The 903,632-nt window shown below is 64.2% G+C and carries 824 protein-coding genes, 7 tRNA genes, 2 other RNA genes, 17 pseudogenes and 2 riboswitches (1 of these 852 cut by a window edge); of the genes and pseudogenes, 430 read left to right on the forward strand and 420 right to left on the reverse strand.

Annotated features, from left to right (window positions below):
* The 3 genes from MTX19_RS06095 to MTX19_RS06105 form a co-directional block, all read right to left on the reverse strand.
* Positions 1-166, reverse strand: partial view of a F0F1 ATP synthase subunit C gene (locus tag MTX19_RS06095; RefSeq protein ID WP_016847054.1) — the 5' portion only. The gene continues 65 nt to the left of window position 1, outside the view; the window shows 166 of its 231 coding nt (coding positions 1-166); the start codon lies at positions 164-166; its stop codon lies off the left edge, out of view.
* A gap of 56 nt (positions 167-222) precedes the next feature.
* On the reverse strand, positions 223-972 hold the full coding sequence (locus MTX19_RS06100; protein ID WP_280973977.1) for a F0F1 ATP synthase subunit A: 750 nt from the start codon (positions 970-972) through the stop codon (positions 223-225).
* Between the two features lie 72 nt (positions 973-1,044).
* Entirely contained in the window at positions 1,045-1,416 is a 372-nt protein-coding gene (locus tag MTX19_RS06105; protein WP_280973976.1) for an AtpZ/AtpI family protein, read from the reverse strand.
* A 275-nt stretch (positions 1,417-1,691) separates the two neighbouring features.
* On the opposite strand from MTX19_RS06105, the gene MTX19_RS06110 reads away from it, so the two are divergent.
* The 3 genes from MTX19_RS06110 to MTX19_RS06120 all read left to right on the forward strand — a co-directional run bounded on the left by MTX19_RS06110 (position 1,692) and on the right by MTX19_RS06120 (position 3,441).
* Positions 1,692-2,321: a 2-hydroxychromene-2-carboxylate isomerase gene (locus MTX19_RS06110; protein ID WP_280973975.1), complete on the forward strand. Its 630-nt coding sequence runs from the start codon at positions 1,692-1,694 to the stop codon at positions 2,319-2,321.
* Positions 2,322-2,397: 76 nt separating this feature from the next.
* Positions 2,398-2,919, forward strand: a complete 522-nt coding sequence (locus MTX19_RS06115; RefSeq protein WP_280982852.1) for a hypothetical protein — start codon at positions 2,398-2,400, stop codon at positions 2,917-2,919.
* 45 nt (positions 2,920-2,964) lie between these two features.
* The gene (locus tag MTX19_RS06120) at positions 2,965-3,441 is read left to right on the forward strand and encodes a secondary thiamine-phosphate synthase enzyme YjbQ (RefSeq protein ID WP_280982853.1); all 477 of its coding nucleotides are present in this window, start codon (positions 2,965-2,967) and stop codon (positions 3,439-3,441) included.
* 89 nt (positions 3,442-3,530) lie between these two features.
* On the opposite strand, the gene MTX19_RS06125 is transcribed toward MTX19_RS06120, so the two are convergent.
* Complete coding sequence (locus MTX19_RS06125; protein WP_280984705.1) at positions 3,531-5,159, reverse strand: MFS transporter; 1,629 nt, start codon at positions 5,157-5,159, stop codon at positions 3,531-3,533.
* Between the two features lie 311 nt (positions 5,160-5,470).
* On the opposite strand from MTX19_RS06125, the gene MTX19_RS06130 reads away from it, so the two are divergent.
* Together MTX19_RS06130 and MTX19_RS06135 are read left to right on the forward strand one after the other, a co-directional pair.
* On the forward strand, positions 5,471-6,145 hold the full coding sequence (locus MTX19_RS06130; RefSeq protein WP_280982854.1) for a response regulator transcription factor: 675 nt from the start codon (positions 5,471-5,473) through the stop codon (positions 6,143-6,145).
* 194 nt (positions 6,146-6,339) lie between these two features.
* Complete coding sequence (locus MTX19_RS06135; protein WP_280982855.1) at positions 6,340-7,518, forward strand: YncE family protein; 1,179 nt, start codon at positions 6,340-6,342, stop codon at positions 7,516-7,518.
* A gap of 499 nt (positions 7,519-8,017) precedes the next feature.
* Here the strand turns inward: MTX19_RS06135 and MTX19_RS06140 are convergent, their stop codons facing one another.
* The 6 genes from MTX19_RS06140 to MTX19_RS06165 all read right to left on the reverse strand — a co-directional run bounded on the left by MTX19_RS06140 (position 8,018) and on the right by MTX19_RS06165 (position 18,071).
* Positions 8,018-11,527 (reverse strand): hybrid sensor histidine kinase/response regulator, encoded by a 3,510-nt coding sequence (locus tag MTX19_RS06140; RefSeq protein WP_280982856.1) that lies wholly within the window; start codon positions 11,525-11,527, stop codon positions 8,018-8,020.
* A 115-nt stretch (positions 11,528-11,642) separates the two neighbouring features.
* Positions 11,643-12,872, reverse strand: a complete 1,230-nt coding sequence (hemA, locus tag MTX19_RS06145) for a 5-aminolevulinate synthase (RefSeq protein ID WP_280982857.1) — start codon at positions 12,870-12,872, stop codon at positions 11,643-11,645.
* 186 nt (positions 12,873-13,058) lie between these two features.
* On the reverse strand, positions 13,059-14,120 hold the full coding sequence (locus tag MTX19_RS06150) for an MBL fold metallo-hydrolase (RefSeq protein WP_280982858.1): 1,062 nt from the start codon (positions 14,118-14,120) through the stop codon (positions 13,059-13,061).
* 288 nt (positions 14,121-14,408) lie between these two features.
* Positions 14,409-16,553: a methyl-accepting chemotaxis protein gene (locus MTX19_RS06155; protein WP_280982859.1), complete on the reverse strand. Its 2,145-nt coding sequence runs from the start codon at positions 16,551-16,553 to the stop codon at positions 14,409-14,411.
* Between the two features lie 222 nt (positions 16,554-16,775).
* Positions 16,776-17,516 (reverse strand): outer membrane beta-barrel protein, encoded by a 741-nt coding sequence (locus MTX19_RS06160; RefSeq protein WP_280982860.1) that lies wholly within the window; start codon positions 17,514-17,516, stop codon positions 16,776-16,778.
* A 234-nt stretch (positions 17,517-17,750) separates the two neighbouring features.
* The gene (locus MTX19_RS06165) at positions 17,751-18,071 is read right to left on the reverse strand and encodes a hypothetical protein (RefSeq protein WP_280973964.1); all 321 of its coding nucleotides are present in this window, start codon (positions 18,069-18,071) and stop codon (positions 17,751-17,753) included.
* 268 nt (positions 18,072-18,339) lie between these two features.
* On the opposite strand from MTX19_RS06165, the gene MTX19_RS06170 reads away from it, so the two are divergent.
* Genes MTX19_RS06170 through MTX19_RS06195 form a run of 6 tightly spaced genes read left to right on the forward strand, consistent with a single transcriptional unit; the run spans position 18,340 to position 22,225 of the window.
* Positions 18,340-18,708 (forward strand): DUF2282 domain-containing protein, encoded by a 369-nt coding sequence (locus tag MTX19_RS06170; RefSeq protein WP_280973963.1) that lies wholly within the window; start codon positions 18,340-18,342, stop codon positions 18,706-18,708.
* 58 nt (positions 18,709-18,766) lie between these two features.
* Positions 18,767-19,654 carry a DUF692 domain-containing protein gene (locus MTX19_RS06175; RefSeq protein ID WP_280982861.1) on the forward strand — a complete coding sequence of 296 codons (888 nt, stop codon included), beginning with the start codon at positions 18,767-18,769 and terminating at the stop codon, positions 19,652-19,654.
* Positions 19,638-20,420, forward strand: a complete 783-nt coding sequence (locus MTX19_RS06180) for a DNA-binding domain-containing protein (protein ID WP_280982862.1) — start codon at positions 19,638-19,640, stop codon at positions 20,418-20,420. The genes MTX19_RS06175 and MTX19_RS06180 overlap by 17 nt, the downstream gene beginning before the upstream one ends.
* Before the next feature lie 2 nt (positions 20,421-20,422).
* Complete coding sequence (locus tag MTX19_RS06185) at positions 20,423-20,938, forward strand: DoxX family protein (RefSeq protein ID WP_280982863.1); 516 nt, start codon at positions 20,423-20,425, stop codon at positions 20,936-20,938.
* Positions 20,928-21,557, forward strand: coding sequence for a sigma-70 family RNA polymerase sigma factor (locus MTX19_RS06190; RefSeq protein WP_280982864.1), 630 nt, complete (start codon positions 20,928-20,930; stop codon positions 21,555-21,557). The genes MTX19_RS06185 and MTX19_RS06190 overlap by 11 nt, the downstream gene beginning before the upstream one ends.
* Positions 21,554-22,225 (forward strand): DUF1109 domain-containing protein, encoded by a 672-nt coding sequence (locus MTX19_RS06195; protein WP_280982865.1) that lies wholly within the window; start codon positions 21,554-21,556, stop codon positions 22,223-22,225. Before MTX19_RS06190 ends, MTX19_RS06195 begins: the two co-directional genes overlap by 4 nt.
* 96 nt (positions 22,226-22,321) lie before the next feature.
* Here MTX19_RS06195 and MTX19_RS06200 read toward each other — a convergent pair whose 3' ends face one another.
* Complete coding sequence (locus MTX19_RS06200) at positions 22,322-23,512, reverse strand: HNH endonuclease signature motif containing protein (protein WP_280982866.1); 1,191 nt, start codon at positions 23,510-23,512, stop codon at positions 22,322-22,324.
* A gap of 162 nt (positions 23,513-23,674) precedes the next feature.
* On the opposite strand from MTX19_RS06200, the gene MTX19_RS06205 reads away from it, so the two are divergent.
* Entirely contained in the window at positions 23,675-24,664 is a 990-nt protein-coding gene (locus MTX19_RS06205; protein WP_280982867.1) for a hypothetical protein, read from the forward strand.
* A gap of 38 nt (positions 24,665-24,702) precedes the next feature.
* Here MTX19_RS06205 and MTX19_RS06210 read toward each other — a convergent pair whose 3' ends face one another.
* A complete protein-coding gene (locus tag MTX19_RS06210; RefSeq protein ID WP_280985886.1) occupies positions 24,703-24,963 on the reverse strand; it encodes a hypothetical protein in 261 nt (86 codons plus the stop codon).
* A gap of 338 nt (positions 24,964-25,301) precedes the next feature.
* Positions 25,302-25,376, reverse strand: a tRNA-Thr gene (locus MTX19_RS06215).
* A 268-nt stretch (positions 25,377-25,644) separates the two neighbouring features.
* Between MTX19_RS06215 and MTX19_RS06220 the strand changes: the two genes are divergently transcribed.
* The 9 genes from MTX19_RS06220 (at position 25,645) to MTX19_RS06265 (ending at position 33,284) form a co-directional block, all read left to right on the forward strand.
* Entirely contained in the window at positions 25,645-26,709 is a 1,065-nt protein-coding gene (locus MTX19_RS06220) for an IS630 family transposase (protein WP_280979847.1), read from the forward strand.
* A gap of 326 nt (positions 26,710-27,035) precedes the next feature.
* Positions 27,036-28,733: an FAD-dependent oxidoreductase gene (locus MTX19_RS06230; RefSeq protein ID WP_280982870.1), complete on the forward strand. Its 1,698-nt coding sequence runs from the start codon at positions 27,036-27,038 to the stop codon at positions 28,731-28,733.
* Between the two features lie 156 nt (positions 28,734-28,889).
* Entirely contained in the window at positions 28,890-29,312 is a 423-nt protein-coding gene (locus MTX19_RS06235; protein ID WP_280978281.1) for a DUF2948 family protein, read from the forward strand.
* A 135-nt stretch (positions 29,313-29,447) separates the two neighbouring features.
* Positions 29,448-30,743, forward strand: coding sequence for a histidinol dehydrogenase (gene hisD / locus MTX19_RS06240; protein WP_280982871.1), 1,296 nt, complete (start codon positions 29,448-29,450; stop codon positions 30,741-30,743).
* Positions 30,740-31,243 carry a UPF0262 family protein gene (locus MTX19_RS06245; protein ID WP_280982872.1) on the forward strand — a complete coding sequence of 168 codons (504 nt, stop codon included), beginning with the start codon at positions 30,740-30,742 and terminating at the stop codon, positions 31,241-31,243. The genes hisD and MTX19_RS06245 overlap by 4 nt, the downstream gene beginning before the upstream one ends.
* A 54-nt stretch (positions 31,244-31,297) precedes the next feature.
* Positions 31,298-31,762 carry a low molecular weight phosphatase family protein gene (locus MTX19_RS06250; RefSeq protein ID WP_280973952.1) on the forward strand — a complete coding sequence of 155 codons (465 nt, stop codon included), beginning with the start codon at positions 31,298-31,300 and terminating at the stop codon, positions 31,760-31,762.
* Between the two features lie 371 nt (positions 31,763-32,133).
* Positions 32,134-32,763: a Maf-like protein gene (locus tag MTX19_RS06255; RefSeq protein ID WP_280982873.1), complete on the forward strand. Its 630-nt coding sequence runs from the start codon at positions 32,134-32,136 to the stop codon at positions 32,761-32,763.
* Between the two features lie 120 nt (positions 32,764-32,883).
* A complete protein-coding gene (gene yacG / locus MTX19_RS06260) occupies positions 32,884-33,066 on the forward strand; it encodes a DNA gyrase inhibitor YacG (protein WP_280982874.1) in 183 nt (60 codons plus the stop codon).
* 142 nt (positions 33,067-33,208) lie between these two features.
* Positions 33,209-33,284: transfer RNA gene (locus MTX19_RS06265), tRNA-Phe, on the forward strand.
* Between the two features lie 111 nt (positions 33,285-33,395).
* Here MTX19_RS06265 and MTX19_RS06270 read toward each other — a convergent pair.
* The 6 genes from MTX19_RS06270 to MTX19_RS06295 all read right to left on the reverse strand — a co-directional run bounded on the left by MTX19_RS06270 (position 33,396) and on the right by MTX19_RS06295 (position 39,592).
* Positions 33,396-34,343: an MBL fold metallo-hydrolase gene (locus tag MTX19_RS06270; RefSeq protein WP_280982875.1), complete on the reverse strand. Its 948-nt coding sequence runs from the start codon at positions 34,341-34,343 to the stop codon at positions 33,396-33,398.
* A gap of 288 nt (positions 34,344-34,631) precedes the next feature.
* On the reverse strand, positions 34,632-35,378 hold the full coding sequence (locus tag MTX19_RS06275) for an SDR family oxidoreductase (protein WP_280982876.1): 747 nt from the start codon (positions 35,376-35,378) through the stop codon (positions 34,632-34,634).
* 100 nt (positions 35,379-35,478) lie between these two features.
* Positions 35,479-36,684 carry an NAD(P)/FAD-dependent oxidoreductase gene (locus tag MTX19_RS06280; RefSeq protein WP_280982877.1) on the reverse strand — a complete coding sequence of 402 codons (1,206 nt, stop codon included), beginning with the start codon at positions 36,682-36,684 and terminating at the stop codon, positions 35,479-35,481.
* Between the two features lie 54 nt (positions 36,685-36,738).
* A complete protein-coding gene (locus tag MTX19_RS06285; protein WP_280982878.1) occupies positions 36,739-37,569 on the reverse strand; it encodes an alpha/beta hydrolase in 831 nt (276 codons plus the stop codon).
* A gap of 256 nt (positions 37,570-37,825) precedes the next feature.
* Positions 37,826-38,779 (reverse strand): AraC family transcriptional regulator, encoded by a 954-nt coding sequence (locus MTX19_RS06290; protein ID WP_280982879.1) that lies wholly within the window; start codon positions 38,777-38,779, stop codon positions 37,826-37,828.
* A gap of 63 nt (positions 38,780-38,842) precedes the next feature.
* Entirely contained in the window at positions 38,843-39,592 is a 750-nt protein-coding gene (locus MTX19_RS06295; RefSeq protein ID WP_280982880.1) for an SDR family oxidoreductase, read from the reverse strand.
* 143 nt (positions 39,593-39,735) lie between these two features.
* Between MTX19_RS06295 and MTX19_RS06300 the strand changes: the two genes are divergently transcribed.
* On the forward strand, positions 39,736-41,313 hold the full coding sequence (locus MTX19_RS06300) for a winged helix-turn-helix domain-containing tetratricopeptide repeat protein (protein WP_280982881.1): 1,578 nt from the start codon (positions 39,736-39,738) through the stop codon (positions 41,311-41,313).
* 695 nt (positions 41,314-42,008) lie between these two features.
* Here the strand turns inward: MTX19_RS06300 and MTX19_RS06305 are convergent.
* Positions 42,009-43,423: pseudogene (locus tag MTX19_RS06305) on the reverse strand (MFS transporter).
* A gap of 252 nt (positions 43,424-43,675) precedes the next feature.
* On the opposite strand from MTX19_RS06305, the gene MTX19_RS06310 reads away from it, so the two are divergent.
* The 8 genes from MTX19_RS06310 (at position 43,676) to MTX19_RS06345 (ending at position 53,756) form a co-directional block, all read left to right on the forward strand.
* Positions 43,676-44,455, forward strand: coding sequence for a helix-turn-helix transcriptional regulator (locus tag MTX19_RS06310; RefSeq protein ID WP_280982882.1), 780 nt, complete (start codon positions 43,676-43,678; stop codon positions 44,453-44,455).
* 1,100 nt (positions 44,456-45,555) lie between these two features.
* Positions 45,556-46,224 (forward strand): LuxR C-terminal-related transcriptional regulator, encoded by a 669-nt coding sequence (locus tag MTX19_RS06315; protein WP_280982883.1) that lies wholly within the window; start codon positions 45,556-45,558, stop codon positions 46,222-46,224.
* A gap of 175 nt (positions 46,225-46,399) precedes the next feature.
* Complete coding sequence (locus MTX19_RS06320; RefSeq protein ID WP_280982884.1) at positions 46,400-46,681, forward strand: circadian clock KaiB family protein; 282 nt, start codon at positions 46,400-46,402, stop codon at positions 46,679-46,681.
* Positions 46,678-47,460, forward strand: a complete 783-nt coding sequence (locus MTX19_RS06325; RefSeq protein ID WP_280982885.1) for an ATPase domain-containing protein — start codon at positions 46,678-46,680, stop codon at positions 47,458-47,460. The genes MTX19_RS06320 and MTX19_RS06325 overlap by 4 nt, the downstream gene beginning before the upstream one ends.
* The gene (locus MTX19_RS06330) at positions 47,448-48,170 is read left to right on the forward strand and encodes an ATPase domain-containing protein (protein WP_280982886.1); all 723 of its coding nucleotides are present in this window, start codon (positions 47,448-47,450) and stop codon (positions 48,168-48,170) included. The genes MTX19_RS06325 and MTX19_RS06330 overlap by 13 nt, the downstream gene beginning before the upstream one ends.
* A gap of 43 nt (positions 48,171-48,213) precedes the next feature.
* The gene (locus tag MTX19_RS06335; protein WP_280985887.1) at positions 48,214-50,118 is read left to right on the forward strand and encodes a response regulator; all 1,905 of its coding nucleotides are present in this window, start codon (positions 48,214-48,216) and stop codon (positions 50,116-50,118) included.
* 521 nt (positions 50,119-50,639) lie between these two features.
* Positions 50,640-51,839, forward strand: coding sequence for an ABC transporter substrate-binding protein (locus MTX19_RS06340; RefSeq protein WP_280982888.1), 1,200 nt, complete (start codon positions 50,640-50,642; stop codon positions 51,837-51,839).
* A 114-nt stretch (positions 51,840-51,953) separates the two neighbouring features.
* Positions 51,954-53,756, forward strand: coding sequence for an AMP-binding protein (locus tag MTX19_RS06345; protein WP_280982889.1), 1,803 nt, complete (start codon positions 51,954-51,956; stop codon positions 53,754-53,756).
* Positions 53,757-53,882: 126 nt separating this feature from the next.
* Here MTX19_RS06345 and MTX19_RS06350 read toward each other — a convergent pair whose 3' ends face one another.
* On the reverse strand, positions 53,883-54,395 hold the full coding sequence (locus MTX19_RS06350) for a helix-turn-helix domain-containing protein (RefSeq protein WP_280985888.1): 513 nt from the start codon (positions 54,393-54,395) through the stop codon (positions 53,883-53,885).
* Between the two features lie 232 nt (positions 54,396-54,627).
* On the opposite strand from MTX19_RS06350, the gene MTX19_RS06355 reads away from it, so the two are divergent.
* Positions 54,628-55,260: a 2-hydroxychromene-2-carboxylate isomerase gene (locus MTX19_RS06355; RefSeq protein WP_280982890.1), complete on the forward strand. Its 633-nt coding sequence runs from the start codon at positions 54,628-54,630 to the stop codon at positions 55,258-55,260.
* Between the two features lie 98 nt (positions 55,261-55,358).
* Positions 55,359-56,558 (forward strand): CoA transferase, encoded by a 1,200-nt coding sequence (locus tag MTX19_RS06360; protein ID WP_280982891.1) that lies wholly within the window; start codon positions 55,359-55,361, stop codon positions 56,556-56,558.
* A 32-nt stretch (positions 56,559-56,590) separates the two neighbouring features.
* Here the strand turns inward: MTX19_RS06360 and MTX19_RS06365 are convergent, their stop codons facing one another.
* The 6 genes from MTX19_RS06365 to MTX19_RS06390 all read right to left on the reverse strand — a co-directional run bounded on the left by MTX19_RS06365 (position 56,591) and on the right by MTX19_RS06390 (position 61,736).
* Positions 56,591-57,268, reverse strand: a complete 678-nt coding sequence (locus MTX19_RS06365) for a glutathione S-transferase family protein (RefSeq protein ID WP_280982892.1) — start codon at positions 57,266-57,268, stop codon at positions 56,591-56,593.
* Positions 57,268-58,011 carry an SDR family NAD(P)-dependent oxidoreductase gene (locus tag MTX19_RS06370; RefSeq protein WP_280982893.1) on the reverse strand — a complete coding sequence of 248 codons (744 nt, stop codon included), beginning with the start codon at positions 58,009-58,011 and terminating at the stop codon, positions 57,268-57,270. The genes MTX19_RS06365 and MTX19_RS06370 overlap by 1 nt, the downstream gene beginning before the upstream one ends.
* 208 nt (positions 58,012-58,219) lie before the next feature.
* Positions 58,220-59,482 (reverse strand): beta-ketoacyl-ACP synthase II, encoded by a 1,263-nt coding sequence (fabF, locus tag MTX19_RS06375; protein ID WP_280982894.1) that lies wholly within the window; start codon positions 59,480-59,482, stop codon positions 58,220-58,222.
* Positions 59,483-59,519: 37 nt separating this feature from the next.
* The gene (locus MTX19_RS06380; RefSeq protein ID WP_280982895.1) at positions 59,520-60,332 is read right to left on the reverse strand and encodes an oxidoreductase; all 813 of its coding nucleotides are present in this window, start codon (positions 60,330-60,332) and stop codon (positions 59,520-59,522) included.
* Between the two features lie 93 nt (positions 60,333-60,425).
* On the reverse strand, positions 60,426-61,229 hold the full coding sequence (locus MTX19_RS06385) for an SDR family oxidoreductase (protein WP_280982896.1): 804 nt from the start codon (positions 61,227-61,229) through the stop codon (positions 60,426-60,428).
* Positions 61,230-61,259: 30 nt separating this feature from the next.
* Positions 61,260-61,736 (reverse strand): tautomerase family protein, encoded by a 477-nt coding sequence (locus tag MTX19_RS06390; RefSeq protein WP_280982897.1) that lies wholly within the window; start codon positions 61,734-61,736, stop codon positions 61,260-61,262.
* Positions 61,737-61,843: 107 nt separating this feature from the next.
* Here MTX19_RS06390 and MTX19_RS06395 point away from each other — a divergent pair, with 107 nt between their 5' ends.
* On the forward strand, positions 61,844-62,446 hold the full coding sequence (locus MTX19_RS06395; protein WP_280973937.1) for a TetR/AcrR family transcriptional regulator: 603 nt from the start codon (positions 61,844-61,846) through the stop codon (positions 62,444-62,446).
* Between the two features lie 298 nt (positions 62,447-62,744).
* On the opposite strand, the gene MTX19_RS06400 is transcribed toward MTX19_RS06395, so the two are convergent.
* Positions 62,745-63,575: an NAD(P)H-binding protein gene (locus MTX19_RS06400; RefSeq protein ID WP_348638268.1), complete on the reverse strand. Its 831-nt coding sequence runs from the start codon at positions 63,573-63,575 to the stop codon at positions 62,745-62,747.
* A gap of 382 nt (positions 63,576-63,957) precedes the next feature.
* Positions 63,958-64,890 (reverse strand): LysR substrate-binding domain-containing protein, encoded by a 933-nt coding sequence (locus MTX19_RS06405; RefSeq protein ID WP_280985889.1) that lies wholly within the window; start codon positions 64,888-64,890, stop codon positions 63,958-63,960.
* 178 nt (positions 64,891-65,068) lie between these two features.
* On the opposite strand from MTX19_RS06405, the gene MTX19_RS06410 reads away from it, so the two are divergent.
* Positions 65,069-65,896: a class II aldolase/adducin family protein gene (locus MTX19_RS06410; protein ID WP_280973934.1), complete on the forward strand. Its 828-nt coding sequence runs from the start codon at positions 65,069-65,071 to the stop codon at positions 65,894-65,896.
* Positions 65,897-66,186: 290 nt separating this feature from the next.
* On the opposite strand, the gene MTX19_RS06415 is transcribed toward MTX19_RS06410, so the two are convergent.
* The 4 genes from MTX19_RS06415 to MTX19_RS06430 form a co-directional block, all read right to left on the reverse strand.
* The gene (locus MTX19_RS06415) at positions 66,187-66,540 is read right to left on the reverse strand and encodes an iron-containing alcohol dehydrogenase (protein ID WP_280982899.1); all 354 of its coding nucleotides are present in this window, start codon (positions 66,538-66,540) and stop codon (positions 66,187-66,189) included.
* Positions 66,462-67,139: an iron-containing alcohol dehydrogenase gene (locus MTX19_RS06420; protein ID WP_280984708.1), complete on the reverse strand. Its 678-nt coding sequence runs from the start codon at positions 67,137-67,139 to the stop codon at positions 66,462-66,464. The genes MTX19_RS06415 and MTX19_RS06420 overlap by 79 nt, the downstream gene beginning before the upstream one ends.
* Positions 67,140-67,153: 14 nt before the next feature.
* Positions 67,154-67,342 carry a hypothetical protein gene (locus tag MTX19_RS06425; RefSeq protein WP_280982900.1) on the reverse strand — a complete coding sequence of 63 codons (189 nt, stop codon included), beginning with the start codon at positions 67,340-67,342 and terminating at the stop codon, positions 67,154-67,156.
* Positions 67,343-67,446: 104 nt separating this feature from the next.
* Positions 67,447-68,025, reverse strand: a complete 579-nt coding sequence (locus MTX19_RS06430; RefSeq protein ID WP_280982901.1) for a TetR/AcrR family transcriptional regulator — start codon at positions 68,023-68,025, stop codon at positions 67,447-67,449.
* 246 nt (positions 68,026-68,271) lie between these two features.
* Here MTX19_RS06430 and MTX19_RS06435 point away from each other — a divergent pair, with 246 nt between their 5' ends.
* From MTX19_RS06435 to MTX19_RS06450, 4 genes are all read left to right on the forward strand, one after another.
* Positions 68,272-69,381 carry an efflux RND transporter periplasmic adaptor subunit gene (locus MTX19_RS06435; RefSeq protein ID WP_280982902.1) on the forward strand — a complete coding sequence of 370 codons (1,110 nt, stop codon included), beginning with the start codon at positions 68,272-68,274 and terminating at the stop codon, positions 69,379-69,381.
* A 40-nt stretch (positions 69,382-69,421) separates the two neighbouring features.
* Positions 69,422-69,916, forward strand: coding sequence for a nuclear transport factor 2 family protein (locus tag MTX19_RS06440; RefSeq protein WP_280982903.1), 495 nt, complete (start codon positions 69,422-69,424; stop codon positions 69,914-69,916).
* Positions 69,917-69,997: 81 nt separating this feature from the next.
* Entirely contained in the window at positions 69,998-73,108 is a 3,111-nt protein-coding gene (locus MTX19_RS06445; protein WP_280982904.1) for an efflux RND transporter permease subunit, read from the forward strand.
* Between the two features lie 15 nt (positions 73,109-73,123).
* Positions 73,124-73,702, forward strand: coding sequence for a TetR family transcriptional regulator (locus tag MTX19_RS06450; protein WP_280982905.1), 579 nt, complete (start codon positions 73,124-73,126; stop codon positions 73,700-73,702).
* On the opposite strand, the gene istB is transcribed toward MTX19_RS06450, so the two are convergent.
* A complete protein-coding gene (istB, locus tag MTX19_RS06455) occupies positions 73,694-74,461 on the reverse strand; it encodes an IS21-like element IS1631 family helper ATPase IstB (protein ID WP_280982906.1) in 768 nt (255 codons plus the stop codon). The genes MTX19_RS06450 and istB overlap by 9 nt on opposite strands.
* Positions 74,439-76,221, reverse strand: a pseudogene (istA, locus tag MTX19_RS06460) (IS21 family transposase). Before istA ends, istB begins: the two are co-directional and overlap by 23 nt.
* Positions 76,222-76,793: 572 nt before the next feature.
* On the opposite strand from istA, the gene MTX19_RS06465 reads away from it, so the two are divergent.
* The 6 genes and pseudogenes from MTX19_RS06465 (at position 76,794) to MTX19_RS06490 (ending at position 84,018) form a co-directional block, all read left to right on the forward strand.
* Entirely contained in the window at positions 76,794-77,003 is a 210-nt protein-coding gene (locus tag MTX19_RS06465) for a hypothetical protein (RefSeq protein ID WP_280982907.1), read from the forward strand.
* Between the two features lie 72 nt (positions 77,004-77,075).
* Complete coding sequence (locus MTX19_RS06470; protein WP_280982908.1) at positions 77,076-77,243, forward strand: hypothetical protein; 168 nt, start codon at positions 77,076-77,078, stop codon at positions 77,241-77,243.
* 820 nt (positions 77,244-78,063) lie between these two features.
* Positions 78,064-78,226 (forward strand): annotated as a pseudogene (locus MTX19_RS06475) (NYN domain-containing protein); the annotation flags it as partial.
* A 1,030-nt stretch (positions 78,227-79,256) separates the two neighbouring features.
* A complete protein-coding gene (locus tag MTX19_RS06480; RefSeq protein WP_280982909.1) occupies positions 79,257-79,406 on the forward strand; it encodes a hypothetical protein in 150 nt (49 codons plus the stop codon).
* Positions 79,407-80,025: 619 nt separating this feature from the next.
* Positions 80,026-81,849: an EAL domain-containing protein gene (locus tag MTX19_RS06485; protein WP_280982910.1), complete on the forward strand. Its 1,824-nt coding sequence runs from the start codon at positions 80,026-80,028 to the stop codon at positions 81,847-81,849.
* A 54-nt stretch (positions 81,850-81,903) separates the two neighbouring features.
* Positions 81,904-84,018, forward strand: a complete 2,115-nt coding sequence (locus MTX19_RS06490) for an EAL domain-containing protein (protein WP_280985890.1) — start codon at positions 81,904-81,906, stop codon at positions 84,016-84,018.
* 21 nt (positions 84,019-84,039) lie between these two features.
* Here MTX19_RS06490 and arsJ read toward each other — a convergent pair whose 3' ends face one another.
* Genes arsJ through MTX19_RS06505 form a run of 3 tightly spaced genes read right to left on the reverse strand, consistent with a single transcriptional unit; the run spans position 84,040 to position 86,581 of the window.
* On the reverse strand, positions 84,040-85,278 hold the full coding sequence (gene arsJ, locus MTX19_RS06495) for an organoarsenical effux MFS transporter ArsJ (protein WP_280982912.1): 1,239 nt from the start codon (positions 85,276-85,278) through the stop codon (positions 84,040-84,042).
* Positions 85,275-86,318: an ArsJ-associated glyceraldehyde-3-phosphate dehydrogenase gene (locus MTX19_RS06500; RefSeq protein WP_280982913.1), complete on the reverse strand. Its 1,044-nt coding sequence runs from the start codon at positions 86,316-86,318 to the stop codon at positions 85,275-85,277. The genes arsJ and MTX19_RS06500 overlap by 4 nt, the downstream gene beginning before the upstream one ends.
* Positions 86,319-86,329: 11 nt before the next feature.
* Positions 86,330-86,581 (reverse strand): hypothetical protein, encoded by a 252-nt coding sequence (locus MTX19_RS06505; RefSeq protein ID WP_280982914.1) that lies wholly within the window; start codon positions 86,579-86,581, stop codon positions 86,330-86,332.
* 77 nt (positions 86,582-86,658) lie between these two features.
* Between MTX19_RS06505 and MTX19_RS06510 the strand changes: the two are divergent.
* A pseudogene (locus MTX19_RS06510) lies at positions 86,659-87,312 on the forward strand (molybdopterin dinucleotide binding domain-containing protein); the annotation flags it as partial.
* 264 nt (positions 87,313-87,576) lie between these two features.
* Here MTX19_RS06510 and MTX19_RS06515 read toward each other — a convergent pair.
* Together MTX19_RS06515 and MTX19_RS06520 are read right to left on the reverse strand one after the other, a co-directional pair.
* A pseudogene (locus MTX19_RS06515) lies at positions 87,577-87,675 on the reverse strand (arsenate reductase); the annotation flags it as partial.
* Complete coding sequence (locus MTX19_RS06520; protein WP_280982915.1) at positions 87,638-88,408, reverse strand: MIP/aquaporin family protein; 771 nt, start codon at positions 88,406-88,408, stop codon at positions 87,638-87,640. The gene MTX19_RS06520 and the pseudogene MTX19_RS06515, both read right to left, overlap by 38 nt.
* Positions 88,409-88,889: 481 nt before the next feature.
* On the opposite strand from MTX19_RS06520, the gene MTX19_RS06525 reads away from it, so the two are divergent.
* The 4 genes from MTX19_RS06525 to MTX19_RS06540 all read left to right on the forward strand — a co-directional run bounded on the left by MTX19_RS06525 (position 88,890) and on the right by MTX19_RS06540 (position 93,059).
* Positions 88,890-89,210 (forward strand): metalloregulator ArsR/SmtB family transcription factor, encoded by a 321-nt coding sequence (locus MTX19_RS06525; RefSeq protein WP_280982916.1) that lies wholly within the window; start codon positions 88,890-88,892, stop codon positions 89,208-89,210.
* 47 nt (positions 89,211-89,257) lie between these two features.
* Complete coding sequence (locus tag MTX19_RS06530; protein ID WP_280982917.1) at positions 89,258-90,625, forward strand: NAD(P)-binding domain-containing protein; 1,368 nt, start codon at positions 89,258-89,260, stop codon at positions 90,623-90,625.
* 11 nt (positions 90,626-90,636) lie between these two features.
* The gene (locus tag MTX19_RS06535; RefSeq protein WP_280984709.1) at positions 90,637-91,824 is read left to right on the forward strand and encodes an MFS transporter; all 1,188 of its coding nucleotides are present in this window, start codon (positions 90,637-90,639) and stop codon (positions 91,822-91,824) included.
* A 329-nt stretch (positions 91,825-92,153) separates the two neighbouring features.
* Positions 92,154-93,059 carry an MFS transporter gene (locus tag MTX19_RS06540; RefSeq protein WP_280982918.1) on the forward strand — a complete coding sequence of 302 codons (906 nt, stop codon included), beginning with the start codon at positions 92,154-92,156 and terminating at the stop codon, positions 93,057-93,059.
* Positions 93,060-93,182: 123 nt separating this feature from the next.
* On the opposite strand, the gene MTX19_RS06545 is transcribed toward MTX19_RS06540, so the two are convergent.
* Positions 93,183-93,764 (reverse strand): TetR/AcrR family transcriptional regulator, encoded by a 582-nt coding sequence (locus tag MTX19_RS06545; RefSeq protein ID WP_280982919.1) that lies wholly within the window; start codon positions 93,762-93,764, stop codon positions 93,183-93,185.
* 144 nt (positions 93,765-93,908) lie between these two features.
* On the opposite strand from MTX19_RS06545, the gene MTX19_RS06550 reads away from it, so the two are divergent.
* The 3 genes from MTX19_RS06550 to MTX19_RS06560 all read left to right on the forward strand — a co-directional run bounded on the left by MTX19_RS06550 (position 93,909) and on the right by MTX19_RS06560 (position 95,713).
* Positions 93,909-94,631: a hypothetical protein gene (locus MTX19_RS06550; protein WP_280982920.1), complete on the forward strand. Its 723-nt coding sequence runs from the start codon at positions 93,909-93,911 to the stop codon at positions 94,629-94,631.
* 294 nt (positions 94,632-94,925) lie between these two features.
* Positions 94,926-95,540 (forward strand): methyltransferase domain-containing protein, encoded by a 615-nt coding sequence (locus tag MTX19_RS06555; protein WP_280982921.1) that lies wholly within the window; start codon positions 94,926-94,928, stop codon positions 95,538-95,540.
* A gap of 5 nt (positions 95,541-95,545) precedes the next feature.
* On the forward strand, positions 95,546-95,713 hold the full coding sequence (locus MTX19_RS06560; RefSeq protein WP_280982922.1) for a hypothetical protein: 168 nt from the start codon (positions 95,546-95,548) through the stop codon (positions 95,711-95,713).
* Between the two features lie 57 nt (positions 95,714-95,770).
* On the opposite strand, the gene MTX19_RS06565 is transcribed toward MTX19_RS06560, so the two are convergent.
* The 4 genes and pseudogenes from MTX19_RS06565 to MTX19_RS06580 all read right to left on the reverse strand — a co-directional run.
* Positions 95,771-98,629: an EAL domain-containing protein gene (locus MTX19_RS06565; RefSeq protein WP_280982923.1), complete on the reverse strand. Its 2,859-nt coding sequence runs from the start codon at positions 98,627-98,629 to the stop codon at positions 95,771-95,773.
* Entirely contained in the window at positions 98,626-99,261 is a 636-nt protein-coding gene (locus tag MTX19_RS06570; protein WP_280982924.1) for a response regulator, read from the reverse strand. The genes MTX19_RS06565 and MTX19_RS06570 overlap by 4 nt, the downstream gene beginning before the upstream one ends.
* Positions 99,230-100,261, reverse strand: coding sequence for an ATP-binding protein (locus MTX19_RS06575; RefSeq protein ID WP_280984710.1), 1,032 nt, complete (start codon positions 100,259-100,261; stop codon positions 99,230-99,232). The genes MTX19_RS06570 and MTX19_RS06575 overlap by 32 nt, the downstream gene beginning before the upstream one ends.
* Positions 100,262-100,303: 42 nt before the next feature.
* Positions 100,304-100,831, reverse strand: a pseudogene (locus MTX19_RS06580) (CHASE domain-containing protein); the annotation flags it as partial.
* Between the two features lie 966 nt (positions 100,832-101,797).
* On the opposite strand from MTX19_RS06580, the gene MTX19_RS06585 reads away from it, so the two are divergent.
* The 3 genes from MTX19_RS06585 (at position 101,798) to MTX19_RS06595 (ending at position 104,039) form a co-directional block, all read left to right on the forward strand.
* Entirely contained in the window at positions 101,798-102,007 is a 210-nt protein-coding gene (locus MTX19_RS06585) for a DUF2945 domain-containing protein (protein WP_280973909.1), read from the forward strand.
* Positions 102,008-102,019: 12 nt separating this feature from the next.
* A complete protein-coding gene (locus MTX19_RS06590; protein WP_280982925.1) occupies positions 102,020-102,568 on the forward strand; it encodes a DUF488 domain-containing protein in 549 nt (182 codons plus the stop codon).
* A 241-nt stretch (positions 102,569-102,809) separates the two neighbouring features.
* Positions 102,810-104,039: a serine hydrolase domain-containing protein gene (locus tag MTX19_RS06595; RefSeq protein ID WP_280982926.1), complete on the forward strand. Its 1,230-nt coding sequence runs from the start codon at positions 102,810-102,812 to the stop codon at positions 104,037-104,039.
* A gap of 126 nt (positions 104,040-104,165) precedes the next feature.
* On the opposite strand, the gene MTX19_RS06600 is transcribed toward MTX19_RS06595, so the two are convergent.
* The gene (locus tag MTX19_RS06600; RefSeq protein ID WP_280973905.1) at positions 104,166-104,450 is read right to left on the reverse strand and encodes a hypothetical protein; all 285 of its coding nucleotides are present in this window, start codon (positions 104,448-104,450) and stop codon (positions 104,166-104,168) included.
* A 409-nt stretch (positions 104,451-104,859) separates the two neighbouring features.
* Between MTX19_RS06600 and MTX19_RS06605 the strand changes: the two genes are divergently transcribed.
* Positions 104,860-106,161 (forward strand): sorbosone dehydrogenase family protein, encoded by a 1,302-nt coding sequence (locus tag MTX19_RS06605; protein ID WP_280982927.1) that lies wholly within the window; start codon positions 104,860-104,862, stop codon positions 106,159-106,161.
* 58 nt (positions 106,162-106,219) lie between these two features.
* Here the strand turns inward: MTX19_RS06605 and MTX19_RS06610 are convergent, their stop codons facing one another.
* From MTX19_RS06610 to MTX19_RS06620, 3 genes are read right to left on the reverse strand one after another with little or no spacing between them, the layout of a single operon-like run.
* Entirely contained in the window at positions 106,220-107,074 is an 855-nt protein-coding gene (locus MTX19_RS06610; RefSeq protein WP_280982928.1) for an alpha/beta hydrolase, read from the reverse strand.
* Between the two features lie 44 nt (positions 107,075-107,118).
* On the reverse strand, positions 107,119-107,718 hold the full coding sequence (locus MTX19_RS06615; protein ID WP_280985891.1) for a TMEM175 family protein: 600 nt from the start codon (positions 107,716-107,718) through the stop codon (positions 107,119-107,121).
* Between the two features lie 33 nt (positions 107,719-107,751).
* The gene (locus tag MTX19_RS06620; RefSeq protein ID WP_280982930.1) at positions 107,752-108,447 is read right to left on the reverse strand and encodes an alpha/beta hydrolase; all 696 of its coding nucleotides are present in this window, start codon (positions 108,445-108,447) and stop codon (positions 107,752-107,754) included.
* A gap of 151 nt (positions 108,448-108,598) precedes the next feature.
* Between MTX19_RS06620 and MTX19_RS06625 the strand changes: the two genes are divergently transcribed.
* The 3 genes from MTX19_RS06625 (at position 108,599) to MTX19_RS06635 (ending at position 112,214) form a co-directional block, all read left to right on the forward strand.
* Positions 108,599-109,222, forward strand: coding sequence for an ABATE domain-containing protein (locus MTX19_RS06625; RefSeq protein WP_280982931.1), 624 nt, complete (start codon positions 108,599-108,601; stop codon positions 109,220-109,222).
* 259 nt (positions 109,223-109,481) lie between these two features.
* Complete coding sequence (locus MTX19_RS06630) at positions 109,482-109,829, forward strand: hypothetical protein (RefSeq protein WP_280982932.1); 348 nt, start codon at positions 109,482-109,484, stop codon at positions 109,827-109,829.
* A 450-nt stretch (positions 109,830-110,279) separates the two neighbouring features.
* The gene (locus MTX19_RS06635) at positions 110,280-112,214 is read left to right on the forward strand and encodes a DEAD/DEAH box helicase (RefSeq protein WP_280982933.1); all 1,935 of its coding nucleotides are present in this window, start codon (positions 110,280-110,282) and stop codon (positions 112,212-112,214) included.
* Between the two features lie 667 nt (positions 112,215-112,881).
* Here MTX19_RS06635 and MTX19_RS06640 read toward each other — a convergent pair.
* Positions 112,882-113,580 (reverse strand): flagellar hook capping FlgD N-terminal domain-containing protein, encoded by a 699-nt coding sequence (locus MTX19_RS06640; RefSeq protein WP_280982934.1) that lies wholly within the window; start codon positions 113,578-113,580, stop codon positions 112,882-112,884.
* Between the two features lie 10 nt (positions 113,581-113,590).
* On the reverse strand, positions 113,591-115,177 hold the full coding sequence (locus tag MTX19_RS06645; protein ID WP_280982935.1) for a flagellar hook-length control protein FliK: 1,587 nt from the start codon (positions 115,175-115,177) through the stop codon (positions 113,591-113,593).
* Positions 115,178-115,533: 356 nt separating this feature from the next.
* Between MTX19_RS06645 and mnmA the strand changes: the two genes are divergently transcribed.
* The 8 genes from mnmA (at position 115,534) to MTX19_RS06685 (ending at position 122,993) form a co-directional block, all read left to right on the forward strand.
* Positions 115,534-116,730, forward strand: a complete 1,197-nt coding sequence (gene mnmA / locus MTX19_RS06650) for a tRNA 2-thiouridine(34) synthase MnmA (protein WP_280984711.1) — start codon at positions 115,534-115,536, stop codon at positions 116,728-116,730.
* A 145-nt stretch (positions 116,731-116,875) separates the two neighbouring features.
* Positions 116,876-117,511, forward strand: a complete 636-nt coding sequence (locus tag MTX19_RS06655; protein ID WP_280973896.1) for a methyltransferase domain-containing protein — start codon at positions 116,876-116,878, stop codon at positions 117,509-117,511.
* A 53-nt stretch (positions 117,512-117,564) separates the two neighbouring features.
* The gene (locus MTX19_RS06660) at positions 117,565-117,936 is read left to right on the forward strand and encodes a hypothetical protein (RefSeq protein ID WP_280984712.1); all 372 of its coding nucleotides are present in this window, start codon (positions 117,565-117,567) and stop codon (positions 117,934-117,936) included.
* Between the two features lie 116 nt (positions 117,937-118,052).
* Positions 118,053-118,129 (forward strand) — tRNA-Met (locus MTX19_RS06665).
* A 649-nt stretch (positions 118,130-118,778) separates the two neighbouring features.
* Complete coding sequence (locus tag MTX19_RS06670) at positions 118,779-119,129, forward strand: S41 family peptidase (protein WP_280982936.1); 351 nt, start codon at positions 118,779-118,781, stop codon at positions 119,127-119,129.
* A gap of 374 nt (positions 119,130-119,503) precedes the next feature.
* Positions 119,504-120,895: an MmgE/PrpD family protein gene (locus MTX19_RS06675; protein WP_280982937.1), complete on the forward strand. Its 1,392-nt coding sequence runs from the start codon at positions 119,504-119,506 to the stop codon at positions 120,893-120,895.
* A 13-nt stretch (positions 120,896-120,908) separates the two neighbouring features.
* A complete protein-coding gene (locus MTX19_RS06680; RefSeq protein ID WP_280982938.1) occupies positions 120,909-121,730 on the forward strand; it encodes a phosphosulfolactate synthase in 822 nt (273 codons plus the stop codon).
* Positions 121,731-122,450: 720 nt separating this feature from the next.
* Entirely contained in the window at positions 122,451-122,993 is a 543-nt protein-coding gene (locus MTX19_RS06685; protein WP_280985892.1) for a CheR family methyltransferase, read from the forward strand.
* Positions 122,994-123,068: 75 nt separating this feature from the next.
* Here MTX19_RS06685 and MTX19_RS06690 read toward each other — a convergent pair whose 3' ends face one another.
* Positions 123,069-123,434 (reverse strand): HIT domain-containing protein, encoded by a 366-nt coding sequence (locus MTX19_RS06690; protein WP_280982940.1) that lies wholly within the window; start codon positions 123,432-123,434, stop codon positions 123,069-123,071.
* Positions 123,435-123,948: 514 nt separating this feature from the next.
* On the reverse strand, positions 123,949-124,575 hold the full coding sequence (locus MTX19_RS06695) for a uracil-DNA glycosylase (RefSeq protein ID WP_280982941.1): 627 nt from the start codon (positions 124,573-124,575) through the stop codon (positions 123,949-123,951).
* Between the two features lie 132 nt (positions 124,576-124,707).
* Between MTX19_RS06695 and MTX19_RS06700 the strand changes: the two genes are divergently transcribed.
* The 12 genes from MTX19_RS06700 to MTX19_RS06755 all read left to right on the forward strand — a co-directional run bounded on the left by MTX19_RS06700 (position 124,708) and on the right by MTX19_RS06755 (position 132,409).
* Positions 124,708-125,202: a DNA polymerase ligase N-terminal domain-containing protein gene (locus tag MTX19_RS06700; protein WP_280982942.1), complete on the forward strand. Its 495-nt coding sequence runs from the start codon at positions 124,708-124,710 to the stop codon at positions 125,200-125,202.
* Positions 125,203-125,212: 10 nt separating this feature from the next.
* A complete protein-coding gene (ligD, locus tag MTX19_RS06705) occupies positions 125,213-126,106 on the forward strand; it encodes a non-homologous end-joining DNA ligase (protein WP_280982943.1) in 894 nt (297 codons plus the stop codon).
* On the forward strand, positions 126,016-127,014 hold the full coding sequence (gene ligD, locus MTX19_RS06710; protein ID WP_280985893.1) for a non-homologous end-joining DNA ligase: 999 nt from the start codon (positions 126,016-126,018) through the stop codon (positions 127,012-127,014). The genes ligD (MTX19_RS06705) and ligD (MTX19_RS06710) overlap by 91 nt, the downstream gene beginning before the upstream one ends.
* A 137-nt stretch (positions 127,015-127,151) precedes the next feature.
* Positions 127,152-128,585, forward strand: a complete 1,434-nt coding sequence (locus MTX19_RS06715) for an NAD-dependent succinate-semialdehyde dehydrogenase (protein ID WP_280985894.1) — start codon at positions 127,152-127,154, stop codon at positions 128,583-128,585.
* A 269-nt stretch (positions 128,586-128,854) separates the two neighbouring features.
* The gene (locus MTX19_RS06720; RefSeq protein ID WP_280973887.1) at positions 128,855-129,076 is read left to right on the forward strand and encodes a hypothetical protein; all 222 of its coding nucleotides are present in this window, start codon (positions 128,855-128,857) and stop codon (positions 129,074-129,076) included.
* Between the two features lie 26 nt (positions 129,077-129,102).
* Positions 129,103-129,513 (forward strand): hypothetical protein, encoded by a 411-nt coding sequence (locus MTX19_RS06725; protein ID WP_280982946.1) that lies wholly within the window; start codon positions 129,103-129,105, stop codon positions 129,511-129,513.
* 118 nt (positions 129,514-129,631) lie between these two features.
* Positions 129,632-130,435 carry a mechanosensitive ion channel domain-containing protein gene (locus MTX19_RS06730; RefSeq protein ID WP_280985895.1) on the forward strand — a complete coding sequence of 268 codons (804 nt, stop codon included), beginning with the start codon at positions 129,632-129,634 and terminating at the stop codon, positions 130,433-130,435.
* A 288-nt stretch (positions 130,436-130,723) separates the two neighbouring features.
* Positions 130,724-131,284, forward strand: a complete 561-nt coding sequence (locus MTX19_RS06735; RefSeq protein WP_280985896.1) for a type 1 glutamine amidotransferase domain-containing protein — start codon at positions 130,724-130,726, stop codon at positions 131,282-131,284.
* Positions 131,285-131,414: 130 nt separating this feature from the next.
* Positions 131,415-131,759, forward strand: coding sequence for a cupin domain-containing protein (locus MTX19_RS06740; RefSeq protein ID WP_280978275.1), 345 nt, complete (start codon positions 131,415-131,417; stop codon positions 131,757-131,759).
* Positions 131,760-131,769: 10 nt separating this feature from the next.
* The gene (locus MTX19_RS06745; protein ID WP_280982949.1) at positions 131,770-131,940 is read left to right on the forward strand and encodes a hypothetical protein; all 171 of its coding nucleotides are present in this window, start codon (positions 131,770-131,772) and stop codon (positions 131,938-131,940) included.
* 56 nt (positions 131,941-131,996) lie between these two features.
* Positions 131,997-132,164 (forward strand): hypothetical protein, encoded by a 168-nt coding sequence (locus MTX19_RS06750; protein WP_280982950.1) that lies wholly within the window; start codon positions 131,997-131,999, stop codon positions 132,162-132,164.
* A 56-nt stretch (positions 132,165-132,220) separates the two neighbouring features.
* Positions 132,221-132,409, forward strand: coding sequence for a hypothetical protein (locus MTX19_RS06755; RefSeq protein ID WP_280973880.1), 189 nt, complete (start codon positions 132,221-132,223; stop codon positions 132,407-132,409).
* A 225-nt stretch (positions 132,410-132,634) separates the two neighbouring features.
* On the opposite strand, the pseudogene MTX19_RS06760 reads toward MTX19_RS06755, so the two are convergent.
* The 6 genes and pseudogenes from MTX19_RS06760 to MTX19_RS06785 all read right to left on the reverse strand — a co-directional run bounded on the left by MTX19_RS06760 (position 132,635) and on the right by MTX19_RS06785 (position 138,352).
* A pseudogene (locus tag MTX19_RS06760) lies at positions 132,635-133,065 on the reverse strand (CBS domain-containing protein).
* Between the two features lie 85 nt (positions 133,066-133,150).
* On the reverse strand, positions 133,151-133,855 hold the full coding sequence (locus tag MTX19_RS06765) for an MgtC/SapB family protein (RefSeq protein WP_280982951.1): 705 nt from the start codon (positions 133,853-133,855) through the stop codon (positions 133,151-133,153).
* A gap of 181 nt (positions 133,856-134,036) precedes the next feature.
* Positions 134,037-134,789: a DUF72 domain-containing protein gene (locus MTX19_RS06770; protein ID WP_280982952.1), complete on the reverse strand. Its 753-nt coding sequence runs from the start codon at positions 134,787-134,789 to the stop codon at positions 134,037-134,039.
* A 32-nt stretch (positions 134,790-134,821) separates the two neighbouring features.
* On the reverse strand, positions 134,822-136,069 hold the full coding sequence (locus tag MTX19_RS06775) for a DUF763 domain-containing protein (RefSeq protein WP_280982953.1): 1,248 nt from the start codon (positions 136,067-136,069) through the stop codon (positions 134,822-134,824).
* Entirely contained in the window at positions 135,979-136,245 is a 267-nt protein-coding gene (locus MTX19_RS06780; RefSeq protein WP_280985021.1) for a hypothetical protein, read from the reverse strand. Before MTX19_RS06780 ends, MTX19_RS06775 begins: the two co-directional genes overlap by 91 nt.
* Positions 136,246-136,546: 301 nt before the next feature.
* Positions 136,547-138,352 carry an MMPL family transporter gene (locus tag MTX19_RS06785; RefSeq protein WP_280982954.1) on the reverse strand — a complete coding sequence of 602 codons (1,806 nt, stop codon included), beginning with the start codon at positions 138,350-138,352 and terminating at the stop codon, positions 136,547-136,549.
* Between the two features lie 30 nt (positions 138,353-138,382).
* Between MTX19_RS06785 and MTX19_RS06790 the strand changes: the two genes are divergently transcribed.
* Positions 138,383-139,720, forward strand: coding sequence for an IS1182 family transposase (locus tag MTX19_RS06790; protein WP_280979491.1), 1,338 nt, complete (start codon positions 138,383-138,385; stop codon positions 139,718-139,720).
* A gap of 45 nt (positions 139,721-139,765) precedes the next feature.
* Here the strand turns inward: MTX19_RS06790 and MTX19_RS06795 are convergent, their stop codons facing one another.
* Positions 139,766-140,518, reverse strand: coding sequence for a sulfite exporter TauE/SafE family protein (locus MTX19_RS06795; protein ID WP_280982955.1), 753 nt, complete (start codon positions 140,516-140,518; stop codon positions 139,766-139,768).
* 92 nt (positions 140,519-140,610) lie between these two features.
* Here MTX19_RS06795 and MTX19_RS06800 point away from each other — a divergent pair, with 92 nt between their 5' ends.
* The gene (locus tag MTX19_RS06800) at positions 140,611-141,504 is read left to right on the forward strand and encodes a LysR family transcriptional regulator (RefSeq protein ID WP_280975722.1); all 894 of its coding nucleotides are present in this window, start codon (positions 140,611-140,613) and stop codon (positions 141,502-141,504) included.
* Between the two features lie 125 nt (positions 141,505-141,629).
* On the opposite strand, the gene hisN is transcribed toward MTX19_RS06800, so the two are convergent.
* Positions 141,630-142,409 carry a histidinol-phosphatase gene (gene hisN, locus MTX19_RS06805; protein WP_280982956.1) on the reverse strand — a complete coding sequence of 260 codons (780 nt, stop codon included), beginning with the start codon at positions 142,407-142,409 and terminating at the stop codon, positions 141,630-141,632.
* Positions 142,410-142,993: 584 nt separating this feature from the next.
* Positions 142,994-143,881, reverse strand: coding sequence for an N-formylglutamate amidohydrolase (locus MTX19_RS06810; protein WP_280982957.1), 888 nt, complete (start codon positions 143,879-143,881; stop codon positions 142,994-142,996).
* Positions 143,882-144,174: 293 nt separating this feature from the next.
* Between MTX19_RS06810 and MTX19_RS06815 the strand changes: the two genes are divergently transcribed.
* Both MTX19_RS06815 and MTX19_RS06820 read left to right on the forward strand, forming a co-directional pair.
* Complete coding sequence (locus tag MTX19_RS06815) at positions 144,175-144,534, forward strand: response regulator (protein ID WP_280977984.1); 360 nt, start codon at positions 144,175-144,177, stop codon at positions 144,532-144,534.
* Between the two features lie 87 nt (positions 144,535-144,621).
* Positions 144,622-144,696 (forward strand) — tRNA-Val (locus tag MTX19_RS06820).
* A 1,145-nt stretch (positions 144,697-145,841) separates the two neighbouring features.
* On the opposite strand, the gene MTX19_RS06825 is transcribed toward MTX19_RS06820, so the two are convergent.
* Positions 145,842-146,243, reverse strand: coding sequence for a hypothetical protein (locus MTX19_RS06825; protein WP_280982958.1), 402 nt, complete (start codon positions 146,241-146,243; stop codon positions 145,842-145,844).
* A gap of 1,200 nt (positions 146,244-147,443) precedes the next feature.
* Between MTX19_RS06825 and MTX19_RS06830 the strand changes: the two genes are divergently transcribed.
* Positions 147,444-148,385 carry a peptidoglycan-binding domain-containing protein gene (locus MTX19_RS06830; RefSeq protein ID WP_280982959.1) on the forward strand — a complete coding sequence of 314 codons (942 nt, stop codon included), beginning with the start codon at positions 147,444-147,446 and terminating at the stop codon, positions 148,383-148,385.
* A 115-nt stretch (positions 148,386-148,500) separates the two neighbouring features.
* Here MTX19_RS06830 and MTX19_RS06835 read toward each other — a convergent pair whose 3' ends face one another.
* The 5 genes from MTX19_RS06835 to MTX19_RS06855 form a co-directional block, all read right to left on the reverse strand.
* Positions 148,501-149,196 (reverse strand): ABC transporter ATP-binding protein, encoded by a 696-nt coding sequence (locus MTX19_RS06835; protein ID WP_280985897.1) that lies wholly within the window; start codon positions 149,194-149,196, stop codon positions 148,501-148,503.
* A complete protein-coding gene (locus MTX19_RS06840) occupies positions 149,196-149,945 on the reverse strand; it encodes an ABC transporter ATP-binding protein (protein WP_280982962.1) in 750 nt (249 codons plus the stop codon). Before MTX19_RS06840 ends, MTX19_RS06835 begins: the two co-directional genes overlap by 1 nt.
* The gene (locus MTX19_RS06845) at positions 149,942-151,246 is read right to left on the reverse strand and encodes a branched-chain amino acid ABC transporter permease (protein WP_280985898.1); all 1,305 of its coding nucleotides are present in this window, start codon (positions 151,244-151,246) and stop codon (positions 149,942-149,944) included. The genes MTX19_RS06840 and MTX19_RS06845 overlap by 4 nt, the downstream gene beginning before the upstream one ends.
* Positions 151,243-152,190 (reverse strand): branched-chain amino acid ABC transporter permease, encoded by a 948-nt coding sequence (locus MTX19_RS06850; RefSeq protein ID WP_280975731.1) that lies wholly within the window; start codon positions 152,188-152,190, stop codon positions 151,243-151,245. The genes MTX19_RS06845 and MTX19_RS06850 overlap by 4 nt, the downstream gene beginning before the upstream one ends.
* A 132-nt stretch (positions 152,191-152,322) precedes the next feature.
* Positions 152,323-153,561 (reverse strand): branched-chain amino acid ABC transporter substrate-binding protein, encoded by a 1,239-nt coding sequence (locus tag MTX19_RS06855; protein ID WP_280975732.1) that lies wholly within the window; start codon positions 153,559-153,561, stop codon positions 152,323-152,325.
* Positions 153,562-154,071: 510 nt separating this feature from the next.
* On the opposite strand from MTX19_RS06855, the gene MTX19_RS06860 reads away from it, so the two are divergent.
* A complete protein-coding gene (locus MTX19_RS06860) occupies positions 154,072-155,136 on the forward strand; it encodes a 2-dehydropantoate 2-reductase N-terminal domain-containing protein (protein WP_280982964.1) in 1,065 nt (354 codons plus the stop codon).
* A gap of 372 nt (positions 155,137-155,508) precedes the next feature.
* Here MTX19_RS06860 and rnk read toward each other — a convergent pair whose 3' ends face one another.
* Complete coding sequence (gene rnk / locus MTX19_RS06865) at positions 155,509-155,922, reverse strand: nucleoside diphosphate kinase regulator (protein WP_280982965.1); 414 nt, start codon at positions 155,920-155,922, stop codon at positions 155,509-155,511.
* 14 nt (positions 155,923-155,936) lie between these two features.
* On the opposite strand from rnk, the gene MTX19_RS06870 reads away from it, so the two are divergent.
* The gene (locus tag MTX19_RS06870) at positions 155,937-156,353 is read left to right on the forward strand and encodes a hypothetical protein (protein WP_280985899.1); all 417 of its coding nucleotides are present in this window, start codon (positions 155,937-155,939) and stop codon (positions 156,351-156,353) included.
* Here the strand turns inward: MTX19_RS06870 and MTX19_RS06875 are convergent.
* The gene (locus tag MTX19_RS06875) at positions 156,331-156,861 is read right to left on the reverse strand and encodes a chromate transporter (RefSeq protein ID WP_280982967.1); all 531 of its coding nucleotides are present in this window, start codon (positions 156,859-156,861) and stop codon (positions 156,331-156,333) included. The genes MTX19_RS06870 and MTX19_RS06875 overlap by 23 nt on opposite strands.
* Positions 156,858-157,424, reverse strand: coding sequence for a chromate transporter (locus MTX19_RS06880; protein ID WP_280982968.1), 567 nt, complete (start codon positions 157,422-157,424; stop codon positions 156,858-156,860). Before MTX19_RS06880 ends, MTX19_RS06875 begins: the two co-directional genes overlap by 4 nt.
* A 114-nt stretch (positions 157,425-157,538) precedes the next feature.
* Between MTX19_RS06880 and MTX19_RS06885 the strand changes: the two genes are divergently transcribed.
* Positions 157,539-158,456 (forward strand): LysR family transcriptional regulator, encoded by a 918-nt coding sequence (locus tag MTX19_RS06885; protein WP_280982969.1) that lies wholly within the window; start codon positions 157,539-157,541, stop codon positions 158,454-158,456.
* Positions 158,457-158,590: 134 nt separating this feature from the next.
* Here the strand turns inward: MTX19_RS06885 and MTX19_RS06890 are convergent, their stop codons facing one another.
* On the reverse strand, positions 158,591-159,073 hold the full coding sequence (locus tag MTX19_RS06890) for a hypothetical protein (RefSeq protein WP_280982970.1): 483 nt from the start codon (positions 159,071-159,073) through the stop codon (positions 158,591-158,593).
* A 247-nt stretch (positions 159,074-159,320) separates the two neighbouring features.
* Here MTX19_RS06890 and MTX19_RS06895 point away from each other — a divergent pair, with 247 nt between their 5' ends.
* The 3 genes from MTX19_RS06895 to MTX19_RS06905 all read left to right on the forward strand — a co-directional run bounded on the left by MTX19_RS06895 (position 159,321) and on the right by MTX19_RS06905 (position 162,100).
* Complete coding sequence (locus tag MTX19_RS06895) at positions 159,321-160,385, forward strand: amidohydrolase family protein (RefSeq protein WP_280982971.1); 1,065 nt, start codon at positions 159,321-159,323, stop codon at positions 160,383-160,385.
* A gap of 104 nt (positions 160,386-160,489) precedes the next feature.
* Positions 160,490-161,602 (forward strand): amidohydrolase family protein, encoded by a 1,113-nt coding sequence (locus MTX19_RS06900; RefSeq protein WP_280982972.1) that lies wholly within the window; start codon positions 160,490-160,492, stop codon positions 161,600-161,602.
* An 84-nt stretch (positions 161,603-161,686) separates the two neighbouring features.
* Positions 161,687-162,100 (forward strand): Rieske (2Fe-2S) protein, encoded by a 414-nt coding sequence (locus tag MTX19_RS06905; RefSeq protein WP_280982973.1) that lies wholly within the window; start codon positions 161,687-161,689, stop codon positions 162,098-162,100.
* A 41-nt stretch (positions 162,101-162,141) separates the two neighbouring features.
* On the opposite strand, the gene MTX19_RS06910 is transcribed toward MTX19_RS06905, so the two are convergent.
* On the reverse strand, positions 162,142-162,459 hold the full coding sequence (locus MTX19_RS06910) for a hypothetical protein (protein ID WP_280984714.1): 318 nt from the start codon (positions 162,457-162,459) through the stop codon (positions 162,142-162,144).
* Positions 162,460-162,706: 247 nt separating this feature from the next.
* Positions 162,707-162,991, reverse strand: coding sequence for a hypothetical protein (locus tag MTX19_RS06915; RefSeq protein WP_280982974.1), 285 nt, complete (start codon positions 162,989-162,991; stop codon positions 162,707-162,709).
* Between the two features lie 408 nt (positions 162,992-163,399).
* On the opposite strand from MTX19_RS06915, the gene MTX19_RS06920 reads away from it, so the two are divergent.
* On the forward strand, positions 163,400-163,771 hold the full coding sequence (locus tag MTX19_RS06920) for a cupin domain-containing protein (RefSeq protein WP_280982975.1): 372 nt from the start codon (positions 163,400-163,402) through the stop codon (positions 163,769-163,771).
* A 40-nt stretch (positions 163,772-163,811) separates the two neighbouring features.
* Here the strand turns inward: MTX19_RS06920 and MTX19_RS06925 are convergent, their stop codons facing one another.
* On the reverse strand, positions 163,812-164,420 hold the full coding sequence (locus MTX19_RS06925; RefSeq protein ID WP_280982976.1) for a WHG domain-containing protein: 609 nt from the start codon (positions 164,418-164,420) through the stop codon (positions 163,812-163,814).
* A 112-nt stretch (positions 164,421-164,532) separates the two neighbouring features.
* Between MTX19_RS06925 and MTX19_RS06930 the strand changes: the two genes are divergently transcribed.
* From MTX19_RS06930 to MTX19_RS06950, 5 genes are all read left to right on the forward strand, one after another.
* Positions 164,533-165,228 (forward strand): PspA/IM30 family protein, encoded by a 696-nt coding sequence (locus tag MTX19_RS06930; protein WP_280982977.1) that lies wholly within the window; start codon positions 164,533-164,535, stop codon positions 165,226-165,228.
* A 68-nt stretch (positions 165,229-165,296) separates the two neighbouring features.
* Complete coding sequence (locus tag MTX19_RS06935) at positions 165,297-165,572, forward strand: YiaA/YiaB family inner membrane protein (RefSeq protein ID WP_280982978.1); 276 nt, start codon at positions 165,297-165,299, stop codon at positions 165,570-165,572.
* A 158-nt stretch (positions 165,573-165,730) separates the two neighbouring features.
* The gene (locus MTX19_RS06940; protein ID WP_280982979.1) at positions 165,731-166,765 is read left to right on the forward strand and encodes a hypothetical protein; all 1,035 of its coding nucleotides are present in this window, start codon (positions 165,731-165,733) and stop codon (positions 166,763-166,765) included.
* A 100-nt stretch (positions 166,766-166,865) separates the two neighbouring features.
* Complete coding sequence (locus MTX19_RS06945) at positions 166,866-168,065, forward strand: hypothetical protein (RefSeq protein WP_280982980.1); 1,200 nt, start codon at positions 166,866-166,868, stop codon at positions 168,063-168,065.
* A gap of 187 nt (positions 168,066-168,252) precedes the next feature.
* Complete coding sequence (locus MTX19_RS06950) at positions 168,253-168,459, forward strand: hypothetical protein (protein ID WP_280975754.1); 207 nt, start codon at positions 168,253-168,255, stop codon at positions 168,457-168,459.
* 118 nt (positions 168,460-168,577) lie between these two features.
* On the opposite strand, the gene MTX19_RS06955 is transcribed toward MTX19_RS06950, so the two are convergent.
* Positions 168,578-169,429, reverse strand: coding sequence for an SDR family NAD(P)-dependent oxidoreductase (locus MTX19_RS06955; RefSeq protein WP_280985900.1), 852 nt, complete (start codon positions 169,427-169,429; stop codon positions 168,578-168,580).
* A 201-nt stretch (positions 169,430-169,630) separates the two neighbouring features.
* On the opposite strand from MTX19_RS06955, the gene MTX19_RS06960 reads away from it, so the two are divergent.
* Entirely contained in the window at positions 169,631-171,127 is a 1,497-nt protein-coding gene (locus tag MTX19_RS06960) for an aldehyde dehydrogenase family protein (protein ID WP_280985901.1), read from the forward strand.
* Between the two features lie 263 nt (positions 171,128-171,390).
* Here MTX19_RS06960 and MTX19_RS06965 read toward each other — a convergent pair whose 3' ends face one another.
* A complete protein-coding gene (locus MTX19_RS06965) occupies positions 171,391-171,774 on the reverse strand; it encodes a winged helix-turn-helix domain-containing protein (protein WP_280982981.1) in 384 nt (127 codons plus the stop codon).
* 189 nt (positions 171,775-171,963) lie between these two features.
* On the opposite strand from MTX19_RS06965, the gene MTX19_RS06970 reads away from it, so the two are divergent.
* From MTX19_RS06970 to MTX19_RS06980, 3 genes are all read left to right on the forward strand, one after another.
* Entirely contained in the window at positions 171,964-173,091 is a 1,128-nt protein-coding gene (locus tag MTX19_RS06970; protein WP_280982982.1) for an alkene reductase, read from the forward strand.
* 265 nt (positions 173,092-173,356) lie between these two features.
* Positions 173,357-173,875, forward strand: coding sequence for a GFA family protein (locus MTX19_RS06975; RefSeq protein ID WP_280985902.1), 519 nt, complete (start codon positions 173,357-173,359; stop codon positions 173,873-173,875).
* Positions 173,876-174,056: 181 nt separating this feature from the next.
* On the forward strand, positions 174,057-175,721 hold the full coding sequence (locus MTX19_RS06980; RefSeq protein ID WP_280982984.1) for a thiamine pyrophosphate-binding protein: 1,665 nt from the start codon (positions 174,057-174,059) through the stop codon (positions 175,719-175,721).
* Positions 175,722-175,983: 262 nt separating this feature from the next.
* On the opposite strand, the gene MTX19_RS06985 is transcribed toward MTX19_RS06980, so the two are convergent.
* Positions 175,984-177,369, reverse strand: a complete 1,386-nt coding sequence (locus tag MTX19_RS06985; RefSeq protein ID WP_280982985.1) for an LLM class flavin-dependent oxidoreductase — start codon at positions 177,367-177,369, stop codon at positions 175,984-175,986.
* A 222-nt stretch (positions 177,370-177,591) separates the two neighbouring features.
* On the opposite strand from MTX19_RS06985, the gene MTX19_RS06990 reads away from it, so the two are divergent.
* The 3 genes from MTX19_RS06990 to MTX19_RS07000 all read left to right on the forward strand — a co-directional run bounded on the left by MTX19_RS06990 (position 177,592) and on the right by MTX19_RS07000 (position 181,452).
* On the forward strand, positions 177,592-178,977 hold the full coding sequence (locus MTX19_RS06990; RefSeq protein ID WP_280985903.1) for a M20 family metallopeptidase: 1,386 nt from the start codon (positions 177,592-177,594) through the stop codon (positions 178,975-178,977).
* A gap of 142 nt (positions 178,978-179,119) precedes the next feature.
* Positions 179,120-180,403: an MFS transporter gene (locus MTX19_RS06995; RefSeq protein ID WP_280982987.1), complete on the forward strand. Its 1,284-nt coding sequence runs from the start codon at positions 179,120-179,122 to the stop codon at positions 180,401-180,403.
* Positions 180,404-180,606: 203 nt separating this feature from the next.
* Positions 180,607-181,452, forward strand: a complete 846-nt coding sequence (locus tag MTX19_RS07000) for an IclR family transcriptional regulator (RefSeq protein ID WP_280982988.1) — start codon at positions 180,607-180,609, stop codon at positions 181,450-181,452.
* 114 nt (positions 181,453-181,566) lie between these two features.
* Here MTX19_RS07000 and petA (MTX19_RS07005) read toward each other — a convergent pair whose 3' ends face one another.
* From petA (MTX19_RS07005) to MTX19_RS07020, 4 genes are all read right to left on the reverse strand, one after another.
* Positions 181,567-182,220, reverse strand: coding sequence for a ubiquinol-cytochrome c reductase iron-sulfur subunit (gene petA / locus MTX19_RS07005; protein WP_280982989.1), 654 nt, complete (start codon positions 182,218-182,220; stop codon positions 181,567-181,569).
* Between the two features lie 345 nt (positions 182,221-182,565).
* A complete protein-coding gene (locus MTX19_RS07010) occupies positions 182,566-184,074 on the reverse strand; it encodes a tripartite tricarboxylate transporter permease (RefSeq protein ID WP_280982990.1) in 1,509 nt (502 codons plus the stop codon).
* 9 nt (positions 184,075-184,083) lie between these two features.
* Positions 184,084-184,569, reverse strand: a complete 486-nt coding sequence (locus tag MTX19_RS07015; RefSeq protein WP_280982991.1) for a tripartite tricarboxylate transporter TctB family protein — start codon at positions 184,567-184,569, stop codon at positions 184,084-184,086.
* Between the two features lie 158 nt (positions 184,570-184,727).
* Positions 184,728-185,672, reverse strand: a complete 945-nt coding sequence (locus MTX19_RS07020; RefSeq protein WP_280984715.1) for a tripartite tricarboxylate transporter substrate binding protein — start codon at positions 185,670-185,672, stop codon at positions 184,728-184,730.
* 389 nt (positions 185,673-186,061) lie between these two features.
* On the opposite strand from MTX19_RS07020, the gene MTX19_RS07025 reads away from it, so the two are divergent.
* The 7 genes from MTX19_RS07025 (at position 186,062) to MTX19_RS07055 (ending at position 192,161) form a co-directional block, all read left to right on the forward strand.
* Positions 186,062-186,478: a hypothetical protein gene (locus MTX19_RS07025; RefSeq protein WP_280982992.1), complete on the forward strand. Its 417-nt coding sequence runs from the start codon at positions 186,062-186,064 to the stop codon at positions 186,476-186,478.
* On the forward strand, positions 186,475-187,323 hold the full coding sequence (locus tag MTX19_RS07030; RefSeq protein ID WP_280982993.1) for an alpha/beta hydrolase: 849 nt from the start codon (positions 186,475-186,477) through the stop codon (positions 187,321-187,323). The genes MTX19_RS07025 and MTX19_RS07030 overlap by 4 nt, the downstream gene beginning before the upstream one ends.
* Before the next feature lie 29 nt (positions 187,324-187,352).
* A complete protein-coding gene (locus MTX19_RS07035) occupies positions 187,353-188,264 on the forward strand; it encodes an amino acid ABC transporter substrate-binding protein (RefSeq protein ID WP_280982994.1) in 912 nt (303 codons plus the stop codon).
* Positions 188,265-188,559: 295 nt separating this feature from the next.
* On the forward strand, positions 188,560-189,291 hold the full coding sequence (locus tag MTX19_RS07040; protein WP_280982995.1) for an amino acid ABC transporter permease: 732 nt from the start codon (positions 188,560-188,562) through the stop codon (positions 189,289-189,291).
* Between the two features lie 2 nt (positions 189,292-189,293).
* The gene (locus MTX19_RS07045) at positions 189,294-189,986 is read left to right on the forward strand and encodes an ABC transporter permease subunit (RefSeq protein ID WP_280982996.1); all 693 of its coding nucleotides are present in this window, start codon (positions 189,294-189,296) and stop codon (positions 189,984-189,986) included.
* Positions 189,987-190,230: 244 nt separating this feature from the next.
* A complete protein-coding gene (locus MTX19_RS07050) occupies positions 190,231-190,962 on the forward strand; it encodes an amino acid ABC transporter ATP-binding protein (RefSeq protein ID WP_280985904.1) in 732 nt (243 codons plus the stop codon).
* A 338-nt stretch (positions 190,963-191,300) separates the two neighbouring features.
* On the forward strand, positions 191,301-192,161 hold the full coding sequence (locus MTX19_RS07055) for a D-amino-acid transaminase (protein WP_280982998.1): 861 nt from the start codon (positions 191,301-191,303) through the stop codon (positions 192,159-192,161).
* A gap of 117 nt (positions 192,162-192,278) precedes the next feature.
* Here MTX19_RS07055 and MTX19_RS07060 read toward each other — a convergent pair whose 3' ends face one another.
* The 3 genes from MTX19_RS07060 to MTX19_RS07070 all read right to left on the reverse strand — a co-directional run bounded on the left by MTX19_RS07060 (position 192,279) and on the right by MTX19_RS07070 (position 195,774).
* Entirely contained in the window at positions 192,279-192,740 is a 462-nt protein-coding gene (locus MTX19_RS07060) for a carboxymuconolactone decarboxylase family protein (RefSeq protein WP_280982999.1), read from the reverse strand.
* A 32-nt stretch (positions 192,741-192,772) separates the two neighbouring features.
* Entirely contained in the window at positions 192,773-194,389 is a 1,617-nt protein-coding gene (locus MTX19_RS07065) for an MDR family MFS transporter (protein ID WP_280985905.1), read from the reverse strand.
* A 236-nt stretch (positions 194,390-194,625) separates the two neighbouring features.
* Positions 194,626-195,774 (reverse strand): HlyD family secretion protein, encoded by a 1,149-nt coding sequence (locus MTX19_RS07070; RefSeq protein WP_280983000.1) that lies wholly within the window; start codon positions 195,772-195,774, stop codon positions 194,626-194,628.
* Between the two features lie 142 nt (positions 195,775-195,916).
* Between MTX19_RS07070 and MTX19_RS07075 the strand changes: the two genes are divergently transcribed.
* Positions 195,917-196,828, forward strand: a complete 912-nt coding sequence (locus MTX19_RS07075) for a LysR family transcriptional regulator (protein ID WP_280975776.1) — start codon at positions 195,917-195,919, stop codon at positions 196,826-196,828.
* Positions 196,829-196,944: 116 nt separating this feature from the next.
* On the opposite strand, the gene MTX19_RS07080 is transcribed toward MTX19_RS07075, so the two are convergent.
* Together MTX19_RS07080 and MTX19_RS07085 are read right to left on the reverse strand one after the other, a co-directional pair.
* Positions 196,945-197,439 carry a hypothetical protein gene (locus MTX19_RS07080; RefSeq protein WP_280983001.1) on the reverse strand — a complete coding sequence of 165 codons (495 nt, stop codon included), beginning with the start codon at positions 197,437-197,439 and terminating at the stop codon, positions 196,945-196,947.
* Between the two features lie 76 nt (positions 197,440-197,515).
* The gene (locus MTX19_RS07085; RefSeq protein ID WP_280983002.1) at positions 197,516-197,917 is read right to left on the reverse strand and encodes a hypothetical protein; all 402 of its coding nucleotides are present in this window, start codon (positions 197,915-197,917) and stop codon (positions 197,516-197,518) included.
* 132 nt (positions 197,918-198,049) lie between these two features.
* Here MTX19_RS07085 and MTX19_RS07090 point away from each other — a divergent pair, with 132 nt between their 5' ends.
* Complete coding sequence (locus MTX19_RS07090; protein WP_280983003.1) at positions 198,050-198,970, forward strand: LysR family transcriptional regulator; 921 nt, start codon at positions 198,050-198,052, stop codon at positions 198,968-198,970.
* Positions 198,971-199,125: 155 nt separating this feature from the next.
* On the opposite strand, the gene MTX19_RS07095 is transcribed toward MTX19_RS07090, so the two are convergent.
* The gene (locus MTX19_RS07095; RefSeq protein WP_280983004.1) at positions 199,126-200,673 is read right to left on the reverse strand and encodes a winged helix-turn-helix domain-containing tetratricopeptide repeat protein; all 1,548 of its coding nucleotides are present in this window, start codon (positions 200,671-200,673) and stop codon (positions 199,126-199,128) included.
* A 168-nt stretch (positions 200,674-200,841) separates the two neighbouring features.
* Between MTX19_RS07095 and MTX19_RS07100 the strand changes: the two genes are divergently transcribed.
* Positions 200,842-201,366 (forward strand): DUF1127 domain-containing protein, encoded by a 525-nt coding sequence (locus MTX19_RS07100; protein ID WP_280985906.1) that lies wholly within the window; start codon positions 200,842-200,844, stop codon positions 201,364-201,366.
* A 730-nt stretch (positions 201,367-202,096) separates the two neighbouring features.
* Here the strand turns inward: MTX19_RS07100 and MTX19_RS07105 are convergent.
* The 3 genes from MTX19_RS07105 to MTX19_RS07115 are packed head-to-tail and all read right to left on the reverse strand — an operon-like array spanning position 202,097 to position 205,341.
* Positions 202,097-202,882 (reverse strand): fumarylacetoacetate hydrolase family protein, encoded by a 786-nt coding sequence (locus tag MTX19_RS07105; RefSeq protein WP_280983006.1) that lies wholly within the window; start codon positions 202,880-202,882, stop codon positions 202,097-202,099.
* A 12-nt stretch (positions 202,883-202,894) separates the two neighbouring features.
* The gene (locus MTX19_RS07110) at positions 202,895-204,262 is read right to left on the reverse strand and encodes an LLM class flavin-dependent oxidoreductase (RefSeq protein ID WP_280983007.1); all 1,368 of its coding nucleotides are present in this window, start codon (positions 204,260-204,262) and stop codon (positions 202,895-202,897) included.
* Between the two features lie 26 nt (positions 204,263-204,288).
* A complete protein-coding gene (locus MTX19_RS07115) occupies positions 204,289-205,341 on the reverse strand; it encodes an Ldh family oxidoreductase (RefSeq protein WP_280983008.1) in 1,053 nt (350 codons plus the stop codon).
* Between the two features lie 404 nt (positions 205,342-205,745).
* On the opposite strand from MTX19_RS07115, the gene MTX19_RS07120 reads away from it, so the two are divergent.
* Entirely contained in the window at positions 205,746-209,861 is a 4,116-nt protein-coding gene (locus MTX19_RS07120; RefSeq protein ID WP_280983009.1) for a GAF domain-containing protein, read from the forward strand.
* Here the strand turns inward: MTX19_RS07120 and MTX19_RS07125 are convergent.
* Positions 209,835-210,176, reverse strand: coding sequence for a hypothetical protein (locus MTX19_RS07125; protein WP_280983010.1), 342 nt, complete (start codon positions 210,174-210,176; stop codon positions 209,835-209,837). The two genes, MTX19_RS07120 and MTX19_RS07125, sit on opposite strands and share 27 nt — an antisense overlap.
* Positions 210,177-210,362: 186 nt before the next feature.
* Here MTX19_RS07125 and MTX19_RS07130 point away from each other — a divergent pair, with 186 nt between their 5' ends.
* Positions 210,363-210,962, forward strand: a complete 600-nt coding sequence (locus MTX19_RS07130) for a DUF1080 domain-containing protein (protein ID WP_280983011.1) — start codon at positions 210,363-210,365, stop codon at positions 210,960-210,962.
* Positions 210,963-211,046: 84 nt separating this feature from the next.
* On the opposite strand, the gene MTX19_RS07135 is transcribed toward MTX19_RS07130, so the two are convergent.
* From MTX19_RS07135 to MTX19_RS07145, 3 genes are all read right to left on the reverse strand, one after another.
* Positions 211,047-212,552, reverse strand: a complete 1,506-nt coding sequence (locus MTX19_RS07135) for a hypothetical protein (RefSeq protein WP_280983012.1) — start codon at positions 212,550-212,552, stop codon at positions 211,047-211,049.
* Between the two features lie 96 nt (positions 212,553-212,648).
* On the reverse strand, positions 212,649-213,755 hold the full coding sequence (locus MTX19_RS07140; protein ID WP_280983013.1) for a cellulase family glycosylhydrolase: 1,107 nt from the start codon (positions 213,753-213,755) through the stop codon (positions 212,649-212,651).
* A 7-nt stretch (positions 213,756-213,762) separates the two neighbouring features.
* On the reverse strand, positions 213,763-215,826 hold the full coding sequence (locus tag MTX19_RS07145; protein ID WP_280983014.1) for a GumC family protein: 2,064 nt from the start codon (positions 215,824-215,826) through the stop codon (positions 213,763-213,765).
* A 243-nt stretch (positions 215,827-216,069) separates the two neighbouring features.
* Between MTX19_RS07145 and MTX19_RS07150 the strand changes: the two genes are divergently transcribed.
* Positions 216,070-216,198 carry a hypothetical protein gene (locus tag MTX19_RS07150; protein WP_280983015.1) on the forward strand — a complete coding sequence of 43 codons (129 nt, stop codon included), beginning with the start codon at positions 216,070-216,072 and terminating at the stop codon, positions 216,196-216,198.
* Positions 216,199-216,280: 82 nt separating this feature from the next.
* Here MTX19_RS07150 and MTX19_RS07155 read toward each other — a convergent pair whose 3' ends face one another.
* The gene (locus MTX19_RS07155; protein ID WP_280983016.1) at positions 216,281-217,228 is read right to left on the reverse strand and encodes a DUF5996 family protein; all 948 of its coding nucleotides are present in this window, start codon (positions 217,226-217,228) and stop codon (positions 216,281-216,283) included.
* A 189-nt stretch (positions 217,229-217,417) separates the two neighbouring features.
* Between MTX19_RS07155 and MTX19_RS07160 the strand changes: the two genes are divergently transcribed.
* Complete coding sequence (locus MTX19_RS07160) at positions 217,418-218,599, forward strand: amino acid aminotransferase (protein ID WP_280983017.1); 1,182 nt, start codon at positions 217,418-217,420, stop codon at positions 218,597-218,599.
* A gap of 130 nt (positions 218,600-218,729) precedes the next feature.
* Here the strand turns inward: MTX19_RS07160 and wrbA are convergent, their stop codons facing one another.
* Positions 218,730-219,329: an NAD(P)H:quinone oxidoreductase gene (wrbA, locus tag MTX19_RS07165; RefSeq protein WP_280983018.1), complete on the reverse strand. Its 600-nt coding sequence runs from the start codon at positions 219,327-219,329 to the stop codon at positions 218,730-218,732.
* 148 nt (positions 219,330-219,477) lie between these two features.
* Complete coding sequence (locus MTX19_RS07170) at positions 219,478-220,176, reverse strand: pirin family protein (RefSeq protein ID WP_280983019.1); 699 nt, start codon at positions 220,174-220,176, stop codon at positions 219,478-219,480.
* Positions 220,177-220,302: 126 nt separating this feature from the next.
* Here MTX19_RS07170 and MTX19_RS07175 point away from each other — a divergent pair, with 126 nt between their 5' ends.
* Positions 220,303-221,211, forward strand: a complete 909-nt coding sequence (locus MTX19_RS07175) for a LysR family transcriptional regulator (protein WP_280975791.1) — start codon at positions 220,303-220,305, stop codon at positions 221,209-221,211.
* 243 nt (positions 221,212-221,454) lie between these two features.
* Positions 221,455-221,817, forward strand: a complete 363-nt coding sequence (locus MTX19_RS07180; RefSeq protein ID WP_280983020.1) for a hypothetical protein — start codon at positions 221,455-221,457, stop codon at positions 221,815-221,817.
* Between the two features lie 85 nt (positions 221,818-221,902).
* On the opposite strand, the gene MTX19_RS07185 is transcribed toward MTX19_RS07180, so the two are convergent.
* The 4 genes from MTX19_RS07185 to MTX19_RS07200 are packed head-to-tail and all read right to left on the reverse strand — an operon-like array spanning position 221,903 to position 224,900.
* A complete protein-coding gene (locus MTX19_RS07185; protein ID WP_280983021.1) occupies positions 221,903-222,391 on the reverse strand; it encodes a YbaK/EbsC family protein in 489 nt (162 codons plus the stop codon).
* 5 nt (positions 222,392-222,396) lie between these two features.
* Positions 222,397-223,140, reverse strand: a complete 744-nt coding sequence (locus tag MTX19_RS07190) for a haloacid dehalogenase type II (protein ID WP_280983022.1) — start codon at positions 223,138-223,140, stop codon at positions 222,397-222,399.
* Positions 223,137-223,979, reverse strand: coding sequence for a dienelactone hydrolase family protein (locus tag MTX19_RS07195; RefSeq protein WP_280983023.1), 843 nt, complete (start codon positions 223,977-223,979; stop codon positions 223,137-223,139). Before MTX19_RS07195 ends, MTX19_RS07190 begins: the two co-directional genes overlap by 4 nt.
* A gap of 36 nt (positions 223,980-224,015) precedes the next feature.
* Positions 224,016-224,900, reverse strand: coding sequence for an amidohydrolase family protein (locus MTX19_RS07200; RefSeq protein ID WP_280983024.1), 885 nt, complete (start codon positions 224,898-224,900; stop codon positions 224,016-224,018).
* 78 nt (positions 224,901-224,978) lie between these two features.
* Between MTX19_RS07200 and MTX19_RS07205 the strand changes: the two genes are divergently transcribed.
* The 4 genes from MTX19_RS07205 (at position 224,979) to MTX19_RS07220 (ending at position 226,684) form a co-directional block, all read left to right on the forward strand.
* Complete coding sequence (locus MTX19_RS07205; protein WP_280983025.1) at positions 224,979-225,335, forward strand: hypothetical protein; 357 nt, start codon at positions 224,979-224,981, stop codon at positions 225,333-225,335.
* 118 nt (positions 225,336-225,453) lie between these two features.
* A complete protein-coding gene (gene ykgO, locus MTX19_RS07210; protein ID WP_002718645.1) occupies positions 225,454-225,579 on the forward strand; it encodes a type B 50S ribosomal protein L36 in 126 nt (41 codons plus the stop codon).
* 107 nt (positions 225,580-225,686) lie between these two features.
* Positions 225,687-226,343, forward strand: coding sequence for a tetratricopeptide repeat protein (locus MTX19_RS07215; protein WP_280983026.1), 657 nt, complete (start codon positions 225,687-225,689; stop codon positions 226,341-226,343).
* Positions 226,344-226,447: 104 nt separating this feature from the next.
* Positions 226,448-226,684, forward strand: coding sequence for a hypothetical protein (locus tag MTX19_RS07220; RefSeq protein WP_280983027.1), 237 nt, complete (start codon positions 226,448-226,450; stop codon positions 226,682-226,684).
* 14 nt (positions 226,685-226,698) lie between these two features.
* On the opposite strand, the gene MTX19_RS07225 is transcribed toward MTX19_RS07220, so the two are convergent.
* On the reverse strand, positions 226,699-226,875 hold the full coding sequence (locus MTX19_RS07225; protein ID WP_172626676.1) for a hypothetical protein: 177 nt from the start codon (positions 226,873-226,875) through the stop codon (positions 226,699-226,701).
* Between the two features lie 340 nt (positions 226,876-227,215).
* Here MTX19_RS07225 and MTX19_RS07230 point away from each other — a divergent pair, with 340 nt between their 5' ends.
* Positions 227,216-228,181, forward strand: a complete 966-nt coding sequence (locus MTX19_RS07230; protein ID WP_280983028.1) for an alpha/beta hydrolase — start codon at positions 227,216-227,218, stop codon at positions 228,179-228,181.
* Between the two features lie 118 nt (positions 228,182-228,299).
* The gene (poxB, locus tag MTX19_RS07235) at positions 228,300-230,036 is read left to right on the forward strand and encodes a ubiquinone-dependent pyruvate dehydrogenase (RefSeq protein ID WP_280983029.1); all 1,737 of its coding nucleotides are present in this window, start codon (positions 228,300-228,302) and stop codon (positions 230,034-230,036) included.
* A 59-nt stretch (positions 230,037-230,095) separates the two neighbouring features.
* Here poxB and cycA read toward each other — a convergent pair whose 3' ends face one another.
* Positions 230,096-230,491, reverse strand: a complete 396-nt coding sequence (gene cycA / locus MTX19_RS07240; protein ID WP_280975799.1) for a cytochrome c-550 CycA — start codon at positions 230,489-230,491, stop codon at positions 230,096-230,098.
* A gap of 231 nt (positions 230,492-230,722) precedes the next feature.
* Between cycA and MTX19_RS07245 the strand changes: the two genes are divergently transcribed.
* Entirely contained in the window at positions 230,723-232,216 is a 1,494-nt protein-coding gene (locus tag MTX19_RS07245; RefSeq protein WP_280975800.1) for an FAD-linked oxidase C-terminal domain-containing protein, read from the forward strand.
* Positions 232,217-232,609: 393 nt separating this feature from the next.
* Here the strand turns inward: MTX19_RS07245 and MTX19_RS07250 are convergent, their stop codons facing one another.
* A complete protein-coding gene (locus MTX19_RS07250; RefSeq protein ID WP_280983030.1) occupies positions 232,610-233,095 on the reverse strand; it encodes an antibiotic biosynthesis monooxygenase family protein in 486 nt (161 codons plus the stop codon).
* A 178-nt stretch (positions 233,096-233,273) separates the two neighbouring features.
* On the opposite strand from MTX19_RS07250, the gene MTX19_RS07255 reads away from it, so the two are divergent.
* The 3 genes from MTX19_RS07255 (at position 233,274) to glcF (ending at position 236,563) form a co-directional block, all read left to right on the forward strand.
* Positions 233,274-233,918, forward strand: a complete 645-nt coding sequence (locus tag MTX19_RS07255) for a winged helix-turn-helix domain-containing protein (RefSeq protein ID WP_280983031.1) — start codon at positions 233,274-233,276, stop codon at positions 233,916-233,918.
* 78 nt (positions 233,919-233,996) lie between these two features.
* Positions 233,997-235,250 (forward strand): FAD-binding protein, encoded by a 1,254-nt coding sequence (locus tag MTX19_RS07260; RefSeq protein ID WP_280983032.1) that lies wholly within the window; start codon positions 233,997-233,999, stop codon positions 235,248-235,250.
* A complete protein-coding gene (glcF, locus tag MTX19_RS07265) occupies positions 235,247-236,563 on the forward strand; it encodes a glycolate oxidase subunit GlcF (RefSeq protein WP_280983033.1) in 1,317 nt (438 codons plus the stop codon). The genes MTX19_RS07260 and glcF overlap by 4 nt, the downstream gene beginning before the upstream one ends.
* A gap of 143 nt (positions 236,564-236,706) precedes the next feature.
* On the opposite strand, the gene MTX19_RS07270 is transcribed toward glcF, so the two are convergent.
* Positions 236,707-237,114 (reverse strand): hypothetical protein, encoded by a 408-nt coding sequence (locus MTX19_RS07270; RefSeq protein WP_280983034.1) that lies wholly within the window; start codon positions 237,112-237,114, stop codon positions 236,707-236,709.
* 687 nt (positions 237,115-237,801) lie between these two features.
* Here MTX19_RS07270 and MTX19_RS07275 point away from each other — a divergent pair.
* The gene (locus MTX19_RS07275; protein ID WP_280983035.1) at positions 237,802-238,797 is read left to right on the forward strand and encodes a TorF family putative porin; all 996 of its coding nucleotides are present in this window, start codon (positions 237,802-237,804) and stop codon (positions 238,795-238,797) included.
* A 152-nt stretch (positions 238,798-238,949) separates the two neighbouring features.
* Here MTX19_RS07275 and MTX19_RS07280 read toward each other — a convergent pair whose 3' ends face one another.
* Positions 238,950-240,692, reverse strand: coding sequence for an ABC transporter ATP-binding protein/permease (locus MTX19_RS07280; RefSeq protein ID WP_280983036.1), 1,743 nt, complete (start codon positions 240,690-240,692; stop codon positions 238,950-238,952).
* A gap of 306 nt (positions 240,693-240,998) precedes the next feature.
* Between MTX19_RS07280 and MTX19_RS07285 the strand changes: the two genes are divergently transcribed.
* Together MTX19_RS07285 and MTX19_RS07290 are read left to right on the forward strand one after the other, a co-directional pair.
* Positions 240,999-242,672 carry an L-lactate permease gene (locus MTX19_RS07285; protein WP_280983037.1) on the forward strand — a complete coding sequence of 558 codons (1,674 nt, stop codon included), beginning with the start codon at positions 240,999-241,001 and terminating at the stop codon, positions 242,670-242,672.
* 208 nt (positions 242,673-242,880) lie between these two features.
* Complete coding sequence (locus MTX19_RS07290; protein WP_280984716.1) at positions 242,881-243,294, forward strand: META domain-containing protein; 414 nt, start codon at positions 242,881-242,883, stop codon at positions 243,292-243,294.
* A gap of 17 nt (positions 243,295-243,311) precedes the next feature.
* Here the strand turns inward: MTX19_RS07290 and MTX19_RS07295 are convergent, their stop codons facing one another.
* Complete coding sequence (locus MTX19_RS07295) at positions 243,312-243,914, reverse strand: hypothetical protein (protein WP_280983038.1); 603 nt, start codon at positions 243,912-243,914, stop codon at positions 243,312-243,314.
* Positions 243,915-244,175: 261 nt separating this feature from the next.
* On the opposite strand from MTX19_RS07295, the gene MTX19_RS07300 reads away from it, so the two are divergent.
* The 3 genes from MTX19_RS07300 to MTX19_RS07310 all read left to right on the forward strand — a co-directional run bounded on the left by MTX19_RS07300 (position 244,176) and on the right by MTX19_RS07310 (position 245,813).
* Positions 244,176-244,646 (forward strand): GNAT family N-acetyltransferase, encoded by a 471-nt coding sequence (locus tag MTX19_RS07300; RefSeq protein ID WP_280984717.1) that lies wholly within the window; start codon positions 244,176-244,178, stop codon positions 244,644-244,646.
* Between the two features lie 101 nt (positions 244,647-244,747).
* Positions 244,748-245,326 carry an Ada metal-binding domain-containing protein gene (locus tag MTX19_RS07305; RefSeq protein ID WP_280983039.1) on the forward strand — a complete coding sequence of 193 codons (579 nt, stop codon included), beginning with the start codon at positions 244,748-244,750 and terminating at the stop codon, positions 245,324-245,326.
* A 19-nt stretch (positions 245,327-245,345) separates the two neighbouring features.
* The gene (locus MTX19_RS07310; protein WP_280983040.1) at positions 245,346-245,813 is read left to right on the forward strand and encodes a PaaI family thioesterase; all 468 of its coding nucleotides are present in this window, start codon (positions 245,346-245,348) and stop codon (positions 245,811-245,813) included.
* Between the two features lie 58 nt (positions 245,814-245,871).
* Here MTX19_RS07310 and MTX19_RS07315 read toward each other — a convergent pair whose 3' ends face one another.
* From MTX19_RS07315 to MTX19_RS07325, 3 genes are all read right to left on the reverse strand, one after another.
* On the reverse strand, positions 245,872-246,357 hold the full coding sequence (locus MTX19_RS07315) for an ester cyclase (protein WP_348638269.1): 486 nt from the start codon (positions 246,355-246,357) through the stop codon (positions 245,872-245,874).
* Positions 246,358-246,714: 357 nt separating this feature from the next.
* Positions 246,715-247,911 carry a hypothetical protein gene (locus MTX19_RS07320; RefSeq protein WP_280983041.1) on the reverse strand — a complete coding sequence of 399 codons (1,197 nt, stop codon included), beginning with the start codon at positions 247,909-247,911 and terminating at the stop codon, positions 246,715-246,717.
* A gap of 131 nt (positions 247,912-248,042) precedes the next feature.
* Positions 248,043-248,519: a MarR family winged helix-turn-helix transcriptional regulator gene (locus tag MTX19_RS07325; RefSeq protein WP_280983042.1), complete on the reverse strand. Its 477-nt coding sequence runs from the start codon at positions 248,517-248,519 to the stop codon at positions 248,043-248,045.
* Positions 248,520-248,618: 99 nt separating this feature from the next.
* On the opposite strand from MTX19_RS07325, the gene MTX19_RS07330 reads away from it, so the two are divergent.
* Positions 248,619-248,987 carry an antibiotic biosynthesis monooxygenase family protein gene (locus MTX19_RS07330; RefSeq protein ID WP_280983044.1) on the forward strand — a complete coding sequence of 123 codons (369 nt, stop codon included), beginning with the start codon at positions 248,619-248,621 and terminating at the stop codon, positions 248,985-248,987.
* A gap of 334 nt (positions 248,988-249,321) precedes the next feature.
* Here the strand turns inward: MTX19_RS07330 and groL are convergent, their stop codons facing one another.
* Both groL and MTX19_RS07340 read right to left on the reverse strand, forming a co-directional pair.
* A complete protein-coding gene (groL, locus tag MTX19_RS07335) occupies positions 249,322-250,965 on the reverse strand; it encodes a chaperonin GroEL (RefSeq protein WP_280983045.1) in 1,644 nt (547 codons plus the stop codon).
* Between the two features lie 201 nt (positions 250,966-251,166).
* Positions 251,167-251,463, reverse strand: a complete 297-nt coding sequence (locus MTX19_RS07340) for a co-chaperone GroES (RefSeq protein ID WP_280975818.1) — start codon at positions 251,461-251,463, stop codon at positions 251,167-251,169.
* A gap of 321 nt (positions 251,464-251,784) precedes the next feature.
* On the opposite strand from MTX19_RS07340, the gene MTX19_RS07345 reads away from it, so the two are divergent.
* A complete protein-coding gene (locus MTX19_RS07345; RefSeq protein ID WP_280975819.1) occupies positions 251,785-252,303 on the forward strand; it encodes a hypothetical protein in 519 nt (172 codons plus the stop codon).
* Positions 252,304-252,693: 390 nt separating this feature from the next.
* Here the strand turns inward: MTX19_RS07345 and MTX19_RS07350 are convergent, their stop codons facing one another.
* Positions 252,694-253,470, reverse strand: coding sequence for a protein phosphatase CheZ (locus MTX19_RS07350; RefSeq protein WP_280983046.1), 777 nt, complete (start codon positions 253,468-253,470; stop codon positions 252,694-252,696).
* Positions 253,471-253,781: 311 nt separating this feature from the next.
* On the opposite strand from MTX19_RS07350, the gene MTX19_RS07355 reads away from it, so the two are divergent.
* The gene (locus tag MTX19_RS07355) at positions 253,782-254,606 is read left to right on the forward strand and encodes a L,D-transpeptidase (RefSeq protein ID WP_280983047.1); all 825 of its coding nucleotides are present in this window, start codon (positions 253,782-253,784) and stop codon (positions 254,604-254,606) included.
* A 238-nt stretch (positions 254,607-254,844) separates the two neighbouring features.
* Positions 254,845-256,458, forward strand: a complete 1,614-nt coding sequence (gene ltrA / locus MTX19_RS07360) for a group II intron reverse transcriptase/maturase (RefSeq protein ID WP_280983395.1) — start codon at positions 254,845-254,847, stop codon at positions 256,456-256,458.
* A gap of 99 nt (positions 256,459-256,557) precedes the next feature.
* Here ltrA (MTX19_RS07360) and MTX19_RS07365 read toward each other — a convergent pair whose 3' ends face one another.
* The 6 genes from MTX19_RS07365 to MTX19_RS07390 form a co-directional block, all read right to left on the reverse strand.
* Complete coding sequence (locus MTX19_RS07365) at positions 256,558-257,409, reverse strand: DUF2076 domain-containing protein (RefSeq protein ID WP_280983049.1); 852 nt, start codon at positions 257,407-257,409, stop codon at positions 256,558-256,560.
* A 132-nt stretch (positions 257,410-257,541) separates the two neighbouring features.
* Complete coding sequence (locus MTX19_RS07370) at positions 257,542-258,384, reverse strand: ChbG/HpnK family deacetylase (protein ID WP_280983050.1); 843 nt, start codon at positions 258,382-258,384, stop codon at positions 257,542-257,544.
* Positions 258,381-259,427: a glycosyltransferase family 2 protein gene (locus tag MTX19_RS07375; protein WP_280983051.1), complete on the reverse strand. Its 1,047-nt coding sequence runs from the start codon at positions 259,425-259,427 to the stop codon at positions 258,381-258,383. Before MTX19_RS07375 ends, MTX19_RS07370 begins: the two co-directional genes overlap by 4 nt.
* Positions 259,428-259,507: 80 nt before the next feature.
* Positions 259,508-260,485 carry an ATP phosphoribosyltransferase gene (hisG, locus tag MTX19_RS07380; RefSeq protein WP_280983052.1) on the reverse strand — a complete coding sequence of 326 codons (978 nt, stop codon included), beginning with the start codon at positions 260,483-260,485 and terminating at the stop codon, positions 259,508-259,510.
* Positions 260,482-261,657, reverse strand: a complete 1,176-nt coding sequence (locus tag MTX19_RS07385) for an ATP phosphoribosyltransferase regulatory subunit (protein WP_280983053.1) — start codon at positions 261,655-261,657, stop codon at positions 260,482-260,484. The genes hisG and MTX19_RS07385 overlap by 4 nt, the downstream gene beginning before the upstream one ends.
* Before the next feature lie 248 nt (positions 261,658-261,905).
* Positions 261,906-262,682 (reverse strand): 16S rRNA (uracil(1498)-N(3))-methyltransferase, encoded by a 777-nt coding sequence (locus MTX19_RS07390; protein ID WP_280985907.1) that lies wholly within the window; start codon positions 262,680-262,682, stop codon positions 261,906-261,908.
* Between the two features lie 208 nt (positions 262,683-262,890).
* On the opposite strand from MTX19_RS07390, the gene MTX19_RS07395 reads away from it, so the two are divergent.
* Together MTX19_RS07395 and ubiA are read left to right on the forward strand one after the other, a co-directional pair.
* Entirely contained in the window at positions 262,891-263,601 is a 711-nt protein-coding gene (locus tag MTX19_RS07395; RefSeq protein WP_280983055.1) for a hypothetical protein, read from the forward strand.
* A gap of 10 nt (positions 263,602-263,611) precedes the next feature.
* Positions 263,612-264,544 (forward strand): 4-hydroxybenzoate octaprenyltransferase, encoded by a 933-nt coding sequence (gene ubiA / locus MTX19_RS07400; protein WP_280983056.1) that lies wholly within the window; start codon positions 263,612-263,614, stop codon positions 264,542-264,544.
* Between the two features lie 978 nt (positions 264,545-265,522).
* Here ubiA and MTX19_RS07405 read toward each other — a convergent pair.
* Both MTX19_RS07405 and MTX19_RS07410 read right to left on the reverse strand, forming a co-directional pair.
* Positions 265,523-266,950, reverse strand: coding sequence for an IS1182 family transposase (locus MTX19_RS07405; RefSeq protein WP_280983057.1), 1,428 nt, complete (start codon positions 266,948-266,950; stop codon positions 265,523-265,525).
* A 178-nt stretch (positions 266,951-267,128) separates the two neighbouring features.
* Positions 267,129-267,653: a DUF6101 family protein gene (locus tag MTX19_RS07410; RefSeq protein ID WP_280983058.1), complete on the reverse strand. Its 525-nt coding sequence runs from the start codon at positions 267,651-267,653 to the stop codon at positions 267,129-267,131.
* Positions 267,654-267,936: 283 nt separating this feature from the next.
* Between MTX19_RS07410 and MTX19_RS07415 the strand changes: the two genes are divergently transcribed.
* The 6 genes from MTX19_RS07415 to lpxK all read left to right on the forward strand — a co-directional run bounded on the left by MTX19_RS07415 (position 267,937) and on the right by lpxK (position 273,510).
* The gene (locus tag MTX19_RS07415; RefSeq protein WP_280985908.1) at positions 267,937-269,328 is read left to right on the forward strand and encodes a TldD/PmbA family protein; all 1,392 of its coding nucleotides are present in this window, start codon (positions 267,937-267,939) and stop codon (positions 269,326-269,328) included.
* Positions 269,315-270,124, forward strand: coding sequence for a 3'(2'),5'-bisphosphate nucleotidase CysQ (locus MTX19_RS07420; RefSeq protein WP_280983059.1), 810 nt, complete (start codon positions 269,315-269,317; stop codon positions 270,122-270,124). Before MTX19_RS07415 ends, MTX19_RS07420 begins: the two co-directional genes overlap by 14 nt.
* A gap of 115 nt (positions 270,125-270,239) precedes the next feature.
* Positions 270,240-270,488: a DUF4170 domain-containing protein gene (locus tag MTX19_RS07425; RefSeq protein WP_280975834.1), complete on the forward strand. Its 249-nt coding sequence runs from the start codon at positions 270,240-270,242 to the stop codon at positions 270,486-270,488.
* Positions 270,485-271,198 (forward strand): lysophospholipid acyltransferase family protein, encoded by a 714-nt coding sequence (locus MTX19_RS07430; RefSeq protein WP_280985909.1) that lies wholly within the window; start codon positions 270,485-270,487, stop codon positions 271,196-271,198. The genes MTX19_RS07425 and MTX19_RS07430 overlap by 4 nt, the downstream gene beginning before the upstream one ends.
* A complete protein-coding gene (locus tag MTX19_RS07435) occupies positions 271,161-272,495 on the forward strand; it encodes a 3-deoxy-D-manno-octulosonic acid transferase (protein ID WP_280983060.1) in 1,335 nt (444 codons plus the stop codon). Before MTX19_RS07430 ends, MTX19_RS07435 begins: the two co-directional genes overlap by 38 nt.
* Positions 272,488-273,510 (forward strand): tetraacyldisaccharide 4'-kinase, encoded by a 1,023-nt coding sequence (lpxK, locus tag MTX19_RS07440; protein WP_280983061.1) that lies wholly within the window; start codon positions 272,488-272,490, stop codon positions 273,508-273,510. Before MTX19_RS07435 ends, lpxK begins: the two co-directional genes overlap by 8 nt.
* Positions 273,511-273,512: 2 nt before the next feature.
* Here lpxK and MTX19_RS07445 read toward each other — a convergent pair whose 3' ends face one another.
* Positions 273,513-273,740 (reverse strand): DUF2093 domain-containing protein, encoded by a 228-nt coding sequence (locus MTX19_RS07445; RefSeq protein WP_280983062.1) that lies wholly within the window; start codon positions 273,738-273,740, stop codon positions 273,513-273,515.
* 207 nt (positions 273,741-273,947) lie between these two features.
* Here MTX19_RS07445 and MTX19_RS07450 point away from each other — a divergent pair, with 207 nt between their 5' ends.
* Positions 273,948-274,760, forward strand: coding sequence for a dienelactone hydrolase family protein (locus MTX19_RS07450; protein ID WP_280984720.1), 813 nt, complete (start codon positions 273,948-273,950; stop codon positions 274,758-274,760).
* Positions 274,761-274,870: 110 nt separating this feature from the next.
* On the opposite strand, the gene xseA is transcribed toward MTX19_RS07450, so the two are convergent.
* On the reverse strand, positions 274,871-276,490 hold the full coding sequence (gene xseA / locus MTX19_RS07455) for an exodeoxyribonuclease VII large subunit (RefSeq protein ID WP_280983063.1): 1,620 nt from the start codon (positions 276,488-276,490) through the stop codon (positions 274,871-274,873).
* 164 nt (positions 276,491-276,654) lie between these two features.
* Between xseA and purD the strand changes: the two genes are divergently transcribed.
* On the forward strand, positions 276,655-277,938 hold the full coding sequence (gene purD, locus MTX19_RS07460) for a phosphoribosylamine--glycine ligase (protein ID WP_280983064.1): 1,284 nt from the start codon (positions 276,655-276,657) through the stop codon (positions 277,936-277,938).
* Between the two features lie 138 nt (positions 277,939-278,076).
* Here the strand turns inward: purD and MTX19_RS07465 are convergent, their stop codons facing one another.
* Positions 278,077-279,309 (reverse strand): acyl-CoA dehydrogenase family protein, encoded by a 1,233-nt coding sequence (locus tag MTX19_RS07465; RefSeq protein ID WP_280983065.1) that lies wholly within the window; start codon positions 279,307-279,309, stop codon positions 278,077-278,079.
* 124 nt (positions 279,310-279,433) lie between these two features.
* Here MTX19_RS07465 and MTX19_RS07470 point away from each other — a divergent pair, with 124 nt between their 5' ends.
* On the forward strand, positions 279,434-280,339 hold the full coding sequence (locus MTX19_RS07470; RefSeq protein ID WP_280983066.1) for an alpha/beta hydrolase: 906 nt from the start codon (positions 279,434-279,436) through the stop codon (positions 280,337-280,339).
* Between the two features lie 261 nt (positions 280,340-280,600).
* Here the strand turns inward: MTX19_RS07470 and MTX19_RS07475 are convergent, their stop codons facing one another.
* A complete protein-coding gene (locus MTX19_RS07475) occupies positions 280,601-281,047 on the reverse strand; it encodes a nucleoside deaminase (RefSeq protein WP_280983067.1) in 447 nt (148 codons plus the stop codon).
* A gap of 140 nt (positions 281,048-281,187) precedes the next feature.
* Between MTX19_RS07475 and MTX19_RS07480 the strand changes: the two genes are divergently transcribed.
* Together MTX19_RS07480 and rsmD are read left to right on the forward strand one after the other, a co-directional pair.
* Positions 281,188-283,227, forward strand: coding sequence for a pseudouridine synthase (locus tag MTX19_RS07480; protein ID WP_280983068.1), 2,040 nt, complete (start codon positions 281,188-281,190; stop codon positions 283,225-283,227).
* A gap of 119 nt (positions 283,228-283,346) precedes the next feature.
* The gene (gene rsmD, locus MTX19_RS07485) at positions 283,347-283,901 is read left to right on the forward strand and encodes a 16S rRNA (guanine(966)-N(2))-methyltransferase RsmD (RefSeq protein ID WP_280983069.1); all 555 of its coding nucleotides are present in this window, start codon (positions 283,347-283,349) and stop codon (positions 283,899-283,901) included.
* A gap of 136 nt (positions 283,902-284,037) precedes the next feature.
* Here the strand turns inward: rsmD and mutL are convergent, their stop codons facing one another.
* Complete coding sequence (gene mutL / locus MTX19_RS07490) at positions 284,038-285,849, reverse strand: DNA mismatch repair endonuclease MutL (RefSeq protein WP_280983070.1); 1,812 nt, start codon at positions 285,847-285,849, stop codon at positions 284,038-284,040.
* Positions 285,850-286,081: 232 nt separating this feature from the next.
* Between mutL and MTX19_RS07495 the strand changes: the two genes are divergently transcribed.
* Positions 286,082-286,393 carry a ribbon-helix-helix domain-containing protein gene (locus MTX19_RS07495; protein WP_280983071.1) on the forward strand — a complete coding sequence of 104 codons (312 nt, stop codon included), beginning with the start codon at positions 286,082-286,084 and terminating at the stop codon, positions 286,391-286,393.
* A gap of 72 nt (positions 286,394-286,465) precedes the next feature.
* On the opposite strand, the gene MTX19_RS07500 is transcribed toward MTX19_RS07495, so the two are convergent.
* Genes MTX19_RS07500 through MTX19_RS07515 form a run of 4 tightly spaced genes read right to left on the reverse strand, consistent with a single transcriptional unit; the run spans position 286,466 to position 289,367 of the window.
* Positions 286,466-288,034 carry a GMC family oxidoreductase gene (locus tag MTX19_RS07500; protein WP_280983072.1) on the reverse strand — a complete coding sequence of 523 codons (1,569 nt, stop codon included), beginning with the start codon at positions 288,032-288,034 and terminating at the stop codon, positions 286,466-286,468.
* Between the two features lie 27 nt (positions 288,035-288,061).
* On the reverse strand, positions 288,062-288,610 hold the full coding sequence (locus tag MTX19_RS07505; protein WP_280983073.1) for a gluconate 2-dehydrogenase subunit 3 family protein: 549 nt from the start codon (positions 288,608-288,610) through the stop codon (positions 288,062-288,064).
* A 40-nt stretch (positions 288,611-288,650) separates the two neighbouring features.
* Complete coding sequence (locus MTX19_RS07510; protein ID WP_280983074.1) at positions 288,651-289,046, reverse strand: VOC family protein; 396 nt, start codon at positions 289,044-289,046, stop codon at positions 288,651-288,653.
* Positions 289,047-289,367 (reverse strand): c-type cytochrome, encoded by a 321-nt coding sequence (locus MTX19_RS07515; RefSeq protein ID WP_280983075.1) that lies wholly within the window; start codon positions 289,365-289,367, stop codon positions 289,047-289,049.
* Between the two features lie 398 nt (positions 289,368-289,765).
* On the opposite strand from MTX19_RS07515, the gene MTX19_RS07520 reads away from it, so the two are divergent.
* Positions 289,766-290,077, forward strand: coding sequence for a hypothetical protein (locus MTX19_RS07520; protein ID WP_280985910.1), 312 nt, complete (start codon positions 289,766-289,768; stop codon positions 290,075-290,077).
* 153 nt (positions 290,078-290,230) lie between these two features.
* Here MTX19_RS07520 and arfB read toward each other — a convergent pair whose 3' ends face one another.
* The 8 genes from arfB to MTX19_RS07560 form a co-directional block, all read right to left on the reverse strand.
* Entirely contained in the window at positions 290,231-290,650 is a 420-nt protein-coding gene (gene arfB / locus MTX19_RS07525) for an alternative ribosome rescue aminoacyl-tRNA hydrolase ArfB (RefSeq protein ID WP_280983077.1), read from the reverse strand.
* A 223-nt stretch (positions 290,651-290,873) separates the two neighbouring features.
* Entirely contained in the window at positions 290,874-292,238 is a 1,365-nt protein-coding gene (locus MTX19_RS07530; protein WP_280983078.1) for a pitrilysin family protein, read from the reverse strand.
* On the reverse strand, positions 292,235-293,626 hold the full coding sequence (locus tag MTX19_RS07535) for a pitrilysin family protein (protein WP_280983079.1): 1,392 nt from the start codon (positions 293,624-293,626) through the stop codon (positions 292,235-292,237). Before MTX19_RS07535 ends, MTX19_RS07530 begins: the two co-directional genes overlap by 4 nt.
* Positions 293,627-293,789: 163 nt before the next feature.
* Entirely contained in the window at positions 293,790-294,518 is a 729-nt protein-coding gene (locus tag MTX19_RS07540) for a hypothetical protein (RefSeq protein WP_280983080.1), read from the reverse strand.
* A gap of 103 nt (positions 294,519-294,621) precedes the next feature.
* On the reverse strand, positions 294,622-295,119 hold the full coding sequence (lspA, locus tag MTX19_RS07545) for a signal peptidase II (RefSeq protein WP_280983081.1): 498 nt from the start codon (positions 295,117-295,119) through the stop codon (positions 294,622-294,624).
* Positions 295,116-298,115, reverse strand: coding sequence for an isoleucine--tRNA ligase (gene ileS, locus MTX19_RS07550; protein ID WP_280983082.1), 3,000 nt, complete (start codon positions 298,113-298,115; stop codon positions 295,116-295,118). The genes lspA and ileS overlap by 4 nt, the downstream gene beginning before the upstream one ends.
* Positions 298,116-298,328: 213 nt before the next feature.
* Positions 298,329-298,880: a sugar O-acetyltransferase gene (locus MTX19_RS07555; protein ID WP_280975860.1), complete on the reverse strand. Its 552-nt coding sequence runs from the start codon at positions 298,878-298,880 to the stop codon at positions 298,329-298,331.
* Positions 298,877-299,848: a bifunctional riboflavin kinase/FAD synthetase gene (locus MTX19_RS07560; protein ID WP_280983083.1), complete on the reverse strand. Its 972-nt coding sequence runs from the start codon at positions 299,846-299,848 to the stop codon at positions 298,877-298,879. The genes MTX19_RS07555 and MTX19_RS07560 overlap by 4 nt, the downstream gene beginning before the upstream one ends.
* 210 nt (positions 299,849-300,058) lie before the next feature.
* On the opposite strand from MTX19_RS07560, the gene MTX19_RS07565 reads away from it, so the two are divergent.
* Entirely contained in the window at positions 300,059-300,454 is a 396-nt protein-coding gene (locus MTX19_RS07565) for a response regulator (protein ID WP_280975862.1), read from the forward strand.
* A gap of 60 nt (positions 300,455-300,514) precedes the next feature.
* Here the strand turns inward: MTX19_RS07565 and MTX19_RS07570 are convergent, their stop codons facing one another.
* The 7 genes from MTX19_RS07570 to uvrC form a co-directional block, all read right to left on the reverse strand.
* Entirely contained in the window at positions 300,515-301,369 is an 855-nt protein-coding gene (locus MTX19_RS07570; RefSeq protein ID WP_280983084.1) for a TIGR01459 family HAD-type hydrolase, read from the reverse strand.
* Positions 301,370-301,384: 15 nt separating this feature from the next.
* Positions 301,385-302,797, reverse strand: a complete 1,413-nt coding sequence (locus tag MTX19_RS07575; protein WP_280983085.1) for an EAL domain-containing protein — start codon at positions 302,795-302,797, stop codon at positions 301,385-301,387.
* A 151-nt stretch (positions 302,798-302,948) separates the two neighbouring features.
* Positions 302,949-303,908, reverse strand: a complete 960-nt coding sequence (prmB, locus tag MTX19_RS07580) for a 50S ribosomal protein L3 N(5)-glutamine methyltransferase (protein WP_280983086.1) — start codon at positions 303,906-303,908, stop codon at positions 302,949-302,951.
* A complete protein-coding gene (locus MTX19_RS07585) occupies positions 303,908-304,375 on the reverse strand; it encodes a molybdenum cofactor biosynthesis protein MoaE (protein ID WP_280983087.1) in 468 nt (155 codons plus the stop codon). The genes prmB and MTX19_RS07585 overlap by 1 nt, the downstream gene beginning before the upstream one ends.
* Before the next feature lie 66 nt (positions 304,376-304,441).
* Positions 304,442-304,693: a molybdopterin converting factor subunit 1 gene (gene moaD / locus MTX19_RS07590; protein ID WP_280983088.1), complete on the reverse strand. Its 252-nt coding sequence runs from the start codon at positions 304,691-304,693 to the stop codon at positions 304,442-304,444.
* A complete protein-coding gene (pgsA, locus tag MTX19_RS07595) occupies positions 304,690-305,319 on the reverse strand; it encodes a CDP-diacylglycerol--glycerol-3-phosphate 3-phosphatidyltransferase (protein ID WP_280975869.1) in 630 nt (209 codons plus the stop codon). Before pgsA ends, moaD begins: the two co-directional genes overlap by 4 nt.
* A gap of 91 nt (positions 305,320-305,410) precedes the next feature.
* A complete protein-coding gene (gene uvrC, locus MTX19_RS07600) occupies positions 305,411-307,495 on the reverse strand; it encodes an excinuclease ABC subunit UvrC (RefSeq protein ID WP_280985911.1) in 2,085 nt (694 codons plus the stop codon).
* A gap of 266 nt (positions 307,496-307,761) precedes the next feature.
* On the opposite strand from uvrC, the gene MTX19_RS07605 reads away from it, so the two are divergent.
* Positions 307,762-308,385 carry an outer membrane protein gene (locus MTX19_RS07605; protein WP_280975871.1) on the forward strand — a complete coding sequence of 208 codons (624 nt, stop codon included), beginning with the start codon at positions 307,762-307,764 and terminating at the stop codon, positions 308,383-308,385.
* A 366-nt stretch (positions 308,386-308,751) separates the two neighbouring features.
* Here the strand turns inward: MTX19_RS07605 and MTX19_RS07610 are convergent, their stop codons facing one another.
* The 4 genes from MTX19_RS07610 to MTX19_RS07625 form a co-directional block, all read right to left on the reverse strand.
* A complete protein-coding gene (locus MTX19_RS07610) occupies positions 308,752-308,967 on the reverse strand; it encodes a cold-shock protein (protein WP_066502379.1) in 216 nt (71 codons plus the stop codon).
* Positions 308,968-309,222: 255 nt separating this feature from the next.
* On the reverse strand, positions 309,223-310,083 hold the full coding sequence (gene rlmJ, locus MTX19_RS07615) for a 23S rRNA (adenine(2030)-N(6))-methyltransferase RlmJ (protein WP_280983089.1): 861 nt from the start codon (positions 310,081-310,083) through the stop codon (positions 309,223-309,225).
* 114 nt (positions 310,084-310,197) lie between these two features.
* Entirely contained in the window at positions 310,198-310,887 is a 690-nt protein-coding gene (locus MTX19_RS07620) for a ribonuclease T2 (protein WP_280983090.1), read from the reverse strand.
* A 143-nt stretch (positions 310,888-311,030) separates the two neighbouring features.
* Entirely contained in the window at positions 311,031-311,495 is a 465-nt protein-coding gene (locus tag MTX19_RS07625; protein WP_280983091.1) for a hypothetical protein, read from the reverse strand.
* A gap of 166 nt (positions 311,496-311,661) precedes the next feature.
* On the opposite strand from MTX19_RS07625, the gene MTX19_RS07630 reads away from it, so the two are divergent.
* Both MTX19_RS07630 and MTX19_RS07635 read left to right on the forward strand, forming a co-directional pair.
* On the forward strand, positions 311,662-311,961 hold the full coding sequence (locus tag MTX19_RS07630; RefSeq protein ID WP_280975875.1) for a hypothetical protein: 300 nt from the start codon (positions 311,662-311,664) through the stop codon (positions 311,959-311,961).
* A 42-nt stretch (positions 311,962-312,003) separates the two neighbouring features.
* On the forward strand, positions 312,004-312,534 hold the full coding sequence (locus MTX19_RS07635; protein ID WP_280983093.1) for a DUF3617 family protein: 531 nt from the start codon (positions 312,004-312,006) through the stop codon (positions 312,532-312,534).
* A gap of 165 nt (positions 312,535-312,699) precedes the next feature.
* Here the strand turns inward: MTX19_RS07635 and MTX19_RS07640 are convergent, their stop codons facing one another.
* From MTX19_RS07640 to MTX19_RS07650, 3 genes are read right to left on the reverse strand one after another with little or no spacing between them, the layout of a single operon-like run.
* Positions 312,700-314,085 carry an ATP-binding protein gene (locus tag MTX19_RS07640; RefSeq protein ID WP_280975877.1) on the reverse strand — a complete coding sequence of 462 codons (1,386 nt, stop codon included), beginning with the start codon at positions 314,083-314,085 and terminating at the stop codon, positions 312,700-312,702.
* Between the two features lie 9 nt (positions 314,086-314,094).
* Positions 314,095-314,799 carry a response regulator transcription factor gene (locus tag MTX19_RS07645; protein WP_280984722.1) on the reverse strand — a complete coding sequence of 235 codons (705 nt, stop codon included), beginning with the start codon at positions 314,797-314,799 and terminating at the stop codon, positions 314,095-314,097.
* A gap of 20 nt (positions 314,800-314,819) precedes the next feature.
* The gene (locus MTX19_RS07650; protein ID WP_280984723.1) at positions 314,820-315,347 is read right to left on the reverse strand and encodes a MarR family transcriptional regulator; all 528 of its coding nucleotides are present in this window, start codon (positions 315,345-315,347) and stop codon (positions 314,820-314,822) included.
* A 353-nt stretch (positions 315,348-315,700) separates the two neighbouring features.
* Here MTX19_RS07650 and MTX19_RS07655 point away from each other — a divergent pair, with 353 nt between their 5' ends.
* The 4 genes from MTX19_RS07655 (at position 315,701) to MTX19_RS07670 (ending at position 319,417) form a co-directional block, all read left to right on the forward strand.
* Positions 315,701-316,780 (forward strand): branched-chain amino acid aminotransferase, encoded by a 1,080-nt coding sequence (locus tag MTX19_RS07655; RefSeq protein ID WP_280983094.1) that lies wholly within the window; start codon positions 315,701-315,703, stop codon positions 316,778-316,780.
* Between the two features lie 244 nt (positions 316,781-317,024).
* Complete coding sequence (gene hisS / locus MTX19_RS07660) at positions 317,025-318,572, forward strand: histidine--tRNA ligase (RefSeq protein ID WP_280983095.1); 1,548 nt, start codon at positions 317,025-317,027, stop codon at positions 318,570-318,572.
* 120 nt (positions 318,573-318,692) lie between these two features.
* Entirely contained in the window at positions 318,693-318,896 is a 204-nt protein-coding gene (locus MTX19_RS07665) for a tautomerase family protein (RefSeq protein ID WP_211987987.1), read from the forward strand.
* Positions 318,897-319,012: 116 nt separating this feature from the next.
* A complete protein-coding gene (locus MTX19_RS07670) occupies positions 319,013-319,417 on the forward strand; it encodes a hotdog domain-containing protein (RefSeq protein WP_280983096.1) in 405 nt (134 codons plus the stop codon).
* A 200-nt stretch (positions 319,418-319,617) separates the two neighbouring features.
* On the opposite strand, the gene proC is transcribed toward MTX19_RS07670, so the two are convergent.
* Positions 319,618-320,451, reverse strand: a complete 834-nt coding sequence (gene proC / locus MTX19_RS07675; RefSeq protein WP_280983097.1) for a pyrroline-5-carboxylate reductase — start codon at positions 320,449-320,451, stop codon at positions 319,618-319,620.
* Between the two features lie 286 nt (positions 320,452-320,737).
* Positions 320,738-321,238 (reverse strand): YbjN domain-containing protein, encoded by a 501-nt coding sequence (locus MTX19_RS07680; protein ID WP_280975883.1) that lies wholly within the window; start codon positions 321,236-321,238, stop codon positions 320,738-320,740.
* 445 nt (positions 321,239-321,683) lie between these two features.
* Positions 321,684-321,835: riboswitch (FMN riboswitch) on the forward strand.
* Between the two features lie 78 nt (positions 321,836-321,913).
* On the opposite strand from MTX19_RS07680, the gene MTX19_RS07685 reads away from it, so the two are divergent.
* Positions 321,914-322,480: a 6,7-dimethyl-8-ribityllumazine synthase gene (locus MTX19_RS07685; protein ID WP_280983098.1), complete on the forward strand. Its 567-nt coding sequence runs from the start codon at positions 321,914-321,916 to the stop codon at positions 322,478-322,480.
* 215 nt (positions 322,481-322,695) lie between these two features.
* The gene (locus MTX19_RS07690; protein ID WP_280985912.1) at positions 322,696-323,502 is read left to right on the forward strand and encodes an SDR family oxidoreductase; all 807 of its coding nucleotides are present in this window, start codon (positions 322,696-322,698) and stop codon (positions 323,500-323,502) included.
* 125 nt (positions 323,503-323,627) lie between these two features.
* On the opposite strand, the gene MTX19_RS07695 is transcribed toward MTX19_RS07690, so the two are convergent.
* The 6 genes from MTX19_RS07695 to MTX19_RS07720 all read right to left on the reverse strand — a co-directional run bounded on the left by MTX19_RS07695 (position 323,628) and on the right by MTX19_RS07720 (position 329,117).
* On the reverse strand, positions 323,628-324,581 hold the full coding sequence (locus MTX19_RS07695) for a ribose-phosphate pyrophosphokinase (protein WP_280983100.1): 954 nt from the start codon (positions 324,579-324,581) through the stop codon (positions 323,628-323,630).
* Between the two features lie 169 nt (positions 324,582-324,750).
* On the reverse strand, positions 324,751-325,374 hold the full coding sequence (locus MTX19_RS07700; RefSeq protein WP_280983101.1) for a hypothetical protein: 624 nt from the start codon (positions 325,372-325,374) through the stop codon (positions 324,751-324,753).
* 252 nt (positions 325,375-325,626) lie between these two features.
* Complete coding sequence (pgeF, locus tag MTX19_RS07705; RefSeq protein ID WP_280983102.1) at positions 325,627-326,397, reverse strand: peptidoglycan editing factor PgeF; 771 nt, start codon at positions 326,395-326,397, stop codon at positions 325,627-325,629.
* Positions 326,394-327,515, reverse strand: a complete 1,122-nt coding sequence (locus MTX19_RS07710; RefSeq protein ID WP_280983103.1) for an SAM-dependent methyltransferase — start codon at positions 327,513-327,515, stop codon at positions 326,394-326,396. Before MTX19_RS07710 ends, pgeF begins: the two co-directional genes overlap by 4 nt.
* A 9-nt stretch (positions 327,516-327,524) precedes the next feature.
* Complete coding sequence (gene lgt, locus MTX19_RS07715) at positions 327,525-328,367, reverse strand: prolipoprotein diacylglyceryl transferase (RefSeq protein WP_280983104.1); 843 nt, start codon at positions 328,365-328,367, stop codon at positions 327,525-327,527.
* 15 nt (positions 328,368-328,382) lie between these two features.
* Positions 328,383-329,117 carry a dienelactone hydrolase family protein gene (locus MTX19_RS07720; protein ID WP_280983105.1) on the reverse strand — a complete coding sequence of 245 codons (735 nt, stop codon included), beginning with the start codon at positions 329,115-329,117 and terminating at the stop codon, positions 328,383-328,385.
* A 179-nt stretch (positions 329,118-329,296) separates the two neighbouring features.
* Here MTX19_RS07720 and MTX19_RS07725 point away from each other — a divergent pair, with 179 nt between their 5' ends.
* The 4 genes from MTX19_RS07725 to ychF all read left to right on the forward strand — a co-directional run bounded on the left by MTX19_RS07725 (position 329,297) and on the right by ychF (position 332,439).
* Positions 329,297-329,566, forward strand: a complete 270-nt coding sequence (locus MTX19_RS07725; RefSeq protein WP_280975892.1) for an accessory factor UbiK family protein — start codon at positions 329,297-329,299, stop codon at positions 329,564-329,566.
* Between the two features lie 274 nt (positions 329,567-329,840).
* Positions 329,841-330,548, forward strand: coding sequence for a 50S ribosomal protein L25/general stress protein Ctc (locus tag MTX19_RS07730; protein ID WP_280985913.1), 708 nt, complete (start codon positions 329,841-329,843; stop codon positions 330,546-330,548).
* A gap of 55 nt (positions 330,549-330,603) precedes the next feature.
* Entirely contained in the window at positions 330,604-331,209 is a 606-nt protein-coding gene (gene pth / locus MTX19_RS07735; protein WP_280983106.1) for an aminoacyl-tRNA hydrolase, read from the forward strand.
* 132 nt (positions 331,210-331,341) lie between these two features.
* Positions 331,342-332,439: a redox-regulated ATPase YchF gene (gene ychF, locus MTX19_RS07740; protein WP_280983107.1), complete on the forward strand. Its 1,098-nt coding sequence runs from the start codon at positions 331,342-331,344 to the stop codon at positions 332,437-332,439.
* A 316-nt stretch (positions 332,440-332,755) separates the two neighbouring features.
* Here the strand turns inward: ychF and MTX19_RS07745 are convergent, their stop codons facing one another.
* Positions 332,756-333,031 carry a metal-sensitive transcriptional regulator gene (locus tag MTX19_RS07745; protein ID WP_280984724.1) on the reverse strand — a complete coding sequence of 92 codons (276 nt, stop codon included), beginning with the start codon at positions 333,029-333,031 and terminating at the stop codon, positions 332,756-332,758.
* Positions 333,032-333,126: 95 nt separating this feature from the next.
* Between MTX19_RS07745 and MTX19_RS07750 the strand changes: the two genes are divergently transcribed.
* Positions 333,127-335,493 (forward strand): heavy metal translocating P-type ATPase, encoded by a 2,367-nt coding sequence (locus tag MTX19_RS07750; protein WP_280983108.1) that lies wholly within the window; start codon positions 333,127-333,129, stop codon positions 335,491-335,493.
* A 164-nt stretch (positions 335,494-335,657) separates the two neighbouring features.
* Here the strand turns inward: MTX19_RS07750 and dapA are convergent, their stop codons facing one another.
* The 3 genes from dapA to trxB all read right to left on the reverse strand — a co-directional run bounded on the left by dapA (position 335,658) and on the right by trxB (position 339,029).
* The gene (gene dapA, locus MTX19_RS07755; protein WP_280983109.1) at positions 335,658-336,575 is read right to left on the reverse strand and encodes a 4-hydroxy-tetrahydrodipicolinate synthase; all 918 of its coding nucleotides are present in this window, start codon (positions 336,573-336,575) and stop codon (positions 335,658-335,660) included.
* Between the two features lie 562 nt (positions 336,576-337,137).
* Positions 337,138-338,061 (reverse strand): LysR family transcriptional regulator, encoded by a 924-nt coding sequence (locus MTX19_RS07760; RefSeq protein ID WP_280975898.1) that lies wholly within the window; start codon positions 338,059-338,061, stop codon positions 337,138-337,140.
* 2 nt (positions 338,062-338,063) lie between these two features.
* Positions 338,064-339,029: a thioredoxin-disulfide reductase gene (gene trxB / locus MTX19_RS07765; RefSeq protein WP_280983110.1), complete on the reverse strand. Its 966-nt coding sequence runs from the start codon at positions 339,027-339,029 to the stop codon at positions 338,064-338,066.
* A 293-nt stretch (positions 339,030-339,322) separates the two neighbouring features.
* On the opposite strand from trxB, the gene MTX19_RS07770 reads away from it, so the two are divergent.
* Complete coding sequence (locus MTX19_RS07770) at positions 339,323-339,802, forward strand: Lrp/AsnC family transcriptional regulator (protein ID WP_280983111.1); 480 nt, start codon at positions 339,323-339,325, stop codon at positions 339,800-339,802.
* A gap of 10 nt (positions 339,803-339,812) precedes the next feature.
* Here MTX19_RS07770 and MTX19_RS07775 read toward each other — a convergent pair whose 3' ends face one another.
* The 6 genes from MTX19_RS07775 to MTX19_RS07800 form a co-directional block, all read right to left on the reverse strand.
* Positions 339,813-340,268, reverse strand: coding sequence for a DoxX family protein (locus MTX19_RS07775; RefSeq protein ID WP_280975901.1), 456 nt, complete (start codon positions 340,266-340,268; stop codon positions 339,813-339,815).
* 151 nt (positions 340,269-340,419) lie between these two features.
* On the reverse strand, positions 340,420-340,797 hold the full coding sequence (locus MTX19_RS07780; RefSeq protein WP_280983112.1) for a DoxX family protein: 378 nt from the start codon (positions 340,795-340,797) through the stop codon (positions 340,420-340,422).
* A gap of 304 nt (positions 340,798-341,101) precedes the next feature.
* Complete coding sequence (locus MTX19_RS07785; protein WP_280975902.1) at positions 341,102-341,506, reverse strand: DoxX family protein; 405 nt, start codon at positions 341,504-341,506, stop codon at positions 341,102-341,104.
* A gap of 407 nt (positions 341,507-341,913) precedes the next feature.
* Positions 341,914-342,387, reverse strand: a complete 474-nt coding sequence (gene greA / locus MTX19_RS07790) for a transcription elongation factor GreA (protein ID WP_280975903.1) — start codon at positions 342,385-342,387, stop codon at positions 341,914-341,916.
* Positions 342,388-342,589: 202 nt separating this feature from the next.
* A complete protein-coding gene (gene carB / locus MTX19_RS07795; RefSeq protein ID WP_280985914.1) occupies positions 342,590-346,054 on the reverse strand; it encodes a carbamoyl-phosphate synthase large subunit in 3,465 nt (1,154 codons plus the stop codon).
* Between the two features lie 451 nt (positions 346,055-346,505).
* Complete coding sequence (locus tag MTX19_RS07800; RefSeq protein WP_280983113.1) at positions 346,506-347,201, reverse strand: class I SAM-dependent methyltransferase; 696 nt, start codon at positions 347,199-347,201, stop codon at positions 346,506-346,508.
* A 125-nt stretch (positions 347,202-347,326) separates the two neighbouring features.
* Here MTX19_RS07800 and MTX19_RS07805 point away from each other — a divergent pair, with 125 nt between their 5' ends.
* Positions 347,327-347,866 (forward strand): DNA starvation/stationary phase protection protein, encoded by a 540-nt coding sequence (locus MTX19_RS07805; RefSeq protein ID WP_280975906.1) that lies wholly within the window; start codon positions 347,327-347,329, stop codon positions 347,864-347,866.
* A gap of 74 nt (positions 347,867-347,940) precedes the next feature.
* Here MTX19_RS07805 and MTX19_RS07810 read toward each other — a convergent pair whose 3' ends face one another.
* Positions 347,941-348,462, reverse strand: coding sequence for a cupin domain-containing protein (locus tag MTX19_RS07810; RefSeq protein ID WP_280983114.1), 522 nt, complete (start codon positions 348,460-348,462; stop codon positions 347,941-347,943).
* 932 nt (positions 348,463-349,394) lie between these two features.
* Here MTX19_RS07810 and MTX19_RS07815 point away from each other — a divergent pair.
* Positions 349,395-349,814 carry an Hsp20/alpha crystallin family protein gene (locus MTX19_RS07815; RefSeq protein WP_280983115.1) on the forward strand — a complete coding sequence of 140 codons (420 nt, stop codon included), beginning with the start codon at positions 349,395-349,397 and terminating at the stop codon, positions 349,812-349,814.
* A 177-nt stretch (positions 349,815-349,991) separates the two neighbouring features.
* On the opposite strand, the gene MTX19_RS07820 is transcribed toward MTX19_RS07815, so the two are convergent.
* Both MTX19_RS07820 and carA read right to left on the reverse strand, forming a co-directional pair.
* Entirely contained in the window at positions 349,992-350,450 is a 459-nt protein-coding gene (locus tag MTX19_RS07820) for a host attachment family protein (protein WP_280983116.1), read from the reverse strand.
* A 585-nt stretch (positions 350,451-351,035) separates the two neighbouring features.
* Positions 351,036-352,232, reverse strand: coding sequence for a glutamine-hydrolyzing carbamoyl-phosphate synthase small subunit (gene carA, locus MTX19_RS07825; protein WP_280983117.1), 1,197 nt, complete (start codon positions 352,230-352,232; stop codon positions 351,036-351,038).
* A 160-nt stretch (positions 352,233-352,392) separates the two neighbouring features.
* Here carA and MTX19_RS07830 point away from each other — a divergent pair, with 160 nt between their 5' ends.
* The 3 genes from MTX19_RS07830 to MTX19_RS07840 all read left to right on the forward strand — a co-directional run bounded on the left by MTX19_RS07830 (position 352,393) and on the right by MTX19_RS07840 (position 355,528).
* Positions 352,393-353,094, forward strand: coding sequence for an alpha/beta hydrolase (locus MTX19_RS07830; RefSeq protein WP_280983118.1), 702 nt, complete (start codon positions 352,393-352,395; stop codon positions 353,092-353,094).
* A gap of 134 nt (positions 353,095-353,228) precedes the next feature.
* On the forward strand, positions 353,229-353,684 hold the full coding sequence (locus MTX19_RS07835; RefSeq protein ID WP_280983119.1) for a GatB/YqeY domain-containing protein: 456 nt from the start codon (positions 353,229-353,231) through the stop codon (positions 353,682-353,684).
* Between the two features lie 233 nt (positions 353,685-353,917).
* Positions 353,918-355,528 carry an acyl-CoA synthetase gene (locus MTX19_RS07840; protein WP_280983120.1) on the forward strand — a complete coding sequence of 537 codons (1,611 nt, stop codon included), beginning with the start codon at positions 353,918-353,920 and terminating at the stop codon, positions 355,526-355,528.
* 243 nt (positions 355,529-355,771) lie between these two features.
* Here MTX19_RS07840 and MTX19_RS07845 read toward each other — a convergent pair whose 3' ends face one another.
* From MTX19_RS07845 to MTX19_RS07860, 4 genes are read right to left on the reverse strand one after another with little or no spacing between them, the layout of a single operon-like run.
* Entirely contained in the window at positions 355,772-356,287 is a 516-nt protein-coding gene (locus MTX19_RS07845; RefSeq protein WP_280983121.1) for an SRPBCC family protein, read from the reverse strand.
* A 26-nt stretch (positions 356,288-356,313) separates the two neighbouring features.
* Positions 356,314-356,787: an SRPBCC family protein gene (locus tag MTX19_RS07850; RefSeq protein WP_280983122.1), complete on the reverse strand. Its 474-nt coding sequence runs from the start codon at positions 356,785-356,787 to the stop codon at positions 356,314-356,316.
* A complete protein-coding gene (locus MTX19_RS07855) occupies positions 356,774-357,244 on the reverse strand; it encodes an SRPBCC family protein (RefSeq protein ID WP_280983123.1) in 471 nt (156 codons plus the stop codon). The genes MTX19_RS07850 and MTX19_RS07855 overlap by 14 nt, the downstream gene beginning before the upstream one ends.
* Complete coding sequence (locus MTX19_RS07860; RefSeq protein ID WP_280975915.1) at positions 357,237-357,551, reverse strand: metalloregulator ArsR/SmtB family transcription factor; 315 nt, start codon at positions 357,549-357,551, stop codon at positions 357,237-357,239. Before MTX19_RS07860 ends, MTX19_RS07855 begins: the two co-directional genes overlap by 8 nt.
* Positions 357,552-357,685: 134 nt before the next feature.
* On the opposite strand from MTX19_RS07860, the gene MTX19_RS07865 reads away from it, so the two are divergent.
* From MTX19_RS07865 to MTX19_RS07880, 4 genes and pseudogenes are all read left to right on the forward strand, one after another.
* Positions 357,686-359,131, forward strand: coding sequence for a hypothetical protein (locus MTX19_RS07865; protein WP_280983125.1), 1,446 nt, complete (start codon positions 357,686-357,688; stop codon positions 359,129-359,131).
* Positions 359,132-359,138: 7 nt separating this feature from the next.
* Entirely contained in the window at positions 359,139-359,681 is a 543-nt protein-coding gene (locus tag MTX19_RS07870; RefSeq protein ID WP_280983126.1) for a hypothetical protein, read from the forward strand.
* A 129-nt stretch (positions 359,682-359,810) separates the two neighbouring features.
* Positions 359,811-360,428 carry a LysE family translocator gene (locus MTX19_RS07875; protein WP_280983127.1) on the forward strand — a complete coding sequence of 206 codons (618 nt, stop codon included), beginning with the start codon at positions 359,811-359,813 and terminating at the stop codon, positions 360,426-360,428.
* Between the two features lie 94 nt (positions 360,429-360,522).
* A pseudogene (locus MTX19_RS07880) lies at positions 360,523-360,624 on the forward strand (DUF1349 domain-containing protein); the annotation flags it as partial.
* A gap of 87 nt (positions 360,625-360,711) precedes the next feature.
* Here the strand turns inward: MTX19_RS07880 and MTX19_RS07885 are convergent.
* From MTX19_RS07885 to MTX19_RS07895, 3 genes are all read right to left on the reverse strand, one after another.
* Positions 360,712-361,875 carry an OpgC domain-containing protein gene (locus MTX19_RS07885; protein WP_280983128.1) on the reverse strand — a complete coding sequence of 388 codons (1,164 nt, stop codon included), beginning with the start codon at positions 361,873-361,875 and terminating at the stop codon, positions 360,712-360,714.
* 139 nt (positions 361,876-362,014) lie between these two features.
* Positions 362,015-362,212, reverse strand: a complete 198-nt coding sequence (locus MTX19_RS07890) for a hypothetical protein (protein ID WP_280983129.1) — start codon at positions 362,210-362,212, stop codon at positions 362,015-362,017.
* Between the two features lie 161 nt (positions 362,213-362,373).
* Positions 362,374-362,532, reverse strand: coding sequence for a hypothetical protein (locus MTX19_RS07895; RefSeq protein WP_280983131.1), 159 nt, complete (start codon positions 362,530-362,532; stop codon positions 362,374-362,376).
* Between the two features lie 344 nt (positions 362,533-362,876).
* Between MTX19_RS07895 and MTX19_RS07900 the strand changes: the two genes are divergently transcribed.
* Positions 362,877-363,779 (forward strand): helix-turn-helix domain-containing protein, encoded by a 903-nt coding sequence (locus MTX19_RS07900; RefSeq protein WP_280984725.1) that lies wholly within the window; start codon positions 362,877-362,879, stop codon positions 363,777-363,779.
* 2 nt (positions 363,780-363,781) lie between these two features.
* Here MTX19_RS07900 and MTX19_RS07905 read toward each other — a convergent pair whose 3' ends face one another.
* A complete protein-coding gene (locus MTX19_RS07905) occupies positions 363,782-364,582 on the reverse strand; it encodes an N-formylglutamate amidohydrolase (RefSeq protein ID WP_280983132.1) in 801 nt (266 codons plus the stop codon).
* Between the two features lie 102 nt (positions 364,583-364,684).
* Here MTX19_RS07905 and MTX19_RS07910 point away from each other — a divergent pair.
* Together MTX19_RS07910 and MTX19_RS07915 are read left to right on the forward strand one after the other, a co-directional pair.
* Positions 364,685-364,822, forward strand: a pseudogene (locus tag MTX19_RS07910) (transglutaminase N-terminal domain-containing protein); the annotation flags it as partial.
* 119 nt (positions 364,823-364,941) lie between these two features.
* Positions 364,942-365,340, forward strand: coding sequence for a gamma-glutamylcyclotransferase family protein (locus MTX19_RS07915; protein WP_280983135.1), 399 nt, complete (start codon positions 364,942-364,944; stop codon positions 365,338-365,340).
* 108 nt (positions 365,341-365,448) lie between these two features.
* Here MTX19_RS07915 and MTX19_RS07920 read toward each other — a convergent pair whose 3' ends face one another.
* Positions 365,449-366,003: a chlorite dismutase family protein gene (locus tag MTX19_RS07920; protein ID WP_280983136.1), complete on the reverse strand. Its 555-nt coding sequence runs from the start codon at positions 366,001-366,003 to the stop codon at positions 365,449-365,451.
* Between the two features lie 205 nt (positions 366,004-366,208).
* Between MTX19_RS07920 and dnaG the strand changes: the two genes are divergently transcribed.
* Positions 366,209-368,200 (forward strand): DNA primase, encoded by a 1,992-nt coding sequence (dnaG, locus tag MTX19_RS07925; RefSeq protein ID WP_280985915.1) that lies wholly within the window; start codon positions 366,209-366,211, stop codon positions 368,198-368,200.
* A 366-nt stretch (positions 368,201-368,566) separates the two neighbouring features.
* Positions 368,567-370,696 carry an RNA polymerase sigma factor RpoD gene (gene rpoD, locus MTX19_RS07930; RefSeq protein WP_280983138.1) on the forward strand — a complete coding sequence of 710 codons (2,130 nt, stop codon included), beginning with the start codon at positions 368,567-368,569 and terminating at the stop codon, positions 370,694-370,696.
* Positions 370,697-370,892: 196 nt separating this feature from the next.
* On the opposite strand, the gene MTX19_RS07935 is transcribed toward rpoD, so the two are convergent.
* Positions 370,893-371,129: a hypothetical protein gene (locus MTX19_RS07935; protein WP_280975927.1), complete on the reverse strand. Its 237-nt coding sequence runs from the start codon at positions 371,127-371,129 to the stop codon at positions 370,893-370,895.
* Positions 371,130-371,402: 273 nt separating this feature from the next.
* Between MTX19_RS07935 and MTX19_RS07940 the strand changes: the two genes are divergently transcribed.
* The 7 genes from MTX19_RS07940 (at position 371,403) to MTX19_RS07970 (ending at position 378,062) form a co-directional block, all read left to right on the forward strand.
* The gene (locus tag MTX19_RS07940) at positions 371,403-371,813 is read left to right on the forward strand and encodes an ester cyclase (protein WP_280983139.1); all 411 of its coding nucleotides are present in this window, start codon (positions 371,403-371,405) and stop codon (positions 371,811-371,813) included.
* 69 nt (positions 371,814-371,882) lie between these two features.
* Positions 371,883-372,689, forward strand: coding sequence for a lytic murein transglycosylase (locus MTX19_RS07945; protein ID WP_280983142.1), 807 nt, complete (start codon positions 371,883-371,885; stop codon positions 372,687-372,689).
* A gap of 162 nt (positions 372,690-372,851) precedes the next feature.
* Positions 372,852-373,700 (forward strand): FRG domain-containing protein, encoded by an 849-nt coding sequence (locus MTX19_RS07950; protein WP_280983144.1) that lies wholly within the window; start codon positions 372,852-372,854, stop codon positions 373,698-373,700.
* Between the two features lie 752 nt (positions 373,701-374,452).
* Positions 374,453-374,854 (forward strand): response regulator, encoded by a 402-nt coding sequence (locus MTX19_RS07955; RefSeq protein WP_280983145.1) that lies wholly within the window; start codon positions 374,453-374,455, stop codon positions 374,852-374,854.
* Positions 374,855-374,956: 102 nt separating this feature from the next.
* Entirely contained in the window at positions 374,957-375,568 is a 612-nt protein-coding gene (locus tag MTX19_RS07960) for a LysE family translocator (protein WP_280985916.1), read from the forward strand.
* A 623-nt stretch (positions 375,569-376,191) separates the two neighbouring features.
* Entirely contained in the window at positions 376,192-377,412 is a 1,221-nt protein-coding gene (locus MTX19_RS07965) for a GGDEF domain-containing protein (RefSeq protein ID WP_280983146.1), read from the forward strand.
* Positions 377,413-377,447: 35 nt separating this feature from the next.
* The gene (locus MTX19_RS07970; protein WP_280983147.1) at positions 377,448-378,062 is read left to right on the forward strand and encodes a peptidoglycan recognition family protein; all 615 of its coding nucleotides are present in this window, start codon (positions 377,448-377,450) and stop codon (positions 378,060-378,062) included.
* A 246-nt stretch (positions 378,063-378,308) separates the two neighbouring features.
* On the opposite strand, the gene MTX19_RS07975 is transcribed toward MTX19_RS07970, so the two are convergent.
* The 3 genes from MTX19_RS07975 to MTX19_RS07985 all read right to left on the reverse strand — a co-directional run bounded on the left by MTX19_RS07975 (position 378,309) and on the right by MTX19_RS07985 (position 382,180).
* Positions 378,309-378,701, reverse strand: a complete 393-nt coding sequence (locus tag MTX19_RS07975; RefSeq protein WP_280983148.1) for a hypothetical protein — start codon at positions 378,699-378,701, stop codon at positions 378,309-378,311.
* A gap of 857 nt (positions 378,702-379,558) precedes the next feature.
* Positions 379,559-380,623 carry an IS110 family transposase gene (locus tag MTX19_RS07980; RefSeq protein WP_280983149.1) on the reverse strand — a complete coding sequence of 355 codons (1,065 nt, stop codon included), beginning with the start codon at positions 380,621-380,623 and terminating at the stop codon, positions 379,559-379,561.
* A gap of 438 nt (positions 380,624-381,061) precedes the next feature.
* Positions 381,062-382,180: an IS110 family transposase gene (locus tag MTX19_RS07985; RefSeq protein WP_280979077.1), complete on the reverse strand. Its 1,119-nt coding sequence runs from the start codon at positions 382,178-382,180 to the stop codon at positions 381,062-381,064.
* 176 nt (positions 382,181-382,356) lie between these two features.
* Here MTX19_RS07985 and MTX19_RS07990 point away from each other — a divergent pair, with 176 nt between their 5' ends.
* Positions 382,357-382,656, forward strand: coding sequence for a hypothetical protein (locus tag MTX19_RS07990; RefSeq protein WP_280983150.1), 300 nt, complete (start codon positions 382,357-382,359; stop codon positions 382,654-382,656).
* A 411-nt stretch (positions 382,657-383,067) separates the two neighbouring features.
* On the opposite strand, the gene MTX19_RS07995 is transcribed toward MTX19_RS07990, so the two are convergent.
* The 4 genes from MTX19_RS07995 to MTX19_RS08010 all read right to left on the reverse strand — a co-directional run bounded on the left by MTX19_RS07995 (position 383,068) and on the right by MTX19_RS08010 (position 387,513).
* Positions 383,068-384,258 (reverse strand): IS91 family transposase, encoded by a 1,191-nt coding sequence (locus tag MTX19_RS07995; protein ID WP_280979744.1) that lies wholly within the window; start codon positions 384,256-384,258, stop codon positions 383,068-383,070.
* 14 nt (positions 384,259-384,272) lie between these two features.
* Positions 384,273-385,151 (reverse strand): tyrosine-type recombinase/integrase, encoded by an 879-nt coding sequence (locus MTX19_RS08000; protein ID WP_280979743.1) that lies wholly within the window; start codon positions 385,149-385,151, stop codon positions 384,273-384,275.
* A gap of 267 nt (positions 385,152-385,418) precedes the next feature.
* Positions 385,419-386,315: an RNA polymerase sigma factor RpoH gene (gene rpoH / locus MTX19_RS08005; RefSeq protein WP_280984726.1), complete on the reverse strand. Its 897-nt coding sequence runs from the start codon at positions 386,313-386,315 to the stop codon at positions 385,419-385,421.
* Between the two features lie 217 nt (positions 386,316-386,532).
* Positions 386,533-387,513, reverse strand: coding sequence for an RluA family pseudouridine synthase (locus MTX19_RS08010; RefSeq protein WP_280977994.1), 981 nt, complete (start codon positions 387,511-387,513; stop codon positions 386,533-386,535).
* Positions 387,514-387,560: 47 nt separating this feature from the next.
* On the opposite strand from MTX19_RS08010, the gene MTX19_RS08015 reads away from it, so the two are divergent.
* The 3 genes from MTX19_RS08015 (at position 387,561) to MTX19_RS08025 (ending at position 390,468) form a co-directional block, all read left to right on the forward strand.
* Positions 387,561-387,896, forward strand: coding sequence for a hypothetical protein (locus tag MTX19_RS08015; RefSeq protein ID WP_280983151.1), 336 nt, complete (start codon positions 387,561-387,563; stop codon positions 387,894-387,896).
* 126 nt (positions 387,897-388,022) lie between these two features.
* A complete protein-coding gene (locus MTX19_RS08020; RefSeq protein WP_280983152.1) occupies positions 388,023-388,670 on the forward strand; it encodes a Rieske 2Fe-2S domain-containing protein in 648 nt (215 codons plus the stop codon).
* 67 nt (positions 388,671-388,737) lie between these two features.
* On the forward strand, positions 388,738-390,468 hold the full coding sequence (locus MTX19_RS08025; RefSeq protein WP_280983153.1) for a methanol/ethanol family PQQ-dependent dehydrogenase: 1,731 nt from the start codon (positions 388,738-388,740) through the stop codon (positions 390,466-390,468).
* Positions 390,469-390,830: 362 nt separating this feature from the next.
* Here the strand turns inward: MTX19_RS08025 and MTX19_RS08030 are convergent, their stop codons facing one another.
* Together MTX19_RS08030 and MTX19_RS08035 are read right to left on the reverse strand one after the other, a co-directional pair.
* Positions 390,831-393,146, reverse strand: coding sequence for a molybdopterin cofactor-binding domain-containing protein (locus MTX19_RS08030; RefSeq protein WP_280985917.1), 2,316 nt, complete (start codon positions 393,144-393,146; stop codon positions 390,831-390,833).
* Position 393,147: 1 nt separating this feature from the next.
* On the reverse strand, positions 393,148-393,600 hold the full coding sequence (locus tag MTX19_RS08035) for a (2Fe-2S)-binding protein (RefSeq protein WP_280975939.1): 453 nt from the start codon (positions 393,598-393,600) through the stop codon (positions 393,148-393,150).
* Between the two features lie 491 nt (positions 393,601-394,091).
* On the opposite strand from MTX19_RS08035, the gene MTX19_RS08040 reads away from it, so the two are divergent.
* Positions 394,092-394,166 (forward strand) — tRNA-Glu (locus tag MTX19_RS08040).
* 27 nt (positions 394,167-394,193) lie between these two features.
* On the opposite strand, the gene MTX19_RS08045 is transcribed toward MTX19_RS08040, so the two are convergent.
* Together MTX19_RS08045 and MTX19_RS08050 are read right to left on the reverse strand one after the other, a co-directional pair.
* Complete coding sequence (locus MTX19_RS08045; protein ID WP_280983155.1) at positions 394,194-394,739, reverse strand: tyrosine-type recombinase/integrase; 546 nt, start codon at positions 394,737-394,739, stop codon at positions 394,194-394,196.
* A 514-nt stretch (positions 394,740-395,253) separates the two neighbouring features.
* Positions 395,254-396,159 (reverse strand): hypothetical protein, encoded by a 906-nt coding sequence (locus MTX19_RS08050; RefSeq protein ID WP_280983156.1) that lies wholly within the window; start codon positions 396,157-396,159, stop codon positions 395,254-395,256.
* Between MTX19_RS08050 and MTX19_RS08055 the strand changes: the two genes are divergently transcribed.
* Positions 396,152-397,051: a hypothetical protein gene (locus MTX19_RS08055; protein ID WP_280983157.1), complete on the forward strand. Its 900-nt coding sequence runs from the start codon at positions 396,152-396,154 to the stop codon at positions 397,049-397,051. The two genes, MTX19_RS08050 and MTX19_RS08055, sit on opposite strands and share 8 nt — an antisense overlap.
* A 190-nt stretch (positions 397,052-397,241) precedes the next feature.
* Here MTX19_RS08055 and MTX19_RS08060 read toward each other — a convergent pair whose 3' ends face one another.
* Positions 397,242-398,537 carry an MFS transporter gene (locus MTX19_RS08060; protein WP_280983158.1) on the reverse strand — a complete coding sequence of 432 codons (1,296 nt, stop codon included), beginning with the start codon at positions 398,535-398,537 and terminating at the stop codon, positions 397,242-397,244.
* An 89-nt stretch (positions 398,538-398,626) separates the two neighbouring features.
* On the opposite strand from MTX19_RS08060, the gene MTX19_RS08065 reads away from it, so the two are divergent.
* The 3 genes from MTX19_RS08065 (at position 398,627) to MTX19_RS08075 (ending at position 400,927) form a co-directional block, all read left to right on the forward strand.
* Positions 398,627-399,229: a TetR/AcrR family transcriptional regulator gene (locus MTX19_RS08065; protein ID WP_280983159.1), complete on the forward strand. Its 603-nt coding sequence runs from the start codon at positions 398,627-398,629 to the stop codon at positions 399,227-399,229.
* 72 nt (positions 399,230-399,301) lie between these two features.
* Positions 399,302-399,766 carry a hypothetical protein gene (locus MTX19_RS08070; RefSeq protein ID WP_280983160.1) on the forward strand — a complete coding sequence of 155 codons (465 nt, stop codon included), beginning with the start codon at positions 399,302-399,304 and terminating at the stop codon, positions 399,764-399,766.
* A 186-nt stretch (positions 399,767-399,952) separates the two neighbouring features.
* Positions 399,953-400,927, forward strand: coding sequence for a DUF2971 domain-containing protein (locus tag MTX19_RS08075; protein WP_280983161.1), 975 nt, complete (start codon positions 399,953-399,955; stop codon positions 400,925-400,927).
* A gap of 104 nt (positions 400,928-401,031) precedes the next feature.
* Here MTX19_RS08075 and MTX19_RS08080 read toward each other — a convergent pair whose 3' ends face one another.
* From MTX19_RS08080 to MTX19_RS39205, 5 genes and pseudogenes are all read right to left on the reverse strand, one after another.
* Positions 401,032-401,298 (reverse strand): HGGxSTG domain-containing protein, encoded by a 267-nt coding sequence (locus MTX19_RS08080; protein WP_280983162.1) that lies wholly within the window; start codon positions 401,296-401,298, stop codon positions 401,032-401,034.
* Positions 401,295-402,074, reverse strand: coding sequence for a hypothetical protein (locus tag MTX19_RS08085; protein ID WP_348638270.1), 780 nt, complete (start codon positions 402,072-402,074; stop codon positions 401,295-401,297). The genes MTX19_RS08080 and MTX19_RS08085 overlap by 4 nt, the downstream gene beginning before the upstream one ends.
* Positions 402,075-402,140: 66 nt before the next feature.
* Positions 402,141-402,317, reverse strand: a complete 177-nt coding sequence (locus tag MTX19_RS08090) for a hypothetical protein (protein ID WP_280983163.1) — start codon at positions 402,315-402,317, stop codon at positions 402,141-402,143.
* Positions 402,318-402,371: 54 nt separating this feature from the next.
* Positions 402,372-403,094, reverse strand: coding sequence for a hypothetical protein (locus MTX19_RS08095; protein WP_280983164.1), 723 nt, complete (start codon positions 403,092-403,094; stop codon positions 402,372-402,374).
* Between the two features lie 786 nt (positions 403,095-403,880).
* A pseudogene (locus MTX19_RS39205) lies at positions 403,881-403,967 on the reverse strand (SEC-C metal-binding domain-containing protein); the annotation flags it as partial.
* Positions 403,968-404,310: 343 nt separating this feature from the next.
* Between MTX19_RS39205 and MTX19_RS08105 the strand changes: the two are divergent.
* Entirely contained in the window at positions 404,311-406,005 is a 1,695-nt protein-coding gene (locus tag MTX19_RS08105; protein WP_280983166.1) for a hypothetical protein, read from the forward strand.
* Positions 406,006-406,052: 47 nt separating this feature from the next.
* Here MTX19_RS08105 and MTX19_RS08110 read toward each other — a convergent pair whose 3' ends face one another.
* From MTX19_RS08110 to MTX19_RS08130, 5 genes are all read right to left on the reverse strand, one after another.
* Entirely contained in the window at positions 406,053-406,463 is a 411-nt protein-coding gene (locus MTX19_RS08110; protein WP_280983167.1) for a DUF2304 domain-containing protein, read from the reverse strand.
* On the reverse strand, positions 406,460-407,149 hold the full coding sequence (locus MTX19_RS08115; RefSeq protein WP_280983168.1) for a glycosyltransferase family 2 protein: 690 nt from the start codon (positions 407,147-407,149) through the stop codon (positions 406,460-406,462). The genes MTX19_RS08110 and MTX19_RS08115 overlap by 4 nt, the downstream gene beginning before the upstream one ends.
* On the reverse strand, positions 407,146-408,054 hold the full coding sequence (locus MTX19_RS08120) for a class I SAM-dependent methyltransferase (RefSeq protein WP_280983169.1): 909 nt from the start codon (positions 408,052-408,054) through the stop codon (positions 407,146-407,148). The genes MTX19_RS08115 and MTX19_RS08120 overlap by 4 nt, the downstream gene beginning before the upstream one ends.
* Before the next feature lie 413 nt (positions 408,055-408,467).
* Entirely contained in the window at positions 408,468-408,887 is a 420-nt protein-coding gene (locus MTX19_RS08125; protein ID WP_280983170.1) for a CBS domain-containing protein, read from the reverse strand.
* Positions 408,888-409,120: 233 nt separating this feature from the next.
* Complete coding sequence (locus tag MTX19_RS08130) at positions 409,121-409,591, reverse strand: YbaK/EbsC family protein (protein ID WP_280983171.1); 471 nt, start codon at positions 409,589-409,591, stop codon at positions 409,121-409,123.
* A gap of 1,442 nt (positions 409,592-411,033) precedes the next feature.
* Here MTX19_RS08130 and MTX19_RS08135 point away from each other — a divergent pair.
* Genes MTX19_RS08135 through MTX19_RS08145 form a run of 3 tightly spaced genes read left to right on the forward strand, consistent with a single transcriptional unit; the run spans position 411,034 to position 413,310 of the window.
* Positions 411,034-412,383: a pilus assembly protein TadG-related protein gene (locus MTX19_RS08135; protein WP_280985918.1), complete on the forward strand. Its 1,350-nt coding sequence runs from the start codon at positions 411,034-411,036 to the stop codon at positions 412,381-412,383.
* 46 nt (positions 412,384-412,429) lie between these two features.
* The gene (locus tag MTX19_RS08140) at positions 412,430-412,927 is read left to right on the forward strand and encodes a TadE/TadG family type IV pilus assembly protein (protein ID WP_280983174.1); all 498 of its coding nucleotides are present in this window, start codon (positions 412,430-412,432) and stop codon (positions 412,925-412,927) included.
* A complete protein-coding gene (locus tag MTX19_RS08145) occupies positions 412,924-413,310 on the forward strand; it encodes a TadE/TadG family type IV pilus assembly protein (protein WP_280983175.1) in 387 nt (128 codons plus the stop codon). Before MTX19_RS08140 ends, MTX19_RS08145 begins: the two co-directional genes overlap by 4 nt.
* 75 nt (positions 413,311-413,385) lie before the next feature.
* Here MTX19_RS08145 and MTX19_RS08150 read toward each other — a convergent pair whose 3' ends face one another.
* Positions 413,386-414,189: a hypothetical protein gene (locus MTX19_RS08150; protein WP_280983176.1), complete on the reverse strand. Its 804-nt coding sequence runs from the start codon at positions 414,187-414,189 to the stop codon at positions 413,386-413,388.
* Positions 414,190-414,685: 496 nt separating this feature from the next.
* Between MTX19_RS08150 and MTX19_RS08155 the strand changes: the two genes are divergently transcribed.
* From MTX19_RS08155 to MTX19_RS08180, 6 genes are all read left to right on the forward strand, one after another.
* Positions 414,686-417,010 carry a molybdopterin guanine dinucleotide-containing S/N-oxide reductase gene (locus tag MTX19_RS08155; RefSeq protein WP_280983177.1) on the forward strand — a complete coding sequence of 775 codons (2,325 nt, stop codon included), beginning with the start codon at positions 414,686-414,688 and terminating at the stop codon, positions 417,008-417,010.
* A gap of 390 nt (positions 417,011-417,400) precedes the next feature.
* Positions 417,401-418,726 (forward strand): MFS transporter, encoded by a 1,326-nt coding sequence (locus tag MTX19_RS08160; protein ID WP_280983178.1) that lies wholly within the window; start codon positions 417,401-417,403, stop codon positions 418,724-418,726.
* A gap of 286 nt (positions 418,727-419,012) precedes the next feature.
* Positions 419,013-421,796, forward strand: a complete 2,784-nt coding sequence (locus tag MTX19_RS08165) for a UPF0182 family protein (protein ID WP_280985919.1) — start codon at positions 419,013-419,015, stop codon at positions 421,794-421,796.
* 182 nt (positions 421,797-421,978) lie between these two features.
* A complete protein-coding gene (locus tag MTX19_RS08170) occupies positions 421,979-423,028 on the forward strand; it encodes an aldo/keto reductase (protein ID WP_280983179.1) in 1,050 nt (349 codons plus the stop codon).
* Positions 423,025-423,879: an amidohydrolase family protein gene (locus tag MTX19_RS08175; RefSeq protein WP_280983180.1), complete on the forward strand. Its 855-nt coding sequence runs from the start codon at positions 423,025-423,027 to the stop codon at positions 423,877-423,879. Before MTX19_RS08170 ends, MTX19_RS08175 begins: the two co-directional genes overlap by 4 nt.
* 120 nt (positions 423,880-423,999) lie before the next feature.
* Entirely contained in the window at positions 424,000-426,333 is a 2,334-nt protein-coding gene (locus MTX19_RS08180; protein ID WP_280985920.1) for a Tex family protein, read from the forward strand.
* Positions 426,334-426,753: 420 nt separating this feature from the next.
* Here MTX19_RS08180 and MTX19_RS08185 read toward each other — a convergent pair whose 3' ends face one another.
* Positions 426,754-427,944, reverse strand: a complete 1,191-nt coding sequence (locus tag MTX19_RS08185; protein WP_280979744.1) for an IS91 family transposase — start codon at positions 427,942-427,944, stop codon at positions 426,754-426,756.
* Positions 427,945-427,958: 14 nt separating this feature from the next.
* Entirely contained in the window at positions 427,959-428,837 is an 879-nt protein-coding gene (locus tag MTX19_RS08190) for a tyrosine-type recombinase/integrase (protein WP_280979743.1), read from the reverse strand.
* A gap of 811 nt (positions 428,838-429,648) precedes the next feature.
* On the opposite strand from MTX19_RS08190, the gene MTX19_RS08195 reads away from it, so the two are divergent.
* The 3 genes from MTX19_RS08195 to MTX19_RS08205 all read left to right on the forward strand — a co-directional run bounded on the left by MTX19_RS08195 (position 429,649) and on the right by MTX19_RS08205 (position 432,448).
* Positions 429,649-430,281 (forward strand): hypothetical protein, encoded by a 633-nt coding sequence (locus MTX19_RS08195; protein WP_280975968.1) that lies wholly within the window; start codon positions 429,649-429,651, stop codon positions 430,279-430,281.
* A 111-nt stretch (positions 430,282-430,392) separates the two neighbouring features.
* On the forward strand, positions 430,393-431,085 hold the full coding sequence (locus MTX19_RS08200; protein ID WP_280983182.1) for a response regulator transcription factor: 693 nt from the start codon (positions 430,393-430,395) through the stop codon (positions 431,083-431,085).
* Positions 431,072-432,448 carry a HAMP domain-containing sensor histidine kinase gene (locus MTX19_RS08205; RefSeq protein ID WP_280985921.1) on the forward strand — a complete coding sequence of 459 codons (1,377 nt, stop codon included), beginning with the start codon at positions 431,072-431,074 and terminating at the stop codon, positions 432,446-432,448. The genes MTX19_RS08200 and MTX19_RS08205 overlap by 14 nt, the downstream gene beginning before the upstream one ends.
* Before the next feature lie 648 nt (positions 432,449-433,096).
* Here the strand turns inward: MTX19_RS08205 and MTX19_RS08210 are convergent.
* The 3 genes from MTX19_RS08210 to MTX19_RS08220 all read right to left on the reverse strand — a co-directional run bounded on the left by MTX19_RS08210 (position 433,097) and on the right by MTX19_RS08220 (position 435,460).
* Positions 433,097-433,474: a LuxR C-terminal-related transcriptional regulator gene (locus MTX19_RS08210; RefSeq protein ID WP_280983185.1), complete on the reverse strand. Its 378-nt coding sequence runs from the start codon at positions 433,472-433,474 to the stop codon at positions 433,097-433,099.
* Positions 433,471-434,337 (reverse strand): S1C family serine protease, encoded by an 867-nt coding sequence (locus tag MTX19_RS08215; RefSeq protein ID WP_280983186.1) that lies wholly within the window; start codon positions 434,335-434,337, stop codon positions 433,471-433,473. The genes MTX19_RS08210 and MTX19_RS08215 overlap by 4 nt, the downstream gene beginning before the upstream one ends.
* A 109-nt stretch (positions 434,338-434,446) precedes the next feature.
* Positions 434,447-435,460, reverse strand: a complete 1,014-nt coding sequence (locus MTX19_RS08220; RefSeq protein WP_280983187.1) for an AraC family transcriptional regulator — start codon at positions 435,458-435,460, stop codon at positions 434,447-434,449.
* A 261-nt stretch (positions 435,461-435,721) separates the two neighbouring features.
* On the opposite strand from MTX19_RS08220, the gene MTX19_RS08225 reads away from it, so the two are divergent.
* The 3 genes from MTX19_RS08225 (at position 435,722) to MTX19_RS08235 (ending at position 438,939) form a co-directional block, all read left to right on the forward strand.
* Positions 435,722-436,171 (forward strand): cupin domain-containing protein, encoded by a 450-nt coding sequence (locus MTX19_RS08225; protein WP_280983188.1) that lies wholly within the window; start codon positions 435,722-435,724, stop codon positions 436,169-436,171.
* Positions 436,172-436,289: 118 nt separating this feature from the next.
* A complete protein-coding gene (locus tag MTX19_RS08230; RefSeq protein WP_280983189.1) occupies positions 436,290-437,783 on the forward strand; it encodes an NAD(P)/FAD-dependent oxidoreductase in 1,494 nt (497 codons plus the stop codon).
* A gap of 88 nt (positions 437,784-437,871) precedes the next feature.
* Entirely contained in the window at positions 437,872-438,939 is a 1,068-nt protein-coding gene (locus MTX19_RS08235) for a maleylacetate reductase (protein WP_280983190.1), read from the forward strand.
* Between the two features lie 8 nt (positions 438,940-438,947).
* Here MTX19_RS08235 and MTX19_RS08240 read toward each other — a convergent pair whose 3' ends face one another.
* Entirely contained in the window at positions 438,948-440,402 is a 1,455-nt protein-coding gene (locus MTX19_RS08240) for a GH1 family beta-glucosidase (RefSeq protein ID WP_280983191.1), read from the reverse strand.
* 261 nt (positions 440,403-440,663) lie between these two features.
* Here MTX19_RS08240 and MTX19_RS08245 point away from each other — a divergent pair, with 261 nt between their 5' ends.
* The 5 genes from MTX19_RS08245 to MTX19_RS08265 all read left to right on the forward strand — a co-directional run bounded on the left by MTX19_RS08245 (position 440,664) and on the right by MTX19_RS08265 (position 448,271).
* Positions 440,664-442,928 carry a M1 family metallopeptidase gene (locus MTX19_RS08245; RefSeq protein ID WP_280983192.1) on the forward strand — a complete coding sequence of 755 codons (2,265 nt, stop codon included), beginning with the start codon at positions 440,664-440,666 and terminating at the stop codon, positions 442,926-442,928.
* Between the two features lie 78 nt (positions 442,929-443,006).
* Positions 443,007-444,659: an acetolactate synthase large subunit gene (locus tag MTX19_RS08250; protein WP_280983193.1), complete on the forward strand. Its 1,653-nt coding sequence runs from the start codon at positions 443,007-443,009 to the stop codon at positions 444,657-444,659.
* 125 nt (positions 444,660-444,784) lie between these two features.
* Positions 444,785-446,425, forward strand: coding sequence for a phosphoglucomutase (alpha-D-glucose-1,6-bisphosphate-dependent) (pgm, locus tag MTX19_RS08255; protein WP_280983194.1), 1,641 nt, complete (start codon positions 444,785-444,787; stop codon positions 446,423-446,425).
* 21 nt (positions 446,426-446,446) lie between these two features.
* Positions 446,447-447,403 (forward strand): NAD(P)-dependent oxidoreductase, encoded by a 957-nt coding sequence (locus tag MTX19_RS08260; protein WP_280983195.1) that lies wholly within the window; start codon positions 446,447-446,449, stop codon positions 447,401-447,403.
* Positions 447,396-448,271, forward strand: coding sequence for a dihydrodipicolinate synthase family protein (locus MTX19_RS08265; RefSeq protein ID WP_280983196.1), 876 nt, complete (start codon positions 447,396-447,398; stop codon positions 448,269-448,271). Before MTX19_RS08260 ends, MTX19_RS08265 begins: the two co-directional genes overlap by 8 nt.
* 91 nt (positions 448,272-448,362) lie before the next feature.
* Here the strand turns inward: MTX19_RS08265 and ftsH are convergent, their stop codons facing one another.
* The gene (gene ftsH / locus MTX19_RS08270; protein WP_280983197.1) at positions 448,363-450,207 is read right to left on the reverse strand and encodes an ATP-dependent zinc metalloprotease FtsH; all 1,845 of its coding nucleotides are present in this window, start codon (positions 450,205-450,207) and stop codon (positions 448,363-448,365) included.
* Positions 450,208-450,451: 244 nt separating this feature from the next.
* Here ftsH and MTX19_RS08275 point away from each other — a divergent pair, with 244 nt between their 5' ends.
* Both MTX19_RS08275 and MTX19_RS08280 read left to right on the forward strand, forming a co-directional pair.
* Entirely contained in the window at positions 450,452-451,540 is a 1,089-nt protein-coding gene (locus tag MTX19_RS08275; protein ID WP_280983198.1) for a trypsin-like peptidase domain-containing protein, read from the forward strand.
* A 146-nt stretch (positions 451,541-451,686) separates the two neighbouring features.
* Positions 451,687-454,014, forward strand: a complete 2,328-nt coding sequence (locus MTX19_RS08280; protein WP_280983199.1) for a xanthine dehydrogenase family protein molybdopterin-binding subunit — start codon at positions 451,687-451,689, stop codon at positions 454,012-454,014.
* A 128-nt stretch (positions 454,015-454,142) separates the two neighbouring features.
* Here MTX19_RS08280 and MTX19_RS08285 read toward each other — a convergent pair whose 3' ends face one another.
* The 3 genes from MTX19_RS08285 to MTX19_RS08295 are packed head-to-tail and all read right to left on the reverse strand — an operon-like array spanning position 454,143 to position 457,363.
* Positions 454,143-455,339, reverse strand: coding sequence for an acyl-CoA dehydrogenase family protein (locus MTX19_RS08285; RefSeq protein ID WP_280983200.1), 1,197 nt, complete (start codon positions 455,337-455,339; stop codon positions 454,143-454,145).
* A gap of 13 nt (positions 455,340-455,352) precedes the next feature.
* Positions 455,353-456,498, reverse strand: a complete 1,146-nt coding sequence (locus MTX19_RS08290; protein WP_280983201.1) for an acyl-CoA dehydrogenase — start codon at positions 456,496-456,498, stop codon at positions 455,353-455,355.
* A gap of 4 nt (positions 456,499-456,502) precedes the next feature.
* Entirely contained in the window at positions 456,503-457,363 is an 861-nt protein-coding gene (locus MTX19_RS08295; protein WP_280983202.1) for an enoyl-CoA hydratase, read from the reverse strand.
* A gap of 158 nt (positions 457,364-457,521) precedes the next feature.
* Between MTX19_RS08295 and MTX19_RS08300 the strand changes: the two genes are divergently transcribed.
* The 3 genes from MTX19_RS08300 to MTX19_RS08310 are packed head-to-tail and all read left to right on the forward strand — an operon-like array spanning position 457,522 to position 459,566.
* Complete coding sequence (locus tag MTX19_RS08300) at positions 457,522-458,136, forward strand: LemA family protein (protein WP_280983203.1); 615 nt, start codon at positions 457,522-457,524, stop codon at positions 458,134-458,136.
* A gap of 20 nt (positions 458,137-458,156) precedes the next feature.
* Entirely contained in the window at positions 458,157-459,050 is an 894-nt protein-coding gene (locus MTX19_RS08305) for a YgcG family protein (RefSeq protein WP_280983204.1), read from the forward strand.
* An 18-nt stretch (positions 459,051-459,068) separates the two neighbouring features.
* Complete coding sequence (locus MTX19_RS08310) at positions 459,069-459,566, forward strand: TPM domain-containing protein (protein WP_280975990.1); 498 nt, start codon at positions 459,069-459,071, stop codon at positions 459,564-459,566.
* A 145-nt stretch (positions 459,567-459,711) separates the two neighbouring features.
* On the opposite strand, the gene MTX19_RS08315 is transcribed toward MTX19_RS08310, so the two are convergent.
* The 3 genes from MTX19_RS08315 to MTX19_RS08325 form a co-directional block, all read right to left on the reverse strand.
* Entirely contained in the window at positions 459,712-460,326 is a 615-nt protein-coding gene (locus tag MTX19_RS08315) for a glutathione S-transferase family protein (RefSeq protein WP_280975991.1), read from the reverse strand.
* An 81-nt stretch (positions 460,327-460,407) separates the two neighbouring features.
* Positions 460,408-461,217, reverse strand: coding sequence for an MBL fold metallo-hydrolase (locus MTX19_RS08320; protein WP_280983205.1), 810 nt, complete (start codon positions 461,215-461,217; stop codon positions 460,408-460,410).
* Positions 461,214-461,756, reverse strand: coding sequence for a cyclic nucleotide-binding domain-containing protein (locus MTX19_RS08325; RefSeq protein WP_280983206.1), 543 nt, complete (start codon positions 461,754-461,756; stop codon positions 461,214-461,216). The genes MTX19_RS08320 and MTX19_RS08325 overlap by 4 nt, the downstream gene beginning before the upstream one ends.
* A 42-nt stretch (positions 461,757-461,798) precedes the next feature.
* On the opposite strand from MTX19_RS08325, the gene MTX19_RS08330 reads away from it, so the two are divergent.
* Positions 461,799-462,803 carry a hypothetical protein gene (locus MTX19_RS08330; RefSeq protein ID WP_348638271.1) on the forward strand — a complete coding sequence of 335 codons (1,005 nt, stop codon included), beginning with the start codon at positions 461,799-461,801 and terminating at the stop codon, positions 462,801-462,803.
* A 92-nt stretch (positions 462,804-462,895) separates the two neighbouring features.
* Complete coding sequence (locus MTX19_RS08335; RefSeq protein ID WP_280983208.1) at positions 462,896-464,443, forward strand: hypothetical protein; 1,548 nt, start codon at positions 462,896-462,898, stop codon at positions 464,441-464,443.
* Between the two features lie 56 nt (positions 464,444-464,499).
* Here MTX19_RS08335 and MTX19_RS08340 read toward each other — a convergent pair whose 3' ends face one another.
* The 3 genes from MTX19_RS08340 to putA all read right to left on the reverse strand — a co-directional run bounded on the left by MTX19_RS08340 (position 464,500) and on the right by putA (position 469,863).
* On the reverse strand, positions 464,500-465,144 hold the full coding sequence (locus MTX19_RS08340; protein WP_280983209.1) for a glutathione S-transferase family protein: 645 nt from the start codon (positions 465,142-465,144) through the stop codon (positions 464,500-464,502).
* A gap of 233 nt (positions 465,145-465,377) precedes the next feature.
* Entirely contained in the window at positions 465,378-466,583 is a 1,206-nt protein-coding gene (locus tag MTX19_RS08345) for a CoA transferase (RefSeq protein WP_280983210.1), read from the reverse strand.
* Between the two features lie 271 nt (positions 466,584-466,854).
* The gene (putA, locus tag MTX19_RS08350) at positions 466,855-469,863 is read right to left on the reverse strand and encodes a bifunctional proline dehydrogenase/L-glutamate gamma-semialdehyde dehydrogenase PutA (RefSeq protein WP_280983211.1); all 3,009 of its coding nucleotides are present in this window, start codon (positions 469,861-469,863) and stop codon (positions 466,855-466,857) included.
* A gap of 115 nt (positions 469,864-469,978) precedes the next feature.
* Between putA and MTX19_RS08355 the strand changes: the two genes are divergently transcribed.
* Positions 469,979-470,443 (forward strand): Lrp/AsnC ligand binding domain-containing protein, encoded by a 465-nt coding sequence (locus MTX19_RS08355; protein WP_280984728.1) that lies wholly within the window; start codon positions 469,979-469,981, stop codon positions 470,441-470,443.
* Positions 470,444-470,534: 91 nt separating this feature from the next.
* Entirely contained in the window at positions 470,535-471,185 is a 651-nt protein-coding gene (locus MTX19_RS08360) for a hypothetical protein (RefSeq protein WP_280983212.1), read from the forward strand.
* A gap of 71 nt (positions 471,186-471,256) precedes the next feature.
* On the opposite strand, the gene MTX19_RS08365 is transcribed toward MTX19_RS08360, so the two are convergent.
* The 5 genes from MTX19_RS08365 to MTX19_RS08385 all read right to left on the reverse strand — a co-directional run bounded on the left by MTX19_RS08365 (position 471,257) and on the right by MTX19_RS08385 (position 475,620).
* Complete coding sequence (locus MTX19_RS08365) at positions 471,257-471,394, reverse strand: hypothetical protein (RefSeq protein WP_280983213.1); 138 nt, start codon at positions 471,392-471,394, stop codon at positions 471,257-471,259.
* Positions 471,395-471,508: 114 nt separating this feature from the next.
* Positions 471,509-471,709, reverse strand: coding sequence for a cold-shock protein (locus MTX19_RS08370; RefSeq protein ID WP_212499768.1), 201 nt, complete (start codon positions 471,707-471,709; stop codon positions 471,509-471,511).
* Positions 471,710-471,994: 285 nt separating this feature from the next.
* Positions 471,995-472,306, reverse strand: coding sequence for a cytochrome c (locus tag MTX19_RS08375; RefSeq protein WP_280983214.1), 312 nt, complete (start codon positions 472,304-472,306; stop codon positions 471,995-471,997).
* 11 nt (positions 472,307-472,317) lie between these two features.
* Positions 472,318-473,517 (reverse strand): molybdopterin-dependent oxidoreductase, encoded by a 1,200-nt coding sequence (locus tag MTX19_RS08380; protein ID WP_280983215.1) that lies wholly within the window; start codon positions 473,515-473,517, stop codon positions 472,318-472,320.
* A gap of 366 nt (positions 473,518-473,883) precedes the next feature.
* Positions 473,884-475,620: an adenylate/guanylate cyclase domain-containing protein gene (locus tag MTX19_RS08385; RefSeq protein ID WP_280983216.1), complete on the reverse strand. Its 1,737-nt coding sequence runs from the start codon at positions 475,618-475,620 to the stop codon at positions 473,884-473,886.
* Between the two features lie 208 nt (positions 475,621-475,828).
* Here MTX19_RS08385 and MTX19_RS08390 point away from each other — a divergent pair, with 208 nt between their 5' ends.
* On the forward strand, positions 475,829-477,379 hold the full coding sequence (locus MTX19_RS08390) for a glycosyltransferase family 39 protein (RefSeq protein ID WP_280984729.1): 1,551 nt from the start codon (positions 475,829-475,831) through the stop codon (positions 477,377-477,379).
* A 141-nt stretch (positions 477,380-477,520) separates the two neighbouring features.
* Here MTX19_RS08390 and MTX19_RS08395 read toward each other — a convergent pair whose 3' ends face one another.
* Both MTX19_RS08395 and MTX19_RS08400 read right to left on the reverse strand, forming a co-directional pair.
* Entirely contained in the window at positions 477,521-478,552 is a 1,032-nt protein-coding gene (locus tag MTX19_RS08395; RefSeq protein ID WP_280985922.1) for a TIGR01620 family protein, read from the reverse strand.
* Positions 478,549-480,012 (reverse strand): YcjX family protein, encoded by a 1,464-nt coding sequence (locus MTX19_RS08400; RefSeq protein ID WP_280983217.1) that lies wholly within the window; start codon positions 480,010-480,012, stop codon positions 478,549-478,551. Before MTX19_RS08400 ends, MTX19_RS08395 begins: the two co-directional genes overlap by 4 nt.
* A 178-nt stretch (positions 480,013-480,190) precedes the next feature.
* On the opposite strand from MTX19_RS08400, the gene MTX19_RS08405 reads away from it, so the two are divergent.
* On the forward strand, positions 480,191-480,886 hold the full coding sequence (locus MTX19_RS08405; RefSeq protein WP_280983218.1) for a hemolysin III family protein: 696 nt from the start codon (positions 480,191-480,193) through the stop codon (positions 480,884-480,886).
* A gap of 195 nt (positions 480,887-481,081) precedes the next feature.
* Positions 481,082-481,876, forward strand: coding sequence for an SDR family oxidoreductase (locus MTX19_RS08410; protein ID WP_280985923.1), 795 nt, complete (start codon positions 481,082-481,084; stop codon positions 481,874-481,876).
* A gap of 233 nt (positions 481,877-482,109) precedes the next feature.
* Here MTX19_RS08410 and MTX19_RS08415 read toward each other — a convergent pair whose 3' ends face one another.
* Both MTX19_RS08415 and MTX19_RS08420 read right to left on the reverse strand, forming a co-directional pair.
* Positions 482,110-482,643, reverse strand: coding sequence for an isochorismatase family protein (locus MTX19_RS08415; RefSeq protein ID WP_280983219.1), 534 nt, complete (start codon positions 482,641-482,643; stop codon positions 482,110-482,112).
* Between the two features lie 4 nt (positions 482,644-482,647).
* Positions 482,648-483,268, reverse strand: a complete 621-nt coding sequence (locus MTX19_RS08420; protein WP_280983220.1) for a TetR/AcrR family transcriptional regulator — start codon at positions 483,266-483,268, stop codon at positions 482,648-482,650.
* Between the two features lie 85 nt (positions 483,269-483,353).
* Here MTX19_RS08420 and MTX19_RS08425 point away from each other — a divergent pair, with 85 nt between their 5' ends.
* On the forward strand, positions 483,354-484,901 hold the full coding sequence (locus tag MTX19_RS08425) for a 4-hydroxyphenylacetate 3-hydroxylase N-terminal domain-containing protein (RefSeq protein ID WP_280983221.1): 1,548 nt from the start codon (positions 483,354-483,356) through the stop codon (positions 484,899-484,901).
* Between the two features lie 259 nt (positions 484,902-485,160).
* On the opposite strand, the gene mdlC is transcribed toward MTX19_RS08425, so the two are convergent.
* From mdlC to MTX19_RS08455, 6 genes are all read right to left on the reverse strand, one after another.
* Positions 485,161-486,789 carry a benzoylformate decarboxylase gene (gene mdlC / locus MTX19_RS08430; RefSeq protein WP_280983222.1) on the reverse strand — a complete coding sequence of 543 codons (1,629 nt, stop codon included), beginning with the start codon at positions 486,787-486,789 and terminating at the stop codon, positions 485,161-485,163.
* Between the two features lie 147 nt (positions 486,790-486,936).
* Positions 486,937-487,824 (reverse strand): BJP family subclass B3 metallo-beta-lactamase, encoded by an 888-nt coding sequence (gene blaBJP / locus MTX19_RS08435; RefSeq protein WP_280983223.1) that lies wholly within the window; start codon positions 487,822-487,824, stop codon positions 486,937-486,939.
* A 100-nt stretch (positions 487,825-487,924) separates the two neighbouring features.
* Positions 487,925-488,977 carry a histidinol-phosphate transaminase gene (gene hisC / locus MTX19_RS08440; RefSeq protein ID WP_280983224.1) on the reverse strand — a complete coding sequence of 351 codons (1,053 nt, stop codon included), beginning with the start codon at positions 488,975-488,977 and terminating at the stop codon, positions 487,925-487,927.
* Between the two features lie 209 nt (positions 488,978-489,186).
* Entirely contained in the window at positions 489,187-490,041 is an 855-nt protein-coding gene (locus MTX19_RS08445; protein WP_280983225.1) for a MaoC family dehydratase N-terminal domain-containing protein, read from the reverse strand.
* Between the two features lie 256 nt (positions 490,042-490,297).
* Complete coding sequence (locus tag MTX19_RS08450; RefSeq protein WP_280983226.1) at positions 490,298-491,401, reverse strand: CaiB/BaiF CoA-transferase family protein; 1,104 nt, start codon at positions 491,399-491,401, stop codon at positions 490,298-490,300.
* Positions 491,402-491,410: 9 nt separating this feature from the next.
* Entirely contained in the window at positions 491,411-492,580 is a 1,170-nt protein-coding gene (locus MTX19_RS08455) for an acyl-CoA dehydrogenase family protein (protein WP_280983227.1), read from the reverse strand.
* Between the two features lie 224 nt (positions 492,581-492,804).
* Here MTX19_RS08455 and MTX19_RS08460 point away from each other — a divergent pair, with 224 nt between their 5' ends.
* Positions 492,805-493,728, forward strand: a complete 924-nt coding sequence (locus MTX19_RS08460; RefSeq protein ID WP_280985924.1) for a LysR substrate-binding domain-containing protein — start codon at positions 492,805-492,807, stop codon at positions 493,726-493,728.
* Between the two features lie 14 nt (positions 493,729-493,742).
* On the opposite strand, the gene MTX19_RS08465 is transcribed toward MTX19_RS08460, so the two are convergent.
* From MTX19_RS08465 to MTX19_RS08485, 5 genes are all read right to left on the reverse strand, one after another.
* A complete protein-coding gene (locus tag MTX19_RS08465) occupies positions 493,743-494,336 on the reverse strand; it encodes a thiamine pyrophosphate-dependent enzyme (protein WP_280983229.1) in 594 nt (197 codons plus the stop codon).
* Positions 494,336-494,896: a thiamine pyrophosphate-binding protein gene (locus MTX19_RS08470; RefSeq protein WP_280983230.1), complete on the reverse strand. Its 561-nt coding sequence runs from the start codon at positions 494,894-494,896 to the stop codon at positions 494,336-494,338. The genes MTX19_RS08465 and MTX19_RS08470 overlap by 1 nt, the downstream gene beginning before the upstream one ends.
* 261 nt (positions 494,897-495,157) lie before the next feature.
* On the reverse strand, positions 495,158-495,523 hold the full coding sequence (locus tag MTX19_RS39210) for an excalibur calcium-binding domain-containing protein (protein ID WP_348638272.1): 366 nt from the start codon (positions 495,521-495,523) through the stop codon (positions 495,158-495,160).
* Positions 495,524-495,688: 165 nt separating this feature from the next.
* Positions 495,689-496,963, reverse strand: coding sequence for a cytochrome P450 (locus MTX19_RS08480; RefSeq protein ID WP_280983231.1), 1,275 nt, complete (start codon positions 496,961-496,963; stop codon positions 495,689-495,691).
* 231 nt (positions 496,964-497,194) lie between these two features.
* Positions 497,195-498,466 carry a cytochrome P450 gene (locus MTX19_RS08485; protein WP_280983232.1) on the reverse strand — a complete coding sequence of 424 codons (1,272 nt, stop codon included), beginning with the start codon at positions 498,464-498,466 and terminating at the stop codon, positions 497,195-497,197.
* A gap of 638 nt (positions 498,467-499,104) precedes the next feature.
* Here MTX19_RS08485 and MTX19_RS08490 point away from each other — a divergent pair.
* The 3 genes from MTX19_RS08490 (at position 499,105) to MTX19_RS08500 (ending at position 501,683) form a co-directional block, all read left to right on the forward strand.
* A complete protein-coding gene (locus tag MTX19_RS08490; RefSeq protein ID WP_280984731.1) occupies positions 499,105-500,250 on the forward strand; it encodes a DUF898 family protein in 1,146 nt (381 codons plus the stop codon).
* 8 nt (positions 500,251-500,258) lie between these two features.
* Positions 500,259-501,374 carry a M48 family metallopeptidase gene (locus MTX19_RS08495; protein WP_280984732.1) on the forward strand — a complete coding sequence of 372 codons (1,116 nt, stop codon included), beginning with the start codon at positions 500,259-500,261 and terminating at the stop codon, positions 501,372-501,374.
* A gap of 63 nt (positions 501,375-501,437) precedes the next feature.
* Positions 501,438-501,683 carry a hypothetical protein gene (locus MTX19_RS08500; RefSeq protein ID WP_280983233.1) on the forward strand — a complete coding sequence of 82 codons (246 nt, stop codon included), beginning with the start codon at positions 501,438-501,440 and terminating at the stop codon, positions 501,681-501,683.
* A 99-nt stretch (positions 501,684-501,782) separates the two neighbouring features.
* Here the strand turns inward: MTX19_RS08500 and MTX19_RS08505 are convergent, their stop codons facing one another.
* A complete protein-coding gene (locus MTX19_RS08505) occupies positions 501,783-502,931 on the reverse strand; it encodes an ABC transporter substrate-binding protein (RefSeq protein WP_280983234.1) in 1,149 nt (382 codons plus the stop codon).
* 288 nt (positions 502,932-503,219) lie between these two features.
* Between MTX19_RS08505 and MTX19_RS08510 the strand changes: the two genes are divergently transcribed.
* The 6 genes from MTX19_RS08510 (at position 503,220) to MTX19_RS08535 (ending at position 508,242) form a co-directional block, all read left to right on the forward strand.
* The gene (locus tag MTX19_RS08510) at positions 503,220-504,014 is read left to right on the forward strand and encodes a dienelactone hydrolase family protein (RefSeq protein ID WP_280983235.1); all 795 of its coding nucleotides are present in this window, start codon (positions 503,220-503,222) and stop codon (positions 504,012-504,014) included.
* 226 nt (positions 504,015-504,240) lie between these two features.
* Positions 504,241-504,696, forward strand: coding sequence for a vitamin K epoxide reductase family protein (locus MTX19_RS08515; RefSeq protein ID WP_280983236.1), 456 nt, complete (start codon positions 504,241-504,243; stop codon positions 504,694-504,696).
* Between the two features lie 16 nt (positions 504,697-504,712).
* Complete coding sequence (locus tag MTX19_RS08520) at positions 504,713-506,254, forward strand: radical SAM protein (RefSeq protein ID WP_280985925.1); 1,542 nt, start codon at positions 504,713-504,715, stop codon at positions 506,252-506,254.
* Positions 506,255-506,268: 14 nt separating this feature from the next.
* Complete coding sequence (locus tag MTX19_RS08525) at positions 506,269-507,078, forward strand: class I SAM-dependent methyltransferase (RefSeq protein ID WP_280983239.1); 810 nt, start codon at positions 506,269-506,271, stop codon at positions 507,076-507,078.
* Between the two features lie 204 nt (positions 507,079-507,282).
* Positions 507,283-507,945, forward strand: coding sequence for a hypothetical protein (locus tag MTX19_RS08530; protein WP_280983240.1), 663 nt, complete (start codon positions 507,283-507,285; stop codon positions 507,943-507,945).
* Between the two features lie 132 nt (positions 507,946-508,077).
* The gene (locus MTX19_RS08535) at positions 508,078-508,242 is read left to right on the forward strand and encodes a hypothetical protein (RefSeq protein WP_280983241.1); all 165 of its coding nucleotides are present in this window, start codon (positions 508,078-508,080) and stop codon (positions 508,240-508,242) included.
* Between the two features lie 1,049 nt (positions 508,243-509,291).
* On the opposite strand, the gene MTX19_RS08540 is transcribed toward MTX19_RS08535, so the two are convergent.
* The 3 genes from MTX19_RS08540 to MTX19_RS08550 all read right to left on the reverse strand — a co-directional run bounded on the left by MTX19_RS08540 (position 509,292) and on the right by MTX19_RS08550 (position 512,852).
* Positions 509,292-510,635 carry a TAXI family TRAP transporter solute-binding subunit gene (locus tag MTX19_RS08540; RefSeq protein WP_280983242.1) on the reverse strand — a complete coding sequence of 448 codons (1,344 nt, stop codon included), beginning with the start codon at positions 510,633-510,635 and terminating at the stop codon, positions 509,292-509,294.
* Positions 510,636-510,738: 103 nt separating this feature from the next.
* Positions 510,739-511,734, reverse strand: a complete 996-nt coding sequence (locus MTX19_RS08545; RefSeq protein ID WP_280983243.1) for a LysR family transcriptional regulator — start codon at positions 511,732-511,734, stop codon at positions 510,739-510,741.
* Between the two features lie 89 nt (positions 511,735-511,823).
* Positions 511,824-512,852, reverse strand: coding sequence for a MerR family transcriptional regulator (locus MTX19_RS08550; protein ID WP_280985926.1), 1,029 nt, complete (start codon positions 512,850-512,852; stop codon positions 511,824-511,826).
* Between the two features lie 1,144 nt (positions 512,853-513,996).
* On the opposite strand from MTX19_RS08550, the gene MTX19_RS08555 reads away from it, so the two are divergent.
* Positions 513,997-514,251 (forward strand): hypothetical protein, encoded by a 255-nt coding sequence (locus MTX19_RS08555; RefSeq protein ID WP_280983246.1) that lies wholly within the window; start codon positions 513,997-513,999, stop codon positions 514,249-514,251.
* A gap of 26 nt (positions 514,252-514,277) precedes the next feature.
* Here the strand turns inward: MTX19_RS08555 and MTX19_RS08560 are convergent, their stop codons facing one another.
* Positions 514,278-515,720: a short-chain fatty acyl-CoA regulator family protein gene (locus tag MTX19_RS08560; RefSeq protein ID WP_280976031.1), complete on the reverse strand. Its 1,443-nt coding sequence runs from the start codon at positions 515,718-515,720 to the stop codon at positions 514,278-514,280.
* A 215-nt stretch (positions 515,721-515,935) separates the two neighbouring features.
* Between MTX19_RS08560 and MTX19_RS08565 the strand changes: the two genes are divergently transcribed.
* The 4 genes from MTX19_RS08565 to MTX19_RS08580 all read left to right on the forward strand — a co-directional run bounded on the left by MTX19_RS08565 (position 515,936) and on the right by MTX19_RS08580 (position 518,447).
* The gene (locus MTX19_RS08565) at positions 515,936-516,133 is read left to right on the forward strand and encodes a hypothetical protein (protein WP_280983247.1); all 198 of its coding nucleotides are present in this window, start codon (positions 515,936-515,938) and stop codon (positions 516,131-516,133) included.
* Positions 516,117-517,427, forward strand: coding sequence for an isocitrate lyase (aceA, locus tag MTX19_RS08570; RefSeq protein ID WP_280983248.1), 1,311 nt, complete (start codon positions 516,117-516,119; stop codon positions 517,425-517,427). Before MTX19_RS08565 ends, aceA begins: the two co-directional genes overlap by 17 nt.
* Before the next feature lie 31 nt (positions 517,428-517,458).
* On the forward strand, positions 517,459-517,668 hold the full coding sequence (locus tag MTX19_RS08575; RefSeq protein ID WP_280976033.1) for a hypothetical protein: 210 nt from the start codon (positions 517,459-517,461) through the stop codon (positions 517,666-517,668).
* Positions 517,669-517,877: 209 nt separating this feature from the next.
* Complete coding sequence (locus MTX19_RS08580) at positions 517,878-518,447, forward strand: hypothetical protein (RefSeq protein ID WP_280983249.1); 570 nt, start codon at positions 517,878-517,880, stop codon at positions 518,445-518,447.
* On the opposite strand, the gene MTX19_RS08585 is transcribed toward MTX19_RS08580, so the two are convergent.
* Entirely contained in the window at positions 518,444-519,331 is an 888-nt protein-coding gene (locus MTX19_RS08585; RefSeq protein ID WP_280983250.1) for a metallophosphoesterase, read from the reverse strand. The two genes, MTX19_RS08580 and MTX19_RS08585, sit on opposite strands and share 4 nt — an antisense overlap.
* Positions 519,332-519,466: 135 nt before the next feature.
* Between MTX19_RS08585 and MTX19_RS08590 the strand changes: the two genes are divergently transcribed.
* From MTX19_RS08590 to MTX19_RS08600, 3 genes are all read left to right on the forward strand, one after another.
* Positions 519,467-519,955, forward strand: a complete 489-nt coding sequence (locus MTX19_RS08590) for an NUDIX domain-containing protein (RefSeq protein ID WP_280983251.1) — start codon at positions 519,467-519,469, stop codon at positions 519,953-519,955.
* A gap of 114 nt (positions 519,956-520,069) precedes the next feature.
* Positions 520,070-520,582 (forward strand): N-acetyltransferase, encoded by a 513-nt coding sequence (locus MTX19_RS08595; RefSeq protein WP_280983252.1) that lies wholly within the window; start codon positions 520,070-520,072, stop codon positions 520,580-520,582.
* A gap of 108 nt (positions 520,583-520,690) precedes the next feature.
* Positions 520,691-521,008 (forward strand): EthD family reductase, encoded by a 318-nt coding sequence (locus MTX19_RS08600; protein ID WP_280976039.1) that lies wholly within the window; start codon positions 520,691-520,693, stop codon positions 521,006-521,008.
* A gap of 121 nt (positions 521,009-521,129) precedes the next feature.
* Here the strand turns inward: MTX19_RS08600 and MTX19_RS08605 are convergent, their stop codons facing one another.
* The 6 genes from MTX19_RS08605 to MTX19_RS08630 all read right to left on the reverse strand — a co-directional run bounded on the left by MTX19_RS08605 (position 521,130) and on the right by MTX19_RS08630 (position 530,939).
* Positions 521,130-523,394, reverse strand: coding sequence for a TonB-dependent receptor (locus MTX19_RS08605; RefSeq protein WP_280983253.1), 2,265 nt, complete (start codon positions 523,392-523,394; stop codon positions 521,130-521,132).
* A gap of 146 nt (positions 523,395-523,540) precedes the next feature.
* Positions 523,541-523,963, reverse strand: a complete 423-nt coding sequence (locus tag MTX19_RS08610; RefSeq protein WP_280983254.1) for a DUF2946 domain-containing protein — start codon at positions 523,961-523,963, stop codon at positions 523,541-523,543.
* Between the two features lie 164 nt (positions 523,964-524,127).
* Positions 524,128-526,191 carry a hypothetical protein gene (locus tag MTX19_RS08615; RefSeq protein WP_280983255.1) on the reverse strand — a complete coding sequence of 688 codons (2,064 nt, stop codon included), beginning with the start codon at positions 526,189-526,191 and terminating at the stop codon, positions 524,128-524,130.
* Between the two features lies 1 nt (position 526,192).
* On the reverse strand, positions 526,193-528,994 hold the full coding sequence (locus tag MTX19_RS08620) for a DUF4159 domain-containing protein (protein WP_280984733.1): 2,802 nt from the start codon (positions 528,992-528,994) through the stop codon (positions 526,193-526,195).
* On the reverse strand, positions 528,994-529,935 hold the full coding sequence (locus MTX19_RS08625) for a DUF58 domain-containing protein (RefSeq protein WP_280983256.1): 942 nt from the start codon (positions 529,933-529,935) through the stop codon (positions 528,994-528,996). The genes MTX19_RS08620 and MTX19_RS08625 overlap by 1 nt, the downstream gene beginning before the upstream one ends.
* Positions 529,935-530,939, reverse strand: a complete 1,005-nt coding sequence (locus MTX19_RS08630) for a MoxR family ATPase (RefSeq protein ID WP_280985927.1) — start codon at positions 530,937-530,939, stop codon at positions 529,935-529,937. Before MTX19_RS08630 ends, MTX19_RS08625 begins: the two co-directional genes overlap by 1 nt.
* A gap of 241 nt (positions 530,940-531,180) precedes the next feature.
* Between MTX19_RS08630 and MTX19_RS08635 the strand changes: the two genes are divergently transcribed.
* The 4 genes from MTX19_RS08635 to MTX19_RS08650 are packed head-to-tail and all read left to right on the forward strand — an operon-like array spanning position 531,181 to position 534,015.
* Complete coding sequence (locus tag MTX19_RS08635; RefSeq protein WP_280983257.1) at positions 531,181-531,822, forward strand: DUF1285 domain-containing protein; 642 nt, start codon at positions 531,181-531,183, stop codon at positions 531,820-531,822.
* Positions 531,819-532,490, forward strand: coding sequence for a CoA pyrophosphatase (locus MTX19_RS08640; protein ID WP_280983258.1), 672 nt, complete (start codon positions 531,819-531,821; stop codon positions 532,488-532,490). The genes MTX19_RS08635 and MTX19_RS08640 overlap by 4 nt, the downstream gene beginning before the upstream one ends.
* Positions 532,487-532,762, forward strand: coding sequence for a DUF6111 family protein (locus tag MTX19_RS08645; protein ID WP_280976048.1), 276 nt, complete (start codon positions 532,487-532,489; stop codon positions 532,760-532,762). The genes MTX19_RS08640 and MTX19_RS08645 overlap by 4 nt, the downstream gene beginning before the upstream one ends.
* Positions 532,759-534,015, forward strand: a complete 1,257-nt coding sequence (locus tag MTX19_RS08650) for a CCA tRNA nucleotidyltransferase (RefSeq protein WP_280983259.1) — start codon at positions 532,759-532,761, stop codon at positions 534,013-534,015. Before MTX19_RS08645 ends, MTX19_RS08650 begins: the two co-directional genes overlap by 4 nt.
* Before the next feature lie 165 nt (positions 534,016-534,180).
* Here the strand turns inward: MTX19_RS08650 and MTX19_RS08655 are convergent, their stop codons facing one another.
* From MTX19_RS08655 to MTX19_RS08680, 6 genes are all read right to left on the reverse strand, one after another.
* Positions 534,181-534,429, reverse strand: coding sequence for a DUF2158 domain-containing protein (locus tag MTX19_RS08655; RefSeq protein WP_280983260.1), 249 nt, complete (start codon positions 534,427-534,429; stop codon positions 534,181-534,183).
* Positions 534,430-534,570: 141 nt separating this feature from the next.
* Positions 534,571-535,311: an HAD family hydrolase gene (locus tag MTX19_RS08660; RefSeq protein WP_280983261.1), complete on the reverse strand. Its 741-nt coding sequence runs from the start codon at positions 535,309-535,311 to the stop codon at positions 534,571-534,573.
* The gene (hemF, locus tag MTX19_RS08665; protein WP_280985928.1) at positions 535,302-536,198 is read right to left on the reverse strand and encodes an oxygen-dependent coproporphyrinogen oxidase; all 897 of its coding nucleotides are present in this window, start codon (positions 536,196-536,198) and stop codon (positions 535,302-535,304) included. The genes MTX19_RS08660 and hemF overlap by 10 nt, the downstream gene beginning before the upstream one ends.
* Positions 536,199-536,200: 2 nt before the next feature.
* Positions 536,201-536,566, reverse strand: coding sequence for a 6-carboxytetrahydropterin synthase (locus MTX19_RS08670; protein WP_280983262.1), 366 nt, complete (start codon positions 536,564-536,566; stop codon positions 536,201-536,203).
* A 34-nt stretch (positions 536,567-536,600) separates the two neighbouring features.
* Positions 536,601-537,233, reverse strand: a complete 633-nt coding sequence (gene queE, locus MTX19_RS08675; RefSeq protein WP_280983263.1) for a 7-carboxy-7-deazaguanine synthase — start codon at positions 537,231-537,233, stop codon at positions 536,601-536,603.
* 10 nt (positions 537,234-537,243) lie between these two features.
* Positions 537,244-537,699, reverse strand: a complete 456-nt coding sequence (locus MTX19_RS08680; RefSeq protein ID WP_280983264.1) for a tRNA (cytidine(34)-2'-O)-methyltransferase — start codon at positions 537,697-537,699, stop codon at positions 537,244-537,246.
* A gap of 276 nt (positions 537,700-537,975) precedes the next feature.
* Here MTX19_RS08680 and petA (MTX19_RS08685) point away from each other — a divergent pair, with 276 nt between their 5' ends.
* The 3 genes from petA (MTX19_RS08685) to MTX19_RS08695 all read left to right on the forward strand — a co-directional run bounded on the left by petA (MTX19_RS08685) (position 537,976) and on the right by MTX19_RS08695 (position 541,541).
* Positions 537,976-538,506 (forward strand): ubiquinol-cytochrome c reductase iron-sulfur subunit, encoded by a 531-nt coding sequence (gene petA, locus MTX19_RS08685; protein WP_280976056.1) that lies wholly within the window; start codon positions 537,976-537,978, stop codon positions 538,504-538,506.
* 71 nt (positions 538,507-538,577) lie between these two features.
* Positions 538,578-540,647: a cytochrome c1 gene (locus MTX19_RS08690; RefSeq protein WP_280983265.1), complete on the forward strand. Its 2,070-nt coding sequence runs from the start codon at positions 538,578-538,580 to the stop codon at positions 540,645-540,647.
* Between the two features lie 219 nt (positions 540,648-540,866).
* A complete protein-coding gene (locus tag MTX19_RS08695) occupies positions 540,867-541,541 on the forward strand; it encodes a dienelactone hydrolase family protein (RefSeq protein ID WP_280983266.1) in 675 nt (224 codons plus the stop codon).
* 262 nt (positions 541,542-541,803) lie between these two features.
* Here the strand turns inward: MTX19_RS08695 and MTX19_RS08700 are convergent, their stop codons facing one another.
* Positions 541,804-542,799: a VOC family protein gene (locus MTX19_RS08700; RefSeq protein ID WP_280983268.1), complete on the reverse strand. Its 996-nt coding sequence runs from the start codon at positions 542,797-542,799 to the stop codon at positions 541,804-541,806.
* Between the two features lie 326 nt (positions 542,800-543,125).
* On the opposite strand from MTX19_RS08700, the gene MTX19_RS08705 reads away from it, so the two are divergent.
* Together MTX19_RS08705 and MTX19_RS08710 are read left to right on the forward strand one after the other, a co-directional pair.
* Complete coding sequence (locus MTX19_RS08705; RefSeq protein WP_280983269.1) at positions 543,126-545,285, forward strand: anthranilate synthase component I; 2,160 nt, start codon at positions 543,126-543,128, stop codon at positions 545,283-545,285.
* A 120-nt stretch (positions 545,286-545,405) separates the two neighbouring features.
* A complete protein-coding gene (locus MTX19_RS08710) occupies positions 545,406-545,945 on the forward strand; it encodes an adenine phosphoribosyltransferase (protein ID WP_280976061.1) in 540 nt (179 codons plus the stop codon).
* 150 nt (positions 545,946-546,095) lie between these two features.
* Here MTX19_RS08710 and MTX19_RS08715 read toward each other — a convergent pair whose 3' ends face one another.
* From MTX19_RS08715 to MTX19_RS08755, 9 genes are all read right to left on the reverse strand, one after another.
* Entirely contained in the window at positions 546,096-546,764 is a 669-nt protein-coding gene (locus MTX19_RS08715; RefSeq protein WP_280983270.1) for a hypothetical protein, read from the reverse strand.
* A 60-nt stretch (positions 546,765-546,824) separates the two neighbouring features.
* Entirely contained in the window at positions 546,825-547,571 is a 747-nt protein-coding gene (locus tag MTX19_RS08720; protein WP_280983271.1) for a hypothetical protein, read from the reverse strand.
* Between the two features lie 181 nt (positions 547,572-547,752).
* Complete coding sequence (locus tag MTX19_RS08725; RefSeq protein ID WP_280983272.1) at positions 547,753-548,955, reverse strand: M48 family metalloprotease; 1,203 nt, start codon at positions 548,953-548,955, stop codon at positions 547,753-547,755.
* Positions 548,956-548,989: 34 nt separating this feature from the next.
* Positions 548,990-549,550 carry a LemA family protein gene (locus MTX19_RS08730; RefSeq protein ID WP_280976066.1) on the reverse strand — a complete coding sequence of 187 codons (561 nt, stop codon included), beginning with the start codon at positions 549,548-549,550 and terminating at the stop codon, positions 548,990-548,992.
* A 216-nt stretch (positions 549,551-549,766) separates the two neighbouring features.
* Entirely contained in the window at positions 549,767-550,783 is a 1,017-nt protein-coding gene (locus MTX19_RS08735) for a small ribosomal subunit Rsm22 family protein (protein ID WP_280983273.1), read from the reverse strand.
* Between the two features lie 179 nt (positions 550,784-550,962).
* The gene (gene smc, locus MTX19_RS08740; protein ID WP_280983274.1) at positions 550,963-554,427 is read right to left on the reverse strand and encodes a chromosome segregation protein SMC; all 3,465 of its coding nucleotides are present in this window, start codon (positions 554,425-554,427) and stop codon (positions 550,963-550,965) included.
* On the reverse strand, positions 554,424-554,720 hold the full coding sequence (locus tag MTX19_RS08745; protein ID WP_280985929.1) for a hypothetical protein: 297 nt from the start codon (positions 554,718-554,720) through the stop codon (positions 554,424-554,426). Before MTX19_RS08745 ends, smc begins: the two co-directional genes overlap by 4 nt.
* A gap of 83 nt (positions 554,721-554,803) precedes the next feature.
* Positions 554,804-555,460 carry a DsbA family protein gene (locus MTX19_RS08750; protein ID WP_280983276.1) on the reverse strand — a complete coding sequence of 219 codons (657 nt, stop codon included), beginning with the start codon at positions 555,458-555,460 and terminating at the stop codon, positions 554,804-554,806.
* Between the two features lie 123 nt (positions 555,461-555,583).
* Positions 555,584-556,063 (reverse strand): DciA family protein, encoded by a 480-nt coding sequence (locus tag MTX19_RS08755; protein WP_280983277.1) that lies wholly within the window; start codon positions 556,061-556,063, stop codon positions 555,584-555,586.
* Positions 556,064-556,230: 167 nt separating this feature from the next.
* Here MTX19_RS08755 and mutY point away from each other — a divergent pair, with 167 nt between their 5' ends.
* Both mutY and MTX19_RS08765 read left to right on the forward strand, forming a co-directional pair.
* On the forward strand, positions 556,231-557,343 hold the full coding sequence (gene mutY / locus MTX19_RS08760; RefSeq protein WP_280985930.1) for an A/G-specific adenine glycosylase: 1,113 nt from the start codon (positions 556,231-556,233) through the stop codon (positions 557,341-557,343).
* Between the two features lie 197 nt (positions 557,344-557,540).
* Positions 557,541-557,960: a PaaI family thioesterase gene (locus tag MTX19_RS08765; RefSeq protein WP_280984734.1), complete on the forward strand. Its 420-nt coding sequence runs from the start codon at positions 557,541-557,543 to the stop codon at positions 557,958-557,960.
* Positions 557,961-558,159: 199 nt separating this feature from the next.
* Here the strand turns inward: MTX19_RS08765 and MTX19_RS08770 are convergent, their stop codons facing one another.
* Positions 558,160-559,425 carry a flavin-dependent oxidoreductase gene (locus MTX19_RS08770; RefSeq protein ID WP_280983278.1) on the reverse strand — a complete coding sequence of 422 codons (1,266 nt, stop codon included), beginning with the start codon at positions 559,423-559,425 and terminating at the stop codon, positions 558,160-558,162.
* Between the two features lie 181 nt (positions 559,426-559,606).
* On the opposite strand from MTX19_RS08770, the gene MTX19_RS08775 reads away from it, so the two are divergent.
* Positions 559,607-560,227, forward strand: a complete 621-nt coding sequence (locus MTX19_RS08775) for a glutathione S-transferase family protein (RefSeq protein WP_280983279.1) — start codon at positions 559,607-559,609, stop codon at positions 560,225-560,227.
* A gap of 137 nt (positions 560,228-560,364) precedes the next feature.
* On the opposite strand, the gene MTX19_RS08780 is transcribed toward MTX19_RS08775, so the two are convergent.
* Positions 560,365-561,279 (reverse strand): LysR family transcriptional regulator, encoded by a 915-nt coding sequence (locus tag MTX19_RS08780; RefSeq protein ID WP_280984735.1) that lies wholly within the window; start codon positions 561,277-561,279, stop codon positions 560,365-560,367.
* Between the two features lie 146 nt (positions 561,280-561,425).
* On the opposite strand from MTX19_RS08780, the gene MTX19_RS08785 reads away from it, so the two are divergent.
* Positions 561,426-561,851, forward strand: a complete 426-nt coding sequence (locus MTX19_RS08785; protein WP_280976078.1) for a nuclear transport factor 2 family protein — start codon at positions 561,426-561,428, stop codon at positions 561,849-561,851.
* A gap of 75 nt (positions 561,852-561,926) precedes the next feature.
* Here MTX19_RS08785 and MTX19_RS08790 read toward each other — a convergent pair whose 3' ends face one another.
* A complete protein-coding gene (locus MTX19_RS08790; RefSeq protein WP_280983280.1) occupies positions 561,927-562,613 on the reverse strand; it encodes a glutathione S-transferase N-terminal domain-containing protein in 687 nt (228 codons plus the stop codon).
* A gap of 259 nt (positions 562,614-562,872) precedes the next feature.
* A complete protein-coding gene (locus MTX19_RS08795; protein ID WP_280983281.1) occupies positions 562,873-564,009 on the reverse strand; it encodes a site-specific DNA-methyltransferase in 1,137 nt (378 codons plus the stop codon).
* A gap of 108 nt (positions 564,010-564,117) precedes the next feature.
* Here MTX19_RS08795 and MTX19_RS08800 point away from each other — a divergent pair, with 108 nt between their 5' ends.
* From MTX19_RS08800 to MTX19_RS08820, 5 genes are all read left to right on the forward strand, one after another.
* Positions 564,118-564,294 carry a hypothetical protein gene (locus MTX19_RS08800; protein ID WP_280983282.1) on the forward strand — a complete coding sequence of 59 codons (177 nt, stop codon included), beginning with the start codon at positions 564,118-564,120 and terminating at the stop codon, positions 564,292-564,294.
* A gap of 97 nt (positions 564,295-564,391) precedes the next feature.
* The gene (locus MTX19_RS08805; protein ID WP_280983283.1) at positions 564,392-565,327 is read left to right on the forward strand and encodes a neutral zinc metallopeptidase; all 936 of its coding nucleotides are present in this window, start codon (positions 564,392-564,394) and stop codon (positions 565,325-565,327) included.
* 166 nt (positions 565,328-565,493) lie between these two features.
* Positions 565,494-566,057 carry a molybdenum cofactor biosynthesis protein B gene (gene moaB / locus MTX19_RS08810; protein ID WP_280983284.1) on the forward strand — a complete coding sequence of 188 codons (564 nt, stop codon included), beginning with the start codon at positions 565,494-565,496 and terminating at the stop codon, positions 566,055-566,057.
* Between the two features lie 280 nt (positions 566,058-566,337).
* A complete protein-coding gene (locus MTX19_RS08815; protein WP_280985451.1) occupies positions 566,338-567,561 on the forward strand; it encodes an IS701 family transposase in 1,224 nt (407 codons plus the stop codon).
* On the forward strand, positions 567,558-567,713 hold the full coding sequence (locus tag MTX19_RS08820) for a hypothetical protein (RefSeq protein WP_280978692.1): 156 nt from the start codon (positions 567,558-567,560) through the stop codon (positions 567,711-567,713). The genes MTX19_RS08815 and MTX19_RS08820 overlap by 4 nt, the downstream gene beginning before the upstream one ends.
* 124 nt (positions 567,714-567,837) lie before the next feature.
* Here the strand turns inward: MTX19_RS08820 and MTX19_RS08825 are convergent, their stop codons facing one another.
* Both MTX19_RS08825 and MTX19_RS08830 read right to left on the reverse strand, forming a co-directional pair.
* Complete coding sequence (locus MTX19_RS08825; protein WP_280983285.1) at positions 567,838-568,779, reverse strand: helix-turn-helix domain-containing GNAT family N-acetyltransferase; 942 nt, start codon at positions 568,777-568,779, stop codon at positions 567,838-567,840.
* A 43-nt stretch (positions 568,780-568,822) separates the two neighbouring features.
* The gene (locus MTX19_RS08830) at positions 568,823-569,392 is read right to left on the reverse strand and encodes a glycosyl transferase (RefSeq protein WP_280983286.1); all 570 of its coding nucleotides are present in this window, start codon (positions 569,390-569,392) and stop codon (positions 568,823-568,825) included.
* A gap of 162 nt (positions 569,393-569,554) precedes the next feature.
* Between MTX19_RS08830 and MTX19_RS08835 the strand changes: the two genes are divergently transcribed.
* The 4 genes from MTX19_RS08835 (at position 569,555) to MTX19_RS08850 (ending at position 573,891) form a co-directional block, all read left to right on the forward strand.
* Positions 569,555-570,721 carry a PA0069 family radical SAM protein gene (locus MTX19_RS08835; RefSeq protein ID WP_280983287.1) on the forward strand — a complete coding sequence of 389 codons (1,167 nt, stop codon included), beginning with the start codon at positions 569,555-569,557 and terminating at the stop codon, positions 570,719-570,721.
* Between the two features lie 120 nt (positions 570,722-570,841).
* A complete protein-coding gene (locus tag MTX19_RS08840) occupies positions 570,842-571,297 on the forward strand; it encodes a VOC family protein (protein WP_280983288.1) in 456 nt (151 codons plus the stop codon).
* An 87-nt stretch (positions 571,298-571,384) separates the two neighbouring features.
* Positions 571,385-572,140, forward strand: a complete 756-nt coding sequence (locus tag MTX19_RS08845) for a ribonuclease HII (RefSeq protein WP_280983289.1) — start codon at positions 571,385-571,387, stop codon at positions 572,138-572,140.
* A gap of 245 nt (positions 572,141-572,385) precedes the next feature.
* The gene (locus MTX19_RS08850) at positions 572,386-573,891 is read left to right on the forward strand and encodes a glycosyltransferase family 39 protein (protein WP_280983290.1); all 1,506 of its coding nucleotides are present in this window, start codon (positions 572,386-572,388) and stop codon (positions 573,889-573,891) included.
* A 91-nt stretch (positions 573,892-573,982) separates the two neighbouring features.
* Here the strand turns inward: MTX19_RS08850 and MTX19_RS08855 are convergent, their stop codons facing one another.
* The gene (locus MTX19_RS08855) at positions 573,983-574,813 is read right to left on the reverse strand and encodes a uracil-DNA glycosylase (protein ID WP_280984736.1); all 831 of its coding nucleotides are present in this window, start codon (positions 574,811-574,813) and stop codon (positions 573,983-573,985) included.
* Positions 574,814-575,007: 194 nt separating this feature from the next.
* Between MTX19_RS08855 and MTX19_RS08860 the strand changes: the two genes are divergently transcribed.
* The 6 genes from MTX19_RS08860 (at position 575,008) to MTX19_RS08885 (ending at position 584,548) form a co-directional block, all read left to right on the forward strand.
* Positions 575,008-576,666 carry an electron transfer flavoprotein-ubiquinone oxidoreductase gene (locus MTX19_RS08860; protein WP_280985931.1) on the forward strand — a complete coding sequence of 553 codons (1,659 nt, stop codon included), beginning with the start codon at positions 575,008-575,010 and terminating at the stop codon, positions 576,664-576,666.
* Positions 576,667-577,000: 334 nt separating this feature from the next.
* Positions 577,001-578,791 (forward strand): tetratricopeptide repeat protein, encoded by a 1,791-nt coding sequence (locus MTX19_RS08865; RefSeq protein WP_280984737.1) that lies wholly within the window; start codon positions 577,001-577,003, stop codon positions 578,789-578,791.
* Between the two features lie 461 nt (positions 578,792-579,252).
* A complete protein-coding gene (locus MTX19_RS08870; RefSeq protein ID WP_280983291.1) occupies positions 579,253-580,140 on the forward strand; it encodes a 4-(cytidine 5'-diphospho)-2-C-methyl-D-erythritol kinase in 888 nt (295 codons plus the stop codon).
* Between the two features lie 1,076 nt (positions 580,141-581,216).
* Entirely contained in the window at positions 581,217-582,143 is a 927-nt protein-coding gene (locus tag MTX19_RS08875) for an SMP-30/gluconolactonase/LRE family protein (protein ID WP_280983292.1), read from the forward strand.
* Positions 582,144-582,282: 139 nt separating this feature from the next.
* A complete protein-coding gene (locus tag MTX19_RS08880) occupies positions 582,283-582,876 on the forward strand; it encodes a GNAT family protein (protein WP_280983293.1) in 594 nt (197 codons plus the stop codon).
* Positions 582,877-582,904: 28 nt separating this feature from the next.
* Complete coding sequence (locus MTX19_RS08885; RefSeq protein ID WP_280976100.1) at positions 582,905-584,548, forward strand: GMC family oxidoreductase N-terminal domain-containing protein; 1,644 nt, start codon at positions 582,905-582,907, stop codon at positions 584,546-584,548.
* 218 nt (positions 584,549-584,766) lie between these two features.
* Here MTX19_RS08885 and MTX19_RS08890 read toward each other — a convergent pair whose 3' ends face one another.
* Entirely contained in the window at positions 584,767-586,269 is a 1,503-nt protein-coding gene (locus MTX19_RS08890; protein ID WP_280983294.1) for an NAD(P)/FAD-dependent oxidoreductase, read from the reverse strand.
* Positions 586,270-586,347: 78 nt separating this feature from the next.
* Entirely contained in the window at positions 586,348-587,190 is an 843-nt protein-coding gene (locus MTX19_RS08895) for a MoxR family ATPase (protein WP_280983295.1), read from the reverse strand.
* 363 nt (positions 587,191-587,553) lie between these two features.
* Between MTX19_RS08895 and MTX19_RS08900 the strand changes: the two genes are divergently transcribed.
* The 3 genes from MTX19_RS08900 (at position 587,554) to sseA (ending at position 590,151) form a co-directional block, all read left to right on the forward strand.
* A complete protein-coding gene (locus MTX19_RS08900) occupies positions 587,554-588,729 on the forward strand; it encodes a VWA domain-containing protein (RefSeq protein ID WP_280985932.1) in 1,176 nt (391 codons plus the stop codon).
* Positions 588,730-588,784: 55 nt separating this feature from the next.
* Entirely contained in the window at positions 588,785-589,198 is a 414-nt protein-coding gene (locus tag MTX19_RS08905) for a rhodanese-like domain-containing protein (protein ID WP_280983296.1), read from the forward strand.
* Positions 589,199-589,293: 95 nt separating this feature from the next.
* The gene (gene sseA / locus MTX19_RS08910) at positions 589,294-590,151 is read left to right on the forward strand and encodes a 3-mercaptopyruvate sulfurtransferase (protein WP_280983297.1); all 858 of its coding nucleotides are present in this window, start codon (positions 589,294-589,296) and stop codon (positions 590,149-590,151) included.
* Positions 590,152-590,159: 8 nt separating this feature from the next.
* On the opposite strand, the gene MTX19_RS08915 is transcribed toward sseA, so the two are convergent.
* Positions 590,160-591,071 carry a hypothetical protein gene (locus tag MTX19_RS08915; RefSeq protein ID WP_280983298.1) on the reverse strand — a complete coding sequence of 304 codons (912 nt, stop codon included), beginning with the start codon at positions 591,069-591,071 and terminating at the stop codon, positions 590,160-590,162.
* A 324-nt stretch (positions 591,072-591,395) separates the two neighbouring features.
* Between MTX19_RS08915 and MTX19_RS08920 the strand changes: the two genes are divergently transcribed.
* On the forward strand, positions 591,396-592,607 hold the full coding sequence (locus MTX19_RS08920; RefSeq protein ID WP_280985933.1) for a L,D-transpeptidase: 1,212 nt from the start codon (positions 591,396-591,398) through the stop codon (positions 592,605-592,607).
* A 52-nt stretch (positions 592,608-592,659) separates the two neighbouring features.
* On the opposite strand, the gene MTX19_RS08925 is transcribed toward MTX19_RS08920, so the two are convergent.
* Positions 592,660-593,991, reverse strand: a complete 1,332-nt coding sequence (locus tag MTX19_RS08925; RefSeq protein ID WP_280981278.1) for an IS1182 family transposase — start codon at positions 593,989-593,991, stop codon at positions 592,660-592,662.
* Positions 593,992-594,097: 106 nt separating this feature from the next.
* On the opposite strand from MTX19_RS08925, the pseudogene MTX19_RS08930 reads away from it, so the two are divergent.
* The 3 genes and pseudogenes from MTX19_RS08930 to MTX19_RS08940 all read left to right on the forward strand — a co-directional run bounded on the left by MTX19_RS08930 (position 594,098) and on the right by MTX19_RS08940 (position 596,519).
* Positions 594,098-595,320: pseudogene (locus MTX19_RS08930) on the forward strand (IS701 family transposase).
* Positions 595,317-595,472 carry a hypothetical protein gene (locus tag MTX19_RS08935; RefSeq protein WP_280978692.1) on the forward strand — a complete coding sequence of 52 codons (156 nt, stop codon included), beginning with the start codon at positions 595,317-595,319 and terminating at the stop codon, positions 595,470-595,472. Before MTX19_RS08930 ends, MTX19_RS08935 begins: the two are co-directional and overlap by 4 nt.
* A 297-nt stretch (positions 595,473-595,769) precedes the next feature.
* Positions 595,770-596,519, forward strand: coding sequence for a DUF4336 domain-containing protein (locus MTX19_RS08940; RefSeq protein WP_280983299.1), 750 nt, complete (start codon positions 595,770-595,772; stop codon positions 596,517-596,519).
* A gap of 51 nt (positions 596,520-596,570) precedes the next feature.
* Here the strand turns inward: MTX19_RS08940 and MTX19_RS08945 are convergent, their stop codons facing one another.
* Complete coding sequence (locus MTX19_RS08945) at positions 596,571-597,533, reverse strand: D-2-hydroxyacid dehydrogenase family protein (RefSeq protein ID WP_280983300.1); 963 nt, start codon at positions 597,531-597,533, stop codon at positions 596,571-596,573.
* Between the two features lie 103 nt (positions 597,534-597,636).
* A complete protein-coding gene (locus tag MTX19_RS08950; RefSeq protein WP_280983301.1) occupies positions 597,637-597,888 on the reverse strand; it encodes a hypothetical protein in 252 nt (83 codons plus the stop codon).
* A 256-nt stretch (positions 597,889-598,144) separates the two neighbouring features.
* Between MTX19_RS08950 and ettA the strand changes: the two genes are divergently transcribed.
* From ettA to MTX19_RS08970, 4 genes are all read left to right on the forward strand, one after another.
* Entirely contained in the window at positions 598,145-599,794 is a 1,650-nt protein-coding gene (gene ettA / locus MTX19_RS08955) for an energy-dependent translational throttle protein EttA (protein WP_280983302.1), read from the forward strand.
* A 276-nt stretch (positions 599,795-600,070) separates the two neighbouring features.
* Complete coding sequence (locus tag MTX19_RS08960; RefSeq protein ID WP_280983303.1) at positions 600,071-600,655, forward strand: TIGR00645 family protein; 585 nt, start codon at positions 600,071-600,073, stop codon at positions 600,653-600,655.
* 177 nt (positions 600,656-600,832) lie between these two features.
* Positions 600,833-602,014 (forward strand): lytic murein transglycosylase, encoded by a 1,182-nt coding sequence (locus MTX19_RS08965; RefSeq protein WP_280984738.1) that lies wholly within the window; start codon positions 600,833-600,835, stop codon positions 602,012-602,014.
* Positions 602,015-602,039: 25 nt separating this feature from the next.
* Positions 602,040-602,384 carry a DUF3088 domain-containing protein gene (locus MTX19_RS08970; protein WP_280983304.1) on the forward strand — a complete coding sequence of 115 codons (345 nt, stop codon included), beginning with the start codon at positions 602,040-602,042 and terminating at the stop codon, positions 602,382-602,384.
* 65 nt (positions 602,385-602,449) lie between these two features.
* Here the strand turns inward: MTX19_RS08970 and MTX19_RS08975 are convergent, their stop codons facing one another.
* Together MTX19_RS08975 and MTX19_RS08980 are read right to left on the reverse strand one after the other, a co-directional pair.
* Positions 602,450-602,734, reverse strand: coding sequence for a hypothetical protein (locus tag MTX19_RS08975; RefSeq protein WP_280976119.1), 285 nt, complete (start codon positions 602,732-602,734; stop codon positions 602,450-602,452).
* Positions 602,735-602,968: 234 nt separating this feature from the next.
* Entirely contained in the window at positions 602,969-603,268 is a 300-nt protein-coding gene (locus MTX19_RS08980; RefSeq protein ID WP_280983305.1) for a hypothetical protein, read from the reverse strand.
* A gap of 130 nt (positions 603,269-603,398) precedes the next feature.
* Between MTX19_RS08980 and MTX19_RS08985 the strand changes: the two genes are divergently transcribed.
* The 3 genes from MTX19_RS08985 to bfr all read left to right on the forward strand — a co-directional run bounded on the left by MTX19_RS08985 (position 603,399) and on the right by bfr (position 604,607).
* Complete coding sequence (locus MTX19_RS08985; RefSeq protein WP_280983306.1) at positions 603,399-603,686, forward strand: hypothetical protein; 288 nt, start codon at positions 603,399-603,401, stop codon at positions 603,684-603,686.
* 27 nt (positions 603,687-603,713) lie between these two features.
* Entirely contained in the window at positions 603,714-603,986 is a 273-nt protein-coding gene (locus MTX19_RS08990; RefSeq protein WP_280978003.1) for a (2Fe-2S)-binding protein, read from the forward strand.
* A 132-nt stretch (positions 603,987-604,118) separates the two neighbouring features.
* On the forward strand, positions 604,119-604,607 hold the full coding sequence (bfr, locus tag MTX19_RS08995) for a bacterioferritin (RefSeq protein WP_280976123.1): 489 nt from the start codon (positions 604,119-604,121) through the stop codon (positions 604,605-604,607).
* Between the two features lie 89 nt (positions 604,608-604,696).
* Here bfr and MTX19_RS09000 read toward each other — a convergent pair whose 3' ends face one another.
* The 4 genes and pseudogenes from MTX19_RS09000 to MTX19_RS09015 form a co-directional block, all read right to left on the reverse strand.
* Positions 604,697-605,104 (reverse strand): hypothetical protein, encoded by a 408-nt coding sequence (locus MTX19_RS09000; RefSeq protein ID WP_280983307.1) that lies wholly within the window; start codon positions 605,102-605,104, stop codon positions 604,697-604,699.
* A 149-nt stretch (positions 605,105-605,253) separates the two neighbouring features.
* Entirely contained in the window at positions 605,254-605,859 is a 606-nt protein-coding gene (locus MTX19_RS09005; protein WP_280983308.1) for an MSMEG_1061 family FMN-dependent PPOX-type flavoprotein, read from the reverse strand.
* A gap of 187 nt (positions 605,860-606,046) precedes the next feature.
* Positions 606,047-606,331 (reverse strand): annotated as a pseudogene (locus tag MTX19_RS09010) (hypothetical protein); the annotation flags it as partial.
* 112 nt (positions 606,332-606,443) lie between these two features.
* Positions 606,444-606,845: a nuclear transport factor 2 family protein gene (locus MTX19_RS09015; protein ID WP_280983309.1), complete on the reverse strand. Its 402-nt coding sequence runs from the start codon at positions 606,843-606,845 to the stop codon at positions 606,444-606,446.
* A gap of 157 nt (positions 606,846-607,002) precedes the next feature.
* On the opposite strand from MTX19_RS09015, the gene MTX19_RS09020 reads away from it, so the two are divergent.
* Positions 607,003-607,674: a metalloregulator ArsR/SmtB family transcription factor gene (locus MTX19_RS09020; RefSeq protein ID WP_280983310.1), complete on the forward strand. Its 672-nt coding sequence runs from the start codon at positions 607,003-607,005 to the stop codon at positions 607,672-607,674.
* Positions 607,675-607,688: 14 nt separating this feature from the next.
* On the opposite strand, the gene MTX19_RS09025 is transcribed toward MTX19_RS09020, so the two are convergent.
* Positions 607,689-607,934, reverse strand: a complete 246-nt coding sequence (locus MTX19_RS09025; protein ID WP_280976129.1) for a DUF2188 domain-containing protein — start codon at positions 607,932-607,934, stop codon at positions 607,689-607,691.
* 121 nt (positions 607,935-608,055) lie between these two features.
* Here MTX19_RS09025 and MTX19_RS09030 point away from each other — a divergent pair, with 121 nt between their 5' ends.
* From MTX19_RS09030 to MTX19_RS09040, 3 genes are all read left to right on the forward strand, one after another.
* Positions 608,056-608,322 carry a DUF2277 domain-containing protein gene (locus MTX19_RS09030; protein WP_280983311.1) on the forward strand — a complete coding sequence of 89 codons (267 nt, stop codon included), beginning with the start codon at positions 608,056-608,058 and terminating at the stop codon, positions 608,320-608,322.
* A gap of 88 nt (positions 608,323-608,410) precedes the next feature.
* Positions 608,411-608,638 (forward strand): hypothetical protein, encoded by a 228-nt coding sequence (locus MTX19_RS09035; RefSeq protein ID WP_280983312.1) that lies wholly within the window; start codon positions 608,411-608,413, stop codon positions 608,636-608,638.
* Positions 608,639-608,715: 77 nt separating this feature from the next.
* Entirely contained in the window at positions 608,716-609,129 is a 414-nt protein-coding gene (locus MTX19_RS09040; protein ID WP_280983313.1) for a hypothetical protein, read from the forward strand.
* A gap of 12 nt (positions 609,130-609,141) precedes the next feature.
* Here MTX19_RS09040 and MTX19_RS09045 read toward each other — a convergent pair whose 3' ends face one another.
* On the reverse strand, positions 609,142-609,669 hold the full coding sequence (locus tag MTX19_RS09045; RefSeq protein ID WP_280983314.1) for a collagen-like protein: 528 nt from the start codon (positions 609,667-609,669) through the stop codon (positions 609,142-609,144).
* 132 nt (positions 609,670-609,801) lie between these two features.
* Between MTX19_RS09045 and MTX19_RS09050 the strand changes: the two genes are divergently transcribed.
* Positions 609,802-610,794 (forward strand): hypothetical protein, encoded by a 993-nt coding sequence (locus MTX19_RS09050; protein WP_280983315.1) that lies wholly within the window; start codon positions 609,802-609,804, stop codon positions 610,792-610,794.
* Between the two features lie 4 nt (positions 610,795-610,798).
* On the opposite strand, the gene MTX19_RS09055 is transcribed toward MTX19_RS09050, so the two are convergent.
* On the reverse strand, positions 610,799-611,065 hold the full coding sequence (locus MTX19_RS09055) for a helix-turn-helix domain-containing protein (protein ID WP_280983316.1): 267 nt from the start codon (positions 611,063-611,065) through the stop codon (positions 610,799-610,801).
* Between the two features lie 175 nt (positions 611,066-611,240).
* Positions 611,241-612,008 carry a 3-oxoacyl-ACP reductase FabG gene (fabG, locus tag MTX19_RS09060; protein ID WP_280983317.1) on the reverse strand — a complete coding sequence of 256 codons (768 nt, stop codon included), beginning with the start codon at positions 612,006-612,008 and terminating at the stop codon, positions 611,241-611,243.
* Positions 612,009-612,127: 119 nt separating this feature from the next.
* Between fabG and MTX19_RS09065 the strand changes: the two genes are divergently transcribed.
* Positions 612,128-612,601 (forward strand): hypothetical protein, encoded by a 474-nt coding sequence (locus MTX19_RS09065; protein WP_280983318.1) that lies wholly within the window; start codon positions 612,128-612,130, stop codon positions 612,599-612,601.
* 175 nt (positions 612,602-612,776) lie between these two features.
* Positions 612,777-613,217, forward strand: coding sequence for a hypothetical protein (locus tag MTX19_RS09070; protein ID WP_280983319.1), 441 nt, complete (start codon positions 612,777-612,779; stop codon positions 613,215-613,217).
* Between the two features lie 65 nt (positions 613,218-613,282).
* Here MTX19_RS09070 and MTX19_RS09075 read toward each other — a convergent pair whose 3' ends face one another.
* From MTX19_RS09075 to MTX19_RS09090, 4 genes are all read right to left on the reverse strand, one after another.
* Entirely contained in the window at positions 613,283-613,864 is a 582-nt protein-coding gene (locus MTX19_RS09075) for a GDP-mannose pyrophosphatase (protein WP_280983320.1), read from the reverse strand.
* 94 nt (positions 613,865-613,958) lie between these two features.
* Positions 613,959-614,402 (reverse strand): GNAT family acetyltransferase, encoded by a 444-nt coding sequence (locus MTX19_RS09080; protein ID WP_280983321.1) that lies wholly within the window; start codon positions 614,400-614,402, stop codon positions 613,959-613,961.
* 14 nt (positions 614,403-614,416) lie between these two features.
* Positions 614,417-615,844, reverse strand: coding sequence for an FAD-binding oxidoreductase (locus MTX19_RS09085; protein WP_280983322.1), 1,428 nt, complete (start codon positions 615,842-615,844; stop codon positions 614,417-614,419).
* A 113-nt stretch (positions 615,845-615,957) separates the two neighbouring features.
* The gene (locus MTX19_RS09090) at positions 615,958-616,950 is read right to left on the reverse strand and encodes an L-threonylcarbamoyladenylate synthase (RefSeq protein WP_280985934.1); all 993 of its coding nucleotides are present in this window, start codon (positions 616,948-616,950) and stop codon (positions 615,958-615,960) included.
* Between the two features lie 69 nt (positions 616,951-617,019).
* Here MTX19_RS09090 and MTX19_RS09095 point away from each other — a divergent pair.
* Positions 617,020-617,096: transfer RNA gene (locus MTX19_RS09095), tRNA-Pro, on the forward strand.
* A 253-nt stretch (positions 617,097-617,349) separates the two neighbouring features.
* Here the strand turns inward: MTX19_RS09095 and MTX19_RS09100 are convergent.
* The gene (locus MTX19_RS09100) at positions 617,350-618,615 is read right to left on the reverse strand and encodes a hypothetical protein (protein ID WP_280976143.1); all 1,266 of its coding nucleotides are present in this window, start codon (positions 618,613-618,615) and stop codon (positions 617,350-617,352) included.
* 980 nt (positions 618,616-619,595) lie between these two features.
* Here MTX19_RS09100 and MTX19_RS09105 point away from each other — a divergent pair.
* Positions 619,596-620,843: a site-specific integrase gene (locus tag MTX19_RS09105; RefSeq protein ID WP_280976145.1), complete on the forward strand. Its 1,248-nt coding sequence runs from the start codon at positions 619,596-619,598 to the stop codon at positions 620,841-620,843.
* 14 nt (positions 620,844-620,857) lie between these two features.
* Here MTX19_RS09105 and MTX19_RS09110 read toward each other — a convergent pair.
* Positions 620,858-620,933: transfer RNA gene (locus MTX19_RS09110), tRNA-Ile, on the reverse strand.
* 302 nt (positions 620,934-621,235) lie between these two features.
* Between MTX19_RS09110 and MTX19_RS09115 the strand changes: the two genes are divergently transcribed.
* Positions 621,236-622,846, forward strand: coding sequence for an IS1182 family transposase (locus MTX19_RS09115; RefSeq protein ID WP_280978673.1), 1,611 nt, complete (start codon positions 621,236-621,238; stop codon positions 622,844-622,846).
* Between the two features lie 515 nt (positions 622,847-623,361).
* On the opposite strand, the gene MTX19_RS09120 is transcribed toward MTX19_RS09115, so the two are convergent.
* Positions 623,362-624,330, reverse strand: coding sequence for a tripartite tricarboxylate transporter substrate binding protein (locus tag MTX19_RS09120; protein WP_280983324.1), 969 nt, complete (start codon positions 624,328-624,330; stop codon positions 623,362-623,364).
* A gap of 123 nt (positions 624,331-624,453) precedes the next feature.
* On the opposite strand from MTX19_RS09120, the gene MTX19_RS09125 reads away from it, so the two are divergent.
* On the forward strand, positions 624,454-625,422 hold the full coding sequence (locus MTX19_RS09125) for a TAXI family TRAP transporter solute-binding subunit (RefSeq protein WP_280983325.1): 969 nt from the start codon (positions 624,454-624,456) through the stop codon (positions 625,420-625,422).
* Between the two features lie 60 nt (positions 625,423-625,482).
* Here the strand turns inward: MTX19_RS09125 and MTX19_RS09130 are convergent, their stop codons facing one another.
* Entirely contained in the window at positions 625,483-626,673 is a 1,191-nt protein-coding gene (locus MTX19_RS09130; RefSeq protein ID WP_280983326.1) for an ABC transporter substrate-binding protein, read from the reverse strand.
* Between the two features lie 206 nt (positions 626,674-626,879).
* Here MTX19_RS09130 and MTX19_RS09135 point away from each other — a divergent pair, with 206 nt between their 5' ends.
* The 4 genes from MTX19_RS09135 to MTX19_RS09150 all read left to right on the forward strand — a co-directional run bounded on the left by MTX19_RS09135 (position 626,880) and on the right by MTX19_RS09150 (position 631,430).
* Positions 626,880-627,992 (forward strand): molybdopterin-binding protein, encoded by a 1,113-nt coding sequence (locus MTX19_RS09135; protein ID WP_280983327.1) that lies wholly within the window; start codon positions 626,880-626,882, stop codon positions 627,990-627,992.
* A gap of 17 nt (positions 627,993-628,009) precedes the next feature.
* The gene (locus MTX19_RS09140; protein WP_280983328.1) at positions 628,010-629,959 is read left to right on the forward strand and encodes a molybdopterin biosynthesis protein; all 1,950 of its coding nucleotides are present in this window, start codon (positions 628,010-628,012) and stop codon (positions 629,957-629,959) included.
* Between the two features lie 606 nt (positions 629,960-630,565).
* Positions 630,566-630,835 carry a leucine zipper domain-containing protein gene (locus MTX19_RS09145; protein WP_280983329.1) on the forward strand — a complete coding sequence of 90 codons (270 nt, stop codon included), beginning with the start codon at positions 630,566-630,568 and terminating at the stop codon, positions 630,833-630,835.
* A 394-nt stretch (positions 630,836-631,229) separates the two neighbouring features.
* A complete protein-coding gene (locus MTX19_RS09150; RefSeq protein WP_280983330.1) occupies positions 631,230-631,430 on the forward strand; it encodes a hypothetical protein in 201 nt (66 codons plus the stop codon).
* A 338-nt stretch (positions 631,431-631,768) separates the two neighbouring features.
* Here MTX19_RS09150 and MTX19_RS09155 read toward each other — a convergent pair whose 3' ends face one another.
* The 5 genes from MTX19_RS09155 to MTX19_RS09180 form a co-directional block, all read right to left on the reverse strand.
* Positions 631,769-631,900 carry a hypothetical protein gene (locus tag MTX19_RS09155; RefSeq protein WP_280983332.1) on the reverse strand — a complete coding sequence of 44 codons (132 nt, stop codon included), beginning with the start codon at positions 631,898-631,900 and terminating at the stop codon, positions 631,769-631,771.
* Between the two features lie 430 nt (positions 631,901-632,330).
* Positions 632,331-632,552 carry a hypothetical protein gene (locus tag MTX19_RS09160; protein ID WP_280983333.1) on the reverse strand — a complete coding sequence of 74 codons (222 nt, stop codon included), beginning with the start codon at positions 632,550-632,552 and terminating at the stop codon, positions 632,331-632,333.
* Between the two features lie 432 nt (positions 632,553-632,984).
* Complete coding sequence (locus MTX19_RS09170; RefSeq protein ID WP_280976156.1) at positions 632,985-633,296, reverse strand: hypothetical protein; 312 nt, start codon at positions 633,294-633,296, stop codon at positions 632,985-632,987.
* Positions 633,297-633,843: 547 nt separating this feature from the next.
* Positions 633,844-634,518 carry a molybdenum cofactor guanylyltransferase MobA gene (mobA, locus tag MTX19_RS09175; RefSeq protein WP_280983334.1) on the reverse strand — a complete coding sequence of 225 codons (675 nt, stop codon included), beginning with the start codon at positions 634,516-634,518 and terminating at the stop codon, positions 633,844-633,846.
* On the reverse strand, positions 634,463-635,353 hold the full coding sequence (locus tag MTX19_RS09180) for a formate dehydrogenase accessory sulfurtransferase FdhD (RefSeq protein WP_280983335.1): 891 nt from the start codon (positions 635,351-635,353) through the stop codon (positions 634,463-634,465). Before MTX19_RS09180 ends, mobA begins: the two co-directional genes overlap by 56 nt.
* A 222-nt stretch (positions 635,354-635,575) precedes the next feature.
* On the opposite strand from MTX19_RS09180, the gene mobB reads away from it, so the two are divergent.
* The 7 genes from mobB (at position 635,576) to fdhF (ending at position 644,764) form a co-directional block, all read left to right on the forward strand.
* Positions 635,576-636,103 carry a molybdopterin-guanine dinucleotide biosynthesis protein B gene (mobB, locus tag MTX19_RS09185; RefSeq protein ID WP_280983336.1) on the forward strand — a complete coding sequence of 176 codons (528 nt, stop codon included), beginning with the start codon at positions 635,576-635,578 and terminating at the stop codon, positions 636,101-636,103.
* A 130-nt stretch (positions 636,104-636,233) separates the two neighbouring features.
* Complete coding sequence (gene glp / locus MTX19_RS09190; protein WP_280983337.1) at positions 636,234-637,487, forward strand: gephyrin-like molybdotransferase Glp; 1,254 nt, start codon at positions 636,234-636,236, stop codon at positions 637,485-637,487.
* A gap of 38 nt (positions 637,488-637,525) precedes the next feature.
* Positions 637,526-637,795, forward strand: a complete 270-nt coding sequence (locus MTX19_RS09195; RefSeq protein ID WP_280983338.1) for a sulfurtransferase TusA family protein — start codon at positions 637,526-637,528, stop codon at positions 637,793-637,795.
* A gap of 333 nt (positions 637,796-638,128) precedes the next feature.
* Complete coding sequence (locus MTX19_RS09200) at positions 638,129-639,775, forward strand: OFA family MFS transporter (protein ID WP_280984739.1); 1,647 nt, start codon at positions 638,129-638,131, stop codon at positions 639,773-639,775.
* A 91-nt stretch (positions 639,776-639,866) separates the two neighbouring features.
* Positions 639,867-640,145 (forward strand): hypothetical protein, encoded by a 279-nt coding sequence (locus MTX19_RS09205; protein WP_280983339.1) that lies wholly within the window; start codon positions 639,867-639,869, stop codon positions 640,143-640,145.
* Positions 640,146-640,295: 150 nt separating this feature from the next.
* On the forward strand, positions 640,296-642,002 hold the full coding sequence (locus MTX19_RS09210; RefSeq protein WP_280983340.1) for an NADH-ubiquinone oxidoreductase-F iron-sulfur binding region domain-containing protein: 1,707 nt from the start codon (positions 640,296-640,298) through the stop codon (positions 642,000-642,002).
* Positions 641,999-644,764, forward strand: a complete 2,766-nt coding sequence (gene fdhF, locus MTX19_RS09215; protein ID WP_280983341.1) for a formate dehydrogenase subunit alpha — start codon at positions 641,999-642,001, stop codon at positions 644,762-644,764. The genes MTX19_RS09210 and fdhF overlap by 4 nt, the downstream gene beginning before the upstream one ends.
* Positions 644,765-644,791: 27 nt before the next feature.
* On the opposite strand, the gene MTX19_RS09220 is transcribed toward fdhF, so the two are convergent.
* The 10 genes from MTX19_RS09220 to MTX19_RS09265 all read right to left on the reverse strand — a co-directional run bounded on the left by MTX19_RS09220 (position 644,792) and on the right by MTX19_RS09265 (position 656,294).
* On the reverse strand, positions 644,792-646,339 hold the full coding sequence (locus MTX19_RS09220) for a gamma-glutamyltransferase family protein (protein ID WP_280986125.1): 1,548 nt from the start codon (positions 646,337-646,339) through the stop codon (positions 644,792-644,794).
* A gap of 298 nt (positions 646,340-646,637) precedes the next feature.
* On the reverse strand, positions 646,638-647,174 hold the full coding sequence (locus MTX19_RS09225; protein ID WP_280983342.1) for a DUF1097 domain-containing protein: 537 nt from the start codon (positions 647,172-647,174) through the stop codon (positions 646,638-646,640).
* A 57-nt stretch (positions 647,175-647,231) separates the two neighbouring features.
* Entirely contained in the window at positions 647,232-648,497 is a 1,266-nt protein-coding gene (locus MTX19_RS09230; protein WP_280983343.1) for an amidohydrolase family protein, read from the reverse strand.
* A gap of 372 nt (positions 648,498-648,869) precedes the next feature.
* Entirely contained in the window at positions 648,870-649,493 is a 624-nt protein-coding gene (locus MTX19_RS09235; protein ID WP_280983344.1) for a response regulator transcription factor, read from the reverse strand.
* Positions 649,490-650,560 (reverse strand): PAS domain-containing protein, encoded by a 1,071-nt coding sequence (locus MTX19_RS09240; protein WP_280983345.1) that lies wholly within the window; start codon positions 650,558-650,560, stop codon positions 649,490-649,492. Before MTX19_RS09240 ends, MTX19_RS09235 begins: the two co-directional genes overlap by 4 nt.
* A gap of 210 nt (positions 650,561-650,770) precedes the next feature.
* Positions 650,771-653,164 carry an endopeptidase La gene (gene lon, locus MTX19_RS09245; protein ID WP_280985935.1) on the reverse strand — a complete coding sequence of 798 codons (2,394 nt, stop codon included), beginning with the start codon at positions 653,162-653,164 and terminating at the stop codon, positions 650,771-650,773.
* A gap of 10 nt (positions 653,165-653,174) precedes the next feature.
* Complete coding sequence (locus MTX19_RS09250; protein ID WP_280976165.1) at positions 653,175-653,582, reverse strand: Hsp20/alpha crystallin family protein; 408 nt, start codon at positions 653,580-653,582, stop codon at positions 653,175-653,177.
* Positions 653,583-653,795: 213 nt separating this feature from the next.
* Positions 653,796-654,557, reverse strand: a complete 762-nt coding sequence (locus tag MTX19_RS09255) for a slipin family protein (RefSeq protein ID WP_280976166.1) — start codon at positions 654,555-654,557, stop codon at positions 653,796-653,798.
* On the reverse strand, positions 654,554-655,948 hold the full coding sequence (locus MTX19_RS09260) for a nodulation protein NfeD (RefSeq protein WP_280986126.1): 1,395 nt from the start codon (positions 655,946-655,948) through the stop codon (positions 654,554-654,556). The genes MTX19_RS09255 and MTX19_RS09260 overlap by 4 nt, the downstream gene beginning before the upstream one ends.
* A gap of 118 nt (positions 655,949-656,066) precedes the next feature.
* Positions 656,067-656,294, reverse strand: coding sequence for a hypothetical protein (locus tag MTX19_RS09265; protein WP_280983346.1), 228 nt, complete (start codon positions 656,292-656,294; stop codon positions 656,067-656,069).
* Between the two features lie 301 nt (positions 656,295-656,595).
* On the opposite strand from MTX19_RS09265, the pseudogene MTX19_RS09270 reads away from it, so the two are divergent.
* Both MTX19_RS09270 and MTX19_RS09275 read left to right on the forward strand, forming a co-directional pair.
* Positions 656,596-656,706, forward strand: a pseudogene (locus MTX19_RS09270) (winged helix-turn-helix domain-containing protein); the annotation flags it as partial.
* 111 nt (positions 656,707-656,817) lie between these two features.
* Positions 656,818-657,084 carry a DUF6496 domain-containing protein gene (locus tag MTX19_RS09275; protein ID WP_280983347.1) on the forward strand — a complete coding sequence of 89 codons (267 nt, stop codon included), beginning with the start codon at positions 656,818-656,820 and terminating at the stop codon, positions 657,082-657,084.
* A gap of 150 nt (positions 657,085-657,234) precedes the next feature.
* Here the strand turns inward: MTX19_RS09275 and MTX19_RS09280 are convergent, their stop codons facing one another.
* Positions 657,235-658,113: a Ku protein gene (locus MTX19_RS09280; RefSeq protein ID WP_280985936.1), complete on the reverse strand. Its 879-nt coding sequence runs from the start codon at positions 658,111-658,113 to the stop codon at positions 657,235-657,237.
* 60 nt (positions 658,114-658,173) lie between these two features.
* Between MTX19_RS09280 and ligD (MTX19_RS09285) the strand changes: the two genes are divergently transcribed.
* Positions 658,174-660,831, forward strand: coding sequence for a DNA ligase D (gene ligD / locus MTX19_RS09285; RefSeq protein ID WP_280984741.1), 2,658 nt, complete (start codon positions 658,174-658,176; stop codon positions 660,829-660,831).
* A 332-nt stretch (positions 660,832-661,163) separates the two neighbouring features.
* Positions 661,164-661,475, forward strand: coding sequence for a polyhydroxyalkanoic acid system family protein (locus MTX19_RS09290; RefSeq protein ID WP_280983348.1), 312 nt, complete (start codon positions 661,164-661,166; stop codon positions 661,473-661,475).
* A gap of 18 nt (positions 661,476-661,493) precedes the next feature.
* Here MTX19_RS09290 and treY read toward each other — a convergent pair whose 3' ends face one another.
* From treY to MTX19_RS09320, 6 genes are read right to left on the reverse strand one after another with little or no spacing between them, the layout of a single operon-like run.
* Positions 661,494-664,280 carry a malto-oligosyltrehalose synthase gene (gene treY, locus MTX19_RS09295; RefSeq protein WP_280983349.1) on the reverse strand — a complete coding sequence of 929 codons (2,787 nt, stop codon included), beginning with the start codon at positions 664,278-664,280 and terminating at the stop codon, positions 661,494-661,496.
* 4 nt (positions 664,281-664,284) lie between these two features.
* On the reverse strand, positions 664,285-666,039 hold the full coding sequence (treZ, locus tag MTX19_RS09300; RefSeq protein WP_280983350.1) for a malto-oligosyltrehalose trehalohydrolase: 1,755 nt from the start codon (positions 666,037-666,039) through the stop codon (positions 664,285-664,287).
* On the reverse strand, positions 666,036-668,108 hold the full coding sequence (gene glgX, locus MTX19_RS09305) for a glycogen debranching protein GlgX (protein WP_280983351.1): 2,073 nt from the start codon (positions 668,106-668,108) through the stop codon (positions 666,036-666,038). Before glgX ends, treZ begins: the two co-directional genes overlap by 4 nt.
* A 3-nt stretch (positions 668,109-668,111) precedes the next feature.
* The gene (gene glgB, locus MTX19_RS09310; protein ID WP_280983352.1) at positions 668,112-670,259 is read right to left on the reverse strand and encodes a 1,4-alpha-glucan branching protein GlgB; all 2,148 of its coding nucleotides are present in this window, start codon (positions 670,257-670,259) and stop codon (positions 668,112-668,114) included.
* A complete protein-coding gene (gene treS, locus MTX19_RS09315; protein ID WP_280983353.1) occupies positions 670,256-673,561 on the reverse strand; it encodes a maltose alpha-D-glucosyltransferase in 3,306 nt (1,101 codons plus the stop codon). The genes glgB and treS overlap by 4 nt, the downstream gene beginning before the upstream one ends.
* Positions 673,562-673,571: 10 nt before the next feature.
* On the reverse strand, positions 673,572-675,539 hold the full coding sequence (locus MTX19_RS09320) for an alpha-1,4-glucan--maltose-1-phosphate maltosyltransferase (protein WP_280983354.1): 1,968 nt from the start codon (positions 675,537-675,539) through the stop codon (positions 673,572-673,574).
* Between the two features lie 182 nt (positions 675,540-675,721).
* Here MTX19_RS09320 and malQ point away from each other — a divergent pair, with 182 nt between their 5' ends.
* Both malQ and MTX19_RS09330 read left to right on the forward strand, forming a co-directional pair.
* Positions 675,722-677,674: a 4-alpha-glucanotransferase gene (gene malQ / locus MTX19_RS09325; protein ID WP_280983355.1), complete on the forward strand. Its 1,953-nt coding sequence runs from the start codon at positions 675,722-675,724 to the stop codon at positions 677,672-677,674.
* 15 nt (positions 677,675-677,689) lie between these two features.
* On the forward strand, positions 677,690-679,495 hold the full coding sequence (locus MTX19_RS09330) for a glycoside hydrolase family 15 protein (RefSeq protein WP_280985937.1): 1,806 nt from the start codon (positions 677,690-677,692) through the stop codon (positions 679,493-679,495).
* A 15-nt stretch (positions 679,496-679,510) separates the two neighbouring features.
* Here MTX19_RS09330 and MTX19_RS09335 read toward each other — a convergent pair whose 3' ends face one another.
* The 8 genes from MTX19_RS09335 to MTX19_RS09370 all read right to left on the reverse strand — a co-directional run bounded on the left by MTX19_RS09335 (position 679,511) and on the right by MTX19_RS09370 (position 688,259).
* Positions 679,511-680,317, reverse strand: a complete 807-nt coding sequence (locus MTX19_RS09335) for an HAD family hydrolase (RefSeq protein ID WP_280983356.1) — start codon at positions 680,315-680,317, stop codon at positions 679,511-679,513.
* Entirely contained in the window at positions 680,314-680,838 is a 525-nt protein-coding gene (locus tag MTX19_RS09340) for a gluconokinase (RefSeq protein ID WP_280983357.1), read from the reverse strand. The genes MTX19_RS09335 and MTX19_RS09340 overlap by 4 nt, the downstream gene beginning before the upstream one ends.
* Positions 680,831-681,583, reverse strand: coding sequence for a 6-phosphogluconolactonase (pgl, locus tag MTX19_RS09345; protein WP_280983358.1), 753 nt, complete (start codon positions 681,581-681,583; stop codon positions 680,831-680,833). The genes MTX19_RS09340 and pgl overlap by 8 nt, the downstream gene beginning before the upstream one ends.
* A gap of 2 nt (positions 681,584-681,585) precedes the next feature.
* Positions 681,586-683,094, reverse strand: a complete 1,509-nt coding sequence (gene zwf, locus MTX19_RS09350) for a glucose-6-phosphate dehydrogenase (RefSeq protein WP_280983359.1) — start codon at positions 683,092-683,094, stop codon at positions 681,586-681,588.
* Positions 683,095-684,081 carry a phosphogluconate dehydrogenase (NAD(+)-dependent, decarboxylating) gene (gene gnd / locus MTX19_RS09355; RefSeq protein WP_280983360.1) on the reverse strand — a complete coding sequence of 329 codons (987 nt, stop codon included), beginning with the start codon at positions 684,079-684,081 and terminating at the stop codon, positions 683,095-683,097. It abuts the gene before it with no gap.
* A gap of 12 nt (positions 684,082-684,093) precedes the next feature.
* Positions 684,094-686,937 (reverse strand): bifunctional transaldolase/phosoglucose isomerase, encoded by a 2,844-nt coding sequence (locus MTX19_RS09360; RefSeq protein ID WP_280983361.1) that lies wholly within the window; start codon positions 686,935-686,937, stop codon positions 684,094-684,096.
* A 217-nt stretch (positions 686,938-687,154) separates the two neighbouring features.
* Positions 687,155-687,601, reverse strand: coding sequence for a DsrE family protein (locus MTX19_RS09365; RefSeq protein ID WP_280983362.1), 447 nt, complete (start codon positions 687,599-687,601; stop codon positions 687,155-687,157).
* A gap of 40 nt (positions 687,602-687,641) precedes the next feature.
* Positions 687,642-688,259 carry a hypothetical protein gene (locus tag MTX19_RS09370; RefSeq protein ID WP_280983363.1) on the reverse strand — a complete coding sequence of 206 codons (618 nt, stop codon included), beginning with the start codon at positions 688,257-688,259 and terminating at the stop codon, positions 687,642-687,644.
* Positions 688,260-688,758: 499 nt separating this feature from the next.
* On the opposite strand from MTX19_RS09370, the gene MTX19_RS09375 reads away from it, so the two are divergent.
* The 5 genes from MTX19_RS09375 to MTX19_RS09395 all read left to right on the forward strand — a co-directional run bounded on the left by MTX19_RS09375 (position 688,759) and on the right by MTX19_RS09395 (position 695,054).
* On the forward strand, positions 688,759-690,702 hold the full coding sequence (locus tag MTX19_RS09375; protein WP_280976188.1) for a PrkA family serine protein kinase: 1,944 nt from the start codon (positions 688,759-688,761) through the stop codon (positions 690,700-690,702).
* Positions 690,703-690,807: 105 nt separating this feature from the next.
* Positions 690,808-692,079, forward strand: a complete 1,272-nt coding sequence (locus MTX19_RS09380; protein ID WP_280984742.1) for a YeaH/YhbH family protein — start codon at positions 690,808-690,810, stop codon at positions 692,077-692,079.
* Positions 692,079-693,626 (forward strand): SpoVR family protein, encoded by a 1,548-nt coding sequence (locus MTX19_RS09385; protein ID WP_280984743.1) that lies wholly within the window; start codon positions 692,079-692,081, stop codon positions 693,624-693,626. The genes MTX19_RS09380 and MTX19_RS09385 overlap by 1 nt, the downstream gene beginning before the upstream one ends.
* Before the next feature lie 62 nt (positions 693,627-693,688).
* On the forward strand, positions 693,689-693,820 hold the full coding sequence (locus MTX19_RS09390) for a hypothetical protein (protein WP_280983364.1): 132 nt from the start codon (positions 693,689-693,691) through the stop codon (positions 693,818-693,820).
* Between the two features lie 43 nt (positions 693,821-693,863).
* Positions 693,864-695,054, forward strand: coding sequence for an ABC transporter substrate-binding protein (locus MTX19_RS09395; RefSeq protein ID WP_280983365.1), 1,191 nt, complete (start codon positions 693,864-693,866; stop codon positions 695,052-695,054).
* Between the two features lie 66 nt (positions 695,055-695,120).
* Here the strand turns inward: MTX19_RS09395 and MTX19_RS09400 are convergent, their stop codons facing one another.
* The 4 genes from MTX19_RS09400 to MTX19_RS09415 all read right to left on the reverse strand — a co-directional run bounded on the left by MTX19_RS09400 (position 695,121) and on the right by MTX19_RS09415 (position 700,838).
* Positions 695,121-696,176: a 2-oxoacid:ferredoxin oxidoreductase subunit beta gene (locus MTX19_RS09400; protein ID WP_280983366.1), complete on the reverse strand. Its 1,056-nt coding sequence runs from the start codon at positions 696,174-696,176 to the stop codon at positions 695,121-695,123.
* A 130-nt stretch (positions 696,177-696,306) separates the two neighbouring features.
* Entirely contained in the window at positions 696,307-698,154 is a 1,848-nt protein-coding gene (locus MTX19_RS09405; protein ID WP_280983367.1) for a 2-oxoacid:acceptor oxidoreductase subunit alpha, read from the reverse strand.
* Positions 698,124-699,923, reverse strand: a complete 1,800-nt coding sequence (locus MTX19_RS09410; RefSeq protein WP_280983368.1) for an FAD-dependent oxidoreductase — start codon at positions 699,921-699,923, stop codon at positions 698,124-698,126. Before MTX19_RS09410 ends, MTX19_RS09405 begins: the two co-directional genes overlap by 31 nt.
* Before the next feature lie 246 nt (positions 699,924-700,169).
* Complete coding sequence (locus tag MTX19_RS09415; protein WP_280983369.1) at positions 700,170-700,838, reverse strand: DUF4286 family protein; 669 nt, start codon at positions 700,836-700,838, stop codon at positions 700,170-700,172.
* A gap of 196 nt (positions 700,839-701,034) precedes the next feature.
* Between MTX19_RS09415 and MTX19_RS09420 the strand changes: the two genes are divergently transcribed.
* A complete protein-coding gene (locus MTX19_RS09420; RefSeq protein WP_280983370.1) occupies positions 701,035-703,395 on the forward strand; it encodes a caspase family protein in 2,361 nt (786 codons plus the stop codon).
* Between the two features lie 310 nt (positions 703,396-703,705).
* Here the strand turns inward: MTX19_RS09420 and pip are convergent, their stop codons facing one another.
* The 6 genes from pip to pqqA all read right to left on the reverse strand — a co-directional run bounded on the left by pip (position 703,706) and on the right by pqqA (position 708,134).
* Positions 703,706-704,689 (reverse strand): prolyl aminopeptidase, encoded by a 984-nt coding sequence (pip, locus tag MTX19_RS09425; RefSeq protein WP_280983371.1) that lies wholly within the window; start codon positions 704,687-704,689, stop codon positions 703,706-703,708.
* Positions 704,679-705,887, reverse strand: coding sequence for a pyrroloquinoline quinone biosynthesis protein PqqE (gene pqqE, locus MTX19_RS09430; protein WP_280983372.1), 1,209 nt, complete (start codon positions 705,885-705,887; stop codon positions 704,679-704,681). Before pqqE ends, pip begins: the two co-directional genes overlap by 11 nt.
* Positions 705,884-706,192 (reverse strand): pyrroloquinoline quinone biosynthesis peptide chaperone PqqD, encoded by a 309-nt coding sequence (gene pqqD, locus MTX19_RS09435; protein ID WP_280983373.1) that lies wholly within the window; start codon positions 706,190-706,192, stop codon positions 705,884-705,886. The genes pqqE and pqqD overlap by 4 nt, the downstream gene beginning before the upstream one ends.
* A 9-nt stretch (positions 706,193-706,201) precedes the next feature.
* The gene (pqqC, locus tag MTX19_RS09440; RefSeq protein ID WP_280984744.1) at positions 706,202-706,957 is read right to left on the reverse strand and encodes a pyrroloquinoline-quinone synthase PqqC; all 756 of its coding nucleotides are present in this window, start codon (positions 706,955-706,957) and stop codon (positions 706,202-706,204) included.
* Between the two features lie 20 nt (positions 706,958-706,977).
* The gene (gene pqqB / locus MTX19_RS09445; RefSeq protein ID WP_280983374.1) at positions 706,978-707,907 is read right to left on the reverse strand and encodes a pyrroloquinoline quinone biosynthesis protein PqqB; all 930 of its coding nucleotides are present in this window, start codon (positions 707,905-707,907) and stop codon (positions 706,978-706,980) included.
* 146 nt (positions 707,908-708,053) lie between these two features.
* Positions 708,054-708,134, reverse strand: a complete 81-nt coding sequence (pqqA, locus tag MTX19_RS09450; protein WP_035635412.1) for a pyrroloquinoline quinone precursor peptide PqqA — start codon at positions 708,132-708,134, stop codon at positions 708,054-708,056.
* A gap of 319 nt (positions 708,135-708,453) precedes the next feature.
* Here pqqA and MTX19_RS09455 point away from each other — a divergent pair, with 319 nt between their 5' ends.
* The 7 genes from MTX19_RS09455 to MTX19_RS09485 all read left to right on the forward strand — a co-directional run bounded on the left by MTX19_RS09455 (position 708,454) and on the right by MTX19_RS09485 (position 714,113).
* Entirely contained in the window at positions 708,454-708,711 is a 258-nt protein-coding gene (locus tag MTX19_RS09455; RefSeq protein ID WP_195785297.1) for a hypothetical protein, read from the forward strand.
* 75 nt (positions 708,712-708,786) lie between these two features.
* The gene (locus MTX19_RS09460) at positions 708,787-709,851 is read left to right on the forward strand and encodes a PQQ-dependent sugar dehydrogenase (protein WP_280984745.1); all 1,065 of its coding nucleotides are present in this window, start codon (positions 708,787-708,789) and stop codon (positions 709,849-709,851) included.
* A 159-nt stretch (positions 709,852-710,010) separates the two neighbouring features.
* Positions 710,011-710,529: a c-type cytochrome gene (locus MTX19_RS09465; protein ID WP_280983376.1), complete on the forward strand. Its 519-nt coding sequence runs from the start codon at positions 710,011-710,013 to the stop codon at positions 710,527-710,529.
* Between the two features lie 123 nt (positions 710,530-710,652).
* Complete coding sequence (locus MTX19_RS09470) at positions 710,653-712,044, forward strand: amidase family protein (protein WP_280983377.1); 1,392 nt, start codon at positions 710,653-710,655, stop codon at positions 712,042-712,044.
* An 18-nt stretch (positions 712,045-712,062) separates the two neighbouring features.
* Complete coding sequence (locus tag MTX19_RS09475; protein ID WP_280983378.1) at positions 712,063-712,539, forward strand: glutathione peroxidase; 477 nt, start codon at positions 712,063-712,065, stop codon at positions 712,537-712,539.
* The gene (locus MTX19_RS09480) at positions 712,536-712,802 is read left to right on the forward strand and encodes a DUF3297 family protein (protein WP_280976205.1); all 267 of its coding nucleotides are present in this window, start codon (positions 712,536-712,538) and stop codon (positions 712,800-712,802) included. Before MTX19_RS09475 ends, MTX19_RS09480 begins: the two co-directional genes overlap by 4 nt.
* Before the next feature lie 141 nt (positions 712,803-712,943).
* The gene (locus MTX19_RS09485; protein ID WP_280983379.1) at positions 712,944-714,113 is read left to right on the forward strand and encodes a mandelate racemase/muconate lactonizing enzyme family protein; all 1,170 of its coding nucleotides are present in this window, start codon (positions 712,944-712,946) and stop codon (positions 714,111-714,113) included.
* A gap of 112 nt (positions 714,114-714,225) precedes the next feature.
* On the opposite strand, the gene MTX19_RS09490 is transcribed toward MTX19_RS09485, so the two are convergent.
* A complete protein-coding gene (locus MTX19_RS09490) occupies positions 714,226-715,581 on the reverse strand; it encodes a malonyl-CoA decarboxylase (protein WP_280976208.1) in 1,356 nt (451 codons plus the stop codon).
* Between the two features lie 139 nt (positions 715,582-715,720).
* Complete coding sequence (locus MTX19_RS09495; protein WP_280983380.1) at positions 715,721-716,521, reverse strand: helix-turn-helix transcriptional regulator; 801 nt, start codon at positions 716,519-716,521, stop codon at positions 715,721-715,723.
* A gap of 68 nt (positions 716,522-716,589) precedes the next feature.
* Here MTX19_RS09495 and MTX19_RS09500 point away from each other — a divergent pair, with 68 nt between their 5' ends.
* From MTX19_RS09500 to MTX19_RS09510, 3 genes are all read left to right on the forward strand, one after another.
* The gene (locus MTX19_RS09500; RefSeq protein WP_280983381.1) at positions 716,590-717,768 is read left to right on the forward strand and encodes an MFS transporter; all 1,179 of its coding nucleotides are present in this window, start codon (positions 716,590-716,592) and stop codon (positions 717,766-717,768) included.
* Between the two features lie 330 nt (positions 717,769-718,098).
* Positions 718,099-719,664, forward strand: a complete 1,566-nt coding sequence (locus MTX19_RS09505; RefSeq protein ID WP_280983382.1) for an SUMF1/EgtB/PvdO family nonheme iron enzyme — start codon at positions 718,099-718,101, stop codon at positions 719,662-719,664.
* Between the two features lie 92 nt (positions 719,665-719,756).
* Positions 719,757-720,179, forward strand: coding sequence for a DUF4399 domain-containing protein (locus tag MTX19_RS09510; RefSeq protein ID WP_280976212.1), 423 nt, complete (start codon positions 719,757-719,759; stop codon positions 720,177-720,179).
* A 115-nt stretch (positions 720,180-720,294) separates the two neighbouring features.
* Here MTX19_RS09510 and MTX19_RS09515 read toward each other — a convergent pair.
* A pseudogene (locus MTX19_RS09515) lies at positions 720,295-720,432 on the reverse strand (integrase core domain-containing protein); the annotation flags it as partial.
* Positions 720,433-720,452: 20 nt separating this feature from the next.
* Here MTX19_RS09515 and argC point away from each other — a divergent pair.
* From argC to MTX19_RS09535, 4 genes and pseudogenes are all read left to right on the forward strand, one after another.
* Positions 720,453-721,430: an N-acetyl-gamma-glutamyl-phosphate reductase gene (gene argC, locus MTX19_RS09520; RefSeq protein ID WP_280976213.1), complete on the forward strand. Its 978-nt coding sequence runs from the start codon at positions 720,453-720,455 to the stop codon at positions 721,428-721,430.
* A 22-nt stretch (positions 721,431-721,452) separates the two neighbouring features.
* Positions 721,453-721,854 (forward strand): annotated as a pseudogene (locus MTX19_RS09525) (transporter substrate-binding domain-containing protein); the annotation flags it as partial.
* 492 nt (positions 721,855-722,346) lie between these two features.
* Positions 722,347-723,165 carry a formate/nitrite transporter family protein gene (locus tag MTX19_RS09530; protein WP_280983383.1) on the forward strand — a complete coding sequence of 273 codons (819 nt, stop codon included), beginning with the start codon at positions 722,347-722,349 and terminating at the stop codon, positions 723,163-723,165.
* 60 nt (positions 723,166-723,225) lie between these two features.
* The gene (locus MTX19_RS09535) at positions 723,226-724,962 is read left to right on the forward strand and encodes a bifunctional protein-serine/threonine kinase/phosphatase (protein WP_280984746.1); all 1,737 of its coding nucleotides are present in this window, start codon (positions 723,226-723,228) and stop codon (positions 724,960-724,962) included.
* Between the two features lie 183 nt (positions 724,963-725,145).
* On the opposite strand, the gene MTX19_RS09540 is transcribed toward MTX19_RS09535, so the two are convergent.
* Both MTX19_RS09540 and phaZ read right to left on the reverse strand, forming a co-directional pair.
* Positions 725,146-725,940, reverse strand: a complete 795-nt coding sequence (locus tag MTX19_RS09540; protein WP_280983384.1) for a substrate-binding domain-containing protein — start codon at positions 725,938-725,940, stop codon at positions 725,146-725,148.
* A 193-nt stretch (positions 725,941-726,133) separates the two neighbouring features.
* Complete coding sequence (gene phaZ / locus MTX19_RS09545) at positions 726,134-727,357, reverse strand: polyhydroxyalkanoate depolymerase (protein ID WP_280984747.1); 1,224 nt, start codon at positions 727,355-727,357, stop codon at positions 726,134-726,136.
* Positions 727,358-727,535: 178 nt separating this feature from the next.
* On the opposite strand from phaZ, the gene MTX19_RS09550 reads away from it, so the two are divergent.
* The 3 genes from MTX19_RS09550 (at position 727,536) to MTX19_RS09560 (ending at position 728,956) form a co-directional block, all read left to right on the forward strand.
* Positions 727,536-728,192, forward strand: a complete 657-nt coding sequence (locus MTX19_RS09550) for a glutathione S-transferase family protein (protein ID WP_280985938.1) — start codon at positions 727,536-727,538, stop codon at positions 728,190-728,192.
* Between the two features lie 86 nt (positions 728,193-728,278).
* Positions 728,279-728,440 carry a hypothetical protein gene (locus tag MTX19_RS09555; protein ID WP_280983385.1) on the forward strand — a complete coding sequence of 54 codons (162 nt, stop codon included), beginning with the start codon at positions 728,279-728,281 and terminating at the stop codon, positions 728,438-728,440.
* Between the two features lie 81 nt (positions 728,441-728,521).
* Positions 728,522-728,956: a cupin domain-containing protein gene (locus MTX19_RS09560; protein ID WP_280983386.1), complete on the forward strand. Its 435-nt coding sequence runs from the start codon at positions 728,522-728,524 to the stop codon at positions 728,954-728,956.
* Between the two features lie 366 nt (positions 728,957-729,322).
* Here the strand turns inward: MTX19_RS09560 and MTX19_RS09565 are convergent, their stop codons facing one another.
* On the reverse strand, positions 729,323-729,547 hold the full coding sequence (locus MTX19_RS09565) for a hypothetical protein (RefSeq protein ID WP_280976216.1): 225 nt from the start codon (positions 729,545-729,547) through the stop codon (positions 729,323-729,325).
* A 174-nt stretch (positions 729,548-729,721) separates the two neighbouring features.
* Here MTX19_RS09565 and MTX19_RS09570 point away from each other — a divergent pair, with 174 nt between their 5' ends.
* Positions 729,722-730,093 (forward strand): hypothetical protein, encoded by a 372-nt coding sequence (locus tag MTX19_RS09570; RefSeq protein WP_280984749.1) that lies wholly within the window; start codon positions 729,722-729,724, stop codon positions 730,091-730,093.
* 97 nt (positions 730,094-730,190) lie between these two features.
* On the opposite strand, the gene MTX19_RS09575 is transcribed toward MTX19_RS09570, so the two are convergent.
* Both MTX19_RS09575 and MTX19_RS09580 read right to left on the reverse strand, forming a co-directional pair.
* Entirely contained in the window at positions 730,191-731,294 is a 1,104-nt protein-coding gene (locus MTX19_RS09575) for a mandelate racemase/muconate lactonizing enzyme family protein (RefSeq protein ID WP_280983387.1), read from the reverse strand.
* A gap of 206 nt (positions 731,295-731,500) precedes the next feature.
* Positions 731,501-732,730 (reverse strand): ABC transporter substrate-binding protein, encoded by a 1,230-nt coding sequence (locus tag MTX19_RS09580; protein ID WP_280983388.1) that lies wholly within the window; start codon positions 732,728-732,730, stop codon positions 731,501-731,503.
* Between the two features lie 293 nt (positions 732,731-733,023).
* Here MTX19_RS09580 and MTX19_RS09585 point away from each other — a divergent pair, with 293 nt between their 5' ends.
* Positions 733,024-733,863 (forward strand): AraC family transcriptional regulator, encoded by an 840-nt coding sequence (locus MTX19_RS09585; RefSeq protein ID WP_280983389.1) that lies wholly within the window; start codon positions 733,024-733,026, stop codon positions 733,861-733,863.
* A gap of 807 nt (positions 733,864-734,670) precedes the next feature.
* Here the strand turns inward: MTX19_RS09585 and MTX19_RS09590 are convergent.
* Positions 734,671-735,681, reverse strand: a complete 1,011-nt coding sequence (locus MTX19_RS09590) for a polyprenyl synthetase family protein (RefSeq protein WP_280983390.1) — start codon at positions 735,679-735,681, stop codon at positions 734,671-734,673.
* Positions 735,682-735,816: 135 nt separating this feature from the next.
* On the opposite strand from MTX19_RS09590, the gene MTX19_RS09595 reads away from it, so the two are divergent.
* From MTX19_RS09595 to MTX19_RS09625, 7 genes are all read left to right on the forward strand, one after another.
* Positions 735,817-736,044, forward strand: coding sequence for a DUF2007 domain-containing protein (locus tag MTX19_RS09595; RefSeq protein WP_280976222.1), 228 nt, complete (start codon positions 735,817-735,819; stop codon positions 736,042-736,044).
* Positions 736,037-736,804, forward strand: a complete 768-nt coding sequence (locus tag MTX19_RS09600) for a methyltransferase (RefSeq protein ID WP_280983391.1) — start codon at positions 736,037-736,039, stop codon at positions 736,802-736,804. The genes MTX19_RS09595 and MTX19_RS09600 overlap by 8 nt, the downstream gene beginning before the upstream one ends.
* A 246-nt stretch (positions 736,805-737,050) precedes the next feature.
* Positions 737,051-737,962, forward strand: a complete 912-nt coding sequence (locus tag MTX19_RS09605; protein ID WP_280976224.1) for a S49 family peptidase — start codon at positions 737,051-737,053, stop codon at positions 737,960-737,962.
* A gap of 116 nt (positions 737,963-738,078) precedes the next feature.
* Entirely contained in the window at positions 738,079-738,270 is a 192-nt protein-coding gene (locus tag MTX19_RS09610) for a hypothetical protein (RefSeq protein ID WP_280976225.1), read from the forward strand.
* 286 nt (positions 738,271-738,556) lie between these two features.
* On the forward strand, positions 738,557-739,492 hold the full coding sequence (locus MTX19_RS09615) for a glycine--tRNA ligase subunit alpha (protein WP_280976226.1): 936 nt from the start codon (positions 738,557-738,559) through the stop codon (positions 739,490-739,492).
* Entirely contained in the window at positions 739,492-741,678 is a 2,187-nt protein-coding gene (gene glyS, locus MTX19_RS09620) for a glycine--tRNA ligase subunit beta (RefSeq protein ID WP_280983392.1), read from the forward strand. The genes MTX19_RS09615 and glyS overlap by 1 nt, the downstream gene beginning before the upstream one ends.
* A gap of 3 nt (positions 741,679-741,681) precedes the next feature.
* Entirely contained in the window at positions 741,682-742,281 is a 600-nt protein-coding gene (locus MTX19_RS09625; RefSeq protein WP_280983393.1) for a class I SAM-dependent methyltransferase, read from the forward strand.
* 213 nt (positions 742,282-742,494) lie between these two features.
* Here MTX19_RS09625 and MTX19_RS09630 read toward each other — a convergent pair whose 3' ends face one another.
* Positions 742,495-742,854, reverse strand: a complete 360-nt coding sequence (locus MTX19_RS09630) for a DUF1236 domain-containing protein (RefSeq protein WP_280976230.1) — start codon at positions 742,852-742,854, stop codon at positions 742,495-742,497.
* Between the two features lie 242 nt (positions 742,855-743,096).
* Between MTX19_RS09630 and MTX19_RS09635 the strand changes: the two genes are divergently transcribed.
* From MTX19_RS09635 to MTX19_RS09670, 8 genes are all read left to right on the forward strand, one after another.
* On the forward strand, positions 743,097-743,252 hold the full coding sequence (locus MTX19_RS09635) for a DUF3096 domain-containing protein (RefSeq protein WP_280976231.1): 156 nt from the start codon (positions 743,097-743,099) through the stop codon (positions 743,250-743,252).
* A 91-nt stretch (positions 743,253-743,343) separates the two neighbouring features.
* The gene (gene ppdK / locus MTX19_RS09640) at positions 743,344-746,220 is read left to right on the forward strand and encodes a pyruvate, phosphate dikinase (RefSeq protein WP_280983394.1); all 2,877 of its coding nucleotides are present in this window, start codon (positions 743,344-743,346) and stop codon (positions 746,218-746,220) included.
* 239 nt (positions 746,221-746,459) lie between these two features.
* On the forward strand, positions 746,460-748,073 hold the full coding sequence (gene ltrA / locus MTX19_RS09645; protein WP_280983395.1) for a group II intron reverse transcriptase/maturase: 1,614 nt from the start codon (positions 746,460-746,462) through the stop codon (positions 748,071-748,073).
* A 347-nt stretch (positions 748,074-748,420) separates the two neighbouring features.
* A complete protein-coding gene (locus MTX19_RS09650) occupies positions 748,421-749,899 on the forward strand; it encodes a cell wall hydrolase (protein ID WP_280983396.1) in 1,479 nt (492 codons plus the stop codon).
* A gap of 180 nt (positions 749,900-750,079) precedes the next feature.
* Positions 750,080-751,324, forward strand: coding sequence for an MFS transporter (locus tag MTX19_RS09655; RefSeq protein ID WP_280983397.1), 1,245 nt, complete (start codon positions 750,080-750,082; stop codon positions 751,322-751,324).
* A 46-nt stretch (positions 751,325-751,370) separates the two neighbouring features.
* Positions 751,371-752,357: an MDR family oxidoreductase gene (locus MTX19_RS09660; RefSeq protein ID WP_280983398.1), complete on the forward strand. Its 987-nt coding sequence runs from the start codon at positions 751,371-751,373 to the stop codon at positions 752,355-752,357.
* A 179-nt stretch (positions 752,358-752,536) separates the two neighbouring features.
* Positions 752,537-753,136 carry a hypothetical protein gene (locus MTX19_RS09665; protein ID WP_280983399.1) on the forward strand — a complete coding sequence of 200 codons (600 nt, stop codon included), beginning with the start codon at positions 752,537-752,539 and terminating at the stop codon, positions 753,134-753,136.
* 145 nt (positions 753,137-753,281) lie between these two features.
* A complete protein-coding gene (locus MTX19_RS09670) occupies positions 753,282-753,515 on the forward strand; it encodes a hypothetical protein (protein WP_280976237.1) in 234 nt (77 codons plus the stop codon).
* Positions 753,516-753,540: 25 nt separating this feature from the next.
* Here MTX19_RS09670 and MTX19_RS09675 read toward each other — a convergent pair whose 3' ends face one another.
* The 5 genes from MTX19_RS09675 to MTX19_RS09695 all read right to left on the reverse strand — a co-directional run bounded on the left by MTX19_RS09675 (position 753,541) and on the right by MTX19_RS09695 (position 759,027).
* Positions 753,541-756,225, reverse strand: coding sequence for a DUF2339 domain-containing protein (locus tag MTX19_RS09675; protein WP_280983400.1), 2,685 nt, complete (start codon positions 756,223-756,225; stop codon positions 753,541-753,543).
* A gap of 112 nt (positions 756,226-756,337) precedes the next feature.
* Entirely contained in the window at positions 756,338-756,844 is a 507-nt protein-coding gene (locus tag MTX19_RS09680; RefSeq protein WP_280983401.1) for a protein-tyrosine phosphatase family protein, read from the reverse strand.
* A gap of 73 nt (positions 756,845-756,917) precedes the next feature.
* A complete protein-coding gene (locus MTX19_RS09685; RefSeq protein ID WP_280983402.1) occupies positions 756,918-757,526 on the reverse strand; it encodes an HD family hydrolase in 609 nt (202 codons plus the stop codon).
* Complete coding sequence (locus MTX19_RS09690; protein WP_280983403.1) at positions 757,523-758,149, reverse strand: DNA-3-methyladenine glycosylase I; 627 nt, start codon at positions 758,147-758,149, stop codon at positions 757,523-757,525. Before MTX19_RS09690 ends, MTX19_RS09685 begins: the two co-directional genes overlap by 4 nt.
* Positions 758,146-759,027, reverse strand: coding sequence for a folate-binding protein (locus MTX19_RS09695; RefSeq protein WP_280983404.1), 882 nt, complete (start codon positions 759,025-759,027; stop codon positions 758,146-758,148). Before MTX19_RS09695 ends, MTX19_RS09690 begins: the two co-directional genes overlap by 4 nt.
* Positions 759,028-759,157: 130 nt before the next feature.
* Here MTX19_RS09695 and MTX19_RS09700 point away from each other — a divergent pair, with 130 nt between their 5' ends.
* A complete protein-coding gene (locus MTX19_RS09700; RefSeq protein WP_280983405.1) occupies positions 759,158-760,492 on the forward strand; it encodes a dihydroorotase in 1,335 nt (444 codons plus the stop codon).
* A 64-nt stretch (positions 760,493-760,556) separates the two neighbouring features.
* Here MTX19_RS09700 and MTX19_RS09705 read toward each other — a convergent pair whose 3' ends face one another.
* The 5 genes from MTX19_RS09705 to MTX19_RS09725 all read right to left on the reverse strand — a co-directional run bounded on the left by MTX19_RS09705 (position 760,557) and on the right by MTX19_RS09725 (position 763,040).
* On the reverse strand, positions 760,557-760,823 hold the full coding sequence (locus tag MTX19_RS09705) for a hypothetical protein (protein ID WP_280976246.1): 267 nt from the start codon (positions 760,821-760,823) through the stop codon (positions 760,557-760,559).
* 154 nt (positions 760,824-760,977) lie between these two features.
* A complete protein-coding gene (locus tag MTX19_RS09710) occupies positions 760,978-761,634 on the reverse strand; it encodes an HAD family hydrolase (RefSeq protein WP_280983407.1) in 657 nt (218 codons plus the stop codon).
* Complete coding sequence (locus MTX19_RS09715; protein ID WP_280983408.1) at positions 761,624-762,001, reverse strand: TIGR02301 family protein; 378 nt, start codon at positions 761,999-762,001, stop codon at positions 761,624-761,626. The genes MTX19_RS09710 and MTX19_RS09715 overlap by 11 nt, the downstream gene beginning before the upstream one ends.
* A gap of 76 nt (positions 762,002-762,077) precedes the next feature.
* Positions 762,078-762,497, reverse strand: a complete 420-nt coding sequence (locus tag MTX19_RS09720) for an NUDIX hydrolase (RefSeq protein WP_280983409.1) — start codon at positions 762,495-762,497, stop codon at positions 762,078-762,080.
* A 42-nt stretch (positions 762,498-762,539) separates the two neighbouring features.
* Entirely contained in the window at positions 762,540-763,040 is a 501-nt protein-coding gene (locus MTX19_RS09725; protein WP_280983410.1) for a hypothetical protein, read from the reverse strand.
* Between the two features lie 62 nt (positions 763,041-763,102).
* Between MTX19_RS09725 and MTX19_RS09730 the strand changes: the two genes are divergently transcribed.
* Positions 763,103-763,864 carry an SOS response-associated peptidase gene (locus tag MTX19_RS09730; protein ID WP_280983411.1) on the forward strand — a complete coding sequence of 254 codons (762 nt, stop codon included), beginning with the start codon at positions 763,103-763,105 and terminating at the stop codon, positions 763,862-763,864.
* Between the two features lie 735 nt (positions 763,865-764,599).
* Here the strand turns inward: MTX19_RS09730 and MTX19_RS09735 are convergent.
* The 3 genes from MTX19_RS09735 to MTX19_RS09745 are packed head-to-tail and all read right to left on the reverse strand — an operon-like array spanning position 764,600 to position 765,882.
* Entirely contained in the window at positions 764,600-764,986 is a 387-nt protein-coding gene (locus tag MTX19_RS09735; RefSeq protein WP_280983412.1) for a RidA family protein, read from the reverse strand.
* A 3-nt stretch (positions 764,987-764,989) separates the two neighbouring features.
* Positions 764,990-765,454, reverse strand: a complete 465-nt coding sequence (locus MTX19_RS09740) for a DUF6691 family protein (RefSeq protein ID WP_280983413.1) — start codon at positions 765,452-765,454, stop codon at positions 764,990-764,992.
* A 2-nt stretch (positions 765,455-765,456) separates the two neighbouring features.
* Positions 765,457-765,882 (reverse strand): YeeE/YedE thiosulfate transporter family protein, encoded by a 426-nt coding sequence (locus tag MTX19_RS09745; protein WP_280983414.1) that lies wholly within the window; start codon positions 765,880-765,882, stop codon positions 765,457-765,459.
* A gap of 200 nt (positions 765,883-766,082) precedes the next feature.
* On the opposite strand from MTX19_RS09745, the gene MTX19_RS09750 reads away from it, so the two are divergent.
* Positions 766,083-766,517, forward strand: coding sequence for a hypothetical protein (locus tag MTX19_RS09750; RefSeq protein ID WP_280985939.1), 435 nt, complete (start codon positions 766,083-766,085; stop codon positions 766,515-766,517).
* A 147-nt stretch (positions 766,518-766,664) separates the two neighbouring features.
* On the opposite strand, the gene MTX19_RS09755 is transcribed toward MTX19_RS09750, so the two are convergent.
* From MTX19_RS09755 to MTX19_RS09765, 3 genes are all read right to left on the reverse strand, one after another.
* Entirely contained in the window at positions 766,665-767,174 is a 510-nt protein-coding gene (locus tag MTX19_RS09755) for a mismatch-specific DNA-glycosylase (RefSeq protein WP_280983415.1), read from the reverse strand.
* Positions 767,175-767,286: 112 nt separating this feature from the next.
* Positions 767,287-767,766, reverse strand: a complete 480-nt coding sequence (locus MTX19_RS09760; RefSeq protein ID WP_280983416.1) for an NUDIX domain-containing protein — start codon at positions 767,764-767,766, stop codon at positions 767,287-767,289.
* 29 nt (positions 767,767-767,795) lie between these two features.
* Positions 767,796-768,194 (reverse strand): hypothetical protein, encoded by a 399-nt coding sequence (locus MTX19_RS09765; protein ID WP_280983417.1) that lies wholly within the window; start codon positions 768,192-768,194, stop codon positions 767,796-767,798.
* Between the two features lie 204 nt (positions 768,195-768,398).
* Between MTX19_RS09765 and MTX19_RS09770 the strand changes: the two genes are divergently transcribed.
* Positions 768,399-770,069, forward strand: a complete 1,671-nt coding sequence (locus MTX19_RS09770) for an NAD(P)/FAD-dependent oxidoreductase (protein ID WP_280983418.1) — start codon at positions 768,399-768,401, stop codon at positions 770,067-770,069.
* Between the two features lie 69 nt (positions 770,070-770,138).
* Here MTX19_RS09770 and MTX19_RS09775 read toward each other — a convergent pair whose 3' ends face one another.
* The 7 genes from MTX19_RS09775 to MTX19_RS09805 all read right to left on the reverse strand — a co-directional run bounded on the left by MTX19_RS09775 (position 770,139) and on the right by MTX19_RS09805 (position 776,434).
* Positions 770,139-770,690 (reverse strand): hypothetical protein, encoded by a 552-nt coding sequence (locus MTX19_RS09775; RefSeq protein WP_280983419.1) that lies wholly within the window; start codon positions 770,688-770,690, stop codon positions 770,139-770,141.
* Positions 770,691-770,870: 180 nt separating this feature from the next.
* Positions 770,871-772,736, reverse strand: coding sequence for a phosphomethylpyrimidine synthase ThiC (gene thiC, locus MTX19_RS09780; protein ID WP_280985940.1), 1,866 nt, complete (start codon positions 772,734-772,736; stop codon positions 770,871-770,873).
* Between the two features lie 24 nt (positions 772,737-772,760).
* Positions 772,761-773,387: a thiamine phosphate synthase gene (locus tag MTX19_RS09785; RefSeq protein ID WP_280983421.1), complete on the reverse strand. Its 627-nt coding sequence runs from the start codon at positions 773,385-773,387 to the stop codon at positions 772,761-772,763.
* On the reverse strand, positions 773,374-774,156 hold the full coding sequence (locus MTX19_RS09790) for a thiazole synthase (RefSeq protein ID WP_280983422.1): 783 nt from the start codon (positions 774,154-774,156) through the stop codon (positions 773,374-773,376). The genes MTX19_RS09785 and MTX19_RS09790 overlap by 14 nt, the downstream gene beginning before the upstream one ends.
* A gap of 203 nt (positions 774,157-774,359) precedes the next feature.
* Positions 774,360-774,557, reverse strand: a complete 198-nt coding sequence (thiS, locus tag MTX19_RS09795) for a sulfur carrier protein ThiS (RefSeq protein WP_280983423.1) — start codon at positions 774,555-774,557, stop codon at positions 774,360-774,362.
* On the reverse strand, positions 774,548-775,561 hold the full coding sequence (locus MTX19_RS09800; protein ID WP_280985941.1) for an FAD-dependent oxidoreductase: 1,014 nt from the start codon (positions 775,559-775,561) through the stop codon (positions 774,548-774,550). Before MTX19_RS09800 ends, thiS begins: the two co-directional genes overlap by 10 nt.
* Positions 775,549-775,690, reverse strand: a riboswitch (TPP riboswitch). (Overlaps the previous gene by 13 nt.)
* Before the next feature lie 201 nt (positions 775,691-775,891).
* Positions 775,892-776,434: a lytic transglycosylase domain-containing protein gene (locus MTX19_RS09805; protein WP_280984750.1), complete on the reverse strand. Its 543-nt coding sequence runs from the start codon at positions 776,432-776,434 to the stop codon at positions 775,892-775,894.
* Positions 776,435-776,755: 321 nt separating this feature from the next.
* On the opposite strand from MTX19_RS09805, the gene MTX19_RS09810 reads away from it, so the two are divergent.
* On the forward strand, positions 776,756-776,953 hold the full coding sequence (locus tag MTX19_RS09810) for a hypothetical protein (protein WP_280976268.1): 198 nt from the start codon (positions 776,756-776,758) through the stop codon (positions 776,951-776,953).
* A 14-nt stretch (positions 776,954-776,967) separates the two neighbouring features.
* Here MTX19_RS09810 and MTX19_RS09815 read toward each other — a convergent pair whose 3' ends face one another.
* Positions 776,968-778,323: an ATP-binding protein gene (locus MTX19_RS09815; RefSeq protein WP_280983425.1), complete on the reverse strand. Its 1,356-nt coding sequence runs from the start codon at positions 778,321-778,323 to the stop codon at positions 776,968-776,970.
* Between the two features lie 2 nt (positions 778,324-778,325).
* Positions 778,326-779,063: a response regulator gene (locus MTX19_RS09820; RefSeq protein ID WP_280976270.1), complete on the reverse strand. Its 738-nt coding sequence runs from the start codon at positions 779,061-779,063 to the stop codon at positions 778,326-778,328.
* A 361-nt stretch (positions 779,064-779,424) separates the two neighbouring features.
* Between MTX19_RS09820 and MTX19_RS09825 the strand changes: the two genes are divergently transcribed.
* The 8 genes and pseudogenes from MTX19_RS09825 (at position 779,425) to MTX19_RS09860 (ending at position 786,968) form a co-directional block, all read left to right on the forward strand.
* Positions 779,425-779,802 carry a PRC-barrel domain-containing protein gene (locus MTX19_RS09825; protein WP_280976271.1) on the forward strand — a complete coding sequence of 126 codons (378 nt, stop codon included), beginning with the start codon at positions 779,425-779,427 and terminating at the stop codon, positions 779,800-779,802.
* 78 nt (positions 779,803-779,880) lie between these two features.
* On the forward strand, positions 779,881-780,405 hold the full coding sequence (locus tag MTX19_RS09830; protein WP_280985942.1) for a PRC-barrel domain-containing protein: 525 nt from the start codon (positions 779,881-779,883) through the stop codon (positions 780,403-780,405).
* Between the two features lie 709 nt (positions 780,406-781,114).
* A complete protein-coding gene (gene tnpA, locus MTX19_RS09835; RefSeq protein WP_280984622.1) occupies positions 781,115-781,579 on the forward strand; it encodes an IS200/IS605 family transposase in 465 nt (154 codons plus the stop codon).
* Between the two features lie 404 nt (positions 781,580-781,983).
* Complete coding sequence (locus tag MTX19_RS09840) at positions 781,984-782,271, forward strand: DUF5658 family protein (RefSeq protein WP_280976273.1); 288 nt, start codon at positions 781,984-781,986, stop codon at positions 782,269-782,271.
* Between the two features lie 381 nt (positions 782,272-782,652).
* A complete protein-coding gene (locus MTX19_RS09845) occupies positions 782,653-783,321 on the forward strand; it encodes an acyltransferase (RefSeq protein ID WP_280983426.1) in 669 nt (222 codons plus the stop codon).
* A 49-nt stretch (positions 783,322-783,370) separates the two neighbouring features.
* Positions 783,371-783,757 (forward strand): hypothetical protein, encoded by a 387-nt coding sequence (locus MTX19_RS09850; RefSeq protein WP_280983427.1) that lies wholly within the window; start codon positions 783,371-783,373, stop codon positions 783,755-783,757.
* 149 nt (positions 783,758-783,906) lie between these two features.
* A pseudogene (locus MTX19_RS09855) lies at positions 783,907-786,545 on the forward strand (glycoside hydrolase family 38 C-terminal domain-containing protein); the annotation flags it as partial.
* Positions 786,546-786,581: 36 nt separating this feature from the next.
* Positions 786,582-786,968 (forward strand): glycosyl hydrolase-related protein, encoded by a 387-nt coding sequence (locus tag MTX19_RS09860; protein ID WP_280984751.1) that lies wholly within the window; start codon positions 786,582-786,584, stop codon positions 786,966-786,968.
* A 167-nt stretch (positions 786,969-787,135) separates the two neighbouring features.
* Here the strand turns inward: MTX19_RS09860 and MTX19_RS09865 are convergent, their stop codons facing one another.
* From MTX19_RS09865 to MTX19_RS09875, 3 genes are all read right to left on the reverse strand, one after another.
* The gene (locus MTX19_RS09865) at positions 787,136-788,347 is read right to left on the reverse strand and encodes an ABC transporter substrate-binding protein (RefSeq protein WP_280983428.1); all 1,212 of its coding nucleotides are present in this window, start codon (positions 788,345-788,347) and stop codon (positions 787,136-787,138) included.
* Positions 788,348-788,474: 127 nt separating this feature from the next.
* Entirely contained in the window at positions 788,475-790,043 is a 1,569-nt protein-coding gene (locus MTX19_RS09870; protein ID WP_280983429.1) for a DUF4403 family protein, read from the reverse strand.
* Positions 790,044-790,263: 220 nt separating this feature from the next.
* Entirely contained in the window at positions 790,264-790,950 is a 687-nt protein-coding gene (locus MTX19_RS09875; RefSeq protein WP_280983430.1) for a L,D-transpeptidase, read from the reverse strand.
* On the opposite strand from MTX19_RS09875, the gene MTX19_RS09880 reads away from it, so the two are divergent.
* Positions 790,950-791,873 (forward strand): acyltransferase family protein, encoded by a 924-nt coding sequence (locus MTX19_RS09880; protein WP_280985943.1) that lies wholly within the window; start codon positions 790,950-790,952, stop codon positions 791,871-791,873. The two genes, MTX19_RS09875 and MTX19_RS09880, sit on opposite strands and share 1 nt — an antisense overlap.
* Entirely contained in the window at positions 791,786-792,283 is a 498-nt protein-coding gene (locus MTX19_RS09885) for a hypothetical protein (protein WP_280985944.1), read from the forward strand. The genes MTX19_RS09880 and MTX19_RS09885 overlap by 88 nt, the downstream gene beginning before the upstream one ends.
* A gap of 33 nt (positions 792,284-792,316) precedes the next feature.
* Here MTX19_RS09885 and MTX19_RS09890 read toward each other — a convergent pair whose 3' ends face one another.
* Positions 792,317-793,696, reverse strand: coding sequence for a TAXI family TRAP transporter solute-binding subunit (locus tag MTX19_RS09890; RefSeq protein WP_280983433.1), 1,380 nt, complete (start codon positions 793,694-793,696; stop codon positions 792,317-792,319).
* Positions 793,697-793,833: 137 nt separating this feature from the next.
* On the opposite strand from MTX19_RS09890, the gene MTX19_RS09895 reads away from it, so the two are divergent.
* From MTX19_RS09895 to MTX19_RS09905, 3 genes are all read left to right on the forward strand, one after another.
* A complete protein-coding gene (locus MTX19_RS09895) occupies positions 793,834-794,889 on the forward strand; it encodes a glycosyltransferase family 1 protein (RefSeq protein WP_280983434.1) in 1,056 nt (351 codons plus the stop codon).
* A 33-nt stretch (positions 794,890-794,922) separates the two neighbouring features.
* Entirely contained in the window at positions 794,923-795,612 is a 690-nt protein-coding gene (locus MTX19_RS09900) for a methyltransferase domain-containing protein (protein ID WP_280983435.1), read from the forward strand.
* A 176-nt stretch (positions 795,613-795,788) separates the two neighbouring features.
* A complete protein-coding gene (locus tag MTX19_RS09905; protein WP_280983436.1) occupies positions 795,789-796,409 on the forward strand; it encodes a hypothetical protein in 621 nt (206 codons plus the stop codon).
* 282 nt (positions 796,410-796,691) lie between these two features.
* On the opposite strand, the gene MTX19_RS09910 is transcribed toward MTX19_RS09905, so the two are convergent.
* Positions 796,692-798,356, reverse strand: a complete 1,665-nt coding sequence (locus tag MTX19_RS09910; protein WP_280983437.1) for an aminotransferase class III-fold pyridoxal phosphate-dependent enzyme — start codon at positions 798,354-798,356, stop codon at positions 796,692-796,694.
* A gap of 34 nt (positions 798,357-798,390) precedes the next feature.
* Between MTX19_RS09910 and asd the strand changes: the two genes are divergently transcribed.
* Together asd and MTX19_RS09920 are read left to right on the forward strand one after the other, a co-directional pair.
* Positions 798,391-799,260: an archaetidylserine decarboxylase gene (asd, locus tag MTX19_RS09915; protein ID WP_280984752.1), complete on the forward strand. Its 870-nt coding sequence runs from the start codon at positions 798,391-798,393 to the stop codon at positions 799,258-799,260.
* 158 nt (positions 799,261-799,418) lie between these two features.
* On the forward strand, positions 799,419-800,195 hold the full coding sequence (locus tag MTX19_RS09920) for an NUDIX domain-containing protein (protein ID WP_280985945.1): 777 nt from the start codon (positions 799,419-799,421) through the stop codon (positions 800,193-800,195).
* A 119-nt stretch (positions 800,196-800,314) separates the two neighbouring features.
* On the opposite strand, the gene MTX19_RS09925 is transcribed toward MTX19_RS09920, so the two are convergent.
* The 3 genes from MTX19_RS09925 to MTX19_RS09935 form a co-directional block, all read right to left on the reverse strand.
* Positions 800,315-801,775 carry a FecR domain-containing protein gene (locus tag MTX19_RS09925; protein WP_348638273.1) on the reverse strand — a complete coding sequence of 487 codons (1,461 nt, stop codon included), beginning with the start codon at positions 801,773-801,775 and terminating at the stop codon, positions 800,315-800,317.
* A 244-nt stretch (positions 801,776-802,019) separates the two neighbouring features.
* Positions 802,020-802,388, reverse strand: coding sequence for a hypothetical protein (locus MTX19_RS09930; RefSeq protein ID WP_280983441.1), 369 nt, complete (start codon positions 802,386-802,388; stop codon positions 802,020-802,022).
* A 10-nt stretch (positions 802,389-802,398) separates the two neighbouring features.
* Entirely contained in the window at positions 802,399-802,545 is a 147-nt protein-coding gene (locus MTX19_RS09935) for a hypothetical protein (RefSeq protein ID WP_280983442.1), read from the reverse strand.
* 647 nt (positions 802,546-803,192) lie between these two features.
* On the opposite strand from MTX19_RS09935, the gene MTX19_RS09940 reads away from it, so the two are divergent.
* The 4 genes from MTX19_RS09940 (at position 803,193) to MTX19_RS09955 (ending at position 808,882) form a co-directional block, all read left to right on the forward strand.
* Complete coding sequence (locus MTX19_RS09940; protein ID WP_280983443.1) at positions 803,193-804,410, forward strand: extensin family protein; 1,218 nt, start codon at positions 803,193-803,195, stop codon at positions 804,408-804,410.
* Positions 804,411-804,514: 104 nt separating this feature from the next.
* The gene (locus MTX19_RS09945) at positions 804,515-804,898 is read left to right on the forward strand and encodes a response regulator (protein WP_280983444.1); all 384 of its coding nucleotides are present in this window, start codon (positions 804,515-804,517) and stop codon (positions 804,896-804,898) included.
* Positions 804,899-805,187: 289 nt separating this feature from the next.
* Complete coding sequence (locus MTX19_RS09950) at positions 805,188-805,892, forward strand: SDR family oxidoreductase (protein WP_280983445.1); 705 nt, start codon at positions 805,188-805,190, stop codon at positions 805,890-805,892.
* 317 nt (positions 805,893-806,209) lie between these two features.
* Positions 806,210-808,882, forward strand: coding sequence for an alpha/beta hydrolase fold domain-containing protein (locus tag MTX19_RS09955; protein ID WP_280983446.1), 2,673 nt, complete (start codon positions 806,210-806,212; stop codon positions 808,880-808,882).
* Between the two features lie 32 nt (positions 808,883-808,914).
* Here MTX19_RS09955 and MTX19_RS09960 read toward each other — a convergent pair whose 3' ends face one another.
* Positions 808,915-809,757 carry a GNAT family N-acetyltransferase gene (locus tag MTX19_RS09960; RefSeq protein WP_280983447.1) on the reverse strand — a complete coding sequence of 281 codons (843 nt, stop codon included), beginning with the start codon at positions 809,755-809,757 and terminating at the stop codon, positions 808,915-808,917.
* A 119-nt stretch (positions 809,758-809,876) separates the two neighbouring features.
* A complete protein-coding gene (locus MTX19_RS09965) occupies positions 809,877-810,521 on the reverse strand; it encodes a TetR/AcrR family transcriptional regulator (protein ID WP_280983448.1) in 645 nt (214 codons plus the stop codon).
* Positions 810,522-810,709: 188 nt separating this feature from the next.
* On the opposite strand from MTX19_RS09965, the gene MTX19_RS09970 reads away from it, so the two are divergent.
* The 3 genes from MTX19_RS09970 to MTX19_RS09980 all read left to right on the forward strand — a co-directional run bounded on the left by MTX19_RS09970 (position 810,710) and on the right by MTX19_RS09980 (position 816,049).
* Positions 810,710-812,008, forward strand: a complete 1,299-nt coding sequence (locus MTX19_RS09970) for an HlyD family secretion protein (RefSeq protein WP_280983449.1) — start codon at positions 810,710-810,712, stop codon at positions 812,006-812,008.
* Between the two features lie 234 nt (positions 812,009-812,242).
* Positions 812,243-813,832 carry a DHA2 family efflux MFS transporter permease subunit gene (locus tag MTX19_RS09975; RefSeq protein ID WP_280983450.1) on the forward strand — a complete coding sequence of 530 codons (1,590 nt, stop codon included), beginning with the start codon at positions 812,243-812,245 and terminating at the stop codon, positions 813,830-813,832.
* 414 nt (positions 813,833-814,246) lie between these two features.
* Positions 814,247-816,049 carry an ABC transporter ATP-binding protein gene (locus tag MTX19_RS09980; protein ID WP_280983451.1) on the forward strand — a complete coding sequence of 601 codons (1,803 nt, stop codon included), beginning with the start codon at positions 814,247-814,249 and terminating at the stop codon, positions 816,047-816,049.
* A 65-nt stretch (positions 816,050-816,114) separates the two neighbouring features.
* Here MTX19_RS09980 and MTX19_RS09985 read toward each other — a convergent pair whose 3' ends face one another.
* Entirely contained in the window at positions 816,115-816,858 is a 744-nt protein-coding gene (locus MTX19_RS09985) for a sulfite exporter TauE/SafE family protein (protein ID WP_280983452.1), read from the reverse strand.
* Positions 816,859-816,969: 111 nt separating this feature from the next.
* Between MTX19_RS09985 and MTX19_RS09990 the strand changes: the two genes are divergently transcribed.
* Positions 816,970-817,692, forward strand: a complete 723-nt coding sequence (locus MTX19_RS09990; RefSeq protein ID WP_280984753.1) for an alpha/beta hydrolase — start codon at positions 816,970-816,972, stop codon at positions 817,690-817,692.
* A 254-nt stretch (positions 817,693-817,946) separates the two neighbouring features.
* Here the strand turns inward: MTX19_RS09990 and MTX19_RS09995 are convergent, their stop codons facing one another.
* The 3 genes from MTX19_RS09995 to rnpB all read right to left on the reverse strand — a co-directional run bounded on the left by MTX19_RS09995 (position 817,947) and on the right by rnpB (position 820,335).
* Complete coding sequence (locus tag MTX19_RS09995; protein ID WP_280976303.1) at positions 817,947-818,120, reverse strand: RNA polymerase subunit sigma-70; 174 nt, start codon at positions 818,118-818,120, stop codon at positions 817,947-817,949.
* Between the two features lie 10 nt (positions 818,121-818,130).
* Complete coding sequence (locus MTX19_RS10000; protein WP_280983453.1) at positions 818,131-819,789, reverse strand: hypothetical protein; 1,659 nt, start codon at positions 819,787-819,789, stop codon at positions 818,131-818,133.
* Between the two features lie 131 nt (positions 819,790-819,920).
* Positions 819,921-820,335: RNase P RNA component class A (gene rnpB, locus MTX19_RS10005), an RNA gene on the reverse strand.
* Positions 820,336-820,533: 198 nt separating this feature from the next.
* On the opposite strand from rnpB, the gene MTX19_RS10010 reads away from it, so the two are divergent.
* From MTX19_RS10010 to MTX19_RS10020, 3 genes are all read left to right on the forward strand, one after another.
* A complete protein-coding gene (locus tag MTX19_RS10010) occupies positions 820,534-820,974 on the forward strand; it encodes a PAS domain-containing protein (RefSeq protein ID WP_280976305.1) in 441 nt (146 codons plus the stop codon).
* Positions 820,975-821,113: 139 nt separating this feature from the next.
* A complete protein-coding gene (locus tag MTX19_RS10015) occupies positions 821,114-821,467 on the forward strand; it encodes a YciI family protein (RefSeq protein ID WP_280976306.1) in 354 nt (117 codons plus the stop codon).
* A 75-nt stretch (positions 821,468-821,542) separates the two neighbouring features.
* A complete protein-coding gene (locus MTX19_RS10020) occupies positions 821,543-822,778 on the forward strand; it encodes an RNA polymerase sigma factor (protein ID WP_280985946.1) in 1,236 nt (411 codons plus the stop codon).
* Between the two features lie 64 nt (positions 822,779-822,842).
* Here MTX19_RS10020 and MTX19_RS10025 read toward each other — a convergent pair whose 3' ends face one another.
* Entirely contained in the window at positions 822,843-823,079 is a 237-nt protein-coding gene (locus tag MTX19_RS10025; RefSeq protein ID WP_280976308.1) for a hypothetical protein, read from the reverse strand.
* Positions 823,080-823,282: 203 nt separating this feature from the next.
* Entirely contained in the window at positions 823,283-824,149 is an 867-nt protein-coding gene (locus MTX19_RS10030; RefSeq protein WP_280983454.1) for an N-acetylmuramoyl-L-alanine amidase, read from the reverse strand.
* A 468-nt stretch (positions 824,150-824,617) separates the two neighbouring features.
* Between MTX19_RS10030 and rsmH the strand changes: the two genes are divergently transcribed.
* The 21 genes from rsmH (at position 824,618) to ligA (ending at position 854,730) form a co-directional block, all read left to right on the forward strand.
* The gene (gene rsmH, locus MTX19_RS10035) at positions 824,618-825,613 is read left to right on the forward strand and encodes a 16S rRNA (cytosine(1402)-N(4))-methyltransferase RsmH (protein WP_280983455.1); all 996 of its coding nucleotides are present in this window, start codon (positions 824,618-824,620) and stop codon (positions 825,611-825,613) included.
* 2 nt (positions 825,614-825,615) lie between these two features.
* Entirely contained in the window at positions 825,616-826,083 is a 468-nt protein-coding gene (locus MTX19_RS10040) for a hypothetical protein (RefSeq protein ID WP_280983456.1), read from the forward strand.
* 11 nt (positions 826,084-826,094) lie between these two features.
* Entirely contained in the window at positions 826,095-827,840 is a 1,746-nt protein-coding gene (locus tag MTX19_RS10045; RefSeq protein ID WP_280984754.1) for a penicillin-binding protein 2, read from the forward strand.
* A gap of 100 nt (positions 827,841-827,940) precedes the next feature.
* Positions 827,941-829,467 carry a UDP-N-acetylmuramoyl-L-alanyl-D-glutamate--2,6-diaminopimelate ligase gene (locus MTX19_RS10050; protein ID WP_280985947.1) on the forward strand — a complete coding sequence of 509 codons (1,527 nt, stop codon included), beginning with the start codon at positions 827,941-827,943 and terminating at the stop codon, positions 829,465-829,467.
* A 7-nt stretch (positions 829,468-829,474) separates the two neighbouring features.
* Positions 829,475-830,911 (forward strand): UDP-N-acetylmuramoylalanyl-D-glutamyl-2,6-diaminopimelate--D-alanyl-D-alanine ligase, encoded by a 1,437-nt coding sequence (locus tag MTX19_RS10055; protein ID WP_280983457.1) that lies wholly within the window; start codon positions 829,475-829,477, stop codon positions 830,909-830,911.
* A 9-nt stretch (positions 830,912-830,920) separates the two neighbouring features.
* Positions 830,921-832,027, forward strand: a complete 1,107-nt coding sequence (mraY, locus tag MTX19_RS10060; RefSeq protein ID WP_280983458.1) for a phospho-N-acetylmuramoyl-pentapeptide-transferase — start codon at positions 830,921-830,923, stop codon at positions 832,025-832,027.
* A gap of 9 nt (positions 832,028-832,036) precedes the next feature.
* Complete coding sequence (murD, locus tag MTX19_RS10065) at positions 832,037-833,437, forward strand: UDP-N-acetylmuramoyl-L-alanine--D-glutamate ligase (protein ID WP_280983459.1); 1,401 nt, start codon at positions 832,037-832,039, stop codon at positions 833,435-833,437.
* Positions 833,438-833,630: 193 nt separating this feature from the next.
* Positions 833,631-835,241 (forward strand): IS1182 family transposase, encoded by a 1,611-nt coding sequence (locus MTX19_RS10070; protein ID WP_280978673.1) that lies wholly within the window; start codon positions 833,631-833,633, stop codon positions 835,239-835,241.
* A gap of 75 nt (positions 835,242-835,316) precedes the next feature.
* Complete coding sequence (locus tag MTX19_RS10075) at positions 835,317-836,927, forward strand: IS1182 family transposase (protein ID WP_280978673.1); 1,611 nt, start codon at positions 835,317-835,319, stop codon at positions 836,925-836,927.
* A 737-nt stretch (positions 836,928-837,664) separates the two neighbouring features.
* Positions 837,665-838,816 (forward strand): putative lipid II flippase FtsW, encoded by a 1,152-nt coding sequence (gene ftsW, locus MTX19_RS10080; RefSeq protein ID WP_280983460.1) that lies wholly within the window; start codon positions 837,665-837,667, stop codon positions 838,814-838,816.
* Between the two features lie 35 nt (positions 838,817-838,851).
* Complete coding sequence (gene murG / locus MTX19_RS10085) at positions 838,852-839,952, forward strand: undecaprenyldiphospho-muramoylpentapeptide beta-N-acetylglucosaminyltransferase (RefSeq protein ID WP_280983461.1); 1,101 nt, start codon at positions 838,852-838,854, stop codon at positions 839,950-839,952.
* Between the two features lie 126 nt (positions 839,953-840,078).
* A complete protein-coding gene (murC, locus tag MTX19_RS10090; protein ID WP_280983462.1) occupies positions 840,079-841,482 on the forward strand; it encodes a UDP-N-acetylmuramate--L-alanine ligase in 1,404 nt (467 codons plus the stop codon).
* A 174-nt stretch (positions 841,483-841,656) separates the two neighbouring features.
* The gene (gene murB, locus MTX19_RS10100; protein ID WP_280983463.1) at positions 841,657-842,580 is read left to right on the forward strand and encodes a UDP-N-acetylmuramate dehydrogenase; all 924 of its coding nucleotides are present in this window, start codon (positions 841,657-841,659) and stop codon (positions 842,578-842,580) included.
* Positions 842,580-843,566, forward strand: coding sequence for a D-alanine--D-alanine ligase (locus MTX19_RS10105; RefSeq protein ID WP_280983464.1), 987 nt, complete (start codon positions 842,580-842,582; stop codon positions 843,564-843,566). The genes murB and MTX19_RS10105 overlap by 1 nt, the downstream gene beginning before the upstream one ends.
* 327 nt (positions 843,567-843,893) lie before the next feature.
* Positions 843,894-844,901 (forward strand): cell division protein FtsQ/DivIB, encoded by a 1,008-nt coding sequence (locus MTX19_RS10110; protein WP_280983465.1) that lies wholly within the window; start codon positions 843,894-843,896, stop codon positions 844,899-844,901.
* Positions 844,898-846,220 carry a cell division protein FtsA gene (ftsA, locus tag MTX19_RS10115; RefSeq protein WP_280976325.1) on the forward strand — a complete coding sequence of 441 codons (1,323 nt, stop codon included), beginning with the start codon at positions 844,898-844,900 and terminating at the stop codon, positions 846,218-846,220. Before MTX19_RS10110 ends, ftsA begins: the two co-directional genes overlap by 4 nt.
* Positions 846,221-846,309: 89 nt before the next feature.
* Positions 846,310-848,094, forward strand: a complete 1,785-nt coding sequence (gene ftsZ, locus MTX19_RS10120; RefSeq protein WP_280985948.1) for a cell division protein FtsZ — start codon at positions 846,310-846,312, stop codon at positions 848,092-848,094.
* Positions 848,095-848,445: 351 nt separating this feature from the next.
* The gene (gene lpxC / locus MTX19_RS10125; RefSeq protein ID WP_280983467.1) at positions 848,446-849,408 is read left to right on the forward strand and encodes a UDP-3-O-acyl-N-acetylglucosamine deacetylase; all 963 of its coding nucleotides are present in this window, start codon (positions 848,446-848,448) and stop codon (positions 849,406-849,408) included.
* Between the two features lie 253 nt (positions 849,409-849,661).
* Positions 849,662-850,567 carry an outer membrane protein assembly factor BamD gene (locus MTX19_RS10130; RefSeq protein ID WP_280983468.1) on the forward strand — a complete coding sequence of 302 codons (906 nt, stop codon included), beginning with the start codon at positions 849,662-849,664 and terminating at the stop codon, positions 850,565-850,567.
* Positions 850,568-850,580: 13 nt separating this feature from the next.
* A complete protein-coding gene (gene recN, locus MTX19_RS10135) occupies positions 850,581-852,254 on the forward strand; it encodes a DNA repair protein RecN (protein WP_280983469.1) in 1,674 nt (557 codons plus the stop codon).
* Between the two features lie 328 nt (positions 852,255-852,582).
* Positions 852,583-854,730, forward strand: coding sequence for an NAD-dependent DNA ligase LigA (gene ligA / locus MTX19_RS10145; RefSeq protein WP_280985949.1), 2,148 nt, complete (start codon positions 852,583-852,585; stop codon positions 854,728-854,730).
* Positions 854,731-854,887: 157 nt separating this feature from the next.
* On the opposite strand, the gene MTX19_RS10150 is transcribed toward ligA, so the two are convergent.
* On the reverse strand, positions 854,888-856,165 hold the full coding sequence (locus MTX19_RS10150; RefSeq protein ID WP_280985950.1) for a multidrug effflux MFS transporter: 1,278 nt from the start codon (positions 856,163-856,165) through the stop codon (positions 854,888-854,890).
* A 263-nt stretch (positions 856,166-856,428) separates the two neighbouring features.
* The gene (locus MTX19_RS10155; RefSeq protein ID WP_280983471.1) at positions 856,429-858,258 is read right to left on the reverse strand and encodes an aminopeptidase P family protein; all 1,830 of its coding nucleotides are present in this window, start codon (positions 858,256-858,258) and stop codon (positions 856,429-856,431) included.
* 248 nt (positions 858,259-858,506) lie between these two features.
* On the opposite strand from MTX19_RS10155, the gene MTX19_RS10160 reads away from it, so the two are divergent.
* The gene (locus MTX19_RS10160; protein WP_280983472.1) at positions 858,507-858,695 is read left to right on the forward strand and encodes a hypothetical protein; all 189 of its coding nucleotides are present in this window, start codon (positions 858,507-858,509) and stop codon (positions 858,693-858,695) included.
* Positions 858,696-858,702: 7 nt separating this feature from the next.
* Here the strand turns inward: MTX19_RS10160 and MTX19_RS10165 are convergent, their stop codons facing one another.
* Both MTX19_RS10165 and MTX19_RS10170 read right to left on the reverse strand, forming a co-directional pair.
* The gene (locus tag MTX19_RS10165; RefSeq protein WP_280985951.1) at positions 858,703-859,083 is read right to left on the reverse strand and encodes a hypothetical protein; all 381 of its coding nucleotides are present in this window, start codon (positions 859,081-859,083) and stop codon (positions 858,703-858,705) included.
* A 116-nt stretch (positions 859,084-859,199) separates the two neighbouring features.
* Entirely contained in the window at positions 859,200-860,084 is an 885-nt protein-coding gene (locus MTX19_RS10170) for a 50S ribosomal protein L11 methyltransferase (protein ID WP_280983474.1), read from the reverse strand.
* Positions 860,085-860,253: 169 nt separating this feature from the next.
* Here MTX19_RS10170 and MTX19_RS10175 point away from each other — a divergent pair, with 169 nt between their 5' ends.
* Positions 860,254-860,418 carry a Flp family type IVb pilin gene (locus MTX19_RS10175; protein WP_280983475.1) on the forward strand — a complete coding sequence of 55 codons (165 nt, stop codon included), beginning with the start codon at positions 860,254-860,256 and terminating at the stop codon, positions 860,416-860,418.
* 331 nt (positions 860,419-860,749) lie between these two features.
* On the opposite strand, the gene MTX19_RS10180 is transcribed toward MTX19_RS10175, so the two are convergent.
* A complete protein-coding gene (locus tag MTX19_RS10180) occupies positions 860,750-862,351 on the reverse strand; it encodes an NAD(P)/FAD-dependent oxidoreductase (protein WP_280985952.1) in 1,602 nt (533 codons plus the stop codon).
* Between the two features lie 271 nt (positions 862,352-862,622).
* Here MTX19_RS10180 and MTX19_RS10185 point away from each other — a divergent pair, with 271 nt between their 5' ends.
* Positions 862,623-864,884, forward strand: a complete 2,262-nt coding sequence (locus tag MTX19_RS10185; protein ID WP_280983477.1) for a fused MFS/spermidine synthase — start codon at positions 862,623-862,625, stop codon at positions 864,882-864,884.
* A 19-nt stretch (positions 864,885-864,903) separates the two neighbouring features.
* Here the strand turns inward: MTX19_RS10185 and MTX19_RS10190 are convergent, their stop codons facing one another.
* The gene (locus tag MTX19_RS10190) at positions 864,904-865,746 is read right to left on the reverse strand and encodes an alpha/beta hydrolase (protein WP_280983478.1); all 843 of its coding nucleotides are present in this window, start codon (positions 865,744-865,746) and stop codon (positions 864,904-864,906) included.
* A gap of 267 nt (positions 865,747-866,013) precedes the next feature.
* Positions 866,014-866,793 (reverse strand): L,D-transpeptidase family protein, encoded by a 780-nt coding sequence (locus MTX19_RS10195; RefSeq protein ID WP_280983479.1) that lies wholly within the window; start codon positions 866,791-866,793, stop codon positions 866,014-866,016.
* 390 nt (positions 866,794-867,183) lie between these two features.
* Here MTX19_RS10195 and MTX19_RS10200 point away from each other — a divergent pair, with 390 nt between their 5' ends.
* Positions 867,184-867,516 carry a hypothetical protein gene (locus MTX19_RS10200; RefSeq protein ID WP_280983480.1) on the forward strand — a complete coding sequence of 111 codons (333 nt, stop codon included), beginning with the start codon at positions 867,184-867,186 and terminating at the stop codon, positions 867,514-867,516.
* A 194-nt stretch (positions 867,517-867,710) separates the two neighbouring features.
* Here MTX19_RS10200 and MTX19_RS10205 read toward each other — a convergent pair whose 3' ends face one another.
* The 7 genes and pseudogenes from MTX19_RS10205 to MTX19_RS10235 all read right to left on the reverse strand — a co-directional run bounded on the left by MTX19_RS10205 (position 867,711) and on the right by MTX19_RS10235 (position 874,081).
* Positions 867,711-868,472, reverse strand: coding sequence for an ABC transporter permease (locus tag MTX19_RS10205; protein WP_280983481.1), 762 nt, complete (start codon positions 868,470-868,472; stop codon positions 867,711-867,713).
* A gap of 159 nt (positions 868,473-868,631) precedes the next feature.
* Entirely contained in the window at positions 868,632-869,555 is a 924-nt protein-coding gene (locus MTX19_RS10210; RefSeq protein WP_280983482.1) for an ABC transporter ATP-binding protein, read from the reverse strand.
* A gap of 125 nt (positions 869,556-869,680) precedes the next feature.
* The gene (locus MTX19_RS10215) at positions 869,681-869,971 is read right to left on the reverse strand and encodes a type II toxin-antitoxin system HicB family antitoxin (protein ID WP_280983483.1); all 291 of its coding nucleotides are present in this window, start codon (positions 869,969-869,971) and stop codon (positions 869,681-869,683) included.
* 8 nt (positions 869,972-869,979) lie between these two features.
* Positions 869,980-870,173 (reverse strand): annotated as a pseudogene (locus tag MTX19_RS10220) (type II toxin-antitoxin system HicA family toxin).
* 171 nt (positions 870,174-870,344) lie between these two features.
* On the reverse strand, positions 870,345-871,019 hold the full coding sequence (locus tag MTX19_RS10225; RefSeq protein WP_280983484.1) for an OmpA family protein: 675 nt from the start codon (positions 871,017-871,019) through the stop codon (positions 870,345-870,347).
* Positions 871,016-871,429, reverse strand: a complete 414-nt coding sequence (locus MTX19_RS10230; RefSeq protein WP_280976345.1) for a hypothetical protein — start codon at positions 871,427-871,429, stop codon at positions 871,016-871,018. The genes MTX19_RS10225 and MTX19_RS10230 overlap by 4 nt, the downstream gene beginning before the upstream one ends.
* Before the next feature lie 63 nt (positions 871,430-871,492).
* Positions 871,493-874,081 (reverse strand): UvrD-helicase domain-containing protein, encoded by a 2,589-nt coding sequence (locus tag MTX19_RS10235; RefSeq protein ID WP_280983486.1) that lies wholly within the window; start codon positions 874,079-874,081, stop codon positions 871,493-871,495.
* Positions 874,082-874,365: 284 nt separating this feature from the next.
* Here MTX19_RS10235 and MTX19_RS10240 point away from each other — a divergent pair, with 284 nt between their 5' ends.
* Entirely contained in the window at positions 874,366-874,539 is a 174-nt protein-coding gene (locus tag MTX19_RS10240) for a DUF1328 domain-containing protein (RefSeq protein WP_280983487.1), read from the forward strand.
* 203 nt (positions 874,540-874,742) lie between these two features.
* Here MTX19_RS10240 and MTX19_RS10245 read toward each other — a convergent pair whose 3' ends face one another.
* Positions 874,743-875,267 carry a thioesterase family protein gene (locus MTX19_RS10245; RefSeq protein ID WP_280983488.1) on the reverse strand — a complete coding sequence of 175 codons (525 nt, stop codon included), beginning with the start codon at positions 875,265-875,267 and terminating at the stop codon, positions 874,743-874,745.
* A 134-nt stretch (positions 875,268-875,401) separates the two neighbouring features.
* Between MTX19_RS10245 and MTX19_RS10250 the strand changes: the two genes are divergently transcribed.
* The 3 genes from MTX19_RS10250 to MTX19_RS10260 all read left to right on the forward strand — a co-directional run bounded on the left by MTX19_RS10250 (position 875,402) and on the right by MTX19_RS10260 (position 879,271).
* Positions 875,402-876,820, forward strand: a complete 1,419-nt coding sequence (locus MTX19_RS10250; protein ID WP_280983489.1) for an FAD-linked oxidase C-terminal domain-containing protein — start codon at positions 875,402-875,404, stop codon at positions 876,818-876,820.
* Positions 876,821-876,855: 35 nt separating this feature from the next.
* Positions 876,856-877,242, forward strand: coding sequence for a hypothetical protein (locus MTX19_RS10255; RefSeq protein WP_280984757.1), 387 nt, complete (start codon positions 876,856-876,858; stop codon positions 877,240-877,242).
* A gap of 334 nt (positions 877,243-877,576) precedes the next feature.
* Positions 877,577-879,271, forward strand: a complete 1,695-nt coding sequence (locus MTX19_RS10260) for a methyl-accepting chemotaxis protein (protein ID WP_280983490.1) — start codon at positions 877,577-877,579, stop codon at positions 879,269-879,271.
* A gap of 21 nt (positions 879,272-879,292) precedes the next feature.
* Here MTX19_RS10260 and MTX19_RS10265 read toward each other — a convergent pair whose 3' ends face one another.
* From MTX19_RS10265 to MTX19_RS10280, 4 genes are all read right to left on the reverse strand, one after another.
* On the reverse strand, positions 879,293-880,996 hold the full coding sequence (locus tag MTX19_RS10265) for a SulP family inorganic anion transporter (RefSeq protein ID WP_280983491.1): 1,704 nt from the start codon (positions 880,994-880,996) through the stop codon (positions 879,293-879,295).
* A gap of 240 nt (positions 880,997-881,236) precedes the next feature.
* Positions 881,237-881,968, reverse strand: coding sequence for a cytochrome c biogenesis protein CcdA (locus tag MTX19_RS10270; protein ID WP_280983492.1), 732 nt, complete (start codon positions 881,966-881,968; stop codon positions 881,237-881,239).
* Positions 881,969-882,299: 331 nt separating this feature from the next.
* Positions 882,300-884,333 (reverse strand): hypothetical protein, encoded by a 2,034-nt coding sequence (locus MTX19_RS10275; protein ID WP_280983493.1) that lies wholly within the window; start codon positions 884,331-884,333, stop codon positions 882,300-882,302.
* Between the two features lie 39 nt (positions 884,334-884,372).
* Positions 884,373-885,356 carry a phosphatase PAP2 family protein gene (locus MTX19_RS10280; protein WP_280985953.1) on the reverse strand — a complete coding sequence of 328 codons (984 nt, stop codon included), beginning with the start codon at positions 885,354-885,356 and terminating at the stop codon, positions 884,373-884,375.
* Between the two features lie 238 nt (positions 885,357-885,594).
* Here MTX19_RS10280 and tnpA (MTX19_RS10285) point away from each other — a divergent pair, with 238 nt between their 5' ends.
* Positions 885,595-886,059 carry an IS200/IS605 family transposase gene (gene tnpA, locus MTX19_RS10285; RefSeq protein ID WP_280984622.1) on the forward strand — a complete coding sequence of 155 codons (465 nt, stop codon included), beginning with the start codon at positions 885,595-885,597 and terminating at the stop codon, positions 886,057-886,059.
* Between the two features lie 128 nt (positions 886,060-886,187).
* Here tnpA (MTX19_RS10285) and MTX19_RS10290 read toward each other — a convergent pair whose 3' ends face one another.
* Positions 886,188-888,095 carry an adenylate/guanylate cyclase domain-containing protein gene (locus MTX19_RS10290; protein WP_280983495.1) on the reverse strand — a complete coding sequence of 636 codons (1,908 nt, stop codon included), beginning with the start codon at positions 888,093-888,095 and terminating at the stop codon, positions 886,188-886,190.
* A gap of 924 nt (positions 888,096-889,019) precedes the next feature.
* On the opposite strand from MTX19_RS10290, the gene MTX19_RS10295 reads away from it, so the two are divergent.
* The gene (locus MTX19_RS10295) at positions 889,020-890,312 is read left to right on the forward strand and encodes an MFS transporter (protein ID WP_280983496.1); all 1,293 of its coding nucleotides are present in this window, start codon (positions 889,020-889,022) and stop codon (positions 890,310-890,312) included.
* 6 nt (positions 890,313-890,318) lie between these two features.
* Here the strand turns inward: MTX19_RS10295 and MTX19_RS10300 are convergent, their stop codons facing one another.
* A complete protein-coding gene (locus MTX19_RS10300) occupies positions 890,319-890,930 on the reverse strand; it encodes a TetR/AcrR family transcriptional regulator (protein WP_280976358.1) in 612 nt (203 codons plus the stop codon).
* 159 nt (positions 890,931-891,089) lie between these two features.
* Here MTX19_RS10300 and MTX19_RS10305 point away from each other — a divergent pair, with 159 nt between their 5' ends.
* Both MTX19_RS10305 and MTX19_RS10310 read left to right on the forward strand, forming a co-directional pair.
* A complete protein-coding gene (locus MTX19_RS10305) occupies positions 891,090-892,322 on the forward strand; it encodes a cytochrome P450 (RefSeq protein WP_280983497.1) in 1,233 nt (410 codons plus the stop codon).
* Positions 892,323-892,524: 202 nt separating this feature from the next.
* Positions 892,525-896,226: an AsmA-like C-terminal region-containing protein gene (locus MTX19_RS10310; RefSeq protein ID WP_280983498.1), complete on the forward strand. Its 3,702-nt coding sequence runs from the start codon at positions 892,525-892,527 to the stop codon at positions 896,224-896,226.
* 244 nt (positions 896,227-896,470) lie between these two features.
* Here the strand turns inward: MTX19_RS10310 and MTX19_RS10315 are convergent, their stop codons facing one another.
* The 6 genes from MTX19_RS10315 to ssrA form a co-directional block, all read right to left on the reverse strand.
* Positions 896,471-896,821: a VOC family protein gene (locus tag MTX19_RS10315; RefSeq protein WP_280983499.1), complete on the reverse strand. Its 351-nt coding sequence runs from the start codon at positions 896,819-896,821 to the stop codon at positions 896,471-896,473.
* A gap of 76 nt (positions 896,822-896,897) precedes the next feature.
* A complete protein-coding gene (locus MTX19_RS10320) occupies positions 896,898-897,173 on the reverse strand; it encodes a ribbon-helix-helix domain-containing protein (protein ID WP_066499077.1) in 276 nt (91 codons plus the stop codon).
* On the reverse strand, positions 897,170-897,358 hold the full coding sequence (locus tag MTX19_RS10325) for a DUF4169 family protein (protein WP_280983500.1): 189 nt from the start codon (positions 897,356-897,358) through the stop codon (positions 897,170-897,172). The genes MTX19_RS10320 and MTX19_RS10325 overlap by 4 nt, the downstream gene beginning before the upstream one ends.
* Positions 897,359-897,638: 280 nt before the next feature.
* Complete coding sequence (fumC, locus tag MTX19_RS10330) at positions 897,639-899,054, reverse strand: class II fumarate hydratase (RefSeq protein WP_280983501.1); 1,416 nt, start codon at positions 899,052-899,054, stop codon at positions 897,639-897,641.
* A 177-nt stretch (positions 899,055-899,231) separates the two neighbouring features.
* On the reverse strand, positions 899,232-899,762 hold the full coding sequence (locus tag MTX19_RS10335; RefSeq protein ID WP_280976363.1) for a ClpXP protease specificity-enhancing factor SspB: 531 nt from the start codon (positions 899,760-899,762) through the stop codon (positions 899,232-899,234).
* A 148-nt stretch (positions 899,763-899,910) separates the two neighbouring features.
* Positions 899,911-900,265: a transfer-messenger RNA gene (ssrA, locus tag MTX19_RS10340) on the reverse strand.
* A gap of 77 nt (positions 900,266-900,342) precedes the next feature.
* Here ssrA and MTX19_RS10345 point away from each other — a divergent pair.
* The 4 genes from MTX19_RS10345 (at position 900,343) to MTX19_RS10360 (ending at position 903,584) form a co-directional block, all read left to right on the forward strand.
* Complete coding sequence (locus tag MTX19_RS10345) at positions 900,343-900,945, forward strand: chromate transporter (RefSeq protein WP_280983502.1); 603 nt, start codon at positions 900,343-900,345, stop codon at positions 900,943-900,945.
* On the forward strand, positions 900,942-901,475 hold the full coding sequence (locus MTX19_RS10350; protein ID WP_280983503.1) for a chromate transporter: 534 nt from the start codon (positions 900,942-900,944) through the stop codon (positions 901,473-901,475). The genes MTX19_RS10345 and MTX19_RS10350 overlap by 4 nt, the downstream gene beginning before the upstream one ends.
* Before the next feature lie 86 nt (positions 901,476-901,561).
* Positions 901,562-902,062 (forward strand): tripartite tricarboxylate transporter TctB family protein, encoded by a 501-nt coding sequence (locus tag MTX19_RS10355; RefSeq protein WP_280983504.1) that lies wholly within the window; start codon positions 901,562-901,564, stop codon positions 902,060-902,062.
* A gap of 7 nt (positions 902,063-902,069) precedes the next feature.
* Positions 902,070-903,584: a tripartite tricarboxylate transporter permease gene (locus MTX19_RS10360; RefSeq protein ID WP_280983505.1), complete on the forward strand. Its 1,515-nt coding sequence runs from the start codon at positions 902,070-902,072 to the stop codon at positions 903,582-903,584.
* The last annotated feature ends 48 nt before the right edge of the window (positions 903,585-903,632 follow it).

The following is a 903,632-nucleotide window of genomic DNA, read 5'->3' on the forward strand; positions in this document are numbered from 1 at the left end:
CGGCGAAGCCGAAGATCAGGTTGCCGAACTGGCCCTGCGCGGCCGACGGGTTGCGGACAGCAGCGGCGAGGTAGTTGCCGAAGATGATGCCCACACCGACGCCCGCACCGCCCATGCCGATGCACGCGATGCCCGCGCCGATAAGTTTAGCTGCTGCCGGTTCCATTTGTAGCTCCTTGAGGAAAGATAGACAGATTGGTGGGTGGAGATTCCCCGGACCGCTTAGTGTCCCGGATGAATGGCGTCGTTGAGGTAGATGACGGTCAGGATCGCGAACACGTAGGCCTGCAGGAACGCGACCAGGATTTCGAGGGCGTACAGCGCAATCGTGAGTGCGAGCGGCAGCACGCCGCCGACCCAGCCGAGCGCGCCCAGCGAGAAGCCGAGCATCGCGACGAAGCCCGCGAACACCTTCAACGCGATGTGGCCGGCCAGCATGTTGGCGAACAGTCGCACGCTGTGCGAGACCGGGCGCAGGAAGAACGACAGGACCTCGATGAATATGACCAGCGGCAGGATGTAGATCGGGATGCCGGAGGGAACGAAGATCTTGAAGAATTTCAGGCCGTTCTTGTAGAGGCCGTAGATCAGGACCGTGAGGAACACCATGATCGCCAGCGCAAAGGTGACGATCAGGTGGCTCGCGACCGTGAAGCTGTAGGGGATGATGCCGACCAGGTTCGAGACGCAGAGGAACATGAAGATCGAGAAGATCAGCGGGAAGAACTTCATGCCTTCCGCGCCGGCATTGCCGCGGATGGTCGAGGCGACGAATTCGTAGGAAATTTCGGCGATCGACTGCAGCCGTCCCGGAACCATCTCGCGGCCGGTTGCCAGCATCAGCAGCACGGTCAAGAGAACCGCGATGAACATAAAGAGGGACGAATTGGTGAAGGCGATCGCGTGATTGCCGATGTGGCCGAGCGTGAAGAGGGGCTCGATGTTGAACTGATGGATCGGGTCGATTTTCATCCGCGCGGCTCTTGGTCCACCGGCCATCCTGCCGGTTATCGAATTTCAAATGTCATGACTTCCCGCCAGCGCTCAACGCTTGCCCGAGGCCACGCCCGCAGACCTCACCACGTTGACCACGCCGGCGACGAAGCCGAGCAGCATGAACACGATGAAGCCGAATGGCGATGTCGACAGCCAATGGTCGATTCCCCAGCCAATCGCCGCCCCGACGACAACGCCCGCGATCAGCTCCGAGGAAAGACGAAAACCGAGCGCCATCGCCGAAGCTCTGGCCGCACTGTCCCCGCCTTCAGTACCGGATTGATCAGTCTTGCTCTTCCGGCTGTCACGAATTTCAGACAACCGTTGATCGAGACTTCCGAGCCTTGCGGAAAGCGCAGCTTCGTCGGGAGGCGATTGATCGCGATTTCCATTTGCGCCGTGGTTAGTGTTCTCAGCCATGCTGCAAACACTAACCGATGCCGCGGATGATGGAAATTGCGCCCGTCCCCGTCAAAAGCCGCGCGGACCATACTTACCGCGTCTAATCAAGTCAAGATTGCGTCGTCACGGGTTATTGCTTTGATTTCACTGGATTTATTGGAAGATATTCACGGTCAGAGTGACGCAGTGATCGCAGCGCAACAGCTTGTATGCAATGAAACGATCTTGTGCCGGTTTCGCCGCTCTGTTGGGATGGCCGAAACTCTCCTCCTCGTTCGCCGCCGGGAATCCGCATGCCACGCCAGATCGACTACTACTTCTCGCTGCAATCGCCGTGGGCCTATATCGGCCATCGGCCGTTCGTTGAGCTCGTAAGTGCCTATAATCTCAAGGTAAATTATCGGCCAGTCTTGCTGATCGACCTGTTCTCGGAGACCGGCGGGCTGCCGCTCGCCCAGCGCCATCCGGTTCGCCAGCGCTACCGGATGATCGAGCTGCAGCGCTGGCGCGACAAGCGCGGGCTGAATTTCCATCTGCAGCCGGCGAACTGGCCGTTCAATCCACGCCTGGCCGATGGCGTCGTGATCGCGGCGCTCGAAGTTGGCCTTGATCCCCAACCTTATCTGCAGAGGGCCTATCCCGCCGTCTGGGAGCTCCAGCTCAATCTCGCCGATCCTGCGACTCTGGTGAAACTCGCCGATGATGCCGGCCTGCCCGGCCAACAGCTCGTGGAGCGTGCCGGCACGGAGGCGATCAGCGCGGCCTATGAGCAGAATCGGCAGGATGCGCTGAGCGCCGATGTCTTCGGCTCGCCGGGCTATGTGCTCGACGGCGAAGTGTTCTGGGGGCAGGACCGGATCGAATTGCTCGAAGACGCGTTGAAGTCAGGCCGCAGGCCCTATAGCTCAAACGTTGAGGCATGATCCGCAAGAATGGGCTCCGGTTTTTCGAAAGGACCATGCCAAAGGACCGCAGGATCAGGTTGAGGCGGAGCAAGCCATGCCCATAGCGACGTCTTCCTGGAAATTATCCATCGCGATTGCGTCTGCCGCATTGCTCCTCGGCAGCGCGGCGGCTGCGCAGCCGGCTGCGGCGCCCGACACCGAGAACGGCCGCTACGCGCTGTCTCCGGCGGCTGACGGCTTCCTGCGGCTCGACACGCGCACCGGTGCGGTGTCGACCTGCACCAATTCCAGCGACGGCTGGGCCTGCTATGCGGTGCCGGACGAGCGCGCCGCGATGGATGCCGAAATCGGGCGGCTGCAGGCCGACAATGAGAAACTGAAGGCCGAGCTAGCGGCGCGCGAACCGACCACATCGGGCAAGACCGACGAGGCGTTGCCGAAGTCGGACTCGCAGAAGGCGGAGCCGAAGACGGCCGAGGGCGAGCGCAAGATCGAGATTCCGCTGCCGAGCGATCGCGACATGGATCGCGTGATGTCGTTCCTGGAGCGCGCATGGCGGAGGCTGATCGAGATGGCCAACCGCGTGCAGCGCGACGCCAACGGCGGCAAGATTTGACGCGCCGTCTTCGCGGCTTCGGGACGACGGATTGAAGGAGTGCCGATGACCCCCTCAAAAGTGGCCACGCGTTCGACGCCATCTGCCGTCGCCGCGACAAGCATCGTCTCGTCGCGTCTGACGGTCGAGACGTCGCGCCCGGGCTTCACGGATATTACGACGGAGGTGGCCAAATTCCTGCGCGAGGCGCACGCCGGCGAGGGCGCGTTGACGCTGTTCATCCGTCACACCTCGGCGTCGCTGACGATCCAGGAGAACGCCGATCCCACCGTGCTGACCGATCTGATGACGGCGCTTGATCGCGCCGCACCCGAAGACGGCGGCTGGCGTCACGACACCGAAGGTCCCGACGACATGCCGGCGCACATCAAGACGTTGCTGACGGGTACCTCGCTGCAAATCCCCGTGCTCGATGGCGAGATGGCGCTCGGCACCTGGCAGGGTATCTATTTGATCGAGCACCGCGCGCGCCCGCACCGGCGCGAGATCGTCCTGCAGTTCATCGGCGCCACACGTGCATGATGCCGCTAGACCGCGACGCATCGCGCCGCAAATGACATCGGCCGCGGATTGCTCCGCGGCCGATGCGTTTGGATCGTGACGTCGATCGATCAGGTCTTGGTGATGTCGACGTCCTTGGTCTCGGGCAGGAACAGGAAGCCGATCACAAGGCTCATCAGAGCGACGCCGACCGGATACCAGAGACCGGAATAGATATTACCGGTCGCCGCCGCGATCGCGAACGCAGTGGCCGGCAGGAAGCCGCCGAACCAGCCGTTGCCAATGTGGTACGGCAGCGACATGCCGCTGTAGCGGATACGGCTCGGGAACAGCTCGACCAGCCAGGCTGCGATCGGCGCGTAGACCAATGTCACGTAGATCACGAGAATCCAGAGCAGAACCGTGGTCATGACGTAGTTGATCTCGTTTGGATCCGCCGAAGCCGGATAGCCGTGCGCCTTGATCGCCGCCGGCAGGGTCTTGGCGAAGTCGGGACTGTCCGCCGCGAGAACTTGATCGCCGATCTTGATCTTTGCCTTGGTGCCGGCCGCGGCAGCTTCATTGTTGTAATTCACCGAGAGGTTGACCAACGCCGACTTGGCGACGTCGCAGCTGGTCGTGAACTTTTCCGTACCGGTTGCCTTGAACTGGAAGGAGCATTCATTCGGATCGGCGATGACCGTCACCGGCGAAGAGGCGAGGGCCTGTTCCAGCTTCGGATTGGCGAAATGGGTGATCGCCTTGAAGATCGGGAAGTAGGTCAGCGCCGCGAGCAGGAAGCCAGCCAGGATAATCGGCTTTCGGCCGATCTTGTCGGAGAGCCAGCCGAACAGAACAAAGCCCGGCGTGCCCAGCGCCAACGCGACCACGATCATGATTTGCGCGGGAACGGCAGGCACCTTGATGGTCTGGGTCAGGAAGAACAGCGCATAGAACTGTCCGCCGTACCACACCACGGCTTCACCAGCGGTGGCGCCGAGCAGCGCGAAGATCGCGACCTTGGCATTGGACCATTCGCCGAAGGCCTCGGTCAGCGGTCGCCTCGAGGTCTTGCCTTCCTCCTTCATGCGCTGGAACACCGGCGACTCGTTCAGGCTCAACCGGATCCAGATCGACACGACCAGCAGGATGCCGGACAACAGGAACGGCACGCGCCAGCCCCAATCGCCAAACGGCCCTTCGCCCATCCACGAGCGGATGCCTAGGATGAGCAACAGCGCGAGGAACAGACCGAGGGTCGCGGTTGTCTGGATCCAGGACGTATAGTAGCCCCGCTTACCCGCCGGAGCGTGTTCGGCAACGTAGGTTGCCGCGCCGCCATACTCACCGCCGAGCGCGAGACCCTGAACGAGGCGAAGCGCAATCAGGACGATCGGAGCCGCGATACCCCAGGTGGCGTAGCCGGGGAGCAAGCCGATGAAGAACGTGCCGACGCCCATAAGGGTCATCGTGACGAGGAACGTGTACTTGCGGCCGATCATGTCGCCGAGACGGCCGAAAATCAGCGCACCAAACGGGCGAACGGCGAAACCCGCCGCGAAAGCGAGCAACGCGAAGATGAACCCGACATTCGGAGGCACGTTCGAGAAGAAGTATTTCGCCAGGAACGCGCCGAGAGTTCCGTAGATGTAGAAGTCGTACCATTCAAATACGGTGCCGAGCGAGGAAGCGAAAATGACCTTCCTTTCCTCGGCGGTCATCCCACCCGTACGGGCGCTTCCGCCCGCGGTTGCAGCCATCGTCATTCGTTTGCTCCCCAGTGCTTATACGATCCTTTCCCACACGCCCGGCCGTGCCGGATCGAATATGGGGGACTAGGCTTGAAGGTAACATCGCAGTGAAACCCGCCCAAATAAGACTTTTGGCTTTTGCACGCCTACGTCTTATCTTCCGGATAATGAATGGGATGAAACGCTGCCGCATCTATTGCAGCGCACAAGCTCGACGGGTTAACCGCGTTGGCATCTGGCATTATCGAGCACTTGCGTGATACTGCCGCGCGGGAGACAAGAGGTGCGCGGGTTGGCCAACACCCGCTTATGGGATTGAGATGACTGCTGTTGCCAATTCTCATCTTGTCATCGCCGACGACCATCCGCTGTTCCGCGATGCGTTGCGTCAGGCGGTGTCGAGTGTCGTGAGTTCGGCCACGATCAGCGAGGCCGGATCGTTCGAGGATCTGACCGCGCTCCTGGAGCGCGACTCCGACGTCGACCTGATCCTGCTCGATCTGACGATGCCGGGGATCAGCGGCTTCTCCGGCCTGATCTATCTGCGGGCGCAATATCCGGCGATCCCGGTGGTGATCGTTTCCGCCAGCGACGATGCCGGAACCATTCGCCGTTCGCTCGATTTCGGCGCCTCCGGTTTCATCCCCAAGCGCTTCGGCGTCGAGACGCTGCGTGACGCCATCATGAAGGTGATGGAGGGCGACGTCTGGGTTCCGCCGGACACTGACCTCTCCGCGGCCGGCGATCCCGACATGACGCGGCTGCGCGACCGCCTGGTGACGCTGACCCCGCAACAGGTGCGGGTGCTGATGATGTTGTCGGAGGGGTTGCTGAACAAGCAGATCGCCTACGAACTCGGGGTCTCCGAGGCGACCATCAAGGCGCACGTCTCGGCCATTCTGCAGAAGCTCGGCGTCGAAAGCCGGACGCAAGCCGTGATCGCCGCCGCCAAGATCGCCGGCGGCCAGTGGCGCCAGGGCACGCCGACGACGTAGTCCCGAGCAACTCCAGCTGTGAATGCCGGGCTCGAACCACGGCATTGCGAGCTAATGAGTGGCGCGAATGCGCGCCCGATGGCGGGCGTCCGCGAAGCCATCCAGCTCTCCACTCAAAGTGCGCATCGGTCGAAAACCGAGTATCCTGCCCGGCATCGGCCCGTGAGAGGCCGTGTGCTTTTGGGGAGAACGCCATGATCTCTGCAACTCGTGTCGCCGGATTGTCTCTGGCTGCGGCAATCCTTCTCGGTGCCGGCTCTTTCAACTGCGCTCACGCCAAACCGCTGATGATCGTCGGCCTCGACGAGAAGCTGTTGTGGGACGACGACGGCAAGCCGGTGCTGTCAGCGCCCGGCAAGGATCAAGTGCTGATCGTCGATCTCGCCGATCCCGAGAACCCGAAGATTGCGGCTTCTCTCCCATTGAAGAACTCGGTGGTCGGCCCCCCGGTCAACGTCGCTATCGATCCGACCGGGACAGTGGCGCTGGTCGCGGACTCGGTCGACGTAGTGAGGCAAGGCGACGCTCTGAAGCAGGTGCCGGACAACAAGATCTATGTGATCGATCTCAAGGCGACTCCGCCCAAGCTGGCAGCGACCATTACCGGCGGAAAGCAGCCATCGGGGTTGAGCTTCAGTCCCGATGGCAAGATGGCATTGGTTGCCAACCGCGGGGACAATTCGATCAGCGTACTTTCGGTCAGCGGCACTGACGTCAAGATCACCGACACGATACCGATGCCTGACAGTGTCGCGCATGTCGCGTTCGCGCCAGACGGCAAGCGCGCGCTGGTCGCGCGTTTTCCCGCGCACAAGATATCGGTGCTCGATATCACCGGCGACAAAGTCACCTACACCAAGATAGACCTGCCGGCCGGCCAATGGCCTTACAACGTCGCAGTGACCCCGAACAGCAAGATCGCGTTGACCTCGGACAATGGCAACGCAGGCGCGTCGGACGGTAGCGTCGACACGACCAGCGTCATCGATCTCGAAGCGAAGCCGCCGCGCATCATCGATCGCGTGGTGGTCGGCGATGGACCGGAGGGGCTTGCCGTCAGCCCGAAGGGGGATCTCGCAGTCTCGGTGATCCTGCGCGGCTCGAACATGAAGAATGCGTTCTTCCATGAGAAGAACGGCAGCGTCTCGGTCCTGAAGATCGACGGCAAGAAAGTGACCAAGATCCGAGATATCGAAGTCGGCGGACTGCCTGAGGCTGCGGCCTTCACGCCCGACGGAAAATACATCCTGGTCGGGAACTACCTCAACCAGGACTTCTCAATCCTCAAGGTCGACGGAACAAACGTCATCGACACAGGCAAGCGCTTTCAAGTGCCAGGGCACCCGGCGTCGGCCAGAATGGGACCGAACTGAACCAGCGCTTGATGATCTTGCGCTGGAGCATGTGATTCTTGGTTGAGTCGGCCCGTCCGCAGGCTCGCTTCACCTCTCCCGCTTGCGGGCAGGACAATCGCATATGACGTCCGCGAACTCTGGGCTGACGTTTCCGTGTGGTCATGGCCGGGCTTGTCCCGGCCATCCACGTCCTTCTTCACACGGAAAAACCAAAGACGTGGATGCCCAGGACAAGCCCGGGCATGACGAGTTTGCGGGGAGACTAACCGAACCGCAGGCACCGGACGCGCAGCATGATCAGCATATACGATTGCCCTGCGCCTGCGGGAGGGAGCGCAGCGCCCTTTGCGGCGCCAATTCAACCTGATCTCATCGCGCTTTAGAGCATGATCCGGAAAAGCGGAAACCGGTTTTCCGAAAAGGTCATGCTCAAACAAAGAGACGAGATCATGATGCGATTCGATCTAATCGCATCACGATCTAGAGCGAGATGCGCGCCCGGATTGCGCCGCTGCGCTCACTCGGCCGCGACCATCTGCTGGGTGCGCCATTGCCCGAGCAGCGCGCGAAGTGAGGCCGGTTTGACCGGCTTGTTCAGCACTGCGATACTCTCCTCGCGCGCCGCGGCGCGCACCGCGGGACTGCGATCGGCGGTGATCAGGATCGCCGGAATGTTGTCGCCGAAGCGGCGGCGGATCTCGCGGATCGCCGCGACGCCGTTACCGCGGTCGAGATGGTAGTCGACCAGCACGCCGGTGACGCGGCCGCCCGCAGCCTCGATCGCGCCGATGGCGGCCTCCGAATCGGTCACCGCGATCACCTCGGCGTCCCACGCCGTCAGTAGCGTCCTCATGCCGTCGAGGATGGCGGGATCGTTCTCGATGCAGACGATCCGCGCGCCGCTCATCGTTGTCTTCGACATCGGCGTGACGCTGGTGACCGCCGCGGTATAGTTGATCGCTGTCGCGATCGGCACGGTAACCGAGAACACCGAGCCGCCGCTCGTATTGGCATCGATCGCGATGCGGTGGTTGAGCACCCGCGCCAGCCGCTCGACGATCGACAATCCAAGGCCAAGGCCGCGCGCGATCCGGGCGCCCTGTTCGAGGCGATGGAACTCCTTGAAGATCTCGCCGCGCTTCTGCACGGGGATTCCGACGCCGGTGTCGTAGATGCCGATCTGGAGCCGATCGCCGCGGCGGCGGCAGCCGACCAGCACGCGGCCGCGCGGGGTATATTTGATCGCGTTGGAGATGAAGTTCTGCAACAGCCGGCGCAGCAGCGAGCGGTCGGATTCGACCGGCAGCGAGCAGGGGACGAAGCGGAGATCGAGGCTCTTGTCGCGGGCGATCGGCGCGAATTCGATCTCCAGCGACCGCATCAGGTCGGCCATCCTGAAGCTCGAGATCGACGGCGTCATGGCGCCGGCATCGAGCCTGGAGATGTCGAGCAGCGCGCCCAGGATGTCCTCGATCGCCTCGAGTGAATCGTCGATGTTCTCGACCAGGCGCGAATCTTCCCCGCCGTTCTGGCGCTCGACCAGGCTCGTCACATAGAGCCGCGCCGCGTTGAGCGGCTGCAGGATGTCGTGGCTGGCGGCGGCGAGGAAGCGTGTCTTGGACGCATTGGCGTCTTCGGCCGCGCTCTTGGCGAGCGCAAGTTCCGAATTCAGCTGGGTCAGCTCTTCGGTGCGGTCGCGCACTCGCTTTTCCAGCGTCGCGTTGGCGCGCTCCAGCGCCTCGGCGGCCTCGAAGCTCGGCGTGACATCGGAGAAGGTGATGACGAGCCCGCCGCCCGGCATGCGATTGGCGCGCACCTCGATCACCAGATGGCGATCGGTGAAGCGTTCCAGATAGGGTTCGCCCTCGGTGGTGTAGGCACGCAGCCGCTGCTCCAGCAGGCCGTCGTTGTTGCCGGCCGCCGGCGGGTTGACCGCCCCCATGCATTCGAGGATCTCCGGCAGCGGGATGCCGAGTTGCACCAGATGCGGCGGCAGCGCCAGCAGCTCGCTGAACTGGCGGTTGGAGCAGATCAACTGCAGGTCGGCGTCGAACACGGCGATGCCCTGGCGCACATGGTTGAGCGCGGTCTGCAGGATCTCGCGATTGAAGTGCAGCGCGGCATGGGAGTCGTCGAGCAGCTTCAGCGCGGCCTTGGCCGATACGGTGCGCCGCTGCAGCAGCAGCGACATCACCAGGCGCGACGACGCCGCGCCGATCGACGAGGCGATCAGCCGCTCGGCATACTGCAACAGCTCGAAGTCTGCCGGCGCCGCCGGTTCGAGCACGCCGTTGCGATCGGCAGCGAAGACGGCGAATGCCTCCCGGGCGCGGTCGGGGCCGAGATACTGCGCCACCGTGCTCTGGATGTCCTGCACCGTCACGGTGCTGCGCCAGCGCCGGAAGGTCGGGGCGATCGGAGCCAGCGCATTGGGCACGAACAAGTCGGCCTGCAGCAGCTCGATCGATGACGGCGCGTGCGCCAGCGAGAACAGGACGTAGGTGAGGATGTTCAGCCCGAGGCTCCACAGCACGCCGTGCAGCAGCGGCGGCAGATCGGCGCCGAACAGCGCCTGCGGCCGCAGCGCTTCGATCCCGAACGGCCCGTGCTGCAGCAGCATCAGGCCCGCGGTGGAGGTTTCGAGGAAGCTCGGCACGAACAGCGTGTAGAGCCACATCGCGAAGCCGACCAGCATGCCGGCCATCGCGCCGCGGGCGGTGGCACGGCGCCAGAACAGGCCGCCGAAGAACGCCGGCGCGAGCTGAGCGATCGCGGCAAAGGACAACAGGCCGATTGCGACAAGCTGGGTGTTGCCGAGCGCGCGATAGTAGAAATAGGCCATCACCATGATGGCGAAGATCGAGAAGCGGCGCGCCTTCAGCAGGAAGTCGCCGAAATCCCTCTGGCCGGCACGGGCATCGTCGCTGCGCGGCAGCACCAGCGGCAGCACGATGTCGTTGGAGACCATGATCGACAGCGCAACGCATTCGACGATCACCATCGCGGTCGCGGCCGACAGGCCGCCGACGAACACGGCGAGACTGAGCAGCGGCGAATTGCCCTCGATCGGCAGCGCCAGCACGAACATGTCGGCGTCGACGGCGCCGAACGGGAACACGATCAGGCCCGCGATCGCGATTGGAATGACGAACACGTTGATCGCGATGAGATAGAGCGGGAACAGCCAGCGCGCCCGGCTGACATCGGCGCTGGTCGAATTCTCCACCACGCTGACATGGAACTGGCGCGGCAGCAGCATGACGGCGACGAAGGACAGCAGCGTCATGATCAGGAAGTTGCCGATCGAGGGCACATATTCGATCGCGCGCACCGCCTCCGGCGTCTTCAGGGCGCGCTCGTAGAGCTCGACCGGCGAGAACATCCAGAAGGTGACGAAGGCGCCGGCGGCAATGAAGGCGACCAGCTTGACGATGGATTCGGCGGCGATCGCCAGGATCAGGCCGTGCTGGTGCTCGGTCGCGTCGGTGTGGCGCGTGCCGAACAAGACCGCGAACACCGCCATTGCGAGCGTCACCATCAGTGCGATGTCGCCGATGATCGGAACCTTGGAGAAGGCCTGGTCCTCGCTCAGGATCGTCTCCAGCGAGGAGGCCATCGCCTTCAGCTGCAGCGCGATATAGGGCACCGAGCCGATGATCGCGATCAGCGCCACCGTCGTGGCCACCGCCTGGCTCTTGCCGTAGCGCGCGGCGATGAAGTCGGCGATCGAGGTGATGTTCTGCGACTTGGCCAGCGCGATCACGCGGCGCAGCAGCGGCGTGAACAGCCCGACCATGATGATCGGGCCGACATAGATCGCGAGGAAGTCGACGCTGGTGCGGGTCGCGAAGCCGACCGAGCCGAAGAAGGTCCAGGAGGTGCAGTAGATCGCGAGCGACAGCGGATAGATCCACTGGCTGGCACGGCCGCGCTCGTCGGGCGACATCCTGTCGCCGCGGCTGGCTACGAAGAACAGCAGTCCGATGTACGCGAACGCCGTGACGATCACGCCCCAGTCGTGCAGCATTGGCTGCTCATCTCCCTTCCCGGCCCGGGAAAGGGCCGCGTGCGGGATTATAGACGCAATGGGCCGGCCGCGCACTGCGCGACCGGCCCGATTTCGGGATCAGGACAGGATAGGGTTACTCGGCCGCCAGCGCCTTCTTGCCGAGGGGCAGGCCGAGCCGTTCCCAGACCTGCAGCAGCGCGTCCGCCAGTGCGTCGATCAGGCCGTCGTCATGATAAGGCGAGGGCGTAATGCGCAGCCGTTCGGTGCCCTTGGCGACCGTCGGATAGTTGATCGGCTGGATGTAGATGCCGTGGTCCTCGAGCAGCAGGTCGGAGGCGCGCTTGCACTTCTCGGGATCGCCGACGAACAGCGGCACGATGTGGGTGTCGCTCGACATCACCGGCAGGCCGGCGGCGGTCAGGATCGCCTTGGTGCGGGCGGCGCGGTCCTGGTGGCGCTCGCGCTCCCAGTTCGAGGTCTTGAGATGGCGGATCGCGGCGGTCGCGGCCGAGCAGATCGCCGGCGGCAGCGCGGTGGTGAAGATGAAGCCGGGCGCGTAGGAGCGCACCGCGTCGATGATCTCGGCCTTGCCGGCGATGTAGCCGCCGAGACAGCCGAAGGCCTTTGCCAGCGTGCCCTCGAGGATATCGATCCGGTGCATCACGCCGTCGCGTTCGGCAATGCCGCCGCCGCGCGGACCGTACATGCCGACGGCGTGAACCTCGTCGACATAGGTCATGGCGCCGTATTTCTCGGCGAGGTCGCAAATCCTGGCGAGCGGCGCGACGTCGCCGTCCATCGAATAAAGGCTCTCGCAGGCGATCAGCTTCGGCTGGTCGGGGCCCGCGGCGATCAGCAGTTCTTCGAGATGCGCGACGTCGTTGTGGCGGAAGATCTGGCGTTCGCAGCCGGCCTGGCGAACGCCCTCGATCATCGAGTTGTGGTTCAGCGCATCCGACAGGATCAGGCAGTTCGGGATCAGCTTTGCGATCGTCGAGATGCCGGTCTGGTTCGAGACATAGCCCGAGGTGAACAGCAGCGCGGCTTCCTTGCCGTGGAGATCGGCGAGCTCAGCCTCGAGCTGCACCAGCGGATGGTGGGTACCGGCGATGTTGCGGGTGCCGCCGGCGCCGGTGCCGACCCGGGTTGCGGTCTCGACCATGGCGCCGACCACTTTCGGGTGCTGGCCCATGCCGAGATAGTCGTTGGAGCACCAGATCACGACATCGCGCTGGCCCTTGGGCGAATGCCATGTCGCGTGCGGGAAGCGGCCCGCGATCCGCTCGAGGTCGGCGAAGACGCGGTAGCGCCGCTCGTCATGCAGGCGGTTGAGGGCGGCGTTGAAGAACTGGCTGTAGTCCATCGGCGAACCTGGAACCTGACCGGAGTTGCTCCTTCTTCTTAGAGCTTTTCCAGCTCCAATGTCCATGCGCTCGCCCACATTTGGCCACGCGGGCGCATTGGGCAAATTGCCTAGCGAGCCGGTCAGGCTTGATTTCGATCAAATCGGCGCGATGAGGGGGCCAATTTGCCCGCATCGCGGGCGCGCTCAGGTGGTGCGGAAGCGCAGCACCCCGTCGGCCGCCTCGGCCGTCAGCCGTCCTTCGACCAGCATGTAATTGACGTGGGCGATCAATTCGCCGGCGGCAAAGCCCATCTGGTGAGCGTCCAGCACGTGCTTGTGGAACACCACCGGCACCAGCTCCTTGGAGGTCTGCGGCACCTCGCGGCAGGCGTCCGCGATCAGCCGGCAGCGCTCCTCATGGTGATCGGCGAGCTGCTTGATCCGGGTCTTCAACCCGTAGAACGGCACGCCATGGCCGGGCAGCACCATCACGTCGTAGGGCAGCGTCGTGGTGAGGCTCGCCAGCGAGGCCAGATATTCGCCGAGCGAATTCTGCTCGGGCTCGACCGCCCAGACGCTGACATTGGGCGAGATCTTGCTCAGCACCTGGTCGGCGGAGAGGAACAGCTTGTCCGCCGCGCAATACAGCATCACCTGGTCGAGCGCGTGTCCGCCGCCGGTGATCACCTTGAAGCGCCGCGCGCCGATCACGACCTCGTCGCCATGGGTGAGGCGGTGATAGGACGGCGGCAGCACCGACACCCGCTTGAGATAGTCCTGGCCGCGGCCGAGCAGCTTTTCGGTCAGGTCCTCGTCCATGCCGTGGCGGCGGAAGAACAGCCGCTGTGCGTTGCGCCGTTCCTCGGTGCCGCGGTTCTGGTGATAGACCGACTGCAGATACTCGACCTGCGACATGAACAGCGGGCAGTTGAAGCGCTCGGTGATCCAGCCGGCGAGACCGACATGATCGGGGTGCGAATGCGTCACGATCAGCCGGGTGACCTTGACGTGCTTGAGCGGTCCCTCGAACAGCGTGGTCCAGGCCGCGATCGATTCCTCGTTGCCGAAGCCGGAGTCCACCATGGTCCAGCCGTCGCCGTCGGCGAGCAGGTAGATGTTCACATGGTTGAGGCGGAACGGCAGCTTCAGCCGCGCCCAGAGCACGCCGGGCGCCACCTCCACGACCTGATCATGGCCGGGATGGTTCTCCCAAGGGTATCGCAATGCCTCTGCCGAGGAGTGGATGCTGTCGATCTTCGAATGCATGCTACCGGCTTAGCGGGACACGGCCGGCCGCGCCAGCCGAAAAATCAGGATGGCGATCCGGGGGAATCGGATGGCAGGAGCCGAAATTCCGTAGCCCGGATGGAGCGAAGCGCAATCCGGGATCTGTCGATCCCCAAGAGCGGCCCCGGATTACGCTTTCGCTCCATCCGGGCTACGGCGCGTCGCCGATATCGCCGGTCATTCCGGGGCGCCTCGAAGAGGCGAACCATCTCGAGGTTCCGGGTCTGGTCCTTCGGACCATCCCGGAACGACGGATCGGCGCTGCTCTTACGCCGCGCGGATATTCGACAGGAAGCTGTCGATCTCCGAGCGCAGCACGTCGGCCTCGCGGCGCAGTGCGTCGGAGGCGTTCAGCACTTCGCCGGCGGCGGCGCCGGCTTCCGAGGAGGCGTTGCTGACGCCGACGATGTTGCTCGAAACCTCGCTGGTGCCGCCGGCGGCGTGCTGGATGTTGCGGGCGATCTCGCGGGTCGCCGCGCCCTGTTCTTCGACCGCGGCGGCGATCGCGGTGGTGACGTCGTTGATCTCGCCGATCGTGCTCGAGATGTTGCGGATCGCCGAGACCGCCGTGGTCGTCACCTCCTGCATGCTGACGATCTGCTGGCGGATCTCCTCGGTCGCCTTCGCGGTCTGGCTGGCGAGGTTCTTCACCTCGGAGGCGACCACGGCGAAGCCGCGGCCGGCTTCCCCGGCGCGCGCGGCCTCGATGGTGGCGTTGAGCGCCAGCAGGTTGGTTTGCGACGCGATGGTCTGGATCAAATCGACCACGACGCTGATGCGCGCGGCGTTGTCGGCCAGCCCCTGCATCGTGCTGTCTGTGGCGCGGGCTTCTTCCACCGCCTTGCGGGCGATCTCCGCGGAGGTGACGACCTGGCGGCCGATTTCCGAGATCGACGACGACAGCTCCTCGGTGCCGGCCGAGACCGTCTGCACGTTGACCGAGGTTTCCTCTGCTGCCGAAGCAACCGCGCTCACCAGCGCGCTGGACTGGTCGGCGGTCGCCGACATGCTCTGCGCGGTCGACTGCATCGAGTTCGCCGCGGACTGCAGGCTGCCGAGCGCGGTGCGGACCATGGATTCGAACTCGGTGATCTGCGTCTCCATACGCGAGGCGCGTTCGGCCTTGGCGATGCGGTCCTTGTTCTGGCTTGCCGAGAGCTCGCGGCCCTCGAGCATGCTCTCGCGGAACACTTGCAGCGCGTCGGCCATCACGGCGATCTCGTCGCGCTGGCGGCTCTGCGGGATCTCGGTGTCGAGGTCGCCGTCGGACAACAGCTGCATCGAGCGCTGCAGGCCGCGGATGCGGCGCAGGATGTTGCGCCCGACATACAGCCAGACGAACAGGAACGAGCCGACCAGCGTCAGCGCGCCGAGGGCGATCATCACCATGGTCGCGAACGAGATCTGCTGCCGCGCCTGGGAGGTCGAGGTGTCAGTGTCCTTCTGAACGGCATCGACCAGCTGCTGGACGCTGATGCCGAGGCCGACATTGAGCTTGCGGGTTTCTTCCAGGATGGTCTGGCCGTAGTCGATCGAGTCGAGCTCCTTCTGGCGGACCTTGAACACGCCGGTCTTGCCTTCGCCGAGCGCCAGCAGCTTCTGCGCGGTGTCCCGCACGGCGACGATCGCCGGATTGTTGGGCAGGTCTTCCAGATTGGACTTGACGCGTTCGCGCCCGGCCTTGAATTCGGTTTCGATCGCATCCAGCGTCTCGCTGGAATTGGCCGAGAGTGCCGCGGTCATGTCGGCCGCCATCAGATTGCCGGCGGCGAGCACGTTGCTGATCTGGCCGACGGTGCGGGCCGCCGCGGTGGCGTCATCCGCGGACACTTCGGCCGACGCGAGGATCGCGTTGAGCCGCGTCTGCGCGTCGAGCATCGCGGGATTGGCGGCCGAGACGAAGGCTGCCTGGGCCTTGCGCAGCGTGTTGTATTGCTTGTCGCGCAGCGCGCCGATGTCGAGCCGCTCGCGTGCCGCCGAGATCAGGCTCTTGGTTGCATCGTCGGTGTTCTTGACGTTGTCCTGGAGCGCGCTGACGACGGATTTGTCGGCGCCGAGCTTGATGATCTCGCCAAGCTTGGCGTTGGTGAGCTGGGCGACTTCCTGCACCTTCTTGGTGCGCTCGGCCAGCGCATCGTCGGTCTGCACGGCGAGCAGGCCGGGTCCCTGGGCGGCGAGCGCGGCGCTCTGCGCAGCGAGTTGCAGGCTGGCGGCAAGCCGCGGTATGTCGCGGCCGCTGAGATTGGTCATCGCGCTGCCGAGCTGGTGCAGCACCACGCCGGCCCCGGCGCTGATGACCAGCGCCATGCCTGCAATGACAGCGAATGCCGCGAACAGGCTGCCCCTGACGCCCATCTGCGGAAGGCGGATACGCTTGAGATTGAGTTTGCCGAGCTTGAACCGAAACGCCATTGCCCCCGTGTCCCCCGTGGTCACTGCCCTTGGATGTTCCTCGCGCGGCAGTATCGTTGTGGCCGGTTAACAAAATCGGGCAAATTGCGGCGCGCTGCGCGATTTTTGGGCGTCGGAGGCCCGCTGCCGCTTTCTTCCGCGTACCGGAATCGATGCACGTATTCGAACGCAAAAAGGCCGGCGTGAGCCGGCCTTTTCCACGCCTGGTTGTGATGCGTGTTCTCAGTAGCGGGCGACCGCCGGGCCGCCGAGGTTGAAGCGGTAGTTGAGGCCGGCCTTCACCGTGTGCTCGTCATTATGGAAACTGCCGAACGGCACCAATGATGCCGGGCTGGTGAACCGGCTGTCGCCGAAGTCGTAATACTGGTACTCGACCTTCGCCGACCAGTTCGGGGCGAACATGTATTCGGCGCCGGCGCCGATGGTCCAGCCGTTGCTGTGATTGTCGCTGAGCGCGAAGGCGACCGGCACGCCGCCGAACGTCACGGACTCGTTGTTGTCGGAATAGGCGTAACCGCCCTTCACGTAGATCAGGCCCGGGCCCCAGGTGTAGCCGACGCGGCCGGTGACCGACGCGATTCCGCGCTGGTTGTTGTTGTAGACGAGGCCGTTCGGAAAGATCGCGTTGAGCTGGTGGTTGCCGACCCAGGAATACTGGCCTTCGAGGCCGACCACCCAGTTCGGCGACAGCTGCCAGTCGTAGCCGGCCTGCACGCCGCCCATGAAGCGGGCGCTGGAGTCGGTGAGCGCTAGCCCGTTGAAGGTGTTGTTGCTCGAGAACACGCCGCCGAGATGGCCGCCGATATAGAAGCCGGTCCAGTTGTAGAGCGGTGCGGCGTAAACGGGCGCCGGCGGCGCCTTCTGATAATAGGAGCGGGCGCCGAGGTCGGCGGCCTGGGCGGTCGCGCCCAGGGCGGCGACGGTGGCTGCGAGGGCGACGGTTGCGAGCAGGAACTTCTTCATTGGGGGTCAGTCTCCGGACAAGTCATGGGGAGACGCCGCTTGTCGGCGCCATCCTTAGGCCGCGCAGTTAGATCCAATTTGAATAAAATGCTGCCACCCGATGACGACAGCGGCCGCTAACCCAACCCGTTGGCACGGAAACGCTTTCTTGTGCCTAACGGACGCTTAACGAGGGCTGAAGGGAGGCTTAACGCGAGGCTCGCGTGAAGGCTTTCTTAACCAGGTAAGCTTTGCTTAACCAAGCCGGCGGCGCACGTCGTCGCGCATCTGTTCGCGAAATGCGAGCCGGCGCGCCGGGCGATCCTTCTCGGCGACGTCGTGGCGATTGAACACGTCGAACTTCTCGAGGATCGGATAGCGCTCGCTCGCCATCGCCAGCACGCGCAGCAGCTCGGCGGCCTGCGGGCTCGGGCCAGAGACCTCCCATCGGCGGATCGTGTCGGCGCCGCCGACGTCCGGCAATCCGCACAGCTTCGCCATGTCGGCCGCCGTGAGCTTCCGCCCGATCGCCTCGCCGAGATCTTCGCGCAATTTCTTGAGTTCAGGACCGGTCAATTGGGTTCCGCTCCGGAGCAGTGAAGTGTGAAGTGAGTCACGTGAGCTACGATGCTGTCAACGATTCGATCCAGCATTATCTCCCTCCAGTTGGTCACGGGTGCACACGCAACGTCGCGCCAATACGGGGGCTGCTTGTGGCGCCGCCGAAAATCCTCCTTGCCAGGTAACCTTTCTGCCCTTCGGCCGAACTTTCCTTAGGCGGCCGCCTCGGCGCGCCGCAAGCAACCTTGCACAGGCTCGCAAAGCAAGCCCCGGAGGAACACATATGTCCAATCGCATGCTATCGGCACTTGTTACCGGCGCCTTCGTCACGGCCATCGCATCGCTCACCGTCACCCCGGCCACCGCAGAGATGAAAGGTGGCATGGAAAAGATGGGGAAGGGCGACATGGAAAAAATGATGAAGGAAAATCAGGCCAAGACCATGAAGGCGCTGAAAGGCGGCAAGATGGAGAAATGCTACGGCGTGGCGCTGAAGGGGCAGAACGACTGCTATGCGGGGCCGGGTACGACCTGCGCCGGCACCAGCACGGTGAACTATCAGGGCAACGCGTTCAAGCTTGAGCCGAAGGGCACCTGCACGACGGTCCAGACGCCGAGCGGACCGGGAAGCCTGACCCCGAAGAAGGCTTGAGAGTTTGGCTTGGGCGGACGATGGCGTCGTCCGCTCCCTCTCCGATTGGAGGTCTGCCGTGCCACTTCCATCGTCAAGCACCCATGACCGCATCCCGGCGCGTGGCGGCGTCGGGCTGAAGGCAGAGCATTACCGCACGATCGTCGAGCAGCGGCCCGACATTGGATTCTTCGAGGTCCATGCGGAAAACTACATGGGCGCGGGCGGCCCGCCGCACCGCTATTTGTCGGCTATTCGCGAGCGATATCCGCTCTCGCTGCACGGCGTCGGGCTTTCGATCGGCGCCGATCGGCCGCTTGATCAAATGCATATCGAGCGTGTCAAGCAACTGGTCAGGCGCTACGCGCCGGGACTGTTCTCCGAACACCTGGCCTGGTCATCGCATGACAGCGCATTTCTCAACGATCTGCTGCCACTCCCTTACACCGGCGAAGCACTCGCCCGCGTCGTCGAGCACATCGAGCAGGTCCAGAATGCTCTTGGCCGGCAGATGCTTCTGGAGAATCCATCAACATATCTCACCTTCGCCGACAGCACCTACTCGGAGATCGACTTCATCGCGGAGGTGGTGCGGCGCACCGGGTGCGGCCTGCTGCTCGACGTCAATAACGTCTACGTCGCCTCGACCAATCAGCAGTGGGATCGGTTCGCCTATATCGACGCTTATCCGCTCGCTCATGTCCAGGAAATCCATCTCGCCGGCCACACGAGCGATGCCGATGACAAGGGCCGCCCCCTTCTGATCGATACTCATAATCGCCCGGTCGACGACACGGTCTGGGATCTCTACGCCCATGCTGCTGCGCGTATGGGGCCGATTCCCACGCTGATCGAGTGGGATGCGGACGTACCGCCCTGGCCCGTGCTAAAAGACGAAGCCGATCGCGCCGAGGCGATCATGGTTGCAGCCCAAGCAAAGGCCGTCTGTCATGCGACCGCTCGCTGAACGACAAGGCGACTTCGCGGCGGCTCTGCTAAATCCTGCGCTGCCGATTCCCCATGGTCTGGTCGGTCCGGATGGCGAGCCGAGCCCGAAGCGCTTTGCTGTCTATCGAAACAATGTCGTGGCCAGCCTGATCGAGGCGCTCAAGGATGGGTTCCCGGCCGTGCGCCGACTGGTCGGCGACGAATTCTTTTGCGCGATGGCGCGGGCCTATGCCGCAGCCGAGCCGCCGCGCTCGCCGATCCTGCTCGAGTATGGCGCCGGCTTTGCGGATTTCATCCGGGCCTTCGAGCCGGCCGCCGCGCTGCCCTATCTGGCCGATGTTGCACGCATTGAGCGCGCCTGGGCGGAGGCCTATCATGGACCCGAGGCTTCGCCGCTTGCCCCCGAGGTGTTCACAACAATAGCGCCCGACCAGCTTCCGGCGATCCGGCTTGCGCTGCATCCTTCGCTGCGCCTCGTCCGCTCGCAATTCCCGGCTCTGACGATCTGGCGGATGAATGTAGGCGAAGGCATTCCGGCTCCGGTCGATCTAGCGGCCGGCGGCGAGGATGTGCTGATTGTTCGACCGCTCGCCAATGTTGAGGTTCGGTCAATTCCGCGCGGCAGCTTCGAATTCATTCAGGCGTTGGCTGACGGGGAACCGGTTCTCCCGGCGCTGCAAGCAGCCCTGATCGCCGATCCTCGTTTTGACCTAGCCGCCAACCTGACTGATCTGATGTGTGCAGGCGCCCTGGTTGGCTACGGCCTCGCTCCGGATCGGAGGTGAACATGACCGGGGCGGCCATCATCGCAAATTTCGACAGTGCAATACGAGCGATCGCGGGATGGCTCGCCCGCGTCGCCCTGGTCATCGCGCCTCCGGTGCTGCGCGTCGCGCTTGCCGTGCCCTTCTTCAAATCCGGGCTCACCAAATGGGTTGGCTTCCTGTCCCTTTCGCCAGCCGCGGAGTATCTCTTCGAGGACGAATTCAAGCTACATATCTTCGGTCAAGCCTACGACTTTCCTGTGCCGACCGTGTTCGCCTATGTCGACAGTATTGCTGAGATCGTGCTCCCCGTTCTGCTCGTGCTGGGGCTTGCGACCCGCTTCTCCGCCCTCGGGCTGCTCGTCATGACCGGTGTCATCCAGCTCGTGGTGCCGGAAGGCTGGGCAAACTTTCACCTGCCCTGGGCAGGGCTCGCGCTCGCCATCATCGCGCTCGGCCCAGGCGCGTTGTCCCTTGACCATTGGCTCGATAGGTTATGGTCTTCCAGGAAGCGGGGAGGCGCGCGTGATGTCGCCTGATCCCCGCGGCAGCGGACCATCGCTTCGGCTCGTCGGGAAAGACGAGGGCGGCCGCCAAACCGCACCGGTCGCGAGAGATGTCGATTGGTCCATCCTGATGGCCCATGCTCAGGTTGGTGACCGAGCCGCCTATCACCGGCTGCTGCAGGAAATCACACCCTATCTGCGCTCGCTTGCGGCACGAAGACACCGGGACTCCAGCGACGTCGAGGATGCCGTCCAGGACGTGCTGCTGACCGTGCATTCGATCCGGCAGACCTACGATCCTGCCCGCCCGTTTGCGCCATGGCTGGTCGCGATCGCCAACCGGCGCTTCATCGACCGGTTGCGCCGCCAGGGCCGCCGGCGCGAGCGGGAGGTCGCCTTGACCGCCGAGCATGAAGCCTTTTGCGAGCCTCAAACGAACTTCGAGGAGAGCCCGGACCGTCAGGAACTCGAGGGGATCGTCGACAATCTTCCCCCTGCGCAGCGACATGCCATCCGGTTGCTCAAGCTCAGGGAGATGTCATTAAAGGAGGCTGCGGTCGTGAGCGGCATGTCCGTCACGTCGCTCAAGGTGAACGTCCACCGCGCCCTGAAGAGCCTCAAGAAGATGCTGGTCGATCGGAGCGAGCCGTGATCAAGACATCCGATCTTATTGCTTCGCTTGCCGCGAACGCTACGCCGGTCCGGCGGTTGCGACCACCTGTGATGCGGGCAGCCTGCTGGCTCCTGCTTGCGGCCGCGGTGTTGATGCTCCTCGCCGTTAATCAGGGCGTCCGCCCCGACCTCGTTCAGAAGCTGCATCAGCCGGCATTTGCTGTGTGCATGGCGGCCTCGGCTTTGACCGGCGTGCTCGGTGCCGTCGCCGCCTTCCTTGTCAGTCTTCCCGATCGATCGCGCCTCTGGCTTCTTCTGCCGCTCCCGGCGCTGGTCCTGTGGCTATCGAATATTGGCTATCAGTGTCTGACAGAGTGGGTCTCGATTGGGCCCGGAGGTATGAGCTTTGGCGAAGCCGCACGATGTTTCGCAACTCTGGTGCTGACCAGCTTGCCTTTGTCGCTCGCCATGCTGGTCATGCTGCGCTACGCGGCGCCGCTCCGCCCGACCGCAGCGACCATGATGGGTAGTCTGGCGGTGGCTGCGATCACGGCGACGGCGCTGTCGCTGTTTCATGTGATCGACGCGAGCGTGATGATCCTAATGTGGAACTTGGGCACGGCAATCTTGTTTGTCGGGCTGTCAGGCGCCTTCGGCCGGAGAATGTTCCGGTGGGTCGCGCCACGAACGCTCTACCCGCGGGATTGACCCAGCGCATCGCCGCAACAGCCGCCGGTGTCGAGGAAAGCCTGGTGCTGCCAGACAGGATTGAACTTTCTCCACCTCTAGAAAATGTAAATTATTTCAAGGGCTTGCATTTTTGTGGGCGGCTTTTTTGTGGTTGATTTGTGAAGCTGAATTTTGTGTGAATAGCGCTTGGCTATCCAGTTCCTCTTCCAATTGAGTGACGTAAATCTCGAGCTGACTGTTCAGTTCAGAACCTTGCGCGCCATGATGAATAAGCCGGTGGCACGTTGGGCACACCGCTCCCACAGAAGCGGGATGATCTGGCCCGCCGTCGGCGACGCGCTTGATGTGGTGAGGTTCCAAATATGGGCTGCCGTTTTTTCTTAGGAACGGTGCAGCTTTCTTACATGCTTCACAAACGCCATTTGCCCGCTTCAGAACGTAAGCTTTTACCTTGATGCTTCGAGCATAATACGTTCGCTGTGACTCGTTTGAAGGAGCCTTCGGCGTGGCCGCTGCCGTTAGGGCCAGCTCGCGCAGTTCTGCTAGCGACTTCTTGTCGAGATCAGGCTCCTCACGATCTTCTGGTGCAGATTGTGCTTCGACTGGGACGAGTTCGAAGACAATTGCCTTTCGCTGCTTTCCTTCACGGTCAGGCGCGTTCACCGTCTCAAAGCCCGCGAACGCGAAACACCCGATATACCGGTAGCTACCCTTAGACCGCGTGGCTTCGAACAAGAGCAGGTCCCGGCCGTCTGCCAAATGGTCCCGGATTGCTCGATTGCCGCGAACGAATGTCATATCGCCGCTTTGGCCCTCGCCGGTGTAGGCGAATATTCCGTCGGGTCGCCAGCCATCGGAGTATCCAAATTGCTCGCCGGATTCCCCGGTGAAAAGGAAAACGAAGGGACAGCCACTGGGCGTCGTGATGCCGCCGCGCTCCTGTCCACCATAAACTTGATGGATATCCCGTTGGCGGTTGTAGAGGTTTCCAATTTCGTAGGGGATTCCGATGGGTTTGGCGTCCGAGGGTTCCGGGACAGCGAAACGGAGCTGGCGGAGCCGCCTGGCGACTGCCTTATCACCGCCGCTGAAGTCGCCCGACGAAAGCGCCTGAAAGCCACCACCTAGCTTGCCATGCGCGGCGCCCGCAATGGCCTTGCTATCGTATCGCTTGCCATTGTGCTCAATAAAATATCCACGTGACTTACCGAAGCCGTATTTCTCGAGGAACGGTTCTCGCCGAAGCTCGTCGAACTCGGCAATCGCATCTAAGACCGCCTGTCTCGTTAAGTCAGCTACCGCCAAAGTCCCGTGCTTTCCGATTCCCAGGTGATCTCGTCGTTCTGAGCTGCAATTCCGCAGCTTGTGATAATGGAAGTTATCAGAGGTATTAGGCTTTGGTAGAGCTTGCCCCGGCCGACCAGCTCCGGTTGATTGCCCCGTAGGGCTAATGGGGTGCAATGGGGAATGCGGGGCTGGGCGGGTTTGATCGTGATCGCTATTGCGGTCGCGAGTTTTTCGGCGCGTGCCGAGATCTCGGAGGATCTCAAATTCTGTGCAAATCTGAAGGCCGGGAAGGAGCGACTTGCGTGCTACGATGCGGCCGCACGGATCGAGCGGACTAAACCGATTGCCAACGTTAGCCCGCCAGCCGGGGTGGTGAAGCCCGCTCCGATCGCGACTCCTCCCCGACGCTCCCAATTTGCAGGGGCCTATGCTGGCGCATCTGGGGGATACGACATCGCAAGTATGGGAACCGGAAACCAGAGCAATTTCGGCCTGACCCCATACGCACCTGGCGGAGCGGTCCAAGGTCCATCGGTCGGCGCGTTTGCGGGCTACAATGTAGTCCAAGGCAATCTATTGGTCGGGGCCGAGTTGCGGGGCCGCTACAGCTTTGCGAAGGCGGAAGATTCGGTAGAACCATCTCCAAGTTCAACGCCGTTGCCCGTCTGGATCGGCTCATGCTGGGGATGCGCGCCTGGTGGAGGCATTTCCACCGACAGGGTAACTTTGTTCTCTGCTCCTCGATACAGCGCAAGTTACCGAAGGCCCTACGCGGCCGATGCTTCGTTTAGAGTTGGCTTCACAGCCAGTGACTGGCTGTTTTACGGACGGGCTGGCGCTGGTATCGAGAAATCAGAATCGATCTATACCGCTGACGATTCCAGGTCGGTCTACTGCTACAAGCCGACCATTATTCAGAGACCGAACTCAAATGGTGGCATCGACTACTTGGCTGCTTCGTGTGCGTCCCAAGGAAATGGACCGACTACCACGTCGACTCTTGTCAACGGCTACGCGCCCGTGGTGTCCATAGGTGCCGGCGTTGAGCGCAATTTCAATAGCTTGTTTGTCAGGGCAGAGGCCGAATTGACAGGACACTCTACCCCAGGAAGCGGGTTCACCTTCTACTACACACCGTCCGTGAGCATGGCGCTGGGCTACCGATTTTAGTTCGTCACTCGGAATGCTGCGCACGACAACAACAACGGTCAACGACCGCTCTTCACCGCTTTCAGTTCGGCGATTACTCGCTCTATCTCTTCTTCGGTGTAGTGCAGACGGCGGTCATGTATGACCGGCACAGGAGGCTTCACGCCGAGATCTCGATAATAGGATTTTGCCCGGCGCGTGTCCGCGAGCCAATTTATGGGATTCACCCGTCCGAGGTGCGGCTCCAATCGGGCCGCTGCCTGAATGAGGGTCAGCAAGTTCGACGTCTCCAGAGGAATTGCCATGATACCAGTAGGCATTGTTACTCCTAGTTTGATCAATGACGGCCGATACCCACACTATAGCGCTCGACTCGAGGTTTGCGCGGCGGGCGATCACTTTCTTGCTTGGCAGGCGAGTGTGATGTCGGAGCGCAACGCGGCGATCGGCCCCCAGAGCGACGCTCAGCTCTACTTTCTTGATAATCGGCCGAAGCCGCGGCGGGACGACGATCCTCGCATGATACCTACCGTCCCGTTGGATCAGGTATCGCACTTTCCCAGCCATGACTTCCTAGTGTTTGTGGCGACGATTTGTGGCACACAAACGGGATTAATGCTGTGATTGCAAGAGGATCTAAGTCTATCAATAGGATAGGTGGTGCTGCCAGACAGGATTGAACTGTCGACCTCTCCATTACCAATGGAGTGCTCTACCACTGAGCTACGGCAGCATGCCCGGGAAATAGAATCGGCCCCAAGGGCCCGTCCAAGCGGGCGGTTCTTGCCACAGGCCTCCCCTTGGCGCAAGCGAAAGAGCGCCCCGGAAACCTGCAAAGGCGACCGAAAATGGCATTTTGTGCCGCGATCCGCTGCAATTCGGTCGATTCCCTGCCGATTTGGTTCCCAATTCCGCTGATCGGGCCACTCTACGCCAACCAAAGCCGAATCGTACCCTAGTACCCACTTTTCTTGGATCGTGAGTCGTGATTCAAGATATGGATGATACCCGAAGCAAGAGAAGTCCACCTTTCGAGGAAAGATCGCAAGGTGCTTGAGGCGTGCTGTCGCTCACCGATGACGTTGCTGCGCGATTTGAAGCGGGCGCGGATAGTTCTGTTGGCGGCGGACGGGCGCAGCACCCGATCGATCGCCAAGGAAGTTGGGGTCCAGCCGCGGATTGTCAGCCTTTGGCGGCATCGTTATGCCGACCAAGGCCTTGAAGGGCTGCAAGACAAGCCGCGCCCGGGCAAGCAGCCGATCTATACGAAGGCCACGGACAAGCGGATTCTGAAGCTGCTGGACCAGCCGCCCCCGCAAGGGTTCGCACGCTGGACCGGGCCCCTGCTGGCCGAGGCGCTGGGCGATGTTGACGTCCAATATGTCTGGCGGTTTCTGCGCAGCCACAAGATCGACCTCGCGGCTCGCAAGTCCTGGTGCGAGAGCAACGACCCGAACTTCACGGCCAAAGCCGCCGATGTTGTCGGCCTCTATGTCGCCCCGCCCGCGAAGGCCATTGTGCTGTGCGTGGACGAGAAGCCCTCGATCCAGGCTTTGGAGCGAGCGCAGGGTTATCTGAAACTGCCCAATGGCCGCGCCTTGACCGGCCAGAGCCACGACTACAAGCGGCATGGCACCACAACATTGTTTGCGGCACTCGAAGTCGCCACCGGGAAGATCATCGCGACGCATTCAAAACGGCGGCGCCGCGTCGAGTTTCTCGGCTTCATGACCAGCGTCACCGCGGCCTTTCCGGGCCGGAAGCTTCACGTCATCCTCGACAATCTCAACATCCACAAGAAGAACGAGGACTGGCTCAAGGCCCATCCCAATGTGCAATTCCATTTCACGCCGACGAGTGCGTCCTGGCTCAATCAGGTCGAGGTGTGGTTTTCGATCCTGCAGGGGCAGTCGCTCAGCGGCACCTCCTTCACAAGCCTCAAGCAGCTTCAGGATCACATCGATGCCTACGTCACCGCATACAACGGCAGAGCCGAGCCCTTCGTCTGGACCAAGAAAAAGGTCCGTCAACGCCGATTCAAAGGCCGCCGTATCACCCAGCTCTGATTCCGGGTACTAGCCGGCCGGGTGGGTGCGCAGCGTCGGGGCATTGTTTACTATTGGTCGTGAAAGGCATTGGCGACGAGCGTTCAGAGGATGACGAGCGATCAGGATAAGGGCGCTGGACAGGCCGGAGCCCGCGCGAAGGAGTCACGACGGGACCGGTTGAAGTTGGCGCTGCGTGAAAATCTGAAACGGCGGAAATCGCAGGCGCGTGGCCGGGATGAGGCCGCTCCTTCCGAAGCGGCCGATGGCTCCCTAGATGACGCGGGCGGAAACGGGCGCGAGCGCTAGCTGGCGCGTGAAGCGGTGCGGGGAAGCGGGTGGCTGAGATGGCTGCGGACGAAACGACGATCGATCGACTGAACGCCACCGCCTACGCCTTTCCACGTCATGAGCAGACCTTCCCGACGCTAATGCCGCACGAGATCGAGCGCATGCGCCGCTTCGGCGAGCCGCGTTCCTACAAGGACGGCGAGGCGCTGTTCGAGACCGGCAAGCCCGGGCCCGGCATGTTCGTGGTGCTGTCGGGCTCGGTCGCGATCACCCAGCGCGACGGCCTCGGCCATGTCACGCCGATCATCGATCAGGGCGAAGGTCAATTCCTTGCCGAGATCGGCCAGCTTTCCGGCCGCGCCGCGCTGGTCGACGGCCATGCCGACGGCGATGTCGAGACCTTGTTGCTTCCCCCGGCCAAATTGCGTGCGCTCCTGGTCGCCGAGGCCGATCTCGGCGAGCGCATCATGCGTGCGCTGATCCTGCGCCGGGTCAGCCTGATCCAGGGTGGCGCCGGCGGGCCGGTGCTGATCGGCTCCGCATCGCTCGGCAACATGGCGCGGCTGCAGAATTTCCTGTCGCGCAACGGCCAGCCGCATCACTTCCTCGATCCCGAGACCGACAAGGACGCCGCCGACCTCGTCGCGCGCTATTCGGCCTCCCGCGCCGACCTGCCGCTGGTGGTCTGTCCCAACGGCGCCGTGCTGCGCAATCCATCGGAGACGGCGCTTGCGATGGCGCTTGGCATGATCGGCAGCCATGCCCATGACAAGCTCTACGATGTCGCCGTGGTCGGCAGCGGCCCGGCGGGGCTTGCCACCGCGGTCTATGCGGCGTCCGAAGGGCTGTCGGTCGCGGTGTTCGATTCGCGGGCCTTCGGCGGCCAGGCCGGCGCCAGCGCGCGCATCGAAAACTATCTGGGATTCCCGACCGGCATCTCCGGCCAGGCGCTCGCCGGGCGCGCCTTCAACCAGGCGCAGAAATTCGGCGCCGAGATGCTGATCCCGGTCTCCGTGAAATCGCTCGACTGCTCGAAGACGTCGGGCGTGTTCGCGCTCGCCACCGAATGCGGGCACACGCTGCGCGCCAAATCGATCGTGATCGCGAGCGGCGCACGCTATCGGCGACCCGCGATCGACAATCTCGATGCCTATGAGGGCCGCGGCGTCTGGTACTGGGCCTCGCCGATCGAGGCGCGGCTCTGTGCCAACCAGGAGGTCGTGCTGGTCGGCGGCGGCAATTCCGCGGGCCAGGCGGCGGTGTTTCTCTCGGGGCATGTCCGCAAGGTCACCATGATGATCCGCGGCGGCGGGCTGGGCGCCAGCATGTCGCGCTATCTGATCGAGCGCATCGAGGCGACGCCGAACATCGACTTGATGTTCAACACCGAGGTGATCGGGCTCGAGGGCGCCGAGACGCTGGAGCGCGTGCGCTGGCGCAGCCGGCTCGCGCCCGACGAGTTCACGCTCGACATCCGCAACCTCTTCCTGTTCGTCGGCGCCGATCCGGCCACCGGCTGGCTCGACGGCTGCGGCGTACAGGTCGATCGCGCCGGCTTCGTGCTGACCGGCGTTCAGAACGGCGAGGGCGCGCGGTCGGTGCCGCAGCTTGAAACCTCCGTGCCTGGCGTGTTCGCGGTCGGCGACGTCCGCTCCGGCTCGATCAAGCGCGTCGGTGGCGCGATCGGCGAGGGCGCACAGGTGGTCGCCGCTCTGCATGGCTATCTCGCCGACGATAGCAGCCCGACGCTGTAGCAAAGCGGATGCAGGCTGCAACGCGTTGAGTGCGACGTCTCGCGCGTGAAGACCCTCGGGAAATCGGGTTCCGCTACGGCGACGTCATCCGGCAGTTTTTTGTCCCGGGCGCCGGTACTTCCCGCGCGGGGAGCCACTATATCTGTCGTCATGTCGCTGACCGCCCCGTTGAAACTGATTGCGCTTGACGCCGATGACCTTGCGGTCATTTCCGCCCATGTGCAGGACGCGCGCGTCCAGGCCTGTGACATCGTCTGGCGGCAGTGCGAGAAGCGCCTCGTGGTCGGCATGAACAGGCTGGACTGGGAGCAGACCCTGTCGGGCGGGGCCTGCTCGCGGCGGCTGCTCGCCGCGCTGCGCTTCGACCGGGTGCTGGCCTGCAAGTCGCGCAACATCGACCTGGCGGCCCCGGAAGCCACCCTGGAACTGCTCGGGATCGAATTCTGTGCCACCGATCCGCCGGGCGGCAGCGCGCTGCTGATGTTCAGCCACGGCGCGGCGCTGCGGCTGGATGTCGAGTGCCTGGAGTGCGAATTGACCGATCTCGGGACCGACGATCTCGGGACTTCGCGCCATTAGAGCCCGGGACGCGGCATTCCGTGCCGATCCGCCGCACCGGGTTCGGAATGAGGAGCCTCGAAGGGTTGACGGCCATAATCCGCCGCGCCATTGAGCAGTGGACGTGATCCCTCGAGTCATCCTTAGAAAGCCGCCATGCCCGTTCGCCTGGACCGACAGAGCGCCGATTTCGACCAGCGATTCCGCGATTTCCTGGCAGCCAAGCGCGAGGTATCGGCCGATGTCGAGCGCGCCACCCGTGCCATCGTCGACGACGTGGTGGCCCGCGGCGATGCCGCGCTGATCGAGGCGACGAAGAAGTTCGACCGGCTCGACATCGACGCATCCGGTCTGCGCGTCACCGCAGCCGAGGTCGATGCCGCGGTAAAGGCCTGCGACCCCAAGACGGTCGAGGCGCTCAAATTCGCCCGCGACCGGATCGAGACCTTCCATCGCCGCCAGATGCCGAAGGACGAGCGTTTCACCGATGCCGCCGGCGTCGAGCTTGGCTGGCGCTGGAGCGCGGTCGACGCGGTCGGGCTCTACGTGCCCGGCGGCACCGCGGCCTATCCGTCCTCGGTGCTGATGAACGCGGTGCCGGCCAAGGTCGCCGGTGTGCCGCGGGTGGTGATGGTGGTGCCGGCGCCGGACGGCAGGCTGAACCCGCTGGTGCTCGCGGCCGCCGATCTCGGCGGCGTCTCCGAGATTTACCGCGTCGGCGGCGCGCAGGCGGTGGCCGCGCTCGCCTATGGCACCGCGACGATTGCGCCGGTCGCCAAGATCGTCGGCCCCGGCAATGCCTATGTCGCCGCGGCCAAGCGCCTGGTGTTCGGCAAGGTCGGCATCGATATGATCGCCGGCCCTTCCGAGGTGCTTGTGATCGCCGACGACACCGGCAATGCCGACTGGATCGCGGCCGACCTTCTGGCGCAGGCCGAGCATGATGTCAGCGCGCAGTCGATCCTGATCACCGACAGTCCGCTGCTCGCCACCGATGTCGAGCGCGCGGTCGAGGCGCAGCTTGCGACGCTGCCGCGCGCCGCGATCGCGCGCGCTTCGTGGAACGACTTCGGCGCGGTGATCCAGGTGGCGAAACTCGAGGACGCGATCGAGCTCGCCAACGCGATCGCGGCCGAGCATCTGGAGATCATGACCGCGGACGCCGAGGGCCTGTCGCAGAAGGTCCGCAATGCCGGCGCGATCTTCTTGGGCGCACACACGCCGGAGGCGATCGGCGACTATGTCGGCGGCTCCAACCATGTGCTGCCGACCGCGCGCTCGGCGCGGTTCTCGTCGGGCCTCGGGGTGCTTGACTTCATGAAGCGAACCTCGATCCTGAAGTGCGGGCCGGATCAGCTCCGCGCGCTCGGGCCCGCCGCGATGACGCTCGGCCAGGCCGAGGGTCTCGATGCCCATTCACGTTCCGTCGGATTGCGCCTCAACCTCTCATGACCAAGCCACCTGCCGACGAGGATTCCAACAATCGCATCGTCGCGGTGACGCTCGACGAGGAATCGATCGGCCGTTCCGGGCCCGACATCGAGCATGAGCGCGCGATCGCGATCTACGACCTGATCGAGCAGAATCTGTTCGCGCCCGAGGGCACCGAGCCCGGCCCTTACACGCTGCACATCGCCATCACTGGCAACCGGCTGATGTTCGACATCCGCAAGGAGGACGGCACGCCCGTGGTGGCGCATCTGCTGTCGCTGACGCCGTTCCGCCGCGTCGTGAAGGATTACTTCATGATCTGCGACAGCTACTACCAGGCGATCCGCACCGCGACGCCGGACAAGATCGAGGCGATCGATATGGGCCGCCGTGGCATCCATGACGAGGGCTCGCGCACGCTGCAGGAGCGGCTCAAGGGCAAGGTGCGCGTCGACTTCGAGACCGCGCGGCGGCTGTTCACGCTGATCACTGTGCTGCACTGGAAGGGTGAGGGCGCGTGATGGGGGACGCCAAGCTTGACGGGGGCGTGCCCCGGTCGAAAAAAGCCTGATCGCATGGAGGCGCCGCGCGCGCGCAATCCGCAGGCCGTGCTGTTCGCATGCGGCCACAACGCCGTACGCTCGCCGATGGCCGAGAGCCTGCTGCAGCACATGTTCCCGCAAGGTCTCTATGTGCGCTCGGCCGGCGTGAAGAAGGGCGAGCTCGACCCGTTCGCGGTCGCCGTGATGGCCGAATACGGCCAGGACATCTCCGGCCACAAGCCCGTCACCTTCGAGGAGCTCGAGGATTGGGAAGGGTTGAACTTCGACCTGATCATCACGCTGTCGCCGGAGGCGCACCACAAGGCGCTCGATCTCACCCGGACGCTCGCCGCCGACGTCGAATATTGGCCGACGCAGGACCCGACCGGCACCAACGGCAACCGCGAGCAGAAGCTCGCCGCCTATCGCGAGGTCTGCGACAGCCTGTTGCTGCGCATCCGCCGCCGCTTTGCGCAAGCGGGGGCGGCAAGCATATAGTGAACTCGACAGTGGCCGCACACTCCGCTTCGCCTCTCCTTGTGGGAGAGGCCGGATTGCATCGCCAGATGCAATCCGGGTGAGGGGTCCCGGTCTTTCAAGGGACGGCGGTCGACGGACAGACCTGAACCCCTCACCCGGAATTCAAGCTGCGCTTGAATTCCGACCTCTCCCACAAGGGAGAGGTGAACAGGCCTGCTTATCCGACCGACGAATTTGGGGCTTGTCGCCAGACTGACAAACAGCTGTGCTTATGGGGCCTTGTCTCCATCGGGGAGCGCGATTCGCGGCCGGTTCCAAGGTTGTGCAAGCATGCCCCATCCGATAGGTTCCGCCCGCGTTCGTCCCCCCGATTCCAGCCCAAAACCCGCATGCTAGGCCGTCCCAAATTCGTTCTTGCTTCCGGTTCGCCGCGGCGGCTGGCGCTGCTCAACCAGGCCGGCATCGAGCCCGATGCGCTGCGCCCGGCCGATGTCGACGAGACCCCGCGGCGGGGCGAGCTGCCGCGCGCCTGCGCCAACCGTCTGGCGCGCGCCAAAGCGGATGCGGCGCTGAAGTCGGTGCATCTTGATGATGATCTGCGCGGCTCGTTCATCATGGCGGCCGACACCGTGGTCGCGGTCGGCCGCCGCATCCTGCCGAAAGCCAATCTGGTCGACGAGGCCGCGCAGTGCCTGCGGCTGCTCTCGGGCCGCAACCACCGCGTCTACACCGCGATCTGCGTGGTGACGCCGAAGGAGGCATTCCGCCAGCGCCTGGTCGAGACGCGCGTCCGCTTCAAGCGGCTTAGCGAGGACGACATCCAGGCCTATATCGGCTCCGGGGAATGGCGCGGAAAGGCCGGCGGCTACGCCGTGCAGGGCATCGCCGGATCTTTCGTGGTCAAGATGGTCGGCTCCTACACCAATGTGGTCGGCCTGCCGCTCTACGAGACCGTGACGCTGCTCGGCGGCGAGGGCTTTCCGATCCGCTACGGCTGGCTTAACTCCGTCGCGGTGTGAGGGCCGACAGGCATAGAGCTTGGCGCCGCATCCGCAGTGCACCTCTCCCCTTGTAAGGAGGAGAGGAGCCTCGCGGCCATCGCGCCCTTGAATCGGCAGTTGGTGTAGGCTGTCTCAGCCATGGATGACCAAGCACGAAAACCCTCGGGCCCGGCGCGGCCTTGCCCGATCTGCGGCAAACCCGCCGAGCAGGCCTTCCGCCCGTTCTGTTCCCCGCGCTGCCGCGACGTCGACCTGAACCGCTGGCTGAGCGGCGCCTATGTCGTCCCCGGCCGCGAGGACGACGAGGAGGACCCGGAATAGCCCCGATTTCCCAACAAGTTGGGGAAACCTTTGGTCCGGGGCAGCGCCCGGCGAAGCCAATGGCGAAGCCGGGTGGACACAGCGCTTCGACCTCTCTATAAACCGCCCGCTCGCTTCGGCCTTTTCGGCTCAAGCCGGGTATGCCCAGGTAGCTCAGTTGGTAGAGCATGCGACTGAAAATCGCAGTGTCGGTGGTTCGATCCCGCCCCTGGGCACCAAATCCACGCTTTTCCACGCTGGAGCACGATCGTGTACGTTTGCGTTCGCTAGGGCGCGAACTCATCAGCGCAACGAGTACGCGCCCCAGTTCGATTTAAGCCAACAACCGGTCAGTAGTCCCAGAAGACCGGTACCCAGCGAAACGCGTCGCCGTCCACCGCGACCCGACCGACAGACGGGAATGGCAGGTGAGTGGCCACCAGCATCTCGCCGGTCTCAGCCAGCTCCCGCAAGAGACGGACCCGAACGCGCGCCGCCTCTTCGGGGTCGTGCTCGAAACCGTTGTGCCAGTCGGGTTGCTCAAAGCCGACCGTAAACACGGCATCGCCTGCGAACGTCAGCGCGTTGCCGCCGGACGCCAGTCGGACCACGCTGTGCCCGGGGGTGTGGCCGCCGGTGCGACGGACGATCACGCCCGGTGCCACCTCGTGCTCCTCATCGAACTGCCGCAGCTGATTGTGGTATTCCTTCGCGAACCGCTTGGCGGCCGACCGAAGCGCCTCCGGAAACCCCGGTGGCATCGCGGTGTGGGAGAAATCGGGCGACTCCCAGAATTTGACCTCGGCGGCCGCCACGTGGATTCGCAGGTCCGGACGCAACTGGTCCTTCACCCCGTCGACGAGCAGTCCGCCAATGTGGTCCATGTGCATGTGAGTCAGCACCACGTCGGTCACGGACGCAAGATCGATCCCGGCGGCGTCCAGTCGCTTGATCAACTGCCCGGCCCGCGGCAGGTGCAAGTCCGGGTCGCCTCCTAATCCTGCGTCGATGAGGATGGTCCGACCGCCGCTGCGCACCAGGACCGCGTTCAGCGCCCAGTCGAAAGCGTCCTGCGGCAGGAACATGTCCTTCAGCCAGGCCGCCCGGATGGCCGGGTCGGCGTTGTGTCCCAACATCTTGGTGGGCAGCGGTAGCACCCCGTCGCTGACCACCAGCACGTCGATCTCGCCGACCTTCAGCGCGTAGCGCGACGGAACCAATTCGTCAGGCTTCGATCTAACGGCAGTATCTAGGCTCATGTTTGTCTCCTGCTGAGTGTTGCGGATCATCTGGTTCATCTTTGAAAACTCCTGCGTTTGATCTGGGCGTTCGATCCTGGGCGGGCCGCGCTTCCCGCGTGGGAAGTGCGGTCAACATTGGTGAGGTGTTCAGAGATCGGTGACACGCTCGGCGCGTCACCGTGATGGTCTATCGAACTTGACTTGCGACTGCCCCAGAGCGGTTGCGGTCCCTACAGGGCGATTGCTGCTAAGCATGCGCCTGCGCAATCGCTCAGGCTTTCGCAGGACAAAGGCTCACTCGGGCAACAATGGTCGGCGTCGCAAAGCGGCCGTACCGTCCTGCAACTAAGACAGTCCCAAGCCACCATCGATAGCGACCACCTGCCCCGTCATCCATTCCGAAGCTGGGCCGGCAAGCCGCACGATCCATTCTGCGACGTCGTCCGGAAGGCCGCGCCGCCCGAGCGGGATGCGCGCGCGCTCCTGCTCCTTGATGGCCGCAGCCTGTTCCAAGGACAGCCCCATCATGCCAGTCAAAGCGCCTGATTCCGTTGGCCCCGCGGCGACGGCGTTCACCCGTATGCCGAGTGGCGCAAGCTCCAGCGCCCAGCAGCGGGTCAAGTGCTCCAACGCCGCCTTGCTGGATGCGTAGTGGGACAGTCCAGCCGCCGGCTTATGACCGAAGGTGCTTGAGACATTGATGATCGTGCCCCGTGTTGCCTGCAGGTAGGGAAGAGCAGCAGCGGCGAGCAGACTTGGGCCGAGCACGTTCACGGAGAAAATGTCCATGATCCGATCGGCTGTCGCATCGGCCAGCGGAAGGATTGCCCCTGCGCCCGCGTTATTGACCAACGCATCCACCTTGCCCCATGTATCGACCGCCTTGGCGATTGTGCGCTTGGCATCTTCGGCAGAGGCTGCATCTGCAACCAGGCCGGCAATGTTCGCATGCCCGGCAATCGTTTCTTCGATGGGGCCGGAACGGCGGCCGGTCACGAGCACCTTATCGCCTTGTCTGGCGAACCGTAGTGCCGCTGCCCGCCCGATGCCAGAGCTGCCACCCGTCACGATGACGACCTTTTCACTTTTCATCTTCGATCTCCTTCTTTGGTTTACTGGGCAGTCCAGCCGCCATCGAGCCAGACTGCCGTGGGCTCGCGCGTGAGTGCGCGGCCGATGTCGTGTGAGACGCCTAGAGGTCAGTCACGCGCTCCGGATCGGCCGAGGCCAGCGCGGCGGCACGCTGTGCACGCGGCGGATAGATCCACACGGTGTTGATTTCCTGCTTGGTTTTCTTGGCTACGTCGCCGATCATTTCCACCTTGCGCTCCCAGCCGCGCGTGAAGAGTGCGCCGGCTTCTCCGAGGTCGAGGCAGGTGACGTAGGCCTTCTGGTGATACGGCTTAGTCGACACGCCCAGCAGCTCCGCGGCGGCATTGTTGCCGGCGAAGGCGCCCATCCGCGTGGCGTGCTGACACGACATCAGTGCGTAATTGCCGACATCATCGCATGCTGCCCTGGCCGCATCGCCGGTGGCGAAAACGCCGGCGACCCCCGGCACGCGCAAGTCGCGGTCGACCAGCAGCCGGCCGAAATTGTCGCGCTCGGCGGGGATCTGCTGTGTCAACGGCGCGGCGCGAATGCCCGCCGCCCAGATCACGGTCTCGGCTTCGATGTGCTCTCCGTTGGAAAGCGTGACGCCGGATTCGTCGAGCGAGGCGACGCCGGCGCCGAGCCGGGTCTCCACACCGAGCTTGCGCAGCGCGTCCTCGATGATGGGGCGGGGACCTTCGCCCATATCGGGGGCGATCGCGTTGTTGCGATCGACGATGATGACGCGAGGGTTGGCATTCTTTCCGAGGACTGCGCGAAGCCGCGCCGGCATCTCGGTGGCAGCCTCGATGCCGGTGAAGCCGCCCCCGGCCACGACGACCGTGTCGCGCCCGTTCCTTGCCGGTCGATCGGCCAGACTGTGCAGATGCCGGTCGAGCGCAATCGCATCGTCGAGCTGGTCGACGGAAAAGCCGTGCTCGGCAAGGCCGGGGACATTCGGACGGAACAGCCTGCTGCCGGTGGCGACAACCAGACGATCGTAGGGGAGCGTCTTTCGCGCGCCTTTGGCGGCGACGACGTCCACGGTGCGGGCTTTGGTGTCGATCGTCTCGGCGCTGCCTTGCACATAGACGACGTCGATGGCCTTGAGGACATCTTGGAGAGGTGCCGTCAGTGTCTCGGGCTTCGGTTCGTAGAGCCGCGGGCGAACCACCAGCGTTGGCTCTGGTGCGATCAGCGCGATTTCGAGTTCCTCGGGTGAGACACCCTGGATGTCGCGCAGACGGGCAGCGGAAAGTGCAGCATACATGCCGGCGAAGCCGGCGCCAATGATGACAAGTCGCATGTGATTTTCTCCAGTGGTTTGAGTTCTTCCGGTGCAAAGACGCAAGTGAAGACGCTAGACCGCCATGAACGAGAGCAGCGCGTCGTTGACGAGGTCGGCATGAGTCGTGCACATGCCGTGCGGCAGCTTCTCGTAGATTTTAAGCGTGCTACGTTTCAGCAGCTTCGCCGACAGAGGCGCGGAGTCAGCGACAGGCACGATCTGATCGTCATCGCCATGCAGGACGAGCGTGGGCACAGCGATGTTCTTGAGGTCCTCGCTGAAATCCGTCTCGGAGAATGCCTTGATGCCGTCGTAGTGTGCCTTGGCGCAGCCCATCATGGCTTGGCGCCACCAATTCCAGATCACCGCCGGCGATGCTTCCGCACCGGGGCGGTTGTAGCCGTAGAACGGGCCGCCCGCGAAATCGAGATAGAACTGCGACCTGTTTGTGGCGAGCTGCCTGCGCAGGCTGTCGAACGCTCCGATGGGCAAGCCGCCCGGATTGGCCTCCGTCTTCAACATCAACGGCGGCACGGCGCCGATCAGGACCAGCTTTGCCGCTCGATGCCTGCCATGTCGCGCAACATAGCGTGCGGCCTCTCCGCCACCAGTGGAATGGCCGACGTGAACAGCGTTACGAAGATCAAGATGCTCGACGACCGCTGCGACATCGGCTGCGTAGTGATCCATGTCGTGGCCGTCACTCACCTGGCTTGAGCGACCGTGACCGCGGCGATCATGGGCGATGACGCGATAGCCTTTCTCGACGAAGAACAGCATTTGAGTGTCCCAGTCGTCGGAGCTGAGCGGCCAGCCGTGATGAAAGACAATCGGCTGGGCGGACTTCGGCCCCCAGTCCTTGTAGAAAATCTGGGCGCCGTCTTTGGTCGTAACGAAGGTCATGAGATCGGTCCTTTGGTTGGGGTGTGTCGAATTCCTCGTTTCTGTGCCGGCCGCCGAGGTGGAGCGAACGGTTAGCGAAGTCGCATACATGAGCGTGGTCGCGAGCACCTTCCGCCGCGATGCGTTCGCAAGCCGGCTGACGGAGTTATTCCAGGCCATTCATTCCTCTCTGTCGTTGGTGTGGTCGCGACGAGTTGTAACGAACCGAGTGGCCCGTTGCCCCAGAGCGATTGATGTACCTGTAGGGTGATTGCTGCTAACGTATGCGGCGCCGCCACTCGCTCGGCGTCTCGCCGGTCAGCTTCCTGAACGCCGCGGCGAAGGCGGTCTGCGAGGAATAGCCAAGCGCGGCTGCGATCGCGACGATCGATGCGTCGCTATCGCGCAGCATGTTCATCGCCTGCTCCAGCCGGTATTGGCGCAGCCAGGCATGGGGTGACAGTCCAGTGCTCTCCTTGAACGCACGGCAGAAATGAAAGCGCGACAGACCGGCCTCCGAAGCAAGCGCTGCGAGCGAGACGTCCGTATCGACATCCGAACGCAAGCGTTCGAAGGCGCGTACCAGTACCTTCGGCGACAGCCCGCCCATAACCGGCTGAAACGTGGTTGGCGATCCGGCATGCGCGGCCAGAAGGCGCGTGGCCAGGAGATCTGTCACTTGCTGCCTGAACAGCGCATCTAGCGCCTCGTTGCCCTCCAGGACATCCGCCGCACTCAAGAGCAGCCGGGATGTGATGGTGTCGGCATGCCCTGTTCGCTCCAGGAGATTGCCGGGACCGGCCATATCGGCTTCGCTCGCAACCCGCTGGAGCGTTGTATGCGGAAGATAGAGCTGAACGACGTTGACAAGCCCGGGAATATCCCATCGGGCGCTTGAGCCAGCCGGGATGATCGTCACCACACCGGAACGCGCCGTTCCGATCGCAACCGATCTCCCTGAGCGCCGCTCCAGGCGCTGCATGGAGCCGGTGTACGTCATGATGACATGATCAGCCATGGGCTCGACGACATCGTGCAGAGCTCCATGCTTCCAATGGGCGATCGTGCCACTGGATGGGTCTGAAGCCATGCGAAGTGGTGCAGTCTTGAGTACGCGCGCCATTTCCACGCCGGCGGGACGCCGATCGGGGTCGGGCGGAGTCCCTTGGCGTTCGTCAGACGCGGCCCGCGGATCCTCCTGCGAAGGATCACGCAAGATAGACTTGCTCATGAGTTCGTGCTCGCAGCGGGAAGGCCGTGTATGCGGTGAGGAGTTAGCGGCAGGCCGGGCTTGTTACTTGCGGAGCCCAGCCAACCAGTCTTCAAAGCGCATTGAGCCGAGCCGAGCGTCGCCGCCCGGCGTGAGTGACCGATCATCGAGCTCTGCACCGAAATAGCGGGCGTGGATGTCGGCGACGACCTTGCGTGGGTCCTTCGTCGCGACCAGATATTTTCGGGCAAAGTCATCGAGGCTGAATCGTTCCGGGCCGGCCAGTTCAACGAGGCCGTTGACGGGAGCGCCGAGCGTGACGTCGGCCAGTGCGGCGGCGACGTCTTCCGACGACACGGGCTGAATCAGAGCAGGTGACAGCCTGACGATTTGCCTATCCGCGGAGGTATCGACGATCCCGCCAATGAACTCGAAGAACTGCGTTGCGCGCAGGATCGTGTAGGGGATCCCTGACGCCTTGATCAGGTCTTCCTGCGCGAGCTTGGCGCGAAAGTAACCGCATTCCTGAAGGCGATCGGTCCCGACGACGGACAGCGCGACATGGTGCCGCACTTTGGCGGCGGCCTCGGCAGCGAGAAGATTACGGCCCGAAGTTTCGAAGAATTTCAAGACCGCATTGTCCTCGAAGGACGGCGAGTTCGCGACATCGACGACAATTTCCGCACCCGATAGCGCCTTCTCGAGACCCTCGCCCGTAATGGTGTTGACGCCCGTGCTGGGGGCTGCTCGAATCACCTCATGGCCCTTCCGAAGCAGCTTGTCAGCAAGCTTCGTCCCGATGAGGCCAGTACCGCCAATGACGACAATCTTCATGACCCTCAGCTTTTTTCCAAGCTACCAATGCCCTTGCTCCCAAAAACAGCGGGAGAATGCGCCCGTGCCGGCCGGAAGGCCTTGCAGTCAGCTTGAATTGCCGTTGAATTTTCCTTGGGTTCTCGTCCAAGCGGAGCGCGAAAGTGCAGTTTCTATTCGACGATTATTGCCTTGACGCCGACCTGCGCGAACTCAGGCGAGGCTCAGAGCTCATCGCCGTTGGCCCGAAAGTGTTCGATCTGCTGCTCTATCTGATCCGGAATCGCGAGCAAGTGGTGACCAGAGACGATCTCCTGCAGGCCGTGTGGAACGGCCGGATCGTCTCAGAGTCGACGTTGACAAGCCACATCAACGCGGTGCGCAAGGCGATCAGTGACACCGGTAAGGAGCAGCGCCTGATCCGGACGGTTTCTCGCAAAGGCGTTCGGTTTGTCGGCAAGACCCAGGAGGTGGAATCGTCCGCGAACACCTCGATCACGGATTCGACTATCGTGAGTGAAAGGCTCGGGCCCGTCCTGACCCTGCCGGATTCTCCGTCGATCGCGATCTTGCCGTTCCGCAATCTCAGTGGCGACGTTGAGCAGGATTATTTTGCCGATGGGATCGTCGAGGACATCATCACGGCCTTGTCGCGCATTCGCTGGCTTTTCGTGATCGCGCGCAACTCAAGCTTCACCTACAAAGGCAGGACGGTGGACGAGAAGCAGGTGGGGCGCGAGCTTGGCGTGCGTTATGTCGTCGAGGGCAGCGTACGCCAGTCCGAAGATCGGATTCGTATCACGGGCCAGCTCGTTGATACGGCAACCGGCACCCACCTTTGGGCCGAGAGATTCGAAGGGACACTCGACGACGTCTTCGAGCTTCAGGACCAGATCGCCACCAGCATCGTCGGAGCGGTCGCCTCGCAGCTCGAGCGGGCGGAAATCGAGCGCGCCAGGCGGAAACCGACCGGCAGCCTCAGTGCCTACGACAACTATTTGCGCGGCATGCCTCATTTGCATCGCGGAACGCGGCAGGCGATCGATGAGGCGCTACCGCTGTTTTACAAGGCTATGCAGCTCGATCCGGAGTTTGCCTCTGCCCATGCCATGGCAGCGTGGTGTCATTTCTGGCGGAAGATAAATGGCTGGATGACCGACCGGTCGCCGGAAATCGCGGAAGGCGTCCGATTGGCGCGCCTTGCCGTAGAATTGGGCAAGGACGACGCCGTCGCGCTCACAAGGGGTGGACATGCGCTTGCCCATCTGACAGGCGACCTGGACGGCGGCATCGCGCTCGTCGACAAGGCGCTGGTGCTCAACCCGAACCTGGCGGCTGCCTGGTTCCTGGGCGGCTTTCTCAGAACCGAGCGCGGTGATCCCGACACCGCGATCGAATTCTTCACGCGCGCAATGCGTTTCAGTCCGCTGGATCCGGAGATGTTCCGGATGCAGGCAGGTATGGCCATGTCGCATCTGTTTGCCGGGCGCTATGACATGGCCTCTTCCTGGGCCGAACAATCCTTCAGGCAACTGCCGAGTTTCTTGTTCGTAGTAGCCATCAGCGCGGCAAGTCATGCGCTCGCCGGTCGAACCGAGCAGGCGGACACCGCGCTCCAACATTTGCGGAAGCTGGATCCCACGTTTCGTATTTCCAGTCTCGAAGGCTGGATTGCTATCCGGCGACCTGAGCATCTCGCCAGATTCAGCGCCGGTCTGCGCAAGGCGGGGCTGCCGGAGTGACCCTTCTGGAAGTGCGCGCTTGGCTCACGCTACGATGGTAAGGATAAACAGCGGTCCGTCATGTCGGTGATTGCGTGTGATTCCCTCCCTGGGCACCAAATCCACGCTTTCCCACGCTAGAGCACGATTTTGTACGACTGCGTTCGCTGGATGATCGCCGCGAAGGGCGCTCGCGAATTTCTCTCCCAAGGGCTTGGTTTTTGTTTTGAGCGTGGAAGGTCGCCCTAACAATCAATCGTTTAGGTCCGCGGGATCAAATCACCCGCAGCCAACTTGCGATCATGGGTACAGGGGGCGAGATCACGGTCGCTTACGCGCGCGTTTGCGTACCATTAGCGCGCAATCACAGGCTCACTCGACGTATGTCCGAGCAGGGCCCTCGGATGACCTCGAGCTTTCGTCAGACTTCCGTTTTGCACAATAGGGGTTCGGGCGCTGTCTCGACGCACGATAGCTGGCGGCATCCTTCAGAGCTGGGCCTATCAGACCGCGATGAAGGCCCATATCTCGCAGCTCTTCATCGCTGAGACTACGCAAGAAGGCCAAACTCGCTTGGTATTTGCGTTGAGTGATGAAGGCCGCGATCCATCTACTGACGAGACTGAAAAGCCATCTGCCGATGGAGCGCACTCTTTCCCGAAGGTAGGACGTGCTGCGGCCCCCCGGGGCGCCACACGAGCTCGACCTGTGCCCCTTCATCGTTCCTCCTTTGCCCGGCCATGCCAGATCGCGAACGCACCTGCGAGCAACACAGCGGCCGATATCACGAGCGAGGCATGCGCGCCCGTCATGAACGCGTTGTTCCCTCTGACCAGCGAGCCGAACAGGGCAGCGCCGAGCACGCTGCCGGTCTGCCGCGTCGCGTTCAATACGCCGGCGGCGATGCCGGATCGCGACTTCTCGACACTGCCGAGCAGCGTTGAGGTCAAGGACGGCACGAGCAGGCCGAGCCCGCCCCGAGGACCATGAGCTGAGCGCCGATCGCCCCGTAGCTGGTGCCTGAGGCCATGGGCAGCAGCGCAACGCAGCCCGCGGCAGTGATCACACAAGCCAAAGCAATGGTTTGCGGCGCGCCGAGGCGCTCGCTGACCGACGCGGTGACCAGGTTGGCGGGCAGCACCATGGCCATCATGGGCACGAAGGCGAGCCCCGTTGCGAACGGCGACCAGCCATTGACCTTCTGGAAGTAGAGACTGAGCACGAAGATCAGGCCGTAGAAGGCGATGTTGAAGAGAAGCCCGACCAGAGCGGTCAGCGCGAACATGCGATGGCGGAACAGCGACAGCGGCAGCATCGGTTGTGGCGCGCGCGCCTCGCGCCATACGAACACGAGCCCGATTACGGCCGCCGCCGCGAAGCCTACGATGACGAGCGGGTGGCTCCAGCCGAGCGCGCCGCCCTCGATCAGGGCGCCGGCCAGTGTGCCGAGGGTTGCAATCGCCGCGATCTGTCCCGGCAGATCGATCTCGCGCTGCGCGAGCCGCGGCGTCTCCTCGGCATAGCGCCAGGCAAGCCAGAGGCCGGCGGCGCCAATCGGCAGGTTGACGAGAAAGACGGCGCGCCATCCGACCAGCGCGATCAGCGCGCCGCCGACGAACGGCCCCGAAGTCAGTGCGACGCTCGCACCTGCGGCCCAGAAGCCGACAGCGCGGACGCGCGCCTTCGGATCGGTATATGCGTGATTGAGCAGCGTCAGCGAGTTCGGCACCAGGATCGCCGCCGCCAGGCCCTGCACGGAGCGCGCAGCGATCAGGAACATCGCTGACGGGGCCAGTGCGCAGGCGAGCGAAGCCAACGTGAAGATTGCAAAGCCCCCGATGAATATCCGTTTGGCGCCAACGCGGTCACCGAGCGCGCCGGCGGTCAAAATGAAGGCAGCGAACGCGATGGTATAGGCGGTCACCACCCATTGCAGCTCGGCGACGCTGCCGCCGAGCGAGGTGCCGATGCTGCTCAGCGCAGTGTTGACGATGGTGATATCGAGCTGCACCACGCCGAGGCCGAGGCTCGTGGCGGCAAGCGCCAGCGCCGTCGCGAGAGGCGAACGGGATGACGTGTTGTGGGAGCGGGCTTGTTCCGGCCGCCTTGTGTTGAGCGAAGCTGTTTGCATTGATCACACTCAGTTGTCTGTGAGAATTTGACGGCTCGGATAAGCCTGCTTTGCGATCATCATTCGATACCAATCGAATATTCGGAGCCGCGGGGATGATATCTTTCGCCCATCGCGGCACTTGCTTTCGCTGGGCTTGTTGGTGTCCAGGCAACCTATGTCCGGTGATCGAACCAGTCTTGCGGAACTACTACGGTCTCGGCCGAAGTATTTGCGCTGGCACTGCGTCCTCGTCGGCGTTAGGAGAAAGACATGGACACGGGACCCAAAATCGCCCAAGTCGCGGCGCTCATCGGCGATCCGGCGCGCGCCAACATGCTGAGCGCGCTGATGGATGGCCGAACGTTGACCGCCTCGGAGCTTGCCTATGTGTCTGGCGTGGCGCCGCAGACAGCGAGTGGCCATCTTGCGAAACTCAGCGACGCCGGATTGCTCGCGCTCGCGAAGCAGGGCCGACGACGATATTTCCGCTTGGCCTCTCCGTCCGTCGCGCGCGTGCTGGAAGGTCTCATGGTCGTGGCGCAGGAAGGCCCCGCCCGGCAGCGCAATCTCTGGCGCGGCGGAGAGACGCTCCGACACGCGCGCACGTGCTATGACCACATGGCCGGCCGCATCGCTGTCGCAATCGCCGACCGGCTGGTCCAACAGTCGTTTGTTCTGCTCGACGAGGATGGCGGACAATTAACCGATGCCGGTCGGTCATTCTCCGATGAGTTGGGCGTCGATCTTCGCCTCGCCTCCAGGCGCCGAGTGTTCTGTCGCCCCTGTCTCGACTGGAGCGAGCGGCGGCCGCATCTGGCAGGGGCGGTCGGCGCTGCCATTCTTCATCACGCGCTCGAGCACGATTGGGTCGAGCATGTCCGGGATAGCCGCGCGCTCGTCGTGACTCCGGTTGGCGTTAGAGAACTCGCCACAACGTTCGGCATCGAGAGCGCACCCCCGACGGACGGTTGCGAAGGGCCTGTTGCATCACTGTCCCGAGGCCGGGTACCGGTTATCCCGGTTGAGTCAGCGTTCCCCGGCCGGAGGTAGCACTGCGATCAGCCGCTTCGGCCGCGAGTACTGTCCGTATTTGACATTCAGAATCACGGTGATAGTGCACTTGGTTCGCACTCCGTCAGCGCAATTTGCCGTTTGCTCTCTTGCATCGGGTAACCGGCGCATTTTGGCGGCGATAGCGCATTCCGAAATGGCGCACCCCGACCCGATTCGAACGTGTGGCCTCCACCTTCGGAGGGCAACGGTCCTATGCTCCCAATCGCGGAACGATTTGTTCAATCGCAAGAATCGGGTGTTGCGAGCGCAGGATTTGAACCTCGCCAGGGGTTCGAATAAGCGGCGGGTTCCGGCAGGCCATAAGGACGCTTCCCAGAGAGCTAGGCTGCCCGCCAAGCGGGGCTCTCCCGCGTTGTGGGATTCGCGATGACCTCCGCCACTGTGCCAAGCGCTCACGCCACCATACTAAGAACAAACAACGGTTCGTCGCGTCGGTGATTGCGTATGATTCCCTCCCTGGGCACCATCACTTCGCTTTTGTGCGCTAAACTACGATTTGGTGCGGGGGCATTGCGTGAGCCTGGATTGCGGATAACCGTCGTTCCGACAGCGGCGCCCCCACCCGATTTCCTCTACACATCATCCTGCTCGCACTCATCGCGCCCGCCATCGCCGCAATCGATCCAGCAACCGGCTCGATCTATCCGGGCAACGCCTGAGGAGACGCCGATCGGTGGCAGAGGGCCAGTTTTCGAGCGACAAAACTTCCTCTGCGAAATGCGTCCCAATAAGGTCGCGATCCAAACGAAGGGCCCGCCAATGTTGGGCCTAGCCCGGATGCCTGGAAGTCCGGCGTCGAATTTCGGCACAGGGAAGGGCGTGACTCGAGTCGACCTCCTCGGCGACAGGACGAGAAGCTCTATGAGCTTGTAGCGACCAATCAACCATCCAACCCCGGATGCCGCCCAAGACGGCTTCAAGACCTACCAAGGATGCTCCAGGTCATTTCAACCGAAATAGTGCTTTTTTACTAATGGCTTGGCCCAAGGGAACGACATTTCTCGCCCGGCGTTATCAGAGCGAACGAACGTTTCACAGTTGGTCAGCCCTCACATCGATCGCAAAGGGGGAACGCCATGGACAAAGTGGCGAACGATCATTCGTGTCTAGAGGAACGCCTCGCGCGCGTCCTGTCCGCGCTCGGCACGGGCGCGATCCTGCTTGATTCTAATTGCGAGATTGCGTGGATGGATGAGCGTACGCGCGCGCGTCTGAACGGCGGCATCGAACAGTTGGCGGCGACATTGCGGGGGCTCGATCCTGACCTCGGCGTTCACTGCTGTCTCCATGTCCAGGAAGTGATGATCAATGGCGAGGCGGCGACGTTGTGCCTGATCCGGGAATACGAACCGCTTCAGGACGTCCAGGGATACGATGCCATCGCGGCGGTCGAGGCAGCAATGACGGATGCGTCCTGGTTTACGCGCGCCTTCATCGAAAAGCTCAAGGCGTTCCGTCCAACCAAACGGGCGGTGCCAAGGCTCTCGGATTTGGACATTCTCTCGGATCGAGAGTGCGAAGTTTTGGGCCTCATCTGCGAAGGCCGCAGCGATGCCCAAATGGGTACCATGCTGAATCTTTCACAGAATACGATCCGCAACCACATCGCTTCACTTTACCGAAAGATCGGCGTCAATCGTCGGAGCGCCGCGATCATCTGGGCCCGTGAGCGCGGGGTCACCAGCCATGATGCTCTGCCGCCGCGGCGGCTAAGGCCGCCGCGTCGGAATGCTCCGCAGGAATGAGCCTTACTAGTATCTTGGTATTTCTCTCTCTCTTGCGCGTGCCGCCCGAACGCTGTTCTTACTCTTCCATCTATCGCATGCGCGGATGAATGGATCGTCCGCTTTGAAAGGGCGGCTGCAGGTCCGCACAGTGCCTGCTAGCGGCGCGCGATATGCAACGAGGCTATGCCCCGTGATGGATGCCATCCTCCGCCTTTATGTTGCCGGAGCGTCCGCGACTGCGCGGCGTGCCGAGAAGCAGCTCGCAGGGCTCCAGGCACAGATCGGGCCCGAGTTGAAGATTGAGGTCATCGACGTGCAGGAAGAGCCGGAACTCGCCGAGAAAGCCGGCATCCTGGCAACGCCGACCCTTGCCTATGAACATCCCGAGCGTTCACGGCGAATCATCGGCGACCTCGGCGATATCAAGCGCGTCCTGGAGTTTCTTGGCCTAGAACCGAAAGGGGAGTCCGCATGATCACGCAAGAGGAGGCGGTGGAGGTCTCCGACGTTCTCGATCGAGTGAAGACAGGTGTGAATGCCTTCGATGAACTGGTCATGGGCGGCCTCCCGCGCGGGCGCACTACGGTCGTCGGTGGAACACCTGGCAGCGGCAAAACGGTCTTCGCTACGCAATTTCTCGCTCACGGGATCACTCACTACGGTGAGAACGGAGTGCTGGTGACGTTCGAAGAGCCGCCCACCGACATCGAGGCGAATATGCGTGGCTTCGGCTGGGATCTTCCGGCCTGGCGCAAGGAAGGCCGTTTGGCCTTCGTCGATGCGAGCCCTTCGGCGAGCGACGAACTGGTAGTCGGCGACTACGATCTGGCCGGTCTGTTGGCACGCATCGACCATGCCGTGAAGACCGTCCGCGCCCGTCGCGTGGTGCTCGACTCGCTTACGCAGCTTTTTGATCATTTCATCGGTGATCCAAAGATCCTGCGTCGCGAGCTGTTCCGCATCAGCAGTGCCTTGAAAAAATCGAAGCTCGCCGTGCTTATGACCGCCGAGCGCAACAATGAATACGGAGAGATCACGCGTCACCGCCTGGAGGAGTTCGTCGCCGATAACGTCGTCATCTTGCGAAACGTGCTTCATCGTGAAAAGCGCCGCCGCACGATCGAAGTGCTCAAGATGCGCGGCAGCCATCATGCTGAAGGCGAAGCGCCTTTTACCTTGCTGGAAAACAAGGGCGTCGTGGCCGTGCCCTTGTCGTCACTGCGCCTCGAGCGCAATCGAGCATGGTCCGGGTGACCAGTGGCAATCCGGCGATCGACGAGATGTGTGGCGGCGGCTTTTTCCGCGACAGCGTCACGCTTGTCAGCGGCGCCACAGGAACCGGCAAAACTCTGCTAGTGACGAATTTCCTCGCCGGTGGGGTTGCCGCGGGAGAAAAGTCCATCCTGTTCGGTTACGAAGAGAGCAGAGGCCAGCTATTTCGCAATGCAAGCGGGTGGGGCGTGGATTTCGCGCAGATGGAGGCTGACGGCAGGCTCAAGATTGTCTGTCTTTATCCGGAGGCACAGGGACTGCCGGATCATCTCATCACGATCCAGAGCCTGGTTGACGAATTTCAACCGAGTCGGATCGCCATCGACAGTCTCTCCGCGCTGGAGCGGATCGCACCTGATACCGGATTTCGTGAATTCCTGATCAGCCTCACGTCATTCATCAAGAAACGAGAAATCGCCGGCCTCTGTACCGCAACCAGCAAGTCGCTGGTCGGTGGCGAAAGTGCCAGCGAGCAACATATTTCAACCCTCACCGACTCGATCATCTTGCTGCGCTACATCCAGGAACAGAACACAATGCATCGAGGACTCATGATCCTGAAGATGCGCGGCAGCGAACACGCCAAGGAAATTCGGCGATTCACCATCGACAATGCCGGCATGCATCTTGGAGCAGCTTTCGAAGCGGCGCCCAACGTGTTCACCGGGGGTAATGCCGAGTACGGACACTAAGGATTCGACTCCTCAAAATTCCAGGCCGATGCGAGAGACCACGATGAATGCGGCAGGTCCCCGCGGAAGGGACAGTATCGATCAGGCAGATATCAGATTCCTCGTCGAGAAGAATGCCGACGGTATTGTCGTGGTTGACGAAGACGGCACTGTGTTGTTCGTCAATCCGGCCGCGGAGCAGATTTTCGGTCGAACGCGAGAAGCGCTGATCGGTTCGCAGATAGGCATCCCCCTCATCGGGGGAGAAACGACGGAGATCGCCCTGCATCGTCCGGGCGGCGATTCAGCCGAGGCCGAGATCCGGGTTGTGGAAACGACATGGGATCGCCGACCTGCCCTTCTGGCGAGCCTGCGTGATATATCGGCGCGAAAGGCGACGGAGGAGCGCCTGAGGCAGTCCGCCAAGATGGAGGCCGTCGGCCGGCTGACGGCCGGCATTGCGCATGATTTCAACAATCTGCTAACGGTCGTTCTTGGAAATCTGGAGAGTGCGCGCCGGCAGTCCTCTGCAGCAACCGCGCGGATCCAGGCCCTTGACAACGCGACGCGCGGCGCACGCCGCGCGGCAGCTCTCACTGAACGGTTGCTCGCCTTTGCGCGCCAAAAGCCGCTAGCGCCCGTCACCATCGATGTCAACGAACTCGTGTTGGGGATGTCCGATTTACTCCAGCGCACACTGGGCGAGAGCATTAATGTCCGCTCCGCGCTCGATCCTGCGGCTTGGAACATAGAGACAGATCCGACCGAACTTGAAGCCGCTATCGTGAACCTCGCCGTCAACGCACGCGACGCGATGCCGAACGGCGGCGAGCTCATGATCGAGACGGCGAATGTCCAGCTCGACAGGGTCTATGCTGCGGCAAACGCGGAGGTGACGGCCGGACCGCATGTAATGATTGCGGTTGCCGACACGGGCACCGGGATGAGTCCGGACATCCTTAAGAAGGTATTTGAGCCGTTTTTCACCACCAAAGCCGATGGACGCGGGACTGGCCTCGGGCTCAGCCAAGTCTACGGCTTTGTCAAACAGACCGGCGGGCACGTGAGACTCTACAGCGAGCCCGGAATCGGAACGACCGTCAAGGTCTACTTCCCAAAGGTAGCAGAATCGCGCCGCGCCCTTCAGCCAAGCGACGGCCAGAAATTGATCGATCAGGTTCCGCTTGCCGGCGAGAGCGAAGGCATCCTCGTCGTTGAGGATGACGAGGATGTCCGCAATTACACCGTCAGCAGCCTGCGCGAGCTAGGCTACGTTGTCTTTGCGGCGATCGATGCGGCTTCGGCTCTTGAGATTTTGGATCGCGAAGATGGAATCCACCTTCTGTTCACCGATCTCGGTCTGCCGGGCGCCATGGACGGCAGAGCCCTCGCCGACCGCATTCGCGCGATCAAGCCCTCCGTGAAGATATTGATCACAACGGCTTATGCCGGTAGCGTCCTACTATGCGAAGGACGGCTCGCTCCCGGCGTTGAATTGCTCAGCAAGCCTTTCAGCTTTGCAGCTCTGGCCTCGCGCATTCGGGAATTGCTGGATCGTCGCCAAGAAGGTCAGGAAGGCGATCGCATTCTTGTCGTTGATGACGAAGTTCTCATTCGCATGTTGGTGGTGGATGCCCTGGCGCGAGCAGGACTGGAGGCCGAGGAAGCTGGCAGCTTCCACGAGGCCCTCGCAAAGATCCGCAGCGTCGGCGACAAGCTAGCCGCCGCAATAGTGGACCTTGGACTGCCCGACAAACCAGGCGATGGACTCGTCGCCGAGATCAGGGCCCTTTGGCCAGGTTTGCCAATCGTATTGGCAACTGGCTATGTCAGTGAGGATCTCCGTCGCCGGTTTGTGCAAGATGTGCTGCTGCATATAGTCGCGAAGCCCTTTGATCCAGAGGCGCTCATGGCCACGCTGGAAAGATTGGGGTTTCGAGCTCGCAGACGTGGCCAGCCTTCGTCCTGATGTGTGGATCGTTTCCGACAAAGTCTGATCAACTCGTATGCCCGACGCTGTCGATGACGTGAAGCTCGTCCGGCCCGGGTGTTGTGCTGCCATTCGAAGCCATCTCGTTTGATTGCATCTCCCCAGATCAATAAAGTTCAATAATAGAATTTACATATTTGGTTGGAAAAGGCACATCACGCGTGCCTTTCTCGGTCGATATTCCAGCGTGTGGGCGTATCCCGCGCCTCGCGGACTGATGGCTCTTCCGCTCTAACGCGCAACTTCCCGGCACGCTGAAAGCGCGCCGCTCGCTGCCAGTGGACTGTCATCTAAGTGCTTGACGAGTTCTAAAACAGAACTGTATGGTTGAGGATAAGCCGGCCGATCTCAACGACCGCAAGGCTTGCTGCGCGCTGGGCCAGTCCGCGCTTGGATAGCGAGGCGCCCAGTTTCGCTCGGCGTGACGCCGGGCGAGCAGCCGGTGACGCAACAAAACACAATGACGTACCCGGAAGGGTGCGCATGAGGGAGGACGAGCAATGTTGGTGAATCCGAAGATCGTTGCGGCTCTGGCGTTGCTTTTGAGCGGACCGGCATTCGCGGCCGACGAGCCGGGGGTCACTGAGACCGAGATCAAGATCGGCGGGGTGTTTCCGTTCAGTGGACCGGCATCATCGATCGGTCTCGTGGGCAAGGGACTGATCGCATACATTCAATCGCTGAATGACCGCGGCGGCATTAACGGACGCAAGATCAACTACATCGCCTATGATGACGCGTACAGCCCGCCCAAAGCGGTGGAGCAGGTCCGCAAGCTCGTTGAGAGCGATGAAGTGGCGTTCATGTTCGGCCAACTCGGCACTCCCGGCATTTCGGCGACGGCAAAATACCTGAAGACGAAAGGCGTGCCCAGCATCGCAATCATCAGCGGATCATCGAAATTCACCGACGTCACCAGTTACCCGCTGACCACGACAGGCCTTGTCAGCTACGACACCGAAGGAAAAATCTACGCCAAATATCTGACGAAGACGCTGCCGAACGCCAAGTATGCGATCCTCTATCAAAACGACGATCTCGGCAAAGATTACGTCAATGCCTTCAAAGCGTTTCTCGGCAAGGAGTACGATCGAAAGGTCGTCAGCGCTTCCTATGAGGTCACCGAACCGACCGTCGATTCACAGGTCACCAATCTGAAGAACTCCGGTGCCGACGCCCTGATGATCGCAGGAACACCGAAGTTCGCCGCGCAGGCGATCCGCCAAGTCTCCGTGATCGGCTGGAAGGCGACGGTTATCATCAACTTTCCGTCCGGTTCGGTTGGAGGCACGCTCGCGCCGGCCGGTCTCGACAAATCAGTCGGCGTGATCGTCGGGACAATCAACAAGGATATCGTAGATCAAGCGTGGAAAGACGACCCTGCCATGCAGGCCTACCGGGCGTTTCTCGACAAGTATTTGCCGGGCGTCGACATCACCAACGGCAGCTATCTAACGGGCTATCAGCAAGGCATCCTGCTCGAGCAAATCCTGAAGCAATGCGGAAATGATCTGTCCCGCAAGAATATTCTTGCGCAGGCCAAGAACCTTAGGGATTTCGTCGTCCCGACCGCGCTGCCGGGGATCAAGGTCAACACCAGCGAAACCGAGAACATGATCTGGACGCAGATGCGCCTGCAGCGATGGACCGGCACGACCTGGGAAGCCTTCGGGGACGTGCTGGACGCCAGGTCCGAATGAGCGCGCAACGGGCAAGGTGGCGGATGGGGCATTAATTGTGCCGGCCGCCGGCGCTGGGCACAAGAGGGGGCAGCGCGTGCGATCGCCCTTCCAGCAATTCAGGAGGTCATTTCGATGTCGACGAAGGCACTGACGTTTGCGCCAAGGGAGCTTTGCATCGAGCGTCGACCCGACGGCACGCTCATATTGAGCTCGCCTCTCGAATGGAAGCCGTGTGACTGGCGCATCACCGATTTTCTACCGAGCTGGGCAGACGCCGTTCCGGACCGAGTGTTCCTTGCGCAACGCAATGCGAAGGGTGGATGGGACGAGATCACCTACGGCGAGGCATGGTCGCAGGTTCAAGCGGTCGGCCAAAGCCTGATCGATATGGGCGCAAAGCCGGCTGACAAGCTGGCAGTACTTTCAGGAAACTCCATCGAGAACGCGGTGATCTCTTTTGCGGCGATGTCGATAGGGGTCATCCTGGCGCCGATATCGCCGAACTACACGCTGATGCCCGGTGGCCTCGCTCGTCTCGAGGACATCGCGGAAGTGCTGCGCCCGAGCTTCGTTTTCGTCCAAAGCGGACGCGACTTTTCCGCTGGCCGCTCCATTGCGGAGTTGGCAGCCGCGACCTGGATCAGCGTCGACGGCGCGCCGGATACGGTGCCTTTCCGCACCCTGACAGGCAGAACCGGGAGCGAAGGATTTGCCCGGGCGTCACGCGCGGTCTCTTGTGACGCGGTTGCCAAGATTCTCTTCACGTCCGGTTCGACTGGCTTCCCGAAAGGGGTGCTCAACACCCACCGCATGATGGCGAGCGCCCTGGAAATGGGGAGTCTGCTCGTGTCTCCTCAGGCTGCGCCGGTCCAGGTGGAGTGGCTGCCTTGGCACCATACGATGGGCAGCAATGTCATCCTTCACAGCATCCTCAAGAATGGCGGGACGCTCTATATCGACGATGGCCGGCCCCTGCCGCAGCTCTTTCACAAGACCGTTGCCAATCTCAAGGAGATTTCGCCGACCGCGATGTTCAACGTACCCGCCGGCTATAATCTCCTATGTGACGCGGTCGAGAAGGACCTCGATCTTGGCGCCAGTGTGTTCAAGCGGATGGATCGCTTGAGCTACGCCGGGGCTGCAATTTCGCAAGCCACGCTTGAGAAACTGTATCGGTTGACGTCATCAATTACGGGACGGCGGATTCCGGTGATGTCGGGTTACGGCACGACCGAAACGGCCCCGACGATCAGTACGACCCATTGGGCAACGGATCAGCCGGGGGAGATTGGTCTTCCCGCGCCGGGGCTGCAGTTAAAACTGATCCCCGTTTCCTATACCTACGAGGCGAGGGTCAAGGGACCCAACGTCACGCCCGGTTATCTCGGACGGCCGGATTTGACGGAAAGGGCCTTCGATGAGGAAGGATTCTATCGCATCGGCGATACCGTCTCGTTTCTGGATCCAGAGAAGCCGGAGCTTGGGCTGCGCTTTACGGGTAGAATTTCCGAGAACTTCAAGCTCGCGAACGGCACCTGGGTCTCGATCGGCAACATGCGCGCGGCAATCCTGGCCGCGACACGCGGCGTCTTGCTGGACATTGTTGTTGCCGGCGAAAATCGCGAGGCGTGCGCGCTGCTCTGCTGGTTGAACCCGACCGAGGCGGCGCGCATCTCGCAGACTCCAGCCCCGGATTTGACCTGCGACCCTCTCGTGATTCAATTTCTGAAGGATCGCTTTCGGGACTACAACGAGACCGTCGGAAGCAGCGAGAGAATCTGTTCCTTCTCTCTGCTGAAGGATCCGCCGTCAATGGCGGCCGGAGAAATCACCGACAAGGCCTATGTCAATCAGCGTGCGGTGCTGAAAGTTCGCTCCGAACAGGTTGAGCATCTCTACGCGAACGAACCGAGCCGAGATGTGGTCCGGGTGTAAGAGCGAGTTCAGCGTTGCGGGGCGGTTTCGGACATCCTGTGTCGGCTCGACGGCGCCCGCAGGCACTCGCTTGCGTAGCCATCTGCTGCACGGCGCGGTCGATGCAGCATGCCGTGCGCGTCCATCTCAAGCGGCGCGTGAGCGCGCCTTTGCCTTCCGGATCTCCGGCGCGTTTGTCGCCGGGGTGCCGCGGGCACCCGGCCCTGGGTGAGTATGAACCTCCTTGGCCGACAGCGGCTCTCCGCACTCGGAGCACACCATGACCGGATCGAAGTCCTTTCCGCACTTCCGGTGCTGGTGCAGCAAAGGCCGGCCGCGCTCGTCGACCATGTGAGTATCGCCCCAATGCACGATCGCCATCATGATCGGATACAGATCGAGTCCCTTTTGAGTCAGGATGTATTCGTGGCGCTTGGGTGATTCCTGGTATGGAATGCGGCGCAGGATGCCCTGCCGAACCAGCTTTTTCAGTCGCTCGGCGAGCAAGTGCCGCGTGATTCCGAGCGCCGACTGAAATCCCTCGAAGCGCCGCGTGCGCAGAAAGCATTCGCGCAGGATCAGGAGAGTCCAGCGATCGCCGATCACGCCGATGGTTCGGGCCATCGAACATGGCTCTTCCTCGAGTTCTTTCCACTTCATTCAGGCTCTCCAGTCATCCCGGCATGGGCCGTCTCGAATCGTCACGGAAGCCGGTGCAGGCCCTTGCATTCTAGATAGGTACTAAATTCCAAACAATACCCTTCCAAGCTAGCCAAAGTGGCTTGAATCTCGTCACATTTGACAGTTCAATTTTAGAACTATAGGATGCAGACAGTTGGAGCTGGCGATCGGATCATCAGTACCTGCCAATGCGCTCCGGGAGGAAGTCGAGATGACGCTAAAGGTTGAATTCCAGTTCGATTTCGGCAGCCCGAACGCTTATCTGGCGGAAATCGCTATCCCGGGCATCGAGCAGCGGACCGGCGTGAAATTCGAGTATGTCCCGGTTCTGCTCGGCGGCATCTACAAGGCAACCGGCAACATGTCGCCGTTCGACTCGCTTCGGGGGATCAAGAACAAGCCGGAATACCAGGCGCTCGAGACTCAGCGGTTTATCCGACGCCACAACATCGCGAAATTTCGCCAGAATCCGTTCTTTCCGGTCAACACCCTGATGCTGATGCGCGGAGCTGTCGCGGCCCAGTTCGAAGGCGTGTTCGAGCCCTATTTCCGGGCTGCCTATCACCACATGTGGGAACAGCCCAAGAAGATGGATGATCCGGAAATCTTCCGGAGCGCTTTCGTGTCCTCGGGGATCGATATCGACAGACTGATTGCGCGCGCGCAGCAGGATGACATCAAGAAGAGGCTGATCGATCTGACCAACGACGCGGTCAGCCGCGGCGCATTTGGTTCACCGACGTTCTTCGTTGGCAAGGAAATGTTTTTCGGCAAGGATCAGCTCCGCGACGTCGAGGAGTCGATTGTCGAGCAGACCCGTCAGCGCGTTTCAAGAACGGCTTGACGTCGCGAATTGCGGTTCGGAATATCCTGGCCACGGCACGCGGCGAAACGAAACGTGTGCGTGGCAACTTCGGCAGAACAAGATTCAGGGAGAGTGCAATGGCCGGCCCACTTCACGGCGTTCGTGTTCTGGACTTGACCGGCGTGGTGTCGGGCCCATTCGCGACCATGTTTCTGGCGGATCAGGGCGCCGACGTGCTGAAGATCGAGCCGATTGGCGGCGATATCACCCGCCGCAGCCGCGCCACCATCGACAAGGAAGGCGAGTTCTCCGCGCTGTTCATCTCGTCAAACCGTGGCAAGCGTTCGCTGTCGATCGATGTCAAGAGCGGGTCCGGGCGTGAGGTGCTCGCCAGGCTGGTCGCGCAGGCCGACGTCCTGGTGCAGAATTTCCGGCCCGGCACCATGGAGCGCCTTGGTCTCGGCGTCGCGGAATTGCGTCAGCGCCATCCGCGTCTGATCTACGTCTCGATCAGCGGCGTCGGAGATAGCGGCCCTTATGTGAAGAAGCGGGTCTATGATCCGATCATTCAGGGCCTGTCCGGCTTTGCCGATATCCAGTCGCAGCCGGTCACGAACCGGCCGCAGATGATCCGCACCATCGTATGTGACAAGACAACAGCGGTGTTCACCGCGCAGGCTGTGGCGGCGGCGCTCTATGCGCGTGAGAAGACGGGGCAGGGCGACCACATCCAGGTTGCGATGCTGGATGCGATGATCTCGTATCTGTGGCCGGAAGGCATGATGCAGTACACGGTGATCGGCGCCGAGGCGGCCGCCGCCGATCCGAATGATCGGCCGGATCTCGTGTTCAAGACGAGCGACGGTTACATCACCGCGGGCACCATCTCCGATTCCGAATGGCAGGGTTTCTGTCGCGCCTCCGGCGATCCCGAGCTTGCCAATGATCCCCGCTTTGCGACCCCATCGGCGCGTTCGGTCAACGCCACGGCGCGAATCAACAAGATGGCGGAGTACATCGGCCAGCGCACGACAGCCGAATGGCTGGAGCGCCTGGACGCCGCGGACGTGCCATGTGCGCCAATCCTGCGGCGGGGCGAAATCATTTATAATGAACAGGTGGTCGCACGCGGCATCATCGCCGAATTCGATCAGCCGAAAGTCGGCCGGGTGCGGCAGCCGAAGCCGGCAGCCCGCTTCGAGGTCAACCAGGTTGCGATCGGCGGACCGGCTCCCAGGGTCGGCGAGCATTCGCGCGAGGTGCTGCGCGAGCTGGGGTACGACGACGGCGCCATCGACAAAATGGTCGCTGAGCGCGCCCTGCGCGTGGCCGTATAGGCCGAAGCGTTCGCGCGACCGGCGATCGGTTCTCAGACTTTCGCCGGCACCGCCGCAATAGGTGCTGCCGGAACATTCGCCGCAGCCGCTCTCTGATAAGCCTCGCGCCGCTGAATACGTTCGAGATAGGGCACCGCATTCTCGCAAATGCCAACGCCATAAGCGATGGCCCAGTCGAGGCACGTCGTAAGGAGGATATCCGCGCTGCTGAAGCGGTCGCCCATGAGAAACTGCCGGCCGTCGGCAAGGGCGACTTCAACATGGCGCAACTGCCCGCGAAAATATTCCGCGGCTTGAGCCACGACCTCAGGCGCAACGCCGTAGATGTGTCCCAGTGCATCCGCTCGGTGGCGGCGCATGACGTAAAGGCTCGTGGAATCAAGCTCGGCCACGATAAAGAAGCACCATTCGAGCCACGCGGCATAGTCGCGGGTGCCTTCCGGAATCAGCGAGCGGTCCGGCGTGGAATACATGCGCGACAGATAGGCAACGATCGCGGCGCTTTCGCCGATGCAGAAGTCGCCGTCCTGAAGCAACGGGATTTTCTGGCGAGGATTGAGCCTGGTGTATTCAGCCGTCTTGGTCTCCCCCGTCCGTGGCCCGATCGGCTTGACCGTGTAGGGCAAGCCAAGTTCGTGCATGGCCCAGTGTGCACGAATTGTGCGGCTTGTGCCGGCGCCCCACAGGGTGAGATCGGGCGTCGCGCTCATCACCACTTCTCCACCGACGGACGAAGATCGAGTTCATGGGTCCAGCCGTCGCGGCTTTGCTGATGGGTGAACCAGTACGCTTCGGCAATAGAGGATGTCTTCGTCAGGCTGTCCGGCGGGATCTCGCTTACCTCGATCCCCTTCGCCGCTTTCATGCGCTGGTGAATGGCTTCGCTATCGACGCCGGCGTCGATGACGAGATGGACGACATGGATATTCTTCGGCCCAAGCTCGCGCGCCATGGCCTGTGCCACCGCGCGAAGTCCGAATTTCGCCGATGAAAACGCGGCAAAGCCCTGGCCGCCGCGAATGCTGGCGGTCGCACCGGTAAAGAAGATGGTGCCGCGTCCGCGCGGCAGCATGACGCGCGCGGCCTCGCGCCCCACAAGGAATCCTGCGTAGCAGGCCAGCTCCCAGGCCTTGAAGAAAAGCTTTTCTGTGGTGTCCAGCAGCGGCTTGTTGACATTCGATCCGGCATTGAAAAGGCAGACCTCGATCGGTCCGATATTGCTTTCGACCTCGGAAAAAAGCTTCTGGACTTCGGCTTCCTGACGCGCATCGACGCTGAAGGCGTGGATGCGATGGCCTGCCGCAGTCAGTTCGTCCACTAGCCCCTGGGATTTGGCGGCGTCGCGCCGGCAGATGCACACCGTATAGCCGCCTTTGGCAAAACGCCGCGCAACGGCAGCGCCGATCGCGTCGCCTGCGCCCACCAGGATTGCCACGCCGCGACCCTGCACCATGCTCGCTCCCCAATAGGTTCTTTTTTGATACTTATTGGTAGCTACTCTCCGCCGCGTTGTAAATGAACTTTTCCAAACCCTCGAAATGGCAGCTTGCGGAACAACTGGTCTGATCGACGATCCGGCACTGCCGCACATGATCAGGCGATGCAGCGCGGCGAAGGCGCTGGCAGATCGGCGGTGACTTGCCAATCGCGGGCGCGCTTGGTCATTGCCAACGTCGAAAGATGACGCTGGCGTTGACGCCCCCAAAGCCGAATCCGTTGGAAATCGCATGCTCCATCGTCATCCGCCTGGCCTCGCCGGCCACGAGGTCGACGCCTTCCGCAGCCGGATCGGCATTTTCGAGATTGAGAGTGGGCGGTGCGACCTGGTCCCGTAGCGCGAGGATCGTGAAGATCGCTTCCGCTCCTCCGGCTGCGCCGAGCAGATGACCGGTTGCCGATTTGGTGGCGCTCACGGCAATTTTTCCGTCGTGGCCGAACACGGCTTTGATCGCCTCCAGTTCGGAAACGTCGCCAACCGGCGTCGAAGTGGAATGGGCGTTGAGATGCTGGATGTCACTGGGCTTAAGGCTGGCCTGCCGCAAGGCGCCTTCCATGGCGCGGCGCGCGCCGTCGCCGTCCTCGGGGCCTGACGTGATGTGGTAGGCGTCAGCAGTCGTGCCATAGCCGGCGATTTCGGCGATCGGCTGGGCGCCGCGGCGGAGCGCGTGCTCCAGCTCTTCAATGACGAGGATGCCGGCGCCTTCGCCCATGACGAAGCCATCGCGGTCGCGGTCGAAGGGGCGGGACGCACGCGCCGGCGTTTCGTTGAAGCCCGTCGAAAGGGCCCGGGCGGCGGCGAAGCCGCCAAGGCTCACGAGATCAATGCAGGCTTCCGAGCCACCGCAAATCGCAACGTCGGCTTCTCCGGTTCGGATGAGGCGTGCGGCATCGCCGATTGCCTGCACGCTCGCGGCGCAGGCGGTGACCGGCGTACCGATGGGACCCTTGAAGCCGTAGCGGATCGAGATATGGCCGGCCGCGAGATTTGCGAGAAAGGACGGCACGGTGAAGGGCGAGAGGCGCCTGACTCCGCGCTGATCGGTGGTGCGGACCGCCTCGACGATTGCCGGAAAGCCTCCGATGCCCGATGCGCTCACGGTCGCCGTGCGCTCCATGGAATGCGCATCGGAAGGAGTCCATGCCGCTTGTGCCATCGCCTCGGCCGCGGCAACCAGCGCGAACAGGATGAAGCGATCCATCCTCCGCTGATCCTTGGGAGGAACGACCAGATCCGGATCGAAGCCCCCATCCGGATCATCGGCCTTTATCGGCACGATCCCAGCGACCCGCGCGGGAAGGGCAGCCGCCCATTCGGGAAGGGCCGCCAGCCCTGAACGGGCCGCGAGCAGCCGCGACCATGCCAGCTCACTGCCGCAGCCCAGCGGTGATACGAGTCCCAGTCCCGTAACGACGATGCGACGCATGATCAGATGACCTTCGAGGTCGGCTTGGCTAGTCCGGTTAAGCCGGCAATCCCATCTGCTTGCGAAGGCTCTTGTCGAACATCCGTTCGGGGACGAAACGACGCAGGACGCTCACCTGCCGTGCCATCTTGCCGCAGGTGTATCGCAGACGGGGCGATTTGGTCGTCACGGCTTCTAGGACCCGGTCAGCGACAATGTCGGGACTGTCGGCTGTCTTCATGATCTCTCGCATGAGCGCGCCGGATCGCGTTCGCGCCGAGACGTACGCGTCCAGGCTCCGATCCGGCAGCACCATGTTTTGTTCGAACGAAGTTTTGGTATACGCCGGCTCAAGCAAGCAAATTCGAATGCCGAAGGTCCGCACCTCGTGGTCCAGGGACTCCGAATAGCCTTCGAGAGCATGCTTGGTGGAGGAGTAGAGGGCCGAGAACGGGGCAGGTATTATGCCCATGACCGAACTTATATTGACGATCCGTCCCGCTTTTTGACTTCGCATCACAGGGAGAACCGCGTTGGTCGTGCGGATCACTCCGAAAAAGTTTATGTCGAACAACGCTTGGGCTTGTTGCACCGACGATTCTTCAGCTGCGGCAAGCAGGCCGGTTCCCGCGTTGTTGACCAGAACATCGATCCTGCCCGCCGTATCGAGCACTTTGTCGACGACCGCCTTGACTGATGCGTCGTCCGTTACATCGCAGGGAATCATCGTAATGCCGTCCGCGATGCTTGCGGCGGCCCGCCGGCTCGTGCCGAAAACGCGGAATCCAGCTTGACGCAGCGCCTTTGCCGAAGCCTGCCCGATTCCCGTTGCGGCCCCGGTCACAATCGCTACCTTGCCATCTTGTCGCATAGAAAGCCTCTGTCGATGCTATTGAACAGCCGATTTAGATGACGCTCGTTCTGACGGTCGGGAAATTGGCAGCAATCTCGGGAGCGTCAGTTGTTACCGGGTTCTTTCCGAATATCTCGTGGCCGGCCGACCTGACTGCGTGAGCGCACGACTCAACGCAATGCGGGCGTCCTCAAACGCCGTCCAGAACGATGTATCCTCCAATGAGGGAAAGCAGACCAGCTCGCCCTGGTCCAATGCTTGGAGAGCGGTGTCGACCAATTCCTCCGCGGACATGAAGAGTTCGTCGGGGAAGGGCGCCTCAGTGAGACCGGATGCTTCAAAAAATTCCGTACGAACCGGGCCGGGAAGTACCGCCTGAACCGTGACATTGGTCTTTGCAAGCTCCATCTGGAGCGAGCGGGTGAAATTCAGGACATATCCCTTGGTGCCGGAGTAGCCTGCGCCGGAAGGCGTTGGCATGACCGCGATGATGGAGGCGATATTGATGATCGTTCCGGAATTGCGCCGCAGGAAACCCGGCAGGACTGCATGCGTCAGTCGTGTCAATGCCAGCACATTGATCTTGATCAGGTTCTCCAACGCAGCCGCAGCCACTTTCGACGTGGGCCCAAGAGCGCCAAGGCCGGCATTGTTAATCAGGACGTCGATGTCCTCTCGCTCGGTCAGTAACGCCTCAATGCGCAACAGGTCCGCCGGATCGCCGAGATCCGCAGTCACGATCTCGACGGCGCGCTTTGTCTTGGCTTGGATTTTGCTGGCGATCTCTTCTAGTCGGTTCCGACGACGGGCGACGAGAATCAAGTTGTAGCCGCGCTCCGCCATTCGTTCGGCATAGGCAGCGCCTATCCCCGACGAGGCACCGGTAACGACTGCAAAACGCTGATGGTTGCTCATCCTGATCTATGCCTCGGACAACCGGCCTGACTAAGCCGGCTCTTGAATGGGGTACGGCACCGGCTTGTTTTCCTCGAGCCAGCGCTTCTCGTCCTCGGAATTTGGCGGCGGCGGGGGCATGCCTTGGATCTGCCAGAGATCAAAAGGCGTTTCATCGATGTGGATTTCCCAATCCCTGCCGCGATCCTTGATGTAGGGCGCCAGCGCCTTTTCCGCCCAGCCCATCCATTTGGCTTTCAGCTTCTTGGCGTCGGGCGGGAATGACCGGGCGATGTGATCCACCGAGATGCGAACGAAATTGTGCGCCTCCTCGCCGCCCATATAGAAGGACTCGGGGGCAACCTCGTGAAAAACGACGATGACGTAGAATTTTGGCAGTCCGCGATAGAGCTCGGTAATTCGTTGCGAAAGGGCGCGTTTGTCTTCAGCGGTGAAGGCGCCGACCGGATGATAGATTTTCCAAAAGGGCATTTTTCCTCCTGAAGCGGGACGCGGTTTGGCACTCAACAATGATGATCATCATCATTGTTTGGGCGAGCATCATCATTGTTTGGGTGTCTTGTCAATCATTAATAATGACATGTATCATCGTAACGAGATTTGGGAGATTGTCCGTGCGGATTACTGAAAGTCAGGCCCAGAAGAACCGGCAGAAAGTTGTCGCGAGGGCATCAAAGCTCTTTCGCGAGGGCGGTTTCGACGGCATTTCGGTCAACGATCTGATGAAAGCCGCCGGCTTCACGCATGGCGGATTCTACAATCACTTCGAATCGAAGAGCGCACTAGCGTGTGAGGCCCTCGACTACGCATTCCGCCAGATGGATGGCGTGCGGGAACAAATGCCGAGCCTCGACGAGTTCGTTACGTCTTATCTGTCGGAGGAGGCTCGGAAGGCGCCTGGTTCCACGTGTCCGGCGGCGGCGCTGGCAGGCGAGGTCGCACGACAGCCGGATAGCATCAAAAGCGTTTTCGCCGAGGGCGTCGAGCGGATGATCTTGTCGATTGCAGATTCGTTGCCTGAGATGGCGTCCGCTCGCGAGGAGGCGGTGGATCTGGTCTGTCGTATGGTCGGAGCGTTGGTCCTGGCCAGAGCAATGCCGGCGTCGAGCAATCTTGGCCGTGAATTGCTCGCGACGGCAACAGAGAGCTGCCGGAAAAATGTGACGCGTTCAAACGGGCTGCGGCGAAGCGGGCGCAATTCAAAAGGTCCAGGCTGACTCTTCGTGTCGAGCCGTGGTCGCTGCGAATCTGCAGACGCTGGGCCCGGCTTGGCTGTGTTGCTCGGAGCAGCGATTCGTTCTGCCGCAGGAAGTACTATCCGTATTTCATACGCCCGGCCTCCAGCCACGTGCCGTGGCCTCTCCGTCTGCGATCATGTGGCCTCCACTGCATTGCGAATTCGCGGATTTTGTTCAAGAGCCCATCGGACGGCCTTCGGAGCACGTCCAAGTAATCGTTCAAGCTCGTCGTTGGCAACATCGTAACGTCCGCCTGCGACCAAGCGGGTGATGGTTTTCAGGTGGTCTGCAATGTGCGGATTGCGAGATGCCAGAGCATTGTTGATGTACGTCTCGATCCAGGCATCCAGGTCCTGGGGCACGTACGTCCCAGCGCGGCACCGTAATCCTCCGCAAACCCATGCATGTCCTTCAACTCCGGCCCGGTGAGCGCATATGACATCGATATATGCGCCGAGGGATCGATCAGGATTTTCGTGCAAATCTCCGCAACATCATAGGCGGCGATTGGCGCGATTTTCTGCGTGCCAAAGGGCAGGTGGAGTTCGCCCGCACTTAGCAATTGCTTTAGCGGAAACCAGGAAAGGATCGGGTTCTCGGCGAACATCGTCGCTCGGATGTTAACGACCGGGAGGCGGGACCACTGCAGCGCCTGCTCCGACGCCCAATGGGCCCTCTGTTGCGGCGACCACTCGGCGACGGATCCTCCGAGCCAGGCGAGTCGCGCCTCCGGCGCGGCGGTCATTCTATCGAATGTCATGAAGGTCTGCTCAAACTCCGAGATGTTCACGAAAACCTCGATGTCTCCTTGCGCGCGCGCAGCGGCAGCCATCAGGATGGTTGCGTCGCTATAGTAAGGGTTCAAGCTCATGCTGAAGTAGACCCTCCGGCAACCTTTCAGGGCAGCCGCGACATCGGCGACATTGAGGAGATCGCCGACGATCACCAGGGCTCCGGCCCTTCGAAGCGCCTCCGCCCGCTCGTCGTCCCGCCTCACGAAGGCACGCACCGGATATTGCTTCTCCAGCAGCATGTTGATCATCGTCTTGCTTACGGAGCCAACTTCGCCGCCGGCGCCGGTGATCAGAATAGGGGTCCGCTTCGACATCGACTTGTCCTTTTGGCTGGGCGACTGGATCGTTCCTTGAACAGATGGCGGTTCTCGCGATCGAGGCGAGCGTGACCGGTCAGCTTCTCAGGAAGCGGAGGACGTGGTTCAGAACGGCATCGGGTTGTTCAAGATGCAGGAAATGCCCGACGCCGGGCATGACGCTCGAGTCCATTCGTGAACAGCGCCTCCATGTCTTCGCTAAGCTGCGCGGACATGCAGCCGTCCTCCGTTCCATGTAGATAGAGCGACGGGACCGAAATTGGACCGCTTGCGAGAGCCTCAAGAGCTCGAGCAGTAATCCCAAATCAGAACGAAATTCATTGGCGAGCATCGAAAAGCGTTCGGAAAGATCAGAAGTCGAGGTCGCCGGCCGCCGAGCCTAGACTCCCAACTTTGTAGATTCAGCTTCCAGAGCTTTTGCTATGACCTTCAGCCATTTGTGAACTGCCCTTATCTTCTCGGAAGACCCGTCGACCTTCCGATACGTAAAATAGAAGTCTCTTAGCCCGATGTCCATCGAGCCCCAGAGCTTTACAACGCTCAGGGCACCGCTGGTGACCATCGGCGCTACCAGTGGAAACGGCGCTAGTATCACCCCCATCGCTGACCGCGCCATCTGTATCGCTGTCAGAAGGCTATCGCCGATCAGCTCCGCCTCCTTCGAAGCGAGCTGCGGCTCATACTCGCCAAACCATTTCTGCCAGCTATCAGGCGCCGTGTTGAACCTGATCAGCGGCATTTTTGCCAAGTCATGCGAGTTTCGAATGGGTGCAAAGCGCTCCAATAGTGTCCTGTCGGCGCATGGGGCGACGCGCGACTTGAGCAGTCGATGAAAAGTCAAGTTGCTGAACGGAGGCTCGCCGAATTGAACGGCGGCATCGATGTTATCCCTCTCAAAATCTACCGGAGTGTTCTTGGCTTCCAGCCTCAAATCGATTCCAGGATTATCGACGCGGAACCTTTCGAGTTGGGGGAGCGCCGCGAGCATTGCGAAGGTCGGAGTCACGCTAACTCGGACAATCCTGCCGCGCTTTCTGTCGTCCAAGAGGTCGCTCGCTCGAAACAATTCGTTGAATGCGCTTAGCACCGCGGCGGCATATATCGCGCCGCTTTCGGTGAGTTCGATGTTGCGGCCGCTGCGCTGAACGAGCTGGAGACCAAAATGAGCTTCGAGGGTGCGGATTTGATGACTGATCGCGGATGGCGTGAGATTCAAGCTTTCGGAGGCAAGCTTGACGCTGCCAGAGCGTGCGAGAGCCTCGAATGCGCGGAGGCTCGCCAGCGGGGGGAGGGTTGATTGTGCCTTCGACATTTTTGCGGTGAGCCCAGTTCAACATTCCACAATCGATTTCAATTGTTTCCTGCGGCCGGCTGATCAATTTAGTGGAGGCAGCGGACGTTCCATAGCTGATTTTAACTCTTACCAAAGCGGTATCGAACCAATTCGGCGCCGTACCGCAGGCCGACCAGGGCGGAAACGAGACGAGGGCATGACGATGAACTCACCGCAGCGACACGATCACCATACGCAGGCCGCCACGAAGATCAATGCGGGGCTACCACAGCCGCCCGTCTTCAAAACCTTGGCCGAGGAGAGGCAACACAGAAAGGAACGGTTGGCCGCCGGCCTCAGACTTTTCGCCAAGTTCGGATTCGACGAGGGAGTCGCTGGCCACATCACCGCCCGCGATCCGGAGTTTACGGATACGTTTTGGGTGAATGGCTTCGGGATGAGCTTCGGCTTGATCAAGGCCTCAGATCTTATTCGGGTCAACCATAAAGGCGAAGTCGTCGAAGGCAGCTATCCTGTCAATGCGGCTGCTTTTGCGATTCACGCAAGCGTTCATGCGGCTCGTCCCGATTCCGTCGGTGCGGCGCATTCCCACTCCACGCATGGCCGCGCGTTCTCGACGCTCGCTCGGAAACTGGAGCCAATTACGCAAGACGCGTGCGCATTCTACAACGATCACGCTCTATACGAGGATTACGGTGGGGTGGCAGTCGAACTGGACGAAGGTCAGCGAATCGCCCAGGCGCTGGGGCCGCACAAAGCGGTCATCTTGCAGAACCATGGACTTCTGACTGTCGGACAGACCGTGGATGAGGCGGTCTGGTGGTTCATCACGATGGAGCGCTCGTGCCAAGTGCAGTTGCTCGCCGAGGCGGCGGCGGCGCGAACCGGTCAACCTCTCAAGAACATTCCCGAGGAATCCGCAAAACAGGCGTTCGCTATTCTCGGCACGCCGAGGACGGGTTGGTTTCAGTTCCAGACCCTATACTCGAAACTCGTCAAGGAGCAGCCGGATCTGCTCAACTGACGTATCGAACCGCCAAAGCCGTTCGGAGAAGCGCATGAGCATGCCCAGTCGCCGGTACGCTTGCGCCAGCTGGGTTGGACGAACCTTTGACGGCTTTTGCGCGAATTTCGGCAAGGGCCGCTCACGTACGGTGAAAACGCTGCTGAGTAAAGCCCTTCAGGGCGATTCAAGATATTTCCGGCCGAAAGACGACATGGCAATGACGTGTAAAACAGCCTCGCCTCTTGATTGGGCGGGAGGCTGGTCGCAGTTATCCCTCCATCATCGAACTCTCGCCCAACGCTGTTCCATTAAGCGGCCATTCGCAACAAACTGATGATCTCGGATTCGCCTGTGAAAGGCCGCGGATTGGCCTGAACGAAGCGATGATTGATTGCAATCTTGCTGATCTGATCGAACTTGTCTTCACCAATGCCGACATCAGCGAGTCGGCCAGGTAGTCCAAGTCTCCTGGTGAATTCCGCAAAGGCGTCTGCCGCTTCGTCGCCCGGAGCGCCCAGAGCCGTCGCCAAACGCTTCTGCGCTTCCTCAGTGAACGGTTTGTTGTAGCGCAGAAGGCTCGGCATCATGACAGGTGTGCAATAGTAGTGGGGAACGCCGAAGGTGCCTCCCAGCACATGGCCGATGCCGTGGCTTGCTCCCATCGGGATGCGTGCCTGTAGCCCAAATGAGGCAAGCCACGAACCATATTGGAAAGCCGGCGTGCCTCAAGATCATCCGGATGGTCTAAGGTCCGGAGCATTCCTTCACGCAGAATGCGGATGCCTGCCAGCACGACTTCGTCAGCCAAGGGAGTGCCCGCCGGCGAGCACAATGCTTCGATTCCGTGATCCATCGAGCGTGTGCCCGATCCCATCCAAAGCTTTGAAGGCGTATGAAGCGAGAGGGCGGGGTCGAGAATGATCGCCACTGGCATCATTTGGGGGTGAAAGAAAATTTGCTTCAGCTTATTGCGCTCATCTGTGACGAGCGCTGCCGCGTTGTATTCGCCACCATTCAGCGTGGATGGCACTACGATCTGTCGGACTGTCGGCGAGCGGAAGGGAGAATAGCTCACGCCTGGACCCATGGGAAAGGGATCGAAGCCCGCTTCATCGCGGATATCGTGCTCCAGGGCCATGATGACGATCTTGGCGAGATCGACGGCAGAACCTCCACCAACAGCCACGACTAAATCAGCTCGCGCGTCCTTTGCGTGGAGGGCAACCTCGGCAGCTTGCTTGCGTGTCGTGTGCTGCGCAATTCCATCGAAGGTCGCTACATGTCACCAAGCGTACGCCGGATTTGCTCGATCTCATCGGTCTTGGTGTTCAAGGTTCGACTGACGATAAGGAAGACCCGCTTTGCTTTAAGTCGCTCCGCCTCTTCATTGATGGCTTCAGACGCAGCTTTGCCATAGATGACACGATCAATCGCTGGAAAGTTATGTGCACCAGTCCTGCGCATTTTTTCCTCCCATTGGGTTAGTGGCCGAAAGCCCGAGAAGTCGCCTGATCTCGAATTGGAGCGGTCAGTTCCTCAACGTGGAGAAACTGGCCGGTACCGACATCTCAGGCGGCGACGGCTTCGCGAACCTGTTCGACTGCTGCATCCAGAAACGCCTGTGCCAAATCGGGGTCGTTGACGACGCGCGATAGCGTCACCGCACCGACCATCGTCGAGAGAATGGCCATGGCCTTGCCGTTGAGCTCATCGCCGTCGGTTCGGGCAATGAAGCGGCCAATGACTTCGAGATGCGCCCTGATTCCCGTTTCGAATGCCGCTTTCACATCGGGCCCCTGTCTGGCGGCATCTGCGCCGAGCGCCACGATCGGGCAGCCGTCCATCTTTTCTTCGCGATGGTCGGCACTGAGGTAGAACGCAATCACTGCGCCAAGCGGATCATTGGGATTCTCCGTGGCCGCGTCCGACCATCGGCGGGAGGCGCTCTCCAATGCCCGCCTGGACGCCTCTACCGCCAAATCCTCTTTTGACGCGAACTGCTTGTAGAAGGCGCCTTGGGTCAGCCCGGCCCCCTCCATCAGATCCTTGAGCCCGATGCCATCAAAGCCGCGCTCCCGGAAAAGGCGACTTGCCACATTGATCACGTTTTGGCGGTTTTCCGCGGCCTGAATGCGACTCACTCGCATCGTGGACCTCCTTTTAGATTGCATTCAAAATCTATATCTCAGATAGAGGCCGAACGCAATCTATCAACAGGCACGAGAGGATCTGCAGGAGGTGGGTGAGCCGCTCCTGCATGAAAGCCGCCGCTCCCGAAAATGGCGGGCTCCTTACGTGGATCACGTTCCCGTCAACCCTATTTTTTAGATTGCGATCGAACTCTATTAGTTATATAGCGTTCGAACGAAATCTAAATGGCATAGGAGATGGGGATGAGAAAGAGAAGACTTGTGGTCTTAGCCGGTGTCCTGATCGCGGCGTCCGGGGCGGCCGCGTTCGCTACTCTTGCCATTCCCACTCAAAAAGCCTCTGCCTTGGGCGACCCCAGGCAGGAACCACCGATCGTCAACCTGGTGGCGGCAGCACGAGTGACCGGATCCGAACGCGGCTTCACGGGCGTCGTAGGGGCGAGGGTGGAAAGCAATCTCGGCTTTCGTGTCCCCGGTAAGATCCTGGAACGGCTTGTGAATGTCGGCGACCAGGTCAAAGCCGGCCAGCCGCTGATGCGGATCGACGAAACCGACCTCCGCCTTGCGCTCACGGCGAAGCGCAACGCCGTTGCCGCAGCGCGCGCATCTGTCGTTCAGACGGACGCGGATGAACGGCGATATGCCAACCTGGTAAGCGACGGATGGGCTTCCCGACAGCGCTACGAGCAGGCGAAGGCGGCGTCGGACACAGCCAACGCGCAACTCGCCGCCGCCGAAGCCGAAGCACGGGTCGCCGAGAACCAGGCGACCTATTCCGTCCTGGTGGCGGACGCGGACGGAACGGTCATGCAAACGCTTGGCGAACCGGGACAAGTGGTCTCCGCCGGCCAGACCGTGGTTCGGCTTGCCCAGGCCGGTCCCCGCGAAGCGGTGGTCGCGCTTCCCGAAACAATCCGGCCGGCGATCGGCTCGGTGGCCGAGGCCAGCTTGTATGGGAGCGATGGGCGGCGCTTTACGGCGCATCTCCGGCAGTTGTCGGATTCGGCCGATGCCCAGACCCGCACCTATGAGGCCCGCTATGTGCTCGACGGTGAGGCTGCGGCGGCACCGCTTGGCGCGACGGTCACCATTCGGCTTGCAAGCCAGGAGACTAAGCCGGAAGTCCAGGTGCCGCTGGGAGCCGTGCTCGATGACGGCAGAAAGACCGGCGTTTGGGTCTTCGACAGCGCCACCTCGACCGTACACTTTCAGCCCATCAAGCTTGTGCGTGTGACCAGCGAGACCGCCGTGATCTCCGGGCTGAGCTCTGGTGATCGGGTTGTTTCGCTCGGCGCTCATCTCCTGCAGGAGGGCGCTCGCGTCAGGATTGCCTCAGAGAGTAGGAGCAGCTGATGAGCGTCAATCTTTCCGTGATCGCCGTTGGAGCAGCCAGATGCTTTACAGTCACATTGTCAAGAAAGAAATCCGAAAGACTTTCGACCACGTCAACAACCATCGCTGGGATGATGCGGTGAAAGCAGTCGCGCCGCATGTCCATCACCGCGTTTCCGGCGCCCATGCGCTTGGCGGTGAGCGCCGCGGCAAAGAAGACCTGCGCCGCTGGTTTGAGCGCCTCGGGCGCGTCCTGCCCACTCTCCATTTCACGGTCAGCAACATCTCGGTGAAGGGCTGGCCATGGCACACCACCGTGTTTGCCCAGTGGGAGGGCACCGCGAAGCTGCTGAACGGCGACGCGTCGTACGTCAACCGTGGTCTCCATGTGTTCACTCTGCGGTGGGGTCGAGTCTATGCACTCGAGGAATTTCAAGATTCACAGGAAGCGGCCCGTGGGCTTGCTGCCCAGGCGGCAGCTGGCCTCAAAGAAGCTGTCGCCGAACCAATTGTAAGTCGGCAGCAGCGCAGTTACAGGCCGCGCTTTTTAGGTTGAGCGCGGTTCAGTCGGCGCCCGCCTGCTGCAGGAGGGTGCGAGCGTCAAGACGAACGTCGACGAAATAGGAGTGGCCAAGTAATGAATTTCAATCTTTCCGCGATCGCCGTTCGCGAACGGGCCATCACCCTGTTCTTCATCATCCTGCTGGCCGCCGCGGGCGCCTACGCCTTCTTCATGCTCGGGCGGGCGGAGGACCCCTCCTTCACCATCAAGACCCTGACGGTCACGACGGCATGGCCGGGCGCGACGGCACGCGAGATGCAGGACCAAGTCGCCGAACCGTTGGAGAAACGGCTTCAGGAACTGACCTGGTACGACCGGGTGGAGACGACCACCCGGCCAGGTTACGCGTATATGACGGTGACGCTGAAGGACAGTACACCGCCATCCAGCGTGCAGGAGGAGTTCTACCAGGCCCGCAAGAAGCTCGGGGATGAAGCCCGCAAGCTGCCGTCCGGCGTGCTTGGCCCCTTCGTCAACGATGAATATTCGGACGTGAGCTTCGCCCTTTATGCCCTCAAGGGGAAGGGCATGCCCATGCGTGAGCTGGCCAGGAAAGCCGAGTTGATTCGCCAGGACCTCCTGCACGTGCCCGGCGTCAAGAAGATCAACATCTTCGGTGAACGTCCCGAACAGATATTCGTCGATTTTTCCTATGCCAAACTGGCGACCCTCGGCGTGTCCGCACAAGATATCGTTGCCGCCTTGCAGCGGCAGAATACGGTGACACCGGCCGGCTCGATCGACACCCGGGGCCCACAGGTCTTCATCCGGATCAACGGCGCTTATGACAGCATCCAGACGATCGCCGACACACCGATCGTCGCTGCGGGGCGGATGCTGAAGCTCTCCGACATCGCTGATGTCCGCCGCGGTTACGAGGATCCTCCCACCTACCTCATCCGACACCAGGGTGAGCCCACCATCTTGCTCGCGGCCGTTATGCAAGAGGGCTGGAATGGTCTCGCGCTCGGCAAGGCGCTGGAAGAGAGGTCAGCGGCGATCGCACGGACGCTGCCGCTCGGCATGACGCTCGACAAGGTGACCGATCAGGCCGTCAACATCACCTCAGCGGTCGACGAATTCATGCTGAAGTTCGCGATGGCGCTCGGCGTGGTGCTGCTGGTGAGCTTGCTCAGCCTCGGCTGGCGCGTCGGTATCGTCGTGGCGGCTGCCGTCCCTCTGACGCTTGCCGTCGTGTTCCTGATCATGCTCGAAACCGGCCGGTTCTTCGACCGCATCACGCTCGGCGCCCTCATCCTTGCGCTTGGTCTTCTCGTGGACGACGCCATCATCGCCATCGAGGTGATGGTGGTGAAAATGGAAGAAGGCACGGACCGCATCAAGGCGGCGGCCTATGCGTGGAGCCACACTGCGGCGCCGATGCTGTCCGGAACACTGGTGACGATCGCCGGATTCCTGCCGGTGGGGTTCGCGCGCTCGACCGCCGGTGAATACGCCGGCAACATCTTCTGGGTCGTGGGGTTCGCCCTCATCGTCTCCTGGATCGTCGCGGTGGTCTTCACGCCCTATCTGGGCGTCAAGATGCTGCCCGCGATCAAACCGGTCGAAGGCGGTCACCATGCGATCTACGACACACCGAACTATCGGCGCCTGCGAGGGCTCATCACCTTCGCCGTACGCCACAAGTTCGTAACCTGCGGCATCGTCGCCGTCGCTTTCGCGCTTTCCGGCGTCGGCATGGGTGCCGTCAAACAGCAGTTCTTCCCGACATCGGACCGTCCCGAAGTGCTCGTGGAGGTTCGCCTGCCGGAAGGCACCAGCATTGAGACGACGACCGCCACGGTCGAGAAGCTCGAACGCTGGCTGCACGACCAGCCGGAGGCCAAGATCGTCACGAGCTATGTCGGTCAGGGTGCTCCCCGTTTCTTCTTCGCGATGGCGCCGGAGCTGCCCGATCCGGCCTTCGCCAAGATCGTCGTGCTGACACCGGATGCGGAGGCACGCGAGGCTTTGAAGCATCGGCTTCGAGAGGCGGTATCGCACGGGCTTGCACCAGAGGCCTATGTGCGCGTCACGCAGCTCGTGTTCGGACCCTACACGCCGTTCCCGGTCGAGTTTCGGATCATGGGGCCTGATCCCGCGCAGCTGTATGCTATCTCTGAGAAAGCCCTTGGTATCATGCGTGGCGTTCCCGATGTGCGGCAAGCCAACCGCGACTGGGGCAATCGCACGCCTGTGCTCCGCTTCATCCCGGATCAGGATCGGCTGAACCTGATCGGCCTCTCGCCGGCGGAGGTGGGCCGGCAGCTGCAGTTCCTCCTCACCGGCATCGCCGTTACGCAGGTTCGCGAGGACATCCGCAACGTTCCGATCGTGATGCGCAGCGCCGGCGGCGAGCGGCTGGACCCGACGCGTCTGGCTGACTTCTCGCTGACGAGCCGAAACGGCCGGCAGATTCCGCTCGACCAGATCGGACATTCGGAAGTCCGTCTGGAAGAGCCGATCCTGAAGCGCCGCGATCGCACACCGGTCATCACGATCCGCTCGGACATCAATGAGGCGACGCAGCCTCCAGAGGTTTCCAAGGAGATCATGAAGGCCCTTCAGCCGCTGATCGCATCCCTTCCGGCCGGCTACCGCATCGAATTGGGTGGCTCGATCGAGGAGGCGGAAAAGGCCAACACCGCGCTGGGTAAAATCTTCCCAGCCATGATCGCCGCCATGCTGATCGTTATCATGCTGCAGGTACGATCCTTCTCAACGATGGCCCTGGTCATGCTGACGGCACCGCTCGGTCTCGTCGGCGTCGTGCCCATGTTGATCACCTTCAACCAGCCCTTCGGGTTCAACGCCATTCTGGGCCTGATAGGACTGGCCGGCATCCTGATGCGCAATACGCTGATCCTGACCGAACAGATCAAGGAAAACCTCGCGGCCGGACTTGACGACTATCACGCTGTCATCGAAGCCACGGTGCAACGCACGAGGCCCGTAATCCTGACCGCACTTGCCGCCGTGCTGGCCTTCATCCCCCTTACGCACTCCGTTTTCTGGGGATCGATGGCCTATACGTTGATCGGCGGCACGGCAGTCGGCACGGTGCTGATCCTGCTCTTCCTTCCCGCGCTCTATGCCGCGTGGTTCCGGATCAAGCCGACTGCAGATGGGATCCATGAGGGGTCGACGGAGGAACCGGAATTGCGAACAGCAATGGCTGCCGAGTAGGGCGCTGTTACATCCATGAATCGTCCGGTCCGAACGGCAAATGATTCCGACGAGGCGCGCGCACGCATCCTGGAGGTAGCGGAGGAGCACTTTCGCCGCATCGGTTACCACAAGACATCGGTGGCGGACATCGCCTCCGAACTCGGCATGAGCCCGGCGAATGTCTACCGTTTCTTTCCCTCCAGGGATGCGATCAACGAGTCCATCTGCGGGCGGCTTGTGAACGAGGTTGCCGACCTTGCCTTTGCGATCGCGCGCACGAACGCGCCGGCCTTCGTTCGCGCGCTGGGACTTTCGAAAGTGCGGATCGTGGCGCATTCATCGGGAGCACACGCGGCGCTTTTCTTCGCCGCGCGCAACCCTGATATGGTCGTGAGCCTGGCGCTCAACGAACCCCCAGCTACAGGACTGGTGGCGGGCAATCCGAGTGACGCGGACATGTTGAAGTCATGGGGCGCCGGGCAAGTGCCTGCGAGAGAGGCGGTGAAGGCTGGAAAGGCGCAAGAGGCCCCGCGGGTCACTTCAAATTCCTCCGGGTGTGGTCAGTCAAATTCCTCCACCCGCGAGGCAGGACAGAAGGGATTGTTATTTTGACTTTGTTTCACGGGCAAGAGCTTCAGCGGCCTCTTTGAGCCGATAGCTGCGTCCGTCGAACTCAAGCAGATGGCAGTGGTGCATCAGGCGATCGAGGATGGTGGTGCTCATGGTGTTGTCCCCCAGATATGTCCCCCAATCCTGCACGACGCGATTGGAGGTGACGATGACGCTGCGGTGCAGTTTGTAGCGCTGATGGATCAGGGTCTGCAGCAATGCGCCGGCGTCGTCAGGGATGGCGCGTGCGAGGAACAGATCGTCCAGCACGAGGAGATCGCAGTCGATGATGGTTCGCAGCCGGACCTCGCGTTGCGCCGGGGAGTTCAGGGCGTAGCGGTGGAAGAAGTCGTCGGTCTCAAGATACTGGACCTTGTGGCTTTGCAGGATCGCCTGATAGGCAATCGCCTTGGCGATGTGGGACTTCCCGGTGCCAGGTTTGCCGACAAGCAGGGCGTTCTCGCCAGCGGCTATGAACGCCAGGGTGTGGAGCTGGAAGCAGGTTTGGCGCGGCAATTTGGGATTAAAGGACCAGTCGAACTCGGCGAGCGTCAGCTTTTCGTCGAGCCCGGATTGCCGGTATCGTCGCTCGATAAGGCGGGACTGACGACGGTCCAGTTCGTCCTGCAGGATCAGAGAGAAGGTCTCGAGGAAGGGCTGGTTGGCGCCCTGCGCCTGCAGCACGCGCGTCTGCAGCGTGTCGCGGACGCCCGACAGGCGCAGCTGTCGCAGGCAACGCTCAATTTCCGGCATGGTCATCATGTGGCTGGGTCTCCAGTTTGAGGTGAGAAGGCGCAGCGGGAGCGCTCGTGGCGCCGGAGCTGGCCGGGGTTGCGCAGGCGCCACGAGCGCGGATTGCAGGGGCGCGGTCGTCGTGAGCCTCGGCCTGCCGGCCATTGTCGTCGGCGTCGCGCCGCACAGCGCGGCTGAAGAGGTCGCCGTATTCCTCGGAGGTGCGGATCAACGGATGATCCTGGATGAGCTGCGATGTCGGTGGTGGCGTCGTTTCAATCTGCGCGAATGCCTGTTCAAGCAGCCGCTCGACGGTCGCACGCACGTGCTTGTAACGGTAGATGCGGTTGCTGATGGCGTGCGCACAAGCCTGTTCGACCAGCCGTGCCGGATACTTCCGGCTCAGCCCGACAATGCCCCACATCGCGCGTTGTCCAACGCGCCCTTCGGTGTCAAACATCTGCTGGCACAGCGCCTTGGTCTGCGGGCCGATGCGGCCGGCGCTCGACAGCAGCAAGGCTGTTTGCCGCGACGGATTGAATGGCCGCTCGTTGGTCGGCAGGACGACAGAACCGGGATGCGCCATCCGGGGATGAACGCGCAGCAGCGCATGGGTGTGGCGATCGCGGATCTCGATCGTCGCGGCGTAGATCCGCACCACGACCTGGCTGCCGAGGGGCGCAGGCCGCGCGGCGTAATAGCTGCTATCAACACGCACGGTGGTATCGTCGCAGACGGTCCGAACGACCTCGGTGAAGATGCGGAAGGCCGCCACTGGCAACGGCCGCAGGTGTGGCTTCTCCTCCTGGAACATCGCCTCGACCTGACGACGCGTGCTGCCGTGGATGCGCTTGGAGGCCCAATTCTCCTCCCAGTGCCTCAAGAACTCGTTCTGGGCTTCCAGCGTCGCGAAGCGCCGTCCGGCCAGCGTGGTGCCCTGGGTATGTTGAATCGCACTCTCGACGCATCCTTTCCGATTGGGATCGGCCACGCGCGCGGGATCGGCGACCACGGCGTAATGAGCCAGCATCGCGCTGTAAATCGGGTTGAGCTGGGGCTCGTACAAATCCGGCTTGAGAACGCCTTCCTTCAGGTTGTCGAGCACGACATAGCTGGGGACCCCGCCAAAATACCGGAACGCCTCTTCGTGAAGCTGCGCCCAGACTTGTTGGCTGGACTGCCAGACTACCCGCCGGAAGCTGCGCCGCGAGTAGCGCAGCGTCATCACGAACAGGCGGGGACGACGGTACCGCCCGCTCTTCGGATCAACCGTCGGCGCGCCCTCGCCGTAGTCGACCTGAGCTTCCTCGCCGGGGAGGAACTCAAGGCGATCAAACTGCTCGGGGTCGGTGCCGCAACCGGCGCACAAACCGCTTGACGCTCTGGTAGCTGGACGGAAAGCCAAATTGATCGACCAGGTCCTGGTAAATCGCCTGCGCATTCCGCTTCAGGCGGACCTGTTCTTCGATCCACGTCCGATGCGCTTCGCAAGCCGAACGGGCCAGGCTGCTGGTGACCGTCGCTTCCGATGCCCCAAAAGCCGGTGGTCGGGGTGGAGGAATTTGGCCGTCCACGCTCACCGGGCCGGTGGTCACTTCCCCGGGGGAATTTGCCTCCGCACCAGCCCGCAGCGCCCGGTAACGCCGGATCGTCTTTCGATCGACCCCCGTCAGCCGGTGGATCTCGCGCTGGCTGGTGTTGCGATCGAGTAGCGTAAATACCGTGCTTTGCAGGTGTGGCTTCAAGACGTTCAACTCCCCGGTCCCTTGCTGGCTAAAGGGACCGAAAATAAACGTCCTGCCTGACCGGCTACCGCTGTTCAGCGGCGCTGACGGCGATCATCAGGTGGGGGAGTTTCAAGTGACCATACCCGGGGGATTTTGACCGACCCACGGGGCAAGAGGCCATCCCTCTCTTCGTGGACGCTGTTGGTGGGCAGGGTGCTTTCGATCGTCGCGCCGATGCAGACAAGAAGATGAACTTCGACAACATTGCGTCGTATGAAGCCGACGTCACAACGAAGCGCCGCCATGCTTCCTTCCGCCCTGCCAATCAGCTTTCGGAGGTGGTCTGCGCTCCCGTAATTTCGCGGTCTTGACGCGAATCAGTTTCAATCCAAAATTGGCTGCAACCTACGGTAATATTGCTGGAAACCGGCGTTGGGCTGTTCTCATGTTCGACGTTTACATTGCGACCGTCGTTATTTGCTCGTGCTCCCGAAGGGCACACCAATTCCAAGAGATGGAAACCTGGCCCGCTCACCGAAGAGGAAGCGCGGCGTTGTGAGTGTGAGTGAAGAGATTAGAAGAGCAATCGGGAAAGATGGTTACTACCGGCGAAAGCTCGGCAGGCTTTGATCAATATGCGGCGCTTTCCGATCGACCAGATCATCGCAACTTCGTGGGAGAAGCACGCAGACGACCTTGCGATCGAACTGGAAATATGCAGCGGAGAGAAGCGCCATACCATCGAAGAGATGCGTCTCCTTCTGGCGGTGAAGGGCTATCGAGCAATCCCGTGCTACTCGGAAGGTGATGCGATCTCCAGCGAAGAGCCGGCAATGTCGATCTGATCGCCGTGGTGCCTGAACAGAGGTCACCTCAAATCGGGTCGCGGAATAGCTCGCGCCCGTAGGTCCTACATCATGACGGAAAGCAGCAGTTGGCATGAAGTATCGGTGATGACAGTCGAGCAGCGCGAATTGGAGCGGTGCAGGCAAGAGATTGCTCGCCTCAAAGAGCTGGTCGTACGGCTTTCCGAAATTGCCTTACGCAACATCGTGGAAAGAGCTGAGCGTGGACAGAATAAGTGAGGCCGAAACGACGAACCGAACGAAAACAGGCTTCTTCAACAGCCGCGCGGGAAAGAAGGCATGGCAATGAAGTCAACTTCTCGTCTGCGATTTTGGCGGGACAAGCGCGGCGCGACCTTCATTGAGTAGAGCCTGATCGCGGCCGCGATTTCGGTTCCTCTTGTCCTTGCCATGAACGGTCTTCATGCCCATCGCGGCATCACTTGTAGTTCTTCACCTTCGCTCAATGTGTCGACCGACCAGCTTGACAAGTTGGGCTCCACACGTGAAAGCCAGCAATGATGGTCCTCGCAAGTTCCTCGGAGCGATGAGATGATCGAGGTACGAATGCTGCGATGTCCGATGAATGAGTCGGGAATTCGCCGATGCTGTCTAAATTGCTCTGCCGCGTTGCCTCTGCCGTTAGGGAGCGATGATTGGCGACGAGTTGCGCCGCCAGGCTAACGTTTTCACCCACTTGGCGGAATTGGGGGCAGCCCAGATCCTTTCAAGTGGCAACCCCCGCGGCAATGATCGGCGTCACCTACCCGTTTTAAGCATCAGGCTGAGCGATGATCTCGCCAAAAAAGGAAAGCACTGCTGCAAAGAGCCCAGCGGGGCTGCGGAGATTCGCCCCCCCAAAGCGGCCGCGTTGTCCACCCTGAGCCTCGTTCGCGCTTGGAAGAAGCCGTCTTACCTTCCTGCTCAACCAAGTGCAGATCCGCGGCCCGGCGCATCTAAAACGCACATCCGCTTCATCTCAGAAGTGGGCAAGCGAGGCTGCCTTTACTCAAAGCGAATACGGATTCTCTTTCCTTCCGCCCGACCAAGCGTGACGGGAATCGACGCGAGTGGCCGGCGCAAGGTTGAGGGCAAGATTGACGTCGCCATGGAACTTGCCCGACATATCGATCAGATGGTTCTGCTCTCCGGCGACGGTGACTTTTCGTTCCCTGGTCGAAGCTATGCAACGTCGCGGCATCCGCGTCACGGTTGTCTCGACGCCGCGATTTACGCGAGCGACCTGTCTTGGGCGAGTCACGCTGACCGATTTGGCGCATGTGGTCGCCGAAGCAGTGAAGCATCGCTTTGCAACTAGAGGTGATCAATTCCGCGCTGGCGACCGAAGCGGATCGGCTGCCGCCTGGTTAGAGCGCCCGGCGGGGAACCACTATCAAGGGTCTGCGTTTAGGAACGGAAGGAGGCTGTCGGCCGGCAATCCGAGCTCGGAGGCGTCCTTCGCGGAGGAAAACGGGATATGCTGTACTTTGGGCGGCTGATGGTTGCCTTCGCTGCTATCCTTCTCCTGGCTAGCGGTATCTGGGCAAATCTAGGCAAGGTGCCCCTATCCGAAATGCGCGGCCATTGGGTCACGCAGGCCATGCGATGAGCTAGACAAGCGACATACTCTGTCGCAAGCGCTTGCGGGACATGTGGAGCCCGAATCTGCAGAATGGATTTTCGCGACGGCGCCAACACGTCGGCGCGGAAAAGATCAATACCTTTGACCTTATCCGCTTATCAAGTTGAGCGCGAACGTATATTTGCCCGAAAGCATCGGATGCAGATTTGCGTCGGCTTATCATGTTGTTCTGGAAGCCGATCGTGCCCGGCGACGTGATCCGGGACCCACCGGGTATCCGGCCCGCAAGACTGTGGTCCGCTTGGTCGAGCGTTGCGAACCCCGCCGTCGACGAGAAAAATGCGGCGCGACGGAGATGACAAGGTCGAACGGTGGCTGCCGTCCGGCGGGGCTATGGTTCTGGTCCGTCGGCAGTTCTACGTGATGGCCATGTGATGGCCATGCCTGCATGGTAAAACGGCAGCATCCTTGCCCAATTGCGAGCGATGTTACACGAGCGGCGAGCTGATTGTTACCGAGATGCTGGACGCCCGCACTGGCGCAACGATGACAATGTTCCGTTGCAGAAGGTGCGGGTATACGACGTGGGACGATCACCTGGGCCCAAGCCGTAGTCCCAACGCAGCTACGTAGGACCATACAGGGTCGTATGAAAATCACGCCGCAGCAGCTTGAGAATTTCGCGACGCAGATCGCGTGCCCGGATCGACGCCGACGACGGCATCAAGGAACTGATCGGCTACCTCAGCCCGGACGACTATGTTGATGTGCTGGCGCGCGCCGCCGAAATCGTGCGCGAGAGTGCTAAGAAGCGCCGCTAGTCGTGAACTCGGCGGGATGGACAGCCCGCAATACGGCTTCGTCCCCGCTATTGCGGTTGCGCCAACATTGTCGACCATATGCCTTTACGGCCTCCGATCGAAATGCGCAGACCGTGCGTTTCATCAAGCTGAATCTTATCCACCGTCCCGATGCCATCGGTTAGGACGACGGCCTTGCCGAGAAGTTCAGCCTGAGCTTGTTCGAATTCGGCTTGACATTGAACCCCCGCTTCAGGAACGAGGCTAGGGAGCTGTCCGGAAGCCCCGGGCCTTGCCGCCCACCGGAACGGCTCGGGCTGGTAAGTCGCCCGGCGTCCGTAGTTCTACGAGATCGCCTGAGGGTTGCGCTCATATAGAGCAAGCTATTGCGAGAAAATGCCCGGAGAACTACGGTCTATCTTTCGATCGTCCCAGATGTGCTCGCCGATGCTGCGCATCGTGCATGTCGGACTGAATCGCACCTTCTCGTTCGGCGGCGCTTACACGCGCGACAGCTCCTTAGACTCCAGCGGGTTCCCTAAACCGAATGTTCACCAGCGTCGCAAGCCGAGCCGCTGTTAACTCTGAGGTTGTATTCGGGTGCAAAGCTCGCGTCGTATACTGCGCGGCAGGAGGGAACATGCACAAACATTTGGCGGCACTGCCCGATGGGTTGGGGCAGCAGAGTGAGGATTTTCTGCCTTATGTCCGGCGCTTGGAGCTGGCGCTGGACAACATGAGCCAGGGTCTCCTGATGTTCGATTCAGCGGCGCGCGTGGTGGTTGTCAACGAGCGTTACATCCAAATGTACGGTCTTTCGCCAGAGATCGTAACGCCTGGCTGCTCGTTGCGCGAACTGATCCAGCATCGGAAGGACACCGGATCGTTTGTGGGAGATGTCGATCACTATTGCGCCAGTATCCTGAGCGCAGTGTCGCGCGGACGTACCGCCAGCATATTCGCCGACACGGCCGATGGGCGAACGATCAACGTCGTTTACCGGCCGATCGCCGACGGGGGGTGGGTCGTGACACTCGAAGACATCAGCGAGCGGCGGCAGGCGGAGGCGCAGATTGCCCACATGGCCCATCATGATGCGCTGACAGGCCTGCCCAATCGGGTATTTTTCCGCGTGCGGCTTGATGATGAACTGAAGCGAAGGCGGCGTAGAGAGCGTGTCGCCGTTCTCTACCTCGATCTCGATAATTTCAAGAGCGTCAACGACACGCTCGGACACCCTGTCGGCGACGATCTCCTGAAGGCGGTTGCCGATCGACTGCGCGGATGCGTCAGAGAAATCGATACGGTCGCGCGTCTTGGCGGCGACGAGTTTGCAATTGCGCAGACCGGCGCCCGCCGGCCTCTGGATGTTGCCGAGCTCGCTGCGCGAGTTCGTGAAGCGGTGGCCGCGCCTTACGAGCTTGCAGACCATCAGATCATCGTCGATGCCAGCATCGGCATTGCGATTTCACCGTCGGACGGCACCAACCCCGACCAGCTCATCAAGAAGGCCGATCTGGCCCTGTATGGTGCAAAGACGGGTGGGCGCGGGATCTACCGGTTCTTCGAACCGGAGATGGATATCCGTATGACGGCGCGTCGGAACCTCGAGCTCGATCTGCGTAAGGCCTTGGCTCGTGGCGAGTTCGAATTGCACTACCAGCCGCTCGTCAATCTCGAGCGCGGTGAAATCAGCGGCTGTGAGGCCCTTGTCCGATGGCGACATCCGCAACGCGGTCTGGTCTCGCCGGTCGAATTCATTCCGATTGCCGAAGAAACCGGTCTCATCACCGGCCTGGGCGAATGGGTGATCAGAACCGCCTGTGCGGAAGCTGCGACCTGGCCCGATGATCTCAAAGTTGCCGTGAACGTTTCCCCGGTGCAGTTCAAGAACCAGAACATTGCACAAATTGTCATAAGCGCGTTGGCGGCGACCGGTTTGCCGGCTCAGCGGCTGGAAATTGAAATCACGGAAGCCGTCCTGATGCAACACACCGAGGCGACTCTCGCTACTCTCAATCAGCTTCGTGAGCTGGGTGTACGAATCGCGATGGACGATTTCGGTACGGGCTACTCGTCTCTGAGCTATTTGCGCAGCTTTCCATTCGACAAGATCAAGATTGATCAATCCTTCATCAGAGACCTTTCGGATCAGACCGAGTCTGCCGCCATCGTGCGCGCCGTCACCGGCTTGGCTGCGAGCCTCCACATGATCACGACGGCCGAAGGTATCGAGACGGAGCAGCAATGCGAGATCGCCAAAGCCGCGGGTTGCACGGAAATGCAGGGCTATCTGTTCAGCCGGCCCGTTTCCGCCGAACGCATCGCCGAGCTCATGCGGTCGCCCGTCGTTGCCGCACCGGCGCTTCAACCGGAGAGTGAACCCTCTCTCAATAGGGCCGAGACCCAAGACAGCGCAAGAAACGCTTCGCTTGAGCGTGAGGCTCGCTTAGGCAATCATTAAGCCTGTAGGCAAAAGCCTACAAAGATCAACCCGTCGTTGATACGCCTTCTCTAAATGAGTGGCTTCGTCCACGAAGGGCCTCTCTCGGCAATGACTCTCGCAGCAGCCTTGATCTATTGGGCCATCATCGCCCTATGGCTTGCGGTCTTCACTGCAATAAGCGTCGCCTATATCCGCAATCCGAGAACGTTCGGGACCGTGCGGCTGCTCTTGTCGGTGCTCGTCATCGACACGACCCGCAACATCGCCGAGAATCTCTATTTCGGAATATATTTCGGGGGCCAGTACGGTTTACTTCCGAGCTCCCTGGTGTCCGTGCTCGGCAATCCCAGCTATCTCATCATCCCGAAAGTGTTGAATGTGATCGCGGCTCTGGCGGTCCTCGGCCTGCTCGTGTTTCGATGGCTGCCCCTGGCCGCCAAGGAGAGAGCAAAGGCCGACGCGGATTTCCGCTTGCAGGCGGATGCGTTAAGCCAGGAAACACGGGAGCGACAACGCCTTTTCGACACCTCTCTGGATCTCATTGTCGTCACGGATCCGAATGGAACCTTCGTCCGGGTCAGTCCCAGCTCGTTCGCCATAGTGGGATACCGACCAGAGGATATGATCGGTCGAAACGGTACCGACTTCATTTACCCTGAAGACTGGGAAAGCATTCGAAGGGAGATGAAGCTAGGGCGACTGAGCGGCCAGGGCACACGAAATTTCGACACGCGGTACGTCCACAAGAACGGGACGATCATTTCCTTGGCCTGGTCTGGTGTGTGGTCTGAGCCCGAGCAGAAGTACTTTCTCATTGGCCGGGATGTCACGGAGCGAAAGATCGCTGAGGAGAAGTTGCGAAGGCTCGCACATTACGACCAGTTGACTGGGCTCCCCAATCGCACCAGCCTCAATAAAGATCTCGAGGAAGTCTTCGTTGACCTCGATACCCGCTCGGTATCGATTGCGATATTCGATCTCGATGGTTTCAAGGACATCAATGATACGCTCGGCCACACCATTGGCGATAAACTATTGCAAATGGTGGCCGACCGCGCGGCTGCCGCCGCGGCAGGGCGGCGCGTGTACCGGCTCGGCGGCGATGAATTTGTCTTGACGTTGCCCGACTGCGGAGACCCGCTTGTCGCAATGCAAGCCGTCAAAGCCATATTCAGCCGCCTGACCGAGTGCTTTGAAGTCGAGGGCCACAGGTTATTTGTTGCCGCCAGCGCGGGCGTTGCCGTGGCGCCGGCGCATGGGGCCACCATCGACGAGCTGGTCGCCAACGCGGACCTTGCGCTTTACGACGCCAAGAATGCCGGGGGACAAATGCCTCGGCTGTTTATCCCGACGCTACGCGCAAAAGCCAGTGCCCGGCGCGAGCTGGACGGTGAGCTGCGCCGCGCCTGCGCAAATCATGAATTTGTGCTCCATTTTCAGCCCCAGGTTCGCTCCAGCGATAAAGCGATTGTCGGGGCCGAAGCCCTCCTTCGCTGGCAACATCCGGACAAGGGCCTTTTGGCGCCAGCCGCCTTTATCGATGTTCTGTCCGAGAGCGCCGTTGCCCTTGAAGTGAGCCGATGGATATTGGCAAGTGCCTGCAAGGTCGCCGCTTCGTGGCGAAAGCCGGGAAGATCCGGCCTTCGCATTGGCGTGAATCTCTTTGCTGTCCAGTTCCGGCGCGGTACCCTGCTCAACGATGTGGAGGTGGCGTTGAGCGAGAGCGGATTGCCGCCGGATGCGTTGGAACTGGAAGTGACCGAAAACATTGCGCTTCGAAATGACGAGGCGATAATTGGGTCTCTTCAGCAATTGCGTGCGAAGGGAATCGGTATTGCTTTCGACGATTTCGGCACCGGCTACGCGTCATTGAGTTCTCTGACGCGGTTCCCGCTCACGCGAATCAAGATCGATCGCGGCTTTGTAGCGAACATAGCGGGGCAATCGGGCGCCGAAGATGCTGCGATTGTGCGATCCATCATCGCCATGGCGCGAAACCTGAAGCTTGAGGTTACAGCAGAAGGCGTTGAGACGGCGGCTCAGGAAGCGTTTCTGGCGGCCGAAGGTTGTGACGAGCTTCAAGGATTTCGCTTCTCAAAGCCGCTTCCTGCGAAGACGTTCGAGATCTTCGCGTCTTCATATCCAGAGATGACTACGGAGGGGTGGGCGACCGGTGCGGCGACTTAATCCCGCTCACAGGAGGCCTGGTCAGACAGCCGATTGCTGAAGCCCCACGCGTTCCGGCTCGGTTGGCAACACGAAAGTGATCGCCCAGCAAAGCACAAGCATGACGGCGGATCCGATGAGGCAGCCTTCGATGCCGGCGAGCTGATAAAGCAGGCCCGAGAGAATGATCCCGAGCAGGCGCCCGGCGGCATTCGCCGCATAGTAGAAGCCGACATCCTCCGCGGCCTTCTCGGACCCGGCATAAGCCAGAATCAGGTAGGAATGCAGGGACGAATTGACGGCAAAAAGCACGCCGAACAGTGCCAAGCCTGATACCAGCATAAGCTCCGGCCGTGGGATGTCGGGCGTGCGCATCAAAACAGCAAGCACGATTGGCACCGCTGCCAAGATCGCTGCCCACAGGCGTGCCGCAGGGATTTCACGGCTTAGCCCGTCCGGACTGCGCGTGACGAGCGAGGGCGCCACCGCTTGAATGCCGCCATAAACGATCGTCCACGCGGCAAGGAAGCCGCTGACCTGCAAGAACCACCAGCCATGCGCGTAGAGATACACCGGCAGACCGACCACGAACCACACATCGCGCGTGCCGAACATGAAAATGCGTGCCGCCGCCAGCAGATTGATGCTGCGCGTCTTGCTGAACAGCTCGCGCATGGACTTGGAGGATTTCGCCTTGCCGAGCTGCCTCGGCAGCAGTAGCAGCCCAGCCACAAAGATCGCAGCGATGAGCGCCGCCATCACCCATAGCGCTGGTCGGAAGCCGATGACCTCGAGCAGGAGTCCGCCAAGAAAGAAGCCAACGCCCTTCATGGCGTTCTTGGAGCCGGTGAACCATGCGACCCACTTGAAGAGCTGGCCGCTGCCTTCGGCCGACGTCGCCTTGATCGCGGACTTCGAGGCGGTTTTAGTAATGTCCTTGGCGACGCCCGCGATGCCTTGGGCCACCACGACCCAGGTCACCGATAGTGCCGCGCTCCATCCTTCGCCGAGCAGCGAAAGCATCAGGAGACCGGCAATCTGTAGGATTTGGCCGACCGCCAGCATGCGCGGGATGCCGTAACACGAAGCAAAATAGCCGCCGCCGACATTGGCGACGATGCCGGCCGCCTCATACAGCAGGAACATGAAGGCGAGGGTGAATGGCGTGTAGCCCAAGCGGTAGAAATGAAACAGCACCAACATGCGCAGCGCGCCGTCGGTGAGCGTGAAGCCCCAGTAGCAGGCCGTAACGATCAGATAGTTGCGCGTTTGTGCTGTCATAGCCCGCGCTCCTCTACGATATTGGCCAGGTCCACCATCCGGCAGGCGTAACCGACTTCGTTGTCATACCAGGCGTAAACCTTCAGCAGCGTTTCGTCGGTGACCATGGTGCTGGCGGCATCGACGATCGAGCTGCGCGAGTCATTGTTGAAGTCGGCTGAGACGAGCGGACGTGTCTCGAAGCCGAGAATGCCCGCGAGCTCGCCTTCGACGGCCTGTTTGAAGAGCGTGTTGACTTCTTCGGGGCGCGTCTTACGCGCAACTTCGAACACGCAATCCGTAAGGCTGGCGTTGAGCACCGGCGCGCGCACCGCGTGACCGTTGAGCTTACCCATCAGCTCCGGATAAATAAGGGTGATCGCGGTGGCACTTCCGGTCGTGGTCGGCTGCAGAGAGAGCAGCGCCGAGCGAGCCCGCCGCAGATCCTTGTGAGGGGCGTCGACGACGACATTGGTGTTGGTCGGGTCGTGGATCGTCGTAATCTGACCGTGTTTGATGCCGATCGCCTCATGAATCACTTTCACAACTGGCGCGAGGCAGTTGGTGGTGCAGGACGCCGCCGTCAGCAGTTTGTGCTTCGGCGGGTCATACCGCCTGTCATTGACGCCGACGACAATGTTGAGGGCGCTTCCATCCTTCACGGGTGCGGCGACAATCACGCGCTTGACGCCGCGGTCGAAATATCCCTGCAACTGCTCCTGTTTGAGGAACTTGCCGGTGCATTCCAGGACGATATCGCATCCGAGATCGCCCCAGGGGATATCGGCGGGGGATGCTGCCTCGGTGAAGCCGAGTTGCTTATTCGCGATCGTGATTGCCTTGCCAGAATCAATCCCGAGCGGCGTATTCCAGCGACCATGCAGACTGTCGAACTCCAGCAGATGCGCCGTCGCTTCGATGCCACCCTTCAGTTCATTGAGGTGAATGACGTCAAGACGGTTGCCGGCCCGGGGATCGCTCTCAGGTCGATAGATGCCGCCAAATGCCGATCGAAGGGCGAGCCGCCCGATGCGGCCCATGCCATTGATGCCAACTCTCATCTGGTGTCCTGTCAGGGAAAAACCTTGGTCGTGTCGCCGATCTCGTCCAGCCGCGCCTTGAGCGCCATTCGATCCAGCGACCGGAAGGGAAGGCTGGTGAAAATCTCGATACGGCGTCGGATCATCGCGTAGAGCTCGTTCAGCAAGGTCGTGCGTTCAGCCGTCGACCCCTTAAATGTCGCTGGATCGGGTAAGGGCCATACGGCGGTGACATACTGCCCGCCGAGATCGGGGCAGAATTGCCCTTGCGGCACGTCGCACAAGGCGATGATGAATCCATGCGGCGCGCATCCGGGCCTTTGAACTCATTCCAGGATTTGCATCGCAGCTGTGAGGTCTCAAGGAAGCTGCCTTCACGGACGGTTATCACGGCCATGAAAAAGGCGGCCAGTTCGTCACCTATGAGCGCTTGCGCGCGATGGGCACCAACGGCTTCCAGCAGCCCGCCGTCGACTTCAAGGACGGCAAGATCATAGGTACCAAACGCTTGTTTGCCGACGGCAAGTTCAACACCAGGGACGGCAAAGCGAAATTCATGGAGACGCCGTGGCGCAGCTTGCAGGCAGCCGGCAAGGAAGCCGAGATGAAGAAGTTCGCGTTCCTCATCAATAACGGCCGCTCCAACATCAACTGGCAAAACGGCTATCTCGATCAGGACAATGAGTTTGTCACCGACCGGTCGCCGTATCCGTTTGTTCAGATGAACCCGAAGGACATGGATGACCTCAAGCTCAATCCGGGCGATCTAGTCGAAATCTATAACGACAACGGCTCGACACAAGCGATTGCGTACCCGACGACCACGGCCAAGCCCAAGCTGACCTTTATGCTGTTCGCGCAGGCGAACGGCGTGCAGGGCAACGTCGTGTCGCCCGGTGTGAACGAGCTGATCATCCCCAACTACAAGCAAACCTGGGCGAACATTCGGAAGCTTTCCGATGCGCCTGAAGGCGTGAAGCATCTGAGCTTCAAATCCTTCGACTACACGGCCTGATATGAGCCGGTTTCTTTCCTGAACCTGAAAGCCCGAGAGCGCAATACTCCCGGGCTTCCTTGTGAGGGCGGTCATGTTGCATATCGACCAGGTTTGCGATCGGCCGGGTTTGCTCGCGCTCGGCGCCGCGCTCTCGGTCGCGCTGAGCGTTGGAACACCCGTCAACGAACACGGGTCGCTTCCATTACGCGACTGCATGGGGCGCATCACCCCGGCGCCCACCACGTCGGCCATTCCGCTGCCGCCATTCGATCAAAGTGCCGTCGCTCTGATGAGCTCACGCAATTTTTCCCGCGACGGCGGCATCGTCAGATATTCGATGATCTCAGGCTCGACGCGGCTCCGCCGGATCATGGCCAGCACGTTCCGGGAGGTCCCGCAGTCGGGGCTGTGGTAGATCGTTATCATGCACTCCAGCCTCTTTGCCACCGGCCAAAGGTGTATTCAAAAGCCAAGTCATCAGACCGAGCGAGAGAACCGCACCCAACAATTCGGCGATGATAAAGCCCGGCAGGTCCACCGGGCGAATGCCTGAAAACGTGTTGGTCAACGAGCGGGCAATTGCGACCGCCGGGTTGGCGAAGGAGGTCGATGCGGTGAACCAATAGGCCGCCGTAATATAAAGGCCGACAAGCCACGGTATGGCCGTCCTTTGGAAACGCAGGCCGCCGAGAATGGTCGCGACCAGGCCGAACGCGGCAACCGCTTCCGCAAGCCACTGCGCACCACCGGTCCGCACCTTGAGCGAAAGCGCAATGAGAGGCATGGCGAACATCGCATGCGCCAAGAGGGTCCCGAGGATGCCACCCACGATCTGTGCGACGATGTAGGCGAGCGCTTCGCGGAAATTGATCTCTTGCTTCAGTGCAAAGACCACCGTGACCGCTGGATTGAAATGGGCTCCGGAAATCGGTCCCAAGACGGTGATAAGGACCACAAGGATCGCGCCGGTCGGCAGCGTGTTGCCGAGCAGGGCGAGCGCGACATCCTTCGTGAGGGTCTCGGCCATGATGCCGGAGCCGACGACCGTCGCCACCAATACGGCTGTTCCCAATACTTCGGCCGCTACACGCCTTCCCAGATCGTAACTCTCCATAACGGTCCTTTCCGAAGGCGAAAAGTCTTTGCGTCGCGAATTATCGAAATGTGCTGGAGGGTGTCAATTGAGTAATCCATGGGTCGGCACGCTTTTGTCACCGATCCGCCGAGGTGCGATTTGGAATCCAAGAAGACGCGTGAGTCACCGACGACCAGATCACGGTCAGATCGTCATGGCTCGGACGATTCCTCGGACGCAGAAAAAGTTTTTGGCGAGTTGCGGAGATTGCATGTCGGATGCTTGTCACTTCGGTCCTAATGTATCATCATGTCCAGACTTATCGACATAAGTGGCAAGCACGTCCGATGAGCAAGCAAATCTGGTTTTCGGCCTTGGCCGGTCTCATACTGATGATCGGCTCGAAAAATACTGGACGAGCGATTTTGGCACGTAGAGTTGTTGATAGCGGGCCGAGAATCTTATTCCATCTTTCTAGAAATACCGTTGACGCGTTCACGGCCGGTGGTAGGGTATCGGCATGAAGATCGACGATGCAGCGGCCCGCCTCGAGGCGCTGGGCAATTCGACCAGACTGAAGATCTACCGGACGCTCGTCCGGGCTGGCCGTCCGGGCATGCCCGTCGGGCGGTTGCAAGAACGGCTTAAAGTCCCGGCGTCCACCCTGTCGCATCACGTCAAGACTTTGGTCGCCGTCGGCCTGATCTCGCAGGTCCGCGAGGGGACCACTCTGGTCTGTCACGCAGAATACGACACCATGCAGGGGCTGGTGAATTTTCTCGTCGCCGAGTGCTGCGCTGACGAGACCGAATGCAAGCAAGCCGCCCAATCGGCGGCCTGATTTTTTTGCCTCGTTATTCGATGATTCTAGAATGATGGGAGGAAGAAATGAGCGGCAAGAGGGTTGCTGTCATCGGTGCGGGTCCCGTCGGGTTGGCGGCAGCGGCGCATGTCTTGGAGCGCGGCATGACGCCGGTTGTCCTTGAGGCTGGCCCTGAGCCCGCGTATGGCGTGCGTCAATGGCAGCACGTGCAGCTCTTTTCGCCATGGGAATACAATGTTGATAAGGCGGCTGGACGGCTTTTGTCGCGGATGGGTTGGAACTCGCCCGATCCGCAGGTCTATCCAACCGGGGCCGAATTGCTGGAGCACTATCTCGATCCGCTCGCGGCCAGGACGCCCTTGAAGGATGTCATACGAACGTCCAGCCGGGTAACGGCCATCAGCCGGCTCGGCTTCGACAAGGCAAAAACGCGGGGCCGAGACCAAGTACCTTTTGAGATACGCTATCAGAATGGCAAGGGGCCGGAGACGCTCCTGGCTGACGCGGTCATTGATGCTTCGGGCACGTGGGGCTCACCAAACCCGGCGGGTTCGAACGGCCTACCGGCCATCGGAGAGCGCGAGGCGCAAGCGCAAATTTCCTACGGCATGCCGGATGTTCTTGGAAAGGACCGCGCACGTTTTGCCGGCAAGTCCGTCGCCGTGCTCGGGGCAGGGCACTCTGCCATCGGCACGCTTATCGACCTGACGACGCTTGCTCAGCAGGCGCCCGGTACGAGCGTGATCTGGTTGTTGCGCGGCAACGATCCGGCAAAATCCTTCGGCGGCGGTGCCAACGACAAGCTGGTGGCCCGCGGCGAGCTTGGGACGCACCTCGCTTCACTCGTTGCGTGGGGGCAGGTGAAGGTCGAGGCTGGCTTTGCCGTCGCTGCGATCGCTCCAGTCAACGGCCAGTTGCGCGTCGCTACCGGAACGGGGTGCTGCGGACGCCATGTGACGGTGGATGAACTCATTGTCGCGACCGGATTCCGGCCCGATCTTTCGATGTTGAACGAAATCCGTCTGCGTCTCGATCCCGCCATCGAAGCGCCGATCGCGTTGGCGCCTTTGATCGATCCGAACGAACACAGCTGCGGCACCGTGCGTCCACATGGCGCCCGTGAGCTGATGCAGGATGATCCGGGCTTCTACCTTGCCGGCATGAAAAGCTACGGTCGCGCACCAACCTTTCTGATGATCACCGGCTACGAGCAGGTGCGCTCGATCGCTGCCGATATTGCCGGCGACAAGGAAGCTGCTGCGCGTGTCGAGCTTGAGTTGCCCGAGACCGGCGTCTGCACGCGCGGAGGCGTGGAGGGCGGTGCGGCTGCATCGGGTTGTTGTGGCGGTCCGGCACCGGCCGGCGCCGCGGCTTGCTGCGCAGACGACGCCGCGGCGAAGGCAGCCGGGAAATCCGGCTGCGGCTGTTCGTAAGGGCTGGCGGCGTGGATCGACGACGATTGGGCGTAATCGCGGCGTTGGGCACAGCCCAGACGCTGGCGTGGGGATCGAGCTACTATCTGCCGGCCATTCTCGCCGATCCGATCGCGCACGATCTCGGGATTTCGAGCAACTGGTTGTTTGCCGCCTTCTCGGCATCGCTGGTGATCTCAGGATTGCTGGGACCGCGCGTTGGGCGTCAGATCGACCGGGTCGGCGGCCGCCAGGTCCTGTGCATCTCCAATCTGCTTCTCGCCGGCGGCCTCGCATTGCTCGGAGCATCGACCTCTCTATGGACGATGTCGGCGGCATGGGTGCTGCTTGGCACCGGCATGGGTTTCGGTCTTTATGACGCGGCTTTCGGGGCCCTGGGACGCATCTATGGTACTGACGCACGGAGTGCGATCACCGGCATCACGCTGATCGCAGGTTTCGCGAGTACGGTTGGTTGGCCTCTCAGTTCGCTTGGCCTCGAGACCATCGGATGGCGCGAGACCTGCTATGCTTGGGCGCTTGGGCACATCTTGATCGGCCTTCCGCTCAATCTTTCGCTGCCGCGGGCGAGGAGCCGGCAAGTCACGGCCGGGCCGATAGCTAAACCGCACATCTCAATCGACCGGACGATGGTGCTATTGTCCTTCGCTTTTGCAGCCGCCTGGACCGTCACTTCAGCGATGGCCGCACACTTGCCGCGGATCGTTGAAGCTTTCGGGGCGACGCCGGCGCAGGCCGTATTTGCCGGCATGATGATTGGTCCCGCCCAGGTCGGTGCCCGGATCGTGGAAGCAAGCCTTCTCAACCGATTTCATCCGATACTCTCGACGCGGCTTGCCTGCGTCACCCATCCGATCGGCGCTTGCGTGATCGGGATCTTTGGAGGAGGGGCTGCCGCAGCCTTCGCGCTTCTTCATGGCGCGGGCAACGGCATCCTAACGATCGCACGGGGCACCTTGCCCCTCGCGATCTTTGGGCCGGAGAACTATGCCTACCGGCTTGGCCTGATCGGTGCGCCATCGCGCATCTGCCAAGCCTTAGCGCCGGTTGCCTTCGGTCTTCTGATCGAGCCGATGGGCAAGTTTGTGGTTGTAGTGTCGGCTGGCCTCTGTCTTGCGGCACTGGTCGCGCTGATGGCGCTACACCGCTCGACAGCGGAGCTGACGGCTCAACCCGAGCCCATAAAGAAGACGGCCTGAGGCTATGATGGGACTTTGTCGGGTGGTTGCACCTCCCCGCAACCAAGCTTTTCGAAATCCGGATGAAGAGCCCGCCGTATGGCGGGCTTTTTCGTCGCTGCGCGCTGCCTGACTGTGAAGCTCTGCTTCACGCCCCGTAAACGCTATTGCGGATAGTCGCCCGCCGGAACGGCTGTATCGTCACTCGCACGGAGCAGCTCGTAGCGGTCGATCGGCGCGTGCAGTCCGGGCAGATTTGGGCGGGCCTCGATCCGCACGATCAAGTGCGCTCGGATCAGGCTGAACTTTCTGCCGCGCGATTGGCAAAGTTCTCGCGAGGAGGAGACAACATGACAGTCTCAGTCGTTCATGCCGATACCGGCTCCATGCGCCAGGGATGGCGTGGTCTGCTATGGCTTGTGCTGCTGACGGCGCTGTGGATTATGTTGATCTACTGGCAGCCGATCATCCAGACCAGCGGCGTTCCGACCACGGCACACCAGTTGATGGCGCACGGGCTCATCGCGGTCGGATTGTGGCTCGGCCTCGAAGCCGCCGGCCTGACGCCGGACCAACGCCGCACGACCTGGCTGGCGGTCATGATCCCGGACACGCTCTGGTTCGCCGTCGCCTGGAGTGCCGCGATCAATGGTGCTTTCCGCACGGGCATCTCACCCTTGCCGGCGCTGCCGTTGGCAATTTTCCTGCCGGTGATCATCGGCGCGCCGCTTTTGCTGTTGTCGAAACGGATGGGGCAGGTGCTCGATGCCATGCCGGCAACCTGGCTCGTCGCTCTTCAGCTTTATCGCGTATTCGGCAGTTGGGCTCTCGCTGCCGGACTGCGTGAGGTGCTGCCCGGCGTGCTCGCCTGGCCTGCGGGAATTGGCGATGTGCTGACCGGTCTATTCGCAGTGCCGGTGGCGATTGCCGTGGCGAGCGGTACTGCTCAGGGCCGAAGGGCGGCGATCATCTGGAATATGTTCGGACTCGCCGACTTCGCCGTCGCGATCACCTTGGGGATGGTCACCTCGCCAGGTCGGTTCCAGTTGATCGTTCCGAATGTGCTGAGCATCGGCGCCGGCGCTTATCCGGATGTGCTGACTCCTGCTTTCGTAGTGCCAAGCTCGATCCTGTTGCACGCGCTATCGCTGCGTCAGCTGTACCGCCGAATCAAGCCTCGGACCCAGGTCAGTCATTTTCAAGAGGACTGCATTCACGAACCCAAGAACCAAACCAGACTGACTGAGGCGAACTGATGAAACTCAACATCCCGGTCGGGCCCGTAATGCCGCTAATGGGATTGATCGGTGGCACGGGATCGCAGCGCCTCGCGATAGCGTTGCCGATATTGCCTGGGCTCTGCAGATCATCGCCACGCGTCAACGGCCGCTCGCGACGATTGCCCGCCCGATGCCTCGGGTCACCAAATGACGGAACATGTCGTTGATCTCGGAAGGCGCCAGTTTCGGCCGCTTCTCGAGGCACCAGGTCAGGGCGGTGAGGAAGGTATCCACGACGAATTGCAGCATGAGTTCGCGTGGGACCGCAACATCGTTCCTGACTTCGGAGAGGTCTTCCTTGACCAACTCGGCGAGCACACGGCGGATTTCGTTACGAGCGATCATGCTGCCCTGTCCTCCCAACATGGCGCGATAAACGTCCCGGTAGACGCAGGCATGCTCGAACATCGCGAGGCTGAATGTCAGCGGCCGATCCCGCTCGCGCTGTCGCGCCTCTCGTCGTGCGGCTTTCAGCTCGCCGCGAAGCCGCTCGAAGCCGCCGCGCAGCAGATCGTCCTTGCCGCGGTAGTGGGCGTAGAAAGTTGCGCGGCCGATGTCGGCCTCATCGATGATCTCCTGCACCGTAAGGGCATCGTAGCCCTTGCGCTTGATCAGCCGGATCAGCGCCTCATGAAGCGTTCGCCGGGTGCGGGCGACGCGCCGGTCGATCTCTCTTTCCATTCTTCACCCCCTGCTTTTCCGGACTCATGCCGTCGATCGTTCGGTAACGAACGGAAGTCGCGGGTTGTCTGTTGTCTCGAACATTTTGTTCACTATCATATATCGAGTTCGGTTATCGCGCGGTAGATAACCCGGGAGGTTACGATGCTCGATATCATCGCAGCGATTTTTGCCACCGCCTATTGCGCGGCGCAGGCGGGTCTGTTGATTGGCCCTGCGCCCCTTCGCGCAGGATCCAGGATCGCCCTCTTTGCAGCCACGGCGGCGTGGCTCGCCGCCGTCGTCGCAGTCTATGGGCTTCGCGTCCTGTCGCCGGGGACACTCGGTCCGTTTCCGGTCAACCTCGTGCCGTTCACGCTTTTGCTCGCGATCCTGTTTGGAGCCTGGGTGCTGATTCCGCAGGCACGTGACGCACTGCTATCGGTTCCAATGCCGGCCCTGGTGGCGGTGCATGCCGGCCGTGTCGCCGGCGTGTTCTTCCTGCTTCTCTATTTCGACGGGCGGCTGTCGGCGCCGTTCGCGCCTGTTGCCGCCATCGGCGACATGATTACCGGTGCGATAGCGCTGGTGTTCTTGGCCTTGTTCGGATTCGGCATCAAAACACCGAAGCTATGGCTCGGCGCGTGGAACGCGTTCGGGTTGCTCGACCTGCTCACCGCGCTTGCGCTTGCGATGCTGTCGGTACCGGGCACCGCATTCCGCGTATTCACGGAAGGGCCTGGCACGCTGGTGATGGGGACGCTGCCCTGGATCTTCGTGCCTGCGATGCTGGTCCCGGTCGATCTCCTGGTTCACGTCGTGATCATGGTCAAGCTTCGGTCCGCCCCCGATGCGATCGGGACAATGGCCATTGAGAGCGCGCAATGACCGAGGCTAACGAAGCGAGCAGCGCGACTCGTCGCCGGCCCCCGCCGCGCCGGCCGGACCGCTCTATCGCGCCAGCCTCGACAACCCGAACGAGAACCACGGCTACAAGGCACCGGCGGCTTCCGCGTGACGTGGTGAGATGGTTTGCCAGGCCACGGCCGATGAAGATGGCCACCATTGCTTCGCCGTGGTGCTATGATGGCATAGGCCAGCGTGCGCGCCGGCTGGTCGTTCTGCGAAAACCTGCGATTTGGCGGCTTGCTTGCCGATCTGCCGGGTTGCTCGAGGACAGCCATGACCCAGGCAAGCTTTTCGGAAATGTACGAGCGATGGCTCGTAGATCCTCTCTTCCGGCCGTGGGCCGAAGCGATCCTTGCACAGGTGGGGCTATCCCCAGGCGATCGCATCCTCGATGTTGCCTGTGGAACGGGAGTAGTGGCACGCGTAGCAAGAGAACGGCTCGGTGACGCCGGACACGTCGTCGGCGTCGATGTCAGTCCCGACATGCTTGCTGTTGCGCGCGCCGTGGCGCCCCGGATCGACTGGCGCGAAGGCAATGCCACTGCCTTGTCCCTGCGTGATGGGGAGCAGTTCGAGATTGTTGTGTGCCAGCAGGGATTGCAGTTCTTTCCCGATAAGCCGGCGGCGGCGGCGCAAATGCGGCGGGCCTTGGCGAAGGGCGGCAGGTTGGCGATCGCCACATGGCGGTCGGACGATGAAATCCCGTTCGTGCGGGAGCTGCGCCGCGTCGCGGAGCGACACGTGGGCGCCATCGTAGATCAGCGCCACGGCTTTGGAGATGCCGCGCCGCTTGAGGTGTTGCTGCGCGATGCCGGCTTCCGCGAGGTCCGGTTAAGGACGATGTCGCGCACGGTGCGTTCGAGGATGGCGCGCCCTTCCTGCGATTGAACACGATGGCGCTCGTCGGCATGAGCACTGCCGTGAAAACCATGGGCGACCAGGTACGCAAGCATGTGGTGGAGGCCATTGTGGGCGAGAGTGTGCCTGTGCTGGACCGCTACAGCTATGGATCGGTGCTCGCATTCGAGCTCAGCACCAACCTGGCGACGGCAAAAGGCTAGAGCATTTTCGGTTCTGATTGAATCAGAACCGAAGCAAGCGTGGCCAAACACCACCATTCAACCCAAAGCGGCCGCCGGGTGCCTGACCTCGGCGCGGCGACCGATCGTCTCCGCATAGTCCGCTATCGGGCGCGGGCGGCCAATGAGATAGCCCTGAACCTCATCGCAGGCCTGGCGCGACAGGAAGTCGAGCTGTTCATGGGTTTCGACGCCTTCCACGACCACAGGGAGATCAAGCCCCTTGGCCAACCCGATCACACCGCGGATGATCGCCGCGGACTGGCCGTTACACTCGACATTCGAAATGAACGACTGGTCGATTTTGATCTTATCGAACGGAAACGATTGCAGATACGACAGGGATGAATAACCGGTTCCGAAATCGTCCATTGCAATATGGACGCCGAGCGTTTTGAGGCGCCGCAGAATAGCAAGCGCGCGATCATGGTCCCCGATCAGGACACCCTCGGTGATCTCCAGCTCCAACCGGTCGGCGGCGAGGCCCGTCTCCAGCAGCGTGGTGTACACCAGGGTCGGAAGGTCTCCATGCAGGAACTGTGCAGGCGAAAGGTTGACGGCGATGCGCAATGGTTGCTTCCAGGAAGCCGCTTCGCGACAGGCCTCTCGCAGAACCCAATTTCCGATCGCAAGGATCGAACCATTCTCCTCGGCAAGCGGTATGAAAACGCCCGGCGAGACAAGTCCTCGAGTGGGATGCTGCCAGCGCACCAAGGCTTCGAAGCCGATGACCTGGCCGGCGATCTTTGCTTGAGGCTGATAGTACAGGACGAGCTGCCCGTCGGAGACAGCCGCGTGCAGATCCTGGTGCAGCGCGCGCTTCTCGCGCAGCTGTCTGTCCAATTCCGCGTCGAAAAAGCGAACCCTACCGCGGCCTTCAGCCTTGGCGCGGTACAGCGCTGCCTCGGCATTCGCGACGAGCGTTCCGGGATCCGCTCCATCCGCCGGATAGATCGCAACGCCGATGCTGAGCCCCATGAACGTCCGATGGCCGTCGATTTCGAATTCGCCGCTGCTCGCCGCAAGGAGGCGATCGGCAAGGGCCATCGCGCCTGAAGGCTCCGGGCCGTCCGTAACGATGAGGACGAACTCGTCGCCGCCCAAGCGCGCCAGGAATGCTCCCTCCGCAGCTGCAGATACTCGTTCCGATACTCGACACAAAAGTGCATCGCCTACGTGATGCCCGAAGACATCGTTGACCTCCTTGAAGCGATCGAGATCAAGGAAGAGAACGGCAAACTCCTTGCCCGACGCCTTGGCCGCTTCGAAGGCCGACGCCAGATGCTCGTTGAATGCCGTCCGGTTGGGCAAGTCCGTCAACGGATCGTGGAGCGTCATGTGCTGGATACGCGCCTGCGCTTCCTTACGCTCCGTCACGTCTTCGATAACTGCTAGCAGGTACTGCGGGTCGCCCGTAGCACTGAGCACCGGGAAGCTGGTTGACTTGACGTTCCGCCTGCCGTTCCCCGGGGTATCGAGCCAATGTTCATCGAAGAACTGCTGGCGACGCGACTTCACGATCGCCCGATCTTGCCCAGTGATCGATTCGGCTTCTTCCTTGGAGTAGACCTCGAATGCTGTCTTCCCGATATAGCGAGTGCGCGGAACGCCCAGTAACCGCTCGGCGGCGCGGTTGAGCAGGATATATTTGAAGCTCTGCGCATCCTTCACAATGACGGGAGTCGGCGCGTTCTCGATGACCGTGTCGAGAAATTCGCGGGTTTCTCTCAACTCATTCTCGGCCCGCTTGCGCTGGGTGATATCAATGGCCGCAATCAGCGCTGCATCGCGTCCCTCATAGCGTAGCTTGTGGGAATAAATGGACACGTCGATCGGCGTTCCATCGGCCTTGAGATGCCGCCAAGACCGCTCTTGCCTTGCCTTATCCGACTCGTTCACTGCGACGGCCGCAAGCACATCGTTCCGCTCCTCTCGCGGCCTGATGTCGAGGATCGACATCGAAACGAATTTCTCGCGGCTGTAGCCATAGTGATCGACAGCCGCATTGTTGACGGCCACGATTCTCAAGCTCTCACGATCGTAAACCCACATCGGGATTGGATTTCCCTCGAACAGCAGCCTGAAAGACTCCTCGCGGAGCTTCAAATCGGTGATGTCGATCCGGATACCCACGCTTCCGCCGTCTGCCGTCCGCCGCTCCTCGATGCGCAGCCAGCGATCTCCGGGAAGGTGCTGCTCGTGCGCGCAACGGGGCTCGGCATGCCGGGCAAGACGAGCCGCCAGCCATTCTTCTTCGCGGCCGACCGCATCGGGATATTGGCCGCGGGCAAGCCCAGCACGCAACGTCTCTTCGAACTTCATGCCTTTGATTATCTCGCCGCTCTCGGCATAGAGCTCGGCGTACCGCTTGTTCCACAGAACGTATCTGTCCTCGGCATCGAACACAGCGAGCCCCTCGGGGATTACCTCCAACGCATCCAGCAAGCGCGCGTGGGCTTCCTTGGCCTCCTGCTCCGCCTGTTTTGCAGTCTGTTGCGCTGCGCGCAGCGTCAGATGGGTCCTCACGCGCGCGAGCAATTCCTCAGGCTGAAATGGCTGCGTTACATAGTCGACGCCGCCCGCAGCGAAGGCCCTGACCGTGTTGGCGCTATCGGACAGACCGGTCATGAAAATCACCGGAATATCCTCGAGCCCTGTGATTCCCCGGAGACGCCGGCAGGTTTCAAAGCCGTCGATCCGTGGCATCATGACGTCAAGCAGAACAAGGTCGGGCCGTACCAGCTCGGCCCGCGCCAGCGCCTCCTCGCCGTCGCGAGCAACTGTGACGTTGAAGCCGTCGCGTTCCAGATGCTCCGCGGCAACGCGCAGCATCGCAGGTGTGTCATCGACGACAAGGACCGTCCGACCCATGACGTCGCTGGCAAAGCCCTCACTCATGCGGCAACTCCCCGCTTTCCCTCAAGATGGCTCTCAACGAAGGCAACCAGCGCCTTGGAGTCGTAGGCATCAGCAAGCTCTCGGAGCCGAGCGGCGAAGGCGCCGAATGTCGCGTTGTCAGCCGCAAGATCGTCCGCCAATTCCCTGATCACGCGCATGTTCCCAGTCTTCGCCACCTCGTAAAGGCGCTGCAGTTCTGCATCGGGCGGCGCGACAATCGGTTCGCCGGTGTCCCCGCCGGCGCCCTGTCGATAGATCCAGCCCAGTTCGAGCAGCGTGCCGACTTCCCGGAACAGATGCTCCTGGTTGACCGGCTTGCTCAGGAATGCGTTCGCACCTGCCGCCAGACTCTTCGCCTGATCATCTGTACCGACGCTGGCCGACACCGCGATAATTGGGGTTGCCTTCAGGACATCCAGCCGGCGCATCGCACGTATCGCTTCGAGCCCATCCATGACGGGCATCATGACGTCCGTCACGATAAGATCGGGACGCGTCGAGCTGGCCTGCTCCAGCGCCTGCAGACCGTTAGTGGCCTCACGAACCTCAAAGCCAACGCCACCGAGCATGCTCGCCAACACCGAGCGATTCTCCGCAACGTCATCCGCGGAGAATGCTCCGGCGCGGTCCATGGTACGCCGTAACCGCCTCTTTGGGCCGGTCTGCAGATAGACCAATTTCGAGTGCGGGCAGCGATACTTCGAACCAGAACCGGCTTCCCACGTCCGGCGTGCTTTCGAACTCGATCTCGCTTCCCATCAACCGCAGCAATTCTCGGCTGATACTCAAACCCAAACCCGTTCCACCGGACCGGCGGTGCGGATCACAAACCTGTTCGAACGGCTTGAAGACGACGGCATGCTTGTCACCGGCAATGCCGACCCCGGTGTCCTGCACCTCAAAGCGGAGTCGCACCTCATCACTTGAATTTGCGACTCGGCTTGCGCGAAAGGTCACCTGACCACGATCGGTGAACTTGATCGCGTTGCCGAGCAGGTTGAGAAGCACTTGCCGCAGCCGCTTCTCATCGGCCTGCACCCAGCGCGGGATATCCGACGACCGCTCGAAAACGAATCCGATCCCCTTTTCGTCCGCACGGACGCGGATAATGTCAGCGACGCCGGTGAGGAAAGCTGGCAGCTCGACCGGCCCGGGAACAATGTCGAGCTTGCCGGCCTCGATCTTGGACACGTCGAGAATATCGCTGATCAGCGTCAAGAGGTGCTCGCCGCTGCGCTGAACGGTATCGATTGCGCTGGCTTGCCATTTGCTCAAGCTTCTATCCCGCTTCAACAGCTGCGCATAGCCGAGCACTGCATTCAACGGTGTACGCAGCTCATGGCTCATATTTGCAAGAAACAGCGACTTGGCGCGATTTGCAGCTTCGGCCGCGTCCTTCGACTGGCTTAGCTGCCCATTGGCATCGGCCAGTTCGCGCGCTTTCGCACGGTTGACCCACAGGGACCAAACCGCAACAGAAAACAGCAAGCTGACGAGGAGGCCGGCTGACAGAATGAGCCGGGGCTTCTGCACGTCAATTCCGGCATCGAATGTCGGCAATGTACTGAAGCGTATCGTCCAGGTGCGTCCGTCTATCACCAGCGGCTCGATCACGGTGAACGCAGACGCCATCTGTGGGTGGGAGGGACGAGCGCTATCGTAGAGTTCGTTCTCTTGAAGCGTAGCTCCGTCGTAGATTTCCAGCCTGAGGCTGGAGAACTGTTCCGATCCCAGAATGCCTCGCATCAGGTCGCGCATACGAAACGGAGCATAGACATACCCGACGAGCCCGGCTCTCCGCTCCTCGACAGTGGCCGGCGACACGGCCGCCTGATACACCGGCAGGTACATCAGGAATCCATTTTGGGCCTCCTGATCCGTCTCCTGCACCAAGGTGACTTTGCCGGAGATCGACGGTGCGCCAGTGTCACGCGCCGTGACCATGGCTTCCCGCCGCACCGGCTCGGTGAACATGTCGAAGCCGAAGGCGCGCCGATTACGCCAATCGAATGGCTCCAAATAGATGATCGACGTGTACTCATCGCGATCGCCGGCCGGCTTGATCTGATAGTCGGGGAATCCTTCAGAGCGGAGTTCCAGAACGTGTGCGTTGCGCTGCTGCGCGGCAATGTGCTTCGCAAATCCGATGCCCTGAATTCCCGGATAGTTCTTATCGATGGCAAGCGTGTTGACGTAGGCGTGCCACGCCGCGCGTCACCTGATTGCCAGTCGCCGCAAAGAGCCCAACGCCTCCGCGCAATACCTCCTGATAGGCTGTGAGCCTTTGGCGTATTGCAAATTGCGCCTGGCCAACCTTGAACCTGAATCGGACGTTGGCAATTCGAGCCGACTCTGTCGATGCATTTGACGACATCCAGAAAGATGCCGTTGCGAGGGAAACCAACGCAACGGCAGCCAGTAGACCGGCAGGATACCTTCCAACTGCAATACGCAGCAGCGAAGCAAGCCGACTGCCTAGGTGAGCTCGCCCGCCGTCAGCGGCGGATCGCAACTCCCGATTTCTTCGCCAAACAAGCCCAGGCATGTTGCCGTCCCTCTAACGGACCTGCGCCTCCGATCTCGCTGGCTTGGTCCAACGGACATCTGGCCCCGATTGCGACGACAAGCAATTGCGGTTGCGACGATCGCCTGGATCGGTTGCCCCACTTGTCTGCCCGACAGGCGCGTGATCAAACAGAGTGCAGCGTGAGCAAGGATTGCACAGGCTGGATTAGAATTTCGTAAAACCGCTCAACCGGTGCGAGCAGCAGATTGATGTGAAAGAAGTTGCACCAAGATTGTCTTTCTCAGATCATTAAACTTTTATCCAACAGCACCCGCGCCGAAGATGGCTCTTGCACCGGCGTCATCAAGACGCCATCCACCGGGTCTCCCACAATCCGAGCGCGACCGTGCCGGCGATATTGCTTGCGATCGACATCGCTCCGCAAGGTGCAGCCGTCGCCGATTTGATGAAGCCGCTGGAGCTGATGGCGAGAACGAATTCAGCCCGGATGAGCCCAGCGACATCCGGGTTCTGAATGCGTGCCGCCCCTGCATGTCGCGGAACCTGGCAGGCCCCAGATCGTTTGAACGGTGGGCGTTTGATTCCGTGCCGCCGTTTGCGCGGTATCATCGCCTCTATCCGCACCTGAAGGACGCCTCGACATGGCCATGAAATTCAAGGTCGGCGATCATGTGAGCTGGAATTCCGAGGCCGGTCGGGTCTCGGGCACCATCATCGCCGTGCACACCAGCGACTTCGACTACAAGGGGCATACGCACCGTGCCTCGGAGGCCGATCCGCAATACGAGATCAAGAGCGACAAGACCGATCATATCGCGGCCCACAAGGGCAGCGCCCTCCATCTGGCGTAGCGAAGGCGGAGCGTGACGCTTCCGTTCTTCACGATCGGCCATTCCACCCGGAGCCTCGAGGATTTCATCGCGCTTCTCGCCGGAGCCGGGATCGACCGCGTCGTCGACATCAGAACGGTGCCGCGGTCGCGAACCAATCCGCAGTTCAACAAGGATGCGCTGCCCGAACCGCTGGCGGCGGCCGGCATTTCGTATGAGCATGTCGCCGATCTCGGCGGGCTTCGCGGCAAGGCACGAAGCCTGCCGTCTGCCGTCAACGGCTTCTGGACCAACGACAGCTTTCACAACTACGCCGACTATGCGTTGTCGGCGCAGTTTCACTTAGGTCTGCAACATCTGCGCGACGAGGGTCACCGGCAGCGCTGCGTGATCATGTGCTCGGAAGCGGTGTGGTGGCGTTGCCACCGTCGCATCGTCGCCGATCATCTCATCGCGTCCGGCGAGACTGTCTTCCACATCATGGGGCAGGGCCGGCTGGAGCCGGCCCGCCTCACCGAAGGCGCCGTCGTGCAGGGAGATGGGACGGTGGTCTATCCGGCTGCGGAGCGACCGGATACGTGAGATCGAAAGCGAAGCCCCGGCTGTTGCCGCCTCGGGCTTCAATTCAAGGAGCCTCAGGCCTGCGTCACGGCCGTGCTCAAGACATTCGAGCATGAGGTCGAGCCGTTCTTCTCGGCAGGCATGCACGCGCGTGACGCTGCCGCGCGTCACCAAACCTTGTCGCTCCTGCCGGCGTGATCTAAGCCAGCGGCCGGCGGGCAGCGCATCGAACAACAATCGCCCGCGATCCCTGGGAGGAACGATGAGACGTTTCATCATGGCTGCCGCGGCTGTGCTCGCCGCCGGCGTGACTCACGCAGCCCCGTTGCCCGAGGCGAAGCCCGATGAGGTCGGTTTTTCGCAGAAGGGCCTCGCGCGACTCGACGATTTCTTTGCGCGCGAGATCGCGGCGAAGCGAGTGCCGGGCGCCGTGGTGGCGATCGCGCGCGATGGCAAGCTCGTGCATTACAAGGCCTATGGCCAGCTCGACGCGGCGAACGGCACGCCGATGCCGATCGATGCGGTGTTCGCGCTGGCGTCGATGACCAAGCCGATGACGGCGGTCGCGGGTCTCACGCTGATGGAGCAGGGCCGCCTGCCGCTGCAGGCGAAGCTCACCGAATATTATCCGGCGTTCGGCGAGATGAAGGTGGGCGTGCCGCAGCCGGACGGCTCGTTGAAGATGGAGCCGCAGGCCTCACCGATCCACATTCACGATCTCTATCGCCGCACCTCGGGCTTGATGTATGGCGGGCGACCCGACAGTTCGAGCCCGCTGGTGCGGCTCTATCCCGACGGCACCGCGCCGGCGCTTGAGGGCGACACCCAGGCCTTCATCGAGCGCATCACCAAGCTGCCGCTGGCGCACCAGCCATCGACCGCGTTCGAATACGGCTTCTCGATCGACGTGCTCGGCGCGGTCGTCGAAAAGGTCTCCGGGCAGCGGCTCGGCGATTACCTCGCAGCCAATGTCTGGGGACCGCTCGGCATGAAGGACGCGACCTTCCATCCGTCGGAGGCGCAGCGCGCGCGTCTCGCACATCCGTTCGCCAACGATCCGCTCACCGGCATGCTGCAGGCGATCAAGCTGCTCGATGCACAAACCAAGTTCGACTGCGGCGGCGCCTGCTCGTTTGCGACCGTCGGCGACTATCTCCGCTTCGGACAGATGCTGCTCAACGGCGGCGAGCTCGACGGCAAGCGCATCCTGAGCCCGAAGACCGTGCATCACATGACGTCGAACCATCTCGGGCCCGAGATCAAGAACAATGTCGCCAATGTCGAGCTGCATCGCGGCGGTTTCGGCTTCGGCCTCGGCGTCGCGGTGCGGACCAGCGAGGGCCTGTCGTCGGTGCCCGGCAATCCCGGCGAGTTCACCTGGAACGGCGCCTACGGCACGCAATTCTTCTGTGACCCGAAGGAGCGCCTCGTCGTGGTGGTGGGAACGGCGGCCCCCGGCCAGCTCCGCAAATATTATCGCGAGAACGTCTAGGACATCGTCTATGGCGCGATGGTGAAGTGAGCGACGTCACCGCATCGTGACGTTACCTTCGCTGGAACAACGAAAAAGGCCCGTCGCTCGGCGAGCGACAGGCCTCAATTCCACGTGGGTGTATCACTACCGGTAGAAGCCGGTCAGCGTGCCGTTGTTGTTGCCTTCCGGACCGACGTCGCCCTGGGGCGAGCTCGGCGTCGGATGGTTGGTGCCGTTGAGGGAACCATACCAGCCGGGTTGGGCCGGATAGTAACTCACGTCTGGCGGCACGGCTTCGTAGTGCGGGCCGCCCCTATATTGCCAGGCTCCGTAGTCCCCGTAGGGATAGTAGCCCTGTGCGAATGCGCCTGCCGTCGTTGCGAGCAGCGTTGCTGCGGCCAGTGACACGACTTTGATCTTTGTTTGCATTCACGAGCTCCTTGCTGGTATCGCGACCAACGACCTCGAATGGGGGAGCGTTCCCGCTTTTCCGATCAACTCCGATGTGAACGAGCGCGGCTGCGCCATCATTCTGTGGCGGACGATCTGCACCGCGCGACATTCTGTGGCGGACGATCTGCACCGCGCGACGGGCAGCCGCACACGAGCCGCATGGCCGCGATATCGGGAAAAGAAGCCCGCCACTGCGGCGGGCAAGATCTCAGGGAGGAAGCGTTCACAAAGAACGTGCGCGCAGTTTCCCCGATTCGAAGAGATCTGCGAAGATCGTATAATTACTGTCATCGACGCTGGCATTATGCCATTGCTCGCAGGGGCCGGAGGGCCGGCAAGCCCAGCCGCGACATTGGTTGCGCGCGATCGGAAATGGGGGATTTTGATGAGCATGTCCGGAATTTTTGCGCGCGTCGTTGCGGGGATCGGCGCTGTGGCGGTGGCGTGGCGGCGGATGCAGGGCGAGGCGCCCAAGCCGGCCTGGGGCAGCGCGCCGCAGATTCCGGCGGCGAAGTCGCAAGGCGCGATTCCGACGCTCAAGATGCCGACGGCGCGGGGCTGGGACGACGGCCAAAAGCCGACCGCGGCGCCCGGGCTTGAGGTTAACGCATTCGCCGCCGGGCTCGACCACCCGCGCTGGATCAACGTGCTGCCCAATGGCGACGTGCTGATCGCGGAGGCGACGCAGATCGCGGGCGCCCCGCGTACCGTGTTTCACTATGCGATGCAGGCGACGATGCGGCGCGCCGCGGCGCTCGGCGTCAGCGCCAACCGCATCACGCTGCTGCGCGACCGTGACGGCGATGGCATCGCCGAAGTCCGCGGCGCCTTCATGGAGGGCTTGAGCCAGCCATTCGGCATGGCGCTGGTCGGCGACACCTTCTATGTCGGCAACACCGACGGCGTGGTCGCCTTCCCCTACACCGCAGGTGCGGACCGCATCACGGCACAGGGACGCAAGCTCGTCACCTTCAAGCCCGCCGGCCACTGGACCCGCAGCCTGTTGCCGAGCGCCGACGGCAGCAAGCTCTACGCCGGCGTCGGCTCGCTCAGCAACATCGCCGAAAGCGGCTTCGAAGTCGAGCAAGGCCGCGCCGCGATCTACGAGCTCGATCTCGCCGCCGGCACCAGCCGCATCTATGCGAGCGGCCTGCGCAATCCGGTGGGGCTCGCCTGGGAGCCGACCAGCAACGTGCTCTGGACCGTGGTCAACGAGCGCGACGGCATCGGCGACGAGACGCCGCCGGATTACCTGACCTCGGTGCGCGACGGCGGCTTCTACGGCTGGCCCTATTGCTACTGGGGGCAGACGGTCGACGACCGCGTGCCGCAGGATCCGGCGATGGTCGCCAAGGCGATCCAGCCGGATTACGCGCTCGGCGGCCACACCGCCTCGCTCGGCCTGTGCTGGATGCCCAAGGGTACGCTGCCGGGCTTTCCGGACGGCATGGTGATCGGCCAGCACGGTTCGTGGAATCGTTCGACGCTCTCCGGCTACAAGGTGGTGTTCGTGCCGTTCGAGCAGGGGCGTCCCTCGGGCCCTGCACGCGACATCCTGTCGGGCTTCCTCGCGCCCGACGAGAAGGTGTCCTACGGCCGTCCGGTCGGCGTCGCGCTCGGCCCGGACGGCTCGCTGCTGGTAGCCGACGATGTCGGCAACGTGATCTGGCGCGTGACGGGCGCGTAAATAGCACCCTTCGTCGAGAGCACGGGATCGCCCGGCATGAGCGCTCCCGTGCGCGGCATCAGCGCGGCAGGACCTCGCGAATGCTCGCGGCGATCTCGGCGGCATGGGTTTCCAGCGCGAAATGCCCGGTGTCGAGAAAGTGGACCACCGCGCGCGGATTATCCCGCTTGAACGCCTCGGCGCCCGGCGGCAGGAAGAACGGATCGTTCTTGCCCCACACCGCCAGGAATGGCGGCCGGTGCGTGCGGAAATAGTTCTGGAAAGCCGGATAGAGCGCGACGTTGCTCTTGTAGTCGCCGAACAGGTCGAGCTGCACCTCATGGGCGCCGGGGCGCGCCATGTAGAAATTGTCGAGGTTCTGGCCGTCCGGCGACACCGTCTCCGGATTGGGGACGCCATGCGTGTATTGCCAGCGCGTCGTTTCCGGCGTCAGCAGCGCGCGCAGCGCATCGCGGTTCGCCTGCGACGGATCCTGCCAATAGGCGCGGATCGGATTCCAGCCGTCGCTCAGGCCTTCCTCATAGGCGTTGCCGTTCTGCGAGATGATCGCCGTGATCCGCTCCGGATGTTTTGCGGCGATGCGGAAGCCGGTCGGTGCGCCATAGTCGAAGACATAGACGGCGAAGCGGTCGAACCCGATCACCTCGGTGAAGCGGTCGATCACGCCGGCAATGCTCTCGAAAGTGTAGCTGAAGGCGTCGCGCGGCGGCATGTCCGACTGGCCGAAGCCGGGCAGGTCCGGCGCCACGATGTGGAAGCGGTCGGAGAGCAGCGGGATCAGATCGCGGAACATGTGCCCGGCGCTCGGGAAGCCGTGCAACAGCAGCAGCTTCGGCGTATCAGGCGATCCGGCCTCGCGATAGAACACCTTGAAGCCGTCGACATCGGCAGAGCGGTATTTGACCTGGGACATCTGTCACTCCTTGTGGTCGTGATTTGGTGGTGAAGTCTCGGAGGTTAGGATTTGATCTGCCGGGCAAACCCGCTGATGGCTTCGGGCCGCAGATACAGCAGCAGGGCGCAGCACACGGTGGCAAAGCCCAGCAGTGGCATGAACGGAGCGATGGCGGCGCCTGCCGCGAACACCAGTACCGCGAGCAGCGTGCGGACCTGTGTCCATCTGCGAACGCGTTCGGAGATCACGCTCTGGTCCGCCTGCGCGAGCACCGCGCGCTCGAAGGCAAGATAGGCGAGGTCGATCACGAGAAAGATCACCGCATAGACCACCACCGGCGCTGCGGCCATGTGCGATCGCGCGACCCACGCGGTTGCGAAGGGCAGCAGCGAGACTGCGAAGAGGTGGACGAAGTTCAGCCAGATCAGCCGCGGCGTCGATTGCCGCACCAGATGCAGCAGATGGTGGTGATTGACCCAGATCACCGCGATAAACAGATAGCTCGCCGCGTAGCTGATCGCGGTCGGCCACAACGGGAGCAGGTCGGCGAACGCCGAGCCCTCCGGCGCCTTCAGCTCCAGCACCATCACGGTGATGATCACCGCGATCACCGCATCGGAAAACGCGCCAAGCCGATCCGCCGACGGACGTTTCTCCTCCATGGCAGCTCTCCTGTCCTGTGTGCGGAATGAGTCTCAGTGCTCCTTAACGCTGCGGATAGCTTCTCGGATGATGTCAGCGACGTGCGGCGTTGCTGTGACCATCGGGGTGTGATCGACGGCATGCGAGCGCACCGTGGCCTTCATCCGCGCGGCCATGCTGCGCTGGGTCTCCGGCACGATCATCCGGTCGTCCTCGGCGACCAGGAACCAGGCCGGCACGTCCTTCCACAGCGGGCGGCCGACCGGCACGGTGATGCAGGCCGGTGAGATCGGACGCTGCACCGCAGCGAGTACTGCAAGATCCTCATGTGTCGCGCATTGCGCGAAGGCCGATGCGAAGGCGGACTCAGGCAGCCAGATAAGCCCGTTGCCGTCGGGTGCGAGCTTCGGTGCGAACGGATGCGGCGGCAGACGGTAGAACACGTCGGCGACCGTCTCGCCCTCGTCGGGTGCAAGGGCTGTCACATAGACCAGCGCCTTGACGCGCGGCGATCGGGCTTCGGCGATCACGGCGCCGGCATAGGCGTGACCGGCCAGCACGATGTCGCCGTCGACGTGATCCAGCGCGCGGTTCAGTGCCGCGACATCGGCGGCCAGCGAGGTGAGCGGCAGCGGCGCCGCCACGGCCCTGATGCCCTCCGCATCGAGTGCCGTGATCACCCGCGCCCAGCTCGAACCGTCGGCCCACGCGCCATGCGCAAGCACTACGCTCAGATCCTTGTTCGCCATTGTTCGCTCCTTCGTCGGGTCCACCTGTCGTAACCTGTCAACTGGCCTTTTGCAGGTTACGATGCTTGTGACTCATTGTGCGTAACTTGTCAACAGCCATTAATCAGGTTATTTCAGGCGGCCTGAAAGACACCGCCAGGAGGACCTCGCCTTGCAATCCCATCCGCCGGCCATCTTCATCGCGGACGCCCTGGGCCTCGATTTCATCAATTCGATCGCGACCCCCGTCGACACGCCGGTCGACTGGATCGCCGATGGCGACGGCCTGTTGCGCTGGCTCGCGCAGGCGAAGCTGGTTCCGTCCGAGGTGCTGGACGCGCTCAAGGCACGGGCGAAGCCGGGCGAACTGGACAGGGTGGCCGAGCAGGCCCGCGATTTGCGCGAATGGTTCCGCGGTTTCGTGCGCAAGCACATGGGCCGGGCGCTGACGGCAAGGGCGCTGCGCGAACTCGCGCCGCTGAATGATCTGCTCGAACGCGACGACGCATTCAGCCGGATCGTCGCGCATCGCCATGACCGGGGCGACGGCTTCATGCTCGAACGGACGCGGCGCTGGCGCTCGGCCGAGTCATTGCTGCTACCGATCGGCGAGGCGATGGCCAGGGTCGTCTGCGAGGAGAGCTTTGCCGACATCAAGGCCTGTGAGGGCCCGGCCTGCACGCTGATGTTCGCCGATCACACGCGGGCGCGTGCGCGGCGGTGGTGCAGCATGGCGCTCTGCGGCAATCGCGCCAAGCAGGCCGCGCATCGGCAGCGGCAGAAGGAGAGGGGCTGAGACCCGCAATCACCAGGCCGCGGCAAGCGGCGTCGGCAATTCTCGACGATGCCGCCGACCAGCTGATCCAGCGCCAAAGCATAACGGTTCCCGCGTCGTACACCGCACGGAGAGGGAACCCGAAGCGCTCCGCCCGATGCTTCTGAAGCGCATAAAACCGGAACGAAATCCAAAACGATTTCCAACCCATATCCCTTGAGTGTTCGTCAACCTCCGCATCCGATGCTCACCCGCGAAGGGGACGACGAGGAGCTCGATCATGCCGGCCAAAGGACGAGCGACCGCGACCAGCGACCAGGCGCAGGCACGCGAGGATATCTTGAACGCGCAGGCCATCAGCACGCTGAGCGCGGGCGCCGTCAGCGCGATGAGCGCGGTCGGGGCCGCCGTCATCAAGAAGAACAAGGCTGCGCTCGGCGAGAACGCGGACTGGTTCTGGCACATCTTCGCGAAGTGCGAGGCCAAGGCCGCACGCGTCGCGGAGGAGGTCGCGCGCGATCCGCAAGCCTGCGGCGATGCGACCTTCATCGAGACCTATGCGCGGCAATTGCCGAAGCTGATGACGTCGGCGCTCGAGGCGCACGAGAAGGCGCTGAAGGAAAAGTGAGATTGAACCGCATAGCGAGTCGGACGCCCCCATCGAGACGTCCTGAGATAGGGCGAGCTGCCGCGTCGCCCGATGTTTACCTCTCCCTTGGAGAGGCATAGGCCGCCTTCGGCGGCCGTCCTCAAGAGAACGCCGAAGCGCTGCTTCGGCTATGGCGTAGCGCCGGGTGAGGGGATACGGTCCCTCGTTCGAACCGCGGCCCTCACCCGATTTGCTGCGCAAATCGACCTTTCCCCGACGGGGAGAGCGAAGAGGATACTGGCCTCTCCCCGACGGGGAGAGCGAAGAGGATACTGGCCTCCCACCCGGGCATGGTGATTTGGCCTCTCTTGGCGTAAAGCACCCCAAATCAAATCGCCATGCGTGCGGCTGTGCCGCCTGCCGGGCACGCAGTTTCATCTCATTCCGCTCGACGTTTCTGCGCCTGGTCCAACCAAGGTTTTCCATTTCGTGTCATTCCCGACCACAAGTCCGTCGCTCGCCCGAGCCCTGGCCGAGCGCAACTACAATCGGCCGACCCCTGTTCAGATCGCCGTGCTTGCGGATGAAGCCGTCGGCCGCGATCTGCTCGTTTCGGCCCAAACCGGCTCGGGCAAGACTGTCGCTTACGGCCTCGCCATGGCACGGAACCTTCTGGACGGGGTTGAGCGGTTCGAGCGGGCTGCCGCACCGCTTGCCTTGATCGTCGCGCCGACGCGCGAACTCGCCTTGCAGGTCCATCGCGAACTCGCCTGGCTCTATCAACATGCTGACGGCCGCGCCGTCTGCTGCGTCGGCGGCATGGATCCGCGCCGAGAACAGCGCGAGCTTGCCGCGGGCGCACACATCGTCGTCGGGACGCCTGGCCGATTGTGCGATCACTTGCGGCGCGGCCATCTCGACATCTCCGAATTGAAGGCTGTCGTCCTCGACGAGGCCGATGAGATGCTCAATCTCGGCTTTCGCGAGGATATGGAATTCATCCTCACGACCACGCCGGACACGCGCCGCACCCTGCTGTTCTCGGCGACGTTTCCGCGTGGCATCGTTGCGCTGGCAAAGCAATATCAGCAGCAGGCGTTTCGGATCGAGGTCGCAAGCGATGAAGGCGGTCATGCCGATATCGAATACCGCGCCCTCCGGATCGCTCCCGGCGATGTCGAGCATGCGGTCGTCAATGTGTTGCGCTTTTTCGAGGCGCCGAGCGCGCTGGTGTTCTGCAACACGCGAGAGGCGGTCAGGCATTTGCAGGCGGCGCTCCTGGAGCGCGGTTTCTCCGTGGTCGCGCTGTCCGGCGAACTGACGCAGAACGAGCGAACCCAGGCTCTGCAGGCGTTGCGGGATGGACGTTCGCGCGTCTGCGTGGCCACGGACGTGGCGGCGCGCGGCATCGATCTGGCGACCCTCGACCTCGTCATCCACGCGGATCTGCCAAATGACGCGGAGGTGATGCAGCATCGCTCGGGCCGCACCGGCCGCGCCGGCCGGAAGGGTGTCAGCATCCTGCTGGTGCCGCCCGCACGGAAACGGCGTGCGGAGGTGATGCTGGATCTTGCCGGCATCGATGCGGTCTGGGGCACGGCTCCTCAGGCCGATGAGATCCGCAAGCTCGATCATGAACGCATGCTGCAGGATGCGGTGTTGACCGCGGAGACGATGCCCGACGATCTCAGCCTGGCGCGGGCATTGCTCGCCGAGCGGTCGCCCGAGGACATCGCCGCGGCGTTCGCACGGCTTTACCGCGCGCGGCTGCCGTCGCCCGAAGACATTCTCGATCCCGGCCCGGAGAGCGGCCGGCCTCGTGACGATCGTGGTCGAGGCGACGTCAGAGGGGTGCGCCGCGATGGCCGTCCCGTCGGACCTCGGTCGAAGACGGGAAAATCATCGTCGCGTCACGGCATGGTGGAAGCCAGCGTATGGTTCCGGGCCGCCATCGGCCGAAGGAAGAACGCAGAAGCGCGCTGGCTCCTGCCGATGATCTGCCGTCGTGGCGGTATCGACAAGCGTGACATCGGCACCATCCGGATTCTGGACACCACCACCGAGTTCGAGATTTCCGAGCGGGTCGCAGAGTCTTTTGCAGTCAAGATCCGGCGTCCGGATAAGGAAGACAGCATCCGCATCGAACCGCTGGCCGACGCTCCCCGAGATCAAGCGCATTCGGAGAAGCGGTCGCGCGCGCCCTGGCGCGATGCCGGCGAGGCCGATCACGGTGCGGGTCGAGACGATCATTCGCGCGGCGAGACGAGGCCGAAACAACGCGGCAAGGCCCACCGCGAAAGCGGGTCGAAACTTGGCGGCGAGCCGGTGTTCGGGAAGAACAAGAAACATAGACAACCGGAGCGTACTAGCGCGCCTGCGAAAGGCAAACCCCGAAAGAAGCCGAGGAAGAAGCGTCGCAGCTGATCGGTTCTCGTCGAGGCGGATCACTGAGTTGCCCGACGGCGCAAGCCCTCGCGGCAAAAATATTTCTGTTTTGCAGAAATACAACTTGGTGTATGAATGGCCCGTCTCACCCGCTTGAGGGGCGCTTCGCGATCGTCACGAGTGTTGGGTCGAGATGCGGTGGACGCGGCGCGTGTGACTGACGAGCACACGTGAAGCGGACGGTGAAGTCGTGCAGGCCTGACGCCCTAGTGGCAGGTGTCTCATCAGTAGGGGCAAGAGCTCTCACTGATGACGGTGACAACAAAGCCCAGTCTCGCCGGGGAGAGCACGTATAAGCCGTAGCCCATCGCGCAGGGAAAGCCGGAGTGTTTTCCGGTTTCTCCTGTGGTCCTACCTCCCGTGCTTTTTTCACTGCACGGGACCCATGGGTGCGATCGGCACCCGGCTTTCCCTGCGCCCTCTGCTAGTTCAGAGAGCGAAACGAACGGCAAGACTCGGGCGTATCGCGCCGCGAGAATGCGAATGTATGACTCACAAGCGGTGCAATAAACTCGATGTCGTCCCGGCGCAGGCCGGGACCCGTTACCCCGAATGTCAGTTATCGCACGACGCTGGGGCCACGATCCCATTCATCATCAAATGAGGTGGTTGGGTCCCGGCCTTCGCCGGGAGAGCCGGGCGCTAGCTAGCTCGTGGTGGTGCGCACCACGCGCTTGATCTTGTCGGTGGTGTAGGTCTGCCCGCCGATGGAGAGCAGTGGCGGGGAGGCCGTGAGATCGACCGAATCGACCATGCCCTGAATCTCGGTCGTGATCGCGACGTCGTTGCCCTTGGAGTCCTTGCCGGTGGCGGTCAGCGTGTAGGTGCCGGGCGGCCACTGCGTGCCGTCAGTGCCCTTGCCGTCCCAGACGAAGCTGGCATTGCCCTGGTTCAGGTTGAAATTCCCGGAATAGGCAGTCTGGCCGGTCGAGCTCGTGATCGTGATCGTGGCGCTCGTAGCCTGCGTCGCCGTCAAATTCCAGGTCGCGGACTTGTCGAACTGCGCCTTGCTGCCGTCGACCGCGACCGTGTTGCCGACATAGACCAGCGCCTGGGTCGACTGCGCGCTCTTCTCGATCTCGATCAGCGACTTCAGCTGGTCGTTCGATTTGAGCTGCTGCTCGACGCCCGCGAACTGCACGAGCTGCTGGGTGAACTGGTTGGTGTCGAGCGGATCCAGCGGGTTCTGGTTCTGCAGCTGTGTCGTCAGGAGCGTCAGGAAGGTCTGGAAATTGTCGGCGATGCCCTTTGTCGTGGTCGACGCCGAGTTGCTGCCGGAGCTCGATCCGGTGTTGGTTCCCGGCGCCGAAGTGACCGGCGTCGGCATGGTTGCATCGACTGACATCGTGAACTCCCTACACTCGGATATCAACGCCGCCGAGCGCGCCGGATGCGCGCCCATAGGAGCGGCTGGCGTTTGCGACGGGAACGCTCTCGTCCTCGCTGACGATCAGGCGGTGGGCGTTCGGATTGGACTGGCCGTTGTTGTTCTGGCCCGACTGCGACTGGTCGCGCAGGCTGAACTGCAATCCGCCGTTGCCGGTCGACAGGCCGGCATTGTCGAGGGCGCGCTGCAACTGGTTGGCATCCTGGCGCAACATCGACAGCGTCTCGGGCCGTTCGACGGTGAGATGCGAGGTGACCTGGCCATTGCGATCGACGTCGATGCGGACGTCGATGCGGCCAAGCTCGGCCGGATCGAGCCGGATCTCGAAACGGCTCTTGCCGCTCTTGGCGGAGGCTGCAATGTGCATCGCGAGCCCGCTCAGCGGCACGGCGGCACTCTGCGCCGCCGTCGCCACGGTGAGTTGCGGTGTCGCGACCTGCGTCGCCGATGTGGTCGTCAGTTGCGGCTGGATCGCGTTCGCGGCCTGTGTGCTTGCGTCGGGCGTATTGAGCAGCGTCTGCGCCGGCGTGTGGGCGTTGGTAGCAGGCGTCGGCGCGGCGTTGCCGTCAGCGTCGGCCTTGATGGCATCGGCGGCACCGTCTGCGGCCTTCGCCTTGCCGGCAACGGCGGCCGGCTGGGTCACCTGGGGAACGATGGTCGTCGGCGTCGCGGCCGCGGCGTTGTTGGATGCGGCCGTGCCATCCTGATCGGCAGGCGCGGTGGCGGCCGCGTCCTTCGCAGCCGCTTGTGTCGTGGCCTGCTGCGTCGTCGCCTTCACGGCGGGTGTCGCGGTCGTGACGGTTGCGGCAAGCGTTGCGCTGCCGGTCGCGGTTGCTGCGCTCTGGGCCGTTCTCGCATCGGCGCTGGCCACGACCTGCGCCTCGGTCTTCACGCCGGCCGCCTTGGCGACGTTGCCGGCATTGGCGGTGGTGGTCGCCGCGGTTGCAGTATCGGCACCATTTGGTGCGCCCGTGCCGGCGATCGCCGAGCTCGCAGCGATCGCCGCCGCCGCAATCGCAAGCGGTGCCGCGGGCTTGTCGGACGAGGTGACCGTCGCTGTCGCGCTGGTGTCGGTCTGGGCCGCGGCAACCGGAAGCACCGTGGCGACGGGGGTGGCTGCGTTGGCAGGCGTCGCATTCGAGGGATTTGGCTGCGCGTCGGTCTGGGCGGTGGCCGGCTTGCTGTCGGTAGATTGGGTCTTCGCGGCCGAATTGGAATCGTCCGACTTCGATTTCGATTTGCTCTTGCGCGGCGCGTCGCTGCTGCCGGCAGCCTTGCCGTCGTCCTGCGACGACCGGTCGGGTGCGGTGGTGTTGTCGCGCGACCGCGGGTCCGCCGGCGATTGGGACGGCGAATCGTCGGAGCGCCGCGCGGGCGAGGGTTGCGCGCTCGAGGTGTCGTGCTGGCGATTGTCGTTGCTGGTCGCAGAATTGCTGTCGACCAGCGCGGCAAAGCTGTCGCCGCCCGCTTGTTGGCTCGGGTCCGGCCGCGCCGGGCGCAGCGTCGCGCCCTGAAAAGACAGGCTTGCCAATGCTTCCGACTTGACGCTGACCACCGCCGACCCTCGCAAAGAGACTTCCGGTCTTTTGTCAGCAAGGACCGGGCCAGTCGGGGTGCTCATGGAAAATCTAGTTATTTCAGTCGGTTAATTCAGGTTGATACTGGTCGGAACCGGTTCCCGGCGGGGCCTCCTTTTTGCCCGGCGGCAAGATTTGCCCTCCGCGCGCGGCAACCCGTCACTTCCCCTGATTGCCTCCCCGGAATACGGCCTATATTAGAGAGGGTCTCCAACGCGTCCCGAACCGACCGATCCGGCCTTGGACGCGTTCTGAGGCTCTCTGGACAAAGGCTTTTTAATCCCGCCGCGGAGCCCGCGAGGCGCGCCGCGACATGATCGATGACCCCTTGAAGATGCTCAACAGTCTGGATCTCGAAGGTCGCCCTGAGGACACACGGATCGTGGTCGCCATGTCTGGCGGCGTCGACTCCTCGGTGACGGCTGCGCTGTTGAAGTCGCAGGGGTACGACGTGGTCGGCATCACGCTGCAGCTCTACGACCACGGCGCCGCGACCCATCGCAAGGGCGCCTGCTGCGCCGGCCGCGACATCCACGACGCACGCAATGTCGCCGAGCGGATCGGCATTCCGCATTACGTGCTCGACTATGAAAGCCGCTTCAAGGAGCAGGTGATCGACAATTTCGCCGACAGCTACGCGCTCGGCGAGACGCCGGTGCCGTGCATCGAGTGCAACCGCTCGGTCAAGTTCCGCGACCTGCTCGCAACCGCGCGCGAACTCGGCGCGCAGGCGCTCGCGACCGGCCACTATGTCGCCTTGCGCAGGCTCGCCGACGGATCGCGCTCGCTGATGTGTGCGGCCGACGCCGATCGCGACCAGAGCTATTTCCTGTTCGCGACCACGCGCGAGCAGCTCGATTTCCTGCGCTTCCCGCTCGGCGACATGACCAAGCCGCAGACCCGCGAGCTGGCGCGGCGCTTCGGTCTCGAGGTCGCCGACAAGCAGGACAGCCAGGACATCTGCTTCGTGCCGACCGGCCGCTACACCGACATTATCGGTCGGCTGAAGCCGAATGCGATCGCGCCCGGCGACATCGTCGATCTCAACGGCAACGTCATCGGCCAGCACCAGGGCATCGTTCACTTCACCGTCGGCCAGCGCAAGGGTCTCGGCATCGCGTCGGGCAGCCCGCTCTATGTGGTCAAGCTCGATGCGGCGACGCGCCGTGTCGTAGTCGGGCCGCGCGAGGCGCTGCGCATGGACCGGATCGCGCTGCGCGACATCAACTGGATCGGCGACGGCGCGCTCGATCGCGTCATCGGGGACGGCATCGAGATGTATGTCCGCGTCCGCTCGACCCGCGCGCCGCAGCCGGCGTGGCTGCGTGCCGCCAATGGCGGCTACGAGGTCGAGCTCGTCGCGGGCGAGGAGGGCGTGTCGCCCGGCCAGGCCTGTGTGTTCTACGATGCCCCGTCGGGGCAGGCGCGCGTGCTCGGCGGCGGCTTCATCAAGAGCGCGAGCGCCAGCCGCGCGGCGCGGGCAGGGACGCGGGATACGGTGGCACCGCTCGCAGAGGCGGTCCGTGGCTAGAGCATGATCCGGAAAAGTGGCAGCCGGTTTTCCCTCGCGACGAACGCGGAACGCGTTTGCGCGGAGATCATGCTCAAACAAGGAGCTGAGATCATGTTGCGATGTCTTGTCGTCGCATGATGATCGAGTGATGTTGGGGCAGGCAATGGGGGACATCGACCGCGACGGGGTCGAAAAGGCGTATGGCCGCTGGGCGCCGATCTACGATCTCGTGTTCGGCAAGGTGTTCGATCAGGGCCGCCAGTCGACGATCGCGGAGGCCGACCGGATCGGCGGACGCGTGCTCGATGTCGGCGTCGGCACCGGACTGTCGCTCTCGGAATATTCGCGGACGACGAAGCTGTGCGGCGTCGATATTTCCGAGCCGATGCTGCGGAGGGCGCAGCAGCGCGTGCGGGCGCTGGGCTTGAGCAATGTCGAGGCGCTGGCGGTGATGGACGCCAAGAACCTCGCCTTTCCGGATGCGTTTTTCGACGCGGTGGTCGCGCAATATGTCATCACCGCGGTGCCCGATCCGGAAGCGACGCTGGATGACTTCATCCGTGTGTTGAAGCCGGGCGGTGAGCTCATACTGGTCAATCACATCGGCGCCGAGAGCGGGCCGCGCCGCATCTTCGAGCTCGCCTTCGCGCCGCTGGCGCGGCGGCTCGGCTGGCGCCCGGAATTCCCGTGGGAGCGACTGACCAATTGGGCCGCCAGGCACGGCGGGGTGAGCCTTGCGGAACGGCGGCCGATGCCGCCGATGGGGCATTTCTCGCTGATCCGCTTTCGAAAATCGTGAGGTTGCGACGATTCTGACCAGGAACATCGGTGCGCCGGCGTCGTTGGCTTGCCATGCGGATCAATCGAACACTCGTTTTGTCATGTGTGCTGATGGCGCTGCCCGTTGCCGCCGCAGCCCAAGCGCCGCCCGCACCGACCACCCCGCCGGCGCAGACCGCTCCGCCGGCGCCTCCGCGGATCGCGAATTGCGCGCCGACGCAGCAGCCGGCCCATCCGGGCACGAACCCGAACGCGTCGGAGGGAACCACGACCGGCCAGAGCACCGAGCCGTTGGGCGACAAGCTCGCCAAATCCGATGGTGTGCTGTGCCCTCCGTCCGGCGTCGATCCCGAAATGCGTGCGCCGACGCCGGAAGGCGGTAACACGCCGGTGATTCCGCCGCCCGGCAGTCCCGGCGGCGACCAATCGGTCCGGCCGAAATAGCGCCTGTCTCCAATAAGTTGCAGGAGAGGCCCGGTTTGCTTGACAGGCGCGGCCCCCGCTCTTTATATGCCGCGCATTCGCGCCCGCGGCACGCATGCCGCCGGCCGCGATGCCGTGGCGGGGTAGCTCAGCTGGTTAGAGCACGGGAATCATAATCCTGGGGTCGGGGGTTCGAGTCCCTCCCCCGCTACCAGAAAGTTAAACCAAATCAATCGGCTACGTCTTCCGCGCGATGTGCCGTCGGTTCTGTAGCAAATCGGTAGCACTCTCATCCTCGCCGGACGGATAATCTAATCCTTGAAAGTCGTCCGCATTCGAATCCTTCGGCAATTGAGCGCTGACTTCGTTCTGACGCCGTATACGCCTCAGTCGAATAGCCGCTGCATTATGATCGGTAGTGCAAACCCTGTCGGCGGCAATTTAATCTAGCGTCACCGTACGGACCGCGCTTGAACGCTTAAGGGTTCCTTTGAGTACGTGGGTCGGCGCCGCCTACGCCTTTAGCTACGAAGGCCCGGCCTGCGGCAGGGATGCAAACGGCAAGCTTAAGGCGCCGCCTCTCACTCAATTCGCAGCGGAAATCGGCGTATCGTACAAGACCGTGTTGCGGATGCGTGACCTCATCAAGCGCGCAGCTTCGAAGTATAGGGGCTACAAGGTCGGCTTCGGTCTGTTGCCGCGTAGTTTCATGAAGCACAGGAGCAGCCCGAGGTTGACGGCCGACTACCGTCACCGCAAGCGAACGCTGCTAGCGACCTAAAGCTGGCGCTGCATGACCTTCGCGAATTGTGGTCTCCAGCGGACGGTCGGCCTCATGGCCGATCGACCTCGAGGCGACGAGAATGTTCCTTTATGGGTTGGAGTCCAGTGCTCGCGTCATCGAGTCCAACGGACGACGCATCGGCTATGTCCGTGTTTGGTGCTATGCCGGCTACGTCTATCAAGGGGCTCTTGAACGCCCGCTGTCTCAAGGCGCGCTAAAAGACGAGGACGCGCTGATCTGGGATTTGCGGGATGGCTGGGGCGGTGCGCAACCCGAATATCTCGACCTGTTCAATGCCCGGGCGCCAACAATGCAGGTCACCGACCGAAGCGATACTAGCGAATTCGTGAACGTGAAGTGGCGCAAGCCCGTTGCCCTGCTGATCAACGGCAGCACCCGCAGCGGCAAGGAGGTCCTTGCCTATGGCTAATCCGGGAAAGGTGATCGATCCCTTTCCGCCGACATCGCGCGCATCACTACAAGGGCCGCTTGCGCCCGCGTGCAGCCTATTCCATGGGCTCGATCCATGAATGCACGCCTCGCAAGCTCCGCGCCTTGTAGGCGCCGTATGCTTTCTTGGCCACGGAACGGCGGCTTTGGTCAAACGCTGGCTCTATGATTTGGTTGTGACGCAGACCTCGTGGCAAACCACAGATCCCCCTTACTTCGCGTGCCCCGTGGCCGCCCGCAGCTCATTGTTTCCGCCTTGCAACCCTTTTGCTGGAGTCACGTTGACCTGCATCGCGGCAGCGGGAGCGCTTGCCGCGAGCCGCGCCACGACGCCGCATTGATGGAGCCCGTGGTATGACTGAGGTGCAGGAACTCGCGAGGTTTGTAGAACGTGCCCGGCTGGAACACCTGAGCGAGCGGGCACTGGAGCAGCTGAAGATCCGCGTGCTGGACACGATCGGTGTGGCCATTGGGGCGCTGAATGCGCCGCCCATTGCCGCGATACGCAGCCTCGTCGCCAAGCTTGGCGGTTGTCCGTTTTCGACGCTCGTTGGCGGTGGCCGCACCGCGCCGGACCGCGCCGCGTTCTACAACGGCGCTCTCAGCCGTTATCTCGATTTCATGGACAGCTACATCGCTGCCGATGAGACATGCCATCCATCTGACAACCTTGGCGCAGTTTTAGCCGCGGCCGAGATGCGACAGGCGAGCGGAGCCGATCTTCTCACCGCGCTCGCTGTCGCCTACCAAATCCACACCCGGTTGAGCGACGTGGCCCCGGTCCGCGACATGGGCTTTGATCATACCACGCAAGGAGCATACGCGGCTGCTGCGGGTGCGGCCAAGGCGTTTGGCTTGTCGTCCACGCAGATCGCGCATGCGATGGCCATCAGCGGCACGGCCAACAATGCGCTGCGTGTCACCCGTACCGGCGCGCTGTCTCACTGGAAGGCGCTCGCCTATCCAAATACGGCAATGTCGGCGACGCACGCCGCACTGCTCGCGCGCTGCGGAATCACTGGCCCCGAAGCTGTGTTCGAGGGCACCAAGGGATTCAAGGAGGTAATCAGCGGCCCCTTCGAGATCGACTGGCGACAGGAGGATCTGGAAAGCGTATGCCGAACGATCGTCAAGCAACACAATGCCGAGATCCACGCCCAGTCGGCACTCGACGCGACGCTTGACATTCGTGCGTGCCCGAGTTTCGAGGCGGCGGCGATCTCCGCAATACGGCTCAAGACATTTGCGGTAGCCCATCGCATCATCGGCGGCGGGGAGGAGGGCGACAAGCGAATCGTGCGAACCAAGGAGGAAGCCGATCACAGTCTCCCCTACATGCTGGCGGTCGCGCTGATCGATGGCGAGGTGCAGCCGGAGCAATACACGCCCGAACGGATCATCGCCGAGGATGTCCAGACGCTACTGCGGAAGGTAACGGTCACGCCAGATCCAAGCCTCTCGGCACAATTTCCGCGGCGGCTTCCTGCCGAGCTCGAAGTCGAACAGAAGGACGGAATCGTTCTTCGCGCGCGGCGCGATGATTATCACGGCTTCCATACCAGGCCATTCGATTGGCGCACGGCGCGCCGAAAGTTCGATCGCGTCACGTTTGCCTTCACGAACTCGTCCGAACGCGACGCACTGGCCGAGGTGACCGCAACGCTGGAGCGGCGTCCGGTTTCCGCTCTCACATCGCTTCTGGGCAAGGTCCATATCCCGCCCATGGAGATGCGAACAGGTTTCTGAGGAGGACGAAGCCATGGCAGAGACCACGTTTCCCTTTATTCCCCGCGCTGCGCGTCCGAGCAAGCCGCGCAAGATCGGCCTGACCGAGATCCGTGGCCCATATTATAGCGCCTATGGCCCGCGTCACCTCGCAGACCTGCTGGAAACCGTGGGCTTCTGGATCGACGGCCTCAAGTTTGCCGGCGGATCCTTTGCGCTGATGCCGCCCGCTGCGGTCAAAAGCATCAACAAGCTGGCACACGACCATGATGTCTATGTGTCCACCGGCGGCTGGATCGAGAACGTGCTGCGCTTCGGAGCTGATGCTGTCGATCGCTACATCCGCGAAGCCAAGGCGCTCCAGTTCGATGTGATCGAACTGTCGGCCGGCTTCATCAGCCTGCCCACAGATGCTCTGCTGCGCCTCATCGAGAAGGTCAAGGCGGCAGGACTGAAGGCCAAGCCCGAGCTCGGCATTCAATTCGGTGCCGGCGGCGCGACTCCGGCCGAAGAGCTGGAGAGCGAGGGGACCAAGGATGTGGCCTGGCTCATAGCGCAGGCGAGGCGGACCATCGACGCCGGGGCCGACATGATCATGATCGAAAGCGAGGGCATCACAGAGAACGTCAGGACCTGGCGTACCGACGTGGTGGCGAAAATCGTCGATCAATTGGGGCTCGAGAAGGTCATGTTCGAAGCCGCGGAGCCCGAAGTTTTCGAATGGTACGTCAAGAACTACGGCAACAACATCAACCTGTTCATTGACCACAGCCAGATCGTCCAGCTCGAGGCACTGCGCTCAGGGATCTGGGGCACCAAGAGTACCTGGGGTCGAATTCAGAACCTGTCCGGCTAACGGTGCGAACGGAGTTTAACGGCGGATTGGACATGAGCGCGCGGCAACTTGCGGTCATCTTCCTAGGCACGCGCGGAGAGATTGATGCCCGCTCACGCCAACACCGGCGGCGCAGCTCCGTGATCGTGGAGCGTGGTGGCGCGCGGGTGATGATGTGCACGTAGGTGACGGCGCGACGATCAACCGCCCTATCGTCCGCCGACGTGGTCGAGCCGTGATCGGGCACACCTCGATCCGAACCCAGCTCAACTGCTGCAAAGCCGAGCAGGTCGGACACTCCATTTTCACTCACTGCGGCAGCGAGATCGTGACCGGTGGTGCGCGGCGGATCAGTCACGTGGTCCGCCAACTCGGGGCTGAGCGCGGCGTTGAGGCGCGTATCGCCCGTGACGGCCTTAGACTGGTTCTGGATGACCGCAACGTTCATTGCGCGGGCGCGGAACGAGGTTTTGGGAGTGTCAGTCCCAGCCATGCGCGATGCTGACTGCACGACATTTCTGCAATGGGCCTTGCCGCAGCTCGACATGCATTGGCTTGGCTTCCGGAAGGTGCGGCATCAGGTCTCCAAGCGAGTGAGACGCCGCATCGCCACACTCGGCTTGAACGGATTCGCTGCATATCGCGAACGCCTGGAGGCGGGTCCTCGACCAGTTCTGCCACGTCACGAGGTCACGCTTTTTTCGGGATCGTGGTGTCTTCGACTGCCTGCGGACCAGCATATTGCCGGCCATTGCCGAACGTGCTCGGTCGGAACGGCGTCCGGCACGTTGCTGGTCGGCTGGCTGCGCATCCGGCGAGGAGCCGTATTCGATCAGGATCCTCTGGGATATCGGATTGAGTTGCGCCGTTCCCAATAGGGAAATCTTGATCGTCGCTACCGATATCGAGGACGTGCTTCTCGCGCGTGCCCGCTCCGGCTGCTACGATCGCACTAGCCTGCGTGAGGTCCCGCCGGAGCTGATTCCGCACGCATTCAAGCGTGACGGATCACGCTTCTGCATCCACGACGAGTATCGTCAGGGTGTGATGTTCGCGAAGCAGGATCTACGATCGGAAGCGCCAGCGGGCCCATTCGATATCATTCTCTGTCGACACCTCGCATTCACGTACTTCGCACCGTCGCTGCGGCAGAAGGTCCTACGGATGATGACTGAGCGGCTTACTCCAAATGGATTTCTGGTGGTGGGCTCCCACGAGCAGCTAGCCGATGCGCGGTTTGTTTCCGCAGCCCGCATGCCGCACGTGTTCACGAAGGTTGACTGAACTGCGCCAACGGTCCTGATCGTTCCAATAACGCACAGTATTGTTGTCACTCGATCGCGCTGGCTCGCAGATGGTTTACGCGTCAAGCGCGTTGCGAATCTTCTTCGCGTTCACTTCAAAATCGTTCGGGTTGCCTGTTGCACTGCCTGGAGCTGGATAAAGCCAAATGTGCGCATGCGGCACCTCTTCGCCCAAAATCCGCGCGTGTATTTCCTCGCAGAATGCCTTTTGCATCGCCCGCGCGATCTTCTGCACGACCTCGAAGTATGCACCGCCATTCGGCACATCCCAGACCCAACGAACATGCCTCTTTGGGATGACCAGCGTGTGACCTGGGGAGCGTGGGCGAATATCGAGAAAAGCGAGATGTTCTTCGTCTTCATAGACCGTCGTCGATGGAATCGCGCCGCGGACAATCTGGCAGAATACACAGTCTGTCATCGTTCAGATCACCTCCGCATCCTGCTAGACGGCTCAAGGGAACGGCATCCCGGTGATCTGCGGAATTCGCTACCGGGATGCGTGCCCATAGTGCGCGCTGCCGACATCGTGACCCTTGGATACACTCGCTGATGCATCTGCCACACTTCGATCCGGCTCCTGCTTGAGTGAAAGGTACTGAAGCATATCGGACAGTGCCAGAACGCGGACCAGGCGTCCCTGGTCGACCCAGCGAGCGTCAGAATCTTGATGCGGTGCAGGAACATCGCCGTCTCGTATGCAGTGACCGTATTGGCAAAAACATGCTGCCGGTCGTGCGAGTTCCTATTTTCCACGACGCGTGGCTTGCAACGGCCCCAACTCCTCGGTCCTGCCGCGTGCACCGCTTAAGGTCAGTACGATGCGACCAGATGTAGTGGAATGCGCTTGAGCTTGGGCGGCGACGTGTTCCGTTCTATCGACCCGCGGCAGACCCCGACGGGCCGACGCGTCGCGGGTGCGACCGCCGAGAGCCTCAAGCGTGATTCAAATCCGCCGAGTCCTCCCAGGCTCGTCGCAGATCGGCGACCGCCTGACGCCAAATCCTGCCCTTACGCCCACCAAAGCGGCGGGAGTAGGCAGGGTGGAAAGTGACGCGCAGCCGGCAGCTCTCAAATTGGAGCCTTGCCTTGCGCGCCGCCTGGATCGATTGCGACTCGCCGAACAGGCGGGCCGCTGTGCTGCCAAGGGCAATGATCATGCCTGGCTTGGAACGTCGGATATCGGCTAGCACTGCTGCGCCATAGCAGGCGACTTCCTCGACCGTCGGGCTGCGATTGCGTGGTTTCCGGTCTTTGGAATACGCAATCGGACGAAACGGAATGGCGTTGGCCAAACGCACTTGCTTGGGGTCGATCCCAGCCTCCTCCAGCATCTCGCGCAACGCCCGGCCGGCCGGACCGACAAAAGGCTTACCTTGGGCAGATTCCTCGGCGCCGGGTGCCTCGCCAACGAAGTATAGGCGTGGCCGCCGGAACAGGCCCTCAGGGGCGACACGCCGGTAATCGAGATGCTTGCTGACGTCGCTTGTCGTGACCATCGGTTCCTGCGCCAAGCCAGAAGATAACATGCACAATGCAATGTGTTCCGGCTCTATCAACATGCTGTCGCGCCACCGATTTCCAAGAGCACGTCGGACTTCCGGCCGGCGAATCGCCTTGGAACTGACGATCGCTGACGCGAGTTTTCAATCCATCAAGTTAACTGCCGCGACGGGACGGGATCGGAAGAGCAGATGTCACTAACCGCCTATCGCAGGAAGCGCAATTTTCGGACGACGCCGGAGCCGCACGCCCGTGCACACCGGAGAAGCAAGGAGTTGATTTTCGTGGTCCAGAAGCATCGCGCTTCGCACGTGCACCACGACTTTCGCCTCGAGCTGGATCGGGTCCTGAAGAGTTGGGCCGTGCCCAAGGGACCGCCCAGAAGATCGGCCGACAAGCGCCTCGCGGTGCAGGTTGAGGACCATCCGTATGCATACAAAGACTTCGAGGGCAGGATACCCGAAGGCGAGTACGGCGCGGGACTCGTGGAAAAATGGGATGGCGGAATCTACGCAGCCGAAGGCGCGCGTAGCGCAGCGGAGAGCGAGCGAGCCGTGCGAGCAGGATTGCGGCGAGGACGCGCGAGTTTCATTCTCAAGGGAGGCAAGCTTCGGGGGGCGTATTCGCTCGTGCGATTGAAGCGACCCAAGCAATGGCTACTGATCAAGACGCATGCGAAAAAGTGACCTCAGACCAATGCTTGCGACCCTCATCGACGCGCCCTTCGATGACAAGGATTGGGTGTTCGAGACGAAATGGGACGGCTTTCGGCTCGTCGCCAAGACCGAAAGAAAAAGCGGTGCCCTCTACTCGCGTAATGGCAACGATGTGACGAGGCGCTATGCCTCGGTCGCCGAAGCGCTCGATGTTATCAAGCGCAATGCGGTGATTGACGGTGAGCTGGTGGCGCTCGACGCGGAGGGCCGATCGCGATTTCAGCTATTGCAGAATGCCCTGAAGGGCAAGGCACGTCTTCGCTACTACGTGTTCGACCTGCTCTTTCTCGACGGGCGTGACTTGCGCAGCAAGCCATTGCGCGAGCGCAAGGACCGGTTGCGCGCTATCCTTCGCCGGCATCCGCTCGTCCGCTACAGCGTGCACAGAAAGCGGGCTGGCAGGGCGGCGTTCAACAAGGCGCGACGTGCGGGGGAGGAGGGCATTATCGCCAAGCAGGCCGCAAGTCTCTACCACTCGGGAAAGCGCTCGAGAGAATGGCTCAAGATAAAAGCCGGCCATGAGCAGGAAGCCATTATCGTGGGCTTCACCAAACCGCACGGGAGCCGCGAGCATTTTGGCTCGCTCGTCCTTGGCGTCTACGACAAGGGCAAGCTCGTCTACGTCGGCCATAGCGGCGGCGGATTCTCCAGAGAGATGCTCGCGACGCTGCACGCGCGCATGATGAAATTGAGGACAGACAAGAAGCCGTTTACCGACGTTGCACACGAGGACAAGACGACGTGGATCAGGCCGCGGCTCGTATGTCAGGTCAAGTTCACCGAATGGACGCACGAGGGGGAGATGCGTCATCCGGTGTTTCTTGGCATGCGCACCGACAAGCCCGCGCGGCAAGTCAGGCGAGAGCGAGCATGACCGTGGAGCTTACACACGTCGGCAAGGTGTTCTGGCCGAAGGAGCGATACACCAAGGGTGACGTGATCACCTATTATGAAAAGATCGCGCCTTACCTGCTTCCGTATCTTAAGGGCCGCGCCGAAGCCCTCAATCGCTTCCCTGATGGCATCAAAGGGAAGCACTTTTACCAGAAGGACGTCGATCCCCGGCAATTGCCTCGATTTGTCAAGTCCGTCCCTCTGCGTGCCAGGAGCGCAGGCAAGACCGTGGACTACGTGGTCTGCAACAACAAGGATACGCGTCTCTATCTTGCGAACCTCGGCTGCATCGAAATAAACCCCTGGTCGTCGCGCACTGATCGTCCTGACAAACCGGACTTCATGACGCTCGATCTTGATCCGAGCAAGGGCGACGATTTCGACGACGTTATCACGGTTGCCCAGGCCGCGCACCATCTTCTCGATCGGTTGCGCGTGAAGAATTATTGCAAGACCTCCGGCAAGACCGGAATCCACGTGCTGGTTCCGCTCGGGGGCAAATACACTTTCGACCAAGTCCGACAACTCGGGAGGCTGTTGGCGGAGCGCGTCGCCGCCGACGTGCCCGCTTTGGCCACTACGCAGCATCGGATCGGAAAACGCGGCAGAAAGGTCTATCTCGACTATATGCGCAACATCGGCCAGACCGTTGCCGCACCTTATTCGCTTCGGCCGTCACCGGGCGCGTTGGTGTCGACGCCGCTCGAATGGCGCGAGGTAAAGAGAGGTCCTCGACCGCAACGATTTACGATCAACACAATCTTCAAGCGACTGAAGGCCAAGGGCGACCTGCTACGGCCGGTCCTCAGGCAACGTACAGACCTGCGTCGCGCCGTTCGCAGCCTTGAAAGCGAGTTGCGTGACGTGGCCGCCAGCAAGTCGAGGTAAGTGCGAGTACAACGTGCTTCCCTAGGTCCTTGCTGCTGCTTAACGCGAGTAAGTATCGGCCTCGCGAGACTGTGCCCTCCAAGCAACCGCGACCCGTCGATCTCGTCATTTCAACGCAAGAGAAATAGGAGCGAGACATGCCCAAGACAAAGACGCTGGCAGCGACAGCACCTCGTTCATTCCCGACCATCAATCCGGCGACCGGCGAGAACGGCCGCGTCTATCAGGGTCACACGATTGATCAAGCCATATTGATTGCGGCTGACGTGCATCAGGCGCAAAGCGACTGGCGGCGGACGCCCTTCAGCGTGCGCGCGGATCTGATGAAGAACGCGGCGCAAGCCATTCGCAAGAACCGGGAACGCTATGCCAGATTGATGACCGATGAAATGGGAAAGACCGTTACCGATGGTGTGGCCGAATTAGAGAAGTGCGCCTCGACCTGCGAATATTTTGCGCAACACGCCGAGGAGTTTCTAAGACCCATCTCTCAGGATATGAGCGCCGGCCATGCCGGGCCCAAGCCGCCCCCTCGCGCTTTCGTGACATTCAATCCGCTCGGCGTCATCCTTGCGGTGATGCCCTGGAATTTTCCTTTCTGGCAAGTGATACGATTTGCGGCCCCGCATCTGATGGCCGGCAATGCCGGTGTTCTCAAACATGCATCCAACGTTCCCGGCTGCGCGCTTGCGGTTGAGGAGATCTTCAGGGAAGCCGGATTTCCGACCAACGTCTTCAGAACAGTGCTTCTGTCATCCAAGGACCTCAAGCCGCTGATCGAAGATCCGCATATCGCCGCGGTGACGCTGACGGGCAGCGTCGCCGCTGGCAAGTCGGTGGCTGCGACCGCAGGAGCCGTAATGAAGAAGGGCGTATTCGAGCTCGGCGGATCGGACGGCTATACTGTTCTGGAGGACGCCGATCCCGTTGCTGCGGCCAAGATCTGTGCGCGCGGACGGATGGTCAATGGCGGCCAAAGCTGCATTGCGGCCAAGCGGTTCGTCGTGGTCGAGAGTGCACGGGAAGCGTTCGAGCGCGCGCTGGTCGAAGAGATGCGCGCTTACGTGATGGGAGATCCGTACGATCCGAAGACCAGGCTGGGACCTATGGAAAGCGTGCACTCGCGGGATAAGATCGCAAGCCAGGTTAGGCAGAGCGTGAGAAATGGTGCCAAAAATCTCCTCGGCGGCGAAGTGCCGAAGCAACCGGGCGCATGGTATCCGGCCACTGTTCTGTCAAATGTGCTGCCCGGGCAGCCCGCGCATGATGAAGAGGTGTTCGGACCGGTTGCCGCTGTCATTTCCGCCAAGGACGAGGCGGACGCGATCCGCATCGTCAATGCCAGCCACTTTGGTCTCGGAGCGGCAGTGATTGCAGGTGACACCACCCGAGGAGAGCGGATCGCCGCGGAAGAGCTGGATGCGGGCGCTGTGTTTGTGAACGAGAGCGTCCGCTCAGACCCACGGTTGGCGTTCGGCGGGGTCAAGGACAGCGGCTACGGACGGGAATTGTCCGAATTTGGAATTCGCGAGTTCTGCAACATCAAGTCGGTCTTGATCGAGCCGCTGTAGTTGAGCCGTTCAAACCTTCCGCACGGATGGTTGACGTAGGTAGCCTACGTCGCCCTGTTGGATTTCGCCGTGTGGCGGAGAAGGATGAGCCTCCTGTTTCAGAACTGCATATGTGAGATTGGGCCTTCGATCTCAAAGCTCGAACTCGTGTTCGTGTGGCAGGAGGACTCGGCCAGGCCGTAACGGCTCTCTCCGAGGTCAGAGGTCGCGCAGCGTAGGAACCTTGGGTTCATGTTGACATTGTCACCGTAGCAGCGAAGGAGACCGCGATGGCAACGCTTTTAGTCATGGATCACACCGGCGACACCCGTCATTACTTCGATCCCGAAGACCGTGAGCAATTCGCCGGGGCGGAGGCGCGCTTCAAGCAACTGATCTCGGATGGCTATACGGCCGCGACGCGGCAGGCAAGCGGGAATACCGTGGTGGCGCGATCGCTGGATCCGAAGGCGGAAGAGACCTTGTTCTATCCGCGGCTGGTCGGCGGATGATGCGGCTTCGTCCGCGTGATGCGTTTATGTCGCTCCGGCGCGCAGCTGGAGGGCTCTACGCGGCGATGCTCGCGATACGGGAACGGTGGCGCGCGTATGAGCAAATCGAGACGCGTGGGATGGCATTATTGTTCCGCTGGCTCTCGCCGGAGCAGCGATCCGAGTTCGAGAAATACAAGCGCTTCGACGTCATCGGCTCCGAGTCCGGCAAGCGGTATCGCATTTGCTATGGAACCTCGACCAACGTCTACGAAATGGACGACAAGGGCCTTGTCGTGGTGGGTTGGTGCTTCCGACCTGTCGGTTCCCTGGTGGCAGGTGACGTTATGCTTGCGCAGAAGATTGCGCTGGAAATTGACGAGCGCGGAACCCTGATGGTTGCCAGACCATTCCCAGGCTCGATGCCGCCGCGGGCAGGCCTGCTACCGACCGGTTAGTTCAGCGCCGGCATCGCCGGGAACGCATCTTTCCCACGCGCGTTTCGCCCTGCGGGTGGCGGGGCGCGGCGTCGGGTTGGATCTGCCCGGCGGCGTTTGCCCTCATGACGGGAGTCCGATGGCTCTCAACTTTGAAACGCTCAAGGCGACGCTTGTCCTTTATGGGGTGAACGCGGTCTGTGCGATCGTGCTCATGATCGTCGGCTGGTATGCCTCGGGCTTGGCGCAACAATTCGTGTCGCGTACGCTCACTGCGACGCAGCATGTCGACGCGCTGGTGACCGTCTTTTTGTCGAGCCTCGCGCGCTACGCGGTTCTCGCCGTGGTCGGCATCGCGGTCTTGCAGTTGTTTGGCATTCAGACGGCAAGCCTGGTTGCCGTATTGGGCGCCACCTCGCTCGCGATCGGTCTCGCCTTGCAGGGGACGCTGTCAAACCTCGCAGCGGGGGTCATGCTCCTGCTGTTCCGGCCGTTTCAGATCGGAGACGACCTCGAGGTCGCGGGAAAGGCCGGCAAAGTGCGCGCATTGTCGCTCTTCATGACCGAGCTTGTCGCACCTGACAATACGCAGGTGTTGTTGCCAAATGGCTCGGTGTGGGGCAGCGCGATCGTCAACCACAGCACCTATCCGGGCACCGGTGAGGTCAAGGTGTCCTTCCCGGTGAGAGCAGGGGATTCGATCGAGCGGATCACCGAGCAAATCCTGCAGCGGTTGCGCGGGGACACGCGGATACAGGCGCAGCCGGCGGCGGAAGTCCACGTGTCGAAGGTGTTGAACATCTCCGACGCGGCGGGCCCTTTCGTCGAACTGACGGTCCGCGCAAAAGTCAAACCGGCCGACACCGACGCGGTCAAACAGCGCCTGCTGGATGAGATCAGTTCCCTGCTTCGTGACGATGTCGGTCGTCCAGCGGCTGCCTGAACTGTCGAGTGGAGCCAATAGGAACCAAGCAAATTGCGCGGGCTTAAGCCACATGATTCAGAGCAGGCTTAAGCCAAATGACTCAGATAAGCGTGCTCGACTAATCGACCAAACGCAAGCGTTCGACCGCGCTTGCCGGGCTTGAGACGCTCCCGGAGGGCGGAAGCCTGCCGCGGCGAGGCAAGCCAAATAGCCGCGATGCGCGCCGCTGAATCTCCGGCACGCGCTGCTAGCGCAGCCGGTGGGCCGGCGACCGCACCGCTCACGCATGCGCCAACGGAGAAGCTCATGGACCTGAACGGCAAGAAAATCGCGATCCTCGCAACGCACGGTTTCGAGCAGTCGGAGCTTGAAGTGCCGCGTGATCGTCTGAAGAAGGCCGGCGCAGCGGTCGAGGTCGTCTCGCTCGCTTCGGGCGAGATCAAGGGATGGGAAAAGAAGGATTGGGGGCGTCCGGTCAAGGTCGACAAGACGCTGGATCAAGCCGCGGCCGCCGATTACGACGCGGTGGTCCTCCCGGGCGGACAGATCAATCCGGACTTGCTGCGCGTCGAAGCCAAGGCTCTGAAGTTCATCAAGGATATTTTCGACGCCAAGAAGACCGTCGCGGCGGTCTGCCATGGACCATGGCTGTTGATCGAGACCGGAATCGCCAAGGGCCGCAAGATGACGTCGTACAAGTCGATCAAGACCGACGTGGAGAATGCCGGTGCGAGGTGGCAGAACGCCGAGGTCGTTGTCGATCAGGGCGTGGTCACCTCGCGGAATCCCGGCGATCTCGAGGCCTTCAGCGCCAAGATTATCGAGGAGGTCAAGCAAGGACGCCACACCCAACGCCGCGCGGCATGAGGGATCGTCATGCCGCCATTCTCGGACGAGATGAATCGCTGAATGTGTCGCAATGTGCAGAGCCTGTGCGGAGGTCTGCCGGAAGATGGCCAGCTGACCCTTGCTGCGCACGATCGATTTGGAGAACATCATGCACGACAGCACTATCAAGAAAGTCTCCCAGGCCACGGCCCCCAAAGGCGCGATGGGACAGACTTATCTCGTATCCGGCAAGCGTGTCTCGATGCGGTTCTGGGACAACGAGCAGCCGCAGCAAGGTAGTCCCGAGCAGCGGGACTACGAAACCGTCGGATACGTCATCGCGGGTTTGGCAGAGCTCACGCTCGAGGGACAGACCATTCGGCTACAGAAGGGGGATTCCTGGCTGGTACCCGCCAGGTCTGAGCACAGCTATCGCATCCTGGAACCTTTCACCGCGGTCGAGGCGACGGCGCCGCCGGCGCAAGTCCACGGTCGGGACGAGCCCCAGTCGTAGGAGACCCAGGATGCTCGAAGAGAAACTAAGGGAGGCGATCATCGGCGAACTGATGCGTCAGGCGGCGGATCGGCCGTATGTTCTCCGCGTGCAGAACTCCCGAGAACTCTCCGTGGTGGGCGCGATCGATCTGGACGCGCTCGTGATGGTGATTGCAGGCGCGGTCGCGGGTGGTCCCTGACTCGCTGCGTCAGCAACAGATCGGATTTCGCCGCTTCCGCTCTCGAGGAGATCGCAATGAATAGAGTGCCAATTACGCCGATGACGCAGGACCCCGGCCGCCTCAGCGATTGGGGGTCCCATGCGCAAACCGACGAGCCCTGGAAGGGTAACCCGGAGAAGGAGCAACGCTCCGGAGAGCACAAGCCCGACCTGGAAAAATGGCATGAATCGAACACGCACTGATCGGCGGGGAATGAAGGATGTCTCCATTTCACTTCAACATCGTAAGTGACGACCGCGTGATCGGCTCGACAGGCCAACCAGTCGTCGACCGCGATCAGGCCATTGCTGTTGCAAAACGCCTGGCCATCGATCTTGCGGAGGAGCGGAAGGAGTTTCTCGGCCGAGGTTACTTCGTCTCGGTGACCGACGGCGACGAGCGCGAGATTCACCGCGAAAGCATCGACAGTGCCGAAAAGAGCGGCTGACCGGCGTCTGGCGTCGGCTCGCGACGGAGAAGAGAGGAATCCGGCTATGATCTAGTCGGAGGTGACATCGTCGGCGCGCGAGAACACCAACGTGACGACCAGCGCCGCGATCCCGCCGGTAATCAAGATCCAAGGCAGATAGTCCGCCACTGGCGCAAATCCATATGTTCGCGGCCCGCGAGGCTGGGTTGCGCGGAGCACGAGATCGATCTTCATCCCGAATGCCTACAGCTGCGCGTGCTGGCCGGTCGGTCGCGAGATTTGGCTCAGCGCCATGCCTGCGCCGTTGTTCCCGTGCGCCTGCGCGATGTCGCCGAGGGCAATGATACCGACGAGCCGCTTGTCGCGGCTAAGGACGGGCAGGCGGCGTACCTGTATCGCGCCCATATTCTGCGCGATCTGCTCGATGTCCTCGTCCTCGAAGCAGTACTTCACTTCGGCGGTCATGATGTCGCCGACCCGCGTGTCCGGGCCGCGCCCCATCCCGACGCCGCGTACCGCAATGTCACGATCCGAGATCATTCCGATGAGACGGTCGTTGTCAGTAACGGGCAGCAGCCCGACGGCGAGCGCTCCCATGCTTCCGCAGCATCGCGGAGCGTGCTGTCGGGGGTGCACAGCTGAACGTCTCGTGTCATAGCATCGGAAACCTTCATGATCGGCCTTTCCGTTGGCTGGCTGCTTCAACCGCCTAACGATACGCCCCGAGCTCCGTTCCTAAGTTTGTCCGGTTGGTCGCCGCTATCTGCCGTTCTGCGTTGTCAGGTCGAAGGACTTGATGACGTAGTGCTGCTCAAGCAAGCACAGGAGGTCGACCGGCGGACGAGAATTTTCGGGACGTCGCCAGAATACCTCGAAAGCATAATCCACGTTGGTCGAGTCGCCCCTGCGTCGCCGTTCCTGGAATCGCGCATGGTAGTGCAGCGGCTCGATCAGCTTCGGTAGCGTCTCGATCACGCTCACGTCGGCTCCACCAATCGTCAGGGCAGCGCGGTGGAGCCGGGGAATTCTGACATCGACCCATTTGAGGATCGAGAGCGTGACGACACCAATGGCGGTTCCGACGCAACCGAGGGCGAGTTGCCCACCGCCGAGACAGAGCCCGATGACGGTGATCAGCCAGAGCGTGGCGGCGGTTGTCACGCCGGTGATGAGATCGCCCTTCTTGAGGATCGTGCCGCCGCCGATGAATCCGACGCCCGTCAGGATACCGAGCGGAAGCCGCATCAGGTCCAGCTGGATGAAGGAGGTTGAACCCTTTCCGTCGACGGACAGCAGAAGATTGGCCTGAATCATCGACAGGGAGGCGGCGAGTCCGACCAGGATTGTGGTTCGTAAGCCCGCTGCATGTCCGCGCGCACCACGATCAAAACCGATGATCATGCCGGCCAAAATTGTCAGTGCGAGGCGGATGGCGATGTCGGACCAGGTCGGCTGAAGCGGCACGTTCCGCCCCGCACCTACGACGCGCCTACGGCTGCATTCCGAACCGCCATGTCGGATGATCGGAGATGGGTGATCGCGCAGCGGTCATCGATCGTTACCGCGTTCAGCGTTTCCGGCACAGCAGACAGCATCGCATCGGCTCCCTTCCAGTGCAATCAATGCCGCCGTGGAATGTTCGTTCCTATTTTCGAACCCGCCTGCGAGCCTTCGGCTCAAGGAGTTCGCAGAGCTTCCTGGCATCAGCCGGTGCCGCGCTCTTCTGATCGTTGTCGAAATAGACATAAACGTCGTGTCCTTGTCGCTTCCAGCCGCGTATTTGCTTCGCCCAATCGGCAAGCTGCGCTGACCGGTAGTGGCCACTATATCGCCCACCCGGCCCATGGCCGCGGACATAGACAAAATCAGCGGTGCGCTTCCAGGGAGCCGGCGCCTCGTGATGGTCGGAAATGCAGAGGGCAATGTTGCGCGCGGCCAGAAGTTTCAGGATCCGCGGTTCGTACCAGCTCGGATGGCGGAATTCGAAGGCATAGCGCCGGCGACGCTTCAGAAGCTTGAGAAACGCTGCAAGGCGATCAGCGTCGATGGTGAAGTTCGGCGGCAGTTGAAACAGGATCGGTCCGGCCTTGTTGCGTAGCAATGAAAGGCGGTCCTCCAACAGTTCGAGGCTATTGACCGAGGTCTCGGACAGTCGCTTCCAGTGCGTGATGAATTTCGAGGCCTTCCAGGCAAAGACGAACTCCGGATCGGTCGCATCGCGCCAACCCGCGACCGCGTTTTCCGTAGGAGTGCGATAGAAGACGCCGTTCAGCTCTGTCGTACGGAACTGCCCCGCATAGTAGTTGAGCTGGCGCTTCAGCGGCAATCCCTCAGGGAAGAATCGACCGCGCCAGGAGGGATAGTGCCAGCCGGACGTGCCAATCAGAACGTGCGCCATACACTCAACCGGGCTCGTGGATCAGGCATCCTCTACGACTTGGCGGTCCGGTCGCGCCGGGCAAGGTCAGCCTCCCAACCGAACACGGAGCGGCCATCGAGGGCTGGGGAGCGGGCGCGCTCGGTCGCCACAAAAGCATCGAATGACGGCCCGTTCGCCGTCCGCTCTAGCCGGCGCGCCTGATCATCAAGCCGCTTCAGCGCCTGCATCTGCTCGTCGCGGCCGAGCTTCGCCTGCTGCACAGCCGATTTCAGCACCCGAATGGTCTCGTCGTAGACCTTGACGGGCACGGGAAAAGGATGACGGTCCTTGCCGCCGTGGGCGAGCGAGAAACGTGCGGGGTCGTGAAAGCGGTAGGGCGTGCCATGGACGACTTCGGCCACCATGGCCAAGGATTGCACGGTGCGGGCACCGATGCCGGGCACAAGCAGCAGTTCGGGGAAGTCCAACGGCCCGCGATCCGCGGCGGCGGCCAGCGTACCGTGCAGGCGTCGGATGAAAACATCGCTTGAACGGACATCATGATGGGCTGGCATGATCAGGTGCAGCAGGTCCGCTTGTGGTGCGGCCCTGTCCGTCAGTTCGGCATATTCGCGCGCGATGCCATCTGGCCCAAGCGCAGCGAGGAGGTCGAGCTGCGCCTGGCGGGAGGCTTCCGCACGGTGATCGGTGAGGTTGACGATCTCGCCCTGCGAGGGACCATCGATCGCACTGTGTGGTTCATCGACAAAGCTGCGTAGCCCCGCGGAATGCCAATGATAGCGGCGTGCCTGTCGCTTGCGGTCGTTCATGCCTTGCTGGACCACGGTCCATTTACCGTCTTCGGTGACGAAGAAGCCGTGCAGGTAAAGCTCGAACCCGTCCTGGACCGCAGCGCTGTCGACCTTGGCCACCAGGCGGCTGGCGCGGGTCAGGGCAAGGCCGTCGAAGCCGATACGTTCGCCAAGCGCCGATAGCTCTTCCAGGGTGCGCCGCGAATGCTTGCCGCGCCCGCCGCACACATAGATGCCGAGTTCGTCCTGCACCGGCGCCAGCCCGCGCTTGAGCGCGCCGATGACGCTGGTGGTGATGCCGGACGAGTGCCAGTCCATACCCATGACGGCGCCGAATGATTGGAACCAGAACGGATGCGAGAGTCGTTGCAGGAATGCATCCCGGCCGTAGTGACGCACGATGGCTTGCGCGATGATCATGCCCAGCGTCGCCATGCGTTCGGCGAGCCAAAGCGGCACACGTCCGCCATGGAGCGGAAGGTCGGCACTGCCAGTTCGTCGGGCCATTGCGTTCCTGATCCTGAATCGATGTGAATTTTAACAACAAATGAGAAAGCGCGCATACCGGCAAACGCGGGTCTGTCACCGGAGAGCCGGATACGTGCCGGACGGTCAAATCGCTGAGACAGATGCACGGCGTCCGGTGCATAGCTGCCGCTTTCAGCCGTGAAATAAACTCCCACTGTGACGTCCTACCGATCCAGGCAGCCTGATTATCTTTGCAAGGGAGAATGCCGTAAAGCAAAGCTTCCGTGGTCTGGTTCCCTAAGCGATTCTATGGGCCATCGGCGTTTCCCGCGGTCACTGGCGCGTTGGTGAAGAGGAGAGTGCCATTCGTTCTCAAATGATTGGACCCCCGGTCGCGTTCGAGACGCCGAAGCACAAGCCTTGCTCGAGGAGTTCCTGTCGTCTGGTGAATACGGTGCATCGCTTTACGCTGCCGAAGCGGACTCGCAGCCGTGATCACAACACCCTAACCGGGAATCACTCCGCGGCCCGATCGAGGTTCGAGCTGAATTCCTCGAATTCGCTGACCTGCCGAGGCGGCCCCATGAGGACCGGCTGGAACAGCACCGCGGCGGCCATGGTACACAGCAGTGCCAGTGCCATCAGTTTTCCCATGCTGGACATGCCGGGGTAATTCGATGCCCACATACTTCCGAATGCAATGGCGTTTGTCATGGCGCTGAATACAACGGCGCGCGTCAATGCGGACTGCAGCAGGCCGGTTTTTCCGCCTCGCCACGCCATGATGTAGTAGATCTTGAATGCGACACCGACTCCGAGCAGCAAGGGAAGCGCGATGATGTTGGCGAAGTTCAGAGCCAGCCCGTCAAGGACGCAGATCTCGAGAGTGACGGCTCCCGCGAGTAGCAAAGGAACGAGGGTCAGCAAGACGTCTCCGAGCCGCCTCAGAGTGATAAAGAGCAGGACCGAAATCGCCACCAGAGCAAAGGCGCCCGCCTGAATGAAGGCGGTCGTAATGGTTCTTCCGCCCTCGTAGTAGGTGATCGCCGCTCCGGTGGCCGTGGGGTCTGCCTTGAGAACGGCTGTGGCAAATTTCTGCAGAACGTCGGCGTCGTTTGGATCGCCCTTGGGGAGCGCCTCAACGCGCGCCCTGCCATCGGGAAGCACCCAGTCGCCGAGCAGGTCGGGCGGTAACGTCTTGATGCTGATCGGCTTGGGTGACATACCCTGACGCAACTGTTCGAGGTCAAAGCGCAACGGTGAAATTACGGCAGCTTCGGCCCTCTGGCGCGTGCCCGCGTCTGCTTGGGCGAGGCGCGTCAGCAGGGCGGATACGTTCCGCGCGTCATCGGCGGCGGAGCCCTGTTGGTCTCCAGCAGCTACCGACAAGGCTGTTGCTGCGTCCGTTATCGAAGCTACGGTCTGCTCATCGGTTGGTGCGGTGCGATGCCTGGGCTCGAGCGCCGTTCGAAGCCTGCCGGACGCTGACTTCAGTTCAGCGATCTTGGCATCCTGATCGCCGGGAACATAGTTGTTCACCGTGATGGTGCGGGACACTTCAGGGAGCCCATCGAGGCGCTTCGCTGTTGCCGCGGCCTGCTCGATCGACGGTGTCAATATCTCGGCATCGCTGCCGCTGGTCTCCGGGTCCTTTTGCAATTGACGGTAGGTGATCACGGCAGGCGAGCTCGGGCTCTGCAGGTCGACGGGGTTGAAGTCGAACGGCAGACGCACGAGCAACGGAGAAGCAGCGAGGACCAGCCCGATGGTTGCGACCACGACGGCGATGCGGTGGCGCTGGAGAAAGTCATCCAGCGGTCCAAGAAACTTGAAACCGATCGGCGCCGCTTCGCCCGGCGGATTGAGCAGTGCCAGCACCGCCGGCACCAGCGTGATGCTGCAGGCAAACGCAATCAGCATGCCACAACCGGCGATTAGCCCGAGTTCCGAAAGACCGCGATAGCTCGTGGGCAAGAATGCAAAGAAGCCAACAGCCGTGGCCGAGGCAGCGAGGGCGAGGGGGGTGCCGGCTTTCTTCGCCGCGCTTTCCAGCGCCGGGAGCAGATTGCCATGGTCGCGACGTTCGGCGCGGTATCGCACGCTGAATTGAATGCCGAAGTCGACGCCAAGGCCTACGAATAGCACGAAGAAGGCGATCGAAATCAGGTTGAACGAACCGACCATGGCGAGGCCTAGCGCCGCAGTTGTCGCAAGCCCGACCAACAGGCTGAAGAAGACCGCGGCGATGATTTTCCACGACCGCAGCGCCAGCCACAGGGCGATCAGGACACCTAGGAGCCTGTCTGAGTAGTGACTGGTCAAGAGGGTGCGAGTCTGATTCCTTACATAGCGATGAGCAAGGAATTTCGCCCCTGGAAGATCGATGAGGCCCAGCTTCTGCCGCCGCGCGTGCAGGATTATGTGCCGCAAGATCACGTTTCGCGGTTGATCGTGTCGCTGGTCAGGGAAAGCCTTGATCTATCGGCGCTCCTCGGCAGCTACCGGAGTGGGCTGGGTCAGCCGCCGTTTGATCCGCGGATGATGACGGCGCTGCTTCTGCACGGCTATGCGAGCGGCATCTACTCGTCGCGGCGGATCGCCAAGGCGACGGTGGAGCGGGCGGATTTCATGATGATCGTGGCCGGCGACCCGCCGGACTTCCGCACGATCTCGGAGTTCCGGCGGCGGCACCTTAAGGCGCTGGCCGACCTGTTTGTGCAGGTGCTGAAGCTCGCCGAGAAGGCCGGGTTGGTGAAGCTCGGGCACGTTGCGCTCGACGGCACCAAGATCAAGGCGAACGCGTCCAAGCACAAGGCGATGAGCTACGATCGCATGAAGAAGCGGGAAGCGGAGCTTGAAGCGGAGGTCGATCGCTGGCTCAAGGCCGCCGAGGCCGCCGATGCGGAGGAGGACCAGCGCTACGGCGACCAGCGCGGCGACGAAATGCCCGATTGGGTGGCCGACAAGCAGAAGCGGCTTGAGAAGATACGCGAGGCCAAGGCCGCGCTGGAGGCCGAAGCCAAGGCTGCAGCCGAGGCGGAGAGCAAGGCGCGGGCCGAGGCCGAGGAGCGTCGCGTCGCCGAAGGCCGCAAGAAGAGCGGCAAGACGCCGACGAAAACCGAGCCCGACGGCAAGGCGCAACGCAATTTCACCGACCCGGAGAGCCGCATCCTGAAGACCAAGGACGGTTACATCCAGGGCTACAACGCCCAGGCCGCGGTCGATGGTGCCCATCAGATCATCGTGGCGCAGACGCTGACCGGTTCCTCCAGCGATCAGGCGCAACTGGCGCCGTTGCTCGACGGGATCAGGGCCAATTTGGGGACCAATCCCGACGAAGTGTCGGCCGACGCCGGCTACTGCTCCGCCGCCAATCTTCGCACGATCAAGCGGCGGCGCATCGAGGGCTACATCGCCACCGGGAGGCAGAAGCACGGCACCCCGTCCGCCACTGCGAAAACGGCTTCAAGAGCCGGATCGCTGATCGCCAGGATGAGCACCAAGCTCAAGCGCGCCGGCTACCGAAGTCGCTACCGCTTGCGTAAGCAGATCGTCGAACCCGTCTTCGGACAGATCAAACAGGCAAGAGGGTTCAGGCAATTCCTGCTGCGCGGCATCGACAAAGTGAAGGCCGAATGGGCCCTGATCTGCACCGCTCACAACCTCGTCAAGCTGGCGAGGGTCGCATGAGCCGCTATCATTAGCCCGCCTTCCCGGAGCTAACTGGACAGGCTCCTAGCCGTGCAGCTTCAGCAGCGCGCTCCCTGCGAGGTAAATGCCGAGCAGGATCATCGAGATCAGGAACCAACGGCGGAACACCTCCGGCTCCATGCGGGAGCGGACGGTCTGGCCGATGAACATGCCGACAAAGGACGCAGCCATTGCAACGGCGCCGGGCAGCGCAGTGGCCGCCGTCAGCAGGCCCGAGGCGGTGAGGTTGAAGGCCAATGCGACGGTTGCGGTGGTGAAGAAGACGCCGAGCGCCTGCACCAGCTCGTCTCTCTCCATCCCGATCGCCTGCATGAACGGCATCGAGGGGATGACCTGGACGCCGGTCGCGGCCGAGATCAGCCCGGTCACGACACCGACAATGCCGCCGATCCATCTCTCGTCACGCCGCGCGACCTTGAAGCTGAACTTGCTCAGGCCGACGATCGCGTAGATCACCAGCAACAGTCCGAGCACGACGGTACCGTAGGCCGCATAGGGCCCGGTGAGGAGCCCGGCATTGAGCCAGATGCCGACCACAGTGCCGACCATCAGCGGCCACAGCCGCTTGAGGATGTCGCGCAGATAGGGGCCGACGAAGGTCTGCCAGATATTGGTGATGATCGCCGGCACGATCACGATCGCGATCGCCTGGCCCGGCGGCATCGTCACCGCGAGCAGCCCCATAGAGACCGTCGGCAGGCCGAGGCCGAGCGTGCCCTTGACGAAGCCGGCAAGCAGGAAGGCGAAGGCGATGAAGATCAGGAGATGGTCGATCATCGCGGCACATTGACCGATGGGTCCGATCGGCACAATCTGGAGGTTACGGAGTTAGCCTTCGGATGGTCCGAAGGGCTGGGGCGGGAAACGTCATGCGGTTCGACCTGATCGACTTGCAATTGTTCATCGCCGTGGCCGATGCGCGCAGCATCACGCAGGGTGCTGCGCGCGCCAACCTTGCGCTGGCCTCGGCCAGCGAACGAATCAAGGGCCTGGAGGAGGCGTTGGGCGTCGCGCTGCTCAAGCGCGGCCGCCGCGGTGTCGAGCTGACCGCAGCCGGCGAGAGCCTGCTCGACCATGCCCGCATCGTGATCCACAATGTCGAGGCGTTGCAGGGCGATCTCGCCGCCTATGCCAGCGGTATCCGCGCCAGCGTGCTCCTGCTCGCCAACACTTCCGGGCTGTCGGAGCATCTGCCGCGGGCGCTGGCCCACTTCCTGCGCGAACATCCCGACATCAATGTCGACGTCGAGGAGCGCGAGAGCACCGACATCGCGACCGCGATCGCGAGCGGCGCCGCCGATCTCGGCTTCGCCGCCGAACATGCGCTGCCCGACAGCATCGAGCGCTTCCTGTTCAGTGAGGACCGGCTGATGCTGGTGGCCGCGCGGCGCAGCGATCTCGGCAACCGCCGCCAGATCGATTTCCAGGAGGTGGTCGACCGCGACTTCGTCGGCCTGACGGCAACGACTGCGCTGCAGCTCCACGTATCGAAGCACGCGGCAAAGCTCGGCGCGCGGCTGCGCTTCCGCGCCCGCCTGCGCGATTTCGACGCCATCTGCCAGATGGTTGCCGCCGATGTCGGAGTCGCCGTGGTTCCCGAAACCGCCGCGCGGCGCTGCGCGGCGGCGATGCCGATCGTCACCATCCGGATCCGCGACGCCTGGGCCAACCGCCGGTTGACGATCTGCGCGCGCAGCTTCAGGGCGCTGCCGCGGCCGGCCAAGCAGCTTGTGGAATATCTGCGGGCGGAAGTACAGCACTGACCGAACGAGGACATCGCGGCGTTCCGCGCCCACGTCATGATCCCGTTCGAGGAGCTGCGCGGCCGGCTCGACTATTAGTTGCTCGTCAGGATGGGCGCAGATCAATTACCGGGCAATTCAGGACATCAGGCGTTGAGCACCTTCATCGCCGCCTCGTGCACGCGCGGATCGCCCGCTGCGATGATGCGGCCGCCGGCTTGCGCGGGCTTGCCTTCCCAGGTGGTGACGATGCCGCCCGCGCCGGTGACGATCGGGATCAGGCCGGCGATGTCGTACGGCTTCAGCTCGGTCTCGACCACGAGGTCGAGATGGCCGGCGGCGAGCATGCAGTAGGAGTAGCAGTCGCCGCCATAGCGCGTCAGCCGCGCCACCGCCTCGATGCGGCCGAAGCGGGCGCGATCGGCCTCGTTCATCAGCAGTGGGCTCGTGGTGTAGGCGGTCGCCTCCTTCAGCGAGGCGCAGCGCCGCACCGAGAGCTTTCGTTCGCCCGACGGACCGGAATAGTGCGCCGAGCCGTTGTCGCCGGAGAAGCGCTCGCCGATATAGGGCTGGTGCATCATGCCGAACACCGGCGTACCTTTGTGCAGCAGCGCGATCAGCGTGCCCCAGATCGGGAAGCCCGCGATGAAGGACTTGGTGCCGTCGATCGGATCGAGCACCCAGACATAGTCGGCGTCCTCGCGCTCATTGCCGAATTCCTCGCCGACGATCCCATGCTGTGGGAAGTTGGACTTGATCAGCCGCCGCATCACGGCTTCCGCGGCGCGGTCGGCTTCGGTGACGGGATCGAAATCGCTGGCGCTCTTGTTGTCGATCGAGAGCGAGGTCCGGAAGAACGGCAGGATGGTTTCGCCGGATGCGGTCGCGAGGCGGCCAATGAAGGCTGTAAAGTCGATGACCGTCACGGCGGGTCCTTCGCAAAGCGCACGGCGCGGGTAGAAATTGACGATGTTCTTGCCTAGCTCAATCCAGCGCGGCGCGCACGATTAACGGAACGTTATCCCATCCTGATGACGCGGCTCCGGACTTTCGAATCGGCTTCGATTTCGAAAGCTTCGCGGTCCTGGCACTGATCACGAAGTTGCGAGTTCTGGTATACAAGCTATGCGCGTAGCGCTGAACAAAAAGGTCGATCTTTTGCAAGCTGTTGATTTCCAACAGTAAAATGTTCGGCGGCGACGATGTTGCATATTCGCCATCCTCCGCGAGATAGCGCAGGAAATGTTTCGAAAAGTCTTGCGTTTTGTGCAGCGCGGTCGCATATTGTTGCGGTGCGGTAGCGCCTCGCGCTATCGCTGCCCTCCTTGGGCGTTTCCTCCCTAGACTTGGGCCGCTTGTTCATTCAAGCGGCCCTTTTTTCTTTCCGGGCGCCTTGTCCGCTCATCCTTCCCTGGGACAGCGAAGATTCATTTCGCCGCCGGCTACCGCCGCAAATGGATTCCCGGTTCAGGACTTCGTCGCGCCGGAATGACGAATGGATGATGTCACCCTATTCCGCGGCGGCCTGGAACGGTCCGAGATCGGCGAACGGGACCTTGGCCAGCGCGTCGGCGAGCGTTGCGAAGTCCGCCGCCACCTGGCCGAAGCGCGGCCCGCGCTCGCGGCGACGCTCGTCCATATAGACCGCGCGGTTGAGTTCGATCTGGACCGTATGCAGGCCGCTCGCCGGGTTGCCGTAATGTTCGGTGATGAAGCCCCCGGCATAGGGCTTGTTGCGCCCGATCGAGTAGCCGAGCGAGCTCATGATCTCTTCGACGAGGTCAGGCAGGAGCGGCGCGCAGCTCGTGCCGTAGCGGTCGCCAATCACGACATCAGGCCGGCGCGGCTCGTCGCGCGACACGCCGATCGACGGCATCGAATGGCAGTCGACCACGATCGCCGCGCCGAATGCCTGGTGAGCCTTGTTGATCAGCCGGCGCAGTGCGCGATGATAGGGCTTGTAGAGCACCTCGATCCGGGTCAGCGCGTCGTCGACGTCGAGCCGCTCGCGGTAGATCTCCTGGCCGTCGCCGACCACGCGCGGGATGGTGCCGAGGCCGCCGGCCACTCGCATCGAGCGCGTGTTGGCAAAGCTCGGCAGCCGTCCGGTGAACATGCGCGGGTCGAGCTCATAGGGCTCGCGGTTCACATCGATATAGGAGCGCGGGAAATTGACGCGCACGGTCGGAAAGCCGCGATCGCTCAAGCCCGCGATCAATTCGTCCATGAAGGAATCTTCCGAGCGGCGCAGCGAAACGAGATCGATCCGCGATGCCTCCAGGAACGCGGCCGGATAGACCGAGCCGGAGTGCGGGGAATTGAAGATGATCGGCGCCCGCCAGGCGTCGGGCTCGACGATCTCGAATGGGGGCGACAACTCGCCAGCAGACTCGGTCATTCCCTTGGCGCCGTCCCTTGCGTCCGCCTGTCCGTGCACAATTGATTGTGCCGGAAAAGCGGAGATTTATGGGCATGCATTGTCCGTAATCGCGATCATTCTGCCAAGTGAAAAGAGTGTGGCGTGTGCTGGAATGCGTCTGAGGCACCGAAAAAGTTGATTCGATACTTGGATCGGTCCACAAATAGAATGCGTTCTACGCCGACGGGCAGGTGCAAATTTCACCCGAAATTTACCGTCTGTCGGGCTTAGTGTTCGGACTGAACCTCCAGCCGGATTCGACGTTTCCAACCATGCCGAAAATCCTTCTCGCCGAAGACGACAACGATATGCGCCGCTTCCTGGTCAAGGCGCTGGAAAACGCCGGATTCAAGGTCTCGCCGCATGACAACGGCTTGTCGGCCTACCAGCGGCTGCGTGAGGAGCCGTTCGAGATGCTGCTCACCGACATCGTGATGCCGGAGATGGACGGAATCGAGCTGGCGCGCCGCGCCTCGGAACTCGACCCCGACATCAAGATCATGTTCATCACCGGATTCGCCGCGGTGGCCCTGAATTCCGATTCGGAAGCGCCGAAAAACGCCAAGGTCCTGGCCAAGCCCGTGCACTTGCGGGAATTGGTCAGCGAGGTGAACAAGTTGCTGGCGGCCTGATTCGGACGAAAACTCGCATTTTGTATCCTTGCCTGCCCCGCCGGGGTCCGTTATAGGGACCCGACCCAAGACGACGAGACGACTTTGGGGTGCGTAGCTCAGCGGGAGAGCACTACCTTGACATGGTAGGGGTCACAGGTTCGATCCCTGTCGCACCCACCACGCTTCGCCCTGACGGGCTTCGCGTGGCGCAGCGATGCCGGAGACGGTCAGAGCGAAGTGTGTCCGGCGTAGCTTGAACGCAGTGAAAGCGAAGACGGACGGTTACGCCGAAGCCCAACGGGCGCAGGCAGGCTGCCGCCGCGAGCTCCGGCCAGGCCAGGCAAGCTTCGCAATTCCGCTCCTTCGCGGCGACGAGGGACAATCTGATTCAACCTGTCAAACAGCCTGCCCGGGGTCATCGCCCGCGTATGCGGGCGATCCAGTATTCCAGAGACGCCGGTGCTCGAACCGAGAGGCCGCAGCGTACTGGATGCCCGCATGCGCGGGCATGACGACTGAAAGGATGTGACTCCGCATTCTCGCGACATGATTTGTCCGAGCTTTGCATCTCGTTCCGCCCTCTCAATTCGCAGAGGGCGCAGGGAAAGCCGGGTGCCGATCGCACCCATGGGGTCCCGAGCAAATGGAAAGCTCGGGAGGTAGGACCACAGGTGAGACCGAAGAACACTCCGGCTTTCCCTGCGCGATGGTTTACGGCTTATACGTGCTCTCCCCGGCGAGACTGGGCTTTGTTGTCACCGTCATCAGCGAGAGATCTTGCCTCTTGCTGATGAGACACCTGCCACTAGGGCGTCAGGCCTGCACGACTTCGCCGTCCGCTATCTGCCACGCTCGTCAGCCGTGACATCGGCGTCCACCGCATCTCGACCCAGCACTCGTGACGACCGCGAAGCGCCCCTCAAGCGGGTGAGACGGGCGGATTATAGACCGAGTTGAACTTCTGGAAAACAGAAATATTTTCGCATGAGGGGCTTGCGCCGTCGGGCAACTCAGTGATTGGCAGTCACCGGTCCAGCGCGGCTGCGGGGAGCACGGCATTATTCGGCCGGGCGGGTGTGCGACGATCGAGTTGCGGAGCATGTCCTCGTGAAGCCTCCGGACCGCACGGAGATGATTTGGTTCTCCGCCTTCCGGAAGGCGGATATCAACCGGCACCGAATGGATCACTGCGGCGGCACCAGCATTGCCGCACAACAAATGCTCTGTTCAGCACCGACTTCCTACGCCCTGCGGTGCTCCGAAAGAGCGCGATACTGAAACTTCAAGAGGGAAGCCCGCGTACATTGGCGGGCTTCCCCTCGACCTCACCAGTGACGATACCAGCGCGGGTAACCGCCCCCGTAATAGGTGAATGCCGGTCTGACCACGTGACGATAGCGGTAGCCGTAATAGGCCGGCCTAACCGCGGAATAGTATGTCGTGGTGGATGCGCCCCAGCGATACGGCGCGACACCGTAGTCGTAATCGTAATCGTATGCATAGTCGCCGTAATAAGCCGGTGCGTAGTATGCAGGTGCGTAGCCATAGTAGCCGTACCCGGGACCCCAGTCATAGGCTGACGCGGCGAGCCCGCCGACGACCGCGCCGGCGACTAATCCACCTGCGAGCGCGGGCCCGAACCCGTCGCGTGCTTCGGCGGGCGCCGGAGACGCCATCGTGCTCAAGGCGAGCCCGCCGACTGTTGTAAGAACAAGGGCTGTCTTCATAAGATCCTCCTGGGTGATGATTGCCCAAGCCGACCAACGGGGCAGAATGGCATTGGTTGCGAACGGCAGTGCACCGACACCGAGGCGGGCAGCGCACGCGCCAGATCGAGCTTGTGAGGAGAGCTCAGGCAGGAGCCGTGCATCCGTGCACCACAGCGGCTCACAGCCGAACGCAACTCGTTCCGGACCTCTATCGACTGCGTCGGAAAATGATCGGTGCGAGCACGCTGAGCGTGATCATTGTGATCCACAAAGTGGCCCCCAAACGGAAACAGTGGCAACTGGTTCCTGAAGCGAGACAGAATATTTGGCCGCCGCGTCCAGTATCCTTCAGGTGTTCCCCTGCACCAAATGTCGCGGCGCGCCCGCATTTTGGAACGGCGCCGACGGCACAGTTGTTTTTCTAGCAAGGCAGTTCACCGGTGAGCCGCGCAGCCTGTGCTGCGTATCTCGCCGGGTTTTGTTGGAGCGCGGCTGCGACGACGCGAGCGCCAGCTATTGGCGTCGGATTTCCCAAACGGAGCAACCGCCAGATTTCAGGAGGGATCGATGATGCAGAGTAGGATGAAGAGCAAGTTTCTGCTGACGACAGCTGTGCTATTGGCCGGCGTCAGCCTCGCATCTGCGCAAGGGATGCGGGAAGGCGGCATGGGTGGCGGCGGCGGTGTCGGCGCCGGAACCGGCGGCAGCGAGCACGGAACATCCGCGGGCCCATCAGCCGGACGTTCCGGCGGCGCAATGCATGGGAGTCCTTCGGGTGCGGCGCGCAGCGGAGGCGTGACCGAAGGCCGGGGACAGGGCCCGAGAGAAGGCGGACGAGCAGCAGGCCAAACCGAGCGGCAGATGGGCCGTGGCGCAGCCGAACGCGGCGGACGCATGCAGGGCCAGACCACCGGGCAAGCCCGTGGCGCAGAGGAGAGAGGTGAACGGCAAGGTCAGCGCAGTCAGGGCCGGCAACAGCAGACCATAGGACAGGGCCGCAACGAGCGCGAGCAGACTGGCCGATCTGAAACCCGCCAACGTGGTAGCGCGCGGCAAAGCCAGCAGCAGCCGGAGAACCGCACTGGTGCCGCGAACCGAGGTCAGAGCACCACGACGGGCCAGAGCAAGGGCCCGAGCACAACGACGGGCCAGAGCCCAAGAGCCGGCCAGAGCACGACAGGCGCGGCCACTCAGCAGCCTGGTACGACGCAAGGCCGGATGAACTCCGGGCAGACCACCGGTCAGGCCCAGGGTCAGACCGGTACAACCGCTCAGACCCAATCGAACGCGACGGTCCAGACCGAGGCCGGGCGCACCGTGACGGCGCAACAGCAAAGCACGATCCAGCGCTCCGTGCTGTCTGCGCGCAACGCGCCGCGCGTGAACATCAACTCGATCAACTTCGCGGTTAACCGGGGCGTGGTGGTGCCTTCGAGGTTCCACGTCGTGTCGGTCGCCGCCTTCCCGGCGCTGATCGACGTGTTCCCATTTTATCGCGACGACAGCTTCTTCATCGTCGAGGATGAAGTGGTGTTCCTCGATCGCGACCGCCGCGTTGTCGACGTGGTCCCGGTCGGACCGCGGACGCGCTTCAGCCATCGCGGCAGCAGCAGTAGCGTTGCGATCATGGACCTGAGCCCGCAGCAGATCCGCGAGGTGCAGCAGGTGCTGATCGATCGCGGCCTGCTCGTCGGCGAGGCTGATGGCGTGCTCGGGTCCCGGACCCGCGAGGCGCTGATCACGTTCCAGCGTCAGCAGGGTATCGCGACGAGCGGTAGCGTTGATACGCGCACGGTCGCCGCACTGGGTCTGTCGGACAGGATCGGTCAGGGCGCGGGACAAGGGTCGTCGACGGTCGGCCAGGGCCGCACTCAGCAGCAGCCTGCCCAGCAGAACGCGCCTGGACAAACCACCGGCCGGGCGAACCCGCCACAGAACCAGTCGACACCCGGCCAGTCGCCCGCTCAGCAGCAGGCCCCGCAGCAGAATACGACGGGACAAGCCGCTCCACAGAACCAGTCCACGGTTGGTCAGGGCGGCAGCCGGCCGAGCGCAGATCAGAACACGCAGCCCGGCCAGTCGGGCCAGAGCAGCGCTCCGCCTTCGTCAGGCGCGGGCCAGGGCGCGCAGACGCCGGAGCATAACTCCAATCGGAAATAGAATATTGAGCAAGAGCCCCGCTGCAGAGCGGGGCTCTTTTCTTGAGACGGTGCGGCTACTTTATCGCAGATGGCCAAGGGGCGAAGGAGAGCAGTCGCTCGGTCCGAGCGGCGCCTTACACCTCGAGCCATTCCTCGCGAATGGCGGCGTTGGACTTGAGCTGGTCGGGCGTGCCTTCGAACACGACGCGGCCGTGGCCCATGATGTAGACCCGGTTCGAGATCTTCATCGCGATCGACAGCTTCTGCTCGACCAAGAGGATGGCGACGCCGGCTTTCGCGATCCGCGCGATGAGGTCGCCGACCTGCTGCACGATCAGCGGCGCCAGCCCTTCGGTCGGCTCGTCGATCATCATCAATTCAGGATCGCCGAGCAGCGTGCGGCAGGTGGTCAACATCTGCTTCTCGCCACCGGACAGCACGCCGGCCGGCGTGTCGGCGCGGCGGGCAAGATTGGGGAACATGTCGAGCATCTCCTCGAGCCGCCACTTGCCGGGGCGGCGTGGGTCCTTGATGCCGAGAAGGAGATTCTGGCGAACCGTCAGGCCCGGGAAGATGTCGCGGTGTTCCGGCACGTAGCCGAGCCCGAGCCGGGCGATCTTGTAGCTCGGCAGGCCGGCGATATCCCGGCCCTTGAAGCGGATCGTGCCTTGCGGCGGCACCTCGCCCATGATTGCCTTGACGGTGGTGGAGCGGCCGACGCCGTTGCGCCCCAACAGGCTCACGACCTCGCCGGCGGCGATGTCGAGGTCGACACCCTGCAGGATGTGGCTCTTGCCGTAATAGGCATGAAGATTCCTGACCTCGAGCATCAGTCGATCTCCTCGCCGAGATAGGCTTCCTTAACCTTCGGATTGCCGCGGATCTCATCCGGCGTGCCTGACGCGATGATGTTGCCGTACACCAGCACCGAGATGCGGTCGGCGAGACCGAACACCACACTCATGTCGTGCTCGACGATCACGAGCGTGCGGCCCTCGGTCAGGCGGCGGATCAACGCGACGGCGCGCTCGGTCTCCGCATGGCTCATGCCCGCGGTCGGCTCGTCCAGCATGACGACGCTGGCGCCGCTGGCGATCGTGATCCCGATCTCGAGCTCGCGCTGCTCGGCATAGGTCAGCAGCCCGGCCGGCACGTCGCGGCGGTGACTGAGATGGATGTCGTCGAGGATCTGCGCTGTGCGCTGCTTCACCTCGGGCAGATGGTCGACGTTCTTCCAGAAGGCATAGCGGTGTCCGGTCGCCCACAGCACGGCGCAGCGGACGTTCTCCCACACCGTCATGCGCGCGAAGACGTTGGTGACCTGGAACGAGCGCGACAGTCCGCGCCGATTGATCTCGAACGGACGCAGGCCAGAGATCACCTCGCCGTTGAGGCGGATCTCGCCCGAGGTCGGCTTGATGTGGCCGCTGATCAGGTTGAACGTCGTCGACTTGCCGGCGCCGTTCGGCCCGATAATGGCATGACGCTCGCCCTGCGCGACGCTCAAATTGAGATCGCGGATGATGCCCACATTGCCGAAGCGCTTCTCGACGGCTTTGACTTCGATGGCCGCGGTCATGCGAGATACCCCCGATCACGGGCCACCGTCGCGGCGCGATCCCAGGCCTCGGCCACGCGCCGCCATGTGATGCGGGCGACCAGGAAGCCGCCGACGAGGAGCACCGCCGCGGCCGCCCAGGTGGTTGGCGCCGTCGCGACGAAGGGGATGCCGACGAGATTGATGGTGTTGCCTTCACCTTCGCTCGCCGTGTAGCGCGCGACCGTCTCGATGGTGAGGATGATGCCGAGCACCAGCGCGAGCGTCGGAATGGCCGCGACGAGATAGGAGGGGATCACCGTACGCAGCGTCCCGGCGCGGATCAGCGGACGGTGCTTCATCAGGATGCCGGCGATGCCGCCCGGCGCGAACATCACGATGCCGATGAAGATGATGCCGAAATAGAGCTGCCAGACCGTGGTGACGTTAGTCAGCCCGAGCTGCAGATAGGTCACCAGGATGGCGCCGAGGATCGGACCGAAGAAATAGGCAGTGCCGCCGATGAACGCGGCGAACAGCACGATGCCGGATTGCGTCGCGCCGAGATAGGCCGAATTGGCGATCTCGAAATTGATCGCGGTGAGGCCGCCGGCGATGCCGGCGAAGAAGCCCGCGAACATATAGGCGAGATAGCGCACCACATGGGGATCGTAGCCGATGAACTGGACACGCTCGGGATTGTCGCGCACCGCGTTGCAGATGCGGCCGAGCGGCGTGCGGGTCAGCGCGTACATCGCGATCGCCGAGATCATCACCCAGAACGCAATCAGGTAATAGACCTGAAGCTGCGGCCCGAAGGTCCAGCCGAACATGTGCGGCAGGGCGGTGCGGTCGGTGGTGATGCCGGATTCGCCGCCGAACACGCTGCGCAGGATCAGCGACGACGAGGCCACCAGCTCGCCGATGCCGAGCGAGATCATAGCAAACACGGTGCCGGCGCGCTTGGTCATCACCCAACCGACCAGAGTTGCGAAGACAAGACCGCCGATGCCGCCGATCAGCGGAATCACGGGCAGCGGGATCGGCCAGTCGTAACTGGCGACCGCATTCATGACGTGGACCGAAAGGAAGCCGCCAAGGCCGTACTGGACCGCATGGCCGAACGACAACAGCCCGGTCTGGCCGAGCAGGATGTTGTAGGACAGCGCGAAGATGATCGCGATGCCGATCAGGCTGAACGAGGTCAGCGAGCCGCCGGAGGAGAAGATCAGCGGCAGCACGACGAGCGCGGCGGCCGCGATCAGCCAGACGCCGTAGAAACCGAGGGCGCCGCCGGACTCACGTTTCGTCGCGGCGGAGGTGGGGGAAACAGCCTTGATCATGACTCGCGCGTCCCCAGCAGGCCCATGGGGCGGAAGATCAGGACCAGCACCAGCAGCACATAGGGCAGGATCGGCGCGATCTGCGCGATCGTCACGTTCCAGATGTCGGTGAGCGGCGAGGGGCCGAGGCTCGGATCGAGCGGACCGAACACGCTGGCGAGCGAACCGTTCAGCGCGACCGCGAAGGTCTGTATCAGCCCGATCAAAAGCGATGCGATGAAGGCGCCGGGCAGCGAGCCGAGGCCGCCAAAGACGATGACGACGAAGAGGATCGGCCCGAGCAGCGCCGCCATGTCGGACTGCGTCACCAGCGAGGGACCGGCGATGACGCCGGCAAGGCCGGCGAGCGCGCTGCCGACCCCGAACACCAGCATGAAGACGCGCCCGACATTGTGGCCGAGGTGGCCAACCATGCTCGGATGCGTCAGCGCGGCCTGCACGATGAGGCCGACCCGGGTCCGCTTGAGCGTGATCAGAAGCGCCACGAAGATCACGACGGAGACCACGAGCATGAAGATCTTGTAGGCCGGATAATTGGTGGAGAACACGGTGAAGGCGGGAAAGTCGAGCGCCGCGGGGATCCGGTAATCCATCGGGCTCTTGCCCCAGATCATCGAGACGATTTCCTCGATCGCGAAGGCAAGCCCGAAGGTCAGCAGCAATTCGGCGACATGGCCGTGCTTGTGGGTGTTGCGCAGGCCATAGCGCTCGACCGCCATGCCGACCGCGCCGACCAGCAGCGGCGCCAGCACCAGCGCCGGCCAGAAGCCGATCCAGCGCGTGAGCTGGTAGCCGAAAAACGCACCCAGCATATAGAAGCTGGCATGTGCGAAGTTGAGCACGCCCATCATGCTGAAGATGACGGTGAGCCCGCTGGACAACAGGAACAACAGCATCCCGAACAGGACGCCGTTGAGCGTTGAAATGACGATCAACTCAGCCAAGGCACACTCGCTGAAGACTCGAACGATTGACGTGAACAGGAAGCTGCGAACCGACCGGACGCCGGCGTCACCGCCGGACGAAGGCGGGCCTCCGCGGCCGTGCAGCCGCGAAGGCGCTAGCCAAACGGTCGATCAGGGTCGCTTCATCTTGCAGGTGGTCGGGACCATCGCATGCGCGGTGTCGATCTTGGAGACGAGATGCCAGCCCCAGCCGGTGTTCTCCTCGTCGAACGGCTCCTTTGCCTTGTCGGCCAGCGTGCCGAACGAGGAGATGTAGATCGGCTGGAAGAACTGGTGATCGTCCTTGCGCATGGTGCCCTCGCCGCCGTCAAGCACCTCGAACTTCAGGTCCTCGAGGGCAGCCGCCACCTTCACCGGATCGATCGAGTTGGCCTTCTCGGCCGCCGCCTTGAACATCCGCATCTCGTTGACGGCGCGCGGATACCACAGCGACATGTTGGCCTTGGCGCGGAAATCCTTCTCGAAATCCATCGCCGCCTTGTTGCCGGAATTGGGGATGCCTTCGGAGATCTGGAACACCTGGTGATCGAGGCCGGTCTGCTTGATCGCGGTCGGCCCGCCTGCGCCGCCGGCGTAATAGGTGTACCAGTTGACCTTGAGGCCGGCGTCAGCCGCCGCCTTCAGCAGCAGCGCGATATCCTGGCCCCAGTTGCCGGTCACGACGCTGTCGGCGCCCGACGCCTTGATCTTGGCGATATAGGGCGAGAAGTCGGTGATCTTGAGCAGCGGATGCAGCTCGTCGCCGACGATCTGGACGTCCGACCGCTTGGCCGCGAGCATCTTGCGCGCCTCTGACCGCACCGACTGGCCGAACGAATAGTCCTGGTTGATCAGGTACACTTTCTTGATGGACGGCTGATCCTTCATGTAGTTGGTCAGCGCTTCCATCTTGATGTCCGAGCTCGCGTCCCAGCGGAAGTGCCAGTAGCTGCACTTCTCGTTGGTCATGCTCGGATCGACCGCGGCATAGTTGAAGTAGAGCACTTCCTTGCCGGGGTTGCGGGAATTGTTCTTGGTGACGAAATCTTCCAGCGCGGCGCCGACCGACGAGCCGTTGCCCTGGGTGATGTAGTGGATGCCGGCGTCGACCGCCTTCTGGGCCTGAACCAGGCTCTCCTGCGGATTGGTCTTGTTGTCGAGCGGGACGATTTCGATCTTGTGGCCGAGGATGCCGCCCTTCGCGTTCAACTCGTCGGCAAGATACTGGAAGGTCTTCAGGCCGCCTTCACCAACGCTCGCGCCGCCGCCGGAGAGCGGATCGATATAGCCGATCTTCAAGGTTTCCTGCGCGGACGCCGCGCCACCAAGCATCAGGACGGCCGCAGCCATGGCAAAGGGAAGATAACGCATATCTTGTCGTTTCCTCGTTGAAGATTGACTTTGGTTGAAGGTGTTCCGCTGATCATGCAGCGCAACAGCAAGGTCGATACTGCGAAGGACCTGTCATTGACAAGTCTGGTTCGGGCATGGCTCGTGCCCGACCGTCCCGCAAAAGTGAGCGAGCGCTCGGTAAGTGTTTGCAACGGGATCGCCGCATCCCGTGGCGAGGAATAAGGCTGCCGCGACGAGGGGACAGACGTTCAGACATAAGTCGCTGTTTCCGAAAGATTTTGCCAATCGGGTGATTGGAATATTCGATCAAGATCGTCTCATCGGACACCGATCGACGTCGTCAAGCGCATCTCGAGCGACGCGATTGTCGCGCCCGTCACTTTGCGCTGGACACCGATGCGTCTTGCGGTAAGGGGTTGCTCTCGTGGTATACCAGGCTCGGGCTCGCTGTCCGCTTACGCGGACATTCTCCGCGAAGCCTGGCTCGGGCGTTGAAGACAACACGGCATCGGCTTTGAAAGAGAGAGCATGGCGCGCAACATTCTGATCCTGGGAGCCTCATACGGCTCCTTGCTGGGGACCAAGCTTCTGATGGCGGGTCACAACGTGACCCTGGTCTGCCGAAAGAAGACGGCGGAGCTGATCAATCGCGACGGCACCGAAGTGCGCATCAAGCTGCGCGACGAGCCGAACCACCGGTCGATCTTCTCGCGCGACCTGCCGGGCAAGCTCGATGCGGTGACGCCGGCCGACGTCGATCTGTCGCGCTACGATATGGTCGGCCTTGCGATGCAGGAGCCGCAATACACCAACCACACGGTTCGCGTTCTCATGATCAAGATCGCGGCGGCAAAGCTGCCGTGCCTGTCGATCATGAACATGCCGCCCTTGCCGTATCTGAAGCGGATTCCCGCGCTGGCCGGCATGGACCTGGAAGAGGCGTACACCAATGCGCAGGTGTGGGAGCGCTTCGAGCCGGGGCTGGTGACGCTGTGCTCGCCCGATCCGCAGGCGTTCCGTCCGCCGGAGGAAGCCGCGAACGTGCTTCATGTCGGCCTGCCGACCAACTTCAAGGCCGCGGTCTTTGCCGATGACAGGCACAACAAGGTGCTGCGTGAGCTGGAAGCCGACATCGACGCGGTGACGCTGGACGGCCAGGATGTTCCGGTGAAGCTGAAGGTGTTCGACTCGCTGTTCGTCCCGCTGGCGAAGTGGTCGATGCTGTTGACCGGCAACTACCGTTGCATCACGCCGACAGAGCCGCAATCGATCCGTGATGCCGTGCACGGCGATCTCAAGCTGTCGCAGTCGATCTACGACCATGTCGACGCCATCGCGCGGCAGCTCGGCGCGGACCCTGCCGATCAGGTCCCGTTCGCGAAATACGCCAAGGCGGCGGAAAGCCTGCTCAAGCCGTCATCGGCGGCCCGTGCGGTGGCCGCCGGCGCGCCCTTCATCGAGCGCGTCGATCTTCTGGTGAAGCTGATCTCGCACCAGCTCGGCACGCCGAGCGCGGAGATCGACCGCACGGTCGACACCGTCGACCAGAAGCTCAACGAGAAGGTCGTGCAGAGCGGATCGGGCGCGGACTGACCGCCGCGCGTTCATGGCGGGGCAGGGCCATCTCGCAGCGTAAGCGCGCGGCGTTCCGATATCGGCACGTGAGGTGAGCCACGCTAGTCGCGCTCCGGAGCTGACGTTTCCACCTCGGCATGGCCGGGCACAGCCGTCTGAAGCACGGCGTCGCTTCCACTCGCCTATGCCCGGCCATCCACGTCTTCCCTCACGTGGAAAACCAAAGACGAGGATGCCCGGGACAGGCCCGGGCATGACGAGTTTGTGGGTAGACCAACTAAGCCACAGGCATCGAACGCGCGGCATAACCGGCTTATGCAATTGCCCTGTCCCCATCGGGGAGAGGTGAACCTCCATTGCCGCTCCAGCTCAACCTAATCTCATCACGCGCTAGGCGTGATGCGTCACGCCCAGAATCGTCACCGACCGCGTCTGGTGGCTCGGCGTCTCGAACTCGATCGCCTGCCCGACTGAAAGTCCGATCAACGCGGCACCGACCGGTGTCAGGACCGAGATACGCTTCAAGGCGATATCGGCTTCATGCGGATACACCAGCACGACTTCCCTGACGTCGCCGGTGTCGTCGTCGCGATAGCGCACCCGCGAACCCATGCGCACCACGTCATGCAAATCGGCGTCGTCGGCGACGACCTTGGCGCGCTCGGTCTCCTGCGCGAGGAACTGCGCCACGCGCGGGAACCGCTCCATGCTGGAATCGGCCAGCGCACTGAGACGCTGCACCTCGCTCGCCGCGATCGTGATCGGTGGCAAGGAAGTAGCGGGCAAATTGAAGCTTCGAGTCATGTCTGTTCACCTGAATGACGCGGTTGAAGGCCCCGAACTGTCATTATCGGAACCCGGTGTGGTCAAAGATTGTCGGAACTGCCGATGGTTCGTGGCGAGGGCGCCGCGACGCATGTCTGCGATGGGCAACGTCCCGCCTCGCAAAAAGCTCCAAATCGAATGATTTTTTGATGACGTTGAGAATCCGGACGGCGCGCGCGATGGCCGCCCGGCTAATTGCCTGCGTGCAGACGTCCGGCGCGCAAGACGAGCCGCGCAATGCGTGTGTCGATGCTCAACGTGTAGATCATGGCAAGACCAAGATAGCCCCTGGCGGCATCGTGGCCATTGCGGCGAAAGCGCGCATGCGCCGGCGGCCGTTTGGTTACAGCCGCGAGGCGGCGTCGAATGTCGGCGCCGATGCCGCCTTCACGGCTGGCCGAGGCCGGTGAGGCCGAGCGCGGCGCCTGCGGCAAGCGCAAGCAGTGGATGGATGCGGGTCGCGGTGGTGGCGATCGCGACCCCGGCTGCGATCAGCACGAGGCTCCAGCTCGAGGTCGAGGCGTGCGTGATGACGATGGCGCTGGCGATGACCAGGCCGGCGGTGACGGGAACAAGCCCGGCCTGCACCTTCCGACGCCACGGCCGGTCCTTGAAGCGTTCCCAGAGCTGCAGCGCAATCCCGGTTACCAGCGAGGACGGTCCGAACTTCGCGAGCGACGTCACCAGCACGCCGGCGAAGCCGGCCACATGCCAACCCACCAGCGGCACGACCATCATGTTCGGCCCGGGCGCCGCCTGGGCCAGCGCGAACAGCGCGCTGAACTCGCGTGCCGTCATCCAGTGATGGATATCGACCACCTGACGCTGCATCTCCGGCAGGATGGTGTTGCCGCCGCCGAAGGCGAGCAGCGAGAGTTCGGCGAAGATCAGCGCCAGCGCGATCAGGGTTCCACTCATCGGGAGTGCCTCGATTTCAGGATGATGCTGAGCGGCGCCAGCGTCAGGAGGGTCGGCAGCAGCGGCAATCTGAACACCGCGATCGCCAGCACGCAGAGCGCGCCGATCAGCCAGCCCACCGCGTCCCGTCGCAGCGGCCAGGCGATCTTGATCGCCATCGAGATCAGCAGCCCGGCCGCGGCGGCCGCCAACCCGCCGAACAGGTGACGGACCACCGGCTCGCTCTCGAAGCGGTCATAGATCACGCCAAGCCCGATCACGACGGCCGTTGGCGCGGCGATCAGGCCGAGGATCGCGGCAAACGCGCCGGGGATGCCGCGGAACTTCAGCCCCACCGCCACCGACATGTTGATGATGTTGCCACCGGGCAGGAATTGGCAGAGCCCGAGCAGGTCCGTGAATTCTGCGCCGGTCAGCCAACCGCGCTTCTCGACCATCATGCGGCGTGCCAGCGGCAGCACGCCGCCGAAGCTGGTCAGCCCGAGGACAAAGAAGCCGGTGAACAGGTCGGCGACGCCAGGCGCGTCGTGCTTGATCACCTCGGCGGTGGGGACGGCGTCCATGGGCGGATCGGCTCCGGTTCGATCATTTTTCGAATCGAGCCTAATTTGCGGCAGGCCAAATTTCCAATATATGGAAAGCGCAAAGTGCATATGTTCTGAATATGGATGTCCCGGATGATCGAGCTGCGCCATCTTCGCTATGCGGTCGCCGTGGCCGAGGAGGGTCATATCACCCGCGCCGCTGCGCGGCTCGGCATACAGCAGCCGCCGCTGAGCCAGCAGATCCGCGCGCTCGAGGCCGCGATCGGGGCGCCGTTGTTCCGCCGGCAGCCGCGCGGGGTCGAGCCGACCGCCGCCGGCCGCGCCTTCGTGGACAAGGCGCGGACGATCCTGCGCGACGTCGACCTCGCCGTGGAGGCCGCGCGCCGCGCGAGCCGGGGCCAGGAAGGTCAGCTCGCCATCGGCTGCACCAGCTCGGCCGCCTTCAATCCCTTCGTCACCGGCGTCATGCGCGAAATGCGCGAGCGCGCGCCGGCGATCACGCTCTCGCTCGAAGAGGCCAGCACCGCCGAGCTGATCGAAGCGGTCGAAGCCGACCGCCTCGACGCCGCGTTCGTGCGCTCGCCGATCGAGCGGCTGGAGGGCCTCACGATCACCCACCTCCTGAACGAGGAGATGCTGGTCGCGCTGCCGGACCATCATCCGCGGGCGCGCAAGGATAGGCGCCGGCGGATTTCGCTGTCCGCGCTCGCCGACGAGCCGCTGATCCTCTACCGCCGTCCGACCGGGCCGGGCCTCTATGACAGCATCATCGCGGCCTGTCGCGCCGCGGGGTTCAGCCCGAAGGTGGCGCAGGAGGCGACGCGGATGGTGTCGACGCTGAGCCTCGTCGCAGCGGGGCTCGGGATCTCGATCGTCCCTGAATCGATGGCGCGCCTCGAGACCGCCGGCGTTGCCTATCTTCGTCTCGACCGCGCCGCCGGTCTCGTCGCCCCGCTCGCGCTGGCGCGCAAGAAGGGACCGCCGAGCGGAACGCTGGGCCGTCTGCTCGGCATCGTCGCGCGGCGCGTGAAGGATCGCGCCAGCGGTTAGGCGCCAACGAGCCTTTGCACTTCGTCATTGCGAGGAGCGGAAGCGATGAAGCAATCCATATCTCCGCATACGGACCGATGGATTGCTTCGCGGAGCCTGTCATCGGGCGCGCATGTGCGATGAGACGCCGCTGGCTAATTCCCCGGCTGGAACGTGCAATCGGCGCCGCCGCCGCCGTTCTCCCTGATCACCTTGGGATCGAGCGTGCAGGACAGCCTGGTGAGGCTCTCGTAGATCGTGCCGGCCGCGCCGTCGGAGGGCACGCCGGCGAGTGCTTCGGTGGCGAAGATCTCGTTCGCCGCGCGGCCCTTCACGGTGCTGATATGGCCGCCGAAGGTCAATTCGCAGGAGCGCGCGGTGATGTCGACATTGCTGGCGCGGCAGACGATCTTGTCAGCGGTCACGGTGATTGTCTTCGCATAGGCGACATGGTTGTCGCCGTTGAAGAGCGCGGCGACCGCCGTTTTCTCCGCGGCCGGCAGCGGCGAATGGGGCGCGATCACACCGGCGAGCGCCAGCGCCACCGAGCCCGATGCGGTCGAGCTTGCTGCCGATGCGGCGGAGACGGAGGCCAGCGACAAGGCGCATGCGAGGATCGTCAGTGCTCCAAATTTCATCCTGGTCTCCCGTGATTGGCGCGATTTCCGCGACGCGGAACCCGCTGCCATGCTTCAACAGCCGAAATGGTGACGCCATTCACACGATCCGAAAACTTCGCGTGAGGCGGCCGGTGCGCGGATATCACAGACCGGCTCCGCGTCGATCGGCTTGCAGGATCGCTCCATTGGCGTCACAGTCGGAGCCTGCGGCAGCGATGCCGCCAAGAATCAAGACGAAGAACAAAATCAAGGTTCGAGGAACGCCATGGCGGCCACGCGCATCGACTGCGACATCCATCCCGCGGTGGGAGGAACGCGCACCACGCTGCTGCCCTATCTCGACGATCACTGGAAAGAACAGGTGGTGAGCCGCGCGATCGACGGGCTCGACCTCAACTCCTATCCGCCGTCGATGCCATTGAGTGGCCGTGCCGATTGGCGGCCGACGGACGGCCGCAAGCCCGGCAGCGATCTGGCCATGGTGCAGCGCGGCGCGTTTGACCAGCTCGGTGCCAGCCATGCGATCTGCAACGTCGTCTATGGCGCGCAGGCGGTGTTCGATCCCTACATGGCGGCCGGCTTCTGTAAGGCGATCAACGACTGGATCGCGGCCGAGTGGCTCGGCAAGGACAAGCGGCTGCGGGCCTCGATCGTGGTGCCGATCCAGGCGCCGGATCTCGCGGTCGAGGAGATCGAGCGCAGGGCCGGCGACACCCGCTTCGTCTCCGTGCTGGTGCTGTCGCAGGGCGAGACGCTGCTCGGGCGGCGGCACTACTGGCCGGTCTATCAGGTCGCGGAGAAATACCAGCTGCCGATCGCGATCCACGCCGGCAGTGCGTACCGGACTGCGCCGAGCTCGATCGGCTGGCCGTCCTATCGTTACGAATACTATCTCACGGAAGCGCAGGCGTTCCAGGCACAGACGCTGAGCCTGATCTATGAGGGCGTGTTCGGGAAGTTTCCGGGGCTGAAGGTCGTGCTGATGGAATCAGGCGTGAGCTGGCTGCCGGCCTTCATGTGGCGCGCCAACAAGACCTGGCGCGGCGTGCGCGTCGAGGTACCCTGGGTCGAGCGCGAGCCGGCATCGATCATCCGCGACCATTTCCGCGTCACCATGCAGCCGTTTGACGGACCACCGGATGCAACAGGCGTAGCCGACGTGATCGACCAGATCGGCTCCGACAAGATGTTCCTGTTCGCGTCCGACTATCCGCACTGGCAGTTCGACGGCGACGATCCGATCCCGCCGCACCTGCCTGACAGCATCGTCGCGCGGATGTGCGAGGACAATCCGCTCGAAACGTTTCCGCGGCTGAAGCTGGATGCGTGAGGCATTCCGATGTTTGAGCAAACTCGCGACCCATCGGCGGTCCCCCACCTCTCCCTGCCGGGGAGAGGTGACGGCCACACCGATTCAAGACAAAGGAGGATCGCATGAGTGACGTCATCGACCGCCCGATGCTCGAGACCGAGAAGACCGCTGCGACCCGGCTGAAGATTATCGATTGCGACATCCATCCGAGCATTCATTCGCACAGCGACCTCAACGAGTTTCTGCCGAAGCGCTGGCAGCAGCATCTGAAGGAATATGGCAGCCATCTGCGCACGCCCTATATCGGCACCACGCCCTATCCGCGCTCCTCGCCGCTGATCGCGCGCCGCGATGCGTGGCCGCCGACCGGCGGTGTGCCGGGCTCCGACCTCGATTTCATGCGCAAGCAGCATCTCGATCCGTTCGACGTCGAGTTCGGCATTTTGCAGGTGCTCGACCTCTTCATCTTCTCGCAGCAGAACCTCGAATTCGGCGCTGCCATCCAGCGCGCCATCAATGACTGGCAGCTTGCCTTCTGGTCGCACCGCGATCCGCGCTTGAAGGCGTCGATCCTGGTCGGACAGGACGGCGACGACCTTGGCATCGCCGAGATCGAGCGCTGCGCCAAGACGGGCGAATACATCCAGATCAACGTGTCGCCGCGCGCCAACGAGCCGCTCGGCCGCCGTCGCTACTGGCCGATCTATGCGCGGGCGCAGGAGCTCGACCTGCCGCTCGGCATCCATGTCGGCGGCTATGGCGGGCATGCGCCGACCGGCGGCGGCTGGCCGTCTTATTATTGCGAGGAGCATCAGTCGAACGCGCACACCGTGGCCTCGCAGCTCACCAGCCTGGTGCTTGAAGGCATTCCGGAGCGCTTCCCCAAGCTGAAGATCGTGTTCATCGAGGGCGGCTTCGGCTGGATCCCATCGGCGATGTGGCGGATGGACCAGCATTTCGAACGCTTCCGCAGCGAGGTGCCGCACCTCGAGCGCAAGCCGAGCGAATATGTGAAGGAGCATTTCTGGTTCACGACGCAGCCGATCGACGAGCCCGATGAAGCAAGACACCTGCGTCAGCTGATCGAATGGGTCGGCATCGACCGGCTGCTGTTCTCGTCGGACTATCCGCACTGGGACTATGACGATGCGCGCTACGCCTTCAAGACGCCGCTGACCGAGGCCGAGCGGCGCAAGATCTTCAACAGCAACGCCCGCGCGGTTTACAAGTTCTAGTTTGGTTTACAAGTTCTAGTTTTTTGACGCGTTTTCTTTACGCGAACCGGAGCCCACTTCGCTTGAAAACGCTTTGAGGATCGAATGGCCCGTCACATCGTCGCGCGCACCAGCGATATCCCTGCCGGCGGCAACAAGGTCTTCGGCCTCGAGGGGCGCGACGTCGTCGTGTTCCACGTCAATGGCGAGTTCTTCGCGCTGCTCAATCGCTGCCCGCATGAGGGTGCGCCGCTCGAGAAGGCGGCTTGCGTCGCGCGCCTGACCTCGCCCGAGCCCGGCATCTATCAGCGCGACCGCGTCGGCGAGATGCTGCGCTGTCCGTGGCATGGTTGGGAATTCGACATGCGCAACGGCCAGTCTTGGTTCGACCCCAACCGCTTCAAGATCCGTTCCTATCCGGTCGCGGTCGAGAGCGGGGAAGAGCTGCAGAAGGGACCGTATGTCGCCGAAACGTTTCCGGTGCACATCGAGGACAATTACATCATCGTCGACGTCTAAGGCTGGATCGCCACATCAAGCTGCGCGCCGCGAATTGCCGATCAGCCCATGCTTCCCGGCATGAAGCAGCGCGCCTTCGGATGACCATTCAGATAGTAGGGCCAGACGATCGAATGACCGGCGCGGTTCGGTCCGTCGACGACGGCGTCATCGGGGACATCGACCCACTCGCCATCAATGTGTACGCGATAATGCCCGTCCTTGGTGTCCCAATCCGCATTGTCGAGGCGTTTCGCATCGGTGCCATCACAGCAGGGCCCCTTGCTGCTGTGCAGGCTCTCATACCAGCCGTTCAACTCGGGGTGCTGGTGATCATGGGCGCGTGCCGGACCGATCGCGCAGATCGGAACCGCAACCATCGCCGTGAACGCAGCCAATGTTGCGCGCCAGCAACCTTTCACCTCGTATTCATCCCGGACGCTCTCTGTCAGCCTGTCCGGAAACGGTCACGAAGCGCCGAGGTTCAATTCGATGATGTCGTCCCATCATCACGTTCGCGAGAGGCGCTCGGACGGTGTTCGAGCAAGCTCTGCGCTGATCAACGGTCAGGTCGACGACGGCCTTCAACTCCTTCGAATCGGACGCCTGCTGCGCGGGACAAAGCAACTACTTGATTGTCGCGCGCACCGTGATGACCGATGTGCCTGACGTCGTCGGCCCCTGACCCGTTGCCTTGATGGCAAACGTATCGCTTCCCTTGTACTTGGCCTTCGGCTTGTATTCGAACGTCGATGCGTTGACCTTCTTCAACTTGCCGTGCGCCGGCTTTTGCGCAATGGCCGAGTCGGTCACCGTGCCGCGTATCTGGATCGGAAACAGGCAAGCTTCCCCTGATGTGACGTCAATATCGCCGCTGGAATTTTCGCCCCAATTCGCCAGCGTGACCGACATCGAACATTCAGAAGGGGCCGGCGCCGAAGATGCCGGCATGAAGCTTGCTGCTTCGACAACAAGGGCGACAGCGGCTACCTTCGGCAGCCGCGCCCTGAACATTCTCAATCCCATGAAGAACTCACTGACCAAGGTTTGTCCGAGCGGCGCAATTGGAGCTGGGTCACTTAGCGGGCACTCCGCGCGAAATCTTGCAACGCGGATGCATCGCAGGCAAGGGCTTCGCCCATCGTGCCAAGCAATCCCTCAACCGCAACAGTATCAGGGGCCGGATTTGTCGGAGACGCTATCATTCGCGCGAATTCGTCGACACGGCACCTTGTTGCCCTGGCGAGGCCTCACCATAGTCATCAGCAGCGCGATTTGATCGAGCTACAACGGCGCAACGCCTGACGAGAGGAATGTCCAATGAGTGAACAAAGCGACGGTCAGGCAAATGCCCAACAAGCCGGGTTTGCGGGTGTCACGCGCAAGATTCTCGAGCGCCTTGCATTGCCCGGCGATCATCGGGAACTTGTCGTGGCCGAGGTGACCTATCCGCCCGGTGGCGTCGCTCCGCTTCACTGGCATCCTGTCGGAGGCGTGATCTTCATCGTCGAAGGTGTTGCCGAGTCCGCCTATGGCAACGAAGCTCCGCGACAGTACCGGGCAGGCGAGACCTTGCAGGATCGCGCCGATCTTCCGCACACCCATTTTCGCAATTGTGATCCGGAACGCCCGCTGCGCTTTCTGACCATCTACGCGCTCGAACCCGGGCGCTCCTATACGATGGAGCCGTGAGGGCGGGGCCTGGCGCCTTAAAAGCCAAACTCCACCGCGACTATTCCTTCCTCGCCGTCAGGCCGTCGATCATCGCGCGCGTCAGCGTTGCGATCTCGCCGCGCAGCGCATCGATCGGCACCGCGATCAGCTTCTGCTCCAGTCCCAGCGCGACCATGCCGTGCACGGCGGAGAACAGGCTGCGTGCGGTGACGCTCAGCTGCGTCGACGAACGGTGCGGGAAGAGCGCTGCGAGCGGCTTGTGGATGTGCCGGAACAAGTCCATCTGCTCGGTCACAGCCCATTCGGGCACCGGCTTGCCGGGTTGCATGCGGTGCTCGAACAGCGCGCGCCACTGCTCGAGATTCTCGGCGGCGAAATCGCAATAGGCGACCGCGATCCGCACCAGCATCTCGCGTGGCGCGGCCGGTCCACTAATCTCGGCCAGTGACAGCGAGGCATCCAGTCGCGCCAGGGTGCGCGAGCCGACCCGCAGGATCAGCTCGTCGACGTCCTCGACCAGGTTGTAGACGCCGCCATTGGCGACGCCGATTTCCTGCGCCAGCTCGCGCGTTTTCAGGCCGCCGAGACCCTTCGCCGCGACCGCGCGTTCCGCCGCCTCGATTAGGGCTTCACGCAGTTTGGCTCGTCTTTCCAATGCCTTGGACATGATTTTCCTGTCGTTAATCATGTGTTTGAGCGATGCTCAAATAAATATTGAGCAATGTTCAAATTGTGGTGCAAGACCGTCATGAGCAATGCTCATAACAGGGAGTGACCAAATGTTCAAAACGGTTTTTACGCTGTTCCGCGGCACCGTCGCTGCAGCGGGCGAGGAGCTGGAGGACCGGACCGCGCTCGTCATCCTCGACCAGCAGATGCGCGACGCGGCGGCGGCCGTGGAGCGCTCGAAGCGGACCCTGGCGCTCGCGATCGCCGGCGACCAGCAGGAAGGGCGGCGGCTCGAGACCACCTGCGCCCGCAGCGCCGATCTGGAGCTGCGTGCGACCGCGGCGCTCGAGGGCGGCCGGGAAGATCTCGCCCGCGAAGCGGCGCAAGCGATCGCCAATCTCGAGGCCGAGCGCGATGCCGCGACGACCGCGCGCGCTCTGTTTGCTTCTGAGATCACCCGGCTCAAGCGCCATGTTGCCAATGCCGAGGCGCGCATCGGCGAGCTCGATCGCGGCCGCCGGCTGGCGCGCGCCTCCGAGGCAGTGCGCGCGCTGCGCCGGAGCGGTATCGAGGCGGCGCGTCCCTACGAGTCGACGCTGCCGGACGCCGAGGCCACGCTGAAGCGCTTACGCGAACGGCAGATGGAGGCCCAGGCCGCCGACGAGGCCCTGATCGAGATCGACGCTGCCTCTGGTCCGCTCGCCACCGCCGAGAAGCTCGCCGAGCAGGGCTTTGGCCCGCGGATGAAATCGACCGCCGACGACGTGCTGGCGCGGCTGAAAGCCAAGTGCCCGCCCGCAGCCTGAACCTCAAGCCTGAACCTCAAGCCTGAATCTCAATCGTCTTCAAACCTCATATCATCAAGGAGCGTATCATGAACCAGAATGTCCAACCCCACAGCGGTGCCTGGGTCACCTTCACCTACGCGTCGTTTGTCGCTTCCGCCTTCCTAGTCGCCGTCGGCGTGTTCTTCCTGCCGATCGACATCTGGATGAAGGGCTATCTCACGATGGGCATCGTGATGCTGGTCCAGACCTGCGTCGCGCTGACCAAGACGGTTCGCGACAACCATGAGAGCGGCAAGCTCGTGAACCGCATCGAGGATGCCAAGGCCGAGCGCCTGTTGATGGAAGTCTCCAAGGCGGCCTGAGCCGGACCGATCAGAAGCGGCGGCGTTCGTCACCCGCCGCTTGAACTTGTTTGGTTTCCTGAAGAGCTCGTTTACCCTGCGGCAATCAGTGCCAGGTTGCGCTCATCGCTCCTTAATAGGCGGGGTGCACAAATCGCGCCCAGTTGCGGGCAGGAACCATGGTGTCATCGGACAACGGCAAACCGGCGTCGCGCGCCGGCCGGGGTTTTGCGAAAGCGCGCGCGGTCTTTGACGGCCTGCGCAGCCATGGCAGCTTCTGGCTGAAGGCGTTGTCGCAACCGACCATCGATCTCAGCCTGCGCACCCAGGCCGGCCAGCGCACCCGCATCGTCGAATCGCCAGGCCTGTCGCTGCCGAAGGACGAGCTCGACGCGCTTGTCGCGCAGCTGCGCATCGTCGCGGCGAAGACCCTGCCGCAGGCGAGCTTGACCTACGGCATCTTCTCCGGCGAGCCCGAGCGATTGTCGCGCGCCATCGTCACCTTGATCTGCGAGGAGGACAGCGGCCGGCCGATCGCATTCAACGCGCTGTCCGTGATGGACGTGCCGCTCGACGGCGAATTGACCGAAGTCACCCATCTCGGCCTCGTGATGGTCGACCCCGGCGTGCGCGGGCAGGGGCTGTCCTGGGTGCTCTATGGCCTCACCGCGTTGGTGCTGTTTGCCCGCGACGGCCTGCGGCCGAAATGGATCTCCAACGTCACTCAGGTGCCGGCGGTGGCCGGCATGGTCAGCGACACCTTCTCCGACGTGTTTCCGTCGCCGCTGCCGGGCGCGCGGCAGAGCTTCGCCCATCTGCAGCTCGCACGCGGCATCATGGCGAAGCACCGCGCCGTGTTCGGCGTCGGCGAGGAGGCCGGCTTCGACGAGACGCGTTCGGTTATCACCAACGCCTATACCGGCGGCTCGGACGCGCTGAAGAAGACTTTTGAGGGCGCGCCGAAGCATCGCGACGCCGTCTACAACGACTTTTGCCAGCGCGAGCTCAATTACGATCGCGGCGACGACGTGCTGCAGCTCGGCCGCATCGATCTTGCCGGTGCGCGCCGCTATCTCCTGAGCGAAGTGCCTCCCGGCTCGCTGCCGGCGCTGCTTGCGGCCTCCGCGATGCTGGCGCTGCAGCGGCTGGTGCTGCCGGTGGTCTACTGGCTGGACGACACCCGCGCCTTCGGCACGTTGCGGCCGCGGAGGTAGGATGCCGAGGCGACACGATGACTTTTGACCACGACTCGTTTACCGGCCGCGCGACGGCAGAAGCTGGCGCCGAAGCCATCGATCATCCGACGGGCGGACCATGACGTCGGGCGTGATCGCCGATTCCATCGTCAATCTCTGCGGCGCCATCGGGCTTGCCGTGGCGATGATGACATTCTATCGCCGCGACCCCAGGAGCCCGCTGACCCGGCGTCTGTTGTTCGCGCTCGGCGTGATCGCGATCCTGTTCCTGGATCGGGGCCTGGCGTGGTGGACCGGAAGCCGGCTGCTCGATCGCCTCTCGGTGATCCCGGCCTCGTTGATCCCGCTCGGCGCCCTGATCGTCACCGAGGGCATTTTGCGGCGGCATGCGCCGCGCGCGGTGAAGATCGCGGCGCTCGGCGGCGGCATCCTGCTCGGCCTCGGCGGCTTGCTCGGCCTGCAGCGCTTCGTGATGCCCTATGCGATCACGCTGGCGCTGTTCCAGCTATCGGGCTTCGCGACCTGCGCCGTTCTGCTCGCGACGCGCGACCGCTCGGCGCTGATGGCCACGGAAAATCGCAGCATCGGGCGGCTCGCGGTCGGCGCGCTGCTGGTGATCCCGTTCATCCTCACCGACTTTCGCACGTTATTTCCGCACATTCCGGTGCGGCTCGGCGCCCTTGGCACGCTGTTGACCGTGACCGTGATGCTGATCGCAGGCGGCGGGGCCGAGACGCGCCGGCATGGACTGGCGATGATGGCGCTGCGGCTGATCGGTTCGGGCTTGCTCGGATTTGCCGCCGCCTTTATGGCGCCCGATGTCGATGCGGCGCAGATCGTTCGTTTCGTCGCCGTCGCGATTGCCGGCGTGCTCACCATCGGCTTGATGACGGACGCGCTGCGCGCGCTGTTCGAATCGCAGGAGCCGGGCGTGCTCAATTCGGTCGCGGCGTCGCCGGCGCAGACGCGGGAGCAGCTGATCGCCGAGCTTGCACGTCATCCGATCTTCGAAAGCGCGCGTCGCTTCCGCGAAAGCGAGCTCGCCGCTTACGATCCGCTGCTGCTCCGCGACTTCCTGTCGCCCCGGCGCGTGCTCCGCCGTTCCGACGCTCCATGGGGGCTGTCGCCGATCGAGCCTGCGGTCGAGCGCATGGTCTCGCTGCTGACGGCCAACAGCGCCACGCATGTCATCGTGCTCGCCCATGATCCGCTCGACCTGATCGTGCTGGCGGTGCCGGTGACGGCGGCCGATCCCGCCACCGAGACCGCGCTGGCGCTGGTGCGGCGGCTGCTGGCGCTGACGCCGGAGGCCAAATGATGCTCGAAATCCGGAAGGGGGATCGCAGGACGGCCCCGAACAATGGCCAAAACCCCGGCATTTTAGGCTGCTGGTCGACTGGCTGATTGTCCGAGCGCCTCACGCGTGCTGCCCGATATCTCCGCTGTCAAAGTTTCATGCGATCGTGCTATGACGCCGCCCGCAAACCAACGACCGGTGTGGATTTATGTCGAAGCAGTCGATGCGTGAGGAGGCCGAGCGCCTGATCCGCGAAACCATGGAAAAGCGGAACCTCGTCGTCAAGCAGGGCATGACCCGGATCGAGGCCGTCTGCGGCAAATGCGGCGCGCCGAACCGCGTGCAGGCGGAAAAGGGCCAGTCCCGCGTCAAATTCGCCTGCAAGCAGTGCGGTCACAAGCAGGAAACGCTCTGAGCATTGCCCTGAGCGATCGGGAAAATCCCGTAGCGTGGGTTAGCGAAGCGTAACCCACCAATTTGGTTCACCATGAAGTTGGTGGGTTACGCCTGCGGCTAACCCACCGCACAGGCTCTCACTTCCCCTTCACAAATGCCGCGAACGCATCCGCGTAATCCGGATGCCAGCGCGACAGCGCGGGGCGGTTCTCGACGATATCTCCCGCGGCCCAGAGGATGCGGCGCTCGTCGAGCGCGCGCGGCACGTCGTTGTCGGGGCAGAGGATGTAGAAATCGCCCGCCTCGAGCCGTTCGATCATGAAGTCGACGGTCTGCTCTGCGGTCCAGGCGCCTGCCGGCTTCTCGGTGCGGCCGCGCGCGGTCAGCCCGGTGAAGACGAAGCCCGGGATCAACAGATGCGCTGATATCTTGCAGCCGTCGGTGTTGCGCAATTCGTGCTGCAGCGCCTCGGTGAACGCCTTCACGCCGGCCTTGGAGACATTGTAGGCGGGATCGCCGGGCGGCGTGGTGATTCCTTGCTTGGAGCCGGTGTTGATGATCAGCCCCGGCTTGCCGCGCTTGATCATGTTGGGCGCGAAGGCCTGCGTGCCGTTGATCACGCCCCACAGATTGACGGCGAGGATGCGCTGCCAGTTGTCGGCGGGTCCGAACGTCGTGCTGCCGGGCTGGATGCCGGCATTGTTCATCAGGATGTCGGTGCCGCCGAAGCGTTTTGCGACCGCCGCCTCGAGGCCCGCGACCTCGTCGGCGCGGCTGACGTCGACCGCCGCGGTCATGATGTCGGCCGCACCGCCCGGTGCCGCAGATGACAGTTTCGTCGTAGCATCCTTCAGCCTGTTATCGCCGAGATCGGCGATGCAGACCTTCATGCCGGCCTTCGCGAAGCGCAGTGCGGCGGCAAGCCCGATGCCGGATGCGCCTCCGGTGATCACGGCAACATGATTTGGCGATATCGCGGGATGAGGCATCGACGGTCTCCGGACACATATGTGGCTGACACTTACAACGCTAGCATAACGCGCGCGCCATGTACGCAGGCGCATGGGAGGTTTTCGTGCGCGCCGTCCTGTTCAACGCCCGCGCGGCTTTACGGTTTCGCGCCTGCGCTGTAGAATTCGAGATATAACGCTTCCAAACGACTTCAGCCGACATTTACAGGGAGTGCAAACATGGCTGTTTCGCAGGCTGTTCCGATCACGCGCCATCCTTATGCCGATGGCTCCTACAAGAAGATGCTGATCGACGGCAAATGGGTCGACGCCGCCTCTGGCAAGAAGTTCGAAACGCATAACCCCGCGACCGGCGAGCTGCTCGCGACCGTCGCCGAGGGCGATGCGGAAGATATCAACCGTGCGGTCGCCGCCGCGCGCCGGGCATTCGAGGGTGCCTGGAGCAAGGTCAAGCCGTATGAGCGGCAGAACCTGCTGCTCAAGCTTGCCGATCTCGTCGAAGCGAATTTCGAGGAATTGTCCCAGCTCGATACGCTCGACATGGGCGCGCCGATCAGCCGCACCCGCGGCAACCGGCTGCGCGCGCTCGGCATGTTGCGCTATTACGCGGGCCAGGCGACCGCGATCCATGGCGAGACCATCGAGAACTCGCTGCCCGGCGAGATCTTCTCCTACACGCTGAAGGAGCCGATCGGCGTGGTCGGCGCCATCATCCCGTGGAACGGGCCGCTGACTGCGACGATCTGGAAGATTGGTCCTGCGATCGCGACCGGCTGCACCGTGGTGCTGAAGCCCGCCGAGGAATCGCCGCTGACCTCGCTGCGCATCGCCGAGCTCTGCATGGAGGCCGGCATTCCGCCCGGCGTCGTCAACGTCGTGCCGGGCTATGGCGAGACCGCGGGCGCAGCGCTCGCGTCCCATCCGGATGTCGACAAGGTCGCCTTCACCGGCTCGCACCTCACGGGCCAGTCGATCATCCGCGCCTCGGCCGGCAACCTCAAGCGCGTCTCGCTCGAGCTTGGCGGCAAGTCGCCGGACATCGTGTTTGCCGACGCCGATCTCGACGCGGCGGTTCCGGGCGCGGCGATGGCGGTGTTCGCCAATTCCGGCCAGATCTGCAGCGCCGGCACTCGGCTGTTCGTCGAGCAGAAGGTCTATGACGAATTCGTCGGCCGCGTCGCCGAGTTCGGCAAGAAGCTGCAGGTCGGCAACGGCCTCGATCCCAACACCCAGATCGGCCCGCTGGTGTCGCAACAGCAGATGGAGCGCGTGTCTGGTTATCTCGAGATCGGCCAGAAGGAAGGCGCCAGGGCTGTTGCCGGCGGCGGGCGTCTCACGGAGGGCGCTCTGTCGAAGGGCTATTTCGTGCAGCCGACGGTGTTCGCCAATGTGCAGGACACCATGCGCATCGCGCAGGAGGAGATCTTCGGACCGGTGATCTCGGCGATCTCGTTCAAGGATCCGGACGAATTGATCAAGCGCGCCAATGCCACGACCTTCGGGCTTGGCTCGGGCGTGTGGACCACCAATGTCAGCAAGGCGCACCAGGTCGCGAAGGCGCTGCGCGCCGGCTCAGTCTGGGTCAATTGCTACCAGGCCATGGACCCGGCGGTGCCGTTCGGCGGCTACAAGATGAGCGGCTACGGCCGCGAGTCCGGCAAGCAGCACGTCGAGGAGTACCTCAACGTCAAGGCGGTCTGGATCAAGACGGGCTAGCTGGTGCTTCTTACCTCTCCCCGCTTGCGGGGAGAGGTCGCCGCGCTCTTGCGCGGCGGGTGAGGGGGTACAGGTCTCAAACCCTCGGCTTGCTCGTGGAGGCAGCCCCTCACCCCAACCCTCTCCCCGCAAGAGCGGGGCGAGGGAGCCTATTCTCGGTAAGGTGAGCTTAGTAGGGAACGCCGGCCGCCGCCGGCTACTTTGCATGGGGTTGTTTTCGATATTTTCACAACGCGCCCCTGCGACGGCCGCCGTTCCTGCTTCTACCGCCCCACAGCCTTCTTCGGCTTGCCGATGTCGCTGCGCAGCGCCTCGAGGTCCTTGCGCACGGCGAGCGCCGCGTCGCGCTCGATCTTCCGGTAGCGCGCCACCAGCGAGAGGCCGAACGGCGTCAGCACCGCGCCGCCGCCATTCTTGCCGCCGGTCTGCCGTTCCACCGCAGCCTGCCGGCAGATGCGGTTGATCTCGTCGACGAGATCCCAGGCGCGCTTGTAGCTCATGTCCATGGCGCGGCCGGCGGCGGAGATCGAGCCGCATTCCCGGATGTTTTCCAGGAGCTGAATCTTGCCCGGCCCGATCCGGTCCTGGGCATCGAGGTCGATGCGGACGCTGAGGGAGGGGAGCGATGTGGCGCTCGATTTCGGCATGGAGTGTCTGCTTTCTCGCCTTGGCAACCAGATTGCCACTACCTGCATTTGCGAACAAGATGAACCCGTTAGATAACGGGCATGATCCGGACCCGGAGGGCCGCGCCAGCGCAAAGTGGAAACCGGTTTTCCGAACAGATCATGCCCAGCATATAACGGGAAACCACATAAGAATTATTTGGGGCAGGCATGAATCCTCCGTCGCTGTTCTCTCCGCTCAAAATCGGTCCCTATCAGCTCAAGCACCGCGTCGTGATGGCGCCGCTCACCCGGATGCGGGCAGCGAGGCCGAGCCTCGCGCCGCGGCCGCTGAACGCGGAATATTACGCGCAGCGTGCCACCCGGGGCGGGTTGATCATCGCCGAGGCCTCGCCTGTAGTTGAGACCGGCTTCGGCAATCCCGGCGTTCCTGGCATCTACACCGAGGCCCAGATCGCCGGCTGGCGCAAGGTCGTGAATGCCGTCCATGCCAAGGGCGGTTTCATCTTCCTGCAGCTCTGGCACGTCGGCCGCGTTTCGCACTCCTCGTTCCAGCCGGGCGGAGCGCTGCCGGTCGCACCGTCGGCGGTGGCGATCCCCGAGCTCAAGACGATGACAGCCGATGGCAAGGTTGTCCCGTACGAGACGCCGCGCGCACTCGAGACCAGCGAGATCCCGCTGATGGTCGAGGCCTACCGCCAGGCCGCGAAGAATGCGCTCGCCGCCGGCTTCGACGGCGTCGAGATCCACGGCGCCAACGGCTATCTGGTCGAGCAGTTCCTGCAGTCGCGCAGCAACCTCCGTACCGATCAATATGGCGGCTCGATCGAGAACCGCGTCCGCTTCCTGCTGGAGGTGACGCAGGCCGCAATCGACGTATGGGGCGCCGACCACCGCGTCGGCGTGCGGTTGTCGCCCTACGGCATCGCCAATGGCAGCGGCGAGGCCGACCCGATGCCGCTGTACAGCCACGCCATCAAGGCGCTGGACAAGCTCGGGCTCGCCTATCTGCATTTCATCGAGCCGCGCGCCTCCGGCACGGGGCGTGCGGAGGTCAACTGGCAGAACGTGCCGTCGGCGATGGTGCTGTACCGCCCGATGTGGAGCGGCGTGCTGGTGACGGCCGGTAACTTTCTCGGCGAGAATGCGCAGAGCGCGATCACCGAGGGCCATGCCGACGCGATCGCCTTCGGCCGCTACTTCATCTCCAACCCGGACCTGCCGCACCGCCTCGAACGTGGCTATCCGCTGACGCCGTATAACCGCGCCACCTTCTACGGCGGCGAGGAGAAGGGGTACACGGATTATCCCGTGCACGGCGAGTTGGCACAGGCGTAAGTCCTCGTAGCCCGCGCGAATGCGCGCCCGATGACAGGCTCCGCGTAATCCGGGGCCGCTGCATCTACTGATCAACGGTCCCCGGATTTCGCTGCGCTGCATCCGGGCTACAATGATTGCGGTGCTCGTCATTGCGAGCGAAGCGAAGCAATCCATATGTCGGCGTACGAGGAGCGATGGATTGCTTCCGCCTTCGCCAAGGCTTCGGCGGACAAGTCGTCGCTTTCACTCCTCGCAATGACGGTGGGTGAATGGAGCGACCCCGATGTTTCCGGAAGACGATGAATTTGCGCCGGCAAAAAAGCCGAAACCCGTGGCGCTGGCCAAGCCTGCCGCGGGGCAGTGCCTGTGCGGCAAGGTGTGCTTCGAGATCGACGTGCCAGCGCGCTGGGCATGGCATGACCACACGCAGGCCAGCCGCCGCGCGCATGGCTCGGCCTATGCGACCTATGTCGGAAGCTGGCGCAAGCGGTTCCGCATCACGCAAGGCGCAAGCGAGCTCTCGCGTTACGAGGATCCGGCGACCAGGACCGCGCGCAGCTTCTGCACCACCTGCGGCACGCCCGTCATCTACGAGCGGGCGCGCGCCCCGCACATGGTCAACATCCCGCGCGCGCTGTTTTCCGGGCGCACCGGCCGGCAACCGCTCTATCACATCGCGATCGAGGAACTGCAGGAATGGGCCTATACCGGCGAGCCGCTGGTGCCGCTGAAAGGCTATCCCGGCGTGGTCTGGCAGCGCTCGAAAAAGAAGAAGCGCAGCGAGCGGGAAGGGATGTTCTGAAGCGATTTCGAGCGAAGTGGGCACGGTTCGCGTGAAGCTTTGGTTCTGATTCAGTCGGAACCAAAGCTCCAGGCGCGCGCCTGCGGAATGCAGCCATGATCGACCGCTCGATTGCTCCCGCCGCGCAAGTTTGGTCATCTCCCATCCCGCGGGCCAACGCGTTCGCAGGCGTGGAGGAAACATGAAGAATCGCATTACCGGCCGCTCGGCGTTCCTGGCGCTGTTGAAGGACGAGGGTGTCACGCATCTGTTCGGCAATCCCGGCACCACCGAATTGCCGATCATGCACGCGCTGAAGGACCATCCTGATCTCACCTACGTGATGGCGATGCAGGAGAGCCTGGTTGTCGCGATGGCCGACGGATTCAGCCGCGCTTCGGGCAAGCTCGTCGCCTGCAACGTCCATGTCGCGCCGGGCCTCGGCAACGCGATGGGCTCGCTCTACAACGCAAGCTTCACCGGTACGCCGCTGATCCTCACCGCCGGTCAGCAGGAGCAGGGCCATGGGCTGACGGAGCCGGTGCTCTATGGCCCGCTGGTGCAGATGGCGACGCCGCTCGTCAAATGGGCGGTAGAGGTGACGCGCCTGGAGGACCTGCCGCGGGTCGTGCGCCGCGCCGCCAAGATCGCGACCACGCCGCCCACGGGGCCGGTGTTCATCTCGCTGCCCGGCGATATCCTCAATTCCGAGGCCGGTATCGAACTCGGCCGCTCCACCCGCGTCGATACCCGCGTCAGGTCGTCGGACGACTCGCTGAAGGCGCTGGCCGCGCGCATCCTGAAAGCCGAGCGGCCGGTGATCATTGTCGGCGACGAGATCGTCAAGAGCGATGCGCTGCGCGAGGCCGCCGATCTCGCGGAGACGCTGGGCTGCCCGGCCTGGCAATCGTCGACGCCCTATGGTGCGCATTTCCTCTCTGAAAGTCCGTGCTTCATGGGCGCGATCGCGCGCCTGCAGAAGGTCGCCCGTGACGTGCTAGCGCCCCACGATCTCCTGATCGCGCTCGGCGGCGATCCCTTGCGGATGTCTGTCTACAGTGAGGTCGATCCGCTGCCGGACGGACTGTCCATCGTGCAGGTCGGTCTCGTCGACAGCGATCTCGCCAGGAACTATGGCGCCGAGATCGCGGTCAAGGCCGACGTCAGGGAAACGCTGCGCGCGCTGGTACCGGCACTGAAGCAGGCCGGTGGCAGCGCGCTGGAGGCGCGCGCCAGGCAGGGGCTCGCGGCGCTCGCACCTAAGAATTGGGCTGCGAAGCGCAAGGCGCTGGTCGAGCAAATCTCGAAGGCCAGCCACACCTCGCCGATCGATCCGGACTGGCTCGCGCTGCAGGTCGTCGAGGCGATGCCCGACAACGCGATTCTGGTCGACGAGGGCCTGACCTCGTCGCGCCAGATCATCGGCCTAAGGCCGCATCGCGACCGCTATGGCTATCACGCGCTTGCCTCGGGCGGCATCGGCTGGGGCCTGCCGGCCGCGGTCGGCGTCAGCCTCGCCAATCCGCAGCGTCCGGTGGTCTGCTATTCCGGCGACGGCTCTTCGATGTATTCGATCCAGTCGCTGTGGACCGCGGCCAATCACAAGCTGCCGCTCACCTTCGTCATCGTCAACAATGGTGGCTATCGCATCATCAAGCAGCGCCTGCTCGCCTTCCACGGCGACGATCATTATGTCGGCATGGATTTCATCGACCCGCCGGTCGATTTCACCGGCATCGCGCGCTCGCTCGGGCTCGAGGCGATCAAGATCACGGACCCGCAGGAGCTGAAGAGCGCGATGAAGTCGGCGTTCAGCCGCCCGGAGGCGAAGCTGATCGAGGTGGTAGTGAGCAATGCGGTGAATTAAGCGCCGCCGCGCGTTCTCCATCACCGTCATCCTGAGGCGCTCGCGCAGCGAGCCTCGAAGGATGCACGGCCCCGCCAGTGGCCGTCGATCCTTCGAGGCTCGCCCGGCAGCGCAAGCGCGCTGCAAGGCTCGCACCTCAGGATGACGGGACTGCCAGATGTGGGTAAGCCGTCATTGCGAGGAGCGAAGCGACGAAGCAATCCATGCATAGGCGAGCGCGGACAGATGGATTGCTTCGCTGCGTTCGCAATGACTGTTGGAATTACTTCGCGGCGGCACGCGGCTTGACGCGATAACGGCTCCCAGGATGCGTCCCGTCGAGCCTTGCTCGCCCAGCCCCAAACAGCTTCTCCCGCAGCGTGCCCTTGGCGTATTCGTGCTTGTAGCGGCCGCGCCTGGTCAGTTCCGGCACCAGCATGTCGGCGATATCCTCGAAATCGCCGGGCGAGATCGCAAACGCGACATTGAGGCCGTCGACATCGGTCTCCTCGAACCACTGCTCGATCTTGTCGGCGACCTGCTCGGGCGAGCCGACCACCACGGGGCCGGCGCCGCCGATGCCGACATGCTCGGCGACCTCACGCACGGTCCAGACCCGATCAGGATCGGCGCGGGTGACGTTGTCCATCGCAGACCGTCCGGCGTCGTTCTGCACGTGCCGCACCTCCTGGTCCAGCGCATAGGTGGAGAAGTCGACGCCGGTCCAGCCCGACATCAACGCCAGCGCGCCCTCGTGACTGATGTGGCTGCGATACTCCGCGTATTTCGCCTTCGCCTCCGCTTCGGTCGGAGCGACGACGATGCACATCATCGAGAACATCAGGATCTCGGCCGGGTTGCGTCCTTTCGCGGCGGCAAGCTCGCGGATCGCGGACACCCGCGGGCCGATCACCTTCGACGACGGGCCCGACATGAAGACGCATTCGGCATGCTCGGCCGCGAACTGCCGCCCGCGCGGCGAAGTCCCGGCCTGGTAGAGCACCGGCGTGCGCTGCGGCGACGGCTCCGAGAGATGGATCGCGTTGAGCCGGTAGTTCTTGCCCTCGTGATGCACGGGGTGCACCTTCTTTGGATCCGTGAAGATGCCGCTGGCGACGTCGCGGATCGCGGCGTCGTCCTCCCAGCTGCCTTCCCAGAGCTTGTAGACCAGCTCCATATATTCGTCGGCGAGCTCATAGCGGTCGTCATGCGCGGTCTGCTTGTCCTTGCCGGCGCCGCGCGCCGCGCTGTCCAGATAGCCGGTCACCACGTTCCAGCCGACCCGGCCGCCGGTTAAATGATCGAGCGTCGACATCCGCCGCGCGAACGGGTAGGGCGGCTCGAAGGAGAGGTTGCTGGTGACGCCGAAGCCGAGATTCTCGGTCACCGCGGCCATCGCCGGGATCAGCATCAAGGGCTCGTTGGCCGGGGTTTGCGCCGCATTGCGCAGCGCCGCATCGGGACTATTGGCATAGACATCGTAGACGCCGAGCACGTCGGCGAGGAACAGTCCGTCGAACCGGCCGCGCTCCAGCGTCTTCGCCAGATCGATCCAGTAGGACAGCTTGTTGTAATCCTTGGTGCGGTCGCGCGGGTGAGTCCACAGCCCCGGCGACTGATGCGCCACGCAGTTCATGGCAAAGGCGTTGAGCCGGATTTGCTTTGTCATCGTTGTAACCTGGACGCACGTCAGTGAAGCCCGGCCGGTCGTCGGGCTTTTCGAGCGATCAGCTTGTTGCGACTTCCCCTGTTTTGGCAAGGGCCATTCGCGATCGCGGCACTTCCTCCCGCGATCCGATCCCGATAGGTTGGAGGCCAGAGCATGATCCGGCGCTGCGAAACGAATTTGCGATGCGATCATGCTGAGACTTGAGCGGACGAAGGGACAATCATGGCGACACGGGCCGACGCAATCGCAATCGCGCGAGAGCATTTTCAATCGGGACAGTTCCTTAAAGAGCTGGACCGCAGGGTCGGCTACCAGACCGAGAGCCTGAATGCCGACAAGGCCGATGCCCTGCGCGCCTATCTGGTCGAGAACCTGCAACCGGCCTTCGTCGAGCTCGATTTCAAGACCCGGCTTATCGAATCACCGACCGGCCGCGGGCCCTATCTGATCGCCGACCATCAGGAAGATGCCTCGCGGCCGACCGTGTTGACCTACGGCCATGGCGACGTCGTCGACGGCATGGTCGGCGAATGGCGCGACGGGCTCAATCCCTGGCAGATCACGGTCAAGGGCGAGCGCGCCTATGGCCGCGGCACCGCCGACAACAAGGGCCAGCATTCGATCAACATGGCCGCGCTGCGTGCCGTGCGGCAGGCGCGCGGCGGCAAGCTCGGCTTCAACGCGAAGTTCATCATCGAGACCGGCGAGGAGATCGGCTCGCCCGATCTGCGCGAGGTCTGCGAAGCGCATCGCGAAGAGCTGAAGGCCGACCTGTTCGTGGCCTCCGACGGGCCGCGGCTGTCGGCGGAACGCCCGACCATCTTCCTCGGCTGCCGTGGCGGCAACCGCATCCATCTCGATGTCAATCTGCGCGAGGGCGGCAACCATTCCGGCAATTGGGGCGGCGTGCTCGCCAACCCCGCCACGATCCTGGCGAATGCGATCGCGAGCCTGGTCGACGGCAAGGGCCGCATGAAGCTCGAGATCCTCAAACCCCCGCCGATCTCCAACCGGGTCCGCGCCGCGCTCGCCGACGTCAAGGTCGAGCCGACGGCGGACGAGCTCGCGCTGTCGCCGGACTGGGGCGAGGAGGGGCTGACGCCGGCCGAGCGGCTCTATGCCTGGAACACGCTCGAAGTGCTGGCGATGTCGTCAGGCAATATCGAGAAGCCGGCCAATGCGATTCCCGGCAAGGCGAGCGCCGTGCTGCAACTCCGCTCCGTCGTCGGCACCAGATATCTCGAGGTGATCGACGCAGTGCGCGACTATCTGCACAAGAACGGTTTTCCGATGGTCGAGGTCTCCGGCACGCAGCGCTTTGCCGCCTCGCGCACCGACATGGACAGCCCGTGGATCGATTGGGCGGCCAATTCCATCCGCAACACCACCGGCAAGGCGCCGGCGGTGTTGCCGAATTTCGGCGGCTCGCTGCCGAACGACGTGTTCTCGGAAGGCCTCGGCCTGCCGACGATCTGGGTGCCGCATTCCTATCCCGGCTGCTCGCAGCACGCGCCCGACGAGCACATCCTGCTGCCGGTCACAGAGGAGGCGCTCACCATCATGGCGGGCCTGTTCTGGGATCTCGGCGAGACGCCGCGCAAATCGTAACGGCGTGGACTTTACATCCGTCATGCCCGGCCTCGTGCCGGGCATCCACGTCTTTCTTTCTGCTACCAAGACGTGGATGGCCGGGACGAGCCCGGCCATGACGCGTTGAGAGACAGCTGGCTGATCCGGCCAAGGAAACGAGATGACACTATCGACGCCGCTCAACTCCCAAATCGACGTTGCCGCCAAAAAGAACATCACCAAGCTGATCGTCGCGACCTCGGTCGGCAATGCGCTCGAATGGTACGACATCGCGGTCTACGCCTATTTCGCGGTTTACCTCTCGAAGGCGTTCTTTCCGGCGAACGATCCGACCACCTCACTGCTGCTGACCTTCGGCAGCTTCGGCCTGTCGTTCCTGGTCCGCCCGATCGGCGGCATCGTGCTCGGCGCCTATGCCGACCGGCACGGCCGCAAGGCCTCGCTGATGCTGTCGATCGTGCTGATGACATCAGGCACGCTGGCGCTCGCGCTGACGCCGACCTACCAGACGATCGGCGTCGTGGCGCCGGTCGCGGTGATTCTGGCGCGGCTGGTGCAGGGATTCTCCGCCGGCGGCGAATTCGGCTCCTCCACCGCCTTCCTGGTCGAGCACATGCCGGAGCGGCGCGGCTTCGTCGCGAGCTGGCAGTTCGCAAGCCAGGGCGTCAGCGGCCTGTTGGGAGCGGGGTTCGGCGCGCTGCTCACCTCGCTGCTGAGCCCGGAGGATCTGCAATCCTGGGGCTGGCGGCTGCCGTTCCTGTTCGGCGTCCTGATCGGCCCGGTCGGCATCTACATCCGCAACCATGTCGACGACGCGAGCCCGCCACCGGCTGAAAAGCAGGAATCGCCGGTCGTCGAAGTGTTCGCGCGGCAGAAGCTCGCCACCATCCTCGCCATCGGCGCGCTCGCGGTATCGACCGCGGTCAACTACCTCATCGTCTACATGCCGACCTATGTGGTGAAGACGCTCAACCTGCCGCCGTCGGTCGGGTTCATCGCCTCGTTCGCCGCGCAGACAGCCGTCGCGCTGCTGGCGCCGATTGCCGGCATGGTCTCCGACAGGATCGGGCGGACCACGCACATGATCCTGTTCGCGCTGCTGCTCCTGGTCTCGATCTTTCCGGCCTTCCTGCTGCTCACGGGCAAGCCGACGCCGGCAATCATTCTGCTCGGCGTGCTCTGGCTCGGTGTCCTCAAATCGCTGTATTACGGGCCGCTCGCCGCGCTGATGTCAGAACTGTTTCCGCCACAGACGCGTGCGACCGGGCTCGGCCTCAGCTATAATATCGGCGTCACCGTGTTCGGCGGCATGGGGCCGGCGATCATGACCTGGATGGGCGGCTTCGCGCTGATCGGCGAGCTCGCGCCGGGCTACTATCTCACCGCCGTCTGCATCCTGAGCCTCGGCGCGCTCGTCACCATCCGCCGGATGCGGCTGGCCTAGCCGCATCGTAAATCTGATTTCGTGTCGCGAAATTCACGAAGTCAGGGTTGCTGCAAAGCAGCGTAGTTAGTTGAAATCAAAGTTTCATCTGACGAAAGTATACGATGTCGCGCGAGTGCCATCCGCTTTAGGATGGCGCCGCGCGGAGGCCTCGTCCATCACGGATGTCGTGTCCGGATCACTCTTTGCGATTGAGGCAGGACATGAACGCTTCCACGACTGCGACCGCACGGGCCGGCCGGAAGAGGCCGGTTCCGGAGCTAGGGCAGCCAGACAAGTTCAACGCGATCCAGAAGGTCTGCGCGATCCTGCGCGTGCTGGCGCAGCGTTCGCCGCTGCGGCTGACCGACATTGCCGACACCACCTCGTTGAACAAGGCGACCGCGCTGCGCATCCTCAACTCGCTGATCGAGGAGGGCTTCGTCAGCCGGATCGCCGGCGCCAAGACCTATGAGCTCGGCCAGGAGGCGCGGGTGATGGCGGTCGGCGCGCGCCGCTCGGTCGACATCGCCGAGCTGGCGCAGCCGAGCCTGCTGCGGCTGTCCGAGCGCTCCGCCGATACGGCGCTGCTGTCGGTTCGCTCCGGCGTCGAGGCGCTCTATCTCGCGCGCTCGGTTGGCAGCCATCCGCTGCAGCCGAACTATCTGCAGATCGGCAGCCGCCGTCCGCTCGGCGTCGGCGCCGGCGCGCTGGCGCTTCTGGTCTGGCTGCCGGACGCCGAGATCGAGGCGGTCATCGAGGTGATCGTGCCGCGGTTGGCGAAATCGCCGCGCATCACGCCGAAGTTCCTGCGCGAGCGCATCGCACAGGCGCGCAAGGTCGGCCACACCGTGCTGATCGACGCCGCGTTTCCCGGCATGGGCGGCGTCGGCGTTCCCGTCCGCGACGACGCCGGCGAGGTGGTCGCCGCGCTCTCGATCGGCGCGGCGTCCGACCGCATCCGCCGCCGCGAGGCGGAGCTTGCCGACATGCTGAAGAAGGAAGCCCAGGTGCTGGCGCGCGCGATCGCGCAGGCGCCGCAGAGCGGCCGCGTCGCCAAGATGGGCTGAAGCAGCGCGCCGCCTAAAGCGCGATGAGATTGGGTTGAATCGTCATCGCGCTTTAGCTCCTTGTTTGAGCATGATCTTTTCGGAAAACCGCTTCACACTTTTCCGGATCATGCTCTAGATCTGCCTGATGGAAGCAAAGTCGAAGTGGGAGCTCGGCGGGTTCTCGCCGACGCGGAGCATGGTGTCGCTCGGGAAATGATGCGGCGGAACCGGCAGATTATACGGCGCCGGCACCCCATGATACACGCGCCCGGCGAGATCGTATTTGGAGCCGTGACACGGGCAGAAGTAGCCGCCCGGCCAGTTTGGCGCAGGCGACGTCGCATTCGGATCCGGCTCGTACAATGGAATGCAGCCGAGATGGGTGCAGATGCCGATTATGACACCGAACTCCGGCTTGATCGAGCGATGCCAGTTCTGCACGTAGGGCGGCTGCTGCAGCTCGGACGATTGCGGATCGGCCAATTGGGAAAGCAGCGCCTTGTCCTTGAGTTTCTGCACGGCCTCCGGGGTGCGGTGGGTCACGAATACGGGCCGGGTTCGCCAGCGAAGCACCACTTGCTGACCCGGCGCGACCTTTGACAGGTCAAGCTCGACGGGGCCGCCGGCCGCCAGAGTCGAGGCGTCGGGGTTCATCTGGCTGATCATGGGGACGAGGGACGCCACGGCGCCGACCGTGCCGAAGGCGGCGGTTGCGATGTAGAGAAAGTCGCGGCGCGAGGCCTTGCCGGACGTCGGGGCGTTTGCCGTGGAAGCGGAGTCAGTCATCGCGGAACTTCCTTGCGAAAGGAGCGCAGACGACGGAACTGTTGCGCGCGATCGAGCTCGGCGAACCCGCCGGATCTGCTGCAGATTGTTGATAGTTGACACATGCCGACCGATCCTGGCACGGACGATCCCGTTGACGGCATCGGTGGCCAGGATCGGAAGGTTCTGCGTCTCGCAGCGATGTTTCACCGCATGCAATAAAATATGTGGCGATGCTTGCCGCGACAGCCAGCCGCATTTCGTTAATTCGGCTCCATCTTCAAGGGAAGTTGAGGCCGACGCGTGGCGTGTTCCAACTCGCGCGCGCATCCCGCGTGGTGCGGGGCGCTGCGTCAGTACAGTGCGTCAGGCGCCCTCGTCGAGCGCCACCAGCTCGCGCTTTCTGCGCAATGACGGCAGCAGCGGTCCGACCAGCAATATCACCGCCAGCGCAAGACAGACCGCCGAGATCGGCCGTTCCACGAAGGTCATGAGATCGCCCTGCGACAGGATCAGCGACTTGCGCAGATTGTTCTCCAGCATCGGTCCCAGCACGAAGGCCAGCACCAGCGGCGCCGGCTCGTAGCCGAGCTTGCGCATGAAATAGCCGATCACGCCGAAGGCGATCATCACATGCACGTCGAAGACGTTGTTGCTGGAACAATAGACGCCGATGATCGTGAACAGGATGATCAGCGGGAACAGCACGTTGTAGGGCAGCCTGAGCAGCTGCACCCACATGCCGATCATCGGTAGATTGAGCACGAGCAGCATCAGATTGCCGATATACATGCTGGCGACGATGCCCCAGAACAGGGTGGGGTTCTGCGAGATCAAGAGCGGTCCCGGCTGCAGGCCGTGGATCACGAAGGCGCCGAGCAGGAGTGCCATCACCACGTTCGGCGGAATGCCGAGCGTCATCAGCGGAATGAAGGCGCCGCCGGCCGCGGAATTGTTGGCCGATTCCGGTCCCGCGACACCCTCGATCGCGCCATGGCCGAAGCGCTCCGGATGCTTCGACAGCCGCTTCTCCAGCGCATAGGACGCAAACGACGCCACGACAGCGCCGCCGCCCGGCAGGATGCCGAGGAAGAAGCCGAGCACGGTGCCGCGCGACACCGGCCCGGCGCTGGCCTTCCAATCTTCCTTGCTCGGCAGCAATTGGCTGATCTTGGTCTTGATGATGTCGCGCTTGATCGCCTGCTCGGTGTTGAGCAGCACCTCGGCGACGCCGAACAGGCCCATCACGACCGGCACCAGGCCGATGCCGTCGATCAGCTCGATGCGGCCGAAGGTCAGCCGTGGCTGCGCGGTGACGCTGTCGAGCCCGACGAGGCCGAGCACGACGCCGATGCAGGCCATCAGCAGCGCCTTCGCCATCGAGCCCTGGGTCAGGAAGGTCAGGACGACGAGGCCGAGCACCATCAGGCTGAAATACTCAGCGGGGCCGAACGCCACCGCGACGCTGGCGAGCGAGGGCGCCACCAGCATCAGCGCGACCAGCGCGAAGGTGCCGGCGGTGAACGAGCCGAAAGCGGAGATGCCGAGCGCAGGGCCGGCGCGGCCCTGCTTGGCCATCTGGTGGCCGTCGATGCAGGTGACGACGGAGGCGGCTTCGCCGGGGATGTTGACCAGGATCGAGGTGGTCGAGCCGCCGTACATTGAGCCGTAATAGATGCCGGCCATCATGATGATGCCGGACTCCGGCGTGCCCGACAGCGTGACCGGCAACAAGAGCGACATCGCCGAGATCGGGCCGATACCGGGAAGCACGCCGACCAGCGTGCCGATGAAGACGCCGATGAAGCAGTAGATCAGGTTGACCGGCTGCAGCGCGACGCCGAGGCCGTGGGCGACGTTGAGGAGAGTATCCATGGGCAGCCCTCAGCCGATCTCGAACATGCCGCTCGGCAACTGGATCGCGAGCAGATGCTTCAGCACCCACCACATGCCGAGCGGGGCAAGGATCGCGATCGGGATCGCCAGCGACCAGCGCACCGGATCGATCAGGCGCAGCAGCAACAGCATCAGCGGGATCGCGGACAACAGGAAGCCGAGCGGCTCCAGCGCAACGGCGAACGCGGTCAGGCAGACGATAACGACAATCGGCTTGCCCCAGCGCACGTTCTTCCAGCGCGAGGCGAAGGTCGCGCCGCCCTCGGTGACGGCGGCGACGATGATCGAGACCGCGAACGCGCACATCAGGATGCCGGTGTAGAACAGCACATAGCCGGAGCCGGGATCGTTGATGGTGCCGAGCTTCAGCTTCAGCCCCGACCAGATCACGAACGCGCCGAGTGCAAGCCCGATCAGCCCACCCCAGAGCTCGGAATTGCTGAGACGGAGTTTGACGTTGGTTGGATCGTTCATATCAGGTGCTTTCGGATATCGTTTTGTCTATCCAAGTCGTCATTGCGAGCGAAGCGAAGCAATCCATTGTCGCCGAGCGCGCCGAAAAATGGATTGCTTCGTCGCTTTGCTCCTCGCAATGACGGAAAACGACGGACGGGGCTTGTCGGCAATTCCGGCTACTTCTTCCCCAGCCCGAGCGCGTCGATCACCTTGCGCTCGGACTCGGTGACCTCCACCACGAACTTCTTGTAGTCCTCGGTGTTCTTGTAGTTCGGCACCATGTCGTATCTGGCGAGCGTCGCGATCACGGCGGGATCGTTGATCGCCTTCTTGAAGGCGTCGTGCAGCTTGGCGACGATCTTGGGGTCCATGCCTTTCGGCCCGGCGATGCCGAACGGCGAGTCGTAGACCATCGAGTAGCCGAGCTCCTTCAGCGTCGGCACGTCGGGGTAGTTCGGCGAGCGCGTGTCGGTCCACACCATCAACAGCCTGAGCTTGCCGGCATCGACCAGCGGCCGCCAGCCGGTGGAATCGGCCTGCAGCATGGTGTGCTGGCCGAGCACCGCGGCGTTGGTCTCGGCGCCGCCCTTGAACGGCACCTGGGTCAGCTTAATGCCGGCCTTGGCCGCGATCTGCTCCATGCCGACATGCAGCGAGGTCCCGGTCCCCGGCGTCGCATAGGTCACCTTGCCGGGATTCTTCTTGGCGAAGTCGACCACGTCCTGCCAGGTCTTGAACTGCGATTCTGCATTGGTGGTGACGCCGAACGTGTAGCCGGTGAGATGGATGATGTAGGAGAAATCCTTCGCCGGATCCCAGGACACCTCCTGCATCAAGGGCAGGCGGAACACGGTGATCGGGATCTGCGCGATGGTGTAGCCGTCGGGCTTCGCGGTCGCGGCCATCGTCGCCGGGCCCACGGTGCCGCCGCCGCCCGCCTTGTTGTCGACCGCGATCGGCTGGCCCAGCACCTTCGACGCGCTCTCGGCAATCGCGCGCATCGAGATGTCGGTCGAGCCGCCTGCCGGCCAGGGCACGATCAGCGTGATCGGCTTGGTCGGATAATCCTGTGCGTGCGCTGCGGCCGACACAAGCATGCCGGCGGCGGCGAGCGGGACCATCAAGCGATTGCGGTGGGACATCTCGATCTCTCCCTTGCGGCCGCGTTGCGTTTCGCGACCCGGTCTTTGCGTTGGCGTCGATCTTCCCCGCGTCGTGGCAAGGGACGTGAAATCGCATTGGACAGAACGGAGCGCACAACGGAAGAGCCAATGCCCCACATGCGACAATTGGCCTGTCGCAACCTGCCGAGAGACGGAATTCGCCGGTGGTTGGTCCGGCAGACTGGTGGCGTGTGGCGGCAGCCGCGGCCATTTATCTGTCTGCGCCGATGCGCGCGCCGCGTTTGGTCAAGTGGATAATGATGGGAACCCAGGGGGATCGCCGCCTTGCGGCATCAGGCGCTTCCGGTCATCATGGCCCGGCTCACCGCAGGAACCCTGCTCGACAGATGACGCCATCGCCTGACGCCACCGACGACGCCGTGATCCGCGCGTTTGCCGGCCTGCCCGCGCTGCTCGACCAGGCGCCGGCGCTGATCGCCCGCGGCCGGCTGCTCGATTGCGACTGCCGCCTCGGCCCGATGGAGCATCCCTTCTACGTCACGATCCGTGGCGGGCGGATCGTCGAGCTCACGCCGGCACCGGTCCTGATGCGCTCCTGGCGCTTTTCCTATCGCGCGACACCGCAGGCTTGGGCGGCGCATTGGCAGGCCGAGCCGAAGCCCGGCTGGCACGATCTGCTGGCGCTGACCAAGCGCGGCGAGGCCGTGCTGGAAGGCGACCTGCACCCCTTCATGACGCATCTGCAGTATTTCAAGGATCTGCTCGCGCTGCCGCGGGCGCATGCCGAGGCGGCCGCGTCATGAACGGCGATATCGAGCCGATGATCGGCCGCTACGTTCATGTCGAGATCGGCGGCGAGCTGCACCGCGTCTATTTCGAGGAGAACGGGGCCGGCATCCCGTTGGTCTGCCTGCACACGGCAGGGTCCGACGCGCGGCAATGGCGGCACCTGCTCACTGATGCCGAGTTTGCCAAAAATTTTCGCATCATTGCCTTCGATATGCCCTGGCATGGCAAGTCGAATCCGCCGTCAAGCTGGACCGGCGATGAATATCAGCTCACCACCGCGCGCTACACCGAGACGATCCGCGCGTTCTGCCGCGCGCTGAAGCTGGAGAGGCCGGTGGTGATGGGCTGCTCGATCGGCGGCCGCATCGTGCTCAACCTAGCGATCGAACATGCGGGCGAGTTCCGCGCGCTGATCGGATTGGAGGCCGCCGACTTCCAGGCGCCCTGGTATGACACGGCGTGGCTGAACCGCCCCGACGTTCATGGCGGCGAGGTTTGCGCCGCACTGGTGTCGGGGCTGATCGCCCCGCAGAGCCCGCAAGACGCCCGGATGGAAACGCTCTGGGCCTACAAGCAGGGCGGTCCCGGCGTGTTCAAGGGCGACCTTTACTTCTATCGCGTCGACGGCGACCTGCGGGGCCGGGTCGGGTCAATCGATACTAAAGTATGCAAGCTCTATCTGCTCACAGGCGAGTATGATTTCTCCTGCACGCCTGAGGACACGAGGCGGACGGCAGCGGCAATAGGGGGCGCCAGCGTCACGATCATGGAGAAGCTCGGTCATTTCCCGATGAGCGAGAATCCCGAACAGTTTCGCCGCTATATCGCACCCGTCCTCGCCGAGATCCTCGCGCAATAATCGACGGTTTTCATGCAAGGAGTAAACGTATGACACGCAATTTCCTGATCGGCTTCGCGCTCGCCGCCGCGCTTGGCGCGGGCCAGGCACAGGCCGGGGAGCTGACCGGCACGCTGAAGAACATCAAGGACACCGGCGCCATCACGCTCGGCTACCGCGATTCCTCGATTCCCTTCTCCTATCTCGACGACAACCAGAAGCCCATCGGCTACGCCATGGACATCTGCTACAAGATCGTCGATGCCGTGAAGAAGGAGCTGAAGCTCGACAAGATCGAGATCAAGCTCACCCCGGTGACGTCGGCCACGCGCATTCCGCTGATGGCCAACGGCACCGTCGATCTCGAATGCGGCTCGACCACCAACAATGCCGAGCGCGAGAAGCAGGTCTGGTTCACCAACACCCACTTCCTGACCGCGAGCCGCTACGTCACCAAGAAGGCGAGCAAGATCAACTCGATTGACGATCTGAAGGGCAAGACGGTCGTCTCGACCGCCGGCACCACCAACATCAAGCAGCTCACCGAAGCCAATGTCGCGCGCAAACTCGGCGTCAACATCATTCCGGCCAAGGATCACGCCGAAGCCTTCCTGATGGTCGAGACCGACCGCGCGGCGGCCTTCGTGATGGACGACATCCTGCTGGCGAGCCTCGTGGCCGGCTCGAAGTCGCCGGACGACTACGTCATTTCCAAGGATGCGTTCTCCAAGCCGGAGCCCTACGGCATCATGCTGCGCAAGGACGACGCGCCCTTCAAGAAGGTCGTCGACGCCGCGACCGCCGCGCTCTACACCAGCGGCGAGGGCAAGAAGATCTACGACAAGTGGTTCACCCAGAAGATTCCGCCGAAGGGCCTGAACCTCAACGTGCCGATGGGGCCGGAGCTGGCGCACGAATTCGCCAAGCCGTCCGACTCGCCCGATCCGGATTCGTACAAGTAACCTGACGAAGAGCCCTCTCCCCGCTCTTCCGCGGGGTCGAGACGAGCAAAGCTCGCTCTTAGAGGGTCAGGGTGAGGGGCTCGCTCCACAGAGGCAGTGGAAGCTGAACTCGCGGAGGGCCCCCTCACCCGGATTGCATCTCACGATGCAATCCGGCCTCTCCCGCAAGCGGGGCGAGGCAGAGAGAAAGAGATGCGCAAGTCCAGCCATTTTTGGAGGAGAATGGCCGGACATTTGCATAGACGTCATGCTGGAAGTTGACGTAATGCGATCGGCGCGGTGACGCGGGGGACCCGTGAACTATAATTGGAACTGGCATATCTTTCTTGAGCCGAACCCGATGGGGACCGGCACCTATCTCGACCTGTTGCTGGCGGGATTGGTGGTCACCGTCAAGGTGTCGCTGCTCGCCTGGATCATCGCGCTGATCACCGGCTCCGCGATCGGCGTGATGCGCACGCTGCCGTCGCGGACGGCGTCGTGGATCGGTTTCGCCTACGTCGAATTCTTCCGCAACATGCCGCTGCTCGTGCAGCTCTTCCTGTGGTTCTTCGTGCTGCCGGAGCTGCTGCCGAAGTCCGCCGGGCTGTGGCTGAAGCAACTGCCCAACGCGCCGTTCTGGACCGCTGCGGTCGGCGTCGGTCTGTTCATGTCGGCGCGCGTCGCCGTGCAGTTGCAGGCCGGCATCTCCTCACTGCCGCGCGGACAGAGTCAGGCCGCGACCGCGCTCGGACTGACCACGGTGCAGACCTATCGCTACGTGCTGCTGCCGATGGCGTTCCGCATCGTCCTGCCGCCGCTGACCTCCGAATTCCTCAACACCATCAAGAACAGCGCGGTGGCCATCACCATCGGCCTGCTGGAGCTGACCGGCGAGGCGCGCTCGATGCAGGAGTTCTCCTTCCAGGTGTTCGAGGCGTTCACGGCGGCGACCGTGCTCTACCTCCTGCTCAATTTCGTGGTGGTGACCGCGATGCGCTTCCTCGAGCGCCGCGTGGCGATCCCTGGCTATATCGCGGGGAAATGACGATGATCGGCAGTTTCGATTTCGATGTCATCCGCCGCGCGCTGCCCTATTTGTTCTTCGAGGGCATGCGGTTCACGCTGACGCTCACCGCGCTCGCCGCACTCGGTGGCCTGGTGTTCGGCACGCTGATCGCCCTGATGCGGCTGTCCGGCTACCGGCTGCTCGCGCGTATCGCTGGCATCTATGTCGACTTCATGCGCTCGCTGCCGCTGGTGCTCGTCATCTTCTGGTTCTACTTTCTGGTGCCCTATATCGGGCAGTGGTTGACCGACGCGTCGCGGCCGATCTCGGTCGGCGCTTTCGCCTCTTCGCTGATCACCTTCGTCATGTTCGAGGCGGCGTATTTCTCCGAGATCATGCGTGCCGGCATCCAGTCGATCTCGAAGGGCCAGCCGGCCGCGGCCAGCGCGCTCGGTCTAACCTACGGCCAGACCATGCGCTACGTCGTGCTGCCGCAGGCGTTCCGCAACATGCTGCCGGTGCTGCTGACGCAAACGATCGTCCTGTTCCAGGACACCTCGCTGGTCTATGTGCTGTCGATCACCGATTTCCTCGGCGCCGCCAGCAAGGTCGCGCAGCGCGACGGCCGTCTGGTCGAGATGTACCTGTTTGCGGCGCTGGTCTACTTTGTCATTTCCAGTGTCGCGTCCGTTGCCGTCCGTCGCCTGCAGGCGCGTATTGCAATTGTGCGGTAGTTGACGATGCTCGCCAAAATTCCGACAGCGGTGCTCTTCACCTCTCCACAGGGGAGAGGTCGGATCGCGTCAGCGATCCGAGTGAGGGGTATCGCTCCATCGATAGACCGTCACCCCTCACCCGGCGCTGTGCCAAAGCCGAAGCTTCGCTTCGGCGTCCTTTCACACCACGGCCGCCGAAGGCGGCCTATGCCTCTCCCAAAGGGAGAGGTGAACCCTTGCCGCTGCGGCTGATGAGAACCGAATGATCGAGATCAATCACGTCAACAAATGGTACGGGCCGAGCTTCCAGGCGTTGAAGGACTGCACCACCAGCGTCGCCAAGGGCGAGGTCGTCGTGGTTTGCGGCCCGTCCGGTTCGGGCAAGTCGACCCTGATCAAATGCGTCAACGCGCTCGAGCCGATCCAGGGCGGCGAGATCATCCTTGACGGCGTCAAGGTCAACGATCCCAAGACCGACCTGCCGAAGCTGCGCTCGCGCGTCGGCATGGTGTTCCAGCATTTCGAGCTGTTCCCGCACTTGCGGATCATCGACAATCTCTGCCTCGCGCAGGAGAAGGTGCTGGGCCGCAAGCATGACGACGCTGTCGCCAAGGGCAAGAAGCTGCTCGATCGCGTCGGGCTGACGGAGCACGCGGCCAAGTTTCCGGCCCAGCTGTCGGGCGGCCAGCAGCAGCGCGTCGCGATCGCCCGTGCGCTTGCGATGGATCCGATCGCCATGCTGTTCGACGAGCCGACCTCGGCGCTTGATCCCGAGATGATCAGCGAGGTGCTCGACGTGATGGTCGACCTCGCCCGCGACGGCATGACCATGATGGTGGTCACTCACGAAATGGGCTTTGCCAACAAGGTCGCCGACCGCGTGATCTTCATGGACCTCGGCGAGATCGTGGAAGATGCCAAGAAGACCGATTTCTTCGGCAAGCCGCGCAGCGACCGGGCGCAGAAATTCCTGTCGAAGATCCTGCAACACTGAGGACCGGGTACCGGCCCTATCCCCGTCAATTGCGAGCCAACGGGTCGCGTGAATGCGCGCCCTATGACAGGCTCCGCGAAGCAATCCATCGAGCCGCGCGGGCGGCTCGATGGATTGCTTCGTCGCTATCGCTCCTCGCAATGACGGCTCGCCAGACCGGTCATTCAGGCTGCCTCGGAGAGCTAACCTGAGGGGCATAACTGCGCTCTGGGGAATCTCGGAATTCCAGCTTCGATGCTGCGCATCGCCCCGGAAGGACGGGCTGCGGGGTTTATCCGCGTTAACAATTTGCGTATAGGAAGGGGCAAAATTCGCGTCCCGTCCGCAGGAGAACTCGCTTGGAAAAGATCGCTTACGTCAACGGCTCGTTCGTGCCGCATTCGGAGGCCAAGGTCTCGGTCTTCGACCGCGGATTCCTGTTCGCCGACGGCATCTACGAGGTGGCCGCGGTGCTCGACGGCAAGCTGATCGACAACGCCTCGCACCTGGCGCGGCTGGAGCGTTCGGTCGGCGAGATCAAGCTCGCGCTGCCGGAGAGCCTGGCGCGGATCGAGGAGATCCAGAAGGAACTGGTCAAGCGCAACAACCTCGTCAACGGCATGGTCTATCTCGAGGTGACCCGTGGCGCCGACAAAGGCCGCGATTTCGCCTTCCCGAAGGCGGACGTCAAGCCGACCCTGATCATGTTCACTTCCGAGAAGGACATCATCAACGCGCCGTCGGCGAAGACCGGCATCAACGTCATCACCGTGCCCGACATCCGCTGGACGCGGCGCGACATCAAGAGCGTGGCGCTGCTGGCGCAGGTGCTGGCCAAGCAGGCCGCGGCCGAAGCCGGCGCCGGCGAGGCCTGGATGATCGAGGACGGCAAGGTCACCGAGGGAGGCTCGTCGTCCGCCTTCATCGTCACGAAGGACGACGTCATCGTGACGCGGCAGAACGGCAACGAGATCCTGCCCGGCTGCACGCGCAAGGCGGTGGTCAAGCTCGCCGAGGAGCACCAGCTCCGCATCGAGGAGCGCGCCTTCACGGTGGAGGAGGCGCTCGCTGCCAAGGAAGCCTTCATCACCAGCGCGTCGGTGTTCGTCCAGGGCGTGGTCGCGATCGACGGCAAGAAGGTCGGCAGCGGCAAGGTCGGCCCGATGACCGACCGCCTGCGCGAGATCTATGTCGAGTTCGCCAAGGCGACGGCGGTGTGATCTGTCATTGCCGGGCTTGACCCGGCAATCCATCTCGCTTCGAGAGATCATTCTTGTCGATGGATGCGCGGGTCAAGCCCGCGCATGACGAGAATGATGCGTGATTGGCGCCGTGCCTTACGCCGCCGCGACCTTCACCTTCACCGGATGTACGGCGCGGAAGCCGATCGCGATCCGGTTCCAGGCGTTGATCGTGCCGATCAGCGCGGTCAGGTTCACCAATTCCGTCTCGGAGAAGTGCGCGCGGACGGCCTCGTAGTCGGTGTCGGGTGCGTGCGTTTCCGAGATCAGGGTCAGTGCCTCGGTCCAGGCCAGTGCCGCGCGCTCGCGCTCGCTGTAGAGCGGCGACTCGCGCCAAGCGTTGAGCAAATAGAGCCGCTGCTCGGTCTCGCCATGCTTGCGCGCGTCCTCGGTGTGCATGTTGATGCAGTAGGCGCAGCCGTTAATTTGGGACGCGCGGGTCTTGACCAGCTCGATCAGCGACTGCTCGAGACCGCTTGCACTGATCTGGTTTTCCACCGCGACCAGCGCTTTGATCGTCTCCGGTGCGGCCTGGTAGAAGTTCATGCGGGGCTTCATGGTCGTTCTCCGTTTCGGTTGGGGATTGATGTCTAGTGTGCTCCGCCATCGGCAAGATGGCCGGGCTTCTTCAGGAACAGTCCCGCGATCAGCGCGACGATCAGGGCGACGCCAAGCAGATAGAAGGTGTCGCTGAAGGCAAGGATGAAGGACTGCTTCTGCACGATCTTGCCGATTGCGACGATCGCGCGGCTGGTGGCATCCGCCTGGTTGGCGACACCGTGGCTCATGAAGTACTGGGTGAGTTGCGCGATCCGCGCGCGGGTGGCCTGCTCGAACAACGAGACCGGCTCGCTCAGCACGTTGGAGTGAAACTGCTCGCGCTTGGTCAGCAACGTCTGCAACAGTGCAATGCCGACGGCGCCGCCGAGATTGCGCATCATGTTGAACAGGCCGGAGGCGGAACCGGCGTTCTCCGGCTCGATGCCCGAGGTCGCAACCGCGGACAGCGGGGCCATCACCAGCGCCTGGCCGACCGCGCGAACGATGTTCGGCCAGAACAGTTGATCGGTGGCGTAGTCGTTGGTCATGGTGATGTTCATGAAGTTGGAGCCGGCGAACAGCGCGAAGCCGACGGCGATCAGGATGCGGGGGTCGAAGCGCTGCATCAGCCGCGGCACCAGCGGGATCAGCATGAGCTGCGGCAGCCCGGTCCAGGCCAGCACCATGCCGATCTGCTCGGCATTGTAGCCCTGGATGCGCGACAGATACTGCGGCAGGATGAACACCGAGCCGTACAGCGCAATGCCGAGCAGGAAGTTCGCGAGCATTCCGAAGCCGAAATTGCGGCGGACGAGCAAGCGCAGATTGAGCAGCGGCTTCTCGACGGTGAGCTCGATCACCAGGAAGGCGGTCAGCGCGACGGCTGCGATCACCGACAGCCTGACGATGAACGGCGAACCGAACCAGTCGTCCTTGTTGCCTTCCTCGAGCACGGTCTGCAACGCGGCGAGGCCGATCGCCATGGTGATGATGCCGGGCCAGTCGCCCTTCGCGAGCAGCGACAGCTTCATCGGGCTCGAGTCGAGCGAGACATACAGCATGCCGATCATGATCGCGCCGGGCACCAGGTTGACATAGAAGATGTACTGCCAGCCCCAGTTCTCGGTCAGGTAACCGCCGATGGTCGGGCCGATCGCGGGCGCAAACGTCGCCGACAGCGCGAACAGCGCTAACCCGATCGGCTGCTTCGCTTTCGGCAGCAGCGTGATGATCAGCGTAAACGCCATCGGGATCAGCACGCCGCCGGTGAAGCCCTGCACGGCGCGCAGCGCGATCATCTGCGGCAGGTCCTGCGCCAGCGCGCACGCCGCCGAGAACACCAGGAACAGCAACGCGTTGACGAGCAGATATTTGCGCACCGAGAACACCTGCGCGAGCCAGCCGCTCAGGGGGATCACGATGATCTCGGCGATCAAATAGGAGGTCGAGATCCAGCCGCCGTCATCGATGCCGGCGCCAATCGCGCCCTGCACATCGGCAAGCGAGGCGTTGACGATCTGGATGTTGAGCACCGCCATGAAGGCGCCGAGGTTGGCACCGACCACCGCGATCCAGGTGCGTGCTGGGACCGCAGGCGTCGCCGGCGTTGCGGGGGTATTGAGGTCGGCAGCGTTGCCTGCATTGAGTGCGGGCTGGAGCGCGGTCATCGGGATCGTTCCTTGTTTGCTCATGAAGCATGCATTAGGCGGCTGGTTTCGATAATCGAAGAAATGCTGGAAGGATTGTCCGTTCAAGATTGATAATCGGGTCGTCGATACGCGGCCGTCGTCTCGATCCGTTGTGCGGTACGCGCGCCGCGGCGCTTCCTCTCACGAGGGGGAGGAGCACAGCCGCCTGTGATGTTGGCGAAGGAGCTGAGCGAACGGTCGGTCGCGCTGCGGCTCTAGCCGCCGTTGCCACGCGCCGCCGCGGCGACATGCTTGCGAGCCTCACGCTCGGCGAGCACCGTCGCCTTGGTGTTGACGGTTGGGATCGCCGACATGCCGGGGCGCAACAGACCGGCAAGCTTGTTGTCGTCCAGCACGATCTTGACCGGCACGCGCTGCACGATCTTGGTGAAGTTGCCGGTGGCGTTGTCGGGCGGCAGCAGTGCGAACTCGAGCCCGCTCGCCGGCGACAGGCTGTCGACATGGCCCTTCAGCGTCGTGTTGCGGAAGCTGTCGACGGTGAGTTCGACCGGCTGGCCGTTGCGCACATGGGTGAGCTGGGTCTCCTTGAAATTGGCGACCACATAGACTGCATCGAGCGGCACCACCGCCATCAGCTGCGTGCCGGCCTGCACATACTGGCCGACGCGCAGGGTGCGGGCCCCGACCGTGCCGTCGACCGGCGCGGTGATCTGCGTGTAGGACAGGTTCAGCTCCGCCTGCTGCTCGACTGCGCGGGCCCGGTCGACCTGCGCCATGGCCTGGGCGCGCTGCGTGGACAGCACGTCGACCTTGCGCTCGGCCGCTGCTAGTCCGGACTTCGCGCCCTGCAATTGCGCGGTGCTGGAGCGCAGCGCCGCGTCGCTCTGTTGCGCGCGCTGCACGGTGCCGGAGCCCGTCTTCATCAGGTCGTCGTAACGGGCGCGCTCTTCCTGGGCGAATTTCAGATTGGCTTCGGCGGCGGTGACATCGGCCTTGCCCTGCTCGATGACCGGCTGCTGCAAAGCGAGCTGCGCGTCGATGTTGCGCACCGACGCTTCGGCCGCGGCAACATCGGCCTTGGCCTGGTTGAGCGCGGCGCGGTAATCGCGGTCGTCGATCCGGGCCAGCAACTGCCCGGCCTTCACCGGCTGGTTGTCGGTGACCAGCACCTGCGCGATGTAACCCGACACTTTCGGCGCGATGATCGTGGAGTCCGCCTTCACATAGGCGTCATCGGTCGATTCGAGGTAGCGGCCGGTCGTGATGTAGCCGTAACCAAAATCGCCGGCGGCGGCGATGCCGAGCGCCGCTGCCAGCGCAAGCGCCGCCCGCTTGATCGCTCTCCGCGACGGGCGTAGGTCGGTTTTGGTAGTTTCGTCAGAGACATAGCTAGCGGTCGACATGGCATCCTCCGGATCGATGCGCGCGTCCTCGGGCCGAGGGCGCCGGGTTCCGGCCTTTAGATGCAATGTTCTCCCCGCTGTGATAATCCCGATAAAACTGGAAGCATTATCAAGCCAGCGCGAACAATCCGGGCCTTGCCAAATGGATCGCCTGACCAGTCTGACCGCCTTCGTCCGGGTCGTGGATTCCGGCGGCTTTTCCGCGGCCGGCCGCAAGCTCAACATGTCCACCACCATGGTGAGCAACCACGTCCAGTCGCTGGAGGACCGGCTCGGCGTGCGGCTGCTCAATCGCACCACGCGCAAGGTCAGCCTGACCGAGGTCGGTCAGACCTATTACGACCGCTGCGTCCAGATCCTCGCCGACATCGAGCAGGCCGACGACATCGCGGGCGCGCTGCAGTCGGTGCCGCGCGGCACGCTGCGCATCTACACCAACACCCACATCGTCCAGTTCCTGTCGCCCGCGGTCGCCGAATTCCTGGCGACTTATCCCGAGGTCAAGGTCGACCTCGCGATCGGCGAGCGCAACGTCGATCTGATCGACGAGAATTTCGATCTCGCGGTGCGCATGATCCCGCCGCCCGACTCCAGCCTGATCGTGCGCAGCATCGCCACCTGGCGCCACGTGCTGTGCTGCTCGCACGGCTATGTCGAGCAGCACGGCAAGCCCGAGCAACTCGCCGATCTCGCGGCGCGCAATTGCATCCGCCACGCCAACTATCCCTACGGCGACGACTGGCACTTCGTCGACCGCAAGGGCACGCCGGCGTCGGTGCGGGTTTCCGGCAATCTGGTCGCCAACAGCGGCGAAACGCTGAAGCTCGCCGCGCTGGCCGGCGTCGGCGTCTTCCTCGCCGCGGGCTTCCTCGTCCGCGACGAGCTCGAGTCGGGGCAGCTGGTCCGCCTGCTGCCCGAATACCGGCCGGTCGAGTTCACGATGAACGCGGTCTATCCGCATCGCCATCATTTGTCGGCGAAGGTGCGGACCTTCATCGACCTCCTCGTGCACCACGCCACCGAGCAGCAGAAGCTGATCAATCCATATTCGTGACGGGAAAGAACCTCGCGCTCAAGTTCACCTCCGTCATGCTGAGGAGACCGCGTAGCGGTCGTCTCGAACCACGACGGCCCAGCTGTTGGCCGTGCATCCTTCGAGACGCGCCCGTCCTACGCTGCAGGCCCGGGCCTCAACAGGATCATGAAGACAAGGACGTGGCTGACCAGCAGCAGTGGCACATAGAGCGCCGGAATGTAAATGCCGGCGCCGAAGAGGCTGGGATCCCGGATCTTCGTTACACCCATGTAGTAGGCGTTCAGAAGATCCAGCGTGCCCCAGATGTTGAATATCCAGACCAGCGGAATGGCGATTGACCAGCGCCAGGAGAGTGCCGCCATCGAAAGGAGCGCGAGAACAGCCGCGATAAGATCACCCCATCCGATCTTGCTGGCGAAATCCGAGCTCAACTTTGGAGACACGAACCCGGCTACCATGAAGTTCATCCCCAAGAACCTGAACGCATGGAAAGCTGCGAGAAGTCTCAGGGCGTCGTAATACGGCATTGCGCTGATCGCGGGCCAGACGTAGGTGGTGGCCACTACCGAACTTGCCAGGAAGGCTCCGGCGACGCTGAGGACGAATGGAAGATTGAAGGTCGGTGGCACGGTCGGCTTCCCTTGTGATTGTCCATTTGGTCGGCGGAGGTCGAACCCGTCGATCAGGTTCGACCTCGGCGGGCGTTCAGGGCTTGGCGACGAGCAGGCGGAGCGGCAGCAGCGGACCGACCGCGATGAACTCGTGGTCGATAAGATTCTGCTTGGCCAGCGGCAGGCCATCCATGATCGCGTGCGCCTCGGCGGCGTCCTTGGCATCGAGCAGGAAGACGGCTCCGCGCCCGTCGGACCGCGAATACCATTCACGAACCTTGCCATTGAGATAGAGCTGCACGGTCTGCCGGATTTCGTCCGGCATCACCGCCATCACCTGTTCGCGTGTGATGCCCGGCTTGACGGTCAGAATGACCATCACGCCGGTGGTTGCGGGGGACGTGGCTTGTGTTTGGGCAAGGGATGAAGCGGTCATGGAAGTGGCGCCTGTCAGGGTGAGGGTGAGTGCCAAGACGGTGTGACGGATGGCTTTCATTGGTCTCATTGCTCCGCGCACGACTGATGTCGTGATGTTGCGAATGTCAGCGCACGTGCGGCGCGGTCCATTTGCAGCTCGGATGTAAGACGGCTTTCCGCGGGCGACTATTCGCGATAATATTGACGGGCCATGAAGCAGAACTTCACAGTCCGGCAGGGTGCGCTCGACGGAGTGGAGGCGTTCCTTAGCGTCGCCCAGCATCGTAGCTTTCGCCGCGCGGCGGCCGAACTCGGGGTCACGCCATCGGCAATCAGTCAGGCGGTACGCGCCCTCGAGGCGCGGGTCGGCGCCGTGCTCTTCATTCGCACGACCCGCAGCGTCGGCCTGACTGAAGCCGGCGAACGATTTCTTGCGCGCGCAAGGCCCGCGTTCGAGGAATTGGTCGCCGCGAGCGGGGCCGCGCGCGAACTCGGACAGCGACCGGCCGGGCTGTTGCGTCTCACCGTGCCACGCGCGGTGGTGCCGATCTTGCTGGAGCCGCTGATCGCCTCGTTCTGCCGGGCGTTTCCCGAGATCGAGGTCGAACTCGCCGCAAGCGAGGAACTGGTCGACATCGCGGCCGAAGGTTTTGACGCCGGCATCAGAATGGGCCAGTTCATTGCTCCCGACATGGTCGCGGTGCGCCTGACCAAGCCGTTGCCTTTCGTCACCGTCGGCAGCCCGGCCTATCTCGACCGCCGCGGCCGGCCCGAATGCCCTGACGATCTGCGCCAGCATGCCTGCTTGAGATTACGACGATCGAACGGCGGACTCGCGCCATGGTTGCTCAATGACAACGGTCGTTCGATCGAGATTGCCGTATCGGGACCCTTCATCGCCCACGACTTTCCCACGATGCTCGGCGCCGCGGTCGAAGGTATCGGTCTTGCGCAAGTGCCTGCACCGCTTGCCGCCAGCGCCGTGAAAACCGGAAAACTCGTCCACGTGCTGGAGCAATTCGCGCCGATGACGCCGGGCGTCTTCCTCTATTATCCGAGCCACCGGCAAATCATGCCGAAGCTGCGAGCCTTCATCGATCACGTGAAGGGCGGCCTGGAGGCTGTACGCTAGGACGTGTGCTCCTAAAATCGCGAAGGTCCGCTTCTCTCCTCAAAGACGCCGTTGCGGCCGACTCCATTCATGTCGGTCTTGGGCCACTTCCGGACTCATGCATCGCAGCAAATTGCGCCTCGTATTCGATCACTCGTCCGGAACAAGTTGTGGGCTTATTCGGGCAACCCCGCTTTGCGAAGACCCTCGATCAGCAGCCTTGAGTTTGATTGTCCGCCCCGAGCGACCCACGTCGATATTGTGAAGGCTGGATCGCTCTCAAGTACCCGCGCGGCCGCGTCACGCGCCTCAGCGTCCCGACCATGATGGGCGAAAGCGGACGCGAGACAGCGGTAAGCCGCCGAAAGGGGAGCGTTCTGACGCAGGGCTTTCTTCCCCGCGGCGATGGCCTCGTCAAAACGACCAAGTTCAATAAAGGCCAGCGCCATCCCAACAAACACCTGCTTCAGCCGCGGGTCTACCGGGCTCATGCGAATGGCGCGTTCAAAGCTCCGCACTGCTTCCGCAGGCTGCCCCGCAATTCTATAGACATGGCCTCTGCCGCTCCATGCGAAGAATGAATTTGGGTTAAGCGCGACCGCCCGGTCAGCCATTTCGATCTCGCTTTCACTGTCGCCGACCATGAACGCCGAGGTCGTGGCAGCCAGAGCCAATGTTTCCGGATCCCCACCGTCGAGGCTCAATGCCAGGCGAGAAAGCCGAATGGCTTCGTTGCGGTCGAATTGAGGATCGTCAGCATAGCCCCAAACGACGTTTTGCATGTGAAGGGCACCTGCGACAGCGGCGACATAGCCGAACCGGGGGTCAAGTTCCAAAGCGCGATGAGCCAGCCTTAGCGACTCGGCTAACCCTTCGCGGGTCGTATAGTACTGTTGCACGGACCGGAGATAAAAATCATAGGCGGTGAGGTTCTCCGGTCGCCGCCGCGCCGCCGCCGCAATCTCGGTTTGAAGCAATTTTGGCTGAATGGCTGAGACAACGGCGGCCGTGACTTCGTCCTGGAGAGCGAAAACATCAGTCAGGTCACGCTCGAACCTGTCCGCCCAGATGTGCGCGCCGGTCACCGCCTCGATCAACTGTCCCGCGATGCGGACTTTCCCCGCAGCCTTGCGCACTGATCCCTCAAGGATGTAGCGCACACCAAGCCTGCGCCCGACTTCCTTGATATCGACCGCTCGGCCCTTGAAGGTGAAGCTCGAATTGCGGGCGATGACGAACAGCGATCTGAACCGGGAGAGTGCGGTGATGATCTCCTGGACCATCCCGTCAGCAAAATATTCCTGCTCGGGATCGCCGCTCATGTTCTCGAACGGCAGCACGGCGATGGAGGGCTTGTCGGGAACCACTGGAGCGCTCCCGGGCGGATCGCCGGGATTGAGACCCGCAGCTTCCGGCGCCTCCTGCACCTGTCCGACGAAACGGAATCCCTTGCGCGGTAACGTCTTGATCAGGCGCTGTTCGTCCCCGGAATCGCCGATTGCGCTTCGGGCGACATTCAGCCGGGTCGTCAGTGCTGCGTCTGAAACGCTGCGCCCGTTCCAGACGGCATTGATGAGGTCGTCTTTGCTGACGACGCGCTCCCTGTTGCGGATCAGGTAATCGAGCAGATCAAACACCTGCGGCGCGACGGAGACGACGTCCACCCCGCGATGCAGCTCGCGCCGGTCGGTGTCGAATGCGTACTCCTCGAAGAGATAGCGCAAGACGCAAATCCCCCTGGAAGAGAGCCCCCCGACAACCGGGCTTTGGCCTCGCTGGACATCGCAAGAATAAGCTGCCGGTGAGGAAAATGTAAGCGGCAGGTCAAGCGTCCCCGCCGATCTCGCGGCACCCTCATGCCAGTGAAAAACATCGTCCCAGGAGATACCGCAATGAGTGTCACGCACGGCACAACGTGGCTGGACCGGACATCCGTATCGACCCGGCATCTCGCCAGCTTCATCTGGAAATATTGGAATGCCTTTCAGGAGCATCGCGAACGCCAAAAATTGTGTGGCTCGTTGTCCAACTTAAGCGACAGGGAGCTGATGGACATCGGCGCGACGCGCGGCGAGATTGACTACATTGCCTCTCACCGCGGCATTGACCCGCGAGGCATCCGATCCGGCGAATGGCTGCGATACCTGCCAACGGTGGACGGCCAAATTGGGCCCCCCCGACTTCCGATAGGGGTCCAAAAGCCGTCGATCACGGCCGAGCGAAGCGACTTCGAAGCGGACCTTCTTAAGTACACGCCGTTGTCTGAATCCTCTCCTGCTTTGGCATTTGGCGTCAATCGGGCCGTGCGCCATGCTGACGAGTCCGCGCTTCAATTCCAGGTGACGCTGTCGTCATGGACGAGTGTTGCACCTTCGACACGACGGGCAACTCAGCAAAACCTGTCAATCTCCCTATAAGAAAATATTCCGCTTGATGCTTGACCCAACTCAGATGTTCAATCCCCCGGTCTCACCCGCTTGAGGGGCGCTACGCGATCGTCACGAGTGTTGGGTTGGGATGCGGTGGACGCCGATTGCGCAACTGACGAGTGCGCATGAAGCGGACGGTGAAGTCGTGTGGTTCCGACGCCCTAGTGGCAGGTGTCGACTCCCAGGACGCGAAAAGCGTCTCGCGGATGACGGTGACAAACAAGCCCAGTCTCGCCGGGGAGAGCACGTATAAGCCGTAAAACCATCGCGCAGGGAAAGCCGGGATTGCTCCGGTTTCACCTGTGGTCCTACCTCCCGTGCTTTCCATTTCCACGGGACCCATGGGTGCGATCGGCACCCGGCTTTCCCTGCGCCCTCTGCTCAAAAGAGGGCGGAACGAAGATGCAAAGCTCGGACGCAAAGCGCCGCGAGAATGCGGACGTGCATCTTTACCGCTGTTTGATATCTGAATCAGAAACTCGCCCCGTCATTGCGAGGAGCGTAAGCGACGAAGCAATCCATGCTGCCGTGCATGCTGCATTAGGGATTGCTTCGCTTCGCCCGCAATGACGGTTAAATGGACGAGTACAACTCTATCACCGTCATGCTGAGGTGCGAGCGGAGCGAGCCTCGAAGCACGACGGGCACCAGCGGGCCGTGCATCCTTCGAGGCTCGCTTCGCGAGTACCTCAGCATGACGGATTGAACACTATGCGCCTCACACCCTCTCCTTCACGAAGCGGTTGCGCAGGGTGCCGATGCCGGTGATGTCGATCTCCACCACATCGCCGTGCTTGAGGTCGGGCGAGGCGCCGTCGGTGCCCATCCAGATCACGTCGCCAGGCCACAGCGTGAAGTATTTGGTCAGCTCGACGATGAACGGCACGATGCCGAAGATCATCTCGTTGGTGTGGAAACGGCCGGTCTCCTTGCCGTTGACGCGGATCGCGGTCTCCATCCGATCGAGATCGACATCGGTCTCGATCCACGGGCCCATCGGTTTGAAGGTGTCGGCGTTCTTGGAGCGCCACAGGCCGCGATCGGCCTTCTGCCAGGTGCGCTCGGAGACGTCGTTGCCGATGGTGTAGCCGAACACGCAGTCCATCGCATTGGCTTCGGTGAGATGCTTGGCCTTCTTGCCGATCACGACGACGAGCTCGCCCTCGTAATGGATCTTCTCGGTCGCGCTGGCGGGGATCACGACATCCTCGTCATGCGCGATCAGCGCGTTCTGCGCACGGTAGCCGATCTCGGGACGATCGGGGACGTTCGGCACGGTGCCGGCCTTGTCGGCGGCTTCCTTGAGATGCTTCAAATAGTTCAGTCCGACGCAGTAGAAGGTACGCGGGATCAGCGGCAGCTCGATCTTCACGTCGTTCAGCGCATGGGTTTGCGAAGTCTTGGTCCACTCGCCGAACGGATCGCCGTTGACGGTCGCGACGGTGTCGCCCTCGACGAGGCCCCAGGACATCTTGCCTGCGGCGGTGAATTTGAGCCAGCGCATGATGGTGTCCTTCTATTCCGCGGCGGCCTGCGGGCGGGTCTTCCAGGCGCCGGCGGCGGGACGCTTGAGGCCGAGATTCTCGCGCAGCGTCTTGCCGGCATAGTCCTTGTGGAACAGGCCGCGCTTCTGCAGCTCGGGCACGACATGGTTGACGAAGTCGGCATAGGAGCCCGGCACGTAACTCGCCGCGACGACGAAGCCGTCGCAGCCGCGGCCGACGAACATCTCTTCCAGCCTGTCGGCGATCTCCTTCGGGCCGCCGACCATCGCGTCCTGCACTTGGCCGCGGCCGGAGAAGGTGATGAAGTCGCGGGTCGAGGGATTGGTCTTGCCGGAGGTGCGCAGCACGCCGTCGCGGATGCCGAGCATGCCTTGCATGCCCTGCAGTTCCTCCGTCGTCAGCGGCTCATCGATGGGCTTGGCGCCGAAATCGAAGTTGAGGCCTTCGGCGAGCAGCGACAGCGCGTCGATCTCGAGCGGCAATTTCTGGATCACAGCCATCCTGTCCTCGGCCTCCGCCTTGGTCGCGCCGGTGACCGGTGTGATCAGGTTGCAAAGGAACATCTGGTCGGGATCGCGGCCGGCCTTGGCGGCTTCGCCCCTGATCGCCTCATAGCCCTGCTTGGCATTGGCGAGGTTGCGCGCTGCGGTGAAGATCACCTCGCCCCAGCGTCCGGCAAAGCGCTGGCCGCGGCCGGACGCGCCGGCCTGGATGACGACGGGATGGCCCTGCGGCGAACGCGGCACGGTGAACGGGCCACGCGAGGTGAAGAACGCGCCCTTGTGGTCGAGCCGCTTCACCTTGGTCGGATCGGCGAAGCGACCGCTCTTCTTGTCGATGATCAGCGAGCCGTCTTCCCAGGAATCCCAGTGGCCGAGCACCACCTCCATGAATTCGTCGGCGCGGTCATAGCGCAGATCGTGCTCGAGATGATGTTCCTTGCCCATGTTGAGCGCTTCGCCGTCATTGACCGAGGTGACCACGTTCCAGGCGGCGCGGCCGTTGGTCATCAGGTCGAGCGTGGCGAAGCGGCGGGCGACGTCGAACGGCTCGAAATAGGTGGTCGAGCAGGTCGAGGCGAGGCCGAGCTTCTCGGTGACCATGCCCATCGTGGTCAGCACCACGATCGGGTCCATCTTCACGCAGCGGATGCCGTATTCGACGGTGTGCGCGTGATCGTTGCCGTAGCGGTCGGGCATCGCCAGCCGGTCGTCGAAGAACGCCATGTGGAATTTGCCGCGCTCCAGGATGCGCGCGATCTCCTGGTAGTAGTCCGCCGACATCGAATCGTCGCGCGACTCCGGGTGGCGCCATGAGCTTGGCAGGTTGGTGCAGTTCTGCGCCTGCAGGAAGCCAACCAGCGCCATTTGCCGTGTCATGTCATTCTCCTGTGCTTGGCGATCGATCAGCGAAGGTCGAGGTCCTGGGTGAGCTTGTAGTCGGCGGCGAGCGCCTTCAGCTTCTCCCAGGTGGCGTCCTCAATCTCGATGCCATTCTTGCGGCGCTCGACTTCGCGCAGATATTCGATCTCGCCTGGATAGAACACGCCGCGGCTCCCTTCCGAGGGCGGCGTCGATTTCAGATAGCGCGCAAAGTCGCCGACCTCCTTCTTGAAATCCTGGAGCGGGCGGAAGGCGGCGACGTTGAACACCGCCATGAAGCAGCCGTCATTGTGCCGGCCGGTCGGCTCGACGCCGAAGCCGAGGCCGGTCAGCAGCCCGCACAGCACCTCGACCATCGCGGCGAGGCCCGATCCCTTGTAGCCCTCGGTGCCGCCGAGCGGCAGCAGCGCGCCGCCCTTGCGGTAGTCCTTCGGGTCGGTGGTGTCGCGCCCCTCGGAATCGATGATCCAGCCCTTGGGGATCTGCTCGCCGCGCGCCACCGCGAGTTGGATCTTGCCGGCGGCGACCGCCGAGGTCGCCATGTCCAGATAGAACGGCGCCTCGAGATCGGAGGGCGCCGCGATCGAGATCGGGTTGGTGCCAAGCCGAGCCTCGCGCCCGCCGAACGGGGCGACATGCTTCGGCGAACGGCCGGAGTCGGCGGCGGCGATGCCGATCATGCCTTCGCGCATCGCCATCATCGGATAATGCGCGAGACGCCCGACATGGCTCTGGCGGAACACGGTGCAGGCCGCGACATTGGCAGTCTTCGCCTTGTTGATGGTCATCTCCATCGCCTTGGCGTTGACGTGGAAGCCGAAGCCCCAGTGACCGTCGATCACGGTCGTGGTCGGGCTTTCCTGCACGATGGTCCACTTCGCACCGGGCACGATGTGGCCGGCCTTGACGCGGTCGATATAGGTCGGGATCGCGATCACGCCGTGGGAGTCGTGGCCGGCGAGGTTGGCGTTGACGCAGCCGGAGGCGACGGCGTTCGCCTCCTCCTCCGATGCGCCGGCGGCTTTCAAGAGCGCCGCGCCGATGCGCGTGAGACGGTCGGCCTGGACGATCGGCATGGGATTTCCTCGTGGTCAGCCCGCACTGCGCGGGTCTTGCTTGCTGGTGTTGGCCTCATGGTCTCAAAGCGCCGGGGAGCGAGCAAGCGCAGAAAATCCGGTCCGCCATACCGGGAACTGGGTGCTCGGTGCGTGGATTTCACAGCGTGGAACGGGCGGGGTCGCGATGCGGAATTTGGCCGGTGCGTCGGCGCGAAGAAGGGGCGCTATACGGTACGGCGGGAGCCGCCACCGCCTCAGCCTGGCACAGAAGCGTCCGTAATTTCCCGGAAGACGGCTCGCCTTGTTGGTCAGGCGTTTACTCTGACTCGCGACATGTCGGTCGCACTAACCTTCACTTAGGTGTGCGGCGGGCAGTGTTCCCAGCCAAATTGGAGGGGGCGGCCCCGGGGGCCTCAGGGATCGTGCAGTCGACCATCGGACGGACATTCGCGGCGTTGAATGCCACCAACGAAGCGATCCTTTACGCGAAATCGCCTGAGGAGCTGTACCGCAAGGTCTGCGAAGCCGCGTTCTCCGGCGGTGACTTCCTGGCCGTCACCGTGTTTCTGCTTGAGCCCGATACCGGCCGCTTGAAATTCGCGGCCGGCTTCGGTGACGACGTCGCGCGGCTGTGCAGCATCGATATTTCCATCGTTGCCAACACCCCGGAAGGCGAGGGCGTTGCCGGGCGGGCGTTCCGCAACCAGGCGGCCTGCGTCAGTAACGACTACATCAACGATCCCCGTTCGGCGGCCTGGCGCAGCGGAGCGGCCCGAGGCGGCGTCGGCGCCGCGGCGGCAATGCCGCTGGTCTGCAACGGGCGCAGCGTCGGCGTCTTCATGGTGACGCGGCGCGAGCCGCACTCGCTCGGCGAGGAAATCGTTGCGCTGCTGGAGCGCATGGCGGCCAACGTGTCCTTTGCACTCGACAATTTCAACCACGAGGCCTCGCGCAAGAGCGGCGAGCGGGCGATGCGCCGGCTGAACCGCATGTTCGGCGCGATCAGCGCGACCAACGAGGCCATCCTCCGCGCCAAGACCGAGCATGATCTCTACCAGCGGGTCTGCGACGCCGCGGTGTTCAGCGGCAAGTCCTTCGCCACAGTGGTGCTGTTGGCCGAACCCGACACGCACTGGCTCGAGCCGGTCGCCGGCACCGGCGAGGCGATCGAGCTGATCACGCAAACGCGCTTCTCGACCGACCCGGACAATCTCTATGGCAAGGGCATTTGCGGCGAGGCGTTCCGCACCCAGCGGCCCTGCATCGAGCGCGACATCCCGAAATCGGCAAGCCCGTCGCAGGCGCAGACCCGCGGCAGCGGCCTGATGGCCTGCGTCGCGCTGCCGTTAACCCGGTTCGGCCAGAGCATCGGCGTCCTGATCTTCTTTATCGCCAATTCCTGGGCCGCGGACGACGAGATCATCGCGCTGCTCGTGGGCATCGCCGAGAACGTGTCGGTCGCGCTCGACACATTTGGGCGTGCTACCGAGAAGGCCAGGGCCGATGCCGAGCGGGAGCGGCTGTCGCGGATGTTCGCTGCGCTCAGCGCAACCAACGAGGCGATTATGCGCGCCAGGTCGCGGCTCGAAATGTTCGAGCTTGTCTGCGCGGCGGCGGCGCATGGCGGCGGTTTCAACTCGACCAGCATCCTGATGGCGAAGCCCGGCGACGATTTCCTGGAGATGATGGCGGTCGCAGGACCCACCGCAGAGAATGCGCGCCGTCTCACCGTCTCGCGCAACGAAGCGCTGCCAGAAGGACGCGGCGTCTGCGGCCGCGCATTCCGCACAGGGCAGGCCTGCATCAACAACGACTTCCTGGGCGACATAGCCAATAGCACGTTCCGCGAGGTCATCGACCGCGAGGGCGCGCGCTCGAGGGCGGCATTTCCGCTGCTGGTCAACGAGCAGCCGGTCGGCGTGATGCTGTTCATCTCGGCGAAGCGCAACACCTTCTCGCCGGAATTCGCCGAGCTCCTGCAACGGCTCGCCGACAACGTGTCGTTTGCGCTCGGCAGCTTCGACCGCGCCGACGAGAAGGCGCGGACCGAGGAGCAGAAGGCGCGCCTGACACGGATGTTCGCCACGCTGAGCGCGACCAATGAGGCGATCATGCGGGCCAAATCCCGCAGCGAATTGTTCGAGCTGGTCTGTGATGCCGCGGCAGTCGGCGATCAGTTCCTCTCGACCACGATCAGGCTGGTGCGGCCGGGCGAGCCCTTCCTGGAAAGCGTCGCGGCTTCGGGGCCCGACCGCATGCGTGCCCGGGAGGTTCAATTGTCGGCCGATGCCTCGCGTCCGGAAGGACAGAGCCTGACCGGCGTCGCGATCCGCACCCGCAGGCCCTGCATCACCAACGACTATCTCAGCGACTTCGGAACCGAGTCGCATCTCTATCAGGTCATCCGGGACAGCGGCAGCAAATCCGGTGCGGCCCTGCCGCTGCTCAAGGGCGGCGAGGCGATCGGCGCGTTGGTGTTTCTTTCCGCCGAACTCGGGACCTTCAGCCCGGAGATGATGGCGTTGCTGCAGCGAATGGCCGAGAACGTGTCGTTCGCGCTCGACAATTTCGACCGTGCCGACGAGAAGGCCCGGGCCGACGAGCAGAGGGAACGGCTGTCGCGCATGTTCGCGGCGCTGAGCGCGACCAATGAGGCGATCATGCGGGCGAAGTCCCGCCGCGAACTGTATCAGCTGGTCTGCGAGGCGGCGGCGACCGGCGGCAAGTTCACCTCCACCACCATCGCGCTGGTGCAGCCGGGCCGCGACTATCTCGAGATCGTCGCGGCCGCGGGGCCGGCTGCAGAGGGGGCGCGGCAGGTGACGCTCTCGACCAATGAGGCGCATCCGGAAGGGCGTGGTTGCTGCGGCAGGGCCTTCCGGTCGCGCAGGCCCTGCATCGTCAACGACTATTGTGCAGAGGCGCGCACCGCTGCCTTCCATGAGCGAGCTCGCCTCGACGGAACGAAATCCGGCGCTGCGTTTCCGCTGGTCGTCAACGGCGAGGCGGTCGGCGTGATGATCTTCGTTGCCATCGAGAAGGACACCTTCACGCCGGAATTCGCCGAGCTCCTGCAGCGGCTCGCCGACAATCTGTCGTTCGCGCTCGAAGGTTTCGACCGCGCCGACGAGAAGAACAAGGCGGACGAGCGCATCGAGTACCTCGCCTCGCATGACAGCCTCACCAATCTGCCCAACCGCGAGACGTTCAACGAGCTTTTGCATCGCGCGATCGAGTCGGCGGACCGCCACCGCCGGCAATTCGCGGTGCTGTTCATCGACCTCGACCGCTTCAAGGTGATCAACGACTCGCTGGGTCACGATGCCGGCGATACGCTGCTGGTGGCGATCGCCGGCCGGTTGCGCGGATCCCTGCGGGAAAGCGACGTAGTGGCGCGGCTTGGCGGCGACGAGTTCGTCGTCATCCTCGAAGACCCCGCCGAGCGTCATGACGTCGAGCGCGTCGCCGGCGACCTCCTTGTGGCACTCAGCCAGCCGGTACAGCTCAGCGGGCACGAGTGCCACACCACGGCCTCGATCGGGATCGCGATGTACCCGGCGGACGGCGCCGACGTGCAGACACTGACCAAGAATGCCGACATGGCGATGTACCTCGCCAAGGAGGACGGCAAGAACGGCTTCCGGTTCTTCTCGAGCGAAATCAAGGCGCAGTCGATCGAGCGCCTGACGATGGAGAGCGCGCTGCGCCGCGCGCTCGAGCGCGACCAGTTCTCGCTGGACTATCAGCCCAAGATCGACATGGCGAGCGGACAGATCAGCGGTGTGGAAGCGCTGTTGCGCTGGACGCATCCCGAGCTCGGTCGGGTCGCGCCGGGACAATTCATCCCGCTCGCCGAGGAAATCGGCCTGATCGTGCCGATCGGCCGCTGGGTGCTCAAGGAAGCCTGCGCGCAGAACATGGCGTGGCAGCGTCGCGGCCTCAGGCCGGTGACCATGGCGGTCAACCTCTCGCCGCGACAGTTCGCCGATCCGCATCTCCTCAACGACATCGACGAGGCGCTGGCTGCGAGCGGCATGTCGCCGGCGTTGCTGCAGCTCGAGGTCACCGAGAGCATGGTGATGCGCAACGTCTCGCGGGCGATCCACGTGCTCGACGCGATCCAGAGCCGCAGCATTCGCCTGGCAATCGACGATTTCGGCACCGGCTATTCGTCGATGTCGCTGATGAAGCAGTTCCCGATCGACACCATCAAGATCGACCGCTCCTTCGTGCGCGACCTGCCCGACGATTCCGAGGATGTGGCGATCGCGCAGGCCATCATCAGCATGGGCAAGGCGCTCGGCATGACCATCGTCGCCGAGGGGGTCGAGACATCGGAGCAGCAGGAGTTCCTGCGCGCGCATGCCTGCGACGAGATGCAGGGCTTCCTGTTCAGCAGGCCGCTGCCGCCGCGCGATCTCGCCGAGCTGTTGGGATCCTCGCTGATGGCGGCGTCGCCGACGCTGCAGCCTGCACTGCACGACGAGGCCATGACCGACGGCGGTGCAGACCTAGGGCGGAAACGCGCTGTCGTCTGACGGCTGCACGGGAAGGTCGCGCACGTCGGAACCGGCGGATGCGACCTTGCGCGAGAAATCATAGGGCCAGGGCAGCACCGTCTGGCCCGCCAAGGTTCGCTGCAGCACGGACGCGCCCTCGGCAAAGCTCGCGCCGTCGGGCAATCGCAGCTGGCGGCACCAGGCGGACGGCAATGTCTCCGCGGTCTCGTGCATATCGAGCGCTGGTCCCCACCACCAGGCCGGCGCCGGAGGCCGCTCCTGCTCGGGAATGGCACGCCAGCGCGCGAACTCGTCGACGATGCGGGAGAATTGCAGCTTGGCGGCGGGATGCATCGAGGGCCCTCTCACAGCCACCGATGATACCATCGTCCGCATGTCGCGCAACGCGGCTACTGGCGACCGTGCTGCCGATGACAACGGGCTATCACACAACGCAGCTGCAACATGAAAAACAGCATTTACGCCGCGCGCGACGATGCTAGGTTGCGCGCCAACCAAAACAAACGGGAGAACGCCCTCATGAAGTATTTGCCTGCACTTGCGGCCGGTCTTTTGGTCGCTGCTGCCGCGCTGCAGTTTTCCACCAGCGCATCGGGCCAAAGCGACGGCTGGATCACGCTGCTCGACAGTTCCAAGAAGGGGGACTGGGACGAGGTCGGCAAGGCCAACTGGACGATGAAGGATGGCGCGCTGGTGGCCGACAAGCTCGACGGCAAGGAACTCGCCTATCTCGTCACCAAGACGCCTTACAAGGATTTCCAGATCAGGGCGGAGTTCTGGGTCGACGAGGAAGCCAACAGCGGCATCTTCATCCGCTGCCAGACCAACAAGACGATCGACGGCAAGGGCTGCTATGAGGTCAACATCTTCGACAAGCGGCCGGATCCGACCTATGGCACCGGTGCCATCGTCGACGTTGCCAAGGTCGATCCGATGCCGAAGGCGGCGGGCAAATGGAACGTCTATGAGATCACGGCCCAGGGGCCGCATTTCGTGGTGATGCTCAACGGCCAGAAGACCGTCGATGCGCAGGACTCCAAGCACGCAAGCGGCTATGTCGCCCTCCAATACGGCTCGGGCGTTGTCAAGTTCCGCAAGGTGCAGATCAAGCCGCTCTGACGCTCCTGATCACGAAAGACCAGTGCGCGGTCGTGATTTGCGGCCGGGCACTTGTGTCGACGTCGTATAGACGCCGGCATTCAGTCACGTTCGATCGTAGGCCTTCCGGCCGCCGTCTTGCGTGCGCAAATGATGGCCGATCACAAGCCCGGTCAGGCACAGCAACAGCCCGAGCGCCGGCGGCGCGAACAGGGCTTCCTCCTGAAAGATGCCGTTGGCCAGGACGACCATCGTGCCGAAGCCGGCGAGCCCTTGAATGAGAATTCCGGAGGACGCGTAGAGGCGCCAGGCCTTGAGTGCCACGGCCATGAAGAAGCCGAGCGGCACCAGGGACGCGATGCCCATCTGATAGAGCAACACGCCGACGGCGCTTTCCGCTGCGCCCTCGATACTGCCGGCCTGCTGCGCAGCGCTCCAGTCGATCGAGAAGTAACCTTCGGACAGGTTGCCGCCGACGCCGAGGCCGCGGCCGATGGGGTTCTGCAAGAAGCCGTTCCAGCCGCCCATGAAACCGATCACGTGAAAGTCGCCAATTTGCAGTCCGACATGGATTGCCACGATGACGTACAGCACGAGGGCAACAAGCGCACCGGCGAGGGTGATGATCGGGCCGAGCAGCCAGGTTGACGTCCACGCGAGCGCCACGAAGACGACCAGGATCAGCGCGCCCTTCACGCTGCAGAAGATCAGCAGCGGGATCGCGGCCAGGGCCAGCCAGCGATATCCGACGGCGAACAGGAACAGGATGGAGAAGCCAACTCCGTAGGCGAAGCTGATCGGGCTCATGTTCGGGCCAAAGATGCGCAGCAGCTTCGACAGTCCGAGATCCTCCAGCAGCGGGGTGTTGAAGAAGCTGAAGCGGAAGCGGTCCAGCAGATCCACCGGGACATTGCCGGTTGCGCGCATCTCGGCTTCCCAGGCGCCGGAGCGGGATGCTTTCAGCTCGTCGAAGTGCCAGAACGTGTAGCCGTTGGTGATATGAAGCCAGAAATCGCGAAACAGCAGCTCCACATATCCGCAGACGATCAACAGCGTCGCGACGGCCACCAGGAACGGCGTGACGCGGATTTCGAACGTTGCGGCAGTCAGCAACGACAGCTGAAAAAGAAATATCGGAAACGCTATGTTGCGTAGATAAACGATGGCCGCGCGCGCATCCTGCGTGGCGCCGAGGGCGCAATACACCGCTACTGTCGCCAGCGTGATCATTCCCCATTTCATGATCCGGTCGTGGTCCGGAGAATGGTTGCGCTCGTGCAGCACATACAGTGCCAGCGTGACCAGCCACATGACCGCGCAAACCAGGAAGTTGTAGCCCTTGACGAACTCCATCTCCGCCTCTGTCGTCATGTATGACGACAGAATCGAGACGAAGAGGTTCTGGAAGAAGATGATGAAGATGGCGATCGAGGGCGCATAGGCCGGCGCCGCAAGAACGATCGCACAGCCGATCAGGCTTTCGACGACGATTGCGAGCCCGGCGTTGGCCGCCTGCAGGATCGGGGCGAATGCGATCGACGCCACGGCGATGCCGAGCGCCGGAATGACATCGCCGGCCACCAGCGGCCGCGGGATTATGTCTGTTCGCACGAGCTTTGACCTAAAATGACCGGAGGTGTGGCGTGCCACATCCGCCGCATGGTCGATCTAGCCGCTCATTGTGCAAGAATTGGTTAACCAAGCGGACTAGCGCGCGCCGAACAGCGCCCTCAGCACATCGGGATCGGCCTTGCCCGAGATGGCATCGGCCAGACCAAAGCCCTGCATCATCTCCCAGTGGGTCCAGCCCCAGCAATGTTGCCGGGCATAGGCCGTGACTCCGGCAAGCCAGCGCAGCCGGCTGTCGCGCGGGGCTCCGGCCTTGAGCACTCCGAATTCATTGATGATGATCGGGCGTGAGTATTGCTGCTGCCAGGCGGCCGCGGGCGCGAGCCACTTGTCGATACCGCGGTCGGGGATGGCGCGGTCCAGCATCGCAAGTGCCTTGCCCTTGTTCAGATCAACAAGTTGTTCCCGCAAGTGCTGAACCCGCGGATCGTCGGGGCGGATCGGATAGGGCAGCCCGGTGATGTCGTGGAGCGGCTCGGCCAGATCCCAGTGAGCCTGATGGGTGAAGACCATCGGGTCATAGAAGTGAATGGCATAGACGATGTTCGGATCGTCGAGCGGCTTGAAGTCCGGCAATGCATCCGCGCGCTGCCAGTTGACCGGGCCCGTGATCAGCGTGGTTTGCGGCAGCAGGTAGCGGATGAACTTGGCCAATTCTTCGACTTCGCTTTGCCACTGCGCAGCGTCGACCTCCGGCTCGTTCAGCAGTTCGGCAAAGACCCGGTCGGCCGGATAGCGCTGAATGACCTGTGCGAGCTCGGTCCAGGCCTCCTTCATCTCCGTCATTGCGGCGGGCGGATCGTCCTTATGCAGCGCATTGAACCGCTCGCCGGAATGCAGGTCGACGGAGACGGCATAGCCGAGCGCGAGCAGGGTCTTGAGGGCGACGTCGACCGTGTGCAGGCGTTGGTCGCGATCAGCCTTGGAGGCGAAACGCGGCATGACATAGTCGGCGGGCACCGGCAGGCGGATGTGGGTCATGCCGGCCTTGCGCAGGTCGAGCAGGAGGCTGCGGGGCGGCGCCGACCGCGGATCGGCAATCCAGCCGTCGGCATTGACGCCGCGTGACAAGGCTTTGATCCGGTCGGCAGAGACGCCTTCGATGAGGGCGGGGCACGCTTGCGCGGCGGCGGATAGCAGAAGTGCTGCGGCGGTGATGACGGCGAGGATCGACGGCCGGGCCATCAGACGATCAACTTGCGATCGCTGTTGCAGGAACGGGACGCACGGCGGCCTGATTGATCACCAGGCCGATCGCGGCCGACGTTCGCTTCGAAAGCGCCGCGATGGCGCCATCGACCGCTGCGGCGTCGCCGCCGCCCTCGCGCTCGACCAGCACGATCAGGTCGGCATAGATGGCCAGTGAGGCCACCTCGGGCTGCTCCGCGAGGGACGGCGCATCGACCACGATCAGGGCGAATTCGGCGCGGATATCCTCGTCCTCCTGCATCGTGTCGCGGCCGGCACCGAGCAGCAGCCCAACCGAGTGTAGCGCTGCACGCGCGGCGCGGGCGCCGGTCGGAGCCGTGCTTTGCACCGTCACGTCGGCGCTACGCCCGAGGCCCGAGTCATTCTGAACCTGGATCAGCGCACTCATCATTCCGTTGTTGACGGCGTTCAGGTTCAGCGAGCGTGCGATCGCCTCGGCGCCGGTGCCCGGTTGGCGCGCGGTCACGAGGACGATCTTGCCATGCTCCCCGGGCAGCGCGGCAACCCGCTCAAGCAGTTGCTGCATGTGGGGGCGGAGGTCGGATTCATCGGGGCCGCCGATCGGCGTCTGCCAGATGGTCATTCGGCCGTTCCGCGGCACGGTGGCCGGAATGCGAGCCCAGACCGGCAGGCTCTGCGGTACCGCGCGCGGCGCTGCTGCTGGTCGTGCCGGGAGCGGCTCCGGTGTCTTCTCCGGCGAGACCGTCTTTCGCGCTTCCAGCGTTGCAACCGCGGCTGTCGATGTCAGCGTCGAGGCGATGGCGATCGCGACGAGCAGCAGGCCAAGCGGCGGGCGGGTCGGGCGGGTCGGCGGACTTGCGGCCGAGACGATTTTGGTTTGCGAGCTCTGCAGCAGCCGCTGCTCGTTGGTTGTCTTGTAGCGCGCGAGGAACTGCTCGTAGATGTTCTTGTTGGCGTCGGCGCTGCGCTGCAGTTCCTGCAGCTTGACCTGGGACTGCGCATCCGTCAGAGCCTTAGCTTCCGCCGCCTTGAGCTGGGCCTCGAGCGTCCTCTGCTGGTCCTGCAGCGTCTCATATTCGGATTTTGCGGTGGCGATGTTGCGCTGCCGTTCGACCTCGATCTGCTTGTTCAGTTCGGCGAGCTGGCCGAGCGCAATGACGAGCTCCGGATGCCGGTCGCCCAGCACCGCGCGCTTCTGCGCGATCTGGTCGTTGAGCGCGGCACGCTGGGCGCGGAGCGCGGTGAGCAGGTCCTGCTTCACCGGGGCCTCGACATTGGACTTCAGATCGCGTTGCGTCTGCTCGTAGCGGGTCTTGGCTTCCTCGGTCTTCAGGCGTGCGGCGGACACCTGCTGGTTCAGCTCGACGATCCGCAGCTGTTGGGTCGTGCCCTCCTTGCCGGCATCGACGATCACGTGGTCGCGCTTGAACTGCGCCACCGCATCCTCGGACGCGCGCAGGCGATCGCTCAGGGACTTGAGGCGGTCGCCGAGCCAGTCGGCGGCATCGTCGGTCGCGATCGTGCGATCGTTGGCCTGACTTGCGACGAATGCCTCGGCAATCGCATTGGCATAGCGCGCGGACTTCTCCGGCGAGTTGGAGACGAACGTCATGGCGATGACGTAGGTCAGGCCGCGGCGCGAGATGTCGAGGTGCTTGCGAAACCGGTCCAGGATGCGGGCCGGATCGGTTTCCGAGCCTGCGATCTCGGGGTCGTTCCGAATATTGAGCTGCTCGATCAAGGGCCGCAGGAAGCCGTCGGACTTGGCGATCTCGATCAGGCTTTGCAGTGCGGCGGCATCCTGGCCGATGCCCGGCAAGACATCCTGGTCGTTGGTGACGCGCTGCTCGCGGGGATCGACGACGACCAGTGCGGTCGCGGCATAGTGCAACGGGAGCGCCATCAGGATGCCGACGCCTGCCGCGAACAGGGCAAGCGACAGCAGCGCGACGCGCAGTCCGTTGTTGCGAAAGAACGCGACAACGCCGGGAAGCGTGAGTCTGGCTTTGAGGAGTTCAGGCTGCTCGCCGCCACGACGCGCCGATGGTGTGCGGTCAGGCGCTTCCCATGAGGTTGCGTCTCCCACGTGGTCCGTTGCCGACCGGGTTACCTGGTTACTATCCGTCATACGCTTTGAACTTGACCCGGCCGGCAAGTACATTTCGGCCCGGCTCAACCTAAATGTTCATAGTTAATCCGGGGTTACGCGGACACAAATGCAACCACTCCTGTTGAGCATGTTGAGCACCGCCCGATCGTCCCGGAACGGAACATCGGATGAAGCGAAAAGACGCAAGTCCGCGGGAGCGTGGCCAAGCAGGTGATGCGAATGTTGCTGCGCGACAGCAAACAGTTGACGCACGAGCGCGCGGTGCTGCGGCCGATCGACTTCCGTCTCAACGAGACCGATCTCGGCAAGATCGTCGACCTGCCCAAGGCGGCATTGGTGGCAGCCTAGGAGCTGGCAAGCAGCAGGTGCAGAAATGACGGTGCTGATGACCGACCGCGGTTGAAAAGTTCGGTGTGCGGGCACGCCGGCGTTAGATCCGCCGGACCGTGCCTGGCCGGCCCGGCGCGCATTCAAGCGCATCGCGGTTCCAGTTCGCGCTGTTCGCCGCAGCTTCGTAGGTCGATTGCAGGAAATCGAGCAGCGCCTGGTCGGGATCTGCAGCCGTGCGCACGGCGTCGTAGGGCAGGATGAACTCGCCGAGCGCGTCGTTGAAGAACGCGGCGTCCGGGCGGACCTGCGTGCTGCGGTAACCCGCGGGCTCCGGGTAGGCGTACGAGTAAAACGCGGGATAGTCGACCGCGCCGCCGCCCGGCCAGAAGCCGGCGCTGCTGACCTCGTGCGAATAGGCCTCGTGTGCCACCGTGTCGGGCAAATACGGCACGCCGCCGGGATGTTGCGGTGCCGTCCGACCGGAGAAGCGCGTGACCGCGAGATCGAAGCTGCCCCAGAAGAAATGCACCGGGCTCGCCTTGCCGAGAAAGGCCGTGCGGAATTGCTTGAACATGCGGTCGCAGTTCACGAGGATCTGGTGAAAGCGCCGCACGGCATCCGCATCGTAGGCAGTGTGCCGAGTATCTTGCGAAAACCTGACAGGGTCGGGCAGTTCGTTCGGCATCTCGTCGATGACCACGTCGATGCCGAGGTCCTTCAATCTCGCCATGATCGTCGCGTAGAAACTCGCGACCGATTGTCCGGCCAGCGCGAATTGCCGCTCGGCGCCGTCGCTGGTTGAGACGCGCAGGGCGCGATCGATGAAATCGAAGTCGATCTCGAACGTGCGGTCCCCGTCCGGGATCGGCGAGGTCGTCAGTCCGCGCGCGGTGACATAGAGCGTGACGTGCCACGAATGATTGAGCCAGGGCGATTTCGCCAGCCGGATCTTGCCGACGATCTGGGTCCAGAGCTGAAGCGTGGCAGCGGTGTCGCGCCACGCCGCGGTCGGCAGTTCCGGCCAACGGGTCTTCGGAGCGTGATTCATGCCAAACCTCTTGGGCGCCGGACAGGAACTTGAGCCTAGCACGAAACCGGTCCTTGCTGCGCTGCCCGTAGGAGCGGGAAGGGCTGTTCCGTCGGTTGCGAGAGACTGCACTGTCGAGGCCGAAAGCGCTGGCGTTGGCCGCGCCATTTGCCTATGAGTGCCGCATCCCAGACGTTTGGATTTGAAGAGATGTTCGAACAGCTCGACGTTGCTCCACCCGACAAGATTCTCGCCCTCATCGACCTCTATCGGGCGGACACGCGTACGCAGAAGGTGGATCTTGGCGTTGGCGTCTACAAGGACCGTGACGGCAAGACACCCATCATGCGCGCCGTGCGGAAAGCGGAAGAGCGCCTGCTGCGCGCGCAGGACAGCAAGACCTATCTGGGGCTTGCCGGGGACGTGGGCTTCAACGCCGCAATGCTCAGGCTGGTGTTCGGCGACAGTGTCGAAACGTCGCGTGTTCGTGTCGCGCAGGCGCCGGGTGGCTCGGGTGCGTTGCGGCTGCTCGCCGAGTTGCTTCGCCGGACCAAGCCGGATGGCATCATCTGGGTCTCTCGACCGACCTGGCCCAACCACGTGCCGACCATGCGCGGCGCCGGGCTGCAAATCGCCGAGTATGAGTATTTCGACGCAGGAAGCGGAACCGTCAAGTTCGAGGCCATGCTCGCCGACCTCGCGAAGGCCAAGGCGGGCGACATCGTCCTGCTGCATGGATGCTGCCACAATCCGACCGGTGCGAACCTGACGATTGCGCAGTGGCAACGCGTCGCCGCGCTCCTGGTCGAAAGGGCCCTGCTGCCTTTCATCGATATCGCCTATCAAGGGTTCGGCGACGGGCTTGAAGCGGACGCAGAAGGCCTGCGCATCGTTGCGGCCAAAGCGCCGGAAATGGTCGTGGCGTCGAGCTGCTCGAAGAACTTCTCGGTCTATCGCGACCGGGTCGGCGCCGCGATGGTGTTGGGCAGGAATGCTGCGCAGGCCGACATCGCCATGAGCCACATGCTGGCCGCGGCCCGCGCGCTCTATTCCATGCCGCCGGATCATGGCGCCGCGGCGGTCCGCATCGTGCTCGACGACCCGGCCTTGCGTTCCGAGTGGGAAGCCGGGCTTGAAGAGATGCGTCAGCGCATGCTTCGGCTGCGCGTGGCGTTTGCCGACGCCCTGCGCCGCCAATCCAACTCGGATCGCTTTGATTTCATTGCCGAGCATCGCGGCATGTTCTCGCGCCTCGGCCTGACCGGGGCGCAGATCGACGGGCTGCGCAACGAGCACGCGGTCTATATGGTCGGCGACAGCCGCATCAATGTGGCCGGCCTTCCCGAAGATCGGCTCGACGATCTGGCGAAGGCAATCGTATCGGTGCTTTGAGCGAATCCTGGGCCAAATCACTGCGTGGCTTTACGAGAGCGCGATCAGTGATCGCGCTCTCGAGCCAGGACCGCAATTGCAGCGAAGAATTACCGCCCGCGTCGGGCAGCCACGCAGATGGCGGTGGCGCTTAGCCGTGGAGCTTGTTGGCCGTCTCCGCGATCACACGTCCCTGATAGCGCGCGCCGGCGAGCTCGTTCTCGCTCGGCTGGCGGCTGCCGTCGCCGCCGGTGATCGTGGTGGCGCCGTAGGGCGCGCCGCCGGTGATCTCGTCGAGCTTCATCTGGCCGGCGAAGCCGTAGTTGAGGCCGACGACGGTCATGCCGAAATGCAGGAGGTTGGTGATGATTGAGAACAGGGTGGTCTCCTGGCCACCGTGCTGGGTCGCGCTCGAGGTGAAGGCGCCGCCGACCTTGCCGACCAGCACGCCCTTGGCCCACAGGCCGCCGGCCTGATCGAGGAAATTGGCCATCTGCGACGACATCCGGCCGAAGCGGGTGCCGGTGCCGACGATGATCGCGTCATAGTTGGCGAGGTCCTCGACTTTCGCGACCGGCGCGGCCTGGTCGAGCTTGTAGTGGGACGCCTTTGCGACCTCGGCCGGCACCAGTTCGGGCACGCGCTTGATGTCGACGGTGGCGCCGGCGTCGCACGCGCCCTGCGCGACAGCATTCGCCATCGCTTCGATGTGACCGTAAGCGGAGTAATAGAGCACGAGAACCTTGGCCATGATACTTTCCTTTTGGGGTGGGGTGGGGGAGTTGGCTGGGGCTGTCATTGCCGGGCTTGACCCGGCAATCCATCAAACAAAAGACTCTTTGCGAAGCTCGATGGATGCCCGGGTCAAGCCCGGGCATGACGATAAGTGAGTGTGGTGACTAGGCCGCGTCGACGAGCACGAGCTCGGCATCCTCGATTGCGGTGATCTTCAGCTTGGCCTCGTCGCGGATCGCGGCGCCGTCGCGCGCATTGACGCGCACACCGTTCACCTCGACGCTGCCGGCAGCCGGCACCAGATAGAGGTGACGGGTCTTGTCGGCGGAGTATTCGGCGCTCTCGCCGGCCTTCAGCGTGGTGGCGAGCACCCGTGCATCGGCCCGGATCGGGAGCGCATCCTTGTCTCCCTCGATGCCCGAGGCAATGGTGACGAGCTTGCCGGAGCGGTTGGCCTTCGGAAACGGCTTCGAGCCCCAGGTCGGGTGACCGCCTGTCGTCGTCGGCTCGATCCAGATCTGGAAGATCTTGGTCTTTGACGGCTCCAGATTGTACTCGGAGTGGCGGATGCCGCTGCCGGCGCTCATCACCTGAACGTCGCCGGCTTCGGTGCGTCCCTTGTTGCCAAGCGAGTCCTGGTGCGTGATCGCGCCTTCACGGACATAGGTGATGATCTCCATGTTGGCGTGGGGATGCGCGGGAAAGCCTGAATTCGGCGCGATCTCGTCATCGTTCCACACCCGCAGCGCGCCGTGGCTGATGTTGTTGGGGTCGTAGTAGCTCGCGAAGGAGAAGTGATGCTTCGCCTTCAGCCAACCGTGGTCGGCGCCGCCGAGCTTTGCGAATGGTCTCAGTTCGATCACAGGAATACTCCGTTCGATGAGATGGATTGAATGTCGTTGACCCTTGGATATGTCGTCGGCCGTGGTATATAAATAGAAACTATCGAAACTCATTGTTTCCTATTTCATCCAACGGGAGCCGCCGCCATGTCGAAACTGCCGGACTTCGAGGCGCTCGCGATCTTCGCAAAAGTCGTGGAGTTACGGTCGTTTGCGGCCGCCGCAAGCGAGCTTTCGCTGTCCAAGGCCACGGTCTCCAAGGCCGTCAGCCGGCTCGAGGAGCGGCTCGGCGCGCGGCTGTTCAACCGCACGTCCCGGCGGCTCGCCCTGACCGATGCGGGGCAAAAATTGTCGGAGCGCGCGGCGCGGCTGCTCGCCGATGGCGAGGCCGCCGAGAACGAGGCGCTGGCGCAATCGACCACGCCGCGCGGCCTGGTGCGGCTCGCAGTGCCCATGAGCTTCGGCATAAAGACGGTGGCGCCGCTGCTGCCGGAGTTCATGGAGGCCTATCCGGAGGTCTCGATCGACCTGCACCTCAGCGACGCGACGGTGGACCTGATCGGCGAAGGCTTCGATGCAGGCTTGCGCATCGCGCGGCTGCCGGACTCCTCGCTGATCGCGCGGCGGCTGTGCGCGATGCCGCGTTACACCGTGGCTGCGCCGTCCTATCTGAAGCGCTACGGCCGGCCGACGCATCCGATGCACCTCGCCGAGCACAAATGCTTCGGCTATGCCTACCTTTCGACACAAGGTGTCTGGCAGTACACCAATGCGACAGGCGAACAGGCCAGCGTGCGCCCCGCGGGCCAGCTCCGCGTCAACAATGGCGAAGCCGTAATGCCGGCGCTGCTCGCCGGCCTCGGCATCGCCGATCTCCCCGACTTCATCGTCGGCGACGCGATTGCGCGCGGCGAGCTCGAGGTGATCCTCAAGGGCTGGAAGCAGCCCGAAGGCGCCGTGCATCTCGTCACCCCGCCCGGCGGCCCGCGCCCCGCCCGCGTCGAGGTGCTCGCGGATTTTCTCGCCAGGCATTTTGCCAAGGGGAAGAAGCGGTAGGGGAAGCGCAGTTTCGTAGATTTCATGGGGCGGTGGGCTGTCTGCGCTCAATGCAGCGCGCGCCCGATCGCGGCAGTGAAAAGAGATCGGCAAGGTCGAATAGGGAACTCCGCCGGTCGCCTTCACATTTAGTTGTCCACTCGAACGATCCTTGGCCGCATTCATTGGCCAGTCTGGCGCGCATCGCCGCGGACAACCGCGCGCGCCCGCCAATATCCGAATTTGAGATCACGGGAGCCGGACATGCGATCGCCGCGGATCGTCCTGAGCTTTGCCATCGCGATCGGGGGAGCTGCCGCGACATCTGCCGCGTTCGCCGAGGAATATCGGGGAACCTGGGAACAGCAGATGGCTTGCACGCCGGATGTGTGGCGTCTGTGCAGCGACCAGATACCTGATGCTCAGCGCATCGTGGCCTGCCTGCGACAGAACACGCCGCAACTCTCCAGCGGGTGTCGTGCCGTGTTCGAGTCAAATGCAAAGGCGCAACAGCCGCAAACGCAGGGGCGTACGCCGCAACAGCCGCAGACGCAGCAGCGGCCGCGTGCCACGCAACCTGCTCCAGTCGCGCCGTCGCGGCCGTGGTACGACGAGGATGATGAGTAGCGCCTGGAGCGTTTTCGAGCGAAGTGGACACCGGTTCGCGTGAAGAAAACGCGTCGAGACAAGAATCCAGGGCTTCGGTTCTGATTCAATCAGAACCGAAAATGCTCGAGGGTCTGACTTCGCAGACGTCGACCCACTCGGCCGATGTCAGCTCTGCCATCCGATCGGGCGTGATGCGGACCGCGCTGTGGGTCGAGCCTGCGGCGGGCACGACGACGTCGAACGCCTTCAGCGACACATCGCAATAGATCGGCAGCGGCGACTTCAGGCCGAACGGGCAGACGCCGCCGACCTCGTGGCCGGTGATCTCGGCGACCTCGTCGAGGCCGAGCATCTTCGGCTTGCCGCCAAACGCCGCTTTTACCTTCTTGTTGTCCATCCGCGAGGTGCCGCTGGCGACGATCAGCACCACGCGGTCGCCGACGCGAAGGCTCAGCGTCTTGGCGATGCGCGCCGGTTCGACGCCATAGGCCTCGGCCGCCAGCACGACGGTCGCGGAGCTCACGTTGGATTCGATCACGGAGATATCGGGCGCCTTCTCGGCGAAGAAGGCGCGGACGGACTCGAGACTCATAATGTTCAGGACCTTGCAGACACCAGCGCGGGAAGTTCGGACAGACCGTGGATACAGTGATCGGGCAGGACGCCGAGTTCGTCCATCTGGGTACGCAGTGCCTTGAACATCGTCAATGGGGCGACCGTCTCGCTCTCGACGCAGGCGAGTGCCATGGCTTCCGGCGTCACCCGCTCGATCCATGCGACATTGAGGCCGAACGCCTTGGCGCCGCAGGCGTCCCATGGATTGGAGGAGATGAACAGCACCTCCGCTGGCGGCACCTTCAGCACCTGCTCGATCAGCGTGTAGGCCTCGGGCGCCGGCTTGAATACCTTGTGGGCATCGACGCTGATGGTCGCATCGAGCAGGCGGTCGAGCCCCGAATTGCGCACCAGCGCATTCAGCATGTCGGGGCTGCCGTTGGAGAGGATCGCGAGCTTCCTGTCCTTCATCGCCTCCAGCGCAGGAATAGCATCCGGATAGAGCGCGAGGTGCCGGTACTTGTCGATGATGCGCGCGAAGGTCGCCTCGTCATGTTGCAGGCCGAGACAGCGCAGTGTGTAGACAAGGGAGTCGCGCGTGGCGACGGAGAAATCCTGATAGCGCTGCATCAGCGTGCGCAGCCAGGAGTATTCGAGCTGCTTGATGCGCCAGACCTGGGTGATGATGTCGCCATAGCCCGGAAAGGCGTCTTCGGTGACGTCGGCCACCGACTGGACATCGTAGAGCGTGCCATAGGCATCGAAGACAACGGCTTTGATGGTCATTGTGGTCTCCCTTGCCCGCCGATCGTCGCATACAGGAATTTCCTGAGCGCGTCGACGGATTGATCCCGCGCCGCCGCGTTGAATTCGAGGTGATGACCGAGCAGCCGCGCCGGCGTGCTGTAATGCGGCACGTCGAAATCGTGATAGGCGCCGGGATAGACGATCAGTTCGATCCGAGCGCCCTTGCCCTTCTCGCGCGAGATCCCCCAATCGTCGCGGCCGTCGGCAAGGTTCCGGCACTCGCTGGCCGGCGTCCAGTCGTCGAGCTCGCCGACCAGGATCAGGGTCGGCACCGTCATATTGCCTTGGATACCCAGGCAGGATGGATAGAAGGCGACAGCGGCGCGAAATTTGTCCGTTGCGTTGCGTTCGATCGCGCCGCGCTCGACAGAGAACAGGGCAAGCCAGGCGCCTTGCGAGAAGCCCACCACCGCGACGCGGGCAGGATCGACCGCCGGCTGCTGGGTGAGGAAATGCAATGCGCGATAGGCGTCATGCACGGTTGCGGGCGGCACGCCGCTTGTGCAGGCGCTGGTGATCCCGCGGGGCCCGAACCGGTCGACCGTGAGCGTGACATAGCCCCACGCCGCCAGCCGCTTGCCCCAGCGCTCGTCGAGCTGTTTGAAATAGCCGCTGCAGCCGTGCAGCAGCACCACGGCGGGCGAGGGGCCCGGCCCATCGGGCAATCGCAGGTAGCCTTGCAGCGGCTGCGCGCTCGCAAGCGGGCTCTCGAATTCGACGAATGCGGGCGGCTGCTCGGCACCTGCCGCGCAGCCGAACTCCGCGCTACCGATCAGGAACGCGGCGAGGAGTGCGGCAAGTCCGGCGAAGTTCGTCATGAACCACCTCGGAAGCTTGCCGCCGATGATACTCCCTTAGATGCCCAAAATCCTCCGCGCGTTGGCCTTCAGCACCTTCGGCCGGATCTCCTCGCGGATGTCGAGCTTGGCAAAATCGGCAAGCCAGCGGTCCGGCGTGATCACCGGCCAGTCGGAACCGAACAGCATCTTGTCCTGCAGGATCGAGTTGATGTAGCGCACCAAAATCGGCGGGAAATATTTCGGCGACCAGCCGGAGAGGTCGATATAGACGTTCGGCTTGTGGGTCGCGACCGACAGCGCCTCTTCCTGCCAGGGGAAGGAGGGGTGCGCGAGGATGATCTTGAGATCGGGAAAGTCCGCCGCGACGTCATCCATGTACATCGGGTTGGAATATTTCAGCCGCATCCCCATGCCGCCCGGCATGCCAGAACCGACGCCGGTCTGGCCGGTGTGGAACAGCGCGATCGCCCCGCCGTCGTTGATCGCCTCGTAGAGCGGATAGGCCATGCGATCGTTGGCATAGAAGCCCTGCATGGTCGGATGGAATTTGAAGCCGCGAACGCCGTATTCCTCGATCAGCTTCTTCGCCTCGCGCACGCCGAGCTTGCCCTTGTGCGGGTCGATCGAGACGAACGGGATCAGGACGTCGAGATGGTCGGAGGCGACCTCCAGCATCTCGTAATTGTTGTAGCGGCGGAAGCCGGTCTCGCGCTCGGCATCGACCGGGAAGATCACCGCGGCGATGTTCTTGGCGCGGTAATAGGCCGCGGTCTCCGGCACCGTCGGCGGATGCTTGTGTGGCGACTTGAAGTAGTCAGCCATCTGCGCCTGGAAGTCGTCATAGCCGTCGTCGCCATGCATGCCGCAGGGCTCCTCGGCGTGGGTGTGGATGTCGATCGCGACGACCTTCTCGATGTCGGGCAGTTTGAGCTTGGGCATTACGGGCCTCCCCGGCAGTTTGATCATTAGGTTCGCCAAATTGATTATACTATATAATTATTTTCGCAAGGCGACCGTTTGCAGATCAGCCGCGTCGGCGCGGGCATCGGCCGCTTGCGCAATCGCGAAATCGTGTCCGGCGGCTCGCCCCGGCCTGTGGGCTGGATCATACGGCGGCGGTCGCGGTGGCTTCAGGATGCAGCTCACCTCGTGCATCGCCGTTCTCCCTGGGCGAGCACGATTCGCTGCATTCTTGGCAAGCTTGGACTCCATGAAGGCAGCATAGGCGGCGGCTGGGAGAGGCTGGTCGATCCCGACCGCCGCCATTTTGTCAGTGATTTCAATATCGCGTGCCGGAGCGGGCGAAGTTCCCGCCCGGCCGAGGCGGTCGAAAACAGCCCGATTGCATTGACATCCGGCGGTCCGATGGCTTAGAAACCGCCCCGTCCCGGGCGGCAAGGCCGCTCTTCGGGATAAATCCCATTTTGCCAGTTTACGGCATTGATCAGGTACGGCCTCCAACACGGGCCTTTCGAAGTAACAGGATTGTCCCATGAAGGTCCGTAACTCGCTGAAGTCGCTGCGCGGCCGTCACCGCAACAACCGTCTGGTTCGCCGCAAGGGCCGCGTCTACGTCATCAACAAGGTCCAGCGCCGCTTCAAGGCGCGCCAGGGTTGATCCACGGCCGATTGGCTAACTGTTCCCGATCGCGGAACTCAGCTCTTTCACAGGTGTTTGACGCCGCGCTGCTTTGCAGCGCGGCTTTGCGCGTCTAGACTTGAGTCATGGGATTAAGACTTTTTGGGCCCAGTAATTTCCGGCTGGCGATCCTGATCGCAGCTCTTCTGGCTGTGCCTGTCGCCGCGGCCGCACAGGGCGATCCCCGGGTCATTCCGCCGCCCGGGACCCAGAAGAAACTGCCCGAAGCCCCAAGCAAGCTGCCGAAGGTTCCGGCCGACCGCGCCCGTGGACTGGATTTCCTGTTCGGCGCGCTGAAGGCCGCGCCCGATGAAGACAGCGCCCGCCATGTCGAGGCGCGGATCTGGGCGCTATGGTTGCACACTCCGAGCGACACCGCCGCACTGCTGATGGTGCGCGCCAAGGCGGCGCTCGATGCCCAGAACATCGATGTCGCGATGAAGCTTTTGGATGCGGTGATCAAGATCAGGCCCGATTACGTCGAGGCCTGGAATCGGCGCGCGACGCTCTACTATCTAAAGAGTGACTACGTCCGTTCGCTGGAAGATTTTCAGCAGGTACTGATCCGCGAGCCTCGCCATTTCGGCGCGCTCGTCGGTCTCGGCACGATCATGCAGGACATCGGCGACGACAAGCGCGCGCTCGACGCCTTCCGCAAGGCGCTGGCCGTCGACCCCCATCTCGAGAAGATACCGGAGAAGGTCAAGCAGCTCTCCGAAAAGGTCGAAGGCCGCGATATTTGAACGTGCGCGATTGACCACGTTCGTGGTCCGCGAGCGCGCGCTTCCCCGCAACCAAAATCCGGCTCAGGAGCACAATCCCGAAATCATTGCCGCTGGCCGGAGCGATGACGTTCGCGACCGCAACCTCGTGCCTCGCCGACAGTCTTTATTGGGTGGTCGGAAATCGCGCCACGGGCCGCTGTCCAATCGTCACGACAAATCCGGTGATCGACGGCGACGTCTGGTTCGGGGACGGGCTCTGCAAATCAATGGCGGATGCGAAGCTGGCCCGCTCAACGATCGGCGCCTGTCCGAAGGACGATCCGTCTGACAAGGACGTCGAAGATAGCCAAGCGCAGTGAAGCGCCTCGAGTCGCTAATGCAGGAACTTGCCGCGGGGGGCGCTGTCCTGGGCTGCGGCGGCGTAGAATTGCTGCAGCTCAGCTTCCAGGTGCTCATTGACGAGCAGCAACGCCTTCAGGGCTCCGCGCAGGTCGCCATTGCAGCTTGCCACGATCTGGTCGATGGCCGCATCGCTAGGGTCGGAAATCATGGTACTCCTCCGATTGTTCCCGTTGAACTCGTCGTATGGGACGCCGGTTCCTGTGAATGTCGTGCACAAGCCAGGAAGCGTTCCGCTTTCGATGAAGCCTCGCGTCTGATGGCGAAATTGCCACCATCAATCTATGAAACTGCTAATGACGCTGGTATGAACCCGCTATCCACAGGCTGGGCGCATTGTGGAAAACCGTGCGCGGCACGGTCTTGAGAAAGTGACAATTGGCTTTCCGAACAAGACCATGTGCGAACCAAAATAGAACCCGTCGCCGCGCGTCACGAGGCCTCGGCCTCGCCACAAATCCGCCCTGCACCGGGGCATCCGGATCATCTCAATGTTGACTGTGGTCGTCGTGCTGGCGGTGGCAGGGGTCGGGTTGGCGCTGGCGACGCAGGTCGGCGTGCTGCTGATCCAGCGCGCCTTTCCGCCACGGGGCCGCATCATCGAGGTTGCGGGCGCGGCGCTGCATGTCGTCGAACTCGGCCCGCGCGATGCTCCAGGGCCGCCGGTTGTGATGCTGCACGGCGCAAGCTCCAACCTCCGTGTGATGCAGCATCCGCTCGGCGACAGGCTCGCCGTGACTCGTCGGGTGATCCTGATCGACCGGCCGGGCCACGGCTGGAGCACGCGCGACCGCATTGCGGATTCGACGCCTGCGATCCAGAGCCGGATGATCATGGACGCGCTGGCCAAGCTTGGTGTCGATCGGGCGATCATCGTGGCGCATTCCTGGGCCGGTGCGCTCGGCCTGCGCATGGCGCTGGATGACCCGGACCGGATCGCAGGTCTCGTGCTGCTGGCACCTGTCGCCTATCCCTGGCGCGGCGGCGTCGGACGCTACAACAAGGTGGTTTCGACGCCGCTGATCGGGCCGCTGCTCGCGCATACCATCACGATGCCGCTCGGTTGGCTGGTGACCAAAGCCGGCGCGCGCGGCGTGTTCGCGCCGCAGGCGATCCCCGGTCATTTTGTCCGCGACAGCGCGACGCCGTTGCTGCTGCGTCCGCGCGAGTTTATCGCCAATGCGCGGGACCTCGTGACGCTGAAGCCGGCCGTCGTCGCGCAGGCGCCGCGCTACGCGGAGATCACGGCGCCGCTCACCATCATCTCCGGCGATGTCGACAAGACGGTCTCGACGCACATCCACTCGCGCCCGCTCGCCGCGACAGCAGCCAATGCGAGGCTGATCGTGCTGCCCGGCATCGGCCACATGGTGCAGTTTGCAGCGCCCGATCTCGTAGTGTCCGAGATCGAGGTGATGGCCGGCCGGATGGCGCGGCATGCGGTGCCGGCACAATAGCTGCTGCAGGCCGCGCCTTCGCACCGCGCGAATGTGATCCGGCCAAGCTTGCGCGGCCGCATGGCGCTGAACATCATGGTCGACGCGCGGTTTCGGATCTCATCAAAGGACACATCTCATGCGGATCGACAATGTCGCCGACCTCATCGCCGAGACACTCGCCCAGGCCGGCGTGAAACGCGTTTACGGCATCGTCGGTGACAGCCTCAACGGCCTCACCGAAGCGCTGCGCAGGCGGGGCACGGTCGAATGGCTGCATGTGCGGCATGAGGAAGTGGCCGCCTTCGCCGCCGCGGCTGAAGCGCAGATCACCGGCACGCTCGCGGTCTGCGCCGGGTCATGCGGACCGGGCAATCTTCATTTGATCAACGGCCTGTTCGACGCGCATCGCAGCCGCACGCCGGTGCTGGCGCTGGCGGCGCAGATTCCGTCCGCCGAGATCGGCGGCGGCTATTTCCAGGAGACCCATCCGCAGGACCTGTTCCGCGAATGCAGCCACTATTGTGAGCTCGTATCCGATCCGGCGCAGCTTCCCTACATGCTGGAAAACGCGATCCGCGCCGCGGTCGGCAAGCGCGGCGTCGCCGTCCTGGTGCTGCCGGGCGATGTCGCGCTGCGCTCCGCGCCGAAGCGCGACGTCTCACCCAATGCCGGGTTGCTGCCGCCGGCGCCGATTGTCCGGCCCGCCGATGCTGACCTGAAGGCGCTGGCCGATCTCCTCAACGGTGCGCGGCGCGTGACGCTGTTCTGCGGGCGCGGCTGCGCTGGGGCGCGTGACGGCCTGCTGAAGCTCGCGGAGACGCTCAAGAGCCCGATCGTGCATGCGCTCGGCGGCAAGGATCACGTCGAGTACGACAACCCCTACGATGTCGGCATGACCGGTTTCATCGGCTTCTCCTCCGGCTATGCCGCGATGCATGCCTGCGACGTGCTGTTGATGCTGGGGACCGACTTTCCCTACAAGCAGTTCTTCCCGACCGGCATCAACATTGCGCAGGTCGATATCCGCCCCGAGAATCTCGGCCGTCGCTGCAAGCTCGATCTCGGCATCATCGGCGACGTCGGCGAGACCATCGCCGCGCTGCTGCCGAAGCTGAACGTGAAGACCGACCGCAAGCATCTTGACGCCTGCCTCGCGCATTACAAGGACGCCCGCGCCGGGCTCGACGACCTCGCCCGCGGCAAGCCGGGCCAGAAGCCGATCCATCCGCAATATCTCGCGCGCCTGCTCAGTGAGCAGGCCGCCGAGGATGCGGTGTTCACCGCCGATGTCGGCACGCCGACGATCTGGGCCGCGCGTTATCTCAAGATGAACGGCCGCCGGCGCCTGATCGGCTCCTGGGTCCACGGCTCGATGGCCAATGCGATGGCGCAGGCGATCGGCGTGCAGGCAGCGCAGCCCGGCCGGCAGGTGGTGTCGATGTCCGGCGACGGCGGCTTCGCGATGCTGATGGGCGACCTCATCACGCTGACGCAGATGAAGCTGCCGGTGAAGGTGGTGATCTTCAACAACAGCGTGCTCGGCTTCGTGGCGCTGGAGATGAAGGCCGCGGGTTTCATCGAGACCGGCGTCGATCTCAAAAATCCCGATTTCGCGGCGATGGCCCGCGCCATGGGCCTTCATGGCGTCAGGGTCGAGGATCCCGGCGAGCTCGAAGGGGCTGTCCGCGACGTGCTGGCATATGACGGCCCGGCCGTGCTCGATGTCGTGACCGCGACGCAGGAATTGTCGATGCCGCCGACCATCACGCTGGAGCAGGTCAAGGGCTTCAGCCTGTGGGTGCTGCGTGCGGTGATGAGCGGCCGTGGCGACGAGGTGGTCGATCTGGCAAAGACCAATCTGCTGCCGCGTTGAGCAAGCGGCGATGTCCGCCCTGACATCTGCGCCAGGGCGGACGCAAGCATCTCGCGACGCTATTTCTTCTGCTTGCCGTCCTTGTCGAAGGACGAGATGTAGGCCCAGATGTTGTTGGCCTCGGTCTCGTTCTTAATGCCGGCGAAGGCCATCTTGGTGCCGGGGATCTTGGCTTTCGGATCCTTGATGTATTCGAGGAACTGTTCCTTGTTCCAAGTGATGCCGGAATTCTTGTTGGCGTCCGAATAATTATAGCCCGGCGCGGAGCCGGAATGGCGGCCATCGATGCCGTTGAGCTCGGGGCCGACCTTGTTCTTGGCGCCTTCGCCGATCGAATGGCAGGCCAGGCACTTGTTGAACGCGGTCTTGCCGGCAGCGGCATCCTGCGCCGACGCGGAGGATGCGAATGCCAGCGATGTGACGACTGCCAGCGCGCTCAAGGTCTGTATCTTCATGGGGTGCTCTTCGTTTCGTCCCGGGAGGTAGTAAATCGTTTGTGGCATGGCCGCCTTATGTCGGACAAGCCACGAAACTTTGACAGGTTTCCTGACCGTCCGCTTGTCCCAGAGAGAACTCGCGATTGCGGGGGAGCGCAATCCGACCTTCGGCCGGGCTTCGGAAACAGGTGCAGACGTGCTTGATTTGTCGTAACAAATCGGCAAAGGGCGAAGCCCGGAGGAATCCCGATGTCCATCATGATGCCGGCCGCCGACCAGGCCATCCTTGATCGCCGCGCTGAAATCGCGGCGGCGCTGCGCGCAATCGTCTCGGGCGAGGGCGTGATCGACAACGCCGCCGAAATGCTGGTCTATGAATCGGACGGGCTGACCGCCTACCGGCAGCCGCCGATGGTCGTGGTGTTGCCCGATACCACCGAGCAGGTCGCGCGCGTCCTCAAATATTGTCACGCGCAAGGCATCAAGGTGGTGCCGCGCGGCTCCGGCACGTCGCTGTCCGGCGGCGCGCTGCCGCTGGCCGATGCCGTGCTGCTGGGCCTTGGTAAGTTCAAGCGCATCCGCGAGATCGATTTTGACAACCGCGTGGTCGTCACTGAGCCCGGCGTCACCAATCTCGCGATCAGCCAGGCGGTCGCCCATGCCGGCTTCTATTACGCGCCCGATCCGTCGTCGCAGATCGCCTGCTCGATCGGCGGCAACGTCGCCGAGAATTCCGGCGGCGTGCACTGCCTGAAATACGGCATGACCACCAACAATGTGCTGGGCTGCGAGATCGTGCTGATGAACGGCGAGATCCTGCGCATCGGCGGCAAATCGGCGGAGAATTCCGGCTACGACCTGATGGGCATCATCACCGGCTCGGAAGGGCTGCTCGGCGTCATCACCGAGATCACGGTGCGCATCCTGCAGAAGCCGGAGACGGCGCGCGCTTTGATGGTCGGCTTCGCCGAGGTCGAGGCGGCCGGCGAATGCGTTGCGCGGATCATCGGCGCCGGCATCATTCCGGGCGGCATGGAGATGATGGACAAGCCGGCGATCCACGCCGCGGAGGCCTTCGTCCATGCCGGCTATCCGCTCGACGTCGAGGCTCTCTTGATCATCGAGCTCGACGGTCCGTCGATCGAGGTCGACGAGCTGATCAAGCGGGTGGAGTCGATTGCGCAGGGCTGCGGTTCGACGTCTTGCCAGATCTCGACCTCCGAGGCCGAGCGCAATCTGTTCTGGGCCGGAAGGAAGGCGGCATTTCCCGCGGTCGGGCGCATCTCGCCGGACTATCTCTGCATGGACGGCACGATTCCGCGCGGTGCGCTGCCGAAGGCGCTGGCGCGGATCCGCGAGCTCTCCGAGAAGTACCAGCTCGGCGTCGCCAACGTGTTCCACGCCGGCGACGGCAATCTGCATCCCTTGATCCTTTACGATGCCAACAAGGCCGGCGAGATCGAGCGGGCGGAGGCGTTCGGCGCCGACATCCTGCGCTGCTGCGTCGAGCTCGGTGGCGTGCTCACCGGCGAGCACGGCGTCGGCATCGAGAAGCGTGATCTGATGCCGGAGATGTTCTCCGACATCGACCTCAACCAGCAGCAGCGCCTGAAATGCGCCTTCGACGCCCAGGGCCTGCTCAACCCCGGCAAGGTGTTTCCCACCCTGCATCGCTGCGCCGAACTCGGCCGCGTCCATGTCCACGGCGGCAAGCTGGCGTTTCCGGACATTCCGCGGTTCTAGAAGATCGTGCGAGTACGTCGAATGGCAGCCGCGAAGGCTGCGCTCACTCCCCGCAAGGCAGGGCAATCGCATATGACCTGCGCGCACTCTGGTGCTGACGTTTCCGCGTCGTCATGGCCGGGCTTGTCCAGGCTTGTCCCGGCCATCCAAGTCTTCCTTCACGTGGAAAACCAAAGACGTGGATGCCCGGGACAAGCCCGGGCATGACGAGTTTGTGGGTAGACCAACCAAACCACAGGCATTGAACGCGCAGCATAACCGGCATATGCGATAGCCCTGCGCTTGCGGGCGAGGCTTGGGATGGGGCTATCGCCACGAGTCACACTGTGGAGAGATTCCCCACCCGCCGCGCGGTCGGTTTCCGGCGATGATGGCGATCGCCGCCTGCGCCGCTCAGATCAGGACGTATTGGGCGCGCTCCCGTTTCGCGAGCAGGGGCAGCGCTTGCCCCGCGATGTAAGTCTTGAAGTAGTCACTGTCCTGATGCGCCTTCAGGGCCGCTTCGTCCTGAAACAATTCGTAGAACAGGAATTGCGCCGGATTGTCCTTGCCGCGGCCGATCAGGAACAGCTTGGCGCCGGGATCTCGCTGCGCCTCGGGCAGGAAGCGGTCGAGGATCTCGGCGACCTTGTCGGCCTGTCCGTCCCTTGCCTCCCACTCCGCCACCACCAGCAGGCCGCCGGTATTGATGGCGTCGCTAATGGTCCGCGTGCTCATCGCATAGTGCTTCATCTGCATTCCTCCGTTGCGTTGCTCCGATCGAGATTGCGAGACGGCCCAGGGCGAGACGTTGGCGATCGCCATGGTCGCCGCGAGCGCGCCGATGGCGGATCGTCGGGTGAACCTCACCGTGGTGGTCGCGATTTCCGAACGCGTCATGATCGTCTCCAACTGTCTTGCGGTGCCGAACCGCAACGCGGGACATAGTCGACTTGCCGGCACATTCAGTTCGGCAATGGTCGAATTGTCGATGTCGTGAACATTTCGATCATGATCGAAGCGTTACGGTGGGCTGTGGTGCGATAAGCGTCGTGGTTGCCAACCGCCGGAGCCGGCCATGCAGACCATCGCGCCAGAGCTTGCCGATCTCGCCGCATCGATCGCTGATCCCGGGCGCGCCGGCATCCTGACGCGGCTGATGGATGTGGGCGCGCAGACCGCGAGCGAGCTGGCGCGGGTTGCCGGCGTCACGCCGCAGACCGCGAGCTGGCATCTGGCGAGACTGGTCGAGCGCGCGCTGCTCAAGGTCGAGCGGCACGGTCCGCGCCGGCTCTACGGGATCGCCACCCCGCTGGTCGCGCAGATGCTCGAAGGCATGATGACGGTCGCCGCAATTGATCCCCATCCGTCCCGGCCGCAGCCCCGGATCGACGCGCAGATGCGGCGGGCCCGGACCTGTTACGACCACCTTGCCGGCGAACTCGGCGTCGCCGTCACCGAGGCGATGCTGGAACGGGGCTATCTCGAGCTGGACCGGGAGGCCGGCGAACTGAGCGCCGCAGGCATGGCCTTTCTCGGGGGGCTCGGCATCGACCTGCCTTCGCAGCCCCGCCGCCGGCGGGTGTTGTGCCGGCCCTGTCTCGACTGGAGCGAGCGGCGTCCGCACCTGGCCGGACGGGCGGGGGCCGCGCTCGCCGAGCTGGCGTTCCAGCGGGACTGGATCCGCCGCCAGCCGCGGGGCCGATCGGTCGAGATCACCTAGACCGGGCTCGCGGCATTCAGGACGCTGTTCGGAGCGCGCATTTGATTTCGGAGCCAAATTTGGCTACCCGCTAACGCCGTGGACACGCTCAAAGTAAAAGACGCCAAAGACGTCGAAGAAGTGGTGCGCGCGGCGATCGCGAGCGAGCAGCCGCTCGAGATCATCGGCCATGGCTCCAAGCGCGCCATTGGCCATCCGATGGCGACCAATGCCGTGCTCGACCTGTCGGCGCTGAACGCCGTCACCTCCTATGAGCCGAACGAGCTGATCATCACCGTTCAGGCCGGCGCGCCGCTTGCCGACGTGCAGTCGCTGATCGACGCCAAGAACCAGCAATTCGCCTTCGAGCCGATGGATACGTCCGTGCTGCTCGGAACGCCGCAGGCCGGCACCATCGGCGGCATGATCGGCGTGGGGCTGGCCGGTCCCCGCCGCATCAAGGCCGGCGGCGCGCGGGACCATCTGCTCGGCGCGCATGCGGTGTCGGGGTTCGGCGATAGCTTCAAGACCGGCGGACGGGTGGTGAAGAACGTCACCGGCTACGACCTCTGCAAGCTGCTTACCGGTTCCTGGGGCACGCTTGCGGTGATGACCGAGGTGACGCTGAAGGTGATGCCGAAGCCGGAAACCGAGCACACGCTCGTGCTCCGCGGGCTCGACGATGTCGCCGCCAACAAGGCGATGACGGCGGCGCTCGGCTCGCCATTCGACGTCTCGGGTGCGGCGCACCTGCCGTATCAGGCGTTCCGGGCCGGAACGGGGCCGCTCGCAGGGCTCGCCGCCGCCGGGCAGGCGGTGACGCTGGTCCGGCTCGAGGGCATCGCGGCGTCGGTGGCGCACCGGACGGCCTCGCTGAGCCAGACACTGTCCTCCCATGGGATGGTCGACCAGCTCGAAGACGACGCCGCCTCGCTCGCGGTCTGGGCCGCCTTACGCGACGTGGCGCCGTTTGCGGCGAATGGCGCGCTCGGGGCGTGGCCGGTCTGGCGGATCGTTTGCCCGCCAGCTTCGGGTGGCACCCTCGGCCAGGCGCTGGCGCGCGCCAGCGGTGGCGACGTGATCTACGACTGGGGCGGCGGACTGATCTGGCTCGCGGTGCCGCCCAAGGAAAATACGCGGCCCGACGCACAGGCTGCCCTCGTACGCAGCCAGGTCGAGGCGGCCGGCGGACACGCCACCCTGATCCGTGCCGACGAGGCGGTGCGCCGCAGCGTCGATGTGTTCCAGCCGCAGGCCGAGGGCCTTGCCGCGCTCGGCGAACGGGTGCGCAACAGCTTTGACCCGAAGTCCATCCTCAACCGCGGCCGGATGAGGCGAGGAGGGGCTGCATGAAGACCGAATTCTCGCTGACGCAACTCGCCGACCCCGACATCAAGGAAGCGGACAAGATCCTGCGCGCCTGTGTGCATTGCGGCTTCTGCACTGCGACCTGCCCGACCTATGTGCTGCTGGGCGACGAGCTCGATAGCCCGCGTGGCCGCATCTACCTGATCAAGGAGATGCTGGAGAAGGACAAGCCGCCGACTCCCGATGTGGTCAAGCATATCGACCGCTGCCTGTCGTGCCTCGCCTGCATGACCACCTGCCCGTCGGGGGTGAACTACATGCACCTGGTCGACCAGGCCCGGGTCAGGATCGAGCGCGATTATACGCGGCCGTTGGCCGAGCGGCTGTTGCGGTCGGTGCTGGCCTTCGTGCTGCCGCGCCCGGGCGTGTTCCGGATCAGCATGATCCTGGCCGGGCTTGTCCGGCCCTTGACCGCGCTGTTGCCCACCCCATCGGTCGGCGCGTCGTCCCCAGGCCTGCTGCGGCGGATCACGGCGATGCTGGCGCTCGCGCCGCGTGGCCTGCCGCAGCCGGGGCCGCCAGCGGGAACCGTGTTCGCGCCGGTCGGCCGGCGGCGCGGCCGGGTGGCACTGCTTCAGGGCTGCGCCCAGCAGGTGCTGGCGCCGCGGATCAACCAGGCCGCGATCAACGTGCTGACCCGGCACGGCATCGAGGTGGTGCTGGTCAAGGACGAGCAATGCTGCGGCGCGCTCACCCATCACATGGGGCAGGACGAGGACGCGCTGGCGCGTGCGCGCGCCAACATCACGGTGTGGCAAAGGGAAGCGGACCAGAGCGGGCTCGACGCCATCCTGGTCACGACCTCGGGCTGCGGCACGGTCATCAAGGATTATGGCTATCTGCTGCGCGAGGACCGCGCGTTCGCCGGTCCTGCTGCGCGAATCTCCGCACTGGCAAAGGATATCACCGAGTATCTTGCCGGCATCGAGCTCGCGCCCACGACGCAAAAAGGCGACGTCACCGTCGCCTATCACTCGGCCTGTTCGCTGCAGCATGGGCAGAAAATCACTCAACTTCCGAAAGAATTGCTTTCCAAGAATGGATTCGTGGTGAAAGATGTCCCCGAGAGCCATTTGTGTTGCGGTTCGGCGGGGACCTACAACATTCTCCAGCCCGACATTGCGAGCAGATTGCGCGATCGCAAGGTCGCCAATATTGCGATGGTCAAACCGGACATGATCGCTGCGGGCAATATTGGCTGCATGGTTCAGATTGCCGGCGGTACGTCAGTTCCTGTGGTGCACACGATTGAGCTTCTCGATTGGGCGACAGGAGGTCCCCGGCCAGGATTGAACTGATCGACTGCCACTCGAGCATGATCCGGACCTGGAGCTCTGCGTTGGCGCAGCGTTAAGACCGGCGCTCCGACAGGACCATGCCCGACAAGCGAACGGGCCGGTGCTTCCTGCAAGCCGTGCTCCCGTTCCGGCAAGCGGCCATTTCACTGCGCGCGGCGGCCCTTCATCAGCGGCAACAGGAGGACCACGATGGCGAAATCGAAGAAGGCGAAGAAAAGCAAGAAGGCCAAAAAGGCCAAGAAGGCTGTAGCGGCGAAGAGGAAAACTGCGAAGAAGTCCGCCAGGAAATCGGTGAAGAAGGCCGCCAAGAAGGCTGCAAAGAAGTCGGCGAAGAAAGCCGCCAAGAAGGCTTCGAAGAGAGCCGCTGCCAAGAAGGCAGCTCCCAAGAAGGCCGCGCCAAAGAAAGTCGCCAAGAAGAGCGCGCCGAAGAAAGCCGCCGCACCGAAGCCGGCGCCGGTCGCCGCGCCTCCCGCGCCCGCGCCCGAGCCGCAGCCGGCCCCGAGCTGGGCCTCGCCGAGCCATGAGTCGGCGCCTGGCTGGGTCGCCGGCACCGCCCCCGACGGAGGCGAGCACCACTAGAGCGAGATGAGTTAGGATCGAATCGGTTCGGTCACAGACGCGGTTCACCTCTCCCCGGCGGGGAGAGGTCGATTTGCGTAGCAAATTGGGTGAGGGGCCGCGGCTTTAACGGGAGACCCTGATCCCCTCACCCGGCGCTACGCCATAGCCGGAGCAGCGCTTCGGCGTTCTCTTTAAGGGCGGCCGCCGAAGGCGGCCTATGCCGCTCCCGAGGGAGAGGTGAACCTTCGTTGCCGCTCCAGTTCGACCTAATCTCATCACGCGCTAGCCGAAGCGAGCCCGAGCGGGGTACGCAACTGGATGGATTGGAGAGCCGCAGCGGTCTGCCGCTGCGGCTCTTTTCATGTCGCGATCGCGATGCCGTCCTCTTGCGTACCCGGCGATTCGTCGCCCGGCTCGCATTCCGCTCGCCTATCGCAGCCTCCGTCGCTCAACCGGGGCGCGAGCCATTCGGCTTGTGGTGCAAATGCAACACGCGCCGAGCAAGATTCGCTGGAGTGGTCAGAACGCCTAAAAAGGCGGCACATGCATGTCTTTTTTGCTTCTCCGGCATAAGCACGCGTTTCAGATTGAACTCACGCGATTTGGTTCCAGTCGCTTATCGCTCGCCCTGGGGGGCCATTGGAGCTGGGCTGTTCGGAAAGTATATGGGGATCGTCATGAAGAAATTGGCTTTGTTAGCAACGGCGCTAGCAATGGTTTCGAGCTCGGCTTTGGCAGCTGATATGGCCGTGAAGGCCGTCAAGGCACCGCCGCCGGCTCCGTTCGAGCCCTGGGACGTCGCCTTCGGCAGCTCGCTCTCGAGCGACTACATCTTCCGCGGCGTCACCCAGTCCAACCACAAGCCGTCGGTCTCCGCCTATTTCGAGCCGCGCTACAACGTCACCAAGGACCTGCAGCTCTATGTCGGCGTGTCCGGCGAGAGCATCTCCTTCGCCAACCGCGCTGCGGCGGAGGTCGACGTCTACGGCGGTATCCGCCCGACCTTCGGCGCCTTCGCCTTCGACATCGGTGTCTGGGGTTACCTGTATCCGGGCGGCACCTGCTATTATGGCGGCGGTGCACTGACAGACTTCGCAGGCAATCCGCTGAGCGCGGACTGCCAAGCCAACACCCTGACCAATCTGAACGTGATGAAGAAGGATGTCAGCTTCTTCGAAGTCTACGGCAAGGTCACCTACACCATCAACGACAACTGGGCGTTCACCCTGAACGAGTACTACTCGCCGAACTTCCTCAACACCGGCGCCTGGGGCAACTACTCTTCGATCATCGGCAAGTACACCGCGCCCAGCACCATCTTCGGCTCCAGCGGCGTCGGCATGTATGTGTCGGGTGAGTTCGGCCGGCAGTGGCTTGGCACGTCCGACAGCTTCTACGGCGTCCCGGCGTTCCCGAACGGCATCAAATATGCCGATTACAATACCTGGAATATCGGTATCGGCTTCACCTACAAGGTGTTTACGCTCGACCTGCGCTATTCCGACACCGACATGTCGAAGGGTGACTGCAACGCCTTCACCAGCGACTTCACCGCTGGCGGAACCACCAACGTCACCCCGATCAACCCGTCCGGCCTCGGCTCCAACTGGTGCGGCGCAGCCGGCATCGCCAAGCTTTCGGTCGACCTGACGGCGGCGTCCAACCTGAAGTAATCCCTCTTGCGGAGACGAAAGGGCGGCGGAGCAATCCGCCGCCCTTTTTGCTTTTACAGGAGGGGGCTCCGCCCGCCGGCCGCAATCAGTGCATCGCTGCCCGGCATCGTCGCGGCAGTCGAAGTCCGCGACAGCGCACCGGCCGACCCTTCTCACACCGCGACCTTGACGGCCTCGCGCAGCGTGAAGCGGTCGCCGTCGCGGACCAGCGCGATATTGCGCTGATGGAACGCGTCCAGCGTCGAGCGGTGGCCGATCGAGACGACGGTGGTCGCCGGCAGCTTTTCGGCGATGAGTTTGTAGAGCGCGGCTTCCGACGGCTCGTCGAGCGAGGCGGTCGCCTCGTCCAGGAACAGGAATTGCGGTGCGTGCAGCAGCGCCCGCGCGATGCCGAGCCGCTGCTGCTCGCCGAGCGACAACATCCGGTTCCAGTGCGCCTCCTCGTTAAGGCGCGCGGCGAGCTGCGGCAGTCCGACCGCGATGAGGACTTCGCGGACCCGCGCCGCATCGAACTGTGCGGCTTCGCCCGGATAGACGACCGCGTCATGCAGTGATCCGATCGGCAGATACGGGCGCTGCGGCAGCATCATCAGCCGGGCATTGGCCGGGATTTCGATGGCGCCGTTGCCGAACGGCCAGATGCCGGCCACCGCGCGAAACAGCGTCGACTTGCCGGCGCCGGACGGGCCGGTGACGAGCGTGCGCTCGCCCGGGCGGAAGCTGACATGGTCGACCGAAACCAGTGGCGCGCCGTTCGGAAGCTTGACCAGGAGCTGCGGCAGCGCGATCTCGCGGCCGGAGGCGGGCCTGGCGTGAATCGAGGCGGGATCGGCGGCCAGCTTGTCGGCGCTTGCGATCGAGCCCTCGAAGCCGTCGAGACGGGCGATCACCGCGCGCCATTCGGCCATGGTGCGGTAGGCCGACACGAAGAACGAAAGCGCGTCCTGCACCTTGCCGAAGGCTTCGGCGATCTGGATCAAGGCACCGAGCTGGACCGTCTTGTTGACGAAATAGGCCGGGCCTGCAAGCGCGAACGGAAATACCACCGACGCCTGTGCGTAGGATTGCGTGAAGGCGGTAAGCCGCTTGGTCCGGCTCATGATGCCATACCAGTTGGAGACGACGCGGCCGAACCGCTCCGACAGGCGCTCGCGCTCGGCGCCCTCGCCCTTGAGCAGTGCGATCTGTTCGGAGTTTTCGCGGACGCGCACCAGGTTGAAGCGGAAATCCGCTTCCAGGCGCTGCTGGTGGAAGTCGAGGTTGACCAGCGGCGAGCCGATCCACTGCGTCAGCAGCGTGCCGAAGATGGCGTAGACCACCGCGCCCCAGACCAGGTACCCCGGAAATGAGAAATCGCTGCCGAACAGCAATAGCGGCAGCACTTCCGACAGCCCCCAAAGGATCACCACGAAGGAGGCGAGCGAGACGATCGAGCTCAGCAGTCCGACGCCGATCGCCAGCGTCTGGGCGACGAACAGCTTGACGTCGTCGGTGATGCGCTGGTCGGGGTTGTCGGCCGCGTCGCCCGCGAGCTGCATGCGGTAGTGATTGGCGTCGTGCACCCAGTCGCGGAGATATTTGCCGGTCATCCAGTTGCGCCAGCGGATCTGCAGCCACTGGTTCAGATAGAGCTGGTAGACACCGAGGACGACCGAGACCGTGGCCAGCGCGCAGAACACCAGCATCTCGCGCTTAAAGGTGTCCCAGTCCTTGTTCTGCAGCGCGTTGTAAAAGCGATTGCGCCACTGGTTGACCAGCACGTCGTTTCCGACGAGCAGCAGCTCAATCGTGATGACCGCTCCAAGCAGCACCCGGCCGGCCCACTTGTCCTCGGAACTGAAATAGGGCGCAGCGATGCGCCACACGGACGCGAGCGTCGAGCGAATGTTGTTCACAGATTATCGTCTCCGGGAGATGGGCCGCAAAGGCCTGAAAAATCGGGACAATCGGAAGGTTTCAGACGAAAGTCGTAGAACTGGCATGCAAGCGTCGGCTTGTCCCATCGTTCGAGTCAACTCTAGCATGCTCGCAACGGCGAGGGGCGGGGGACCTTCAGTTTTTCGCGAGGATGTGAGCGATCCTTACCGATCGTTCATTCGCGAGCCGGGGCTCAAGCATTTCAGACGAACTCCCGCGGTCGCGCCCGGTGCACCCGTCTCACGCAGGCGGCGCGCCGCATAAAACCGTGGGGGGATCCCGAGATGAACGGCACCTGGAATCAAATCTACAATCCGCTGGGGAATGCGGCGCTGTCGACGATCGCGGCGGCTGTTCCCGTGGTCACGCTGCTGGTCCTGATCGCCAGCGGCCGGGTAAAGGCGCATATCGCGGCCATCATCGCCGTGATCGTGACCAATCTGATCGCGATCTTCATCTTCACGATGCCGGCCGGGATGTCGATCCGCGCCTCGCTGCTTGGCGTGGTCTCGGGCTTCTTCCCGATCGGCTGGATCGTGCTCAACGTCATCTTCCTCTATCAGGTCACCGTGCGGTGCGGGAAGTTCGAGCTCCTGAAGCGCGCCATCGGCGGCGTCACCGAGGATCGCCGCCTGCAACTGCTGCTGATCGCGTTCTCCTTCGGCGCCTTCTTCGAGGGCGCCTCGGGGTTCGGCACGCCCGTTGCGATCACCGGCGCGGTGCTGATCGGTCTCGGCTTCTCGCCGCTCGCGGCCTCCGGCCTGTCGCTGATCGCCAACACCGCGCCGGTCGCCTATGGCGCGCTCGGCACGCCGATCCAGGGCCTCGCTTCGGTGACCGGGCTTGATCCCTACATCCTCGGCGCCATGGTCGGCAGGCAATTGCCGCTGTTCTCGCTGATCGTGCCGTTCTGGGTGGTGTGCGCGTTCGCGGGCTGGCGCGGCATGATGCAGGTGTGGCCGGCCATCCTCGTCACCGGCGTGACGTTTGCGGTCCCGCAATATGTGATCTCGAACTACATCAATCCCTGGATCGTCGACATCGGCGCCTCGCTGATCTCGATGGGCAGTCTGATCCTGTTCCTCAGGGTCTGGCAGCCCAAGAAGCTCTGGCTGTCACCGGCGCTGCGCGGCCACGATGAATCGGCGGCGACGATGGTGGCGGCGAAGCCGCTCGACAAGACGCCGCTGACGCAGGGCGAGCTGTGGAGCGCATTGTTGCCGTGGATCATCGTCTGCATCCTGATGCTGATCTGGGGCAACGGCGCGTTCAAGACCTGGGCGAATTCCATCTTCACCTGGAACTACGCCGTTCCCGATCTGCACAACATGATCAACAAGGTGCCGCCGGTGGCGGCGAAGCCGACGCCCGAGGGCGCTGTCTTTGCGTTCACCTACCTGTCGTTTACCGGCACGGGCATGCTGATCGCCGCGATCATTTCCGGGCTCCTGATGGGCGTCTCGCCGGTCGGTCTCGTCAAGGAATATGGCCGCACGATCAGGCTGTGCGCGATCTCGCTGATCACGATCTCGGCGATGCTGGCGATCGGCACGCTGACCCGGCTCTCCGGTGTCGACGCCACGCTCGGTCTCGCCTTCGCCGCGACCGGCGTGCTCTATCCCTTCTTCGGCACGCTGCTCGGCTGGTTGGGCGTGGCGCTGACCGGATCGGATACCGCCTCCAACATCCTGTTCGGCAATCTGCAGAAGATCACCTCCCAGCAACTCGGCCTGTCGCCGGTGCTGATGGCGGCGGCGAACTCGTCGGGCGGCGTGATGGGCAAGATGATCGACGCGCAATCGATCGTGGTCGCCTCAACCGCGACCAACTGGTACGGCCACGAAGGCTCGATCCTGCGCTACGTGTTCCTGCACTCGATCGTGCTGGCCTGCTTGGTCGGCCTGTTCGTGACCTTGCAGGCCTATGTGTATCCCTTCACCGAGCTGGTTCTGAAATAGGCGCCATCGCCGACACGAAACCCCGCGGGCGAAAAGCCCGCGCGGTTTTGCTTTTCAGGGGCATTTTCCATCGCAGGCAATCTGGCCAAGCGCATGGGCGTCCAATACAAGGGCGCGCGTTGGACCATGACGCCCGCCGAACGGCGAAGATCGGAACCGGCGCGGCTGAACAAGGCTCGAATGCGAGCGCGCGATGACAGGGAATGGCATGATGTCAGTCGGACGAATGTTGCGGGGCGTTGCGCTGCCGGTGCTGGCAAGCACGGTGTTAAGCGCGATCCCGGCCAGAGCGCAGGGGGAATTTCCGTTCGGCTTCGTGATGACGCTGGACGCCGCGCGCATGCCGGGCTCGAAGCGGATTCCCTCGATCGAGGTCGGCGACAACGGCGAAGTGTCGCTCGAGCTCTGGTGCGACGGCGGCAAGGGCCAGTTCTCGATCGCCGGCAACACCATCATCTTCGTCCCCGGCGCGATGGAAAATCGCACCTGCCCGCCGGACCGGGCCCAGGCCGACGGCGATCTGCTCGCTGCGCTCAAGGAAGCGACGACGTGGCGGCGGCAGGGCGATTTCGTCACGCTGATCGGCAGCAGGCAGCTGCGCTTCCAGATCAACACCAATTGAGATGCCGCCTCGCGCGCTTACGGCGTCGCGATCAATCCGCTTGCGGTGGCGACGATCCAGCGGTTGCCCCAGCGCACGATGGAATCGACCCGCCCGAGCCCGGGAATGACATCGCCGCGGGCGGCCATCCGTACGCCCTCGGGGCCTTCGAGAACAGCCGTCCCGTCGCGGACCTCGATCACCGACCATCCGGGGATGGTGGTCGGCCGCGTTTCCGGCGCCGGCGCGAGCGGCTGCTTCATCGCCAGCGCCACGGGGGGCGTGTTCACGGTGGTGGGTACAGCCGCGAGTGCCGGCAGGCGTGAATTGGTCTTTGGGATGCTGCCGGTGACCGATGGCTCTGATGTTGCGACGGATCGCCGCGGGCCTTCGCTTCTCGGCCTGAGTTCCGCGACGTGGGGCGGGGAGATTTCCCGCCGAGCCGTCGGGCCAACGTGGGAGGTGCCTGCAAGCTCGTGCCAGCTCACGCCGCCGGCCCATCCCAGTGCGAAGGTTGCCGCCACCACCACCGCCGCGGCAGTGACGATGCGGATGCGATCGCGATAGGGCTCGCGCAGCAGCAGGGCGGCATCGTGATTCTCGCCGGAGACATCCCACAGGTCTGCCGACCGCTCCGGCAACCGACCGTCAGCCAGATCTGTTGGCCAGATGCTTCCGGGGGGACTCGGCGCGCGGTCTTGCATGGCGTGACCTGTGTTCGGCTGCGCAATGATGATCCTCGAAACTGAATCGAGCCTTAATGCTTGGTGACCGAACTGCGGCAAACCATGAGCGAATGCGCGGCCCCCGTAGATTGACGGAGCTGTTGTGACGGCCGACAGTTGCGACATGTTGTCCCGTTGCGCCGATCCTGATCGTGCGCCGCATGGACCATGCCCGAGATGCGCACGCCCGAGATCACGATCTCCCCTGAAGACCCAAGGCAGCCGGAGGTCCGGCGGCTGATCGCCCTGTCGGACGCCGCCATGCAGGCGCTCTATCCGGCCGAGAGCAATCATCTCGTCGACGCCGATGCGCTTGCCGCGCCCGGCGCGGTATTCCTCGTCGCGCGCAGCGGCAGGGAGGTGCTCGGATCGATCGCCTTCCGCATCATCGCACCTGGTCATGCCGAGATGAAGCGGATGTTCGTGCGCGCCGAGGCGAGGGGAGCCGGGCTCGGCCGGCGCCTGCTCGAAGCCCTCGAGGACGCCGCCCGCCGGCAGCACGTCGACCGCATCAGCCTGGAGACGGGGATCCGGCAGCCGGAGGCGATCGGGCTCTATCGCGCCTCCGGCTACCGCGAATGTCCTCCGTTCGGCAGCTATGCGGCCGATCCGCTCAGCCTGTTCATGACCAAGCGCCTCCGGCCTTGATCGCGGGCGCCCCGTGACGACTTGCCGCGCAGCGGTCGATTCCGGACGTCGTCTCCGGGAAGCGGGTCGTCACTGCGGCAGGCGGCCGCTATAGCGGTGACATGCTCGATTTCGCCGGACAGTATGAAGCCTTTCAACGCCGCGATCCCGCGTGGGACGGCATCGTGTTCGTCGCGGTGAAGACCACCGGCGTGTATTGCCGCCCCGTCTGCCGCGTGCGCACGCCGCTGGCGCGCAATGTGACGTTCTACGGCAGCGCCGCATCGGCGGAGCGTGCCGGTTTCCGGCCCTGCCTACGATGCCGCCCGGAGGCGGCGCCGTTTTGCCCGGCCTGGAAAGGCACCAGGACGACCGTCGAGCGCGCGCTGACGCTTATCGAGCAGGGGGCGCTCGACCGCGGCACTGTCGAAGCGCTGGCCGATCGGCTCGGCGTCGGCGCGCGGCATCTGTCGCGTCTGTTCGCCGAGCATCTCGATGCCTCGCCGCTGCAGGTCGCGCTGTCGCTCCGCGTGCAGCGCGCCAAGCGCCTGATCGACGGCAGCGATATTCCGATCCGTCTGGTCGCTCAGCGCGCCGGCTTTTCCAGCGCCCGGCGCATGAACGCCGCCTTCACCAGGCTCTATGGACGGCCTCCCTCGGCGTTGCGACGGAGGCGATCACCGAACCTCACCCCGCTGTAAACTCAGATGGAGATCAGCAATGGCCAAGACCTACGGCACCGTCAGTGCGGAACGAAAGAAGCAGATGAGCGGGCTCGAATTCGTGCAGGGGCTGGCCAGCGGCGCATTGCCGCTCAACACGATCGCGGGGACGCTGGGCTATGACGTTGCGGAAGCCGAGAAGGGCCGCGTCGTCGTCACGCTGGTCCCGACCGACGCGCATCTCAATCCGGCGGGGACAGTGCATGGCGGCCTCACGGCCACGCTGCTCGACAGTTGCATGGGGCTCGCGGTCCAGTCGACGCTCGACGCCGGGATCAGCCAGACCACACTTGAATTCAAGATTTCGTTGGTCCGCCCGATCACGTCGGACACCGGCCCGATCCGGGCGGAAGGGCAGGTTCTCAACTGCGGCCGCCGCGTCGGCACCGCCGAAGGCAGGGTGACCGACGGCAGGGGGCGTTTGCTCGCGCACGGCACCACGACCTGCCTGATCTTCCCGTCCTGACCGGGCCGCTGCGCCGGCGATGTCGTCGATATGCCGGCGCAGCGCTGGCCGCTGAACTCTACCGTAACGTGCCGCCGGGCGGCGTCGCGGCGCTGTCGGGTTCGGGCAGGCGAATAAGACCGAGCTGAAGCATCGCGCTCAGCGCATCCTCCTGTCCCAGTTCCTCGGCGATCCTTCCTTGCTGCAGACGCAGCACCGTCGTGCCGGCGAATCTCATCTTGCGTCCCGAGGCCGCAGGGATCGAGCCCAGGCGAAAGTCGCTGAACGCCGGGCCCGTATGCGTGCCGCCGCCTTCCCATCGGCCCACCACGTAGTCGCCGTCTGCAATAAGATCGCCGACGCCCCAGAAGTTGAGATCGGGAAAGGCTTCGCGAAACTCCGTCATGAAGTTCAGGACCTCCGCACGTCCTCGCTTCGGCTCGTGCATCGGGTAGTGCACGACAATGTCGGCGGTGGCGAGCTCGTCGACGATTCGCGGGTTCCAGGGATTTCCCCAAAACTCCTTGAACCATCGGGCCACCACGCTCTTGTTGTCCTCTGACATCGCAACGTCTCCATTCGCGCTTGCCGGTGTCGCGATCATCGCGACCCCTGCGGTTTCGATGCGCGCAGTAAGCATTCGGAGACGTGCCTCCCACCACCCGATTCCGGATGAGGCGCGAAGTGATGTCGAGATGAGATTTCGCGTTGCTGCTGCGCCGCTTGGCGTCGCGTGCCGAACATCGTCGTTCGATCTGAAATCGGGTGGTTCGCCGATCTGCGCCACGCAATCGTGCAACTTCGATGCAAGGAGCTGTTGATCAGAGGCGACCGAATGCTTCAGTCCAGGCCGGACGTCGCTTCACAACAACAGCGATCGGATAGGGAAGAGGGCAGCATCGTCGCCAAACCGACGCCGGGCTCACCTCCACACCGACTTGTCGGCATCCCAGCGCTGGCCCTTGAACTCCTTGATCAGGGCGTCGATCGAACCGTTGTCGTCCTTCGGTTCGCCGCCCTCCTCGTCGCTGCCGGTGTCTTCGGTCAGGTTCAGCTTCGCGCCGGCGCTGTCGTCCGTGGTCGAGGTCACGGGGCTCGAAACCCAGAGGATCAGCCGGTCGGAGCTGCCGGGCTTCTCGGGCGAGACCAGCGCGGTGATCTCGAGATTCTCGGTGAGGCCGAGCGAAGGGTAGATCGGGCTCGGCCGCTTCAGGATCAGCTTCAGCTTGCCGGTGTTGGCGTTCCATGACGCGGACGCCGGCTTGGCCGACAGGGTTTTTGCCAGCACGCTGGAGATCGCGGTCGCGATCTTGTCCCGGTTGATCTTGTCGCCGTCACGCCAGTCGGGGGCGGGGAAGCGGATGGTGCGGTCCATCTCGATCACGCCGCTGGTCCAGCCTGCCGCGGTCACGCCGGGCGCGGACTTCGCCTTGGCGAGCAGCGCTGCCGCGTGCTCGGGATCGACGGTGAGGTTGATGGTCTGCTCGCCGGCGCGCATCGCGTCGCAGGTCACCGCGAGGCTCGAGGTGCTGATCTCGACAGCCTCGCCCTTCAGGTTCTTGAGGAATTCCCCCGCGGATTCGAGCTTCACCCGCACGCCGACCGATTCCGGCGAGACGTCGGTGAAATCCTTCGGCTGCGCCGTGATGGCGTCATCAGTCGCCTGGTTGTCCTGGAATTCCCTCTCGCTGAGATCGGAGTTGTCCGACGAGGCGACCTCGGTCACGTTTTGGCCGACCGTGATCTGGCCGCGGAACTCGAATGTGTCACCGGTCTGTTTGCGGCTCAGCTTGACGGCAACCGGTTGCTTGTCGACCACGCTCTGCGTGCTGCCGGAGAGGGTCTGGCCGTTGACGGTGAGATTGGCGATGAAGCGGTCCTTGCGATCGGAGCCCTTTTGGGCGGGATAGCAGACGTCGAGCACGGCCGCGGTGACGGTCTTGCCTTGGCGGGTCTCCTTGAGGATGACGTCGGCATTGCCGTCCATCAGGCCGTCGATCGCGGTGAAATAGCGCGTCTCGGGTCCGCCGGTCCCCGCCCTGGGTTGCAGCTTCATCTGGGCAATAGCGGGCGCCGAAGCGGCGACAAGACCGAGCAGCAGGAGCGGGAGCGCGCGCATACGAAGAGTCCTCGGAGGGCAGAATCGGTTCCGTCGTAACTAGCAAACCTCTGTGTTATTGGCCAAAAAAGAAGGCCACCCGGAGGCGGCCATGGTTCGAATTCCTGATGATGTGAAGTGCGCCTTTGGCGTCAGGCGCGCTCCCTGGAGCTCTCATTGTTCTCCAGCTTCGCGCGCAATGCGCTCATGACACGGCTTGTGGCTTCGATATCCCTCACCGTAAGCCCGTCGGCGAGAGCGTTCACCCAGGGAAGCTGCAAGCGCATGGCCGCGTCGAAGGCCTGGCGTCCCTTGTCGGTGAGGACGACGAGTTGCGCCCGGCGGTGATGCGGGTTGGTCTCGAATGCGACGAGCCCATCCCGTTCCAGGTCGTTGACGATCCGCTGCACGTTCTGCCGGTTGGCGCCGAGATCGCGGGCGAGCCATGCGACCGGCTGCGACCGCTCGGCGACCATGATTGCGCCGAGGATCTGCCAGCGGGCGCTGGTCAGCCCGAGCCGCGCCACCATCCGGTCGCCGGCTGTGAACAGCAGGCTGTTGAGCCTGAACAGGTCGGGAATGAGGTTGGTCAGGGCTTCGCCGGCCGGGCTTCGCTTGGTCTGCGGCATTTGTCACCATAAGGGTATATTGACATCATAATGTCAATATGATCATGTATGCATCATATCGGAATGACATCATAGAACCATATTGGATGGAGCGTCGCCATGTCGCAAATGCGCCCACTGGATCCTGCATTCCCGATCGAACGCCAACTCGCCGTCGATGCCACGTCAGTCGTGCTCGTGAACCTCTTCACGCTCGACAAGGCCGACGAGGATACCTTCCTCAAGGCCTGGCAGGACGACGCCGCCATCATGAAGCGGCAGCCGGGCTTCATCTCGACCCAGCTTCACCGCGCGGTCGGCGAGAGCCCGGCCTATCTGAATTACGCGGTGTGGGAATCCACCGCTGCCTTCCGGGCGGCGTTCGCGAACCCGGAATTCAGGGCAAAGCTCTCGGCCTATCCGGCCTCGGCCGTTGCGTCCCCGCATCTGTTCCAGAAGGTCGCGATACCCGGCGTCTGCGTCGCGTAGCTCGCGATGAATGTGGATCGAAGCCGGGCGGCCACAGATTCGGTTTACCTCTCCCCGACGGGGAGAGGTCGATTTGCGCAGCAAATCGGGTGAGGGGGCCACGGCTCTAACGAGGGACCGTAACCCCTCGCCCGGCGCTACGCCATAGCCGAAGCAGCGCTTCGGCGTTCTCTTAAGGACGGCCGCCGAAGGCGGCCTATGCCTCTCCCAAAGGGAGAGGTGAACCTCGGCTGCCGCGCCAGCTCAACCCAATCTCATCAGGCTTCAGCTCTCGCCAAAAAAGAAGGCCGCCCGGAGGCGGCCTTCGATCTCGATGCGGATGTGCGGTTGGGGCTCAGAAGCCGCCCATGCCGCCCATTCCACCCATGCCGCCGCCCGGCATCGCCGGCGCCGCGTCCTTCGGCAGTTCGGCGACCATGGCCTCGGTGGTCACCAGCAGGCCCGCCACGGAAGAGGCGTCCTGCAGCGCGGTGCGCACCACCTTGGCGGGGTCGATGATGCCCTTGTCGACCATGTCGACATAGTCCTCGGTCTGGGCGTCGAAGCCGAAGGTCTCCGACTTGTTCTCGAGGATCTTGCCGACCACGATCGAGCCCTCGACGCCGGCGTTCTCCGAGATCTGGCGGACCGGAGCTTCCAGCGCCTTGAGCACGATGTTGATGCCGGCCTGGACGTCGGCATTGTCGTTGGTGAGACGGCCGACCGCCTTCTTGGCGCGCAGCAGCGCCACGCCGCCGCCGGGCACGATGCCTTCCTGCACCGCGGCGCGGGTCGCGTTCAGCGCGTCCTCGACACGGTCCTTCTTCTCCTTGACCTCGATCTCGGTCGCGCCGCCGACCTTGATGACAGCGACGCCGCCGGCGAGCTTGGCCAGACGCTCCTGCAACTTCTCGCGGTCGTAGTCCGAGGTGGTCTCCTCGATCTGCGCCTTGATCTGCGTGACGCGGGCGTCGATGTCCTTCTTCTTGCCGGCGCCCTTGACGATCGTGGTGTTCTCCTTGTCGATCACGACCTTGCCGGCGCGGCCGAGCATGTTCACCGTGACGCTTTCGAGCTTCATGCCGAGCTCATCGGAGATCAGCTGACCGCCGGTCAGGACCGCGATGTCCTCCAGCATCGCCTTGCGGCGATCGCCGAAGCCCGGCGCCTTGACGGCGGCGACCTTGAGCCCGCCGCGCAGGCGGTTGACCACCAGCGTCGCCAGCGCCTCGCCCTCGACATCCTCGGCGACGATCAGCAGCGGACGGCCGGACTGCACCACGGCTTCCAGCACCGGCAGCATCGCTTGCAGGCCGGACAGCTTCTTTTCGTGCAGGAGGATGTAGGCGTCCTCGAGCTCGGCGGTCATCTTCTCGGCATTGGTGATGAAGTAGGGCGACAGGTAGCCGCGATCGAACTTCATGCCCTCGACGATGTCGACCTCGGTCTCGAGCGACTTGTTCTCCTCGACCGTGATCACGCCCTCGTTGCCGACCTTCTGCATCGCCTGCGCGATCATCTTGCCGATCGCGGCGTCGCCATTGGCCGAGATGGTGCCGACCTGGGCGACTTCCGAGGAGGAGGCGACCGGCTTGGCGCGCTTCTCGAGGTCCTTGACCACCGCGCCGACCGCGATGTCGATGCCGCGCTTGAGGTCCATCGGGTTCATGCCGGCAGCGACCGACTTGCCGCCCTCGCGGACGATCGCCTGCGCCAGCACGGTCGCGGTGGTGGTGCCGTCACCGGCGGTGTCGTTGGTCTTGGAAGCGACCTCGCGCAGCATCTGCGCGCCCATGTTCTCGAACTTGTCCTCGAGCTCGATCTCCTTGGCGACGGTGACGCCGTCCTTGGTGATGCGCGGCGCGCCGAAGCTCTTCTCGATCACGACGTTGCGCCCCTTCGGGCCGAGCGTCACCTTCACGGCATTGGCGAGCACGTCCACGCCGCGCAGCATGCGCTCGCGGGCGTCTCCGGCGAATTTTACGTCCTTGGCAGCCATATCTTTGAACTCCTCAATCTCTGTGAAATGTTCGCCGCTCTTTTTGCTCGTCATTGCCGGGCTTGACCCGGCAATCCATCACCTGTCCGAAGACTCTTCCGCAGCTTGATGGATGCCCGGGTCATCTGGCGCGAAGACACGCTTCGCGCTTTCGCCCGGGCATGACAGCGGAGGGCGCGGCAACCCTCGGAGTTCACAGCGTCAGACCAGGACGCCCATGACGTCGGACTCCTTCATGATCAGGAGTTCCTCGCCGTCGATCTTGACCTCGGTGCCCGACCATTTGCCGAACAGCACGCGGTCGCCGGCCTTGAGGTCGATCGGAATCAGCTTGCCGGCCTCGTCGCGGCCGCCCGGGCCGACGGCGACGACTTCGCCCTGGGAAGGCTTTTCCTTGGCCGTGTCCGGAATGATGATGCCGCCCTTGGACTTCTCCTCGGCATCGATTCGCTTGACCACGACACGGTCGTGCAGCGGGCGGAATTTGGATTTAGCCATGACGTTCCCTCTTGGAGGCTGGTTTCAGGTCCGGTTCATCGAGACCGGCGTTGGATGCCGGTCCGGTCGGAGCCGGGCAGGAGGCCCGACCCATTTAGCAATCATGGTGCTAGAGTGCTAATTGCGCGCCGGGAAATATGGCCTGGCGCTGCTTCTGTCAAGCAAACCGGGGTTAAGGCCTTGGTGAGGCCAATATAGGATGGTGATACGGAAACCAAATCGCAACGATGCCGTAATTTCGTCGGACGTCATTGCTCCATCTTAAGTTTTACGCTTGGCTGCAGGACCGGGTGCGGCTGGGACATAGTTCGGGGGATACAAATGATCAGGTCACTCAACGCGCGATTGGTCGCACGGCTCGCGGCTGTCTCGGCGCTGACGATAACCCTGGGGGCATGCGGCAACATGAGCCTGCCGTCGCTGTCGTCGAACCCCGCGCCCGCGCCCACCGAACCGGGCATGGCTCCGGAGATGCCGGCGTCGATCCGGGCCGACGAGATCGTCGGCCGCTGGGGCCTCGCCTCGTACCAGAATCCTGCCGACCGCGCCCGCACCGAGGCCGCCGCGCGCGCCCAGTGCAAGCAGCCCTACGTGATCGGCGCCGGCCAGAATGGCGGCGTCATCATGCATCTGGCCGACCAGGCCACCCCGCAGGAGCTGCGGCTGAAGGGGTCCCCGAGCGGCAAGAACTATATCGGCCCGCCCGGCCCGACGCCCGGCGAGCTGGACCGCGAGATCATCTCCTTCGACGGCCGCGTCATGATCACCCGCTTCGTCGACAAGGACGCCGCCACCCGCTACGGCAACATGGTCTATGTCCGCTGCGCGCCGAGGGCGTAACGGCGGCTGAATTCCTGCTCGTCTGGGGCCGCGCTGACGGTTCGCCTCTCCCCTTGCGGGAGAGGCCGGATCGCATCGGAGATGCGATCCGGGTGAGGGGTTTCTCTCCGCGCGCTCAGATTCACAGAGACTCGCGGAGAGAGACCCTCAGCCGGCGCTGCGCGCCACCTTCTCCCACAAAAGGAGAAAGAAGGAGCCGTCATTACGAGGAGCGAAGCGACGAAGCAATCCATGCTACCGCGTTTGCGGAGGGATGGATTGCTTCGCGGAGCCTGTCATCGGGCGCGCATTCGCGCGACCCGTTGGCTCGCAATGACGGGCGGATAGACCACCGCTCAAAAAAACGCCGGCCTTCGTGCCGGCGTTTTTGCTTTTGTGTCCGACTTGACCTCAATTGAACAGCGCGTCGATGTCGTCCTGCGAGGCGTGACCGGCGTCGCCGTCGAGCTTGGGGCCGTTGAGCAGGCGGGCGTCGCCCTCGCGGGTGTCGACGATCGGCGGCACGTGCGCCTTGATGGCGTCGACGCCGCCCCAGATGTTCATCATCTCGTTGATGTGCTGCTCGATGAACTTCATCGTCTGCATCACCTTGCTGATGCGCTGGCCGGTGAGGTCCTGGAAGTTGCAGGCCTCGAAGATCGAGACCACACGCTCTTGGATATCCTCGCTGAGCCGCTTCTGCTGATCAGGCGTGATATTCTTCGACAGCACGGTCGCGGCCTGGTCGATCGCCTCGGTGGCCTCGAGGATCTGCTGGGTGGCCTGTTCGGTGCCGCCGACGACGGCGCCGAGCTCGCCATTGACCTTGGCCATCTCCTCGCCGTTGAAGCTCTTGCCGTGCAGCACGGCGATCTCGCGCTTGGTGCGGCTGATCGCGTCATGGATCAGGTCGAGCTCGACCTTGAGCTTCTCGCACTGTTCGACCTGGGCGCGATAGGTCTCGAGCAGCGCATGTGCTTCCGCGACTTCGCGCGCCACGATCGCTTCGGCGGTTTCATTGGCAGTCGCGCGCGGCGCGGCCATCTGCGCGCGGATCGAGCGCAGCTCGTCCATGATCTCGCGATGCATCGGGCCGATATCGGCGCCTCCGGCAGTCCCTGGCTCCGGCATTGCCACGTCGCCCATCATGGCCTGTTCGACACGAAAACGCTTGCGCTTCACCGACATGATTTCATTCCCGCCCCTTGTAGTGCACCCGTTCTAGACGGAGCCGATTTAACGTGAGGTTCACGCGGGAATAGTTTGCCGCGTGCGTCGCGTCGCGCGCTCAAACCGCCGGTTAACCATGCGGCTTGCGCATTCACCCAAAATAAACGCTACCGGACAAAACCGCGTGCGCGTGACGACGTGGTGAATCGAAAAGCCCGCCGCGTTTACCAAACCGATGCGGTTTTCATTGCTCATTGACCACGTGCAGCGGCGCATGTCCCTGGCGCCCTCGTGCAACACGTCACGACGAAACAGTACAGAGTACGTCGATGTTCAAGAAAACCAGTCTCGCGCTGCTTGCCGGCGCCTCTTCGCTCATTGCAGCTCCGCATCAGGCCATGGCGATCGACGCGGCGCCGTTCCCCGAGCCCACAGTGATCTACGCCAACCGGCCGGCGCCGCAGCCGCAGATGCGCACCGCTTACGTGCAGCCGCAGCGCTCCAATCTGGGCGGCGGCTTCATCGAATTCCTGTTCGGCGACGGCCCGGCGGCGCAGTCCTACCAGGAGCAGGTGTATCAGCAGCAGCCCGTCCATCAGCAGCAGCCGGCCTATTACGGCAACCGCCAGCCGCTGCCGCCGATGGATCCGCAGCAGCAGATGACCTACCAGCAGCAGGAAGCCGCAGGCGATCCGCGGCTGCGTCCGTTCGATCCGAAATACGAGAAGCAGCTGGTCGACTATCACGGCACCGAACGCGCCGGCACCATCGTCGTCGATACGCCGAACAAGTTCCTCTATCTGGTGCAGGGCGACGGCAAGGCGCTGCGCTATGGCATCGGCGTCGGTCGCCCCGGCTTCACCTGGGCCGGCGTCAAGACCATCTCGGCCAAGCGCGAATGGCCGGATTGGACTCCGCCTGCCGAAATGCTGGCGCGCCGTCCCGACCTGCCGCGGCACATGGAGGGCGGGCCGGAGAATCCGCTCGGCGCGCGCGCGATGTATCTGGGCTCCTCGCTCTACCGCATCCACGGCTCCAACGAGCCCTGGACCATCGGCACCAACGTGTCCTCAGGCTGCATCCGGATGCGCAACGAGGACGTGATCGACCTCTATGGCCGCGTCAATGTCGGCGCCAAGGTCGTCGTGATGTGATCGCGATCCTCGCAAAAACAAAACGGCCGCTCGACGGGAGCGGCCGTTTTTCGTGTGTGCCGAGTATGAACGACAGCTTGGAGGTGGAAGTCCTCTATCCAGCCTGATGACGGCGAAGGATTAGCGAAGCGCAAGGGCGTGACCGCGAGGAGGCGTCTGAAGAAAGCGTGGAGCAAAACCGCGGCCTGATGGACAAGAACCGGATAACGAGGCCTACCCGGCCCGGACGAGCGAGCACGTGATCGCGAAGTCCATGGTCATCAAGGGTCGGGGTGGTAAATCCGGCGGGCGTGCGGCGAAGGCGGTTGGTCTTACCTCGGGAGGTCTGCGCTGTGTCCCGGCAACGGGACTGAGGCCGTCGCAAGGTGGCCTGACCGCAGCGCAGAAGTCAGCCGAGGGCATAGTAGGCGGCAGCGCGCCGCCGAAGGCCCGAACGGTGGAAGTGGTTAGTAGAGCGGTCCATCTCGCGCGAGCCATGCGGCAGAAGAATCAGATCGAGCTGAACTCGGGCACCGGAGCGGAGGGTGAAGCCCCGAGCGCCGCCGCCCGAGAGACCGAAGCAAGCGCGACGAAGGCTAGTCTTGAACGCCCGGCGGTCGCAGGGCCGTCGATGGAAGCAGTGGTCGAGCGTGAGAATCTGAAGAAAGCGTTGGCGCAAGTGAAGCGCAACAAGGGGGCGGCGGGCGTCGACGGGATGACCGTCGGCGAGCTGCCGACCCACCTGAAGGAGCACTGGCTCACGATCCGCGCCCAGTTGCTTGACGGCACCTACAAGCCACAGCCGGTGAGGCGGGTGGAGATACCGAAGGCATCGGGCGGCCTGCGGCCGCTCGGCATCCCGACGGTACTCGACCGCTTTGTCCAGCAAGCGGTGATGCAGGTGTTGCAGGCAGATTGGGACGGAACGTTCTCCGAGGCGAGCTTCGGCTTCCGGCCGACCCGCTCGGCGCATCAGGCGGTGGAACGGGCGCAGATCTACATTGCGTCCGGGCACGCCGTCGTCGTGGACATCGATCTGGAAAAGTTCTTCGACCGGGTCAACCACGACATCCTGATGGGGCTGGTTGCCAAGCGGGTCACTGACAAGCGCCTCCTGAAGTTGATCCGCGGCTTTCTGACCGCGGGCGTTCTGGAGGGAGGGCTGGTCAGTCCGACGGAAGAGGGCACGCCGCAGGGCGGCCCGCTCTCGCCGCTGTTGTCGAATCTGATGCTGGATGTGCTGGACAAGGAATTGGAGAAGCGCGGCCACCGCTTCGTGCGCTACGCCGATGACTGCAACATTTATGTGCGCAGTCATCGGGCGGGTGAGCGGGCGCTGGCGGGCATCGAGAAGTTCCTCGAAAAGCGCCTCAAGCTTAAGGTCAACAAGGCCAAGAGCGCGGTTGCCAGACCGAGTGTTCGTAAATTCCTGGGCTTCAGCTTCACCGGCGGGACAGAACCGCGGCGGCGCATCGCGCCGCAGGCGCTCGCCCGCTTCAAGGCGAGAGTTCGGGAACTGACGCGACGCACGTGCGGCCGAAGCCTGGCACAGACCGCCAAGGAGCTGTCCGTCTATCTCAAGGGATGGCGCGGCTACTTTGGCTTCTGTCAAACGCCGTCGGTGTTGCGGACACTTGATGAGTGGACCAGGCGGCGGTTGCGCGCCATCGCCTGGAAGCAATGGAAGCGTGGAAGCACTCGCTTCGCCGAGCTGCGACGCCGCGGCGTCGGCCGGGATCTGGCGGCACAAACCGTCGGCAACCCACATGGCCCCTGGCGGCTCGCGAACAGCCCCGCACTCACCATCGCTCTGCCAAACGGCTTCTTCGCCTCACTCGGCTTGGCTTCTGTCGCGACACAGCGACCCGCATAATCCGCCGAACCGCCGGATACGGACCCGTATGTCCGGTGGTGTGGGAGGGGCGACGTCGCGAGGCGTCCCCCTATCCCGATTTCAAAAGATCGATATCGATCAGGCGTAGTCGCTGCCGTTGTCGCCGCCGTCGTCGAACCCGCCGTCATCATCGTCGCCGTCGGAGTCGTGATCATTGTCGGCGTAGTTGTCGTCGTCGTTATTGTTGTTCGACGCCTGGTCGAACAGGCCGGCGCGCGAGTTGTCATTGTCGCGGCCGGACGAGCCGATGTCGTTGATCCCGGCGTCGCGCGCGAGATCGCTCGACGACTGGTCGCCGCCCCACGGGCGCGCGCCGCTGCCGAGGCCGCCCGCGTCGGCAAAGGCCTGGTGGCCGCCCATCAAGCCGCGGATGCTGCTCATCAACAGCGAGCCGCCGACCACGCCGGCCGCGGCTGCGGCCGCGGTGCCGAGGAACGAGCCGCCACCGCCGAACGCCGGCTGCTGCGGCGCGCCATAGGGCTGTCCATAGGGTTGCGACTGGCCGTAGGGTTGAGGCTGGCCGTAGCCGCCGCCCGCCTGCGCCTCACGCATCGCCTGACCCGAGTTCCAGACCGGGCGGCTGCCCGGATCCCGGCTGCCCATGTCGGGGGCGCGCACCGGCGGCACCGAGCCCTGCGGCTGGTTCTGTCCGAAGATCGCGTCGCGCATCGAATCGAGGAAGCCGCCGGATTGCTGCTGGCCGCCCTGCTGCTGACCGACCGCGGCCTCCAGTTCCTGGATGCGATCGTGGGCACGCTTCAGCGCCTCGTCCTGCACCAGCGCCGTCTGCACCAGCGCGTAGACCGCGTTCGGCGCGTTGCGCAGTCCCTGCATGATCGCGGACATGGCTTCGTTGTCGCGTGGGGCATTCTCCAGCTTGGCGAGCCGGTCGAAGAGGTCGTCGATCAGTTGGCGTTCTTGCGGTGTCATGGCGTTCTCCATCGCGTCGAAAGACTTCGAAGCGCGCCCGTGATGTAGGCGGGTTTTGTGGCGCAAGGAGTGGGGGCGCGGATTAAATTTACGTATGCGACAAAAGGGACCGGCCCGTTGTCCTGAGCCACGTCAGGCCAGTGTAACTTTGTTCAGGGCGAGCAGGTCAGGGAAAGCGTCGCCGGCGAGATAGGCGTGTTCCTTCTCGCGCTGCGTGGTCAGCGGATCGAGGCCTTTCAGCGTCTCGTCGACGAAGCCGGGATGGCACATCACGAGGCCGTCCTCCGGCATGCCGTCGAGGAAGCCGCGCATCAGTGTGCCGAAGTCCGGCGCGCGCGCAAAATCATAGGCGCCGTCGAAGGCCGGATTGAAGCGCAGGCCGAGTTTCGCCGCCTTGCTGCGGAACTGCGCGCTGAGCATATCGAGCACCAGCGCTTTCGGCGCGGCGAGCCGCTGCGCGAGCGGGCCGTTGCGTCCGCCCTGGCGCACCCAGGCGTCGGGGGCGCGCTCCCTCACCGCGCGCAAGAATCCGTCGCGCACCTGCGGGAACAGCTGCGCGTGCTGATGGCCATCGACGAAGTCGGGCGCGCGGCCGAACAGCTCGCGGAAGGCATCGAGCTGCGCCAGCACTTCGGCGTGGATCAGCTCGGCATCGAGCCGTCGCAACAGCCCGCCGCGAAACAGCTTCGGGAAGGGCAGGAACATGTCGCCGTCGAGCGGGCGAAAATGCAGCGTCAGCGGCCGGAACGGCGCGGTCAGCGTCACGTGCAGGCCGATCGCGCAGCGCGGGCTCTTCGTCACGGAGGCCTGCAGCGCGGCCGCGGCGTCGCGGCCGATCGCGGGCGTCACCATCATCACCGACGTCGCATTGAGCCGGCCGCGCTCGATCAGCTCGCGGATCGCGCGGTTGACGCCGTCGCTCAGTCCGTAATCGTCGGCACACAGCCAGACACGACGCAGTGGAGCATCGCTCATTCGGCGGCGGTCCGCGTTGTGGCACTATCGGCCGCCGTGCCGTCGGGGTGCTTCTCGGTGTGCTCGGCGACGAAGTAGATCGGCCGCGCCTTCAGCTCGGAGAGGATCTTGCCGATATATTCGCCGACGATGCCGATCATGATCAGCTGCACGCCGCCGATCGTCATCAGGCCGACCACCAGCGAGGGATAGCCGGGCACCTGCTTGCCGGTGGTCCACACCTCCCACACGATCGACAAGCCGAACAGGAACGCGCCGAAGGCGAGCAGCGCGCCGAGCAGGCTTGCGAAGCGCAGCGGCGCCACCGAGAACGAGGTCAGGCCCTCGATCGACAGGCCGATCAGCCGGCCGGCGTTGAACGTGGTGACGCCATGCGCGCGCGGCGCCGGCTCGTAGTCGACGCGGATCTGCTTAAAGCCGATCCAGCTCGCCAGGCCCTTGAAGAAGCGGTTGCGCTCCGGCAATTGCCGCAGCGCCGCGGCCGCGCGCGGCGACAGCAGGCGGAAGTCGCCGGCATCCTCCGGGATCTTCTGCCGCGCGCCCCAGTTGATCAGTGCGTAGAAGCCGCGCACGGCAAACCGCCGCGCCGCCGATTCATTGTCGCGATTGGCCTTCGCCGTGTAGACCACGTCATAGCCGTCGTCGATCCAGTGCGCGACGAGCTTTTCCACCAGATCGGGCGAATGCTGGCCGTCGCCGTCCATGAACAGCACCGCGCCGCGGCGGGCGTGGTCGAGGCCGGCCATCAGCGCCGCCTCCTTGCCGAAATTGCGCGACAGCGACACCACCTGCACGTCGAGCGTATCGGCAGGCAATCCGTGCGCGACCGCGAGCGTCGAGTCCTTGCTGCCGTCGTCGACATAGACCACTTCGCAAGCCAGGCCGTAGCGGGCGCGCAGCGTCCTGGCGAGCGCGATCAGCCGCTGGTGCAGCGCCGCAAGTCCCGCGGCCTCGTTGTAGGCGGGCACGACGATGGACAATCCCTGCGCGGCAGCGGTTTTGGCGGTCGTGGTCAGGCCGGAGACGTCAGAGCCCAGCATCATCGATCAGGTTCCAGAAATATCCCTTTAGCAGAATATGGTACCGCCGTCCGGCTGTCGCCAACATGAACAGCCTTGCCTGCTCATTGTCGCAGGAACGCCTCAAGCTTGGCGAACAGCGGGTTCTCGCGATCGAACACATAGTCGAGCGACACCACCGACACCGTATCGGCGCCGTGGTCGCGCAGGAAGCTGCCGAGCGCGTAGAGCTTGCCCGGTGGGCAGTGCAGCGTGAGCATGCCGGAGGAGGTCGGCCCGCCGAACGGGGCGACCACGCCGAAGCGGTTATGCGCCTCGGAAAGCAGTGCATCGTTGCAGCCGGCGAAGCGGGTGCGGACCTCGCGATACTTGTTGGCGCGGGCGCGTGCGGCGATGTGGTCGAGGATGATGCGCGCGGTCTCGCGCGCGCCGTCCGACCAGTCGGCGTCCTTCGAGGCGACCAGATTGGCCTGGCTGCGCAGGATCACGCCGTCGTCCAGCACCTTCAGCCCGTTGGCGGCGAGCGTCGCGCCCGTCGTGGTGATGTCGACGATCAGTTCCGCAGAGCCTGCGGCGGGCGCGCCCTCGGTGGCACCGGCGCTTTCGACGATGCGGTAGTCGCCGACGCCGTGCTTGGCGAAGAAGCCCCGCGTCAGGTTGATGTATTTGGTCGCCACCCGCATGCGGTGATTGTGCTGCTCGCGGAAGCCGGAGGCGACGTCGTCGAGATCGGCCATGGTGCGAACGTCGATCCAGGCCTGCGGCACCGCGACCACGACATTGGCGCTGCCGAAGCCGAGCCCGTCGATCAGCAGCACGCGCCGGTCCGCATCAGGAATGCTCTCGCGCACCAGATCCTCTCCGGTGACGCCGAGATGCACCGCGCCGCGCGCCAGATTGGCCGCGATCTCGCTCGCCGAGAGATAGGCGATCTCGACATTGTCGAGGCCGGCGATGGTGCCGCGATAGTCGCGCGCGCCGCCGGGTTTCGACAGGCTCAGCCCGGCGCGGGCGAAGAAGCCTTCCGCGTTTTCCTGCAAGCGCCCCTTGGAGGGAACGGCGACGACGAAGGGCGTGCTCATGCGGCGCCTCCGTTGGCGGCGGCCTTGCCGTGCTTGGTCATCGCCTCGATCCACACCGAGAAGCCGACGGCGGGAATCGGGGTGGCCGAACCCAGCTGCGTCATCAACCCGTCATAGCGGCCGCCGGCGATCAGCGGCTCGGCGCCATTGCCCTTGGCGTGCAACTCGAACTCGAAGCCGGTGTAGTAGTCGAGGCCGCGGCCGAACGAGGTTGAGAACCGCGTCTTGTGGGTATCGATGCCGCGCGCGGCCATGAAGCCGACGCGGCTCTCGAACTGATCGATCGCGGTGGTGAGGTTGAGCCTGGCGTCATCGGCCAGCGCGCGCAGCTGCGCGACGGCATCGTCGGGATCGCCCGCGATCGACAGGAAGCGCTTGATGACATCGACCGCATCGCGCGGCAGCGCGCCGCCCTTCAGCGTCGATTGCTCGAGGAAGCGGTCGGCGATCTCGGCCACCGTGCGGCCGCCGACATTGGTGGTGCCGGCGATCGACATCAGATCGGTGACCAGCGCCAGCGCCGCCTTGCGGTCGGAGCCGGCGAGCGCGGCGAGCACGCCTTCATATTCGTTGCGGCCGGGCGCGGTCGCGAGCGTCAGGCGCTCGATGTCGTCGGTCAGCGAGACCTTGCGGTTGAAATCCTTGATCAGCCGCCGCCGCCACACCGGGTAAAGATCGAGTGCCTCGAGCAGCGCGTTGAACAGCGCGACGTCGCCGGTGCGGATCTCGACATCGGTCAGCCCGAACGCGGTGGTCGCCTCCAGCGCCAGCGCCAGCATCTCGGCGTCGGCCGCGGCGCGGTCCTGTCGGCCGAAGGATTCGATGCCGGCCTGCAGGAACTCGCTGGGCCGGCCCCAGCGATAGCGGAACACGGCGCCGAGATAGCTGAAGCCCGCCGGCTGGCCGGCTCTGTCGGAGGCGAGGTAGTCGCGCGCCACGGGAATCGTGAGGTCCGGGCGCAGACAGAGCTCCTCGCCGGTCGCGTCCGTCGTCAGATAGAGGCTCTTGCGGATGTCCTCGCCGGACAGGTCGAGGAACGGCTCGGCCGGCTGCAGGATGGCGGGCTCGGCCCGGAGATAGCCGGCCTGCGCGAACGAGGCCAGCAGCGCATCCGCCCAGGAGGCGGATCCGGCGGCGGATCCGGTCGTGCGTGTCGCGGCAGCTTCGGTCATCTTACGGTCCAAACGGTGCGGAATTTGGGTTCCGGCTCGGGGTTCCAGGTTGGTTTGGCGCAGCCCTTACCATGGCCCAAGTGAGGTTTCGACAGGGATCGGCCAAGTGGCTTAATGGGCGGCTTAATGATTGGGTGCGTTAACGATTTTACGACGGCTTGGCTAGGGGCAGATGCCGCTGGGGGCGGCCCGTCACCGATTTATGGATTGCAAGCCCCATCATCCTTGAGGTGCGAGCGGAGCGAGCCTCAGGATGACGGTAACGAAGTGCGCATCCCATTTCCCTTCCAATCCCCCAGCGCCGCCTGCACCAGAGTCAGCGCCGCCACGCCGGCGGTGTCCGCCCGCAGGATGCGCGGGCCGAGCGCCAGGCGGAGGATGTTGGGCTGGCGCAGCAGAACGGCGCGCTCTTCCTCGGCAAATCCGCCCTCCGGCCCGATCAGGACGTCGATCCCGCCATTTGCGGCCGTTGCCGCCTGCAGCGCCCGCATGGGATCGGCCACCTCGGCGGCCTCGTCGCAAAACACCAGCAGGCGCGCCTGCTCGCGGCCGGCGAGGAAACGATCGAGCGCGACGGGATCGGCCACCTCGGCGAGCGAGATGATCCCGCATTGCTCGGCCGCCTCGATCACATTGGCGCGCATCCGCTCGCTATTGACCCGCGAGACCTGGGTAAAGCGCGTCAGCACCGGCTGCAGCCGCGCGGCGCCCATCTCGACCGCCTTCTGCACCATGTAGTCGAGCCGCGCATGCTTCAGCGGGGCGAACACATAGGCGATGTCGGGCAGGCGGTCCTGCGCACGGGTCTGTGTGTCGATCGTCAAGATATCGGCCCGCTTGCGGCCGGAGATCGCGGCGCGCCATTCGCCGTCGCGACCGTTGAACACCCGCACCGTGTCGCCTGCGGCAAGCCGCAGCACATTGCCGAGATAGTTGCTCTGGTTGCGGTCCAATTCGACCGTCTGGCCGGCGCGCAATGGCGCGTCGACGAACAGCCGCGGGCTGCGGAAATTGAGTTCAGGCATAGTTGATGGTCCGCTTTGGCTGCGCTTGTAGCCTAAAGGCTTAGAATCCGGGAACAATTTAATGCAGCGGGCGCGGCCCTACGCCGCGCTGTCGCCCAAATCCACGGGTTGTTAAGGCGTCACAGGAATCGTAAAACGCCCCCGAATTTCGTTGCTTCGTTTTGATGCGCTGGGGTTGCCTGGACCTTTTGCCGGAGAAACGCCCTCGATGATCCGCCGCCTGATCGTGCTGACCGTTGCCGCGACCGCCCTCTGCGGAGGACAGGCCGTGGCCCAAGGCGCCTTTCCGGCCCCATTGCCTAATCAGGTTGGCACCGCCTCGGACCCGGCGTTTCCGCCGGTCAATGGCGGGCGTGCCGGCACCGCCTCCGATCCCGCGTTTCCGCCCGTCAACGGCGTTCCGGCCGCCAGAGTTGGCGTGGCGCCGTCGCCATTCCCGAGCAACGGTGCGGCGCCGATCGCCGGCGGCGGGCTCTCGTCGCCGCCACCGCCCGGTGCCGCGGCCGGTGGTCCCAGCGACGCCTGTATGAAGAACTTCGTTCCGCTGCGCGAGGAAGCTGAAAAGCGCGGCAAAATGATCAAGGCGGCGAGCGATCGGCATGCCGGGCCTGACGAGGCCTGCAAGCTGATCCGCAATTACAGTCAGGCCGAGGTCAAGATGATCAAATATGTCGAGACCAACGCCACCAAGTGCGGAATCCCGTCGCAGATCGCCGACCAGCTCAAGGCCGGCCACAAGAACACCGAAGGTCTTCTGACCAAGGTCTGCAACGCTGCGCAGCAGGCGCAGGCGCGCGGACCGGCGGGCCCGACGCTCAGCGACGTGCTGGGCTCCTCGGCCTCGGTGCCGGAGGCAACGCCGACCAAGCGGGGCGGCAGCACCTTCGATACGCTGAACGGCAACGTTCTCACCCGATGATCGATCGCCCATGAGCGACCTCAGCGCCCGCGTTGCCGACTCCACAGGCAACTGGGTCGATACGCATGCGCCGGCATGGACGCGGCCGTATCTGCGGCTCGCCCGGTTCGACCGACCGATCGGATCGTGGCTGCTGTTGATGCCGTGCTGGTGGTCGGCGGCGCTCGCCGCCGGCGTTGCGGATGACGTCAGGTCATTGCCGCTCGTGGTCGTGTTGTTCTTCATCGGCGCCTTCGTGATGCGCGGCGCCGGCTGCACCTGGAACGACATCACCGATCGCGATCTCGATGCGAGGGTCGAGCGCACGCGGTCGCGGCCGATCCCGGCCGGGCAGGTGACGGTGACGCAGGCGGTGGTCTTCATGATCCTGCAGGCGCTGGTCGGACTCGCGGTGCTCCTGCAGTTCAACCGCTTCGCGGTGTTGACCGGCATCGCCTCGCTTCTGATCGTCGCGATCTATCCCTTCATGAAGCGCATCACCTGGTGGCCGCAGGTCGTGCTGGGCCTCGCCTTCTCCTACGGCGCGCTGATGGGATTTGCGGTGACGTTTGCGCGGATCGATGCAACCGCGCTTGCGCTCTATGCCGGATCGATCGCCTGGGTGATCGCCTACGACACCATCTACGCGCATCAGGACGCCGAGGACGACGCGCTGATCGGCGTCAAATCCACCGCGCGGCTGTTCGGCGCGCGCACCCATCGCGCGCTTGTGCTGTTCTACGGCCTTGCCGTGCTCCTGATCGGCGTGGCGTTCGGTCTCGCGAGCGTGCACTGGCCGGCCTGGATCGGGCTTGCGGCCTTTGCGCTGCATCTCGCCTGGCAGATCCGGCGGCTCGACATCAGCAACCCCGCGCTCTGCCTGCGCATCTTCAAATCCAACCGCGACGCCGGCCTCATCCTGTTCGCGAGCCTGGTCGTCGATGCGGTGCTGCGCGCGGCGTGACGTGTTGATATGCGTGGCGCGACGTCTTCGTACGTGAGGTGAGCACGCTACTTAGGCTCCTTCCCCCTGGTGGGGGCCGAGGCGAGCAAAGCTCGCTCTAGAGGTTGGGGAGAGGGGTAAGCCGCGGGCCGAGCTGAGCGATGAGGATGATGAGGATATCGTCGTCCCAATCTTCGTTCGCGTGTCGCCGTCACGAATATGGAGAGGGCACGTCGTGTGGCACCCCTCTCCCTAACCCTCTCCCGCAAGGGGAGAGGGAACCCTTCCGCCGGTGCGGCCCTGACTTGCCAATCACTGAGTTGCCCGACGTGGCAAGCCCCCGCAGCAAAAATATTTCTGTTTTCCAGAAGTGCAACTCGGTCTATGATCCGCCCGTCTCACCCGCCTGAGGGGCGCTTCGCGATCGTCACGAGTGTTGGGTTGGGATGCGGTGGACGCCTCACGTGCAACTGACGAGTGCGCATGAGGCGGACGGTGAAGTCGTGCAGGCCTGACGCCCTAGTGGCAGGTGTCTCATCAGCAAGAGGCAAGACCTCTCGCTGATGACGGTGACAACAAAGCCCAGTCTCGCCGGGGAGAGCACGTATAAGCCGTAAAACCATCGCGCAGGGAAAGCCGGAGTGTTTTCCGGTTTCACCTGTGGTCCTACCCCTGTGCTTTTTTTGTTGCACAGGGCCCATGGGTGCGATCGGCACCCGGCTTTCCCTGCGCCCTCTGTTAAGGGAGAGGGCGAAATGAGATGCAAACCTCGGACGCATCGCGCCGCGAGAATGCGGATGTACGACTCACAGAATGCGCTACACACACACGGCGTCGTCCTGGCGAAAGCCAGGACCCATTACCCCAAATATTGATTGTTGCGCGACGCTGGGGCCACGATCCCGTTCATCTGCAACTGTGGTGGTTATGGGTCCTGGCTTTCCAGGCCGTGCAAAAATGTCGGCGCGGTGCCTGGAGCTGAGAACGAGGAGGGCACCCTCAAGCTGGACAGGGCCGGAGCGCCTTGAGCAGAGCGGGTACGCTCTTGATGGCAATCAGTCTCTTGAGGTTGTAGGCGATGATGCTGAGCGCCAGTTCGGCTTTGGCTTTGCGCAATCCGCGGACGAGGAAGCGCGGGGTTCCCATCAACCATTTGATGGTCGCGAACGGATGCTCGGCGACTTCGCGGCGGAGCCTCATCCAGCTTGGATCGGCGATCGCCCGCTGATGCATGGCCTCGCGGTCATCGTCATGGAAGCCGCGCACGATGATCCGCTGCGCCGCCTCGGTGCATTGCGATTTCAGCGGACAGGCCGGGCAGGCTTGCGTCCGATATTCCTTCTTCTGTTTGGTGTGGGAGGTCTTGAAGAGTTGGAGGACCTCACCGGCAGGGCAACCCCAGCTGTCGCTCTCTCGGGCGTAGCTGAACTGATCGCGGCTGAAGTATTGCTTGCCCTTCGGATTGACCCGCTCGCCATGCGGTACGATCGCGGTGATCCCGTCCTGCTCACATTGCTTGCCGTGCGCGCCGTTGGCATAGCCGGTATCGGCAACGACGCTCACCTGATCGGCGCCGACGGCCGCCTTGCCCTGCCGGGCCATCGGGTGGAGTTGCTGCAGATCGTTGCCCTCGTTGGTCAGATCGAACGCAACGATCATGTCATGCTGGGCATCGACCGCGATCTGTGCATTGTAGGCAACCTGATGGCCGCGCGGCGTGCGCATGAGCTTGGCCTCAGGCTCACCCAGCACCTTCTGCTTGAGCCCTTCCTGAACCAGCTGTTCGGCCTGCTGCTGCAATTCAGCCCGCTGAGCCCTCAACGCGGCAAGGGCTGCAGCCACGTCGGTCTTGGTCGGCTCAAGCGGCGTCTCCTCGGCGTCGGCCTCATCCATCGCCGTCAGGTAGTCGGCGATCTTGCGCTCGATCGCCGCATCCCGCTCCGCAAGCTTCGCCTTGGTGATCACCTGCTTGCGGCTCGCCGCCGCAGCAATCTTGCTCCCGTCGATCGCCAGGACTTCGCCTCCAAACACCGATTGCTCGCGGCAGAACTTTATAAAGGCCCGGCAGACCCCGGCAATCGCCTCAGGATAGTCCTTGCGGAAGTCCGCAATGGTCTTGAACACCGGCCTCACCCGGTTGATCAGCCAGAACACTTCGACATTGCGCCGAGCCTCACGCTCAAGCCGCCGGCTCGAACGCATCTGGTTCAGATACCCGTAGACATAAAGCTTCAACAGATCGCGCGGATCGTAAGGCGGCCGCCCCGTCGCCTCCGCCTCAACGTTCGAGAAACCCAGCCCGGCAAGGTCCAGGCTGTCCACAAAACCGTCAATGACGCGCACCGCGCTGTCTGCCGCGATCACCTCGTCCAACGTCTCGGGATACAACGTCGCCTGATAGCGCGATTGGCCAACGATGTGTGCCATCCTGCCCCCGAATCCGTCTCTGCCTCCCAAATCCAACATCAGACCGTGGTTTTTGCACGGCCTGTTTCGCCAGGACGACGAACGACGAGTCCAGTTCACAACACAAGCCGCGGAGTATGGATCCCGGCCTGCGCCAGGACGACCGCGATTGCGAGCGCGCGGCGTGCAAGCCGTGAACTCAATCCCGCGCGATGATCTCGCGCTCACCGCGATGCACGCGGGGTTCGTTGAGCTGGACGCCGGCGCGGCGGCGGACCAGGAATTTCGGGCGGCGGCTGCGGATCGCATTACGGCGGCGGCGGCGCGGGGCCGGATCGCGCGGTGCTTCCTCGGTCAGTTGCGGAAGACCGAAGATGTCGCTCCACATCTGCCAGGCGGAGGCGATCTCGTCGGCGTCCGAACTGGTGCCGAGTGGAATCGCGAGCGAAGGATCGCGGTGAACCAGCACCAGCATCTGCGCGTCGTCGATGCCGCGCACCGCGACGCCGAGAAAGTCGCTGACGCGAACGTTGACGGCCATCCGCATGCCTTTGACGGCACGGCGTAGCACGACGTGTTCGCGATGAAGCTCGACCTGCCGCGTGCCGCCGTCCGCGCGCGTGTCCTGCGCGTGGAAGCTGAGCGGAAGGGAAAGAGGGTCGAGCCGCAGTGCACGGCTCGACCCGGCGGAGTTGATCCCGCCTGTTGGTGTTTGACGCCTCACGGCTTTATCTCCCCGCCGGGATTATGTTCCCGGTCGATGCGTGAGACCTTAGCCGAACGATTTCCGTTTCAGCTTAAAAAGCCTGGTTAACCCGATGTCACCAGCGCTGCTTCTGCCGCCATGATTGACAAGAGGTTGGCCCGGATGATTGACGAAGCCTTGCCGCGATTGCGAGAATCTTTGCCGTTGCCGGGGTAAACCGCTTGAATTCCCTGTGAATCCGGCACATCTGGTGGGTTCGTCGACCTCGTTCCGACCCCGTCCAATCCGCAGGAATTTGTTCGTGAACCCTTCACCATTTGCATCGTCGCGACACGGTGATACCTCCGATCTGTTTGATCAATCGGGCTTGAGCAAGCTCGCGCAGCGTCTGGTCGACGCAGCCAAGCGCGCGGGCGCCGATGCCGCCGACGCGGTCGCGGTGCGCGGCGTCTCGCAGGGCGTCGAGGTGCGCGACGGCCGGGTCGAGGAAACCGAGCGTTCGGAAGGCGACGACGTCGGGTTGCGCGTGTTCGTCGGCCAGCGCCAGGCGGTGGTGTCGACCAATGACGTCAGCGGTGACGGTGTCGCGAAGCTCGCCGAGCGCGCGGTCGCGATGGCGCGCGTGGCGCCCGACGACAAATATGTCGGGCTAGCCGATCCGGCGCTGCTTGCGCATGATTTCCCCGATCTCGATCTGCTCGACCGCAAGGTTCCTTCCACCGCCGAGCTGGAGCAGCGCGCGATGGAGGCGGAGGCCGCGGCGCTCGCGGTCAAGGGCGTCACCAAATCAGGCGGTGCGTCGGCTTCGACCGGGATCGGCGGCATGGTGCTGGTGACCTCGACCGGCTTCCACGGCTCCTATTTGCGTTCCAGCCAAAGCATCTCGACGACGGCGATTTCAGGCGAAGGCACCGGCATGGAGCGCGACTACGATTTCACCAGCGCGCTGCATGCGTCAGATCTCGATTCGCCCGCTACCGTCGGCCGCAAGGCCGGCGAGCGCGCGGTGGCGCGGTCCAATCCGCGCAAGGTCGAAACCTGCAAGGTGCCGGTGATCTACGACCCGCGGGTTGCGGGCTCGATCATCGGCCATCTCGTCGGCGCCATCAACGGCGCCTCGATCGCGCGCAAGACCAGCTTCCTGAAGGACCGGCTCGGCGAGCAGCTGTTCTCGAAGACCATCCGCATCATCGACGATCCGTTGCGGGTGCGTGGCCTGCGCTCGCAGACCTTCGATGCCGAGGGCGTCAAGGTGAAGAAAACAGCGCTGATCGATGATGGCGTGCTGACAACATGGATTCTGGACTCCGCGACCGCGCGCGAGCTTGGCCTCGTCACGACCGGCCACGCCCATCGCGGCGTGTCGTCCTCACCCTCGCCGGGATCATACAATTTGCATCTCGAGCCCGGCACGGTGACTCCGAAGGAGCTGATCTCCGACATCAAGCAGGGCTTCTATGTGACAGATTTGATCGGATCCGGTGTCAACGGCGTGACGGGCGACTACAGCCGCGGCGCGTCCGGCTTCTGGATCGAGAATGGCGAGATCACCTATCCGGTCAGCGAGGTGACCATCGCGGGCCATCTGCTGCCGATGTTCAAGTCGCTGGTTGCGGCCAACGATCTGGAATTCCGCTACGGCGTCAACGCGCCGACGCTGCGCATCGAGGGCCTGACGCTTGGCGGACGCTGATACGGACGACTGGATCAAGGCCCGCGACGCGGCATTGCTGACCAAGACGGTGCACGAGGCGGGACGGCTGGCGCTGTCGCTGTTCCGGACCGAGCTGAAGAACTGGATCAAGGGTGCCTCGTCGCCGGTCTCCGAAGCCGACATCGCGGTGAACGACCTGCTGGAGGAGCGGCTGCGCGCGGCAACGCCGGATTACGGCTGGTTGTCGGAGGAAAGCGCCGATGACGAGACGAGGCTCGGCAAGCGCCTGACCTGGATCGTCGATCCGATCGACGGCACCCGCGCCTATCTCGCCGGTCGCGAGGACTGGTGCGTCAGCGTGGCGCTGGTTGAGAAGGCGTCGCCGTTGCTCGCGGCGGTGTATGCACCGGCCTCCGATGAATTCTTTTTCGCCGCGCGCGGGCAGGGGGCGACCCGCAACGACATCGCCGTGCACGCGACCGCCGGCACCGATTTCGACTTTCTGCGTATGGCGGGGCCAAAGCCCCTCGTGCAACGGCTCGGTCCGACGTCGGGCGAGATCACGCTCTATCCGCGAATCGGATCGTTGGCCTTGCGGCTGTGCCGGGTCGCACAAGGTCATCTTGACGCGGCCTTCGCGGGTGGGCAAAGCCGCGACTGGGATCTTGCCGCGGCGAATTTGATCGTGCAGGAAGCGGATGGTAAGATGACTGCGCTCTCGGGGGATGCGATTGAGTACAATCGCCGGGAGGTATCGCATGGGGTGCTGGTGGCAGCGGGACGTGATCGTCATGCACGCATTGTCGAGCATTTTCGTAACCGTCCATTGCCCTGAAGCTCCATCGATCCGCACCGCGCATTCGACGAGCACGACCAGTCCTGTGACGACCAGACCCGTGAAGACCACGCTCCAACTTGCTTGCCGGGCATCCCGTTAGGAAAAGGCCATCATGTCAGACAATGCCCAGCCGCAACTGCTCCACCTCGTCATCGGTGGCGAGTTGACCGATCTCGAGCACAACACCTTCAAGAACCTGGACGAAGTCGACATCGTCGGGGTGTACCCGAACTATGCGACTGCTTACGCGGCCTGGAAGGCGAAGGCGCAGCAGACGGTGGACAACGCCCAGATGCGCTATTTCGTTGTTCACCTCCACCGGTTGCTCGATCCTGAGCAGGACGCAAAGCACTCCCATTGAAACGTTTTTTTCGCGATTTGCTGCGCAGCGCCTTCGTGCAGCGCGCGCTGGGTGTGCTTGCGGCCGAGTACTTGCGGCTGGTCTGGCTCACCAACCGCTTCAGCTACGACCCGCCGGATGTCTATGAGCAGGTCGAGCCGATGATGCCGGCGATTTTCGTGTTCTGGCACGGCCAGCACCTGATGACGCCGTTCGTCAAGATCAAGGAGAGCTATCGCGCCAAGGTGCTGATCTCCCGGCACCCCGACGGCGAGTTCAACGCGATCGCGGCCGAGCGGCTCGGGATCGGCACCATCCGCGGTTCCGGCGACCACTCCGGCGCCTTCAACCGCAAGGGCGGCGTCGGTGCCTTCAAGGAGATGGGACGGGCACTGGAAGATGGCTGGAATGTCGCGACCACGGCCGATGTGCCGAAGCGGGCGCGGGTGGCAGGCCTCGGTCCTGTGATGCTGGCGCGGGAGACCGGCCGGCCGATCCTCGCTTTGGCGATGGTCACCAGCCGTTTCATCCGGTTGAAAAACTGGGATTCCACCACCATCAATTTGCCATTCGGGCGAGGCGCAGTGGTAGGTATTGAGCCGGTTTACGTGCCGCCCGATGCCGATGCCGCGACCATGGAAAAGCTTCGGCAGCACGTGGAGTTTCTTCTGAACGAAGCGACCCGACGCGCCTATGCCGCGGTCGGGCGGCCGGAGGCAGCGCTTGGCTAGCTCGCTCCCGATGACGTTGCGCGTGTATCGCAAGCTGTCGTCTGCGATGGTGCCGCTCGCGCCTGCTTTGATCAAACGACGCTTGAGGCTCGGCAAGGAAGATCCCGCACGGGTCGGCGAGCGGCGCGGCATGAGCGACGACGTCCGGCCGCACGGCCCGCTGGTCTGGATCCACGGCGCGAGCGTCGGCGAGGTGCTGGCGGCCGCGGCGCTGATCGAGCGCCTGCGCGCGTTCAATCTGCGCATCCTCCTCACCTCGGGCACGGTGACCTCGGCCGCGATCGTGGCGAAACGTTTCCCGCCTGACGTGATCCACCAGTACGTGCCGTATGACTCGCCGCGCTATGTCGCGCGCTTCCTCGATCACTGGCGGCCCTCGCTGGCGCTGTTCATCGAGTCAGATCTGTGGCCGAACCTGATCCTGTCGAGCGCCGCCCGGCGGCTGCCGATGGTGCTGATCAACGGGCGGATGTCACAGCGCTCGTTCCCGCGCTGGCGCCGCGTCTCCAACACCATTTCCGCGCTGCTCGGCCGGTTCGATATCTGCCTTGCCCAATCGGATACCGATGCCGAACGCTTCGCCGCGCTCGGCAGCCGCCGCGTCGTCACCACGGGCAATCTCAAGCTCGACGTGCCGGCGCCGCCGGCCGATCCCGCCAAGCTGGAGCGGCTGATGTCGGTGACGCGCGGCCGCCCGATCGCGGTCTCGGCCTCCACCCATCCGGGCGAGGAAGAGATCCTGATCGAGACGCACAAGACGCTCTCGGGCTTCTTCCCCGGACTGCTCACGGTGATCGTGCCGCGCCACGCCGATCGCGGCGAATCGGTCGCGCGGCTCGTCACCGCCGCGGGCCTGCGCCCCGGCCTGCGCTCGCATGAGGACCTGCCGGTCGCGACCACCGACATCTATGTCGCCGATACGATGGGCGAGCTCGGCTTGTTCTATCGGCTGGCACCAATCGTGTTCATGGGCGGCTCGCTGGTCCCGCATGGCGGCCAGAATCCGATCGAGGCCATCAAGCTCGGCGCCGCGATCGTGCATGGTCCGCATGTCTTCAATTTCACCGACGTCTATGAGGCGCTGGATCGCTCCGGCGGCGCGAGGCGCGCCGATGATCGGGAAGCGTTGGTCAAGCAGCTCGGCCAGTTCCTGGCCGACCCCGCTGCGCGCGACGCTTCGCTCGCGGCATCGGAGCGCGTCGTCGAGCAGCTTGGCGGCGCGCTGGAGCGCACGCTGACGGCGCTCGAGCCCTATCTGTTGCAGCTGCGGCTCGAGATGGGAGCCGCCAATGCGTGAGCCGGCCTTCTGGTACCGGCCTTCGTCTTGGATATCGCATCTGTTGAGACCGCTCGCCGCGCTTTACGGCGCGATCGCCGCGCAGCGCATGCAGCGCGTCGGCGCGGATGCCGGCATTCCGGTCTTTTGCATCGGCAATTATCACGTCGGCGGCGCCGGCAAGACGCCGACCGTGCTGGCGCTCGCGAAGCTGCTGCGTGAGCTCGACGAGCGGCCGGTGGTGCTCAGCCGTGGCTATGGCGGCAGGCTGCGTGGCCCGGTCAAGGTCGATCCCGACAGCCACACTGCGGCGGATGTCGGCGACGAGCCGCTGATGATGGCGTCGACGCTGCCGGTCGTGGTTTCGCGCGCGCGCGCCGAGGGCCTCGCGCTGGCACGGGCCCAGGACGCGAGCGTGATCCTCATGGACGACGGCTTCCAGAATCCGTCGGTGGTCAAGGATGCTTCATTCATCGTCATCGACGGCAAGCGCGGGCTCGGAAATGGTCGTGTCTTTCCGGCCGGACCCCTGCGCGCGCCGCTGCCGCCGCAGCTGGCGCGGACCGACGCGCTGATCGTGGTCGGCGAGGGGAATGCGGCGCAAAAGATCGCGGCCGAGCTCGCGTCGCGCGGCAAGCCCGTGCTCCCGGCGCGGCTGAAGCCGGATGAAGCTTCGCTCGCAGCGTTGCGCGACAAACGCGCGCTCGCCTTTGCCGGCATCGGCGATCCCGCGCGCTTCTTCAACACGCTGCGGACCAGCGGTGTCGAGGTCGTGCAGGGCCGCGCCTTCGCCGATCACCACGCCTTTACGAAGGCTGAGATCGACGCGCTCGTTGCGGAGGCGCGCCGCGACGGCTTGGCGCTGGTGACAACGGAAAAGGATCTTGCGCGGTTGCGCGCCGCGGGCGGGATACCGGCCTGGGCGCAGGCGATCGTGCCGTTCGCCGTCACGCTGCAGTTCGCGGATGCGTCAGCGCTGCGGCGCTTCGTGACCGATCAGCTGTTCAAGGCAAGGCAGAGGAGATTGAGCAAGTGAGCCTAGCCTTGCGGCTTCAGTGCGTCGGGGAAATGCCGCTGCAGCACGGCGCCCGGGGTGGCGTAGGCTTCCTGCAGGTCGACGCTCCAGTACTTGAGTTCGTCGAGCGGGATCCGTGAGTCCGTGATCGCGCAGCGCACGAAGGTGCCGGGCGAGATCACGCGGAAATCGCCGTCCAGATACTGCACCTGCGCCTCGCCGTGGCCCGAGGGACCGAACTTGTTCAGCACGATTGAACTCTCCGCCTTGCCTCACATGAGGCTTACTGGATGTTCATGAAGCCGTCTATCACAGATAGGGCGGCATGTCCGTCCATTAAACCACCGACTTGTGATGATTTGGCGGCAGACGCGCATGGTAGCCTTGCGCGCATGGTTCGCTGTGTTTTCAGCACTATAACGAGCCGGCCGGATCGGATGCACTTCAAGTCGGTTTTCATGTTTCTGGCGATGTTTGCCGCGCCGGTCGCGGCCGCGACGCCGCTTCCAGCCCCCCATCAGGTCGAGATCCCCGAAGGCAGCGTCACGCTGCATGCGCAGCTTTATCGGCCCACCGGGGACGGCCCGTTCCCGACCGTGATCGCGCTGCATGGCTGCGGCGGCCTCGCCAGCCGCACCGAGCCGGTGCTGCCGCGCTATCGCGATTGGGCCGAGCAGCTGCTGACCACCGGTCACGCGGTCCTGCTGCCGGACAGCTACGGCTCGCGCGAGCTCGGCCCACAGTGCCGCGCCAAGGAGCATCAGGTCCAGATCCGCCGCCAGCGGGTCGCCGACATCAATGCCGCGCGGCAGTGGCTGGTGCAGCAGAAATGGGTGGCGCGCAAACGCATCAGCCTGGTGGGCTGGGGCAGCGGCGCCGGCGCCTTGCTGTGGGCGGTGCGGCCGCAATTGTGGTCGCGCACCATCGATCCGGATTTTCGCTCGGCGATCGCATTCTATCCGGATTGCCGGACCTCCTTCGGCCTCGGCTGGAGTGCGCGGGTTCCGACGCTGGTCCTGATCGGCGGGCGCGACGACGTCTCTTCGGCTTTGGCCTGCCATCAGATGGTCGACGGCGCGCGCGGCCGCAGCGCGCTCGCCAGGATCGTGGTCTATCCCGAGGCCTATCACGGCTTCGATCGCGCCAACCTGCCGGGGCGCGCGATCGGTGTCTCGTCCGATGCTGCGACCATCGAGCACGGTCACGTCGGAACCGATGCGAATGCGCGCAAGGACGCGCAAAAGCGCGTCGCCGAATGGCTGGCGCGTTAAAGCGTTCTCGAGCGAAGTGGACACCGGTTCGCGTGAAGAAAGCGCGTCAAGAAACGCGTCAAGACAGGAATCTGGAGCTATCGGTTCTGATTCAATCTGAACCGATAGCTCTAGAACAGACTGCCCTGATCGACCGGCTTTGCGGTGCGCTTGGGCGCCGCGGGCTTGGTCTCGCGTGGCGCCTTGGGCTCGCTTGCGGGCGCCGCCGTCGCCGGTGGCCGATCGGGATCGGCGGTGGCGGCGACGCGGCCGTCGGCGAACTCGATCGAGAGACTGGCGCCCGGGCTCACGGCGGCAGCCGAGTGAACCGCATGGCCGCGTTCGTCGCGCACCAGCGCAAAGCCGCGCGCCAGCACGCCGCGATAGGACAGTGCCGACAGCAACTGGCCGCTATGCGCGACGCGCGCCTCGAGGCGCTGCATCGCGGTTGCCAGCGCGCGGCGGGCGCGTTCGGCAAGGCGGTGGGTGCGCTCGAGGTCTCGCGCGATCGCGTTGCGCTGGGCCTGCGCATTGGCGAGCTTCGAGGCCTTCAGCCGGATCTCGAGCCCGGCAAACCGCTCGCGCCGGCTGCGCAGCAGCGAGCGCGCCGACAGGTCGATGCGTTCACCCGAGACGGTCAGCCGCTGCCGCGCATGCGCGACCTGGCCGCGCAGCACGCCGATGGTGAGCCGCGCGCTGCTTGCGGCGAAGCGGCGAAAATGTGCATGGGTGTTGGCCCTCAGCCCGCGCGGCAGCGCCGCGCCGAGGTGATCGAGCCGCTGGCTCGGGATCGCGAGCAATTCGCTCGCCGCCGGCAGCGCGCGCGCCGCGGCACGCAGCTCGTTGCGGCGGGCCTCCTGGCCGCGCTGCCAGCACACCATGACGCGGCGCGCGAGCGCAGTGACCTCGACGAACAGCTCGCTCCGCACCGGCACCGCCATTTCGGCGGCCGCCGTCGGCGTCGGCGCGCGCTTGTCGGCGACAAAGTCGATCAGCGTGATGTCGGTCTCGTGGCCGACCGCAGAGATCAGCGGGATATGGCTTTCGGCCGCGGCGCGGACCACGATCTCCTCGTTGAACGACCAGAGGTCCTCCAGCGATCCGCCGCCGCGCGCGACGATCAGCAGATCGGGCCGCGGAACCCGACCGCCCTCGGGCAGCGCGTTGAAGCCGCGAATCGCGGCGGCGACCTGCTCGGCGGAGCCTTCGCCCTGCACCTTGACGGGCCAGACCAGCACATGGCGGGGAAAGCGGTCTTCCAGGCGGTGCAGGATGTCGCGGATCACGGCGCCGGTCGGCGAGGTGACGACGCCGATCACCTCCGGCAGCCAGGGCAGGAGCTGCTTGCGCGCCTCGTCGAACAAACCTTCGGCCGCGAGCTTCTTCTTGCGTTCCTCCATCAGCGCCATCAGCGCGCCGACGCCGGCCGGCTCCAGCGATTCGATGACGATCTGGTATTTCGAGGAGTTCGGATAGGTCGTCAGCTTGCCGGTTGCGATGACCTCGAGCCCTTCCTGCGGCTTGAAGCGCATCCGGGTGTAGGCGAACTTCCAGATCACCGCCTCGATCTTGGCGCTCTCATCCTTCAACGCGAAATAGCAGTGGCCGGACGAGTGCGGTCCGCGAAAACCGGAGATTTCACCGCGGACGCGGACATGGCCGAACCGGTCCTCCACCGTCCGCTTCAGGGCGGAGGAGAGTTCCGAGACGGTGAATTCAGGCGCGTTGACGAGATTCGGAGCGGCGGTCATTCAACTGATAGAATCGGGGTTTTCGACCCCGTGTGCAAGGTCCGGACGCCCCATTTCAGGCGTCGAATCACATATCCACATCTGATCGAACCACGCATTGCTGCGGTCCGCCGCCGTGCTAAACCGAACAAAATGGCGTTACAACCCCTCAACCGGCGATCCACATGAACATCCTCCTGCTCGGTTCCGGCGGCCGCGAACATGCGCTGGCGTGGAAGATCGCAGCGTCCCCCCTGGTGACAAAACTCTGGTGCGCGCCGGGTAATGCCGGGATGGCGCGCGAGGCCGAATGCGTCGCGCTCAATGTCGCCGACCATGCGGCGGTGATCGAATTCTGCACGCGCAATGCGGTGGACCTGGTTGTCGTCGGGCCGGAGACGCCGCTCGCCGCCGGCATCGTCGACGATCTTGCCGCCGTGGGTATCAAGGCGTTCGGGCCGCGCAAGCAGGCCGCCCAGCTCGAGGGCTCGAAGGGATTTACGAAGGATCTCTGCCACGAGTTCAACATTCCGACCGGCGCCTATCGCCGCTTCGACAATGCGCAGGATGCGCTGGCCTATGTCCGCGCGCACGGCACGCCGATCGTGGTCAAGGCGGATGGCCTTGCCGCCGGCAAGGGCGTCGTGGTGGCGAAGACGCTGGCTGAGGCCGAGGCCGCGATCGCCATGATGTTCGAGGGCGCGTTCGGCTCCGCCGGCGCCGAGGTCGTGATCGAGGAATTCTTGTCGGGCCGCGAGATCAGCTTCTTCGCGCTGTGCGACGGCGAGACCGCGATTCCGCTGGCGTCAGCGCAGGACCACAAGCGGGTGTTCGATCACGACGAAGGCCCGAACACCGGCGGCATGGGCGCCTATTCGCCGACGCCGTTCGTGACCCCAGACGTCCACGACCAGATCATGGCGCGGATCATCCTGCCGACGGTCGCCGGAATGAAGAGCCGCGGCACGCCGTTCAAGGGCGTGCTCTATGCCGGCGTGATGCTGACTGCGCAGGGCCCAAAACTGTTCGAATACAATGTCCGCTTCGGCGATCCCGAATGCCAGGTGCTGATGCTGCGGATGATGTCGGACATCGTGCCGGCGTTCCTTGCCGCCTGCGACGGGCAACTGAAGAATTTCGATCTGCGCTGGTATCCCGAGCCCGCGCTCACCGTGGTGATGGCGGCGAAGGGCTATCCCGGCGACTACGCCAAGGGCACGCGGATCGACGGGCTCGATGATGCCGCCAAGGTCGAGGGCGTCGAGATCTTCCACGCCGGCACGGTCGCGACGGACGGCGCGATCCTCGCCAATGGCGGGCGCGTGCTGAACGTCTGCGCGATGGGCAAAACCGTCACCGAGGCACGGGACCGCGCTTATCAGGCCGTCGATCGCATCAAGTGGTCGGACGGCTTCTGCCGGCGCGACATCGCCTGGCAAGCGGTGGAGGCGGAAAAGGCGAGGGGCTAGGTTGTTCCGCTCTCCCAAGGCGTCATGCGCGGGCTTGACCCGCGCATCCATCGTCTTCGGAAGGGTCTTTTTGCGCGACGGATTGCCGGGTCAAGCCTGGTCAAGCCCGGCAATGACGATGGAGTACGCGGGGCGCAGTTACAGCAAATCCCCACCCGCGGCCGACGCAGTGGTGCCGTGCTCGCGGAACGCCTTGATGACGTTCTTGCCGATCTTCCACTTGTGGATCTCGTCGGGACCGTCGACCAGCCGCTGCGAGCGCACCTGCGTGTACCATTTCGCGAGCGGCGTATCCTGGCTGTAGCCGAGCGCGCCGTGAAGCTGGATCGCGGTGTCGATCACCTTGTGCACCATATGCGCATGGAAGATCTTCGCGATCGAGTTTTCCTGCCTGATATCGAGGCCCTTCTCCGCCTTGTAGGCGATGTGCAGCAGCATCAGCCGGCCGATATAGAGCTCGCTTGCGCAGTCGGCGAGCATGAACTGCACGGCCTGGCGGTCGGCCAAGGGCGAGCCGAAGGTCGAGCGCTTGGTGACGTGGGCGACCGCCATGTCGAGCGCGCGCTGCGCCTTGGCGACGTTGTGCATGCCGTGGCGCAGCCGGCCGTAGGCGAGGCGGTGCTGGCCCATGTTGAAACCGTTGCCCTCGCCGCCGAGCAGATTGTCCGCGGGCACCTTCAGATCCCTGATCTCGATCTCGGAATGGCCGCCATGGATCACGTCGTCATGCGGCCCCTCGATCGCCATGTTCGGCACGTTGCGCTTGATGCGGTAGCCGGGGTTGGGCAACTCGACGATGAAGGTGGAGTACTGCTTGTGGCGCGGCGCGTTCGGATCGGTCTTCGCCATCACCAGCGCGAGGTCGGCGACACTCGCCGACGAGGAGAACCATTTCTCGCCGTTGAGGACGTAATTCTCGTTGCCGTCCTTCACCGCGGTGGTCTGCATGCCGGTGGCGTCGGCGCCGGCGGCCTTCTCCGTCATCGAGAAGCAGATGCGCTTTTCGCCGTTCAGCAGGGGTTTTAGGAACTTCTCCTTCTGGTACTCCGTGCCGTGCGCCAGGATCGTCATCATCGAGGCGTCATCCGGACCCTGCGTGTTCAGCGCCAACGCACCGAGCATGCTTTCGCCGAGCTCCATCTGCACCAGCGCGTTCGCCAGCGGCCCGAGCCCCATACCGCCGTACTCCTTCGGCACGAACGGGCACCACAGCCCTTGCGCGCGGGCTTTCCTCCGCAGCGGGGCGAGCACGTCGGCGAGCGGCCTGGTGTCCAGCTCCTTTTCCGCGGGAATGCACTCGTCGTGCACGAATTTGCGAACTTTCTCGCGGATCGCCTTGGCCTCGGCCGGAATCTCGAAATCGATCGACATGGCACTTCCTCGTTTTCGCGTTGTTGTTGCTTGGGCTCGGGGATGGCATAAACCCCGCTTGGGCCAGCGGCAACGCCAAACAAAGTTTGAAGCAGCACGTGCCGCGAGAGGGAAGGAGCCACCGATGCCTGATCTCGCTGATCTTTTTCCCGGCTATGCCTCCGAATGGATCAACACCTCGCAGGGCCGCATCTTCGCCCGCGTCGGCGGCAAGGGGCCGCCGCTGTTGCTGCTGCATGGATTCTCGTCGACGCATGTGATGTGGCATCCCGTCGCGCCTGATCTCGACGACAATTTCACGCTGATCATCGCCGACCTGCCGGGCTACGGGTGGTCCGACATGCCCGACAGCGACAGGGACCATACGCCCTACACCAAGCGCGCGATGGCCAGGACAATGATCGAAGCGATGGAGAAGCTCGGTCATGTGCATTTCGCGCTCGCCGGCCACGACCGCGGCGGCCGCGTGTCCTACCGGCTCGCGCTCGATCATCCCGGCCGGCTGTCGAAGCTCGCCGTGCTCGATATCGCGCCGACCTATGATTACTGGCAGAAGCTGAATCGGCTGTCTGCGCTGAAGATCTACCATTGGGCCTTCCTGGCGCAGCCCTATCCGCTGCCGGAGACGCTGATCTCGGGCCATGGCGAGTTCTTCCTGAAGGAGAAGATGGCGAGCCAGACCAAGAGCAAGACGCTCGATGCCATCGATCCGCGCGCGCTTGAGCATTATCTCGCGCCGTTCCGCGATCCCGCCCGCGTGCACGCGATGTGCGAGGACTATCGCGCCGGCGCCTATGCCGACTATGAGATCGACAAGGCCGATTTCGACGCCGGCAAGAAGATCACGATCCCGATGCTGGCGCTGTGGGGCGATGCCGGGGTTGCCAGCGCCGCAACCACGCCGCTCGACACCTGGAAGAACTGGGCCACCAATGTCAGCGGTGCGCCGGTGGACTGCGGGCATTTTCTCACCGAGGAAGCTCCGGATGCGACGGCAAAGCTGCTGCGGGAGTTTTTCCTGGCGGCGTAGCGCAACTCGTCGCCCGTCACCCCCGCGCAACGGCTATGCCGTTGTCGCTGGAGGAGCCCGCATAGCGGGTGTCTCGAAGGGCGACGGCCCGACTGTGGCCGTGCATCCCTCGAGGCTCGCCCAGCGGCGCAAATGCGCCGCAAGGATCACACCTCAGTATGACGGATCAGCAGCGTAGCCCGGATGGAGCTCCGCGAAATCCGGGATGGTTTCCGCAGAGGAATTTCCCCGGATTGCGCGGCGCTTCATCCGGGCTACGGGTCACCGCCGCGCCCGGAAAAAATCCTTCAGCAGCGCCGCGGCCTCGGTCTCGCCGACCGCGCCATAGACCTCGGGCACGTGGTGGCAGGTCGGCTGCGCGAAGAATCGCACGCCGGACTCGACCGCGCCGCCCTTGGGGTCGGCGGCGCCGTAATAGAGCCGGCGGATGCGGGCAAAGGAGATCGCGCCCGCGCACATGGTGCAGGGCTCAAGCGTGACGTAGAGGTCGCAGTCGACCAGCCGCTCGGTGCCGATTGCCTCGGCAGCCTGCCGGATCGCCAGGATTTCCGCATGCGCCGTCGGGTCGCGATCGGTCAGCGTGCGGTTGCCGGCCTTGGCGATCACCTCGTAGCCCCGCACAATCACGCATCCGATCGGAACTTCGCCCGCTTTTCCGGCATTTTCGGCGGTTTCCAGCGCCAAATCCATGAAAGAAGGGGCTGACATGCCTCGTATCATCCGAAGAAACCTGCTAGTACCGTCGCCTTCAGCAAAAGTGGATGCCGGTTTTGCGCCAGTCGCGCCCCAAATGGCGCGCGTATCGCCCGGTTGCCCCGCTCCAATAGAACCTTCAGGCGAGACCATTCATGCCCCGCGACAGCGACAAACACAACGACTCCCCGCGCGGCCGGCGTGATCGAGGCGGCCCCGGCAAGGGCCGCTCTGCTGGCCGTGGCGGCTCCGACAAGCCGTTCGGCAAGCGCAGCTTTGGCGGCAAGGGTGATCGCGACAAGCGGTCGTTCGGCGACAAGGGCGAAGGCCGGCCGTTCCGCCGCCGCGAGGACGGTGATGCGCCGCGCCGCGATTACGGCGACCGGCCGCGCTTCAAGCGCGACGACCGCGGGCGCGACGATAGCGAGAAGCGCGCGTTCAAGCCACGCGGCGAGCGGCGCGACTCTGATCGTGACGATCGGGCCCCGCGCGGCGAACGCGGTGGACGGCCCGCGGGACGCTTCTCCGACAAGAAGTTCGGCGACGAGCGCCGCTATGGCGATCGCGACCGCGAGAAGCGGCCCTATACGCCGCGTGGTGAACGCGACGGCGAGAAGCGCTCCTACACGCCGCGCGGCGAACGCGCGGAGCGCAAATTCGACGACAGGAAGTTTTCGCGGGGCGATCGCGACAAGCGCTCATTCGGCGACAAGCCCGAGGGGCGGCCGTTCCGCCGCCGCGAGGATGGCGATGCGCCGCGTCGCGATTTCGGCGACCGGCCGCGTTTCAAGCGCGATCGCGAGTTCGAGGGCCGCGACCGCAGCGACGAGAAGCCCTGGCAGAAGCGCGAGCGTAAGCCACGCGACGATCGCGGCGGCGACGAGCGGCCGCGCTTTTCAAGGTCTCGCGACGACCGCGAGCAGGGCGACCGTTCGTTCCGCGAGCGGCCGAAGTTCAGCCGGCCGCGCTGGGATCGTAAGGGCGGCTCCGGAAATCGCGATGAAGAGGGCGGCCCACGCAGGCGCGAGCGGCCCGAAGGCCGCATGGACTGGCAGGAGCATCCGCGCAGCGAGGGCCGCTTCTCCGACCGTCCGCGCCGCGACAATGAGGATGACAGCAAGATTTTCGCGAAACGCCCGGCCTTCGGTGGACGCGGTGCGTATCGCGAGCGATCCTTCGACGACCGGCGCAGCCGTCCCGAGCCGAAGCCGAAGAAATCCGGCGAGCGCATCGCAAAGGTGCTGGCCCGCGCCGGTCTCGCCTCGCGCCGCGACGCCGAGGAGATGGTGACGCAAGGCCGCGTTACCGTGAACGGACGCGTGATCAATTCACCGGCGCTCGATGTCACGGCCAACGATGTCGTGGCGGTGGACGGAACGCCGTTGCCGCCGCGCGAGCGGACGCGGCTGTTCCTCTATCACAAGCCGCGCGGGCTGATGACGACGCATGCCGATCCCGAGGGGCGGCCGACCGTGTTCGACAATCTGCCGGAAGGCCTGCCGCGGTTGATCTCGATCGGCCGGCTCGACTTCAACACCGAGGGCCTGCTGCTGCTCACCAACGACGGCGGCCTGGCGCGGACGCTGGAATTGCCCGACACCGGATGGCTGCGGCGCTATCGCGTGCGCGCGCATGGCGAGGTGACGCAGGCGCAACTCGACGAGCTGAAGAAGGGGGTCGAGGTCGACGGCGTCAAATACGGGCCGATCGATGCGACGCTGGAGCGCGACCAGGGCGCCAATGTCTGGGTGGTGTTTGCGATCCGCGAGGGCAAGAACCGTGAGGTGCGCAACGTGATGGCGCATCTCGGCCTCGAGGTGAACCGGTTGATCCGGGTGTCTTACGGTCCGTTCCAGCTTGGCGAGATCGAGGAGGGCCAGGTCGAGGAAGTCAAGACGCGGGTGCTGCGCGAGCAGCTCGGCGAGAAGGTCGCCAAGCTTGCGGGCGCCGATTTCACCCGGCCGGAGCAGCGCGAGGCCGGCGACGACGGCGCGCCGGGCGGCAAGAAGCCGTTCAAGCCGGCGGCCAAGAGGGCCGTGATCAACGACCGCAAGGGCCGCCGCGTGCTGGTGCAGCGCACCGGCAGCGAGGAGGCGCGCGCCCGCAACGAGGACGAGGCCAATGGTTACGGCCCGCCACGCCGTCCCAAGCGCGGCTATCACGGCAAGCGCGATCTGACGCCGCGGGACGAGTAGGGGGCCGGTATGAGCCACGCGTTTTTTGCCGCGGTGATTGCTGAGTGGCACGCTGTGCCACCTTCCCCACAAGGGAGGAGGGAACGCACCGCCCGTGCCGCCTCAATGTGGGCATTCTAATGCGCATCGTTGGGGGACGACTGAAGGGCCGCAATCTCGCCGCGCCATCGGGCCGCGAGATCCGGCCGACCGCGGACCGGCTGCGCGAGTCCGTGTTCAACATCCTCATCCACGCTTACGACAACCCGATTGAGGACACGCGCGTGCTCGACCTGTTCGCCGGCACCGGTGCGCTCGGCATCGAGGCGGTATCACGCGGGGCAAAGTTCACGCTGTTCGTCGACAACGGTGCCGAGGCGCGCGCGTTGTTGCGCAACAATGTCGAGTCGCTGGGGCTTGGCGGTGTCACAAGAGTCTACCGTCGCGACGCCACCGATCTCGGCCCGGCGCATCCGATCGAGCCGTTCTCGCTGGTGTTCCTCGATCCGCCCTATGGCAAGGCGCTGGCGGAGAAAGCGCTCGCCTCGCTGCGCGACGGCGGCTGGCTGACGCCGGGCGCGTTGCTCGTGGTCGAGGAGGCAAAGGCCGCGGCGTTCGCGGCGCCCGAGGGTTTTGAGGAGCTCGAGCGGCGCGCGTATGATGACACCGAGTTCGTGTTCTTGCGAAAGGCGTAATGTTGCCGTCTGTTGTGCTGTCGTCACCCGCGAATGCGGGTGATCCAGTACGCCGAGGCCTCTCATGTGATCACAACGGCTGCGGCGTACTGGATCGCCCGATCAAGCCGGGCGATGACAGTTGCGGATGGGGTTGCTACCTCCGCCCGAACAGCTTCTCGATATCGCTTAGTTTCAATTCGACATAGGTCGGGCGGCCATGGTTGCACTGGCCGGAGTTCGGCGTGTCTTCCATCTCGCGCAGGAGCGCATTCATCTCTTCCGGCTTGAGACGCCGGCCGGCGCGCACCGAGCCGTGGCAGGCCATGGTGGCGGCGACATGCATCAGGCGCCGCTCGAGCGGCAGCGCCTCATCCCACTCCGCCATGTGCTCGGCGAGATCGCGCAACAGGCCGGCCGCATTGGTCTTGCCGAGCAGCGAGGGCGTTTCGCGAACGGCGACCGCGCCCGGACCGAAGGATTCGATCGCGAGCCCGAACGACGCCAGCTCTTCGGCCCGATCGAGCAGCTTCTCGACGGTGGCCTCGTCGAGCTCGACGATCTCGGGGATCAAGAGGATCTGCCGCTGCACGCCGTTCTTCGCGAGCGAAGCCTTCAGCCTCTCATAGACGATGCGCTCATGGGCGGCATGCTGATCCACCACGATGAGGCCGTCGCGGGTCTGCGAGACGATGTAGGTCTCGTGGATCTGGGTGCGCGCAGCTCCGAGTGGACGGTCGAGCAGATCCGGCGTGGGCGCTGCCTCGAAGCGCACATCGGCGGTCGGCGCGCCGACGTCGAAGGCGGCCTGGCCCGGCTCGGCGAAGGCAGTGGCCGCACCGTCGAACGCGCGCATCGGATTGACCGGGAACGACGGCGAACTGCGCCAGTCCCAATTGCTCGGGCGAGGCGGTGTGAAGACTGGGCGAAACGCTGACAGCGCCGCGCCGTCGGAGTTGGCTGCCGTGCGCTTGCCTTCGCGGGCGAGGCCATCCTTCAAAGCGTGCACGATCAGGGCGCGGACCAGACCGGCGTTGCGGAAGCGCACCTCGGTCTTGGCCGGATGCACGTTGGCGTCGACCTCCTGCGGGTCGCAGGTCACTAACAGCGCGACGACTGGATGGCGATCACGCGGCAGATAGTCGGAATAGGCGGCGCGCACCGCGCCGAGGATCAGCTTGTCGCGGACCGGACGGCCATTGACGAACAGATATTGCCCGAGCGCATTGGCGCGGGTGAGCGAGGGGGCGGCGGCAAAGCCTTCGACCACGACGCCCTCGCGCTCGGAACGCACCTCGATGGCGCAACTGCGGAAGTCGGCGCCGAGGATGTCGCCGAGCCGCGACAGCCGGCCCGCCGCGCCGGGCAGCGCGGCGGCCCAGGTGACCGGCGCGCGCTCCTCGCCGGCGAGCGTAAAGGCGACGTCGGGCCGCGCCATCGCCAGGCGCCGCACCACCTCGCGGATCGCTTCCGCCTCGGTGCGGTCGGTCTTGAGGAATTTCAGCCGCGCCGGCGTTGCATAGAAGAGATCGTTGACCTCGACGCGGGTGCCCTGGCCGAGCGCGGCCGGCATGATCGGCGACTTCTCGCCGCCTTCGACCGACAGCGACCAGGCATGCGGCTCGCTGGCATGGCGCGTGGTGATGCCGAGTTTTGCGACGGCGCCGATGGACGGCAACGCCTCGCCGCGGAATCCGAGCGTCCGGATGCGGAGCAGGTCCTCGTCGTCGAGCTTGGAGGTCGCATGGCGATCGACCGCAAGCGCAAGATCGCTGCGCGTCATGCCGCTGCCGTCGTCGGTGATGCCGATCCGGCGCCGCCCACCGCCATCGGTGAAGATGTCGATCCGGCTGGCGCCCGCGTCGATCGCGTTCTCGACCAGCTCCTTGACCACGCTCGCGGGGCGTTCGACCACCTCGCCGGCGGCAATGCGGTTGACGAGCTGTTCGGGAAGCTGGCGGACGGGCATGGAGGTCGGGTGCAGGAGGAGATTCGAGCCTTCCCCCCATTCTAGAGGGACGCGCCGGCAAATGCATGGGGTGGGCTGCGAATGGCTGCCTTTAGCTGGGGATGGAGCCGGCCTATCGTCTTGAAGACGCTCACTTTCGCCGTCCCATCGGGTACGTCCTACGTGGCGATTGTGGGGGCAGACGCGCAGGTATATCGTTTAGAAAAATTATAATCCGACTGGGAGGATAGCCATGTGCCATTTGTTCTCGCACCAGCCGCAGCGCAATTATGAATCGCAGACCCGGTCACTGCGAATTGGCGGCCATTGCACCTCGATCCGGCTCGAAATGTCGTTCTGGGACACGCTGGAGGAGATTGCCGCGAAGGAGGGGATGAGCCTCGCGAAATTCCTCACCACACTCTATGACGAAGTCCTCAACCATCATGGCGAGGTCAATAATTTCGCCTCGCTGCTGCGCTGCTGTTGCCTGATCTATCGCTCGCAGGGCGCAACGACGGTCCCCGAATTTCGAGGCCAGCCTATTCTCGACGCCGCCGAATAGGTTCTTGGACGCATCCCGCAAAAATGAACGGCCTTGTCCAGGGAAGACAAGGCCGTTTGAGTTCAGAGGGAACTAGATCTCCTTACGCTGCATCGCGCCGGCGATGGTGTCGGCTTGCCGGATCGCCAGCGACACGATCGTCAGCGTCGGATTGCAGGCCGCGCCAGAGGTGAACTGGCTGCCATCCGAGATGAACAGGTTCTTGATGTCGTGGGTCTGGCCGAACTTGTTGACCACGCCGTCCCGCGGCTTCTCGCTCATCCGGTTGGTGCCCATGTTGTGAGTACTGGGATAGGGCGGGGTCGGGTAGGTCACGGTGGCGCCGACGGCCTCGTAGACGGCGGCACCCTGCTTGTAGGCGTGCTCGCGCATCGCGATGTCGTTCGGATGATCGTCGAAATGCACGCTCGCGACCGGCATGCCGAACTTGTCCTTGATCTTCGGGTCCAGCGTGACGCGGTTGGTCTCCTGCGGCATGTCTTCGCCGACCAGCCACATGCCGGTCATCCGCGGGTAGCCTTCCATCGCGCTGGTGAAGGTGCGTCCCCATGCGCCGGGATTGAGGAACGCCGCCATGAACGGCAGGCCGAGCGACAGAGTCTCCATCTCGTAGCCGCCGACGAAGCCGCGTTTCGGATCGTTCTTCGCCTCGTCGCGGATGATGCCGGCCATCGTGGTGCCGCGATACATGTGCACCGACTTCTCGAAGACGGCATAGACGCTTCCGGTCATGTGCCGCATGTAGTTGCGCCCGACCTGGCCGGATGAGTTGGCGAGCCCGTCCGGGAACATGTTGGAGGCGCTGTTGAGCAGCAGCCGTGGGCTCTCGATCGAGTTGCCGGCGACCGCGACCACCCGGGCCTTCTGGCGCTGCATCGCGCCGGTGGCGTCGGCATAGACCACGCCGGTGACCTTGCCGGATTGATCGTGCTCGATCTTGATCACCATGCTGCTGGGACGCACCTCGAGATTGCCGGTGGCCTCGCCCTTCGGAATCTCGGTGTAGAGCGTCGACCATTTGGCGCCGGACTTGCAGCCCTGGAAGCAGAAGCCGATCTGCTGGCAGGACCCGCGGCCATCGCGCGGCTGGCTGTTGATTGCCATCCGCCCGGTGTGGACTTCCTGGTAGCCGAGCTTCTTCGCGCCGGCCTCCAGCACCTTGAAATTATTGTTGCCGGGCAATCCCGGGATGCCGTTGGTCCGCGTCACGCCCATCTTGTCTTCGGCCTTGGCGTAATACGGCTCCATCTCGGCGAGCGTGATCGGCCAATCCAGCAGATTGGCACCGGGGATATTGCCGTAGGCCGACTTGATCTTGAACTCGTGTTCGTCGAAGCGCAGTGAGGCGCCGGCCCAGTGAACGGTGGAGCCGCCGACCGCCTTCACGATCCAGGCCGGAATGTTCGGAAAGTCCTTGTGGACGCGCCAGCTTCCGGAGGTCGTGCGCATGTCCGACCAGGCGAGCTGGCTGAAGCTATCCCATTCGTCGTTGATGAAATCCTGATTCTCGATGCGCGGGCCGGCCTCCAGGATCACGACCTTGATGCCCTTCTGCGCCAACTCATTGCCGAGCGTTCCGCCGCCGGCGCCCGAACCGACGATCACGACAACGCCGCTGTCGTTCAAATCGAATTTTGCCATGATGTTCCTCCCCTTCGTTCCTGGCGCCTAGACCTTCGGCAGCCAGTCGATGTCGGCGAAGCCGCGCTTGATGTAGCCGCCATACTCCGCGGAGGAGCCCTCGTAGCCGAATTTCGGCCAGACCTCCTTCTGGTTGTAGAGCGAGACGATGAGGTCGCCGCGGATCTTCTGGAAGAAGTCGCTGTGCTCGATCCGCTGCAGCAGCGCGACGCGCTCGTTCTCCCAGGGGACATTGATGTAGGGGACCTTGTGGCGCTCGTTGGCTTCCTGGTCGAGCCTGGCGACGCCGTCATTGATGAGCGATTTCACGGCCGGGTCCTTCGCCGCCTTGCCATCCCACGGCTTGACCGCCGTGATGTAGTAGCTGTCGGCGAGGATATCGTGCGGATAGATGTCGCGCGCCATCCGGAGCAACGTCTTCATCGTTGCCGGCGTCAGCGTCGATGCCTCGTCGGCCCACGCATCGGTGACACCAAGTCCCGTAGAGGTCGCGATCGCGACCGCCGGTGCGGTTGCGGTCGCACCTTTGAGAAAGACACGCCGGTCATACTTGCTGCGTCGATCGACTTCTCTCATGGTTTCCTCCGTCAATTTATATCTGTGTCATTGCTGTGCTCTAACCGAACCGCCCGCCGCGCTGGATCACCTCGATCTTGTAGCCGTCGGGATCGGAGACGAAGAAGAAGCGCGCCAGCGTCTTGCCGTCATGCTTGAAGTCGCGCAGCGGCCCGGGCGACAGTTTCTCCTTCTCGAAGCGCGCGTGCTCGGCATCGACGTCGTCGACGACGATGGCGAGATGGCCGTAGCCGTCGCCGAGCGCGTAGGGCTCCTTGCGATCGAAATTGACCGTGAGCTCGACCTCGAAGGGCGAGGAGGGATGGCGCAGGTAGATCAGTGCGAAGTCGGGGAAGCTCAGATTGTCCGCGATCTCGAGACCGAAGGCGCGCTTGTAGAAGTCGAGCGATTTCGCCTCGTCGAACACGCGGATCATCGAGTGCACGGGTTTCGCCATTCAGTTCAGCTCCTTCAGATAGGCGATGATCATGGCGCGGATCTCGGGCCTGGCCTGCCGGTAGGCCATCACGGCGCCGGGGATCACCTCTTGCGGATTGGTCAGCCAGGCGTTGAGTCTTGCGTCGTCCCAGACGAAATCGGCCTTCGCGAAGCCCGCGGAATATTTGAAGCCGTCGGCCTTGCCGGCATGGCGGCCGATGATTCTGTAGAGCGACGGCCCTTGCCGGACGGGATCAGTGGTGTTGGTGGTGTGGCATGTCGCGCATTGCTGCTTGAACAGCGTCGGACCGTCAGGCGGCTTGGCGGCGGGTAAGGGCATTTGCGCAGCGGCGATTTGCACTGCAAGCAACGCGCTGCAAAATCCCAGTCCGACGGTCCACCCCGAGTGCCGCATCGCCGTTGTTCCCACGCGTCGCGCGGACTGTAGGGCGGGGCCAACGGGCGGTGGTAGTAGCCGGCTGTTTCATGCGAACAAAGCGCGGCTCGCTTGTCGGTGAGACGACAAGAAGATGGCGGCGGCGGCGATCGCGCCGCATATGTGAAGCGCAATTCCGCGAAATGGTCGCGAAAATCCTGCACGATCTCCACACGACGCAGTTTGCATGGCGCACGCGTCGTTTGCGACATCGTCAATACGCGCAAGGGATAGGTGCGGCGCAGCAGACGGCGCTGAGAACCGCCGAACCGTTCCGCGCGAGCAATATCCAGGAGCAATGGATGAAATTAGCGAAGACATTCGCGGTCGCGTTTGCCGTGTCGGCACTTTTTGCCGGCTCGGCACTGGCACAGGGCATGTCGACCCAGAGCCAGACCGGCGCCGGCATGCAAGGCCGCAGCCCCGGCACGATGCAGGGTGCACCATCGGGCGCCGGTGCAGCCGACGAGGAGCTCAACGCGCGGACGGGCGCAGGGACCGAGAAGGGCGGCGTCGCTGCCAAGAGCGGCACCCGGGGCACAGTCGGTGCAGGCACCAGTGGACACAAGGCGACCGGTTCCGGGGCTGCGGCGCCGGGAACCAAGAAGTACTAAAGCATGATCCGAAGGTGTTTAGCGGTCTTTCGAAAAGATCTTGCCTGAGCACGAAGCTGAAACGTGATGACGACTCATCCGAGTCTCATCACGTCTTGGCGCACGATCACCGGATGCAGCGCGCCTTGCGTGCGCTGCATCCGGTCGCGCCGTTCACTCGTCGAAGCCGCGGGCGCCGCGACGCGCCTTGATGTCGCTGCGCCGCTTCTTGCCTTCGAGCCGGCGCTGTTTGGAGCCGAGCGTCGGCTTGGTCGGCCGCCGCGGCGTCGGCCGTACCAGCGCCTCCTTCAACATCTCGATCAGCCGCTCGATCGCATCCGCCCGGTTTCGCTCCTGCGTCCGAAAGCGATAGGCCTGGATCACGATCTCGCCGTCCTTGGTCATGCGGCTGCCGGCCAGCCGCGCCAGCCGCTGCGCGGCATCCGGCGGCAGCGCGATCTTGCGCGTGTCGAAGCGGAGCTGGGCTGCGGTCGAGACCTTGTTGACGTTTTGCCCGCCCGGACCGGAGGCGCGGACGAAGACGATCTCGATGTCGTTCTCATCGATCGAGAGGTCGCGGGAAACCCGCAGCATGGCATCACCCGTGAGCAAGATTCGGCGGGCGCAGGATAGCGGGTTTAGGTTGCGCGTGCTTGGGTGGTGTTACAGATATCTCAGTTGCCTCAAGAGTTCGCAGTGACGCGACGTGAGGTGAGCACGCTTTCAGGCTCCCTCCCCCCTTGCGGGGGAGGGGTGGGGAGAGGGGTAAGCCACAGCAGAAGTGTGTATGAAAAAATAGACGCGCGTCGAAAGCGCCTCAGTTCGCCTTCGGCGGCGCCGACACCGGCTGGGCGGCCGCCTGCGGGACGCGACCGACGATCACGGTGAGCAAGCCGTCGCCCCAGAGCTTCTTGGCGACCCGCTTGGTATCCTCAAGCGTCACTGCATCGACGATGGCGTTGCGCTTCTCGATATAGTCGATCGGCAGCTTGTCGAGCTGATACTGCAGCATTGCCTGTGCCAGCTTGGAGGACGTGTCGAGTGCGAGCATTTGCGAGCCCTTCAGATAGGACTTCGCCTCGTCGAGCTCCTGCTGCGTCGGGCCTTCCTCGGCAATCCGGCGGACCTCGGCTTCGAGCGCGTCGACGGTCTCGCCGGCGCGATCGGCGCGGGTGCCGGTATTACCGATGAACAGCGCGGAGTGATCCATCCAGATCAGCGCTTCGTAGATCGTATAGGCCAGGCCGCGCTTCTCGCGCACCTCCTTGTAGAGCCGCGACGACAGCCCGCCGCCGCCGAGGATGTGGTTCACCACATAAGCCGCCATGAAGTCCGGATCGTGCCGGCGGATGCCGGGCCCGCCGAAGGTGACGACGGTCTGCGGCACGTCGAGCGGGACGAGGGCGCGCTGCGGCGGCTTGGTTGCCGTGACATCGGGAACCGGGGTCAGCTCGGCCTTGGCCGGCAAGCTGCCGAAGGTCTTGTCGAGCAGCTTGCCGAGCGTGTCAGGGTCGACGTCACCGACAACGGCGATGCGCAGCGTGTCCCTGGCGATGACACGGCGCGTGTAATCCTTCAGATCCGCTATCTCGATCTTCGGCACGCTCTCGAGCGTGCCAGTTGCGACCCTGCCATAGGGGTGATCGCCGAACGCGACTTCGAGGAACTTGCGGCCGGCCAGCGAGGATGGATAGGTCGATTCGCGCCGCAGTGTCGAGATGACCTGGGCACGGATGCGTTCGACGTCGGCCGGCTCGAAGTGCGGCGAGGTCAGCGCCATCCGCAACAGGTCGTAGGCCTCGTCCTTGTTGTCCTTGAGCATGCGAAGCGAACCGCGAAAGTGATCGCGGGTCGCCTGGAAGCTGAGCTCGATCGCGCGACGGTCGAGCCGCTCATGGTAGGTCTTGGAATCGAGATCGCCGGAGCCTTCGTCGAGCAGGTCGGCGACCAAATTGCCCACGCCGGGCTTGGCGGTCGGATCCTGGCTTGCCCCGCCGCTGAAGGCATACTCCATCGCGATCAGGGGGACGGTCGCGTCCTGCACAAACCAGGCCTCGATGCCGCCGGGCGACACCACGCGCTGGATCTTCGCGGCAGCCTGCGAGGGCGCAGATGACAGCGCCAACAACGCTGTGCAGGCGCTGCCGATCAACGCGGCGCGGCGGGTGATGGTATAGGTCACGAGCGCTTCTCCTCGCGTTTCGGGGCAGCATCCTTGATCAAATAGCCGGTGACCGACCGCTTCTTGTCCAGCCATTTGGCTGCGGCAGCGCGCACCTGCTCGGCGGTGACGGCGCGGATGCGATCCGGCCAGCTCCTGATATCGTCGATGCTCAGGCCCGTGGTCAGTGCCCCGCCATACCAGCGTGCCAGCGTCGCCTGATTGTCCTGGGCATAGATCGCTTCCGCTATGAGCTGGGTCTTGACCCGCTCGAGGTCCTCGGCCTTGGCAGTGTTCTGCGCGAGGTCGGCGATCACCTTGTCGATCGCTTCTTCGATCTGTGCAAACTCGACGCCGGGCTTCGGCGTCACCGAGATCGAGAATTGGGACGGGTCGAGCGCCGTGCCCTGGTAGCCTGCCCCGGTGCTGATCGCCAGCCCATGGTCGATCACCAGCGAACGGTAGAGATAGGAGTTCGCTCCGCCGCCCATCAACTGCGCGAGCACGTCGAGCGCGGGACTTTCGCCGGCCGCCGCCGTCGTGGCCGACGGCACCAGATAGTAGCGGCGCAGGCTGGGTTGCTCGACGCGCGGATCGGACAGCGTGACGGTGCGCGGCGCCGCCGGCGTCGGCTCCTGCGGCCGGATCCGCTTCTCGGCGATCGAATGCTGGGCCGGGATCTGGCCGAAATTCTTTTCCACCAGCGGGCGGACATCCTTGACGTCGACGTCGCCGGCGATGATCAGGATCGCGTTGTTCGGCGCGTAGAAGCGCTTGTAGAAAGCGAGCGCATCCTTGCGGTCGAGCTTTTCGATCTCCTGGTGCCAGCCGATCACCGGGCGACCATAGGGATGGTTGAGGTAGAGCGCGGCCATGATCTGCTCGGTCAGCCGCGCGTCGGGATTGTTGGCGACGCGCATGTTGTATTCTTCGAGCACCACGTCGCGCTCGGGCAGCACGTTCTCGTCCTTGAGGATGAGGCCGGTCATGCGGTCGGCCTCGAACTCCATCATGGTGGGAAGCTGCTCGCGCGGCACGCGCTGGAAGTAGCCGGTGTAGTCGAACGAGGTGAACGCGTTCTCATTGCCGCCGACCCGCAGCACCGTCTGCGAAAACTCGCCGGCCGGATGCTTGGCGGTGCCCTTGAACATCAGGTGCTCGAGGAAATGCGCGAGCCCGGATTTGCCCGGCGTCTCGTCGGCGGAGCCGACCTTGTACCAGATCATCTGCGTGACGACGGGCGTGCGGTGATCGGGGATCACCACGACCTGCAGGCCGTTGTCGAGTGTGAAGCTGGCGGGACGTTCCGAGGTGACCGTGGTCTGGGCGTGGAGGCCGCTGCCCGGCAACGAGATGGTCGAAATAAGCGTGGCAGCGAGAAGGGCGATCGATCTACGTGAGGGCATCATGATCCTTATGGAAACCCGGACACACGGTCGGGGCGCGAAAGCACGCCATCGTACACGGGACTGCCCGTGCCGTTCGTCACGAAGCGGAGAGACAAGCGTCACTCCGCATTAAGCTTTGCTCATGTGAGGCCCAGCGGCCGACGCCACGCAATTATTGGATTGATTATTGGACTGGCTTTCCGGTCATGACGTCGTACTGGCCCTCTTTCGCCAGCGGCTTCTGCGGCCCGGTGCCATAGGCATAGTTCGACGATGGCGTCTGGTAACCCGGAGGCGGCTCGGTCAACGTTTCGCGGGTCGGCTCGCCCTTGAACGGTTTGGACTCGCTGCTGTTGCCCTTGAACATGCCCAGCAGTCCGCCGGTATAGCCGAGCTGGTCCGGCATCAGCGACGGATTCTTGGTCACGCCGGGCTCGATCGGCTCCTTGCTGTCGGTTGCCGTCTGCTGCTTTCGGCCAGCCTCGATCTCAGCCTGTGTCAGCGGCACAGCCTCCTGCCACGGCTCTTTCTTGACCTCCTTCTTGCGCGCCGCGATCATCGCCTTGCGCTTCGCAACATCGGGGTCCTTCGGCCAGTTCGGCGCGTCGGCTTGCTGCGCGGAGGCCGGTGGAGGCAGGTCGAGGTTCGGCGGAACCACCAGTGGGGAGCGTTCGCGGTAGTCGATGCCCTTGCTGGCCGCGCTCTTGGCGCCCAGGCCGGTCATCAAATTGTCGATGATCCGTTCTTCGAACGTCAGTCCGTCGTCACCGTCATCGTCACCATCGCCGGCGCGCACGGGGCCCGTCATCATGACAAAGCCGATCCCGGCTGCAACAAGTGCCAGATGCAGGCCGCGCAGCAGCGCCGGCCGGGACGTCTGGATCAGGTAATCGCGGGCTCTGGTGTTGCGCATCGCGCTCTTCCCATCTGAAAAATTCGGCAAAGCGTTCACTGGCTTAGGCACAGTTCCGCTGCATGCTGCCTGTCTGCCGCCGACCGGCTCCTATCGGCCGTGATCAGGGCGCTTTTGCGGCGGGTACCCCCAACACGGAATCATACAATAGCACTGCCACGCCGACAACGATGGCCACATCCGCGAGGTTAAATACGTACCAATTGAAGATTTTCTCGCCGATCTGGATATGAAACAGGGCAAAATCGACCACGGCGCCGTAGGCGAAGCGGTCGATCCCGTTACCGATCGCGCCGCCGATGATCAGGCCGAGCGCCACCGTGGCAAGCCAGGTCCGCGAGCGCGCCATCCAGACCGCCAGCGCGATCACCGCCGCCGCCTTGACCGCCATCAGGACGATCTGGGCCGCGGGACTTTCGCTCTGGAACCAGCCGAAGCTGATCCCGGGATTCCAGGCGAGAACCAGGTCGAAGAACGGCGTCACCGACACAACGCCGCGGTGGGCGATGTCGAACACGTGCAGCAGCCAGAGCTTCGAGGCCTGGTCGGCGATCAGCGTCGCGATCGCCGCGAGCACGCCGGCGCGAACGGGAGAGCTCAAGCGGTAACTCCCAAGGCCTTCCACTCACGCAGCGCCTGCGCGTCGCGCGGCGAGACGTCGGGATATTCAGGGTCGGCGCCGACATCGGGCAGGATCTTCCACGAGCGTGCGCATTTGATGCCGACCGCCTTCTCGACCACCACGGCGACGCCGGGGACGGCATCGAGACGGAACGCGCCGGCCGGCGCCTCGCCCTCGCGCACCTCATAGTTCGAGGTGATGCAGACTTCGGCCAGGTCGACATCGAACAGCGTTGTCAGCGTGTCCCTGTCAGCAACGTAAATGATCGGCGACGCCTCCAGCGACGAGCCGATCTTCTTGGCTGCGCGTTCGAGCTCGAGCGCACCGGTGACGACGCGGCGCACGTTGCGGATGGTCTCCCACTTCGCGGCGAGCTTGTCGTCGCGGAACTGCTCGAGACCGTCCGGAAACTGTGTCAGGTGCACCGACGGTTCGGCCTTCGGCCGGTACATCCGCCAGGCTTCGTCGGTCGTGAAGCTCAGCACCGGCGCCAGCCATTTCAGGATCGCATCGCACAGCATGTCGATCGTGGTCAGCGCCGCCTTGCGCGCCACCGAGGACGGCGGATCGCAATACAGTGTGTCCTTCCGGATATCGAAATAGAAGGCCGACAACTCGGCGTTCATGAAGGCCGACAGGCTTGCAACCACGGTCTTGTAGTCGAATTCGGTATAGGCCCTGCGGACGATCTCGGCCTGGCCGGCGAGTTCGTGCAGCATCAGCCGCTCGAGCTCGGGCATGTCGGCATAGGGGACCTGCTCAGCTTGCTTGAAGTGGTGCAGCGTACCGAGCATCCAGCGGATCGTGTTGCGCAGCTTGCGATAGGTCTCGATGGTGTTCTTCAGAATTTCGGGGCCGATGCGCTGGTCGTCGGCATAGTCGGTGGCGCAGACCCACAGGCGCAGGATGTCGGCGCCGGAATCCTTGATCACCTTCTGCGGCTCGACCGTGTTGCCGAGCGACTTCGACATCTTGCGGCCGTTCTCGTCGAGCGTGAAGCCGTGGGTGAGCACGATGTCGTAAGGCGCCCGTCCGCGCGTGCCGGCGCTCTCCAGCAGCGAGGAGTGGAACCAGCCGCGATGCTGGTCGCTTCCTTCCAGATACATCACGGTGTCGTTGCCGCCGTCGACCTTGCGCACGATGTGGCCGAGCGTCGGGAAGTTCTGGCGGTCCTCCAGCACGAAAGCGTGCGTCGAGCCGGAATCGAACCAGACGTCGAGGATGTCGTCGATCTTCTTCCAGTCCTCGTTGGCGCGCGAGCCGAGAAAGCGCTCGCGGGCGCCTTCCATGTACCAGGCGTCGGCGCCTTCCTCCATGAAGGCCTCGGTGATGCGCTGGTTGACCACCTCGTCCTGCAGGATCTCGGCCGAGCCGTCAGCCTTCTCGCGCACGAACACGGCGATCGGCACGCCCCAGGCGCGCTGGCGCGAGATCACCCAGTCGGGGCGGTTGGCGATCATGCCGTTGATGCGGTTTTCGCCCGCCGGCGGCACCCATTGGGTGACTGAGATCGCATGCAGCGCGCGGGCGCGCAGCGTGTCGCCCTTCTTGGCATGGCCGTTCGTGGCGATGTCCTTGTCCATCGCGATGAACCATTGCGGCGTGTTGCGAAAGATCACCGGCTTCTTGGAGCGCCAGGAATGCGGATATTGATGCTTCAGCCGGCCGCGCGCGAGCAGCTTCCCGGCCTCGATGAGCGCCTTGATCACGGCGTCGTTGGCGTCGCCCTTCTCGCCCTTGTCGTTGAGCACGCGCTTTCCGGTGAGGCCGGGGGCCTGCGCGGTGTAGGCGCCATTCTCGTCGACGGTGTAGGGGATCGCAGTCGGGATGCCGCGGGCGTCGAGCTCGCGGGTATTGGCCGTCCAGACGTCGAAGTCCTCGCGGCCGTGGCTCGGCGCGGTGTGCACGAAGCCGGTACCGGTGTCGTCGGTGACATGCTCGCCGGCGAGCAGCGGCACGGCGAACTCGTAGCCGCCGTTGAACCCGCGCAGCGGGTGGGCGCATTCCACGGCATCCAGCGTGTCGCCCGGAATGTCGCGTACCTTCTCATAGGCCGTGACGCGCGCCTGCTTGAACACTTCCGCGGCGAGCGTGTCGGCCAGGATCAGGAGATCGCCGGTCTTCGCCCAATTGTCCGTCGGCGCGTCGGTCACCCTGTAGAGGCCGTAGGCGATCTTCGGCGAGAAGGAGATGGCGCGGTTGCCGGGCAGCGTCCACGGCGTGGTGGTCCAGATCACCACGGAGGCATTGGCGAGCGCGCCATGCGCCGGCGAGGTGATCGGGAATTTCACCCACACCATGTCCGAGGTGTAATCATCGTACTCGACCTCGGCCTCGGCGAGCGCAGTCTTCTCGACCACGCTCCACATCACCGGCTTGGAGCCGCGATAGAGCGTGCCGTTGGCGGCGAACTTCATCAGCTCGCGGGCGATCTGGGCTTCCGCCGGATAGCTCATCGTCTGGTAGGGATGGTCCCAGTCGCCGATGATGCCGAGCCGCTTGAACTCCTCGCGCTGCACGTTGATCCAGTGCGTCGCATAGGCGCGGCACTCCTTGCGGAACGCCACCATCGCGGTGGAATCGCGGAAATTGGGCTTCTGCCTGCCCTTGGAGCGGTAGTTCTCCTCCTCGATCTTCCATTCGATCGGCAGGCCGTGGCAATCCCAGCCCGGGACGTAATTGGAGTCGAAGCCGAGCATCTGCTGGCTCTTGGTCACGACGTCCTTGAGGATCTTGTTCAGCGCGTGCCCGATATGGATGTTGCCGTTGGCATAGGGCGGGCCGTCATGCAGCACGAACTTGGCGCGGCCCTGGGCGGTCTGGCGCAGCTTCTCGTAGAGGCCGATCTCGTTCCAGTATTTCAGGATTTCCGGCTCGCGCTGCGGCAGGCCGGCGCGCATCGGGAAATCCGTCTGCGGCAAATAGAGGGTTTTTGAATAATCGGCAGTGACGGTCTTTTGCGGCTTGTCGGACATAAAGGCTCTGATTTGGCTCGGAAGGGCGCGGATACGCGATCAATCGCGGGTGAAACGGCGAAGTCCCGGTCTTGCGCCGAGCCTTCAGGCTCAGGCGGAAGCCGGGCCGCTAATCCGTATGATGCGCCGCGAAAACATGGGGTTTCCATAGCAGCCGGAGCGGCAAATCGCAAAGCCCCCGGGGTACCCTCAGGCCGGACCTCCTGGACGCCGCTAACCCGGCCGCGGCCGGGCCGGATTGCCCGCCACGGTCGCGCCGGGCGCGACGTCCCGCGTCACCACGCTGCCGGCGCCGATCAGGGCGCCGTCGCCGATGGTCACGCCGGGCAGGATGATGGCACCGCCGCCGATCCAGACGTCGCTGCCGATCCGGATCGGGCGGCCGAATTCCAGTCCGGCGCGCCGGGTTGCGGCGTCGCGCGGATGGTCGGCGGTATAGATCTGGACCGCAGGGCCGATCTGGGTGCGATCGCCGATCGTCACCTCGACGACGTCGAGGATCACGCAATTGAAGTTGAGGAACACGCCCTCACCGAGGCTGATATTGGTGCCGTAATCGCAGAAGAACGGCGGCCGGATCACGGCATCCCTGCCGACGCTGCGGAAGCGCTCTGCGAGCAGCGCATGGAGTTCGGCAGCCTGCGCTGCGCCTGAAGCATTGTAACGCGCCATCCATTGTTCGGCGGCGGTGTGGTCGGCGGCGAGCTCTGCATCCGGGCGATAAAGTTCGCCCGCGAGCATTTTCTGCTTTTCGGTCTTGTTCAACCAATCACTCCGAGCCTCGGGAACGCGTCCGGCGCCGCGGCCAATGCCGCGCGCGCCTTGGCGCTGTCGTCATCCATCTGGCGTATCAACGCCTCGATGCTGTCGAATTTCAGCTCGTCGCGAATGAAACTGATGAATGCGACATCAAGGACCTTGCCGTAGAGGTCGCCCTTGAAATCGAACAGGAACACTTCGAGCAGCGGCGCGCCATTGTCGAAGGTCGGACGGCGGCCGAAGCTCGCGACGCCATCGAAGCGTTCAGACCCGCGGCCGACCCGCACCGCATAGATGCCGTGCTTCAGCCCGCAATGCTTGTCGAGGCGGATATTGGCGGTCGGGTAGCCGAGATCGCGGCCGCGCTTCTCGCCGTGGAGCACCTCGCCGGTGACGAACCATGGTGCGCCCAGCATGGTGGTGGCGTCGGCGATCTGGCCTTCGGCGAGCGCCATGCGGATCGCGCTCGAGGACACCGGACGCTCCTCGATGTCGACATGCGCCTGCACGTCGACCTCGATGCCGAGCCGCGGCGCCTCGCTGACGAGGAGGCTCGGCGAGCCGACCCGGCCCTTGCCGAAATGGAAGTCGTAGCCGACCGCTATCCCGCTGATGCCGAGCCGCTCGATCAGGTCGTGGTGAATGAAGTCGTGTGCCGAGGTGCCGGCACGCGCCTTGTCGAAGGTCATGATCACGGCACCGGCAAGTCCGGTCCCGGCGAGCAATCGCAGCTTGTTGGTCTCGTCCGTGAGACGGAATTGCGGGCTGTTCGGGCTGAAGAAGCTGCGAGGATGCGGCTCGAAGGTCACCGCCAGCGCCGGCTTGCCGTGGGCTTTGCCCATCGCCAGCGCCGCGCCGATCACGGCGCGGTGGCCGAGATGGACGCCATCGAAATTGCCCATTGCGACCACGGCGCCCCTCGGGATCGCGCTCGCTGGGGTGTTGTCGCGGATAACGGTAAAGCCGGTGCTCATTTCGGAGATTCTTCAAGCATTCTTAAGCATGATCGTTGCGGGCCGCACCGTGACGTGTCCGCGGCTTGGAAGTCAAGCGGGCGAAGATTGCATCAAATCCGTAACAATCCGGTTCCGGCCGGTTAACGCGCTGTTTAAGGCCTGCTGTTAGTCGTTGCCGGAGAGCTGCGGGTCGCGCAGAAGCGTAATTTGCGTCGTTTGGGGGAAGAGATGGCGGTTGATTTGTCCATGCCGGTTCTGGTGGTTGATGACTACAACACCATGATCCGCATCATCCGGAATCTTCTCAAACAGCTCGGCTTCGAGAACATCGACGATGCCTCCGACGGCTCGGCTGCGCTGAACAAGATGCGCGGCAAGAAATACGGCCTGATTATTTCCGACTGGAATATGGAGCCGATGACCGGCTACGACCTGCTCAAGGAAGTCCGCGCCGATCCCAATCTCGCCACCACGCCCTTCATCATGATCACGGCGGAATCCAAGACCGAGAACGTGATCGCGGCCAAGAAGGCCGGCGTGAACAATTACATCGTCAAGCCGTTCAACGCCGCCACGCTGAAGACCAAGATCGAGGCGGTCTTCCCGGACATGGCGACGGCGTAAGCGTCCGAGATTTCATTGAAACAAAAATGCCCGGGGCGACCCGGGCATTTTTTGTTTCGGCTACCAGCGGAGCTCGCGCATCAACGCGCGGGGCGGATGACCGAACAGCTCCTTCACCGAGGCCGGGTCGAGCTGCTCGATGCCCTCGAATTCCTCGGAATGGATGCCCCGCGTGATGAACAGGAGGTCGATGCCGAAGCCATGCGCGCCGGTAAGATCTGTGCGTACGGAATCGCCGATCGCCAGCACCCGTGAGCGTTCGGCCGGCCTGCCCCGGCGCTCGGCGGCCAGCGCCATGGCGCGCTCATAGATCGGCCGGTGCGGCTTGCCGTAGAAGATCACCTCGCCGCCGAGCTCGCGATAGAGTTCGGCGATCGCTCCGGCGCAATAGATCAGGCGGTCGCCACGCTCGACCACGATATCCGGATTGGCGCAGACCAGCGTCAGCTTGCGCTCGAGCGCCTTCATCAGCGTCTCGCGATAATCTTCGGCGGATTCCGTCTCGTCGTCGAACAGGCCGGTGCAGATGATGTAGTCCGCCTGCTCCAGCGGCACCAGGGTGGCGTCGAGGCCGCGATGGATCGAGCTGTCGCGCTCCGGGCCGATCCAGAAGATCTGCTGGCCGGGATGGTCGGCCACGAAATGCCGCGTCAGGTCGCCTGAAGACACGATGGCGTCGTAGGTCTCGTCGGCGACGCCGAGCTTGCGCAGCTGCCGCTGCACGGAATCGGCCGGCCGCGGCGCGTTGGTGATCAGGATGACGGTGCCGCCCTTCTGGCGGAAGGTGTGCAACGCCTCGCAGGCCTCGGGAAAGGATTCGAGTCCGTTATGCACGACGCCCCAGATGTCCGACAGTACGACGTCAACATCGTCGACGAGGTCGCGCAGCCGCTCTACGAAGCGCAGCGAGGTCATGACGCGGACTGCCGGTTAGCTTGGGCCGACCGCGCGGCGCGCCAGCGCGGCATTGCCGGTCGCGCGCGGCGGCGCTGCGGGACTTGAAACGGTTGCTGAATTGCTGGCGCCATCGAGATCCTGCGGCTTGGTCTGAGAAGCCTCGGCGGTAGCAGATGCCCCCTCCGGCCGCAACGGCCGCGGCGGCGCGAACAGGAAGCCCTGACCGAACCGGACATCGTAATCGAGCAGGTCGACCACAGCGCGCTCGCCCTCGATCCGTTCAGCGATCAGGTCGATGCCGTAGCGGCCGAGCAGGTCGGACAGATCCGATGGATGGATGTCGGTGCTTGCGGCCTGCCCGGCGTCGAGCAGCAGCGCGGCCGGCACCTTGATGAAACGCACGCCGCGATCGGCGAGTTCGCGCGGCTCGAGGCGGAGGTCGCTGACATGGTCGATCGAGAAACGGTATCCGCGTTGCGCCAGCGCCGCGAGGTTTTCGCTCTCGGTCGGGCCGAGATTGCGGAACGTCGACTGCTTGAACTCGAGCACCAGGGAGGGCGCCAGCGCGCGGTTGGCCTCGAGGAAATCGAGGCACTGGGCGAAACTGGCCGGATTGGCCAGCGTCGCCGACGAGACGTTGCAGAACACGCCGACATCCTTGTTGCGCACCATCAGGCGGCGCAGCACCTGGACGCAGCGGAACATCACCGTGTAGTCGATGCGGCCGATCAAGCCGCCGGCCTCGGCGACGCCGATGAAATCGTCGGCGGCCAGAATCTGGTCCTGCTCGTCGCGCAGCCGGATCACCGCCTCATAGTAGCGCACCTTGCGCTGCGGCAGCGTCACCATCGGCTGCAGGTAGACGTCGAGGCGGTTCTCCTCGATCGCGTTTTTCACCGCGCCCAGGAGCTGGCTTTGGTTTCTTGGAATTGCAGCGGCCGGCGCCGCAGGCGGCTGGGTCGCCATGGCGACGGCCAGGGCCTGTGGTTGCGGCTGCAGCAGATTGTCTCGCGGCGCAGCCGGTGGCTGCGTCACCGGACCGGCCGCCAACAGGTCGTCGTGATGGGCGACGGACGCGGCTAGCTGCTTCACCAGCCCGCCAAGCTCGTTGATCTCGCCGGCCATGGCCTGCATCCGGTCGCTGCCAGTCGAATTGGCCGAAGCGACGCGGCCCTCGATCGCGGCCAGCCGCCGGCCGAATTCGGCGACCTGACGGGCAAGGTCCGCGGTGCCGCGCGACAGATCGGCGATCTGGTTGCCGACGTCGCCGCGATCGCGCAGCCGCATCGAGACTGCGTTGTAGAGGATCAGGAAGGTGAGGGCGGTGAGCGCCACGATCGCCGATTCCGATCCGCTGATACCCGCCACCGAATACAGCACAAAGCCGAGCGACGCTACGACCAGCACCATGCAGATAGCGATGAAGATCGTCGAAATGCGAATCATGCCGCGCGCCCGCGCCCTCTGTTCGAGCTTCCCCAGTGCCACAACCTTAGCACCATTGTTGATTCGACGTGCCAGCGATGTTGGGAACCGGCTGGAACTGCACACGATTTTCGTCTCGCCCGCGAGTCTCCTGCGCGACCGCCACGCGGGATTAGAGATCGGCGGCGGCGATCCAGAACACCTCGCCCTCGGACTCCTCGGTGTCGAGCCAGAGCAGCGGCAGGTTCGGATAGGCGGCTTCGAGATTGTCGCGGCCGCGGCCGATCTCGCAGAGCAAGCCGCCCTGCGGGGTCAGGTGCTGCTTGGCCTCATCGAGGATGCGGCGAACGATATCGAGACCGTCCGGCCCGCCGTCGAAGGCGAGCTGCGGCTCGGAGCGGCACTCGCGCGGCAGCGACGCCATGCCCTCGGCATCGACATAGGGCGGGTTGGAGATGATGAGGTCGTAACGCCTGTCGCCGAGCGGCTTGAACAGGTCGCCGCGGTAGAGCGTCAGCCGATCCTCGAGGCCATGATCGGCGACGTTGCGCGCGGCGACCTCGAGCGCGTCCCGTGAAACGTCGACAGCGTCGACCATGGCATTCGGGAAATTCCGGCTCGCCAGGATCGCAAGGCACCCGGAGCCGGTGCACAGGTCCAGCACGCTTTCGACCCCGGCGGGATCGCCGATCAGCGAAGTGCCATCCTCGTCGCCGCCGAAATGCGAGTCGAGCAGCTCTCCGATGAAGGAGCGCGGCACGATGGTGCGCTCGTCGACATAGAAGGGCAGGCCGCGCATATAGACCTTGTTGACGAGATAGGCCGCGGGCTTGCGCGTGCCGACGCGGCGCTCGATCAGGTCGAGGATCTGTTTGCCCTCGGCCGCAGTGACGCGCGCGCCGGCAAAGCTATCGAACTGGTCGGGATGCAGATGCAGTGTCTCTGAGACCAGGAAGGCAGCCTCCGCCACCGGATCGGTGGTGCCGTGCGCGAACACGAGTTTTGCTGCATTGAAGCGGCTGACTGCGTAGCGCACGAAATCGAACAGGGTCTGGAGCTCGCCCGCGCCGACCCTGGGCGCCTTTGGCGCCGCAGGGCTGCGCTTCGCCGGCACTTTGCTGCGCTTGGCCATCAGGATTTGGTCCAGCGCGCAGCGGCCGTGTCATCGTGGTCGCGCGCCTCGATCCAGCTCGCGCCGCGCGCGCTCTCCTCGCGCTTCCAGAATGGCGCGTTGGTCTTGAGATAGTCCATCAGGAATTCGGCGGCCTCGAACGCGGCCTGCCGGTGCACTGACGCCGTCACCACCAGCACGATGTTCTCGCCCGGCACGATGCGCCCGAAGCGATGGATGATGGTGAGGCCCTGCAACGGCCAGCGCGCCAGCGCTTCGTCGGCGTGGCGGCCGATCTCGGCTTCCGCCATGCCGGGATAGTGTTCGAGCGTCAGTGCCGCGATCGGCTCGCCCTGCTCGCTGCCGCGGCAGATGCCGCTGAAGCTGACGACCGCGCCGACATCGGTGCGGCCTTCGCTGAGCGCGGCGATTTCCCGCGCAACGTCGAAGTCGGGTTCCTGGATGCGAATGGTCGCAGCGACGGTCATGGGGTCTCTTTTGTTTGACGCGTTTTCTTCGCTCGAACCGGTACCTACTTCGCTGAAAACGCTATCTCAGCCGCCAGTCATCGGCGGGAAAAACGCGATCTCGCGCGCGCCCGAAATCGCCGCGTCCGGCTTGACATGGGCGTGATCGATCGCGGCGCGGATCACCTTGGGTTTCTCGAAGGCATAGGCGTAGCTTTCGCCCCGCGCGGACAGCCAGCCGATCAGGTCGGCGACGGTGCGCACCTCGGCCGGCGGCTCGACGGTTTCGTCCGCCTTGCCGACGCGTTCACGGACCCAGGCGAAATACTTCAGCTTCATCCCTCATCCTCCTTGATGAGGTGGTGGATACCGGCGCGGAAATAGTCCCAGCCGGTATAGATCGTGAGGATCGCCGACATCCAGAGCAGGAACAGTCCAATCATCGTGACGAGCGGCCCCGCAGCGGGCGGCAAGGCCTGGTCGCCGGCCTCGCCGGCCAGCAGGAACCCGATCGCGATCAACTGGATCGTTGTCTTCCATTTCGCAAGCTTGGTGACGGGAACGCTGACCCGCAAGCCCGCCAGATATTCGCGCAGGCCCGAGACCAGGATCTCGCGGCATAGGATCACGATGGCCGCCCATAGTGTCCAGCCATGGATGCTGTTGTCGGCCGCAAGCATCAACAGGCAGGACGCGACCAGGAGCTTGTCGGCGATCGGGTCGAGCATCCGGCCGAAGGCGGATTGCTGGTCCCAGATCCGGGCATAATAGCCGTCCAGATAGTCGGTCACCCCCGCGGCGATGAACACGGCCAGCGCCACCCAGCGCAGCCACAGGGGGCCGTCCAGGATCGATTGCCAATAGATGGCGCCGATCACCACCGGAATGGCGGCGATGCGGGCATAGGTCAGGATATTCGGGAGGGACAGGGTCTTGGGCTGTCCCCGGGTCGTGGCGATGTTCATCCGTCCTACCAATACCGCTGAGGCGAGAAGGTCAACAGTGCGGAACCAAGATGGCCGGTCGCAGGCGACGCCCTGATGACTCGCGTCCCCTTTAACCCGGCTGGGCGTGAAAAAACTCGAAAATCTTGCGGGCGCTTTCGGCGCTGACGCCCGGAACCCTGCCGAGGTCGGCAATCGAGGCCCGCTCGATCTCCTTGAGCGTTCCGAAATGATGGAGCAAGGCACGTTTGCGCGACGGGCCGATGCCGGGAATCTCCTGGAGGCCGGCCTCGCGGATGTCCTTCTTGCGCAGCTTGCGGTGCGAGCCGATCACGAAGCGGTGGGCCTCGTCGCGCAGCCGCTGGATGAAATACAGCACCGGGTCGCGCGGCTCCAGCTTGATGGCCTCGCGGTCCGGCATGAACAGGGTCTCGCGGCCGGCGTCGCGCTCCGGCCCCTTGGCGACCGCCATCAGCGAGACCTGGATCAGCCCGAGGTTCTGAAAAATCTCCCTGACCGCGTTGAGCTGGCCGCGGCCGCCGTCGATGATCACGAGGTCGGGCCATTGCGGGAAGGAATCGTCGTCCGCCTTGGCCTTTGCAGTGTCCTTGGCGGCGTCGCCTTCCGGCGGCTTCAACAGGCGCTTGAAGCGCCGCTCCAGCACCTCGCGCATCATCCCGTAGTCGTCGCCGGGCGTCAGCCCCTCCGACTTGATGTTGAACTTGCGGTACTGGTTCTTCATGAACCCGTCGGGGCCGGCCACGATCATCGCGCCGACCGCATTGGTGCCCTGGATGTGGCTGTTGTCGTAGACCTCGATCCGCTTCGGCGTGTGCGGCAGGCCGAGCGTGGTGACCATGGCCTCCAACAACCGGCTTTGGGTTGCGGTATCCGCGAGCTTGCGCCCGAGCGCCTCGCGCGCATTGGTGAGCGCGTGGCCGACCAGCTCTTTCTTCTCGCCGCGTTTCGGCACGGAGACCTCGACCTTGTATCCGGCCTTGACCGACAACGCGTCGGCGAGCAGCGCGGTCTCCTCAATCTCGTGCGAGAGCAGGATCAGCTTCGGAGGCGGCTTGTCGTCGTAGAATTGAGCGAGGAACGAGGACAGCACCTCTTCCGGCGTGAAGGTCTTCTCGGCCTTCGGGAAATAGGCGCGGTTGCCCCAGTTCTGGCCGGTGCGGAAGAAGAACACCTCGACGCAGGAATAGCCGCCTTCCTGATGGATCGCGAACACGTCGGCCTCTTCGACGGTGCGCGGGTTGATGCCCTGCTGCGACTGAATCGCCGACAGCGCCGCGAGCCGGTCGCGGTAAAGGGCCGCGGTCTCGAACTCGAGTTCGCCGGAAGCCTTCTCCATCTCGGCGGCGAGCAATTCCTTCACGGCATGACTGCGGCCCGACAGGAACTCGGTCGCCTCGCGCACCAGCTCGCTGTAGCCGGGGAAATCGATCTCGCGCGTGCAGGGACCGGCGCAGCGCTTGATCTGGTAGAGCAGGCACGGCCGCGTCCGGCTTTCGAAGAAGCCGTCGGTGCAGGAGCGGATCAGGAACGCGCGCTGCAGCGCCGTGATGGTGCGGTTGACGGCGCCGGCGGACGCGAACGGGCCGAAGTAGCGTCCGGGCCTGGTCTGCGCGCCGCGATGCTTGAGGATCTGCGGCGCCCAATGGTCGCCGGTGATCAGGATATAGGGAAACGACTTGTCGTCGCGCAGCTGCACGTTGAAGCGCGGACGGAGCTGCTTGATCAGGTTGGCCTCGAGCAGCAGCGCCTCGGTCTCGGTCGTGGTCGAGATGATCTCGACATGGGTGGTTGCCGCGATCATGCGCAGGATCCGCGCGGCCAGCGGCGCGTTGGCCCGCGCATAGGACGACAGCCGCTTTTTGACGTTCTTCGCCTTGCCGACATAGAGCACGTCGTTGACGGCGTTGAGCATGCGGTAGACGCCGGGCGAGGTGGGGGCGAGCCGAACCGCGTTCTCGATTGCAGCGTGCCCAGTCTCGAGCGTGCCCTCCACGCCCCCCTCGGCGGCCTCCTCCGCGTCGGGCAGGCGCGCCTCGTCGTCCTCGTCGGCTACAGAGGTTTCGGGATCGACATCGCCCGTCTGGAGCGCCAGGTCGTCTTGCGGCAGGCCGGATTTTGAACCGCGCCGCGCCTGTCGGGGGGGCGGTGTCGGACGCTCGGGAGAATCGTGAACCATGGGCGTAAACTAAGCGCTGGAACGGGCGGTCGCCAGCGCCGGCAGCGCTGGAAAAGAGGGCCGATTGCAGGGGGTTACCAATCCTGCACGCCGCGTGGGGACGGGTGCGTAACGTCTTGTTAAGACTGATAAGCGGCTGGTAACCGTGCCTTAACAGGCCCTTAACTTAAAGCTCTCGATAAACCTTAGAGAAAAAAGTGGAATTCCGTAACCATGCCGGTCGCTCAAGCCGGCAGGTCGCGGCAGTTGCGTGGTGGAGAGTACCGATGACCCGGTTGGTTTTGCGCGTGCTGGCGCTGATCGTCGCAGGCTGGACGACCTCGGCGGCGGCAGCCGATCTCAACTACGGATCGCCCTATACGGTCTATCAGCCGCTCAACGCGTATAGCTGGGCCGGTCCCTATCTCGGCGGCAATATCGGTTACAACTGGGGCTCGATCGACAACAACCCGACCAAGCCGTCCGGCTTCGCCGGCGGTGTCCAGGCCGGCTACAACTTCCAGAACGGCACGCCCTGGGTGTTCGGTATCGAGGGCGACATCCAGGCCTCGGCCGCGGACGATACATTCGCACCCTGGAAGTTCTCCAATCCCTGGTTCGGTACCGTGCGTGGCCGCGTCGGCTACACCTTCAACAACGTGATGTTCTACGGAACCGGTGGTCTCGCCTTCGGCGAGCTGCGCGGCGAGACGTTCGGCGTCTCGGAGACCCACACCAATGCGGGCTGGACTATCGGCGCCGGCGCCGAAATGGGCTTTGCTCCGCACTGGAGCGCCAAGGTCGAATACCTCTATGTCGATCTCGCCACCAGCAACTTCGCGCTCACCGGCGGCGCCGCGAACGGCTACAGCTTCAGCCTGGTCCGCGCCGGCATCAACTATCACTTCTGAGAACAAGAAGACGTCGACCACCAACTCCCGGCTGCGCCTTGCGCGGCCGGGTTTCTTTTTGTGCCGGCGGGACGTCGTGGAAGAGGACGGCATGCATGCGGGGAATCCGACGCAAGCATTCGGTCGGCCGCACGTTTCCAACTCTGCGGAGTCCGCACTCGGGCGGCCGCATCATGCAGGTGATCACGCAGCGAGCACGAGTCGTGTGCCCGGCAGGCAGTTCACACGCAACGCGTCATTCCGCTTTCGTCGTGAGTCCGGGATCACGACGCGATCGCATGCAATCGCGGCACGATCTCAGGTCTCTCGCTCGCGCATGATCCATTTCGGAAGCCAGGCTTCCGATTGTCCGGATCACGCGCGCACTCACGATGAAACCACCAGGTTGACCGCCTTGGGGCCTTTGCCCTTCTTGTCCGGCTCGACCTCGAATGTAATGCGCTGTCCTTCAGTCAGGTCCTTCAATCCCGCCCGCTCGACGGCTGTGATGTGAACGAACACATCGCGGCCGCCATCATCGGGCTTGATGAAGCCGTAGCCCCGCTCTCCGTTGAAGAACTTGACTGTCCCAGTCATGGCCATCGGGAAACTCCTCCCCCGTATTGCTCCACCGCTACGCACGCCGCGCAGCGGTTGACCGACATTCGCTTGTCGGAAGCTTGGCCACCTGAACAGGCCGGCGTCACGCCGCCGGTCTGCCTGGATTTATCTCGGCCTTGTCACTCCGCCGCAACCATTCGCGGAAGCGGAACGTAAAGCCAGTCGTAACAGCATGAGCATAATACGGTTCCGCGCAGATTGACTACGCTCAAATCGCACTTTTCGGTGGGCGCCGGATTAAGGTTTTGGCGTTTCAAGTCTGAAGCGGGCTGCACCGCCCTGGCCTAACGGCTTCTCGAGTTCGGGCAGGATGAGCTTCAGCTCGCTCGCCAGCGTCCACGGCGGATTCACCATCAAAAGCCCGGTGGAAACGAGGCCGCCGCCCGTTTCCTGCGGTGCTACGCTGAATTCCAAACGCAAGCACTTGCCGGCCGGTTTGCTTGTTGCGGCCGCCGCGGCCACGCTGTGCGCGAGGTCGTCTGTGGCCCTCCGGGATTTTACGGGGTACCACAAAAGATACGTGCCGGTCGGCCACTTTGCGAACGCTTCCGAGAACCCTTTTGCCAGCCGCTCGAACTCGTCCTTGGCCTCGAATGGCGGATCGATCACCACCAGGCCGCGCCGCTCGTTCGGCGGCACGAACGCAGGAAGCGCCGTCCAGCCATCGAGATCGACGACGCGGGCCTGCGTGTCGCGCCGCAACGCGTCGATCAGTTGCTTGCGTGCCGTTGGCTCGATCTCGCAGGCGGTGAGGCGATCCTGCGGTCGCAGCAGCGCGTGTGCGATCAAGGGTGAGCCGGGATAGGTTTTCAGCTCCGCCTTCGGATTGAACGCCCTGACGATGTCGAGATACGGCGTGACCAGCGGCTGCGCCTTGTCGGAGAAGCGCGCCTGCATCAGGCGCGCGATGCCGGTGAGCCATTCGCCGCCGCGCTGCGCTTCGCTCGACGTCAGATCGTACAGCCCGGCGCCGGCATGGGTGTCGATGACGCGGAACGCCGCCTGCTTCTCCTGCAAATAGGTAAGCATGCGCACCAGCACGATGTGCTTGATGACGTCGGCGAAGTTGCCGGCATGAAAGGCGTGACGGTAGTTCATGCGATAGCCGTTACCACGTCGTTGCGAGCACGGCGACATGTCCGCCGTCGCTCGCTGAGCACCGGCGGATGCGGGCGCCGCCGACGCTCGTCACAGTGGCGGGAATGCTAAGTCCTAGCCGCCACGCATCGGCGGCATCAGCACCTGGTCGCGGCGGCAGGCGCGGCGATCGATCTCTTCGCAGGAACGGAACTGGAGATCCTTGCTGAGGCAGATCCGCACCTCGCTGAGCCGCCTGCTGTCGCAGGTGACCGCGATCGCCGAGCTGCTGAGCCCCGGATTGACCTTGATGAATGCGGCTTCCAGATCGTCGGGCGAGATCGTCTTCGGCTCCGACAATTGCAGAAACTCCTCGGGGATCTTCACGGCGGCGCGCGCCTTGCGGATGGTCGCGAAATAGGCGCGCTCGCCGAGGCCCGAGCAGGTGCCGTGCTTGTCCCATTCGTTGTAGATCAGGCCGGGCGCCGGCATTAGGTCGAGCATCGAGCTCATGATGCCGCGGGCGAGCCGCGGCGAGGGCCGTTGGCAGTATTCCGGGAAACCGCGCTCATATTGCGGCCACAAGCCGTGCACCACAAAGGAGTACGGCCGTCCGCCGCACTGGGCCTGCGTGCCGCGGCCGTTGTTGCCGCGTTCGCTCGCCGCCTCGCAGAAGGATGGCGACCACGACAGCGACAGCACGTAAAAATCGAACTCACCCGGTGCGTTCTGTCGGCGATCCTGAGCCGACGCCGTGACCGTAGTGCATAGGACCAAGGCTGCAATTGAAACCAGAAATCGGGAAATTATGGCCAACCGATGCATCAAACGCTCCCTCACTCGACGGTTTAGAACCTAGCAGGCGACCAGAACATTTCAAGAACAAATGCGTCATCCGCCCGCGAGCGGACGGCTCGCGGACGCTGGCTCGTCAATCTGGTGGGGAAATCAGGGTCCTGGTGGGGAAATCAGGGTCGCGCGGCCCGGCAGGAGGGGTTGTAAGCCCAGTCGCGGTCGAGCCCGCTGACGCACCATTCGACACCCTGGTTGAAGCCGGCGAAGCCGCCGTCCTCGATGATCGAAAAGTGCACTTTGCGCATCTTGCCGTCGCTCAGCATCACGTTGCCGGAGCAATAACGGCGCGGGATATTGTCGGATTGCCAGGGACGGAAGGCGGTCTCATGGATCCGGTCGTAGCCGGTGATCACCAGCGGTGAATTCCAGAAGGTGGCTTCCTTCTCATGGAATTGCTCGCTGATGACGGGGAGGGCGCTCTCGCAGGGGGCGACGTTGCCGTCATAGCGCGGCCCGGACAGCCAGAAATTCAGCTCGAACGGGTTCGCAGCCTGCGCTGTCCCCCCGGAGGCTAGCAGGCCGAACACGAGCGCGGCACCAACACCGAGCTTTTTGGCTGACATGAACAGGTCGCGCATGGGAATCCACCCGATAATCCGATGTGGCGGACGGTGCCGTGAAGCCCCGACAAGGTCAAGTGCAGCGCGGCAACACCTGCGGAGAAGTCCACTTCGGCGAACCGCGCGTTCTTTTCACGACCGCCGGCGCGCTCTATGTTGGCTACAGGCGGAAATGGAGTCTCCGATGCGAAGGAAATTGGCCGCGTGCCTGGTTGCCGTTTGCGGGATGCTGGCCGTCGTGCCGGCGCGGGCCGATTGGCTGCAGCCGGTACCGCCGTTCAAGGGCAATGATACCGGCGGTATTATCGCCTACTCGCTGGCGATGCAGACCGATGCGCGGCTGCTCGCCGTCGATCACTGTGCCTCCTACGGCAAGGTGGTGAAATTCCTCTCCGTGCAGTCCTATCCGGGTGGCTACATCTCGTTTGCCTGCCGCTGGGTGCCCTACGGCTCCGCACATCGGCCGTTGCGTACGCGCTACTGAGCGCCGTCGAACCCTGCGATCGGTAACCGGGAGTCAATCGCTATGGCGCGACGTCTTGCTTTGCTTGGTTCGGCCGTTTGCCTGGTGTTGTCGGCCGGCGCTGCCAGCGCGGTCGATCTGCCGACCCGCAAGGCGGGCCTGTGGGAGATGAAGATGGTCAAGACCGGCTCGTCGATGCCGGAAATGACCATGCAGCATTGCACCGACGAGTCCACCGACAAGGAGATGAGCACGACGGCCGCGCCGATGGCGAAGCAGGTCTGCTCCAAGCAGGACATCCAGAAGACTGCCACCGGCTATGTCAGCGACAGCGTCTGCGGCGTCGCCGGTGTGACGGTGACCTCGCATGCCGAGATCGCCGGCGACTTCAACTCGGCCTATACCGTTAAAAGCACCTCGCACGTGGAGGGCGGCCCGTCCGGCGCGCGCGACAGCACGACGATGATCGAGGCGAAGTGGCTCGGCGCGTGCAAGAGCGACCAGAAGCCCGGCGACATGATCATGCCCGGCGGCATGAAGATGAACGTCAAGGACATGGAAAAGCTGAAGGGGCTCCTGCCCAAGCAGAAGTAGGGTGCCGCACTCAGCTGTTGCCGCGCGCCTGAATTTTATCTCCGTCATGCTGAGGAGCGCGCAAAGCGCGCGTCTCGAAGCACGCCGGCCCGGACGGTGGCCGTGCATCCTTCGAGGCTCGCAAGCGCTCGCACCTCAGGATGGCGGATCTGCCTCAGATACTCGCTACACCGGCACCCGCACGGCTGCTCGCAACCCGCCCATCGGACTTTCGCCGAGCATGATATCGCCGCCATGCGAGCGCGCGATGTCGCGCGCGATCGCAAGTCCAAGCCCGCTGCCGCCTTCGTCCTGGTTGCGGGCATCGTCGAGCCGCAGGAACGGCTTGAACACCTCTTCGCGCATGTTTGCCGGAATGCCGGGCCCGTCGTCGTCGACGGTCACGGTGAGATAGCGGTGGTCGCGATGGCCGGTGATCGAGATCGTGTTGGCATGGCGCGCCGCATTGGAGACGAGGTTGCCGAGGCAGCGCTTGAACGATGCCGGTTTCACCGTCACGACCGGCAGGCCGTGGAACGCTACCGTCGCGGTATGGCCATGGCGTTCGGCGTCGCTGCGCAACTCCTCCAGCGCCATCGCCATGTCGGTCGGCTGCGCGACCTCGCCGGAATCGCCACGGGCGAAGGCGAGATAGTCCTCCAGCATCATCGACATCTCGTCGACATCCTTGCGCATCGCCTCGATTTCGGGGCCTTCGCCGAGCAAGGCGAGCTCCAGCTTGAAGCGTGTCAGGATGGTGCGCAGGTCATGTGAGACGCCGGCCAGCATCGCGGTGCGTTGCTCGATCGAACGCTCGACGCGCGCCTTCATCTCGATAAACGCCTGCGCCGCGCGCCGCACCTCGCGCGCGCCGCGCGGCCGGAAATTCGGCGCCTCGCGGCCCTTGCCGAAGCTTTCGGCGGCATCGGCGAGTCTGAGGATCGGCTTGATCTGGTTGCGCAGGAACAGCACGGCGACGATCAAGAGGATGGTCGAGGTGCCGAGCATCCAGAAGATGAAGATCTCCGAATTGGAGGCGTAGGCTGCGCTGCGCTGGGCGAAGATCCGCATCACCGCATCGTCGAGCTGCACGCGGATCTCGACCAGGTTGGAATTGCCGACGGTGTCGATCCAGAACGGCCGGTTGATCTGCCGCCCGAGCTGGACCGACAGCGTCTGGTCGAGCAGCGAGAAGAACGGCTTCGGTCCCGGCGGCGGCATGTCGCCCGCGGGGAGGAAATCGACCACGAGCTGCAGCTTCTGGGCGATGTGGCGAAGCTGCGCGCGGTCCTTGTCCTGCGGATAGTTCTTGTAGACGTCGATGAGCGCGGCGATGTCCGATACCACCGCGGCTGACAGGCGTCGCGTCACCGTGTTCCAGTGCCGCTCCATGAACACGAACGCGACCACGGTCTGCAGCACCACCATCGGCACGATCATGATCAGCAACGCGCGGGCATAGAGGCCGGTCGGCATCCAGCTCTTGAACGCATTGCCCATCCAGCCATTGGCCTTCGACACGCGCTGCGACGCGTTGCGGATCAGGGTCAGGCCGGAGTCGAGCGTGCTCATGGACGGGCTTTAGGGAGTGGCCACCAGACGATAGCCGATGCCGCGCACGGCCTGCAGGAACAGCGGATTGGCGGGATCGTGCTCGATCTTGCGGCGGAGGCGGTTGATCTGCACGTCGACCGCGCGCTCGTTGACGGTGCCGCCGCTGGTCAGCGCTGCGCGCGGCACCGTCTCGCCAGGGGTAGAGGCAAGGATGCGCAGCATCTCGCGCTCGCGGTCGGTGAGGTGGATGATCTCCTCGCCCTGACGCAGCTCGCTGCGGTCGATGTGAAAGACGTAGGGACCGAACGCGATCTGCTCGACGGCCGCGACCTGCGGCGGTGCGGTGCGCTTGAGGATATTGCCGATGCGCAGCACGAGCTCGCGCGGCTCGAACGGCTTGGCGACATAGTCGTCGGCGCCGATCTGAAGGCCCTCGATGCGGGCTTCGGCCTCGTGGCGGGCGGTCAGCATGATGATCGGCACCGACGAGGAGGAGCGGATGAAGCGGGCGAGATCGAAACCGTTCTCGCCGGGCATCATGACGTCGAGGATGAGGAGGTCGAAGTGCAGCCCCAGCAGCTTGGCGCGCGCGTCGCTGGCGCTCAGCGCGGTCGTGACGCGGTAGCCTTCGCCGCAAAGAAAACGCGACAAAAGGTCGCGAATGCGTCGGTCGTCGTCGACCAGGAGGAGATGCGGTGCGTCGTCGGCCGGCTCGGCCGGAGGCCGCACCATCGTTGCAGTCTGCGCCACGGTCACTCCCTTGTCTTTCTGCCGCCGCCGAAGATCGCTTCGAGCACCTTGTCGGGGTCGTCGCGATCGATCATCGCGCGCAGGAACTGGCGAACGGTCTCGATGCCGGCGGCATCGATACCGGTGACCGCGCGGTTGATGCGGTCGGTCTGTAGCCCGGCGAGCCTGGCGACCAGCGCCTCGCCCTTGGGCGTCGCATAGAGCAGGCGCTGCCGGCGATCATTGTTGCCGGTCTTCTGCACGATGTAGCCTTCGTCGAGCAGCTGCTTGAGCACGCGCCCGAGCGACTGCTTGGTGATGCGCAGCACGTCGAGCAGGTCGGCGACCTTGAGCCCGGGATAGCGAGTGACGAAGTGAATGACCCGGTGATGGGCACGGCCGAAGCCGAACGCTTCCAGCTCCTGGTCGGCGTCGCCGACGAAATCGCGGTAGGCGAAGAAGAGAAGCTCGATAATGTCCCAGCGCAGATCGCGCGCGCTCGCTGCAGGAGGCGAGGTGTCGCTTCCCTGCGAATCGGGTTGGGCAGCCATGCCTGGGAAATTTATGTCAGCCATGTTGACGTATCTTGGGTTCAATGTTACAAAACTGCTTGTCGCGACGAAACATTAGGTCGTTTTGTCCCTGACAACGTTTGAGGCGGCCTGAAAGAGCCAGCGATGGCGGTTTGGGCCGCAAATTGGACTACCGTGCGATTGTCGAGCGGCATTTCGGCAAACATACTGGACTTCAGCATTCCGCAAAAGCATGTCTAAACGGCATGTTGGCGCCGGAAGCCGGCTTCAGGGCTGGCGATGGTGGAGTCCGGACCAACCAAGCCAGCAGGCCCCGGGGAAACAGGCCGGCGCCAGACATCGCGCCGGTTGCGAGAGCGGAAAGCAACAAAATGAGTTTGAAATTCGAAATCCAGCCGACGGTGAACCCGACGCCCGACAAGGAGCGCGCGGCCAAGCTCGTGGATCCGGGCTTCGGCCGGGTTTTTACCGATCATATGGCCATCGTCCGCTACAATCAGGCGAAAGGCTGGCATGGCGCGCGTGTCGAAGCCCGCGCGAATTTTCCGCTCGATCCGGCCGGCGCGGTCCTGCACTACGCACAGGAAATTTTCGAAGGTCTCAAGGCCTACAAGCGCGACGACGGCGGCGTGAACCTGTTTCGGCCCGACGCCAATGCGCGGCGCTTCCACGACTCGGCCGAGCGCATGGCGATGGCGCCGCTGCCGGAGCCGGTGTTTATCGAAGCGGTCGAGCAGCTCGTGAGGATCGACCGGGCCTGGATCCCGGGCGGCGAGGGCAGCCTTTATCTGCGGCCCTTCATGATCGCGAGCGAGATCTTCCTCGGCGTGAAGCCGTCGGCCGAGTACATCTTCTCGGTCATCGCTTCTCCGGTCGGCTCATATTTCAAGGGCGGGCCCGCGCCAGTGTCGATCTGGGTGTCCGAGAACTACACCCGCGCTGCGATCGGCGGCACCGGCGCCGTCAAATGCGGCGGCAACTACGCCGCGAGCCTGCGCGCGCAGGCCGAGGCGATCGATCACGGCTGCGATCAGGTCGTGTTCCTCGATGCGGTCGAGCGTCGCTATATCGAGGAGCTCGGCGGCATGAACATCTTCTTCGTGTTCGACGACGGCTCGCTCTCGACGCCGCCGCTCGGCACGATCCTGCCCGGCATCACCCGCGATTCGATCATCGCGCTCGCCAGGGATACCGGCACGCGCGTGCGCGAGCAGCCCTATACGATCCAGCAGTGGCGCGCGGACGCCGCCAGCGGCAAGCTGAAGGAAGCCTTCGCCTGCGGCACCGCGGCCGTGATCTCGCCGATCGGCAAGGTCTGCTCCGCGAGCGGGGATTTCCAGATCAACGGCGGCGTGGCGGGTCCGGTCGCCATGGGGCTGCGCAAGAAGCTGGTCGACATCCAGTACGGCCGCACCAACGACCCGCATAACTGGATCAGAAACGTCGCGTAATCGGCGGTTTGGCGTGAGGCAGGCAGGCTCTCTCACGCCCTCGCCCCGCTCTTGCGGGGAGAGGGTGGGGTGAGGGGAAGATCCGCACCGGGACTCGCCGTGAGCCTCCTTTCCCGGAATTCAAACGGGCTTGAATTCCGGCCTCTCGCCGCAAGCGGGGCGAGCAGCCGGATGCCTTGCTCCGCGCCGCCTCGGCTGATAACCCGGCTGTAGGTCAATACTGACTTACAGCCGACGTTAAGACATGGCCGAGAAACCCAAAAAACCGCAGAAACTGAAGGCGCGGCTGCCGCGCGGGCTGGAGGATCGTGGCCCGGCCGCGATCAGCGCGACGCGGCAGATGGTCGAGAAGATCCGCGCCGTCTACGAGCTCTATGGCTTCGAGCCGGTGGAAACGCCGGCGATGGAATACACCGACGCGCTCGGCAAGTTCCTGCCCGACCAGGACCGTCCCAACGAGGGCGTGTTCTCGTTCCAGGACGACGACGAGCAGTGGATCTCGTTGCGCTATGACCTGACCGCGCCGCTCGCGCGCTATGTCGCGGAAAACTTCGATCACCTGGCGAAGCCGTATCGCTCATATCGCTTCGGCTACGTGTTCCGTAACGAGAAGCCCGGCCCCGGCCGCTTCCGCCAGTTCATGCAGTTCGACGCCGACACGGTCGGTTCGGCGACGCCGGCCGCCGATGCCGAAATCTGCATGATGGCAGCCGACACGATGGAGGCGCTGGGTATTCCACGCGGCTCCTATGTCGTGAAGGTGAACAATCGCAAGGTGCTCGACGGCGTGATGGAGAGCATTGGTCTCGGCGGTGATAACAATGCGGCGAAGCGACTAACGGTGCTGCGCGCGATCGACAAGTTGGACAAATTTCCGGTCGAAGAGGTCGAGAAGCTGCTTGGTCCCGGTAGGTGGGACGGCGGTGAAGAAGGAAAGGGAGACTTCACGGCAGGTGCCGGACTCGACTCTCGCGGAATATCGCGCGTGATCAATTTCACCGGCTGGAAAGGCGATCCCTCGTCCGGCTCTAAGAGTGAACTTGGTTCGAACGAGGTTACAATTGCAAACTTCGAAAAAGCAGTGGCAGGGAACGCGCTGGGCCAAGAGGGAATTGCCGAGCTAGCGCAAATAAAAGAACTGGTCGGCGCGGCTGGCTATGGCGAAGACAGGATCATGATCGATCCCTCCGTCGTGCGCGGTCTCGAATACTACACCGGCCCGGTCTACGAGGTTGAGCTGCTGCTCGACACCAAGGACGAGAAGGGCCGTGCCGTGCGGTTCGGCTCGGTCGGCGGCGGCGGCCGCTATGATGGTCTCGTCTCGCGCTTCCGCGGCGAGCCGGTGCCCGCGACCGGCTTCTCGATCGGCGTGTCGCGCCTGCAGGCCGCGCTGACGATGCTCGGCCAACTGGATACGCGCGCCGAATTCGGTCCGGTGGTCGTCACCGTGTTCGACCGCGAGCGCGTCGCCGATTACCAGAAGATGGTCGCGCAGCTGCGCAGTGCGAACATCCGCGCCGAGCTCTATCTCGGCAATCCGAAGAACATGGGCAACCAGCTCAAATATGCCGATCGCCGCAACTCGCCCTGCGTGATCATCCAGGGCTCGGACGAGAAAGCGCGCGGCGAGGTGCAGATCAAGGATCTGATCGAGGGCGCCAAGGCTGCGGCGGCCATCGCCTCGAACCAGGAATGGCGCGAAACGCGCCCCGCGCAGTTCTCCTGCACGGAGGCCGACCTAGTCGCCAAGGTCCGCGAGGTCCTGGCGCGGCATGACGTAACGTGGGGATAGCCATTCCAACGTGACGCGATGCCCGGCCTTGTGCCTGATCTCCGCGTCTTGTTTGATGGTGAAGAACGTGGATGGTCGCGACAGTCCCGGCCACGCCATGCAACGCAAGGGAGAGAGTAGATGCCTGAGATCACCGTCAGCATGGCCGCCGGCCGCACCGAAGAGCAGAAGCTCGGCATGATGCGTGACATCACGCAGGCGCTGGTGAAGAACCTCGGCGTCGATGCGGAAGCGGTCGTGATCCAGATCAATGAAGCGCCGCTGCATCACAAGATGAAGGGCGGCAAGTCCTTCGTCGAGCGCGCGGCGGCTGCGAAGAAGTGATGCGTTAGAGTCATTTCGGGGCACCGCGGCGAGGGCCGAACCCGGAATCTCGATCTACAATTTCCGGATTCCGGGTTCACGCTTCGCGTGCCCCGGAATGACGTCTTGGGATATCAATGGACGCACGCGACTTCATCAAGATCGGCATGAGCGCCGAGCGCATGCTCGTCGTGCCACCGGAGCGCACGGTCGGGCATTTCGTGCCTGATATGCCGATGGTCTACGCGACGCCGATGATGATCCTGGAAATGGAGATGGCGTCGGGCGATGCCATCCGTGAGGTGCTGCAGCCCGGTTGGGTTACCGTCGGCACCGAGGTCGACGTCCGGCATCTCGCCGCAGCTCTCGTGGGCGCCACGGTGCGGACCACGGCAAAAGTGATCACGGTCGAGCGCCGCGTGATCCGCTTCGAGGTCGAGGCCTTCGAAGGCGCGCGCAAGCTCGGCGGGGGCCGCCATGCCCGCGGCCTGATCAACGTAGGGAATTTCAACCGAAGACTTGCCGGAACGTCAGCGCAGTAGCTCGGCAAAGGACCGCTCGCGCTGTCCGCCCTGCAAACTCGTCATGCGCGGGCCTGACCCGCGCATCCATCAACGAAGAAGCTCTCCCTGCGAGATGGATTGCCGGGTCCCGTCTACGCCAGGGCTCCGACGAGGCCAACAGTCTCGGGCGCGCCGAAGCCTTGGCGAAGGCGGCAAGCCCGGCAATGACGGAGGATGCGTTACTTCGCCAATTCCTTCGAACGCCTGGTTGCTGCAGCGATGGCGCGGGTCATCAGCGGCTGCATCCCGTCCTTGGCCATCAGCACCTCGAGCGCCGCGGCCGTGGTGCCGCCGGGCGAGGTGACATTCTGACGCAAGGTCGCGGACGGCAGGTCCGAGCGATGCAGCAGCTCGCCGGAGCCTGCGACAGTCGCCCGCGCCAGCGTGGTTGCGAGTTGCTCCGGCAGGCCGGCCGCGACGCCGGCGCGGGCCAGCTCTTCGGCGAGCAGGAACACATAGGCCGGGCCGGAGCCGGAGACCGCGGTCACTGCATCCATCAGGCTTTCATCCTCCACCCATTCGACGAGCCCGGTCGCCTGCAGCAACGCGTTCGCCGTGGCGCGCTGTGCGGCGGTCACATTCTTCGCCGGCACCGCGACCGTGATGCCGCGGCCGATCGCTGCCGGCGTGTTCGGCATCGCGCGCACTACCGCGCCGCCGCAGACCTCGTCCAGCGCCGAGATCGTTGTGCCGGCCATGATCGAGACCACCAATGTCGAGGGGCCGACGAGCGCCTTGAGTGCGGCTCCGGCCTCGCGGAACGACTGCGGCTTTACTGCGACGACGAGTGTATCGACCGTCCCGACATCCTGAGCCTTCGGGTTGAGGCGGACGCCCTGCGCGGCAAGTGCGGAAATCTCAGGCGAAAGATGCGGGTCGATCACTACGACCCGCCCGGGCGCGAGCCCTTGCGCGAGCCAGCCGGTCAGCATCGCGCCGCCCATCTTGCCCGCGCCCGCAAGCGCGATGGTGCCGGTGGTGTTCTTCAATGCGCTGCTTGTGTTCACGGGCATCTCCACCAACTCTGTGTTGTCCCGGCGAAAGCCAGGCCCCCCGCGTGGGCGCCCTGCGCTCGTCGCGATACCACAGGCGGTTCTAGTGAAGCGCAGGAAGGGCGACAAGCACTCAAATGTCATTGCCGGGCTTGCCGCGTTCGCCAAGGCTTCGGCGCACCCGAGCCTGTTGGGCTCGTCGGAGCCTTGGCGTAGACGAGACCCGGCAATCCATCGCCGCGGAAGGCTCTTGCCGGATGGATGCGCGGGTCAAGTCCGCGCATGACGATGGTGTGCGCGGAAGCCCTTAGGCCTCGCCCTCGGTATCGAACATCGCGGCCGACATCGCCTCGGCGGCCGACTTGCCGGCCCAGACCACGAACTGGAACGCCGGGTAGTAGCGCTCGCAGGCCTGGATCGCGTTGACCAGCATGCTCTCGCATTGCGAAGCGGACGCGGTGAGGCCGCCGGGCAGCACCAGCGCCTGGCGATGCATGATCATGCCGGTGTGGGTCCACTGGTCGAAATGGCCGACCCACAATTGCTCGTTGATCGCGGCGATCAGTCGCTGCACCTCGGCGCGTCGCGCCTGCGGAATCTTCATGTCGAAGGCGCAGGCGAGATGCAGCGCCTCGATCTCACCCATCCAGGTGAAGGAGAGCTGATAGTCGATCCAGTCGCCCTTGGAGACGATCGTCACCTCGTCGTCGCCGGAACGCTCGAACGCCCAGTTGTTGTCAGTGGCGATATCCTCGACCACCGCAAGCGGATTGCTCCGGGAATCGATAATGCCTTCGAGGAGGGACATACCGTCTCGACCCTTGTTCTTATGATCTGTTGATACGCACACGGAAGCCGGCAAGCGCGACAAACTGCGTCGTGGCCGAGTGCAGCTCCTGAAACGGGCTTCCGGATGCCCCTGGACCTGACGCGAATGAAGTGATGTGATTTGCGGAATCCGCGCAACCGCACGCCGAGTCCGTCCACAGCCAAAGCGCGCCTCGTCCACAGCTGATCGCGATCGCATCTGTAAAATTGAGAACAAATCGGAATCGAAGCGGGTTGGTAACGAATTGTTAACCATCTGCTTGTGCTTCGCCGCGCCGCTGAATCGGGCGCCCGGAGACCTCAAACGTGGCCGGAAGACGCGCAACGCGCTCATGGGGACATGCCAATTCCCCATGTCGAAGCATCTTGCCCGCCTGTCGCGTATTGGTCATATTTGCTGCCAGGCACGTCCATCCTGGGCGTGCCGATGTTCTCAGGGCGGGGTGGAAATCCCCACCGGCGGTAAGGGCGATCACCCCAAGCCCGCGAGCGCCTTCCTCCTGAACTGGGGGAAGGGTCAGCAGATTCGGTGCAATTCCGAAGCCGACGGTTACAGTCCGGATGAAAGAGAACGGTTGCGGCAGCCCGCGCGGATTCGCGTGGGGCTCTTGTCGTTGTCCGTGTGCCCTGATTCTGGTCCCGAAAGAGGAAAGCCATGAATCAGATGTTGCAAGACGCTGACGTCCAAACCTCCCAAGCAGATATCGCTCCCGAAACGCCGGCGGCTCCGCCGGTGCCAGAACATCCGCGGTTCGCAAAGCCGCAACGCGTCGCCTTTGTGCAGGCGTGCTGGCATCGCGAAGTGGTGGATGAATGCCGCATCTCCTTTCTGAAGGAGATCGAAGCGCGCCATATCACTAATGTCGACGTGTTCGAGGTGCCTGGCTCGTTCGAGATCCCGCTGCATGCGCAGATCCTGGCGAAGACACGCCGCTACACCGCAATCGTCGCCGCCGGGCTCGTCGTCGACGGCGGCATCTATCGCCATGAATTCGTCGCCGACACGGTGATCAAGGCATTGATGGAGGTGCAACTGCGCACGGAAGTGCCGGTGTTCTCCGCGGTCCTGACGCCACAGCAATTCCACGAGACCGAAGTGCATCAGGATTTCTTCCGCCGGCATTTTGTCATCAAGGGCATCGAGGCCGCGGAAGCCTGCGCCAACACGCTGCTCAGCCTGGAGCGGCTGCGCGGCCAGGTCGCGGCGGGGATCGCTGGCTAGCTAAGCGTTTTCGAGCGAAGTGGACACCGGTTCGCGTGAAGAAAACGCGTCAAACAAGAATCTAGAGCTTCGGTTCTGATTCAATCAGAACCGAAAATGCTCTAGCACCAAGGCTGCGCCAGACTCGGCGCAAACGCGATTCCGGCATGCGTGCCGGGATCGCGCACGCCTTCGGTTATGCTTGTGGGCATAAACCAAATGCGCAGGAGGTGCCCATGACTGAACACCATTCGTCCGACTGGCTCGGCCTGTCGGGCCGCGTTGCCGTCGTCACCGGCGGAGGAGGCGGCATCGGCCGTGCCACCGCGGTCAGTTTTGCGCGTGCGGGCGCCAAGGTTGCCGCGCTCGATCGCGACGAGCGCGGGCTTGCCGAGACAAAGGCAAGGCTGCGCGAATTCGGCGACGGTCACCTCGTCGCCAGCTGCGACACGACAAGCGCCGAGAGCGTTGCTGCGGCCGCCGACGCCGTCGAACGCACGCTCGGGCCGTGCGGCATTCTCGTCAACACTGCTGCCGTACTGCGCCCCGGCGGGCTCGATACGCTGGCGCTCGTGGAATGGAACGCGGTGCTTGCGGTCAACCTCACGGGCTATTTCATCTGCGCGCAAGCGTTCGGCCGTCATATGCGACAAGCCGGCCACGGCAGCATCGTCCATGTTGCTTCGATCGCCGCCAGCAACGCGCAGCAGCAGAGCGGCGCCTACAGCGTCAGCAAGGCCGCCGTCGTGATGCTGTCGCAGCAGCTCGCCGCCGAATGGGGGCCGCACGGGATCCGCAGCAACGTCGTCAGCCCGGGCCTCGTGGTCACGCCGATGAGCCAGGCCTTCTACGATACGCCTGGCGTCACCGAGCGCCGCAGCGCGGCGGTGCCGATGCGCCGGGTCGGTGCGCCGCAGGACATGGCGGACGCGATCCTGTTCCTGGCGAGCGACCGATCGTCCTACGTGAACGGGGAGGAGATCATCGTCGACGGCGGTTATGTGCGGACGCTGATGAGCCACGTTCCGCGGCCGGGATTTTGAAGGGGGATTGCGTCGGGCGGGCACAACGCAAGAGTACCCGCCAAGGCCATGGCCCCAGCCCTCGCAACAACAGCTATTGGTGCTAAAGGTCCCGGCTCGTGGCCGGGACGACAGCGAAAATTGGACTAATCGAACAGGCTCGAGACGGACTCTTCCGCCGCGGTGCGGCCGATCGCTTCGGCGATCAGTCCGGCGATCGAGATCGTGCGGATGTTCGGCGCCTTGTTGACGGCTTCCGTCGGCAGGATCGAGTCGGTGATGACCAGTTCCTTCAGCCGCGACGAGGCGATGCGCGCGGCGGCGCCGCCGGACAGCACGCCGTGGGTGATGTAGGCCGAGACCTCCTTGGCGCCGTGGGCGATCAGCGCCTCGGCCGCGTTCACCAGCGTGCCGCCGGAGTCCACGATGTCGTCGACCAGGATACAATTGTAGCCTGCGACGTCGCCAATCACGTTCATCACCTCGGATTCACCGGGGCGCTCGCGGCGCTTGTCGACGATCGCGAGCGGGGTGTTGATGCGCTTGGCGAGCCCGCGGGCGCGCGCCACGCCGCCGACATCAGGCGACACCACCATCACCTTGGCGAGGTCGAAGCGGTCGCGGATGTCGCGCACCATCAGGGGCGCTGCGTAGAGATTGTCGGTCGGGATGTCGAAGAAGCCCTGGATCTGACCGGCGTGCAGGTCGAGCGTCATGACGCGGTCGACGCCGGCGCGCGAGATCAAATTGGCGACGAGCTTGGCGGAGATCGGGGTGCGCGAGCCGGACTTGCGGTCCTGCCGGGCGTAGCCGAAATACGGCACGACCGCGGTGATGCGGCGCGCCGAGGCGCGGCGCAGCGCATCCGTGATGATCAGCAACTCCATCAGGTGGTCGTTGGCCGGATACGACGTCGATTGCAGGATGAACATGTCCGAGCCACGGATGTTCTCCTGGATTTCGACGAAGATCTCCATGTCGGCGAAACGCCGGACCACGGCCTTGGTCAGCTCGAGGCCGAGGCCTCGCGCGATGTCCTGCGCCAGCGCAGGATTGGAGTTGCCGGCGACGAGCTTGATTGATCCGTTTTTTGCCGACATTGATGCTTCCCCCCGCGACTTGCTGGATACGACGTTCAGCATCTCAAGTCCCTATAGAACCGGCGGGTTTTCGGTGCGCGAGGGAATATCAGTCAGGCGCCTTGGCTGGCAACCCATTCACGCCGTTTTCCCGGACCAAAAATGGCTCTTTTCCGGGATACCACGGGGCTTAGTTAGCAGAATATCCGAGCGCCACGGTCTCGGATGCAGCCGGCACCGGGGCGCTTGCGACCGTGGGCCCGCGCAGATCCGGCGCCGGGCTGGGGATAGGCGCCGGGCTGTCCTCCTGGCCGCCGTTGACCATGCTGGAAAGGCCGCTCAGGCCGGCCTGGGCGATCTTGCGCAGGACCAGGTCGTCGGCGGCCGCCCAGGCGTCGCGGCCGGCCTTGCCGGCGGGCTCCTCGCCGGAGAGCCGGAGCGCGCGTTGCTGGTTGCTGTCGTAGACGTCCCAGACCCACGCGATCATGGTGCGGCCCCGCACCACCTGCGCCGACAAATAGCTACGCACGCGATAGGCGGCCGTGCCTTCGCGCGACACAATCGACAGGCTGCGGAGCTTGGACTCGCTGTCGAGTACGCTCACCATGCGATCGAACACCTGAGGTGGCGGGCCGTCGATCGATTCGAACGCGACGGTCGGGCCGTTGCCCGTAGTCGCCATGGCATAGGCATCGGCCGCGCCGCCGCCATTGGCGCAACCGCCAAGCGTGCAGGCGACCGCAAGCCACGTGGCAGCAATCGCGGCACGCACCGCTGTCCCAGTTTGAAACTGGCTTTTTGACGCTTCCCTCATTGGGCCCTGCGATATCGTTAAACCGCCTTAACGTCTAGGGCAGGGAAGGCACAGACCTTAACCGATTTGACGAGTGAAGCGCTGGACGGACAGGAGCGAATTCCTTGATCGGTCAGAGGATGCGCACCGAGCGACGATCGCGGCGCATATTTGGTCCGCCATTTCACGTTCTGCAGAAGTTGACAGCACTGCCTGGGCGCCGACGCTGTACGGGAACGAAACCGGCGAAAATCGACGTGCTGTATGGACTCTCTACTCACGCGTCAGCGCGATGGCATGAACGTGGCGGCCGTAATCGCCTTCCTTGCGATGCACGGAGCGACGGTAGCTGAAAAAGCGTTCGTCGGAATAGGTGTCGATGCCGAGATCGTCGATCATCAGCACGCCGGCGTTCTCCAGCCGCATGCGGATGAAGCCTGCGAGATCGAACATCGCATGTCCGTCGCGTTCGCCTGGAATGAAGAACATGCCGTTCTCGGCGTCGGCCTCGATGAAGCGCTCGACGAATTCGCCGCCGACCTCGTAGGACTCCTGGCGGATCAGCGGACCGATCGCCGCGACGATGCCGGCGCGGTCGGCGCCGAGCTTCTCCATCACGTCGATGGTGGATTCCAGAATGCCGGTTAGCGCGCCCTTCCAACCGGCATGCGCCGCGCCGATCACCCGCGCATTGGGATCGACGAACAGGATCGGCCCGCAGTCGGCCGCCGTGACACTGATCGCGAGGCCTTCGGTCCGCGTGACGAGCGCGTCCGCCTTCGGACGCGCGGCGCCGTCCCAGGGACCGGTCGCGACCACGACGTCGGGCGAGTGGGTCTGGTGCACGCTGAGGAAATGGGGGAGCGGCACACCCAGTTGTTCAGCCATCCGCCGCCGGTTCTCGGCGACGTGCGCAGGGTCATCGCGCGAGCCGAGGCCGCCATTGAGGCCGGCATAGATGCCCAGGGAGACGCCGCCTTCGCGCGAGAAGAAAGCGTGACGCAGGCCCGGAATGGCCGACAGCAGCGGTGATCCCAATGTCATGACTCTTCGGCCTCGTCAGGCAGATCGCTCAGCCCGGCGATCGAGGTGATGCGTGGATCGGAGATCGCCATCGCCTTGAACATAGAGCCCATGCCGCCGCGGCCGGAGTCGGTCAGGCGCCTCAGCGCACCGGCGATGTCGGCCGAGACCTCCGGCGTTGCCTTCGCCATCAGGCCGGCGGCGCGGGCCTCGATACCGAGGCGCTTGAGGAAATCGCCCTGCGTCACCGGTCCGTGCACGCGCGCGCCGACATCCTCCGCGGCGCGCGCCAGCGCCTGGAAATCGACATGCGCGGTCACGTCGGCCACTCCCGGGTTCTTCAGCGGGTCGGCGAAGCTGTGGCGCGCGATGGCCTGGAAGGTGTCGCCGGCGTCGCTGCGCAGATGGCCGTAGTCGATGATCAGCGCGGCGCCGTCCTGGTCGCGTACCCGCGTTGCCAGTTTCATGATCTCGGTGTCGGGCCGCCACTCGAACACCGCGCCGAGCGGCGCGGCGCGCACCAGCGGCGGCAGCAGCACCTCGAAGTGCGGCGTCGGCTCAGCAGCGGCGCTGAAATACAGCCGGTCATTGGCATCGATCCCAACCGTGCGTTCGTGCCAGCCGGTCTCGCGCCGGACCATCTGATGGATCGGCAGCACGTCGAAATACTCGTTGGCGAGGATCACGGCCGGACCTTCCGGCACGTCGTCGATACTCGCGTGCCAGGTGATGTCGCGCACACCCGACAGCGTCGCCTGCTGTTTTTGGCGCAGCATCGGGTTAACTTCCACAAGGTGGATGCTCAGCGACTGGTAGAGCGGCGGCAGCACCCGGAGGGCGCGCAACGCGTCCGCCATCATGGTGCCACGGCCGGGGCCGAGCTCGACCAGCCGCAGCGTCGATGGTGAGCCGATCGCCTTCCAGATCGAAGCGCTCCACAGGCCAAGCAGCTCGCCGAACATCTGGCTGACTTCCGGCGACGTGGTGAAATCGCCCTCGCGTCCGAGCGGATCGCGCGACAGGTAGTAGCCGTGCTGCGGATGCATCAGGCACAATTCCATGTAGCGCCAGACCGGCATCGGCCCGGATAATTTGATCAACTTCTTGATCTCGCCCAGCAGCGGGGAAACGTCGCTCACGGAGGTCCTTTAGATCGAATCCGGCGCCGGCCCCTTCGGCTTGCGGCGCGCAGAAGCCACGATGATGATAGCGCCGACAATAATCATTGGCACCGACAGCAGCATACCCATGGTCAGTCCGCCCCACAGGAATCCGAGCTGTGGGTCAGGCTCCCGGAAAAACTCGCCGGTGATTCGGGCAAAACCGTAGAGCGTGATGAAACTGCCGAGGATCAGGCCGGGCCGCTTCAGCGCGCCCATCCGGATCATGATGGCCAGCACGGTGAACAGCAGGATGCCTTCAAGGCCGGCCTCGTAGAGCTGGCTCGGATGGCGCGGCAGCGGCCCGCCATTCGGAAAGATCATGGCCCAGGGCAGGCTCGGGTCGGCGTGGCGGCCCCACAATTCACTGTTGATGAAATTGGCGAGCCGGCCGAGGAACAGCCCGATCGGCGCGACCGCGGTGGTGATGTCGCCAAGCGAGGGGATCGAGACGTTGTTGCGGCGGGCAAACAATATCACGGCGGCGACGCAGCCGAGGAAGCCGCCGTGGAAGGACATGCCGCCCTTCCACAGTTCGAGGATTTCCGCGGGATGTGCGATGAAGAAGGGCAGATTGTAGAACAGCACGTAGCCGGTGCGGCCGCCGACGATGATGCCGATGGTGACCCAGAGGATGAAATCGTCGAGCTGCGGCAGCGTGATCGGCGCCGGCCCGCCCCACAGCCGCTCCTTCTTGATCAGCGAGCGGGCATAGATCCAGCCCAGCACGATGCCGACGATATAGGCCAGCGCGTACCAGCGGATCACGATCGGCCCGAGCGAGATCGCGACGGGGTTGAAGACCGGGAAGTCGATCAGCAGGAACGGCATCGTGCGTCTTGAGGCTCAGCTCACGAGGTTGCGGCGATAGAGGGCAAGCAGCCGCTCCCAGTGGCGTTCGGCGGCATCGCGGTCATAGACCGGGCGCTTGGGGAACGCAAAGCCGTGATGCGTGCCGGGATAGATCTCGACCTCGTTGTTCGATCCCTTCATGCCCGCCTTGACCTGCTCGATGATCTCCTGTGGCGCGTAGATATCGGTCTCGGCACAAGCGAAATAGAGTTCGGCCTTGGTCTTCGCTGCGGCGAGATGCGGGCTGTCGGGCTGGTCGGTCGCGAGATGCGTGCCGTAGATCGAGGCGGCGGCCTTGACCCGGTCGGGGAAATGCGTCGCGGCGTTCACCGCGTAGCGGCCGCTCATGCAGTAGCCGACGGTGCCGACGATCCTGGTGTTCGCGGCGTTCTCCGTCTCGGCATAGGCGAGCAGCGCCTTGGTGTCTTCCATGACCAGCGGAATATTGATGGAGTTCATGTATCCGAACATGCGCTTGCGCTCGGGCGCGTCGGGATCCGGCGGTATCGGGCCGAGCTCCATCACGCCCGACCGGTAGTAGAGATTGGGCAGCATCACGTAGTAGCCCGAGGTGCCGAGCCGGCGCGCCATGTCGCGCAACTCCTCGCGGATCGCCGGCGCATCCATGTAGAAGATCACGACGGGAAACGGTCCACCGCGCTCGGGATGGGCAATGAAGGTCGTGGTCTTGCCGTCCTTGGTCTCGATATCGACCGTGTGCTCGATCATGGCGTTCTGCTCGCGTTGTGATTTGCGATTTCTGTTGTGGGTTCAATACGATTGCAAGGAAACCGGAGCATGACAAGGCAAGCCGCAGGGAGCCTGCCATTCGCTCCGGACTTGAACCGGATCGCGCGGATCGCCATTGTCTTCCGCGCGACGTTAGCTGAACGCGGAGAGGTTGCGAGATGACTCAGACCACCAACCGGTTTTTCGACGAGATCGGCCGTCTGATGAACGATGCCGCCGGCGCGGCCCAGGGCGTCAAGCGCGAGGTCGATTCGGTCATGCGCAACCAGGCCGAACGCATCCTGCGTGACCTCGACCTGGTCAGGCGCGAGGAATTCGACGCGCTCAAGGACATGGCCCGCCTGGCGCGCGAGGAGAACGAGGCGCTGAAGGCAAGGATCGCCGCGCTGGAGGCCAAGCTCGGGGTGTCGCCGGGCACGACGGGCTGACGCACGCTGCCGCTCTGTAGCCCGGATGGAGCGAAGCGAAATCCGGGGTGACTGGCGGCGAGGGGCCCGGATTGCGTTGCGCTCCATCCGGCCTACGTCCGGTTGCTTTGGGGGAGTGCGAGCAAGAAAATTTCCTTCATTTCCTTGTCATTTCGCCCCTTTGAGGCTAAAAGCCGCCCACGTCTGCGGCCCCCGCACCCCTGGAGGCTTGCTGTGGACCTGAGCATGGGCCGCGCTGCGGCCTTTAACTTTTTAAATACAAGGACTTAACGCTATGGCGACCGTCAAGGAATTGAAGGCGACCGCGCGTCCGAAGAGCGGCAAGGGGGCCGCCCGGGCAGAGCGTCGCGCCGGGAGAGTTCCCGGAGTGATCTACGGCAACAACCAGCCCCCCGTGACCATCTCGGTCGCGGATCGCGAACTGCGTCAGCGCATTCTCGCGGGCCGGTTCCTGACCACGATCTTTGACATCGATCTCGAGGGCAAGAAGCACCGCGTGATTCCGCGCGACTTCCATCTCGATCCGGTGAAGGACTTCCCGATCCATGTCGACTTCATGCGGCTCGGCGAAGGCGCCACCATCCGCGTCAGCGTGCCGCTGCATGTCGTGAACGCGGAAACCGCCCCCGGCATCAAGCGCGGCGGCACCGTCAACATCGTCACCCACGCGCTCGACCTCGAGTGCTCGGTCGACAACATTCCGCAGTACATCGAGGCCGACGTCGGCAGTCTCGAGATCAGCCACTCGCTGCATCTCTCCGAGATCAAGCTGCCCACGGGCGTGAAGTCGCTAGCCCGCGAGGACGCGACGCTGGTCACCATCGTGGCGCCGTCGGGTTACGCCGAAGAGCAGAAAGCCGCGGCTGCGGCGGCTGCCAGTGGAACCGCTGCTCCGGCTGCGGCGGCTCCGGCCGCTGGTGCGGCGGCTCCGGCTGCGGGTGCTGCGGCTCCGGCCGCAGGTGGCGGCGACAAGAAGAAGTAATCGATCAGGTCGGCGCGCGATCATCTGATGGCGCGCCGGCACGGGATGCCGCGCCATGCGCCTCTTTGTCGGTCTCGGTAATCCCGGCGCGAAATACGCCAGCAACCGGCACAATATCGGGTTCCTGACGGTCGACGAGATTGCGCGGCGTCATGGTTTCGCACCATGGCGCCGTCGCTTTCAGGGCGAAGCCTCCGAAGGCGTGCTGGACCGCGCGAAGGTCGTGCTGTTGAAGCCGACCACCTACATGAACGAGTCCGGGCGCGCGGTGCAGGAGGCGGCGAGCTTCTTCAAGCTTGCATCCAGCGACGTCACCGTGTTCCAGGACGAACTCGAACTGCCACCGGGCAAGCTGCGCGTGAAGATCGGCGGCGGGATCGCCGGGCACAACGGGCTGCGCTCGATCTCCGCGCATATCGGAAACGAGTATCGCCGCGTGCGGCTCGGGATCGGTCATCCCGGCGTCAAGGAGCTGGTGCACCACCACGTGCTGTCGGACTTCGCCAAGAGCGACCGGCCGTGGGTCGAGGCGTTGTGCGCGGCGATTGCCGACAACGCCGGCCTGCTGGCGACGGGGCACGATGCGTCGTTCGCCAACAAGGTGCATCTGACGATGCAGGCCAAGGGATTTTTCGACACCAAGGAAGAGGGTACGAAGTAGACCCTCGTCATCGCCGGGCTTGACCCGGCGATCCATTTTTCAAGTGGGATGGATACGCGGATCAAGCCCGCGTATGACGACCTCACTCAATTCAACCGCGCAGCGCGAGCGCGCGAGATATCGGGACGAACAATGGGATTCAAATGCGGGATCGTCGGGCTGCCTAACGTCGGCAAGTCGACGCTGTTCAACGCGCTGACCGAGACGGCGGCGGCGCAGGCGGCGAACTATCCGTTCTGCACCATCGAGCCGAATGTCGGCGAGGTGGCGGTGCCCGATCCGCGGCTGGAGAAGCTCGCGGCGGTCGCCAAATCCGCGCAGATCATCCCGACCCGGCTGACCTTCGTCGATATCGCCGGCCTTGTCCGCGGCGCCTCCAAGGGCGAAGGGCTCGGCAACCAGTTCCTTGCCAACATCCGCGAGGTCGATGCGATCGCGCATGTGGTGCGCTGCTTCGAGGATTCCGACATCACGCATGTCGAAGGCAAGATCGCGCCGCTCGCAGACATCGAGACCATCGAGACCGAACTGATGCTCGCCGATCTCGACAGCCTGGAGAAGCGCGTCGACAATCTCTCGAAGAAGGCCAAGGGCAACGACAAGGAGGCCAAGGAACAGCTCGAGCTCGTCAACCGCGCGCTGGTGCTGCTGCGCGACGGCAAGCCGGCCCGTGCGTTGGAGCGCAAGCCGGAGGAGGAGCGCGCCTTCCGCATGCTCGGCCTCTTGACGTCGAAGCCCGTGCTTTACGTCTGCAATGTCGAGGAAGGCTCCGCCAAGGACGGCAACAATTTCTCAAAAGCGGTGTTCGAGCGCGCCAAGGAAGAGGGCGCGGTCGCTGTTGTCATCTCAGCCAAGATCGAGTCCGAGATCGCGACGCTGTCGCGTGAGGAGCGTGCCGATTTCCTGGAGACGCTGGGCCTCGAAGAGGCCGGGCTCGATCGCCTGATCCGCGCCGGCTACAAGCTGCTCGATCTCATCACCTATTTCACCGTCGGGCCGAAGGAGGCCCGCGCCTGGACCATCGACCGCGGCACCAAGGCCCCTGCAGCGGCCGGCGTGATCCATACCGATTTCGAGAAGGGTTTCATCCGCGCCGAGACCATCGCCTATGACGACTACATCGCAGGCAATGGCGAAGCCGGTGCGCGCGACGCCGGCAAGCTGCGGCTCGAGGGCAAGGATTACGTCGTCGCCGACGGCGACGTGATGCACTTCCGCTTCAATACCTGACCGCGAACTCTTCCGGCTGACACGCTTCTTCTCCCTCTCCCGCTTGCGGGAGAGGTCAATCGCATAGCCGGTTGTGCTGCGCGTTCGATGTCTGTGGTTGGTTGGTCTACCCACAAACTCGTCATGCCCGGGCTTGTCCTGGCTTGTCCCGGGCATCCACGTCTTTGGTTTTCAATGTGAAGAAAGACGTGGATGGCCGGGACAAGCCCGGCCATGACGACGTGGAAACGCCAGCCTCGGAGCCCGCCGATATGCGATAGCCCTGCGTTTGCGGAAGAGGTGAGGCGGACTCGGGGCTAGTTGTCCGCTTCCTGATTCACCGGTCCGCGCGGCCGATCACATCCATCAGCTCGGCGATCTTGCGCCGCTGGTCGGTCTTGTCGCCGGACGAGATCGCATGTTCCACGCAATGGGCGACATGATCGCGCAGGATCTCCTCCTCGACGCGGCGCAACGCCGCGCGCGCGGCGCCGATCTGCGTCACCACGTCGATGCAGTAGCGGTCTTCCTCGACCATGCCGGCGAGGCCCCGGATCTGACCTTCGATCCGTTTGAGCCTTTTTAAGCAGGATGCCTTGATCTCTTCCCTCATAGGCGTCATATACCCCCATAGGGTATATAAATCAAGAGACCGGGACACCGGCCGGGAAGAGTTTCGTGGCACACGCAGAACACGACCATTCACGCATGGATCATAACCACCATCACGGCGCGGCCGAGCATTCCTGCTGCGGCGGCACGCACGGGCACGGCGACAAGCCGGACGAGGCGGCCCTCGCGATCGATCCGGTCTGCGGCATGAAGGTCAATCCCGCGACCGCCAAGCACCGCTTCAGCTACAAGGGTAAGGACTACTTCTTCTGCAGCGGCCGCTGCCGCGAGCGCTTCGAGGCCGAGCCTGAGAAGTTCCTGAAGCCGCGCGAGCCAGAGCAGCCTGCGCCCGCGGGCACGATCTACACTTGCCCGATGCATCCGGAGGTGCGTCAGGTCGGTCCCGGCAGTTGCCCGATTTGCGGCATGGCGCTTGAGCCCGAGCAGGTCTCGCTCGGCGACGGACCCGATCCGGAATTGATCGACATGACCAGGCGCTTCTGGATCGGGCTGGCGCTCACGGTGCCCGTGTTCGTGCTCGAGATGGGAAGTCATCTCGGGCTGATGCATCTGGTGCCTCAGACCTGGTCGAACTGGATCTCGTTCGTGCTGGCGACACCCGTCGTGCTGTGGGCCGGCGCGCCGTTCTTCGTGCGCGGCTGGCAGTCGCTGGTCACGCGCAATCTCAACATGTTCACGCTGATCGCGATGGGCACCGGCGTTGCTTATCTCTACAGCGTCGTCGCCACTTTGGCGCCGCAGCTGTTTCCGCCGGCCTTCCGCGACATGCATGGCGCGGTCGCGGTTTACTTCGAGGCGGCCGCCGTCATCACCGTGCTCGTCCTGCTCGGTCAGGTGCTGGAGCTGCGCGCCCGGGCGCGGACCTCGGGCGCGATTCGCGCGCTGCTCGGCCTTGCGCCGAAGACCGCGCGGCGCATCGCCGATCACGGCGATGAGGACGTCGCGATCGACGAAATCAAGGTCGGCGATCGCCTGCGGGTACGGCCCGGCGAGAAGATCCCGGTCGACGGCGTCGTCATCGAGGGCCGGGCGGTGATCGATGAGTCCATGGTCACCGGTGAGTCGATGCCGGTCACGAAGGCCGAGGGCGACAATGTGATCGGCGGCACCGTCAACCAGAGCGGCGGCCTCGTGATGCGCGCCGAGAAGATCGGCCGCGACACCATGCTGTCGCGCATTGTCGACATGGTGGCGAAGGCGCAACGCTCGCGCGCGCCGATCCAGCGGCTCGCCGACCGCGTCGCCGGCTGGTTCGTGCCGGCGGTGATCGCCGCGGCCGTGCTCGCCTTCATCGCGTGGGCGAGCTTCGGGCCGGAGCCGCGCCTGACCTTCGCCCTGGTCGCCGCCGTCACGGTCCTGATCATCGCCTGTCCCTGCGCGCTTGGGCTCGCGACACCGATGTCGATCATGGTCGGCGTCGGTCGCGGCGCGCATTCCGGCATCCTGATCCGCGATGCGCAGGCGCTGGAGCGGATGGAGGCGGTCGACACACTCGTCATCGACAAGACCGGTACACTCACCGAGGGCAAGCCGAAGGTCGCGAGGATCATTCCCGCCGACGGCTTCGACGAGAGCGGCCTGTTGCGCCTTGCGGCGAGCGTCGAGCAGGGCAGCGAACATCCGTTGGCGCAGGCAATCATCGCCGAGGCCGCGCAGCGCAACATCGGGCTCGTCGCGATCAGCGATTTTGCCTCATCCTCCGGCAAGGGGGCGACAGCCACGGTCGGCGGCAGGCAGGTTGCGCTCGGCAATGCCATGCTGATGCGCGAACTCAAGGTTGCGACGTCGACGCTGGACCAGGCCGCCGAGACCGCGCGCCGGGACGGCGCGACCGCGATCTATGTCGCGGTCGATAGCCGCGTCGCTGGCGTGATCGCAATCGCCGATCCGGTCAAGGTGTCGGCGGCGAACGCGCTGCGGGCGCTGCGCGCCGGCGGCCTGCGTATCGTGATGCTGACTGGCGACAATGAGACCACGGCGCGCGCGGTGGCGCGCACGCTCGGCATCGACGAGGTCGAGGCGGGCGTTCTGCCGGAGCGCAAGAGCGAGGTCGTGCAGCGGCTGCGCGGCGAGGGCCGCACGGTCGCGATGGCGGGCGACGGCATCAATGACGCACCGGCACTGGCGGCGGCCGACGTCGGCATCGCCATGGGCGGCGGCACCGACGTCGCGATCGAGAGCGCCGGCATCACGCTGTTGACCGGCGACCTGATGGGCCTCGTCCGGGCGCGGCGGCTGTCGGTCGCAACGATGCGCAACATCCGCCGGAACCTAGCGTTCGCCTTCGTCTACAACGCCGCGGGCGTGCCGATCGCGGCCGGCGTGCTCTATCCGGTGTTCGGCATCCTGCTCTCGCCGATGGTCGGCGCCGCCGCGATGGCGCTGTCCTCGGTCAGTGTCATCGGCAATGCGCTGCGCCTGGCGAGAGCGAAGCTGGATTGAGCCGGCCTTTACTTCGCCCCGCGTGCGGGGAGAGCTCGGCGCGCATCGCGAGATGCGATCCGGGTGAGCGGGAGCCTCCGCGAGTCCATCTCCCGCCATTGTTGCGAAGTCAGCCCTCACCCCAACCCTCTCCCCGCAAGAGCGGGGAGAGGGAGAACTGGCAGCTACGCGCTCTGCAGCACGCGTGGCGCGCGGCATTCGATCTCGGCGTCGAGCAAGGTCGCGAGGTCCACGCTCACCTCGACCATCGGCAGCCGCACCTCGGGGCTTTCGATCAATCCCGTCCGCCACAGCCAGTGCTTGGCCGGCGCCGGGCTCGGCTCGGCGAACAACAGCTTGGTCAGGCCGCCGACGCTCTGCCAGGCGGCCAGCGCCGCATCGCGGTTGCCCTGCTTCAGCAGCGTTCTGATCGAGGCGAAGGTTGCGGTCTGAAGATGCGCCGATAGTAAAATCGCGCCATCGGCGCCATCGGAGAGCGCGTCGAATGTCTGCGGGTCCTCTCCGGTCAGCACGCGGAAGTCCGCCGGCCGCCGGTTGAGGAAGTCGATCGTCTGCGCGCGGTCGGCGCAGCAATCCTTCATGCCGACGATGTTGGGATGCTGGGCGAGCGTCAGCAGCGTCTCGTTGGTCAGGTTCACCGCCGTGCGGTAGGGGATGTTGTAGAGCACGATCGGCGAGGCGGTGTGGTCGGCGAGCGCGGTGAAGTGCTGCAACAGCCCGCGCTGCGACGGGCGCGTGTAGTACGGACTGGCGATGAGATAGCCGCTGATCGGCCAGTCGGCGGTGTCGTCGAGCGCATCCTTCATCCTGGCGGTGCTGGCGCCGGACAGCCCGAGACACACCGGCAAATGGCGGGAGCTGGCACTGAGCTCGGCGAGCACCACGCTGACCAGGCTCTCCAGCTCGTCCGTGCTGAGCGACATGCCTTCACCGGAGGTTGCACCGAGGATGAGGCCGTCGACGGGGCCGCTGGCGTAGTGCCGCACCAGGCGGCGCAACGATATGACGTCGAGTTCGCCGTCGCGAAATGGCGTGATCAGCGGCAGCCAGAGGCCCTGCAATTGCTGTTGTAGATCGGTCATGGTCCATCTCCTTGAGAGGGCAAAGCCGGAGACGGGACCAACAAGAAACCCCGTCCATGCGGCGGGGTTTCGGGATCGTTCAAATGCGAGATGATCTTATCGCGCGCGATCTCGTGTCCCCGGGAGGGGACCTTTTTTCGACGACAGAACGGCGCACGAAGTCGTAATCATCGAACAATGATGCTGCGCCGCGTGGTTGTTGTCAATGCGCGTGTTGACTGTGACGTGCGGCGCACGGAAAGGACGTAAAGCGCATGAGCGCGACGCACAGCACCGACATCACGCATCGATGAAAAGAAAAAAAGCCGGGCTCGATAGAGCCCGGCTTGAGGTATTGGCCACGTGAGGCCGACACAATCACCTTCCAAGAGGGATTACTGAACTTCCGCGCCACTGGAGGAGGGGGACATATGCGCAACGCGAACGCTCAGCGTGCAAACACTATGATCCTCATCGGCACCATGCAGCAACCGTCGAGGTCGCATGTCAGACATGCGGAGACTTGGGGGGCGTCTCGGGGCAGCGCGGAGCCCTATAACTAAAGCGTATAAGGGCCGCTTAATCAGGACGGCCAGCGCTGCGCCTTGCTGACCACGAAGTCGCGGAACACCTGCACCCGCGCCACAGTCTTCAACTCTTCCGGATAGACGAAGTAGGTGTCCAGCGCGATCGAGTCGGACTCGCCGAACAGTTGCACGAGACGGCTGTCCTCTTCGACCAGATAGTCCGGCAGTGCGGCGATGCCGAGCCCCTGCTGGCAGGCGCGCACCAAGCCCAGGATATTGTTGACCTTGAAGAAGGGCTCGCGCGGTCCGGAGCCGTTGCGCCCAGCATCAATCAGCCAGCTGCGGTTCTGCAAGTGCGGCAGCACCTGGGCGTCGCCGAGCATGATGATGCGGTGCTGGTCGAGATCATCGAGCGTCCGCGGCGTGCCGAAGCGCTTGATGTATTCCGGCGAGCAATAGGCGTGGAAGCCGATCGAGAACAGCTTGCGCTGGATCAGGTCCGGCTGCGTCGGCTTGCGGGTGCGGATCGCGACGTCAGCTTCGCGCATCGACAGATCGAGATCCTCGTCGGTGACGATCAGCGAGACCCGAATGTCCGGATAGAGCGCGGTGAACTCGTCAAGCCGCGGGATCAGCCAGTTGATGCCGAGCCCCTGTGGCGTCGTGATCTTGAGGTCGCCACTCGGCCGCTCGCGGCTGTCGGTGAGTTTTGCGCGCGCCGCCTGTAGCTGCATGAAGACGTCATGCGCGGTGCGGAAGAGCAAGTCGCCCTGCTCGGTGAGGATCAGGCCGCGGGCGTGGCGGTGAAACAGCGAGACCGCCAGCTCCTGCTCGAGCGCGCTGACCTGGCGGGAAACCGCCGATTGCGAAAGCCCAAGCTGCTCACCGGCATGCGTGAAGCTGCCCGCTTCCGCCGCAGCGTGAAAGACCTTCAGCTTGTCCCAGTCCATATCCGTAAATCCGTCGCGAGATCGTGCCATGATTATTCCGCCGCTGCGCGATCGCTCGCGCGAAGTGCCAGGAAGCGCTCTGCCTCGAGCGCCGCCATGCAGCCGAGGCCGGCGGCGGTGACCGCCTGCCGATAGGTTTCATCCGCCACGTCGCCGGCGGCGAACAGGCCGGGGACGGAGGTCGCCGTCGAGTTCGGCGCCACTTCGACATAGCCTGACGGTTTCAGCTTGATCTGGCCTTTGACCAATTCGGTCGCCGGCGCGTGACCGATCGCGATGAAGACGCCGTCGGTGCGCAGCTCCGTCAGCGCGCGTGTCTTGACGTTCTTCAGCCGCACATGGGTGACCTTGCTCGGGTTCTCGGACCCGCAGATCTCGTCGATGATGGAGTCCCACACCACCTTGATCTTGGGGTGTTTGAACAGCCGCTCCTGCAGGATGCGCTCGGCGCGGAAATGATCGCGGCGATGCACGATGGTGACCTGGGAGGCGTGATTGGTCAGGAACAGAGCTTCCTCGACCGCGGTGTTGCCGCCGCCGACCACCACGACTTCCTTGCCCCGATAGAAGAAGCCGTCGCAGGTCGCGCAGGCCGAGACGCCAAACCCCTTGAACTTCTCTTCCGACGGCAGCCCGAGCCAGCGGGCCTGGGCGCCGGTGGCGAGCACCACGGTTTCGGCGAGATAGACGTCGCCGGAGTCGCAGGTCAGGCGGAACGGCCGTTGGCCGAGTTCCAGCTTGTTGACGTGGTCGGTGACGATCTTGGTGCCGACATGGGCTGCCTGCTTCTCCATCTGCTCCATCAGCCAGGGGCCCTGGATGACGTCAGCGAAGCCCGGATAGTTCTCCACGTCGGTGGTAATGGTGAGCTGCCCGCCCGGCTGGATGCCCTGGATCAGCACCGGCTCGAGCATTGCGCGTGCTGCGTAGATCGCTGCGGTGTACGCGGCGGGGCCGGACCCGATGATGACGATCTTGGCGTGAACAGGCGCGGGCATTAGCAGATCCCTCTCTTCTGGGGACTTTGGTCAGGACTTGTGTGGGAAGCGCCCCGGAAAGACGTCGCGGCGGCACCAAAAGTGTCAAATCCAAGTCTAGGATATCTGGTTAGCTATGCAAGATTTGCAATCCATAGCGGCGAATTTTCCCCGGAACTGAAATCAAAATCGCGAAATCGTGCGCTGCACGCGCAATAAAATTGCGCATCGCGCGCCGCCTGCGCTATGAGAGTTGCTGGCAAATTTGCCGAACTTTCAAGCCCCCCAAGGGAACTCAAGGGAACTGTAGTCGCGTGTCGAAGAACCTTGACGAGATCGACCTCAAAATCCTCGCCGAGATCCAGGCTGATGGCCGAATCACCAATGTGGAACTGGCGAAACGTGTCGGTATCTCGCCGCCGCCCTGCCTGCGCAGGGTCCGGGCGCTGGAGGAGGAAGGCTACATCCAGGGATACCGCGGCCTGCTCGATCCCCGTCGTCTCGGGTTCGATGTTACCGTCTTCGCGTCGGTGCATCTGTCGAGCCAGGCTGATGCCGATCTGCGCGCCTTCGAGGATTTCGTCCGCGCCGAGCCGCTGGTGCGGGAGTGCTGGATGCTGTCGGGCGAGGTCGATTTCATCCTCAAATGCGTCGCGCCCGACATGGCGACGTTCCAGGACTTCGTCACGCACCTAACCGCCGCGCCGCATGTGCGCAATGTCAGGACGTCGCTGGTGCTGCACAATTCGAAATACGAGGCCGCCGTGCCGCTGGATCTCAAGGCGGCGGGCTGAGAGGCCTGCGCTATTCGGCAGCTTGCCTGAAGGGCGGCCGTTCCTCATCGCGCGACTTGCGCCGCTTGCTGATCGCGGCATCGACGCTCACCGGTCCGCTGCCGGCGGCCGACAGGTAGAGACAGGCGAAGCAGAACAGGATCGCAGCGGTTCCGCCATTGTTGAGCGGCAGCAGCACCGGCTCGCCGGTTTTCAACATATGGCCAAGGAAGTAGGCGAAGGCCATCTCGCCCGACAGAATGAAGGCCGTGATCCGCGTGAGCAGGCCGACCATCAACAGCGCACCGAACACGAGTTCAAGCGCACCTGCGGTCACGATCAGTGGAGGCGGATTGGCGAAATACGCGAGTGCAGGGAACTTGAAGATTTTCGCGACGCCGTACTGGAATAGAAGCAGGCCAGTGATGAATCGGAACAGGCTCAAGACATATGGCCGATAGGCTGCGCCAAGACGATCGAAGTTCATCGTGCTCTCCACCACTCGTCCCAGCGTCAACGACAGCCGAGGCGGTTGGTTCAAGCAGCGGCGATCGGGAAATCGGCAACGATGCGCGCTCACCGCTTTGTGTAGAGTCGATGCTGGAACTCGCGCGACGGTGTTTCCCTGCCTTGGCTCGCTATCGCTTGCGCAGGGCTGCGTCGAGCGACCATGGGCCGCCGCCCGCGAAGGCAAGATAGAGAAAGGTGAAGCAGAGGCTGACCGGGAGATCGCCGTCGCTCAGGACCGGAAAATGCTCGATGAAAGAGGCGGCCGCCATTTCGCCGGAAAGGATGAAGGCCGCCGCTCGGGTGAAAAGGCCAAGGATCAACAGCGTGCCGCCGACCAGTTCGAACATGCCGGCGATGCCCCAGAGCGAGGACAACTTCAAGTTCGTGAACATCTCGACGGCCGGCCAACCAAACAGCTTGGCAAGGCCGTATTGCAGGAGGATCAGCCCGAGGACGATCCTCAAGATACTGAGGATGCGAGGTGCCCAAATGGTGTCGAGGATCATCGATCTCTCCAGAGTGCGCACGACGGCGCGGACACTGGAGACCTGATCGGTGGCGTCGTCAAACGGTTATTCCGTCACGGCCCGGTGGCGGTGCGGCGACGTGCGAAGCGTCAGGACGTCGCGGGTGTCTCACAATTCGAAATATGAGGCGCCGTGCCGATTGAAGTGAAGGGGCGGTTCATGTCATTCCGGGGGCGCATCGAAAATGCGCCACCGGAATCTCGAAATTTCCAGTGCGCTGCCGCGATCTGGTCCTGCGGACCAGCCCGGAATGACGATGTTGGTGAGAGCGAGATTGCTTTAGCTACTTCTTCTTCCGCATCTCGTCGACACTGATCGGCCCGCCACCCGAGGTCGCGATGTAAAGGCAGGCGAAGCAGAACAGGATTGCGGCAGTGCCGCCATTGTTGAGCGGATGAAGCACCGGCTCGGCGGGATTCTTGAACACGTGCCCGATGAAATAAGCGAAAGCCATTTCGCCCGACAGGATGAACGCGGCCGGTCGCGTGAACAGGCCGATGATCAACAGCGCACCCAGCACGAGTTCGAGCCAGCCGGCGGTCATGATCAGCGGCGGCGGGTTGGCGAAATAGGCGAGCGCCGGAAACTTCAACACCTTGGCGACGCCATACTGAAGCAGCAATAGCCCCGTAATGAATCGAAACAGGCTGAGCGCCGTCGGCTGCCATCTGGCGAGAGCTTGGTCCATGTCATTTTCCCCTGTTGGACACGCTGAAGTTCGAAGTTCCGCAGGATTGCATTCTACGTGGAGTTCGTCTCCAGCGTGTGATGCCAACGCCCCGCGACAAAGTCATTCCAGGCGTTGGGCTCGCGCCTTGGCAGCGCAGCAGAACGCGTCGGCGGCGTGCCGCTGTCGGCAAGCCGCATGCACATCGCGCATGCGGCTCGCTTCAAGCACTGCGCGAAGCGCGGCTTCTGTCAGCGGACGGCCATTTAGTTATGATTTATAATCAATCCCGGGATCATCCATTAACAAGTTAATCAGTTATGGCAACTCACAATTGTGTCAGCGCCTGTGGATGAAGCCCGCCCGCGAGCGACGAAAAAGCCGCGCTGGAAAACGCGGCTCTTTCGCTGGCTCTGCATAGAATAAATCTATCGCCACTCGACCTTGGTGATCTCGTAGGCCTTGGCGCCGCCGGGCGCCATCACTTCCACGGTGGTGCCCTTCTTCTTGCCGATCAGCGCGCGCGCGAGCGGCGAGGTGATGGAGATGCGGCCCTTCTTGGCGTCGGCCTCGACCTCGCCGACGATCTGCCACACCGCTTTCTTCTCGGTGTCCTCGTCGACCAGCGTCACGGTGGCGCCGAACTTGATGGTATCGCCGGAGAGCTTCGAGATGTCGATGACGTCGGCGCGCGCGAGCTTGTCTTCGAGCTCGGCGATGCGGCCTTCGTTGTGCGACTGCTCTTCCTTGGCGGCGTGATACTCGGCGTTTTCAGAGAGATCGCCGTGCGAGCGCGCCTCCGCGATGTGTTCGATGATGCGCGGACGATCTACCGATTGGCGATGCTTCAATTCGTCCGTCAGTGCGGCGTACCCACCCGCTGTCATCGGAACCTTTTCCATCATCTTCGTCCTTTTCCCGTGCACGCATCCAACGCGCACGAGATTATCGAGTTCAGCTAACGCAGGAATCTGGGCGTAAGGAGTGCCCGGAAGCCCAGTGATTTTCGGCCCCGCTAAGGGCCGTGACAACATCCAATCGCGCGGTGAGTTCCAGCCGTTCGGCTAATTGCTGACCGTTTCGGACCTTCGGCCCGGGCAGCGGTCAGCTTTCGGAAAAGTAACTCTGAAGCGTGCGGACCTCAAGGTCTCCGTCCCGATAGGCCCGGATCCCCCGCGCTGCCGCCACCGCGCCGGAAAGAGTGGTGTAATACGGCACTTTATGCAAGAGGGCAGCGCGCCGCAGCGAGCGGCTGTCGGCCAGCGCCTGCGGACCCTCGGTGGTATTGAAGACCAGCTGGACGTCGCCGTTGGTGATGGCGTCGACGATGTGGGGGCGTCCCTCGAGCACCTTGTTCACTTTTTCCGTCGGTACGCCGTTGTCGCTGAGATAGCGCTGCGTCCCCGAGGTCGCCATCACTTTGAAGCCGAGCGAGTGCAAGAGCCGCACCGCATCTGCGATGCGCGTCTTGTCGTCGCCGCGCACCGAGACAAACACCGTGCCTCGTCGCGGCACACGCGTGCCGCCGCCGAGCTGGCTCTTCGCGAACGCGACCTCGAACGAGCGATCGATGCCCATCACCTCGCCGGTCGAACGCATCTCCGGTCCGAGCACGGTGTCGACGCCCGGGAAGCGCGCGAATGGGAACACCGATTCCTTGACGCCGACGTGGTCGAGCTTCTTCTTCTTCAGCTTGAAGTCGGCGAGCTTCTCGCCGGCCATGATCCGCGCGGCGATCTTGGCGACCGGCGTGCCGATCACTTTGGCGACGAACGGCACCGTGCGCGATGCGCGCGGGTTGACCTCGAGCACGTAGATCGCGCCGTCCTTGATGGCGTATTGCACGTTCATCAGGCCGACCACGTCGAGGCCGAGCGCGAGCTCGCGAGTTTGCCGCTCCAGCTCCTCGATCATTTTCGCATCGAGCGAGTGCGGCGGCAGCGAGCAGGCGGAGTCGCCGGAGTGGATGCCGGCTTCCTCGATGTGCTCCATGATGCCGACGACGAAGACGTCGTTGCCGTCGCAGAGACAATCGACGTCGACCTCGGTCGCGTCGGACAGATAGCGGTCGAACAACAGCGGGTTCTTGCCGAGCACGGTGTTGATCTGCCCGGTCTTGTCGTTCGGGTAGCGCGCCTTCACGTCGGCCGGCACGAGCTCGGGCAGCGTCCCGAGCAGATAATCGTTGAGCTGGTTCTCCTCGCGGATGATCTGCATCGCGCGGCCGCCCAGCACGTAGGATGGACGCACCACCAGCGGCAGGCCGAGATCGGCCGCCACCAGGCGGGCCTGCTCGACCGAATAGGCGATGCCGTTCTTCGGCTGCTTGAGGCGGAGCTTGTCGAGGATGCGCTTGAAGCGGTCACGGTCCTCAGCGAGGTCGATCGCGTCGGGCGAGGTGCCGAGGATCGGCACTTCGGCGGCTTCCAACGCGCGCGCCAGCTTCAGCGGGGTCTGGCCGCCGAACTGCACGATCACGCCGTGCAGCGTGCCGTTCTTGCGTTCGGTCGCGATGATCTCCAGCACGTCTTCGGCGGTCAGCGGCTCGAAGTAGAGGCGATCGGCGGTGTCGTAGTCGGTCGATACCGTCTCCGGATTGCAGTTGACCATGATGGTCTCGTAGCCGGCATCAGCGAGCGCGAAGCAGGCGTGGCAGCAGCAATAGTCGAACTCGATGCCCTGGCCGATGCGGTTCGGTCCGCCGCCGAGGATGATCACCTTCTTCCTGTCGGACGGAGCGCTTTCGTCGGCCGCCGCACCCGCGAATGGCGCTTCGTAGGTCGAGTACATATAGGCCGTGGGCGAGGCGAACTCGGCGGCGCAGGTGTCGATCCGCTTGTACACGGGACGGATGCCGAGCGCGTGGCGCCTCGCGGTTACCTCGGCCTCGGTGGTTTCGGTCAGAACCGCAAGCCGCGCATCCGAGAAGCCCATCGCCTTCAGCATGCGCATGCCGTAGCCGTTCGGCGGCAGGCCGTTCTTGCGGACCTTGTCCTCGATCTCGACAATGCCGCGCATCTCGGCGAGGAACCAGGGATCGATCTTGCAGGAATTGAAGATCTCCTCGTTCGACCAGCCAAGCCGCATCGCCTGCGCGACCTGCAGCAGGCGGTTCGGCGTCGGCGTGCCGAGCGCGGCGCGGATCGCGTTCTTGTCATCGCTGCGGCCGAGGCCCTCGATCTCGATCTCGTCGAGGCCGGTCAGCCCGGTCTCGAGCCCGCGCAGGGCCTTCTGCAGGCTCTCCTGGAAGGTGCGGCCGATCGCCATCACCTCGCCGACCGACTTCATCGAGGTCGTCAGCGTGGAGGAGGCGCCGGGGAATTTCTCGAATGCGAAGCGCGGGATCTTGGTGACGACGTAGTCGATGGTCGGCTCGAACGAGGCGGGCGTGGCGCCGCCGGTGATGTCGTTGGCGATCTCGTCCAGCGTGTAGCCGATCGCGAGCTTCGCCGCGACCTTGGCGATCGGGAAGCCGGTGGCCTTGGAGGCCAGCGCCGAGGAGCGCGACACGCGCGGATTCATCTCGATCACGACCATGCGGCCGTCGTCCGGATTGATGCCGAACTGCACGTTGGAGCCGCCGGTCTCGACGCCGATCTCGCGCAGCACTGCGATCGATGCGTCGCGCATGATCTGGTATTCCTTGTCGGTGAGCGTCAGCGCCGGCGCCACCGTGATGGAATCGCCGGTGTGCACGCCCATCGGGTCGACGTTCTCGATCGAGCAGATGATGATGCAATTGTCCTTCTTGTCGCGCACCACCTCCATCTCGTACTCTTTCCAGCCGAGAACGGATTCCTCGATCAGCACCTCGTTGGTCGGCGAGGCGTCGAGGCCGCGCTCGATGATGTCGAGATACTCTTCCTTGTTGTAGGCGATGCCGCCGCCGGTGCCGCCGAGCGTGAAGGAGGGGCGGATGATCGCGGGCAGACCGATGTCGGACAATGCCATCAGCGCTTCGGCAAGTGCCTGCTGCTGGTAGCGCTTGCGCCGCTCGTTCTCACCGGCATCCCATTGCCGCTCGAACTCTTCGAGCTCGGCGCCGGACAGCCTGGCGCGGTCGGCAAGGTATTGGTCGCGGTCGGATTTCTTGAGCGCCGAGGCGTTGGCGAGCCGCGACTTCGGCGTCTGCAGCCCGATCTTCTCCATGGCGTTGCGGAACAGCTGCCGGTCCTCGGCCTTGTCGATGGCGTCCGCCGTAGCGCCGATCATCTCGACGTCGAACTTCTCCAGCGTGCCGTGCTTGCGCAGGGACAGCGCGCAGTTCAGCGCGGTCTGCCCGCCCATGGTCGGCAGCAGCGCGAAGCCGCCGGGGATGACATGGCGCTCCTTCTCGATGATCTTGGCGACGATTTCGGGCGTGATCGGCTCGATATAGGTTGCGTCCGCGAGCTCCGGGTCGGTCATGATCGTCGCCGGGTTGGAATTGACCAGGACGATCCGATAGCCCTCTTCCCTCAGCGTCTTGCAGGCCTGCGTGCCGGAATAGTCGAATTCGCAGGCCTGGCCGATCACGATGGGACCGGCGCCGATGATCAGGATGGTGGAGATGTCGGTTCTTTTGGGCATCAGGTCTCGCGGACTGGAACTTGGGCACAAAAAAAGGGCGCGCGTTCCGCGCGTCCCTCGAGCCTAGAAGCGCGATCCCTCGCGCGCGGGTGGTCTTTAGACCAGTTTCCGCACCCGCGAAACCCCCAAGAGGGCCCAATCAACCGCGATTCTGGGGGAAATTCTGCATTTCGGGGGCGCGCTGGGCCGGGCGCGTCGGAGGGGCCAAAGGGACCTGGGTGGGGCGGTTGGGCGTATCGGGTTACCCTGCGGCGTCGCCCCTGAGGCGGGGCTTGCCTGACCAAACTCGCCTGGCGAGCGAAGGTTGGAGGCCCGGCCTGGAGTTGAACCAGGATAAACAGTGATGCACCCCTGCCGCGTCGACGCTTCCGCCACCGGGCCGAGCCAACTATTGCTGATTGTTTCTGTGCTGGCTATGAGTGTTTCTGGTTACCCTAACGTCCGGCGCAACCTATGATTGGTGGTGCGCCACGAACGTCATTCGCCACGGATTGTGCCCGATGTTGCGCGGCGCGCGCGTCGCGCTGAAGCCGGCCCTGGCGAGCTTTGCAATCATCTCGGCCTCGCCGTAGCGCTGCAGCCCGACCCTGTTGCGCAATTGCCGGTAGTCGGAGAGCGCGGTGCTGACCAGCCCGACCAGCGCGTCGCGCAGGAAGCCATGGGTTGCGCCGAAGTGCAGCAGCGCCAGCACGTCCCTGATCATGCCGACATCGGGCCGCAGGATATCGCCGAGCACGAGGCGGCCCGACGGTTTCAGCAGGCGATGGATCACCGCGAATGCGGAATCGAGTTCCTGCGACGTCATGTATTGCGCCACCGAATTCATCACGACGAGGTCGAGCGAGCTTTCGTGCATCTGGCTGAGCTCGTCGAGCGAGCGCACGGAGATCTTGGCATTGGGCGCGAAACGCGCGGCCAGCCTGCCACGGACGCCGGGCGCCGGCTCGGCCAGATAGAGCCTGGCGCAGGCATCCGCGACCTTGGCCGCCGACAGCGCCTCGCCGCAGGCATAGTCCAGCACCACCGCGTCTGATGAGGTGATGTAGCCGATGATGTCGCGCGCGATGGCCTCAAAATGCAGGTCGCGGTGCAGCCTGCTTGCATAGATCGTATGCGTGGAATCGTAATAATCGATCCATTCATCCATCGCGTTTGGTATCCGGTGGAAACGGGTTCCCGGCGTTCAGGAACGGGTGGTTAGATGATGCGTTAGCGGTCCGGCGGCCAATGATCAATGCGCCGAAATACGGGTTCCTAACAGGAAGGTCCAGCGTGAGCAAAGCCAGGAACGACAATAAGTCCGATAGAATCTCCTCCGATCTCGTCACGCCGAGCGATCTTCCGCAGGCCGCGGTGGACAAGATTTCGGCCTCGCTCAACACGCTTCTGGCGGACACCTTTGCGCTCTACCTGAAGACCAAGAATTTCCACTGGCACGTCAGTGGCCGGCATTTCCATGACTACCATCTGCTGCTGGATGAGCAGTCGGACGCGATCTTCGCGACCACCGATCAACTCGCCGAACGGGTGCGCAAGCTCGGCGGGACGACGCTGAAGTCGATCGGCGATGTCGCCAAGCATCAGACCATCAAGGACAACGACGAGGACTATGTCCCGCCGCGCGAAATGCTGCGCGAACTGATGGAAGACAACAAGCATATCGTGGCTGCGATGCGCAAGGCGCACAAGCTTGCCGACGACCACGAGGATTCCGGCACCTCGGGCCTGCTCGAGACCTTCATCGACGAGACCGAGCGCCGCACCTGGTTCCTGTTCGAGGCGAGCCGCCAGGAAGGCAGCAACGCGGCCTAGAATTCACCTTCTCCCCTTGTACAAGGGGACCTTACAAGGGGAGAAGGGAGGGGCGAGCAGCGCTTGCTGAGACGCTACCGCTTCCACAGCCGCACCAGCGGCCCATCCTTGCCCATCACCGGATCGGTCGCGGGCACCGCGACCAGCGGGATCGTCTTCAGCGCCTTGACGTGGTTCTCCGGCGTTGGCCGCTGCAGATCCATCGGCGGACCCGGCGGATAGGCGCCGACCACGCAAAAGTCCTTGCTCGCAGCGAGACACTGATGCCCGGTGCCAGCGGGCAGGATCGCGACGTCGCCGGCTGCGATTTCCAGCGCATGCCCGCGCTCACCGCCGAACTGCACGCGGGCGCTGCCGCGGGCGACGCCCAGCACCTCATGCACGGTCGCGTGATAATGCGGATAGTCGTAGACGCCGTTGCGCCACATTGCGCCCCAGCCGTTTTCACCGAACAGGCGCTCGATCGTGGCTTCGGGCTCGCTCCCGAGATCAACCGCGCCCTTGTAGACCAGGAACGGGATTCGGTTGTTGGGCACGAGCCCGTCATCCTCGAAGACGATGGCCTGCGGCTCGATCCCGGCTTTGACTGCGGACATGGGCCCTCCCGCGCGCGAGCAAGAGACTACGCGCGGATCAACCGGTTGTCAGCGCCCGCGTTCCCTGACGTCAGGCCGTGGAGCGGTCGCGACCCGACCGTATGAGCTGACCGCGCCCCCTAGGCAATCGAGAGCGCCACGACCGCGGCTTGGCTGCAAAGCATGCCGCACTCCAATCGGTCCGGCTGCGGGTCGGCGAGATCTGCAGCGATGCGCATGGCACAAGACAATGTCCGCGCGTCTCGCGCGTGGCGACGCAAGAGCGTGCCCCATAATCTCTCATCGGAGCATCATGATGCTTGGAGCATAAGCTGTATGGATACCGCCTTCGCTGGGCAGCCGCCTTGCAGGCGGGGGATTTGAACGGAGGGTGGCGATGGAAGGTCTGCCCTTCAGCGAACTTGGAGAGTCCGAACGCAAACTGCTTGCCGTCTTCGCTCGCTTTGGCCGTGATGACCGAGCCATCACGGTCGAGAGCTTGGCAGTTCACACCGGCATGGGGATTAGCTCGCGCGGGAACTCACGAGCACCCTTCGAAACCTTGTGACCCGGCGCCTGTCCCAGCCGGTGCCGCGACGACGGCAGCAGGCCGGCTAGAGCATGATCCGCAAAGAGGAAACCGGCTTTCCCTCGCGACAGGCGCGGGGCGTTTGCGCGGAAATCATGCTCAAGCAAGGAGACGAGCCCCCGTAATCGCATCATGAGCTGTGAACTCTCTCGACCCACGGGAATGGGGCCGCACTCGACCATTCTCCAATGGTCCCGCTGATCATCGCGCGGAGCCAACAGATTTTCCGGGAGTTGATTCCGCCGAACCAATTCAAACGCAAGGAGGAACAGACATGGCTCAGACCCCTGCTGTCGTTCGCAAGACAACACCCGCACCGCTCGGCCGGGATCCGTTTCACGCGCTGCGTGCCGAGATGGATCGCATGTTCGACCGCTTCGCCGGAGGCTTTGGGTTCCCGTCGCTATGGCGGGCGCTGGACGTGGAGCCGGACTGGGAGCGCTCTTTCAGCTTTGCGGCGCCCGCCGTGGACATCGTCGAAGACGACAAGGCCTACAGGATCGACGCTGAGCTTCCGGGTCTTAGCGAGAAGGACGTGGATGTCTCGCTCAGCGGTGATACGCTGGTGCTCAAGGGGGAGCGCCGCCAGGAGCACGAAGAGAAGAGGAAGAACCACTATTTGTCTGAGCGCAGCTACGGCGCGTTCCAGCGCAGCTTCGCCCTGCCCGAAGGTGTCGATCGCGACAAGATCGCGGCGACTTTCTCCAAGGGAGTGCTCTCCATCACGCCGCCGAAGACCTCGCAAGCGCAGCAGCAGAAGAAGATCGAAGTGAAGGCGACGTGATCCTGCGCAACGATGACGAGAGCATGATCCGGAAAAGGGAAACCGGTTTTTCAACCGTGACCGGCGCGGTGGTGCGTAAGCTCAGGCTGCCGCGCCAGCCCTGACGACGCCTTCCCGCGCTCGGCGCCGGGATGTCTGTATTTTGCGAGCGGTCTGTCGCAACTGAAGCCGGTATGATCAGGCGGTCAGATATTCCGCGATGTCGCCGACGGTCAGGCCGGTTAAGTCCTTTGCGATTTCCGCGACGATCAGCTTCTCGACTGCGGGGGAAAATGATCGGCGCAGGTCCGCGAGCGTCCGCGGCGGCGCCACGATGACAACGCGCTCCGCATGCGATTCTTGCAGAAGGCGATCCAGGGCGCTGGCGATCGTCCGGGCAAACCGACGTTTCTCGATGTCGTGCCAGTCGGTCTGCTCCATCGCGCTGCGGTTCGGCTCGATGGAGGACAGCGCTCGCCCCGGCCTGTCCGCCCCTTGCTCATGGGTCGACGGGTTCTCATCTTCAAGAACCCGCTGGACTTTCAGGCGCGGCTCCAGGCCGGTGCCTTCATTGAGGAGAAAAAGTGCCTTGCGGCCGTCTCCGACAAAGACAACTGCGCGATGCGGCAACCTGATGTAATGCTTTCTGTCGGGCATGAACCATTCGCGAGCTTGAGTTGTTTATCGCGCCCTATAGGCGCGGTCGCGGACGACGCTTTCGGTTGGTGCGTGCTCGACCGGCGCTGGCATGCCGAACACCTCCTTTATTTGCCTGCTGTTCCCGACGGCTTTTGATTCGGTCAACGCTGCACCCCTGCCTGATCCCAGCTCCGGCCCAACCTGTGGCACCATGATTGTCTCAGTCGTTGACAGCTATTGGTGACGGTTGAGCCGCGCGTGCTAATGCTGCGGAGATAGAACTCACTGCCGGAGCCTCGGTTCCTCAGCAGGATAGGGCGGCCGTGCGTCGTGTTGGGTTCGGTACAGCATCGCTACCGCCCAAGGATGCGTGTGGTGATCGCTTCTGCGCGCTAAGATTGTGCGCGCCGAAATGTGAGACCTGATGCTGAGAGCATGATGCGATGCTGCGTCATCGCTTCATGCTTGGCTAGCGCGGCGCCGCCGGCGCATGAAAGCCGCGACAAAAAGTCATGCCCAGGCCAGGTCGGACCAGGTCCGGGCATGACTCGCTTTTGGATGGATCGTCGGGTCGTCCCCGATGAGGTCGGGGCCGGGCGCGCTTTACGCGGCGCGTGCCTTCTTCTGCCGCATCAGGTCGGCGAAGCGCTGGAAGAGGTAGTGCGAGTCGCGCGGACCGGGCGAGGCCTCGGGGTGGTATTGCACCGAGAACACCGGCTTGCCCTCGAGCGCGATGCCACAATTGGAGCCGTCGAACAGCGAGACATGGGTCTGCGTCGCGCCATCAGGCAGCGTCGCCTGGTCCACCGCAAAACCGTGGTTCATCGAGGTGATCTCGACCTTGCCGGTGGTCTCGTCCTTGACCGGATGATTGGCGCCATGATGGCCCTGGTGCATCTTCATGGTCTTGGCGCCGACGGCCAGGCCCAGCATCTGGTGGCCGAGACAGATGCCGAAGGTCGGCGTGCCCGACTCGATCACCTTCTGGATCACGGGCACAGCGTATTTGCCGGTCGCGGCCGGATCGCCGGGGCCGTTCGACAGGAACACGCCGTCCGGCTGCATCGCCAGAATATCCTCGGCCGGGGTCGTCGCCGGCACCACGGTCACCTTGCAGCCGACGCCGGCGAGCAGGCGCAGGATGTTGCGCTTGATGCCGTAGTCGATCGCGACCACGTTGAATTCGGGCGCGGTCTGCCGGCCGAAGCCCTTGCCCCACGCCCAGGGTGTTTCATCCCAGGTGAAGCGCTGGCCGGAGGTGACCATCGGCACCAGGTCCATGCCCTCGAGGCCGGGCCATTCGCGGGCCTCTTCCCTTAGCCCGTGCAGGTCGAACTCGCTGGTCTTCGAATGCGCGATCACGGCGTTCGGCATGCCCTTGGAGCGGATCAGCGCGGTCAGCGCGCGGGTGTCGATGCCGGACAGGCCGATGACGCCGCGCGCCTTCAACCACTGGTCGAGGTGGCGGGTGGCGCGGTAGTTCGAGGCGTCGGTGATCGCCGAGCGCAGGATCACGCCGCGCGCGCCGGGCGTCGCGGCCATGTTCACCGTCTCGATGTCGTCCTCGTTGGTGCCGACATTCCCGATATGCGGGAAGGTGAAGGTGATGATTTGCCCGGCATAGGACGGATCGGTCAGGATCTCCTCATAGCCGGTCATCGCGGTGTTGAAGCAGACCTCGCCGACGGCGTGGCCCTCCGCGCCGAGGCCAAAGCCTTCCAGCACGGTGCCATCGGCAAGCACAAGGAGCGCGGTCGGTTTGTGATCCGGCCAAGCGGGAGCGTTTTCGGATGTTGTCATGAGCCCTTTAAATAGACGCCGCACCCTGCGGCGTCAAAGCGAAAGGGCGCGGATTCACACCGCGTTGCCGGCCGAATTGACAGGCCAGAACGGCCTTTTAATCTAAAGTTCCCCAAGCAGGCCGTTTGCTTGCCGAAAATAACCCGGTTCGGAGCCCCGCATGGACAACACGATGCCGATCCTGCTCGTCCCGGGGCTCGTCTCATCGCCCCGGATCTTTGCCCCCGTGATCCCGGCGCTGTGGCGGTTCGGGCCGGTCACGGTCGCCAACCACATCCGCGACGACAATATGGGCGCGATCGCCCGCCGGATCCTCGTCGAGGCGCCGCCGCGCTTTGCCCTCGCCGGGCACTCGATGGGCGGCTACATCGCCTTCGAGATCATGCGCCAGGCACCGGAGCGTGTGGCAAGACTGGCGCTGATCAACACCCAGGCGCGGCCTGATACGCCGGAGGCGAGCGCGCGCCGCCGCGGCATGATGGAGCGCGCCAAGAGCGGGCAATATCGCGCGGTGCTGGACGAGCTGTTTCCCGGCTTCGTGCACCCGTCGCGGCGCGACGATGCGAGCCTGCGCCGGCTTGTTTACGATATGGGCGAGGATGTCGGCGCCGACGCCTTCCTTCGCCAGCAGACGGCGGTGATCAACCGGCCGGACTCGCGGCCGACGCTCGCCTGGATCAAGTGCCCGACGCTGGTGCTTTCGGGCGATGAGGACAACACCATCCCGAATGCGCTGTCGTCGGAGATGGCCAGCGGCATCCCCGGTGCGAAGCTCGTGATCCTGGAAAATTGCGGGCACCTGCCGCAGCCCGAGCAGCCGCAGGCTTGCGCGAACGCGCTGGTCGAATGGCTGCGGAACTAACGTTTTCAAGCGAAGCTTGCCCCGCACTCGATGCGGGGGGATGCCGCTTTGCGTGAAGAAAACGCGTCAAACGAGAGTTGTTCTGTCGTTGCAAACTGCCTACATGAAGGGATTGCTAGTTCAGGGACACCAAGATGCTGCGTGACGACATCAACAATGCGGTCAAGGAGGCGATGAGGGCGAAGGACGAGCGCAAGCTCTCCACGCTGCGCATGGTCAATTCGACCATCAAGAACGCCGACATCGACGCGCGCGGGCAGGGCAAGCCGCCACTTTCCGACACCGAGCTGCTCAGCCTGCTGCAGAAGATGATCAAGCAGCGCCAGGAATCGGTCGAGCTCTACGACAAGGGCGGCCGCGCCGAACTCGCCGCCCAGGAGCGCGCGGAGATCGCCGTGATCTCCGCCTATCTGCCGAAGCAGATGTCCGACGACGAGGTGAAGGCCGCGATATCGGCCATCATCGCCGAGACCGGCGCCGGCGGTGTCAAGGACATGGGCAAGGTGATCGGCGCGCTGAAGGCGAAATACGCCGGCCAGATGGATTTCGCCAAGGCCAGCGGCCTCGTGAAGGCCGCGCTCTCGTCCTGATGTCGTAGCCCGGATGGAGCGAAGCGAAATCCGGGTCGACGTCATCCGCTTGGAAAGTGCCCGGATTGCGCTTCGCTCCATCCGGGCTACGCATGCTTGATCCGGGCTACCATTCTTCCTTCGTCGTGCCCGGGCTTGTCCCGGGCATCCACGTCTTTACAATCCGGCGTAAGCAAGAACATCGATGGCCGGGTCAAGTCCGGCCATGACGAGGGACGGAAACGACACACGCCATGCTCAAGGAAGCTGCCACCTACGACGAGCTCTATCGCAACTTCCGTTGGGAGGTCCCCGAGCGCTTCAACATCGCGACCGCCTGCTGCGACCGTTATGCCGACGGCACCGGGCGGCTCGCGCTGGTCTATGTCGATGAGGATGGCGGCACTACGCGCACCTCGTTCGACGAGATCGCGGAGGCCTCGCGCCGCTTCGCCAATGTGCTTGATGCCGACGGCCTCGTCCGCGGCGACCGGGTCGCGGTGTTCCTGTCGCAATCCCTCGAGCTGCCGGTCGCCCATCTCGCGGCGTTTCGTTCCGCGGTCATCTCGATCCCGCTGTTCGCGCTGTTCGGCGAGGATGCGCTCGAATTCCGCCTGTCGAATTCGGCCGCCAAGGCCATCATCACCGACGAGGCCGGCTGGGAGAAGATCGCCAGGATCCGCGACCGCCTGCCCGACCTGAAGACCATCTATATTGTCGGCGACCGCGCGCCGGCCGGCACGACATCATTCTGGGGCGCGATCCAATCCGCCTCGCCTGAATTCACCACCGTCGACACCTCGCCCGACGATCCCGGCCTGATCATCTACACCTCGGGCACGACAGGAAATCCCAAGGGCGCGCTGCATGCGCATCGCGTCGTGCTCGGCCATTTGCCCAATGTCGAGATGTGCCACAACTTCCTGCCGAGGCCGGGCGACCTGATGTGGACGCCGGCCGACTGGGCCTGGATCGGCGGGTTGGTCAACGGGCTGTTCGCGTTCTGGTATCACGGCATCCCGCTGGTCGGTCACCGCGCGCGCAAGTTCGAGCCGCAGGCGGCGATGCAGATGATGGCCGAGCTCGGCATCCGCAACGTGTTCCTGCCGCCGACCGCGCTGAAGCTGATGCGGCAGGCCAATGTGAAGAATCCGGGCGTGAAGCTGCGCAGCATCTTCACCGGAGGGGAATCGCTCGGCGGCGAGCTGCTCGGCTGGGTACGCGACACCTTCGGCATCGATGCCCACGAGGTGTTCGGCCAGACCGAATGCAATCTCGTGATCGGCAGCAATTCCAATCTGTTTCCGATCCGCCCGGGCTCGATGGGCCGCGCCACGCCGGGTTTCGACGTTCGCATCGTCAACGACAAGGGCGAGGAATTGCCGCGGAGCACGCGCGGCATCATCGGCATCCGCCAGCCATGCCCCTGCACCATGATCGAATACTGGCGCAATCCGGAAGCGACCGCGAAGAAATATGCCGGCGAATTCCTTTTGACCGGCGATCTCGGCGTGCAGGATGAGGACGGCTATTTCTGGTACGTCAGTCGTGAGGACGACGTCATCACCACCGCCGGCTATCGGGTCGGTCCGTCCGAGATCGAGCACACGCTGATGAAGCACCCGGCGGTCGCGATGTCTGCCGTGGTCGGCATTCCCGATCCCATCAGGCCGGAATCGATCAAGGCCTGGATCGTGCTGCGCCCCGGCCATGCGCCGAGCGACGCGCTGGCGCGTGAGATCCAGGAATTCGTCAAGGTGCAACTCGCCGCCCATGAGTATCCGCGCTTCGTGCAGTTTGCGGAGAGCCTGCCGATGACGGCAACGGGCAAGGTGCTGCGGCGCGAGTTGAGGGCGCTGGGGTGACGCTCCTTAGCCTCGCCCCGCTTGCGGGGAGAGGCCGGATCGCATCGAGAGAGGCGATCCGGGTGAGGGGGCTCTCCACGAGATCGTCTCTCACCGTCTTTGCGGAAGCAGCCCCTCACCCCAACCCTCTAAGAGCGAGCTTCGCTCGTCTCGACCCCGCAGGAGCGGGGCGAGGGAGCGCGGTTATGCTCGCTGCGACACGATCTCCGTTGTTCTGCTGCTTTCGCGCCGTCGACAGTATCACTATGTCGGCATCGGGATTCCCAATTCCTTGAGCGCGGCCAGCATGCGCTGCGGCGGCTGCATGGGGATCACCATGGCCTGGCCGGTTTCCAGCAGGCTCTTCAGGCTGGAGAGGATCGCCGGCCAGCCGGCGCGGCCGTCGGAGAGAATGTCGTCGCTGATCGGGCGGTCATGCGACTGCAGCAGCGTCAGCTTCACGCCGTCGCCTGCGGGCTCGATCTCGTAGGTGACGAGCGTCGGCCCGAGCTTCTCGATCAGCTGCGGCCAGTTGACGTTGAAGGTGACGGTCAGCCGCCTCAACGGATCGCATTCGATCACCTCGCCGGAGATGTGCAGCGCGCCGTCCGGCGTGCGGACGATGTAGGCGCCGCCGACTTTCAGGTCGACTTCGATAGCGTTGCCGGAAAAGTACTTTCGGCTGAACTCGGCCTGGGTCAGCGCCTGCCACACCTTCTCCGGCGTGGACGCGATGTAGATCGTGTAGACGATCGCCGGTTTGAACGATTCGATGTTCACGTCTGTGCGCACCCTTCGATAGATCTTCATTGTCGTTCGAAGCCTTCGATCCCAAGTGCCCGCGGCGGAACCGGCGACGCCCTGCCGGTTTCGAGCAGGCTCTTGAGCCCGGACAGGATCGCGGGCCAGCCCTTGGAAATGCCGTCGAGCAGCTTGCTGCCGACACTGAAGCCCTCATGCGTCACGGTCAGCTTGACGACATTGTCGAAGGGTTCAAGCGTGAAGACGACCTTGGTCGCAGGCTCCTTCCGCATCTCCTCATCGAGCTCGTGCTTGAACGTGTAGGCGAGCCGCCGCGGCCGGTCAGCCACCAGGATCTCGCCGGTGTCGGTGGTCTTGCCGCCCATCACCAGAGCCAGCGGCGAACCGACCTTCCAGTCGGACTTGAGCTCGGTGTCGAACCAGTATTGCCGCGTGAACTCGCTCTTGGTCAGCGCGTCCCACAGCTTCTCCGGCGTGGTCGCGATATAGGTGACGTAGACGAATTCAGGCTTGGGCATTGGTTGCCTCCTTCGTTCCGCACGCAGGCAGGTCGGGTGGCAGTTCGCGTCCCGTCTCCAGGAAGCTCTTCAGGCTCGCCATGACCATCGGCCAGCCGCCGGAGACGTCGCGCAGCGTCTTGCTGCCGAGATTGTCGTGCGTCACCGTCAGCTTGACGACACGGCCGCGCGGCTCGATATCGAAGGTCACGCGCGAGACCTGCTCGCGCTCGACGCCTTCTTTCACCACGTCCCAGCTATAGGCGAGCCTTTTAGGCGGGTCCGCGATCAGCACCTCGCCCTGCACGCTGCGGATGCCGTTCTTCGCGAAATGATAGGACGAGCCGACTTTCCAGTCGGACGTGACGCGATAGCCGAACCAGTAGCGTTCGGTGAACTCGCTGTCGGTGAGCGCATGCCACAGCTTGTCCGCCGTGGTCTCGATGTAGGTGACATAGACAAATTCCGGCTTACTCATCACGCTTCTCCAATTGCCGTTTCAATTCGCTGAGTGCTGTGAGCTTCCCGCGCTCGAACTTGCTGATCCACCGCTCGCCGATCTGATGGATCGGAACCGGGTTGAGGTAGTGCAGCTTCTCGCGGCCATGCCTGACTGACGTGACGAGGTTGGCGTCTTCGAGAATCACAAGGTGCTTCGTCACGGCCTGACGCGTCATGTCGAGGCCGTCGCAGAGTTCATTGAGGGTTTGTCCGTTTCGGGCGTGAAGCCGGTCCAGCAGCGTACGCCGAGAGGCATCCGCCAGAGCTTTGAAGACTTCATCCATGGGTCGGATAATAGGCAACCAAATGGTTGCATGTCAAGAGCGTGTGTTTGGACCCTTGATTCCTCGTGTTATCGTGCCGTCAGCCAACGCAGATTGGTTTGGAAGCAGATTGGTTTCGAACAAGGGTGGTGCGCATGGGTGGTCGCGTTACTGCGGTTTGCTGCACGGTCTTGTGGATTCTGTTGACGTGCGGCGCCGGCGCCCAGCAGCAGAAGATCGGCGCTCCGCCTGAAGCTTCCAACATGAAGCTGGTCGGATATAACGACCTGCAGGCGCGCAGCGCCTATCAGCCGACCATCCATCATCAAGGCGATCGTTGGATTGCCTATATCGGCCATCACGGCGGCACCGACGACATTCCCGATCCCGTCAATCCAATAACCGGCAAGGCCGAGCCGAACGGCACCTCGATCGTCGACGTCACCGATCCCGCGCACCCGAAATATCTGCGGCACATTCCGGGGCAGGAAGGCAAATATGAATCCGGCGGCGCACAGATGGTGCGCGTCTGCGACGGCAAGGATCTGCCGAAGCGCGATCGCAACGCGGTTTACATGCTGCGCACCTTCGGCAGCGAGGCGCATGAAATCTGGAACGTCGCCGATCCCGCCAATCCCGTGCTGGTCACGCGGATCGGCGAAGGGCTGAAGGACACGCACAAGAGCTGGTGGGAATGCGACACCGGCATCGCGTTCCTTGTCTCGGGCGCGCCGGGCTGGCGCACGCGGCGCATGACACAGGTCTATGACCTCTCCGATCCCGCGCATCCTGTGAAGATCAGGGATTTCGGCCTGCCCGGGCAGGAGCCGGGGGCGACCGGCGCGGTGCCGACCGAACTGCACGGGCCGATCTCGACCGGTCCGAAGGGCAACCGCGTCTATTTCGGCTACGGCACCAACAAGAACGGCTTCCTGCAGATCGTCGATCGCGACAAGTTGTTGAACGGGCCGAAGGCGCTGACGCCGGAGAATCTGAAATTCCCGGAGATCGCGCGGATGCCGCTGTCGGCGCTGAACGGCGCGCATACGACGTTTCCGATGCCGGGCATGCCAATCACGGAATTCGCGCGCGACAAGGACGGTCAGACCCGCGACATCGTGATGATCGTCGACGAGGCGATCCAGAACGAATGCGGCGAGGCGCGGCAGATGGTGTGGTTCGCCGACGTCACCACGGAGGTGCGGCCGATGGTGATCTCGAGCTACACGGTGCCGGAGGAAAGCGGGTCGTTCTGCGAGCGGGGCGGCCGGTTCGGCTCGCATTCGTCGAACGAGAGCATGGCGCCGGTCTACTACAAGAAGATGGCGTTCATCGCCTTCTTCAACGCTGGCGTCCGCGCGCTCGACATCCGCGATCCCTATCACCCGAAGGAGGTCGGCTACTTCATTCCCTCGATCACGTCCGCGACCGACAAGCGTTGCATCACCGTCGACGGCAAGCAGCGCTGCAAGGTCGCGATCCAGACCAACAATGTCGAGACCGACGACCGCGGCTACATCTATGCGGTCGACCGCGCCAATACCGGCCTGCATATTCTCGAATTGACCGGCCCGGCACGCGCCGTCGCCGGCCTGCCATGAGCGCATCGTGACGCGTCCGCGGCTTGTAATCGTGGCGATGTTCCTTGCGCTCGGCGGCGTCTCGGCCGTCGCGGGTTACGAGATGGCGCCGTCGCGTGGCGGCGACTGGCATGAGATCGCCTGGCCGTTCTCGCGCGACGGCTGGCCCGCCGGCCGCGCCTTCCGTTGTCGCGCGGCGGATTGCGGCGCCGATGTCGAGGTCTATATCCGGCCCAAGCTCGGCTTCTGCAACTGTGACAGCGGCGTCGCCGATGACGGCGAGGTCGATCGTGTCGCCGATGTCGACATGATCACCCCGCGCTTCACGCCGCTGAAGGCGGGCGACGTCGTGTACGTCGCCGACATGCGTGGACGGATCAGGGCATACGACATCGACATGCCTGGCGGCAAGCGCAGCGCGATCGGCATCGCCGTGTCGCAGCGCTGCGATTTGCTGGTGGCGGCCGCGCAAGGCAGGGGCGATCCGGCACGGGTGCAGCGTGCTGCGGTGACCTTTCTGCAGTCTCGAGAGATCGAGCGGTGGATGAGGTCAGCTCTAAATGATCGATAGATACGTCACGCCCGGGCTTGTCCAGGCTTGTCCCGGGCATCCACGTCTCTATGATCTCAGCTGCGCCAATAAGACGTGGATGGCCGGGACAAGCCCGGCCATGACGAACGTTCAAGCCGGATTTCGATCATGTCCTTGCAAGCCTATCTCGCCTTCGTCGCCGCCTGCATTGCGCTGGCGCTGTTGCCCGGCCCGATCGTCACGATGGTCATCGCCAATGGCCTGCGCTACGGCACCCGCGCGGCGCTCACCAACGTACTGGGCGCGCAGGTGGGGCTCGCGATCGTGATCGGCACCGTCGCGGTCGGCTTGACCTCGCTGATGGCGACCATGGGCTACTGGTTCGACTGGGTGCGCTTCGCCGGCGCCGCCTATCTGGTCTGGCTCGGCGTCAAGCTGATCCGCGCGCCGGTCGAGGGCATCAGCACCGATGAGACGCCGCCGCCGCCGCGCGGCGGCTTCTTCCTGCAAGGCTTCCTGGTGCTGCTGTCGAACCCGAAGGTGCTGGTGTTCTTCGGTGCCTTCATTCCGCAGTTCATGGACATGAGCAAACCTCACATCCCGCAGGTGGCCTTGCTCGGCGTCACCTTCATGGTGACAGCGGTGATGACCGACGGCGCCTATGCGCTGCTCGCCGGCCGCGCCCGCAAATTCTTCTCCAAGGAGCGGACGCGGCTGATGTCGCGCATCTCCGGCGGCTTCATGATCGGCGGCGGCATCTGGCTGGCGCTGACCCGGGCACGGTAACTTGATCGTTGGTCAAACCGGGTACAGCGCAGTCTGCACGTTTCCGAGATTGAGCCCGCAGCGGGAGAACGCTTGAGGACGGGATTGCTCTTGTGGGCCGATGGCCTGCACGCCCGAGCGGGCCGGCCTGAAGGTCGTCTTCTCAGCGTTTTGCCTGACGCCGCCGCTTGGCAAGGATCTGCGCGATCTTGGCTGAGGGTGGCCATCCCCGAGGTCCGTTGCCGGCGGTCCGGACTTATTGACGCGAAGCGGGAAAGCTGGCCGGGATTGTCGCGGTTGCGGGCTAGGTCGGCTGCATCAGGCGCGGCTGCCGAGCGGGCTTGATCGAGATCGAGTTGAGCAGCGTCGCAGCGGCGATCATCACCAGAATGCCGCCGACGCTGAGTGCGATCTGCATGGCTATTCCATTCGAGATCTCGAGCAGCGCCAGGTGGCTGCCACAGGCCAGCAGCACGCCGAGGCAATAGATCGGCAGCGAGTTCTGGCCACAGCAGATCATGCTGCGCAGCGCCGGCGTCTGCAGCGCCGGCCAATCATGCGGCACCAGCCGCACCGCCACGACCGCGATCGCCAGAAAATGCAGCAGCCGCACGGGATCGAGATTCGATTTGTCCACCGGGTGAAGCAGCTTCGCCAGCGCCTCCGGGACCAAGGTTCCCAGCGGCTCGATGTGCCAGCTCAGGGCAATGAAGAGGCTGACGAGCAGATACAGCACGGCAACGACCAGCACTACGCGTGACGTTATCCAGGGCCGGACGGGGTCGCCCGCGATCATCCACCACGCGCCGAGCACGACCAGGAGCTGCCAGGCCATCGGATTGAAGGCCCAATGACTGCTCGGCCATGCCGGCACCATCCAGCCGAACACGTGCACCAGCACATAAAGTGCGAAGGAACTGCCCAGCGTCGCGTTCGGCCAGCGCAGCAACAGCCACAACAGCGGCGCGAACAACAGGTGAAGCAACACGAAAATGGGCAATACGTCGGCATTGACCGGGCGGTATTGCAGGATCACCGCATGCGCGAGCGTCGCGCCCGGATCTTCCAGCAGAACGCGCGTATTGCTCTCGTCGGCCAGGTCGTCGCCGCCTGCAAGGTAGGTCATGATGGCGTAAGCGAGCGTGAGCAGCAGAAACGCCGCATAGATATCCCATCCTCGCCGCAGCGAGCGGCTGATCACGCCGTTCCAGCCCTCATAGCGGCGCGCCCTGCCGTAGGCCAGCGCGCAAGTGACGCCGGACATGAACATGAAGACTTCCGCGGCATCGCTGAAACCGTAGTTCTTGAGCGTCAGCCAGCTTCCGATGTTGTTGGGGACATGGTCAAGGAAGATGCACCACAGCGCGATGCCGCGGCAGGCGTCGATGCGCAGGTCGCGGCCGGATCCCTCGAGCTCCGGCGGAGGCTCGCCGACCAATGGCTTTGAGATGTGCATGCGATTGTGCATTTGGTTGCCCTGACCGACGTGCCACCGCACTCTCGGTCGGGCCTGGATCGATGAGATACTTCTCCGGAACGACTTTGCAGTTCGCGTTGCGCGCGATGTTCCGGCGTGTGCGGGCCGACCGAGCGGATGCGGTTACGCGCTATCGGACAGTTGAGGGTTCGCTTGTTGTGACGCCGTTCTCCAGGCCATTGCCACGATCTCCCGGGTTGGCAGGATTAGTGGCATCCCAATTCATGTCGAGGACGTCATCACCGACGGTGGGGACCAGGAACTGCTTGCGCATCTCAGCGAGGCGGGCACGGCAATATTCCCGATAGAGCAAGTCGAGTATGGACATGTTCAAATCCTCGCTTGATCAGCACTGGTTGGCGCCCCATGCAATTATTTTCGGTTATTTCACCCGGGCTGAGGACGAGCAGAGCCGGCGGGTAATGTTCTGACGAAGGTTGCCTTCTGACGAGGATTGCCATCTCGCGCCCAGCGCGCGGCACGACGTCATCATCGGGGAAGCGGATGTCCGGGAAGGCGGATCGCGGCCCGGATCACTGAATGCAATAGATTGCGAATAATGTCGCAAATTCGAGCAATGCTTGCGGCCGCTGCACCGACGATGTCCAAAACGGACGTGATGGCGGCAACCTGAAATAGCCTCATCATGGCTCTCTCCTCTTTAGAGAGATATTTTCACCACGACTTTCGCAATTACTTTAGTCCAGAGTTCCTCGCTTCGACGTGAACTAGCTCACTTGCAGTGTCGATTGCGATGAGTGACACTAGTGAGCAGACAGCGCCGTGTCTTGGACTTCTGCGCACCTCGGATTGGACGGTCGGGTGCGCGAAGCGCAAATTGCAGATAGCAAATTGCGGATATCGGCAGTCGATTGTCGGAATAACTCCGGTTGTTGCGTGAGGCTTGGAGATTCCGCATGTCCGCGGACACTGCCGATTTCAAGTCGATTCGATTTTCCACCCGCGAGCTCCCGGAGCGGATGCGCATCCCGATGTGGCGGGAAGAGTTCGGACGGCGCATCGTCCACGCCGATATCGAGACTGTGTCCGACGCTCCGTTTCACGCCGAAGCAACGCTGCAGGCGCTTCAGGGACTGCGCGTGCTCGCATGGACGGGATCGGCCATGCGCTTCAAGCGCATGCGAAGGAATATCGTCGATGGCGATGACTCGATCGGCTTCATCGTCAGCTCTCCGAGTACGAGCCTGCTATCGCAGCGCGGCCGGGAGATCGAATTCCGCGCCGGCGATGCCATCGCGCTTCTGCACTCGGAGCCGGCTATTGTCAGCTATGTCGAAGGACTTCAACTCGGTCTGGCGGTGCCGCGCGACGCACTGGTGCCGCGCGTGACCGATCTCGACAGCCTTGTGATGCGGCGGATTTCCCGCCGAACCGAGGCGCTCCGGCTTCTCATGACTTACCTGAAGTCGGCATTGGGGCAGGGCGCGCTGGCTGCGCCCAAGCTGCGCGATACCATCGTGACCCATATCCACGACCTCGTGGCACTCACAATCGATGAATGCGCTCCCTTGGGCGAGAGCAGCGCGAGCGCGGTGATCGCGGCGCGCCACAGCGCCGCCCTCGACCACATCGCGGCGCACTTTCAGGATCCGGATCTCAGCCTGGAGATCGTGGCCCGTCGCCAGGGCATCTCTCCGCGCTACCTGCAGCGCCTGATGGCGTCGTCGGGTGCGTCTTTCACGGAGCGCGTCAACGAATTGCGGTTGCAAAAGGCGTTCACACTGCTGACCGCGCCGCACGAGGGCGCGCAGCGAATTTCCGACATTGCGCTGGAGGCCGGCTTTTCGGACATATCGCACTTCAACCGGCTGTTCCGGGCCCGCTTCGGCGATTCGCCGCGCGGCGTGCGCAGCGCCGGCAGCCGTGCTGCGTGACTTCACGCGATCAGCGCCTCCGCCCACAGCATCGCCTCGATCTCGCTGAGGATGCGTGCCAGGCGATCGGCCCAGGCTGTCTCGCCGGCCTGGTCGGCGATCAGGTCCTGACGGATCTCGATACCCGAATTCATTAGCCCACGCATCTCTCCATGTATGGGGATCGTATAGTCGGTCTCGTCGCTGACCGCATAAGGCTCGTTGTCGCCGACCACGAGGTCGCCCTCGCTGCGCAGCTGTTTCAGCAGCAGCGGCGGCAGCACCTTGTCGCGGTGATAGAGCGTGCCGATGTGCCAGGGCCGCGCGATGCCGGCGTAAACGGGCGTGAAGCTGTGCAGCGACACCAGCACCGTCGGCATGCCGCGCCGGGTCCGTTCGTCGATGATCTCGTCGATCCGCCTGTGATAGGGATCGAAGATCTGCGCGCGGCGCATTTCGGCATCGCCGCGCGACAGGCCTTCATTGCCCGGGACGGTGGTCGCTTCGCTGATCAGCGGAATCGAGCTTGCGGCATGCGGCGGCCGATTGCAGTCGATCACAAGCCGCGAATAGCGTTGCGCGATCAGGTGCACGTTGAGCTGGTCGGCGAGCTGTTCGGCGACGCCGGCGATGCCGATGTCCCAGGCGATGTGGCGTGCAAGCTCGCTTTCCGGCAGGCCGAGATCGCCGAGCGGCTTGGGAATCAGCCGGCCATAGTGATCGCAGGTGAACAGGAATGGAGAGCGGCTGTCCGTGTTGCGTTCCAGAATTGGCGAAACGTCGGTGTTAGCGAGCAGAAATGACAGGCCACCGACGCGATTCAAGGTGTTTTCCTCAATTTTGCCTATTCAGGGAGCAAGCGGATCTGGAAACGAGCAGTATTCTCTATAGATTAAGCCGCCCAAAATCACGATGATTGTTCGACGATGCCGCTGCTCACTATTCATCACAAGACCGTTTATCGCTGCGCGCAGCCGGTAGCGTTCGGCGAGCACCGCATCATGCTGCGTCCGCGCGACGGCCATGATCTGCGCGTGCTCGGCAGCGAGCTTGCGATCGATCCGCGTCAGTGCAGGGAGCGATAGCGACGATCTGTCCGCCGAAGCTTTCGGCGAAGGCCGAAGCAATCCATCTTTGCGGCGGCACGGATTGCTTCGCTGCGCTCGCAATGACATAGAGGGCCATGATCTCCGACCTTCTATTCGTCTACGGCACGCTGATGCGCGGCTTCGACCATCCGATGGCGAAGCTGCTGTCGGCCAACGCCGACTTCCTCGGCGCGGCGCACTGCCGCGGCCGGCTCTATCTCGTGAAGCATTATCCGGGGTTGCTGACATCGGACGACCCCGCCGACATCGTGCACGGCGAATTGTTCCGCCTGCGCGAGCGCGACGCGATGCTGCGCGAGTTCGACATGTATGAAGCCTGCGGCGAGGGTTTCCCGCCGCCGACCGAATATGTCCGCAAGATGCTGCCGGTCACGCTCGCCAATGGACGCATGAGCGAGGCGTGGACCTATCTCTACAACTGGCCGGTGACGCACCTGCCGCGGATCGCGTCAGGCAGATTTCTCGGACATTAGAGTTGCTCCGTCATGCCCGGGCTCGTCCCGGGCATTCACGTCTTTTCCGGCTGCCTTGCAACAAGACGTAGATGGCCGGGACAAGCCCGGCCATGACGAAGAGAGGCCTCAGTTCTCGCGCACCACGCGTATGTCGACCTCGCGCTCGACATAGGTCCACTCTTCGGTCGCGCGCAGCATGCCGACCAGCTCGTCGAACAGGTCTGCATGTTCGGGCGCGAATTCGAACCAGGTCAGGAAGTCGAAGGGGACGCCGAGATCGCGAGAATGAAACAGCTGGCGGGCGATCGCCGGCAGGTATTTCAGCGTGCCGGAGATATGGTGCGACTTGTCCTCGATGATCTTGCGCCGCTCTTCCTGCGTCAGCTCCCACCATGCGGCGGATTTCCTGATCGGGATCAGCGCTGCATGCGTCGCCTCGCTCCGGCCGAGCTTGGGCTCGATGGCGGCGAGCTTGTCCTTCTCCGCCCGCTCGGTGTAGCGCAGATTGCTCGCGACGCCGGCGAGCCGCCACGCGGTCGATGACGGCAACAGCGGCAGCGCGATCGCCTCGCTCGAAATCACCGACAGCGCCGCGACCTTCGGCAGCGTTTCGCCCTTCACCCGCACGATGGAAGTCACCTTCCAGCCGCCACTCTGTCCGCCTCGGAATGTCGTGAACATGCCCCTATCCAAGCGCGGAACCGGAGCAGGTTCAAGTTGGCCGCAACGTCTCTCCACCGCAGATTCCGGGGTAGTCCGACGGGACAAGCAGCGGGATGACAGCCTGTGAATTGCTCGGAAAAGCCGCCACAAGCTTAGTATTTCAGTCGCCGCCCCTATATGGCTAATCGGTTATCCACGCATTCCCGCCAACCCGACCTCATCAATGCGCTTCACGCCCCAATTTCTCGACGAGCTGCGCGCCCGGCTTCCGGTCTCGGAAGTCGTGGGCAAGCGCGTCAAGCTCAAGAGGGCAGGGCGCGAATGGAAGGGGCTGTCGCCGTTCCAGCAAGAGAAGACGCCGTCCTTCACCGTCAACGACCAGAAGGGCTTTTACCACGACTTCTCCTCGGGGCGGCACGGCAACATCTTCGACTTCGTGATGGAGACCGAGGGCGTCACCTTCCCGGAGGCGGTCGAGCGGCTGGCGGCGATGGCCGGCATGGCGATCCCGGCGGCGACGCCGGACGCCGCGCGCCACGAGCAGCGCCGCCGCACGCTGCACGACGTGATGGAACTCGCGACAAAGTTCTTCGCCGACACGCTGGCCTCGCGCAACGGCGCGAAGGCGCGCGGCTATCTCGCTGATCGCGGCATCTCGCCGGCGACCCAGCTCCAGTTTCGCATGGGCTATGCGCCGCCGGACCGCTTCGCACTGAAGGAGCATCTGGGCGCGCAGGGCATCTCCACCGAGGACATGGTGGAGGCGGGGCTCTTGGTGGCCGGCGAGGACAAGCCGGTGCCGTTCGATCGCTTCCGCGACCGCGTGATGTTTCCGATCACGGATGCCCGCGGCCGCGTCATCGCGTTCGGCGGTCGCGCGCTGGAGAAGGACGTTCCGGCCAAATACCTGAACTCGCCGGAAACCACGCTGTTTCACAAGGGCGACAATCTCTACAACCTGTTCACCGCGCGCCAGGCCGCGCATGACGGTGCGCAGCTCATCGTGGTCGAGGGCTATGTCGACGTCATCGCGATGGTGACCGCGGGCTTTCCCGGCGCCGTGGCGCCGCTCGGCACTGCGCTGACCGAGAACCAGCTCGCGCTGCTCTGGAAGATGGCGGACGAGCCGATCCTCTGTTTCGACGGCGACCGTGCCGGACAGAAGGCGGCCTATCGCGCCGCGGATATCGCGCTGCCGAATCTGAAGCCCGGCAAGAGCCTGCGCATCGCGCTGTTGCCGGAAGGGCAGGACCCCGACGATCTCGTCCGTTCCGGCGGCCGCGGCGCGATCGAGGACGTGATCTCCGCCGCGCGCCCGCTCGCCGACATGATCTGGTCGCGCGAGATCGAGGGCGGCAGCTTCGGCACGCCGGAACGCCGCGCCGCGCTGGAAGCCCGCATCGGCGAACTCACCAATGGCATCCGCGACGAGGTGGTGCGCCGCTACTATCGGCAGGATTTGCAGGAGCGTCTGCAGCGCACCTTTGCGCCCGAGGGCGGGCGCGGCGGCTACGGCCGCGGCAATTTCCGGGGCGGCCGCGGCAGCGAATCACCCCGGCAGTTTGTGCCCCGCGGCCCGGCCCAGGGCGGCCGATTCGGCCCCAAGGGCCCGGTTCCCGGCCTTGGCCGCGGTCCCTACCAGGCGGCCAGCCCGCAGTTGGCCAACAGCTCGATCATGCGCGGCCAGCGCAGCGCGATCTCCCGGCGCGAGGCCCTGATCCTTGAGTGCCTGATCAACCACCCCTGGCTGCTGCACGACCATCTGGAGGAGGTCGCGGCGCTCGAGCTCGCCCACCCCGAGGCCCACAAGCTCCGCGCCGGCATCATTGCGGCTTTCGCCAACGACCACCACCATTCCCCGGACGCGGAGGAGCAGGCCGAGAAAATGCGGTCTGACCTCGAGGCGGGCGGATTTTCGCAAGCGCTTCAAAGGGTTGAGAGCGCGCTGACGACCCAGGCGGTGTGGGGCGCCAAGGTCGGCGCGGCGCGGGAGGATGTTTTATCGACCTGGCGGCAACTCGTTGCCTTGCATCAGAAAACCCACGCCTTACTTAGGGAAAAAAAGGATGCTGAGGCGGCTTTGGCTGAAGACGGAAGCGAGGCCAATCTGGCATGGCTGCGGGATATCCAGGCCCGGATGGCGGAAGCCGACGGGACCGAGGCCCTGATCGAGGGGTTCGGCGAATTATCGGGCCGGTTCCAGCGTAACGTGTGACGAAAAATGATGCGGACGGCGTTGGCCGAACTCGCAAAAAGACTCGCCAAATCCATGGTTTGGCTGCAAAAACAGGGTTAAGCGAAACTTTAATAGCACCGTAGCATTTTCGGGCGAAGTGGTGCCGCCGGTTCGTCGTGAAGAAAATCCGCCAGATTAACGTTTGGCGCGTCTTCTGATCGTAAAACCGGTAACCACTTTTTGCGGAAGACGCGCCGGGCTATTGCAGATGGAAACCGTCGAAACGGATGGCAGGGGTGGCGATCATGTGCGCCGCCCTTTGTGCGTCGAGAGCAATTCTAGATATCGTGCGGATGTGCGTGCGTGGCGCCATTTTGCATGACCGCGTTTTCGGGAGCTTAGTGAATGGCCACCAAGGCAAAGACGCTGCAGGTTAAGGACAAGGAAAAAGACGACAAGGCGGCGGATGCTCCCGAGAAGGATTCCGCCGACGCGCCGTCGCCGTTGCTCGACCTGTCGGATGCCGCGGTGAAGAAGATGATCAAGCAGGCCAAGAAGCGCGGCTTCGTGACCTTTGATCAGCTCAACGAAGTGCTTCCCTCCGACACCACCTCGCCCGAACAGATCGAAGACATCATGTCGATGCTCTCGGACATGGGCATCAACGTCACCGAGGCCGAGGACTCCGAAGGCGAGGACGAGAAGGACGACGGCGACGACGACACCGACAACGAGCTTGTCGAGGTCACGCAGAAGGCCGTCACCGAGGTCAAGAAGAGCGAGCCCGGCGAGCGCACCGACGATCCGGTGCGGATGTATCTGCGCGAGATGGGCACCGTCGAGCTTTTGTCGCGCGAGGGCGAAATCGCGATCGCCAAGCGCATCGAGGCCGGCCGCGAGGCGATGATCGCGGGCCTCTGCGAAAGCCCGCTGACCTTCCAGGCCATCATCATCTGGCGCGACGAGCTCAACGAAGGAAAGATCTTCCTTCGCGACATCATCGATCTCGAAGCCACCTATGCCGGTCCGGAGTCCAAGGGCGGCATCAACCCGAACCTGATCGCCAACAACAGCGGTGACGGCGCTGGCGCCGAGGCCAATGGCAGCGGCGGCGAAGCGGGCGCGCCCGCGCATGTCGCGCCGCCGGCAGCGCCGCCGTCGCCGACCCCGTTCCGTGCCGCGCCTGCCGGCGAAGCCGAGGGCGAGGAGAAGGATCCGGGCGAGGCCGCCGCCGAAGCCGACATGGACGACGACGAGTTCGAGAACCAGATGTCGCTTGCCGCCATCGAGGCCGAGCTGAAGCCGAAGGTGGTGGAGACCTTCGACAAGATCGCGTCCGAGTACAAGAAGCTGCGCCGCCTGCAGGAGCAGGATATCGCCAACCAGCTGCAGAGCGAGTCGCTGTCGCCCTCGCAGGAGCGCAAGTACAAGAAGCTGAAGGACGAGATCATCGTCGAGGTGAAGTCGCTGCGCCTCAACCAGGCCCGCATCGATTCGCTCGTCGAGCAGCTCTACGACATCAACAAGAAGCTGGTCTCCTTCGAAGGCCGCCTGCTGCGCCTCGGCGACAGCCACGGCGTCGCGCGCGACGACTTCCTGCGCAACTACCAGGGCTCGGAGCTCGATCCGCGCTGGCTCAACCGTGTCTCGAAGCTCTCGGCCAAGGGCTGGAAGAACTTCGTCCATCACGAGAAGGACCGCATCAAGGACCTGCGCCACGAGATCCAGTCGCTGGCCGCGCTGACCGGGCTCGAGATCGGTGAATTCCGCAAGATCGTGCATGGCGTGCAGAAGGGCGAGCGCGAGGCCCGTCAGGCCAAGAAGGAGATGGTGGAAGCCAACCTTCGCCTCGTGATCTCGATCGCCAAGAAGTACACCAACCGTGGCCTGCAGTTCCTCGACCTGATCCAGGAAGGCAATATCGGCCTGATGAAGGCGGTCGATAAGTTCGAGTACCGCCGCGGCTACAAGTTCTCGACCTACGCCACCTGGTGGATCCGGCAGGCGATCACCCGTTCGATCGCCGACCAGGCCCGCACCATCCGCATCCCCGTGCACATGATCGAGACGATCAACAAGATCGTCCGCACCTCGCGCCAGATGCTGAACGAGATCGGCCGCGAGCCGACCCCGGAAGAGCTCGCCGAGAAGCTCGGCATGCCCCTGGAGAAGGTCCGCAAGGTCCTCAAGATCGCCAAGGAGCCGCTGTCGCTGGAGACGCCGGTGGGTGACGAAGAGGATTCGCACCTCGGCGATTTCATCGAGGACAAGAACGCGATCCTGCCGATCGACGCGGCGATCCAGTCCAACCTGCGCGAGACCACCACGCGCGTCTTGGCCTCGCTCACCCCGCGCGAGGAGCGCGTGCTGCGCATGCGCTTCGGCATTGGCATGAACACCGACCACACGCTGGAAGAGGTCGGCCAGCAGTTCTCGGTCACCCGCGAACGCATCCGCCAGATCGAAGCCAAGGCGCTGCGCAAGCTGAAGCACCCGTCGCGCAGCCGGAAGCTGCGGAGCTTCCTGGATAACTGATTTTGTAAGTCAGTATTGACTGTCGTTGCCGGGCTTGACCCGGCAATCCATCGCAACAAAAGCGGCGGGCAAAAGCCCGCCGTTTTCGTTTGGGCTGGTCCGGATCATAACTCGGGCGCCAGCTGCTGATTGGGCGCAACGACAATGCGCTCAACAGATGCGTTGGTTGGTTATTAGTGACCCGCCTCGCGCGCCGCTACTTCTTCTTCACCCCGACCCGCTCGATGCTCTTGATCTCGAGCGGCGGGCGGCCACTCTTTTCGGCGATCTCGCGATCCTGGTCGCGGAGGAAGGCGCGCGCCGGTTCGTCGCCGTCGAGGCCGCCAAGCAGCTCCGAGGGCACGCGGCGGTTGGAGCGCTGCGAGCCGTCCTCATAGAAGACGTTGAAGAAGGCGAATTCGCCTTTGGGATTGGTCCCGGGTTTCTTCGGCATGCGCGGCTTGTCCCCGATCGCCGCAGTGCTGTCAAAGCAAATCCCGCGTGTGCTCACGCTGGGCTGCCCTGCGCGAGCCGCGAACATTGCCTACCCGAGCGGCTTTCATATCGGGGCGAAACGAAGCCGTCCGCGAAAATTTCGCGCCTTCACTTTGTCGCGACGCAAGCCGCTGATTTTTTGACCTTCGTCGCTTGCGCCCTTGCGGGCGATTCGCGTATGAGGCGCACTCTGCCGTTTCTGCAACCAGCCCCTTCGGGAAGCGATATTCCGATGTCCAACGCCACCCTCGACGCCAACAAGGCGCTTGTGCTCGCGCATTACGACGCCGTGACCAACGGCCACGATCCCGATGCGATCCGCGCGCAGCTCGCGCCCGACTTCTTCGACCACGCGGCGGGCAAGCGGATGAGCGCCGACGAGGTGATCGCATACTCGGCGGCCATGCACGCGACCTTCGCCGACCTGTCGGCGGTGGCCGAATGCCTGGTGGCCGAGCGCGATATCGTCGCCGGCCGCTTCGTCTGGCGCGGCCGGCATCGCGGCCCATGGCGCGGCATCGCCCCGACCGGCCACCGCGTCGAATTCCGCGGCATGACGTTCTGGCGGATTCAGGACGGCAAGATTTCCGAGCGCTGGGCGGAGATCGATTTCGCGGGGCTGGAGCGGCAGCTCAGGGGGTGAGGTCCGTTTTGACCACAACGTCAAACGCATGGCATCATCCACGGCGGGCGGCTTTTCCAGGACATCAACATGCTCAGACTTCGTTTGGTCGTTTTCTTTTGCGCGCTTGTATTGGCCGCTCCTTCCTACGCCGCCCACTGTGGCGGCAATTTCAACACCTTCGTCCAGTCGTTCTCGCAGGACGCCGCCGGCGCCGGCATCTCGCAGGATGTGATCTCGGCGGCGCTCGGCACTGTGCGGCAGGATGGCGGCGTGCTCGCCTTCGACCGGCGGCAGCGCTACACCTTCAACAAGACGTTCGAGCAGTATGTCGCGACCCGCGTCGGCCCCGGGCGCATCAATGGCGGCCGCGCGCTGTTGCAGCGTCACGCGGCGCTGCTGTCGCGAATCGAGCAGCAGTATGGCGTGCCGCGCCAGATCCTGGTCGCGATCTGGGGGCTGGAGAGCGATTTCGGCAAGGGCGACATGGGCAAGCTGCCGGTGATCCGCACGCTCGCGACCTTGGCGCATGATTGCCGCCGCTCCGATCTGTTCCAGGGCGAGCTGCTCGCGGCGCTCAAGATCGTGCAGCGCGGCGACCTTCGTCTCAATGACCTGATCGGCGCCTATGCCGGCGAGATCGGCCAGACCCAGTTCCTGCCGTCGTCCTACATCAAGTATGGCGTCGATTTCGACGGCGACGGCCGGGTCGATCTCCGCCACTCCGTAGCAGACGTGCTGGCCTCGACCGCGAACCTCTTGCACAGCAGCGGCTTCAAGATGGGCGCGCCCTATGACGAGGGCAGCGCGAATTTCGAGGCGATGCGCGAGTGGAACAGGGCGGTGATCTATCGCAAGACCATCGGCTACTTCGCGGATCGGCTGATGGGGCGGTGACACCCAGCCTCGCCTCGATCGTCGTTGCGAGCCAACGGGTCGCGCGAATGCGCGCCCGATGACAGGCTCCGCGAAGCAATCCATATTTCGGCATATGCGGAACGATGGATTGCTTCGTCGCTTCGCTCCTCGCAATGACGCCTCGCATTATCAGGCCTTCCCATGGAAACCATCGGCAGCCAGAAGATCTGGTCGTTCTTCGATCGCAAGGGCTGCCAGGTCGCGAAGAACTCGGCGGTCCGGGAGGGGCCCGGGCATCGCGTCGGCTCCTATCTGGAGCTCGCGACCAAGATCGCCGAACTGCAATTCCTCAACCGCGATCATGTGCTGATGTTTCGCGGCCAGGGTGCCGACCACAGGAACGTCAAGGGCAACAGCTCGCTGAAGCCGACGCTGTTTCGCGGCGGCCGCGGCAATCCGGATCGCGCCACGCTGGTCACGCGGTTCGAGGCGCTGCAGCGCGCCGGGCAGCTTCTGGTCGGCGACTATACACGAGCGAAGCTGCTCGGCCTCGAGCGGCTGAAGCGCCATCATTTGCTGCGCTGGTCGATCCTGCAGCATTACGAGGTCTGCGCTACGCCGCTGCTCGACGTCACGCATTCGATCCGGATCGCCGCATCCTTTGCCTCGCTCGCCGGGACCGATACCGCCTTCCTCTATGTGCTCGGCGTGCCCAATGTGAGCGGCGCGATCACCGCGAGCGCCGAGGCCGGCATCCAGATCGTCCGGCTCTCCAGCGTCTGCCCGCCTTCGGCGGTGCGGCCGCATATCCAGGAGGGCTACCTCCTCGGCGAATATCCTGATGTGATGGGCTACGAGCAGAAGGAAAACTATTTCGCTTACGAGATGGATTTCGGCCGCCGGCTGGTCGCGAAGTTCTCGTTCAGTCCGGCGGCGTTCTGGAAGAGCGACAATTTTCCGCAAGTGGCGCGAAGCGCGCTCTATCCGTCGGAGCGCAGCGATCCGCTGTACCGGCTGGCCCTCGGCGTGAAGAAGCAGCTGGGCGGATGATTATCTTCCCCGTTATTCCCAGGGCAATCGCATCTGCTGATCACGTTGCGCGTTCGATGCATGCGGTTTGGTACCCACAAACTCGTCATGCCCGGGCTTGTCCGGGCATCCACGTCTTTGGTTTTCCATGTGAAGAAAGACGTGGATGGCCGGACAAGCCCGGTCATGACGACGTGGAAACGTCAACCGCAGAGCCCGCTGGTGACATATGCGATTGCCCTGCCCTTGTGGGGGTGAACCGCGGGCTGAGCGGATCGATACGGGCATCATCCACGCAGTTGCGTTTGCTTGTGGCTGTGACGGATGCGGGGAGTGCACGTCGTGTGACACCCCTCTCCCTAGCCCTCCCCCGCAAGGGGGGAGGGAACCCTTTCGCCGGTGGCTTCCTAACAGGCCAATCACTGAGTTGCCCGTGACGGGCAAATTTCCGCTTCGCGATTCACCCAACTCAGCGGTCTAATGCGCGCGTCTCACCCACTTGAGGGGCGCTGCCGCTCGACGCCAGCCTGGCTCGCCGCCGGGATGCACGACCGAGAGCCTGACCGGACTGTTCGCCATCACGCGCGGCCGATGCCGCTGGCGGCTCCGGTCACGGCGGCGGCGGATCCACGGATCGCAGTCACGGGCAGACTCCATCTGAGGCAGGGCGCGGGTTCCCATCGCTTTTCCCGGATTGGAACTGAACCATAAAGGGAGTTGAGGCATTTGTTCTGTGAGCGCTTTCAACCCGATCACTCAAGGAAGGCACACCCATGGGACAGTCAAAACCCTACCGTGCATTGGTGGTCGAGGATGATCCGATGCAGCGCGCGATGATTGGTCTGTTGCTGGAAGAAAGTGATTTCGACGTGATCGCTTGCGAGAGTGCGGAAGCCGCCGAGCTGGTGCTGCAGGGAAGCCCCGACAGCGTGGTGCTGATGATGACGGATGTCGAGCTGGCCGGCCACATGACCGGCGTCGAGCTTGCGCATGCCGCGAAGCGATACAATCCCGACCTCGACGTGGTCGTCATGTCGGGCAAGCCGTTGCAGCAATCGCTGCCCGACGGCGCGATGTTCTGGGCCAAGCCGTGGGCGCCGCTGGACGTGATCCGCGTCGCCGAAATGAAAGCGTCGGCACTCGCCGGCGAGGGCGGCCCGAGCAGGTCCTCATAACGAAGTTGTCAGCGCGGGCAAATAGCAGGAGCCGGTACGCCGCTTCCGCCTGTGCGGATGACGTGCTAATTGCGGGCGCATGTCCAGCCCGTGGCCGACCAAATGACGCTGTCCTTCCTGCTGACCTCGCTGATCGTGGTCGCATCGCCCGGCACCGGCGTGCTCTACACGCTGGCCGTGGCGCTGACGCGGGGCTCACGCTCGAGCGTCGCCGCCGCCTTCGGCTGCACGCTCGGGATCGTGCCGCAGATGCTCGCGGCGATGCTCGGGCTTGCCGCGATCCTGCACACCAGCGCGGCGGCGTTCGCGGTGCTGAAATGGTGCGGCGTCGTCTACCTGCTCTACATGGCCTGGCAGGCGCTGCGCGAGCACGGTGCGCTTTCCGTCGACACCGAGCTCAAGCCGCGCTCGCGCGGGCGGGTGATCGTGACCGCCATCCTGATCAACATCCTCAATCCGAAGCTGTCGATCTTCTTCCTCGCCTTCCTGCCGCAGTTCATCGCGATCGACGAGCCGCATCCGCTGGCGCGGATGGTCGAGCTTTCCGGTGTGTTCATGGCGATGACCTTTGCGGTGTTCGCGCTCTACGGGCTGTTCGCGGCCTCGGTGCGCGATCGCGTCGTCACCCGTCCGAAGGTGATGGCCTGGCTCAGGGGGAGCTTCGCCGCGGGCTTTGCCCTGCTCGGCGCGAAGCTCGCATTTGCAGATCGCTGACCGCGCACCTATCTGAGCGCGGATGTATCAAATAAAAAAGCGGGCCTTGCGCCCGCTGCTCTTCAAACCGGTTTCCCGCTCTGGGAGCCCGGGCAGGGCACGAGCCGCTACCCGGGCGAGAAACGGTTTACTTCTTGGCCTTGGCCTTCTTCTTGGTGGCCTTTTTCGCCTTCTTCGCCTTCTTCGCTTTCTTAGCCATAGTATCCTCTCAGGGTTTCATGGATTGAACGCGACTCCGAGGCATGCTTGGCGGAGGGCCGGCCTCGCAACATCCTCGGTCACAAACTCAGCAGATTCGCAGCCGACTGCCGCGTGCTGTCACGGCGCTGTCATCACGTTATCCACAGCTGTTATGCGTTTTCGGCAACTTTTCACTGCATTGTTCGCGCCATCAGCAACCGCGTCGTCGTCCGCATGCTTAACGTTGCGCAAATGGCGGTCGCGTACGCCTTCATCAATTCAAAACCACAGCATCGGTTGGTGGCTTGCGAGTGAGAGTCCGTTAAGCGGCGCCGCTGCATCCTCTCCGTAAGACAACGGGGATTGTCGTTCGGGGGGAGCGCCTCAAGGGCGGGGGTTCGAACAGAGGGGAGGCGGTACCTTATGCGGTCTCGGACAAGGCGATGCTGAGCGTTCCGACGCTTTGGACAGTGTTCGTCATCAATTTTCTCGCGCTCGGCCTGATCTGGGCCTATGTGACGCACAGCTATCCGGCATTCGGCGCGGCCCGGTTCTGGACCGCTTCCTCGTTCGTCGCGGCCTTCGGCGCCAGCTGCGCAATGCTCCGCGTGGTGATGACGGATTCGCTGCTGCCGCTGCTTGCGGCCGGCACGCTGATGGTTTTCGCCGCGTGTCTTGCCGCAATGGGGATCGAGCGGTTCTACAGCAAGCCCGTGACCTGGCGCATCACCGCGTTGACCACTTCGCTCGCCTTTGCAGGCCTCGGCGTCTTCATCTTCGCCTATGACAGCATGCCGATGCGCATTTTCGTCTATACGATCGCGCAGATCGCGCCCTTCGCGCTGACGTTGAAGTTGCTGCTTTCGCCGGAAAATGGCCGCGTCAGCCCCGGTGCACGACTCGCCGGCATCGTCGCCATCGTCATCATCGGCATCTATACGCTGCGCCTTGTCGGCGCCTTGGTGCACCCTGGTGAATTCTCCTTCGTGCGCTTCAACGCGTCCCAATCGCTCCTGGTCCTCGTGCTGGTCTTCCTGTCGATGGCGCTCAATTTCGGCTTCCTGTTGATGGCAATGGACCGCTTGCGCAACGAGGTCGCCGATCTCGCGCTGCTCGACGATCTCACCGGTGTCGGCAACCGCCGTCACCTGGCGCGACGGCTGACCGAGGAATGCGCGCGGTCCGACCGCAGCGGCGAACCGTTCGCGCTGCTGGTGATCGACCTCGACGGCTTCAAGGCCATCAACGACACCTTCGGCCACGCGGCCGGCGACGCCTGCCTGCAGCACTTCACGTTGATGGCGCAGACCCGGCTTCGGCCGGGCGATATGCTCGCCCGCACCGGCGGCGACGAGTTCTGCATCGTGCTGCCGTCCTCGACGCTGCGCGAAGGCGCGATGATCGCGCGCCGCGTGCTGGAGGTGTGCCGCGCCGATGCCGAACAGTGCACCGGCAAGGACATCCCGATCGCGGTCTCGATCGGGGTCGCGCAATGGACCCGCGAGATCGGCATGCATTCCGACCGGCTGATCGCTGCCGCCGACCACGCGCTCTACGATGCCAAGAAGGGCGGCAAGAACGGCTACGCGACCTACGAGCCCAGGCCGGCCCCGGCGCCCGAGCAGGTCGAGTTGCTGGAGGCTGCCCTCCGAGAGTCGGCCTGAGCATGCTATCGAGCAGCGACACCGGACCGCTCCGCATGATGCTTCGCCTGCTCGCTGCGCTGCTTGCGCTTCCTTCCGTTGCCCTTGCCGAAACGCCCGACCTCGCGACGATCGCGCGATCCGCGGGCACGCCCGAGATTCCCGGCCTCAAGATGGTCTGGCTGTCGCCCTGGGGCGACGTCGCCAAATCCCATCCCTGGCGCAATATCATCGTGCACCAGACCGAGGGCCCGGCCGGCTCGGCGCGCTTCGGCGCGCTCGAGCAGCACAGGAATCCGACCCGGCGCGGCGTCATGGTCTGGGTCGAAACCGACGGCACGGTCTATTGGGCGGTCGCCGACAATCTCGTGCCGACCCACGGCGACGGCGCCGATCGCAACGACAACAAATACATCGACAACGGCAAGACCTATCATCAGGTCGTCGGTAGCAATTCCATCGGTGTCGAGTTCGCCGGCAATTATCCCGATGTCACGCGCGGGCCGACCGATGCCCAGATCGCGGCATGGCGGGTGCTGGTGAAGGTGCTGCGTGCGCGCTACGGCATCCCGCTCGACCGCGTCTATGCGCACAACTGGATCGACTTCAAGGATGCCCGCTACTGCGAAGGCTGCGCGCTCGCGACGATGGCGCGGCAGTGGGGCAAGTAGGGGCGGGTAGTCGTCATGCTTGGACGAGGACGCTCGGCCCAGCAACAGCCGTCATCGCCCGGCTTGACCGGGCGATCCAGTATTCCAGAGGAGCGGTTATATTGCGCGCCCTCTCTTGACCGTCGCGGCGTACTGGGTCCCCCGCTTTCGCGGAGGACGACAGTGGAGTTGGTGAGAAAGCTACCCAAAAACAAAAAAGCCGGCGTTGCCGCCGGCTTTCGTGTCTGTTGGCCCGGACGTTCCCCTTCAGCGAAATGCCTTGGGAAGATCGGGCGACGGCTTCGTCACGATCTGGTGCGCGTCGCGCCAGATCACTTCACGCTGGCGCGAGGTCGTGATCGCTCGCACCGGCAGGCCACCCTCTTCAAGCAGCCAGGCGCAGTAGCGCGCGCGGCTGATCGCTTCACGGGCTTCGGGATCGAACCAGCAAATGCCCCAGATCGAATCGCGCCGCTTGAAGTGCCGCGCGATACGCCCGGGAATCGGCAGATGCTGTCCGAACCAGGTGAACTGGTCGGAAAGCTCCTGCCGAATCCAATCCGGGCAGTCGTTCTGGTGGATGCACCAGGACGCACGAAAGAAGCCGCTCTCCACGCGGCTGTGCGGGTGGATGAGCGGTGTAACGAACCGCAAATACATGACGACACGGCGCGACGCCGTGTTGCGTCACGCCCCTCGTAGTCGGATACGATGAATGGAGGAACAGCCGCTAAGCGGCGTTCGGCGCGTGGCCGCTAGTCGATCACGGATGGGCGGCGGCGGTCGGAACGTATCGATCTATACTTCATGCCGCCTCCCTGATGAGCGCTGAACAGAAAGGGCGCGACATCGCGCCCGGGGCGGCAGGACATACACCAGCAAAGGTCCTGCGACAAGCGTGACGACCTGGGAGCGATTGACTGGAAGGCGGCCCTACTCACCAGTCCTACCGCGAAGGCTGCGCGTAACGGTGGTGCGGCAGGGGGGAGTAGGGCGCGTACTCATCGAAATCCGGGACGCCCGCTTTCGAGGACGAAGCGGAAATCCGATCCGACCTCAAGGATATCGCCTTCTGACCCAAATGTATGGTCCGGCCGTGCGTTGCAAGAGGTTTCGTCCATCGGCAGATTCGGTCTTGCATCAATGTATCCGGCCTTTGGTTGGAGCGCCTTGTGCTCCGGGCCATCATGGATATCAGCGCGCATGCGATCTGATTAGCGGACAGGCCTCGACCGAGCCATTTGGGTCACCAGTGTTCGCATGCGCCGGGAAGACCGATCTCCATCGTCGTCTCATCCTCTCGCAGACCTTGGCGGGCAAACTAAGCTACATCATCGATAGCTCCTCATTTAGGCTGTTCCTTTGTTCGTGCCTGGCGGCCGTTCCTTCGTCCCGGCCTGCGCGTGCCGACGGGCCGCGCGCAAGGGGACCGTCAAGGTTGGCCGGCGCACAGGCCTTGCCCCCTCGCTTCCATGCTGCCAGGCCACGCCTTGATGGCCCCGAGCACGGCGCGAGGATCACGATGGACGGGTCGCATCGGTGTTGATGCACGCGAAGGCGCGCCCCTTGTTGAGAACCGCCCACGCGATCCGGGCGAGCTTGTTGGCGAGCGCAATAGCGAGCACATTGTGGTGTAGTCGCTTCTTCGCCGCTTCAATCCAGGATTTGAGCCCATAGTGTTCCCAATGCTTCGGCCCGAGCTTGACCAGCACGACCCAGGCCGCCTGAACGAACAGGGAGCGCAGATAGCGATTGCCGCGCCTTGATATGCTGCCGAGGATTGTGCGGTCTCCCGTCGAGATCTGTTTTGGGACCAGTCCGAGCCAGGCGCCGAAGTCGCGGCCCTTGGAGAACACGTCGCCGGTGCCGATCGCGACCACCATCGCGCTCGAGATGATCGGGCCAATGCCGGGCACCGTCATCAACCGATCGCAGTGCTGATCTTGACGGGCGAACGTCTCAATTTCGCAGGAGAGGACCTCGATACGCGCATCCAGCCGGCGCCAGTCTCCCGCGAGGTCCTCGACCAGGCGCAATATGCGGGAAGAGAGGACATCGGTTCGCGTCGCCAGGATGCTTGGCAGCTCGGCGCGCAGGAAACGCAGCCCTTGCCGCACCGCAATGCCGCGTTCCAGCAGGAAGGCGCGGATCTGATTGATGATACCGGTACGCTGACTGACCAAGCGCTCGCGGACGCGATGCAGCGCCTGCAGGTCAAGTTGGTCGGCGGTCTTGGTCGCCACGAACTTCATGGTCGGGCGTTGCACCGCCTCAGCGATTGCCTCCGCATCGCGGAAGTCGTTCTTCTGTCCCTTGCTATACGGCCGCACGTATTTGGCTGGCATCAGCCGGGCATTGTGGCCGAGTACCTGTAGCTTGCGGCTGAGATCATGCGCGCCGACGCAGGCCTCCATGCCGATCAGACACGGCGGCAGGTTGGCAAGTCGCGCCTCGACCTGGCCGCGCGACCATTTCTGCCGGAGTACGATCGCACCACGCTGATCGTGCCCTACAACGTGGAACGAGTTCTTGCCGATATCAATGCCGACCACGGCGATTGCGCTGCTAGATTTCTGGGACATGGCGTGCTCCTTTTCGGTGCCCCGAGCCAGCTTCGATCACTGGCGGGGCTGGAGCACGGCCGGACCATCCCTGATGTCCCCAGTCAAGCACACAGCGCACGGTTTTCTCATCTCCACGAGGACTCATCGTGAAGTTCTTGCGCCGATGGATCGTGCAGAGGAGAAGGCGGGACCCAAAGACGTCGGTGAACAGGCTCTGATGCGCGGGTTGGATACCGCATTTCCGTTTTTTCGTCTGGGGCTGTCCTGGTCTAGCGTCGGGCGTCGATCGGATGATCGGCCACATAATGGGTTTCAGGATTTCCCCTGCCGTGGTCCCACCTTCACCTCTGCACGATTGATGTCTGCGACTACCCCTGATCCTGATTGCAACAAAAGGGGGCTGTGGGCCGGTCGAGCGCACCTCACGACTCGAGCGGTCCACAGCCCCCAACGACGTTACGCCTGTCGAGGTGGCATGAGCTCGCGATTGATTGCCCAAATGAAGGCGGATAGCTCTCGGGCAATCGCCGTGACGATTACGGTTCGCCGCTTGCCCTTCCGCTCGAGTGAGCGGAAGCGTCCGCACAATCTGGTTTGCGCTTTCCACGCAATCTCTCGCGCGCGTCTCGGTGCGGCCTCCACCTTTGGCTGCTTGTCTCGGCTCACGCGCGGCGGATATCGATAGCTCCAGGCCGCCTCCACAAGAATACGTCGCGCCCGCCCATTACCGGCTTTGGTGATGCCGCCTCGCTTGACCTTGTCACCAGTCGAGTTTTCCGTGGGCACCAGACCCAGATAGCCCATCAGCTCGCGCGGATTTTGAAAGCGGGAGAGATCACCGATCTCGGCCAGCACCCCCACAGCCGCAATGAGATCAATCCCCCGCATCGCCTGCAGGGCCGCGACAACCTCGGCAAGCGACCACTCGGCCACCACCTCGCGGATGGCATCCTCCAAACGCTCCATCCGCTCACTTTCCTGGCGTATCCCCTCAAGTAACTCTTCGAATGCGATGCGCTGCTCGCGATGCTCGAGCTTCTGCGACATCAGCCATCTCATGTGGGCTGGTCCCCACGTTGTCTTGCCCGGATAGATGCGTCCCAGCCGCAGCATCAATGACGAGATCTGTTGACGCTTGCCCTGGAGGTCCTTCTTTACTGCCTGACGGGCGCGCGAGAGATCGCGCATAGCCTCATGGCGCTCGTCCGGCACCCACACCGCGGTGAGCTCGCCCGCGCGCAACAGCTTGGCGAGGCTTACCGCATCGCGCCGGTTCGTCTTCACTCGATCGCCGGCCTTCTTCGGAACGAGCGAGGGAGCCACCACCAGGCAGTCATGGCCGAGGCTCTTGAGCAGTCTGTAGAGGCCATATCCTGTCGGCCCTGCTTCGTAGCAAAATGTCAGATGACAGCATTTCGCTGCAAGCTTTGCCACCAGCTTTCGGATCGTTGCCTCCGTGGCAGAAAACTCCCCGAGATATCGTACCTCGCCGCCACGGCCGCCTTCGGCAATGGCTATTGCATTGCGCGATTTTGACGTATCGATTCCGACAAAGACCTCGGTATGATGACCCACGACTCGCCCTCCTTGTTTGAGGCTCTGCCCGGTCCATCCAGGCAACCCTCGTCGCAACATCGAAGGTGAGTCGCCTCATTTTGTGGAGGGGACATACAGTCTAGCCCACATTTGACCTTCTCGTAGTGGTAGCTACGATCACCTTCTGCGATCAGTCCTCGACAAGGCAAGACAGTATGACGAAAAGCGAAAGGTCGTTGCTGATTGCCATAGTCGGATTGTTCTTTTGCGGATTTAACGCAAGCGCCCGTGAAGATATGATTGCGGACTGGCAAATCGAACTATTTAAGTCTTGTCAGAAGACTGCCGCGCCTAGCGTTGGCATGACCGAGGCGGAGGTGCTGGTGTCATGTTGGGGTAAGCCCAAAATGATCGCAGGTGTAAACCCAGCCGGTGAAAGTCAGTGGAACTATCGACAGGGCTTTCTTTATTTAAAGGATGGCAAGGTGACGCGGGTTCTCACTTGGCGATACTGACGTTGGGCGAAGCTTTACCGTCTAACTTCAAACTGAGTATCATGTTGACCGCACTTCAAGTGTCTGCATGTGTGAAGGGTTTCGGATGCCGGCCGTTTGAGGGACAGCGCCGCGCATTCGGCGGCCGGCGTCCGAAAGCCTCCAAGGGAGGAAACCGCGGGTAAGGGAACGTAAGGCTGTGCGGCCGGGACTATGGGGATTTGAGCGCCGCGGGCGAGATGGCTGATTTGAATCGAGCCGATGCAGCGGGTTGTTCGACGGTTGAGCGGCTGACGAACGGGCCACGGGTGGCATCGAACTCCATAATTTGTCCGTCGATTTGCGACGGCTGGGGGAAATCTGAGCGCGCTCTGCCGTGGCCGGTCGAGAGCCAGCGGGCACGACGAGCAGATTTGCAGGATTGAGACGTGATCATGAGGTGTCGATCCTGATGCGGTTCATTGGAGCTGTCGGCCGATGCCGCGGCGTTGCACCGCGCGCGAAAACCTCGATGACGATCATGCAGCCGCCACAGCATGGACAGCTCGGCTTGCTGGGATCGGCGGTAGGCTGGCCTTCAGGTTTTGCAGCGGCGAGCAGCTCACGGGCGCGTGCGACGTTGGCGGCACAAGCGCCTTTGGCGAACAGGCCGTAGTGGCGGATGCGATGCAAGCCTTTTGGCAGCACGTGGATGAGGAAGCGGCGGATGAACTCATCTGTGGCGAGCGTCATCTGCTTGTATCGATCGCGGCCCTCGATGCGGTAGTCCTTCCACTTGAAGGTGACGCCGCCCTCGTCGCAGGCGATCAATCGGCTGTTGGCGATGGCCACGCGATGGGTGTAGCGCGACAGATAGGCCGGCACCGCCTCAGGGCCGCCGAACGGCCGCTTTGAATAGACGACCCACTCGGCCGTGCGCAGCGGGGCGAGATGAGTCGCGAAGGATTGCGCCTCGGCGAGATGGGCGTGGTCGCCGAAGAAGCTGAGGCGGCCGGCTTGGTGGGCGGCGACAAGCTTCTCCAGGAACAGTCGCCGGAACAGGCGGGAGAGCACGCGCACGGACAGGAAGAAGCCCGGCCGGCACGACACCCAGCGCTGGCCGTCGGACGAGATGCCGCCGCCCGGCACGATCATGTGCACGTGGGGGTGATGGGTCAGCGCCGAACCCCAGGTGTGCAGCACGGAGGTGACGCCGATCCGCCCACCCAGATGCTTCGGATCGGCGGCGATCGTCAGCATGGTCTCGGCCGAGACCTTGAACAGCAGATCGTAGACCACGGCCTTGTTCTGGTAGGCGATGTCGGCGATGGCCGCCGGCAGCGTGAACACGACGTGATAGTACGGCACCGGCAACAGCTCGGCCTCGCGGTCGGCAAGCCAGTCCTTCGCGGCGGCGCCCTGGCACTTCGGGCAGTGCCGGTTGCGGCAGGAGTTGTAGGCGATCGTGGTATAAGCGCAGTCCGCGCAGCGCGCGACGTGGCCCCCGAGGGCCGCCGTGCGGCAGCGCTCGATCGCCGACATCACCTTCATCTGGTCGAGGCTGATATGACCGGCATGGGCTTGACGCCATGCTAGGCCATGGCTGCGGAAGATATCCGCAACCTCCAAAGCCGGGCGCGACATGCGCGGCCTGCGCGTCAGGCAGGCGGCTCGTCTCGCTTGGCGCGGAGCGGGGTGAGGTGATCCAGCGGGCTCATGACCTCGCGGATGGTGTTGGTGGCGACGCGGGTATAGAGCGCCGTGGTCTCGAGCTTGGCGTGGCCCAACAGGACCTGGATCACCCGAATATCAATGTTCTGCTCGAGCAGGTGGGTCGCGAAGCTGTGGCGCAGGGTGTGCGGCGTCACCCGCTTGGCGATCTCGGCCATGTGGGCCGCCGCGTGGCAGGCGCGCGTGAGCTGGCGCGTCGTCATCGGGCTGGCCGGCTTCAGTCCCGGAAACAGCCAGCCCTGCGGGCGGGAAATGCGGTACCAATCGCGCAGAAGTTCGAGCAGCACAGGGGAAAGCATCGCGTGGCGATCCTTGCGGCCTTTGCCCTGCTCGACGCGCAGCATCATGCGTTCGGAATCGATGTCGGATACCTTCAACGCGACGACCTCAGAGACACGCAACCCTGCACCGTAAGCGACACTGAGCGCCGCCTTGTATTTGATGCTCGGCGCCGCCTCCAGAAAGCGCGCAACCTCTTCCGGGCTGAGAACAACCGGAACCTTGCGTGGCTCGTGCATGAACGACAGGTGCTTGGCAAGCTCGGGCCGATCGAGCGTCACATTGAAGAAGAACCGCAGCGCCGAGACGGTGGCGTTGATCTTTGGCGCGCCGGCGCCGTTCGACGCCAGATGCAGCCGAAAGCCGCGCACGTCCTCCGACTGGGCCAGGTCGGGCGAGCGGCCGAGGAATACCGCGAAGTCCTTGACCCTTTGCACGTAGTCGTGTTGGGTCTTGGGCGCGAACTTGCGGATCGCCATGTCTTCGATCATGCGCTGGCGCAACGGACTGATGGCCTGCTTGGTCATTGGGGATGCTCCTGTTTTGAGTGAAGGTTGCGAACCCCTCATCTCAAAACAGGACGCCCCGTCGCGCTATCGTCTTGGCTGCGTCGCCAGCCCCAGCGCCCTACCGCGTGAGCGGTTTAGTCCTATGGCCCTTAGCCGACATGACCAAGAACGCCTCTTTTGTCCGCTTCCAGAGGCTAATGCGGGACATTCCTCGGCATCACTTTGCAAAAACAAAAAGCCGGCGTTGCCGCCGGCTTTCGTATCTGTTGGCTTGTGGCGGCGCGCTTAGTGCGCGGCCTCCAGAGCTGCTTCCTGCTTGGCGATCGTGCCCTTGACGGCCGACTGCACCTTTTCAAAGGCGCGGACCTCGATCTGCCGCACCCGCTCGCGCGACACGCCGAACTCGGCGGCAAGGTCTTCCAGCGTCATCGGCTCGTCCGCCAGGCGCCGCGCCTCGAAGATGCGGCGTTCGCGCGGGTTGAGCACGCCGATCGCACCGTTCAGGGCCTGCCGGCGATGATCGAACTCCTCGCTCTCGGCCATCATGGCCTCGGCGTTGGGTGAGTTGTCGACCAGCCAGTCCTGCCATTCGCCGGCTTCGCCGTCGTCGCGGATCGGGGCGTTGAGCGAGGCGTCGCCGCCGAGGCGGCGGTTCATCTCGATCACGTCCTGATCGGTCACGCCGAGGCGCTTGGCAATCAGCTTCACCTGGTCGGGGTGGAGGTCACCCTCTTCCAGAGCGGAGATCTTGCTCTTCGCCTTGCGCAGGTTGAAGAACAGCTTCTTCTGGTTTGCGGTGGTGCCCATCTTCACGAGCGACCAGGATCGCAGGATGTACTCTTGTATCGACGCCTTGATCCACCACATGGCGTAGGTGGCGAGACGGAAGCCCTTCTCGGGCTCGAATCGCTTCACCGCCTGCATCAGGCCGACATTGCCTTCCGAGACGACCTCGGAGATCGGCAGACCGTAGCCGCGATAGCCCATGGCGATCTTGGCCACGAGCCTGAGGTGGCTGGTGACAAGCTTATGCGCCGCGTCGCGATCGTCATGCTCGCGCCAACGCTTGGCGAGCATGTACTCCTGCTGGGGTTCCAGCATGGGGAACTTGCGGATCTCGGCAAGGTATCGAGAAAGACCGGATTCTCCGTTGAGAACCGGTAACGTAGCTGTACGGGCCATTACTTGCGCCCTCCAGTGGTTCAGGCCCCCGATAGCGGCGAGCCCGGCAGGTGGCCGCTGGGTTAAAGCCGGCCATGCTGCGATGTTCCGCGTTGGATATTCAACGCAGGTGCAACATACACCAAATTGTCCGTGATAGGGAAGGATTGCTGACGTCACGTCCCCGTGTGCCAGCTATAACCTGCTGTCATGACTGGATTTTTTTGCAGAGGGTGCGTCATACCGCCGCTTCCAGCGCCCGCCGCAGGAGAAGCATGTCCTCCGGCAGAGGCGTCTCCCAATGCAAAAATTCCCCGGTTCGCGGGTGTTCCAAAGCCAAGAGATAGGCATGCAGCGCCTGCCGGTCCAGGGCGGTCAGCGCCGCCCGCGCCTCGGGACCGAGGTGTCCGGCCTTGGTCTTGAAATGGGGGCCGTAAACCGCGTCCCCCAGCAGGGGGTGCCCGATATGGGCGAGGTGTACCCGGATCTGATGGGTTCGTCCGGTCTCGAGCTGGCAGGCCAGCAGCGAAGCGACCGGCTTGCCGTCGCGCCCCGCGAAGCTCTGCTGCAGCTCGAAATGGGTAATCGCCTCGCGGCCGCCCTGGCGCACTGCCATTTTCTCGCGGGCATGCGGGTGACGGTCGATCGGAGCGTCGATGGTGCCGTGAGGCCGGCTCGGCACGCCCCAGGCGAACGCCATGTAGCCGCGCCGCATCGGCCCGGTGCGACCGTGGTCGGCGAACTGCGCGGTCAACGATTGATGCGCCTGGTCGTTCTTGGCGACGACCATCAGCCCCGTCGTGTCCTTGTCGAGGCGGTGCACGATGCCCGGTCGCTTGACGCCGCCGATACCGGACAGGCTGGTGCCGCAATGGGCGATCAGCGCATTGACCAGCGTTCCCGTGGCGTGGCCGGCTGCGGGGTGCACGACGAGGCCCTTCGGCTTGTCGATGACGATGATGTCGTCGTCCTCGAACACGATGTCGAGCGCGATGTCCTCGGCCTGAGGCTCGGCCGGGACCGCCTCCGGAACGTCGATTATGATCGTATCGCCCTTGGCGACATGATAAGCAGGGTCGCGGACGGCGGCGTCCTTGACGGTCACAGAACCGGCGAGGATCAGCGCCTTCAGCCGGGACCGCGACAGCTCGGGGGTGCGCTGCGCCAGCACGCGGTCAAGCCGCGCCGAGCCCTCGTCGCCCGCGACGATGACCTCCAGCTTCCGACCGCCATTCGAAGAGACCTGTTGCAAAGAAGAGCCTTGTGATGACCGACACCGCCGTGACTGAACCGACCCCCGAGCAGGCCGCACTGATTGCGCGGGTGCGGCGGATGATGCTGATCGCGGGCCTGACCTCGGCACTGGCCGTGGCCGTCGTGTTGATTGCCATCGGCTACCGCCTTTATCGCGGCGAGGGAAGCCCCGTATCCGTATCCGATGTCACCGCTGCGCTGCCGAAAGGCGCCCGGATCGTCTCCACCGGCGTTGCCGGCGAACGGTTGGTCGTGACGCTTGATATAGGCGGCACCACCGAGATCCGCACATTTGATGCAAAGACGCTGAAACCTGTCGGCAGGCTGACCTTCGTCGCCGAACCTTGAGCGAGGCGTTCGCGAGCGGCCGGCAATCGATCAACCAGAAGCTGCATAGAATTTTTGCACCTGCGTTGTCACATCTAGAACGTGTGCCGCCATCTTTTCGGCCGAGTTGCACGTTCAGCTTGTGTCATGTCGGAGTCCAATCCCAACGCTTCCGTCGAGCAAATCGGTGATTCCGAACCGGCCGCTTGTTGCGTAGACCGGACACGTCGCTCGCTGCTCCTGACGGCACTGGCGAGTTGCACCTGTCTTGCGGCGATCGAACCTGCCGCGGCGGACGATGAGCAGCCCGGTGCCAGTGAACGACCGCAAAAGGCCGACGTGCTGGTGCGCGCCGAAGGCGACAAGGCGGGTGAAATCATCAAGGCGGATGATTTGACGCTCGGCGGACCGCCGGTCCGCGCCTGGCCGAAGGATCCAAAAAGCTCCGTCGTCCGCAACGGCTCGCGGCTGAACGAGGTCGTGCTCGTCAAGCTCGATCCGAATGAACTGGACGACGCCACGCGCGCCCGCGCTTCCGATGGCATCGTCTGCTACTCCATCATCTGCTCGCATGCCGGATGTCCGATCACCGCCTGGGTGAAGCAAGAGCAGGGCGACAAGAACGTCCTCAAATGTCTCTGTCACAACTCCGAATATGATCCGCGGCAGAATGCGCAGGTGGTGTTCGGGCCGGCGCCACGGCGCCTTGCGGCGTTGCCGGTGACGGTCGCCGACGGCGCCATCACGGTCGCAGCACCGTTCATTGGAAAGGTGGGTGTCCAACAGGGAGGATGAGGCCGAATCCGGGATTTCTGCACGACCTAAACTGAAAAAATAAAACGGAGCAGGGAGGTAGCATCTCATGACAAGGAAGCAGTGGTTACTGTCGGGCTGTGTCGCGTTCACGTGTCTCGTCTCGACTTGCGCCGTCGCAGGGCCGATCGCAAACTACAGTCCGGTGACGTCAGCGCGTCTCGAAAAACCCGAACCCGGCAACTGGATGCTCTATCGCCGGACCTATGACGGACAGGGTTACAGTCCGCTCGATCAGATCAACACCTCCAACGTCAAGAACCTCAAGCCGGTCTGGACCTTCTCCACGGGCGTTCTCGAGGGCCACGAGGCTCCGCCGATCGTCAACAATGGCGTGATGTTCGTCGCGACCCCGATGGGGCAGGTGATCGCGCTCAACGCCAAGACCGGAGAGGAATACTGGCGCTACAAGCGCCAGCTTCCCGACGATCTGTTCCAGCTGCATCCGACCAGCCGCGGCGTCGGCCTGTGGCAAGACAAGATCTATCTCGCCACGACGGACGATCACGTCGTCGCGCTCGATGCCAAGACCGGCAAGGCGGTCTGGGACACCAAGGTGCAGGACTACAGGAAGGGTCAGTACATGACCCTGATGCCGCTCGTGGTCGACGGCAAGGTGATCGTCGGCGGCTCCGGCGGCGAGTTCGGCGTGCGCGGCTATGTCGCCGCCTACGATGCCAACAGCGGCAAGGAGCTGTGGCGCACCTTCACCATTCCCGGCGAGGGCGAGCCGGGCCACGACACCTGGAGCGGCGACGACTGGAAGTCGGGCGGCGGATCGGCCTGGATGACCGGCACCTACGACAAGGACAGCAAGACGATCTACTGGGGCGTCGGCAACGCAGCGCCTTGGCCGGGCAGCATGCATCCCGGCGACAATCTCTACACCAGCTCCGTGCTCGCGCTCGACCCCGAGACCGGAAAGATCAAGACGCACTTCCAGTATCACCAGAACGATTCCTGGGATTGGGACGAGGTCGACGCGCCGATGCTGGTCGACCTGCAGCGCGACGGGCGCTCGTTCAAGAGCCTGATCCATCCTGGACGTGACGCGATCTTCTGGGTGCTCGAGCGCAAGCCGGACAAGATCAACTATGTCGCCGGCTGGCCGTTCGTGAAGACCAATGTGTGGAAGGGGATCGAGGCCGAGACCGGCCGCCCGATCCTCGATCCCGACCATAAGCCCGTGCTTGGCAAGCGGGTCGAGTTCTGTCCGTCACTGTGGGGCGGCAAGGACTGGCCGTCGGCGGCCTACAGCCAGAACACCAAGCTCGTCTACGTTCCCGCCAACGAGAATTTCTGCGGCGGATTCACCGGCGAAAAGACGCCGCTGGTTGCCGGACAGCTCTGGCTCGGCACCAAGCCGGAGGACATCGGGCTGACGCCGGCGCCCAACGCCGATCATTTCGGCGAGTTGCAGGCCTGGGACCCGGCGACCGGCAAGAAGGTCTGGCAGCACGACTTCAAGACCTCGCAGCTGTTCGGCGCGGTGACTGCGACAGCCGGCGACCTCGTCCTCGCCGGTGGCACCAACGACCGCTTCTTCCGCATCTTCAATGCCAAGACCGGCGAGCTGTTGTGGGAGCAGAAGACCAACTCCGGCATCATGGCGATGCCGATCACCTATGAAGTCGACGGCACGCAATACATAGCGGTCCAGTCGGGCTGGGGCGTCGACGCGCAGCGCATCCAGGATGCACTGGCCGGCAAGGTTGCAGGCTTCGAGAACAACGTGCCGCAAGGCGGCGTCGTCTGGGTCTTTGCCCTCGACAAGAAGTAACGACGCGGGCGTTGCAGATAGGGGGCGATGCGAGCGGGAAGCGGCGGATGGGGAGACCGCCGCTTCCCGGTCCGCGTGCTCGCAATCGCATTTGACATCAGTGGACTCTTTCCACGTCGTCATGGCCGGGCATAGCCGTCCGAAGGACGGCGTCGCTTCCGCTCGCCTATGTCCCGGCCATCCACGTCTTTCTTCACGTGGGAAACCAAAGACGTGGATGCCCGTCACAAGCCCGGGCATGACGAGTTGGTGGGTAGACTAACCAAGCTGTATGCAGCGAACGCGCGCATAGTCCGCATATGCGATTGCCCTCCCCCGCAAGCGGGAGAGGGGATGCAATTGCATTGCGGCTACGACCGCCCTCACGTCTCCAGCTGCTTGCCGATCGGAAGTGCGCGGATGCGCTTTCCGGTGGCGGCAAAGATCGCGTTGATCAGCGCCGGTGCGAACGGCGGCACGCCGGGCTCGCCGACGCCGCTTGGCGGCGTGCCCGCTGCCGGCGGCACGATGTGGACGTTGGTGATCACAGGCGACTCGTCGATCCGGATCACCGGGAAATCGTCGAAATTGCTCTGCTGCACCTTGCCGTCCTTGAAGCTGATCTCGCCATATTTGGCGAGGCTCAGGCCCATGATCGCGGCGCCCTCGATCTGCGACTGGATCCGTTCCGGATTGACGTAAGTGCCGCAATCGATCGCGGTGTCGACCCGTGGCACGGTGAGCTTGCCTTTCTCGTCCACGGCCACCTCGACGATGGTCGCGATGTAGCTGACGAAAGAGCGGTGCGCGGCGATGCCGAGGCCATGGCCTTTCGGCAACGACCGTCCCCATTCGCCCTTTTCGGCGACCAGCTCGACCACCTTGCGCAGCCGCGCGGTGTCGATCGGGTAGCTGTCATAGGGCTCGCCGTAGTTCCAGGGATCCTTCACCGAGGACAGGTTGACGATCCGCGGGCTTCCGATCAGCTCCAGCAGCATGTCCTTCTGGTCGCGGCCCGTCGCATGCGCGATCTCCCCGACCATCGATTGCACCGCGAACGCCCGCGGGATGTTAGACACCGAGCGGAACCAGCCGATGCGCGTGTATGCGGCGGCTTCCGGATTCTCGCACTGCAGGTTGGCGATCTCGAACGGGTTGTCGATCAGGCCCATGCCGAGCTCGAACGGCGCTTCGTGATTGGCGCCGGCCGCGAAGGTCGAGGCGATGGTCGGTGCCACGCTGCGGTGCCGCCACGCGATCACCTTGCCGCTCTTGTCGAGGCCTGCCTCGATGCGCTCGACCGAGACGGTGTGCAGGAAGTCATGATGAACGTCGTCCTCACGGGTCCACTGCACCTTGACCGGCGCCCCGAGCTCCTTCGAGAGCAGCGCCGCCTCGATCGCGTAATCGCATTTCGATTTGCGTCCGAAGCCGCCGCCGAGCAGCGTCACGTTGACGGTGACATTGTCCTCGGGGATGCCGAGCGTCTTGGCGACGTCCTCGCGCGTGCCGCCCGGGCTCTGCACCGGCGCCCAGATCTCGGCCTTGTCGCCCTTGACGTCGGCGACCGCGACCGGCGGCTCCATGCTGACATGGGCGAGATGCGGCAGGTAGTACTCGCCGACGATGACCTTGTCGGCGCTCTTCAGGGCCGCATCGACATCGCCTTCCTTGCGCACGACAAGGCCCGGCTTGCGCGCGGCTTCCTCGAGCGTGGCGCGGTAGGCGACCGAGTCATACTTGGCGTTGGCGCCGTCGTCCCAGACCACCTTCAGCGCGTCGCGCCCCTTGATCGCCGCGCCGGTGTTGCGCGCGATCACGGCCACGCCGCCGAGCGGCTGGAACTTGGACGGCCACGGCCAGCCCTTCACCTCCATCACCTTCTCGACGCCGGGCACCTTCGTCGCGGCGCTGTCGTCGAACGACTTGACCTTGCCGCCGGTCACCGGCGGGCGCGCGATCACGGCGTATTTCATCCCGGGCAGGCGGATGTCGGCGCCGTAATGCGCCTTGCCGGTGGTGATGTCGTGAAGGTCGACGATGCTGACCTCGCCCTTGCCGAGGTAACGGAAGTCCTTCGGGTCCTTCAACTTGAGGCTGTTGATATCAGGCACCGATTCCTTGGCGGCATCGGCGGCGAGATCGCCGAAGCCGATCTTGCGCCCGCTCGCGCCATGGACGACCTCGTGGTTCTGCGCCTTCACCTCGCTCGCCGGCACGCCCCATTTCCTGGCGGCGGCCGCTTCCAGCATCGTGCGTGCCGAGGCGCCGATCTGGCGCATCGGCATCAGATAGTGCCGCGTGCTGCGCGAGCCGTCGGTGTCCTGGTTGCCGTATTTGACCTCGTCGCCATGCGCCTGCTGGACGTGGACGCGCGACCAGTCGGCCTCCATCTCCTCGGCGACGATCAGGGGCAGGCTGGTGCGGACGCCGGTTCCCATCTCGGAGCGGTGCGCCAGGATGGTGACGACGCCGTTCGGCGCGATCGCGACGAACACGCGGGGATCGACCACGACGCCGTGCGGCATCTTGCCGGCGCCGGTCTCATAGGCGAAGGCCTGGCGCGACATCACGGGTGCGGCGAGCACGAAGCTGCCGGCGATGCCGAGGCCCTTCAGGATGCTGCGGCGCGAGACGTTCTCGACCTTGACGTGCTTCTCGAAGCCACGAAGCTTGCCGGGATTGGTGAAGATATTCATGTCACACCCCCGTCGAAGCGAGGTGCACGGCATTCTCGATGCGCTGATAGCAGCCACAGCGGCAGATGTTGCCCGACATGGCTTCGCGAATCTGGTCGTGCGAGGGTTTCGGGTTGTCGTTCAGCAGCGCCGCGGCCTGCATGATCTGGCCGGCCTGGCAATAGCCGCATTGGGGAACATTGACCTGGCGCCAGGCCTTCTGCACCGGATGATCGCCGGTGGGATGCAGGCCTTCGATGGTGGTAACCTCGCGGCCGACCACGTCGGAGACCGAGGTGATGCAGGAGCGCACCGCCTGCTTGTCGACGATCACGGTGCAGGCGCCGCACAGTGCCTGGCCGCAGCCGAATTTGGTGCCGGTCAGGCCGGCTTCGTCGCGGAGATACCAGAGTAGCGGGAGATCGGGGTCGCCGTCCCAGTTCTGTTCCTGGCCATTGATTTTTAGTTTGATCATGGTCTGTCCTCGCTCTGCTTAAGCTATTGACCGAAGCGGCGTGAGGCGCGGAACGTCTTCCATTCGCCCGCGGCCGCGCTGATGTTTGTTTTGCCAAGATGTTGATGAGCCAAACTGTGATGCGCCAAGGTCTGCGCTGTGTCCCAAGCACTCCTCTCGCTTGTCGGCGCCTTGCCGGCGCAGCATGGTGAAGGCGGCAACGCTATCAGACGTTGCGTGACTTCACAGACGGGCATTTTGCATTGGCCGTTTGTCAAAACCGGGGCCGCGCCAGATGACGTGTGTTGTTTCATCGATACAACTACGCTCGGATCGGCCGGGCGGTATTCCGGCGGTACCCGGGGAGAGGCAAGGGGGCGGGAGGCCGGGAAGGGGCCTTCGGCGCCGAAATGGCCCCAGCGGGCCGCAAAGCATGGCGACAAAACCCCCGCCGCAATGCACAAGGCATCTTGCGGCAGGCCGATTTCAAGGCTATTGCCTTGCCTCTCAACGCTCCCTTCGTCTAGCGGTTAGGACGCGGCCCTCTCAAGGCTGAAACAGGGGTTCGATTCCCCTAGGGAGCGCCAGCCGGGCTCTCCGCGCGTTGATCTCTCTCAGCTTTTTGGCGGTTTCCCCAAACCTGCAGAACGGGTTTGGGGCATTCTGTTCGCCTTGTGGTCCTCAAGTTTCAGGATCGCGCGGCGTCCACCGCGACGCCGATCGGCCTCACGCGTGTAGCGTTCAGCTTCAGCAAGAGTGAGATGGCCCATCGCTGCCATGATCTCGTGTGCAGTCGCGCCAGCATCGGCGAGGAGGCGTCCAAACGTCTTGCGTAGACCGTGCGGTCGGCAGTCGAGCGGCAGGCCAGCCTCATCCATCGCGTCGCGCATCCAGCCGCTGAAGCCGTCGACGGTGAATGGCTTGCCGTATTCCGTCGTGAGAATGCAAACGTGTTTTCGTGGCAGTGCGTCCAGCGCCTCCTTAAGCGACATCGCCTTCTCAACGACAACGGGGACGCCAGTCTTGCGCCGGGTGTATTCAAAGTCATCGGCATCGGCCTGCACCCAAGTGGTCAGGTGCGTATCGCCGCGTGCTGTGCCGACATTCAGCATCAGCTCGTAGGCCGCGCGCTGTTTGGTGCCGAATTTCCAGCGCTTCAAAAAGGCGCCCCATCGACGTGTGGTGTGGCATGACGGCATGCCCGATGAGCAGCCGCGTGAATGCCAATACTGCGGAACTAGGTTCGTGCCTGACGTTTCGCGGGAGATCGCAATGCCCGGAGCGCCGCCATCCGTAGTCTTCGCACATCGGCGGGCGCATTGTTCGAAGTACTGCGATTATACAATTGCTGGCTTGCGTCCAGTCGAGGTGGACCGAACCGCTATTTTCGAACGAGATGGATATCGCTGCTATCTGTGCGGTCAGGAAACCCCTCAACAATTGCGCAGCTTGGGTTATGTGCCCAATGGCCCCAGTGTTGACCACGTTGTGCCCCGTCACTTAGGGACGAATGACCCCGACAATCTGCGTTGTTGTTGTAAACGATGCAATTTGGAAAAAGGACCTTCGCTAATTTGGGAGAAACTGGCGCATCGCTTGAACGCCGGCTACGACGCCTTCTCCACCGTGTTGCTAGAGATCCTTCCGCGACAGCCCACTCTTTCGGAATTAGTTTTACTTTGGCGCGAAATGGTGATCTCTGGCTGCGCTGCGAAGCACATCGATCATCGTCATGTCGGCAATCACAGGAGAGACCGCCGAGCCTTGCAGAATTCCCCGTTGGAGAACGCCGCGCTGGTCGTCAACGTTTGCTTCGCCCGCTATTGTTTCTGTACAGCTAGAAACAGACGGGCGAACTGGCACCCTACTCCGATCAATGATACGATAGCCCTGTTGTAATACAACGCCATCTATTATCGCCCGGGACAGAGGCAATCTGCTCCTCAACCATTCGACCGAGATAGAGCCATAGCAATCTCTGACGTCGAATTGTATGAACCGCGTTCCGGCTGGAGCGGAGTTCATACCTTTGAGGAGTTCTTCGCAGGCAGCCAGTTGTCCGCGCGTCAGATCGAAACCTAACGGGCGGATGCCTGCAAAGGGCTGGAGGGCATACAAAACAATTTCCTGTTTCGCAGCACCAAACTCATCGAAATCGTAGACAATTCTAAAGCCGCCTCTGGCCTTGGGCCGATACAGCCGAACGGCTGTAGCTGGCACACTCAGGCACGCCAGTCGGTTGGCAACTTGCCATACTCGTTCAAAAGATGGAGACGCAGACCTTTGGCTGCGGCTTGCTGACCGCCTGCTCTTTTTCCGTAGGGCTACGTAAGCAGCAAATACGCGAACCGCCGTGCTACGCAACAACGAGCGCTGCTCACGCCTTACAATACGTTCACTCCGCTCTCTTAAACGCCTGATCTTGATCCGCTGGCGCTTCAACACGCGTTTGCCGTGCAGTCGCAACTCGGTCTGCTCGGCACCCAGCGCGCAAGCGCGCTTGATCGTCTCTAGACGTAGGGCAACAGTTCTGGGGCGCCGAAGCGCACCCAAAGTTGAATGGTGCACCAATATGAACATTTCTGATGCTGCTTTGAAATGTGTTGCCTTCATAGGCGTAATGAAGGATGGGCGGTTTCAACCGCGCGCCACCGGATTTTTTGTCGACTGGATTGAGGACCAGATCAGCCTCACGCATCTGGTTACTGCCGAGCACGTCATAGCCGGGTTAGTTAGGACCAACAACGATATCTTCGTGCGCGTCAATCTACTAAGTGATGGAGTTGCTGAGTTTCAGGTAGATGCGACCGAGTTTCGATTTCATCCAAACAATGCACAGGAAGCCGCAGATGTTGCCGTAATGCCTTTCAGAGCGAACGCGCTTCAAGATGATCAAGGCAATGTGGTCGGCATCGATACTGTTTCTATTGCACTGAACGAAAAAGAAGATGGGTTTTTACCCCAAGAAGAATTCAAAAGACGCCATATGGGGCGCGGCGGGCAGATATCTATAATCGGTCTGTTTCGCAGTCATTTTGGACAAAAGCGTAATGTGCCAATTGTGCGTGTCGGGAACATCTCAATGCTGCCTGGCGAGCCTGTGTCCACCCGCGCCGGCGATATCAAAGCCTACCTAGTAGAGGCCCGTTCTGTGGGAGGTCTAAGTGGCTCTCCCGTTTTTGCGAACGCGGATCAAGGGTTTGAATTGTCGAATGCCCTCTCAAAAAGGACGGTGTGTTTGCAGCCGATGGCGCTGCTCGGGATGGTTCACGGCCATTTCGATGTGAAGAATTTAAACGAAGATGTGGTTACCGAAGACGACCGGTTGAGAGACGGGGTACATACCGGCATTGCTATCGTTATTCCTGTCGAAAAAATTGTGGAGACCATCAATCATCCTGACTTGATAGAATTGAGAAAGAAGGCCGTTGAAAATTTGCGCAGCGCGGGCTCTGACACCTCGTCTCAGTAGACGAGCGGCACCGCAATCGGCACTATTAAAGGCGGTTTGGGGTACTTTGCTGAAAAGCATTGGAAATCAATGGAGGTCGATTTCCCCAAACTTTCAGTTAAGTTATTGACACAAGTAGCATTCCGCAGTTCCCTAGGGAGCGCCACTTCATCCCAAAATGCTGGTGTCCCGCACCGCCGCCTGCGCGTCCTCACGCCGCGGCGAGCACCGGCTGCGCCGGCCGCCGGGCGATCATCAGCGACAGGACGGCCGCGACGATGCCGGTCAAGCCTGCGATCATGAAGGCTTGCAGATAATCGCCCTGCGCGGAGCGCATGAAGCCGGCGAAGAACGCAGCGCTAGCGGCGCCGAGCTGATGGCCGGCGACCACCCAGCCGAACACCAGCGGCGCGTTCTTGTCGCCGAATGCTTCATTGGCGATGCGCACCGTGGGCGGCACGGTCGCGATCCAGTCGAGACCATAGAACACCGCGAACACCGACAGGCTGACAAGCGAGAAATCCGAGTAGGGCAGGTAGATCAGCGACAGGCCGCGCAGTCCGTAATAGAAGAACAGCAACTTTCGCGGATCGAAACGGTCGGTGAGCCAGCCGGAGAGCGTGGTGCCGAACAGGTCGAAGAACCCCATCAGCGCCAGCAGGCTCGCCGCCTGCACCTCAACGATGCCATGGTCGCCGCAGAACGCGATCAGGTGGGTGCCGACCAGACCGTTGGTGGTGAAGCCGCAGATGAAGAAGGTGGCGAACAGGAACCAGAACGCCCGCGTCGTCGCGGCGCGCGCGAGGTTGCTGAATGCGGCGGTGAACGGATTGCCTTGCGCGGGCGACGCCGGCTGATCGTCATTGAGGCTGCCGAACGAGCGCAGGCCGACCGACGCCGGCCGCTCGGGCACCAGGAAATAGACCAGCGGAATCAGCACCGCGCAGCACGCCGCCACCGTCAGCACCACCGGCCTCCAGCCGCCCCATGCCACCAGCGCCGCAAGGCCCGGCATGAAGATCAGCGTGCCGGTCGCGGTGCTCGCCGTCAAAAGCCCCATCACGAGGCCCCGATTGGTGGTGAACCAGCGATTGACGATGGTGGCGCCGAGCACGTTGGCGACCGCGCCCGAGCCGATGCCGGAGAGCAGCCCCCATGTCAGGAACAGTTGCCACGGCGCGGTCATGAAAGTGCTGGCGCCGGTCGACGCCGCCATCAGCATGAGTGCGCCCAGCACCGTGCGGCGGATGCCGAAGCGCTGCATCACGGCCGCAGCGAATGGGCCCGCGAGGCCGTAGAGGAAGATGCCGATCGCAGCGGACGACGAGATCACGCCGACATTCCAGCCGAACGCCTGTTGCAGCGGCAGCATCAGCACGCCCGGCGTCGCGCGCAGGCCCGCCGAAGCAAGCAGCGCAAGGAAGATCACGGCGACGACGACAAACGCGTAGTTCTGGCCGAACGGCCGTCTCGGCACGGGGGCGGGTTGAAGCGGGGTGCTGGTCATGTTACTTACCGGTACGTATTGAGGTGCGGCGTGTATACGTACCGGTCAGTAACATTGTCAAGTGCCGTGGAGGAGCCGAAAGAACCGTCATGACCAAGACCGCCGAACCATCTGCGGAGCGCCCCGTGCGCGCCGCCGACCGGATCCGCGCCTCCGCGAGCGAACTGTTCTATCGCGAGGGCATTCGCGCCGTCGGCGTCGATGAGGTGGTCGAGCGGGCCGGCGTCACCAAGCCGAGCCTCTATCGCAGCTTCGCCTCCAAGGACGAGCTCGCGGCCGCCTATATGCGCGACTACGACCTGGATTTCTGGGAGAAGTTCGAAAATCCCGGCGGGAAATCTTACAGCGATGCGCGCGAGCACGTGCTCGCCTATATTCGTATCCTCTCCACGCGCGCCGTGCGCAAGGGCTATCGCGGCTGCGGCCTCAGCAACGCGACGGTCGAATATCCGGCGCGCGACAATCCCGCGCGGCAGGTCGCCGAAGCGCACAAGAAGGTCTTTCGCAAGCGCCTGCGCGAGCTCGCAGCCAGCATGGGCGCGCGTCACCCCGCCGTGCTCGGCGACGCCCTGCTGCTGCTCATCGAAGGCATCTACAGCACGGGCCAGCAATCGGAAGATGGCCCGGCGCAGTCGGCGGTCACGGTGGCGAAGCTGCTGATCGATGCGAGCGTGGTCCCTGAAGATTACTGACCTTGCGGCGGGACAGTCATACACAACGCAACGTCAATCCTTGAAGCAGGCACTCGCAAGCAATGCCTACGGATGAATCTGCGCGCCGCCTGTGGTATCTCGCCGATGTTTCACGTACAAATTGTGAAACGGGAGAGGCCGGTGAGACGGATAAAAAACAGGGATGAAATCCTCAAATTTATGGAGGAGGAGCACCAGCAGCACTTCAAGGTGGCTCTCCTCTTAGCCGGCGCTCATGGGGCGGGTCTAGCGACGTGTGCGACCGTTTGGAAGGATTATGCAAGTACGCCGCAGTACCAAGGGATAGGCGTACTCTTTATCATTCTAGGAACGGGGCTGATTTCCGCGATCATCAATTACGCCATCGTGTTCATTGCTCGAAATATTGTCCGAGGTGCGCTGATGATTCATGAAGATCCAAATGATGCTTGGGGCGCTGTGATACTCCAGATCTTTTATTGGGTGACCGTTGTGGTGTCGGCTGGCGCCTTATTGGCAGCGATCGGGTTTTTGGTCTGGCGATCTCGTTTGCTTTGACGGAACGCTGGGTCACGGCTTCTACTGCTCGTTGTCGACCGTGTCTGTTGGAGGACATCTCACATGACCCGGTACCGTAGGTATCTGCACGCTTCCACTCAAGTATTAGAAGTGAGTAATGCCTACCGCCTTGAAATTGCATAGATATCATTTAGGTTGCAAGGCCTCCTATCAAGTGAGTCTTGCTTGCCTTCTGAAGCAACCTTTTTTGCAACCATTTCTGCGCACGGCGACGGATGCGCGGATGTGATTTTCGTTCACGGCTTGACTGGCGATCCGGTCGACACTTGGTCATCCGACGGAGTAACCGAGCAGGAAGGCCCATATTGGCCCAGATGGCTGGTCACCGATCTGCCGCATCTGAATTTTTATACCTTGGGTTTTCCCGCGAGCCTCTTTGCGCAGTGGGCCAAAAAGGAAATGAACCTCTTCCAGCGCGCGAAGAACGTACTTGAGCTGTTGGCAGCGTACGGTTTTGGATCTCGCCCAATCGTCTTCGTTTGCCATAGCTTGGGTGGTTTGCTCGTAAAGCAAATCCTCAGGACTGCAAAAGAATCCACTGAAGATGCTTGGCATATTTACTGTTCGAACTACAAAGCCATGAATGATCCGATGGAAGGATACTACTTGGCTGCCTTCTCTGCCGACCGTCACCGCTATGCCGCGAGCCTCATGCAGGAGAAGAAGCGGGGTCGTGGTTTGGCCTGCTTCAGCGAGACCCACGATAATGACCTTCTATGGGCGCACTACGCCAGCAATTGGAGCGGTATCTGCATCGAGTACGACTATTCCGAACTAAGCGCTTCGATCCGAGAACTTGAGGCCGCCAATCTTTTCCCCGTTATCTATTCGAGCGATTTGATAACGATAGATGACCGTGATTTGATTGATGCCGAGGAGGCGGTTGATAGGATACTCAGGCAGAAGAAGCAGTGCTGGTCTTACGAAAGGGAGTGGCGCCTGTTGGCGAATTTGGGTCCGAACATGATCGGTCCATTGACGATCACGAGGATATTCTTGGGATCGAGGATAGCAAAAGATCACAAGCGACAACTGATGCAAAACGTAGCCGACGCGGGCATGACGACTGAATTCATGCAGATGAACGTTTCCGGCTACGATCAGGAATGGATTCTAACAGACGAGATCCCGACAGACTAGGCTGCCGGGATGTTCGAGTCGTTGTCGTTTCGGTTCAACATTTGCGGGGCGGATCACGCTCGGATGAACTTCTCAATCGCGCCCATAGCTAGTCGCCGCAACTATCACTTGATCCCCTCCAGCATCTTCCGCGCCTCCCCCAACAACGCCCGTATCTCCCTTCGCTCGGCGATCGCATCCCTGCTGAATAGGCCGTGCTTGCGCGCGTTCTGGTTTGCCCTTGGTGCGCCGGATCCCTTTGCGCCGCCGTGCATGCGGCAGCGCGTCTTGCCGTGCACCGCCGGCGAACGGCAGGCGCCGCCGCAACGGGTTTTCGCGCCACAGCGCGGGCTCGCCAGCATCGGGCCGGTGTTTCTGATGTGATCGCTCATGCCTGGGCTTCCGGCTTGGCATCGCGCCGTCGCCTGGGGCCCGCGGTCTTCGGCGCTTTCCGCGCCACGGATGCCGGGGTCTTGTCGGACACGATCACGCTCGCATGCTGCGTGACGTTGCCGACAATGGCCTTGCCGCCGTCCTCCACCTTCACGTTCTGCACGGTGATGGCGGGCTCGCCACGGCTGCGGTAGCGGTTGAGCGCCTCGATCTGGGCGGGAAAGGTGCGGGCGAGCCGGCCCAAGGCGCGCGCGGCGCTGTCGTGCTGGGCGAGGTCTTTTGCATAGGCGAGGTGCTGGGCGCAGCGCATCGCCATCACATGAACCGAAACCATCTGGGCCACCAGCATCGCCTCGACGGAATCCCGGGGGCGAATGCTCTTCACCATCGAGATCATGAAGGAGAGGTTGACCTGGTCGGGACTTCCGCCGCTCACGCTGGCCTTGACCAATTGCCGGAGGATGCCGTCCATCGCCTCGCGGTCGGCGACCCCCAGTGCGTTCACCATGAGCTGTTCGCCGAGCTCCGGATCAGGATGGTCGATGCAGAAGCCGTGCGATGAGAATTTTATCCCTGGGGCTGCGGCAGCTTTGGTCGGATCAGGTGCGGCGATCGCCGTCGTCATCGCGGGGTCCGGAGCGGTGTTCATGTCGATCTCCCTGGCCGGCGCGCGGTTCGGCCACGCGCCGGCGATCGTCGCCGCGGGGAGCCGGTGCGCTTTTTCAATGGTGGGTGAGGATTTTCGACCGCAATCGCAAACCGACGAGCCCGCCATGGCGGGTCGACGAGCGTTTGCACGATTTCGGAATATTAGAAGTGTGCCCCTGATTTGCCCGACGTGTCAAGTCGCCTTGTCGAATGCCGGCAGCCGCCGGTTACTTTGCATGGGGTTGTTTTCGATATTTTGGCAGCGCACACCTTCGAAGGGGCGTTCTCCAACGTCACCCGCAGCTATGCCGGCAAAGGCCGGTTCTGCGATGCGGCGTAGTTGGAACGACAGCGCCGCCGGCGCGCTCATGCGGAGCAGCGGGCAGCCCCGCTGCTCCGTTGGGCAATCATGCCGGGCTCAAGTTTATTCCGCTGCACCCGGCTGCTGCGCCAAAGCTTCCCCTCGACCCGTGACAGTCGGCTCCATGAAGCCCATGACCGCCCCGCTCAGGGTGCTGCCGGTCAACAGCACGGTAGCGCCAAGCACCAGCAGGCCAACGAGTGTAAGGACGCTCGCATTTGTTCCGGTTACCGCGAGAATGCCAAGAACAATCGCGGCAAGACCCGAAAGGCACTGCAGAGCCGCCGAGCCGGAGGCCATTTCACCTGCGAGGAACTCGGCCCCCGAAGACGTCCCGGCCCCGGCTCGGTACGAAGCCCGCTTCGCCCGGTAAAGACGCCAAACCGAATTGCTGCTCAACAGCAGTGCGCCACCGAACGCAATGACTGCTGCGGCCGTCAGCGTCTGTGCAGCGATACCGACAAGAGCAAGCACGCCAAGCACGATGCCGGCTGCTCCCACCACGAACAGAGACGAAAGTCCACCGCCTGCCATGACCTCGTCGGCCGTGCCGGCGGCACTCGGTGGGGCTATCAGCTTTGTGAACTCGGTGAGCATGGTGCCCCCCTGGATCAGTAGCGCGGCTCCGAAGACGATCGTCGCAATGGCGGCCAGCATGGATTGGCCGACGCCCGCCAGTGCGACGATCGCCAGAATGACGGTCGCTGCTCCGCCGATCGCATCAACCACGCCGCCGTAAGTTGCAGCCTCTTGGAAGGTACGTTCTGAAGTGATCATAGTTGACATGGGAACCTCCTTTGAGGTGCGCCGATGTCGGTCGATTTGCTGACTTGAAACTTCGCTACCCCAGGTGATTCTGGCGGGGAACGCCGGCCCGGGTAGCTACTCGTGCGGCCTTCTCGTGCGCGCCTTCGATTAGGAGGGAACGCATTGCCTATTGCTAGGTTCCGTTAGCTTTTCGGCTACCGCGCCGGCCAGGACCCGGCGCGACAGGCGAGGAGAGCGGGCCGCAGTTCCGTTTAATCACGTTGTTATTTCAATAACATACGAGTTCGAGTGGAAGCGTCGGCGCGATCATCAGGCGGACCGAAGCCATCCTTCCGCGGTCAAAGCTTCCAGCTCAGCGAAATAATCCTCGTTCGAATCCCGGTCGGACTTCGTGTCAACGCAATGGCCACCCGATTTGATCTCGCGCATCAGATCGTTGAGGTGTCCGGCAAGCACCGAGCCGATCGCATGAACAGCTTCGTGACGATCCAGCCCTTCGGACATCAGTCGCTGCGCCGTGCGTCGCACTGGCAGCTCGGCATCAGCAATCTGGCTCTCGACCACGACGTGAACAACAGCATGCAATTTCTCGCGCGGGAGGCGGATCCCCGCACGTCGATGATAACCCAATACGAGATCGATCCGTGCTTGTTCGTCTAGCGCAAGCCACTGCTCCGGGTGTGGCTCCGTGAATGGATCATACTCCCGGATCGCACCTTTTGCTTGCTCAAGCGCTGATCGGGCGACTTCCCGCGCCTGCGGATCGACTTGGTGCAATCCGGATGATGGGTTGCTCAGGCTTTCTGAGTTGAGACAGCACTTCTTGAACTTCTTGCCGCTGCCGCAGGGGCAGGGGTCGTTTCTTCCCACTCCTTTGTACCTATTCAACATGAGAGCGCCGGCGACAGTTGAGAAATTATCTTCTAAAGCGAAGAGGCAATATGGATCAGCTCGGTGAGCCGAGCAACTCCCAGATCGACAAATGGCGCAGCAACCACTTGCCCGTTTCGTTCATCGCCTCAGTTCGCTGACGCCCAACCTCGGGAACAAAGTTCCCGTCAGGCGTGTTATCGAAGCCCAGCCAAGTACAACACTTGAGGTGCGCTGGGTTCGTTCCCGATCAAGCGGTTGAGCGAGATGATAGCTTCAAGTGGAGGGCGCTTCCGCGGCGCAAATTCCCACCGCATTCCGGACGGTGCCAGTGCGCGGCCATGCAACCGGTTAAGGACATTGCATGGCGCTTGAACGGGTGGATCGCGACAGCTCTGGGTTTGTGAGGCCGCAACTCGGCCTCGCATTTGCTGCTCGCCATGCCGAGACGTTGCTCGTGCTCCTTGTGCTCGGCGTGGCCTTGGTCATCGGGCTTGCGACCGCCGCGGATTACGGGCTGTCCACCGACGAATTCAACACCGACGAGTACGGCCCCAAGGCGCTTGCCTGGTACACGAGCGCTTTTGCGGACCGGTCTCAGTTCGAGACGGTCGAAGAGTATCTGTGGATGTATGGACCGTGGTTTCAGATGCTCGTCGCGGCCGTGCAGTCGCTTGATCTCGCGAGCCCGATCACGGTCCGGCACGCCATGACCTTCCTGTTCGGCCTCGCTGGGCTCGCCGCCGTCGTGCCGATCGCACGGCTCACGGTCGGGGCCTGGGCTGGGCTCACGGCGCTCGCCCTGTGCCTGCTGACCGGTTACCTCTACGGCAACCTGTTCTTCGCCCCGATCGACGTGCCGTTCCTGTTCGCCATGAGCTGGTCGACGCTCTCGATCGTCCTGATGGTGCGGCGGGAGGTGCCAAGCTGGCGTCCGACCCTTGCGGCGGGCCTTGCCACTGGCCTCGCCATCGCGACGCGCACCGGCGGGGTGATTACGCACGCCTACCTCGTCGGCGGCATGAGCCTGTGCGCGCTCGAGGCGCTGCTGCGCCATGGCCGCGCCGGCTATGGCCCTTTGCGCCAGATCGCCTTGCATACGTTGCTTGTCATCCTCATCGCCTGGCTGACGGCGATGGCGCTGTGGCCGTGGTTGCAGATTGGAAATCCGCTCATGCAATTCCGCGAAGCCTATCGGCACTTTGCCACGCTCGACACCTCGTTCGAATTCCAGAACTGGGGCCAGCTCACCTTCACCGATAAACTGCCCGCCTGGTACATCCCGGGACAGCTTCTGGCGCGTTTGCCTGAGGGCTTTCTGGCATTGCTGTTGCTCGGCATGGCGGTCTGGATCGGTGCTGCAGCGGCGTGGACGCGCGCCACCTTCAGCGCCCTGCGTCGGTCCGGCGTCGCAGGACTGCGACCGGTCGCGGCCGAGCTCGCAGGTGCGCGCGCGGTGCTGGTCGTCAGCGTTGCGGCGTTCGGACCTATCGCGGTGCTCATCCTGCAGGGCTTGACGCTCTATGACGGTGTCCGCCACGTATTGTTCGTGATCCCTATGCTCGCCATCGTCGCCGCGCGTGGGCTCACGAGCCTCTTGCCCTTCTTGCGACGCCTCCCGATCGTGCCCGTGGCCCTCGGGGTCGCGCACACGGCCACCATCCTGGCGACGCTCATCATCCTGCATCCGCTTGAATATATCGCGATGAACGGTCTGGCAGGCGGCGTCGCCGGCGCTTACGGCCGCTTCGACCTCGACTATTGGAGCATGGCGGCTCCCGAGGCGCTGCGCCGCCTCGAGGCGCGAATTGACGCCGAAGGTCGGTTCGCGGGCGATTCACCGCGCGTGCTGCTCTGCCTGGCCTGGCGCGAGCAACTGGCAGGCGTGATGTTCCATCGCAACTGGATTGCCGAGACAGATCTGGACAAGGCCGACTACCTGATCGCCACCGAGCGCTGGCCTTGTGCCGAGGGCACGACGGCCGTACTGGTTGATGAGGTCAAACGATTTGGCCGCCCCTTCGCCTGGATCTACGCCAATTCGTCGCGGGCTCGGTGAGTGACGTCCCCGGCACAAACTTGCCCCGCGCGACTTGGCAATGGCATCTACTTCTTCGCCTGCAATTCGATCGGGGGCGCCTCGACCTTGCGGGCCAACTTGACCGGGCGACGTTTTCGCGGGGGGCCTGCCTCACGCCGGCTCTCCTTGGCGCGATCGATCGCCACGGCGCGCGTCAGCCGCGTGATCATGTCGAGCTGGAGCCGCAGCTTGAGATGCAAGTGGAGCATGATGAGCAGGCTGATCACGACCCAGGTGTAGACGATCAGGTCTGACCCGCGGCCGATTCCCGCGAAGGCCGCAAGCGCCGTGGCATGCTCCGGCACCCAGACGAAGTAGAGGCCGGCGAGCGCGGCGCCGCTCGCGAACAGCCCGATGATCGGCACCGTTCGATGCGCCGACCATGCGTAGACCAGAACCAACGCGAGAAGGGCGGTCAGAAACAGCTGCGCGATCATCGGTAGAGTCTCCGCGCAAACAGATCGATCAGGATGGTCAGAGCATCGGTGATGCGTTGACCCTTGCCCAGCGAATAGGCGCTGTACTCGATATTCACCGGCACCTCGACAAAGCGCAGGCGGCTCTGCGCGATCTGGTGCAGGATCTCGGACGCGTGTGCCATTCGGTTCTGTCGCAAGGCGATCGCGCGGGCGCCGCGCGCGGTCATCGCCCGTAGGCCATTGTGGGTATCGGTGACAGGCAGTCCGGTGCTCGCGCGCGTAAACCAGATCGCGGCGCCGAGCAAGATGCGGCGCGGCACCGGCAGATTTGCCGTCGCGCCGGCGAGAAAGCGGCTGCCAAGCGCGAAATCGATCCCGGGCTGCTCGATGGCCGCGAGCAGCGCCGCGATGGCCGCGGGGGAATGCTGACCGTCGGCGTCGAACGTGACGAGTGCATCCGCATGCTGCTCGAGGGCGAAGTCGATGCCGGTCTGTAGTGCGGCGCCCTGTCCGAGGTTGATCGGATGCCGGACCACGACCGCCCCTGCGAGCAACGCGACGTCGCCGGTGCGGTCGGCGGAGCCGTCATCGACCACGATGACCGCGTATCCGGCGCGGCGAATGCCGGACACGACGCTGCCGACCACCGGTGCTTCATTGTACGCCGCGACAACAACCCAGGGATTGCGAACCCGGCCGGTCATGGGAAGCTCGTATCCGGATGTGGGGGCGCCTTGCTCAAGACCACGCGCATCGCGTCGAACAGGTTTACCGGAATGGCGAACCGGTTGCCGGTCGGGCTGGCCGCGATCTTACGGCCGAGCATGCGACCGATTTGGAAGGCGATCAGCGAGAACGGCACGAATTTCCAGGGGTGATCGGAACTCTCTATGCGAAGACCGATCGAATGGGCCAGAGACGCGATGCTGTCGCGGTTGAAGAACCAGAGGTGCTGCGGCGGCGTCATCAGGCGCCAGTGCGCGCCGGTCGATCGCGCTGCCAAGGAACCGAAGTCTCCGGTCGTCAGCACGATGATTCCGTCCGGCCGGAGATGGTCCGCGAGTAGCGCGAGGGCTTCCCTCGGGTCGGGCAGATGCTCGACGACGTCGAGGAGGACGATGACATCCAGGGTGCCAAGCGACTTGAGAGTCGCTTCGCTCAGCGGGCCGCGGACGACGTTCAAGCCGAGATCGCCAGCATGCGCTGCAGCCGCTTCCGCGGGCTCGATGCCGCTCACCTCAAATCCAGCGCGGCGCGCTTCATCGAGAAAGAAGCCGTAGGCGCAGCCGATCTCGAGCAGGAAACCCCGTGCCTTGCGGCGCCGGATGAACTCGACCGTGCGGGCGAACTCGCGCCGTAGCACGGGTTCGGCGCCGCGATAGTCGGCGTAGCCGTCGGACTGATGGCCGGAAAAGTAGCCATCGTCATAATAGGCGAGGGGGTCGAAGCTCGATGCCTCGGTGCGTCCCAGTCCGCAGTCAGGACATTGGAGGATGTCGCAACCGTTCTTGACGTAAAGAAGCCGATGGAGCGTCGCGCGACTGCACGCGGGACATTTCAGCGTAACCGCAGGTCGGTCGTTGCGCATCAGCACATGCGTTCCGCCCAATGGCGTTCTTCAGTTGGAAAAACGCATCCGAAGCCGAACTGTTCCGCTCGGCGAACGGCCACGGGGTCGCAGGCTGCCTGGCTGGCAGCTATGAAATAGATCGAGGATGGTCCGCACCCTCGTCGGTGCAGCGCGGTGAGACGGCGGTCCATCCGAGGTGTGACGCCGGAGCTGCCGGGCACCAGCGTCGTCACGCTGCCGCGTGCCGACTTGCCACTTCGCGGTCGGGCGGGCGACCCGACCGCACTGGCAAATCGACGCTAATCCGCATCGTCTTGCGTTCGCACCGACGCAAAGTCAAGCGCTTCGGGCCGCAGCCTTTCGCGCCGCGCGATGGCTCCACGACCAACGCATGGCTCGGGCTTGGCTCGACGTCTGATCGAGCGGCGATCGCGAGAGGAGGCTGGCCGCATTCAATGATGCGCCGAAACGTTCCTGACAGTCTCGGTCAGCAAATCAGCCGACGCGGAACGGCTCACGTCACCCAGACTAATGATGCCGACCATCCGCTTGCTCTTGTTGATCACCGGCAGCCTGCGGACCTGCAGCTTCTCCATATGATGCATCGCCTTTGCGAGGTCATCGTCCTCTCGGCAGCAATGGATGCCTTCAGTCATCACATCGCGCGCCGTCGTGCGGCCGGCATCGAAGTTGTTGCTCGCGAGTCCTTTGCAGACGATGTCGCGGTCGGTCACCATCCCGATCAGTTTGTCGTCCGCGCCAATCGGAATGCAGCCGATGTCTTGCGCCTGCATCAATTTGGCGAGCTCGGTGATAGGGGTGTTGGGGTTGACCCAGTCGACACCCTTGTGCATTACGTCTTTGACTTTCATGGTGGAGCCTCCGTTCCCGGGTTTCAGGTGCATTGATTGCAATGCAGCAGCGCCCCATTTCCTATACTGTACAACCGATCAGGTGCGAGGTCACTGCAGCAAGCATCACTCCTGGGCGATTCGACCAGACAGACGCCGACGCAGTAGCCGCCACCCTCCGAACAAATTAACTACGACTTCGCGGCCCGGGTTTCCGCCCAAGATCGCAAAGGCATTGGGCGGCGCGCAAATCCTCAGTCGTGCGCGCTGAAGCGCCCGTGCAGTGCGTCGGCCGTCAGGCGGGCAAACTGCGCGTGACCCATATGGAGCAGCGTCTCGTGATCGCCCGCTTCCATATAGATCTCCGGCTGTGCCTCGATGCTGTCGTCGACGATGATATCCAGCCCGTAGCATTTGCCGACGGCAGGGACTGCACCGTGTGCACAGTCGCCGAACAGCCGATTGATCTCGGTTTCATCGGCCATATGGACATTGTCGCCGAGTTTTGTCCTCAGTTCCGACAGGCGCAGGTGATGCGATGCGGGCAAGATGGCCAGCATGTATTCGCCGTCGCGCCGCAACACGATGCCCTTGGCGAGGCGATCGCCCGAGATATGGCATGCCTCAGCCGTGCGAGCGGACGTCATGCTGAGTTCGTGCGGGATCACCTCGTATTGGATGTTTTCAGCAGCTAGGTATTTCTGGAGCGTGGGAGCAATGGTCATGACATCACCTCCGATGCAAAATGCAAACCGTCCACCGTGAGGCCGTCAGACTCTCGCCGTACGATAGGCGGCTGCCTGATTATAGACCCAACATACGTCTTGAATCCGCAAGCTGCAATTCGTCGTCGTTTGACCAGCTCCAGGAGCGGCTACGCCCCTGGATGAACGACCGTTCATGGAACGGCATGGATTTCAAGCCGTTAGTTGGCGGGGCTTGGTTCGCGGAGAACAAAATGAAGCACGCAATCATCGCACTTTCTGCAGCTTGTCTTCTTGCTTCCGCCCCCGTCGCTTTCGCGCAGGGCGTATCAAGCAAGACACCGGGCCACGAGATGCAGTCGAAGGGCTCCAAGAAAGGCAGCCCTGGCGCTTCCGGCTATGCTCCGGGACGAGAGATGCAAGCGAGGGGATCAAAGCGCGGGAGCCCGGGCGCCTCTGGTTACGCTCCCGGCCAGACAACCGGTTCGAGCCGTCGCATGGGCGGTTCGACGAGGTCCAGGTAAGCTCAAGCGAAGCGGCCCGCCGCCAAGCCGGTGGGCCGCGTTGTCTCAGTCATTGTCGCCGGGATCGCACTGTGCTTGGGCGGGACGCGCGGGCATGCTCGCCATCCTGTCCTGATCCGATCCGCGCGGACATCAAAGGAAGGAATGCTGATGCGAAGATTGATTGTCTTGACAGCGCTCACGCTCGCGATCGGAGTTTCGGCGGCAGCGGCAGCCCCGCCGGCATATCCGCCACTGCCTAATTCCGCGATGCCTCGCGGTTTGGTTCAAGTGCGAGGCGGGCACGGGTACGGTCACGGATACGGATGGGGACGTGGCGCCGGCTATTATCCCTATGGCTGGAGTCGCGGACGGAAGGTTGGCTGGAGGGGCCGCGCCTGCCCGCCCGGTCAATGGAAGAAAGGCTGGTGCTGACCTGCTCCGGCTTATTTCTCGGTACGCAACCATGTGCGTCAGCATGAAAGCATCTGGTGTTGTCCACGACGGACGTCGGTCGTGAACGCGGCATCAGCTGGCCGTGCTGAGGGCCCGTCAACACGCGACCAATCGTTGGAGCGCAAGTCGCGCTCGGCCTCGTGGACGTGCGCCGCCTTCGCGCGCGTCACGACACCGACCGCGTGGTTTGATGGGTCCCGCCGCCCCGATAGCTTCGGTCCCCCGATCATCGGGGGCAGCTTACATTAACCCCACAACTGGTCCGGCCTGTGTCGGCGTGAGCTTGATGCTGCGTATCCGTAGTTTTGCGGGGTGCAGTGCAGGACACGTGACAGTGGCTCTATCGCTTGCCTTGGCCCCCGGGTGATCCGTATCCCCGGAGCAGCCCCAATTGGATAACGAAGGGTTACGCGCTGGCTCGCAGTTTTTTCGGCGAAGGATAGCCCGCGTTAAATCGCCGCGGCGTATAAGGTTTGCATTGGCCACTTGAACATTGAGGACAACATGACGGCCTTCATGAGTTGGAAGGCGGAGGCACCCTCGCAAATGAGGTCGGCGCCGGTGATGCGGCGCTCCCGTTTAAATCGTCTTTTTAGTCGCTTTGTGCGCGACGAGTCCGGCAGCTACGCCATCCTCGTCGCGCTGCTGCTCCCCGTTCTGGTCGGGACTGCGGGCCTCGGCACCGAGGTCGCCTGGTGGTTCTACAAGCAGAAGAACATGCTCAGCGCCGCTGACTCGGCGGCCGTCAGCGCAGCCACCGCCGGCACCAATCTCGTCACCGAGGCCGGCGCCATCACGGCATTCTACGGCTACACGAACGGGACCAACAACGTCACCGTCACGGTGAACCAGCCGCCGACCACGGGAAGCTACACCTCGAACTCTCAGGCCGTCGAAGTCATCATCAGCCAGCCGCAACCGCGGCTCCTGTCGGCGTTGTTCGGCTCCGGCACGGTCCCCGTCACGGCCCGCGCCGTCGCGCTCCCCAATGTCGGAACGGGCTGCGTGCTTGCGCTCGATCCCACGGCCAACTCGGCTGTGAACGTGAGCGGCAGTAACAATCTCAATCTGATCAACTGCAATCTCTACAGCAACTCCAGCGGTTCTCCCTCGCTGAACGTGAGTGGCACTGCAAGGGTGTCCGCCAACCTGGTCGGAGCGGTCGGGACCATCTCCGGCGCGAGCAACATCACGGCCCCGAACGGCATTCGGAGCGGCATCAGGCCGACCGCCGATCCTTATGCGACTGTCTCTCCCCCCACGACGCCGACCCCGTGCGACCCTAGTAACCAAAAAATCAACAGCAGTGGGAAGGTCAACTCGATCTCCCCGGGCGTGTGCTATAGTGGTCTTGTTTCGGTCCAATCCGGATACACGTTGGATCTGACCCCCGGCATCTACTATTTTTACGGCTCCGGCGGGGGCTTGTCGGTGCAAGGCAACGCAACGGTCACTTGCAGCTCCTGCACCGGCACAGGCACCTCGGGAGTGACGCTCGTCTTCACTGGTTCGGCCAGCAATGGCTGGGCCACCGCCAACATCGGCAGCAACGCCATTGTCAACTTGACGGCTCCGGCCTCCGGACCGACCCAGGGCATCGTGATGTATGGCGACCGCAACATGACGACAGGTTCGACCTTTTCGCTGCAGGGCGGCGGCTCCCAGAATTTCAGTGGCGCCATCTACCTGCCGAAGGCGAACCTGCAGTTCAGCGGCGGCAACGGCACGACCTCCTCGTGCACGCAGGTCATCGCCGATACGATCGCCCTTACCGGCAGTTCGAATCTTCAGGTCAATTGCGCTGCCTTGGGCGGCAGCACCATCGGCACGACGACGGCGCAACTCGTCGAGTAAGCCTTAATATTTAATATATTGATCAAGTCGGAGTTTTGAGATGAAAATGGGCAATGCATGTGGTGAGTGCCGGTCCCATCGGCGTCGCGGCCCGCGGCGTCTGCTCGGGCGTTTCCGCAAGAACACGCGCGGCGCCGCTGCGATCGAGTTCGGCATTCTGGTGCCGCTCCTTGCGCTGATGGTGGTGTCGGTGATTGACACCGGGCTTGCGGTCTATCGCAAGATGCAGGTGGAGAGCGCGGCGCAGGCGGGCGTCGAATATGCGATCGCGCACGGCTTCGACAGCAACGCGATGTCGGCCGCGGTCGTCAACGCGACGAATTCCACGGCGATCAGCGCTTCGCCTGCTCCGGTCAAATTTTGCGGATGTGCGACGACGTCGGGAGTGACCAGCACGACCTGCGGAAGCACGTGCCCGGGAGGCGCGCAGGCGGGTACCTACACCACCGTATCCGCGCAGGGGTCCTACTGGACTATCATCAACTACCAGGTCGTTCCAAGCGGCTACTCGCTCAGCATGCAATCGACGGTGAGGTTGCAATGAAGATTGCCGGGGCATTGTGGCGTGATCATCGTGGTGCGTCCGCGCTCGAGTTTGGCCTGATCGCACCGCTGTTCTTCGCTTTCGTGTTCGGTATCGTCGAGATCGGTCTGTTGCTGTGGACCCAGGCGGGGTTGCAGCATGGTGTCGAGATTGCCGCGCGATGCGCAACCGTGAACACTACGCTCTGTCCCACGAACAAGCCTGATGTGATCGCCACATACGCGAGCCAGCAGGCGTTTGGCCTCAACCTCCCGGCTTCAACGTTCACCTACGCCGCCCCCGCCTGCGGCAACCAGGTGAACGCGAGCTATCAGTTCCAGTTTCCCCAAATCCTCAATATGGCCCCGCTGACGCTGACTGCGACAGCTTGCTTTCCCGCCTGACGGGGCGCAGCTGCCGGTCTCCTTGCGGCATCGCCAGCGAAGTCCGCAGCCGAGTGCGGCGAGCCCGGCCGAGGGTCACTGCGTCTGAGCTGCCATGTCGGATCCGGGATGCCGTCCCGGCCTCTGCGGCAAGACCAGAATGAGCCCAACAATCGCGGCGAGGATCACCGCGGATGCCAAGGGACGACTTAGGGCCAACCCACCATCGTGCGTTGGCTTGTCCAGAAAATCTCCGACCGTCGCACCGAGCGGTCGCGTCAATATGAAGGCGGCCCAGAACAGGAACACGCGCGAGATTGCGGTCCAGTAGTACAAGCCTGCCAGCAGCGCGAGTCCTGCACAGAACACGAGCGCGCCTCCGTCATATCCCAGTCCGGTGTCGTCGGCGATCCAGTCTCCGAGCGCGGTCCCCAGGGTCTGCGAAAACGTGATTGTCACCCAATAGAAGATTTCGACTTTCGGCGTGGCCACCGTCTGGACATTTACCGAGCCGAGAGTGAGGTACCAGATCGCGAGCGAGCCCAGGACGCACGCCAGCAAGATCGACGAGCCTCCCGTATAGCCGATGCCCAATGAGCGATCGAAGAAGTCGGCCATGGCGGTGCCCACGGTCGTGGAGGCTATGATCGCCAGCCAGTAGACCCAGGCGTTGAATTGTCTCGTCACGATCTGGGCGATCACGGCCGCAACGAACACGGCAAGGAATATTCCGGTGCCGATCAGATAGCCGCCGTTGCCGGGATGCAAGTCCGCATGCAGCCAGCTCATGGTCACGGCGTCGCCGCCCGTTTCCCCGAGCGTCGTGGCAAGGATCTTGATCACCCAGAAGCCGAGTGTCACCTCGGGGACTTTGCTCAGGATCTCGTCTTCGTTTTGCATTGTGCATCCTGCAATCGTTCATGCGGTTCGAGTCTGGGCCGCAAATGCGGCAAATCCTCGTGCATGACAACGCAGACGGCACCAGAAGATCGGTAGCCTTTGCGCGTGATCCGCGCGCTAGACCGGGACGAGTTACAAATCTGCGTGACCCAGGGCTGCCTGCGAGCCGACGCAGTCCTGTCGGCCTCACTCGAGTTGAGGTCGCGCACCCGGATGAAGAACCGAGGTGCGGTCTCTGTGGGAATACGTGTCCGCGATCGCGCCATTCCAACGCATAGAGCATGGCGTTCTATGCGCGCTCGCGCGATGCAGTTCACCACCGCCCATCTCAGCCAGACCTCGTACCTGACACGTTCTTCGCACCATTTGCGCGGCGCGCCCTTGCGTTTTCGACCGACCTGAACTTGATGATATGAGAAGGCGGATGAGTAAACTGGCGATATAGTTGGGACAGTGGCGTGCAGAAGCGGCCCGCTCAGCGATTGAGGACGACGTGATGAACGAGACAATTGGCTACCCCGATCCCGGCCTCGACCTCTCCGAGGGGTTCAAACCGCATACGTCGCATTGGGGCGTCTTCTCGGCGCGTCTCCGCGAGAACAATCTTCTCGAAGTCAGGCCGTATAAGGGAGATCCCGACCCGAACGGCATCATCGACAACTTTCCCGCGGCCTTGCGGCACGGTGCTCGCATCGCCCAGCCGGCGATCCGCCGCGGCTGGCTCGAGCGCGGTCCAGGACCCGACGACCGCCGCGGCCGCGACGAATTCGTCTCGGTCAGCTGGGAGAAGGCACTGGATCTTCTCGGCGGTGAGCTCAAGCGCGTCCGCGACACGCGCGGCCCAGGCGCAGTCTTCGGCGGTTCCTATGGCTGGTCCAGCGCGGGGCGCTTCCATCACGCGCAGAGCCAGGTTCATCGTTTCCTCAACATCGCGATGGGCGGCTATGTGCGTTCGGTGAACACCTATTCTTCCGGCGCGTCCTCGGTGCTGCTGCCGCAGATCCTGTCGGGTTACGAGGACGTCACCAAGCGCAACGTGACGTGGGAGCAGATCGCCGCCGAGAGCGAGATCGTGCTGGCGTTCGGCGGCATGGCGTTGAAGAACTCCATGGTCGCCGGCGGCTCGATCAGCAAGCATGTCGAGCGCGGCGCCATGGAAGCGGCGCGCCGGCGCGGCTGCGAGTTCATCCTCGTCAGCCCGCTGCGCGACGATCTGCCCGCGGAGGCCGGCGCGGAATGGATGACCGCCGCGCCCGGTACCGATGCCGCCCTGATGATCGGCATCGTCCACACGCTGGTCAGCGAGGGTCTGCACGATCAGGCGTTCCTCGACCGCTACACCGAAGGCTGGCCGGTGTTCCTGCGCTATCTGAACGGCGAGGCGGACGGCCAACCGAAGGATGCCGCATGGGCCGCAGCGATTTGCGGCATCGACGCCGACACTATCCGAAAGCTCGCTCGTCGCCTTGCCGGGCGGCGGGCGCTCATCACCGTGTCCCATTCCCTGCAGCGCGCCGAGCATGGTGAGCAGCCGGTGTGGATGGGCATGGTGCTGGCTGCTGCGCTCGGCCAGATCGGCCTGCCAGGCGGCGGCTATGCCTATTCGCTCGGTGCGATCGGCTATTACGGCCGCCGCGTGAACGCGGTGCCGGGGCCGACCCTCGGGCAGGGCCGCAACGGCGTCGCCGACTTCATTCCGGTGGCGCGCATCGCCGATATGCTGCTCCATCCCGGCACGACCTATCGCTACAACGGCGAGACGCGAACCTATCCCGACATCCGTCTCGTCTACTGGGCCGGCGGCAATCCCTTCCACCATCACCAGGATCTCAACCGCCTGCGCAAGGCCTTCGCCCGGCTCGACACCCTGGTGGTGCATGAGCTTGCCTGGACCGCGACGGCTCGGCACGCCGACATTGTCCTGCCCTGCACTATGACGCTCGAGCGCGAGGACATCGGCTATTCCAGCAACGATCCGCTGATGGTGGCCATGCACCGGATCGCCGAGCCCTACGGCCTTGCGCGCGATGATTACGAGATTTTCTCCGATCTCGCCGAGCGCCTCGGGGCTCGCGAGGCCTTCACCGAAGGGCGCACGTCGCGGCAATGGCTGATGCATCTCTATGAGCCGACCCGCGCCTCGCTCGCCGCGCGCGGGCTTGCCGCACCGAGCTTCGAAGAATTCTGGGAAAGCGGCAGCCTGGTCGTACCGCAGCACCTCGACGACGGCGGTTCGCTGCGCCGCTTCCGCGAGGATCCGGTTGAGCGGCCCCTGCCGACGCCGAGCGGGCGTATCGAGATCTTCTCGGCGAAGATCGCCGGCCACGGCGATGCCGATTGTCCAGGGCATCCGGTCTGGCTCGAGAAGACGGATGTCCCTCGGCAGGACGCGCCGCTCTTCCTCATTGCCAACCAGCCGTCGACGCGCCTGCACAGTCAGCTCGACTTCGGCGGGCATTCGACCGACGCCAAGCATCGCGGCCGCGAGGTCGCGCGCATGAACCCGCGCGACGCGGATCCTCGCGGGATCGCTGACGGCGACATCATCCGCCTGTTCAATGCGCGCGGCGCATGCCTTGCGGCGGTCCGCGTCACGGACGCAATCGCCCCCGGGATCGTCCAGCTTCCGACCGGCGCCTGGTACGACCCGATGGATCCCGAGGAAGAGGCGCCGCTCTGCGTGCACGGCAATCCGAATGTGCTGACGCGCGACATCGGCACGTCGTCCTTCGCGCAAGGCTGCACCGGTCAGCTCACCACGGTCGAGGTGGAGCGCTTCAACGGCAATCTGCCGCCGATCCGCGCCTTCGATCCGATCTAGCGGGGACGGGGAGGCGCAAGCTTCCCGTCGCGCTCTTGTTGCAGGCGAGATCGCGCGCGCCATGCGGCGGCGGAATGCCTGCGGCCATCATCGGGCGCTGCATCGCAACACCCATCACCGGTGATGCGTGCATGCGCTCGTCGGACAGCGACGCAAGGCAGCCGCTCCACACCGTCCTGCTACTAAGTGCGCATTGCTCGCATTGGGCCGCGGGACCAAGCTTGTTCTGTCAAATCTCCCCGAGACATCGCCGTCGGCGACATGTCGAGGAGTCAAACCCTTTCTTGCGATTTCGTGGTCATACGCCGCGTAATTAGAAACGGGAATTAGGGATAGCGACGCAAGATCCGTGAAGCAATCGTCAAGCAAGGGCCTGTGAGGAGGAGCCCTATGACGACGATCCACGTGATATCCGATGCCTTGTCCGAGACCGACCACCGCACCCAGCTGCGTCGTGCCGTTATCGCGAGCACGGTGGGGACGACGATCGAGTGGTACGATTTCCTGCTCTACAGCACGGTAACCGGCCTCGTCTTCGGAAAGCTGTTTTTCCCGAAATCCGATCCCCTGGTTGGTGTGCTGGAGGCGTTTGCCATCTACACGGTGGGCTTCATCGCACGCCCGATCGGAGCAATGATCTTCGGCCATTACGGCGATCGCATCGGCCGCAAGGCAACACTGATCGCGACCTTGCTCATGACGGGGATCGCGACCTTCGCCGTCGGCCTCGTCCCGACATACGAGACAGTCGGTATCTGGGGCGCCGTTATCCTCACGATCATTCGCTTCATCCAGGGGGTCGGCGTCGGCGGCGAGTGGGGAGGCTCGGTGCTGCTCGCGATGGAATGGGCGCGCACCAACAACCACCGCGGCTTCATTACCTCATGGCCGCAGCTTGGCGGCCCGGGCGGCCTGCTGCTTGCGAACATCGCGGTCCTGGTGTTCAGCCGCATCTCCGGCGACCAGTTCCTGGTCTGGGGCTGGCGTATCCCCTTCCTGCTCAGCATCGTGATGGTGGCAATCGGGCTCTATATCCGGCTCGGGATTCTCGAGACCCCGGCCTTCCGGCGCATCGTTGCCGAGAATCGCGTTGAGCGGGTCCCGGTCCTCGAAGTGATCAAGCGCCAGCCGGGCGCGATCATCCTCACCGCGCTGGCGCGGATGGCCGAGCAGGCGCCGGCCTACATCTATCTCGCCTTCGTGTTCGCGTACGGCGTCAATGTGTTGCACACGCCGCGTGATTTCCTGCTCACCTCGCTGATCTCAGCCGGCATCGTTTCAATGGCGACGATCCCGCTCGCCGGGCACTTTTCGGACGTCATCGGACGCAAGCGCATGTACCTGATCGGCGCGGTCGTGACCGGGATCTACGGCTTCATCTACTTCGCGCTGCTGGATACGACGGTGCCAATCTGGATCTTCATCGCCATCGTGCTGTCGTTCGTTCCCCACGACCTCCTGTACGGACCGCAGGCAGCCCTGATCGCCGAATGTTTCACGCCGCGCCTGCGCTACAGCGGTGCGTCGATCGGCTACCAGCTCTCCTCGGTGATCTCAGGCGGTCCCGCTCCGTTGATCGCGACCGCACTGCTGGCAACCTACGGAACGGGCTACGCGATCGCGGCCTATATCCTGTTCTGCGCGGTCGTCAGCATCATCGCGACCGCGATGCTGCCGGACTATACCAACTGCGACATTTCCGAGGAGCATGCCTGATCGACGATGATCGTCGGACATGCGCGCGCTGGTCGTTCCGGGCAGTGGCCTGCGACGCGTGAAGTCCATGCGGCGCCGGCGCTGAGCCGGGCGGCGAGCACGGCGGCCTTGGCGCCAGCCACAAGGTTTGGACCGCGATCGGACGGGTGCCGATCCAGCCGAGCGTGCTGCGGCCGGGCTGATGGAGGAGGGGCAACTGCGCCCCGGCTCCGCCGGATCGGGCGAGGCTTGAGGCCCGCGCAGGAATCTGGCGGCAAGCGTCCCTGCTTTCCGCTATGATGAGGCCATGACGATCGGGATCGCCGGACCCGGACGGAAGGCACCACGGCAAAATGCCGTGGTCGGGCTGATCATTGCGGCCATCGTCATCGTGAGCAGCCTGATCCTGCTCTCGCTCGCGAGCGACTTCCTGGTCGACTGGCTGTGGTTTGCGTCGATCGGCTATTTGCAGGTCTTCTGGATAACGATCGGTGCCCAAGCCGTCGTCCTTGCTGCGATCTGGACGGCAACTGCGCTCATCCTTTGGGTGAATGGATGGCTCGCGGTGCGTCTTGCCGGCAAGCGGTCGGCACATCTTGCCGCGGTGTGGATGTCGCAGACCGCCGGTAGCGCGCCGCCGGATCCGCTTGCGCCGTTGCGCGATCGACTACGGTGGCCTCCGATAGTCGCCGGCGCGGCGGCCTTGCTCGCGCTGCTCGTCGCGGCAGCGGAGGTCGGCAATTGGAGCGTCTTCCTGCGGTTTCTCTATCAGGTGCCGTTCGGCGCGGACGATCCACTCTACAGCAAGGATCTCGGCTTCTACCTGTTCTCGCTGCCCGCCTACATCCTCATCAAGAACTGGGTGATTCTCACGCTCGTTCTGGGCGCGCTGCTCGCCGGCACGATCTACTGGGTGCAGGGCGAGATCGAGTACAGCGCGCAACGCCGATCAATGTCCTCGGCGGCGATCGCCCACGGCTCGGCGCTGCTCGGTCTTCTCTTCATGGTGAAGGCGTGGTCCTACGGTCTCGACCGCTACCTGCTGCTCTATGGCGACAACGGGGTCGTCGTTGGCGCAAGCTACACCGATATCCATGTCACGCTGCCGGGTCTTTGGCTGTTGATCGGGTTCTCGATCATCGCGGCGGCCGCCGCATGGGCGAACCTCCGGATGCGCACCTACTGGCTTCCTGCGGCCGCGTTCCTTCTTGTCGTCACCGGTTCCTTCGTGCTGACCGGTGCGGTCCCTGTGCTGTTCCGGCACTTCCTCGTCAGACCGAGCGAGTTGCAGCTCGAAAAGCCCTATATCGACCGCAACATCGCGCTGACCCGGCAGGCCTACAATCTCGACAAGATCGCAGCCAAGCCCTTTGCCGCCGAACAGAAGCTCTCCCCCGAGGTGCTGGAAGCCAATAAGGCGACCATCGACAATATCAGGCTGTGGGACTGGCTGCCTCTGTCGGACACCTACGCGCAATTGCAGGAGATCCGCACCTACTACAAATTCCACGATCTCGACGTTGACCGCTACTGGCTCGACGGCTCCTACCAGAGCGTGATGCTGTCGGCCCGCGAGCTGCGGCCCTCCTTGCTGCCGCCGAACGCACAGACATGGGTCAACCATCACGTGCTGTTCACCCACGGCAACGGCGCGGTGATGAGCCCAGTCACCCGCAAGAGCCCAGAAGGACTGCCGCTGTTCTACCTGCGGAATATTCCTCCGGTGGCGGGCGGTGGTCCCGAGATCCGCGAGCCGCGCATCTACTTCAGTGAGGAGAGCGACGACTACGTCGTCGTCAAGACAAGCACGCCGGAGTTTGACTATCCCAAGGGCAAGGGCAACGTCTATGCGGAGTATGATGGCGTCGGCGGAATTCCGATCGGGTCAATGGCATGGCGAACGCTGTTCGCCTACTACTTCGACGATCCGAACCTGCTGCTCTCAGATTACATCACGCCGCAGAGCCGGATCATGATCCGGCGCAACATCCGGAAGCGGGTCGCCACGATCGCGCCGTTCCTGAGCCTCGATCACGATCCCTATCTGGTCATCAGCGGCGGGCGGATGTTCTGGATGCAGGACGCTTACACGACGAGCTCCTATTTTCCGTCGACGCCGGCTGCACAGGGTTTCGATCTCAACTACATCAGAAATTCGGTGAAGATCGTCGTCGATGCCTATAACGGGACCGTCGATTTCTATCTGATGGATCCGGCCGATCCGGTTGCCGCGACCTATGGGCGGATCTTCCCGCACTTGTTCAAGCCGTTCGCGGCGATGCCCGCGGATCTGCAGAAGCACATTCGCTATCCGGAGGACCTGTTCTTGATCCAGGCGCAGCTCTATCAGGTCTACCACATGGAAGCCGCCGAGGTGTTCTACAACCGCGAGGATCTCTGGCAGTTCCCGCGCCAGCCGGGCGGTAGCGGGACGTCGGTGATGAGCCCTTATTATATCATCATGCGGTTGCCGGGTGAGCCACGGGCCGAGTTCTTCTTGATGGTTCCCATGGTGCCGAGCCGCCGCGACAACATGATCGCGTGGCTTGCCGCGCGTTGTGACGCGCCCGACTACGGCAAGCTGATCGTCTACGAATTCCCGAAGGACAAGCTTGTCTACGGGCCGTTCCAGATCGAGGCGCGGATCAATCAGAACACCGAGATCTCGCAGCAACTGACGTTGTGGAATCAGATGGGCTCGCGGGTGATACGCGGGGCGAACCTGCTCGTGATCCCGATCGAGAACTCGATCCTTTATGTCACGCCGCTCTATCTGCGCGCCGAGCAGGGACATCTGCCGGAGCTCAAGCGGGTGATCGCAGCCTATGACGAGCATGTGGTGATGAAGGAGACGCTCGGCGAGGCCCTGTCGGCGCTGTTCACCGAGCCTGGTACGCCGCGGCGGGAAACGGGACCGACGGAGGATCTGTCCCTCGGTGGTCCGGCGAGGAGCCCGGCGCGGGAGGCGCTTGATCACTACAACCAGGCCATGGAGCGGTTGAAGTCCGGAGACTGGAGGGGTTTTGGCGAGCAGTTCGATGCCTTGCGTGAGCCTCTCGAGAACATGAACCGGCATCCCTCTGGCCATTAGGCGCTCTCGGGCGGCGCCCTGAGATATGCGTGGTGACGCCGCGCAGAGCCCCGCGTTTCTTTCGAGTGCCTGCACCACGCCGTGGGGAACGGCAGCCGTGCCGACCGCGCTGCGGCTTGTGCTCGGCACGGCTGCGAGGCTAGTCTGCCTGCAAGCAAGAAGACTGCAGGGGAGGCGTCGCGATGAACCAACATCAATCCTCACGTCCGGGCTCTGCGCCAGCATTGCCGCGCCGCAGGCTCGGGCGGACCGGGCTCGACGTCTCGATCCTCGGTTTCGGAACCGCGCCGCTCGGCGACCTGTTTGCGCTGTTGGACGATGCCACAGCGATAGCAGCGGCGGAGCGGGCGTTCGCGCTTGGCGTCAACCTGCTGGATTCCTCGCCGCTCTATGGGCACGGCCTCGCCGAGCATCGCAGCGGAACCGCGCTGCGGCGCGTGGCGCGCGACGACATCGTCGTCTGCACCAAGGTCGGGCGCTGGATGGATCCGTTCCACGGGCGCGGCGACGGCTCCAATTTCGTCGGCGGGCAGCCGCACCGCGCCGTGGTGGATTATTCCTACGACGGCACGATGCGTTCGGTGGAGCAGTCGCTGCTGCGACTCGGCACCGACCGGATCGACCTGTTGCTGATCCACGATGTCGACGTCTGGACCCACGGCGTGGACGCGATCGAGCAGCGTTTTCGCGAGGCGATGGACGGCGCCTATGTCGCGCTCGACAAGCTGCGGTCCGAGCGCGTCGTCAAGGGCATCGGGATCGGCGTCAACGAGGCCGAGATGTGCGTGCGCTTCGCCAGGGCCGGCACGTTCGACACCATGCTGCTCGCCGGTCGCTACTCGCTGCTCGAGCAGCCGGCGCTCGCCGAATTCCTGCCGCTTGCGCAGACGCAAGGCATCGGCGTGATGCTCGGCGGCGTGTTCAATTCCGGTATTCTGGCCACCGGCGCCGTTGCCGGCGCCAAGTACAATTACAAGGACGCGCCGCCGGACGTGATGCAGAAGGTGGCCGCGATCGAGCGGGTCTGCCGCGCCCATCATGTGGCGCTGCCGACCGTAGCGCTGCATTTCGCATTGGGCCATCCGGCCGTCGCCAGCCTCGTACTCGGCGCGCAGACGCCGCAGGAGGTCGAGCGCAACGTCGCCGCGCTGTCGTCCTCCGTGCCTGCTGTGCTGTGGCGCGACCTCAAGGCCGAGCGTCTGCTCGACGACGACGCGCCGGTGCCGGCATGATGCGGATCGACGCGCATCACCATGTCTGGACGCTGGCGCGCGCCGATTACGGCTGGCTGACGCCCGAGCTCGCGCCGATTTATCGCGACTTCGGCCTCGCCGACCTGGCGCCGCATCTCGCCGCGGCCGGGATCGAGGGCACGATCCTGGTGCAGGCCGCGCCGACCGAGGCGGAGACGGCGTTCATGCTGGATATCGCCAAAGGAGCGGAGCTGGTGCGCGGCGTGGTCGGCTGGATCGACTTCGATGCAGACGATGCGGTGGCGCGGATCGATGCGATCGCGGCGCGCGAGCTGCTCGTCGGCCTGCGGCCGATGGTGCAGGACATCGCCGACGACGACTGGCTGCTGCGTCCGGCCCTGACCGCGCAGTGCGAAGCCATGGCACGGCATGACCTCGTGTTCGACGCGCTGGTGCTGCCGCGGCATTTGCCGAGGCTGGTGCAGGTGGTCGACCGCCATCCCGACCTGCAATTCGTGCTCGACCATTTCGGCAAGCCGCAGCTTGCCAGCGGCGAGATCGCGGGCTGGAAGGACGATGTCACGCGGCTCGCCGCGCGCGCCAATGTGGTCTGCAAGCTCTCGGGCCTGGTCACGGAGGCGGCGCCGAACTGGAAAGTTGACGACCTGCGCGAGGCGGTCGACCACGTGCTCGGCTGCTTCGGGCCGCGGCGGATGTTGTGGGGCAGCGACTGGCCGGTGGTCAATCTGGCCGGCGGTTATGCGAGCTGGTTCGCGGCCAGCGAGTCCCTGTTGGCCGATCTGTCGGCGGATGAGAAGGCCGCGATCTACGGCGGCAATGCGGCGCGCATCTATTTGTCAAGTCGCGGAAGACACACATCCCGGACATAACGCGCGGCAGGACGCCAAATTTGATCCACAGCGCGCCTTGATGAATCAATCCGGGATGGTCCATAAGCGGCCTCCGCGCCGTCGGACGTCCGTCGGCGTCACGGGTTCAGAGAGACGAGCGTGGCCAAAATTCATCATCAGATTGCGCAGGAGCTGGGGGTTCGCGACGAGCAGGTCGAGGCGGCGGTGACGCTGCTCGACGGTGGCGCCACGGTGCCGTTCATCGCGCGATACCGCAAGGAGCTCACCGGCGCGCTCGACGACGCACAGCTGCGCACGCTGGAAGAGCGCCTGACTTACTTGCGCGAGCTCGAGGAGCGCCGCACCGCGGTGCTCAATTCGATTCGCGAGCAGGGCAAGCTCGATGCGGCCCTCGAAGCCCAGATCATGGCCGCCGACAGCAAGGGCCGCCTCGAGGACATCTACCTGCCGTACAAGCCGAAGCGCCGCACCAAGGCCGAGATCGCCAAGGAGGCGGGGCTCGAGCCGCTCGCCGACCTGCTGCTGGCGCACCCCGAGAGCGACCCGAACGAGGCCGCCGCACCCTTCGTCGATGCCGAGAAGCAGGTCGCCGATGCCGCCGCCGCGCTCGAAGGCGCGCGCGCGATCCTGGTCGAGCGCTTTGCCGAGGATGCCGATTTGATCGGCGCGCTCCGCGAGGAGATGTGGTCGAACGGCGTGATGGCCTCCACCGTGCGCGACGGCAAGAAGACCGAGGGCGAGAAGTTCAAGGACTATTTCGACTTCAGCGAGCCGCTGCCGAAGCTGCCGTCGCACCGCATCCTGGCGCTGTTTCGCGGCGAGAAGGAAGAGATCCTCGACCTTCAGATCAAGCCGGAGGCGCAGGCCCCCGCGGCCGGCGTGCCCAGCGCCTACGAATTGAAGATCATGCACCGCTTCGGCGTCTCCAACCAGGGTCGCAAGGGCGACAAGTGGCTGGCGGAGACCGTGCGCTGGGCCTGGCGCACCAAGATCCAGATCCATCTCAACATCGATCTGCGCATGCGGCTGTGGACCGCGGCCGAGACTGAGGCGGTGCGCGTGTTCGCCTCCAACCTGCGCGACCTCCTGCTGGCGGCGCCGGCCGGCGCACGCGCCACCATGGGGCTCGATCCCGGCTATCGCACCGGCGTCAAGGTCGCGGTGGTCGATGCCACCGGCAAGGTGCTGGCGACGACCGCGATCTTCCCACACGAGCCGCAGCGGCGCTGGGACGAGGCGCTCGCCATTCTCGGCAAGCTTGCGATCGAGCATGGCGTCGAGTTGATCGCGATCGGCAACGGCACCGCCTCGCGCGAGACCGACAAGCTCGCGACCGAATTGGTGAAGCGGCTGCCGGAGCGCAAGATGACCAAGATCGTCGTCTCCGAAGCCGGCGCCTCGGTCTATTCGGCCTCGGCCTTTGCCTCGCAGGAACTGCCGGAGCTCGACGTCACCATGCGCGGCGCGGTCTCAATCGCGCGCCGCCTGCAGGATCCGCTGGCCGAGCTCGTCAAGATCGATCCGAAGGCGATCGGCGTCGGCCAGTATCAGCACGACCTCGGCGAGGCCAAGCTGGCGCGCTCGCTCGATGCCGTGGTGGAAGACTGCGTGAACGCGGTCGGCGTCGATGCCAACACCGCCTCCGTGCCGCTGCTCGCGCGCGTGTCGGGCATCGGCCAGGGGCTGGCGCAGAGCATCGTGCAGCACCGCGACGCCAACGGCCCGTTCAAGTCCCGCAAGGCGCTGAAGGACGTGCCGCGGCTCGGGCCGAAGGCGTTCGAGCAATGCGCGGGCTTCCTGCGCATCAACAATGGCGAGGACCCGCTCGATACGTCGGGCGTGCATCCGGAATCCTATCCGGTGGTCCGGCGCATCCTGGAAGCAACCAAGAGCGACATCAAGGCGCTGATCGGCAACGCCGACGTCGTGCGCCAGCTCAAGCCGCAGGCCTTCGTCGACGACACGTTTGGTCTTCCGACCGTCACCGACATCCTGCGCGAACTGGAAAAGCCCGGCCGCGATCCGCGTCCGGCGTTCAAGGCCGCGGTGTTCAAGGAAGGCGTCGAGGAGGTCAAGGACCTCAAGAAGGGCATGATCCTCGAGGGCACGGTGACCAACGTTGCGGCGTTCGGCGCCTTCGTCGATATCGGCGTGCACCAGGACGGCCTCGTGCACATCTCGGCGATGTCCAGGAACTTCATCAAGGACCCGCGCGAGGTGGTGAAGCCGGGCGACATCGTCAAGGTGAAGGTGCTGGACGTCGAGGTCGCGCGCAAGCGCATCGCATTGACGCTGCGCCTCGACGACGAGATCGGACCGAAGAAGGACACCGGCGGATCGTCGCGCGATTTTTCGCGCGGCAAGATGTCGTCATCGGCGCCGCGCCGACCGCAGGAGCAGTCCGGCGGTGGTGCGCTCGCCGAAGCCCTGCGCCGCGCCGCCGAGAAGAGCGGGCGCGGCAAGCCGACCTGAGGGGTGTGCTCATAGAACGAGGGTGTCCGCCTTCTCGATGAAAGCGGACATGCTCTGACGACCTCGTAACGACGCCTTCTGTGAAGGGTTTCGGATGCCGGCCGTTTGAGGGACAGCGCCGCGCATTCGGCGGCCGGCGTCCGAAAGCCTCCAAGGGAGGAAACCGCGGGTAAGGGAACGTAAGGCTGTGCGGCCGGGACTATGGGGATTTGAGCGCCGCGGGCGAGATGGCTGATTTGAATCGAGCCGATGCAGCGGGTTGTTCGACGGTTGAGCGGCTGACGAACGGGCCACGGGTGGCATCGAACTCCATAATTTGTCCGTCGATTTGCGACGGCTGGGGGAAATCTGAGCGCGCTCTGCCGTGGCCGGTCGAGAGCCAGCGGGCACGACGAGCAGATTTGCAGGATTGAGACGTGATCATGAGGTGTCGATCCTGATGCGGTTCATTGGAGCTGTCGGCCGATGCCGCGGCGTTGCACCGCGCGCGAAAACCTCGATGACGATCATGCAGCCGCCACAGCATGGACAGCTCGGCTTGCTGGGATCGGCGGTAGGCTGGCCTTCAGGTTTTGCAGCGGCGAGCAGCTCACGGGCGCGTGCGACGTTGGCGGCACAAGCGCCTTTGGCGAACAGGCCGTAGTGGCGGATGCGATGCAAGCCTTTTGGCAGCACGTGGATGAGGAAGCGGCGGATGAACTCATCTGTGGCGAGCGTCATCTGCTTGTATCGATCGCGGCCCTCGATGCGGTAGTCCTTCCACTTGAAGGTGACGCCGCCCTCGTCGCAGGCGATCAATCGGCTGTTGGCGATGGCCACGCGATGGGTGTAGCGCGACAGATAGGCCGGCACCGCCTCAGGGCCGCCGAACGGCCGCTTTGAATAGACGACCCACTCGGCCGTGCGCAGCGGGGCGAGATGAGTCGCGAAGGATTGCGCCTCGGCGAGATGGGCGTGGTCGCCGAAGAAGCTGAGGCGGCCGGCTTGGTGGGCGGCGACAAGCTTCTCCAGGAACAGTCGCCGGAACAGGCGGGAGAGCACGCGCACGGACAGGAAGAAGCCCGGCCGGCACGACACCCAGCGCTGGCCGTCGGACGAGATGCCGCCGCCCGGCACGATCATGTGCACGTGGGGGTGATGGGTCAGCGCCGAACCCCAGGTGTGCAGCACGGAGGTGACGCCGATCCGCCCACCCAGATGCTTCGGATCGGCGGCGATCGTCAGCATGGTCTCGGCCGAGACCTTGAACAGCAGATCGTAGACCACGGCCTTGTTCTGGTAGGCGATGTCGGCGATGGCCGCCGGCAGCGTGAACACGACGTGATAGTACGGCACCGGCAACAGCTCGGCCTCGCGGTCGGCAAGCCAGTCCTTCGCGGCGGCGCCCTGGCACTTCGGGCAGTGCCGGTTGCGGCAGGAGTTGTAGGCGATCGTGGTATAAGCGCAGTCCGCGCAGCGCGCGACGTGGCCCCCGAGGGCCGCCGTGCGGCAGCGCTCGATCGCCGACATCACCTTCATCTGGTCGAGGCTGATATGACCGGCATGGGCTTGACGCCATGCTAGGCCATGGCTGCGGAAGATATCCGCAACCTCCAAAGCCGGGCGCGACATGCGCGGCCTGCGCGTCAGGCAGGCGGCTCGTCTCGCTTGGCGCGGAGCGGGGTGAGGTGATCCAGCGGGCTCATGACCTCGCGGATGGTGTTGGTGGCGACGCGGGTATAGAGCGCCGTGGTCTCGAGCTTGGCGTGGCCCAACAGGACCTGGATCACCCGAATATCAATGTTCTGCTCGAGCAGGTGGGTCGCGAAGCTGTGGCGCAGGGTGTGCGGCGTCACCCGCTTGGCGATCTCGGCCATGTGGGCCGCCGCGTGGCAGGCGCGCGTGAGCTGGCGCGTCGTCATCGGGCTGGCCGGCTTCAGTCCCGGAAACAGCCAGCCCTGCGGGCGGGAAATGCGGTACCAATCGCGCAGAAGTTCGAGCAGCACAGGGGAAAGCATCGCGTGGCGATCCTTGCGGCCTTTGCCCTGCTCGACGCGCAGCATCATGCGTTCGGAATCGATGTCGGATACCTTCAACGCGACGACCTCAGAGACACGCAACCCTGCACCGTAAGCGACACTGAGCGCCGCCTTGTATTTGATGCTCGGCGCCGCCTCCAGAAAGCGCGCAACCTCTTCCGGGCTGAGAACAACCGGAACCTTGCGTGGCTCGTGCATGAACGACAGGTGCTTGGCAAGCTCGGGCCGATCGAGCGTCACATTGAAGAAGAACCGCAGCGCCGAGACGGTGGCGTTGATCTTTGGCGCGCCGGCGCCGTTCGACGCCAGATGCAGCCGAAAGCCGCGCACGTCCTCCGACTGGGCCAGGTCGGGCGAGCGGCCGAGGAATACCGCGAAGTCCTTGACCCTTTGCACGTAGTCGTGTTGGGTCTTGGGCGCGAACTTGCGGATCGCCATGTCTTCGATCATGCGCTGGCGCAACGGACTGATGGCCTGCTTGGTCATTGGGGATGCTCCTGTTTTGAGTGAAGGTTGCGAACCCCTCATCTCAAAACAGGACGCCCCGTCGCGCTATCGTCTTGGCTGCGTCGCCAGCCCCAGCGCCCTACCGCGCGAGCGGTTTAGTCCTTTGACCCATAGCGAATGTCCCGAGAACCGCGATATAATGGAGCATGACAAGCTCGCAGCCGCTAAGCATCGTAATTCGAATACCCGACGTTTCGCTCTCTCGTTCCGATTTGAACGCATCGTTAGGACTAGAAGTCGACCGTTATGAAGCGTCGTCTGGGCTGGCATACGCTCAGATCGACGTCGCAGGTGTCGGAGATCAATGGGCGGCCGCTCTCGACTATATTCGATCAATTCGCGCCGCCATTCCGCGGCTGGTTTCCGAAGGAGCAATTGGGACGCCGAGCTTGGACGTGGCTATAGCTTTCCCCCATTCGACTCTATCCAAGTCTCTTATCGTCCCGGCTGCTCTGGCTGCGGAGACCGGCGAGGCAGGGATCGACGTTGAACTTTCCGTGTATAAGACCGAATGACGAGGTTGCCTGTTGGCCCAAGGCGGACGTATGGAAGGTCAGCTCCGATGTCCGAACCTGGGCCTAAGGCGGCTATTGGCGAGGCTACGCTTCGTAAAGCGTGATCTGGACTCGAAGGCTGCCCAACGGAACGCAAGGCGTCTCGCCGAAACTAACTTCCGCGTCAGAATCTGGCGCATTTGTAAGTTGAAGGAGGCCGCCGGTTTGCGTCTCCTGATCCTCCTCTTCCTGCGGCGAAGGTCCTTCGTCGCAGCCCAACGAGGGAGGATCTTTCGATGAAGCACAAGCTCTTCACTGGTCTCGTGGCGGCGACGTTCGCCGCGGCGGTCGCGCTTGCGCCGCCTGTCCTTGCCCGCGGCGGAGGCGGTGGCTTCGGTGGCGGCGGCGGTGGCGGTCACGGCGGCGGCTTCGGTGGTGGCGGCGGCGGTCATGGCGGCGGCTTCGGTGGTGGTGGCTTCGGCGGTGGCCGTGGCGGCGGTTTTGCTGGCGGCTTCGGCGGCGGCGGAATGCACGGCGGCGGTTTCGCTGGCGGAATGCATGGAGGAGGTTTCGCCGGCGGCATGCGCGGCGGCGGAATGGCCTTTGCCGGCACGGGTGGCACGCATTTCGGCGGCGCCCGTTTCGGTGGCGCTCGTTTCGGTGGCCCGGGCTTTGGCGGTCCGCGTTTTGCGGGTGCACCGATGACCCGTGCGGCATTTGCACCTGGACCGCGGTTTGCCGGCGCCGGATTCCGCGGCTCGCATTTCTTCCATCATCGCGGCTTCTTCCGTCACCGCTTCCGCCACTTCGCCTTCTTCGACGTCGGCGTGCCTTACCTGTATGCTGATTACTACGACGGCTGCTGGCGCAGGGCACGGACGCCTTACGGATGGCAGTGGGTCAACGTGTGCGGGGACTACTGGTACTAGCGCTACGAACCGCACAGTTGACGCGCGGTCGTCGCCGGCCGTTCCATCCTGCCCCGGAATGGGATAGTCTGGTGGCGGCCGTCGCGCGGGGCACTCGGAGAGTTCAACACGATGCCCGGAGCTCACCGCCGTATTCTCGTCGTCGAGGATGATCCGGAGACTGCGGGTCAACTCGTCGAGCAACTCACCACCAGCGGCTATGATGTCGATCTGGCCGCGAACGGCGGCGAGGCGCTGAACCAGGGCGCGGCGCGCGATTATGCCGTGATCACGATCGATCGCATGCTTCCGGATATCGACGGCATCGCGGTCATGCGTCAGATGCGTGACGACGGGATCGTGGTGCCCTTCCTGATCATCAGCGCGCTCGGCGAGGTGGACGACCGCGTGCGGGGCTTGCGCGCCGGCGGCGACGACTATCTGGTCAAGCCGTTCTCCTTCGTCGAGTTGCTGGCGCGCCTGGAGGCGCTGGGCCGGCGCAGCGAGACCATCGCCAAGGAGACAATCCTGCGGGTCGACGATCTCGCGGTCGATCTGATCTCGCGGACAGCGAGCCGTCGCAACCGGAGGATCCCGCTGCTGCCGAAGGAGTTCCAGCTGCTTGAATATCTCGTGCGCAACGAGGGCCGCGTGGTGTCCCGCGCCATGCTGCTGCAGCATGTGTGGGATCTGCATTTCGACCCCTCGACGAACATCATCGATGTCTATGTCGGCCGGGTGCGGCGCAAGGTCGACGACCAGCAAGCCTATCCGCTGATCCATACGATCCGCGGCATCGGGTACTGCCTCCGTGCTCCTGGCTAAGACCCTCAGGTCATCGACGTTCCGTCTGGCATTGATGGCCATCGGGGCCTTCGGTCTGATCGTCTGCGCGATCTTCGCCTATGTCTACTGGTCGACGGTCTCCTATGTGCGCAGCCGGTCCGATCGCGCGATCATGACCGAGCAGGCGAACCTCCATGACGCCTATGCGCGGTCCGGACGCGACGGTCTGGTCGCGCTGATCGGACAGCGCATCGCCGACAAGAGCTTTGCCGATCACGTCTACCTCCTCGTCGACCATGCATCGGCGGTGCTCGCCGGAAACCTCGCGCGCTGGCCGGTGGACGCCGCAGATCAGGGCTGGGCCGAGTTTCGCGCGCCGGCGCGGTCGCCCGCCTCGGTGGCCCCGCTGGTGCGGGGCGTGACCGAGACCCTGCCGAACGGCGATCGGCTGCTGGTCGGTCGCGACATCGGCGATCTCGACGGCTTCACCGCGCAGATCAGGGCGGCCGGTATCGCTGTCGTCGTGCTGATTGTCGTGCTGGCGGCCGTCGCCAGCATCGGGGTCACGCGGCGGACGGTCGGCCGGATCGAGTCGATCAATGCGACCAGCCGCGCCATCATGCTCTCCGGTCTCGACCAGCGCATCCCGCTCCACGGCAGTCATGACGAATGGGACCGCGTCGCCGAAAATCTTAATCAGATGCTCGACCGCATCCAGACCTTGATGGGCGAGGTGAAGCAGGCCAGCGACAACATCGCGCATGATCTGCGCACGCCGCTGACGCGCATGCGCGGACGGCTCGAGAAGGCCTATCATTGTCCACGCAACGGCGAGAACGATGCGGCGCTGATCGGCGACACCATTGCCGATCTCGATACCGTGCTTGCGATGTTCGCGTCCATCACGCGGATTTCGGAGATCGAGACACGCGCCCGCAAGGACGCCTTTCGCATCGTCAATCTCGTTGAGATCGCAGGCGAGGTGGTCGAGCTCTACGATGCCGCGGCCGAGCGGGACACGACCCGCCTCGAGCTGGCCGGCGACGCCGAGGTGCCGATGACCGGCGATCGCGACCTCCTGTTCGATGCGATCGCCAATCTCGTGGACAATGCCATCAAGCACGGTCGCGCCGGGGGGCGGGTGACCGTGACCTGCCGCAACGGCGAGAGCGGCGCGGTGATCTCCGTCGCCGACGACGGTTCCGGCATTCCCGCCGACCAGCACGATCACGTCTTCAAGCGCTTCTATCGGCTCGAGCAGAGCCGCTACACGCCGGGAAACGGCCTGGGCCTCAGCCTTGTCGCGGCCGTCGCCAGCCTGCACGGTGCGACGATCGAGCTGCGCGACAATTCGCCGGGCCTGTTGGTCGTACTCTGCTTCCCCGCGGCAGCGGTAGCGTAGAGCGGGTTGCTCAACGTGGTGTGGGATGCGGTGGACGCCAACTGTGCGACTGACGAGCGCACACGAGGCGGACGGTGAAGTCGTGTGGTTCCGACGCCCCAGTGGCAGGTGTCTCCTCGCTAAGCACGCGAACGCGTCTCTTGCTGAAGACGGTGACAAAAAAGCCAAGTCTCGCCGGGAAGAGCACGAAGTAAGCCGTAACCCATCGCGCAGGGAAAGCCGGGTTTGATCCGGTTTCACCTGTGGTCCTACCCCCGGGTGCTTTTTTTGTTGCACCGGGCCCATGGGTGCGATCGGCACCCGGCTTTCCCTGCGCCCTCTGAATAACGGAAAGGGACACCAAGACGCAAAACTCGGACAGATCGTGTCGCGGGAAAGTCAAGCCATGTCTAGCGCCGTCATCGCCCGCGAAGGCGGGCGATCCAGTACGCCGCGGCTTATCGGCTCGTGAACCAATGTCGCTGGAATACTGGATCGCCCGGTCGAGCCGGGCGATGACATCGACGGTTTGGCTCCTGAAACGTGAATCGGAAATGCACCGTTGTCATTGTCATTGCGAGCGAAGCAATTCACCTTTCCGGCCCATGGGCCGATGGATTGCGTCGTCGCTGTCGCTCCTCGCAATGACAGCGATATGCGCTGCGGCATTCACAGATTGATCACCCCACGCCTTGCGGCATGCGCGACCGCGTCGGTGCGACCGGTGGCGTCGAGCTTGTCGAGCAGGGAGCCGACGTGAAACTTGGCGGTGTGGACGGAGATGCCGAGGCGCTTTGCGATCATCTTGTTCGAGGCGCCCTCGGCGAGCAGCGCCAGCACGTCGAGTTCGCGCGGCGTCAGCTCGAAGTCGCCGGGCGATCCCGCCCTGTCCTGATCGCGGGAGACGATCGCTGCCGCGACCGGTTCGCCGGGCGTTGCGAGCCGCAGGCCGGCGACGCCGCCAAGCAGCGTCGCCAGCCGGTCTGCAAGGACGGGATCGTCGATCTCGAGCGAGATCACGATTTCAGGTGCACTCTCACTGCTCACGTCTCCGGCCTCTCGCCGATCGTCACCCTGACATGCAGCGGCTCGCCGCCGCGACGGACGGTGAGGTCGACGACCCTGCCGACGCTCTGCGGCCCCAGGGTTCGCAGCAGCGCCCGCACGCCGGACAGCCGCTCATCGTTGACCGCAATGATCACATCGCCTTGCCGGATGCCGGCGGCCGCCGAGGGGCCGTTCTTGTCGACGCTCATCACCATCGCGCCGATGCCGTCGTCGACACGGACCGGCTGCAGGCCGAGGCCAAGATATCCGCGCGCGATGCGGCCAGAGCTCTCGAGCTGCGGTGCGACACGCTCGATGGTCGCGGCCGGAATCGTCAGCACGCGGCGGGGACCCAGCACGGCCATGCCGAACGGCTCTCCCGATGCATTCAGTGCCAGCCCGCCCTGCTGGCTGTGCCGCAGCCGGACGTCCAGCTCGATCCGCGCGTCGATGTCGCCGCCGCGCAGGCTGCGCCAGGCCGGGCCTGACAGCGAGACCATGCCGAGCCGCGCGGTCGGCGCGCCACGGTCCGCCGCGACGACCACCGCGAGCGATCCCAGCGCGGGAACAGTGGCCGACAGCTTGACCGGCGCGACGTCGGCATCGAACCGCAGCAGCGCGATGTCGGTGGTGTGGTCGCGTCCGGCGATGGTCGCCTGCCGCCGGCTGCCGTCGGAAAGCTGGATCTCGATCTCGCCGTCGTCGGCCAGTGCCTCGTCGGCGGTGATGACGAGACCCGACTTCCAGACGAAGCCGGACGCCCGCAGACGGTGCGAATGCACGGAGACGATGGCGGGTGCGGTGCGCGCGATGGTCTCCGAAAGGGCAGATGACAGTGAGGAGAGGGTGGTCGGGTCGGTCATGGGAAACTCCGTTGGCTTCCCTCAGTCTGGGATGTTGCGGCAGACGGCGAAACTGGCCGGATGGGCAGGGCTCGACCGCGCGCCGGCATGGGTCGTTCGGAGCGGAAGGTCAGCTCAGCCGGTGCAGGGTTGCCTTCGGACTCTCGCCGAACTTGGCCCGGTAGGCGCTTGCCATACGGCTCAAATGGGTGAAGCCGAGGTCGAATGCAATATCGACGATGCGCTCGCCTGGACGAGCCGTCTTCAGGCGCGCGTTGAGCTGGGCGAGGCGGATGTCGAGCAGCATCTCGCTGACCGTGGTGCCGAAGTGGCGGCGGAAGCCGAGCTGCAGCGCGCGAATGCCGGTGCCCGCGACGTCGGCAAGCTCGACAAGATCCAGGGGCTCGGTCGCGCGTGTCTCCAGATAGGCGCGCGCCCGTTTCAGCGGCGCCGGCTGGGTCTCGGCGCGGCCGTTGAAGACATCGATGGCCGAGCGCAGGCTGTGCGGCTGGCCGTTGAGCAGGGCGTTGAGCAACGCCTCGCGCCACTCGGCCGCCGCCAATCCGGGCAACGTCTTGTGCGGGCCGAGCTGATCGGCCAGCGCGACCAGATGTTCGATCCTCGCGGCGATTGCGTGCCCGAGCGGCCCGGTCAGCGCGACATCTGGATCAAACTCGACCGGCCGTACAGCCACGCCGCCAAGCGCTGCGGCGCGATGCTCCACCAGCTTGCGATCGAGCAGCAGGATGAGCTGGGCGCAATCGCTGCGCCACGTCATGTCGGTCGCAATGGTCGGCGACAGCAGCGATGCGCAGAAGGCCGGTCCCGTCATCACCTCGCGTGCCGCGGTGCGGATCGCGGCCGAGCCATGCAGCGGCACCTGCAGCAGGAAGAAGCGGTCAAGGCAACCGGGATTGATCGACACCGATCCGCCATAGGCGACATAGTTGACGGAGAAGCCGTCAAAGCCCGCACAATTGTGGAACGCGAAGAAATCTCCTTCGGAGCGATCGACCGGCGTCAGATCGTGCGGACAGAAGATGCGTCCGATCGCCTCGGCAGCGTCGTCGACGCGCGTCGTCGCGACCCGCGCGAAATCCTTCAGCCTTGCCCTTGCCGAAACCTCGTTGCTCGCCGCAATCACGCCGGCCGTCCGCAGTTGTTTGAGGTCTAAAACATCATGCAGCCTAGTGCATCCCTCGGCAAAGTGGAACGCAGTTTCATCGGCAATCTGCCTGATCGTTGCGCAGGCGGGTGGGGGCCTCGGGCAGGAGAGGACGTGCCGATCGCTCCCGCATTGCAGCATGATCCGGTCGGATGCGGATTCGTTTATCGGCTAGACAGCCCTGCCGGCCGGCGACAGGCTCCGTGCCCGCAATGCGCACCAACCCCTGGAGAGGCTGATATGGGCACGCTCGAAAAAGGCATCACCCGAAACGGCACCGGCTACGGCGGCAAGACCTGGAATATCCTGGGCCAGGTCTATTATCCCAAGGCGGTCACCGACTCGACCTTCGCGTTCGAAACCAACAGCGATCCCGGCCAGTTCGTGCCGGTGCATATCCACCCAACCCAGGACGAGTTCATCCTGGTGCAGGAGGGCATGCTCGACCTCAAGCTCGATGGGGTCTGGGTGCAGGCCAAGGCCGGCGACCTCGTGCGCATGCCGCGCGGCATTCCGCACGGCTACTTCAACAAGTCGGACAAGCCGGCGCGGGCGCTGTTTTGGGTGTCGCCGATGCAGAAGCTCGAAGCGCTGTTCGACAAGCTGCACAATCTGCAGGACCCCGCCGAGGTGGTGCGCATCTCCGCGCAGCACGAGGTGGATTTCCTGCCGCCGGAAGCCAACGACTAGGCGCGCAGCCAAAGCAGACAGCACGCGCGACGCGACGATCGCCGGAGTAGACGTCCCGGCGATACGGGGATGCGTGCGCCTAGGGAATGGACCTGTTCATTCATCGCGGAGCGGTTTCATGGTCAAGCAGAAGCATGTGTGCGTTATCGGTGCCGGCGTGTCGGGGCTCGCCGCAGGCAAGGCGTTCGCCACGCGCGGCCACAAGGTGACCATCATCGAGCGCAGCGGCGATCTCGGCGGGGTCTGGGAGCCGGCGCGCTCCTATCCCGAGGTCCAGACCCAAAGCCCGAAGGACCTCTATCGCTACACCGACAAAGCGATGCCTGAGTCCTATCCGGAGTGGCCGAAGGGACCGCAGGTCTATGCCTATCTCAGCGAATATGCCCGCAGCCACGGGATCGACGGCGCAATCCGCTACGATACGAAGGTGGAGGCGATGAACCGCCGGGCCGACGGCAAACCGGGCTGGAGGCTCGAGCTGCGCTCGACCGACGGCGCCACCGGCCACGAGGATTTCGACTTCGTCGCCGTCTGCACCGGGCAGTTCAACGAGCCGCAGACATTGTCGCTGCCGGGCGAGGACGGCTTCAAGGCGCAGGGCGGCCAGATCCTGCATTCCTCGCAATATGGCGATCCGACCCTCGCGAAGGGACGCAAGGTCGTCGTGCTCGGCGGCTCGAAATCGGCCACCGACATCGCGGTGAACGCGGTCAATTCCAGCGCCAGCGAGGTGACGATCGTGTTTCGCGAGCCGGTCTGGCGGATCCCCTATTTTGTCGGCGGGCTCGTGAACTTCAAGCGCATCCTCTACATCCGCGCGCAGGAGCAGATGTTCGCAAGCTGGGGCATCGGCCCGATGGGCCGGCTCAAGCATGCGATTGCGAAACCATTCGTCTGGGCGAACTGGCGCGGGCTCGAGAGCATGCTGAAGATGCAGCTCAAGCTCAAGCAGTGCAACATGGTGCCCAAGGAGCGGATCGAGGATGGCGTCAACTGCTCGGTGCCGATCGCAACCCCCGGCTTCTATCCGATGGTCGCCGACGGCCGCATCAAGGCGGTGCGCGGCACCTTCGACCATTATGACGGCAAGACCATCGTCACGAGCGGCGGCCAGCGCATCGCGGCCGATGTCGCGGTGCTCGCGATCGGCTACAAGCTCGGCGTGCCGTTCCTGCCGGAGGCCTATCGGGCGAAACTGGTCGAGCCCGACGGGCAGTACCGGCTGTATCGCCTGATCGCCAATCCCGATCTGCCCGACATGGGCTTCGTCGGCTTCAACTCGAGCTTCTGTACGTTGCTGTGCGCCGACCTCGCCGCGAACTGGCTGGTGCGTTACGCTGATGGCCAGCTCGCGCGCCAGCCGAGCGCGGCCGAGATGAACGACAACATCGCGATGATGCTGAATTTCAGGCGCGTCGAACGGCCGGCGGCGGGCGTCTATGGCGGGCTGTGCGTCGCGCCCTATCATTTCAAGCATTTCGACGAGCTGTTGGCCGATATCGGCGCCAAAACCTGGCGCCGCAACCCGCTCGTCGAAAAGTTCACGCCGCCCGACGCCGACGCCTATGCGCGCTTTCTTGCCACCGCGCCGGATTACAAGGCGGCGGCGTGAGAACGTCACGGTTGACTGGATTGGTGAGGTAGGTGAAACACTCGTGCCGTCCGGGCATGATACGCCTGATGTCAGCGAGGGAAGCATCATGTCGCAGTCCTTCACCTATCAGGTCAGCCCGATGCGGGTGGTGTTCGGGGTCGGCACCATCGCGAAATTGGGGGACGAGCTCGAGCGTCTCGGCGTCAAGCGCGCGCTGGTGCTGGCAAGCCGCCGGCAGCAGGCCGAGCTCGGCGATCTCGCGGCATTGACCGGCGGCCGCATGGCCGGGCTGTTTGAGGGGGCCGTGGTGCACACGCCGGTCGCGGTCACTGAGCGGGCGATGCAGGCCGTGCACGATCTGAAGCCCGACGGGGTCGTTGCGATCGGCGCGGGCGCCGCGACCGGCCTGAGCAAGGCGATCGCACTGCGCACCGACCTGCCGCAACTGATCCTGCCGACCAGCTACGCCGGGTCCGAAATGACGCCGGTGCTGGGAGAGACGGTCGAAGGCGTCAAGACCACGCAGTCGTCGCCAAAGATCCTACCCGAGGCCGTGATCTATGACGTCAACCTGACCGTCTCGATGCCGGCAAAATTCTCCGCGATCTCCGGCCTCAACGCGATCGCGCACGCGGCCGAGGCGCTCTATGCGCGCGACGGCAATCCGATCACCTCGCTGATGGCGGAAGAGGCAATTGCGAAGCTCGCATCGTCGCTGCCGGAGGTGATTGCGCGGCCGCGCGATCTCGAGGCGCGTTCGGACGCGCTTTACGGCGCATGGCTGTGCGCCGTCTGCCTCGGCACGGTCGGCATGGCGCTGCATCACAAGCTCTGTCACACGGTCGGTGCATTGTTCGACCTGCCGCATGCCGAGACCCACGCGGTGCTGCTGCCACACACCATCGCCTACAACACGCCGGCGGCACCTGATGCGATCGGCCGCGCCGCGAGGGCGCTTGGTGTGGCCAACGCGGCCAGTGGCCTGTTCGACCTGTCGGCGCGGCTTGGCGCACCGCGCGCGCTTGCGGAGATCGGCATGCCCGAAGACGGTATCGCAAGGGCCGCCGAGCTCGCCACCAAGAATCCCTACTGGAATCCGCGGCCGATCGAGCAAGAAGGCATTCGCGATCTGCTGAAGCGGGCATGGGCCGGCGAGCGGCCGCAGGAAGGGTAGGGCTGTCGTCACACTCCGATCGCGTTGCGCGCGATCACGTCACGATAGAATGCCGCGCTCAGCTTCGGCACGCGCGCCTGGGTCTCGAAATCCACCCGGTACAGGCCGAAGCGTTTCGCGTAGCCGAAGATCCATTCGAAATTGTCCATCAGGCTCCACAGGAAATAGCCGTGAACCGGGACGCCTTCGGCGGTGGCGCGCTGCAGCTGCGCGAGATAGTTGCGCAGGAACATGATGCGGTCGACGTCGTAGATCTGGCCGTCCGGATGCAGTTTGTCCTCGCCGGACGTTCCGTTCTCGCTGATATAGATGCTCTTGATGTTCCACAGCTTGGCGGCAATCCGCGGCGCCCAGTAGATCACTTCCGGCGCGATCCGCAGCCATTCCGAGTTCATATGCGGGAACGACGCCGGCATCGGCAGCGGTCGCCAGCCCGGCGCATGGTCGGTGGCGACGACGTAGACTTGCGGCGCGTAGATGTTCAAGCCGACGAAATCGTTGGGCTGCGAAATGATCTTCAATTCGTCCGCAGTGAATTTGGGCGCGTCCGCACCAGCCCATTGCAGGAAGCCCTCGGTGTACTTGCCTTCGAGGACGACGCCGAGAAAGCCAGCATTGAGTTCACGCGTCGCGATCTCGGTGGCGTGGATGTTCTCCGGCGTGTTGATCGCGGGCACGCAGGCAGTGATGTTCTCGGCCGGGCCGACCCGCGTGCCGGCACGCCCCTTGGCGCGGATTGCCTGCACTGCGAGCCCATGCGCCAGCGCGACGTGGTGGCGCGCCTGGTTCACCTGCGCCTGCGGAAGCTTCAACCCGGGTGCGTCGATGCCGAGGCCGTAACCGAAGGGGATGAAGCGCCCGACCTCGTTGAGGGTGAAGATGTTCTTGACGCGGTCGGTGAGCCGCTGCGCGACATAGCCGGCATAGTCGCCGAACGCCTTCGACGTCTCGCGGGATTGCCAGCCGCCGACGCGGTCCTGCAGCGCCTGCGGCAGGTCCCAGTGATAAAGCGTGGCGTAGGGCTCGATGCCGTTTGCCAGCAGTTCGTCGACCAGGCGGTGGTAGAAGTCGAGGCCCTTCGGGTTCGGCGCGCCGGTGCCGTCCGGAAACACCCGTGGCCAGGCGATCGAGAAGCGATAGGCCCTGGCGCCGAGGTCCCGGATCAGGCGGACGTCCTCCTTGTAGCGGTGATAGTGATCATTGGCGCGATCGCCGCTGGTGCCGTCCTCGATCTTGCCCGGCGTGTGGGTGAAGGTGTCCCAGATCGAACGGCCGCGGCCATCCTCGTTGACCGCGCCCTCGACCTGGTAGGACGACGTCGCGGTGCCCCAGACGAAGCCGACGGGAAAGCTCGCTCCGTCCGGCCGCGGCGGCTCCTTCGCAGCTTGGGCGGGGGCCGACAGCCCAAGCGCCGAGAGGCCTGCAAGGCCCGCAAACTGCCGGCGCGAGAATTTATCGAACATTATTGGCTCCCGTCGGGTTCGTGTCGGTCCGGTGGTGGTGCCCGGCCGATACCGGGGAAAAGCCTCGACCTCATCACCGGCTGCAGCAGGAAGTGCGTCGGCAAGTTATCCTCTGACCGTCCTGCCGGGCAACAAGCGCGGTTGCAATGTCGCGGTCGCAGAGTTGTCAATTTCGTGGTGACATTATCTCCTTTAGATTCACGGCTACCCTCCCCGAAAATAGCGTCCGAAAATCCCTCCGAGGTCTCGTTGAGCCGCGCAATGAGCAAGCCTGCAAGCCATCACCGATGGGCGTTTCTGCGTCGCGTTGCCGCGGCGACTGTCCTGCTGTCAGTGGCGGCTGGCGCGCGCGCCGAGCAGACCTTTTCCTTCGACAGCACGCTGGGAGGGTTGCCGAAGGTCGTCGTTCCCGTGAATTACGCGATCGAGCTGACGCTCGATTTCGCTAATCTCGTGCTGCCCGGCGTCGAGACTGTCGACATCGAGGTGCGCGAGCCGACCGCTCAGGTGACGCTGAACACGATCAGCACGACGTTCGGCGATGTCTCCGCCGATGACGGGGCGCAGCGCGCCGCGGTCACGACCGATGCCGCTGCGCAGACGGCGACGCTGACCTTCGCCCAGCCGCTTGCGGCGGGCCGGCACAAGCTGCGTATCGCTTTCACCGCGCAGATCAACAAGTTCGGCAGCGGCCTGTTCTCGGTCGATTATCCGACCCGGACCGGCATGAAGCGGCTGATCTCGAGCAAGCTCGAGCCGGCGAATGCACGGCGGATATTTCCGTGCTGGGACGAGCCGGCGTTCAAGGCAACCTTTGCCCTCAGCGTCGTGATCCCGCGCAATCTGCTGGCGGTCGGCAACATGCCGGTGGCAAGCGAAGCGCAGGTCTCCGACAACCTCAAGAGAGTGACCTTCGCGCCGACACCGAGGATGTCGAGCTATCTCTTCGTGCTCACCGTGGGCGAACTGGCGCGTGTCACGGCGGACGCCGGCGGCGTCACGCTCGGTGTGGTGACGACGCAAGGCAAGACCGAGCAGGGGCGGTTCGCGCTCGACAGCGCGGTCAAGCTGCTCGCCTACTACAACGACTATTTCGGGGTGAAATATCCGCTGCCCAAGCTCGACCTGATCGCGGTGCCCGGCGGGTTTGGCGGAGCGATGGAGAATTGGGGCGGCATCACCTTCTTCGAGAGCCGGCTGCTGTTCGATCCCGCGACCAATGCGGAGTCTGCGCGGCGCGGCATCTTTGCTATCATCGCGCATGAAATGGCGCATATGTGGTTCGGCGACCTCGTCACGATGGCCTGGTGGGACAATCTCTGGCTCAACGAAGGTTTCGCAAGCTGGATGGCGACCAAGGCCTCGGAGCATTTCTACCCGCAATGGCAGAACTGGCTGAACGGCTATGGCGCCAAGCAATTCGCCATGGCGCTCGATGCGCGCCGCACCTCGCATCCGATCCAGCAGCCGATCGCCGATCACAGCGAAGCGGTCACGGCCTTCGATGCCATCACCTACAACAAGGGCCAGGCGCTGATCCGGATGCTGGAGAACTATCTCGGCGCGCAGGCCTTCCGCGACGGCATTCGCAAATACATGGCTGTGCACGCCTATAGCAACAGCACGACCGCCGATCTCTGGCAGGCGCTGGAGAGCGCCGCCGGCAAGCGGATCGCGGGCGTGGCTGCGTCGTCCTACCTCGCGCTGCTCGATGCGCTCGACATCGGCGATCATCGCGCCGTGTGGGACCAGGTGATCTCGTCGTTTGCCATGCTCGACCGCCTGGCGCGCGCTCGCGACGAACGGCCGGTCATCCAGGCCTATGCGCGCGCGAAGCTCCGCCCGGTGTTCGACAGGCTCGGATGGGAAGGCGGCCCGGCCGATGACGACACCGCGCTGTTGCGCGCCAGCCTGATCCGTACGCTCGGCGATTTCGGCGACAAGGCCATCGTCGCCGAGGCGAAGCGGCGGTTCGCAGCGTTCCTGGTGGATTCCGACGCGCTCCCCAACGCGTTGCGCGACCCCGTGACCCATCTCGTCGGCATCACGGCCGACCGCTCAACCTACGACACGCTGCTCGCGCTGGCGCGCAAGAGCACCGTCACCAACGAGCGCCTGCGTTATTATTTTGCCGCCGCCAGCAGCCACGATCCCGCCCTAGCGCAAGCGACGCTGGCATTGACGTTGACCAACGAACTGCCCGACACGATCGTCCCGGGCATGATCGGCGCGGTCGCGTCCGCAGGCGAGCAGCCGCAGCTCGCCTGGGATTTCGTTCGGAACAATTTCGATGCGCTGCTGGCGAAGCAGGGACCGAATTTTCGCGATCAGTTCGTGCCCAACTTGATGGCCAACTTCACCGATGCGGCCCACGCGGCCGAGCTCGCTGCCTTCGCGCCGTCGCAATCGACCAGCGGCGGGCGGATGATGGTGGCGCGGGCGCTGGAATCGATCGCGATCTCCGGCGATCTGCAGGCGCGCATGTTGCCGGTGGTCGGTGCCTGGATCAGGGCGCACAAGCAGTGAGGTCGCGAGGGACTCCCCGACGCCGTACGATGCCGCTATGCTCGACCGGTCGCATGCAATCAAACGCGCGAGGCTGACATGGTTAAAGGCTCCGATTTGCTGGTCGCCGCCCTCGAGAACGAGGGTGTGGAACGTGTGTTCGGTGTTCCCGGCGAGGAGAATCTCGACGTTGTCGAGAGCCTGCGCACATCCTCGATCAAGCTGATCGTCACACGTCACGAGCAGGCCGCGGCCTTCATGGCGGCGACCTATGGCCGGCTGACCGGAAGGCCCGGCGTGTGCATGACGACGCTCGGACCCGGTGCGCTCAATCTCACCACCGGCGCTGCCTATGCGCTGCTCGGCGCGATGCCGATGGTGATGCTCACGGGCCAGAAAGGCATCATGAGCAGCCGCCAGGCCAAGTTCCAGATCGTCGATATCGTCAACACGTTCCGTCCACTGACCAAACTGTCACTGCAGATCGTCAGCACCGCGACCATTCCGACGCTGGTCCGGGACGCCTTCCGGATCGCGATGCAGGAGCGCCCGGGCCCCGTGCTGCTCGAACTCCCGGAGGATATCGCAGGCGAGGAGGCGGAACCGGTGGCCATGGTGCCGCCGCATCCGATCGAAATCCCCATCGCGCATGCCGCGGCGCTCGACCGCGCCGCAGACATGATCCTGAAGGCGCAGCGCCCGTTGATCATGCTGGGTGCCGCGGCCTCGCGCCCGCGCAGCACGGCCGGCATCGGCGACTTCGTCCGACGCACCAAGATTCCGTTCTTCACCACGCAGATGGGCAAGGGCACGGTGTCCGGCGGGACCAATCTCTACATGGGCACCGCCGCGCTGAGCGAACGCGACTATGTGCATGAGGCGATCGACCGCGCCGATCTCATCATCGCAATCGGGCATGACACGATCGAGAAGCCGCCCTTCATCATGGGTCCCAAGGGACCGCAGGTGATCCATGTCAGCTATACGCCGGCGAATGTCGAGCAGGTCTATTTCCCGCAGTGTGAAGTGATCGGCGATGTCGGTCCGAGCCTCGAGCTGTTGGCCGACCGGGTCGAGGGACGGCTCCCGCACGCCAGCGCGCTGCACAGCCTTCGCGAGGGCATTCTGGCGAAAATCACCGACCGCGCCACCGAGGGCCGCTGGCCGCCGACGCCGCAACGCATCGTGCATGACGTCCGTCAGGTCATTCCCGAAGACGGCATCGTCGCGCTCGACAACGGCATGTACAAGATCTGGTTCGCCCGCAATTACCGCACGCTGCTGGCGAACTCGCTGCTGCTCGACAATGCGCTCGCGACCATGGGCGCCGGCCTGCCGTCGGCGATGATGGCGGCGATGCTCTATCCGAAGACCCGGGTGCTCGCGGTCTGCGGCGATGGCGGCTTCATGATGAATTCGCAGGAGCTGGAGACCGCCGTGCGGCTCAAGCTCAACCTCGTGATCCTGATCCTGGAAGATTCCGCCTACGGCATGATCCGCTGGAAGCAGGCGGTCGACCATTTCCCCGATTTCGGTCTCACCTTCGACAATCCGGATTTCGTCAAATATGCCGAGAGCTACGGCGCGAAGGGTTCGCGGATCGAGAACACCGAGGCGATCGTCCCGACGCTGGAGCGAGCCTTCGCCGGCGGCGGCGTGCATCTCGTCGTGGTTCCCGTCGATTACACCGAGAACAAGCGGGTGCTGGTCGACGAGTTGCGTGAAAAGGTGCAGCAGATCGATGTGTCGTAATGCCTCGCTGCGGCCAGCAAGGAACGAAATGCCCCTGGCTTGATTGGGGGTAAGCCAGCATGGTAGCACGCCGAGGCATCACCCGATTGCGCTGATGGTCGGCGAATTCAGCTCTGAGAGGTCACGTGACGGCACCACATCCCGCGGCCGGCAAACCCGTCGATCCCGCTTCGCTCGCCAATGTGCCACGGCTGGTCACGGCCTATTTCGCCGGCAAGCCTGACGCCCATGATCCCGCCCAGCGAGTTGCCTTCGGCACCTCGGGCCACCGCGGCTCGTCGCTGAAGAATTCCTTCAACGAGGACCACATCCTCGCCACCACGCAGGCGATCTGCGATTATCGCCGCGAGGCCGGGCTGACCGGCCCGCTGTTCATCGGCATCGACACCCATGCGCTGGCCGAGCCGGCGCTGGTCAGCGCGGTCGAGGTGTTCGCCGCGAACGGCGTCGAGATCATGATCGATGCGCAGGGCGGCTACACGCCGACACCGGTGGTCTCGCACGCGATCCTGAGCTACAATAAGGGCCGCAACACGGGGCTTGCCGACGGCGTCGTCATCACGCCGTCGCACAACCCGCCGGAGGATGGCGGCTACAAGTACAATCCGCCGCATGGCGGCCCGGCTGACACCGACGTCACCGCGGTGGTCGAGAAGAACGCCAACCGCTATATCGAGGCCGGCCTCAACGGCGTGGCGCGGATTCCGTATGAGCGCGCGCGCAAGGCCGCGACCACGCACCTTCACGATTACATCACCCCTTACGTCGCCGACCTCGGCAACACCGTCGATCTTGCCCTGATCAAGTCCGCCGGCGTCAGGATCGGCATCGATCCGCTCGGCGGCGCCGCGGTGCATTATTGGCAGCCGATCATCGCGCGTTACGGGATCAATGCGACCGTCGTCAACGACGCGGTCGACCCGACCTTCCGCTTCATGACCGTGGATTGGGACGGCAAGATCCGGATGGACTGCTCGTCGCCCTACGCGATGGCAAGCCTGATCGGGATGCGCGATAAGTTCGATGTCGCCTTCGCCAACGACACCGACGCCGACCGCCACGGCATCGTCACCCGCTCGAACGGGTTGATGAACCCGAACCATTTCCTGGCCACCGCGATCGCCTATCTGTTCGCGCACCGGCCGCAATGGAGCAAGGACGCGGCGATCGGCAAGACCATCGTGTCGAGCTCGATCATCGATCGCGTCGCCAAGAAGCTGAACCGCAAGCTGGTCGAGACACCGGTCGGCTTCAAATGGTTCGTGGAGGGACTCGGCAGCGGCGCGTTCGGCTTTGCCGGCGAGGAGAGCGCCGGCGCCTCGTTCATCAAGCGCGACGGCTCGGTCTGGACCACGGATAAGGACGGCATCATTCTGGGTCTGCTGGCGGCGGAAATCATCGCGAAGACCGGTCGCGACCCGAGCGAATTGTTCAATGAGCTTACCGCCGAATTCGGCGTTCCCTATTACGAGCGCATCGACGTGGCAGCGACGCCGAAGCAGAAAAGCGCGCTGAAGGCGCTCGGGCCTGAGCAACTCAACATGACGCAACTGGCCGGCGATGCCGTGCGTGCGGTCAGGACGAAAGCGCCGGGCAACGACCAGCCGTTCGGCGGCATCAAGGTCGAGAGCGAGTCCGGCTGGTTCGCCGCGCGCCCGTCCGGCACCGAGGACGTCTACAAGATCTACGCCGAGAGCTTCCGGGGGCCCGATCATCTCAAGCAGATCCAGAGCGACGCGCAGGCCGCGATCGCCAAGGTGTTTTGAGATCGGGCGGGGGCTGACGTCATGCGGGTGCTGTTGACGGGCTCTTCCGGCTGGCTCGGGCGTTTTCTCGCGCCGAAGCTGCGGCAAGCCGGCCACAGCGTCGTCGGCCTCGACGTGGTCCCGGGCGAGGCCACCGATATCGTCGGCTCGATCGCCGAGCGCTCGGTGGTAGACCGAGCCTTCGCCGATCACGGCATCGAGGCGATCATCCATGGCGGCGCCCTGCACAAGCCGGATATCGAGCGGTTTTCGCCGCAGGCCTTCGTGGACGTCAACGTGACCGGCACGTTGAATCTGCTGCAGGCAGCGGTAGCCGCGGGCCATGACCGCTTCGTCTTCACCTCGACGACGTCGCTGATGATCTCGCAGGCGATCCACGACGGCGAGGGCACTGCTGCGGTGTGGCTCGATGAGAGCGCAGGCCCGCTCGAACCGCGCAACATCTACGGCATCACGAAGCTCGCTGCAGAGGGGTTGTGCCGGCTGTTCAGCCGCGAGCATGGGCTGAATTGCGCGGTGCTGCGCACCAGCCGCTTCTTCCCCGAAGATGACGACACGATCCGTGACATCCGCGGCGAAAGCCTGAAGGCGACCGAGTTGCTGTACCGCCGTCTGACCGTCGAGGATGCGGCTGACGCCCATGTGGTGACGCTCGAAAAGGCTGGCGGCTTCGAGGTCTTTGTGATCAGCGCACCGACGCCGTTTTCGCGCAATGACCTCGCGGCGCTGAAATCGGATGCGGCAAGCGTAATTGCACGATATTTCCCCGATGCGCCGAGGCTGTTTGCCAAGCGCGGCTGGCGCCTGCCGACGTCGATCGGCCGGATCTACGATGCCGGCAAGGCCGAACGGCTGCTCGGTTTCCGCGCGGTAACCGACTTTGCGGCCGTGCTGGACGCTCTGCGTGAGGGAAGGCCGCTTCCCTTCGCGCACGATCCCGACTATGTCTCGCCGTCAACGAGGCTCGCAAATGGCTGATTTTCACGGCGTCTTCCCGTATCTGGTGTCTCCGGTCGATCCCGCCGGCCATATCCGCACCGAGGTGCTTGGCCGGCTGTGCGACGATCTGATCAAGGCTGGTGTCCATGGACTGACACCGCTCGGTTCGACCGGCGAGTTCGCCTATCTCAACAATGCCCAGCGCATGCAGGTGGTGCAGACCACGATCGAGGCCGCGCAGAGCCGCGTGCCCGTGGTCGCCGGCGTCGCCTCGACCTCGACGGCGGACGCCGTGGCGCAGGCCAAGGCCTATCAGAAGCGCGGCGCGAACGGCATCCTGGCGATCCTGGAGGCGTATTTCCCGCTCAGTGACGCCCAGGTCGAAGCCTATTTCCGCGCCATTGCTGATGCCGTCGACATTCCCGTCGTCATATACACCAATCCGAATTTCCAGCGCTCCGACCTCACGCTCGGCGTCATCGCACGCCTCGCGGTCCATCCGCGCATCGGCTACATCAAGGACGCCTCGACCAACACCGGGCGGTTGCTGTCGATCATGAATCGCTGCGGCGACGGCATCAAAGTGTTCTCGGCCTCTGCCCATATTCCGGCCGCGGTGATGCTGATCGGCGGCCACGGCTGGATGGCGGGGCCCGCCTGCATCATCCCGCGGCAGAGCGTCGAGCTCTACAACCTCTGCCGCCGCACCCGCTGGGACGAGGCGATGGCGCTGCAGCGGAAACTGTGGCGCATCAACGAGGCCTTTGCCCGCTTCAATCTCGCCGCCTGCATCAAGGCGGGGCTCGCGATCCAGGGCTATGACGTCGGCGACCCCGTGCCGCCGCAGGCGCCGCTGTCGGCCGAGCAGCGCAAGGTGGTCGAGGCAGCTCTGCGCGATCTAGCGTGAGGGGATGTCGTAGGGTGGGCGGGTGCGCTGCGCTTGCCGTCACGACCGCGGCTTGCCGGGCACGCTTTGTATGCCCCGCGCTTTCGCCTCCCTATACCGCTCTCAGGCCCTCCTGCGGCATCTCGCGCACCAGACTCTTCAGGTCTGCTTCTTCAAGCGTCTCCTTTTCCAAGAGCTTCTTCGCTGCGCTGTCGAGGATTGCGCGGCGCGCGCTGAGGATGCCTTCGGCACGCTGGAAGACGCTATCGACAATCGCGCGGACCTCGTGGTCGATGGCGGCGGCCGTGTCCTCCCCATAGTCGCGTTGGCGCAGGGAATAGGGCCCACCCGCGTCGGCGAGGGGGTTGCTGCCGGGCTCGCGATCGTAGGTAACGCCGCCGAGACTTTCGGACATGCCGTAACGCGTCACCATGCTGCGGGCGATATCGGTCACGCGCCGCAGGTCGTCCGCGGCACCGGTCGAGAGATGCCCGAACACGATCAATTCGGCCGCACGACCGCCGAGCAGCACCGCCATCTTGTTCTCCAGTTCCTCCTTGGTCATCAGGAAACGGTCCTCGATCGGACGCTGGATGGTGTAGCCGAGCGCGCCGACGCCGCGTGGGATGATCGAGACCTTGTGCACGGGGTCGACGCCCGGCAGCGACAAGGCGACCAGCGTATGGCCCATCTCGTGATAGGCGACGATCTCGCGCTCCTTGGGATTGAGCAGGCGGTTGCGTTTCTCGAGACCGGCCACCATGCGCTCGACCGCGCGGTTGAAGTCAATCATGGCGACGGCAGTGGCTCCGCGGCGTGTCGCGAGCAGCGCCGCTTCATTGACGAGATTGGCAAGATCGGCGCCAGTAAATCCCGGCGTCAGCGCCGCCACGGCTTCGGAGGCGACGTCGGCCGCGAGCCGCACCTTCTTCATGTGCACCTCGAGAATTTCGATACGGCCTTTCTTGTCAGGACGATCGACAAGCACCTGGCGGTCGAAACGACCGGCCCGCAGGAGCGCAGGATCGAGAATTTCCGGCCGGTTCGTCGCGGCGAGAATGACGAGGCCGGAACGTGAGTCAAAGCCGTCAAGTTCGACCAGGAGCTGGTTCAGCGTCTGCTCCTTCTCGTCGTGGCCGCCGGCATACGGGCCGATACCGCGTGCCCGGCCGAGCGCGTCGAGTTCATCGATGAAGATGATCGCCGGCGCCTTCTTGTGCGCCTGCTGAAACAGGTCGCGGACCCGTGCTGCACCCACGCCGACGAACATCTCGACGAATTCCGATCCCGAAATCGAGAAGAATGGCACGCGGGCTTCGCCGGCGACGGCCTTCGCGAGTAGGGTCTTGCCGGTGCCTGGCGGGCCAACCAGGAGCACGCCCTTCGGCATGCGCCCGCCGAGCCGGCCATAGTCGGTCGGGTTCTTCAGGAAATCGACGACCTCGCGCAGCTCGTCCTTGGCCTCGTCTACGCCGGCGACGTCGCCGAAGGTCACGCCCGTGTTGGATTCGACATAGATCTTGGCTTTGCTCTTGCCGATCGCCATCAGTCCGCCGCCCAGGCCTCCGCCGGCGGCGGCGCGCCTGCCGATGTACCACCAGATACCGAAGAACAACAGTACGGGCATCACCCACGACAGCAGGTCGCGCAAGAAAGTGTTCTCGATCTGACCGGTGAAGCGCACATGGTATTTCTCGAGCTCCTGGGCCACGTCCTGGTCGACCCGCGTGGTCACGAACTGCTTTTGGCCGCCGGGCAGCGGCTGCTTCAGCGTGCCTTGCACCGTGCGGTCGGAAATGCCGACGGAATCGACCTTCCCGTCCCGGAGCAATTGCTGGTACTGGCTGTAGGGGATCACCGCGGTCTTGCTCGCGGTCGACACCATGTACTGGATCAGGAAAACCGCGATAATCGCAGCAATGGCATAGCCAATATTGAACCGCGTCCGTTCGGTCATGCCGAAAGCTCCGATCAAATGCGGGACGTCTCTGGCGTCGGATTGGGACGATCCCGCAAAGGCCGCTGAGAGCCGCAACGCATCCCTGGGACAACGAAAGACCGGCGTCCCGGTTTCAATCGGGGACTTGCGGGACAAACCGCGGCGACCCGTGAACGGCGGAAACTGCGGCATTTGTCCCGACATGCGCCCGGCAACTTCCGCCCGTCCGGCGCGTTTATCGACGCGGGGAGAGTCAAGGCCCATGTATCGACGCCACATTGCAGTACTTGCCGTTGTCGCAGCCGTTCTGCTGGTCTTCGCCGCCAGCAACATACGTCAGGCTCCGTGGACCGGCTCGGTTGCGCGCGCAGTCACGGAGCGCGGCGCGTTGTCGGACGTCGAAAAGGCCAATATCGAGATATTCGAGAAGGTCTCGCCGTCGGTCGTGCAGGTCGTCGCACAAACCGCCTCCAATCCGCTCAGCGAGGAGCAGGAAGGCGGGGAAGCTTCCGGCACCGGCATCGTCTGGGACAATGATGGCCACGTCGTCACCAACAACCATGTGGTGCAGAACGCAAGCCAGGTCGCGATCCGATTTGCCTCTGGCGAAGCGGTGCGCGCGGAGATCGTCGGTACGGCGCCGAACTACGATCTGGCCGTACTGCGGATCCGCAACGCGCGTACGCTGCCGCCGCCGGTGGCAATCGGCAGTTCGGCCGATCTCAAGGTCGGGCAGTTTGCATTTGCGATCGGCAACCCTTTCGGGCTGGACCAATCCATGTCCAGCGGCATCATCAGTGCGCTGAAGCGCAGACTGCCGACCTCGAGCGGACGAGAAATTTCGAACGTGATCCAGACCGATACGGCGATCAATCCGGGCAATTCGGGCGGGCCGTTGCTTGACTCCGCCGGCCGGCTGATCGGCGTGACGACGGCAATCCTGTCGCCGTCGGGCTCGAATGCCGGCATCGGCTTTGCGATCCCGGTCGATATCGTGAATCGCGTGGTCCCCGAGCTGATCCGCAACGGCCGCGTGCCGACCCCGGGGATCGGCATCGTGACCGCGACCGAGGCGGTGGCCACGCGTTTGGGCACCGAGGGATTGATCGTCGTGCGCACGACGCCGGGATCACCCGCCGAGAAGGCCGGACTCCGCGGGGTAAACCTTTCCACCGGCGAGCTTGGCGACGTGATCACCGCAGTCGACGGCAAGACGGTTCACCGGCTTTCCGACCTGAGCGATGAGGTCGAGCAGGTCGGGGTCGGCAGCAAGGTCCGCCTCAGCGTGCAACGGGACGGGGCGACGCGCGACGTCGAGGTCGCCGTCGTCGATATCGGCCGCACGCAATAATATTCTCCCCGGCAGGCTGAATGGCACCAAATCTAACCGCTCGCGCGCCGCGGTATGGGCATCTGCCTTGATGCGCGCTCGGTTGTCAGCGCGCCAAAATCCGCTAAAACCCCCGCCAAATTCTTGGAAGCTCGAAGGATAAGCTGATGAACATTCTTCCCGGCAATATGCGTTTTGGTGCGGGACAGCCAGTCAAGCGTCTGGAAGACCAGCGGCTGCTCACCGGGAAGGGGCATTTCATCGACGACAAGCCCGAGGACGGTGCGCTCTGGCTGCACGTGCTGCGTTCGCCGCATGCTCACGCGAATATCAAGTCGATCGACACCAAGGCGGCGCTGGAAATGCCTGGTGTCGAGGCGGTCTATACCGGAGCCGACCTGGTCAGGGACGATATCGGCACGCTGCCGACGCTGGCAATCTTCAAGCGGCCGGACGGCTCGCCGATGACGGTGCCGCCGCGCCGCCTTCTGGCTCACGAGGTGGTGCGCTATGCCGGCGAGGGCGTGGCCGCCGTGGTCGCGACCTCGCGCGTGCTGGCGCAGACCGCGGCAGAGGCGATCGAGGTCGATTACGAGGTACTGCCCTCGGTGGTCGATCCGGTCGAGGCGATCAAGCCCGGCGCGCCCGCGGTCTGGCCGGAGGCGCCCGACAACATCGTGGCCGCGATGAGCTATGGCGATGCCGCCAAGGTCGAGGAGGCCTTTGCCAACGCCGCGCACACTGTGTCGCTCGACCTGGTCAGCCAGCGCCTGGTGCCGTCGGCGATGGAGCCGCGCTCGACCATCGCCGAGATCGATAAGAAGACCGGGCGGCTGCTGCTGCACGTGCAATCGCAGACGCCGGGCTCGACCCGCGATCTGCTTGCGGAATCGATCCTGAAGCGGCCGAAGGATAGCGTGCGCGTGCTGGTCGGCGACATCGGCGGCGGCTTCGGCCAGAAGACCAGTCTCTATCCGGAAGACGGCATCGTCGCCTACGCCGCGACCAAGCTGAACAAGAAGATCCGCTGGCGCGGTGACCGCACCGATGAGTTCGTCGGCGGCACCCATGGCCGCGACCTCACCTCGACCGGCGAGTTCGCGCTCGACGCCAAGGGCCGCGTGCTGGCCTATCGGGTGCGTTCGATCGGCGGGACGGGAGCGTACTCGTCCGGCACCGCCAACATCATCCCGCTGGTGCTCGGGCCGTTCGTGCAGACCGGCGTCTATGACCTGCCGCTGGTGCATTTCGAGGTGAAGTCGGTGATGACCCACACCGCTCCGGTCGGCGCCTATCGCGGCGCGGGCCGGCCCGAGGCGGTGTTCATCGTTGAGCGGCTGTTCGATGCCGCCGCGCGCCAGATCGGCATGGACCCGCGCACCATCCGCAAGGTGAACTACATCAAGCCGGCGCAGCTGCCCTACACCAACGCAGTCGGCCAGGTGTACGACTCCGGCGCCTTTGCGCACATGCTGGAGCGTGCCTCCGACCTCGCCGACTGGAACGGGTTTGCCGCGCGCAAGAAGGCGGCGAAGAAGAAGGGCCTGCTCTATGGCCGCGGCCTGACCAGCTATATCGAATGGACCGGCGGACGCGCCCACACCGAGAAGGTCTCGCTGCACGCGACCGCCGAAGGCCGCGTCATTCTCCATTCCGGCACCATGGCGATGGGGCAGGGCCTGCAGACCACTTACACCCAGATGGTGTCCGATTCGCTCGGCATTCCCATGGACAAGATCGACGTCGTGCAGGGCGACACCGATCTCGCCACCGGCTTCGGCAGCGTCGGCTCGCGCTCGCTGTTCGTCGGCGGCACCGCGGTCGCGGTGTCCACCAACGACATGATCAACAAGGCGCGCGCGAAGGCCGCCAATATGCTGGAGGCGGGCGTCGAGGACATCGAGTATCGCGACGGCTTCCTCACCGTGGTCGGCACCGACAAGCGCATCAGCCTGTTCGAGATCGCCAAGAAGGAGGGCGGTGCAAAGCTCTCGGTCGAGAGCGAGGGCGAGGTCGATGGGCCGAGCTGGCCGAACGGCACGCATATCTGCGAAGTGGAGATCGATCCCGAGACCGGCGTCAGCAAGGTGGTGCGCTACACCACGGTCGATGACGTCGGCGTCGCCGTCAATCCAATGCTGGTGACGGGCCAGATCCATGGCGGCGTCGCGCAGGGCATCGGTCAGGCGCTGTACGAGGGCGTGGCCTACAGCGAGGAAGGCCAGCTGCTCACCGCGAGCTATCAGGATTATTGCGTGCCGCGCGCCGACGACATCCCGCCGATCACGGTCACGCTCGACGACTCCGCGCCCTGCAAGACCAACCCGCTGGGCTCGAAGGGCTGCGGCGAGTCGGGCGCGATCGGCGGCCCGCCCTGCATCACCAACGGCGTGATGGACGCGCTGAGCGAATTGGGCATTACCCAGCTCAACACGCCGCTGACGCCGTCGAAAATCTGGCAGGCGATCCGGGACGCCAAGGCAAAGGCTGCGTAGCCCCGTCGTTGCGGGGCGATGCGCAGCGTCGAACCTCAGATGCGCAATTGCGCATCGGGGAACCTCGAGGTTGTTGAGGGAGATTCCGGGTTCGCGCTTACGCGCGCCCCGGAATGACGAGGTGATCCCTACAGCCCCAGCACCATCTTCGCGATGATGTCGCGCTGGATCTCCGACGATCCGCCGAAGATCGTGTAGGCGCGGCCGTTGAGATATTCCGGCACCACCGGCAGCAGTTCTTCCGGGATCGCCGGCTCATGGTTCAGCCTGTAGAACGGCCGCGCCGGCTCGACTGCGAGACCGTCATTGCCGATCACGTCGACGCCGAGCCGCGTCACCGCCTGGCGGATCTCGCTGACCCGCAGCTTGATGAGCGACGACACAGCACCGGGATTCTGCCCGGTCTGCAGCGCCGACAGCACGCGCAGCTCGGTCATCTCAAGCGCATCGATATCGACCTCGACCTCCGACATCCGCAGTGCGATGTCGGGGTCGTCGATGGCGCGCCCGGTGACGTCGGATGATGCGAGATCGGAGATCGTCTTCAGCGCCTCGCGCAGCTTGGCCGACGCAATGCCGGAGCCGCGCTCGAATTCGAGCAGATACTTGCCGTAAGTCCAGCCCTTCCCCTCTTCGCCGACGCGGTTGGCGATGGGAACGCGGACGTCGTCAAAGAATACCTGGTTGACCTCGTGATCGCCACCGATCGTCAGGATCGGGCGCGTGGTGATGCCCGGCGTCTTCATGTCGATCAGGATGAAGCTGATGCCGTCCTGCTGCCGCTCGCCTTCGTTGGTGCGCACCAGCGCGAACATGCGGTTGGCGTGATGCGCATGCGTGGTCCAGATCTTTGTGCCGTTGATGACGTAGTCGTCGCCGTCGCGCACCGCGCGGGTCCTCAACGACGCGAGATCGGAGCCCGAGCCCGGTTCGGAATAGCCCTGGCACCAGTAATCCTCGCCGGAGAGGATCCGCGGCAGATAGAAGTTTTTCTGTTCGGGCGAGCCGAAGCCGATGATGACGGGGCCGACCATCTTGACGCCCATCACGTTGACATTGGGCACGCCGGCGCGGGCGCATTCAGCCTCGAAGATCCAGCGCTGCGCCGGCGTCCAGTCCGGCCCGCCATGTTCCACCGGCCAGCCCGGCGCGCCCCAGCCTTTCCGGTGCAGCGCGCGCTGCCAGGCCATGCCGATATCAGGATCGGAGAACACCGACGGCGTCAGCGCGGTGGCGCGCTTCATCTCCGGCGTCAGATTGGCGGCGATGAAGTCGCGCACGTCCTGTTCGAAAGCGCGTTCCTGGGCGTTGAAGGTGAGGTCCATCTGACGCGCTCCGTTAGTCTTGCACCCGTCCGCTCAGGGCGGCGTGACGGCGATAATGATGGGCGCTGCCGCCGAACAGTGTGTCGAAGGCAAGCAGCCGCTTGAAATAGGAACCGATGTCAAGCTCCTCGGTGACGCCCATGGCACCGTGGAGCTGCACCGATTGCTCGGCGACGAAGCGCGCGCATTTGCCGATCTTGGCTTTGGCGCCCGAGGCCGCGCGGCCGCGTTCAACCGGCTCCGCACCGGTCATCAGCGCCGCGCGCAGCGCCATCGAGCGTGCCTCGTCGCACTGCATCGCCATGTCGGCGAGGCGATGGCGAATGACCTGGTTGGCCGACAGCGGGCGCCCGAACTGCTTGCGGATCTTGGTGTATTCGAGCGTGGTGTCGAGCAGCGTCTGCATGATGCCGACGGCTTCCGCGCCGAGCGCGGCCATCGCGCGATCGACCACGGCTTCGATCGCGGGCAGAGCATCGCTGCCGTCGCCGAGCAGGGCGCCGGTGGGAAGCGCTGCGTCTTCCAGCTCGAGGCTGCAGCCTCGGCCGCCGCCGAGCCGCGCGTAATCGCGCAGAGCGAGGCCGGGCGCACCTGCCTGCACCAGGAACAGGCCAAGCTTGCCGGAGGCGCCATTCGCGTTGGTCACGCGGGCGGAGACGATGATCTGGTTGGCGGCGGCGCCATCAAGCACGGCGATCTTGCGGCCGTTCAACCGCCATCCGTCGGCGGTCCTGGTGGCCGTCGTCTCGACATGCGCGAGATCGAACCGCGCGGCGCGCTCCGAATGCGCGAACGCGAGAGTGAGCGCGCCTTCCGCAACCTTGGGCAGGATTGCCTGCTTCTGCGCTTCGGTGCCGCATTCGGCGACCAGCGCGGCACCGATCACGACCGTCGAGAGAAACGGCTCGGACACCAGTCCGCGCCCGAACGCTTCCATCAGGATTCCGATCTCGATCGCGCCGCCGCCAAGCCCGCCATGGGCTTCGCTGATCGGTAACGCCAGCCAGCCAAGCTCGGCGAACTGCTTCCAGATTGCAGGCGAGAAGCCGAGCGGGTCGTTCGCGCTTTTCTTGCGATGCTCGGCCGTAAAGGTTTCCGCCACGAAGCGGTCGGCACTCTCGCGCAGCAGGCGCTGCTCGTCGCTTAAGGTCAGGTCCATCGGTCTACTTCACATTGGCGTTTTTTCTGACGGAAGGGTGAAGCCCGGCGGGGTCCACTACCATTCCGAATTCCTGGAGGTTGTGCGCGTGGCAGAGCTGATGCAGCGCGAAGGCCTGGTCGATCGCGGCGGGCTGCCCCATGATGTCGACGGAGCGGTTGACCGCTTCCTTGGAAAGCTTCAGCGCAAACGTCGGCTTGGCCGCGATCCTGCGCGCCAGATCGAGCGTGAAGGGCGAGAGATCGCCGCGCGGCACCACGTGATTGACCATGCCGAGGCGATGCGCCTCATCGGCGCTCCAGACGTCCGCGGTGAACAGCATCTCCTTGGCCTTGCGCGCACCCAGCTCCCAGGGATGCACGAACCATTCGACGCCGCAGACGCCCATCGTCACCACGGGATCGCAGAACTCGGCGTCGTGGCTCGCGACGATGAGATCGCAGGCCCAGGCCAGCATCAGCCCGCCGGCGATACACTTGCCGTGGACTTCCGCGATCGTTGGCTTGGCGAGATTGCGCCAGCGCCGGGTGATCTGCAGATAAATCTCCTGCTCGCGCGCGAAGCGGCCATGGGCGTTCGGCTCGGCGAAGCCACCCCAATTTCCGACCGGCGGGAAATCCACGCCCGCCTGATTCTTCCCCGCAGGCCGCAGGTCGTGGCCGGCCGAGAAATGCGGACCATTGCCGGCGAGGATGATGACCTTGACCGCGTCGTCCTGCACCGCCCGGTCGAAGGCGGTGTTGAGGTCGTAGGTCATCTGCAGGTTCTGGGCGTTGCGCGCCTCGGGGCGGTTCATCACCACCCGCGCGATCGCGGGCTCCGGCCGTTCGACGACAATTGTCTCGTATTGTTCTGTTGTTGTCATGGATCCTCCCCAGGATCGATTTTTCGGCATGATGAACGGCTCGACTATCGATAGGCAAGAGCCATCAGCCGCAAAAATGCGGGCGAAAGCCGTCGCGCGGGATTACCAGGCGAAAACGATCTGTTACGGTGATCGAGAATTCCACCGGGAGAACTTTCATGCGCAAGTTTTGGACCGTGCTGGCAGCGCTGGCTACATTGAGCCTGACCAATTGCGGCTACAACGCGATCCAGACCAATGACGAACAGGTCAAGTCGGCCTGGTCGGAGGTGGTGAACCAGTACCAGCGGCGGGCCGACCTCGTGCCGAACCTGGTCAACTCGGTGAAGGGCTTTGCGCAGCAAGAGAAGGATGTTCTGCTCGGCGTCACCAATGCACGCGCCAAGGTCGGCAGCATCCAGGCGACACCCGAGGTGCTCAATGACCCCAACGCATTCCAGAAGTTCACGCAGGCGCAGGGTGAGCTCACCAGCGCGCTCTCGCGGCTGCTGATTGTGACCGAAAACTATCCGCAGCTCAAGTCGGATGCACTGTTCCGCGACCTGATGGCGCAGCTCGAAGGCACCGAGAACCGCATCACCGTGGCGCGCAACCGCTACATCAAGGCGGTGCAGGGCTACAACGTCGGCATCCGCACCTTCCCGAACAATCTGACCGCCATGGTGTTCGGCTACAAGGACAAGCCCAACTTCACGGTCGATAATGAGAAGGAGATCTCGACCGCGCCGAAGGTCGATTTCAACCCATCGCCGGCTCCTGCGCCGTCGAAGTAGCGGCAGCCGATCCGACCGCGATGGCCGCCGCACGCGTCATCCTGCTTGCCTTCCTGCTCGGCTGGGTCTGCCCGGCGCTGGCCGAGGTCGTGGTGCCGCAGCTCACCGGCCGCGTCGTCGATCAGACCGGAACGCTGTCGTCGGGCGATATCGCGTCGCTCAACGACAAGCTGAAGGACCTCGAGACCCGCAAGGGCAGCCAGATCGCGGTCCTGATCGTGCCGACCACGGGCGAGGAGACCATCGAGCAGTTCTCGATCCGCGTTGCGGAAGCCTGGAAGATCGGGCGCAAGAAGATCGATGACGGCACGTTGCTCGTCGTCGCCAAGAACGACCGGCATTTGCGTATCGAGGTCGGCTACGGCCTCGAAGGTGTGCTGAGCGACGTCGTCACCCACCGCATCATCGACGAGGATATCACGCCGAAATTCAAGACCGGCGATTTCGCCGGCGGCATCTCGGCCGGCGTCAACCGGATGATCGGCCTGATCAATGGCGAGCAACTGCCGGCACCGGAGCCCGAACATTGGCAGGCGCCAAGCGTCGTCGATTTCGCCAATCCAGTCGCGATCTTCCTCGTCATCATCGTGGCGGGTGTCTTGCGCGGCATTTTGGGACGGCTGCTCGGCTCGGCCGCGACCGGTGGCATCGTCGGTGTCTTTGTCTGGATGATGGCCGGCTCGCTTGCCACGGCCATTCTGGTCGGCCTGTTTACCTTCGTCGCGGCGCTCATCTTCGGCGGCTTGAATTTCGGCGGTCCGGTGGTCGGCTCAGGCCCGTACCGGCGAAGCGGCGGCTATCCGGGAGGTTGGTCCGGCGGCGGTGGCTGGAGCGGTGGTTCGGGCTCGAGCGACGGCGGCTTCAGCGGTGGAGGCGGCAGCTTCGGCGGCGGCGGCGCGTCGGGAAGCTGGTAAGCAAGAGGCATCACGCTCATGGGCATCAAGCGCATCGGCAAGCATCTGCTCGAACACCGCTGGCGGGTGCGGCGTGATTTTCCGCCGCGCGTGCTCGAGGCCATCGAGCGGGCGATCAAGGCCGGCGAAGCCACGCATTCAGGCCAGATCCGTTTCGTGGTCGAGGGCGCGCTTGACGGCGTGCCGCTGTTCCGCGACCAGCCGGCGCGGGAGCGGGCCCTCGACGTATTCTCGCACCTGCGGATCTGGGACACCCATCACAACAACGGCGTGTTGATCTATCTCCTGCTGGCCGATCGCGACGTCGAGATCGTCGCCGACCGCGGCATCGACGCAAAGGTGGGCGCTGCGGGCTGGGAAGCCATCTGCCGCGCGATGGAGGTGGATTTTCGGGCCGGCCGGTTCGAGCAGGGCGTGATCAAGGGGATCGAGGCCGTGTCGCGGGAGCTCGCAAAACACTTCCCGCACGTGGCCGGCGGTCCGAATGAGCTGCCGGACAAGCCGGTGGTGATTTGAAGCGCTGCTCTCGCCCCGTCATTGCCAGTCAACGGGTCGCGCCAATGCGCGCCCGATGACAGACTCCGCAAAGCAATCCATCCCACGATTTGCGGAGGCATGGCTTGCTTCGTCGCTGTCGCTCCCGCAATGACGGCGGCGGCGCTCAGGCCTTCACCGAAGCCCGTTCGCCCACGCGGTTGAACCAAGCCACGATGTTGGTGTTCGACTTGTCCAGCGGCTGGCCGACCTGGTTGCCGAAATCGAGCCAGCAATAGAGCAGCATGTCGGCGAGCGTGAAGCGCTTGCCGCAGATGTATTCGCGTCCGTCGGCCATCTGGTCGTTCAGCCATTTGATGCGGTTGGCGGCGATCATCTTCAGCCCCGGCGAAGCCTCGGGCGCGACCGGAATGCGCTTCTCGAAGAACTTCAACGCCTCGCCGAAACGGTAGCCATTGGCGAGCGGCTCGGCGATGTTGAGATCGAGCCGGCGCGTCCACATCCGGCACTCGGCGCGTTGTTCCGGCGTCGCACCGATCATCGCGGGAGAGGGGTGCTTCTCCTCGAGATATTCGCAGATTGCCGTGATTTCGGAGAGATAGCTACCGTCGTCGAGCTCCAGCGTCGGCATCTGGCCGTGCGGATTGCGCTTCAGGTGCGCCGCCTCGCGGTTCTCGCCGCCGCGCAGATCGACGGTCTGCTTGGGCATCTCGATGCCCTTCTCGGCCATGAACATGCGCACAATGCGCGGGTTCGGCCCGATCGAGTCGTAAAGCTTCATGGTCCTCGCTTCCTGTTTTTCGGCGTTGTTGTTTCTCTTGAACAGGCCGCGCGCGGATTTGTCAAATGTGAAGGAGCACAGTCAATCGTCGAGTTTGTTGAGGTCGCGCACCGACTGCATGATCGGCTCGAAATTCGCGCGCGCGTCGAGTGCGTCGAACAATTGCGCGGTGTCTTCGAGCAAGGCGTGCGAGCGCTGCAGCGCGATCCGCACGTCATCCTGCGGCGTGTCGGACAGGCGGCCATGACCCGACAGCAGGATCCTCGAATTGAGACCCTTCAGCCGCTCCAGCGACTGGATGTAATCGGCGATCGAGCCGGAGCCGAACACGCCGCCCATCACGCCGCCCGGCATCAGCGTGTCGGCCGCGAACAGCAGGCCCTTGTCCTGGTCGAACAGCGTAATGCAAGCGGAGGTATGGCCCGGCGTGTACATCACGTTGAGGCGGAAATTGCCGAGGTCGATCAGATTGCCTTCCTCGAGCCAGAGGTCGATATCGATCGGCACGTTCGGCTCGTTGAACATCTTGCGCAGCATCGAGAAGTCGTCGCGCAGCATGATCTTGTTGGCGGCGAGCCGGTGCGCGGCGATATAGGCAAGGCCGTGGAAATGATAGGCCGCGCCGATGTGGTCGAGATGCTCGTGGCTCAGCACCACCATGTCGATCATCTCGGGCGTCACCCCGAGGTGGTCGAGGCAGGCGAGGAGGGACGGATAGTTGGTCGACAGTCCGACGTCGATCATGATGGTCCGCTTGCTGCCGCGCACGAGATAGGCGTTCGCCGCGCGGTTCTTGAATCGGATCTGGTAGACGTCGTCGGCGGCCTGGATCAGCGTCGCCACGTCAGCTTCGAACAGCGTCTTGAACGGACTGGGCCGGCGCTCGCTCATGGGATGGCCGCTCCTTGGTAGGTGACGGCGTTGGACGCGCGCAGGCGCTTCGAGAGCGCGTCCATCACCATCAGCGCGAAGGCCGGCTGCTGGCTGACCAGATAGACGAAGCGGGCATGGTTGATCCGCATCACCCTTGTGCCGGGCGCGGAGGCGACCGCTGTCGCGGAGCGCGACGAGCCGTCGATCACGGCCATTTCGCCGAAGAACTCACCCTTGCCGAGGCTGACGATGGTCGTTCTGTTTCCGCCGTTGATCTTCGTGATGTCGACCTTGCCATCGAGCACGACGAAGAGCTCGCGGCCGGTCGAGCCTTCCTCAAAAATGACGTCATCGACATCAAATTCATTGATGCATTTCTCGATCGTCATGGCACTCCCCTGCCTTCTGGCTGGAAGATGGCGGTATGTTAATCGGGAAAGCGCCGCGCGCAAACGGAGCTGACGCAGATTGCCGCAGGGCAGCATCGCCCAAATCCGGCCCGGAAGAGTTCCTAAAATTTGGGTAATGGCGAGCCTGGGTAACGATTTCGCAAGCAATAAAAGTTACCAAATTGTCAACCTAGTCTGGAGATTTTGAACGTGAGTGAGCAGCAGAGCGAGCCGCTTGGCGGTGAAACCGGCGCCGAAATGGCGGCGAAGACCGAGCCGGTGCTGGCCGCGGCCGATGCCGGGGCTGTCAGGCTCTCGCCCGACCAGGAAGAGACGTCGCCGAAGGCGGACGCCCCCAAGATCGAAGCGCCCAAGATCGAACCTCCGAAGATTGAGCCGGCCAGGGTCGAGCCGCCGAAGATGGACGCGCCCCGCGTCGAGGCCGGAAAGCGCGACGAGCCGCATTTCCCGGGCAAGATGATGATCATGGCGCCGGGCGACCGGACCTGGAATGACCGGACTTGGGACCACGAGGCATCGGCCTCGAAGCCGGCCTCGGAGCAGGCCGCCAAGCCGGCCGGCACCCGCCGGGTCGCGGCGATGGCCGCGGTGATCGCGCTCGCCGCCGTGGCCGGCGCCATCGGTGGCGCCTTCGCGACGACGGCACTCGGCCATTTCGCCCGCACGGATGTCGCGGCCGCAAAGGATACGCCGACGAAGGAAGCGCTCGACGCCTCGATCGCCCGGATCGACGGCGAAATCGCCGCCCTGAAGTCCAGCATCGACCAGACCGCCAAGAACGGCTCGGCTCAACTCAACAAGACCAACGACCGCCTGGAAAAGGTCGAGAAGGCGCAGGCCGAGCCGATGGCCAAGCTCGCCAAGCTCAGCGAGACGGTCGAGAAGCTTCGCACCACGCCGCAGGCCACCACCGGGGCGACGCCCGCGGCGGCAAGGGAAGTCACCGGCACGGTCACGCCGCCGGCGGCCGCAATCGCTTCCGCGCCCAAGGTCGAGGTCGGCCGGCTGCCGGTCGTCGAAGGCTGGGCGCTGCGCGATGTCGGCAATGGCAGTGCACTGATCGAGGGCCGCGGGGGCATCTATGAGGTCTATGCCGGCGATCCCGTCCCGGGTCTCGGACGCGTCGATGCCATCCGCAGGCAGGACGGGCGCTGGGTGGTCGTCACCAGCAGAGGCCTGATCGTCGCGCGCTGATCGCGGATCTCAGACAAAAACCAGGGCGCTTCACCGCGACGTGAAGCGTCTTTTTTCTTGAATAGGCTTCGCCGCGCGGTGTTAGTGGAGGCATGAGCCGCGCGCTGCGATGCCTGCTGATCGTGTCTGTTCTGCTCGGCGGCGCCGGACAGGCGCGCGCAGGCGAGGATCGCCCACTCGAGCGGGGTCTCGCGGTCATCGATCCCGCCATCCTGCGCGAGCTTGATCATGGCCGCTTCGACCTCGGCCGCATGCTGTCGCCGAAGCGATCGGCCGACGCGCCGCTGTCGAACCGCGAGCTGTTCAGCCTGCCGTCGATGGTGCCGGTGCGCGAGGCGCTCGCGCGTGAGTTCGATCGTTATGTGACGAACCACAAAGCGAGCCTGCCGAACGAGAGCATCGGCGTTGGCGACGGCTTCGCCTTCCAGCTGTTTGATCGCAACCTGTTTGAATCGCCAGACGTCCGCTTCGTGCTGTCGGGCATCGTCAACCGCATGGACCGCGCCTATGTGGCGCCGGCAAGTTGCGGCGAGATCCGGCTAATCTACCGCCTGACCCGCACCGACGTGCCGCTGATCGGCGAGAACGCGGTTTCGCAGCGCTTGCCAATGACCTTGAACCTGGTGCTGAAGGCGAAGGGCGACGGCAACGACGCGTCGCTCACTTGTCGCGAGATCGCGCGACGCTGGCTTGCGACCGCCGGCGCGCCGCCGACGATGGACAGGCTATTCGGCAAGGATGGCCCGCTCGACCTGATCGGTGACCGGAACATCGATCGGATCGAGACCAACCTGCAGATCGCGCACGCGCCGAAATCGGCAGTGCGCGATTTCCGCACCGACTATCTTTTGAAGGTGTTCGATTATGACGGCGAGGCGAAGCGTTTTGTGGAAGCGCCGCTGGAGAACCAGATCGATCGCGACCGCATTCTGGCCGACGAGGGGCTCAAGCGCGACTTCAAGGCATGGCTGCTTGATCCCGGGCACTTCGCAGAGCTCGATCGGGGCACGCTGCTGATCCCCGAGCGCTTCCTTGCGAGGCGCGCCGTTGCGCCGACCCCGACCGGTTTCGATGTCAGCGATCTGCAGCCCGAATTCGGGCTGGTGGAGGGCGAGGGTGCGGCCGGCAAGGCCGTGTTCTCGGAGAGTGATGTGGTCGGCGCCCTGAAGCGGGCCGCCGCTGACGGGACCAGGTTGCAGAACATTCAGTCGGTCGCCGGCTTCAAGCGGCGCCTCAACGACGTGACCTGCGCGGGTTGCCACCAGACTCGCGGCATCGGCGGTTTTCACTTCCCCGGCGTCGACTGGATGGCGGCGAATCCGTCAAATTCCACTGTGGTGCCGGCCTCGCCGCATTTCTTCGGCGATCAGGTCCGCCGCCGCGACATCCTTGCCAGCTTCCGCGGCGGCAAGGCGCCGGACTTTTCGCGCGGCTTCTCCAGCCGCCCGCAATCGCGCGGCAGCACCGAGCTCGCCGGCACCGAATACAGCGACGGCTGGGGCGCGCATTGCTACCTGCCGGCGGCGAAGCCCGCCGAGGCCGACCGCAGTTTTCAGGGCTGGACTTGCGCCGAGGGGCTCGCCTGCCAGCTTGCAGGCCAAGCGTCGCGCATCGGCATGTGTTTCGTGAAGGGGCGGTAACGGTCGCTTCCATCGGATTGATGCGCGCGCGGTCCGGGCCCGGCTCAGGCGCGTTCCTACGCGTAGTGCTTCAGGCGCGGGCCGGGCAGCAGATCATAGGCGGACTTCCAGCCGGGCAGGGCCGCAATGCGGCCGAGCCACGCGCTGATATTCGGATGGCTCGTCGCGAAATCGTAGCCGGTCTCGTCGCTTGGATAGTGCAGATAGGCCATCATCGAGAAATCCGACACCGTCGGCCGCGCTCCGATCATGAAGACATTGCGGCCGCTATGCTGGTCAAGGATGCCGAGGAAGTCGTCGAGCCGCGCGCGGAAATATTTCAGCACCGCAGGGTTGGCCGACGGCGTGAAGGTACGCAGGAAGCGGTAGGTCGCCATGTAGCCGGAGAGCTTCTGGTTGTCCCAGAACAGCCAACGTAGCAGCTCGAACGTCTCGGCCGGCGTCTCGCCACCGAACTTGCCGTACTGCTCGGCGAGCTGCAGCAGGATCGGCGCGGTCTGAGTGCGGCGCTCGCCGTCGACCTCCAGCACCGGGATCTCGCCCATCTCGTTCACTGTCGCGCGCCACTCTGGGGTTCGCGTGACGCCGCCGCCGAAATCGGTCCACACCGGCTCGAAGCTCTCGCCACAGAGCGTGAGCATCAGCGCGAGCTTGTAGCTGTTGCCGGATTCCGGGAAGTAGTGCAGGCGATAGCGGGGCATGTCGGGGGCATTCCTATGATGGAAAACTCGCGGACTACGTAGCCCGGATGAAGCGAAGCGCAATCCGGGATTGCATGATCCGGTTGCGAGACTTGTCCCGGATTTCGCTTCGCTCCATCCGGGCTACTGCGTCATTGCGGGAAGCGACAGCGGCGAAGCAATCCATGCCTCCGCAGCGGTGCTATGGATTGCTTCGCGCCGCTCGCAATGACGATCCGGAATGAGCGCGTTCTCTACGCCACCGCGCCGGAGGCGCGCAGCTGCTTGATCGTCGCCTCGTCGTAGCCGGCCTGGCGCAGGATCTCGTCGGAGTGCTCGCCGACCTCGGGTGGCTTGCGCGGCTGCACCTTCTTGGCGCCGTCGATGAAGATCGGGCTGTTGACCGTCAGCATGGTGTCGTTCTCGAAGCGCACCAGCACCTCGTTCTCGATCATCTGCTTGTCGTTCGGGATGTCGTCGAGAATTCCGACGACGCCGAACACCAGGCCGTTGCCGTCGAGGACCTTGCGCCATTCGGCGAGGTCCCTGGTCGCGAACACCTCGTCGAAGATCTTGATCAGCTCGACCGAGCGCGCGTGACGGTCCGCCTTGGTGATGAAGCGCGGATCGGCGACGAGATCCTCGCGGCCGAGGCAGCGCGCCAGCGTCGGCCATTGCCGGTCTTCGTTGAGCAGCGACAGGATGATCCAGCGGCCGTCCTTACACTTGTAGTGGTTGGTGACGGCGTTCAGGGCCTCTTCGCGCGGCTTGCGCTTCTTGAACTTGGCGCCCGAGAGCTTGGCCTGCGCCAGCACGCCGTTGGCCCAGACGCCGTTGGCCATCAGGTTGGTCGAGACGTGCGAGCCCTTGCCGGTCTTCTCGCGCTTGAACAGCGCGGTCACGATCGCGCCATAGAAGGCCATCGCGCAGGGGTGGTCGCCCATGCCTGCGACCGAGCGGGCAGGGGTGGTCTCCTCGTCGGCGCGCACCAGGTCCATCAGGCCGGATCGCGCCCAATAGGCATTGGAGTCGAAGCCGGGCTTGTTGGCCTCTTCGCCCTTCTCGCCATAGCCGGTGAAGGAAGCATAGATCAGCCGGTCGTTGAGATGGGCGAGGTGATCGTAGGTGATGCCGAGCTTCGCGCGGACCTGCGGCGGCATGTTGGTGATGAAGACGTCGGCCTCCGCGACGAGCTTGTAGAGCACCTGCTGCGCCTCCGGCTTGGTGAGGTCGAGCGCCAGGCTCTTCTTGTTGCGGGCCTCAAGCAGCCACGCGAAATTGTGTTCGCTCGCGGGATAGCCGGGCAGGTTCGGCAGGTTCCTGTAGGGATCGCCGGCACCCGGCGGCTCGATCTTGATGACGTCGGCGCCGAAGTCGGACAGCACGGTGGCGGCCGCGGGCGCGGCGATGAAGCTCGCGCAATCAAGAACCTTGAGCCCGTCAAAAATGCCTTTTTCCATCGTGCCGTCGCTCCCGTGGCGCTTGTTGATGTTTTTCCGGTGGCTGGAATATCGAATGCGATGATCCCCGATCGGGCCGCCATTTGACCCATGTCGGGGGCACGTTGCAACCCAAGTCATTTCAGGGCGATACGGCGCAAAACGCGGGGTGAGCAAAGCCAACGGGTTGCGCGAACGCGCGCCCGACGACAGGCTCCACGAAGCAATCAATGCCTCGGCGCGGGGATAGATGGATTGCTTCGTCGCTTCGCTCCTCGCAATGACGGTGAACCTACTCCATCCCTGCCATCAGCGCGGCATTGCCGCCCGCGGCGGCGGTGTTGATGGTCACTGTCTGCTCAGTCGCGAAGCGCGCGAGGTAATGCGGTCCGCCGGCTTTGGGGCCGGTGCCGGAGAGCCCGCTGCCGCCGAACGGCTGCACGCCGACCACGGCGCCGATCATGTTGCGGTTGACATAGATGTTGCCAACCTGAAGACGATCGATCACGTCCTCGACCGTGTCCTCGATGCGGGAATGGATGCCGAGCGTCAGCCCGAAGCCCGTCGCCTCAATCGCGGCCAACACCGCGCCGAGGCGCTCGGCACGGTAGCGCACCACATGCAGGATCGGGCCGAACACCTCCTCGGTGAGCTGGCCGGCGTCAGACAGTTCAAAGATATGGGGCGCCACGAAATTGCCGGCGGGCGCCTCGCCGGCGAGATGGGTGCGCGCCTGCCTTTTCATGCGTGCGATATGCGCATCCAGTCGTTGCTTTGCCTCCGCATCGATCACCGGCCCGACATGCGTTGACGGATCGGACGGATCGCCGATCTTCAACTCACGCGCCGCGCCCGCGATCATCTCGATCGTGCGGTCGGCGACGTCGTCCTGTACGAACAGCAGCCGCAGCGCCGAGCAGCGCTGGCCGGCGGAGCGGAACGCCGAGGTCACGACATCGTCGGCGACCTGCTCGGGCAGCGCGGTGGCATCGACGATCATCGCATTGATGCCGCCGGTCTCCGCGATCAGCGGCACGATCGGGCCGTCCTTGGCCGCCAGCGTCCGGTTGATCGATCGCGCCACCTCGGTCGAGCCGGTGAAGACGACGCCTGCGATCTGCGGATGGGCAACCAGCGCGGCGCCGATCGCGCCGTCACCCTGAACGAGATGCAACGCGGACGCCGGCACGCCGGCCTCATGCAGCAGCCGGACGGCTTCGGCCGCGACCAGCGGCGTCTGCTCGGCCGGCTTGGCGATCACCGCGTTGCCCGCCATCAGCGCCGCCGACACCTGGCCGAGGAAGATCGCCAGCGGAAAATTCCACGGCGAGATCGCGACGAAGGCGCCGCGGCCGCGCAAAACCAGCACGTTGCTTTCGCCGGTCGGCCCCGGCATCGCTTCGCCATCGCCGAACAGCTTGCGCCCGAGCGCTGCATAGTACCGACAGAAATCCGTCGCCTCGCGCACCTCGGAGAGCGCGTCGTCCAGCGTCTTGCCGCCCTCGCTCTGCAACAAAGCGACGAAATGCGCGCGGCGCTGCTCCAGGAGGTTTGCGGCCTTGTCCAGGATATCGGCGCGTTTTTGTGCGGGCGTGGCGTTCCATGCCGTGAAGCCGCGGCGTGCGGCGACGACGGCCGCATTGGCCTGCTCCGCGGTGAACGAATTCACCGTGGCGGGCGGCCCCTTCTGTTCGGCTGCAACCGCCGACGTGAGCTGGTCGAGCGCTGTGCGCTCGCCGAACTCGATGCCGTGCGAATTCTCGCGCTGCGGCCGATAGAGATCGGCGGGTCGCGGAATCTCCGGATGGTTGGCATTGCTCGCGATACCGATGATCTCGGCGGGACGGCGCAAGAGGCTCGCGGCCGGCACCTTGTCGTCGGCGGCCAGCGCGACGAAGGAGGAGTTGGCGCCGTTCTCGAGCAGTCGCCGCACCAGATAGGCGAGCAGGTCGCGGTGGCTGCCGACCGGAGCATAGGTGCGATGGGCGATCTCGGGCCGCTCTTCGCCGAGCTGCGCATACAGCGCTTCGCCCATGCCGTGCAGCCGCTGGAATTCGAAGCTCTCGGGATCGTCGGCGAGTTCGAGGATGGTCGCGACCGTGAGCGCGTTGTGGGTGGCGAATTGCGGAAACAGCCGCGGCCGCAGCGCCAGCAGCTTACGCGCGCAGGCGACGTAGTTCAGGTCGGTCATCGCCTTGCGGGTGAAGACCGGATAGCCGTTGAGTCCGCGCTCCTGCGCGCGCTTGATCTCGGTGTCCCAATAGGCGCCCTTGACCAGGCGCACCATCATCTTGCGGTCGAGCCTGCGTGCAAGTGCGTCGACATAATCGATCACGTCGGCGGCACGCTTCTGATAGGCCTGGATGGCGAGGCCGAAGCCGTTCCAACCCGCAAGCGAGGCATCCGCGAGCGCGGCGGCGATCACGTCGAGCGACAGTTCCAGCCGGTCGGCCTCCTCGGCATCGACGGTGAAATTCAGGTCGAACGCCTTGGCGCGGTGTGCGAGTTCGACCAACCGAGGCACCAGCTCGGTCATCACGCGGGCGCGACTTACCGCCTCGAAGCGCGGATGCAGCGCGGAGAGCTTGACGGAGATGCCGGGCCGGTCGGGCAGGGGACGCGCGCCGGCGGTCTTGCCGATCGCCTCGATCGCGCGCGCATAGGATTCGAAGTAGCGGTGCGCATCGTCGGCGGTGCGCGCGCCCTCGCCGAGCATGTCGAAGGAATAGCGCGAGCCGCGCGCCGAATGCGATTGCGCGCGCGACAGCGCCGCCTCGATGGTCTCACCGAGCACGAAATGGCTGCCCATCAGCCGCATCGCTTGCCGCGTGGCCGCGCGCACCGCCGGCGCGCCGAGCCGTTTCGTCAATCGTCCGATCGAGCCCTGCGGCGTCTCGCCAGGCTGGATCACGCGCGCTGACACGCCCAGCGCCCAGGCCGAGGCGTTGACCAGGAACGCGCTCGACCTGGTCTCGTGGTTGATGAAGTCACCCTGGCCGAGCTTGTCCTCGATGAACTGGTCGGCGGTGCGCGCGTCAGGCACGCGCAGCAGCGCCTCTGCCAGCACCATCAGCGCCAAACCTTCCTTGGTCGAGAGCGCGAACTCGCGCAGCATGTCCTCGACCCCGCCGAGCGGATCGTCATTGGCGCGGATGGCCTCGATCAGGCGCGTCGCGGTGCGATCGATCCGCGCCTCCCGGCCTGCGCCGAGCCTGCTGTCGGCCAGCAGGCGGGCGGCGAGAGCGGCATCGTCGGGGGCGTAGGGGGCGCTGAACGGGGGAAACGGGTCGGGGTCGGGCATGGCGGGTTCCTTCGGCTTTCACGGGAACACCTACGCGGTAGCGAACCGTAGTTCGATAGACAAATTAACAGATTTGCCTTACAAAATAAGGAGCATTATCAAATTTACCAGAGATATGGCAGAGATAGATAAGATCGACCGCAAAATCCTCTCGATCCTGCAAGGGGATGGCCGGATTGCCAATGTGGAACTGGCTGAGAGGATCGGCCTGTCGCCGACCTCGGTCGGCGAACGGCTGAAACGGCTGCAGCGCGACGGCTTTGTCGAGGGCTACGGTGCCCGGCTCAACCCGCACCGGCTCGGCCTTGGATTGCTGGTGTTCGTCGAGGTGCTGCTCGACAAGACCACGCCGGATGTCTTCGAACGGTTTGCCAAGGCGGTCCAGGCCGCACCGGAAGTGCTGGAGTGCCACATGGTGGCCGGCGGCTTCGACTATCTGGTCAAGGCGCGTGTCGCCAACATGTCCGCCTATCGCCGGTTCCTCGGCGAAAGCCTGCTGGCGTTGCCGGGCGTGCGCGAGACGCGAACCTACGCCGTGATGGAAGAAGTCAAGCGCGACGCGCCATTGCCGGTCGGCTGATTTCGTGTCGATGCGATCCACAGCCATGCTCCCGGCGTATTGGCATCGCGACCCGCCCGCGGGTATCTTGCCGCCAATTGGGGCAGCAATCATGAAATACGTCGATCAGCCGATATCAGCGAGGCGCACCGCGTTCACCGGCGCGCTGACTGCGATCACGCTGTCGTTACTCTCAGCGGCGCCAGCGCAAGCCGCTGAGCTGAGCGCGGGCATCGCGCAACTCTATTCCTCGGTCTCGATCTATCCGCCGTCGGCGACATCGATGACGGTCTGCTACGGCTTTGTCTGCCGCCGCCGCGAGATGCTTGATTTCACGGCGGCCGACCGGGCCGCACTGACCAGGATCATGGCTGCCGGTCACGCCAATGCCGCCGCCGAGCGCGCGGCTGTGCAGAAGGCGGTGATCTGGTTCGACCGCCGCATGGGACCGATCCTCGGCACAAACAAGCGCGTGGCGAAAGCGGATTTCCGCGCCAATGACGACAAGCACAATTACGATTGCTGGGACACGACCCGCAACACCACGAGCCTGATGTTGGTGATGCAGGCGTGGAATTTGTTCAAGTTTCACGATGTCGGTGATCCCCACTATCGCGGGTTTCACCTGATGCAGACGCCGCACAACACCGCCGTGCTGGTCGAGCGCGCGACCAAGGTGGAGTGGGCCGTCGATCTCTGGCCGCGCGGCTATCTGCAGCCGCCCGACGTTATGACCGTCAGTCAGTGGGTGACTGAGGATTGAACGGCTGCAGCATTCTCGAGCGAAGCAGATACAGGTTCGCGTGAAGGTGCCGTGCGGCTCCGGCCAGGGCGTCAGCCGCCCTCTGAGGCTTGTTGCCGGCGTGTGCGCAGATGCAGGAACAGCGGCAGGCGCTGCCAACGGCGGCCATTGTCCGACTCGATCGCGCGCATCTGCGCGCTCTGCATGAGGTCGCGAGAGATCATCGTCATGGCGCGCGGGCATCGTGCCCGCCCCGCCGAACGTCACGTTGTCTGGTTGTGCTGGATCGGCCCCCACTCCCGGATGAGGTCCGAGAGTGCGCCGCTTCGCCTGGCGCGGTTGCGCTAGACCTTCAGGTTTTCGGCCGAAGTCTTGCCGCGATTTGCGATCTCTTCGTACTCCACCGTCTGGCCTTCATTGAGCGTCTGAAGACCAGCCTTCTGAACTGCAGAAATATGCACGAAAATGTCCTTGCCGCCCGTTGCGGGCTGGATGAATCCATAACCCTTGGTCGGATTGAACCACTTCACTGTACCTTTGGGCATTTCCAGTCGTCTCCGCGGAATCGATCGAAAACAGACCGCCGGTCCCCGCACAAACCGGCTCGTCCGTACCGTACAGGATAGCAGTTTGCGAAAAGCTGGGTAGATCAAACGAAGGTGTGTTTTTGCCCCGAAACAACCCGCTTTTCGGAGGTTTGACGCCGAATCGCCTATTTTGCGATCAATTGATGCGCTGCAAAATCGAACGGTTCCAGCTGACCGAGCCGAAAGACGCATGCTCGGCGCGCAGGCCGTGGCCTGCGCGCCGAGGGGCAAACGGAGATCGTCTCAATAGGTCGCGGCGAGGTATTCGACGATCTTGCCGACGTCGGCGTCGTTGATCGTCGCGCCGTAGACCTTGATCATCTTGGTGACCTCGGCCTTCCAGAAGTCCTTCTTTTTCTCGGCTTGCGGCGGCTGCGTGTTGACGTAGTCGGCCGAGTGGCAGCCGCTGCAATTGTTCTGCACGACCTCGAGGTTGGGGCCGGGCTTGAAGGCCGCGGTCTCCTCGGGGACCCTGTAGTTGACCGGTGCGGCGGCCGCCGCGGCGATGGATAGCGTCGCGATCGCGGCGAGGGCAGGGAGCAGCTTGCGCTTCATGATGCTTCTCCTCACGCCGCGGTGACGTGCACGGTTTCGACGACGTTGCGCAGGTAGCCGGCCGGATTCCACAGCGGATCCATCGGCTGGGTGTCGCCGGCATTGTTGGTGGCGCGCACCTTCAGATCGTAGGAGCCGGCGGCGAGCCTCACGCGCAGCTTCCATTCCCGGAACGCGTATTTGCCGAGATCCTTGCCGAGCTTGGCCGGCGTCCAGGTCTTGCCGCCGTCGGTCGACACCGCGACCTCCTTGATGCCCTTGCCGCCGTCGAAGGCGATGCCGCGCAGCAGCGTGCGGCCGGCCTTCAGCTTGGCGCCGTCGGCGACGCTGGTGATGAACGAGCGCACCGTGAAGCGGTTGATCGGGATCGTGGCTTTCGGCGTGGTGCCGGGCTCGACCGCATTGTTCGGCGTATCCGGAATCCGGTAGGCGGATTTCATCCAGAAGCCGTCGAACACGCTGTCGATGACGGTGATCTCGTTGAGGTGCTTCACCCAATAGGTGCCGTAGTAGCCGGGCACCACGAGGCGGAGCGGGAAGCCGTTGAGGAATGGCAGGTCCTCGCCGTTCATGCCGTAGGCCAGCATCACCTCGCCGTCGCGTGCGTGGTCGATGTCGAGCGCCTTCACGAAGTCGGGCGTCGTCTGCATCACCGGGCCGTCCATGCCGTTGAAGGTCACCTGCTTCGCGCCGGCCTGAACGCCGGCCATGTCGAGCACGGTCTTCAACGGCACGCCGCGCCAGCGCGCGCAGCCCATCGCGCCATTGGCGAGCTGGCCGCCGGCAACCCGCGGGTTGAAGAAGCCGCGGCTGTTGCCGGAGCACTGGTTGACGGCGACGATCTCGGTCGCCTTCATTTTCCTGATGTCCTGCAGCGACAATTTGAGCGGCTTGTCGACCTTGCCCTTGATCTCGAGCGTGAAGGTATCGGGATCGAGATTGTAGGGGATGCCGGCGAGATGGTAGCGCACGAAGAACGCGTTGTTCGGCGTCAGCGGGCCGTCATTGAAGATCGCGAACGGCGTCTCAAGTTGCGGTGGACGGCTGGTCAGACCGATCATCGGACGCTTCTGCGGATAGCGCACCAGCGGCCGTTCGCCATTGCCGAAGGGCAGCGTCACCGTGTCGAGCGCGAGCGCGCCCCGTGATCCCAGCCCCGTTACCAAAGCGGCCATACCGGCGCGCTTCATCAAGTCTCGTCGATCGAGCATTCCGCTTCCTCCGAAGCATCATCTGTCGTGAGCCGGTCATCACCAGGCTCAACTTGCCTGAGCGCATCCATCTCGCGGAATGCGCACAGGCAACAAATGTCGCACCGGGGAACCTGAAGTCAATTGATGCTTTCGCAGCGTCCACCTGCGTTGCGATGCAACGAAAAGCCCCGATCGTTGCCGATCGTATCACTTTGCGAAACATGGTGGTCTCCTCAAGTGCGCCCCGAACTCCGTCGCGGCGCGGGTTGCAGTGTTGCCCCTCGCCTGTCAGTCGAGCCCTGCGAAGAGCGGGTTCGAGAGGGTTTGATGAACGCACATTCGGATGTGCCGCAGATCACATTCGGTGTTGCGGCATTGAACCTTTCAGGCCGCAACCGCACGCTGATCGCCGACAAGTGCCGACAAGACGCCCGTCGCCTCGACGGTGCGCACGACCATCGGCGCGTTGCGGCCGCGGATCGCGACCTGCTGCGCGGGCAGGGCATCGTCGGCAAGTCCCGCCGTGATGCGCACCTCGTCGGAGATGACGGCCTCGCAGGCGAGGGCCTTGGTCATGTCCTGCAGCCTTGCTGCGACGTTGACGGCATCGCCGAGCGCCGTGAACACCATGTGGTCGCGATAACCGATGTCGCCGACGATCACCTCGCCGCCATGGATGCCGATGCCGAAGCGGATCGGCTCACGCAGATCGTGGCTCAGGAACTGGTTCAGCTCGTCGACATGGGTTGCGATCAGGGCCGCCGCGCGCAGCGCCTGGCGACAGGCCTCCTGTCGGCCGGCGGCGAGCCCGAACAGTGCCAGCATGCCGTCGCCGACGAACTGGTTCGGCCGCCCGCCCGCCTCCAGCACCGCCTGCGACACCGCGCCGAGGAAGCGGTTGACGATGAACACGGTGTCGAACGGCAGCCGCTTCTCGGCGAGTTGTGTCGAGCCGCGCATGTCCACGAACATGCTGACGAGATAGCGCTCCTGGCCGATCCGCGCCGGGTTGGTCGCGTGCGCATTCGCCGACATCGTGTGCGGCAGAAAGAGCTGGAAGAAGGTCAGGTCGGCGGTCGGCCGCAACTGGCAGGCCAGCCGGATCGACGGATCGTCGCTGCCGACCCGGTGCAGCACGAAGGCCTCGCGCGGCGAGGGCTCCGGGAGATTTGCGTGGTCACCGACGATGCGGATGCGGCAGGTCGAGCAGCGGGCGCGGCCGCCGCAGACGCTGGCATGCGGCACATTGTTGCGCAGGCTCGCTTCCAGCACGCTCCAGCCTTTCGGCACCCGGACGGTGCGGCCATTGCCATAGGACAGTGCGATCATGCCGCCGCGACGCTCGAGCAGGGCACGCACCCCGCGTGCGATCACGACGAGGCCGAGCAGCCCGAGATAGCCGATCGTCAGGCCATTTGTGATCTTATCGAGCACCTCGCCCTCGGCCGCCGTCCCGAGACTCCGGACCGACAGCTCCCGTTGCCGCCAGGCGGGATCGTTGGCGTCGGCGATCGTGGCGCGGCCGCCCTGGTAGATGCCGAGCATTGCCAGCGTCGGGATCAGCACGGCGGCGGCGAGCAGGAACGGCGCGGCGCGCTTGAAGAACGGGCGCAGCCTGAACCAGAAATACAGGCCGATGCAGCCATGCACCCAGGCGATCACCAGCACCGCGAGCATCGTCCACAGCCGGTTCGGAGACGCGACGAAGAACGCGTACAGTTCCTGCGGATAGAGCTTCTCTTGCGCAAACAGGGTCTGGGCGAGTCGCACACCGACGATGTGGACGATGATCAGCATCGGGATGCTCAGGCCAAGCACGAGCTGTAGCGGTTCGATCGCTCTCCAGCGGAATTCGCGGCGTTGGTACAACGCCCAGATGCCGAGCGCGGTATGCACCAGGCAGGCGCCGTAGAACGCGATCGCGACGGGCAGGAACTGCCAGAACTTGGTGTGGTAATGGACGCCGATCGCCAGCGCCTGCATCGAAATATTGCCGAGCGCGTGGTTGAGGAAATGGCTGACCAGGTAGGCGAACATGATCGCGCCGCTGACCAGGCGGACCTGCCGCAGGCCGACGCCGCGGACCATCTCCTGCAAATGTTCACGCGAACGGGAGGCCATGTGAGTCATGATTGGCAAGTCTAGTGTTTAATTCCCGCGGTGAACACCACCGCGGGCCGGCGCGAGAGGTGATATCCGGCGCTGCAACACGTTGACACCCCCGCAAGAGTCGAACAAAAAGCGCGCCGTGACGATAGCCCCTGCCGATAACATCAGCGTTAAGCCGGCCCGTTCGCGCGCGCCCCAGTGGCGCGGCGTCATCGCCGTGATGATCGCCATGACCGCGATGCGGCTGGTCTACGCCTCCGCGCTCGATCTGCGCACCGACGAGGCCTATTACTGGACCTGGTCGAAAGAGCACGTGCTGTCGTTCCTCGACCATCCCCCGATGATCGCCTGGTTCATCCGTTTCGGCACGGCGATCTTCGGCGACACCAATCTCGGCGTGCGCTTCAGCGGCATCGTGGCGATGCTGGTGATGCAGCTGCTGCTCGCCGACATCGTTCGCCGCGTCACCGGCAACAACATCCGTGCCGTCATTCTGGCGCTGCTGCTGCCGGAGGCCGCGCTCTATTACGGACTGTTGATGGCCAAGGTCGCGCCCGACACCGCGATGATCCCGTTCGCGGTGGCGATGCTGTGGTCGCTGGTGCGGCTTGCGCAAAGCAATGACGGGCGCTGGTGGCTCGCCACCGGGCTGTTCGCCGGGCTGGCGCTGCTGTCGAAATTCACCGCGATCATGCTGGCGCCGGCGGTGCTGGCCTTTGCGCTGGTGCCGGACTGGCGGTGGCGCTGGTTGCGCAGCTCGTATCCCTATCTCGCCGCGGTGATCGCGGTCGCGGTGTTCTCACCGGTGCTGATCTGGAATGCCGAGCACGACTGGGCCTCGTTCCGTTTCCAGGCGGTGCGCGCCACGACGGAGGGCTCCTTTCTGCTGCGCACCGTCGGCGAATTCATTGGCATGCAGTTCGGCCTGGTCGGCTTCGTGCTGTTGCCGGTCACGCTGTTCGGCGCGGCATTGACGGCATGGCGCGGCTATCGCGGTCGCGAGCCGGTCGCGATCCTGCTGTCGACGGCGGTGCTGGTGCCGTTCGCGTACTTCTTCTGGAAGTCGCTGACGCTGCGGGTCGGCGACACCTGGCCGATGTTCCTGTGGCCGGCCGGCTTTGCGGCCGTCGCCATCAACGTCACGCGGATGCCGTTCGAGGGCTGGTCGGTCCGCTTGGTCAAATCGACCGTGTTCTGGGCGCGGACCGCGGTGACGTCGGGCATCGCCTTCGTGGTCTGCGTGGTCCTGTATTACATGGTGGTGCCGTGGAATCTGACCGGCCATACCGATCCGATCGGCACCGAGGCCGGCTACGACGTGGTGGCCGCGCGCACCGAGGCGCAGTTGCAGGCGACCGGCGCGACCTGGGTTGCGACCACGGATTATCGCACCTATGCGATGCTGCGCTGGTTCCTGAGGGGGCGGGTGCCCGTGGTCGAGATCAACGAACGCGGCCGCTACCAGGGCTTTGCCGATCCCGGCATGAACATGATCCGGGATCATGTCGGCCTCTATGTCGGGCGCGAGCCAGAGAACAATCTGCCGCTGTGGAACGAGACCACCGCCGTGCGGCAGCCGCTGGAGCGCGTGGTGCGGAGCTGGCGCGGCACGGTAATGGATACCTATTCGCTGGAGAAGATCAGCGGCTGGACCCCCGATTTGTCGCCGCCGCCGGACACGACTTTCTTCCGCTGGCGCGTGCTGGTGATGCTTCTTCTTCCTTCTCCCCTTGTGGGAGAAGGTGGCGCGCATGTCATGCGCGCCGGATGAGGGGTTTCGCTCCGCAGATGAGGTGTTCGTGCAAGCAAACCCCTCACCCAGGCGAGCTTGTGTCGAGCGCCGGAATTGCCCTCTCCCACAAGGGGAGAGCGCGCATCGATGGGCATCTTCCTGCGTTGAAAAAGAGAAGAGCTACTCCTCCCCCTCGCGCTTGCGCAGGAGGTCCTTGGCAAGGTCGGCGAGGGCCGGGCGCGGCAGCGCGCTGAACGGAAGCGGGCGGGTGACGTCGATCGCGGCAAGGCCGAGCCGCGCGGTCAACAGGCCGTTGAGCACGCCTTCGCCGAGCCGCTGCGAGAGCTTCGCGGCGATGCCGTGGCCGAGCATCTGCTGGATCAGGCTGTCGCTCGCGGCCATGCCGCCGGTGATCGCCAGATGCGCGATCACGCGACGCATCAGGCTGATCATGCCGAGCGTGCCGGGCCGGCCGCCATAGAGCCGCGCCAGTTGCCGGATCATCCGCAACGCGGATACGAATACGAACAGCACATCGATCGCAGCGCGCGGACTGACCGCGGTGACGACGGACACGCGCTGCGCCGCCGCCGAGACCAGCCGCCGCGCTTCCTCGTCGAGCGGCGCCATCAGTTCGCGCTCGGCCAGTCGGATCATGTCGGCGCCATCGATGATGTCGTCGGTATGGCTCCGCAGCGTGTTGCGGGCGCGCGCGAGCTGCGGGGTCTGGTGCGCGAGCTTGAGCAGGTCGGCGACGATCGTCCGGCTCGCGGCGCGGTCGTCGCTGGCGAGCACCTCAGCCGCGCGCAGATGCAGCTTCTCGATGGTCGCAAGCCGCGCCAGCCCGATCGCCTCGCGCGCGATCACGACCGCCAGCGCCAACGCCGCGACGATCGCACAGGCCAGCCCGAGGAAGCCGAGGCCCTGATTGCGTGCGAACAGGTCCTCGATCAGGTTGACGACACCGAGCCCGGTGCCGAGCAGCACGAGGCCTGCGACGGCGCCCCAGAACAGTGCGCCCCAGCGGAAACCGCGGCGCACCGGCAGCAGCGGTGCATCGATCGCAACGGGCAGTTGCGGCGGCTCGGCCTCGGGCACGATCTGGACCGTGCCGCGGGCGAAGCGGCCGCGGTCCTCCGGATCCATCACGACCACGCCGGGATCGTCGAGCTTGAACGTCGCCGGCCGCCGGTAAGGCGTCTTCTCGTTCATCGCAGTTTGTCTCCGATCAGGAACTGGAGGGCGCGGTCAAGGCGGATGTGAGGCAGCGTGGGCTCTCCGTCGCCGTTTCTTTCCAGCTTCGGCGGGCGGAAACGCAGGAAGCGGTAATCGGCCGCCTCGGCACCCGCGCTGGAGAGGCCGCGGAATTCGCCCCGGAACAGGGCCTCGGGATTGTCGGGCAAGTCGCCCGGAAAGGTCGCGACCTCGGCCTCGCCGTCCAGCGTCTCGCCGTTGGCGACCTCGCCCGGCGCTGGCGCGCCGAGGATCGAGGGCAGCGTGTCGCGGCCGCGCTGCACCTGCGCCTCGCGGGTGGCGCGCACCGCGGCGAGCGCCACCACGTCGATCGCGGCACCCGCATATTCGGCGCGCTCGGCGGCCTTGGCCACGATCCGCCGCAGCACGGCCTCCAGCCGGTCGTGGCTCTGATGATGCAGATGGTCGGCCTTGGTGGCCGCGAACAGGATGCGGTCGATGCGCGGCCGGAACAGCGCGCTCAGAATCGTGCTGCGGCCGATCCGGAAGCAATCGAGGATACCGGCGAGCGCAGCCTCGAGGTCGTGCAGCGCCTCTGGTCCCGCATTGAACGCGGCGAGAGCATCGGCCAGCACGATCTGGCGGTCCAGCCGCGCGAAATGGTCGCGGAAGAACGGGCGCACCACGACATCCTTGTAGGCTTCAAAGCGCCGCCGCATCATCGCCCAGAGCGAGCCGTCGGGTGCGCTCCCGCCCACGGGCACCTCGAGCGGCGCGAAGGTCAGCGCCGGCGTGCCGGCGAGATTGCCGGGCATCAGGAAGCGGCCGGGCGGCAGCAGGCTCATCGCGAAGCGTTCATCGCGGCAGGCGCGCAGATAGTCGGTGAACAGTCTTGCTTGGGCGAGCGCGGCCTGCTCGTCCTCTTTACCCTCGGGCGCGAGCGTTGCGAGATGCGCATGCCACGGCGCGGCGAGGGCGGCGCGCAGCGGCTCGCGCGACAGCGCCAGGCTCTCCGCCGACCATCGCTCATAGCTCTTGTTCAACAGCGGCAAATCGAGCAGCCACTCGCCGGGATAATCGACGATGTCGAGGGTGAGGGTGCGGTCCGCGCCATTTTGCCGCTGATAGTCGATCACGAGCCTGAGCTCGGAAATGTCGGTGGTCGAGCTCGGCCAGCGCCGTTCCTCGATCAGGGTGCGGACATGATTCTCATAGGCGAAGCGCGGCACCGCGTCGTCGGGCTGCGGCGCGAGACGCGCGCGGGCGATCCGCCCCGAGGCATAGGCCTCGAACACCGGGAGGCGGCCGCCGCGCGTCAACCCATGCACCAGCGCCGTGATGAACACCGTCTTGCCGGCGCGCGACAGGCCAGTGACGCCGAGCCGGACCGTCGGGTTGAAGAAGCCCTCGCCATAGTCGAGCAGCGCCCGCGCCGAGAGACGCGCTTCCTCGACGATGTCAGAAAAACTGGGGGCCATGAAGGACTGGAGAAACCCGGCGGGAGGGGCCAAATAAGGCGGGCGGTAACCCGCAAGGTGGCGATTGTCGGGCCAAAATCAAGCTTCACATTTCCGGCGCCTTTGCAGGCGAGGGGTTGAGCGCGCTGCCGCTCCGGTGATACCGATGTTTAATTGGCACTGAGGAAAGCGTCCCGGAATGACGATCTTCCGCCTGAAGCAACTCGCATCGACCTCGATCCACGCGGCCGGCGCCGCGCTGTGGAACTATGACCGCGCCGAGCTGATCGCGGACGGCGTCGTTCATATCGTCGGCGTCTGCTTTGGGCTGGTCGCCGCCACCGCGTTGATCGTGCTGACCGCGGTCTATGCCAGCGGCTTCGACATTGCCGTGGTGTCGGTCTATGTCGCCGGCCTGCTCGCGATGCTGGGGCTGTCGGCGACCTATAATCTTTGGCCGGTGTCGCGTGCGAAATGGGTGCTGCGGCGCTTCGATCACTCGGCGATCTATCTGTTGATCGCGGCGACCTACACGCCGTTCATCGTGGAACTGAAGAACAGCTATTTCGCGATCGCGCTGCTCGTCGGCGTCTGGTGCGTGGCGATCGTCGGCATCTGGCTGAAGCTTGCCTATCCCGGCCGCTTCGACCGCCTCTCGGTCGGGCTCTATCTCGCGATGGGCTGGAGCGGCATCATGCTCCGTGACGCTGTGGTGAAGGCATTGCCGGGCATAGCGCTCGGCTTCGTGCTCGCCGGCGGCATCCTGTACAGCCTTGGCGTGATCTTCCACACCTGGCGGCGGCTGCGCTTCCAGAACGCAATCTGGCACTGCTTCGTGCTGCTCGGCGCGGCCTGCCACTACACGGCCGTGGTTGACGTCGTGCTGGCGAGCTGAGCGTCAGGCCGACCACATCGGCATCCGGACCCGGCGGACGGGTCCGTGCAAAATCGCGGCCGCTCTCTTTCGAAAAGATCATGCATCGGCAAAAGTTGGGTTATCATGATCCCTCTTTGTTGGAGCATCTGTTCGGAAAGCCGGCTTCCACTTTTCCGGATCATGCTCTGGGATCAAGATATCGGGAGGATGGCCATGCAGGTGGCGGGTAAAATCGTGGTGGTCACCGGCGGTGGCAATGGCATCGGCAAGGCGCTGTGCGAGGCGTTCCATGCCGCCGGCGCGTCCAAGGTCGTGGTGGTCGATCTCGATCATGCGGCCGCCGAGAAGGTCGCCGCCTCGGTCGGCGGCGCCGCGTTCAAATGCGATGTCGGGCAGGAGAAGAACGTCCTGCATGTGATCGAGGCGACCGAGCGGATGTTCGGCCCGATCGGGCTGTTCTGCTCCAATGCCGGCATCGGCGGCGGCTTCGATCCGCTGTCGGTGAATGCCGGCGGCACCTCGGACGAGCCGTGGTCGCGGAGCTGGGCGATCCACGTCATGGCGCATGTCTATGCCGCGCGGCATCTGGTGCCACGCATGAAGGCGCGCGGCGGCGGATATTTCCTGAACACGATTTCCGCCGCAGGCCTGCTGTCGCAGGTCGGCAGCCCGGCCTATTCGACCACCAAGCACGCGGCGGTCGGTTTCGCCGAGAACCTCGCAATCTCGCATCGTGCCGACAACATCAAGGTCTCGATTCTCTGCCCGCAGGGCGTCGACACCAACATGCTGCGCTCGATCCCGAAGGGCCCGCAATCCGGCGACGGCGATCTGACGCCGGAGCAGGTCGCGCAGGACGCGCTGAAAGGCATTGAGCAGGAGACGTTCCTGATCCTGCCGCACCCGCAGGTGCTCGGCTATATGCGCAAGAAGACCGAGAACTACGACCGCTGGATCGGCGGCATGGCCAAGATCCAGGCCAAGATGCGCGAGGCGCACGGGAAGTAATCGAAGGCAAGGGTGGCGAGCGCGTGTGTTGCAGCCTCACCGTGATTGCGAGGGCGAAGGTGTCGCTAGCCGTTCGTGTAAGGTGAGCACACAGGTCAGGCTCCCTCCCCCGCAAGGGGGGAGGGAGCCCTGCCACCGGTGCGTCCCTTACGTGTTTGCGGAGGCGTCGATCGCTTCGCTGCATGGCACGGAGAAAGCAACGCTTTGCGGCTGCCGCGCGGCGTCTGTTGCCGTCACTTGATCAGCGCGATCGCCTCGCGAAACCGCTTGTGCTCCGCGGTTTCCAGCCATTCGAACACAACCATCTCGGTGGTCACGATCTCCGCGCCGTGCCGCTCCATGCGGCGGATTGCGGTTTCCTTGTCCTCGAGGCGGCGCGAGCCGAGCGCGTCGCGCACGACGTAGACCTTGCGCTTCGCGTCGAGCAGACCCAGCACGGTCTGCTGCACGCACACGTGTGCCTCGCAGCCCGCGACGATGACATGCCTGTCGCCGGCGACTGCCTCGAGGAATTCAGGCTCGCGGACCGCATCGAACGTCATCTTGTGGATCAGGCGGGCCTCGCTGACCGCCAGTTCGGCGACGGTTGCGCCGAGACCCTTCGCGTTCTGCTCGGTGAAGACGGTCGGAATGTTCATCAGCTCCGCCATGTCGATCAACCGCCTGGCGTTCCTGATCGCCGTGGCGCCCTCATGGATCGCCGGCATCAGGCGGGATTGGAAGTCGACGATCAGGAGCAGCGATCGTCGTGGATCGATCGTCAGCATGGCGTCACTCCTTGCCGAGTTGCGCGATCTTGTCGCGGAGATAGGCGTCCATCAGATCGGGCGCCGAGGCGCCGAACATCCTGATGCGGCCGGTGTGCAGCAACAGCAGCAGGCCAGTCGCGTGGGCGAAGCAGTCCACCATCACGGTGTTGGCCTTTTGTCGCGATGCGCCAAGCGCTTCGGCCGCTTCCGCGATCGGATGCAAGGCAGCCTCGAGCGCGGCGTTCAGCTCCCGGTCGCGATTGTGGCCGAGCCCGGCCGGTTTCATGCCGCCCCGGAACAAATAGAAGCCGAGGTCGAGGTCGCGCGGATTGTCAGCATAATAGCGGAAGAAGGCCATGCCTGCGGAGTGCAGCCGTTGCCTGGCACCGCGCGTCGCCGCGACAGCGGCGCTGACCGCTTCGCCCAACGAGGCCAGCGATTGCCGCAGCACCTCGGCATAGATCGCTTCCTTGGAATCGAAGTGGAAGTAGAGCGCCGCCGGCGTGTAGCCGGCGCGCGTCGCGATCGCCCGCAGGCTTGCGCCTTCGAGGCCTTCTTCCGCGAACACGCTGCGCGCCGCGTCGAGAATCAGCTCCCGCTTGTGCCGGCTGACCGCTTCCTTCCTGTTCTCGCGCGTCTGCATCGTCGGCCGATTCCATCCTTGACTCGATTCTAACGTCGTTAGATAATTTAACAATGTTAGAATAAATGAGCAAGGGAGGAGCGCCATGCTGATGACGGCCGCCGACTACCGGGAGTCCCTGCGCCGCTACAAGCCGCGCGTGTTCGTCAACGGCAGTGCCGTTGCGAGCGTCGCGGACGAGCCGTTGCTGGCGCCCGGCATCGCGGGCGTCGGCGTGACCTACGATTTTGCCCATCGCGCCGAGTATGCGCCGATCATGACGGCGCGGCAGGGCACCTCGGGCAAGACCGTCAATCGCATGCTCCACATCAACGAGAGCTCGCAGGACTTGCTCTACAAGCTCGAGGCGGTGCGGCTGGTCTGCAAGACGTCGGGTTGCGCGCAGCGCTACCTCACCCACGATGCGCTCAACGGCCTCTACCAGGCGACCAGGCTGACCGACGATCGCCACGGCACCGACTACAGCCAGCGCTTTCTCAATTATCTGCACGAGGTCCAGGACAACGACCTGACGCTCGGCGTCGCGATGACCGACGCGAAGGGTGACCGCTCGAAACGCCCGGGCCTGCAGGCCAATTCCGATGTCTATGTGCACATCAAGGAACGCCGGAAAGACGGCATCGTGATCCGCGGCACCAAGGCGATCGTCACTGGCGCGCCTTATATGCACGAATTCCTGGTGATGCCGTGCCGGACCCATGTGCCTGATGACAAGGATTTTGCAGTGTGCTGTGCGGTGCCGGTCGATGCGCCCGGCGTCACGATCATCGCGCGCCCGGCTGGCCGTCCAGGCGAAGCGTCCGCGAAATTCTCGGCAAGGTATGGCCAGTCGGTCGGCGTCGTTGTCTTCGACGACGTGTTCGTGCCGCATGATCGCGTCTTCCTCGCCGGCGAGACCGAGGAGGGCGGTTTTCTCACCACCTCCTATGCCACGCACCATCGGCATTCCTGCATCGGAGCGCGCGCCGGGTTCGGCGATCTGCTGATCGGCGCGGGTGCGCTGATGATCGAGGCGAACGGGCTCGATGCGGAGAAGCATGCGCATATCCGCGAGGCGATGGTCGAGCTCATCACCATCACCGAGAGCTTTTACGCCTGCGGCGTCGCGTCCTCGGTCTACTGCACGAAGGACCCGGCCGGGTCGGTGATGCCGGATGCGGTGTTCTCGAACATCGGCAAGCTGCTGCTGGCGACGAAGATCTACGACATGCACCGTGTGGCGCATTATGTCTCCGGCGGACTGATTGTCGCGCTGCCGGGGCCGGACGAGGACCACAATCCGGAGACGCGCGCATCGCTCGCCGCGGTCATGGGCGGACGTCCGGACATCCCGAGCGAGCAGCGCGCCGAGGTGGCGCGGCTGATCGAGGACCTTACCGTCTCGCATGAGGCCGGCTGGTATTCGGTGATCTCGCTGCACGGCGGTGGCTCCCCGGAAGCGATGAAGCGCGAGATCTGGCGCAATTATCCAGTCATGGAGAAGGCCGAATTGGTTGAGAACCTGCTCGGCCGCGGCCTCGTCGACGAGGGGCGCCGGGTGTCAAAGCAGCCGGGACGCTGCTGCGCCACCGGCTGCGAGGTGCCGGAGCCATTCGCGCCGGCATTGGAGCGGGAGCCGGTGCCCTCGCACTAGACAAGATCGGTCTACTTCGAATCGAGCAACGGCCTCCGCTTCACCTCGCCCCGCGTGCGGGGAGAGGTCGGAACGCATCGTTAGATGCGTTCCGGGTGAGGGGGAGTCACCGCAAACGCAGCTATCGCCGTATACGCGGAGAGGGCCCCTCACCCCAACCTCTCCCCGTAAGAACGGGGCGAGGGAGCGCGGCGCCGTCGCGGTTGCCATTCGACCCAAACTCATTGCGCTTTAGCGAAGGCAGCCGTCGCCACTGCGCTCAGCTCTTCTGCGCGTAGAGCAGCGGCACCGCGGAATCCACCATCACCTCAATGAGGCTCGCGCCCTGGTGCGAGAGGCCGCGCTTGTAAGCGCTGGCGAGATCGGCCGATTTCGTCACCCGCACCGCGTCGCAGCCCATGCCGTCCGCGAGCTTGACGAAATCGATGCCGGGCAATTCCAGGCCCGGCACGTTGCGCACCTGCATCACCTGGCTGAACGAGCGCATCGCGCCGTAGCCGGAATTGTTCATGACCACGACCGTCAGCGGCAGCTTGCGTTGCGCTGCGGTCCACAGCGCCTGGATCGAATACATCGCCGAGCCGTCGCCGATCAGGCAGACGGTGCGTCCCTCGCGGCGGCCGAGCGCCATGCCGACCGCGGCGGGCAGGCTGTAGCCGAGGCCGCCGCTCGCCATGGTGTAGAAGCTGTCCTGACCGCGCATCGGCATCACCTTCTGCATCAGGGGACGGTGCGACGGCACTTCCTCGACCAGCGCATCCTGAGGGCCCATCGCGGCCGAGAGCGCATGCAGCGCATATTCGGCGGGGATCGGGTCGCTTCCGGCGGGCGCCGGCGGCAAGATGCGGCCCGCGGGTGCGGCACGCTTCGTCTCGGGCAGCATGTCGAGCAGTGTCGACAGCGCCGGCTTCATGGTGGCGATGATGCTGCGGCCCGTGGGCGTCATCGCGGCGGCGTCGGGATCGTCGGTGATCTGGAAGATCGTGGTCGATCCGTCGAAGATCGCGGCATGGCCCTCGACATGGAAGGTGAACACCGGCGCGCCGATCACGACGACGAGATCATAGTCGCGCAGCGCATCTGACAGCTGGCCGGGTGAGGCGTGCAGGAAGCCGGCGAACTGCGGATGGTGCTCGGGGAACGAGCAGCGCGCCGAAAACGGGCTGACCCAGACCGCCGCCTTGGCCTTCTCGGCGACCTTCACCATCAGGTCGACGGCTTCCGCGCGATCGACGGCGGGACCGACGACGAGGGCAGGGCGCTTGGCGTCGCCGAGCGCAGCCACCAGGGCCTGCATCGCGGAGGGATCGGGGCCGATCTCGCGGCTGACCTGGCGCGCCTCGAGCGGCTGCGTCGCATGGTTCCAGTCGTCGATCGGCACCGAGACGAAGGTCGGCCCGCACGGCGGCTGCATCGCGACATAATAGGCGCGCGCGATCGCGGCCGGCACGTCCTCCGCGCGCGCCGGTTCGACCGCGAACTTCACATAAGGCCGCGGAAATTCCGAAGCACGCTCGGCATAGAGGAACGCCTGCAGCGGCATGATCGAGCGCGCCTGCTGTCCCGCGGTGATCACGAGCGGGGTCTGGTTGCGATAGGCGTTGTAGATGTTGCCGAGAGCGTTGCCGACGCCGGCCGCCGAATGCAGATTGACGAAGCCGGCATTGCGCGTTGCCAGCGCGTAGCCGTCGGCCATGCCGACGACCGAAGCCTCCTGCAGGCCGAGCACATAGTCGATGTCGTCGGGCCAGTCGCTCAGGAACGGCAGCTCGGTCGAGCCGGGATTGCCGAACACGCGTCCGATGCCCCACGCGCGGAGGAGGCCGAAGGTGGCGTCCTTGACGGTGACGGCCTTGCCTTTCGTGGCGGCGGGCTTGCGGGATGACATCGGGCGGCTCCCATTTCCAGTCTGTTACGTTCCGTCATTGCGAGCGGCAAAAGCGGAAAGGCAATCCACCTGTCGATGGATTGCCCGGTGAAGTCAAGCCGCTGCACTCATAGTTGCCGAGGCAACGGCTAAAATTGCGCGCGGCGGCTAGTCGGTTTTCTGCAATGCGGCGGTCTGCTTGGCGAGCTGCTTGTCGAAATCCTGTTCGAGCCCTGTCACATAGACCACATTCTCACCGGGCCTGACGAACGGGTTCGGCGCGCCGTCCTTCATTTGCGCGCGCTTGGCCTGCATGCCGTAGACCTCGGGATGCGGCCCGAGCAGCACGTCGACCTTCATGGCCTTGACCTTGGCGAAGGTCGACCGGTAGTCGTCGACGATGCCGGGATAGGTCGGATGGCCGACCAGCCGGTTCAGCGCGACCGTTCCGCTGCAGAAGAACAGCACGTTGCGGTCCTGGTCGCCGTCCTTGACCGTCATCTCCCAGCTCGTGCAGCCGGGCGAGTGGCCGGGCGTCGCATGCGCGGTCAGAGTGGCGTCGCCAAGCGTCACCTTGTCGCCTTCCTTGACCGTGCGGTCCACCTTTACGGGCGCAAAGGCAAGATCGGCGTTGTTCTCGTCGCCCGGATAGTAGCCGCCCTCGAGCAACGGCTTGTCGCGCTCACCGGCAACCAATTGCGCGCCGGTCTCCTTCTTGATCTCGGCGAAGCCGCCGGTGTGGTCGAGATGGGCATGCGAGTTGAGGATGTATTTGATGTCGCCGACCTTGAAGCCGAGCTTGCTGATGTTGTCCTTGATCATGCCGGTCGACTGCTGCATCGCCGTGTCCATCAGGATCAGGCCCTGCGAGGTCTTGATGATGTAGACCGCGATCCCGTCGGTGCCGACGTAATAGATGTTGCCGATCAGCTGGAACGGCTCGAACGGCGCGGTCCACTTCTTCATGACTGTCGCCATGAAATCCTTGAGCGTCTGTGCCTGCGCGCCGGTTGCGATCAGCGTTAGCGCACACAGCGCGGCTGCGAGCGTCCTCATGGTTGCCTCCCTATCAGTTCTTATTGTTATTCGATGGTGGCACTATGCGTGGTGTCGCCATCGATCGCAATCGACGTCGTCGCGGAGGCCCAATGCGGAATCAGATGATGTCACGCAACAGGGCAATCAAGCGGTTGCATTGCTCGTCGGTTCCGACCGTGATGCGCAGGAAGTCCTCGATCCGCGGTTTCTGGAAATGCCGGACGAGGACGCCGCGCTCGCGCAGCGGGGCCGCAAGGTCCGCACCGCGATGGCCGGGATGGCGCGCGAACACGAAGTTCGCGAGCGACGGCAGCACCTCGAAGCCCAGCTCGGCGAGGCCGTGAACCAGCGTCTCGCGGCTGGCGATGATGCGTTGGCGCGTCTCCTGAAACCAGCCGTCGTCCTTGATGGCGGCAGCCGCGCCGGCGAGTGCAAAGCAATCCAGCGGATAGGAGTTGAAGCTGTCCTTCACCCGCTCCAGCGCCTCGATCAGCGGACGCTGGCCAATGGCGAAGCCGACGCGCAAGCCTGCCAGCGCGCGCGACTTGGAGAGGGTCTGGATCACAAGGAGATTGTCGTGGCGCGCCACCAGCGGGACGGCGCTCTCGGCGCCGAAGTCGACATAGGCCTCGTCGACCACCACGAGCTGGTCGGGGTGTTCGGTGACGAACGCTTCGATTGCGTCGCGCGGCAGCGCGATGCCGGTCGGGGCGTTCGGGTTGCACAGCAGGATGGCGCTGCATGGGCGCCGGTAGTCGGCAAGCCGCACCCGCATCGCGGCATCGAGCGGCACCGCCTCGTGCCGGATGCCGTAGAGGCGGCAATAGACCGGGTAGAAGCTGTAGGTGATGTCAGGGAACAGCAGCGGCGCATCATGCTTCAGCAGGGCCTGGAAGGTATGGGCCAGCACCTCGTCCGAGCCGTTGCCGACGAACACCTCCTCGGGCGCGACGCCATAGCGGGCCGCGATCGTCTCGCGCAGTGCGGTCGCGCGCGGATCGGGGTAGAGCCGCAGTCGATCCGTCGCGGCGGCGATCGCCGCCAGGGCGTGCGGCGACGGTGCGTAGGGGTTCTCGTTGGTGTTGAGCTTGATCAGGCCATCGATCTTCGGCTGCTCGCCGGGCACGTATGGCGACAGATTGTGGACGACCGAACTCCAGAAGCGACTCATGATCTGCGGACCCAAAGCGTTTTCGAGCGAAGCCTGTCCCGGACCTGATCCGGGATGGACACCGGTTCGCGCGAAGAAAACGCGTCAAGACAGGAATCTGGAGCATCGGTTCTGATTCAATCAGAACCGATATTCCAGGATGGATCGCACTACAGTACGGGATGTCCGGCCTTCGCGAAAGCCGGAGGTGCCGTGGCCTCCTCCGAGCCTTACCAGGTCGCCGTGCCCTTCATGGTCGGCTGCCCTTCGGCATTCGCGGTCCACAGTTCCAGGCCGCCGTCCTTCTCGCTGGCATTGATCGAGAACTCGCTGCCCTCGAACAGCGGCTGCACGCCGCGATAGACCAGCTTCTTCGGCGGCTTGCCGCCACGCAGCTTGGCGGCGAATTCGACGATGAAGGCGGCCTGCAGCGGGCCGTGGAAGATCAGGCCGGGATAGCCCTCGACCTTGGTGACGTAGTCGCGGTCGTAGTGGATGCGGTGGCCGTTGAAGGTCAGCGCCGAGTAGCGGAACAGCAGCACCGGATCGGAAACGTGGCTCTCGCGATGCTGCGCGACCGGGGGAGGCGGCGGCGCCTTGGCGGGCGCGGAGGATTGCGTGCTCGTCATCTCGCGATAGACGATGTCCTGCCGCTCGCGGATCGCCAGCCCGCGCGACGTCGTCACCTCATGATTGACCGAGACGAAGCACAGCGTGCCGGTCGAGCCTGATTTTACAGTGACGTCTGCAATGCGCGATGTCCGCTTCGGTTCGTCGCCGACCCGCAGCGCGTCGAAGAATTCCAGCTCGCCGCCGGCCCACATCCGGCGCGGCAGCGGCACCGGCGGCAGGAAGCCGCCGCGGGTCGGATGGCCGTCCTGGCTCAACTGCGACATCGGAAACACCGGCTGCGCCAGGCACCAATGCGTGGTCCACGGCGCGGTGTCGCCTGTCTTCGGCTCGCCGATCTCCTGAAACAGCGTCGCGCGCAGGCCCATCACCAGATGGGCGGTGACGACGTCGGAGGCCTCTTGGGTGCGGCCGATCCACTGGCGGAGATGATCGAGGTCGAGTTTATCGGTCATGAGATTTTGCTCGGGGTGAGATATATCTTAGCGCGATGGATTCGGTCTGAGGGCAGGCTCGCTGCACCTCTCCCGCTTGCGGGGTCGAGACGAGCGAAGCTCGCTCTTAGGTCGCATCGCATCGATAGATGCGATACGGGTGGGGGCTCTCTCCACCCCATCGGTCCGACTCGCGGCGACACCCCCACCCCAGCCCTCCCCCGCAAGCGGGAGAGGGAGCGCGGCTCGTTTGCGGTTGCGCCTCGTCCTGATCTCATCACATTTTACGCTTCGTGCGCTCGCCGATCGCGGGCACCTTGCCGTAGTGCCTGTCCTCGCCGACGACGATCGCGGCCGGCGCCGGATAGCTGACGCGGCCGTTCGGCGTGTCGACCTCGATGCGGCGGAGATGCGGGTGGGTTGCAAGGTCGGTCATGCTGTTGACCTCGGCAAAGGCGATGTCGGCTGCCGCGAGCTTGGCCAGCAGCTCCTCGCGCGTCAGCCTGCCAAAGCTGTCGCCGACGATCTGGTCGGTCAGCGCGCGGTTGCGCACGCGCTCGACCATGTTGGCAAAGCGCGGATCATCGGGCAGGCCGGGCTGGTCGAGCACCTCGGCGCACAACTTCTTCCACTCGCGCTCGCTCTGGATCGAGATCAGGATTTCCTTGCCGTCTTTGGAGCGGAACACGCCATAGGGCGCGATCGAGGGATGGGCGAGGCCGATGCGCTTCGGCGGCTTGCCGTCCTCGGCATTGAGCAGCGGCACCGTGAGCCAGTCGGCCATCACGTCGAACATCGAGATGCGGATGTCGGCGCCCTCGCCGGTGCGGCCCCGGCCGATCAGCGCTTCCAGGATCGCGGCATGCGCGGTGGCGCCGGTCGCGACATCGACGATCGACATGCCGACGCGGGAGGCGCCTTCCGGCCCGCCGGTGATCGAGGCAAGGCCGCTCTCGGCCTGGATCAGGAGATCATAGGCCTTGCGGTCGGCGTACGGCCCGGTGTCGCCGTAGCCTGATATCGTGCACATGATCAGCTTCGGATAGTCCTTGCGCAACCGCTCGCGCGAGAACCCGAGCTTGTCCATCGAGCCCGGCTTGAGGTTCTGCAGCAGCACGTCGGCGCCCGCGATGAGTTCTTCCAGCGTCGCGCGGCCTTCCCTTGTGGCGAGATCGATCACCACCGAGTCCTTGCCGCGGTTGAGCCAAACGAAATAGCTGCTCTGACCTTTGGCGGCGGCATCGTAGCCGCGGGCGAAATCGCCCTCGGGCCGCTCCACCTTGATGACAAGGGCGCCGGCATCGGCCAGCCGCGACGAGCAGAACGGCGCGGCAACCGCCTGTTCGACGGCGATGACAGTCAGTCCTTCCAACGGCAACATGATGCGAACTCAGTAGGAGCGGGGCATGCCGAGCACATGCTCGGCCAGATAGGACAGGATCAGGTTGGTCGAGATCGGCGCCACCTGATAAAGCCGCGTCTCGCGGAACTTGCGCTCGATGTCGTACTCTTCCGCGAAGCCGAAGCCGCCATGGGTCTGCACGCAGGCGTTCGCCGCTTCCCACGAGGCGTCCGCCGCCAGCATCTTGGCCATGTTGGCCTCGGCGCCACAGTCGAGGCCGGCTTCATATTTGCGGGTGGCTTCCTTCACCATCAGTTCGGCCGCGCGCATCGCGGCATAGGCCTTGGCGATCGGGAATTGGATGCCCTGGTTCTGGCCGATCGGTCGGCCGAACACGCTGCGCTCCTTCGCATAGTTCGTTGCCTTGGCGATGAACCACTTGGCGTCGCCGATGCATTCGGCCGCGATCAGGATGCGCTCGGCATTCATGCCGGACAGGATGTAGCGGAAGCCCTTGCCTTCATCGCCGATCAGGTTCTCCGCCGGCACCTTCATGTCGGTGAAGAACACTTCGGTCGTGGCGTGGTTCATCATGGTGCGGATAGGGCGGATCTCCAGCCCCTTGCCCTTCACCTCGCGCATGTCGACGATGAACACCGAAAGCCCATCGGTGCGCTTCCTGGACTGCTCTTTCGGCGTCGTGCGCGCGAGCAGGATCATCAGGTCGGAATATTCGGCGCGGCTGGTCCAGATCTTCTGGCCGTTGACGACATAGTGGTCGCCCTCGCGGCGCGCGACGGTTTTCAGCGACGAGGTGTCGGTGCCGCTGGTCGGCTCGGTGACGCCGAACGCCTGCAGCCGCAACTCGCCGGTCGCGACCTTGGGCAGGTACTTCGCCTTCTGCGCGTCGTTGCCGTGCCGCAGCACCGTGCCCATCGTGTACATCTGGGCATGGCAGCCGCCGCCGTTGCAGCCGGCGCGCTGGATCTCCTCCAGGATCGCTGCGGCCGCCGAGAGCTTCAGGCCGGCGCCGCCATACTCCTCGGGGATCAACACCGAGAGGTAGCCGGCTTCCGTCAGCGCGTCGACGAACTCCTTCGGATAGGCCATCCGGCGATCGAGCTTGCGCCAGTATTCGCCGGGGAATTGCGCGCAGAGCTTTGCCACCGCGTCGCGGATGTCGGAATGGTCGTCGAGTTGTGGGTCGTGTGCGGTCATGATGTTGTCTTGCCGAGAGGTTGCGCCAGAGCGTTTTCGAGCGAAGTGGGTACCGGTTCGCGTGAAGAAAACGCGTCAGAACAAGAATCTAGATCACCGTTCCGATTCCATCGGAGCGGAAAAGGCACTAGCTGCGGGCAAAGCGCCCGCTGTTGTGGGGCCCCGGTAAACTCCCTATGCTGTTTTGTTATAGCGTATGAACCTGCCTTCCAGGATTGGCAAGTATGGATTTCCGCCAGCTTAGGACCTTTGCGTGCGTAGCGGAACTCGGGAGCCTGAGCAAAGCATCCGATACCTTGCGGGTCGCGCAGCCGGCGCTGAGCCGGCAGATCAAGCTGCTTGAGCACGAGCTGCGCACCGAGCTGTTCACGCGCAACGGCCGCGGCATGGTGCTGACCGACGCCGGCCGCCTGCTGCTCGCGCGCACCGGCGGTATCGTAAGGCAGATCGACCAGATCCGCGATGACATCCAGTCCGCCGGCGGCGCGCCGTCCGGGCGCGTCGTTCTTGGATTGGTGCCGACGGTGAGCTGCGTGCTGTCGGCGCGGCTGGCGCGGCGCACGATGGAACGCTATCCCGGAATCTCGCTCTGCATCGTCGAGAGCTACAGTGGCCATCTGATCGAGTGGCTGCATCGCGGCGAGATGGACCTCGCCGTGATCTACGGCCCGTCGGTCGATCTGCATCTGGCGGTGCAAAGCCTCGGCCGCGATAGCATCGTCGCAGTCGGTCCGCCCGGCAGCGGGCTGAAGCAGAAGAAGCAGGTCGAGCTCGGCTGGCTGATGCGCCAGCGCCTGGTGCTGCCAAGTCATTCGCACGGACTCCGCGCGCTGATCGAGCATGCGGCGGCGAAGAAGAAGCTCGATCTCGACGTCAGACTCGAGGCGGATTCGTTCCGCGTGCTGACCAGCCTGGTCGAGGAGGGGCTCGGATACACGCTGCTGCCGCCGTCTTCGGTGCGCGGCGAGGTCGCCGACGGAAGGCTCGAGACCGCGCCGATCGCACGGCCCGCGCCGCGGCGCGAGCTGACGCTGGCTTCGCCGGTGGAGCATCCCGGCTCGAACGCGATCACGCTGATCGCGAAGCTGTTGCGCGACGAGGTCGCCGCATGCCGCGCCGAAGGGCTCTGGGATATCCAGCTCACCTGAGCGCGTCTTTCGCATCAAGTCACCGCGAAGCCGAGATGGCCGCGGAAGCGGTTCTTGAGATAGCTGCCGTCGCGCGGCGGCAGCGCGCGTTCGAGCTCGCCGGCCGCGATCCTGATCCGTGCCAGCCGCGGGCCGCCCTTGAGGTCGCGCAGGCTCGCGCGGAAGCTTTCGATCCCGGCCATATCAGCGATCTCGGTGATATCAGCGATCCCCGCGCCGCGCGCGATCACGTCGAGCTTCGCCCCCAGGCCGGAATGGCTGAGCTGCATCCCGGTCTCGCCATATTGGCCGTTGTCGAGCACGGCGATCGAAAGGTTGCCCGGCTGCTCGGCCGCGATCGTGAGCAGGCTGCCGATCCCCATCAGTTGCTCGCCGTCGCCGGTGACGACAAGCACGGGCCGCCTGGGCTGCGCCAGCGCGAGGCCGAGGCCGATCATCGCGGCGCCGCCCATCGCACCCCAGAGATAGAAATTGCCGGGATGCTCGCCGGCAGCGAACACGTCGTAGGTCGAGGAGCCGAGTCCGGAGATCACCAGCAGGTCGCCGCGGTCGGTGAGCAGGGCCTTCACCGCCGCGCGGCGATCGAGGGTGCCGATAGGGGCTGACATCAATGCGTCTCCTTCGTCCACTTCTTGCGGCCGATCATCCGCTGCGAGATCAGCACCGCGACCTGTTGGTCGCTGTCATAGGCGAGCGAGGCGGCGGCGGAGATCACTTCCTCGGCGTCAGCGGGGTTGTCCAGCCGCAGCACGGTGACGCCCATGGCCTCGAGCGTCTGCGGCGTCGCCCTGCCCATGGGGATCTGCCACGGATTGAACTCGGCCCATTCGCCGCGCATGGTCACGAGCGTCAGGAACGGAAAGCGGCAGCTTGCCATCAGCGACAGCATGTTGATGCAGTTGCCGACGCCGCTCGATTGCATCAAGAGCACCGCGCGCTCGCCGCCGAGCCAGGCGCCGGCGGCCAGCGCCACGCCTTCCTCCTCGGTCGTCAGCACCGTGGTCTTGATGTCAGTGTCCGCGTGCGACAGCTTGATCAGTTTGGAATGCCCCGCATCGGGGACGTAGGACACCTGCGCCACGCCAAAGCTCTTCAGCGTCCGGTAGATCGCAACCGGCCAATCTCGGCCGGTCGCATTGTCCTGGTGAACGGCAATCTGGTCCATCATGGCCTCGGCTATGGGACGCGCGGTGGCGCGTCGTCACACCGAGAGGCTTAGGGCAGGCGGAGGCTTGATTCTCTTCGCATCTGGCTCGCGCAGCTATGCCGGAATTTTATAACCCCATCGTTGCTGGATAAGCGCTTCGCAGCAGAAACCGATCGGTTCGGAATCGCAGTTAAGACAACGCGCTTCCACGCATTGGCTTCAGGGCCGGCGCACTCAGTCCGAGTTGGGCATTGCTGCTGCGCGGCGTGACCGCGAAACATCTCACCGGCGGCGCGGCCATTGTTCGCAGGCAATGCCATCCCCATCGCCATCGTGATGTTTCCAATAGCCGGGCTCTCCCCGTCTCGCGGGCGCCAAGCCGACCAATCGGGCAAAATCGCAGTTCGGAGCGGATGCGATATGCCGGAACGTTGTCGCGGCGGGCCAAGGGTTCGAAGCCACGCCCCACACGATTGCGAAGGAAACCGTAGCGGCAACGATTGCGATCGCCGCCTTCAAAACGCTGCGCAGCTTGCTGGCGCGATCAAGGCGCGTCGATACCGCGCGAAAACGACGCTGTAAGTCACGCAGCCGCTGTTCGGGCCCTGGGCCGGGACGAACGGGGTTGGGGTTTGGAAGGTGCGACACGGGCTAGCCTGGTCAGGCGAGCGATCAAGCTGCGGCCGGCCTGGAAAATGAGTTAGAATAATATCCACGGAATCTTGTATCACGAGTTGAGCGACAAGGCGCCTACCTTGTAGCACGCGTCTTCGCTTTGGTCGGATTTGCAAAATGTCCAATAGGGGTTGACTGCTAGCCCGGGATCCGCACCGGCAGGTTTTCGATCCCGCGCACGAAGCTGGAATAGACCCGCTTCGGCTCGCCGACCACCTCGATGCGGTCGAAGCGCTTCAGCATCTCCTCCCAGACGATCCTGAGCTGCAGCTCGGCGAGGCGCATGCCGACGCAGCGGTGGATGCCGAAGCCGAACGACAGATGGATGCGCGGCCGGGCGCGATCGATGATGAACTCGTTGGGCCGCTCGATCACCTCGTCGTCGCGGTTGCCCGAGACGTACCACATCACGACGCGGTCGCCCTTCTTGATCCTCTTGCCGCCGATCTCGGTATCTTGAAGCGCGGTGCGCCGCATATGAGCGAGTGGCGTCTGCCACCGGATCACCTCCGGCACCATGGTGTCGATCAGTGCCGGGTTTTCCTTCAGCTTGCGGAACTGATCCGGATGCTCGTGGAGTGCCAGCACCGATCCGCTCATGGTGTTGCGGGTGGTGTCGTTGCCGCCGACGATGAGCAGGATGATGTTGCCCATCAGATTGTCGGGGTCCATGTGCCGCGTGGCGTCGCTATGCGCCATCATCGACAGCAGATCGTTCTTCGGCGGCGCATTGACGCGCTCGTTCCACAGCTTGGAGAAATAGGCGTAGCACTCGTCCATCTCGCGCCGCCGCTGCTCCGGCGATTCGACGATGCCGCTCTTCGGCAGCGCGGTCGAGACGTCGGACCAGCGCGTCAGCTTGCGCCGCTCCTCCCACGGGAAATCGAACAGCGTCGCCAGCATCTGCGTGGTCAATTCGATCGAGACGCGCTCGACGAAGTTGAAGGGCTCGTTGCGCGGCAAATTGCCGAGCACGGTGGCTGAGCGCTGGCGGATCAGCTTCGCCAGCTCGTCGAGATGCGTCGGCGTGAACATCGGCGAGACGGTCTTGCGCTGATGGGCGTGCTTCGGCTGGTCCATCGCGATGAAGCTCGGATAGTCGTAGCCCGGCGGCACGTCGCGGATCGAGATGCCGCCGAGCGTGGAGTCGGAGGAGAAGATGCCGTGGCTGGTGTCGACATGCATGATGTCGTTGTACTTGACGACCGACCAGTAGGGCTCGATCGGCGCGTTGGTGCAGTAGTGCACCGGCTCTTCCTTGCGCAGCCGCTCGAACCACGGCCACAGCGTGTCGTTCTGGAATAGCCGTGGCGCGCCCGGATGGAAATCCTTCAGCGGCGTCGCATAGGCTTCCTCGCGCGCCTGACGCAGCAGCTCGGCCTTGTCGGTACGGATGGGGCTCTGGACGTTCATCTCAGCTCGCTCCAGCGAATGTTCATCACCTCTCCCGCTTGCGGGGTCGAGACGAGCGAAGCTCGCTCTTAGGTCGCAACGCATCGAATGATGCGATCCGGGTGGGGGCTCTTTCCACGCGAGGGCTGTATTGTGGTGGCACCCCCACCCCAGCCCTCCCCGCAAGCGGGAGAGGGGGCACAGCTCCGTCGTGGTCGCAGTTCAAATTCATCTCGCAGCTTTGATCGTGCCTCACGCCGCAATTCGCACCGGCAGCGTCTCGTAGCCCTTGATGAAGCTTGAATACACCCGCTGCGGCTCCTCCACCACCTCGATCGTGTCGAAGCGCTTGAGGATCTCCTCCCAGATGATCTTGAGCTGCAGCTCGGCGAGGCGCAGGCCGACGCAGCGATGGATGCCGAAGCCGAACGAGATGTGGGTGCGCGGCCGGGTACGCTCGATGTCGAACTCGTAAGGACGCTCGATCGCCTCCTCGTCGCGGTTGCCCGAGACGTACCACATCACGACCTTGTCGCCCTTCCTGATCTGCCGGCCGCGGAATTCGTAATCGGCGAGTGCGGTGCGCCGCATGTGGGCGAGCGGGGTCTGCCAGCGGATCACCTCGGGCACGAACGAGTCGATCAGCGCCGGGTTCTCCTTCAGCTTGCGGTACTGCTCCGGATGCTTGTTCAGCGCATAGATGCTGCCCGACAGCGTGTTGCGCGTGGTGTCGTTGCCGCCGACGATCAGCAGGATCAGATTGCCGAGGAAGTTCTTCGGGTCCATGTTCCGCGTGGCGTCGCTGTGCGCCATCATCGAGAGCAGGTCGCTCTTCGGCGGCTGGTTGCTCCGCTCCTTCCAGAGATGCGCAAAATAGCTGGCGCATTCCAACAGTTCGGCCTGCCGCTCGTCCTCGGTGGCGACGAGGCCACCGGCGCCGGGCAGGGTGGTCGCAACATCGGACCAGCGCGTCAGCTTGCGGCGGTCTTCCCAGGGGAAGTCGAACAGCACCGCGAGCATCTGCGTGGTCAGTTCGATCGAGACCTTGTCGACCCAGTCGAACACCTCGCCGCGCGGCAGATTGTCGAGGCATTCGGTCGAGCGCTTGCGGATGTTGATCGCGAGCTCGTCGAGATGGGTCGGCGTGAACATCGGCGCCACGGTCTTGCGCTGCGCCGAATGGCGCGGCTGATCCATTGCGATGAAGCTCTCGCGGCGCAGATCCGGCGGCACGTCGCGGATGGTGATGCCGCCGAGCGCTGCGGCCGAGGAGAACACCGAATGGTTGGTCTCGATGTCCATGATGTCGTTGTACCTGGTGATCGACCAGTACGGCCCGAACATCGAGTCCTTGCAGTAGTGCACCGGGTCTTCCTTGCGCAGCCGGTCGAAATACGGCCAGAAGGTATCGGTCTTGAACAGTTCGGGATGGCCGGGATCGTAGTCTGACAGGGAAAGCGTTTGAGCGCGCTCGCGCGCGGCATCCAGGTTCACGTCTTCGACGAGATCGATGGTCCCGTGCATGGGCGGCTCCTCAACCGGTTCGCGCCGGGGCATTGCCGGCGCGGTGATGTTTTACCGAATTACATTCCCATTCTGACGTTTACGCAAGAGCTCTCGACGCGCATTTGGCCGCATTGTCGACGGCTGAGGATAACGGACCGACTCCGGTCCGTTTGCCGGATCCGCGCGAAGAAAGCGCGTGAAAACAAAAAGCTAGCGCCGGTTCTGGTGCAAGCGGAGGTCGAGGCGCTGCAAATCCGTTTGAAACGACGTTTTAATTCGGAAGGCGCCGCCATGATCTCCAACGGGGCGGATGCGCAAATTCGACCTCGGAGAGACCGCGGATGCGATCCGCGAGACGAAGATGCCAGCAACGAGATCGCCTCGTGCGTGTTCGTCAAGACGGCATTGCGGGGAAGGAGAGGGTAAACCGTGGGCGATGGCGGACGTGATACGCGCGGCTACATCAATGTCTTGAGCGCTGCACGCGCCGATTTCACATTCCAGGCAATCCCCATTAATGCAAAGCTCCCCTCCGCCAGGTCGAAGTCGCGCCGCGCTCTCGACGTTCTGTGAAACCTGGATCACACTTGATGCGACTAATCTGTGCTTTTGATCCGTAGAGATTGTCGCCGTCTGGGAGTTGATCCGTGAATGACATGAGCTGGACCCCGATCGGGCCGCCGCAACCGGAGCCGGTTCCGCCGCCGATGCCGGTGGCGTTCTCCGGGAAGCGCAAGGAGTTCTTGCATTTGATCGTCCGCGGCGCCGGGCTCGAGTTCGTCACCGTCGGCTTCTACCGGTTCTGGCTCGCGACCGACATCCGCCGCCATCTCTGGTCCAACACGCTGGTCGACGGCGACGGCGCGGAATATACCGGCCGCGGCAAGGAGCTCCTGATCGGCTTCCTGATCGCGCTCGCGATCCTGGTGCCGGTCTATCTCGCCTATTTCCTCGCGGGTCTCGAGGCCGAGCATGTCAAGGCGTTCGCCTCACTGCCGCTGGTTGCCTTCTTCTATGTCTTCGGCCAGTTCGCGATCTACCGCGCGCGGCGCTATCGGCTGACCCGCACGGTATGGCGTGGTGTCCGCTTCTGGATGAGCGGCTCGGGCTGGATTTACGCGCTCAAGGCCTCGCTGTGGGGGCTTCTGGTCATGATCACGCTCGGCCTTGCGCTGCCGTGGCGCGAGGCCGCGCTCGAGCGCTACAAGATGCGCCATTCCTATTACGGCGATTTGCCGGGCAGCTTCGAAGGCAGCGGCTGGGAGTTCTTCAAGCGCGGCTGGTGGCTGTGGTTGCTGACGCCGTTTGCGCTATATCTGGTGATCTTCGCACCGTTCGTCTATGGCGCGTTCAAGGCCGTCGAGTGCCGCTGGTGGCTGTCCGGCATCCGCTTCGGCGATGTCAGGCTGGAATCCACCCTCCGGCGCAGCGCGCTGATCGGGCTGTACTGGAAGGTGATCGGCTGGATCATGCTGCTCGGCGTCGCATTTTCGGCCTATCTGGCGCTGTGCACGTTCCTGGTCGCCAGCATGGACGGCTCCTCGATCGAGATTTTCTTCAAGACCGAGGCATTCGCCAAGAGCATTCCGCTGATCGTCTTCGCCGGCATCGGCTATCTGGCCTTCGCGCTGGCGATGAACGTGGTGATGCGGGTCTATCTGTTGCACGATCTCTGGGTCCGCGTGCTGTCGTCGACGATCGTGCACAATGTCGAGGCTGCGGCCAATGTCACGGCGCGCGGCGGGCTCGCCAATGCGCTCGGCGAAGGCTTCGCCGACGGTCTCGATGTCGCGGGCTTCTGATCATGACGATGAACGATGACGCAACCGGCGCCGCGCGGCCCCCGCAGGGGGCCACGGCGATCTATTTCGACGGGACGTCGAGCAAGCGGCATAGCGTGACGCTTCGACTCGGCGATGCACTCGAACTCGTCGCGGACGGCGCGGCACTCGCAACCTGGGCCTATGGCGACATCCGCCGTGCCGACAGCCCGTCGGGCTTGTTGCGGCTGAGCTGCCTTGCCGCGCCGGCGCTGGCGCGGCTCGAGATCCGCGATCCGCAGCTCGCCGCCGAGCTCGTCGCGCGCTGCGGCCGGCTGGAGGAGAACCTGCCGAACCGCAAGGGCGTCGCCGCAATCGTCGGCTGGTCGCTCGCGGCCGCGGCGTCGATCGTGCTGGTGGTGCTGTTCGGCGTGCCGCTCGCCGCCGAAAGGCTGACGCCGCTGGTGCCGGATTCCTTCGAGCGGCGGCTTGGCGACGTCGCGGACGCGCAGGTCAAGGTGATCTTCAAGGCCAAGCACTGCGACAATGCCGAGGGCCAGGCCGCGTTCGAGAAGCTGGTCGGCGCGCTCAGGCATTCTACCGGCCTCGACAATGCTGTGCAGTCCGCCGTGCTGGCGACGTCGGTCCCCAACGCTTTCGCGCTACCCGGCGGCAAGGTCTACCTGTTCGAGGGATTGCTGGCGAAGGCCGAGAACCCAGACGAGGTCGCCGGCGTGCTGGCCCACGAGCTCGGCCATGTCAGGCATCGCGACAGCATGCGCGAATTGATCCACAATGGCGGCACCTCGTTCCTGATCGGGCTGTTGTTCGGCGACATCACCGGCTCCGGCGCGCTGATCTTCACCTCGCGCACGCTGGTGACCTCATCCTATTCGCGCGACGCCGAGAGCAATGCCGACACGTTCGCGATCGAGACCATGCACCGGCTCGGCCGTCCGGCGCAGCCGATGGGCGAATTGATGCTGCGCGTCACCGGCAAGGAAGGCGGCAAGGGGCTCTCGCTTGTTTCCAGCCATCCGCTCACCGAGGACCGCCTCGCGCGCATGAGCAAGGCGGACGGCGGCGCCGCGGTCACCGGCGCGCCACTGCTGTCGGCGACCGAATGGCAGGCACTGAAGGGAATTTGCGGCGCGGGGAAGGTGTGAGGCCAAAGATTGAGGCCAAGCATTGAGGCCAAGCATTTCGAGACCGGCTGTTGGAGGAACCCCATGCCGCGTGATGCCAGATACTGGTTTCCCGCCAAGCGCTACGGCTGGGGCTGGGGGCTCCCGATCACCTGGCAAGGCTGGGTGACCTTCGCAGCCTTTCTGGTTCTCATTGCCGTCGGGGCCGTGTTGATACCTCGGCACTCGCCGCCGGGCTTCATTGCCTATGTTCTGGTGTTGAGCGGCCTGCTCCTCGGCGTGTGCTGGTGGAAGGGCGAGCCGCCGCGATGGCGATGGGGCGGTGAATAAGCGGGGCCGGCACGCCACGCATTGCGTGACGCGCAGTCCCGGCAAAAGGAACGAGGCCGCGCGTCAATCCCGCTACGGCTGGCTCGTGGTCCGACGCGCCTACTTCATCAGTCGGAATTTGCCGCCTTCCACTTTGATGAGGAACGCCGACCGCTCGTCAAAGCCATTGTGGTCGGTCGCGCTCATGGTCGAGAGGCCGTTGTTGAGGTAGACGTCCTTGCCGCGCTCCAGCTCGTCGCGCAGCGCGGCGCGAAACTCCGGCGTGCCGGGTTTTGCTGCTTTCAATGCGTTTGGCACCGCCCGCTTGAACAGGGCGATGGCGTCCCACAGATGCGCGCCGAAGATGTTCGGCTTCTGTCCGTTCACCTTCTCATAGGACGAGACGAACGCGTCACGCACCTGCCGGAACGGATCGTTCGCCGGCAGATCGTCGGCAATGGTGAAGGCCTCGCCGGTAAACACCGCGCCCTCGACATTGGCGCCGCCGAGCTTGATGAATTCCTCCGACGCGACGCCGTGGGTCTGGAAGATCTTGCCGGAATAGCCGCGCTCGCGCAGCGCCTCCTGCGGCAGCACGGCGGGCGTGCCGGCGGATGCGATGAACACGGCCTCCGGGTTGGTCGCGATCACCTTCAGCGCCTGGCCAGTGGCGCTGGTGTCGGCGCGCGCGTAGACCTCATGCGTCGTGACGGTCAAGCCCAGCGTCGGTGCGAGCCGGCTGATCTCTTTGTAATAGCCTTCGCCATAGCCGTCCGATACGCCGATATAGCCGAGCGTCTTGATCCCGGATTTCGCGATGTGCTTGAGGATCGCTCCGGCCATCAGGTCGTCGTTAGGCACCACCTTGAACGCCCATCTGCGGCGGTCGTCGATCGGCTGCACGATCGCGGTTGCAGCCGCGAGCGAGATGATCGGCGTCCTGGATTCCAGCGCGACGTCGAGCATCGGCATGGTCACGGGCGTCAGCGAGGAGCCGATCAGGATGTCGACGCCGTCCTGGATGACGAGGCGCCGGGCGTTCTGCGTCCCCTTGGTGGGGTCCGATTCGTCGTCGAGCGCGATGTAGACGACCTTCTCGCCGTCGATCTCCTTCGGCAGCGCCGCGATCGTCCGCATCTGCGGCTGGCCGAGTGCCGAGCCAGGTCCGGACGCGGAGACCACGATCCCGACCTTGATGTCCGCGTTGGCATCCGGGGCCATCAGAACCGAGCCCGCGAAAATCCAAAGTGCGGCAAGAGCCAGCTTCATCGCAAATCCCTCCCTGGAAAGCTCTTTTTATGATGTGCAACCGACGATAGCCGGAACACGGTCGGCTTTCGCATCATATTGATTGTGGACCATGTGTCTGTCCCCCTGATTGGGGACATCGAGCAACTGCGAAGGACGGTGGCAGTCGGGGCGAAGGTGCTCGACGCCCGAGCACTTGAAGAATGGATGACGCGCAGTCTGCGTGGGCACCGGCACCGCTTTCACGGCCTAGCGCAGGACCCACCGGCATGCCAATGTAGCGTTGTGCCAAACCCGCAGGAGGTCAGCATGCGAACGAATATAGTGGGAGCACTTTGCGCCATCGCGATGGTCGCGAGCGCAAACGCAGCGGTCAAGGAAGAGCCGGTCACCTATACGGACGGCGAGACCACGATGAAGGGCTTCGTCGTGTACGACGATGCGACCCAGGCCAAGCGCCCCGGCATCGTGATGGTGCACGAATGGTGGGGCATCACCAAGCATATGCATAACGAGGCGCGGAAGTTCGCGGAGCAGGGCTACACGGCCTTCATTGCCGACATGTACGGCGACGCCAAGACCGCCGACAACCCGAAGGACGCCGGCGCGCTCTCGGGGTCAGTGATGAAGAACCCCAAGGTGATGGAGTCGCGCTTCAACGCGGCGCGGGAGCAACTCGCCAAGCAGGCCTCGGTCAATTCCCAGCGGATCGGCGCCGTTGGCTACTGCTTCGGCGGCGCGGTGGTGCTGAACATGGCGCGCGCCGGCGCTGATCTCGCCGCCGTTGCGGGCTTTCACGCATCACTCGGTCTCAACACCCCCGCGCCGGCGCCGGGAACGGTCAAGGCGAAAATCCTCATTCTGAACGGCGCGGACGACCCCTTCGTGAAGCGCGAGCAGTACGATGCGCTCAAGAAGGATTTCGACGCAGCGAAAGCCGACTACCGGATCATCAAGTATCCCGGCGCCGTGCACGCGTTCACGAACCCCGAGGCCACCGAACTCGGCAAGAAGTTCAACCTGCCGCTCAGATACGACGCCAAGGCTGATCAGGAATCGAAGGCCGAGGCTGCCAAGTTCTTTGCCGCCGACCTCAAGAAATAAACAGGAGGGCCACCCATAGGGTGGCCTTTTCCATCTGTGGCTGGTTGAGGCGCGAGAGAGCAGGGTTGCAGCTTCGCTTCCGGCACGCTGCGGCGGACGAGATCGGCTACGCGATCCGGAATGCCTGCCCGAAGACGAGCGAAATCGGGGCCGGCGACCGTAACCTTTTCGCCGCCGGATCGAACTGTTCATAAGCGTTGCTTGCAGGCACTCGCGGTCGGATATAATGCCGCGCCATCCGTCGAACCGCGGCGGCGATAGAGGGTACCAGAAGGTCGCATCGACGATGAATGCCTTTCGCTACCTCGCCTTCGCCGTCTCGGCGGCCAGCGCCGCCGCGATGATCTATGTCGGGCTCTATCAGAGCCGCCTGGTGGGTCGCCTGATCTGCCCATTCTTCGGCCGTGAGTGCGAGGGGGTCGCTGACGCCCCCTTTGCGCGTCCCTTCGGAATTCCCGACGGTTATATCGGCGCCGTCCTCTACATCACGATCCTTGTGCTGTTGATCGTGCCGCCCGCCCGCTGGATCTGGATCGCATTGCTCGTCCTTGCCGGCGTGGCGACTGTGGCGAACGTCCTCGGCCTCCGCGACATGATGAACTTCGGCGGTTATTGCTTCTATTGCTTGACGACCGCGGTACTGTCCCCGGTGCTGCTTTGGTCGGTCTGGAAGCTCCGGTGAGATGCAGGAGTCGAGTATGGATACCAAAAGCCCTGCCGCGTCCGGCCGCGAGGTGGCTCTGGATGGACCCGACGGCCGCCGGCGCGCCGACTCGGACTACGTGTTCCACGAACTCACCCGCAGCATCTGTCCCTCGTGCAAGGCCGTGATCGACGCCAAGATCCTGTTTCGCGACAACAAGGTCTACATGAGCAAGCGCTGCCCGCAATGCGGAACGTTCATGTCGCTTGTGTACGACGATGCGCAGGCCTACGTGTCGTTCGCACGTTACAACAAGCCGGGCACGATACCTCTCGCTTACGGCACGTCTCGCGATCGGGGTTGCCCGCACGATTGCGGCCTTTGCCCGGACCACGAACAGCACGCCTGCCTCGGCATCGTCGAGGTCAACAGCGCGTGCGACATGGATTGCCCGCTTTGCTTCGCGGACGCGGCGCCCGGCTTCAGTCTGAGCATGGAGGAAGTCGAGCAGATGCTCGACGATTACGTCCGGACTGAGGGGCGCCCCGAGGTCGTGCAGTTCTCGGGCGGCGAACCGACGATGCATCCTCGGATCATCGACTTCGTCCGGGCCGCGCACGCCCGCGATATCCGCTTCGTGATGATCAACACCAACGGCAAGCGCATCGCTCGCGACGATGGGTTCCTGAAGCAACTTGAGCAGGTGCGGCCTTCGTTGTACTTCCAGTTCGACGGTTTCGAACGCGAGACCTATCGGGTGATCCGCGGCGAGCCCGACCTTCTTGAAGAGAAGCTCTTCGCCCTGGACCGCCTCGCCGAAATCGGCCTGGACGTGACCATCGTTCCGGCGATCGAACGCGGCGTTAACGAACATGAGATCGGGCGGATCGTAGAATTCGCGATTGAGCATCCGGCCGTCCGTGGCATCACATTCCAACCGGCGTTTCACGCAGGCCGGCACTTCTCTCACGACCCGATGAAGCGGATGACGATCCCCGAGATTGTGCGGCTGATCGAGCAACAGACCGGCGGCAAGTTCGTGGCCTCGGATTTCGTGCCGGTGCCGTGCTGCTTTCCCACGTGCAATTCCGTGACCTACGCCTTCATCGAGGGAGACAAGGTCACCCCCTTGCCGCGCATCGTCGATGTCGGCGACTACCTCGACTACATCACGAACCGCATCGTTCCGGATTTCAGCCGAGAGGTCAGGGCCGCGCTGGAAGGCCTCTGGTCCTCGTCCTCCGTGGCCGGCTCAGATGCGGCACAGCGCCAGGTCGCGATCTCATGCCAGGCTTGCGAGCTTCCGGACGGTCTGGCGATCAAGAGCATCGCGAAGAACATGATCATGATCATGCTGCAGGATTTTATGGATCCCTGGACCTTCAACCAGAAGAACCTCATGAAATGTTGCAAGGAGTTCTTGCTGCCGGGCGGCAAGCAGATCCCGTTCTGTGCCTACAATTCGGTCGGCTACCGGGAGCAGGCGCGCGAGCAGCTCAACGCCATGGAGCCGGAACGGCGGCAGGCCTGGAGGGAGGGGCGGCCCTACGAACCGAAGCCTGTCATCTTCGAATTCGGCGACCGACGGGCTCGATGAGAGACACCAAGCCGATGCGCGCGGACGACCCCGAAGCTTCGCCGACGATCATCAAGCGGTGCTGCGCAGCCGCCTATGACCATGACGCCGTGAGGATCCTGGCCGGCGATCAGCTTCACCCCGGCGGCGCCCGGCTTACGGAGCGACTGGGCCGGATCCTGAACCTGGGACCGGGCACGCGCGTCCTGGATGTCGCCGCAGGTCAGGGCACCAGCGCGCTGGAGCTGGCTGCGCGCTTCGGGTGCGAAGTGGTCGGCCTCGACTCCGGGCGCAGAAACGTGGAATCGGCGCGACATCAGGCCGCCGAACGAGGGCTCGCCGACAGGGTCGCGTTCTACTGCGGCGACGCCGAGAGGCTGCCGTTCGCCGACGGGCAGTTCGACGCGATCGTCTGTGAGTGCGCGTTGTGCATGTTTCCGGACAAGCCGGCTGCGGTCGCGGAATTCTCCCGCGTGCTGAGACCGGGCGGGTGGGTCGGTCTGAGCGACTTGACGCGCCGAGGTCCCCTGGCCAGCGAACTCGAGGGGCTCGCGGCCTGGATCGCCTGCATCGCGGATGCGCGGCGGATCGAGGACTATCTCGCTCTGCTCGCCGGTGCCGGCCTGATCGCGGGCATCACGGAAGAACACGACCATGCACTGATCGAATTCGTCGAGCGGATCCGCTCACGGCTCTTCGCGGCGGAAATCATGGTCGGATTGAAGAAGGTCGAATTGCCGGGCGTCGACCTGTCGATCGTCAAGGACATCGTGCGGCACGCTCTTGCCGCGGCGAAGGCGGGCAAGCTCGGCTATGCGATCGTGACGGCCAAGAAGGGCGGTTAGAGCGCGAACGGCACGTTTCCGCCGTCGGCACCGTCCAAGCGAGCTTCGGCCCTGCTTTCCAGGCGTCCGATGTTCTAAATTTGGCACCCGAACGTAACATCGAGCCAGGTTCGAGCGAACTTGTGTTCGGGATTCCGAGCCCGATCGGCGTTGTCCGCTGCCCGCGCCGCGAACACCACACGCAACAGGTAACTGGATATTCAAATGGATAGTCACTTCAATCGACGCCTCGTGGTCCTGGCGGCCGTCGCCGGATTGCTCCTTACCTCGGTCGAGAACGGGTTCTCGGCGTCGCCCTTGAAGATGACCTTCGTCACGCATGCGGCCTTCTTCTCGGCCGAGACCAAGCAACCGAAGGCCATCGATCCGCAAGTCTTCGTCGAAGACGCCTCCGCGCAAGCGGCCACCGGCCCGCAGGGCATCAAGCATGATGCCGGGGTCCGCCCGGCCCTGATCGACCAGGACGCCAAGACGTCCAAGCTGTTCAGCGCTGATCACAGGCCGCTCGGTTTCGATCTGCAGTCCTGGCTCTCGGCCAGCGGCACCGTCACGATCGCTGATCAGGACGGCAAAGTGACCCTCGAGGCGACTTTCAAGGGATTGCAGCCGAACGCGAGTTACAGTCTGTTCGAAAACCACTTCGACACGACACCGATCTCCTTCACTCCGGTTGACGGGACCGGAAAGACGAACAGCTTCACGACCAAACCGGATGGCAGTGCGAGCGTTTCGGTGACGATGCCCAGCATGCCGACGCACGCCAACGCCGTCCTTCTGATCTACAACAGCGGCGGCCAGCCACACGGTCTCGAACGTGGCCGGATCGGCATCGACGCCCACCATCAACTGATTGCGCGTCCGGGGTAGTCCATGAAGCCGCTTACTTGGCGGCGTCGCGCAAATCACGCCACTTTCGGACCACCGACTTCGATAAAGTTTAGAGCCCCACGGCCATCATCTATTAGTAAGTTTACTGCATAAGCGAGAAGTGTACTGAAGATGAACGGACTGGACGTGAGTTTCATAAGGTCGACGATTCCGGTCACGGTTTTGTTCGCAAGCATCGGCTTCATTTTCTTTGGCCTGATGGATATGCTTGCCGGAAAGCTCTTCAGGCAGTTTATCGCCGACCCCTGGCTCGCCACCTTCTTTCGGCGCTCTTAGGCTCAGTGACGGGCTACTTGATCGGCTGGCTGTGATCAGAAAGTTTGGGCTCCGGCATAGCGCGACGCCCTATGACGTGGACGCAGCTTCCAACCGCAATTCTCCAAAGCCCTAGAGGCCGCGAGGGGTTGGAATTCCTCTGAGCATAGCTTCAACCTCGATGTTGGGCTTTAGTGTCTGCCGCCAGGGGTAGACCGGACCCGGCATATTCCAATCGGCTGCTGAGGGGACGGTCGACCGTTGCAACGTCGGCTCGTCGGCGTCGAGCCGGCGTCTATCAGTTCGCCCGCTACCGGAGGCTTTTGGACCCGAAGCGGTCATTCGGTCGACACATTGCTAACTCGTTCGGCGGTTCTAACCCGATTGCAGCCAGCAAGGCATACCTCGAGCGGCTGCGAGCCGCCGGCGCAGATGTTCAACTAACCGAATATCCAAACGCCTCGCACGCATTCGACAACCCGCTCGGCCCGCAGCCGGCAGCAATGCAATCCGACTTCCAGAGCGTGCGCAATTGCAAAATCCAAGAGTAGGCTGATGGGCTTCTCATAAATACAGAGACCAGGCAGCCGTTCGCCCTGCGTCATTCACGGCGTGCACATCGGCCACGACCCGGTCGCGACCCGAGAAGCCAAACAAGCGGTCAAAAAATTCTTCAGCAGGGTCTTCCCCGTGATGGGCGAGGACTGGATGTCGCCTTTTGGCCCTAATCGGGCTGGCTGATCGACAGCCTCGATACCTGCCTTCTGAACGCCCGCACCATCTGCGAAGAGATCGGCGAGAGGCTACGCTATGCTTTGCGAGGCGATTACGCCGATTTGCCGCCAAGGCTGCGAGAACTCATGGACCGGTTCTCCGGGCAGGATTGTGATGCTCCATCGCTGGTGCCCACAATGGCGGAGATAACGAGGCCGCTGGTAGAAGCAGCCTAGGTCTCGGCTCATCCATGAACACCACAAGGTCGAGCGCTCCGAGCTCGACGAGTTGATTTTCGGTCTGACCAGCCACAGCTTCGCAAACGTTGGCCGGCCTGCCGAAGCCGTGGGCGACCGTCAGCCTGCATCGGAAAGCCGAGACGCGCGGACAGGCTTCCCCATCTGTTGGTTGTTCGGTGCGCCCGCTTGTGCGGCCAATCGGCGCCGCACAATGTCGATGTGTCCCCGCAGATCATAGACCTGGTTTGCGAAGCCAAGGGGAAAACGGGTGTGGCTAACCGCTTCTTCGATCTTGTCCATCGCCGCTCGTTTGGCATCCAGGTCCTTGCTGCTTTGGTCTCCATCTTCGATGGAGGCTTCCAGCGTCTTGAGCTGGCTGTACCAGTAGAGCAGGCGTCTCCGGATATGCCAGTCATATGCGGCGGGCAGATATCGGAATAGAGGCAACCCGATCGCGATTGCGGTCACGAGCACAGCGATCGCTCTCTGCGCGTGAACGGTCAGCCAGAGGGGCAGATGCCTCTGCAGAAAAGAGGGTCCGTTCTTGTAAAAATCCACGGCGGCCGCGGCAACTGGAAAGTCCGGGTCAGTCGGCATCGGAAACTGGTCGGCGCGTTGAAATATGCCGGGCGTTCTGTGTATCTCCTGCATGGTCTTGAGAAGAAGAGCGACTATTTCCGGATGCAGATCGCTGCGGACCAGCACACTCATGGTTGTCGCGACGAGCTGAACGTCATGAGCCGGAATATTCCCTGCGAGGTCGATGACGCCTTCCGGAAGGTCCAGTCGTACGAGGCTTGGAATTACGCGGGTGAACGCTTCCGCCATGGGAAAGCTCATGAGCCGGACGTTCGGATCGCGCAGCATCGATTGCACAGCCGACGCGTTCGGAGAACCGAGTATCCACACGACGTCAACTTCGCCGACCCGCAGCGCCTGCGCGGCTTTATCCCCTGCCAATGAAAGGAAAGTCGCGTTTTCCGCACTGACGCCGCCTTTGCCGAGTATTTTCTCGGCGCTGAACCGGGTGCCGCTTCCGACAGGCCCCACGGCGATGCGCTTCCCCCTGAGTTGTGACAGATTCTCAAGGCGCTCGCCGGAGACGTAGAACAACCAGATCGGCAGGTAATCGATAGTGCCGAGCGAGAGAATGCCGGAAAGCGTGTCGGGCTCCGCAACGCCGCCCGTGACGAAAGCGATCTGAACTCCAGAGCCGGGATCCTCCAGGAGCTTCAGGTTCTCGAGCGCGCCTTCACTCGCGCGCAGCTTCAGGTCCACGTTGGCGAGCGCAAATCTTTCCCGGTATCGTCGGCCGTAATAGTCGAAGCTGCCGCCTTTGAAGGCGGTGGCGATCGTCACCGTCGACGGCGGCGCTGGCAAAAAATATGTGAGGGCCCACGAGATGGCGGCGAACGCCAATAGCGCGAGAAGCAAGAGATACTTGAGCTTCAAACCCGGCATGCTTCGTTAGCGTCCCGGTGCGGTCGAGCCGATCCTAGCCTAGCCGGTCTGCAAGGAGGGGTCCAGCAATGTTCCACGACCGGATCGGCGCGGGCGCGCTCGGCTACACGTTCTTCGCCACCTTTCGCGAGCGTGACGGGCCGGCGCCCGCGATCGTGGGCTTGATATTCCACAGCGCCCGCACGACGGTGAAGGCGCGCGCGATCGCGGGTTCCTGGCGCCGTGCGGCGAGGCAGGCGAAGCTCAAGTCGCAGGTGAGCTTCACCTTGTCTGCGACCACGAACTTGTGTGGGCGCGACAGTCGCGGCGCGAGCACGCTGTCGCGCGCGAGGCTGAGGCAGATGCCTGACTCGACGAAGTCGATCATCGCCTCTTCCTGATCGGTATAGGCGACACGTTTCGGCAATGCGCCGAGCGGGCGGAAGATGTCGTCGAGCAGCCGGCGGTGGCCGGAATGCGTCGGTGTCGCGAGCCAGGGCAGGCGGGCGAGCTCCGCCCAGTCCTTGCCCATCACCCGGTCGCTCCAGCCGATCGGCGCGATGACGCGGTAGTCGTAGCAGAGCAGCGGCGCCAGCTGGTAGCGTCCATCGGCGATGGTGCGCTCGGCGAACCTGTGGCCTGCGATCTGGTCCGCCGGCGTCGCGTCGACATAGTAGCCGACGTCGAGCTCGCTGCGGCCGATCTGCGCCAGCACGTCGTCGCTCACGCCATGGCGCAAGAACACCTCGGTCCGCTGCGCCGAGGTGGCGAGGGTGCGCACGAACGGTCCGAGCCTGGTGAATTCGGCATCGAGGATGGTGCCGACGCGGAGCGTTCCGCGCTGGGTCTCCTTCAGCGAGTCCGCCGTCGCCTTGAAGTCGGAGGCCGCAGCCACGGCCTTGTGCGCCAGGGGCAGCAGCGCGACGCCGGCTTCCGTCAGGGTGAAGCCGCCCGGGGTGCGGTTGAAAAGCTGCAGGCCGGTGCTTTCCTCCAGCGCCTTCAGTTGCAGGCTGACGGCCGGCTGGGTCAGCTTCAGCACCGACGCCGCGCGCGACACGGTGCCTTCACGGGCAACGGTGATGAAGCAGCGCAAGGCCTGGGTGCGGGGGAGCTCGCTCATTTGGCGGGTTTATAGCACACTTCCAGCGATATATCCGACCGGAACCTGGCGTTAAGGTCGCATATTGTTGAAAACGAAACCTGAAGTGGTCAGGCCGGCCGCCATGCGATCACCCCCTCGGTGCGTGCGCGGACCTCCGGCGAGGCGAGGCAGGTCGCGACCGCTTCGCAGCCGGGGGCGCCGGCGACCGGCGTGACGCAGGTCGGCAGGCTGTGATTGGCGGGGCAAAGGATGATCGTCTCGTCCGCGCCGACCGCATCGAGATCCAGGATCGCGTTGGACCGCGTGAGGAAGAACAGCGGCCGCGCGCATGGCCCGCGGCGGCGCAGATAGGCGATCAGGGCTTCCTGGGTGGGCGCGTCGAGCCCCTGTTCCAGCAAGTCGATCACGAACATCGCAGGGCCGTCCGCCAGCAGCATGACGAGCAGGGCGGTCAGTGCCGGCGATGTCACGGCGCCGTCATCCGCGAGCGAGGCCAGGATCTCGTCGACCTTCGCCTTCAGGGCCGCGTCGGCATCGAGGCGTGCGGCAATTGCGGCACCGCCGTCTGCCGCACGGTCCAGTCCCACGAAAGCGGCATCGGGCAGCGCTTCCGCCAGACGCTGCGCGAAGCGTGTCTTGCCGCTGCCGAGCGGCCCGACGATGTAGTTCAGCAGCCTGATGTCGCGCAGCTCGAAGCGTTCGCCGCCCCACGGCCAGGGCAGATCGAACGCAACGCTGACGGCCGGCCGCGCCCTGACCGCGCCAATGACGTCGCGCGTGGCCGGCAGCTTGCCGCGGCCAAGCTCGCCGCGCAGGCGGCGAACCTTGACGATGCTGCTGCCGGATTGACGAATGCGCTCCTCCAGCGCGGCCTCGTGCGCGGTCAGCACGCGCGTGAGGATGTCGGCATCGCCTTTCAGGATCCGCGCCACCTCGCTGATGCTGAGACCGAGCGCGCGCAACTCGACGATCTCGGTGCAGCGGGCGATCTCGGCCGGGCCATAGGCGCGCCATCCCGCCGGCGTGCGGTGAGGGGCGATCAGGCCGCGCTCCTCGTAGAGGCGCAGCGCCTTTGCGGAAATGCCGAGCTGCCTCGCAGCTTCGGACGGGCTCAGGAATCTTGCGGCAGCATTCATCGAATCACCTCGCATCGTCTGACCGCTGCCCTTATGGAGGCAGCCGCAGGGGCAAGGTCAAGCGGGCAGGGAAACCGTCACCACTCCGGCGTGAGCCGGCGGTTTGCGGGGTCTCTCTCCACGTCCTTCCGTGGCGCAAGCAGCGCGAGCCCGGATTGACGGTAAGGTGAGCACACTGCTCAGGCTCCCTCCCCCCTTGCGGGGGAGGGGCGGGGAGAGGGGTAAGCCGCGAGCTGAGCTGATTGATGCGCCATCGTCCGCGCAATTTCGTTTTGGCTATCGTTGTGACGAATACGGAGACCGCACGTCGTGTGGCACCCCTCTCCCTAACCCTCTCCCGCAAGGGGAGAGGGAACTCATCTGCCAGTGCGTCCTTAACGCGCCAATCACTGAGTTGCCCGACGGCGCAAGCCCCTCACGCAAAAATATTTCTGTTTTCCAGAAATGCAACTCAGTGTATGAATGGCCCGTCTCACCCGCTTGAGGGGCGCTTCGCGATCGTCACGAGTGCTGGGTCGGGATGCGGTGGACGCCGAGCGTGTGACTGACGAGCACATGCAAGGCGGACGGTGAAGTCGTGCAGGCCTGACGCCCTAGCGGCAGGTGTCTCATCAGCAGGAGAGTCAAATTCTCTCGCTGGTGACGGTGACAACAAAGCCCAGTCTCGCCGGGGAGAGCACGTATAAGCCGTAAAACCATCGCGCAGGGAAAGCCGGAGTGTTTTCCGGTTTCACCTGTGGTCCTACCTCCCGTGCTTTCCATTTGCACGGGACCCATGGGTGCGATCGGCACCCGGCTTTCCCTGCGCCCTCTGATCAAGAGAGGGCGGAACGAGATGCAAAGCTCGGACAGTTTCATGTCGCGAGAATGCGAATCCGTATCCTTCAGTTGTCATCGCCCGCGAAAGCGGGCGATCCAGTATTCCAGAGATGCCGGTGATTGAACCGAGAGCGCGGCGTACTGGATACGCCGCATGTGCGGGGCATGACAGCGCGGTGTTTGAAATGTGAACTCGGAGCTGTCCCCGTCATTGCGCGGCGCGTAGCGCCGCGGCAATCCATTGTCGCGGCAAGTTGCGGAATGGATTGCTTCGCTTCGCGCGCAATGACCGCTACAATTGCGAGCGGCAGCAGATGGAGGCGCAATGACCGAGCAACAAGGGCGCCGTTCTCGACGCGAGATCGTTGCGGCGATCGTCGCGATCCCCACGACGATGTTATGCCGAACCGCCGCAGCCTCCGACAAGATGACCAAGCCGCAAGCCGCCTATCAGGACACGCCGAACGGCATCTACTCCTGCGGCCTGTGCACGCTGTTCGTGGCGCCGAATGCTTGCAAGGTCGTGGACGGCGAGATCAGCAAGGACGGCTGGTGCAAGGCGTTTGCGGCGGTGGATTGATCTCACCCCTCCAGGGGAGGATCAAACTAGAGCTCCCGCGCGTTCGAGAATGCGAACGACGACACCCGTCGCGTGGTTTCGTCCAGGATCAGGCTGCGCGTGATCGGCGGCTCGGCGCGCTGGCTGCAGTTCTCGCGCTCGCAGAGCCGGCAGTTGACGCCGATCGGCGTGCCCTCGACCTTCTCGAGATCCATGCCGGCGGCGTAGACGAGCTTCGACGCATGGCGGATTTCGCATCCCAATCCGATCGCAAAGCGCGGCTGCGGCTGCGGATAGGGGGCGACCGGCCGGCGCACCATCTGCGCGATCGAGAAATAGCGCGTGCCGTCGGGCAATTCGATCACCTGGCTCAGCAGGCGGTCGGGCATGTCGAAGGTCGAATGCACGTTCCAGAGCGGGCAGGTGCCGCCGAATTTCGAGAACGGGAAGGTGCCCGAGGAGAAGCGCTTCGAGACATTGCCGGCATTGTCGACGCGCAGCATGAAGAACGGCACGCCGCGCGCGTTCGGCCGCTGCAAGGTGGTGAGGCGGTGGCAGACCTGCTCGAAACCGGCGTTGAAGCGCTGCGCCAGCACATGGACGTCGTAGCTGAGCGCCTCGGCCGCGGAGTGAAACGCCTGATACGGCATCATCGCGGCGGCCGCGAAATAATTGGCGAGGGTAATGCGGTAGAGCCTGCGCGCGGTGTCGTCGAGCGGGCCGGCGCGGCCGACGATCGCATCGATGCTCGCGCCGCATTCGGCAAAGCCGAGCTGCAGCGCGAGCTGGAAGCTGCGGCCCGGGCCGTCGACGAGCTCGGAGATCAAGAGCTGCCGGCGATGGCGATCGAAGCGGCGCAACGTCTCGCGCATCACGTCGACCGGCATGATGCGGGTGACGATCGAATGCTTCTCGCGCAGGCGCGCGGTGAGCGCGGCGAACAGGTCTTCGGCCGGCACGTTGATCTCGTCGCGCAGGTTTTCCGCCGCGGTCTCGAGCTCCGGAAAATAATTGCGGTTGGCCTCGATCAGGTCGCGGATGCGCTCGATCGGGTTGGCCTCGAACTGCGAGCCCTCGCGGTCGGCCATCTGCGCGGCGACCAGCGTCTCGCCGCGGCGCGCCTCGGTGTAGGCCGCATAGAGCCGCTGGAGCGCATGCGTCACGCCGGGGCAGAGCTCGGCGAGGTCGCGCAGTTCCTGTTTCGGCAGGTCGATCTGGCGGAACAGGGGGTCGGAGAAGATCTCGTTCAGTTCCGCGAAGAAGCGATCCTCGTCGGCGGTGGCGAGGTCGCGCAGGTCGAGGTCGTAGGTCTCGGCCAGCCGCAGCAGGATCTGCGCCGTGACCGGACGCTGATTGCGCTCGATCAGGTTGATGTAGGAGGGCGAAATGCCGAGCCCCTCGGCGATCTGGGTCTGCGACAGCCCGAGTTGCTGGCGGATCCGCCGGAAGCGGGGGCCGACGAAGAGTTTCTTTCCGGACTCAGCGGGCATCAACGGCTCCCAGGCTGTGGGGGTGAACTCGGATCACCTCGCCCCGCCTGCGGGGAGAGGTCGGATCGGCATCGCCAGATGCGATCCGGGTGAGGGGTACAGGTCCATCCGCGTTTATCGCTCGCGGATGGAGGCCCCTCACCCCAACCCTCACAGGGCGAGCTTCGCTCGTCCCGGCCCCGTAAGTACGGGGAGAGGGAGAAAAGAGCGCAGGCATGGCAGCCTTCCTGACCCTTATTGTGACAAAATTTACAAATCGACATTTGTTACAAGTTCATATGTTACATGACATCACCATTCAAAAACAAGGAGTATATACGAACTTCTTCTTTTCGCGTTTATCTCCTGAGACGCGTTTCGCAATGCACTGTCAAGAATGTCGATTGGAGAAGACAGATGGCGAAGACCTTTGAACAGCTGGTCCCGAATGCGCCGAAGGGCCGTTTCGACGGCATCCAGCGTCCCTACACTCCGGCTGAGGTGGAGAAGCTGCGTGGCTCCTTCCCGATCGCCTATACGCTCGCGGAGCGCGCCGCCAATCGTCTGTGGGATTCACTGCACACGATGCCGTATGTGCACTCGCTCGGTGCCGTGACCGGCAACCAGGCGATGCAGCAGGCCCGTGCCGGTCTGCCGGCGATCTATCTCTCAGGCTGGCAGGTGGCGGCCGACGCCAACACCGCGGGCGCGATGTATCCGGACCAGAGCCTCTATCCGGCCAATGCCGGCCCCGAGCTCTGCCGACGCATCAACCGCGCGCTGCAGCGCGCCGACCAGATCGAGCACGCCGAAGGCGGCGCCAAGATCGACTGGTTCCTGCCGATCGTCGCCGACGCGGAAGCGGGCTTCGGCGGTCCGTTGAACTCGTTCGAGATCATGAAGGCCTATATCGAGGCGGGCGCGGCCGGCGTTCACTTCGAGGACCAACTCGCCTCGGAAAAGAAGTGCGGCCACATGGGCGGCAAGGTGCTGATCCCGACCGCGGCGCATGAGCGCAACCTGATCGCTGCGCGTCTCGCCGCCGACGTCTGCGGCACGCCGACCTTCGTGATGGCGCGCACCGATGCCGAGAGCGCGAAGTTGATCACCTCCGACGTCGACGAGCGCGATCGCGAGTTCATCACCGGTGAGCGGACCGCGGAAGGTTTCTATCGCCTGAAGCCCGGCACGGGCGTCGATCACTGCATCAAGCGCGGGCTGTCGTTCGCCAAATATGCCGACCTGTTGTGGTGGGAAACCTCGACGCCCAATCTCGACGACGCCAAGCGCTTCGCGGAAGCGGTGCGCAAGGAGTATCCGAACAAGATGCTGGCCTATAACTGCTCGCCCTCGTTCAACTGGGAAGCCAACATCGACAAGGACACGATCGCCAAGTTCCAGCGCGAGATCGGCGCGATGGGCTACAAATTCCAGTTTGTGACGCTGGCGGGCTTCCACTCGCTCAATCACGGCATGTTCGAGCTGGCCCGCGGCTACAAGACCGAAGGCATGGCGGCGTATTCCCGGTTGCAGCAGGCCGAGTTCGCCTCGGAGCAGCACGGTTATTCGGCGACGCGCCACCAGCGCGAGGTCGGCACCGGCTACTTCGACCTGGTCTCGACCACCATCTCCGGTGGCCAGTCCTCGACCACGGCGCTTCACGATTCGACCGAGGCCGCGCAGTTCAAGTCGCACGGTTCGAAGATCACGGTTCAGGCGGCCGAGTAAAGACGGCCGGATTTTTCAGAGGAGACTGACAATGACCAAAGGCAGCAATTTCTGGGTGATCGGCGGCGAGTTCGGCTCGATGAACTTCCACAAGCTGGTGGAAGGCTCCGCCCAGGTCAAAGGCCCGTTCAAGACCCGCAAGGAAGCAGAGGACTGCTGGCGCGAGGTCTCCGAAGAGCATCGCCACAAGGCCGGCGTGCGCTTCTCGATCGTCGAGGAGCCGTCGCGGGTCTCGGCCTGACGGCCGTCTTATCCAATCAAGAAACGTCCAAGGACGGCGGCCCCATCCGGTTCATCCGGGTGGGGTTGTCCGCTTTCAGGACAGCTGTCTTGGCTTTGGTCTGGGGATAAGTGGCTGCGTAACCCCTTGGGAACAAACAGCCTTTGCGGACGGCATGGTTGCTGGTAGGTTAACGGTTACGAAAACCCGTCACCATGAGGCCGCGAGGCATGTCTGACCTCCAGAACACCGGCAATGAGGCGCGCGAGCTGCGGCCGACGCTGCGTGAGGCCTTGCGGCGGGCGCGGATCGAGGCGGCCGACCGCACCGGCGTCGTGGTCGAGCTGCGCGATGCCGAGGTGGCGCGGCTCGAGATTCTCAACGACGCACTCGATCCGCTGTTCGCCCAGGTGCCGGAGAAGGTCGACCTGTTCGACCGCGGCATCAGCCAGGGCGAGACGCCGCGGCTGTGGATCGATGTCGTCGCGCACATCCTGATGGGCCGCGACAAGCGCATCTACCGCTTCGTGCAGGACACGAGGTTTGGCCGCATCGTGCTCGCCGAATCGCACGACGTGCCCGCGATCGTCGATGCTGTCACCGACTATGTGGCGCGGCGCCTGATCGAGCGCGAGCACGCGATGGTCGCAACGCCGCTTCCCGTTGCCAAGCCGCCGGCGCCGCCGCCCCTGCCGGCGCCGAAGCGGCGCGGCAGGTTCGGCGTGTTCGTGCTCGGCTTCATCATCGGCGCGCTCACGCTGTTCGGTTTCGCGCTGTTCTCGAGCCTGCGCGACTTCTAGATCAGCCGCGCGGTCGAGAGTTCCACGACACGCCGCTCGCCGTCGAGGCCGCGCACGGTCTGCTCGCAGCGCCACGCATTGCCGTTGCGCTCGATCGAAAACAGGTTGTAGGCCGCGGCCGGATAGTGCGCGCGCGCCAGCGCCGATGCCGAGGGCACGCCGATCGCCGGGATCTTCCAGTCGGGACCGTCAAACCACATCGTCGAATGAATGTGGTCGTGGCCGTGCAGGACCAGCTCGACGCCGTGCCGCTTGAGCAGCGCCAGCAGCTGATGCGAGTCGGTCAACCGCTTCGCGCGTCCGTCGGAGTGCAGCGGGTGATGCACCAGCAGGACGCGGAAGGCATCGTCCCTCGACAGTTGCGCGAGGATCGTGTCCAGCGCGGCAAGCTGCGGGTGGCCGAGCCAGCCAGTCGCCATCAGTGGTGGCGTCGGCACCGCCGAGGAGACGCCGATCAGCGCCACTGGTCCACGCCGGCGCACGAAGGGGAAGCTCACCGGTACGTCGGCGGTATCGCCGCGAAGGTAATCGCTGAAGATGTGGGCGAAGCGATGCCGGGTCGCGCGCACATAGGCGTCGTGGTTGCCGGGGACCACGGTCACGTCGGCGGGGCGGCCGACGCCCTCGAGCCATTCCCGCGCCGGATTGAACTCGGCGTCCAGCGCCAGGTTGACAAGGTCGCCGGTCACGGCGACATGGTCCGGCTGCTGCGCCTGCATGTCCGACACCAGCGTGTCGAGCACGTCGCGGCGGTGATATTTGTGACGGTTGCGTGTCCAGTTGAGATAGCCGAAGGCGCGCTTGCCGGCGAGATCGCGCAGCCGTGCCGCCGGCAATGGCGGCAGATGCGGGTCGGACAGGTGCGCGAGCCGGAACGCCGCCATCATTCGGTCCCGTTCGGATTGCCTGTGAAAGGTGGCCGGCAACCGGTCATGTCGTGCTATCCCGAAAATCCTGCTCTGTATTGGCAAGCGGACCGCGTCCGCGCAAGGATCAAACACCATGATGTCGAGGGTTCAGTGACGGACCTGCCGGGCCTACGCAAGCGCTTCGAGCCGCAGCTCAGGCGGGTGTTTCACTTCTACTGGCGGCTGGTCCGCGGCATGACGCTGGGCGTCCGCGCCGTCGTGCTGGACGCCGACAACAAGGTGTTCCTGGTCAAGCACAGCTACGTTCACGGCTGGTATCTGCCGGGCGGCGGGGTCGAGGTCGGCGAGAGCTTCCTGGAGGCGCTGCGGCGCGAGCTGGTCGAGGAGGGGCGGATCGAGTTCGCCGGCGAGCCGGCGCTGCACGGCATCTTCTTCAACAGCCACGTCTCCCGCCGCGATCACGTCGCGGTCTATGTTATCAGAGATTATCGGCAGGACCGGCTGCCGGAGCCGAATCGCGAGATCGTGGCCTGCGGTTTCTTCGATCCGGCTGCGCTGCCTGACGGCACCACGCCCGGCACACGATTGCGGATCGCGGAGGTGCTCGAGGGCAGGCCGTTGACGGTCACATGGCGGTGACTGCGGCGAGACCGGAAGCAGGCGGATATCGCTCCTGCCGCGACCAGAAAGCCGCGGCTCGCGCCGGCAGGGCGATGGACCGCACGCGCATCAGATGCTATCCCGCGCTCCACAATGACCGAGCTGTCCCTGACCATCCTGCCCGAGACCCCGAAAGACGCCCAGGCGATCGAGCGCCTGCATGAGCGTACCTTCGGGCCCGGCCGCTTCGTTCTCAGCGCCTACCGGCTGCGCGAACATGTCGATCATCTGCTCGATGTCTCCTTCACGGCGCGGATCGGCACGCTGCTGGTCGGGTCGGTGCGGCAGCTGCCGATCTGCATCGGCGACACGCCTGCGCTGATGCTCGGACCGCTGACCGTCGAGCCGCCGTTCCGCAGCCGCGGCGTCGGCCGCGCGCTGCTCGAGCGCGCGATCAACGATGCTCGCGCGAAAGGCCACCGGCTCATCGTGCTGGTCGGCGACGAGGCCTATTATGCACGTGTCGGCTTCAAGCCGATCCCAAAGGGACGGGCAACCATGCCCGGCCCGGTCGATTACAGCCGTCTGCTTGTCCTGGAACTGGTCGATGGCGCCTTCGAGGGCGTGTCCGGGCCGATCCAGCCGGATTGGAGCAAGGCATTTTAGCCTCCTTGCGTCGCCGCCGGAACAGTTGCGCACCCGACAGAACTGAAGCACAGTTGACGTCAAGCGCCGGACCATAGCCGGCACATGTCATGTCAAAGGGAGCGCGCGATGATCAAGGTCAGTGTGATGTATCCAAACAATCCCGGCGCGCGTTTCGATCACGACTACTATCGGGACAAGCACATGCCGCTGGTGAAGGCGCGCCTCGGCGACAAGTGCAAGTACTATACGATCGACAAAGGTCTCGCCGGCGGCGCGCCCGGCGCGCCAGCCACCTATGTCGGAATGTGCCACATCTTCTGCGACTCGGTCGAGGACTTCCAGGCCGGTTTCGGGCCGCATGTGAAGGAGATCATGGGCGACATCCCGAACTACACCGATCTGCAGCCGGTGATCCAGATCAGCGAAGTCGTCGTCGGTCACTGACGACTCGCATCGTCCAAGGCATTCTCTCCCGCCGTGAACGGCAGGAGGGATTTGGCTGCTTCAGCGCGTTGCATCGCCCCGGCCGGCACATGGCGCGTCAGCGCCACGCACCGTGTTGTCGTCACAGCTTCTGTGAAATGCCGACGTAGAAGCCGCGACGCGGCCCATATTGCGGGGCGAACACGCCGATGCCCGAGCCGTCCCTGATCTGGTAGATCGTATCGAACAGGTTGACGACGTCGAAGCGGATCGTGGTCGGCTTGTTCGGCGCGACGATGTTGAAGTCGTGCGACAGACCGAGATTGACCTGGGTATAGCCCGGCAAGTGATCGGTGTTGGCAAAGCCCGAGCGCAGGCCGCTGCCGTAGATCATCGAGGCAGAGAAGCGCGTGCCGTTCCACAGGTATGACGCGCCGGCGGAGGCCGTCCAGGTCTGGGCGTGGTCCGTGTAAATGTAATGTGTGGCGATGTAGTTCAGCTCGTCCTGCTCGAACAGATATTGGTTCGACACCACGTTGGTGGCGATCTGCTTGGCCCATGCGACGTTGCCGTAGGCGCTGAAATTGCCGTTGGTGTACTTGGCCTTGAGCTCGACGCCGACGTTCTCGCCGCGATCGTAGTTGAATCCGGTCAGCACATAGGCGGCGCCGAACTGGCCGTCATCGAGCAGGTCGCGCGCGATCTTGTAGTAGCCATCGACGCCGACCTCGAGGCCCGGGATTGCGTAGATCTTCTGGTCGACGCCGACGTCGAAGACATGGGACCGCTCCGGCAGCACCGGGCTGCTCTTGTTGATCTCCGGCTGCTGCGACGAACCCTGCACCAGGGCGAGATTGACGGGAGCGGCGATGACCTGGGTTGGCGGCGTGAAGTTGCGCGCATAACCGGCATGGAACGTCGTTCCGTCGTACGGCTTCCAGGTCAGATTGATGCGCGGGCTGAGCTGGTTGGCATCGACATATTGATACATCTGGTCGAAGCGCAGGCCGGCATTGAGGGTCAGCTGGTTGGTGATCCGCCATTCGTCCTGCAGATAGGTGCCGATCAGCCAGCCGGTCTTGGCGTTCGAATCGAAGATCGAGTACGGCGCGTCGATCGTGCCCGCGCTCGGATCCGTCGGATCGACCAAAGGCAGAATGGTCGAGAAGTTGTTGACCAGGGACCGCTCGGAGGAGACCGAGAAGCCGAACCTCAGCGTATGGGCGTAGCCGACGCGCCATGCGGTATCTTCCTGGATGCCGTTGACGAAGCTCTGGCGATAGACGTCGGAGGCGACGCCGTTGAACACCAGATCGCCGACCGTGTCGGGGTAGAAGTGCAGCTGGCTGTAGCGGTTGAAGTAGGACAGCTGCATGTCGATGTCCTCGAATGACTTCTGATACGCCACGACGTTGAACTGGTTGAACTCGGTCTGGCGTTCGTTGAGCTTCGAGGAATCGAAATCCGACGTGCCGAAGGCCGTGAAGTTCGGCGTCTGCCCCGGATTGTTCGGGATCTGGTAGGTGCTGTTGGAGACGCCGCCCATATAGGTCAGGCGGCTGGTTGGGTCGATCACCGTCGAGAGATAGAGGAATCCCTTCTCCTGCGACGTGTTGTCGTGGATCGCGTTGTAGGACGGCGTTGGATTCTCGATGCCGACACTGCTTTGGAAATAGCGTCCCGAGACGAAATACTGGGTCTGCCCGACCGTCCCGCCATATTCGAAGCTCGGTGTGATCGTGCCGTGGCTGCCGCCATAGACGCCGACCTTGCCCGTATTGTTGAAGGCATCGGCCTTGGTCTGGATGTCGACCACGCCAGCGGTGCGGAAGCCGAACTGCGCCGGCAGTGCGCCGGTGAGCAAGGCAAGACTGCCCACGATCCCGGTATCGAGGATCTGGCCGAAGGCGCCGACGCCGTCGGGCAGCATGATGCCGTTGATGCGATACTGAACGTTGGCGTGTTCGTTGCGAACATGCAGTTCGCCGCTGGCCGCGGAGTCCTGCGTCACGCCGGGGAACTGCAGCAGCACCTTGTCGATCGGCGCGTCCGCCCCTTGCGGCATCGCCTCGATCGCCTGGTGATTGACCCGATGCGCGTTGGCGCCGACCGGGGCGACAACGTTTTGGCGTGCCGCGTCGAACTTCTCGTTGGTGCTCGTCACCACCTGCGCCTCGGTAGGCGGGGGAGCCGCCGGCGGCGGCGCCGCGCGTCGCGTGGTAACGACGCGCTTCTTCGGGCGCCGCGGCGGCTGCGCGTGCTTGGGTTCGATGACCTCGATTTTTGGCAAGGTGGTGGTGCCCTCGGCTCCAGGCGGAGGGGTCTGCGCACTGGCAACATGGCCCAGTCCGAGCAGCACCGAGGCTGATGCGGACAGGAGGAGGGAAGCTCTGAACGGGGACTTCATGGTCGGGATCCTGAAGGCCGCCAGCTGATCTGTTGTGGTGGAGCTGGCAGGCCTCGCCGTCATTTGCGACGGACCGATTGAACGATTTCTCCGAGACCCCGCCACTCAACGCGGCCCGATCTCAGAGGCACAGACAGCAATCGATGTCAGGAGAGCGGAGGTGCGCGGGAACGGAACGCCGTGGGGGCCGACTTGAGGTGGAGGAATTCGGCATCGGTGGTGCGGCGGAGAAACTCCACCGCTTCCGGCAGCAGCAGCACCGGAGGGCCCGCGACCAGCAGGTTGCCGGCCATCGAGATGACGGCGCAGATCGCGCAATTGTCAGCGGGATGCCGGTTCTTGTCCTGATCGGCCGGCGGCTGCTTGTGGACGACCTGAATTGCGAGATCCGGCGTCGCAGAGGTGCCGATATAGGCGAAGTCGAGCTTCGACAGGCCGGTCTGGACAGCCGGAGCCGCGTTCGCAGCTGCGATGGGATGGAAATGACCGAACGACAGCACGAACTGGACGGCAAGCGCAAACAACGCCAGCCGCGAGCCAGTTCTGATGTGTCTCCGGAACCACTTCATCCGATTGATGCCCGCCCTCGGGACGGCATCATGACCATGACCCCGTGCCGCCCAGTGTTACATTATAACATCGGATGGCCATCGCGATGTCAACCGCCGTCGAGGCAATCTGCGTTCGATCGGCCGTCCTTGTGGGATTGACGCAACGTGTCCGTCGAACCCGATCAGCGTCCTTCGCGCAGCCAGGTGGCTGCAAAGGCGCCGAGCAGCAGCAACAGGCCGACCACCCCGGCGAACATCGGCAAAACGCCGACGCCCTTGACCACGCTCGCATCTCGCATCTTGACGCCGAGCCAGCCGTCGCCGCGGAAGATCGAGGAGCCGTGCACCGGTACGATGCGCGGCATGTTGAGGCTCGATCCGTCGGCAATGCGCCGGGCGTCGCCGCCGGTCGCCTGCGCCAGCGGTTTCAGCGTGTCCGTGGTCGAGGTGACTTCCGAAAACTCCTTCGGATTGGTCGGTCCGACATTGATCAGCGCTTTCAATGTGCCATCGGTCGCCTGCCACAGGCCGAGCTCGTTGGCCGGCAGCGTCGCGCGCCACTCGCCGGGATCGCCGGCGGTCAGCGTCAGCTCGTGCGTGGTGCCGCTCGGCGACGTCACGGTGACAGGCGAGACGGTGTCGGCCATGGTCTGGCGCACCACCGTGAGGTCCTTGCCGTGCACCTGCATGCGCAGCGCCTCTTCGTCGAGGTCGGGTTGCTTCATCAGCCAGTGCGACACCCGCCGCAACAGATCCAGATGCGGGCCGCCGCCTTCGTAGCCGCGAGCCCACAGCCAGATATGGTCGGAGAGCAGCAGCGCGACGCGGCCCTCGCCGAAGTGCGACAGCAGCAGCAGCGGCTTGCCGTCGGCGCCGGTCATGACCGGCGGATTGACCGCGTTGCGGGCGTCGACGCTGCGGAAGAACCGGCTCCAATGCGGCGGCTCGAAGGCCGAGCCCTCCAAGCCGCGCGTCACCGGATGACGTTTCCCGGCATCGCTCAAATGCGCGTAGAATGGCTTCTCGCTCACGCCGACCGGCTCGGCCGGCAGCACCGAGTCGAGCGGCGTGCGCCAGATGCTGGTGGTCGAGGCGTAGTCGGGCCCGGCCGCCACCAGCACCGCGCCGCCGGCGCGGACATAGCGTGCGATGTTGTCGAAATAGGCGATCGGGAGCACGCCCTGGCGGGCGTAGCGGTCGAAGATGATCAGCTGGAATTCGTTGATCTTCTGCTGGAACAGCTCGCGGGTCGGAAACGCGATCAGCGACAGCTCGTTGATCGGCGTGCCGTCCTGCTTCTCCGGCGGGCGCAGAATCGTGAAGTGCACGAGATCGACGCTGGGGTCGGATTTCAGCAGGTTGCGCCAGGTGCGTTCGCCGGAATGCGGCTCGCCCGAGACCAGCAGCACGCGCAGCTTGTCGCGCACGCCGTCGATCGAGACCACGGCGCGGTTGTTGACCGGCGTCAGCTCGTTCTCGAGCGGCGAGGCCTCGATCTCGACGATGTTTTGACCGGCGTGCTTGATGTCGACGTCGACGCTGGCGGTCTGGCCGCTGGTCATCGTGCGCTCGCTGATCACCTCGCCGTCGCGGCGGACCGTGACCTTGGCGCGCTCGCCGGTGACGCCCTGATCGTCGAGCCGGAAGGTGATGGTCTGGCTCTGGCCGACGATGCCGAAACGCGGCGCTGCCGTGATCGCGATACGGCGGTCGCGCTCGTCCTTGCGGCCGGTGACCAGCGCATGCACCGGGGCCTGGAAACCAAGCGCCTGTGCATTGGCGGGAATGTCATGCACGCGCCCGTCGGTGATCATGAACGCGCCGGCGACGCGCTCGACCGGGACGTCCGAGAGCGCCGACGACAGCGCGCCGAACAGCTTGGTGCCGTCGGTCTCGCCGTCGGCCTGGCCGGCCTCGACGACGCGGACTTCGAGCCCCTTGATCTGCTTGAGGCTGTCGACCAGCGCTTCCCTGGCCTTCTCGGTCTCCTGGTTGCGCGTGCCGAAGTTCTGGCTCGGGCTCTTGTCGACCACCACGACGGCCACCGAGGACAGCGGCTCGCGGTCTTCGCGCGTGAACGAGGGATTCGCCAGCGCGAGCAGGATCAGCGCCAGCGCGCCGACGCGCACCGCGGTGCCGCGCGCGCGCGACAAGAGCAACAGCGCTGCGATCACGACGATCGCGCCGAGCGCGAGCCACAGCACGAGCGAAGGAACCAGCGGTGTGAACGCAATACCGTAGTTCATATTATTGTCCCAGCCGCTCGATGAGGGCAGGTGCGTGCACCTGATCGGCCTTGTAGTTGCCGGTCAGCGTGTACATCACGATGTTGACGCCGGCGCGGAAGGCGAATTCGCGCTGGCGCGGCTCGCCCGGCGTCAACGGCAGCATCGGCTGGCCGTCGGGCCGGATCGCCCAGGCGCCAGCGAGATCGTTCGAGGTGATGATGATCGGCGAGACGCCGTCGCCGCCGCGCGCCGGCCGCTGCGCGGCTTCGTCGTCGTCCCCGCGCGGCAGCGCCTCGACCCAGGTTTGACCGGTGTTGAAGCGGCCGGGGAAATCGCGCAGCAGGTAGAACGTCTTGGTCATCACGTGATCGCGCGGCACCGGCTCGAGCTCGGGGACGTCGAGCGTGGACAGCAATTCGCGCAGCGTCTGCATGCCCGGCGTCTGTGATGCGCCATTGTCGCCCGGCCCCGCCTCGATGGCGTCGCGGGTGTCGAACACGACCGTGCCGCCCTGCTTCATGTAGGCGTCGATCTTGTTGATGGCGTCCTGCGGCGGCTTCGGCGCGCCCGGCACGATCGGCCAGTAGATCAGCGGGAAGAACGCGAGCTCGTCGCGGGCCGGGTCCACGCCCACGGGATCGCCGGCTTCCAGCGCGGTGCGCTGCGCCAGGAACAGCGTCAGACCGGACATCCCGGCCTTGACGATGGAATCGACGTCGGCATTGCCCGTCACGACATAGGCGAGCCTGGTCTGCGACGTCGCCTTGATGGCGAAGTCGTCACCGTTCTCGGCGCGCGTCGCCGAGGGCGCCAGGGCGACGAGCATGAAGGCGAACGCAAGCACGACGGGTGCCGCACGCCGCCGCAGCACTGCGGCAAGTCCGGCACCGAGCATCGCCACCACGATCGCATCGATCAGGAACAGCGCGAGTGCCGACGACAGCATGATGCCTCGCAGATCGCGCGGCTCGGTGTTGGTATAGCTCGCGCGCCGCGCGTGCAGGCTCGAGGTATCGAGCGGCGCGATGCGGTCGGACGAGGCAAGCGTGTTGATGGCGACCGGACCGTCGGCCGGGCCGTAGAGGCCGGGCGGATGATCCGCCGTGGCGCGATCGTGATAGTCTGCCGAGATCGGCTTGGCGCTCGAGGGCGGCGGGCCGAACGCGCCGAAGCCGTCGAGCGTCCGCAGCGGCGCCACCGTCTCGGCCTTGGGATCGGCCGCGACGCCGGGGCCGGGCTTCGAGGTGTAGCCGGACATGTCGACCAGCCGCCGCAGCATCTCGACGAAGGTGCCGGACATCGGCAAGTCCGACCAGCGCATGTCGGCGCCGACGTGGAACAGGCTGATCACGCCCTTGCCGCGATGCTCGCCGGTGACGAGCGGCGTGCCGTCCTCAAGCGACGCCCAGCTCTTGGTTGCCAGCACGGCGTCAGGCTCCGCCAGCACCTGGCGGCTCACGGTGACATCCTTGGGCACGCTCAATCCCGCGAACGGGCCGTCGGCGGCGAACGAAGCCATATGCTGCGGCTTCTCCCAGGTCAGGCTGCCGCCGAGGGTGCGGCCGCCGCGACGCAGCTTCACGGGGACGAGGTCGTCGTCGGCCTGCGCGAGGCGCGGGCCTGCGAAGCGGACCAGCACGCCGCCTTGCTCGATCCAGGCGTTGAGCCGGTCGCGGATCTCGGGCGACAGCGTGCCGACATCGGCCATCACGATCATCGGCAGCCGCTGATCGAGGAATTGCGCGATCACCTGCTGCGGCGCGCCGCGATCTCCCAACCGCACATCGGCGAACGGCTGCAGCGCACGGGAGAGATAGAAGGTCGAGGCGAGCAGCGGCTGCGAGGTATCCGTGCTCGATCCCGAGACCACGCCGATCGCGCGGCGGCGCCAGCGCTTGTCGAGCAGCTGGACCGCGCCGGCCGATCGTTCGCCGGCGATCTCGAGCCGGGCGATGTCGTTGCGCAGCTCCACCGGAAGATCGAACGAGGCTTCGGTCTCGCGTTCCTGCGCGGCGAACGTGTAGTGGGCCTCGCCAATCGGCGAGCTCTTGGCGTCGAGCGCGCGCACGGTGCCGCTCGCGATCCCACCGTCGGTGCGCAATACCTTGACCGTCATCTTGGCGGCGGCGTTCTCGGCCGCGACCAGCGCGTGCGCGGGCGGCGCGCCGCCCTCGAAGATCGTCAGGTTGCGGCCCTCGATCACCTTGCCGAGGCCTTCGGCGAATTCGGTGCCGCGACCGGTATCGACGCCGTCGGACAGCCAGGCGATGTCGCAATCGCCGGTCGCCTTGAGGAAGCGTCCGAGCGTTGCAAGCGTGTCGACCCGGTCGATCGAGTAGGGCTTTGGCGCGAGCTGGCGCAGCGCGACGCGCGCGGTGCCGGCCGGCATCAGCGTAATGTCCCGCGCGGGCTCCGACAGCGGCACCAGCGCGACGCCGCGGCGGTCGCTCTCGGCATCGGCGATCAGCTCGTCGGCGGCCTTGATGCGGGCATCCCAGCTCGAGGCGGCGCTCCAGCCGTCGTCGAGCAGGATGACGAGCGGCGATTTGCTCGCGGCAATGCCGGTTTGCGGATTCCAGATCGGACCGGCGGCGGCGAGGATGACGAGCGTGGCGGCGGCAAGCCTGAGCAGCGTCAGCCACCATGGCGTGCGCGACGGCGTCTCCTCCCTCGGCGTGATGTCGAACAACAGCCGCGTCGGCGGGAATTCGACGCGCCGTGGCCGCGGCGGCATCACGCGCAGCAGCCACCACAGCACCGGCAGGCTGACCAGCCCCAGCAGCAGCAGCGGTTCGGCGAAGGAGAGGGGCAGACCCGCGATCATGCGCTTCGTCCCGCCTTGACGATCGAGCGCCCGCCGCTCTTGCTCGCCATCATGCCGGCGTGCAGGAACAGCAGCAACTCGGCCGCGGAGCGACTGGTGGTGTGGGTCGAGAACAGCCAGTCGAGCCGGTTGGTCTCAGCGCGGATCTGGTCGCGATGCAAGGCGACGCGCGCGACATAATCGGTCGTCCAGCTTTCGGCGCGGCCCGCGGTGATGACGCCGCCGCCTTCGGGCTCGACGAATTCGACCCGGCCGGAATAGGGGAAGGTCTCTTCCGCGGGATCGACGACCTGGATCAGGCTGCCATGCGCGCCGGACGAGGCGAGCCCGGCCAGCATCGTCTTGATCTCCTGCAGCGGCGACCAGAAATCCGATAGCACCACGATCTCGGCGAGCGACGACGGCACGAAGGAGGGCGGCAGGCTCGCGCGCGTCTTGTCGTCGTGCAGCATCGCCTCCGCCATCTTGTCGAGCACGGCACGGCTCGCGGTTGGGTTCATCAGGCCGGGAATGCCGACGCGCTCGCCGCCGGCGACCAGCAGCTCGGCCAGCGCGAAGGCGACGATCAGGCCGCGCTCAAGCTTGCTGTCGCGAGCACCGCGTGAGGCAAAGACCATCGAGGGCGAGCGATCGGGCCAGATCCACACGGTGTGCGCGGCTTCCCATTCCTGCTCGCGGACATAGAGATGGTCGTCGCGGCCCGAGCGTCGCCAGTCGACGCGCTGCGACGGCTCGCCCGAGACGAAGCGGCGGTACTGCCAGAAGCTTTCGCCCGCGCCGGCGCGGCGGCGGCCGTGCAGGCCGTGGATCACGTTGGCGGCGATGCGGCGGGCCTCAAGCACCAGGCGCGGCAGCGATGCGGCGAGCGTTCGGCTTTCGCCATCTGCACGTCGGACCGCCAGTTTCTCCTCGTTCAGGTGCCTGTTCTCCGCCGCCATCAACCGATCCGCGTCTTCAATTGCCTGATCACATCAGGAATGGTGCGGCCCTCGGCGCGCGCCGAGAAGGTGAGCGCCATACGATGCTTGAGCACGGGTTCCGCGAGATCAAGCACGTCGTCGATCGATGGCGCGAGCCGCCCGTCGAGCAGCGCGCGAGCGCGGACCGCCAGCATCAGTGCCTGGCTGGCGCGGGGACCCGGTCCCCAGGCGATCAGCTTGCCGGCTTCGCCGCCCTCGGGGCCGGGGCGTGCGGCGCGAACCAGCGACAGGATCGCCTCGACCACGGAATCGCCGACCGGCAAGCGGCGCACCAGCCGCTGTGCGGTGATCAGCGCTTCCGCGTCCATCGACGGCTTGGCGGCGGTCTCGTCGGCGCCGGTGGTCTCGAACAGGATGCGTCGCTCAGCGTCGCGATCGGGATAGTCGACATCGATCTCCATCAGGAAGCGGTCGAGCTGCGCCTCGGGCAGTGGATAGGTGCCTTCCTGCTCCAGCGGGTTCTGCGTCGCGAGCACATGGAACGGCTTCGGCAGGTCATGCCGTGCGCCGGCAACGGTGATGTGCTGCTCCTGCATGGCTTGCAGCAGCGCCGACTGGGTGCGTGGGCTGGCGCGGTTGATCTCGTCGGCCATCAGCAGCTGCGCGAACACCGGACCGGAGATGAAACGGAACGAGCGCTTGCCGGTCGAACTCTCGTCCAGCACCTCGGCGCCGAGAATGTCCGACGGCATCAGGTCGGGCGTGAACTGGATGCGCTTGGCGTCGAGCCCGAGCGTGATGCCGAGCGTCTCGACCAGCTTGGTCTTCGCAAGGCCGGGCACGCCGATCAGCAACGCATGGCCGCCGGACAGAATCGTCACCAGCGTGTTTTCGATCACCCGATCCTGGCCGAAAATGACGGTGGAAACCGCTTCCTTGGCGGCGCGGATCTGGCCGGCGACCTGTTCGGCCGAACGGACGATCACATCCTCCAGTTTCTCGACGCTATCTGCACCAGCCATTCTGTCCGCTCCTTCTTGACGATGCGCGCTTCCCGCGTCGTCATGTCATGGCCCTCATGCTAAACCTGCACGAAGGCCATGTATTCGTTGAATTAAACTATCCCCACCTTATCGGTATTTCAGGGTATGAACGGCATCACGATGTGGCGAGAATGGCATCCCGATCACATCTCAAGATATGTGCATCAAGACATGTGCACCAATCGTGCCAGATTGAAGGTAGGAAACCTTAAGGCAAACAATGGCGAAGCAAGGGCAGACCGAGCAGGGCCGTGAAACCACGGGCCTCGAAAGCAAGGGTCTCGAAGGCCTCACCGCTGCGGCCAATCAAGCTGCGACATCGGGTCAGACCGGGCGCAAGGGACTGCCCCCGGTGCATCTGTGGAATCCTCCATTCTGCGGCGATCTCGACATGCGAATCGCCGGTGACGGCACCTGGTTTTACATGGGAACGCCGATCGGCCGTCCGGCGCTGGTGCGGCTGTTCTCCACAATCCTGAAACGCGAGGACGGCAAGCACTTTCTCGTGACACCTGTGGAGAAAGTCGGCATTCGCGTCGACGATGCGCCGTTCCTCGCGGTCGAAATGCAAAAGCAGGAAGACAACCGCGGCCGCCTGCTCAGGTTCCGCACCAATGTCGATGATTGGGTCGATTGTGAGAAGGGCCATGGCCTGCGTTTCGAGGTCGCCGAGGATGGCGGGCTGACGCCCTATCTGCATGTCCGCGCCGATCTCTGGGCCAAGGTCACCCGCGCGCTCTATTACGATCTGGTTGACATGGGCGAGGAGCGGATGATCGATGGTCGTCAAATGTTCGGCGTCGAGTCCGGGGGCGAGTTCTTCGCGATGGCGGATGCGAAGCAGGTGAGGGACGCACTTTGAACGAGCCGTTGCTGAAGGCGGGGCCGGCGACGATCAGTTCGACGGAATTCTTTGCGCGGGCTCGCGCGCGGCTCAATTTCGACGTGCCGCCGGGCCTGATCGATCCTCGGATCATTCCGCGCACCGGGGATTCCGGCAACGATCGCATGCTCGAGATCGTCGCGAAGGAGCAGCCGGTGCGGCCGGCCGCCGTGCTGATTCCAGTGGTCGATCGTCCCGAGCCCACAGTGCTGCTGACGCAGCGCTCGCCCAATCTGTCGAGCCACGCCGGCCAGATTTCGTTTCCCGGCGGCAAGATCGACGCCACCGACGCCTCGCCGCTCGATACCGCGCTGCGCGAGGCCTGCGAGGAGGTCGGGCTCAAGCGCGACTTCATCGACCCGGTCGGCTATCTCGACCTCTACGGCACCGCGTTCGGCTTCCGCATCCTGCCGACGGTCGCCAAGGTGCGGCCCGGGTTCGCGCTTGACATCAACGAGGCCGAGGTCGTCGATGCCTTCGAGGTGCCGCTCGCCTTCCTGATGAATCCCGAGAATCATCAGATCCACACCAAGGAATTCCGCGGCATGGATCGATCCTATTACGCGATGCCGTTCGCCGAGCGCTATATCTGGGGCGCGACCGCGGGTATCCTGCGCGTGCTGTATGAGCGGATTTACCTGTCATGATCCGCACGGTGTTGACCGAGGTCGGAATCTTCCTGATCCCGTTCGCGGTCTATGCCAGCTTCCTGATCGCGACGCGCGCCGGCGTGGCGCTGCCGGCGTCGTGGCCGCTCGACATGCTGGCGAAGCTGACGCTGGCGGCGCTGCTGCTGGTCATCGTGAGCTTCGTCCTGCTCGCGGAGTATACCGGCGCGCCGCCGAACTCGACCTACGTGCCTGCCCATATCGAGAACGGCAGGCTGGTGCCCGGAGTTGAGACCGGAGTTGACAAATGAGCGAGGTGCGCCTGTTGTCCGACGCGCCATGGCTCGCCTCCGGTCCGGCGGCGCGCGTGCTCGGCCTGCTCAATGCCGACGGCGAGGAGGCGCGCGTGATCGGCGGCGCCGTCCGCAACGCACTGATGCGGATTCCGCTCGGCGACATTGACATCGCCACCACCGCACTGCCGAACGAAGTGGTCCGCCGCGCCAAGCAGGCCGGTATCAAGAGCGTGCCGACCGGCATCGAGCACGGCACTGTCACGCTGGTCGTCGAGGGTCATCCTTTCGAGGTGACGACGCTGCGCGAGGACACCGAAACCTATGGCCGCAAGGCGAAGGTGGCGTTCGGCCGCGACTGGGTGCGGGATGCCGAGCGGCGCGACTTCACCATCAACGGCCTGTCGGTCGATGCCGAAGGCGTCGTACACGATCACGTCGGCGGGCTCGCCGACATCGAGGCGAGGCGCGTGCGCTTCATCGGCGATCCCGCGCAACGGATCGCGGAGGACTATTTGCGCATCCTGCGCTTCTTCCGCTTCCACGCTGCCTATGGCGCCGGCGAGGTCGACCGCGCCGGCTATCTCGCCTGCATCGGCGGGCGCGCCGGACTTGCCGGTCTCTCGGCCGAGCGCATCCGCATGGAAATGCTCAAGCTCGTGGTCGCGGACGGTGCCGCCGCCGCGGTCGTCGCGATGGCGGACGGCGGTCTGCTGCTGCCGCTGTTCGGCGGCGTCGCCTATACCGGGCCGTTCGTGGCGATGATCGAGATCGAGAAGCTGATGGGTCTCGCGCCAAGCGCGGTACGCCGGCTCGCTGCGCTGACGGTCGCCGTCACCGAGGATGCGCGGCGCATCGCAAGCAGGCTGCGGCTCTCCAATGCCGAGGCCAAGGCGCTGGACTCGATGGGCCATCGCTGGTGGCGGTTGCCCGGCATGGACGAGGCGCATGCAAAGCGCCGGCTGTATCGGCTCGACGAGCAGCCCTATCGCGACCGGCTGCTGCTCGCCTGGGCGCGAACCGGCGCGGGCCGAAATGTCGAGCAGTGGCGCGCGCTTGCGACGCTGCCGCAGCGCTGGCGCGCGCCTCACTTTCCGTTGCGGGCGTCGGATTTCATCGCACGCGGAATCGCCGAAGGACCGGCGCTGGGGCATGTCCTGACCTTGGCCGAGGATGCCTGGCTTGCCGCGGATTTCCCGCTGGATCCGCAAGTGCTGTCTGGCATCGCCGACCAGGCCGTTTCCCGTTTTACCCGTGACCACCGGCTGTGAACTTGCTCTCCGGCTTTGCCGACATGACCAACGCGGTCAGCGCGATGTCGCGGTGATCATCGGCGGAATGGTGATGATTGTCTCAGCGCTGCGCGCGCTCTGAACGCCCGGCGAGACGATGCTGCCGGCGGGGCGCCAGGCAGCATCGCGCGCAGAGCAGATGTGCTAGGCAGCCTTGCGCTTCTTCTTGCGGCCGTCGTCGTCTTCGTCCTCGTCGTCGTCTTCTTCGTCGTCCTCTTCCTCGTCCTCGTCATCCTCGTCTTCGTCGTCTTCCGGATCGAGTGCGGCCGATTCGAGCGCGACGAGCGGCAGCGTTTCGCGAAACAGATCGCCGTCCGTCCCCATCCAGAGGCACTCGACCTTGTCATCCTCGACTTCAACCACCGTCAACGGATGGCCGCCGGATTTCAGCATGACGACATCGCCTGGTTTCAGTTCCATGATTTCCCTCCGCGCTTGATGACGCGGACGGCAGGCTATCGATCGGTCATGACAGTCCGATCACGGCCGACGCAAAGCGCAGTGGATTTGGTGTGAAGAACAACCAGCGAAGCGCTATTTGCGCGCGACCGGCACCAGTTCGGTCAGCGAGCGGATGATGCGGTCGGGCTTGACCGTCGATCCCGACGGCAGGCCCTCGCCATGCACGTCCATCCAGATCGCATAGATGCCGAGCCGTTGCGGCGCCACGACCTCCCACTCCAGATTGTCGCCGACCATCCAGGTGTCAGGGGCAGTGACGCCGAGCGCCTCCATCGCGTGCAGATAGGCGCGCTCCTCCGGCTTGCCGAAGCCGTGCTCGCCCTCGATCTGGATGTGATCGAAGCGGTGGCCGAGCGCAAAGCGCTCGACCTTGGCGCGCTGCATGTCGGCGGCGCCATTGGTGACCAGCGCGAGCTTGATGCCGAGCGCCTTCAGCGCATCGATCGCCTCGTGTGCGCCGGGGAAGACGAACATCTCCTCCTCGCGAAGCGTGGTGAAGCGATCGGCGATGCGGTCGGCGAGATCGTCCGGCAGCGCGCGGTGTCCGGCCGCCGCGAGCGCCGCGAAACCGCCCTTCACCGTCAGCCGTCGCGCCTCGCCGAGCCTGATCCGCCAGATCGGCTCCGCCTTCGACCAGAATTGCCGTGCGGAAGCCAGCAGCGCAGTCGCGACCTGGCCCGGGGGCAGGGGAGCCAGCTCATCGGCGAATTCGGTGGCGATCTTGTTCCAGGCGATCTCAGGGCGACCATAGGCCGACAGGATGGTGTCATCCATGTCGATCAGCATCGCACGCGGCAGGCTCCTTACGGCCATTTCACCTCCGGCGGCAGCGACGACAGGATCGAATCCACGTTGCCGCCGGTCTTCAGGCCGAAGATGGTGCCGCGGTCGTAGAGCAGGTTGAATTCGACATAGCGCCCGCGGCGGATCAATTGCTCCTCGCGATCCTCGGCGGTCCAGGCCTGCTGGAAATTGCGCCGCACCAGTTCGGGATAGATCTTCAGGAAGCTGCGCCCGACGTCCTGGGTGAAGACGAGATCAGCCTCCCAGTCGCCGCTGTCGTGCCAGTCGTAGAAGATGCCGCCGATGCCGCGGGCTTCCTTGCGATGCGGCAGGTAGAAGTATTCATCGCACCACTTCTTGTACTTGTCGTAGTCGGCGACGCCGTTCGGACCGGAGCAGGCCTCCTTCATCGCGGCGTGGAAGGCGATCGTGTCGGGGTCGTCCTGGGTGCGTCGCCGGTTCAGCACCGGCGTCAGGTCGGCGCCGCCGCCGAACCAGGCCTTGGTGGTGACGACGAAGCGGGTGTTCATGTGCACGGCGGGCACGTTGGGATTGCGTAAATGCGCGATCAGCGAAATGCCGGACGCCCAGAAGCGCGGATCGTCGGCGGCGCCGGGAATCTGCGCGCGGAATTCGGGGGCGAATTCGCCATGCACCGTCGAGCAGTGCACGCCGACCTTCTCGAACAGCCGCCCCTTCATGACCGACATCACGCCGCCGCCGCCGGGCTTGCCGGTGTGATCGGTGCGGTCCCAGGGCGTGCGCACGAACCGGCCCGCGCTGCCGGGATAGAGCGCCGAGGGGGCGTCATCCTCGAGCCGCTCGAAGGCCGCGCAGATGTCGTTGCGCAACGCCTCGAACCAGCGCCGCGCGCGCGCCTTGCGATCCTCGATGATGGCGGGGTCTGTCGGCCGCATGGCTAGTCCTGCGGGCCGTAATAGGTGCAGCTCTCGCCGCAGCTGTCGCGGTGGACGCTGACGCGCGTCAGCTTTCCGGCATGCTGCAACCGCTCCCAAATGAAGCGCGACAGGTTCTCCAGCGTCGGCAACCCGATCGCCTCGATCTTGTTGAGGAACTTATGGTCGAGCGTCTTCTGCACCTCGGCCATGCTGCGTTCGAGCAGGCCGAGGTCGACCACCATCCCGGTCTTCGGATCCGGCGTGCCGCGCACGGTGACTTCGGCGCGAAAGGAGTGGCCGTGAATCTCCTCGCTGCCGGCGCCAAAGGTCGTTCCGGACAGCGCATGCGCAGCCTCGAAGCGGAACGTTTTCGTCAATTCCCACATCTCTCTCAACAATCCAGTTCTGTCAGATTCCAGTTCATCTGATGCCAAGCGTCTTGTGCGTCTGCACGCTCAGCCGCCATTGCGGGTGCTTCAGGCAGTACTCGATCGCACGCGCGGTGTTCTCGATCACGTCGGGGCCGTCCATCGGCTGCAGCGAGAAGCGCTCGAAGGAGAGGCCCGCGAAATCCTCCGGGCTGTTTTCCGGCTGCGGATAGACCAGCTTGAGCTCATGTCCCTTGCGCACCACGAGGTCAGTCGCGGCCTTTGGGCTCACGCAGATCCAGTCGAGCCCATCGGGTGGCGCGATGGTGCCGTTGGTCTCGATCGCGATCGCGAAGCCGCGCCCGTGCAGGGCCTCGATCAGGGGCGTATCGACCTGCAGCAGCGGCTCCCCGCCGGTCAGCACCACATAGCGGTCGGCGTCCCCTCCGGTCCATTGCGCGGCAATGGTGTCCGCGAGCTCTTCCGCGGTCGCATAGCGGCCACCCAGGGTGCCGTCGGTGCCGACAAAATCGGTGTCGCAGAATCGGCAGACCGCGCCGGCGCGGTCCTGCTCGCGGCCGCTCCAGAGATTGCAGCCGGCGAAGCGGCAGAACACGGAGGCCCGGCCCGCATGGGCGCCTTCGCCCTGCAGGGTCAGAAAGATCTCCTTGACTGCGTAGCTCACCGAAAATCCCTTAAGTTGCCGAGCCGGTCTGGCGCAGCGCCTCACCGAGTGCCATAGCCGCCGTGACCGCCACATTGAGCGAGCGCAAACTCGGCTTGATCGGAATCACCAGCCGCGCATCCGCGGCGGCCACCACTGCGTCGGTGACCCCTGCCGTCTCGCGCCCGAAGAGCAGGACATCGGAGGCGGTATACTGGAAATCAAGGTAGGATTTCGCCGCCTTGGTCGTGAACAGGATCAGCCGACACCCTGCCTCGGTACGCCATTCCTCGAATTTTGACCATGAGTCGTGGCGCATCAACCTGACATGGTCGAGATAGTCCATGCCCGCCCGGCGGAAATGCCGATCCGACGTATCGAAGCCCGCCGGTTCGATGATATGGGCAGCCACGTCCAGGCAGGCGCAGAGGCGCAGAATCGTTCCTGTATTCTGGGGGATATCGGGCTGGAACAGCGCGATCTGCATGATGCTGGCGACCTGTGAAGTCCGGATGAAATTGTCTTAATAAAACATCGCTTGGCGCGGATTTCGTGCATTGCACGCTTGCGAGCCGATAGCGGGCTTGCGCTCGTCCGGCAAGGGTGCCAATAGAACGATTCTGGACTGCTGTTCCGCCGTTTGGGGTGCGGAAGGGCGGTTTTCTGCCGCCGCGGGGGCCGCGGGCGCCGGCAGCCTTTCCTGGGCGCGTTCCGCGTCTCCGGGGCGGTTCCACCGGCTGCGGATATGAAAGGGCTTGGAAACGTGACGACAGCGTCTTCGGCGGACCATCCGACACGCCGTGATTTCCTTTTTGTTGCAACCGGAGCGGCCGCCGCGGTCGGCACAGTCGCTACCGTCTGGCCGCTGGTGACCCAGATGAACCCGGACGCCGCCACGATCGCGGCCGGTGCGCCGATCGAGGTCGACCTGACGCCGATCGCCGAGGGCCAGGACATCAAGGTCTTCTGGCGCGGCAAGCCGATCTACATCAGCCATCGCACCAAGAAGCAGATCGAGGAAGCCCAGAGCGTGGCGCTCTCGAGCCTGCCCGACCCGCAGCCGGACTCGGCGCGCGTCAAGGCCGGCCACGATCAGTGGTTGGTGGTGATCGGCATCTGCACGCATCTTGGTTGTATCCCGATCGCTCATGAGGGCAATTACGACGGCTTCTTCTGCCCGTGCCACGGTTCGCAGTACGATTCCTCCGGCCGCATCCGGCAGGGGCCGGCGCCCGCCAACCTGGCGGTGCCGCCCTATACGTTCGTTTCCGACACTAAAATCCAGATCGGCTAAGTCCCGGACCCTTCCGGGCTTCGGCCTTAACTTGGACCCATCGCGTCGTTTTTCTTCTCAGGATCGCATCAATGAGCGGACCATCCGATTATCAACCGACCAACCCCGCCTTGAAGTGGATCGAACGGCGCCTTCCGATTATGGGCCTGGTCCACTCGTCCTTCGTGGCCTATCCGACGCCGCGCAACCTGAACTACTGGTGGACCTTCGGCGCCATCCTTTCGATGATGCTGGCGGTGCAGATCATCACTGGCGTGATCCTGGCGATGCACTACACGCCGAGCGCCGATCTCGCCTTTAGGTCGGTCGAACTGATCATGCGCGACGTCAATTACGGTTGGTTGCTGCGGTACATCCACGCCAGCGGCGCGTCGATGTTCTTCTTCGCAGTCTACATCCACATGTTCCGCGGCATCTATTACGGGTCATACAAGGAGCCGCGCGAGGTGCTGTGGATCCTCGGCGTCATCATCTACCTGCTGATGATGGCAACAGGTTTCCTGGGCTATGCGTTGCCGTGGGGCCAGATGAGCTTCTGGGGCGCCACCGTCATCACCAACCTGTTCTCGGCGATTCCCTATGTCGGCGAGAGCATCGTGACGCTGCTGTGGGGCGGCTATTCGGTCGGCAACCCGACGCTGAATCGCTTCTTCTCGCTGCACTACCTGTTGCCGTTCGTGATCGCCGGCGTGGTCGTGCTGCATATCTGGGCGCTGCATGTCGCGGGCCAGAACAATCCGGCCGGCGTCGAGGCCAAGACCGAGAAGGACACCGTTGCGTTCACGCCGTATGCGACGATCAAGGACCTGTTCGGCGTGTCCTGCTTCATGATCTTCTTCGCCTGGTTCATCTTCTACATGCCGAACTATCTGATGGAGGCGGACAACTATATCCCTGCCAATCCCGGCGTGACGCCGGCGCATATCGTGCCGGAGTGGTACTACCTGCCGTTCTACGCGATGCTGCGCAGCATTCCGAACAAGCTCGCCGGCGTCGTCGTGATGTTTTCGGCGATCATCATTCTGTGCTTCCTGCCCTGGCTCGACAGCGCGCGGACCCGTTCGTCGAAGTACCGTCCGCTAGCCAAGCAGTTCTTCTGGATCTTCGTGGTGGTCTGCATCGGGCTCGGCTATCTCGGCTCAAAGCCGCCGGAAGGTATCTATGTGGTCGCCGGCCGCGTCCTGACGGCTTGCTATTTCGCGTACTTCCTGATCGTGCTGCCGCTGCTCGCCCGGATCGAGACGCCGCGCCCGCTGCCGAACTCGATCGCCGATGACGTACTGTCGAAGAGCCGGGGCAAGGCCGCGACCGTGGCGTCCGTCGCGCTCGCGCTGGTGGTCGCAGGCGGCGTGTTTGCCGGCAGCACCCAGTACGCCAAGGCCGAGGGCGATGAGGCGCCCCCGGCCCAGAAGTGGTCGTTCTCCGGCCCTTTCGGCAAGTTTGACCGCGGTTCGCTGCAGCGTGGCCTGAAGGTCTACAAGGAAGTCTGCTCGGCCTGTCACGCGCTGTCCTATGTGGCGTTCCGCAACCTCGCCGATCCCGGTGGCCCCGGCTACTCGGCGGCGCAGGTGGCTGCGCTCGCGTCCGAGTACAAGATCAAGGACGGTCCGAACGACCAGGGCGAGATGTTCGAGCGTCCGGGCCGCCCGGCGGACTACTTCCCGTCGCCGTTCCCGAACGAGCAGGCTGCACGCGCGGCCAATGGCGGCGCAGCTCCGCCGGATCTGTCGCTGATCGCGAAGGCGCGCTCCTATGACCGCGGCTTCCCGCAGTTCATCATCGACTTCTTCACCCAGTACCAGGAGCAGGGACCCGACTACGTCTCGGCGATCCTGCAGGGCTTCGAGGACAAGCCGCCGGCTGGCGTCACGATCCCGGAGGGCTCGTACTACAACAAGTACTTCCCCGGCCACGCGATCAAGATGCCGAAGCCGCTCTCCGACGGTCAGGTGACCTTCGACGACGGCTCGCCGGCGACGGTCGCGCAGTACGCCCACGACGTCACGACCTTCCTGATGTGGGCCGCCGAGCCGCACATGGAAGAGCGCAAGCGGATCGGCATGCAGGTCTTCGTGTTCCTGATCATCTTCGCCTTCCTGATGTACTTCACCAAGAAGCGGGTCTGGGCCAACGCGCACTGACGCGCGGCTGCTGTCACGACATTGAAAAAGCCCCTGCGGGGGCTTTTTTATTTGTCGCGTGACCGGGATATGACAGGGGGCGGCTTTGCCGCGCGACGAAACCGCCTCGGTCTGCAGGCGCGATGACGAGTGTGCGAGCTTGCCGCAGGGCGATTGCGTCCCTTGCCGAGTGCGGACAAAATGCCGGCCAATCGGCCGGCAAACATTGCGGAGGAACTCATGGGTACCAGCATCAGCTTCAAGCGCCCGGACGGCAAGGACGCATCGGGCTATCTCGCCAACGCCGCGCGCGGCAACGCCCCGGGCGTGGTCGTGATCCAGGAATGGTGGGGCCTGTCGGATCAGATCAAGGGCCTGTGCGACCGCTTCGCGGCGGCCGGCTTCGATGCGCTGGCGCCCGATCTCTACAAGGGCAAGGTGGTGCCCTATCACGACACCGACGCGGCCGGCAAAGAGATGAACTCGCTCGACTTCATGGATGCCACCACGCAGACGGTGCGCGGCGCCGCGCAGTATCTCGCCAAGAACGGCGCCAAGGTCGGGTTGACCGGCTTCTGTCTCGGCGGCGCGGTGACCATCATCGGCGCGGTGCATGTGCCGGAACTGACCGCAGGCGTCGTGTTCTACGGCATTCCGCCGGAGCAGGCCGCCAAGCCCGCCGACGTCAGGATCCCGCTGCAGGCGCATTTCGCTAACAAGGACGACTGGTGCACGCCGGAGCTGGTCAGCAATTTCGAGAAGGCGATGAAGGCCGCCGGCAAGTCACTCGAGCTGTTCCGCTATGATGCCGAGCACGCCTTCGTCAACGAGCAGCGCCAATCCGTGCACGACCGCCACGCCGCCGAGCTCGCCTGGGGCCGCGCCACCGATTTCTTCAGGAAGCATTTGGGATAAATTTGTAGCCCGGATGGAGCGCAGCGAAATCCGGGGCAGTATCCCCGCGGAGAAGGTGGTCCCGGATTACGCCACGCTCGATCCTGGCCACGCGCTTGCGCAATATTTTGGCCGGAGCGCGAGATACAAGCGCGATGTCGTCCCGGCGAAGGCCGGGACCCATACGCCGCGGCCGTGGCAATAGGCACACTGGCAGCCATCCCGCCCGATAACTGCGCCCAGTGGTTATGGCTCCAGGCTTTCGCCGGGATGACGCAGTTTGCTATGCGTCTTTCACCCCGTCCCACCACGGGCAGGTGCCCGACATCAGCTTGAAATTGCCTTCCATCACCTGAACCGGGGCGCGGCGACCCTCGGCGGCGGCGCGCATGCGCATCTCGCGCGCCACCGCGCGGTCCTCCGGCGACAGCCAGACCCGCTCATGGCCCCACAGGCTCGGGCCGTCATGCATCTCGACCGGCGTCCAGTTTGCCGGATCGATCTCGCGGCCGCCCCAGCCGCACTCGACCATGAAGGACGACGGCGACCTGGCGTAGAACGACGTCATCAGATCGTTGGTGTGGCGCCCGAGCGTGACGTTGACGCGGTCTTCCTTCTGCGCGATGTCGTAGGCTTGGCCGACATCGTCGAGCGAGAACAGCTCCATCATCAGGTGATGCATGCCGTTGGTGCCTGTCTCGATCAGCGCCAGAGAGTGGTGGCGTGGATTGACGTGGAAGAAATAGGCGCGGAACGGCGTCTCGATGTAGTCGCTGAGGCCGAAGCCGAGCACGTCGACATAGAAGGCCATGACGGGAGCGATGTGCTCGACCGTCAGCACGGCGTGGCCGAGGCCGAGCGGCCCGGTGCGGAAGCCGGAGATCGATCGTCCCGGCTTGAACGGTGTGTCGTCGATCTCGGCGCCATGAAACGCTTCGAGGCGGTTGCCGGCCGGGTCGTGGAACGAGATCAGGCCGCGGACGCGCCGCGTGTCGGCCAGCGATTGCGGCTCGGCGGTCACCGCAACGCCCGCCCGCTCCAGCCGCGCCGCCAGCCCATCGAGCGCAGCGGCATCCGCCACCTCCCAGCCGAAGAACCTTGTGCCTTCGGCTAGCGCGCGGTCGATCACGATGCGTTGCTTGCGATCATCCATCCGGAAGGCGAGCAGCGAATTGCCGCGCTCGATCGCCTGCAGCCCGACCAGGCCAGTGCCGAACTGCCGCCAGTCGTCGAGCGCGTCGGAGCCGAAGCCGGCATATCCGAGACCCAAGATCGCCATGTACGTCTCCGCCATTGTCTGTTTTTGGGCGGTCGATCGGCCGCCATTTCGGCAAATCCTACGCGGATTTCCGTCCTTTCAAACCCCGAAACGGCACGGCCGGAGGGGGCAGGGTTGCGGCCATCCCTTGACACGGCCCGCGCCGGGTGGTGAGTAACGGTCCATGAGCACCGTTGCCAGTCCATCCCGTCGTTGGTGGCCCACCTTCTCATAGGTGGCCGGTGCGATTTCATTTCTCAGAAACGTCGAAGGTCGCCATCGCAGTGCGACGGTCCCTTCGTTTGTCCTGTGTGGCGCTCTCTCGGCAAGTCTCGTAAGAGGATCACATGAACAGGACAGTCTTCTCCCTGCCGGCCAAGAGCGAGTACCTCACCAATGGCGGCCTTGCGGTCGCGCGGGTGGTCGAGCAGTTCACCGGCGGCGCCAATCGCCTCGACGACCTGATCGCGCTCTTGGACCGCCGCCGCGGCGTGGTGCTGTCCTCGGGTACCACGGTGCCGGGCCGCTACGAGAGCTTCGACCTCGGCTTTGCCGATCCGCCGCTGGCGCTGGAGACATCGGGCACCGATTTCTCTCTTTCTGCGCTCAATCCGCGCGGCGAGGTGCTGATCGCCTTCCTCGGCGACGTGCTGCGCGAGCCCTGCGTCGTGATCTCGGAGCGCAGCGCGACGAAGCTGTCGGGCCACATCATCCGCGGCGCCGCGCCGGTCGAGGAGGATCAGCGCACCCGCCGCGCCAGCGTGATGTCGCTGGTGCGCGACATGGTGGCGGCGTTTGCCTCCAATGCCGATCCGCTGCTCGGCCTGTTCGGCGCCTTCGCCTACGACCTCGTGTTCCAGGTCGAGGACCTCGTGCAGAAGCGCGCCCGCGAGGCCGACCAGCGCGACATCGTGCTCTATGTGCCGGACCGCCTGCTCGCCTATGACCGCGCCACCGGCCGCGGCGTGGCGCTCACTTACGAGTTCGCCTGGAAGGGAAAATCCACCGCAGGCCTGTCGCACGACACAGGGGCGAGCGTTTACGCCAGGACGCCGCGCCAAGGCTTTGCCGATCACGCCCCGGGCGAATACCAGGCAACCGTCGAGGTCGCGCGCGCAGCCTTCGCCCGCGGCGACCTGTTCGAGGCCGTGCCCGGCCAGCTGTTCGCCGAGCCTTGTGAGCGCTCGCCGGCGGAAGTGTTCCAGCGGCTCTGCCGCATCAACCCGTCGCCCTATGGTGCGCTGATGAACCTCGGCGAGGGCGAATTCCTCGTCTCCGCCTCACCGGAGATGTTCGTGCGCTCCGACGGCCGCCGCGTCGAGACCTGCCCGATCTCGGGCACCATCGCGCGTGGTTCGGACTCGATCGGCGATGCCGAGCAGATCCGCAAGCTTCTGAACTCGGAAAAGGACGAGTTCGAGCTCAACATGTGCACCGACGTCGACCGCAACGACAAGGCGCGCGTCTGCGTGCCCGGCACCATCAAGGTGCTGGCGCGGCGTCAGATCGAGACCTACTCAAAGCTGTTCCACACCGTCGATCACGTCGAGGGCATGCTGCGGCAGGGCTTCGACTCGCTCGATGCCTTCCTCACCCACGCTTGGGCGGTGACGGTTACCGGCGCGCCGAAATTGTGGGCGATGCAGTTCGTCGAGGACCATGAGCGCTCGCCGCGGCGCTGGTATGCCGGCGCGATCGGCTGCGTGAATTTCGACGGCAGCATCAACACTGGCCTCACCATCCGCACCATCCGCATGAAGGATGGCTTGGCGGAAGTACGTGTCGGCGCGACCTGCCTGTTCGATTCCGATCCCGCCGCCGAGGACCGCGAATGCCAGGTCAAGGCGGCGGCGCTGTTCCAGGCGCTGCGCGGCGATCCGCCGAAACCGCTGTCGGACTTCGCGCCCGACGCCACCGGCTCGGGCAAGAACGTGCTCTTGATCGACCACGACGACAGCTTCGTGCACATGCTGGCGGATTACTTCCGCCAGGTCGGCGCCAATGTCACCGTGGTCAGGCACATTCATGCCCAGGATATGCTGAAGCAGAAGGGTTGGGACCTCCTGGTGCTGTCCCCCGGGCCCGGGCGTCCGGAGGATTTCGGCATCTCGAAAACCATCGGCACGGCGCTGGAGAAGAAGCTGCCGATCTTCGGCGTCTGCCTCGGCGTGCAGGCGATCGGCGAATATTTCGGCGGCCAGCTCGGTCAGCTCGGGCAGCCTGCGCATGGCCGTCCCTCGCGCGTCCAGGTGCGTGGCGGGCGGTTGATGCGGAACCTGCCCAATGAGATCGTGATCGGCCGCTACCACTCGCTCTTCGTCGAGCGCGACAGCGTGCCCGACGTGCTGACGGTGACCGCGACCACTGAAGACGGCGTCGCGATGGTGATCGAGCACAAGACCCTGCCGGTCGCCGGCGTGCAGTTCCATCCGGAATCACTGATGTCGCTCGGCGGCGAGGTGGGGCTGCGCATCGTGGAGAATGCATTCCGGCTGGATGCGAACTGACGGCACCGTCATTGCGAGCGAAGCGAAGCAATCCATTTCGCCGCACCGAGACAAAAGTGGATTGCTTCGTCGCTTCGCTCCTCGCAATGACGGGGCGACAGAGTAGGGGTTGAGACACCAATGACCTTTGACCAGGACATCAAGTCGACCGTTCGCACCATCCCGGATTACCCGAAGAAGGGCATCCTGTTCCGCGACATCACGACATTGCTGGCGGATGCCCAGGCGTTCCGGCGGGCGGTCGACCAACTGGTGCATCCCTGGGCGGGCTCGAAGGTCGACAAGGTCGCAGGCATCGAGGCGCGCGGCTTCATCCTCGGCGGCGCGGTGGCGCACCAGCTCTCGGCCGGTTTCGTGCCGATCCGCAAGAAGGGCAAGCTGCCGCACACCACCGTGCGGATAGCGTATTCGCTCGAATACGGCATCGACGAGATGGAGATGCATGCCGACGCCGTGCAGCCCGGCGAGCGCGTGATCCTGGTCGACGATCTCATCGCGACCGGCGGCACCGCGGAGGGCGCGGTGAAGCTGCTGCGCCAGATCGGTGCCAATGTCGTCGCCGCCTGCTTCATCATCGATCTGCCCGATCTCGGCGGCGCCGCCAAGCTGCGGGCGATGGACGTTCCGGTGCGCACGCTGATGGCGTTCGAGGGGCATTGAACGCCACCGCCCTCCATGCGTCGTCCCGGCGAAAGCAGGGATCCATAACCACGAATGCCAGTTCCGAAGCAAGCTGTGGCCCCAGCCCTCGCTCGATACGCAGCGGTGGTTATGGGGCCCGGCTCGCGTTTCGCTTGGCCGGGACGACGATCACGATCTCTGCAGCAGCACGCTCAATTCGAGATCGCGGAACATGGTGTAGTTCCGGCGGATCCATTGATGCAGCTCGGTCGATGAATCCTTCTCGTGGCGCAGATATCCCGTGAAGGAGAAGTTCAGCCGGTCGATATAGGTCTTGAGGAATACCGGCAGCGCGCGGCAGCGAAGCACGCGGCTGCGGGACATCGCCGGCGGCAACTCGCCGCGCATCACGAACTCGTTGTCGATCACGACGAGCGCATTCGGTGGGATCAGCCGGTACAGCGTGTCGTAGGCGCGCGCCGAGACGCGGTCGATGTCGGCGACGAACAGGATCACCGGCGCGACGCGGCGGCGCAGCGCCTCCTTCATCAGCCCGATCTCGTCGCACATTTTGAAGAATTCGTCGAAGGCGTGGTAGCCGAGGTCGATCACCTTGGCGATGCCATCATTGATGATGACGCGGTCCATCAGCTGCATCTTGCCATAGGTATCGATCACGTCGGCGGTTTCCGTGATCCGCGGCAGATAGTCGACCAGCGACGGCTCCTTCAGATTGATGTCGAAGGAGATCACGTCGCCGTTCTTCAGCAGCAGAAATTCGCTCAACAACCGCGCGATCAGCGTCTTGCCGACCTGCGGGCGGGGTGAGCAGATGATGTAGACGGGCGTGGATGACATCGCCCGCTATATCAGACCAAATTTTCGCCTAATCCAGCCCCATCGCCGCCCCGAGCGCGACTATTTTTCGCCGCGGGTGGCCGACTTGGCGCCGACCAGATCGGTCAGCTTGATCCGGTCGTACTCGCTCCAGACGTTGGCCAGCCAGTGCCGCACATAGCCGCGCAGCACGAAGGAGTAGTTCGCGGCGTCGTCGTTGATGAGCTTATTGGCGACGAACTTCAGGAACGGGACGGAGGCGACCTCGACCTGCTCATAGGCCATTTCGTTGAGCTTGGGGATCGTGAGGTCGGTCGCATCCTTGATGCGGTGGAAGTAGGAGTTGTAGGTCGACTGGTCCCACTGGAAGAACTGGGTGTCGTTGATGAAGTTCTTCACCAGGAAGTACTTCGCGCCGGTCATGAAGTTGGCGGTCTCGGCGATCTCATCGAGCGAGGCGATCGACGGGCCCAGTATATGGAACACGGCGAAGGTGATCTGGCCGGACCGTGCCGCGTCGAGGAAACCGATGTCGCGCAGCGAGGCCAAGGCGGGCGAGAGCAGTCCGGCGCGGACGTCGATCACGGTCACCGAGGGGCCCGAGCTCAGCGTATCGAAGATCTTCATCTGGTCCGCGGTCGTCGTCATGTCGACGATCTCGGTGATGTCAGGATGGAAGCGCCTCAACGTTCCCCGCGGCGATTCGGTGTCGAACGCCCGGGTCTGCACATTGTTGGCGCTGAAATAGTCCAGGAGCGTCCGCGAAACGGTAGTCTTGCCGACCCCGCCCTTGTCAGCGCCCACCACGATCACAACCGGCTTTGCCATGGAAGTCCCTTAAAAGCGCGCTCCCGATCGCGAGGGCGATCGGCAAGTCCCCACGCCTGCTTTGGGCGCGAACATGGCAGAATCGAGGGAGAATTCAATTCCTTAACGAGCCCACATTTGGTTTGGTGGGGATTTCCTTAATGGAATGAGAGGGCTGTGCCGGACTTTAGACGTGTCGGCCTCAAGGGCCCCGAGGCGCATCTTGCGCTGGGCCGGGGGCTGGCAGCGGCGACGGCGTACCATCGGGCGTTGTGGCCTCGCCCCAGGGGCCGCGGTGCGGTGGCTGATCGGCGGTGGTGTCCGGCTGCTCGGCCGGTGTGCCGGCATCGTCCGGATTGTCCTGGGGCAGGGCCAGCGGCCCCGGATCGCGGCCGCCCGCATATTTCACCAGCGCATCGACCCGGGATTGTATCGACGGGTGGGTCGCGAACAGGTCGGCGAAGCCCTCGCGCGGATTGTCGACGCAGAGTTCCATCACCGCCGACGTCGCACCCGGCAGCTCGCCGCGGTTCTCGATCTTGCGCAGCGCCGAGATCATCGCATCGGGATTTTTCGTCAGTTCGACCGAGCCGGCATCGGCCAGGAATTCGCGCGACCGAGACAGCGCCAGCTTCACGACCTGCGACAGCAGCCAGGACAGCAGGATCAGCACGATCGCGATGATGATCACGACGATCGCGCCGCCGCGCGAGCCCTTGCCGTCGCGATCCGACGAGGAGGACGATGAAGACGAGGAGGATGACGAGGACGACGACCAGCCGCCGCCGGTCGAGTTCCACGACAGATTTGTGAAGATGCGGAAGAAGAGCTCGCCGAAGAAGCCCACCACACCGGCGATGATGACGGCGACCACCATTAGCTGCACGTCGCCGTTCCTGATGTGGGTGAGCTCGTGGCCGAGCACGGCCTCGATCTCCTGGTCGTTGAGCGTCTTCAGCAGGCCCGTGGTGACGGTGACGGCGTATTGCCGCGGGTTCAACCCGGTCGCGAACGCGTTCAGCGCCGGACTGTCCATCACCTTCAGCTTCGGCATCCGGATGCCGCGCGAGATGCAGAGGTTCTCCAGCAGATTGTAGAGACGCGGCTGCTGCTGCCGCGTCACCTGTTCGCCGCCGGTGACGGCATCGATCATGTCCTGGTGGAAGAAATATGCGATCACGATCCAGGTCGCGGCCGCGATCGTGGCCCAGGGGAACGCGGACACCAGGTCGTGCGCGGCCCGTGTCAGGTAATAGTCGACCGAGCGGCCGCTATCGATCACCACCTCGCCGACCAGCGCGCCGGCATAGACCAGCACGTAGATCAACAGGAACAGGCCGCCAAGCAGCAGCAGCGAACGAAACTTGTTCGATGCGATATGCGTGTAGAGACCGTAGGCGGCCATCAGGAAGCTGCCTTTCGCCGGCGCGCTTCGCGCCTCAGAACTTCACGCTCGGCGCCGTCTCGACGTCGGCGCGGCCGGTGCCGAGGTCGAAGAAATCCTTGCGGGTGAAGCCGAACATGCCGGCGAACAGCGCGGCCGGCATCTGCTGGATGCCGGTGTTGTACTCCTGGACCGCATTGTTGAAGAAGCGGCGGCTGGCGGCGATCTTGTTCTCGAGATCGGAGAGCTCCGCGGCGAGCTGCTGGAAGTTGGCGTTGGCCTTGAGATCCGGATAGGCCTCCGACAGCGCGATCAGCCGGCCGAGCGCGCCGGAGAGCTGGTTCTCTGCCGCCGAGACCTGCGCCGGCCCCTGCGCCGACATCGCCGAATTGCGCGCCTTGATCACGTCGTCCAGCGTGCCGCGTTCGTGCGCCGCATAGCCTTTCACGGTCTCGACCAGGTTCGGGATCAGGTCGTGGCGCTGCTTGAGCTGAACGTCGATGTCGGCAAAGGCTTGGTTGACCCGCTGGCTGAGCGCGACGAGGCGGTTGTAGGCGCCAAATGCAAACAGCACGAGAAGGACGATGACGCCGATAACGATCCAGCTGGTCGACATGACGGGACAGCTCCTGATGGGACGACACGGCGGCAGCGTAGCCCAAATCAGGGCACACGACAGCCCGCCGCGAAAAGGTGGGCAAAGCTTTGGTCGGCGATGGTGTCGAATTAGTTCAACAGTGCTCAGTCGTCCCGGCGAAGGCCGGGACCCATACGCCGCGGCTTTTCCTTGGGCACTGGGGCTAACGCCGTTCTCAACAATTGGCGTTGGTGGTCATGGGTCCCGGCCTTCGCCGGGGCGACCTGCAACGGATGCTTGATCGCCGACCAGCGCGTCGCCCCAGCGCCAGCGGCGGGCGCGCGCGTAATCGGTCTTGGCGCGGCGGGGAATCCTGGTGACGACGACGCCATCAGCCGTACACAGCTTGGCCGAAATCTCGACCTTGCCGACATCAGGCTGCGCCAGCACCCGGGATGGACGCGCGGTCACCGGCGCGCGTGTCAGCGCGACATAGGCAAAGCGTTCGTCCTCGAACGGCACCTCGGCGCCCTTGACCTGCTTGTGCGCGCGCGAGCGCTGCAGGCGCTGGGAGAAATGGCACCAGTCGGGTGCGACCAGCGGGCAGGCGCCGTCATGTGGGCAGGGCGCGACGACATGGGCGCCCGCCGCGATCAACTGCGCGCGGAGCGAGACGATCCGTGCATAGCCTGCGGGCGTGCCGGGCTCGACCACCAGCAACGTATCCCTGGTCCTGGACCACAGCGCCTCGGCCAGCGCCGTGCGCTCGGCATCTCCGATCTCGCCGATCATGTAGCTCGCGATCACGAGGTCGGCGGGTTCGGCCTGTGCGAGCAGGGCTTGAGCCTGTCCGAGCTCATAGGTGGCAGCGTGCAGGCGCGTGCCGTTGCGAACGAGCTGCTGCGCGAGCGTTCGCAACGCGCCATTGGCGTCGAGCTGAGTAAGGCGTCGCAGCGAGGAGAACGCTTCCGTCGCCGCCCAGGTCGCGGTCCCCGGCCCGGCGCCGACGTCGAGCAACGTTGTGGGGACGAAGTCCGGCCTGACCTCGGCGAGCGCATTGAGGCTTGCGACGACTGCCGCATAGGTCGCGGGCATCCGCGCCAGCGCGTAGGCGAGCGCATCGGTCTCGGACCTGATCGTCCCGGAGCCGCCGCCTTCGCGATAGGTTTGCGAGATCACCGCGGCCCGGCTCGCCGCATCGTTGCGCGACAGGCCTTCGAGTCTGGCGTTGAGCGCAGCTTTCAGTTCGGCGGGGAGATCGGGCGATGTCATAAGACGTACTCTCCCCACGTCATTGCGAGCGCAGCGAAGCAATCCATAGCGCCACTTGTGGAGACGTGGATTGCTTCCGCCTTCGCTCTTCGAGCGACGGCGGACAAGTCGTCGCTATCGCTCCTCGCAATGACGGTGCTGAGGTATCACGAAAATAACGTCGACGCGTAGGCGTAACCCTAAGCCACGTTCTGGTCGAGGATATCCACCGCACCCTGCAGGTCCACGGAGACCAGCTGCGACACGCCGCGCTCTGCCATGGTGACGCCGAATAGCCGGTTCATCCGCGCCATCGTGATCGGATTGTGCGTGATGATGATGAAGCGCGTCTCGGTCGAGCCGGTCATCTCGTGCAGCAGGTTGCAGAACCGTTCGACGTTGTGGTCGTCGAGCGGCGCGTCGACCTCGTCCAGCACGCAGATCGGCGACGGATTGGTGAGGAACACCGCGAAGATCAGCGCCAGCGCTGTCAGCGCCTGTTCGCCGCCCGAGAGCAGCGACAGCGTCTGCGGCTTCTTGCCCGGAGGCTTGGCGATGATCTCGAGGCCGGCCTCGAGCGGATCGTCGCTCTCGATCAGGTGCAGCGCCGCTTCGCCGCCGCCGAACAGCTCGACGAACAGCCGCTTGAAGTGGTTGTTGACGGTCTCGAACGAGGTCAAGAGACGCTCGCGCGCCTCGCGGTTGAGGCTCTGGATGCCCTGGCGCAGCCGCTTGATCGCCTCGACGAGGTCGTCGCGTTCGGTGGTCAGCGCGGTGTGCTGGGTCTCGACCTCCTTGAGCTCCTCCTCGGCGCGCAGGTTGACGGCGCCAAGGCGCTCGCGGTCGCGGCGCAGCTTTTCGAGCTCTTCCTCGATCTGGGCAACCGGCGGCAGCTCCGCGCCGGGCTCGATCTCGGCCATGGCAGACACGGCGTTGGGTTCGACCTCGAGCATGTCGTGGATCTCGCGCTCGATATCGGCGAGGCGGCGGCGGGTGCCTTCCATGCGCTCCTCGGCGCGTGCGGTGGCCTCGCGGGAAGAGGAGAGGGCTTCGAGCGTAGCCTTGGCGACGCGGTCGGTTTCCGCCATCGCGGCTTCGGCGGTCGCGAGCGCGTCGGCGGCGATGCGACGATCGCTTTCGGCGTGCTCGATCTCGGAGATCAGCGCGCTGCGCTTCTCGGCAAACACCTCCGGCGCGTTGGCGAGTTCCTCGCGCTCGGCCGAGACTTCGGCGATGCGGGCCTCGATGGTCTCGACCTGCGAGGCCGCGCTGGTCTTGCGGTTCTGCCATTCGTTGCGCTCGGCGAGGATCGCCTGCACGCGGCGGTCGGCGAGCTCGGCCTCGCGGGCGAGCGCCTGGGCCTCGGCGCGGACCTGCGCGGCGCCACGGCGCTGGTTGTCGATCTCGGCGCGAACCGCGGCGAGTTGGGCCTCGGTCTCGACGCTCGGCGGCAGCTCGGACAGGGCCGCGACCGCGCTCTCATGCGCGGCTTCGGCCTCGGCGCGGTCGGCGGCGACGCGGCTGTGGGCCTCGGTCAGTGCCGATTTGCGCGCGGCATGGCGGTTGATCTCGCGTTCGGTCGCGGCATGACGCTCGCGCGCGGCGTCGGTCTCGCGGCGGGCTGCCCGCACCGCTTCGCGGGAAGCAGCTTCGGCTGCCGATGCAGAGCGCAGTTCCGCTTCGGCGGTCTCCAGCGCCTGGCGCTTGGCGGTGGCATCGATGCGGGCCTGTCCCAGATCCTGCTCGATATCAACGAGGCGGGCGCGTTCGGCCAGGCGGCGTGCCGCGCCGGTCGGCGCATGCGCATCGGCGACGAAGCCGTCCCAGCGCCAGACGTCGCCTTCCAGCGACACCAGCCGCTGGCCGGTCTTGAGCTGCGACACCAGCGCAGCGCCGCGTTCCTTGGCGACGACGCCGATCTGCGCCAGACGCCGCGCCAGTTCCGGCGGGGCCTGCACATGGTCGGCCAGCCGCACGACGCCATCGGGCAGGGCCGGATCGCTGCCGTCGGCGCCGACATTGGTCCAGCGCATCGGCGCGGACGGATCGACCGGCGCGTCGAGATCGTCGCCGAGCACGGCGCCGATCGCCTTCTCGTAACCCTTCGCGACCGTGATGCCGTCGATGATCGGCGGCCACAGATTCTTGGTCTCGCTGTTGACCAGCTTCGAGATGGTGCGCGCTTCGGTCTCGAGCCGCTGCACGCGCTTCTCGGCCTCCGTAAGCGGGTTGCGGGAGGACTCCAGCGTCTGCCGCGCCGCGACGTGATGCGCCTCGCTGGCCTGCACGGCGGCCTCGGATTCGGCCAGCGTCTGCTGCGCCATCTCCATGGCGGCTGCGAGCGCATCGATGTCGCCGAGATTGCCGGTTTCCTGCGCGAGCTTTTCCTCCTCGGCCTGGACGTTGGCGATCTCCTGATCGAGCCGCGCCAGCCGGTCGCGATGGGTGCGCACGCCGGCCTCGAGCTGGTTGCGCTTCGCGGTGAGGTCGGCGAGCTGCGTGGTGAGCTCGGCGAACTGCCGCTCGGTTGCCGCCAGAATGGCTTCGGCTTCCGCGACGCGCTCGTCGACGCCGGAGCGTTTCTCGACGCGCGACTTGATCTCTTCCTTCAGCTCGGCGTCTTCGGTGTCGAGCCGTTGCAGCGCGATGTCGGCGTCCGAGGTCTGCTGCTGCTCGCGGGCGATGTCGGCAGCAAATTGCGTCAGGCGGCGATCGAGCTCGCCGACGCGCTCCTTGGCGCGCTGTTCCTCGCGGTCGAGCATCTCGCGCGCATTGGTCAGGCGCTGCAGGCCGGCGGCGGCGCGTGCCTCGGCATCGCGCAGCGCCGGCAACTCGGCGGCGCGGATCGCCTGGATGCGGGCGGCTTCGGCTTGATGCTGGGTGCGTTCGGCCATCTCGCGCACGGTGAGATCGTGGGTGTGCGCGGCGTCGTTGACGTCGGCATTGGCCTCGATCCAGCGCAGGTGGAACAGCATGGCCTCGGACTTGCGCACCTTCGCCGCCACCTCGCGGTAGCGAATCGCCTGACGGGCCTGCTTCTTCAGGCCATCCATCTGGCCGGTGAGCTGGCCGATCACGTCCTCGACGCGGGTCAGGTTGGTTTCGGCCGCCTTGAGCCGCAGTTCCGCTTCATGGCGGCGGGCGTGCAGGCCGGCGACGCCGGCGGCATCTTCGAGCACGCGGCGGCGCTGCTCGGGCTTGGCCTGAATGATTTCGCCGATCTTGCCCTGGTGGACGAGGGCCGGCGAGCGCGCGCCGGTGGCGGCATCGGCAAACAGAATCTGTACGTCGCGCGCGCGCACGTCGCGGCCGTTGATGCGGTAGACCGAGCCCGCTTCGCGCTCGATGCGGCGGGAGATTTCCAGGATCTGGCTGTCGTTGACGGCGGCCGGGGCCGAGCGATCGGCATTGTCGATCGTCATCACCACTTCGGCGTGGTTGCGCGCCGGACGATTGCCGGAACCGGCGAAGATCACGGCATCCATGTCGGCGGCACGCAGCGACTTGTGCGAGGTTTCGCCCATCGCCCAGCGCAGCGCTTCGACCAGATTGGACTTGCCGCAGCCGTTCGGTCCAACGACGCCGGTCAGGCCCGGCTCGATCATGAAGTCGGTGGGATCAACGAACGACTTGAAACCGTGGAGGCGGAGGCGCGTGAGCTTCATGTACACAAATCTCGCTTGGCCGGGCGCGAATCTCCCTGCCGTGACAATACCATAGAAGGCAATGTCGGTGTGTGGGTGAGTCGCTGCGTGCAGCTCTCATGGAGCGGGACAATGGCGAGGCCCGCGCAGGAGAGCAACCGCTTGACGCGGCTTTTCCCAAGGGATTTGCAGGGGTTTTGCAGCAGTTTTGCGACTTCGACGGGCCGCAACAATCCGATTTCAGCAAATCGAGTTTTCAACAGCGAATCGATGCGCTCGCTCAATTCCGCGAACGCGATTTCACCGACGATCACGGCGTCGTCGATGAAAAAGCGCGAAACGCCCTCGATCTTTCGGACGTCGATGGCGAAATTCTGTCCGATCCGGCCGGTTCCGATCAGCTCTTGAGGAGCGGATCGATGTGCTTGCTGAATTCCTCGAACGAGGTCTCGCCCTTCAGCATCTCGCCATTGATGAAGAAGGTCGGCGTCGAATTCACCTTCAGCACGTCGTTGGCGTATTTCTGGTCGGCCGCGATCTTGTCGAGCAGCTTCTGGTCCTTCAGGCAATCCTCGACCTGCTGTTGGCTGAGGCCGGCCTGCTTGCCGATCCGCGTCAGCGTCTCGGTGGTGTTCTTCATCACCCAGTCATTCTGCTGGCGGAACAGCAGATCGATCACGGCGAAATATTTCGGCGCGTCGTCCTTGGCGATGCAGCGCGCCAGCATCGAGCCGGCGGCGGCCTTGATGTCGAGCGGGAATTCGCGGAACACGTAGCGGATCTTGCCGGTGTCGATGTAGGCCGATTTGAGCTTCGGGAACACCGTCTCGTTGAAGTTGGCGCAGTGCGGGCAGGTCATCGAGGCGTATTCGGTGATGGTGACCTTGGCGTCCTTTGGGCCGAGCGCCATGTCGGGCAGCGACTGCGGTTTGGCGACCTCGGCGGCGGTCTGCGCGAAGGCGCCCGTGATCAGGCGCAGCGGCGAGAGGCCGGCGAGGGCGGCAAGTCCGGTCAGGGAGAGAGCGGTGGTGAAGGCGCGGCGCGTGATGGTCAAGGTCGACTCCTGGATTGGCGCATTCACGCCGAATGAACGAAGGGTCCCGGGAAGCAGCTTTCGCTAGCTTGAAACGACTATTGTGGCAATGGCGGGTTCCATAGGCCGAATGGCCGAAAAGCGTCAATTTCGCTTGATCGAGGCGCCCAGCCGCGCCAGCGCCGCGCGCAGGTCCTCATCCTCGACGGCCGCCAAGTCTTCCGCCACGTTGGCGACCGCCTTCGCATCCGGCGCGCGGGGGCGCGCCGGGCGATTGCGCCGCGACAATGGCGCCTGCCGGATGGTCAGCCGGCCGACCGCATGCCAGCCGAAGAAGCGGTTCACCCGCTCCAGGATGACGTCGGAGGAGTGCTGGATCTCCAGCGCCATCGGCCCCTCGACCCGCAACACCAGCGTCGCCGGCTCCTGGGGCTGCCGCTCCACCGGCCGCGGCCATTGCATCTTGAGCGGCTCGCAATAGGCGGCGATCCGCTCGCCGGCGATCTCGCTCCAGCGCGTCACCAGTTCGCGCGCGGCAAAGCCCTGCTTGGCATAGGCGTCGGTGAAGACGTCGCTGAGCAGGATCGACAGGGGCTTTGCGCTGACCGGGACGGGTTTGGACATGGGAGGGTTATAGCAGCGTGGCCAACGCAACCAAACCATGTCAATCGTCATGGACGGGCTCGCCCCGGCCATCCCCGTCTTTGTGTCCATGAAGAAAGACGTGGATGCACGGGACAAGCGCCGGGCATGACGTGGAGAGATCAGCATCGGCGCCTTAAAGTAGATCCATGAGCTCGCGCGCCGCCGCCAAAACGAAACTGACCGAAGATCGTGCCGACCGTCCGGCGCGGCTGCTGGCCTGGTATGACCGGCATCGCCGGCGGCTGCCGTGGCGGGCTGCGGCGGGCGAGCTGGCGGACCCGTACCGGGTGTGGCTGTCGGAGATCATGCTGCAGCAGACCACGGTGAAGACGGTCGGGCCCTATTTCGAGAAGTTCGTGTCGCGCTGGCCCGATGTCACGGCGCTCGGCCGCGCGTCGCTCGACGACGTGCTGCGGATGTGGGCCGGGCTCGGCTATTATTCGCGGGCGCGCAACCTGCATGCCTGTGCGGTCGTCGTGCGCAATGAGCATGGCGGGGTCTTCCCCGATACCGAAGCCGGCCTGCGCAAGCTGCCGGGGATCGGGCCCTACACGGCGGCGGCGATCGCCGCGATCGCGTTCGACCGCCGCACCATGCCGGTCGACGGCAATATCGAGCGCGTCGTCACCAGGCTCTACGCGGTTGAGGAGCCGCTGCCGCAGTCAAAGCCGCTGATCCAGCAATTGGCCGCGACGTTGCTCGGCCCGTCTCGGGCCGGCGACGAGAAGTCTCGCGCCGGCGATAGCGCGCAGGCGCTGATGGATTTGGGCGCCACGATCTGCACGCCAAAGAAGCCGGCCTGTTCGCTGTGCCCATTGAACGACGACTGCGCGGCGCGCGCGCGCGGCGATCAGGAGACGTTCCCGCGCAAGGCGCCCAAGAAGAACGGGACCTTGCGCCGTGGCGCGGCCTTCGTGGTGACGCGGGGCGACGAATTGCTGGTGCGCTCGCGCCCCGAAAAGGGCCTGCTCGGCGGCATGACCGAGGTGCCGGGATCGGACTGGCTTGCCGGTCAGGAGGATAAGGCGGCGCTGGCGCAGGCGCCCCAGCTCAAGAGCGTGACCCGCTGGCACCGCAGGGCCGGCGTCGTCACTCACGTGTTCACGCATTTCCCGCTGGAGCTGGTCGTCTACACCGCCAGCGTTCCGCCGCGAACGCGCGCGCCTGCGGGCATGCGCTGGGTGCCGGTCACAACCCTCGACGGCGAAGCGTTCCCGAACGTCATGCGCAAGGTCGTCGCGCACGGACTCGATCTCTGAGCATGATCCGGAAAAGTGTGAAGCGGTTTTCCTCGCGACAAACGCGGAACGCGTTTGCGCGGAGATCATGCTCAAACAAGAGGCTAAAGCGCGATGACGATTCAACCCAATCTCATCGCGCTTTAGCACCGGCTCAACCTGCTGACACCATGCTGGCAGCAGGGCTCGGTTACGACCTCGGGCAAATGGAGGCCGCCATGATCGCAACCGCGCTCGACCACATCCCCACGCCGCCCTGTGCCAAACTGCTCGGCTGGCGCCTGATCGATGCTCGCCCGCAGGACGGCTGGATCAGGATCCTGTTCGACGGCAAGGAGGCCTTCTGCAATCCCGCCGGCTTCGTCCAGGGTGGCATCCTCTCGGCCATGCTCGACGATACGATGGGGCCTGCGGTGTTCGTGATGACCGAGGGCAGGCTTTACACCACGACGATCACGATGAATGTGAACTTCCTGGCGCCCGCGAAGCCCGGGCCGATCACGGGCGAAGCGACAGTGACCCAGCTCGGCAAGACCATTGCCTTCGTCGAGGGCCGGCTGACGGCCAAGGACGGCACGCTGCTCGCCACCGCGACGAACAGCATTCGGCTGGTGGAATCGGCGCGGGCGCTGCGGTAGAGCCGCACGCACGACAATCGGTTCCGTCATCCTGAGGCACGAGCCGTGCAGCGCACTTGCGCTGCTGGGCGAGGCTCGAAGGATCGACGGCCACCAGCCGGGCCGCTCACCCTTCGAGACGCCGCTTCGCGGCTCCTCCAGCGACAACGGCGAAGCCGTTGCGCGGGGATGACGGCATGATAGCTGTGTTGTGGTCCTCTTACCCCGTCCGCTGCACGATCGGCGGCTTGGCGTTCAAGCCCTCGACCTGGAAGCCGGCGACGCGCTTGTAGTTGGCGGCGATGCCTTCGAGCTCCTGCTGCGACAGCACCTCGGTGACGACGCCGAACCCGTTGGGCGCGCGCTCCTCGACGAGCTGCATCACCTGCTCCGGGCCGTTGCGGCGGTTCAGCATCACCAGGTCAGTGGTGGCCGGCCGCCGCTCGGCCTCGTAGGCGATCAGCGCCGCATGGGTCGGGCCCTGCGCCAGGATCTCGCGGGTCAGCACCCGCGCATCCAAAATTGCCTGCGAGGCGCCGTTGGAGCCGATCGGGTACATCGGATGCGCGGCATCGCCCATCAGTGTGACGCGGCCGAACGTCCATTGCGGAATCGGATCGCGATCGACCAGCGGATATTCATAGGCGTGGGGGCAGTTCCGGATCAGGCCCGGCACGTCGAGCCAGTCGAAATTCCAGCTCTCGAACCACGGCAGGAACTCGTCGAGCCTGGCGGTGCGGTTATAGTCCTCGCGGCGCCACTGATAGGTCGGCGGCATGTGCCGCTCCGCGACCCAGTTGATGTCGTATTTGCCGTCGGGGCCAGCTTCCTTCGAGATCGGATAGCAGACGAATTTCAGGGTCTCGTGGCCGGCCATGATCATGGTGCGGCCGGTGAGGAAGGCATTGGCGCGGGTGATGCCACGCCACAGGATGCGACCGTTCCAGATCGGCGGCCCTTCGTCTGGATAGAGCTTTTCGCGCACCGCCGAATGGATGCCGTCGGCCGCGATCAGGATCGCGCCGTCATAACTGCCGGCGGGCTTGCCGGTCGCGCGGTCGATGAAGTCGGCGCGGATGCCGTCTGCGGTCTCGGTCCAGCCGGTGAGGTGATGGCTGGTCAGGATGTTCGCTGCTCCCAGCCGCTCGGTCGCGGTATCGAGCAGGAGTTGCTGCAGCCGGCCGCGATGGATCGAGAATTGCGGCCATTTGTATCCGGCCTCCAGCCCGCGCGGCTCGCTCCAGATCGGCTTGCCGTGCTTGGAGAAATAGGCGAGCTCCCGCGTCCGCACCGCCTCGGCGTCGAGCCGGTCATGCAGGCCGAGCTCGATCAGTTCCCGCACCGCATGCGGCAATACGTTGATGCCGACGCCGAGCGGCCTCAGCTCGGGCACGCTCTCGAACACGCGGCAGGGAACGCCGATCTGGTGCAGGCTGAGCGCCAGCGTCAGCCCGCCAATTCCGCCACCTGCAATGAGTACAGTCATGAAAAGCCCTCTTGATCCGGCCGGTCATGGCATGGCGGCGGCATTGTGGGCAACCGCGAAAGCGCTGCGGCGTTGGGTGGGGATGGACGGCAAACGGCGGTGCCGTTAATTTCTGCCGCGTCAAAACAAGAAGCGAGGGCCGGGTTCTGCCGAACCGATAAGGCCCGAAGAGGACAGCACCATGCTCAAGCTCTATTTCGCCCCCGGGACCTGCGCGCTCGCCTCCCATATCGCGCTGGCCGAAGCCGGCGCGCCCTACACGACCGAGAAGCTCGACTTCAAGGCCAACCAGCAAAACAGTCCGGAGTACCTGAAGCTCAATCCGAAGGGCCGCGTGCCGACGCTGGTGACCGATCGCGGCGTGCTGACCGAGACGCCGGCGATCCTCGCCTATATCGCGCAGAGCTTCCCGCAGGCAAAGCTCGCGCCGCTCGACGACGCGCTCGAGTTCGCAAAGCTGCAGGCCTTCAACTCCTATCTCTGCTCGACGGTGCATGTCGCCCACGCGCACAGGGTGCGCGGCGCCCGCTGGGCGACGGAAGAAACCTCGTTCGCCGACATGAAGAAGATGATCCCCAAGACCATGGGGGCCTGCTTCAACCTGATCGAGCGCGACATGCTGAAGGGGCCGTGGGTGATGGGCGACAGCTACACCGTCGGCGATGCCTATCTCTACACGCTGACGCTGTGGCTCGACGGCGATGGCGTCGACATCGCGACCCTGCCCAAGGTGAAGGCGCATCGAGCGGCGATGGAGCAGCGCCCGGCCGTGCAGAAGGTACTCGCCGGGCAGAAGGCGTAGTATCTTCACCCAGCCGCGCAGGCAGGGCGAAGCAAGCGCGTCATTGCGAGCGGAGCGAAGCAATCCACCTCTCCGCAAGGGGAGAGATGGATTGCCTCGTCGCTATCGCTCCTCGCAATGACGTGGATAGAGCGCGCTCACGCCTTCCGCATCTCCATCTCCCGCCCGGTTTCCAGCATCAGCCTGCGCAGCCAGATCGAGCCCGGATCCATCTGGGCGCGGGTCGGATAGAACATGTGCTGCTCGTCGATCCCGGGATCGAACGGCGGCGTCACCGTGACCAGCGACAGCTGCTTCGACAGCGCCGAGATCAGCCGGCGGGGCACGAAGGCGACGAGGTCGGTGCGCGCGGTGATGTGCAGCGCCTCGATATAGCCCGGCACGACGAGGGCGATCCGCCGCTCGATGCCCTTCGGGCGCAGCCAGGTGTCGATCAGGTCCTCGCTCTGGCCGCGGATCACCACGGCCACATGGCGCGCGGCGAGGAACGCCTCGCGCTTCCTGAGCTTGGTGCCGACGGGATGGCCGCGCCGCACCGCCAGCGCATCGCTGTCGGTATAGAGCCGCTGGCGGTGAAAACCCTTGAAGGCGTCGCCGATCGAGATCACCAGGTCGATGGTGCGGGCGAATTCGGGCGTGAAGATCGCAGGCCCCCGCCACGGCACCGCGTCGATGGTGACGTTGGGCGCGGTCCGCGTCACCTTCTCCATCAGCCGCGGCATCATGAGCTCGACCGCGAGGTCCGGCATCATCAACCGGAAGTGCCGCTCGCTGCGCGCGGCGTCGAAATCATCAGGCACGAACAGCGCGCGCACCTGCTCGAGCGCCTGCGCCAGCGGTCCGCGCAACGCCTGCGCCCGCGGCGTCAACTCCATCCGCGCGCCGTTGCGTACCAGCAGCGGATCGCCGATCAGGTCGCGCAGCCGCTGCAGCGCGTGGCTGGTCGCCGGCTGCGACAGATGCAGCCGCATCGCGGCGCGGCTGACATTGGCTTCCCTCAGCAGCGCGTCGAGCGCGACCAGCAGATTGAGGTCAAGCGAATTCAAATTCATGCGGTGGATATATATCATGCCACCTATCGATTGGAAGAATGAGCACCGGCGCCGCAAGATTGGCGGGCAAGGCGTTTTCGAATGGAGTGGGTTCGCTTCGCGAAGACACCTCAGATCAGAGGCCCATCAATCGAAGGAGTGCCGCCATGAGCGCAGCCGACAACAAGAAACTGGTGCAGGAGATGTTCGCGATCGCCGGCGACCCCGATCCCGCGGTGCGCGAGAAATCGCTGTTCATGGCTGTTCTCGCCGACGACGCGACCTGGACCGTAACAGGGCAATATTCTTGGTCGCGCACCTTCACCGGCAAGCAATCGATCCTCGGCGACCTGCACGGCCACGTGCGTTCGAAACTGGTCGAGCGCGGCCGCACCGTTGCCCATCGCTTCATCGCCGACGGCGACATCGTCGTGGTCGAAGCCAAGGGCGACAACCTCACCAAGACCGGTCAGCGCTACGACAACGACTATTGCCTGGTGCTGCGGTTCGACGGCGGCAAGATCAAGGAGGTCAGGGAGTATTGCGACTCGGTGCTGACCGAGAAGGCGCTCGGTGCGTTTCCGGCGAGATAGCCGCGCTCCACCAGCGAGTGGCAGAAGCGAAAACGGTGCCCGTACGGGCGCCGTTTTCTTGTCGTGCGGATCGGATCACGCCACCTTGCTCTTGAGGTGGCCGAACATGATGTTGCGGGCCTCGTCGTCCATCTCGGCCTTGAAGGTGTGCTTGTCCTTCAGCGCGATCGCCCGCGCAGCCGCCGGCCGCGCCGAGATCTCATCGACCAGCCGCTTCACGTTCGGATATTTCGCGTAGCCTTCCTCGCCGAGCACGAACGGCGCCATCCGCGCCCAGCCCCAGAACGCCATATCGACGATCGAGTAGGCGTCGCCGACCATGTGGCGCGACTTGGCGAGGTGATCGTCGAGGATCTTGTAGTGGCGATGCGCCTCGTACTGGTAACGGTTGTTGGCGTAGTCGAGATCCTTCGGCGCGAAATGCTTGAAGTGCACCGCCTGGCCGGAATAGGGGCCGAGCCCGGTCGCGATGAACATCAGCCAGGACAGCATGGCGGCGCGATTGGCCGGCGTGCTGGCGGGCAGGAACTTGCCGGTCTTCTCGGCGAGGTAGAGCAGGATGGCGTTAGAGTCGAACACGAAGGTGCCGTTGTCGTCGATCGCCGGCACCTTGCCGTTCGGGTTGACCTTCAGGAAGTCAGGCGCGAACTGCTCGCCCTTCCGGGTGTCCACCGGGATCGCCTCGAAAGGCAGGCCGGACTCTTCCAGGAACAACGCGACCTTGTTCGGGTTCGGCGCGCCGTTGAAATAGAATTTGAGCATGAAAGTCTCCCTTTGATGTTGTGACCGACGAGATCGGGACGCAGCGGGGGAATGCCGCGCGCTGGCCTTCATGTGCAAACTTTATTGCGATGCGCAAGCGACGAGTTTGTGAAAAAGGGCGCCTGCTGGTGGGAGGGAGATATTCAGCAAGCTGTGGGGTGAGCAGAGCGCAACGTGCCCGGCACTCGCAAGCAAGATCACGGAAGCGTGGTGGGCACGGCGCGTCGCGCCTTTGCCCACCCCGCAATTCTTGAAGACCTCAGCTCGCCTGCGCCATCGCGGAACGGATCTCGGCGCGCAGCTCGTCGATCAGCCGCAGCCCGTTCTTGGTCTCGACGTGCCAGAATGTCCAGCCGTTGCAGGCGCCGGAGCCCTGCGCGACCGCGCCGATGCGGTGGATCGAGCCGACCTTGTCGCCGAGCATGATGGCGCCGTCGGCGCGGACCAGCGCGCCATGGCGCTTCTTGGCGTCGACCAGTTTTGCGCCGGGCACGATCATGCCGCGTTCGATCAGTTCGGAGAACGCGACCCGCGGCGCGTCGCGGGCGGTCATGAACGGTGCGAGCGTTGCGTTTGGCAGCGGTTCGATCGCGGCAATGCGCGCTTCCGCCGCGGCAGCATAGGCCCGGTCGCGCTCGAAGCCGATGTAGTTGCGGCCGAGGCGCTTGGCGACGGCGCCGGTGGTGCCAGTGCCATTGAACGGATCTATCACGAGATCGCCGGGTTTCGACGACGACAACAGCACGCGGGCGAGAAGCTGCTCGGGCTTCTGCGTCGGGTGCACCTTCTTCCCGTCATTGTCCTTCAGGCGCTCTTCGCCGGTGCACAGCGGGATCAGCCAGTCGGAACGTGCCTGCACGTCCTCATTGGCGGCCTTCAGTGCTTCATAATTGAATGTATAACCCTTGGCCTTCTCGTCGCGCGCGGCCCAGATCATGGTTTCGTGCGCGTTGGTGAAGCGGCGGCCGCGGAAATTCGGCATCGGGTTCGACTTGCGCCACACGATGTCGTTCAGGAGCCAGAAGCCGAGGTCCTGCATGATCGCGCCGACGCGGAAGATGTTGTGATAGGAGCCGATCACCCACAGCGTCGCCGACGGCTTCATCACGCGGCGGCACGCGAGCAGCCAGGCGCGGGTGAAATCGTCATAGGCGGCAAAGGACGAGAACTTGTCCCATTCGTCGTCGACGGCATCGACATGCGATTCGTCGGGACGCTTGAGATCGCCCTTGAGCTGCAGATTATAGGGAGGATCCGCGAAGACCAGGTCGACCGAACCGGCCGGCAGCTTCGACATCTCGGCCACGCAATCGCCAATGACGATTCGGCTCGACGGAGTACTCTCAAATTTAGTGCGGGGCGCCCTTGCAGACGCCCCGCGACGCGACACAACCATGACTCAAGAACTCTGACTCAGGCGACGCTGTCGGCGACGCGGGACTAAACAACCGACTGGCGACACATTGACCGGCCAAAGTAAAAATCGACTTAATTGGAAATCTTCATGCAAAAGATTGCAGCATCTTTTGAACGAGGTGGCGCGTTGTCATTGGCGTTGTGCTGCAACATCAGCGCGTTCTGCGAAAAATTTGTCGATCATCAAACCGGCACGATTCAAGCGGTAGATTGGCCGTCGCTTGGCAAGCCGCATGCGCCGCGAGGCTGCGCGTCCGCCGACTAGGCAATTTTTGCCGGGCGGGTTATTGATTAACAGAATGGAAATTTTACGTTGGTGTCTGCCCACGTTGGGTCGCCGACTGGAATGAAGGAAAACCGCCATGCGCTACGATGATTTCCGCCGCAGCGACGACATCGAAGACCGTCGCGACGAAGGCGGGATGGGCGGGGGCGGCGGCGGTTTCGGCATTCCGATGGGCGGCGGTGGCGGTCTCGGCATCGGCACCATCATCGTGCTGGGCCTGCTCGGCTATGCCTTCGGCATCGACCCGCGCATCCTGATCGGCGGCGCGGAGATTCTCACCGGCGGCGGCCAGGCGCCGACCTACCAGACCGATCGCCGGGCGTCGGGCGGGCAAGCCAAGCGCGGCGCGCCGACCGACGAGATGGGCAGCATGATCTCCGGCATCCTCGGCGAGATCGACGACCGCTGGAGCGAGATCTTCCAGGCCAGCGGCCAGACCTACACCGGACCCAAGATCGTGCTGTTCCGCAACGCCACCAATGGCGGGCGCTGCGGCATGGCGCAGTCGGCGATGGGACCGTTCTATTGCCCGCCGGACAAGACCATCTTCCTCGACACCGGCTTCTTCCGCGAGGTCGAGACGCGCTTCCGCGGCTGCTCGGGCAATGCCTGCAAGTTCACCGCCGCCTATATCATTGCGCATGAGGCCGGCCATCACATCCAGAACCTGCTCGGCATTATCCCGCGCGTGACGCGGCTGCAGCAGCAGGCCGGCAGCAAGGCGGAAGCCAACGCGCTGCAGGTCAGGGTCGAGCTGCAGGCCGACTGCCTCTCCGGCGTCTGGGTCAACCGCGAAGAGAAAAAGCGGCCCGGCTTGCTTGAGGCCGGCGACATCGACGCCGCGCTCACCACCGCGAACGCGATCGGCGACGACACGCTGCAGCGGCAGGCGACGGGCAGGGTGGTGCCTGATTCCTTCACTCACGGCTCCGCCGCGCAGCGCAAGCAATGGTTCATGACCGGCTACAAGCAGGGCACGGTGCAGGCTTGCAACACGTTTGGCAGCGGTTAGGAACCGAGACGTTGGAGGTTTTGATCGGTCATGGCCGGGCTTGTCCCGGCCATCCACGTCTTTATCTCTGATAGAGTGCGAAGGCGTGGATGCCCGGGACATAGGCGAGCGGAAGCGACGCCGTCCTTCGAACGGCTATGCCCGGGCATGACGAGAAGATGCAGTCATGTCCTCTATCGACGAATCCAAATCATTCATTCCGCTCAACATGGCGGTGCTGACGATTTCCGATACCCGCACGCTGGCCGATGACAAGTCGGGCACCACGCTGGTCGATCGCCTCACGGCGGCCGGTCACAAGTTGGCGGCGCGCGAGATCGTCACCGACGATGTCGAGGCGATCCGCGCCGTGGTCAGACGCTGGATCGCGGATCCTGGCGTCGATGCGGTCATCACCACCGGCGGCACCGGCTTCACCGGGCGCGACGTGACGCCGGAGGCGATCGAGCCGCTGTTCGAGAAGCGGATGGACGGCTTTTCGATCGCCTTCCACATGCTGAGCCACGCCAAGATCGGGGCGTCGACGATCCAGAGCCGCGCCACCGCTGGTGTCGCGGGCGCGACCTTCATCTTCTGTCTGCCCGGCTCACCCGGCGCCTGCCGCGACGGTTGGGACGGCATCCTGGCGGCGCAGCTCGATTACCGCACGCGCCCCTGCAATTTCGTCGAGATCATGCCGCGGCTGGACGAGCATTTGCGCCGCCCGAAGGCCCAGGGGACGACGGCGTAGCGCATACTTGTTCGACGTGACCCGTCGGGACCGCGTAGGGACTACGCTCCCTCTCCCGCTTGCGGGGGAGGTGGAGCTCCCGTAGCCCGGATGAAGCGCAGCGAAATCCGGGGCAGTTTCTCCTGAGGCGATACGTTCCCGGATTTCGCTGCGCTCCATCCGGGCTACGCACCGGTGCGATGTTCCAGAATGGTAAGCGAAGGTGTTTCAACCGCCGCTGACGATTCTGATCTAGCATTACAGTTGCATCTTCCTGAAGGTTCTGAATCTATGGGCGACCATGATTCGGGATCTGATGATTGGTGGCGCGTCGGTTGAGGATACGCTGACGCTGTGGGCTTCGTCGTTGCGAGATGCCAAGCAACGCATCCGTCCGCTGTTTACGCAAGAGCGGGTCGCGGCCTCGGCGGGGCAATTTCTCGACGGACTGTTGGGCAACGAGCCGCGCAAGACGGGTTGGATGCGGGCGGAAGCGGCTGGCGATCCAGGCCCGTGGCGCCAGCAGGCGATTCTGGGTCGGGGGCAGTGGGATGCCGACGCGCTGCGCGATATTGTACGTGAGTACGCGCTGGAAACGCTGGGTGACGAGGACGCGGTTCTGGTCATCGATGAGACCGGCTTTTTGAAACAGGGCAAGGCCTCGTGTGGGGTCGCGCGCCAGTACACTGGCTCGGCGGGCAAGATCACCAATTGCCAGATCGGAGTGTTTGCCTCCTATGTGTCGCGGCATGGCCATGCCTTCATCGATCGGGCGCTCTACCTGCCAAAGGAATGGACGGACGAACCCGCTCGCCTGAAGGCCGCACATGTCCCGAGCGATGTGAGCTTTGCGACGAAGCCCCGGATCGCGCATCAAATGATCGCTCGCGCGATCGCCGCAAAGGTGCCGTTCTCGTTCGTAGCAGCGGACAGCGTGTATGGCACGGGAGCGATCGAAACCCTGCTGCGCAAGGCGGGCAAAGGCTATGTTCTGGGGGTTGCTTCCAATCACGTGTTCTATTCCTGGGGCAAGCAGCAGCCTGTCGCCGGCACTGCCTCTACGATCGCGCAGAGCCTTCCCAAGAAGGCCTGGCGCCGCCTGCCGTCCGGCGAAGGAACCAAAGGTCCGCGCTGGCACGACTGGGCCTATCTTGAGCTGGCCGATCTCGACGCCGGCGAATACAACGACGACCTTGCCGGGGAATGGACCCGAGGTCTTCTGATCCGCCGCAATATTGCCGACAACAGCTTAGCCTTCTTCTCCACATGGTGCCCCAAGGGCACGTCCATGCAGAAGCTGGTATCCGTGGAAGGCCATCGCTGGGCCATCGAAGACAGCTTCGAAACCGCCAAGAACGAGCTCGGTCTTGATCACAACGAAACCCGCTCCTGGCATGGCTGGCATCGCCATGTCTCACTGGTCATGCTTGCCTTCGCCACGATGGCCGTCATCCGTCATCGGGCCAACACCGGAGCATTGCTTAAAAAAACGCGACCGCGGCCCCGACCGAAGCATCGTTCTTGATCCGCTGGTCGATCCAGGAAATCCGCCGCATCGCCATGAAGCTCGCCCAGCGGCGCATCCCGCATGCCCACATCCTCGCATGGTCATCCTGGCGCAGGGCTCATCAAGCCAACGCGCGCAAAGCGCATCTCAAGCAAAAATTACAACTGTAATGCTAGGCGTGCCAACGCCTGAAGGTGTTGCGGTAGGCCTCGGCACACAGCGCGCGGGCTCTGCGCGCATAGAATGTGATGAGGTCCGCAGTCACGCGCCGCCCGGATTCGCGGCGCCGTGGCTTCACAGCTCCAGCTCCCAGGTCTCACCGACCAGATCGACGCCGAAGCTGTGGTGCTTCTCTTCCTTGACGCGTTGGAAGCCGGCGCGGGCGTAGATGCCGCGTGCGGCGACCAGAATGCTTTGCGTCCACAGCGTGATCTTGCTGTAGCCCTTCTCGCGGGCGAAGCGGATGCACTGCTCGACCAGGGCGCGGCCGACGCCGAGCCCGCGTGCCCTCTCTTCCACCAATAACAGCCTGAGCTTGGCGACCTTATCGCCTCCGTTGACCAGGAAGATCGAGCCGACCGGCTCGCCGTCGACCTCCGAGATCCAGCAATGCTCGCAAGCGGGATCGAACGATTTGAGGAATTGCGCAGCGATCTCGGCGACCAGTGCCTCGAACGAGATGTCCCAGCCATATTCCTGCGCATAGACGGCGCCGTGCCGCGAGATCACCCAGCCCATGTCGCCGACGCGATGGCTGCGCAGCAGGAAGCCGGCCGGCTTGGGCACGGCAGGCTCCATAGACTGCTCGATCGTGCCCATCGCGCGCACCACGGCCGCGCGCCGATTGCCGTCCATCTGCTTCAGGAGTGCTGCGACTTCGCTGCGCGACCGGCTGTCGAGGTCGGAGGCCGCGGCGCGGCCCTTGGCGGTCAACGTCACCTCATTGACGCGCTTGTCGGCCTTCGACGGCGTGCGGGTCACGATCTGGCGGCGCTGTAAGGCCGCCAGCGTGCGGCTGACGAAGCCGGCGTCGAGGTCGAGCTCGCGCACCAAGTCGGTCGCGGTGCAGCCGTCGTGATGCGCGATCTCGTAGATGATCCGTGCCTCCTGCAGCGTGAACGGGCTGTGCAGGAGCTTCGGCTCGATGATGCCGAGCTTGCGGGTGTAGAACCGGCTGAAGCCGCGCACTGCGGCGACCTGGCTCTCGAGGGTGTCGTTCGATATATTTGATTTCATCAAATATATTATTTGACGAAATCAAGCGATCCGCAAGGGCTTTCTACGCCACCATGATCCGGCTGCGCAGCATGGTGCGGGAGGAGCGGCCGAGCCGGCGCAACAGCCGTGCCTCCGAGCGGCGGGCGTCCGGCCGGTAGCCGCCGATCCGCTCATAATGGTCGCGCGCGATCAGAAGGCCCTGCTCGGCCGAGGGGCCGGCGATCATCCGGGCAACGAATTTGAGGCCGTCGCGCAGGCCGGGGTCGGTGTAGGGCGCGCGGGCGTAGCGGAAGATTCCGGCGCGGTCCCTGCCGCTCGCGGCCACCATCTGGATGAACTGGGTGGTTTCGTCGATCCAGCCCGCGTCGAGCACGGCGCCCGGATGCAGGAACATCAGCCAGGGTGAGCGGGCCTGCTTCGCGCCCGCGGCGAGCGCCGCGGCGCGGGTGCCCTCGAAGCGCAGGAACCGGCAGCCCGCCACGTCGGCGACGCGCTCCATCACAGCGGTATTGGTGCGATCGACCAGCAGCACTTCGCGGATGATTCCCGCGGCCGCGCCCGGCACCAGCGCCGCCAATGTCGCGACCACGGTGCGCTCGACCCCGTCGGTCGGAATGATCACGCTCAGCATGAGTTGAGGCTTCGATGGCTCAAACGGTTGAAAAGCTGAGCCGTGTTATCACCTTGTCACACTCAACGCAGCCTTTGCGGCTGCGGATTCTTGCGGCAGGGTTTTGTGGATTTTTACGACGCTTGTTCTTGATTTGTTCTCGCGCTGTGTTAGCTTCACAGCATGAGCCGAGCATCCTCTCATGCCCTCAAGCACCCGCCGGTAACGGCGCCCTCCGATAACCCGGCGGGTGCATCTTCCCCTTTTCCCGAGCTTGCGGTCGCGATCGAGCGCGAGCGGCGGCGCGGCCGCGGCGCGCAGTCCAACGCCAGCGGCCGCTACGAGGCCGAGGCGCGGGTCGCCTTCGACGACGGCTGGCAGAGCCTCGACGACCTGCCGCCGTTCAAGACCTCGGTGGCGATCGATACCTCGCGCAAGGTGATCACCCGCAATGACTCGCCCGACATCGGCTTCGACCGCTCGATCAATCCCTATCGCGGCTGCGAGCACGGCTGCGTGTACTGCTTCGCGCGGCCGACCCACGCCTATCTCGGGCTGTCGCCGGGGCTCGACTTCGAATCCAAGCTGCTCGCCAAGCCGGATGCGCCCGAGCTGCTCGAGAAGGAGCTGGCGGCGCCGGACTACGAAGCGCGGATGATCGCGATCGGCACCAACACCGATCCCTACCAGCCGATCGAGCGCGAGCGGAAGATCATGCGCGGCATCCTGGAGGTCTTGGAGCGCGCCGGCCATCCGGTCGGCATCGTGACCAAGTCAGCGCTGGTGACCCGCGACATCGATATCCTGGCGCGAATGGCCAAGCGCAATCTGGTCAAGGTCGCGCTGTCGGTGACGACGCTCGATCCGAAGCTGGCCCGCACCATGGAGCCGCGCGCCTCGACCCCGCCGAAGCGGCTCGAGGCGATCAAGCGGTTGGCCGACGCCAGCATCCCGACCACGGTGATGGTGGCGCCCGTGATCCCGGCGCTGAATGACTCCGAGATCGAGCGCGTCCTCGATGCCGCCGCGCATGCCGGCGCCAAGGAGGCGAGCTATGTGCTGCTGCGCCTGCCGCTCGAGGTTCGCGACCTCTTCCGCGAATGGCTGATGTCGAACTATCCCGATCGCTATCGCCACGTCTTCACGTTGATCCGCGACATGCGCGGCGGCCGCGACTACGATTCGCAATGGGGCACCCGGATGAAGGGCACCGGCCCGATGGCCTGGATGATCGGCCGCCGCTTCGAGATCGCCTGCGAAAAGCTCGGGATGAACAAGCGGCGCACCAAGCTGACCACAGACCATTTCGCCAAGCCGAAGTGCAACGGGCAGCAGTTGAGCTTGTTCTAGGCGGGGCAAGAAGAACCAAGGGCGTCATTGCGAGCGAAGCGAAGCAATCCGTGTCGCAACGCTGGGATAGATGGATTGCTTCGTCGCTTTCGCTCCTCGCAATGACGGAGAAGGATAATCATGAGTAACACCGCAACCGTCCCGACCCCGCGCTTCACCGTCCTGACGCTCGGCGTCAGCGACATGCGCAGCAGCATCGCGTTCTACGAGTCGCTCGGCTTTACGAGGAAATTCCGCGCGACGGGCGAGGAGGTCACCTTCTTCGAGACCGGCGGCACTGTGCTCGGGCTGTTCCCGTGGCATCTGCTCGCCGCGGACGCCTCACTGCCCGATCAGCCGCGGCCGGCGGCGTTTCGCGGGGTCGCGATTGCGTGGAACTGCCGCAACGACGCGGAAGTCGATGCCGTCATGGCCTTCGCGCTCTCGAAAGGCGCCAAATTGTTGAAGCCCGCACAGCCGACGAGCTATGGCGGCTATTGCGGCTATTTCGCCGATCCCGACGGCCATGCCTGGGAGGTGGTCCGCGCGCCGGGCTTCGAGGTCCGTGATGACGGGCGGGTATCGCTGCCCGATTAGCGGACTGCCCGCCAGCAATGATGAATAGCGGGGACGGGCGGCAGGTTCCCGGTTGCGCCGCGGGCCGGGCTTGATCACCATCCCCGCATGATTCGGGACAAGTCTGCGAAGAAGAAGCCGGTCGAGCCGGCCAAGCCGGAGAAGCGCGTGGTCGCGGTGACGCGGCCGAGCTTCCGGCGCGAGCGTGCGCTGATCAAACGCGGCGTCTGGCCGATCGCCGGCTGCGACGAGGCGGGGCGCGGTCCGCTGGCCGGGCCGGTGGTCGCGGCCGCAGTGGTGCTCGATCCCAATCGCATCCCGAAAGGCATCGACGATTCCAAGCGGCTGACCGCCGAGCGCCGCGAGGAGCTATTCGAGGAGATTTGTGCGACTGCCGCCTTCTCGGTCGCGGTGGCCTCGCCGGCGCGAATCGACCGTGACAACATCCTGCGCGCCTCGCTGTGGGCGCTGGCCCGCGCCGTCCACGCGCTGCCGGAAATGCCGAAGCATGTCTTCGTCGACGGCCGTGACAAGCTCGCCACGGCCTGCGACTGCGAAGCGGTGATCGGCGGCGACGGCCTCGTGGTGTCGATCGCGGCGGCGTCCATCATCGCCAAGGTGACGCGCGACCGCCTGATGAGCGCGCTGGCGCTGGATTGCCCGGGCTACGGCTTCGAGCAGCACAAGGGCTACGCCGTGCCCGAGCATCTCGAGGCGCTTGACCGGCTCGGTCCCAGCGCCCATCACCGCAGCTTCTTCGCCCCCGTCGTCGCGGCGCGCGCGAAGCATTTCCCGACGCTCGCCGAGCCCGACCTGTTCACGGTGGATCCGGAGAGCGAAGCCGCGGCGTCAGCGGCGGCGTAGAGCGCAAGACTCGAGCCAAATCTCGACTGTCATCGCCCGGCTTGACCGGGCGATCCAGTATTCCAGAGGCCATGGTCTTCAGCCCGAGAGGGCGCGGCGTACCGGATGCCCCGCATTCGCGGGGCATGACGGCGGAAATTGGCTTTGTCGCGTGGGTTCACCACCGTTGCCTCTCCCGCTGCCGCCCGTTATCACGGGATCAAATTGAGCCGCTGACGCGGTGGCTGGGGCATTTCAGGCGTTTCATGCGGTTTACCTCCCTGGTTGTCGAACTGATCCGCGCCCGGCCACGGCTGGTGGTCTGGATCGTGGTGCTGGCGCAGGCGGCGATCTGGCTGTTGCTGCCGCTGATCTTCTACGGCAGCCCGCCCGGCAATCTCGCAACCGTGCTCGCGTTCGGCCGCGAATATCAGGTCGGCACCGACATGGGGCCGCCGCTGTCGTTCTGGCTCGCCGACATCGCGTTCCGCGCCGCCGGCAATCACGTGTTCGGCGTCTATCTGTTGGCGCAGGTCTGCGAGGTCGCGACCTTCATCGCCTTCTACCATCTGGCGCGCGCCATCGTTGGTGGCCCGCAGGCGGTGCTCGCTGTGCTGCTGTCGATGACGGTCGTGGTGTTCTCGTCGCCGAGCGTCGAGTTCGGTCCGCTGATCCTGGCGCGCCCGCTATGGGCGTTGCTGCTGCTGCACTCCTGGCAGTTGATCGGCCAGAATCGGCGCAGCGCCTGGTTCGCCTGGTCGATCGATTGCGGCCTGTTGCTGCTGACGACGCCGGCGGCGATCGGCATGATCCTTTTGGTCGCCGTCTTTGCCGTCACCAGCCCGCGCGGACGGCGTACATTAATGTCGGTCGACCCGCTCTGCGCGCTGCTCGTCGTTATCGTGCTGGCGCTGCCCTATCTGATCTGGCTGGTCCGCGCCGACGCGATTGCGCTGCCGCCGTTGCCCGCTATCGCCGATCTCAACGCCCGCGCGCTGCGTTGGGGCGTCGTGCTCGGTGGGCTGATCGTGGCGATGGCCGCCATCGTGGTGCTGGTGATTCTCAATTCGCGCTGGTTCGCCCGCGACAGCGAGGATGCGCCGGTCATCCACCGCCCGCCGGTCGGGCCGCTCGCACAGCAGTTCGTCTATTTCTTCGCCTTCGCGCCGGCGATCGTCGGCAGCTTCGTCTCGGGCCTGTTCAATGTTAACAGCGTCTTCGGCGGCGCCGGCGTGGCGCTGCTGATGTCGGGACTCGCCGTCGTGGTCGCCGCCGGCGATCTGATCCACCTGCGGCGCCAGCGGCTGTTGCGCACGGCCTGGGCGCTCGCCGTTGGCGCGCCGGCGGTGGTCGCGTTGGCCATGGCGCTGTTCATGCCCTGGACCAGCACCATGGAGGTGCCGACCTCGCTGCCGGCAGCCGCGATCGGCCGCTTCTTCGACGACAGCTATGAGCGCCGCACCAACCAGCGCCTGCGCGCGGTGGCCGGCGATCCCGAACTCGCCAGCCTGATCGCGATGGATGGGCGCCGTGCGCATCTTCTGCTCGACGCCACGCCGCAGCGGACGCCGTGGCTGTCGATCGCGAAGTTCAACGAGACCGGCGGCGTCGTGGTGTGGCGCGCGCAGGATACCGGCGGCACGCCGCCGCCCGAGATCGCGCAGCGCTTTCCCGGCCTCGTGCCGGAAGTCCCGCGCTCGTTCGACCGGCTGGTCAACGGAAGGCAAGGCGTGTTGCGGATCGGCTGGGCGATCGTGCGGCCGAAGGGGTAAGCCGCGAAGCTGTAGGGTGGGTAGAGCGAAGCGAAACCCACCATTCGCGATGGGTTTCGCTTCGCTCTACCCATCCTACGCCGTTGGCCAATTAAGACGCCGCCGCCTGTTGCAGCGCTTTCGCGATCGCGCGCAGGTCCTGCCATGACAGCCGCTTGTAGGATGGCGAGCGCAGCAGATAGGCCGGGTGGAAGGTGGCGACGGCGCGGATCGTGCGGGTGCCGGTGTCGAAGTCGAGCCATTTGCCGCGCGTGCGCATGATGCCCTCGCGGGTGCCGAGCAGCGCCTGCGTCGAGGGATTGCCGAGCGTCACCAGCACGTCGGGATTCACCAGTTCGATCTGGCGCTGGATGAAGGGCAGGCAGACCTGCGTCTCCTGCGGCGTCGGCGTGCGGTTGCCGGGCGGCCGCCACGGGATCACGTTGGCGATATAGGCTGAGCGGCGGTCGAGGCCGATCGACGCGATCATGCGGTCGAGCAGCTTTCCCGAGCGCCCGACGAAGGGCAGGCCCTCGATGTCCTCGTCGCGGCCCGGCGCCTCGCCGACGAACATCACGCGCGCTTCCGGATTGCCGTCGGCGAACACCAGCTTGGTCGCGGTGTGCTTCAGCGCGCAGCCGTCGAACGTCTCCATCAACTCGCGCAAGGCTGCAAGCGTCGGCGCGGTGCGCGCGGCCTCGCGCGCGGAGGCGATCGCGGCGTCCGGTGCGACGGTGATTTCGCTACGCGGAATGGCTGGCGTTGCCGCAGGCAGGGGACGCAGCAGACTGGGCGCGGCGACGGGCCGCGCTGCGGCGGGCGCGGGAACAGCGTCCGGTTCCTCCAGCCGGTTGATCGGCTCGTCGCCGAGCGCGCAATCGACCCCGGCCTCGAGGTAAAAGGCCAGCAATTGCTGCAGCGTGGGGGCGGGTTCGGGCATCAGGGCCATGATGGACGGCAATTTAGAGCATGATGGGGAAAAGTGGAGACCGGTTTTCCGCAAAAGCTCATGCGCAAGCGCGGATCGGCCGCGCGAAACGCCCCGGATTGCAATTCCATGGTTGTCCTTCCGCCAAAAATCGGAAACAACGACCCCTGAAAAGCTTAGAAGCGTTCTCAACGGGCTGAGACCAGATCATGAGTGCTGAAGACCTTCCCCCGCGCGAGTCCATGGAATTCGACGTCGTCATTGTCGGCGCAGGCCCCTCGGGCCTGTCGGCTGCGATCCGGCTCAAGCAGCTCAATCCCGAGCTCTCGATCGTCGTGGTGGAGAAGGGCTCCGAGGTCGGCGCGCACATCCTGTCGGGCGCGGTGATCGATCCGGCGTCGCTCGACAGGCTGATCCCGGACTGGCGCGAGGATGCCGACTGTCCGCTGAAGACGCAGGTGAAGGACGACCGCTTCTACTGGATGACCGGCGGTGGCGCGATCCGGCTGCCGAACTTCATGATGCCGCCGTTGATGAACAATCATCACTGCTACATCGGCTCGCTCGGCAATGTCTGCCGCTGGCTGGCGCCGAAGGCGGAAGCGCTCGGCGTCGAGATCTATCCGGGCTTCGCTGCGGCCGAGGTGCTCTATGACGACAAGGGCGCGGTGCGGGGCATCGCCACCGGCGACATGGGCATCGCCAAGGACGGCAGCCACAAGGATTCCTACACCCGCGGCATGGAACTGCTCGGCAAGTACACGCTGTTCGCCGAAGGCGCGCGCGGCTCGCTGTCCAAGCAGCTGATCGCGAGGTACCAGCTCGACGCCAAGAGCGAGCCGCCGAAATTCGGCATCGGTCTGAAGGAAGTCTGGCAGATCGATCCGGCCAAGCATCAGAAGGGCATGATCCAGCACTCCTTCGGCTGGCCGCTGAACAATTCCACCGGCGGCGGCTCGTTCCTCTACCACTACGACGACAATCGCGTCGCGGTCGGCTTCGTGGTGCATCTGAACTACGACGATCCTTATCTGTCGCCGTTCGACGAGTTCCAGCGCTTCAAGACCCATCCTTCGATCCGCGGCGTGTTCGAGGGCGGCAAGCGTCTTGCCTACGGCGCGCGCGCGATCACCGAGGGCGGCTATCAGTCGGTGCCGCGGCTGACCTTCCCGGGCGGCGCGCTGGTCGGCTGCGCGGCGGGCTTCGTCAACGTGCCGCGCATCAAGGGGGTGCACAACGCCATGGGCACCGGCATGCTCGCCGCCGAGCACGTCGCCGCCGCGCTCGCCGCCGGCCGCGCCAATGACGAACTCGTCGAGTACGAAAACGCCTGGCGCTTGTCCGCCGTCGGCCAGGACCTGCACAAGGTCCGCAACGTCAAGCCGCTGTGGTCGAAATTCGGCACCGTCGTCGGCGTCGTGCTCGGCGGCTTCGACATGTGGTGCAACACGCTCGGCTTCTCGCTGTTCGGCACCCAGTCGCACGCCAAGCCCGATCGCAAGACGCTCGATCCGGCCAAGCAGCACCAGCCGATCGCGTATCCGAAGCCGGACGGCAAGATCTCCTTCGACAAGCTGTCGTCGGTGTTCCTGTCCAACACCAATCACGAGGAGGACCAGCCGGTCCATCTCAAGGTTGCCGACATGAACCTGCAGAAGACGTCGGAGCACGACGTGTTCGCCGGGCCCTCCAACCGCTATTGCCCGGCCGGCGTCTATGAATGGGTCGAGGAAGCCTCCGGCCCGCGTTTCCAGATCAACGCCCAGAACTGCGTCCACTGCAAAACCTGCGACGTGAAGGATCCCAATGGCAACATCACCTGGGTTCCCCCGGAGGGCGGCGGCGGCCCGAACTACGAGGCGATGTAATAGAGGCGATGCAATAAGAGGCTGGTCAGACCACATTTGCGTGAGGGGAGAAGAGGTGGGAACCGGTACCGTGGCGGCCACTTGCCGACACAGTTGTTTCCCAACGCGATTGTGCCCGGGCCGGCCACGATACCGCCACACTGGAAGCGTTTTGCGGTGGCCTGGCTGGATCGGCGGGCCTAAAGGCTTAATCTGCCTATCGATTCGTCATGCGTATCCTTGCGGTTGAGCGCCAAAAGCGGCATTGTCGCTGGCCGCGATGCCGCCGCTTGGGTTCGCATTTGAGACTGAACGCAAGATCGTGGCCGTAAATCCCTGGAGCAAGGCGACCGTGATGCTGTCCACCCGTTTCAACCGCCTGACGATTGCCCTCATCGCCGCTGCCGCGCTCGCCGCGCCCGCGCAGCTTGCGGCGCAAACGCCCGATCACCCCGCCGACAACGCGGCGCAGTTTCCGACCAAGAACGAGCTGAAGTCGCTGACGACGGCCGGCAGCTATCTGGCGGCCCGCCATGCCAGCGTCGAGCGCGATGCGGCCTCCGCCGCGGCGTTCTACCGCTCGGCGCTGCGCACCGATCCGAAGAATTCCGAGCTGCTCGACCGCGCCTTCATCTCCTCGCTCGCCGATGGCGACATCGACGAGGCGGTCAAGCTCGCCGACCGCATCCTGTCCCAGGACAAGGCCAACCGCGTCGCGCGTCTGGTCATCGGCGTGCGTGACCTCAAGCTGAAGAGATACGCAGCCGCGCAGTCCAACATCAACCAGTCGGTGCGCGGTCCGATCACCGACCTGGTGGCGACGCTGCTGTCGGCCTGGGCGGCCTATGGCGCCGGCGACGCGAAGGGCGCGGTCGCCAGCATCGACAAGCTGACCGGGCCGGATTGGTACCCGATCTTCAAGGACCTGCACGCCGGCATGATCCTCGAGCTCGCCCACAAGGAGAAGGATGCCGGCGCACGCTTCGAGCGCGCCTACAAGCTCGACGATTCCATGCTGCGCACGGTCGACGAATATGCGCGCTGGACCTCGCGCAACAAGGATGCGGCCGCCGCCACCGCGCTTTACGAGGCCTTCGACAAGAAGCTGCCGCGGCATCCGCTGGTGCTGGAAGGCATCAAGGACACCAAGGCCGGCAAGAAGCTGCCGCCGCTGGTCGAGTCGGCGCAGGCCGGCGCGGCCGAGGCGCTCTACGGCATCGGCGCGACGCTGACGCGGCGCGGCGGCGAGGATCTTGCGCTGGTCTACCTGCAGCTTGCGCTGTACCTGCAGCCCAACCATCCGCTGGCGCTGCTGTCGCTTGCCGATCTCTATGAATCGGTGAAGAAGCCGCAGATGGCGATCAAGGTCTATGAGCGGATGCCGGCGTCTTCGCCGCTGAAGCGCAACGCGCAGATCCAGCTCGCGACCGATCTCGACGCCGCCGACCGCAGCGACGAGGCGATCAAGATCCTGAAGGGGGTCACGGCAGACGCGCCGAAGGATATCGAGGCCATCATGGCGCTCGGCAACATCGAGCGCGGCCGCAAGAAGTTCGCCGACTGCGTCGGGACCTATTCGCAGGCGATCGACGTGCTGCCGACCGTCGACGGCGGCGACAAGAACGCCTGGGTTACCTATTACTACCGCGGCATCTGCGAGGAGCGCTCCAAGCAGTGGAACAAGGCCGAGGTCGACATGCGCAAGGCGCTCGAGCTGCAGCCCGAGCAGCCCCATGTGCTGAACTATCTCGGCTATTCCTGGATCGACCAGGGCATCAACCTCGACGAAGGCATGAAGATGATCAAGCGTGCCGTCGATCAGCGCCCCGACGACGGCTACATCGTCGACTCGCTCGGCTGGGCCTATTACCGCATCGGCAATTACGACGAGGCGGTGAAGAATCTCGAGCGCGCGATCGATCTGAAGCCCGAGGATCCGACCATCAACGACCATCTCGGCGATGCCTATTGGCGCGTCGGCCGCAAGCTGGAAGCCAAGTTCCAGTGGGCGCATGCGCGCGACCTCAAGCCCGAGCCGGAAGAGCTGCCGAAGATCCTGGCCAAGATCGAGAACGGCCTGCCCGACGAACCTGCGCCGGCCGCCGCGGCAGCCGACAAGAAGAAGGACAACGACAAGGGCGGTTAGAGCATGATCCGGAAAAGTGGAAACCGGTTTTCCGAAAAGATCATGCTCAAACAAAGAGATGAGATCATGATGCGATTCGATCTAATCGCATCATGATCTAGTCGGGCAGGACGCTGCGTCGCTGAGGTTTCGTTTCCCTCTCCCGCAAGCGCAGGGCGATCGCATATGCGGATCATGCTGCTGCGGCCTAGTTGGTCTACCCACAAATGCGTCATGCCCGGGCTTGTCCCGGGCATCCACGTCTTTGGTTTTCCATGTGAAGAAAGACGTGGATGCCGGGACAAGCCCGGCCATGACGATGTGGAAACGTCAGCGCCAGAGCCCGGGGTGTCATATGCGATTGCCCTGCCCGCAAGCGGGAGAGGTAAGCAGCCCGGAATTTCTGCTCGAACAAAGGGATAGGATCATGATGCGATTTACGCTAATCGCACACGATCTTTGTTTTTTAGGGGTTTGTCGCCGTGCCGGCGCTTGTTGAAGAGGGGCGTGCCAAGGTCAACCTGACGCTGAAGGTGGTCGGGCGGCGCGTCGATGGTTTTCATGACCTGGAGAGCGTCGTCGCGTTTGCCGATTGCGCCGATCGTCTCACGCTCAAGCCGGGCTCCGAGCTCGCGTTGACGATGGAGGGACCGCTGGCCGATGCCTGCGGCGACACCTCGGACAATCTCGTACTCAAGGCGGCGCGCCTGCTCGGCGAGCGCGTCGCGGACCTCAGGGTCGGCCACTTCACGCTGGAAAAGGTCTTGCCCGTCGCTGCCGGCATCGGCGGCGGCTCGGCGGATGCCGCGGCCGCGCTGCGGCTGCTGGCGCGGCTCAACGAGCTCTCGCTCGACGACACCAGAATCATGGAAGTGGCGCTGCAGACCGGCGCCGACGTGCCCGTGTGCGTCGCCTCGCACGCCTGCGACATGACCGGTGTCGGCGAGACGCTGCTGCCGCTTAATTTGCCGAAGCTGCCTTGCGTGATGGTCAATCCGCGGGTGCCGGTCGCGACCAAGGACGTGTTCAATGCGCTCGGTCTGCGTCACGGCGAGCTCCTGATCGGCGCCACCGACGTCGTGATCCAGGCGCCGTCCTGGCCGGAGGCGGGGTGCGCGATCGACGACTGGATCGAGGCGCTCGCGCGCGGCACCAACGATCTCGAAGCGCCTGCGGCGCGGATCGAACCCGTGATCAGCGACGTGCTGTCTGCGCTGCGCGAGACCAAGGACGTTCGCCTCGTGCGCATGTCGGGCTCCGGCGCGACGTGTTTTGCGATCTTCGGCAAGGACGCCGACGCCCAGGCGGCCGGCGAGAGGCTGCGTGCCGAGCATCCCGGCTGGTGGGTGCACGCGGGCACGTTGAGCTGATGGAGTTCGCATGATCCGTAGGGTAGGTTAGCCGCAGGCGTAATCCACCAAAATCGCTGCGATGAAGGCGGTGGGTTACGCTTCGCCAACCCACCCTACGAATAAGTTCTATCCACCTTCAAACTCTGGTCCGGGTTCTCGCTTCGCGAGCCCCGGAATGACAGGGAAGGGTGCGACAAATCAACCCGACGGGCAATTTTTCGCTTCGCGATTCACCCAACTCAGATGTTGAATCCGCCCGTCTCACCCGATTGAGGGGCGCTTCGCGATCGTCACGAGTGTTGCGGTGAGATGCGGTGGACGCTGATCGCATGACTGACGAGCATGCGTGACGCGGACGGTGAAGTCGTGTGGTCTCGACGCCCCAGTGGCAGGTGTCTCCTCGCTAAGCACGCGAAAGCGTCTTTGCGAAGACGGTGACAAAAAAGCCAAGTCTCGCCGGGGAGAGCACGAAGTAAGCCGTAACCCATCGCGCAGGGAAAGCCGGGATGATCCGGTTTCACCTGTGGTCCTACCCCCTGTGCTTTTTCATTGCACAGGGCCCATGGGTGCGATCGGCGCCCGGCTTTCCCTGCGCCCTCTGCTCAAGAGGGGGCGAAGCGACAGGCAAACCTCGGACACATCGTGCCGCGAGAATGCGGGTGTTTGACTCACAGTTCGTGAAGCAAATCCAGATCGTAGGGTGGGCAAAGCGAAGCGTGCTCACCATCGCGAGCACGGCGCATTGCGCCTTTGCCGACCCTACAACTCGCAGTTTGACATATGGATCAGATGCCCAATCCGTCATGCTGAGGAGGCTGCGCAGCAGCCGTCTCGAAGCACGACGGCCCCGCTGCAACACCTCGGCCGTGGATCCTTCGAGACGCGCGTTCCGCGCTCCCTCAGGATGACGGTTTGATAACTTTCGCAGGGGCGACGGCATCATATGCCGAGCCATCCGTCATCAACGCCGGGCAGCGTTGCGGCCCGATTGCTTGGCAAGCCAAATCCACTTTGCCATAACGGGACGAAACAACATGTTGCGCGTGGGGGACCGCAAGGGAATCCGCCTGCAGCCAAAGAGCCGGGAGGATGCCATGGCCAATATTCGTGTTCTCGCCACCGATCTGGAGTTTCCCGAAGGTCCGGTCGTCATGCCCGACGGTTCGGTCGTGCTGGTGGAAATCCGCGGCCAGCGCCTGACCCGGGTCTATCCCGACGGGCGCAAGGAAGTGGTCGCGAAGGTCCCGGGCGGCCCGAACGGCGCCGCGCTCGGTCCCGACGGCAAAATGTATGTCTGCAACAATGGCGGCTTTTCCTGGATCCCGACCCGCAACATGATCATGCCGGGGCCGCAGCCGGAGGATTATCTCGGCGGCTCGATCCAGCGCGTCGATCTGCAATCCGGCAAGGTCGAGACCGTCGTCACCAAATGCGGCGAGCACGATCTGCGCGGGCCGAACGACCTGGTGTTCGACAAGCAGGGCGGCCTGTGGTTCTCCGACCTCGGCAAGCGCCGCGCCCGCGACATGGATGTCGGCGCATTCTACTATCTGAAGCCGGGCATGACCGAGATCGTCGAGGCCGTGCACGGTATCCTGCCGGCCAACGGCATCGGCTTGTCGCCTGACGAGAAGACCGTCTACATCGCTGAAACGCCGACCGCGCGGCTGTGGGCCTACGAACTCTCCGAGCCCGGCATCGTCAAGCCGCGCGACGTGATCTATCGCGGCGAGCGCGGCAAGCCGATCGCGGGCCTCGGCGGCTACCAGATGTTCGATTCGCTCGCGGTGGAGGCCAACGGCAATGTCTGCGTCGCGACGCTGGTCTCGGGCTGCATCTCGGTGATCGCACCCGACGGCACATTGGTCGAGCAGGTGCCGACCGGCGATCGCGTCACCACCAACATCGCCTTCGGCGGCCCGGAGCTGAAGACCGCCTACATCACGCTGTCGGGCAAGGGCGAGCTGATCGCGATGGACTGGTCGCGGCCGGGATTGCCGCTGAATTTTCTGAACAAGTGACGTAAGAACGTCATTGCGAGCGAAGCGAAGCAATCCATGCAGCCGCGGACGCAGAGAGAATGGATTGCTTCGTCGCTTCAGCGCAAAATTGCTTTGCAATTTTGTCGCGAGCTCCTCGCAATGACGGAAAGGATGCAAAATGCCCTGGCTTGAACCGGTCACCCTTCGCGGCACGCATGCGCGGCTCGAGCCGCTGTCGCATGATCATGTCGCCGGACTGACCGAGGCCGTGAAGGACGGCGATCTCTGGAAGCTCTGGTACACGGCCATTCCGAAGCCGGAGAACATGACCAAGGAGATCGATCGACGGCTCGGCCTGCAGGCCGCCGGTTCGATGCTGCCGTTCACGGTGTTCGACGCCGCGGGCCAGATCAGCGGCATGACGACCTACATGAATGTCGATACGCCGAACCGCCGCGTCGAGATCGGCTCGACCTGGTACGCCAAGCGTGTGCAGCGCAGCGCGGTCAATACGCAGTGCAAACTGCTGCTGCTCTCCCATGCCTTCGAGAAGCTCGATTGCATCGCGGTCGAGTTCCGCACGCATTTCTTCAATCACCGGAGCCGCCGCGGCATCGAGCGTCTCGGCGCCAAGCAGGACGGCATCCTGCGCAGCCACCAGATCTCGCCCAACGGCACGTTGCGCGACACGGTAGTTTACAGCATCATCGCCTGCGAATGGCCGACGGTGAAGGCGCATCTCAATTATCAACTCAACGAAAAGCCGCGCTGACACCGCAGTCGGCGCGAGAAGCGAGACGATGGAAACGTTCGATTATGTGATTATCGGCGCAGGCTCCGCCGGGAGCGTGCTGACCAACCGGTTGAGTGAAGATCCGGGCGTCAGGGTCTGTGTGCTCGAGGCGGGCCCGAGCGACTGGCACCCCTACATCCATCTGCCGGCCGGCTTCATCAAGACCTTCCATATGAAGAGCGTGAACTGGGCCTATCAGCAGGAGGTGGGGCCCTACACCGGCGGACGCAGCATCTATGCGCCGCGCGGCAAGACGCTCGGCGGCTCGTCCTCGATCAACGGCCACATCTACAATCGCGGCCAACGCCAGGACTTCGACACCTGGGCGCAGCTCGGCAATCGCGGCTGGGGCTATCCCGACGTGCTGCCCTATTTCCGGCGCATGGAGCGGCGCATCGGTGAGGGCGACGACACCTATCGCGGCCGCGACGGCAACCTCACCGTCACCACGATGGACTGGCAGGACCCGCTCTGCGAGGCCTTCATGGATGGTGCGGTCAGCCTCGGCATTCCGCGCAATCCCGACTACAACGGCAAGATCCAGGAGGGCGTCTCCTACTGCCAGCGCACCATCCTGAACGGCCGGCGCGTCAGTGCCGCGACTGCCTTCCTGCATCCGGCGCGGCGGCGGCCGAATGTCGACGTGCGCACGCATGCGCATGTCACCGGCATCATCTTCGAGGGCAAGCGCGCGGTCGGCGTGCGCTACAACAGGGGCGGCAAGTATGGCGACCCGCTCGAGATCCGCGCCACCAAGGAAGTCATTCTCTCCGGCGGCGCCTACAACTCGCCGCAGCTCCTGCAGCTCTCCGGCGTCGGCTCGCCAGATCTGTTGAAGTCGCACGGCATCGAGGTGCGCCACGCGCTGCCGGGTGTCGGCGAGGGCCTGCAGGATCACTACGCGCCGCGCTCGGTGGCGCGGGTCAAGAACATCAGGACCATCAACGAGCTTCGTCGCGGCATGAGCCTGTGGGTCGAGGCGCTGAAATGGGCGACGACGCGGCGCGGCCTGCTGTCGCTGTCGCCGACCATGGTCTACTGCTTCTGGCATTCCGGCGAGACCACGGAGAGCTCGGACCTGCAGCTCACCTTCACGCCGGCGAGCTACAAGGAGGGCGTGCAGGGCCAGCTCGAGGACGAGCCCGGCATGACGGTGGCGTCCTGGCAGCAGCGGCCGGAGAGCCGCGGCTATGTCCGGATCCGCTCCGCCGATCCGTTCCAGGCGCCGATCATCCAGACCAACTACCTCGCCGAGGAGATCGACCGCCGCGTCGTCGTCGCCGGCATGAAGCTGGCGCGCCGGCTGCTCGCCTCCGAGCCGCTCAAGCCGTATTTCGCCTATGAGGACTTTCCAGGTCCCAAGGTGCAGAGCGACGATGAGTTCCTCGCCGCCGCGACCCAGCGCGGCACCACCACTTTCCATCCCGGCTGCACCTGCCGGATGGGCCCGGCGGACGCGCCATGGGCCGTGGTCGACGACCAGCTTCGTGTCCACGGCATGGAGGGCTTGCGCGTGATCGACGCCTCGATCATGCCGCGGATGATCTCGGCCAATCTCAACGCCTCCACGCTGATGATCGCCGACAAGGCCTCCGACATGATCCGCGGGAAGGCACCTGAGCTCGCCGCGAAGCTGCCGGAATATGCGTGAGGAAAGAGAGGCGGTGCGCGATGATGCTCGTCGATCAGCGCGCTTGATCTATCACCGTCATGCTGAGGAGGCCGCGCAGCGGCCGTCTCGAAGCACGACGGCCCGACTGGGGCCGTGCATCCTCAAGGCTCGCTTCGCGAGCACCTCCAGCGACAACGGCAAAGCCGTTGCGCGGGGATGACGGGACAGCGCCAGGATGACGGAACCAGAGAAGGAGCTCAGCCGTAGACGAACGCCTTGTCCTTGAGGTCGATCGCCGGGAATTCGTCCTTCTCGGCCCAGTAGTCCTGGTTGTGCTGCCATTCCGGCTTGTCGCCGCGCTTCGGCAGCAGATGCATGCCGCGCATCATGTAGCCGGGGTTGAAGTTCTCCGGATCGATCCACGGCAGCAGCGGCATGTTGTGATCCTCGGGGCGCAGCGCCGGCGTCACCTTGTTCGCGCCGGTCTCCTTCATGTGCTTGAGCATGCGGCAGACGAAGTCGGCGACGAGGTCGACGCGCAGCGTCCAGCTGGCACGGAAATAGCCGAACACCCAGACCAGGTTCGGCACGCCGGTGAACATCATGCCGCGATAGGTCACCGTGTCGGCGAAATCGAGCGGCTTGCCGTCGATCTCGAAATCGATCTCGCCGTTGGCGGAGAGGTGGAAGCCGGTCGCGGTGATGATGATGTCGGCCTCGAGCTCCTTGCCGGACTTGAGCAGGATGCCCTTCTCGGTGAAGCGGTCGATCTCGTCGGTGACGACGGACGCCCTGCCGCCCTTGATGGCCTGGAACAGGTCGCCGTCCGGAATGAAGGCGATGCGCTGCCGCCACGGCCGGTAGCGCGGCGTGAAGTGGGTGGCGATGTCGTAGTCCTTGCCGAGATAGGCTTCCACCGCCGACAGCAAATCCTTCTTGGCGGCCTCCGGCTCGGCGAAGGTCTTGCGGGTGAAGGCGTCCTGGTCGAACAGGATCTTGCGGCGGGTGATCTCGTGGATCCAGTGCTCGTCGACCTGCAGCTTGCGCAGCTCCTCGGCGATCTCGATCGCGTTGCGGCCGGTGCGGAAATAGGTCGGCGAGCGCTGCAGCATGGTGACGTGGCCGGCGTCCTTGGCCATCGCCGGGATCAGCGTCGCGGCGGTGGCGCCGGAGCCGATCACGACCACGCGCTTGCCCTTGTAGTCGAGGTCCTCCGGCCACTTCTGCGGATGCACGATCGGGCCCTTGAACTTCGCCATGTCGGTCCATTCGGGCGTGTAGCCCTCGGCGTGGCGGTAATAGCCCTGGCACATCCAGAAGAAATTGGTGGTGAAGCGCAGCTTCTCGCCGGTGTCGATGCGCGTCGCATCGATGGTCCAGAGATTGGTCTCGTTCGACCATTTCGCCGCGGTGATGGTGTGGCGATAGCGGATGTGCGGCGCGAGGTGGTTCTCCTCGATCACCTCGCCCATGTATTTGAGGATCTCGGCCGCGGTCGCGATCGGCGCGCTGGTCCACGGCTTGAAGCGATAGCCGAAGGTGTGCAGGTCGCTGTCCGAGCGGATACCGGGGTAGCGATGGGTGGACCAGGTGCCGCCGAACGTCTTCTGCGTCTCCAGCACCACGAAGCTGGTGCCCGGGCATTGTGTCGTCAAATGATAGGCGGCGCCGACGCCGGAGATGCCGGCGCCCGCGATCAGGACGTCGAAATGTTCGGTTGTGACGGGCTCGGCGGCGCGGATTTGGGTCTGGACGTTCATCTTCCCTGGTCTTTTTGTTGGATGAGGCGGTTAAGCAAAACGCCGGAGCCTCGGCCCCGGCGTTCGCCGATATCGGAACTAGACCTCGCGGCGGCTCAGGAACGCCAGCCGCTCGAACAGATGCACGTCCTGCTCGTTCTTCAGGAGCGCGCCGTGCAGCGGCGGGATCAGCTTGCGCGGATCGCGCTCACGCAGCATCTCCGGCGTGATGTCCTCGTTCAGGAGCAGCTTGAGCCAGTCGAGCAGCTCGGAGGTCGAGGGCTTCTTCTTCAGGCCGGGTACCTCGCGGACCTCGAAGAAGATGCGCAGCGCCTCTTCGACCAGCCGCTTCTTGATGCTGGGGAAGTGCACGTCGACGATCTTGCCCATCGTCTCGGAGTCCGGGAACTTGATGTAGTGGAAGAAGCAGCGGCGCAGGAAGGCGTCCGGCAGCTCCTTCTCGTTGTTCGACGTGATCATCACGATCGGGCGCAGCTTCGCCCTGATGGTCTCGCCGGTCTCGTAGACATGGAACTCCATGCGGTCGAGCTCGAGCAGCAGGTCGTTGGGGAATTCGATGTCGGCCTTGTCGATCTCGTCGATCAGCAGCACCGGGCGCTTCTGGTTGGTGAAGGCCTCCCACAGCTTGCCGCGCTTGATGTAGTTCTTGATATCGGACACGCGCGCGTCGCCGAGCTGGCTGTCGCGCAGGCGCGAGACGGCATCGTATTCGTAGAGGCCCTGCTGTGCCTTGGTCGTGGACTTGATGTGCCAGGTGAGCAGCGGCGCGTCGAGCGCCTTGGCGACCTCCTCGGCCAGCACCGTCTTGCCGGTGCCGGGCTCGCCCTTCACCAGGAGCGGGCGCTCGAGCACGATGGCGGCATTGACGGCGACCTTGAGGTCATCGGTTGCGACGTAGTCCTTGGTACCCGTGAATTTCATCAATTTGTTTGCCTTGGTTCGTTCGTCGGCGGCGCGGGCCCCCACACGAAACGACCGCCCTCACAGCGGTCGCATATCCTGCTCAATGTCTTGTCACGCGCAATTGTAGTTGAAAAAGCGGGGCGGTCTAGCGCGGATTCCGCACCGCAGCGGTGTCGAAAGCGATCCGCATGGAATGTCAGGCATCATCTTTCCGCTGTGCGGAATGACTGCCGGCTCGTGCGCGGCTGTTACACCGTGCAAACACCTCTGCCGGACCGAGGGTCGCAGCCAGCCATCGGGTGGAAATGAATGGCTGATCTCGGGATGGAGCACGGCCGGGGCCCCTTGACGGCACCGGCCCAGCGGGCGATCTAGGTAACTATGTTCCTGCAGTTCTTCACATCGCTGCGCGACGCCCAGGTCCCCGTGACGCTACGGGAATATCTGACGTTGATGGAAGCGCTCGACGCCGATCTCGCCGAACAGTCGGTCGAGAACTTCTATTATTTGTCGCGCGCCGCCCTGGTGAAGGACGAGCGCAATCTCGACAAGTTCGACCGCGTGTTCGGCTCCGTGTTCAAGGGGCTCGAGAGCCTGCTCGATGCCATGGAGAAGGCCGAGATCCCCGAGGAGTGGCTGAAGAAGCTCGCCGAGAAATATCTCACCGAGGAAGAGAAGAAGCAGATCGAGGCCATGGGCTGGGACAAGCTCATGGAGACGCTGAAGAAGCGGCTCGAGGAGCAGAAGGGCCGCCATCAGGGCGGTAGCAAGTGGATCGGCACCGCCGGCACCTCGCCGTTCGGCGCCCATGGCTACAATCCCGAAGGCGTGCGCATCGGGCAGGAGAAGAACCGCAACAACCGCGCCGTGAAGGTGTGGGATAAGCGCGAGTTCAAGGATCTCGACGGCAATGTCGAGCTCGGCATCCGCAACATCAAGGTCGCGCTGCGCCGCTTGCGGAAGTTCGCGCGGACCGGCGCGCCTGACGAGCTCGATCTCGACACCACGATCAAGGAGACCGCCAACCACGGCTATCTCGACGTGCATATGCGTCCCGAGCGGCGCAACGCGGTCAAGGTGCTGGTGTTCTTCGATATCGGCGGCTCGATGGATTCGCATATCGAGCAGGTCGAGGAGCTGTTCTCGGCCGCCAAGAGCGAATTCAAGCACATGGAGTATTTCTACTTCCACAACTGCCTCTATGAAGGCGTCTGGAAGCAGAACAAGCGGCGCTTCACCGACCGCACGCCGACCTGGGACGTGCTGCACAAATATCCGCACGACTACAAGGTGGTGTTCGTCGGCGACGCGTCGATGTCGCCTTACGAGATCATGGTCCCCGGCGGTTCGGTCGAGCATGTCAACGAGGAGGCCGGCTCGGTCTGGCTCGACCGCATCATCCGCACCTATCCGCATGCGGTGTGGCTCAATCCGGTGGCGCAGAAGCACTGGGATTATTCGGAATCGACCACCATCATCCGCCGCATCTTCTCCGAACGCATGTATCCGATCACGATCGAGGGTCTGGAGAATGCGATGAGGGAGCTGGTGCGATAAGCGCACAAGGCGTCGCGCTCTCAAGGGCGCGCCAACAACATTGAGGGAGAGCCCCATGCCCCAGACCATTCACCGCGGCATCAAGGCGATGATCGACGAGGCCAATGCCGAGATCCAGACCATCAGCGCGGCCGATGCGATCACGCTGATCGGCAAGGACGACGTCGTCATCGTCGACATCCGCGATCCCCGCGAGATCGAGCGCGACGGCAGGATCCCCGGCGCGTTCTCCTGCACTCGCGGCATGCTGGAATTCTGGATCGATCCGAAGAGCCCCTACGCCAAGCCGATCTTCCAGGAAGACAAGAAGTTCATCTTCCACTGCGCCGGCGGCCTGCGCTCCGCGCTCGCCGCGAAGACCGCAAAGGACATGGGCCTGAAACCGGTCGCCCATATGGGCGGCGGTTTCGCGGCCTGGCGCGACGCCGGCGGGCCGATCGAGGCGTGGGAGCCGAAGAAGAAGGGTTAGTAGGTGTCACACGCGGGCCTGGCCCGCGCGTCCATCATTTCAAAAGATGGATTGCCGAACCAAGTCCGGCAATGACGATTGGAGAAATGCGCATCATGACCGTTGCCGACGATCCGCTTGTCTCAACAGAATGGCTGGCCGCGCATCTCGGCGACGCCAAAGTGAAGGTGCTCGACGCGACCTTCAAGCTGCCGGGCGTGCTGCCGCTGCCGAAGGACGATTACCTGGCCGCGCATCTTCCCGGCGCGGTGTTCTTCGACGTCGACGCTGTGTCGGATCATTCCAATCCGCTGCCGCACATGTTTCCGACCGCCGAGCAGTTCGGCCGCGACGTCGGCGTGCTCGGCGTCAGCAACGCCGACACCGTCGTGATCTATGATGCCGGCGGCTGGGTGGCCGCACCGCGCGCCTGGTGGATGTTCCTCTCCTACGGCCATCGCGATGTGCGCATCCTCAACGGGGGCTTGAAGAAGTGGCGCGCCGAGGGTCGCCCCGTCGAGAGCGGCGAGGTGACGCCGCAGCCTGCGACCTTCAAGGCGAGCTACGATCCGAAGCGCGTGCGCAGCATCGAGCAGATGATCGCCAATGTCGAAAACAGCAAGGAGCAGGTGATAGACGCGCGCGCCGCCGATCGCTTCGAGGGCCGCGCGCCGGAGCCGCGGCCGGGCATCCGCGCAGGCCACGTCCCGGGTGCCCGTAACGTCCCTTACAACGTCCTGTTCGATGCCGCGACCGGCGCCATGAAGCCGCTCGACGATCTGCGCGCAGCCTTCACGGGGGCTGGCGTGAAGCTCGATGCGCCGATCGTGACGAGCTGCGGCTCGGGCGTCTCGGCTGCCGTGCTGACACTCGCACTCTACCGGCTCGGCATCACCGACACTGCGCTGTATGACGGCTCGTGGTCGGAATGGGGGCAGGCCGGCGGCCCGCCGATCGCGACCGGGCCGGCCTGACGACGGCGCTATCGCCGGGGCACCGACACTGGCTGGCCGAACGGATCCAGCACCTGCTGAACCACCGCCTGCCGGGCTGGTCGCGATCGGGCCATCCGGCGGCGTTCCTTCCGATGCGCCGGCTTGCGGCTCGCGCTGTGGTCCGGCTTCTTCTTCGTCTCGGCGGTCGCTTGCTTCGTCCCGGCAGATTTCCGGGCCGGAGGCTGTTCGACGACGACTTCCGGTCCGCCCAACGTTGCGATCTTGCTCTCGGCCGCGATCGCTTCGGGCGATGGCGGTGGCGCCGGTTCCGGCGCAACCATGGCTGGCGCTGATGGGGCGGGCGCGGGGTCGCTGGCTGCGGCAGACGGATCGGCCACTGCCGCGACCTTCGGCTCGGCGGGAGCGGGCGCAGCTTCGGTGGCGGCCGCCGGAGCCGGCTGCGCCACCGGCGCGGCCTCTGTGGCTTGCGGCGCGGCCTCAGCCGGTGGCGGGATGTCCGTGACCGGGGCCTGCGGAGCGGCCTCGGCGGCCTGCACCGGCGCGGCGCCTTCCACGGCCTGCGCCTCAGGCGTCGGTGCTGCCGGGGGAGGCGGATCATCAGTCTTCACGGCGGCGACCTTCTCCGGTTCGGTGGCAGGCGGTGGCTCTGCCGGGGCGGTTGGTTCGGACGCGGCGGGGATCGATGGCGATGGGCTATCCACTGTCACCTTGTCGATGAGCGGCGTGCCCGCGGGCGGCGGGTCGACGCGCATCATCGCAAGCACCGGCGGGGTCTCCGGCGGGTGGGCGAATTGCGGCTCGGGCGGAGCCTGGCGGGCGGGAATGCTGGCGAATTCCTCATGCGCGGCGCGGAACAGCGCAGCGGCACCTAACCCGAACACCAAGAGCGACGTCGCCAGCACGATCGCGGCGAACAAGAAACGGAGGCCGGGAAGCATGGGCGCGGGTTCCCCCTTCTGCGGGAGGTCTTGATAAACAGGGAACGCGGTGACCACTCGAGGAAGCCCGCATCGCGAGCGCGAATCAGGCCGATTCGAGGATATCGCAACGCTTGAAGACTGTTTGTTACAAAATGCGGGTGATTGATGACTTTGGGCACGCAGACAGACTTTCCCAAGTCATGAGACACTGTGGCCGTAGTCACACGGGATCACAAAATGCCCGAATTGGGCTGGGTTTCGCGGATTTGTCTTGAATGCGCCGCTATCTTCGGTCATTGGGCCGTTAACGGTCCGGTGTGGCTTGGGGACTATACAAGAGCAATGATGATCAACCGCATTCTGACGATTTGCGCTGCCGCGGCACTTGGCGTGGCAGGAACCTCGTTTGCGCATGCGCAGCAGGGTTATCCGGCTCCCCAGGGTCCCGCCTATTCGGCGTCGCCCCAGCCCTATTCGCCGGGCAACATGCCGAACTTCGACTCGCTCGACGATGACGATGCGCCGCAGAATTCGGCCTCGTTGCCGCCGCCCGGCCCTGTGATGTCCCCGGATGACCCGCGCTATGGCCGTCCGATGAATGCCCAGCCGGCTTACTCCGATCGTGCGCCGTCGGGCCCGGTGATGTCGCCGGACGATCCGCGCTATGGCCGCCCGATGGGTCCGCCGCCGGTGATCTATGCCGACCGCCCGCAGGGTGGATCGCAGCAGCAACAGGCCTACGGTGACGGCGGCGTTCCGGCCGCAAACGTGGTCTATCCCGCCAATCCGAACGGAGATGATCGCAACGGCATGCGCCCGCCGGGCGCAGTGAATGCGGCTGGTGCCACCGGAACGGTGCCGCCGCAGTCGCCTCCGATCGGCGCCGACGGCAAGCCGGTGCAGATTGCTGCCCTGCCGCCGGATGAGCAGCCGGAAGACGGTCCGGCGCAACTTGCGCCGAATCTGCGTCGCCAGGAAGTGGCGTTCCAGACCAAGGAGCCGCCGGGCACCATCGTGGTCGATACGCCGCACACCTACCTCTACTACGTTCTCGGCAACGGCCGGGCCATCCGTTACGGCGTCCGCGTCGGCCGCGACGGCTTCACCTGGACCGGCGTGCAGAAGATCACCCGCAAGGCCGAGTGGCCGGATTGGCATCCGCCGCCGGAGATGATCGAGCGTCAGCCCTATCTGCCGCGCTTCATGGCCGGCGGACCCGGCAACCCGCTTGGCGCCCGTGCGATGTATCTCGGCTCGACCGTGTACCGCATTCACGGCACCAACCAGCCGTCGACCATCGGCAAGTTCGTGTCGTCGGGCTGCATCGGCATGCTGAACGAAGACGTCTCGGACCTGTTCGATCGGGTCAAGGTCGGCACCCGCGTGGTTGTCTGGCCGGGCAACCCGCCTGCGGGAACGGCGACGGCATCCGCCGCGCCGACACCCGACAGCACCTCGGTGGCCGCTGCTGCCCCGCAGGCCCAGGCAGCGCCGCTGCCCGGCACGCAGCCGACCTCCGTCCAGCCGCTGCCCGCGCCGGTCACGGTCCGCTAGGAGCCCGTCCAGATAGCGCTGGTATCGGGCTTGTTGATGAACGATAGCTTGCTCAAGCGGCTCTTGCGAGCTTTGTGAGGTTGTGGGTGGTGCAGATCAACGCCCACTCGGCCGTCACTTTCTCGATGCCACGCAGCAGGAACTGCCTGAACCCGCGCGCCTGCTTGATCTGCCCGAACACCGGTTCGACGATTTGCTTCCTGAGCCGGTAGCGGCTTCGCCAGCCGGCGCGCTTGAGCTTGGCCCGCATGGCTTTGGTGAGCGCTCCGGTCATGGTTCGCTTGCCTTCGGCGGCATGCTTGGCGCGCCCGATCGCGACGTAAGCGCTGATGTGGCGATCGGCGAGGGTTTGCAGGTTGGCCTCGCTCAGATAGCCGCTATCGGCCGAGGCTTCCTTCGGCGTGACGCCGAGATTGGCCTCAATGCCGTCAATCAGCCCTACGAGTTGGCCATGATCGCTCATGCGCGCAGTGAGCCCGTGCGCAACGATGATCTGGGCCGTTCCATCGACAGCGGCCTGGGCATTGTAGCCTTGGATGTACCCGTCCTTGGTCTTCAGGATGCGGCTGTCCGGATCCGTGAAGTTGCGCTGCGCTTTGCCCTCGGGCTCCGCTTTCGGCGGTGCCGGCGTCTTGCCGTTCTTTTTCCGCCCTTCCGCAATGCGCTTCTTTTCCACCTCGGCCCGGCGCCGCAGTTCCTCCTCGGCGGCGGCTTTGGCTTCCGCCTCGAGCTCGGCCTTGGCCTCGCGGATCTTGGCCAGGCGCTTCTCCTTGTCGGCCACCCAGTCCGGCAGCTCATCGCCGCGCTTGTTGCCGTAGAGCCGGTCCTCCTCGGCATCCGCCGCCTCGGCCGCTTCAAGCCAGCGATCGACCTCGGCTTGAAGCTCTGCTTCTCGCTTCTTCATGCGCTCGTAGCTCATGGCCTTGTGCTTCGATGCGTTCGCCTTGATCTTGGTGCCATCAAGCGCCACGTGCCCGAGCTTCACCAACCCAGCCTTCTCAGCAAGCTTCAACACCTGAACAAACAGACCCGCCAAGGCCTCAAGGTGCCGCTTGCGGAATTCCGAGATCGTGCGGAAGTCCGGCGGGTCGCCCGCCACAATCATCATAAAGTCCGCCCGATCCACGGCCGCCTTGGCGATCCGGCGCGACGAGTAGATGCCGCTCGCATAACCGTGCAGAAGTAGCGCCGTCATCATCCGCGGATCAAACGGCGGCTGTCCAAGCCCGCTCCGGTAGCTGGCGGTGATCGCAGATAGGTCGAGGCTCTCTCGCACCAGCGACACAATCAGCCGCGACAGGTGGTCCTTCGCCACATAATCCTGCACGCTCGGCGGCAGAAGCTGCGCCTCATCGATCTTCCAGGGGCGAAAATCCTTGCTCATGCGCACGCAAAGAATCAGACTCGCACCCTCTTGACCAGCGACTACTCAGACAGCCTCCTAGCATTACAGTTGCATCTTCCTGAAGGTTCTGAATCTATGGGCGACCATGATTCGGGATCTGATGATTGGTGGCGCGTCGGTTGAGGATACGCTGACGCTGTGGGCTTCGTCGTTGCGAGATGCCAAGCAACGCATCCGTCCGCTGTTTACGCAAGAGCGGGTCGCGGCCTCGGCGGGGCAATTTCTCGACGGACTGTTGGGCAACGAGCCGCGCAAGACGGGTTGGATGCGGGCGGAAGCGGCTGGCGATCCAGGCCCGTGGCGCCAGCAGGCGATTCTGGGTCGGGGGCAGTGGGATGCCGACGCGCTGCGCGATATTGTACGTGAGTACGCGCTGGAAACGCTGGGTGACGAGGACGCGGTTCTGGTCATCGATGAGACCGGCTTTTTGAAACAGGGCAAGGCCTCGTGTGGGGTCGCGCGCCAGTACACTGGCTCGGCGGGCAAGATCACCAATTGCCAGATCGGAGTGTTTGCCTCCTATGTGTCGCGGCATGGCCATGCCTTCATCGATCGGGCGCTCTACCTGCCAAAGGAATGGACGGACGAACCCGCTCGCCTGAAGGCCGCACATGTCCCGAGCGATGTGAGCTTTGCGACGAAGCCCCGGATCGCGCATCAAATGATCGCTCGCGCGATCGCCGCAAAGGTGCCGTTCTCGTTCGTAGCAGCGGACAGCGTGTATGGCACGGGAGCGATCGAAACCCTGCTGCGCAAGGCGGGCAAAGGCTTGTTCTGGGGGTTGCTTCCAATCACGTGTTCTATTCCTGGGGCAAGCAGCAGCCTGTCGCCGGCACTGCCTCTACGATCGCGCAGAGCCTTCCCAAGAAGGCCTGGCGCCGCCTGCCGTCCGGCGAAGGAACCAAAGGTCCGCGCTGGCACGACTGGGCCTATCTTGAGCTGGCCGATCTCGACGCCGGCGAATACAACGACGACCTTGCCGGGGAATGGACCCGAGGTCTTCTGATCCGCCGCAATATTGCCGACAACAGCTTAGCCTTCTTCTCCACATGGTGCCCCAAGGGCACGTCCATGCAGAAGCTGGTATCCGTGGAAGGCCATCGCTGGGCCATCGAAGACAGCTTCGAAACCGCCAAGAACGAGCTCGGTCTTGATCACAACGAAACCCGCTCCTGGCATGGCTGGCATCGCCATGTCTCACTGGTCATGCTTGCCTTCGCCACGATGGCCGTCATCCGTCATCGGGCCAACACCGGAGCATTGCTTAAAAAAACGCGACCGCGGCCCCGACCGAAGCATCGTTCTTGATCCGCTGGTCGATCCAGGAAATCCGCCGCATCGCCATGAAGCTCGCCCAGCGGCGCATCCCGCATGCCCACATCCTCGCATGGTCATCCTGGCGCAGGGCTCATCAAGCCAACGCGCGCAAAGCGCATCTCAAGCAAAAATTACAACTGTAATGCTAGAGCGCGATGAGATTAGGTTGAGAGGAGTGGCGGCGGTTCACCTCTCCCTTGGGAGAGGTCGGCGCGTAGCGCCGGGCGAGGGATTACGGTCTCTCGTTAAAGCCGCGGCCCCTCACCCGATTTGCTGCGCAAATCGACCTCTCCCCGTCGGGGAGAGGTGGCCGACCCGATTCGATCCAAATTCATTGCGCTCTAGGCTGGCTCACAATTCATCGAAAAAGGCGCGCGAACGGCGCGCCTTTTTTGTTGTAACAAGCTGGGCATCTCGACGTTGCCGCCGCGAGGCATGCGATGCACGAAGCCCGCCTGACCTACCCACCGCTGAACACGCCGAAGCCGGTCGCAGACGACGTGTGGATCGTCGATGGCCCCGTCATCCGGTTCGGTCCGCGCTGGCTCAGGATGCCGTTTCCAACACGTGCGACGATCATTCGGCTCGCCGGGGACAGGCTGTTCGTTCATTCGCCGACGCCGCTGGATGACGCGCTCAAGGCCGAGATTGCGCGCCTCGGCAAGCCTTGCTGGATCGTCGGACCAAACCGGCTGCATTACTGGTGGATACCGGATTGGCATGCTGCCTATCCCGAGGCACGCGTCTATCTCGCACCCGGGATCAGGCAGCAGGCCGGCGCGCGGCTGGCTTGCGATGGCGAGGCGCTGGACCGGCCATCGGGCTATCCCTGGGACGACGCGATCGCGACGTTGCCAGTTGCAGGGAAGTACATGACGGAGTTCGTGTTCTTCCATCGCCCGTCGCGGACACTGGTGCTGACCGACCTGATCGAGAATTTCGAGGCGGGCCGGATCAACTCATCGCTGATGCGATTTCTGACCTGGATCGGTGGCGTGCGCGATCCCGACGGCAGCACGCCGCGCGACATGCGGCTGACCTTCGCGAAGAACGGTGCCACGGTGAAGGCCGCCGTCGCCTCCATGATCGAATGGAATCCCGAACGGATCATCCTCGCCCATGGCCGCTGGTACGACCGTGACGGCGGCGCCGAGCTTCGACGCGCATTTCGCTGGATATTGAAGTCGTAGAGGCGTCGCCGCTCTCGCAGTTCGGTCGCGCTGAGCGTGGTTCCGTCCGCCTCAGGCCAGACGCCGCGGCAGCTCGCCGCCCTTGGTGAAGGCGTCGATGCAATCGACCATCTGCCCGTAATGCGTCTGCAGGCCTTCGCGCGTTGCGTAGCCGAGATGCGGCGTGATCACGACATTGTCGAGCTTGCGCAACGGATGGTCTGATGGCAGCGGCTCGACCGCGAACACATCGATGCCGGCACCAGCGATCTTCCTCTCGCGGAGCACCGCGAGGAGGGCATCCTCATCGACGATCGGTCCGCGCGCCGTGTTGATGAGATAGGCCGACGGCTTCATCCGCGCGAGGTCGGCGGCACCGACCAGCCCACGCGAGCGTGGGCTCAGCACGACATGGATGGTGATGATGTCTGCAGTGGCGAACAGCTCGTCCTTGCTGGCGCAACCGACGCCGACCTCCTTGCACTTCTCGGGCGTGAGGTTGGGGCTCCAGGCGATGACGTTCATGCCGAATGGCTTGGCCATGCCGGCGACCTTGCTGCCGAGCTTGCCGAGGCCGATGATGCCTAGCGTCTTGCCCTCGATCTCGGTGCCGGCAAAGGCCTGCCAGGGCTCGCCGGCATGCATCCGTGCGTTCTCGCGGCCGATGCCGCGGGTGAGTTCCAGGATCAGGCCCATGGCCAGGGCCGCGGTGGGATCGCGGCCGTACTGCGTGCCGCACAGCACGATCTTGCGATCCTTGACCGCCTCCATGTCGATCGACGCGTTGCGCATGCCCGAGGTGATCAAGAGCTTCAGCCTGGGCAGGCCCTCGAGCAGCGAGCGCGGAAATGGGGTACGCTCGCGCATCGCGCAGATGATGTCGAAATCTTTCAGCTTCGCCGCCGCATCGGCCTCGCCTGCGAACGGCTTGTCGAAGACGGTGACGTCGACGCGGTCCTTGATCCGAGGCCAGTCGGCCACCGAAAGCGCGAGATCAAAATAGTCGTCGAGGATTGCACAGCTGAGCCGCGTCATTGGCAGGTCCGTTCATGGCGAGGGCGACGGCGAACATGCACCGTCGTGGGTCGTCATGGTCGCGCGCAATCGGCGGGCGCGCAAGCGGCTGTGGTGACGGCTGTTATGCGGACGGAGAGGACTTGTGCGCCTTCGCGGTGCGGATTTCGGCGAGCATCGATTGCACGGCGGGTGACACGGCGACGTGCTTGGCGCGCCAGGCCGGGCCCGGGCCACGCATATAGTGCAGTTCCGGCCGATAGGGGTTGAACGCCCTCGCAATGAAGGCGCGCCAGTAGGCACGGAATTCGTTGAACAGCCCGGTCTCGCTTCTGGTCGCCGGGCGCGGGAAAGATGCCGAAGTGATGGTAGCCATGACGCGGCCTCTACTCATTTGATCGCGGTTTCGCCGCGAAAAACGCCATTTTCGGCGCCTGAAAACGAGTTTTGGCCTGATTTATTAAAAGATGGTTTCAATTGTCGTGGTCCGGCGCACACATGGTGTCGAACCGGTAATCGCCCGTGGTGAGCGGCCGGAAAACGCCGGTCCCGCGGTTGCGCTTTCGGGGGCTGGCCGTTACATCGGCGGCAGCAAAAATTTCCACAAATCGGATCAATTCCAGGGACAGCGGATGGCGCGCCAGTTCATCTATTTCATGCAGGGTCTGACCAAGAGCTACCCGACCCGCAAGGTGCTCGATAACATCCATCTGAGCTTCTATCCGGACGCCAAGATCGGCGTGCTCGGCGTCAACGGCTCGGGCAAGTCGACGCTGCTCAAGATCATGGCCGGCCTCGACAAGGAATATACCGGCGAGGCCTGGGTCGCCGACGGCGCCCGCGTCGGTTATCTCGAGCAGGAGCCGCACCTCGATCCCAATCTCTCCGTTCGCGAAAACGTCATGCAGGGCGTCGCCAAGCAGAAGGCGATCCTCGATCGCTACAACGAGCTCGCGGTCAACTATTCGGACGAGACCGCCGACGAGATGACCAAGCTGCAGGACGAGATCGAGGCCCAGGGCCTGTGGGATCTCGACAGCAAGGTCGACCAGGCGATGGACGCGCTGCGCTGCCCGCCGGACGATGCCGATGTCACCAAGCTCTCGGGTGGTGAGCGCCGCCGCGTCGCGCTGTGCCGCCTGCTGCTCGACCAGCCGGACCTGCTGCTGCTCGACGAGCCGACCAACCATCTCGACGCCGAGTCGGTGTCGTGGCTGGAAAGCCATCTGCGGAACTATCCGGGCGCGATCCTGATCGTCACCCACGACCGCTACTTCCTCGACAACGTCACCGGGTGGATTCTCGAGCTCGACCGCGGCCGCGGCATTCCCTACGAGGGCAACTACTCGTCCTGGCTGGTGCAGAAGCAGAAGCGGCTCGAGCAGGAGGGCCGCGAGGAGGCCGCGCACCAGAAGACGCTGGCCCGCGAGCAGGAATGGGTCGCCTCCTCGCCGAAGGCGCGTCAGGCCAAGTCGAAGGCCCGCTACCAGCGCTACGAGGAGCTGCTCAAGAAGGCGAGCGAGAAGCAGACCCAGACCGCGCAGATCATCATTCCGGTCGCCGAGCGGCTCGGTGCCAACGTGGTCGACTTCGAAGGCCTCAGCAAGGGCTTTGGCGATCGCCTGCTGATCGATGATCTCACCTTCAAGCTGCCGCCCGGCGGCATCGTCGGCGTGATCGGCGCGAACGGCGCCGGCAAGACCACGCTGTTCAAGATGATCACCGAGCAGGAAACGCCGGACAAGGGCACCATCACGGTCGGCGAGACCGTGCATCTCGGCTATGTGGATCAGTCGCGCGACGCGCTCGACGGCAGCAAGACCGTGTGGGAGGAAATCTCCGGTGGCAACGAGCTGATCCTGCTCGGCAAGAAGGAAGTCAATTCGCGCGGCTATTGCTCGGCCTTCAACTTCAAGGGCGCGGACCAGCAGAAGAAGGTCGGCGCGCTCTCCGGCGGTGAGCGCAACCGCGTGCATCTCGCGAAGATGCTGAGGTCTGGCGCCAACGTGCTGCTGCTCGACGAACCGACCAACGACCTCGACGTCGATACGCTGCGCGCGCTGGAAGAGGCGCTGGAGGATTTCGCCGGCTGCGCTGTCATCATCAGCCACGATCGCTGGTTCCTCGACCGCATTGCGACCCACATCCTGGCCTTCGAGGGCGACAGCCATGTCGAATGGTTCGAAGGCAATTTCCAGGACTATGAGAAGGACAAGATGCGCCGGCTCGGCCAGGACAGCATCATTCCGCATCGCGTGAAGTACAAGAAGCTGACGCGCTAGATCGTCGAGACACCGTCATGGCCGGCATAGCCGCCCGAAGGACGGCGTCGCTTCCGCTCGCCTATGTCCCGGCCATCCACATCTGCGCTCGCGGAAATCAAGACGTGGATGCCCGGCACAAGGCCGGGCATGACGAGCATGGAGTGTTCGACCGTTTCCTCATTTGCAGGATCGTGGCAGCATCACGGCACGCTCTGCGGCCAGTTGTCGCTTTTCAAGCGCCTGGGATTGCGTAGATAGAGCGCTCCGCAATTCAAATCCCGCGAGCTATCCAGCATGTCCGCCATTTCCGACGCGCGTGCGCCCCTGAAGGGCCGGTCGCTGCGTCCTGTTCCCATGCTGATCTTCGGATCGCGCTGGCTGCAATTGCCGCTCTATGTCGGCCTCATCATTGCCCAGGGCGTCTATGTGGTGCTGTTCCTGAAGGAGCTCTGGCACCTGTTCGCCCATGCCTTCGATTTCAGCGAGCAGCAGATCATGCTGGCCGTCCTCGGCCTGATCGACGTCGTGATGATCTCGAACCTCCTGGTGATGGTGATCGTCGGCGGCTACGAGACCTTCGTGTCGCGCCTCAATTTGCAGGGCCATCCCGACGAGCCGGAATGGCTCAGCCACGTCAATGCCAGCGTGCTGAAGATCAAGCTGGCGATGGCGATCATCGGCATTTCCTCGATCCATCTGCTGCGCACCTTCATCGAGGCGGGCGCGTTGACGTCGGGCAAAGGCAATTACACCGAGACCGGCGTGATGTGGCAGACCATCATCCACTGCGTCTTCATCCTGTCGGCCATCGGCATCGCCATCGTCGACAAGCTGTCGAACGACTCGATCGAGGGAGCCAAGCAGCAGGCCGCGCATTGAGCGCGGCCCTCGGGCCGGCCGCGGTTCACACCAATCCGGTGTCGTGATAAGGCTCACGGCATGAACATGACGGGGCGTCGCCGGATGGTGCGCTCATTGGACCGCTGCGTGAACAGGCTGTTGGATTTGACCTTCCTCCGCGCGCTTGCCTTCGGGCTTCTGCTTTTTTCCTGGCCGATCGTCTCGCCCGCGCGCGCTGCGGACGCCGCGTTCACCCAGTTCATCGCCTCGCTGTGGCCGGAAGCGCAGGCCGCCGGCGTGTCGCGCGCGACCTTCGAGCGCGAGACGCGCGGGCTCGAGCCCGACTATAAGCTGCCCGACCTCATCCTGCCCGGCCGTCCCAAGACCGGCGCGCCGGCGCAGGCCGAGTTCGTGCAGGTGCCGGCCGACTACATCAAGGAGGCCTCCATCGCACGGCTCGCGGCGGAAGGGCAGAAGCTGCTGCAGAAGTATCGTCCGGCGCTCGATGCGATCGAGAAGCGGTTCGGCGTCCCGGCCCCGGTCGTGCTGGCGATCTGGGGCCGCGAGACCGATTACGGCCGCTATGCGCTGCCCTACGATACGCTGCGCGTGGTCGCGACGCAGGCCTATGTCGGCCGCCGCAAGGATCAGTACCGCACCGAATTCATCCTGGCGCTGAAGATCCTCGGCGAGGGGGTGGTGAAGCGCAAGGAAATGACCTCCTCCTGGGCCGGCGCGACCGGCTACACTCAGTTCCTGCCGTCCGAATATTACAAGCACGGCGTCGATCTCGATGGCGACGGCCGCGTCGACATCTGGCACTCGGTGCCGGACGCGCTCGCCTCCGCGGCGCAACAGCTCGTCAACAAGGGCTGGCAGCCCGGCGTGCGCTGGGCCTACGAGGTGAAGGCGCCGGCCGATGTCGATTGCACGATGGGCGTGCCTGAGGTGACCAGGCCGATCGGCCAGTGGCTCCGCGCCGGTTTCGTGCCGGTGCGCGGGCTGAAGCTCAGCGTCGCCGAGCAGGCGCAGCCGGCCTCGCTGCTGCAGCCGGAGGGCATCTACGGCCCTGCCTTCCTGACCACGAAGAACTACTTTGTGATCAAGGAGTACAATTTCTCCGATCTCTACGTGCTGTTCGTCGGCCATCTCGCCGACCGCATGACAAGCCCGCTGTCGTTTGCGACGCCGTGGTCGGCGTCGACGCAGCTTCGCTCCGCCGACGTCGAGGCCATGCAGCATGAATTGACGCGGATCGGCCTCTACAAGGACAAGCTCGACGGCAAGGCCGGAATGCTCACCCGCGCCGCGCTCGGTGCCTATCAGAAACAGGCCGGGCTGAAGGTCGATTGTTGGCCGAGCGACACGGTGCTGCGCGCGATGCGCGGCCAACGCTGACAGTCGATCCGGGGGAGGAAGCGCGGTGCGCGACAGGCTGTTTCTTCTCAAGCCCGGCTTCGAGGATCCGGCCTTCCCCGGCCAGCGCTTCTATTGCTGGCACTGCGCGTTGCTGGAAGGCGTGCTTGCGTCATTTCCTGACCTTGAGGAGGTGATCGACGTCGAGCGGATCGCGTGGCCGCGGCCAAGGCAGGCGGTTGTGGCGCTCATCGGTGTCGAGAACCAGTCGCTGCCGGTTCTCGTGCTTGCCGACGATGCTGAACACGGCCTCGAAACCGGTCGAGCAAACGGCCGCCGGTTCGTTGAGGGCAAGGACGCGATCCTGCGCGCGCTGACGCTGCGGCACGGAATTCCCGGGGCGCATCCGTGACCAAAGAAAAACCCGGCCGCTGGAGGCCGGGTTTCGAAAACTAATGCGGAAGTCGCGTCGATGGATCAGTCGCAAACCTGGACGCGGCGGAAACGCCAACCGTAGCCGTCCCAGAACCGCTCACGAACCCAGCGGCAAGGGGCTTCTTCGACGTAGACCGGCGCCGGTGCAACATAGACCGGGGCGGGACGGGCTCCCGCAATAGCGCCGCCGAGCAGGGCGCCGCCGATCAGGCCGCCGGCAACGCCGGCCGCGATCGCGCCGCCGTCACCGGCCTTGGCGGCCGGAGCAACGGCCAGCGAACCGGCAATCGTGGTAACGGCGACAAGGGCAGCTAAAGTCTTCTTCATGTCTTTGGCTCTCCTGGAAGGGGTGGCGCCGTGGTCCGACGCCGGGTTTGAGATGACTCACACGCTGGTTCGAACTGCTGTCTTGCTAAACAGCGCAGAACAGTCAATCGAAAGTAAACGTCGGCGGCTCTATCGGCCAAGAAAGCGGTTTTTTCAGGCCACATAAAGCGGACGTCCCGGAAAACAGTCGGTTCTCCGGGACGTCTGGTTCGATTTAATCGAGATGAACGGCGATTAATCGCAGACCCTGACGCGGCGAATCCGCCAGCCGTAGCCATCCCAGAAGCGCTGGCGCTGCCAATAGCAGTCCGGGCCGTAGTAGCCGGGCCCTGCAACATAAGCCGGTGGCGCGTAATAGCCGGGGCCGTAATAGCGGTTCTGCGATGCGATCGCGCCGCCGACAATGGCGCCGCCAATCAAGCCTGCAGCGACGCCAGCGGCGACACCGCGTTGTGCGTGGGCAGGGGCGGGGACCGCCACGGTCGAAACCGCCAGGGCGGCGACGGCGCAAAGCGCCAGCAATGTCTTCTTCATGGCCTCACCTTTTCTCTCGCGAGCGGGGACAGCATGCAAGTGATCTGTCTCGCCGAAGGTTCCATATTTCGCTTGAACGATCAATGAACGGAGCCGCCTCATTTGGCCACGAATGCGTGTAGATTTCGCCATGTCTCGCGCCGCACAAACCGAGGACGTGCCTGTGGACAACGGAGAAATGCCGGTCACTGCACGGCCGACGGCGCCGGCAGCGATGCTGGCGGTGGTGGCGACTGCGGCGGCGATGGTGGGGGAGGCGGCAGCGGCGATTGAGTGCCACGCGCCTGGCGAGCGCCAGAATGGGCTTCGATGCCCGATCAGTTTAGACTCGTTCCAATATGAATCCCGCATCAGTTTGGAATTGCTTCAAAAAGCGCTTTTTCCTTTTGCATCCGGCGAGACCCGACAATATCGATAATAGCAAGCATCACCGATGGACCTGCCCGTGATTGTCTGTTCCTGTAACGTCCTCAGCGACCAAGATGTCCGCAATGCCGTGAGCACCGGCGGGTCCCTGACACGAAATGCCAAGCAGATGTACGGCTGTCTCGGCTGCAGCGCCGAATGCGGCCGTTGCGCGCGCACGATCAAGGCCATCATTGATGAGGCGCTGGGTCCCTGCGCCAAGGCCTGCTGCGCCGGCTGCCCGCACAGCCATCCCCACGCGGCCAACGACGAGGACGCCGAGCCCGCCGAATTCGCGCTCGCGGCCTGCTGATCCCTCCCCAAATCGACTGCAATCAGGATTATCCACGCGCTTCCGCGGAGGGTTGCCCTTGCTAGCAATCTGACTTAGAAGCGTTCTAAAGTTGGAATCTGGCCGATTTGGCCGCGACAGGTGGAGTGGATCATGCAAGGCGACCCGAAGGTCATCGATTATCTCAACAAGGGGCTGCGCAGCGAACTGACCGCCATCAACCAGTACTGGCTCCACTATCGGATGCTGGACAACTGGGGCCTGTTGGAGATGGCCAAGGTCTGGCGCAAGGAATCCATCGAGGAGATGGAGCACGCCGACAAGTTCGTCGCTCGCATCCTGTTCCTTGAGGGTTTTCCGAATCTGCAGGTGCTTGATCCCCTGAAGATCGGCCAGAACGTCCAGGAAATCATCGAGTGCGATCTCGCGTCCGAAATTGCCGCACGCGCGCTGTACGAGGAGGCGGCGACTCACTGCCACGGCGTCAAGGACTATGTCAGCCGCGACCTGTTCGAGGAGCTGATGAAGGACGAGGAGGATCACATCGACTTCCTCGAGACCCAGCTCGACCTGATCAAGCGTATCGGCCTTGAGCTCTACACCCAGAAGCACGTCGGCCATCTGAAGGGCGAGGATTCCTGAGCGGCGTTCGCTGGATCATCCCCAAAATTGCGAGAGGCCGCCCATACGGGCGGCCTCTTTCGCTTGTGGTATCGGTTGGATCCGGCGCGTCAGTAGCACCGGGTGATGTTGACAGTTCGGTCTCCACCGCGTCCGGGAACCGTGACACTCTCGGTCGGACAGCTCGACACATAGGGACGGTCCGACGGCACGACCGCCGGCGGATAGCGATGCGCCCAGTCCCAGGGAACGTCATAGGTGTAGGTGTAGCGGACGTCGTTCGAGATCGGCGGCGCGGCCTCGACGAGCGGCTCTTCGAACGGGCCGTAATCAAAGCCGACGGTGGCCGGCCAGAAGGTGCCGGGCACACGTCCATGATGACGGAAGGCCGGATGGTGTGCGGCGAATGCACCGCGCGCCGCCGCGCCCGATCTTGCGAAAGTCTCGGTCGCGCCCGCAAATATCAGCGCGGCAACGCCCGCGGACGCAATAAGCGTCCGATAGATTCTACACGCCATGGCACGCACCAATTCTTGCGTTACGGACTCGGTGAGTGACGCTAAGCCGTGCCCCGCTGCGTCCGCAAATTCATACTTAATTATTAGTTAAGAAGTAATCTTAATAGGGAGACTTGTCTCAAAACCTCGGGAGGCTCCGCCGCGCCGCGTCACAGCTGGGTCTTGTAGCGCTCGTAGACCGCCTCCTGGGTCTCCGGTTCGCCGAGCGCGGTCTGCTCGTGGATCACTTGGCTGATGCTCGGAAACACCTTGCGTTCGACCCGCGTCTCCGCCGCCCACAATTTCGAGCGCATCAGCGCCTTGCCACAGTGGAAATAGGCTTCCTTGACGTCGACGCGCAGCACTGCGCGTGGCGGCTTGCCGAACTCGATCATCGCCGCAAGCAGATCCGGATCGGCCGACAGCCGGCCCTTGCCGCCGACCCGCAGCGTCTCGTCGATGCCAGGCACGAAGAAGATCAGCTGCAGGAGGCCCGTGCCTTCGACGATGTTGTGGAAACTGTCAATGCGATTGTTGCCGGAGCGGTCCGGAAGCAACAGTTCGTTTGGCCCTGTCACGCTGACGAAGCCCGGCGTGCCGCCGCGCGGCGACGCATCGACGCTGCCGTCGGAGCCGGAGGTTGCCAGCACGCAGAACGGCGACATCTCGATGAACTTTCGTGCGTGCGCGTCGATCCCCGGACGCGCTTTGGCGATCACGCGTGCGGTTGGCTGCGGATAGATCGTGGCGAGGTCGGTTGCGGCAAGATCGGTCACGGCTCCCCCGTCGGATGAGATTTGAGATTAGCACCGAGCGCCGGGCGCGTCATCTCGACGTCATCTAAACCGCGTCCGCGGTGGCGAAGCAGTTGTTGACGCGATTGGGCACGAACAGTGCTGACATGCATGCTCAAAGAATCAGCGAAACGAAGCCACGGGACTTGATGCAGTGCGAAATCATCGTTGACGCGTCGAGCGGCTGACCGGGTCCGAACAGTTCGCCGGCGAAGGTCGGCGTCAGCATGCTGGCGGCCGAGCCGCCGGAGCCGTGCAGCACCAGCACCGGCTGTCCGCTCGGTGCGCCGATCGTGGTGTAGTGCAGCCGCAGCTCCGGCATGATCTCGCTGGTGTGGAATTTGAAGTCCTTCGCGGTCCACTCGCCGTCCTTCGGCGCGGGATAATCTGCAGCCATGGCCGGTACCGATAACGAGACGACAGCGGCGGTGAGCGCCGCGCACAAACGGATGATCGTGCTTCTCCCCGGGGCGCGGCGTATTTGTCCAGCCGCATGGGCGCAAGCCTATCATGACAGAGCGAGCTGTCCGAGTGGCCCGCCGCGCGACCGGGGGAGAATTGTCGCGCTAGCTCGCCCTCAAGATGTTGAGCGCATACCATCCCCAGTAGACGCGATGGCGCTGGATCAGGCCGTCCTTGATCTCCATGACCTCGACGAGATCCATCTGATCGCCGTCCGGAGACTGTCGCGGATATTCCCAGGTGATGATCCGGCCGTCGGTGAAGAAGCCTTGCTTGAAGCGCCTGCGCTGCGGCGGGTTGGTGCGGAACACCCGCGTGACGAACTCGCGCAGCATATCCTTTCCGCGGACGATCCCCTCGCTTGTCTGCATCAGGTGCTGAACCAGCGGGCTTTCGATCGAGGCGTCGGGGGCATAGAGCGCCAGCGCCGCTTCCAGGTCCTTGTTGCCGAGGGCTTCGTCCCAAAGCCTGTAGATGCGTTCCGCATCGTTCCTGTCGGATGTCATGACTGTTCCCTTGTCTTTCTGTTGACCTGTACCGATTTGAGCTGAAGACGCGGCTCTGATGTTTCAGGAAAATCTGAAATAAGTTTCGCTACGTCCTGAATATGGTTAGGACGTTGCTGTCGACGTGGAGGACGATGCGGTGGGATCATCCCAGTCCGTGCAGACAGGATTTTCGCGGATCGCGGAGGCGCTTGGCGATCCGGCGCGCGAGGCGATGGTCAGCGCGCTCGCCGACGGCAAGGCGTTGCCCGCCGGCGAACTTGCCGCCGTCGCTGGGATCTCGCCGCAAAGTGCGAGCGCGCATCTGCAGAAGCTGGTCGATGCGCGCGTGCTGTCGGTCTGGGCTCAGGGCAGGTTCAGGTATTATCGGATCAAGGACGACGACGTTGCGGCGTTGATCGAGACCCTGGTCGACCTGGCCGCCAGAACCAATGCTACGCGCAGGCATGCGATGCCGGCCGAACAGCTCAGGCAATCTCGCACCTGCTACCATCATTTGGCGGGTCAGCTCGGCGTGCTGCTGTCGAATGCGCTGGTTCGCCGCCGGCTCGTCGTCGTCGATGGCTGCAGCGGTCACGTGACCGAGCAGGGGCTGGCTTGGTGCCGGGCCGAGAAGATCGATTTCGACCCTGCGCGGCAGCCGCATCTGCGGCTCTGCAACGACTGGACCGAGCGCGTGCCGCATCTCGCCGGTCCCTTTGCCAATGCGGTGCTCGCGCGACTGCTCGCGGCGCGCTGTGTCGCACCGCATCGCATTCCGCGTGCGTTGCGGATCACGGATCGGGGACGGGCGTTTTTCGATCGGCTAGGCGTGCAGGTTCCGTTTTGACTACGTCAAATACGCTAGCGGCCGTCATCGACATCCGTCTCGGGGCGATCGTTGCCGGCGGCGGTTTCGGTCGTCCACTTGCCGTCGGAGGTTTCGTACTGGATCGCCTCGGTGCGCCCGGGGACGCGTTGCTCCGTCGCGGCCCGGCGCGCGGCGGCGAGCGCTGCGGCATGCGTTGGAAACGGTTCCGAAAACACCCCGTTGACGGTATAGGCCCAGCCACCATCGTGCTGAACGACCTTATAGATCACGTGGCTCATCGGGAACCTCGCTCCGCTTTGGACGATGAGGGGTGCCAGAATAAACCACGATGTCGTATTTTGCAGCAGCCGATCGTCCTTGGGGCAGCCGCCCCCTCATCCCGGGGCGAGGGAGACCATCATGTGCCGCAACATCAAGACACTGTTCAACTTCGAGCCGCCTGCCACGGAGGAGGAGATCCACGCCTCGGCGCTGCAGTTCGTGCGCAAATTGTCCGGCTTCAACAAGCCGTCGCAAGCCAATGAGGCCGCGTTCAACCGTGCCGTGTCCGAGGTCTCCGAGGCGGCGCGAAAACTCCTGATCTCGTTGCAGACCACGGCGCCGGCGCGCGACCGCGAGGTCGCGGCTGAAAAGGCGAGGGAGCGCTCCCGTTTGCGGTTCGGCTGAAGCCCCGACATTCCGCGATGCACGTCACGGTATAGCTGGACGCTCCCGGGCATGATTGGCCGCTCATCCCGTTCCCCGGAGCAACGCCATGAAGCCTGCCGTCCTGCTCACCCTCTGCTCGGTCGCGTTCGCTGTCCTGTGGACCTGCGGCATGCTGTGGTCGAGCGGCGCGATTGATCTCGCCAACGTCATCATCCTGTCGGTCTGCGGGGTGTTCGCGGGCGTTGCCTGGTACTACGCGATGCGCTGGGTCTTCCAGCTCATCCACCTCGTTTCGCCCTGCGATCGACCGGTCAACCCGGGTGTGGACCGCTGAGTATCAGGCCTTGCGCCAGGGCGCGCTTGCAAAGCGGCTCCAACCGGCGTTGTCTATTGCGAACTGAGGGGCGCGCCATGCGCATCATCATTGCACTTGTCGTTGCGCTGGCGTCGTCGGCCGCTTGCGCTGGCACGTCCGAAGGCTACGGCATGGGCGGCTGGATCGGAAAATTCCAGCCCGAGATCGACCGGGCCAACGCCACCGGCGAGCTATTCCGCATCAAGGGACATTGTCAGTCGAACTGCACGCTGTTCTTCGGGCTGCGCAATGTCTGTGTCGAGCGCAGCGCGACGCTGTTGTTTCACGCCGGCCACGACCGCCAGCGCAACATCAATGCGACGTCGACCCAGCGAATGCTGAATGCCTACAAGCCCGCGCTGCGGCAATACGTGCTTGCGCATCACTACATGGATACGCTGGAATTCCACGCGATCCCGGGTGCGATGATCATCGACCGGTTCGGCTACAAGGAGTGCCCGCGCAGCTAAGGACAAGAAGGGTTACTTCTTGTCCTTCTTGCGGTGCTTCTTCTTTTTCTTGTGATCATCGTCGTCGTCATCATCTTCGCCGTAATCGCCGGGGTCGACGTCAAGGGCGATCGCCTCCGCGGCTGCGCGTTCGGCTGCGTCGCGCGCGGCTTGCTCGGCCGCTTCGCGCTCCTTGGTGCGCTTGTAGTCTTCCCAGGCGTCGAAGATCATGTGCAGCCACGGCATCACCTGGTCGATTGACGGCAGCTGCCCGGGCGGTCCGGCTTCGCCGCGCGGACCCGCGGGGCCCTGGGGGCCTTGCGGACCAGGCTCGCCGCGGGCGCCTTGCGGACCCGCCTTGCCCGGCGTCCCGGGCTTGCCCTGCGGGCCTGCCTTGCCGACCGGTCCGGCCTTTCCCTGGGGACCCGGCTTGCCGCGCGGGCCTTCCGGCCCCGGCCGCCCCGGATGGCCCTGTGGACCCGGACGTCCCGGCTCGCCCTGACGGCCTTGCGGCCCCTGCGGTCCTCGCAGCCCCTGGCGGGAAGTTGTGTCGTCAACCACTGATATGCTCCGTCAAGATTTCAGGCTGCTTGTAACAGAGGTTGGATGACAGCTTCAATTCTGGCGGCCAATGCTGCTGATGCAAGCGATCAACAGTCATAATTCGATGTGTTGGTGACGACGGAGGGCGCGTTGCGGATTCTGAATGACACGCGCGGCGAGGCTGCAGGCGGACCTGCACGGTTGCCGACGCTCGATATCGTGGTCGCGCGGCACGACGTGCTCGACGAGGAGACCTTTCGCGGCACCGGCGTCCTCGATCTCTATGAAGAGCTGTTTCCCGCGAGCGAGCGCGACGATTCGGACGATATCGTGCACTGGGTATTATCAGATGATGTCGGCGAGCCGCGGACCTTCACTCTTGACGGTCGGGAGATGTCGTATTGCCTCGACTCGCGCTTCTTCATTCTGCGCGCCGCCGAGCGTGCGATCGGGCTCGGCTTCTTCACCTGCGATCACGCAAGCAAGCTGATCTTTTGCAACTATGTCGGCGTACAGAAGGCGTGGCGGGGCGGCGGCCTGGCGCGGATGTTCTATCGCGAGATGATCGACATGCTCGACGAATTGTTTCCGCGCAACGTCGGTGTGGTGCTGGAAGTCGAACCGTTCGATCGTGACAGGGTGGAGGCAATCATCGCCGATCTCGAACGTTCGGGCGGTCGATCGCTGGAGGCGCATGAGCAGGCTGAGATCCGCAGATTTCTTCGCGTGAGCTGGTATCACAAGCTCGGCTATTCCTTCTTCTGCGATGCGCGCATGAGGAAGCCCCTACTGTGCCGCTCGCCGTGTCTCGATCCATCGTTGCCGCCGTCGGCCTGGGCCGGTGCGGAAGAGGACTACTGGCTGATGTGGCACGCGCGAAGCGACGGGCCGCCCGCAGCGACCAACGCTCGCGAACTCTGGCAGAAGGCCGTGACCGCGATCTATGTCGAGATCCTCGCAAAGTCGCTGGTCGCGGAGGACCCGTGCGACCGGCGCGACTATTGGGACTATGCGGTCGCGTTGACCACGCGGACGCTGCAACAGACCGCGGCGACCGAGATGAGCCTCGCAAGCTATCTCGGTCCCGACGACAGCCCGCTGCTGTCGCGCTGGCGGCGCCTTGCGATCGACCTGCCGATCTGAGCCGCTAGCCGCTGCCGTGATCGGCGTGCGGCGGCACGTCGATGCCGTCGGCGGAATACTCGCGGATCTTGTTCCGCAAGGTCCGGACCGACAGCCCGAGCACGCGCGCGGCGCGGGTGCGGTTGCCGTCGCAGCGGGCCAGCGTTTGCAGCACGAGCTCCCGTTCGACCTCGTCGACGGTCGCACCGATCAGCAGTGGCACGATTTCATTTGGGGCCAGCGACGGCAGCAGCACAGCTTCCGGCGCAGGCAGGGTGGACGCGTAGGACATTGACACCTCCCGATCAACGCCCGCCTCACCGATGAAGCGGAAACATCGAGAATCGAACTACCCCAAAACCTGTAGTTTCACGCTGTGCCCGTTTGGTTAACAACTCCTTAATATCCACTAAGCGTCTGCGCTATAACGCAAATACCCCGAAATCGCCACGATTGGGTTCCCGTCGTCACAGCGTCCGATAGCCGCCATCCACCATCACGATCGACCCGGAGACGTAAGCCGACATATCGGAGGCCAGGAAGATCGCGGGCCCCACAATGTCTTCCGGCTTGCCGGCGCGGCCGAGCGGCGTGTGATCCATGAAGACCTTCACCAGATCCGGATTGGTGGCGCGCACCTTCTCGTTCAGCGGTGTCTCGATGAACCCCGGGCCGATCGCATTGACGCGCACGCCATCCTTGCCGAGCTCGGCGGCGAGCGCCTTGGTGAAGCCGAGCACGCCGTGCTTGGAAGCGGTATAGGCGGGTGAGCTCGGCGTGCGCAGATGTACGAAGGACTGGATCGAGCCGATATTGACGATGCGCCCCTTGTTCTTGCGCAGCGGCGCAAGGAAGGCATGCGTCACGTTGAAGACGCCGGTGAGATTGATCGAGATGATGTCCTCCCAGTCCTTGATCACGGCCTCTTCTGCGCCAAGCATGCCGTTGCGGCGGGCGATGCCGGCATTGTTGACCAGGATGGAGACCGGCCCGACCTTGTCGGCCACCTGCTTTGCCATCGCGATGCAGGCGTCGCGATTGGTGACGTCGAGCGCGAAGCTCTCCGCCTTGCCGCCGGCGCCGCGGATCTCCTTTGCCGCCTCGGCCGCGGCGTCGCCATTCATGTCGAGCAGCACGACGCGCGCGCCCTCGCGTCCGTAGCCTAGAGCGATCGCGCGCCCGATGCCGGAGCCCGCACCGGTGACGACGGCAATGTGATTGTCGAGTAGGGGCATGGCGTTCCTCGTTTGTTGTGAGTTGTCGACAACACTATTCAAAACTGCGCCAATCGAAACGCCAAGCCGTGTTTGCGCGTTGCTGTCATCCAGATTCGGATGACAGCACGGACCCGAACATGGACCCGCATATCAGGCAGTGGAGACTTGCGATCGAGCGCTTCCGCGCGGCGTCCGATCCCGACTACGGCGAGATGGCCCGGATGGTGGCCGAGATCGCCGCAACCGACATCGACGAGACGCTGCGACAGGCGGCCGCACAGGTGCTGCCGATCCTGCGCCACGCGGCCGCAAGATCGGCCGATCGCCGCACCAAGGAGATGGCGCGACGCCGCCTTGGCATCATCAGCGATGCGCTGCATATGCTGTCCGCGCCGCAGTTCGGCCGGCGCGGCCTCGCACCGAAGATGCTGACGCTGGAAGACCGGTATCGGCAACTGCTCGGCCTGCCGCTCGGCCGGCGCCTGGCAGCGACCGAGATCCATCAGGCCTTCAAGCGCGCCGCCAAGACGGTGCATCCCGATGGCGGTGGCAACAGCGCGGCGTTCCTCGAGCTGGCCGCCGCGCGCGACGCGCTGATCAAGCATCATTGACGCGGCATCGCCATGCCGGCCAGCACACGGGCGGGCGTCGCGGCATTGCCGTACGCCCGCCCGGTGCATTCTCGGGCGCCGTGCCAAATTGCGCTGCGATGCGCGCTTGCTACAGTCGGCGCGCCGCGATTCGTATCTGCGTCGCGACGTGAGCGAACTTCAGGGAGACCGCACAATGAGATTGTCATCCGCCCTTCGTGCCGCGCTGGTCGTACTGACGGCGTTCGCAGGCGCCGCCTTGTCCTCCGCCGCCCATGCCGATAGCGGCTTCATCAGACTCACGATCTACAAGGCCGGATGGATCATCGGCGGCTCCGGCGGCAGCGGTACCTTGACGTTCCGCGGCCGCACCTATGCGCTCTCCACCGGCGGGCTCGACTACGGTCTGGTGTTCGGCGGCTCCAAGACCGTGCTGCGCGGCCGTGTCAGCAACATCAATCGTCCCTCCGACGTCGCCGGCATCTATGGCGCGGCGGGTGCGGGGCTGGCGCTCGGCCGCGGCGCCCGCGCGATCGTGCTCACCAACCAGAAGGGCGCGGTGCTCGAACTGACCGGCCAGCAAGTGGGCCTGATGGCGAACGCCGATCTGAGCGGCCTCGCGATCACGATGCGATAGCGCGCTGCTCTTATCGTCGCATCTTGCGTGATGTCGTCCCGCCACGCGACGGGACGGCTCGGCATTCACCTGAACAGACGCAGCGCTGCGTATTGCAGCAGCATGATGGTCTTGGCATCGACAATGCGGCCGTCGCTGATCATGGCGAGCGCCTCGTCGATCGGAAGCTCCAGCACCTCGATGTCCTCGCCCTCGTCGGCGACCCCGCCGCCATCGCCGACACGCATCGCGGCGTCGTATTCGGCGACAAAGAAATGCAGCTTCTCGGTCACTGCGCCGGGAGTCATGAACGCCTCGAACACCTTGCGCACGTGCTCGAGCCGGTAGCCGATTTCTTCCTCTGCCTCGGCGCGAATGCGTAGCTCGGGCGCCGCGTCGTCGAGCATGCCTGCGGCGGCCTCGATCAGCAGGTCGTCATAGCCGTTGGCGAAGGCGGGGTAGCGGAATTGCCGCACCAGCACGACAGTGCGCGTCTTCAGATTGTAGGGCAGCAGCACCGCGCCGTTGCCGCGATCATAGCTCTCACGAACCTGCGTCTGCCACTCGCCATTGGTGCGGCGGTAGTCGAAGGTCGTGCTCGTGAGCAGGTAGCGGGCCTTGGAGAGGACGCGAACATCTTTGACGCGAACCCGGTCGGATATGCTCATCGGTACACCTCGCGCGAGGACTTCACCTCTCCCACAAGGGGAGAGGTGAACCATCGATGTGACAGGAGCCGATCTCATTATCAGTACGGGGCTCTCACGTCGTCGCTTCGCGGCCGTCGAGCCATTTGGCCAGCATCATCGATGTGGATTCCTCGTAGCCGATCGATTGGTAGAAGCCGCTCGCCTTGGTGTTCTCGCGCCGGACCAGCAGTTGCAGCTTCGGCACGCCGGCCTCACGCAGCCAGTCCTCCGCCGCCGCCATGATGGTCCGGCCAAGGCCCTTGCCCTGCCGGCCGGGATCGACCGCCACGTAATAGACCCAGCCGCGATGACCGTCATGGCCGACCATCGCGGTCGCCGCGATCGCGCCGCCGTCGCGGCCGACCAGCACGGCCGAATTCGGTCCGCGCCGCGCCAATGTGATGTCGGCTGTGGGATCGTTCCACGGCCGCGTCAGGCCGCAAGCCTGCCACAGCGCAACGACGTCGGCGACGTCGTGATCGGTGATCGGAGCAATGGAAAGGGCGGGAGAGGGCATGGTCGCAGATGCAGTCACAGCACTTTGCCGGGGTTCATGATGCCGAACGGATCGAGCATCGTCTTGATGGAACGCATCAGTTCGATCGCGACCTTGTCCTTCACGTCCGGGAGTTCATCGCGCTTGAGCACGCCGATGCCGTGCTCGGCCGAGATCGAGCCGCCCATGCGCAACACGATCTCGAACACCACGGCATTGACGTCGTGCCAACGCGCCAGGAAGTCGGCGGCATTGCCGCCGATCGGCTGGCTGACATTGTAGTGGATGTTGCCGTCGCCGAGATGGCCGAACGGCACCGGCCGCGACCCCGGGATCAGCTTCACCACGGCGGCGTTGGCCTCTTCGATGAAGGCGGGGACGGCGGCGACCGGCACCGAGATGTCGTGCTTGATCGAGCCGCCCTCGGGCTTCTGCGCCGCCGACATCTCGTCGCGCAGTTTCCAGAAGGCCTGGCGCTGGCTCAAATTCGCGGCGATGACGGCGTCGTCGACGATGCCGTCTTCCATGCCTTTGGTGAGGATCGCTTCCAGCGTGTCGCGGGCGTCGTCACGCGAGGACGACAGCTCCATCAGCACGTACCAGGGATGCTTGCTCGTCAAGGGATCGCGGATGTCGATGCCGTGGCGGATCGAAAAATCGACCGCGATGTCGCCGAGTAGTTCGAAGCTGGTCAGAGCGCCCGCCGCCTCGTTGCGCGAGATCGACAGCAGCTTCAATGCGGCTTCCGGCGACTTCAAGCCAACATAGGCGGTCTCGACTGCACGCGGCCTCGGAAACAGCTTCAGCGTCGCCGCGGTAATGATGCCGAGCGTGCCTTCGGCGCCGATGAAGAGGTTGCGCAGGTCGTAGCCGGTGTTGTCCTTCTTCAGCTTGGACAGCGCGTTCAGCACGCGGCCGTCCGCCAGCACGACCTCGAGGCCGAGCGACATCTCGCGCGCGACGCCGTAGGCCAGCGCCGCGGTGCCGCCGGCATTGGTCGAGAGGTTGCCGCCGATCGTGCAACTGCCTTCGGCGCCGAGCGAGAGCGGAAACAGCCGGTCGACCTCGCCGGCCTTCTGCTGCGCGACTTGCAGCACCACGCCGGCCTCGCAGGTCATGGTGTTGGATTCAGTGTCGATGTCGCGGATCTTGTCCATGCGCCGCATCGAGACGACCACTTCGCCATTGTGCGGCGTCTGGCCGCCGACCAGGCCGGTGTTGCCGCCCTGCGGCACCAGCGCGATCCGGTGCTCGGTCGCGAGCTTGCAGATTGCGGAGACCTCGGCGGTCGAGCCCGGGCGCAGCACCAGCGGCGAGCGGCCCTGGAACAGGTTGCGCTCCTCGGTCAGGTAGGGCGCGATATCGGCGGCATCGGTCACCGCATATTTCTCGCCGACGATGGCGCGGAATTTCTGGATCAGGTCGGGCGGAAGCGGGGGCATGGCAGGCTGGACGATATTCATTGTTCTTGGTCTTTCACTCCCGATGTCGAGCATGATGCCATTGCGGCAACCGCATCACGCGCTGATCTCCTTGGCTGAGCGGGGTCTGTCCGAAAAGCGGTTCCTTGTTCGGATCATGCCCGGCCGACGGCCGCGCGGCGCAGCCGGTCGTTGATGGCTTCGCCGAGGCCGTCGTCCGGAATCGGCATCACCGCGATTGCATCGGCGTTTTTTGTGTCGAGCGCGCGAAGGTAGCCGAAAAGATTGGCGGCGGCCTCGGCGAGATCGCCGCGCTCGGACAGGTTCATCACCACGGAGGCGAATCCGGCCCGCGCGATCTTGGCGGACCCGAACGCGAGCAGTGCTTCGCCGACATGGACGTCGCTGGCATTGAGCCGGACCGGCGTGCGCGGCGCGTAGTGCGAGGCAAGCATGCCGGGCGCCACCGGCTGGCCGTCGTCGCCCTCCGCGCTCGGCGGCGGCGATTGCAGGGGATGGCCGAGCACGCGCTCGATCTCGGCGCGGGGCAGGCCGCCGGGCCGCAGCAGCACCGGATCCGAGAAGCAGCCGACGATGGTCGATTCAACGCCGACCTCGACCGGCCCGCCATCGACGATCAGGTCGATGCGGCCGGCGAGGTCGGCGTTCACATGCTCGGCCGTGGTCGGCGAGACATGGCCGGAGAGGTTGGCCGAGGGGGCCACCACGGCGCCGCCGAAGGTCTTGATGATCTCGCGCGCCACCTTGTGGGCCGGGACACGGATCGCGACAGTTTCGAGGCCGGCGGTAGCCAGCTCCGCCACCGGGCAGGACAGGGCCTTCGGCAGCACCAGAGTCAGCGGGCCGGGCCAGAAGGCTTCCGCAAGCCGCAAGGCCTGCCCGTCGAACAGGGCGATCCGCCGGGCGGCAGCGAGATCGGCGACGTGGGCGATCAGCGGATTGAAGGCCGGCCGGCCCTTGGCCTGGTAAAGGCATGCGATCGCGGCCGCGTTGCCGGCATCGGCGCCAAGGCCGTAGACGGTCTCGGTCGGGAAGGCCACCAGGCCGCCCTCGGCCAAGACCCCCGCAGCCGTCGCGGTGGCGGCGGAGCCGGCGGGCAAAACGAGCGTTTTCAGGCCTGTATCCACCGTGACTAAATCCTCAATCGGGTACCTTGCAGTCCCTGAAACCCAACGCTATAAGCCGGGCCTCTTAGTCGGAGTGTGGCTCAGCCCGGTAGAGCACTGCGTTCGGGACGCAGGGGTCGCAGGTTCGAATCCTGCCACTCCGACCATTCTTTCAATGGCTTATAGTTTCGCCGGTCTGATGGCGCAACGAAATGCGCAACGAATTGGGTCATCTTACACCGTTGCGCGGCCATTTGATGCCATTCTTTCTGGTGCTGGCAGTATCATCAGGGTGGCGGTCCTCGCCCCTTGAGGTGTGGGGGCGACGTCCGGGAACTCTTAGTCGTGATAATCGGCATTCGGTGGCGGGAGGCCCGCGACGCGCGCGTCGACGCTTGAGGTCGAAGCTCGAATGTTGAGCTAGCGGCGTCCCCCGAAAGCCTCTGCCGCTTCCTCTTGGAAGTCCGGATGATGATGGCCGTAGTTTTGCTCGAGCTGCTCGACGGTCATACCAAGCCATCCAGCGGCTTCCCACAGATCGGTACCTGCCTGCATTTGCCACGTAGCCGCGGTATGTCGGAGCGAGTGCCGCACGACTTCATCGCCAAGCCCTGCATCCTCAAGGATTCCCTCCCAGGCGGAGCGGATCTTTCCAGCGAGAGGCTGGCCGTCATGCATGCGGTTGACGACGAAGCGGATTTCCTCGCCATCCTTCATCAGCCCCGCCGCGCGCAGTTTGGCCGAACGCCGCGCGTCGATAGAACGCCAGCGCACCAAATGTGGTCGTAGTCGATTGGCAATTTTTGTTGGAGGACGCCGCTTCTTGGTGGCTTGTTCGTCGCTGCCTCGACCCTGATAGATCATGGCATTGAGGTTCAACCATGGATGCGTAGTGGTCGCCATCCATTGTGTCCGGCGGATCGTCTCCTCTCGCCTGGCGCTGTACAGCCCGATGAGAATAAAGCGTGCTGCCGGCCGACGCCGATTGATGATCCAGCGCTCACGGCGGATCAGGCGCCCGTTCAGAGTGCTCTTCCAGTGACCACGCGCGACATCCCAAACGTAGCCCATCGCTGCACCGAATAGACGAGCGGCCTCGTTTCGCGTTAGCCAACGCTGCCGGCCGTCTGCCTTTGGCGGCAACGTAACCTTTGGCACGATGCTAAGCGTGTGCTCGGCATGGTAGGCGTTAATCGCGGCACGCAGATCTTCTAGCCGCCGCCGCGCCGTTTGATCCGAGACAGTTCCGGCGCGCGGTGTAATACCGGCCGCTCTATTGTTCTGGTTCGGAGCGCCGGTCGACCAGTCGACAAAGTCCCGGCAGAGCTGCGCCTTAAGCTCTGAGATCTTCTTCGCACCGAAAAATGCGTTCAGATCGAGCAAGCGAATGAGCAATAGCTCATGGTCTGCGAGTTTCCGGGAGTCCTGCGACCGGGGTCGTTTCAACGTCTCATAAAAGGTCAGGATATCCGCTATCGAGAGGATACGAGGGTCGGTCGCCCCAATTGCGAACGTGTGGCGCGAGCCGATGTATTTTTCCAGCGCTTGCGCTGCTCCATCAGTGTCATCGCGGCAGCAGCCTGTGCGGATCTGCCGTCGCTTTCCGCCCGATTGATCGAGGATGACCCAGCATCCTTCGTCTTCTCGCAGCCAGAGTCGCGGCGGTTTGGCTTTGCGGCCCGGCATGATGGTTTGACCATTTTGCGGATGGCACGAGGGGTCGTCAGATCCTTCCCTGCTACTTTGGCGATTTCAAGAGTCCCTACAGCCGTGGCCTTGCGCAAGGACGATAACGTCAACGGTCCGTCTGGAAAGAACACGGCAACAGCCTCCACAAGCGTCATCACTTCGTCCTCGTCCCATTGGGCGGGATTGGGCCGCGCTTTTGCGCGGGCGAGCTTGTCGACTTTATGCTTCGGCATGCTTGGACAGGGTGCTCATGGATTAGCGAGCCCTTCGGCTCCGCCGTTAGTTCAAGGTGTATGTGAATTCTGCGTTTCGGGAAGCCTTTCCCTCGGCTAGTGCGGCAATTGGCGGCTGCGAGGTGCAAATCGGACAATTTGATAAGGGATCGACGCGTTCGCGGCATAAATTAGCGGCGGGCGTCCTCAAGACGCACGACACGACCGGTGTCGATGTTCGATCGTGCCGCAGCAGATTGCTTATCTTGCGCAATCATCGATCAGGGTCGACGACGGTAACTTCGAAATGTATGGGGAAATCTCGATGGCAACGTCCGAAACGTACAAAACGTTTCTCAGTCGTGTCACCGAAGCGCGCGAAGCCGTGGCTACCCGCTCGGGTGTCCAAGCGCCAACTCCCCGGACGGTGGTCTTGAAGCTATCTGGCCAATTGTACGAGGTTACACGGCACTGTGCGATAATGGGGAACGTCGGCTTCCTTCGCAGGATTGGGAGGACCATAATTCAACAAGTGCGGCTTTGCCGCTGAAGAACCGCGCAGGCGTCGATGAGAGATCGAACGCAATCGGAAATTACGCCAGATACCCCGCTTCGCCTTGCTGATGCCGTGAAGATCGCATTCCCTATGGGCGGAATGACGGTCGCCGGCCTGCGACGTGAGCGCGATCGTAACCGACTGCTAGTTGAGAAGATTGCCGGCAAGGAATTTACCACTCTGGCTCACATTGAACGGATGCGAGAGCTATGCCGCGACGAAGCAAGGGCGCCAGGCTCCAGCTCAAGGCCGCCCGCCGAGACAAAAGCGGAAAGATCACCCACCAAGCGACCTGGATTATCAGAGACAACGGCCGGGATGTCGGCACAGGCTGCGCTGCAGATGAGATTGCGGCTGCGGAAAGGAAATTAGAGGAATACTTAGCGTCTAAGTACACGCCGGAGCGACGAATACGGCACATCGACGATATTCCGGTCGCGGATGTTCTGTCGATTTACTTAGATGCGCAGCTTGAAAAGCTTCGCGATCGCTTTAACGTCGATGGCGAAAACGAAGATTCCATTCCCGCTATCCGCAAGTTCAAGAAGCGCATCGAGCGATTGAACGAGTGGTGGGGCGCAAAAATGCTTGGCGAAGTAAACGGAGAGGCATGCCGCTCATACAAGAAATGCCGCAGAAAGGGCGGCGCGCGCCGAGATCTTGAGGATCTGCGTGCCGCTGTTGGTCACCATGCAGCCGAAGGATACCACAGGGAAATCGTCAAGGTCTCGTTGCCGGAGAAGGGTGAGCCGCGCGACAAGTGGTTGACACGCAGCGACGCGGCCAAGCTGATTTGGACTTGCTGGCGCTATCGCGAACGGCAAAAGAATTCGCGCCGACCGATGGAGGATGTGAAGGCCCCGACGCGCAAGCGTCCGCTGCGACATCTTGCTCGCTTCATACTCTTGGGCATCTACAGCGGGACGCGGGCTGGAGCCATAGCCGCGGCATCACCAATCCCAGCGGTCGGTCGTTCTTATGTCGACCTGGAGCGCGGACGCTACTACCGTCAGAAGCAGGGCAGCGCGAAAACCAACAAGCGGCAACCGACGGTCCCGATCCCCTCGCGCTTGCTCACCCACTTGCGGCGTTGGCACCGCATTGATCCAGACGCAAGGCACTTCGTTGAGTTCAACGGCAGGCCGGTGGCCTCGGTCAAAACCGCATTCAAGAGCGCCGTCAAGCTTGCGGGGCTTGGTCCCGGAATATCTCCTCATACCTTGCGACACACGGCGGCGACTTGGCTGATGCAGAGGGGCGCAGATCCGTGGCAGGCAGCTGGCTATCTCGGAATGTCACTTGACGTCCTGCTGAACACCTACGGTCATCATCACCCAGATTATCTCTCCGACGCCGTCGAGAAGATCGCCATGCATGAGCACAGCGAACGAAATGCGCACGTATCTGGTGCGGTTTCTGGTGCGGTTATCCCGCTTCGGCCAAACAAGATCCAATAAGGAGTTGATTTCATTGGTGGGCCCGGCAGGACTCGAACCTGCAACCAGACCGTTATGAGCGGCCGGCTCTAACCATTGAGCTACAGGCCCCGCCGCCTGCAGGCCGCGCGGGGCGACCGGCAACGGTGCGGGCTCCGTTTACAGGGTGACTGGCGTTCCGGCAATGCCGCTCCGCCCGCCGTTGAGGTATCGGCCAACTGCACCGCTTCCACCCCGTCCTGATTGTCGAAGCCTCAATTTCGGGCTTTAAACCCATGCGCAAGAAATCGAAATTCCTAAATGATCTCAAGCCGATTTGGGCTGTCCAGTCCCTGGACGGAAAATATTCCGCTTCCCTCGTCGAGGCTGGGCAAGAACTCGGCATTTTTTGGAGTTGATGTACGATTCGGCGCATGGCGAATCGGACGTTCAAGGCCGGCGACAGCCGGGAGCAACCCAGTCTTCTTCCTCCCCGGATTGAGGACTATGTCGGACAGCAGAATCCGGTGCGGGCGATCGACAGTTTCGTTGGCGCGCTCGACCTTTCAAAGCTCGGCTTCCGCCATGCGGATCGTGCCGCGGACGAAGTGGGGCAGCCGCCCTACGATCCGGCCGATCTGCTGAAGCTCTACCTTTACGGCTACATCAACCAGATCAGGTCGTCGCGGCGGTTGGAGCGGGAGGCCTGCCGCAATCTGGAGCTGATCTGGCTGTTGAAGAACATGAAGCCGGGCTATCGGACGATCGCCAACTTCCGCAAGGAGAACTGGGCGGCGCTCAAGGCCGCGAACCGCAGTTTCGTGCTGCTCCTGCGCGACCTCGGCCTGATCGGTGGGACCTTCGTTGCGATCGACGGGGCGCTATTCCATGGTAACGCCAGCAAGGGCAGCATCTTCACGCAAGGGAAGCTGGCCAAACAGATCGCCGCGTTGGACAAGGAGATCGAGGCTTATGGCAAGGCCCTTGAAGCCAACGATGCCGAGGAAGCCAAGCGATGTGCCGGTCCGGGAGATGGCAGCAAGGGCAGCGGCGATGTCGGCGAGAAGGTGAAGGAGCTGATGGCCCGGCGCGAGCGCGCGCAAGCCGACCTCAAGAACCTGGAGACAAGCGACAAGGGGCAACTCTCGAAGACCGATCCCGACGCAAGGCTTCTGAGCAAGGGCGACCAGACCATTGCGGGTTACAACGTGCAGAGCGTCGTTGACGACAAGCACACGCTCATCGTTGCCAGCGAGGTCGTCAACCGCAACGACGCGGGCCATCTTCATGAGATGGCAAAGGCGGCAAAAGAGGCCCTCGACGTCGAGACTCTGCAGGTGGCGGCCGATGCCGGCTATTCCACCAGCGAGGACCTGAAGGCCTGCGAGGATGACGGCATTGTTGCCTATGTGCCGCTGCACGAGGGCAATGGCAAGCTCAAGGAAGGCCGCCTCAGCCGCAAGGACTTCAGTTACGATGCGAACGCCGATGCCTACCGTTGCCCGGCCGGCGAGCTGCTGCGCCCGACGGAAGGGCGCTGGACGAACACGAGCGGCCGCATCGAGATCCGCTACCTGGCGCGCAAGGCGGCCTGCGCAGCATGTCCCCTGAGCGCGCGGTGTCTTGCCCCGAAGGCGCCTTACCGGAGCATCGCGCGCTGGGAACACGAGGACGTTCTCGAACGTCACCGCATGAGGATGCAAAGCGCCGAGGCTGCCACATTGATGCGCCGCCGTTCCGCCATCGTCGAGCACCCTTTCGGAACACTCAAATGCCGCGCCGGCTATCAGCACTTTCTCGTGCGCGGCTTCGACAAGGTCCGCGGCGAATGGAGCCTGATGGCGCTTTGCTACAACTTCACCCGCGTGCTCAGCATTCTCGGCTTCGACCGCTTCGTCGCGTACCTTGCAGAAAAGACGCGCATTGCCGGCGCAAACCTCCTTGCGGCCACTCTGCGCGCCATTCGGCTTGCTTTGCGGCCCTTCCGCGCCAAAATCTCGCTGTCGCTCGTCGTCAGTGCTTTCCGAGCCGCCCCAGCCCCTTAGTTGCCATTCTTGCCCAGTCTCGACGGGCAAATCAGTGGTTTGAATCCGCCCGTCTCACCCGATTGAGGGCGCGTCGCGATCGTCACGAGTGTTGCGGTGAGATGCGGTGGACGCGGAGTGCGCAACTGACGAGTGCGCATGAAGCGGACGGTGAAGTCGTGTGGTTCCGACGCCCCAGTGGCAGGTGTCTCCTCGCTAAGCACGCGGAACGTGTCTTTGCGAAGACGGTGACAAAAAAGCCAAGTCTCGCCGGGGAGAGCACGAAGTAAGCCGTAAAACCATCGCGCAGGGAAGGCCGGGTTGTTTCCGGTTTCACCTGTGGTCCTACCCCTGTGCTTTTTAGTTGCACAGGGCCCATGGGTGCAATCGGCACCCGGTCTTCCCTGCGCCCTCTGCCTTGCAGCGAGGGACAATGACGATGCAAAGCTCGGACACATCATGTCGCGGGAGCGCGGAGTGCTGGCCGACTGATGATCGACCGGATGCAATCCGCTCTCTTCTCGAAAGACCGTGGTTCAATCCACCGAGACGCCGGCGAACTCCACCACCTTGCGCCATTTGTCCGTCTCGTCGGCCACCAGCTTGCCGAATTCGGCCGGGGTCATCGGCTTCGGAATGCCGCCGGCCTCGGCGAGGCGCGCCACGAGCTTCGGGTCCTTCAAGGCTTCGCCCACAGCCTTGTTGATGACATCGACGATCTCCGGCGGTGTGCCTTTCGGCGCGGAAATGCCGTAGAAGCCGACCGCCTCGAAGCCCGGCACCGTCTCGGCGATCGCCGGCACGTCGGGCACGCCGGGCCAGCGCTGCGGCGAAGTGACGCCGAGCGCGCGGACGCTGCCGCCGCGCGACTGTTCCAGCGCCGACGGCAAATTGTCGAAGATCAGCTGCACCTTGTTGGAGATGATGTCGGGAAACGCGATCGCGGATCCGCGATAGGGCACGTGCTGCATGTCGCACTTGGTCATCGCCTTGAATAGCTCGGCCGACATGTGCACCGAGGTGCCGTTTCCGGACGAGGCATAGGCGAGCTTGCCCGGATTGGCCTTGCAGTAATCGATCAACTCCTGGACGGTCTTCGCCGGCAGCGCGTTGGTGACCACCAGCATGTTGGTGAGCTGCATGATGCTCGCGACCGGCGTGGTGTCGCGCAGGAAGTCGTAGGGCAGCTTTTTGTAGAGCGAGGTCGAGATCGCGTTGTTGGGCGCGACGAACAAGAGCGTGTAGCCGTCCGCCGGCGAGTTGATCGCCGCCGCCGCTGCGATATTGCCGCCGGAGCCGGCGCGGTTCTCGACCACGAATTGCTGGCCGAAATGATCCGACAGCCACTGGCCCATGATGCGCGCGACGATGTCCACCGGGCCGCCGGCGGCAAAGCCGATCAGCCAGCGCACCGGCCGGTTCGGATAATCGGAGGCGGAGGAGGGGACGACAGAGGCAAGGCAGCAGGTCAAACCAAGCAGGGCGGCACGCGCAAACCGGATCATTGTTTCTCCCGTCATTTTCTTGTGAGCGTTGCCGTCATGGTTTCACAAAACGCTGCCTTTGCCTACGGACATCGGCCGTGCGACGATAGTTGGCCCTGCATCGAATGCTGCTTGAGGCCTGACATGAAATTCGCTGTCATGATTTTCGTCGCCGTGTTGCTGTTCGCGGGCGGCGCGGGCGCGCAAGAAGGGGGCAAAGCCATGTCGAAGACCACGATCCATTTCGGCACCGCGACGCCGGGCGGTGGCTTCCCGCTCTATGGCAACGCCTTCGCCGAGGTGATGAACGCGGACGACCCGACGCTGTCGATCGAGCCGCGAAATACCAAGGGCTCCAACGAAAACATCCCGCTGCTCGAGGCCGGCACAATCGATATTGCAACCGTTGCGGGCGAGCCGTCCTATGAGGCCTTCATGGGAATCGGGCGGCCGCCGGCGACGAAGCTCAAGATCCTCACTGCGATGTATTCGAGCCCGGGCATGTTCGTGGTCCGCGCCGACAGCCACTACAAAACGATCCGCGACCTAGTCGGTCAGCCCGTCGCCTTCGGCGCCAGAGGCTCGGGTCTGCCGATCCTGTCGCGCTACATCCTCGACGGCATCGGGCTGAAGCAGGACGAGGACTTCAAGTCGATCTATCTCGATCGCGCCGGCGACGGCCCGGCGATGGTGGAGGACGGCCGCGCCGCCGCGCTGTGGGGCGCCGGCATCGGCTGGCCCGGCTTCACCAAAATGGCCGAGAGCGCGAGCGGTGCTCGCTTCATCGCGCCAAGTGCGGACGAGATTGCGCGCATCCGTGCCAAGCACACCTTCCTGAAGCCGCTGACGGTTCCGGCGGGCAGCTATCCGAACCAGACCGAGGCGATCGCCTCGGTCGGGTCCTGGAGCTACATCCTCGCGCGCGAGAGCCTGCCCGATGATGTCGCCTATCACCTCGCGAAGACGCTGCACGGCGTTGAGGCGACCTTCTGCAAGAAGCTCGCGCAGGCCTGCGAGACCACGGCGGCGAACACCGTCGCCGCCGCGCCTGATATTAACCTGATCCACCCCGGCGTGCTCAGATATTTCCGCGAGGTCGGGCTGGTGAAATAGACGGCGAATGGTGAGTGGCGAATAGCGAATGGCGACATCTATCCGCTGCTCCCCATTCGCTCACTTCTTGATCAGCGGGCAGGCCGGGTCCGGCGGGCCGAACGCGTCGTCGCCCGAAATCTTCGCCAGGATCTTGTAATAGTCCCACGGATATTTCGATTCCTTGGGCGTCTTGACCTGCACCAGCCAGAGGTCGTGCACCATCAGATTGTCCTCGCGCAGCTTGCCGTTGCGGGCGAAGAAATCCTCGATCGGCTTCTCGCGCATCTTGGCGGCGACCTTGAGCGGATCGTCGGTGCCGCTCTCCTTGATGGCGTTGAGATAGTGCATGACCGAGGAGTAGACCCCGGCCTGCCACATCGTCGGCATCCGGTTCATCTTGGCAAAGTAGCGCTTCGACCATTCGCGGGTCTTTTCGTCCATGTCCCAATAGAACGAGGTGGTCAGCAACAGCCCCTGCGCGGCAGAGAGGCCGATCGAGTGGACGTCGGTGATCAGGGCCAGCAGCGCCGCCATCTGCTGCCCGCCGGCGAAGACGCCGAACTCGCCCGCGGTCTTGATCTCGTTGGTGTTGTTCGGCGGCCCACCGGCGATCCCGATGATCTTCGCCTTCGACGCCTGCGCCTGCAGGATGAAGGACGACAGATCGGGGGTGGCAAAGGGCGGCCGCACCGCGCCCAGCACCTTGCCGCCGTTCTTCGTCACCACGGCGGAAGCGTCCTTCTCCAGCGAGTGGCCGAACGCGTAGTCGTCGGTGATGAAGAACCAGCTGTCGCCGCCGCGCTTCACCACTTCCCTGGCGGTGCCGACCGCGAGGGCCCTGGTGTCGAACACCCATTGTATCGCGTAGGGCGAGCAGAACTTGCCGTGGAAATCGGTCGCGCCGGTCGAGTGCGCGATGAACAGCTTCTTCTTCTCGTTGGCGATGTTCTGCACCGCGAGCCCGACCGCCGACACCGGCACGTCGACGATGAGATCGACCTGGTCGACATCGTACCAGCGCCGGGCGATGGTCGCGCCGATGTCGGGCTTGAGCTGATGGTCGCCGACGATCACCGTAACAGGCTTGCCCAGCACCTTGCCGCCGAAATCGTCGACCGCCATCTGCGCGGCGGTGACGGAGCCTTGTCCCGTCGGGGTCGAGGCCGGGCCGTTCATGTCGGTGAGCACACCGATCTTGACCACGTCATCGGAAATCTGCGCCATCGCGGCCGAGGAGGCCAGCAGCGCGGCTGCGAGCGTCCCGAACATGGATAGTCTTCTGGCGATCATCCTGTTTCCCTCCCTGGATTGGCGCATTGGCCCGTTATTGCTTGTGCCGGGGCTTTGCCGTCCGGCCATATTGGTTTCTTTTGCAACCATTTTGGAGGCCGGTCAACGCGCCTTCGGTCTAATGGCGAGGGGGCAGACCGGCCCAAGGCGGTTTCTTTCGGCGTCGATTCAGTCCATAGCGGGCCATGGTCACAGCCCAATGTCTGCCGGCTTCGCTTACCCCGCTCGATGTGGCGCTCACTGCCCTGTTGCGCGACGTCGCGCCGGTGGCGCCGATCGAACTGCCGCTGGCCGACGCCTTGCGCTGCATCGCAGCCGAGATGCCGCCGCTGCGCGCGCATCCGCCGCGCGACGTCACGGTCCATGACGGCTGGGCGATGCGCGCCAACGATCTGGTCGGAGCATCGTCCTATGCGCCCTTGCTGCTGGCCACGCCCCCGGTCTGGGTCGAGGCCGGCCAAGCCATGCCGGATGGCGCCGACTGCGTGGTCGATGCCGACGCGGTCGACATCTCCGGCCCGCTCGCGCAGGTGCTTGCCGAAGCGATCCCGGGGCAGGGAGTTCGGCGCGCCGGCGGCGATATCGCCGAGGGGCGAGCGCTGGTGGAAGCAGGGCAGCCCGTGCTGGCGCGCGACCTCTTGCTCGCGCGGGCGGCCGGACTGGAGAGGTTGTGTGTGCGGCGGCCGCGGCTTCGCATCGTCAATAGTCCCGGCGGCCATGTGACCGCACCGTTCATCGCGGAAGCCGCGCGCATCGCCGGCGCCGATGTCGTCTGCATCGACGCAGCGGGGCGTGATGCGGCAGCGATCGCAAGCGCACTCGATGCGGATGGTTGCGATCTGCTGATCACGATCGGCGGCAGCGGCGTCGGCCGTACCGATGCGACGGTGACCGCGCTTGCCAGTCGTGGCGAGGTGATCGCGCACGGTATCGCCTTGCAGCCCGGGCGCACCATGGCGGTGGGGCGGATCCGTACGACGCCGGTCGTCGCGTTGCCGGGCGCGCCCGATCAGGCCTTCGCGGCGTGGTGGGCGATTGCGGTTCCCGTGCTTGATCGCCTGTCGGGCCGGCATCCGCATGAGATGCTCGCGCTGCCGCTTGCGCGCAAGATTGCGTCCAGCGTCGGCATTGCCGAGGTCGCGCTGCTCGCGCGTCAGCAGGGTACCTGGGCGACGCTCGCGATCGGGGAACTGTCGCTCGACGCGCTCGCGCGCGCTGGGGCCGTGCTGATCGTGCCCGGCGCCGCGGAGGGTTTTGCTGCGGGCACGCTCGTCGATGCCTATATGTTATGGGAGTGAGGGAGTGAGTTCCCGAGATGACCAGCACGCCCACGCTGAAGCCCAGTCCGTCCGTCGATCAGGACCAGTTCCTGACCATCCTCTCGCGTGAGGCCGCACTCGCGCGCTTCGAGGCCGCGCTGTTTCCGCGCGGAGCACCGAGCGAGGCGCGGCCGCTCGCCGATGCGCTTGGCTGCGCGCTGGCGGAGGACGTGGTTGCGCCGATCGACGTGCCGCCGTTCGATCGCTCCAATGTCGACGGTTTTGCCGTGCGCTCCGGCGATCTCGCAGGCGCGGGCGAAGCCGCGCCGGTGCAACTCACCCTGAACGACGAGACGGTCGCCTGCGGCACGGCGCCGACGCGGCCGGTGCTGTCGGGCACCGCGACGGCGATCGCGACCGGCGGCCCGGTGCCACGCGGCGCCGACGCCATCGTGATGGTCGAGCACACCCAGCCCGCCGGCAATCGCGCGATCGAGGTGCGGCGCGCCGCATCGCCCGGACAATTCGTCTCCTATGCCGGCTCCGATATCGCGCGCGGCGAGGCGCTGCTGCGCGCCGGCACGATCGTTGGCTCGCGTGAGATTGGCATGCTCGCGGCCTGCGGCATCGCGGAGGTTCAGGTGGCGCGTCGTCCGCGCGTTGCGATCCTCTCGACCGGCGACGAATTGGTGCAGCCGGGCGAGAGGCTGCGGCCGGCCGCGATCTATGACACCAACGGCGCGATCGTCACGGCGGCGATTGCCGAGAACGGCGGCGGGGCGCATTTCCTTGGCGCGATCGCGGACGACGAGGCCAGGCTGGAGACCGCGATGCGCCAGGCGCTGGCGGAAAGCGACATGCTCGTGCTGTCGGGCGGCACATCCAAGGGCGCGGGCGACGTCTCGCACCGGATCATCGGCCGGCTCGGCAAGCCCGGCATCATCGCACATGGCGTGGCGCTGAAACCGGGCAAGCCGCTCTGCCTCGCGGTCTGTGACGGCAAGCCGGTGATCATCCTGCCGGGCTTCCCGACTTCCGCAATGTTCACCTTCCACGACATGATCGTGCCGGTGCTGCGGCGGATGGCCGGCCTGCCGCCGCGCTCGGATGCCAAGGTGACGGCCAAGGTGCCGGTGCGGATCGCATCCGAACTCGGGCGCACCGAGTTCGTGATGGTGTCGCTGGTCGAAGGCGCCGACGGCCTGATCGCCTATCCCAGCGGCAAGGGCTCGGGCGCAATCACGTCCTTTGCGCAGGCCGATGGTTTCCTGAAGATCGACGCGCTCGCCGACCAGATGCCGGCAGGCAGTGAAGCCGAGGTGACGTTGTTCACGCCGCATGTGCGGGTACCGGATCTCGTCATCGTCGGCAGCCATTGCACCGGGCTCGATCTCGTCACCGCGCCGCTGGCGCGTGCCGGCCTTACTGTGCGGTCGATCGCGGTGGGCAGCCTCGGCGGGCTCGCGGCGGCCAAGCGCGGCGAATGCGATCTTGCGCCAATCCATCTGTTCGACGACAAGACCGAGACCTATAACACGCCGTATCTTGCAGACAGCCTCGAGCTCGTGCCGGGCTGGCGGCGCATGCAGGGCATCGTGTTCCGCAAGGACGATAAGCGCTTTGCGGGCTTGAGCGCGCAGGAGGCGGTGCGCGCCGCGCTCGCCGATCCCGCCTGCATCATGGTCAACCGCAATCAGGGGGCGGGCACGCGTATCCTGATCGACCGGCTGCTCGGCGGCAGCAGGCCGGACGGCTACTGGAATCAGCCGCGCTCGCACAATGCGGTCGCCGCCGCAGTAGCGCAGCATCGCGCCGATTGGGGCATGACCATCGCGCCGGTCGCCCATGCGTCCGGGCTCGGTTTCATTCCGCTGGCCGAAGAGCATTATGATTTCGCGCTTGTGACGGCGCGCAAGCAACGGCCCGCGGTGCAGGCGTTCCTCGACGCATTGGCGTCGGAGAAGAGCCGTGCGGCGTTGGCAAAAGCGGGCTTCAGACCGGCATAGCTGGGCCCGAGTCCACCGCGCGCTGGCCGCGTAGGGCGGGTGGCGCAACAAGTCCGGTGTCGTCCTGGCGAAAAGCCGGGACAACGTTGGGGTTAGGCTCGGATTCGATTGTCAAACAGCGCGGTGTCATCACCCGCGCATGCGGGTGATCCAGTATTCCAGAGACGCGGAGCTTAACCGAGAGGCCGCGGCGTACCGGGTCGCCCGGTCGAGCCGGGCGACGACAGAAGTGGATGGGGACACAGCTTCGCATTCTCGCGACACGATCTGTCCGAGCTTTGCATCTCGTTCCGCCCTCTATTGATCAGAGGGCGCAGGGAAAGCCGGGTGCCGATCGCACCCATGGGTCCCGTGCAAATGGAAAGCACGGGAGGTAGGACCACAGGTGTAAGCGGAGCAATCCCGGCTTTCCCTGCGCGATGGTTTTACGGCTTATACGTGCTCTCCCCGGCGAGACCTGACTTTTTTGTCACCGTCTTCGCAAAAGCGCTTCGCGCTTTGCGAGGAGACACCTGCCACTAGGTGTGAGCTTTCAGGAGGTTGTCCATCTGGTCTGAACCGAGCAAGCTGAGGTTGCGAAGCTTCAGTGTTCCCCGGGGAGACCAGATGAACATCCACAAGAATGCGCCTCTGACGCCGAAAGGTCGAGAGGCGATGGTGCGGAGCGTGATCGAGGGCGGCCTGACGAAGGCCGCAGCCGCGCTGCAATTCAATGTCACGGCGAAGACGGTCGCCAAATGGGTCAAGCGCTTCCGCGCAAGCGCGCCGACGGGATGCACCGCCAGTGCAGCACCAGCGGTGAAGGCCGCGATCGCAATTGCAGCAAGATATTCGATCCTCATGGCGATGGTCCCTCCCATCGGTCCCACGAATTAACCGGACACTTTCAGAATTGGTTCCCGAGCGCGAGTGAGTTCCATGGGCATCGCCGGCAGGGATCGCTGCCCGGCCTTTGCATGATCAATGCTTCGGCACTGCGCTCCATAGGTTCCTCATTCCGTTCGCGATCAGAATTGGGAACGAAGAGCCTTGCCAGGACTTTAGAAGCCATGAGACCGCCGCTCGCTGGTGAACCACCCGGCGCATGTCGCGGATAGCCAAAGGTCGCTACCAAAGACCCGCTGTTGTCAAAACAAGCGCTCGCGCAAGATAGCCAAAAGCGGCGGTCTCCGGTCTTACTCAAAATCGCCAACTGCGCCCCGATCAGTTGCGGGGGGAGCGTACTGTCGGCCTGCCGGTGGCGTTGTTCATACCGACCGGAGGCTGTGTTATGCGCAACCGCATCGACATCAACTACGTCCACAGCCGGGCCATCGTTCGAGAGATCGGCGAGAGGCTGCGAGCGTCGCTGAAACCAGAGTCGGAACTCCCGCCGAGACTAAAAATGCAAATCGGCCGGCTCCGCGAATTGGAAGAGCGGTCACCCTCGATCATTCCAGCGGCTGAGCGCCGGGATAAGCCTCGCCGTTGAGGTAGATCCTCGCATTGGCTGTGCGGTGCCCAGAGCGCGCGCGTTCCTTTCAGAACAACCCGACCAAGATGAAAAAGGCGACCTCAGTCAGGAAAGTGACGCTCATAATCGCGACTATGAGGAAGGCGTTGCCCGCTGAAAGTGGGGTCATGACATGCCTCGCATCTTGCGAAGCCCCGAAGCCTCCAAGCGTTAATTCGCCGAGGGTCGGAATGTTTCGGTTCCCGAACGCGGGAGCGAATGCTGCGATCGGCGCTATCGCGCTCGTTCCACTCGAGAGCGCGGTCCAAATATTGAACAGCGCCTGATCTGGCATCGAGGCGCCAACTGAGACGGCCTTACCATGCAGCTACTAAAAGGGCGACGGATGCGATCAGCGTTGCGGTGCTGAGGGCCATCACGACAAGGGCTTGTTCACTGTGCGCTTGCAGGTTTTTGTCGTCCATTGTCGCCAATGCCGGTTCGCGCATGTCGTTCCTGATTGCGGGAAAGACAGTCGTTCTAGAGTGCGCGTCTTCTAGTTCACCGGCTTGAATTCTGCGATCCGGCGATCGTCCTCCCAAGCTCCACCGGGTAACAGTTGAAGCGCGCGAACTATGTTCACGGCCGGAGAACTACGGAAATAAATCCCGCGCTGAATGAGAAGTCCTTCCGCCTCGTAAACATTGCTGTGGCTAGAACTTTCACCATGTCGTCCCAGTAGAGTTATTGAGGAATTGGAGTAACCCGAGGGAACGACTGCCCAGTCGCGGCCGTTCTTACCGGGCACTGCTATCCGGAATGGGCCTCAACGCAATCAGCCCCGCGTCGGGGCCTTTCTCGTTTTTTGAAGCAACCAAATGCACAGCGTCGTCCAAGCGGATGGCGGCAAGTCCTGCATAGCAAGGAGGCCATCGGCGGCTACCGGATTTCCAGTTCCTTGATCGCCTGAGCCGAAATCTTTGCGGGGTCTTCGATACCGGTTTGCGCGACCTTGATGATCGTCTTCGCGATCATTTCCGTGAGGGGGTCGTCGCGGTCCTTGACGCAGAGCGTATGCAACGCTCGCTCGTAAGCCGCTGTGATGCGGCTAATCGTTTCCGTCTCTATCGTGAAGCCGTGCAACAATCGGTCGATAATCATATAGCCTCACTTTGGTGCTTGCAGTCCGCGCGAGTTCAGCCACTTGGCCAGATCAGAAGCGGTCTCGGCTTGGCGGGCTCTGCGAATAAATAAGGCGCTCGCGCTCAACGCCCGGCGGGGTGCCTCGGGCTTCCTTCCGAAAGCGCCGTGCCTCTTCCTCGAGGCGTTCTTCCAAGGTGGTCGTTTGTTGGATGCGTTGGTGGGACATGCGCTCCTCTCCTTTGCAGGCGGGAGCGCGATCGGTCTCTCAGCCACCAGCGCCTACGGGCAAGAGCCGAAACTGGTGATGGGGAACAACCTACACCTTGGAGGTCGAGTTCCAATCCACAAATCGGGCTTAGGGCGGTGCCTAATTGCCGTGATAACCCTTGGTTGGCTCAAGTGGTTCGGACGCGACATCGATTGCGAAGGACATTGGCCGTCGTGTTGAGCTCAGTGCCGGAGGGTTGCCTCCACGAACTCCTGTACAGAGCGCGGGACTTCATCGTACTCCGCAATGCAGCGCCGGAGCTCGTCGGCAATATCCTTGGTTACATCGCGAGACCATCCTTCGGCAGTGTTGAAGGCCACAATACGCACCGGGTGGCTATACTGGTCGTCCATAAGACGTCGGATCAGAGTCTTCCGATCGGTGCCTTCTTCATCCGCTTCGCACCAGGCGCGGCCAAGTCTGCCGAAATCGTTCAGCACCAAATAGGTATCATGGTCCGCTTGCTGCGGCACGATCGAAGGCGCGCGAGGCATATGTGAAACTTCCCGCTGCGACGAATGCGTGGAACCTTACTCCATTTCAGGCGCTTTCTGTAGGAACCTCCTGGAAATTTCGCGGTAAATCAATCGGATAAGAGGTGTCTCAACCGGTAACGGGTACAGGAGGTGGAACACGACAAAGGTTGCGATCGTCCGGTTGAAGCAAAGCACCCCGTCGCAAGTTATCGTTTATCACCGGCAGGGCCCATCGCAGGCGCCTGTGGCTGAGAGACCAATTGGGCTCCCGCCTGTGTCAGGGAGCAATGCCATGTTAAGACGACTTCGTTTCAGGAACACAACCTTGGAAGAAGTCCTGGCGGGCGACCCGCAGCGCCTTCGGAAGCGGTTCCGCGCGCGCTACCAGACCTCGAAAGAGCACCGATCAGCAAGGCTTGCCAAGTCAGGACGGCCTGTCAGTCAACGGAGTGACTGACCCTATGGGGTTGGGACCTCCGGGATAGCGGCGGCGCGCCAGCTATCGCCCAGAGGTCGCCAAGGAGGTTCGTGCACGGCTGCGGGACCTGATTGCCGAGGCGCGGTCCTACCGCGCACCCGCCTCATCCAGCGCCGCCAGCCGCTCCGCTTCCGCGATGTCGTCCATCGTGTTGGCGTTGAAGAACGGGTCGAGCGGGGTGGTCAGCCAGGTGACGGTCGCAAGCTTGTAACCCGCGGTCCAGCGGTCGATCTTCCTCACGTCGTCGACGACCAGCGCGTGGCGCAGTTCGTCGCGCAAGGCGACCCTCCACAGTCCGATCACCGGATGCGACTGGCCGCCGGAAGCGGCGACCGCGAGCTCCGCGTCCTGCTCGGCGAGCGCCCGGTAAAGCCGCGCCACCAGGTCGCGCGGCAGGAACGGACAGTCGGCGGCGGCGCTCAGCACCAGCGAGACATCAGGCCGGTTCGCCGCGACCCAGTCGAGCGCGGCAAGAATGCCGGCGAGCGGGCCGGGGAAATCCGCAACCGTGTCGGCAATCACGGGCAACCCGAACGCGGCGAAGCGCGCGGGATCGCCGTTGGCGTTGAGGACGAGGCCGCCGCATTGCGGCGCCAGCCGCGCGATCACGCGCTCGAGGATGGTGCGGCCGGCGATCGTGCGCATCGGCTTGTCACCGCCGCCCATTCGCCGCGCCAGGCCGCCAGCGAGGAGAACGCCAGGGATATTAGTCGTCACGCGCTTCGCCCTTGCGTTTGTGCCGCGCCGATTCCTCCTCGACATAGTCGAGGTTCTGGTCGAACACGAGGCGCTCCTGCCCCGACAATGCGATGAAGCGTTTGCCGCGCGTGCGGCCGACCAGCGTCAGCCCGACCTGCCGCGCCAGCTCGACGCCCCAGGCGGTGAAGCCCGACCGCGACACCAGGATCGGAATGCCCATCCGCACCGTCTTGATCACCATCTCCGAGGTCAGCCTTCCTGTGGTGTAGAGGATCTTGTCGCCGGGATCGACCCCGTGGCGGTAGATCCAGCCGGCGATCTTGTCGACGGCGTTGTGACGGCCGACGTCCTCGGTGTAGCAGAGCGGCGTGCCTTCCTTGCACAGCACGCAGCCATGGATCGCGCCGGCTTCGAGATACAGCGAGGGCATGGTGTTGATCGTATGCGTCATCTGGTAGAGCCAGGAGGTGCGCAGCTCGGATTTCGGCAGCACGACGCTTTCGACCGCCTCCAGCAGATCGCCGAATGCGGTGCCCTGCGCGCAGCCCGAGGTCTGCGTGCGCTTCTTCAGCTTCTGCTCGAAATTGGTGTGGTGCTCGGTGCGGACGACCACCACCTGGAGATCGTCGTGATATTCGACCTCGGTGACGACATCGTCGTATTTGAGCATGTTCTGGTTCAGGAGATAGCCGAGCGCCAGGTATTCCGGATAGTCGCCGATCGTCATCATGGTGACGATCTCCTGCGCGTTGAGGTACAGCGTCAGCGGCCGCTCCACCGGCACCTTGATCTCGACCGCAGCTCCGGTCTGGTCGGTACCCTTGACGCGCTCGGTCAGGCGCGGATCGTCCGGATTGGGGACGATCAGGGGAACGGGCACTTTCTCGATCTTCATCATGTCGGTCAGGCTAGCATGACAAGGGCCTACAGCCGATATAAGCATGTGGGAAGCCAAGTAAAATACGGCTCCGTCATTGCGAGCGCAGCGAAGCAATCCATCTATCCGCCCGGTGGAGGCGTGGATTGCTTCGTCGCTCCAGCGCAAAATTGCTTTGCAATTTTGTCGCGAGCTCCTCGCAATGACGGGGCGAGCGGGTTCCATCATGGAGAGCGAAGTCAGATGAAAGTGATAGGCCTCGCGGGATGGAGCGGCGCCGGCAAGACCACCTTGCTGTCGCGGGTGATCCCGTATCTGCTCGGCCGCGGCTTGCGCGTCTCCGTGATCAAGCACGCACATCACGAGTTCGACGTCGACGTCCCCGGCAAGGATTCCTGGGTGCACCGGCAGTCCGGCGCCACCGAGGTGCTGGTGTCCTCGACACGGCGCTGGGCGCTGATGCACGAGCTGCGCGGCGCGAGCGAGCCGCGGCTGCCGGAATTGCTCGCCAAGATGGCGCGGGTCGATCTGGTCGTGGTCGAGGGCTTCAAGCGCGAGCCGATCAACAAGATCGAGGTGCACCGCGCGGCCAACGGCAAGCCGCTGCTGTTTCCCCACGATGCGAGCGTGGTCGGGATCGCAAGCGATGTCGCGGTTGAAACCACGCTGCCGGTGGCTCATCTCGACGACATCGAGGAGGTCGCTGAATTGATGCTGCGGTCGGCGGTTCCCGTCGCCGACGTGCTGGCGATGGCTTCGGCCGGGAGCTGAAAACATGACGATCTTCGGTTGGATCAGTCTGTCCGCGAGTTCGCATCACCTCCCCCGCAGGCGGGAGAGGGGGCGCAGTCTCGCCGCGGTTGCAGGTCGACCTCATCTCATTCCACTCTGACGAGGCGAAATGGCGCAACTGTCCGACGATTGCTTTGCCTTTGGCGGACCGATGATGTCGGTGGACGAGGCGGTGCGCCTGATCGCTGCGCGCGTCACCGCAGTCGCTGACGTCGAGACGGTGACGCTTGCGGCAGCCGACGGTCGCGTGCTTGCCGGCGACATCGCGGCGCCCGTGCCCTTGCCGCCGTTCACGAACTCTGCGGTCGATGGTTATGCGGTGGCGAGCGGCGACCTGCCGCAGGCCGATGCACAAGCCTTTCCATTATCCGGCCGCGTGCAAGCCGGCGCCTCGGCGCGGGCCGCGCTGAAACCGGGCGAGGCGATGCGCATCTTCACGGGGGCGCCGATGCCTGATGGCGCGGACACCGTGTTCATGCAGGAGGATGTCCGCCTCGAGAACGACAAGGTCATCCTGCCGGCCGGGCTGAAGCCCGGCGCCAATGTCCGCCCGGCGGGCGAGGACATTCCGCTCGGACATATGGCATTGCAGGCCGGACAGCGGCTGCGGCCGCAGGATGTGGCGCTGGCGGCAGCGCTCGGCCTGACCGAGCTTGCCGTCGTCAGGCGGCTGCGCGTTGCGGTGTTCTCCACCGGCAATGAGCTGGTCTCGCCCGGCGAACAGCGCGCGGCGCCACAGCTTTTCGACTCCAACCGCTTCATGCTGATGGCGATGCTGCGCCGGCTCGGCTGCGACATCAGCGATCTCGGAATCCTGCGCGATGAACGCGCGGCACTTGCGGCGGCGCTGCGCAACGTCGCCGGCGCGCATGACCTGATCCTCACCACCGGCGGTGTCTCGACCGGCGAGGAGGATCACGTCAAGGCCGGTGTCGAGGCGGTCGGCAAGCTCGTGCTGTGGCGGATGGCGATCAAGCCGGGGCGGCCGGTCGCGATGGGCATCATCGAGGGCACGCCGTTGATCGGGCTGCCGGGAAATCCGGTGGCGAGCTTCGTCACCTTCGTTCACGTGGTGCGCCCGACCGTGCTGGCGCTGATGGGCGCGCGGCAGGAGCCGCTGGTTCCGCTGCCGGTGCGCGCGGCCTTCACCTACAAGAAGAAGCTCGGGCGGCGCGAATATGTCCGCGTCAATCTCCGCGAAACGCATGACGGTGCGCGCGAGGCGATCAAGTTTCCGCGCGAAGGCGCCGGGCTGTTGTCGTCACTGGTCGACACCGACGGGCTCGTCGAACTGGGCGAGCAGGTGACGCGCATCGAGCCGGGCCAGATGGTCGGCTTCCTGTCCTATGCAAACCTGATGTGAGCGTTGACGATGCGCAGTCGCTTCGCCATGTTCGAGCCATGACCACGACAAAGCTCGACCTCACCGGCTTGAAATGTCCGCTGCCCGCATTGAAGACGCGCAAGGCGCTCAAGAGCGTGACACCCGGAGACTTTCTCGAGGTGCATTGCACCGATCCGCTTTCGGTGATCGACATCCCGAACCTCATTCGCGAAACCGGCGACAAGGTCGAGATCACTGAACGAAGCGACGTCCGCATCGTCTTCCTGATCGAGAAGACGAATGGAGCGATAGACAAGTCAAATGCTGCATCGCCGCGTATCAGCTAGACGCGGCTTGATATCTACCTTTTGCCTATCGACACCCATTTCGCCTTCTGCGCGAATTGATAATCTCCACTGGGGTGTGGAGACGGAGTCGTGCCTGGGAAGCGGCGCGAGGGTGGGCATAGGACCGACCTCCCTCCAGATCAGCCGCACGACCGCAGGCATATCCGGCCGCGTCGGGGGTTAAAATTCCAAAATGCGCGTGGTGGTCCCGGCGCATGAGGGGAGTTGTGCGGAACAACGACATCAAGGTTGTGCCGCAACGAGGCGGAAGCGGGATCGATGACGGCAGATGCGCTGCGAAGGGCGGCGGCTGCAGGGGAGGCTACAATGACGATGAGCAGCGCCGGAACTGTATCCGCAGCAGGCGCAGGTATCCTTGATAGGGAGCGGACGATTGCGACCGCCGGCTTCAACCGTTGGCTGGTGCCGCCCGCCGCGCTCTGCATTCATCTCTGCATCGGCATGGCCTACGGCTTCTCGGTGTTCTGGCTGCCGCTGTCGCGTGCGATCGGGCTGAACGCGCCGAAGGCCTGTCCCGACATTTCGCTGCTGGGTGAATTGTTCACGACCACTTGCGACTGGAAGGTCGCGAGCCTCGGGTGGATGTTCACATTGTTCTTCGTGCTGCTCGGCGTTTCCGCTGCGATCTGGGGCGGATGGCTCGAGCGCGCCGGACCGCGCAAGGCGGGCGTGGTCGCAGCACTGTGCTGGGGCGGCGGGCTGATCGTCGCCGCATTCGGCATCTACGTGCATCAGCTCTGGATCATGTGGCTCGGTGCCGGCGTGATCGGCGGCGTCGGTCTCGGCCTCGGCTACATCTCGCCGGTCTCGACGCTGATCAAGTGGTTTCCCGACCGCCGCGGCATGGCGACCGGCATGGCGATCATGGGATTCGGCGGCGGTGCGATGATCGGTGCGCCACTCGCCAACCTGCTGATCAACTACTTCAAGACGCCGACCTCGGTCGGCGTCTGGGAGACGTTCGTCGCGATGGGCGTCATCTATTTCGTATTCATGATGATCGGCGCCTTCGCTTATCGCGTGACCCCGCCGGGCTGGCAGCCGGACGGCTGGACGCCGCCGAGCGAGAAGAAGTCGATGATCTCGGAGCACAATGTGCATCTGGATAATGCGCACAAGACGCCGCAGTTCTGGCTGATCTGGTGGGTGCTCTGCTTGAACGTGTCGGCCGGCATCGGTGTGATCGGCATGGCCTCGCCGATGCTCCAGGAGATCTTCGCGGGCAAGCTGATCGGACATCCTGAGCTGGCTTTCGGTCAGCTCTCGGTCGAGCAGAAGACCGTCATCGCCGGTATTGCCGCGGGTTTTGCCGGCCTGCTGTCGCTGTTCAACATCGGTGGCCGCTTTTTCTGGGCCTCGCTGTCGGACTATATCGGCCGCAAGAACACCTACTACACGTTCTTCGTCCTCGGCATCGCGCTCTACGCGCTGGCGCCGACCTTTGCGGCGATGGGCTCGAAGCTCCTCTTCGTGCTCGGCTTCGGCATCATCCTGTCGATGTATGGCGGTGGCTTCTCCACGGTGCCGGCTTATCTCGCCGACATGTTCGGCACCCAGTTCGTCGGCGCCATCCATGGCCGGCTGCTGACGGCATGGTCGACGGCCGGCATCATCGGTCCGGTGGTGGTGAACTACATCCGCGAATTCCAGCTCGCCGCCGGCGTGCCGCGCGACCAGCTCTACAACACGACGATGTACATCCTGTGCGCCATGCTGATCGCGGGCCTGATCTGCAACTATCTGATCAAGCCGGTCGATCCGAAATGGCACATGAGCGAGGAGGAGGTCGCCAAGTTGCAGGCGGCAAGCGCCAAGAGCGACGCGGCGATCCAGCATGGGTCGTTCGGCATCGGCAAGGGCGGCCTGGACGGCAAGGCGGCGCTGTTCTGGCTGTTCGTCGGCATTCCGCTGGCCTGGGGCGTCTGGAAGACGCTGGAGAGCGCCGTCAAGATCCTCTGATTTCATGTCACGCAGTCCGCGGAACGAGCAGGCTCGTTCCGCGGCTTGCCTCGTCTTTCAATTCAATGGATAGACCAAAAGGGAATTCCCAATGTTTCGCATCGGAACCTGTCTCGCCGCTATGCTGCTCGTATCAGGCACGCTGCATATGGCGTCGGCCCAGACCGCTTCGCCGGCCGCGCCTGCGCCGGCCTCGACCACGGCCAAATCGTCGAACATCAAGCTGACGATGAAGAAGCTGAAGAGCATGAAGGCGCACTGGAGAGCCGACAAACCGAAGCTGAAAGCCTGTCGCAAGGAGGTGAAGGCCAAGGGGCTGACCGGCGACGACCGCTGGTTCTACATCGCGGATTGCATGGAGAAGACGTGAGAACCGGCACTTCGCAAATGCGTTGGGATCAGGGGGCGTGACAGCGGCGGCTGCATGCCCCCTAATGCTGTTTGGAACGCTTCGAATTTAATTGGCATCTGGCATGCCAATGGGCTAGGCTATTGATCTGACAGCGGTAACGAGACGCCTATGACGACGCATGACGTGCACCAGGTTCGCAGCTTCGAGCACCCCGGCGCGGGGCGGAAGCGCGCGAAACCCACCCCGAAGGGTCGCCAGGTCGACCCGGCCGCGGCCCACGAGGTCGAGCAACTGCTCGGCAACCGGCCGCGGCAGCGCGACATGCTGATCGAGTTCCTGCACCTGATCCAGGACCGCTACCACCAAATCTCGGCGGCGCATCTCGCCGCCCTTGCCGACGAGATGAAGCTGTCGTTTGCCGAGGTGTTCGAGACCGCGACCTTCTACGCGCATTTCGACGTGGTGAAGGAAGGAGAGCCCGATATCGCCCCGCTGACCATCCGCGTCTGCGACTCTCTCACCTGCGCGATGCTCGGCTCGGAGCAGCTCCTGCAGGATTTGCAGAGCGCAGCCGGCCCGGGCATCCGCGTCGTGCGCGCGCCCTGCGTCGGCCGCTGCGACACCGCGCCCGCCGCCGAGGTCGGGCACAATTTCATCGATCACGCCACCGTCGACAATGTGCTGGCGACGGCGAAAGCCCAAGACACGCATGCGCATCTGCCCTCCTATATCGACTACGACACTTATGTCGCCGATGGCGGCTACAGGCTGCTCAACCGATTGCGTTCGGGCGAGCTCGCGAAAGAAGGCCTGCTGAAGGCGCTCGACGACGCCAGCCTGCGTGGGCTCGGCGGCGCTGGCTTCCCGACGGGCCGGAAATGGCGCGCGGTGCTTGGCGAGCCCGGCCCGCGGCTGATGGCCGTCAACGGTGACGAGGGGGAGCCCGGCACCTTCAAGGACCGCGTCTATCTCGAAAGCGATCCGCATCGCTTTCTCGAGGGCACGCTGATCGGCGCGCATGTGGTGGAGGCGTCTGAGGTCTACATCTACATCCGTGACGAATATCCGGCCTGCCGCGAAATCCTCGAACGCGAGATCGCGAAGCTGCCCGCCGGCGGCCCGAAGCTGCACATGCGCCGCGGCGCCGGCGCCTATATCTGCGGCGAGGAATCCTCGCTGCTCGAGAGCATCGAGGGCAAGCGCGGGCTGCCGCGGCACAAGCCGCCTTATCCGTTCCAGGTCGGCCTGTTCGGCCTGCCGACGCTGATCAACAATGTCGAGACGCTGTGGTGGGTGCGCGATATCGTCGAGAAGGGCGCCGACTGGTGGAAAAGCCATGGCCGCCACGAGCGGCTCGGCCTGCGCAGCTTCTCGGTCTCGGGGCGGGTGAAGAACCCCGGCATGAAGCTGGCACCGGCCGGCATCACGGTGCGCGAATTGATCGACGAATATTGCGGCGGCATGGCTGACGGCCATACGTTCCACGCCTATCTGCCGGGCGGCGCGTCGGGCGGCATCCTGCCGGCGGCGATGGACGACATTCCGCTCGATTTCGGTACGCTGGAGAAATATGGCTGCTTCATCGGCTCCGCCGCGATCATCATCCTGTCGCAGCAGGACAGCGTGAAGGCGGCGGCATTGAACCTGATGCGCTTCTTCGAGGACGAGAGCTGCGGCCAGTGCACGCCGTGCCGCGTCGGCACCCAGAAGGCGGCGCAGCTGATGGAACGGCCGGTCTGGGACCGGGCGCTGCTCGACGAGCTGAGCCAGGCGATGCGCGATGCATCGATCTGCGGCCTCGGGCAGGCTGCCTCCAATCCGCTGACATCGGTGATTAAATACTTCCCCGACGAGTTCAAGGAAGCTGCCGAATGACCAGGATCACGTTCGAGCTCGACGGCAAGCAGGTCGAGGCCAATCCCGGCGAAACCATCTGGCAAGTCGCAAAACGCCAAGGCAACGAGATTCCGCATCTCTGCTACTCGCCGGCGCCGGACTATCGGCCCGACGGCAATTGCCGCGCCTGCATGGTCGAGATCGAGGGCGAGCGCGTGCTGGCGGCGTCCTGCAAGCGCACGCCGAGCGTCGGCATGAAGGTCAAGACCGCAAGCGATCGCGCCGTTGCCGCGCAGAAGATGGTGATGGAGCTCCTGGTCGCCGACCAGCCGGCGCGCGAGACCTCGCACGATCCGGACTCCAAGTTCTGGCACTGGGCGGAGAAGACCGGCGTCACTGAAAGCCGGTTTCCGGCCGCGGAACGCTGGACGACCGATGCCAGCCACCCGGCGATGCGCGTCAATCTGGACGCCTGCATCCAGTGCGGCTTATGCGTGCGCGCCTGCCGCGAGGTGCAGGTCAACGACGTCATCGGCATGGCTTATCGTAGTCACGGCTCAAAAGTCGTATTCGACTTCGACGACCCGATGGGCGAGTCGACCTGTGTCGCCTGCGGCGAATGCGTGCAGGCCTGCCCGACGGGCGCGCTGATGCCGGCGGTGATGCTCGACGACGGGCAGGAGCGCGTCACCTATCCCGACCGCAAGGTGGATTCGCTGTGCCCGTATTGCGGCGTCGGCTGCCAGGTCACCTACCAGGTCAAGGACGAGAAGGTGATTTACGCCGAAGGCCGCGACGGTCCGGCCAATCACAATCGGCTCTGCGTCAAGGGCCGTTTCGGCTTCGATTACATCCATCACCCCAATCGCCTGACCAAGCCGCTGGTGCGGCTGCCCAACGTCAAGAAGGACCCCAACGACCAGGTCGATCCGGCCAATCCCTATACCCACTTCCGGGAAGCTTCGTGGGAGGAGGCGCTGGACATCGCGGCGCGGGGCTTGAAGACGATCCGCGACGAGAAGGGCGTCAAGGCGCTCGCCGGCTTCGGCTCGGCCAAGGGCTCCAACGAGGAGGCCTATCTGTTCCAGAAGCTGGTGCGCACCGGCTTCGGCTCCAACAATGTCGATCACTGCACGCGGCTTTGCCACGCCTCGTCGGTGGCGGCGCTGACGGAAGGCCTCAACTCCGGCGCGGTGTCGGCGCCGTTCGCCGCGGCGATGGACGCCGAAGTGATCTGGGTGATCGGCGCCAATCCGACCGTGAACCATCCGGTCGCGGCGACCTTCATCAAGAACGCGGCCAAGAACGGCGCCAAGCTCTACGTGATGGATCCGCGCCGGCAGACGCTGTCGCGCCACGCGACGCAGCATTTGCAGTTCAAGCCGGGCAGCGACGTCGCAATGCTGAACGCGATGATCCATACGATCATCACCGAAGGCCTGACGGACGATCAGTACATCGCCGGCTACACCGAGGGCTTTGATGAGCTGAAGGAGAAGATCAAGGATTTCCCGCCGGAGAAGATGGCGCCGATTTGCGGTATCCCGGCGGAGACCCTGCGCGAGGTGGCGCGGACCTACGCGAAAGCGAAGTCGTCGATTATCTTCTGGGGCATGGGCATCAGCCAGCATGTCCACGGCACCGACAATGCGCGCTGCTTGATCGCGCTCGCTCTGATCACCGGCCAGGTCGGCCGTCCCGGCACCGGGCTGCATCCGCTCCGCGGCCAGAACAACGTGCAAGGTGCCTCCGACGCCGGCCTGATCCCGATGTTTTTGCCGGATTACCAGCCGGTCGATCGCACCGATCTGCGCGCGCCGTTCGAACAGCTCTGGCAGCAGCAGCTCGATCCGGTGCGCGGCCTGACCGTGGTCGAGATCATGAACGCGATCCATGCCGGCGAGATCCACGGCATGTATGTCGAGGGCGAAAACCCCGCGATGTCGGATCCCGATCTGCAGCATGCCCGCGAGGCATTGGCCAAGCTCGATCATCTGGTGGTGCAGGATCTCTTCGTCACCGAGACCGCGTTCCATGCCGACGTGATCCTGCCGGCCTCGGCGTTCGCCGAGAAGTCCGGCACCTTCACCAACACCGACCGCCGCGTGCAGCTCGCGCGTGAGGTGATCCGGCCGCCGGGCGACGCGCGCCAGGATCTCTGGATCATCCAGGAGATCGCCAGGCGCATGGGCCTGCCGTGGAACTACGGCGGCCCCGCCGATGTGTTCGCCGAAATGACCGAGGTGATGCCGTCGCTCAAGAACATCACCTGGGAGCGCTTGGTGCGCGAGGGCGCGGTGACTTATCCGGTCGACGATCCGCATCAGCCCGGCAACGAGATCATCTTCACCACGGGCTTCCCGACCGAGAGCGGGCGCGGCAAGATCGTGCCGGCGCATGTCATCCCGCCGGATGAGCTGCCCGACGACGAGTACCCGATGGTGCTGTCGACCGGCCGCGTGCTCGAGCACTGGCACACCGGCTCGATGACGCGCCGCGCCGCCGTGCTCGACCAGATCGAGCCGGAGGCGGTCGCGTTCATGGCGCCGAAGGACATGCGTCGCCTGGAGCTCTGGCCGGGCGATTTCATCCGCCTGCAGACCCGCCGCGGCGCGGTCGAGGTCAAGGTGCGTTCCGACCGCGACGTGCCCGAGAACATGGTGTTCATGCCGTTCTGCTACGCCGAGGCGGCGGCCAACCTGCTGACCAATCCGGCGCTCGATCCGTTCGGCAAGATTCCGGAATTCAAGTTCTGCGCGGTGCGCGCCGAAAAGGCCGAATTCCGCTCGGCGGCGGAGTAGCCACCGTCGCGAGGCGTGGCTATCCGCCTAAGGGCCCATGGCGCAACCGTCGCCACGCGGATCGTGTGCGCCTTTGATCACGCCGTCGTCATGTATCACGATGGCTCCAGCTTGGCCGGCCAGCGGGCTCAGCGCGGGAATTGCCGCAATGCTGTGGCCACGTCTGGCCAAATCATCGACCGTCGCGTCGTTCACGCTAGCCTCGAGCTTGAGGCTGTCGCGTTGGTCCGAGAATGTCTTGCCAAGCAAGAAACGTGGGCGCGACAGCGCTTCGCATGGATCGAGGCGATAATCCAAAAGACGGGTGAGCAGCACCGCCAACGTTTGCGGCTGCCCGTCGGCTCCTTGCGTGCCGCAAAGAACGTGTGGCGCGTCCCCCTTCAGCACCATGCTTGGATTGAGTGTATAGAATGGGCGCTTCCCGGTGCGAACAACGTTCGGGCTGTGTGGATCGAGGCTGAAGGCGGCGCCCCGGTTCTGCCAGAGGATGCCGGTATCTCCGACAACGATCCCGCTGCCCCAGTCGTAATAAGTGCTTTGCAGAACACTGACGCTGTGCCCGAATCGGTCGGTGACCGCAAAGTAGACCGTGTCGCCGGTCCTGAACGGATGCGGCCAATTCATCGCGCGGTCCAGTTTGATCGATTGGGCCTTGCGCGCGAGGTGACCGGGAGCCAGCCACTGGTCAAGAGGTTGTGCAACAAAATTCGGATCCGCAATGCGAGTGCGGTCCAGGAAGGACTGCTTCACGGCTTCCACACATAGGTGGTAGTAATCCGTACTGCCTTCAGGAATGTTGCTCAGGTCGAATTCGCGCAAGATCCCCATGATCCCGAGGGTCGAAATGCCCTGCGTTGGCGGCGGCGGGGCGAGCAATGTGAGGCCCCGGTAGTCGAGGCTGACCGGCTGCTCAAGCGTGGACCTAGTGTTGCGAAGATCGATCGCAGTCACCGGGGAGCCTGCCGCCTCCAGTCCTTTCGCAATCCTTGCGGCAAGTTCTCCTTCGTAAAATTCTCGCGCCCCGTGTCGAGCAATCGCCTTAAGACTGCGCGCCAGATTCGGCTGAGCGAACATTTCGCCCTCCCTGGGCCGACGCCCATTCGGCATAAACGTCGTACGGAAGTTCGGCCAACAGTCCACCTCCGTCTTTCGGTAATCCAGCCAGTACAGCTGTGAGGCGGTGATCGGAAAGCCGTTTTCGGCGTAGCCGATCGCTGCATCCAGCAGAGACGAGAAGCCGAGCTGCCCACCCCAATGTGCCCTCGAATAAGCGTGGGCCTTTTCCCAGCTATCGACGGCACCTGCCGAGACGATCGTAGAGCCCGGACCGCGGAAAGGAATCGCATCCTGGAAGTTCGGCAGATGCTCCACGGCCTGGCCGAGCCCCATAAGGACATTCTTGCGACCGCTGCGGTCGGCGATGATCCAGATGGCATCGCCGCCAATCCCGCAGAAATGCGGACAGGTGACCGTGATCACGGCTCCGACGGCGATCGCCGCCTCCATAGCGTTTCCGCCGTCACGCAGCACCTTTAGACCCGCTTCGGTGGCCAGCGTGTGCGGGCTTGTCACCATGCCTTCGGTCGAGTGGGCTTGTGTCAGTGACCCAAGTCCTGCCTCGGCTGCACGATCAGATCGGCCGGCGACATTGCCGCCCGACCTTTCATCGACATGGAGATTCATCGTGTCCTTTCGGTTCATTTGCAAAAAAGGAGACCGACGCTCTCGGGATCATGATGCGATTTCATGGAATCGCATCATGACTTCATCCCTTTGTCTGAGCAGGATCTCCGCACAAACGCTTCGTGCTTGTCGGGAGCGAAGACCAGTTTTCACTTTGCGCCAACGCGGCCCGACGGGTTCGGATCAGACTCTAGGAGGCGATCTCAGGTAGGCGCCGATCTGCGGTCTCGGTATGTTGGTGGTGAGCTCCAAGGTGCGCCGTGAGCCAAGCATAGATCGGTCCCAGCAGGTTCATCAAGAGTGAGGCCGCCAGTGCGGCGAGCGGATCGCCTGGTACCGGTCCAAATCCCCCAAACACGGTTGCGAAGTACGATGCGAACCCGAAGAACATTCCCGGGACGAAGCTGAGCGCAGGAATGCGTCCGAGCAACATCATTGTGCCGTTGAATACGAATAAGATGGCGCACTCGGCGAGGATCTGGGCATTCCCCGTCAAGTGCTGCGCAGAGAACTTGAAGCAAACAACAATGATGTAGGCGAAAATGCCCCCGATAATCATGGTGGGCCAGAACTTCTTCAGCAAGCCGATGGAAGGCCCGCCGGCCGCGAATGTTCCCGCCCATGTGATGAAGATTGCCCACGGTGGGAAATGGAAAGAGGTCATGCTGATGAAGATCGTTGTGACGGCCAGAAGTGATGCAACAACTTCCGCAGGCAGCTTTGTCATGGGGTTTCCTCGCTTGATGCTTTTGCTTGTTCTTCTGCTTCCGCTACGGTCCGCTCATCACGGATGAGCATGGCCGCATTCTCTGCAGATTCGACTCTCGTGCCGGGTGATCACCGTGACGCGCCCGCGCTTGAGAACCCACGAGCGTGGCGGAATGTCCAGCAACACGTCCGCGAAAGCGAACGTATCGAGAATGACGATGTCCGCCGGTTTGCCCACCGCCAGACCATACTGATCAGACAGTCCCACCGCACGTGCGGCGTTCGAGGTGCCCATCTTGATAACCTCGAGCTGATTCTCGGGAGTGCCAAACTGGATAAGGTGGGCCAGCAGATTTCCGATCTGAAGCGGATCGGCCTTGCCGAAAGGTGTGAAGGCATTGCGGATATTGTTGGACGAATAGGCCACGTTGACGCCGGCTGCATGCAGCGCCCGCACCGGGGTCAGGCCACGACGTGGCCGCGCATCGTCCTTGCGGCCGCCGAGATAGGTATCCGTAGCGGGCAGTGTGACAACGGTAATGTCCGCTTCCCGCAGCAGATCAATCACCGGCTTCGCATGTTCAGGCGTCAGCGCACCGAGGCTCGTCATGTGGCCTAATGCGACCCGACCTCGATAATTCGTATCGATAGTCTTTCGAGCAATGTACTCGGCCGCAGCGAAGCGCTTGTCATCGGTGTCGTCGGCAAAGTCGGCATGCATGTCTATGTCGAGATCGTGCTTCAAGGCCAAATCGAACACCTTGTCGATATGTGCGCACGTATCGTTCCAGCTCAGTTCGTTATAGGGGCAGCCGCCGACCACGTCGGCACCCATCGCCACCGCCTGCTCCATGAGTTCGATCACGCCCGCGGTCTTCAGCAGGCCCTCCTGCGGAAATGCGACGATTTGCAGATCGAGCAGATCCTTGTACTCGTCCTTCAGTTCCAGGGCGGTCTCGACTCCGATAAGTCCCTGGATCGGGTCGACGTCCGGATGCGCGCGAACGAAGACCGTTCCGTTGCGAACCGCCATGTCCAGGACCTTGCGCGATCGCTCCAGCACGTCACGGCGCTCTTGCTTCGCCTTTAGGATTCCGGTGACCCTGATCGCTTCTTCCAAGGTCCCGGAGCGAGCGGGCAGTCGGCGATGAACGAATGCCTTTTCGAGGTGCAGGTGCGGCTCGATGAAGCCAGGCAGGGCCACGCGGCCCTGTGCATCGATCTCCTCTTCGCCTGCCTTGTCGAGGTTCTCCTCAATCGCCGCAATTCGTCCTCCGCGAATTCCGATGTCCATGAGGGGCTGTTCGTCGCTAAGCCGAACTTGGCGAACGACCATATCCATCAATGTTTCCTCCTTGGCTTCGTCGGAGCTTTGGTTTTTGTTTCTCCGACACGAATGAATTTCGGAAAAGGATTCCGAGCATCTCCGTCAAAAGTCGAGTGCGGCCGCAAATCCGGCGGCCCAGACTTGAGTGGAGATTGTGAAGCCTAAAGCATAAAGTATCGCCGGATAATCAGTGACTTCCTAAGAGGCGGCTAGGAATAATCCTAGAATGCCGCTGTGTGAAATACCTGCCGGCGCGCAGGAAGGCGGGAATGCCGCGTGAGAAGGCGCGGCTGCATGATGATGCTTGGAGGTTCGCAACCTCGATCGATCATTCCGCCGGCCGCTGATCGGAATACGGCGACCTGGCGAGACGGAATGCGGAGCGGGTCACTCGACGAGTTGATTTCGGAGCGCGTAGTGAACCAGGTCGACAACCGTTGCAGCTCCCATCTTTTCCATCAGGTTCGCCTTGTGGGTGCTCACGGTCTTGATGCTCAGATTGAGCCTGCGGGCAATGTCAGTGATCCTGCGTCCGAGAACGAGCATATCGAACACCTCGCGTTCGCGCTTCGTCAATCGGATATGCGGGAATGCTGCGGCAGGCGAGTGCCGCGTGGCTTCTCGCGTCGCCGCGCTGACAAACATTTCGTCCCGCGCTGCGGTCCGAATGGCCTGGATCAGCTGAAGACTTGCGCTATTCTTGGTGACGTATCCCACGGCGCCTGCCTTCAGCGACTCGATGACGTACTGATGCTCCTCATGCATGCTGAGGACGACGATACGAATCTCGCGATGCCTTGCCTTGAGGAGCTGAAGAAGCGGAATCCCGCTAAGTCCAGGCATGGAAAGGTCCAGCAGCACGATTTCGCACGGTGTCGTTTCCAGGAGTCCCAGCAGTTCGTCGCCGCTTCGCGCCTCGCCGACAATGTCCATATCTGCTTGGTCCGCGAGGATCTGCTTCAGTCCCTCGCGGAAGATGGTGTGGTCGTCGGTGATGATGAGGCGCGTCATCGTCGAGTTCTAACTTCTTCGGGCGCGTCGAGCGGAATGCGAACCGAGACGCGCGTTCCGCCGTGTGTAGCACCGGAAACGTCGATCGATCCTCCGAGGGAGAAGGCGCGCTCGCGCATGCCCACGAGGCCTAGTCCGTCCCGCGGCAATATCACGTTGTCGATGCCACAACCATCATCGACGATCTCGAGCTGAAGCTCATTCGCGACGTGCCGTGCGCTTATGCCAACCTGCCTGGCGTGCCCATGGCGCAGCGCGTTCGTAAGAGACTCCTGGACGATGCGGAACACGCCCGTGCTCACATCCTTGCTGTAGGCGATGTCCTCTCGATCAAAGGATAGGGAGACATCAAGTCCGCTCATCTCGGCGGAGTTTTGGGTCAACCATTTGATGGCAGAGACGAGGCCGAGTTCGTCCAGCATGATTGGCCTCAGGTCGGCCGCGATGCGTCGAAGGTTCGTCACCGAATGATCTGCAACGGACACCAGGCGATCGATGTGGAGGCGTAGGACGTCTGGCGACGAGGACAGATGGTCCCGGATCCAGGTCAAATGGATCTTCATCGCCGTGAGTGTTTGCCCTAGCTCGTCGTGCAGTTCCCGTGAGATTCTCGCGCGCTCCTCCTCCCGAACTGACTGAAGGTAGGAGGAGAGCTCGCGCAACTGCGACCTGGAACGAAGAAGCTCGTCTTCTGCCGCTCTTCGCTCGGTGATGTCGCGAGATATGCCAACGGTTCCGACAATGCGCCCAGCTTCATTGCGGATGGGCGCTTTAATGGTCTCGAACCAACGCGGTTGGCCATTGCTGTCGGGACGGGATTCCTCGTAGCGCCGACGCCTGCCGCTTTTCAGGACGGCGCGATCGGTGCGTAGATAGATATTGGCGATCTCAGGCGCCCAAATTGCGGACGGGGTATTTCCGATGACCTCGTGTTCGGGTAAGCCGATGACCTTCAGATACGCCGAGTTGACGGCAAGATAGCGCGACTTGCGATCCTTCAGCCATGCCATGTCTGGAATATTGTCGAGCAGCGCTCTTTGGCGGTCTTGCTGTCCATCGTCGGTCATCGTCGAAGACTATCAACTTCGCGGTACCTGCATAGTGGAAAATCGTCCGCTGGTGCGCGAGCGAGGTGTGGCAATTTCTTCGCAAGTGCGAAACGGATAGAGAGATGATCAACCTCCATCTCGTTGTCCTGACCCGGCCATCGAACACGGAAATCATGTCCGCAAAAGCGCGACCGTCGCGGGTGCTTCAAACAACCAGGTGTTGGACCATTATTCCGCGGCCGCGGGCGTCGTCTTGGCGGTCTCCAGTGCGGCGGCGATCGCGTCGTCGACGCGCTCGAGCCAGATGAATTCCAGCTTGGCTCGCGCGCTCGCCGGAATGTCGTCGAAGTCGCGCTTGTTGCGCGCCGGCAGCATCACGCGGGTCAGGCCGGCCGCGGCGGCGGCGACGACCTTCTCCTTGATGCCGCCGACCGGAAGCACAAGCCCGCGCAGCGAGATCTCGCCGGTCATCGCGGTGTCGCTGCGGACGGTGCGATCCGTGAGCAGCGAGGTCAGCGCGGTGAACATTGCAACGCCCGCGCTCGGGCCGTCCTTCGGCGTCGCGCCCGCCGGCACGTGGACGTGGATGTCGCTCTTCTCGAAGGCACCAGCATCGATCCCGAGCTGCGAGGCCCGGCTCTTCACCAGCGTGAGCGCGGCCTGCACGCTCTCGCGCATCACCTCGCCGAGCTGGCCGGTGAGGATCAGCGAGCCTCGGCCCGGCGTGCGCGACGCCTCGATGAACAGGATGTCGCCGCCGACAGGTGTCCAGGCGAGCCCGGTCGCGACGCCCGGAATGCTGGTGCGCATCGCGATCTCGTTCTCGAACCGCGGCTGGCCGAGCAGCGGCACGATGTCCTTCGGGGCGATGGTGACGTGGCTTGTGCTGCCTTCGGCGATCTGCACCGCGACGTTGCGCAGCACCTTGCCGATCTCGCGCTCCAGATTGCGCACGCCGGCCTCGCGCGTGTAGCTGCGGATGATCAGCCTGAGCGCGTCGGCCTCGATCTCGGCCTGCTCGGCCTTCAGGCCGTTGGCCTCGAGCTGGCGGCGGACCAGATAGCGCTTCGCGATCTCGAGCTTCTCCTCCTCGGTATATCCCGCAAGGCTGATGAGCTCCATGCGGTCGAGCAGCGGCCCCGGGACGCCGTCGAGCATGTTAGCGGTCGCGATGAAGACGACGCGCGAGAGATCGAACGGCACGCCGAGATAATTGTCGCGGAACGTCGAGTTCTGCTCGGGGTCGAGCACTTCGAGCATCGCCGCCGAGGGGTCGCCCTGGATGCCGCGGCCCATCTTGTCGATCTCGTCGAGCATCATCACGCAATTGCGCGCGCCGGCCTTCTTGATCGCCTGGATGATGTTGCCCGGCAGCGCGCCGATATAGGTGCGACGGTGGCCGCGGATCTCCGCCTCGTCATGCACGCCGCCGAGGCTGACGCGGACGAACGGCCGCGCCATCGCGCGCGCGATCGACTGTCCGAGCGAGGTCTTGCCGACGCCGGGCGGCCCGACGAAGCAGAGGATCGGGGCCTTGCCGCTGGGTGCCAGCTTGCGCACCGCCAGATACTCGATGATGCGGCTCTTGATCTTCTCGAGGCCGTAGTGATCAGCGTCGAGGATACGCCGCGCTTCGGCAATGTCGATCGGCTTCTCGTCCGGAAGGCTCCAGGGCAAATCGATCAGCCAGTCGAGGTAGCTGCGGACCATGCCGGATTCGGCCGCGGCCTCCGGCATCCGTTCATAGCGGCGCAGCTCCTTCTGCGCCTGACCTTCGGCCTCCGGCGGCATCTTGGCCGCGGCGATCGCCTTGGTCAGCTCGGCGACCTCGGCCGCCTTGCCGTCGCCTTCGCCGAGCTGCCGCTGAATGGTCGCCATCTGTTCGCGCAGGATCGCCTCGCGTTGCCGCTCGTCGAAGGCGGCCTTGGTCTTCTGCCCGATCTCCTGGCTGAGCCGCAGCACCTCGATGCGCTCGGCGAGATGACGTGACACCTTGTCCATCCGAGCCGCGAGGTCGATCGTCTCGAGGATGTCCTGCCTCTCCTGCGGCTTGATGTCCATGTAGGAGGTCGCAAGATCGGCCAGCGTCGCCGGCGAGCTCGTGCCCTGTAGCGCAGCGATCAATTCCGGCGGCACCTGCGGCAAGAGCTGCGCGGCCTCGAGCGCCTGCCGCTGCAGATTGAGGAAGCGCGCCTCGATCTCCGGGGACGTCGTGGTGGGCTCCGGAATCTGGAGCACGCGCGCGGCCAGGAACGGCGTTCCCGGCAGGTAGTCGAGCACACGCATGCGCTGCACACCCTGGCAGACCAGATGGTGGGTCTCATCGGGGCCGGTGATATAGCGCACGATATTGGCGACGGTGCCGATGCGGTACAGATCGTCGGGGCCGGGATCGTCCACCTCAGCGTCGCGCTGCAGCAGGATGCCGATCTGGCGCTGTTCGCGGACGGCCTGCTGGGCCGCAGCAATCGATTTCGCCCGCCCGATCGTAATCGGGACAATGACGTTCGGAAACAGCACGGTGTTGCGTGCCGGGACGATGATGAGGGCATCGCCCGGAATCGGCGTCGTACGTTCGGACGACGAGACCGGCGTCGAGCTTGATGCGTCGGAAGCAGCCATGCCGAACTCCTTAGCTCGATTTTCCAAGCCGCAGCCCGACACAACCATGCGCGGCGAAGCGGCTGATGGTGTAGCGGCCGGTCGGTAGCTGAATGCGGCGCTCGAACCGGCCTTGCGGCAGCTCGAGGCGCAGGATGCGCGCATTGCGCAGTTCCGGGGGCAAGGTGCGGCGTCCGCTGATCACAAGCGTTCCGCCATCGAGCGCCGCCTCGACGTCGTCGGGGTCGACCCCCGGCAGCGCGACCAGGATCAGGATTTCATCGTCCGTTTCGATCACGTCGGTCGGCGGTTCCCAGCTCGGCTCGCGATTTTCCGTGAGCGGGTGGATGGTCAGGAATCGCTGGTGCAGGCGCTCGGCGCGGGCGAGCGTCTCGATCGCATCCGACAGCATCCAGTTGATAGGATCCTTGGGCCGCATGGGCAGCTCTCCATGTCGCATTGGGACACAAGGTTACCGATGTTGTTGCCGACCGTAAACCGGCTCCAGTGCGGGTCAACTGAGGGGACCCCTCACGATGTCCCGATCTGCAGCATGCCTATCAGGCCCCGGGCGCGGCTCGCCCTTTATGCCGGGCATATTCGGCATCGCTGTGGGTCCGGGATCGGCCTGGCGCGCCAAGCATCAGCAGGGTCAGGTTGCCTCGCTTCGTCGTGTGAGGTGATCGAGCAGGTTCATCGGCAGCGGGAACACCACGGTCGATGAGCGCTCGCCCGCGATGTCGTGCAGCGCCGCGAAATAGCGCAGCTGCATCGCCTGCGGCTCCTGGGCGAGCATCCGGCCGGCCTCGACGAGCTTCTCGGCGGCCTGCTGCTCGCCCATCGCGTTGATCACCTTGGCGCGCCGCAACCGTTCCGCCTCGGCCTGTTTGGCAATCGCCCGCACCATCGTTTCGTTGATGTCGACATCCTTGATCTCGATCGAGGTGACCTTGATCCCCCAGACGTCGGTCTGCTTGTCGAGGATCTCCTGGATGTCGGCGTTCAGCTTGTCGCGCTCCGCGAGCATCTCGTCGAGATCGTGCTTGCCGAGCACCGAGCGCAGCGTGGTCTGCGCGAGCTGGCTGGTCGCCGCCATGTAGTCGCCGACCTTGATGATGGCGCGCTCCGCGTCGACGATGCGGAAGTAGAGCACGGCGTTGACCTTGACAGAGACGTTGTCGCGCGAAATCACGTCCTGCGGCGGCACGACTTGCACCATCACCCTGAGATCGACCTTCACGAGTTGCTGCACGACCGGAATCAGGATGATGAGCCCCGGGCCCTTCACACCCGTGAAGCGGCCGAGCGTGAAGATGACGCCGCGCTCGTATTCGCGCAGGATGCGAACCGCCTGCGAGAGAAATATGATGATTAGCAGCGCGATTGCAGCGTAGGTGAGATAATCGAGCATCATGTTGTACCTCCTTCGCCGGTGGCGGCCGGCGCGCGCCGAACCACCAGCGTCAAGCCAACGATGTTGGCCACTTCGACCATCTCTCCGGACTTGAACGTCTCTGTGCCGCGCGCCTGCCAGCGTTCACCGTTGGTGAAGACGTGACCCGTCGTCTCCGACCAGTCGAGCACCTCGGCCGGCAGTCCGCGCATGGCTTGCGCGCCGAGCCGGACAGGACCCTTGCGCGCCCGGCGGAGTGCGCCGAGCACGACCACAATCAGGCCGACCAACATCGCCGCGACAATGCCGATGACCGACCATGACAACCGGTATCCGGGCGCCTCGATCCTGAACAGCATGGCCGCGCCCAACACAAAAGCGATCACGCCTCCGATGCCGATCACGACGGTCGGGTTGAAGGCCTCGAAGGCCAGGAGCGCGATCCCGACCAGCATCAGGGCGAAGCCGGCATAATTGATCGGCAACATGTTGAGGGCGTAGAGGCCGAGCAGCAGGCAGATCGTCCCGACAACCCCCGGCGCCACGGCGCCGGGGGACATGAATTCGAAGATCAGGCCGTAAATGCCGACCATCAGGAGAACGAATGCGACGTTGGGGTCGGTAATGATCGCCAGCGACTTCGCAAGCCAGCCGGGATCGATGGCTTCGATCACGGCGTCCTTCGTCGCCAAATGTTGCACCTTGCCGCCAGCGACCTCCACCGCCCGACCATCGACCTGCTTCAGCAGGTCGGCCTGGTCTTGCGCGATGAGATCGATGACCTTGGCTTGCAAGGCGCCCTTGGCGGAGAGGGTGGCGGCCTCACGGACCGCCTTCTCGGCCCAATCGGCATTGCGGCCGCGCAATTCGGCCAGGCTGCGGATGAAGGCGACGGCATCGTTCGTCACCTTCATCGTCATGGTGTCCGTCTCGGACGGGTGGTCGCTGCCCTTCTTGTCCTTGTCGCCCTTCTCCGGGGTGCCGCTCGGCAGGCCCGGTATCGGACTGCCGAGCTGGACCGGCGTCGCGGCGCCGATATTGGTGCCGGGCGCCATGGCTGCGATATGCGTTGCGTAGAGAATATAGGTCCCGGCGCTTGCCGCATGAGCTCCGGAGGGGGCGACGTAGCCGATGACAGGAACGGGCGAGGCGAGCACGTCGGTGATGATCTCGCGCATGCTGCTGCTGAGACCGCCGGGCGTATTCATTCGCAGAATGATGACCTCGGCGCGCCGTTCGGCCGCCTTGGCCAAGGCGTCCTTCACGTAGCTGGCGGTCGCCGGCCCGATCGCGCCATCGATCGAAATGGTCAGGGCAAGGCGGCTGCTATCCTCCGCCGCACCGGGGCGGATCGAGAGAACCAGAGCGACAAGCACAGTCGCCGCAACGAGGGCCGCCCTTACGGTCTGCACGGCAAGCACTCCCTTGCCGAGCATATGGGGGTCCGTTCCGCAACCTCAATATGGGTACGGGATCGCAGGCGACGTACGCTCAGGTCATTGTGCGTTGCGATGGCTCACGCCGCAGCCTTCACTGCGCTCCGGCCAGATATTCATCGGCGAAGCCAGCCGTCGCCTGGGCGATCTCGTCGATCCCGCCCTGGTCGTTGAAGGGCGTCGGGAGATCGGGAGCGTAACCAGTGAGCCATTCGGTCGCATGCGGTGGCGAGTCATCGCTGGATCGGCGACGCGGCTTGCGGGCAGGTTGGTTGTCTGCCGGTGCGCGGCCGATGAAGACGACGGTGGGAGCTGCGCTCACGAGGGAGGTTTGACGAGTTTCACGTCATTCCTTGTCCAAGTGACCTCAAGTTCAGGTCACGCGTTCAATGTCGCGAGGGCCGGATATGAGATCGAGCGCGAATGAGGGCCGACTTCACAGGAGGGGCATAGGAGTGCGCAGGTGATTTCAGAGGTGCTGGACGATGCCGGTGCCGAGCGCGCACAGCGCGACGTAGGCGGTCATTTCATCCCAGTGATTGAGGTTGGCCGCGAACGGCTCTAGGGGAGCGCGCGCGATGATCTTCGATTACTCGCTTGTCGGCGTCGTGTCGATCGGTCTGCTGCGCGTCTATGTGTGCCAGCTGCGCCAGAAGATCGAGGCTGATCCCGAGCGTCCGCAATTCGTGTTGACCGAGACCGGCATCGGCTATCGGCTGCGCGCGGCGGATTAGTACCCTGCCTCATGCGGAGCCGATCAGTACGCTACCGCCTCTCGCGACAACATACAGCTTCGGAACTTTCGTAGCCGGCGAGGATTGTTTTCTCTCACCGGGAGAAGAACTATGGCAAGAAAGTATTCGAGGAAGACATCGAGCGACGTTCGACGCGCGATGAAGAAGCGCAGGGCCGGAACGCTGCGCAGCGGTCGCTCCAAGAAGAAGGTGAAGAGCCGCAAGCAGGCGATCGCCATCGGCCTGTCGGAGGCGCGGGCCAAGGGCAGGAAGGTACCGAAGAAGAGGTTGGCCAAGAAGCGGAAGACGACGAAGAAGCGCAAGAGCTCGAAGAAGCGGAAGACGACGAAGAAGCGCAAGTCCGCCAAGAAGCGGTAGGGCGCGCAAAATCCACCCACCCGTCATTGCGAGCGAAGGCGGAAGCAATCCACCTCTCCGCATACGCGGAAAGATGAATTGCTTCCGCCTTCGCCGATGCTTCGCGGACAAGTTGTCGCTTCGCTCCTCGCAATGACGATAGGTGAAAGCTCACCCCGCCTTGCGTGACCGCGCGCTCGACCGATGGGACTTCTTGGCGGCGCGGCGATGCGAGGTCGGCCGACGCGCCGTCGAGCGCCGTGCGCCGCCCCGGCCCTTGAGGCTCTGCTTCAACGCATCCATCAGGTTTACGACGTTGCTCGACTTTTCCTCGCGCTCGGCGGTCTTGATCGACTTGCCGGAGGCCTTGCGGCGGACCAGCGCCTTCAGCGCGGTCTCATACTCGTCCTTGAATTTCGATGGATCGAAGTGCGCGGCCTTGCTGTCGAGGATGTGGCCGGCAAGCTCGATCATGTCCTTTGTCACCTTCGGGCTCTTGATGTCGTCGAAATAATCGTCCGCGTCGCGGACCTCGTAGGGGTAACGCAGCGTGGTGCCGAGCAGGCCCTTGTCGAGCGGCTCGATCGCAATCATGTGCTCGCGGTTGGTCAGGACGATGCGGGCCAGCGCGACGCGATCCTGGTCCTTCATGGCGTCGCGGATCACCGCGAATGCATCGGCGCCGGCCTTGCCGTCGGGCCGGATGTAATAGGGGTGATCGAGATAGCGCTTGTCGATCTCGCCCTCGGGCACGAAGCTGTCGATGTCGATGGTGTGGTTGCTCTCGATCTGCACGGCCTCGAGCTCGTCCGTGTCGATCTCGACATATTTGCCCTTGCTGATCTCGTAGCCGCGGCCTTTCTGGTCGCCATCGACGACATCGCCGGTCTCGGCGTCGACCATCTGCTGCCTCAGCCGGTTGCCGGTCTCCTTGTTGATCATGTGGAAGCGGGTCTTCTCGACTGCGGTCGAGGCCGGATAGAGCGCCACGGGACATGACACCAGCGAGAGCTTGAGCGTGCCTTTCCAGTAGGCGCGGGGAGCGGCCATGATCGTCTCCAAACAGCTTGAGTTTGGAACTTGAACGGATACCGTTGGTTTTGGTTCCTGATGGCCGCGAAGGGCGGTGGTCGTCGCTTGCGCAGAGGCCCGCACGTGTCGCCGAGAAATCTGTCCACCTATCGCAAGAAGCGCGACTTCGAGAAGACCAGTGAGCCGTCGGGCGATGTCCGGGTCGCGCCGGCGAAGCGGCGGCGTTTTGTCATCCAGAAGCACGATGCGACCCGTCTGCACTATGATTTCCGGCTCGAGTTCGACGGGGTCTTCAAATCCTGGGCGGTGACGCGCGGCCCCTCGCTCGATCCGCACGACAAGCGGTTGGCGGTGGAGGTGGAGGATCATCCGCTCGATTACGGTGATTTCGAAGGCACCATCCCGGAAGGCCAGTACGGCGGCGGCACGGTGCAGCTCTGGGACCGCGGCTATTGGGAGTCTGACGATCCCGAGCGCGGCTTCAAGAAGGGTGACCTGAAATTCACGCTCGACGGCGAGAGGCTGCATGGCAGCTGGGTGCTGGTGCGGATGAAGAGCGATCGCTACGGCGGCAAGCGCACCAACTGGCTGTTGATCAAGCATCGGGACGAATACGCCGTGGATGGCGACGGGGCTGGCATCCTCGAGGACGACCACTCGGTCGCCTCCGGCCGGTCGATGGCGCAGATCGCAGCCGGCAAGGGGCGGGCGCCAAAGCCGTTCATGCTGGCCAAGGGCAACGGCAAGGCCAAGGCCGACGCGGTCTGGCACTCCAATCGCGGCGAGGTCGCCGAGGCGCGGGCTCGAACCAAGGCGCCGCCGAAGGCCCGGCTTGAGGCGCAGCCGAAGCAGGTGTCGGCGATGCCGGATTTCGTCGCGCCGCAACTCTGTGCGGCGGTCGAAACTCCGCCCGGCGGTGCGGGCTGGTGCCATGAAATCAAGTTCGACGGCTACCGGGTGCAGCTCCGCGTCGAGGATGGCGAGGCCGTGCTGAAGACCCGCAAGGGGCTGGACTGGACCGAGAAGTTCGGCGCGATCGCGAAGGAGGCCGGCAAGCTGCCCGACGCCCTGATCGACGGCGAGATCGTCGCGCTCGACCGGGACGGTACGCCGCACTTCTCGACGCTGCAGGCAGCGCTGTCGGACGGCAAGACGGACAAGCTGATCTTCTATGCATTCGACCTGCTGTTTGCCGGCAAGGAGGATCTTCGCCGGTTGCCGTTGAGCGAGCGCAAGGCGCGGCTGAAGCAGTTGCTCGAGGCGCGCAAGGGCAAGGAAAAGCTGATCCGCTATGTCGAGCACTTCGAGGAGGATGGCGAAACCGTGCTGGACTCGGCGCGAAAGCTCGGGCTGGAGGGGATCGTCTCCAAGAAGCTTGCGGCGTCCTATCGGTCCGGCCGGTCCGACGACTGGACAAAGGCGAAGGTTCGTGCCGGCCACGAGGTGGTGATCGGCGGCTGGAAGACCACCAACGGCAAATTCCGCTCGTTGATGGCGGGCGTCTATCGCGGCGATCATCTGGCCTTTGTCGGCATTGTCGGCACTGGCTTTGGACAGGACACCGTTCGTCGCATCATGCCGGCGCTTAAAGCGGCAGCGTCCGACAAGAGCCCGTTCGGCGGCGAGGATGCGCCGAACAAGACCCGCGACGTGCATTGGCTGAAGCCGGAGCTGGTTGCCGAGATCGAGTTTGCCGGCTGGACTGAGGGCGGCAATATCCGGCAGGCCGCGTTCAAGGGTCTGCGTCAGGACAAACCGGCGCGTGAGGTGGAGGCCGAGCGGCCCGCCGTGACGAAAGTGGTGAAGCCGATGGCCAAGGGTGCGGGGAAGTCATCCGCCGAGGTGATGGGCGTCGTCATCTCCCATCCGGACAAGGCGCTGTGGCCCAACGCCGGCGACGATGAGGCGGTGACGAAACTCGATCTCGCCAGGTATTTCGAGGCCGTCGGCGAATGGATGATCGGCTATCTCAAGGGCCGGCCTTGCTCGATCGTGCGGGGGCCGGATGGTATCAAGGGCGAGACATTCTTTCAGCGGCATGCGATGGCCGGCACCTCGAAGCTCCTGAAGCTCGCCAAGGTTTCCGGCGACCGCAAACCCTATCTGCAGATCGATCAGGTCGAGGGACTGGCTGCGGTCGCGCAGCTTGGTGGGCTCGAGCTGCATCCCTGGAATTGCGCGCCCGATGCATACGACACGCCGGGCCGGCTGGTGTTCGATCTCGATCCGGCTCCCGATGTTGAATTCAGCGAGTTGATCGACGCCGCCAAGGAGATGCGGAAGCGCCTCTCCGCGGTCGGCCTCGAAAGCTTCTGCAAGACCACCGGCGGCAAGGGCCTGCACGTCGTGACGCCGCTGCTTCACGGTGCGAAAGACAAGGTGACGTGGAAGGAGGCCAAGACCTTTGCGCAAGGCATCTGCCAGTGGATGGCGCAGGATGATTCCGAGCGCTATTTGCTCAACATGTCAAAGGCCAAGCGCACGGGAAAGATCTTCCTCGATTATCTGCGCAACGATCGCCTGTCGACGGCGGTCGCGGTGCTGTCGCCGCGTGCACGCGAGGGCGCCACCGTCTCGATGCCGCTGACCTGGACGCAGGTGCGTGGCGATCTCGATCCGAAGAAATATACGATACGAACCGTGCCGGCGCTGCTCGCCAAGACCAAGGCCTGGGACGGCTACGACGATGCGGCGGCGTCGATCAAGGCGGCGATCAAGAAGCTGGCGGTGCGGTAGACCACGCTGGGGAGGCACGGCACCGTCAGCCGTCATGCCCCGCGGAGGCGGGGCATCCAGTACGCCGCGGGGGTTCGGTCCTGCACTGACGTCTCTGGAATACTGTCATCGCCCGCTTTCGCGGGTGATGACAGTCGTTGGTGCCGATGGAACAATGCGCCCGACCGCTACAAGTGAGATCCGGATTCCTCCTTAGATCGCGGGCTCATTTGCCTGTGCGTTGCTCCTTGAGCAAACAATCGGACTCGCGAAGGGGCGTGATATGATGCTTGAACCTTCCATTTGCGAGGAACGGAATTACATCAACGAAAACGGTGGAGGAGAGCTTTGCGATGTCGGCGCCGCTTATCGTTTCAATTCCGCACAATCTCGGTCGTGACGAGGCCATGCGTCGCCTGAAGACGGGCCTGTCGCGTGCGGCGGCGAGCGTGCCGGTGTTGAGCGTCGAGGAAGAGCGTTGGGACGACAACCGGATGACTTTCCGGGTGCGCGCGCTCGGTCAGGTTGCTGCCGGATACCTCGACGTCGAGGATGCGCATGTGCGGCTGGAGGTGACGTTGCCGTGGCTGCTGCAGCGCTTCGCCGAGGCCGCGCAGGTCGCCATCCAGAAGCGCGGACAGCTGCTGTTGACCAAGCGAAGCTAGCTCCCGGCTGCTACGCTTCTAGGAGTGGCTCCCCGCGTGCGCTCGCTTCGACGCTCGCTTCGCTCTGGTTGCGACCTTCGCTTTCAGCACCGCGACAGGCAGGTGACCGAACAGTGCAGAGAGCGGAAGCTTGTCCCTGCCAAGTTCGGTCGCAAGTCCGGCGGTATCGATTGTGCCGTCGAAAGAGTCTGGGCGCGGCCATGCCCGCCCGCCCTGCGTGAACGGGGCGAACCACCGACCGACGGCGACGACGACCGCATCGCGACCGTGGCGCCGCGCGAATGCGATGACATGATCGCAATGCGGACCACTTACCGCGAGCGGCTCGTAGTCGCCGTTCGTGAAGACGTCAGGCATCTCGTTCCGCAGCCGCAGCAAGTGACGTGTCCATGCCAGCTTGAGGCGGCCGTCGCGCCAGCTCTGCGCCAGTGCGTCCCAATCGGACCGTTCCACCGTCGCGAGCGTCTTCGCGCGCCTGGCAAAGTCGACCGGACGGCGGTTGTCGGGATCGACCAGCGATAGGTCCCACGTTTCCGTGCCCTGATAGAAATCCGGCACACCAGGCATCGTCGCCTTCAGCGTGATCTGACCGAGCGAGTTCAGCGCGCCGATCAGCGCGGTGCGTTGCGCCAGCGTATCAAGAGCATCGAGGAATTCAGGGGAAAGCTTGCGATCGAGGATCCGGTCGATGAAGGTCGTGACGCCGGCCTCGTAGGATTCGTGCGGATTGAGCCAGCTCGTCTCCTGCTTGCCCTCGCGCGCCGCCTTCAGCGCATAGGCCTGGATGCGCGCGACAAGCGACGCGTCGTCCGGATCCCAGGCGCCGAGCAGAGCCTGATACAGCATATATTCGAACGTCGCCGATGGGGCGCGCATGTCGCCGTCGAGCACAAGATGCGGCGCGTTCAGCACCTTCCAGCGCGCCACCGCGCTGGTCCATTCGCCCGGAATTTCGGCGAGCGCTATGATCCGCGCGCGTGCGTCCTCGCCGCGCTTGGTGTCGTGGGTCGCGGTCGCCGTCATTCCGTGCGGCAGCTCATGAGCGCGGGCCTTCATCATGTCGTGGAAGCGCTCGGCGGAGAGCACGCTCGCTGCCGGATCGCCGCCGACCTCGTTGAGCGCGAGCAAGCGGTGGTAGCGGTAGAAGGTCGTGTCCTCCAGCGACTTCGCCATCATCGGCCCGGTGAATTGCTGCACCTTCAGCGCGAAGCGGCGGACCCGCGGTGCGCCATGCGGCGGCCGGCCGGGCTTGAGCAGGTCCATGGTCAGCGCATCGCGCAAGAAGTCGAAGATGCCTTCGTCGGCGGCGAACCAGTCGGCACGGGCGCGCGCGATCGCGGCGCTGATCAGCGCGCGGTCGTGCGCCGTCGGGCCGGCACCGGCGAGATAAGTGCGATAGACCGGGAAATGCAGCACGTAGAGCTCAAGCGCCTGCCGCAGGCTGTCGGCTGAAAAGTCGCGGGTCGAATAGTGACCGCTGGCAATGCGCGCCAGCAGCCGCGCGAGCACCGTGAATTCACTGGTTAGCAGCGTCTCGAGCACGCGCTGCTTGGCCTCGCGCAGTACCGGGGTCAGGTTCGGCGACTGGTTGCTGATCTGGCGCCAGATCTCGCTGAGCGGATCAAGCCCGCTACCTTCGACCAGAACCCGGCTGATCGCGTTCATCCACTCGTAACCGGTGGTGCCGTGGACGGCGCTGAATTTCGGCAGCTTCTCGCCCTCGCCGAGAATTTTCTCGACCACCATGTAGAACGGCCTTGCCTTGGCGCCTTGCGCGGAGCGGATCAGGCGGCGCAGCCGCTGGAAATATTGCGCGGGATCGCGCAGGCCGTCGATATGGTCGAGCCGCAGGCCCTGCAGCCGGTCCTCCGCGATCAGCCGCCTCACCAGGCTGTGGCTCGCCTCGAAGGTGTCGGCATCCTCGACCCTGAGGCCCGCCAGCGTGTTGACGTCGAAGAAGCGGCGGTAATTGATGTCGCTGGAGGCGAGCCGCCAGTGACCGAGCCGGTAGTGCTGGCGTTCCATCAGCCGATGCAGCGCCAGCGTCTGGGTGGGGCCGTCGCCGGCGCGATAGGCGGCAAGGCCGCGCGTAATGATCTCGGCGCCGCCGTCGACCGCGCGCAGCTCCGCCTTGAAGGCCGGAGCCTCGGCGCGATTGGGATGACGCAGCCCCCTGTAGCGTGCCGCGAGAGCGAGCATGGCCCGCCCGGCCGCGCTGTCCTCGGCTGCGGTTTCCCTGACAATGGTCCGCAACACATCGCCATAGCGGTCCGGCGCGATCGGCAGCCGGTGCTCAAAATACCACGCCGAGAAGCTGCCCTCGCGCTCGTCATAGCGCAGCTCGATCTCGCCGCGCTCCAGCGCCTGCCCGTAGGATGAGCCGAGGATCGGCAGCAACACGCCGCCGCGCGCGCGAAAGGGCAGCTGGTCCCAGTCGATGTCGAAAGAGACCGCGTGCGGCGACAGCGGACCCCATTCCAGCACGTCGAGCCACCATGGATTGTCGGCGAAATGCACGCCGACATGGTTCGGCACGAAGTCGAGGATCAGGCCGAGACCGTTCTGCTTCAGCGCGTCGCTCAGCCGGGCAAAACCCTCCTCACCGCCGAGCTCCGGATTGAATTTGGTGTGGTCGACGACGTCATAGCCGTGCGTCGACCCCTTGCGTGCCTTCATGAAGGGCGACGCATAGAGGTGGCTGATGCCGAGCGCCTTCAGATACGGCACGACGTTCGCGGCGGCATCGAAATTGAAATCGGCGGTGAGCTGCAGGCGGTATGTCGCGATCGGGATCGCCGGAGGCATTGTGCTATCCGATGTGCCAGCGCACCGACCACGGCGCGATGCGGTCCGACGATGCATGACCCCAGATCAGGCGTCCCGTCGGCTGAACCGCGCTTGCGATCTCCCGGTCCGACAGGTTGACCGCAAGCTGCAGGGTGCTCCCATCGCCCATCGTCCAATGTGCGGTCAGCAGATCGCCCGTGATGCGAGCATCGCCGAAGCGAGCGGCCGCGAGCCGCGGCGCGATCTCGCGGCGGCGGACGGCGAGCAGGTCGCGCACCAGTGCCAGCCGCGCGCGGCCCGGGCTGTGGTCGAGGGCCGTCCAGTCAAGCACGGCCGATCGCAGGGTGTCGTCGGCGAGCGGATCTGGAATGTCGTCGCCATATTTCGCGTAGGCCCAGGCGAACTCCTTGCGCCGGCCCTTGCGAACCGCGTTGGCCAGATCGCCCTTGAAATCGCAGAAGAACGGAAACGGTGACGTCGCGCCCCATTCCTCGCCCATGAACAGCATCGGCGTCGTTGGCGCGATCAGCGTGACCGCCAGCGCGGCCGCGACCGCTTCCGGCTTTGCGACGCTCACGAGACGATCGCCCAGCGGCCGGTTGCCGATCTGGTCGTGGTTCTGCAGGAAGTTGATGAAGCAGGTCGGCGACAGCGCGCCGCTCGGCTCGCCGCGGGCCTTGCCGCCCCAGAAGGTCGAGACCTCGCCCTGATAGACATAGCCGGAGGCCAGCGCACGCGCCAGATCCTGCTTCGGCGCGCGCCGATAGTCGCCGTAATAGCCCTGCGTTTCGCCGGTCAGGATCACGTGCCAGGCGTGGTGATAATCGTCGTTCCACTGTCCGCGGTACTTGCCGCGCGGCGGGTCCTCCGTGGCGTCCAGCAGGCTTGCGATGTTATCGCCGTTTTCGAGCACGAGGTTGATATGCCGTCCGGTCTCCGCGGCGAGGCGTCCTGCCGCGTCGCTGAGATCGTGCAGGACGGAGACTTCGCCGGCTTCCACAATGGTGTTGACGGCATCGAGCCGCAGCCCGTCGAAGCGATAGTCGCGCAGCCAGTTCAATGCGTTGCCGATCGCGAAGGCGCGCACTTCGGGTACGCGATAATCGATCGCGCTGCCCCATGGCGTGTGTGCATCGCTGAAGAATGAGGGTGCATAGCGGCCGAGGTAATTCCCCTCGGGCCCGAAGTGATTGTAGACCACGTCGAGCATCACCATCAGGCCGCGCAGATGCGCCTCGTCAATCAGCGTCTTCAGGTCGTCGGTGCGTCCATAGGCGCTGTCGGGGGCGTACCACAACACGCCATCATAGCCCCAGTTGCGGCGGCCTGCGAAATCCGCGAGCGGCATCAATTCCAGCGTGGTGATGCCGGTCGCGACAAGATGATCGAGCTTGTCGATCATGGCACGATAGGTGCCCTCGGGCGTGAAGGTGCCGACATGAGCCTCGAGAATGACGGCTTCATGCCAGGGCCGCCCGCGCCATCCCGTCGCGCGCCATTTGAAGGCCGCGTGATCGATCACCTCGCTCGGGCCGAACACGTCATCCGGCTGGAACGCGGAGGCCGGATCGGGGACGTCGACCTCGTCATCGATGCGAAATTTGTAGCGCGTGCCGACCCCTGCGCCCGGTATCTCGGCGACGTACCAGCCGCCTGCGTCACGTGTGAGCGCATGGGGCTTCTCGAGCAGGAGGTCGACGCGCTTTGCCGCCGGCGCCCACAGCCGAAAGCGCGCGCCGTCGGATGTCAGCTGCGGACCGAAATGCTGCGCATTCATGCGACCCCCGCAAACGCGAGCACCGAGCGTGGCGGCGCCTTGGTGTCGGCGCCGCCGGCGAATTGCTCGGGCATCTGCACCGTCTCGGTTGTGTTCAGAACCTGCTCCCAGGCTCTGATGTCTTTCATAACCGGCATTTTGAAGAGGATCTCCTCGGGGGCGGCATTCAGCACGATAAAGATCGGCGCCTGTCCTGGTTCCATCGGCCCGAGCACATAGGAGAGGAAGCGGCCTTCGGGGAATTTCCAGTCGGACTCCTTCATATCTTCCGATGCGGGCGTCAGCCACAGCACGCCGTAGCTGCCGTCGGTGCGGCGGCCGTCGAGCCAGCGCTGGCAGCGGATCTGCCTGAAGCGGCGGCGTAGCCCGGTCAGATGCGCGATGAAGCCGGTGAAGTCGTCCTCGCTGCCGAGATTCACCCAGCCGATCCAGCCGGTCTCGTTGTCCTGGCAATAGGCGTTGTTGTTGCCGGCTTGCGTGTTCGCGACCTCGTCGCCGGCCAGGATCAGCGGCGTGCCCTGCGCGAGCAGCAGGCAGGCTAGCGCATTCTTCCTGAGCTGGCGGCGCAGCGCGTTGATCTTGGGATCGTCGGTCGGGCCCTCATGGCCGCAATTGTTGCTGTGATTGTCGTTCGAGCCGTCGCGATTATCCTCGCCGTTGGCTTCGTTGTGCTTCTCGTTGTAGCTGAACAGGTCGGCGAGCGTGAAGCCGTCATGCACGGTGATGTGGTTGACGCTGGCGCGGGTCGCGCGGTTATCGTGGTGAAACAGGTCCGAGGAGGCGGTCATGCGGCTCGAGATATCGCCGATCAGACTGCCTTCGCCGCTCCAGTAGCGTCGCATCGCGCTGCGATAGCGATCGTTCCATTCCGACCATTGCGACGGAAACGCGCCGACCTGGTAGCCGCCGAGGCCGAGATCCCAGGGCTCGGCGACGAGCTTCACGGTCGCCAGCACCGGGTCCTGGCGCACCGCGGTCAGGAACGGGTGCCCGCGGTCGAAACCGTTCGGCCCGCGCGCCAGCGTGGTGGCGAGGTCGAAGCGAAAGCCGTCGACATGGCAGACCTCGACCCAGTAGCGCAGCGAGTCCATCACCATCTGCATCACGCGCGGATGGGTGAGGTTGACTGAGCTGCCGCAGCCGGTGAAGTCATCGTAGTAGCGCGGGTTCTCGCGGTTCAGCCAGTAATAGGAGGCGTTGTCGATGCCGCGGAAGCACAGCGTCGGGCCCATATGGTTGCCCTCGGCAGTGTGGTTGTAGACGACGTCGAGCAGCACCTCGATGCCGGCGTCGTGCAGCCGTGCCACCGTGGTGCGGAAGGAGTCGAGCGCATTGTCCTGCGCGTAGCGCGCCTCTGGCGCGAAGAAGGCGATTGTGTTGTAGCCCCAGTAATTCGCCAGCTTCTTCTCGATCAGGATGCGGTCGTCGATCAGTCCGTGGATCGGCAACAGCTCGATCGTGGTGACGCCGAGCCGCTTGAGGTGGTCGATCATCGCGGGCGACGATAGCCCTCCATAGGTGCCGCGCAGGCCCGGCGGCACGTCCTCGCGCCTCTGCGTCAAGCCCTTGACGTGGGCTTCATAGATGATGGTGTCTTCCCAGGGAATCTGCGGCCGGATCTCGCGGCGGCCCCAGTTGAAGGTCTCGTCGACCACCACCGCCTTCGGCATGCCGCGGGCGTTGTCGCGCCGGTCGAAGGAAAGGTCCTCGCGCGCGCTGCCGGTGCGGTAGGCGAAGTGCGCGTCGCTCCACACCAGCCGCCCGGCGAGCCGCTTGGCATAGGGATCGAGCAGCAGCTTGTTGGGATTGAAGCGGTGGCCGCGCTCCGGCGCGTAGGGCCCGTAGACACGATAGCCGTAGAGCTGGCCCGGCGAGACATCGTTGAGATAGCCGTGCCAGACGTCCTCGGTGCGCTCCGGCAGTTCGATCCGCTCGAGCTCGCGGCGGCCCTGACCGTCGAACAGGCACAGCTCCACCTTCTCCGCATTGGCGGAGAACAGCGCAAAATTGGTGCCCCTGCCGTCCCAGCTTGCACCAAGCCGCGAGGACGTCCCCTCGGTCAGTCGCATGGATCAGCTTTCCGGTACGAGAAAGATCGCAGCCAGCGGCGGAATGGTCAGGCTCAGCTCGGGCGCGTCGCCCTCCGAGGCACGGACCTCGCCGACATTGCCGACATTGCTGCCGCCGTAATGCGCCGAGTCCGAATTGAGCACTTCGCGCCATTTGCCAGCGAACGGCACGCGGACACGGTAGTTGCGATAGACGTTGGGCGAGAAGTTCGCGACCACAAGGCAGCGGGCCCGCTCGCCGCTGCCCTTGCGAATCCAGGCGAACACGTTGTTGTCGGCGTCGTCGGTAACAACCCATTCGAAGCCGGCCGGATCGCAGTCGAGCTCGTGCAGCGCCGGCAGTGCGCGATAAAGGCGGTTGAGGTCGCGGACCAGATTCTGGACGCCGGAATGTCGCGGCTGTTCCAGCAGGTGCCAGTCCAGCGAGTGATCGTGGTCCCACTCGCGCTCCTGGCCGAATTCGCAGCCCATGAACATCAGCTTCTTGCCGGGGTGCCCGAACATGAAGCTGTAGTAGACGCGAAGATTGGCGAAGCGCTGCCAGTCGTCGCCGGGCATGCGTCCCAGGATCGAACGCTTGCCGTGCACGACCTCGTCATGCGACAGCGGCAGGATGAAGTTTTCCGAGAAAGCGTAGTGCAGACCGAACAGGATGTCGCCGTGATGATATTTGCGGTGGATGGGATCCTTGCCGATGTATTTCAGCGTGTCGTGCATCCAGCCCATGTTCCACTTGTAGCCGAAGCCGAGCCCGCCATATTCGACCGGCCGCGATACCTGCGGCCATGCGGTCGACTCTTCCGCCGCGGTCGTCGCCTGAGGGAAGTGCGCGAACACCTCGGTGTTGAAGCGGCGCAGGAAGTCGATGGCCTCAATGTTCTCGCGGCCGCCATACTTGTTCGGGATCCAGCCGCCGGCGGGGCGGCTGTAGTCGAGGTAGAGCATCGAGGCGACCGCATCGACGCGCAACCCGTCGACGCCGTAACGGTCGAGCCAGAACAGCGCATTCGACACCAGGAAATTGGTGATCTCGGTGCGCCCGTAATTGTAGATCAGCGTGCCCCAGTCGAGATGGCGGCCCTGCAGCGGGTTGGCGTGCTCATAGAGGGCGGTGCCGTCGAAACGGCCGAGCCCGTGCGGGTCGTCGGGAAAATGCCCGGGGACCCAGTCGAGCAGCACGCCCAGCCCCTCGCGATGGCAGGCATTCACCAGCGCCGCGAAGTCGTCCGGCGAACCGAAGCGGCTGGTCGGCGCGAACAGGCCGGTCGGCTGGTAGCCCCAGGAGCCGTCGAACGGATGTTCGGTGACGGGCAGGAACTCGACATGCGTGAAACCCATATCCCTGATATAGCCGGGAAGCTGTTCCGCCATGTCGCGATAGGTCAGCCACTCGTTGCGACCCTTGCGCCGCCAGGAGCCGAGATGGACCTCGTAGATCGAGACCGGCGATCGCAGCGCATTGACGGCGTCGGGGGCCGGGCGCGGACGCGGGATGGTGCGTTCGTCGAACACGATCGATGCGGTCTTCGGGCGGACCTCGGCCGCGAAGGCTAGTGGATCCGACTTTAACGGCAGATGCTGGCCGTTCTGTCCGATGATCTCGAACTTGTAGTGGTCGCCGATGCGCGCACGCGGGATGAACAACTCCCAATAGCCGACGCCGCGGACCCGCATCGGGTGCCGCCGGCCATCCCAGAAGTTGAAGTCACCGACCACGCTAACGCGCCGCGCGTTCGGCGCCAGCAGCACGAAGCCGATGCCGTCGACGCCATCCAGCGTCATCGGGTGCGCGCCGAGCGTATCGTAGATGCGGAGATGCGTGCCTTCGCCGAGCAGATAGAGATCGAAGTCGCTCAGGATCGGCGGAAACCTGTAGGCGTCCTCGAACTCGACGACCTTGTCGCCGAAGCGCGCACGGAGCTGATAGCGCGTGGAGCCGTTGGGCAGTGGGCCGGCGAACAGCCCTGCGTCATGAATCCGCGTGAGCGGCGCCGTCTCGCCATGCTCACCGATCGCTTCGACATTGCTGGCGTCCGGCAGGAAGGCGCGCACGACGTTGCGGTCCCCCTCGACGTGGAGGCCGAGATAGTGAAAGGGATCCGAGTGGCGGCCCTCGATGATGGCATAGGCCTCGGCAGGCAGTTTGCTCATGCAACCTCATGCGGCTGTTCCGCCAGGATTCTCAACAAGCCGGCCAGCGGAATCCGCAGCCAATCCGGCCTATTGGCGAGCTCATATTCGATCTCGTAGAGGGCTTTCTCAAGCAGGAAAAAGCTGAGCAGGCGGTCAGCCGCCTTGGCGTCGGCAGGCCACAGGCGCTGGCCGGCCATCGCCTCGCGATAGCCTGCGAGGAAAGCGTCCGTTGCCCGATCGCGCCATTCGCCCAGCGCGATGCTCAACCTGCCGCTCTCGTCCGGCGCGACCTTGAGCGCGCGTTCCAGCGCGGCTGTCATCGCATAATCGATCGAGCGGATCAGGCCCGCGACGTCGCGTGCGGCCGGCGCCTTGCGGCGGCGCTCGGCGATCGTGCGGCCCGGGCCACCGTCGAAATCGATGATGAACACGTCGTCCTTGACGACCAGTAGCTGGCCAAGATGCAGGTCGCCATGATGGCGGATGTTGAGCCCTTCGGTCTCGCGCGGCAGCAGGGCCTTGAGCCTATCGGGCAGCGTATCGTGCTGCGCCTGCAACTGGTCGGCCAGCAACCGGTCGGCCTCCTTCAGGCTGTCGCGGCGTTGCGTCAGCGTGTCGAACACGCGCTCGGCGCGCGCCATGATCTCGTCGTTCCAGCGCTGCAGGTCCTCGGGCCGGGTCGGCTCGGGCGCGAAGTCCGGCAGGTCCCTGTTGCTGGCGAGCGCGAGATGCAACTCGGCGAGGCGCTTGCCGGCCTGCGACATGTGGCGCAGATAGGTTGCTTGATCGCCGTTCTCTACCGGGTCTTCGCTCGCCGCGAGCAAGCGTTGCTTTTCGACAAGGCGATCCAAATGCGCGACCCCAACCGTCCAGAGGTCGCCCTGATTGACGACCATGGCATGCAGAACCGCGATGGCGCTGCGCTTGTCGCCCTCGATCAGTTCGGCCGTGCCGAGCAAAGCGGGAGTGTTCGGGAAACCGATCACTTCGGTGAGGAAGCGGCTCATTTCGATCTCCGGATTGATGCCGACCTCGAGCTTCCGGTAGATCTTGGTGACATATTCGTTGTCGACCAGCGCGGTTGAGTGCGGCTGATCGTTCTCGAAGACGCGAATGTGCTCCGGCTGCCGGACCGGCCTGTCGGCGAAACGGCTGGTCGGCCGGAATTCGAGCTTCAGGCCCTGCTGGCCTTCGTCGACGGTCAGATTTTCCCGCAGATTGCGCAGGAACAGTCCGGTGAAAATCTGGTCGGTGGCGACGTCGAGCAGCGTGCCCTCGCGGGCGCCCTGCCGCACGGCGGCGAAGGCGCGCGGGTTGTAGCGCTCGCGGTCGAAGCGCACCCATTCGATCTGCATCGGCAGAACGTAGCGACTGGTCGTGCCGCGCTCCGTGGTTTCGAAGAAGATCAGCCAGGGCCGGTTGTCGCCGATGTCGCAGAACGGGATCGCGGACGTCAGCGTTGGCTGGATCGCCCTGGCGGAATGCTCGGGGTACCACCGCGTGCGGGCGAGGTGGCCGGGCAGCACGTCGTGCTCGAACACGCCGCGAGTGCGTGCCAGGGAGGTCCAGGTGGAATTGAGCGGCACCACCAGCGTCTCGAACTCCGGCACTGCGCGCGGGGGCACCGGCTCGGACTTGTCGCGTTCCTGCAGCTGGAACCAGTAGAAGCCGTAGGGCGCGAGCGTGATCATATAGGGCAGCTCGCCGATCGCCGGGAAGCGGGTCCGTCCGAGCATCTCCAGCGGAATGCGGTCCTTGAAGGCGGAGAGGTCAAGCTCGGTCGCCTGCGCCGAGCGCGACAGGTTGGCAACGCACAGGATCGCCTCGCCCTGGTACTGGCGCACATAGGCGAGCACCGAGCGGTTCTCCGGGCGGATGAATGTCATGGTGCCGCGCCCGAACGCCAGCGTCGACTTGCGCACCGCGATCAGCCGCTTGGTCGCAGAGAGCAGGGACGACAGGCTGCGCGACTGCGCCTCGACGTTGACGGCCTCGTAGCCGTAGACCGGATCCATGATCATCGGCGCGTAGAGCCGCGCGGGGTCGGCACGCGAGAAGCCGCCGTTGCGGTCCGGCGACCACTGCATCGGCGTGCGCACGCCGTTGCGGTCGCCGAGATAGATGTTGTCGCCCATGCCGATCTCGTCGCCGTAGTAGATGATCGGCGTGCCCGGGAAGGAGAGCAGCAGCGAGTTCATCAGCTCGATCTTGCGCCGGTCATTGTCCATCAAGGGCGCAAGCCGCCGGCGGATTCCGACATTGATCCGCGCGCGCGGATCGTTGGCATAGGTCGACCACAGATAGTCGCGCTCGACGTCGGTCACCATTTCCAGCGTCAGCTCGTCGTGATTGCGCAGGAACAGCGCCCACTGGCAGGCGGCGGGGATGTCGGGCGTCTGCCGCAGGATGTCGGTGATCGGAAAGCGGTCTTCCTGCGCGATCGCCATGTAGATGCGCGGCATCAGCGGGAAGTGATAGGCCATGTGGCATTCGTCGCCATGGCCGAAATACTCCTGCACGTCCTCCGGCCACTGATTGGCCTCGGCCAGCAGGACCTTGCCCTTGGCGTAGGCGTCGAGCTCCTGCCGGAGCTGCTTGATGATGGCGTGCGTCTCCGGCAGGTTCTCGTTGTTGGTGCCGTCGCGCTCGCAGAGATAGGGAATGGCATCGAGCCGGAACCCGTCGACGCCGGTGTCGAGCCAGCGCTTCATCACCTGCACGATCGCGCGCACCACGCGCGGATTGTCGAAATTCAGGTCCGGCTGATGCGAGAAGAAACGGTGCCAGTAGAACTGGCCGGCCTCCGGATCCCAGGTCCAGTTGGACTTCTCGGTATCTGTGAAGATGATCCGGGTGCCCGGATATTTCTGGTCGGTATCGCTCCAGACGTACCAGCTCCGCGCGCTCGAGTTCGGCGGGCTGCGGCGCGCGCGCTTGAACCAGGCGTGCTGGTCCGAGGTGTGATTGACGACGAGCTCGGTGATGACGCGGAGGCCGCGCTTTTTCGCCTCCTGGATGAAGCGCTTGAAATCCTTCATCGTCCCGAAATCGGCGTTGATGTCGCCATAGTCGGCGATGTCGTAACCGTCGTCGCGGCCGGGCGAGGGATAGAACGGCAGCAGCCACAGCGTGGTGACGCCGAGTTCCTGCAGATAGGGCAGCTTTTCCGTCAGGCCTGCGAAGTCGCCGATGCCGTCATTGTTGCTGTCGGCAAACGCCTTGACGTGAAGCTGATAGATGATGGCGTCCTTGTACCAGAGCTCGTCCGCGGTCTCGGTCGCGATCTTCACCTTGGTATCGACGGTGGAGAATACGTTCATGACGGCTCCTTCAGGCCACGCAGCACAGCAGCCGCGCGGGATCGCGCTCGGGATCAATATGCAGGCGTACACCTCCCCATTCGAGTGTATGACGCTCGCCGGTGACGAGGTCTTCCACGGCAGCGACCGGACGGCGCGCATCGCCAGGGCCGACCCTGGTGTCCCCGAGTGGAAGCCAGATGTCGTGCACATCGGGTGACAATGCGATCACGGCCGCGATCACATTGGTCTGATCGACGGACTCCTTGACAAAGCCGATCACATTGCCGTCCTCGACGCCGATAAAGCGCAAATTGCTCGTCTGTTGCAGCGCTGAATTGCCGCGCCTGATCCGGTTGAGGGCCGCGACATACGGCCTGATGTTCCCGGGCTGTTCCCAGTCCCGAACCCTGATCTCGTATGTCTCGGCGTTGAGATATTCTTCCCGGCCGGGGACCGGGGCATGCTCCAGCAGCTCGAAGCCGCTGTAGATGCCGTAATTGCTCGACAGCGTCGCGGCGAGCGCGAGACGCGACTTGAACATCCAGGATTCGCCGCTTTGCAGGTGGAAGGGCAGGATGTCGGGCGTGTTGACGAAGAAATTCGGCCGAAAGAAGTCGCGCTCGGGATGGGAGATCAATTCGCCGAGATACCGCTCGAGCTCCCAGCGCAGCGTGCGCCAGGCGAAGTACGTATAGGACTGCGTGAAGCCGAGCTTTGCCAGGCCCTTCATCAGCTTCGGCCGCACCAAGGCGCCCGCCAGGAAGATGACCCCGGGATCGTGACGCTGCACCTCGCGGATCAGCCATTCCCAGAAGCCCAGGGGCTTGGTGTGCGGATTGTCGACCCGGAAAATCCTGACGCCCTGGTCGACCCAGAACAGGACTACGTCACGCAGCGACTGCCACAACGCAGCAGCGTCCTCGCTTGCGAAGTCGGGATCGACGGCATCGTCTCGTCGCGGCCCGTCCTCGGCAGGGCGCATCGATCCGTCCGGGCGTCGCTTGAACCATTGCGGATGCTGCTTCAGCCAGGGGTGTTCAGGCGAGCACTGCACGGTGAAGTCGAGCGCGACCTCCATGTCATGCGTCCGGCTGGCTGCGACGAAGGCACGAAAATCCTCTAACGTGCCGAGTTCAGGGTGTACGGTGTCGTGGCCGCCATCCGCCGTGCCGATCGCGTAGGGGCTGCCGGGATCGCCGGGCTGCGCGGTTGCCGTATTGTTGCGGCCCTTGCGGTGCTCGCGTCCAATGGGGTGGATCGGCGCGAGCAGGACGACGTCGAAACCCATCGCGGCGATGTCGGGCAGTCGCGCGATACAGTCGTGGAAGGTCGCATGCGCGCCGGGCACCTTGCCCTGGCTGCGCGGAAACATCTGATACCAGGCGCCATAGCGCGCCCGCGGCCGGTCGGCGATCAGGGGAAATAGCTGAGATCGAGTTACATCGGAACGAAACTGGCTGCCTTCCATCGCCTCCTTCAATTCCGGCGCGAGCAGCGCGCCGGCCTCACCGGTCTGCAGGTAGATTTCGCATTGCCTGATGATCACGGCAGCTGCCGCCGGACCCCCCGCCTGCGCCTGGGTCAGCATGCCCGCGCCTTCGATCGCATCCAGCGTGAGGTCGCTGTTGCTCTTCTGCTTCTGCTCGAAGCGCTGCCGCCAGCTGGCGAATTCGTCGGTCCACGCCTCGATCGCGAACGTGTAACGGCCGGGCCGATCAGGAACGAAGGCGCCGCCCCAGCGATCATCGCTGTGCAGCGTCATCGGCGCGTGCTGCCATTCGTCGTCGCCGTCATGCCGCCACACCAGTGTGGCGGCAATCACGTGATGTTCGTCGCGGTAAATGTCAGCCCACACCTCAACGGGTTCGCCCACAATGCGCTTGACCGGAAAACGGCCGCAATCGACCGACGGATAGACGTCGGTGATATGAAAAGTGCCGTTGGCACTCTCGACAGGTCGGGCAGTTTTGGTCACGGTGATGCCGCCATCGAACATGCAAATGACGTCCCGGCGGCGGGAAGGAGGCGCGCCAGACCCATATAGAAAGTCGCTCGCCGGGCATTGGTTCCCGGTGGGAACGCGAGGCGGGGTAGAGCGTTGAGCATCGTCTATCCCTTTCCTTTATCTGGACAATTTAGCAACGAGCGAAATGTCGTTGCAAGCAAGCAGCGTGCCGAATGGACCTTTACGCCAAAGCCAGAACCCTGGGAATCCAGACTGAATATATCGATGGCAGTGGTCACCGCCGTGTGACGACGCCTGCGGCGCTCTCGGCGATTCTCGATGCGCTGCCGCCCCAGACACCGCGCCGGCTCATCGCCGATCCGGTGGTCATTCGCGCCGGTCGCGCCCCGCGAACGGAGCTGTCGGAAGTCGCCCGGCTTCCGGTGCAGTGGAAGGTCACGAATGGCTCCGGCGTGCTCGCGCAAGGCGAGGCGCGCGACCGGAGCGTGGCTTGGCCGGCCGATCTGCCCGGAGGCGTGCATCGCCTGCACCTGTCGGATGCGTCCGGCACGAGCGAAGAGGTGCCGCTGCTGGTTGCGCCGGAAGGGGCCTTTGGCGGCGACTTCGATCGTTGCTGGGTGATCGCCGTGCAGCTCTATGGCGTCCGCTCCGCGCGCAACTGGGGCATCGGCGACTTCACCGACCTGCATCAGTTGCTCGAATTCGCCCATCAGGTCGGCGCCGACGGTATCGGGCTCAATCCGCTGCACGCATTGTTCGACGATCGGCCCGGCGATTGCAGCCCTTACTCGCCGAACAGCCGGCTGTTCCTCAACGCGCTGTACATTGACGTCGAAGCCATTCCCGAGTTCCGGATCGATGCGGAGACGCAGGCCGCACTGGCGCAGCTCCGCACCCGCGACATGGTCGATTATGTTGCGGTCGCTGCGCTGAAGTGGCGCGCGCTGCGCGCGGCCTTCGCAACCTTCAAGGTCAATCCAGGCCTTGGCCGCTGGCAGGATTTCGAGACCTATCGCAGCGAACAGGGCGCGCTCCTGTCGCACTTCGCCTGCTTCGAGGTCGTCAGGCACAAATTCAAAACGCCGTGGTGGGAATGGCCGGATGAATGGCGGCAACCCAACGACACGGCATGCGCGAAGTTGTGCAGGGCACATGACACCGCCGCCGAGGTCGAGTTCGTCGAATTCGTGCAGTGGATCGCCGATCGCCAGCTCGGCGCCTGCCAGGCGCTCGCGCACAAGCTCGGCATGCGCGTCGGGCTCTATCTCGACGTCGCCGTCGGCGTGCAGTCGGACGGCTTCGACGCATGGAACGAGCAGACCGCGATCTCGCGCCACCTCGGCGTCGGTGCGCCGCCGGATCCGCTCAACACCGCCGGTCAGGACTGGGGGCTCGCCGGCTTCAATGCCGCAGGCCTCGAACTGCGCTCCTTCGAGCCGTTCAGGCAGATGCTGCGCGCCGCGATGCGGCATGCCGGCGCCGTCAGGCTGGACCACGCGTTCGGACTGAAGCGGCTCTATCTCGTGCCGCGGGGCTTCGGCCCCGCCAACGGCGCCTATGTGCTGATGCCGTTCGAGGCGCTGCTGGCGGCGACCGCACAGGAGAGCGTGGCCAATCGCTGCGTCGTGATCGGCGAGGATCTGGGCACCGTGCCGGAGGGGTTTCGCGAGCAGATGAATGGCTGGGGCATCTGGTCCTACCTCGTGATGATATTCGAAACCGACGAGCGGGGTGCCTTCCGTAACGCCGACTATTACCTCGCCGATGCGCTCGTCACCTTCAACACCCACGACCTCTCGACCTATGCCGGCTGGCGCTCCTTCAGCGATCTCAAGACCAAGCGCGCGCTTGGGATCGATCCCGGGGAAACCGACGAGGGACGCTGGCACGCACTCGGCCAGTTCGACGATGTGCTGCGCCGGCACGACATCCACAACCACGATTTCTATTCGGTGGTGAGCTTCCTGGCGCGGACCCGATCGCGGATGACGGCGGTTTCGATGGAGGATCTGCTCGGCCTGGTCGAGCAGCCCAATATTCCAGGCACCGTCTACGAACATCCGAACTGGCGGCGGCGGCTTCCGGTCTCGATCGAGCATCTGTCGTCGGCGATCGACCTCGAAGCGCTCAAGCGTGCGACCCGCGAGCGGTCGCGCGCAAGCTAAAGCGGAGCGCAGCACTTGGCCTCGCGGATCGAAGATTATGGACTGATCGGGGACTGCGAGACCGCGGCGCTGGTCGGCCGCGACGGATCGATCGACTGGCTGTGCTGGCCGAACTTCGATTCCGATGCCTGTTTCGCGGCGCTGCTCGGTACGTCGAGGCATGGCCGCTGGCGGATATCGCCCGCAGGCGGGATCACCGGGACGTCGCGCCGCTACCGGGACAATACGCTGATCCTGGAGACGCGGTTCGAGACGGATCGTGGCGTGGTCGTGCTGATCGATTTCATGCCGCCCCGCGGCAAGGCCTCCGACGTGGTCCGCCTCGTCCGCGGGATCAGCGGCCGGGTCAAGATGCGCCTGGACCTGGTGATCCGCTTCGGCCTCGGGATCGATGTGCCCTGGGTGAGGAGGAATCCGGATGGGCCGGGGCTGCTCGCGATCTGCGGGCAGGACATGATCGTGCTGCGCACTCAGGTCGAAACCCGCGGCGAGGACCTCACCACGGTGGCCGACTTCGAGGTCGGTGAGGGGGAGACGATCCCCTTCGTGCTGACCTACGGCCCGTCGCATCTTCCGGTCCCGGAGCCGATCGACCTGGAAGCGGCACTGAAGGATGCCGAGGACTACTGGACCGAATGGTGCAACCGGTGCAGCTATCACGGTGTCAACCGCGCCCTCGTCATCCGCTCGCTGATCACGCTGAAGGCCCTGACGTTCCGGCCGACCGGCGGCATCGTCGCGGCGCCGACCACCTCATTGCCGGAAAAGCTCGCGGGCGCGCGCAACTGGGACTACCGATTCTGCTGGCTGCGCGATGCCACCTTCACGCTGCTGGCGCTGATGAACTCGGGCTATACCGAGGAAGCGGCGGCCTGGCACAGCTGGCTGCAGCGGGCGGTGGCCGGAACGCCGGCAGACATGCAGATCATGTACGGCATCATGGGCCAGCGCCGGCTCCTTGAATGGGAGGCCGGATGGCTGCCGGGCTATGAAGGGGCCCAGCCGGTGCGCATCGGCAACGCCGCGCATGCGCAGCTGCAACTTGATGTCTACGGCGAATTGATCGATGCCTTCCACCAATCCCGCATGGCCCAGCTCAAGCTCGGCGAGGAGAACTGGTCGCTGGAATGCACGGTGATCGATCATCTCGCCGATGTGTGGGACAAGCCGGATCACGGCATCTGGGAGCGCCGCGGCGAACCCAGGCACTATGTCTTCTCCAAGGTCATGACCTGGGTCGCCTTCGATCGCGCCATCAAGAGCGCGGAGCGGTTCGGCTTCAAGGCGCCTCTGGTCAAGTGGCGGGTGTTGCGCGAAGCCATCCACCGCGACGTCTGCCAGAACGGCTTTGACCGCGACCTCAACAGCTTTGTCGAAAGCTATGGCTCGAAGCTGCTCGATGCCAGCATTCTGCTGCTGCCGGCGGTCGGCTTCCTACCGCCGACCGATCCGCGTGTCCGCGGCACGATCGATGCGATCGAAAGATACATGATGCGCGACGGCTTTGTGCTGCGCCATGATCCGCGCGAGGTGTCCGACGAGACGCAGCCGATCGAGGGGGCGTTCCTTGCCTGCAGCCTGTGGCTCGCCGACGCCCATGTGCTGGCGGGCGATCTTGACAAGGCGCAGATCATGTTCGACCGGGTGGTGGCCGTCGCCAACGACCTCGGCCTGCTCGCGGAGGAGTTCGATTCCGGCGCCGGCCGGCAGACCGGCAACTTCCCGCAGGCTCTGACCCATATCGCGCTGATCAACACCGCGCACAACCTCAGCGAGGCCATGGCGGAGGCGGGGAAGCCGGCGATGCAACGCTCGAAATAGAATCGATCTATCGATCTAGCGGCCGGTCCTCAGCACGACGTCCATCGCGCGCGCGAAGCCGTCATGCTCGTTGCTGTCGGTGACGTTTGTGGCGCGCGCCTTCACGTCGTCGCTCGCATTGCCCATCGCGAAGGAGACGCCGCTCTTTGCGAACATGGCGAGATCGTTCTGCATGTCGCCGATCGTCGCGACGTTCGCGAGCGGCACGCCGACGCGTTTGGCGATGGTCTCGACGAAGGTGCCCTTGTCGTGGCCGGGCGGCGTGATGTCGAGATAGTAGGTTTGCGAGCGGACTGCCAGCGCCTGGTTGCCGACCGCCTGCTGCATCTCGGCCTCGCAACGCTGAAGCAGGGCGGCGTCCGAGCTCGCGCCGACGATCTTGCAGGTCCGTTCGAGATAGGGCGCAAAATCCGGCACGATGGTCGGATCGTGCTTGATCGTGCGCTGCTCATGCGCGACGTATTCGCCGTCGGGATTGCGCGTCAGCCAGCGGTCGTTGGTGAACAGCCAGATGTCGATGCCGCGGTCGCGGAGCAGGTCGATGCTGCGCTTGACGATCGCAGGCGGGATCAGGTGCTGCTCGACCGGCTTGAGCTCCGCATCGACGATCGAAGAGCCGTTGAAGGCCCCGATCGGCAGTGTGATGGCGAGCGGCGCGACCAGGAAGTCCATCCCGATGGTCGGCCGGCTGGAAACGATGGTGAAGCCGATCCCGGCATCGTGCAGCCTGCGCACGGCGGCCTTGGCGCCATCGGTCAGGATCTTGTCCTTGGTCAGGAGCGTGCCGTCGACGTCGGACACGACAAGGTCGATACGGGTCATGGGCGGTCCAGGTTGAGTTGGCTGACAATGTCTTCGACAATGGTGTCGACCGTGCGGTCGATCGCGACCACGATCGGGCGCTCATCGGCGGTCGGCGGTTCCAGCGTCCTGAACTGGCTGGTGAGAAGAGCGGGCGGCATGAAATGGCCCTTGCGCGCGGCCAGGCGTGCGGCGATCAGGTCCTGCGTGCCCTCGAGGAAAATGAGGCGGACGTCGTCGCGTCCATGCACCAGGATGTCGCGGTAGGTGCGCTTCAGCGCCGAGCAGGCGATCACGGCGCGTTCGCGCACCTTGCAGGTCCGGTCGATCTCGTCGGCGATCGCCTGCAGCCACGGCCGGCGGTCCTCGTCGGTCAGCGGCTGGCCCGCACTCATCTTCGCGACATTGCCCGGCGGGTGGAAGGTGTCGCCGTCCTCGTAGCGCCAGCCGATCCTGATCGCGAGGTGGTCGGCGATAGTGCTCTTGCCCGAGCCGGAAACACCCATCACCACCAGTGCGCAGGGGCTGTCCTTGTCACCCACGAAAATCCTCCGGCAGCGCGGCCTGATCGACGAGCCAGATGGTCTCGTGCTGCGATCGCGCGCGATTCGCCGGAAGGTTCTCGCCCGCGAGCAGTCGCGTCAAGATCGCGCGCTTGCCTTGGCCCGCGATCTCGAACAGCATCTCGCGGCAGGAGGCGAGCGCGGGCAGGGTCAGCGAGACGCGCGGCACGAACGGCTCGACATTGGCTTTGGGCACCCCGACCACCCAGCGCGCGGTCTCCTCGACCGCCGGGTAGCCGGGAAACAGCGAGGCGGTGTGGCCGTCGGGGCCGACGCCCATCAGCACGAGGTCGAACAGCGGCCGCGCCGGATCGAGCTGTTCGGCGCCGTAGAAGGCCATCAGCTCGTTCTCGTAGAGCGCAGCACTCTTGTCCGGGTCCAGGAGGTCGGCCGTGTCAGTGGCAATCGGATGGACATTGGCGGCCGGCGCGCAACGGTCGAGAAAGGCCTGGCGTGCCATGCTCATGTTGTGCAGCGGGTCCTTGCGCGGCACCAGGCGTTCGTCGCCGATGAACCACTCCACGCGGTCCCATGGGATCCTGCTGCGATACTCCGGCGTCGCCAAGAGCTGGTAGAGCGCCTTGGGGCTGGAGCCGCCGGTGAGGCAGATCGCGATCCGGCCGTTGTTCTCCGCGATCCGCGCGATCACGCGCTCGGCCGCAGCCTTTGCCAGCGCCGCCGGATCGGCGACGGCGATGACCCTGCGCTCGCTGCCCGCTGCCATGGTCAGCCGAGCTTCCGCCAGCTGCGGCCGTCGCGCGTCAACAGCGCGTTGGCGGCTTCCGGCCCTTCGCAGCCGGCCTTGTAGGGCTGCAGGCCGCGTCCGCCGGCGTTCTTCCAGGCATCGAGGAAGGGTTGCACCGCCTGCCAGCCGGCCTCGACGCTGTCGGCGCGCTGGAACAGGATGTTGTCGCCGATCATGCAGTCGTAGATCAGCGTCTCGTAGCCGGTCGATGGCTCCGCCTTAAAGTAGTCCTTGTAGCGGAACTTCATTTCGACGCCGTCGATATCGATGACCGGGCCCGGCACCTTGGTGTTGAACTGCAGCTCGATGCCCTCGGTCGGCTCGGTCGAGATGACCAGATAGTTCTGCGACAGGCGGTCGACCGGCGTGCTACGGAACATCGAGAACGGCGCCTGCTTGAACTTGATCGCGATCTCGGTGCGCTTGATGCCGAGCGCCTTGCCGGTGCGCAGATAGAACGGCACGCCGGCCCAGCGCCAGTTGTCGATCGTCAGCTTCAGCGCGGCATAGGTCTCGGTCGTGCTATCGGGCCTGACGTCGGGTGTCTTCAGATAATCCTCGATCTCGGTGTCGCCGACCTTGCCGCCGCGGTACTGGCCGCGCACCGAATTGTATAGCGCGTCATGCTCGCTCTGGATCTGAATCGCGCTGAGCACTTCGGCCTTTTCCGACCGCACCGCATGTGCATCGAACCGCGCGGGCGGCTCCATCGTCACCAGCGACAACAACTGAAACAGGTGGTTCGGCACCATGTCGCGCAGCGCACCGGTGGCGTCGTAGAAGCTGCCGCGATGGCCGACGCCGATCTTCTCGTCGACCGTGATCTGGACGTGGTCGATGTGAGTGCGGTTCCAGATCGGCTCGAACATGCCGTTGGCAAACCGCAATACCAGGATGTTCTGGACGGTTTCCTTGCCGAGATAGTGGTCGATCCGGTAGATCTGATGCTCGTCCATCAGCTTCAGCAGCGCGGCATTCAGCGCCTTGGCCGATGCGAGATCGGTGCCGAACGGCTTCTCCACCACCAATCGCCGCCAGGCGCCGTTCTCTTCCAGCATTCCGGTACGTCCAAGCTGCTCGCTGATCGGCAGGAACGCGTTGGGCGGGGTCGCGAGATAGAACAGCCGGTTGCCGCCGGTGCCGCGCGCCTTTTCGAGCTTTTCGAGCCGTTCACTCATCGCATCGAAGGACGCAGGGTCTCTCGGGTCGGCTTCGATCGAGGTGACGCATTCGAACAGCCGCTTGGCAATTGCATCGTCCACGGGACGGGTGGCGAATTTGCGCAGCCCCTGCATCAGGCTGTCGGTCATCTGGTCGCCCGACATGCCCTTGCGGGCAATGCCAACGACGCAGAACTTGTCCGGCAGCAGGTTGCCGGCAGCGAGATTGTAGAGGGCGGGGATCACCAGCCGGTGCGTCAGATCACCGGTGGCGCCGAAGATGATGAAGGAGCAGGGGTCGGGTTTCTTCTGTACGTGACCTTCAGCCATTCACTGTCCCTTCTTGGGCGGCTCCTTGTGGCCGCCGAAGCCTGCGCGCATCGCCGAGAGGATCTTCTCCGCGAAGGTGTGATCCTTGCGTGAGCGGAAGCGTGTGTAGAGCGCGGCGGTCAGCACCTCGGCCGGCACGGCCTCGTCGACCGCCGCATTGACGGTCCAGCGTCCCTCGCCGGAATCCTCGACAAACCCGGAGTAGGTGTCGAGCGTATGGTTCTCCGCGAGTGCGGTCGCAGTGAGATCGAGCAGCCATGACGGGATCACGCTGCCGCGCCGCCACACCTCGGCGATGTCGGCAATGTCGAGGTCGAAGCGATGATCCGGCGGCAGCGCCTCGATGTTGGCGTTCTTGAGGATGTCGAAACCTTCGGCATAGGCCTGCATCAGCCCGTATTCGATGCCGTTATGGATCATCTTGACGAAATGTCCGGCGCCCACGGGACCAGCGTGGATATAGCCCTGCTCGATGCGGGGATCCCGGCCCTCGCGGCCGGGCGTGCGCGGGATGTCGCCGAGGCCGGGCGCCAGTGCCTTGAAGATCGGGTCGAGCCGGTCGACCACGGCCTTGTCGCCGCCGATCATCATGCAGTAGCCGCGCTCGATGCCCCAGATGCCGCCGCTGGTGCCGACATCGACGTAATGCAGCCCGCGCTGCTTCAGCGCCTTGCCGCGGCGGACGTCGTCCTGCCAGAACGTGTTGCCGCCGTCGATGATGACGTCGCCCGGCTGCATCAATTTCGACAGGGCGTCGATGGTGGTCTCGGTGATCTTGCCCGCCGGAAGCATCACCCAGGCGGTGCGCGGCGCCTGCAGCTTGAGCACGAAGTCCTCCAGCGACGAGGAGGGCGCGGCATTGTCGGCGGCGAGCGACGCCACCGCCTTGGCGTCCTTGTCGTAGACCACGGTCGTGTGACCGTGCTTCATCAGGCGGCGGACGATATTGCCGCCCATCCGCCCCAGACCGATCATGCCGAGTTGCATCTCAGGCCTCCGTCAGTTCAGCGCCGCCGAGATCGCGGCATCGAGCGCCGCCAATCCGGAGGCGAGATCGCCCTTGAGATGCACGCGCAGGGCCCGTCGGCCGCGCTCCGTGAGCACGTCGAAATCGCCGCGCGCCTGCGCTGCCTTGATCACGCCGAAGCTCGCCTTTTGGCCGGGAACCGGCAGGTCCTTGGCGTCGTCCGCCGTGACCTGCAGGAACACGCCGCTGTCGGGCCCGCCCTTGTAGGCCTGCCCGGTCGAGTGCAGGAAGCGCGGGCCAAACTCGGCACAGGTCGCAAGGTGCTTGGCGTCACGCACCTTCAGCCGCATCGTCTGCATGCTGTCGATGGTGTCGTGCTCGCGCTCGATATAGGCGAGCAGGGCGACATAGTCGCCGCGGCCGCAGCGCGAAAGATGCGCTCTGATCCATGAGTTGAGGTCGCCGTCGGCGCCGGCCTTGCGCAGCTCCTCGGCGTTCTGCGCGTCGGTGTAGAGATCGGCTTCCGCCGACGACACCACCGGTTGCTCCTCGGGCAGCGCGCCGGTCTTCTCGAACGCCGCCGTGAGTTCGCGCGTCTTGACCTTCGCGGCCTCGACGTCGGGCTGGTTGAACGGGTTGATGCCGAGGATCGAGCCTGCCACCGCGGTTGCGATCTCGAAGCGGAAGAACTCCTGGCCGATATGGTCGATCGATTTCATCACGATCCGCACGACCGGATGGCCGGCGGCCGCGAGCGCGGCGAGCTTTGCCTCATGGGCGGTATCGTCCTCGCCCTCGGTGCGCAGGTCGATGAAGAAGCGGTCGTTGCCGTAGCTGATGGGGTCGCCGATCGTTTCGCCGTCGATCGGGATCAGGCCCTTGCCGTCCTTGCCGGTCGATTCCGCGATCAACTGCTCGGCCCAGGCGCCGAAATCGGCGACCTTTGGCGAGGCGAAGATCGTCACCTTGTCGCGGCCCTCGAGGCCGGCAAGGCCCATGGCAAGGCCGAGCTGCGCGCCGGGGTTCTCATGCGGCGGCACGTCGGCGCCGCAGGAGCGCACCATGGCGAGCGCATGGTGGACCAGGCTGCGGACGTCGATGCCGGCAGCGGCCGCCGGCACCAGCCCGAATGGCGAGAGCACGGAATAGCGGCCGCCGATCGTGGGATCGCCGTAGAAGATGCGGGCAAAGCCCTGCTTGATAGCGACCTTCTGCAGCGACGAGCCGGGATCGGTCACGGCAATGAAGCGGTGGCCAGCCTTGTCCTTCCCGATCGCCTTGGCAACGCGATCGAAGAAATAGTCCTTCATCACGTTCGGCTCGGTGGTGCCGCCGGACTTGGAGGAGACAATGAACAGCGTCTTGGCGATGTCGACGCTCTCCTCCATCGCGCGCACCTGCGCCGGATCGGTGGAGTCGAGCACGCGCAGCTTCGGGAAGCCGGATTTGTGCGGGAAGGTTTCGGCCAGCACCTCCGGACCGAGGCTCGATCCGCCCATGCCGAGCACGACGGCGTCCGTGAACTGTTGCCCGTGCACGCGGCGGGCGAAATCCTCGTAGTCGGGGACGTTGGCCGAGGCGGCGCTGGTGAGCCAGCCCAGCCATTTGTTCTCGTCGTCGCCGGTCCAGACCGACTTGTCCTTCTGCCAAAGCCTGCGGATCTTGCCGGCGGCGCGCCACTCCTCGGTGCTCTTCTCGACCGCCTTTTCGATGGTCGGGCCGAGCACAAGCTTCTGATGGTCGATGCCGCCCAGCGAGGTCGCGCGCTTGTAGGCAACCGCGCCGTAGAGCTTGTCGGCCGCGTCGGCGAACAGCTTGACGCCGTCCTTCACCAGTTCCGCGGTGATCGCGTCGAGCGAGATGCCGGATTTCTCCAGCTCGTCCAGCACGCGCCGGGCGTTGTCGATATCCTCCTCGAGGCTGTCGCGCAGTTTGCCGTGGTCGCGGAAGGCCTCGAGCGTAGCCGGTGGCATGGTGTTGACGGTGTCGGGACCGATCAGCTCCTCGACGTAGAGGACGTCGCTGTAATCCTTGTTCTTGGTGCCGGTCGAGGCCCACAGCAGCCGCTGCGGCTTGGCGCCCTTGGCCTTGAGCTTGTCCCAACGGGGGCCCGCGAACAGGCGCTTGTAGTCCTGGTAGGCCAGCTTGGCGTTGGCGATCGCGACCTTGCCCTTCAATGCGGCGAGCCGCTCCTTTTCGGACGGGTCGTTCGCCCTGGCGATCTTCTCGTCGAGCTGCTTGTCGACCGCGGTATCGATGCGGCTGACGAAGAAGCTCGCGACGCTTGCGATATGGGAGGGATCGCCGCCCTTGGCGACATATTTTTCGATGCCCTTGAGATAGGCTTCCGCCACCTGGCGGTAGACCTTCTGCGAGAACAGCAGCGTGATGTTGATGCTGATGCCTTCGCCGATCAGCTGTTCGATCGCAGGCAGGCCTTCCGGCGTCGCAGGCACCTTGACCATCAGGTTCTTGCGGTGGACGTCCTTCCACAGCCGCTCGGCTTCGGCGATCGTGCCGTTGGTGTCCAATGCGAGATAGGGGGACACTTCCAGGCTGACGAAGCCATCGCCGCCCTCAGTCCGGTCGTACACCGGGCGCAGCACGTCGGCGGCATGCTGGATGTCCGCGACCGCGACATGCTCAAACAGGTCGGCGACCGAGCGGTCGCCCCTCTGGAGGGCCTGGCCGATCGCACCGTCATATTCGTCCGAGCTGCCGATCGCCTTCTCGAAAATCGAGGGGTTGGACGTTACGCCCTTAACGCCGTCGGTCTCGATCAGCCGCTTCAGGTCGCCCTTGGCGACGAAGCCGCGGGCCAGGAAGTCCAGCCAGACTGCCTGGCCATGGTGTTCGAGTGCTTTGACGGGATTCATGGGTGCCTGTTCTCGTTCGATCGAGGTCGGTTTTTGGGTTCCCGGGCAGCTTTCGGGGGCGGAAGCGGATTGTCAACATGGGGTGGGGGCCCGGGCGGAATATCAGGATTTCCAAGGGATAACGCCATTCACATCAGTTCGATCCTTCCGGATGCTGACCCGAGGAGAGCCCGATCTCAGCACATTTTTATGACGTGTCGCGGGGCGCGCCGCCGCCTCACGGCCGCAGATAGAGGTAGCCCTGCGACTGCAGCTCGGCGAGGCGGACCACGCCGCCCTTCTCGGCGCTGACGAAGCCGGGGAGCAGGTCGGTCAGGCTGATGTGCTGGGATTTCATGGTGTTGCCGCAGGCGGCGAGCTCGATCCCGTCCTTCGCGAACTGGCCGACATGGCGCGCCAGGTCGGGATTGGCCGCGGCCGAGTGAAACGCCTTCAATGCCTGGCCGTGTATCACCAGCGCGATCGTCACATTGTCGGGGCCGCCGACACCATCGAGATGGTTCTGGATGTTGCCGATCACGAAGTTGACCTTGTCGAGGTCGTCGAGGTGATAGACCACTTTCAGCTTCTTCGGCGACGCCTCCGTGGTCGCGCTCGCCCGTGACGCTGCGAAGACCGCGCCGACCGCCGAGACGGCGCCCCACAAGATGCCGCGTCGATGCATGGCGTCCCTCCCGCAGATGTTGTTGACCGGGCGAAGCCTATCACTTGTGGCGGAGTGCCGCGAGTTCCTTGCGGTCGGTGACAAGCTCGGCGCATTCGCTCGTATCCGCGCGATCGACCCGGAAGATCTTGTCGTCTGCACCGGCGACCAGCGCGTCTCCGGCCTCGTCGTCCGGCTTGTCGCGATTCCAGACCACGATTTTTTGGAGACGGATGGTCGCAGACTTGTCGTCCTTCGACAGCGCCACATTGATGCCACCGCCTTCACAATCGACGCCACAGTCGAAGCGCACTTCACTACCGGCGGCGATCGCGATCGCGTGATCGCAGTAGCCGCTGGAATCGAAATTGCCGGTGCGATGGCGGTACTGGATGCCGAGGCGGAACGAGTAGTTGAGGGCCTTGTCCTCCGGCCCGCCTTCCGCCGTGACCAGCAGCTTCATCGCGCTGACCTTCTGCCGCGGATGTTGCGCCAGATGATCTGCATCGTATCGTCGCACAAAGCAGGCATAGGCTTTCGCGCCCGGAGGGCCTCCAAACACCCTGTCGTCGAAGGCGGCAGCCTTTGCCCTGTCGACGCCTTCCTGCGCCTGAACGGCTAACGTGGTGCCCGCGCATGCCGCAGTTGCGAGAGCGACGACAAGGAATGTCCGCTTCATGACCGGCCTCGGGAATATGTCGCGCCGTCGTGGCATCACCATTGATGCGCGGCGATGGTGCCGCGCGGAACTGCGCGGGCTCGCTGCCTTAGTCGCGGCGACAAGAAGGCACGTTCAACGGCGCCTGGACCTATTTGTTCATGCAGTCTGGGAGGTGTGCATCTTGACGCCACGGCTGGACAGTCACACCTTTTCAAGGAGGCAACGTTCATCGACAGGCAGGGAAGTTTGCCCTGCTCGGATGTCCGCCTTTGGAGGCCGGGCCCGTTAAACCACGGATGTTGCGAGAGTGCGACAACGGCCAGAAACAGGGGGATCTTGATGAACTATTAAGCTTCCTGCCTGTTGATAAGGCAGAGGCTGCACGCGCCGTGCATTGCCGAACCGAGTCGGTCGAGTGTCCAATGGACCCAGCGTGCCGACGCTGATTCGATCCTTGGATGCTCTGGTTACGACTCGTGTCAGTCGTGCGGCGATACATATCGTGGAGAGAGGGATCATGTACAACGATTCTTTGTTCAACGCCTTTGCCAGGTCGTTTGAAGCACGAAGCCAGACCGACATGTCGATGGCCGAGTATTTGGAGTCGTGTCGAAGCGATCCGATGCGATATGCAAATGCGGCCGAGCGGTTATTGGCGGCGATCGGTGAGCCCCAGATGATCGACACGGCCAAGGACCCACGCCTTGGCCGTATCTTTTTGAACCGTACGATACGTTCCTATCCCGCCTTCGCCGGCTTCTACGGCATGGAAGACACGATCGAGCGCCTCGTCGGTTTCTTTCGCCATGCGGCACAGGGCCTCGAAGAGCGCAAGCAGATCCTTTACCTGCTCGGGCCGGTCGGCGGCGGCAAGTCGTCGCTCGCCGAGCGCATCAAGTCGTTGATGGAGGTTCACCCCATCTACGTCCTGAAGGCCGGTGACGAGCTCTCGCCCGTGTTCGAGAGCCCGCTCGGCCTGTTCGATCCGGAACAGCTTGGGCCGATGATCGAGGAGAAGTACGGCATCCCGCGACGCCGGCTGAGCGGACCGATGTCGCCATGGGCCTACAAGCGGCTCGAAGCCTTCGGCGGCGATATCTCGCAGTTCCGCGTCGCGCGCATCCAGCCCTCTCGGTTGCGCCAGATCGCGGTTGCGAAGACCGAGCCCGGTGACGAGAACAACCAGGACATCTCCTCGCTGGTCGGCAAGGTCGACATCCGCAAGCTTGAGACCTACGCGCAGAACGATCCGGACGCCTACAGCTATTCCGGCGGCCTCAATCGCGCCAACCAGGGCGTGCTCGAGTTCGTCGAAATGTTCAAGGCGCCGATCAAGATGCTGCATCCGCTGCTGACGGCGACGCAGGAAGGCAACTACATCGGCACCGAGAATATCGGCGCGATCCCCTTCACTGGCATCATCCTCGCGCACTCCAACGAAGCAGAGTGGCAGAGCTTCAAGACCAACAAGAACAACGAGGCCTTTATCGACCGCGTCTGTGTCATCAAGGTCCCGTATGTCCTGCGAGTGACCGAGGAGCAGAAGATCTACGAGAAGCTGATCCAGAGCTCCGAGCTCGCCGCCGCGCCCTGTGCACCGGCGACACTCGAAACGATGGCTCGCTTCTGCGTCATGTCGCGCCTGCGCAAGCACGAGAACTCGACGCTGTTTGGCAAGATGCGGGTCTATGACGGCGAGAGCCTGAAGGAGTCCGACCCGAAGGCGCGCAGCGTGCAGGAGTACCGGGACGCCGCCGGCGTCGACGAAGGCATGGACGGCGTCTCGACCCGCTTTGCCTTCAAGGTGCTGGCCTCGACCTTCAACCATGACACCACCGAGGTCGGCGCCGATGCGGTGCACCTGATGTATGTGCTGGAACAGGCGATCCGGCGCGAGCAGCTGCCCGACGAGGTCGAGAAGCGCTATCTCGAATTCATCAAGGCCGATCTCGCGCCACGCTATGCCGAGTTCATCGGCAACGAGATCCAGAAGGCCTATCTGGAATCCTACGCCGACTACGGGCAGAATCTGTTCGACCGCTATGTCGATTATGCCGACGCCTGGATCGAAGATCAGGACTTCAAGGATCCCGACACCGGTCAGCTGATGAACCGCGAGCTGTTGAACCAGGAGCTGACCAAGATCGAGAAGCCCGCCGGCATTGCCAACCCGAAGGATTTCCGCAACGAGGTCGTCAAGTTCTCGCTGCGGTCGCGGGCGCACAATGGCGGCAAGAATCCGAGCTGGACCTCCTATGAAAAGGTTCGTGACGTGATCGAGAAGCGGATCTTTTCGCAGGTCGAGGATCTGCTTCCGGTCATCTCGTTCGGTTCCAAGAAGGACGGCGAGACCGAGAAGAAGCACGGCGAGTTCGTCGCGCGGATGGTGGAGCGCGGTTATACCGAGCGCCAGGTCCGCCGCCTCGTCGAGTGGTACATGAGGGTGAAGCAGGCCGGTTAGGCATGATCCGAACAGTGCACATCGGTTTTCCTTGCTCAATCAGATGAGATTGTGATGTGATCTTTCCTGATCGCGTCATGATCCGAGGGAAGATGCAACGTGGTCATGCATATCGTCGATCGGCGGCTCAATCCGGGTAGCAAGAGCCTGGAGAACCGCCAGCGCTTCCTGCGGCGCGCCAAGGCGCTGGTTCAGGGAGCCGTAAAGAAGTCGTCGCAGAACCGGGACATCAAGGATGTCCTGGAAGGCGGCGAAGTGACGATCCCGCTGGACGGCATGGACGAGCCGCGGTTCCGACGCGAGGGCGGCACGCGTGACATGGTGCTGCCCGGCAACAAGAAATTCGTCGAAGGCGACTGGTTGCCGCGTCCGAACCAGAGCGGAGCCAAGGGCTCGGGAGCCGGCGAGGGCGACAGCGAGGACGCGTTCCGTTTCGTGCTCAGCCGCGACGAGTTCGTCGACCTGTTCCTCGATGACTTGGAATTGCCGGACCTTGCCAAGCGCAAGCTTGCGGAGACCGAGAGCGAGGGCATCCAGCGCGCCGGCTACGCCACGTCGGGCTCGCCGGCGAACATCTCGATCAGCCGCACCGTGAGCCGGGCGCTGGCGCGCCGCGTGGCGCTGCGCCGACCGCGCAAGGAGGACATCGAGGCCCTCGAGGCCGAACTTGCGGAATGTGAAGATGCGGCGCGCCGGCGCGAACTGCTGGCGCTGCTCGAGGCGCTGAAGGCGAAGGCCAAGCGGATCCCGTTCATCGATCCGATCGACATCCGCTACCGCCGTTTCGAGGCGGTGCCGAAACCGGTGGCGCAAGCTGTGATGTTCTGCCTGATGGACGTCTCGGGGTCGATGTCCGAGCACATGAAGGATCTGGCAAAGCGGTTCTACATGCTGCTCTACGTCTTCCTGAAGCGGCGTTATCGTCATGTCGAGATCGTGTTCATCCGTCATACCGACCGCGCCGAGGAGGTCGACGAGGAGACCTTTTTCCACGGGCCGGCCTCCGGCGGCACGTTGGTGTCGAGCGCGCTGGTCGCGATGGACGAGATCGTTCGTACGCGCTTCCGCCCGGCGGACTGGAACATCTACGCCGCCCAGGCCTCCGACGGCGACAACATGACGTCCGACAGCGCGCTGACGGGCCAGCTTCTGACCGATAGGATCCTGCCGGTGAGCCAGTTCTTCGCCTATCTCGAGGTCGGCGAGGCCGCCAACTACACCTTCGACATGCCAGATTCCTCGCTCTGGACGCTCTACGAGCGCCTGCGCAACGATGGCGCGCCGCTGTCGATGCGCAAGGTGAGCGAGCGCGGTGAAATCTTCCCGGTGTTCCAGGACCTGTTCAAGCGCCGCGGCAAGCAGGAAAGGGTTGCGTGATGGCATCTTCCGGCGAGTTGCTGTTCGAGGGCGCCGACTGGGACTTCCGTACCTTGCAGCGGGTTCACGACGCCTGCGAGGAGATCGCGCGCACCGAACTCGGCCTGGATATCTATCCGAACCAGATCGAGGTCATCACTGCCGAGCAGATGCTCGACGCCTATTCGTCAGTCGGCATGCCGCTGTTCTACAAGCACTGGTCGTTCGGCAAGCAGTTCGCCTTCCAGGAGGCGTCCTATCGCAAGGGCCTGATGGGCCTCGCCTATGAGATCGTGATCAACTCGTCGCCGTGCATCTCCTATTTGATGGAGGAGAACACCGCGACAATGCAGACGCTGGTGATTGCGCACGCGGCCTTCGGGCACAATCATTTCTTCAAGAACAACTACCTGTTCAAGCAGTGGACCGACGCCGACGGCATCCTCGACTATCTCGAGTTCGCCAAGGCCTACATCTCGGCTTGCGAGGACCGTCACGGCAGCGAGGCGGTGGAACGGACGCTCGATGCCGCGCATGCGCTGATGTCGCACGGCGTCGACCGCTATCCCGGCAAGAAGGCGCTCGACCTCCGCACTGAGGAAAAGCGCGCCGGAGAGCGCCGGCAGCACGAGGAGAGCATCTTCAACGATTTGTGGCGGACGGTGCCGCACACCAAGACCAAGAGCAAGGCTGCGCTCACGGCCGAGCGCCGCCGTGCGCTGCTCGGGCTGCCGCAGGAGAATATCCTTTATTTCCTGGAGAAGTCCGCGCCCCGGCTGCAGCCCTGGCAGCGCGAGATCATCCGTATCGTTCGCCACATCGCGCAGTACTTCTATCCGCAGAGCCAGACCAAGGTGATGAACGAGGGCACCGCCACCTACGTCCATTATCGCATCATCAATCGCCTGCACCGGCAGGGCCGGATCACCGACGGCAATTTCCTGGAGTTCCTGCAGTCGCACACCAATGTGGTGTTCCAGCCCGAATTCGACGACCGCCGCTACTCGGGCTTCAATCCTTATGCGCTCGGCTTTGCGATGATGCAGGACATCGAGCGGATCGTGACCAATCCGGAGGAGGAAGACCGCGAGTGGTTCCCCGATATCGCGGGCAAGGGCGACGTCGAGGGTGTGCTGCGCGAGATCTGGAGCAATTATCGCGACGAAAGCTTCATCGGCCAGTTCCTCAGCCCGGCGCTGATCCGTCGCTTCCGCATGTTCCACCTGCACGACGATCCCGCCGAGAGCGCAGGGATCAGGGTCGATGCGATCCACGACGAGCGCGGCTATCGCCGGGTTCGTCGCGAGCTGGCGCGGCAATACGACGTCGGCTTCGTCGATGCCAATATCGAGGTGGTCGATGTCGATCTCGCCGGCGATCGCCGGCTGCTGCTGCGCCACACCACGGTGAAGGGCGCGCAACTCAACGAGACCGACACGCGGCGCGTGCTGCAGCACCTCGCCGATCTCTGGAGCTACGACGTTGCGTTGACCGAGGTCGATGGCACCGCCGACAAGGTGCTGAAGGAATACGTCATCAGCCCGCGCGCGGCGGCGATTGCGGCGTAGCGGACGCAAGCGCCGCTGCGTCGACCGTCGTACGGAATGGATTTCTCGCTTGATGAACCTTCGTGACCATCGAAGGTCTGCATCGCGAACATCACAGAAACATTCAGCTCACATGGCGCCGTCGCGCCGAGCGCGCCAAGGTGATTGCCGGCGCGCGGAAATTTCTTGGTGATTGCCTGCGCGGACGCGATTGATAATGTGCGCCGCGTCAAGAAAACCAAGAAGAGGACTTTACTCTTGTCAACTCGCACATGTCTGGCGGGCTCTCTCGCCATTGCCGCGCTAACGGCCTCGCTGATCTCGCCGTCTGTTGCAGCCGAGACTTCGATCAAGATCGGCAACACCGCACCCTATAGCGGCCCGGCATCTGCCTACGGCACGATTGCGCGTGCCGAGGCGGCGTATTTCCAGATGCTCAACGATCAGGGCGGCATCAACGGCCGCAAGATCGACTTCGAAAGTCTCGACGACGCCTATTCGCCGTCGAAGATGGTCGAGCAGACGCGCAAGCTGGTCGAGCAGGATGAGGTGCTCGCGCTCTTCAGCGCGGTCGGCACCGCGCCCAACATCGCTGTCCAGAAGTACCTCAACATCAAGCACGTGCCCCAGCTCTTCGTCTCGTCGGGCGCGACGCGGTGGAACGATCCGAAGCATTCCCCCTGGACGGTCGGCTTCAATCCGACCTACGAGCTCGAAGGCAAGCTTTACGCAAAATACATCCTGAAGACCAAGCCGGATGCGAAGATCGCCGTCATCACGCCGAACGAGGATGCCGGCAAGGACTATCTGAAGGGTTTCAAGGAAGGGCTCGGCGAGCATGTCGGCCAGATCGTCGCGGAGACGACCTATCTGACGACCGACCCGACCATCGATTCACAGATGGTGACGATGCGTGAGTCGGGCGCGGACGTGTTTTTCGCGGAGGCGACGCCGAAATTCGCGGCGCAGGCGCTGCGCAAGGCGGCGGGCATGGGCTGGAAGCCGCTGACCATCCTGCCGTCGGTGTCCAACTCGGTCTCGGCGGTGCTCGAACCGGCCGGGCTTGAAAACGTGGTCGGCGTGGTGACCGGCCTTTATTTGAAGGACCCGACGGATCCCCGCTGGGCCGACGATCCCGGGCAGAAGGAGTTTTCGGCCTGGATGAAGAAGTACCAGCCGAACGCCAGCCCGGGCGATCTCTTCAACGTGCAGGGCTACACCGTCGCGCAGGTCATGACGGCTGTGCTGAAGAACTGCAACGGCGACTACAGCCGCGACAACATCATCAAGCAGGCGACCAACCTGAAGGCGCTGGACATGCCGATGCTGTTGCCGGGCATCAAGATCCAGACCGAGCCTGACAACGTGACGCCGATCCGGCAGATCCAGATGGCGCGGTTCGACGGCAAGTCCTGGGCGCTGTTCGGCGATGTTCTGAGCGACAACTAATCGCCAAAACGCGAACCGGGCCTTCCGGCGAAGTCCGGAAGGCCCGGGTTGAAACCAAGCTGGGACTCAGCGCAGGCTGGCGTTGATCTTGTCCAGCACAGCCGAGCCGGGGCACAGCGCCTTCTCATCGAGCGTGTTGAGCGGCGTCTCGACGGTGTCGAGATGGGTGTGCAGATCCTCGGCGTCCGGATCGACATAGAGCAGTCCGGTGACGATCTGGCCCTTGGCCGCGTGCTTCTGCAGGAAGGTCATCGCACCCAGGCGATCATGCGGATCGTAGTCGGCGTCGAGCTTGCGCAGCGCAAGCCGCGAGCCGTCATGCTGCTCGACCACCTGCACCGTGCCCGGCGCGTAATCGACGCTGATCGGATCGCGGCCGACCAGCACGTCGAGGCGGTTCACCGCGTCGTTGTGTTCGCGGACATAGTCGAAGCTCTTGGTCGATCCGGCGTGGTTGTTGAAGGCGATGCAGGGGCTGATCACGTCGATGAAGGACGCGCCCTTGTGGCGGATCGCGGCCGCGATCAGCGGCACCAATTGGGTCTTGTCGCCGGAGAAGCTGCGCGCCACGAAGGTCGCACCGAGCTGCAGCGCGATCGCGACGAGGTCGATCGCATTGTCGGTGTTGGTGACGCCCTTCTTGGACTTCGAGCCGCGGTCGGCGGTGGCCGAGAACTGGCCCTTGGTCAGGCCATACACGCCGTTGTTCTCGACGATGTAGGTCATGTTGACGCCGCGCCGGATCGAATGCGCGAACTGGCCGAAGCCGATCGAAGCGGAATCGCCGTCGCCGGAGACGCCGAGATAGATCAGATCGCGGTTGGCGAGGTTGGCGCCGGTCAGGACCGACGGCATGCGGCCGTGCACCGAGTTGAAGCCGTGCGAGTTGCCGAGGAAGTAGTCCGGCGTCTTCGATGAGCAGCCGATGCCGGAGATCTTCGCCACCCGATGCGGCTCGATCGAGAGCTCGTAGCAGGCCTCGATGATCGAGGCGGTGATCGAGTCGTGGCCGCAGCCGGCGCACAGCGTCGAGATCTTCCCCTCGTAGTCGCGATGGGTGTAGCCGAGCTCGTTCTTCTTCAGGCCGGGATGATGGAATTTGGGCTTTGCAATGTAGGTCATGACTGCACCTGCGCTGCCCGCCACGTCATGGCCGGGCTTGTCCCGGCCATCCACGTCTTGGCCGGGAAAAAGGAAGTCGTGGATGCCCGGCACGAGGCCGGGCATGACGCCGGAAAGATCGGATGATCGATCATGACACGGCCTTGCGGAGAGGGGTCACCTTGAGATGATCCTGGTGGTCGCCGATCGCGTTGGCGATGAAGCGCGCGGTGATCGGCGTGCCGTCATAGTGCAGGATCGGCACCAGCCGGACCGGGTCGATGCCGTTCTCGTTGACGATGAGTTGGCGGAGCTGGGCGTCGCGGTTCTGCTCGACCACATACACAAAATCATGGTCGGCGATGAAGCTCGCGACGCTGGAGTGGAACGGGAAGGCCCGAATGCGCAGACGGTCGAGCTGATGGCCGCGCGCCTCCAGGATGCCGATCGCCTCGTCCATCGCCGGCGAGGTCGAGCCGAAATAGATCACGCCATACTTGGTCGGCTTCGCCGCATTGGCTTGCAGCGGCCGCGGCACCATGTCCTGGGCGGTCTCGAACTTGCGCACCAGGCGCTGCATGTTGTCGGCGTAGACGGCGCCTTCCTCCGAATAGCGCGCGTAACGGTCACGCGAGGTGCCGCGGGTGAAGTAGGAGCCCTTGGTCGGATGCGTGCCGGGATAGGTGCGATAGGGGATGCCGTCGCCGTCGACGTCGAGGTAGCGGCCGAAGTCGCGGCCTTCCTCCAGCATCTCCGCGGTCATCACCTTGCCGCGGTCGTACTGGCGGGCGTCGTCCCATTTCAGCGGACGGCACAGCCGGTGATTCATGCCGATGTCGAGATCGAGCATCAGGAAGATCGTAGTCTGCAGCCGCTCGGCGAGATCGAAGGCCGCCGCGGCGAACTCGAAAGCCTCTGCCGGATCTTCCGGGAACAGCAGCACGTGCTTGGTATCGCCATGAGAGGCGTAGGCGCAGGCGATGACGTCGCATTGCTGTGTGCGGGTCGGCATGCCGGTCGAGGGGCCGGCGCGCTGGATGTTCATGATCACGGCCGGGATCTCGGCGAAATAGGACAAGCCGATGAACTCGGTCATCAGCGAGATGCCGGGGCCCGAGGTTGCGGTGAAGGCCCGCGCGCCGTTCCAGGAGGCGCCGATCACGATGCCGATCGAGGCGAGTTCGTCCTCGCCCTGCACGATTGCGTATTTCGCCTTTCCGGTCTCGGGATCGTGGCGATACTTCTTGCAATGGCTGGTGAAGGCTTCCGCGACCGAGGATGACGGCGTGATCGGATACCAGGCGCAGACGGTGGCGCCGCCATAGACGGCGCCGAGCGCAGCCGCGCTGTTGCCCTCGAGGAAGATGCGGTCGCCGACCTTGTCGGTCTTCTTCACCCGCAGTCCGATCGGGCACTTCAGGTTCTGCAGTGCCCAGTCGCGGCCGAGATGCAGCGCGTGGACGTTGGAGGACAACAGCTTCTCCTTGCCCTTGTACTGTTCGCCGATCAGCTGCTCGACCAGCTTGGGATCCATGTCGAGCAGCGCACAGAGCGCGCCGAGATAGATGATGTTCTTGAACAGCTGGCGCTGCCGCGGATCGGTGTAGGTCGAGTTGGTGATAGCGGTCAGCGGCACGCCGATGACGGTGATGTCCTCGCGGAACTTGGACGACGGCATCGGCTTGGTCGAGTCGTAGAACAGATAGCCGCCGGGCTCGATCGAGGCGACGTCCTTGTCCCAGGTCTGCGGGTTCATCGCCACCATCATGTCGACGCCACCGCGGGCGCCGAGATGGCCGGCTTCGGTGACCCGCACCTCGTACCAGGTCGGCAGGCCCTGGATGTTGGAGGGGAAGATGTTGCGCGGCGAAACCGGAACGCCGTGGCGCAGGATCGAGCGCGCGAACAGTTCGTTAGCGCTCGCCGAGCCCGAACCGTTGACGTTGGCGAAGCGGACGACGAAGTCGTTTACGCTGCTGATCGGGCTTTGGACTGACATGTGGATCCTGCGTGAACCATATCGATGAGGTACTTCTGCATGTCCCAGGCGCCGGTCGGGCAGCGCTCGGCACACAGCCCGCAATGCAGGCAGACGTCTTCGTCTTTCACCATGACGCGGCCGGTCTTCAGGTCGCCCGAGACATAGAGCTCCTGGTCGTGACGCGGCGAGGGCGCCTTCAGCCGCTGCCGCAGGTCATCCTCTTCACCGTTCTGGGTGAAGGTGATGCAATCCATCGGACAGATGTCGGCGCAGGCGTCGCATTCGATGCAGAGCGGCGCGGAAAACACCGTCTGCACGTCGCAATTGAGGCAGCGCTGCGCCTCGCCGAGCGCGAGCTTGAGGTCGTAGCCGAGCTCGACCTCGGCACGGATGTCCTTCAGCGCGATCACCTTGTCGCGATGCGGCACCTTGAAGCGCTTGTCGGCGGAGATGTCGTTGTCGTAGCTCCACTCGTGGATGCCCATCTTCTGCGAAGAGACCTCCACCTCGGGCAGCGGGCGCTCGTTGATGTCCTCGCCGGACAGCATCCGGTGGATGGAGAGCGCGGCGTCGTGGCCGTGCGCCACCGCCCAGATGATGTTCTTCGGCCCGAACGCCGCGTCGCCGCCGAAGAACACCTTCGGATTGGTCGAGACGAACGTCTTGGGATCGACCTTCGGCATGTGCCACTTGTCGAACTCGATGCCGCAATCCGCTTCGATCCAGGGGAAGGCGTTCTCCTGGCCGACCGCAACGAGCACGTCATCGCAGGGCACGGTCTCGTCCGGCTCGCCGGACGGCACCAGGTTGCGGCGGCCCTTGGCGTCGTATTCCGCCTTCACCTTCTGGAAGGTGACGCCAGTGAGCTTGCCGTTGTCGTGAACGAAGGCGACCGGCACCATGAAGTTGAGGATCGGGATGTCCTCGTGCATGGCGTCTTCCTTCTCCCACGGCGAGGCCTTCATCTCCTCGAAGCCGGAGCGGACGATCACCTTGACGCTCTCGCCGCCGAGGCGGCGCGCAGTGCGGCAGCAGTCCATCGCGGTGTTGCCGCCGCCGAGCACGATGACGCGGCGGCCGATCTTGTCGATATGGCCGAAGGAGACCGAGGCCAGCCATTCGATGCCGATATGGATGTTGGCGGCGGCTTCCTTGCGGCCGGGGATGTCGAGCTCGCGGCCGCGCGGCGCGCCGCTGCCGACGAAGATCGCGTCATAATTCTCGGCCAGCAGCTGCTTCAGGCTGTCGACGCGCTGGCCGCCCTTGAACTCGACGCCGATGTTGAGGATGTAGTCGGTTTCCTCGTCGATCACGCTGTCGGGCAGCCGGAACTTCGGAATCTGGCTGCGCATCATGCCGCCGGCCTTGGGATCGCCGTCGAACACGGTGCAGTGATAGCCGAGCGGCGCAAGGTCGCGCGCCACCGTAAGCGACGCAGGGCCACCGCCGACCAGCGCGATGCGGCGGCCGTTCTTCGGACCCGGCTTCGGCAGGCGGTGCTTGATGTCGTCCTTGAAGTCGGCGGCGACGCGCTTCAGGCGGCAGATCGCGACCGGATTTTCCTCGACGCGCCCGCGGCGGCATGCCGGCTCGCATGGACGGTCGCAGGTGCGTCCCAAGATCCCGGGAAACACGTTCGACTTCCAATTAATCATGTAGGCGTCGCTGTAACGCCCCTCAGCAATCAACCGGATGTACTCAGGAACGGGGGTGTGTGCGGGGCAGGCCCATTGGCAATCGACTACTTTGTGGAAGTAATCCGGCGCCGAGATATCAGTCGGTTTCATTCCTACCTTTGACCCGCGCGAAAAATGCCAGAGCTTGCGCGGCCTTATTGTTGACGACGAACGCTCACGCGACGTTGTTCTGGTTTTTGAATTGGATCATAGGCTTATCTTATTAGAGCCGTTCCAGAGAAGGCAAAGCCAAATTTGCGCGATCATCAGCTTTCGCGCGGCTGATGTGCGCCCAGCGTTAATCTCAATGTCGTTATGTGGCGGTGCAGCATGGAACGCCGCCGCTGCATAACGCGCTTAACCGCGCGGAAGATCGCTCTTGGCGAGATCCCACAGCAGCCGATAGACGCCGTTCGTGACGACCAGCGGCTTCAGCGCGGCGTTATCGATGATGCGCGCCGCGGCGGCCGGCACCGCATCCACATCGGTCGCATCGATCAGCACGAACCAGTCACCGGCGCCGGGGTCGGCCTTCGCATCCGGCGTCAGCGGCCTCGACAACGCCGGATCGTTCTCCAGCAGGTGCATCGAGATGATCCCGTCCAGCGCGTATGGATCAATCTGCTCCTCTAGCGCCGCGCGAAGCTTGTCCGCGCCGTCGGCGGGCGGGCGCAGGCGGATGATGCCGAGCGCTGCGCCACGGCCGGTGCCGCGGCTGATCGTGATGCGCGCGACCCCGCGGATCATGTTCTTGAAGCGCGCAATGTTGGCCTTCGACCATTCGGTTTGGTTGGCGAGGGCGGCGCGATAGGTCGGGCTATCGAGCACGTCGAAGGTCGCAGTCGAGTAGAGGCTCAGATATTTCGGCCTGCCGTCATGGGCGACGTAGCGGCGGGCTTCGACAAAACCGTCGATCGCGACTCGCTCCTCGATGTGCTCGCGGTCGTACCAGCGGTTGAATTCAGCTTCATGTAAGCTGTCGACATCCATCGATGTCAGCAGCATGCCCTGTCCGGCGATCGGCATCTTTTTGCTCCTGTGTGCCTGTTTTGATTGCCGAATATCGCCGAACCGCCGATGCAACGGAAGCGGGTTCCTGCGGCGAAAATCGATCCAGACCAAGGATTGCCACAATTGCTGCAATCCTGTTCAGCGCGGGTTCACGGAGATTGCATTTCCATTTGGACCGCCAATTTCTTTAAAGAAGAAAAGGACGACCGCTATGGCGCGAATTCTGTGGGCATTGATCGTCGGTCTGGTGTCGCTGGCGTCGCTGCCCGCGCTGGCGCAGGACCAGGAGAAGCGGCTCGCGCTCGTCATTGGAAATGGCTCGTACGAGGCGGCTCCGCTGCAGACCGCCGCCAATGACGCCGGGCTGATCGCGCAGACCCTGCAGGCGGCCGGCTTCGATGTGATCGGTGCGCGCGACCTCGACGGCGAGACGCTGCGCAAGTCGTTCCGCGATTTCATCCAGAAGGTCCAGGAGGCCGGACCGAACGCCGTCGCCTTCGTCTATCTCGCCGGCTATGGCTTGCAGCTGACCGGCGAGAACTACTTCGTGCCCGTCGATGCCAAGATCGCCCGCGACACCGACGTGCCGGTCGAGGCGATCCGCCTGTCCGACTACACCCATCAGCTCTCGGCGCTGCAGATCAAGGCGAGCGTGATCGTGCTCGATGCGGCGCGCAGCAATCCGTTTGCCAAGGGAGGCCAGCCGCTGGCCGGCGGCCTTGCGCTGGTCGATCCGGATCCGAAGATGCTGATCGCCTTCAACTCGGCGCCCGGCACCGTCGCGCCCGACGGCGCACCGCCCTACGGGCCCTACGCCCAGGCGCTTGCCGAGATGATCCGCACCGGCGGCCTCAGCCTGCCCGACGTGTTCGACCGCGTCCGCCTCCGCGTGAACGAGATGACCAAGGGCGCGCAGATCCCGTGGGACGCCCAGAAGATCGACGCCTCTTTCGTGTTCTTCGATCGCAAGCCGGACGCGCCGCCCGCCGAGGCCGATGCCGCAATGCGCACCAAGCCGATCCGCGACTACTCGGCGCAGGATGCCTATGCAGCGGCGCTGGAGCGCGACACGATGCAGGGCTACGAGGATTATCTGCAGGCCTATCCGAACGATCCGCTCGCCAAGCGCGTGCGCGCAATCGTGGCGGCGCGGCGCGAGGCGATCACCTGGCGGCGCACCTACAGCGCCGATACGCCGGATGCCTACTGGTCCTATCTCAATCGCTATCCGCGCGGGCCGCATGCGGCCGACGCACGGCGGCGCCTTGCCTATCTCTCGGCTGCGCTCGAGCCGCCGCCGCAGTTCACCGCGATCGACTACGACGTGCCGCCGCCGCCGCCGGATGAGGTGGTCTATGTCGACCGTCCGGTGCTCTACTACGGCGATCCGGTGTTTGACTTCGAACCGCCACCGCCGCCGCCGGTGTTCTTCCTGCCGCCGCCGCCGCCGGACTTCGTGGTGCTGCCGCCGCCCCCGCCACCGATCGGCCTGTTCGTGCTGCCGACGCCGTTCTTCGTGGCGATGCCGGCCTATGTGGCACCGCCGCCCTATGTCGTGCCGCCGCCGAACAACATCGTGTTCAACAACATCCACAACACGACGATCATCAACACAGTCATCAACAATCCCAATCCCACGCCCGCGCAACTCGCTGCGGCCGGGGTGAGGCCGATCTCGCGAGCACCGTCGCTGCCGCCAGCGGCCCTGCAGCGCGCCAATCTGGTGCAGCCGGGCGGACCGCAAGGCGGCCAGCCGGGTCCCGGTGCGCGGCCGGGTATGCTGCCGACCCAGCCGGGCGCAGCGCCGAGCACGAACGCCGCAACCGCGCCCAACAACCCTGCTGCGCCGGGCGCCCACACGCTGCCCGGTGCCAGGAACGGCCCGCCATTGCCACAGACCGCGACCGCACCCGCGAATCCGGCACAACCGGGCGCAAGGCCGAATGCGCTCACTCCGGGCAGGCCCGCGACGGCCCTGGCGCCCGCCAATGCGCCGGCGCAAGGGGTGATCGGACGGCCGACCCCGGGGGCCCGGACGAACGCGCCTGCCGCAGGCAAGCCGCCGACGGCACCACCGCCCTCGCGCGCCGCGACGGCGCCGACCAGCACGTTGAGGCCTTCGGGCGCACCGGTTCAGACGCCGGCGATGCGCGCGGCTCCGGCCCGGCCGGCGCCGGCGATGCGTAGCGCACCGGCGCGTGCCGCCGTGACCCCGCCACCAGCATCGCGGCCGACGCCACCGCCGCGCGTGGTCGCTCCGCCACCGCCGCCTCGACGCACCGCGGCGGTGCCGCCGCCGCAACGCGCGGTCGCTCCGCCCCCGCGCGTTGCTCCTCCTCCGCCGGCGCGCGTCGCGCCTGCGCCGCCTCCACGCATCGCTGCTCCGCCGCCTCCGCGTGTCGCTGCTCCGCCGCCCCCGCGGCCGGCGATGCAGGTGCAGCGCGCCGCCCCGCCGCCGCCACGGATGGCCGCGCCGCCGCCACCACGGATGGCGCCGCCGGCACCTCCGAGGCCCGCGGCTGCCGCGCGGCCCGCGCCGGCGCGGTGTCCGCCCGGACAGTGCCCACACTGATCTTGTAAGAGGGAGGGCGGGCAGGTCAGGATCCATGAGCAGATCGGATCTCTCGGATTCCGGTCGGCTTTGAAGTTCCTATTTGGTGCGATTGCGGCGCTGGTGGCTTGCCACCAGGTGGCGGCTGGGAGGTCGGATCGCATCGCGAGATGCGATCCGGGTGAGGGGGAGTCTCCACGCGCACCTCTCGCCGTTTGTGTGGAGACGGCCCCTCACCCCAACCCTCTGAGAGCGAGCTCCGCTCGTCTCGACCCCCTTAAGAACGGGGAGAGGGAGCGCAGTTCCATCGCGACCGCTATCCGACTAAATCTCAAACTGCCTTCGACGCCAGATCCGCGATCGCCTTCATCACGGCATTGCGGATGCCGGGGTCGTAGAGGATGTGGCCGGCGCCGTCGATGATGCGGACCTCGCTGCCGGGCCAGCGCGCGGCGAGCGCGTGCGACGTCGCGGGCGGGCACAGCAGGTCGTAGCGGCCCTGCACCATGATGCCGGGAATGCCGGCGAGCTTGCCGGCCTCGTCCATGAGCTGGTTCGGCCGCATGAAGCAGGCATTGGCGAAATAATGCGCCTCCATGAACGGCGTCGAGGGCAGGGCGCCTGATCCATTCAGGGACGCGAGATCGAGCCGCGTCTGCTTCGGCGTGTGCTCCGAGAGCGCGCGCTCGGTGTCGTGCCAGGCGCGCACGGCCGGGGCATGCACGGCGGCGTCCAGATCGAGGATGCGGCGATAATAGGCGGCGAGCGGTGAGCCGCGTTCGTGCTCCGGCAGCAGCGCGACGAAATCCTCATGGAGCGCGGGATAGACGCGCGGCAAGGTGTGCAGGAAGGCGCCGACTAATTCCTCGCTCGTGCCGAGAAAGGTTGCTCGCAGCATGAGACCGCTGACGCGGTCGGGATGGGCTTGCGCATAGGCCAGCGCCAGCGTCGCGCCCCAGGAGCCGCCGACCACCATCCAGCGTTTGAAGCCGAACCGCTCGCGGACCCTTTCCATGTCCGCAATCAGATGCGGCGTCGTGTTGTGCTCGCGGCTGCCCTTCGGCCGGCTGCGGCCGCAGCCGCGCTGGTCGAACAGCACGGCGTGGAAGCGCTCGGGATCGAACAGGCGGCGATGGTCCGGCTGGCAACCGCTGCCGGGTCCGCCATGCAGATAGACGGCGGGAACGCCGCCCTCGCGGCCGACGCTCTCGACATGGATCGCGTGGCCGTCGCCGACATCCAGCAATTCCGACGTCAGGGGTGCAAAGGGGTCGGAACGCCTGACGGCTTTGCCGGCTTCGGCGTCAGGCGCCATGGGGGTCGTCCGTCTCCAGCGTGCCGCCGGCGAAGTTGCGGTAGAGGAAGCGATTCTGCGCGGCTTCGGATTCGCGCTCGGCCTGCTTGAAGATCTCCTCATGCCGCGGCGACAGCGCGCAGGCCGGGTCGGTGTTGCCGGCATCGCCCGTCAGCGCGAAAGCCTGGCAGCGGCAGCCGCCGAAATCGACCTCGCGGAATTCGCAAGATTTGCATGGCTCGGGCATCCACCCGGTCCCGCGATAGCGGTTGAAGGCCTCCGAATTCTGCCAGATCCAGGCGATCGAATGGTTCGAGCGTACGGATTCAAATTGCAGCCCGGTGATGCTTTCGGCAGCGTGGCACGGCAACACCTTGCCGGCCGGCGAGATGTTGAAGAACTGGCGGCCCCAGCCGCCCATGCACTTCTTCGGCCGCAGCGCGTAATAGTCCGGCACAACGTAGTCGATCGCGAGCGTGCCCTTCAGCCGCGCCTGCGCCTCCTCGACGATGCGGCTGGTCTCCTCGATCTGCGCAATCGTCGGCATCAGCGCGGCGCGGTTCTTCAGCGCCCAGCCGTAGTACTGCACATTGGCGACCTCGAGCCGGTCGGCGTCGAGATCGACCGCCATCTGGATGATGTCGCGGAGCTGATGCAGGTTCTGCCGGTGCATCACCGCATTCACGGTCAGCGGCAATTCGACCTCGCGCGTCCATTTCGCCACTTCGAGCTTCTTCTTGTGCGCGTCCTTCAGCCCGGCGACGCGGTCGGCGACAACAGGCTCGTTGCCCTGGAAGCTGATCTGCACATGGCACAGGCCGGCATTGGCCAGCGCCGCGAGCTTGTCTTTCGTCAGCAGCACGGCCGAGGTGATCAGGTTGGAATAGAGCCCGACATCGGTCGCGTGCTGCACCAGCTCGACAATGTCCTTGCGCGCGGTCGGCTCGCCGCCGGAGAAATGGATCTGCAGCACGCCCAGCTCGGCAAGCTCGTACAGCACCTTCTTCCACTCGTCCGTGGTGAGCTCGGTGCTGCCGCGGTCGAGCTCGACCGGGTTCGAGCAGTACGGGCATTGCAGCGGGCAGCGGTGCGTGACCTCGGCCAGCACGGCGAGCGGGATGCCGTAGGTCTCGGCCGCCGAGCGGCGGCTTTCCAGCACCGCCAGCCCGTCGCTCGGGCCCGTGGGCGTCATCTTGTTGTCGGCGAGCGTGTCACTCATGGCGTCTTCTCGCGCGCTTCGGTGAGGAAGCCCTTGTCGGCCAGATCCTGCAACATCGCGACCACGTCGCCCGAGATCGCCTCGCGCGGGGCGGCATATTTCACCGCGAGTTGGTCGACCATCTCGGAGACGCTGCGCACGCCGTCGCAGAGCTGCAGCACCTCGACCGCGATTTCGTCCGGCGCCAGCACGCGCTCCGGCGCCAGGATCACCCAGACCTGCCGCGTCTCATCGAATTTCAGCCTGGCATGGCGCGGCAGCTTCGGCCGGCTGGTCTCGCTGACGCTGATGTTGCGGCTGGCCATGGCTTGTCCCTAGCTCGCCTTCGGCACGAAGGCACCCGGCGGAATGTGGCCGTCGACATAGGCGTGATAGAGCGCGTCGAGCTGCACCCACAGCACGTTGGTCTTGAAGATCAGCGCGTTGCAGACCGCCTCGCGCTCGGCCGGTGTCCTGGCGTGCTGCTTAACATAGTCCAGCGCGAAGTTCGCGTCGCGCGGCGCCTGCCTCAGGCGGCGGCTGAAATAGCTCATGATGTCGGGGTTGACGAAGTCGTAGTGCTTCAGCATTCCCGCGATGCGCTCCTCATGCAGGTTCGGCGCGAACAATTCGGTCAGCGAGGAGGCGATCGCCTCCAGCGGAGTGCGGTCGCGGCAGAAATGCACATAGGCCTCCACCGCGAAGCGTGTCGCCGGCAAGATCCCTTCGGTCGATTCCACGTAAGCGGTGTCGAGGCCGAGCCCGTCGGTCAGCTTGAGCCAGCGCTCGATGCCGCCCTCATTGCCGATGTCGCCGTCATGATCCTCGATGCGGTGGCGCCACTCGATCCGTGTCGCACGGTCGCGGAAGCGCGAGATCACCATCGCGTCCTTCAGCGGGATCGTGCTCTGGTAATAGTAGCGGTTCAGCGCCCAGGCCTGCACCTGGCCCTTGTTGAGCTTGCCGCCGTGCAGCAACCGGTGGAAGGGATGCAGGCTGTGGTAACGCGTCGCGCCGATCTGGCGTAGCGTCGCCTCCATCGCCTCGGCGCTGTCGAGCATGATGCCCTTGCCGATCGAAAGCGCGGTCATTCCACTGGTAGGCACCACATTCACAGCACGATCTCCGTTCCGTCGGAGGGGATCTGCCAGCCCGCCTGTTCGGCCGTCTCGCGCTCGGCCGAGGTCCCAAGCAGTGCCGGGTTGGAGTTATTGATATGCAAAAACACTTTTCGTCCGATGTCGAGACCGTCGAGGCTCCTGATCGCGCCGTGCTCGCCCGACATCGCGATATGTCCCATGCTTTGGCCGGTCTTGTTGCCGAGCCCCGCCGCGATCAGCTCGTCGTCGCGCCATACCGTGCCGTCGAAGAACACCAGCGGCGCGCCCTTGAGCCGTTCCTTGAGGTTGTCGGTCACCCGCGCGCAGGCTGCAACAAAATAGAAATATTTGCCGCTCCGCTTGTCCGCAATACGCAGGCCCAGCGTATCGCCCGCGCCCTCGCGGCCGGCCGGATGCACCTTGCCTTCGAGATACCAGGCGCCCTTGCCGGGAACTTCGAACGGCAGCACCTCGATGCCGGAGGGCGCCCCATCGGGCAGGGCGGGCTCGAAGGCGGCGTCGACCGCAATGCCGTGGCGCCCGACGTTCTTCTCGCTCAACACGTTGAAGACGCTGTTGGAGCGCAGGATCGCCAGCACGCGCTCGTGTGCGTAGATCGTAAAGGGTGATCCCTCGCGCATCGACAGCAGTCCCGCGACGGCATCGATCTCGCCATTGGTGAGGATCACACCCGCGATCGGACTATGGCGCAGCGCGCCTGGCTTCGGATGCAACTGCGGCGTCGCGATCAGTTGCTGACGGAGGTCGGGAGAGGCGTTGACCAGGAACCAGTGCGCGCCGTCGCTGCTGAATGCGATCGAGGCCTGCGTGCTCTGCAATTCCGGATGATCGCTCCGCGCCGCCCTACACACCGGACATCCGCAGTTCCATTGCGGAATGCCGCCACCCGCCGCGGCACCCAGGACGACGACGCGAAGCATGATCCGTCTCCTGGAGGAATTTGACTCGAAATCAAAAACATTACGAGGTGGAGCCCGGATTTCGAACACACCCCCTCGCTCGGGAGCATGCTACGCCCGGACGTCCACCTGCGTTAATTGCCAAACGTATATGGGGGCGCTGCCGCTTACTTGCGGGTCGCGCACATATACATGTTGATTTCCATGCCGACCGACACTTCGACGATCTTCGGCGCTTTCCAGGCCATTTGGCTCTCCTTATTGCGACCGGACGAACTTCCGCCCTGAGATTAAGGTACTGCGGCAGAAAAAGTTCGCCAGTTAAATTTTTCGCAAGGTTGCCTTGTGCGGGTTTTGCTGCATCGCGGCAACCATCCGTCCCCGCTCACGGAGTTTTGCGCATCTTCCCGTCAAAAGCCCGTGGCATCAGACCTTTTTCCTGTTGTTCGCGGTCGGGCGAATAGTGATGTTGGGGCGGAGTGGGTCCGTAAGCCTCCTCCCAAGGTCCTGGTGACGATTCTTGCGCCCGCGCCGACGAGGGGCGCCCAACCGAGCCGAGTTCAGCCGATGCCACGCTATTTCTTCAACACCCGTATCGGCGACGAGCTGATTTCCGATCCCGACGGCGAGATCCTGCGGGATCCCGATCGCGCCTGGGAAATGGCGCGGGCGATGATTCGCGAATTGCTCAAGACGGAGGGCGCCGACGGTGCGTTGCTGAGCGCGGTGATCGAGGTGACCGACGACGAGGGCGAGATCGTGCTGGAATTCCCGTTCACGGAGGCGATCCTCGATCGCCCGGACCGCTCGATCACCCGACATTGACGCGTCGAAAGGCCGCGTGGCGCGACACCTCCCGGTCGCGTCTGCTTCCGGCATGTTTCCGATTGCATTTGTTTTCTGTTTTCCGATTGCATTTGTCCGGACAATTGGGAGCTCAAGGTTCCGGCCGGCTTCAATGTCGAGGTCTATGCCGCCGGCATGGCCAATGCGCGCTCGCTGGCGCTCGGCGACAAGGGCACCGTGTTCGTGGGCAGCCGCCTCGTCGACAAGATCTATGCGATCATCAACAAGGACGGCAAACGCTCGGTCAAGGTGCTCGCCTCCGGCCTCTATCGCCCGAACGGCGTCGCCTTCAAGAACGGCACGCTCTACATCGCCGAGCTCTCGCAGGTCTCCAAGATCGACAAGATCGAGGACGTCCTCGACAACCCGCCGAAGCCCACCGTAATCTACGACAAGCTGCCGAAGGACGAGGCGCATGGCTGGAAGTTCATCGCCATCGGTCCTGACAACAAGCTCTACGTCCCGGTCGGCCAACCCGGCAACAACGTGCTGCACGACGCCGATCACGGCCAGATCCGCCGCATCAATCTCGACGGCACCGGCGCCGAGGTCTACGCGCTCGGTGTGCGCAACTCGGTCGGCTTCGACTGGAATCCCGAGACCAAGCAAATGTACTTCACCGACAACGGGCGCGACTGGTTGTCGGAGACCGTGCCGGAAGACGAGCTCAACCGCGTCACCAGGGCCGGCGAGGATTTCGGCGCGCCGTACTGCTACCAGGGCAACATCATCGACCAGGAGCTCGGCTGGGGTAAGTCCTGCAAGGACTACACGCCGCCGGTCGGCCTGATGGGCCCGCATACCGCCTCGCTCGGCATGCGCTTCTACACCGGCAGCATGTTCCCGAAGTCCTACAAGAACGCGATCTTCGTCGCGCGCCACGGCTCCTGGAACAAGACGCAGAAGCAGGGCGGTGACGTCGTCGTCGTCAAGTTGAACAAGGACGGCACCGTAAAGTCGGTCGAGCCGTTCCTGACCGGCTTTCTCCAGGACAACAAGTATGTCGGCCGCCCCGTCGACGTGATGCTGTTGAAGGACGGCTCGCTGCTCGTTTCCGACGACTGGAACGGCGCGGTCTACCGCGTCACCTACGGTAAGCCGAAAGTCGCCGACCGGTAAGTCGAATTAGCGCAGTCACCGTCGTTGCGAGCCACCCGGTCGGCGCGAAGCGCCGCCGGATGTCAAGCTCCGCGAAGCAATCCATTTCGCCACTTGCCGAGAGATGGATTGCTTCGTCGCTTCGCTCCTCGCAATGACGGCACATGCCGGAAGCGACCCATGCACAAAACCATCACCGCAGTCCTAGCATTCACCTTCATCTCCTCCGCAACCGCCGAAACCATCCAAGAGCGCGCCGCGCCGTGCTTTGCCTGCCACGGCGATCACGGCATATCGGAAACCGAGAACACGCCCTCGCTCGGCGGCCAGCAGGCGCCGTATGCGCTAATCCAGCTCTTCATGTTTCGCGGGAAGCTGCGCGTGTTCGAGCCGATGAACGAGATGGCGAAGCCGCTGACCGACGACGATCTCAGGGCCTTCTCCGATTTCATCGCGACCCTGCCGAAGCCCGCGCCGCCCGCGGATACCGGCGATCCGGCGCGGATCGCGCGCGGCCAGGCGCTCGCGCAGCGGATCCATTGCAACACCTGCCACAACACGGATTATTCGGGGAAGGAGAACGTCCCGCGCATCGCCAACCAGCGCGAGGATTATCTCGCCAAGACGCTCGCCGAATACAAGGACAACAGCCGACACGGCTACGACGCCACCATGGCCGACGTGATGCAGACGGGGTGACCAAGGACCAGATCGCCGATCTTGCCTATTACATCGCCCGCGTTCGCTGACATCCTGGGCAGCGGAGCGCTGGCCTTGTCCCTCGTGCGGCGCTAAAACGCCTCCCGTCACACGGAGTTGCACATGCAGGATCTTTGGCGTCTGTCGGCCACTGAGCTGGCCAGCCTCATCAAATCCAGGAAAGTTTCGGCGAAGGAGGCGGCGCAGGCGGGGCTTGCCCGGCTCGATGCGGTCAACCCGAAGATCAACGCGGTGGTCGATCACCGGCCGGACGACGTGCTGGCGCAGGCCGCTTCGATCGATGCGGCGATCGCGCGCGGCGAGGAGGCAGGGCCGCTTGCCGGCGTGCCCGTCACGATCAAGGTCAATGTCGACCAGGAAGGCTATGCCACCACCAACGGCTTGAAGCTGCAGCGCGACACCATCGCCAAGGTCGACAATCCCGTGGTCGCCAATCTGCGCAAGTCCGGCGCGGTGCTGCTCGGCCGCACCAACTGCCCGGCCTTCTCCTATCGCTGGTTTACCACCAACCTCATTCACGGCGACACCAAGAATCCGCGCGATCCCGGCATCACGCCGGGCGGTTCCTCGGGCGGCGCGGGTGCGGCGGTCGCGGCCGGCATCGGCCACATCGCCCACGGCACCGACATCGCCGGCTCGATCCGTTATCCCGCCTATGCCTGCGGCGTGCACGGCCTGCGGCCGAGCATGGGCCGCATCCCGGCCTTCAACCCGGCGCTGCCGGAACGTCCGATCGGCCCGCAGATCAGCGCGGTGTCCGGCCCGCTGGCGCGCACCGTCAACGACCTGCGCATCGCGCTGGCGGCGATGTCGGCGCCGGACTATCGCGATCCCTGGTATGCGCCGGTGCCGCTCGAGGGATCGCCGCGGGAGACGCGCGTCGCGATGTGCCTCAACCCCGATGGCCTCAACCCGGTGCCCGAGGTGGTCGCCGCGGTGGCCGATGCCGGCAAGCGGCTGCAGCGGGCGGGCTGGATCGTCGAGGAGATCGCCAACACGGCGCCCCTGCGCGAGGCCGCCGAGATCCAGACCAAGCTCTGGCTCGGCGACGGCTACGAAGCACAGCTCGCGACCGCCGAGCGCGAGGGCGATCCCGGCGCGCTCGCCTGCCTGCGCGGCAACCGCGCCAAGGTACATCCGTTCGACCTGTCGCAGGCGCTCACCCGCCGCGCCACGCTGACCCGCGAGTGGTTTGCGTTCTTCGAGCAATATCCGGTGCTGCTGCTGCCGGTGTCGGGCGAGTTGCCGTTCCCCGATCAGCTCGACTGCAAGGATGAGGCGTCGTTTGCGCGGGTATGGCACGCACAGCTGCCGCAGATTGCCATTCCCTTCATGGGGCTTCCCGGGCTAACGGTCTCCACCGGCTTGGTCGGGCGGATTCCGGTCGGCGTGCAGCTGGTCGCCGGCCGCTATCGCGAAGATCTCTGCCTTGCCGCAGGCGAGGCGATCGAGGCCGGCGGCACGCCGTCGGCGGCGATCGATCCGGCGACATAGGTCACGACGAGAGACAAGATGCCGAGCGTCTATGATTTCACCGCCAGGTCGCTGGCCGGCGAGGACGTGCCGTTGCAGCGGTTCGAGGGGCAGGTGCTGCTGATCGTCAACACCGCGAGCGCCTGCGGCTTCACGCCGCAATGCAAGGGCCTGCAGGAGCTGCACGCCGACCTGTCGCCGCGCGGTTTCGCGGTGCTCGGCTTTCCCTGCAACCAGTTCGGCGCACAGGAGCCGGGGACGGCGGCGCAGATTGCGGAGTTCTGCAAGACCAATTACGCCGTGACGTTCCCGATGTTCGCCAAGATCGACGTCAACGGAACCAATGCGCACCCGCTGTATGACTACCTGAAGCGTGAGAAGTCGGGCCTGCTCGGCGCATCGATCAAATGGAATTTCACCAAATTCCTGGTCGATCGCGCCGGCAAGGTGGTGGCGCGGCATGCGCCGACCGCTCGGCCCGAAGGATTGAGGAAGGATATCGAGGCGCTGCTATGAGCGAGAACAACGACACCACCAACGACCAATTGCCGGACCGCCTCTCGGTCGATCCGAACAGCCCGTATTACAACGCGGAGATTCTGGCGCGCGACGTCGGCATCCGCTTCAAGGGCGTCGAGAAGACCAATGTCGAGGAATACTGCGTCAGCGAGGGCTGGGTGCGCGTCACCGCCGGCAATGCCAAGGACCGCTACGGCAATCCGCTGACCATCAAGGTGCACGGTCCGGTCGAACCGTATTTCCGGGATAAGAAGTCCTGAGGCGCTCCCTGCGCCGTCATTGCGAGCGAAGCGAAGCAATCCATCCCTCCGCTTGTCGAGAAATGGATTGCTTCGTCGCTTCGCTCCTCGCAATGACGGTGACAAGAGAAGCGGGGATCCAACTTAGAGAGCGACAACACCATGTCCGTCCGTATCGTCGATGTCCGCGAGGTCACCAAGCCGATCTCCTCGCCGATCCGCAACGCCTATATCGACTTCACCAAGATGACCTCGAGCCTGGTCGCCGTCGTCACTGACGTGGTGCGCGGCGGCAGGCGGGTGATCGGTTACGGCTTCAATTCCAACGGCCGCTACGGACAGGGCGGCCTGATCCGCGAGCGCTTCGCGCCGCGGCTCAGGGAAGCCGATCCCAAGTCGCTGCTTGACGCCAGCGGCGACAATCTCGATCCGGACAAGGTCTGGTCGACCTTGATGTCGAACGAGAAGCCGGGCGGTCACGGCGAGCGCTCGGTCGCGGTCGGCACCATCGACATGGCGGTGTGGGATGCGGTGGCGAAGATCGCCGGCAAGCCGCTGTTCCGCCTGCTCGCCGAACGCCACGGCCTGACCGCCAATCCGCGCGTCTTCGTCTACGCCGCCGGCGGCTATTACTATCCGGGTAAGGATCTCGGCGGCCTGCGCAAGGAAATGCGCGGCTATCTCGACCGCGGCTACAACGTCGTGAAGATGAAGATCGGCGGCGCATCGCTGGCCGAGGACCGCGAACGCATCGAGGCGGTGCTGAAGGAGATCGGCAAGGACGCGCAGCTCGCGGTCGATGCCAACGGCCGCTTCGATCTGGAGACCGCGATCGCCTACGCCAAGATGCTGCGGGACTATCCGCTGTTCTGGTACGAGGAGGCCGGCGATCCGCTTGATTATGCGCTGCAGGCGGCGCTCGCCGAGTTCTATCCGGGCGCGATGGCAACCGGCGAGAACCTGTTCAGCCACCAGGATGCGAGGAACCTGATCCGCTACGGCGGCATGCGGCCGGATCGCGACTGGCTGCAATTCGACTGCGCACTGTCCTACGGGCTCTGCGAATATCAGCGCACGCTCGCCGTGCTGAAGACCCATGGCTGGTCGCCGAGCCGTTGCATCCCGCATGGTGGCCACCAGATGTCGCTCAACATCGCGGCCGGCCTCGGGCTCGGCGGCAATGAGAGCTATCCCGACCTGTTCCAGCCGTATGGCGGCTTCCCGGATGGGGTGCGCGTCGAGAACGGCCACATCGTCATGCCCGACCTTCCCGGCATCGGCTTCGAGGGCAAGTCGGATCTCTACAAGGAAATGAAGGCGCTGGCGGAGTAGCAAAGCGCGCGCCGATCGTCATTGCGCGCGAAGCGACTTGTCCGCCTTCGCCAAGGCTTCGGCGGACAAGTCGTCGCTTTCGCTCCTCGCAACGACGTGGAGAATTCTGCGGCTACTGCCCCAGCCGCATGTCCAGCAAGCGGCGGCCTTCGCCCTTGAGCAGCTTCTTCACCGCGCTCGAGGCGATCACTTCGCCGGTGTTGGCGTAGGCCTCGTGGTTCTTCTCGATGTCCTCGATGCGGTAGAGATAGTTGACCATGATGCCGGCGGATTCGCGCAGGCCCTTCGGCGAGAGATCGCCGAGCCAGTTGATCCGCTCCAGCCGCGCACCGTTGCCGAGATGGAAGCGTGCGACCGAGTCGATCAGCCGGCCCTTCGACGTACGCGCCTTCAGGAAATAGTAGGCGGCAAGCGGCTCCAGCACCGCACGCAGCTGCGTCGCAAGCTCGGCATTCTCGAACCAGTCGGGCTTGTCGAGGCTTTCCAGCAACTGGCGATCGTCGTCGGTGAGCGGCACGTCGGTCGCCTGCTTCACCCATTGCACGAAGCCCGGCACCGGCGACAGCGTCACGAAATTGTCGAGCTTCGGCAATTCGCGGCGCAGCTCCTCGACCACCTGCTTGATCAGGAAGCTGCCGAAGGAGATGCCGCCGAGCCCGCGCTGCGTGTTCGAGATCGAATAGAACACGGCGGTGCGGGCGCGCTCGACCGGCACCGGCTCGCGCTCCTCGGCGAGCAGCGGCGCGATCGCGCCCGGGATCGATTCGGTCAGCGCCACCTCGACGAAGATCAATGGCTCGTCTGCGAGGGCGGGGTGGAAGAAGGCGTAGCAGCGGCGGTCGACCGGGTCGATGCGCCGGCGCAAATCGTCCCAGTCGCGGATTTCGTGCACGGCCTCGTAGCGGATGATCTTTTCCAGAATATTGGCCGGCGACGACCAGTCTATCCTGCGCAGCACGAGAAATCCCCTGTTGAACCAGGATGAGAGCAGATGCACCACGTCGCGGTCGAGCACGGCGAGGTCCTTGTTGCCCTTCATCAGTGAAAGCAGATCGGATCGCATCGACACCAGCTCGCCGGTGCCGCCCGGCGCGCGGTTGAGCCGACGAATCAATTCCTGCCGGCGCGGTTCGGAGGCGAAATGCAGGTCGCTGGCGTCGTCGCCATTGGCTTGCGCGCGCCAGCTGTCGATCGCCTGCGACAATCTGGCCTGGTCGGCTCCGAAATCGCGGGCCAGCGTGTGGAAGAAGGAGAGGCGGCCGTCGCCATCGAGGTGGTGGTAGCGGTCGAGCACCTCGCGCGCCATTGCGGTGCCGGAGGCCTCGCCGCGCCCAGATAGCAGCGCCTCGCACAATTCCAGCAGCTCGGAAGGATCCTGCTTGTCGTCGGTCGGGACGGCGCGGCGGAGCAGGGTGCGGCCGCGTTCGGAAATCGTCGCGAGCAGATCGGAGAAAAAGGCGTTGGCCATTGGCGGGTCGTATCCAGTTTAGCCGAACCTTACACGGGATTTAAGGCCGGGAGCACTGGAATCAAGCGCATGGATCGTACGGAAATATGTCGCGGCACAACAATGGTATAATTGGTCGGCGCTTGATGACGGATCGCGTTCACGTTTTCTCCGCGAATTCCGTCGGCGTCTTGCCGGTCACCTGGCGGAAGGCGTGCGAGAATGCCGGCACGCTGGCATAGCCGAGGTCGGATGCGACCTGCTTGACCGAAACATTGGCATCGGTCGAGAGACGCTGGATCGCAGCCGCGATGCGGGCGCGCTGGCACCAGCTCTTGAAGGAGAGTTGCGTCTCCGCCGAGAACAGCCGCGACAGCGTCCGTGCCGAGGTGCCGACGGTGCGCGCCAGCGACTCGATTTCGTAGTCGCGCGTTGGATCCACCAGCACGACGTCGGCGGCGCGCCGGCAACGCGGCTCCTGCGGCAACGGAATGAAGGTCGCGGGATCCTCGGCCCGGTGCAGCTCCAGCATCAGCAGCCTGACCAGGAGCTCGGTGCGCTCGCGGCTGCTGGCGCTATCGAACAGCGCAAGGATCGCCTGGTGCAGCAGCGGCGACACCCGCACCACGAATTCATTGGCGAGGCTGTCGCTGCGTTTCTCGCGCGCAAGCCACGCCTGGTCGAAATACAGCGTCCGCATCTCGATGTCGGCAAGCACGTCGATCGCATGCGCAAGCAGGGCAGGGACCCAGACCGCGCGGTCCGGCGGCACCAGCCAGCGGCCCTTCGGCGTGGTCACCTGCATGGTGCCCTTCGCGGCATAGACCAGTTGCGCCTCGCGGTGCATGTGCGGGTCGAGCCGGACGCCTTTCCTGTAGGTGCGCGCGACGAGGTGCACGCCGTCGTCGGCGGCGCGCCGGTCGTCATGAAGCGCTCGGATTGGCGGTTCGGCGATAGTCATTGGCGACATTCCGTCAGGACAAGTTTCTATAACCTATTTTCGAGCAATTGAAGATTCAGGACTGCCCCATGAACAGCCCCGGCCGGGTGATTACCTTCGTCAACGCCGCCCACTTTATCGACCACTATTCGATGCTGATTTTCGCCGCCGCGGTCATCATCATGGGCCCGGCGCTCGGCATGGCCTATTCGGAGCTTCTGCCCTATGCGACGCCGGGCTTCATCGCCTTCGGCGCCGGCTCGCTGATCACGGGGTGGCTCGGCGACCGCTGGAGCCGCCGCCACATGATGGTGATCTTCTTCGTCGGGATCGGGCTTTCGATGATCTCGGTCGGCTTCGTGCAGACGCCGTTGCAGCTCGGCGCCGCGCTGCTTGCGATCGGCATCTTCGCCTCGATCTACCATCCGGTTGGCACCGCCATGATCGTGTCCTACGCCGAGAAGCTCGGCGCGCAGATGGGAATCAACGGCGTCTGGGGCAATCTCGGTGTCGCCTCCTCGGCGCTGGTCACCGGCGTGATCGGCCAGTATCTCGGCTGGCGCTGGGCCTTCATCCTGCCCGGCATGATCACCGTTTTGATCGGCATCGCCTTTGCGATGACCGTGGTGCATGAGGACCGCAAGGGCTCCAAGCAGGCCGCGGCCCAGGTCCGCGTCGCCAAGGAGGACATGTGGCGTGTGGTGCTGGCGCTGCTCATCGTCGTGATTGCGATCTCGACCACCTTCAATGCGGTGACGGTGGCGCTGCCAAAACTGTTCGCCGAACGGCTCGCCGACCTGACCAAGAGCCCGGCGCTGCTCGGCCTGATCGCGGCCGGGGTCTACGTGTTCGGCGCGATGACGCAGTACACCATCGGCAAGTTGCTGGACAAACATTCGCTGAAGGCGGTAGCCCTGCCGCTTTCCTTAGTGCTGGCGCCGTTCCTCTATCTCGCGGCGAGCCTGTCGAACCTGCCGCTGATCCTGGTCTCGATCGGCATCGTGATGGGCGCCTTCGGCCAGGTGACCGTCAATGACGCTATGGTCGGCAAATACACCACCGAGGAATGGCGCTCGCGTGCTTATGCGGTGCGCTACTTCGTCGGCTTCACCGCCGCCGGCGCCTCGGTCGGTCTTGTCGCCTGGCTCTACGATCAGGGCGGCTTCACGACGATGCTGCGTGCGTTTGCGGCGCTGTGCTTGCTCGCGGTCGCCGCCGCGATCATCCTGCCGCGCGAGATCAGGACGCCTGTCGCGCAGGTGAATTGACGGCGGGAACGCTTTACCGCGCCGGTTCCGCTTAATCTTACTGCGGCATATCCCCTCATCCTGAGGAGACCGCGAAGCGGGCGTCTCGAAGGATGTAGGCCACAGCCTCATGGTTCGAGACGCGCGTTCCGCGCTCCTCACCATGAGGGTTACGAGGATTGTGACCCAGTAGGATTAACCCCGCGGGGAGCGCGCATCCGCCGCAAGCGGGGGGCCGTTCTTCGCTTGTCCCGGCACGATGGTGTGATAGGCTTTGCGCAGGTTTCGGGGACTGAGGCGCCGGTTGCGCCTCAAACACTGCCATTTGTGGTTTGTGGAGCAACCGGAATCATGGGTGAAATCCGCGATTTCAAATCAGGCAAGCCGCCGTCCGACGGCGCGGTGCCGCGGCGTCTGGCGGCGATCGTCGCGGGCGACATCGCCGGCTACAGCCGGCTGATGCAGCTCGACGAAGAGGGCACGCATAACCGCGTCAAGCGAATCCTGCGCGATCTCATCGAGCCAACCATCGCCGAGCACCACGGGCGGCTGGTGAAGACCACCGGCGACGGCTTCATCGCGATGTTCGACAGTCCGGTCGAGGCCGTCCGCTTCAGCATTGTCATTCAGCAGAACCTGGTCGGCCGCAATGCGGCGGTGCCGAAGGAGTTCTGGATCGAATACCGGATCGGGGTCAATCTCGGGGACATCATCATCGAACCCGAGGACATCTATGGTGACGGCGTCAATGTCGCCGCGCGTCTGGAGGGGATCGCCGATCCGGGCGAGGTCTTCATCTCCGGCGGCATCTACGAGCAGATCAAGCACAAGCTGGTTTGCGGCTACGAGTCGCTCGGCGACCGCAGAGTGAAGAACATCACCGATCCCGTCCGGGTCTATCGCGTGCTGCCGGATGCGGCGGCGTATAGCCGGACGCGCAGGCGCCGCGAGAACGTCCTGATCAGCCTGCTCGGCCTTTCGATCGCGATCATCGCCGGCGGCGCGCTCTGGTACTTGCTGGTGCAACCGCGCGGCAATCCGCGCGAGATGGCGCTGGCGCCATCGTCATCTCCCGTCCCCGCGCCGGCGCCGAAGCCGGCCGAGCCGCCGCCTGCGGCCGGGCCGGTCGCGCCAAATCAAGCGCAGAGTCCGGTTCCGGCGCCGACCGCGCAGCAATCGTCGGCTCAGCCACAGCCTGCGCCCTCCGCCAGCCCTGCCGGACCGGCGCAAGCCGCGGCCGCGCCCGAGCCCGAAATGGTCTCGCTGACCGGCGGCAGCTTTGCGATGGGTAGCAATGATGACGCTTCGGAACGGCCGATCCACCGGGTGACGGTCAAGCCCTTTGCCATGGGCAAATATCCGGTCACCGTGCGCGAATGGAATGCCTGCGCGGCCGCCAAGGGCTGCGGCTTTACGGCGACCGGCAATGACGATGCGCCTGTGACCAATGTGAGCTGGAGCGATGCGAAGCAATATGTAACGTGGCTCGCGGACAGCACGAAGAAGCCGTACCGGCTTCCGAGCGAGGCCGAATGGGAATACGCGGCCCGCGGCGGCACGCAGACCAAATACTGGTGGGGCGATCAGGTGCAACCGGGCGTGGCGAGCTGCAAGGATTGCGGCGGTGACGCCGCGGCCGAACAGCCGGTCAAGGTCGGCAGCTTCAGGCCCAATCCGTTTGGCCTCTACGACATGGGCGGCGGGGTCGATCAATGGGTCGAAGACTGCTGGCACCGGAATTACCAGGGCGCGCCGGCCGACGGGACGGCGCGGCATGACGGCGACTGCTTCTCCCACGTGATCCGCTCCGGCTCCTGGAAGAACGACGCACGCTATATGCGACCAGCCAATCGCGACAATTACGACACCAACGTCCGCTATCCGACCCACGGCTTCCGGGTCGCGCGGTCACTTTAAAGCGCGATCCGAGCCCGGAGGGCCACTTGAACGCAAGGCGGACACCAGTTTTCGGTAAGATGCAGCTCAAACGCTGAATGGGGGAGGGGTCGATGAAAGGTCTGTGTGCCATCCTGCTCACGGCGGTCGCGCTATTCGCAAGCCCCGCTTACGCACAAGGCAAGCCGGCGCCCAAGGATGCAGTGCTGTATTTCGTCTGGCCGCACAACGGGGCGACCATCAAAGGGGCGTTCTGGTGCCGCTTCGGCCTGCGCAACATGGGTGTCACCCACGCCGGCGACGACTATCCGAACAGCGGCCATCACCACCTCTTTGTCGACGTGAATGAGCCGCTGAACCCCAACGAGCCTATCCCGTCGGACAAGTCGCATCTGCACTTCGGTGCGGGCCAGACCGAGACCCGGCTCGACCTGCCGCCGGGCAAGCATACGCTGCAGCTGGTGCTGGGCGATGCCAAGCACTATCCCTTCAATCCGCCCGTCGTCTCTCAGAAGATCACCATCAGGGTCCGCTAGACCGCCCGGTACCGAAGGCTGCGTTGCGCAAACTGGCGGTTGCGCTCCCCCGTCGCATGCGGTTTGTTGCCGGCCCTGCCGGATATTTTGTACCAGCGTTATTGAGATAGCGTGATCATGCGGCGTAGTCGAGGTGGATTATATTTGGCCGCACGGTTTGCGGCGCCGGTGGCCGGTATCCTAAGGCCGAATGCAGCCGCAACGTATTATAGTGGTTGCGCCATTGTTCGGTGAGAACTTGTGCTTCGCTCACTCCAGCAGTAGGACACCACCATGAGCATTCGCGTCGGCATTGTCGGGATCAGCGGTTTTGGCGGCGGCGAGGCGATGCGCCTCGTCGCGAGCCACCCGTCTTTCGAGCTAATCTACGCCGCGGGCGAGGGCAGCGCCGGCAGCCGGTTGGTGGACCGCTTCCCCGGTGTGCCGGCCAAGCTGGCCGAGCTGGTGATCGAGAAGTGGGACCCTGTGACCCTGCCGAAGCTCGACGTGCTGTTCGCGTCACTGCCCACGGGCGCCTCGGCCGAAGCGCTGGCGCGCGTCCCCAAGGACGTGAAGATCGTCGACATCGGCGGCGACCACCGCTACGTCGAGGGTTGGGCGTACGGCCTAGCCGACGTCTGGCCAGCCCAGATCGAGGGTCAGATCCGCGTTGCCAACCCCGGCTGCTTCCCCGCGGCGACGCTGAACGCGCTGGCGCCGCTGCTGGTCAACAAGCTGATCGAGCCTGGCAACATCGTGATCGACGTCAAGACCGGCATCTCCGGTGCCGGCCGGGGCGGCGCCGACAGCAAGTTCGGCTACGCCGAGAGCAACGAGAACTTGCTGCCCTACGGTCTGCTCAAGCACGTCCACATGCCCGAGATTGCCAAGACGATCGAGCGGCTGAGTGGCGGCAGCGCGGCCGGGCTGGTGTTCACGCCACACTTGGTGCCGATGACCCGCGGCGTACTCGCCACCATTTACTGCCGCGGCCGCGCCACCACGGGCCAGTGCTTGGACGCGGCCCGGCGCTTCTACGCCGGGCGGGCGTTCGTCCGCGTGACCGACAAGCCGCCGCAGACCAAATGGGCTACCGGCTCGAACCTCGCGTTTGTCAGTTATGCGGCCGATCCAGAGCGCAACTTGGTGATCGCGATGGGCGTGGTCGACAATCTCGGCAAGGGAGCGGCCGGTCAGGCGGTGCAGAATGCGAACCTGATCTGCGGCCTGCCAGAAACCGCAGGGCTGGACGGCGTACCTGTTTGGCCGTGAGATCTTTTGCGAGTCCGTGTTGTCCGTGAAGACATTCGCCGAGCTCGATCTGGACGGCGTCAAGGTTGCCGCCGTCAACAAGAGCACAACCATGCGCGGCGCGATCGCGCATCTCAAGCATGCCAAGGTCACGGGCTATCAAACCTACGACGAGATCTTCAATCTCTTGAAGAGCGGCGGGATCGATGCCTTCGCGCTGTCGCGCGACCAGCTCAATGCGATGGCGAAGAAGATCCCGGGCGCGCGCGTGCTGGACGAGACCTTCAAGCAGACCGTCACCGCGGTCGCGGTGCCGCTCAAGCATCCGCTCGCCGCGGCCTTCGTCACCAAGTTCATGACGGAAGCGACCGCCAACGGCACGCTGCGCAAGGCCTATGACGGCAACGGCCTGAAGGACACGCCGATCCACACCGGGGCGAAGTAGCGCGCGTCTGCGGACATCCGCGAGCCGCGCTGGTCGCACCAAGCCCCGGCGCGCGGCGTGTGCGTCGCCGTGGGCGACATCTGTGCAAACTGCATAAATAGGCAGCAAGCTGCCGCCCGGCCTTCCGGAGCGGTCACAAAGCTATTGTATTAAAAGTGTTTTTCGCGCCGGCGGCGGTGGCGCCGATTGGCATATGCATTGCTTTTGATTGCTCCAGTCAACGACGACTGCCGTCCTCCGGAGTGCCCAGGCCAGTGCCGGCCGAGGCCAAGGGATCAAGGCGCCTTGCCCAGGCGCCTCGAGCAATCGTCGCGATTCTGTCTCTGCGATCGCCCGCCGATCCCCCGCCTTGATCGTGCATCGGATGTTCTGCCGGCGTTGAAGCTGCCGCTTCGCCGTTTCCGATCCCGACGAGCGTTCTCGGACGGACGAGCATTTCAACCAACCCGCGTCGCATCGGCGCGACCAGATTGTTTAAGGGGACTTGACGAAATGGCTTATCTCGCACCTTCGGAATTCGTCACCAAGATGGTCGACGCCGGCGAATCCAAGATCTTCATGTCGACGCGCGACACCGTGATCCGCGCCTACATGGCGGGCGCAATCCTCGCCCTGGCGGCCTGGTTCGCGGTGACGATCAACGTGAACACGGGGCAGCCGGTCATCGGTGCATTGTTGTTCCCGGTCGGTTTCGTCATGCTCTATCTGCTGGGCTTCGATCTCTTGACCGGCGTGTTCGTGCTGTCGCCGCTCGCGCTGCTCGACAAGCGCCCTGGCGTCACGCTCGGCGGCGTGCTGCGCAACTGGGGCCTCGTCTTCATCGGCAATTTCGGCGGCGCGCTGACGGTGGCGTTCATGATGGCCTTCGTGACGACATTCGGCTTCACGCAGGAGCCCGACAAGGTCGGCACGGTCATCGGAAACATCGGCGAGGGCCGCACGCTCGGCTACGCCGCGCACGGCGCGGCCGGCATGGCAACGCTGTTCATCCGCGGCATGCTGTGCAACTGGATGGTTTCCACCGGCGTCGTCGGCGCCATGATCTCCACGACGGTCCCCGGCAAGGTCATCGCGATGTGGATGCCGATCCTGGTGTTTTTCTACATGGTATTCGAGCATTCCGTGGTGAACATGTTCCTGTTCCCGTCCGGCTTGATGCTCCATGCGAAGTTCTCGATCATGGACTACCTGATCTGGAACGAGATCCCCACCGTGCTCGGCAACCTCGCCGGCGGCATCGCCTTCACCGGGCTGACGCTCTACACGACGCATGTGAAGACGGCGCCGAACCGCGAGCGTCTCGCGGCTTGATCTCCGCAGGCAGATGGGTCTCTCCTGACGCGGAGGGACCCATCGGGCTTGAACCAGGCGATGCCGCGCGGGCTGAAAATATCGGTCGGGCAATTCTCTGATAAGGGCCGCAAGGACGCCAATCAGGATTTCCATGGCGTCTTGATCCCCGAGGAGCCGCTGCTCGGCCTGAAGGGCATCGCGGTGGTGCTGGCCGACGGCATCTCCTCGAGCAGCGTCAGCCGCATCGCCGCCGAGTCCGCGGTCAAGGGCTTCCTGACCGACTATTACTGCACCTCGGAATCCTGGTCGGTGAAGACCTCGGCGCAGCGGGTGCTGGAGGCGACCAATTCCTGGCTGCACGCACAGACCCGACGCAGCCAGAATCCTTACGACAGGGACAAGGGCTACGTCTGCACGCTGAGCGCCATCGTCATCAAGTCGACATCAGCGCATCTCTTCCATGTCGGCGACAGCAGGATCTACCGCGCGTCCGGCGGCAGCCTCGAGCAGTTGACCAACGACCACCGTGTCGTGATCTCGTCGCAGCAGAGCTATCTCGGCCGCGCGCTCGGCGTGAACCCGCAGCTCGAGATCGACTACCAGAACCTGCGGCTCGAGCCGGGCGACATCTTCCTGCTGGTCACCGACGGGATCTACGAGCATGTGCCGTCGCGCCAGCTCGCGAAGATCATCCAGGACGGCGCCGCCGACCTCGATCGGGCCGCGCGGGCGATCGTGGAGCAGGCGTTCGAGCGCGGCAGCCCGGACAATCTCACCGCGCAGATCCTCCGGATCGACGAACTCCCCGACGGCGAGGCAAGCGAGGTGTTCGGCCAGCCGACCGAGCTGCCGCTGCCGCCGCTGCTCGAGGCGCGGATGCGCTTCGACGGCTACCGCATCGTGCGCGAGCTGCATGCATCATACCGCAGCCATATCTATCTTGCGGTCGATGAGGACAGCGGCACGACGGTTGCGATCAAGATCCCGTCGGTCGACCTGCGTGACGATCCGGCCTATCTGAAGCGCCTCATGATGGAGGAGTGGGTCGCGCGCCGGATCGACAGCCCGCATGTGCTGAAACCCTGGCTGCCGCCACGCAGGCGCAATTTCCTCTACGTCGCGACCGAATATGTCGACGGCCAGACGCTGAAGCAGTGGATGATCGACCATCCCGCGCCGGCGCTCGAGACGGTGCGCGACATCGCCGAGCAGATCGCCAAGGGGCTGCGCGCCTTCCACCGCAAGGAGATGCTGCACCAGGACGTCAGGCCCGACAACATCATGATCGACAAGACCGGGACAGTGAAGATCATCGACTTCGGGTCGACGCGGATATCAGGTGTGGCCGAGGCGGCGCCCTCGGGCACCGAGGGTATCCTCGGCACCCAGCAATACACCGCGCCGGAGTATTTCCTGGGCGAGGGCGGTTCGGCGCGATCGGACCTGTTCTCGCTCGGCGTCATCACCTACCAGATGCTGACCGGGCGGCTGCCCTATGGCGCGCAGATCGCGCGCGCCCGCACCCGCTCCGATTTCAGCAGGCTGGTCTACGCCCCTGCCGCGCATGGCGGCCGGGACATCCCGACCTGGGTCGACCGCACGCTGGAGCGCGCCGTGCATCCCAACCCGCTGAAGCGTTACGACAGCTTTTCCGAATTCCTGTTCGACCTGCGCAACCCCAACGCAAAATACCTCACGACGACGTCGACGCCGCTGATCGAGCGCAATCCGGTGCTGTTCTGGAAGTCGACGACGCTGCTGCTCGCGTTGGTCGTGATCCTGCTGCTCGCCTACGGCGCGCATCATGGTCGGTAGTTGGATAGCCGTCGCGAAGGGATTGAGCTCCCTCTCCCCGTTCTTACGGGGAGAGGGTTGGGGTGAGGGGCCCTCTCCGCGATCAAAGTGAGAGTCGAATTTGCGGAGGCTCCCTCTCACCCGAAATTCAAGCTGCGCTTGAATTTCGACCTCTCCCCGCAAGCGGGGCGAGGTTCACCCAGGCTAATGCGTCGCGCCGGCCGCGATCGGGTCCAGCCCGCTCTTGATCAGCGCGTCGCGCGCGTCCGGCGAGGCGAGGAAGCCGATCAGCGCCTTGCCGGCATCCGCCTCCTTCGATCCGGTGGCAATGCCGGCGGAGAACACGGTGATCCTCTGCAGCGGCTCCGGCAGCGGACCGACGATATCGATGCCGGCGACTGGCCTGAGCTCGGCGATCTGCTGGAAGCCGATCTCGGCCTCGCCCTTGGCGACGATCTCGCCGACCGGCGTTGCCGGGATCGTCCGCGCCTTGTCCTTCATCTGGTCGGCGATGCCGAGCTTCTGGAACATCTCGGTCGAGACATAGACGCCGCTGGCGCTGTCGGAATAGGCAACCGATTTTGCCGCCAGCAACGCCCGCTTGACGGCCTCGGCCGAGCTGATGTCCGGCTTCGGGGCGCCTGATTTCACCGCGATCCCGATCGGCGACTTCACGAGGTCGACGCGGCTGTCGGCGACCGCCTTGCCCTGCTTGATGAGGTCGCCGAGCGCATAGCCGACCATGATCAGCACGTCCGCCGGCTCGCCGCGCGCAAGCCGCACCGGAATCGCGTTCGTCGTGGTGCCCATCGACGGCCCGAAGGCGGTCACCACCTTGTTCCCGGTCTTGCGCTCGAACTCCGGCACCAGCGCCTTGTAGGCCGCGGTCAGCCCGCCCGAGATCATGACATGGATTTCGACGGCGGAGGCCGCGGTGGTGATGGCAAGCGCGCCGACGAAGGCGAGCGCGAGCGTGCGGAGGGCGGCGGAGGGACGCATGGAGGTTTCTCCCGGAGACGATTCTTGAGGCGGGTCGTCGTGGCGGGGGAGACTAATGCCTGAAAGAAGGCGTGACTAGCCGCCCCGTCATTGCGATCGAAGCGAAGCAATCCATCGCGCCGCGTACGCGGAGGCGTGGATTGCTTCGTCGCTCCGCTCCTCGCAATGACGGTGAGAGACCGCTACCATCCGCTCACGAATTCACGTGCACGAAATCCCGCAGCAGCGGGTAGATCTCGTTGGTCCAGCGCTTGCCGGAGAACACGCCGTAGTGCCCGACGCCGGCCTGCATATGGTGCACCTTGCGATAGGTGCGCACGCCGGTGCAGAGGTCCTGGGCTGCGAGCGTCTGGCCGATCGAGCAGATGTCATCCTTCTCGCCTTCCACCGTCATCAGACCCATGCGCCGGATCGCGGCCGGGTTCACCGGACGGCCGCGATGGTTGAGCTTGCCCTGCGGCAGCAGGTGCTCCTGGAACACGTCGCGCACCGTCTCGATGTAGAACTCCGCCGGCAGGTCCATCACAGCGAAATACTCGTCATAGAACGTCTTGATCACCGCGGCCTTCTCGGTCTCGCCCTTGGCGAGATGGCGCGCGAGGTCGATGTGCTGCTTGATGTGGCGCTCCAGGTTCATCGACACGAAGGCGGTGAGTTGCACGAAGCCGGGATAGACCTGGCGGAACGCACCCTTGCACTGCACGGGCACGTAGTTGATCAGATTGTCCTCGAACCACTTGATCGGCTTGCTCTTGGCGAACTGGTTGACCTTGGTCGGCTGGATCCGCGTGTCGATCGGCCCGGCCATCAGCGTCAGCGACGCCGGGCGTGCGGGGTGGTTGTCCTCCGACATGATCGCGGCCGCCGCCAGCGCCGATACCGACGGCTGGCAGATCGCGACCATATGCGCACGCGGGCCGAGCCGGCCGAGGAAATCGATCAGGTGGTCGGTGTAATCCTCCAGCCCGAAGCGGCCCTCGTCGCGCGGGATATCGCGCGGATTGTGCCAGTCGGTGATGTAGACGTCGTGATCCTGCAGCAGCGTCTTCACGGTGCCGCGCAGGAGCGTGGCGAAATGGCCGGACATCGGCGCCACCAGCAACAGCCGCGGCTGCTCCGGCCCGTCCACCTTCCGAAAATGCAGCAGCGAGCCGAACGGCGTCGCGTAGGCGACCTCCTCGGTCACCTCCAAATCCCTGTTGCCGACGGTCACGCTGCCGATGCCGTAAGGCGGCCGCGTGTAGGTCAGGCTCGCGCGCGAGATCAGCTCGAGCGCCGCCGCGAGCCGGCCGAACATCCGGTCGGAGACGCCCCGCGGCGCCATGTTGAGATATTTCAGCGCCGCCGCGGCCCCGGTCCGCCACGGCGCAGTGAGGTCCATGTGGTTCTGATAGGCCTGGTACATCATCGACATCATACGCGGTCCGTCACTGGCCTGACCGGCCATGCAATATCGACGCCAGAGCGGGGCGGACGGCCCGGCCAATTGGCGCGTGGCTTGCTTGTGGCTTGCTGAAGAAATTGGAGCCCAGGCTTCGGGCCGCGGCGTCGCGGCCGCGCCGGGCGGGGACCGCGTTCAGGCGTGAGGAGCTGATATGGCGAAGGCGACACTCACCATCAGCAGCAAGAACTATTCGTCCTGGTCGCTGCGCGGCTGGCTGCTGGCGAAGTTCGCGGGGCTGGACTTCGAGGAGATCGTCACCGCGCCCGACGACCCCATGACCCGGGCCGAACTGCTGTTGCTGTCGTCCTCGATCCTGGTGCCCTGCCTGCGCCATGAGGGCGCGACGGTGTGGGATACGCTGGCGATCGCCGAATATCTCAACGAGATCATGCCGGATGCCGGGCTATTGCCGGAGAATCGGATCCAGCGCGCGCATTGCCGCTCGATCTCGGGCGAGATCCATTCCGGGTTCACGACGCTGAGATCCTCATTGCCGGTCAATCTCAAGGGGCACTTTCCCGGCTTCAAGATCTGGTCGCGTGCGCAGGCCGACATCGACCGGATCTGCAGCATCTGGCACGATTGCCTTGGCCAATCCGGCGGGCCGTTCCTGTTCGGCGCGCGCCGCACCATGGCGGATGCGATGTATGCGCCCGTCGTCACCCGCTTCATGACCTATGACGTGAAGCTCGACAGTGGGCTTGTGGCCTATGCCGGCACCATCATGACGATGCCCGAGATGGCCGAATGGATCGAGGCGGCGAAGGCCGAGCCGGCCGACGTCGAGGAGCTCGAGGTCGAATATTAGGCAGGCGCCGCGGGCGCTGCCCGCATCGGCGGCTCAAGCGGCGGGCAGGGTTTGCTCAATCGACATGCCGCCTGTGATCATTGCCGTTGTCGCATCGGGGCTGCGCCAGCCGCGGCGCGGTCTTCGCGCAACGCAAATTCGTGTCCAGCAGCAAATGCTTCCGTCGTGGCGGCGACGGCGCGATGAGCCATTTCGCCGCAGGCAAACGCGGCTGGCAAGGATTTCGCATGGCCATTGTCAAGCTGTGACCGCGACGATGCGACGCTGCCGAAAATTTGGACGCCGAGCTGCGCCGCGATCTCGCGAACACGAGAACCGTGGAGGCTTCCATGAACCAGCACGCCGTCGTCGGCAAATTCTCCCACGTCAAACCCGGTGACACCGAGTTCAAGGGAGGCGGTCTGCGCGACTTCTTCCTGTATCGCGACCTCGGCATCGCCGACGCCACCGGCGGGCAGGTGATCTGCCATCTGGTCAAGGCCAATCCCGGCATGCCGCCGGAGCAGGGCACCGGCTGGCACAAGCACCTCTGCGATTTTCAGATCGTCATCATGACCAAGGGCTGGGCGCGCTTCATGTACGAGGACAAGGAGACGCTGGTTGAGGCCGGCGACGTCGTGCATCAGCGGCCCGGTATCACCCACTATCTGTTCGATTACTCGAAGGACATGGAATATCTCGAAATCGTCAGCCCTGCCGATTTCAAGACCGTGGACGTGGCGCCGGCGACCGAAACGGTCCCGCCGATCACGCCCTGGACGTGATCACCATGTCGTCAGCGGAGGAATTAACTTTCGTCGTCGGGCGTTGGCTGCGGCCGATCGTGATGCTTCTGTATGTGGTGCGCTGGCTCGGCCTGATGACCACATCTAGCCGTGAACAACGGAGTACGGTGCCCGATCAGCGATTCGGACGCGGTTCGTTCCATCCCCGTTCCGAATCTTAAGACGAGGTGAAGCGCGTCGCGTTTTGGAACAACGCGCGTCGCGTCGCGCATCGTCCGGCTGCGCGGCCGGCCATACGCCAACTGGAGAGACGCTTTCCCCCGCGACAAAATGCGACGCCGTTTGCCGCGGGGTGATCATGCTCGAATGCAAAGAGCGGAGGGCGGTTCGCAGAACCGCACCCTGCTAGGTCGCGCCGGCCTGCTTCTCGCGCGGCTTGCGCCAGGCGATGACATTGGCCTCCAAGGCGCCGCCGGTTGTGTCATTGCGCCACTGGCCGTCGACGAAACGGCAGGCGAACGGCAATTGATATGTCCCGCTATGATCCTCGCAAAGCACTTCCACGCATTGGTCTGGCGAAGGTGCGCCGTTGCCATCGAATTGCGCCAGCCGTTTTTCGCGTGTCGCCATGTGATTTGTCTCCAGAGTCGAACCAAACAAGTTCCGAAGACCCCCGTCCCCACGAGAAGTTCCCCGTAATAGCCAGAGCACACCGCTTGAATGCGGTATCAGTGTGGTATGTCTGCCTCGCTTTCAACGTCACAAGCACAAAGCTGTGAACGGCGCGCCGGATTGGGGATGATGATGATCGCTCGCTTTGCTGTTGCCTTTGTCGTGCCGCTTGCGTTCGGCGTCGTCGGATCAGCGCATGCGCAGGACGTGCCCGGCATCGAAATCTGCACCGTGGAAAAAACCATGGAACGGCGCACCAGCTGCCTGCAGAGCAATGTCGATTTCCTGCAGAAGACGATCAACAAGCTCACCGCCGATCAGCAGCAGAAGCTCGATGCCGCCAACCGCCAGATCGAAACCTTGAAGAGCTCGGTCGCGAGCTTGCAGAAGCTCGTCGCCGACTTGCAGATCGCGCAGGTCAAGATGGCTGACGATTTGAAGAAGAAAGCCGACGCGCTGCCGCCGAAGGATGCAGCGCCTGCGGCGAAGGACGGAACGAAGTAGGCGGAGTCCGTCCGCGCGGTCTCTTCGCCTCCCCCGCAAGCGGGAGAGGGGGCGCAGTCATTTCGCGGGGACTGCTCGAACCTGTCTCATGGAGGTCTCACGCCACCCGATACTTCTCCATCACGTCGCGATCCGGCTCGTAGCCAAGCCCGGGGTCTTGCGGCACGGCGACATGGCCGCTGGTATCGACATCGATGCGGTCGCCCCACAGGCAGGCGGCGCGTTTCATGAAGAACACCTCGATCAGGCCTTCGTCGCGGATCGCCATCAGATGCAACGTTGCGAGGAAGCCGGGCCCGAAATAGGGCGAATGCGGAATCACCTTGACGCCGAACTCGTCGGCGAGCACCGCGACCTTCAGGAATTCGGTAACGCCGCCGACCTTGATCACCGACGGCTGCGCGTGGCTGACCGCGCCGGCCGTCATCATCTGGCGGAATTGATACACCGTGCAGGCATTCTCCCCGGCTGCGATATCGAGCCGGCCCTCCTTGCGCACTTCCGCAAGCGTCGCGAAATCCTCCGGCGGCCAGATCGGCTCCTCCAGGAACATCGGCGCCGCCTGCTGGCAATCCCGGGCAAATTGAATCGCCGCCGGTCCGTCCAGCGGGCAGTTCATGTCGACCATCAGCGGCACGTCGGGGCCGATCGCCTCACGCGCGGCCGTAACGGCCGGGATCGTGGTCTCGTGCAGCTTGATTGCCGAATAGCCTGATTTGATCGCCTTCTTGCACTCGGATGCGATGTGCCCGGCGTTGCCGATCCGCATCAGGCTGGCATAGGCCGGAATCGCGTTGCGCTTCGCGCCGCCGATCAGTTGATGCAATGGCGCGCGCTGCACCTTGCCGGCGAGATCCCACAGCGCGATGTCGAGCGCCGAGATCGCAAACATCGTGATGCCGTAACGGCCGAACAGATGCAGGTTGCGCTGGATCTGCTCCATGACCGCGGGAATGCCCGCGGCGTCGGGAACCTCGAGGCCGCGCGCCTGCGGCGCGATCATCTCGGTCACCGCCGCGCAGCTCGTCCGCGGGCAGACATAGGCGAAGGCATCGCCCCAGCCGGTGAGGCCGGCATCGGTCGAAATCTCAACGATCACCATGTCGAGCGCGGAGATCGCCGAAGCGCCCTGGCGGAAGCTCGCGGGGCCGGCGTCATAGGGGATGCGGATATGGTGGGCGCGGACGTCGGTGATTTTCATTGTCGTTGCCTTTCTTGCGCGGGGGGCACCGCCGCGTGATTGCGAGCCACCCGATCGGCGCGAGCGCCGCCGGATGACAGGCTCCGCGAAGCAATCCATTCTATCCGAGTTTGCGGAGAAATGGATTGCTTCGTCGCTTCAGCGCAAAATTGCTTTGCAATTTTGTCGCGAGCTCCTCGTAATGACGAGGGGCGGCCGGCTGGAACTTACGACTCCTTCCCGCCGCTCATGATCGGGCCGAACCGCTCCCAGCTCTCGCCCTTGAAGCGCATCATCTGAAGCTGCTCGATCGGAGCGTAGTCGTCAGGCCCGGTCTTGATCTTCGTGCCAGGCAAATAGATGCCGATCTCGAAGTTCAGGCTGGCGGCCTGCTTCATCACGTTCTCGCGCGTGAGGTTGTCGCCGCATTGCCGCAGCACCTGCTCGAGGCCCTTGGCGACGCCGTAGCCGAATACGGTCGCGGCATCGTCGAGGTCGCCTTCGGGGTACCACTTGGCCATGAAGGCGCGCCACTCGGTCATCGCCGGATCGTTCTTCCACTCGGCGTCCTTGGGATCCTTGAGATATGCCGTGGACAGCACGCCCTGGCTCGCCTCATAGCCGGCCGGCTTCATTACGCCGCCGATCGAGCCTGACACGTTGGTTAGGAACTGCACCGGATGCCAGTCCAGCTCGGCGACCTTCTTGATCGCCTGCGCCGCGAATTTCGGGGTCGCGATGTTGACGAAGATGTCGGGATTGGCGCCCTTGATCTGCACCACCTGGGAATCCACCGTCGGCGACGTCGTCTCATAGGCGGATTCGACCACGATCAGCTTCTTGGCCTGATCGCCGAGACCGTCATGCAGGCCGATCAGGTAGTCCTTGCCGAAATCGTCGTTCTGGTAGAGCACCCCGATCGTCTTGCCGGGGTAATGCTGCAGGATGTATTTGGCGTAGATGCGCGCCTCCACCTGGTAGCTCGGCTGCCAGCCCATGGTCCACGGAAAGTTCTTCGGGTCGTTCCACTTGGCGGCGCCGGTCGAGACGAACAGCTGCGGCACCTTCTTGGCGTTCATATATTTCTGGATCGCCGTGTTGCCCGGCGTGCCCAGCGGATTGAAGATCAGCAGCGCCTCGTCGCTCTCGACGAGCTTGCGGGCCTGCTCGACCATTTTCGGCGGGCTGTAGCCGTCGTCGTAAGAGATGAAGTTGATCTTGCGGCCGTTGATGCCGCCTTCGCTGTTGAGCTTCTTGAAATAGGCCGCCTCGGTCTTGCCGATGGTGGCGTAGGCCGAGGCCGGGCCGGAATAGGGCATGATATTGCCGATCTTGATCTCGGTGTCGGTCACGCCCGGATCGTATTTCTTCTGTGCGTTGGCCGCGCTTGCGGCCAGTACGAGACATCCCGCAAGCGCGGCGATTCGGGCATAGCTCAAGCGTCGATGGTGCATCATTGTCCTCCCTGACATGCTGGCCGCGGCTCATGCAGTCTTGATTATCGGGCAGCTTGGTGAGCCGTCGGATCGATGCAGCGGTGAGTATGCACGATTGCGACCATGTGACCAGCGACGCCTTTGCGCTAAATTTCCGTGGAGCGGAACCGCGATTTCGTCCGCCGAGCAGCAAGGACTGTCAAATGCCGCGCAGAGCGTCAGTGCATGATGCGCCTGCTTTGGTTTGAGCATTCCTCGCGACAAACGCGGAACGTGTTTGCGCGGAGATCACGCTCCAGGGAAAGCCGTCGTCCATGAATCCAGCCCAGAAGGCGCTCTGGTACATCGAAAGCCATCTCGGCGCGCCGCTGACGCTCGACGAGATTGCCGGCGTCGCCGGCGTGTCGCGCTTCCATCTGGTGCGGGCGTTTGCGGAGGCGACCGGGTTCTCGGTGATGCGTTATGTGCGGGCCCGCCGTCTCAGCGAGGCCGCGCGCCAGCTCGCCGCCGGTGCGCCCGATATCCTCAGCCTCGCGCTGGATGCGGATTACGGCTCCCACGAAGCATTCACCCGCGCGTTCCGCGACCATTTCGGCGTCACGCCCGAGACGGTGCGCACGGCGACGTGCCTGAAGACGCTCAAGCTCCAGGAGCCGATCACCATGATCTCGACAGCCCTCGATCACATCGATCCACCGCGCATCGCGACCGGCAAGGCGTTCCTCGTCGCCGGCATCGGCGAGCGCTACAATCACGCCAACGGCAGCACGGCCGGGATCCCGAACCAGTGGCAAGAGTTTCACCTGCAATCCGCCAACATTCCCCGCCAGGTCGGCAAGGTGGCGTATGGCGTCTGCTGCAACGGCGACGATGCCGGAAATTTTGACTACATCGCCGGTGTCGAGGTCGCGGATTTCTCCGACCTGCCGCGCGAATTCGCGCATGTCCGCATCCCCGAGCAGAAATATGTCGTGTTCACCCACAGCGATCACATCTCGACCATCCGCCGCACCGTCAACACGATCTGGAATCGCTGGCTGCCGCAGTCCGGCATGAAAGTCGCGGACGCGCCCAACTTCGAGCGCTATGACGAAAACTTCGATGCGTCGACCGGCAATGGCGGATTGGAGATCTGGGTGCCGGTGAGGGAGTAGGGCATTGTGTAGCCACCCCATCCGTCATTCCGGGGCTCGCCAACGGGTCCGCACAGTTCAATGGATTCCGGGTTCGCGGCAAGAGGCGCGCCTCGGACCCCGCAAGGGGAGAGGGAACCCTTTCGCCGGTGCCTTCCTGACGTGCCAATCACTGATTTGCCCGACGGCGCAAGTCCCCGCAGCAAAAATATTTCTGTTTTTCAGAACTGCAACTCAGTCTATGATGCGCGCGTCTCACCCGACACGAGGGGCGGATCGCGATCGTCACGAACGTGGTGTGGGATGCGGTGGACGCGGATTGCGCAACTGACGAGTGCGCATGAAGCGGACGGTGAAGTCGTGTGGTCTCGACGCCCCAGTGGCAGGTGTCTCCTCGCTAAGCACGCGAACGCGTCTTTGCGAAGACGGTGACAAAAAAGCCAAGTCTCGCCGGGGAGAGCACGAAGTAAGCCGTAACCCATCGTGCAGGGAAAGCCGGATTGCTCCGGTTTCACCTGTGGTCCTACCCCCGGTGCTTTTTTTGTTGCACCGGGCCCATGGGTGCGATCGGCACCCGGCTTTCCCTGCGCCCTCTGATCAAGAGAGGGCGGAGAAAATGACAGCAAACCTCGGGCAATTCGTGTCGCGAGAATGCGAGGCTGCGAGTCGCTTGAAATCAAGCCGTGCCACACATTCAGTGTCGTCCTGGCGAAAGCCAGGACCCATTACCCCAAGCGCTGATCGTTGCGCGACGCTGGGGCCGCGATCCCTCTAACAACAAACGCCGATGGTTATGGGTCCTGGCTGTCGCCATGACAACAGGGATGCTCAATGCGAGCGCGCAAGGCAGAACGCGACCACCCCTTCCAGCGCCGTCTTCATCGGCGAGGAGGGGAACAGCGCCAGCGCGTCGACGGCCATCGCGCCGTAATGCTGGGCGCGGCTGATCGTGTCTTCGAGGGCGCGGTGCTTGGTCATCAGGCCGATCGCGTGATCGAGATCGTTCGCACTGATCTCGCCGCGCTCGAGCGCGCGAATCCAGAACTTGCGCTCGGAGTCATTGCCGCGACGGAAGGCGAACACCACCGGCAGCGTGATCTTGCCCTCGCGGAAATCGTCGCCGACATTCTTGCCGAGCTTGGCGGACTTGCCGCCATAGTCGAGCACGTCGTCGACGAGCTGGAAGGCGATGCCGAGATTCATGCCGACCGAGCGGCAGGCGGTCTGCTCTGCCTTGGGCCGGTTGGCGATCACGGGGCCGACCTCGCAGGCCGCGGCGAACAGCTCGGCGGTCTTGCCCCTGATCACGGCGAGATATTCGTCCTCGGTGGTCGCGGTGTTCTTGGCCGCCGCAAGCTGCATCACCTCGCCCTCGGCGATGGTGGCGGCGGCGGCCGACAGAATGTCGAGCGCGCGCAGCGAGCCGACCTCGACCATCATGCGGAAGGCCTGGCCGAGCAGGAAGTCGCCGACCAGCACGCTCGCCTCGTTGCCCCACAGCATGCGGGCCGAGAGCTTGCCGCGGCGCAGTTCGCTCTCGTCGACCACGTCGTCATGCAGCAGCGTCGCGGTGTGCATGAATTCGACTGCGGCGGCGAGCTTGATATGGCCGTCGCCGGAATAGTCGGAGAGCTGGGCCATCGCCAAGGTGAGCATCGGGCGCAGCCGTTTTCCCCCGGAGGAGATCAGATGATTGGCGACCTCGGGGATCATGGTGACCTCGGAGCCGGTCCGCGAAATGATCGTCGCGTTGACGCGCTCCATGTCGGCGGCGACAAGCCCCACCAGCCCGTCGATCGAAGCATTGGACGGGCTTTCAAAGGGTACAATAACCGCCACGCTGGTCTCCAATTTTGCCGAATTCGCACTATCCTCAGCTATAACATTAGAAACTGCGCGGTGAAGCGGCAAGGCCACGAAGTTGTTGACATGTGTTGCCGCGTCAGCACAGCCGGGTTCAGAGGAGAGCGTGATTTGCGGGAATTGGTTCGAACCAACGACATGGTGCTGGTTTCCGCGGTCGGCGCGCTGCTCGACAGCGCTAACATCCATCACCTGGTGCTCGACCAGAACATGAGCATCATCGAGGGCTCGCTCGGCGTGCTGCCACGCCGGATCCTGGTGCATGAGGACGACAACCACCAGGCGCGCCAGCTTCTGACCGAGGCCGGCCTTGGCCATGAATTGCGGACCGATGAGTAGTCCGGCCACTGATGTCACCGAGGATGGATTCCTCGGCGGGCAATTGCGGTTGCGGCAGCCGCGCAGCGGTCATCGCGCCGGCCATGACGCGATCCTGCTCGCCGCGGCCACGCCGGCGCGGTCGGGCGATCGCGTCGTCGATCTCGGTTCCGGCGTCGGCGCGGCGGGGCTGGCCGTGGCACGACGGATCAGCGGAATCGATCTCGCACTGGTCGAAATCGACCCAACCCTGGCTGAGCTCGCGCGGAATAATGCCAGCGCCAACGCGATCATGGCCGACGTGGTCGTGCTCGATGTCGAGGCCGAGGCGTCGACGTTCGCCGCAGCCGGGCTCGGGCCCGATAGTGCCGATGTCGTGCTGATGAATCCGCCCTTCAACGATCCGGCCAGGCATCGCGCCTCGCCGGACAGCGTGCGGGAGCGCGCCCATGTCGCGACCACGACGACGCTGGAGAGCTGGGTTCATGTCGCGCGGCGGATTCTCAAGTCGAACGGGCGGCTTGCGATGATCTGGCGGGCCGACGGGATCGCCGAGGTTTTGGGCGCGCTCGGTCGCGGCTTTGGCAGCGTCGAGATCCTGCCCGTTCACGCCGACGCGACGTCACCGGCGATCCGCATCCTGGTTCGCGCCACCAAGGGCGGACGGGCACCGACGCGGCTCCATGCCGCGCTGCTGCTCAATGATCAATCAGGCATGCCCAACAAATGGGTGCAGGGAATTTTGGCTGGAAAGGAAGGATTGCCGATGGCGCGGCCGTAACGAGCAGGTCCGCTACCCGCGCCCTCATTGGCTCGGCCTTATTGCGGAGCCGTTTCCGACTGCCGCTCCGGCCTGGACGTGAAATGGATCGCGGTGAGGAGTGTACCGATCAGCAAAATCAGCAGATAGATCTTCATGTCGCTCTCTCCGCTGCGCATTGCAGCCCCAACGGACACAATGCAAAACGCGTTCCGTGCTTTCCAATGACAGTGGCGTGATAAGAAGTGGTTAATTCGAGGTAACGGCATGAGTGAACAAACAAGTGATCGCGCAGCGAAGCCGGGACTGGTCGAGCGGATGCAGGACATCCTTCCGGCGCGGTTCAGGCGCGGCGTGGCCGTCGTGCCGGTGGTGCGGCTATCCGGCGTGATCGGCGCGGTGACCCCGCTGCGGCCAGGCATGACGCTCGCCGGCGTCGCCAAGCTGCTGGAGCGCGCCTTCGGCACTCGGAATGCCAAGGCGGTGGCGCTGGTGATTAACTCGCCGGGCGGCTCGCCGGTGCAGTCCCGGCAGATCTACCTGCGCATCCGCCAATTGGCCGCGGAGAAGAAGCTGCCGGTGCTGGTGTTCGTCGAGGATGTCGCGGCTTCCGGCGGCTACATGATCGCCTGCGCGGGCGACGAGATCTATTGCGACCCGTCCTCGATCCTGGGTTCGATCGGCGTGGTCGGTGGCAGCTTCGGCCTGGAGGGATTGATCAAGAAGATCGGGGTGGAGCGGCGGCTCTACACAGCGGGCAGCCACAAGGCGATGCTCGATCCGTTCCTGCCCGAGAACCCCGACGATGTGGCCCGGCTCAAGGCGATCCAGCGCGAGATCCACGCGATCTTCATCGCGCTGGTCAGGCAGAGCCGCGGCGGCCGCCTGAACGGCGCCGACGACGTGCTGTTCACCGGCGAGTACTGGGCGGGCGAGACCGCAGTTGGCCTGGGGCTCGCGGACGGTATCGGCGATCTCCGCTCGACGCTGCGTGCCCGCTACGGCGACAAGGTGCTGACGCCGGTGATCGCGCCCGCAAGCGGCATGCTGTCAGGGCTGCTCGGTCGCCGGGCCCCCGGGGCGGGGGCGCTGGCCGGGCTCGACGGATTCGGCGGCTTGCCGGAGGAACTGATCTCGGCGCTGGAAACCAGGGCGATTTGGGCCCGATTCGGGTTCTGAACACGTGGATTTGAGCGCGCCATTTGGCCCCAAAAGTGCGATTGCGGCGCAGGCCGGCTTGGGCGAGAATGCCGTTCATTGGGGGCCTGACCGACGTGAACGACAAGGATCGACCGATGCCGCCGCTGATCGCATTTGCAGGCGTCCTGGGTGGCCTGGCCGTGGTCCGCTGGGCCTACAGGACGGCCGTCCGGATCAACCAGGAACTGGAAGAGGCGCGGCTTGCCCGCGTGGCCGAAGCCGCGCGCGCGAGCGAAATCAAGACCCTGCGCCGCGACCCCGTGACCGGGGCCTATCGCCCGGGCTAGGGCTTGGATCTCCCCAATTTGTCACACAGGGATTGCTCTCCCTCTCCCGCTTGCGGGGGAGGGTCGGGTGGGGGCTCTCTCCACGGTCGTATCGTGAAGAGAGCCCCCACCCGGATCGCATCCAGGATGCGATCCGGCCTAAGAGCGAGTTTCGCTCGTCTCGACCCCCGCAAGGGGGAGAGGTGACGAGAGCCCACCGAAACAGCTGGCATCGCCTTGATTCCATTGGCCGCCGCCGATACGGTCCCGCGCGCTTCACACCCCCCTCGCGAGACCTTTACTGACGATGGACGCCCTGCCTGACCACATGCGCCCGGAACGTTCGTTCCAGGGCTTCATCCTCGCTCTCCAGCGTTTCTGGGCCGAGCAGGGGTGCGTCATCCTGCAGCCCTATGACATGGAAATGGGCGCCGGCACCTTCCATCCCGCCACCACCTTGCGCGCGCTGGGACCGAAGCCCTGGAACGCGGCCTATGTGCAGCCCTCGCGGCGGCCCAAGGACGGCCGTTACGGGGAAAACCCCAACCGGATGCAGCACTATTACCAGTTCCAGGTGATCATGAAGCCGTCGCCGCCGAACCTTCAGGACCTGTACCTGAAGTCGCTCGCCGCGATCGGCATCGATTCCGCCGTCCATGACATCCGCTTCGTCGAGGACGACTGGGAGAGCCCGACGCTGGGCGCCTGGGGCCTGGGGTGGGAGTGCTGGTGCGACGGCATGGAGGTCAGCCAGTTCACCTATTTCCAGCAGGTCGCCGGTGTCGAATGCGCGCCGGTGTCCGGCGAGCTCACCTACGGGCTCGAGCGTCTCGCGATGTATGTGCAGGGCGTCGACCGCGTCTACGACCTCAACTTCAACGGCCGCGAGGGCGCGGAGAAGGTCACCTATGGCGACGTGTTCCTGCAGGCCGAGCAGGAATATTCGCGGCACAATTTCGAATATGCCGACACTGCGATGCTATTCGAGCAGTTCAGGATGGCGGAGGACGCCTGCAAGAAATATCTCGCCGCCGGCTGGCGCGAGAGCAGCAATCAAAAGGAACATCTGATGGCCTTGCCAGCCTATGACCAGTGCATCAAGGCGAGCCATGTGTTCAACCTGCTCGACGCCCGTGGCGTGATCTCGGTGACCGAGCGGCAGAGCTACATCATGCGCGTGCGCGAGCTGGCGAAGGCCTGCGGCGAGGCGTGGGTCCACACCGAAGCGGGCAGGGCGATCTGATGCCCGATCTTCTCCTCGAGCTGTTTTCCGAAGAAATCCCCGCGCGCATGCAGGCCAAGGCGGCGGACGATCTGCGCCGCATGGTGACCGACAAGCTGGTCGCCGAAGGCCTCGTCTACGAGGGCGCGAAGGCGTTCGCGACTCCGCGGCGGCTTGCGCTGACAGTGCACGGTGTCCCCACGCGCCAGCCCGACCTGAAGGAAGAGCGCCGCGGCCCGCGCGTCGGCGGCCCCGAGCCCGCGATCCAGGGATTTTTGAAGGCGACCGGCCTGTCTTCGATCAGCGAAGCCAAGATCCAACACGACAAGAAGGGCGACTTCTACATCGCGCTGATCGAGAAGCCCGGCCGTCCTGCGATCGACGTGATCGCGGAGATGCTGCCGGTGATCATCCGCACCTTCCCCTGGCCGAAATCGATGCGCTGGGGCACGCGCTCGGCCAAATCGGGCTCGCTCACCTGGGTGCGCCCGCTGCATGCGATCACCGCGACCTTCGGGCTCGAGACCGAAGAACCCGACGTGGTGAAATTCTCCGTCGACGGCATCGAGGCCGGGCAGACCACCTTCGGTCATCGCTTCATGGCGCCGGGCCCGATCCCGGTGCGCCGCTTCGCGGACTATGAGGCCAAGCTGCTCGACGCCAAGGTCGTGGTCGACCCCGAGCGGCGCAAGGACGCCATTCTGACCGATGCGAAGCAATTGGCCTTCGCGCAAGGCTATGAACTGGTCGAGGACCAGGTTCTGCTCGACGAGGTCTCCGGCCTCGTCGAATGGCCGGTCGTGCTGATGGGCTCGTTCGACAAGGAGTTCCTGTCGATCCCCGACGAGGTGATCCGCGCCACCATCCGCAACAACCAGAAATGCTTCGTGGTGCGCGATCCCAAGACTGGGAAGCTCGCCAACAAGTTCATCCTGACCGCCAACATCGAGGCGACCGACGGCGGCAAGACCATCATCGGCGGCAACGAGCGCGTGATCCGCGCGCGACTGTCGGACGCAAAGTTCTTCTACGAGACCGACCTCAAGACCAAGCTCGAGAGCCGGCTGCCGAAGTTCGAACAGATCGTGTTCCACGAGAAGCTCGGCACGCAGGCCGAGCGGATCAAGCGGATCGAGCGGCTCGCGGCCGAGATCGCGCCGTTGGTCGGCGCCGATGTCGAGAAGACCGAACGCGCGGCGCGGCTGGCGAAGGCGGATCTGTTGACCGAGGTGGTCGGCGAATTCCCCGAGCTGCAGGGCCTGATGGGCAAGTACTACGCGCTGGCGCAGGGCGAGGATGCCTCCGTCGCCGCCGCAAGCGAAGAGCACTGGAAGCCGCAGGGGCCCACCGATCGTGTGCCGACGGATGCAGTGAGCGTCGCGGTGGCGCTGGCGGACAAGCTCGACACGCTGGTTGGGTTTTGGGCGATCGACGAGAAGCCGACAGGGTCGAAGGACCCCTATGCGCTGCGCCGTGCGGCACTGGGTGTAATTAGGCTGGTAGTAGACAATCAGCTTCGCCTCGCCTTCGGTACGCTACTTGACCATCAGTTTGAGGGGATTGATCTAGCAAATGCGCAGAAAGAAGCTGCAAAGACCCTCGGAATCACTGGTGGCGCAATGGCTGCCGCGGTCGGCCGGCGAGAGATCTCATTCGGCGGACGATTTTTGGACGAACGGACCGTAAATCTCCTCGTCTTCTTCGCTGACCGTCTGAAGGTGCAGCTCCGCGACCAGGGCGCACGTCACGACCTCGTCGACGCCGTGTTCTCGCTCGGCGGTCAGGACGATCTCCTGCTCGTCGTCCGCCGCGTCGAGGCGCTCGGAAAATTCCTCGACAGCGACGACGGCAAGAACCTGCTTGCCGGCACCAAACGCGCCAGCAACATCCTCGCCATCGAGGAGAGGAGGGACAAGCGGACCTTCGACGGCGCGCCCGATGCCGCGTTGTACAAGCTCGACGAGGAGAAGGCGCTGGCGAAGGCAATCGACCAGGCGAAGAGCGAAGCCTCCGCCGCGGTCGCGCAGGAGGATTTTGCCGCCGCGATGAGCGCGATGGCAAAACTCCGTCCGGCGGTCGATGCGTTCTTCGACAAGGTCAAGGTCAATGACGATGACCCGAAAGTCCGCGAAAACCGCCTGAAGCTACTCAATGAGATCCGCGCCGCGACCCGTGCGGTTGCCGACTTCTCCAGGATCGAGGGCTGATCGATGGATCGCGCGACGCTTGCCGCTTACGACAAGGAGGCGGCGGCGTTTGCGCAGGACTGGCACGAGCAGCCGGCGCCGGTCGACCTGCAAGAGATCGTCGCGCGCTTCTTTATCAGGGGCGGTTCAACCGCCGATATCGGCTGCGGCAGCGGTCGAGAGGTGGCGTGGCTGAATGCCAATGGCTTCCCGGCGCAAGGCTACGACGCCTCAGAGGGTCTGCTCTCTGAAGCCCGCACGCGCTATCCGCAATTGCGCTTTACCCGCGCTGAACTGCCTGAGGTGCGCGGCATCGCGGCCAACAGCTTTGACAATGTGCTGTGCGAGACCGTGATCATGCATCTCGATCGCGCGCTGATCGCGCCGTCGGTCCGCCGCATGCTCGACATCGTGAAGCCCGGCGGCATCTTCTATCTGAGCTGGCGCGTGACCGAGAACGACGACCTGCGTGATGCGCACGGCCGGCTCTACGCGGCATTCGATGCGGCCGAGGTGCGGGCGGAATTGGCGGCAGCCGAGACGCTGCTCGACCAGGAGGTCGTCAGCGCATCGTCCGGCAAGGTCGTTCAGCGGATCGTCGTACGGAAGGAAGGGGGCAACTGATCATTAGAAAAAGCGGAACACCCCCGCAGGGGAACAAAAGCCCCGCCTGGAGGGGAGGGCCAAGCGGGGCTTTCGGGTCCGGTCGATCTTCGCGCACATGCGCCTGCGCGGCGCCCGGACTGATCGTTCAGGCTACCTTCGGGACAAGCTTCTGATCGGAAGGCCGCGCGCCACTCTCTGCTGACGCGGCCCTCCGGATCCGGATCATGTCATTTAGTCGATCACCTGAACGATGCGACGTGAGCGCGGCTCGACCAGCACGGTCTCGCCGTTCACGACGGTGTAGCGATAAGGCGTCGCACCGAACCGCTGCGGTACATCGTAATAGGTCACGCCGGCTTCCGGCAGGACGGTGCCGACCACGACGCGATCAGGGATGGTGTAGTTCGGCACGCGCTCGCGCACGATGTATTCGCGGAACGCCGGACGCTGCTCGACCGCGATCCCTTCGTCAGCCTCGACTGCCACCGGAGGACCACCGCGGACGATGCCGACAGTCTGGGCCTGTGCGGCAACAGGCGGCACCGTGATTGCAGCAGCAACGGCTGCAACGGTCAGTATTCTGTTTCGCATGGGCTCGCTCCAATTTTTCACGCTGCATCACGCCGGCCTTCGCCGACGCGCATAGGGAGCCAATGCATCTGTTGTGGTGATGTTCCGGAAAAATCACGGTCATATACGCGGTATTTTCGGGCAAATTTCGTGAGTTGCGGGAACCTGTTGGCGCGCTGGGCGTCTTGATGTCGGCACACCGCCAGCCGATAAACGGCCCCACCCTCGATTCGATCTTCCGAAACCCAGCCGGAGAAACTTCAATGGTCATCACCGCCGCGCATGTGCCTGCCATCGTGGCTTTGGTCGCGGGCATACTGATCCTGATCATGCCGCGGCTCCTGAACTTCATTGTAGCCATCTACCTCATCTTCATCGGATTGGTCGGAATGGGCCTCCTGCGCTGGCTCCACTTGTAGCGGGAAAGCGGGGTTTCGCGGCTTGCGCGGGACCCCTCAAAATGGTGTAAGGCGCGCATCTTCGACCCCTCTTTTCGGATTGTTGTCTGACATGGCCAAAGCCGTCGCGAAGTCCAAGAAAATAGCAGCGAAATCAAAGCCCTCTGTACCGGCCCGCAAGGCCGCGCCGCAGGCACGCAAGGTCCTGAAGAAGAGCGCCCCCAAGGCGGCGCCGAAAGCTGCCGCCAAGCCGGCGGCAAAGCCCGCCGGCAAGGCGGCATCCGCGAAGACGTCGCCTGCTGCAATCAAGGCGGGCAAGTGGGTCTATACGTTCGGCGACGGCAAGGCCGAGGGTCAGGCCGGCCTGCGCGACCTGCTCGGCGGCAAGGGCGCCAATCTCGCGGAAATGGCCAATCTCGGTCTGCCGGTGCCCCCCGGCTTCACCATCCCGACCTCGGTCTGCACCTATTTCTACGAACACGACAAGACCTATCCGAAGGAGTTGAAGGCGCAGGTCGAGAGGGCGCTCGACTATGTCGGCAAGCTGACCGGCAAGTCGTTCGGCGACTCGAAGAACCCGCTGCTCGTTTCGGTCCGTTCCGGCGCGCGCGCCTCGATGCCGGGCATGATGGACACCGTGCTCAACCTCGGGCTCAACGACCAGACCGTCGAAGCGCTCGCCGAGCTCTCCGGCGACCGTCGCTTCGCCTATGACAGCTATCGCCGCTTCATCACGATGTATTCGGACGTGGTGCTCGGCTTCGAGCATCACCACTTCGAGGACATTCTCGACACCTTCAAGGACAGCCAGGGCTACTCGCTCGACACCGACCTCACCGGCGACGACTGGGTCGAACTGGTCGGCAAGTACAAGGAAGCGGTGGCGAAGGAGACCGGGCAGGACTTCCCGCAGGATCCGCATGATCAGCTCTGGGGCGCGATCGGCGCGGTGTTTTCGTCCTGGATGAATGCGCGCGCGGTGACCTACCGCAAGCTGCACGACATTCCGGAGTCCTGGGGCACCGCCGTCAACGTACAGGCGATGGTGTTCGGCAACATGGGCGAGACGTCGGCGACCGGCGTCGCCTTCACGCGCAACCCCTCGACCGGCGAGAGCAAGCTCTACGGCGAATTCCTGATCAACGCGCAGGGCGAGGACGTCGTCGCCGGCATCCGCACGCCGCAGGACATCACCGAGGAAGCGCGCCAGGAAAGCGGCTCAGACAAGCCGTCGATGGAAGTCGCGATGCCCGACGCGTACAAGGAACTGACGCGGATCTACACTCTGCTCGAGAAGCACTACCGCGACATGCAGGACATGGAGTTCACGGTCGAGCAGGGCAAGCTGTGGATGCTGCAGACCCGCGGCGGCAAGCGGACCGCGAAGGCGGCGCTGCGGATCGCCGTCGAGCTCGCCAATGAGGGCCTGATCTCCAAGAAGGACGCGGTGACGCGGATCGATCCGGCCTCGCTCGATCAGCTCCTGCATCCGACCATCGATCCGGCCGCCAAGCGCGACGTGATCGCGACCGGCCTGCCGGCATCTCCCGGCGCGGCCTCTGGCGAGATCGTGTTCTCGTCCGACGAAGCCGCCAAGCTGCAAGCCGACGGCCACAAGGTCATCCTGGTCCGCATCGAGACCAGCCCGGAAGACATCCACGGCATGCACGCCGCCGAAGGCATCCTGACCACGCGCGGCGGCATGACCTCGCACGCGGCGGTGGTCGCGCGCGGCATGGGCAAGCCCTGCGTCTCCGGCTGCGGCACCATCCGCGTCGATTACGGCCGCGGCACCATGAGCGTCGGTTCGCGCACCTTCAAGACCGGCGACGTCATCACCATCGACGGTTCGGTGGGGCAGGTGCTGGCCGGCCGCATGCCGATGATCGAGCCGGAGCTGTCCGGCGAGTTCGGCACGCTGATGGGCTGGGCCGACCAGGTCCGCAAGCTCGGCGTCCGCGTCAACGGCGATACGCCCGATGACGCGCGCACCGCGGTGAAGTTCGGCGCCGAAGGCATCGGCCTCTGCCGCACCGAGCACATGTTCTTCGAGGAGACCCGGATCCGCACCGTGCGCGAGATGATCCTCTCCGAGGACGAGCAGTCGCGCCGCGCGGCGCTGTCGAAGCTGCTGCCGATGCAGCGCGCCGACTTTGTCGAGCTGTTCGAGATCATGAAGGGCCTCCCGGTTACGATCCGCCTGCTCGATCCGCCGCTGCACGAGTTCCTGCCGCACACGCAGGCCGAGATCGAGGAAGTGGCGCGCGCCATGAACACTGATCCGCGCAAGCTCGCCGACCGCGCCCGTGAGCTGTCGGAGTTCAACCCGATGCTCGGCTTCCGCGGCTGTCGTCTCGCGATCGCCTATCCGGAGATCGCCGAGATGCAGGCGCGCGCGATCTTCGAGGCCGCCGTCGAAGCCGGTAAGCGCACCGGCAAGCCGGTTGGTCTTGAAGTGATGGTGCCGCTGATCGCGACCAAGGCCGAGTTCGATCTCGTCAAGGCGCGCATCGATGCGACCGCCAATGCGGTGATGAAGGAGACCGGCGTCAAGCTGAGCTACCAGGTCGGCACCATGATCGAGCTGCCGCGCGCCTGTCTGATGGCAGGCCAGGTGGCGGAGACCGCGGAGTTCTTCTCCTTCGGCACTAACGACCTGACGCAAACCACCTACGGCATCAGCCGCGACGACGCGGCGAGCTTCCTCGGTACCTATGTCGCCAAGGGTATTCTCGAGATCGATCCGTTCATCTCGGTCGATCGCGACGGCGTCGGTGAGCTCGTCAGGATCGGCGTCACGCGCGGCCGCAAGACACGGCCGAGCCTGAAGGTCGGCATCTGCGGTGAGCATGGCGGCGATCCCGCCTCGGTGGCATTCTGCCATGAGGTCGGCCTCGACTATGTCTCGTGCTCGCCCTATCGCGTGCCGATCGCACGCCTCGCCGCGGCGCAGGCCGCACTCGGCAAGCCGATCGCGAGCCAGGCGTAAACGACAGGCAATTCGGACGTGACAAAGGCCGGGACGATGTCCCGGCCTTTTCTGTGTGTGCCGAGTATGAACGACAGCTTGGAGGTGGAAGTCCTCTATCCAGCCTGATGACGGCGAAGGATTAGCGAAGCGCAAGGGCGTGACCGCGAGGAGGCGTCTGAAGAAAGCGTGGAGCAAAACCGCGGCCTGATGGACAAGAACCGGATAACGAGGCCTACCCGGCCCGGACGAGCGAGCACGTGATCGCGAAGTCCATGGTCATCAAGGGTCGGGGTGGTAAATCCGGCGGGCGTGCGGCGAAGGCGGTTGGTCTTACCTCGGGAGGTCTGCGCTGTGTCCCGGCAACGGGACTGAGGCCGTCGCAAGGTGGCCTGACCGCAGCGCAGAAGTCAGCCGAGGGCATAGTAGGCGGCAGCGCGCCGCCGAAGGCCCGAACGGTGGAAGTGGTTAGTAGAGCGGTCCATCTCGCGCGAGCCATGCGGCAGAAGAATCAGATCGAGCTGAACTCGGGCACCGGAGCGGAGGGTGAAGCCCCGAGCGCCGCCGCCCGAGAGACCGAAGCAAGCGCGACGAAGGCTAGTCTTGAACGCCCGGCGGTCGCAGGGCCGTCGATGGAAGCAGTGGTCGAGCGTGAGAATCTGAAGAAAGCGTTGGCGCAAGTGAAGCGCAACAAGGGGGCGGCGGGCGTCGACGGGATGACCGTCGGCGAGCTGCCGACCCACCTGAAGGAGCACTGGCTCACGATCCGCGCCCAGTTGCTTGACGGCACCTACAAGCCACAGCCGGTGAGGCGGGTGGAGATACCGAAGGCATCGGGCGGCCTGCGGCCGCTCGGCATCCCGACGGTACTCGACCGCTTTGTCCAGCAAGCGGTGATGCAGGTGTTGCAGGCAGATTGGGACGGAACGTTCTCCGAGGCGAGCTTCGGCTTCCGGCCGACCCGCTCGGCGCATCAGGCGGTGGAACGGGCGCAGATCTACATTGCGTCCGGGCACGCCGTCGTCGTGGACATCGATCTGGAAAAGTTCTTCGACCGGGTCAACCACGACATCCTGATGGGGCTGGTTGCCAAGCGGGTCACTGACAAGCGCCTCCTGAAGTTGATCCGCGGCTTTCTGACCGCGGGCGTTCTGGAGGGAGGGCTGGTCAGTCCGACGGAAGAGGGCACGCCGCAGGGCGGCCCGCTCTCGCCGCTGTTGTCGAATCTGATGCTGGATGTGCTGGACAAGGAATTGGAGAAGCGCGGCCACCGCTTCGTGCGCTACGCCGATGACTGCAACATTTATGTGCGCAGTCATCGGGCGGGTGAGCGGGCGCTGGCGGGCATCGAGAAGTTCCTCGAAAAGCGCCTCAAGCTTAAGGTCAACAAGGCCAAGAGCGCGGTTGCCAGACCGAGTGTTCGTAAATTCCTGGGCTTCAGCTTCACCGGCGGGACAGAACCGCGGCGGCGCATCGCGCCGCAGGCGCTCGCCCGCTTCAAGGCGAGAGTTCGGGAACTGACGCGACGCACGTGCGGCCGAAGCCTGGCACAGACCGCCAAGGAGCTGTCCGTCTATCTCAAGGGATGGCGCGGCTACTTTGGCTTCTGTCAAACGCCGTCGGTGTTGCGGACACTTGATGAGTGGACCAGGCGGCGGTTGCGCGCCATCGCCTGGAAGCAATGGAAGCGTGGAAGCACTCGCTTCGCCGAGCTGCGACGCCGCGGCGTCGGCCGGGATCTGGCGGCACAAACCGTCGGCAACCCACATGGCCCCTGGCGGCTCGCGAACAGCCCCGCACTCACCATCGCTCTGCCAAACGGCTTCTTCGCCTCACTCGGCTTGGCTTCTGTCGCGACACAGCGACCCGCATAATCCGCCGAACCGCCGGATACGGACCCGTATGTCCGGTGGTGTGGGAGGGGCGACGTCGCGAGGCGTCCCCCTATCCCGATTTGTCATGCGTGCCGCGTCACCGCACAAGCGGACGCGCGCAACGACTTCTTCACCATCTTCATTGACGGGATATTTACGCCTTTCATGCGCCACGCATTTACCAAGGCGCGCGATGTGACCTGCGAAAAGTCCGCGATGACTTGCGTGTAGCGCGCGTGCAACGCCGATTAACTCCGCGGCAACCTAAACAGGTTAGCTACAAAAAGGATCGAATTGCGCGCATCCGCGCGTCCGATCGCACTCTGTAAGCGTTGCGTGAGCGTACGATGTTTGTGTTGCGTAACCAGCCGAAGAGCGCTCGGCTTGCGCTCTTCGGTCTCGGTCTCAGCATCTTCGCCTTGATGCCGACCGAGACCGGATATCAGGATATCGCCTCGCTGCTTGCCCGCCAGCCGGGCGTCGCGGAGCGCTGGCAGAAGCGCGTATTCGCATCCGCCGTCGGCTCCATCCAGGTCGCGACCTACAGCTTCGGCCGTCCGATCGGCACATCTGCGCCGCTGGCTCCGAACTTCCTGCTCGCAAGGCTCGACAATCAGGGCATCGACGTCAGACGGGCGGTGACGCGCAATCCGATCGCCGCGCCGCCGCCGCGCTACCAGGCTTCCGATTTTCCCAAGGTCGATCGCACGCTGAAGGGTGATCGCCTCGTCGTCGCCAAGCCTGATCCGGTCGCGCCCGCCGCGCCCTCCAACGCAGGCTCGTCGCACGAGGACCCGGCAACGTCGAATGCGTCGGTCAGAGGCATGAAGACCGCAGATAAGGCGCCTGCCGAAAACGCGCCGCTCGATCCCGAATTGCAGGACGCATTGCGTGCGCCGCCATTGCCGCAATATTCGACGTCGTCGCTGCCGCAATACGATGTGTCGCTGTCGCTCGAGGCCGACTCGCTCGACGACCTGAAGCCTGAGCCCGCCACGCAATCATCCGCCACCAACACGACGCAGCCAGGCGATCCGTTCTCGTTCCAGACAGCGAGCCTGTTCTTCGGCTCGTCGCTCGGGTCGCCGGGGAGCATCGAGCGCTGGCTGCCGGGCGAGGAGCCTGTGATCGTGACGCCGGCCGCCCAGCCGGATCCCGACATGAAGGTGATGGCATCATTGCCCGTCGACGCCGACGGCCCGGTCAAGGCCACCGAGATGGGCGAAAGCATCGCGCCGAAAGGCCAGGTCAACGCCGACAACCAGCGCGCCAAGACTCCAGCCGAGCGGCTCGGTCTGTTCGACGCGAAGTCACGCGCCAAGTCGGAGAAGTGCCTGGCGGAAGCGGTCTATTTCGAGGCCCGCGGCGAAGCCGTGCGCGGCCAGATCGCGGTCGCCCAGGTGGTGATGAACCGCGTCTTCTCCGGCAAATATCCGGAGACCGTGTGCGGCGTGGTCTACCAGAACAAGAACCGTCATTTTGCCTGCCAGTTCACCTTCGCCTGCGACAACATTCCCGACGTCGTTCGCGAGCCCGACATGTGGGATCGCGCGAAGAAGATCGCGAAGGCGATGCTTGACGGCAAGCTGTGGCTGCCGGAGGTCAACCGTTCGACGCACTACCATGCCTATTGGGTGCGGCCGTCCTGGGTCAGCGAGATGAAGAAGACGTACAAATTCGGTGTCCACACCTTCTACCGCCCGCGCGCCTGGGGCGATGGCAGCGACGCGCCGAAGTGGGGCAATCCGGCGGAAACCGCCGAGATCTCAGCCGAGCTTGCCGAAGCCGCGCAGAGCTCGGCCGAGCAGGCCAGCGCGAAACGCTGATTGCACGGCATCTTGGCGAGCCGGGACGAACGGCCGCGGTTCTATTCATTTTGCAGAGCTGTCCTGCAGCCGAAAAATTTTCTCCGGGCCCCCTTGGGGTTTTCATGCATCTGCATTAACTCCCTGTAACGTTTCGCGCGGCCGGCGCCGTGCATGGGTAGTTGCCGGGGGAGAGATCAGATGGCTGTAACCACCGGAGACCTTCGTCCGGCATCCGACACGTGGCGCACGCCACTCGTGATCATCGTCTGCGGTTGCGCAATTGCGCTGCTCAGCTTCGGCCCGCGCTCCAGCCTCGGTTTCTTCGTGCAGCCGATGAGCCGTGAATTCGGCTGGGGCCGCGACATCTTCGGCCTTGCGATCGCGTTCCAGAACCTGCTGTGGGGATTGGGCCAGCCGGTGGCCGGCGCGATCGCCGATCGCTTCGGCCTGCTACGCGTCATGATCGTCGGCGCCTTGCTCTATGCCGCGGGCCTGCTGTTGATGCGCTATTCGACCACGCCGTTGTCGCTCGATTTGAGCGCCGGCGTGCTGATCGGGTTCGGTCTGTCGGGCTCGTCGTTCAACCTGGTGCTGGCGGCCTTCAGCAAGCTGTTGCCGCCCGAGCGGCGCGGCATCGCGCTTGGCGCCGGCACTGCCGCTGGCTCGTTCGGCCAGTTCCTGTTTGCGCCATTCGGCGTGGCCCTGATCGACAATTTCGGCTGGCAGACTGCGCTTGTCGTGTTCGGCGCGCTGATGCTGTTGATCCTGCCGCTGTCGCTGGCGCTCGCCACCCCGCCGGCCGAGGCCGACAACGTTCCGGCCGCCGACCAGCAATCGTTCAAGACCGCGCTGGCTGAAGCCTTCGGCCATCGCTCCTACGTGCTGCTGGTGCTGGGCTTCTTTACCTGCGGCTTCCAGCTTGCGTTCGTCACGATTCATCTGCCGGCCTATCTCGCCGATCGCGGCATTCCGGCGTCGACAGGCGGCTGGGTGGTCGCGGCGATCGGTCTGTTCAACATCGTCGGCTCGCTCGGCGTCGGCTGGTTGCAGAACTACATCCCGAAGCGCTACCTGCTGTCGGCGATCTATTTCACCCGCGCGCTTGCGACCGTCGCCTTCATCTCGTTCCCGATCACGACATTCTCGGCGATCGCGTTCGGCGCGGTCTCGGGCGTCACCTGGCTGTCCACCGTGCCGCCGACCTCGGCGCTGGTGGCGTTGATGTTCGGCACGCGCTGGTTCTCTACGCTCTACGGATTCGCCTTCGTCAGCCATCAGGTCGGCGGCTTCCTCGGCGTCTGGCTCGGCGGCGTGGTATTCGAGCAGTACGGTTCCTACACGCCGGTCTGGTGGCTTTCGATCCTGTTCGGCGTGCTGTCGGCGCTGATCAACCTGCCGATCGTCGAAGCCCCGGTCGCACGCCCGGTTGCGCAGCCTGCCTGATGGGTTAAACATGCCCCGAACCTAAGGATCTCGGGGAGTGCACATCGTGGCAACGTTCAAGGCAATCAGGATCGACAAGGCGGACAAAGGTACCACTGCCGCGCTCACGCAATTCGACGAAGCCGAGTTGATGGACGGCGACGTCACGGTGCGGGTCGAGTGGTCGACGTTGAACTACAAGGACGGCCTCGCGCTGACCGGTAAGGCGCCGGTGGTGCGCCGGTTCCCGATGATCGCCGGCATCGATTTCGCCGGCACCGTCGAGCAATCCAGCCATACCGACTGGAAGGCGGGCGACAAGGTGGTCTGCAACGGCTGGGGCATGGGCGAGACCCATCTCGGCGCCTATGCTGAGAAGGCCCGCGTCAAGGGCGACTGGCTGGTGCGTCTGCCGGACGGCATCTCGGCGCGGGATGCGATGGCGATCGGCACCGCAGGCTATACCGCAATGCTGTCGGTGCTGGCGCTGGAGGAGCATGGCCTGACGCCGAAGAGCGGTCCGATCGCAGTGACGGGCGCCGCCGGCGGCGTCGGGTCGGTCGCGATCGCCGTGCTCTCGAAGCTCGGTTACCACGTCATCGCGTCAACCGGACGGCTGTCCGAGGCCGATTATCTGAAGGGTCTTGGCGCGTCCGAGGTGATCGACCGCGCCGATCTCTCGGGCCCGGCGAAGCCGCTGGCGAAGGAGCGCTGGGCCGGTGGTGTGGATAGTGTCGGATCGACCACGCTGGCGAATCTGCTCTCCATGACCCGTTATGGCGGCGCCGTCGCGGCCTGCGGTCTGGCGGCCGGTATGGACTTGCCGACGTCGGTCGCGCCCTTCATTTTACGGGGAGTGTGCCTTCTCGGCATCGATTCGGTGATGTGCCCGATCGAGTTGCGAAGGACTGCCTGGCGTCGCCTTGCGAGCGATCTGGATAAGGCGAAACTGGCTGATATTACTCACGAAATCGTCTTAGACGAGGTCGCCGCGTACGGTCCGAAAATCCTCGGCGGCCAGGTCCGCGGCCGGATCGTGGTAAAAATAGTCTGAGCGCGTTCAGACTTTACCAACCAAGCTGCTCCAATGTTGCCACTGTTGGTATGGTAAGCAGCGGGTAAAGAGACCTACAGCATGATCTGGGGGGGCTCGCGCAGATGTCGAAAGCGCCTGTGTGGGGACCTTGTGGGTACAAGGAGCGGGAGCCCGCGCTCGTAAGTTGGAGTAGCTGCATGCTTGCGCGTTTGATGTTGGGGGCCGTCACGGCCGGAGCAATGGTCGTGCCGGCATTCGCGGGCATGATGAACGCCGACGAGGCCCGTAAGTTCGTCGCCGGCAAGGTGTTCGCCTTCACCTGTTTCGATGGCACCCGCGGCGCCGGCCGCATTCTCGACGACATGGGTGCGGCGGGCTCGATCCAGTTCTCCGGCTCGGGTCCGATCCGCCATGTGCGACTGCCGGGCAACACGCTGCAGATCCGTGGCCAGAGCGTCTGTGCCTCGCTGAAGGGACTACCGTTCGAGCCCTGTTTCAATCTCGACAAGCAGGACGACCGTTCATTCCGCGGCTCGGTCTCCGGAATGGGCTTTGCCTATTGCGATTTCCATCACCAGGGTGGCCATCAGATGCTGATGGCGCGCGCGGTGGCGCGGCCGCGTTCGCATCATCGGTCCGAACAGACGCGCTCGGCCGACGCGTCGCAAACCGAAGTGACGGCACGCGTGGAAACGCCGCGCGTCCAGAGCAACAAGCTCGAGCCGGTCAAATCCGAGGCCAAGGCGGAGCCGGCCAAGAGCGAGAGCCCGCCGGAGCTGCGTCGCTCGACCGAGTAACGCCACAAGTTAATCTTCGCGCCGGGACGAATATCGGCCGCCAAGCCGTAGTCATACGGATGGCGGCCTTCATGCGTTGGTAGCTACTCAATGTCCAACGTCCTCCGAAAGGCCGGACGTTGGCCCCCGTATTTGAGTAGAGTTTATGGCGCAGTATTTTTTCAGGATCAGTCACGGCGAATACGCAGGCGCCTCCGATCAGGCGACGGAGTTCGAGAACCGGGACGTGGCCTGGGCCGAGATGACGAAAGTCTGCGGCAACTTCCTTGGCAGTATCTCGCGCAATCTCAAGCAGAACAGCGAGTGGCACATGGAGTTGCTCGACGAAGGCCGGAAGCCTGTGTTCAGGATTCGCCTTGTCGCGGAATCGGTCGACTGACGTTCGCCGCTCTCCACCACTCCGCCTATCCCTCGGCTTGCGGGACAGGCGGCGGGGCCTGCCTGCGGAACAGGATGCGCTGGTACAGCCAGCCGATCGCGACCAGCACGATGCCCAAGCACATGAACGACAGCGCGCGGTAAACGCCGGTCAGCGTCGACATGTCGACCAGAAACGCCTTCAGGATCGTCAGGCCGATCACGACGGCGGATGCGAGCCGTGCACGCTGCGAGTTCACCAGAATACCGATACCAAGCAGCGCGACGCCGAACATCAGCCAGGCGATCGAATAGGTGTATTGCTCAGCGTCCGTGGTCTCGCTGTAGGTCAGCACCGGTCCGTTATAGAGCCGACGGATTTCAAAGGTCACGTAAGCGAGCGCAAGGATCAGCGCGCCCGCAGCGATGGTGTTGCCGTAGCTCGCGGGGCGATGGCCCGCCACGGCATAGGACAACAGCAGCGCCAGCACGGCGGGCAGGGCGTAGCCGAGCAGCAGCAGATTGAGGAAGCTGCCGCCGACGTTCTCGGACCACAGCATCGGGTTTTCCAGCCCCAGCAGTCCGAACGCTGCGCCTAGTCCGGCGAAGCCGGTCAGCAGCACCGCGCCGACATTGTGGACAATGCTGCCGCTGCGCAGCCGTAGGCGTTCCAGCCCGATCGCCATCGCGAGCGTCACGCCGACCTGCAATGCGACCTCGGTCAGCCCCGCGGTATCGCGATAGACGTCGCCGCCGTTGACAGCGTGGCGGATCTCCATGAAGGCGAGCAGCACGGTGAACAGGATGGCGGCGGACTCGACCATCCGCAGCGGGACATCGTCGCCGTTGCGGCGGAGGAAGTGGCCTCCCGCCCAGAACGACAGTGCCGGGATGCCATAGCCCCACAACAACCAGTTGAAGATCGGCGTGGTGCCGACGGCATCGCCGGCAATCCGCGGCTCGTAGCCGATGCGCAGCATCACGATGGCGGCGAGGATCGCGGCGAGCCAGCGCAGGAACGGGATCGGCCGCTGCACCGAGAGCCACGCGGTGCCCATCGAGGCCAGTGCGAGGGCGATGGTGAGCCAGCCGCGGTCGAGCGCGAAGGTGAGCGCGAGGGCAAGCGATGCAAGCGCACCGGTGGCGAACAGTGCGATCGAGGGAGACAGCTCCTGCCGCTCGCCGCGCCGTGTCAGCGCCTCGGTCGCGGCGGCATAGGCCGCGGCGAGCAGCACGGCGAGGATCGCAAACGGGATCGAGCGATCCAGATGCGCGATGCGTGCGTAGAGCGCGACCAAAAGCGAGACCGGCGTGAACACGGCCACGGCGGCCCAGGTCGCGGTGATCTTCGTCGTGGCAAACCGCATCTGGGCGAGAAATCCTGCGATACCAAACGCGGCCGCGAACACCGCCGCGGTCACGAGATGCAGCGAGACCGAACCATCGGTCGCCGATGGGCCGATACCCGGGATCGCTCCGCCCGGAGCCACCAGCATCTCGACGTTGCGGCGGACGGCCCATTCGCCGAACACGATGAAGGCGAAGGCTGACGCGGCGCCGATCGCGCCAACTGCCGCGGGGGCGCGCCAGCCGACGACGAGGCTGCCGGCCACCAGCAGCGCGAAGCTGATCATGGCGGCGTCGGCATGCGCGCTGTTCAGCACGATCATCATTGCGCCGAACAGGTAGGCCGCGAGCGAAACGGACGAGATCGGCTCGATCGCTTCGCCGCCGCCCTCAGGGCCGAACACGAAGCCGCAGACTACGAGCAGCGCGGCGAGCACGAACCCCGCGATCACGTGGAAGGCGTGCGGCGCGATCATCTCCGGACCGCATTGCAGGCAGGGGAAGGTCCACAGCAGCGCGAACACGATCGTCGTGACCGCAAGCCAGCGCCACAAGCGGATGCGCGCGAGCCCGAACGACGCCGCGGTCACGATCGCGAGATAGATATAAAGCGACCAGAAGTCGGGCTTGTCGGACGATACAAGGATCGGCGTGACGAAGGCACCGACGATACCGAGCCCGGCGAGCGCGGGTCCATGCAGCAGCGCGGCTGCGAGCGTGCCGAGCGCGACCAGGCCGAGCAGGATGAACGCGGTCGCCGGTGCGAGGAAGTCATAGAGCGCGTAGGCGGCGTAGACGGTAGCGAACGCCACCGCGGTGCCGGCGGCGGTGAGGATCGCCGGGATGTTGGCGATCGGCAGCGCAGCGATGGTGGAGATGCTTTCCTTGCGCCGCGTCCACTCGCCGGCCGCAAGCAGCGCCAGCGCGAACAGGCCGCCGAGCATCGTGCGCACGCCGGGGCCGAGCAGGCCGGCCTCGATCGAGTAGCGCACCATGAAGAAGCCGCCGAGCGCGAGCGTCAGGCCGCCGATCCACACCACCCAGCGCGTGCCCAATTTCTCCTCCAGGCCGGGCGCCGGTTGTGGCAGGGGCGGCGGCGCGGCGCTCGGCGCGCTCGCGGCCGGCTGGTCCTGCACATCAGGCGCAACGGGTGCCGCCTCCGGCAACGGCGGCGGCATAGGCGCAATTGATGGCGCGGCCGGCAGCGTCTGTTCGGATTCCTCTGGCGGTGCCGGGGAGATCGGACGCGCAGCGGTCGTTGTCGCGGCCTCGATCGCTTCCAGCCGGCTCCGCAGCGCCGCAATCTGGTTCAGCGCCTTGCGCGCGAAGATGATCGCGACGATGGCGATGACCAGCGTCAGGAAGTCGAACGGTGAATCGAACATTGGGCCTCCGGCAAAGCGCGCCGGACCTTTGGCCAGCCAGCGGCCCGTCGCAACCTATTATGTGCAGCCTGAGGGGCTGGAAGTTCAAGCGATAGGGCGCGGCACGCTCGTGCTATTCCACATCGATGCGGAACGGGCGGCCTTCGACGTTCATGCTGCCCGGACCCATCGCATCGAGTGCGCGCAACATCCGGCCCTCGCGTCCCAGCGCCTTGTCGGCAAGGCTGACGATCAATCTGTTGGGAGCCGCGATCGGAGAGGCTTCGCGGATCAGCCGGGCGATTGCCATTTCATCACGGTGCGGATTGAGCGCGCAGACGGCGGCGAACGCGCTCGCGGTCGAGCGGCTGATGCCGGCATAGCAGTGGACCACCATCGGCGCACGACGGTCCCAGCCGCGCACGAAGCTCAGCACTTTTTCGATATGCTCTTCGTTGGGGACGACGAACCCGTCTATCGCTTCCGTGATGTCGTCCATCGACACTTTCATATGATTGGCAGGAAGCACGGAGGGCGGCCGCTGCACCTGATCGACATTGGCCATCACGGTGAGCACATGGCTGGCGCCCGTGGTCCTGACCGTGTCGAGAAGCGCGGCAAGTGAGCAGACGTGAAGCATGATGATCCTTGGATAGGCTCTGTACCGGCAATTATAGGCCCGCGTGGAGGCCGGTGAAAGCCGCTGCGGCCGGTCAGCTATGCAGCGCCTTGAAGCGCTCGAGGAACTGCTTTTCAGCCCTGGCCGCGGTCCATGGCGTCAGATAGTCGCGCTCGGTCGCCTCGGGCAGTCCGGGATCGCGGCCGAACAGCCGTTTTGCTTCGCTTTCGGAAAATCCTGCAAGATGCGTCGCTTCGAGATAGGCCGCGCCGCGATCCGCGGCCTTGATCTGTTGGGTGATCTCGTCCGCGAGCACGGCAGGCAGGCCGAAGCGGATGTGGATCGCAGACAACAGCCGCTTCTCGACCACCTTGTAGTCGCCGCCGAGCACTGCCTTGAACGGCGAGATCATATCGCCGATGACGTATTCCGGCGCGTCATGCAGCAGCGCCGCCAGGCGGAAGCTGGCATCGACGCGCGGCATCTGCTGGCGCATCACCGCCTCGACCAAAAGAGTGTGCTGGGCCACCGAGAAGATATGTGCGCCGCTGGTCTGTCCGTTCCAGCGTGCGACCCGCGCCAAGCCGTGCGCGATGTCGACGATCTCGATGTCGAGCGGCGAGGGGTCGAGCAGGTCCAGCCGGCGCCCAGACAACATGCGCTGCCAGGCGCGGGCGGTTTCCGTCGATTTGTGTGCGGTCATTTCGTCTTGAGCCGCGGTGCGCGGTGCTTGCCGCTGCAGTTCTCGTGACAAAAGCAGGTGACGAGATGATCGTTGACCATGCCGGTCGCCTGCATGAACGCGTAGACGATCGTGGGCCCGACGAACTTGAAGCCGCGTGCGCCGAGCTCCTTGGAGATCTTGATCGAGATCGGCGTCGAGGCCGGCACGCTCGCGGTGCTCTTGAACTGGTTGACCTTGGGCTTGCCGTCGACGAAGTCCCAGAGGAATTTCGAGAAGCCCGGACCTTTCTCCATGATCTCCAGATACGACTTCGCGCTCGCCACCGCGCCTTCGATCTTGGCGCGGTTGCGGACGATGCCGGCATCGTTCATCAGCGCGTGGACCTTCTTGTCGCTGTAGCGCGCGATCTTCTCGGGCTGGAAATCGTCGAAGGCTTTGCGGAAATTGTCGCGCTTGCGCAGGATCGTGATCCAGGAGAGGCCGGCCTGGAAGCCGTCGAGGATCAGCTTCTCGTAGAGCGCACGGTCGTCGTACTCCGGCACGCCCCATTCGTTGTCGTGATAGGCGACATAGAAGGCATCCTCGCCCGGCCAGGGGCATCGCGTCTTGCCGTCCGGATGCAGTTGTGCGGTACGGCTCATGCGACGGTCTGCTTGGGTGTGGTGCGGACGACATCGGGCTCGGCGAGGCGAAGCGACAACCCGCCCGCGGTCAGCGGCTGACCGGCATCGAGCGCGTCGGCGACGCGGTCGATACGGACCAATGCGAGGCCCCTTTCGCCCGCGGTCGAGCCCATCGTGCCGACCTGCTTGTCGCCGGCCAGGATCGTTGTGCCGGCCTCGGGCGATGGGCCGTCGAGGATGATCTTCACCGTGCGGGTGCGCGCCGTGCCGCGGTGCTGCATGCGCGACACCACTTCCTGGCCGACATAGCAGCCCTTGTCGAAATCGACGCCGTGCAGGCGGTCCATGTTGGTCTCGTGCGGGAAGGCATCGCCATACATGAAGTCGAGCCCGCCGCGCGGCACGCCGGTCGCGATGCGATGCGCCTCATAGGCACTGCTGTCGACGAGGTCGGCGCCGACCAGATCGGCGAGCTTCTGCTTCAATTCTTCGGGGATCAGGATGCGCCAGCCGAGCGCAGCATTGCGCGGATCGGCGAAAGCGAGATCGGGCATCGTCGCCGGCTCGCCATCCCACGCTGCGAGCGCCCCAAGGTTGTCAGTGAGATTCTCGACCACGACCTTGGCGCGCAACTTGTAGAAGCCGAGCTTGTCGGCGAGCGCCTTGGCGAGCGCGCGCGGCGCGTCGATCAGGAAGCCGCCGCCGTGGCCCGTCGGCGCCTCGGTGATCAAGAAATCGACGATGATCTTGCCCTGCGGCGTCAGCAGTGCACCGAACCGGGCCTGCCCTGGGCGCAGCTCTGCGATGTCGGTCGTGATGAGGCCGTTGAGGAAGTTGCGGGCGTCCTCGCCGGAGACCTTGACCACGCCCCGATCTGGAAGAAACGCTGCTTTCATTCGCAAAATTGGCTCTTTTTCCAAGTTCCTTGGGAAACGCGCGGCTCGCGGATATCCCCTGCCAAGCTAAGACGCTAGAGTGCACCGAACAAGGCCCGCGCGACAGCGGAAAAGCGGGCGTCGAGGACCGATGAATCAGCGTTTTGACACCATTCTAAAATCCGGCACCGTGGTCAATCAGGACGGCGAGGGCGTGCGCGATATCGGCATCGCCGACGGCCGCATCGCCGCGATCGGCGCCCTCGGCCAGGCCTCGGCTGGCGAGGTGATCGACTGCAAGGGCCTGCACATCCTGCCCGGCGTGATCGACACCCAGGTGCATTTCCGCGAGCCCGGCCAGACCCACAAGGAGGATCTGGAGACGGGATCGCGCAGCGCCGTGATGGGCGGCGTCACCGCCGTGTTCGAGATGCCGAACACCGACCCGCTGACGGTGACCGAGGCCAACTTCACCGACAAGATCAAGCGCGGCCGCCAGCGCATGCATTGCGATTTCGCGTTCTTCATCGGCGGCACCCGCGAGAACGTGCAGGACCTGCCGGAGCTCGAGCGCGCACCGGGCTGCGCCGGCGTCAAGGTGTTCATCGGCTCCTCCACCGGCGCGCTGTTGGTCGAGGACGACGAGAGCCTGCGGCGGATCTTCCAGGTGATCCGGCGCCGCGCCTCGTTTCATGCCGAGGACGAATACCGCCTCAATGAGCGCAAGCCGCTGCGCGTCGAGGGCGATCCGCGCTCGCATCCGGTGTGGCGCGACGAGACTGCGGCGCTGATGGCGACCGAGCGGCTGGTCAAGCTCGCGCGGGAGACCGGCAAGCGCATCCACGTGCTGCATATCTCGACCAAGCAGGAGATCGAATATCTGCGCGACCACAAGGACGTCGCGTCCTGCGAGGCGACGCCGCACCACCTTACGATGGCAGCGCCGGAGTGCTACGAGCGGCTCGGCACCCGCGCACAGATGAACCCGCCGGTGCGCTCGGCCGATCACCGCGCCGGCATCTGGTACGGCATCGAGCAGGGCATCATCGACGTGCTCGGCTCGGATCACGCGCCGCATACGCTGGAGGAGAAGGCGAAGACCTATCCGGCCTCGCCCTCGGGCATGACCGGCGTGCAGACGCTGGTGCCCGTGATGCTCGACCACGTCAACGCCGGCCGGCTGTCGCTGGCGCGGTTCGTCGATCTCACCAGCGTCGGTCCTGCGCGCCTGTTCAACATCGCCTGCAAGGGCCGCATCGCGGCGGGCTATGACGCCGACTTCACCATCGTCGACCTCAAGCGCAGCGAGACCATCACCGACAAATGGGTCGCCTCGCGCGCGGGCTGGACGCCCTATGACGGGGTGCGGGTGCAGGGCTGGCCGGTCGGCACTTTCGTGCGCGGCAAGCGCGTGATGTGGCAGGGTGAGCTGACGACGCCGTCGACGGGCGAGCCGGTCCGGTTCCTCGAGACGCTGAAGCCGTAGATTCTAATCCTGACGCGGTTTCTTCACGCGAACCGGCGCCCCACTTCGCTCGAAAACGCTTTGGTTATTGCCTGGCGAGCGCCAGCGAGAACTCGCCGTTGCGCACGCGCGCGGCTAGCCCTTCGGCGAACTTGGCGACCGCATCCTCGCCATAGGTGGAGACGAGCTCGGCCAGCGCCGCAAACAGGCTCGCCTGCGCCAGGCAGTCGCCGTCGACGCCGTCATGACGCGCCTCCGCCCAGGCCTCGTTCAGGTAGCCCAGCGCGGCTTGCTTCTGCTCGTGATCGGGCCGCGGGTCGTTGTGAGGGGGAAAGGACGCTGGATGGCGCATGAAACTCATCGGAATAGGTACGCGGTCCGGAAGCGAACCACGGCGACACCGGCGAGGTGTAGCACGCATGCGGGTACCGCCTAGCCCATATCTTTAAGAAAGGTTAACGCGCCTCTCGGCATTTAAAGGGGAATTCCCGATGTCGGCCGCCCCTTTAGCCAAATGAGCTGTGGATATGGTCCAGCACCGCGCGCGGCGAGGCGCAGAGGTGGCTGGCGCCGGCCTCGACGAGCTCTTTGGCGGTGCCATAGCCGTAGGTGACGCCGACCGCACGGATGCCGTTCTTGTTCGCCCCGATCACGTCGTGGCTGCGGTCGCCGATCATCACGGCCCGCGCCGGATCCGCCCCGGTCTGCTCCAGCGCATAGGCAAGCAGCTCGACCTTGTTGACGCGGGTGCCGTCGAGCTCGGAGCCGAACACCTGGTCGAAATAACCTGACAGCCCAAAATGCGCGATGATCCGCGTCGCGAACATGTGCGGCTTGGAGGTCGCCACGAACATCCGGCGCGGCCCCTGCCGCAGCGCGGCCAGCACCTGCGCGATATCGGGATAGACGGCGTTCTCGAACAGCCCGACATCGCCGAACCGCTCGCGGTACAAGGCAACCGCGTGGTCGGCGAGTTCCTCGCCGCCGAGCAGCGTCACAAAGCTTCCTCGCAGGGGAGGCCCGATGCACCAGGTCAATTCGTCCTGCGAGGGAACCGGATGGCCGAGCTTGCGCAGCGCATACTGAATCGAGCCGGTGATGCCCGGCTTCGGGTCGGTCAGTGTGCCGTCGAGGTCGAAGAAGATCGCGCCGTCAGTTGGCATACCGGGCCGTCAGGTCGCGCGAGATCTTCGAGCCCTCCTCGATGTAGCGGCGAATCGCCACCACGGCCGCCGGCGTGCAGGTGCGGTAGGTCTGCTGGAAGCCGTTATAGCCGCGGTTGAAGCCTGCGATCATGCGGGCGCGGCGGTCCCCGGAGGGGGTTTCGGCGTCGATCAGGGCCTGCATCTCGTTTCGCCATTTGGCCCCTTCATTGGCGCCGCAGATGCCCCGCAAATAGTGCAGGGTGCCGAGGATCTCGGCCAGCCGCTGCAGGTCGCCGTCGAACGGCGCAGCCGCGTCCTGCGCCCGGGCGGGCGTCACGAGGCATGCCGACAGCACAATCAAAACGGCGAAACAGGCTTTGCGCATCAGGGGTTCCGGGACGGCCCGTGGTATGCCCCCGCAATGCGCCCGAGGCAAGGCAGCGAAAGCCCCGAATCGGGCCTCAAATCAGCCCCCTAGCGGCCGCGATCACTTCGTGGAGCCCGCCGGTGACCTTGAGGTCGCCGATCTCCTCAGGCCGCAGCCATTTGAAATCGTCATGCTCGTCGTTCAGCACCGGTTCCCCTGACACCCAGCGCGCCGCGAAGGTCATGATCAGATAGTGCCCGGCGCCGGGTCCGGCCGGCAGCACCTCGCGCCAGCCGGCCAGGCCCAGGATCTCGATGCGCAGGCCGGTTTCTTCATCGACCTCGCGGTGCAGGGCGGTGTGCAGGGATTCGCCGAATTCGACCCGACCGCCGGGCAGCGAATAGAAGCCCTTGCCGGGCGAGCGGGCGCGGCGCACCAGCAGCGCCTTGCCCTCGCGGAAGATCGCGCCGGAGACGGCGAGCTGCGGACGGATCGGGGGGTCTGAAGAGGTCAAGGCAATCGGCAACCGGTTTCAAACACCATCATGCCCGATAAATCAGGCGCTCGCCATGATGCTGTCGACATCGGCCTCCGCGGCGCCGTTGATGACGCCGGCGGTCAGCATCACCAGCGGCTTGACCCAGACGATCGCCTGCTCGGCGAGCGCGACCCGGCTCGTGTCCTGCTGCAACTGGCGCATCGCCGAGCCGACCTCGAGCAGGATCCGCGTCATGCTGGCGGTGAGTTGGTCGAATTCGGCGCGGATCTCGCCGTCCGCCATCTGATAGGCCTCGATCGCCAGATCGCGCGCCTTGAAGCTGGAAGCCGTGAAATGCTCGGCATAGGACAGCGGCCGCCACTCCAGGAAATCGCTGGCGCATTCCGGCATATCCGGAATCATCTCCAGCAGCATGATGGCTTCGTTGAAGTGATTGAGGTAGTCGGTCGCAAGCCCGGTGCGGGGATTGATGTTGGCGGCGCGCAACTGCGCGGCCCGCGCCTCATCGGGATACGTCGGTCGCGGGGATGAGCCCGCTATGGCGGCCGTTGAGGTCATCTGATGCAGTCTTTAACGGTCGGGGTTAAAGCGGATTAAACGGATACCTATTTGGATGGGATATGTGCGGACGCTTTGTCATCACCTCGCCGCCGGCGGCCTTGCGGCAGATCTTCGGCTACATCGAGCAGCCGAATTTTCCGCCGCGGTATAATGTTGCGCCGACCCAGCCGATCCCGGTCGTGATCCTGGACAATGGCGGCCGGCATTTTCAATTGATGCGCTGGGGCCTGATCCCGTCCTGGGTCAAGGATCCTCGCACCTTCTCGCTGTTGATCAACGCCCGCTCTGAGACGGTGCGCGAGAAGCCGGCGTTCAAGAATGCGCTTCTGCGGCGTCGCGCGCTGGTGCCGGCCGACGGCTATTACGAATGGCAGGATGCCGGCGGCCGCAGGCGTCCGTTCTTCATCCATCGCCGCGACGGCCATCCGATTGCGTTCGCCGCGCTCGCCGAGACCTGGATGGGCCCGAACGGCGAGGAGCAGGACACCGTCGCGATCGTCACCGCGCCGGCAAGCCGCGACCTCGCGAGCCTGCATCACCGTGTCCCCGTCACCATCGCGCCCGACGCCTTCGAGCGCTGGCTCGACTGCCGCGCCAACGACGTCGACGACGTGATGCCGATGCTGAGGGGACCCGAGGTCGGTGAGTTCGGCTGGCACCAGGTGACGACGCGCGTGAACAGCTTTGCGAACGACGACGCACAACTCATGCTGCCGATGACCGCGGAAGAGATCGCCGCCGAGGAAGCCCCGCCGCCGAAGAAGCCCGCGCCGCGCAAGACACCGGTGCGCGAGGACGACGGGCAGGGGTCGTTGTTCTGAGGCGCGAGTGCAGCCACGAGCACGCTGCGCTCCCTCTCCCGCTTGCGGGGGAGGGCGGGGGTAGGGTGTTGCCGCGAGTCGGACCCTTCGTGTGGGGAGAGCCCCCACCCGCATCGCATCTGACGATGCGACGCGACCTCCCCCGCAAGCGGGAGAGGTGCAGCGAGTTTGCCGACAAACCTTTCGCTCCTCAGCAACGAATGAAATTCATGCTTCATGGATCAGGCGCCGATCAGGGCACGCACCAGCATTCTCGCGGCGCGATGCGTCCGAGGTTTTCGTCGATCTTCGCCCTCTCTTGAACAGAGGGCGCAGGGAAAGCCGGGTGCCGATCGCACCATGGGCCCCGAGCAAAAGTAGGAAGCTCGGGGGTAGGACCACAGGTGTAACCGGAGCAATCCCGGCCTTCCCTGCGCGATGGTTTACGGCTTATACGTGCTCTCCCCGGCGAGACTGGGCTTTGTTGTCACCGTCATCAGCGAGAGAACTCGTCTCTTGCTGATGAGACACCTGCCACTAGGGCGTCAGGCCTGCACGACTTCACCGTCCGCCTCATACGCACTCGTCAGTTGCGCACTCGGCGTCCACCGCATCTCGACCCAACACTCGTGACGATCGCGAAGCGCCCCTCAAGCGGGTGAGACGGGCCATTCATACACTGAGTTGTGCTTCTGGAAAACAGAAATATTTTTGCAGAAGGGACTTGCGCCGTCGGGCAACTCAGTGATTGCACTGTCACCCCTTCACCGACGCCACGCCTTCGATCTCGATCAGCATCTTCGGATTGGGCAGCGCCACCACCACGCAGGTGGTGCGCGCGGGATAGGGCGGCGGACCGAACGCGCCGGCATAGAGCGCGTTCATCGTCGCGACGTCGGACGCGCGCGTCAGCAGCACGTTGACCTTGACGAGGTCGCGCATCGTGGCGCCCGCTTCATCAAGCACGCGCCTGAAATTGATGACGACGTTGGCGAACTGCGCCTCGAAGCCGTCGGGCAAATTGCCGTTGGCGTCGAAGCCGGGAATGCCGGAGATGAACAGCAAATCGCCGACGCGGGCGCCGAACGAGAGCGGCGGCGCCTTGATGCCGGGCGGAGGTGGGAAGTGCTTGATCACTGTCATGGGTCACCCGTCTGCGCGAGAGGGAAGGGCAGTGCTTTGCACGGCACGCGGTGTGGCCTGGCGCCGGCGCCAGAATTCGTAGCCGATCATGCCCAAAATCATCGCCACGACGAACACCACGATCGGCAGCGTGAGGCCGGCAAGGTTGACCAGCGCCGGCCCGGGGCAGATGCCAACAAGGCCCCAGCCGATGCCGAACAGCACCGCACCTGTGACCAGCGGTGCATCGATATCGCTGCGGTCGGGCCAGAGAAAGCGGGCCGAGAGCGCGGGCGCGGCGCGGTGCCGCGCGATTGCAAAGCCGGCCGCCGTGACAGCCACGGCGCCCGCCATCACGAAGGCGAGCGTCGCATCCCAGGCGCCGAAGATGTCGAGGAAGCCGAGCACCTTCTGCGGATAGGTCATGCCCGAGATCAAAAGGCCCGCGCCGAAGATCAGCCCGCATATGAAGCTGGCGAGAATCTGCATCGCTAGCCTCCCAGCCCGTGCCTCACGATCGCGACCGTCGCGATCGCCGTCAGCAGGAAGATGCAAGTCGCCGCGATCGAGCGGCCGGACAGCCGGGCAAAGCCGCAGACGCCGTGGCCGGAGGTGCAGCCATTGCCCATCCGGGTGCCGAACCCGACCAGGAGCCCCGCGATCGCGATCACCACGAGGCTCGCATTCATCTGAGGCCGCGGCAGCGGCGCGCCGAACAGCGCTGCGATCAATGGCGCCGCGATCAGCCCCGCGACGAAGGCGATGCGCCAGCCGCGGTCGGCGGAACCGCCCAGCAGCGCGCCGCCGACAATGCCGGTGACGCCGGCGATCCGCCCGGTCAACAGCATCAGCAGCGCCGCGGCGAGCCCGATCAGCACGCCGCCGAGGAGGCCGGAGAGGGGAGCGAAGTTATGCATGGCGGCACCTGTTGCCTCGGCGCTCAGATGCGTAGGGTGGGTTGGCCAACGGGTCCGCGCTGAGCGCTGTCAGATGATAAACTCCGCGCTAGCTGGGACAAGCGCAATCCGGCATGCCTTGTAGGCATTTCAACGGTGCCATCAGTCGGTTAGATTGGCGCAGATTCGATCTGCCTCTCACATCGTTCGGAGAACTCCCCATGAGATTGTCATCCGTCGCCCGCGCCGCGATGCTCGCGCTGGCGCTGCTCACCGGATCGTCCGCCGCCCGGGCTGACGAGGCGGCCGTGACACTCGTCATCTTCAAGGGGGGCTGGATCTTCGGCGGCTCCATCGGCAAGGGCGTCATGACCTTCCACGGCAAGACCTACGGGCTCACGGCCGGCGGGCTGGACTATGGGCTCGTCTTCGGTGGCTCCCAGACCACGTTGCAGGGGCGGGTCCGAAATATCCGCCGGGCTCAGGATATCGCCGGCGTCTACGCCGCGGCGGGCATGGGCGTTGCGCTCGGCGCCGGCGTGCGCGGCATCGTGCTGACCAACCCGAACGGCGCGATCCTGGAATTGGGCGGCAAGCAGGTCGGACTGATGGCCAATGTCGACCTCAGCGGGCTTGCGATTACGTTGAAGGAATAACTGCCTGCAAGATTCAGATGGCAGTTCTTAGGGTGGGTAGAGCCAACGGGTCCGCGCTGAGCGCGGCCCGATGATAAACTCCGCGAAACCACCTCTCTCAGCACCACGAAGCCGATGGGTTTCGCTGCGCTCTACCCATACTACGATCTATGCGATCCACTCAGCCAGCTCACGCCACGGCTGCAACGTCCAATGTCCTGACGCCGCGCCCGACGGCGACGGCAGCACGAACACATCTGGAAAGCCGCTCGTTGGCGGTTGCCGGCCGAACGCAATCGCGCTGGTCGGCCGGTGGTAGAACAGGCTCGCCGCTGTCTTGCTGGTGAATGCGATGGTCCTCGGGCGGAACGTCTCGATCTTTCTCCTGAAGCCGATGACGTCGAATGACTGCCTCGCGATCTCGTGATCCATCCCGGCGCCGGTCTTGGAGAGATCGGTGAAGCCGATGCCGAGCTCAAGCAGTGCCACGAACTCGTCCGGCCGATAGCGCCGCGGCGTGATGGCGGCCTCGTGCAGCGCCCGCCAGAAGCGGTTGCCGGGATGCGCGTAGTAATGCCCGACGGCCGCTGAGCGCGTGCTGGCCGCGGTGCCGACGAAGACGAGGCGCAGATTGGCGCGGAGCTGGTCGGGCAGGCGATGGGAGATGTTGTCGGTCATTCGATAAAAGGGCGGAGAAGAGGCGCAGTGGCAAGATGTAGCCCGCATGAGCCAACAGATCTCGCGAACGCGCGTCCGATGACAGGCTCCGCGATATGCGGGGGCCCAAGCATCACGCCAAATCGTCTTCTGATAGCCCCAAATTCTCGAGCAGACTTTTCAAAATGGCGACCTGCCCCCCGGTGACCTTCCGAAATGCGTCCTTCACCGGAAACCAGTCTGCGCGATCCGCCTCGGGGAACTCGGCAAGGCGCCCCGACTTCGGCGGCCACTCCATCGCGAAACTGTTGCTCTTGAACGATGCCAGGTCGAACTCGCCTTCGAACGCCCACGCGCTGACCTGCTTGCCGCCCGGTTGCTTGAAGACTCCGAGCTCGACGAACGAGCCGGCCGGCCGCTGTCCCGTTTCCTCCTCGAATTCCCGCTTCGCGGCAACCAGGGGATCCTCGCCGTCTTCGTACAGGCCTTTCGGGATCGACCACGCGCCATCGTCCTTCTTCGCCCAGAACGGACCGCCGGGGTGCACAAGCAGAACTTCCGGGCTGCTTCCCCCGTAGCGAAACATGAGCAAGCCGGCACTTCGTTTGGCCATGGTTGATCTCGAACGTGTGCTGCTGTGCGCTAACGCGCAGGCTCCTTGGTTCGTTCGTCGGTTGCGACCGACTCTGCCGGCCTCGTCGAGCGCACCATCAGGAACGTTCCCGAGGACGATGTGCCCGCTATCTTCCAGCGCCCGTCGATCTCTGTCGCCTCGGCATTGACCGAGCCTTCATATTGGACCGTGTCATAGCCGTAGCCGGGCGGCTCGTAGCGTTTGACGAGCGAGACCGCCTTGCCGGAGCGACGACCCGCAATCGACGCGTTGTGGGCGCTCAACGGACAACCCGGCATCATGCAGGGTTCGGTCACGCTTCCGCCGAGCGCGCCGCTGGCGTCGATCAGCGTCACCAGAAACGTGACCACGCCGACGCCCGGCTGAACATAGGTGCCGTCCCAGACTCCGGTGAGATTGTCGGTCATTGTGGTCCTAGCGAAGTGTAGGCGACTGTGGCCCGCATGAGCGTAGCGATATGCGGGACGGATATAAATCCCTGATGTCGCAGCGAACGATGTGGCGCAGGCAGCGCCTCAACGCAAGTTGTGCGCGCCCGCGAGCGGTTGCCTGATCAGGCAAAACGGTCTGTAATCGACCCAAACAGATCAAGAAGAATTCCGGAGCCGGACATGACGGGAGCGGCCAAGACCCACTACGAGGTGATCGTCGTCGGCGCCGGCGTGGCGGGCATCTACCAGATCAAGCGGCTGGTCGATCTCGGCATCGACGCGACCGTGCTTGAAGCGGCCCCCGATCTCGGCGGCACCTGGTACTGGAACCGCTATCCCGGCTGCCGCTTCGATTCCGAGAGCTACACCTACGGCTTCTCGTTCTCGCGCGAGCTGCTCGACGAGTGGCACTGGAAGGAGCGCTTCTCCGGCCAGCCCGAGAATTTGCGCTACCTCAACTACGTCGCCGACAAGTTCGACCTCCGCAAGCATATGCAGTTCAACTGCAAGGTCGAAACCATGCGTTTCGACGAGGCGCGGGATCTCTGGCACCTGACGATCGCCGACGGCCGCGAGCTGACCTGCCGCTTCGTGGTGCTCGCGATCGGGTTGCTCTCGGCGCCGACCATGCCGCGCGTGGAAGGCATCGACGACTTCAAGGGCCGCTCGTTCCATACCTATTACTGGCCGCACGAGCCGATCGATCTCGCCGGCAAGAGAGTGGCCGTGATCGGCACCGGCGCCACCGGCATCCAGTTAATCGGTGAGATCGCCGACAAGGTCGGCGAGCTCACCGTGTTCCAGCGCCGGCCGAACTGGAGCGCGCCGCTCAACAACAGCGCGATTTCTGAGGCGGAAATGGCCGACATCCGTGCCCGCTATGACGAGATCTTCGCCGCCTGCGCGCTCACGCCGGGCAGCTTTCTGCACGGGCCCGACCGCCGCGGCTTCTACGAGGTGACGCGCGAGGAGCGGCTGAAGCTGTGGGACAAGCTCTACGACGAGCCCGGCTTCGGCATCTGGCTGGCGAATTTCCGCGAGATCTTCATGGATGAAGCCGCCAATGCCGAATTGTCGGAGTATATCGCCGGTCGCATCCGCCAGCGCGTCAGGGATCCCAAGGTTGCCGAAAAACTGATCCCGCGGGATCACGGCTTCGGCGTGCAGCGCCTGCCGCTGGAGACGAACTATTTCGAGGTCTATAACCGCGACAACGTGCATCTCGTCGATCTCAGCGAGACGCCGCTGGTGCGCGTGACCGAGACGGGCTTGCGGACATCGGCGCGCGACTATGACTTCGACATCATCGTCTACGCCACAGGATTCGATGCCATCACCGGCGCCTATGACCTGATCGACATCCGTGGCATCGGCGGCGAGAAGCTGGCGGACAAATGGAAGCATGCGCCGTCCACCTTCCTCGGCATGCTCGTGCACGGCTTCCCGAATTTGCTGATGCCGACCGGGCCGCAAAGCGCGTCCGCCTCGACCAACTTCCCGCGCGGCATCGAGAATGGCGTCAACTGGTGCACCAACCTGCTGCAATACATGTGGGACCGCGGCTACACGCGCGCGGACGCGACGCTCGAGGCGCAGGAGCGCTGGACCGCGCATGTCGTCAAGATGTACGAGATCATGCTGATGCGCAAAGCCAAGGGCTGGTTCACTGGCTACAACTCCAACGTGCCCGGCCACGAAGCGGGGACGGTACGGTATTTCGTCTACAACGGCGGCATGCCGAAGTTTTTGGGGATCATCAACGGGGTGGCGGCGAGGGGGTATGAGGAGATCGCGTTTGGGGCGGCCCCGGCGGCCGAAGTGCAGGGGGCGACGGTTGGCGTGTCGGCGTAGATCGAATGCAAGCCCTTGGATGCGCTTCGCTCGTTCGGGCCGCTTGCCGCTATATTGTCTCGGAGTTCGTTAGATACGAGCTTTGCCTTCCGTTCTGTTCGGCGAGATTATGCTTTGTATTTGATTTAGGAAGCTCTTGAAGTCTCTCAGATTGTCCAACTCTTTCGGAAGAACGCCATCCGAATCAAAATGCATCACGTCATTGCGAATTCTTCGAATATTGTCCAAATCATTGCAGAAGCTGCTGCGATCGATCGCAAGACCAAATTGCTTCCAGCGATCCGGTTTTTCCAAGAGCCTTAGATACTCCCCGAACGCTAAATCGTCTGGTCCCTTTATTGTTCGAGAGCCATCACTGGGATCTCTAACATCAGTAAGATCGTTGGTTGAGAAGCGGTCGGCGACTACCGGAGCTATTTGAAGTGGCGCATCAATGTAGTTGGACTCGAAGTCAGGAGCCGTTTCCAGCTTGTACGCCTTCAGTTCGCGCCGGATTTGAGCGACTATCGAATAACCTCGCCGTTGAGCGCCAAACCAAGATAGAAACTCTCGTGTGGTTACCGGCGGCGGAGTATTGCCCTTGTTGATCTCATCCGAGATCTTAGCAAGATACGAATTCATAGATCCTCGAGCAAAGGAAGCTTTGGCGAATAGTTGAGGTTTATCACGCGTAGTGCCAAATCGGTACAATCTTTGGTATAGTGCAGGCGGCCGGCCTTGTTACGACGCAGAATGAGCCGGGCGCCTTTGGCCCGGCTCATGTTCGTCGAACGTTCTCGTTGTTGGTAGGTAAATCGTTCCTCACAACACCCGATTGCTCTCCTTCACCTTCTCCGCGTCCAGATAAACGTCCGACCCCATTTCCTTGAACTTGGCACTCATCTGCGCCATGCCCTGTTCCTTGTCGTTGAGCGTCGCGGCATAGTCGCGGACGTCCTGGGTGATCTTCATGGAGCAGAATTTCGGGCCGCACATCGAGCAGAAATGCGCGACCTTGTGGGCTTCCTTCGGCAAGGTCTCGTCGTGGAAGGCTCGCGCGGTCTCGGGGTCGAGGCCGAGGTTGAACTGGTCCTCCCAGCGGAAGTCGAACCGCGCGCGAGAGAGCGCATCGTCGCGGAGCTGCGCCGCGGGATGGCCCTTGGCGAGATCGGCGGCGTGGGCTGCGATCTTGTAGGTGATGACGCCGGTCTTGACGTCGTTGCGGTCGGGCAGGCCGAGATGCTCCTTCGGCGTGACGTAGCAGAGCATCGCACAGCCGAACCAGCCGATCATCGCGGCGCCAATCCCTGAGGTGATGTGGTCATAGCCCGGCGCGATGTCTGTCGTCAGCGGCCCGAGGGTGTAGAACGGCGCCTCGCCGCACTCCTGGAGCTGCTTGTCCATGTTGATCTTGATCTTGTGCATCGGGATATGGCCGGGGCCCTCGATCATGACCTGGCAGCCCTTGTCCCAGGCGATCTTCGTGAGTTCGCCCAAGGTCTCCAGCTCGGCGAACTGCGCGCGGTCGTTGGCATCCGCGATCGAGCCCGGGCGCAGGCCGTCGCCGAGCGAGAACGAGACGTCATACTTGCGCATGATGTCGCAGATGTCCTCGAAATGGGTGTAGAGGAAGCTCTCCTTGTGATGCGCCAGGCACCACTTCGCCATGATCGAGCCGCCGCGCGACACGATGCCGGTGACGCGGTTGGCAGTGAGGTGGATATAGGGCAGGCGCACGCCGGCGTGGATCGTGAAGTAGTCGACGCCCTGTTCGCACTGCTCGATCAGCGTGTCCTTGTAGAGTTCCCATGTGAGCTGGACGGGATCGCCGTTGCACTTCTCCAGCGCCTGGTAGATCGGCACGGTACCGATCGGCACCGGCGAGTTGCGCAGGATCCATTCGCGGGTGGTGTGGATGTTGCGCCCGGTCGAGAGGTCCATCACGGTGTCGGCGCCCCAGCGGATCGCCCACACCATCTTGTCGACCTCTTCCTCCACCGATGAGGTCACCGCCGAGTTGCCGATATTGGCGTTGATCTTGGTCAGGAAGTTGCGGCCGATGATCATCGGCTCGAGCTCGGCATGGTTGATGTTGGAGGGGATGATGGCCCGTCCCCGTGCGATCTCGCTGCGCACGAATTCCGGTGTGATGAAGGCCGGCACCGCAGCACCGAAGCTCTCGCCGTCGGCTAGCGCCGCTTCGGCGCGCTCGAGCTTAAGCTTGCGGCCGAGGTTCTCGCGCTCGGCGACGTAGATCATCTCCTTTGTGATGATGCCGGCGCGGGCGAATTCGAGCTGGGTGATCTTGTGGCCGTCGAGCCCGCGCAGCGGCTTGTGGTGCGCGGTGAAGGCTTTCGCGGCATGCGAGGCGCCGACATTGCCGTTGTCCTCCGGCTTGATTTCGCGGCCCTCATATTCCTCGACGCCGCCGCGCTCCTTGACCCAGGCCAGACGGTTGCGCGGCAGGCCGGCATTGACGTCGATGGTCAGCTGCGGATCGGTGTAGGGGCCCGAAGTGTCATAGACCGGCAAGTTCGGTTCGCCGGCGCCTTCCGAGAGGATGATCTCGCGCAGCGGCACGCGCAGATCGGGCGCGGCCTCCGGCGTCGCGAAGATCTTGCGCGAGGCGGGCAGCGAGCCGGTCGTGACGGCGGGCCGGGTGGTGTCGGGATTGGAGCGGATGTTCATAATGGATCCTCCGTTGAATTCCGGTTAGGCGGCCGCGGCGCTCTGGCCGAGCCATTGTCTGACCCGCGCGTCGGGGTCGGGGTTCTGGGTGACGTCGGAGACGACGGCGATCGAGTCGGCGCCGGCGGCGAAGATCTCGGCCGCGTGCTCGAACTTGATGCCGCCGATCGCGACAAGGGGGATGGAGCCGACGCGCTTCTTCCACTCCGTGATCTTCGGAATGCCCTGCGGTTCGAACCGCATCGACTTCAGCGTGGTGAAGAAGATCGGGCCCAGCGCGATATAATCGGGCTTGGCGGCAAGCGCGGTGGCGAGCTCGTCGTCGTCATGGGTGGAGATGCCGAGCGTCAGCCTGGCCTTGCGGATCTCGGCGAGGTCGGCGTCGGCGAGATCTTCCTGGCCGAGATGCAGATGCTCGGCACCCGCGACGATCGCCGCGCGCCAATAGTCGTTGACGACGAGCTTGGTCGGCGTGCCCTTGGTCACCGCGAGCGCGTCGCTGACGATCTGCAGCGCCTGGCCGTCATCGAGGTCCTTGGCGCGGAGCTGGATGGTGCCGACGCCGAGTTTTGTCAGGCGCTCGACCCACTTGATGCTGTCGACGACGGGATAAAAGCGATCAGGATACGCGCGGCGATCAGGATACGGCATGCCAGAACGGGGTCCCAACGACAGGGGTGGAGGGGGAGGCGAAGTCGCGGGCTTCCATCAGCCCGGCCTCATAGGCGGTGCGGCCGGCCTCGACGCCGAGGCGGAAGGCATTGGCCATGCCGACCGGATCGGCGGCCTTGGCGACCGCGGTGTTGAGCAGCACGGCGTCGTAACCAAGCTCGAGCGCCTCGGCCGCGTGCGACGGCGCACCCAGGCCGGCATCGACCACCAGCGTGATGTCTGATAGCCGGTCGCGCAGCAGCTTCAGCGCGTCGCGGTTGATGATGCCCTTCGCGCTGCCGATCGGCGCGGCCCACGGCATCACCACCTTGCAACCGGCATCGACGAGACGCGAGGCGACCGAGAGATCCTCGGTGCAATAGGGGAACACTTCAAAACCGTCCTTGATGAGGATGGTGGCGGCCTCGACCAGGCCGACCACGTCGGGCTGCAGCGTATCGTTGTCGGCAATCACCTCCAGCTTGATCCAGGGGGTGTCGAACAATTCGCGCGCGAGCTTGGCCGTGGTGACCGCCTCGCGCACGCTGCGGCAGCCCGCGGTGTTCGGCAGCACGGTGACGCCGAGCTCGCGGATCAGCGACCAGAACGCATCACCGGTCTTGCCGCCGGCCGCCTCGCGCCGCAGCGACACCGTGACGATGTTGGCGCCCGCGGCCCGGATCGCTTCTTGCATGATCGCGGGCGAGGGGTAGAGCGCCGTGCCGATCAAGAGGCGGGAGGCGAAGGATTTGCCGTAGAAGGTGACCATTGCATCAACGTCCTCTAGCCGTCAGCCCCAAGCACTACTCGTCATCCCCGCGAAGGCGGGGATCCAGTATTCCAGAGGCCGTGCCGTTGAGCAGATAGGCCGCGGCGTACTGGATCGCCCGGTCAAGCCGGGCGATGACTGCGGTGGGCGGGACGCGGGATCGCGTCTCACGAGCAGAGCTTCGACCATTCTTGCCTGCATCATCACCCTCCCTGCCGCGGCGTGATAATCTCGATCTCGTCGCCGGCTTTCAGCGCGGTCTCGGCCCAGCGGCTCTTCGGCACCACGTCGTAGTTCAGCGCGATCGCGAAATGGGTGCCTTCGTAATCGAGTTCGGTCAGCAGCGCGCCGACGCTCGCCGCATTGATCTCCCGCTGCTCGCCGTTGACGGTCACACGCACTGCATCACCTCGTTGTCGATTTCGCCGCGCGCCACATAGGCGAGCGTCAGCTCGGCCAGCGCGGGCGCCAGCAGGAAGCCATGACGATAGAGTCCGTTCACCGTGATGCGTTCCTGCTCGATCCTGATTTTCGGCAGATTGTCCGGAAAGGCGGGGCGTAGTCCCGAGCCGAATTCGACGATGCGCGCCTCGGCGAAGGCCGGATGCACCGCGTAGGCCGCGCCCAACAGCTCGAGCGCCGAGCGCACGCTGACGCCGGTGTCCTCGGCCTCGATCGAGGTCGCGCCCAGCATGAAGCGGCCATCGCCGCGCGGGATCACGTAGAGCGGCCAGCGCGGATGGATCAGCCGCACCGGTCGCGCCAGCTCGACCTCCGCGGTCTCGATCACGATCATCTCGCCCTTGACGCCGCGCAAGGTCGGCTCGCGGTCGCGCGCGGCAAGCCCGCGGCAATCGATCACGAGGCCGTCGAGGTCAGTGGCCTCGGGGTCGCTGCCGAACTTGATGGTGCCGCCGGCCCTGGCGATCGCGGCATGCAGCCGCGGCAGCACGCGGCGCGGCTCGACGTGGCCCTCGTCGGGATAGAACAGGGCGTCGCGGAAACGGCCCTCGAGCGACGGCTCGAGCGCGCTGACCTCCTGCGCATCCAGCCGGCGGTGGCCGGTGGTGAGCCGGGCGAAGCGCTCGAAATCGGTGCGGTCGCGGGGATGCGCCACCACCAGCGAGCCGTTGAACGGGGTTTGCGGAAAATGGTCGTGCCACAGGCTGAGCGAGCGGACACCGAGCCGGAAGATCACGGGTTCGGCGGCTTCGGCCTCGCACCACGGTGCCAGCATGCCGCCGGCCCAGTGGCTTGTGGATTCCGTCATCGCAGCGTCACTGCGCTCGTGCAGGGTGACGGCGTGTCCGGCCTCCGCGAATAACAGCGCATGCCAGGCACCTGCTATGCCTGCGCCGATGATGGAGACGGGGGAATCCCCCCGCGGTCTTGACGTCTGGTACATCCCTGTCCCTTCGCCGGCATGACCCGGATCAGGTTCAAAGGGTCACCGCGGTCCCGGACTGGCCGCCATCGGGCGGGTCCAAGCTTGCGGTATCTCAGCTCCTCCTTCGGAGCACCCCTCGGAACGGCTCTAATGTAGGCGGATGGGTGGGTGTGTCAACGCATTATGCCAGGAACCATGCCACGAACCGCGCCGCGCTGAGGTGCTGCGGCGCTTTCAGCGCGCGACGGGGTACGCTGCCGAACGATGACGTCGTTGATGCGGGGAACGGCACGTCGAGGATCGGCCGGGCGGGGATGGCACCCAGGGCGCGCGCGGACCCGATCGCCCTTATTTTGAAGCCTGTTCCTCGCTTGAAGCCTGTTCCTCGCTCGCCTCGGCGGCCTCGGTGGGCGGCTGTTCCTGCCGGGCGAGCGCCTTTGGCGGTGCACTCTCGCCGACATGCTTCGCCTCTTTCAGATGTTCGATGCGCTGACGCTTTGCGGCATAGTAATACCCGCCCGCGAAATAACGCACGGCTCGATCGTGATCGCCGTTGGCGGCACGATAGGCGCCGGCAAGGTATTTTACGCCGTATTTGAGATTGGTCGCGGGGTCGCGCAGCCCCGCGGCGGTACCGGTGTAGCCGAGGCCGCGGGCGGTCCCGAGCTTGATCTGCATCAGCCCGATGGTGCCGCCACGCCCGATCAGCTGCGGATGGTACTTGCTCTCGCGGACGATGACGCGATGCACCAGCTCTTCCGGCACCAGATTCGCCTGGGCCTCGGCGGCGACCATCGCCTCGTATTGCGCGCGCGATTGCGCACTCGCGTTCGCGCACGACGCCAGCACCGCAATCGCGGCCAACGAGGCAAGGGTTTGCAGCTTTGTCATGTCGGATCGCCCGGGGCCCTTCAATTCGCGTCGGTTGTCTGCGTCCTGATTGGTACGGTGAGCGGGCAGGAATGTGGCAAAACCTTCGCAACAGCGAAGGTCGTGTGGCCCTCCCTGTCCGCGGTGAACCGGATGCGGAGGTCGGAAGACAAACGCTTCAAATTGTCTGGAGCCGGTTTTGCCGCACGCCGTGCACGGCAGATTGTCGTGCAAATGACGCAACAAGGGTCTACAATGACATTCGACAGCGTGCACCCGTCCAAGCAAGGCAGCACGATTGTCCATTCAAAAACATCCGAACAATCACAAGGGAGATGCGCCATGGCCCGTCAGGACTCCGGCTCTTTGCCTCGCGAAAATCCCTGTGCACAATGCGGCAAGCCGATCCCGCGTCCGGACTGGGTGGAGCACGGCGAAGGCCGCACGTCCTATCTGTGGAATTGCCGCGCCTGCAATTACCGCTTCGAGGCGATCGCAATCTACGAGCATGAGCAACTGACCAGGCCGCTCGCAGCTTGAAACGAGTGGTCTGATCAGGCGGCGGATTTCTGCGGCCCCGGCTGCGGCGGCTGCTGGCGCGCCGGCAACTGGATGCGGACCACCAGCCCGTGCGGCTTCCGGTCGTGCAGCGACAGCGTGCCGCCATGGGCGAGCACGATGGCGTTGGCGATCGACAGGCCAAGGCCAAAGCCTTCGGCCTCGTCCATGTTGCGCGCGTGGTCGCCGCGCACGAACGGCTCCAGCACGCTCGCCTTGTGCGCATCCGAAATGCCGGGGCCGTCGTCCTCGACGTCGATGGTGAGCCCGTCGGAGTTGGCGGCAAGGCGGACGGCGACCTCGCCGCCGAAGCGCACGGCGTTCTCCACCAAATTGGTGATGCTGCGATGCAGGTCGGCGGGCCGCGCGATTGCCATCGCGTGCTGCGGGCCCTCGTAAACGACCTTGTGGCCCATGTCGGCGAACTGATCGGTGACGAGGTGCAGGGTGCTGGCGATGTCGACCAGTGTCATCTCCTCGAGCTTGCGGTCGTTGCGCAGGAACGACAGCACCGATTCCAGCATCGAGCGCATCTGGTCGAGGTCGCGCAGCATGCGGTGGCGATGGGTCTCGTCCTCGATGAATTCCGCGCGCAGCCGCATCCGCGTGATCGGCGTCCTGAGATCGTGGCTGATCGCGGCCAGCATCTTGGTGCGGTCGTCGATCAGGGTGGTGATGCGCTCGCGCATCCGGTTGAGCGCCTTGGCGAGCGAGCGGATTTCCTCGGGACCGCGCTCCGGCAGCGGCTCGGCGGCGCCGCTCAGGCTGAACGTCTCCGCGGCCTTGACGAAGGACGATAGCGGCGCCGTCAACGCCCAGGCCGCCCACAGGCCGAGCAGGGTGACGCTGATGACGGCGAACAGCACCGTCATCATCCACGGACCGCCCCAGAACGGCCGCATGTGCTGATCCGGCACCAGGTTCGCGGCGATCATGGTGCCGTCGGGCAGTCGGATGCCGATGCGGCGGATCTGACGGTCATCCGGCGCGCCGGCCTCTCGCGGCAGCATGAAGACGCGATAGCTGGGTCCGAGCCGGCGCAGCGCGTGCAGGCCCGGCGCGGGCTCGCTCAACGGGACCGTGTCTGCCGGCAGGTCGCCGATTGCGAGCTGCGGGAAGGCGCGTGCGATGTCCTCCTTCAGCCGCGGCCGCTCCGAAGGCGGAGCATGCCCCAGCAATTGCGCAGAGGCCGCAAGCTGGGTGTGCCAGCGATCGACCGGCTCAGGCTGGTCCGGGCGATGGATCAGGAAGATCGCGGTGATGATGAGATGCAGCGCGACGATCGACGCGACCACCAGTGCCGCGATCTGCGCGCCGATTCCCCGCAGACTCAGCACGCGCAGCAGTTTCATGGTCAGTTGTTGGCGGCGGCGACCGCCTCCACCCTCGGGGTGAACATGTAGCCGCCGGAGCGCACCGTCTTGATCATGGTTGCTTCCTGCGGGTCGGGCTCGATCTTGCGGCGGATGCGGCTCACCAGCACGTCGATCGAGCGCTCGAACGAGCCGGCGCTGCGGCCCTGCGTCAGGTCGAGCAGGCTGTCACGCGACAGCACGCGGCCGGGCCGCTCGCAGAAGGTCCGCAACAGGTCGAACTCGGCGCTGGTCATGGCGACGCGGGCGCCTTCGGGATTGCGCAGCTCGCGCAGGCGGATGTCGATGCGCCAGCCGAGGAACGACAGCGTGGTCGCGCCCTCGATCGCGCTGGCGTTGCGCGCGGCCGCCTGCCGGCGCAGCACGGCGTTGATCCGCGCCAAAAGCTCGCGCGGGTTGAACGGCTTCGGCAGGTAATCGTCGGCGCCCATCTCGAGGCCGAGGATGCGGTCGACGTCCTCGCCGCGCGCGGTCAGCATGATGATCGGCGTCTGCGATTCCGCACGCACCTTGCGGCACAGGCTGAGGCCGTCCTCGCCCGGCAGCATGACGTCGAGGATCAACAGATCGACCCGATGGTCGGCCATCGCCCGCGCCATCTCGCGGCCGTCGGAGGCAGTCGTCACGTTGCAGGAATTGGTGCGGAGATATTTCGCGATGAGGGCCCGCGTCTCGCGGTCGTCCTCGACGACAAGGATGTTGGGCGTAGCCTGAGTCATACCGTTCTCTTGTCCGTGATTCAGGGAAGGCGCGCAGGAATTTTTGTTTCAGTGTGTTTCTGAAATCTTGCCCGGCAATCACAGTTAACAGGTCGGTGGTGGGGTGAAAAGTTATCGTTATTTCATCAAAGCGTAATGCATTGAGATTCCGGCAGTAGTTTTCCGGTGCGCTTTGGGTCCCCGGCAGCCCGAGCACGTGCGCAAAACGAGCGCGGTTGTGGGAGGAAGGCCGTCAACCCTTTGTGGTGCAGGTGCCCGGCGCAGCCGACGCGACGCACAAAAGGGACGGAAGGCTGCCATATCCGGCCGGAACCCGGCCCCGGACGATGCGTTGATTCTTTTTCAGGCATGGGAGGGTGAGATGACTGTCGAGGCCAAGGCAAGGCCGCATCAACTGATTGCAAGCGATCGCGTCGAGGGGACCGCGGTGCGGCGGCCCAATGGCGACATGATCGGTCACATCGAGCGGCTGATGATCGACAAGATCTCGGGCAAGGTGTCGTACGCGGTATTGAGCTTCGGTGGCTTTCTGGGCATCGGGACCAATCTCATCCCGTTGCCGTGGGGCCGGCTGCACTACAATCCGAACTTCGAGGCCTACGAGCTCGACATCGACGATGAGGAGTTGAAGCGCGCGCCGTCGTTCCGCGCCGACAAGGATTTCGACTGGGGCGACCGTTCGCAGGAAGTCGAGTTGCACCGCTTCTACGGCGTTCCTCCGTACTGGGGCGGCTTTTGACCGCAGGTTGATTAGGAACGGTCGCTGATGTGACGGGTTTTTCTCGTATCGATTCTGCGAATTGAGGAGAACCCATCAATGCTAGTCAGATCCATCGTCGCCGGCGTGGCCGGATCGGTGCTGCTTGCGAGCGTTGCTTTCGCGCAGGCGCCGACGGAGAAGGGCGACAAGGCAGGCATGGCTCCTGCGACGACAAGCACGTCGTCGACCTCGTATCAGGGCGACTGGCGCGCGTCCAAGGTTGTCGGCCTCCGTGTCTATAACGACAGCAACGAGAATGTCGGTTCGATCAACGACCTGTTGATGGACAAGGGGGGTGCCATCAAGGGAGTGGTGATCGGCGTCGGCGGCTTCCTTGGCGTAGGCGAGCATCTGGTCGCGGTGCCGCTCGACAAGGTGAAGTTCGCCACCGAGCCGGTTGCCAATTCCGGCGGCAGCGCGTCGAACACCGGTAGCCCCAACAAGATGTCGACGAACACCACGACAGGCGCTGCGCCTGCGAAGACGGCGAAGCCGAACCCCTGGTATCCGGATCACGCGGTCTTCAGTGCGTCCAAGGACGAGTTGAAGGCGATGCCCGAGTTCAAGTACGCGACCGAGTAACGCACGACCGCGTCACGTGAAATGCGAAGCGCGCCCGGCGTGCCGGGCGCGTTTTTGTTGTTCAGGTGCATAGGGCCTGAGTGGAAGGGTAAGAGTCGAGGCAGAGCCCTGATGGGAGATACTGCGAGGCAGCGAAATACCCACAGGCGAGTTATCGCCTGTGCCATCTTGTGGATCTCAGTCTGATTTTGCCATGAGTTGTCGCCGGCATCATCGAGTCGCGTTGATGTCGGTCCGATGACGTCAGACGTCGGTGGTCCGCGAGGTCGAACTGCGACCGGCAGTGGCCCGCCTCCGTTCCGCGCCCCCCACATATTGAGAATTGCCCCTCCCAGGGACTCCCGCTTTATATCCAGCATGGTCCCGAAATCTCCGGAGTACATGTTCGGGCTGCCGGCAGGCCGGAAAGGATCTGTCGTCTGATTAGTCATGCCAAGTGAGATCAGTGTATGGAATGGTGGTACTATGCGCTCTTCGCGATTGTGCTAATCGCATGCGCATTTGGCGTTCGCGCGCATCTCCAGAAGAGAAATGCGAGAGCGGATCAGGAACTGAACCGGCGGATTGATGAGCGCGTCGACCGCCTCAACCTAACCAAGCCTGCTAAGCCCCCGCCTATGGCGGGGCGAAAACCGGCAGTTCTACAGCTGCGGGAATGAAGTCATGGAGTCTCCTTGGGGAACCGCCAAGAACCCTCAAGGAGACCATGATGGAAGCAGAGTACAATCATCTTAATCACGCGACTTGGGAGTGCAAGTACCACGTCGTGTTTACGCCGAAGTACCGCAAGAAGCTGCTGTTCGGGAAGATCAAGCGACATCTGGGCCAGGTATTTCACGATCTGGCACGACGGAAGGAGTGCCGGATCGAGGAAGGTCACCTGATGCCGGATCATGTCCACATGCTGATATCGATACCTCCGAAATATTCGGTGGCGCAGATCATCGGGTATATGAAGGGGAAGAGTTCGATCTGGATCGCGCAGAACGTCGAACGGAAGATGCGAAATTTCCTGGGCCACAAATTCTGGGCACGCGGATATTTTGTCACGACCGTCGGCCGCGATGAGGAAATGATCCGGGCCTACATCAAGAATCAGGAAATGGCCGACCAGCAACTGGATCAGTTTGAGCTAAAGATTTCAGCTGCCCCAAAATCCAAGCAATCGTCCTAACATCCCTTAAAACCGCCTTTGGCGGTTCCCAATCAAACCTCCAGCTTTGCTGGAGGTTATTGGCTCGCCGCGATAAAGAGTCCTGACCAACCAACCTCGGTTCGCGCCGAGCCCACCCTGTGATCAGAGCCGTTCCTCCTTAGCGACGTGCCCTTCCCGACGGGTCCCTCCTTTCGGCTCCAGATTCGTAAATCCGGCCCCGGATACCCATCTTTCGGGTAACGGAGGCCCACGAGGTCCCGCCGGAGGCGGCACGCCGCGCAGGCAAATGCGTTCGCGCGAAGGTTGAGAAAAAATAAGGGTTTTTGGCTTATAGGGGGACAACTGATCGCTTTCTTCTTTTTGTCCGTTCTCAAATAGCGTGATCTGGCCAGTCCGGTACCCTCGGCACGGAGAAACTAGGAATGAATTGGGTTAAGGCACTCTTGGTGCTCTCCTGCCTGTTATTGGGATGCGCCGACCTTTTGACCACGAATGTGATCCTGCATCTCGGATTGGGCGAGTTGAACCCGTTCATGCGGCTGGCTCAGGCATGGTTGGGTGTATGGTGGCTTATCCCCAAGCTAGGTTTAACGTTTGTCGTGGCGTGGCTGCTTTGGCGCAGCAACAACCTTTACAACATCGCTCTTGTAGTAGCTTTCTGCTCCACGCCCGTACTCAACAACCTCATCGTCATCGCGGGCACGAACTGAACCAATCACATCGCTGGTTGCCGCAACTGGCGATCTGATTGTCCTGCTCAACCTCACGGCACGATCCCTGCGCAGCGTCATATTCATCAGCAAGTCGCCGTTTCGCACGAGGTGCGAAACATGTTCAGCAGGCGCGACTGCCAACGAGAACGCGAGGAAAGGCGCGAGCGGCGCCCCCGATCGACCGAGCACGAGCGCTCGCCTTCGCCGGAAAAAACAATTGGATATCCGGAACAATACGGAGCAGGTTCTCCCTGCGCTGCGGCTATCGAAGGCATTTGTGGGGCGATAAATTCCGGATGGGAACGATCGTGCGGGGGCGACCACTTGGAAAATCACGGAATTGGGCACAAAGGCCCTGTTCAAGGTCCGCGGCCAGAATTGAAGGCGCTAACGGGGCTACGGGGGATAGCAGCGACGGCTGTTGCCCTTGCACATTTTCAGCAGTTTTATCCCAGCTACTCCAACACCCCTCTCATGTGGCACAATGCCGTTGACCTGTTCTTTTGCCTCAGCGGCTTCACGCTCTCCTATGTCTATCGCCGCGAGAGCTTCCAGTTTTCGAGCTATCTGACAGCCCGCGTCGCCCGAATTTACCCGTTGTACCTTGTAACCCTGGTTACTGCCGGTGCGGCAATCGTCTGGCCGCTGGTGATCAATCCGACGACCTACCCCACCGGAAACGCGCTCTCGGACTTTCTGCTCCAGGGACTCATGTTGAACTCGTGGCCGGTGATCGGCTCTGGCGTTCATTGGAATACTCCGGCCTGGTCCATATCTGTCGAGTGGTTTTGCTACGTCCTTCTGTTTCCCTTGCTGCTATTCCAGAAGAGGCCGAGGTCGACCGCGATCAGGCTGCTCTGCATCGTCGTGCTGTCGGCACTTTCCTACTCCCTGTTCGTACGTTATTTCGACGCCGACATGTCTATCCCACAGATCTACGAGCCGAAGAGCCGGTGGAGCGAGTGGATTGGCTTGTTTCGCGGAGTTTTCGGCTTTGCGGCCGGGTGGATCGTCTTCGTGTGCTTTGAAAAGCGAGACGGGCTTTAAACCTTCTGCACAAGATTCCCCGCATTGATTTGGGCGGGCGTCGCTCTCATTGTTGTACTGCGATCGCATCAATCCGCAGGCTTTGGTGTTCCTCTTTCCGTTCGTGGTGCTTGCAGCAACAGATCAGGCGTCGGCCACGTCACGTCTGCTGGGGTCACAGGGGCTGCATTTTCTCGGCGTCATTTCGTACTCGATCTACATGACGCACCTCATCCTCTTTGTAGGATTCCTTGCTGCTTTCGGCTCGCCTGATACCTGGTCCATGTCCATTTATGCCTCTTGGTTGGGACTGCGTTTGCCGTCTTCAGCTGCGTCTATTTTGCGATCGAGGTGCCGGCGCGCGATGCAATACGAGGCCTTCGGCGCATGCGGCTCGCTCGCACAAGTGCGTAAAGTTGTAAGCTTCAACCAAATCGGGTTAGGCCATACCGCATAGCCTCTTGACCTGCGCGATCGAGTTCCTCAACCAGGCCGTCGGCCGAGGCGAATGTCTGCAGAAACCGAGCCTACGGTCATGGGATGATTGCGCCGCCCGTTGTTGATCGTGCATCTTGTCCCTGATGCGGGTGAAGCACGATGGACGAAATGGATCGCAATAGCAGCAGCGCCGCGGTCGCCCGGATTCGCGGGCGCTACCCCAGGTACACACGCGGCCGACTGGAGCGCTTCGCCCAGCGGCTGCTGGACAAGACTCACGCCGATCGCGTGCCGGTCACGTCACTCGAGCTTGCCGGTCCAACCGAACGGATCAGTCTCGCGGAAGCGCTCGAGCTGGACTACCGGCCGAGCTCATTGGGCCAGCCGCTCGGGCCGCTTTGGGCGACGTATTGGGTGCGGGTCGTGGCCGAGGTGCCGGAGACATGGACCGGCGCAAGAGTCGATCTCTATTGGGATAGTCGCTCGGAAGCCCTGCTTTGGCTGGACGGACGCTCGTCGCAGGGCCTCAATCCCGGCCGCCACACCGCGCCGCTGTTACAGTCGGCGCAGGGCGGCGAGCGTCTCACCTTCTACGTCGAAGTTGCCTGCAATGGCCTGTTCGGCGCCTTCGGCGGCGACCCGCAGGGCTACGCGCTGGCGGCTTGCGAGCTGCGTCGCTTTGATCCCGAGGTCTGGGCGTTCTATGTCGATTACGACGTCCTTCGCCAGCTCGAAGCCGACCGCGATCCTTCGAGCAAGCCCAGGTCGTACGGCGGCGTCGGCGAGGTCGCGCAACCGGCATTGGACCGGACATGGGCCGGCCGGTTGCTGCACGACCTCAACCGCGTCTGCAATCTTGCCGATCCCGATGATCGCGCGACATGGCCCGCGGCGCGAGAGATTCTGCGCGACCTGCTCGCTGCACGCAACGGCACCGTCGCCCACGAATTGTCGGCGGTCGGCCACGCCCACCTCGACACCGCCTGGTTATGGCCGCTGGACGAAACCCGGCGCAAGGCGCAACGCAGTTTCTCGACCGCCGTTGCGCTGATGGAGCGTTATCCCGATTTCAAATTCGCCTGCTCGCAGGCCTATCAATACGCCGTCATCGAACAGAACGATCCCGACCTGTTCGCGCGTATCCGCGCCAAGGCAGCCGCCGGACAATGGATTCCCGTGGGCGGCAGCTGGATCGAGCCGGACTGCAACCTGCCGTGGGGCGAGTCGATCTGCCGCCAGTTCCTTTATGGTCAGCGCTACTTCGAGCGCACCTTCGGACGACGCTCGACCGTGTTCTGGAATCCGGATGTGTTCGGCTATGACGGCCAGTGCCCCAGCTCATGCGGCTGGCGGGAATGTCGCGCTTCCTGACCCAGAAGCTGTCCTGGAACAAGTTCACCTCGCCGCCGCATCACAGTTTCCACTGGCGCGGCATCGACGGCAGCACGGTGCTGACCCATTTCCCGCCCGCCGACACCTACAATGGATCGGCGCAGGTCGCGGAGCTTCGCTATCACGCCGCCAACTACAAGGACGCGGACCGTTCGGCCGACGCGCTCTATCTGTTCGGATATGGCGACGGCGGCGGCGGTGCCGATGAAACTATGCTCGAGACGCTACAGCGTGCGAAGGATTTGCAGGGGCTGCCGAGGATCCGGATTAGCACGGTGGACGAGTTCTTTGATCGCCTGGCGACGTCCGCCGAGGATCTAGCCACGATCGAGGGCGAGCTCTATCTCGAATATCATCGTGGCACCTACACCACGCAGGCGGAGACCAAGCGCCTCAATCGCGCCTGCGAGGCTAGCCTTCAGGCGCTCGAATTCGTCGCCACGCTGGCGGGGGCATGGCAGCAACCGGCTCCCTCGGCGGAGGACATCGAAAGCCTGTGGCGCACGCTGCTGGTCAACCAGTTTCACGACATCATCCCCGGGAGCAGCATTCGCGAGGTTTACGAGCGGGCGGAGGTCGATCTTGCCGCCGTCGACGAAGAGGCCAAACGCCGTACACATGCGCTGCTGGCGGCGCTCAGCGACCCCGAGGCGGGCAGCTGGACGCCGGTCAACACGCTCGGCAGCTCGCGCGCCGAGGTCGCGTCCGATCCCGACGGTGCGCTCCGCTATGTCGTTGCCGCGCCGTTCGCGGCAGGCGAGACCATCACGACGGACGAGCGCGTGACGATATCGTCCGATCCGGACGAATTCGTAGTGTCGAATTTGCAGCTCAAGGCCCGCATGGACCGCACCGGCCTGGTTCAATCGCTCATCCATTTGCCGACCGGCCGAGAAACCTTCGCTTCAGCGGGAGCCCGCTTTCTCCTGCTGGACGACAGACCTCTCGAGTTCGAGGCCTGGGACATCGATCCGTTTGCGCTGGAGACCGCGCGCGACCTGACGGGCGAGGTGAGTTGCGAGGTGCTGGCGGACGGCGGGCTGCGCGGCGAGATTCGCTTCGAGCGCGCGCTCGGGAGCGCGAGCCGGCTATCCCAGGTGATCCGTCTGGATGCCGGCGCACGGCACCTCGAGTTCGAAACGACGGTCGACTGGCAAGAGCGCAGAACGCTTCTGAAGGTGATGTTTCCCGTCGCCTGTCGTGCATCGCGCGCGACGTATGAAACCATGTTCGGAGCGACCGAACGGCCGACGCACGCCAACACGGATGCGGATGCCGCCAAGTATGAGGTCCCCGGCCAGCGCTGGTCGGATCTTTCGGAGCCGGATTTTGGCGTGTCGCTGTTCAGCGCGTCCAAGCACGGCTACTCCACATTCGGCAACCAGCTCGCGCTCACGCTGCTGCGTGGCGCCGTGTCTCCCGATCCGAAGGCCGATATCGGCCATCACCGCATGCGCTATGCGATCTATCCCCATGAGGGCGATTGGCGCGCTGCCGATACGGTCGGCAGGGCCTCGCGCTTTGCGCGTCCGGTGCTCTGGATCAAGGGGCGACCACACGAGCCGCTGCGGCAGTCGTTGTTGAGCGCATCTCCGTCCAACGTGGCCGTCGATACGATCAAGCCGGCCGAGGACGGCGATGGCTGGGTGGTGCGGCTCTACGAGAGCGCAGGCGTTCAGGCCCGCGCAGTCCTCGATTTCGGCGTCGACGTTTCGTCGGTGTGGCTGAGCAACATCCTGGAAGATCGTATTGAGGCCCTGCCGATGGATGGCCGCACTTGCCGCCTGTTGCTGCGTCCGTTCCAGGTCGCGACGCTGCGGGTCTTCCAGTCACGATGAATTCTGATTGAAGCGGTCTCCGACCGGGGAGAGGTGAACCGGCTCCGCGGCCAGCCTGATCTCATCGTCCTCCGGGATTTTCAGTCCGTCGTCGAAACGGAAAGAGGGCGTGGATCGATCAGAGATCCACGCCCTCCGGACTTAACCTTGGGAAGAAGCGAGCTGCCTCACTGCTTCACCAGCGGGCAGCCGCCCTTGTCGAGCGGGCGGAAGGCCTCGTCGCCGGGCACGGTGGCGATCAGCTTGTAGAGGTCCCATTCTCCCTTGGATTCCTCGGGCTTCTTGACCTCGAACAGGTACATGTCGTGCACCATGCGGCCGTCGATCCGGATGTGGCCATTCTTGGCGAAGAAGTCGTTGATCGGGGTTGCGCGCATCTGCGCCATCACCTTCGGCGCCTCGTCGGTGCCGATGGCCTCGATCGCCTTCAGGTAATGCATGGTTGCCGAATAGAGCCCGGCCTGGATCATGGTCGGCATGTGGCCGACCTTGTCGTAGAAGCGCTTCGAGAAGGCGCGGGTCTCGTCGTTCATGTCCCAATAGAAGGCGTCGGTGACGATCAGGCCCTGGGTCGCCTTGATGCCGAGCGAATGCGTGTCGGTGATCTCCATCAGCAACGCGATCATCTTCTGGCCACCCTGGGTCAGGCCGAACTCGGCGGCCTGCTTCAGCGCGTTGGTGGTGTCGCCGCCGGCATTCGCCAGCGCCACGACCTTGGCCTTGGAGGCCTGCGCCTGCAGCAGGAAGGACGAGAAGTCCGACGAGTTCAGCGGATGCCGCACGTCGCCAAGAACCTTGCCTCCGCTCTCCTTCACGACGTTGGCCGCGTCGCGCTCCAGCGCCTGGCCGAAGGCGTAGTCGGCGGTGACGAAGAACCAGGTATCCTCGCCGCGCTTGACCATCGCCTTGCCGGCGACATTCGACAGCGCGTAGGTGTCGTAGGTCCAGTGCACCGTGTTGGGTGAGCAGGCCGGGCCGGTGATGTCGGAGGAGCCGCCGCCGGAATTGATGTTGATCTTGTTCTTCTCGCGCGTCAGCGCCGAAATCGGCAGCGCGACCGACGAGGTCGGCACGTCGAGGATCGCGTCGACCTTCTCGTTGTCGTACCAGTTGCGCGCGATGCTGACGCCGACGTCGGGCTTGTTCTGGTGGTCGGCCGCGATCACCTCGACCGGCTTGCCCTTCACCTTGCCGCCGTAATCGGCAACCGCCATCTCGACCGCGGCGACCGAGCCCTTGCCGGTGGCGTCCGCGTAGAGACTCGACATGTCGGTCAGCACGCCGATCTTGACGACATCGTCGGAGATCTGGGCGTTGGCTGCGGTGGCGGAAGCAGCAAGTGCGAGGCCGGCCGCCGCTGCGGCCAAGAGCGATTTCATCGTGTTTTTCTCCCTGACTTCTTGGTGAGGACTGGTTTCGCGGGGCCCCGTTCTATCCGGTGTGGCAACCTGTCGCAAAGGCGACTTTTTGAGCATGCCGGTATCGGACGGCCTCCGGGTTCGCGCCCTACAGTGCCGGCAGGGCGCTCACCGCGGCGTTGATGGTGCCTTCGGTTTCCACGAGCACGCGTAGCGTCTTCGAATCGAAATCGATGCCGGCCAGGCGGATGCTGGTGATGTCGGCGTCGACGCGGATACCTTCCTCGTTCTTCTGCAGGTCGGCGACGGCGGCGGCGATCTTTCGCTGCGCGTTGCTTGCGAACGGCTTGAGGTCGACGATCAGCCGGTCGGCGAGCGTCTGTTGCAGGTGCGGGATCACCGCGCGCGCTGCCGCGCCGAGCAGGCCGAAGGCCGCTTCGGATTCGACCGCCAGCTCGACATCCGTCAGCCGCAGCGTCTGCGCCTGCTGGTCGAGGCGGGGCCGGCCCCAGATATACACGGTGGCCTCGGCGCCAAAGCCGAAGTAGCTCTTCTTTTCCTTGGCGTGCACCAGGAGCGAGATCAGCAGGCGGTCGCCGGAGGCGGCGACGCTGGCGTGCTTGACGGTGACATCGACCGGGCCGGAACCATCCTCGGGAAAGGTCTTGTTCTTGAGCTGCTCCTCGACGAGCTGGGTCAGTGTGGTGAAGGACATGTCGACCGGCAGATCGATCGAGACCTGGCTCGACATCGGCGGCACGATCGAGAGCTTTTCTGGGAACGGACAGTTCGGGGTGGTCTGCGTTTCCGTGATCCGGGTCTCGGCCTCGACCCCCATGGTGAGGGTCATCGACGATGCATCGATCTTCGGCTGGGCCGCGATCACGCGGGTCGGCCGCAGCTCGAGCCACATGGGCGGCATCGACGAGGTTCCGCCGGTGCCCTGCAGCGGGATCGAGCGGCAGGCCTTTGTCCACTGGGCGCGCGCGTTGGTCTCGAAGGTGGGATCGTTGTGCAGTTTCGCCTCCACGGCGGCGATCTGATCGGCAACTGTCTTGTCGATTACCGGCTTCACCTGGGCCGGCACGCTGACGCGGACGCCTGCGGCCGACAGGCTGGAGTCGTCGAGATTGACCTGCGCCTGCAGGTTCGGCTCGATCCGCCACGATGCGCCGAGCTTCGGCCGCGAGGTGAGGGTGACGTTGCCCTTGATGTCGGCGTTGGCGTTAATCTGCTTGATGTTCACCGCGCCGATCTGCTTGGCGACATTGGCGCCGAGCAGGCTGCCGAGCGCGTTGCCGACCGCGCCGCTCGCCTTGGCCGACAGCGAGCCGGTGACCTTGAGCGCTCCATTGATCGGGGTCGCCAGCGTCAGCACGTCCTGCGCGCCGGTGACCGCGATCGGCCCGCGCGACGCGGTCCAGCCGATGTCGGCGTTCTCCAGGATCTGCGAGACCGGATTGTTGGCCTTGCCGGCAAACGTCTTCGGGGCGCCCCGCTCGGCGGCGTCGCGGATCGCCGACAGCGCGACGGCGACCTTGGCCACGATCGTCGACGAGCGTGACGCCGGCGGCAGCGGCGGCAATTGCGCGAGCTGCGGCTTCTGCACCGTGGCAAGCGGCGCGAGCCAGTCCATGGCCTTCAGGCTGACCACGAACGAGACGGCCAGCACCGCGATCCCGAGCAATATCGTCCTTGGATGCATCGGCAGACGCATCATCCCCCCGGATGAAATGAATTCTGACGCCGCTTGTACAGGCCTGCCGAGCGGGGCGCCAGTGTGGCCGGATCAAGCTCTCTCGGGGGCGGAACGCGTTGCCTGCCTTCAATGCGGCGAAAGGGTTAACATTGCGGCGGCGATGCGGTTAACGATCACCAATGTGACAACGGCCCCGGCGCGATACCGGGGCCGTCGGTGAAGTCTTAAGCTGTCCGGTTCAGCGCACGGCCGTTCCGAGATCGGCGCGGCGGTCGGTCATCGGCAGCACGATCACCTTGGTGCCGACGCTGACCCGCGAATAGAGGTCGATGACGTCAGCATTGGTGAGGCGCAGGCAGCCCGAGGAGACGTGGGTGCCGATCGTCTCCGGCGCGTTGGTGCCGTGGATGCGGTAGACGGTGCCGCCGAGATACATGGCGCGGGCGCCGAGCGGGTTGCCCGGGCCGCCGGCCATGTGGCGCGGCAGGTAGGGCTGGCGGGCGATCATCTCCGGCGGCGGGGTCCAGTCCGGCCACTCCGCCTTCTTGGTGATGGTCTGGGTGCCCGACCAGGTGAAGCCGTCGCGGCCGACGCCGATGCCGTAGCGGATCGCGCGCCCGCCGCCGAGCACATAGTAAAGATAGGTGTGCGGGGTATCGATGATGATGGTGCCGGCCGCCTCGCGGGTCGGATAGTCGACGATCCGGCGTCGCAGCCGGGCCGGCAGTTCGGCGGTGCGGCCCTCATCTTGGACCTGCGGCTCCGATTGCACCGGCGGCGGCGCGGCCTCGGTCGGCGGCATCAGGATGAACGGGAAGATCGGCAGCGGAGCGGCTGTCGCGGAAGTGGACAAGGCAACGGTGCCAATCGCCAGCGCACCAAGAGCGGCAGCGAGACGCGAGTTCAGCTTCACGGAATTGAACATTGTCGACCCCCGTTGTTTGCTCCCTGCGCGCCGGTTCCGGCGCGTCGTTGGTGCAAATCAGTACAGGGGAGGCGTTTCAGGACGTTTGCACGAAATCGCCAAAATGGTTTCGTGGCGTTAGGGAATTGTTTCGCGCGTGTTTCATCGCGCGGTTAACGCAAGCTTGCCGGGGGTGTACCAGCTCAGGACAATTTCCTTGGCACGGCCCTTGCTGTCCCAACGCGTGGTTTGAGGACGGAGACGAAAGAATGCAGGGCCCCTCGATCGGCAGCATGCTGGATCAGCAAAAAGGCTTTGGTCCCGGGTTCGATTTCCTGCGTATCGCGCTGGCGATCTCGGTCGTTGCCGCCCATACGCCCTATGTCGCCACGGGCGGCAGCGCGCCCGAGCAAATGTGGATCGTCTGGTTTCCGCAATACGCCATTCTCGTGATGTTCTTCGCGCTGAGCGGATTTCTCATCGCCGCAAGCGGCCTGCGGCTCAGCCTGAAGGAATTTCTGGTCAATCGCGGAATGCGGATCGTTCCCGCGCTCGCGGTCGAGATCGTGCTCTCGGCGTTGATCCTTGGACCGATCTTCGCTGCACTGCCGCTGTCGGACTATTTCGCCAGCGCCGGCACCTACAAATATTTCACGAACGTCGTCGGTCTCGTGAACTACGTTTTGCCGGGCGTGTTCGCCGGCAATCCCGCGCCGGGATCGGCCTTGCGCTCCAGGTCACGGGGCACACGGCGCAACCCTCGCAACTGCCCGCCGGCGTCGCCGGCTCGCTGCACGACAAGGTCTTCAGCACGGCGCGCTTCCTCGGACGCGGCGCGAAACTGCCGGTCGCCTTCATGCTCGGCATCGCGATCTACCTCTATCGCGACCGCATTCCCTATGACGGGCGCATTCTCGCCGCCTGCTGCGCGCTCTGCGCGGTGATCGCGCTTCTCGGGCCGGCGGACTGGATGACCCAGCCGGTTCTCAATGCCCTGGTTTGTCCGGCGCTGGTCTACATCACCGCGTTTCTCGGCGTCTCGAAACTGCCCCGCCTGCCGCTGTTCTCAAAGGGCGATTATTCCTACGGGATCTATCTGTATGGATTTCCGATGCAGCAGGTGGTGAAGGTGTGGCTGCCGCACGCCCAGCTGATCGTCCAGTTTGCCGTCGCGCTGCTGCTGATCACGATGTTCGCGGCATTCTCCTGGCACTGGATCGAGAAGCCGATCCTGAAGCTGCGCAGCCGCTTCTCCTTCGTGGCGCGCAAGCGGCTCGAGCCGGAGGATGCGGTCGAGACGCTCCAGAGTATGACCCCGCTCGGCCTTGCGGCCAAGCGATCTGCGGCATCCTGACGACGTCGCAGGCGCGCTCTGGATGCGGTCTGCTTACGCGCGCATCCGTGGCAGGCCCGGCTTGTCGCCGCCGATCGCGGCGCGGCGGTCGGCGACGGCGTGTTGAAACTGTTCGAGCGTCAGCCCGATCACCGAAAGGTCGCCTTCCTCGATCGCGCCGTCGTCGTAGCAGTCGAGCGCTTCACGCAGCAGGGCATCGGCCGTGGCCTGCATCGTCGCGAGGTCTTCCGCCGTTTCGGCGCCGCGGACCTTCGCGATCAGCTCAAGCAGGTTGTCGCGATGGGTGATGTACTGCTCGCGTTCGTTGCGCTTGACGTAGTGGCGCAGCCAGGCGCCGGCCGACCCGAGGCCGGAGAGCAGGAGGATCGCGCCCCAGATGTAGTCCGAATACTTCTCGAGGAAGGTGCGCTCGGTGCCGTCGATATAGGCGGCGGCGCCCAGATGCGCCGGCAGCGCCGCATCCTTGTCGGTGTCGGGCTTCTCGATCTTGGCGGCGGCCGGCACGTCGCGGGCGACCTGGAAGCGCAGGGTGAAGAGCTGGCGGACCAGCGCGCCGACGGTGGCTTCATGCAACTTGTGTTGCGCGACGATCAGATGGTTGACCGCAACTGTCTCGACCTTGTCCGCGGGCCGCGCCGGCGACGACGAGAAGATGCTGCCGGCGATCTCCTCGGACTCGTAGAGCGGATGTTTCTGCGCGATCGCCTCCGAGACCTCGATCGGCAGGAATTTCGGTTCGCCGCGCGCGGCCGCCGTTGCCGCGATCGCGTCTGCCGTCACCTTGCTGGCGAGCGGGCCGACGGTCATGTAAGCATCGAGCGAGGCGTCGTGCGCAAGCTCGGAAATCCGGGTGATAGGGAACTGGCTGACCGTGACCTTGTCGGGGTTGACGCCGGATTCGGTCAGGATCACGCGGAGCAGCGTGACATTGGCCTGGGTGCTGCCGACCACGCCGATCTTGTGGCCGGCAAGGTCGTCGATGCTCTTGATCTTCGCCGACCGCTTGCCGCCCTTCGTGCCTGACGGCGCCCACAGCACGACGAGATTCTTGCGCAGGATCGCAACCGACTCGGCGGCCGTCGGCAGGTTGAGGTCGCCGCGCGCCACAGCGAGGTCGACCTTGTTCGCGGCGAACTGAGCGATGCTGTCGGAAGCGCCCTGCGTCGTGACCGGCTTCAGCCGCACCGCGCTGCCGTCCTGCGCAAAGGTCTGCGCGAATGACTGGATCAGCTTCACGTCTTCGCTGCCGGGCGGCCCGACCGCGATCAGCAACGTCACCGGACGCAAGGCGTAATAGAGCGCGCCGGCGGCGAGGCCGAACACGAAGATGCCGGTCGCGAGGATCAGCAGCGACGAGTTTCTTCGCCTGACCCTGCGGCGCGCCGCGCCGAGATTTCCGCTCTGCTCTGACATCTTACTGTCACGTTACACGAAAACCGGCGCCGTGCGGTTGAAAAAGAACCTTACATTTCGATGACGTCATACGTTTGAAACATCAATGTCAGAACGTCGTGCGAGCAGAATCAAGTTAACGATCTGGATCTCTTGCTATGCGCATACTCGTGGCGACCGATGCCTGGCATCCGCAAGTCAACGGCGTTGTCCGGACGCTGACCTCGCTGGCCCGCAGCGCGGCTGGGCTCGGCGCCGAGATCAGCTTCCTGACCCCCGACGGCTTTCGGTCGGTCGGCGTGCCGACCTATCCCGGCCTGCGCGTGGCGCTGCCGAACCGCCGCGAGATCGCGCGCCGGATCGAGGAGGCTGCGCCCGAGGCGATTCACATCGCAACCGAAGGGCCGATCGGCTGGGCGGTGCGCGGCTATTGCCGCCGCAACAAGCTCGCCTTCACGACATCGTACACGACGCGCTTCCCGGAATATGTGTCGGTGCGCACCGGGATTCCCGACAGCGTCGGCTACGCCGTGCTGCGCCACTTCCACGCCGCGGCATCGATGACGATGGTCGCGACCGACTCGTTGCGGCAGGAGCTCACCGAACGCGGCTTCCGCAAGCTCGGCTTCTGGACCCGCGGTGTCGACACCAAGCTGTTCAATCCGGACCAGCCGGCCAGGCTCGAACTGCCGCGGCCGATCTTCATGACCATGGGCCGCGTCGCCGTGGAGAAGAACCTCGACGCCTTCCTCTCGCTCGACCTGCCCGGCACCAAGGTCGTGGTCGGCGACGGCCCGCAGAAGGCGGCGCTGGAACTGAAATATCCCGACGCGGTTTTCCTCGGCGAGAAGAAGGGCCAGGACCTGACCTCGCATCTCGCCGCCGCCGATGTTTTCGTGTTTCCGAGCCTCACCGACACGTTCGGTGTGGTGCAGCTGGAGGCGCTGGCCTGCGGCACGCCGGTGGCGGCGTTCCCGGTCACCGGCCCGAAGGATGTCATCGCCGATCATCCGATCGGGGCGATCGACAACGACCTGCGCAGCGCCTGCCTGCGGGCGCTGACCATGTCGCGCGAGACCTGTCGCAACTTCGCGCTGGAGCGCTCCTGGGAAAACAGTGCGCGTCAGTTCATCGGCAATCTGGCCACGCTGCAGCCGAGCCGCGCGCCGCGGCCCGCCCGCCGCGTCGCCGGCCGGACCGCGGTTCCGAATTAACAGCTCAATCGAACGAGAGACGAGAGACTATCTATGGCTGATATCATCAAGCTGGACGCCAACCGCACCCTGGACTTCGACCGCGAGATGGTCGAGCAGGCCTATGACCGCTGGGCGCCGATCTACGACCTCGTGTTCGGCGGCGTGTTCAGCAAGGGCCGGCAGGCCGCGATCCAGGCCACCAACAAGATCGGCGGCCGAGTGCTCGAGGTCGGCGTCGGCACCGGCATCTCGCTGCCGCTCTATGGTCAGAATGTGCGCATCTTCGGCACCGACATCTCGGAAGCGATGCTTGAAAAGGCCAAGAAGCGCGTCGCCGAGTATGGCCTGAAGAATGTCGAGGGGCTCGCGGTGATGGACGCCGAGAAGCTCGAATTCCCCGACAATTCGTTCGATGTGGTGATGGCGCAGTATGTGCTGTCTGCGGTGCCGAATCCGGAAGCCGCGCTCGACGAGTTCGCGCGCGTGGTGCGCCCGGGCGGCGAGTTGATCATCCTGACCCGCGTCAGCGCCGATGCCGGCGTGCGCCGCTTCATCGAGCAGACGCTGCAGCCGGTGGTGCGTCCGCTCGGCTTCCGCACCGCCGAGTTCGCCTGGTCGCGCTACACCAAGTGGCTGGCGGAGGCGCGCGGCATCGAACTCGCCGAGCGCCGCCTGATCCCGCCGCTCGGTCACTTCTCGCTGGTTCGCTTCCGCAAGGCGGACGTGGCCAATGCCGCCTAGGGCTTTCGGCCGATCCTTAATCCTTCGAGGCGTCTGGTTTGTCCGGGCGCCTCGCGACGAGGCCGCACCTGTTGCGTCAAGGCGTCGCTCCGCATTGTCATATGTCATTATGATGATGTCACATACGCTACATCGAATCCCTGTAAACCAAGTTCCGAAAGATGTTGGGGGAACCAATGATCAAGAATTTCCTGCAAGAGCTGCGTACGCAGCGCTGGGATGACCACCGCTACTATCATCACAGCCGGATCAACCAGAGCCTGCACTTCGTCAGCGCGCTGAGCTTTCTGTTTGCCTATGTGATGCTGTTCTTCGATCCCGTCGTGTCGGCGCTGGTCGGCTGGCTGGTCTCGATGACCTCGCGCCAGGCCGGTCACTTCTTTTTCGAGCCGAAGGGCTACGACCACGTCAACCAGGCGACCCACGAGCACAAGGAAGACATCAAGGTCGGCTACAATCTGCAGCGCAAGGTCGTGCTGATGGCGATCTGGGCGGCTTCGCCGATGGTGCTGTACTTCGATCCGACGCTGTTCGGCCTGTTCAAGCCGTGGGTCACGATGACCGACTTCGCCCGCCAGGTGGCCAAGATCTGGCTCGTGGTCGGCATCGGTGGTCTGCTGTTCCGCACCGTCCACCTGTTCTTCATCCGCGACGTCGAGACCGGCCTCGTCTGGATGACCAAGATCATCACCGACCCCTTCAACGACCTGAAGCTCTATCACAAGGCGCCGCTGTTTCTCTTGAAGGGCGAACTGATCGATCCGGGTCTCGAGAAGCACGTCAAGCACGCTGCCTGATCGTTGCTCCCCCAAACGTCTTTGAAACTGCGTCGTGCCCGGGCTTGTCCCGGGCATCTACGTCTCAGGGCTTCCGTGAACAGGCTAGGCCGAACTGCTCGCCACAACGGGACTGCGCTCCCTCTCCCGCTTGCGGGGGAGGGCTGGGGTGGGGGTGTCGCCGCTTGTGACACTCTTTGTGAGGAGAGAGCCCCCACCCGGATCGCATCTGACGATGCGATCCGGCCTCCCCCGCAAGCGGGCGAGGCCAAGGAAAGCGAAGGACTCGGAGGTGGTACGGCCTCAGCGCCCGAACTTCACGGCGACCATTTCCTTCAGGATCTGCCGCTTGATGTTCTTGTTGGTGAGGCCGGCCTTGTGCCACCACCAGCCGTCGCGCTTCATCTTCTCGCAGGCGGCGACGAGGCGGTCGGCGACCTCGGCGAAGTCGGCGTCGGTGTAGTTGAGGGTGAAGATCAGCCGGCCGGTGCCGACCCAGCTCAGCGCCAGTCCCTCGGCCCGCAGATAATATTGCAGCATCCAGTTATAGCGGGACGGCTCAGTGTAGTAGACGGTCCAGATCGACGAGATGTTGCCGACGCGAACCGGGAGGTTCTGCGCGGCGAGGCGGTCGTTCAGCGCCTTGGCGCGGCCGTTCCAGGTCTCCTCGAGCCCGTTGTAGATCGAGCGGAAGTTCGGGCTGGCGAGCCGGCTCAGGAACTCGTCCATCGCCGTCATCACATAAGGGTGCGAGTTGAAGGTGCCGCGGGCAAAGCAGATGTCGGCCGGACGGTCGTCGCGGAAGCGCCGCATCAGGTCCTTGCGGCCGCAGACCACGCCGATCGGAAGTCCGCCGGCGAGGCTCTTGCCGTAGGTCACCATGTCGGCCTTGACGCCGAAATATTCCTGGGCGCCGCCGGCGGCGAGACGGAAGCCGACGAACACCTCGTCGAAGATCAGCACGATGCCGCGCTCGGTGCAGACCTCGCGCAGCTGCTTCAGCCATTCGATGTAGCCGGCGCGGTCGTATTTGGAGGAGCGCGAAGAGTCGACCAGCGCGGAATCGCCGGGCGCGTTGGAGTTCGGATGCAGTGCCTGCAGCGGATTGACCAGCACGCAGGCGATGTCCTTGCGGGTTCGCAGCACGTGCAGCGTCTTCTCCGACATATCGGCGAGCGTGAAGGTCTCGTGCGGCGACACCGGGTTGCCGACGCCGGGCTGCACGTCGCCCCACCAGCCATGGTAGGCGCCGGCGAAACGGACCAGACGCGTTCGCTTGGTGTGGTAGCGCGCAAGCCGCACCGCCTGCATCACGGCTTCGGTGCCGGACATGTGGAACGAGACCTCGTCGAGGCCGGAGATCTCGCAGAGGCGCTTGACGTTGTCGGCGATGATCGGGTGGTAGGGGCCGAGCACCGGACCCAGCGCATGGGCGCGTTTCTCGCCTTCCGCAATGCACTCCTTGTAGAAGTCGTTGCCGAAGATGTTGACGCCGTAGGAGCCGGTCAGGTCGTAGAACACATTGCCGTCGAGGTCGGTGACGGTGACGCCGCTCGAGGCCTGCATGAAGGCCGAGGTGTTGAGGTGCTCGCGCACCAGGCGGCTGTACTGGAACGGCACGCGGTAGGCTTCGGTGAACTGCAGGTCGGAGATGCGGCCCGACACCTCGGCGGTGAGCGCGCGGCCCTTGGGGTAGCGGTCCTGGTAGAGGCCGGCGAGGCGGAAGAAGCCGTCCTGGCGCTGTACCGCGATCTCAGACGGCGCGCCGTCGGAGCGGAAGAAATCGTCGATATCGAATTCGTATTTCGGGACCATGCGCGCGACCATCTTGGACATCTTGGAATGTCCGGTCAGCGAGCGGTGCTTGGCGCGCGACAGCGCGATGCGGGCCTGAATTTTGGGGAAAGCTGCGGCGGCGCCGGCAAGCGCGGCGGCGGACAGCGAGAGAATCGGAAGGGATGAATCCATGACAGAAGCGCTAGCCTCCACACCTAACAGATTCATGACAGTGAAGGGGTTGATCTCGGCATTCACCCAGCAGGAGGACCTCAATTTCCTGCTAACGAACCGGATTCCGCGGGCCGCGCTGACCCGATTCATGGGCTGGTTCTCCAAGATCGAGAACCCGCTGGTGCGCGACGCCTCGATCGCCTGCTGGAAGCTGTTCTCCGATCTCGACCTGTCGGAGGCGAAGAAGACCGAGTTCAGGAGCCTGCACGACTGCTTCACCCGCGAGCTCAAGCCCGGTCTGCGCCCGGTCGTGGCGGATCCCGCCATCATCGCCAGCCCCTCGGACGCGATCATCGGCGCGCATGGCCGGATCGAGGACACCGAGCTGTTCCAGATCAAGGGCGCGCCTTACTCGCTGCTCGATCTGCTCGGCGATCCCGCGCTGGTCGAGCAGCACAAGAACGGCCGCTTCGTCACGCTGCGGCTGACGTCGAGCATGTATCACCGCTTCCACGCGCCTTATGATCTCACCATCGACAAGGTCACGTTCATTCATGGCGACGTTTGGAACGTCAATCCGATCGCGCTGAAGCGGATCGAGCGGTTGTTCTGCAAGAATGAGCGCGCGGTGCTGCGCGCGCGGCTGTCCAGCGGCGAGGCGCTGACGCTGGTTCCGGTGGCCGCCATTCTGGTGGCGAGCCTCCGCCTGCACTTCCTCGACGTCACGCTGAATGCGCAGACGAGAGGGCCGGTCGATTTTCCATGCGACGCGCATGTGACGAAGGGCGACGAGCTCGGCTGGTTCGAGCACGGCTCGACCATCATCGTGCTTGCGCCTGGCAATTTCGAGTTCTGCGACAATGTCGCAGAGGGAACGCGGATCAAATGCGGTGAGCCGCTGCTGCGGAGGCCTGCGATGTGATCTCGCTTGTTCCGTCGCGTGCTTGTTTGGCATGCCTTCCGCGCAAACGCTTTGCGTTCATTGCGAGGGAAAACCGGTTTCCACTTTTCCGGATCATGCTCTAATATGCACGCGATCGTCGCGCGACGATTCCAAATCGCAAACTTTCAGGACACGAAATGGCACGGACGCCTGTTCTGGCGGCGGGGGGCATTGTGCTGCGGCGGGAGGCGCCGCCGCGCATCGCGGTCGTGCGGCTGCGCAAGCGCAATGAATGGGTGTTGCCGAAAGGCAAGCTCGATGACGGCGAGACGCCGCGCGCCGCCGCCGAGCGCGAGGTGCTGGAGGAAACTGGCCACGCCGTCGACGTGCACGAATTCCTCGGCACGCTGGTCTATGACTCCGGCGGCCGCTCCAAGGTCGTGCATTACTGGCGCATGGAGGCCGGCGGCAGGCCGGTGCGCGAGTTGATGAGCGACATCAGGGAGGTCGACTGGCTGCCGCTCGAGCTGGCGCTCGCACGATTGTCGCGCGGCTACGAGCGCGCGTTCCTGGAAAATGTCGGGCCGATCGCGCTGCAGGCTGCGGCACTCGCCGAGCGCGAGCGGCGCGTGCGTGCACGGGCCGCAGCCGCCGAACGGCGGCGCAGCCGTGCCGCGGTCCAGCCGGCCGTCGAGGAGGAGCCAGCCGTCGAGACGCCGGTGGTTGCGGAGACTCCCGCGGTCGTGGAGATCCCGGACGTAATGCAAACCGAACCGGACGCGCCGACCGAGGTGCCACAAGATGCCGAGATGGATGCTCGCGAGGCGATCGCGCAGTCCGTCGACCAGCCTGCGCCACCGGTCGAGCCGCCGTCGTTTGCGCCCGAGATCGAGCCGGCCGCCACGGCACCTCAGCCCGCCCTGCGCAAGAACCTGATCCAGCGCGTGCGGGACTGGCTGCACCGCGCCGCCTAGAGAGCTTCGGTTCTTATTGAATAAGAACCGAAGCTCTGGATTTTCTGTTTTGACGCGTTTTCTTCACGCGAACCGGTGGCCACTTTGCTCGAAAACGCTCTGAGGCGGCGCATCCCCGCTCAGTTTTGCCGCCTCGGCTTCGGCGGCGGCTTTGCAGCCCTTGGCGCCGGAGGTCGCCGTTGCTGGAAGCCGGGACGGGCCTGCGCCGGCCGTTGCATGCCGGGCGGGCGGGCGCCCGGGGCGGCCTGCTGAATGCCCGGCGGCCGGGGCGGGCCCTGCATCGGCGGCACGGGCTGCACGGCGCCCTGCCGCGGAGCGCCCGGCTGACCCGGCTGACGCACGCCGGGCTTTTGCAAGCCGCCCTGGCGCGCAGGTTGTTGCCCGGTTGGCTGTTGTCTTGCCGGGGTCTGCACGCCTGGCGCGCGCGGTAGCGGCGCGCCGCCGGGCTGACCGGGCAGGCTGTGCTGCGCGGCACCTTGCTGCTGCGTGCCCGGCTGCTGCTGCGAGCCCTGCCGCCCGGGCGTGCCCGGGTGCTGCGGCTGGCCGGGACGGTTCGGTTGACCGGGCTGCTGCAATTGACCCGGACGGTTCTGCTGCCCCGGCTGCTGCGGAGCATTGCGGTTCTGGCCCGGCAATCCGTTCTGCCGCCGCTGCACCGGCTGGCCGCGGTTCGGATAGGGCGCGGTCGGATTGGTGCGGCGGAAGTCCGGATTGGCGCGGCGGAAGTCGCGCTGTTCGGTCACGACCTGGCGGCCGAGCGTTTGCGTGGTGTGGACCTGGCGCACAAAGCCCTGGTCGCGCGCCATCTGTTGCGGCGAGATCGTAAGCGGCACCGCGGCGAAGCGCGCGCCGCTAGTGCCGGGACGAATGGCAAAGCCGCTCGCGGCGCGCGTCAGCACGCCAAGCGAGGCGCCGCTGCGGTCGCTGATCTCGATCCGTCCGACATGCCCGTCGGCGTCGGGATACAGCTTGATGCCGACATTGTTGTCGGTCGCATTCGCACCATCAGGCACCTCCACGAGTCCCGTGGTGCCGCGGATGCCGAGCGTCGCCGTCGGCGTCGAGATCTTCATGTTGCCCGTCCTGGCGATGGCCGCGGCGACGAACGCCGCCGTTCCCTTGGCGACGTTGAACAGCGCGTTGTTCTGCTGGCCGCCGTCCTCGTAGACGTAGTTGTCGATCGTGATCTTGGCGTTGGCGCGCAGGTTGAAGGTGGTGCCGTCGGTGAAGGTGATGCCGAGTGACGACGTCGCCGCGGTCGCGACCTCGTCATTGGCGAAGATGTCGTCGCGGATCTGCAGCGGCGTCGTGGTGTTGTTGCGGGTGACGGTCGCGGTGCCGGTCAGCGTTGCGACGTTGCCGATCGGCTCGGGCGCGGCGGCCGGTGGATTGGCCGCCGGTGCCGGCGTCGCAGGTGCAGGCGTTGCCGGAGCTGCACCAGGAGTGGGCGCGGGGGCAGGCGTCGGTGCTGACTGCGCTTGCGCGAGTTGCGTCAGCTCCGGTGCGGCGACGGCGCGCGCATGCCAGCCCAGCATCAGGCCAGCGCCAAGCAGGAGCGCGAAACAGACTCTGCGCGGCATCACCATCGATTTCCCGGGAAGCACTTGGACGGATCGGCAATTGAGCCGCGTCTGGCTGAATGCCGAATGAACGGCGGTGCCTTGTTGTCGTGGCAAGCCGCGACGATCAAGTGCCGCGTCCCCGTCATCGAGCGCGGCGCAGCCAGTCGGTCGTCGTGATCGGTCAGCCGCGCTTGTGCGGGGTGATTTTCATCGCGCGCCCGTTTGTTTCGCTAGCTACACGCGCACGGGGTGATCCCGGACGTCACGGCACCGCCGTTGCCGTGTCCCTATCGAGGGCGAGCACGGCCTCGCGTTCGGCGTCGGGCATGGCGCGGATGCGGCGCCTGGCCGTGAGCCGGATCGCGGCAAATCCGCCGAGGAACACCACGATCTTGCTCACGATGCCGAAGATCGGCATCACCATGGCCCACGTCGCCGCGCTGCAGGTGAGCGCAACGAACGCGTTCACGGCCGCGGAGACGAACATCAGGCCGGCCCAGGCGAGGCCAACCATCGCGGCCACATCGGGCACGACAGTCTTTGCGATGTCAGGCAGATAGCGGTTGAGCCAGCCGGGCTTGAGCATCAGGACGCCGACGATCGCGTAGAGCACGCTCGGCTTGAACAGCACGAAGCGCGGGTCATGAGTGAGCAGCGTCGCGGTGCCCCGCGATCCCGAGACCGACCGCGAGGGCGGTGTTGTGCGTCAGCAGAAAGATCACGAGAAAGACCACGGTCGACGCCAGGTCGAGGAGCAGCAGCTTGGCCGCATGCAGGAAATTCTTCATCGGACGTTGAACTCCGCCTTTCCGGTTGCGCGACGGGCATGTCGCGCTCGCGATGCATGGATCATTTGCCCGGTTGAAATGCCGGACGATCTGGCCGCCGTTTCGCCATCAAGAGAGATATCCGGGATGCAACACGGGGGCGAGCCGGTCGATGAAAGGAAGGATTAGATATGGTTGCCCGTTGAACAGAAAATGGACGAGCCAGGACGGAGTGAGGGAGCCGTATCTCAAGCGCAACGCGAACAATATTATGCCGAACCCGACCATGACGATGCTCCAGACAAAGCCGAGCGGATCGCCTGCGCAAAGCGCCCGGTGGAGACGGCCACCGGGCGCGAAAATCCAAGGTCGGGAAATCTTGGGTCGGCGTTCAGAACACGCCGAGGATGATGGCGCAGACAAAGGCCAGCGCGACGTACGCGGCGATCATGCTCAGCTTGCTTAGCAGCGGACTCGCGGAATCCATTGGGATGCTCCCTCGGTTCACAGCGGCCCCCACTAACGCCGAAGCCGGCGGTCGGTTCCCGGCCATCAAAGTCACCCCTGCAGTCCATCCGGCAGCAGGCGCCGGGTTCCAGCGCATGGTTAAAGAGACCTGAAATCAACGCGTTGAAGAGTCTTTAAATAAATTCGTCGAACCTGCACGCATGACGCGTGGAGTTCGTTTGTATCTCGTCGGCTCCCTTGTCCTCGTTTCGCTGGCTGGTTGCGGGCGCGGTCTGTTTCAGACTGCCGAGCGCGAGCCGTGGCGGGCCGAGGCGGAGGTCGCATGCCTGAAATCCGGCGCGGTCAAGGAAGGTCCCGACCTCGTCCGCATCGATCCGATCTCCGGTCCCGGCGTCTGCGGCGCGGAGTTTCCGCTCAAGGTTGCAGCGCTCGGGGAGAGCAGCTCCGCATACGGATTTGCCGATGACCTGCGGCCGCCGGCACCGATCGGCAACCAGCCGCGCTGGCCGATCAACCAGCCGCCGCCGAGCCCACCGTCCGCGCAGGCCCCTTATTCCAACCAGGCCGTCGGCCAGCCAAGCTATGGCGGCCAGCCGAACGGTCCGATCTCGCTGACTGCACCCGGCGTTGCGCCGCAGCAGGACGAAATCAACTTGCCGCCCGAAGGGACGCCCGAAGCAAGGGCCGACAAACCTTATTATCCGGGCTTGCCGGCCAATCCGCAGCGCGACAGCGCGGCCGCACCGTATTCGCCGGCGCCCTATGGTCAGCAGCCCGGCGGGGGAGCGCTGCCGCGGCTCGGCCCCTCGAGTGGCAATCCGGTCGCGGCGGTTGGACCGGTCGCAGTGAAGCCAGCCGCTACGCTCGCATGCCCGATTGTCTCGGTGCTCGAGCGCTGGCTGAACGATTCCGTGCAGCCGGCGGCGCAGCGCTGGTTCGGCGCGCGCGTGGTCGAGATCAAGCAGATTTCCGCCTATTCCTGCCGCGGCATGAACGGCAATCCACATGCGCATATTTCCGAGCATGCCTTTGGCAACGCTCTCGATATTGCAGCCTTCACGCTCGCCGACGGCCGCCGCATCACGGTGAAGGACGGCTGGAAGGGGCTGCCGGAGGAGCAGGGCTTCCTGCGTGACGTGCAGGCCGCCGCCTGCCAGCAGTTCACTACGGTGCTGGCGCCGGGCTCCAATGTGTACCACTATGACCACATCCATGTGGACCTGATGCGCCGCGCCAGCCGCCGCTTCATCTGCGAGCCGGCTGCCCGGTCGGGCGAGGAGGTTGCTGCACGCGCCGGCGGCCGTAGCCCCTATGCAGCGCGCGATCCTTATGTCACAGGATCGATCGCGGGCAGAAAGCCCGCCGCCTCCCGGGGTAGGCTCGGGAGCAACGAAGAAGACGACCTCGCCGACGAGTAGTGCGTCAGGCGCTCATGTTTGCCCGTTGCCGTGCAAACGGTAGCCATCTTTTGCTGCATATGTTCGCCGAGTCGGGCACGCTCGGCTGATTCTAGGGGACACCTTTGCAAGACGCGCCGATTATTCTGGTCATTGAAGACGATCGCGATCTGCAGTCGCTGGTGGAGGACGCCCTCAAGGACGGCGGCTACGAGCCGGCGATCGCGGGCTCGGGCGAGGAGGCGTTGACGCTCCTCAAGGCCTTCCGGACCAAATACAGCGCGCTCGTCACCGACATCCGACTGCTTGGCCGGCTCGATGGCTGGCGCGTGGCGCGCGGCGCCCGCGAGATCGACCCGTCCTTTCCGGTGCTCTACATCACCGGCGGCTCGGGCGACGAGTGGCCGACCAAGGGCGTGCCGGACAGCGTCCTGCTGCAAAAGCCGTTCTCGCCGGATCAACTGGTCGAGGCGCTTGCAAAGCTCCTCAAGACGGCGCCACAGGCCTGATCGCGGTCGTGCCGATTGATGCGCCAAATTGATGCGCCAAGTTGAGGCACCGGGCCGCGTCGCGCACGGCGCCCTCCACCGTGCGGCAGGAGCGATTGGTCTGGCGGCACTTATTCCGTCTTTATTATTCCGTCTTTATAAAGTGCCGATGCGCTCCTCCTCGAATTCCTACGGCCTCCCGCCGATCGTTCGGGCGAGCATTCCCGCAAGCTCACCGACACGGTGGTGTCGCGCCGCGTGACCCCAGATGATAAGAGCTGCGTCAGGTTCATCATCACGGGAATCCATCATGGCAGCAGAGAAAGTCGCGCTCGTCACCGCAGGCGGCAGTGGCATGGGAGCGGCGGCCGCGCGGCGGCTGGCCGCCGATGGATTCCGCGTTGCGATCCTGTCGTCGTCGGGCAAGGGCGAGGCGCTGGCGAACGAACTCGGAGGGCTCGGCTTCACCGGCTCGAACCGCTCGAACGACGATCTGAAGCGCGCGGTCGACGGCGTGATGGCCCGCTGGGGTCGCATCGATGCGCTGGTCAACAGCGCCGGCCACGGCCGGCGCGCGCCGGTGCTGGAATTGACCGATGAGCAATGGCACACGGGCCTCGACGTCTATCTGATGAACGTGATCCGCCCGACGCGGCTCGTCGCGCCGGTCATGCAGGCGCAGAAGGCGGGCGCGATCGTCAACATCTCCACCGCCTGGGCATTCGAGCCGAGCGCGATGTTTCCGACCTCGGCGGTGTTTAGGGCAGGGCTCGCGGCCTTCGCCAAGCTGTTCACGGACAGCTATGCCGCAGACAATGTGCGCATGAACAACGTGCTGCCAGGTTGGATCGACAGCCTGCCGGCAACCGACGAGCGCCGGCAGAGCGTGCCGATGAAGCGCTACGGCAAGGCGGAAGAGATTGCGGCAACGATCGCATTCCTTGTGTCCGAGGGCGCGGCCTATATCACCGGCCAGAACATCCGCGTCGACGGTGGGTTGATGCGCTCGATCTGACGCATTCATCCTCATCGCGAATTCCAACTCCTCATCCTGAGGAGCTTGCGAAGCAAGCGTCTCGAAGGATGTAGGCCAAAGGAGGGCTTCATGGTTCGCCTGGCGATGCGTAGCATCGTCCAGAGACGCGCGTTCCGCGCTCCTCACCATGAGGAGCGGGGGCGACGCACGCGCCAGCAGTTGCGTCTACACGCTGCATGGCGCGTTCCAAACCGGACGCGCCACAAGTGTGGTCACCTCAGATTGCATTTGTCTTGATGACAAACTGAAAGCCCAGGTCTAGCCTTCCGTAAAACATAACGGACGGGAGGAATGGCATGCCAGATGCATCAGTCGCGGCACGTGCTTCGCAATCAAGCAGCAGCGCAACATCGCAACAGGTCGACGTCGCGGTCGTCGGTGCCGGCTTCGCCGGCCTTTATCTGTTGCATCGCCTGCGCAAGGCGGGCTTCTCGGTCGTTGCGCTGGAAGAGGGCGGCGACGTCGGCGGCACCTGGTACTGGAACCGCTATCCCGGCGCGCGTTGCGACATCCAGACCATCGACTACAGCTACACGTTCGATCCGGAGCTCGACACCGCGTGGACCTGGTCGGAGAAATACGCGACGCAGCCGGAAATCCTGCGCTATCTCGGCTTCGTTGCCGACCGCTACGATCTGCGCAGCGACATCCGCTTCGGCACCAAGGTCACGCAGGCGACATGGGACGACGCGAGCGAGCGCTGGCAGCTTGCGACCGACAAGGGCGCGCCGGTTTCGTGCCGCTACTACGTCATGGCGACCGGCTGCCTGTCGTCGCCGAAGCCGCCGGAGATCGATGGCGTCAAGGATTTCAAGGGCGAGATTTACTTCACGGGCCGCTGGCCGCATCAGGGCGTCGATCTCAAGGGCAAGCGCGTCGCCGTCATCGGCACGGGATCGTCGGGCATCCAGTCGATCCCGCTGATCGCAGCGCAGGCCGCACAGCTCACCGTATTCCAGCGCACGCCGAACTTCGCGCTGCCCGCCGGCAACGGTCCGTCGCCGGAGGATCGCAAGAGCTTCTTCGAGACCGATCGCGCCGCCTATCGCGAGCAGGCGCGCTGGTCGATGGCCGGCGTGCCCTATCCGCAGCAGACGGTGGTGAGCTGGCAGTTGAGCGACGTCGAACGTCGCGAGCGTTTCGAGAAGGCGTGGGCGGCGGGTGATCTCGTCCACATCCTCACCCAGCTCTGGGCCGACCAGGGCGTCGATGTCGACGGCAACACGCTGGTCGCCGATCTGATCCGCGAGAAGATCCGCGACGTCGTCGAGGATCCGGAGACGGCCGCGGCGCTGACCCCGCACGACCATCCGTTCGGCGCCAAGCGTCCCTGCCTCGATACGAATTACTACGCGACCTACAACCGTCCGAACGTGACGCTGGTGAATCTGCGGCAGGAGCCGATCAAGGCGATCGCGGCCGGCGGCATCACCACCGACAAGCGCAGCTTCGATGTCGATGTCATCGTGTTCGCCACCGGCTTCGACGCGATGACCGGCGCGATCATGGCGGTGCATCCGATCTCGGGGCGCGGCGGCAAGTCGCTGTCCGCGGTCTGGGCGCACGGGCCGCAGACCTATCTTGGGCTCACGGTCGCGGGCTTCCCCAATCTCTTCATGATCACCGGCCCCGGCAGCCCCTCGGTGCTGTCGAACATGGCGGTGTCGATCGAGCAGCATGTCGACTGGGTGGTCGACCGCCTGGTGCAACTGCGCGACGCCGGCTTCACCACGATGGAGGCGACCGAAGCAGCACAAACCGGCTGGCAGCGCCACATGGCCGACTGCGCGATGCTGACGCTGCATCGGCTCGCCAACACCTGGTACACGGGCGCCAACGTGCCCGGCAAGCCGCTGGGGGTGATGCCCTATACCGGCGGCGTCGGCCCGTACCGCAGCATCTGCAACGAGGTCGTCAGCCGCGGCATGCTCGGCTTCAAGCTCACCGGCCCCGGCGTTGCTGCGCAGTGCAATGACGGCGAAGTGGTACGGCTGCAGCCCGATGTGCGGCTGGTGCTGAACCTGCTTGGCGAGATGAACCTGCCGCCGATCGAGACGATGGGCGCGCAGGGGGCGCGCGACTTCCTCAACGAGTTCAACAAGGGCCGTCCGGCCGGGCGGCCGGTCGGCGAAGTCGGCACCGGCATGCTGCAGGGCGCCGAGGGGCCGCTGCCTTACAAGCTGTACCGCCCGGCGACGCCGGGCCCGCATCCGATCGTGGTCTACTTCCACGGCGGCGGCTGGGTGCTCGGAGACGAGCAATCGGACGATCCGTTCTGCCGCGACCTGTGCCGGCGCACCGGCATGATCGTCGTCAGCGTCGGCTATCGCCACGCGCCCGAGCATCGCTTCCCGGCGGCGGCGGAAGACGGCTATGCGGCGGCGCGCTGGATTGCTGCGCACACCGCCGAGCTCGGCGGCAGGGCTGGCCCGGTGCTGGTTGCCGGCTGGAGCGCCGGCGGCAACATCGCGGCCGTCACCTGCCAGCTCGCGCGCGATCGTGGCGGACCCGAGATCGCGGGCCAGCTCCTGATCTGCCCAGTCACCGACTGCACCTTCGACCGCCCGTCCTATGTCGACAATGCAACCGGCTATTTCCTGACCCGCGGGCTGATGTACTGGTTCTGGGACCTCTACTGCTCGCCCGCCGATCGCACCGATCCGCGCGTCGCGCCGTTGCGTGGCAAGCTCGAAGGCCTGCCGCCGGCCTTCGTCGTGACCTGCGAGTTCGATCCGTTGCGCGACGAGGGCATTGCCTATGCCGAAGCGATGGCGAAGGCCGGCGTGCCGGTCGAGCAGCTCAGGGCACACGGCCAGTTCCACTCGTCCTTCACGATGGTCGACGTCATCATCACCGGAGTCAGCGGTCGTGCGAAGATGGCGCAGGCGCTGCGCCGCTTCGCCGGGCTGCCTGAGGAGGTCGGGCAGGACAACGTCCGGCCGCCCGAGGTCAACGCCGCCGCGGAGTAAGCTGGCAGTTTCGCGGCGTTCGGCCTTGTGCGCTAGCCGAGTTCGAACGTCGTGACGCCGAACACGCGATCGATCCGCAATGGCGGGATCGCGTCAGTGTACATGCGTGCAGTCTCGAACACCGGGGAAAGTCCGAGCCCTTGCGCCAGTGCGACGGCGTCGCGATTGACCGCGGGCACGTCGAGGAAGATTTCGCCGCCGCCTGTGCTCGCCAGAAGTGCGGACAGGACAGCCTCGGCGCTCGCGCGGTCATTGGCGACAAGCGGGCCGATCTTGCGGCCGGTGCGGCATGGACGGATCACGCCCCAGCCGGCCAGCTTGCCGTCGCGCATCAGCGCGCGTCCGACATGCGCGGGCGCGTTGATCCAGGCGCGCAGGAAGGCCGGGCGCGGTGCCGGAAACACCGTGGCATCTTCGGCCTCGATCAGCGCGGCCGGCACATCGGTCAGCGCGATGATGTCGTCGTTCGGCGCAGGCGGTGCGGCGACGCTGCCGCCATAGCGCACATTGGCGTAAGCGAGCTCAAAGCCGGACTTCCGGTAGTTCGCCTGCTGCGCCACCACGCCATCGAGTCCGATCACGCGCGGATGCGCATGCGCCATTGCCGCATTCCATATCTTTAGGCCAAGACCGCGGCCGCGCAGATCCGGACGCACGATGTAGAAGCCCAGGAAGGCAAATCGCGCACCGTAGTTGACGCAGGAGACCACCGCGGCAGGCCGCCCGTCGAGCTCGCCGATGAAGAATCCCTCCGGGTCTTCGGCGGCAAAGCAGCTGGCATCGGCGAGACCGGGATTCCAGCCCTCGGCCGCGGCCCAGTCCACTGCGAGCGCGATCTCGTTCGGCCGCATGTGTCTGATGGTGAAGTCGTTCATGGCGAATGATCACCTCGAGCTGGCGTCGGTTGATCCAGCGTAGCGCGCCAGGCTCGCCGCGTCATTCCGGTCGGGACGCGCATTCGCGCCACCGCTGATCCGCAACGATCTCCGTGAAATCAGTTCGCCTGCTTCGGCCGATACGCTGCGAAGAACACGCGCGTGGCGCTGTCGACCACGGTGGCGATCTGTTCGGGCGAGGGCGACGGCTTGGCCTGGAAGATGAACGCCTGGAACAGCGTCGCCTGGCACATCTGCATGAACTGCCAGGCGGCGAGCTGATAATTGTCGATCACGAGCTCGCCGAGCGCGGCGCGTGCCTCGAGATAGGCGGCGAAGCGATCGACCGTGTGGGCGATCACATGAGTGTAGAACCGGCTGCCGAGCTCGGGCATCCGCTCGGCAATCGCCATCACCGTGCGGATCGCCGAGCCGCCGCCGGGCCGGCACAGCAAGCCGACATAGGCGCGGCCGAATTCGGGGAGGGTGATGTCGACGCCACGCTCCGGGTCGAAATTGAAGACGGTCTTGCCCTGCTCGAGCTTCTCCTCCTCGACAATCGCCGCGAACAGCCCGGCCTTGTCGGGAAAATAGACGTAGAGCGTGCCCTTGGAGACCCCGGCGGCGCGGGCGATCTCGCCCATGCTGGCGCCGTCAAAGCCGAGGTCCATGAAGACCTTGCGGGCGCCGTCCAGGATCTGGCGGCGCTTCGATGAGTCCTCCTCGGCGACGATGTGGAGGGGCTTTGGGGGCGATGCAGCCATTGGTTCAGCTTGCTGGGAAAGAACTCAACCCAAATCCGCGGGGGCGGGAATCGAAGCACTATAACTCGCTGTGTCGGATATATATTGACCGAACCGTTCGGTCAATGCTACATTTCGACGCGTGATGACCCGCGGGGCCGAGATTGCGGCGCCGCGGGCGTCGGGATTTTTTTGTGGGGAGGCCAATTATGGCCGCAGCGAGAGACCAGGCCGCGCGCATCGTTCGCACCGAGCCCGAGGCAGGCGCGGATCAGGACATGCGCGAGGTGGCCGCCAATTCCGGCGAGCAAGCCCGGACGCATATTGCCGAGGAGGCCAGGCGCCGCCCGGCCGAGGCGCCGCCCGCGCCTGCGCCCGAGCAGCCAGCCGCGCCGCCCGCGGCCAGCGCGCCGGCGAAACCCGGCAAGCGCAAATTCGTGATGTTCGGCGTGGTCGGCGCGCTCGCGCTCGCCGCTGCGAGCTACGCGACCTATTACCTGATGGTTGGACGGTTCTACGTCTCCACCGACGACGCCTATGTCCGCGCCAACAACACCATGCTCGGTGCACGCGTCGCCGGTCACATCGCCGCGATTCTGCCGGGCGACAACGCGCTGGTACGCGCGGGAGACGTGATCTTCCGGATCGACGACGGCGACTACCGGATCGCGGTCGATGCCGCGCGCACGAAGATTGCGACCCAGCAGGCGACGATCGAGCGCATCGGCCGCCAGGTCGCGGCCGCGGTGAGCGCGGTCGAGCAGGCCGAGGCGCAGCTCGTGTCCGCGCAAGCCGGATTGAAGCGTGCCGACCTCGACTTCGACCGCCAGCAGGCGCTGAGCAACAAGGGCTTTGCCTCGCGCGCCACCTTCGAAGTCTCCGAAGCCGGCCGCGACCAGGGCGCTGCCGCGGTGCGATCGGCGCAGGCGGCCTATGATGCCGCCAAGGACAATGTTGAGGTGACTAAGGCGCAGCAGGCCGAGGCGCGCGCCCAGCTCGCGGAATTGCAGACCCAGCTCGCCAAGGCCGAGCGCGATCTCGATTTCACCAAGGTGCGTGCGCCGGTCGACGGCACCTTCTCCAATCGCCTGGTCAATACCGGCGACTACATCACGGTCGGCCAGCGGCTCGGCAATGTGGTGCCGCTCGACGGCGTCTTCATCGACGCCAACTATAAAGAGACCCAGCTCAAGCGTATCCGTCCCGGCCAGCGGGTGACGATCAAGGTGGACGCCTACGGCTTCCGCAAGTTCACTGGCATCGTCGACAGCATCTCGCCGGCGGCAGGCTCGGTGTTCACGCTATTGCCGCCGGACAACGCCACCGGCAACTTCACCAAGATCGTGCAGCGCCTGCCGGTCCGCATCCGCGTGCCGGGCAGCGTCGCCCGGCAGGGCCTGCTGCGCGCCGGCATGTCGGTCTACACCACCGTCGACACGCGCGAAGGTGCGGCCGATGCCGACAGCGATGCCGATCTCGACTCGCCGATGATGATCCATCCGCAGTGATGGTCCACTGCCATGAGCTTCGATCCAGTCTTGCCCCGAGTAAAGGCGCGCTCCCTCTCCCGCTTGCGGGGGAGGGTTGGGGTGGGGGTGTCTCCGCGAGTCGGACCGCCTGAGTGGAGAGAGCCCCCACCCGCCGCGCTCCGGCGCGCAAGAGCGCTGCCGAGCGCGTCGACCTCCCCCGCAAGGCGGGAGAGGTCGTCCGAATTCGTGGCTTGCTTAAGCGTGAGCTAGCCCATGGCGAACGCGACCACTGCTCCCCCATTGATGACGGCCGCAGCGCCGGCGGCCGATCGTATCCAGCCGAGGCGGCTGTTTGCGTTCATCATCATGGTGTTCGGGATGTTCATGTCGATCCTGGACATCCAGATCGTCTCGGCCTCGCTCACCGAGATCCAGGCCGGCCTGTCGGCGTCTTCGACCGAAGTGTCGTGGGTGCAGACCGCCTATCTGATCGCCGAGGTGATCGCGATCCCGCTGTCCGGCTTCCTGTCGCGCGCGCTCGGCACGCGGCTGTTGTTCGCGATCTCGGCATTCGGCTTCACCTTCTCGAGCCTGTTGTGCGGCTTCGCCACCTCGATCGAGCAGATGATCCTGTGGCGCGCGCTGCAGGGCTTCCTCGGCGCCGGCATGATCCCGACCGTGTTTGCGTCGGCCTACACGATCTTCCCGCGCACCAAGTTCCACATCGTGGCGCCGATCATCGGTCTCGTCGCGACGCTGGCGCCGACGGTCGGCCCGACGGTCGGCGGCTACATCACCGACCTGATGTCGTGGCACTGGCTGTTCTTCATCAACGTCGTGCCCGGCATCGGCATCACCATCGGCGTGCTGGCGCTGATCGATTTCGACCAGCCGAACTTTGCGCTGCTCGATCGCTTCGACTGGTGGGGCCTGATCTTCATGGGCGGCTTCCTCGGCTCGCTCGAATATGTGCTGGAGGAAGGTCCGCAATATGAGTGGCTGCAGGACACCTCGGTCGCGGTCTGCGCCGCGATCGGCTTCGTCTCGGCGATCGCCTTCTTCTGGCGGGTATTGACCGCCGAGGAGCCGATCGTCGATCTCTACGCCTTCGCCAACCGCAACTTCGCGGTCGGCTGCGTGCTGCAATTCTGCATCGGCATCGGGCTCTACGGCCTGACCTACGTCTATCCGCGCTATCTCGCCGAGATCCGCGGCTACAGCGCACTGATGATCGGCGAGACCATGTTCGTCTCGGGCGTGACGATGTTCCTGATGGCGCCGGTGGTCGGCCGGCTGATGCTCAAGGTCGATCTGCGCTACATCATCGCCTTCGGCCTCGTCACCTTCGCGCTCGGCTCCTGGCAGATGACCTCGATCACGCGCGACTACGATTTCTACGAGCTGCTGCTGCCGCAGATCCTGCGCGGCATCGGCATGATGTGCGCGATGGTGCCGACCAACAACATCGCGCTCGCCACGCTGCCGCCGGACCGCGTCAAGAACGCCTCCGGCCTGTTCAACCTGATGCGCAATCTCGGCGGCGCGGTCGGGCTTGCCATCATCAACGAGGTGCTCAACGACCGCACCGACCTGCACATCTCGCGGCTGCACGACCGCGTGACCTGGGGCAACGCCACCGCGGTCGAGACGCTGAACATGCTGACCCAGCGGATGCAGGGTGCCGGCGATGCCGCGCTGATGGCGATGAAGCAGCTCTCGCAGATCGTGCACCGCCAGGCCGCGGTGATGGGCTATGGCGACGCCTTCTTCATGCTGTCGCTGTTCTATGTCGGCCTCAGTCTCCTGGTGCTGCTGGTCAGCAAGCCGCCGTCGATGGCCGCCGGCGGCGGCGACGCGCATTGACGCGCGCACGCATTCGTTTGCAATAATGTGACGTCGCCATTTGTAGCCCGCATGAGCGAAGCGACATGCGGGTACGCTGTAGGTGACGGGACATGGTCGCATCGCCGACACATCGACGCACTCACGCGGATGTCATCTTGAAAATCACGCGTGATGCATTTATAAGCGGCACTTCCTTACTCGAACCGGGGAGATGCGCATGAAGTCGTTTAATTCGCAGATCGCGCGCCCGCGTTCGATGATGCTGGATGCGCTTGCGCGTTAGCTCCCGGCGCTGATCGGGCCTGATCCCCGATCATTCAGACTTCCCAACACGTTACCGATAGTTATCAGTGACGGTCGCGCCCGGATTCCGTGCGCACGTCGCACCAGATGGAGCCGGCCGGCGCGGCAAAAGCGTGGCCGGAATGTGCCATGATCAATGAAAAGACCAAGCGACCGGCCGCGATCCGGTTCGTGCTTCCATTCGTCTTCTGCCACTGGCTGGAACAGCCGTTGCGCGCCTCTGTCGTCACGGCGGGATTCCTCGGCGCGACCGCTGCCGACCTGTTCATGCCGGTCTATTCCGGGCGTCTGGTTGATGCGCTGACCGCGGGCGCCTCCGATCCTGTCGCGCGTCATGCCGCGATGATCGCGTTCGGCGCGATTGTCGCGCTCGGCGCGCTGTCGGTGATCCTGCGGCTCGTGGGCATTGAGACGATCGTGCCGTTCACGCTGAAGACGATGTCCGATGTCGGGCAGCAGGCGTTCATGCGCGTGCAACGCTTCTCGACGGATTGGCACGCCAACTCGTTCGCGGGTTCGACCGTGCGCAAGATAACGCGCGGCATGTGGGCGCTCGACCTGTTGAACGACACCATCCTGATGGCGCTGTTGCCGTCGCTGGTGGTGCTGGTCGGCTCGATGATCCTGCTCGGCATGCACTGGCCACAGCTCGGCGCGGTGATCGCGGTCGGCTCGGTGATCTATGTCGCCATGACGATGGCGTTCCAGGTCAGCTACGTCGCTCCGGCCGCGCGCGTCTCCAATGCGTGGGACACCAAGGTCGGCGGCACGCTGGCGGATGCCTTGACCTGCAACGCGGTGGTGAAGTCGTTCGGCGCCGAGATGCGCGAGGACGCACGGCTTGCCGGCGTCATCAGCCGCTGGCGCAGGCGGGTGCGGCGGACCTGGTTCCGTTACAACCACACCGCGACCGCGCAGCTCGTGGTGCTGTTGTGCTTCCGCGCGTCCGTGATCGGCGGAGCGATCCTGTTGTGGGCGGCGGGCCACGCTACGCCGGGCGACGTCACCTATGTGCTGACCAGCTACTACATCATCCACGCTTACTTGCGTGATGTCGGCATGCACATCAACAACCTGCAGCGTTCGGTGAACGACATGGAGGAGCTGGTGCAGATCCATGGCGAGCCGCTCGGCATTGTCGACGCCGTCGACGCGCGCCCGATCGACATCCAGGGCGGCCGCATCGTGTTCGACGACGTGACGTTCCACTATGGCGGGCATCGCCGCCCGCTCTATGACGGGCTGTCGGTCGACATCCGCGCGGGCGAGCGCGTCGGCCTGGTCGGGCGCTCGGGCTCCGGCAAGACCACCTTCGTCAAGCTGGTGCAGCGGCTCTACGATGTCTCCGGCGGCCGGATCCTGATCGACGGTCAGGACATCGCGGATGCGACGCAGCAGTCGCTGCGCAGCCAGATCGCGATCGTGCAGCAGGAGCCGATCCTGTTCCACCGGACGCTGGCGGAGAACATCGCCTATGGCCGTCCCGGCGCCGGCATGGACGTGATCGAGCAGGCCGCGCGGCTTGCCAATGCGCACGACTTCATCATGCGGCTGCCGAAAGGCTACGGCACGCTGGTGGGCGAGCGCGGCGTCAAGCTGTCGGGCGGCGAGCGGCAGCGCGTGGCGCTGGCACGCGCCTTCCTGGCCGATGCGCCGGTGCTGATCCTGGACGAGGCGACCTCGAGCCTCGATTCGGAATCGGAGGCGCTGATCCAGGAGGCGATGGAGCGGCTGATGAAGGGCCGGACCTCGATCGTGATCGCGCACCGGCTGTCGACGGTGCGCAGCATGGACCGGATCTTGGTGTTCGATCGCGGCGAGATTGTCGAGCAGGGCACGCACAAGGCGCTGACAGCGCGACCGGGCGGCATCTACCGCGGCCTGTTCGAGCGCCAGGTGACCGAGTTCGACCGGATCGACGCGGCGGAGTGAATGGCGGCGCGCGGCTGACGGGCTGATGTCCGGTTACTCGCGCGCCGCTGGGGGCTCCGCGCGCGCTATCTCGCCGCAAATCCGCTCCACAGCAACCCGATGCCGGAGAGGACGAGCAACCCCAGCACGACGTCGGAAAAATTGCGGTCGCTCATCGCGTGATAGACGCGGGAGCCGAGCCAGGCGCCGAGCAGCGTGCCGGGAAAGGCGCAGAGCACCAGCCAGACGATCTCGGCCTTGACCAGGCCGCTTGCAATCTGCACGCACAGCGCGGTCGCAAGGATCGTGAAATTGAAGGTCTGGAAGACGCCGCGCCGCTCCGCCTTGCCCCAGCCGCGAAGGCTGGCCCACAGGATGGGAAGCGGACCGGACAGGCCGGCGAGGCCGCCGAGGATGCCGCCGGCAAAGCCGATCGCCGTGTCGGCCCATTTGCCGCCGAAGCGGATCGCCGTCGGAGTTCGCTGGAAATAAAGCACGACGGGAAACACCACCAGGAACACGCCGATGGTCCGCTTGAACACGATCGGATCGGCATGCGCGATCAGCAGGATGCCGATCGGTACACCGGCGAGACCGCCGAGGATGAAGGGCCAGATCAGGCGGAAATCGATTATCTTCCAGATCGACGGCAGCGTCGAGACCTGCGCGATCACCGAGCAGATCAGCACCAGCGGCACCGCCAGCGTCGGCGGCAGAACGTAGAGCCAGATGCCGAGCGCCATCAGCGCGGTGCCGAAGCCGGCGAGGCCGGATACGAATCCGCCGGCCAGCGCGCCGGAGAACAGGATCGCGTAGCTCGCCGCGGTCATCGTCGTCTCATTTTCTTGGTCATTGCGGCGACGTTTACACGACGACAGCAGCGGGTACTATTCGAAATCTCGGCTCTTCAACCATAATCGAAACTGGAAGCGTGCCCCATGATGACGAGTTCGTCCAAAACCTTTCTGGTCTGTCACGGCGCCTGGTCGGCGGGATGGGCGTGGAAGAAGATGCATCCGCTGATGCAGGCCGCCGGGCACCGGCTGGTCACCCCGAGCTACACCGGGCTCGGCGAGCGCGCGCATCTCGCCAATCCGTCGATCGACCTGGAAGCGCACATCGCGGACATGCTTGCCGTCATCAGATATGAGGACCTGCGCGACATCGTGCTGCTCGGCCACTCCTATGGCGGCATGGTCGCGACCGGCGTCGCCGATCGCGCGCGCGAGCGCGTGGCGCAGCTGATCTATCTCGATGCCTTCGTGCCGCGCGACGGACAATCGCTGTTCGACCTCAACGAAGTTGCGATCGAGAAGATGCGGGACGCCGCGCGGAACGGTGACGGCTGGCGCATCCCGCCGATGCCGACGCCGCCGGACACCTCGCCCGCCGACGTCGAATGGCTGACCGCGCGCCGCGCCGACATGCCGCTCAAATGTTTCGAGCAGAGGCTGACGCTGCAGCACGGCGAGCCAGCATTGCCGCGCAGCTACATCTACGCCACCCGCATCACGCCGGCCGATACCTTCGGGCAATTTGCGAAGCGCACGAAGGCCGAGGCCGGCTGGCGCTATTTCGAGATCGACGCCAGCCACGCGCCGAACGTCACCGCGCCGGAGGCGCTGATGGCGCTGTTGATCGAGATCGCGGCTCGGCCAGCATAGGAACTGGTCGGCGCGCATCACACGACACATGTCGCATTTTCGAAAACGTTGACCAATCGGCCAAGACCCGGCGGCCCGCTGGTGTCGCTTGCCGTCGCGATGCACCTGCTGGCGGCGCTGACGGGATCAGCTTCAGGCCGCTTGACCATCGCGCTCGCCGCCGTGATCGCAATCGGAACTGCAGTCGGGTCGTGCTGACGCCCGGCGAACCGCGTCCGCTGGAAGCGATCGACATCCTGCTCAGGGCCCGTTGGTCAGGTCTCCTTGTCTGCGAGTTGAATCCCTTCATCTCTCAGCGCCTTGAGCAGGGCCTGGACGTCCTCAAGCGAGAGCTCTTTCGGGCACAGCTCGTTGAGCTGATCGGAGGTGACAGCGCCGGTCCGATCGTTGATTTCGCGTGCAGCCTCGATGATCTTCCGCAGGTCCATCTGGAATCCCTTACGCGGCAGCTAGCGCCGTTCGTCGACAGAAGCAGGATGCCTTGATAGGGATCTCCGCGCGCGCCTGCGCGAGATCGAGCCGCTGCTTGATCAGCGCGCTCTCGACCTTCTCGCCGCGCCGAGCCAGGCATTCGTGCAGCCCGTGGAGCGACCACAGATTGTCCGGATGCTGGCAGGCCCGACTTAGCTTGCCATCAAGGCCGAGATCGGAGCGGTAGACCGCCTCGGCTTCCTCGATTCGTCCTTGCTCGAGCAGCAACGCGCCGAGCGCATGGCGGGGCGGCTGCATCCATCCCCATGGCTCATCGTAGGGCAACGCGTCGGAGAGCTCGACTGAGCCGCGCAGATGCGCGAACGCAATGTCGTAATTGCCCTTGCGGTATTCCAGCTCGCCATTGAGCATCGCCTCGGCGACATTGAGCAGGTTCGAGACCTTGTTGTTGTGCACGAGTCTGCTCTCCGGCACGCGGGCCTTCGCTGCCGCAAACAGGGCCTTCTCGGCTTCGGCCTTGGCGACATTGCCAAGCGCGGAATGCGCGACCGCCTTGGCGTAGTGGATCATGGCCGTCACCGAGCAGTAGAGGTGGCGATCCTCCGGCAGCTCTTGTTCGATGATCTCGCGCCATTTTCCGAAGCGCACGAGAACGTGCTGCTTCATCGTCAGATAGCCTTCGAGGAAATCGGCCATCGGCGGCGATTGAATTCGCAGAACCGGCTCCGGCACCGTAGCGATCAACTGCTCGGCCGCCGCAATGGCGGGTGTGTACTGGCCAAGGAACATCGCGCCGTAGATCGCGAAGTGGAAGTTGTGGACGACATAGATCAAATAGACGCCCGGATCGTCCGAATAGGCGAGGAAGCTCCGGTCGGCCTTCAGCGCCTTTTGATTGTAGAGCAGGACGTCGTTGTATTGACCGCACAACACATCGAGATGCGTCGGCATGTGGATCAGGTGACCGCCGTCGGGCACGATCGCGCGCAACCGGTCGCCGGCCCGCATCGCCAGCTGCGGGAAGGGCGACATCTCCATCAGATGGACGTAGAGATGCAGCAGGCCCGGGTGATTCCACGACGCCGGGACTTTGTCGAACGCGCCTTCGAGGAGCGCTCTGCATTCCTCGGTGCCGGCTCCTTCCGTCGGCCTGCCGGAGGCTAGGTCCCACATCTGCCACGGCGTTTCGTTCATGATCGCTTCGGCAAGGACGGCGCGGACCTCGATGTCATCGGGAAAGTCCTTGAACACTTTGCGCATCTTTGCCGTGAAGGCCTTGTCCCACGGCGTCATGTCGTCGATCGCCTCGCGCTGCGGATAACGCGCGGGCAGGGCGTTGATCATCGCCTGCTCGACTGGACTTGCCTTCCCAGCATGCGCGAGCGCCTGCTGCATGGCATCGTAAGAGGCCGACAGCGCCATCTGCCGCCCCTGCGGGTCATAGCGAACCCATGGCAGATTGTAGTTCGGCCCCGCGGCATAGCTGATGCCCCAATGCGCCATGGCGCATTCGCCGTCATGCTGGAGCGCCTTCTGGAAGCACTTGATGGCCTCGCCATGGTTGAAGCCGAACACCCAGTTGAGCCCGCGGTCGAACCAAAGCTGGGCGTCGGGGGAGGACGTGGTGACTTTGCGGCTGTACGGCCCGAGATCAAAGTAGGTCATGCCGTTTGTCCTGATGCAGCAGCGCCGGTTCGGCACCCTATCAAAAAGCCCCGGTCCATCACAGCGCGTGCGAAGTGGTACCACCAAATGGCGAGGGGCCCGGCGTGCTGCGCCGAGCCCCTCATTTGCAGAGCATCAGCCGGCCTGTAAGCCGGGTTCTGTAGGGCACCATTCTCGCGAATGGTACGTGACGGCCATTCCTCTGGGACAAGGTTTGCACCTCGCCTCAAGCAACCTACCCGGACAGCGGGCCTGACATCGCCCTGCAGTGTTATCGCGATGTCGCGAACTGACCGCGTTGCCGTCCCTATTCGGTTTTGCTCCCGGTGGGGTTTGCCATGCCGTCGCCGTTGCCGGAAACGCGGTGCGCTCTTACCGCACCTTTTCACCCTTACTTCCTCCGAGGAGGGAGCGGTTCGTTCTCTGTGGCACTTTCCCTGGGGTTGCCCCCGCCGGATGTTATCCGGCACCGCATGTCGATGGAGCCCGGACTTTCCTCTCCCGCGGCCTTTCGGCACTTGCGGGAGCGGCCGTCCAGCCGACTGACGCCCTATGGCATGGGGGTTTTGATCCGCCGCGTCAAGCGGTTGCGATGGTTAATCCAGCCGCATCCGTGATTTTCGGCGCCGGGTGTCGAGCACAGCGCCGGAACCACGCCGGCGGCGGCTGCGCATTGTCATTTCTGCGCTTGCCAGCGCGAGCATCCGGGCCCAGAGCAGGTTCGGAATGAGCAGGAGATGAATGATGAATATTGCTGCAGCCGTGGGAGAAGCGGTACTCAACGGTGCGTCCGATGCGGTCGTTGCGACCGATCGCGAAGGCCGCATCACGTTCTGGAATCCCGGCGCGGTCAGGATCTTCGGCTTCTCGGCCGAGGAAGCCGTCGGACAATCGCTTGACCTCATTGTTCCCGAAGGCCTGCGCGCACGCCACTGGGCCGGCTATCGCCACGTCATGGAGACGGGAACCAGCCGTTACGGTCATGGCGACCTGCTTTCGGTGCCCGCTCTCGCCAAGGATGGCCGGCGTATCTCCGTCGAATTCACCATTGTGATGCTGCACGACGCCGGGCAGCAGGTCGTCGGCACGGCGGCCGTCATGCGTGACGTGACCAAACGCTTCGAGGAGATGAAGGAGTTGAGACGCCGGCTGGCGCAGTCCGAGCAGGCCAAAACCCATCCATGAGGCCGGACCGAATTGCCGCGGGCGCGGCGCGCAGTTACGTTTCTGCGCCGCGCTAAAAAATTCTCCACTACGATGTCGTTGTGCGTGTCGCCCGTTCGACTGGGTGTCGGCGATCCAGCCGACCAAGAGGAGATTTCAAATGCAGTACCTGCTGTTGATCTACCGGAACGAAGCGGACTTGGCCCATACGAACCCCGACGAGCGCAAGAAAGTCTCGGCGGAGTACGCCGCCTACACCCAGTCCATCATCCAGAGCGGTCATTTCAAGGCCGGCGACGGCCTGCAGCCCACGACCACCGCGACCACGGTGCGGGTCCGCGACGGCAAGATCCTGACCACCGATGGCCCGTTCGCGGAAACCCGCGAGCAACTCGCCGGCTACTATCTGGTCGACGCCAAGGACCTCGACACCGCGCTCGGCCTCGCCGCGCGAATTCCCGGCGCCAAGACCGGCTCGATCGAGGTCCGCCCGGTGATGATCTACGACAATTGACGACGGAGCCGTGATGTCCGGGATGCTCGCGCAAGGTGCGTGCGTCCCGGAACGACGTTTCTCCGAGAGCACGTCATGACCCCAGGCGACATCGAGAAGATCTTTCGCGACGAGGCGGGGCGGGCGCTGGCCACGCTGATCCGCCTCGTCGGCGATTTCGATCTTGCCGAGGATTCCCTGCAGGATGCCTTCGCGGTGGCGCTGCAGCGCTGGCCGATCGGCGAGCCGCCGTCCAATCCTCGCGCATGGCTCGTCAATGTCGGCCGCAACAAGGCGATCGACCGCGTGCGCCGCGCCGCGACCTTTCGCGGCAAGCAGCAGGAACTGACGCATCAGATGCATCTCGATGCGGAACCATCGGCCGAACCGGCCGATGCCACGCTTGATGACGACATGCTGCGGCTGATCTTCACCTGCTGCCATCCGGCCTTTGCCGAGGAGGTTCAGGTCGCACTGACGCTGCGCACGGTGTGCGGGTTGACCACGGCGCAGGTCGCGCGTGCGTTCCTTGTGAGCGAAGACGCGATGGCGCAGCGGCTGTTGCGCGCCAAGCAGAAGATCAGGCTCGCCGGCATTCCCTATGAGGTGCCGGAGCGCGAAGCGCTCGAGCCGCGGCTCAACGGCGTGCTCGCGGTGATCTATCTCGTCTTCACCGAAGGCTATGCCGCCACCGCGGGCGAGGACCTGATGCGGCCGGATCTGGCGCGGGAGGCGATCCGGCTGGCGCGGCTGCTCGATGCATTGATGCCCGCGCGCGGCGAGATCAAGGGATTGCTGGCGCTGATGCTGCTGCACGACGCGCGCCGCGCCGGCCGCCAGACCACGGGCGGCGACATCGTGTTGCTCGAGGAGCAGGACCGCACGCTGTGGGATTTCAACCAGATCGCCGAAGGCCTGAGGCTGGTCGAGCAGGCGCTGCGGATGCCGGGCCGGCCGCAATCCTATGCGGTGCAGGCCGCGATCGCCGCGCTGCACGCGCGGGCGCCCAATTATAATGACACCGACTGGCCGCAGATCGCGGGCCTCTATCAGGTGCTGTTGCGGATCAGTCCATCGCCGGTGATCGAGCTCAACCACGCCGCCGCGGTGTCGATGGTCGACGGTCCGGCGCGCGCGCTCGACCTGATCGATGCGCTTGAGGCACGCGGTAGGCTGAAAGGATACGAGTTGCTCCCCGCGGTGCGCGCCGACCTGTTACGGCGGCTCGGCCGCAATGAGGAGGCGCGAAAAGCGTATCTCCTCGCGACCGATGCCACGCAATTGGAGCCGTTGCGTCGACTCTATGCACGGCGCATAGCGGAGATGAGGTGACGTCACCTCATCTTCGTGCATCAACCATCAACGAGCGCCAGCGGACGCGCGACGTTCGACGTGCTCAATAGCCCTGTTTTGTCGTTCCACCGCCGTTCGTTTTTTGATTCGCCGTTCCGCTCGGCTTTTGGGTCGCTGTTCCACTCGATTTTCCGCTCGACATGCCGGTCGTGGTGCCGGGTGTCATCTTCTTCGCATGATGGACCTTGTGGGTCTTGTGCTGCATCGTCATGGCGCCTGCGGCTGCCGGAGCGACGGCGAGGCCGATGGCGACAGCGCCTGCAATGAGTGCTTTGAACATGGACCAATCTCCAGTCAAACTGCCCCAACAAAAAAATCGGCGCGATGGTGAAAAGTTCCCGTTCGGGCACGCTCATCCGGCCGGAAATTATCGGATCGGATTCCTTTGCCGATTTCGTCGTTGCGAGGCAGGTCGCGCAGGCTCCGCAAGGGGCAAGCGAGGCCGCGCCTCTGCACCGCAGTGAGCTTAGCGATGTGGATCGGCTATCTCGCCGGCGTCGCCGTCGTTGCGTCCTCCGGCAGGCTCGCCAGCAGCGCGTGAAGCGTCGCCATGGTCGAGCGGTCGGCGATGCCGTCGATGCGTTCCGGGCGGAAGTGGCGCTGGAAGGCGGTGACCGCTTCCATGGTCGCGCCGTCGTATTTGCCGTGGGTCGGAATGTTGTAGCCGTAGCGCGCGAACGCCGCCTGCATCTTCGCGACGTTGTCGCTGATCGCGCCAAGCATCAGCGCGTCTCCGCGCACGATCGGCGCCGGCTGTACCCAGTGGCCGACGCCGGAATTGGCCAGCGAATGCCAGGGGAATTTCTCACCGGGATCCTTCTTGCGTGCCGGCGCGACGTCGGAGTGGCCGAGCACGCGATGCGAGGGCACCTTGCGGCGCAGCATGATGCCACGGCACAGCGCGATGACCGCCGCGATCTGGCGCAGCGGAAAGTCCGGATAGCCCCAGTCATGGCCGCGATTGACGATCTCGACACCGATCGAGCAGGAATTGATGTCGTCCTCGCCGGCCCAGAACGACACGCCGGCATGCCAGGCGCGCTTGCTCTCGGGCACGCATTGCACGATGCGGCCGTCCTCGAGCACGATGTAGTGCGCCGAGACCTCGGTGCCGGGCGTGCAGAGCTGCGTGATCGCGCCCTCGACGTCGGGCATGCCGGTATAGTGCAGCACGATCATGTCGGGCTGGCGGTTGTTGGCGCGCTCGCCAAAGTTCATCGACGGAATCACGTCGGAGGCGATCGAGGAATCGGGCGTGAACGTCGTCATATCGGCAACAGCCCTCGGAACGGGAAGGGCCCGTTGACGCTTCGAATCAGCATTTGCAGACGTGGACGAACCAGAAGCCATCGAATCACTCAAACCCGGCGGGAGAACGGCAATTTGACATAAGTATAAAAGAACAGGCGTTTACTATTCCTTTACCCTGCGGGCCGGTGCAATCGACCAGCCGGTTCCCTCGGGCGCATTTTGCCCCGGATGTGTGCCGAGGGCACCAGTCGAAAGCGGCTAAAAGGCCTGCTAGTCCGCTAACACATCATCAACCGTTTCTTAACGCTAAGTGCCGTTACTGAGAGGTGAAGAGCCGAACCGGTCTTTTGGGGACGGCCGAGGTCCGCTTTTGCGCGAAATCCCATGGAAGCCCAGCGAATTCCGGTCGGACATCAGGATTTGCAGCCGACAATGGGAACGGGCGCGCGCATCTCGCAACGGCTCTTCGATCGGAACAGCCTGCCAAGGCGCGAGGATTCGAGGCGCAATGAGTCGGCGCGCGTCCATATTCCATGTTACGTGCGCAGCCCCGCCCGGGGGCGGCGGATGAGCGTCCATGCCTCCCGTCACATTTCCGTGCTCGGCCGCGAGGCGGTCGGCTATCTCGCGCCGCGCGCCGGCGGCATTTATGTCGATGCCACCTTCGGCGCCGGCGGCTACAGCCGCGCGCTTCTCGACGTCGCCGACACCCGCGTGATCGGCATCGACCGCGACCGCACGGCGATCCTGGGCGGCTTCGACCTGGTCGACCGTTCCGGCGGCCGGCTGACGCTGGTCGAGGATCGCTTCTCCCACCTTGCGGAGGTTTGCGCGGCGCAGGGGCTGGATGCCGTCGACGGCGTCGTGATGGATGTCGGCGTCTCCTCGATGCAGCTCGACCAGGCCGAGCGCGGCTTCTCGTTCCGCAGCAGCGGCCCGCTCGACATGCGGATGGGGCAGAGCGGCCCGACCGCCGCCGACGTGGTCGCGAAGGCATCCGAGCGCGAGCTCGCCGACATCATCTATATCTTCGGCGAGGAGCGCCACTCGCGCGGCGTCGCGCGCGCGATCGTCGCCGCCCGCAAGGAGGCACCGATCACGACGACCGAGGCGCTTGCCGACATCGTCGCCAGGGTCGTGCGCGCCAAGCCGAACGAGATCCACCCGGCGACGCGGACGTTCCAGGCGCTGCGCATCTTCGTCAATGAAGAGCTCGACGAGCTGCATCAGGCGCTCGCGGCGGCCGAGCGCGTGCTGAAGCCGGGCGGCCGGCTGGTCGTGGTCTCCTTCCATTCGCTGGAAGACCGCATCGTCAAGAATTTCCTCAGCCTGCGCGGCAAGATCAGCGCCGGATCGCGGCATATGCCCGAGGTCGCGCAATCAGCGCCGAGCTTCAAGATCCTGACCAAGCGCCCGGTCGCGCCCGATGACGCCGAGGTCGCGGCCAATCCGCGCGCGCGGTCCGCGAAGCTGCGCGCCGCCGAACGGACCGCGGCGCCGGTGCACGAGGCCGATGCCTTGCCGTCCTGGCCACGGCTCGCCGACGTGATGCGGGGAGGCTGACGATGCGCATCCTCCACTTTCTCGTCATCGGCATGCTGATCTTCGCGGCGTCCTACGTCTACCGCATCAAGATGGAATCGACCGCGCGCGTCGAACGCGTGCTGCAGCTCAACGCGGAGATCCGCAAGCAGCGCGACGCGATCGCGGTGCTGCGCGCCGAATGGGCCAAGCTCGATGCGCCGTTGCGGCTGCAGGGCCTTGTCGAGCGGCATCTGCCGCTCAAGCCGATCAACGCCAACCAGTACGATTCCCTGAAGAACCTTCCTGAGCGGCCGCCGAACTTTACGCGGCCCGGCGCGCGCGACCCGATCGGCGCCATGATCGACACGATCGAGGCGGCCGCCGAACCCGACAGCACAACGGGGTCGATCTCGGCGCCCGCTGCCGACCAGCCCGCTGCCGACCAGCCGGCCGCGGACCAGGCGGCGCCCGTGGCAGAGCCCGAGCAGGCCCCAGGAGATCAGCAATGACTGGATCAGCCATGACCGATCCGGCGCCCGCCAACAAACCGGCCGAGCCCTGGCGCCAGCGGCTGATCCGTAACCTGCTGTACGGGCGCAATGTCGACCGCACCGCGAAGGCGCGCGCCCGCGTCGGCTTCGCGATCCTCGCCTTTGCCGTGGTCTATTGTGTGCTTGCCGGCCGTCTGGTGCTGTTCGCGATCGGCGCCGACAGCCATGGCGCGCGGCGCACCGCCTCGCAGGACGCGATCGCGACCGCGCGGCCCGACATCATCGACCGCAACGGCGCGATTCTCGCCACCGACGTCAAGGCGCCGAGCCTGTTCGGCGAGCCGCGCCGCATCATCGACAAGGACGAGGCGATCGAGCTCCTGACCGCGACGTTGCCCGATCTCGACACCGGCGAGGTGCGCGACCGCCTGTCGTCGCGCAAGGGCTTCGTCTGGCTGAAGCGCGAGATCACGCCGAAGCAGCAGCTCGACATCCATCGCCTCGGCATCCCCGGCATCGGCTTCCTGCGCGAGAACAAGCGCGTCTATCCGACCGGCAACGAGGTTGCCCATCTGATCGGCCTGGTCAACATCGACAACCAGGGCATCGCCGGCATGGAGAAGTGGCTGGACAGCAACGGTCTGGCCGATCTGCACCGCGCAGGCTTCGCCACCGACCGGCTGCAGAAGCCGGTGGAGCTGTCGATCGACCTGCGCGTCGAGCACGCGCTGCGCGACGAATTGATCAAGGCCAAGGAGAAGTTCAAGGCCAAGGCCGCCTCCGGCCTCGTGTCCAACGTGCGCACCGGCGAGATCGTGGCGATGGTGTCGCTGCCCGACTTCGACCCGAACAATCCGAAGGAAGCGCACGATCCCGACCGCATCAACCGCCTGACCACCGGCGTCTACGAGATGGGCTCGACCTTCAAGGCGTTCACGCTGGCGATGGCGCTCGACACCGGAAAATACGACCTCAACTCGCTGTGGGATGCGCGCGGTCCGCTGCATTATGGCAAGTTCGCGATCCACGACGACGAGCCGAAGGGACGCTTCCTCAACATGAAGGAAGTCTTCTATTTCTCGTCCAACGTCGGCGCGGCGCGCATCGCGTTGGCGCAGGGAGTCGAGGCTCACAAGGCGTTCCTGCGCAAGATGGGACAGCTCACCCGCCTGCGCACCGAGCTCCCCGAAAGCGCGTCTCCTATCGTGCCGAAGCATTGGGGCGAGCTGAACACGGTGACCATCTCCTTCGGTCACGGCATCGCGGTGGCGCCGTTGCAGGCGGTGATGGGGATCGATGCGCTGGTCAATGGCGGCTACTTGATTCCGCCGACATTCCTGAAGCGGACCGAGCCGGAAGCGATGGCGCTGGCGAAGCGAGTGATCAAGCCCGAGACCTCCGAGAAGATGCGCTATCTGATGCGCCTCAACGCCGAGGTCGGCACCGCGCGCAAGGCCGACGTCAAGGGTTACTATATCGGCGGCAAGACCGGCACGGCCGAGAAGGTGGTCAACGGCCGCTACGCCAAGAAGCGCGTGCTCACCGCCTTCACCGCGATCATGCCTGCCGACAATCCGAAATATCAGCTCCTGATCATGCTCGACGAGCCGCAGGCGCTGAAGGAAACCTACGGGTTCATCACTTCCGGCTGGAACGCGGTGCCCACCGGCGGCAAGGTGATTGCCCGAATTGCGCCGATTTTGGGGATAGAACCGCGATTCGACCTGCCGCCGTCCGACCGCCTTATTCTTGCGGCATCCAGAACAACCCAGTAAGGCGTACCAGACAGCATGATCCGGAAAGAGTGCATAGCGGTTTTTCCAGTCGGATCATGCTCAAACAGCGGCGCCTGTTGCGCCAGCCAACTGGAACATCATGAGACTTCGCGACCTCTTCAGCGATGACGCCGCCACGATCGATCCGCGTGCCGATGCTGTCGTGGTCGGCGGACTTGCGGTCGACAGCCGGGCTGTGAAGCCGGGCGACCTGTTCTTCGCGCTGGCCGGCCTCAAGACCGACGGCGCGCGCTTCATCGATGCGGCGATCGCGGCCGGCGCGGTCGCGGTCGCAGGCGACCATCCGCCGCAAGGCGCGCTGCGCGTGCCGTTCTTCGTCACGACCAATGCGCGCCGGGCGCTGGCGCTGGCCGCGGCCAGATTCTATCCGCGGCAGCCCGAAACGATCGCTGCGGTGACCGGCACCAGCGGCAAGACCTCGGTTGCGGCGTTCACGCGCCAGATCTGGCGGCGGCTCGGCCACGTCTCCGCGAGCATCGGCACCATCGGACTGGTCTCGGACAAGCGCACCGTGTACGGCTCGCTGACCACGCCCGATCCGATCGCGCTGCACCGGCAACTCGACGAGATCGCGGCCGACGGCGTGACGCATCTGGCGTTTGAAGCCTCGTCGCACGGCCTCGATCAGTATCGCCTCGACGGCGTGCGGATCACCGCCGGCGGCTTCACCAATCTCTCGCGCGACCACATGGACTATCATCCCGACGTCGCGCATTACCTGAATGCCAAGCTGCGCCTGTTCCGCAACCTCGTCACCAGTGGCGGCGCGGCGGTGATCGCGGCCGATCACGACTGCTCGGCGCAGGTGATCGGTGCGGCGCGCGCGCGCGGGCTTCGGATCATCACGGTCGGGCGCAAGGCCGATGCGGGCGAGGGCATTCGTCTCGTCGATGCCGCGATCGACGGCTTTGCGCAGAAGCTCGTCATCGAGCATCGCGGCCGGAGCCATACGATCAGGCTGCCGCTGGTCGGCGAGTTCCAGATCGAGAACGCGCTGGTCGCGGCGGGCCTCGTGATCGGCACCGGCGGCGCTGCGGACGAGGTGTTCGGCAGCCTCGAATATCTCAAGGGCGCGAAGGGCAGGCTGGAGCTTGTCGGCGAGCACAACGGCGCGCCGATCTTCGTCGACTACGCGCACAAGCCCGATGCGCTCGCCAAGGCGCTGCAGGCGCTCAGGCCCTATGCCAGGCGCAAGCTCGTCGTGATCTTCGGCGCCGGCGGCGACCGCGACGCGGGCAAGCGGCCGATCATGGGCGAGATCGCGGCCGGGAACGCCGATCATGTCATCGTCACCGACGACAATCCGCGCAGCGAGAGGCCGGAAGCGATCCGCGCCGCGATCCTTTCGACCGCGAAAGGCGCGCGCGAGATCGAGGATCGCGCCGAGGCGATCCGCATCGGGATAGCGGAGCTGGAGCCCGGCGATGCGCTATTGGTCGCAGGCAAGGGCCACGAGATCGGGCAGATCGTCGGCGACAGGACCTTGCCGTTCAGCGATCATGAGGCGGTGGCGGCGGCGCTGGCGCATGATCCGGACCCGGAGGGCCGCGCTAGCGCACAATGTGCAGCGGTTTTCCGGCAAGATCATGCGGAACCAAAGAGCTGAGGAGCGCATGAGCACATTGTTGTGGACGTCGGATGCGATGGTGAAGGCGATGCGCGCCGTGACGCGGGGCGCGCTGCCGGAGGGCGTCACCGGCCTTTCCATCGACAGCCGCACGATTGCGCCGGGCGAAGCCTACTTTGCGATCAAGGGCGACGTGCATGACGGCCACAGCTTCGTCGCGGCGGCGCTGAAGGCCGGCGCGGGGCTTGCCGTGGTCGAAGCCGCACAGCGCGACAAATTTCCCGCCGATGCGCCGCTGCTCGTGGTCGACGACGTCCTCGCCGGTCTCGTCGAGCTCGCGCATGCGTCGCGCGCCCGGCTCATCAACACGCAGATCATCGCGATCACCGGCTCGGTCGGGAAAACCTCGACCAAGGAGGCGCTGCGCCGGGTGTTGTCGGCGCAGGGCGAGACCCATGCCTCGACCGCCTCGTTCAACAATCACTGGGGCGTGCCGCTGTCGCTGGCGCGCTGCCCGGCGGGCGTGCGCTTTGCCGTGTTCGAGATCGGCATGAATCATGCCGGCGAGATCACGCCGCTGGTCAGGATGGCGCGGCCGCATGTCGCCGTCATCACCACCGTCGAGCCGGTGCATCTGGAATTCTTCGCGGGGATCGAGGCGATCGCCGATGCCAAGGCCGAGATCTTCCTCGGCGTCGAGCCCGGCGGCGCCGTCGTGCTCAACCGCGACAACTCGCAATTCGCGCGGCTGCAGCGGCGGGCGAAGAAGGCCGGCATCTCCCGCATCGTGTCGTTCGGCACCAACGGGCGATCCGACGCGCGGCTGATCGACCTTTCGCTGCACTCAACCTGCTCGGCGGTGCATGCCGACATCCTCGATCACGACATCACCTACAAGATCGGCATGCCCGGCCGGCACATGGCAATGAATTCGCTCGCGGTGCTCGCCGCCGCGTCGCTGCTCGGTGCGGATATCGCGCGCGCGGCGCTGTCGCTGGCGCAGCTCGAGGCGCCTTCGGGACGCGGCGTGCGGCGCACGCTCGAGGTCGGCCATGGCGAGGCCACGTTGATCGACGAAAGCTACAACGCCAACCCGGCCTCGATGGGGGCCGCGCTCAACGTGCTCGGCCAGGCTCCGGTCGGGCCACATGGGCGGCGCATCGCCGTTCTCGGCGACATGCTCGAACTCGGGCCGACGGCGCCTGAGCTGCACCGCGGCCTGATCGAGGCGGTCGCGGCCAACCGGATCGACCTCGTATATTGTTGTGGCCCGCTGATGCGGAATTTGTGGGATGCCCTTTCCACCGGCAAGCGGGGAGGCTATGCGGAGAGTTCGGCGGCCCTCGAAGCGCAGGCGGTCGCCGCGGTCCGCACCGGTGACGCGATCATGGTGAAGGGATCGCTGGGGTCGAAGATGAAGGTCATCGTCAGCGCGCTGGAAAAGCGCTTTCCCGACAAGGCCGCGCACGAAGAAGCGGTATAGGACTTCTGAATGTTCTACTGGTTGATCGATCTGTCCAATACCGTCCCGGGTTTTGCGCCGTTTCGCAGCGCCCTGAACGTGTTCCGCTACATCACGTTCCGCACCGGCGGTGCGATCGTGACCGGCGCGCTGTTCGTGTTCCTGTTCGGGCCCTGGATCATCGACCATTTGCGGCTGCGGCAGGGCAAGGGCCAGCCGATCCGCACCGACGGCCCGCAGTCGCATCTGATCTCCAAGAAGGGCACGCCCACCATGGGCGGGCTGATGATCCTGTCGGGGCTGGTGGTGTCGACGCTGCTCTGGGCCAACCCGCTCAACCCCTATGTCTGGATCGTGCTGGCGGTGACGCTCGGCTTCGGCTTCGTCGGCTTCTATGACGATTATTTGAAGGTCACGAAGCAGTCACACAGCGGCTTCGCCGGCAGGCTGCGGCTGCTGATCGAGGCGCTGATCGGGCTCGCCGCCTGCTATGCGCTGGTCCGGCTCGGGCGCGACGTGTCCTCGACCTCGCTTGTCATTCCCTTCTTCAAGGACCTCGTAATCAATTTCGGCTCGTTCTTTGTGATCTTCGGCGCCTTCGTCATGGTCGGCGCCGGCAATGCGGTGAACCTGACCGACGGCCTCGACGGTCTCGCCATCGTGCCGGTCATGATCGCGGCGGCGAGCTTCGGCATGATCTCGTATCTGACCGGCAACGCGGTGTTCTCGGATTATCTTCAGATCAATTATGTCGCCGGCACCGGCGAGCTCGCGGTGCTATGCGGCGCGGTGCTGGGGGCCGGCCTCGGCTTCCTGTGGTTCAACGCACCGCCGGCCTCGATTTTCATGGGCGATACCGGCTCGTTGGCGCTCGGCGGCATGCTGGGTGCCACCGCGGTCGCGGTGAAGCACGAGATCGTGCTCGCGGTGATCGGCGGCCTGTTCGTGCTGGAGGCGGTCTCCGTGATCGTGCAGGTCGCGTCGTTCAAGCTGACCGGCAAGCGCGTGTTCCGGATGGCGCCGCTGCACCATCATTTCGAACAGAAGGGCTGGACCGAGCCGCAGATCGTGATCCGCTTCTGGATCATCTCGGTGATGCTGGCGCTCGCCGGCCTCTCCACGCTCAAGCTGCGCTGAGCCTCGGCCATGATCCCCGTCACCTCCTTCGCAGGCAAGACGGTCGCGGTATTCGGCCTCGGCGGCTCCGGCCTAGCGAGCTGCCACGCGCTGAAGGCCGGTGGCGCGGACGTGATCGCCGCCGACGACAATGCCGATAATGTCGCGAAGGCAGCACAGGCCGGCCTCGTCACCGCCGATTTGCGCACCATGCCCTGGGCGAATTTCGCCGCGCTGATCCTCACGCCCGGCGCGCCGCTGACCCATCCGGCGCCGCACTGGAGCGTGCTGAAGGCGCGCGAGGCCGGCGTCGAGGTGATTGGCGACATCGAACTGTTCTGCCGCGAGCGGCGGCGTCATGCGCCGAATGCGCCGTTCGTCGCCATCACCGGCACCAACGGCAAGTCGACCACCACAGCGCTGATCGCGCATCTGACCAAGGTTGCCGGCTACGACACCCAGATGGGCGGCAATATCGGCACCGCGATCCTGTCGCTGGAGCCGCCGCGCATGGGGCGGGTGCACGTGATCGAGATGTCGTCCTACCAGATCGATCTCACACCTTCGCTCGATCCCTCCGTCGGCATCCTGCTCAATGTCAGCGAGGACCACATCGACCGTCACGGCACGCTGCAGCATTACGCCGCGGTGAAGGAGCGGCTGGTGGCCGGCGTGCAGCCGGGCGGTACGTCGATCGTCGGTGTCGACGACAGCTGGTCCCGCGACATCGCCGACCGGCTCGATCGCTCCGGCAAGCGCGTGGTCCGCATCTCCGTGCGGAACCCGCTGCCCGACGGCATCTATGTCGAGCACGAGACCATCGTGCGCGCATCGGGGGCGGCGCGCAGCGAGGTGGCGCGGCTCGGCGGCATCGGTTCGCTGCGCGGCCTGCACAATGCGCAGAATGCGGCGTGCGCCGCGGCCTGCGCGCTCGCGATGGGAATCTCCACCGACGTGCTGCAGAACGGGCTGCGCAGCTTTCCCGGCCTGGCGCACCGCATGGAGCAGGTCGGCCGCCGCGGCAACGTGCTGTTCGTCAATGATTCCAAGGGCACCAATGCGGATGCGGCGGCGCATGCGCTGTCGTCCTTCGCTGACATCTTCTGGATCGCCGGCGGCAAGCCGAAGGCCGGCGGCATCACCAGCCTGTCAGGCTATTTCCCGCGCATCCGCAAAGCCTATCTGATCGGCGAGGCCGCGCCGGAGTTTTCCGGCACGCTGGGCGAGCGCGTGCCGCACGAGATGTCCGATACGCTCGATGTCGCAGTCGCCAGCGCCGCGCGCGATGCCGAGGCCTCGGGGCTTGCTGAGGCCGTCGTGCTGCTGTCGCCGGCCTGCGCGTCGTTCGACCAGTACCGCAATTTCGAAATCCGCGGCGCCGCGTTCCGGGATCTCGTCAACGCGTTGCCGGGTGTGAAGCCAGTGGTGTGACCACATTTACCGCTGCGAGAGGGACCAAGTTGACCTTGCCTGATCCTTCCTCGCCGTTGACTTGGAGGCGTCAGGACGAGCCTTAAAGCACTTGCGGGAGACGGGCCGGGGGAGGTCGCCCCTTGGCACTGATTTGCCCGACGAGGCTGGGCAAGAACTCGGCATTTTTTGGAGTTGATGTACGATTCGGCGCATGGCGAATCGGACGTTCAAGGCCGGCGACAGCCGGGAGCAACCCAGTCTTCTTCCTCCCCGGATTGAGGACTATGTCGGACAGCAGAATCCGGTGCGGGCGATCGACAGTTTCGTTGGCGCGCTCGACCTTTCAAAGCTCGGCTTCCGCCATGCGGATCGTGCCGCGGACGAAGTGGGGCAGCCGCCCTACGATCCGGCCGATCTGCTGAAGCTCTACCTTTACGGCTACATCAACCAGATCAGGTCGTCGCGGCGGTTGGAGCGGGAGGCCTGCCGCAATCTGGAGCTGATCTGGCTGTTGAAGAACATGAAGCCGGGCTATCGGACGATCGCCAACTTCCGCAAGGAGAACTGGGCGGCGCTCAAGGCCGCGAACCGCAGTTTCGTGCTGCTCCTGCGCGACCTCGGCCTGATCGGTGGGACCTTCGTTGCGATCGACGGGGCGCTATTCCATGGTAACGCCAGCAAGGGCAGCATCTTCACGCAAGGGAAGCTGGCCAAACAGATCGCCGCGTTGGACAAGGAGATCGAGGCTTATGGCAAGGCCCTTGAAGCCAACGATGCCGAGGAAGCCAAGCGATGTGCCGGTCCGGGAGATGGCAGCAAGGGCAGCGGCGATGTCGGCGAGAAGGTGAAGGAGCTGATGGCCCGGCGCGAGCGCGCGCAAGCCGACCTCAAGAACCTGGAGACAAGCGACAAGGGGCAACTCTCGAAGACCGATCCCGACGCAAGGCTTCTGAGCAAGGGCGACCAGACCATTGCGGGTTACAACGTGCAGAGCGTCGTTGACGACAAGCACACGCTCATCGTTGCCAGCGAGGTCGTCAACCGCAACGACGCGGGCCATCTTCATGAGATGGCAAAGGCGGCAAAAGAGGCCCTCGACGTCGAGACTCTGCAGGTGGCGGCCGATGCCGGCTATTCCACCAGCGAGGACCTGAAGGCCTGCGAGGATGACGGCATTGTTGCCTATGTGCCGCTGCACGAGGGCAATGGCAAGCTCAAGGAAGGCCGCCTCAGCCGCAAGGACTTCAGTTACGATGCGAACGCCGATGCCTACCGTTGCCCGGCCGGCGAGCTGCTGCGCCCGACGGAAGGGCGCTGGACGAACACGAGCGGCCGCATCGAGATCCGCTACCTGGCGCGCAAGGCGGCCTGCGCAGCATGTCCCCTGAGCGCGCGGTGTCTTGCCCCGAAGGCGCCTTACCGGAGCATCGCGCGCTGGGAACACGAGGACGTTCTCGAACGTCACCGCATGAGGATGCAAAGCGCCGAGGCTGCCACATTGATGCGCCGCCGTTCCGCCATCGTCGAGCACCCTTTCGGAACACTCAAATGCCGCGCCGGCTATCAGCACTTTCTCGTGCGCGGCTTCGACAAGGTCCGCGGCGAATGGAGCCTGATGGCGCTTTGCTACAACTTCACCCGCGTGCTCAGCATTCTCGGCTTCGACCGCTTCGTCGCGTACCTTGCAGAAAAGACGCGCATTGCCGGCGCAAACCTCCTTGCGGCCACTCTGCGCGCCATTCGGCTTGCTTTGCGGCCCTTCCGCGCCAAAATCTCGCTGTCGCTCGTCGTCAGTGCTTTCCGAGCCGCCCCAGCCCCTTAGTTGCCATTCTTGCCCAGTCTCGACGAGGCTGGGCAAGAACTCGGCATTTTTTGGAGTTGATGTACGATTCGGCGCATGGCGAATCGGACGTTCAAGGCCGGCGACAGCCGGGAGCAACCCAGTCTTCTTCCTCCCCGGATTGAGGACTATGTCGGACAGCAGAATCCGGTGCGGGCGATCGACAGTTTCGTTGGCGCGCTCGACCTTTCAAAGCTCGGCTTCCGCCATGCGGATCGTGCCGCGGACGAAGTGGGGCAGCCGCCCTACGATCCGGCCGATCTGCTGAAGCTCTACCTTTACGGCTACATCAACCAGATCAGGTCGTCGCGGCGGTTGGAGCGGGAGGCCTGCCGCAATCTGGAGCTGATCTGGCTGTTGAAGAACATGAAGCCGGGCTATCGGACGATCGCCAACTTCCGCAAGGAGAACTGGGCGGCGCTCAAGGCCGCGAACCGCAGTTTCGTGCTGCTCCTGCGCGACCTCGGCCTGATCGGTGGGACCTTCGTTGCGATCGACGGGGCGCTATTCCATGGTAACGCCAGCAAGGGCAGCATCTTCACGCAAGGGAAGCTGGCCAAACAGATCGCCGCGTTGGACAAGGAGATCGAGGCTTATGGCAAGGCCCTTGAAGCCAACGATGCCGAGGAAGCCAAGCGATGTGCCGGTCCGGGAGATGGCAGCAAGGGCAGCGGCGATGTCGGCGAGAAGGTGAAGGAGCTGATGGCCCGGCGCGAGCGCGCGCAAGCCGACCTCAAGAACCTGGAGACAAGCGACAAGGGGCAACTCTCGAAGACCGATCCCGACGCAAGGCTTCTGAGCAAGGGCGACCAGACCATTGCGGGTTACAACGTGCAGAGCGTCGTTGACGACAAGCACACGCTCATCGTTGCCAGCGAGGTCGTCAACCGCAACGACGCGGGCCATCTTCATGAGATGGCAAAGGCGGCAAAAGAGGCCCTCGACGTCGAGACTCTGCAGGTGGCGGCCGATGCCGGCTATTCCACCAGCGAGGACCTGAAGGCCTGCGAGGATGACGGCATTGTTGCCTATGTGCCGCTGCACGAGGGCAATGGCAAGCTCAAGGAAGGCCGCCTCAGCCGCAAGGACTTCAGTTACGATGCGAACGCCGATGCCTACCGTTGCCCGGCCGGCGAGCTGCTGCGCCCGACGGAAGGGCGCTGGACGAACACGAGCGGCCGCATCGAGATCCGCTACCTGGCGCGCAAGGCGGCCTGCGCAGCATGTCCCCTGAGCGCGCGGTGTCTTGCCCCGAAGGCGCCTTACCGGAGCATCGCGCGCTGGGAACACGAGGACGTTCTCGAACGTCACCGCATGAGGATGCAAAGCGCCGAGGCTGCCACATTGATGCGCCGCCGTTCCGCCATCGTCGAGCACCCTTTCGGAACACTCAAATGCCGCGCCGGCTATCAGCACTTTCTCGTGCGCGGCTTCGACAAGGTCCGCGGCGAATGGAGCCTGATGGCGCTTTGCTACAACTTCACCCGCGTGCTCAGCATTCTCGGCTTCGACCGCTTCGTCGCGTACCTTGCAGAAAAGACGCGCATTGCCGGCGCAAACCTCCTTGCGGCCACTCTGCGCGCCATTCGGCTTGCTTTGCGGCCCTTCCGCGCCAAAATCTCGCTGTCGCTCGTCGTCAGTGCTTTCCGAGCCGCCCCAGCCCCTTAGTTGCCATTCTTGCCCAGTCTCGACGGCGCAAGGTCCCGCGCGAAAAATATTTCTGTTTTCCAGAAAAGCAACTCAGTGTATGAATGGCCCGTCTCGCCCGCCTGAGGGGCGCTTCGCGATCGTCACGAGTGTTGGGTCGAGATGCGGTGGACGCCGATTGCGCAACTGACGAGTGCGCATGAGGCGGACGGTGAAGTCGTGCAGGCCTGACGCCCTAGTGGCAGGTGTCTCATCGGCAGGAGGCCAAGTGCCTTGTCGATGACGGTGACAACAAAGCCCAGTCTCGCCGGGGAGAGCACGTATAAGCCGTAAACCACCGCGCAGGGAAAGCCGGGATCGTTCCGGTTTCACCTGTGGTCCTACCTCCCGAGCTTTCCATTTGCTCGGGACCCATGGGTGCGATCGGCACCCGGCTTTCCCTGCGCCCTCTGCTTGAAGAGGGCGACAACGAAGATGCAAACCTCGGACAGATCGTGTCGCGAGAACGTGGACTTCTGTGCGGGTGCCGGCGACCGTCATTGCGAGGAGCGAGGCGACGAAGCAATCCATCGCCCCGCATATGTTGAGACATGGATTGCTTCGCTTCGCTCGCAATGACGGCTGAGCGAGCCGCCTATCCGACCACGGCCGCTGTCAAGTTGCGTGGCCGGCCTCCATCAAAAGTGATCTATCCCGTTAACCCCTTGGAAACCATCCTGCGCCACGAATGGACGTTACCTCCGCCATTGGGGACACCCATGCTCGCCCGTGACCAACGCACCCCGTTCTCGGACTGGTGGTGGACCGTCGACAAGCTGCTGCTTGCGGCGATCGCTGCGTTGATGCTGGCCGGCGTGATCCTGTCGCTGGCGGCGAGCCCGCCCGTCGCGACGCGCATCGGGCTCGATCCCTTCCATTTCTTCAACCGCCACGTGCTGTTCCTGGTGCCGTCGCTGATCGTGCTGATCGGGGTGTCGTTCCTGACGCCGCGGCAGATCCGTCGCACTGCGCTGATCGTGTTCGCGATCTCGATCGCGCTGATCGTGGTGACCCTTCTGGTCGGGCCCGAGGTCAAGGGCTCGCGGCGCTGGATCACGCTGCTCGGCGTCAACATCCAGGCCTCCGAATGTGCCAAGCCGGCCTTCGTGATCGTCGCAGCCTGGCTGTTTGCGGAATCGACGAAGCGGCCGGAGATGCCGGCGACCTCGATGGCGCTGGTGCTGCTGCTGCTGCTGGTCACGCTGCTCGTAATGGAGCCCGACTTCGGTCAGACTATGCTGATCCTGACGGTATGGGGCGCGCTGTTCTTCATCGCGGGCATGCGGATGATCTGGGTGTTCGGGCTTGCCGGCGCGGCCGGTGCCGGTCTGTTCGGCGCCTATCTGCTGGTGCCGCACGTCGCCGGCCGCATCCAGCGCTTCATGAACCCGGCCTCCGGCGACACGTTTCAGGTCGACACCGCGATGGAAGCGTTCTGGAACGGCGGCTGGTTCGGCCTCGGGCCGGGCGAGGGCATCGCCAAGCGCAGCCTGCCGGACAGCCACACCGACTTCGTGTTCGCGGTCGCCGCCGAGGAATTCGGCATCATCCTCTGCCTGATGCTGGTTGCGCTGTTCGGCTTCGTCGTGATCCGCACGCTGACCCGCGCCTATGCCACCGAGGACATGTTCTCGCGCTTTGCGGCGTCGGGGCTTGCGATCATGTTCGGCGTGCAGGCGGCGATCAACATGGCGGTCAATTTGCAATTGATCCCGGCCAAGGGCATGACGCTACCGTTCATCTCCTACGGCGGTTCCTCGTTCGTGTCGCTTGCTTATGGCGTCGGCATGATGCTGGCATTGACGCGGCAGCGGCCGCGCACCGAAATCGAATCGATGGAAGGCGCCAGTTCGCTGCGCGCCTACGCTTAGGTGACTGCGAGGATAGCCTCGGCTATCTGGAAGCCATGGACAATGCGCCCCTGATTCTGCTGGCGGCCGGCGGCACCGGCGGCCATCTGTTCCCGGCCGAAGCGCTCGCCGTGGAACTGCTGCGGCGTGGCCTGCGCGTCCGGCTGGCGACCGACGGCCGCGCGCTGCGCTACAGCGGCCTGTTCGCCCGGGACAGCATCGACCTGGTGCCGAGCGCGACGGTGCGTGGCCGCAATCCGCTCTCGCTGGCGCGGACCGCGCTCACGCTCGGCTATGGCACGCTGGTCGCGACCAATGTGGTGCGGCGGCTGAAACCCGCCGCGGTCGTCGGCTTCGGCGGCTATCCCACCTTGCCGCCGCTGATGGCTGCGCGCCTGCTCGGCGTGCCCGGCATCATCCATGACGCCAACGCGGTGCTCGGCCGCGCCAACCGCTTCCTGTCCAGCCGCGTCAACGCGATCGCGACATCGCTGCCCGGCGTGCTCGATCGCGATCCCGCGCTCGCCGGCAAGGCGACCACCGTCGGCACGCCGATGCGTCCGGCGATCCTTGCCGCCGCGGCGGTGAACTATGCCTCGCCCGAGGCGAGCGGGCCGCTGCGCCTGCTCGTCGTCGGCGGCAGCCAGGGCGCGCGGGTGATGAGCGATATCGTGCCATCAGCGATCGAGAAGCTCGACCCCGCGCTGTGGCGCCGGCTGATCGTCACCCAGCAGGTGCGCGAAGAGGACATGGTGCGGGTGCGCGCCGTCTACGACCGGCTCAAGATCAATGCCGAGCTCGCACCGTTCTTCTCCGACCTGCCGGCACGGCTGGCCTCGAGCCAATTGGTGATCTCGCGCGCCGGCGCCGGCACCGTCGCCGAGCTTGCCGCGATCGGCCGGCCCGCGATCCTGGTGCCGCTGCCGGGCGCGATCGACCAGGACCAGTTTGCCAATGCCGGCGTGCTGGCGCAGGCCGGCGGCGCGATCCGCATCGCACAGCCCGACTTCACGCCCGAGCGGCTGGCCGCCGAGATCTCGGCCTTCGCCGCTGATACCGCCAAGCTGACCGCGATGGCGCAAGCCGCGCGCGGCGCCGGCCGGCTCGACGCCGCGGAACGGCTCGCCGATCTGGTGACGAATGTGGCCGGGATTTAGGCGGCCCGCGATGATTTTTCGACTCTTCGACGTCGTAGCCGGTCTTGTCCCGGCCATCCGCGTCTTTCATAAGGGCATCGACGCCTGGGCAAGCCCGGGCCTGATGGAGCAACCGCGAGACCTGCCATGAGACTGCCGCGCGAGATCGGACCCATTCACTTCGTCGGGATCGGCGGCATCGGCATGAGCGGCATTGCCGAGGTGCTGCTCAATCTCGGCTATACCGTGCAGGGCTCGGACGCCTCGGACAATTACAACCTCGATAGGCTGCGCAAGAAGGGCGCGAAGGTCTCGGTCGGCCACACGGCCGAGAATGTGGACGGCGCCGATGTGGTCGTAGTCTCGACCGCGATCAAGCGCGACAATCCGGAGCTGATGGCGGCGCGCGCGCTGCACATTCCCGTGGTGCGCCGCGCCGAGATGCTGGCGGAATTGATGCGGCTGAAGAGCTGCGTCGCAATCGCCGGCACCCATGGCAAGACGACGACGACCACGATGGTGGCGACATTGCTCGACGCCGGCGGGCTCGATCCGACCGTGGTCAATGGCGGTATCATCAATGCCTATGGCTCGAATGCGCGGTTAGGGGCCGGCGAATGGATGGTCGTCGAGGCCGACGAGAGCGACGGCACCTTCCTGAAGCTGCCGTCCGACGTCGTCATCGTCACCAATATCGACCCCGAGCATCTCGACCACTTCAAGACCTTTGAGGCGATCCAGGACGCGTTCCGCAACTTCGTCGAGAACGTGCCGTTCTACGGCTTTGCCGTGATGTGCACCGATCATCCCGTGGTGCAGAGTCTCGTCGGCAAGATCGAGGATCGCCGCATCATCACCTATGGCCACAACCCGCAGGCCGATGCGCGGCTGATGGATCTCACGCCGATGGGCGGCGGCTCCAAATTCACAGTCGCGATCCGCGATCGCAACGCAGGCGCGACGCACGAGATTGCCGACATCGTCTTGCCGATGCCGGGGCGTCACAACGCCTCGAATGCCACGGCCGCGATCGCAGTCGCGCATCAGCTCGGCGTGTCCGACGACGTTATCCGCAAGGCCATGGCGGGTTTCGGCGGCGTGAAACGGCGCTTTACCAAGACCGGCGAATGGAACGGCGTCACCGTGATCGACGATTACGGCCATCACCCGGTCGAGATTGCGGCGGTGCTCAAGGCGGCGCGCGAGTCCTACCAGGGCAAGATCATTGCGGTGGTGCAGCCGCATCGCTTCACCCGCCTGCAGTCGCTGTTCGAGGAGTTCTGTACCTGCTTCAACGACGCCGATACGGTCGTGGTCGCGGAGGTCTATCCGGCGGGCGAGGCGCCGATCCCCGGCATCGACCGCGACCATTTCGCCGCCGGCCTGCGTGCCCACGGCCATCGCAACGTGATCCCGCTCCCTGACGCCGGTGAGCTCGCGAAGATCGTCCACGGTCTCGCCAAGTCCGGCGACCTTGTCGTCTGCCTCGGTGCCGGCAACATCACGCAATGGGCCTACGCGCTGCCCGATGAATTGAAGGCGCTGGGGTGATGGGAGTCACTTCTACAACCACGTCATGGCCGGGCTTGTCCCGGCCATCCACGTCTTTATTGCACTATCGTGTCGAAGAGATCGTCCCAATTCGGGTTCGCTGCAACGATCGTCCGAACCTTCGATGCGCGCGGCCAATGCTTGATGTTGTGTTGACGGATTGAGAGGGCGTGCATGACCTTCCCCGACATCACGCCCGACCTGAAAGCCGCGATGCCGGAGCTGCGCGGGCGGCTGCTCGCCAACCAGTCGCTCGCCGAGCTGACCTGGTTTCGCGTCGGTGGTCCGGCGCAGGTGCTGTTCACGCCGGCGGACGAGGATGACCTCGCCCACTTTCTCGCGAACCTGCCGAAGGAGCTGCCGGTCCATGTCATCGGTGTCGGCTCCAACTTGATCGTGCGCGACGGCGGCATGCCGGGCGTGGTGATCCGCCTCGCGCCGCGCGCCTTCGGCGAGACCAGCGCGACGGGCGACATCGTCACCGCCGGCGCCGCGGCGCTCGACAAGCGCGTCGCGGAGACGGCGGCTGCCGCAGGTATCGGCGGCATGGAATTCTTCTTCGGCATTCCCGGCACCATCGGCGGTGCGCTGCGCATGAATGCCGGCGCCAATGGCGGCGAGACCAAGGACGTGCTGGTGGAGGCGGCCGGCATCGGCCGCGATGGCACCAGGCACGTCTTCGGCAATGCCGACATGAAGTTCGTCTATCGCAACAGCGGGGTCGATCCTTCCGTGATCTTCACTTCGGCGCGCTTCCGCGGGACGATGACGGATGCAGACGCGATCCGTGCGCGCATGAACGAGGTGCAGGCCCACCGCGAGACCGCGCAGCCGATCCGCGAAAAGACCGGCGGCTCGACCTTCAAGAATCCACCTGGCAACAGCGCCTGGAAGCTGATCGATGCCGCCGGCTGCCGTGGTCTCAAGGTCGGCGGCGCGCAGGTCTCGGAGATGCACTGCAATTTCCTGATCAACACCGGCAACGCCACCGGGCACGACATCGAGACCCTGGGCGAGACGGTGCGCGAGCGCGTGAAGCAGACCAGCGGAATCGAGCTACATTGGGAAATCAAGCGGATCGGAATCGGAAAGAGCTGATGCGGGCGACCATTCTCTTCGGCGGCACCAACAAGGAACGCTTGGTCTCGGTGGCGAGCGCACAGGCGTTGCACCGCGCGCTGCCCGACGCCGATCTGTGGTTCTGGGATGTCGACGACACCGTGCACGCCGTCACCTCCGAAAAGCTGCTCAATCACACGCGGCCGTTCGAGGTCGATTTCAAGCCGGATGGTCGCGGCATCAGCCTCGCGCAGGCGCTCGACAAGGCTGCAGCGGACGCGCGCGTGCTGGTGCTCGGCCTGCATGGGGGGCGCGCCGAGAACGGCGAGTTGCAGGCGATGTGCGAGATGCGCGGCATCGCCTTCACCGGCTCCGGTTCGGCCTCGTCGCATCTTGCCTTCGACAAGGTGTCGGCCAAGCGCTTTGCCGCGATCGCGGGCGTGAATGCGCCGCAGGGCATTGCCCTCGAACATATCGATGAAGCCTTCGCCGAGCATGGCAAGCTGATCGCAAAGCCCGTGAAGGACGGATCGAGCTACGGACTGATCTTCGTCAACGCGCAACAGGATCTCGTCACCGTCCGCAATGCCGCGAAGACCGAGGACTATCTGATCGAGCCGTTCGTCTCGGGCGTGGAGGCGACCTGCGGCGTGCTCGAACGATCCGATGGCGCGGTGTTCGCGCTGCCGCCGATCGAGATCGTGCCGGCGGAGGGCGGCTTCGACTACACAGCCAAATACCTCCTGAAGTCGACCCAGGAGATCTGCCCCGGCCGCTTCGCGCCCGAGGTCAGCGCCGCGATCATGGATCACGCGCTCAAGGCGCATCGCGCGCTATCCTGCTCCGGCTATTCGCGCAGCGATTTCATCGTGTCGGCCGGGGGGCCGGTCTACCTCGAGACCAACACGCTCCCCGGGCTCACCGCGGCATCGCTGTACCCGAAAGCCCTGAAGGCGCAGGGTATCGGCTTTGCCGACTTCCTGCACGATCAGATCGAGCTCGCCCGGGGCCGCGTCCGGAAGTAGGTGGGGGGAAGGGAACCTGGCCCGCGGAGGCGGACTGGAACCGCCCTGTTGCTAAAATGCTAACGAGTTCGCGGCAAAGTACTCACAGCGTTGATCAAAACACGCATCAGGCGGGCCGCATTTACCGTTTGTTTACCAGGAAGCCCGAAGGTTAACGCTGGCGGCGCATGTAGCGCTTGGCTGCCGGGGCGTGAGCTGTCGCGGAATACCGCTTCGAGGAACGCAACCAGGGAACAGGGGGTCACTCTATCCCACCGGTACCGCCGAGACGTCACCTGTGCCGGGACCCGCAAGGTTTGCGGGCACAACATGTGACGAGCTCGTGCAATGGATGGTGCAGGACGCCTCGCTCGATCGGTGCGATCGCTGGGGCCTCAAGCTGACCTGAGGGCAGCCGCTATTGGAGCGGCGGTGCTGCTGTGCGAGCATGCCGGCGCCTATCTCGCCCGCCGCAAGCGCAAGCGTCCCGCCAGGGAGCCGGTGATCGATCGCGAGCCGCCGAACCGTTTCATCCAGACCATCGAGCGCTACCTGCCGCGCCGTCTCGGCCTTGCCGCCACGCTCGCGATCCTGTTCGGCAGCGCCGGTTTCGGCATCGTCAAAGGCGGCCATGTCGACGAGTTCGTCGCTGTCATGGACGACACCCGCAACGCGCTCGCCAATGCCGCGGGCTTCCGCATCACCACGGTCGGTATCAACGGCCGCAAGCAGCTGACCCAGGACGAGGTCCTCGCGATCGGCGGCATCAACGGCCGCTCCTCGCTGCTGTTCCTCGACGCCGAAACCGTGCGCGACCGGCTCAAGGCCAATCCCTGGATTGCCGACGCCACCATCCTCAAGCTTTATCCGGGCCGGCTGCAGATCGACATCGTCGAGCGCTCGGCCTTCGCCTTGTGGCAGGAGAACGGCAGGCTCGCCGTCATTGCCTCTGATGGCGCGGTGCTCGAGCCCTACGTCACGCGCCGCTTCCTCAAATTGCCGCTGGTAGTGGGCAAGGGCGCCGAAACCCACGCCCACGACTTCCTCGCGCTGCTCGACCGTTATCCGCAGGTGCGTTCGGTGACGAAGGCTGCGATCTATGTCGGCGAGCGGCGCTGGAACCTGCGCCTCAAGGACGGCCTCGATATCCGCCTGCCCGAGAACGACGTCGGCAACGCGCTGGCCGCGCTCTCCAAACTCGACAAGGACGAGAAGCTGTTCTCGCGCGACATCGTCGCGGTCGACATGCGCCTGCCGGATCGCCTGGTCGTGCAATTGTCCGACGACGCCGCCAAGGCGCGCGAAGAGCTGTTCAAGGACAAGAAGTCCAAGAAGAAAGCCGGTGACTCCGCATGACCGGCCTCGACCGCAACCTGACCCCGAAGACCCGTCCGATGCAGAAGCGCACGGCGCTGGTGGCGTCGCTCGACGTCGGCTCCAGCAAGATCGCCTGCATGATCGCGCGGCTGAAGCCTTCGCCGCCGAGCGAGGCGCTGCGCGGCCGCAGCCACGCGGTGGAATTGATCGGCTACAGCCAGATCCAGTCGCGCGGCGTCAAGGCCGGCGCCGTGGTCGATCTGGCCGAATGCGAGAAGTCGGTGCGCCATGCCGTGGCGCTGGCCGAGCGCATGGCCAAGGTCCGGGTCGAATCCGTCCTGCTGTCGGTGTCCGGCGGCCGGCTGCATGGTCAACTCGTTGAAGCCGCTGCCGATATCCGCGGCGGCTCGGTCACCTCGGACGATGTCAGCCGCGTCACCTCGGCCGGCATGCGCCACGCCACCGCCGCCGGCCGCACCGTTCTGCATGCGCTGCCGGTCGGCTACGCGCTCGACGGCGTCAAGGGCATCCGCGATCCGCGCGGCATGGTGGCGCGGCAGTTCGGCGTCGACATGAATGTTGTCACGTCGGACGCGACGGTCGCCAAGAATCTGATGCTCGTGGTCGAACGGTGTCATCTCAATGTCGAAGCCATGGCGGCGAGCCCCTATGTCGCGGGGCTCTCGGTCCTGACGGACGACGAGTTCGATCTCGGCGCAGCCGTCGTCGAGATGGGCGCGGGGTCGACGACGATCGCGACCTATTCCGGCGGACGCTTCGTGCACGCATCCGGATTTGCGCTCGGTGGGCAACACATCACGATGGATCTTGCGCGCGGCATCGGAGCGTGCATTGCGGATGCCGAGCGAATCAAGACTTTATACGGCACGGTGCTGACCGGCGGCTCGGATTCGCGTGAGCTGATGTCCGTTCCGACTGCAGGCGATGATCGGGAGACTCCGCAAATCGTGTCCCGCGCCACGATCGCGAACATAGTCCGGCATCGCGCCGAGGAGATTTTTGAGATGGTCCGTGACCGGCTCGCGGATTCCCCCTTTGCGGCTGAGCCGCGGGCGGGCGTCGTGTTGAGCGGCGGCGCGTCCCAACTCACCGGCACCGTCGAGCTTGCCACCCGCATCCTGAACCGGCAGGTCCGCATCGGCCGCCCGCTCGGCTTCGGCCGGCTGCCGAGCGAGGCGAAGGGCGCCTCGTTCTCGGTGCCGTCGGGCCTGCTGGTCTATCCGCAATACGCTCATCTTGAACATGTCGAACCGCGGCGCACGCGGCAGCTCAAGACAGGGACTGACGGCTACGGCTACTTCGGAAAGGTCGGACGATGGCTTCGCGAGGGCTTCTGATGACCGCATCCCGGCTTAAGGCATTTACACCAACTCCCGCGGCCGCCGGCCGGGGCGAACCCACGCGCGCGTAATTGAGAGAGGCAACCATGGCACTCAATCTGACCCCCCCTGACATCAGCGAGCTGAAACCGCGGATCACTGTCTTCGGCGTCGGTGGCGCGGGCGGTAACGCCGTCAACAACATGATCACCGCCGGGTTGCAGGGCGTCGACTTCGTCGTCGCCAACACCGACGCGCAGGCGCTGACCATGTCGAAGGCGCAGCGCATCATCCAGATGGGCACCCAGGTCACCCAGGGCCTCGGCGCCGGTTCGCAGCCCGATGTCGGTGCCGCCGCCGCGCAGGAGGTCATCGACGAGCTGCGCGATCATCTCACCGGCGCCAACATGGTGTTCGTCACCGCCGGCATGGGCGGCGGCACCGGCACCGGCGCCGCACCGGTGATCGCCAAGGCCGCGCGCGAGATGGGCATCCTCACGGTCGGCGTGGTGACCAAGCCGTTCCACTTCGAAGGCCAGCGCCGCATGCGCACCGCCGAGTCCGGCATTGCCGAGCTGCACAAGGTGGTCGACACGCTCCTGATCATCCCGAACCAGAACCTGTTCCGGGTCGCCAACGAGAAGACCACCTTCGCCGACGCCTTCGCGATGGCCGACCAGGTGCTCTATTCGGGCGTTGCCTGCATCACCGACCTGATGGTCAAGGAAGGTTTAATCAACCTCGACTTCGCCGACGTCCGCGCCGTCATGCGCGAGATGGGTAAGGCGATGATGGGCACCGGCGAGGCCACCGGTGAGAAGCGCGCGCTGACCGCCGCCGAAGCCGCGATCGCCAACCCGCTGATCGATGACAGCTCGATGAAGGGCGCCCGCGGCCTTCTGATCTCGATCACCGGCGGCAAGGACCTCACCCTGTTCGAGGTCGACGAAGCCGCCACCCGCATCCGCGAGGAGGTCGATCCCGATGCCAACATCATCGTCGGCGCCACCTTTGACGAGTCGCTCGACGGCGTCATCCGCGTCTCGGTGGTTGCGACCGGCATCGAGCAGGCCGCGATCGCCCGCGCCCAGGCTCCCGCTGCGCAGCAGTCCAACGGCTCGCCGGAGAGCCGGCTGGCCGACCTGACCGCGCGCCTGCGCGCCGACAATCAGCGGCTCGCCGAGCGTGCGCAGAAGCTCGATCCGCCGACCGGCGTGACCGTTGCGCCGATTGCTGCGCCGCAGCCTGCCGCGGCCCAGCCGCGTCAGGGCGGCAATGTCGAGCGCGCCGCGCTCGCGGCGATCGCCGCCGCGGTTGCCCCGGACAACGCGCCGATGCAGCCGGCGTCCTACGGTGACGTCACGGTGCGCCCGATCGCCCAGAAGCCGTCGCTGTTCCCGGATCACGACGTCGCCAAGGTCGAGCAGCACGAGCCGATGCCACCCGAGACCTTCATCCCGCAGGCCGCCGAGCGTTCCCCGGTCCGTGCCCCGCGGATGCCGAAGTTCGAGGATCTTCCGATGCCCGCGCAGGCCGAGATCCGCCAGGCCAACGGCGGCGGTGAGGAGGAACATCCGCAGAAGACCCGGCTGTCGCTGCTGCAGCGCCTGGCCAATGTCGGCCTCGGCCGTCGCGACGAAGAAACCGAGCCGCCGATCGCGGCCCGTTCCTCCGGTCCGGCGATGCCCTCGATGCCGCCGCTGCCCGAGCGCCGGCCGGCCCGCAGCGTTGCGCAGCAGATCGCCTCGAACGAATCACCGGTATCTGAATATGCGAAGCGGCCCGCGCCGCAGGGGCTGGACGCTCATGGACGGCCGGCACCTGTTGCGCCGGCGCCACAGGGCGACGACCATCTTGATATCCCGGCCTTCCTGCGCCGGCAGGCAAACTGAAGGTTGTTACAATCTTGGCGACCAGAGAGGCCCCGGCGGGAACCGCCGGGGCCTTCGTGTTTAAGCGGATATCGGGTCGCAATCCGGTGACCAAGCAACTGAAATTAAATGATTAATTATCCTTTCGGTGGTCAGATGGCCTATCCCGGAGGGCTCTTGTCGCTGCCGCAATTTGGTTAACCTTGGGCGTGAATGCGGCGGAGATGGGGTAACAATCGGTAAAGAAGCGTGAGTTGGCGCGGTTTGGGGCTGTGACTATGGTCTGCCGTGACTTGGGGAGCTCAAGCGAGTCGGCCTTGGGGAAAGTGGGCCACTTGATTTGAGTGAAAGTCGGGTAGTGGGCATTATCGAATGAAATTCAGTCGCCAAACGACGCTTCGGTCGCAAGCCACCGTGACGGGCGTCGGCGTTCACTCCGGTCAAGCTGTTAATCTGACTTTGGGTCCTGCGCCCGTCGATGCGGGTTTCATTTTCGTCCGCACCGGACTTGAAGGTGCCGACCGCGAAATTCTGGCCAATGCCGATGCCGTGATCGCGACCGAATTTGCGACGGTGCTCGGTGACCGCGAAGGGCCGCTGGTTTCCACCGCCGAGCATGTGCTTGCCGCGCTGCGCGGCATGGGGGTCGACAACGCCGTTATCGAGATCGACGGTCCCGAAGTACCGATCATGGACGGCAGCGCCGCGGCTTTCGTCGCAGCGATCGATCAGGCCGGCATCGTCGCCCAGCCCGCCGTGCGCCGCTTCATCCAGGTGTTGAAGCCGGTGCAGGTCAAGATCGGCGAATCGGTCGGCGAGCTACGTCCGTTTGCCGGCGGGTTCCGTGCCGAGGTCGAGATCGATTTCGCCAACTCGGTGATCGGCCGCCAGAGCCTCTCCTTCGATCTTTCGCCGGAAGGCTTCCGCCGCGACGTGTCGCGCGCCAGGACCTTCGGCTGCGTGGCTGACACGGCCCGGCTCTGGAGCGCAGGCTTCGCGCTTGGCGCATCCTTCGAGAATACGGTGGTGTTCGACGAAACCCGCCTGCTCAACCCCGAGGGGCTGCGCTACGGCGACGAATGCGTCCGTCACAAGGTTTTGGACGTCATCGGTGATCTCGCGCTGGCCGGCCTGCCGCTGCTCGGCATCTATCGTTCGAAGCGCGGCGGTCACAAGCTCAACCACGCGGTGCTCACGGCGCTTCTCGCCGACCGCAGCGGCTGGCGGGTGGTCGAAGCGGAGACCGCGCGGCGGCCGTCCCGCAGCCACGTCGAGGCCGGTGCCGGCACGGTGGGTGGCTTGATCGCCCCGGCCTACGGCCCGGACGTGTCCTGATCGCCGCGGCCGGCGTCCTTCGTCCCCAATTTCCGTAGTGTCCACAGTGGGTCGCGGGCGTGTCCAGTCGCCTTATTCCGGGCGGAATGGCTGCGTATCCGGTTGGTCGAGGGGCCAGTTTTTGGCTAAACAATGCCTGCGGCTGCACGACACGGCGCCAATGGTCGAGGGTATATTGCGTCCATGATCGCGGTCCATGGATGAAGTGGGCTTCGCCGTTAACCGCAATCAAAGGCGTCAGGTTCTATATTTCATGTCGGCAAAGCGTATGACGCTCGAACCCAATTCATCTGACGTCTCCGGCCTGAAGCGGGCCGCCCGCGCGCTGCGTTTCGCGGCGGGCCTGGTCGTGCTGGCGTTGCCGCTCGCCGGCTGCGGCACGGGCGCGCTGTGGGACAAGTTCATGGCCAAGGACGACACGTTCGTCGATGAGCCCGCGGACAAGCTCTACAATGAGGGCTTGTACATGATGAACGAGAAGAAGGATCTGAAGGCCGCCTCGAAGAAGTTCGAGGAAGTCGACCGGCAGCATCCCTACTCGGAGTGGGCGCGCAAGTCGCTCCTGATGTCGGCCTACTCCTACTATCAGGCCGGCGACTACGACAGCTGCATCGGTTCTGCGACCCGCTACGTCACGCTGCACCCGGGCAGCCCGGACGCGGCCTACGCCCAGTACCTGATCGCCGCATCGCATTATGATCAGATCCCGGACATCTCCCGCGACCAGGGCCGCACCGAGAAGGCGATCGCGGCGCTGGAAGAGGTGGTGCGCAAGTATCCGACCTCGGAATACGCCACCTCGGCCAAGACTAAACTTCAGGCTGCGCGCGACCAGCTCGCCGGCAAGGAAATGGCGGTCGGCCGCTACTACATGGAGAAGCGCGACTTCACCGCCGCGATCAACCGCTTCAAGACGGTGGTGACGCAGTACCAGACCACCCGCCATGTCGAAGAGGCGCTCTACCGGCTCACCGAGGCCTATATGGCGATCGGCATCGCGGGCGAAGCGCAGACCGCCGCCGCCGTGCTCGGCCACAATTTTCCGGACAGCCGCTGGTACAAGGACGCCTACAATCTAGTAAAGTCCGGCGGTCTCGAGCCGAGCGAGAATCAGGGGTCCTGGATCAGCCGGACCTTCAAGAAGATAGGCCTCGGCTAGGAATTGTCCTCGCATGCTGGCGCGTCTGTCGATCCGTGACATCGTCCTGATCGAACGGCTCGATATCGAATTCTCCCGTGGCCTCGCGGTGCTGACCGGCGAAACCGGCGCGGGTAAATCCATCCTGCTCGATGCTTTTGCGCTGGCGCTTGGCGGCCGCGGCGACGCCACCCTCGTGCGCCACGGCGCGGAGCAGGGACAGGTCACCGCCATGTTCGATGTCCCGAAGGGGCATCCGGCGGCCAGGATCCTGGCCGAGAACGGCCTCGACGACACCGGCGAGATGATCCTGCGCCGTGTGCAGCTCGCCGACGGCCGAACCCGCGCCTTCATCAACGACCAGGCGATCAGCGTGCAGACCCTGAAGGCGGTCGGCGCCGTTCTGGTCGAGATCCACGGCCAGCATGACGAGCGCGCGCTGGTCGACGCCTCCACCCATCGCCAGCTGCTCGATGCCTTCGCCGGGCTCGAGAAGGAGGTCACGGGGCTGGAAGCGTTGTGGGATGCCCGGCGCACCGCCAATACGGCGCTCGAGGAACATCGCGCCGGCATGGAGCGCGCCGCGCGCGAGGCGGATTATCTGCGCCACGCCTCCCAGGAGCTGAAGACGCTGGCGCCGAAGGAGGGCGAGGAGACCGAGCTCGCCAACCGCCGCACCACCATGATGCAGGGCGAGAAGATTGCGACCGACCTGCGCGAGGCGCAGGAGGCGATCGGCGGCGCGCATTCGCCCGTGCCGGCCCTGTCGGCCGCGGTGCGGCGGCTGGAGCGGCGTGCCGCCAATGCGCCCGACCTCATCGAGCCCGCGGTGAAGGCGATTGATGTTGCGATCAACGCGCTGGAGGAGGCCGACCAGCATCTCAATGCCGCGCTGGCCGCGACCGATTTCGATCCGGCCGAGCTCGAGCGCATCGAGGAGCGGTTGTTCGCGCTGCGCGCGGCCTCGCGCAAATATTCGACGCCGGTCGATTTGCTGGCCGCGCTGGCCACGCAATACGCCAACGACGTCGCGCTGATCGATGCCGGCGCCGACCAGCTCAAGAAGCTGGAGGCGGCCGCCGGCGAAGCCGACAAGCGCTACGCCGCGGCTGCGGCAAAACTGTCGGCTTCGCGCACCAAGGCGGCCGAGAAGCTCAACAAGGCCGTCAATGCCGAGCTCGCGCCGCTCAAGCTCGAGCGCGCAAAATTCATGACGCAGGTCGGGACCAATGCCGCCTCGCCGGGCCCGCAAGGCATCGACCGCGTCGAGTTCTGGGTCCAGACCAATCCGGGGACCAAGCCGGGACCGATGATGAAGGTCGCCTCCGGCGGCGAGCTGTCGCGCTTCCTGCTCGCGCTCAAGGTCGTGCTCGCCGATCGCGGTTCGGCGCCGACGCTGGTGTTCGACGAAATCGACACCGGGGTCGGCGGCGCGGTGGCGGACGCGATCGGCTCGCGGCTGTCGCGCCTTGCCGGCAAGGTGCAGGTGATGGCGGTGACCCACGCGCCGCAGGTCGCGGCCCGCGCCAGCCAGCATCTTCTGATCTCCAAGGATGCGCTCGACAAGGGCAAGCGCGTCGCCACCCGCGTCAACGCGCTCGCCGCCGACCACCGCCGCGAGGAGATCGCGCGCATGCTGGCCGGCGCCGAGATCACGGCCGAGGCCCGCGCGGCCGCGGAACGCCTGCTCCGGGCGGCGACGGCTTAAACCTCGCCGTCGTTCCGGGGCGATGCGAAGCATCGAACTCAGGTGCGCACATGCGCACCTGAGTATCACGAGATTCCCGGTTCATCGCTGCGCGATGCCCCGGAATGACGACCTTGGATGCAGATCGACTCGTACAAGTCATTCCATTGTGGATTCGTCGCTTCGATCAGTTGTGTCTTCCAGCTCCACCTGCGTTTCCCGAGCTCCTTCTCGCGTGATATCGCGGAGATCGGGTCGTCGCAGATTTCGAACCAAACGAGCCGTGTGATATTGTATCTGGATGTGAAGCCGGGGACCGCCTTGGTTCGGTGTTGGTAGATACTACGTTATGGCGAAAGCAAAGAAGACCGCTCCTCCCGACGTCGAGAAGCTCACCAAGGCCCAGGCCAGAGTCGAGCTGACGCGGCTGGCGCTCGAGCTCGAGGGCCATGACAAGCGCTATTACCAGGAGGATGCGCCCAGCATCACCGACGCCGAGTACGATGCGCTGCGGCAGCGCTACAACGCGATCGAAAAGCGCTTTCCCGAATTCGTCACCGCGGAGTCGCCCTCGCAGAAGGTTGGCGCGGCGCCGTCCGGGCGCTTCAGGAAGGTCCGCCATTCGCTGCCGATGCTGTCGCTCGACAATGCGTTTGCGGAAGCTGACGTGGTCGACTTCGTCGGGCGCATCGCGCGCTTCCTGAAGCTGCCGGACGACAAGATCGATTTCTCGGCCGAGCCGAAGATCGACGGTCTGTCGATGTCGCTGCGCTACGAGGGCGGCGAGCTCGTCACCGCCGCGACGCGCGGCGACGGCGCGGAGGGTGAGGATGTCACTGCCAATATCCGCACTCTCGAGGACGTGCCGCAGCAGCTCAAGGGCCGCAACGTGCCCGACATCTGCGAGGTGCGCGGCGAGGTCTACATGACCAAGAAGGCGTTCCTGGCGCTCAACGAGCGGCAGAAGGCCGCCGGCGACACCATCTTCGCCAATCCGCGCAACTCGGCGGCCGGCTCGCTGCGGCAGAAGGATCCTGGCATCACCGCCTCGCGCCCGCTCGGCTTCTTCGCCTATGCCTGGGGCCAGATGAGCGCGATGCCGGAGGATACCCAGACCGGCATGATCCACTGGTTCGAGCGCTGCGGCTTCAAGACCAATCCGCTGGCCAAGCTGTGTCACTCGGTCGAGCAGCTGATCGCGTTCCATCGCAAGATCGAGGAACAGCGCGCCGAGCTCGACTACGATATCGACGGCGTCGTCTACAAGGTCGACCGCATCGACTGGCAGGAGCGGCTCGGCTTCGTGTCGCGCACGCCGCGCTGGGCGATCGCGCACAAGTTCCCGGCCGAGCGTGCCATGACGGTGCTGCGCGACATCGAGATCCAGGTCGGCCGCACCGGCTCGTTCACTCCGGTCGGCAAGCTCGAGCCGGTCGGCGTCGGCGGCGTGATCGTGCAGAACGTCACGCTGCACAACGAGGACTACATCAAGGGCATCGGCAACAAGGGCGAGGTGCTGCGCGAGGGTCGCGACATCAGGATCGGCGACACCGTCGTGGTCCAGCGCGCCGGCGACGTGATCCCGCAGGTCGTCGATGTCGTGATCGACAAGCGGCCGAAGAATGCCAGGGAATTCCACTTCCCGAAGGAGTGTCCATGCCCGCTGCACACCGATGTGGTGCGCGAGGAGACGGCGACCGGCGAGGAAGGCTCGCGCGCCCGCTGCACCGGCGAGTTCGCCTGTCCCTATCAGAAGATCGAGCATCTCAAGCTGTTCGTCTCCCGCCGCGCCTTCGACATCGACGGCCTCGGCGAGAAGCAGCTGCAAAACTTCTTTGACAAGGGCTGGGTGAAGGAGCCCGCGGACATCTTCACGCTGCCCAAGCGCAATGCGAAGCTGAAGCTGGAGCAGATCGAGGGCTACGGCGAAACCTCGGTACGCAATTTGTTCGCCGCGATCGACAGCCGCCGCAGGATCGGGCTGGAGCGCTTCATCTACGCGCTCGGCATGCGCCATGTCGGCGAGACCACGGCGCTGGCGCTGGCCCGCGGCTACGGCTCGTGGGACGCGTTTCACGAGGCCTGCCTCAAGGTCGCCAAGGGCGACGAGGAGACCATTGCCGAGATGGATGCGCTCGATCAGATCGGCGATACCGTGATCAAGAGCATCGCGGACTATTTCGGCGAGAGCCACAATCGCGGCATCGTCGAACGGCTGACCGGGGAGCTGGACGAGATCGTCGACGCCGAGAAGCCGAAGAGCAATTCGGCGGTGGCCGGCAAGACGGTGGTGTTCACCGGCTCGCTCGAGAAGATGACGCGTGACGAGGCCAAGGCGACGGCCGAGCGGTTAGGGGCCAAGGCGGCCGGCTCGGTGTCGAAGAAGACCGATTATGTCGTCGCGGGACCCGGCGCCGGCTCGAAGCTCGCCGAAGCGCAGAAGCACGGCGTCAAGGTGCTCACCGAAGACGAGTGGCTGAAGCTGATCGGGGAGTGAGGCGCGGCGTCGCCGCATTCTCTGTTGTCGTCACCCGCGCATGCGGGTGACCCAGTATTCCAGAGACAGTGATTGGTTAGCGGATAGGTCGCGGCGTACCGGATTCCCCGCATGCGCGGGGGGATGACGAGGTGAGGGCGTGGCGTGAGCACGCCACTTACATCATTCCGCTTCCTTCCTCTTCCGCCTGCTCGATCCGCCGTTCGCTGACCACGACATTCCGCCGCGGCACGATGAAGATCATGGTGCATGTGCAGGCGAGCGAGATCGCGAAGATCGCCGATGTCAGCGGCAGTGTGGTGGTGGTGTGGCCGCCGAGATAGGCGCCGAATTGCGAAATCAGCGAGCCGATTCCCTGCTGCAGGAAGCCCATGGCGCCGGAGGCGGTGCCAGCGGCCTCGGGGCGGATGCTGATCGCGCCGGCGGCGGAATTGGCCATCACGAAGGCATTGGCGACCATCACGATCATCTGGGTGCCGAACAGCCAGAGCGGCGCCTGGTTCACCCCGGTCAAGCTCCAGATCAGGTTCAGCAGGCTGCCGCCGACCTGCAGCACGAGGCCGAACCAGATCAGCTTCTCCAGCGAATGGCGCGGCGCGAAGCGCACGCACAACAGGTTGCCGACGAGGTAGGCGAAGCCTGTTGTCGCGAACCACGCGCCATATTCGGCACTGGTGCGGCCCATCTGCATCACCACGATATAGGGGCCGCCGCCGGCGAAGGCGAAGATGATCTGCGAGGCAAGCACCTGGCACAGCATGTAGCCGACGAAGGCGCGACTGCGCATCAGCTTGCCGAGATCGCCGCGAAAGCTGGAGCTCTCGGCGCGATCGCGACGGGTTTCCGGCAAGGCCAGCGCGATGAAGATCGTGATCGTGAGCGATGCTGCCGTGATCAAATAAAGGATCGCGCGCCAGCCGAACGCGGTTTCCAGGAGGCCGCCAGTCAGCGGGCTCACCATCTGCGCGATCATCAGCGCGGCGACCACGAGGCTGATCATCGCGCCGACACGCTCGCGCGGATAGAGATCGCGGATGATGGCGCGGCTGATCACCATGCCGCTGGCGCCGCCGAGCGCCTGGAAGAAACGCGCGGCGATCAGTTGCGGCAGGTTTTCGGCGAACACCGAGCCGATGCCCGCTGCCACCATCAGGCCGAGGCCGGCAAGCAGCACCGGCCGCCGGCCGAACTTGTCGGACAGCGGTCCCATGATGAGCTGCGAGAGGGCGATGCCGACCATGTAGAGCGACACCGTCATCTGCGCGATCGAGATGTCGCGGCTGAACGTCGTCGCCAGCACCGGCAGCGCCGGAACCAGCATGTAGAGCGAGATCGGCGCCACGCCCGTCATGACGACGAGCATCAGCAGCATGACCTTCGATGTCGCGATGTTGTCCGTGGCCGCGCCGGGCGGCTTGCCCATCACGCCGTGCATTCAGGTCCGATCCAGCATTGTGAATCGACTGTAGCGTTCTCGTGCGCGCGGAATACGTGTGTTTCGGCATACGCCCATGCCGATTCCGGGAGGCGCGTCGGTGGCGTTTCGCCCCGTGGCAACAAACATCGTTGTCGTCCCCTGCGAATGCGGGGGAACCAGTATTCCAGAGACATCAGTATGAGAAGGAGAGGCCGCGGCGTCCTGGATCCCCCGCATGCGCGGGGGATGACACCGGTGTGTGTCGATACTTGGACGTGCGTCTACCTCAGTGCCGCCGTCGCCTCATCGAGCCACAGTTTCGTGGCGTTGTCGTCGAGATGCGGGCGCACCACGCGATTGACGCGGGCATGGTAGTCGTTGAGCCACGTCAGTTCGTCCTCGCTCAGCATGCTCACCTCGATCAGGCGGCGGTCGATCGGCGCCAGCGTCAGCGTCTCGAACGCGTTGACCGGCTTCTCCGCGCCCTTGATGTCGGTGCCGATCACGAGCTCGAGGTTCTCGATCCGGATGCCGTAGGCGTCGGTCTTGTAGTAGCCGGGCTCGTTGGACAGGATCATGCCGCGCTTCAGCGGCGTGGTGCCGAGCTTGGAGATCCGCGCCGGCCCTTCGTGCACGCTGAGATAGCTGCCGACGCCGTGGCCGGTGCCGTGCTCGAAATCGACGCCGGCCTGCCACAGATATTGCCGCGCCAGGGTGTCGAGCTGCGCACCGGTGGTGCCGTCGGGAAAGATCGCGCGGGCGATCGCGATATGACCGCGCAGCACGCGGGTGAAACGGTCGCGCATCTCGCCGGTCGGCTGGCCGATCGCAATGGTGCGGGTGACGTCGGTGGTGCCGTCCTCATACTGTGCCCCGGAATCGATCAGCAGCAGGTCGCCGGGCTCGATCCGGCGGTTGCTCTTGCGCGTGACGCGGTAATGCACGATGGCGCCGTTCGGCCCGGTGCCGGCGATGGTCGGGAACGAGACGTCCTTCAGTGCCGCAGTCTGGCGGCGGAACGTCTCCAGCGCCTCGACGGTGTCGATCTCGGTCAGCCCGCCCGAGGGGGCCTCGCGGTCGATCCAGGCGAGGAAGCGCGTCAATGCAACGGCGTCGCGCTGATGCGCGGTGCGCGTGCCCTCGATCTCGGTCATGTTCTTGACCGCCTTCAAAGCGCTGACCGGGTCGTTGCCGCGCACCGGCTTGCCGCCGGCACCCGCGATCAGCCGGCTCAAGGCGTCGGCGGCGGTCGCGCTATCGAGCGCGATCGAGGCGCCGCGTTTGGCGAGCTCGGTGAGCTTCGCCGTCAGCGCCGCCGGCTCCTCGACGTCGGCGGATTGCTCGAGATGGTCGCGCGTCAAGTTGGACAGCTTGCGGTGATCGATGAACACCAGCGGCCGGCCCTCCTTCGGCACCAGCGCGTAGGACAGCGGCAGCGGCGTGTGCGAGACGTCGGCGCCGCGGATGTTGAAGGTCCAGGCCACGGCGTGGCTGTCGGAGAGCACCAGCGCATCGACGCCGAGCTTGTCGATCTCGATCCGGATGCGCTTGAGCTTCTCCGCCTCGATCTCGCCCGAGAATTGCGGACCGTGGATCGAAACCGGACCGAGCGGCGGCGCCGGCCGTTCGTGCCAGATCGAATCGACGGGATTGCTGTCGACCGCGACCAGTTCCGCGCCGGCCTTGGCACAGGCGGCCGCCAGCCGTTCGGCTGCTGCCGATGTGTGCAGCCACGGGTCGAATCCGAGGCGGTCGCCGGCGGCGAGATGCCGGGTCACCCAGTGCTCCGGCGGCGGATCAACCAGCGGCTCGATGTCCCAGGCCTTGCGGTCGACCTGCTTGCCGGCCTGCAGGGTGTAGCGGCCGTCGACGAACAAAGCGGCCTGCCTGGCCAGCACGACCGCGAGCCCCGCCGATCCGGTGAAGCCGGTCAGCCAGGCCAGCCGCTCCTCGGACGGGGCGACATATTCGTTCTGCTGCTGGTCGGCGCGGGGGATCACGAAGCCCGTCAGCTTGCGCCGCGCCAGCTCCTCGCGGAAGGCGCCCAGCCGGGCGGTCAGCGCCACGCCGCTTTCGGGTTCTTCGAACGTCTGGAAATGAGCCTCGAACATCGCCTTCGCACTCTCTTTGGATCGAGCATGGTACGTTGGGAAAACCGCTTTCCGCGCCTGCCGGTCATGCTCTAAGTTCACCTGGACCGCTCCGCAACGCGGCCAGGCATGTCCACAATTTGGCATAACTTATGCTTGAATCGTGGCATCGCCATTAGAAAAGACGGAACGGTTTCCCGGGCAAGTCGTCCGTCAAAAATACCGGGAGTGTCCAGGAGTGTCTCAACTCGACGGCGAGGAGATGCACCGTGCCTGCGTTCACGTTTGAGAAGATTACCCCGCCGGTCCACAGTGGCCCGGTTGCCCCCGTCGAACAGAAGCAACGTGGCGTCATCGTCCAGATCCTGGACCGCATCGTCGAGGCGCGCGTCAGGTGCACGCTGAAGCAGGACAAGGCCGAGACGATCGCTCGCCGCGATTCCGCGCCGTCCGAATAATCGGCAACTACTGTTCGAGGTCGGACGCCTTCACCACGGTCGCGTTGACGACCTTGGTGCCTTCGAGTTCGATCCGCTCATCCGGGCCGACGATGCCGAGATCGAACTCGTGCTCTGATGTCACCAGCGTCATCCGCTGACCCACGATCACGACGACGGTCATGTCGGGCGCTTCGCCGGACACGGCCCATTCCCGCAACTCGCTCCGGAATGGCTCCTTGCGCCAGGCATCGGGGAAGCCGGGATCGCAACGGACCTCGAGGCCGTCTTCCGACGTCGTCAGGACCAGCTTTGATTTGCTCGGCTTCCAGTGCTCCTCCAGGAGCTCATTGACGAGCCAGACGCAGGCGAAGGTGCGGCACTCCGCCGGCCGATTTGCGTAGATCATGCATCCATGCCCCGGCCTGCAATGCGCGCACCACGCGTTGACGGGCTTGGCCAGTTCCTCGATCGCCATCACCTTGCAGCAGAGCGTGCAGTCGCCGCACTGTCTGCCCGGTGCCGTCATTGCACGGCGCGCAGCAGAAGGCTGCTCCAGCCCTCGATCTTGAGATGGCGCAGCGGCACCAGCCCGCGCGCGCGGTAGGCGGCGATGACGGCCGGCGCTTGGTGGGTCAACAGGCCGGAGAGGATGACCTGCGCCGACGAGGCGAGGTGCCGCGCCATCGGCCCGGCCAGTTGCCTGAGCGGATTGGCGAGGATGTTGGCGAGCACGAGATCGAACGGCCCATCCTCGGCGAACCGCGGCGCAGCAAAGCCGGTGGCCTGGATCACGTCCACCAGGTGTCCCGCCTCGTTGAGCCGGGCGTTCTCCTCGGCCACTCGCACCGACGGCGGATCGATATCGCTCGCCAGCACCCGGCCGTGCAGCGCCTTGGCGGCGGCGATCGCCAGCACCCCGGTCCCCGTGCCGAGATCGAGCACGCGGCGTGGCTGATACGCTTTCAGCACGTGGTCGAGCAGCAGCAGGCAGCCGCGCGTGGTGCCGTGGTGGCCAGTGCCGAAGGCAAGCGCCGCCTCGATCTCGATGCCGAGCTTGTTCGGCGGTATCTTTGTCCGGTCATGCTGGCCGTGGACGACGAAGCGGCCGGCCGGAACCGGAACGAGATCCTCAAGGCTGGCCTTCACCCAGTCCTTCGCCTCCACGGTGTCGAATGTCATGGCAACTGCGACATCCTGTCGCGCAGCCTGCCCGACCAGCTCGCGCAACAACGTCTCGTCCGGCGCGTCGGCAAAATGGACCGTGACGTCCCAGCGTCCGTCAGGCCGCTCGAATGCTGCGAAAGCGGCCTGATCCTCGAAAAACACTTCGGAAAGCGCGTCGACGACGCGCTTTGCGGTCGATTCATCGGGAAGGGTGACACTGGCGCGGTGCGTGGAGGGGGTCATCGAATGCCGGTAGCGCGGTTTTTGCTAAAATTTCAACTTTGATTTCATTCGATTATCACGTGATTCTACACGTGCCGCGTTTAGACAACCTTAGATTTTCCCGTATTAGTACGTGGGCAGGAACAATTCCCTTGTTCCGACAGGGTCACACATCAAGGGCAGGGCTATTATGAAGGCATTTGTCGTAAAGTTCTTGCGGAATGAATCCGGCGCCACGGCCATCGAATACGGCCTGATCGCGACCGGCATCGCGATCGCCATCATCGCTGCGGTGAATGGCGTTGGCACGGCGCTGAGCACAACCTTCAGCTCGATCAGCACCTCGTTGAAGTAAGTCAAACTACCGTACGGCGTTCTCAGCACACCGGGCGACCTTGTCGCCCGGTGCTTGTCTTTTGGGACAGCCCAGGCCGGGAGGCAGGCACCTGAGGCGTTCCGCGACGCCCAGGGTCCGGACGTCCACAGACCGAACCCCAAGCTGTCAACAGGGTATCCAGGAGGTTACGCCGGGCCTGCGGGCCCCGCGTTCCACAGTGTGTCTACAGCGGTGTCGCCCGTTTTCCCGGCAGACTGCACAGCCCTGTCCGCGGCTGATCCACCGGTTCTCCACAGCCTGTCCACCGTTTGCCGGGGCTCGGTGGCCACCTGAAAGGGGCGCTATCGCCTTACGGAAACAGCCTCCGGTGGTCCGCCAGGATGACCCGCGCCGCATTGTGTCCGGGGGCGCCGGTGACGCCGCCGCCGGGATGAGCACCGGAGCCGCAATGGTAGAGCCCCTTCAGCGGTCCGCGATAGTCGGCATGGCCGAGCATCGGCCGCGCCGAGAAAAGCTGGTTCAGCGTCAATGCGCCGTGGAAGATGTCGCCGCCGAGCAGCCCGAACTGCCGCTCCAGGTCGAGCGGCGACAGGATCTGGCGGCCGACCACGCTGCCCGCGAAGCCGGGAGCGTACTGATCGACCGTCGCGATCATGAGATCGGCGACCTCCTCGCGATGGTCGTCCCAGGATTTGCCGTCAGGCAATTGCGGCGCGACATGCTGGCAGAACAGGCTCGCGACATGCTGCCCGGGCGGGCTCAGCGTGTCGTCGAGCGTCGAGGGGATCAGCACCTCGACGACGGGTGCGCGGCTCCAGCCGAGGTCGCATGCATCGCGCCAGGCGCGATCCATGTAGCCGAGGCTGGGGGCGATGATGATCCCGGCCGTGAGGTGATCGCCGGGGCCGGGCAGTGCGGTGAACGAGGGCAGGGCATCGAGCGCGACGTTCATCCTGAACGTGCCGGAGCCGTTCCGCCATCGCGAGATGCGCGCAACGAACTCGGGCGTCAGCGCGCCCGCCGGCACGAGCCGCGTGTAGAGCAGCTTCGGATTGACGTTCGAGGCGACATATTTGGCGCGAATGGTTTCGCCATTGTCGAGGATGACGCCGCAGGCGCGATCCTTCTCGATGATCACCTCGCGCACGCCGGCCTCGGTCTCGATCTCGGCGCCATGGCCGCGCGCGGCGCGCGCCATCGCTTGCGTGATCGCGCCCATGCCGCCGATGGCGTGGCCCCAGACGCCCTTCTTGCCGTTCACCTCGCCGAAGGCATGGTGCAGCATCACATAGGCCGAGCCCGCGGCGTAGGGGCTTGCATAATTGCCGACGATGGCGTCGAAGCCGAACAGCGCCTTGACCAGGTCGCTCTCGAAACGCTCGTCGAGCATCTCGCCGGCCGAGCGCGTGAACAGGTCGAGCAGGTCGCGCTGCTGCTCGAGTGACAGCCGCCGCAGGGTGTTCGCGGCGCCGAGCGCATTGAACGCCTCGCGCATCGCGCCGACACCAAATCCCTTGACGATGTTCGGCGGTGCGCGCAACACGAGCTGGCGCAGCACGTCGGCGATCGCCTCGAGTTCCCTGGAGAACGGATCGATCTCGACGGCGTCGCGCTGACTCAGTCTCGCCGCCGACTCCCTGGTGCGGCCTTCGCCAGTCAGCAGATAGCTGCCGTCGGGTGCGGGCAGGAAGTTCTGCGCGCGGCGCTCGACGATTCTCAGTCCGTGATCCGCGAGTTTCAGGTCAGCAATGATCTGCGGGTTGAGCAGGCTCACCGTGTAAGAGGCGACCGAATTGCGGAAGCCCGGTGCGAACTCCTCGGTGACGGCGGCGCCGCCGACCACCTTGCGGCGCTCAACCACCCTGACCCGCAAGCCCGCCATCGCAAGATAGGCTGCGCAGGTGAGGCCGTTGTGCCCCGCACCGATGATGACGACGTCCGTTTCGTTCATGTCCGCTTCAAGAAGGAGTGAATAGAGCACGATCCGGACCCGGAGGGCCGCGTGAGCGCAAAGTGGAAGCCGGTTTTCTCTCGCGACAAACACGAAGCATTTGCGCGGAGATCATGCTCAAGACGAATGCGCGCCGTTGTGACACTTCGTCAAGTCCTCGTTATCGGCCTTTCTTGCCTGTGATGCTGCCATATGCTCAGTTCAAGCTGCCTGGTGCGGCCTCGCTGGACCGCTCGCCTCCGGCGCTCGCCGGGTTCATGCCGGAGCTTTCATGACGTCTGAGCCGTCAGCCTCGCGAAACCGGCTGGTGCTGGTTGTCTACACCGCCGCGATCTTCGTCAGCGCCCTGTTGCTGTTCTCGGTGCAGCCGTTGTTCACCAAGATGGTGCTGCCGCGGCTCGGCGGCTCGCCGGCGGTGTGGTCGGTGGCGATGGTGTTTTTCCAGTCGCTGCTGCTCGGCGGCTACGCTTATGCGCATGTCCTGATGAAGCTCAGCAACCGCGCGGTTCCGGTCGTGGTGCATCTGGCGCTGCTGGTGGTCGCGCTGCTGACGCTGCCGCTTGCGATCCGCAGCGGCTGGGGCGAGCCGCCGAATTCGGGCTATGCGTTCTGGCTGCTCGGCCTGTTCGCGGTCTCGATCGGCTTGCCGTTCTTCGCGCTCGCCGCCAACAATCCGTTGCTGCAGGCCTGGTTCGTGCGTACCGGCCATCCCAACGGTCCCGATCCGTATTTCCTTTACGCGTCCTCGAACATCGGCAGCTTCCTGGCGCTGCTGTCGTACCCGGTGCTGCTGGAGCCGATGTTCACCTTGCGGACCCAGAACCTGATCTGGACCGGCGGCTACGGCCTCCTGATCGTGCTGATCGCAGGCTGCGGCGCGCTGCTGCTGCGCGCGCCGGCCAACGCCGCTGCGCGCAACATGCAGGTTGACGATGTCGCGGCGACAGAGCCGTCATGGCTGCTGCGCGCGCGCTGGATCTTGCTCGCCGCCGTGCCGTCGGGCCTGCTGATCGCGGTGACTGCGCATATCTCGACCGACGTCGCCGCCGCCCCCTTGCTCTGGGTGCTGCCTCTCTCGCTGTATCTCCTCACCTGGGTGCTGGTGTTCCAGTCGCGCCCGTTGCTGCCGCACAAATGGATGCTGCTGGCCCAGCCGCTGGCGATATCAGGCGTGGTCGTCCTGCTGGCGTTCGGCGGCGAGCAGAATCTGCTGCTGACGCTCGGCGGCCATCAGCTCTGCTTCTTCGTTATCGCGATGGCCTGTCACGGCGAGCTTGCGCGCACGCGCCCCGCCGCCAAATACCTCACCGGCTTCTACGTGGCGCTGTCGTTCGGCGGCATGGTTGGCGGCCTGTTTGCGGGGCTGATCGCGCCGTTCACCTTTTCATGGGTCGCTGAATATCCGATCCTGCTGGCGCTGGCGGCGCTATGTCGTCCCTCCGGCGCCGAGCGGCTGCCGCGCTGGAGCGCCTGGTATTGGCCGTTCCTCGCCGTGCTGGCGGTCGCGCTGATTGCGCCGTCCTATTCGACCGGCGAGTTGTTCGATCGGCTCGACGAGCGGCGGGTCTGGATGATCGGCGGGGTCGGCATGCTGTCCGCGCTGCTGGCCTTCGCGGTGAACGCCAGCCGATGGAAGATCTTCGCCACCGTCGTCGTCGCGCTGGTGCTGCTGCGCGCCTATCCGTCCGATGACGGCCGCGTCGATACGGTGCGCAGCTTCTTCGGCGTGCACAAGATCGTGGTGACGCCGAACGGGCAGTATCACGTGCTGATGCACGGAACGACGATCCACGGCGCCCAGAGGTTCAAGAACGACAACGGCACGCCGGTCACCGGGCGGCCGGAGCCGATCAGCTACTATCACAGGGATGGCGGCATCGGGCAGGCGATCACGGCGATGCGCGAGCGCAAGGGTGCGCCGCTGAAGGTGGCGGTGATCGGGCTGGGCTCCGGGACGTTGACCTGTGCGTCGGCGCCCGGCGAGGACTGGAAGTTCTTCGAGATCGACCAGAGCATGGTCGATACCGCGCGCGACCCCAGATATTTCACCTACATCCAGAACTGCGAGCCCGACCTGAAGCCGGTGATCGGCGATGCACGGCTGACCTTCGCCAAGGAGCCCGATGGCGTCTACGATCTCATCATCGTCGATGCCTATTCGTCGGATGCGATCCCGATCCATCTCGCCACCGAGCAGGCGATGGCGATCTACAAGGCGAAGCTCGCGCCGCACGGTGCGGTCGTGATGCATGTCTCCAACCGGCATCTCGAGCTGGCCAGCGTCGTGGTCGGCATCGCTGACGCCAACGACATGAGGAGCTGGGTGTACAGCGAGGATTCGGGTCGCGACAACGATTATATTTTCGCGACCTCGGTGGTGGTCTCCGCGCGCGACGAGGCCGACATCGGCAAGCTCGCCTCGTCAAACGTCTGGACCGAGACCCCTGCCAACGAAAACCAGCGGATCTGGACCGACGACTATTCGAACGTGCTGGGAGCGGTCTACCGTCGCCTGCGCGACGGCGAGCAGTAGCTGCTCCTCCGCTCGTCAGTCACTTCTTGTCGCCGGCCGAGGCCTTCTCCGGGTTCGCCGCCGACGCGGCGAGCAGCGGCATCGTCGGCGCGCCCTCGTCCTCGTCGAGGAATTGCTTCACCGACGCCTGGATCGACGATTTGACGTTGTCGGGGCCGCGGTCGCTGAGATCGTTGTGCTGGAACTCGGTTCTGACCACCTTGATACCGAGTCTTTTGCAAGTCGCGTCGTCAGGAACGACGCCCGGGTCGGTCTTGAACTGCGGATCCTTTGAGCGGAACGACAGGATCTTGATCTTGCCGTTGGTGATGAAGGGGACGCGCAGATTGTCCAGCGTGATGATTTTCCTGACCAGGTCGGGATGCTGCTTGGCGAAGAACATCGAGATGTCGCCGCCGTTGGAATGGCCGATCAGCGTCAGGTGGCGAAAATCCGCGCTCGGATAGAGCTTCTTCATCTCCTCGATCGCATACATGATGTTGGAGATGCCGCGATTGTATTGCATGCGGCGGCCGACAGATTCCTCGCCGACCTTGGTCACCATCGGCGCATCGGTATCGAGGTCGTGCTGAACGCTGATCACGAGGTAGCCGCGAGAGGCAAAAACATTGGTCAGGAACGAGTATTCGGTGTTCCTGACGGTGTTGCCGTGACTCAGGATCGCAACCGGCAGGTCGATCATCTCGGCCAGGGCCTGCATCTCGCGGTCACGACGGATTGCGATCTCGACCGCGACGTTGCGGTCATCGCGCAGAATGTCGTGGAACGTCATTGTCGTGTGGCGGATCGCCCACCTGTCCGTCGTGTAATAGGCGGCGATCACCACCACGCACAGGCAAAGGACAATGATGCCCCGTTTCATTTCGACCTCTGGGATTGCGGAACCTGATGCGCTCTGGCTCGGACATGGTTCGGCACTCCATGCGAAGTGCATGCGAAGGCCGAGCGGGCGTTCTGGCCGCGGAATATCGAGCGCAATCTTTACAGTGAGATGACGATCAGACGACAGGCCGCCGCCCGGATACGTGGCGACGCCAGGCAAGGGTCACAAGCAGGTGAATGCCGACGCTGTGCGCAAAGGTCAGAACGCGGCGAGCGCGCGTTCAGATGGACGCGCGGCTCGGTCGTCTCAGTCCTGATCGGTGAAGAACCCGCGCTGCTGCTGATAGTAGGGCCGTGGCTGGTAGTAGCCCTGCGGCGCCGGCGCGTAGCCCTGGTTGCCGTAATACTGGCCGTAGCCCTGCGCGTCGTAGACGCGGCGACTTGACGGCGGCGCCGGATAGCGGCGGTCGGTCGAGCTGCCGTCGGCGGGATAGATATAGCCATCGTCGGCGCGTGCCGCCGGATATTCGCGCGGCTGCGGCGTCAGGACGACCGGCTCGCCCGCGGCGCTGTATTGCTGGCCATAGTTCTGGTCCTGCGGCGCGCGACGGGCGACCGCGATGCCATTGCGCCCACGCGGGTTGCGCGCCAGCGCGACCTGGGCCGAGCCGGTCAGCGTCACCGTGGTGTTGAGCACGCCTTCCCTCTCGACCAGCGCGTAGAGCGTGGAGGCATTCTCGCGCGACAGCCGCACGCAGCCGTGCGACGCCGGCGTGCCGAGCCGGCTGACTGAGTCGGTGCCGTGGATCGCATGCCCGATCTTGGTGAAGAAAATGGAGTGCGGCATCGGTGCGTCGTCGAACTCCTTGGAGAAGTGATCCTCCTCCATGCGGAAGGCGCGGAAGGTGCCGCTCGGCGTTTCGCGGGAGGGGATGCCGGTCGAGACCGGCCAGTGATAGCGCTCGACGCCGTCGACCGCGACGGTCATCTGCTGATTGTCCTTGTCGATGGTGATATCGACCTTGGCCTGTGCGGCGCCGGCGGTGAAAAGCATCACTGTGGTGAATGCAACGAGGAAGGAACGCATCTTACCTTTGGCCTCCAGGCCTGATCGCAGCGCCGTGGCTCTCCGTCCCCGGCAACCAATATGCCCGGAATCGGTTTTTGGTTCCAGTGGCAGGCAAGCCCATCGTTAATCGGGGTCGCGGCGTAAACAAGGCCGAGAGCGGGTTTGCCGGTCACGGCGTCCTGACTTTTTCGCGAGCAGGCCGCGACATCGGGCTTAGAGCAATTTCGGTTCTGATTGAATCAAAACCGAAGCTCTAGATTCTTGTTTTGACGCGTTTTCTTCACGCGGACCGGTCTCCACTTCGCTCGATAACGCTCTAATTGGCCACCAACGCGCAACTATTTGGCCGCAACGGCGTTTCACAATCCCGCCCGGCGGCGCATTCGCGTCGCGCTTTAAGGAATCGAGATGAACAACAGCAAGGTTAAGACCGCGGCCATCGTCCCAGCCGGCCCATCCGTGTGGCTCCTGTTTGCGGCCGCAGCCCTCGCCCTGTCGTTGCTGGCCATCCCCCGTGCCGGCCATGCCCAAGGCATCGTCCGCGGAGCCCAGGAGGGCGCCTACGAAGGTAACCGGGTCGCCGGGCCGGTGGGCGGCGTGGTTGGCGGAGCCGTCGGGGCCGGCGTCGGCGGCGCCGTGGGCGCGGTCAAGGGTGTCTTCGGCATTCCCGATCGTGGCTGGCGGCGCGGCCACCGCTGCCGCGGCTATTATCGCCATGGCCACTTCTATTGCTATCGGTAGGCAGGGTCGTCATTCCGGGGCACGCCAAGCGTGAACCCGGAATCGCACCATAGATTCGAGCGCCTGTAGCCCGGATGGAGCCAACGGGTCGCGCGAACGCGCGCCCGATAACAGGCTCCGCGAAATCCGGGACCGCTATGGCCGGGTCGCAGAGCTGTCCCGGATTACGCTTCGCTTCATCCGGGCTACGATTCTCAGTTCTTCAGCCGATAGCCGGTCCTGAAGATCCACGCCACGATGGCCATGCAGACGACCAGGAAGCCCACGGTCATACCGAGGCTCAGCGCCACGCTGACATCGGCGATCTCATAGAAGCTCCAGCGGAAGCCGGAGATCAGATAGACCACGGGATTGAGCAGCGTGACGGTGCGCCAGCCCGCCGGCAGCATGTTCACCGAATAGAAGCTGCCGCCGAGGAAGGTCAGCGGCGTCACCACCAGCATCGGGATCATCTGCAGCTTCTCGAAGCCGTCGGCCCAGATGCCGATGATGAAGCCGAACAGGCTGAAGGTGACGGCCGTCAGCACCAGGAAGGTCAGCATCCAGATTGGATGAGCGATATGCAGCGGCACGAACAGGCCGGCGGTGGCCAGGATGATGAGGCCGAGGATGATTGACTTGGTGGCGGCGGCGCCAACATAGCCGATCACGATCTCGAAAAAGGAGATCGGCGCCGACAGGATCTCGTAGATGGTGCCGACGAATTTCGGAAAATAGATGCCGAACGAGGCGTTGGAGATGCTCTGCGTCAGCACCGACAGCATCACGAGCCCCGGCACGATGAAGGTGCCGTAGCTGACGCCTTCGACCTGGGTGATGCGCGAGCCGATCGCGGCGCCGAACACCACGAAGTACAGCGAGGTCGACACCACGGGCGAGACGATGCTTTGCAGCAGCGTGCGCCAGGTGCGCGCCATTTCGAACAGGTAGATGGCCCGGATGGCGCGGAAATTCACGGCGCCCTCCGTAGCGCTCTGATTTCGAAGTTCGCATGCACTTGGGGAGGCTCCGATGCGAACTTCGAAATCGAAGGAGCGCTAGAAAATTTAGGATTCTGGTGCGGCATTAGAGTTTGAAGTTCCTATGACGGGGGTGCAGCAAAACTGATGGGAACTTCAAACTTGCCGCACCAGGCTGACGAAGATATCTTCGAGCGAAGACTGCTTGGTATCCAGATCGGAAATCCGGATGCCGGCATTGCGGAGATCGTTGAGCAGGCTGGTGATGCCCGTGCGGTCACCCTTGGTGTCGTAGTCGTAGGTCACGGTGCGGCCGTCGTCGGACAGTTCGAGATTGTAGGCGGTTAGTGTCGGCGGAATGGCGTCAAGCTTGTTCTGCAGTTGCAGCGTGAGATGCTTCTTGCCGAGCTTTTCCATCAGCGTCGTCTTGTTCTCGATCAGGATGATCTCGCCCTTGTTGATGACGCCGATGCGGTCGGCCATCTCCTCGGCTTCCTCAATGTAATGCGTGGTCAGGATGATGGTGACGCCCGAGGCCTGCAGCGCGCGCACCACCTCCCACATGCCCTTGCGCAGCTCGACGTCGACGCCGGCCGTGGGCTCGTCCAGGAACAGGATCTGCGGCTCGTGCGACAGCGCCTTGGCGATCATCACGCGGCGCTTCATGCCGCCGGACAGGGTGACGATCTTGCTGTCTTTCTTGTCCCAGAGCGACAGGTCCTTCAGCACCTTCTCGATGTAGGCGGGGTTCTTCGGCTTGCCGAACAGGCCGCGGCTGAAGCTGACGGTGGCCCACACCGACTCGAAGGCGTCGGTGTGCAGCTCCTGCGGAACCAGTCCGATCATCGACCGCGCCGCGCGATAGTCGCTGATGATCTCGTGGCCGCCGACCGAGATCTTGCCCTGGCTCGGATTGGCGATGCCGCAGATGATGCTGATCAGCGTGGTCTTGCCGGCGCCGTTCGGCCCGAGCAACGCGAAGATCTCACCCTTGGCGATCTCGAGATTGATGTTGTTCAGCGCCTTGAAGCCGGAGCCGTAGGTTTTCGACAGGTTGGAGACGGAGATGATCGGCGACATGGACGGTCGGGAGCGTTAAGGGAGGGGGCGCGCAGTGCGGCGCCCGGAACGGGGCGGGGGAACGAGGGTTATCGGCAAATAGGGACGCTCAATCCGTTCTGCAATCACCCGATTGGGCAGAAAACTTATTCTGCGGCGTGGGCCCGCACCGGCAATTCGACCAACGCGACCATGTATGTCTTCAGGTCGGGGGCGACGTCAGGATCAGCCTTCAGCTCGGTCAGCGTTCTCGGGTGCGGCAACTCCCTGCCGTCCTTGGCAAGGCCCTCTGCATAGAGCTCCAGCGCTTCAGGCGCGTTCCGCAATGCTTCGTCGATATCATCGCCAGCAGATGTGCAGCCGGGCAGGTCCGGAAACCACATGCCTACGGCGTAATCCGGTCCGGCATCTTCGACGATGGCGACATAATGGGCCAAGGCTTGCCTCAATCGGGTTTCCAGCCCGCCCCCTTATAAATGGCACGCACCAAGCCTTTTCCAAGTCCTTCTTTGGGTGCGGGACGACCAGTATTTGCTCCGACGCGAGGTTCCTGAAGACATGGTGCGAGCCGGTAACCCGAACGAGGCTCCATCCCTCCCGCTCCAACCGTCGGATAATGTCGCGGCTGTTGGTCAGCATGACGATTTCTTTGAACCAAGTATCCGAGCATTATGGTTCAAGCCGTCCCGCGTTAAGTGAGGGAAACTTGCGACTTCTTTCACCGCTTCTCACCCGCTTCTCGGAAGCAAGTGTTCGAACACTACGGTTCAGGCCGTCCCGCGTTAAGTGATGGAAAACTTCTGACCTCTCCTAGCGCCTCTTCGCCGGCTTCTTGGTGGCGGCCGGCGCCGGGTGCGCGGGCGGTTCGTTCTGTTCGGCGACCTTGGAGAGGGTCACGATCTGGATCTGGTTGTTGACCGGCGCGTTGGGATGCGCGGGGTCGAGCAGTTGCTCCTCGCCGAGTCCGACGGACTGCAGGCGCTTGGCCGAGATCTTGAAAGTGTTGACGAGGATGTCGCGGATCGCGTCGGCGCGGCGCTGGCTCAGGATCGCGTTGCTCTCGCGCTTGCCGGTTGCCTCGATGTGGCCGACGATCAGGAAGTTGTAGGGCTGCAGCGAGGCGTGCACCAGCGCGTCGGCGATGCGCCCGACGGTCTGGTAGGATTCCGGCAGCACGATCGGCGTATCGACGTCGAACTGGATGTCGGCGTTGAAGGCCGGCAGGCCGGTCAGCTCGGGTGCGATCGGCGGCCGCTTTTGCGGCGGCGGCTCGTTCTTCGACCGCGAGCGCGACCGTTCGAGCACCTGCTGGCGCAGTGCAGGGACGTCGATAACCACGGCGTTCTCGAAATGGTCGAGCTTGGCGACGACGTCGTCGCGCGTGATCGCCGTCTGCGCGCTCACCGGTGCGAGCGGCGTCGCCAGCAGCATCAGCGCGCCGAGCATGCCGATGTCGCGCAAGCCTCGCCTCAGCGCGCGCATCATTGATACCCCGCGTCGGAAATGGCTTGCGCGCAGTTGCGGCTGACGCCCTTTGCCGTGACGAGGCAGGCGACCGACTTGCTGGTCTCCTTGGTCGAGCCGCCGCACACCTTGACGATCTCGTGCCTGCAGGCGCCGGCGACGGTGATGCGCGCCGCGATGCGCTTCTGGATGGCGTCGAAGGTCGAGAAATAGGTGGCCTTGCAATCGGCCGAGATCGCGTCCCGATTGCGCGACAGGCATTCCTTGAGCCGGTTGGAGTCGAGGTTGACGCCGCGGCAGTTGGCGGTGATGTCTGCGCCGCAGGCCTTGGCTAGCTGCGCCGCCGCATCGCCAAAGCTCATCGTCTCCGCAACCGCCAGCGACGGCGCAGTGAGCGCGATGACAAAAAGGAAAAACCCTGCCCGGACCATGCGGCCATCTCAACCCATGAATTCAGCGACGGTCAAGGGGTACGAAGAGAGGAGGCCTTCCGGTCACACCCGCTCCACAAAGCTGTCGACCACCTTCTTCTCGCCGGCCTTCTCGAAGGCGATGGTCAGCTTGTTGCCGTCGATCTTCACGACGTGGCCGTAGCCGAATTTCTGGTGAAACACGCGGTCATCCAGCGAAAATTCCGACACCGTGCCGGTCGATTTCGCCACCAGCTCGCCCTCAATCACCAGCGGGCCGCGCTTGTTGCGGCCGAAGCCGCCGGATGAGGCATTGCCGCGCGCGCCGGAAGCATCGCTGCGCGAGCCTGAGAAGGACGACTGCCGCTCCTCGAACCCGCCGCCGCGGTTGCGATTCGCCTGGGCGCGCTGCCAGCCCGGCGTCGTGTAGCTCGAGCCGAATGATTCGAGGTTGTCGAAGCGCGACGCGCCATAGCCCCCGGAGCCGCCCCAGCCTGAGCCGCCCTTCGATTCCGTGATCTCGACATTGTGCGCCGGCAGCTCGTCGAGGAAGCGCGAGGGGATCGTGGTTGACCAGGTGCCATGGATGCGGCGGTTGGTGGCGAAATAGATTTTCGCGCGGCGGCGCGCGCGGGTCAGTCCGACATGGGCGAGGCGACGCTCTTCCTCGAGCCCGGCGCGGCCCTGTTCGTCCAGCGTACGCTGGCTCGGGAACAGGCCTTCCTCCCAGCCCGGCAGGAACACGTTGTCGAATTCGAGGCCCTTGGCCGAATGCAGCGTCATCAGCGACACCGCCTCGTCGCCGGTGTCCCCGTCGCGGTCCATCACCAGCGAGATGTGCTCGAGGAAACCTTGAAGGTTCTCGAACTCCTCCATCGAGCGCACGAGCTCCTTCAGGTTCTCCAGCCGGCCGGCGGCATCCGCCGAGCGGTCCTTCTGCCACATCTCGGTATAGCCGCTCTCGTCGAGCACGATCTCGGCGAGCTCGGTATGCGCGGTTACCTCGGACTGGACGCGCCAGCGGTCGAACTGCGCGACCAGATCGCGCAAGCTGCCGCGCGCCTTCGGCTTCAATTCGTCGGTCTCGACCACGGCGCGCGCCGCTTCGAACAGCGGAATGCGGCGCTTGCGGGCGTGATCGTGCAGCATCTGCACGGTGGCATCGCCGAGCCCGCGCTTCGGCACGTTGACGATGCGCTCGAAGGCGAGATCGTCGGCGGGCGAATTGATGGTGCGTAAGTACGCCAGCGCATCGCGGATCTCGGCGCGCTCGTAGAAGCGCGGGCCGCCGATCACGCGATAGGGCAGACCGAGCGTGACGAAGCGGTCTTCGAACTCGCGCATCTGGAACGAGGCGCGCACCAGAATGGCGACGTCGTTGAGGTTCTCGCCGGAGCGCTGCAGCTCCTCGATCTCCTCGCCGATCGCGCGCGCTTCCTCTTCCGAATCCCAGGAGCCGGTGACGGTGACCTTCTCGCCGTCGACATCCTCGGTGCGCAGCGTCTTGCCGAGCCGGCCTTCATTGTGCGCGATCAGATGCGAGGCGGCGGCGAGGATGTGGCCGGTGGAGCGGTAGTTGCGCTCCAGCCGGATCACCTTGGCGCCGGGAAAATCGTGCTCGAAGCGCAGGATGTTGTCGACCTCGGCGCCGCGCCAGCCGTAGATCGACTGGTCGTCGTCGCCGACGCAGCAGATGTTTTTGGGCGGCGCTGCCGGTGGTGCAGACTCCGTCATTCCGGGATGCGCCGGACGCGCAGACCCGGAATCTCGAGATGAGTCCTTATTGACTCCAGATTCCGGGTTCGCCCCTTCGAGGGGCCCCGGAATGACTGCTGAAAGGGGAAGGCCCGGCCGCGTCGGCGCCTGCGACAGCAGCCGCAGCCAGAGATACTGCGCGACGTTGGTGTCCTGATATTCGTCGACCAGGATGAACTTGAAGCGGTTCTGGTACTGCCGCAGCACATCCGGGTTCTCGCGGAACAGCCGGATGTTCTCCAGCAGGAGGTCGCCGAAATCGGCGGCATTGAGGATCTTCAGCCGCTCCTGATAGGTCGCGTAGATCTTGCCGCCCTTGCCGTTGCCGAACGAAGCGGCCTCGCCAGACGGCACTTGCGAAGGCGTGAGCCCGCGGTTCTTCCAGCTGTCGATCAGGCCGGCCAGCATCCGCGCCGGCCAGCGCTTGTCGTCGATGTTCTCGGCCTGCAAGAGCTGCTTCAACAGCCGCACCTGGTCGTCGACGTCGAGCACGGTGAAGTTGGACTTGAGCTGCACCAGCTCGGCATGGGTGCGCAGGATGCGGCCGCCGATCGAGTGGAAGGTGCCGAGCCACGGCATGCCTTCCACCGCCTGGCCCAGCATCTGGCCGAGGCGCAGCTTCATCTCGCGCGCCGCCTTGTTGGTGAAGGTCACCGACAGGATCTCGTGCGGCCGCGCGCGGCCCTGGCTCAGGATATGCGCGATGCGAGTGGTCAGTACCCGCGTCTTGCCAGTGCCGGCGCCGGCGAGCACCAGCACTGGGCCGTCGAGCGTCTCGACCGCCTCGCACTGCTCCGGATTGAGGCCGCTGAGATACTGCGGACCGCCCGCGGCCGCACGCGCACGCGCGGCGATGCCGCCAGCCACCGGCTGGTGCTCGGGAACGCCGTGATGGGGCTGTTTGCTCGGCTCGGTCATACGCGAATCGTCTCGGCCCCACGATGGCACCGCGGGACGGTGAAAGGGAGCCTTCTTAGCAGGGATTGCGGGTCATATAGGGCCTGATCGGCCGTTTTGACAGGTTTTATCGGGCTGCGCCGGAACGGCTTCGCTGACGGCTTTTCGCCCGTTTGGTTCCAAAAATCGGCGAAAATTTCGCGGTTTCGACGGCAGGAACCAGCCTTTCGCCGCCGGATTGTTCCTTAAGGTCATGCGCCGGCGTGAGCCCGTGCGGGCAAGCGAAACGAGGCGGAGGTTTGATCATGCTGAGCTGGGTCGTCACCTTCCTGGTTATCGCCCTGATCGCGGGCATTCTGGGCTTTGGCGGTATCGCCGGCGCGTCCATCGAGATCGCCAAGACGATCTTCTTCATCGCCGTCGTCCTGTTCCTGGTGTCGGCCGTGATCGGTCTGGCGCGTGGCCGCACAAGGGTATGAACAGGGAGTTATGGCGGCCGCAACGGCAGTGCGAAACCTCTCCCATAGGGAGAGGTCGCGCCGAAGGCGCGGGTGAGGGCTTACGTTCTATCGAGAGACCTGCCCCTCCCCCACCCGATTTGCTACGCAAATCGACCTCTCCCCGTTGGGGAGAGGTGACGAACTCGCGGCGAGACCACTTCAAACAAGAAGCTGCGATGGATTTATTTCGAGGGCATCGCCACCTTGCGGCCAATGCCTTCGGGACGCGGAACACTTGCGTAGCTGTCCACGATCGCCTGGGCGCGGGCGCGGATATCAGGTGGAAACGGCGCCACCTTGCGCGCTTCCATGTCGATGTGGAGCGTGAGGTTCTCCGAGGTCGCTGAGATCCAGCCTTCGCTGGCGTGGCACAGCTCCTCGAATGTGTGCAGCCGCTTCTCGTCGGCGCCGAGCAGGTAGACCGAGACCTGCACGGGATCGCCGAGATGGATCTCCCGCAAATAGCGCACATGGCATTCGGCGGTGAAGGTCGAGCAGTGCCGCTCCTTCATGTAGGCCGGGCCGATCCCGATCTGCAGCCACATCTCGTCGATCGCGCGGTCGAACATCACATTGTAATAGGCCATGTTGAGATGGCCGTTGTAATCGATCCATTGCGGGTCGATCTGCATCACCGAGGACAGGAACGGGGCGGGCGGAAGCGAGATCCCGTTCGAGATCCCCTTGGCGGCAGTCACTGAAGTCATTATTCGTCCCTGTCTGTTCGACCCATTCGAGCACGGTTTTCGGCGAGCGATCGGCGGCCATTTTTTGGATCATGCTCTCTTGACCCCTTATACAAGCTTTGCCACGGTCGGCCAAAGTCGGGAGGAATTTTGACGTGGCGACAACGATTTCGAGCAATGTGACGCGACCTGAGCCGCAGGCCCTCAAGAGCGCGATCGACGCGCTGGCGGCGCGGTTCGGCAACCGGCTCGTGACGTCGCAGGCCGTGCGCGAGCAGCACGCGCATACCACCACGTGGCTGCCGACCCAGCCGCCGGATGCCGTGGTGATGGCGCAGGAAACATCAGACATCCAGGACGTGGTGCGGATCTGCTCGCAGCATCGCGTGCCGGTGATCGCGTTCGGCACCGGGACTTCGCTCGAGGGCCAGGTCAACGCGCCGGCCGGCGGCATCTGCATCGATCTGCGCGACATGAACAAGGTGCTGGAGGTCCATGCCGAGGACCTCGATTGCGTGATCCAGCCCGGCGTCACCCGCAAGACGCTGAACGAGCATCTGCGCGACCAGGGCCTGTTCTTTCCGATTGATCCCGGCGCCGACGCCTCGCTCGGCGGCATGACCTCGACCCGCGCCTCCGGCACCAACGCGGTGCGCTACGGCACCATGCGCGAGAACGTGCTGGCGCTGAAGGTGGTGCGCGGCGACGGCGAGATCATCACCACGGGCACGCGAGCGAAGAAGTCGTCGGCCGGCTACGATCTGACGCATCTGTTCGTCGGCGCGGAGGGCACGCTCGGCATCATCTCCGAGCTCACCATCCGCCTGCGCGGCATTCCCGAGACGATCGCGGCCGCCGCCTGCTCGTTCGAAACGGTGCGCGGCGCCTGCCAGGCCACCATCCTCGCGATCCAGACCGGCATCCCGGTCGCGCGCATCGAGCTGCTCAACGCCGAGCAGGTGAAGGCCTGCAACAACTATTCGAAGCTGTCCTTGCCGGAGACGCCGCTGCTGCTCTTGGAATTCCACGGCAGCGAGGTCGAGGTCGCCGAGCAGTCGAAGAATTTCCGCGACATCGCCGCCGAATGCGGCGGCGGCGACTTCAGCTGGACCACCAAGCCGGAGGACCGCACCAGGCTGTGGCAGGCCCGGCACGACGCCTATTGGTCGGTGAAAGCGCTGCGTCCCGGCGCCGGCGTGGTCGCAACCGACGTTTGCGTGCCGATCTCGCGGCTTGCCGACTGCGTCACCGAGACCGAGGACGATCTGAAGCGGCTCAATCTGCTGTCGCCGATCGTCGGCCATGTCGGCGACGGCAATTTCCACTGCTCGCTGGTCTGCGACGTCGACAACAAGGACGAGATGGCGCGCGGCGAGGAGTTCATGCATCGCCTGGTCGAGCGTGCCCAATCGATGGGCGGCACCTGCACCGGCGAGCACGGCATCGGCCAGGGCAAGCAGAAATACCTCGAAGCGGAGCTCGGCCCCGAGGCACTCGACGCGATGCGTGCGCTGAAGCGCGCACTCGATCCGCAGAACATCTTCAATCCCGGAAAGATCGTTCCTGCCGCATAAATCTTTAGACCTTCCGGCCACAGGATGTGGCGATGTTGTCGTGGTTCAGCAGGGCGAAGCCCAAGGATATCTGGGACGATCCCGTCGAGCAGCCACTCGGCGACATCGAGGCCGCGCAGAAGATCCGCACCATCTGCCGTGCGGCGGCCGACAGCGCCGAGAAGGTCGGCGCGTCCAGTGGCAACTCGCCGCACAACGATCAGCCCGAACGCGATCGCTATGAGCGTGCCGCCAGGGTCGCGATGGAGATCGCGATGAAGGTCTCGGACGGATTGGTGCGCGACGCCGCCGTGCGCGAGATCGTCGGCCTCTGCATGAAGGCGCACAACATCAAGACGTCGCGGACATTGTTCCGCGCGATCCAGGCCAGCTCGATCAAGGCCGAAGTCCTGAAGGAGCACCCGATGCTGCAAGGCGAGTAGCCCGGCGCAAGCTTCGATACCGGGCACTGCGTGTCGTCGGTCGGATGCTGCCTCAAGGCCGGTGGCGTCATCACACCGGATTGTCGTGCCGGATGGCTTTGCGCCGCTGCCTGTGCTCCCCGTAAATATCCGGGCGCGCGACAAAATACCTCATGCCGATCTGACGGCGCGGACGTGCCATGGCCGAAGTCGCTACGTGTTCTTAACCTCGGGCCGATTCAATCGCGGCCGGCGAGTGATCGTGCGACGACACAACTCAATACTGACGCTCCGCCCAATTAAGCCATTCATCCTCGGGCTCATGCCAAACATTATTGATCGAAGGAATAGACGTATGCTCTCCCGCCTTTCAATTCGCAACAAGATCGCCATTGTCATTTCGCTGCTTCTCGCCGGCATGACCGGCATGGGCTTGCTTGCAATCCTGAAGATGCGCGACATCAATTCCAAGACTGTCGAGATTCAGAACGGCTGGCTGCCCGGCGTGCGCACGCTCGGCGATTTGCGCGCCGGCGCCAACAATTATCGCAGCATCCTGCGCGGACACATGCTGTCGGAGACGGCCGAGGCGAAGGCGGAGGCCGAGACGCGCCTGAGGGCGCAGGTGGAGCTCAGCAACAAGACGCGACAGGCATATGAGAAGCTGATCACCTCGCCCGAAGAGCGGGCGGCCTATGCGGAATGGGCGCGCGAATGGGATGTCTACATGCAGCTCGCGGAGAAGGTCATCGCGCTCTCGCGCGCCAATGAAGCCGGTGGCCTGCCCCGCGAAGCGGTTAAGCTGAACGAGGCGCAGGCCATTCCGCAGGGACAAAAGGCGGACGCGCTGATCGCCAAGAGCGTCGAGCTCATGAATGCAGGAGCCAACACCGCGGGAGCGGAGGCGGCGAAGAACTATGACTCGGCGTTGATGATCATCATCTCCATCATCGGCGTGGCGACCGTGGTTGGCGCCGGCATCGGCATCTATCTGGTGAGGGAGGTCTCGAGCGGCATTGCCTCGATCGTGAAACCGATGCAGGCGCTTGGCGCGGGCGATTTGACGGCCGTCGTGCCGCATCAGGGCGAGAGGACCGAGATCGGCTCCATGGCCGACGCGTTGCAGGTGTTCAAGCAGGCGTTGATCGACAAGCGCGCAGCCGACGAGGCCGCCGCGGCGGACGCCGAAGCCAAGATTGAGCGCGGTCAGCGCGTCGACCGGATCACCCGCGAGTTCGAGGCGATGATCGGCGAAATCGTCGAGACAGTCTCCTCGGCTTCGACCGAGCTGGAGGCATCCGCCGTCACGTTGACGGCGACGGCCGAGCGCTCACAGCATCTCGCAACCTCCGTTGCCGCCGCCTCGGAGCAGGCGTCGACCAATGTGCAATCCGTGGCGTCGGCAACCGAGGAGATGGCAGCGTCGGTCACGGAGATCGGTCGCCGGGTGCAGGAATCCGCCGATATCGCCAGTCACGCCGTCGGGCAGGCCCGCAAGACCAACGATCGCGTCGGCGAACTCGCCAGCGCCGCCGCCCGGATTGGCGATGTGGTCGAGCTGATCACCAGTATCGCCGGCCAGACCAATCTTCTGGCACTGAACGCCACCATCGAGGCCGCGCGCGCAGGGGAAGCCGGCCGAGGGTTCGCTGTGGTCGCGTCGGAAGTGAAGGCTCTGGCCGAGCAGACCGCCCGGGCGACAGGTGAGATCAGCGTGCAGATCTCCGGCATTCAGGCGGCGACGCAGGAGTCGGTGGAGGCGATCAAGCAGGTCGGCGACACCATCGGCCGCATGTCCGAGATCGCATCGACGATCGCGTCCGCGGTCGAAGAGCAGGGCGCTGCCACGCAAGAAATCTCGCGGAACGTGCAGCAGGCCGCGCAGGGGACCAGGCAGGTGTCGTCGGACGTCATCGATGTGGAGCGTGGCGCCGGCGAAACGGGCTCCGCCTCGTCGCAGGTTCTGTCCGCGGCGCAATCGCTGTCGTCCGACAGCACGCGGCTGAAGGTCGAGGTGAGCAGGTTCCTGGACGCGGTGCGCGCGGCTTGAGATACACGGACGGCTCGGCCGTCACCGCGCGTCGGCCGATGCCTGGCCGCCAAGCGCACGCAGGGCTTCGTCGACGCTGTGGAAGACGTGATCCCTCGGCAGGACATCGTAGAGGTTGAAGCGTTCGAACGCGTCCTGCGCGCGTGTCGATTCCAGCCGGGCGATCGCCACTGTAACGCCGTCGTCGCGGCATTCGCGGAACAAATCGTGCAGGGCCTGCGCGGCGGTGAAGTCGATCTCGACGATGCCGCTGGCCTCGATCACCAGCAGCCGCGGCTTCGGTGTCGATGCTCCGATCATCTTGATCACGTCGCTGTGGAAGTTCGCGGCGTTGAGGAATGATAGCGGCGCCTGCTGGCCGACGACGACAATTCCGGGCCGGTGCCCGCCGGCGACATCCCGGCTCGCCGGCCACCAGATCGTCGTGCCGGGCACGTGAACGAACTCGACGAGCCGGCCGCGCGTCGTGGTCCAGATGCCGTGCAGCAGCGACAGCGCGATGCCGACGGCGACGCCTTGCTCGATCGGCAGCACGATGATCGCGGCGGCGGTCGCCACCACGAGCAGGAATTCGTAGAACGACTGCCGGAAGATGGTGACGATCTGCTTGACGCGGATGATGCGTAGCGCGACGAACAGCAGCACGCCGCCGAGCGCGGCATCCGGCACGTGCTGCAGCAGCGTCGCGCCGAACGCCAGCAGCGCGAGCACGATCGCCGCGGCAAACAGCCCGGCAAGTTGGGTGCGTCCGCGGGTCTCCGACACGATGCCGGTGCGCGGCGGGCTGGCATTGACGGGAAAGGCGCCGAACACCCCGGACAGCAGGCTGCCGACGCCAGCGCCGAGGAAGTCGCGGTCGACATCGGCCGGCTTGTCCGGGTCGGAGAGGAAGGAGCGCGTCGTCGCCGCCGTCTGCACCATCACGACGATTGCGATCAGCAGCGCCAGCGACAACAGCTTCACCCAGCGCTCCGGGGCGAGGTCGGGAAACGACGGATTCGGCAGCGTTCCCGGCACAGTGCCGACCACGCTGACGCCCTTGCTTTCGAGATGGCCGGCGATCACGGCGACGGTGGCGGCGACGAGACCGATCAGCGCACCCGGAATGCGCGCGCTGATCGCCTCGGATCCGGCGACGAGCGCCAGCACGCCGAGGCCGATCGCCAGCGTGTAGGGATTGGTCAGGCCGAGCTCCTGGGCGAGAACCCCGAGCTTGTAGAGCGTCGCTCCGTCGGGGGTGCGCAGGCCGAGCACGCCGGGCAGCTGCGAGACCAGGATGTGGACCGAGATGCCGGCGAGGAAGCCGACCGTCACCGGCGTCGACAGCAGGTTGGCGATCCAGCCGAGCTGGAACAGGCTGCCGGCGATCATGATCACGCCGACTATCAGCGCCAGCGCCATCGCGAGCGCCTGATAGTCGGGCGAGCCCGATGTTGCCATCAGCGCCAGGCCGCCGGCGAAGATCGGCGTGATGGTGGAATCGGCGCCGCAGGACAGGAAGCGATTGGCGCCGAACATCGCAAAGCCGAGCGAGCCCGCGACGAAGGCGAAGAAGCCGATTTGCGGCGAGAAGCCGCCGAGCCGCGAGGTCGCCATCTGCTCGGGGATCGCGATCGCGGCAAGGGTCAGCCCGGCGATCAGGTCGCCCGGCAGGTCGCTCGGCCGGAACGCGGCGAGCGAACGGAAGATCGGCCAGTTGGCGTGTGTGGGGTGATCCTGGCCCATCGGTCCGCGCTCTCCTCGGCTGTGATGCCCTTAGGAAATAGCCCACATCGTGTGGCGAAAAGCCAGCGGAGTTGTGCGTGAACGGTCGCGAAAGCGTCGCCCCAACGGAGGGACGTCCGCGTCATTGCGAGCGGAGCCAAGCAATCCACCGCGCCAGACACGCGGAAGCATGGATTGCTTCGTCGCGATCGCCCCTCGCAATGACGAAGCGGCAAGCGTTCGAGCCTCTCGGGAGACGGCCTAGCCGATATTTTGCAGCGCCGGGAAGGTCTCGAGCAGCCAGACGCTGACGCTGGAGACGGCACCGGTCAGGAAGCCGATGCCGGTGACCACCATCAAGACGCCCATCACCCGCTCCACGGTGTCGAGGTGGCCCTTCATCCGCGCGAACAGCGACGAGAACTGCTTGATCATGAACGCTGCGAGCAGGAAGGGGATGCCGAGCCCGGCGGAATAGACCGCGAGCAGCCCGGCGCCCTTGGTCACGGTGGCTGTGGACGCCGCGATCGAGAGGATCGCCGCCAGGATCGGTCCGATGCACGGCGTCCAGCCGAAGGCGAAGGCCAGGCCCATGACATAGGCGCCCCACAGCCCGACCGGTTTGGGCGCGGTCAGCCGCCCCTCGCGCATCAGGAGGCCGATCCGGGTCACGCCCAGGAAGTGCAGGCCCATGACGATGATGACGATGCCGGCCAGGATCGACAGCTCCGCCGACCAGGCGCGCACCAGGCTGCCGACGAAGGAGGCGCTGGCGCCGAGCGCGACGAACACGGTGGAGAAGCCGAGCACGAACATCAGCGCCGCCGTCATCACCGCGCGCTTGGAGGTCGCGGTCGCGCCGTCCTGGTTGACCTGCTCGATGGTCGCGCCGGTCAGATAGATCAGATAGGGCGGCACCAGCGGCAGCACGCAGGGCGACAAGAAGCTGACAAGGCCGGCGATCAGGGCTGCCGGAATCGAGACGTCGTGCATCAATGAACCTTCGCAGGTGGTTGTCCAGTCTTGGCGTGTACGCCGCCAACAATCCAGAAGTTTCGTCGCATGCCTCTTCAACTATGGTCACAGACCCGTGTCCGGGCGCCGCGCTAGGGGCGGGTGGCGAAACAATCTCGGATATGTTCCGTATTGCGGTAAAGAAACCGCTGATACGGACCTGATCCATGCGCATTGGCATCCGCAGCGCCATTTCCGCCCCGGTGCTGAACCTCGATCGTGGTCAGCGCCGTCGGGGTGCACCTGCTATGGTGGCGCACCGCACAAAGGGTGAGCCAGACGGCTTGAGAATTGGCCGCCGATGCAAACGCTATGGGGCGTCCAGGTTACCTCCGCCGCGTTTACCAATTTCCGCCGGCGTGCCGGGAGGGTTGGTTGGCTGCAGGGGAGTCGCGTCGGCGATCTCCCGCGCGAATTGAGGCGCTGCAGCGCTGGTGCCTGCGAGTCTGAACACCGAGCCGCTCCTGTTGCCTCCACCACGTACGCCGGAGAGCGCGTACGAGTCGTCGCAGGGAAGCACGAAATCCGGGCCGCGGCGAAGCGCGAGTGGTCCGCTGCGCGCGGGGCCGGCCGAGGAATAGGTCGATTTGCGTCCATTCGACAGAATGTAACCGCCGGCCACGTGTATCCCCGCGTCTTCGGCGGTCGCAATCCCGTTGAGGGTGCCGTCGCGGCGGACCAGCGATCCGCTCCTGTCGAACTCCCCCTCGGCGCGGATACAACTGGCTTCGGCCGACCGAGTTCGTTCCCAGCTCGGGTCGACAAAAGAGGAAGCCTTGGCGCCCGACATCACGCCCATATTGGGGTCAGTACGTGCCACAAAGGCGTGAAGCTCCACAGCAGCGCGGATGCCGGTGACCTTGACAGTCCAGTCGCCATGTTCGGCTGCGGCGATCTTCGGCGCGACGACGGTTGGTTCGACCTGCAGCCGCCACATCGTATCATCGCCCCAGACGATTGGGACGTCGACCCCGGCAGGCGCAACCGGGACGGAGGTGAGACCGGAGGAAAGCGGAGGCGACGGCGCATAGACAACGCCGCTGGGCGAGGTAAGGGTAACGACGACACCGCCGGCATCGGCCGTCTTCATCCATACTTCCGCAAAGCACAACACTGAATTGTCGGGCGGAAGCCGCCAAGTCCATTCGATATGATTGGGGCGCGAGTAGTCTCGCGTAAAGGCGACGTGGCCCTCACTCAGATAGGAATTGCCCGCCGCCAGCACGATCTCGAGCTGCGGCTTTCCGTTGGCACCATTGAATTCCGAGACCATCGCAGCGAGCGCCGCCTCGAGTTCCGATGTGCCATCGTGCGGGCCGGTCGTCGGACCGTAGCTGAGGTTGACGATGACGCGCTCGGTCTTGTTCGGGTCGGCATGCGAGAGGATGTACCGGATGCCGTCAAGGACGTAAGCCTTGAGCCAAACGCCGGTCGCATCCTTGATGCAGATTTCGGGGAATTGCACGAACACCACATCGATGCTCGACGCAGGATCCGTGGCGCTGTGCCAACTCGGCGGATCGCGGCGGTCGCTTGCAGGGCCGATCCGTGACGAGGTCGGGATACGACCCGCGAGCACATCCATCACATGTGCGCCGTGTGACGACCGGCCCTTCAGGCTGGTGAAGCCGGCATCGGCGTAGCAGCCGTCTTCGTCGACGCTGCCGGACGGCGTCGAGTGCAACTGGATCCATTCGTCGAGGCCGACCTGTCGCGCGGGCTCGCCGGGCGCGTCCGAGGCGCGCTGGAATTCGAGGCCGTAGTTGAAATCCTGCAGCGGCTCCCCAAACAGGCATTGGTTGCCGGCGCCATCCCTGACCTGGACCGGTTGTCGGCCCTGGTTCTGGTCCCAGATGGCGCGTACCCGCGTGGTGAGGCCGGCATTTGCCGTCTGCCTGAGAAACTGCGCGGCAGCGAACGGGCAGCCGTCGTCGAGCATGCCAATCAGGAGCGGTCTCACCAATCGCTTGCCTGGCCCCACGCGACTGATGATCCTCCGCTTGGTGAGTGCCGCCACCGGCGACGGCTTCACCGGTAGCGAGAGCTCCACTCGGGAGACGTACTCATCCCAGATCGACAGCCCGATTGCGTTGAGCACCGCCGCCTTGTCGGTGCGAAGCGTAGCATATCGCGTGCTGTCGAGGGCCGGGCCGACCTCGACGTGGAATCCGGCCCTCCTCATCTTTCTCCGGAATGCAACCGTCATATCGGCCTGTTTGAATTCCGCGAGGAAGAACAGCCTGTGTCGTTTATTTTCATCGAAGAATTCGAAATTCTTGAAATTCACCGAGAGCGCGTACCGGAGATACGGGCCAAAGCATTTCGGCAGGTCGTATTTGGGCATGGAACATCCTCCGCTTCGGGTTGCAGGACGCTGCCTCGCCTATGGGAATCTGCCCATCCACTCATATTGCGCAGCGTCCCAAAGATGCTCCATCAAGTTGGATTTCATGATATTCGCGCCCGCGGCTTCGGAATAAAATGCGCTGCCGTGGATGTTTTGGCTTCCACTGAACGGATTGAAATCTGTGTGCGGGGCGTTGTCGATTCCGGCGGCGAGGAATTTGCGGCGCCGAAATTTGTGGCCTGACTTGCAACGCCCGACGAAGTATTCACCAAGGGCAATACCCAGCATCCGTCCTGCCATGCTGTCGACGGGGAAGTGGACTCCGGCGATCACGCGGTTGGTCGTGATGCGTGCCGCCTGGCGCTCGAGCTGGTCGATGACCATCTTGTGTTTCGCTGGATTGAGCTCCAGCAACGCTTTCAGCACCTGGACCACCGCGTAAGCCTGCGTTGCATGCCCCATCGGGAAGCTGCCGTGACCCGGGGTCGTGATCATCGGCTGCACTTCAGCATTGTATTCGACCGGGCGGTAACAGCCCATCGCATGCTTGAACCGCATTTCCACGTAGACGCAGAATTGCAGCACGAGGTTGATGAGTTCGAAGGTGCGTCGGGTGCGGTCGGGATGCAGGTAGACGATCGAGGACCAGAACGCGTATTGCGGGTCGATCTGCGCCATGATCTCGGTGGCGCGCTCGGAGCGTAGTTCGGCCCAGCTCAGCACCAGCGGGATCTGCTTCTCGAAGGTCGTCCGCTTCGGACGTCCGACCTCCGCGATCAGGGATGCGGACGACAGGACCTGGAAAGCGTGACCGGCCGGCGCTTTGCGAAGCGTTATCCCTTGCATCATCTCGCCGATCGCGATGTAAGCGCGAACCCACGGCTCCCAGCGCTCCAATTGCAGTCTGTCATCGATCCCCGGCAGTGGCGGCGCGTAGCAATGATGCTCGGGGACGATCGTACCTTCGCGCCCCAGGATCAGTGCATCGACCATGATTGAATTGGCATAGGCGTCGGCCATCGTTCCAAGGAACGATCCTCCAGCTCCGCCGGCTCCTCCGGCCCCACCAGCTCCGCCAGCCCCACCAGCTCCGCCCGCACCGCCAGCTCCGCCCGCGCCACCTGCGCCGCCTGCCCCGCCTAACCAAGCCTGCTAAGCCCCCGCCTATGGCGGGGCGAAAACCGGCAGTTCTACAGCTGCGGGAATGAAGTCATGGAGTCTCCTTGGGGAACCGCCAAGAACCCTCAAGGAGACCATGATGGAAGCAGAGTACAATCATCTTAATCACGCGACTTGGGAGTGCAAGTACCACGTCGTGTTTACGCCGAAGTACCGCAAGAAGCTGCTGTTCGGGAAGATCAAGCGACATCTGGGCCAGGTATTTCACGATCTGGCACGACGGAAGGAGTGCCGGATCGAGGAAGGTCACCTGATGCCGGATCATGTCCACATGCTGATATCGATACCTCCGAAATATTCGGTGGCGCAGATCATCGGGTATATGAAGGGGAAGAGTTCGATCTGGATCGCGCAGAACGTCGAACGGAAGATGCGAAATTTCCTGGGCCACAAATTCTGGGCACGCGGATATTTTGTCACGACCGTCGGCCGCGATGAGGAAATGATCCGGGCCTACATCAAGAATCAGGAAATGGCCGACCAGCAACTGGATCAGTTTGAGCTAAAGATTTCAGCTGCCCCAAAATCCAAGCAATCGTCCTAACATCCCTTAAAACCGCCTTTGGCGGTTCCCAATCAAACCTCCAGCTTTGCTGGAGGTTATTGGCTGTGCCATTGCCGCCTCCTTATGGATAAAGTCTGTCTTGATGGATAAAGTCTGTCTTGGTGCAATCAGCTCGTCGTTGGTAAACCTGCCATTTCCAGGCAGCGTGCCCACCACCTGCCTGTCTCGAGTTGCGCATTCGGGATGCGCGCGATGTATCGTTCGATGGTCAATGCCGGCTCAAGCTTGCGCATGCTGGCCAGTGCGGCGCGTGCGTCGTCCATCCGTCCTTGTGAGACGAGCGCGATCGTGAGCACCCGCCAGGTAGAGGGGTGCATGCGGTTGTGTATCAGGGATGACCGCGCAAGCCGCTCGGCTTCCTCATAGTGATGTGCGGAAAGTTCGGCGGTGGCGCCGAGCGACTCGAAGTAGTAGCGCTGCGGATCAAGCGGCGACAGCTCCAATGCTCGTCGCGTCGCCACGACGGCAGCCTCGCCCTCACCATTGAAAGCGTTCACCGTGCCGCGATACAGCCAGCCAAGCGCATGGCTCGGGTTCGCATCGACGGCCTGATCGCATCGCTTGCGGGCCGTATCGAGATCGTTCAGCAGATGGCAGTGGACGAACCCCTCGGTCGCCAGCGCAAGGGCGTCCGATGGGTCGCGGTCCAGTGCCGCGTGGCTAGCGTTCAGGGCTTCGGTCGCCTCGCGCTTGCGGTCCTCCGACCATCCGCGCGTAACACGCAGGATATACCAGTTGGCAAGCCAGGCGCGCGGCGCTGCAATCCGACTGTGCCGATCGATCAGTTCGTCGAGGATCTTGCGGGTGTGAAGAAACTCTTCCTTGCTGGAGCGATGCATCAGCCGGATGCTGCCGAGTAACAGCGAATAGCTTTCCAATGTCGGCAGCGGCTGGGTCAGAACGTGCTCGACTTCGGCGTCAAAGACCGACAGATGCACCGCGCTTGCAATGCGTTGGGCCAGTTCGCTTTCGGGCTGCAACAGGTCCGCAATGTCTCCTCTCATCCGATCGGTCCAGACCACCTGGTTGGTGCGCGCGGCAGAAAGCTCCGCTGTCACCAGAATCCGGCCCGCGTCCACGACATAGCCACCGCTCAGGATATACGTCGCGCCGAGATGGGCCGAAACCTCAGCGACGTCGCTCATCCGACCGCGAAATACATTGGTCGACAGGCGTGAGATGACCTTCAAATTCGGTGACTTCGACAATCGCCAGATCACGCTGTCGGCAATAAGATTGCCTACGTCGAAATGTGCGGGAGCGCTGTTGCGCGCGTTGAAGGGGATGACGGCAATTGTCGGTTCCATGGGTGTCCCGTAATCACGCCGAGCGATAAGGCTGGGATGCGGACTTGCTGGACCAACACGATACGCGCGCACCGGCTTGTCAAAGTGCTTGAGAATGCATTCGCCCAGATCTTCGCACAGCGCATCCACCCCGTGCGTAAGCTCGTCGCGCGCCGCGGCGCTGCCAATGGTTTCGCCCGGATCGGCAAGGCTTGCCAGCGCGGCTGCCAATTGTTCGTGCGCGGACGCGCTGGCAATCGTTTCACCCGGGCCAGCGAGCGTCGCCAGCCGGGCTGCCAGGTTCACACCTGTCCCGTAGATATCGGTGCCGTCGCTCCAGGCGATGGCGGAATTGATCCCCGCACGTAGGTGGAATCGACGGTCCTCGGGGATATCGGTATTCTGCGTGGCAAGCGTGCGGTGCATCTCCGCTGCTGCGGCCACGGCGTCCGGCACCGCCTCGAAACGCGCCATCAATCCGTCGCCCAGGCTCTTCACCAGGACGCCGCGATAGCGGGGTAGAATTTGGGTGGTTACGATCCGAACAAAATCAGCCCAGCGGCGTACACTGTCCGTCTCATGTTGGCGCATGAGCCGCACCGACTCCACGAGATCGACGAGCAGCACCACGGCTTCTTGTCGCACGAGTCCGCCGCCTGCGGCCCGAAGATCCGATTGCTCGTTCCGGACGGCCTGCCCTTCGCTCTTGTCCGCCCCATCATCACTCATAGGCGACTCGACTTCGCGATCCCGGCGCTCGCATCTTAGATGGTATGCAACCTTGAGCCAAGATCCCGAGCGAGCGGCGCATGCGGCGGCAAGACGGCCGCGCCTGGATTCGTGCGGGTGCGACAGAATGTCAGCTCTAAAGGGCCGAAGTATTGACGTCCTCGACGGGCAAATCAGCAAAACCTGTCAAGCCCACTGCAAGAAAATATTCCGCTTGGTGTTTCACCCAACTCAGATGTTGAATCCGCCCGTCTCACCCGCTTGAGGGGCGCTTCGCGATCGTCACGAGTGTTGGGTAGAGATGCGGTGGACGCTGATTGTGTGACTGACGAGCACGCGAGAGGCGGACGGCGAAGTCGTGTGGTCCTGACGCCCCAGTGGCAGGTGTTGACTCCTTGAGGAAGCGAACGCTTCTCGAGGATGACGGTGACAAGAAAGCCCGGTCTCGCCGAGGAGAGCACGAAGTAAGCCGTAAACCATCGCGCAGGGAAAGCCGGAGTGTTTTCCGGTTTCACCTGTGGTCCTACCCCCCGTGCTTTTTTGTTGCACGGGGCCCATGGGTGCGATCGGCACCCGGCTTTCCCTGCGCCCTCTGCTTTCGAAGAGGGTGAAAACGAGACGCAAAACTCGAGCGCATCGCGCTGCGAGATCATCGACTCACATCCTCACCGCTGCTTAACAATTGAATCAGAAGCCAATCCCGTCATTGCGAGGAGCGAAGCGCCGAAGCAATCCATCGTTCCGCGTATGCCGAAGCATGGAATGCTTCGCTTCGCTCGCAATGACGCCGAGTGGGCGCTGCTGCGCTCTTCACCCTCGCCCAGAAGCGGATGAAAGCTTGCGGCAGGGCTTCACCGAATCCGCACCAGGTCCGCCGTGGAAAAATCCGATGCATCGACAGTTCAAATCTGCCACAAGGTTCCCATGCGACTTCCCTTCTTCTATGGCTGGATCATCGTCGCGGTGACCTTCGTCACCATGGCGATCGGCGTCAACGCGCGCACCGCGTTCTCGCTGTTCTATCCTCCGATCATCAGCGAGTTCGGCTGGGAGCGCGGCGTTACGGCCGGTGCGTTTTCGTTCGGCTTCGTCGCGTCCGGCATCGCGAGCCCGCTGATCGGGCGGATGATGGACCGTCGCGGGCCGCGCGCGGTGATGGAGCTTGGCGTCGCGTTGATGGGCTCCGGGTTGTTGCTCGCGCCGCTGACCACGCAGCCCTGGCATCTCTATCTCACGATTGGCGTGCTGGTCGGTGCCGGCAGCGTCTGCCTCGGCTATTCCGGTCAGTCGCTGTTCGTACCGAACTGGTTCATCCGGCGCCGCGGGCTGGCGATCGGGTTGGCCTTCGCCGGCGTCGGCATCGGCTCGGTGACGCTGCTGCCATGGGTGCAGCACATGATCGAGCAGACCAGCTGGCGCACGGCCTGTACGGCGATGGGGATCCTGGTGCTGGTCGTGCTCGCTCCGATCAACCTGTTGCTGCACAAGCGGCCCGAGGATATCGGGCTGCGGCCGGACGGCGATGCCGCGCCGACCGCGACCTCGGCCAAGCCGGCATCGAACATCGTCGATCCGGTCTGGGCCGGCACCGATTGGACGTTGCCTCGCGCACTGCGCACCGCGCGGTTCTGGTGGATCGCGGTCGGTTATTTCTGCGGCCTGTACATCTGGTACGCGGTGCAGGTACACCAGACCAAGTTCCTGCTCGACATCGGCTTCAGCTCCAGCGTCGGAGTCTGGGCGCTCGGCGTCGTCAGCCTGCTCGGCATTCCCGGCCAGATCTGGCTCGGGCATTTGTCCGATCGCATCGGGCGCGAATGGGTGTGGGCGATCTCCTGCTTCGGCTTCGTGATCTGCTTTGCCGCGCTGGTCGCGCTGCGATATTGGCCGGCCATGCCGCTGATCTATCTCATGGTCTTCACGCAGGGGGCACTGGGTTACGGCCTCACCTCCGTGATGGGGCCGGTGGTGCTGGAGATCTTCCAGGGCAAGCATTACGGCAGCATCTTCGGCACCATCATGCTCGCCGCGTTGGCCGGCGGGGCCGCGGGACCGTGGGCGACCGGGCAGCTCTACGATCTCTCGGGCAGCTATACGGCCGGCTTCACGCTCGGGATCGCGATGAGCCTGCTGTCGGCGATCGCGATCTGGCAGGCTGCGCCCGGCAAGGTGCGCGCCGTCGCGGGACAGATGCACAAGATCGCAAGCAAGGCTTGAGCAGGATTAGCTAGGCGAGATGCCGATCGCGCGCTGCAGATCGATGATCGCGCGCAGGCAACTGTCTGCCGGCGTGGTCTCCGGATCGATCAACCGGTGCAGGCGGAACCCATCTTCCAGCGCCAGCACGATCGCGCCGGTCCATTCCGGGTTGATCGCGCCGTTCCGCCCAGAGTTCTTGAGCGTGGTCGTGACGATGTCGGCGATCAGCTTGCGCCGCGCGCGCAGGCGCTTGGCGAGCTCGGGCCGGCGCTTTTCGGCGCGCGCCACGAACAGGATCATCTCCATGTGCAGGAGCGGCGAACGGCCGAGCGGATCCTGCCGGCTGCGATCCATCGTCCTGAGCGCCTCGAGGAAATCCGGAAGTGTCCTGTGCCTGGTCAGCAGGTCGAGATTGCGCCGGATCGATTGCTCGACGTGATCCTCGAGCATCGCGATGATCAATTCATCCTTGCTCTTGAAGTTCGAATAAAACGCGCCGCGCGTGAAACCGGCTGCCGCCGCGATCGCCTCGATGCTGGCGCCGCCAATTCCCTGTTCCTCGAACACCTGCGCCGCTGCCTCGAACAGCTTCTCGCAGGTGTTGTCGCGTGTCGGTCTGGTTCGAACCCTTGACATCGGCGCAGTTTAGGGCAGAATGCAACTCGATACAAGAGTGCATCGAGTTGCATTCAATAAGATAACATCAAGTTGCCAGGCCGCGATGGTCCGGCCCGGAGGATGACACCAAGGCGCGCCACGCTGCTGACGCTGGCGCGGCAAGCGAACGAGGTCACCATGAACGAGCACGTTCAGTCGGCGCGCAGCGAACCGCTCTTCAATCCACTGGCGCCCGAATTCATCCGCAATCCCTATCCGCACTACGAGCAGCTGCGGACCATGGACCCCATGCACGTCAACGCGCACGGCGCCTTCGTCGCCAGCCGTCACGCCGAGGTGAGCCTCGTGCTGCGCGACAAGCGCTTCGGTAAGGACTATGTCGACCGCACGATCCGCCGCTATGGCCCCAAGATCATGGAGGAACCGGTCTTCCGCAGCATGAGCCACTGGATGCTGCAGCAGGATCCGCCCGATCACACCCGCCTGCGCGGCCTCGTCGTGAAGGCCTTTACTGCGCGCCGGGTCGAGGACATGCGGCCGCGCATCCAGCAAATCGTCAACGAGACGCTCGACCGCATCATCCCGCAGGGGAAGATGGACCTGATCGAGGATTTCGCCTTCCGCCTGCCGGTGACGATCATCTGCGACATGCTGGGAATTCCCGAGGAGCATCGCGAGACCTTCTACAAGAGCTCGCGTGACGGCGGTCGCCTGCTGGATCCGGTTCCACTCTCGGCCGAGGAGATCAAGCAGGGCAACGCCGGCAACGCGATGGCGGCGATGTACTTCCACCAGCTCTTCGAGCTGCGCCGCAAGCAGCCCGGCGACGACCTCATCACGCAGCTCGTGCAGGCCGAGGAGGACGGCCAGAAGCTGACCAACGAAGAGCTCACCGCCAACATCATCCTGCTGTTCGGCGCCGGCCACGAGACCACGGTGAACCTGATCGGCAATGGCCTGCTGGCGCTGCATCGCAACCCGGACCAGCTCGCGCTGCTCAAGGCCAATCCGGGCCTGATCACCAATGCGATCGAGGAGTTCCTGCGCTACGATTCCTCGGTGCAGCTGACCGGCCGCGTCGCGCTCGAGGATATCGAGGATCTCGGCGGCAAGCGCATCCCGAAGGGCGAGAGCGTGCTGTGCCTGCTCGGTTCGGCCAATCACGATCCGGCGGTCTATCCCGACCATCCGGAACGGCTCGACATCCAGCGACCGAACGTGAGGCCGCTGTCGTTCGGCGGCGGCATCCATTTTTGCCTCGGCGCTCAGCTGGCGTGGATCGAGGCCGAGATCGCGATCTCGACCCTGCTGCGCCGGATTCCGGACCTGCGGCTCGATGACGCGGAAAATCCGGAATGGCGGCCGACCTTCGTGCTGCGCGGGCTGAAGCGGCTGCCTGCGAGCTGGTGATCTCTCGCTTTTTGCGGCGGGTGTCGGTCCCGCCGCAACCGCAGGGGGCGCACGCGCTGTTGAGCGGAGAACCGCCTCCGGCTTGAAGTCGCAGCAGCAAAGGCGCTGTGACTTCGTCATACTTGCCTCTATATATTGGGCTGCTCCGGGTCAGGTTCGGCATGGGTAGGCTGCCAGCGGAGCGGGCTCAAAGGGAGACACCGTGCAGACGACGCTGCTCGGCTTGGCAATCGCATTCATTCTTGCACTGGTGGCCGCGCTGGTCGGTCCATATTTCGTCGACTGGAACCAGTTCAGGCCGCAGTTCGAGGAGGAGGCGACGAAGATCATCGGCGCGCCGGTTCGCGTGGCCGGCGACCTTGACGCGCGCCTGCTGCCGGCGCCGTCGCTGCGATTGAACAACGTCACCGTCGGCGGCGCCAATGATCTCGGCAAGGTCCGGGCCGGCAAGCTCGACGTCGAGTTCAGCCTGAGCTCCCTGATGCGCGGCGAATGGCGCGCGACCGAGCTCACCATCAACGGCGTGTCGCTCGATCTCGGGCTCGATCCGAAAGGGCGGATCGATTGGCCGGTATCGAGCGGGACCTTCAATCTGGCATCGCTCGCGATCGACCGTCTCAACCTCACTGGCCGCATTGCGCTGCATGATGCGGCGAGCCGCAGCACGCTCGAGCTGAGCGATATTGCCTTCAGCGGCGATGTCCGCTCGCTTGCCGGTTCGATCCGCGGCGACGGCAATTTCATGTTCGGCGGAAACCGCTATCCATTCCGGGTTTCTTCGGGACCGTTGCCTGACGGCAACGGCACCCGCCTGCACGTCGGCATCGATCCTGGCCAGCGGCCGCTGTCGGCCGATCTCGATGGCGTCCTCACCTTCGAGGCGCGCGCACCGCGGTTCGAGGGGACCGTGGCGCTGGCGAGCGCGCCGAGCCAGCGTGGCCGAAGTGATGAGCCGCCGTGGCGGATCGCGGGCAAGGTGAAGGCCGACCATTCGGCCGCACGCCTCGATCAGGTCGAGGTGAGCTATGGCGCGGAAGACCGTGCGCTGAAGCTTGCAGGCAGCGGCGATGTCCGCTTTGGCGCCGAGCCGCTGCTGCGTGCCTCGCTCTCGGCGCGGCAACTCGACGCCGACAAGTTCGTCGCCAAGGACGCCAGTGACAGCAATGCCGAGCCGGCGCACGTGTTGCCGACGTTGCGCGCGGTCTTCTCGGGCCTTACGCAAAGCCCGATTCCGGCGCAGATCGAGCTGGCATCCGAGCAGATCATGCTCGGCGGCCGTCCCTTGCAGGACGTTTCGGCAGAGCTGCAGTCGGACGCAAAATCCTGGATGGTGCGCCGGCTGGAGTTCCGCGCGCCGGGATCGACACGGGTCTCGATGAGCGGCGGCAGCGCGCAAAGCGGCACGCCGAACGGCTTCAAGACCGCGCTCGATATCGAATCGTCCGATCCCGATGCGCTGATGGTCTGGCTGCAGGGGCGGGGTGACATCGCCTATCGCAGCCAGAAACCGTTGCGGTTGCGCGGCGACGTCTCGGTGTCGCCGGCCGGCTTTGCGATCGATGCGCTGAGGGCGGAGCTCGAGGGTGGTACCCTCGAAGGCCGCGTTGCAGTCTCGCATCGCGAAGCGACCAAGGGATCGAAGGTCGAGGCGCAGTTGAAAGCGGACCAGCTCGATTTCGATGCGACCGCGGCCTTCGTCCGTTCGCTGCTCGGGCCGCAGGCCGAATGGCCCGACGAGGCACGGTTGTCGCTCGACGTCGGGCGCGCCATCTCCGCAGGCCAGGAATTCCGGCCGCTGCTGGCGAAGATCGCCTACAGCCCCAAGGACATCGTGCTTGAACGCCTGAAGATCGGCCAAGCCGACAACGTCACGCTGGACAGCAGCGGCAACTTCGACCGGGTCAATTCGACCGGCAAGCTGGCGATCGATGCCACGGCTGCGTCGCTCGGCCGGATTGCCGCGATGGTTCAGCCATTCGCGCCGTCGCTTGCCGCGCGGCTCGGCATGCTCCGGGCGGATGCCGGGCCGGTCCGCGCGAAGCTTGCGCTCGATCTCGGCAAGGGCAAAGGACAGGCTGCCGACCGCACCACCGCGCAGGCGACGCTCGATCTCGAAGCGCCGCAGGTCAAGGGGCGCACGGTGATATCGGCGACGCCACCGGTCGCTGCGATCCGCGGGCTGGATCTCAATGCGCTCGGTCGCAGCGACATTGCCGCCGAGGCCAAATTTTCGGCCGGCGAGGGTAGCGCCCTGCTGGCGCTGCTTGGACTTGACCATGCGATTGCGGCCGGCGCCGGCCCTGCGCAGTTCGAGGGCACGGTGAGCGGCGCGTGGCGTGCGCCGTTGCGGGTGAAGGCCAGGCTGTGGGGCGCGGGACTCGATGCGGATGCGGAGGGGACCGCGGAGCCGTGGGCGAAGGATGCCAAATCGAACCTCAGCCTCCGCGTTCGCAGCGCCGACATCAGTCCGCTGCTCGATCTGAAATCATCAGATCAGACCGCAAACATCCGCCTGTCGTCGCGGGTGAGCCTTGTCGGCGACAAGCTGACCTTCGACGATCTCGACAGCATCGTTGCGGGTTCACGGTTGCGCGGGCATCTCGCATTGACGCTCGCCGACGAGAAGAGCGTCGAGGGCGAGCTCGGTCTCGACCAGATCACGCTGGCGCCGATCTTTGCGACCGCAATCGGCGCCGCGGGGCATGATGCGACGGCGCCGCTCGGCGCAGTATCGACCAAGGGCTGGCGCGGCAAGGTGACGTTCGAGGCGTTGCGCGGCGTGCTGCCCGGTGGCGCCGAGCTTCAGCCGGTGAGCGGCACGCTCAGGTCCGACGGACAGTCGCTGACCTTCGACCGCATCAAGGGCAAGATCGGCGGCGGCGAGGCGACCGCCAGCATCGATGCGCGGCAGGGAGTCAACGGACTGGCGTTGAACGCGAACGTTCAGCTTTCGAACGTCGACGGCTCGGCGCTGCGTTATCGCAATCTTGCGATGCCGAAGGGCCGTGCCTCGATGCAGATGACGCTGTTGACGCAGGGCCGCAGCACCTCGGCGCTGATGGGTGCGCTCTCCGGCAGCGGCACCGTGACGCTGGAGGGGATGAGCCTCCCAGGCCTCGATCCGCGGGCGTTCGATGTCGCGATCCGCGCCAGCGACAGCGGGCAGGCGACCGACGATGCGCGGCTGAAGCAGATCGTCGAGCCGGTGCTCGCGGGCGGCGCGCTGCCGATCGCGTCAGCGCAAATTCCGTTCAATATCCGTGACGGCCGCATCCGCGTCGGCGCCACCACGCTTGCGGCCAGTGGCGCCAATGCCACCGTATCGGGAGGCTACGACATTCCGGCCGATCAGGCCGACATCCGCGCCGCGCTGGCTTCGACGCAAATCGGCACCGCCAACAGCCGTCCGGAAATCCAGTTGCTCGCGGTGGGCACGCCCGACGGACTGACGCGCAGCGTCGACATCGCGGCGTTGTCCTCCTGGCTTGCGGTGCGTGCGATCGATCGCGAGACGCGGCGGCTCGACGCAATCGAGCGCGGCGACCCGCCACCGTCACCGGATTCCGTGCCGTCGGCGATCCCGCAACCTGCCATACCTTCGCCCGATGCGCCGAATGCCAATCCGGCGGCGTTGTCCCCTGCGGATGTGCCGCTGCCCGGTCGCGATCCGCGCCGCCTGCTGGCCCCGAAGCCGAAGATCGTGGCGCCGCCGCGTCCGCCGGCCGCCACGGCGCCTGCTGTTGCGCCGCCAGCGCCGATCGCAAGCCAGTCGCAGGTCGCGCCGCTGCCGCCGCCAATCGAGGTCAAGCCGCCGCCCGGCACGGTCAAGCCGAAGCTGCGGCCGCCATTGTCGCTGACGCCACAGGTCGCCAATCCGCCGCCGCGGCCAGCGATGCAGAACTAGATCGTGATGCGATTAGATTGAATCGCATCACGATCTCATCTCTTTGTTTGAGCATGGTGTCCGCGCAAACGCTCCGCGTTTGTCGCGAGGGAAAACCGCTTCGTTTGCGCTAACGCGGCCCTCCGGGTCCGGATCATGCTGTAGGTGGTTTCGGTTCTGGTTTGAATCCGACGCGAAGCGCTGGAGCTTCACGCGTTTCATCACGCGACCCGGCCTCCGCCTGGCGCGAAAACGCTCCGGCCTATCAACGGTGCTGGAGAATATTGACCAGCCGGCCGAATGGATCGCGGACGAAGAAGCGCCGCACACCCCATGGCTCGTCCGCCGGCCCATAGTCGATCCTGATGCGGGCCGCCGTCACGCGACGAAGCGCCTCGTCGAGATCGTCGACCTCGATCGAGAGATCGGGCACCGGCGTGCCGGAGCCGCCTTCGGATGCGATGCTGATTTGAGCCTGCATCGTTTCGGATGAGCCGTAGGTCGCAATCCAACCGAAATCCATCAGCGGCTCGAGCCCGAGGATATCCCGATAGAATCGTCCCGCTGCCGCCACGTCGGTGGCGGCAATGTTGGCGACGATGCGTTTGACTTTCATGCTGGTGTCCGCGCCGCGACAGGATCGCCTGTTTCATAACATGGCAGCGATCCAGCCGCGGAGACCAGCGAAATGATCACGCCTGCTGGCGCGTATCGACCTGTTGCGGCCTGACATCGGCCGGCACGGCCGGCGTGGCGCGCGAGCGGAAATAATCCAGCACGAAGAGACGGATCGCCGAGGAAAGGTTGCCCTGCTGGCGATTGCTGTCGATCTCGCCGACCAGTTCCGACAGCGTCATGTTTCGAAGACCGGAAATCTCCTTCATGCCGTTCCAGAACGCCTCTTCGAGGCTAACGCTGGTCTTGTGTCCGGCAACGACGATCGAACGCTTGACGACGGGAGATTTCATGACGCTTCTCCGCCATCGATGTGATGCTGATCGAGCAGGCGCGCACTGCGCTCGGCGAGAAACTCGTCGCGCGCGCGTTCGGCCTTGGTGCGGCCAAATAGCGCACGGTTGGCGTCGGCCTGCTTTGCTGCTTGTTCGCGCTCGTTGCGCTTCCTGAATCGTTTCAAGTTGACCACGTCGCCCATGCTCGTCCTCATCGTCCCTTCATCCGAATTGGTGATGCATCGTGACGAAAGCAAGAGTGGTCGCGCTGTGCGCCTGGCTCGATATCCATCCAGAATCCCCGTTTTGATGCTTCGTGATAGCACCAAAGAATCGGTTTCGCTCTGCGAAAACTTGACGTCTGTCTGCTGTACCATGCGTCAGCGCAGAGCTGATAGATCACCCGCCTTAGTCTTTAGGCGTTATGATTCATAATTATATCACGCGCGCCGACCGTAATTCCCCGGGCTCATCGCCGCCCACTCACCCCGGGTGTGTCATTTTGTCCGGCTGCACGAGGCGATCAAATTCATCTGCAGATACAAAGCCAAGCCGCAGGGCTTCTTCCTTCAACGTCGTTCCGCGCGCATGCGCGGCCTTCGCGACCTTGGCCGCGTTGTCGTAGCCGATCTTCGGCGCGAGCGCCGTCACCAGCATCAGCGAACGCTGCATCAATTCGCTGATGCGCTTTTCGTCTGCGCGTATGCCGACAACGCAATGCTCGGTAAACGAACGAACGACGTCGGACAGCAATTGAATGGAATTCATCATACAATATGCCAAAACGGGCTTGTACACGTTTAGCTCGAAATGCCCCTGGCTGCCGGCGATCGTGATCGCGGTCTCATTGCCGAACACCTGGCAGCAGACCATGGTCACCGCCTCGCACTGGGTCGGGTTCACCTTGCCCGGCATGATCGACGAGCCCGGCTCGTTCTCGGGAAGGATCAATTCGCCGAGACCCGAGCGCGGGCCCGATCCGAGGAAGCGGATGTCGTTGGCGATCTTGAACAGGCCGGTCGCCACCGAATTGATCGCGCCGTGCACCAGCACATAAGCGTCGTTCGAGGCCAGCGCCTCGAACTTGTTAGCGGCACTGGTGAACGGCAGCCTGGTGATCTTGGCGACATGCCCGGCAAAGGTCCTGGCGAATTTCGGCTTCGAGTTCAGCCCGGTACCGACGGCGGTGCCGCCCTGCGCCAGCGGAAACAAATCCTTCACCGCCACGCGCAGTCGCGCGATGCCGCTCTCGACCTGCGCAGCGTAGCCGGAGAATTCCTGGCCGAGCGTCAGCGGCGTTGCGTCCTGGGTGTGCGTGCGCCCGATCTTGACGATCCTGGCGAACGCCTTCTCCTTCTTGCGCAACTCGCGATGCAGTTCGGTCAGCGCAGGAATCAGGTCGGCGACGATCCGCGTCGCGGCCGCGATGTGCATCGCGGTCGGGAATGAATCATTCGACGACTGGCTCATGTTGACGTGATCGTTCGGATGGATCGGCTTCTTGGCGCCGAGCTCGCCGCCGAGCATCTGGTTGGCGCGATTGGCGATCACCTCGTTGAGGTTCATGTTGGTCTGCGTGCCCGAGCCGGTCTGCCAGACCACCAGCGGGAAATGATCGTCGAGCTTGCTCTCGATGACCTCCTTGGCGGCGCGGATGATGACGCCGGCGCGGCGCGCATCGAGCAGGCCGAGCTCGCGATTGGTCATCGCCGCCGCGAGCTTGACGATGCCGAGCGCATGGACGATCGCAATCGGCATCCGGTCGTGGCCGATCCTGAAATTCTGCCGCGAGCGTTCGGTCTGCGCGCCCCAGTAGCGGTCGGCAGGAACATCGATCGAACCGAAGCTGTCGGTCTCGCTGCGGGTGGTTGCCTTGGATTGTGTGGTCGATCGGGCCATGGATGCTTTCCGTTACGTCGTCAGCGCATAAGCCGGCAGTCGGCGCCGGCTTTCGCGCGCGATGACGCGAAGCATCGGCGCGAGGTCATGCTCATGCTGAAGATAATCCGTGATGACGATCCGTCATCCCGGTCTTCGCAAGCATCCTACAAGGTCGAGGATCGGTCTGTGTCTAGATTATTTCTTGCGGAAACGATCGAGCCGCACCACCTCGGCGCCTTCGCTGGGCTTCGTCGGCTCTTCCTCGGTCTCGGCCGCATTGGTGTCGGCCGCTACGCGGGCAGGTTGTGCAGGAACGGGGCTCACCGGCGGCGCGGCCGGCAGCTGGGATGGAGCGGCTTCGGCCACCGCATCCGAGGCGTCGAACTGCAGGTCGAACGGCGCGGACGGATCGAGGAAGCGTGTCACGGCGGCGAAGGGCACGGTCAGCCGCTCGGGGATTCCGCCGAACGACAGGCCGACCTCGAACCGATCCTCCGTCACCACCAGGTCCCAGAACTGGTGCTGCAGGATGATGGTCATCTCCTCCGGATATTGCGCGAGCAGCCGCGGCGAGAGCTTCACCCCGGCGGCGGTCGACAGGAAGGTGATGTAGAAATGGTGCTCGCCCGGCAGGCCATGTTCGGCGGCGTCGGCCAGGACCTGGCGCAGCACCCCGCGCAGCGCATCCCGCGCCAGCACGTCATATCGGATGTGATCGGTCGCCATGGTAATCCTGTCGCTTTCGAAAATCGCCGCTCTCAAGGGGAGTGGAGCCGTCCGACTCGCCCTCTTGGGGCCATGCTACCCCGCCGGGAGCCGGAAATCAGCAGGGGGCAGTTTGGAAATGCGCGCAGGTGCGCGCGGCCAAAGATGAAGTGGAGGCTTCTGTTGCCAGGTGCCTCCGGACCCCGCCTAGCGGAGCTTAACCCACTAGGACTTTAAGATGGTCTTTCAAACTGCGTTACGCAGCCTGAGCAACCGGAGCAAAGTTGTCGTTGGCAACTATTGCAATGGCCCGATGTCGGCGGAACCATACCGAGAAAAAACACGCCCTTTACGCCCTCGTCGATCCTATTTCGCCCCCGCCAAAAGCCACCTCGTGATGGATTCTGGTGGAGGCGCCGGGTACCGCCCCCGGGTCCGAATGGTTTATTGCGACGGTCATTTATTTCCATAGCCGGCGAACCGGCACCCCCAATATAGGCGGCGAGGGCGGAGAAAAACAGAGCCGATTCGGGCCTTTCAGGTGTGAAAACCGGTCAGATTGGGGTTGGCCGGCGCCCGGACGCTGTTTTAGGTTTTGTCCATGCCTCCGGATTCCTCTCCGGTTGCCGCCCCGGCGCCGGACGCCCCTCTGCCATGTCAGCCCAGCCTGCTCGAGCTGTTCCTTGCTTTTGCCAAGATGTCGCTCGCCGGCTTTGGCGGGGTGCTGGTCTGGGCCCGCCGGGGCATCGTCGAGCAGCACCGCTGGATGACGGCGGAGGAGTTCAACGAGACCTTCGCGCTGTGCCATTTCCTACCCGGTCCGAACATCGTCAATCTGTCGGTGGTGTTCGGCTCACGGTTTCGCGGCATCGCGGGCGGGCTCGCCGCCTTCGCCGGCCTGGTCGGCCCGCCGCTCGTGATCGCGACCGTCCTCGCCGCACTTTATGCGCGCTACGGCGAGATCGATGCGCTGCGCCGCACGCTGGCCGGCGTGTCCTGCGCGGCAGTCGGCCTTCTGTTCGCCGTCGTCTTCAAGATGATGATGCCGCTGCTCAAGCGGCGCGACGTCGTCGGCCTCGTCGTCATGACCGCGGTGTTCGCTGCGATCGGGCTGGTTCGATGGCCGCTGCAGAGCGTGCTGCTGGTCGCGATTCCGCTCAGCCTTGCGATCACGATCTTGACACGCCGCGAGGTGAAGGCATGAGCGCAGATCCCAATCCGACCGCAACGCTGGTCTGGACCTTCGGCCTGATGTCGCTGTTTGCGGTGGGCGGCGCCAATTCGGCAATTCCGGAAATGCACCGTGTCGCGGTCGACGTGCATCACTGGATGACCGACAAGCAGTTCGCCGATGTCTTCGCGATCTCGCAATTGTCGCCGGGACCGAACGTGCTGATCGTGACGCTGATAGGCTATTCTGTCGCAGGGGTCGCCGGAGCATTAGCCGCCACCGTTGCGATGTGCGGACCGACCGCACTGCTTGCCTATTATGTGAGCCGTTTCCTCGAACGATCGCGTCATTCGAGCTGGCCCGCGATCCTGCAGGCGGCGTTGGTTCCGCTGTCGATCGGGCTGATGGCGGCGAGCGGACTGATCGTGGCGCAGACATCAGACCAAAGTTGGATCGCTGCCCTGATCACGATTGTCGCAGCTACGCTTGCCTTCGCGACACGGATCAATCCGCTCTGGATATTGCTTGCCGGCGGCATTTTTGGTTTTGCTGGCGTTGTCTGATGAAAATCGCTAGCAAGGCGTCGGGGTCAGCAACACAAGCCATCCAATCAGATCGGGCGGGAAAACCCTGCCGGGGGAGCGAAATCATGAGTGACACGCCGAGCCAGGCGCCAGTCAAATCCATCTTGCCGAAATGGGTGCGTGGACCGCAGGACTTTGTCGGCGGCATCGCCCTGTTGGCGCTCGCCGTGTTTGCGCTGTGGGCGTCCAGCGATCTGCAGGGCATGCATGGCTTCTCGTTCGGCGCAGGCACCGCGCCGCGCATCTTCGCGGTGCTGCTGTTGCTGCTTGGGGCCGGCGTTGCGGTGATGGGAATCCTCAAGGATGGTCCGGCCATCGCAGCCTATTCCTGGCGCGGCCCGCTGTTCGTGGCGCTGTCGATCCTGTTCTTCGCCATGGCGATCAGGCCGCTCGGGCTCGTCGTCTCCGCCTTCTCGAGCTTCCTGATCGCGGCGCTCGGCTCGCATGAGACGAAGTGGCTCGAGGCCATTATCGTCGGCGCGTGCCTGACGCTCGGCTGCGCGCTCCTTTTCCCTTACGTGCTGGGACTGCCGATGCCGATGTTCCCGCGCTTCCTGATCCAGTGAGGACGTGATGGAACTCTTTGCCAATCTCGCACACGGCTTCGCCGTCGCCTTCTCGCCGATCAACCTCCTGATGTGCCTGATCGGCGCGCTGGTCGGCACGCTCGTCGGCGTGCTGCCGGGCATCGGAACTATCGCGACCGTCGCGATGCTGCTGCCGATCACGTTCGGTTTGCCGCCGGTCGGCGCGCTGATCATGCTCGCCGGCATTTATTACGGCGCTCAATATGGCGGTTCGACCACCTCGATCCTGGTCAATATTCCCGGTGAAGCGACATCCGTCGTCACCGCGCTCGACGGCCATCAGATGGCCAAGCAGGGCCGCGCCGGTCCGGCGCTCGCGATCGCCGCGATCGGCTCGTTCTTTGCCGGCTGCGTTGCCACGGTGCTGATCGCGGTGTTGGGCGCGCCGCTGACCAAGCTCGCGCTGGCGTTCGGTCCGGCCGAATATTTCTCGCTGATGGTGCTCGGCCTGATCTTCGCGGTTGTGCTCGCCAAGGGCTCTGTGCTGAAGGCGATTGCCATGATTGTGTTCGGTCTGCTGCTTTCGATGGTGGGATCCGACATCGAGACCGGCGCCTCGCGGATGGCGTTCAACATTCCCGAGCTTGCCGACGGTCTCGGCTTCGCCACGGTGGCGATGGGCGTGTTCGGCTTCGCGGAGATCATCCGCAATCTCGACCATGGCGCCGAGATGAACCGCAATCTGGTGCAGCAGAAGATCACCGGGTTGATGCCGACGCGAAAGGACATTTCGGATTCCACGCCTGCAATCCTCCGCGGCACCGTGCTCGGGTCGATCCTCGGCATTCTGCCGGGCGGCGGCGCCGTGATCGCCTCGTTCGCAGCCTATACGCTGGAGAAGAAGCTTGCGAAGAATCCGTTACGCTTCGGTCGCGGCGCGATCGAGGGCGTGGCGGCGCCGGAGAGCGCCAACAATGCCGCGGCGCAGACCTCGTTCATCCCGCTGCTCACGCTCGGCATTCCGCCGAATGCGGTGATGGCGCTGATGGTCGGCGCGATGACCATTCATGGCATCGTGCCGGGCCCGCAGGTGATGCAGAAGCAGCCCGATCTGGTCTGGGGCATGATAGCCTCGATGTGGATCGGCAATCTGATGCTGATCATCATCAACCTGCCGCTGGTCGGCATCTGGGTCCGCCTGCTGCGCGTGCCGTATCGGCTGATGTTCCCGTCGATCGTGATCTTCTGCTCGATCGGCATCTATTCCGTGAACAACGCGCCGGTCGACGTCATTCTGGCAGGCGTGTTCGGCCTGGTGGGCTACTGGCTGATCAAGCACGATTTCGAGCCGGCGCCGCTTCTGCTCGGCATGGTGCTCGGGCCGCTGATGGAGGAGAACCTGCGCCGCGCACTGCTGATCTCGCGCGGCGACTGGAGCGTATTCGTCTCGCGGCCGCTGTCGGCGGTGCTGCTCGCGATCGCAGGCGGTCTCCTGGTGCTCGCGGTGCTGCCGACGCTGCGCGCCAAGCGCGACGAGGTGTTCGTGGAATCGGAGAGCTGATCGCAGGTCGGCCTGCGTCGGCGCGCCGCAGGCGGAAGTCGAGTAGAC

The sequence above is a fragment of the Bradyrhizobium sp. ISRA464 genome (genome assembly GCF_029910095.1).
Lineage (GTDB): Bacteria > Pseudomonadota > Alphaproteobacteria > Rhizobiales > Xanthobacteraceae > Bradyrhizobium.

What these genes read in the sequence shown, in the direction of transcription:
- MTX19_RS06100 (WP_280973977.1), bottom strand. Translation starts at nt 972, where the DNA reads ATGAAAATCGACCCGATCCATCAGTTCAACATCGAGCCCCTCTTCACG.
- MTX19_RS06105 (WP_280973976.1), bottom strand. Translation starts at nt 1,416, where the DNA reads ATGGCTGAGAACACTAACCACGGCGCAAATGGAAATCGCGATCAATCG.
- MTX19_RS06110 (WP_280973975.1), top strand. Translation starts at nt 1,692, where the DNA reads ATGCCACGCCAGATCGACTACTACTTCTCGCTGCAATCGCCGTGGGCC.
- MTX19_RS06115 (WP_280982852.1), top strand. Translation starts at nt 2,398, where the DNA reads ATGCCCATAGCGACGTCTTCCTGGAAATTATCCATCGCGATTGCGTCT.
- MTX19_RS06120 (WP_280982853.1), top strand. Translation starts at nt 2,965, where the DNA reads ATGACCCCCTCAAAAGTGGCCACGCGTTCGACGCCATCTGCCGTCGCC.
- MTX19_RS06125 (WP_280984705.1), bottom strand. Translation starts at nt 5,159, where the DNA reads ATGGCTGCAACCGCGGGCGGAAGCGCCCGTACGGGTGGGATGACCGCC.
- MTX19_RS06130 (WP_280982854.1), top strand. Translation starts at nt 5,471, where the DNA reads ATGACTGCTGTTGCCAATTCTCATCTTGTCATCGCCGACGACCATCCG.
- MTX19_RS06135 (WP_280982855.1), top strand. Translation starts at nt 6,340, where the DNA reads ATGATCTCTGCAACTCGTGTCGCCGGATTGTCTCTGGCTGCGGCAATC.
- MTX19_RS06140 (WP_280982856.1), bottom strand. Translation starts at nt 11,527, where the DNA reads ATGCTGCACGACTGGGGCGTGATCGTCACGGCGTTCGCGTACATCGGA.
- hemA (WP_280982857.1), bottom strand. Translation starts at nt 12,872, where the DNA reads ATGGACTACAGCCAGTTCTTCAACGCCGCCCTCAACCGCCTGCATGAC.
- MTX19_RS06150 (WP_280982858.1), bottom strand. Translation starts at nt 14,120, where the DNA reads ATGCATTCGAAGATCGACAGCATCCACTCCTCGGCAGAGGCATTGCGA.
- MTX19_RS06155 (WP_280982859.1), bottom strand. Translation starts at nt 16,553, where the DNA reads ATGGCGTTTCGGTTCAAGCTCGGCAAACTCAATCTCAAGCGTATCCGC.
- MTX19_RS06160 (WP_280982860.1), bottom strand. Translation starts at nt 17,516, where the DNA reads ATGAAGAAGTTCCTGCTCGCAACCGTCGCCCTCGCAGCCACCGTCGCC.
- MTX19_RS06170 (WP_280973963.1), top strand. Translation starts at nt 18,340, where the DNA reads ATGTCCAATCGCATGCTATCGGCACTTGTTACCGGCGCCTTCGTCACG.
- MTX19_RS06180 (WP_280982862.1), top strand. Translation starts at nt 19,638, where the DNA reads ATGCGACCGCTCGCTGAACGACAAGGCGACTTCGCGGCGGCTCTGCTA.
- MTX19_RS06185 (WP_280982863.1), top strand. Translation starts at nt 20,423, where the DNA reads ATGACCGGGGCGGCCATCATCGCAAATTTCGACAGTGCAATACGAGCG.
- MTX19_RS06190 (WP_280982864.1), top strand. Translation starts at nt 20,928, where the DNA reads ATGTCGCCTGATCCCCGCGGCAGCGGACCATCGCTTCGGCTCGTCGGG.
- MTX19_RS06205 (WP_280982867.1), top strand. Translation starts at nt 23,675, where the DNA reads ATGCGGGGCTGGGCGGGTTTGATCGTGATCGCTATTGCGGTCGCGAGT.
- MTX19_RS06210 (WP_280985886.1), bottom strand. Translation starts at nt 24,963, where the DNA reads ATGCCTACTGGTATCATGGCAATTCCTCTGGAGACGTCGAACTTGCTG.
- MTX19_RS06220 (WP_280979847.1), top strand. Translation starts at nt 25,645, where the DNA reads ATGATACCCGAAGCAAGAGAAGTCCACCTTTCGAGGAAAGATCGCAAG.
- MTX19_RS06230 (WP_280982870.1), top strand. Translation starts at nt 27,036, where the DNA reads ATGGCTGCGGACGAAACGACGATCGATCGACTGAACGCCACCGCCTAC.
- hisD (WP_280982871.1), top strand. Translation starts at nt 29,448, where the DNA reads ATGCCCGTTCGCCTGGACCGACAGAGCGCCGATTTCGACCAGCGATTC.
- MTX19_RS06245 (WP_280982872.1), top strand. Translation starts at nt 30,740, where the DNA reads ATGACCAAGCCACCTGCCGACGAGGATTCCAACAATCGCATCGTCGCG.
- MTX19_RS06250 (WP_280973952.1), top strand. Translation starts at nt 31,298, where the DNA reads ATGGAGGCGCCGCGCGCGCGCAATCCGCAGGCCGTGCTGTTCGCATGC.
- MTX19_RS06255 (WP_280982873.1), top strand. Translation starts at nt 32,134, where the DNA reads ATGCTAGGCCGTCCCAAATTCGTTCTTGCTTCCGGTTCGCCGCGGCGG.
- yacG (WP_280982874.1), top strand. Translation starts at nt 32,884, where the DNA reads ATGGATGACCAAGCACGAAAACCCTCGGGCCCGGCGCGGCCTTGCCCG.
- MTX19_RS06270 (WP_280982875.1), bottom strand. Translation starts at nt 34,343, where the DNA reads ATGAACCAGATGATCCGCAACACTCAGCAGGAGACAAACATGAGCCTA.
- MTX19_RS06275 (WP_280982876.1), bottom strand. Translation starts at nt 35,378, where the DNA reads ATGAAAAGTGAAAAGGTCGTCATCGTGACGGGTGGCAGCTCTGGCATC.
- MTX19_RS06280 (WP_280982877.1), bottom strand. Translation starts at nt 36,684, where the DNA reads ATGCGACTTGTCATCATTGGCGCCGGCTTCGCCGGCATGTATGCTGCA.
- MTX19_RS06285 (WP_280982878.1), bottom strand. Translation starts at nt 37,569, where the DNA reads ATGACCTTCGTTACGACCAAAGACGGCGCCCAGATTTTCTACAAGGAC.
- MTX19_RS06290 (WP_280982879.1), bottom strand. Translation starts at nt 38,779, where the DNA reads ATGAGCAAGTCTATCTTGCGTGATCCTTCGCAGGAGGATCCGCGGGCC.
- MTX19_RS06295 (WP_280982880.1), bottom strand. Translation starts at nt 39,592, where the DNA reads ATGAAGATTGTCGTCATTGGCGGTACTGGCCTCATCGGGACGAAGCTT.
- MTX19_RS06310 (WP_280982882.1), top strand. Translation starts at nt 43,676, where the DNA reads ATGGACACGGGACCCAAAATCGCCCAAGTCGCGGCGCTCATCGGCGAT.
- MTX19_RS06315 (WP_280982883.1), top strand. Translation starts at nt 45,556, where the DNA reads ATGGACAAAGTGGCGAACGATCATTCGTGTCTAGAGGAACGCCTCGCG.
- MTX19_RS06320 (WP_280982884.1), top strand. Translation starts at nt 46,400, where the DNA reads ATGGATGCCATCCTCCGCCTTTATGTTGCCGGAGCGTCCGCGACTGCG.
- MTX19_RS06325 (WP_280982885.1), top strand. Translation starts at nt 46,678, where the DNA reads ATGATCACGCAAGAGGAGGCGGTGGAGGTCTCCGACGTTCTCGATCGA.
- MTX19_RS06330 (WP_280982886.1), top strand. Translation starts at nt 47,448, where the DNA reads ATGGTCCGGGTGACCAGTGGCAATCCGGCGATCGACGAGATGTGTGGC.
- MTX19_RS06335 (WP_280985887.1), top strand. Translation starts at nt 48,214, where the DNA reads ATGAATGCGGCAGGTCCCCGCGGAAGGGACAGTATCGATCAGGCAGAT.
- MTX19_RS06340 (WP_280982888.1), top strand. Translation starts at nt 50,640, where the DNA reads ATGTTGGTGAATCCGAAGATCGTTGCGGCTCTGGCGTTGCTTTTGAGC.
- MTX19_RS06345 (WP_280982889.1), top strand. Translation starts at nt 51,954, where the DNA reads ATGTCGACGAAGGCACTGACGTTTGCGCCAAGGGAGCTTTGCATCGAG.
- MTX19_RS06350 (WP_280985888.1), bottom strand. Translation starts at nt 54,395, where the DNA reads ATGAAGTGGAAAGAACTCGAGGAAGAGCCATGTTCGATGGCCCGAACC.
- MTX19_RS06355 (WP_280982890.1), top strand. Translation starts at nt 54,628, where the DNA reads ATGACGCTAAAGGTTGAATTCCAGTTCGATTTCGGCAGCCCGAACGCT.
- MTX19_RS06360 (WP_280982891.1), top strand. Translation starts at nt 55,359, where the DNA reads ATGGCCGGCCCACTTCACGGCGTTCGTGTTCTGGACTTGACCGGCGTG.
- MTX19_RS06365 (WP_280982892.1), bottom strand. Translation starts at nt 57,268, where the DNA reads ATGAGCGCGACGCCCGATCTCACCCTGTGGGGCGCCGGCACAAGCCGC.
- MTX19_RS06370 (WP_280982893.1), bottom strand. Translation starts at nt 58,011, where the DNA reads ATGGTGCAGGGTCGCGGCGTGGCAATCCTGGTGGGCGCAGGCGACGCG.
- fabF (WP_280982894.1), bottom strand. Translation starts at nt 59,482, where the DNA reads ATGCGTCGCATCGTCGTTACGGGACTGGGACTCGTATCACCGCTGGGC.
- MTX19_RS06380 (WP_280982895.1), bottom strand. Translation starts at nt 60,332, where the DNA reads ATGCGACAAGATGGCAAGGTAGCGATTGTGACCGGGGCCGCAACGGGA.
- MTX19_RS06385 (WP_280982896.1), bottom strand. Translation starts at nt 61,229, where the DNA reads ATGAGCAACCATCAGCGTTTTGCAGTCGTTACCGGTGCCTCGTCGGGG.
- MTX19_RS06400 (WP_348638268.1), bottom strand. Translation starts at nt 63,575, where the DNA reads ATGTCGAAGCGGACCCCTATTCTGATCACCGGCGCCGGCGGCGAAGTT.
- MTX19_RS06405 (WP_280985889.1), bottom strand. Translation starts at nt 64,890, where the DNA reads ATGTCGAAGGCACAATCAACCCTCCCCCCGCTGGCGAGCCTCCGCGCA.
- MTX19_RS06410 (WP_280973934.1), top strand. Translation starts at nt 65,069, where the DNA reads ATGACGATGAACTCACCGCAGCGACACGATCACCATACGCAGGCCGCC.
- MTX19_RS06415 (WP_280982899.1), bottom strand. Translation starts at nt 66,540, where the DNA reads ATGGGAGCAAGCCACGGCATCGGCCATGTGCTGGGAGGCACCTTCGGC.
- MTX19_RS06425 (WP_280982900.1), bottom strand. Translation starts at nt 67,342, where the DNA reads ATGCGCAGGACTGGTGCACATAACTTTCCAGCGATTGATCGTGTCATC.
- MTX19_RS06430 (WP_280982901.1), bottom strand. Translation starts at nt 68,025, where the DNA reads ATGCGAGTGAGTCGCATTCAGGCCGCGGAAAACCGCCAAAACGTGATC.
- MTX19_RS06435 (WP_280982902.1), top strand. Translation starts at nt 68,272, where the DNA reads ATGAGAAAGAGAAGACTTGTGGTCTTAGCCGGTGTCCTGATCGCGGCG.
- MTX19_RS06440 (WP_280982903.1), top strand. Translation starts at nt 69,422, where the DNA reads ATGCTTTACAGTCACATTGTCAAGAAAGAAATCCGAAAGACTTTCGAC.
- MTX19_RS06445 (WP_280982904.1), top strand. Translation starts at nt 69,998, where the DNA reads ATGAATTTCAATCTTTCCGCGATCGCCGTTCGCGAACGGGCCATCACC.
- MTX19_RS06450 (WP_280982905.1), top strand. Translation starts at nt 73,124, where the DNA reads ATGAATCGTCCGGTCCGAACGGCAAATGATTCCGACGAGGCGCGCGCA.
- istB (WP_280982906.1), bottom strand. Translation starts at nt 74,461, where the DNA reads ATGATGACCATGCCGGAAATTGAGCGTTGCCTGCGACAGCTGCGCCTG.
- MTX19_RS06465 (WP_280982907.1), top strand. Translation starts at nt 76,794, where the DNA reads ATGCGGCGCTTTCCGATCGACCAGATCATCGCAACTTCGTGGGAGAAG.
- MTX19_RS06470 (WP_280982908.1), top strand. Translation starts at nt 77,076, where the DNA reads ATGACGGAAAGCAGCAGTTGGCATGAAGTATCGGTGATGACAGTCGAG.
- MTX19_RS06485 (WP_280982910.1), top strand. Translation starts at nt 80,026, where the DNA reads ATGCACAAACATTTGGCGGCACTGCCCGATGGGTTGGGGCAGCAGAGT.
- MTX19_RS06490 (WP_280985890.1), top strand. Translation starts at nt 81,904, where the DNA reads ATGAGTGGCTTCGTCCACGAAGGGCCTCTCTCGGCAATGACTCTCGCA.
- arsJ (WP_280982912.1), bottom strand. Translation starts at nt 85,278, where the DNA reads ATGACAGCACAAACGCGCAACTATCTGATCGTTACGGCCTGCTACTGG.
- MTX19_RS06500 (WP_280982913.1), bottom strand. Translation starts at nt 86,318, where the DNA reads ATGAGAGTTGGCATCAATGGCATGGGCCGCATCGGGCGGCTCGCCCTT.
- MTX19_RS06520 (WP_280982915.1), bottom strand. Translation starts at nt 88,408, where the DNA reads ATGGAGAGTTACGATCTGGGAAGGCGTGTAGCGGCCGAAGTATTGGGA.
- MTX19_RS06525 (WP_280982916.1), top strand. Translation starts at nt 88,890, where the DNA reads ATGAAGATCGACGATGCAGCGGCCCGCCTCGAGGCGCTGGGCAATTCG.
- MTX19_RS06530 (WP_280982917.1), top strand. Translation starts at nt 89,258, where the DNA reads ATGAGCGGCAAGAGGGTTGCTGTCATCGGTGCGGGTCCCGTCGGGTTG.
- MTX19_RS06540 (WP_280982918.1), top strand. Translation starts at nt 92,154, where the DNA reads ATGACAGTCTCAGTCGTTCATGCCGATACCGGCTCCATGCGCCAGGGA.
- MTX19_RS06545 (WP_280982919.1), bottom strand. Translation starts at nt 93,764, where the DNA reads ATGGAAAGAGAGATCGACCGGCGCGTCGCCCGCACCCGGCGAACGCTT.
- MTX19_RS06550 (WP_280982920.1), top strand. Translation starts at nt 93,909, where the DNA reads ATGCTCGATATCATCGCAGCGATTTTTGCCACCGCCTATTGCGCGGCG.
- MTX19_RS06555 (WP_280982921.1), top strand. Translation starts at nt 94,926, where the DNA reads ATGACCCAGGCAAGCTTTTCGGAAATGTACGAGCGATGGCTCGTAGAT.
- MTX19_RS06560 (WP_280982922.1), top strand. Translation starts at nt 95,546, where the DNA reads ATGGCGCTCGTCGGCATGAGCACTGCCGTGAAAACCATGGGCGACCAG.
- MTX19_RS06565 (WP_280982923.1), bottom strand. Translation starts at nt 98,629, where the DNA reads ATGAGTGAGGGCTTTGCCAGCGACGTCATGGGTCGGACGGTCCTTGTC.
- MTX19_RS06570 (WP_280982924.1), bottom strand. Translation starts at nt 99,261, where the DNA reads ATGGACCGCGCCGGAGCATTCTCCGCGGATGACGTTGCGGAGAATCGC.
- MTX19_RS06575 (WP_280984710.1), bottom strand. Translation starts at nt 100,261, where the DNA reads ATGGCGTCTGCGTTCACCGTGATCGAGCCGCTGGTGATAGACGGACGC.
- MTX19_RS06585 (WP_280973909.1), top strand. Translation starts at nt 101,798, where the DNA reads ATGGCCATGAAATTCAAGGTCGGCGATCATGTGAGCTGGAATTCCGAG.
- MTX19_RS06595 (WP_280982926.1), top strand. Translation starts at nt 102,810, where the DNA reads ATGAGACGTTTCATCATGGCTGCCGCGGCTGTGCTCGCCGCCGGCGTG.
- MTX19_RS06600 (WP_280973905.1), bottom strand. Translation starts at nt 104,450, where the DNA reads ATGCAAACAAAGATCAAAGTCGTGTCACTGGCCGCAGCAACGCTGCTC.
- MTX19_RS06605 (WP_280982927.1), top strand. Translation starts at nt 104,860, where the DNA reads ATGAGCATGTCCGGAATTTTTGCGCGCGTCGTTGCGGGGATCGGCGCT.
- MTX19_RS06610 (WP_280982928.1), bottom strand. Translation starts at nt 107,074, where the DNA reads ATGTCCCAGGTCAAATACCGCTCTGCCGATGTCGACGGCTTCAAGGTG.
- MTX19_RS06615 (WP_280985891.1), bottom strand. Translation starts at nt 107,718, where the DNA reads ATGGAGGAGAAACGTCCGTCGGCGGATCGGCTTGGCGCGTTTTCCGAT.
- MTX19_RS06620 (WP_280982930.1), bottom strand. Translation starts at nt 108,447, where the DNA reads ATGGCGAACAAGGATCTGAGCGTAGTGCTTGCGCATGGCGCGTGGGCC.
- MTX19_RS06630 (WP_280982932.1), top strand. Translation starts at nt 109,482, where the DNA reads ATGCCGGCCAAAGGACGAGCGACCGCGACCAGCGACCAGGCGCAGGCA.
- MTX19_RS06640 (WP_280982934.1), bottom strand. Translation starts at nt 113,580, where the DNA reads ATGTCAGTCGATGCAACCATGCCGACGCCGGTCACTTCGGCGCCGGGA.
- mnmA (WP_280984711.1), top strand. Translation starts at nt 115,534, where the DNA reads ATGCTCAACAGTCTGGATCTCGAAGGTCGCCCTGAGGACACACGGATC.
- MTX19_RS06655 (WP_280973896.1), top strand. Translation starts at nt 116,876, where the DNA reads ATGGGGGACATCGACCGCGACGGGGTCGAAAAGGCGTATGGCCGCTGG.
- MTX19_RS06660 (WP_280984712.1), top strand. Translation starts at nt 117,565, where the DNA reads ATGCGGATCAATCGAACACTCGTTTTGTCATGTGTGCTGATGGCGCTG.
- MTX19_RS06670 (WP_280982936.1), top strand. Translation starts at nt 118,779, where the DNA reads ATGTTCCTTTATGGGTTGGAGTCCAGTGCTCGCGTCATCGAGTCCAAC.
- MTX19_RS06675 (WP_280982937.1), top strand. Translation starts at nt 119,504, where the DNA reads ATGACTGAGGTGCAGGAACTCGCGAGGTTTGTAGAACGTGCCCGGCTG.
- MTX19_RS06680 (WP_280982938.1), top strand. Translation starts at nt 120,909, where the DNA reads ATGGCAGAGACCACGTTTCCCTTTATTCCCCGCGCTGCGCGTCCGAGC.
- MTX19_RS06690 (WP_280982940.1), bottom strand. Translation starts at nt 123,434, where the DNA reads ATGACAGACTGTGTATTCTGCCAGATTGTCCGCGGCGCGATTCCATCG.
- MTX19_RS06695 (WP_280982941.1), bottom strand. Translation starts at nt 124,575, where the DNA reads ATGTTGATAGAGCCGGAACACATTGCATTGTGCATGTTATCTTCTGGC.
- MTX19_RS06700 (WP_280982942.1), top strand. Translation starts at nt 124,708, where the DNA reads ATGTCACTAACCGCCTATCGCAGGAAGCGCAATTTTCGGACGACGCCG.
- ligD (WP_280982943.1), top strand. Translation starts at nt 125,213, where the DNA reads ATGCTTGCGACCCTCATCGACGCGCCCTTCGATGACAAGGATTGGGTG.
- ligD (WP_280985893.1), top strand. Translation starts at nt 126,016, where the DNA reads ATGGACGCACGAGGGGGAGATGCGTCATCCGGTGTTTCTTGGCATGCG.
- MTX19_RS06715 (WP_280985894.1), top strand. Translation starts at nt 127,152, where the DNA reads ATGCCCAAGACAAAGACGCTGGCAGCGACAGCACCTCGTTCATTCCCG.
- MTX19_RS06720 (WP_280973887.1), top strand. Translation starts at nt 128,855, where the DNA reads ATGGCAACGCTTTTAGTCATGGATCACACCGGCGACACCCGTCATTAC.
- MTX19_RS06725 (WP_280982946.1), top strand. Translation starts at nt 129,103, where the DNA reads ATGTCGCTCCGGCGCGCAGCTGGAGGGCTCTACGCGGCGATGCTCGCG.
- MTX19_RS06730 (WP_280985895.1), top strand. Translation starts at nt 129,632, where the DNA reads ATGGCTCTCAACTTTGAAACGCTCAAGGCGACGCTTGTCCTTTATGGG.
- MTX19_RS06735 (WP_280985896.1), top strand. Translation starts at nt 130,724, where the DNA reads ATGGACCTGAACGGCAAGAAAATCGCGATCCTCGCAACGCACGGTTTC.
- MTX19_RS06740 (WP_280978275.1), top strand. Translation starts at nt 131,415, where the DNA reads ATGCACGACAGCACTATCAAGAAAGTCTCCCAGGCCACGGCCCCCAAA.
- MTX19_RS06745 (WP_280982949.1), top strand. Translation starts at nt 131,770, where the DNA reads ATGCTCGAAGAGAAACTAAGGGAGGCGATCATCGGCGAACTGATGCGT.
- MTX19_RS06750 (WP_280982950.1), top strand. Translation starts at nt 131,997, where the DNA reads ATGAATAGAGTGCCAATTACGCCGATGACGCAGGACCCCGGCCGCCTC.
- MTX19_RS06770 (WP_280982952.1), bottom strand. Translation starts at nt 134,789, where the DNA reads ATGGCGCACGTTCTGATTGGCACGTCCGGCTGGCACTATCCCTCCTGG.
- MTX19_RS06775 (WP_280982953.1), bottom strand. Translation starts at nt 136,069, where the DNA reads ATGGCCCGACGAACTGGCAGTGCCGACCTTCCGCTCCATGGCGGACGT.
- MTX19_RS06790 (WP_280979491.1), top strand. Translation starts at nt 138,383, where the DNA reads ATGAGCAAGGAATTTCGCCCCTGGAAGATCGATGAGGCCCAGCTTCTG.
- MTX19_RS06795 (WP_280982955.1), bottom strand. Translation starts at nt 140,518, where the DNA reads ATGATCGACCATCTCCTGATCTTCATCGCCTTCGCCTTCCTGCTTGCC.
- MTX19_RS06800 (WP_280975722.1), top strand. Translation starts at nt 140,611, where the DNA reads ATGCGGTTCGACCTGATCGACTTGCAATTGTTCATCGCCGTGGCCGAT.
- MTX19_RS06810 (WP_280982957.1), bottom strand. Translation starts at nt 143,881, where the DNA reads ATGACCGAGTCTGCTGGCGAGTTGTCGCCCCCATTCGAGATCGTCGAG.
- MTX19_RS06815 (WP_280977984.1), top strand. Translation starts at nt 144,175, where the DNA reads ATGCCGAAAATCCTTCTCGCCGAAGACGACAACGATATGCGCCGCTTC.
- MTX19_RS06825 (WP_280982958.1), bottom strand. Translation starts at nt 146,243, where the DNA reads ATGAAGACAGCCCTTGTTCTTACAACAGTCGGCGGGCTCGCCTTGAGC.
- MTX19_RS06830 (WP_280982959.1), top strand. Translation starts at nt 147,444, where the DNA reads ATGAACTCCGGGCAGACCACCGGTCAGGCCCAGGGTCAGACCGGTACA.
- MTX19_RS06835 (WP_280985897.1), bottom strand. Translation starts at nt 149,196, where the DNA reads ATGCTCGAGGTCAGGAATCTTCATGCCTATTACGGCAAGAGCCACATC.
- MTX19_RS06840 (WP_280982962.1), bottom strand. Translation starts at nt 149,945, where the DNA reads ATGACCGCGGCCATCGAAGTCAAAGCCGTCGAGAAGCGCTTCGGCAAT.
- MTX19_RS06845 (WP_280985898.1), bottom strand. Translation starts at nt 151,246, where the DNA reads ATGATCAAGGCTGTTTCCCCCACCTCCGCCGCGACGAAACGTGAGTCC.
- MTX19_RS06855 (WP_280975732.1), bottom strand. Translation starts at nt 153,561, where the DNA reads ATGCGTTATCTTCCCTTTGCCATGGCTGCGGCCGTCCTGATGCTTGGT.
- MTX19_RS06860 (WP_280982964.1), top strand. Translation starts at nt 154,072, where the DNA reads ATGGCGCGCAACATTCTGATCCTGGGAGCCTCATACGGCTCCTTGCTG.
- rnk (WP_280982965.1), bottom strand. Translation starts at nt 155,922, where the DNA reads ATGACTCGAAGCTTCAATTTGCCCGCTACTTCCTTGCCACCGATCACG.
- MTX19_RS06870 (WP_280985899.1), top strand. Translation starts at nt 155,937, where the DNA reads ATGACGCGGTTGAAGGCCCCGAACTGTCATTATCGGAACCCGGTGTGG.
- MTX19_RS06875 (WP_280982967.1), bottom strand. Translation starts at nt 156,861, where the DNA reads ATGAGTGGAACCCTGATCGCGCTGGCGCTGATCTTCGCCGAACTCTCG.
- MTX19_RS06880 (WP_280982968.1), bottom strand. Translation starts at nt 157,424, where the DNA reads ATGGACGCCGTCCCCACCGCCGAGGTGATCAAGCACGACGCGCCTGGC.
- MTX19_RS06885 (WP_280982969.1), top strand. Translation starts at nt 157,539, where the DNA reads ATGATCGAGCTGCGCCATCTTCGCTATGCGGTCGCCGTGGCCGAGGAG.
- MTX19_RS06890 (WP_280982970.1), bottom strand. Translation starts at nt 159,073, where the DNA reads ATGAAATTTGGAGCACTGACGATCCTCGCATGCGCCTTGTCGCTGGCC.
- MTX19_RS06895 (WP_280982971.1), top strand. Translation starts at nt 159,321, where the DNA reads ATGGCGGCCACGCGCATCGACTGCGACATCCATCCCGCGGTGGGAGGA.
- MTX19_RS06900 (WP_280982972.1), top strand. Translation starts at nt 160,490, where the DNA reads ATGAGTGACGTCATCGACCGCCCGATGCTCGAGACCGAGAAGACCGCT.
- MTX19_RS06905 (WP_280982973.1), top strand. Translation starts at nt 161,687, where the DNA reads ATGGCCCGTCACATCGTCGCGCGCACCAGCGATATCCCTGCCGGCGGC.
- MTX19_RS06910 (WP_280984714.1), bottom strand. Translation starts at nt 162,459, where the DNA reads ATGGTTGCGGTTCCGATCTGCGCGATCGGTCCGGCACGCGCCCATGAT.
- MTX19_RS06915 (WP_280982974.1), bottom strand. Translation starts at nt 162,991, where the DNA reads ATGTCGGTCACGCTGGCGAATTGGGGCGAAAATTCCAGCGGCGATATT.
- MTX19_RS06920 (WP_280982975.1), top strand. Translation starts at nt 163,400, where the DNA reads ATGAGTGAACAAAGCGACGGTCAGGCAAATGCCCAACAAGCCGGGTTT.
- MTX19_RS06925 (WP_280982976.1), bottom strand. Translation starts at nt 164,420, where the DNA reads ATGTCCAAGGCATTGGAAAGACGAGCCAAACTGCGTGAAGCCCTAATC.
- MTX19_RS06930 (WP_280982977.1), top strand. Translation starts at nt 164,533, where the DNA reads ATGTTCAAAACGGTTTTTACGCTGTTCCGCGGCACCGTCGCTGCAGCG.
- MTX19_RS06935 (WP_280982978.1), top strand. Translation starts at nt 165,297, where the DNA reads ATGAACCAGAATGTCCAACCCCACAGCGGTGCCTGGGTCACCTTCACC.
- MTX19_RS06940 (WP_280982979.1), top strand. Translation starts at nt 165,731, where the DNA reads ATGGTGTCATCGGACAACGGCAAACCGGCGTCGCGCGCCGGCCGGGGT.
- MTX19_RS06945 (WP_280982980.1), top strand. Translation starts at nt 166,866, where the DNA reads ATGACGTCGGGCGTGATCGCCGATTCCATCGTCAATCTCTGCGGCGCC.
- MTX19_RS06950 (WP_280975754.1), top strand. Translation starts at nt 168,253, where the DNA reads ATGTCGAAGCAGTCGATGCGTGAGGAGGCCGAGCGCCTGATCCGCGAA.
- MTX19_RS06955 (WP_280985900.1), bottom strand. Translation starts at nt 169,429, where the DNA reads ATGCCTCATCCCGCGATATCGCCAAATCATGTTGCCGTGATCACCGGA.
- MTX19_RS06960 (WP_280985901.1), top strand. Translation starts at nt 169,631, where the DNA reads ATGGCTGTTTCGCAGGCTGTTCCGATCACGCGCCATCCTTATGCCGAT.
- MTX19_RS06965 (WP_280982981.1), bottom strand. Translation starts at nt 171,774, where the DNA reads ATGCCGAAATCGAGCGCCACATCGCTCCCCTCCCTCAGCGTCCGCATC.
- MTX19_RS06970 (WP_280982982.1), top strand. Translation starts at nt 171,964, where the DNA reads ATGAATCCTCCGTCGCTGTTCTCTCCGCTCAAAATCGGTCCCTATCAG.
- MTX19_RS06975 (WP_280985902.1), top strand. Translation starts at nt 173,357, where the DNA reads ATGTTTCCGGAAGACGATGAATTTGCGCCGGCAAAAAAGCCGAAACCC.
- MTX19_RS06980 (WP_280982984.1), top strand. Translation starts at nt 174,057, where the DNA reads ATGAAGAATCGCATTACCGGCCGCTCGGCGTTCCTGGCGCTGTTGAAG.
- MTX19_RS06985 (WP_280982985.1), bottom strand. Translation starts at nt 177,369, where the DNA reads ATGACAAAGCAAATCCGGCTCAACGCCTTTGCCATGAACTGCGTGGCG.
- MTX19_RS06990 (WP_280985903.1), top strand. Translation starts at nt 177,592, where the DNA reads ATGGCGACACGGGCCGACGCAATCGCAATCGCGCGAGAGCATTTTCAA.
- MTX19_RS06995 (WP_280982987.1), top strand. Translation starts at nt 179,120, where the DNA reads ATGACACTATCGACGCCGCTCAACTCCCAAATCGACGTTGCCGCCAAA.
- MTX19_RS07000 (WP_280982988.1), top strand. Translation starts at nt 180,607, where the DNA reads ATGAACGCTTCCACGACTGCGACCGCACGGGCCGGCCGGAAGAGGCCG.
- petA (WP_280982989.1), bottom strand. Translation starts at nt 182,220, where the DNA reads ATGACTGACTCCGCTTCCACGGCAAACGCCCCGACGTCCGGCAAGGCC.
- MTX19_RS07010 (WP_280982990.1), bottom strand. Translation starts at nt 184,074, where the DNA reads ATGGATACTCTCCTCAACGTCGCCCACGGCCTCGGCGTCGCGCTGCAG.
- MTX19_RS07015 (WP_280982991.1), bottom strand. Translation starts at nt 184,569, where the DNA reads ATGAACGATCCAACCAACGTCAAACTCCGTCTCAGCAATTCCGAGCTC.
- MTX19_RS07020 (WP_280984715.1), bottom strand. Translation starts at nt 185,672, where the DNA reads ATGGTCCCGCTCGCCGCCGCCGGCATGCTTGTGTCGGCCGCAGCGCAC.
- MTX19_RS07025 (WP_280982992.1), top strand. Translation starts at nt 186,062, where the DNA reads ATGACGCCATCGCCTGACGCCACCGACGACGCCGTGATCCGCGCGTTT.
- MTX19_RS07030 (WP_280982993.1), top strand. Translation starts at nt 186,475, where the DNA reads ATGAACGGCGATATCGAGCCGATGATCGGCCGCTACGTTCATGTCGAG.
- MTX19_RS07035 (WP_280982994.1), top strand. Translation starts at nt 187,353, where the DNA reads ATGACACGCAATTTCCTGATCGGCTTCGCGCTCGCCGCCGCGCTTGGC.
- MTX19_RS07045 (WP_280982996.1), top strand. Translation starts at nt 189,294, where the DNA reads ATGATCGGCAGTTTCGATTTCGATGTCATCCGCCGCGCGCTGCCCTAT.
- MTX19_RS07050 (WP_280985904.1), top strand. Translation starts at nt 190,231, where the DNA reads ATGATCGAGATCAATCACGTCAACAAATGGTACGGGCCGAGCTTCCAG.
- MTX19_RS07060 (WP_280982999.1), bottom strand. Translation starts at nt 192,740, where the DNA reads ATGAAGCCCCGCATGAACTTCTACCAGGCCGCACCGGAGACGATCAAA.
- MTX19_RS07065 (WP_280985905.1), bottom strand. Translation starts at nt 194,389, where the DNA reads ATGACCGCGCTCCAGCCCGCACTCAATGCAGGCAACGCTGCCGACCTC.
- MTX19_RS07070 (WP_280983000.1), bottom strand. Translation starts at nt 195,774, where the DNA reads ATGTCGACCGCTAGCTATGTCTCTGACGAAACTACCAAAACCGACCTA.
- MTX19_RS07075 (WP_280975776.1), top strand. Translation starts at nt 195,917, where the DNA reads ATGGATCGCCTGACCAGTCTGACCGCCTTCGTCCGGGTCGTGGATTCC.
- MTX19_RS07085 (WP_280983002.1), bottom strand. Translation starts at nt 197,917, where the DNA reads ATGAAAGCCATCCGTCACACCGTCTTGGCACTCACCCTCACCCTGACA.
- MTX19_RS07090 (WP_280983003.1), top strand. Translation starts at nt 198,050, where the DNA reads ATGAAGCAGAACTTCACAGTCCGGCAGGGTGCGCTCGACGGAGTGGAG.
- MTX19_RS07100 (WP_280985906.1), top strand. Translation starts at nt 200,842, where the DNA reads ATGAGTGTCACGCACGGCACAACGTGGCTGGACCGGACATCCGTATCG.
- MTX19_RS07105 (WP_280983006.1), bottom strand. Translation starts at nt 202,882, where the DNA reads ATGCGCTGGCTCAAATTCACCGCCGCAGGCAAGATGTCCTGGGGCCTC.
- MTX19_RS07110 (WP_280983007.1), bottom strand. Translation starts at nt 204,262, where the DNA reads ATGACACGGCAAATGGCGCTGGTTGGCTTCCTGCAGGCGCAGAACTGC.
- MTX19_RS07115 (WP_280983008.1), bottom strand. Translation starts at nt 205,341, where the DNA reads ATGCCGATCGTCCAGGCCGACCGTCTCACGCGCATCGGCGCGGCGCTC.
- MTX19_RS07125 (WP_280983010.1), bottom strand. Translation starts at nt 210,176, where the DNA reads ATGCATCCCGCCGCCAAGCTGCAATTCTCCCGCATCGTCGACGAGTTC.
- MTX19_RS07130 (WP_280983011.1), top strand. Translation starts at nt 210,363, where the DNA reads ATGAAGTATTTGCCTGCACTTGCGGCCGGTCTTTTGGTCGCTGCTGCC.
- MTX19_RS07140 (WP_280983013.1), bottom strand. Translation starts at nt 213,755, where the DNA reads ATGGCCCGGCCGTCGATCCTCGCCGTCATCACCGCCGCAGCACTTCTG.
- MTX19_RS07150 (WP_280983015.1), top strand. Translation starts at nt 216,070, where the DNA reads ATGTTGCTGCGCGACAGCAAACAGTTGACGCACGAGCGCGCGGTGCTG.
- MTX19_RS07155 (WP_280983016.1), bottom strand. Translation starts at nt 217,228, where the DNA reads ATGAATCACGCTCCGAAGACCCGTTGGCCGGAACTGCCGACCGCGGCG.
- MTX19_RS07160 (WP_280983017.1), top strand. Translation starts at nt 217,418, where the DNA reads ATGTTCGAACAGCTCGACGTTGCTCCACCCGACAAGATTCTCGCCCTC.
- wrbA (WP_280983018.1), bottom strand. Translation starts at nt 219,329, where the DNA reads ATGGCCAAGGTTCTCGTGCTCTATTACTCCGCTTACGGTCACATCGAA.
- MTX19_RS07175 (WP_280975791.1), top strand. Translation starts at nt 220,303, where the DNA reads ATGTCGAAACTGCCGGACTTCGAGGCGCTCGCGATCTTCGCAAAAGTC.
- MTX19_RS07180 (WP_280983020.1), top strand. Translation starts at nt 221,455, where the DNA reads ATGCGATCGCCGCGGATCGTCCTGAGCTTTGCCATCGCGATCGGGGGA.
- MTX19_RS07185 (WP_280983021.1), bottom strand. Translation starts at nt 222,391, where the DNA reads ATGAGTCTCGAGTCCGTCCGCGCCTTCTTCGCCGAGAAGGCGCCCGAT.
- MTX19_RS07190 (WP_280983022.1), bottom strand. Translation starts at nt 223,140, where the DNA reads ATGACCATCAAAGCCGTTGTCTTCGATGCCTATGGCACGCTCTACGAT.
- MTX19_RS07195 (WP_280983023.1), bottom strand. Translation starts at nt 223,979, where the DNA reads ATGACGAACTTCGCCGGACTTGCCGCACTCCTCGCCGCGTTCCTGATC.
- MTX19_RS07200 (WP_280983024.1), bottom strand. Translation starts at nt 224,900, where the DNA reads ATGCCCAAGCTCAAACTGCCCGACATCGAGAAGGTCGTCGCGATCGAC.
- ykgO (WP_002718645.1), top strand. Translation starts at nt 225,454, where the DNA reads ATGAAGGTCCGTAACTCGCTGAAGTCGCTGCGCGGCCGTCACCGCAAC.
- MTX19_RS07215 (WP_280983026.1), top strand. Translation starts at nt 225,687, where the DNA reads ATGGGATTAAGACTTTTTGGGCCCAGTAATTTCCGGCTGGCGATCCTG.
- MTX19_RS07220 (WP_280983027.1), top strand. Translation starts at nt 226,448, where the DNA reads ATGACGTTCGCGACCGCAACCTCGTGCCTCGCCGACAGTCTTTATTGG.
- MTX19_RS07225 (WP_172626676.1), bottom strand. Translation starts at nt 226,875, where the DNA reads ATGATTTCCGACCCTAGCGATGCGGCCATCGACCAGATCGTGGCAAGC.
- MTX19_RS07230 (WP_280983028.1), top strand. Translation starts at nt 227,216, where the DNA reads ATGTTGACTGTGGTCGTCGTGCTGGCGGTGGCAGGGGTCGGGTTGGCG.
- poxB (WP_280983029.1), top strand. Translation starts at nt 228,300, where the DNA reads ATGCGGATCGACAATGTCGCCGACCTCATCGCCGAGACACTCGCCCAG.
- cycA (WP_280975799.1), bottom strand. Translation starts at nt 230,491, where the DNA reads ATGAAGATACAGACCTTGAGCGCGCTGGCAGTCGTCACATCGCTGGCA.
- MTX19_RS07245 (WP_280975800.1), top strand. Translation starts at nt 230,723, where the DNA reads ATGTCCATCATGATGCCGGCCGCCGACCAGGCCATCCTTGATCGCCGC.
- MTX19_RS07250 (WP_280983030.1), bottom strand. Translation starts at nt 233,095, where the DNA reads ATGACGCGTTCGGAAATCGCGACCACCACGGTGAGGTTCACCCGACGA.
- MTX19_RS07255 (WP_280983031.1), top strand. Translation starts at nt 233,274, where the DNA reads ATGCAGACCATCGCGCCAGAGCTTGCCGATCTCGCCGCATCGATCGCT.
- glcF (WP_280983033.1), top strand. Translation starts at nt 235,247, where the DNA reads ATGAAGACCGAATTCTCGCTGACGCAACTCGCCGACCCCGACATCAAG.
- MTX19_RS07275 (WP_280983035.1), top strand. Translation starts at nt 237,802, where the DNA reads ATGAAGAAATTGGCTTTGTTAGCAACGGCGCTAGCAATGGTTTCGAGC.
- MTX19_RS07285 (WP_280983037.1), top strand. Translation starts at nt 240,999, where the DNA reads ATGAACGGCACCTGGAATCAAATCTACAATCCGCTGGGGAATGCGGCG.
- MTX19_RS07290 (WP_280984716.1), top strand. Translation starts at nt 242,881, where the DNA reads ATGATGTCAGTCGGACGAATGTTGCGGGGCGTTGCGCTGCCGGTGCTG.
- MTX19_RS07300 (WP_280984717.1), top strand. Translation starts at nt 244,176, where the DNA reads ATGCGCACGCCCGAGATCACGATCTCCCCTGAAGACCCAAGGCAGCCG.
- MTX19_RS07305 (WP_280983039.1), top strand. Translation starts at nt 244,748, where the DNA reads ATGCTCGATTTCGCCGGACAGTATGAAGCCTTTCAACGCCGCGATCCC.
- MTX19_RS07310 (WP_280983040.1), top strand. Translation starts at nt 245,346, where the DNA reads ATGGCCAAGACCTACGGCACCGTCAGTGCGGAACGAAAGAAGCAGATG.
- MTX19_RS07315 (WP_348638269.1), bottom strand. Translation starts at nt 246,357, where the DNA reads ATGTCAGAGGACAACAAGAGCGTGGTGGCCCGATGGTTCAAGGAGTTT.
- MTX19_RS07320 (WP_280983041.1), bottom strand. Translation starts at nt 247,911, where the DNA reads ATGCGCGCGCTCCCGCTCCTGCTGCTCGGTCTTGTCGCCGCTTCGGCG.
- MTX19_RS07325 (WP_280983042.1), bottom strand. Translation starts at nt 248,519, where the DNA reads ATGCCGCAGACCAAGCGAAGCCCGGCCGGCGAAGCCCTGACCAACCTC.
- MTX19_RS07330 (WP_280983044.1), top strand. Translation starts at nt 248,619, where the DNA reads ATGTCGCAAATGCGCCCACTGGATCCTGCATTCCCGATCGAACGCCAA.
- groL (WP_280983045.1), bottom strand. Translation starts at nt 250,965, where the DNA reads ATGGCTGCCAAGGACGTAAAATTCGCCGGAGACGCCCGCGAGCGCATG.
- MTX19_RS07340 (WP_280975818.1), bottom strand. Translation starts at nt 251,463, where the DNA reads ATGGCTAAATCCAAATTCCGCCCGCTGCACGACCGTGTCGTGGTCAAG.
- MTX19_RS07345 (WP_280975819.1), top strand. Translation starts at nt 251,785, where the DNA reads ATGATCAGGTCACTCAACGCGCGATTGGTCGCACGGCTCGCGGCTGTC.
- MTX19_RS07350 (WP_280983046.1), bottom strand. Translation starts at nt 253,470, where the DNA reads ATGTCGGTGAAGCGCAAGCGTTTTCGTGTCGAACAGGCCATGATGGGC.
- MTX19_RS07355 (WP_280983047.1), top strand. Translation starts at nt 253,782, where the DNA reads ATGTTCAAGAAAACCAGTCTCGCGCTGCTTGCCGGCGCCTCTTCGCTC.
- MTX19_RS07365 (WP_280983049.1), bottom strand. Translation starts at nt 257,409, where the DNA reads ATGACACCGCAAGAACGCCAACTGATCGACGACCTCTTCGACCGGCTC.
- MTX19_RS07370 (WP_280983050.1), bottom strand. Translation starts at nt 258,384, where the DNA reads ATGAGCGATGCTCCACTGCGTCGTGTCTGGCTGTGTGCCGACGATTAC.
- MTX19_RS07375 (WP_280983051.1), bottom strand. Translation starts at nt 259,427, where the DNA reads ATGATGCTGGGCTCTGACGTCTCCGGCCTGACCACGACCGCCAAAACC.
- hisG (WP_280983052.1), bottom strand. Translation starts at nt 260,485, where the DNA reads ATGAGCACGCCCTTCGTCGTCGCCGTTCCCTCCAAGGGGCGCTTGCAG.
- MTX19_RS07385 (WP_280983053.1), bottom strand. Translation starts at nt 261,657, where the DNA reads ATGACCGAAGCTGCCGCGACACGCACGACCGGATCCGCCGCCGGATCC.
- MTX19_RS07390 (WP_280985907.1), bottom strand. Translation starts at nt 262,682, where the DNA reads ATGCCTGAACTCAATTTCCGCAGCCCGCGGCTGTTCGTCGACGCGCCA.
- MTX19_RS07395 (WP_280983055.1), top strand. Translation starts at nt 262,891, where the DNA reads ATGATCCGCCGCCTGATCGTGCTGACCGTTGCCGCGACCGCCCTCTGC.
- ubiA (WP_280983056.1), top strand. Translation starts at nt 263,612, where the DNA reads ATGAGCGACCTCAGCGCCCGCGTTGCCGACTCCACAGGCAACTGGGTC.
- MTX19_RS07405 (WP_280983057.1), bottom strand. Translation starts at nt 266,950, where the DNA reads ATGGCACACATCGTTGGCCAATCGCGCTATCAGGCGACGTTGTATCCC.
- MTX19_RS07425 (WP_280975834.1), top strand. Translation starts at nt 270,240, where the DNA reads ATGTCAGACAATGCCCAGCCGCAACTGCTCCACCTCGTCATCGGTGGC.
- MTX19_RS07435 (WP_280983060.1), top strand. Translation starts at nt 271,161, where the DNA reads ATGCCGCGGTCGGGCGGCCGGAGGCAGCGCTTGGCTAGCTCGCTCCCG.
- lpxK (WP_280983061.1), top strand. Translation starts at nt 272,488, where the DNA reads ATGCGTGAGCCGGCCTTCTGGTACCGGCCTTCGTCTTGGATATCGCAT.
- MTX19_RS07450 (WP_280984720.1), top strand. Translation starts at nt 273,948, where the DNA reads ATGTTTCTGGCGATGTTTGCCGCGCCGGTCGCGGCCGCGACGCCGCTT.
- xseA (WP_280983063.1), bottom strand. Translation starts at nt 276,490, where the DNA reads ATGACCGCCGCTCCGAATCTCGTCAACGCGCCTGAATTCACCGTCTCG.
- purD (WP_280983064.1), top strand. Translation starts at nt 276,655, where the DNA reads ATGAACATCCTCCTGCTCGGTTCCGGCGGCCGCGAACATGCGCTGGCG.
- MTX19_RS07465 (WP_280983065.1), bottom strand. Translation starts at nt 279,309, where the DNA reads ATGTCGATCGATTTCGAGATTCCGGCCGAGGCCAAGGCGATCCGCGAG.
- MTX19_RS07470 (WP_280983066.1), top strand. Translation starts at nt 279,434, where the DNA reads ATGCCTGATCTCGCTGATCTTTTTCCCGGCTATGCCTCCGAATGGATC.
- MTX19_RS07475 (WP_280983067.1), bottom strand. Translation starts at nt 281,047, where the DNA reads ATGTCAGCCCCTTCTTTCATGGATTTGGCGCTGGAAACCGCCGAAAAT.
- MTX19_RS07480 (WP_280983068.1), top strand. Translation starts at nt 281,188, where the DNA reads ATGCCCCGCGACAGCGACAAACACAACGACTCCCCGCGCGGCCGGCGT.
- rsmD (WP_280983069.1), top strand. Translation starts at nt 283,347, where the DNA reads ATGCGCATCGTTGGGGGACGACTGAAGGGCCGCAATCTCGCCGCGCCA.
- mutL (WP_280983070.1), bottom strand. Translation starts at nt 285,849, where the DNA reads ATGCCCGTCCGCCAGCTTCCCGAACAGCTCGTCAACCGCATTGCCGCC.
- MTX19_RS07495 (WP_280983071.1), top strand. Translation starts at nt 286,082, where the DNA reads ATGTGCCATTTGTTCTCGCACCAGCCGCAGCGCAATTATGAATCGCAG.
- MTX19_RS07500 (WP_280983072.1), bottom strand. Translation starts at nt 288,034, where the DNA reads ATGGCAAAATTCGATTTGAACGACAGCGGCGTTGTCGTGATCGTCGGT.
- MTX19_RS07505 (WP_280983073.1), bottom strand. Translation starts at nt 288,610, where the DNA reads ATGAGAGAAGTCGATCGACGCAGCAAGTATGACCGGCGTGTCTTTCTC.
- MTX19_RS07510 (WP_280983074.1), bottom strand. Translation starts at nt 289,046, where the DNA reads ATGGCGAAACCCGTGCACTCGATGATCCGCGTGTTCGACGAGGCGAAA.
- MTX19_RS07515 (WP_280983075.1), bottom strand. Translation starts at nt 289,367, where the DNA reads ATGCCCTTACCCGCCGCCAAGCCGCCTGACGGTCCGACGCTGTTCAAG.
- MTX19_RS07520 (WP_280985910.1), top strand. Translation starts at nt 289,766, where the DNA reads ATGAAATTAGCGAAGACATTCGCGGTCGCGTTTGCCGTGTCGGCACTT.
- arfB (WP_280983077.1), bottom strand. Translation starts at nt 290,650, where the DNA reads ATGCTGCGGGTTTCCCGCGACCTCTCGATCGATGAGAACGACATCGAG.
- MTX19_RS07535 (WP_280983079.1), bottom strand. Translation starts at nt 293,626, where the DNA reads ATGATGCCCTCACGTAGATCGATCGCCCTTCTCGCTGCCACGCTTATT.
- MTX19_RS07540 (WP_280983080.1), bottom strand. Translation starts at nt 294,518, where the DNA reads ATGCGCAACACCAGAGCCCGCGATTACCTGATCCAGACGTCCCGGCCG.
- ileS (WP_280983082.1), bottom strand. Translation starts at nt 298,115, where the DNA reads ATGTCCGACAAGCCGCAAAAGACCGTCACTGCCGATTATTCAAAAACC.
- MTX19_RS07560 (WP_280983083.1), bottom strand. Translation starts at nt 299,848, where the DNA reads ATGAGCACCGGCTTTACCGTTATCCGCGACAACACCCCAGCGAGCGCG.
- MTX19_RS07565 (WP_280975862.1), top strand. Translation starts at nt 300,059, where the DNA reads ATGGCGGTTGATTTGTCCATGCCGGTTCTGGTGGTTGATGACTACAAC.
- MTX19_RS07570 (WP_280983084.1), bottom strand. Translation starts at nt 301,369, where the DNA reads ATGACCTCGCTGCGCTTCGTAGAGCGGCTGCGCGACCTCGTCGACGAT.
- MTX19_RS07575 (WP_280983085.1), bottom strand. Translation starts at nt 302,797, where the DNA reads ATGATTCGCATTTCGACGATCTTCATCGCTATCTGCATGGTGCTGGTC.
- prmB (WP_280983086.1), bottom strand. Translation starts at nt 303,908, where the DNA reads ATGGCCAAGCGCAGCAAAGTGCCGGCGAAGCGCAGCCCTGCGGCGCCA.
- MTX19_RS07585 (WP_280983087.1), bottom strand. Translation starts at nt 304,375, where the DNA reads ATGACCGTCGCTGCGACCATTCGCATCCAGGAACCCGACTTCGACGTT.
- moaD (WP_280983088.1), bottom strand. Translation starts at nt 304,693, where the DNA reads ATGAAGCTGAAGTATTTCGCCTGGGTCCGTGAACGCGTCGGCAAGGCG.
- pgsA (WP_280975869.1), bottom strand. Translation starts at nt 305,319, where the DNA reads ATGAACATCGCCACGACCCGGGGACAGCCCAAGACCCTGTCCCTCCCG.
- uvrC (WP_280985911.1), bottom strand. Translation starts at nt 307,495, where the DNA reads ATGGTTCACGATTCTCCCGAGCGTCCGACACCGCCCCCCCGACAGGCG.
- MTX19_RS07605 (WP_280975871.1), top strand. Translation starts at nt 307,762, where the DNA reads ATGACCCGGTTGGTTTTGCGCGTGCTGGCGCTGATCGTCGCAGGCTGG.
- MTX19_RS07610 (WP_066502379.1), bottom strand. Translation starts at nt 308,967, where the DNA reads ATGGCCATGACTGGGACAGTCAAGTTCTTCAACGGAGAGCGGGGCTAC.
- rlmJ (WP_280983089.1), bottom strand. Translation starts at nt 310,083, where the DNA reads ATGAACTACCGTCACGCCTTTCATGCCGGCAACTTCGCCGACGTCATC.
- MTX19_RS07620 (WP_280983090.1), bottom strand. Translation starts at nt 310,887, where the DNA reads ATGCATCGGTTGGCCATAATTTCCCGATTTCTGGTTTCAATTGCAGCC.
- MTX19_RS07625 (WP_280983091.1), bottom strand. Translation starts at nt 311,495, where the DNA reads ATGCGCGACCTGTTCATGTCAGCCAAAAAGCTCGGTGTTGGTGCCGCG.
- MTX19_RS07630 (WP_280975875.1), top strand. Translation starts at nt 311,662, where the DNA reads ATGCGAAGGAAATTGGCCGCGTGCCTGGTTGCCGTTTGCGGGATGCTG.
- MTX19_RS07635 (WP_280983093.1), top strand. Translation starts at nt 312,004, where the DNA reads ATGGCGCGACGTCTTGCTTTGCTTGGTTCGGCCGTTTGCCTGGTGTTG.
- MTX19_RS07640 (WP_280975877.1), bottom strand. Translation starts at nt 314,085, where the DNA reads ATGAGCACGCTCGACTCCGGCCTGACCCTGATCCGCAACGCGTCGCAG.
- MTX19_RS07645 (WP_280984722.1), bottom strand. Translation starts at nt 314,799, where the DNA reads ATGGTGCGGCCTCCGGCCGAGCCGGCCGACGACGCACCGCATCTCCTC.
- MTX19_RS07650 (WP_280984723.1), bottom strand. Translation starts at nt 315,347, where the DNA reads ATGGCTGCCCAACCCGATTCGCAGGGAAGCGACACCTCGCCTCCTGCA.
- MTX19_RS07655 (WP_280983094.1), top strand. Translation starts at nt 315,701, where the DNA reads ATGAGTTTGAAATTCGAAATCCAGCCGACGGTGAACCCGACGCCCGAC.
- hisS (WP_280983095.1), top strand. Translation starts at nt 317,025, where the DNA reads ATGGCCGAGAAACCCAAAAAACCGCAGAAACTGAAGGCGCGGCTGCCG.
- MTX19_RS07665 (WP_211987987.1), top strand. Translation starts at nt 318,693, where the DNA reads ATGCCTGAGATCACCGTCAGCATGGCCGCCGGCCGCACCGAAGAGCAG.
- MTX19_RS07670 (WP_280983096.1), top strand. Translation starts at nt 319,013, where the DNA reads ATGGACGCACGCGACTTCATCAAGATCGGCATGAGCGCCGAGCGCATG.
- proC (WP_280983097.1), bottom strand. Translation starts at nt 320,451, where the DNA reads ATGCCCGTGAACACAAGCAGCGCATTGAAGAACACCACCGGCACCATC.
- MTX19_RS07680 (WP_280975883.1), bottom strand. Translation starts at nt 321,238, where the DNA reads ATGTCCCTCCTCGAAGGCATTATCGATTCCCGGAGCAATCCGCTTGCG.
- MTX19_RS07685 (WP_280983098.1), top strand. Translation starts at nt 321,914, where the DNA reads ATGAATCAGATGTTGCAAGACGCTGACGTCCAAACCTCCCAAGCAGAT.
- MTX19_RS07690 (WP_280985912.1), top strand. Translation starts at nt 322,696, where the DNA reads ATGACTGAACACCATTCGTCCGACTGGCTCGGCCTGTCGGGCCGCGTT.
- MTX19_RS07695 (WP_280983100.1), bottom strand. Translation starts at nt 324,581, where the DNA reads ATGTCGGCAAAAAACGGATCAATCAAGCTCGTCGCCGGCAACTCCAAT.
- MTX19_RS07700 (WP_280983101.1), bottom strand. Translation starts at nt 325,374, where the DNA reads ATGAGGGAAGCGTCAAAAAGCCAGTTTCAAACTGGGACAGCGGTGCGT.
- pgeF (WP_280983102.1), bottom strand. Translation starts at nt 326,397, where the DNA reads ATGACATTGGGATCACCGCTGCTGTCGGCCATTCCGGGCCTGCGTCAC.
- lgt (WP_280983104.1), bottom strand. Translation starts at nt 328,367, where the DNA reads ATGCCGTTCCTGCTGATCGACTTCCCGGTCTTCAACCCCGTCGCGATC.
- MTX19_RS07720 (WP_280983105.1), bottom strand. Translation starts at nt 329,117, where the DNA reads ATGATCGAGCACACGGTCGATATCGAGACCAAGGACGGCAAGACCACG.
- MTX19_RS07725 (WP_280975892.1), top strand. Translation starts at nt 329,297, where the DNA reads ATGACTCAGACCACCAACCGGTTTTTCGACGAGATCGGCCGTCTGATG.
- MTX19_RS07730 (WP_280985913.1), top strand. Translation starts at nt 329,841, where the DNA reads ATGGCGACCGTCAAGGAATTGAAGGCGACCGCGCGTCCGAAGAGCGGC.
- pth (WP_280983106.1), top strand. Translation starts at nt 330,604, where the DNA reads ATGCGCCTCTTTGTCGGTCTCGGTAATCCCGGCGCGAAATACGCCAGC.
- ychF (WP_280983107.1), top strand. Translation starts at nt 331,342, where the DNA reads ATGGGATTCAAATGCGGGATCGTCGGGCTGCCTAACGTCGGCAAGTCG.
- MTX19_RS07745 (WP_280984724.1), bottom strand. Translation starts at nt 333,031, where the DNA reads ATGAGGGAAGAGATCAAGGCATCCTGCTTAAAAAGGCTCAAACGGATC.
- MTX19_RS07750 (WP_280983108.1), top strand. Translation starts at nt 333,127, where the DNA reads ATGGATCATAACCACCATCACGGCGCGGCCGAGCATTCCTGCTGCGGC.
- dapA (WP_280983109.1), bottom strand. Translation starts at nt 336,575, where the DNA reads ATGACCGATCTACAACAGCAATTGCAGGGCCTCTGGCTGCCGCTGATC.
- MTX19_RS07760 (WP_280975898.1), bottom strand. Translation starts at nt 338,061, where the DNA reads ATGGCACGATCTCGCGACGGATTTACGGATATGGACTGGGACAAGCTG.
- trxB (WP_280983110.1), bottom strand. Translation starts at nt 339,029, where the DNA reads ATGCCCGCGCCTGTTCACGCCAAGATCGTCATCATCGGGTCCGGCCCC.
- MTX19_RS07775 (WP_280975901.1), bottom strand. Translation starts at nt 340,268, where the DNA reads ATGAACTTCGATCGTCTTGGCGCAGCCTATCGGCCATATGTCTTGAGC.
- MTX19_RS07780 (WP_280983112.1), bottom strand. Translation starts at nt 340,797, where the DNA reads ATGATCCTCGACACCATTTGGGCACCTCGCATCCTCAGTATCTTGAGG.
- MTX19_RS07785 (WP_280975902.1), bottom strand. Translation starts at nt 341,506, where the DNA reads ATGGACCAAGCTCTCGCCAGATGGCAGCCGACGGCGCTCAGCCTGTTT.
- greA (WP_280975903.1), bottom strand. Translation starts at nt 342,387, where the DNA reads ATGGAAAAGGTTCCGATGACAGCGGGTGGGTACGCCGCACTGACGGAC.
- carB (WP_280985914.1), bottom strand. Translation starts at nt 346,054, where the DNA reads ATGCCCAAAAGAACCGACATCTCCACCATCCTGATCATCGGCGCCGGT.
- MTX19_RS07800 (WP_280983113.1), bottom strand. Translation starts at nt 347,201, where the DNA reads ATGGATGAATGGATCGATTATTACGATTCCACGCATACGATCTATGCA.
- MTX19_RS07810 (WP_280983114.1), bottom strand. Translation starts at nt 348,462, where the DNA reads ATGTCCGCAGTCAAAGCCGGGATCGAGCCGCAGGCCATCGTCTTCGAG.
- MTX19_RS07815 (WP_280983115.1), top strand. Translation starts at nt 349,395, where the DNA reads ATGTTCGACCGCTTCGCCGGAGGCTTTGGGTTCCCGTCGCTATGGCGG.
- MTX19_RS07820 (WP_280983116.1), bottom strand. Translation starts at nt 350,450, where the DNA reads ATGCCCGACAGAAAGCATTACATCAGGTTGCCGCATCGCGCAGTTGTC.
- carA (WP_280983117.1), bottom strand. Translation starts at nt 352,232, where the DNA reads ATGACAACATCCGAAAACGCTCCCGCTTGGCCGGATCACAAACCGACC.
- MTX19_RS07830 (WP_280983118.1), top strand. Translation starts at nt 352,393, where the DNA reads ATGGACAACACGATGCCGATCCTGCTCGTCCCGGGGCTCGTCTCATCG.
- MTX19_RS07835 (WP_280983119.1), top strand. Translation starts at nt 353,229, where the DNA reads ATGCTGCGTGACGACATCAACAATGCGGTCAAGGAGGCGATGAGGGCG.
- MTX19_RS07840 (WP_280983120.1), top strand. Translation starts at nt 353,918, where the DNA reads ATGCTCAAGGAAGCTGCCACCTACGACGAGCTCTATCGCAACTTCCGT.
- MTX19_RS07850 (WP_280983122.1), bottom strand. Translation starts at nt 356,787, where the DNA reads ATGCCCAAGCCTGAATTCGTCTACGTCACCTATATCGCGACCACGCCG.
- MTX19_RS07855 (WP_280983123.1), bottom strand. Translation starts at nt 357,244, where the DNA reads ATGAGTAAGCCGGAATTTGTCTATGTCACCTACATCGAGACCACGGCG.
- MTX19_RS07860 (WP_280975915.1), bottom strand. Translation starts at nt 357,551, where the DNA reads ATGGATGAAGTCTTCAAAGCTCTGGCGGATGCCTCTCGGCGTACGCTG.
- MTX19_RS07865 (WP_280983125.1), top strand. Translation starts at nt 357,686, where the DNA reads ATGGGTGGTCGCGTTACTGCGGTTTGCTGCACGGTCTTGTGGATTCTG.
- MTX19_RS07875 (WP_280983127.1), top strand. Translation starts at nt 359,811, where the DNA reads ATGTCCTTGCAAGCCTATCTCGCCTTCGTCGCCGCCTGCATTGCGCTG.
- MTX19_RS07885 (WP_280983128.1), bottom strand. Translation starts at nt 361,875, where the DNA reads ATGCACAATCGCATGCACATCTCAAAGCCATTGGTCGGCGAGCCTCCG.
- MTX19_RS07890 (WP_280983129.1), bottom strand. Translation starts at nt 362,212, where the DNA reads ATGTCCATACTCGACTTGCTCTATCGGGAATATTGCCGTGCCCGCCTC.
- MTX19_RS07895 (WP_280983131.1), bottom strand. Translation starts at nt 362,532, where the DNA reads ATGATGAGGCTATTTCAGGTTGCCGCCATCACGTCCGTTTTGGACATC.
- MTX19_RS07900 (WP_280984725.1), top strand. Translation starts at nt 362,877, where the DNA reads ATGTGGCGGGAAGAGTTCGGACGGCGCATCGTCCACGCCGATATCGAG.
- MTX19_RS07915 (WP_280983135.1), top strand. Translation starts at nt 364,942, where the DNA reads ATGATCTCCGACCTTCTATTCGTCTACGGCACGCTGATGCGCGGCTTC.
- MTX19_RS07920 (WP_280983136.1), bottom strand. Translation starts at nt 366,003, where the DNA reads ATGTTCACGACATTCCGAGGCGGACAGAGTGGCGGCTGGAAGGTGACT.
- dnaG (WP_280985915.1), top strand. Translation starts at nt 366,209, where the DNA reads ATGCGCTTCACGCCCCAATTTCTCGACGAGCTGCGCGCCCGGCTTCCG.
- rpoD (WP_280983138.1), top strand. Translation starts at nt 368,567, where the DNA reads ATGGCCACCAAGGCAAAGACGCTGCAGGTTAAGGACAAGGAAAAAGAC.
- MTX19_RS07935 (WP_280975927.1), bottom strand. Translation starts at nt 371,129, where the DNA reads ATGCCGAAGAAACCCGGGACCAATCCCAAAGGCGAATTCGCCTTCTTC.
- MTX19_RS07940 (WP_280983139.1), top strand. Translation starts at nt 371,403, where the DNA reads ATGTCCAACGCCACCCTCGACGCCAACAAGGCGCTTGTGCTCGCGCAT.
- MTX19_RS07945 (WP_280983142.1), top strand. Translation starts at nt 371,883, where the DNA reads ATGCTCAGACTTCGTTTGGTCGTTTTCTTTTGCGCGCTTGTATTGGCC.
- MTX19_RS07950 (WP_280983144.1), top strand. Translation starts at nt 372,852, where the DNA reads ATGGAAACCATCGGCAGCCAGAAGATCTGGTCGTTCTTCGATCGCAAG.
- MTX19_RS07955 (WP_280983145.1), top strand. Translation starts at nt 374,453, where the DNA reads ATGGGACAGTCAAAACCCTACCGTGCATTGGTGGTCGAGGATGATCCG.
- MTX19_RS07960 (WP_280985916.1), top strand. Translation starts at nt 374,957, where the DNA reads ATGACGCTGTCCTTCCTGCTGACCTCGCTGATCGTGGTCGCATCGCCC.
- MTX19_RS07965 (WP_280983146.1), top strand. Translation starts at nt 376,192, where the DNA reads ATGCTGAGCGTTCCGACGCTTTGGACAGTGTTCGTCATCAATTTTCTC.
- MTX19_RS07970 (WP_280983147.1), top strand. Translation starts at nt 377,448, where the DNA reads ATGATGCTTCGCCTGCTCGCTGCGCTGCTTGCGCTTCCTTCCGTTGCC.
- MTX19_RS07975 (WP_280983148.1), bottom strand. Translation starts at nt 378,701, where the DNA reads ATGTATTTGCGGTTCGTTACACCGCTCATCCACCCGCACAGCCGCGTG.
- MTX19_RS07980 (WP_280983149.1), bottom strand. Translation starts at nt 380,623, where the DNA reads ATGTCCCAGAAATCTAGCAGCGCAATCGCCGTGGTCGGCATTGATATC.
- MTX19_RS07990 (WP_280983150.1), top strand. Translation starts at nt 382,357, where the DNA reads ATGACGAAAAGCGAAAGGTCGTTGCTGATTGCCATAGTCGGATTGTTC.
- MTX19_RS07995 (WP_280979744.1), bottom strand. Translation starts at nt 384,258, where the DNA reads ATGTCGCGCCCGGCTTTGGAGGTTGCGGATATCTTCCGCAGCCATGGC.
- MTX19_RS08000 (WP_280979743.1), bottom strand. Translation starts at nt 385,151, where the DNA reads ATGACCAAGCAGGCCATCAGTCCGTTGCGCCAGCGCATGATCGAAGAC.
- rpoH (WP_280984726.1), bottom strand. Translation starts at nt 386,315, where the DNA reads ATGGCCCGTACAGCTACGTTACCGGTTCTCAACGGAGAATCCGGTCTT.
- MTX19_RS08015 (WP_280983151.1), top strand. Translation starts at nt 387,561, where the DNA reads ATGACCGACACCGCCGTGACTGAACCGACCCCCGAGCAGGCCGCACTG.
- MTX19_RS08020 (WP_280983152.1), top strand. Translation starts at nt 388,023, where the DNA reads ATGTCGGAGTCCAATCCCAACGCTTCCGTCGAGCAAATCGGTGATTCC.
- MTX19_RS08025 (WP_280983153.1), top strand. Translation starts at nt 388,738, where the DNA reads ATGACAAGGAAGCAGTGGTTACTGTCGGGCTGTGTCGCGTTCACGTGT.
- MTX19_RS08030 (WP_280985917.1), bottom strand. Translation starts at nt 393,146, where the DNA reads ATGAATATCTTCACCAATCCCGGCAAGCTTCGTGGCTTCGAGAAGCAC.
- MTX19_RS08035 (WP_280975939.1), bottom strand. Translation starts at nt 393,600, where the DNA reads ATGATCAAACTAAAAATCAATGGCCAGGAACAGAACTGGGACGGCGAC.
- MTX19_RS08055 (WP_280983157.1), top strand. Translation starts at nt 396,152, where the DNA reads ATGAACATTTCTGATGCTGCTTTGAAATGTGTTGCCTTCATAGGCGTA.
- MTX19_RS08050 (WP_280983156.1), bottom strand. Translation starts at nt 396,159, where the DNA reads ATGTTCATATTGGTGCACCATTCAACTTTGGGTGCGCTTCGGCGCCCC.
- MTX19_RS08060 (WP_280983158.1), bottom strand. Translation starts at nt 398,537, where the DNA reads ATGACCAGCACCCCGCTTCAACCCGCCCCCGTGCCGAGACGGCCGTTC.
- MTX19_RS08065 (WP_280983159.1), top strand. Translation starts at nt 398,627, where the DNA reads ATGACCAAGACCGCCGAACCATCTGCGGAGCGCCCCGTGCGCGCCGCC.
- MTX19_RS08070 (WP_280983160.1), top strand. Translation starts at nt 399,302, where the DNA reads ATGAATCTGCGCGCCGCCTGTGGTATCTCGCCGATGTTTCACGTACAA.
- MTX19_RS08080 (WP_280983162.1), bottom strand. Translation starts at nt 401,298, where the DNA reads ATGAGCGATCACATCAGAAACACCGGCCCGATGCTGGCGAGCCCGCGC.
- MTX19_RS08085 (WP_348638270.1), bottom strand. Translation starts at nt 402,074, where the DNA reads ATGGCGGGCTCGTCGGTTTGCGATTGCGGTCGAAAATCCTCACCCACC.
- MTX19_RS08090 (WP_280983163.1), bottom strand. Translation starts at nt 402,317, where the DNA reads ATGAGCGCGCCGGCGGCGCTGTCGTTCCAACTACGCCGCATCGCAGAA.
- MTX19_RS08095 (WP_280983164.1), bottom strand. Translation starts at nt 403,094, where the DNA reads ATGTCAACTATGATCACTTCAGAACGTACCTTCCAAGAGGCTGCAACT.
- MTX19_RS08105 (WP_280983166.1), top strand. Translation starts at nt 404,311, where the DNA reads ATGGCGCTTGAACGGGTGGATCGCGACAGCTCTGGGTTTGTGAGGCCG.
- MTX19_RS08110 (WP_280983167.1), bottom strand. Translation starts at nt 406,463, where the DNA reads ATGATCGCGCAGCTGTTTCTGACCGCCCTTCTCGCGTTGGTTCTGGTC.
- MTX19_RS08115 (WP_280983168.1), bottom strand. Translation starts at nt 407,149, where the DNA reads ATGACCGGCCGGGTTCGCAATCCCTGGGTTGTTGTCGCGGCGTACAAT.
- MTX19_RS08125 (WP_280983170.1), bottom strand. Translation starts at nt 408,887, where the DNA reads ATGAAAGTCAAAGACGTAATGCACAAGGGTGTCGACTGGGTCAACCCC.
- MTX19_RS08130 (WP_280983171.1), bottom strand. Translation starts at nt 409,591, where the DNA reads ATGACCATTGCTCCCACGCTCCAGAAATACCTAGCTGCTGAAAACATC.
- MTX19_RS08135 (WP_280985918.1), top strand. Translation starts at nt 411,034, where the DNA reads ATGACGGCCTTCATGAGTTGGAAGGCGGAGGCACCCTCGCAAATGAGG.
- MTX19_RS08140 (WP_280983174.1), top strand. Translation starts at nt 412,430, where the DNA reads ATGGGCAATGCATGTGGTGAGTGCCGGTCCCATCGGCGTCGCGGCCCG.
- MTX19_RS08145 (WP_280983175.1), top strand. Translation starts at nt 412,924, where the DNA reads ATGAAGATTGCCGGGGCATTGTGGCGTGATCATCGTGGTGCGTCCGCG.
- MTX19_RS08150 (WP_280983176.1), bottom strand. Translation starts at nt 414,189, where the DNA reads ATGCAAAACGAAGACGAGATCCTGAGCAAAGTCCCCGAGGTGACACTC.
- MTX19_RS08155 (WP_280983177.1), top strand. Translation starts at nt 414,686, where the DNA reads ATGAACGAGACAATTGGCTACCCCGATCCCGGCCTCGACCTCTCCGAG.
- MTX19_RS08160 (WP_280983178.1), top strand. Translation starts at nt 417,401, where the DNA reads ATGACGACGATCCACGTGATATCCGATGCCTTGTCCGAGACCGACCAC.
- MTX19_RS08165 (WP_280985919.1), top strand. Translation starts at nt 419,013, where the DNA reads ATGACGATCGGGATCGCCGGACCCGGACGGAAGGCACCACGGCAAAAT.
- MTX19_RS08170 (WP_280983179.1), top strand. Translation starts at nt 421,979, where the DNA reads ATGAACCAACATCAATCCTCACGTCCGGGCTCTGCGCCAGCATTGCCG.
- MTX19_RS08175 (WP_280983180.1), top strand. Translation starts at nt 423,025, where the DNA reads ATGATGCGGATCGACGCGCATCACCATGTCTGGACGCTGGCGCGCGCC.
- MTX19_RS08185 (WP_280979744.1), bottom strand. Translation starts at nt 427,944, where the DNA reads ATGTCGCGCCCGGCTTTGGAGGTTGCGGATATCTTCCGCAGCCATGGC.
- MTX19_RS08190 (WP_280979743.1), bottom strand. Translation starts at nt 428,837, where the DNA reads ATGACCAAGCAGGCCATCAGTCCGTTGCGCCAGCGCATGATCGAAGAC.
- MTX19_RS08195 (WP_280975968.1), top strand. Translation starts at nt 429,649, where the DNA reads ATGAAGCACAAGCTCTTCACTGGTCTCGTGGCGGCGACGTTCGCCGCG.
- MTX19_RS08200 (WP_280983182.1), top strand. Translation starts at nt 430,393, where the DNA reads ATGCCCGGAGCTCACCGCCGTATTCTCGTCGTCGAGGATGATCCGGAG.
- MTX19_RS08215 (WP_280983186.1), bottom strand. Translation starts at nt 434,337, where the DNA reads ATGACCGACCCGACCACCCTCTCCTCACTGTCATCTGCCCTTTCGGAG.
- MTX19_RS08225 (WP_280983188.1), top strand. Translation starts at nt 435,722, where the DNA reads ATGGGCACGCTCGAAAAAGGCATCACCCGAAACGGCACCGGCTACGGC.
- MTX19_RS08230 (WP_280983189.1), top strand. Translation starts at nt 436,290, where the DNA reads ATGGTCAAGCAGAAGCATGTGTGCGTTATCGGTGCCGGCGTGTCGGGG.
- MTX19_RS08235 (WP_280983190.1), top strand. Translation starts at nt 437,872, where the DNA reads ATGTCGCAGTCCTTCACCTATCAGGTCAGCCCGATGCGGGTGGTGTTC.
- MTX19_RS08240 (WP_280983191.1), bottom strand. Translation starts at nt 440,402, where the DNA reads ATGTTCGATAAATTCTCGCGCCGGCAGTTTGCGGGCCTTGCAGGCCTC.
- MTX19_RS08245 (WP_280983192.1), top strand. Translation starts at nt 440,664, where the DNA reads ATGAGCAAGCCTGCAAGCCATCACCGATGGGCGTTTCTGCGTCGCGTT.
- MTX19_RS08250 (WP_280983193.1), top strand. Translation starts at nt 443,007, where the DNA reads ATGGTTAAAGGCTCCGATTTGCTGGTCGCCGCCCTCGAGAACGAGGGT.
- MTX19_RS08260 (WP_280983195.1), top strand. Translation starts at nt 446,447, where the DNA reads ATGCGGGTGCTGTTGACGGGCTCTTCCGGCTGGCTCGGGCGTTTTCTC.
- MTX19_RS08265 (WP_280983196.1), top strand. Translation starts at nt 447,396, where the DNA reads ATGGCTGATTTTCACGGCGTCTTCCCGTATCTGGTGTCTCCGGTCGAT.
- ftsH (WP_280983197.1), bottom strand. Translation starts at nt 450,207, where the DNA reads ATGACCGAACGGACGCGGTTCAATATTGGCTATGCCATTGCTGCGATT.
- MTX19_RS08275 (WP_280983198.1), top strand. Translation starts at nt 450,452, where the DNA reads ATGTATCGACGCCACATTGCAGTACTTGCCGTTGTCGCAGCCGTTCTG.
- MTX19_RS08280 (WP_280983199.1), top strand. Translation starts at nt 451,687, where the DNA reads ATGAACATTCTTCCCGGCAATATGCGTTTTGGTGCGGGACAGCCAGTC.
- MTX19_RS08285 (WP_280983200.1), bottom strand. Translation starts at nt 455,339, where the DNA reads ATGGACCTCACCTTCAACGCCCAGGAACGCGCTTTCGAACAGGACGTG.
- MTX19_RS08290 (WP_280983201.1), bottom strand. Translation starts at nt 456,498, where the DNA reads ATGGACCTGACCTTAAGCGACGAGCAGCGCCTGCTGCGCGAGAGTGCC.
- MTX19_RS08295 (WP_280983202.1), bottom strand. Translation starts at nt 457,363, where the DNA reads ATGACAACAACAGAACAATACGAGACAATTGTCGTCGAACGGCCGGAG.
- MTX19_RS08300 (WP_280983203.1), top strand. Translation starts at nt 457,522, where the DNA reads ATGCGCAAGTTTTGGACCGTGCTGGCAGCGCTGGCTACATTGAGCCTG.
- MTX19_RS08305 (WP_280983204.1), top strand. Translation starts at nt 458,157, where the DNA reads ATGGCCGCCGCACGCGTCATCCTGCTTGCCTTCCTGCTCGGCTGGGTC.
- MTX19_RS08310 (WP_280975990.1), top strand. Translation starts at nt 459,069, where the DNA reads ATGGGCATCAAGCGCATCGGCAAGCATCTGCTCGAACACCGCTGGCGG.
- MTX19_RS08315 (WP_280975991.1), bottom strand. Translation starts at nt 460,326, where the DNA reads ATGAAGCTTTACGACTCGATCGGGCCGAACCCGCGCATTGTGCGCATG.
- MTX19_RS08320 (WP_280983205.1), bottom strand. Translation starts at nt 461,217, where the DNA reads ATGAGCGAGCGCCGGCCCAGTCCGTTCAAGACGCTGTTCGAAGCTGAC.
- MTX19_RS08335 (WP_280983208.1), top strand. Translation starts at nt 462,896, where the DNA reads ATGAGCCGCGCGCTGCGATGCCTGCTGATCGTGTCTGTTCTGCTCGGC.
- MTX19_RS08340 (WP_280983209.1), bottom strand. Translation starts at nt 465,144, where the DNA reads ATGCCCCGCTATCGCCTGCACTACTTCCCGGAATCCGGCAACAGCTAC.
- MTX19_RS08345 (WP_280983210.1), bottom strand. Translation starts at nt 466,583, where the DNA reads ATGGAAAAAGGCATTTTTGACGGGCTCAAGGTTCTTGATTGCGCGAGC.
- putA (WP_280983211.1), bottom strand. Translation starts at nt 469,863, where the DNA reads ATGCCCGACCCCGACCCGTTTCCCCCGTTCAGCGCCCCCTACGCCCCC.
- MTX19_RS08355 (WP_280984728.1), top strand. Translation starts at nt 469,979, where the DNA reads ATGGCAGAGATAGATAAGATCGACCGCAAAATCCTCTCGATCCTGCAA.
- MTX19_RS08360 (WP_280983212.1), top strand. Translation starts at nt 470,535, where the DNA reads ATGAAATACGTCGATCAGCCGATATCAGCGAGGCGCACCGCGTTCACC.
- MTX19_RS08365 (WP_280983213.1), bottom strand. Translation starts at nt 471,394, where the DNA reads ATGACGATGATCTCTCGCGACCTCATGCAGAGCGCGCAGATGCGCGCG.
- MTX19_RS08370 (WP_212499768.1), bottom strand. Translation starts at nt 471,709, where the DNA reads ATGCCCAAAGGTACAGTGAAGTGGTTCAATCCGACCAAGGGTTATGGA.
- MTX19_RS08375 (WP_280983214.1), bottom strand. Translation starts at nt 472,306, where the DNA reads ATGAAGCGCAAGCTGCTCCCTGCCCTCGCCGCGATCGCGACGCTATCC.
- MTX19_RS08380 (WP_280983215.1), bottom strand. Translation starts at nt 473,517, where the DNA reads ATGCTCGATCGACGAGACTTGATGAAGCGCGCCGGTATGGCCGCTTTG.
- MTX19_RS08385 (WP_280983216.1), bottom strand. Translation starts at nt 475,620, where the DNA reads ATGGCCTCCCGTTCGCGTGAACATTTGCAGGAGATGGTCCGCGGCGTC.
- MTX19_RS08390 (WP_280984729.1), top strand. Translation starts at nt 475,829, where the DNA reads ATGATCGCCATGACCGCGATGCGGCTGGTCTACGCCTCCGCGCTCGAT.
- MTX19_RS08395 (WP_280985922.1), bottom strand. Translation starts at nt 478,552, where the DNA reads ATGAACGAGAAGACGCCTTACCGGCGGCCGGCGACGTTCAAGCTCGAC.
- MTX19_RS08400 (WP_280983217.1), bottom strand. Translation starts at nt 480,012, where the DNA reads ATGGCCCCCAGTTTTTCTGACATCGTCGAGGAAGCGCGTCTCTCGGCG.
- MTX19_RS08405 (WP_280983218.1), top strand. Translation starts at nt 480,191, where the DNA reads ATGACGATCTTCCGCCTGAAGCAACTCGCATCGACCTCGATCCACGCG.
- MTX19_RS08410 (WP_280985923.1), top strand. Translation starts at nt 481,082, where the DNA reads ATGCAGGTGGCGGGTAAAATCGTGGTGGTCACCGGCGGTGGCAATGGC.
- MTX19_RS08415 (WP_280983219.1), bottom strand. Translation starts at nt 482,643, where the DNA reads ATGCTGACGATCGATCCACGACGATCGCTGCTCCTGATCGTCGACTTC.
- MTX19_RS08420 (WP_280983220.1), bottom strand. Translation starts at nt 483,268, where the DNA reads ATGCAGACGCGCGAGAACAGGAAGGAAGCGGTCAGCCGGCACAAGCGG.
- MTX19_RS08425 (WP_280983221.1), top strand. Translation starts at nt 483,354, where the DNA reads ATGCTGATGACGGCCGCCGACTACCGGGAGTCCCTGCGCCGCTACAAG.
- mdlC (WP_280983222.1), bottom strand. Translation starts at nt 486,789, where the DNA reads ATGTCATCCCGCAAGCCCGCCGCCACGAAAGGCAAGGCCGTCACCGTC.
- blaBJP (WP_280983223.1), bottom strand. Translation starts at nt 487,824, where the DNA reads ATGAGGACGCTCGCAGCCGCGCTGTGTGCGCTAACGCTGATCGCAACC.
- hisC (WP_280983224.1), bottom strand. Translation starts at nt 488,977, where the DNA reads ATGAGTCGCTTCTGGAGTTCGGTCGTCCACAATCTGTCGCCATACGTG.
- MTX19_RS08445 (WP_280983225.1), bottom strand. Translation starts at nt 490,041, where the DNA reads ATGACCGATAAACTCGACCTCGATCATCTCCGCCAGTGGATCGGCCGC.
- MTX19_RS08450 (WP_280983226.1), bottom strand. Translation starts at nt 491,401, where the DNA reads ATGTTGCCGTTGGAAGGACTGACTGTCATCGCCGTCGAACAGGCGGTT.
- MTX19_RS08455 (WP_280983227.1), bottom strand. Translation starts at nt 492,580, where the DNA reads ATGACCGCACACGACCCACAACTCGACGACCATTCCGACATCCGCGAC.
- MTX19_RS08460 (WP_280985924.1), top strand. Translation starts at nt 492,805, where the DNA reads ATGGATTTCCGCCAGCTTAGGACCTTTGCGTGCGTAGCGGAACTCGGG.
- MTX19_RS08465 (WP_280983229.1), bottom strand. Translation starts at nt 494,336, where the DNA reads ATGTCAGCCCCTATCGGCACCCTCGATCGCCGCGCGGCGGTGAAGGCC.
- MTX19_RS08470 (WP_280983230.1), bottom strand. Translation starts at nt 494,896, where the DNA reads ATGATGGACCAGATTGCCGTTCACCAGGACAATGCGACCGGCCGAGAT.
- MTX19_RS08480 (WP_280983231.1), bottom strand. Translation starts at nt 496,963, where the DNA reads ATGAACGTCCAGAGCCCCATCCGTACCGACAAGGCCGAGCTGCTGCGT.
- MTX19_RS08485 (WP_280983232.1), bottom strand. Translation starts at nt 498,466, where the DNA reads ATGCACGGGACCATCGATCTCGTCGAAGACGTGAACCTGGATGCCGCG.
- MTX19_RS08490 (WP_280984731.1), top strand. Translation starts at nt 499,105, where the DNA reads ATGAGCTGGACCCCGATCGGGCCGCCGCAACCGGAGCCGGTTCCGCCG.
- MTX19_RS08495 (WP_280984732.1), top strand. Translation starts at nt 500,259, where the DNA reads ATGAACGATGACGCAACCGGCGCCGCGCGGCCCCCGCAGGGGGCCACG.
- MTX19_RS08500 (WP_280983233.1), top strand. Translation starts at nt 501,438, where the DNA reads ATGCCGCGTGATGCCAGATACTGGTTTCCCGCCAAGCGCTACGGCTGG.
- MTX19_RS08505 (WP_280983234.1), bottom strand. Translation starts at nt 502,931, where the DNA reads ATGAAGCTGGCTCTTGCCGCACTTTGGATTTTCGCGGGCTCGGTTCTG.
- MTX19_RS08510 (WP_280983235.1), top strand. Translation starts at nt 503,220, where the DNA reads ATGCGAACGAATATAGTGGGAGCACTTTGCGCCATCGCGATGGTCGCG.
- MTX19_RS08515 (WP_280983236.1), top strand. Translation starts at nt 504,241, where the DNA reads ATGCCGCGCCATCCGTCGAACCGCGGCGGCGATAGAGGGTACCAGAAG.
- MTX19_RS08520 (WP_280985925.1), top strand. Translation starts at nt 504,713, where the DNA reads ATGGATACCAAAAGCCCTGCCGCGTCCGGCCGCGAGGTGGCTCTGGAT.
- MTX19_RS08525 (WP_280983239.1), top strand. Translation starts at nt 506,269, where the DNA reads ATGCGCGCGGACGACCCCGAAGCTTCGCCGACGATCATCAAGCGGTGC.
- MTX19_RS08530 (WP_280983240.1), top strand. Translation starts at nt 507,283, where the DNA reads ATGGATAGTCACTTCAATCGACGCCTCGTGGTCCTGGCGGCCGTCGCC.
- MTX19_RS08535 (WP_280983241.1), top strand. Translation starts at nt 508,078, where the DNA reads ATGAACGGACTGGACGTGAGTTTCATAAGGTCGACGATTCCGGTCACG.
- MTX19_RS08540 (WP_280983242.1), bottom strand. Translation starts at nt 510,635, where the DNA reads ATGCCGGGTTTGAAGCTCAAGTATCTCTTGCTTCTCGCGCTATTGGCG.
- MTX19_RS08545 (WP_280983243.1), bottom strand. Translation starts at nt 511,734, where the DNA reads ATGAGCGAGCTCCCCCGCACCCAGGCCTTGCGCTGCTTCATCACCGTT.
- MTX19_RS08550 (WP_280985926.1), bottom strand. Translation starts at nt 512,852, where the DNA reads ATGAATGCTGCCGCAAGATTCCTGAGCCCGTCCGAAGCTGCGAGGCAG.
- MTX19_RS08555 (WP_280983246.1), top strand. Translation starts at nt 513,997, where the DNA reads ATGACCGAGCAACAAGGGCGCCGTTCTCGACGCGAGATCGTTGCGGCG.
- MTX19_RS08560 (WP_280976031.1), bottom strand. Translation starts at nt 515,720, where the DNA reads ATGCCCGCTGAGTCCGGAAAGAAACTCTTCGTCGGCCCCCGCTTCCGG.
- MTX19_RS08565 (WP_280983247.1), top strand. Translation starts at nt 515,936, where the DNA reads ATGGCAGCCTTCCTGACCCTTATTGTGACAAAATTTACAAATCGACAT.
- aceA (WP_280983248.1), top strand. Translation starts at nt 516,117, where the DNA reads ATGGCGAAGACCTTTGAACAGCTGGTCCCGAATGCGCCGAAGGGCCGT.
- MTX19_RS08575 (WP_280976033.1), top strand. Translation starts at nt 517,459, where the DNA reads ATGACCAAAGGCAGCAATTTCTGGGTGATCGGCGGCGAGTTCGGCTCG.
- MTX19_RS08580 (WP_280983249.1), top strand. Translation starts at nt 517,878, where the DNA reads ATGTCTGACCTCCAGAACACCGGCAATGAGGCGCGCGAGCTGCGGCCG.
- MTX19_RS08585 (WP_280983250.1), bottom strand. Translation starts at nt 519,331, where the DNA reads ATGGCGGCGTTCCGGCTCGCGCACCTGTCCGACCCGCATCTGCCGCCA.
- MTX19_RS08595 (WP_280983252.1), top strand. Translation starts at nt 520,070, where the DNA reads ATGACCGAGCTGTCCCTGACCATCCTGCCCGAGACCCCGAAAGACGCC.
- MTX19_RS08600 (WP_280976039.1), top strand. Translation starts at nt 520,691, where the DNA reads ATGATCAAGGTCAGTGTGATGTATCCAAACAATCCCGGCGCGCGTTTC.
- MTX19_RS08605 (WP_280983253.1), bottom strand. Translation starts at nt 523,394, where the DNA reads ATGAAGTCCCCGTTCAGAGCTTCCCTCCTCCTGTCCGCATCAGCCTCG.
- MTX19_RS08610 (WP_280983254.1), bottom strand. Translation starts at nt 523,963, where the DNA reads ATGAAGTGGTTCCGGAGACACATCAGAACTGGCTCGCGGCTGGCGTTG.
- MTX19_RS08615 (WP_280983255.1), bottom strand. Translation starts at nt 526,191, where the DNA reads ATGAACTACGGTATTGCGTTCACACCGCTGGTTCCTTCGCTCGTGCTG.
- MTX19_RS08625 (WP_280983256.1), bottom strand. Translation starts at nt 529,935, where the DNA reads ATGGCGGCGGAGAACAGGCACCTGAACGAGGAGAAACTGGCGGTCCGA.
- MTX19_RS08630 (WP_280985927.1), bottom strand. Translation starts at nt 530,939, where the DNA reads ATGGCTGGTGCAGATAGCGTCGAGAAACTGGAGGATGTGATCGTCCGT.
- MTX19_RS08635 (WP_280983257.1), top strand. Translation starts at nt 531,181, where the DNA reads ATGGCGAAGCAAGGGCAGACCGAGCAGGGCCGTGAAACCACGGGCCTC.
- MTX19_RS08645 (WP_280976048.1), top strand. Translation starts at nt 532,487, where the DNA reads ATGATCCGCACGGTGTTGACCGAGGTCGGAATCTTCCTGATCCCGTTC.
- MTX19_RS08650 (WP_280983259.1), top strand. Translation starts at nt 532,759, where the DNA reads ATGAGCGAGGTGCGCCTGTTGTCCGACGCGCCATGGCTCGCCTCCGGT.
- MTX19_RS08655 (WP_280983260.1), bottom strand. Translation starts at nt 534,429, where the DNA reads ATGCTGAAATCCGGCGGCCATCCGTTGACGGTGGTTGAAGTCGAGGAT.
- MTX19_RS08660 (WP_280983261.1), bottom strand. Translation starts at nt 535,311, where the DNA reads ATGGCCGTAAGGAGCCTGCCGCGTGCGATGCTGATCGACATGGATGAC.
- hemF (WP_280985928.1), bottom strand. Translation starts at nt 536,198, where the DNA reads ATGCGGCCGACAGACCCCGCCATCATCGAGGATCGCAAGGCGCGCGCG.
- MTX19_RS08670 (WP_280983262.1), bottom strand. Translation starts at nt 536,566, where the DNA reads ATGTGGGAATTGACGAAAACGTTCCGCTTCGAGGCTGCGCATGCGCTG.
- MTX19_RS08680 (WP_280983264.1), bottom strand. Translation starts at nt 537,699, where the DNA reads ATGCAGATCGCGCTGTTCCAGCCCGATATCCCCCAGAATACAGGAACG.
- MTX19_RS08690 (WP_280983265.1), top strand. Translation starts at nt 538,578, where the DNA reads ATGAGCGGACCATCCGATTATCAACCGACCAACCCCGCCTTGAAGTGG.
- MTX19_RS08695 (WP_280983266.1), top strand. Translation starts at nt 540,867, where the DNA reads ATGGGTACCAGCATCAGCTTCAAGCGCCCGGACGGCAAGGACGCATCG.
- MTX19_RS08700 (WP_280983268.1), bottom strand. Translation starts at nt 542,799, where the DNA reads ATGGCGATCTTGGGTCTCGGATATGCCGGCTTCGGCTCCGACGCGCTC.
- MTX19_RS08705 (WP_280983269.1), top strand. Translation starts at nt 543,126, where the DNA reads ATGAACAGGACAGTCTTCTCCCTGCCGGCCAAGAGCGAGTACCTCACC.
- MTX19_RS08710 (WP_280976061.1), top strand. Translation starts at nt 545,406, where the DNA reads ATGACCTTTGACCAGGACATCAAGTCGACCGTTCGCACCATCCCGGAT.
- MTX19_RS08715 (WP_280983270.1), bottom strand. Translation starts at nt 546,764, where the DNA reads ATGTCATCCACGCCCGTCTACATCATCTGCTCACCCCGCCCGCAGGTC.
- MTX19_RS08720 (WP_280983271.1), bottom strand. Translation starts at nt 547,571, where the DNA reads ATGGCAAAGCCGGTTGTGATCGTGGTGGGCGCTGACAAGGGCGGGGTC.
- MTX19_RS08725 (WP_280983272.1), bottom strand. Translation starts at nt 548,955, where the DNA reads ATGGCCGCCTACGGTCTCTACACGCATATCGCATCGAACAAGTTTCGT.
- MTX19_RS08730 (WP_280976066.1), bottom strand. Translation starts at nt 549,550, where the DNA reads ATGTCGACCAGCTGGATCGTTATCGGCGTCATCGTCCTTCTCGTGCTG.
- MTX19_RS08735 (WP_280983273.1), bottom strand. Translation starts at nt 550,783, where the DNA reads ATGACATCGCCCGATCTCCCCGCCGAACTGAAAGCTGCGCTCAACGCC.
- smc (WP_280983274.1), bottom strand. Translation starts at nt 554,427, where the DNA reads ATGAAGCTCACGCGCCTCCGCCTCCACGGTTTCAAGTCGTTCGTTGAT.
- MTX19_RS08755 (WP_280983277.1), bottom strand. Translation starts at nt 556,063, where the DNA reads ATGTCCAAACCCGTCCCGGTCAGCGCAAAGCCCCTGTCGATCCTGCTC.
- mutY (WP_280985930.1), top strand. Translation starts at nt 556,231, where the DNA reads ATGAGCTCGCGCGCCGCCGCCAAAACGAAACTGACCGAAGATCGTGCC.
- MTX19_RS08765 (WP_280984734.1), top strand. Translation starts at nt 557,541, where the DNA reads ATGATCGCAACCGCGCTCGACCACATCCCCACGCCGCCCTGTGCCAAA.
- MTX19_RS08770 (WP_280983278.1), bottom strand. Translation starts at nt 559,425, where the DNA reads ATGACTGTACTCATTGCAGGTGGCGGAATTGGCGGGCTGACGCTGGCG.
- MTX19_RS08775 (WP_280983279.1), top strand. Translation starts at nt 559,607, where the DNA reads ATGCTCAAGCTCTATTTCGCCCCCGGGACCTGCGCGCTCGCCTCCCAT.
- MTX19_RS08780 (WP_280984735.1), bottom strand. Translation starts at nt 561,279, where the DNA reads ATGAATTTGAATTCGCTTGACCTCAATCTGCTGGTCGCGCTCGACGCG.
- MTX19_RS08785 (WP_280976078.1), top strand. Translation starts at nt 561,426, where the DNA reads ATGAGCGCAGCCGACAACAAGAAACTGGTGCAGGAGATGTTCGCGATC.
- MTX19_RS08790 (WP_280983280.1), bottom strand. Translation starts at nt 562,613, where the DNA reads ATGCTCAAATTCTATTTCAACGGCGCGCCGAACCCGAACAAGGTCGCG.
- MTX19_RS08795 (WP_280983281.1), bottom strand. Translation starts at nt 564,009, where the DNA reads ATGGTTGTGTCGCGTCGCGGGGCGTCTGCAAGGGCGCCCCGCACTAAA.
- MTX19_RS08800 (WP_280983282.1), top strand. Translation starts at nt 564,118, where the DNA reads ATGCAAAAGATTGCAGCATCTTTTGAACGAGGTGGCGCGTTGTCATTG.
- MTX19_RS08805 (WP_280983283.1), top strand. Translation starts at nt 564,392, where the DNA reads ATGCGCTACGATGATTTCCGCCGCAGCGACGACATCGAAGACCGTCGC.
- moaB (WP_280983284.1), top strand. Translation starts at nt 565,494, where the DNA reads ATGTCCTCTATCGACGAATCCAAATCATTCATTCCGCTCAACATGGCG.
- MTX19_RS08815 (WP_280985451.1), top strand. Translation starts at nt 566,338, where the DNA reads ATGATTCGGGATCTGATGATTGGTGGCGCGTCGGTTGAGGATACGCTG.
- MTX19_RS08825 (WP_280983285.1), bottom strand. Translation starts at nt 568,779, where the DNA reads ATGAAATCAAATATATCGAACGACACCCTCGAGAGCCAGGTCGCCGCA.
- MTX19_RS08830 (WP_280983286.1), bottom strand. Translation starts at nt 569,392, where the DNA reads ATGCTGAGCGTGATCATTCCGACCGACGGGGTCGAGCGCACCGTGGTC.
- MTX19_RS08835 (WP_280983287.1), top strand. Translation starts at nt 569,555, where the DNA reads ATGAGCCGAGCATCCTCTCATGCCCTCAAGCACCCGCCGGTAACGGCG.
- MTX19_RS08840 (WP_280983288.1), top strand. Translation starts at nt 570,842, where the DNA reads ATGAGTAACACCGCAACCGTCCCGACCCCGCGCTTCACCGTCCTGACG.
- MTX19_RS08845 (WP_280983289.1), top strand. Translation starts at nt 571,385, where the DNA reads ATGATTCGGGACAAGTCTGCGAAGAAGAAGCCGGTCGAGCCGGCCAAG.
- MTX19_RS08850 (WP_280983290.1), top strand. Translation starts at nt 572,386, where the DNA reads ATGCGGTTTACCTCCCTGGTTGTCGAACTGATCCGCGCCCGGCCACGG.
- MTX19_RS08860 (WP_280985931.1), top strand. Translation starts at nt 575,008, where the DNA reads ATGAGTGCTGAAGACCTTCCCCCGCGCGAGTCCATGGAATTCGACGTC.
- MTX19_RS08865 (WP_280984737.1), top strand. Translation starts at nt 577,001, where the DNA reads ATGCTGTCCACCCGTTTCAACCGCCTGACGATTGCCCTCATCGCCGCT.
- MTX19_RS08875 (WP_280983292.1), top strand. Translation starts at nt 581,217, where the DNA reads ATGGCCAATATTCGTGTTCTCGCCACCGATCTGGAGTTTCCCGAAGGT.
- MTX19_RS08880 (WP_280983293.1), top strand. Translation starts at nt 582,283, where the DNA reads ATGCCCTGGCTTGAACCGGTCACCCTTCGCGGCACGCATGCGCGGCTC.
- MTX19_RS08885 (WP_280976100.1), top strand. Translation starts at nt 582,905, where the DNA reads ATGGAAACGTTCGATTATGTGATTATCGGCGCAGGCTCCGCCGGGAGC.
- MTX19_RS08890 (WP_280983294.1), bottom strand. Translation starts at nt 586,269, where the DNA reads ATGAACGTCCAGACCCAAATCCGCGCCGCCGAGCCCGTCACAACCGAA.
- MTX19_RS08895 (WP_280983295.1), bottom strand. Translation starts at nt 587,190, where the DNA reads ATGAAATTCACGGGTACCAAGGACTACGTCGCAACCGATGACCTCAAG.
- MTX19_RS08900 (WP_280985932.1), top strand. Translation starts at nt 587,554, where the DNA reads ATGTTCCTGCAGTTCTTCACATCGCTGCGCGACGCCCAGGTCCCCGTG.
- MTX19_RS08905 (WP_280983296.1), top strand. Translation starts at nt 588,785, where the DNA reads ATGCCCCAGACCATTCACCGCGGCATCAAGGCGATGATCGACGAGGCC.
- sseA (WP_280983297.1), top strand. Translation starts at nt 589,294, where the DNA reads ATGACCGTTGCCGACGATCCGCTTGTCTCAACAGAATGGCTGGCCGCG.
- MTX19_RS08915 (WP_280983298.1), bottom strand. Translation starts at nt 591,071, where the DNA reads ATGCTTCCCGGCCTCCGTTTCTTGTTCGCCGCGATCGTGCTGGCGACG.
- MTX19_RS08920 (WP_280985933.1), top strand. Translation starts at nt 591,396, where the DNA reads ATGATGATCAACCGCATTCTGACGATTTGCGCTGCCGCGGCACTTGGC.
- MTX19_RS08925 (WP_280981278.1), bottom strand. Translation starts at nt 593,991, where the DNA reads ATGAGCAAGGATTTTCGCCCCTGGAAGATCGATGAGGCGCAGCTTCTG.
- MTX19_RS08940 (WP_280983299.1), top strand. Translation starts at nt 595,770, where the DNA reads ATGCACGAAGCCCGCCTGACCTACCCACCGCTGAACACGCCGAAGCCG.
- MTX19_RS08945 (WP_280983300.1), bottom strand. Translation starts at nt 597,533, where the DNA reads ATGACGCGGCTCAGCTGTGCAATCCTCGACGACTATTTTGATCTCGCG.
- MTX19_RS08950 (WP_280983301.1), bottom strand. Translation starts at nt 597,888, where the DNA reads ATGGCTACCATCACTTCGGCATCTTTCCCGCGCCCGGCGACCAGAAGC.
- ettA (WP_280983302.1), top strand. Translation starts at nt 598,145, where the DNA reads ATGGCGCGCCAGTTCATCTATTTCATGCAGGGTCTGACCAAGAGCTAC.
- MTX19_RS08960 (WP_280983303.1), top strand. Translation starts at nt 600,071, where the DNA reads ATGTCCGCCATTTCCGACGCGCGTGCGCCCCTGAAGGGCCGGTCGCTG.
- MTX19_RS08975 (WP_280976119.1), bottom strand. Translation starts at nt 602,734, where the DNA reads ATGAAGAAGACTTTAGCTGCCCTTGTCGCCGTTACCACGATTGCCGGT.
- MTX19_RS08980 (WP_280983305.1), bottom strand. Translation starts at nt 603,268, where the DNA reads ATGAAGAAGACATTGCTGGCGCTTTGCGCCGTCGCCGCCCTGGCGGTT.
- MTX19_RS08985 (WP_280983306.1), top strand. Translation starts at nt 603,399, where the DNA reads ATGTCTCGCGCCGCACAAACCGAGGACGTGCCTGTGGACAACGGAGAA.
- bfr (WP_280976123.1), top strand. Translation starts at nt 604,119, where the DNA reads ATGCAAGGCGACCCGAAGGTCATCGATTATCTCAACAAGGGGCTGCGC.
- MTX19_RS09000 (WP_280983307.1), bottom strand. Translation starts at nt 605,104, where the DNA reads ATGGCGTGTAGAATCTATCGGACGCTTATTGCGTCCGCGGGCGTTGCC.
- MTX19_RS09015 (WP_280983309.1), bottom strand. Translation starts at nt 606,845, where the DNA reads ATGACATCCGACAGGAACGATGCGGAACGCATCTACAGGCTTTGGGAC.
- MTX19_RS09025 (WP_280976129.1), bottom strand. Translation starts at nt 607,934, where the DNA reads ATGAGCCACGTGATCTATAAGGTCGTTCAGCACGATGGTGGCTGGGCC.
- MTX19_RS09030 (WP_280983311.1), top strand. Translation starts at nt 608,056, where the DNA reads ATGTGCCGCAACATCAAGACACTGTTCAACTTCGAGCCGCCTGCCACG.
- MTX19_RS09035 (WP_280983312.1), top strand. Translation starts at nt 608,411, where the DNA reads ATGAAGCCTGCCGTCCTGCTCACCCTCTGCTCGGTCGCGTTCGCTGTC.
- MTX19_RS09040 (WP_280983313.1), top strand. Translation starts at nt 608,716, where the DNA reads ATGCGCATCATCATTGCACTTGTCGTTGCGCTGGCGTCGTCGGCCGCT.
- MTX19_RS09055 (WP_280983316.1), bottom strand. Translation starts at nt 611,065, where the DNA reads ATGTCCTACGCGTCCACCCTGCCTGCGCCGGAAGCTGTGCTGCTGCCG.
- fabG (WP_280983317.1), bottom strand. Translation starts at nt 612,008, where the DNA reads ATGCCCCTACTCGACAATCACATTGCCGTCGTCACCGGTGCGGGCTCC.
- MTX19_RS09065 (WP_280983318.1), top strand. Translation starts at nt 612,128, where the DNA reads ATGGACCCGCATATCAGGCAGTGGAGACTTGCGATCGAGCGCTTCCGC.
- MTX19_RS09070 (WP_280983319.1), top strand. Translation starts at nt 612,777, where the DNA reads ATGAGATTGTCATCCGCCCTTCGTGCCGCGCTGGTCGTACTGACGGCG.
- MTX19_RS09075 (WP_280983320.1), bottom strand. Translation starts at nt 613,864, where the DNA reads ATGAGCATATCCGACCGGGTTCGCGTCAAAGATGTTCGCGTCCTCTCC.
- MTX19_RS09080 (WP_280983321.1), bottom strand. Translation starts at nt 614,402, where the DNA reads ATGCCCTCTCCCGCCCTTTCCATTGCTCCGATCACCGATCACGACGTC.
- MTX19_RS09085 (WP_280983322.1), bottom strand. Translation starts at nt 615,844, where the DNA reads ATGAATATCGTCCAGCCTGCCATGCCCCCGCTTCCGCCCGACCTGATC.
- MTX19_RS09100 (WP_280976143.1), bottom strand. Translation starts at nt 618,615, where the DNA reads ATGCCGGGCCGCAAAGCCAAACCGCCGCGACTCTGGCTGCGAGAAGAC.
- MTX19_RS09105 (WP_280976145.1), top strand. Translation starts at nt 619,596, where the DNA reads ATGCCGCGACGAAGCAAGGGCGCCAGGCTCCAGCTCAAGGCCGCCCGC.
- MTX19_RS09115 (WP_280978673.1), top strand. Translation starts at nt 621,236, where the DNA reads ATGGCGAATCGGACGTTCAAGGCCGGCGACAGCCGGGAGCAACCCAGT.
- MTX19_RS09120 (WP_280983324.1), bottom strand. Translation starts at nt 624,330, where the DNA reads ATGATCCGGTTTGCGCGTGCCGCCCTGCTTGGTTTGACCTGCTGCCTT.
- MTX19_RS09125 (WP_280983325.1), top strand. Translation starts at nt 624,454, where the DNA reads ATGAAATTCGCTGTCATGATTTTCGTCGCCGTGTTGCTGTTCGCGGGC.
- MTX19_RS09130 (WP_280983326.1), bottom strand. Translation starts at nt 626,673, where the DNA reads ATGTTCGGGACGCTCGCAGCCGCGCTGCTGGCCTCCTCGGCCGCGATG.
- MTX19_RS09135 (WP_280983327.1), top strand. Translation starts at nt 626,880, where the DNA reads ATGGTCACAGCCCAATGTCTGCCGGCTTCGCTTACCCCGCTCGATGTG.
- MTX19_RS09140 (WP_280983328.1), top strand. Translation starts at nt 628,010, where the DNA reads ATGACCAGCACGCCCACGCTGAAGCCCAGTCCGTCCGTCGATCAGGAC.
- MTX19_RS09145 (WP_280983329.1), top strand. Translation starts at nt 630,566, where the DNA reads ATGAACATCCACAAGAATGCGCCTCTGACGCCGAAAGGTCGAGAGGCG.
- MTX19_RS09150 (WP_280983330.1), top strand. Translation starts at nt 631,230, where the DNA reads ATGCGCAACCGCATCGACATCAACTACGTCCACAGCCGGGCCATCGTT.
- MTX19_RS09155 (WP_280983332.1), bottom strand. Translation starts at nt 631,900, where the DNA reads ATGCGCGAACCGGCATTGGCGACAATGGACGACAAAAACCTGCAAGCG.
- MTX19_RS09160 (WP_280983333.1), bottom strand. Translation starts at nt 632,552, where the DNA reads ATGATTATCGACCGATTGTTGCACGGCTTCACGATAGAGACGGAAACG.
- MTX19_RS09170 (WP_280976156.1), bottom strand. Translation starts at nt 633,296, where the DNA reads ATGCCTCGCGCGCCTTCGATCGTGCCGCAGCAAGCGGACCATGATACC.
- mobA (WP_280983334.1), bottom strand. Translation starts at nt 634,518, where the DNA reads ATGTCGAGGAGGAATCGGCGCGGCACAAACGCAAGGGCGAAGCGCGTG.
- MTX19_RS09180 (WP_280983335.1), bottom strand. Translation starts at nt 635,353, where the DNA reads ATGATGAAGATCGAGAAAGTGCCCGTTCCCCTGATCGTCCCCAATCCG.
- mobB (WP_280983336.1), top strand. Translation starts at nt 635,576, where the DNA reads ATGAAAGTGATAGGCCTCGCGGGATGGAGCGGCGCCGGCAAGACCACC.
- glp (WP_280983337.1), top strand. Translation starts at nt 636,234, where the DNA reads ATGGCGCAACTGTCCGACGATTGCTTTGCCTTTGGCGGACCGATGATG.
- MTX19_RS09195 (WP_280983338.1), top strand. Translation starts at nt 637,526, where the DNA reads ATGACCACGACAAAGCTCGACCTCACCGGCTTGAAATGTCCGCTGCCC.
- MTX19_RS09200 (WP_280984739.1), top strand. Translation starts at nt 638,129, where the DNA reads ATGAGCAGCGCCGGAACTGTATCCGCAGCAGGCGCAGGTATCCTTGAT.
- MTX19_RS09205 (WP_280983339.1), top strand. Translation starts at nt 639,867, where the DNA reads ATGTTTCGCATCGGAACCTGTCTCGCCGCTATGCTGCTCGTATCAGGC.
- MTX19_RS09210 (WP_280983340.1), top strand. Translation starts at nt 640,296, where the DNA reads ATGACGACGCATGACGTGCACCAGGTTCGCAGCTTCGAGCACCCCGGC.
- fdhF (WP_280983341.1), top strand. Translation starts at nt 641,999, where the DNA reads ATGACCAGGATCACGTTCGAGCTCGACGGCAAGCAGGTCGAGGCCAAT.
- MTX19_RS09220 (WP_280986125.1), bottom strand. Translation starts at nt 646,339, where the DNA reads ATGGTGACAAGCCCGCACACGCTGGCCACCGAAGCGGGTCTAAAGGTG.
- MTX19_RS09225 (WP_280983342.1), bottom strand. Translation starts at nt 647,174, where the DNA reads ATGACAAAGCTGCCTGCGGAAGTTGTTGCATCACTTCTGGCCGTCACA.
- MTX19_RS09230 (WP_280983343.1), bottom strand. Translation starts at nt 648,497, where the DNA reads ATGGATATGGTCGTTCGCCAAGTTCGGCTTAGCGACGAACAGCCCCTC.
- MTX19_RS09235 (WP_280983344.1), bottom strand. Translation starts at nt 649,493, where the DNA reads ATGACGCGCCTCATCATCACCGACGACCACACCATCTTCCGCGAGGGA.
- MTX19_RS09240 (WP_280983345.1), bottom strand. Translation starts at nt 650,560, where the DNA reads ATGACCGACGATGGACAGCAAGACCGCCAAAGAGCGCTGCTCGACAAT.
- lon (WP_280985935.1), bottom strand. Translation starts at nt 653,164, where the DNA reads ATGGCTGCTTCCGACGCATCAAGCTCGACGCCGGTCTCGTCGTCCGAA.
- MTX19_RS09250 (WP_280976165.1), bottom strand. Translation starts at nt 653,582, where the DNA reads ATGCGGCCCAAGGATCCTATCAACTGGATGCTGTCGGATGCGATCGAG.
- MTX19_RS09255 (WP_280976166.1), bottom strand. Translation starts at nt 654,557, where the DNA reads ATGATGCTCGATTATCTCACCTACGCTGCAATCGCGCTGCTAATCATC.
- MTX19_RS09275 (WP_280983347.1), top strand. Translation starts at nt 656,818, where the DNA reads ATGGCAAGAAAGTATTCGAGGAAGACATCGAGCGACGTTCGACGCGCG.
- MTX19_RS09280 (WP_280985936.1), bottom strand. Translation starts at nt 658,113, where the DNA reads ATGGCCGCTCCCCGCGCCTACTGGAAAGGCACGCTCAAGCTCTCGCTG.
- ligD (WP_280984741.1), top strand. Translation starts at nt 658,174, where the DNA reads ATGGCCGCGAAGGGCGGTGGTCGTCGCTTGCGCAGAGGCCCGCACGTG.
- MTX19_RS09290 (WP_280983348.1), top strand. Translation starts at nt 661,164, where the DNA reads ATGTCGGCGCCGCTTATCGTTTCAATTCCGCACAATCTCGGTCGTGAC.
- treY (WP_280983349.1), bottom strand. Translation starts at nt 664,280, where the DNA reads ATGCCTCCGGCGATCCCGATCGCGACATACCGCCTGCAGCTCACCGCC.
- treZ (WP_280983350.1), bottom strand. Translation starts at nt 666,039, where the DNA reads ATGAATGCGCAGCATTTCGGTCCGCAGCTGACATCCGACGGCGCGCGC.
- glgX (WP_280983351.1), bottom strand. Translation starts at nt 668,108, where the DNA reads ATGCGACTGACCGAGGGGACGTCCTCGCGGCTTGGTGCAAGCTGGGAC.
- glgB (WP_280983352.1), bottom strand. Translation starts at nt 670,259, where the DNA reads ATGAGCAAACTGCCTGCCGAGGCCTATGCCATCATCGAGGGCCGCCAC.
- treS (WP_280983353.1), bottom strand. Translation starts at nt 673,561, where the DNA reads ATGAACGTATTCTCCACCGTCGATACCAAGGTGAAGATCGCGACCGAG.
- MTX19_RS09320 (WP_280983354.1), bottom strand. Translation starts at nt 675,539, where the DNA reads ATGTTCGATGGCGGCATCACCGTGACCAAAACTGCCCGACCTGTCGAG.
- malQ (WP_280983355.1), top strand. Translation starts at nt 675,722, where the DNA reads ATGGACCTTTACGCCAAAGCCAGAACCCTGGGAATCCAGACTGAATAT.
- MTX19_RS09335 (WP_280983356.1), bottom strand. Translation starts at nt 680,317, where the DNA reads ATGACCCGTATCGACCTTGTCGTGTCCGACGTCGACGGCACGCTCCTG.
- pgl (WP_280983358.1), bottom strand. Translation starts at nt 681,583, where the DNA reads ATGGCAGCGGGCAGCGAGCGCAGGGTCATCGCCGTCGCCGATCCGGCG.
- zwf (WP_280983359.1), bottom strand. Translation starts at nt 683,094, where the DNA reads ATGGCTGAAGGTCACGTACAGAAGAAACCCGACCCCTGCTCCTTCATC.
- gnd (WP_280983360.1), bottom strand. Translation starts at nt 684,081, where the DNA reads ATGCAACTCGGCATGATCGGTCTGGGGCGGATGGGCGGCAATATCGTC.
- MTX19_RS09360 (WP_280983361.1), bottom strand. Translation starts at nt 686,937, where the DNA reads ATGAATCCCGTCAAAGCACTCGAACACCATGGCCAGGCAGTCTGGCTG.
- MTX19_RS09365 (WP_280983362.1), bottom strand. Translation starts at nt 687,601, where the DNA reads ATGCATCGACGCGGCATCTTGTGGGGCGCCGTCTCGGCGGTCGGCGCG.
- MTX19_RS09370 (WP_280983363.1), bottom strand. Translation starts at nt 688,259, where the DNA reads ATGAAGCGGACATTCCTTGTCGTCGCTCTCGCAACTGCGGCATGCGCG.
- MTX19_RS09375 (WP_280976188.1), top strand. Translation starts at nt 688,759, where the DNA reads ATGTACAACGATTCTTTGTTCAACGCCTTTGCCAGGTCGTTTGAAGCA.
- MTX19_RS09380 (WP_280984742.1), top strand. Translation starts at nt 690,808, where the DNA reads ATGCATATCGTCGATCGGCGGCTCAATCCGGGTAGCAAGAGCCTGGAG.
- MTX19_RS09385 (WP_280984743.1), top strand. Translation starts at nt 692,079, where the DNA reads ATGGCATCTTCCGGCGAGTTGCTGTTCGAGGGCGCCGACTGGGACTTC.
- MTX19_RS09400 (WP_280983366.1), bottom strand. Translation starts at nt 696,176, where the DNA reads ATGACCTACATTGCAAAGCCCAAATTCCATCATCCCGGCCTGAAGAAG.
- MTX19_RS09405 (WP_280983367.1), bottom strand. Translation starts at nt 698,154, where the DNA reads ATGTCAGTCCAAAGCCCGATCAGCAGCGTAAACGACTTCGTCGTCCGC.
- MTX19_RS09410 (WP_280983368.1), bottom strand. Translation starts at nt 699,923, where the DNA reads ATGAAACCGACTGATATCTCGGCGCCGGATTACTTCCACAAAGTAGTC.
- MTX19_RS09415 (WP_280983369.1), bottom strand. Translation starts at nt 700,838, where the DNA reads ATGCCGATCGCCGGACAGGGCATGCTGCTGACATCGATGGATGTCGAC.
- MTX19_RS09420 (WP_280983370.1), top strand. Translation starts at nt 701,035, where the DNA reads ATGGCGCGAATTCTGTGGGCATTGATCGTCGGTCTGGTGTCGCTGGCG.
- pip (WP_280983371.1), bottom strand. Translation starts at nt 704,689, where the DNA reads ATGGCGCCTGACGCCGAAGCCGGCAAAGCCGTCAGGCGTTCCGACCCC.
- pqqE (WP_280983372.1), bottom strand. Translation starts at nt 705,887, where the DNA reads ATGAGTGACACGCTCGCCGACAACAAGATGACGCCCACGGGCCCGAGC.
- pqqD (WP_280983373.1), bottom strand. Translation starts at nt 706,192, where the DNA reads ATGGCCAGCCGCAACATCAGCGTCAGCGAGACCAGCCGGCCGAAGCTG.
- pqqC (WP_280984744.1), bottom strand. Translation starts at nt 706,957, where the DNA reads ATGACCGCGCTTTCGATCGGCAAGGGCATCATGCTCGACAGCGCCGAG.
- pqqB (WP_280983374.1), bottom strand. Translation starts at nt 707,907, where the DNA reads ATGCTTCGCGTCGTCGTCCTGGGTGCCGCGGCGGGTGGCGGCATTCCG.
- pqqA (WP_035635412.1), bottom strand. Translation starts at nt 708,134, where the DNA reads ATGGCCTGGAAAGCGCCGAAGATCGTCGAAGTGTCGGTCGGCATGGAA.
- MTX19_RS09455 (WP_195785297.1), top strand. Translation starts at nt 708,454, where the DNA reads ATGCCACGCTATTTCTTCAACACCCGTATCGGCGACGAGCTGATTTCC.
- MTX19_RS09465 (WP_280983376.1), top strand. Translation starts at nt 710,011, where the DNA reads ATGCACAAAACCATCACCGCAGTCCTAGCATTCACCTTCATCTCCTCC.
- MTX19_RS09470 (WP_280983377.1), top strand. Translation starts at nt 710,653, where the DNA reads ATGCAGGATCTTTGGCGTCTGTCGGCCACTGAGCTGGCCAGCCTCATC.
- MTX19_RS09475 (WP_280983378.1), top strand. Translation starts at nt 712,063, where the DNA reads ATGCCGAGCGTCTATGATTTCACCGCCAGGTCGCTGGCCGGCGAGGAC.
- MTX19_RS09480 (WP_280976205.1), top strand. Translation starts at nt 712,536, where the DNA reads ATGAGCGAGAACAACGACACCACCAACGACCAATTGCCGGACCGCCTC.
- MTX19_RS09485 (WP_280983379.1), top strand. Translation starts at nt 712,944, where the DNA reads ATGTCCGTCCGTATCGTCGATGTCCGCGAGGTCACCAAGCCGATCTCC.
- MTX19_RS09490 (WP_280976208.1), bottom strand. Translation starts at nt 715,581, where the DNA reads ATGGCCAACGCCTTTTTCTCCGATCTGCTCGCGACGATTTCCGAACGC.
- MTX19_RS09495 (WP_280983380.1), bottom strand. Translation starts at nt 716,521, where the DNA reads ATGACTATCGCCGAACCGCCAATCCGAGCGCTTCATGACGACCGGCGC.
- MTX19_RS09500 (WP_280983381.1), top strand. Translation starts at nt 716,590, where the DNA reads ATGAACAGCCCCGGCCGGGTGATTACCTTCGTCAACGCCGCCCACTTT.
- MTX19_RS09505 (WP_280983382.1), top strand. Translation starts at nt 718,099, where the DNA reads ATGGGTGAAATCCGCGATTTCAAATCAGGCAAGCCGCCGTCCGACGGC.
- MTX19_RS09510 (WP_280976212.1), top strand. Translation starts at nt 719,757, where the DNA reads ATGAAAGGTCTGTGTGCCATCCTGCTCACGGCGGTCGCGCTATTCGCA.
- argC (WP_280976213.1), top strand. Translation starts at nt 720,453, where the DNA reads ATGAGCATTCGCGTCGGCATTGTCGGGATCAGCGGTTTTGGCGGCGGC.
- MTX19_RS09530 (WP_280983383.1), top strand. Translation starts at nt 722,347, where the DNA reads ATGGCTTATCTCGCACCTTCGGAATTCGTCACCAAGATGGTCGACGCC.
- MTX19_RS09535 (WP_280984746.1), top strand. Translation starts at nt 723,226, where the DNA reads ATGCCGCGCGGGCTGAAAATATCGGTCGGGCAATTCTCTGATAAGGGC.
- MTX19_RS09540 (WP_280983384.1), bottom strand. Translation starts at nt 725,940, where the DNA reads ATGCGTCCCTCCGCCGCCCTCCGCACGCTCGCGCTCGCCTTCGTCGGC.
- phaZ (WP_280984747.1), bottom strand. Translation starts at nt 727,357, where the DNA reads ATGATGTCGATGATGTACCAGGCCTATCAGAACCACATGGACCTCACT.
- MTX19_RS09550 (WP_280985938.1), top strand. Translation starts at nt 727,536, where the DNA reads ATGGCGAAGGCGACACTCACCATCAGCAGCAAGAACTATTCGTCCTGG.
- MTX19_RS09560 (WP_280983386.1), top strand. Translation starts at nt 728,522, where the DNA reads ATGAACCAGCACGCCGTCGTCGGCAAATTCTCCCACGTCAAACCCGGT.
- MTX19_RS09565 (WP_280976216.1), bottom strand. Translation starts at nt 729,547, where the DNA reads ATGGCGACACGCGAAAAACGGCTGGCGCAATTCGATGGCAACGGCGCA.
- MTX19_RS09570 (WP_280984749.1), top strand. Translation starts at nt 729,722, where the DNA reads ATGATCGCTCGCTTTGCTGTTGCCTTTGTCGTGCCGCTTGCGTTCGGC.
- MTX19_RS09575 (WP_280983387.1), bottom strand. Translation starts at nt 731,294, where the DNA reads ATGAAAATCACCGACGTCCGCGCCCACCATATCCGCATCCCCTATGAC.
- MTX19_RS09580 (WP_280983388.1), bottom strand. Translation starts at nt 732,730, where the DNA reads ATGATGCACCATCGACGCTTGAGCTATGCCCGAATCGCCGCGCTTGCG.
- MTX19_RS09585 (WP_280983389.1), top strand. Translation starts at nt 733,024, where the DNA reads ATGAATCCAGCCCAGAAGGCGCTCTGGTACATCGAAAGCCATCTCGGC.
- MTX19_RS09600 (WP_280983391.1), top strand. Translation starts at nt 736,037, where the DNA reads ATGAGTAGTCCGGCCACTGATGTCACCGAGGATGGATTCCTCGGCGGG.
- MTX19_RS09605 (WP_280976224.1), top strand. Translation starts at nt 737,051, where the DNA reads ATGAGTGAACAAACAAGTGATCGCGCAGCGAAGCCGGGACTGGTCGAG.
- MTX19_RS09610 (WP_280976225.1), top strand. Translation starts at nt 738,079, where the DNA reads ATGCCGCCGCTGATCGCATTTGCAGGCGTCCTGGGTGGCCTGGCCGTG.
- MTX19_RS09615 (WP_280976226.1), top strand. Translation starts at nt 738,557, where the DNA reads ATGGACGCCCTGCCTGACCACATGCGCCCGGAACGTTCGTTCCAGGGC.
- glyS (WP_280983392.1), top strand. Translation starts at nt 739,492, where the DNA reads ATGCCCGATCTTCTCCTCGAGCTGTTTTCCGAAGAAATCCCCGCGCGC.
- MTX19_RS09625 (WP_280983393.1), top strand. Translation starts at nt 741,682, where the DNA reads ATGGATCGCGCGACGCTTGCCGCTTACGACAAGGAGGCGGCGGCGTTT.
- MTX19_RS09630 (WP_280976230.1), bottom strand. Translation starts at nt 742,854, where the DNA reads ATGCGAAACAGAATACTGACCGTTGCAGCCGTTGCTGCTGCAATCACG.
- MTX19_RS09635 (WP_280976231.1), top strand. Translation starts at nt 743,097, where the DNA reads ATGGTCATCACCGCCGCGCATGTGCCTGCCATCGTGGCTTTGGTCGCG.
- ppdK (WP_280983394.1), top strand. Translation starts at nt 743,344, where the DNA reads ATGGCCAAAGCCGTCGCGAAGTCCAAGAAAATAGCAGCGAAATCAAAG.
- MTX19_RS09650 (WP_280983396.1), top strand. Translation starts at nt 748,421, where the DNA reads ATGTTTGTGTTGCGTAACCAGCCGAAGAGCGCTCGGCTTGCGCTCTTC.
- MTX19_RS09655 (WP_280983397.1), top strand. Translation starts at nt 750,080, where the DNA reads ATGGCTGTAACCACCGGAGACCTTCGTCCGGCATCCGACACGTGGCGC.
- MTX19_RS09665 (WP_280983399.1), top strand. Translation starts at nt 752,537, where the DNA reads ATGCTTGCGCGTTTGATGTTGGGGGCCGTCACGGCCGGAGCAATGGTC.
- MTX19_RS09670 (WP_280976237.1), top strand. Translation starts at nt 753,282, where the DNA reads ATGGCGCAGTATTTTTTCAGGATCAGTCACGGCGAATACGCAGGCGCC.
- MTX19_RS09675 (WP_280983400.1), bottom strand. Translation starts at nt 756,225, where the DNA reads ATGTTCGATTCACCGTTCGACTTCCTGACGCTGGTCATCGCCATCGTC.
- MTX19_RS09680 (WP_280983401.1), bottom strand. Translation starts at nt 756,844, where the DNA reads ATGCTTCACGTCTGCTCACTTGCCGCGCTTCTCGACACGGTCAGGACC.
- MTX19_RS09685 (WP_280983402.1), bottom strand. Translation starts at nt 757,526, where the DNA reads ATGACCGCACACAAATCGACGGAAACCGCCCGCGCCTGGCAGCGCATG.
- MTX19_RS09690 (WP_280983403.1), bottom strand. Translation starts at nt 758,149, where the DNA reads ATGAGCCGTACCGCACAACTGCATCCGGACGGCAAGACGCGATGCCCC.
- MTX19_RS09695 (WP_280983404.1), bottom strand. Translation starts at nt 759,027, where the DNA reads ATGAAAGCAGCGTTTCTTCCAGATCGGGGCGTGGTCAAGGTCTCCGGC.
- MTX19_RS09700 (WP_280983405.1), top strand. Translation starts at nt 759,158, where the DNA reads ATGAATCAGCGTTTTGACACCATTCTAAAATCCGGCACCGTGGTCAAT.
- MTX19_RS09705 (WP_280976246.1), bottom strand. Translation starts at nt 760,823, where the DNA reads ATGCGCCATCCAGCGTCCTTTCCCCCTCACAACGACCCGCGGCCCGAT.
- MTX19_RS09710 (WP_280983407.1), bottom strand. Translation starts at nt 761,634, where the DNA reads ATGCCAACTGACGGCGCGATCTTCTTCGACCTCGACGGCACACTGACC.
- MTX19_RS09715 (WP_280983408.1), bottom strand. Translation starts at nt 762,001, where the DNA reads ATGCGCAAAGCCTGTTTCGCCGTTTTGATTGTGCTGTCGGCATGCCTC.
- MTX19_RS09725 (WP_280983410.1), bottom strand. Translation starts at nt 763,040, where the DNA reads ATGACCTCAACGGCCGCCATAGCGGGCTCATCCCCGCGACCGACGTAT.
- MTX19_RS09730 (WP_280983411.1), top strand. Translation starts at nt 763,103, where the DNA reads ATGTGCGGACGCTTTGTCATCACCTCGCCGCCGGCGGCCTTGCGGCAG.
- MTX19_RS09735 (WP_280983412.1), bottom strand. Translation starts at nt 764,986, where the DNA reads ATGACAGTGATCAAGCACTTCCCACCTCCGCCCGGCATCAAGGCGCCG.
- MTX19_RS09740 (WP_280983413.1), bottom strand. Translation starts at nt 765,454, where the DNA reads ATGCAGATTCTCGCCAGCTTCATATGCGGGCTGATCTTCGGCGCGGGC.
- MTX19_RS09745 (WP_280983414.1), bottom strand. Translation starts at nt 765,882, where the DNA reads ATGCATAACTTCGCTCCCCTCTCCGGCCTCCTCGGCGGCGTGCTGATC.
- MTX19_RS09750 (WP_280985939.1), top strand. Translation starts at nt 766,083, where the DNA reads ATGAGATTGTCATCCGTCGCCCGCGCCGCGATGCTCGCGCTGGCGCTG.
- MTX19_RS09755 (WP_280983415.1), bottom strand. Translation starts at nt 767,174, where the DNA reads ATGACCGACAACATCTCCCATCGCCTGCCCGACCAGCTCCGCGCCAAT.
- MTX19_RS09760 (WP_280983416.1), bottom strand. Translation starts at nt 767,766, where the DNA reads ATGGCCAAACGAAGTGCCGGCTTGCTCATGTTTCGCTACGGGGGAAGC.
- MTX19_RS09765 (WP_280983417.1), bottom strand. Translation starts at nt 768,194, where the DNA reads ATGACCGACAATCTCACCGGAGTCTGGGACGGCACCTATGTTCAGCCG.
- MTX19_RS09770 (WP_280983418.1), top strand. Translation starts at nt 768,399, where the DNA reads ATGACGGGAGCGGCCAAGACCCACTACGAGGTGATCGTCGTCGGCGCC.
- MTX19_RS09775 (WP_280983419.1), bottom strand. Translation starts at nt 770,690, where the DNA reads ATGAATTCGTATCTTGCTAAGATCTCGGATGAGATCAACAAGGGCAAT.
- thiC (WP_280985940.1), bottom strand. Translation starts at nt 772,736, where the DNA reads ATGAACATCCGCTCCAATCCCGACACCACCCGGCCCGCCGTCACGACC.
- MTX19_RS09785 (WP_280983421.1), bottom strand. Translation starts at nt 773,387, where the DNA reads ATGCCGTATCCTGATCGCCGCGCGTATCCTGATCGCTTTTATCCCGTC.
- MTX19_RS09790 (WP_280983422.1), bottom strand. Translation starts at nt 774,156, where the DNA reads ATGGTCACCTTCTACGGCAAATCCTTCGCCTCCCGCCTCTTGATCGGC.
- MTX19_RS09800 (WP_280985941.1), bottom strand. Translation starts at nt 775,561, where the DNA reads ATGTACCAGACGTCAAGACCGCGGGGGGATTCCCCCGTCTCCATCATC.
- MTX19_RS09805 (WP_280984750.1), bottom strand. Translation starts at nt 776,434, where the DNA reads ATGACAAAGCTGCAAACCCTTGCCTCGTTGGCCGCGATTGCGGTGCTG.
- MTX19_RS09810 (WP_280976268.1), top strand. Translation starts at nt 776,756, where the DNA reads ATGGCCCGTCAGGACTCCGGCTCTTTGCCTCGCGAAAATCCCTGTGCA.
- MTX19_RS09815 (WP_280983425.1), bottom strand. Translation starts at nt 778,323, where the DNA reads ATGAAACTGCTGCGCGTGCTGAGTCTGCGGGGAATCGGCGCGCAGATC.
- MTX19_RS09820 (WP_280976270.1), bottom strand. Translation starts at nt 779,063, where the DNA reads ATGACTCAGGCTACGCCCAACATCCTTGTCGTCGAGGACGACCGCGAG.
- MTX19_RS09825 (WP_280976271.1), top strand. Translation starts at nt 779,425, where the DNA reads ATGACTGTCGAGGCCAAGGCAAGGCCGCATCAACTGATTGCAAGCGAT.
- MTX19_RS09830 (WP_280985942.1), top strand. Translation starts at nt 779,881, where the DNA reads ATGCTAGTCAGATCCATCGTCGCCGGCGTGGCCGGATCGGTGCTGCTT.
- tnpA (WP_280984622.1), top strand. Translation starts at nt 781,115, where the DNA reads ATGGAAGCAGAGTACAATCATCTTAATCACGCGACTTGGGAGTGCAAG.
- MTX19_RS09840 (WP_280976273.1), top strand. Translation starts at nt 781,984, where the DNA reads ATGAATTGGGTTAAGGCACTCTTGGTGCTCTCCTGCCTGTTATTGGGA.
- MTX19_RS09860 (WP_280984751.1), top strand. Translation starts at nt 786,582, where the DNA reads ATGCGCTATGCGATCTATCCCCATGAGGGCGATTGGCGCGCTGCCGAT.
- MTX19_RS09865 (WP_280983428.1), bottom strand. Translation starts at nt 788,347, where the DNA reads ATGAAATCGCTCTTGGCCGCAGCGGCGGCCGGCCTCGCACTTGCTGCT.
- MTX19_RS09870 (WP_280983429.1), bottom strand. Translation starts at nt 790,043, where the DNA reads ATGCGTCTGCCGATGCATCCAAGGACGATATTGCTCGGGATCGCGGTG.
- MTX19_RS09875 (WP_280983430.1), bottom strand. Translation starts at nt 790,950, where the DNA reads ATGTTCAATTCCGTGAAGCTGAACTCGCGTCTCGCTGCCGCTCTTGGT.
- MTX19_RS09885 (WP_280985944.1), top strand. Translation starts at nt 791,786, where the DNA reads ATGCTCGGCATCGCGATCTACCTCTATCGCGACCGCATTCCCTATGAC.
- MTX19_RS09890 (WP_280983433.1), bottom strand. Translation starts at nt 793,696, where the DNA reads ATGTCAGAGCAGAGCGGAAATCTCGGCGCGGCGCGCCGCAGGGTCAGG.
- MTX19_RS09895 (WP_280983434.1), top strand. Translation starts at nt 793,834, where the DNA reads ATGCGCATACTCGTGGCGACCGATGCCTGGCATCCGCAAGTCAACGGC.
- MTX19_RS09900 (WP_280983435.1), top strand. Translation starts at nt 794,923, where the DNA reads ATGGCTGATATCATCAAGCTGGACGCCAACCGCACCCTGGACTTCGAC.
- MTX19_RS09905 (WP_280983436.1), top strand. Translation starts at nt 795,789, where the DNA reads ATGATCAAGAATTTCCTGCAAGAGCTGCGTACGCAGCGCTGGGATGAC.
- MTX19_RS09910 (WP_280983437.1), bottom strand. Translation starts at nt 798,356, where the DNA reads ATGGATTCATCCCTTCCGATTCTCTCGCTGTCCGCCGCCGCGCTTGCC.
- asd (WP_280984752.1), top strand. Translation starts at nt 798,391, where the DNA reads ATGACAGTGAAGGGGTTGATCTCGGCATTCACCCAGCAGGAGGACCTC.
- MTX19_RS09920 (WP_280985945.1), top strand. Translation starts at nt 799,419, where the DNA reads ATGGCACGGACGCCTGTTCTGGCGGCGGGGGGCATTGTGCTGCGGCGG.
- MTX19_RS09925 (WP_348638273.1), bottom strand. Translation starts at nt 801,775, where the DNA reads ATGCCGCGCAGAGTCTGTTTCGCGCTCCTGCTTGGCGCTGGCCTGATG.
- MTX19_RS09935 (WP_280983442.1), bottom strand. Translation starts at nt 802,545, where the DNA reads ATGAAGAATTTCCTGCATGCGGCCAAGCTGCTGCTCCTCGACCTGGCG.
- MTX19_RS09940 (WP_280983443.1), top strand. Translation starts at nt 803,193, where the DNA reads ATGACGCGTGGAGTTCGTTTGTATCTCGTCGGCTCCCTTGTCCTCGTT.
- MTX19_RS09950 (WP_280983445.1), top strand. Translation starts at nt 805,188, where the DNA reads ATGGCAGCAGAGAAAGTCGCGCTCGTCACCGCAGGCGGCAGTGGCATG.
- MTX19_RS09955 (WP_280983446.1), top strand. Translation starts at nt 806,210, where the DNA reads ATGCCAGATGCATCAGTCGCGGCACGTGCTTCGCAATCAAGCAGCAGC.
- MTX19_RS09960 (WP_280983447.1), bottom strand. Translation starts at nt 809,757, where the DNA reads ATGAACGACTTCACCATCAGACACATGCGGCCGAACGAGATCGCGCTC.
- MTX19_RS09965 (WP_280983448.1), bottom strand. Translation starts at nt 810,521, where the DNA reads ATGGCTGCATCGCCCCCAAAGCCCCTCCACATCGTCGCCGAGGAGGAC.
- MTX19_RS09970 (WP_280983449.1), top strand. Translation starts at nt 810,710, where the DNA reads ATGGCCGCAGCGAGAGACCAGGCCGCGCGCATCGTTCGCACCGAGCCC.
- MTX19_RS09975 (WP_280983450.1), top strand. Translation starts at nt 812,243, where the DNA reads ATGGCGAACGCGACCACTGCTCCCCCATTGATGACGGCCGCAGCGCCG.
- MTX19_RS09980 (WP_280983451.1), top strand. Translation starts at nt 814,247, where the DNA reads ATGATCAATGAAAAGACCAAGCGACCGGCCGCGATCCGGTTCGTGCTT.
- MTX19_RS09985 (WP_280983452.1), bottom strand. Translation starts at nt 816,858, where the DNA reads ATGACCGCGGCGAGCTACGCGATCCTGTTCTCCGGCGCGCTGGCCGGC.
- MTX19_RS09990 (WP_280984753.1), top strand. Translation starts at nt 816,970, where the DNA reads ATGACGAGTTCGTCCAAAACCTTTCTGGTCTGTCACGGCGCCTGGTCG.
- MTX19_RS09995 (WP_280976303.1), bottom strand. Translation starts at nt 818,120, where the DNA reads ATGGACCTGCGGAAGATCATCGAGGCTGCACGCGAAATCAACGATCGG.
- MTX19_RS10000 (WP_280983453.1), bottom strand. Translation starts at nt 819,789, where the DNA reads ATGACCTACTTTGATCTCGGGCCGTACAGCCGCAAAGTCACCACGTCC.
- MTX19_RS10010 (WP_280976305.1), top strand. Translation starts at nt 820,534, where the DNA reads ATGAATATTGCTGCAGCCGTGGGAGAAGCGGTACTCAACGGTGCGTCC.
- MTX19_RS10015 (WP_280976306.1), top strand. Translation starts at nt 821,114, where the DNA reads ATGCAGTACCTGCTGTTGATCTACCGGAACGAAGCGGACTTGGCCCAT.
- MTX19_RS10020 (WP_280985946.1), top strand. Translation starts at nt 821,543, where the DNA reads ATGACCCCAGGCGACATCGAGAAGATCTTTCGCGACGAGGCGGGGCGG.
- MTX19_RS10025 (WP_280976308.1), bottom strand. Translation starts at nt 823,079, where the DNA reads ATGTTCAAAGCACTCATTGCAGGCGCTGTCGCCATCGGCCTCGCCGTC.
- MTX19_RS10030 (WP_280983454.1), bottom strand. Translation starts at nt 824,149, where the DNA reads ATGGCTTCTGGTTCGTCCACGTCTGCAAATGCTGATTCGAAGCGTCAA.
- rsmH (WP_280983455.1), top strand. Translation starts at nt 824,618, where the DNA reads ATGAGCGTCCATGCCTCCCGTCACATTTCCGTGCTCGGCCGCGAGGCG.
- MTX19_RS10040 (WP_280983456.1), top strand. Translation starts at nt 825,616, where the DNA reads ATGCGCATCCTCCACTTTCTCGTCATCGGCATGCTGATCTTCGCGGCG.
- MTX19_RS10045 (WP_280984754.1), top strand. Translation starts at nt 826,095, where the DNA reads ATGACCGATCCGGCGCCCGCCAACAAACCGGCCGAGCCCTGGCGCCAG.
- MTX19_RS10050 (WP_280985947.1), top strand. Translation starts at nt 827,941, where the DNA reads ATGAGACTTCGCGACCTCTTCAGCGATGACGCCGCCACGATCGATCCG.
- MTX19_RS10055 (WP_280983457.1), top strand. Translation starts at nt 829,475, where the DNA reads ATGAGCACATTGTTGTGGACGTCGGATGCGATGGTGAAGGCGATGCGC.
- mraY (WP_280983458.1), top strand. Translation starts at nt 830,921, where the DNA reads ATGTTCTACTGGTTGATCGATCTGTCCAATACCGTCCCGGGTTTTGCG.
- murD (WP_280983459.1), top strand. Translation starts at nt 832,037, where the DNA reads ATGATCCCCGTCACCTCCTTCGCAGGCAAGACGGTCGCGGTATTCGGC.
- MTX19_RS10070 (WP_280978673.1), top strand. Translation starts at nt 833,631, where the DNA reads ATGGCGAATCGGACGTTCAAGGCCGGCGACAGCCGGGAGCAACCCAGT.
- MTX19_RS10075 (WP_280978673.1), top strand. Translation starts at nt 835,317, where the DNA reads ATGGCGAATCGGACGTTCAAGGCCGGCGACAGCCGGGAGCAACCCAGT.
- ftsW (WP_280983460.1), top strand. Translation starts at nt 837,665, where the DNA reads ATGCTCGCCCGTGACCAACGCACCCCGTTCTCGGACTGGTGGTGGACC.
- murG (WP_280983461.1), top strand. Translation starts at nt 838,852, where the DNA reads ATGGACAATGCGCCCCTGATTCTGCTGGCGGCCGGCGGCACCGGCGGC.
- murC (WP_280983462.1), top strand. Translation starts at nt 840,079, where the DNA reads ATGAGACTGCCGCGCGAGATCGGACCCATTCACTTCGTCGGGATCGGC.
- murB (WP_280983463.1), top strand. Translation starts at nt 841,657, where the DNA reads ATGACCTTCCCCGACATCACGCCCGACCTGAAAGCCGCGATGCCGGAG.
- MTX19_RS10105 (WP_280983464.1), top strand. Translation starts at nt 842,580, where the DNA reads ATGCGGGCGACCATTCTCTTCGGCGGCACCAACAAGGAACGCTTGGTC.
- MTX19_RS10110 (WP_280983465.1), top strand. Translation starts at nt 843,894, where the DNA reads ATGGATGGTGCAGGACGCCTCGCTCGATCGGTGCGATCGCTGGGGCCT.
- ftsA (WP_280976325.1), top strand. Translation starts at nt 844,898, where the DNA reads ATGACCGGCCTCGACCGCAACCTGACCCCGAAGACCCGTCCGATGCAG.
- ftsZ (WP_280985948.1), top strand. Translation starts at nt 846,310, where the DNA reads ATGGCACTCAATCTGACCCCCCCTGACATCAGCGAGCTGAAACCGCGG.
- lpxC (WP_280983467.1), top strand. Translation starts at nt 848,446, where the DNA reads ATGAAATTCAGTCGCCAAACGACGCTTCGGTCGCAAGCCACCGTGACG.
- MTX19_RS10130 (WP_280983468.1), top strand. Translation starts at nt 849,662, where the DNA reads ATGTCGGCAAAGCGTATGACGCTCGAACCCAATTCATCTGACGTCTCC.
- recN (WP_280983469.1), top strand. Translation starts at nt 850,581, where the DNA reads ATGCTGGCGCGTCTGTCGATCCGTGACATCGTCCTGATCGAACGGCTC.
- ligA (WP_280985949.1), top strand. Translation starts at nt 852,583, where the DNA reads ATGGCGAAAGCAAAGAAGACCGCTCCTCCCGACGTCGAGAAGCTCACC.
- MTX19_RS10150 (WP_280985950.1), bottom strand. Translation starts at nt 856,165, where the DNA reads ATGCACGGCGTGATGGGCAAGCCGCCCGGCGCGGCCACGGACAACATC.
- MTX19_RS10155 (WP_280983471.1), bottom strand. Translation starts at nt 858,258, where the DNA reads ATGTTCGAGGCTCATTTCCAGACGTTCGAAGAACCCGAAAGCGGCGTG.
- MTX19_RS10165 (WP_280985951.1), bottom strand. Translation starts at nt 859,083, where the DNA reads ATGATCTACGCAAATCGGCCGGCGGAGTGCCGCACCTTCGCCTGCGTC.
- MTX19_RS10170 (WP_280983474.1), bottom strand. Translation starts at nt 860,084, where the DNA reads ATGACCCCCTCCACGCACCGCGCCAGTGTCACCCTTCCCGATGAATCG.
- MTX19_RS10175 (WP_280983475.1), top strand. Translation starts at nt 860,254, where the DNA reads ATGAAGGCATTTGTCGTAAAGTTCTTGCGGAATGAATCCGGCGCCACG.
- MTX19_RS10180 (WP_280985952.1), bottom strand. Translation starts at nt 862,351, where the DNA reads ATGAACGAAACGGACGTCGTCATCATCGGTGCGGGGCACAACGGCCTC.
- MTX19_RS10185 (WP_280983477.1), top strand. Translation starts at nt 862,623, where the DNA reads ATGACGTCTGAGCCGTCAGCCTCGCGAAACCGGCTGGTGCTGGTTGTC.
- MTX19_RS10190 (WP_280983478.1), bottom strand. Translation starts at nt 865,746, where the DNA reads ATGAAACGGGGCATCATTGTCCTTTGCCTGTGCGTGGTGGTGATCGCC.
- MTX19_RS10195 (WP_280983479.1), bottom strand. Translation starts at nt 866,793, where the DNA reads ATGCGTTCCTTCCTCGTTGCATTCACCACAGTGATGCTTTTCACCGCC.
- MTX19_RS10200 (WP_280983480.1), top strand. Translation starts at nt 867,184, where the DNA reads ATGAACAACAGCAAGGTTAAGACCGCGGCCATCGTCCCAGCCGGCCCA.
- MTX19_RS10210 (WP_280983482.1), bottom strand. Translation starts at nt 869,555, where the DNA reads ATGTCGCCGATCATCTCCGTCTCCAACCTGTCGAAAACCTACGGCTCC.
- MTX19_RS10225 (WP_280983484.1), bottom strand. Translation starts at nt 871,019, where the DNA reads ATGATGCGCGCGCTGAGGCGAGGCTTGCGCGACATCGGCATGCTCGGC.
- MTX19_RS10230 (WP_280976345.1), bottom strand. Translation starts at nt 871,429, where the DNA reads ATGGTCCGGGCAGGGTTTTTCCTTTTTGTCATCGCGCTCACTGCGCCG.
- MTX19_RS10235 (WP_280983486.1), bottom strand. Translation starts at nt 874,081, where the DNA reads ATGACCGAGCCGAGCAAACAGCCCCATCACGGCGTTCCCGAGCACCAG.
- MTX19_RS10240 (WP_280983487.1), top strand. Translation starts at nt 874,366, where the DNA reads ATGCTGAGCTGGGTCGTCACCTTCCTGGTTATCGCCCTGATCGCGGGC.
- MTX19_RS10245 (WP_280983488.1), bottom strand. Translation starts at nt 875,267, where the DNA reads ATGACTTCAGTGACTGCCGCCAAGGGGATCTCGAACGGGATCTCGCTT.
- MTX19_RS10260 (WP_280983490.1), top strand. Translation starts at nt 877,577, where the DNA reads ATGCTCTCCCGCCTTTCAATTCGCAACAAGATCGCCATTGTCATTTCG.
- MTX19_RS10265 (WP_280983491.1), bottom strand. Translation starts at nt 880,996, where the DNA reads ATGGGCCAGGATCACCCCACACACGCCAACTGGCCGATCTTCCGTTCG.
- MTX19_RS10270 (WP_280983492.1), bottom strand. Translation starts at nt 881,968, where the DNA reads ATGCACGACGTCTCGATTCCGGCAGCCCTGATCGCCGGCCTTGTCAGC.
- MTX19_RS10275 (WP_280983493.1), bottom strand. Translation starts at nt 884,333, where the DNA reads ATGCCCAAATACGACCTGCCGAAATGCTTTGGCCCGTATCTCCGGTAC.
- MTX19_RS10280 (WP_280985953.1), bottom strand. Translation starts at nt 885,356, where the DNA reads ATGGCCGACGCCTATGCCAATTCAATCATGGTCGATGCACTGATCCTG.
- tnpA (WP_280984622.1), top strand. Translation starts at nt 885,595, where the DNA reads ATGGAAGCAGAGTACAATCATCTTAATCACGCGACTTGGGAGTGCAAG.
- MTX19_RS10290 (WP_280983495.1), bottom strand. Translation starts at nt 888,095, where the DNA reads ATGAGTGATGATGGGGCGGACAAGAGCGAAGGGCAGGCCGTCCGGAAC.
- MTX19_RS10295 (WP_280983496.1), top strand. Translation starts at nt 889,020, where the DNA reads ATGCGACTTCCCTTCTTCTATGGCTGGATCATCGTCGCGGTGACCTTC.
- MTX19_RS10300 (WP_280976358.1), bottom strand. Translation starts at nt 890,930, where the DNA reads ATGTCAAGGGTTCGAACCAGACCGACACGCGACAACACCTGCGAGAAG.
- MTX19_RS10305 (WP_280983497.1), top strand. Translation starts at nt 891,090, where the DNA reads ATGAACGAGCACGTTCAGTCGGCGCGCAGCGAACCGCTCTTCAATCCA.
- MTX19_RS10315 (WP_280983499.1), bottom strand. Translation starts at nt 896,821, where the DNA reads ATGAAAGTCAAACGCATCGTCGCCAACATTGCCGCCACCGACGTGGCG.
- MTX19_RS10320 (WP_066499077.1), bottom strand. Translation starts at nt 897,173, where the DNA reads ATGAAATCTCCCGTCGTCAAGCGTTCGATCGTCGTTGCCGGACACAAG.
- MTX19_RS10325 (WP_280983500.1), bottom strand. Translation starts at nt 897,358, where the DNA reads ATGGGCGACGTGGTCAACTTGAAACGATTCAGGAAGCGCAACGAGCGC.
- fumC (WP_280983501.1), bottom strand. Translation starts at nt 899,054, where the DNA reads ATGGCCCGATCGACCACACAATCCAAGGCAACCACCCGCAGCGAGACC.
- MTX19_RS10335 (WP_280976363.1), bottom strand. Translation starts at nt 899,762, where the DNA reads ATGGCGACCGATCACATCCGATATGACGTGCTGGCGCGGGATGCGCTG.
- MTX19_RS10345 (WP_280983502.1), top strand. Translation starts at nt 900,343, where the DNA reads ATGCCTCCGGATTCCTCTCCGGTTGCCGCCCCGGCGCCGGACGCCCCT.
- MTX19_RS10350 (WP_280983503.1), top strand. Translation starts at nt 900,942, where the DNA reads ATGAGCGCAGATCCCAATCCGACCGCAACGCTGGTCTGGACCTTCGGC.
- MTX19_RS10355 (WP_280983504.1), top strand. Translation starts at nt 901,562, where the DNA reads ATGAGTGACACGCCGAGCCAGGCGCCAGTCAAATCCATCTTGCCGAAA.
- MTX19_RS10360 (WP_280983505.1), top strand. Translation starts at nt 902,070, where the DNA reads ATGGAACTCTTTGCCAATCTCGCACACGGCTTCGCCGTCGCCTTCTCG.